At 37.4% G+C, this 829,136-nt stretch carries 802 protein-coding genes, 6 tRNA genes, 99 pseudogenes and 1 riboswitch (1 of these 908 only partly in view); of the genes and pseudogenes, 338 read left to right on the forward strand and 569 right to left on the reverse strand.

Features of this window, described 5'->3' with window-relative positions:
• Window positions 1-99 (reverse strand): annotated as a pseudogene (locus OWR28_RS11285) (metal-dependent transcriptional regulator) (it extends 554 nt beyond the left edge of the window).
• A gap of 341 nt (window positions 100-440) precedes the next feature.
• Between OWR28_RS11285 and OWR28_RS11290 the strand changes: the two are divergent.
• Window positions 441-1,781, forward strand: a complete 1,341-nt coding sequence (locus tag OWR28_RS11290) for a reprolysin-like metallopeptidase (RefSeq protein ID WP_332386678.1) — start codon at window positions 441-443, stop codon at window positions 1,779-1,781.
• 49 nt (window positions 1,782-1,830) lie between these two features.
• Here OWR28_RS11290 and OWR28_RS11295 read toward each other — a convergent pair whose 3' ends face one another.
• Window positions 1,831-1,959 (reverse strand): hypothetical protein, encoded by a 129-nt coding sequence (locus OWR28_RS11295; RefSeq protein WP_332386679.1) that lies wholly within the window; start codon window positions 1,957-1,959, stop codon window positions 1,831-1,833.
• A gap of 19 nt (window positions 1,960-1,978) precedes the next feature.
• Between OWR28_RS11295 and OWR28_RS11300 the strand changes: the two genes are divergently transcribed.
• Together OWR28_RS11300 and OWR28_RS11305 are read left to right on the forward strand one after the other, a co-directional pair.
• A complete protein-coding gene (locus OWR28_RS11300; protein WP_332386680.1) occupies window positions 1,979-3,451 on the forward strand; it encodes a T9SS type A sorting domain-containing protein in 1,473 nt (490 codons plus the stop codon).
• A 593-nt stretch (window positions 3,452-4,044) separates the two neighbouring features.
• The gene (locus OWR28_RS11305) at window positions 4,045-5,079 is read left to right on the forward strand and encodes an aminotransferase class V-fold PLP-dependent enzyme (RefSeq protein WP_332386681.1); all 1,035 of its coding nucleotides are present in this window, start codon (window positions 4,045-4,047) and stop codon (window positions 5,077-5,079) included.
• A 44-nt stretch (window positions 5,080-5,123) separates the two neighbouring features.
• Here OWR28_RS11305 and OWR28_RS11310 read toward each other — a convergent pair whose 3' ends face one another.
• Window positions 5,124-5,624, reverse strand: a complete 501-nt coding sequence (locus OWR28_RS11310) for a hypothetical protein (protein WP_332386682.1) — start codon at window positions 5,622-5,624, stop codon at window positions 5,124-5,126.
• 158 nt (window positions 5,625-5,782) lie between these two features.
• Here OWR28_RS11310 and OWR28_RS11315 point away from each other — a divergent pair, with 158 nt between their 5' ends.
• Entirely contained in the window at window positions 5,783-6,742 is a 960-nt protein-coding gene (locus OWR28_RS11315) for a hypothetical protein (RefSeq protein ID WP_332386683.1), read from the forward strand.
• Between the two features lie 33 nt (window positions 6,743-6,775).
• Here the strand turns inward: OWR28_RS11315 and OWR28_RS11320 are convergent, their stop codons facing one another.
• The 6 genes from OWR28_RS11320 to OWR28_RS11345 form a co-directional block, all read right to left on the reverse strand.
• A complete protein-coding gene (locus tag OWR28_RS11320; RefSeq protein ID WP_332386684.1) occupies window positions 6,776-7,330 on the reverse strand; it encodes a DUF4256 domain-containing protein in 555 nt (184 codons plus the stop codon).
• A 123-nt stretch (window positions 7,331-7,453) separates the two neighbouring features.
• Entirely contained in the window at window positions 7,454-7,852 is a 399-nt protein-coding gene (locus OWR28_RS11325) for a DoxX family protein (protein WP_332386685.1), read from the reverse strand.
• A gap of 17 nt (window positions 7,853-7,869) precedes the next feature.
• Complete coding sequence (locus tag OWR28_RS11330; RefSeq protein ID WP_332387447.1) at window positions 7,870-8,457, reverse strand: DUF1801 domain-containing protein; 588 nt, start codon at window positions 8,455-8,457, stop codon at window positions 7,870-7,872.
• A gap of 133 nt (window positions 8,458-8,590) precedes the next feature.
• Window positions 8,591-9,055 carry an SRPBCC domain-containing protein gene (locus OWR28_RS11335; protein ID WP_332386686.1) on the reverse strand — a complete coding sequence of 155 codons (465 nt, stop codon included), beginning with the start codon at window positions 9,053-9,055 and terminating at the stop codon, window positions 8,591-8,593.
• A gap of 176 nt (window positions 9,056-9,231) precedes the next feature.
• Window positions 9,232-9,558, reverse strand: a complete 327-nt coding sequence (locus OWR28_RS11340; protein ID WP_332386687.1) for a metalloregulator ArsR/SmtB family transcription factor — start codon at window positions 9,556-9,558, stop codon at window positions 9,232-9,234.
• Window positions 9,559-9,733: 175 nt separating this feature from the next.
• Window positions 9,734-10,156 (reverse strand): helix-turn-helix transcriptional regulator, encoded by a 423-nt coding sequence (locus tag OWR28_RS11345; RefSeq protein ID WP_332386688.1) that lies wholly within the window; start codon window positions 10,154-10,156, stop codon window positions 9,734-9,736.
• 150 nt (window positions 10,157-10,306) lie between these two features.
• Between OWR28_RS11345 and OWR28_RS11350 the strand changes: the two genes are divergently transcribed.
• A complete protein-coding gene (locus OWR28_RS11350; RefSeq protein WP_332386689.1) occupies window positions 10,307-10,537 on the forward strand; it encodes a SymE family type I addiction module toxin in 231 nt (76 codons plus the stop codon).
• Between the two features lie 186 nt (window positions 10,538-10,723).
• On the opposite strand, the gene OWR28_RS11355 is transcribed toward OWR28_RS11350, so the two are convergent.
• Together OWR28_RS11355 and OWR28_RS11360 are read right to left on the reverse strand one after the other, a co-directional pair.
• Window positions 10,724-11,194: a class I SAM-dependent methyltransferase gene (locus OWR28_RS11355; RefSeq protein ID WP_332387448.1), complete on the reverse strand. Its 471-nt coding sequence runs from the start codon at window positions 11,192-11,194 to the stop codon at window positions 10,724-10,726.
• Between the two features lie 5 nt (window positions 11,195-11,199).
• A complete protein-coding gene (locus OWR28_RS11360) occupies window positions 11,200-11,487 on the reverse strand; it encodes a hypothetical protein (RefSeq protein ID WP_332386690.1) in 288 nt (95 codons plus the stop codon).
• 731 nt (window positions 11,488-12,218) lie between these two features.
• Between OWR28_RS11360 and OWR28_RS11365 the strand changes: the two genes are divergently transcribed.
• Complete coding sequence (locus OWR28_RS11365; protein ID WP_332386691.1) at window positions 12,219-12,875, forward strand: YdcF family protein; 657 nt, start codon at window positions 12,219-12,221, stop codon at window positions 12,873-12,875.
• 272 nt (window positions 12,876-13,147) lie between these two features.
• Here OWR28_RS11365 and OWR28_RS11370 read toward each other — a convergent pair whose 3' ends face one another.
• Entirely contained in the window at window positions 13,148-13,351 is a 204-nt protein-coding gene (locus OWR28_RS11370) for a VOC family protein (RefSeq protein ID WP_332386692.1), read from the reverse strand.
• Window positions 13,352-13,379: 28 nt separating this feature from the next.
• On the reverse strand, window positions 13,380-13,541 hold the full coding sequence (locus OWR28_RS11375) for a hypothetical protein (protein ID WP_332386693.1): 162 nt from the start codon (window positions 13,539-13,541) through the stop codon (window positions 13,380-13,382).
• Window positions 13,542-13,640: 99 nt separating this feature from the next.
• Between OWR28_RS11375 and OWR28_RS11380 the strand changes: the two genes are divergently transcribed.
• Both OWR28_RS11380 and OWR28_RS11385 read left to right on the forward strand, forming a co-directional pair.
• Window positions 13,641-14,195, forward strand: coding sequence for an SMI1/KNR4 family protein (locus tag OWR28_RS11380; RefSeq protein ID WP_332386694.1), 555 nt, complete (start codon window positions 13,641-13,643; stop codon window positions 14,193-14,195).
• 27 nt (window positions 14,196-14,222) lie between these two features.
• Complete coding sequence (locus OWR28_RS11385; RefSeq protein WP_332386695.1) at window positions 14,223-14,594, forward strand: hypothetical protein; 372 nt, start codon at window positions 14,223-14,225, stop codon at window positions 14,592-14,594.
• 361 nt (window positions 14,595-14,955) lie between these two features.
• On the opposite strand, the gene OWR28_RS11390 is transcribed toward OWR28_RS11385, so the two are convergent.
• The 7 genes and pseudogenes from OWR28_RS11390 to OWR28_RS11420 form a co-directional block, all read right to left on the reverse strand.
• The gene (locus OWR28_RS11390) at window positions 14,956-15,432 is read right to left on the reverse strand and encodes a DUF6624 domain-containing protein (RefSeq protein ID WP_332386696.1); all 477 of its coding nucleotides are present in this window, start codon (window positions 15,430-15,432) and stop codon (window positions 14,956-14,958) included.
• A gap of 102 nt (window positions 15,433-15,534) precedes the next feature.
• Window positions 15,535-15,912, reverse strand: coding sequence for a TPR end-of-group domain-containing protein (locus OWR28_RS11395; protein WP_332386697.1), 378 nt, complete (start codon window positions 15,910-15,912; stop codon window positions 15,535-15,537).
• 467 nt (window positions 15,913-16,379) lie between these two features.
• Window positions 16,380-17,270 carry a hypothetical protein gene (locus OWR28_RS11400; protein WP_332386698.1) on the reverse strand — a complete coding sequence of 297 codons (891 nt, stop codon included), beginning with the start codon at window positions 17,268-17,270 and terminating at the stop codon, window positions 16,380-16,382.
• A 189-nt stretch (window positions 17,271-17,459) separates the two neighbouring features.
• Window positions 17,460-18,211: pseudogene (locus OWR28_RS11405) on the reverse strand (DUF2625 domain-containing protein).
• 326 nt (window positions 18,212-18,537) lie between these two features.
• Window positions 18,538-18,714, reverse strand: coding sequence for a T9SS type A sorting domain-containing protein (locus tag OWR28_RS11410; protein ID WP_332386700.1), 177 nt, complete (start codon window positions 18,712-18,714; stop codon window positions 18,538-18,540).
• Window positions 18,711-20,030: a BspA family leucine-rich repeat surface protein gene (locus tag OWR28_RS11415; RefSeq protein WP_332386701.1), complete on the reverse strand. Its 1,320-nt coding sequence runs from the start codon at window positions 20,028-20,030 to the stop codon at window positions 18,711-18,713. The genes OWR28_RS11410 and OWR28_RS11415 overlap by 4 nt, the downstream gene beginning before the upstream one ends.
• A gap of 484 nt (window positions 20,031-20,514) precedes the next feature.
• The gene (locus OWR28_RS11420; protein ID WP_002979306.1) at window positions 20,515-20,799 is read right to left on the reverse strand and encodes a bacteriocin-like protein; all 285 of its coding nucleotides are present in this window, start codon (window positions 20,797-20,799) and stop codon (window positions 20,515-20,517) included.
• Window positions 20,800-21,248: 449 nt separating this feature from the next.
• On the opposite strand from OWR28_RS11420, the gene OWR28_RS11425 reads away from it, so the two are divergent.
• Window positions 21,249-22,037, forward strand: coding sequence for a LexA family transcriptional regulator (locus OWR28_RS11425; protein ID WP_332386702.1), 789 nt, complete (start codon window positions 21,249-21,251; stop codon window positions 22,035-22,037).
• Between the two features lie 70 nt (window positions 22,038-22,107).
• Here OWR28_RS11425 and xth read toward each other — a convergent pair whose 3' ends face one another.
• A complete protein-coding gene (gene xth / locus OWR28_RS11430) occupies window positions 22,108-22,887 on the reverse strand; it encodes an exodeoxyribonuclease III (protein WP_332386703.1) in 780 nt (259 codons plus the stop codon).
• A gap of 238 nt (window positions 22,888-23,125) precedes the next feature.
• On the opposite strand from xth, the pseudogene OWR28_RS11435 reads away from it, so the two are divergent.
• Window positions 23,126-24,309: pseudogene (locus OWR28_RS11435) on the forward strand (YaiO family outer membrane beta-barrel protein).
• On the opposite strand, the gene OWR28_RS11440 reads toward OWR28_RS11435, so the two are convergent.
• The 13 genes from OWR28_RS11440 to OWR28_RS11500 all read right to left on the reverse strand — a co-directional run bounded on the left by OWR28_RS11440 (window position 24,306) and on the right by OWR28_RS11500 (window position 35,678).
• Complete coding sequence (locus OWR28_RS11440) at window positions 24,306-25,631, reverse strand: sulfatase-like hydrolase/transferase (protein ID WP_332386704.1); 1,326 nt, start codon at window positions 25,629-25,631, stop codon at window positions 24,306-24,308. The pseudogene OWR28_RS11435 and the gene OWR28_RS11440 sit on opposite strands and share 4 nt — an antisense overlap.
• Entirely contained in the window at window positions 25,625-26,599 is a 975-nt protein-coding gene (locus OWR28_RS11445; protein ID WP_332386705.1) for a hypothetical protein, read from the reverse strand. The genes OWR28_RS11440 and OWR28_RS11445 overlap by 7 nt, the downstream gene beginning before the upstream one ends.
• Window positions 26,566-27,741, reverse strand: a complete 1,176-nt coding sequence (locus OWR28_RS11450) for a glycosyltransferase family 2 protein (protein WP_332386706.1) — start codon at window positions 27,739-27,741, stop codon at window positions 26,566-26,568. Before OWR28_RS11450 ends, OWR28_RS11445 begins: the two co-directional genes overlap by 34 nt.
• A complete protein-coding gene (locus OWR28_RS11455; RefSeq protein ID WP_332386707.1) occupies window positions 27,735-28,433 on the reverse strand; it encodes a HEAT repeat domain-containing protein in 699 nt (232 codons plus the stop codon). The genes OWR28_RS11450 and OWR28_RS11455 overlap by 7 nt, the downstream gene beginning before the upstream one ends.
• Window positions 28,424-28,801 (reverse strand): hypothetical protein, encoded by a 378-nt coding sequence (locus tag OWR28_RS11460; RefSeq protein ID WP_332386708.1) that lies wholly within the window; start codon window positions 28,799-28,801, stop codon window positions 28,424-28,426. The genes OWR28_RS11455 and OWR28_RS11460 overlap by 10 nt, the downstream gene beginning before the upstream one ends.
• 101 nt (window positions 28,802-28,902) lie before the next feature.
• On the reverse strand, window positions 28,903-29,166 hold the full coding sequence (locus OWR28_RS11465) for a response regulator (protein WP_332386709.1): 264 nt from the start codon (window positions 29,164-29,166) through the stop codon (window positions 28,903-28,905).
• A gap of 12 nt (window positions 29,167-29,178) precedes the next feature.
• Window positions 29,179-29,760 carry a response regulator gene (locus OWR28_RS11470; protein WP_332386710.1) on the reverse strand — a complete coding sequence of 194 codons (582 nt, stop codon included), beginning with the start codon at window positions 29,758-29,760 and terminating at the stop codon, window positions 29,179-29,181.
• A complete protein-coding gene (locus OWR28_RS11475) occupies window positions 29,760-32,003 on the reverse strand; it encodes an ATP-binding protein (protein WP_332386711.1) in 2,244 nt (747 codons plus the stop codon). Before OWR28_RS11475 ends, OWR28_RS11470 begins: the two co-directional genes overlap by 1 nt.
• Entirely contained in the window at window positions 32,000-32,614 is a 615-nt protein-coding gene (locus tag OWR28_RS11480) for a PAS domain S-box protein (RefSeq protein ID WP_332386712.1), read from the reverse strand. Before OWR28_RS11480 ends, OWR28_RS11475 begins: the two co-directional genes overlap by 4 nt.
• 23 nt (window positions 32,615-32,637) lie before the next feature.
• A complete protein-coding gene (locus OWR28_RS11485) occupies window positions 32,638-33,084 on the reverse strand; it encodes a GAF domain-containing protein (RefSeq protein WP_332386713.1) in 447 nt (148 codons plus the stop codon).
• Window positions 33,085-33,483: 399 nt separating this feature from the next.
• A complete protein-coding gene (locus OWR28_RS11490) occupies window positions 33,484-34,155 on the reverse strand; it encodes a ferritin-like domain-containing protein (RefSeq protein WP_332386714.1) in 672 nt (223 codons plus the stop codon).
• Between the two features lie 167 nt (window positions 34,156-34,322).
• A complete protein-coding gene (locus tag OWR28_RS11495) occupies window positions 34,323-35,033 on the reverse strand; it encodes a ferritin-like domain-containing protein (protein ID WP_332386715.1) in 711 nt (236 codons plus the stop codon).
• 75 nt (window positions 35,034-35,108) lie between these two features.
• Entirely contained in the window at window positions 35,109-35,678 is a 570-nt protein-coding gene (locus tag OWR28_RS11500) for a fasciclin domain-containing protein (protein ID WP_332386716.1), read from the reverse strand.
• Between the two features lie 291 nt (window positions 35,679-35,969).
• On the opposite strand from OWR28_RS11500, the gene OWR28_RS11505 reads away from it, so the two are divergent.
• The 3 genes from OWR28_RS11505 to OWR28_RS11515 all read left to right on the forward strand — a co-directional run bounded on the left by OWR28_RS11505 (window position 35,970) and on the right by OWR28_RS11515 (window position 37,345).
• A complete protein-coding gene (locus tag OWR28_RS11505; RefSeq protein WP_332386717.1) occupies window positions 35,970-36,539 on the forward strand; it encodes an RNA polymerase sigma factor in 570 nt (189 codons plus the stop codon).
• 1 nt (window position 36,540) lies between these two features.
• Window positions 36,541-36,885 carry a hypothetical protein gene (locus OWR28_RS11510; protein WP_332386718.1) on the forward strand — a complete coding sequence of 115 codons (345 nt, stop codon included), beginning with the start codon at window positions 36,541-36,543 and terminating at the stop codon, window positions 36,883-36,885.
• Between the two features lie 76 nt (window positions 36,886-36,961).
• The gene (locus tag OWR28_RS11515; RefSeq protein WP_332386719.1) at window positions 36,962-37,345 is read left to right on the forward strand and encodes an anti-sigma factor; all 384 of its coding nucleotides are present in this window, start codon (window positions 36,962-36,964) and stop codon (window positions 37,343-37,345) included.
• Window positions 37,346-37,448: 103 nt separating this feature from the next.
• On the opposite strand, the pseudogene OWR28_RS11520 reads toward OWR28_RS11515, so the two are convergent.
• From OWR28_RS11520 to OWR28_RS11530, 3 genes and pseudogenes are all read right to left on the reverse strand, one after another.
• A pseudogene (locus tag OWR28_RS11520) lies at window positions 37,449-38,847 on the reverse strand (alkaline phosphatase).
• Window positions 38,848-38,923: 76 nt separating this feature from the next.
• Window positions 38,924-40,126, reverse strand: coding sequence for a GTP-binding protein (locus OWR28_RS11525; RefSeq protein ID WP_332386720.1), 1,203 nt, complete (start codon window positions 40,124-40,126; stop codon window positions 38,924-38,926).
• A gap of 3 nt (window positions 40,127-40,129) precedes the next feature.
• On the reverse strand, window positions 40,130-40,468 hold the full coding sequence (locus OWR28_RS11530; RefSeq protein ID WP_332386721.1) for a MerC domain-containing protein: 339 nt from the start codon (window positions 40,466-40,468) through the stop codon (window positions 40,130-40,132).
• An 87-nt stretch (window positions 40,469-40,555) separates the two neighbouring features.
• Here OWR28_RS11530 and OWR28_RS11535 point away from each other — a divergent pair, with 87 nt between their 5' ends.
• Window positions 40,556-40,945 (forward strand): Fur family transcriptional regulator, encoded by a 390-nt coding sequence (locus OWR28_RS11535; RefSeq protein WP_002979333.1) that lies wholly within the window; start codon window positions 40,556-40,558, stop codon window positions 40,943-40,945.
• 51 nt (window positions 40,946-40,996) lie between these two features.
• Here OWR28_RS11535 and OWR28_RS11540 read toward each other — a convergent pair whose 3' ends face one another.
• Window positions 40,997-41,482, reverse strand: a complete 486-nt coding sequence (locus OWR28_RS11540; RefSeq protein WP_332386722.1) for a hypothetical protein — start codon at window positions 41,480-41,482, stop codon at window positions 40,997-40,999.
• 885 nt (window positions 41,483-42,367) lie between these two features.
• Window positions 42,368-43,579: a hypothetical protein gene (locus tag OWR28_RS11545; RefSeq protein WP_332386723.1), complete on the reverse strand. Its 1,212-nt coding sequence runs from the start codon at window positions 43,577-43,579 to the stop codon at window positions 42,368-42,370.
• Window positions 43,580-43,781: 202 nt separating this feature from the next.
• Here OWR28_RS11545 and OWR28_RS11550 point away from each other — a divergent pair, with 202 nt between their 5' ends.
• Window positions 43,782-44,273, forward strand: a complete 492-nt coding sequence (locus OWR28_RS11550; protein ID WP_332386724.1) for a hypothetical protein — start codon at window positions 43,782-43,784, stop codon at window positions 44,271-44,273.
• A 62-nt stretch (window positions 44,274-44,335) separates the two neighbouring features.
• Here the strand turns inward: OWR28_RS11550 and OWR28_RS11555 are convergent, their stop codons facing one another.
• From OWR28_RS11555 to OWR28_RS11565, 3 genes are all read right to left on the reverse strand, one after another.
• A complete protein-coding gene (locus OWR28_RS11555; RefSeq protein WP_047423096.1) occupies window positions 44,336-44,563 on the reverse strand; it encodes a hypothetical protein in 228 nt (75 codons plus the stop codon).
• A gap of 16 nt (window positions 44,564-44,579) precedes the next feature.
• Window positions 44,580-44,978, reverse strand: coding sequence for an NUDIX domain-containing protein (locus OWR28_RS11560; RefSeq protein WP_332386725.1), 399 nt, complete (start codon window positions 44,976-44,978; stop codon window positions 44,580-44,582).
• 109 nt (window positions 44,979-45,087) lie between these two features.
• Window positions 45,088-45,942, reverse strand: a complete 855-nt coding sequence (locus OWR28_RS11565) for an AraC family transcriptional regulator (protein ID WP_332386726.1) — start codon at window positions 45,940-45,942, stop codon at window positions 45,088-45,090.
• A 140-nt stretch (window positions 45,943-46,082) separates the two neighbouring features.
• On the opposite strand from OWR28_RS11565, the gene OWR28_RS11570 reads away from it, so the two are divergent.
• The 7 genes and pseudogenes from OWR28_RS11570 (at window position 46,083) to OWR28_RS11600 (ending at window position 50,600) form a co-directional block, all read left to right on the forward strand.
• Window positions 46,083-46,367 (forward strand): hypothetical protein, encoded by a 285-nt coding sequence (locus tag OWR28_RS11570; protein WP_332386727.1) that lies wholly within the window; start codon window positions 46,083-46,085, stop codon window positions 46,365-46,367.
• Window positions 46,331-47,014, forward strand: coding sequence for a polysaccharide deacetylase family protein (locus tag OWR28_RS11575; protein WP_332386728.1), 684 nt, complete (start codon window positions 46,331-46,333; stop codon window positions 47,012-47,014). Before OWR28_RS11570 ends, OWR28_RS11575 begins: the two co-directional genes overlap by 37 nt.
• A gap of 127 nt (window positions 47,015-47,141) precedes the next feature.
• Window positions 47,142-47,396: a DoxX family membrane protein gene (locus OWR28_RS11580; protein WP_332386729.1), complete on the forward strand. Its 255-nt coding sequence runs from the start codon at window positions 47,142-47,144 to the stop codon at window positions 47,394-47,396.
• Window positions 47,397-47,941: 545 nt separating this feature from the next.
• A complete protein-coding gene (locus OWR28_RS11585) occupies window positions 47,942-48,877 on the forward strand; it encodes an NAD-dependent epimerase/dehydratase family protein (RefSeq protein ID WP_332386730.1) in 936 nt (311 codons plus the stop codon).
• Window positions 48,878-48,997: 120 nt separating this feature from the next.
• Window positions 48,998-49,905: pseudogene (locus OWR28_RS11590) on the forward strand (helix-turn-helix domain-containing protein).
• A 21-nt stretch (window positions 49,906-49,926) separates the two neighbouring features.
• Window positions 49,927-50,184 (forward strand): hypothetical protein, encoded by a 258-nt coding sequence (locus OWR28_RS11595; protein ID WP_332386731.1) that lies wholly within the window; start codon window positions 49,927-49,929, stop codon window positions 50,182-50,184.
• Window positions 50,145-50,600 carry a type 1 glutamine amidotransferase domain-containing protein gene (locus tag OWR28_RS11600; protein WP_332386732.1) on the forward strand — a complete coding sequence of 152 codons (456 nt, stop codon included), beginning with the start codon at window positions 50,145-50,147 and terminating at the stop codon, window positions 50,598-50,600. Before OWR28_RS11595 ends, OWR28_RS11600 begins: the two co-directional genes overlap by 40 nt.
• A gap of 286 nt (window positions 50,601-50,886) precedes the next feature.
• On the opposite strand, the gene OWR28_RS11605 is transcribed toward OWR28_RS11600, so the two are convergent.
• The 14 genes and pseudogenes from OWR28_RS11605 to OWR28_RS11670 form a co-directional block, all read right to left on the reverse strand.
• The gene (locus tag OWR28_RS11605; protein WP_332386733.1) at window positions 50,887-51,939 is read right to left on the reverse strand and encodes a sulfite exporter TauE/SafE family protein; all 1,053 of its coding nucleotides are present in this window, start codon (window positions 51,937-51,939) and stop codon (window positions 50,887-50,889) included.
• A gap of 149 nt (window positions 51,940-52,088) precedes the next feature.
• Window positions 52,089-52,403: pseudogene (locus tag OWR28_RS11610) on the reverse strand (precorrin-2 dehydrogenase/sirohydrochlorin ferrochelatase family protein); the annotation flags it as partial.
• A 5-nt stretch (window positions 52,404-52,408) separates the two neighbouring features.
• On the reverse strand, window positions 52,409-55,285 hold the full coding sequence (locus OWR28_RS11615; RefSeq protein ID WP_332386735.1) for a TonB-dependent receptor domain-containing protein: 2,877 nt from the start codon (window positions 55,283-55,285) through the stop codon (window positions 52,409-52,411).
• 359 nt (window positions 55,286-55,644) lie between these two features.
• A pseudogene (locus tag OWR28_RS11620) lies at window positions 55,645-57,320 on the reverse strand (NADPH-dependent assimilatory sulfite reductase hemoprotein subunit).
• Between the two features lie 31 nt (window positions 57,321-57,351).
• Window positions 57,352-58,383 carry a hypothetical protein gene (locus OWR28_RS11625; RefSeq protein ID WP_332387449.1) on the reverse strand — a complete coding sequence of 344 codons (1,032 nt, stop codon included), beginning with the start codon at window positions 58,381-58,383 and terminating at the stop codon, window positions 57,352-57,354.
• On the reverse strand, window positions 58,371-59,063 hold the full coding sequence (locus OWR28_RS11630) for a flavodoxin domain-containing protein (RefSeq protein ID WP_332386736.1): 693 nt from the start codon (window positions 59,061-59,063) through the stop codon (window positions 58,371-58,373). The genes OWR28_RS11625 and OWR28_RS11630 overlap by 13 nt, the downstream gene beginning before the upstream one ends.
• Window positions 59,053-59,897, reverse strand: a pseudogene (gene cobA / locus OWR28_RS11635) (uroporphyrinogen-III C-methyltransferase). The gene OWR28_RS11630 and the pseudogene cobA overlap by 11 nt, the downstream one beginning before the upstream one ends.
• Before the next feature lie 23 nt (window positions 59,898-59,920).
• Complete coding sequence (gene cysK, locus OWR28_RS11640) at window positions 59,921-60,832, reverse strand: cysteine synthase A (protein WP_332386737.1); 912 nt, start codon at window positions 60,830-60,832, stop codon at window positions 59,921-59,923.
• A gap of 27 nt (window positions 60,833-60,859) precedes the next feature.
• Window positions 60,860-61,689: pseudogene (gene epsC / locus OWR28_RS11645) on the reverse strand (serine O-acetyltransferase EpsC).
• 4 nt (window positions 61,690-61,693) lie between these two features.
• Window positions 61,694-62,930, reverse strand: a pseudogene (locus OWR28_RS11650) (sulfate adenylyltransferase subunit 1).
• Window positions 62,931-63,024: 94 nt separating this feature from the next.
• Window positions 63,025-63,932: pseudogene (gene cysD, locus OWR28_RS11655) on the reverse strand (sulfate adenylyltransferase subunit CysD).
• A gap of 10 nt (window positions 63,933-63,942) precedes the next feature.
• Window positions 63,943-64,656, reverse strand: a complete 714-nt coding sequence (locus OWR28_RS11660) for a phosphoadenylyl-sulfate reductase (RefSeq protein WP_332386739.1) — start codon at window positions 64,654-64,656, stop codon at window positions 63,943-63,945.
• Window positions 64,657-64,737: 81 nt separating this feature from the next.
• A complete protein-coding gene (locus OWR28_RS11665; protein ID WP_142723040.1) occupies window positions 64,738-65,154 on the reverse strand; it encodes an RrF2 family transcriptional regulator in 417 nt (138 codons plus the stop codon).
• A gap of 216 nt (window positions 65,155-65,370) precedes the next feature.
• Complete coding sequence (locus tag OWR28_RS11670) at window positions 65,371-65,865, reverse strand: GNAT family N-acetyltransferase (protein WP_332386740.1); 495 nt, start codon at window positions 65,863-65,865, stop codon at window positions 65,371-65,373.
• Between the two features lie 142 nt (window positions 65,866-66,007).
• Between OWR28_RS11670 and OWR28_RS11675 the strand changes: the two are divergent.
• The 3 genes and pseudogenes from OWR28_RS11675 to OWR28_RS11685 all read left to right on the forward strand — a co-directional run bounded on the left by OWR28_RS11675 (window position 66,008) and on the right by OWR28_RS11685 (window position 70,464).
• A pseudogene (locus OWR28_RS11675) lies at window positions 66,008-67,401 on the forward strand (aminopeptidase P family protein).
• Between the two features lie 14 nt (window positions 67,402-67,415).
• Window positions 67,416-69,587 carry a S9 family peptidase gene (locus tag OWR28_RS11680; RefSeq protein WP_332386741.1) on the forward strand — a complete coding sequence of 724 codons (2,172 nt, stop codon included), beginning with the start codon at window positions 67,416-67,418 and terminating at the stop codon, window positions 69,585-69,587.
• A gap of 271 nt (window positions 69,588-69,858) precedes the next feature.
• Window positions 69,859-70,464 carry a DNA-3-methyladenine glycosylase gene (locus OWR28_RS11685; RefSeq protein ID WP_332386742.1) on the forward strand — a complete coding sequence of 202 codons (606 nt, stop codon included), beginning with the start codon at window positions 69,859-69,861 and terminating at the stop codon, window positions 70,462-70,464.
• Between the two features lie 111 nt (window positions 70,465-70,575).
• Here OWR28_RS11685 and OWR28_RS11690 read toward each other — a convergent pair whose 3' ends face one another.
• Both OWR28_RS11690 and OWR28_RS11695 read right to left on the reverse strand, forming a co-directional pair.
• On the reverse strand, window positions 70,576-71,079 hold the full coding sequence (locus OWR28_RS11690) for a TlpA disulfide reductase family protein (RefSeq protein ID WP_332386743.1): 504 nt from the start codon (window positions 71,077-71,079) through the stop codon (window positions 70,576-70,578).
• A 1-nt stretch (window position 71,080) separates the two neighbouring features.
• On the reverse strand, window positions 71,081-71,509 hold the full coding sequence (locus tag OWR28_RS11695; protein ID WP_332386744.1) for a rhodanese-like domain-containing protein: 429 nt from the start codon (window positions 71,507-71,509) through the stop codon (window positions 71,081-71,083).
• 210 nt (window positions 71,510-71,719) lie between these two features.
• Here OWR28_RS11695 and OWR28_RS11700 point away from each other — a divergent pair.
• Both OWR28_RS11700 and OWR28_RS11705 read left to right on the forward strand, forming a co-directional pair.
• A pseudogene (locus tag OWR28_RS11700) lies at window positions 71,720-73,314 on the forward strand (FAD-binding dehydrogenase).
• A gap of 14 nt (window positions 73,315-73,328) precedes the next feature.
• Complete coding sequence (locus tag OWR28_RS11705) at window positions 73,329-74,132, forward strand: SDR family oxidoreductase (RefSeq protein ID WP_332386745.1); 804 nt, start codon at window positions 73,329-73,331, stop codon at window positions 74,130-74,132.
• 45 nt (window positions 74,133-74,177) lie between these two features.
• On the opposite strand, the gene OWR28_RS11710 is transcribed toward OWR28_RS11705, so the two are convergent.
• From OWR28_RS11710 to OWR28_RS11750, 9 genes are all read right to left on the reverse strand, one after another.
• The gene (locus OWR28_RS11710) at window positions 74,178-74,984 is read right to left on the reverse strand and encodes a phosphatase PAP2 family protein (protein ID WP_332386746.1); all 807 of its coding nucleotides are present in this window, start codon (window positions 74,982-74,984) and stop codon (window positions 74,178-74,180) included.
• 32 nt (window positions 74,985-75,016) lie between these two features.
• Complete coding sequence (locus tag OWR28_RS11715) at window positions 75,017-77,146, reverse strand: outer membrane beta-barrel family protein (RefSeq protein ID WP_332386747.1); 2,130 nt, start codon at window positions 77,144-77,146, stop codon at window positions 75,017-75,019.
• 74 nt (window positions 77,147-77,220) lie between these two features.
• Window positions 77,221-77,433: a hypothetical protein gene (locus OWR28_RS11720; RefSeq protein WP_332386748.1), complete on the reverse strand. Its 213-nt coding sequence runs from the start codon at window positions 77,431-77,433 to the stop codon at window positions 77,221-77,223.
• Between the two features lie 39 nt (window positions 77,434-77,472).
• Window positions 77,473-78,234, reverse strand: coding sequence for a COG4705 family protein (locus OWR28_RS11725; protein WP_332386749.1), 762 nt, complete (start codon window positions 78,232-78,234; stop codon window positions 77,473-77,475).
• Between the two features lie 155 nt (window positions 78,235-78,389).
• Complete coding sequence (locus OWR28_RS11730) at window positions 78,390-79,439, reverse strand: sensor histidine kinase (RefSeq protein WP_494168464.1); 1,050 nt, start codon at window positions 79,437-79,439, stop codon at window positions 78,390-78,392.
• A complete protein-coding gene (locus OWR28_RS11735; protein WP_332386751.1) occupies window positions 79,325-79,675 on the reverse strand; it encodes a hypothetical protein in 351 nt (116 codons plus the stop codon). The genes OWR28_RS11730 and OWR28_RS11735 overlap by 115 nt, the downstream gene beginning before the upstream one ends.
• A gap of 12 nt (window positions 79,676-79,687) precedes the next feature.
• Entirely contained in the window at window positions 79,688-79,936 is a 249-nt protein-coding gene (locus OWR28_RS26965; protein ID WP_494168465.1) for a four helix bundle protein, read from the reverse strand.
• 190 nt (window positions 79,937-80,126) lie between these two features.
• On the reverse strand, window positions 80,127-80,801 hold the full coding sequence (locus tag OWR28_RS11745; RefSeq protein WP_332386752.1) for a response regulator transcription factor: 675 nt from the start codon (window positions 80,799-80,801) through the stop codon (window positions 80,127-80,129).
• A gap of 188 nt (window positions 80,802-80,989) precedes the next feature.
• Entirely contained in the window at window positions 80,990-81,979 is a 990-nt protein-coding gene (locus tag OWR28_RS11750; protein ID WP_332386753.1) for an aldo/keto reductase, read from the reverse strand.
• 225 nt (window positions 81,980-82,204) lie between these two features.
• Between OWR28_RS11750 and OWR28_RS11755 the strand changes: the two genes are divergently transcribed.
• The 4 genes from OWR28_RS11755 to OWR28_RS11770 all read left to right on the forward strand — a co-directional run bounded on the left by OWR28_RS11755 (window position 82,205) and on the right by OWR28_RS11770 (window position 86,461).
• Window positions 82,205-82,987 carry an FAD-dependent oxidoreductase gene (locus tag OWR28_RS11755; protein WP_332386754.1) on the forward strand — a complete coding sequence of 261 codons (783 nt, stop codon included), beginning with the start codon at window positions 82,205-82,207 and terminating at the stop codon, window positions 82,985-82,987.
• The gene (locus tag OWR28_RS11760; RefSeq protein ID WP_332386755.1) at window positions 82,984-83,475 is read left to right on the forward strand and encodes a hypothetical protein; all 492 of its coding nucleotides are present in this window, start codon (window positions 82,984-82,986) and stop codon (window positions 83,473-83,475) included. Before OWR28_RS11755 ends, OWR28_RS11760 begins: the two co-directional genes overlap by 4 nt.
• Window positions 83,476-83,548: 73 nt before the next feature.
• Complete coding sequence (locus OWR28_RS11765) at window positions 83,549-84,499, forward strand: SDR family oxidoreductase (RefSeq protein ID WP_332386756.1); 951 nt, start codon at window positions 83,549-83,551, stop codon at window positions 84,497-84,499.
• Window positions 84,500-84,682: 183 nt separating this feature from the next.
• Window positions 84,683-86,461 (forward strand): chloride channel protein, encoded by a 1,779-nt coding sequence (locus OWR28_RS11770; protein WP_332386757.1) that lies wholly within the window; start codon window positions 84,683-84,685, stop codon window positions 86,459-86,461.
• Window positions 86,462-86,626: 165 nt separating this feature from the next.
• Here the strand turns inward: OWR28_RS11770 and OWR28_RS11775 are convergent, their stop codons facing one another.
• From OWR28_RS11775 to OWR28_RS11855, 14 genes and pseudogenes are all read right to left on the reverse strand, one after another.
• Window positions 86,627-87,358: an aldo/keto reductase gene (locus OWR28_RS11775; protein WP_332386758.1), complete on the reverse strand. Its 732-nt coding sequence runs from the start codon at window positions 87,356-87,358 to the stop codon at window positions 86,627-86,629.
• Window positions 87,355-87,570 carry an aldo/keto reductase gene (locus tag OWR28_RS11780; protein ID WP_332386759.1) on the reverse strand — a complete coding sequence of 72 codons (216 nt, stop codon included), beginning with the start codon at window positions 87,568-87,570 and terminating at the stop codon, window positions 87,355-87,357. The genes OWR28_RS11775 and OWR28_RS11780 overlap by 4 nt, the downstream gene beginning before the upstream one ends.
• A gap of 99 nt (window positions 87,571-87,669) precedes the next feature.
• Window positions 87,670-89,431: pseudogene (locus OWR28_RS26970) on the reverse strand (hypothetical protein).
• 374 nt (window positions 89,432-89,805) lie between these two features.
• Window positions 89,806-90,339, reverse strand: coding sequence for an efflux RND transporter periplasmic adaptor subunit (locus tag OWR28_RS11805; protein WP_494168451.1), 534 nt, complete (start codon window positions 90,337-90,339; stop codon window positions 89,806-89,808).
• Window positions 90,340-90,392: 53 nt separating this feature from the next.
• On the reverse strand, window positions 90,393-90,956 hold the full coding sequence (locus OWR28_RS11810; protein ID WP_332386764.1) for a hypothetical protein: 564 nt from the start codon (window positions 90,954-90,956) through the stop codon (window positions 90,393-90,395).
• 7 nt (window positions 90,957-90,963) lie between these two features.
• Window positions 90,964-95,292: pseudogene (locus OWR28_RS11815) on the reverse strand (CusA/CzcA family heavy metal efflux RND transporter).
• A gap of 222 nt (window positions 95,293-95,514) precedes the next feature.
• The gene (locus OWR28_RS11820) at window positions 95,515-95,877 is read right to left on the reverse strand and encodes a hypothetical protein (protein ID WP_332386765.1); all 363 of its coding nucleotides are present in this window, start codon (window positions 95,875-95,877) and stop codon (window positions 95,515-95,517) included.
• A 132-nt stretch (window positions 95,878-96,009) separates the two neighbouring features.
• Window positions 96,010-96,579: a Crp/Fnr family transcriptional regulator gene (locus OWR28_RS11825; RefSeq protein WP_332386766.1), complete on the reverse strand. Its 570-nt coding sequence runs from the start codon at window positions 96,577-96,579 to the stop codon at window positions 96,010-96,012.
• A 67-nt stretch (window positions 96,580-96,646) separates the two neighbouring features.
• Window positions 96,647-97,411 (reverse strand): siderophore-interacting protein, encoded by a 765-nt coding sequence (locus tag OWR28_RS11830; RefSeq protein ID WP_332386767.1) that lies wholly within the window; start codon window positions 97,409-97,411, stop codon window positions 96,647-96,649.
• Window positions 97,412-97,413: 2 nt separating this feature from the next.
• Complete coding sequence (locus tag OWR28_RS11835) at window positions 97,414-97,584, reverse strand: hypothetical protein (protein ID WP_332386768.1); 171 nt, start codon at window positions 97,582-97,584, stop codon at window positions 97,414-97,416.
• An 8-nt stretch (window positions 97,585-97,592) separates the two neighbouring features.
• Window positions 97,593-98,588, reverse strand: a complete 996-nt coding sequence (locus tag OWR28_RS11840; protein WP_332386769.1) for an MFS transporter — start codon at window positions 98,586-98,588, stop codon at window positions 97,593-97,595.
• An 85-nt stretch (window positions 98,589-98,673) separates the two neighbouring features.
• Window positions 98,674-99,282 (reverse strand): hypothetical protein, encoded by a 609-nt coding sequence (locus OWR28_RS11845; protein ID WP_332386770.1) that lies wholly within the window; start codon window positions 99,280-99,282, stop codon window positions 98,674-98,676.
• A 558-nt stretch (window positions 99,283-99,840) separates the two neighbouring features.
• Window positions 99,841-100,002 (reverse strand): hypothetical protein, encoded by a 162-nt coding sequence (locus OWR28_RS11850; RefSeq protein WP_332386771.1) that lies wholly within the window; start codon window positions 100,000-100,002, stop codon window positions 99,841-99,843.
• Between the two features lie 14 nt (window positions 100,003-100,016).
• The gene (locus OWR28_RS11855) at window positions 100,017-100,628 is read right to left on the reverse strand and encodes an AraC family ligand binding domain-containing protein (protein ID WP_332386773.1); all 612 of its coding nucleotides are present in this window, start codon (window positions 100,626-100,628) and stop codon (window positions 100,017-100,019) included.
• Window positions 100,629-100,699: 71 nt separating this feature from the next.
• On the opposite strand from OWR28_RS11855, the gene OWR28_RS11860 reads away from it, so the two are divergent.
• On the forward strand, window positions 100,700-101,917 hold the full coding sequence (locus OWR28_RS11860; protein WP_332386774.1) for an MFS transporter: 1,218 nt from the start codon (window positions 100,700-100,702) through the stop codon (window positions 101,915-101,917).
• Between the two features lie 76 nt (window positions 101,918-101,993).
• On the opposite strand, the gene OWR28_RS11865 is transcribed toward OWR28_RS11860, so the two are convergent.
• Complete coding sequence (locus tag OWR28_RS11865; RefSeq protein WP_332386775.1) at window positions 101,994-102,764, reverse strand: MBL fold metallo-hydrolase; 771 nt, start codon at window positions 102,762-102,764, stop codon at window positions 101,994-101,996.
• A gap of 92 nt (window positions 102,765-102,856) precedes the next feature.
• On the opposite strand from OWR28_RS11865, the gene OWR28_RS11870 reads away from it, so the two are divergent.
• On the forward strand, window positions 102,857-103,171 hold the full coding sequence (locus tag OWR28_RS11870; RefSeq protein ID WP_332386776.1) for a helix-turn-helix domain-containing protein: 315 nt from the start codon (window positions 102,857-102,859) through the stop codon (window positions 103,169-103,171).
• 199 nt (window positions 103,172-103,370) lie between these two features.
• Here the strand turns inward: OWR28_RS11870 and OWR28_RS11875 are convergent, their stop codons facing one another.
• The 7 genes and pseudogenes from OWR28_RS11875 to OWR28_RS11905 form a co-directional block, all read right to left on the reverse strand.
• On the reverse strand, window positions 103,371-103,823 hold the full coding sequence (locus OWR28_RS11875; protein ID WP_332387451.1) for an RICIN domain-containing protein: 453 nt from the start codon (window positions 103,821-103,823) through the stop codon (window positions 103,371-103,373).
• On the reverse strand, window positions 103,760-104,944 hold the full coding sequence (locus OWR28_RS11880; protein ID WP_332386777.1) for a cellulase family glycosylhydrolase: 1,185 nt from the start codon (window positions 104,942-104,944) through the stop codon (window positions 103,760-103,762). The genes OWR28_RS11875 and OWR28_RS11880 overlap by 64 nt, the downstream gene beginning before the upstream one ends.
• Window positions 104,945-105,840: 896 nt before the next feature.
• A pseudogene (bioA, locus tag OWR28_RS11885) lies at window positions 105,841-107,132 on the reverse strand (adenosylmethionine--8-amino-7-oxononanoate transaminase).
• 153 nt (window positions 107,133-107,285) lie between these two features.
• Window positions 107,286-108,347 carry a biotin synthase BioB gene (gene bioB, locus OWR28_RS11890; RefSeq protein ID WP_332386778.1) on the reverse strand — a complete coding sequence of 354 codons (1,062 nt, stop codon included), beginning with the start codon at window positions 108,345-108,347 and terminating at the stop codon, window positions 107,286-107,288.
• A 4-nt stretch (window positions 108,348-108,351) separates the two neighbouring features.
• Entirely contained in the window at window positions 108,352-108,960 is a 609-nt protein-coding gene (gene bioD / locus OWR28_RS11895; RefSeq protein WP_332386779.1) for a dethiobiotin synthase, read from the reverse strand.
• A gap of 44 nt (window positions 108,961-109,004) precedes the next feature.
• The gene (locus OWR28_RS11900; protein ID WP_332386780.1) at window positions 109,005-110,120 is read right to left on the reverse strand and encodes an aminotransferase class I/II-fold pyridoxal phosphate-dependent enzyme; all 1,116 of its coding nucleotides are present in this window, start codon (window positions 110,118-110,120) and stop codon (window positions 109,005-109,007) included.
• Window positions 110,113-110,736 carry a hypothetical protein gene (locus OWR28_RS11905; protein WP_332386781.1) on the reverse strand — a complete coding sequence of 208 codons (624 nt, stop codon included), beginning with the start codon at window positions 110,734-110,736 and terminating at the stop codon, window positions 110,113-110,115. Before OWR28_RS11905 ends, OWR28_RS11900 begins: the two co-directional genes overlap by 8 nt.
• A gap of 67 nt (window positions 110,737-110,803) precedes the next feature.
• On the opposite strand from OWR28_RS11905, the pseudogene OWR28_RS11910 reads away from it, so the two are divergent.
• A pseudogene (locus OWR28_RS11910) lies at window positions 110,804-112,292 on the forward strand (aminotransferase-like domain-containing protein).
• Window positions 112,293-112,509: 217 nt separating this feature from the next.
• On the opposite strand, the pseudogene OWR28_RS26975 reads toward OWR28_RS11910, so the two are convergent.
• The 14 genes and pseudogenes from OWR28_RS26975 to OWR28_RS11985 form a co-directional block, all read right to left on the reverse strand.
• Window positions 112,510-113,660 (reverse strand): annotated as a pseudogene (locus OWR28_RS26975) (PepSY-associated TM helix domain-containing protein).
• 2 nt (window positions 113,661-113,662) lie between these two features.
• Complete coding sequence (locus tag OWR28_RS11925; RefSeq protein WP_332386784.1) at window positions 113,663-115,906, reverse strand: TonB-dependent receptor; 2,244 nt, start codon at window positions 115,904-115,906, stop codon at window positions 113,663-113,665.
• A gap of 89 nt (window positions 115,907-115,995) precedes the next feature.
• Window positions 115,996-116,130 (reverse strand): hypothetical protein, encoded by a 135-nt coding sequence (locus OWR28_RS11930; protein ID WP_332386785.1) that lies wholly within the window; start codon window positions 116,128-116,130, stop codon window positions 115,996-115,998.
• Window positions 116,117-116,500 (reverse strand): hypothetical protein, encoded by a 384-nt coding sequence (locus tag OWR28_RS11935; RefSeq protein WP_332386786.1) that lies wholly within the window; start codon window positions 116,498-116,500, stop codon window positions 116,117-116,119. Before OWR28_RS11935 ends, OWR28_RS11930 begins: the two co-directional genes overlap by 14 nt.
• A complete protein-coding gene (locus tag OWR28_RS11940; RefSeq protein ID WP_332386787.1) occupies window positions 116,497-117,504 on the reverse strand; it encodes an AMP-binding protein in 1,008 nt (335 codons plus the stop codon). The genes OWR28_RS11935 and OWR28_RS11940 overlap by 4 nt, the downstream gene beginning before the upstream one ends.
• A 33-nt stretch (window positions 117,505-117,537) precedes the next feature.
• Entirely contained in the window at window positions 117,538-117,753 is a 216-nt protein-coding gene (locus OWR28_RS11945; RefSeq protein WP_332386788.1) for an acyl carrier protein, read from the reverse strand.
• A 1-nt stretch (window position 117,754) separates the two neighbouring features.
• Window positions 117,755-119,089: an MATE family efflux transporter gene (locus OWR28_RS11950; RefSeq protein WP_332386789.1), complete on the reverse strand. Its 1,335-nt coding sequence runs from the start codon at window positions 119,087-119,089 to the stop codon at window positions 117,755-117,757.
• Window positions 119,090-119,152: 63 nt separating this feature from the next.
• Entirely contained in the window at window positions 119,153-120,964 is a 1,812-nt protein-coding gene (locus OWR28_RS11955) for an IucA/IucC family siderophore biosynthesis protein (protein ID WP_332386790.1), read from the reverse strand.
• A gap of 7 nt (window positions 120,965-120,971) precedes the next feature.
• The gene (locus OWR28_RS11960; protein ID WP_332386792.1) at window positions 120,972-122,288 is read right to left on the reverse strand and encodes a lysine N(6)-hydroxylase/L-ornithine N(5)-oxygenase family protein; all 1,317 of its coding nucleotides are present in this window, start codon (window positions 122,286-122,288) and stop codon (window positions 120,972-120,974) included.
• On the reverse strand, window positions 122,281-122,514 hold the full coding sequence (locus tag OWR28_RS11965; RefSeq protein ID WP_332386793.1) for a hypothetical protein: 234 nt from the start codon (window positions 122,512-122,514) through the stop codon (window positions 122,281-122,283). Before OWR28_RS11965 ends, OWR28_RS11960 begins: the two co-directional genes overlap by 8 nt.
• Entirely contained in the window at window positions 122,481-123,476 is a 996-nt protein-coding gene (locus OWR28_RS11970) for a GNAT family N-acetyltransferase (RefSeq protein WP_332386794.1), read from the reverse strand. Before OWR28_RS11970 ends, OWR28_RS11965 begins: the two co-directional genes overlap by 34 nt.
• On the reverse strand, window positions 123,425-124,357 hold the full coding sequence (locus OWR28_RS11975) for an IucA/IucC family protein (protein ID WP_332386795.1): 933 nt from the start codon (window positions 124,355-124,357) through the stop codon (window positions 123,425-123,427). The genes OWR28_RS11970 and OWR28_RS11975 overlap by 52 nt, the downstream gene beginning before the upstream one ends.
• Window positions 124,358-124,362: 5 nt before the next feature.
• Window positions 124,363-124,686, reverse strand: a complete 324-nt coding sequence (locus OWR28_RS11980; RefSeq protein ID WP_332386796.1) for a hypothetical protein — start codon at window positions 124,684-124,686, stop codon at window positions 124,363-124,365.
• A complete protein-coding gene (locus OWR28_RS11985; protein ID WP_332386797.1) occupies window positions 124,658-126,184 on the reverse strand; it encodes an aspartate aminotransferase family protein in 1,527 nt (508 codons plus the stop codon). The genes OWR28_RS11980 and OWR28_RS11985 overlap by 29 nt, the downstream gene beginning before the upstream one ends.
• Window positions 126,185-126,399: 215 nt before the next feature.
• On the opposite strand from OWR28_RS11985, the gene OWR28_RS11990 reads away from it, so the two are divergent.
• Entirely contained in the window at window positions 126,400-127,497 is a 1,098-nt protein-coding gene (locus tag OWR28_RS11990; protein ID WP_332386798.1) for a TauD/TfdA family dioxygenase, read from the forward strand.
• Between the two features lie 271 nt (window positions 127,498-127,768).
• On the opposite strand, the gene OWR28_RS11995 is transcribed toward OWR28_RS11990, so the two are convergent.
• The 11 genes from OWR28_RS11995 to OWR28_RS12045 form a co-directional block, all read right to left on the reverse strand.
• Complete coding sequence (locus tag OWR28_RS11995) at window positions 127,769-128,329, reverse strand: alpha/beta hydrolase-fold protein (RefSeq protein WP_332387452.1); 561 nt, start codon at window positions 128,327-128,329, stop codon at window positions 127,769-127,771.
• On the reverse strand, window positions 128,287-128,580 hold the full coding sequence (locus OWR28_RS12000) for a hypothetical protein (protein WP_332386799.1): 294 nt from the start codon (window positions 128,578-128,580) through the stop codon (window positions 128,287-128,289). Before OWR28_RS12000 ends, OWR28_RS11995 begins: the two co-directional genes overlap by 43 nt.
• 232 nt (window positions 128,581-128,812) lie before the next feature.
• The gene (locus OWR28_RS12005) at window positions 128,813-129,313 is read right to left on the reverse strand and encodes a Crp/Fnr family transcriptional regulator (RefSeq protein WP_332386800.1); all 501 of its coding nucleotides are present in this window, start codon (window positions 129,311-129,313) and stop codon (window positions 128,813-128,815) included.
• Between the two features lie 72 nt (window positions 129,314-129,385).
• Window positions 129,386-129,907 (reverse strand): GNAT family N-acetyltransferase, encoded by a 522-nt coding sequence (locus OWR28_RS12010; protein WP_332386801.1) that lies wholly within the window; start codon window positions 129,905-129,907, stop codon window positions 129,386-129,388.
• Between the two features lie 9 nt (window positions 129,908-129,916).
• Window positions 129,917-130,927 (reverse strand): S41 family peptidase, encoded by a 1,011-nt coding sequence (locus OWR28_RS12015; RefSeq protein WP_332386802.1) that lies wholly within the window; start codon window positions 130,925-130,927, stop codon window positions 129,917-129,919.
• Window positions 130,928-130,996: 69 nt separating this feature from the next.
• On the reverse strand, window positions 130,997-131,791 hold the full coding sequence (locus OWR28_RS12020; RefSeq protein WP_332386803.1) for a helix-turn-helix domain-containing protein: 795 nt from the start codon (window positions 131,789-131,791) through the stop codon (window positions 130,997-130,999).
• A 68-nt stretch (window positions 131,792-131,859) separates the two neighbouring features.
• Window positions 131,860-132,441: a 5'-methylthioadenosine/S-adenosylhomocysteine nucleosidase family protein gene (locus OWR28_RS12025; RefSeq protein ID WP_332386804.1), complete on the reverse strand. Its 582-nt coding sequence runs from the start codon at window positions 132,439-132,441 to the stop codon at window positions 131,860-131,862.
• A 104-nt stretch (window positions 132,442-132,545) separates the two neighbouring features.
• Entirely contained in the window at window positions 132,546-133,247 is a 702-nt protein-coding gene (locus OWR28_RS12030; protein WP_332386805.1) for a DsbA family oxidoreductase, read from the reverse strand.
• A gap of 219 nt (window positions 133,248-133,466) precedes the next feature.
• Window positions 133,467-134,249 carry an MFS transporter gene (locus OWR28_RS12035; RefSeq protein WP_332386806.1) on the reverse strand — a complete coding sequence of 261 codons (783 nt, stop codon included), beginning with the start codon at window positions 134,247-134,249 and terminating at the stop codon, window positions 133,467-133,469.
• A 100-nt stretch (window positions 134,250-134,349) separates the two neighbouring features.
• Window positions 134,350-134,631 (reverse strand): MFS transporter, encoded by a 282-nt coding sequence (locus OWR28_RS12040; RefSeq protein ID WP_332386807.1) that lies wholly within the window; start codon window positions 134,629-134,631, stop codon window positions 134,350-134,352.
• A complete protein-coding gene (locus OWR28_RS12045) occupies window positions 134,631-135,464 on the reverse strand; it encodes an alpha/beta hydrolase (RefSeq protein ID WP_332386808.1) in 834 nt (277 codons plus the stop codon). The genes OWR28_RS12040 and OWR28_RS12045 overlap by 1 nt, the downstream gene beginning before the upstream one ends.
• 264 nt (window positions 135,465-135,728) lie before the next feature.
• On the opposite strand from OWR28_RS12045, the gene OWR28_RS12050 reads away from it, so the two are divergent.
• Window positions 135,729-136,106 carry a winged helix-turn-helix transcriptional regulator gene (locus tag OWR28_RS12050; RefSeq protein ID WP_332386809.1) on the forward strand — a complete coding sequence of 126 codons (378 nt, stop codon included), beginning with the start codon at window positions 135,729-135,731 and terminating at the stop codon, window positions 136,104-136,106.
• 103 nt (window positions 136,107-136,209) lie between these two features.
• Here the strand turns inward: OWR28_RS12050 and OWR28_RS12055 are convergent, their stop codons facing one another.
• On the reverse strand, window positions 136,210-137,406 hold the full coding sequence (locus OWR28_RS12055; protein ID WP_332386810.1) for an MFS transporter: 1,197 nt from the start codon (window positions 137,404-137,406) through the stop codon (window positions 136,210-136,212).
• 244 nt (window positions 137,407-137,650) lie between these two features.
• On the opposite strand from OWR28_RS12055, the gene OWR28_RS12060 reads away from it, so the two are divergent.
• Complete coding sequence (locus tag OWR28_RS12060) at window positions 137,651-138,382, forward strand: MBL fold metallo-hydrolase (RefSeq protein ID WP_332386811.1); 732 nt, start codon at window positions 137,651-137,653, stop codon at window positions 138,380-138,382.
• 185 nt (window positions 138,383-138,567) lie between these two features.
• Here OWR28_RS12060 and OWR28_RS12065 read toward each other — a convergent pair whose 3' ends face one another.
• On the reverse strand, window positions 138,568-138,735 hold the full coding sequence (locus OWR28_RS12065; protein WP_332386812.1) for a hypothetical protein: 168 nt from the start codon (window positions 138,733-138,735) through the stop codon (window positions 138,568-138,570).
• Window positions 138,736-139,314: 579 nt separating this feature from the next.
• On the opposite strand from OWR28_RS12065, the gene OWR28_RS12070 reads away from it, so the two are divergent.
• Entirely contained in the window at window positions 139,315-139,908 is a 594-nt protein-coding gene (locus tag OWR28_RS12070; RefSeq protein ID WP_332386813.1) for a Crp/Fnr family transcriptional regulator, read from the forward strand.
• A gap of 60 nt (window positions 139,909-139,968) precedes the next feature.
• Here the strand turns inward: OWR28_RS12070 and OWR28_RS12075 are convergent.
• Window positions 139,969-140,594 (reverse strand): annotated as a pseudogene (locus tag OWR28_RS12075) (CatA-like O-acetyltransferase).
• Between the two features lie 215 nt (window positions 140,595-140,809).
• Here OWR28_RS12075 and OWR28_RS12085 point away from each other — a divergent pair.
• From OWR28_RS12085 to OWR28_RS12095, 3 genes are read left to right on the forward strand one after another with little or no spacing between them, the layout of a single operon-like run.
• Window positions 140,810-141,253, forward strand: coding sequence for an NAD(P)-binding domain-containing protein (locus tag OWR28_RS12085; RefSeq protein ID WP_332386816.1), 444 nt, complete (start codon window positions 140,810-140,812; stop codon window positions 141,251-141,253).
• Window positions 141,254-141,255: 2 nt separating this feature from the next.
• Window positions 141,256-141,654: an NAD-binding protein gene (locus OWR28_RS12090; protein WP_332386817.1), complete on the forward strand. Its 399-nt coding sequence runs from the start codon at window positions 141,256-141,258 to the stop codon at window positions 141,652-141,654.
• Between the two features lies 1 nt (window position 141,655).
• Complete coding sequence (locus OWR28_RS12095; RefSeq protein ID WP_332386818.1) at window positions 141,656-142,111, forward strand: PPC domain-containing DNA-binding protein; 456 nt, start codon at window positions 141,656-141,658, stop codon at window positions 142,109-142,111.
• A 150-nt stretch (window positions 142,112-142,261) separates the two neighbouring features.
• Here OWR28_RS12095 and OWR28_RS12100 read toward each other — a convergent pair whose 3' ends face one another.
• Genes OWR28_RS12100 through OWR28_RS12110 form a run of 3 tightly spaced genes read right to left on the reverse strand, consistent with a single transcriptional unit; the run spans window position 142,262 to window position 144,278 of the window.
• Complete coding sequence (locus tag OWR28_RS12100) at window positions 142,262-143,065, reverse strand: helix-turn-helix domain-containing protein (RefSeq protein WP_332386819.1); 804 nt, start codon at window positions 143,063-143,065, stop codon at window positions 142,262-142,264.
• 18 nt (window positions 143,066-143,083) lie between these two features.
• Window positions 143,084-143,479, reverse strand: a complete 396-nt coding sequence (locus OWR28_RS12105) for a GlcG/HbpS family heme-binding protein (RefSeq protein ID WP_332386820.1) — start codon at window positions 143,477-143,479, stop codon at window positions 143,084-143,086.
• A gap of 10 nt (window positions 143,480-143,489) precedes the next feature.
• Window positions 143,490-144,278: an SDR family oxidoreductase gene (locus tag OWR28_RS12110; protein ID WP_332386821.1), complete on the reverse strand. Its 789-nt coding sequence runs from the start codon at window positions 144,276-144,278 to the stop codon at window positions 143,490-143,492.
• Window positions 144,279-144,474: 196 nt separating this feature from the next.
• On the opposite strand from OWR28_RS12110, the gene OWR28_RS12115 reads away from it, so the two are divergent.
• The 6 genes and pseudogenes from OWR28_RS12115 (at window position 144,475) to pdeM (ending at window position 152,642) form a co-directional block, all read left to right on the forward strand.
• Complete coding sequence (locus OWR28_RS12115) at window positions 144,475-145,920, forward strand: S41 family peptidase (protein WP_332386822.1); 1,446 nt, start codon at window positions 144,475-144,477, stop codon at window positions 145,918-145,920.
• 97 nt (window positions 145,921-146,017) lie between these two features.
• Window positions 146,018-147,070, forward strand: a complete 1,053-nt coding sequence (locus OWR28_RS12120) for a ligase-associated DNA damage response exonuclease (protein WP_332386823.1) — start codon at window positions 146,018-146,020, stop codon at window positions 147,068-147,070.
• Window positions 147,067-148,646, forward strand: a pseudogene (locus OWR28_RS12125) (ATP-dependent DNA ligase). Before OWR28_RS12120 ends, OWR28_RS12125 begins: the two are co-directional and overlap by 4 nt.
• A gap of 111 nt (window positions 148,647-148,757) precedes the next feature.
• The gene (locus OWR28_RS12130; protein WP_332386824.1) at window positions 148,758-151,211 is read left to right on the forward strand and encodes a ligase-associated DNA damage response DEXH box helicase; all 2,454 of its coding nucleotides are present in this window, start codon (window positions 148,758-148,760) and stop codon (window positions 151,209-151,211) included.
• A gap of 133 nt (window positions 151,212-151,344) precedes the next feature.
• Entirely contained in the window at window positions 151,345-151,947 is a 603-nt protein-coding gene (locus OWR28_RS12135; protein WP_332386825.1) for a 2,3-bisphosphoglycerate-dependent phosphoglycerate mutase, read from the forward strand.
• Between the two features lie 50 nt (window positions 151,948-151,997).
• On the forward strand, window positions 151,998-152,642 hold the full coding sequence (gene pdeM, locus OWR28_RS12140) for a ligase-associated DNA damage response endonuclease PdeM (protein WP_332386826.1): 645 nt from the start codon (window positions 151,998-152,000) through the stop codon (window positions 152,640-152,642).
• 78 nt (window positions 152,643-152,720) lie between these two features.
• On the opposite strand, the gene OWR28_RS12145 is transcribed toward pdeM, so the two are convergent.
• Window positions 152,721-153,938, reverse strand: a complete 1,218-nt coding sequence (locus OWR28_RS12145) for an MFS transporter (RefSeq protein WP_332386827.1) — start codon at window positions 153,936-153,938, stop codon at window positions 152,721-152,723.
• A gap of 149 nt (window positions 153,939-154,087) precedes the next feature.
• Between OWR28_RS12145 and OWR28_RS12150 the strand changes: the two genes are divergently transcribed.
• The 4 genes from OWR28_RS12150 (at window position 154,088) to OWR28_RS12165 (ending at window position 155,866) form a co-directional block, all read left to right on the forward strand.
• Entirely contained in the window at window positions 154,088-154,678 is a 591-nt protein-coding gene (locus OWR28_RS12150) for a TetR/AcrR family transcriptional regulator (protein WP_332386828.1), read from the forward strand.
• A 70-nt stretch (window positions 154,679-154,748) separates the two neighbouring features.
• Window positions 154,749-155,207, forward strand: coding sequence for a hypothetical protein (locus OWR28_RS12155; RefSeq protein WP_332386830.1), 459 nt, complete (start codon window positions 154,749-154,751; stop codon window positions 155,205-155,207).
• A gap of 3 nt (window positions 155,208-155,210) precedes the next feature.
• Window positions 155,211-155,513, forward strand: a complete 303-nt coding sequence (locus OWR28_RS12160; RefSeq protein WP_115960890.1) for a DUF3817 domain-containing protein — start codon at window positions 155,211-155,213, stop codon at window positions 155,511-155,513.
• Window positions 155,510-155,866, forward strand: a complete 357-nt coding sequence (locus OWR28_RS12165) for a rhodanese-like domain-containing protein (RefSeq protein ID WP_332386831.1) — start codon at window positions 155,510-155,512, stop codon at window positions 155,864-155,866. Before OWR28_RS12160 ends, OWR28_RS12165 begins: the two co-directional genes overlap by 4 nt.
• A gap of 41 nt (window positions 155,867-155,907) precedes the next feature.
• Here OWR28_RS12165 and OWR28_RS12170 read toward each other — a convergent pair whose 3' ends face one another.
• Window positions 155,908-156,861, reverse strand: coding sequence for a nitrilase family protein (locus OWR28_RS12170; RefSeq protein ID WP_332386832.1), 954 nt, complete (start codon window positions 156,859-156,861; stop codon window positions 155,908-155,910).
• Window positions 156,862-156,923: 62 nt separating this feature from the next.
• The gene (locus tag OWR28_RS12175; RefSeq protein WP_332386833.1) at window positions 156,924-157,721 is read right to left on the reverse strand and encodes an AraC family transcriptional regulator; all 798 of its coding nucleotides are present in this window, start codon (window positions 157,719-157,721) and stop codon (window positions 156,924-156,926) included.
• Between the two features lie 194 nt (window positions 157,722-157,915).
• On the opposite strand from OWR28_RS12175, the gene OWR28_RS12180 reads away from it, so the two are divergent.
• Window positions 157,916-158,422 (forward strand): pyridoxamine 5'-phosphate oxidase family protein, encoded by a 507-nt coding sequence (locus OWR28_RS12180; RefSeq protein WP_332386834.1) that lies wholly within the window; start codon window positions 157,916-157,918, stop codon window positions 158,420-158,422.
• 93 nt (window positions 158,423-158,515) lie between these two features.
• On the opposite strand, the gene OWR28_RS12185 is transcribed toward OWR28_RS12180, so the two are convergent.
• From OWR28_RS12185 to OWR28_RS12195, 3 genes are all read right to left on the reverse strand, one after another.
• Window positions 158,516-158,749 carry a thioredoxin domain-containing protein gene (locus tag OWR28_RS12185; RefSeq protein ID WP_332386835.1) on the reverse strand — a complete coding sequence of 78 codons (234 nt, stop codon included), beginning with the start codon at window positions 158,747-158,749 and terminating at the stop codon, window positions 158,516-158,518.
• A 71-nt stretch (window positions 158,750-158,820) separates the two neighbouring features.
• A complete protein-coding gene (locus OWR28_RS12190; RefSeq protein ID WP_332386836.1) occupies window positions 158,821-159,642 on the reverse strand; it encodes a dihydrodipicolinate synthase family protein in 822 nt (273 codons plus the stop codon).
• 43 nt (window positions 159,643-159,685) lie between these two features.
• Complete coding sequence (locus OWR28_RS12195) at window positions 159,686-160,141, reverse strand: cupin domain-containing protein (RefSeq protein ID WP_332386837.1); 456 nt, start codon at window positions 160,139-160,141, stop codon at window positions 159,686-159,688.
• Window positions 160,142-160,241: 100 nt separating this feature from the next.
• On the opposite strand from OWR28_RS12195, the pseudogene pdxR reads away from it, so the two are divergent.
• A pseudogene (gene pdxR / locus OWR28_RS12200) lies at window positions 160,242-161,671 on the forward strand (MocR-like pyridoxine biosynthesis transcription factor PdxR).
• Window positions 161,672-161,999: 328 nt separating this feature from the next.
• Here pdxR and OWR28_RS12205 read toward each other — a convergent pair.
• A complete protein-coding gene (locus OWR28_RS12205; RefSeq protein ID WP_332386838.1) occupies window positions 162,000-163,079 on the reverse strand; it encodes an Atu1372/SO_1960 family protein in 1,080 nt (359 codons plus the stop codon).
• A 145-nt stretch (window positions 163,080-163,224) separates the two neighbouring features.
• Here OWR28_RS12205 and OWR28_RS12210 point away from each other — a divergent pair.
• Window positions 163,225-164,042: pseudogene (locus OWR28_RS12210) on the forward strand (AraC family transcriptional regulator).
• Here OWR28_RS12210 and OWR28_RS12215 read toward each other — a convergent pair.
• The 19 genes and pseudogenes from OWR28_RS12215 to OWR28_RS12305 form a co-directional block, all read right to left on the reverse strand.
• Window positions 164,024-164,680, reverse strand: a complete 657-nt coding sequence (locus OWR28_RS12215) for a DUF6766 family protein (protein WP_332386839.1) — start codon at window positions 164,678-164,680, stop codon at window positions 164,024-164,026. The pseudogene OWR28_RS12210 and the gene OWR28_RS12215 sit on opposite strands and share 19 nt — an antisense overlap.
• A gap of 60 nt (window positions 164,681-164,740) precedes the next feature.
• Window positions 164,741-166,270: an FAD-dependent oxidoreductase gene (locus OWR28_RS12220; protein WP_332386840.1), complete on the reverse strand. Its 1,530-nt coding sequence runs from the start codon at window positions 166,268-166,270 to the stop codon at window positions 164,741-164,743.
• Window positions 166,271-166,293: 23 nt separating this feature from the next.
• Window positions 166,294-166,458 (reverse strand): hypothetical protein, encoded by a 165-nt coding sequence (locus OWR28_RS12225; protein ID WP_332386841.1) that lies wholly within the window; start codon window positions 166,456-166,458, stop codon window positions 166,294-166,296.
• 26 nt (window positions 166,459-166,484) lie between these two features.
• Entirely contained in the window at window positions 166,485-167,234 is a 750-nt protein-coding gene (locus OWR28_RS12230) for an SDR family oxidoreductase (protein ID WP_332386842.1), read from the reverse strand.
• 11 nt (window positions 167,235-167,245) lie between these two features.
• The gene (locus tag OWR28_RS12235; protein ID WP_332386843.1) at window positions 167,246-167,812 is read right to left on the reverse strand and encodes an SDR family NAD(P)-dependent oxidoreductase; all 567 of its coding nucleotides are present in this window, start codon (window positions 167,810-167,812) and stop codon (window positions 167,246-167,248) included.
• Between the two features lie 67 nt (window positions 167,813-167,879).
• Window positions 167,880-168,041 carry an SDR family NAD(P)-dependent oxidoreductase gene (locus OWR28_RS12240; RefSeq protein ID WP_332386844.1) on the reverse strand — a complete coding sequence of 54 codons (162 nt, stop codon included), beginning with the start codon at window positions 168,039-168,041 and terminating at the stop codon, window positions 167,880-167,882.
• 4 nt (window positions 168,042-168,045) lie between these two features.
• The gene (locus OWR28_RS12245; protein WP_002979597.1) at window positions 168,046-168,546 is read right to left on the reverse strand and encodes a CinA family protein; all 501 of its coding nucleotides are present in this window, start codon (window positions 168,544-168,546) and stop codon (window positions 168,046-168,048) included.
• A gap of 41 nt (window positions 168,547-168,587) precedes the next feature.
• On the reverse strand, window positions 168,588-169,049 hold the full coding sequence (locus tag OWR28_RS12250) for an alcohol dehydrogenase (RefSeq protein ID WP_332386845.1): 462 nt from the start codon (window positions 169,047-169,049) through the stop codon (window positions 168,588-168,590).
• Window positions 169,022-169,585, reverse strand: coding sequence for an alcohol dehydrogenase catalytic domain-containing protein (locus OWR28_RS12255; RefSeq protein WP_494168452.1), 564 nt, complete (start codon window positions 169,583-169,585; stop codon window positions 169,022-169,024). The genes OWR28_RS12250 and OWR28_RS12255 overlap by 28 nt, the downstream gene beginning before the upstream one ends.
• Window positions 169,585-169,752 (reverse strand): hypothetical protein, encoded by a 168-nt coding sequence (locus tag OWR28_RS26980; RefSeq protein ID WP_494168453.1) that lies wholly within the window; start codon window positions 169,750-169,752, stop codon window positions 169,585-169,587. Before OWR28_RS26980 ends, OWR28_RS12255 begins: the two co-directional genes overlap by 1 nt.
• 47 nt (window positions 169,753-169,799) lie before the next feature.
• The gene (locus OWR28_RS12260; protein ID WP_332386846.1) at window positions 169,800-171,938 is read right to left on the reverse strand and encodes a catalase; all 2,139 of its coding nucleotides are present in this window, start codon (window positions 171,936-171,938) and stop codon (window positions 169,800-169,802) included.
• A gap of 56 nt (window positions 171,939-171,994) precedes the next feature.
• A complete protein-coding gene (locus OWR28_RS12265; RefSeq protein WP_332386847.1) occupies window positions 171,995-172,372 on the reverse strand; it encodes a hypothetical protein in 378 nt (125 codons plus the stop codon).
• 16 nt (window positions 172,373-172,388) lie between these two features.
• Window positions 172,389-172,691, reverse strand: coding sequence for a hypothetical protein (locus OWR28_RS12270; protein WP_332386848.1), 303 nt, complete (start codon window positions 172,689-172,691; stop codon window positions 172,389-172,391).
• A 62-nt stretch (window positions 172,692-172,753) separates the two neighbouring features.
• A pseudogene (locus OWR28_RS26985) lies at window positions 172,754-173,340 on the reverse strand (ferritin-like domain-containing protein).
• A 74-nt stretch (window positions 173,341-173,414) separates the two neighbouring features.
• Window positions 173,415-174,203 (reverse strand): KGG domain-containing protein, encoded by a 789-nt coding sequence (locus OWR28_RS12285; RefSeq protein WP_332386852.1) that lies wholly within the window; start codon window positions 174,201-174,203, stop codon window positions 173,415-173,417.
• Window positions 174,204-174,727: 524 nt separating this feature from the next.
• Window positions 174,728-175,003: a helix-turn-helix domain-containing protein gene (locus OWR28_RS12290; protein ID WP_332386853.1), complete on the reverse strand. Its 276-nt coding sequence runs from the start codon at window positions 175,001-175,003 to the stop codon at window positions 174,728-174,730.
• Between the two features lie 29 nt (window positions 175,004-175,032).
• Window positions 175,033-175,398 carry a cyclic nucleotide-binding domain-containing protein gene (locus tag OWR28_RS12295; RefSeq protein WP_332386854.1) on the reverse strand — a complete coding sequence of 122 codons (366 nt, stop codon included), beginning with the start codon at window positions 175,396-175,398 and terminating at the stop codon, window positions 175,033-175,035.
• A gap of 244 nt (window positions 175,399-175,642) precedes the next feature.
• On the reverse strand, window positions 175,643-175,882 hold the full coding sequence (locus tag OWR28_RS12300) for a hypothetical protein (RefSeq protein ID WP_332386855.1): 240 nt from the start codon (window positions 175,880-175,882) through the stop codon (window positions 175,643-175,645).
• A gap of 86 nt (window positions 175,883-175,968) precedes the next feature.
• On the reverse strand, window positions 175,969-176,853 hold the full coding sequence (locus OWR28_RS12305; protein WP_332386856.1) for a DMT family transporter: 885 nt from the start codon (window positions 176,851-176,853) through the stop codon (window positions 175,969-175,971).
• A gap of 96 nt (window positions 176,854-176,949) precedes the next feature.
• Here OWR28_RS12305 and OWR28_RS12310 point away from each other — a divergent pair.
• A pseudogene (locus tag OWR28_RS12310) lies at window positions 176,950-178,370 on the forward strand (aminotransferase-like domain-containing protein).
• Between the two features lie 94 nt (window positions 178,371-178,464).
• Here OWR28_RS12310 and OWR28_RS12315 read toward each other — a convergent pair.
• From OWR28_RS12315 to OWR28_RS12335, 5 genes are all read right to left on the reverse strand, one after another.
• Entirely contained in the window at window positions 178,465-179,061 is a 597-nt protein-coding gene (locus OWR28_RS12315) for a Crp/Fnr family transcriptional regulator (protein WP_047099259.1), read from the reverse strand.
• Window positions 179,058-179,441: a bacillithiol system redox-active protein YtxJ gene (gene ytxJ / locus OWR28_RS12320; protein WP_332386857.1), complete on the reverse strand. Its 384-nt coding sequence runs from the start codon at window positions 179,439-179,441 to the stop codon at window positions 179,058-179,060. The genes OWR28_RS12315 and ytxJ overlap by 4 nt, the downstream gene beginning before the upstream one ends.
• On the reverse strand, window positions 179,434-179,895 hold the full coding sequence (locus OWR28_RS12325; protein WP_332386858.1) for a DUF1569 domain-containing protein: 462 nt from the start codon (window positions 179,893-179,895) through the stop codon (window positions 179,434-179,436). Before OWR28_RS12325 ends, ytxJ begins: the two co-directional genes overlap by 8 nt.
• Entirely contained in the window at window positions 179,889-180,425 is a 537-nt protein-coding gene (locus tag OWR28_RS12330) for a YfiT family bacillithiol transferase (RefSeq protein ID WP_332386859.1), read from the reverse strand. The genes OWR28_RS12325 and OWR28_RS12330 overlap by 7 nt, the downstream gene beginning before the upstream one ends.
• Window positions 180,426-180,640: 215 nt before the next feature.
• Window positions 180,641-181,783 carry a DEAD/DEAH box helicase gene (locus OWR28_RS12335; RefSeq protein WP_332386860.1) on the reverse strand — a complete coding sequence of 381 codons (1,143 nt, stop codon included), beginning with the start codon at window positions 181,781-181,783 and terminating at the stop codon, window positions 180,641-180,643.
• Window positions 181,784-181,997: 214 nt separating this feature from the next.
• Here OWR28_RS12335 and pncA point away from each other — a divergent pair.
• Window positions 181,998-182,602: pseudogene (gene pncA, locus OWR28_RS12340) on the forward strand (bifunctional nicotinamidase/pyrazinamidase).
• Between the two features lie 174 nt (window positions 182,603-182,776).
• On the opposite strand, the pseudogene OWR28_RS12345 reads toward pncA, so the two are convergent.
• Window positions 182,777-183,690 (reverse strand): annotated as a pseudogene (locus OWR28_RS12345) (pseudouridine synthase).
• Window positions 183,691-184,058: 368 nt separating this feature from the next.
• Here OWR28_RS12345 and aroB point away from each other — a divergent pair.
• The 5 genes and pseudogenes from aroB (at window position 184,059) to OWR28_RS12375 (ending at window position 188,339) form a co-directional block, all read left to right on the forward strand.
• Window positions 184,059-185,104: pseudogene (gene aroB, locus OWR28_RS12355) on the forward strand (3-dehydroquinate synthase).
• Window positions 185,105-185,382: 278 nt separating this feature from the next.
• Window positions 185,383-186,018 (forward strand): porin family protein, encoded by a 636-nt coding sequence (locus tag OWR28_RS12360; RefSeq protein ID WP_332386862.1) that lies wholly within the window; start codon window positions 185,383-185,385, stop codon window positions 186,016-186,018.
• Between the two features lie 186 nt (window positions 186,019-186,204).
• Window positions 186,205-186,801, forward strand: a pseudogene (locus tag OWR28_RS12365) (porin family protein).
• Window positions 186,802-187,621: 820 nt separating this feature from the next.
• The gene (locus tag OWR28_RS12370; protein WP_332386863.1) at window positions 187,622-187,846 is read left to right on the forward strand and encodes a hypothetical protein; all 225 of its coding nucleotides are present in this window, start codon (window positions 187,622-187,624) and stop codon (window positions 187,844-187,846) included.
• Window positions 187,803-188,339, forward strand: coding sequence for a porin family protein (locus OWR28_RS12375; protein ID WP_332387453.1), 537 nt, complete (start codon window positions 187,803-187,805; stop codon window positions 188,337-188,339). Before OWR28_RS12370 ends, OWR28_RS12375 begins: the two co-directional genes overlap by 44 nt.
• 104 nt (window positions 188,340-188,443) lie before the next feature.
• Here OWR28_RS12375 and OWR28_RS12380 read toward each other — a convergent pair whose 3' ends face one another.
• From OWR28_RS12380 to OWR28_RS12445, 12 genes and pseudogenes are all read right to left on the reverse strand, one after another.
• A complete protein-coding gene (locus tag OWR28_RS12380; protein ID WP_332386864.1) occupies window positions 188,444-188,827 on the reverse strand; it encodes a glycerophosphodiester phosphodiesterase family protein in 384 nt (127 codons plus the stop codon).
• On the reverse strand, window positions 188,824-189,024 hold the full coding sequence (locus OWR28_RS12385) for a hypothetical protein (RefSeq protein WP_332386865.1): 201 nt from the start codon (window positions 189,022-189,024) through the stop codon (window positions 188,824-188,826). The genes OWR28_RS12380 and OWR28_RS12385 overlap by 4 nt, the downstream gene beginning before the upstream one ends.
• Window positions 189,021-189,389: a glycerophosphodiester phosphodiesterase family protein gene (locus OWR28_RS12390; protein ID WP_332386866.1), complete on the reverse strand. Its 369-nt coding sequence runs from the start codon at window positions 189,387-189,389 to the stop codon at window positions 189,021-189,023. Before OWR28_RS12390 ends, OWR28_RS12385 begins: the two co-directional genes overlap by 4 nt.
• Before the next feature lie 135 nt (window positions 189,390-189,524).
• Window positions 189,525-191,018: pseudogene (gene purF, locus OWR28_RS12395) on the reverse strand (amidophosphoribosyltransferase).
• Between the two features lie 128 nt (window positions 191,019-191,146).
• A pseudogene (locus tag OWR28_RS26990) lies at window positions 191,147-191,352 on the reverse strand (four helix bundle protein).
• Window positions 191,353-191,476: 124 nt separating this feature from the next.
• Window positions 191,477-192,197, reverse strand: a pseudogene (gene purC / locus OWR28_RS12415) (phosphoribosylaminoimidazolesuccinocarboxamide synthase).
• Window positions 192,198-192,233: 36 nt separating this feature from the next.
• Window positions 192,234-192,500, reverse strand: coding sequence for a hypothetical protein (locus OWR28_RS12420; RefSeq protein ID WP_332386868.1), 267 nt, complete (start codon window positions 192,498-192,500; stop codon window positions 192,234-192,236).
• A gap of 66 nt (window positions 192,501-192,566) precedes the next feature.
• Window positions 192,567-192,815, reverse strand: a complete 249-nt coding sequence (locus OWR28_RS12425) for a DUF3307 domain-containing protein (protein ID WP_332387456.1) — start codon at window positions 192,813-192,815, stop codon at window positions 192,567-192,569.
• Window positions 192,785-192,922 (reverse strand): DUF3307 domain-containing protein, encoded by a 138-nt coding sequence (locus OWR28_RS12430; protein WP_332386869.1) that lies wholly within the window; start codon window positions 192,920-192,922, stop codon window positions 192,785-192,787. Before OWR28_RS12430 ends, OWR28_RS12425 begins: the two co-directional genes overlap by 31 nt.
• Window positions 192,923-192,924: 2 nt before the next feature.
• The gene (locus OWR28_RS12435) at window positions 192,925-193,536 is read right to left on the reverse strand and encodes a SatD family protein (RefSeq protein WP_332386870.1); all 612 of its coding nucleotides are present in this window, start codon (window positions 193,534-193,536) and stop codon (window positions 192,925-192,927) included.
• A 419-nt stretch (window positions 193,537-193,955) separates the two neighbouring features.
• Window positions 193,956-194,564 carry a hypothetical protein gene (locus tag OWR28_RS12440; protein WP_332386871.1) on the reverse strand — a complete coding sequence of 203 codons (609 nt, stop codon included), beginning with the start codon at window positions 194,562-194,564 and terminating at the stop codon, window positions 193,956-193,958.
• Window positions 194,515-195,609, reverse strand: coding sequence for an endonuclease (locus OWR28_RS12445; protein ID WP_332386872.1), 1,095 nt, complete (start codon window positions 195,607-195,609; stop codon window positions 194,515-194,517). The genes OWR28_RS12440 and OWR28_RS12445 overlap by 50 nt, the downstream gene beginning before the upstream one ends.
• A gap of 326 nt (window positions 195,610-195,935) precedes the next feature.
• Here OWR28_RS12445 and OWR28_RS12450 point away from each other — a divergent pair.
• The 13 genes and pseudogenes from OWR28_RS12450 to OWR28_RS12510 all read left to right on the forward strand — a co-directional run bounded on the left by OWR28_RS12450 (window position 195,936) and on the right by OWR28_RS12510 (window position 205,298).
• Window positions 195,936-197,074: pseudogene (locus OWR28_RS12450) on the forward strand (acyl-CoA dehydrogenase family protein).
• A gap of 155 nt (window positions 197,075-197,229) precedes the next feature.
• Complete coding sequence (locus tag OWR28_RS12455) at window positions 197,230-197,589, forward strand: DinB family protein (RefSeq protein ID WP_332387457.1); 360 nt, start codon at window positions 197,230-197,232, stop codon at window positions 197,587-197,589.
• A gap of 371 nt (window positions 197,590-197,960) precedes the next feature.
• Complete coding sequence (locus OWR28_RS12460; RefSeq protein WP_332386873.1) at window positions 197,961-200,891, forward strand: reprolysin-like metallopeptidase; 2,931 nt, start codon at window positions 197,961-197,963, stop codon at window positions 200,889-200,891.
• Between the two features lie 433 nt (window positions 200,892-201,324).
• A complete protein-coding gene (locus tag OWR28_RS12465; protein ID WP_332386874.1) occupies window positions 201,325-201,768 on the forward strand; it encodes a hypothetical protein in 444 nt (147 codons plus the stop codon).
• A gap of 56 nt (window positions 201,769-201,824) precedes the next feature.
• Window positions 201,825-202,037, forward strand: a complete 213-nt coding sequence (locus OWR28_RS12470) for a hypothetical protein (protein WP_332386875.1) — start codon at window positions 201,825-201,827, stop codon at window positions 202,035-202,037.
• 10 nt (window positions 202,038-202,047) lie between these two features.
• On the forward strand, window positions 202,048-202,458 hold the full coding sequence (locus OWR28_RS12475) for a hypothetical protein (RefSeq protein ID WP_332386876.1): 411 nt from the start codon (window positions 202,048-202,050) through the stop codon (window positions 202,456-202,458).
• A gap of 105 nt (window positions 202,459-202,563) precedes the next feature.
• Window positions 202,564-203,025, forward strand: coding sequence for a hypothetical protein (locus OWR28_RS12480; protein WP_332386877.1), 462 nt, complete (start codon window positions 202,564-202,566; stop codon window positions 203,023-203,025).
• Entirely contained in the window at window positions 203,022-203,300 is a 279-nt protein-coding gene (locus tag OWR28_RS12485; protein WP_332386878.1) for a hypothetical protein, read from the forward strand. The genes OWR28_RS12480 and OWR28_RS12485 overlap by 4 nt, the downstream gene beginning before the upstream one ends.
• Before the next feature lie 97 nt (window positions 203,301-203,397).
• On the forward strand, window positions 203,398-203,865 hold the full coding sequence (locus tag OWR28_RS12490; protein ID WP_034694493.1) for a pyrophosphohydrolase domain-containing protein: 468 nt from the start codon (window positions 203,398-203,400) through the stop codon (window positions 203,863-203,865).
• 3 nt (window positions 203,866-203,868) lie between these two features.
• Window positions 203,869-204,180 (forward strand): hypothetical protein, encoded by a 312-nt coding sequence (locus tag OWR28_RS12495; protein WP_332386879.1) that lies wholly within the window; start codon window positions 203,869-203,871, stop codon window positions 204,178-204,180.
• A complete protein-coding gene (locus OWR28_RS12500; RefSeq protein ID WP_332386880.1) occupies window positions 204,180-204,431 on the forward strand; it encodes a hypothetical protein in 252 nt (83 codons plus the stop codon). The genes OWR28_RS12495 and OWR28_RS12500 overlap by 1 nt, the downstream gene beginning before the upstream one ends.
• 3 nt (window positions 204,432-204,434) lie before the next feature.
• Entirely contained in the window at window positions 204,435-205,040 is a 606-nt protein-coding gene (locus OWR28_RS12505) for a DUF4230 domain-containing protein (RefSeq protein ID WP_233333014.1), read from the forward strand.
• 66 nt (window positions 205,041-205,106) lie between these two features.
• Window positions 205,107-205,298, forward strand: a complete 192-nt coding sequence (locus OWR28_RS12510) for a hypothetical protein (protein ID WP_232720363.1) — start codon at window positions 205,107-205,109, stop codon at window positions 205,296-205,298.
• 81 nt (window positions 205,299-205,379) lie between these two features.
• Here OWR28_RS12510 and leuB read toward each other — a convergent pair whose 3' ends face one another.
• From leuB to OWR28_RS12530, 4 genes are read right to left on the reverse strand one after another with little or no spacing between them, the layout of a single operon-like run.
• Entirely contained in the window at window positions 205,380-206,504 is a 1,125-nt protein-coding gene (leuB, locus tag OWR28_RS12515; RefSeq protein ID WP_332386881.1) for a 3-isopropylmalate dehydrogenase, read from the reverse strand.
• Complete coding sequence (leuD, locus tag OWR28_RS12520; RefSeq protein WP_332386882.1) at window positions 206,485-207,093, reverse strand: 3-isopropylmalate dehydratase small subunit; 609 nt, start codon at window positions 207,091-207,093, stop codon at window positions 206,485-206,487. Before leuD ends, leuB begins: the two co-directional genes overlap by 20 nt.
• Before the next feature lie 15 nt (window positions 207,094-207,108).
• Window positions 207,109-208,497 (reverse strand): 3-isopropylmalate dehydratase large subunit, encoded by a 1,389-nt coding sequence (leuC, locus tag OWR28_RS12525; RefSeq protein ID WP_332386883.1) that lies wholly within the window; start codon window positions 208,495-208,497, stop codon window positions 207,109-207,111.
• 30 nt (window positions 208,498-208,527) lie between these two features.
• Window positions 208,528-209,691, reverse strand: coding sequence for a 2-isopropylmalate synthase (locus OWR28_RS12530; RefSeq protein ID WP_332386884.1), 1,164 nt, complete (start codon window positions 209,689-209,691; stop codon window positions 208,528-208,530).
• A gap of 148 nt (window positions 209,692-209,839) precedes the next feature.
• Here OWR28_RS12530 and OWR28_RS12535 point away from each other — a divergent pair.
• A pseudogene (locus tag OWR28_RS12535) lies at window positions 209,840-211,383 on the forward strand (hypothetical protein).
• A 188-nt stretch (window positions 211,384-211,571) separates the two neighbouring features.
• On the opposite strand, the gene OWR28_RS12545 reads toward OWR28_RS12535, so the two are convergent.
• The gene (locus tag OWR28_RS12545; RefSeq protein ID WP_332386887.1) at window positions 211,572-212,519 is read right to left on the reverse strand and encodes a membrane dipeptidase; all 948 of its coding nucleotides are present in this window, start codon (window positions 212,517-212,519) and stop codon (window positions 211,572-211,574) included.
• Between the two features lie 243 nt (window positions 212,520-212,762).
• On the opposite strand from OWR28_RS12545, the pseudogene thrS reads away from it, so the two are divergent.
• Both thrS and infC read left to right on the forward strand, forming a co-directional pair.
• A pseudogene (gene thrS, locus OWR28_RS12550) lies at window positions 212,763-214,679 on the forward strand (threonine--tRNA ligase).
• A gap of 189 nt (window positions 214,680-214,868) precedes the next feature.
• Window positions 214,869-215,369, forward strand: coding sequence for a translation initiation factor IF-3 (infC, locus tag OWR28_RS12555; protein WP_027372223.1), 501 nt, complete (start codon window positions 214,869-214,871; stop codon window positions 215,367-215,369).
• 116 nt (window positions 215,370-215,485) lie between these two features.
• Here the strand turns inward: infC and OWR28_RS12560 are convergent, their stop codons facing one another.
• Entirely contained in the window at window positions 215,486-215,974 is a 489-nt protein-coding gene (locus tag OWR28_RS12560) for a hypothetical protein (protein WP_332386888.1), read from the reverse strand.
• A gap of 477 nt (window positions 215,975-216,451) precedes the next feature.
• On the opposite strand from OWR28_RS12560, the gene OWR28_RS12565 reads away from it, so the two are divergent.
• Window positions 216,452-216,973 carry a hypothetical protein gene (locus OWR28_RS12565; protein WP_332386889.1) on the forward strand — a complete coding sequence of 174 codons (522 nt, stop codon included), beginning with the start codon at window positions 216,452-216,454 and terminating at the stop codon, window positions 216,971-216,973.
• A gap of 81 nt (window positions 216,974-217,054) precedes the next feature.
• On the opposite strand, the gene OWR28_RS12570 is transcribed toward OWR28_RS12565, so the two are convergent.
• The 3 genes from OWR28_RS12570 to OWR28_RS12580 all read right to left on the reverse strand — a co-directional run bounded on the left by OWR28_RS12570 (window position 217,055) and on the right by OWR28_RS12580 (window position 220,547).
• Window positions 217,055-217,684, reverse strand: coding sequence for a response regulator transcription factor (locus tag OWR28_RS12570; protein WP_332386890.1), 630 nt, complete (start codon window positions 217,682-217,684; stop codon window positions 217,055-217,057).
• A gap of 2 nt (window positions 217,685-217,686) precedes the next feature.
• Complete coding sequence (locus tag OWR28_RS12575; protein ID WP_494168466.1) at window positions 217,687-219,891, reverse strand: tetratricopeptide repeat-containing sensor histidine kinase; 2,205 nt, start codon at window positions 219,889-219,891, stop codon at window positions 217,687-217,689.
• 413 nt (window positions 219,892-220,304) lie between these two features.
• Window positions 220,305-220,547 (reverse strand): hypothetical protein, encoded by a 243-nt coding sequence (locus tag OWR28_RS12580; RefSeq protein WP_332386892.1) that lies wholly within the window; start codon window positions 220,545-220,547, stop codon window positions 220,305-220,307.
• A 511-nt stretch (window positions 220,548-221,058) separates the two neighbouring features.
• Between OWR28_RS12580 and OWR28_RS12585 the strand changes: the two genes are divergently transcribed.
• The 6 genes from OWR28_RS12585 (at window position 221,059) to OWR28_RS12610 (ending at window position 226,633) form a co-directional block, all read left to right on the forward strand.
• Entirely contained in the window at window positions 221,059-221,634 is a 576-nt protein-coding gene (locus OWR28_RS12585; RefSeq protein ID WP_332386893.1) for a hypothetical protein, read from the forward strand.
• A 179-nt stretch (window positions 221,635-221,813) separates the two neighbouring features.
• Entirely contained in the window at window positions 221,814-222,011 is a 198-nt protein-coding gene (gene rpmI, locus OWR28_RS12590; RefSeq protein ID WP_034694453.1) for a 50S ribosomal protein L35, read from the forward strand.
• Between the two features lie 119 nt (window positions 222,012-222,130).
• Window positions 222,131-222,475 carry a 50S ribosomal protein L20 gene (gene rplT, locus OWR28_RS12595; protein ID WP_002979659.1) on the forward strand — a complete coding sequence of 115 codons (345 nt, stop codon included), beginning with the start codon at window positions 222,131-222,133 and terminating at the stop codon, window positions 222,473-222,475.
• Between the two features lie 367 nt (window positions 222,476-222,842).
• Window positions 222,843-224,024 carry a M28 family peptidase gene (locus OWR28_RS12600; protein WP_332386894.1) on the forward strand — a complete coding sequence of 394 codons (1,182 nt, stop codon included), beginning with the start codon at window positions 222,843-222,845 and terminating at the stop codon, window positions 224,022-224,024.
• 61 nt (window positions 224,025-224,085) lie between these two features.
• The gene (locus OWR28_RS12605; RefSeq protein WP_332386895.1) at window positions 224,086-225,261 is read left to right on the forward strand and encodes a M28 family peptidase; all 1,176 of its coding nucleotides are present in this window, start codon (window positions 224,086-224,088) and stop codon (window positions 225,259-225,261) included.
• Window positions 225,262-225,463: 202 nt separating this feature from the next.
• Window positions 225,464-226,633: a M28 family peptidase gene (locus OWR28_RS12610; RefSeq protein ID WP_332386896.1), complete on the forward strand. Its 1,170-nt coding sequence runs from the start codon at window positions 225,464-225,466 to the stop codon at window positions 226,631-226,633.
• Window positions 226,634-226,699: 66 nt separating this feature from the next.
• On the opposite strand, the gene OWR28_RS12615 is transcribed toward OWR28_RS12610, so the two are convergent.
• From OWR28_RS12615 to OWR28_RS12690, 16 genes are all read right to left on the reverse strand, one after another.
• Complete coding sequence (locus tag OWR28_RS12615; RefSeq protein ID WP_332386897.1) at window positions 226,700-227,632, reverse strand: RNA ligase family protein; 933 nt, start codon at window positions 227,630-227,632, stop codon at window positions 226,700-226,702.
• A 155-nt stretch (window positions 227,633-227,787) separates the two neighbouring features.
• Complete coding sequence (gene hisIE, locus OWR28_RS12620) at window positions 227,788-228,375, reverse strand: bifunctional phosphoribosyl-AMP cyclohydrolase/phosphoribosyl-ATP diphosphatase HisIE (protein WP_332386898.1); 588 nt, start codon at window positions 228,373-228,375, stop codon at window positions 227,788-227,790.
• Window positions 228,372-229,124: an imidazole glycerol phosphate synthase subunit HisF gene (hisF, locus tag OWR28_RS12625; RefSeq protein ID WP_332386899.1), complete on the reverse strand. Its 753-nt coding sequence runs from the start codon at window positions 229,122-229,124 to the stop codon at window positions 228,372-228,374. Before hisF ends, hisIE begins: the two co-directional genes overlap by 4 nt.
• On the reverse strand, window positions 229,117-229,839 hold the full coding sequence (hisA, locus tag OWR28_RS12630; RefSeq protein WP_332387458.1) for a 1-(5-phosphoribosyl)-5-[(5-phosphoribosylamino)methylideneamino]imidazole-4-carboxamide isomerase: 723 nt from the start codon (window positions 229,837-229,839) through the stop codon (window positions 229,117-229,119). The genes hisF and hisA overlap by 8 nt, the downstream gene beginning before the upstream one ends.
• A gap of 2 nt (window positions 229,840-229,841) precedes the next feature.
• A complete protein-coding gene (gene hisH, locus OWR28_RS12635; RefSeq protein WP_332386900.1) occupies window positions 229,842-230,420 on the reverse strand; it encodes an imidazole glycerol phosphate synthase subunit HisH in 579 nt (192 codons plus the stop codon).
• A gap of 2 nt (window positions 230,421-230,422) precedes the next feature.
• Window positions 230,423-231,517 carry a bifunctional histidinol-phosphatase/imidazoleglycerol-phosphate dehydratase HisB gene (gene hisB / locus OWR28_RS12640; RefSeq protein WP_332386901.1) on the reverse strand — a complete coding sequence of 365 codons (1,095 nt, stop codon included), beginning with the start codon at window positions 231,515-231,517 and terminating at the stop codon, window positions 230,423-230,425.
• Between the two features lie 143 nt (window positions 231,518-231,660).
• The gene (gene hisC / locus OWR28_RS12645; protein WP_332386902.1) at window positions 231,661-232,686 is read right to left on the reverse strand and encodes a histidinol-phosphate transaminase; all 1,026 of its coding nucleotides are present in this window, start codon (window positions 232,684-232,686) and stop codon (window positions 231,661-231,663) included.
• Between the two features lie 84 nt (window positions 232,687-232,770).
• Entirely contained in the window at window positions 232,771-234,045 is a 1,275-nt protein-coding gene (gene hisD / locus OWR28_RS12650) for a histidinol dehydrogenase (protein ID WP_332386903.1), read from the reverse strand.
• A gap of 157 nt (window positions 234,046-234,202) precedes the next feature.
• A complete protein-coding gene (gene hisG / locus OWR28_RS12655) occupies window positions 234,203-235,060 on the reverse strand; it encodes an ATP phosphoribosyltransferase (protein WP_332386904.1) in 858 nt (285 codons plus the stop codon).
• 247 nt (window positions 235,061-235,307) lie between these two features.
• Window positions 235,308-236,405 (reverse strand): glycosyltransferase family 1 protein, encoded by a 1,098-nt coding sequence (locus OWR28_RS12660; RefSeq protein WP_332386905.1) that lies wholly within the window; start codon window positions 236,403-236,405, stop codon window positions 235,308-235,310.
• Window positions 236,402-237,178 (reverse strand): polysaccharide deacetylase family protein, encoded by a 777-nt coding sequence (locus OWR28_RS12665; protein WP_332386906.1) that lies wholly within the window; start codon window positions 237,176-237,178, stop codon window positions 236,402-236,404. The genes OWR28_RS12660 and OWR28_RS12665 overlap by 4 nt, the downstream gene beginning before the upstream one ends.
• A 1-nt stretch (window position 237,179) precedes the next feature.
• Window positions 237,180-238,109, reverse strand: coding sequence for a glycosyltransferase family 2 protein (locus OWR28_RS12670; RefSeq protein ID WP_332386907.1), 930 nt, complete (start codon window positions 238,107-238,109; stop codon window positions 237,180-237,182).
• A gap of 5 nt (window positions 238,110-238,114) precedes the next feature.
• Window positions 238,115-239,284 (reverse strand): glycosyltransferase family 87 protein, encoded by a 1,170-nt coding sequence (locus OWR28_RS12675; RefSeq protein WP_332386908.1) that lies wholly within the window; start codon window positions 239,282-239,284, stop codon window positions 238,115-238,117.
• 28 nt (window positions 239,285-239,312) lie between these two features.
• Window positions 239,313-240,125, reverse strand: a complete 813-nt coding sequence (locus OWR28_RS12680; protein WP_002979694.1) for a 2,3,4,5-tetrahydropyridine-2,6-dicarboxylate N-succinyltransferase — start codon at window positions 240,123-240,125, stop codon at window positions 239,313-239,315.
• A 70-nt stretch (window positions 240,126-240,195) separates the two neighbouring features.
• Complete coding sequence (locus OWR28_RS12685; RefSeq protein ID WP_332386909.1) at window positions 240,196-240,807, reverse strand: methyltransferase family protein; 612 nt, start codon at window positions 240,805-240,807, stop codon at window positions 240,196-240,198.
• Between the two features lie 278 nt (window positions 240,808-241,085).
• Window positions 241,086-241,625, reverse strand: a complete 540-nt coding sequence (locus OWR28_RS12690) for a C40 family peptidase (protein ID WP_332386911.1) — start codon at window positions 241,623-241,625, stop codon at window positions 241,086-241,088.
• A 185-nt stretch (window positions 241,626-241,810) separates the two neighbouring features.
• On the opposite strand from OWR28_RS12690, the gene OWR28_RS12695 reads away from it, so the two are divergent.
• Complete coding sequence (locus OWR28_RS12695; protein ID WP_332386912.1) at window positions 241,811-242,449, forward strand: hypothetical protein; 639 nt, start codon at window positions 241,811-241,813, stop codon at window positions 242,447-242,449.
• 39 nt (window positions 242,450-242,488) lie between these two features.
• Here OWR28_RS12695 and OWR28_RS12700 read toward each other — a convergent pair whose 3' ends face one another.
• Window positions 242,489-242,857, reverse strand: coding sequence for a hypothetical protein (locus OWR28_RS12700; protein WP_332386913.1), 369 nt, complete (start codon window positions 242,855-242,857; stop codon window positions 242,489-242,491).
• 366 nt (window positions 242,858-243,223) lie between these two features.
• On the opposite strand from OWR28_RS12700, the gene OWR28_RS12705 reads away from it, so the two are divergent.
• Together OWR28_RS12705 and OWR28_RS12710 are read left to right on the forward strand one after the other, a co-directional pair.
• Window positions 243,224-243,415 (forward strand): hypothetical protein, encoded by a 192-nt coding sequence (locus OWR28_RS12705; RefSeq protein WP_332386914.1) that lies wholly within the window; start codon window positions 243,224-243,226, stop codon window positions 243,413-243,415.
• A complete protein-coding gene (locus OWR28_RS12710) occupies window positions 243,357-243,905 on the forward strand; it encodes a hypothetical protein (protein ID WP_332386915.1) in 549 nt (182 codons plus the stop codon). Before OWR28_RS12705 ends, OWR28_RS12710 begins: the two co-directional genes overlap by 59 nt.
• Before the next feature lie 349 nt (window positions 243,906-244,254).
• On the opposite strand, the gene OWR28_RS12715 is transcribed toward OWR28_RS12710, so the two are convergent.
• A complete protein-coding gene (locus tag OWR28_RS12715) occupies window positions 244,255-245,172 on the reverse strand; it encodes an FAD-dependent monooxygenase (RefSeq protein WP_332386917.1) in 918 nt (305 codons plus the stop codon).
• A 322-nt stretch (window positions 245,173-245,494) separates the two neighbouring features.
• Here OWR28_RS12715 and OWR28_RS12720 point away from each other — a divergent pair, with 322 nt between their 5' ends.
• Entirely contained in the window at window positions 245,495-246,469 is a 975-nt protein-coding gene (locus OWR28_RS12720) for an AraC family transcriptional regulator (protein ID WP_332386918.1), read from the forward strand.
• 116 nt (window positions 246,470-246,585) lie between these two features.
• On the opposite strand, the gene OWR28_RS12725 is transcribed toward OWR28_RS12720, so the two are convergent.
• On the reverse strand, window positions 246,586-246,882 hold the full coding sequence (locus OWR28_RS12725) for a hypothetical protein (RefSeq protein WP_332386919.1): 297 nt from the start codon (window positions 246,880-246,882) through the stop codon (window positions 246,586-246,588).
• A gap of 61 nt (window positions 246,883-246,943) precedes the next feature.
• Between OWR28_RS12725 and OWR28_RS12730 the strand changes: the two genes are divergently transcribed.
• Window positions 246,944-248,326, forward strand: coding sequence for a S41 family peptidase (locus OWR28_RS12730; protein ID WP_332386920.1), 1,383 nt, complete (start codon window positions 246,944-246,946; stop codon window positions 248,324-248,326).
• Here OWR28_RS12730 and arr read toward each other — a convergent pair.
• A complete protein-coding gene (gene arr / locus OWR28_RS26995) occupies window positions 248,319-248,753 on the reverse strand; it encodes an NAD(+)--rifampin ADP-ribosyltransferase (RefSeq protein WP_494168467.1) in 435 nt (144 codons plus the stop codon). The genes OWR28_RS12730 and arr overlap by 8 nt on opposite strands.
• A gap of 661 nt (window positions 248,754-249,414) precedes the next feature.
• On the opposite strand from arr, the gene OWR28_RS12740 reads away from it, so the two are divergent.
• Window positions 249,415-249,768 (forward strand): alpha/beta hydrolase, encoded by a 354-nt coding sequence (locus OWR28_RS12740; RefSeq protein WP_332386922.1) that lies wholly within the window; start codon window positions 249,415-249,417, stop codon window positions 249,766-249,768.
• Window positions 249,765-250,235, forward strand: coding sequence for an alpha/beta hydrolase (locus tag OWR28_RS12745; RefSeq protein WP_332386923.1), 471 nt, complete (start codon window positions 249,765-249,767; stop codon window positions 250,233-250,235). Before OWR28_RS12740 ends, OWR28_RS12745 begins: the two co-directional genes overlap by 4 nt.
• Window positions 250,236-250,346: 111 nt before the next feature.
• On the opposite strand, the gene OWR28_RS12750 is transcribed toward OWR28_RS12745, so the two are convergent.
• The 11 genes and pseudogenes from OWR28_RS12750 to OWR28_RS12805 all read right to left on the reverse strand — a co-directional run bounded on the left by OWR28_RS12750 (window position 250,347) and on the right by OWR28_RS12805 (window position 261,358).
• Window positions 250,347-251,666 (reverse strand): aspartate kinase, encoded by a 1,320-nt coding sequence (locus tag OWR28_RS12750; RefSeq protein ID WP_332386924.1) that lies wholly within the window; start codon window positions 251,664-251,666, stop codon window positions 250,347-250,349.
• Between the two features lie 289 nt (window positions 251,667-251,955).
• Entirely contained in the window at window positions 251,956-252,714 is a 759-nt protein-coding gene (locus tag OWR28_RS12755) for a glycoside hydrolase family 3 C-terminal domain-containing protein (RefSeq protein ID WP_332386925.1), read from the reverse strand.
• Window positions 252,680-253,315, reverse strand: a complete 636-nt coding sequence (locus OWR28_RS12760) for a glycoside hydrolase family 3 C-terminal domain-containing protein (protein ID WP_332386926.1) — start codon at window positions 253,313-253,315, stop codon at window positions 252,680-252,682. The genes OWR28_RS12755 and OWR28_RS12760 overlap by 35 nt, the downstream gene beginning before the upstream one ends.
• Window positions 253,297-254,414 (reverse strand): annotated as a pseudogene (locus OWR28_RS12765) (glycoside hydrolase family 3 N-terminal domain-containing protein). Before OWR28_RS12765 ends, OWR28_RS12760 begins: the two are co-directional and overlap by 19 nt.
• 66 nt (window positions 254,415-254,480) lie before the next feature.
• The gene (locus tag OWR28_RS12770; RefSeq protein WP_332386927.1) at window positions 254,481-255,419 is read right to left on the reverse strand and encodes an alpha/beta hydrolase; all 939 of its coding nucleotides are present in this window, start codon (window positions 255,417-255,419) and stop codon (window positions 254,481-254,483) included.
• 11 nt (window positions 255,420-255,430) lie between these two features.
• Window positions 255,431-256,245, reverse strand: a pseudogene (locus tag OWR28_RS27000) (alpha/beta hydrolase).
• 50 nt (window positions 256,246-256,295) lie between these two features.
• The gene (locus tag OWR28_RS12785) at window positions 256,296-256,595 is read right to left on the reverse strand and encodes a hypothetical protein (RefSeq protein WP_332386931.1); all 300 of its coding nucleotides are present in this window, start codon (window positions 256,593-256,595) and stop codon (window positions 256,296-256,298) included.
• A gap of 237 nt (window positions 256,596-256,832) precedes the next feature.
• Window positions 256,833-259,124: a glycoside hydrolase family 3 protein gene (locus OWR28_RS12790; RefSeq protein ID WP_332386932.1), complete on the reverse strand. Its 2,292-nt coding sequence runs from the start codon at window positions 259,122-259,124 to the stop codon at window positions 256,833-256,835.
• Between the two features lie 10 nt (window positions 259,125-259,134).
• Complete coding sequence (locus OWR28_RS12795) at window positions 259,135-259,344, reverse strand: hypothetical protein (RefSeq protein WP_332386933.1); 210 nt, start codon at window positions 259,342-259,344, stop codon at window positions 259,135-259,137.
• Entirely contained in the window at window positions 259,323-259,904 is a 582-nt protein-coding gene (locus tag OWR28_RS12800) for a hypothetical protein (RefSeq protein WP_332386934.1), read from the reverse strand. Before OWR28_RS12800 ends, OWR28_RS12795 begins: the two co-directional genes overlap by 22 nt.
• A complete protein-coding gene (locus OWR28_RS12805; RefSeq protein ID WP_332386935.1) occupies window positions 259,901-261,358 on the reverse strand; it encodes a hypothetical protein in 1,458 nt (485 codons plus the stop codon). Before OWR28_RS12805 ends, OWR28_RS12800 begins: the two co-directional genes overlap by 4 nt.
• 397 nt (window positions 261,359-261,755) lie before the next feature.
• On the opposite strand from OWR28_RS12805, the gene OWR28_RS12810 reads away from it, so the two are divergent.
• Window positions 261,756-261,956: a hypothetical protein gene (locus OWR28_RS12810; protein ID WP_332386936.1), complete on the forward strand. Its 201-nt coding sequence runs from the start codon at window positions 261,756-261,758 to the stop codon at window positions 261,954-261,956.
• A complete protein-coding gene (locus OWR28_RS12815; RefSeq protein ID WP_332386937.1) occupies window positions 261,899-262,504 on the forward strand; it encodes an NrtR DNA-binding winged helix domain-containing protein in 606 nt (201 codons plus the stop codon). The genes OWR28_RS12810 and OWR28_RS12815 overlap by 58 nt, the downstream gene beginning before the upstream one ends.
• A 92-nt stretch (window positions 262,505-262,596) precedes the next feature.
• On the opposite strand, the gene OWR28_RS12820 is transcribed toward OWR28_RS12815, so the two are convergent.
• Complete coding sequence (locus OWR28_RS12820) at window positions 262,597-262,782, reverse strand: hypothetical protein (RefSeq protein ID WP_213279291.1); 186 nt, start codon at window positions 262,780-262,782, stop codon at window positions 262,597-262,599.
• A gap of 360 nt (window positions 262,783-263,142) precedes the next feature.
• On the opposite strand from OWR28_RS12820, the gene OWR28_RS12825 reads away from it, so the two are divergent.
• From OWR28_RS12825 to OWR28_RS12835, 3 genes are all read left to right on the forward strand, one after another.
• Window positions 263,143-263,610: a MaoC family dehydratase gene (locus OWR28_RS12825; RefSeq protein WP_332386938.1), complete on the forward strand. Its 468-nt coding sequence runs from the start codon at window positions 263,143-263,145 to the stop codon at window positions 263,608-263,610.
• A 127-nt stretch (window positions 263,611-263,737) separates the two neighbouring features.
• Window positions 263,738-263,811, forward strand: a tRNA-Ala gene (locus OWR28_RS12830).
• Between the two features lie 258 nt (window positions 263,812-264,069).
• Complete coding sequence (locus OWR28_RS12835; RefSeq protein WP_332386939.1) at window positions 264,070-264,342, forward strand: hypothetical protein; 273 nt, start codon at window positions 264,070-264,072, stop codon at window positions 264,340-264,342.
• A 54-nt stretch (window positions 264,343-264,396) separates the two neighbouring features.
• Here OWR28_RS12835 and OWR28_RS12840 read toward each other — a convergent pair whose 3' ends face one another.
• The 28 genes and pseudogenes from OWR28_RS12840 to OWR28_RS12975 all read right to left on the reverse strand — a co-directional run bounded on the left by OWR28_RS12840 (window position 264,397) and on the right by OWR28_RS12975 (window position 292,045).
• Window positions 264,397-266,319: a response regulator gene (locus OWR28_RS12840; protein WP_332386940.1), complete on the reverse strand. Its 1,923-nt coding sequence runs from the start codon at window positions 266,317-266,319 to the stop codon at window positions 264,397-264,399.
• On the reverse strand, window positions 266,319-267,257 hold the full coding sequence (locus OWR28_RS12845; RefSeq protein ID WP_332386941.1) for a CHASE3 domain-containing protein: 939 nt from the start codon (window positions 267,255-267,257) through the stop codon (window positions 266,319-266,321). Before OWR28_RS12845 ends, OWR28_RS12840 begins: the two co-directional genes overlap by 1 nt.
• Before the next feature lie 488 nt (window positions 267,258-267,745).
• Window positions 267,746-268,291, reverse strand: coding sequence for a peptidoglycan-binding protein LysM (locus tag OWR28_RS12850; RefSeq protein WP_332386942.1), 546 nt, complete (start codon window positions 268,289-268,291; stop codon window positions 267,746-267,748).
• A 1,057-nt stretch (window positions 268,292-269,348) separates the two neighbouring features.
• Entirely contained in the window at window positions 269,349-269,741 is a 393-nt protein-coding gene (locus OWR28_RS12855) for a hypothetical protein (protein WP_332386943.1), read from the reverse strand.
• Window positions 269,713-270,477, reverse strand: a complete 765-nt coding sequence (locus tag OWR28_RS12860; RefSeq protein ID WP_332386944.1) for a DUF4329 domain-containing protein — start codon at window positions 270,475-270,477, stop codon at window positions 269,713-269,715. Before OWR28_RS12860 ends, OWR28_RS12855 begins: the two co-directional genes overlap by 29 nt.
• The gene (locus tag OWR28_RS12865) at window positions 270,450-273,185 is read right to left on the reverse strand and encodes a DUF6443 domain-containing protein (protein WP_332386945.1); all 2,736 of its coding nucleotides are present in this window, start codon (window positions 273,183-273,185) and stop codon (window positions 270,450-270,452) included. Before OWR28_RS12865 ends, OWR28_RS12860 begins: the two co-directional genes overlap by 28 nt.
• 5 nt (window positions 273,186-273,190) lie before the next feature.
• A complete protein-coding gene (locus OWR28_RS12870) occupies window positions 273,191-274,285 on the reverse strand; it encodes an RHS repeat domain-containing protein (RefSeq protein WP_332386946.1) in 1,095 nt (364 codons plus the stop codon).
• A 5-nt stretch (window positions 274,286-274,290) separates the two neighbouring features.
• Complete coding sequence (locus OWR28_RS12875; RefSeq protein WP_332386947.1) at window positions 274,291-274,974, reverse strand: hypothetical protein; 684 nt, start codon at window positions 274,972-274,974, stop codon at window positions 274,291-274,293.
• A gap of 29 nt (window positions 274,975-275,003) precedes the next feature.
• On the reverse strand, window positions 275,004-275,384 hold the full coding sequence (locus tag OWR28_RS12880) for a hypothetical protein (protein ID WP_332386948.1): 381 nt from the start codon (window positions 275,382-275,384) through the stop codon (window positions 275,004-275,006).
• Between the two features lie 326 nt (window positions 275,385-275,710).
• On the reverse strand, window positions 275,711-276,007 hold the full coding sequence (locus tag OWR28_RS12885; RefSeq protein ID WP_332386949.1) for a hypothetical protein: 297 nt from the start codon (window positions 276,005-276,007) through the stop codon (window positions 275,711-275,713).
• Between the two features lie 125 nt (window positions 276,008-276,132).
• A complete protein-coding gene (locus tag OWR28_RS12890; protein WP_332386950.1) occupies window positions 276,133-276,366 on the reverse strand; it encodes a hypothetical protein in 234 nt (77 codons plus the stop codon).
• Complete coding sequence (locus OWR28_RS12895; RefSeq protein ID WP_332386951.1) at window positions 276,306-276,656, reverse strand: hypothetical protein; 351 nt, start codon at window positions 276,654-276,656, stop codon at window positions 276,306-276,308. The genes OWR28_RS12890 and OWR28_RS12895 overlap by 61 nt, the downstream gene beginning before the upstream one ends.
• Window positions 276,657-276,671: 15 nt before the next feature.
• Window positions 276,672-278,291 (reverse strand): T9SS type A sorting domain-containing protein, encoded by a 1,620-nt coding sequence (locus OWR28_RS12900; protein ID WP_332386952.1) that lies wholly within the window; start codon window positions 278,289-278,291, stop codon window positions 276,672-276,674.
• A gap of 873 nt (window positions 278,292-279,164) precedes the next feature.
• Window positions 279,165-280,355 carry an RHS repeat-associated core domain-containing protein gene (locus tag OWR28_RS12905; RefSeq protein WP_332386953.1) on the reverse strand — a complete coding sequence of 397 codons (1,191 nt, stop codon included), beginning with the start codon at window positions 280,353-280,355 and terminating at the stop codon, window positions 279,165-279,167.
• A 20-nt stretch (window positions 280,356-280,375) separates the two neighbouring features.
• Window positions 280,376-281,077 carry a hypothetical protein gene (locus OWR28_RS12910; protein WP_332386954.1) on the reverse strand — a complete coding sequence of 234 codons (702 nt, stop codon included), beginning with the start codon at window positions 281,075-281,077 and terminating at the stop codon, window positions 280,376-280,378.
• 53 nt (window positions 281,078-281,130) lie between these two features.
• Window positions 281,131-282,315, reverse strand: a complete 1,185-nt coding sequence (locus tag OWR28_RS12915) for a hypothetical protein (protein ID WP_332386955.1) — start codon at window positions 282,313-282,315, stop codon at window positions 281,131-281,133.
• Window positions 282,316-282,365: 50 nt separating this feature from the next.
• On the reverse strand, window positions 282,366-282,761 hold the full coding sequence (locus tag OWR28_RS12920) for a DUF6443 domain-containing protein (protein ID WP_332386956.1): 396 nt from the start codon (window positions 282,759-282,761) through the stop codon (window positions 282,366-282,368).
• An 11-nt stretch (window positions 282,762-282,772) separates the two neighbouring features.
• A pseudogene (locus tag OWR28_RS12925) lies at window positions 282,773-283,231 on the reverse strand (DUF5977 domain-containing protein); the annotation flags it as partial.
• Window positions 283,177-283,803 carry a hypothetical protein gene (locus tag OWR28_RS12930; RefSeq protein ID WP_332386957.1) on the reverse strand — a complete coding sequence of 209 codons (627 nt, stop codon included), beginning with the start codon at window positions 283,801-283,803 and terminating at the stop codon, window positions 283,177-283,179. The pseudogene OWR28_RS12925 and the gene OWR28_RS12930, both read right to left, overlap by 55 nt.
• Before the next feature lie 194 nt (window positions 283,804-283,997).
• Window positions 283,998-284,873: a hypothetical protein gene (locus tag OWR28_RS12935; protein WP_332386958.1), complete on the reverse strand. Its 876-nt coding sequence runs from the start codon at window positions 284,871-284,873 to the stop codon at window positions 283,998-284,000.
• 65 nt (window positions 284,874-284,938) lie between these two features.
• A complete protein-coding gene (locus tag OWR28_RS12940) occupies window positions 284,939-285,832 on the reverse strand; it encodes a hypothetical protein (protein ID WP_332386959.1) in 894 nt (297 codons plus the stop codon).
• Between the two features lie 146 nt (window positions 285,833-285,978).
• Window positions 285,979-286,539, reverse strand: a complete 561-nt coding sequence (locus OWR28_RS12945) for a hypothetical protein (RefSeq protein ID WP_332386960.1) — start codon at window positions 286,537-286,539, stop codon at window positions 285,979-285,981.
• 147 nt (window positions 286,540-286,686) lie between these two features.
• The gene (locus OWR28_RS12950; protein WP_332386961.1) at window positions 286,687-287,556 is read right to left on the reverse strand and encodes a T9SS type A sorting domain-containing protein; all 870 of its coding nucleotides are present in this window, start codon (window positions 287,554-287,556) and stop codon (window positions 286,687-286,689) included.
• A gap of 514 nt (window positions 287,557-288,070) precedes the next feature.
• Window positions 288,071-288,289 carry a hypothetical protein gene (locus OWR28_RS12955; protein ID WP_332386962.1) on the reverse strand — a complete coding sequence of 73 codons (219 nt, stop codon included), beginning with the start codon at window positions 288,287-288,289 and terminating at the stop codon, window positions 288,071-288,073.
• Window positions 288,290-289,113: 824 nt separating this feature from the next.
• Window positions 289,114-291,084 carry a DNA ligase D gene (gene ligD / locus OWR28_RS12960; protein WP_332386963.1) on the reverse strand — a complete coding sequence of 657 codons (1,971 nt, stop codon included), beginning with the start codon at window positions 291,082-291,084 and terminating at the stop codon, window positions 289,114-289,116.
• 104 nt (window positions 291,085-291,188) lie between these two features.
• A complete protein-coding gene (locus OWR28_RS12965) occupies window positions 291,189-291,332 on the reverse strand; it encodes a hypothetical protein (protein ID WP_332386964.1) in 144 nt (47 codons plus the stop codon).
• Window positions 291,332-291,811 carry a DNA polymerase ligase N-terminal domain-containing protein gene (locus OWR28_RS12970; RefSeq protein ID WP_332386965.1) on the reverse strand — a complete coding sequence of 160 codons (480 nt, stop codon included), beginning with the start codon at window positions 291,809-291,811 and terminating at the stop codon, window positions 291,332-291,334. The genes OWR28_RS12965 and OWR28_RS12970 overlap by 1 nt, the downstream gene beginning before the upstream one ends.
• 42 nt (window positions 291,812-291,853) lie before the next feature.
• A complete protein-coding gene (locus OWR28_RS12975) occupies window positions 291,854-292,045 on the reverse strand; it encodes a DUF3606 domain-containing protein (protein ID WP_332386966.1) in 192 nt (63 codons plus the stop codon).
• A 781-nt stretch (window positions 292,046-292,826) separates the two neighbouring features.
• Between OWR28_RS12975 and OWR28_RS12980 the strand changes: the two genes are divergently transcribed.
• The 6 genes and pseudogenes from OWR28_RS12980 (at window position 292,827) to OWR28_RS13005 (ending at window position 296,857) form a co-directional block, all read left to right on the forward strand.
• Entirely contained in the window at window positions 292,827-293,705 is an 879-nt protein-coding gene (locus OWR28_RS12980; RefSeq protein ID WP_332386967.1) for a DUF6597 domain-containing transcriptional factor, read from the forward strand.
• On the forward strand, window positions 293,686-293,988 hold the full coding sequence (locus tag OWR28_RS12985) for a hypothetical protein (protein ID WP_332386968.1): 303 nt from the start codon (window positions 293,686-293,688) through the stop codon (window positions 293,986-293,988). The genes OWR28_RS12980 and OWR28_RS12985 overlap by 20 nt, the downstream gene beginning before the upstream one ends.
• Window positions 293,988-294,368, forward strand: coding sequence for a hypothetical protein (locus OWR28_RS12990; RefSeq protein WP_332386969.1), 381 nt, complete (start codon window positions 293,988-293,990; stop codon window positions 294,366-294,368). Before OWR28_RS12985 ends, OWR28_RS12990 begins: the two co-directional genes overlap by 1 nt.
• Before the next feature lie 620 nt (window positions 294,369-294,988).
• Window positions 294,989-296,334: pseudogene (locus OWR28_RS12995) on the forward strand (M13 family metallopeptidase).
• Window positions 296,274-296,666, forward strand: a complete 393-nt coding sequence (locus OWR28_RS13000) for a M13-type metalloendopeptidase (RefSeq protein ID WP_332386970.1) — start codon at window positions 296,274-296,276, stop codon at window positions 296,664-296,666. The pseudogene OWR28_RS12995 and the gene OWR28_RS13000 overlap by 61 nt, the downstream one beginning before the upstream one ends.
• Window positions 296,630-296,857: a M13-type metalloendopeptidase gene (locus tag OWR28_RS13005; protein ID WP_332387460.1), complete on the forward strand. Its 228-nt coding sequence runs from the start codon at window positions 296,630-296,632 to the stop codon at window positions 296,855-296,857. Before OWR28_RS13000 ends, OWR28_RS13005 begins: the two co-directional genes overlap by 37 nt.
• A 5-nt stretch (window positions 296,858-296,862) precedes the next feature.
• On the opposite strand, the gene OWR28_RS13010 is transcribed toward OWR28_RS13005, so the two are convergent.
• The 13 genes from OWR28_RS13010 to pnuC all read right to left on the reverse strand — a co-directional run bounded on the left by OWR28_RS13010 (window position 296,863) and on the right by pnuC (window position 310,055).
• Window positions 296,863-297,756 (reverse strand): cation diffusion facilitator family transporter, encoded by an 894-nt coding sequence (locus tag OWR28_RS13010; RefSeq protein WP_332386971.1) that lies wholly within the window; start codon window positions 297,754-297,756, stop codon window positions 296,863-296,865.
• 583 nt (window positions 297,757-298,339) lie between these two features.
• Window positions 298,340-298,984, reverse strand: a complete 645-nt coding sequence (locus OWR28_RS13015; protein ID WP_332386972.1) for a response regulator transcription factor — start codon at window positions 298,982-298,984, stop codon at window positions 298,340-298,342.
• A gap of 4 nt (window positions 298,985-298,988) precedes the next feature.
• Window positions 298,989-299,717, reverse strand: a complete 729-nt coding sequence (locus tag OWR28_RS13020; protein WP_332386973.1) for a HAMP domain-containing sensor histidine kinase — start codon at window positions 299,715-299,717, stop codon at window positions 298,989-298,991.
• 562 nt (window positions 299,718-300,279) lie between these two features.
• Entirely contained in the window at window positions 300,280-300,759 is a 480-nt protein-coding gene (locus OWR28_RS13025; protein WP_332386974.1) for a hypothetical protein, read from the reverse strand.
• Window positions 300,756-301,703, reverse strand: coding sequence for a hypothetical protein (locus OWR28_RS13030; RefSeq protein WP_332386975.1), 948 nt, complete (start codon window positions 301,701-301,703; stop codon window positions 300,756-300,758). The genes OWR28_RS13025 and OWR28_RS13030 overlap by 4 nt, the downstream gene beginning before the upstream one ends.
• 19 nt (window positions 301,704-301,722) lie before the next feature.
• Window positions 301,723-304,497 carry a hypothetical protein gene (locus OWR28_RS13035; RefSeq protein ID WP_332386976.1) on the reverse strand — a complete coding sequence of 925 codons (2,775 nt, stop codon included), beginning with the start codon at window positions 304,495-304,497 and terminating at the stop codon, window positions 301,723-301,725.
• A 39-nt stretch (window positions 304,498-304,536) separates the two neighbouring features.
• The gene (locus tag OWR28_RS13040; protein WP_332386977.1) at window positions 304,537-305,337 is read right to left on the reverse strand and encodes a fimbrial biogenesis chaperone; all 801 of its coding nucleotides are present in this window, start codon (window positions 305,335-305,337) and stop codon (window positions 304,537-304,539) included.
• Between the two features lie 81 nt (window positions 305,338-305,418).
• Window positions 305,419-305,964 carry a peptidoglycan-binding protein LysM gene (locus OWR28_RS13045; RefSeq protein ID WP_332386978.1) on the reverse strand — a complete coding sequence of 182 codons (546 nt, stop codon included), beginning with the start codon at window positions 305,962-305,964 and terminating at the stop codon, window positions 305,419-305,421.
• Window positions 305,965-306,167: 203 nt separating this feature from the next.
• Window positions 306,168-306,713, reverse strand: coding sequence for a peptidoglycan-binding protein LysM (locus OWR28_RS13050; protein ID WP_332386979.1), 546 nt, complete (start codon window positions 306,711-306,713; stop codon window positions 306,168-306,170).
• Window positions 306,714-306,871: 158 nt separating this feature from the next.
• Complete coding sequence (locus tag OWR28_RS13055; RefSeq protein WP_332386942.1) at window positions 306,872-307,417, reverse strand: peptidoglycan-binding protein LysM; 546 nt, start codon at window positions 307,415-307,417, stop codon at window positions 306,872-306,874.
• A gap of 203 nt (window positions 307,418-307,620) precedes the next feature.
• On the reverse strand, window positions 307,621-308,163 hold the full coding sequence (locus OWR28_RS13060) for a peptidoglycan-binding protein LysM (protein ID WP_332386980.1): 543 nt from the start codon (window positions 308,161-308,163) through the stop codon (window positions 307,621-307,623).
• A 637-nt stretch (window positions 308,164-308,800) separates the two neighbouring features.
• On the reverse strand, window positions 308,801-309,025 hold the full coding sequence (locus OWR28_RS13065; RefSeq protein ID WP_332386981.1) for a hypothetical protein: 225 nt from the start codon (window positions 309,023-309,025) through the stop codon (window positions 308,801-308,803).
• Window positions 309,026-309,458: 433 nt separating this feature from the next.
• A complete protein-coding gene (gene pnuC, locus OWR28_RS13070) occupies window positions 309,459-310,055 on the reverse strand; it encodes a nicotinamide riboside transporter PnuC (protein WP_332386982.1) in 597 nt (198 codons plus the stop codon).
• A gap of 256 nt (window positions 310,056-310,311) precedes the next feature.
• On the opposite strand from pnuC, the gene OWR28_RS13075 reads away from it, so the two are divergent.
• Window positions 310,312-310,773: a PA2169 family four-helix-bundle protein gene (locus OWR28_RS13075; protein ID WP_332386983.1), complete on the forward strand. Its 462-nt coding sequence runs from the start codon at window positions 310,312-310,314 to the stop codon at window positions 310,771-310,773.
• A 133-nt stretch (window positions 310,774-310,906) separates the two neighbouring features.
• Here OWR28_RS13075 and OWR28_RS13080 read toward each other — a convergent pair whose 3' ends face one another.
• Window positions 310,907-311,419 carry a DUF4142 domain-containing protein gene (locus OWR28_RS13080; protein ID WP_332386984.1) on the reverse strand — a complete coding sequence of 171 codons (513 nt, stop codon included), beginning with the start codon at window positions 311,417-311,419 and terminating at the stop codon, window positions 310,907-310,909.
• A gap of 215 nt (window positions 311,420-311,634) precedes the next feature.
• Window positions 311,635-312,246, reverse strand: coding sequence for an alpha-ketoglutarate-dependent dioxygenase AlkB (locus OWR28_RS13085; protein WP_332386985.1), 612 nt, complete (start codon window positions 312,244-312,246; stop codon window positions 311,635-311,637).
• Window positions 312,247-312,486: 240 nt separating this feature from the next.
• On the opposite strand from OWR28_RS13085, the gene OWR28_RS13090 reads away from it, so the two are divergent.
• From OWR28_RS13090 to OWR28_RS13105, 4 genes are read left to right on the forward strand one after another with little or no spacing between them, the layout of a single operon-like run.
• A complete protein-coding gene (locus OWR28_RS13090; RefSeq protein ID WP_332386986.1) occupies window positions 312,487-312,666 on the forward strand; it encodes a hypothetical protein in 180 nt (59 codons plus the stop codon).
• Window positions 312,659-313,495, forward strand: coding sequence for a hypothetical protein (locus OWR28_RS13095; RefSeq protein ID WP_332386987.1), 837 nt, complete (start codon window positions 312,659-312,661; stop codon window positions 313,493-313,495). The genes OWR28_RS13090 and OWR28_RS13095 overlap by 8 nt, the downstream gene beginning before the upstream one ends.
• A 24-nt stretch (window positions 313,496-313,519) precedes the next feature.
• Window positions 313,520-313,924: a Type 1 glutamine amidotransferase-like domain-containing protein gene (locus OWR28_RS13100; protein ID WP_332386988.1), complete on the forward strand. Its 405-nt coding sequence runs from the start codon at window positions 313,520-313,522 to the stop codon at window positions 313,922-313,924.
• Window positions 313,921-314,367, forward strand: a complete 447-nt coding sequence (locus OWR28_RS13105) for a Type 1 glutamine amidotransferase-like domain-containing protein (protein WP_332386989.1) — start codon at window positions 313,921-313,923, stop codon at window positions 314,365-314,367. The genes OWR28_RS13100 and OWR28_RS13105 overlap by 4 nt, the downstream gene beginning before the upstream one ends.
• Window positions 314,368-314,477: 110 nt before the next feature.
• On the opposite strand, the pseudogene OWR28_RS13115 reads toward OWR28_RS13105, so the two are convergent.
• Window positions 314,478-315,001, reverse strand: a pseudogene (locus OWR28_RS13115) (YciE/YciF ferroxidase family protein).
• Window positions 315,002-315,178: 177 nt separating this feature from the next.
• Here OWR28_RS13115 and OWR28_RS13120 point away from each other — a divergent pair.
• Together OWR28_RS13120 and OWR28_RS13125 are read left to right on the forward strand one after the other, a co-directional pair.
• A pseudogene (locus tag OWR28_RS13120) lies at window positions 315,179-315,945 on the forward strand (succinate dehydrogenase/fumarate reductase iron-sulfur subunit).
• 19 nt (window positions 315,946-315,964) lie between these two features.
• Window positions 315,965-317,056, forward strand: a complete 1,092-nt coding sequence (locus OWR28_RS13125; protein ID WP_332386990.1) for an NAD-dependent epimerase/dehydratase family protein — start codon at window positions 315,965-315,967, stop codon at window positions 317,054-317,056.
• On the opposite strand, the gene OWR28_RS13130 is transcribed toward OWR28_RS13125, so the two are convergent.
• Genes OWR28_RS13130 through OWR28_RS13145 form a run of 4 tightly spaced genes read right to left on the reverse strand, consistent with a single transcriptional unit; the run spans window position 316,987 to window position 320,215 of the window.
• Window positions 316,987-318,462: an alpha-amylase gene (locus OWR28_RS13130; protein WP_332386991.1), complete on the reverse strand. Its 1,476-nt coding sequence runs from the start codon at window positions 318,460-318,462 to the stop codon at window positions 316,987-316,989. The genes OWR28_RS13125 and OWR28_RS13130 overlap by 70 nt on opposite strands.
• A gap of 11 nt (window positions 318,463-318,473) precedes the next feature.
• On the reverse strand, window positions 318,474-319,226 hold the full coding sequence (locus OWR28_RS13135) for an SDR family oxidoreductase (protein ID WP_332386992.1): 753 nt from the start codon (window positions 319,224-319,226) through the stop codon (window positions 318,474-318,476).
• Window positions 319,227-319,258: 32 nt separating this feature from the next.
• Window positions 319,259-319,828, reverse strand: coding sequence for a CinA family protein (locus tag OWR28_RS13140; RefSeq protein WP_332386993.1), 570 nt, complete (start codon window positions 319,826-319,828; stop codon window positions 319,259-319,261).
• An 18-nt stretch (window positions 319,829-319,846) separates the two neighbouring features.
• The gene (locus OWR28_RS13145) at window positions 319,847-320,215 is read right to left on the reverse strand and encodes a low affinity iron permease family protein (protein ID WP_494168468.1); all 369 of its coding nucleotides are present in this window, start codon (window positions 320,213-320,215) and stop codon (window positions 319,847-319,849) included.
• 414 nt (window positions 320,216-320,629) lie between these two features.
• Between OWR28_RS13145 and OWR28_RS13150 the strand changes: the two genes are divergently transcribed.
• From OWR28_RS13150 to OWR28_RS13160, 3 genes are read left to right on the forward strand one after another with little or no spacing between them, the layout of a single operon-like run.
• Window positions 320,630-320,869 carry a hypothetical protein gene (locus tag OWR28_RS13150; protein WP_332386994.1) on the forward strand — a complete coding sequence of 80 codons (240 nt, stop codon included), beginning with the start codon at window positions 320,630-320,632 and terminating at the stop codon, window positions 320,867-320,869.
• The gene (locus OWR28_RS13155) at window positions 320,827-321,981 is read left to right on the forward strand and encodes a TonB-dependent receptor plug domain-containing protein (RefSeq protein WP_332387463.1); all 1,155 of its coding nucleotides are present in this window, start codon (window positions 320,827-320,829) and stop codon (window positions 321,979-321,981) included. Before OWR28_RS13150 ends, OWR28_RS13155 begins: the two co-directional genes overlap by 43 nt.
• Window positions 321,982-321,986: 5 nt before the next feature.
• Window positions 321,987-323,237, forward strand: coding sequence for a hypothetical protein (locus OWR28_RS13160; protein ID WP_332386995.1), 1,251 nt, complete (start codon window positions 321,987-321,989; stop codon window positions 323,235-323,237).
• A 75-nt stretch (window positions 323,238-323,312) separates the two neighbouring features.
• On the opposite strand, the gene OWR28_RS13165 is transcribed toward OWR28_RS13160, so the two are convergent.
• Window positions 323,313-323,885 carry a YdeI/OmpD-associated family protein gene (locus OWR28_RS13165; RefSeq protein WP_332386996.1) on the reverse strand — a complete coding sequence of 191 codons (573 nt, stop codon included), beginning with the start codon at window positions 323,883-323,885 and terminating at the stop codon, window positions 323,313-323,315.
• Window positions 323,886-324,064: 179 nt separating this feature from the next.
• Between OWR28_RS13165 and OWR28_RS13170 the strand changes: the two genes are divergently transcribed.
• The gene (locus tag OWR28_RS13170) at window positions 324,065-324,694 is read left to right on the forward strand and encodes a hypothetical protein (RefSeq protein ID WP_332386997.1); all 630 of its coding nucleotides are present in this window, start codon (window positions 324,065-324,067) and stop codon (window positions 324,692-324,694) included.
• 8 nt (window positions 324,695-324,702) lie between these two features.
• Here OWR28_RS13170 and OWR28_RS13175 read toward each other — a convergent pair whose 3' ends face one another.
• Together OWR28_RS13175 and OWR28_RS13180 are read right to left on the reverse strand one after the other, a co-directional pair.
• Entirely contained in the window at window positions 324,703-325,182 is a 480-nt protein-coding gene (locus OWR28_RS13175; RefSeq protein WP_332386998.1) for a MarR family winged helix-turn-helix transcriptional regulator, read from the reverse strand.
• Between the two features lie 2 nt (window positions 325,183-325,184).
• A complete protein-coding gene (locus tag OWR28_RS13180; RefSeq protein WP_332386999.1) occupies window positions 325,185-325,673 on the reverse strand; it encodes a GNAT family N-acetyltransferase in 489 nt (162 codons plus the stop codon).
• 165 nt (window positions 325,674-325,838) lie between these two features.
• Between OWR28_RS13180 and OWR28_RS13185 the strand changes: the two genes are divergently transcribed.
• Window positions 325,839-326,807: a BtrH N-terminal domain-containing protein gene (locus OWR28_RS13185; protein ID WP_332387000.1), complete on the forward strand. Its 969-nt coding sequence runs from the start codon at window positions 325,839-325,841 to the stop codon at window positions 326,805-326,807.
• A 95-nt stretch (window positions 326,808-326,902) separates the two neighbouring features.
• Here the strand turns inward: OWR28_RS13185 and OWR28_RS13190 are convergent.
• The 8 genes and pseudogenes from OWR28_RS13190 to amaB form a co-directional block, all read right to left on the reverse strand.
• Window positions 326,903-328,317, reverse strand: a pseudogene (locus OWR28_RS13190) (efflux transporter outer membrane subunit).
• Between the two features lie 91 nt (window positions 328,318-328,408).
• Window positions 328,409-331,552 (reverse strand): annotated as a pseudogene (locus OWR28_RS13195) (efflux RND transporter permease subunit).
• Window positions 331,552-332,739 (reverse strand): efflux RND transporter periplasmic adaptor subunit, encoded by a 1,188-nt coding sequence (locus OWR28_RS13200; protein ID WP_332387001.1) that lies wholly within the window; start codon window positions 332,737-332,739, stop codon window positions 331,552-331,554. The pseudogene OWR28_RS13195 and the gene OWR28_RS13200 overlap by 1 nt, the downstream one beginning before the upstream one ends.
• A 1-nt stretch (window position 332,740) precedes the next feature.
• Window positions 332,741-333,196, reverse strand: coding sequence for a hypothetical protein (locus tag OWR28_RS13205; RefSeq protein WP_034694378.1), 456 nt, complete (start codon window positions 333,194-333,196; stop codon window positions 332,741-332,743).
• A 116-nt stretch (window positions 333,197-333,312) separates the two neighbouring features.
• The gene (locus OWR28_RS13210; protein WP_332387002.1) at window positions 333,313-333,825 is read right to left on the reverse strand and encodes a GNAT family N-acetyltransferase; all 513 of its coding nucleotides are present in this window, start codon (window positions 333,823-333,825) and stop codon (window positions 333,313-333,315) included.
• A gap of 175 nt (window positions 333,826-334,000) precedes the next feature.
• Window positions 334,001-334,231: a DUF2007 domain-containing protein gene (locus tag OWR28_RS13215; protein ID WP_002979801.1), complete on the reverse strand. Its 231-nt coding sequence runs from the start codon at window positions 334,229-334,231 to the stop codon at window positions 334,001-334,003.
• 62 nt (window positions 334,232-334,293) lie between these two features.
• On the reverse strand, window positions 334,294-335,619 hold the full coding sequence (gene lat / locus OWR28_RS13220) for an L-lysine 6-transaminase (protein WP_332387003.1): 1,326 nt from the start codon (window positions 335,617-335,619) through the stop codon (window positions 334,294-334,296).
• Between the two features lie 112 nt (window positions 335,620-335,731).
• Complete coding sequence (gene amaB, locus OWR28_RS13225) at window positions 335,732-337,285, reverse strand: L-piperidine-6-carboxylate dehydrogenase (protein ID WP_332387464.1); 1,554 nt, start codon at window positions 337,283-337,285, stop codon at window positions 335,732-335,734.
• A gap of 130 nt (window positions 337,286-337,415) precedes the next feature.
• Here amaB and OWR28_RS27005 point away from each other — a divergent pair, with 130 nt between their 5' ends.
• Window positions 337,416-337,565 (forward strand): FAM210 family protein, encoded by a 150-nt coding sequence (locus OWR28_RS27005; RefSeq protein WP_002979804.1) that lies wholly within the window; start codon window positions 337,416-337,418, stop codon window positions 337,563-337,565.
• Between the two features lie 189 nt (window positions 337,566-337,754).
• On the opposite strand, the gene OWR28_RS13235 is transcribed toward OWR28_RS27005, so the two are convergent.
• From OWR28_RS13235 to OWR28_RS13260, 6 genes and pseudogenes are all read right to left on the reverse strand, one after another.
• Window positions 337,755-337,943 (reverse strand): type II toxin-antitoxin system antitoxin, encoded by a 189-nt coding sequence (locus OWR28_RS13235; RefSeq protein ID WP_034694367.1) that lies wholly within the window; start codon window positions 337,941-337,943, stop codon window positions 337,755-337,757.
• A gap of 83 nt (window positions 337,944-338,026) precedes the next feature.
• Entirely contained in the window at window positions 338,027-338,893 is an 867-nt protein-coding gene (locus OWR28_RS13240; protein ID WP_332387004.1) for an SPFH domain-containing protein, read from the reverse strand.
• Window positions 338,894-339,186: 293 nt separating this feature from the next.
• Window positions 339,187-342,452: pseudogene (locus OWR28_RS13245) on the reverse strand (cytochrome c biogenesis protein).
• A 401-nt stretch (window positions 342,453-342,853) separates the two neighbouring features.
• Window positions 342,854-343,432 carry a Crp/Fnr family transcriptional regulator gene (locus tag OWR28_RS13250; RefSeq protein WP_332387005.1) on the reverse strand — a complete coding sequence of 193 codons (579 nt, stop codon included), beginning with the start codon at window positions 343,430-343,432 and terminating at the stop codon, window positions 342,854-342,856.
• A gap of 66 nt (window positions 343,433-343,498) precedes the next feature.
• Window positions 343,499-343,849 carry an isochorismatase family protein gene (locus tag OWR28_RS13255; protein ID WP_332387465.1) on the reverse strand — a complete coding sequence of 117 codons (351 nt, stop codon included), beginning with the start codon at window positions 343,847-343,849 and terminating at the stop codon, window positions 343,499-343,501.
• Window positions 343,810-344,139, reverse strand: a complete 330-nt coding sequence (locus OWR28_RS13260) for an isochorismatase family protein (RefSeq protein ID WP_332387006.1) — start codon at window positions 344,137-344,139, stop codon at window positions 343,810-343,812. Before OWR28_RS13260 ends, OWR28_RS13255 begins: the two co-directional genes overlap by 40 nt.
• Before the next feature lie 405 nt (window positions 344,140-344,544).
• Between OWR28_RS13260 and OWR28_RS13265 the strand changes: the two are divergent.
• From OWR28_RS13265 to OWR28_RS13300, 6 genes and pseudogenes are all read left to right on the forward strand, one after another.
• Window positions 344,545-347,101 (forward strand): annotated as a pseudogene (locus tag OWR28_RS13265) (DNA translocase FtsK 4TM domain-containing protein); the annotation flags it as partial.
• 65 nt (window positions 347,102-347,166) lie between these two features.
• Window positions 347,167-347,814 carry an outer membrane lipoprotein periplasmic chaperone LolA1 gene (gene lolA1 / locus OWR28_RS13270; RefSeq protein ID WP_332387007.1) on the forward strand — a complete coding sequence of 216 codons (648 nt, stop codon included), beginning with the start codon at window positions 347,167-347,169 and terminating at the stop codon, window positions 347,812-347,814.
• Window positions 347,815-347,933: 119 nt separating this feature from the next.
• Window positions 347,934-349,386, forward strand: a pseudogene (locus OWR28_RS27010) (LptF/LptG family permease).
• Window positions 349,387-349,516: 130 nt separating this feature from the next.
• Window positions 349,517-349,699, forward strand: coding sequence for a hypothetical protein (locus OWR28_RS13290; protein WP_332387011.1), 183 nt, complete (start codon window positions 349,517-349,519; stop codon window positions 349,697-349,699).
• Window positions 349,654-350,304 (forward strand): hypothetical protein, encoded by a 651-nt coding sequence (locus OWR28_RS13295; RefSeq protein ID WP_332387012.1) that lies wholly within the window; start codon window positions 349,654-349,656, stop codon window positions 350,302-350,304. Before OWR28_RS13290 ends, OWR28_RS13295 begins: the two co-directional genes overlap by 46 nt.
• Before the next feature lie 83 nt (window positions 350,305-350,387).
• Window positions 350,388-350,993, forward strand: coding sequence for a hypothetical protein (locus OWR28_RS13300; protein ID WP_332387013.1), 606 nt, complete (start codon window positions 350,388-350,390; stop codon window positions 350,991-350,993).
• Between the two features lie 81 nt (window positions 350,994-351,074).
• Here the strand turns inward: OWR28_RS13300 and OWR28_RS13305 are convergent, their stop codons facing one another.
• Complete coding sequence (locus tag OWR28_RS13305) at window positions 351,075-352,136, reverse strand: ketoacyl-ACP synthase III (RefSeq protein ID WP_332387014.1); 1,062 nt, start codon at window positions 352,134-352,136, stop codon at window positions 351,075-351,077.
• A 210-nt stretch (window positions 352,137-352,346) separates the two neighbouring features.
• Window positions 352,347-352,901: a ribosome recycling factor gene (gene frr / locus OWR28_RS13310; protein WP_002979817.1), complete on the reverse strand. Its 555-nt coding sequence runs from the start codon at window positions 352,899-352,901 to the stop codon at window positions 352,347-352,349.
• Between the two features lie 765 nt (window positions 352,902-353,666).
• On the opposite strand from frr, the gene OWR28_RS13315 reads away from it, so the two are divergent.
• On the forward strand, window positions 353,667-355,028 hold the full coding sequence (locus tag OWR28_RS13315; RefSeq protein ID WP_332387015.1) for a lipase family protein: 1,362 nt from the start codon (window positions 353,667-353,669) through the stop codon (window positions 355,026-355,028).
• A gap of 86 nt (window positions 355,029-355,114) precedes the next feature.
• On the opposite strand, the gene pyrH is transcribed toward OWR28_RS13315, so the two are convergent.
• A complete protein-coding gene (pyrH, locus tag OWR28_RS13320; RefSeq protein WP_002979821.1) occupies window positions 355,115-355,822 on the reverse strand; it encodes a UMP kinase in 708 nt (235 codons plus the stop codon).
• Window positions 355,823-355,989: 167 nt separating this feature from the next.
• Between pyrH and porQ the strand changes: the two genes are divergently transcribed.
• The 6 genes and pseudogenes from porQ (at window position 355,990) to OWR28_RS13350 (ending at window position 359,074) form a co-directional block, all read left to right on the forward strand.
• Window positions 355,990-356,982, forward strand: coding sequence for a type IX secretion system protein PorQ (porQ, locus tag OWR28_RS13325; protein ID WP_332387016.1), 993 nt, complete (start codon window positions 355,990-355,992; stop codon window positions 356,980-356,982).
• An 84-nt stretch (window positions 356,983-357,066) separates the two neighbouring features.
• On the forward strand, window positions 357,067-357,741 hold the full coding sequence (cmk, locus tag OWR28_RS13330; protein WP_332387017.1) for a (d)CMP kinase: 675 nt from the start codon (window positions 357,067-357,069) through the stop codon (window positions 357,739-357,741).
• A gap of 95 nt (window positions 357,742-357,836) precedes the next feature.
• A pseudogene (locus OWR28_RS13335) lies at window positions 357,837-358,186 on the forward strand (YtxH domain-containing protein).
• 78 nt (window positions 358,187-358,264) lie between these two features.
• Window positions 358,265-358,468: a hypothetical protein gene (locus tag OWR28_RS13340; RefSeq protein WP_332387018.1), complete on the forward strand. Its 204-nt coding sequence runs from the start codon at window positions 358,265-358,267 to the stop codon at window positions 358,466-358,468.
• Between the two features lie 107 nt (window positions 358,469-358,575).
• Complete coding sequence (locus OWR28_RS13345; RefSeq protein ID WP_332387019.1) at window positions 358,576-358,938, forward strand: phosphoribosyl-ATP pyrophosphatase; 363 nt, start codon at window positions 358,576-358,578, stop codon at window positions 358,936-358,938.
• The gene (locus OWR28_RS13350; protein WP_332387020.1) at window positions 358,922-359,074 is read left to right on the forward strand and encodes a hypothetical protein; all 153 of its coding nucleotides are present in this window, start codon (window positions 358,922-358,924) and stop codon (window positions 359,072-359,074) included. The genes OWR28_RS13345 and OWR28_RS13350 overlap by 17 nt, the downstream gene beginning before the upstream one ends.
• Before the next feature lie 80 nt (window positions 359,075-359,154).
• On the opposite strand, the pseudogene OWR28_RS13355 reads toward OWR28_RS13350, so the two are convergent.
• Window positions 359,155-359,879: pseudogene (locus OWR28_RS13355) on the reverse strand (TrmH family RNA methyltransferase).
• Here OWR28_RS13355 and OWR28_RS13360 point away from each other — a divergent pair.
• Both OWR28_RS13360 and OWR28_RS13365 read left to right on the forward strand, forming a co-directional pair.
• The gene (locus OWR28_RS13360) at window positions 359,865-361,832 is read left to right on the forward strand and encodes an outer membrane protein assembly factor (protein ID WP_332387021.1); all 1,968 of its coding nucleotides are present in this window, start codon (window positions 359,865-359,867) and stop codon (window positions 361,830-361,832) included. The pseudogene OWR28_RS13355 and the gene OWR28_RS13360 overlap by 15 nt on opposite strands.
• Window positions 361,833-361,927: 95 nt before the next feature.
• The gene (locus OWR28_RS13365; protein ID WP_332387466.1) at window positions 361,928-362,473 is read left to right on the forward strand and encodes a BamA/TamA family outer membrane protein; all 546 of its coding nucleotides are present in this window, start codon (window positions 361,928-361,930) and stop codon (window positions 362,471-362,473) included.
• Here OWR28_RS13365 and OWR28_RS13370 read toward each other — a convergent pair.
• Window positions 362,470-363,086: pseudogene (locus OWR28_RS13370) on the reverse strand (SanA/YdcF family protein). The gene OWR28_RS13365 and the pseudogene OWR28_RS13370 overlap by 4 nt on opposite strands.
• Window positions 363,083-364,207: a flavin reductase family protein gene (locus tag OWR28_RS13375; RefSeq protein ID WP_332387022.1), complete on the reverse strand. Its 1,125-nt coding sequence runs from the start codon at window positions 364,205-364,207 to the stop codon at window positions 363,083-363,085. Before OWR28_RS13375 ends, OWR28_RS13370 begins: the two are co-directional and overlap by 4 nt.
• Window positions 364,208-364,240: 33 nt before the next feature.
• Between OWR28_RS13375 and OWR28_RS13380 the strand changes: the two genes are divergently transcribed.
• The 11 genes and pseudogenes from OWR28_RS13380 (at window position 364,241) to OWR28_RS13430 (ending at window position 376,925) form a co-directional block, all read left to right on the forward strand.
• The gene (locus OWR28_RS13380; RefSeq protein ID WP_332387023.1) at window positions 364,241-364,801 is read left to right on the forward strand and encodes a TlpA family protein disulfide reductase; all 561 of its coding nucleotides are present in this window, start codon (window positions 364,241-364,243) and stop codon (window positions 364,799-364,801) included.
• A gap of 24 nt (window positions 364,802-364,825) precedes the next feature.
• Complete coding sequence (locus OWR28_RS13385) at window positions 364,826-365,797, forward strand: iron ABC transporter permease (RefSeq protein ID WP_332387024.1); 972 nt, start codon at window positions 364,826-364,828, stop codon at window positions 365,795-365,797.
• A 242-nt stretch (window positions 365,798-366,039) separates the two neighbouring features.
• Window positions 366,040-366,963, forward strand: a complete 924-nt coding sequence (locus OWR28_RS13390; RefSeq protein WP_332387025.1) for an ABC transporter ATP-binding protein — start codon at window positions 366,040-366,042, stop codon at window positions 366,961-366,963.
• Between the two features lie 165 nt (window positions 366,964-367,128).
• On the forward strand, window positions 367,129-367,581 hold the full coding sequence (locus OWR28_RS13395) for a MarR family winged helix-turn-helix transcriptional regulator (protein ID WP_041461799.1): 453 nt from the start codon (window positions 367,129-367,131) through the stop codon (window positions 367,579-367,581).
• A gap of 53 nt (window positions 367,582-367,634) precedes the next feature.
• Window positions 367,635-370,027 (forward strand): annotated as a pseudogene (locus OWR28_RS13400) (3-hydroxyacyl-CoA dehydrogenase/enoyl-CoA hydratase family protein).
• A gap of 102 nt (window positions 370,028-370,129) precedes the next feature.
• Complete coding sequence (locus tag OWR28_RS13405) at window positions 370,130-370,387, forward strand: four helix bundle protein (protein WP_332387026.1); 258 nt, start codon at window positions 370,130-370,132, stop codon at window positions 370,385-370,387.
• 76 nt (window positions 370,388-370,463) lie between these two features.
• Window positions 370,464-371,642 (forward strand): acetyl-CoA C-acyltransferase, encoded by a 1,179-nt coding sequence (locus OWR28_RS13410; RefSeq protein WP_332387027.1) that lies wholly within the window; start codon window positions 370,464-370,466, stop codon window positions 371,640-371,642.
• Window positions 371,643-371,767: 125 nt separating this feature from the next.
• Window positions 371,768-373,542: pseudogene (locus OWR28_RS13415) on the forward strand (acyl-CoA dehydrogenase FadE).
• 462 nt (window positions 373,543-374,004) lie between these two features.
• Window positions 374,005-374,340, forward strand: coding sequence for a YegP family protein (locus tag OWR28_RS13420; RefSeq protein WP_332387028.1), 336 nt, complete (start codon window positions 374,005-374,007; stop codon window positions 374,338-374,340).
• Between the two features lie 80 nt (window positions 374,341-374,420).
• Window positions 374,421-374,867, forward strand: coding sequence for a phosphohydrolase (locus tag OWR28_RS13425; RefSeq protein ID WP_041461800.1), 447 nt, complete (start codon window positions 374,421-374,423; stop codon window positions 374,865-374,867).
• Between the two features lie 126 nt (window positions 374,868-374,993).
• Window positions 374,994-376,925, forward strand: coding sequence for a M48 family metallopeptidase (locus OWR28_RS13430; protein ID WP_332387029.1), 1,932 nt, complete (start codon window positions 374,994-374,996; stop codon window positions 376,923-376,925).
• On the opposite strand, the gene OWR28_RS13435 is transcribed toward OWR28_RS13430, so the two are convergent.
• The 3 genes and pseudogenes from OWR28_RS13435 to OWR28_RS13445 all read right to left on the reverse strand — a co-directional run.
• On the reverse strand, window positions 376,922-377,671 hold the full coding sequence (locus OWR28_RS13435) for a DUF2490 domain-containing protein (protein WP_332387467.1): 750 nt from the start codon (window positions 377,669-377,671) through the stop codon (window positions 376,922-376,924). The two genes, OWR28_RS13430 and OWR28_RS13435, sit on opposite strands and share 4 nt — an antisense overlap.
• Before the next feature lie 37 nt (window positions 377,672-377,708).
• The gene (locus OWR28_RS13440; protein ID WP_494168469.1) at window positions 377,709-378,983 is read right to left on the reverse strand and encodes a TonB-dependent receptor plug domain-containing protein; all 1,275 of its coding nucleotides are present in this window, start codon (window positions 378,981-378,983) and stop codon (window positions 377,709-377,711) included.
• 156 nt (window positions 378,984-379,139) lie between these two features.
• Window positions 379,140-379,519 (reverse strand): annotated as a pseudogene (locus OWR28_RS13445) (TonB-dependent receptor); the annotation flags it as partial.
• Between the two features lie 638 nt (window positions 379,520-380,157).
• Here OWR28_RS13445 and uvrA point away from each other — a divergent pair.
• Both uvrA and OWR28_RS13455 read left to right on the forward strand, forming a co-directional pair.
• Window positions 380,158-382,945 (forward strand): annotated as a pseudogene (gene uvrA / locus OWR28_RS13450) (excinuclease ABC subunit UvrA).
• 78 nt (window positions 382,946-383,023) lie between these two features.
• Entirely contained in the window at window positions 383,024-383,791 is a 768-nt protein-coding gene (locus tag OWR28_RS13455) for a methyltransferase domain-containing protein (RefSeq protein WP_332387032.1), read from the forward strand.
• Window positions 383,792-383,985: 194 nt separating this feature from the next.
• Here OWR28_RS13455 and OWR28_RS13460 read toward each other — a convergent pair whose 3' ends face one another.
• Window positions 383,986-384,690: an NAD(P)H-binding protein gene (locus OWR28_RS13460; protein ID WP_332387033.1), complete on the reverse strand. Its 705-nt coding sequence runs from the start codon at window positions 384,688-384,690 to the stop codon at window positions 383,986-383,988.
• Between the two features lie 339 nt (window positions 384,691-385,029).
• Between OWR28_RS13460 and OWR28_RS13465 the strand changes: the two genes are divergently transcribed.
• The 4 genes from OWR28_RS13465 (at window position 385,030) to OWR28_RS13480 (ending at window position 386,912) form a co-directional block, all read left to right on the forward strand.
• The gene (locus tag OWR28_RS13465; protein ID WP_332387034.1) at window positions 385,030-385,284 is read left to right on the forward strand and encodes an epoxide hydrolase N-terminal domain-containing protein; all 255 of its coding nucleotides are present in this window, start codon (window positions 385,030-385,032) and stop codon (window positions 385,282-385,284) included.
• A 76-nt stretch (window positions 385,285-385,360) separates the two neighbouring features.
• Entirely contained in the window at window positions 385,361-385,528 is a 168-nt protein-coding gene (locus OWR28_RS13470; RefSeq protein ID WP_332387035.1) for a hypothetical protein, read from the forward strand.
• A 2-nt stretch (window positions 385,529-385,530) separates the two neighbouring features.
• Window positions 385,531-386,136, forward strand: a complete 606-nt coding sequence (locus tag OWR28_RS13475) for a hypothetical protein (protein WP_332387036.1) — start codon at window positions 385,531-385,533, stop codon at window positions 386,134-386,136.
• A 203-nt stretch (window positions 386,137-386,339) separates the two neighbouring features.
• The gene (locus tag OWR28_RS13480; RefSeq protein WP_332387037.1) at window positions 386,340-386,912 is read left to right on the forward strand and encodes an alpha/beta hydrolase; all 573 of its coding nucleotides are present in this window, start codon (window positions 386,340-386,342) and stop codon (window positions 386,910-386,912) included.
• A gap of 307 nt (window positions 386,913-387,219) precedes the next feature.
• Here the strand turns inward: OWR28_RS13480 and OWR28_RS13485 are convergent.
• The 3 genes from OWR28_RS13485 to OWR28_RS13495 all read right to left on the reverse strand — a co-directional run bounded on the left by OWR28_RS13485 (window position 387,220) and on the right by OWR28_RS13495 (window position 390,160).
• Window positions 387,220-387,291, reverse strand: a tRNA-Arg gene (locus tag OWR28_RS13485).
• Window positions 387,292-388,274: 983 nt separating this feature from the next.
• Window positions 388,275-388,661 carry a Rid family hydrolase gene (locus OWR28_RS13490; RefSeq protein WP_332387038.1) on the reverse strand — a complete coding sequence of 129 codons (387 nt, stop codon included), beginning with the start codon at window positions 388,659-388,661 and terminating at the stop codon, window positions 388,275-388,277.
• A 203-nt stretch (window positions 388,662-388,864) separates the two neighbouring features.
• Window positions 388,865-390,160, reverse strand: coding sequence for a deoxyribodipyrimidine photo-lyase (locus tag OWR28_RS13495; RefSeq protein WP_332387039.1), 1,296 nt, complete (start codon window positions 390,158-390,160; stop codon window positions 388,865-388,867).
• Between the two features lie 188 nt (window positions 390,161-390,348).
• Here OWR28_RS13495 and OWR28_RS13500 point away from each other — a divergent pair, with 188 nt between their 5' ends.
• Window positions 390,349-390,534, forward strand: a complete 186-nt coding sequence (locus OWR28_RS13500) for a hypothetical protein (protein ID WP_332387040.1) — start codon at window positions 390,349-390,351, stop codon at window positions 390,532-390,534.
• Between the two features lie 147 nt (window positions 390,535-390,681).
• Here OWR28_RS13500 and OWR28_RS13505 read toward each other — a convergent pair whose 3' ends face one another.
• The gene (locus tag OWR28_RS13505; RefSeq protein ID WP_332387041.1) at window positions 390,682-391,443 is read right to left on the reverse strand and encodes a hypothetical protein; all 762 of its coding nucleotides are present in this window, start codon (window positions 391,441-391,443) and stop codon (window positions 390,682-390,684) included.
• A gap of 13 nt (window positions 391,444-391,456) precedes the next feature.
• Window positions 391,457-391,933 (reverse strand): helix-turn-helix domain-containing protein, encoded by a 477-nt coding sequence (locus tag OWR28_RS13510; protein ID WP_332387042.1) that lies wholly within the window; start codon window positions 391,931-391,933, stop codon window positions 391,457-391,459.
• Between the two features lie 142 nt (window positions 391,934-392,075).
• Between OWR28_RS13510 and OWR28_RS13515 the strand changes: the two genes are divergently transcribed.
• A complete protein-coding gene (locus OWR28_RS13515; protein WP_332387043.1) occupies window positions 392,076-392,465 on the forward strand; it encodes a hypothetical protein in 390 nt (129 codons plus the stop codon).
• Window positions 392,466-392,510: 45 nt separating this feature from the next.
• Here OWR28_RS13515 and OWR28_RS13520 read toward each other — a convergent pair whose 3' ends face one another.
• Both OWR28_RS13520 and OWR28_RS13525 read right to left on the reverse strand, forming a co-directional pair.
• A complete protein-coding gene (locus OWR28_RS13520; RefSeq protein ID WP_332387044.1) occupies window positions 392,511-392,831 on the reverse strand; it encodes an MFS transporter in 321 nt (106 codons plus the stop codon).
• A complete protein-coding gene (locus OWR28_RS13525) occupies window positions 392,831-393,640 on the reverse strand; it encodes an MFS transporter (RefSeq protein ID WP_332387045.1) in 810 nt (269 codons plus the stop codon). The genes OWR28_RS13520 and OWR28_RS13525 overlap by 1 nt, the downstream gene beginning before the upstream one ends.
• Window positions 393,641-393,859: 219 nt before the next feature.
• On the opposite strand from OWR28_RS13525, the gene OWR28_RS13530 reads away from it, so the two are divergent.
• Window positions 393,860-394,462, forward strand: coding sequence for a GNAT family N-acetyltransferase (locus OWR28_RS13530; RefSeq protein ID WP_332387046.1), 603 nt, complete (start codon window positions 393,860-393,862; stop codon window positions 394,460-394,462).
• A gap of 89 nt (window positions 394,463-394,551) precedes the next feature.
• On the opposite strand, the gene OWR28_RS13535 is transcribed toward OWR28_RS13530, so the two are convergent.
• From OWR28_RS13535 to OWR28_RS13545, 3 genes and pseudogenes are all read right to left on the reverse strand, one after another.
• Window positions 394,552-395,532: a T9SS type A sorting domain-containing protein gene (locus OWR28_RS13535; protein ID WP_332387047.1), complete on the reverse strand. Its 981-nt coding sequence runs from the start codon at window positions 395,530-395,532 to the stop codon at window positions 394,552-394,554.
• Window positions 395,533-395,703: 171 nt separating this feature from the next.
• Window positions 395,704-396,617: pseudogene (locus OWR28_RS13540) on the reverse strand (helix-turn-helix domain-containing protein).
• Window positions 396,618-396,693: 76 nt separating this feature from the next.
• Window positions 396,694-397,490: pseudogene (locus tag OWR28_RS13545) on the reverse strand (SDR family oxidoreductase).
• A 134-nt stretch (window positions 397,491-397,624) separates the two neighbouring features.
• Here OWR28_RS13545 and OWR28_RS13550 point away from each other — a divergent pair.
• The 4 genes from OWR28_RS13550 to OWR28_RS13565 all read left to right on the forward strand — a co-directional run bounded on the left by OWR28_RS13550 (window position 397,625) and on the right by OWR28_RS13565 (window position 400,965).
• On the forward strand, window positions 397,625-397,807 hold the full coding sequence (locus OWR28_RS13550) for a hypothetical protein (RefSeq protein WP_332387048.1): 183 nt from the start codon (window positions 397,625-397,627) through the stop codon (window positions 397,805-397,807).
• On the forward strand, window positions 397,801-398,109 hold the full coding sequence (locus tag OWR28_RS13555) for a hypothetical protein (RefSeq protein WP_332387049.1): 309 nt from the start codon (window positions 397,801-397,803) through the stop codon (window positions 398,107-398,109). Before OWR28_RS13550 ends, OWR28_RS13555 begins: the two co-directional genes overlap by 7 nt.
• Window positions 398,110-398,704: 595 nt before the next feature.
• Entirely contained in the window at window positions 398,705-399,529 is an 825-nt protein-coding gene (locus OWR28_RS13560) for an SNF2 helicase associated domain-containing protein (protein ID WP_494168454.1), read from the forward strand.
• Between the two features lie 32 nt (window positions 399,530-399,561).
• Window positions 399,562-400,965, forward strand: a complete 1,404-nt coding sequence (locus tag OWR28_RS13565; protein ID WP_332387468.1) for a DEAD/DEAH box helicase — start codon at window positions 399,562-399,564, stop codon at window positions 400,963-400,965.
• Between the two features lie 409 nt (window positions 400,966-401,374).
• Here the strand turns inward: OWR28_RS13565 and OWR28_RS13570 are convergent.
• The 4 genes and pseudogenes from OWR28_RS13570 to OWR28_RS13585 all read right to left on the reverse strand — a co-directional run bounded on the left by OWR28_RS13570 (window position 401,375) and on the right by OWR28_RS13585 (window position 404,649).
• A pseudogene (locus OWR28_RS13570) lies at window positions 401,375-402,547 on the reverse strand (acetyl-CoA C-acyltransferase).
• Window positions 402,548-402,696: 149 nt separating this feature from the next.
• On the reverse strand, window positions 402,697-403,194 hold the full coding sequence (locus OWR28_RS13575; protein WP_332387051.1) for an endonuclease V: 498 nt from the start codon (window positions 403,192-403,194) through the stop codon (window positions 402,697-402,699).
• A 10-nt stretch (window positions 403,195-403,204) separates the two neighbouring features.
• Window positions 403,205-403,567 (reverse strand): VOC family protein, encoded by a 363-nt coding sequence (locus OWR28_RS13580; protein ID WP_332387052.1) that lies wholly within the window; start codon window positions 403,565-403,567, stop codon window positions 403,205-403,207.
• Between the two features lie 74 nt (window positions 403,568-403,641).
• A pseudogene (locus OWR28_RS13585) lies at window positions 403,642-404,649 on the reverse strand (M28 family metallopeptidase).
• 189 nt (window positions 404,650-404,838) lie between these two features.
• On the opposite strand from OWR28_RS13585, the gene OWR28_RS13590 reads away from it, so the two are divergent.
• Both OWR28_RS13590 and OWR28_RS13595 read left to right on the forward strand, forming a co-directional pair.
• On the forward strand, window positions 404,839-405,387 hold the full coding sequence (locus OWR28_RS13590) for an aminotransferase class I/II-fold pyridoxal phosphate-dependent enzyme (RefSeq protein WP_332387053.1): 549 nt from the start codon (window positions 404,839-404,841) through the stop codon (window positions 405,385-405,387).
• Window positions 405,387-405,937, forward strand: a pseudogene (locus tag OWR28_RS13595) (aminotransferase class I/II-fold pyridoxal phosphate-dependent enzyme). Before OWR28_RS13590 ends, OWR28_RS13595 begins: the two are co-directional and overlap by 1 nt.
• 197 nt (window positions 405,938-406,134) lie before the next feature.
• On the opposite strand, the pseudogene OWR28_RS13605 reads toward OWR28_RS13595, so the two are convergent.
• Window positions 406,135-408,866: pseudogene (locus OWR28_RS13605) on the reverse strand (sodium-translocating pyrophosphatase).
• A gap of 135 nt (window positions 408,867-409,001) precedes the next feature.
• On the opposite strand from OWR28_RS13605, the gene OWR28_RS13610 reads away from it, so the two are divergent.
• Window positions 409,002-410,723, forward strand: coding sequence for an amidohydrolase (locus OWR28_RS13610; RefSeq protein WP_332387055.1), 1,722 nt, complete (start codon window positions 409,002-409,004; stop codon window positions 410,721-410,723).
• An 84-nt stretch (window positions 410,724-410,807) separates the two neighbouring features.
• Here OWR28_RS13610 and OWR28_RS13615 read toward each other — a convergent pair whose 3' ends face one another.
• The 12 genes and pseudogenes from OWR28_RS13615 to pdhA all read right to left on the reverse strand — a co-directional run bounded on the left by OWR28_RS13615 (window position 410,808) and on the right by pdhA (window position 420,048).
• Window positions 410,808-411,419, reverse strand: coding sequence for an inorganic pyrophosphatase (locus OWR28_RS13615; protein WP_332387056.1), 612 nt, complete (start codon window positions 411,417-411,419; stop codon window positions 410,808-410,810).
• A gap of 17 nt (window positions 411,420-411,436) precedes the next feature.
• The gene (locus OWR28_RS13620; protein WP_332387469.1) at window positions 411,437-411,949 is read right to left on the reverse strand and encodes a DUF7935 family protein; all 513 of its coding nucleotides are present in this window, start codon (window positions 411,947-411,949) and stop codon (window positions 411,437-411,439) included.
• 155 nt (window positions 411,950-412,104) lie between these two features.
• On the reverse strand, window positions 412,105-413,148 hold the full coding sequence (locus tag OWR28_RS13625; protein ID WP_332387057.1) for a hypothetical protein: 1,044 nt from the start codon (window positions 413,146-413,148) through the stop codon (window positions 412,105-412,107).
• Between the two features lie 181 nt (window positions 413,149-413,329).
• The gene (locus OWR28_RS13630) at window positions 413,330-413,833 is read right to left on the reverse strand and encodes a phytanoyl-CoA dioxygenase family protein (protein WP_332387058.1); all 504 of its coding nucleotides are present in this window, start codon (window positions 413,831-413,833) and stop codon (window positions 413,330-413,332) included.
• Complete coding sequence (locus tag OWR28_RS13635; RefSeq protein ID WP_332387059.1) at window positions 413,833-414,162, reverse strand: hypothetical protein; 330 nt, start codon at window positions 414,160-414,162, stop codon at window positions 413,833-413,835. The genes OWR28_RS13630 and OWR28_RS13635 overlap by 1 nt, the downstream gene beginning before the upstream one ends.
• A gap of 93 nt (window positions 414,163-414,255) precedes the next feature.
• Window positions 414,256-414,492, reverse strand: a complete 237-nt coding sequence (locus OWR28_RS13640) for a hypothetical protein (protein WP_332387060.1) — start codon at window positions 414,490-414,492, stop codon at window positions 414,256-414,258.
• 23 nt (window positions 414,493-414,515) lie between these two features.
• Complete coding sequence (locus tag OWR28_RS13645; RefSeq protein ID WP_332387061.1) at window positions 414,516-415,148, reverse strand: hypothetical protein; 633 nt, start codon at window positions 415,146-415,148, stop codon at window positions 414,516-414,518.
• The gene (gene radC, locus OWR28_RS13650) at window positions 415,145-415,822 is read right to left on the reverse strand and encodes a RadC family protein (RefSeq protein WP_332387062.1); all 678 of its coding nucleotides are present in this window, start codon (window positions 415,820-415,822) and stop codon (window positions 415,145-415,147) included. The genes OWR28_RS13645 and radC overlap by 4 nt, the downstream gene beginning before the upstream one ends.
• Before the next feature lie 29 nt (window positions 415,823-415,851).
• Window positions 415,852-416,364, reverse strand: coding sequence for a murein L,D-transpeptidase catalytic domain-containing protein (locus OWR28_RS13655; RefSeq protein ID WP_332387063.1), 513 nt, complete (start codon window positions 416,362-416,364; stop codon window positions 415,852-415,854).
• An 82-nt stretch (window positions 416,365-416,446) separates the two neighbouring features.
• Window positions 416,447-417,113, reverse strand: a pseudogene (locus OWR28_RS13660) (ABC transporter ATP-binding protein).
• Window positions 417,114-417,362: 249 nt separating this feature from the next.
• Window positions 417,363-418,963 (reverse strand): annotated as a pseudogene (locus tag OWR28_RS13665) (dihydrolipoyl dehydrogenase family protein).
• Between the two features lie 83 nt (window positions 418,964-419,046).
• Window positions 419,047-420,048 (reverse strand): pyruvate dehydrogenase (acetyl-transferring) E1 component subunit alpha, encoded by a 1,002-nt coding sequence (gene pdhA / locus OWR28_RS13670; protein WP_002979899.1) that lies wholly within the window; start codon window positions 420,046-420,048, stop codon window positions 419,047-419,049.
• Window positions 420,049-420,717: 669 nt separating this feature from the next.
• Here pdhA and OWR28_RS13675 point away from each other — a divergent pair.
• The 4 genes from OWR28_RS13675 to OWR28_RS13690 are packed head-to-tail and all read left to right on the forward strand — an operon-like array spanning window position 420,718 to window position 423,493.
• Window positions 420,718-421,191: an ABC transporter permease gene (locus OWR28_RS13675; RefSeq protein ID WP_332387064.1), complete on the forward strand. Its 474-nt coding sequence runs from the start codon at window positions 420,718-420,720 to the stop codon at window positions 421,189-421,191.
• 8 nt (window positions 421,192-421,199) lie between these two features.
• Window positions 421,200-421,685, forward strand: coding sequence for a BlaI/MecI/CopY family transcriptional regulator (locus OWR28_RS13680; protein WP_332387065.1), 486 nt, complete (start codon window positions 421,200-421,202; stop codon window positions 421,683-421,685).
• 24 nt (window positions 421,686-421,709) lie between these two features.
• Entirely contained in the window at window positions 421,710-423,206 is a 1,497-nt protein-coding gene (locus tag OWR28_RS13685) for a DUF4153 domain-containing protein (protein ID WP_332387066.1), read from the forward strand.
• Window positions 423,140-423,493 (forward strand): hypothetical protein, encoded by a 354-nt coding sequence (locus tag OWR28_RS13690; protein ID WP_332387067.1) that lies wholly within the window; start codon window positions 423,140-423,142, stop codon window positions 423,491-423,493. The genes OWR28_RS13685 and OWR28_RS13690 overlap by 67 nt, the downstream gene beginning before the upstream one ends.
• 159 nt (window positions 423,494-423,652) lie before the next feature.
• Here the strand turns inward: OWR28_RS13690 and rbp are convergent, their stop codons facing one another.
• Window positions 423,653-424,003 (reverse strand): RNA-binding regulator, encoded by a 351-nt coding sequence (gene rbp, locus OWR28_RS13695; RefSeq protein ID WP_002979907.1) that lies wholly within the window; start codon window positions 424,001-424,003, stop codon window positions 423,653-423,655.
• Between the two features lie 295 nt (window positions 424,004-424,298).
• Between rbp and OWR28_RS13700 the strand changes: the two genes are divergently transcribed.
• The 11 genes and pseudogenes from OWR28_RS13700 (at window position 424,299) to OWR28_RS13750 (ending at window position 435,055) form a co-directional block, all read left to right on the forward strand.
• Window positions 424,299-424,712: a DUF6157 family protein gene (locus OWR28_RS13700; protein ID WP_332387068.1), complete on the forward strand. Its 414-nt coding sequence runs from the start codon at window positions 424,299-424,301 to the stop codon at window positions 424,710-424,712.
• Between the two features lie 95 nt (window positions 424,713-424,807).
• Complete coding sequence (locus OWR28_RS13705; RefSeq protein WP_332387069.1) at window positions 424,808-425,203, forward strand: acyl-CoA thioesterase; 396 nt, start codon at window positions 424,808-424,810, stop codon at window positions 425,201-425,203.
• Window positions 425,200-425,760, forward strand: coding sequence for a helix-turn-helix domain-containing protein (locus OWR28_RS13710; protein ID WP_332387070.1), 561 nt, complete (start codon window positions 425,200-425,202; stop codon window positions 425,758-425,760). The genes OWR28_RS13705 and OWR28_RS13710 overlap by 4 nt, the downstream gene beginning before the upstream one ends.
• A 181-nt stretch (window positions 425,761-425,941) precedes the next feature.
• Window positions 425,942-428,809, forward strand: coding sequence for a heavy metal translocating P-type ATPase (locus OWR28_RS13715; protein WP_332387071.1), 2,868 nt, complete (start codon window positions 425,942-425,944; stop codon window positions 428,807-428,809).
• A gap of 4 nt (window positions 428,810-428,813) precedes the next feature.
• The gene (locus OWR28_RS13720) at window positions 428,814-429,542 is read left to right on the forward strand and encodes a DUF72 domain-containing protein (protein ID WP_332387072.1); all 729 of its coding nucleotides are present in this window, start codon (window positions 428,814-428,816) and stop codon (window positions 429,540-429,542) included.
• 281 nt (window positions 429,543-429,823) lie between these two features.
• A complete protein-coding gene (locus tag OWR28_RS13725) occupies window positions 429,824-430,423 on the forward strand; it encodes a polysaccharide deacetylase family protein (protein WP_332387073.1) in 600 nt (199 codons plus the stop codon).
• A 35-nt stretch (window positions 430,424-430,458) separates the two neighbouring features.
• Window positions 430,459-430,689 carry a hypothetical protein gene (locus OWR28_RS13730; protein ID WP_332387074.1) on the forward strand — a complete coding sequence of 77 codons (231 nt, stop codon included), beginning with the start codon at window positions 430,459-430,461 and terminating at the stop codon, window positions 430,687-430,689.
• 65 nt (window positions 430,690-430,754) lie between these two features.
• Window positions 430,755-431,413 (forward strand): annotated as a pseudogene (locus tag OWR28_RS13735) (YggS family pyridoxal phosphate-dependent enzyme).
• A gap of 56 nt (window positions 431,414-431,469) precedes the next feature.
• Window positions 431,470-432,652, forward strand: a pseudogene (locus OWR28_RS13740) (sigma-54-dependent transcriptional regulator).
• A gap of 98 nt (window positions 432,653-432,750) precedes the next feature.
• Complete coding sequence (locus tag OWR28_RS13745) at window positions 432,751-434,127, forward strand: MATE family efflux transporter (RefSeq protein WP_332387075.1); 1,377 nt, start codon at window positions 432,751-432,753, stop codon at window positions 434,125-434,127.
• A gap of 67 nt (window positions 434,128-434,194) precedes the next feature.
• The gene (locus OWR28_RS13750; protein WP_332387076.1) at window positions 434,195-435,055 is read left to right on the forward strand and encodes a GLPGLI family protein; all 861 of its coding nucleotides are present in this window, start codon (window positions 434,195-434,197) and stop codon (window positions 435,053-435,055) included.
• A gap of 2 nt (window positions 435,056-435,057) precedes the next feature.
• Here OWR28_RS13750 and OWR28_RS13755 read toward each other — a convergent pair whose 3' ends face one another.
• The gene (locus OWR28_RS13755; RefSeq protein ID WP_332387077.1) at window positions 435,058-435,561 is read right to left on the reverse strand and encodes an N-acetyltransferase family protein; all 504 of its coding nucleotides are present in this window, start codon (window positions 435,559-435,561) and stop codon (window positions 435,058-435,060) included.
• Between the two features lie 224 nt (window positions 435,562-435,785).
• On the reverse strand, window positions 435,786-436,349 hold the full coding sequence (locus OWR28_RS13760) for a Crp/Fnr family transcriptional regulator (RefSeq protein ID WP_332387078.1): 564 nt from the start codon (window positions 436,347-436,349) through the stop codon (window positions 435,786-435,788).
• A gap of 76 nt (window positions 436,350-436,425) precedes the next feature.
• Here OWR28_RS13760 and OWR28_RS13765 point away from each other — a divergent pair, with 76 nt between their 5' ends.
• On the forward strand, window positions 436,426-437,121 hold the full coding sequence (locus tag OWR28_RS13765; RefSeq protein WP_332387079.1) for an HAD family hydrolase: 696 nt from the start codon (window positions 436,426-436,428) through the stop codon (window positions 437,119-437,121).
• A 60-nt stretch (window positions 437,122-437,181) separates the two neighbouring features.
• Here the strand turns inward: OWR28_RS13765 and OWR28_RS13770 are convergent.
• Window positions 437,182-439,581, reverse strand: a pseudogene (locus OWR28_RS13770) (alpha/beta hydrolase family protein).
• A gap of 117 nt (window positions 439,582-439,698) precedes the next feature.
• On the opposite strand from OWR28_RS13770, the gene OWR28_RS27015 reads away from it, so the two are divergent.
• A complete protein-coding gene (locus OWR28_RS27015; RefSeq protein WP_374462620.1) occupies window positions 439,699-439,851 on the forward strand; it encodes a bacteriocin-like protein in 153 nt (50 codons plus the stop codon).
• Between the two features lie 61 nt (window positions 439,852-439,912).
• Here OWR28_RS27015 and OWR28_RS13775 read toward each other — a convergent pair whose 3' ends face one another.
• Window positions 439,913-440,341, reverse strand: a complete 429-nt coding sequence (locus OWR28_RS13775; protein ID WP_332387080.1) for a DoxX family protein — start codon at window positions 440,339-440,341, stop codon at window positions 439,913-439,915.
• Window positions 440,342-440,407: 66 nt separating this feature from the next.
• Window positions 440,408-441,283, reverse strand: coding sequence for a GTPase Era (gene era, locus OWR28_RS13780; RefSeq protein WP_002979938.1), 876 nt, complete (start codon window positions 441,281-441,283; stop codon window positions 440,408-440,410).
• A gap of 223 nt (window positions 441,284-441,506) precedes the next feature.
• On the opposite strand from era, the gene OWR28_RS13785 reads away from it, so the two are divergent.
• The 3 genes from OWR28_RS13785 to OWR28_RS13795 all read left to right on the forward strand — a co-directional run bounded on the left by OWR28_RS13785 (window position 441,507) and on the right by OWR28_RS13795 (window position 443,494).
• Complete coding sequence (locus OWR28_RS13785; RefSeq protein WP_332387081.1) at window positions 441,507-442,070, forward strand: Crp/Fnr family transcriptional regulator; 564 nt, start codon at window positions 441,507-441,509, stop codon at window positions 442,068-442,070.
• Between the two features lie 228 nt (window positions 442,071-442,298).
• Entirely contained in the window at window positions 442,299-442,631 is a 333-nt protein-coding gene (locus tag OWR28_RS13790) for a DMT family transporter (protein ID WP_002979942.1), read from the forward strand.
• A gap of 152 nt (window positions 442,632-442,783) precedes the next feature.
• Entirely contained in the window at window positions 442,784-443,494 is a 711-nt protein-coding gene (locus tag OWR28_RS13795) for a T9SS type A sorting domain-containing protein (protein WP_332387082.1), read from the forward strand.
• Between the two features lie 43 nt (window positions 443,495-443,537).
• Here OWR28_RS13795 and OWR28_RS13800 read toward each other — a convergent pair whose 3' ends face one another.
• The 5 genes and pseudogenes from OWR28_RS13800 to gpmI all read right to left on the reverse strand — a co-directional run bounded on the left by OWR28_RS13800 (window position 443,538) and on the right by gpmI (window position 448,479).
• Complete coding sequence (locus OWR28_RS13800) at window positions 443,538-444,305, reverse strand: class I SAM-dependent methyltransferase (protein WP_332387083.1); 768 nt, start codon at window positions 444,303-444,305, stop codon at window positions 443,538-443,540.
• Complete coding sequence (map, locus tag OWR28_RS13805) at window positions 444,305-445,114, reverse strand: type I methionyl aminopeptidase (protein WP_002979947.1); 810 nt, start codon at window positions 445,112-445,114, stop codon at window positions 444,305-444,307. The genes OWR28_RS13800 and map overlap by 1 nt, the downstream gene beginning before the upstream one ends.
• 161 nt (window positions 445,115-445,275) lie before the next feature.
• Window positions 445,276-445,706: pseudogene (locus OWR28_RS13810) on the reverse strand (BT0820 family HAD-type phosphatase).
• Window positions 445,707-445,804: 98 nt separating this feature from the next.
• Window positions 445,805-446,780, reverse strand: a pseudogene (locus OWR28_RS13815) (acyl-ACP desaturase).
• A 159-nt stretch (window positions 446,781-446,939) separates the two neighbouring features.
• Window positions 446,940-448,479 (reverse strand): annotated as a pseudogene (gene gpmI, locus OWR28_RS13820) (2,3-bisphosphoglycerate-independent phosphoglycerate mutase).
• 203 nt (window positions 448,480-448,682) lie between these two features.
• Here gpmI and OWR28_RS13825 point away from each other — a divergent pair.
• Window positions 448,683-449,006, forward strand: coding sequence for a translation initiation factor (locus tag OWR28_RS13825; protein WP_002979957.1), 324 nt, complete (start codon window positions 448,683-448,685; stop codon window positions 449,004-449,006).
• A gap of 2 nt (window positions 449,007-449,008) precedes the next feature.
• Here OWR28_RS13825 and OWR28_RS13830 read toward each other — a convergent pair whose 3' ends face one another.
• Together OWR28_RS13830 and OWR28_RS13835 are read right to left on the reverse strand one after the other, a co-directional pair.
• Window positions 449,009-449,908, reverse strand: a complete 900-nt coding sequence (locus tag OWR28_RS13830; RefSeq protein WP_332387085.1) for a leucine-rich repeat domain-containing protein — start codon at window positions 449,906-449,908, stop codon at window positions 449,009-449,011.
• Between the two features lie 58 nt (window positions 449,909-449,966).
• Window positions 449,967-452,120: an alkaline phosphatase PhoX gene (locus tag OWR28_RS13835; protein ID WP_332387086.1), complete on the reverse strand. Its 2,154-nt coding sequence runs from the start codon at window positions 452,118-452,120 to the stop codon at window positions 449,967-449,969.
• Window positions 452,121-452,466: 346 nt separating this feature from the next.
• Here OWR28_RS13835 and OWR28_RS13840 point away from each other — a divergent pair, with 346 nt between their 5' ends.
• Together OWR28_RS13840 and OWR28_RS13845 are read left to right on the forward strand one after the other, a co-directional pair.
• Window positions 452,467-452,877 carry an XRE family transcriptional regulator gene (locus tag OWR28_RS13840; protein WP_332387087.1) on the forward strand — a complete coding sequence of 137 codons (411 nt, stop codon included), beginning with the start codon at window positions 452,467-452,469 and terminating at the stop codon, window positions 452,875-452,877.
• 44 nt (window positions 452,878-452,921) lie between these two features.
• The gene (locus OWR28_RS13845; RefSeq protein ID WP_332387088.1) at window positions 452,922-453,332 is read left to right on the forward strand and encodes a helix-turn-helix transcriptional regulator; all 411 of its coding nucleotides are present in this window, start codon (window positions 452,922-452,924) and stop codon (window positions 453,330-453,332) included.
• 222 nt (window positions 453,333-453,554) lie between these two features.
• Here the strand turns inward: OWR28_RS13845 and OWR28_RS13850 are convergent, their stop codons facing one another.
• Window positions 453,555-455,351 carry a cytochrome c peroxidase gene (locus OWR28_RS13850; RefSeq protein WP_332387089.1) on the reverse strand — a complete coding sequence of 599 codons (1,797 nt, stop codon included), beginning with the start codon at window positions 455,349-455,351 and terminating at the stop codon, window positions 453,555-453,557.
• Between the two features lie 230 nt (window positions 455,352-455,581).
• On the opposite strand from OWR28_RS13850, the gene OWR28_RS13855 reads away from it, so the two are divergent.
• From OWR28_RS13855 to OWR28_RS13865, 3 genes are all read left to right on the forward strand, one after another.
• Window positions 455,582-455,728 (forward strand): hypothetical protein, encoded by a 147-nt coding sequence (locus tag OWR28_RS13855; protein WP_332387090.1) that lies wholly within the window; start codon window positions 455,582-455,584, stop codon window positions 455,726-455,728.
• Window positions 455,729-455,841: 113 nt separating this feature from the next.
• Window positions 455,842-456,066: a hypothetical protein gene (locus tag OWR28_RS13860; RefSeq protein WP_332387091.1), complete on the forward strand. Its 225-nt coding sequence runs from the start codon at window positions 455,842-455,844 to the stop codon at window positions 456,064-456,066.
• A 21-nt stretch (window positions 456,067-456,087) separates the two neighbouring features.
• A complete protein-coding gene (locus OWR28_RS13865) occupies window positions 456,088-456,942 on the forward strand; it encodes a nucleoside phosphorylase (protein WP_002979969.1) in 855 nt (284 codons plus the stop codon).
• Between the two features lie 105 nt (window positions 456,943-457,047).
• Here the strand turns inward: OWR28_RS13865 and OWR28_RS13870 are convergent, their stop codons facing one another.
• The 5 genes from OWR28_RS13870 to OWR28_RS13890 all read right to left on the reverse strand — a co-directional run bounded on the left by OWR28_RS13870 (window position 457,048) and on the right by OWR28_RS13890 (window position 462,619).
• Complete coding sequence (locus tag OWR28_RS13870) at window positions 457,048-461,058, reverse strand: T9SS type B sorting domain-containing protein (protein ID WP_332387092.1); 4,011 nt, start codon at window positions 461,056-461,058, stop codon at window positions 457,048-457,050.
• 193 nt (window positions 461,059-461,251) lie between these two features.
• Entirely contained in the window at window positions 461,252-461,455 is a 204-nt protein-coding gene (locus OWR28_RS13875) for a hypothetical protein (RefSeq protein WP_332387093.1), read from the reverse strand.
• 41 nt (window positions 461,456-461,496) lie between these two features.
• On the reverse strand, window positions 461,497-461,751 hold the full coding sequence (locus OWR28_RS13880) for a hypothetical protein (RefSeq protein WP_332387094.1): 255 nt from the start codon (window positions 461,749-461,751) through the stop codon (window positions 461,497-461,499).
• Window positions 461,752-461,794: 43 nt separating this feature from the next.
• Entirely contained in the window at window positions 461,795-462,010 is a 216-nt protein-coding gene (locus OWR28_RS13885; RefSeq protein ID WP_332387095.1) for a hypothetical protein, read from the reverse strand.
• Window positions 462,011-462,058: 48 nt separating this feature from the next.
• Entirely contained in the window at window positions 462,059-462,619 is a 561-nt protein-coding gene (locus OWR28_RS13890; protein ID WP_332387096.1) for a DNA-3-methyladenine glycosylase I, read from the reverse strand.
• A gap of 139 nt (window positions 462,620-462,758) precedes the next feature.
• Between OWR28_RS13890 and OWR28_RS13895 the strand changes: the two genes are divergently transcribed.
• Together OWR28_RS13895 and OWR28_RS13900 are read left to right on the forward strand one after the other, a co-directional pair.
• The gene (locus OWR28_RS13895; protein ID WP_131433467.1) at window positions 462,759-463,058 is read left to right on the forward strand and encodes a hypothetical protein; all 300 of its coding nucleotides are present in this window, start codon (window positions 462,759-462,761) and stop codon (window positions 463,056-463,058) included.
• Between the two features lie 120 nt (window positions 463,059-463,178).
• Window positions 463,179-463,990, forward strand: a pseudogene (locus OWR28_RS13900) (enoyl-ACP reductase FabI).
• 147 nt (window positions 463,991-464,137) lie between these two features.
• Here the strand turns inward: OWR28_RS13900 and OWR28_RS27020 are convergent.
• From OWR28_RS27020 to OWR28_RS13950, 9 genes and pseudogenes are all read right to left on the reverse strand, one after another.
• A complete protein-coding gene (locus tag OWR28_RS27020; protein WP_494168470.1) occupies window positions 464,138-464,272 on the reverse strand; it encodes a glycoside hydrolase family 30 beta sandwich domain-containing protein in 135 nt (44 codons plus the stop codon).
• 123 nt (window positions 464,273-464,395) lie between these two features.
• A pseudogene (locus tag OWR28_RS13910) lies at window positions 464,396-465,576 on the reverse strand (glycoside hydrolase family 30 protein); the annotation flags it as partial.
• A 36-nt stretch (window positions 465,577-465,612) separates the two neighbouring features.
• Window positions 465,613-466,422: a glycoside hydrolase family 16 protein gene (locus OWR28_RS13915; RefSeq protein ID WP_332387099.1), complete on the reverse strand. Its 810-nt coding sequence runs from the start codon at window positions 466,420-466,422 to the stop codon at window positions 465,613-465,615.
• An 80-nt stretch (window positions 466,423-466,502) separates the two neighbouring features.
• On the reverse strand, window positions 466,503-468,503 hold the full coding sequence (bglX, locus tag OWR28_RS13920; protein ID WP_332387100.1) for a beta-glucosidase BglX: 2,001 nt from the start codon (window positions 468,501-468,503) through the stop codon (window positions 466,503-466,505).
• A gap of 229 nt (window positions 468,504-468,732) precedes the next feature.
• A complete protein-coding gene (locus tag OWR28_RS13925) occupies window positions 468,733-469,101 on the reverse strand; it encodes a glycoside hydrolase family 30 beta sandwich domain-containing protein (protein ID WP_332387101.1) in 369 nt (122 codons plus the stop codon).
• A gap of 32 nt (window positions 469,102-469,133) precedes the next feature.
• Window positions 469,134-470,155, reverse strand: a pseudogene (locus tag OWR28_RS13935) (glycoside hydrolase family 30 protein).
• Window positions 470,152-471,687: a RagB/SusD family nutrient uptake outer membrane protein gene (locus tag OWR28_RS13940; protein ID WP_332387103.1), complete on the reverse strand. Its 1,536-nt coding sequence runs from the start codon at window positions 471,685-471,687 to the stop codon at window positions 470,152-470,154. Before OWR28_RS13940 ends, OWR28_RS13935 begins: the two are co-directional and overlap by 4 nt.
• Before the next feature lie 9 nt (window positions 471,688-471,696).
• A complete protein-coding gene (locus OWR28_RS13945; RefSeq protein ID WP_332387104.1) occupies window positions 471,697-472,611 on the reverse strand; it encodes a hypothetical protein in 915 nt (304 codons plus the stop codon).
• The gene (locus tag OWR28_RS13950; RefSeq protein ID WP_332387105.1) at window positions 472,590-474,614 is read right to left on the reverse strand and encodes a SusC/RagA family TonB-linked outer membrane protein; all 2,025 of its coding nucleotides are present in this window, start codon (window positions 474,612-474,614) and stop codon (window positions 472,590-472,592) included. Before OWR28_RS13950 ends, OWR28_RS13945 begins: the two co-directional genes overlap by 22 nt.
• A gap of 174 nt (window positions 474,615-474,788) precedes the next feature.
• Between OWR28_RS13950 and OWR28_RS13955 the strand changes: the two genes are divergently transcribed.
• The 6 genes from OWR28_RS13955 (at window position 474,789) to OWR28_RS13980 (ending at window position 480,198) form a co-directional block, all read left to right on the forward strand.
• Window positions 474,789-475,502, forward strand: a complete 714-nt coding sequence (locus OWR28_RS13955; RefSeq protein WP_332387106.1) for an MFS transporter — start codon at window positions 474,789-474,791, stop codon at window positions 475,500-475,502.
• A gap of 122 nt (window positions 475,503-475,624) precedes the next feature.
• Entirely contained in the window at window positions 475,625-476,776 is a 1,152-nt protein-coding gene (locus tag OWR28_RS13960) for an NrtR DNA-binding winged helix domain-containing protein (protein WP_332387107.1), read from the forward strand.
• Between the two features lie 128 nt (window positions 476,777-476,904).
• Window positions 476,905-478,083, forward strand: coding sequence for an acyl-CoA dehydrogenase family protein (locus OWR28_RS13965; RefSeq protein ID WP_110008646.1), 1,179 nt, complete (start codon window positions 476,905-476,907; stop codon window positions 478,081-478,083).
• A 422-nt stretch (window positions 478,084-478,505) separates the two neighbouring features.
• On the forward strand, window positions 478,506-478,850 hold the full coding sequence (locus OWR28_RS13970; protein ID WP_332387108.1) for a hypothetical protein: 345 nt from the start codon (window positions 478,506-478,508) through the stop codon (window positions 478,848-478,850).
• Window positions 478,838-479,638, forward strand: a complete 801-nt coding sequence (locus OWR28_RS13975; RefSeq protein WP_332387109.1) for a hypothetical protein — start codon at window positions 478,838-478,840, stop codon at window positions 479,636-479,638. Before OWR28_RS13970 ends, OWR28_RS13975 begins: the two co-directional genes overlap by 13 nt.
• Window positions 479,639-479,664: 26 nt before the next feature.
• On the forward strand, window positions 479,665-480,198 hold the full coding sequence (locus OWR28_RS13980) for a T9SS type A sorting domain-containing protein (RefSeq protein ID WP_332387110.1): 534 nt from the start codon (window positions 479,665-479,667) through the stop codon (window positions 480,196-480,198).
• A 102-nt stretch (window positions 480,199-480,300) separates the two neighbouring features.
• Here the strand turns inward: OWR28_RS13980 and OWR28_RS13985 are convergent, their stop codons facing one another.
• The 8 genes from OWR28_RS13985 to OWR28_RS14020 form a co-directional block, all read right to left on the reverse strand.
• Entirely contained in the window at window positions 480,301-482,661 is a 2,361-nt protein-coding gene (locus OWR28_RS13985) for a patatin-like phospholipase family protein (RefSeq protein WP_332387111.1), read from the reverse strand.
• 185 nt (window positions 482,662-482,846) lie between these two features.
• Window positions 482,847-485,534 (reverse strand): PD-(D/E)XK nuclease family protein, encoded by a 2,688-nt coding sequence (locus OWR28_RS13990; protein WP_332387112.1) that lies wholly within the window; start codon window positions 485,532-485,534, stop codon window positions 482,847-482,849.
• Window positions 485,531-485,809: a DUF922 domain-containing protein gene (locus tag OWR28_RS13995; RefSeq protein ID WP_332387113.1), complete on the reverse strand. Its 279-nt coding sequence runs from the start codon at window positions 485,807-485,809 to the stop codon at window positions 485,531-485,533. Before OWR28_RS13995 ends, OWR28_RS13990 begins: the two co-directional genes overlap by 4 nt.
• Entirely contained in the window at window positions 485,806-486,066 is a 261-nt protein-coding gene (locus tag OWR28_RS14000; protein WP_332387114.1) for a hypothetical protein, read from the reverse strand. Before OWR28_RS14000 ends, OWR28_RS13995 begins: the two co-directional genes overlap by 4 nt.
• Complete coding sequence (locus tag OWR28_RS14005) at window positions 486,066-486,470, reverse strand: hypothetical protein (RefSeq protein WP_131433446.1); 405 nt, start codon at window positions 486,468-486,470, stop codon at window positions 486,066-486,068. The genes OWR28_RS14000 and OWR28_RS14005 overlap by 1 nt, the downstream gene beginning before the upstream one ends.
• Before the next feature lie 62 nt (window positions 486,471-486,532).
• Window positions 486,533-487,168: a 16S rRNA (guanine(527)-N(7))-methyltransferase RsmG gene (rsmG, locus tag OWR28_RS14010; protein WP_332387115.1), complete on the reverse strand. Its 636-nt coding sequence runs from the start codon at window positions 487,166-487,168 to the stop codon at window positions 486,533-486,535.
• 8 nt (window positions 487,169-487,176) lie between these two features.
• The gene (locus OWR28_RS14015; RefSeq protein ID WP_332387116.1) at window positions 487,177-487,866 is read right to left on the reverse strand and encodes a hypothetical protein; all 690 of its coding nucleotides are present in this window, start codon (window positions 487,864-487,866) and stop codon (window positions 487,177-487,179) included.
• Entirely contained in the window at window positions 487,863-488,597 is a 735-nt protein-coding gene (locus OWR28_RS14020) for a M28 family peptidase (RefSeq protein ID WP_332387117.1), read from the reverse strand. Before OWR28_RS14020 ends, OWR28_RS14015 begins: the two co-directional genes overlap by 4 nt.
• Window positions 488,598-488,826: 229 nt before the next feature.
• On the opposite strand from OWR28_RS14020, the pseudogene OWR28_RS14025 reads away from it, so the two are divergent.
• The 5 genes and pseudogenes from OWR28_RS14025 (at window position 488,827) to OWR28_RS14045 (ending at window position 494,457) form a co-directional block, all read left to right on the forward strand.
• Window positions 488,827-490,019, forward strand: a pseudogene (locus OWR28_RS14025) (pyridoxal phosphate-dependent aminotransferase).
• Window positions 490,020-490,053: 34 nt separating this feature from the next.
• Window positions 490,054-492,991, forward strand: a pseudogene (locus OWR28_RS14030) (M16 family metallopeptidase).
• 148 nt (window positions 492,992-493,139) lie between these two features.
• A complete protein-coding gene (locus OWR28_RS14035; RefSeq protein WP_002980000.1) occupies window positions 493,140-493,772 on the forward strand; it encodes a peroxiredoxin in 633 nt (210 codons plus the stop codon).
• Window positions 493,773-493,900: 128 nt separating this feature from the next.
• Window positions 493,901-494,209 (forward strand): thioredoxin family protein, encoded by a 309-nt coding sequence (locus tag OWR28_RS14040; protein ID WP_002980001.1) that lies wholly within the window; start codon window positions 493,901-493,903, stop codon window positions 494,207-494,209.
• Complete coding sequence (locus tag OWR28_RS14045; protein ID WP_002980002.1) at window positions 494,209-494,457, forward strand: DUF6952 family protein; 249 nt, start codon at window positions 494,209-494,211, stop codon at window positions 494,455-494,457. The genes OWR28_RS14040 and OWR28_RS14045 overlap by 1 nt, the downstream gene beginning before the upstream one ends.
• Window positions 494,458-494,974: 517 nt before the next feature.
• Here the strand turns inward: OWR28_RS14045 and OWR28_RS14050 are convergent.
• From OWR28_RS14050 to OWR28_RS14060, 3 genes are read right to left on the reverse strand one after another with little or no spacing between them, the layout of a single operon-like run.
• Window positions 494,975-495,664: a Bax inhibitor-1 family protein gene (locus OWR28_RS14050; RefSeq protein ID WP_332387118.1), complete on the reverse strand. Its 690-nt coding sequence runs from the start codon at window positions 495,662-495,664 to the stop codon at window positions 494,975-494,977.
• Window positions 495,665-495,702: 38 nt separating this feature from the next.
• Window positions 495,703-496,137: a peptidylprolyl isomerase gene (locus OWR28_RS14055; protein ID WP_332387119.1), complete on the reverse strand. Its 435-nt coding sequence runs from the start codon at window positions 496,135-496,137 to the stop codon at window positions 495,703-495,705.
• Between the two features lie 47 nt (window positions 496,138-496,184).
• Complete coding sequence (locus OWR28_RS14060) at window positions 496,185-497,219, reverse strand: acyl-CoA reductase (protein ID WP_332387120.1); 1,035 nt, start codon at window positions 497,217-497,219, stop codon at window positions 496,185-496,187.
• Between the two features lie 58 nt (window positions 497,220-497,277).
• Between OWR28_RS14060 and OWR28_RS14065 the strand changes: the two genes are divergently transcribed.
• The 10 genes and pseudogenes from OWR28_RS14065 (at window position 497,278) to OWR28_RS14110 (ending at window position 506,336) form a co-directional block, all read left to right on the forward strand.
• On the forward strand, window positions 497,278-497,628 hold the full coding sequence (locus tag OWR28_RS14065; RefSeq protein ID WP_002980006.1) for a 4Fe-4S binding protein: 351 nt from the start codon (window positions 497,278-497,280) through the stop codon (window positions 497,626-497,628).
• 110 nt (window positions 497,629-497,738) lie between these two features.
• The gene (gene serC / locus OWR28_RS14070; protein ID WP_332387121.1) at window positions 497,739-498,803 is read left to right on the forward strand and encodes a 3-phosphoserine/phosphohydroxythreonine transaminase; all 1,065 of its coding nucleotides are present in this window, start codon (window positions 497,739-497,741) and stop codon (window positions 498,801-498,803) included.
• Between the two features lie 110 nt (window positions 498,804-498,913).
• Window positions 498,914-499,878 (forward strand): annotated as a pseudogene (locus OWR28_RS14075) (D-2-hydroxyacid dehydrogenase).
• Window positions 499,879-499,880: 2 nt separating this feature from the next.
• Window positions 499,881-501,123 (forward strand): annotated as a pseudogene (locus tag OWR28_RS14080) (DUF1015 domain-containing protein).
• A gap of 197 nt (window positions 501,124-501,320) precedes the next feature.
• Window positions 501,321-501,944, forward strand: a complete 624-nt coding sequence (locus OWR28_RS14085) for a hypothetical protein (RefSeq protein ID WP_332387122.1) — start codon at window positions 501,321-501,323, stop codon at window positions 501,942-501,944.
• A gap of 50 nt (window positions 501,945-501,994) precedes the next feature.
• Window positions 501,995-502,579, forward strand: a complete 585-nt coding sequence (locus OWR28_RS14090) for a M28 family peptidase (RefSeq protein WP_332387123.1) — start codon at window positions 501,995-501,997, stop codon at window positions 502,577-502,579.
• 2 nt (window positions 502,580-502,581) lie between these two features.
• Window positions 502,582-503,622, forward strand: coding sequence for a M28 family peptidase (locus tag OWR28_RS14095; protein ID WP_332387124.1), 1,041 nt, complete (start codon window positions 502,582-502,584; stop codon window positions 503,620-503,622).
• Between the two features lie 42 nt (window positions 503,623-503,664).
• Window positions 503,665-503,937 (forward strand): hypothetical protein, encoded by a 273-nt coding sequence (locus tag OWR28_RS14100; RefSeq protein ID WP_332387125.1) that lies wholly within the window; start codon window positions 503,665-503,667, stop codon window positions 503,935-503,937.
• A gap of 4 nt (window positions 503,938-503,941) precedes the next feature.
• Entirely contained in the window at window positions 503,942-505,291 is a 1,350-nt protein-coding gene (locus OWR28_RS14105; RefSeq protein WP_332387126.1) for a M20/M25/M40 family metallo-hydrolase, read from the forward strand.
• A gap of 814 nt (window positions 505,292-506,105) precedes the next feature.
• Window positions 506,106-506,336 (forward strand): hypothetical protein, encoded by a 231-nt coding sequence (locus OWR28_RS14110; RefSeq protein WP_332387127.1) that lies wholly within the window; start codon window positions 506,106-506,108, stop codon window positions 506,334-506,336.
• 510 nt (window positions 506,337-506,846) lie between these two features.
• On the opposite strand, the gene OWR28_RS14115 is transcribed toward OWR28_RS14110, so the two are convergent.
• From OWR28_RS14115 to OWR28_RS14135, 5 genes are all read right to left on the reverse strand, one after another.
• Complete coding sequence (locus OWR28_RS14115) at window positions 506,847-507,047, reverse strand: hypothetical protein (RefSeq protein WP_332387128.1); 201 nt, start codon at window positions 507,045-507,047, stop codon at window positions 506,847-506,849.
• A 47-nt stretch (window positions 507,048-507,094) separates the two neighbouring features.
• A complete protein-coding gene (locus OWR28_RS14120; protein WP_332387129.1) occupies window positions 507,095-507,421 on the reverse strand; it encodes a hypothetical protein in 327 nt (108 codons plus the stop codon).
• 151 nt (window positions 507,422-507,572) lie between these two features.
• Entirely contained in the window at window positions 507,573-508,610 is a 1,038-nt protein-coding gene (locus OWR28_RS14125) for a peptidylprolyl isomerase (protein ID WP_228370561.1), read from the reverse strand.
• 81 nt (window positions 508,611-508,691) lie between these two features.
• On the reverse strand, window positions 508,692-509,204 hold the full coding sequence (locus tag OWR28_RS14130) for an FKBP-type peptidyl-prolyl cis-trans isomerase (protein WP_332387130.1): 513 nt from the start codon (window positions 509,202-509,204) through the stop codon (window positions 508,692-508,694).
• 169 nt (window positions 509,205-509,373) lie between these two features.
• Window positions 509,374-510,444, reverse strand: a complete 1,071-nt coding sequence (locus tag OWR28_RS14135; protein ID WP_332387131.1) for a branched-chain amino acid aminotransferase — start codon at window positions 510,442-510,444, stop codon at window positions 509,374-509,376.
• Window positions 510,445-510,529: 85 nt separating this feature from the next.
• Between OWR28_RS14135 and mnmC2 the strand changes: the two are divergent.
• Window positions 510,530-511,203: pseudogene (gene mnmC2, locus OWR28_RS14140) on the forward strand (tRNA (5-methylaminomethyl-2-thiouridine)(34)-methyltransferase MnmC2).
• Window positions 511,204-511,323: 120 nt separating this feature from the next.
• A complete protein-coding gene (locus OWR28_RS14145; RefSeq protein WP_332387132.1) occupies window positions 511,324-511,740 on the forward strand; it encodes an NUDIX hydrolase in 417 nt (138 codons plus the stop codon).
• A 22-nt stretch (window positions 511,741-511,762) separates the two neighbouring features.
• On the opposite strand, the gene OWR28_RS14150 is transcribed toward OWR28_RS14145, so the two are convergent.
• On the reverse strand, window positions 511,763-512,392 hold the full coding sequence (locus OWR28_RS14150; protein ID WP_494168455.1) for a DUF4294 domain-containing protein: 630 nt from the start codon (window positions 512,390-512,392) through the stop codon (window positions 511,763-511,765).
• A gap of 124 nt (window positions 512,393-512,516) precedes the next feature.
• On the opposite strand from OWR28_RS14150, the gene chrP reads away from it, so the two are divergent.
• Both chrP and rpe read left to right on the forward strand, forming a co-directional pair.
• A complete protein-coding gene (gene chrP / locus OWR28_RS14155) occupies window positions 512,517-513,590 on the forward strand; it encodes a chryseobasin maturation metalloprotease ChrP (RefSeq protein ID WP_332387133.1) in 1,074 nt (357 codons plus the stop codon).
• 121 nt (window positions 513,591-513,711) lie between these two features.
• Window positions 513,712-514,361: pseudogene (gene rpe / locus OWR28_RS14160) on the forward strand (ribulose-phosphate 3-epimerase).
• Between the two features lie 218 nt (window positions 514,362-514,579).
• On the opposite strand, the gene chrI reads toward rpe, so the two are convergent.
• Genes chrI through chrA form a run of 4 tightly spaced genes read right to left on the reverse strand, consistent with a single transcriptional unit; the run spans window position 514,580 to window position 516,420 of the window.
• Window positions 514,580-515,065 (reverse strand): chryseobasin maturation helper ChrI, encoded by a 486-nt coding sequence (chrI, locus tag OWR28_RS14165; RefSeq protein WP_332387134.1) that lies wholly within the window; start codon window positions 515,063-515,065, stop codon window positions 514,580-514,582.
• 36 nt (window positions 515,066-515,101) lie between these two features.
• A complete protein-coding gene (locus OWR28_RS14170; protein WP_332387135.1) occupies window positions 515,102-515,524 on the reverse strand; it encodes a hypothetical protein in 423 nt (140 codons plus the stop codon).
• Window positions 515,521-516,183, reverse strand: a complete 663-nt coding sequence (locus tag OWR28_RS14175) for a multinuclear nonheme iron-dependent oxidase (protein ID WP_332387136.1) — start codon at window positions 516,181-516,183, stop codon at window positions 515,521-515,523. Before OWR28_RS14175 ends, OWR28_RS14170 begins: the two co-directional genes overlap by 4 nt.
• Window positions 516,184-516,198: 15 nt before the next feature.
• Window positions 516,199-516,420 carry an MNIO class RiPP chryseobasin precursor ChrA gene (gene chrA, locus OWR28_RS14180; RefSeq protein ID WP_332387137.1) on the reverse strand — a complete coding sequence of 74 codons (222 nt, stop codon included), beginning with the start codon at window positions 516,418-516,420 and terminating at the stop codon, window positions 516,199-516,201.
• Between the two features lie 248 nt (window positions 516,421-516,668).
• On the opposite strand from chrA, the gene OWR28_RS14185 reads away from it, so the two are divergent.
• From OWR28_RS14185 to OWR28_RS14195, 3 genes are read left to right on the forward strand one after another with little or no spacing between them, the layout of a single operon-like run.
• Window positions 516,669-517,241 carry an alpha-L-fucosidase gene (locus OWR28_RS14185; RefSeq protein ID WP_332387138.1) on the forward strand — a complete coding sequence of 191 codons (573 nt, stop codon included), beginning with the start codon at window positions 516,669-516,671 and terminating at the stop codon, window positions 517,239-517,241.
• Window positions 517,124-518,080, forward strand: a complete 957-nt coding sequence (locus tag OWR28_RS14190; protein WP_332387471.1) for an alpha-L-fucosidase — start codon at window positions 517,124-517,126, stop codon at window positions 518,078-518,080. The genes OWR28_RS14185 and OWR28_RS14190 overlap by 118 nt, the downstream gene beginning before the upstream one ends.
• On the forward strand, window positions 518,062-518,415 hold the full coding sequence (locus OWR28_RS14195; protein WP_332387139.1) for a hypothetical protein: 354 nt from the start codon (window positions 518,062-518,064) through the stop codon (window positions 518,413-518,415). Before OWR28_RS14190 ends, OWR28_RS14195 begins: the two co-directional genes overlap by 19 nt.
• 71 nt (window positions 518,416-518,486) lie before the next feature.
• Here OWR28_RS14195 and OWR28_RS14200 read toward each other — a convergent pair.
• From OWR28_RS14200 to OWR28_RS14245, 10 genes and pseudogenes are all read right to left on the reverse strand, one after another.
• Window positions 518,487-518,902: pseudogene (locus OWR28_RS14200) on the reverse strand (nucleoside-diphosphate kinase).
• Window positions 518,903-519,482: 580 nt separating this feature from the next.
• The gene (gene rsgA / locus OWR28_RS14205) at window positions 519,483-520,409 is read right to left on the reverse strand and encodes a ribosome small subunit-dependent GTPase A (protein WP_332387140.1); all 927 of its coding nucleotides are present in this window, start codon (window positions 520,407-520,409) and stop codon (window positions 519,483-519,485) included.
• A gap of 143 nt (window positions 520,410-520,552) precedes the next feature.
• Window positions 520,553-521,635, reverse strand: coding sequence for a chorismate mutase (locus tag OWR28_RS14210; RefSeq protein WP_332387141.1), 1,083 nt, complete (start codon window positions 521,633-521,635; stop codon window positions 520,553-520,555).
• Between the two features lie 438 nt (window positions 521,636-522,073).
• The gene (locus OWR28_RS14215) at window positions 522,074-522,616 is read right to left on the reverse strand and encodes a DUF8439 domain-containing protein (protein WP_332387142.1); all 543 of its coding nucleotides are present in this window, start codon (window positions 522,614-522,616) and stop codon (window positions 522,074-522,076) included.
• A 32-nt stretch (window positions 522,617-522,648) separates the two neighbouring features.
• Window positions 522,649-523,729: pseudogene (gene dnaX / locus OWR28_RS14220) on the reverse strand (DNA polymerase III subunit gamma/tau).
• A 99-nt stretch (window positions 523,730-523,828) separates the two neighbouring features.
• The gene (locus OWR28_RS14225) at window positions 523,829-524,458 is read right to left on the reverse strand and encodes a TetR/AcrR family transcriptional regulator (protein ID WP_332387143.1); all 630 of its coding nucleotides are present in this window, start codon (window positions 524,456-524,458) and stop codon (window positions 523,829-523,831) included.
• 5 nt (window positions 524,459-524,463) lie between these two features.
• Complete coding sequence (locus OWR28_RS14230) at window positions 524,464-525,369, reverse strand: aminotransferase class I/II-fold pyridoxal phosphate-dependent enzyme (RefSeq protein ID WP_332387472.1); 906 nt, start codon at window positions 525,367-525,369, stop codon at window positions 524,464-524,466.
• Window positions 525,330-525,719, reverse strand: a complete 390-nt coding sequence (locus OWR28_RS14235; protein ID WP_332387144.1) for a hypothetical protein — start codon at window positions 525,717-525,719, stop codon at window positions 525,330-525,332. The genes OWR28_RS14230 and OWR28_RS14235 overlap by 40 nt, the downstream gene beginning before the upstream one ends.
• Window positions 525,720-526,147: 428 nt before the next feature.
• Complete coding sequence (locus OWR28_RS14240; protein ID WP_332387145.1) at window positions 526,148-526,504, reverse strand: helix-turn-helix domain-containing protein; 357 nt, start codon at window positions 526,502-526,504, stop codon at window positions 526,148-526,150.
• Window positions 526,505-526,596: 92 nt separating this feature from the next.
• Window positions 526,597-527,334, reverse strand: a complete 738-nt coding sequence (locus tag OWR28_RS14245; RefSeq protein ID WP_332387146.1) for a LuxR C-terminal-related transcriptional regulator — start codon at window positions 527,332-527,334, stop codon at window positions 526,597-526,599.
• A gap of 88 nt (window positions 527,335-527,422) precedes the next feature.
• On the opposite strand from OWR28_RS14245, the gene OWR28_RS14250 reads away from it, so the two are divergent.
• The 5 genes from OWR28_RS14250 to OWR28_RS14270 all read left to right on the forward strand — a co-directional run bounded on the left by OWR28_RS14250 (window position 527,423) and on the right by OWR28_RS14270 (window position 532,409).
• Window positions 527,423-528,070: a DUF1349 domain-containing protein gene (locus OWR28_RS14250; RefSeq protein ID WP_332387147.1), complete on the forward strand. Its 648-nt coding sequence runs from the start codon at window positions 527,423-527,425 to the stop codon at window positions 528,068-528,070.
• Window positions 528,071-528,807: 737 nt separating this feature from the next.
• On the forward strand, window positions 528,808-529,347 hold the full coding sequence (locus OWR28_RS14255; RefSeq protein WP_332387148.1) for a two-component regulator propeller domain-containing protein: 540 nt from the start codon (window positions 528,808-528,810) through the stop codon (window positions 529,345-529,347).
• A 214-nt stretch (window positions 529,348-529,561) separates the two neighbouring features.
• Entirely contained in the window at window positions 529,562-529,810 is a 249-nt protein-coding gene (locus OWR28_RS14260) for a hypothetical protein (protein WP_332387149.1), read from the forward strand.
• 35 nt (window positions 529,811-529,845) lie between these two features.
• Entirely contained in the window at window positions 529,846-531,792 is a 1,947-nt protein-coding gene (locus OWR28_RS14265; protein WP_332387150.1) for an ATP-binding protein, read from the forward strand.
• Window positions 531,793-531,797: 5 nt separating this feature from the next.
• Window positions 531,798-532,409 carry a response regulator transcription factor gene (locus OWR28_RS14270; RefSeq protein WP_332387151.1) on the forward strand — a complete coding sequence of 204 codons (612 nt, stop codon included), beginning with the start codon at window positions 531,798-531,800 and terminating at the stop codon, window positions 532,407-532,409.
• Between the two features lie 124 nt (window positions 532,410-532,533).
• On the opposite strand, the gene OWR28_RS14275 is transcribed toward OWR28_RS14270, so the two are convergent.
• Window positions 532,534-533,379: a phage tail-like protein gene (locus OWR28_RS14275; protein ID WP_332387152.1), complete on the reverse strand. Its 846-nt coding sequence runs from the start codon at window positions 533,377-533,379 to the stop codon at window positions 532,534-532,536.
• Between the two features lie 266 nt (window positions 533,380-533,645).
• Here OWR28_RS14275 and OWR28_RS14280 point away from each other — a divergent pair, with 266 nt between their 5' ends.
• The 7 genes from OWR28_RS14280 to OWR28_RS14310 all read left to right on the forward strand — a co-directional run bounded on the left by OWR28_RS14280 (window position 533,646) and on the right by OWR28_RS14310 (window position 539,359).
• Entirely contained in the window at window positions 533,646-534,095 is a 450-nt protein-coding gene (locus OWR28_RS14280) for a hypothetical protein (RefSeq protein WP_332387153.1), read from the forward strand.
• 20 nt (window positions 534,096-534,115) lie between these two features.
• Entirely contained in the window at window positions 534,116-534,601 is a 486-nt protein-coding gene (locus OWR28_RS14285) for a helix-turn-helix domain-containing protein (protein WP_332387154.1), read from the forward strand.
• Window positions 534,602-534,716: 115 nt separating this feature from the next.
• Window positions 534,717-535,919 carry an MFS transporter gene (locus OWR28_RS14290; protein ID WP_332387155.1) on the forward strand — a complete coding sequence of 401 codons (1,203 nt, stop codon included), beginning with the start codon at window positions 534,717-534,719 and terminating at the stop codon, window positions 535,917-535,919.
• A 197-nt stretch (window positions 535,920-536,116) separates the two neighbouring features.
• Window positions 536,117-536,530 carry a hypothetical protein gene (locus tag OWR28_RS14295; RefSeq protein WP_332387156.1) on the forward strand — a complete coding sequence of 138 codons (414 nt, stop codon included), beginning with the start codon at window positions 536,117-536,119 and terminating at the stop codon, window positions 536,528-536,530.
• Between the two features lie 154 nt (window positions 536,531-536,684).
• Window positions 536,685-537,596, forward strand: coding sequence for a PhzF family isomerase (locus OWR28_RS14300; protein ID WP_332387157.1), 912 nt, complete (start codon window positions 536,685-536,687; stop codon window positions 537,594-537,596).
• Window positions 537,597-537,674: 78 nt separating this feature from the next.
• The gene (locus tag OWR28_RS14305) at window positions 537,675-538,016 is read left to right on the forward strand and encodes a YciI family protein (RefSeq protein WP_332387158.1); all 342 of its coding nucleotides are present in this window, start codon (window positions 537,675-537,677) and stop codon (window positions 538,014-538,016) included.
• Window positions 538,017-538,126: 110 nt separating this feature from the next.
• Window positions 538,127-539,359, forward strand: a complete 1,233-nt coding sequence (locus OWR28_RS14310) for a sigma-70 family RNA polymerase sigma factor (RefSeq protein ID WP_332387159.1) — start codon at window positions 538,127-538,129, stop codon at window positions 539,357-539,359.
• A 55-nt stretch (window positions 539,360-539,414) separates the two neighbouring features.
• Here the strand turns inward: OWR28_RS14310 and OWR28_RS14315 are convergent, their stop codons facing one another.
• Window positions 539,415-540,044 (reverse strand): DUF1062 domain-containing protein, encoded by a 630-nt coding sequence (locus OWR28_RS14315; protein ID WP_332387160.1) that lies wholly within the window; start codon window positions 540,042-540,044, stop codon window positions 539,415-539,417.
• Between the two features lie 488 nt (window positions 540,045-540,532).
• Here OWR28_RS14315 and OWR28_RS14320 point away from each other — a divergent pair, with 488 nt between their 5' ends.
• Both OWR28_RS14320 and OWR28_RS14325 read left to right on the forward strand, forming a co-directional pair.
• The gene (locus OWR28_RS14320) at window positions 540,533-541,948 is read left to right on the forward strand and encodes an aldehyde dehydrogenase family protein (protein ID WP_332387161.1); all 1,416 of its coding nucleotides are present in this window, start codon (window positions 540,533-540,535) and stop codon (window positions 541,946-541,948) included.
• 106 nt (window positions 541,949-542,054) lie between these two features.
• Window positions 542,055-542,852 carry an AraC family transcriptional regulator gene (locus OWR28_RS14325; protein WP_332387162.1) on the forward strand — a complete coding sequence of 266 codons (798 nt, stop codon included), beginning with the start codon at window positions 542,055-542,057 and terminating at the stop codon, window positions 542,850-542,852.
• 117 nt (window positions 542,853-542,969) lie between these two features.
• Here OWR28_RS14325 and metE read toward each other — a convergent pair.
• A pseudogene (gene metE / locus OWR28_RS14330) lies at window positions 542,970-545,270 on the reverse strand (5-methyltetrahydropteroyltriglutamate--homocysteine S-methyltransferase).
• 174 nt (window positions 545,271-545,444) lie between these two features.
• A riboswitch (cobalamin riboswitch) is annotated at window positions 545,445-545,629 on the reverse strand.
• 194 nt (window positions 545,630-545,823) lie between these two features.
• Between metE and OWR28_RS14335 the strand changes: the two are divergent.
• Window positions 545,824-546,285 (forward strand): Lrp/AsnC family transcriptional regulator, encoded by a 462-nt coding sequence (locus OWR28_RS14335; RefSeq protein ID WP_332387163.1) that lies wholly within the window; start codon window positions 545,824-545,826, stop codon window positions 546,283-546,285.
• Between the two features lie 72 nt (window positions 546,286-546,357).
• Here the strand turns inward: OWR28_RS14335 and OWR28_RS14340 are convergent, their stop codons facing one another.
• Together OWR28_RS14340 and OWR28_RS14345 are read right to left on the reverse strand one after the other, a co-directional pair.
• Window positions 546,358-546,900: a hypothetical protein gene (locus OWR28_RS14340; protein ID WP_332387164.1), complete on the reverse strand. Its 543-nt coding sequence runs from the start codon at window positions 546,898-546,900 to the stop codon at window positions 546,358-546,360.
• 96 nt (window positions 546,901-546,996) lie between these two features.
• The gene (locus OWR28_RS14345) at window positions 546,997-547,548 is read right to left on the reverse strand and encodes a GNAT family N-acetyltransferase (protein ID WP_332387165.1); all 552 of its coding nucleotides are present in this window, start codon (window positions 547,546-547,548) and stop codon (window positions 546,997-546,999) included.
• Window positions 547,549-547,641: 93 nt separating this feature from the next.
• Here OWR28_RS14345 and OWR28_RS14350 point away from each other — a divergent pair, with 93 nt between their 5' ends.
• From OWR28_RS14350 to OWR28_RS14400, 11 genes are all read left to right on the forward strand, one after another.
• Complete coding sequence (locus OWR28_RS14350) at window positions 547,642-548,520, forward strand: aminotransferase class I/II-fold pyridoxal phosphate-dependent enzyme (RefSeq protein ID WP_332387166.1); 879 nt, start codon at window positions 547,642-547,644, stop codon at window positions 548,518-548,520.
• A complete protein-coding gene (locus OWR28_RS14355) occupies window positions 548,514-549,119 on the forward strand; it encodes a PLP-dependent aminotransferase family protein (RefSeq protein WP_332387473.1) in 606 nt (201 codons plus the stop codon). The genes OWR28_RS14350 and OWR28_RS14355 overlap by 7 nt, the downstream gene beginning before the upstream one ends.
• A 423-nt stretch (window positions 549,120-549,542) precedes the next feature.
• The gene (locus OWR28_RS14360; protein WP_332387167.1) at window positions 549,543-549,890 is read left to right on the forward strand and encodes a transposase; all 348 of its coding nucleotides are present in this window, start codon (window positions 549,543-549,545) and stop codon (window positions 549,888-549,890) included.
• Window positions 549,891-549,900: 10 nt separating this feature from the next.
• Window positions 549,901-549,972: a hypothetical protein gene (locus tag OWR28_RS14365; RefSeq protein WP_332387474.1), complete on the forward strand. Its 72-nt coding sequence runs from the start codon at window positions 549,901-549,903 to the stop codon at window positions 549,970-549,972.
• A 366-nt stretch (window positions 549,973-550,338) separates the two neighbouring features.
• On the forward strand, window positions 550,339-551,727 hold the full coding sequence (locus OWR28_RS14370; RefSeq protein WP_332387168.1) for a hypothetical protein: 1,389 nt from the start codon (window positions 550,339-550,341) through the stop codon (window positions 551,725-551,727).
• 58 nt (window positions 551,728-551,785) lie between these two features.
• Window positions 551,786-552,712, forward strand: a complete 927-nt coding sequence (locus tag OWR28_RS14375; RefSeq protein WP_332387169.1) for a hypothetical protein — start codon at window positions 551,786-551,788, stop codon at window positions 552,710-552,712.
• Between the two features lie 32 nt (window positions 552,713-552,744).
• Entirely contained in the window at window positions 552,745-553,227 is a 483-nt protein-coding gene (locus OWR28_RS14380) for a hypothetical protein (RefSeq protein ID WP_332387170.1), read from the forward strand.
• A gap of 370 nt (window positions 553,228-553,597) precedes the next feature.
• On the forward strand, window positions 553,598-554,377 hold the full coding sequence (locus OWR28_RS14385) for a phage tail-like protein (RefSeq protein WP_332387171.1): 780 nt from the start codon (window positions 553,598-553,600) through the stop codon (window positions 554,375-554,377).
• A 52-nt stretch (window positions 554,378-554,429) separates the two neighbouring features.
• Complete coding sequence (locus OWR28_RS14390; RefSeq protein WP_332387172.1) at window positions 554,430-555,290, forward strand: phage tail-like protein; 861 nt, start codon at window positions 554,430-554,432, stop codon at window positions 555,288-555,290.
• A 17-nt stretch (window positions 555,291-555,307) separates the two neighbouring features.
• Window positions 555,308-556,075, forward strand: coding sequence for a hypothetical protein (locus OWR28_RS14395; protein ID WP_332387173.1), 768 nt, complete (start codon window positions 555,308-555,310; stop codon window positions 556,073-556,075).
• 21 nt (window positions 556,076-556,096) lie between these two features.
• Complete coding sequence (locus OWR28_RS14400) at window positions 556,097-556,429, forward strand: helix-turn-helix domain-containing protein (RefSeq protein WP_332387174.1); 333 nt, start codon at window positions 556,097-556,099, stop codon at window positions 556,427-556,429.
• 80 nt (window positions 556,430-556,509) lie between these two features.
• On the opposite strand, the gene OWR28_RS14405 is transcribed toward OWR28_RS14400, so the two are convergent.
• Together OWR28_RS14405 and OWR28_RS14410 are read right to left on the reverse strand one after the other, a co-directional pair.
• Window positions 556,510-556,878, reverse strand: a complete 369-nt coding sequence (locus OWR28_RS14405; RefSeq protein ID WP_332387175.1) for a VOC family protein — start codon at window positions 556,876-556,878, stop codon at window positions 556,510-556,512.
• Between the two features lie 44 nt (window positions 556,879-556,922).
• On the reverse strand, window positions 556,923-557,705 hold the full coding sequence (locus OWR28_RS14410; RefSeq protein WP_332387176.1) for an alpha/beta hydrolase: 783 nt from the start codon (window positions 557,703-557,705) through the stop codon (window positions 556,923-556,925).
• Between the two features lie 371 nt (window positions 557,706-558,076).
• On the opposite strand from OWR28_RS14410, the gene OWR28_RS14415 reads away from it, so the two are divergent.
• The 12 genes from OWR28_RS14415 (at window position 558,077) to OWR28_RS14465 (ending at window position 565,459) form a co-directional block, all read left to right on the forward strand.
• The gene (locus OWR28_RS14415) at window positions 558,077-558,220 is read left to right on the forward strand and encodes a bacteriocin-like protein (RefSeq protein WP_002980068.1); all 144 of its coding nucleotides are present in this window, start codon (window positions 558,077-558,079) and stop codon (window positions 558,218-558,220) included.
• Window positions 558,221-558,245: 25 nt separating this feature from the next.
• On the forward strand, window positions 558,246-558,359 hold the full coding sequence (locus OWR28_RS27025; protein WP_494168456.1) for a bacteriocin-like protein: 114 nt from the start codon (window positions 558,246-558,248) through the stop codon (window positions 558,357-558,359).
• Between the two features lie 384 nt (window positions 558,360-558,743).
• On the forward strand, window positions 558,744-559,037 hold the full coding sequence (locus tag OWR28_RS14420; RefSeq protein ID WP_332387177.1) for a hypothetical protein: 294 nt from the start codon (window positions 558,744-558,746) through the stop codon (window positions 559,035-559,037).
• A 23-nt stretch (window positions 559,038-559,060) separates the two neighbouring features.
• Window positions 559,061-559,522, forward strand: coding sequence for a helix-turn-helix domain-containing protein (locus OWR28_RS14425; RefSeq protein WP_332387178.1), 462 nt, complete (start codon window positions 559,061-559,063; stop codon window positions 559,520-559,522).
• A gap of 54 nt (window positions 559,523-559,576) precedes the next feature.
• Window positions 559,577-559,864, forward strand: coding sequence for a hypothetical protein (locus OWR28_RS14430; protein WP_332387179.1), 288 nt, complete (start codon window positions 559,577-559,579; stop codon window positions 559,862-559,864).
• A 370-nt stretch (window positions 559,865-560,234) separates the two neighbouring features.
• Window positions 560,235-560,759: a hypothetical protein gene (locus tag OWR28_RS14435; protein ID WP_332387180.1), complete on the forward strand. Its 525-nt coding sequence runs from the start codon at window positions 560,235-560,237 to the stop codon at window positions 560,757-560,759.
• 82 nt (window positions 560,760-560,841) lie between these two features.
• Window positions 560,842-561,030, forward strand: coding sequence for a hypothetical protein (locus OWR28_RS14440; protein ID WP_332387181.1), 189 nt, complete (start codon window positions 560,842-560,844; stop codon window positions 561,028-561,030).
• Between the two features lie 4 nt (window positions 561,031-561,034).
• Complete coding sequence (locus OWR28_RS14445; protein WP_332387182.1) at window positions 561,035-561,643, forward strand: hypothetical protein; 609 nt, start codon at window positions 561,035-561,037, stop codon at window positions 561,641-561,643.
• Window positions 561,636-562,661 carry a hypothetical protein gene (locus OWR28_RS14450; protein ID WP_332387183.1) on the forward strand — a complete coding sequence of 342 codons (1,026 nt, stop codon included), beginning with the start codon at window positions 561,636-561,638 and terminating at the stop codon, window positions 562,659-562,661. Before OWR28_RS14445 ends, OWR28_RS14450 begins: the two co-directional genes overlap by 8 nt.
• A 43-nt stretch (window positions 562,662-562,704) precedes the next feature.
• The gene (locus OWR28_RS14455) at window positions 562,705-563,031 is read left to right on the forward strand and encodes a hypothetical protein (RefSeq protein WP_332387184.1); all 327 of its coding nucleotides are present in this window, start codon (window positions 562,705-562,707) and stop codon (window positions 563,029-563,031) included.
• Between the two features lie 282 nt (window positions 563,032-563,313).
• Window positions 563,314-564,363: a hypothetical protein gene (locus tag OWR28_RS14460; protein ID WP_332387185.1), complete on the forward strand. Its 1,050-nt coding sequence runs from the start codon at window positions 563,314-563,316 to the stop codon at window positions 564,361-564,363.
• 595 nt (window positions 564,364-564,958) lie between these two features.
• Window positions 564,959-565,459 (forward strand): hypothetical protein, encoded by a 501-nt coding sequence (locus OWR28_RS14465; RefSeq protein ID WP_332387186.1) that lies wholly within the window; start codon window positions 564,959-564,961, stop codon window positions 565,457-565,459.
• Window positions 565,460-566,379: 920 nt separating this feature from the next.
• Here the strand turns inward: OWR28_RS14465 and OWR28_RS14470 are convergent.
• From OWR28_RS14470 to OWR28_RS14495, 6 genes are all read right to left on the reverse strand, one after another.
• A complete protein-coding gene (locus OWR28_RS14470; protein ID WP_332387187.1) occupies window positions 566,380-567,330 on the reverse strand; it encodes a helix-turn-helix transcriptional regulator in 951 nt (316 codons plus the stop codon).
• 90 nt (window positions 567,331-567,420) lie between these two features.
• Window positions 567,421-568,257 carry an SDR family NAD(P)-dependent oxidoreductase gene (locus OWR28_RS14475; protein WP_332387188.1) on the reverse strand — a complete coding sequence of 279 codons (837 nt, stop codon included), beginning with the start codon at window positions 568,255-568,257 and terminating at the stop codon, window positions 567,421-567,423.
• Window positions 568,258-568,647: 390 nt separating this feature from the next.
• The gene (locus tag OWR28_RS14480) at window positions 568,648-569,157 is read right to left on the reverse strand and encodes a GNAT family N-acetyltransferase (protein WP_332387189.1); all 510 of its coding nucleotides are present in this window, start codon (window positions 569,155-569,157) and stop codon (window positions 568,648-568,650) included.
• Window positions 569,158-569,383: 226 nt separating this feature from the next.
• Complete coding sequence (locus OWR28_RS14485) at window positions 569,384-570,265, reverse strand: alpha/beta fold hydrolase (RefSeq protein WP_332387190.1); 882 nt, start codon at window positions 570,263-570,265, stop codon at window positions 569,384-569,386.
• Entirely contained in the window at window positions 570,262-570,858 is a 597-nt protein-coding gene (locus OWR28_RS14490) for a hypothetical protein (protein WP_332387191.1), read from the reverse strand. Before OWR28_RS14490 ends, OWR28_RS14485 begins: the two co-directional genes overlap by 4 nt.
• On the reverse strand, window positions 570,852-571,157 hold the full coding sequence (locus tag OWR28_RS14495; RefSeq protein ID WP_332387192.1) for an NmrA family NAD(P)-binding protein: 306 nt from the start codon (window positions 571,155-571,157) through the stop codon (window positions 570,852-570,854). Before OWR28_RS14495 ends, OWR28_RS14490 begins: the two co-directional genes overlap by 7 nt.
• 82 nt (window positions 571,158-571,239) lie before the next feature.
• Here OWR28_RS14495 and OWR28_RS14500 point away from each other — a divergent pair, with 82 nt between their 5' ends.
• Both OWR28_RS14500 and OWR28_RS14505 read left to right on the forward strand, forming a co-directional pair.
• A complete protein-coding gene (locus OWR28_RS14500; protein ID WP_332387193.1) occupies window positions 571,240-571,641 on the forward strand; it encodes a helix-turn-helix domain-containing protein in 402 nt (133 codons plus the stop codon).
• 1,243 nt (window positions 571,642-572,884) lie between these two features.
• Window positions 572,885-574,165 carry an FISUMP domain-containing protein gene (locus OWR28_RS14505; RefSeq protein WP_494168457.1) on the forward strand — a complete coding sequence of 427 codons (1,281 nt, stop codon included), beginning with the start codon at window positions 572,885-572,887 and terminating at the stop codon, window positions 574,163-574,165.
• A 546-nt stretch (window positions 574,166-574,711) separates the two neighbouring features.
• Here OWR28_RS14505 and OWR28_RS14510 read toward each other — a convergent pair.
• From OWR28_RS14510 to OWR28_RS14610, 21 genes and pseudogenes are all read right to left on the reverse strand, one after another.
• Window positions 574,712-575,266, reverse strand: coding sequence for a hypothetical protein (locus OWR28_RS14510; protein WP_332387195.1), 555 nt, complete (start codon window positions 575,264-575,266; stop codon window positions 574,712-574,714).
• Complete coding sequence (locus OWR28_RS14515) at window positions 575,263-575,784, reverse strand: DUF3667 domain-containing protein (RefSeq protein ID WP_332387196.1); 522 nt, start codon at window positions 575,782-575,784, stop codon at window positions 575,263-575,265. The genes OWR28_RS14510 and OWR28_RS14515 overlap by 4 nt, the downstream gene beginning before the upstream one ends.
• A 1,503-nt stretch (window positions 575,785-577,287) precedes the next feature.
• Window positions 577,288-578,535, reverse strand: a complete 1,248-nt coding sequence (locus OWR28_RS14520; protein ID WP_332387197.1) for an FISUMP domain-containing protein — start codon at window positions 578,533-578,535, stop codon at window positions 577,288-577,290.
• 487 nt (window positions 578,536-579,022) lie between these two features.
• Entirely contained in the window at window positions 579,023-579,316 is a 294-nt protein-coding gene (locus tag OWR28_RS14525; protein WP_332387198.1) for a hypothetical protein, read from the reverse strand.
• A 39-nt stretch (window positions 579,317-579,355) separates the two neighbouring features.
• Window positions 579,356-579,685, reverse strand: coding sequence for a hypothetical protein (locus tag OWR28_RS14530; protein WP_332387199.1), 330 nt, complete (start codon window positions 579,683-579,685; stop codon window positions 579,356-579,358).
• A 585-nt stretch (window positions 579,686-580,270) separates the two neighbouring features.
• Window positions 580,271-580,927, reverse strand: coding sequence for a DUF4280 domain-containing protein (locus tag OWR28_RS14535; RefSeq protein WP_332387200.1), 657 nt, complete (start codon window positions 580,925-580,927; stop codon window positions 580,271-580,273).
• A gap of 51 nt (window positions 580,928-580,978) precedes the next feature.
• On the reverse strand, window positions 580,979-582,130 hold the full coding sequence (locus OWR28_RS14540) for a phage baseplate assembly protein V (RefSeq protein ID WP_332387201.1): 1,152 nt from the start codon (window positions 582,128-582,130) through the stop codon (window positions 580,979-580,981).
• A gap of 159 nt (window positions 582,131-582,289) precedes the next feature.
• Window positions 582,290-583,189 carry a phage late control D family protein gene (locus OWR28_RS14545; protein ID WP_332387202.1) on the reverse strand — a complete coding sequence of 300 codons (900 nt, stop codon included), beginning with the start codon at window positions 583,187-583,189 and terminating at the stop codon, window positions 582,290-582,292.
• Between the two features lie 107 nt (window positions 583,190-583,296).
• Window positions 583,297-583,683, reverse strand: a complete 387-nt coding sequence (gene tssD / locus OWR28_RS14550; protein ID WP_332387203.1) for a type VI secretion system tube protein TssD — start codon at window positions 583,681-583,683, stop codon at window positions 583,297-583,299.
• Between the two features lie 92 nt (window positions 583,684-583,775).
• Window positions 583,776-584,162: a type VI secretion system tube protein TssD gene (tssD, locus tag OWR28_RS14555; RefSeq protein ID WP_332387204.1), complete on the reverse strand. Its 387-nt coding sequence runs from the start codon at window positions 584,160-584,162 to the stop codon at window positions 583,776-583,778.
• A 278-nt stretch (window positions 584,163-584,440) separates the two neighbouring features.
• Window positions 584,441-585,795: pseudogene (locus tag OWR28_RS14560) on the reverse strand (DUF5458 family protein).
• Window positions 585,796-585,805: 10 nt separating this feature from the next.
• The gene (locus OWR28_RS14565) at window positions 585,806-586,255 is read right to left on the reverse strand and encodes a hypothetical protein (protein WP_332387205.1); all 450 of its coding nucleotides are present in this window, start codon (window positions 586,253-586,255) and stop codon (window positions 585,806-585,808) included.
• A 214-nt stretch (window positions 586,256-586,469) separates the two neighbouring features.
• Window positions 586,470-588,134: a type VI secretion system baseplate subunit TssF gene (locus OWR28_RS14570; protein WP_332387206.1), complete on the reverse strand. Its 1,665-nt coding sequence runs from the start codon at window positions 588,132-588,134 to the stop codon at window positions 586,470-586,472.
• Between the two features lie 22 nt (window positions 588,135-588,156).
• The gene (locus tag OWR28_RS14575; protein WP_332387207.1) at window positions 588,157-588,567 is read right to left on the reverse strand and encodes a GPW/gp25 family protein; all 411 of its coding nucleotides are present in this window, start codon (window positions 588,565-588,567) and stop codon (window positions 588,157-588,159) included.
• Window positions 588,568-588,605: 38 nt separating this feature from the next.
• Window positions 588,606-588,902, reverse strand: a complete 297-nt coding sequence (locus tag OWR28_RS14580; protein WP_332387208.1) for a hypothetical protein — start codon at window positions 588,900-588,902, stop codon at window positions 588,606-588,608.
• A 241-nt stretch (window positions 588,903-589,143) separates the two neighbouring features.
• Window positions 589,144-589,656 (reverse strand): type VI secretion system TssO, encoded by a 513-nt coding sequence (gene tssO, locus OWR28_RS14585; RefSeq protein ID WP_332387209.1) that lies wholly within the window; start codon window positions 589,654-589,656, stop codon window positions 589,144-589,146.
• Window positions 589,657-589,674: 18 nt separating this feature from the next.
• Window positions 589,675-590,835 carry a hypothetical protein gene (locus OWR28_RS14590; protein ID WP_332387210.1) on the reverse strand — a complete coding sequence of 387 codons (1,161 nt, stop codon included), beginning with the start codon at window positions 590,833-590,835 and terminating at the stop codon, window positions 589,675-589,677.
• Between the two features lie 161 nt (window positions 590,836-590,996).
• On the reverse strand, window positions 590,997-591,782 hold the full coding sequence (locus OWR28_RS14595; protein ID WP_332387211.1) for a TssN family type VI secretion system protein: 786 nt from the start codon (window positions 591,780-591,782) through the stop codon (window positions 590,997-590,999).
• A gap of 64 nt (window positions 591,783-591,846) precedes the next feature.
• Window positions 591,847-592,233 carry a type VI secretion system baseplate subunit TssG gene (locus OWR28_RS14600; RefSeq protein WP_332387212.1) on the reverse strand — a complete coding sequence of 129 codons (387 nt, stop codon included), beginning with the start codon at window positions 592,231-592,233 and terminating at the stop codon, window positions 591,847-591,849.
• A gap of 46 nt (window positions 592,234-592,279) precedes the next feature.
• Window positions 592,280-592,735, reverse strand: a complete 456-nt coding sequence (locus OWR28_RS14605; RefSeq protein WP_332387213.1) for a hypothetical protein — start codon at window positions 592,733-592,735, stop codon at window positions 592,280-592,282.
• Between the two features lie 3 nt (window positions 592,736-592,738).
• Window positions 592,739-593,392: an NlpC/P60 family protein gene (locus tag OWR28_RS14610; protein ID WP_332387214.1), complete on the reverse strand. Its 654-nt coding sequence runs from the start codon at window positions 593,390-593,392 to the stop codon at window positions 592,739-592,741.
• A gap of 262 nt (window positions 593,393-593,654) precedes the next feature.
• Here OWR28_RS14610 and OWR28_RS14615 point away from each other — a divergent pair, with 262 nt between their 5' ends.
• The 6 genes from OWR28_RS14615 to OWR28_RS14640 all read left to right on the forward strand — a co-directional run bounded on the left by OWR28_RS14615 (window position 593,655) and on the right by OWR28_RS14640 (window position 598,339).
• Window positions 593,655-594,710 (forward strand): PKD domain-containing protein, encoded by a 1,056-nt coding sequence (locus tag OWR28_RS14615; protein WP_332387215.1) that lies wholly within the window; start codon window positions 593,655-593,657, stop codon window positions 594,708-594,710.
• Between the two features lie 849 nt (window positions 594,711-595,559).
• On the forward strand, window positions 595,560-596,216 hold the full coding sequence (locus tag OWR28_RS14620; RefSeq protein ID WP_332387216.1) for a DUF937 domain-containing protein: 657 nt from the start codon (window positions 595,560-595,562) through the stop codon (window positions 596,214-596,216).
• 226 nt (window positions 596,217-596,442) lie between these two features.
• Window positions 596,443-596,853, forward strand: a complete 411-nt coding sequence (locus tag OWR28_RS14625; RefSeq protein ID WP_332387217.1) for an ATP-binding cassette domain-containing protein — start codon at window positions 596,443-596,445, stop codon at window positions 596,851-596,853.
• 74 nt (window positions 596,854-596,927) lie between these two features.
• Complete coding sequence (locus tag OWR28_RS14630) at window positions 596,928-597,275, forward strand: hypothetical protein (RefSeq protein ID WP_332387218.1); 348 nt, start codon at window positions 596,928-596,930, stop codon at window positions 597,273-597,275.
• 12 nt (window positions 597,276-597,287) lie between these two features.
• A complete protein-coding gene (locus OWR28_RS14635; protein WP_332387219.1) occupies window positions 597,288-598,016 on the forward strand; it encodes a hypothetical protein in 729 nt (242 codons plus the stop codon).
• Between the two features lie 2 nt (window positions 598,017-598,018).
• Window positions 598,019-598,339: a GntR family transcriptional regulator gene (locus tag OWR28_RS14640; protein WP_332387220.1), complete on the forward strand. Its 321-nt coding sequence runs from the start codon at window positions 598,019-598,021 to the stop codon at window positions 598,337-598,339.
• A 558-nt stretch (window positions 598,340-598,897) separates the two neighbouring features.
• Here OWR28_RS14640 and OWR28_RS14645 read toward each other — a convergent pair.
• From OWR28_RS14645 to OWR28_RS14670, 6 genes are all read right to left on the reverse strand, one after another.
• On the reverse strand, window positions 598,898-599,311 hold the full coding sequence (locus OWR28_RS14645; RefSeq protein ID WP_332387221.1) for a hypothetical protein: 414 nt from the start codon (window positions 599,309-599,311) through the stop codon (window positions 598,898-598,900).
• A 990-nt stretch (window positions 599,312-600,301) separates the two neighbouring features.
• Window positions 600,302-600,895: a Crp/Fnr family transcriptional regulator gene (locus OWR28_RS14650; RefSeq protein ID WP_332387222.1), complete on the reverse strand. Its 594-nt coding sequence runs from the start codon at window positions 600,893-600,895 to the stop codon at window positions 600,302-600,304.
• Between the two features lie 300 nt (window positions 600,896-601,195).
• Window positions 601,196-601,564: an FISUMP domain-containing protein gene (locus OWR28_RS14655; RefSeq protein WP_332387223.1), complete on the reverse strand. Its 369-nt coding sequence runs from the start codon at window positions 601,562-601,564 to the stop codon at window positions 601,196-601,198.
• Window positions 601,561-602,487 carry a hypothetical protein gene (locus OWR28_RS14660; RefSeq protein WP_332387224.1) on the reverse strand — a complete coding sequence of 309 codons (927 nt, stop codon included), beginning with the start codon at window positions 602,485-602,487 and terminating at the stop codon, window positions 601,561-601,563. Before OWR28_RS14660 ends, OWR28_RS14655 begins: the two co-directional genes overlap by 4 nt.
• 512 nt (window positions 602,488-602,999) lie before the next feature.
• Window positions 603,000-603,665: a hypothetical protein gene (locus OWR28_RS14665; protein ID WP_332387225.1), complete on the reverse strand. Its 666-nt coding sequence runs from the start codon at window positions 603,663-603,665 to the stop codon at window positions 603,000-603,002.
• A 340-nt stretch (window positions 603,666-604,005) separates the two neighbouring features.
• Window positions 604,006-605,292: an FISUMP domain-containing protein gene (locus tag OWR28_RS14670; RefSeq protein WP_332387226.1), complete on the reverse strand. Its 1,287-nt coding sequence runs from the start codon at window positions 605,290-605,292 to the stop codon at window positions 604,006-604,008.
• Window positions 605,293-606,542: 1,250 nt separating this feature from the next.
• Here OWR28_RS14670 and OWR28_RS14675 point away from each other — a divergent pair.
• Together OWR28_RS14675 and OWR28_RS14680 are read left to right on the forward strand one after the other, a co-directional pair.
• Complete coding sequence (locus OWR28_RS14675; RefSeq protein ID WP_332387227.1) at window positions 606,543-608,060, forward strand: T9SS type A sorting domain-containing protein; 1,518 nt, start codon at window positions 606,543-606,545, stop codon at window positions 608,058-608,060.
• 5 nt (window positions 608,061-608,065) lie between these two features.
• Window positions 608,066-608,302 (forward strand): signal peptidase, encoded by a 237-nt coding sequence (locus OWR28_RS14680; RefSeq protein ID WP_332387228.1) that lies wholly within the window; start codon window positions 608,066-608,068, stop codon window positions 608,300-608,302.
• Window positions 608,303-609,199: 897 nt separating this feature from the next.
• On the opposite strand, the gene OWR28_RS14685 is transcribed toward OWR28_RS14680, so the two are convergent.
• Window positions 609,200-610,426 (reverse strand): FISUMP domain-containing protein, encoded by a 1,227-nt coding sequence (locus OWR28_RS14685; RefSeq protein ID WP_332387229.1) that lies wholly within the window; start codon window positions 610,424-610,426, stop codon window positions 609,200-609,202.
• Window positions 610,427-610,643: 217 nt separating this feature from the next.
• Window positions 610,644-610,913: a T9SS type A sorting domain-containing protein gene (locus OWR28_RS14690; RefSeq protein ID WP_332387230.1), complete on the reverse strand. Its 270-nt coding sequence runs from the start codon at window positions 610,911-610,913 to the stop codon at window positions 610,644-610,646.
• Between the two features lie 1,043 nt (window positions 610,914-611,956).
• Between OWR28_RS14690 and OWR28_RS14695 the strand changes: the two genes are divergently transcribed.
• A complete protein-coding gene (locus OWR28_RS14695; RefSeq protein ID WP_332387231.1) occupies window positions 611,957-612,694 on the forward strand; it encodes a transporter in 738 nt (245 codons plus the stop codon).
• Between the two features lie 20 nt (window positions 612,695-612,714).
• Here the strand turns inward: OWR28_RS14695 and OWR28_RS27030 are convergent, their stop codons facing one another.
• From OWR28_RS27030 to OWR28_RS14720, 7 genes are all read right to left on the reverse strand, one after another.
• Window positions 612,715-613,011: a T9SS type B sorting domain-containing protein gene (locus tag OWR28_RS27030; RefSeq protein WP_494168471.1), complete on the reverse strand. Its 297-nt coding sequence runs from the start codon at window positions 613,009-613,011 to the stop codon at window positions 612,715-612,717.
• Window positions 612,921-616,301: an FIDD domain-containing protein gene (locus tag OWR28_RS14700; RefSeq protein ID WP_332387232.1), complete on the reverse strand. Its 3,381-nt coding sequence runs from the start codon at window positions 616,299-616,301 to the stop codon at window positions 612,921-612,923. The genes OWR28_RS27030 and OWR28_RS14700 overlap by 91 nt, the downstream gene beginning before the upstream one ends.
• Window positions 616,302-616,988: 687 nt before the next feature.
• Window positions 616,989-617,795, reverse strand: coding sequence for a glycosyltransferase family 2 protein (locus OWR28_RS14705; protein WP_332387233.1), 807 nt, complete (start codon window positions 617,793-617,795; stop codon window positions 616,989-616,991).
• Between the two features lie 879 nt (window positions 617,796-618,674).
• Window positions 618,675-619,055: an FISUMP domain-containing protein gene (locus OWR28_RS27035; RefSeq protein ID WP_494168472.1), complete on the reverse strand. Its 381-nt coding sequence runs from the start codon at window positions 619,053-619,055 to the stop codon at window positions 618,675-618,677.
• Complete coding sequence (locus tag OWR28_RS14710; protein WP_332387234.1) at window positions 618,953-619,555, reverse strand: hypothetical protein; 603 nt, start codon at window positions 619,553-619,555, stop codon at window positions 618,953-618,955. The genes OWR28_RS27035 and OWR28_RS14710 overlap by 103 nt, the downstream gene beginning before the upstream one ends.
• Window positions 619,519-619,944 (reverse strand): phage tail-like protein, encoded by a 426-nt coding sequence (locus OWR28_RS14715; protein WP_332387235.1) that lies wholly within the window; start codon window positions 619,942-619,944, stop codon window positions 619,519-619,521. Before OWR28_RS14715 ends, OWR28_RS14710 begins: the two co-directional genes overlap by 37 nt.
• 881 nt (window positions 619,945-620,825) lie before the next feature.
• Entirely contained in the window at window positions 620,826-622,103 is a 1,278-nt protein-coding gene (locus OWR28_RS14720; protein WP_332387236.1) for an FISUMP domain-containing protein, read from the reverse strand.
• 1,022 nt (window positions 622,104-623,125) lie between these two features.
• Between OWR28_RS14720 and OWR28_RS14725 the strand changes: the two genes are divergently transcribed.
• The gene (locus tag OWR28_RS14725; protein WP_332387237.1) at window positions 623,126-623,368 is read left to right on the forward strand and encodes a hypothetical protein; all 243 of its coding nucleotides are present in this window, start codon (window positions 623,126-623,128) and stop codon (window positions 623,366-623,368) included.
• Window positions 623,369-623,766: 398 nt separating this feature from the next.
• Here OWR28_RS14725 and OWR28_RS14730 read toward each other — a convergent pair whose 3' ends face one another.
• The 10 genes from OWR28_RS14730 to OWR28_RS14775 all read right to left on the reverse strand — a co-directional run bounded on the left by OWR28_RS14730 (window position 623,767) and on the right by OWR28_RS14775 (window position 632,025).
• Window positions 623,767-624,012 (reverse strand): hypothetical protein, encoded by a 246-nt coding sequence (locus tag OWR28_RS14730; protein WP_332387238.1) that lies wholly within the window; start codon window positions 624,010-624,012, stop codon window positions 623,767-623,769.
• 965 nt (window positions 624,013-624,977) lie between these two features.
• A complete protein-coding gene (locus OWR28_RS14735) occupies window positions 624,978-625,571 on the reverse strand; it encodes a Crp/Fnr family transcriptional regulator (RefSeq protein ID WP_332387239.1) in 594 nt (197 codons plus the stop codon).
• A 417-nt stretch (window positions 625,572-625,988) separates the two neighbouring features.
• Complete coding sequence (locus OWR28_RS14740; protein ID WP_332387240.1) at window positions 625,989-626,183, reverse strand: DUF3298 domain-containing protein; 195 nt, start codon at window positions 626,181-626,183, stop codon at window positions 625,989-625,991.
• A 651-nt stretch (window positions 626,184-626,834) separates the two neighbouring features.
• Window positions 626,835-627,152, reverse strand: a complete 318-nt coding sequence (locus tag OWR28_RS14745) for a coproporphyrinogen III oxidase (protein WP_332387241.1) — start codon at window positions 627,150-627,152, stop codon at window positions 626,835-626,837.
• Between the two features lie 8 nt (window positions 627,153-627,160).
• Window positions 627,161-627,754: a coproporphyrinogen III oxidase gene (locus tag OWR28_RS14750; protein WP_332387475.1), complete on the reverse strand. Its 594-nt coding sequence runs from the start codon at window positions 627,752-627,754 to the stop codon at window positions 627,161-627,163.
• A 21-nt stretch (window positions 627,755-627,775) separates the two neighbouring features.
• Window positions 627,776-628,318, reverse strand: a complete 543-nt coding sequence (locus tag OWR28_RS14755; protein ID WP_332387242.1) for a HemJ family protein — start codon at window positions 628,316-628,318, stop codon at window positions 627,776-627,778.
• Window positions 628,319-628,514: 196 nt separating this feature from the next.
• Entirely contained in the window at window positions 628,515-628,973 is a 459-nt protein-coding gene (locus OWR28_RS14760) for a porin family protein (RefSeq protein WP_332387243.1), read from the reverse strand.
• Between the two features lie 20 nt (window positions 628,974-628,993).
• Window positions 628,994-630,517 carry a M12 family metallopeptidase gene (locus OWR28_RS14765; RefSeq protein ID WP_332387476.1) on the reverse strand — a complete coding sequence of 508 codons (1,524 nt, stop codon included), beginning with the start codon at window positions 630,515-630,517 and terminating at the stop codon, window positions 628,994-628,996.
• Window positions 630,475-630,756: a hypothetical protein gene (locus tag OWR28_RS14770; protein ID WP_332387244.1), complete on the reverse strand. Its 282-nt coding sequence runs from the start codon at window positions 630,754-630,756 to the stop codon at window positions 630,475-630,477. The genes OWR28_RS14765 and OWR28_RS14770 overlap by 43 nt, the downstream gene beginning before the upstream one ends.
• Window positions 630,757-631,707: 951 nt before the next feature.
• Window positions 631,708-632,025, reverse strand: coding sequence for a hypothetical protein (locus OWR28_RS14775; protein ID WP_332387245.1), 318 nt, complete (start codon window positions 632,023-632,025; stop codon window positions 631,708-631,710).
• Between the two features lie 740 nt (window positions 632,026-632,765).
• Here OWR28_RS14775 and OWR28_RS14780 point away from each other — a divergent pair.
• From OWR28_RS14780 to OWR28_RS27040, 6 genes are all read left to right on the forward strand, one after another.
• Window positions 632,766-634,622: a two-component regulator propeller domain-containing protein gene (locus tag OWR28_RS14780; RefSeq protein WP_332387246.1), complete on the forward strand. Its 1,857-nt coding sequence runs from the start codon at window positions 632,766-632,768 to the stop codon at window positions 634,620-634,622.
• 113 nt (window positions 634,623-634,735) lie between these two features.
• On the forward strand, window positions 634,736-635,404 hold the full coding sequence (locus tag OWR28_RS14785) for a hypothetical protein (RefSeq protein ID WP_332387247.1): 669 nt from the start codon (window positions 634,736-634,738) through the stop codon (window positions 635,402-635,404).
• A gap of 26 nt (window positions 635,405-635,430) precedes the next feature.
• The gene (locus tag OWR28_RS14790) at window positions 635,431-635,748 is read left to right on the forward strand and encodes an ATP-binding protein (RefSeq protein WP_332387477.1); all 318 of its coding nucleotides are present in this window, start codon (window positions 635,431-635,433) and stop codon (window positions 635,746-635,748) included.
• A gap of 19 nt (window positions 635,749-635,767) precedes the next feature.
• Complete coding sequence (locus tag OWR28_RS14795; protein WP_332387248.1) at window positions 635,768-636,385, forward strand: response regulator transcription factor; 618 nt, start codon at window positions 635,768-635,770, stop codon at window positions 636,383-636,385.
• A gap of 357 nt (window positions 636,386-636,742) precedes the next feature.
• Window positions 636,743-637,690, forward strand: coding sequence for a hypothetical protein (locus tag OWR28_RS14800; protein ID WP_332387249.1), 948 nt, complete (start codon window positions 636,743-636,745; stop codon window positions 637,688-637,690).
• Window positions 637,691-637,734: 44 nt separating this feature from the next.
• Complete coding sequence (locus OWR28_RS27040) at window positions 637,735-637,983, forward strand: helix-turn-helix transcriptional regulator (RefSeq protein ID WP_494168458.1); 249 nt, start codon at window positions 637,735-637,737, stop codon at window positions 637,981-637,983.
• A 395-nt stretch (window positions 637,984-638,378) separates the two neighbouring features.
• Here OWR28_RS27040 and OWR28_RS14805 read toward each other — a convergent pair whose 3' ends face one another.
• The 26 genes and pseudogenes from OWR28_RS14805 to OWR28_RS14930 all read right to left on the reverse strand — a co-directional run bounded on the left by OWR28_RS14805 (window position 638,379) and on the right by OWR28_RS14930 (window position 673,348).
• Window positions 638,379-640,259 (reverse strand): phage tail-like protein, encoded by a 1,881-nt coding sequence (locus OWR28_RS14805; protein ID WP_332387250.1) that lies wholly within the window; start codon window positions 640,257-640,259, stop codon window positions 638,379-638,381.
• Complete coding sequence (locus tag OWR28_RS14810; protein WP_332387251.1) at window positions 640,177-640,608, reverse strand: phage tail-like protein; 432 nt, start codon at window positions 640,606-640,608, stop codon at window positions 640,177-640,179. The genes OWR28_RS14805 and OWR28_RS14810 overlap by 83 nt, the downstream gene beginning before the upstream one ends.
• Before the next feature lie 371 nt (window positions 640,609-640,979).
• Window positions 640,980-641,696 carry a glycosyltransferase family 2 protein gene (locus OWR28_RS14815; RefSeq protein WP_332387478.1) on the reverse strand — a complete coding sequence of 239 codons (717 nt, stop codon included), beginning with the start codon at window positions 641,694-641,696 and terminating at the stop codon, window positions 640,980-640,982.
• Window positions 641,663-641,920, reverse strand: coding sequence for a glycosyltransferase (locus tag OWR28_RS14820; protein WP_332387252.1), 258 nt, complete (start codon window positions 641,918-641,920; stop codon window positions 641,663-641,665). Before OWR28_RS14820 ends, OWR28_RS14815 begins: the two co-directional genes overlap by 34 nt.
• Before the next feature lie 159 nt (window positions 641,921-642,079).
• Window positions 642,080-642,316, reverse strand: a complete 237-nt coding sequence (locus OWR28_RS27045; protein WP_494168473.1) for a Dabb family protein — start codon at window positions 642,314-642,316, stop codon at window positions 642,080-642,082.
• A gap of 17 nt (window positions 642,317-642,333) precedes the next feature.
• Entirely contained in the window at window positions 642,334-642,726 is a 393-nt protein-coding gene (locus tag OWR28_RS14825) for a hypothetical protein (protein ID WP_332387253.1), read from the reverse strand.
• Window positions 642,727-642,749: 23 nt separating this feature from the next.
• The gene (locus OWR28_RS14830; RefSeq protein ID WP_332387254.1) at window positions 642,750-643,004 is read right to left on the reverse strand and encodes a hypothetical protein; all 255 of its coding nucleotides are present in this window, start codon (window positions 643,002-643,004) and stop codon (window positions 642,750-642,752) included.
• Window positions 643,005-643,307: 303 nt separating this feature from the next.
• Complete coding sequence (locus tag OWR28_RS14835) at window positions 643,308-643,901, reverse strand: DUF6759 domain-containing protein (RefSeq protein ID WP_332387255.1); 594 nt, start codon at window positions 643,899-643,901, stop codon at window positions 643,308-643,310.
• A gap of 36 nt (window positions 643,902-643,937) precedes the next feature.
• Window positions 643,938-644,159 carry a hypothetical protein gene (locus tag OWR28_RS14840; RefSeq protein ID WP_332387256.1) on the reverse strand — a complete coding sequence of 74 codons (222 nt, stop codon included), beginning with the start codon at window positions 644,157-644,159 and terminating at the stop codon, window positions 643,938-643,940.
• Between the two features lie 619 nt (window positions 644,160-644,778).
• Window positions 644,779-645,195, reverse strand: coding sequence for a thioredoxin-like domain-containing protein (locus OWR28_RS14845; RefSeq protein WP_332387479.1), 417 nt, complete (start codon window positions 645,193-645,195; stop codon window positions 644,779-644,781).
• Entirely contained in the window at window positions 645,192-645,605 is a 414-nt protein-coding gene (locus tag OWR28_RS14850) for a hypothetical protein (protein ID WP_332387257.1), read from the reverse strand. Before OWR28_RS14850 ends, OWR28_RS14845 begins: the two co-directional genes overlap by 4 nt.
• Before the next feature lie 35 nt (window positions 645,606-645,640).
• The gene (locus OWR28_RS14855; RefSeq protein WP_332387258.1) at window positions 645,641-646,084 is read right to left on the reverse strand and encodes a hypothetical protein; all 444 of its coding nucleotides are present in this window, start codon (window positions 646,082-646,084) and stop codon (window positions 645,641-645,643) included.
• A gap of 441 nt (window positions 646,085-646,525) precedes the next feature.
• Entirely contained in the window at window positions 646,526-647,761 is a 1,236-nt protein-coding gene (locus tag OWR28_RS14860; protein ID WP_332387259.1) for an FISUMP domain-containing protein, read from the reverse strand.
• Between the two features lie 700 nt (window positions 647,762-648,461).
• Window positions 648,462-648,827 (reverse strand): lipocalin family protein, encoded by a 366-nt coding sequence (locus tag OWR28_RS14865; RefSeq protein WP_332387260.1) that lies wholly within the window; start codon window positions 648,825-648,827, stop codon window positions 648,462-648,464.
• A 728-nt stretch (window positions 648,828-649,555) separates the two neighbouring features.
• Window positions 649,556-649,957 (reverse strand): lipocalin family protein, encoded by a 402-nt coding sequence (locus tag OWR28_RS14870; protein WP_332387261.1) that lies wholly within the window; start codon window positions 649,955-649,957, stop codon window positions 649,556-649,558.
• A 1,317-nt stretch (window positions 649,958-651,274) separates the two neighbouring features.
• Window positions 651,275-651,526 carry a hypothetical protein gene (locus tag OWR28_RS14875; RefSeq protein ID WP_332387262.1) on the reverse strand — a complete coding sequence of 84 codons (252 nt, stop codon included), beginning with the start codon at window positions 651,524-651,526 and terminating at the stop codon, window positions 651,275-651,277.
• The gene (locus tag OWR28_RS14880) at window positions 651,523-651,873 is read right to left on the reverse strand and encodes a hypothetical protein (RefSeq protein WP_332387263.1); all 351 of its coding nucleotides are present in this window, start codon (window positions 651,871-651,873) and stop codon (window positions 651,523-651,525) included. The genes OWR28_RS14875 and OWR28_RS14880 overlap by 4 nt, the downstream gene beginning before the upstream one ends.
• A gap of 30 nt (window positions 651,874-651,903) precedes the next feature.
• Window positions 651,904-652,839, reverse strand: a complete 936-nt coding sequence (locus OWR28_RS14885; RefSeq protein WP_332387264.1) for an alpha/beta hydrolase — start codon at window positions 652,837-652,839, stop codon at window positions 651,904-651,906.
• A 115-nt stretch (window positions 652,840-652,954) separates the two neighbouring features.
• On the reverse strand, window positions 652,955-653,350 hold the full coding sequence (locus OWR28_RS14890) for a hypothetical protein (protein WP_332387265.1): 396 nt from the start codon (window positions 653,348-653,350) through the stop codon (window positions 652,955-652,957).
• A 325-nt stretch (window positions 653,351-653,675) separates the two neighbouring features.
• Complete coding sequence (locus OWR28_RS27050; protein WP_494168474.1) at window positions 653,676-654,818, reverse strand: thioesterase domain-containing protein; 1,143 nt, start codon at window positions 654,816-654,818, stop codon at window positions 653,676-653,678.
• 176 nt (window positions 654,819-654,994) lie between these two features.
• Window positions 654,995-661,174, reverse strand: a pseudogene (locus OWR28_RS14900) (AMP-binding protein); the annotation flags it as partial.
• Window positions 661,175-661,347: 173 nt separating this feature from the next.
• Window positions 661,348-666,992 (reverse strand): annotated as a pseudogene (locus OWR28_RS14910) (amino acid adenylation domain-containing protein).
• Between the two features lie 951 nt (window positions 666,993-667,943).
• Window positions 667,944-668,615, reverse strand: a complete 672-nt coding sequence (locus OWR28_RS14915; protein WP_332387268.1) for a porin family protein — start codon at window positions 668,613-668,615, stop codon at window positions 667,944-667,946.
• A gap of 1,367 nt (window positions 668,616-669,982) precedes the next feature.
• Complete coding sequence (locus tag OWR28_RS14920) at window positions 669,983-670,663, reverse strand: phage tail-like protein (RefSeq protein WP_332387269.1); 681 nt, start codon at window positions 670,661-670,663, stop codon at window positions 669,983-669,985.
• A 288-nt stretch (window positions 670,664-670,951) separates the two neighbouring features.
• Entirely contained in the window at window positions 670,952-671,668 is a 717-nt protein-coding gene (locus OWR28_RS14925) for a phage tail-like protein (protein ID WP_332387270.1), read from the reverse strand.
• A 1,017-nt stretch (window positions 671,669-672,685) separates the two neighbouring features.
• The gene (locus tag OWR28_RS14930; protein WP_332387271.1) at window positions 672,686-673,348 is read right to left on the reverse strand and encodes a hypothetical protein; all 663 of its coding nucleotides are present in this window, start codon (window positions 673,346-673,348) and stop codon (window positions 672,686-672,688) included.
• 1,627 nt (window positions 673,349-674,975) lie between these two features.
• Here OWR28_RS14930 and OWR28_RS14935 point away from each other — a divergent pair.
• From OWR28_RS14935 to OWR28_RS14945, 3 genes are all read left to right on the forward strand, one after another.
• Complete coding sequence (locus OWR28_RS14935; protein ID WP_332387274.1) at window positions 674,976-675,149, forward strand: hypothetical protein; 174 nt, start codon at window positions 674,976-674,978, stop codon at window positions 675,147-675,149.
• Between the two features lie 95 nt (window positions 675,150-675,244).
• Complete coding sequence (locus tag OWR28_RS14940; RefSeq protein ID WP_332387275.1) at window positions 675,245-675,454, forward strand: recombinase family protein; 210 nt, start codon at window positions 675,245-675,247, stop codon at window positions 675,452-675,454.
• Between the two features lies 1 nt (window position 675,455).
• Window positions 675,456-676,838 (forward strand): recombinase family protein, encoded by a 1,383-nt coding sequence (locus OWR28_RS14945; RefSeq protein ID WP_332387482.1) that lies wholly within the window; start codon window positions 675,456-675,458, stop codon window positions 676,836-676,838.
• A gap of 169 nt (window positions 676,839-677,007) precedes the next feature.
• Here the strand turns inward: OWR28_RS14945 and OWR28_RS27055 are convergent, their stop codons facing one another.
• From OWR28_RS27055 to OWR28_RS14985, 9 genes and pseudogenes are all read right to left on the reverse strand, one after another.
• A complete protein-coding gene (locus OWR28_RS27055; RefSeq protein ID WP_494168459.1) occupies window positions 677,008-677,178 on the reverse strand; it encodes a DUF3732 domain-containing protein in 171 nt (56 codons plus the stop codon).
• An 890-nt stretch (window positions 677,179-678,068) separates the two neighbouring features.
• Window positions 678,069-679,002, reverse strand: a pseudogene (locus OWR28_RS14950) (NADP-dependent oxidoreductase).
• A 290-nt stretch (window positions 679,003-679,292) separates the two neighbouring features.
• On the reverse strand, window positions 679,293-680,108 hold the full coding sequence (locus OWR28_RS14955) for an L-dopachrome tautomerase-related protein (protein WP_332387276.1): 816 nt from the start codon (window positions 680,106-680,108) through the stop codon (window positions 679,293-679,295).
• Window positions 680,109-680,276: 168 nt separating this feature from the next.
• On the reverse strand, window positions 680,277-681,167 hold the full coding sequence (locus OWR28_RS14960; RefSeq protein WP_332387277.1) for a helix-turn-helix transcriptional regulator: 891 nt from the start codon (window positions 681,165-681,167) through the stop codon (window positions 680,277-680,279).
• Window positions 681,168-681,213: 46 nt separating this feature from the next.
• Entirely contained in the window at window positions 681,214-682,038 is an 825-nt protein-coding gene (locus OWR28_RS14965; RefSeq protein WP_332387278.1) for an SDR family NAD(P)-dependent oxidoreductase, read from the reverse strand.
• 104 nt (window positions 682,039-682,142) lie between these two features.
• Entirely contained in the window at window positions 682,143-682,985 is an 843-nt protein-coding gene (locus tag OWR28_RS14970) for an alpha/beta hydrolase (protein WP_332387279.1), read from the reverse strand.
• A 195-nt stretch (window positions 682,986-683,180) separates the two neighbouring features.
• Window positions 683,181-683,720: a carboxymuconolactone decarboxylase family protein gene (locus OWR28_RS14975; RefSeq protein WP_332387280.1), complete on the reverse strand. Its 540-nt coding sequence runs from the start codon at window positions 683,718-683,720 to the stop codon at window positions 683,181-683,183.
• Between the two features lie 32 nt (window positions 683,721-683,752).
• The gene (locus tag OWR28_RS14980) at window positions 683,753-684,145 is read right to left on the reverse strand and encodes a hypothetical protein (protein WP_332387281.1); all 393 of its coding nucleotides are present in this window, start codon (window positions 684,143-684,145) and stop codon (window positions 683,753-683,755) included.
• Window positions 684,146-684,183: 38 nt separating this feature from the next.
• Window positions 684,184-684,486, reverse strand: coding sequence for a hypothetical protein (locus OWR28_RS14985; protein WP_332387282.1), 303 nt, complete (start codon window positions 684,484-684,486; stop codon window positions 684,184-684,186).
• 218 nt (window positions 684,487-684,704) lie between these two features.
• Here OWR28_RS14985 and OWR28_RS14990 point away from each other — a divergent pair, with 218 nt between their 5' ends.
• The 6 genes from OWR28_RS14990 to OWR28_RS15015 all read left to right on the forward strand — a co-directional run bounded on the left by OWR28_RS14990 (window position 684,705) and on the right by OWR28_RS15015 (window position 689,012).
• Window positions 684,705-684,923, forward strand: coding sequence for a hypothetical protein (locus OWR28_RS14990; protein WP_332387283.1), 219 nt, complete (start codon window positions 684,705-684,707; stop codon window positions 684,921-684,923).
• Complete coding sequence (locus OWR28_RS14995; RefSeq protein WP_332387284.1) at window positions 684,923-685,600, forward strand: AraC family transcriptional regulator; 678 nt, start codon at window positions 684,923-684,925, stop codon at window positions 685,598-685,600. The genes OWR28_RS14990 and OWR28_RS14995 overlap by 1 nt, the downstream gene beginning before the upstream one ends.
• Before the next feature lie 74 nt (window positions 685,601-685,674).
• Window positions 685,675-686,517: an alpha/beta hydrolase gene (locus tag OWR28_RS15000; RefSeq protein WP_332387285.1), complete on the forward strand. Its 843-nt coding sequence runs from the start codon at window positions 685,675-685,677 to the stop codon at window positions 686,515-686,517.
• 20 nt (window positions 686,518-686,537) lie between these two features.
• Window positions 686,538-687,341, forward strand: a complete 804-nt coding sequence (locus OWR28_RS15005; protein ID WP_332387286.1) for an enoyl-CoA hydratase/isomerase family protein — start codon at window positions 686,538-686,540, stop codon at window positions 687,339-687,341.
• Window positions 687,341-687,907 carry an NAD(P)H-dependent oxidoreductase gene (locus OWR28_RS15010; RefSeq protein WP_332387287.1) on the forward strand — a complete coding sequence of 189 codons (567 nt, stop codon included), beginning with the start codon at window positions 687,341-687,343 and terminating at the stop codon, window positions 687,905-687,907. Before OWR28_RS15005 ends, OWR28_RS15010 begins: the two co-directional genes overlap by 1 nt.
• A gap of 193 nt (window positions 687,908-688,100) precedes the next feature.
• Window positions 688,101-689,012, forward strand: a complete 912-nt coding sequence (locus OWR28_RS15015) for an AraC family transcriptional regulator (RefSeq protein ID WP_332387288.1) — start codon at window positions 688,101-688,103, stop codon at window positions 689,010-689,012.
• Between the two features lie 363 nt (window positions 689,013-689,375).
• Here OWR28_RS15015 and OWR28_RS15020 read toward each other — a convergent pair whose 3' ends face one another.
• From OWR28_RS15020 to OWR28_RS15030, 3 genes are all read right to left on the reverse strand, one after another.
• On the reverse strand, window positions 689,376-690,539 hold the full coding sequence (locus tag OWR28_RS15020) for a hypothetical protein (RefSeq protein ID WP_332387289.1): 1,164 nt from the start codon (window positions 690,537-690,539) through the stop codon (window positions 689,376-689,378).
• Between the two features lie 231 nt (window positions 690,540-690,770).
• The gene (locus tag OWR28_RS15025) at window positions 690,771-691,799 is read right to left on the reverse strand and encodes a DUF8464 domain-containing protein (protein WP_332387290.1); all 1,029 of its coding nucleotides are present in this window, start codon (window positions 691,797-691,799) and stop codon (window positions 690,771-690,773) included.
• Between the two features lie 361 nt (window positions 691,800-692,160).
• Window positions 692,161-692,775: a hypothetical protein gene (locus tag OWR28_RS15030; RefSeq protein ID WP_332387291.1), complete on the reverse strand. Its 615-nt coding sequence runs from the start codon at window positions 692,773-692,775 to the stop codon at window positions 692,161-692,163.
• Between the two features lie 417 nt (window positions 692,776-693,192).
• Here OWR28_RS15030 and OWR28_RS15035 point away from each other — a divergent pair, with 417 nt between their 5' ends.
• From OWR28_RS15035 to OWR28_RS15050, 4 genes are all read left to right on the forward strand, one after another.
• Entirely contained in the window at window positions 693,193-693,861 is a 669-nt protein-coding gene (locus OWR28_RS15035) for a nucleotidyl transferase AbiEii/AbiGii toxin family protein (protein ID WP_332387292.1), read from the forward strand.
• Window positions 693,862-693,923: 62 nt separating this feature from the next.
• Window positions 693,924-694,217, forward strand: coding sequence for a DUF6922 domain-containing protein (locus OWR28_RS15040; RefSeq protein WP_123274591.1), 294 nt, complete (start codon window positions 693,924-693,926; stop codon window positions 694,215-694,217).
• 137 nt (window positions 694,218-694,354) lie between these two features.
• Window positions 694,355-694,549, forward strand: a complete 195-nt coding sequence (locus OWR28_RS15045) for a hypothetical protein (protein WP_332387293.1) — start codon at window positions 694,355-694,357, stop codon at window positions 694,547-694,549.
• Entirely contained in the window at window positions 694,515-695,672 is a 1,158-nt protein-coding gene (locus OWR28_RS15050) for a recombinase family protein (RefSeq protein ID WP_332387294.1), read from the forward strand. Before OWR28_RS15045 ends, OWR28_RS15050 begins: the two co-directional genes overlap by 35 nt.
• Window positions 695,673-696,027: 355 nt before the next feature.
• Here OWR28_RS15050 and OWR28_RS15055 read toward each other — a convergent pair.
• The 13 genes and pseudogenes from OWR28_RS15055 to OWR28_RS15120 all read right to left on the reverse strand — a co-directional run bounded on the left by OWR28_RS15055 (window position 696,028) and on the right by OWR28_RS15120 (window position 712,253).
• A tRNA-Ser gene (locus tag OWR28_RS15055) sits at window positions 696,028-696,112 on the reverse strand.
• Window positions 696,113-696,225: 113 nt separating this feature from the next.
• Entirely contained in the window at window positions 696,226-696,573 is a 348-nt protein-coding gene (locus OWR28_RS15060) for a hypothetical protein (RefSeq protein WP_332387295.1), read from the reverse strand.
• A gap of 219 nt (window positions 696,574-696,792) precedes the next feature.
• Entirely contained in the window at window positions 696,793-697,986 is a 1,194-nt protein-coding gene (locus OWR28_RS15065) for an N-acetylmuramoyl-L-alanine amidase (protein ID WP_332387296.1), read from the reverse strand.
• Window positions 697,987-699,077: 1,091 nt separating this feature from the next.
• Window positions 699,078-699,449 (reverse strand): hypothetical protein, encoded by a 372-nt coding sequence (locus tag OWR28_RS15070; RefSeq protein ID WP_332387297.1) that lies wholly within the window; start codon window positions 699,447-699,449, stop codon window positions 699,078-699,080.
• Between the two features lie 319 nt (window positions 699,450-699,768).
• On the reverse strand, window positions 699,769-700,263 hold the full coding sequence (locus tag OWR28_RS15075; protein ID WP_332387298.1) for a hypothetical protein: 495 nt from the start codon (window positions 700,261-700,263) through the stop codon (window positions 699,769-699,771).
• A gap of 183 nt (window positions 700,264-700,446) precedes the next feature.
• Window positions 700,447-701,052, reverse strand: a complete 606-nt coding sequence (locus OWR28_RS15080; RefSeq protein ID WP_332387299.1) for a hypothetical protein — start codon at window positions 701,050-701,052, stop codon at window positions 700,447-700,449.
• 15 nt (window positions 701,053-701,067) lie between these two features.
• A complete protein-coding gene (locus tag OWR28_RS15085) occupies window positions 701,068-703,953 on the reverse strand; it encodes an RHS repeat-associated core domain-containing protein (RefSeq protein WP_332387300.1) in 2,886 nt (961 codons plus the stop codon).
• Window positions 703,954-703,979: 26 nt separating this feature from the next.
• Complete coding sequence (locus tag OWR28_RS15090; RefSeq protein WP_332387301.1) at window positions 703,980-705,812, reverse strand: DUF6531 domain-containing protein; 1,833 nt, start codon at window positions 705,810-705,812, stop codon at window positions 703,980-703,982.
• An 18-nt stretch (window positions 705,813-705,830) separates the two neighbouring features.
• On the reverse strand, window positions 705,831-706,202 hold the full coding sequence (locus tag OWR28_RS15095) for a hypothetical protein (RefSeq protein ID WP_332387302.1): 372 nt from the start codon (window positions 706,200-706,202) through the stop codon (window positions 705,831-705,833).
• 32 nt (window positions 706,203-706,234) lie between these two features.
• Window positions 706,235-707,089: a hypothetical protein gene (locus OWR28_RS15100; protein WP_332387303.1), complete on the reverse strand. Its 855-nt coding sequence runs from the start codon at window positions 707,087-707,089 to the stop codon at window positions 706,235-706,237.
• 5 nt (window positions 707,090-707,094) lie between these two features.
• Window positions 707,095-709,256, reverse strand: a pseudogene (locus OWR28_RS15105) (type VI secretion system Vgr family protein).
• A 665-nt stretch (window positions 709,257-709,921) separates the two neighbouring features.
• Window positions 709,922-711,688 carry a S41 family peptidase gene (locus OWR28_RS15110; RefSeq protein ID WP_332387304.1) on the reverse strand — a complete coding sequence of 589 codons (1,767 nt, stop codon included), beginning with the start codon at window positions 711,686-711,688 and terminating at the stop codon, window positions 709,922-709,924.
• Between the two features lie 62 nt (window positions 711,689-711,750).
• Window positions 711,751-712,253 (reverse strand): annotated as a pseudogene (locus OWR28_RS15120) (DinB family protein).
• Window positions 712,254-712,418: 165 nt separating this feature from the next.
• On the opposite strand from OWR28_RS15120, the gene OWR28_RS15125 reads away from it, so the two are divergent.
• From OWR28_RS15125 to OWR28_RS15135, 3 genes are all read left to right on the forward strand, one after another.
• On the forward strand, window positions 712,419-713,555 hold the full coding sequence (locus OWR28_RS15125; protein WP_332387306.1) for a tetratricopeptide repeat protein: 1,137 nt from the start codon (window positions 712,419-712,421) through the stop codon (window positions 713,553-713,555).
• 81 nt (window positions 713,556-713,636) lie between these two features.
• A complete protein-coding gene (locus OWR28_RS15130) occupies window positions 713,637-713,972 on the forward strand; it encodes a nuclear transport factor 2 family protein (protein WP_332387307.1) in 336 nt (111 codons plus the stop codon).
• Window positions 713,973-714,036: 64 nt separating this feature from the next.
• Window positions 714,037-714,381, forward strand: coding sequence for a YciI family protein (locus OWR28_RS15135; protein WP_332387308.1), 345 nt, complete (start codon window positions 714,037-714,039; stop codon window positions 714,379-714,381).
• Window positions 714,382-714,455: 74 nt separating this feature from the next.
• Here the strand turns inward: OWR28_RS15135 and OWR28_RS15140 are convergent, their stop codons facing one another.
• The 5 genes from OWR28_RS15140 to OWR28_RS15155 form a co-directional block, all read right to left on the reverse strand.
• Window positions 714,456-715,055 carry a DUF6624 domain-containing protein gene (locus OWR28_RS15140; RefSeq protein ID WP_332387309.1) on the reverse strand — a complete coding sequence of 200 codons (600 nt, stop codon included), beginning with the start codon at window positions 715,053-715,055 and terminating at the stop codon, window positions 714,456-714,458.
• A 49-nt stretch (window positions 715,056-715,104) separates the two neighbouring features.
• Window positions 715,105-715,464, reverse strand: a complete 360-nt coding sequence (locus OWR28_RS15145) for an AAA family ATPase (protein ID WP_494168460.1) — start codon at window positions 715,462-715,464, stop codon at window positions 715,105-715,107.
• A complete protein-coding gene (locus OWR28_RS27060; RefSeq protein ID WP_494168461.1) occupies window positions 715,464-715,655 on the reverse strand; it encodes an AAA family ATPase in 192 nt (63 codons plus the stop codon). The genes OWR28_RS15145 and OWR28_RS27060 overlap by 1 nt, the downstream gene beginning before the upstream one ends.
• 51 nt (window positions 715,656-715,706) lie before the next feature.
• Window positions 715,707-716,702, reverse strand: coding sequence for an MsnO8 family LLM class oxidoreductase (locus OWR28_RS15150; RefSeq protein ID WP_332387310.1), 996 nt, complete (start codon window positions 716,700-716,702; stop codon window positions 715,707-715,709).
• Window positions 716,703-716,821: 119 nt separating this feature from the next.
• Window positions 716,822-717,208 carry a helix-turn-helix domain-containing protein gene (locus tag OWR28_RS15155; protein ID WP_332387311.1) on the reverse strand — a complete coding sequence of 129 codons (387 nt, stop codon included), beginning with the start codon at window positions 717,206-717,208 and terminating at the stop codon, window positions 716,822-716,824.
• A gap of 22 nt (window positions 717,209-717,230) precedes the next feature.
• Between OWR28_RS15155 and OWR28_RS15160 the strand changes: the two genes are divergently transcribed.
• On the forward strand, window positions 717,231-718,367 hold the full coding sequence (locus tag OWR28_RS15160; protein ID WP_332387312.1) for an MFS transporter: 1,137 nt from the start codon (window positions 717,231-717,233) through the stop codon (window positions 718,365-718,367).
• A 66-nt stretch (window positions 718,368-718,433) separates the two neighbouring features.
• Here the strand turns inward: OWR28_RS15160 and OWR28_RS15165 are convergent, their stop codons facing one another.
• Complete coding sequence (locus OWR28_RS15165) at window positions 718,434-718,718, reverse strand: hypothetical protein (RefSeq protein ID WP_332387313.1); 285 nt, start codon at window positions 718,716-718,718, stop codon at window positions 718,434-718,436.
• Window positions 718,719-719,122: 404 nt separating this feature from the next.
• Between OWR28_RS15165 and OWR28_RS15170 the strand changes: the two are divergent.
• The 5 genes and pseudogenes from OWR28_RS15170 to OWR28_RS15190 all read left to right on the forward strand — a co-directional run bounded on the left by OWR28_RS15170 (window position 719,123) and on the right by OWR28_RS15190 (window position 725,494).
• Window positions 719,123-720,003, forward strand: a pseudogene (locus tag OWR28_RS15170) (cupin-like domain-containing protein).
• A 126-nt stretch (window positions 720,004-720,129) separates the two neighbouring features.
• A complete protein-coding gene (locus OWR28_RS15175; RefSeq protein ID WP_332387314.1) occupies window positions 720,130-720,750 on the forward strand; it encodes a hypothetical protein in 621 nt (206 codons plus the stop codon).
• Window positions 720,751-720,898: 148 nt separating this feature from the next.
• The gene (locus OWR28_RS15180) at window positions 720,899-721,435 is read left to right on the forward strand and encodes a TetR/AcrR family transcriptional regulator (RefSeq protein WP_332387315.1); all 537 of its coding nucleotides are present in this window, start codon (window positions 720,899-720,901) and stop codon (window positions 721,433-721,435) included.
• A 208-nt stretch (window positions 721,436-721,643) separates the two neighbouring features.
• Window positions 721,644-724,452, forward strand: a pseudogene (locus tag OWR28_RS15185) (TonB-dependent receptor).
• Between the two features lie 7 nt (window positions 724,453-724,459).
• Window positions 724,460-725,494 (forward strand): phytase, encoded by a 1,035-nt coding sequence (locus OWR28_RS15190; RefSeq protein WP_332387316.1) that lies wholly within the window; start codon window positions 724,460-724,462, stop codon window positions 725,492-725,494.
• A gap of 130 nt (window positions 725,495-725,624) precedes the next feature.
• Here the strand turns inward: OWR28_RS15190 and OWR28_RS15195 are convergent, their stop codons facing one another.
• Window positions 725,625-727,874, reverse strand: a complete 2,250-nt coding sequence (locus OWR28_RS15195) for an excinuclease ABC subunit UvrA (RefSeq protein WP_332387317.1) — start codon at window positions 727,872-727,874, stop codon at window positions 725,625-725,627.
• Window positions 727,875-727,922: 48 nt separating this feature from the next.
• Between OWR28_RS15195 and OWR28_RS15200 the strand changes: the two genes are divergently transcribed.
• A complete protein-coding gene (locus OWR28_RS15200; RefSeq protein WP_332387318.1) occupies window positions 727,923-728,348 on the forward strand; it encodes a MarR family transcriptional regulator in 426 nt (141 codons plus the stop codon).
• 10 nt (window positions 728,349-728,358) lie between these two features.
• Here OWR28_RS15200 and OWR28_RS15205 read toward each other — a convergent pair whose 3' ends face one another.
• From OWR28_RS15205 to OWR28_RS15255, 11 genes are all read right to left on the reverse strand, one after another.
• Window positions 728,359-728,844 carry a sterol desaturase family protein gene (locus tag OWR28_RS15205; protein ID WP_332387319.1) on the reverse strand — a complete coding sequence of 162 codons (486 nt, stop codon included), beginning with the start codon at window positions 728,842-728,844 and terminating at the stop codon, window positions 728,359-728,361.
• Between the two features lie 311 nt (window positions 728,845-729,155).
• Window positions 729,156-729,425: a hypothetical protein gene (locus tag OWR28_RS15210; protein WP_002980109.1), complete on the reverse strand. Its 270-nt coding sequence runs from the start codon at window positions 729,423-729,425 to the stop codon at window positions 729,156-729,158.
• A 194-nt stretch (window positions 729,426-729,619) separates the two neighbouring features.
• Window positions 729,620-730,957 carry a S41 family peptidase gene (locus OWR28_RS15215; protein WP_332387320.1) on the reverse strand — a complete coding sequence of 446 codons (1,338 nt, stop codon included), beginning with the start codon at window positions 730,955-730,957 and terminating at the stop codon, window positions 729,620-729,622.
• Between the two features lie 5 nt (window positions 730,958-730,962).
• Window positions 730,963-731,322: a hypothetical protein gene (locus OWR28_RS15220; RefSeq protein WP_332387321.1), complete on the reverse strand. Its 360-nt coding sequence runs from the start codon at window positions 731,320-731,322 to the stop codon at window positions 730,963-730,965.
• 8 nt (window positions 731,323-731,330) lie between these two features.
• Window positions 731,331-731,705, reverse strand: coding sequence for a hypothetical protein (locus OWR28_RS15225; RefSeq protein ID WP_332387322.1), 375 nt, complete (start codon window positions 731,703-731,705; stop codon window positions 731,331-731,333).
• A 182-nt stretch (window positions 731,706-731,887) separates the two neighbouring features.
• Window positions 731,888-732,811 carry a T9SS-dependent choice-of-anchor J family protein gene (locus OWR28_RS15230; protein ID WP_332387323.1) on the reverse strand — a complete coding sequence of 308 codons (924 nt, stop codon included), beginning with the start codon at window positions 732,809-732,811 and terminating at the stop codon, window positions 731,888-731,890.
• Between the two features lie 73 nt (window positions 732,812-732,884).
• Window positions 732,885-734,177 carry a beta-helix domain-containing protein gene (locus OWR28_RS15235; RefSeq protein WP_332387324.1) on the reverse strand — a complete coding sequence of 431 codons (1,293 nt, stop codon included), beginning with the start codon at window positions 734,175-734,177 and terminating at the stop codon, window positions 732,885-732,887.
• A gap of 296 nt (window positions 734,178-734,473) precedes the next feature.
• Window positions 734,474-735,679: a TonB-dependent receptor domain-containing protein gene (locus OWR28_RS15240; protein ID WP_332387325.1), complete on the reverse strand. Its 1,206-nt coding sequence runs from the start codon at window positions 735,677-735,679 to the stop codon at window positions 734,474-734,476.
• 2 nt (window positions 735,680-735,681) lie between these two features.
• The gene (locus OWR28_RS15245) at window positions 735,682-737,745 is read right to left on the reverse strand and encodes a carboxypeptidase regulatory-like domain-containing protein (protein ID WP_332387326.1); all 2,064 of its coding nucleotides are present in this window, start codon (window positions 737,743-737,745) and stop codon (window positions 735,682-735,684) included.
• Between the two features lie 68 nt (window positions 737,746-737,813).
• Complete coding sequence (locus OWR28_RS15250) at window positions 737,814-738,062, reverse strand: DUF4974 domain-containing protein (protein WP_332387327.1); 249 nt, start codon at window positions 738,060-738,062, stop codon at window positions 737,814-737,816.
• A gap of 5 nt (window positions 738,063-738,067) precedes the next feature.
• Window positions 738,068-738,763: a FecR family protein gene (locus tag OWR28_RS15255; protein ID WP_332387328.1), complete on the reverse strand. Its 696-nt coding sequence runs from the start codon at window positions 738,761-738,763 to the stop codon at window positions 738,068-738,070.
• 240 nt (window positions 738,764-739,003) lie between these two features.
• Between OWR28_RS15255 and OWR28_RS15260 the strand changes: the two genes are divergently transcribed.
• On the forward strand, window positions 739,004-739,630 hold the full coding sequence (locus tag OWR28_RS15260) for an RNA polymerase sigma factor (RefSeq protein ID WP_332387329.1): 627 nt from the start codon (window positions 739,004-739,006) through the stop codon (window positions 739,628-739,630).
• Between the two features lie 113 nt (window positions 739,631-739,743).
• Here the strand turns inward: OWR28_RS15260 and hxpB are convergent, their stop codons facing one another.
• Together hxpB and OWR28_RS15270 are read right to left on the reverse strand one after the other, a co-directional pair.
• The gene (gene hxpB, locus OWR28_RS15265; RefSeq protein WP_332387330.1) at window positions 739,744-740,391 is read right to left on the reverse strand and encodes a hexitol phosphatase HxpB; all 648 of its coding nucleotides are present in this window, start codon (window positions 740,389-740,391) and stop codon (window positions 739,744-739,746) included.
• A gap of 33 nt (window positions 740,392-740,424) precedes the next feature.
• Window positions 740,425-741,045, reverse strand: a complete 621-nt coding sequence (locus OWR28_RS15270; RefSeq protein WP_332387331.1) for a helix-turn-helix transcriptional regulator — start codon at window positions 741,043-741,045, stop codon at window positions 740,425-740,427.
• Between the two features lie 193 nt (window positions 741,046-741,238).
• On the opposite strand from OWR28_RS15270, the gene OWR28_RS15275 reads away from it, so the two are divergent.
• The 4 genes from OWR28_RS15275 to OWR28_RS15290 all read left to right on the forward strand — a co-directional run bounded on the left by OWR28_RS15275 (window position 741,239) and on the right by OWR28_RS15290 (window position 743,520).
• Entirely contained in the window at window positions 741,239-741,865 is a 627-nt protein-coding gene (locus OWR28_RS15275; protein WP_332387332.1) for a superoxide dismutase, read from the forward strand.
• 22 nt (window positions 741,866-741,887) lie between these two features.
• Window positions 741,888-742,388, forward strand: coding sequence for a DUF2480 family protein (locus OWR28_RS15280; protein ID WP_332387333.1), 501 nt, complete (start codon window positions 741,888-741,890; stop codon window positions 742,386-742,388).
• A gap of 3 nt (window positions 742,389-742,391) precedes the next feature.
• Window positions 742,392-742,976 carry an NAD(P)H-dependent oxidoreductase gene (locus tag OWR28_RS15285; protein WP_332387334.1) on the forward strand — a complete coding sequence of 195 codons (585 nt, stop codon included), beginning with the start codon at window positions 742,392-742,394 and terminating at the stop codon, window positions 742,974-742,976.
• 193 nt (window positions 742,977-743,169) lie between these two features.
• Window positions 743,170-743,520 carry a 4Fe-4S dicluster domain-containing protein gene (locus tag OWR28_RS15290; protein ID WP_332387335.1) on the forward strand — a complete coding sequence of 117 codons (351 nt, stop codon included), beginning with the start codon at window positions 743,170-743,172 and terminating at the stop codon, window positions 743,518-743,520.
• Window positions 743,521-743,653: 133 nt separating this feature from the next.
• On the opposite strand, the gene OWR28_RS15295 is transcribed toward OWR28_RS15290, so the two are convergent.
• From OWR28_RS15295 to OWR28_RS15305, 3 genes are all read right to left on the reverse strand, one after another.
• Window positions 743,654-744,589, reverse strand: a complete 936-nt coding sequence (locus OWR28_RS15295; protein WP_332387336.1) for a 2-dehydropantoate 2-reductase — start codon at window positions 744,587-744,589, stop codon at window positions 743,654-743,656.
• Between the two features lie 64 nt (window positions 744,590-744,653).
• Window positions 744,654-744,806 (reverse strand): hypothetical protein, encoded by a 153-nt coding sequence (locus tag OWR28_RS15300; protein ID WP_332387337.1) that lies wholly within the window; start codon window positions 744,804-744,806, stop codon window positions 744,654-744,656.
• A gap of 5 nt (window positions 744,807-744,811) precedes the next feature.
• Window positions 744,812-745,234, reverse strand: coding sequence for a cyclic nucleotide-binding domain-containing protein (locus tag OWR28_RS15305; RefSeq protein WP_332387338.1), 423 nt, complete (start codon window positions 745,232-745,234; stop codon window positions 744,812-744,814).
• A 145-nt stretch (window positions 745,235-745,379) separates the two neighbouring features.
• Here OWR28_RS15305 and OWR28_RS15310 point away from each other — a divergent pair, with 145 nt between their 5' ends.
• The 3 genes from OWR28_RS15310 to OWR28_RS15320 are packed head-to-tail and all read left to right on the forward strand — an operon-like array spanning window position 745,380 to window position 747,316.
• Window positions 745,380-745,622, forward strand: coding sequence for a hypothetical protein (locus OWR28_RS15310; protein WP_332387339.1), 243 nt, complete (start codon window positions 745,380-745,382; stop codon window positions 745,620-745,622).
• Window positions 745,565-746,134 carry an AraC family transcriptional regulator gene (locus OWR28_RS15315; protein WP_332387340.1) on the forward strand — a complete coding sequence of 190 codons (570 nt, stop codon included), beginning with the start codon at window positions 745,565-745,567 and terminating at the stop codon, window positions 746,132-746,134. Before OWR28_RS15310 ends, OWR28_RS15315 begins: the two co-directional genes overlap by 58 nt.
• Window positions 746,135-746,161: 27 nt before the next feature.
• Complete coding sequence (locus tag OWR28_RS15320) at window positions 746,162-747,316, forward strand: NAD(P)/FAD-dependent oxidoreductase (protein ID WP_332387341.1); 1,155 nt, start codon at window positions 746,162-746,164, stop codon at window positions 747,314-747,316.
• Window positions 747,317-747,420: 104 nt separating this feature from the next.
• On the opposite strand, the gene OWR28_RS15325 is transcribed toward OWR28_RS15320, so the two are convergent.
• The 21 genes and pseudogenes from OWR28_RS15325 to OWR28_RS15425 all read right to left on the reverse strand — a co-directional run bounded on the left by OWR28_RS15325 (window position 747,421) and on the right by OWR28_RS15425 (window position 763,242).
• Window positions 747,421-750,426, reverse strand: coding sequence for a reprolysin-like metallopeptidase (locus tag OWR28_RS15325; protein WP_332387342.1), 3,006 nt, complete (start codon window positions 750,424-750,426; stop codon window positions 747,421-747,423).
• 629 nt (window positions 750,427-751,055) lie between these two features.
• Entirely contained in the window at window positions 751,056-751,205 is a 150-nt protein-coding gene (locus OWR28_RS15330) for a hypothetical protein (protein WP_332387343.1), read from the reverse strand.
• Window positions 751,206-751,380: 175 nt separating this feature from the next.
• The gene (locus OWR28_RS15335; RefSeq protein WP_332387344.1) at window positions 751,381-751,989 is read right to left on the reverse strand and encodes a hypothetical protein; all 609 of its coding nucleotides are present in this window, start codon (window positions 751,987-751,989) and stop codon (window positions 751,381-751,383) included.
• The gene (locus OWR28_RS15340; RefSeq protein WP_332387345.1) at window positions 751,970-752,476 is read right to left on the reverse strand and encodes a hypothetical protein; all 507 of its coding nucleotides are present in this window, start codon (window positions 752,474-752,476) and stop codon (window positions 751,970-751,972) included. Before OWR28_RS15340 ends, OWR28_RS15335 begins: the two co-directional genes overlap by 20 nt.
• A 161-nt stretch (window positions 752,477-752,637) precedes the next feature.
• The gene (locus OWR28_RS15345) at window positions 752,638-752,955 is read right to left on the reverse strand and encodes a hypothetical protein (RefSeq protein WP_332387346.1); all 318 of its coding nucleotides are present in this window, start codon (window positions 752,953-752,955) and stop codon (window positions 752,638-752,640) included.
• Between the two features lie 17 nt (window positions 752,956-752,972).
• Complete coding sequence (locus tag OWR28_RS15350) at window positions 752,973-753,179, reverse strand: hypothetical protein (RefSeq protein WP_332387347.1); 207 nt, start codon at window positions 753,177-753,179, stop codon at window positions 752,973-752,975.
• Between the two features lie 8 nt (window positions 753,180-753,187).
• Complete coding sequence (locus tag OWR28_RS15355) at window positions 753,188-753,649, reverse strand: hypothetical protein (protein ID WP_332387348.1); 462 nt, start codon at window positions 753,647-753,649, stop codon at window positions 753,188-753,190.
• Window positions 753,650-753,765: 116 nt separating this feature from the next.
• The gene (locus OWR28_RS15360; RefSeq protein WP_332387349.1) at window positions 753,766-754,065 is read right to left on the reverse strand and encodes a hypothetical protein; all 300 of its coding nucleotides are present in this window, start codon (window positions 754,063-754,065) and stop codon (window positions 753,766-753,768) included.
• Window positions 754,066-754,552: 487 nt separating this feature from the next.
• Window positions 754,553-754,625 (reverse strand) — tRNA-Lys (locus OWR28_RS15365).
• Between the two features lie 245 nt (window positions 754,626-754,870).
• The gene (locus OWR28_RS15370; protein ID WP_332387350.1) at window positions 754,871-755,539 is read right to left on the reverse strand and encodes a MarR family transcriptional regulator; all 669 of its coding nucleotides are present in this window, start codon (window positions 755,537-755,539) and stop codon (window positions 754,871-754,873) included.
• 441 nt (window positions 755,540-755,980) lie between these two features.
• Window positions 755,981-756,352 (reverse strand): response regulator, encoded by a 372-nt coding sequence (locus OWR28_RS15375; RefSeq protein WP_332387351.1) that lies wholly within the window; start codon window positions 756,350-756,352, stop codon window positions 755,981-755,983.
• A gap of 18 nt (window positions 756,353-756,370) precedes the next feature.
• A pseudogene (locus OWR28_RS15380) lies at window positions 756,371-756,942 on the reverse strand (chemotaxis protein CheB).
• Between the two features lie 27 nt (window positions 756,943-756,969).
• On the reverse strand, window positions 756,970-757,503 hold the full coding sequence (locus OWR28_RS15385) for a CheR family methyltransferase (RefSeq protein ID WP_332387353.1): 534 nt from the start codon (window positions 757,501-757,503) through the stop codon (window positions 756,970-756,972).
• Between the two features lie 8 nt (window positions 757,504-757,511).
• Window positions 757,512-757,778, reverse strand: coding sequence for a hypothetical protein (locus tag OWR28_RS15390; protein ID WP_332387354.1), 267 nt, complete (start codon window positions 757,776-757,778; stop codon window positions 757,512-757,514).
• Between the two features lie 3 nt (window positions 757,779-757,781).
• Complete coding sequence (locus OWR28_RS15395) at window positions 757,782-758,144, reverse strand: response regulator (protein WP_332387355.1); 363 nt, start codon at window positions 758,142-758,144, stop codon at window positions 757,782-757,784.
• A gap of 15 nt (window positions 758,145-758,159) precedes the next feature.
• Window positions 758,160-758,438, reverse strand: a complete 279-nt coding sequence (locus OWR28_RS15400; RefSeq protein ID WP_332387356.1) for a response regulator — start codon at window positions 758,436-758,438, stop codon at window positions 758,160-758,162.
• 105 nt (window positions 758,439-758,543) lie between these two features.
• Window positions 758,544-758,918 (reverse strand): hypothetical protein, encoded by a 375-nt coding sequence (locus OWR28_RS15405; protein WP_332387357.1) that lies wholly within the window; start codon window positions 758,916-758,918, stop codon window positions 758,544-758,546.
• Between the two features lie 26 nt (window positions 758,919-758,944).
• Window positions 758,945-759,175, reverse strand: coding sequence for a hypothetical protein (locus tag OWR28_RS15410; RefSeq protein WP_332387483.1), 231 nt, complete (start codon window positions 759,173-759,175; stop codon window positions 758,945-758,947).
• The gene (locus OWR28_RS15415) at window positions 759,160-760,218 is read right to left on the reverse strand and encodes an ATP-binding protein (RefSeq protein WP_332387358.1); all 1,059 of its coding nucleotides are present in this window, start codon (window positions 760,216-760,218) and stop codon (window positions 759,160-759,162) included. Before OWR28_RS15415 ends, OWR28_RS15410 begins: the two co-directional genes overlap by 16 nt.
• Before the next feature lie 31 nt (window positions 760,219-760,249).
• Complete coding sequence (locus OWR28_RS15420) at window positions 760,250-761,761, reverse strand: CHASE3 domain-containing protein (protein WP_332387359.1); 1,512 nt, start codon at window positions 761,759-761,761, stop codon at window positions 760,250-760,252.
• Between the two features lie 5 nt (window positions 761,762-761,766).
• Window positions 761,767-763,242 (reverse strand): response regulator, encoded by a 1,476-nt coding sequence (locus OWR28_RS15425; protein WP_332387360.1) that lies wholly within the window; start codon window positions 763,240-763,242, stop codon window positions 761,767-761,769.
• Between the two features lie 197 nt (window positions 763,243-763,439).
• On the opposite strand from OWR28_RS15425, the gene OWR28_RS15430 reads away from it, so the two are divergent.
• Entirely contained in the window at window positions 763,440-764,057 is a 618-nt protein-coding gene (locus OWR28_RS15430; RefSeq protein ID WP_332387361.1) for a Crp/Fnr family transcriptional regulator, read from the forward strand.
• A 69-nt stretch (window positions 764,058-764,126) separates the two neighbouring features.
• On the opposite strand, the gene OWR28_RS15435 is transcribed toward OWR28_RS15430, so the two are convergent.
• The 11 genes and pseudogenes from OWR28_RS15435 to OWR28_RS15485 form a co-directional block, all read right to left on the reverse strand.
• Window positions 764,127-764,456, reverse strand: a complete 330-nt coding sequence (locus OWR28_RS15435; protein ID WP_332387362.1) for a hypothetical protein — start codon at window positions 764,454-764,456, stop codon at window positions 764,127-764,129.
• 98 nt (window positions 764,457-764,554) lie between these two features.
• Window positions 764,555-765,941, reverse strand: a pseudogene (locus tag OWR28_RS15440) (SDR family oxidoreductase).
• Window positions 765,942-766,043: 102 nt separating this feature from the next.
• Window positions 766,044-766,622, reverse strand: a complete 579-nt coding sequence (gene ribA, locus OWR28_RS15445; protein ID WP_332387363.1) for a GTP cyclohydrolase II — start codon at window positions 766,620-766,622, stop codon at window positions 766,044-766,046.
• A gap of 35 nt (window positions 766,623-766,657) precedes the next feature.
• On the reverse strand, window positions 766,658-767,209 hold the full coding sequence (locus tag OWR28_RS15450; protein WP_332387364.1) for a lipocalin family protein: 552 nt from the start codon (window positions 767,207-767,209) through the stop codon (window positions 766,658-766,660).
• Complete coding sequence (locus OWR28_RS15455) at window positions 767,199-767,888, reverse strand: lycopene cyclase domain-containing protein (protein WP_332387365.1); 690 nt, start codon at window positions 767,886-767,888, stop codon at window positions 767,199-767,201. Before OWR28_RS15455 ends, OWR28_RS15450 begins: the two co-directional genes overlap by 11 nt.
• Window positions 767,885-768,337, reverse strand: a complete 453-nt coding sequence (locus tag OWR28_RS15460) for a beta-carotene hydroxylase (protein ID WP_332387366.1) — start codon at window positions 768,335-768,337, stop codon at window positions 767,885-767,887. Before OWR28_RS15460 ends, OWR28_RS15455 begins: the two co-directional genes overlap by 4 nt.
• 6 nt (window positions 768,338-768,343) lie before the next feature.
• The gene (locus OWR28_RS15465) at window positions 768,344-768,808 is read right to left on the reverse strand and encodes an SRPBCC family protein (protein ID WP_332387367.1); all 465 of its coding nucleotides are present in this window, start codon (window positions 768,806-768,808) and stop codon (window positions 768,344-768,346) included.
• A 53-nt stretch (window positions 768,809-768,861) separates the two neighbouring features.
• A pseudogene (locus OWR28_RS15470) lies at window positions 768,862-769,696 on the reverse strand (phytoene/squalene synthase family protein).
• Between the two features lie 41 nt (window positions 769,697-769,737).
• On the reverse strand, window positions 769,738-770,553 hold the full coding sequence (locus OWR28_RS15475) for an FAD-dependent oxidoreductase (protein ID WP_332387368.1): 816 nt from the start codon (window positions 770,551-770,553) through the stop codon (window positions 769,738-769,740).
• Window positions 770,550-771,185, reverse strand: coding sequence for an oleate hydratase (locus OWR28_RS15480; protein ID WP_332387369.1), 636 nt, complete (start codon window positions 771,183-771,185; stop codon window positions 770,550-770,552). Before OWR28_RS15480 ends, OWR28_RS15475 begins: the two co-directional genes overlap by 4 nt.
• A gap of 33 nt (window positions 771,186-771,218) precedes the next feature.
• Window positions 771,219-771,878, reverse strand: a complete 660-nt coding sequence (locus tag OWR28_RS15485) for a MarR family winged helix-turn-helix transcriptional regulator (RefSeq protein WP_332387370.1) — start codon at window positions 771,876-771,878, stop codon at window positions 771,219-771,221.
• A gap of 605 nt (window positions 771,879-772,483) precedes the next feature.
• Here OWR28_RS15485 and OWR28_RS15490 point away from each other — a divergent pair.
• From OWR28_RS15490 to OWR28_RS27065, 3 genes are all read left to right on the forward strand, one after another.
• Window positions 772,484-773,086 carry an AraC family transcriptional regulator gene (locus OWR28_RS15490; RefSeq protein ID WP_332387371.1) on the forward strand — a complete coding sequence of 201 codons (603 nt, stop codon included), beginning with the start codon at window positions 772,484-772,486 and terminating at the stop codon, window positions 773,084-773,086.
• A gap of 68 nt (window positions 773,087-773,154) precedes the next feature.
• Window positions 773,155-774,423, forward strand: coding sequence for a serine hydrolase domain-containing protein (locus OWR28_RS15495; protein ID WP_332387372.1), 1,269 nt, complete (start codon window positions 773,155-773,157; stop codon window positions 774,421-774,423).
• Window positions 774,401-774,574: a hypothetical protein gene (locus tag OWR28_RS27065; protein ID WP_494168475.1), complete on the forward strand. Its 174-nt coding sequence runs from the start codon at window positions 774,401-774,403 to the stop codon at window positions 774,572-774,574. The genes OWR28_RS15495 and OWR28_RS27065 overlap by 23 nt, the downstream gene beginning before the upstream one ends.
• A gap of 143 nt (window positions 774,575-774,717) precedes the next feature.
• Here the strand turns inward: OWR28_RS27065 and OWR28_RS15500 are convergent.
• Window positions 774,718-774,790, reverse strand: a tRNA-Lys gene (locus tag OWR28_RS15500).
• Window positions 774,791-775,071: 281 nt separating this feature from the next.
• On the opposite strand from OWR28_RS15500, the gene OWR28_RS15505 reads away from it, so the two are divergent.
• Together OWR28_RS15505 and OWR28_RS15510 are read left to right on the forward strand one after the other, a co-directional pair.
• Window positions 775,072-775,452 (forward strand): MarR family transcriptional regulator, encoded by a 381-nt coding sequence (locus OWR28_RS15505; RefSeq protein ID WP_332387373.1) that lies wholly within the window; start codon window positions 775,072-775,074, stop codon window positions 775,450-775,452.
• A gap of 87 nt (window positions 775,453-775,539) precedes the next feature.
• Window positions 775,540-776,043 carry a transposase gene (locus OWR28_RS15510; protein WP_332387374.1) on the forward strand — a complete coding sequence of 168 codons (504 nt, stop codon included), beginning with the start codon at window positions 775,540-775,542 and terminating at the stop codon, window positions 776,041-776,043.
• 109 nt (window positions 776,044-776,152) lie between these two features.
• On the opposite strand, the gene OWR28_RS15515 is transcribed toward OWR28_RS15510, so the two are convergent.
• The 3 genes from OWR28_RS15515 to OWR28_RS15525 all read right to left on the reverse strand — a co-directional run bounded on the left by OWR28_RS15515 (window position 776,153) and on the right by OWR28_RS15525 (window position 780,125).
• Complete coding sequence (locus OWR28_RS15515) at window positions 776,153-777,673, reverse strand: beta-carotene 15,15'-monooxygenase (protein WP_332387375.1); 1,521 nt, start codon at window positions 777,671-777,673, stop codon at window positions 776,153-776,155.
• 63 nt (window positions 777,674-777,736) lie between these two features.
• On the reverse strand, window positions 777,737-778,555 hold the full coding sequence (locus OWR28_RS15520; protein WP_494168476.1) for an HlyD family secretion protein: 819 nt from the start codon (window positions 778,553-778,555) through the stop codon (window positions 777,737-777,739).
• 247 nt (window positions 778,556-778,802) lie between these two features.
• Window positions 778,803-780,125, reverse strand: coding sequence for a TolC family protein (locus OWR28_RS15525; RefSeq protein ID WP_332387377.1), 1,323 nt, complete (start codon window positions 780,123-780,125; stop codon window positions 778,803-778,805).
• Window positions 780,126-780,255: 130 nt separating this feature from the next.
• On the opposite strand from OWR28_RS15525, the gene OWR28_RS15530 reads away from it, so the two are divergent.
• The gene (locus OWR28_RS15530; RefSeq protein WP_332387378.1) at window positions 780,256-781,068 is read left to right on the forward strand and encodes an AraC family transcriptional regulator; all 813 of its coding nucleotides are present in this window, start codon (window positions 780,256-780,258) and stop codon (window positions 781,066-781,068) included.
• A gap of 61 nt (window positions 781,069-781,129) precedes the next feature.
• Here the strand turns inward: OWR28_RS15530 and OWR28_RS15535 are convergent.
• The 6 genes and pseudogenes from OWR28_RS15535 to OWR28_RS15560 form a co-directional block, all read right to left on the reverse strand.
• Window positions 781,130-784,612 (reverse strand): annotated as a pseudogene (locus OWR28_RS15535) (glycosyltransferase family 117 protein).
• 267 nt (window positions 784,613-784,879) lie between these two features.
• Entirely contained in the window at window positions 784,880-785,278 is a 399-nt protein-coding gene (locus tag OWR28_RS15540; RefSeq protein ID WP_332387379.1) for an SDR family oxidoreductase, read from the reverse strand.
• Window positions 785,275-785,667, reverse strand: coding sequence for an SDR family NAD(P)-dependent oxidoreductase (locus OWR28_RS15545; protein WP_332387380.1), 393 nt, complete (start codon window positions 785,665-785,667; stop codon window positions 785,275-785,277). Before OWR28_RS15545 ends, OWR28_RS15540 begins: the two co-directional genes overlap by 4 nt.
• 106 nt (window positions 785,668-785,773) lie before the next feature.
• Window positions 785,774-786,100 carry a hypothetical protein gene (locus OWR28_RS15550; protein ID WP_332387484.1) on the reverse strand — a complete coding sequence of 109 codons (327 nt, stop codon included), beginning with the start codon at window positions 786,098-786,100 and terminating at the stop codon, window positions 785,774-785,776.
• Between the two features lie 187 nt (window positions 786,101-786,287).
• Complete coding sequence (locus tag OWR28_RS15555) at window positions 786,288-786,821, reverse strand: TlpA disulfide reductase family protein (RefSeq protein WP_332387381.1); 534 nt, start codon at window positions 786,819-786,821, stop codon at window positions 786,288-786,290.
• Between the two features lie 207 nt (window positions 786,822-787,028).
• A complete protein-coding gene (locus tag OWR28_RS15560) occupies window positions 787,029-787,748 on the reverse strand; it encodes a DUF6796 family protein (protein ID WP_332387382.1) in 720 nt (239 codons plus the stop codon).
• 231 nt (window positions 787,749-787,979) lie between these two features.
• Here OWR28_RS15560 and OWR28_RS15565 point away from each other — a divergent pair, with 231 nt between their 5' ends.
• The 9 genes and pseudogenes from OWR28_RS15565 to OWR28_RS15605 all read left to right on the forward strand — a co-directional run bounded on the left by OWR28_RS15565 (window position 787,980) and on the right by OWR28_RS15605 (window position 792,393).
• On the forward strand, window positions 787,980-788,927 hold the full coding sequence (locus OWR28_RS15565) for an AraC family transcriptional regulator (RefSeq protein WP_332387383.1): 948 nt from the start codon (window positions 787,980-787,982) through the stop codon (window positions 788,925-788,927).
• A 321-nt stretch (window positions 788,928-789,248) separates the two neighbouring features.
• Complete coding sequence (locus OWR28_RS15570) at window positions 789,249-789,593, forward strand: carboxypeptidase-like regulatory domain-containing protein (protein WP_332387384.1); 345 nt, start codon at window positions 789,249-789,251, stop codon at window positions 789,591-789,593.
• Between the two features lie 111 nt (window positions 789,594-789,704).
• On the forward strand, window positions 789,705-789,953 hold the full coding sequence (locus OWR28_RS15575; RefSeq protein WP_332387385.1) for a hypothetical protein: 249 nt from the start codon (window positions 789,705-789,707) through the stop codon (window positions 789,951-789,953).
• Window positions 789,950-790,813 carry a TonB-dependent receptor gene (locus OWR28_RS15580; RefSeq protein ID WP_332387386.1) on the forward strand — a complete coding sequence of 288 codons (864 nt, stop codon included), beginning with the start codon at window positions 789,950-789,952 and terminating at the stop codon, window positions 790,811-790,813. The genes OWR28_RS15575 and OWR28_RS15580 overlap by 4 nt, the downstream gene beginning before the upstream one ends.
• Window positions 790,807-791,019 (forward strand): annotated as a pseudogene (locus OWR28_RS15585) (hypothetical protein); the annotation flags it as partial. The gene OWR28_RS15580 and the pseudogene OWR28_RS15585, both read left to right, overlap by 7 nt.
• A 161-nt stretch (window positions 791,020-791,180) precedes the next feature.
• Entirely contained in the window at window positions 791,181-791,378 is a 198-nt protein-coding gene (locus OWR28_RS15590) for a hypothetical protein (protein WP_332387387.1), read from the forward strand.
• Complete coding sequence (locus OWR28_RS15595) at window positions 791,351-791,572, forward strand: hypothetical protein (protein WP_332387388.1); 222 nt, start codon at window positions 791,351-791,353, stop codon at window positions 791,570-791,572. Before OWR28_RS15590 ends, OWR28_RS15595 begins: the two co-directional genes overlap by 28 nt.
• Window positions 791,573-791,575: 3 nt before the next feature.
• Window positions 791,576-792,088 (forward strand): DUF4249 family protein, encoded by a 513-nt coding sequence (locus tag OWR28_RS15600; protein ID WP_332387389.1) that lies wholly within the window; start codon window positions 791,576-791,578, stop codon window positions 792,086-792,088.
• 29 nt (window positions 792,089-792,117) lie between these two features.
• Window positions 792,118-792,393: a DUF4249 family protein gene (locus tag OWR28_RS15605; protein WP_332387390.1), complete on the forward strand. Its 276-nt coding sequence runs from the start codon at window positions 792,118-792,120 to the stop codon at window positions 792,391-792,393.
• Between the two features lie 139 nt (window positions 792,394-792,532).
• Here OWR28_RS15605 and OWR28_RS15610 read toward each other — a convergent pair whose 3' ends face one another.
• Together OWR28_RS15610 and OWR28_RS15615 are read right to left on the reverse strand one after the other, a co-directional pair.
• Window positions 792,533-792,955: a YoaK family protein gene (locus OWR28_RS15610; RefSeq protein WP_332387391.1), complete on the reverse strand. Its 423-nt coding sequence runs from the start codon at window positions 792,953-792,955 to the stop codon at window positions 792,533-792,535.
• On the reverse strand, window positions 792,913-793,161 hold the full coding sequence (locus tag OWR28_RS15615) for a hypothetical protein (protein WP_332387392.1): 249 nt from the start codon (window positions 793,159-793,161) through the stop codon (window positions 792,913-792,915). The genes OWR28_RS15610 and OWR28_RS15615 overlap by 43 nt, the downstream gene beginning before the upstream one ends.
• 177 nt (window positions 793,162-793,338) lie before the next feature.
• Between OWR28_RS15615 and OWR28_RS15620 the strand changes: the two genes are divergently transcribed.
• Complete coding sequence (locus OWR28_RS15620; protein ID WP_332387393.1) at window positions 793,339-793,470, forward strand: hypothetical protein; 132 nt, start codon at window positions 793,339-793,341, stop codon at window positions 793,468-793,470.
• Between the two features lie 132 nt (window positions 793,471-793,602).
• On the forward strand, window positions 793,603-794,208 hold the full coding sequence (locus OWR28_RS15625; protein WP_332387394.1) for a Crp/Fnr family transcriptional regulator: 606 nt from the start codon (window positions 793,603-793,605) through the stop codon (window positions 794,206-794,208).
• A gap of 1 nt (window position 794,209) precedes the next feature.
• Here OWR28_RS15625 and OWR28_RS15630 read toward each other — a convergent pair whose 3' ends face one another.
• Window positions 794,210-794,452 carry a hypothetical protein gene (locus tag OWR28_RS15630; protein ID WP_332387395.1) on the reverse strand — a complete coding sequence of 81 codons (243 nt, stop codon included), beginning with the start codon at window positions 794,450-794,452 and terminating at the stop codon, window positions 794,210-794,212.
• Between the two features lie 186 nt (window positions 794,453-794,638).
• Window positions 794,639-795,397 carry a hypothetical protein gene (locus tag OWR28_RS15635; protein ID WP_332387396.1) on the reverse strand — a complete coding sequence of 253 codons (759 nt, stop codon included), beginning with the start codon at window positions 795,395-795,397 and terminating at the stop codon, window positions 794,639-794,641.
• A gap of 121 nt (window positions 795,398-795,518) precedes the next feature.
• On the opposite strand from OWR28_RS15635, the gene OWR28_RS15640 reads away from it, so the two are divergent.
• Window positions 795,519-795,884 carry a VOC family protein gene (locus OWR28_RS15640; RefSeq protein ID WP_332387397.1) on the forward strand — a complete coding sequence of 122 codons (366 nt, stop codon included), beginning with the start codon at window positions 795,519-795,521 and terminating at the stop codon, window positions 795,882-795,884.
• 101 nt (window positions 795,885-795,985) lie between these two features.
• Here OWR28_RS15640 and OWR28_RS15645 read toward each other — a convergent pair whose 3' ends face one another.
• From OWR28_RS15645 to OWR28_RS15675, 7 genes are all read right to left on the reverse strand, one after another.
• Window positions 795,986-796,579 (reverse strand): alpha/beta hydrolase, encoded by a 594-nt coding sequence (locus OWR28_RS15645; RefSeq protein ID WP_332387398.1) that lies wholly within the window; start codon window positions 796,577-796,579, stop codon window positions 795,986-795,988.
• A complete protein-coding gene (locus OWR28_RS15650) occupies window positions 796,543-796,935 on the reverse strand; it encodes an alpha/beta hydrolase (protein ID WP_332387399.1) in 393 nt (130 codons plus the stop codon). Before OWR28_RS15650 ends, OWR28_RS15645 begins: the two co-directional genes overlap by 37 nt.
• Before the next feature lie 153 nt (window positions 796,936-797,088).
• The gene (locus tag OWR28_RS15655) at window positions 797,089-797,487 is read right to left on the reverse strand and encodes an ACT domain-containing protein (protein ID WP_332387400.1); all 399 of its coding nucleotides are present in this window, start codon (window positions 797,485-797,487) and stop codon (window positions 797,089-797,091) included.
• A 584-nt stretch (window positions 797,488-798,071) separates the two neighbouring features.
• Entirely contained in the window at window positions 798,072-798,668 is a 597-nt protein-coding gene (locus OWR28_RS15660; RefSeq protein ID WP_332387401.1) for a response regulator transcription factor, read from the reverse strand.
• On the reverse strand, window positions 798,646-799,341 hold the full coding sequence (locus tag OWR28_RS15665; protein ID WP_332387402.1) for a HAMP domain-containing sensor histidine kinase: 696 nt from the start codon (window positions 799,339-799,341) through the stop codon (window positions 798,646-798,648). Before OWR28_RS15665 ends, OWR28_RS15660 begins: the two co-directional genes overlap by 23 nt.
• Window positions 799,335-800,033 carry a hypothetical protein gene (locus tag OWR28_RS15670; RefSeq protein WP_332387403.1) on the reverse strand — a complete coding sequence of 233 codons (699 nt, stop codon included), beginning with the start codon at window positions 800,031-800,033 and terminating at the stop codon, window positions 799,335-799,337. Before OWR28_RS15670 ends, OWR28_RS15665 begins: the two co-directional genes overlap by 7 nt.
• Complete coding sequence (locus OWR28_RS15675) at window positions 800,003-800,203, reverse strand: hypothetical protein (protein WP_332387404.1); 201 nt, start codon at window positions 800,201-800,203, stop codon at window positions 800,003-800,005. Before OWR28_RS15675 ends, OWR28_RS15670 begins: the two co-directional genes overlap by 31 nt.
• An 838-nt stretch (window positions 800,204-801,041) precedes the next feature.
• Between OWR28_RS15675 and OWR28_RS15680 the strand changes: the two are divergent.
• The 9 genes and pseudogenes from OWR28_RS15680 (at window position 801,042) to OWR28_RS15720 (ending at window position 808,407) form a co-directional block, all read left to right on the forward strand.
• Window positions 801,042-802,180: pseudogene (locus OWR28_RS15680) on the forward strand (vWA domain-containing protein).
• Between the two features lie 61 nt (window positions 802,181-802,241).
• Window positions 802,242-803,696: a sigma 54-interacting transcriptional regulator gene (locus OWR28_RS15685; protein WP_332387405.1), complete on the forward strand. Its 1,455-nt coding sequence runs from the start codon at window positions 802,242-802,244 to the stop codon at window positions 803,694-803,696.
• A gap of 143 nt (window positions 803,697-803,839) precedes the next feature.
• Window positions 803,840-804,784: a 3',5'-cyclic-nucleotide phosphodiesterase gene (locus OWR28_RS15690; RefSeq protein ID WP_332387406.1), complete on the forward strand. Its 945-nt coding sequence runs from the start codon at window positions 803,840-803,842 to the stop codon at window positions 804,782-804,784.
• 151 nt (window positions 804,785-804,935) lie between these two features.
• Window positions 804,936-805,264 (forward strand): annotated as a pseudogene (locus OWR28_RS15695) (ArsR/SmtB family transcription factor).
• Between the two features lie 81 nt (window positions 805,265-805,345).
• Complete coding sequence (locus tag OWR28_RS15700; RefSeq protein WP_332387407.1) at window positions 805,346-805,819, forward strand: DUF6428 family protein; 474 nt, start codon at window positions 805,346-805,348, stop codon at window positions 805,817-805,819.
• Between the two features lie 19 nt (window positions 805,820-805,838).
• A pseudogene (locus OWR28_RS15705) lies at window positions 805,839-806,449 on the forward strand (arsenate-mycothiol transferase ArsC).
• Between the two features lie 149 nt (window positions 806,450-806,598).
• Window positions 806,599-807,111, forward strand: a complete 513-nt coding sequence (locus OWR28_RS15710; protein WP_332387408.1) for a Crp/Fnr family transcriptional regulator — start codon at window positions 806,599-806,601, stop codon at window positions 807,109-807,111.
• Between the two features lie 113 nt (window positions 807,112-807,224).
• Entirely contained in the window at window positions 807,225-807,899 is a 675-nt protein-coding gene (locus tag OWR28_RS15715) for an NAD(P)-binding domain-containing protein (protein ID WP_332387409.1), read from the forward strand.
• A 115-nt stretch (window positions 807,900-808,014) separates the two neighbouring features.
• Window positions 808,015-808,407: a nuclear transport factor 2 family protein gene (locus tag OWR28_RS15720; RefSeq protein ID WP_332387410.1), complete on the forward strand. Its 393-nt coding sequence runs from the start codon at window positions 808,015-808,017 to the stop codon at window positions 808,405-808,407.
• A gap of 116 nt (window positions 808,408-808,523) precedes the next feature.
• On the opposite strand, the gene OWR28_RS15725 is transcribed toward OWR28_RS15720, so the two are convergent.
• Both OWR28_RS15725 and OWR28_RS15730 read right to left on the reverse strand, forming a co-directional pair.
• On the reverse strand, window positions 808,524-809,840 hold the full coding sequence (locus OWR28_RS15725) for a hypothetical protein (protein ID WP_332387411.1): 1,317 nt from the start codon (window positions 809,838-809,840) through the stop codon (window positions 808,524-808,526).
• Between the two features lie 343 nt (window positions 809,841-810,183).
• Window positions 810,184-811,785, reverse strand: a complete 1,602-nt coding sequence (locus tag OWR28_RS15730) for a tail fiber domain-containing protein (RefSeq protein WP_332387412.1) — start codon at window positions 811,783-811,785, stop codon at window positions 810,184-810,186.
• A 671-nt stretch (window positions 811,786-812,456) separates the two neighbouring features.
• On the opposite strand from OWR28_RS15730, the gene OWR28_RS15735 reads away from it, so the two are divergent.
• From OWR28_RS15735 to OWR28_RS15760, 6 genes are all read left to right on the forward strand, one after another.
• Entirely contained in the window at window positions 812,457-813,248 is a 792-nt protein-coding gene (locus OWR28_RS15735; protein WP_332387413.1) for a PhzF family phenazine biosynthesis protein, read from the forward strand.
• Between the two features lie 199 nt (window positions 813,249-813,447).
• Complete coding sequence (locus OWR28_RS15740; RefSeq protein ID WP_332387414.1) at window positions 813,448-814,209, forward strand: GLPGLI family protein; 762 nt, start codon at window positions 813,448-813,450, stop codon at window positions 814,207-814,209.
• A 462-nt stretch (window positions 814,210-814,671) separates the two neighbouring features.
• The gene (locus tag OWR28_RS15745) at window positions 814,672-814,980 is read left to right on the forward strand and encodes a hypothetical protein (protein ID WP_332387415.1); all 309 of its coding nucleotides are present in this window, start codon (window positions 814,672-814,674) and stop codon (window positions 814,978-814,980) included.
• 54 nt (window positions 814,981-815,034) lie between these two features.
• On the forward strand, window positions 815,035-815,214 hold the full coding sequence (locus OWR28_RS15750) for a lmo0937 family membrane protein (RefSeq protein WP_332387416.1): 180 nt from the start codon (window positions 815,035-815,037) through the stop codon (window positions 815,212-815,214).
• 239 nt (window positions 815,215-815,453) lie between these two features.
• Entirely contained in the window at window positions 815,454-815,888 is a 435-nt protein-coding gene (locus OWR28_RS15755) for a PA2169 family four-helix-bundle protein (RefSeq protein WP_332387417.1), read from the forward strand.
• Window positions 815,889-815,984: 96 nt separating this feature from the next.
• Window positions 815,985-816,518 (forward strand): type 1 glutamine amidotransferase domain-containing protein, encoded by a 534-nt coding sequence (locus OWR28_RS15760; RefSeq protein ID WP_332387418.1) that lies wholly within the window; start codon window positions 815,985-815,987, stop codon window positions 816,516-816,518.
• Window positions 816,519-816,611: 93 nt separating this feature from the next.
• Here OWR28_RS15760 and OWR28_RS15765 read toward each other — a convergent pair whose 3' ends face one another.
• From OWR28_RS15765 to OWR28_RS15795, 7 genes are all read right to left on the reverse strand, one after another.
• Window positions 816,612-817,532, reverse strand: a complete 921-nt coding sequence (locus OWR28_RS15765) for a helix-turn-helix transcriptional regulator (protein WP_332387419.1) — start codon at window positions 817,530-817,532, stop codon at window positions 816,612-816,614.
• Window positions 817,533-817,566: 34 nt separating this feature from the next.
• Window positions 817,567-818,286, reverse strand: a complete 720-nt coding sequence (locus OWR28_RS15770; protein WP_332387420.1) for an SDR family NAD(P)-dependent oxidoreductase — start codon at window positions 818,284-818,286, stop codon at window positions 817,567-817,569.
• Window positions 818,287-818,334: 48 nt separating this feature from the next.
• Window positions 818,335-819,225 carry an SDR family oxidoreductase gene (locus OWR28_RS15775; RefSeq protein WP_332387421.1) on the reverse strand — a complete coding sequence of 297 codons (891 nt, stop codon included), beginning with the start codon at window positions 819,223-819,225 and terminating at the stop codon, window positions 818,335-818,337.
• A 219-nt stretch (window positions 819,226-819,444) separates the two neighbouring features.
• Window positions 819,445-819,527: transfer RNA gene (locus tag OWR28_RS15780), tRNA-Ser, on the reverse strand.
• A 157-nt stretch (window positions 819,528-819,684) separates the two neighbouring features.
• A complete protein-coding gene (locus OWR28_RS15785; RefSeq protein WP_332387422.1) occupies window positions 819,685-820,818 on the reverse strand; it encodes a hypothetical protein in 1,134 nt (377 codons plus the stop codon).
• 26 nt (window positions 820,819-820,844) lie between these two features.
• On the reverse strand, window positions 820,845-821,375 hold the full coding sequence (locus OWR28_RS15790) for an SIR2 family protein (protein ID WP_332387423.1): 531 nt from the start codon (window positions 821,373-821,375) through the stop codon (window positions 820,845-820,847).
• Window positions 821,338-821,580, reverse strand: coding sequence for a hypothetical protein (locus tag OWR28_RS15795; RefSeq protein WP_332387424.1), 243 nt, complete (start codon window positions 821,578-821,580; stop codon window positions 821,338-821,340). The genes OWR28_RS15790 and OWR28_RS15795 overlap by 38 nt, the downstream gene beginning before the upstream one ends.
• 152 nt (window positions 821,581-821,732) lie before the next feature.
• Between OWR28_RS15795 and OWR28_RS15800 the strand changes: the two genes are divergently transcribed.
• A complete protein-coding gene (locus tag OWR28_RS15800; protein WP_317207273.1) occupies window positions 821,733-822,107 on the forward strand; it encodes a helix-turn-helix domain-containing protein in 375 nt (124 codons plus the stop codon).
• Window positions 822,108-822,208: 101 nt separating this feature from the next.
• Here the strand turns inward: OWR28_RS15800 and OWR28_RS15805 are convergent, their stop codons facing one another.
• The 4 genes and pseudogenes from OWR28_RS15805 to holA all read right to left on the reverse strand — a co-directional run bounded on the left by OWR28_RS15805 (window position 822,209) and on the right by holA (window position 825,623).
• Entirely contained in the window at window positions 822,209-822,430 is a 222-nt protein-coding gene (locus OWR28_RS15805) for a glyceraldehyde-3-phosphate dehydrogenase (protein ID WP_332387425.1), read from the reverse strand.
• 263 nt (window positions 822,431-822,693) lie between these two features.
• Window positions 822,694-823,071, reverse strand: coding sequence for a VOC family protein (locus tag OWR28_RS15810; protein ID WP_332387426.1), 378 nt, complete (start codon window positions 823,069-823,071; stop codon window positions 822,694-822,696).
• A 342-nt stretch (window positions 823,072-823,413) separates the two neighbouring features.
• Window positions 823,414-824,354 (reverse strand): annotated as a pseudogene (gene trxB / locus OWR28_RS15815) (thioredoxin-disulfide reductase).
• Window positions 824,355-824,588: 234 nt separating this feature from the next.
• Window positions 824,589-825,623: pseudogene (gene holA / locus OWR28_RS15820) on the reverse strand (DNA polymerase III subunit delta).
• 7 nt (window positions 825,624-825,630) lie between these two features.
• Between holA and OWR28_RS15825 the strand changes: the two are divergent.
• The 3 genes and pseudogenes from OWR28_RS15825 to OWR28_RS15835 all read left to right on the forward strand — a co-directional run bounded on the left by OWR28_RS15825 (window position 825,631) and on the right by OWR28_RS15835 (window position 826,999).
• Window positions 825,631-826,061: pseudogene (locus OWR28_RS15825) on the forward strand (type I restriction enzyme HsdR N-terminal domain-containing protein).
• Between the two features lie 197 nt (window positions 826,062-826,258).
• The gene (locus OWR28_RS15830) at window positions 826,259-826,615 is read left to right on the forward strand and encodes a hypothetical protein (RefSeq protein ID WP_332387427.1); all 357 of its coding nucleotides are present in this window, start codon (window positions 826,259-826,261) and stop codon (window positions 826,613-826,615) included.
• A 24-nt stretch (window positions 826,616-826,639) separates the two neighbouring features.
• Window positions 826,640-826,999 carry a dienelactone hydrolase family protein gene (locus tag OWR28_RS15835; RefSeq protein ID WP_332387485.1) on the forward strand — a complete coding sequence of 120 codons (360 nt, stop codon included), beginning with the start codon at window positions 826,640-826,642 and terminating at the stop codon, window positions 826,997-826,999.
• 60 nt (window positions 827,000-827,059) lie between these two features.
• Here the strand turns inward: OWR28_RS15835 and OWR28_RS15840 are convergent, their stop codons facing one another.
• The 4 genes and pseudogenes from OWR28_RS15840 to OWR28_RS15855 all read right to left on the reverse strand — a co-directional run bounded on the left by OWR28_RS15840 (window position 827,060) and on the right by OWR28_RS15855 (window position 829,063).
• Window positions 827,060-827,440 (reverse strand): PEGA domain-containing protein, encoded by a 381-nt coding sequence (locus OWR28_RS15840; protein WP_332387428.1) that lies wholly within the window; start codon window positions 827,438-827,440, stop codon window positions 827,060-827,062.
• A 238-nt stretch (window positions 827,441-827,678) separates the two neighbouring features.
• Window positions 827,679-828,050 (reverse strand): cupin domain-containing protein, encoded by a 372-nt coding sequence (locus tag OWR28_RS15845; protein WP_332387486.1) that lies wholly within the window; start codon window positions 828,048-828,050, stop codon window positions 827,679-827,681.
• A 144-nt stretch (window positions 828,051-828,194) separates the two neighbouring features.
• Window positions 828,195-828,527: pseudogene (locus OWR28_RS15850) on the reverse strand (GNAT family N-acetyltransferase); the annotation flags it as partial.
• A 72-nt stretch (window positions 828,528-828,599) separates the two neighbouring features.
• Window positions 828,600-829,063 (reverse strand): annotated as a pseudogene (locus OWR28_RS15855) (DUF2911 domain-containing protein).
• Between the last annotated feature and the right edge of the window lie 73 nt (window positions 829,064-829,136).

An 829,136-nucleotide genomic window follows, 5' to 3' on the forward strand; every position in this document is an offset into this window, starting at 1 on the left:
CAAAAATTTGCTGAGCTCATTAATTGTAACCTTTCCTTCATTGTCAACTAAATGAAACAAAGCTTTCAGGTAATTCTCTTCTGTTAGGGTTGTTCTCAAAATGTTAGATGATTTTCATTACAAATCTAACAAAATAATATTAAATCCATTGTGCTTATAAACCAAAAGTTTATTTGAACTGATCAATACATTTTTTTAAGAAAAATATATTATTGTGACAATTTAATAAGAATAATATTTAAAAGTAGTTATAAATGAGATTTCTACACAAACAATGGAAGGTTTTGATATTTTTACTTTTTGTGTTTTTTGTGAATATTATTTTGATAATTGTGATTATGCATATTTGTTTTTAATGAATATATAATATATGTATGTTTTTTTCATTTTTATGTGATTTATTGGATAATTACCTATCTTAACTCACAAAAATTATAGCAATGAAATTAAAAATTACTTTTCTTTCAATCTGTGCCTCTTTTTTTATAAATGCACAGATATTGAGCCCCAATGGTTTAAGCAGTGATGATCTTCCGGGGGCCACCTTTAAACTCGATATTGATAATTTTAAAAGAAAAGTAAATATTAACAGAAAAAACTCTGAAAAGATTAGCGGTCAATCTATTGTTTTACCACTTATTGATGGTAAGAAAAAGGAGTTTATTCTATCTGAGAATAATCTTTTAAACAGAAAACTTGATAATATTGTCACTTTTGACGGATATTCAAAGGACAGACAGGATAAGATAAAGCTTACCCTTGTTGGAAATGAAATATCTGCAATGATAAAATCAGGAACAGGATATTATATTATTGAACCTTATAAAACTAAAAAGGGAGAATATCGTATTTACAACTCTTTTGAAATGTTTGGTGAAAAATTTACGTGCGGAACTGATGAAAATGATTTTAAAGAAAGTCTGGAGGCTGTAGCCAAAGGTTTGAATGTTCAGAAGTCAGTAACAGGATTTCCTTATGGCAGCTCATTGAAAACTTTCAGGATGGCAGTGGCAACAACCGGTGAATTTACAACTGCTTTAGGGAATCAGGATGCAGCTCTTGGAGAACTGGTTGCAATGATGAACCTTATCAACCAGATATATGAGTCGGAATTATCTATTTCTTTTACATTAATTGATAAAACAACCAATAAAACCCTGATTTTTACTGATGGAGTCACAGATCCTTTTACAATAGACCCATCTTTTGCTTCGGCGGCAAATTCACAATCAGGATTTGACTTGATGAACACGAACGGAACGTTGCCTTATGCAGATTACGATATCGGCCATACCTTTAATATTATGCCGGGAGCCGGAGGAAGTGCTCAGGGGCAAGCCGGGCCACGTCCTTGTACAGCCTCACTTAAAGCAAGAGCCTGGAGCCAGTGGACACTTTCTATGCCGAAATCTTTATCTGCCAACCTGATCGTTCACGAAATGGGACATCAGTTTGGGGCAGGGCATACGTATAATGCTGTTGGAGGGACACCTTCAAGCCCTACATTCTGTACTTTCGGATGGAATTCAGCGGCAGCTACAGAACCTGGCTCAGGATCTACTATAATGGCTTATAAAAATAACTGTACAACTCCTAATGATCAAACCAATACAGGGAATAACGGGTTGAATTATTTTCATGCCAAAAGTATTGATCAGATCTTGAATACCCTTACAGTGTCCTCTACCTGTTATACTTCTGTAGTGGTTAATAATACACCGCCTTCTGCCAATGCAGGGAATACTGCTGTCAGCATTCCAAAAATACGCCTTTTAAACTGAAGGGGATAGGCAGTGATGCTGAAGATATAAACCTTTCATATACCTGGGATCAGGTAGACGTTGCCACTGCTAATGATAAAGGTGCTTTTGGCAGTACTATTAACGGTAGCGGCGGATATACAGCCGTAAACAGTACTACAGCTCCGCTATTCAGATCTGAACAGAGTACAATTACCACAGAACGTTATTTTCCAAAAATGAAATTTGTTCTGAACAATCAGAATAACCCTCCCGTTAATGAAGCGGAAGCGCTTCCTTTGGTAGCAAGAACAATGAAAATGAGATTTACTGTAAGGGATAACAGTGTGGTTTCAGGCGGAGCAGATTCCGATCAGGTGGTGGTAACCGTAACCGATCAGGGACCTTTAGCGGTGACCTATCCTAATTCAAGTATAACAGTGAATGCTGAAACAAGCATAAATGTAACATGGGATGTCAACCAGACCAATGTTCTGAAAAATACTGTAAATATCCTTCTTTCTACTGACGGCGGAGATACTTTCCCATATGTACTTGCATCAAATGTTCCTAATAATGGGACCGCTGCTGTAACTTTACCGTTTGTTCCCTATACAAATAAAGCCAGAATCAAGGTTGTTGCAGTGATCAATGATTATGCTGAATTTTTTGATGTTTCTGATACTAATTTTATTATCAGTTCAAACTGTAATGCTTTCCAAACCATTATGGTGGAAAATCCGAAGGTGATAACAGCAATACAGGGTAGTCCGGAATCAAATCTCAATCTGGTACCTCAGACACCGTCTAATGATATCTATACCGCTAAAACACTGACTTTCGACGCTGCAAATATGAGCCCAAACAGCTGGTATATATTTAATCAGACCCAGACAGCTCCCTATCTGCTTAATTCAAGCTCAAGTATGCTTCCTTTAAAATTCAAGGCAACAGAAACCGGAAGTTATACATTAAGCTATCCTTCTCCAAATGGAGTGGCTGTCACTCTATACAAAGGAAATCAGACAGGAACGGCTAATTTCATGACTTCCAATGCAGTGCATTCCGGAACCGGTACCAGCTTTACCTACTACAGAACATTCACTGTAAACCTTGAAAAAGGAGTGGAGTATTTTATGACTGCAAGAAACCTGAGCAATACTCCTATAGGATCAAGTGTTGTACTTAGCATTAATGGGCCAGGACAGTTTTATGATACTGTAAATGCACCTGTCGGCGTTAGCTTTACCTATGGAGCTATCAATACGGCTACCAATACAATCGCTGCCACAAGTCCAACAGCCAATTTTACGACTTTACCGATAGGCACCTATATTGTACAGGGGATTTCATTTACCGGAGCAGAAAGTGCCTTACTAAACAAGTCTATTGCTGATCTTAATCAAACCAAGGTTTGTTACCAGTTAAGCAGAAACAATATTACTTTAAATATTACATCTGCATTAAGTACCAAAGAGTTTTCCAGAAAGGCTGTTGGCCTGGTTCCGAATCCGGTAAAAGACTTTCTTAAGATATATAGTGATGAGAAAATAACACATTATGAAATTTATGATATTTCAGGAAGGTTAATGGAAAAAAATACGATGGATAATTCAGTCATCAGCTTTACTAAATTCAAGAGCGGTGTTTATATGTTAAAATTATTAAATAATAAAACATTGATCCATCAGTCAAAAGTTATCAAAGAATAACAGATCATTATATATTTAAGGGGGCTATAGCAATATAGCTCTCTTTTTGTATAGTATTTGTATAAGTACAATAATATAGTATCAGGAAGATGAAAAACATTTTAATATTTCTGCTTTTTACACTGTTCTGCAATGCATCCGGCCAATCCCGAAGCTTTACATTTAACTTTAATCCTAAAAAATTTATAAAGGAAAATAAGCTCACTGAAGGCAGGAAAAAAGAAATTTTTTTAATTTATATGATATAAACGGAAAGGAAACAAAATTTATAACAGCAGACAGAACAACAGAAGCATTAAGGAAAGAGCAGGTATACAGTTTTAAAGGGAAATCTGAGGATGGTAAAAAGCTTATTACCTTAACCATTGCCTCAGGAAAACTGACAGGAGCTTATATGGAGAACGGATTATCTTATTTTATTGAACCGCTGGAAAAAACTGCAAAAAGAAATACAGAATATATGCAAGTCCTGAAAAGGGATTTCAGGTAGGGCAGCCTGATGATGTTATCAGGTAAATGTGATATTTGCAGATAGTGTGTTTTTTTAATAGCCAGTTGTTTCATAGGAAGGATTTTCTATTTAATTTTACTCTATGAAATTTTCATTCAAAAACGACTATTCTGAGGGATGCCATCCCGCTATTTTACAAGCCCTTTTACAGTATAATCTTGACCAGCAGGCCGGATATGGCGAAGATGAATATTCTATGAGGGCCAAAGCTTTAATCAGGGAGAAAATCAATAATCAGCATTCGGATATTTATTTTGTTTCCGGAGGTACGCAGGCTAATTTAATTGTTATTTCTTCAATTTTAAAACCTTATCAGTGCGTGATTTCAGCTTCTTCCGGGCATATATTGAATAATGAAACCGGAGCTATTGAAGCCACGGGGCACAAAGTGCTGAGCATTGAAACAGCAGATGGGAAGCTGAGACCGTCGGATATTATTCCTGTGCTGGAAAATCATAGGAATGTGCCGCATCAGGTGATGCCTAAACTGGTTTATATTTCCAATTCTACAGAGCTGGGAACAATTTACCTTGCGAAAGAACTGGAAGAACTTTCTGCTTTCTGCAGGCAGAATAATTTATTCCTGTTTATGGATGGAGCAAGATTGGGTCACGGCCTGACATCTGAAATCAGTGATCTTACATTGGAAAAAGTAGCAGCCTTTACTGATGTTTTTTATCTTGGAGGGACTAAAAACGGAGCTTTGATTGGTGAAGCGATTGTGATTAATAATCCCGTTCTGCAGGAAGATTTTGCTTTTAATATCAAGCAAAAGGGCGCATTGCTGGCAAAAGGAAGACTTTTGGGAATCCAGTTCCTGGAACTGATGAAAGATAACCTGTATTTTGATCTGGCTCAGCACGCCAATCAGCAGGCTATGAAAATCAAGAAAGCATTACAGAAAAAGGGAGCTGCTTTTCTTGCGGATACCTATACCAACCAGATTTTTCCCATCTTACACCATCATCTTATTGAGGTATTGTCTGAGAATTTTGAATTCTATGTCTGGAAAAAAATAGATGAAAATTTTTCTGCGGTTCGTCTTATTACTTCCTGGAGTACAGGGGATGAAGCGGTAAATCGTTTTATTGAAGTTATAGAAACAGAATTAAAATAAAAAAACAGCCTTGAAAGAAGGCTGTTTTTATTTATAATCACTTGTTATTTTAAAGCTTTGCTGACTGTTTTGCAGTCTGCCGTAGTGAGTTTCTGTCCGTCTTTATAGCTGATTTTCTTTTCGTCAGCATATTTGGATTGCCCGTCTTCTTCTTTATGGTCACCAATTCCTTCCGTTAAAGTATTGTCTTTCTGGATGAAGTAAATATCTCTTTTGCTTTTCTTGCCTTCAGAATCGAATTCATAAGTAAGCTTCAGGGTATCTCCTGATTTAAAGCCGGTAACATCTCCTTTTGAACTGTCTTTTTCACTGTTTTTATAAGATAATTTCCCGGTGATCGTTCCTAAATTATCATCAATAGAAGCAAAAACACTGTCTTTTCCCGTAACCCCGATATAACAGAATGATTTTGGACCAAGCGTATCTATTACAGGTTCTTCTGCAGCAATTGTATCTGCTGCTGCTTTGGGAGCCGGTGCTTCAGTTTTTTTATTACAGTTGATTAAAAAAGCTGACACAGCGCCCAATAAGATTAATTTTTTCATATCCTCAATTGTTAAAATCCAATTTTTGTCTTCCAAAAATAGCAATAGTATTTATATATTAAAGAATATTGTTGATAAATAAGAATAATTTTCAATGGGCTTGAACATGATGCATTTTTTTAGGCACGGAAAATGATTTACTTTTTTAAATTGATTTAATGAAAAAGCTGACTAAAGTGTTGGGTCTGGGACTGTTTATTTTAAACTTATATTTTGTGACAGGACAGACCCCTCAGAATTATATTTACACTTCTTCGGGAGACCTGCATGGAATTGAAAAGATGATTACCCGTAAAGATATTGGCGGAGTCCAGATTGTTTATAACTGGAAAGCACTGGAAACCTCGAAAGATGTATATGATTTTTCTGTTATTGAAAAAGATCTCAATTATCTGACGAGCCTCAATAAAAAATTATTTATCCAGCTTCAGGACCGGTTTTTTGAGCCACAGGCACAATATGTTCCTGATTATATATTGAAGGATAAAGAATATAACGGGGGATTGGTACCTCAATATGACAATCCCGGGGAAAATAAACCTACAGGAAGTGGCTGGGTAACCCAGCAATGGAATCCAGCTGTGCGGGAACGGTTTCAGAAGCTGATCACAGAACTGGCGAAGAAGTTTGACGGAAAGATCCAGGGAATTAATCTTCCGGAGACCTCCATCGATATAGAAATGAAAAAGGATAAAACAGGTTTCAGCTGTGACCGTTATTTTCAGGCTGAACTGGAAAATCTGAAATTGGCGAGAAGCGCTTTCCGTCAATCCCATGTTTTGCAGTATGTTAATTTCTTTCCCTGTGAATGGGAAAATGACCATCAATACATGTCCAGGCTGTTTGATTTTGCTTACCAAAATAATATAGGATTGGGCGGACCTGATATTGTTCCGGATAAAAACGCACAGATGAAAAATTCTTATCCTTTTTTCAATCAATACAAAGGAAAGCTTTCTTTGGTAGCTATGGCAGTTCAGGAGCCGACCTTAACGTATACAAACCCGAAAACCCAAAAACCTTTTACCAAAGAAGAATTTACAGAATATGCTGAAAACTATTTGGGCGTAAAAATTATATTCTGGAGTGTGGAATCTCCCTGGCTGAGAGATTCCTGATTGTTCTGATGAAAAGCTGGGCCAATTCTCTGCCTATACTTTTAATATGCCTCTGAATCCTCTCGCAGCATAATAAGAATCTGCACCATTGTGATACATAAATACGGTATTGTACCGTCTGTCGCAGAAAACAGCCCCTCCAAGTTCACGGATTTGTGGCGGTGTTTTGATCCAGCTTGAAGTCTTTTGGTCAAATTTTCCCAATTCCTGAAGATGACGGTATTGTTCCTCTGTCAAAATCTCAATACCCATTTCTTTAGCGGTGTCTACGGCATTGCTTTCCGGTTTATTGGCTTTTCTGGCGTTCCAGGCCTGATAATCATAGCACAGGCTTCTGCGTTTTGGGCTTTCCGGGGAACAGTCTACGAAAGAATATTCATCTGTTTTTTTATTGTAATCTACAACGTCCGGTTCGCCTTCAGTAATTTCCATTTCGTATAAAGACCTGATTTTTTCGGGACTGGCTTCCAATTTTTGCTGGATGTTATCCCATTTCAGGTCTTTATGACGGTTCATATTTTTTTCAAAACGGATTTTTAATGTTTTTAACAGCTCGTTGATGTGTTCCGGGGTTAGTTTCTTTTTCATGTCAAATTTTGTTTTGTAGTGTTGTTGGAAATCGCAAAGACACAAGTTTTGTTAATGAGGACTGTTGAAGGCGCAAAGATTTTATCTTCGATAAAATTTCTTTCTTTTTCACCTTAAGTATGATTACTCAATGATAGTGATTTTCCTTTCTGCAGGTCTGAAGTACCAGGAAACAATGACCAGTACTAATAATAACACTGCCGGAAAAGTTCTGCCGGCTGTATCACCAACGATAAGATGGGAAATGACAGCGCCGGACATCACGAAGAAAAATCCCGCATAAGCCCATTCTTTTAAGAGCAGCCGTTTAGGAATTAAAATCGCAATAACACCAAGTATTTTCCATACCCCAATGATGGTCATCAGGTAAGAAGGATAGCCGAGATTGGTAAAATTGGCCAGTTCATCTTTGTTTTTTATTAACTGGACAATGGCCGTTGAAACCATTCCCAGAGCCATCCAGAGGGTGAATATCCAATAGATGATTTTTGTTCTTTTTGTTGAGGGTTGTGGTGTGTTCATGATCTGTTTTTTTATAGTTAGTCATTTAATCCTATTCCGTCCATGATTTGTGGGATGCATTTTTCAATGCGGGTTTCACGGGTTTTGGACTGTTTGGCAGAGGAGAAGTAGAGCAGGTAAGCCCTTTGCCTTCCGGGAGTTAATGCTTTGAAAGCTTCCTGTAATGCAGGATCTTGATCCAGCTTCTCCTGAAACTCTTCAGCCATTTCAAACTCTTTTGTTTTCTTCATTTCCACTTTAGCGCCTGATTCTTCTATTTCAACAGCTTCAAACATATACTGGCGAAGAATGTCTTCCAGATCATTAATTTGTTCCACATCGGTAAAGCGGATCTGTCTTGCAGCCTGCACATTTTCAGTCTGCTGAATCAGGATATGGTCCGGATCTTTCATCAAGGCACCTTTAAAGAAGAGCAGCGCACAATATTCCTTAAAACCGTGGATCAGGAAAATGTTTTTCCCTTCATAGGTATAGCAGGGGCAGCCCCATTTTAAATCTTCTACCAGTTCGGTGCTTAGGGCGATTGTTCTTAACTTTTCAAATTCTTCTTTCCACTGTGTGGCTTTTTCGAAGAAAAATTCACTTTTGGATTCATTGTGTGGTATGTTTGAGGGTTTGAGGGTTTGAGGGTATTAGAGTGGGAGAGTTCTGAGTTATTCAGGGTAGTATATAAACCTCAAACCCCGTATCTCGTATCGTTTCTCATCTCTTCGTACATTATCTGCTTCCTGTAATCTGCTACCTGCTGCCTAATATCTCCTGCAAACGGTTATGCGCCATATTAATTCCCTGGGCAAATGGCATTTTCAGGTGCTGGTCTCTGAAATCTACAGATTTATAAATCGTCTGGATGGTAATTGTACTGGTGGTATCTGTTAATTTTTCAAATGTTAAAAACTCGATCTGAACGGGAAAAGGAGTGTTTTCCATCTGAAAAGTTCTTATAATTTTCTCATTCTGAACAAGGTCATGAATGGTTCCGTTCGCACTGAAAACCACATCGCCCTGAGGATTTAAGGTTTCAAAACGGTAACCTCCGTGCTGCTTGTTTTCGAATTTGGTTACTTTCGTTCCCATCCATTGCTCGAAAAGTTCAGCTTCTGTATAGGCTTTGAAAAGCAGTTCTACAGGAAGGTCAAATTCTCTGGTGATGAAGATTTCCTGTTTTCCGTCTTCTGCGTGAATTTTTGTTTTAAGTTCCATATTTTAAGTTTGGTGTTTAAGTTTGAGGGTTTGAGGGTTCGGGTGCTGGATCCGGGTTTTTGTGTTTACGAGGTTCGGAGTAAGAAATTCGAGGTATTTTAGATTTTAAATTGCAATTCATTTATCCAATCCATCTCGGAACTTTGAACCCCGAAACACATATCTCCCACCTCGCATCACACCTCTTTATTCTGATACGCTTTCATCACACTTTCCAGCTTGTTGAATTTCTCATCCCACATTTTGCGGAAAGGTTCTATAAAATCGGCTATTTCTTTCATTTTATTGGGATTAAGGTGATAGATAATTTCTCTGCCGTTTTGTTCAGATCTCAGCAGTTCGCATTCTGTAAGGATCTGGAGATGCTTTGAAACGGTAGGTCTTGCCGTATCAAAATTGGAAGCAATGGCTCCCGCCGTCATCGACTGTGCCGCCACCAACATCAATATAGACCGTCTCGTAGGATCTGCTATCGCCTGAAATACATCTCTTCTTAAATTCATCGTGTAGTTATTTGACTACAAATATATGTGTAGTTATTTAGCTACGCAAGTTTTTTATTGAAAAATTTTGATTAAATAATTAAAACCTGCCTATTAAAAGAAAAATGGAGAACTTAAAATTCTCCATTCTATTTAAATAATGCTTGATTATATAGTTTCTGTAAAATAGTTTTATTTAATTTTTCTCAATCAACCTCTCCAATTTCTCAATCATCTCCTTCTGCTGCTGAAGCATACGCTCATAAAGTTCTACCATTTTATCAAGAGGATTGAAAGTACAATGAAAATTAGCTTGTCCACCATCAGTAAAGGTATTGGCAACAGCACTATCGTGGAAAGTATTAGCAATAATATTGATCGCTGATTCCTCATCAAAATTCTCAATCGCTTCCGCAGGAACTTTCAAAATCTTCGCTACCTGTGCCAGAATATCAGAATCTACGGTTTCTTTTTGTTCCAGAAGGGAGATTTTCTTCTGGTTCCAGTCGTCACCCAGTTCAAAAGCTAAGGCTTCCTGTTTGATGCCCAGCATTTCGCGGAAACGCTTTATATTTCTACCCTGATGTATTTTTTTATTTTGCATATCTGTGTAACTCATAATAACAAATATAAAGCTTTAGAACAAAAAAATAATGCTCTGTTTTAAAATAAATACTATTCTAAAATATCCTTCTTTATGAATAAAATATCCTTTATCCGGATGGTTTATCTTTCTTATTATACCTTGATTTGTAAAAAAATAACAAAGATGAAAAGAAAAAGAAGAATGAACAGCAGCAAATATAATGAGCTGCACAGCCGTAACCTTACGGTTTTCCTCAAATCGTTTTCAAGGGCGTATGGCAAAATAGTATACTTCCCGGAAATAAGAATAGCAGGGAAGTGGGTAGAGCAATGTGGTTTTCAGGCGGGAGATAAAATATTGGTTACCGTAAGCAGAAACCAGATTATTTTAGAAAGGGAGATGAATTATGAGTGAGTGTATTTTTTCAAACCATTAAGGAGGCTTAAGTTTTTAAGAACTATTAGGGGTCAAGTAAATCTAAATGCAGATACGCTGAATGAATGTCTTTAGATATTCTCTTACTATTCTTAATTTCTAAATAACTTCTTAATGGTTTAAAAAATATTTTGCTTTTTGATGTAAGTTTTAGATCTGTGATGACTATTGTTTTATAAAAACGCCGATGTATTTTCCGCTGTATTCCACAACAGTAGTGGAGATATTCATTTTATTACAAAAATCCTGATACGCGGAGTTGTCACCAATATCATCACTGATAAAGACTGCACCGGGCCTCAATCTTTTATAAATCTGATGATAAGCCCACATTCTTCCGTAGTAGCTTTTATCAGAATCATAGTGGAAGACATCAAAAAAGGAAACTTCTTTGAAAATTTTAGGTAAAGATTCTCTGTCTGCAAAACGGAACAGCTTCCAATATTTTTTAAGGTTTTCCGGGACAACATATCCTACATACTGATCGCCATCCTGGGCAAGATAAGGCATATCTGAACTGTACAATGTGCCGTTTCTTTTTTGAAGCGAAAGCAGTATTGCTAAAGAAGACCATCCATAGGCTACACCTGTTTCAAGAACGTTTTGTGCTTTGGTAAATTCACATGCATAATATATAAGCTCTAATGCACCGGGACCCCCATTTTAATAGGGCATTCTTTTTCTTTTGAATCGGCTTTTTCCAGAATATCAGCATATATTTGTCTGAAACCGTCAGTATCCATAGAAAACAATCTGGACACGGCCTCTTTTTGAGAAACTGCTATTGATGCGGCCCAGGCATTGGTTTTTAATTTTCCTCTAAACGGACTTCTCCGGTTGAATGTATTCTTAATAATCTTTCTGCCCAGTTCAGGATAAAGAGCAGGTCTTTTAAGATAAGCTACAAATGTTTTAAGAACTGTTGACATTTCGTTATTATGTTAAATTGTTTAAGACAAATATAATTTTTTTAATTCATATTGTATTGAGATAATATGAATTTTGAAATTAAATCTGTTTAAATTTTTTTAATAATACGATTTACGGTTATTATTTTTTCAACGCAAAGTTTTTATAGTTGAGATGCTTTATTTTAGGGAGCTAAGAATAGGCAAGCTTGCTTGCCTGATGGAACGGGAAGAATAGTTTCGGCCGCCAAAGGCGGCCGAACACACAAGATTAAATCCTTCTCTTATATTTAATTGGAATTTTTTGTTTTTTCTTTACAAAAATGTCTGTCCAAAAATATATGAAGTACGGTCATAAAAATGGAAATACTTTTCTGCTTTTTCATTAGGGTAGGAATTTTCTCTTTATTAACACACTAAAAAGTGTGTTGTTTGATGATTGCAAATGTATAAAATAATTGTATAAACAGAAAGGTAAATTGATGAAATTATTCTAATAAAGTTTAATGGTTTGTTGCTGTCAATGGATTATGATGATTCTGTAGAGATATAACTGAAAAGCTTTACTCAGGAAATTGCCTTATCTTTGAGGATCTGATGTTTTCAAAACTAATCAATATATCATAGATGAAATTTCTACTGGACCTTTTATTTCGTGTTTTACAGCTTTTTACAGAACCTTATTTCTTGCTATTTCTTGTGATCGTGCTCATTGCTCTGATGAAAAAAATAGTAAACATAGAAAACTGAGAATGGGAATGGGCATATTTGCCGTTTTGGTGGTCATTTTTATAGGAAATGGTTTTCTGGGCAAACTGATTTCAGGATATCTGCAGAAAGGCTACCTCAATGTTTCTGAAGTCAGGAATACTACTTCTCCGCATCCCGTTATTGTTGTATTGGGCGGAGGGGTTGTAGATATAGACCATATAGAAAAGCTGCATACAATGTCTTATTCAAGAATGGTAACGGCCTACCAGCTGTATCATGCATACAAAACAGATCATAAATCCTGTAAAATATTAATTTCAGGAAAGGGAAGAGGGAGTATCAGTGAAGCGGAATTATTTCGGGAGAATTTTAAAAGAATGGGAGTGGCAGATACTGACATTATTAAGGAAGATAAAAGCATGAACACGTATGAGAACGCAAAATATTCCAGCGGGATTTTGAAGCAGATGGCTCCTTCCAGTATAGATCTGGTGACCTCTGGCTTTCATATGAAAAGATCTGTTTCTCTGTTTCAGACATTTGGATTACATCCTGTCCCGAACGCATCAGATTTTATTGATACTGAAATTACGCTGATTCCTAATAGCTACAATGCTGCTTTTACTTTTGTCATGCTTAAAGAGGTCCTGGGAATATGGCAGGTGCAGTTGTATAACAGTTTGGGATTGAATGGATAACAACCTGAAATTATAAAACCGGGCACTTAAATAACTTTTAGTGTCCGGTTTTGTTTAAAAACAGTCTGGTAATTAAAACTGATTGACTTTTTTTTAATGGAAAACCTGTGTTTTGCAACATGTTGTATATCAGTAAATTATAATAAATTAATAGGAAAGGCCAAATAAAGCCCTGTTTTTCAAACCAGTAACTATGCTATCTGACTGAAAATAGAGTGGATATATGGGCAAAAATGCTTTCAGGTCTAACATCTGAAAATATGGGTTAAAAGCTACATAAAAAATACATTAAACTTGTGTCCATCAGGATCCGCAAATACAAAACCATAATAATTTTCCCCAAAACTTTCAGGTTCTGAGACGATGGTTCCGCCTGCTTTTTTGACTTCATTGGCCCAACTGTTTACCTGTTCTTTACTTTCTGCAGAAAGGGTAAATATGATTTCGTTGGAGTTTTGCGGATCTCCAAAGTTCATGGTATTTAAATTTCTTTCGATGATTTTTTTAAGAAAAAGTGGATGACGAATTCATTTTCTCCGAAAAAAAGCTGACCAGTTCATTGGAACTGTGCGGATTATTAGGCTTGAATCCCAGTTCTGTATAAAATTTCTGTGTGCGTTCAAGGTCGGTTACAGCCAGATTGGCCCAGATCATTTTAGGTTTCATATTATTTATATTTTGGTTAGGATAAAGATATTATGTTTAGCTATCATACAAACTGTCATGTGGCAAGATTTTGTATTTTTAAGATGTAAATGAAAAATTATGGAAAATACTCTTCAGGAATTAGATATTCATCTCAAAAGAATAAGACCTGATTTTTACAATAGCTTACAGGATTCATCCGGGGAAAATGCTATAAATAAACTGGAAGAGAAATATAATATACGGATTCCTCAGGATTTGAAGACATTATATCTGTGGAAAAACGAGCAGGAGAGTAGCTCTTATGATGCCTTTGTGAACAATTCTATTTTTATGCCGTTGGAGCAGGCGCTGGATACTGCTCAGGAACTTACCTCAATGATTGGGACAGATTTTGACCTCGAAAACTGGTGGAGCCGCCATTGGATTCCGATCTTTCATAATGGTGGCGGAAGCTATATCTGTTATGACTCAGAAGGAACTTTTACCGGGAATAAAGGTCAGATTCTTGAATTCTGGAACCGGGACGCCGACAGAAATGTAATTGCTTCCAGCCTTGAAAACTTTTTAAGAAAGCTCAACGATTATTATAAAGGATTATCTGCAGATCATACAGATGAATTTTTTACTGTGGAGAAAGAAAATGGTTATCCTTTAAATTTCCCGTTATTGTGATTTAACATAATATATAAATGGAAAATAATGAATAAAAATATCATCTATAAAATCAATGCATTAGGAGGAAATGCGGAGACTAACAATGCTTCTGAAAATTTTGCGGAGAACTGGAAGAATATAAGGTTCAGCAATCATCTTTATCATAAAGACTGGCAGCTGTACGGGATTGATGAATTTTATGAATCCCATAAAGGGCTTTATGACCGGGATAAGCAGAAATTTTTTGAAAATCTGTTGGGACATTATTTTTCTGATCATGATCAGGCATATGGACAGCATTTTTACAAGAAGATCCTGATCAGGCGAATCCGACCGTTTACAGCACAGACCATGAAGTATATTTCCAGGAAATTGAAAACAGGGGAAAACTGGAAGATTTTCTGGATAGATTCATGACCCAAGAAGAGTTCTCAGAAACCGTTACAACATATCTGGAAGAAAAAAGTAAAGAATAAGGGATTCTCAGGCGATTAATACTCTATTTCAGGATTATTATAAAAAGTCCTATAATTTATATTATGTTAAATTGCATAGTATTTTAGTTTCAAAGATTCAAAGCACATCTTAGATTGCATTGTTTTTAAGTTCTTGATTATTGCATCAGGTTTTCAAGTAATAATCAACTCTATTCCTGGTTTTCCTGAATAGCTTTTGTTCATCTATCTGTGTTGATGTTTTTAGAAATGGCGGATTAAGGAATCTTTAAATGGAACCTTAATCCGCCATTTTTGCAAACTGCTGTTAACAGTCGTATTTTCTATTTATTTTTATTTAATTTTTCTAGTTCTGGTAATTCACTTTTGTATTTTTCAACATCCCAAACCAAATCCCAATTTTTAACGTAGTCAGAGATTGGACCTAATCCAACTTCTGTTCTTCTTTTATCCACATTGTCAGGATCAATTAAAGGTAAAACATAGTAAGTTTTATTATTCTGATTGATTCCTATCTGACTTCCGTATATTTGTTTTCTGCCTTCCCGGATTTCTATTCTGTCAATTAACAAAGCTAAAGAACCTGGACTTGCATTTCCTTTTGTTACAGCCTCTTTCATCATCGGCAAATATTTTTTCTGCGTTTCCAGATCTGAATGTTGAATGACAAGAAATAATGCACTGTTGGCTTGTGCGCCTACTTTGTCTTTACCAACCCAGCCTTTTTCATCCAATATTTTCTTTACTTTTATTAAATTAAGCGAGTCTTTCTGCATTGTTATTTTCCAAAGGTCATTCATTTCCTTAGATTGTGGACCGAATTTTTTTGCGTTTCATCCATTTGCATTCTGTATTTTTGGTCTTCCTCAAGAATTGCCAATAATTCAGCCTGCAGGGGTTTGTCATAATTGGCTTCTATTGCCGCTACTTTTTTCTAGCTTTTCAATAGTTTTCCCCCACTCCTTTTTTGAATGTAAATTTTCTAAATCAGTATCAGAATTTAAGTGCTTTAGATTGGTCCAGCCTTTATCTATTGACAGGTTCAGCCATTTAAATGCTTTTTTTGTATTTCCTGCTAAAGCAGATGAGCATGCGCCATTATATAAGTCACTGGGATTTTCGCTTTCAATTTTAAAAGCTTTATCATATACATCAGCTGACATTTTATAATTTTTTGCTCTGTATAATTGGTCGGCCTCACTTATTAATTTTGAATATTCCTGAGCATTAATGCCTGTGAATAAAAATAATAATAACAAAGTATAAATCGTGTTTCTCATTTTTTCTGTATTTAATTCTTAAGTTTTAGATGGTTACATTTTGTTTTCAAATTTACATATTAGGTCGGTTTAATTTATATGACTTAACTCCATTATTTGAAATTATTTAAGTTTATATATATCTTACCTGTTGAACGGATATTCATTAACCCAATGAAATCCTCTTTTTTAACGGGTAATCTTCCTTTTTCTTTCTTATTGTTTTTATTTTCACAGAATCCCGGCCTTTATTTCCTGTAAAAATAATACTATCTTTTTGAACACTGTAATGCAGGTAGGCATATATGTTCTGTTCATATGTTTTGCGAAGCATAAGTGTTTTTTTTCCGGTATCTAAAACACTCTGAAATATTTTAGTACTGTCATTATTAAGAATTATATTTGTCTGCCCCGGATAACTGATTACTATTTTTTTCCAGCCCAGAGAATCATTGCAAGGTATTTTCTGGTTATTGATAATATACTGATCAACAATATATGCCCCTTCCATTGAGACTGCCGGCGGTGTATAAAACAGCGCAGATGAAGAGCTCGATATAAAAAAAGCTATTACAAGCCATTTGAGTGTAGTAAGTGTAATTCTCTTCCATTTTTTGTCGGATGTTCTTTTTTGAAAACGTAATTGCGATGGCTGATGCAGTACAAAAACGATATAAGGCGATGGCATCACCGCTTACAATAAAGACACAAAACAAAACAATATGGCTGGAAAATATTTTTACCGGAACGTCATAAAAGAAATTCAACAGTGCCACATTGATCATCACCGTCATGGAAAAAAGTGCGCCAAAAGTTTTGGTTCTCCTGAAAAGAAGCAAAAGCCCCCCAATAACTTCCAGCAATCCGGAAACAAAGGTATAACCAGTGGAAGCTCCCATCATGGTCCATACCACACCCATTGGCGACATATCTCCAACTCTTTCTTCCAGCCTGCCAATTGTGTTAGCGGGAAACTGCCCGTCGTGAAGTTTTGCAAAACCATACGAAAGCATGACCATAGCAACATAATAGCGTGCGATTACTACCGTAAACCCATGAAAGTCTTTAAATGTTCGCTGTTTTTTATCCGCAAGAAGTATAACGACTGCAGTTATTACAGCCAAGCCTACATTTACAAGCACTACCCAATAATCCAATGTAGTATCGCCACTGCCGGTCATTTCAATATATTTCACCTGCTTTTGGTGAAAAACATTTTTACACAACCACAAAACGCTACTCTTATAGACTCCCCCAAAGGGTGAAAACTGTGAGGTAAAAATAAAAAGGTACACATAAGAAATAACACACAAACGCAGGAAACGTACTACAGCATTATGCTTTCTTTGATTGGAAAAATTGATAGATTTTGTATCCATTTAGTAATATTTATTTTAAGGAAAAGAGTTCTGCATTTAAGCACATAATTTTAGATCATTTTTTGAGATTGATACTCTTTTTAAAAATATTTTAGTTTGCTCCTCTTCTCTTCCCAGAATCTGTTCATGATTGCCTTAGATTCATTATTTGTATTAATCTGGTTTCTCTATGATCTTCACTGATTTCGATTATTTATTCTCTGCATCAAAGCCAAGTTTATTTCTAAATTCGAGAATTAGCTTATAATTTTCTTCAATTGAAATTTCCTTTTTTGATACTGTATTGATGTCTTTACCTTGTTCCGTCCATAAGTAAGGATAAAAGCTGAATACCTGGTCTCCTTTAAGTTTTGCTACATCTTTTTTCCAATTTAGCCATCTGTATCCATTGTAAAATTCATCAAGATTTTTATTAAAGCAAAAATTCAGAAATTCAGTGTAAGTAAGGTCGAGAGGTTCATATTCCAAATTATCAGGAGCCAAATAATAAACTTTTCCTAAATCGCTGCCAAGTCCGCCACCATTCAGAATAAAAATGCCTCCTATTGCATCATCGGCAATTAAAAGATATGGTATTGGCTTTCCATAATCCTCAAATGTTTTTCCTCTGTTCCATTCCGGCAATGACCTGTTTAACTTATCACTACCTGAGCCAAGAATTCTTATCCATCCATTATCAACTAAAATTCCCCTGTCATATAAACAATTGAGCCCATTGGAGATCTTGTGGTGACTTGAGTTTTAAATAAGGCATCCTTTGCTTTTTTTGTATCTACAGACAATATTTCCACTTTATTTTTTGCGGAGTCTATCCATTCTTTTACAAGAATCCAGCCTGGATCTTTTTCATTTATTAATTCATCAACAGAGAGCATTTTTGTTTGTCCGTAAGTTGTTAAGGAGAATAAGGATAATATAATAATTGCTAAATATTTTATCATGCTGTACAGTTTTGCGTAATTACTTTATTTTAATTTGTAAGCAATCCATTATTTTAAATTACCCACTTTTTATATGGTCTTCATTTAGGAAAATATGGTCTAATATTCTTTAGTTCATATTTTTCTTAAATAAGTTTACCGGGTTCATTGGGCGAAAGTGTACTGTTTATTGTAGGAAATTTCTTTGGCATTAATTTTTAGTTTATCATTGGTTATTCTTCTTTAGTTTACACAAATATAACACAGTTATTTGTATTTAGAATTAAAGCTCCAAAATCCGCAGATTTTGGAGCTGAATTTAAAAAGGTAATCTTTCGGCTAATCTGTTATTGCTTGGTAATTTTATTGAAAAAAGTATCACCTTTAAAGATATAGTCTCCTGAAGGATATTCAGTAAGATCGACGGTATTTTTCCCTTTTCTGAACAATATATTTTTAATGAGGTTACCGTTATTATCATATAAATAAACATTTTCATCTGCTGAGGATTCCACATTGATCACTCCTGTCGTTGGATTAGGATAAGCGGAAGTTTTCGTTTTTGGGAAGCTTCTCTTGTTGACAGAAAGCAACCTGAAATATAGGAATCTCCAATAATATTAAACCCTTTGTTGATCAGCTGGGCTCTGGCCAGCATCGCTTGCGGTGTAGAATAAACCAATCCTGCTGCATCTATAGTTCCTGACGTTATTGTTGAGTTCGCCCATGTAGGATTATTATTCAGAGCGATGAGAAAATTGCTGTAATTCGTACATGATAAGCCCACATTTTTAAATCCGAAATAGATTGAATTCCAGCTGAAGTTCTGAAGCTTGGTATTCCACGCAGAAATATCCTGGTCAAAATGCGAAGCACCTGCAAACATATTAAATCCGGCGAAATAATCAACCTTACTTACATCCCAGTTTCCGATGGGCTGATTGAATGATACTGCATTTTCAAACATATGCTCAAAATCTGTTACTTTACCTGTATTCCAGTTATCAAGTGGCTGATTAAATGCTGCCGCATTATAGAATGTATAGCGAAAATTGGTCGCATTTTCTGTATTCCATGAACTTAATGGCTGGTTGAAAGCTATGGCATCTGCAAACATGGAGGAGAAATCAGTTCCGGATGTTGTGTTCCATGCTGAAATATCCTGATTGAAAGAAGAGGCAGAAGAAAACATGCCGCTAAAATTGGTTACTTTTGAGGTATCCCAGTTTCCGATATTCTGATTAAACAGTGTCGCTCCGCTGAACATACCGCTCATGTCCGTAATACGGAATGGATTCCAGTAAGAAAATGAAGTATGGCCTGTCAAAGATGAACAGTTAAGGAACATTTGTGATAAACTGGTTATCTGTGTCAAATCAGGAGTATCTGCAGCCGTTACGTTAAGATTGGGACAGTTGGCGAATGCTCTGTCGAATTGCTGAAGCCATGTCGTATTTCCCCACTGGCTGAGTTCTATGAGTTCCTGATTTCCACCTGGAGGCATGATATCGGTATTGGCCCTGAAACCGTAAAATAATCCGTTACCACTGGATACTTTTAATTCGTAAGTGGCCTGAAGAGGATCTGGATGGAATGATGGGCCAAAATATATGAGTAAAGGTTCATTGCTGCTAGAGGTTACATAATCAAACATCCCGTTATGCTCAGGATATCCTACTTCTTCCCAGTAAATGGTATAATCGGTTCCTGTGCCGCCGAATTTTATTGAATGATCAATGATGCCGTTTGCATTGGGTTTCCAGATGGTAGTAAATTCATTCTGCGCGTAGGAAATGCAAAATAAAAGGAGAAAAATGATTATTAGTTGTTTTTTACACATAATTTAAAAAGTTGTTTTAAGGTTAAAATTGGGTTAAGTAAGACAATTAATTTTCCCGGGATTCTTTATCTTATCTCTGATACAAAGGTACTGGCGCACAGCGACAAAACTCGTCGTGTTATAATTTAATGGCTTGTTTTTTTAAGTTTTTTTTGATGTAAAAACCCTCTGAAAATTACCCGGAAATGGTAATGACACAATTTGTTTTGTAATGCTGATTTTGATAAGAAAGGATGCCATAGAAACATTGGCAAATGCAGACTAAGTAAAGGAAAAAGAGGGTGTTATTCAGATTTACAGATTACAGCAAATACAGACCTGGTTATAACTCTTCATACCTGCCCTGTTGATAATAAGTTGCTGAAATGGTCGGAAATAAAGAAATAAATAGGAATAAATATTCTTAAAGAAATTATGGACTAAGGGCATAAAAAAACCGCTCTGAAAAGAGCGGTAAATTTTTTAATGTCAAATTGTTTGCTGATTAGCAAGTAGAACCGCACTCAAGTAATTTGATGTGGATTACACCGTTAACAACACATTGTGTCTGGCATAAAGCGTTAGTTACAACAGTGCTTACACCGCCTACTACTCCACCTACTGTAGATCCTACGCCAGTTACAACACCACCAACGATAGTACCTACACCGCCTACTACTCCACCAACTACACCTCCTAGTCCACCTAGAAGTCCGCCGATTGGATCTAGTAATCCGTTACCTGAAATAGCTTTTAATTCGTTTCTGTCCAATTTTTTTAAGTTTTTCATAACTATAATTTTATATGATTATTACATCACGAATATATGAATAATATTTATACCATTGCAAATTATTTTAAATAAATTAATTATTTGTTTTTATTGTTTAATATTTCATTAATATATGGTTATTTTAATAAAAATATGATTTTCACTTATATGTGATTGATTTTCTAAATGTTAAAAAACATAATTCAATTTATGAAATTTGGAGTTATTATTTTTGTATTAAATTATATTTATTGTTGTTTATTTTTTAATTCATGTAAAATCATTATTATTCCTCTTAAATAAGGCTTGAGAGGATGGGAAATGAGTCTGTAAACTGCTGCCATTCATTCATTTTGGAGGAGATTGTCAAAATAATAGATAAAATTTGCTCCCTTCTGATAGCAAAACCTACCTGAATCATTGATAACGGAATCAAATTTTGTATTTTTGCTGACATACTTTAATCAATGTCAGTTTTTTCAAATAATATACGCTTTTTAAGAGCCAGAAGAAAGCTCTCCCAACAGAATGTAGCCGATGAATTAATGATTTCAAGAGTACGGTATTCAAAATATGAAAACGGAATATCCGAACCTCCTATCGAGCTGCTGGTAAAAATCTCCAAATATTTTCATGTAAGCATTGATCTTATGCTGTCTGTAGATCTGGAGAAACATCCGGTGGATGAAATGCTGAAACTTCCGGATAACAGGATCGTTCTTCCGGTAGCGGTGGATACTCATGGAAATGATACCATTGAAATTATTCCTCAGAAAGCTTCCATGGGGTATCTGGAGGGATACAGCGATATCGAATACATTGAAAGTCTTCAGCGTATTGCACTTCCTTTTCTTAACAACGGAAAATACAGGGCTTTTCCTGCAGATGGTGATTCTATGCCGCCGTTCAGAAACGGGTCTTATATTGTAGGGAAATATGTAGAGGGCATCAGTGAACTGAAAGAAGGTAAAACCTATGTTTTTGTTACGCTGAATGATGGTATTACTTACAAGCGTTTTAAAGAAAGGAAAGAAAATGCAATCTGTGTAAGTGCTGACAATTCATTTTATGAGCCTTATGATATTCCTTTTGAAGAAGTAGTAGAAATCTGGCAGTATGCTTCAGGAATTTTCCCCGAAGATTTTGAACCGGGTGATTATGAAAACTATAATTTCAAAGAAATGTTCCGGGAACTGAGAAAGGATATCAGAGATCTTGATAAAAAGATCACAGGCCGCCGTCGTAAACAGTCATAAAATCAATATCTATTATAAAAATGCTCCTGGTTTTATACCAGGAGCATTTTTATATAGTACGTTTATGGTATTATAACTCCTCAGAAAGTTCAATCCATACGGGAGCATGGTCGCTGCTTTTCTCCCAACCCCTTACATGACTGTCTACTCCACCGCTTTGTAACCGGGACTGCAGATACGGACTTAATAAAATATGATCCAGCCTTATCCCTGCATTTCTGTCATAAGCTTTGTATAAATAATCCCAGAATGTATAGATTTTTTCGTTCGGATAGAGGCTTCGTATAGAATCCAGCCAGCCTTTTTTCTGAAGATCTTTATATGCTTTTCTTACTTCTGTCCGGTATAATGCATCATTTTCCCAGCGTTCGGGTTTATGGACATCAACAGGCTCCGGAATAATATTAAAATCGCCGATAAGAATGGCAGGAAGTTCCATTTTAATGAGCTGATCGGTTCGTTTTTTAAAACGTTTGAGCCATGATAATTTATAATCAAACTTAGGTCCGGGATAAGGATTTCCGTTAGGAAGATACAGACAGCATACCACTATCTGATCTATAATAGCTTCTATATAACGGCTTTGAATGTCCTCAGGATCACCCGGTAATGACCTTTGCACTTCTGTAATTTCTTTGTTTTTTGCCAGTATGGCCACTCCGTTCCAGCTCTTCTGTCCATTCCAGATGGCCTGATATCCGGCGTTATTGATGTCATGCAAAGGAAAACGTTCCTGAGGTGCTTTTAATTCCTGAAGGCAGACAATATCCGGTGAAGCTTCTTTCAGCCATTTCAATAAAACAGGCAGGCGGCCATTGACTCCGTTTACGTTATAGGTTGCTATTTTCATGATGAAGGTTTTTGGAAAATCAATTTTTTTAATTACGACAATAATTATTCCATCATAAATATCTATTAGGTGGTATTTTATGAAATAATAATCTAAAAAAATAAGTTTTGATGAATAATCTCTGGGCTGTGAGGTAAAAGTTCAATATATTTGTGATACAAGATATAGCTCATTAATACTAAATTCCCCGATGAAAAGATATCCAGCCTTTTTATTAGCATTACTTTTTCCTGTTACAATGTATGGACAGCAGAGTCTCACTGCTGACGAATTGTTTGCTAAAGCCCGTACCACGGCCTTTGAACAGAAAGACTATACAACTTCTATAGCGCTGGCTAAAGAAGCATTGGAAAAAGCGCCGAATTATACGGATATTTCAGTTTTTCTTGGGAGATTATATACATGGAATAAAGATCTGGCTGCGGCGAGAGCTGTATTTGAAGACCTTGGAAAAAGAGGTGTTCAGGATGAAGATTATTTTCTGGCCTACGCCTCATTGGAATACTGGAATGATCAGAATACAAAGGCTATCGAAATTATTGATAAAGGACTTTCCTATCATCCAAAATCTGAAGCACTTTTGCTGCTGAAGGCGAAAGTATATTTTGGGATGGATCATTATGAGGAAGCTGATCAGGCTGTAAAGACTCTTTTATCCATCAATCCTAAAAATACGGAAGCAAGGGCTCTTGCTGTGAGAATAAATGATCTTTCTTCTAAAAATGCGGTTGGAATAGTTTATAATTATTCCCATTTTGACAAACAGTTTGATGACGACTGGCATATTGTGGGAGTAAGCTATAAGAGAGTAACTCCTATTGGTTCTGTGATTCTTCGCGGGAACTATGCCAATAAGTTTGCGCAGGGAGGAACGCAGATTGAGCTGGAAGCTTATCCGAGACTTTCGAAAATGTTTTATCTGTATGTTGGCGGAGGATATTCTGATGATGTCGGTCTTTTCCCGAAATACCGTACCGGAGTTTCCCTGAATGCCAATCTTCCCCACAGCTTTGAAGCTGAACTAGGTTACCGTCAATTGTATTTCAGCAACAGCATCTGGATGTATACTGCTGCTGTAGGGAAATATTATAAAATTTCTGGTTCAATCTGCGTACTTATATTACGCCGGACAGCAAAAATATTTCGCATTCTTATACGGCAACGGTACGATACTATACAAAAGGTGCTCAGGATTATTTTGCTTTTCAGGCCGGAACGGGAATCAGCCCTGAAGAAAATCGTAATAACCTCCTGGAAAATGAAACTTTTAAGCTTAAAACCTTTAAAGTAGGTGCTGAATATAATTTCTCTTACCGCACCAATCTGTTTTCTGTAGGAACCATGTATTATAATCAGGAATTCCGTCCGGGTGAGAAAGGAAATCAGTTTGATATTACTTTGGGCTACACCAGAAAGTTCTAAAACTTTGATTTCATTTTTTTCTTAAAGTTAACCATTACCGAATCAGGCATCAGTTTTTTAGTAGAATAAAACTTTGCATTCATACTTTTATACTGATTGAATCTGCCATTGATTTTAGTCATGGCTGCTGCATCACTGGAAGGATCTTCTTCCAGGTTCTTAAGCGTGAAAAGCTGTCCGTCATGGATATAATACTTTTCAGATACGAAATCAATAAGCTGGTTTTTACTCTGCATCATAGGAATTCCGGCCTTGCTGATTTCAGCATCTGCAGAAAAGCCTCTTCCCACCCATGTCACGGTAGAAGGTGTTTTGATTTGATAATTATTCCTGTAATAGGCCAGAATGGAAGGTGCAATATCAAAATGGCTCACTGTTTTATAAAAACGTTTTGGTTCCTTTAATAAAGGTGAATAGATTAACAAAGGAACATGGTACCTGTCAATTTTAGACTGTAAAGTAATTTCAGGCATACTGTGATCTCCTGTAATGACAAAAATTGTATTGTTATAATCCGGGCGTTTGCTGTAATTTTTGAAGAAACCTTTAATCGCATCATCGGCGTTCAATACTGAAATGAGCTGATCTTTATGAGCGGTTGCCCATTTTTTCTGCTCTGGAGTTAGAATCCCGGAATTAAGCCTTTGATTGTACAACTTTTCATAATAACCTTTATTATTGATTAAAAAAGGATTATGGGTTGAAAGCGTAAGGATCATATTGAAATACGGTTGATTCCATGGTTTTTGCTGCTCCTGCATTTTACCAAAAACGGCCTGGTCTTCATATCCCCAGCTCTCTCCGTTGCTGGCAGGAAGTTTACGGTACGGACTGCTGAATAATGCTTCATCCACAATATGATCTACTCCACTGTATTCCAGAAATTCGCGATACCGGTCGAATGATGTATGGCCTCCATAATAGAACCCTGTTTCAAATCCGTTCGCTTTAAGAATATTGTAAAGATTGAAGTTTTCTGGTGTTTTTTCTATTTCAAGAAATCCGTTTTTCCCGAAAGGAAGTGATCCGGTCAAGGACGGCAATGCTCCGAATGTTCTTCCTGCTGAACTTAAACTGTTTTCCCAATACAAACTTTTATTAGACAGAGAATCAAGGTAAGGAGTAAAGTTACCGATGTATCCTTTGGGCGATGTATACGCATGTCCGAAGCCTTCCATTATAAGGAAAACAAGATTGGGAACCTTCCCGGATCTGTTAAAATATGATCCCAGGAAATCCGGGGTATTTTCTTTTCTCCAGAACGGAAAGTTTTTATCAAGCATTTCCGCATTGGCAGCATAGTCTTCATTTTCGCTTAGCAATTCAGTAAGCTCCGGATGATCACTGATGAAATTATCTTCGTTGGATTTAAAGAAATAAGCCCATTTACTTTTGCTGCATTCTGATTAAACTCACTTTCAGAGCTCAGAATTTTGGATCCTACGATATCGGAAGGAATAAAAAAGGCTGCTAATCCCAATACCATGATTATCAATCCCGGATATATTGTTTTTAAAGCGGTTTTCCCGGCAATCCATAAAGGAATCAGTGAGCCGGCTATTAAAATTCCCAGTAATGCAAAGTTCTTGAAGTTGAGCATTCCGCTGGCCTGTAAGATTTGCTTTATTTCTTCTTTGCTGTAATATAAGACATCTGCCCCCAATACATTACGTGTTTCAGAAAAATACAGGAATAAGATATATTGGGTAACAGCTACAATGAGCAGGGTTACTATCCCCAGAATCCTTGCCCAGCCTTCTTTGATAAAATTGATGATCAGATAAATAAATCCGATACAGAAGGTCAGTCTAAGAGCAAATAAAATATTTTCTGTGAAAAGATGGCCAATGATAGCCGGAGTTTCAAATTTTGGAAAGACATACTTATACCATAATGATTCTGCAACTATGCCAGCCAAAAATAAGGCAAGGAAAATCAATGCCAGTATTCCCCACTTTTTAAGCCCCACCTGAAGAATAGCGTATATTCTTTCTTTCAGAGGTAAATTTTGTGTACTTTGATTAAAGCCTTGTCGGGTCATTTCACCCCAGCCGTGCGATTTTTTAAAATAATCTATAAACCCGTTTACACCCGCTTTCACCACAATAGGATGGAAATAAAAAGGTTCGGAAAAGGCGGTGAAGATTAATCTGAGAAAGTCTTTCCTTTTGGTATAAACCTGATGGCTTACAAGATCCACCAATATAGCATAGATAGAATACAGAAAGCCCATTGAGATCACAAGAGCGAACAGAATTACAAAAAACGGCCAGTTGATAATTCCCAGCAATAAAAAGATGATAAAGATAATATACCCTGAAAATTCGATAAGCGGTCCCAAAAATTCAAAGAAAACCAATACGGAAGACTGATCATTCCTAGTTTTCTGTATTTCGGATTGAACATCAGCTTCCTGTGTTTCCACAGGGTTTCCATCGTTCCGCGCATCCATCTGTTTCTTTGTTTTCTGAGAATATCTTTGGACTCGGGAACTTCTGTCCAGCACAAAGGATCCGGAATGGTAAGCACTTCATAAGGTTCGTTCCTTTCTTCCATGTATTTCCTCATTCTTACCACCAGCTCCATATCTTCTCCCACTGTACTTTTATCATAACCTCCACATGCCAGCACAATTTTTCTGTCAAATACGCCAAAAGCACCGGAGATCAGAATCAGACCGGACGCACGGGACCATGCCATACGACCGAGTACGAAAGCTCGTATGTATTCCAGTGCCTGTGTTCTCCCCAGCAGGGTTTTCGGCATGTTGACACTTACTACTTTTCCGTTTTCAATGACACAGTTATTGGCCAGACGAATTACTCCACCGCAGGCGATGAACTTTTTATCGGTCTGCTCCAGCATGGGTTTTGCCAATTTTAAAATCGAATCCTGCTCCAGAATACAATCCACATCAATGCACACCAGATATTCCCCGGAAGAGATATTGACTCCCACATTTAAAGCATCTGCTTTTCCACCATTTTCTTTATCAACAACAATAAGCTTTTTAAAGGCCGGATTTTTACTTTTATAAACTCCTCTTACGGCATTGGTTTCTATTTTTCCCTGAATGAAATAAGCCACCGATTCCAGTTCATAAGCTTCGATCAGCTTTTGTATGGAATCATCCTTACTTCCGTCGTTTACAATAATAATTTCCAGATTATGATAGTAAAGGGATAACAGGGAACGTACATTTTCCACAATGGTCATGCCTTCATTATAGGCCGGCGCAATAACGCTGAATACCGGGGCATTGGGATTGGCCGCAATGATACTGTAATCTGTAAATGTATTTTCTTTTTTGTAACGCAGCACAGCGCCCAGTGCATATATTCCTATCCACCCATAGATAAGGGTTACTGCTGTTCCGTAAATTAAAAACAGCCAGATAACAACTTCATAGGTGATGTGTGAGAATTCTAACATACTTTTTCCTGTAATGCGTATTTAATGATTTGAATTAATTCTTCAGAAGAAGTTTCCTTCTGTAATACTTCTGCCAGATACTCATGCTTTTCAAGTGCACATAAAGCTTCTGCGGCATACACTTTCAATCCTGAATCACTGCCATTCAATAACTGATCTTTCAGAAAATCCGTACTGCGCTGGTCTTTTGACTTTTTCATGACTTTAAGGATCTCTTTCTGAACTTCAACCGGCTGGTGCGGATAGATTTCTATAAGATGGGCAATCGTAGAGGAGTTTTCCAGTGATAATAAAGTCTGTACCGCCTGTATCCGTATTTCAGGAGAAGAATGGTTCAGCAGATTAATAACAGAAGGATAAAGCGATAATATCTGAAATTTCCTTAACAGTTTAAGGGTGAAAATAACTACAGAATCATTAGATCTTTCCATCCAGCTTTTAATATGATCTCCTGAGTTATCAGGAATCTGAGTAATTGAAATTAGTAAACGAAGCTGCTGCCATTCTGATATGGTGGATGTAATGCTGCTCAGGAAATGAAGGCCTTCAAATCCTTTAAAGTGAACCATTGCATATTGTGCTTCCTGATATACCTGAGCTGAAGGATGGCTTAAAAATGGAGCTATTTTAGGCAATGCTTCTTCTACATTCATAGCGGTAAGTTCCTGTATCCCTCTTGCAATTAAGTGCACTTTTTTTGACAGAGCTTTTTTAACGCTTCTTCCTGAAGTCCATATTTCCGGAATAAATCTTTCAGTTTGTTTTGAGCTGCTCCGGAAAATTTCTTCTCGGATTCTGCCAGCTTCTGAAGGAACAAATTTCTGAATATAGAACTGCCTGATGCTGACGAGAAATTATCATCCGGAGACATTTCGTCTTCACCATATACAATCACTTCTGAGATTCTTTTATTGATTACTTCTGACCATCTGAAAGCCTGCACGGATTCTCTGTACTGGTAAAAACTGTAGATCAGCACTGCAATAATCAGCAGTAGAACCAGAGACAGCATCCCCAGAAAAACAAGAAAAAGAAAATGTACAGAAGTGGTGAGAAACATGGTTATCGTTTATTTTGAAGAAAATCTTTTTATTCTTAGTATCAATTCATTGGGACTGAATGGTTTTACAATAAAATCCGCTGCTCCGAGGTCAAAAGCATTCAGTACCACTTCTTCTGTCCCATGCTGGAAAGCATGATCACCGGGATCTGCTTGCCCATGGTTTTAATAGCTGAAAGTATTTCAATTCCGGAAGCAAACGGCATCATAATATCTGTGATGGCCAGGTCTACATCTTTTGTTTTAAGGGTTTCTATAGCGTCTTTTCCGTTACGGGTAAGAATCACTTCGTGCCCTTCTTTTAATAATTTGTGCTCAATCGTTTTTAGAATCAGTTCGTCGTCTTCGGCGATTAGAATCAGCATAATTTTATTTTTTTATTGTATTAAATTTTTAATGAATTGTAATCCTGTTGTGATCTCCCGGATAATTTCTTTTTCCATGGAGGTAAAATCCATGCCAGGTTCTGTTTTCTTTTCCCAGTCAGCTGTACGTTCAGTAAGTTTTATCAATCCTGCCGTTCCTGCCGTTCCTTTAAGCTTGTGAAGGATCATTTTCAGGGCTGTGCTGTCTTTTTCTGCAGTGCTTTTTCTGATATTTTCTTCAGCCTGAGTAAGTTCCTGTATCACAAGGTTCAGAAATATTTTTTTGAAATCTTCATCATCATCACCCATATGTTCATTCAGAAGTTTTATATCAAAATATTTTTCCTTATCTGATGATTCTTCCGAAGGAATGTCATTTTCATTAAGAATGTATTTTTCCAGTATTGCCAGCAGATCTGCCTGTCTTAAAGGCTTAGGCAGGAAGTCATTCATCCCGGAATCCATACACTTTTCTTTTTCTCCCAGTACATTTCCTGCAGTCACACCAATAATCGGAACACCGGCATACTCCGGAAGTAACCGGATTTGTTTCGTTGCTTCAATACCGTCCATTACCGGCATCTGAACATCCATTAAAATGATATCAAATATTTTTCTTTACACTGCTCCAATGCCTGAAGACCATCAGTAGCTTCTGTGAGCTGTGCATCAGGGATTAATGAACGTACCATTTTATTATTCAGCACCATATTCACAGGATTGTCATCTACAAGTAAAACCTTAGCAGACTGCATTAACTTTGGTGCTTTTGTTTCCGGCTGCGTGTTACTGTTTATCTCTTTTTCAGTATTTTTTACAGCAAGCTTCAGCGTTTTATAAAGCTCTTCAGATTTGATCGGTTTTAACAGGAAGAACGAATTGTTTTCCTGGCGGAAAGAATTGATCACGTCATGCTCTTCAGAAGAGGTATGAAGAATAATCAGAGGAGATGATTCATTTTGTTTATCAAACAACTCCCTGATTTTTTCTATGGTTTCCAGTCCTGAAATGACCGGCATATGATAGTCCATCAGAATCACATCAAAACGTTCTCCTGCAAGCAGTATCTGAAGGGCTTCCATTCCGTTGGCGGCAAGCTTTGAGTCCACATTTTTATAAGCGAGCATATGCTGAATAATGATCCTGTTGGCCTCATTATCGTCTACAATCAGTACCTTGTTTATCTTCAGATCTTCATCTTCCTGGCGTTCAGACATCTCGTAAGGAACCTGGATGTCAAAATAGAATGTAGATCCTTTATGAAGCTCACTTACCAATGACAGACTGCTTCCCATATAGTTCAGGATATTGTTGGAAATGGTCAATCCAAGGCCGGTTCCTCCGTACTTTTTGCTGATAGAGCTGTTTTCCTGGGTGAAAGCATTGAAAATATGCTTTTGTTTTTCTTTAGGAATACCAATTCCGGTGTCTCTTACAGAAAATCTCAGGGTAATATTTTTACTCTCAATACTCAGTTTTTCTACTTTAAGTTCTATTTCCCCTTCCTGGGTAAACTTCACGGCATTTCCAAGAAGATTGATCAGAATCTGTTTGAGTCTCGATTCATCCAGCCAGATGGTTTCGGGAAGTCCCGGTTCTATATTTAAAAGTAATTCTATATTCTTTTTCTGAGACTGATAAAGGATTACATTGATTACCTGGCTGACAATATCATATACATTGGCTTTTTCAATGGAAAGATCCATTTTTCCGGATTCTATTTTGGAGAAATCAAGGATATCATTGATAATGTTCAATAGATTTTCACCGGATTCATTAATATAATTAAGATACTGAGTCTGTATTTCGTTCAATGGTGTCTTTAACAGAAGATCCGAGAAACCGATAACACCATTTAACGGAGTCCGGATTTCATGGCTCATATTAGCCAGAAATTCTGACTTCGCCCTGCTGGCAATGTCTGCCATTTTCTTGGCATTTTTAAGTTCCTTATTGATCTTCACAGAAGCTGTAATATTCTGTGCAGAAACAATAATCCCACCAATAACATTGCTGGAAAGATACCAGGGAGTAACCTCCACATTATAATGCTGAATAGATTCCTTGCCGGGAATTTCTATCGCCATATCTTCATTCTTGTAGGCTTTTCCTGCCAGGGCATCCCGGTATATTTTTATTCTTTCATCGGGTACATCCGGAGAAATCTTAAACATGTTCTCCCCGATGAGCCTGATGTCGTTCATCTGGAATTCATCTTTCCAGCTGCTGCTTACTGACAGATAATTAAGATCCTTGTCAAACATGGCTACCGTAGCAGGAACATAGGCAACAAATGCCTGAAGCATAGCCTCTTTTCTGGCCAGTTCGAGGTAAACTTTTTTGAAGTTGTCAATATCCTGTATGATTCCGTAGACTCTGGTACATACTCCTCCTTCAAATTCCGGTATTCCTTTTACCCTTACCCAGATCATGACGCCGTCATTTCTTATCAGCTGTAATTCTTCATCGTAGGGAACGCCTTCTTTCACAGCTCTCTCGAATAAGGATTCCAGCTTTTCCCGGCTGTTTTCACTGTAGAAGCCCAGCGCATTCTCAAAATCCGGCTGGAAATTTTTATCTATTTTATGAATTTCTCTGGTAGACTGTGACCAGATTACAGTGTTGTTTTTGAGATTGACTTCCCAGCCTCCCACCTGGGCAACGGCACTGGTCTGTTCCAGCATCTTTTTGGTATGAACCAGATCTTTTTCCAGGGTCACTCTTTCGGTAACATTCAGTGCGGTACTGACTACGTACGGTTTTCCTTCCTTATTGATCTCCACAAGGTTATGGTACATCCATATTACTTCATCACCTCTTTTTGTTTTCAGGATCATGGTCCCGAAATCTTCACGGTTTTTGTTGATGCGCTCCAGATATTGTTCAAGAAGATACCAGTTTTTTCAGGAACCAGGTCTTTTAAATTCAGATCTTCCACCTCTTCGGCAGAATATTGAAGAGTTTCTCTTCCTTTTTCATTGACGGCGATGATATTTCCTTCCATATCATGCATACTCATCAGTCCTATTGCATTTTCGAAGAAGCTTCTGAAACGGCGTTCGGAGCTTTCCAGTTTTAGTTTTTCTTCAATACGCTGGGTAATATTGATTCCGAAGCAAAAAATATCTGAATGGCTCTGGTTCAGTTTTAAATACCATTCAACAATAATGGTTTGGGTATCACTGATATTGGTAGAAGTGGTAAAAGTAACCTCTTCATCCGTATCAGGAAGATTTTTAGAGAGCAATTGCAGCTGGGAATTATGACTGCCTACCAGGTCAAGGAAATTCTGATTAAGAACCTGGCTTTTATTTATTTGAAATGCGTTTTCAAAAGCAGGGTTAATGTCTTTCAGGAAAAAATCTTTGTCCAGCACACAGATCAGGTTATTTGAAATGCTGAAGGTTTGCTGAAAATATTCGGCCTGGATGTTTTTCCGTTTCCCCATCAGAAGTTTCGTGACCGCTTCCCCTATTTTTTTAGGGTAGAGATCTGGTCTTCCGTAATAGTTTTAGGCTTATAATCAATTACGCAAAGCGTTCCCAATGCAAATCCTTCGTCATCTAACAGGGGTACTCCTGCATAAAACCGGATTCCGCCTGCCAGTATGAGTGGATTATCAGAAGATCTTTCATCCAGTAAAGTGTCATTAATGACTACGATATCCCCACTTGCGATAGAATACTGACATACTGTATTTTTCCTGTCTACAAAATCCAGGGCAATCCCTACACAGCTCTGAATGGTTTGGGTTTCGCTTTCCATCATGGCAATAAGCGCTGCCGGGCAGTCGGTCACCAGACACGCTGTTTCTGCAAAAACGTCCAACTGGGGATCTTTTTCCAGGTTTAAAAGATCAAAAAACTCCAGTTTTCTCATTCGGTCTTCTTCATTCGCAGGAATTGGGTACTTCTTCATATGTTATTTCAACGGTTAGAGATTTTTCTTTTTTGATTATTAAAAAATGATAATCAAGTCCTTAAAGTTTATATTTTTAATATTTTTAAGTGCTTTAAATTATTATTTTAATAAGTAAAGCAAAATACGAAATAATTTTGTATTCCGTTGCAGTTAATTTGTTAATAAAGGAATATGCATGGTTATTTTAAAAGATTTAAAGAAATTTTAAAGATATAAAGAAGTAATAAACAATATAAAATAAAAAGTACCACATGTGATCATATGGTACTCAGTGTTTGAATCAGGATGAAAAGTAATGCTTTAACAGTGTTTTTTAAGGCCTGACGATTGATTTTAAAGTCCATTTCCGGATGAGCCCGGAAATGGACACACCACTTATCATCATCCAAATCACAACTATACTATGAACAGAGAGGCAATAGTCTGTGCATCGCTGCCGCTTAAAATCTCATCATAAGCTGCAGAACCGGCTGCAGCTCCAAATAAGGTTCCTGTATTGAAACCCGCCTGATTGGTATTATCTTCTCCTGCATAAACAGGATTGGTTGCAGAAGGCATACTTCCCCCATCGGCAAGCTCTATCCATCCTTTGTTTGCTCGCATTCTTCTTACCTGCGAAGCATGTCTGGCTTCTACAGAATGAATCTGTAAGGCTGCCTGAAGCACAACCTTATTGGACATTACATTTCCTGCCTGTCCTTTATATGCCCTTACTCCCGTATCTTCAAAGGCCTGAGCAAGAATCAGAAACTGATTATAATCTGTAAAAGGAGTAAAATTTCCCCCAGCGGTAAAATCAAAAGTCGGTTTGTTTCCCGGAGTCGTTCCTAAGGAAGTCAGTGTACTTTTCAGAAAACCTACATGAGCAGATTCATGCTTTGAGATCTGCATAAAAACGGTCCTGTCTGCATTCGGAATAAGTCCCGGTGTAGACAATCCTATGCTGTAATATTCATTTTCAAGGTATTCCAGCACCAATGCCAGCTGCAATGCATCTGTGAGGGTACTTTTTAAAGCCATACCTGTAAATGCTGTTTTTGAGGTTTCTGCTTTAGCCGGAGTTGCCATCAGTGCACCCAGTCCAAGCGGAACTGCTGCTACTGCTGCTTTTTTCCGAATAGAGACATATTGGTAATGGCCTCAAGTCTTGATGCTTCCGTTGTGAAAAATTTATCATGGGAAAGCTTATCCAGTAATCTAAGAATATTCATAATGTGAGTTTTTAAGGTGAATGATTAGTTGATGCCTCTTTCTTTCCAGGTAAAAGGTGTTTTGATGAATGCTCCGGCAGCCATTACGACATCTTTGGGCTCTTTTGCGAGGTCAAGTCCATTGGCATCTATCACGTCATCTCCTGAAAAATCTGCAGAGCCGGGATTGATGATATTTCTGATAGCGGAAGCATGTCTGGCTTCTACAGAAACTATTTTACCGGCAATAACAAGGTATGCCGGGTTGGAAATATATTTTCCCGCGCCATTATAAGCGGCTACCCCCGTATCTTCCAATGCTTTTGCTGTGGCCAGAACTGAGCTCCTGTTATTAAAATTCACATTCGGATACTGGAATTCGAGCTTAGGCAGCACATGATCTGTAGCTCCGCTGATGGCAGCTTTGAAGAAATCCCTGTGTATCACTTCATGATGGTACAGATCTGTGAAAAGTTCTTTTTCAATACTGGAAATTCCCGCATAGAAATTGTTAACTACTTTCGTATAAAAGTCGGCTTCAAGCTGTTCAAGTGCATAGGCGTAATTTAATACTCCTACATCCCCTGTTCCAAGGTCATACTTGGATTCTTCTATCATCTGGAAATCATCATTATCATCACAACCGATAATGGTAAGGCCTGCGATGGCCAATCCTACTCCACTTAATTTTAAAAAGTTTCTTCTGCTGGTATCAAGGGTAGCTCCCTGATTAGAAACGTGAATGGTTCTTTTCATACTATTTATTTTTTAGTGTTGGGTTTAAGAGCAAGAAAACAGCATACTGATATGCTGTTGAAATCTCACAAGTTGTTATGGCATCAGAACTGTATCGATAACATGAATCACACCATTAGACTGGTTTACATCCGCAATGGTTACTTTCGCGTTGTTTCCTTTAGCATCTTTTATATAAAGGTCTTTTCCTTTGGTCCAGAAAGTAAGTTCCTCTCCCTGTACCGTTTTCATCATACTTTTTCCTTTTCCTGCTTTTACGGCTGCCCAGATTTCTTTAGCACTGTATCTTCCGGGAAGAACATGGTACGTTAATATGCTGGTAAGTGTTGCCTTATTTTCAGGTTTTACAAGGTTTTCAACGGTTCCTTTGGGAAGTTTTGCAAAGGCCGCATCTGTAGGTGCCAGTACTGTAAAAGGTCCTGCCCCCTCTAATGTTTCTACCAATCCGGCAGCTTTCACTGCTGCCACAAGTGTTTTGTGATCTTTGGAATTCACAGCGTTTTCAATAATATTTTTGGATGGATACATGGGGGCTCCTCCCACCATTACTGTTTTTTCTTTCATCATTTGTGCAGTTACCTTCCTGCTGAAAGCAAATGATAGAGCTACCATTGCCAAGACTGTGATTTTTGATTGTGTGTTCATTGTATTGATTTTTTTATTGATTATATTTATTTGTGCTTTAATGTCATTTACGAGGTTGGTTTTATTTTAGATTGAAAAAGATTGAAATTTATTTCATCTATTTGATTTTCAGCTGGTTATTTTTTTATATTGTAATTTAATAAGTACATCAGGACGTTTTCTGAATTATCTTTCTATTCTTTTCTGAATGAAATATCTTGTATTGAATATTTTTAAATGATTTCTTTAAAATTGTGTATGAAATAAAAGATGTTTAGGATTTTGTTGACTATATGTTTTATTTTATTACATTTGGACAGAAAAATAAAAGCTATTAAAACAACCTATTCTGAAGAAGAGCTTATCGTTTTATTAAAAGAAAAAAACGAAACTGGTTTTCATTATCTGTATGACCACTATTCTGGTGCGCTGTACGGAATTATTCTTCGGATTGTTCAGTCTAAAGAATATACTGAAGAAGTTATTCAGGATGTTTTTGTTAAAATATGGAACTCCATTCATCAGTATGATGCTTCCAAAGGGAGGTTTTATACCTGGATGATCAATATTGCAAGGAATACCGCTATTGATTATTTAAAGTCTAAAGGATTCCAGAATGAGCTTAAAAACCAATCACTTCCGGATTTCGTATATAATACTGCAGAACTTTCAACAACGAATAATTCTTCCGACTATATCGGATTCAATAACGTTCTGGAAGGGCTGGAAGCAGATAAGCAGGAACTTATTGATCTTGCTTATTATCAAGGATATACCCAGCATGAGATATCTGAGAAGCTGAAGATACCCCTGGGAACCGTAAAAACAAAAATGCGGAATGCACTGATGAAATTAAAGGATTTGCTAAAAGATTATCAATAAATTGAACACTAAAGAATACATATCATCCGGAATTATAGAATCTTATATTCTTGGCCATGCTTCTCCCGAGGAAGCAGGGATTTTGGAGTGTGTGATGAAGAACAATGCTGAAGTAAAAGCAGCTTTTGAAGAAGCGCAGAAAACTTTGGAAGATCTTGCTACGGCACAGGCGGTAGCACCTCCGGTTGATCTGAAATCTAAGATATGGAACAAAATTCAGAAGGAACAGACTGTTGAGGAAGTTATCCCTGCCCTTTCAGCAGATATTCCGGAAGCAAAAGATCAAAACGAAGATATTCCGGAGTATAAAGCTCAAGTAAATACCCCTGGAAAACGTATGCAGTAGCAGCTTCTGTACTGTTTCTGGTAAGTGTTGCCGGTAACTTGTACTGGATGAACACTCAATCTGCGAATCAAAAGAGATGGCTCTGCTGGCAGCAGATAAAAAGCATCAGGATGAGGCCATGCAGAAAATGAATCAGAAACTTGAGATGTTCTCCAATCCTGATATGAAGATGGTTATGCTGAAAGGAGTAGAAAAGCATGCGGATGCCAAAGCAATGGTTTTCTGGGACAAAAAAACAAAAGAAGTCTATCTGAATGCTGAAAAGCTTCCGAAAGCTCCTGAGGGAATGCAGTATCAGCTTTGGGCTATAGAAAACGGAAAGCCGGTGAGTGCAGGAATGTATACCGAAGATAAAGACAGCAGAATTGCTTTAGCCAATATTCCCGATGCCCAGGCCTTTGCCATAACTCTTGAAAAGAAGGAGGCAGTAAAGTGCCTACCATGGAAAATATGTTTGTAATGGGGGAAATATAGCCTTCTTATAATAAAAACAAGGCGGACACAATCAAATCCGCCTTGCCATCTCCCAAATAATTAAATATGAAAAAATATGAATGTTTTGTTTATACAGGGCATGCTTTCAGCATCAGATCATGCAGATCTGTATTTTTAATAAACTGCTGTAAAATTTCATTTCCCGGGCCATAAGCCGCTACCTCCACGTAATCTCCGGAATGGTCCATACTGATCCATCCAACAGAATTCCTGCTTTTCTGAATTTCCGAATATAGTTTGAAAGGCAGCTTTTTATAATTATAAAGACCTCCTTCTTCCCCTTTTTCAAGACCGTTGTAAAAGCTCAGCAGATGTTTGGCTTCATCATCATTCAGGATAATTTTGTTACTTTCATAAATCCAGTCTTTAATATCATTCATCGAATAGTCTTTCTGAATCTTGTTCAGAATATATTCATTGGTATATTGATACCCTGAAATACTGTTAAAGTTTTTGGTGGCATCCGTACCATAAATAGTTCCGGGATTGGCATTACCATGATCTGTAGTGATGATTACCAGGGTGTTTCCATCTTTTTCAGCAAAATCCAAAACCGTTTTTACGGCTTCGTCAAATGCCAGCTGATCGTGAATCAATGCAGCAACGTCATTGGCATGGGCTGCCCAGTCTACTTTTCCGGCTTCTACCTGAAGAACAAAACCCTCCGGATGATCCTTCATCTGGTTAATAGCTGTATCGGCCATTTCAGCAAGAGTTGGAGTATTTTTATATTCCTGCAGATGAGCCCTGTCAATACTGTACGGCAGCGCTCCTGTACTGAAGATTCCTAACAGCTTCTCTCCTTTTCTGACTTCTTTCAGGTCATTTTGTGTTTTCAGAATCCGGTATCCCTTTTGCGATAAACAGAATAGAGATCTGTCTTGTCTTCTCTTTTGGCAGGATTGAAAAACTCGTCACCTCCGCCTAAAAGCACATCCAGTTCCAGGTCGGCATAGATCTCAGCGATTTGAGGTTCTGCATTTCTTCTGGAAGAATTTACACAAAAACCAGCAGGAGTTGCATGGGTAACGGTAACGGTAGTCACACAGCCTGCTTTCTTGCCTCCTTTTTTATATTGCTGCCATATCGGAAGATGCTTCTCACCGTTAGGTCCTATATTCAGTGTCCCGTTTTTACTCTTATCCCTCCTCCAAAAGCTGAACTTGCAGCAGCAGAATCTGTTACTATAGAGCTTGCTGAGGCTGTATCCATCAGGGCACGGGTTACTTTTTTCTCATGATACAGATTGAGCCAGTTACTTCCCCTTCCTAAAATATTCCGGGAATACAGGTCTGCCATTGAAAGTGTTCCCAGACTCATCCCGTCACTGACCATAAAGATGATATTCTTTGCCTCTCCGGTCTTCGTTTTTTCACTATTCTTTCCGAAGCTCCAGAGATCAGCGGGTGATAAGGTTAATAATCCTGAAAGTATTGCAGAACCTTTTAGAAATTTTCTTCTGTCCATATTGTTTTGAATAATGTACCAAGTTATCGCATTTAACTTTTTACCGATACATTGTTGCATTAATTAAAAGTTAATTTTAAATATCCTTTGGAAAGGGATCTTCAAAGCTTTGTTTTTTATCAAACAATTCTTTTTCCCTTTCATTGATAAGGCAATGCTGAAGATCAGACAGCATTTGATCTTTATCCAGATTCTGCCCGATAAAGACCAGTTCATTAATCCTGTCACCCCAGTTTTTGTCCCATCTTTTTTCAATAAAACTTTGATTTTCCGTAAATGAAGAATACTGTACTCTATGGCTTAGCGACATGCTGCACCACCATACCCCTGCCTTTTCCAAACGGAAAGATCCTCCTGCCTGAGAAAAGTTCAGGGCATCATCAGGTCTTGACGCCAGCCAGAACAGACCTTTCGCTCGTATTGTTCCTTCAGGATAATGATGGTTCAGGTATTCCCATAATCTTACCGGATGAAAAGGCTTTCTGTCTCTGAAAACGATTGAACTTATTCCATATTCTTCCGTTTCGGGAGTGTGGTGCTCCGATTGCAGTTCTTTTTGCCAGCCGGCAGATGATTGCGCTTTGTCGAAATCAAAAAGCCGTGTATTTAAAATCTGCTGAGGATCAATTTTACCAAACTCTGAGTGTAAGAGAACCGCATCCGGATTTAACTTTTTTATGGCAGCCTGTAAAAAGCCAAGTGTTTCCGCATCTATAAGATCTGTTTTGTTTAAAATAATCACGTTGGCAAATTCGATCTGATCGGTCAGAAGATTAACAATTGTCCGGTAATCGCCTTCCATATCCGTAAGATCACGGTCCATCAGCAGTTCATTAGAACCGAAATCTTTTATGAAATTAAAACAGTCTACTACCGTTACCATGGTATCTACATAACTGAAACGGGAAAGGTCTATTCCGCTTTCTTCATCAATGTAGGTAAAGGTTTGAGCCACAGGAACCGGTTCACTGATTCCTGTACTTTCAATAAGAAGATAATCAAAACGGTTTTCGCCGGCAAGGCGTTCCACTTCTACCATCAGATCTTCACGAAGTGTGCAGCAGATGCATCCGTTGCTCATTTCTACCAGTTTTTCTTCTGTTCTTGAAAGGGTATTTTGATTTTCAACAATACGGGCATCAATATTCACTTCGCTCATATCATTCACAATGACAGCTACCTTCAGTCCTTGCCTGTTGTGTAAAATATGGTTCAGTAATGTGGTTTTACCGGCTCCCAGGAAACCGCTCAGTACCGTTACAGGAAGTTTTTTTGTCATTTTTTAATGTTTGTGATTTTTAAAATTGATAAGGTGGCCGGTTATTAAGCCTGCAGTTCCGATATAGATCAATGGCACATGAATCTCCAATAGTATATCGGTGAGGATGGAAATAGAGATGAGAGAAACAGAAGTCCAGAATAAAATCTTTAGCCAGCGTTTTTCTATCTTTTTGGTTACCCTGAAAACAACAACAGCCCCAATACAAAGAAACGCGAGATCAATATAAGGATTGTGTGATATTCCTAAGGGAACAATTAATAATAACGGGAAAACAATACAATGAATCAGGCATAGAACAGCAGCGGAGATTCCTACAGCATCAAGAATTTTTGATTTCATAATAGTCCAGAATTAATTTTCTTATTGTAACTTTGTTGCAAAAGTAGAAATAAAAAATTAAATATCGCAACTTTGTTGCATTAAAATATGAAACAGGTCAGAAATACGCATGCCAAGACTGAAATTTTAAACCTTATCAATGGTTCGGATGTAGCCCTTACGCATTCTGATATTCAGAAGAAATTAGGTGATCTGTGTAACAGGGTAACCATTTACAGGGTATTGGAAAGGCTTGAAAACGAAGGTGCCATACACAAGATCGTTAATATTGACGGGGTGGTAAATTTTGCAAAGTGCAGCGGAAAATGTACACATGAACAGCATTTTCACAATCATGTTCATTTCAACTGCAAAGAATGTCATTCTGTAACGTGTATTGAAAATGCGATTCCGGAAATCAGTTTGCCGGAACACTTTATTGCACAGGAGTACAATTTTATTATCAGCGGGATATGTCCGAAATGTGCTGATGCTTAAAGCGAAAAGGTAAAAAAGCGTATTGATCTGCTTTTTTACCTTTGTGATTTGTTATAAGGAAGAGATATAGACTTCTATTTTGGTTCCATCATAATTGAAGGTACCGTCAGCATTCTTTTTACCTAATACCCATTTCATGTCTACAGGTACAGACCATGCAGATCCTAATGAAAATCCATTAACGGATCTGATTTCATTTCCTTTTCCTGTAGTAACTGCTGAATGAAACCAGCTTTTATCAATCAGTCTGTAGAAACCGATTGCTTTTCCTGCCGGGATTGGCGAATATCCGTCCCATTTTTCCCCTGCCGGATAGTTAAATACGGTTAACCATTTTTGTCCGGCTGATTCTGCCAGTTGAGAAGGGCTTATAGATGCACCGCGCATATATAATGCATACGCTACAGCATCATGACATACTCCACTGTTGTATTTCGAAATATTTTCTGCTCCTGAAAGAAGAGCATGCGCAACGGGCGCTCTTTCAGATAAGGATAGCTGAGCCTTCCTGGCTCCTTCCGGTGTGATAAATGACATATAATAATATTTTGTTTGGTGTGGTAAAGATACACCTTTCAAATTTAATCACTTATGTTGGATAATATTTTAATTTTTGGCTGAAGCCGTTGATAGGGTCATTAATCAATAAGCGGGTTAAAACCCGCCTCTATTGATACATAAACCTGGTATTATATCTGAGAATGGTATGAATATTCAATAGGAACGTGCTTTAGCCCGTTCTAACAATTGCATACAGATAGTTCGGCTTCAGCCGAAACTTAATATCGTATAGGTTTGGCTGAAGCATTTGAAATGGCGGATGATGAAATAAGCGGGTTAAAACCCGCCTCTATTGATACATAAACCTGTATTATATCTGAGAATGGTATGAATATTCAATAGGAACGTGCTTTAGCCCGTTCTAACAATTGCATACAGATAGTTCGGCTTCAGCCGAAACTTAATATCGTATAGGTTTGGCTGAAGCATTTGAAATGGCGGATGATGAAATAAGCGGGTTAAAACCCGCCTCTATTGATACATAAACCTGGTATTATATCTGAGAATGGTATGAATATTCAATAGGAACGGGCTTTAGCCCGATCTAACAATTGCATACAGATAGTTCGGCTTCAGCCGCAAACTTAATATCGTATAGGTTTGGCTGAAGCATTTGAAATGGCGGATAATAAAATAAGCGGGCTAAAGCCCGCTTCTATTGATACATAAACCTGGTATTATATCTGAGAATGGTATGAATATTCAATAGGAACGGGCTTTAGCCCGATCTAACAATTGCATACAGATAGTTCGGCTTCAGCCGAAACTTAATATCGTATAGGTTTGGCTGATGCATTTGAAATGGTGGATAATAAATAAGCGGGCTTTAGCCCGCTTCTATTGATAAGTATAATTAAGGATTCATTTAGCAATAGTACATACATTCATAGCTGAAAAGCTTTCCGTCTTTAAAGGTAAAAATAAAAGTCCTGCATCCCCATTCTGGATATGATATTCGTGTGGAGAGGAAATCCAGTGTGATGAAAGCAGATCCCCAAAACGGGTTACAAAACTCCTTTCATCATAATTGGAATCCATACGCTCATTTCCTAAAACCAAAGCTTCACCGTTGGTAAAAGACATTTTGTAGATGCTTCCGGAAATTTTTCCTTTATATTCTTCAAAAGCAACGATGATGTCAGGTGTTTTATAGAAGTATTGAGGTTCCCATCCGCATTCCGGCATATCGGGAATATCATTCACTCTCTGCATTTCCAGTTTTTTCATCTGGGAGTCTGTTATTTTGCCGTCAAAAAGTGCGGTTTCTTTCCATAAGAAATGCATGTTCAGAGTTTTTAATTTCTTTTCATAGTCCTTTGTTCCAGGTTTTTTTGCAAACTGCTCTGCCAGAAGAAGTTCAAAGTCGATATCTGTTTTCGTGTTTTCTATACCGGCATTGGATTCTTTCCAGTACTGTAAAGCCTGTTTAAGATTTTTATCCTCCATCCAGGCGATTTCACGTAACCTTCCAGCCTGCGTCAATTCTTTTTCTTTGTTTTTACCTTTTACTGCAAGATAGTCTTTCAGCACTTTTTCGTAGGTAAGTTCAGAACCAAGGTACTTCATCTGGATATATTCCGGATTTTCATGGAAATGATCACCAATATAAACCCAGCCATCCTGATATAAAGGAACATAATCAATACAGACCAACTCATTTAAAGCAGCTCTCCGTACCGGCGTACTTTCTGTTGTAGGACCTTTTCGCACCCGAAGTTCCGATACCTGTATATAGAAATGCGGACATTGCTGTCCCTGCGGCCCACGGTAGAAATACTGGGCTGGTTCGCCGGAAGATTTATTGCCGTGCATGGTTTTTTGTAAAGGCTGGCGGTCTATGAAACCGATATCCCCGTTGCTTACCTGTACTTTGTATTGTGTCTGGGTAGAATCCAGAAGATAAACAGGTGCTTCTGTAGAAAAGATTCCTAAAAGATCTTTATTATTTCCTTTTTCACGGAAGAGATGTCCCCATTCTGATGTATAAACCGGCTTTTCACCTGGTTTCTGAGCCATAGTATTGTAAAAGCAGCATTGAATGATGCTGGTTCCTAATAATATCTTTTTCAACATATTGTCATTGGTGCAAACCTTTTTAGAAAAGGTTTTGTTATTATTATACTGTTATTTCCTTCAAAATTACTGAAAAATCAAGGGCTTTCCTACGATTATTGTTATTCAGAATCGGTATAAATTCCATGCTATTCATCATCTCCCATTGGGTAAAGTAAATAAAAATACTATTTTTATCGGCCAAAAAAAGTAAAGACTAATTATGCCGACTGATGCTTCTCATAAGCTGATTCCGATGACCACTTTCGTGCTGGAGTATTATTCTCACGAAGGGTATGCCGATCTTCAGATTTTGAATCTGATGAATAATTATGCCAATTTCTTAAAGAAGCGCTTGACTCTTGGAATGTTTGTTCCCGTAGACCGTAAAGGGAATATTCTGAAAGAACCTAAAAATTATACGGAATGGAAATCCCTGGGGCATAATGACGGGAAAAGAACGGATGTTGCCGGATTTGAAGAATATGCAGAATATCAGAAGGCAGAACAGAACTGTATGTTTGAGGGCTTTAAGGTAGATTATAACGGATATTCAAAGGTGAGAATCATCGCTGCATATGATCCTTCCATTGAATTATCTTTTAATAAAAATGATCTGATCCCTACAGGATATAATGATGTGGAATCACTTACAGTTTTTGATGATATTTTTTTAACATCCAGTGCATTAAAAGCGATCGGAATAAAAAGGTAAAACTTTGAGATATATAAAATAAAACGTTTATCAGGCTGATAAACGTTTTATTTTTTGATATATTACCGTACACATTCTCCCGAATGGCAGTGATAACCTGAAGGACACAACCCGTTAATGCAGGGACCTGCAGCATCAGGATAACATCTTTCATCTGCCCGGCAATGGGAATGGGGCGGGCATAGAGAAAGCAGGTTCCCAAGGCAAACGCCTACGGGAAGAGGAAGATTAAGCTCAATACCGATCTCCCCGATAATGTTTTTCAATGTTTTTCTGTTTAATTTTTTCATGGTTTTGTTTTAGGTGTTATTGATTCATTATATGTTCAAGTTCTGTGATAAAATCTTTCTGCGCTGTATTGATGCGCTGCTGCGCTTCTTCTGAAGGGAACCATTGCCATTGATCTACTTCCGGAATTTCCATTATATTACCGGATTTGGGAGGCCATTCCAATGGAAAACTATTGCTGTAAAGACCTGAAGTGTCAAGATCGCTTTCTAAGGCCCAGGCATAAACGGTTTTTCCTCCTTTCTGCCTAATGGGTGACAGTTCGATAAACTTTCCGTCTAGGGTTTTACCCGTTTCTTCTTCAAATTCTGTCAGGGCGCGTTCCAATGGATTTTCATCAGCAAGAATTTCACCTTTGGGAATAGACCATGCTCCAAGGTCTTTATTTTTCCAGAAAGGACCACCGGGATGTACCAAAAATAATACAGACTGTTTTTTTCTTTTTTAAAAAGCAAAATACCAGCACTTGTTTTCATGGACGTAAGGATTTGATTATTAAAGATATGAAAAATATATAACCGGATGGTCAATAGGATATACTTTTCTTTTTAAACCCAGAGGGTGACATTTGTTTGTATGTTTTGAATATTTTATTGAAGTGGCTTGCATCATTGAAGCCCAGTTTGTCGGCAATTTCACTGATATTATAACGGCTTTGAAGCAAGAGCTTTTCAGCAGTTTTCATTTTATGCTGCATAACGTGCTGCTGTATGGAAAAACCTGTCTGTTTTTTGATATAAATACTGATATAATTGGGTGAAAGCATAAATTCTTCAGCCAGGTTCTCAATTTTCATTTTATCAGCATCCAGAGCGTTGACATTGATATAGTACAGTATCTTTTCAATTCTGCTCAGATTTTGGGTCATCCATTCTTTGGCAGTACTGGTATGTATTGTATTTCGGATCAGAATTGTAATAACGGATGAAAAAAGATCAGCCGTGATCTCTTTATTGTACATGTTTTTATGGCTGAATTCATATAGAAGAATCCGGGCCAGCCGTAACAGGTGTACTCTATCTGTTTTATTTTTAATCACGGATTCATATACAAAAGAATGGTTTTCCATCAGAAGCTGAACCATTTTTTTAAGCTCATTATTTTGGTGGGACAAATGGTTCTGCCAGATATACTGTTCGGTAAATTTTATATAAATGAAACGTGTTTTACCTGTAATGGTGAATTCATGGGCATCACTTGGCCTCAAAAGGAAAACATCTCCTTTTTTGTAGGGAAAAGTTACGTTGTTGAGGTGATGAAATCCTTTGCCATGCTCTATAATAATCAGCTCATAAAAGTTATGGTTATGATATTCAACATCCCATATTTCCTTTTCAATACTGAAAACATTAAAAGAATTAAAATTAACAATTCGCTTCATAAAAAATGGATTTTTACAAATTTACCATTAATTTTTACAATACAGACTGAGTGATTATTGATGAATTTTGCCTTATCAATACATTCAAAATGAAATATATAAAACAATCAGTATTGTTGCTTGCTTCAACAATCGTTTTAATGTCCTTTTCCGACCATCATGATAAGGATAAAAGAGAGAAAAAGGAGCTGTCTCAGGCACAGGTTCCAACCAAAAAATACTGGCCGAACGGGGCTCAGCTGGTTATTTCCGTTTCTATGCAGTTTGAAACAGGCGGACAGCCTGAAGGTGCTGAAAGTCCGTTCAGCGGTACTCCCTGCCCAAAGGACAACCTGATCTTCCCGCAGAAAGCTGGTACCGGTATGGCGGGAATGAAGGAATTTACAGGATGCTGGATTTATGGAAAAAATATGATATCAAAGTAACTTCTCATGTGGTGGGAACTGCTGCTGAAAAGTATCCTGATGTGGCTAAAGCTATTGCAAAAGGAGGTCATGAAATTGCCGCTCACGGCATTGCCTGGGATAATCAATGGAATAAAAGTTATGCTGATGAGCTGAATTTTGTAAAACAGGGTGTAGATGTAGTGGAAAAGATTACCGGGCAGAAAGCGGTAGGTTATAACTGTAATTGGCTGAGAAGAGGCCCGAATACCCTTAAGGTATTGCAGGAGCTGGGTTTTTTATATCATATAGACGACCTGAGCCATGATGAGCCTTTTATTACAAAAGTAAAAGGGAAAAATTTTGTGGTCATTCCTTATACGTTACGGAACAATGATATCGTTACTATAGAAGGAAAGCATTGGAGCCCGGATCAGTTTCTGGCACAGCTGAAGTTTGAATTTGACCGCCTGTATGAAGAAGGAGCTTCTAAAAGAAGGATGATGAGCATCAGTTTTCATGACAGAATTGGCGGGACGCCGGCAATGGTACATGCCATGGAGGAATTCATCAGATATACCAGAGAAAAGCAGGGTGTTGTCTTTATGAGAAAAGATGATATAGCAAAAATGGTGATGAATGATCCGGATACTCCGGTTGATAACAGTGAAGAAAAGTTTAATAAGTAAGGAAGCTGGAGGCTGGAGGAAGGAAGTTATTGAAGACCTTAAAAACAAGTTACAGCATAATTGATAAACACAATAAAGTGAATCATAGCAGACTTATACCTTCCCGCTTCCATCCAAAAATACCTTTATGAATAATACAAAAACAGCCTATTTTTTCCTTCGTGTGTCGATGGGAATCAATTTTTTAGGACACGGATTGGTCCGACTGGTAAAATTACAGGATTTTGCATCAGGAATGATGAAAGGTTTTGAAACAAGCTGGCTTCCACAGCCGTTGGTTCACCTTTTTGGCATTACGCTCCCTTTTCTCGAATTTACAATTGGTGTGCTGCTAATTATTGGATTTAAAACCCGTATTGCTGCCATGGCCGGAGCCTCCTGATTATCCTGCTCCTTTTCGGAAGCAGTACTGTTGAAAACTGGGAAGCAATGGGGATTCAGATGATCTATGCAGGTCTGTTCTATATTCTGATCAGCAGAATTGAGGATAATTACCTGGCTTTGGATCGAAAATAAAGATCAGTAAGGCTGAGAGCGTAAAGAATTATACCTGATTATTATAAAGTTGTTTAAACTTTACCAAACCACAAAAGTCACAAAAGGCTTCATTTTAAAGCACCTAAGCTCATTTAAGTAAGTTTAAAATGATACCGCAGGAAAGTACACACTAAGTGTTGTATGAAAAATTGAAGTGTTTAAAACTTTTGTGCCTTTTGTGGTTAAAATAATGATTCATTGCTGTATTTTTACTTACTCAGCCTGATTATTTTCCTGCTTTTTTACATTGTTCAGAGATTATGTTACAACTTCCATAGATTCAGCTACTCTGTTTTTATAATTATGCCCGAATTTTGTATCAGAAATAAAAGCAACTGAAAGTATTCAATTGATTTTCAGTGAAACAGCTAACCCTCAAAATAAAAAACGATGCAAACTATATTAGGTGCCAATGGGCAGATTGGTGAAGAACTGGCAAGAGAACTGAAGAGAAATTATACTTCAGACATCCGCATTGTGAGCAGAAATGCCAAAAAAGTGAATGAAACTGATACTCTGTTTTCAGCAGATTTATCAGATAGAGAAAAAGCAATAGAAGCCGTGAAAGGAAGTGAAATTGCTTATTTTACCCTTGGCCTTCCTATGGATACAGATTTATGGGAAAGACAGTTTTTGACCATCATGAAAAATGTTATTGAAGCCTGTAAAATCAACGGAACAAAACTGGTGTTTTTTGATAACACGTACATGTATCCTCAAAATAATGAGATTCTGACGGAACAAACCCGTTTTGCTCCTGTAGGAAGAAAAGGAATCGTAAGAAAGCAGATGGCAGATATGCTTTTGGAAGAAATGAAAGCCGGAACAATAGATGCTGTTATCTGCAGGGCCCCTGAGTTTTATGGCCCGGGAAAAACCCAAAGTATTACCAATACCCTTATCTTCAACGCCATTAAAGATGGTAAAAAACTAAAGGTTCCTTTGAGGGATGATAAGATAAGAAGCCTTATCTGGACCCCTGATGCCAGCCGTGCAACTGCTCTCATTGGAAATACACCGGATGCCTATGGCCAGACCTGGCACTTACCGGTGGATAGCCACAAGATGAACTACAAAGAATTCATTGCTCTGGTTTCTCAGGTCTACGGGAAAGAATTCAGGTATTCTGTGATTCCGAAGCTGGCTTTTAGTATAGGATCACTGTTCAGTAAAAATGCAAAAGAACTAAAAGAGCTGCTTCCAAGATATCAATATGATAATCTGTTTGATGACTCAAAATTCAGGAAAAGATTCCCGGAGTTTCAGGTAACGGCCTACAGACTGGGAATAGAACAAATAAAAAAAGAACAGCAAAAAGCAAAATAATCCTGTTAAAATAAGTACCTTAGAGACGCCATCACCGCAACCGAAGGGCAAAATATTCCCCTCCTTTGAGGGGTGGCAAAAATTCAAAGAATTTTTGACGGGGTAGTAAAAAGAAATAAAATGAAAGCTCCCGAAAAAGTAACCTCGATCACAGCATTGCATAAGTATCTGAACCTGAAAAGGCCCTCACATCCTTTGATCAGTGTATTTGATTTTAATGAGGTGAATATTGATCCTGAAACGATCCTGAGTTCAGTAACCACCGATTTTTACGTAGTTTCCATTAAAAAAGACTGTGCGGGAAGATGCAAATACGGACAGCATTATTATGATTTTGAAGATGGGATCATGTATTTTATTGCTCCCCATCAGGTACTGCAGTTTGAAGATATACTGCTTGCTGAGGTAAGGGGAAATGTATTGGTTATTCATCCGGATTTTCTGCAGGGATATCCGCTGGCTTCCACAATAAAAGATTATGGCTACTTTTCATATACCACCAATGAAGCGTTGTACCTCTCGGAAAAAGAAGAAAAATCTGTGACGGATATTCTGGATAATATCAGCAGGGAAATTGAAGCCAATATGGATGGCTTTACCCAGGATTTACTGGTATCCAATATCGATTTGCTGTTGAAATACTGCGACAGATTCTACAACCGCCAGTTTTTAACCCGGAAAAAGTGAACCATGATCTCTTGACCCAGCTTGAAAGTTTACTGGACGATTATTTTAAAAATGGAAAACTGCTGATCGACGGGATTCCTACGGTACAATTTGTGGCAGCTCAAATGAATATCAGCCCCAACTATCTGAGTGATATGTTAAGGGTTCATACGGGACAGACCACACAGCAGCATATTCAGAACAGAGTGATTGAAAAGGCTAAAGAGCTGCTTTCCACTACCAGTTTATCTGTTTCTGAAATTGCTTATAATTTAGGATTTGAACATGCTCAGTCCTTCCACCGTTTATTTAAAAATCAGACTGCTGTTTCACCGTTAGAATTCAGAAAATCTTTTAATTAACATTATCATGATGAAAAAATATTGCTAGTCGTAACGAACGTAGATCAGTATGCCAGCGGTCATCTTAAAACAGGTTTATGGCTGAGTGAGCTTACCCATATTTACCATGCTGCAAAGGAGCTAGGTTGGCAGATGGCCATAGCTTCCCCTAAAGGCGGAAATACTCCTGTTGATCCGGAAAGCCTGAAACCTCTGGTCCTGGATGGGATTTCAAAAAATATTATGAAAATCCTGAATTCATGGATGAACTGGCCCATACAAAGAGCCTTGATGCGGTAAAGAATGAATCTTTCGATTGCATTTATCTGGCCGGCGGACATGCAACGATGTATGATTTCCCTGATAATATAACTTTACAGACGATGCTCAGAGACCAATATGAAAATAGTAAAATGGTTGCAGCGATCTGCCATGGAGTCGGAGGATTATTGAATGTAAAACTTTCGGATGGTGAATACATGATTAAAGATAAGAATATCACAGGATTCGACTGGTTTGAAGAAACTTTGGCAAGAAGGAAAAATGAAGTCCCTTTTAATCTTGAAGCCGCCCTTAAAGAACGGGGGGTACATTATAAAAAAGCTTTTATTCCGATGACTTCCAATGTTGTGGTTGACGGGCATCTGATTACAGGACAAAATCCTTTCAGTTCCAAAGAAATGGCTAAAGTAGTAGTTCGTGAACTTGAAAAATAAAAACAGGCAATGATATGATAATAGCTTTGGCTATACATCCGTTCAAAAAGAATCAATTTATTGATTCCTGTCTTTGCTTCCTTGAAATGGTAAGTTAATAAATTAGATTCTTTACGTTTTAAAAAGCATTCAAAAGTAAAAAAACGCAAAGTTTTAATGGTTTCAGATTTTTACTGAAAATGAGTAATAATACTATCAATAAATCCTAATTATTGATTTTTCTCCCTATGATTCCTCGGATTAAAGTAAAACATTAAAATCTTCGCGTTATTTATGATGCTGTTCCTTATGATAAAAAGGATTTTATTATTGTCACCAGACTCATCATGATCACCACTATTCCCACTACCACAAACATTTTCTTTGTCGGAAGCTTTGATGTAAGCATTGCTGAAAACGGAGCTGTAAAAACACCACCCAGCAAGAGCCCTAACACAATATTCCAGTGATGGATACCAATGGTAAAGATGAAGGTCACTGCACTTGTTATAGTCAGTAAAAATTTGGCAACAGTAGAGCTTCCCACAACATAACGGGGAATTCTTCCCTCTTTGATCAGCGTTCCGGTTACCAACGGGCCCCATCCTCCTCCTGCAAAAGAATCTATAAAGCCGCCAGCCAATCCTAATATTCTGAGATTGGTTCTCCGTTTGGTTCTGATTAGCCCTGACTTTTTATCTCTGAATGCATTTTTTAAGATATTAATTCCAAGATACAGAGTGTAGCAGGCAATAATCGGTTTTACAATGTGAGCATAATGTTCGCCATAATGGGAAAGTGTTAAAGCACCGATGACAGAACCTACAATAGCCAGCGGAAACAGTACCCAAACCATTTTCTTATTGACATTTCCCAATTTATAATGACTGAAACTTCCGGCAGCAGTAGTAAAAGATTCCGCAGAATGAATGCTTGCACTCACAACAGGTGGCGGTACATTCAGCAGTAAAAGGATGGTAGTACAGATTACTCCATAGCCCATTCCCATAGATCCAGCAACAATTTCTGCCATGAAACCGGCAAACAGCATCCAGTAAAAAATATGGCCGTCTTTGTTCAGAAAATATTGGATATCTTCTGAAAGATTAAATTGATAAACTACAAGTCCAAATAATCCGGAAAGAAGTAAAACACCTATGATGGCCAGATAGATATTGGCTTTTCTCTGGGCTGTTTTGGTAATGCTGATCAGTTTTTCAATTTCTTTGTCCGGCTTTAAATAAGTTTTTCCATCCGTCAGGTATTCTGTCGTGATTTTGTTGAGTTCTTTCACTTTATAGTTGAAGTCTCCGGTCAGCTGATTACGGATATGCTGCATATTGTCCAGTACATGATCCATTTCATCAGGGATAACCTCTGTGAAGGTTTCTCTTAATCTTTTAGCGATAGTCGGAGATTTCCCGTTGGTGGAAATAGCAATTTTAAGACTTCCTTTTTGACAATGGAGCCTAAATAAAAATCACACAGATCAGGCTTATCGGCAATATTCACCAGCACACTTTTTTCCTGGGCTTTTTCTCTGATCTCCCCGGCCAGTTCTATATCATTTACTGCGATAATAGCAAGATCCGTATCATTAAAATCATGATCACTATATGCTCTTTCATGCAGGGTAATATTGGAAAACTGATTTTGTAAGATTCTGACTTCAGGGATAATTTCTTTCGCCACCAGCCTGATGGATGTATCCGGAGAGTTTCCCAGTACTGACTCTAATTTTTCAAGGGCAACCTTTCCGCCGCCAATGATCAGCAGTGAAAGGTTTTCAAGTTTTAAAAATACGGGATATAAAGAATTGCTCATCCTGATTACAGTTTTAAATCATAAGTAAAAGCGAGATAATACAGTCCTCCGATTTCGGGACCTGCTGCATACTGGAAGTAACGGCGGTTCAGCAGATTGGTCGCTCCGATTTTAATATTGGCATGAATTTCAGGCAGCTTCCATGTAGCCTGGGTGTCAATCGTATAATAGGCCGGAATTTCTCCGGATGCCAAAGGACTTTCCCACATAAAACTGCTCTGCCATCTTGCAACAAGCGTAAATCCGATGTTTTTGATAATCTCTCTGTTTCCTACACTTACATTCACCATCCATTTCGGAGTGTTGAAAGCCGTAACAAACAAGTCTGAAGTATTATTGGAAGCCAGATCATTATAAGAAACATTGGTATTAACATTATAATTTCCTGTAATATTATAACGGATTCCAAGGGATGTCCCATAGCTTTTGTAGGTACTGTTGCTGTTGGTATACACCCTGTAACGATCCTGCTTGCTTCTGTCGAGCATTGCAAGGACTGCTGCATTGCTTCCTACCTGGCTGTTTCTAGGCACCGCCACTTCTACCTGTCCAAGGAATCCTTCGTAGATATTATAATAGAAATCCCAGTCCAGCACCAGTTTATTATTGAAAAAAGCAGACTTATACCCTACTTCAAATGAATTGATTTTTTCCGGCTGTAACTTCTGCAGATTGGCTACTGTTAAAAGCTGTTTGTTATCCTGAGCTGCCTGACTTTGGGTTTTTCCTGCATCTACGTCTGCATTTACCGCTGAAGTAAATTTATCGATGGAAGCCAATGTGTAGGAATTTTCCAGATAGCCTAATCCGTTATTTACTTTTGAAAGGCCTCCTACTCTTCTTACGTTTCCGTTGTTGACGAATGAAAGTGCTTCAAATAACGAAGGGAAACGATATCCGTTTTGAAAAGATGCCCTGAAATTATGCTGTTTTACCGGAGAATAAACCACACTTATCCTTGGATTAAGTTTGGCTTCAAATTCCGGATTTCTGTCGATCCGTAAAGCGGCATTGATTTTTAATTTATCATCAAAGAGAAGTTTGGTAATCTGTGCAAAAGCTCCATATTTCTGATAGATAACATCTTTTCCGAAGGTACTATCAGCTAAGAGAATATTCCTTTCATTGACAGGACGGTTGAAATCTACAAAATTGTTTCCATCAGGAGTAATGCTATATAAACGGTAGTCCACACCTGCGAGAAGGTTGAATATCTTCACAAATCTGCTGAAATCATAAGTAAGTTCACCCTGATAAAAGCGGGATTTCTGTTCAAGCTTGGCTCCTCCAGTTGCTGGTGCTCCTGCAATTCCCGCATTCGCTGAATCCCAGTTATTGATGCCTATGATGGTGTTCTTTAACTGCTCAAAAGCTGCAGTTCCCGGTACAGCCCTGTTTTTATCGGCGTCCCGGCGGGCAAGGAGGAAAGCATCATTAAGATTGGTTCCGGCATTCAGGCTGTTCTGAAGTGCGGTCTGGAATATATTTTTCCAGTTGGCATTGGAAAGATTGGTCAGATCAAGATTGTCTGCTAAAGGCTTCAGGTTATAGGAATCTCCGGTATTTTCTATGGATACATAAGCTCTGAATGTTAATTCTTTTCCTGTCAGTTCCACTTTATGATTCTGAACCGTGGCATTCTGCAGACGGATTTTGTTTCCTCTCTGAAAAGTTCCATCCAGCAAGCCGTAACGATATACATAGGATGCTTTCCACTGATCTCCGAAACGGTAATATAATCCTGCATCAAGCTTAATGTTCTTCACATCAGGACTCACAAGATCTTTTTCAAGATATCCTGTTCTGGAAACATTGAACGTGGTTGGTTTGCCGTTATAATCCACTTTTACGGCAACACGGTTGTTTCTTTCGTCACCGTATTTATTCCAGAGATCTTCAGCGGGATTATTGGGCAGAGAAAAATTTGGATTGGCGGTAACTAATGATCCCGGGTTCTGATCGGTCTGGTTATTGGAAATCCAGTCTGTTCCGCTGAAATAGGAAGCGTTTACCTTTACGGCAAAGTTTTTATTGAATACTTTTGCAAACCGTATGGCGCTTTCACCCAGGGAGCTTATTTTGTGGCTCACATTATCTACATGGTTAACTCCGCCACGGAAATAAACGCTTATTCCTTCGGAGGTAAACGGATCTTTGGTCTGTAAGCTCGCGAGTCCGTTAATGGCATTCATTCCGTACAATGCTGAAGCGGCTCCGGGAGTTACTTCCATCGACTGAATATCCAGTTCTGTAGGCCCTATGGCATTTCCCAGCGGTACGCCCAAGGTTGCTGATTGTACATCAACGCCATCAACCAACTGCATGAAACGGAAGTTGTTCGGTGAATTGAAACCTCTTGAATTCGGAATTTTCAACGTAAGACTGGAAGTTAATAGCTGTAATCCTTTTACGTTTTCCAGGGTTTCATAAAACGAAGCAGCCGGACTTTCTCTGATGGTTTTAATATCTATTTTCTCAATAGCTATTGGTGATCTTAATATCTTTTCCGGAACTCTGGAGGCTGAAATCACCACATCATCAATGATGGTATTCTGAGGATTAAGGCCTACCGTTATTTTGTTGGAAGGTGAAAGTATTTCTACAGTCTGGCCGGTGAACCCATCTTTCTGAATAACCACCCGGAACGGAATGGTAACCCTTGTTCTGAGCTTAAAATTACCCGATTGATCGGTTAATGCAGTATCCTGTGTGTTTTCGATCTGTACTTTTACAGAATCGAGACCTTTATGCGTACCTGTATTTTTGATGCTACCGCTAAGCTCTATGAGTTGCTGCTGTGCTTCTGCCAGGTTAAAAAATAGAAATGTAAATGCAATAATGCCTGCTTTTGGTAGAAAATTTCCCTGCTTTTTGTTTTTCATTTTTTCTTCATTTTTTAGGTTGAGAATGAAGCTGTCTGAATTTTTACCTTTAATGATGAAAATCTTCAATATGGTTTCATATTACAATTGAAGGGCTTAGAATTCCCTCCTCCGGAGGGGTGGCAAAAATTCTTTAATTTTTGACGGGGTGGTTTAAGCCGTTAATAGAATTCTGAGATTGCTTCACCTTTGGTTGCAATGAAAGAATGTGTATTAACTTTTCCTCGTGGTTCAAAAAGTTGAAACAGCTTTATATGTATTGTTACTAGAGCATCAACAACACATACACATTCGTCTGCCTAAATGAAGAGGTTGATTTTTTTATTTTTTTCAGATCATCATGAAAATTAGCCATATAATTAATTTAGGTTAAGTAAGTAACGGTATGAAAAATCACCAAATGTTTCTTCTTCCAGTCTTTTCTGCACATAAATCCCGAAAAGTTCATCCAGCGTGGTCAGAATTTCTTCTTCACCAATGTTCTCTTTAAATTTTGTATTCAGCCGCATTCCCAGGCGGTCTCCTCCGATGTGGAGATTATATTTCCCGTAGGCTGTTCCCACAAATCCTATTTCAGCATTGGGAGATCTTCCGCAGCCGTTGGGACAGCCGGTCATACGGATCGTGATATCTTCTTCCAGCAGACCATATTTTTCAAGAATAGGTTCTATTCTCGTGACCAGAGAAGGCAGATAACGCTGGGCTTCAGCCAGTGCCAGTGAACAGGTGTTTAAAGCTACACACGCAACAGAGTTTTTGCGTAAAGCACTTGCTCCATCGGTATGTTCTGAAATTCTGTGTTCTTTTAAAATAGCTTCAATTTCAGCTTTATCTTTTTCATCAATATCAGCAAGAATAAGATTCTGGTTGCAGGTAAAACGGAAATTGGCTTTTCCTGTCTGCGCAATTTTTAATAACCCCGATTTTAAAGAATATTCTGCTGTATTAAGGATTCTTCCGTGCTCTACAAATACGGTATAGAACCATTTACCTTCATGATTCTGTATCCAGCCGTAGCGGTCTTTTCTTTGTGTAAATGTAAATTCACGGGCCGGCTCAAAACTGAATCCGGTTCTCTTTTCCACTTCAGCTCTGTACTGGTCGATACCCAATTTATCAATCGTATATTTTAATCTTGATAATTTCCGGTCGCTCCTGTTTCCGAAGTCTCTTTGTACCGTGATGATTTCGTACACGGCTTTTAATACTTTTTCTTCCGTATCTAAAAATCCAAGAATGGAGGCGAGACGGGCATAAGTAGCTTCATTTCCGTGAGTGGCACCTAATCCCCTCCGGCAGCAATATTATAACCCACAATTTTATCGTTTTCGGTAATGGCGATTAAAGCGATATCATTGATGAATACATCCACATCATTATTGGGCGGAACGGCAATTCCTATTTTCAGTTTTCTCGGAAGATATCTGTCCTGATACAAAGGATCTTCTTCTGCTTTACGATCTACAAGAAGTTCATCATCAATCCAGATATCATAGTAAGCTTTGGTTTTCGGAAGACACATTTCACTGATTTTTCCTGCCAGTTCATACGCTTCCTGCTGTAAAGGAGATTCCGAAGGATTGGCTGTACAGGTTACATTTCTGTTCACGTCCCCACAGGCCGCAATAGAATCCAGATGCTGCAGGTTGAAGCTCTGAATGGTGGGTCTTAAATGAGATTTCAAAATCCCATGCAGCTGAATCGTTTGTCTTGTGGTTACTTTAATGGTTCCTGTGGAATGGTCTTCAGCCGTTTCATTCAGGCCTACCCATTGTTCAGGAGTTAAAAAACCACCGGGAAGTCTTAATCTGATCATATAGGAATACAGCCATTCCAGCTTTTTGGAAACACGCTCTTCCCTTCTGTCTCTGTCGTCCTGCTGGTACATTCCGTGGAACTTGATCAGCGTCTGGTCATCTTCCCTTATGGCTCCGGTGAAGTTGTCTGCAAGGCTTTCCTTTAAAGTTCCCCTGAGTCCGTTACTACCGGTTTTAATCCTTTCTACCGGTGAAAGATTTTCTTTATCGTTGTTCATAACTGTTACCTTTGATTTTTGAGTACTTCTTTTAATACACATCTTTAGCATATCTGCCGCTTAATTCCATTTCTTCCAAATAGTTTACAGCGTCTTCTTTGCTGCGTTTTCCTTCATTCTGAATAATGTTAAGGAGTGTTTGTTCTACGTCCCTGGCCATGGGCTCTTTGGCGCCGCATACGTATACTGACGCGCCTCCTTCCAGCCAGTAAAATACTTCCTGAGATTTTTGTTCTAATCTGTGCTGAACATATACTTTCTCAGCGGTATCTCTGGAAAAAGCAAGATCCAGATGGGTCAGACCGCCTGTCTTAAGGAAGTCCTGAAGTTCAGCCTGATAAAGAAAATCTGATACAAAGTTTCTGTCTCCGAAAAACAGCCAGTTTCTTCCCTCTGCACCTGTTGCATCACGTTCCCAAAGAAAAGACCTGAATGGTGCAATACCTGTTCCCGGCCCTATCATGATGATATCCTGATCAGCTTCCGGCAGTTTAAAGTGTCCTGCATCCTGGATGTAAAATTCCAGCTCTTCCCCTTCTTTAAATTCACTTAGAAATCCACTGCATAATCCATTATGCTTCTGATGATCAATAAAGAATTCTGATTTTGCAACGGTAATATGAATTTCGGTATCACCGTGAGCCTCCGGAGAAGAAGAAATGGAATAGAGACGAGGTGCCTGAGCGGTTAATATCTGTAAGATTTCTTTAAATTCATCTGCATTTTTTACAGGATAAATCCTAAGAAGGTCAAGAAGGCTCAATCTGACTTCCGGAATGGAATGTCCCGTTATTTTTGCATACTGGGCAACAACTGATTTCAGTAAATAGCTGATGTTAAGATGCTTGCATAGTAGTTCTTCAACAGGAGCTGTAACCTTCGGTGTTTCTATCTGCTTTTGAGGATCAATCCCGGTCAGCGTAATAATTTCATTGACTATTTCTTTAGCATTGAAAGGGATTACTCCCAACGCCGCACCTGGCTGATAACTAAGCGCTTCTTCTGTTTCAATTTCAATATGATAGGTTTCTTTTTCAGACGTAATATCGTTCAGATTGATGATGGCGGAAACTTTTCCCTTATATTTTTTCTTCCGGAAGAGACTTTTGGTTTTGAAACACTTTTTGTACTCTGACCAGCATTTTTATTAACCGTTTCAAAGACATGTTCTATCCAGTGGGAAGCTTCCTGTTCATAATCTATATCACACTTTTTCAATGGAATAATGCGCTGAGCACCCAATATTTCAAAACGGGTATCTATATCTTCTCCGGTTTGGCAAAACAGCGGATAACTGCTGTCTCCCAATGCCAGCACTCCATATTTAAGTCCGCTGAGATCAATTTCATTTTCATAAATATAATCATAGAATTTTTTGGCAAGTGCTGGTGGTTCGCCTTCTCCCTGGGTACTGATGACTATAAAAAAGAATTCTTCTTTCACAAGATCTTTAGGCTTGTATTGGGAAAGGTCTGCAAGTTTTACCTGAAGCCCTTTTTTCTTTACGATACCTGCCAGAGCAGTAGCCAGTTTTTTACTGTTTCCGGTTTCTGTACCGTAAGCCAGTGTTATTTTCTTTACAGCATTCTGTGCGATATCATTTGTTTGCTGTGGCGGCAGAACGGCTGTAAGTGAAGTTCCTCCGGCAATACCTGCAAGATATCCGCTTGCCCATATGGCTTCATCTCTGGAAAAGTCTATGGAGATTTGTTTTAGTACATTTAATTTAGTTTCAGACAGCATATTCAAAGAAATTTTGAGTGGTAGGGATCAGACTTCCGTTTTCTACCGATTTAAAATAAAGACCTTCCTGTTCCGTATTTTCAAGCCACGAAAATTCTTCATGGAGATTCACAATTTTACCCACAATCACCAATGAAGGCGAAGCAAAATTTTTGTCTCCGAATTTTTCATCAAAATCATCAAATGATGACGTGTATACCTTTTGGAAAGGGGTTGTAGCCTGTTCAATGACTGCAATTTTTTTATCACCTGAAACCTGAAGTTCTTTCAGTTTTTCCACAAGAGGGTAAGGTTTCCTTTAGACATATAGAAAACAAGGGTATCATTGGTGCAAGCAAGTTCTTTCCAATACTCTTCCGTTACAATTTCTGATTTATAATACGTCAGAAAACGAACGGAGGTAGAATAACCTCTTGCCGTTAAAGGCATTCCTGCAAAGGCTGCTGCTCCTAAAGCCGCTGTAATTCCCGGGATGATCTCGTAAGGAATATGATTTTGCTTTAAAGCCTGCAGCTCATCAAGAATATTGGAGAATATGGAAACATCTCCTCCTTTCAGTCTTACAATGGTTTTATTCTGACGGGCATATTCCACCATTAAAATATTGATATGAGATTGTGGTGTAGAAGCATTTTTGCTGCATTCTTTACCTACATAGATAATTTCTGTGTCTTTATTGACGTAGGTTTCCAGAATCTCGGGACTTACAAGACGGTCACATAAAATGATATCTGCTTCTGCAATCGCTTTTACTGCTTTTACCGTGATCAGTTCAGGGTTGCCGGGCCCTGCACCGATAAGGTAAACCTTTGGTGATTTTATATTTGTTTTCATTGAAGTAGGTGTTAATTAAGGATTTAGAAGAGTCCCTCTACCGACAGGTATCTTTCTCCGGTATCGTAATTAATCGTCAGGATTTTAGTGTTAGGGGGTATTTCCGGTAAATGTTTGGCGATGGCGGCTAAAGCGGCTCCTGTGGAAACTCCGACAAAAAGACCTTCTTTTTTAGCAGCTTTAAGAGCATATTCATACGCTTCTTCTTTGCCTACTGTAATCACTCCATCTAAAAGGGTAATATCCAGAATAGAAGGAACAAACCCGGCTCCTAATCCCTGCAATGGATGCGGTGCAGGATTTCCTCCACTCAATACAGGGGATAATTCCGGTTCTACGGCGAAAACTTTTACGTTTGGATATTTTTCTTTAACCACTTTTGCTATTCCGGTAATGTGTCCTCCGGTTCCTACTCCGGTAATGATGTAATCCAGACCGTCCGGGAAATCTTTTAAAATTTCCTGAGCCGTAGTTTCCACATGTACTTTTACATTGGCTGGATTATCAAACTGTCTTGGAATCCATGAGTTGGGAGTTTCTTCCGCAAGCTCATTGGCTTTTTCAATGGCGCCTTTCATTCCCTTTTCTCTTGGGGTAAGTACGAATTCTGCTCCGTAAGCTTCCATAATCTTGCGGCGTTCTATACTCATGCTTTCCGGCATGACAAGGATAAGTTTGTATCCTTTTACGGCGGCTGCCAAAGCGAGGCCTATTCCTGTGTTTCCGCTTGTAGGTTCTATAATGACACTGTCTTTATTTAATAATCCTTTGGCTTCTGCATCTTCAATCATCGCCAGTCCGATTCTGTCTTTAATGCTTCCGCCGGGATTGCTTTTTTCAAGTTTGATCCAGATTTCATGATCTGGACTGAAGAGTTTGTTGATTTTCACGACGGGTGTATTCCCAATCGTTTCTAATGCATTCTGAAATTTCATATCAATGTACTTTTTATTTTTGTTTTTTTAAATCACAAAGGTTAATGATTCCGGTAATGAAGTATTACCCTTTATTTTTATTTCACTTTTGTGGTAGACCAGAGAGTTGGCAGGGACATCCTGTGTTACCCATACATTTCCGCCGATAATGCTCTCTCTGCCTATGGTAGTTTCGCCTCCAAGAATGGTTGCCCCTGAATAGATAATGACATTATCTTCAATATTGGGATGCCTTTTCTGATGGGCTTTTTCTTTGGAAACATTCAATGCTCCGAGGGTTACTCCCTGATAGATTTTGACATTATTCCCGATAACCGTTGTTTCTCCGATCACAATTCCTGTTCCATGATCAATGAAAAAGGATTTTCCGATAGTGGCTCCCGGATGAATGTCAATTCCTGTTTTGCTGTGGGCATATTCTGAAATGACACGTGGTAATATTTTCACTTTCTGAGTCCAAAGCTGGTGCGAAATACGGTAGACATACGTGGCAAAAAAGCCGGGATATGCCAGGTATACTTCTTCCAGAGAGTCAGCGGCAGGATCAAATTCCAGAATAGATTTTGCATCCAGAACCAGCTGGTCATAAAGTCCCGGTAAAGCTTCAAAAAACTGAGTGACCTGTTTTTCTGTAAGGCCTTTGTCTCCTGTTACTGTATGGATAAGGTCTGAAAGTGTCGCCTGGAGTGCTTCGAAATTTTTTTCAGCTGATCTTCAGTATTGTCATGCTTAGGCAGGAAGAGTGTTTCGTACAAATCCTTGACCCATTTTTTGGTTTTTATCTTATCAAAGAATCCATGAATACTATTTTGTTTGGTCTGATGAATTCTTTGAATCAAGTGATCGGAAATTGCCATTTTTCTATTGAATTATACAGGCTGCTACCGTTGAATTGGACGTTTCATCCACCAGAATGGCAGAGCCCGTTGTTTTATTATTGGTAAAGCTGTCATAGACCAAAGGCTGTGCCGTTCGGAGGGTAACTTTCACAATTTCATTCAGTTTAATTTCACCATCGGCCTGTTCCCGGATGAGCGTATTAACATTGATCTTGTAATCTACCTCTTTCACCACTGCTTTCACCAGTCTGCTGTTCTGCTGCAGAAGATATTTATTTCCTGGCTGCAAAGGTTTCTGATCAAGCCAGCATAATAAAATTTCAAGATCTTTTTCAACAGCAGGAACATCTTCTTCTGTGGCAAAAATATCACCCCTGCTGACGTCCAGATCATGAGCAAGATGAATCACGGCGGGTTGCCCTTCATATGCTTCTTGTTTTTCAACGCCATTGATCTCAATCTTAGTGATTGCTGTCGTCAGATCTGCAGGAAGAATATGGACTTTGTCTCCTTTAGTGAATTTTCCGCTTACTATTTTTCCGGCATATCCTCTGTAGTCATGCAGCTCTTCAGTCTGAGGGCGGATCACATATTGCACCTGAAAACGGTTTCCGCTATTTTTTTCTTCATTGATTGTTACTTCTTCAAGATATTCCAGAAGGCAGCTTCCTTGTACCAATCTGTTCTGGAAGATTTTGAAACGATATTATCTCCTTTTAATGCAGAGATCGGAAAATAACTTACGTCATTCAGTCCCAGATTTTCTGCAATTTTTGCATATTCTGATTTAATGTTTTCAAAAACTTCTTCGGAATAATCCACCATATCCATTTTGTTGATAGCTACAGCAACTTTTTCAACTGTAATAAAGAAGCGATGATGGAATGTCTTCTGGTCTGTTCAATCACACCTTTTCTTGCGTCGATAAGAATAACCATAAGGTCAGAGTTTGATGCTCCGGTGATCATGTTACGGGTATATTGTACATGGCCAGGTGCATCAGCAATGATAAATTTCCTTTTTGCGGTTGAAAAATAACGGTAGGCAACATCAATTGTGATTCCCTGTTCTCTTTCTGCACGCAGACCATCTGTTAAAAGAGCAAGGTCTACCCCATCTTCATTTTTGTTTTTGGAATGTTTTTCAAGGACTTCCAACTGGTCCTGCAAAATGCTTTTGCTATCGTAAAGCAGTCTGCCGATAAGGGTACTTTTACCGTCATCCACGCTTCCTGCTGTTATAAATCTTAATATATCCATCCGATTTTAATTATAAATAATGAGTAATGGGCAATGAGTAATGTTCTGTCGTTAAGAAATAAAAGCTGTCTGTTCTATTATTTATTACTCATTGCTAGAAATAGCCTCCTTTTTTCTGTCTTCCATAGCGGCTTCTGTCACCCTGTCATCAATTCTGGTTTCGCCACGTTCTGAAATTCTGGTGGCTATGATTTCTTCGATAACGGCATCTATTGTAACAGCGTCAGATTCTACTGCAGCGGTACAGGTCATATCTCCTACGGTCCGGTAACGGATTTTCTTTGTAGTAATGATATCTTCCGGATCCGGTACAACATGTAAAGAATTGGCCAGCCATTGTCCGTTGAAGTCGATTACTTCCCTTTCATGCGAGAAATAAATGGAAGGAAGCGCAATTTTCTCTCTTCGGATATAATTCCAGATGTCCAGCTCTGTCCAGTTGCTGATTGGAAAAACCCTTACATTTTCTCCTTTGTGGATTTTACCGTTGAAAATATTCCAAAGCTCAGGACGCTGAAGTTTAGGATCCCACTGCCCGAATTCATCACGAACGGAGAATATTCTTTCTTTTGCTCTTGCCTTTTCCTCATCTCTTCTGGCTCCCCCGATACAGGCATCAAACTCAAACTCTTCAATGGTATCAAGAAGTGTATAGGTTTGCAGCCAGTTTCTGCTTGGGAATTTCCCTTTAGCCTCAGTCAGCTTTTTACTTTTTATGGTGTCTTCCACTTTTCTGACTACAAGATTGACATCTAACTGCTGTACCAGCTGATCACGGAAATCCAGAACTTCCGGAAAGTTGTGCCCGGTATCAACATGAACAAATGTAAACGGAATTTTCCCATGAAAGAATGCTTTTCTCGCCAGATGCGCCAGTACAATACTGTCTTTTCCTCCACTGAATAACAACGCCGGACGTTCAAATTGGCCTGCGACTTCTCTTAATATATAAATAGATTCGGCTTCTAACTGATCCAAATAGTTTAACTGATGTATTGACATTTTTTCTTTTTTATTGATGAATATGCAGACCGCATTCTTTTTTATTGGCATCTTCCCACCACCATCGGCCTGCCCTGAAATCTTCTCCTTCTTTAATTGCTCTGGTACACGGTTCACATCCTATGCTTACAAATCCTTTCTTGTGAAGGTGATTGTAAGGTAAGTGATGATCTTTTACATAGGCTGTCACCTGTTCTGTCGTCCAGTGAAGGATGGGATGGTATTTTATGATCCTATTATCCGGATCCCATTCCAGCTGCGGCATATTCTGTCTGCTGGGAGAATGCTCAGCTCTTAGTCCTGTAATCCATACCTTATACCCCTCCAATGCTTTTTTTAGAGGATGTACTTTGCGGATGGTACAGCACGCTTTTCTTTTTTCTACAGATTGGTAGAACGAATCAGGGCCGTTTTCTGTGACAAATGCTCTGAGCTCTTCCGTGTCCGGATAATAGGCTTTGATATTCTTTTTAAAGAAAGCTTTCGTAGACGTCCAGGTTTCATAGGTCTGTTCAAAAAGCCTTCCTGTATCCAGGGTGAATATTTCAATATTTAAATCTTTTATCAGATGAGTGATAACCTGATCCTCGTAACTGAAGCTGGTGGAAAAGATTACCTTATCCGGGAATTTTTCAGCCAGCATTTGCAGTCCATTAGTTTGAAAAGAAGCTTCATTAGCCTCTTTTACAAGATTTTCAAATTCATTTTCCAGACTGTTTTCCATTTTGAATTGAGATTTAAGTCTTGCAAATATATATAAAATTCTATAACTCCTATCAAAATAGTAGAATTTAAATAAAAAATTTTATTCTTTATTGATGAACTTGGTTAAGGTAGCTTCCATCATGCTTTTTCTGGTCTTTTCACGCACGATCATCAGTTCTTTTCTAAGGTAACAGACTGCTTCATCGACACAATCATCGCATGCTTCGTAAAAGTTCAAAGAAACACAAGGTGTAAGAGCAATAGGACCATCAAAAATACGGTAAATATCTGCTAATGAGACCTCATCGGGAGATTTCAGAAGATAATACCCACCTACTTTACCCTGTTTGCTGTTGACCAGTTTGACCCTTTTAAGTTCAAGAAGGATTTGTTCCAGAAATTTCTTGGGGATGTTTTCGTCTTGTGCAATAACAGAGGTTGGCAGAAAGCCCTGGTTATAATTCCTTGCTAATCTGACCATTGCTTTAAGCGCATATTTGCAACGTTTTGACATCATAATTTCTGCAAGTTATGATAAATTATTGTATAAATGAAATGTTTTTATGGCTGAAGACCTTGTATTTTAGCCACAAAAGATAAAAACACTTAAGTTTATTTTAAGTTAAAGATAAACAGCTGAGAACTTCACTTAAGCTTAAAATCAAAGATTTTTATTGATACAAAAACCTCTGTGTAAATCTGAAAAATCTATAGTGAAAAAATATTCGGCAAACTATCCTTTCTGTAATATAAAGTAAGCCAGTTCCCTATCTTCCCGTTTTAGATTTTCAACTCTGTTGAAACCGCTTTTCAGAAGTACCTTTTGGGATCCGATATTATCAAGATCAGTTACAGCAACAATATCTTTCTGATGAGTCAGCGAAAAACAGTAATCAACAAGGGCTTTACAGACTTCGGTTCCGAGGCCTTTTCCCCAGTAATTTTCTCCTAAAGTATACCCAACTTCCAGCTGCTCCGGATTGTCGAGAAAGATTCTGGCCAGACACATTCCTACAAAATCATTGTTTTGAGTGTTGAATATTCCCCATCTGCTGAAGGGTCCTTCTTCATAATCAGCTAAAGCTTTTTCAAACATTTCCTTGTATTCTTCAGGAGTTTTGTAAGGCAGATACCGGGTAACGTTTTCATTTTCAAAAAGAATGGTAAATAATGAAAATTCTTCAGGGGTAAATTCACGGATGATGATCCTGTCGTTTTTAAAGTGCATTGTAATAGAATCTAATGATGTAATAAAATTACACAAAAGACTAAAAAGTGCGTATAAAATTTAAACTTTATTTTAATAATTAAAGTCTGCTAATAATACAAAATTGTAAATTTAAACCTTTAAAATAAAAACTATTCATAATATGTTTTCAGCACAAACCTATCAAGATAGAAGAGCCGTGCTACAGAATAATGTAGCGGACGGAATTTTATTATTTCTGGGAAATATAGAAAATCCTGTGAATTTTGAGCACAATCCTTATTATTTCCGCCAGGACAGCACCTATTTATATTACTTCGGGATCCAGGAGCCCCGTATAGCAGCCATTATTGATATTGATGAAAATAAAACCATCATTTTCGGCGATGAGCTGAGTATAGATGAGATTGTATGGATGGGAAGGCAGGAAACCCTTAAGGAAAAAGCCTGAAATCCGGTGTCCAGGAAACGTTACCTTATGCAGAGCTTGCCCGATATATTGCAAAGGTACAGAGCTTCGGCAGAAAAGTACACTATCTTCCTCCGTATCAGCCTTCCAATAAAATTTTGCTGTCGGATCTTCTTGGAATTAAAATTTCGGACCTGCAGCCTTCTGTAGAAATGATCAAGGCAATTGTAAAACAAAGATCAATCAAAGAACCTCAGGAAATAGCACAGATAGAACAGGCTGTGAACGTCTCCAATGAAATGCATCTGCTGGCCATGCGCCTTGCGAAACCGGGAATGAAAGAATATGAAATTGCCAATGCAATCCAATATCTTGCTGCGAATAAAGAGTGCCAGATGTCCTATCCTCCTATCGTTACTATAAACGGCGGTATCCTGCATAATCATTACCGTCTTAATACCATGAAAGAAGGAGATCTTTTCCTCAATGATTCCGGGGCGGAAACATCAATGGGATATGCGGGTGATCTTACCAGAACATTCCCTGTAGCCAAAGCATTTACCACAAAACAAAAAGAAATTTATGAGGTAGTTCTGAATGCTTTCAATAATGCCCAGCAACTTCTGAAACCGGGTGTTCGTTTCAAAGATATTCATCTGAAAGCGGCTCAGTATCTTGTTGAAGGTCTCATTGATCTTGGATTGATGAAAGGAAATGCTGAAGACGCTGTAAAAAACCATGCCCATACCCTGTTTTTCCAATGCGGACTGGGGCATATGATGGGATTGGATGTGCATGATATGGAAGATCTTGGAGAGCAGTACATCGGGTATACTGAAGAAGAGCCAAAAGATACCAAAACATTTGGTATTAAGTCTTTACGCTTAGGAAAGGCTCTTGAATCCGGATTTGTAGTTACCGTTGAGCCAGGTATTTATATGATTCCGGAATTAATTGACATGTGGCAGGCTGAAAACAAAAATGCAGACTTTATTAATTATGATAAAGTAAAGGAATACAGGAATTTTGGAGGAGTCCGCGTAGAAGATGATTTCCTGGTTACAGACAATGGCTACAGACTTCTTGGAAACGGACTGATCAAAACCGTAGAAGAAATTGAAAATTACAGAGCTGAACATTTAGCTTAATTCAAATATTATTTATGAAGAACATAAAAAAACTAACAGCCATTGCACTTTATTTTCTGTGCTTATCGCCATTGGCAGCACAGAAGACCCAATGGACTCCTGATGGCAATGCTTATTACTCATTTACTGAAAAAGGGGTTGAGATTGTGGATGTGCTGCATCCCGGAAAAGACCAGACACTTTTAAGCAGCAGTGAACTGATTCCTCCCGGAAGTTCTGAAGCGTTGAAGGTGCAGAGCTTTCAGGTTTCTCCGGACGGGAAAAGTTTATTGCTTTTTGCCAACACAAAAAAAGTATGGAGAGATAATACCCGTGGAGACTACTGGATTTTTGACAAAAATACCAAAAAGCTTACTCAGCTTGGGAAAGGCTTGCCGGCTTCATCATTAATGTTTGCAAAATATTCGCCGGATGGTAAAAAAGTAGCCTATGTATCGAAGCATAATATTTACATTGAAGATCTTTCAAACAATCAGCAGACTAAGATCACTACAGATGGTACGGACGGAATGATCAACGGTACTTTTGACTGGGTGTATGAAGAGGAATTTGGAACCCAGGATGGCTTCAGATGGTCCCCGGACGGTAACAAAATTGCTTACTGGAAACTGGACGCTAGAGGGACAAAAAACTTCCTGATGATTAATAATACCGACAGTTTGTACTCATTTACCATTCCTGTAGAATACCCGAAAGCTGGTGAAAACCCTTCCGGATGCAGTATCTGGTTTTATGATCTTGCTTCCGGATCTACAAAGAAAGCGGATATTGCAGGTGATGAAGTACAGCATTATATTCCGAGAATGGAATGGGTACTGGATTCTAAATCTGTTATCCTGCAGCAGCTGAACAGAAAACAGAATCAAAGTAAAATTATCTTAGCAGATGCCGGTTCCGGAAGCAGTAAGACGATCTACACGGAAACAGATGCTGCATGGATTGATATAAAATCCCGCTGGAATGATAATGATCCGAGTGGATGGGACTGGATTGATAATGGAAAAGAATTCTTATGGCTTTCTGAAAAAGACGGATGGAGACATATTTACAAAATAGATATGAACGGTAAAGAAACATTAATTACAAAAGATACCTTCGATGTAATAAAACCGGAATTTTTTGATGTTCAGAATAAGCAGATCTATTTTTTGGCTTCACCAAACAATGCCACACAGAAATATCTGTATAAAGTAAGCATGAAAGGAGGAAAAGCACAAAAAGTAACTCCTGAGACCTATACGGGTTCTAATGAATACACGGTTTCCCCTAACGGAAAGATCGCAATGTTTACCAATGATAACATCAATGCCCTTTCAATAGGTTCCGTAGTATCTCTTCCGGAACATAAAGAATTGGTAGCTGCCAAAAGATCCGCAAAAGCAGATCCTGCAATGTCTAAGGCAGAGTTTTTCCAGGTTACCACTCAGGACGGGGTTACATTGGACGGATGGGTAGTAAAGCCTAAAAACTTTGACCCCAATAAAAAATACCCTATTGTTTTTACCGTATATGGAGAACCTGCAATGCAGACGGTAACAGACAGTTTCTACACAGGCTGGAATGGATTATATACAGGAAATATGGCTGAAGACGGCTATTTATATGTTTCCCTTGAAAACCGCGGAACCCCTGCACCGAAAGGGCGTGAATGGAGAAAATCGATTTACCGTAAAATAGGGCAGCTGAATATCCGTGATCAGGCAATGGGAGCTAAAGCTTTATTCGCAAAATGGCCGTATATTGATACATCAAGAGTTGCCGTATGGGGCTGGAGCGGCGGTGGCTCTTCTACCCTGAACCTTTTAGGACAATATCCTGATATATACCAGACGGGAATTGCGATTGCGCCGGTTGCCAACCAGTTATTCTATGATAATATCTATCAGGAACGTTATATGGGGCTTCCCCAGGAGAACAGAGAAGACTTTGTTAATGGTTCCCCGCTCGCTTATGCTAAAAATTTAAAAGGAAACCTTTTACTGGTTCACGGGACAGGTGATGATAATGTACATTACCAGAATACAGAAGTGTATATCAACGAGCTGGTAAAGTACAACAAACAGTTTCAGCTGATGTCTTATCCTAACCGTACCCATTCTATTGATGAGGGTGAAGGAACATCACTGCATCTTGCTACCCTGTTTACAAAATTTCTGAAAGAACACTGCCCTCCGGGAGCAAAATAACTAAACTATAAGAGTCTCACAGTGATGTGGGACTTTTTATTTTATGTACGTTTCCAACAAAAATTCCCCGGAGAAATCCGGGGAATTAAAGTGTCAAAACCTATATTTTTATAGTGGTGTGAATGATGTTGAATTAAAAGAAACAATGGATATGCCAAATTAATCACTATTTTATGAAATGTGAATTTTTGTGGTATCTTTTGTTAACTCCGGAGATTTCGTTTTTACAGGATTATCACTAAATTTGAGTGAATAATTTCTAAAATCATTCATGAAACTACCACTCTCCTATTATTCCAATCCGGATGTTCTTTTTTTGGCTCGGGACCTTTTAGGAAAAGTACTTTTTACTGAAATCGACGGTGAAACTACAGCGGGAATCATTGTAGAAACCGAAGCCTATTTCGGAGCTAAAGATAAAGCTTCCCATGCCTATGGAGGCAGACGCACAGACCGTACTGAAACTTTATACAGCCATGGCGGAGTTTCCTATGTTTATTTATGTTACGGTATTCATCACCTTTTCAATGTGGTGACCTCTGTTGAAGACGAGCCTCATGCAGTTCTCGTAAGAGCTGTTGAGCCTTTGATCGGTAAAGAAATTATGGAATTCAGGAGAAATATGCCGGCTTCCAAACCTTCTATTTCTGCAGGACCGGGATCTGCAGCCAAAGCTTTAGGTATTGACCGCTCATTTAACAGGAAAAAATTAACGGAAAATGAAATCTGGATTGAAGATCATGGCATTGTATATCAACCGGATGAAATAATCGCAGGACCACGTATAGGTGTTGCTTATGCAGAGGAAGACGCCCTTTTACCGTGGCGTTTCTTTGTAAAAGGAAATAAATATGTGAGCAAACCGAATAAGGCATAATCTGTCAGCATAATTAAATAAGCATTATAAAAGATATATTATTTCCTTTTAAGTAAAACGGGGTAAAAATAAAGAGCAGTATAACTTCTGCTCTTTAGGGTTATAAAAAATTCAGTTCTGTATTAAATTTTTCTTTAAAAATTCTTCCAGGTCTTTGCCATGAAGATTCTTAGCTAAAATGGTTCCCTCACCGTCAATGATGATGTTAAAAGGAAGTTCATCCACTTCATAAAGCTTTGCGACAGGGCTTTTCCAGAATTTTAAATCACTGATCTGTATCCATTTGATACCGAACCTGTCAATTGTTTTCTGCCAGCTTTCTTTATTCCTGTCCAAAGAAATCCCGAGAATTTCAAACTGATTGTTCTTTACCTTATCGGAGTACGTGTCGTACAATGCTTTCAGCTCAGGTTGTTCTTCAACGCATGGAGCACACCATGTTGCCCAGAAATCAATCAGGACAATTTTCCCTTTTAATGCTGAAAGAGAAAATGCTGTTCCATCTGCTTTGGCCATCGTAATTTCAGGTGCTTTTTTTCCTATTTCTATTGCTTTCTGGGCATCAACGGAACCTGAAAGAAACAGTAAAAATAATATTGTAAAACAGGTCTTCATATTAATCATTTGCAGGATAGTTTTTATCCAGCCAATCGGTTTTGATATTTTTAGGAAGGTTTAAAAGCTTTGCATTTTTGAAGCCCAGTTCCATCAGTAATGCAAAAGCAGGACGGATATTGGGACATTTTACAAAAGGACAGCATCCACAATAGATCACAATTTCTCTGCTTTTCGGGACATCTTTAAGATAATTTCTCAGTTTTTCCAGATTTTCAGGCTCACGAGTGGGTCCAATGTCTACAGAACCTTTAATAATCGCTTCAGGACCTACTGAGATGATTATGAGATCTTTGGCCTTATGCTTTTCAATTCTGGAAGCCAGTAACGCCGGATCCATCAGCTGGCTGTCTTTCCATGGATCCTGTTTTTGCTGTGCCTGGCTGAAAAAGGAACAGACAAGGCAAACCACAATGAACAAATACTTCATACTTCTATTTTTCACAAATATAAGATGAAAAGTTCAGAGTTCAGTCCGGCATTATACGCTGCATGCTTTAATTTCTCTTATTTTCAATCTGATTCCGAATAATTTTATACATTTATGCTTAGTATCATTCAAACATTTTAACCCATGGAAGAAACATTCCGGCCTGATGCCATTATCATTGGTGCAGGATTGGCAGGACTTACTGCTGCAATGGAAATTACCAATGCCGGAAAAAAGTACTGCTCCTGGACCAGGAAACCGAACAGAATATCGGCGGACAGGCTTTCTGGTCATTCGGAGGGCTTTTTCTGATCAATTCACCCCAGCAAAGAAGAATGGGAATCAAAGATTCTTATGAGCTGGCTTTACAGGATTGGAAAGGAACGGCCGGCTTCGACCGGCCGGAAGATTATTGGCCGCGTCAATGGGCTGAAGCCTATCTGAAATTTGCTGCCGGTGAAAAGTATCAATACATTTCTAAGCTCGGGATCAAGCTGATGTTTATGGTAGGCTGGGCAGAGCGCGGTGATGGTTCGGCGACAGGCCATGGGAATTCTGTGCCCCGTTTTCATGTGAGCTGGGGAACCGGTACAGGAGTTGTGAAGCCTTTTGTGGAGAAGGCTTATAAAGCCAGGGACAAAGGTTTGCTGCAGATGAAATTCAGACACAGAGTAACGGAATTTATAACAGAAAATGGAAAGATAAAAGGACTGAAAGGAGATATTCTGGAAGATGATACTAAAGAAAGAGGTGCTGCTACCAACAGAAATGTAATTTCATCATTTGAATATGCCGCCCCGAACATCATTATTGCTTCAGGAGGAATTGGTGCCAATCATGAACTGGTAAGGAAAAACTGGCCTGAACGACTGGGGAAAGCACCTGAAAATATGGTTTGCGGTGTTCCTGCTTATGTAGATGGTAAAATGATCGGTATTGCAGAAAATACGGGCGCTCATATCATTAATCCTGACAGGATGTGGCATTATACAGAAGGGTTGCAGAACTGGGATCCCATCTGGCCGGATCATGGAATCAGGATATTACCTGGACCTTCGTCCTTATGGTTTGATGCAAAAGGTAAACGCCTCCCCGCTCCTTTTCTTCCGGGATTTGATACGTTGGGAACCTTAAAATACATACAGAAAACCGGTTTTTCCTATTCGTGGTTTATCCTGACACAGAAAATTATCAAAAAAGAATTTGCGCTTTCGGGTTCAGAACAGAATCCTGATATTACCCATAAAGATTATCCCCTTTTTCTGAAAAGGATCTTTGGTAAAAAAGCACCGGGCCCTGTGGAAGCATTTAAAGAACATGGAAAAGACTTTATTGTATCGGACAATCTGGAAGATCTTGTTAAAAGGATGAATGAACTGACCGGAAATAACCTCCTGAAATATGATAAAATAAAATCGCAGATCGAAGCCAGGGACAGGGAGCTGGATAATAAATTCTCAAAAGATATCCAGGTTAATTATATCAGGAATACCCGGAACTACTTAGGAGATAAGCTGGGCCGTGTCGCGGCTCCCCATAAAATTTTAGATCCTGAAAACGGACCTTTAATCGCTGTACGTCTCAATATCTTAACCCGTAAAACGTTAGGCGGAATCAAAACGAACCTGAACGGACAGGTCTTAAGGGATGATGACAGTATTATTGAAGGATTATATGCAGCAGGAGAAGCAGCAGGCTTTGGCGGCGGTGGAATGCATGGCTACCGGGCGCTGGAAGGAACATTTCTCGGAGGCTGTATTTTCTCCGGAATGAAAGCGGGAAAATATATTGCAGGACTTAAATAAAATAATGAGCAGATATGAGCAGTTATTTCGATCATAAGGTCATCTGGATCACCGGAGCATCATCAGGTATTGGGGAAGCTTTGGTAAAAAACCTGGCAAAGAACAGCAATGCCGGAATCATTCTGTCTTCCAGAAAAGAAGATCAGCTGCATTCCGTAGCTGAAAAAGCAGGATTGAGTATTGACCGGTATGCAGTGATTCCTTTAGACCTCAAAAATTATAAGGATATGCCTGATATTGCAAAAAAAGCGGCGGAACAATTTGGAAAGATCGATGTTCTGATTAATAATGCAGGACTGTCACAGCGTTCTCTGGCGATGGAAACGGATATTGAGGTAGATAAGCAGCTCATTGATATTGATTATATCGGAACAGTAGCCCTTACGAAAGCGGTTGTTCCTTATATGATCAGGAATAAAGGAGGACAGATTGCTGTAGTCTCCAGCCTGATGGGAATCTTCGGAGCTCCGATGCGAAGCGGATATGCCGGGGCAAAGCATGCACTGCATGGTTTTTTCGATGCTTTGCGGGCAGAACTATTCAATCAGAATATCAGAATTACCATTATCTGTCCGGGTTTTATACAGACTGACATTTCTATTAATGCTGTCACCGGAGACGGCTCATTACAAGGGACCATGGATGATGCTACAAAAAACGGAATGCCGGTAGATATTTTTGCAGGAAAAATGCTGAATGCCATTCAGAAGCAGAAAAAACAAAAAGCAATAGGAGGAAAAGAAGTGATGGCTGTCTATCTTAAAAGATTTTTTCCGGGCTTGTTGGCCAAAATAATCCGTAAAGCAAAAGTGGTATAAAAAGCTCTGTTCAATAAAGAGCAGCGCTTTTTAAGAATGTTTATATCAAAAGGTTTTCACCAGTCCTATTCCCACTGTGTTATTTTGATAAAAAGGCATGACCATAGTAGATGATAAGGTCTTTTTATTTTTATTCCCCCTCAGTAAATTGTCAATTTTTGGGAATAGCCAGTAAGCCAGTTCTGTAGAAAGGATTCCAAATCCGGCTCCTGCCACAACATCTCCCAGCCAGTGTTTATCATTCAGCATCCTGTATACAGCCGTGAAAACAGCGAACGGATATCCTGAAAGGCTCAGCCAGAAATTGGTGTCTTTATACTCCCTGAACATAAACTGTGCTGAAGAAAATGCTGTAGCAGAATGTCCTGAAGGAAACGATAAGGTATTGGAGCCGTCAGGTCTTTCTTCTTTTACAAGATATTTTAAAGGCATGGTAAAAGCTGCTGCGATCAGTTGTGAAGAGGCATAAATAATGGTGCGGTCTCTCAGATTGTGTGTTCCTTTTATACCCATGGCATTAAACCCGTATACCATTACTGCCGGAGCATATTGGGTATAATTATCCAGTTTTATCCGTGCAGGCTGATGCTCGTTGATTTCAAATCGTGTCGATTGATTAAGGTTTTTCAGGTTTTTCATGCTTAAACCTGCTACTCCATAAGCAATGAATGCTGCAGGAATAATCAGGCTTTTATAATTCAGAGTGCTTTTTCGGGCATCTTTAGTGATAATACTGTCCTCTACAGGTTTCTGAACAGATATCGTATCATTGGTATTCTGAGCGTTGATCCTGCCAATGGCTGAACTTAAAACCACTACATACATCAGTGTTTTTTGAAAGTACTTTTTCATCCTAAATCACATTATAGTTATCCAATTCTGTATTAAAATTTATAGCTGTATCCTAAACGGATTACCTGGGTTTCGTAATAATCATTGTTTGTATAGGCAAATCCATTCCCCTGAACAGACTTCCTGATCACCATTGTGTTGAGCAGATCTGAAGCATTCATAAACAGTTCGCCTTTTCCTTTCTGAATCGTTTTTTTCACTCCTGCATCCATTGAGAATCTTGACTTTGTTTTTCCCTGGGGGATTATGTCCGGTGCCAGATATACCAGGGTAAACTGCATGTCCAGTCCTTTTGGAAAATGGAAAACGTTATTCATCTTGATATTCCCTGAGATAGCAGTCTGCCGGCCGGCTGAAAAAGGATTAGGCTGAGGATACAGGTTTTGTACAGTAAATGCGTTGATCTGGTTACGGTATAGATTTCCATTAACATTGAAAGAATATACATCTGATATTTTTTGGTTCCATATTGTTTCCAGACCGGTATTATAACTTTTTCCAGCGTTCTGGAATATTGCATAGATAAGCGTGCTGCCCGGGACAATACTTGAAATTCTGGTGATGGTTCCGTTGGCAAAACGATGATACAGTGCAGAATACAAATATCCGTTATCCCAATTGTGTTTGTAGCCCAAATCAACAGAATTCGTAAACTGAGGACGTAATGCCGGATTTCCTACCTTAATGATCTCTGCATCATCATATTTCGGGAAAATTCTGATATCCACTTCGTTGGGACGGTCTACCCTTCTGTTGTAAAAAACAGAGAATTTATTGCGGGCATCAAGTTTGTAAGCAAGTCTGAAATTCGGGAATGGCTGGGTATAATTGTAGCCGTCACTTTTATAGGTTGGATGATTAGGATCGACATTATATTGAATTTTTACATATTCCAGTCGCAGCCCTAATTCCGCTTCCCATTTTTCATTTTCAAAGACATAATTTCCATATACAGCAGGAATCAATTCTTTATAATCGGCTTTTCCTCCTGCAGAAATATCCAGAACAGAGTTGGCGCCCGGAATAAAATTCATATTGGTAGGAATACTTCTGTTTCGAAGCTTGATTCCGGTTTCTATTCGTCCGTATTTTAAAGGTTTTACATAATCTACATTGAAATCATATACCTGTTCATCGGATAATAATTTGAAGGCATCAGTTCCCGTAGAAGCAGGAAGGTAGTTATCATAGAAATACTTTTCATCTTCCCTGTGAAATGTATAATTGAATCCAACATTCAAAACATGTCCGGCTTCTTTGAATTTATGCTGATAGGAAGCTGTTCCCATCACTGTTGTTTTCAGCTCATCCTCCAGAAACTGCCACAGACGAAGCCGCTGAGACAGATCTCCGTTGAAAAATGGCTGATCACCTCTGTCTGTAATTTTTTCACTTCCGTACATTCCTGAGATGGTTAATGTATTTTGGGGATCAATAGTCCAGTCGATTCCTGCTTTGGTGGTGAAGAAATTGGTATTTCTGTTTCTTTTCAGCTGGGAATTGATAATGGTTCCGTCATCATAAGTACGGGTTACAAATTCATTTTTATTAAGAGTCTCTGTATATAAATTGTCGGCCTGTAAAAAAATATTGATCTTGTTTTTTCTGTAATTAACAGCCAATGAAGGGTTAATTTTGGGAGTGAGCGTATATTGCGGTCTTATGCCGGGCAGATTTTCTTTTCTTACCCAAAGTGAGCCTAATCCTGTGGTAAACCCGGCTTTTCCGTTCCAGCCATTCTGCTTATTCTTTTTCATGATAATATTGATGATGCCGGCATTCCCGTTAGCGTCATACTTCGATGAAGGGTTGTTGATGATCTCAATTTTATCAATAGCAGAAGCAGGAATATTATCCAGTCCTGTCTGGCTTCCAAAACCGGTGAGAGCAGTCTGTTTACCATCAATCAATACAGTAACCTTATCATTTCCTCTCAATTGTACTTTACCGTCCTGTACAGTAATTCCGGGCAGATTTTGCATGCTTTGCAGCACAGACCCTCCGCTTTGGCTGATGTTATCTGCGACGGAATAGGTCTTTTTATCAAGGCGGCTGTCTATTTCATTCTTTTTGGAGGTTGTAATGGTAACCGTTTCTATTTTGGTCTCATTTTCCTGTTCTTCAGTCAGTTCAACAACGGGAATTTCCAGAAACTCTGACAAGCTGCCTATAAAAACCGGTTGTGAATATTTTTTATATCCGGCGAGTGAAGTTTCCAGAATATAATGATCAGGTTTTAAACCGTTAAGAGAAAATCTTCCGTCTTCATGAGTAATAGTTCCGGCAATAAATGTGCTGTCTTTTTCTTTTTTAAAATAATATGGGCATAAGGTAATGCTGTTTTGTTTTTATCGGTAATTCTACCTGATGCTGTCACAGAAAGAGCCTGCGCAGAAACAAGGGATGAAATGACCATACATGGGAGAAAAAACAGGGCTGTTCTATTCATTTTACTATTTTATTTTCTTTTAAAAAATCTATTGTTTAACTATGATTTGTTTTGAAGTGATGGTAATTCACGGGTATGTTTTCTTTGGGAAATAATAATCATCAGAACCATCAGTGCAAGGGATATCAGTGATGCATTAAGTGTTCCCAGGTCCAGTCCTCCTTTAACCAGGGGCTTGGTTAAAAGGTCCCCAAAGGTTGCTCCAAAAGGTCTGGTAAAAACAAAAGCGATCCAGAACAGGAGAACATGATTGATTTTTGTGAAATAATGAAGCAGGACTACAGCCAAAATAATAAGTCCTGTAATCAGAGCTCCGGTCATATATCCAAGTCCCAGATTATCGCTCAGGAAATCTCCGAAAGCTGTTCCCAGACTATTGGAAAACAATATTGCTGTCCAGTAATACAATTCTTTATTTCTCTCAGAAATCGGATATACTTCAAGGTTTCCGTACTTTTTATACCATAAAAACAGGGAGAGTAAAAGCCCGGAGAGTAAAATGAGGCTTCCGGTAAGGTATCCTGTTTTCAGCGTTCTGTCTATAAAATCAGAGATTTCTGTACCTAAAGTCGTTGTTCCGATGATCACCATCCAGTAAATTGCCGGGATATATTTTTTTACACTGAGCTGCACAGACAAAATAATGATGAAAAATACCAGGGCGATCACAATTCCCGCAACATATCCTAAATTCAGGGTCATGGAAATAAAATCTCCAAGCGTTTCTCCTAACGTGGTGGCTGCAATTTTCATTAACCAGAAAAGAAGCGTAACCGCTGCAACTTTATTAAATATTCTCATTCTCATGTAATTTTATAAAGGATACTGCAGAACTAAAGCATGGAATGTTTCTGAAATCATTTCTAAATACAGTTAATTCCTCAGTATATTTTTATACAAAGGTGCAATCCGATTTAGAAGAAATTTTGAATTGTTGGGTACGGAAATTCTTTTAACTAAAATTTAACGGTGAAAATATGGAGACCGTTTTCAAATCTGTAGCTGATCATCCATTGGTGCAGCCTGCATATTTCCTGTATGATAGACAGTCCCAGGCCACTTCCGTTGTTGTCCGCTGAAAATTTAGAAAATCTTTTAAACAATGCTTCTGTACTCAGTTTTTCCGTTCCTGAATTGGAAACTTCAAAAAAAGATTGATTTAATTCTATAGAAACAGAACCTCCCGGAGAAGTATGCCGGATAGCATTGATGATGAGGTTGTTGATCAATATCTCTGTCAGAATACTATTCCCGTTTACTTTTACATTATTTGAAATATTTTCAGCTGCTGAAATGTTTTTTTGTTCAAAATGCTCCTCGAGAATCTCAATGCTTTGATGAAGCAGCTGGGCAAAGAGAATTGTTTCCGAACGGTCAAACTGGTTATTGTCAATTTTAGCGAGAAGCAAAAGATTTTTATTGATACGGGAACTTCTTGTAAGCGCTTTGTTGATGTCTTCTGCAATTCTGTATTGCTTTTCAGTGAGATCCTGATCCTGAAGTAAAATATCCAGTTTGTTTTTAATAATGGCAAGCGGGGTCTGCAGCTCATGAGATGCATTTTCAGTGAACTCCTTCTGGGCTTTATAAGTAGAAATATTTCGTTCAATCAGTTTGTAAAGGGATTGATTAAGCTCTTCAAATTCTGAAGTATCGGAAACCGGAAATTCTATGGTATTCTGACTGTTAAGATTAAAAGTCTTCAATTGATCCAACGTATCCCTGAAAGGTTTCCAGATGGATGAGGACAGCTTTCTGTTCAGGAATAAAAGTCCGACAACAATAACCACAAAAAAGAATATCGTGATCATCGCAATCACAGCTATGGTTTCATGGGATTCTTCAATGTTCGTTTGTATGGTAAACAGATAGGGCTTGTTGTGCAGGTAAACTACTTTTTTAAGACATCTGTAACGTTCCTTTTTTTGTTCTGAAATAAAAGGCAGCTGCTTTTCATAAGTATAAACTGTGTCTTTTCTGATCTGGCCGGGAGAAATTTTTTCAATATTGGTATCAGGCTGAATGTGATTCCATAATTCAAGACTTTTTCCAGCGCTTCATCAGAAAGCTTTAACCGGTTAAATTCATAAGCTGTTTTCTCTATAATAATCTCGTTATGCTCATCGAGCTCACTTTTCCAGATGGTATCTACCACAATGTAATACACAGGGATGCTTATCATCAGAACAATAAGTACATAGATGAGAAAGGGCTTTGTGGTTTTTGTTAATAGAGGCTTCACAATAGTTATGAATTATGAATTATGAATTATGAATTTTTGTTTTGTGCTTTTGTATTTATTCTTGGTTGTAATAATAATACTACGGAGTATTTTTAATATTTCTGTGGATTCATTACTGATACTTTCATATTCAGTGGATGATAAATAATCTGTGTGAAATAAAAGCTCAATCCGGTAAATAGATTCATCACATTCTTTTTGGGCAATAGCAAGTTTATGGATAAAGTCTGCTTTACTTTCTGCATTCTGTGATTCTCTTATTAAAGCTCCTACTGCTGTTCAGCTTCTTAATAACTGTTTACTCAGAACATATTCATTCTTAGAAGTAAAGATATTTATAAAGATTAATAATCCTAATTGCAAAATCAAAACTTTTATCTTTCAACACATTTCTCTTTTCACTCATGGTTAATCATCATTAATAATTTATCATTCATCATTCATCATTATCTTAGTTTTCCCACTTATACCCTGTTCCGTACACCGTTTTAAGATAATGTCCGCATCCCGCATCATACAGTTTTTTCTTAAGGTTTTTTACGTGAGCGTAAACAAAATCATGATTATCAAGCATATCTGCCAGATCTCCGGAAAGGTGTTCTGCAAGTGTACTTTTAGAGATCACTTTATTTTTATTTCCGATAAAATAAATCAAGAGATCAAATTCTTTTTTCGTTAATGAAATCGATTCATTATTTACTGCCACTGTTTTAGCCAGCAGATCTATCTGAAGCTCATTTTGCTTCACTACGTTGGAGCTGTTGAACTGTTTCCGGCGGATCACAGAATATACCCTTGCCATCAGCTCAGAAAGATGAAAAGGTTTGGTAAGATAGTCATCGGCTCCCAGCTTCAGGCCTTCAATTTTATCATCCAGCGCGTTTTTGGCAGAAATAATAATGACACCGTCCTGTTTCTGCTGTTTCTTTAATTCTTCCAGAATTTTCAGACCATTACCGTCCGGAAGCATGATGTCCAGCAAAATACAATCATAATCAAAAGCCTCTGTTTTATTCATGGCTTCATCAAATGTGGGGGCATGTTCACAGAGGTAATTTTCTCCGGACAGATATTCGGAAATACTTTGAGCAAGCTCGGCTTCGTCTTCAACAATCAGAATTTTCATGCGATAAATCTATCATTAAATTTTGAAGAAATTTTGAATATAATGCATCTGCAATATAAATTTCTGATTACGATATGCAAATAAGGATTTTGTCTCTGATAAAATCCTTATTTGTTGAATATTTTACATACAAAACTCTTTTCTTCATTGCATTTCCCAACGCTATTTGATTTTCTATCCTGTTATTTTTATCCCGGAACCTGGGCTTTTTCATAGATCAGCTTTTCACTTTTTAATTCTTTCCAGAATTCAGCAGGAATAGCAGTGTTAAGGGCATACATATTATCTTTTACCTGTTCAGGCTTGCTGGCTCCCGGGATAATGGATGCAAATTCATCAGCTGCCAGTACAAAATGGAGTGCCGCATCAACAAGACTTATAGTATACTTTTCAGCAATGGAAGTGATTCTTTCCCGCTTTTCACTCATTCCTTTCGGGATGACGTCTTTATAATTGTAACGTTCCCTTCCTGTCACATATCCTGAATTGTATCCTGCGCCTGAAACCAGTTTTACACCAGCTTTTCTTACAGCAGGAAGAAGACGGTCCACAGCATCTTCATGCTCAAGGATAGAATATTGCGTTGCGGAAAGACAGATATCCGGATCAGCAGATTCAATACAGTCTAAGATAGGTTCTATTTTGTTAACACCCATTCCCCAGGCTTTTATGACACCCTGATCCCTAAGCTCGGAAAGAATTTTAAAAGCACCCTTTCTTGCCTGTTCCAGAAAATAGGGATAACGGTCTCCTACCTGATCTTCAGATAAATCATGAATATAAACGATATCAATATGGTTCAGTCCGGTCCTTTTCAGGCTTTCTTCAATTGACCTCTGTACAGCATCAGCAGTATAATCATGACGGAAATCATAATGCAACGGATTTTTCCACATAGTAGGCGGTACCTCAGCTTCAGGCACTTCACGGAAAAGTCTTCCCACTTTGGTTGAAAAAACAAAATCATTCCGTTCCTGTTCTTTCAGGAAACTTCCAAATCTTCTTTCGCTTTTTGTTAATCCATACCATGGAGAAGTATCATAATATCTGATGCCTGTATTCCATGCTGTCTGCAGAATTTCATGAGCCTGCTCATCTGTGATATTTTCGAAAGCAGTTCCGATCGCTACTCCACCAATTCCCAGTCGGTGTTTTTCTGTTAAAATGTCTGTTTTCATATTGAAATATTTTATGGTGTTGGTTATAAACAGGCTGCAAACATCGTGCAGATATAATGGAAACGTTAAAGGTAAAGATAGCATTCAACCTTTTGAAATCCTTAATGGGTAATGATATAAGGCTTCTTTTGATATTTTAAATATTATGTTAAATGTTTTTTTTATCGCTTCTTTGGTCCTGTTATTGAATGAAATATGATACACCATTTCAATAAATTACTTCATATGAAAAAGCATATTCTAATCGTAGGAGGAGGATTTGCGGGTATTAACCTTATCAAATCTCTCAAAAATGATAAACGGTTCAAAATAACGCTGGTCGATAAGAATAATTATCATTTTTTTCCACCCCTTATCTATCAGGTGGCCACTTCTTTTATAGAGGCTTCCAATATCAGCTACCCTTTCAGAAAGCTGTTTTCAAACAATAAAAATGTGAAATTCCATATGGGCAGCCTGCTTAGGGTAAATCCTGAAAATAAAACAATAGATACCGATACCGGCACCCTGGGTTATGATTATCTGGTATTGGCACTGGGAACAGAATCCAACTTTTTCGGAATGGAAAATGTAAGAAAATGTGCACTGCCGATGAAAAATATCGAAGAAGCGCTCTACCTGAGAAATCATATCCTGCTGACCCTTGAAGAAGCTGCCCGAAACAAAGATATCAAGGAAGCCGAAAAGCTTCAGAACATTGTTATTGCAGGCGGTGGCCCTACAGGGGTGGAATTGGCAGGAATGCTTGCAGAGATGGGAAGGTATATTGCTCAGAAAGAATATCCGGAAATTAAGTTAGGCCTTTCCAATCTTTATCTTATAGACGCACTGCCTACCCTTCTTTCCCCGATGAGTCAGCTGGCTCAGAAGACAGCTTATGAAAAACTGAAAGAATTAGGTGTAAAAATTTTATTGAATGTTTCTGTAAAAGATTATACAGATAACAAAGTCATCTTAAGCGACGGAAGCATTATTGAGACAGAAACGCTGATCTGGACTTCGGAGTGATCGGAAAAGAAGTCCCTGGATTACCGGAAAACAGTATCGGAAAAGGAAGGAGAATTCTGGTGGATGCCTATAATAAAGTAGAAGGAACCAGTAATATTTATGCGTTGGGAGACATAGCACTGATGCTTTCAGAGGAAAAATATCCGAAGGGGCATCCTCAGCTGGCTCAGGTTGCCATTCAGCAGGGTAAAAATCTTGCCGCAAATTTCAAGCGCATAGAAGATGGAAAAGTCCTGGAGCAGTTCCATTACAATGATAAAGGAAGTATGGCTATCATTTCAAAATATAATGCTGTAGTGGATCTTCCGAAGCATTCCTTTAATGGATTTATCGCTTGGCTCACCTGGCTTTTTATTCACATTATTCCTCTTGTAGGGTTCAAAAACAAAATTCAGCTGGCAGTGGACTGGTTCCGTTTATTTATCACCAACAATCCATCCATCAGGCTTATTCTTTTCCCGAAAAGAAATACAACAGGCAACGGATAACTACATAACAAATACCAACACTTAAATCTTATAGTATGAAAAATCAAAGAAGACCTCCTTTTTCGGAGAAACAGTGGTTATTACAGGAGCTTCAAGCGGAGTTGGTAAAGCCACGGCAGAAGCTTTTGCAGAACAGGGTGCAGATCTTGTTCTGGCAGCAAGAGGTGAAGACGCACTTAAAGATACGGCAGAATTATGCAGAAAGCTTGGTGCTACCGTGATTGCAGTACCTACAGATACTTCCGTAGCTGAAGATGTTCAGAATCTTGTCAGGGAAGCCCTTGAATTCAGTGGTAAGATTGATTATTGGGTAAATAATGCCGGAGTGCTCGCCTTTGGTAAATTTGAGGAAGTTCCGGCAGACGTTACAGACCAGATTGTTAAAACAAATCTTCTCGGATATATGCATTCTGCTCATGCGGTACTTCCTGTTTTTAAGAAGCAGAAAAAAGGAGTACTGCTCAATAATATTTCTATTGGCGGATGGATGCCTGCACCGTATGGAACAGCCTATACAGCCTCAAAATACGGGGTTCGTGGTATGGTGGAAACATTACAGGGAGAGGTCTCAGATTTTCCGGATATCCATATCTGTGCGCTGTATCCCGGTTTTCAGAAATCTTCCGGAATAGAGCATGCTGCCAATTATTCAGGAATAAAACTGAGTACCCCTCCACCCTCTTTTGATCCCCGGGAACTGGCTGCGGCTATTGTAAAGACGGCTAAAAATCCAAAAGAAGTTATCTATCCGGACTGGTCTGCCATTGTTTTCAAAAATTTATATGAAATAATTCCCGGAATCATCCGGTATCTATCTTCAGCAGGGATGCGTATGGTGATGAAGAATGCTAATAAAGATAATAAAACCGGAGGAAATGTTTTGGAGCCGTCCAAAGGAAATATGGGAATAGATGGAAAAACACTGTTTTCTTTTCCTAAAACTTTGCTATGGGCTGGGGCCGGAATTATAGGAGCCATGGCTGCAGGCATACTTTTATCAGGAAAATCCGGTAAGACAGAATAATCATAAACAGGGAGGAAATTGACAGGACAGACGTTGAAAAAGCTGTTTTTTGTAAGATATTTCATAAATTTACGGAGCTGTATCTGTTTCATAGCAGCATAAAAATGTTTCCAAGGTGAAAATTCACAACAAAAAAAGTACCTGAGCTTCCTTAAATTTAAAAGAGATTTCCAGAAATACGGATTGGAAAAAGCACGCAGTTATGAGCTTATTCTGCATTGGCTGAACAACAGGCTCAGCAGAAACCAGTTTCTTGTGCTTTCCGGGATTCTTGTAGGCTGTACTGCCGGCCTTGCAGGGGTGATCCTGAAAACGCTGGTACACAATATTCATTATTTTATTACCAATAAGGTACATTTTGAATATCAGATTTTATTCTATATCGTTTTTCCTTTTTTAGGGATTGTCCTGACTACCATGATTGTTCTGACACTTTTCAAAGGGCAGGACCGTAAAGGGATCGGGGCTATCCTGTATGAGATTGCACAGAATTCCAGTATTGTGGCTTCCGTTAAAATGTATTCCCAGGTGATACAGAGTGCCGTAACTGTAGGATTGGGTGGCTCTGCCGGACTGGAAAGTCCTATTGCTGTGACCGGAGCTGCTATTGGCTCAAATTATGCGCAAACCTACAGGCTAAGTTATAAAGAACGTACTTTGCTGCTGGCCGCCGGTGCTACTGCGGGGATTGCTTCAGCATTCAACGCGCCTATTGCAGGGATTATGTTTGCTTTTGAAATTCTTCTGACCGGAGTGGTTTTTACAGACTTTATCCCTTTGGTGGTAGCAGCAGTCTGCGGAAGTCTTTTGTCAAGAATTTTACTTCAGGAAGATGTGCTTTTCAGGTTTTATACCAGAGATGCTTTCAATTATAAAAATGTACCCTATTATCTTATCTTAGGAATTGTTACAGGTTTATATGCCCGTTATTTTGTGGTTATTTCTCAAAAAGTGGAACATTTCATAAAGGGACTTCAGCTTTCAAGAATGCGCAAAGCGATGTTTGGAGGGGCTGTTCTTTCGCTTTTGTGTGTTCTTTTTCCTCCTTTGTTCGGGGAAGGGTATGAAACCGTGAAAGCCTTTACCAACGGGAATACCTACTCTATTATTGAAAACAGTTTTTTCAGATATTTTGAAATCGGTGACTGGACGATTATCATATTTTTAGTTCTGGTTCTGCTTTTAAAAGCTTTTGCTACTTCTTTTACCATATTCAGTGGTGGAAACGGAGGAAATTTTGCCCCGTCTCTTTTTGCAGGCGGAACTTTAGGGTACTTGTTTGCACTGGTGTGCCAGCATCTGGGATTTACAGATGTTCCTGTGACTAATCTTGTTCTGGTAGGAATGGCGGGAGCGATGAGCGGTGTACTGTATGCCCCGCTTACTGCAATATTTCTGATCGCAGAATCCAGTTTCGGGTATGATTTGTTTATTCCGCTGATGATCGTTTCCGTAATATCTTATCTTATTGCCAAATGGTTCTCCCCGATTTCTCCTGAACTGAAATCTTTGGCAGATCAGGGCAAAATATTCACCAATAAGCATGATAAAAACCTGCTCTTTGCTTTAAGAACGGAGGATTTTATTGATCAATACTCTCAGACCATCAATCAGAACGCTTCTGTTACGGAACTGTTTGAAATGGTTAAAAACGGAGATAAAAATATTTTTGCTGTTGTGGATGATAACAGAAAGCTCAAGGGCGTGCTTACCCTGGACGATATAAGACCTTATCTCTTTAATAAAGAAATTGAAATTTCCCAATCGGTTACCCAGATTATGAAAGCACCGCCGGCAGTCCTTCACCGCGAAAATAAACTACTGGAAATTCTCCAGACTTTTGATGATACCGGTGTATGGAACCTTCCGGTAGTGAGTGGTACCAATGATTTTATCGGTTTTATTTCAAAATCATCGATATTAATGAGCTACAGACAGCTTCTGAAAGAATACTCTGATTAGATATTGACATACAATAGGACAACTGAAGAACTCAATTCCCTTCCGCCGGAGGAGTGGCGAAAATTCAAAGAATTTTTGACGGGGTGGTCAGTATCGTCGAATCACAAAAAATCCGTTCAATTGCTGAACGGATTTCTTTTTAATCTGTAATGAAAGTCGAAAAAATTAGCTGCTTGCGTTATTCAGCAGATCAATATCTTCCTGATCCAAAACAAGGCTCGGCGCATTGAATATTGTTTCCAGCTGTGATGCACTCGTAGCACTTACAATAGGTGCCGTGATCAGTGGATTTGATAAGAGCCATGCCAGAGAAACAGTTCCCTGGGTGGTGTTATGCCTGGCACTTACCTGGTCCAAAGCTTTTAAAACCTTAAGTCCTTTGTCATTTAAATACTTTCTTACGCCTTCACCTCTCGTACTTTTTGCAAGATCTCCCTCATTACGGTATTTACCAGTTAAAAAGCCTGCTGCGAGAGACCAATATGGAAATACACTTAAATCTAGCTGTTCCGCCAGAGGTGCATAATTTTGCTCAAAACCTTCTCTTTCCATCAGGTTATAATGCGGCTGCAATGCAACATATTTAGGAAGGTTATTCTTTTCTGCCGCGTCAAATGATGCTTTCAGACGTTCCGGCGACAGATTGGAAGCTGCAATATAACGTACTTTTCCTGCTTTAATAATCTCATCATAAGCGGACAGTGTTTCTTCTACCGGAGTGGTATCGTCATCAAAATGGGTATAATAGAGATCAATATGATCAGTCTGAAGTCTTTGCAGCGACTCATCTACGGATTTTAAGATATGCTTTCTGCTGATATCGAAGCCATGTTCTTTTGTTTGTGAACCTACTTTTGTTGCCAAAACAATATCGTTACGGTTGTTACGGCTTTTCATCCACTTTCCGATGATTTCTTCAGATTGTCCCCTTTCCCGTTAACCCACCATGAATACGTATCTGCTGTATCTATAAAGTTGAATCCTGCTTCCGTAAAACGGTCCAGTATATCAAATGACTGTTTCTCATCCAGGGTCCATCCAAAAACATTTCCTCCGAAATTAATTGGTGCAATCGTTAAATCAGTGTTTTTGATCTTTCTTTTTTCCATAAAAATAATTTTACTAAATGACTTCTAAGGTAGGGAATATTAAGCCCTGAGAATATTTAAAATAGCCATTTCTGCTATAGTTATTATAAATGAGTATAGTTATTTTTCAACCTGTGGAATCTCAATGGCCATAAGCTGAAGTTTGTATTCCTCCAGCTGAAGACTGATCACAGATAATTTATTTCTGAAATATGAAGAGTTTTTAAAAAGATTATGATAATATTCTATACCTTCGAGTACATTTTTCCTGAAAGTATTCCATTTCCTGGTTTGCGAATGGGTGATCTGTACTGCTGAATCAGTAATTTCCTTTCTCAGATAATCCACATACATTTTCAGTTCGTTAATGAACATATTCGGACGGTGGTTATCGGGAAGAATATTGGTATTTCCATAAATATGTTTCACCATGTCTGAAAGAGACACTTCCTTGTCAAAAAAGGCAATGTTCGGTCCGGGACATATCACAACACCTTGCTTTTCGCCTTTGATTTCAAGGTTTTGTTCCATATAAGCGGCATTCACAAGTCCCACACACAGACAGGCTTTATCGGTGATTGCAGCCTTTCTTTTTTCAAATTCCGCCTCTGTCAGCGTTTCTTTTTCACTATAAAGTTCTTTCAGTTTGATATCCTGATACTTTCTGGAAGCTGTGCAGGTTCCTTCCGGAGAAAACTCTTTACTCAAAGCGAGAAGTTTCTTCGGGCATGAGCTTCCATATTTGCCTTGTGATTCTTTTACATATCTCAGTTTTTCATTGGAGGTTCCTTTTACCGTGTTAAAGGGTACTCCCAATGGCGACATATTACTGAGGTAAAAATCCTGTTCTTTTGATTGTACAAGCAGATTACGGGTTTCGGCATCTACAGAAGTAGCTTCAGGTACCAGTAAAAGGGTGATCCCCACCTACGCTGTCAACATTATAATTGGTTAATAAGAACTCATGTTCTTCGGAAGTTCCTACTCCACCCTGAACGGTAATTTTCATTTCTAAAGGCTCAGACACCACAAATTTTCCTTTTGCTTCAAAGCTGTTATCATTAAGGAATGAGCGGATTGTATAAGATCGTTTTTTCTGCTTGAATTCTTCCATAATCGGTCCGAGAAGCATTCCTTCGGTAGCAAAGGCATGTCCCCCGCAATTCAGTCCGGATTCTATCCTGTATTCCGAAACCCACAATCCTTTTTAGCCAGAAAATTTCCCTGGATCATGGCAGAACGGAAGTCACTCACTTTAAGGATGATTTTCTTTCTGAGCTTTCCGTTTTCATCCGGGAAAAAATCTTCAAATTCTTCCATATAGCTGTACAGACGGGGATTCATTCCTGCAGAAAGCACCACAGATGATGAAAGTTTGCTTTTGGCAAACCCCGAAGGAAGCGTGAGCGTCGTTATACATGACCGGCAGCTGTTGGTTCTGATGATAATTATCCTTATCTACTTTCGTCATGATGTTAACATCAATACTTCCGGGATTTAAATTGGATTCAATGAAACTTTTAATATGGGAACTCCAGTTGTCTTTCTGATGGATAAGGTTTTGAAGGCTGTTTTTGAGGTCTGAAGTATTGGGAAGCATAGCTATGAAGTCTTTCAAAGCCTCTTTATTTCTGCTGATTTCCTGTTTGAAAGATTCAAATTTTTCATTCACGATATCATCCACCATATCCAGATAGGCTGTAATTCTTCTGGCTCTGTAATCTTCTGTTTTTGCAGAGATACCGAAATAGTCAAGATTGAACTTTTTATTGTAAAAGTTCTTCATCTTCTCAAGGATTTCATCATCAATGATGGAGATCACAGAAGATATTCCATACTGCGCAACACGAATCGGGCTGTCTATCGTATAAGCCAGTCCCATTACCGGAATATGGAAATTGTGCAAAGTTTTTTGTCATAAAGTTTTGATAAAATTTCTTTTTATTTTATCTAAAAATCCTTTACAACTATTCACTGCTATAAAAATATTATTTTAAAATGAATTATGCGTTAAATAATACTTTGGATGTGAAAAACATGTCAAATGTCATTTTTAAGTTGTTTGAAATAAAAAAGATCAGTTGGATAACTGATCTTTTCTTCTTGTATGTTTCATAAGAAGCTTGCTTAAACATATAGTACACCTAAGTTTTTGAAAATCTTTGATTTTCGCTTATGAAAATTTTCTGCGTCATTATTAAGTGCACTAAAGTGTTTCAAGATAAAAGCTTTGTGACTTTTGTGGTTTCATTTTAATTATTCCGCTTTGTTTTTAAGCATCATCAGAAGGCTGTAAGCACCTTTCCGTACAATCTTTTTATCCTTTAAGGGATCTGCTTTTAAAATCTCTGTAAACTGATCATCTGAAATTCCGGCTGCTACGGGAATCATTTTATAATTGGATTTTCCAAGGTCTTCAAAAACATAATTTTTGTTTTCAAAAGAAACTACTGCTTCGTTGGGAAGTCCCTGGGTAGAACGGCTGCTGATATTGACTTCGGCATTCACATACATACCTTTTACAAATTCCGTATTTACAGATGATAATCTGGCTACTGCAGTTGCTGAACCTCCGTTTTCGATGCTTGGAACTACACTGACAATTTTAGCACTTGATTTCACATCCGGATTCTGATTGTTGTAAACCAAAATCTCCTGCCCGGCTTTCACATCATTTACATCATTTTCAAAAACCTTTAATTCTAACAATAATCCGGCTGGATTAATCAGCTCAAATAAAGTATCTGACGGGTTGATATATTGTCCGTTATTCACAAGAATTTTGCTCACAAAACCTGTAAACGGAGCATAGATATTAATCTTGCTTCTGATATTTCCCGTACTCAGCCTTTGGCATTGATTCCGATGATTCTGAGCTTTTCCTCAAGACCTTTTAAGGTCGCATTCAGGGTGGAATATTCAGCCTGAGCGGTCTGCATCGTTTTATCACTGCTGGCCTTGCTGGTATTAAGATCTTTCTGCCGGTTATAATTCAATCTTGCCGCTTCGAGCTGGGCTTTTGTCACCAGATAATCCTGCTGAAGCTGTATAAACTGCGGATCCTCTACCACAGCAAGCACCTGTCCTTTGCTGAAATGACTCCCGTTAATCACATTGATAGACTTGATATGCCCTCCCATAATACTGGAAACCAAGCTGATGTGAGATGGTGCAATTTCTGCTTTCCCATTCAGTCTCACGAGCTTTTCCATATTTCTGTCCTGAACTGTGGTGGTTGTCAATCCTACAGACTGGATCTGTTTTTCAGTAAGATGGACTGTATTTTCATTGTTTTTAGCAAATTTTGTGTTTTCATAAACTGTTTTTTCTTCCTCTTTCTTTCCTGAGCATGAAGATAAAGTGAGCGTTAAAGCAAGGCTGTATAGTGATATATTCTTGAAATGCATGACGTTATTATTTTGAAATTAAGAATTGAAGTTCCGCTCCGGTCTGATTGAGCTTTTCCAGCTGGTCAATATAATCTGCTTTGGTTTTACGGCCTGGTTCACGAGGATTACCCAATCCAGGTAATCAATTTCTCCCACTTCCATCTGTTTCTGTGCTGTTTTTAAAATCGTTTCAGATTTTGGAAGCTGTTTTTGTTCATAATTTTCAATGACCTGCTGTTGATTCATATAATTGGCCAGCTGTTGGTTTAACCTGTTTTTAAGCTCAATTTCTTTTCTCCTGTACTGGTTTTCAGAGATGGCAATTTTTGTCTGTGCTGCTTTTGCCAAGCTCTTTGCCCTTTTGTAAATAGCGGAATTCCCACACCCACCTGAACCGAATTGAAGCGGTTATTATTGATATTTTTCATGCTCTGATTGGTATATCCTACAAGAAGATCCGGAAGCAGTCTGCTTTTTTCCAGCTGTACTTCTGCTTCTCCTACTTTGATCTGTTGCTGCAGATATTGTAACTCCGGATGCTGCCTTACCATTTCTTCAGAGATCTGAAGACCCATATTTATCGTTGGTTTATCAGCTATAGGCTGGTAAGGCGTTTCGGATTGAAGTAACAACTGAAGCTGAAGTTTTGCTATGTTCAGGTCATTTTCAATAGTATTCAGCTGTACTTTTACCTGTTCTTTCTGGATTTCTGCTGTGGATTCTTCCAGGATATTGGCTTCTCCTTTTTTAATCTTAATCCTGCTTTATCAGCAAAATTATTGTACAGCTGGCTGATGTATTCCAGCACTTTTTCTTTTCCTGAAGGACCAATATTCTGTAGAAAACATCTGTCACTTCTTTGGTAAGCTGTGCCTTTGTCAGATTCTGATTGATAATACTGGCAGACCATTCGGCATCCAGCATCTGCTTTCTTTTTGAATATACTGTCGGAAAACTGAATCGCTGAGAAATTCCGAATGAATTATCGGTTTCCTCACCCTGAATCTGTCCAAACCCTCCGGTAACTTCAAGCTGCGGGATATCCAGATAGCTGGCTTTCAGCTTTTCTGATAATCTGATACTAATTTTGAGTTTTTAAGAGTGCCATTTTGCAGGTATGCTTTTTCCAAAGCCTGGTCGTAAGTAATATTTTCCTGAGCCTGATAACTTCCAAAGGTGATCATCAGTAAGAAAACAGACAGTTTTTTATAGTTGGATTTTTTAGAAAATTTCATTTTATTTTTATTAATATGTTCAAAAAGGACGTACAGAATAGGAAGTACAAACAAGGTTAAAAGGGTTGCAAGCATCAAACCACCGATTACTACGGTTGCCAAAGGTCTCTGTACTTCCGCTCCCGCACCATTGCTGATGGCCATAGGAAGGAACCCTAAAGAAGCAACAAAAGCTGTCATCAAGACCGGGCGAAGCCTGATTTTTGTTCCCATCAGTACAATTCTGCTGGTGTTGGTTATTCCGTTCTTTTTCAATCGGTTAAACTCTGATATCAAAACAATTCCATTAAGCACTGCAACTCCGAATAATGCTATAAACCCTACGCCTGCACTGATGCTGAAAGGCATCCCTCTCAATGCCAGAAAATAAACCCCTCCGATGGCAGATAAAGGAATGGCTGTGTAGATCAGTAAGCTGTGTTTTACAGAACCGAAGGCAAAGAATAACAAAAGGAAAATCATTACTAATGAAATAGGAACTGCAACTCCAAGCCTTGCTTTAGCTTCATTCAGGTTTTCAAAGGCACCGCCGTACGAAACAGTATATCCGGGTGACAGTTTAAGGCTTTTGCCTGCTTTTTGCTGAAGTTCTTCCACAATACTCTGAACATCTCTTCCTCTTACATTAAAACCTACAATGATTCTCCTTTTGTATCTTCCCTCTGAATCTGGTTCGGACTGTTTTTAAGTTCTACTTTAGCCAGCTGTGATAAAGGAATCTGTTCTCCCGAAGCGGTAGGTACCAGAAGATTTTGAATGCTTGTAATATCTTTTTTATGTTCATTATCCATCCGGACCACGATATCAAACTTCTTCTCACCTTCATATAAAGCGCCTGCGGTCTGGCCTGCAAAAGCCATGTTGATCACTCTGTTGATATCTGCTACTGAAATATTATAACGGGACAGTTCAGGACGGTTATAATCGATAACAACCTGTGGAGCGCCCACCACAGGCTCAATATAAAGATCCTGGGCACCTTTTACCGTATTGATGATGCTTCCCATCTTTTTTGCATACGAAGCAAGGCTGTCCAGATCCTCTCCATAAATCTTGCACACTACATCCTGTCTTGCTCCTGTCATCAGCTCATTGAAACGCATTTGTACAGGAAACTGGAAGCTGGTTGTCAATCCCGGAATAACGCTTAGTGCCTTACTCATTTTATCAGAAAGCTCCGGAAATGTTTTGGCAGAAGTCCATTCCTTTTTAGGTTTCAGAACAATGATAATATCTCCGGCGTCCATAGGCATGGGCTCTGTGGGAATTTCAGCACTACCGATTTTGGTCACTACTTTTTCTACTTCGGGAAACTGTGTTAAAAGGATGTGCCCGGCCTGTGTAGTTGCTTTTTTGTTTCGTTGATGTTGCTTCCCTGAAGGATTCTCATTTCAACGGCAAAGTCACCTTCTTCAAAGACGGAATAAACTCTCCTCCCATTCGGGAAAGGGTAAACACAGCACCTGTAAAAAGGATCAGCACACTTAGGATTATTGTTTTTCTGTATTTAAGTGCTTTCATCAGGAGCTTCTGGTGGGCTGTTTCCACTTTACCCATGACACGGTCTGAAATGTTTTCTTTTTCTTTCTTTTTTCTGCTTAATACCAAAGAACTCATCATCGGAATATACGTCAGAGAAAGTATAAATGCACCGATCAGCGCAAAAGCAACCGTCTGTGCCATAGGCTTGAACATCTTTCCTTCAATCCCCTGAAGTGTAAAAATCGGAAGATATACAATTAAAATAATGATCTGTCCGAAAACAGCACTGTTAACCATTTTGGTAGCAGAGCCTGAAACCTGGTCATCCATTTCCTTTTTGCTGAGCATATTGTCTTTCCCGAAATGCTTTTTGTGGGCGAGCTGGTGCAGCACTGATTCTACAATAATAACGGCCCCGTCTACAATAAGCCCGAAATCAAGCGCTCCAAGGCTCATCAGGTTCCCTCCCACACCAAAGATGTTCATCATGATAATGGCAAAAGCATAGCCAAGGGAATTACAGAAGCTACCAGTAATCCTGCCCTGAAGTTTCCTAAAAATAAGACAAGGATAAAAACCACGATCAGTGCGCCTTCCATCAGATTTGTTTTTACAGTACTGATTGTATTGTTCACCATTTTGGCACGGTCAAGGAAAGGTTCAATTACGACTCCTTCCGGTAATGATTCCTGAATTTTTTCCAGTCTTTCTTTAATATTTCCGATCACTACATTGGCATTCTCTCCTTTCAGCATCAAAACGATAGCTCCGGATACTTCTCCGGTATCATTATAGGTCATAGCACCATATCTTGTCGCATAACCTATCTTTACGGAGGCTACATCTTTGATATGCACCGGAATGTTTTCCCGGGTTTCCGCTACCTGAATGTTCCCGATATCTTCCGTACTTCCCAGAAGCCCTTCACTTCGGATGAACAAAACAGTTTCCTTCTTTTCAATATAAGCTCCTCCCGTATTCTGATTGTTTTTCTCAAGGGCAGCAAAAACATCATTGATATTGATATTAAATGCCTGTAACTGATTAGGATTAATAGCAATTTCATACTGTTTCAGTTTCCCTCCGAAACTGCTGACATCTGCTACTCCTTTGGTTCCAAGAAGCTGTCTTCTGACTACCCAGTCCTGAATTGTCCTCAGCTCCGTTTCATCATATACATTTTCATAACCTTTTTTGGCTCTTACCACATACTGGAAAATTTCTCCCAATCCTGTTGAAATAGGCCCTAATTCCGGCTTGCCAATTCCTGCCGGGATATTGTCCTGAACAAGCTGCAGGCGCTCCTGTACCTGCTGGCGTGCCCAGTATACATCTGTATTGTCATCAAAAACTACGGTCACTAATGAAAGTCCGAAACGTGAAAAGCTTCTCAGCTCTGTAATTCCGCTGATATTGCTGGTAGCCTGTTCAATAGGAAACGTAACTAGGCGTTCTATATCTGCCGCACCGTAAGAAGGTGCCGTTGTAATGATCTGAACCTGATTATTGGTGATATCCGGCTGAGCATCAATGGGAAGTTTCGTGGTTTCGTAGATCCCAAAAAGCACAAGCCCCACTGTAAACAGAGCAATGATGAGTTTATTCTTTACAGAAAACTCAATAATTTTATTTAACATGAAAAAACTATTAATGGATAACCTGACGGCAAAACCGTTCCTGAGTGAAATCTTCATTTGTTCACAGACAGCGACTGGAAACCTTCCGGCCTCATCAGCATATCGTAAGAAAATAAAGGTAGTACTACATCATAAACAACGTTATCATGCACAACAGGTTAAGTTGATATATAATAATAAATGGAATGCTTTAAGAATAAAGCAATTTCAGTATAGAATCAATTAAGAAAACCGCGGAGGCTGGAAAATCTGAGAAAGGTACTGATGGGAAAAATCTTTTTCCTTGTAAATACTGGTTTTCTTTGAAACCGTAATTTCTTTAGGTTTTTTTATTTCGAATATCAGTTCCGGAAGCTGGGCATGTACAGTCAGTACAATAGGAGGATTGATAAACGGCAGCTTCTGGTCTGTATCCCAGTCAGAATCCTGCTTATGGTTATCATAATGTTCCATGACAAATTCCGAAAGACTTCCCTGGTATTCCATGAAATGTTCAACAAACATAGGTACTTTCAGTACTTCCCCCGCATTGGTGGTAGCCAGCACATACATCATTGAGCATAATATGGAGAACCATTTTAACATTGATGCAAATATAAGGCTTAAATTTTTCCTGAGAAGGCTGTAGTATTAAATTTTTGAGAATTTAATCTAGTTTAAAAATGGTTTAAATAAATAATAGTTATTTCAAATAATGTTAGATTCATCAAACAAAAATTAAAGCCTGGATTTCAGTCTGCTTAGTGTTTCCTGTGAAATATTAAGATAGGATGCCACCATTTTATTAGAAAGCCGACGTACAATAATCGGATTTTCTTCCAGTAGCTGTTTATATTTTTCAAGAGCATCCTGCACCATAAACGACATCAGTCTTTTTGTGTTGGCTATACAGGCAATTTCAATATAAATTCTGTAAAATTTTTCCCACTGGGGAATAATGTCCAGTAAATGATAAAAATCCTGGTGGGTAATGTAATATACCTCCGAATCTTCTACAGCCTGAAGAAGCTCATCAGAAGGTTCTGAAGTAATAAAGGTATGAAGTGCTGTGGCAAACTGATTTTCAAAAGCAAAATATCTTGTAGAATCCTGCCCCTCCTTATTAATATAAAATATCCGTAAACAGCCTTTTACAACAAAGAATGTTTTCTTAGGAGAGTGAACATTGGTAACGAGAAGCTCGTTCTTTTGTAATTTGACAGGTTTGAAATAAGAAAGAATAACTTTCAATTCTTCATCTGTTATTGATATTTTGCTTTTAATATATGAAACTAATACGTCTTCCATTTATTTAAATCAGTCACAGCAAATTTAGCAATAAATATGTTAAAAAACTTACTGCTATTCCGGCTTCTTATGTGCTTTCGGATGATTTCCCTTCCGCTTGCCCTGCTCTCCAGTAGGAACAGGCATACATGGCACGGGCGTCCCGTTTCAGATTTGTTTTAAAATAGATGCGAAGCTCCTGCACCGTTGTATATTCTGCTGCGATATAAACATATTCTTTCAGGACTCCGGGTGGAAACCGAAACGATTTGACTGTTTCTGAAAGCCGGCTTCCGTTCTCAGGGTGAGGATTGTGAAGCCATTCCACCGAGATATCCGCGGCAGAACACAGGATAAGCTCATCTTCCCTGCCTGCAACTTCCAATATGAATTTTGCTGTTACATAAGACGGAAGCTGTTCTGCTATGGCACAAATGACCGGTAATGCTGTAGCATCCCCTGCCAGCAGATAAAAATCAGCATCGGGAACCAAAGGTCTTGTACTTTCTTTCATCCCTATTTCCAATATATCACCCTGCTTGGCTTTCAGTGCCCATGCAGAAGCAGGTCCTTCATCGCCATGAGCAATGAAATCTATAGTTAATTCACGCTTTTCCAGATCAATTTTTCTGTTGGTGTACGTTCTTATAAAAGGAATACTTCCCTTTTCTGCCGGTATAAATATTTTGTTATTTGAACCGGAGCGTACATTAACCAATGATTCAGCCTGTTTATCATCTATTTCAAATACCACACGGATAAGATGAGGAGTAAGATATTGTTTGTTTTTAACAATAAATGCAGAGCGTATTTTCTTTGTCTGCTCTGCCAGAGCAATTATAGAATTTTCCATTTTTATTTTTTATTTATTAGTAAAATCACAATAGACACTATACAGCTGATGCCCCCGAAAAGATACACCGTCTGATAATCAAACCAGCCTGCGATTAATCCTGCAATGGGTCCTGCCAGTCCTAATGAAAGGTCAACGAAAGCCACATACGCACCCAATGCTGTTCCTCTCATCTGAGGATTTACTTTTGGATTGCAAGCACTCCCAGAGCAGGAAAAACCAATGAAAATCCAACACCCGTTAATCCACATCCGATGATGGCCAATATTTTGGATGCAGACGTCCAGATCAGCAGCTGTCCTGCTACTTCGATCATCAGAGAAAGTAAAGCAATCTTAAAACCTCCGTATTTATCAGGAAAAGAAGCAAATAAAATTCTGGTCAGAACATAGCATGCTCCGAAGATCATAAAGGCAAGTGAAGCATCACCCCAGTTTTTCTGTGAGAAAAATAAAGCAATAAAAGAAGCAATACATCCAAAAGCCATCGATGAAAAAGCAAGACTCAATCCCTGTCCGGATATAGCACCAATTACCTTGTAGAAAGGAGTTCTTACGTGCTCTTGATCTACAGGAATAGAAGGAAGTTTTGCGGTGGAAAGCCAGCTTATCACCGGAAGTAAAGCAATAAGAACAAAAGCAGGCAGAATATTATATTCTTTGCTTAGCCAGATGCTGACAGGTGCTCCGACAGCAATTCCCGCATACATAGCGATACCGTTCCAGGTCATTACTTTTCCGGAGCTGGAGTGCCCTACGAGACCTATTCCCCAGGTTAATGCTCCTGTAACCAGAAAACTTTCACCTACACCATGAATAATTCTTGCCAGTAAAAGAAAGGCAAGTGCCAGCATTGGATGAGCCTGAAATAATACAGCCAGTACATAAACTGCTCCGGCAATCACTGCCAGTATCACACCGGACATTTTACTTTTCTTGGCTCCTTTTGTATCTGTGATTTTGCCGGAATAGGCCCGCGTTAAAAGTGTCGACAGGAACTGAAGGCCAATGACAAGTCCCACCATTATACTGTCAAAACCTAAACTGCTCTGGACAAAGCTGGGAAGTACCCCCAAAGCAATTCCTATCGTCAGGTAAACTCCGAATACCGAAATAATAATCGGAGCGGTCGCCTGGTAGAAATTAATAGTCTGCCCTTTTTCTAATGTTGTACTCATAAATTTTGTTTAAAATATTCGGGTGCAAAGGTCTCCGAACAGCTAACACAAAACTTTGATCTAGATCAAAAAAGGTACAGGGGTTTTAATCAAAATCTAAAAAACCATCAGTAAGCTGTTTCCATTGTATTTTGGCAACTCCGAACATTCCGGGAATGGCAATGAAAAGATTTCTTATTACATCAAAGAATTTTGCATTAAAATTAGGCCTTTCATTTCGTCCGTATACTGCAGCTTTCAGATGATCAGGGCTTCTGGATATCATGAAGGTGGAAGTAGCTCCTGAACCGTAAAAATGGGCAATATGGCGGTTTTTTTTATTCTGGGGATTTATGGAAGGTCTGCACGTCATGGATATACTTTCAGAAAAGCTGTCCTGATAGAAACAAATATCTGTAACTTCCACCCAGTCATATCCCCTGGCTTCAGGTTCTCCCGGCCCCGGAATGTCAATCCGGATAAAATCACCTTTCTGAGGTTCCCGGTTGACCGCATTACCATCGGAATCGTACAATTTAAATGCTGCAAATGCTTTCCCGCTGTAACTTTCCCATTGATTCACTGAGAAAAATCTTTCTTTTAACAGGGTGAATTTCAGCGGAATCAAATCCTGCTTAAATGCCTTTCTGCTTTCCGTATCATGGAAACCTCCGGACTTTTGTGCAGGAACGCCTTTGAATATCTTTGGACTCATATGATAAGGTTTTTAAGCAATTTAATCCAAAAACCATTCTGAATTTTATGAGCAGGGTCACAAAAAAGGTAAACACATGTTTGATTATGGACTTAAATAATCCATTTTCCAGTGATCATTCTTTTTTATAATTCCTTATTTTGGATAGAAAACAGGCACACAATTCATATAACAGCGAATTATATTTTACAGGCTGTGTATTTATATTGCCAATTCATAAATCCTAAAGAAAATAAAAAACAATTAGGAAATAATTACTTTTATTTAAAATAAATAATTTTTAAAAAAAATGCGCTTACGATGTTTTGCATAATATGATTTTTGTTTATATTTGTGAATCGAAATAATTTTTTTCATCATTTGTGTTTTTTTAAGGTCTCCATTCGTGGAGACCTTTTTATTTTCAATTATATCATAATCGAATATTGGCTATTGAAATGGAAAAATAATTGAAATGTGAAATATTTCTTTTTTTAATATAGCTAATTGCTTTTATATAAAGGAATATATGAAGTTTTGCGATGTTAATAATTCCCTTTTTTGTTGAATATTATGCGCTTATTGAATGGTCTTAATGAAATCTGTGGGCCTGAACTGCATCACAGCCTGAAAACTTCTGGTGAATGCCTGAACACTCTTATACCCTACTTCATAAGCTGTTTCTGAAATCGTAAGAGTGCCAGAGCTTAAAAATTCCAGGCTTTTAATAATGCGAAGCATCTGCTGGTATTTGCTTAAAGTAAGTCCTGTTTCTTTTTGAAAATTCGTTCCAGTGTACGGAAAGAAAGAAGAGCTGTGTCACTGAGATCTTCCAGCCTGATCTCATTCCGGTAATGGCTGTGAAGATGTTCTATGACTCTGGTAAGGCGTTTGTCTTTCGGAAGACTGATGTGAAGGGTCAGCGAATGCTCTACAAACCGTGGTAGTTCATTGAACAGCGCTTTCAGAAAAAGGTTTTCATTATGATCTGAATTCATCAGCTTTGACCATTTTTCGGAATATTTGATCATTTCTTTTAAAACCGGAGGGACGGAAAATACATTGATCTCCTGATAAAAAGGATTATCCGTACTGATATTGATATCTGCAAACATGATCATCAGCTTGATTTTTTCAGAATGTGAATTCGTTTTGTGAACGGCATTAGGGGGAATCCATACAGCGTGATTCTGCGGAAGAAGATAAATTTTTTCTTCAATAGTGATATACTGGAAGCCGCTTTCCACATAGACCAGCTGCCCTTTCTGATGGTGGTGAAATACATCATCGTGAACCCAGTTTTCTTCAAACCAGACGAAATAAGGTTTCTTCAGTTCATCTATTTTTATGCTGTCGTTCGCGCTCATGTCGTTTTAGGTTAAAATTTTGGCAAAATTAAACAAAATTACTACGCTAATTTTGCGCAAAAGTTTTAATTATGATGAAGAATGAAGTAAAAAAGAATACTTCGTATGTTTTATTAATCATTAATGTTCTGGTCGTTATATTGATTTCCGGCAATCTCCGTTCCCCGATTGTTGCAGTTGCGCCTGTGTTGGGAGAAGTGAGAGATGCCTTGAATCTGGACAATTTTCAGGTGAGTTTACTGACTTCTATCCCACTGTTTATGTTTGCGGCCTGTTCTGTCCTGGTGAGCAGATTTTCCAATAAGTTAGGAATCAGTAAACTGCTGATGTATTCACTGGTAATTTTAAGCTTTGGTTTATTTTTAAGAATCAGCGGATCCCTTTGGCTTTTATTTTTAGGTTCTATCTTCATTGGTTTGGGAATAAGCATTGGAAATGTAGTTACTCCCGGATATGTTAAAAACAATTTTCCGAAACAGATTGGTCTCATGACAGGGATTTTTGCTGTATCCATGAACCTTACAGCGGCTCTGGCTTCAGGGTTTAGCGTGAAAATCGGAGAATGGACAGGATTCGGATGGAAAGGCTCTCTGGGAATATGGCTGGCGATTGCAGCACTGGGTTTTCTTGTTTTATCATTGGAATCCGTATTCAATAAAAGAAACTCTGATCAACCCAAAACGGCGCTCAGCACTTCAGATTTTAATATGTTCAGATCTGCTCAGGCATGGAATATCAGTGTTTTTATGGGGCTGCAGTCTTTATTTTATTATTGTCTGGTGGCATGGCTGCCTTCATTTCTTGCTGATTTTCATATGCAGGGAGAAAATTCCGGCTGGGTATTTTTTGTGATTCAGGTTACGATGATTCCCGTGACGTTCTGTTGTCCTATTATTGCCAGTAAAATGAAAGATCAGAGAGCTATGATCCTTTTTATCTGCACGCTGATGTTCGGAAGTACCATGATGTTTGTCTTTCTGAAGTCTCAATGGATTTACGTAAATGCTGTACTCATAGGGATTTCCAATGGATTGTCTTTCAGCTTATCCATTCTGTTCTTTTCCACGAGAACGAAAAGCAGCATGAATGCGGTTAAAATATCAGGTATGGCACAGTCGGTAGGGTATCTGATTGCCGCTTTTGGTCCTCCATTATTTGGTAAGCTGCATGACTGGGATATTTCCTGGAACAGCTCATTTTATTTATTGAGTTTGGCAGTATTGTTAATGCTCTATTTTGGAATGAAGGCTGCGAGAAATAAATATGTAGAAGATGAAGACATAAGGTAAAGAGACTGTCTCAAAAGCCAAATTATTTGACTTTTGAGACAGTCTCTTTTTTTGTTTTTTCAAACAGGTTTACTAATTAAAATTTTAATTCAGCTTCTTCACCGTTATCAAGTACAAGACATCTCTTCTCTAGGCCGTTTTCATTGATTTTCTCCTTAATAAATTTTCTGTCTTCCGTACAATGGCTTACGGCTTCAAGGTGAGTTACCCAAACAGTAGACTCCGGAGCATATTCACAGACTTTCAGTATGTCTTCACTGGTCATAATAATGGGATCCCCTATGGAAAAAGTAGCGGCTCCCCCTGCTACAATGATGTGTTGTGGCTGATGCTGAGCAATTTCCTGAGCAATTTCATCATACCAGATGGTATCTCCTGCGATGTATACTGATTTATTGTCTGTTTTAAATACAAAACCATTCACGATTCCCATTTTTTCTCCGATTTCTCCGGTTCCATGCTGTCCTTTGGTGGTTGATATCTCAATATTTCTGAATTGAACCGGATCATTATTGACAGCAATAATGTTTGTGAAACCCTGGCCTGCAATCTGTTCCGAAATGATAGCCGGGCAGATGACCGGAATATTTTTATCAAGAAGTTCAATAGCAGCAGCGTCCCAATGATCAGGGTGAAGGTGGGTTACAGCAACCGCATCTACGCTTTTTAATTTTTCATTTAATTCTTCTTTATTAAAAGGCAGGTCTACGAGAGGATTGAGTAATTCGCTGTCTGTCATTGGCATTTTCCCTCTGGAACCTTTCTCTCCCAGCATGGGATCTACCAGAATAGAAATTCCATCAATATTCAGTAGTAATGTTGCATTGCGCCACAATTGTAATTTCATTTTGGGTATTTTTGTTGAACAAAGGTATTACTTGACCATGGTAAAACAATCGAAGGTTACCAAAAGGTTAACCATAAATATTCAATTGACTTATGAATTTTGAAGAATTTAAAAACTGTGGATTAAGACGAAGCCTGGATGTCCTTTCTGGTAAATGGAAACCGTTAATTCTGCAAAACCTCTTTGAGGGAGACCGGGTGCGTTTTGTGGAGCTTTGGCGGAATATGCCCAGGGTTTCCAAGAAAGTATTGGCAGAACAGTTGAAGCAGCTGGAAAAAGATCTTATCATTGAACGGACCGAAGTGTATAATTTTCCACCGGAAGTTTATTATAAGCTGACAGAAAAAGGTCAAAAGCTGGGGCCTATTCTTTCTGAACTTCATTCATGGGGAGACGGATTGAGATAAAGCAGCTTATTAAATTGCCAATTTATATGTGATTTACAGTAAAAGTATACTATCAGGAGAAATGATAAGATCCTGAAATAGCTTTTTACATAGTGAAGCTTTAGTTTTTTATTAAAAAAAATCGCGATAAGTAATACTTACCGCGAAATAGTATAAAGATTTTAGAAAATAAAATCATGTTTACATCTTTTTGGGATGTTTAGTTCATTGCTATAAATTTGAACTTGAACAGTTGGCAGGATGTACCATAATAATCCCAAAGCTGTAAATTGGAATTGCCGTCCATGGTACAGCTTGGAATATCCCAGCCACGGGTAGCATCCACTTTTGACAGGATTTTGTAATAACCATTGGAGACAGCAACTACCTGCCATGCCTGCGCGTCATTGCCATAGTTTTGCCAAAGCCGGATTGATGTTCCCAGTGTGTTGCTGTTACTTGTCAGATCAATACAACGGTTAGATGCACTCGCTTTGGATACAAAACGCCAGTATCCATTTCCGGCATCAATGGCAACCCATCGCTGCGCGTTGGCACCATTCCTTGTCCATGGTCTTAGCACTGCGCCGTTGGCATCCTCACCTGACTTTAAATCAAGTACTTTGTTGGTATCGGTTTGAAACTCAATCTCATAAATACCATTATTGACCAGGCTGCTGGTTGTGTTACAGTTTCCAACAGGATAATTGGAGGATGCATATTGCTGAAACCACTGTTTGCTTGGGGCCGCACACGCCTCCCAGTCGTTATTGAAGGCTGTTCCTGCATTAGGATCTCCTTGTGAAGCAGATCATCAGGGGCAAGGAGGTTCCAGCTCACATTGCCCGACTGATCCACAATATATTTTAAGTTTGCGCCAAATCCGCTTCCTCCTGCAGTACCGGTAGTAGCAACACCGAAGGTACCATACCCCTGAGGTGCCCAGTCGGTTTCTGTAATCGCGATAGGTGCAATGTCTGCGATTGGTTTAACATTGATATTCCATGCATTTTGAAAGGATTGATAGTTGTTAACCCCACCCCAGTAACCTGGGTAAATATGAACAGCATAGCCAATATTACCCCCTGTGATCTGGTTATTGACATAGCCCTGATAATGCGATTGCCATCCTGTGCCCGGTATCCAGCAAACATTATTGGCTCCGTTGTTACGGATAATATTCACTAAAGGCTGGAAGAAGTTTTTAAGTGCTGCAAAGTGCTCGTTCCCTGTAGATCCCCATGTGCCGTTTGTTCCCAGGATTTCAACAGGTTCATTAGCTAATTCGAACATTACGTTGTCGGCATTCTTTAAGCCAGGATGCTGTGACAAAAAGGTCCATACAGTTTTAAGATAGCTGTGATAAGCATCGTTCACGGCAATACGGTTTGGACATACACCCGGCGGACGCAGGATGACATACATTCCCAGACTGCGGGCATGGTTGATCAGTGGAATAATCACCTGATCCGTATAAGTTACCAGGCGGTTATAATTGAATCTTGAGATATCGTTCTCAGGGATGGCCGGTCCGGGATCATTGGTCCAATACGGATCAATATGAAGGCGGATGTAATTGAGATACCAGCCATCAGCAGCGTTGCTGAGTTTGGTCATGACAGCCTTGTTATAGTTCAGGGCGCCCTGAACATTGTAATTGTCCCAGGTACAGTAGCCTGAATTGGCACCATACTGACATCCGTTAAACCAGGGGCTGGGTGTTATGGCAACACCATGTAAGAGAACCTTATTGCCGCAGGGATCCTGAAGGTATCTGCCTCCGACATGCAGCATGGGTGTTGCCGCGAATGCTCTTGCAGTAGCACTTAGATTAGCTTCAGGTTCTTCGAGTAAATTTTTTCATCCATCGTAGAACAGCTGGAAAGAATGATTAACAGAAAGGCCAGTAGCCACATTTTGTTTGTTTTCATAGTTTAAATATTAATATTAAAGGTGATTTCTCAGTTTTACTCCTAGTCATCAATTTTTCGACTCGCTATCTTACGTAGGAGTTTCAGATGTTCGGATAGTAAAGTAATGTTGCAATAATGTAACTCTGCTCAACAGAATTATGTGTTGATCTTCGTTACTTTGTTTGCTTTCAGATTTAGCAGAAAAATGAAACCGTTTCTATTCCATTTCAGACTGAAAGACTTTCTTCTTTTTCCGGATTTTCCACATGTAGATGTGTGATGTTATGAAAATCCAAATTATCGCTGATTAGGATTGTTAGTTTATGATAAAAATAATCATATTATTAAATATAAAGCAATATTTTAATGAAATTTATATTAAAAATCAATATCATAAATAAAATAATTAACAAATAGTCATAATGTTTTTATAATAAAGAAAATAAAAAGAACCTTATCATAAATTTTCATTTAGATGTTTATGAAAAAAGAAGAAAATGATTGTTTACATTCCTGAAATTTTCCATTTTAAGCTCAAAAAGCCCTCACAAAAAGCGTATTTATTGATAAGCTGTATATTTAAATTGTAACAGAAATATATTAATCAGAATTTCAATAAAGGGGACAGGAAGAATTATAGTATTTTGAAGAAAACGGAACAAAGAATAGATTAAGATATGAATAACTCTTATCCTTTAATACATTAAAACCTTATAGGTTTGAAAACCTATAAGGTGCATTAAAAAATTAAAAATAATTATTACCGGAAGGGATCGTTCAATCTTTAAACTGATCCAGAACTTCCATAATATTCTGATAGACAAAATCCAGTTCTCCGGAAGTAATACAATATGGTGGGACCAGATAGATTACATTTCCCAGCGGCCTCATGATTATTCCTTTCTGTAAAAACTCATTGTAAAGCTTCTTCCCTATTTCATTGAAATAAGAAGTCCCATTCCCGGTTTTAAAATCGAAAGCCAGAATAGTTCCGATCTGGCGAACTTTTTCCACACGAGGATGTAAAGCAAGTGTCTTCACAAACTCTGAATGTTGATGAGTGATGCGGTTGATATTCATTTGAGTTTCATTGGTCAATAGTAGTTCCATACTGGCAAGAGCCGCTGCACAGGCTAAAGGATTAGCTGTAAACGAATGCCCGTGGAATAAGGTTTTATATCGGTCTTCAGAAAGAAATGCCTTGTAGATGTTATTAGAACAGGTAGTAATTCCCATAGGCATGGTTCCGCCGGTAAGCCCTTTTGAAAAGCACATGATATCTGGTTTTTCTGTAAGATAATCCGCTGCGAAGAGCTTGCCTGTTCTCCCAAATCCGGTAAAAACTTCATCCTGAATCATAAGAATACCTTCTTCTCTGCAGAATTTCATTAGTTGGCTTAGGTCTTCAGTTTTATACATCAGCATTCCGGCTGCTCCCTGAACCAGTGGTTCATAAATAAAACATGCTGTCTCATCGGCCAGTTCTTTAATCTGTTGCTGCAGTCTTTCGAGGTTTTCAGCATTGGGGGTATCAATGAAAACGACTTCAAAAAGCATGCTTTCAAAAGGTCTTGTCCAGAAGCTTTTTCCGCTTACAGACATCGCTCCGAAAGTATCCCCGTGATAGGCATTTTTAAAAGCTAAAATCTTTGTTTTCTTTTGACCTTTATTATATGCATATTGAATACACATTTTCAAGGCTACTTCTACCGCTGTAGATCCGTTATCAGAGTAAAAAACTTTTTCCTGACCGGATGGAAGAAGTTTCAGTAAATTTTCTGAAAGCTGTACAGCCGGTTCATGAGTAAAGCCTGCAAAAATAACCTGTTCCAGTGTATTTAACTGTTCAGATACACGTTGTGCTATATAAGGATGAGAATGCCCATGCAGCGTTACCCACCATGAAGAAACCACATCCATGTATTTTTTCCTTCGGAATCATACAGATAAATTCCTTTTCCTTTTACAATGGGAATGGCATCATCAGCGGTTTTCATCTGTGTGTACGGATGCCAGTTGACTGCTTTGTCTCTCTCCTGCAGGCTGATTTCTTTTGTTATTGTATTCATATTGATCTAAAAAGGTAATGAGTGATAGAGATGGATTTAACAATAATTTAGTTGAATATGTTGGCGTAAATGTTGGACTAATCGCAAAGACGCAAAGTTTTATCACAGATTGCGTGGGATATTTAAACCTATATCAGATCAGTTTATAAAAATTCAAAAAGGAATTTTACAATAAATGTTATAATACTCATAATCCAGCTCATCACTCATTATTTTATCATTCATTAATTTTCTAACAGCATGTTTCTTTTTCATCATGGGTTTCAGGCCTAAGGTCTGCAGCATCTGCATATCTTCAGATACACCCGGGTTGGGTGTTACCAGTAACGTTTCTCTTTCTCCTGTGAAAATAGAATTGGCTCCTGCCATAAAGCACCAGGCCTGTTCTGTTTCAGACATTTCTATACGGCCTGCGCTTAATCTTACCATAGAAGAAGGCATTACAATTCTTGCCGTAGCGATCATTCTTACCATTTCCCAGGTGTCTACTTTTTCGTTATCAGCCAATGGTGTTCCTTCTACTCTTGCCAATGCATTGATGGGAACAGATTCCGGATGTTTTGGCATTGTTGCCAACGTTAAAAGCATTGAAATCCTGTCTCTATGGGTTTCACCAAGTCCGATGATTCCTCCGGAACACACTGTGATTCCTGCTTTTCTTACGTTGTTGATGGTATTAATTCTGTTATCAAAAGTTCTGGTAGAGATAATCTCCTCATAATACTGCTCAGAGGTATCAAGATTGTGATTGTAGGCATACAATCCTGCTTCCTGAAGTCTTACCGCCTGTTCTTCAGTAAGCATACCTAGTGTACAGCAAACTTCAAGACCAAGTTCGTTGACCCCTTTTACCATGTCAATTACCCTGTCAAAATCACGGTTGTTACGAACTTCACGCCATGCTGCCGCCATACAGAACCTTGAAGATCCGGAATCTTTTGCTTTTTGTGCATGGGCAATAACAGTTTCTGTAGGTAATAAAGCCTGTACTTTGATATTGGTGTGATAACGGGCAGCCTGTCCGCAGTAGGAGCAGTCTTCAGGGCATCCGCCGGTCTTGATCGATAATAGTGTTGAAATCTGTACTTCGGAAGGATCATGCCATTCGCGGTGGACAGTGGCTGCTTTATAGATCAGTTCCATCAGAGGTAAATGATAAATTTCCTCAATCTCTTCTTTCGTCCAGTTGTTTCTCAGTGTTGTTTTTGTATCCATTATCCTAATTTTGTATTGTTAACTGCTTTGCAGCATCTTGTATAGACTCCTTATCAGTGATGGTGATTTCGGGAATCTTTATAATTTTTGTTTCTTTTTCAATAAAGCTGCAGATCACTCTTTCTGTATCTTCATGGAAATTTCCGTTAAGAATTAAATACTCCAACGGTATTTCTCTCTGTTGTAAAGCTAAGATTGAAAGCAAGCTGTGATTGATGCAGCCCAGATAGTTTCTTACAACCAATGCTGCCGGAAGGTTTAATTCCTCAATCAGATCAATCATAAATGTTGTGTCTGAAATCGGTACCATAAGACCTCCGGCCCCTTCTACAATCAGTGAATTTGCTGTTTTTGGGAGTTGAAAATCATTCAGACTGATAGTGATATTTTCTTCTCTTGCCGATTGATGTGGTGATGCAGCCAGCTGTAACCGGTAAGTTTCCGGATGGCAAAAGCCGGTATCTGTCCATGCCTCGATTTTATGACTGTCCGTGTAATGAAGATCTCCGGACTGTATCGGTTTCCAGTATTCTGTTTTAAAATGCTGAACCAAAACAGCTGAACAAACTGTTTTTCCTATTTCGGTTCCTATTCCTGTTATAAATAGTTTCATGTTTTGATTTGGGATTCGTGCTTCGTGTTGCGGGGTTTGAAAAATTATATTTTACCTAATTCTTTAATAATTCCTGTCAGTCTCATAATTTCTTCTTCTGTATTAAAGCTGTGAAGACATATCCTCAGCCGTTCACTTCCTTCTTTTACCGTTGGGCTGTATATCGCATAAGTTAAAAACCCTTCCTCTGATAAAGTATGCTGAACTGCTTTAAGTTTTTGGTTATCAGGGATGAGAATAGCCTGAACCGGACTTGTTCCTGATGATGGTGATTGGAGATTTTGGCTTCGGAAAATTGCAATATTGTCCTGAAGTTTTATCGCCTGATCATGGCTTTGATCTAAAAATTCATATCCGGTTTTTATGCTTATCCATTGGAAATCCTGTGCTGATGTTGTGTAAATGAACGGACTTGCAAAATTGACCAGATAAGATTTCACCGTTTCATTACAAAGAATTGCTGCTCCATGAGCTCCAAGAGCTTTTCCGTAAGTGACAACGGCTGCTGAAACCTGACCATGTAACTGATGTTTTTCAATCAGTCCATATCCAAAAACGCCGAAAGCGTGGGCTTCATCAACAATCAGAGAAGCTTTATACTGCTCCGCAATCGCTGCAATTTCCTGAAGAGGAGCAAAATCTCCTTCCATCGAGTACAGACTTTCTATCGCGATATAGCAATGACCTTGCTGTCTTTTTAAAATATTTTTAAGATCTTCAATGTCATTGTGTTTGAACTTCAGTTTTTTAGCATTCGAAAGTTGACATGCATCATGTACCGACCGATGAATCTGTTCGTCCACAATGACGACATCATGACGGCTCGGAAGCGTTGAAAACAAAGCCAGATTAGCATTGTATCCGGATGGGAAAAGTAATGCCGATTCAAAATGATGTTCCTGAGCAATATATTTTTCCAAAGAAACTGCAATATCGCTGTTCCCGCTGATTAACCTTGAGCCTGTACTTCCGGAAAGCAGTTGGGGATTTTCCATAATGGCCTGCAACAGGATGTTTTGAAGCTTTTTGTTTCTCGCAAACCCCAGATAATCATTGGAATAAAAATCAACTCCATCAGAGCGAAGTCTTAAACGCCTTAATGTTCCTTCCTCTTTTCTTCTGTTAAGGGATCCCTGAAAACGGGAAGTATTGCTAAGCATGATGTAACTGGGCTACTTCTTCTGTAATCGCATTCATCCACTCTTTATGCAATTCTTTTTCTATGGTCAGAATATGGTCTGCATGGTGTTTCCAGTCTGGCGAAAATTCATTCAGTTGATGAATCATTTCTTCTAAATGTCCTTCTTCTTCAAGAATAATAGATTTTACCATGATTTTAGAAGAAGCTTCAGTAAGTGCCTGCTGATAGACAGGATAAAGTTCATCTGCCCGGACCTCAATAGCATAGGTTACAAAAAGATAGGCAGCATATTTAATATCTGTTTTATCAAGATTAAAAGCTTTCTGAAGGTAGCGGCAGGCTTTAATATCCAGTGAGTGAAGATATTGGCTTGTTGCAATAGGAGCCAGAAGCTCTGTGCTTTCGTAAGTTTTGCAGAGTCCGGGATCTATTTTCCCGATCTGCTTTTTCAGGTAATAAGCGTGGCGGTGCTCTTCAGCAGCGTGTTTAAGTTGAATCTGCGAAACCAATGTTGGATGTTCACATTTTGATATTTTTCTGGCACCGGCATTCTCCATAAAAGAAAGTGTATTGAGCCATTTGGCATGGGTACTTCCGTCCTGTACAATTCTTTTTAACAGATGATGAAATTCCATTAGATTTTTATTTTGATGCCAAAAGTAGTATATTGCCGGATGGTTACATGGTGCCAGTTTTGATATTATGGATAGTCCGGTTAGAATTCCCTATGAAAGTTTTATAAAGATTGACAGAAAATCTGAGACTTCCATCTATCTGCAGATTGCGAATCAGCTGATCAATGCCATTCAGCGAGGTGTTTTACCTTTTGGAACAAAGCTTCCGGGAACAAGAACCTTCAGTGAAATGCTGGAAATCCACAGGAATACAGCGGTTGCAGTGTATGATGAACTTTCTGCGCAGGGCTGGACAGAGAGTTTTCCGAATAAAGGAACTTTTGTCATTGGAAAAGATCAGGAAAAACCTGTGAAAGTGAACGATTTTGAGCGGAATAACCTTCAAAACTATCCAATAACGACTGGTTTTTCATTCAAAACATCCAATATCTTAGATAATCCCTTTGAACATTCGGATTGTGAATATGTCTTTAATGATGGCGTTCCGGATATCCGTTTAACGCAAATCGGACAGCATTCCCGGTTTTACAGCTCTATTCTGAAACGTAAATCCAGCCAGAAAGCTTTTGGACATTATAATCATGACGGGAGTGAATTTTTAAAGAACATTTATCCCAGTACCTGAATCTTTCCCGGGACTTCCTATTTCCAAGAACAATCTGCTGATCACCCGAAGTACGGAAATGAGTATCTATATTGTTTCCGAGATTCTTCTTTCTGCCGGTGACACCGTATTGGTGGGCGCTTTGAGCTACTTTTCAGTCAATATGATCTTTATGAAAGCCGGTGTTGACATTGTTTCGATTCCTATTGATGAAGAGGGAATTATAGTGGAAAGTGTTCGTGAAGCCTGTAAAAAACAAAAAATACGGATGCTTTATCTCACTCCGCATCACCACTATCCTACTACGGTTGCTTTGAGTGCTCAAAGACGTTTCGAGTTGCTGGAACTGGCCAATGAATACGGATTTATTATCCTGGAAGACGATTATGATTATGAATTTCATTATGATAAAAGTCCAATTCTTCCCTTAGCCAGCGCCGATACCAACGGAATGGTGATCTACATCGGTTCTTTTGGAAAGTCTTTGGCTCCGGGATTCAGGACAGGATTTATTGTAGCTCCGGAAAATCTGATGACAGAAATGCGGAAGTATCTGGGAATTATAGACCGTCAGGGTGATATTCTGATGGAAAGGGCGCTTGGAGAGATGATTGCTGAAGGGGAAATTAACCGTTATCTGAAGAAATCTTTAAAGGTCTACCAGGAAAGGCGCGATTATTTTTCCGGGCTGCTGGAAGAGAATCTGGGTGATTTTATCTCTTTTGAAAAACCTTCCGGAGGGCTTGCTGTATGGCTGGAATGGAATATTCCGCTGAATCTGATGCAGCTGAGCAGGAATTGTGGAAAAGACAATCTTTTTATACCCAAAACATTGTTGTATCAGAATAAAGCTCTTACGGCAATGCGTCTGGGTTTTGGTGATCTGAATGTTGAAGAAATGAATAAGGGGATTGAGGTTCTTACTAAAAATGTGAAGGGCTTGATTGGTTGATTTATAATCAATTGCATATTTCTTGGTTGGAAAACGCAAAGGCGCAATTGAAATGAAAAGAACTTGTTTTAAGGCGCGAGGATTTTATCTCCGATAAAATTGACATTGGATAATATGAGGTTCTGACCTTTTAAATTGATTTTTTTAACCAAAAAAGTAAAAGCCCCTTTACTGAGGCTTTTGTTAATGATGAGAAGGAAAAACTATTTTGTTTGTCTTATGTTTTGGTTTCTTTTTTTCTGTTTAAATAGATGATAAACCCGGTGATGGGAAGTGAAGTTGCGATAACAGCTGCCAGAAAATAAATAATCCTGGTGGTTAATCCCAGGATACTTCCGGTGTGAAGGGCATAATTTCTTTCTCTTAATGCGGTTCCATATCCGATATTTTTGTTTTTATAAGATTGGGATTTTACAATAGTCCCTGAATACTGATCAAAATTAAACTGTTCATTTCTGTATTGTCTTCCGTCATAAGCGAGCTCGGCATAATACGTTCCTTCTTCCGACCTGGGAAAATTGATAAAGGCTGATTTCTTATCTTGAAGTCTGTTTTCCATGGTATTTCCAATCAGATTGAGAATATGCTCCCGGTTTGAAAGTTCTTCGGAAGGAATCATGCTTTTGACTTTCTTCTCTGTGGGGATGTTTCCATTTAATGTGTTCTTTACCCATTTATCTGCATCCTCAAAATTCCATATCAATGCGGAATAAGAAATAATAAGCAAAGGAATCACGGAATAAAATCCCAGCACATTATGAAGATCATAATTAATTCTTTTCCAGTTGGCTGATAATTTAATGAAAAACATTCCTTTCAGCATACTTTTGCTCATTTTACGGGGATACCATATCACAAGCCCCGAAAAAGAATAATCGCCAGTACCAATGTGGAATAACCGGTAATTGTTTTTCCTATTTTCTCACCCAGCAGAAGTCTTCTGTGAAGATCCAGCACAATTTCAAAAAAATCCTTTTTCGCATCTTCCACTTCCTGTACTTTTCCGGTGTAGGGATCAACATATATGCGGTAATAATAAAGGTAGGTTCCCCAATACGTCCATGCTTCGTTGTCCATTTTGAGGGTTCGGAATACATAGGTTTGCGCAGGATCAGAAGGAATTATTACCCTTTTGATCTTCAGCCCTTCAGGAAGTGTTTTTTCTGCTTTTTCCGTAAGCTCAGACAGTGAAAGTCTTTTTTGGCCGATATTTTCAACAAAATATCTGTTGGGGTGAACAATATGTTTTAACTCTTCTTCAAAAGACAGGATACATCCGGTAGCTGACATAATAACAACGATAAGCCCGGACGTGAGTCCGAGCCATAGATGTAGCTGATAGGCAATTTTTCTCAATTTTAACTTCATCCTTAAAATTTAAAGCTTACCTCAGCGACGAAATTGCGGGGCATCTGAGCTACGATAACTCCCTGCCCTGCAAAATACTGTACATTACCCAGGTTATTCATTTTAAATCCTAATCTGTATCTTTCTTTTTCGAGGGAAATAGAAGCATTCACCAAAGTATAGGCAGGAAATATAAACTGTCCGGTAACCACTTTGTTTCCGGTAATCTGTTTTCCAACACGGTCTACCCCGAAACCTACTCCTAATCCCTGAAGTCCTTTGATCGGAAGGATATAACTGATCCATGAATTGAATACATTGGCAGGACCTGCAGAGTCCGGACGGCGCCCGTCTACAGCAGGATCAGCTTTTTCATATCTGCTGTGGTTATAGCTATATCCGGCCATAATGTTTAGCCCCTGAACAGGATTCATGATGGTTTCGATTTCAATTCCTTTGCTTCTTTGCTTTCCGTCCTGAACAACAATATTGTACTCTTTTCCGTCACGAATCACTCCGGTTCCTCTCTGGATATTGTCAACAAGGATGTCATAATAAGAAACAGTAAAATTAATCCTGTTTCTCCAAAGGTTTCCTTTCACTCCTACTTCCCACTGATTGGCCATCTGAGGTTTCATTTCTCCGCTATAATCTGCCAGCTGCTGTGTAACGGGTGCTGTATAGCTGAAACCGTTCATATAATTCCCATAGGCAGATAACTGATCTTTAAGAATCTGGTATACAATCCCTACTTTCGGAGACCATGCGGTCTGCTTGAAGTCATCTTTACGTTTGTTATCATTTAAATTCAACTGTCCTTTACTTTCGTAATGATCCATACGTAAGCTTAAAAGCGTAATTAAACGGTCTGTAATATAGGTTACATTTGAAATATAGGCTCCATAAAGGTTTGATGAAGAATTATTTCTTACCAAAGGTGTCTTACCTGCCTTGATCGCTATATCAGTAAAGGCCTGTATTTTCTGAAGTGCCAAATCTCTGGATATGTTACTATATATTCCTGTCACTGGTCCTGCTACAGGCCTGGTAAGATTTGTACCGTCAATAGTATCAAATACCACAATTGGAGAGTGGTTATTATTGATAGACTGGTTGAGATAATCCAGGCCGATCAAGACTTTATTTTTAATTTTGCCGATTTTAAATTCTCCATTAAAGTTCTGCTGAATGCTCGTAGAAGAAGCTTCCGTGTTCTGCCATTGTACATTACGTTCCAGCATGGCATCACTTGTATTTCCTCTGATGAACTGGTACTGATATAACCCTTCTGTCTTTCTGAAGTTTCTTGAAAGCAAGGTTTGTGAGGTCCATTGATCCGAAATTTGGTAATTCGCCTCAGCTTTTACATTGATAGACGGAGCTTTTAGCTTCATGTCATTATTGGAATACGACTTTTTCCAGTCGAATCCAAGTTCATCAGGATTATGAGTAAAATAAACTCTTGATCTCGGAAGGAAGATGATTGGGGTGTTTGTTCCTTCATAATTGTAAATCTGGGCTTCTAAGTTAAATTTAAGCCTTTCATTGACCTGATAACTAACTGTAGGGGCTACAAAGAATGATTTTCTGAATTCGGAATCCCTGAAACTATTCTGATACTGATAGGCTGCATTCAAACGGAACAGCATATTTCTGGAATCGGTAATCGGGCCGTAAACATCAGCGGTGACACGGTTCAGATTATAGCTTCCCATCAGATAAGAAGCTTCGCCTCCGAAATAGTCTTTCGGTTTTTTGGTTACAGCGTTGATCAAACCTCCAAAGGAAGTTACCGCGCCTCCATACAATGTTCCGGATGGGCCTTTGACCACTTCCAGACGTTCAAGATCGGCAGGATCTATTTCTCCGTTGGTAGTTGCCGGAACACCGTCTACCATAGATACTTTAGTAGGAAAACCTCTGAGGCTGTAGTAGAAACTTCCGTCTCCGGAACCTCTTCCCGGACTTCCCTGCATTTTTACCATCCCCGGAACATTTTTCAATACTTCCGAAATATCGTAAGTAAGCTGTTCTTTCATGATCTGCTGGTTGATGCTTGTGTAGGCCTGTGGATTTTCAAGAACTTTCAAAGGCATTTTGGCCACCGAAGTGCTGTCCTTATCCAAAAATTTATTTCTGCTCACTGCATATACGGTAATCCCCTCAATCACATTATTGTGTAACGGGGCGTAGATTGCAGGAATTTCATAAACATCTTTCTGAATGTGGATAGGTTCCCTCATCAGTTCAATGTCATTTAAAACCACCTGAAGCGTATATTCTCCAGGCGGTACATTTTCAAAGTAATATTCTCCTGAATTATTGGTTTTTGCCTGATAAGATGTATTGACAAGTCTTAAAACAGCGTTTTTACCGGTGTTTTTTCAGACAGCATGATTTTGCCATGAATTCTGTCCCCCTGCTGTGCAGAAAGCGGGTTGGAAGATAAAGCAAGACCAAGAAGTAATATAAGGGTTTTAGATGTTTTCATGCTGTAATTTTTGTAACAGGGGATAGTTTATTTTACCGTTTTGTGATAATGGGAATGAGTCTATACGTTCTGTGCATACATATTGTGGATTGATACGCAGTTTATCTTTAATGGTTCCGGTGATGATCTGAGGATCAATGTCCGGATTGTCATACAGCACCACGATTTTTTTATCATTGGCATTCAGGCATACGAAGGTATTGCCCTGCATTTCATTTTTAAGAATGAATTCTACCTCATCCAGATTCAGGCGTATTCCGAAAAGCTTCATGATACGTTTTATTCTTCCTGTGATATAATACATTCCGTTTTCACCTTTTCTGGCAGTATCTCCGGTATGCAGTACAGGAGGCTGCTCATATGCTGTCAAATCTTCCAGCTTATTGGCGTAACCTCCGAAAATACTGATGTGTGAAAAGAGAAGTTCATCGGTTTCAGGATCAATTCTGAAACTTCCGTTGTATACAGGTGTTCCGATAGAAGTTTCCCCTTCCAGCAAACCTTCTGTAGTAAGATACGCCATTCTTCCTCCTGCTTCAGTCTGCCCGTATTGTGCAAAGAATTCTTTTTAAATTCATGGCAGTAAGAGAAAATAGTCTTTCTCAATTCAGCATTGATTACACCTCCGGTGTGGGTAAAATATCTCAGACTTGGAGAATCTTTTCTGAAGAATCCTATTCTGTTCAGGTTTTCATAGAGAAAAGGTACTCCACCCAAAGTGCTGTAGCCGTACTCCTCCATTTCGTCCCAGAATGCTTTCTGCATAATGTCTTTATCCGTACAGACAATTCTTCCGGAACGCATACAGTTGGTCGTGAAAATAGAGAATCCGTATACAAAGTTGATAGGAACGTTTAAAGGAACCACATCGGATTCCTTAATGGGCATGTATTGAAGGATGCTCAATGCATTCTGATAAAGACTTTCATCAGATAATTTAACCAGCTTCGGAACACCTGTAGTTCCTGAAGTACTTAGAAGGATTTTAATTTCAGGATGAATGGTAATCTCAGGTTTATAATCATCCTTTGCAAAAATTCTGATATGGTCTGAGAATTCTTTCAGGCTGTATCCTTCAATGGTTTCTCTCTGTGGATCAAAGATATATTTTGGACGGTATTCCGCTTCAATACGTTCTTTGAATTCCTCATGCAGTTTCTGTCCAAGTAACGCAATGGTGTGTGCTGTTCCGTAAAAATTGAGGAGCACCTCAATACTGGGTAGCTGATTGTCATTGTACAAAAAGAGCAGGCCTTTTTCTACGGGGTTTAATCCTAAAGACCGGTACAGTGTTCCCACCGGTATTGTTGTACCGGTGGAAGCATCTGTAAACTCCAAGTTTTTATTGGCAATTACATTTTCTAAAATTTTCATAGGCTTAGTTTTCTACGAATACTTCATATTTTTTCATTTTTCCCGAATCTTTCCGACGGTTCCCATCTCCAGAATATCATTAAAATCAAATTTGATCTGATAAAACTGTTCAAGTGCTTCTACAATCAGAAGATGAGACATAGAATCCCATTCCGGGATTTCCTGATACGTTAGTTTTTCGTCTACCAATTCTTTTTTTATGGCGATGGCAGAGGCGATAATTTCATAAAATTCTTCTGTAGTGTTCATTTTAAATTTTTATAGTTTTCCATTTTCCATTTCTAAAAATCATTAGGAATAGCACAGCTAAAACAATTTCCGAAGAAACGATAGCGGTAAATACTCCTCTCAGCTCCCATTGAAACCTTACTCCTAAGAGATAAGCCAGAGGAAGCTGTATCACATAAAACATGATGATATAAAGCAGTGTGACCTGCATAATATTTCCGGCTGCATTCAATGCACGGCTGATCACCATTGTGAATCCTAACAGCAGATAAGCCATAGAAACCACATGGATGTATTGCACAGCATATCTTGCAACTTCAGGTTCGGTAGTGAAAAATTTCACCACATATTCAGCAGCAATCTGCCAGAATAAGGCTACAATGACCAGATAAGCCATATTGATTGTTCCTGCTCTCCAGACTGTTTTTTCTGCACGCTCCGGTTCTCCGGCACCCAGATTCTGGCCTGTAAGCACTCCTGCTGCATTTCCTATTCCCCAGGCAGGCATTGTTGCGACCGAAGCAATACGCTGGGCAATAATGTATCCTGCCAGCGCTGTTGTTCCGAAAGTAGAGATAATTTTTACCATAATCAGCCAGCTGGATGTTGGAATGATATACTGAACCAATCCTCCAAAGGCGAGTTTCAGAATCTTCTGCAACAATGGAATATCAAGCTGAAAAGGAACTCTGATGCTGATGCTGGTTTTTCCGGACAGAAATATAAAAGCCTGATATAAAACTCCCAGAACCCTTGATAAAACAGTAGCATATGCCAATCCCATCAATCCGAAAGCAGGAATAAATCCTAATCCGAAAACAAGGATTACAGCCAGTATGATATTGGAAATATGACAGATCCAGAGTGATTTCATGGCAATATCGGCATCGCCGGCACCTCTGAAGAGTCCATTCACCGAAAGGCGGAGAATCACAAGCCCGATGCTCAGAAAGACCAGTCTTGAAAAAGAAATTCCATCTGTTACCGTACTGGCATTAACACCAAGGAAATCAACAATTTCAGCAGAGAAATAGCAGGAAATACCACCAATTAACAGGGCAAAAAACAGGGCGAGCAGGATAATGTACTGAGCCGTTCTGCCCATTCCTTCCTGATCTTTTTCTCCGGCTCTTCTTGCAATAAGGGTTGCTGCTGCGATGCCAAGTCCTACGGCAATGGCATAAGCGAAATTGATGTAGTTATCTGTAATTCCCACAAGACCAAGAACCTTGTCTCCTAATTTTGCAATAATCAATAGATTGACACTCACAAAAACAGATTCCATGACAAGTTCCATCACCATGGGAATGGCAAGGCTAAAGATGGAACGGTTGATGCTTCCGGAAGTCAGTTCCACTTTTTTCCGGCGATAGCTCCATAGGCAAAAACCACCCCTCTTTCAGGATATGCAGGAATTTCCTCATACTGCTGCTACTGAGTTTTTATTGGCAATCTGATACAGTGGATTAGGCAGTGCACCATCTTTTCTGGGAATGGCAAATGCTTTATTCTCACTGTAACCATTGTTTTTCAGACGCAGACTGTTGATATAGAATCTTTTGAATGCAGGCACATACAGGTCGTACTTTTCAAATCGTTCCTGAAGGTGAGTGTTCTCCGCCTTATAATTTTCTACACAGTTGTGAACAAGCTCCCAGAACTTTTCTTCATTAAAGTCAGAATACGTATGTAATGCATTAGACAGATATCTGAAAAAGGCATCAAAAACGCCAAGCAGAATAAATAACGGGATGTTTTCTTTGTTGGAAGACTGAATCAAACCGTCTGCAAGGTGTGCAGGAAGTTTTTCTCTTGCTTCAGTGGTCAAAACAATATCATCTACGAAGTCTTTAATCACAATTCTCTGCGGAACTCCGTTTTTCAGAACAACCATAATATTTTCTCCGTGCGGCGTTACACATAATGAATGCGTGTAATAAATATGTAATAATGGAGTAAGATAAGCATCGAGATAGCTTTCAATCCATTTTTCAATACTCAGACCTGCTTTTTCCGCAAATGCCTGAACCAATGGAACCCCACTTTCGTCTACATACAGTAATGAAGCCATGGTTACCATTTGCTCATCTTCTTTCAGATAGTTTTCAGCACTTTCTCTCCATAATGCCCCTAGGAATTCATTATATTGGTAAGGAACGCTGGCAATAGCTCCGTATTGAGGATGCAGATAAGTAATAGCAGCTTCTTCTCCTAAGAAAATAGTTTCTTTATTTTTCAGATAGACATCATCTTTTATTAAACCTTTTACCCAATCTGTAATTGCAGGCGCAATTTTCATCTGTTTAGGCGATAATCCCCGGATATTTCCTGTACTCAGAATGGAAACTGCTGTTTTCAGGTATCTTTTCTTCGGATGATCCATATTGAATAAAGTACGGATACTCTGCTGCGGGCTGTAGGTGTCACTTCCCTCTCCCAACCGGATTAAAAGTCCGGAAGCAATATCCCCGGCAAAATGAATCTGAAGCTTATGCTCCCACTGCCACGGATGTACAGGAATAAAGTGATAATCTTCTCTGTTTTTACCTTCACTGATAAGTTGCTGTTGAAAATTATTATATAAATCTTCTCCTATTTCAGAACGATAAAACTGCTCTCTGTCAATATGTTCCAGAGACTGGAATGAAGACCTGCTTGTATGTGAAGCCAGCCAGATTACTTTTAAGTTTTCATCGGCTTCAGGGGCAAATGTTTTCAGATCACGCGGCGAAAAACCTAACCGGCTTTTGTTCACAATAACCCACGGATGGCCGGTCATATTGTGCTCTACAGTCTGGTAGTCCGCATCCGCAAGGTCTTTTGAAGACATTACTCCTTTGGATAAAATTAAAGCATCACAATACAGCGTATGCAGTAATTCTTCCGTGTATCTTGCAATTGTATAAGGATCTAAGTCAAAAACCGACTGCATTTCCAGGAAGAAAGCCGCTACATCTACTGAAGACAGGTCTTCACCGTTTTCGGTTTTTGTAATGCTGTTCTTATCAATATGCCAGTAGTCCATCATTCTTTCCTGTCCGCGGAAGCGGTATGAAATATTTTCAAATCCTGTTTCAAGGTTGAAAACGGTATATCCTTCTTTATCTTCAAAGGTTATCACAGGTTTCAGAAGCTCTTCATGCATCAGTTCTGCGATGGTTTTGGCCATTAGGTTTCTGTTGGCCTGATTCCAGTTTTCCTGGCTTACTGTATTTTTTAAGTTGGTGTTCATTGTATGATTAAATTTTGGCAATTGGTAAATCAGCATATTTTTCCACATCGAAATCCTGGAAAGCAATTTTCTTTTCAATTGTATAATGCTCTCTTCCCAGAATATCATTGATGATATAGGAGTTACGGTAAGCAGCCATTCCTAAGTCGGTAGAAATATAGCTGTGGGTGTGTACTTCAGCGTGCAGCACATAAATTTCGCCTCCGTTGTGGTCTATTGAATAATTCCTGCTCACATCAAACAATCCGCTGGAATCTCTTTTGATTCTGGACTGGATATTCTTAAGGAATGCAGGCTCGTGATAACGATATCCGGTCCCCAGAATCAGATAATCCGCTTCCTGGTCATAAGGTACCTCCTGTTCCAGCTGTGTGAATTCAAGGTTGATGAAATCCGGATTACTGTTGTCTACTCTATTCAGCTGGCTGTTAGGAATAATTGTAAGATTGGGATCTTCATTATCAATATTCAGATCATAGATAAAATCGTAGATATCATTGATCAGATCGTAGTTGATTCCTTTGAACTGAGCTTGCTGTTTGCTTAAAATAATTTTTCTTGCAGACTCACTTCTGTTATAAAAATATTCTACATAATCCGGAGAAGTAAGTTCCAGTGTCAGCTTAGAATATTCCATAGGGAAAAACCTGTCCGGACGGGAATACCAGCCCAGATGCGTTTCTTCTTTTCTGTTTTGAAGCAGATCATAAAAAACCTCCGCAGCACTCTGCCCGGAACCGATAATCGCAATCTTTTTCCCCTGGGATAACAATTCTTCTTTTCGATACAGATAAGAACTTGTGTGAATAATTCTGGAATCATCTTTCGGAATAAAAGAAGGAATATGAGGCTGTGTTCCCGTTCCCAGAATTAGTCTTTCCGTTTTAAAAACAGTGGTTTCTTTGGTTTTGGTGTGAACTGTAGCCACATGATATAATCCTTCTTCATAAGTGATATCCACTACCTGCATTGAAAAACGGCATTGCGGAAGCTGTCCGATGACCCATTGGCAGTAGCGGTTGTATTCTTTTCTCGGAATGAAAAAGTCTTCTCTGATAAAAAACTTATACAGTCTTCCGGATTCCTTCAGATAGTTCAAAAGGCTTAAAGGATTTGTTGGATCCGCCATGGATACGCAGTCGCATAAAAATGGAGTCTGCAGGGTTACATGGTCGATCATTAGCCCCGGATGCCAGTCGAAACCATCCCGCTGGTCCAGGAAAAGAGTTTTCAGTTCTGAAATCGGATTGGATAATGCGGCAAGTCCCAGATTGAATGGTCCAATACCTATGCCTATTACATTGTATACGGCTTCGTTAGTCATTTTTTGTGATGTTTGTGGTGATTTGTACCTCTTTATTCTGTGGGAATTTTTCCCAGTACCATTCTCTGTAACAGAAGTTCAGATTGGCTTTTTTATGAGGCATTTCAATTACTTTTTCTACCTTGAAGCCTACATGGGCTTTGTTCATCATAGAAGCGAGAGAGTCTACGGATCCTTCTCCTACCATTTTTCCTACCTGTGGCTGTGCAAAAACATAATCAACCATAGATTGTGTGGATGGAGAAACGAATTTTTCTTTGGATCTGTAGGTGCAATAAACTGGTGCGTTCCGTAATCCGTGGGTAATACGTCATAATAATCTCCCACGATATCTCTGCATGCCCAATACACCTCGATATTACAGGAAGGTTCATCATTTCCGGCAATGATATAGCTATGAGCTTCATCACCTGGAAGCATGAGCCTGTAATAGGTTTCCAGTTCGTCAATAGGCCAGTTCATCTGCCAGATTTTCACGGCATGTTCACGGTTGAACCATTCATGAAGCATTTCAAGGTCATTGTCAAGATCTATAGGGCGCATACTCATGGTCACATCTTCTTTCTGGAAATACCTTGTAAAGAAAACTTCTGTTCCCTGAGGATGGATCAGCTGATCTGAGAAGAAATGCCTGTGAAGAAGGTTCGGAACTTGAGCATAAGAAATCGAAGAAGCATTCACACCTCCGTCTACATCAGACACGGCCGACTGAAGATTTGATTTTACGGCCCAATATCTTTGATTCAGTGCATAATCCGTTAAAGATGATGGCTCAGACTCATGAAGATTTTCAAATTCCCTGTACAGAATATGGATCAGTTTTCGTTCTTTAACCAATCCTGTTTTACCTATGGAAGCGATCAGTGCGCTCAGATTACTCACCAGAAGATGGTGGGAAATAATGTCCAGAAGACGCTCATCCCTAATGAAAAGATCTTCAATTTCAGGATAATTTTTGACCAGAGATTCATATTTCCCTTTAAAGCTTTCTTTGATCAGATATCCTTGTCCGTCTCTCACATAAATAGATTGAGGAAGAAGTTGATGATCCAATTGTACAAGCAGATTCTGCTGATGCACTTCCGGAGCCATTCCCAATTGATTGTACAACCTGTTTAAAGGCGAAAGCAACAGATTTATATATTTTTCAAACCAGATAATTGCTGCTTTTTCCGCATCCAGCCCCAATTGATTCGCAACATTTTTAAAAAATGGGTTGTGAAGTTGAACCCGTCTGTAGATTCATCCTGGCAAAGTCTTGCTAATAAAATGATTTTATCTTCATTTGTAAAAGGATTTTCACGAAGCAGAATGTTCAGACTGTCTAAATTCTTTCCTTCATAATGAACACTTAATGTTGAAGGTTCCAGCAATAATTTAAAATCCGGGAAATTTTGTTCAAAGGAAGCCTTTACATTTTGCCACCAGATGGCAGAAGCATACCCTCTGTTAAGGTCTTTTAAACTGTTGGTTCTTACAGAGCCTGTCATTAAAATATGCAGAGAGAATTTCAACATCCAGCTGAAATCAGGATTATACACCGTTCTTATGGAAGATGTTGCATAAAAATCCTCACCCAATGGTCCTATATGAATGATTTTCCCTGAACCGAGCATTTCAGGATATTCTTCTGTAGACAGAAGATATTGTGCTTCCCATGGATGACATGGAACAATGTAAAAATCATTGATATTTTCAAAATCGTAACTTTCCGGTATTGATGCCCATTTTTCGAAGATTTCTCTGGCGGAAATGCCGGGAAGAGATTTTTCCATAATGCAGTCTTTATGAATCAGGAAATAGTCCAGCTGAAATCCTTTTCCGAGCTCAGGACCGTATAACAACTGTTCTTCCTCAGAAAATCCCATTCTTGATTTGGTGAAAGGATGCAGATTATGTCCGGCAGGAAGCATTTGCTCAGATTCAAGAAAAGAATAAGTTAAAAGCTGATCATCTTGCAGACATGCTTCTGTGGTCAGTTCCAGATTTCTTAAACTGCTTTGAATTCTTTCTACAAAGTTTCTGAAACCCGTATCGTTTGTAGTTTCAGAAAATTCTTTGTAAACCAATTCTGTCAGTTTTTGATCATTAACTTCAAAACTTCTTGATTTTGATGGTCTACAGCCCATAAAACAGGTCCATATTCATGAAAAAGAGTTTCTGAACGATAAGAAACCGGAGCAAATAAAAACAGTCCGCTTTTTTTCATTTCAAATCTCATGAACAGTGGATAATCACTGTTCTGAAGAGCTTTTGCTGTGAGAAGATCATATTTCGGAACGCCCTGATAGAATTTTCCGTTTCCCAGTTCTCTCAGCATTCCGTTCAGCAGAATTCTAAAAGTAATTTCCCGGGCTTTTTCTCCTGTTTTATTTTTCTGTATTAAAGTCTTTTCCATGATTTTTGATTGTGGTGAGAATCTGATGAATGTCTTCTGTCGTGGTAATCGGGTTCAGGAAGGTGAATTTCAGATAGAAATTTCCGTCAACCTTTGTACTGGCTACAAGGATTTCTCCGCTGTAGAACAATTTCATCTTGATGTACTGATTCAGGGCATTCAGATCACTGATTTCCGGATTTACATATCTGAAAACAAGAACACTTAAGTCAGAATCTGAAAGAAGTTCAAAATCGGCATCTTCAGTGATCATTGCTGCGGCGTCTTTGGTAAGATCAATGACGGTATCCGTGTACTCTGCCAGCTGTTCTTTGCCCATCATTCTTATGGTAAACCAAAGTTTTAACGCATCAAATCTTCGGGTACTTTGGGTAATGGATTTATTGATTTGTGCCGGAATTTCCTCTTCGTCCATTTCTTTCGGATTCAGATAATCGGCGTGATGTTTTAGAATCAACAGTTCTTTCTTGTTCTTAACAATAAAAGCACTGCTGCTGATAGGCTGAAAGAATGACTTGTGGTAATCAATCGTTACAGAGTCTGCTCTTTCAATACCGTTGATCAGATCACGGTATTTTTCGCTCAATAATAATGCACATCCATACGCTGCATCTACATGCATCCAGATGTTATAATGTACTGCAATATTGGCAATATCATCCAGTGGATCAATGTTTCCAAAATCTGTAGTGCCGGCTGTTGCTACGATTCCGATAGGAATATTTCCCAGCTGTTCTTCCCTTTTAATATATTTCTTTAAAAGAGTGATATCCATACGAAAACGGTCATCAGTAGGCACTTTAACAATACTTTTCTCACCTAATCCCATAATGGAAGCATTTTTAAGATTACTGAAGTGAGATTTATCCGAAACAAATATTCTGAAACGGCTGGCTTCTGCCGGCAGACCATCCATTTTAATATTGTGATTGTATCTTTTCTGAGAAAAGCAGTCACGCATCATGACCAATCCCATTAAGTTGCTCTGTGATCCTCCTGCTGTGAAAACGCCATCACTTTCATTAGTGTTATATCCAATCTGACCTGCAGTCCAGTCGATCAGTTTTCTTTCCATGAAAGTTCCTCCGGCACTCTGATCATAAGTATCCTGAGAAGAATTGATCGCACTTACAAGGATTTCTCCTGCCAATGCCGGAATCACTACAGGACAGTTAAGGTGAGCTACATATTGTGGAAGATGAAAAGCGGTGGCATGTTTCACATAGATTTCATCTACTTCAGCCAGAAGCTCATTATAATTGGAAAGTTTTTGATTAAGATCAATCTGTTGTACCATTCCTTTCATTGTTCTGGCTTCTATACCACTGAAAGGCTTGTTGTTTCTGTAAAGAAATTCCCGGACAAGGTCTAAAGTACTGTTGACAGCATTACGATAATGATCATAATTGTCAGGGTGAAAAATATTCCCAAAATTCCCCGAAACATGAGGTGAAGCTGTGCTTGTGAGCTCTTCCAGGGATATTAAATTGTTGTTCATAAATGTTTTGTAATGTGATTTTTTTAATCTGTGAATTGTTGTTTTTTTCAGATATATAATTATATATATCTGATAGTCAGGTTTTTAATTTTTACATTTTTTATTATATTTAATTTGGTGGTTGCGAAATTATTACTAAATTTGACCCGGTTATTGTTATTTAGAATAATTAAAAACAAAGATAAAAATTATTATTAAACACCAAATTTTTTTTAATGAATTCTACAGAAATTTTAGATAAAGACTGTTTAACAGCGGTAAAACTGCTTCCTACGGTCATAGAAGTTACCCCGGAGGAGAGAAGAATGATAAAAGATGCAGCAGTACATCTTCAGAAAAAATATGACACTTATGAAAACCGTGATTTTATAAAGCATGTGCACCAGCTGGCCTCTTATTTCTTACCGGAAAGAATTTTAAGCATAGCAGCTGATTTTGCGAGTGACTTTTCTGAAAATCAGTATGGGGCGCTGATCTTTACAGGATTAATGGATATAAACCAGGAGGAAATAGGTTCTACCCCACCGAACTGGCAATCGGCAGATTATTCAAAATTTAACTTATATGGTTTTGTATGTGCTCTAATTCATGGAGCACTTCCCTCAAAGCCCGTACAATATTATTCACAGCGTAAAGGCGGCGGATTGATCCATGCCATCATTCCTGATGAAAAAATGAAGGAAACACAGACAGGATCAGGGTCTTCAACTGATTTATATGTACATACAGAAGATGCTTTTCTGAAACATCAGGCTGACTTTTTAAGCTTTATGTATATTCGAAATGAAGAGCAGGTACCTTCAACGCTATATTCTATCCGTTCTCATGAATCGATTGGGGAAAATTATAAGCCTCTTTTTGAACCAATTTATAAAATCCCGAAGGACGCCAATCTTGAAACGGGAGAAAATGAAGAAGAAACCCTGGATTCTGTCTTGTACGGTAATACCAATCTTCCTTTTATGCGATTTGATGCGGCGGAACAGCTTTTCAATTCCAGCATAAGACAATCTGATGAAGCGCAACATACACTGCATGAATTCTGGGAAGAAGCCAGACATTTGATTTATTCGGGATTTACTCCTCAGGCCGGTGATGTTATTTTGGTTAATAATCACTTATGTGCTCACGGAAGATCGGGCTTCCGTGCGGGAGTAAGAAATATTGACGGTGTAGAACAGCCATGCGAACGAAGAATCATGCTTCGTATGATGAGCAAAGTAAGTCTTATCGATATGAGAGCACATACCCTTACGGAAGATCCGTTCTTTGTGATCGAGGAACATCTGGGGAAAAACTTTCAACATTTTTAATAGAATGCCTGGTTAGTTGGCATTTTTGAACATTCAATCAATCGAAAACCTTTTTGGGCATTGCTCAAAAAGGTTTTTTTCTGGTTAACCCTTTTTAAAGGTTAATAAGGTAAATTTCGGCTAAAGCCAATGGATTTGTTATCTGATTATTTAAACGGGCTAAAGCCCGTTCCTATTGAATATTGATAGTTTTTATATCAATAGAAGCGGGCTAAAGCCCGCTTGTTTTTTTATTAATAATATTGGCTTCAGCCAAAACTTAAAAAAAGGTTTATTGTTTAAAAAATCTGTCAAACAAAGACAACTGTTCAGATAATGATCTGCTCCAATATTCCGGAACATGTCCTCCCAAAGATTCCGTGTAGAGGTGCTGGATCTTCATTTCAGTCAGCTTTTTATGAAAATTCCGGTTCATAGTGATCATTTGTGTGTCTTCCGTTCCGCAGTCGAAAATGTATTGCTGATCTGCTCCGGCCATCAGTTTTATTTTGCTGTCAGTAAGGAAAGCAGGATTAATAGATTCCAGTGGGCCTAAAACCTTATTCACCATATATTTCTGATATCCTTCCCCGAAAGAATTAAAATCCAGGGCACCGCATGAACTTCCCACAATACCGAATGTTTTGTTATAAGTAACTCCGATATTCGTTGCACCATAACCTCCCATGCTCCATCCCATAATTCCGCGGAATTTTTTCTCAGCTTTCACAGGATAATGTTTATCAATGAATTCTACCAGTTCTTTTCCGATAAAAGTCTGATATTGCGAATCTTTAACAACCGGACTGTCTACGTACCACGAACTGTAATGGCCATCAGGAAGTACATAAATGGTTTTAAATTCCTGAACTTTTTAACCAGATCCGGAATATCCTGTTTGATAATTCTGTCCGGATTACCGCTGAAACCATGAAGAATATAAACAGACGGATATTTCATATCAGGCTGAAGGTTTGGAGTGATGATCACTGTTTTGATCTTTTTATTCATTTTCGGACTGAAAATTTCCTGATGAATAATTTTTTGTGCGGATAACTGTACAAATGCAGTCATTACAAATGCAATGTTGATAAGCTTTTTCATACTGAAAAGTGTTTAATTAATAATAGCTACAGGTATATTTTCTTAAACATATAATATACCAATGGTCTTTAGACAGGACAAAATTGTGAAATTAAAAAGGGAAAGCCTCAACATATGTTGAAGCTTTTGTAATTTATTTTCCGTTTATATTTATAGTCTCAGCTGATTTCTTTTTTTATGCGGCTGAGCTGTGTAGGTGTAATTCCCAGATAAGAAGCAATGTGATGCTGTTTTAACCTGTTATAAAGAGAGTATTTTCAAGCAATTGCAGATATCGTTTTTTGGCTGTTTCGTATTTGAGGGAAACTTCCAGAGGTTCTTTGTTTACCACCCAGTTTTTCTCAAGATAGTACATATGAAAAAGGGCAAGGTCATGATGCTTTTCAAGCAGTTCCCGATAGGCTTTTGCAGGATATTGTATTACAGAACAATCTTCCAAGGCAATGATATTGAAATCACTGGGTTCATTTTTAATAATAGCAGCAGTGGAAGCAACAAAACTATTTTCTTCAAAGAAGATTTTGTAAATGGTATTTCCCTGTTCATCTGTTGTGTAGTACCCTATTAATCCAGACTTAAGAAAATAATAATATCTGGCCATGGCACCGGATTCCAGCAGAAGATCATTTTTATGGTAGTATTCTTCCGTACAGATATACAATAAATCTTTAATTGTTTCATCAGATAAAGGGTAATATCGGTTGATCTGATTTACAAATTCAGAGTTTTTCATTTTAATATTCAGAAAGTATAAGAATTATTATGTAATCATCTGGAAAAATCTGTGCTATTTGTGGGTAAAAAATTAATCCAGTATCTTTTTCATCATCAAATCGGTCTGTTCTTCTTCTCCCAACCTGAAAATATGTTTGTCAAATTCAACAAATCCGTTTTTACTGTAGAAATTGATAGCCCTAAGGTTTTTCTCCCACACTCCAAGCCAAAGGTATGATTTACCCAGCTGTTGAGCCGTTTCCAAAGCCTGGTTATAAAGAAGCTGCCCCACTTTTTTCCCGTGATGGCTTTTCTTTACATAGATCCTTTCAATTTCCAGGCTGGTATCGTCCTGAAGCTCGGTCTGCGCCTTCCCGGAATTCACTTTCAGATAACCTACCGGATTGTCTTCTTCCCAGGCAATATAGAAAAGAGAATCAGGATTATTCAGCTCTGATTTCATCTTTTCCGTATTAAAGCTGTCTTCCAGATATTTTCTCATTGCCTCTTCAGTATTATCTTCTGCAAACGTTTCCTTGAAAGTCTGTATACCAATATTTTGTAATATTTCAAGGTCTTCTGTTCCTGATTTACTAATGATTATCGATGACATAATAAGTATTTATTGTTCTAATTTATAAATAAGATTTTTTATTTCAGGCAAGGTTAGTTCTGTTTTTGTTTCTGATGTTATTATATTTTTTAAAATTTTGATGTGAGCCGTCTTTAAAGCATCTTCACTTTTTACTTCCTGATCAGGAATTATACCTGTATGTTCCCAGTTCTTACCATTTGCTAAAGAAGTTATTTTTCCTGCCGGAACAAGCAGTAAATATTGATTTTGAACAATAAAATGATCTACAGGGTTGGCTGCACCACCTGTTTTTTCACCAATTACTTCTGCAAGTTTATATTGCTGCAAAAAATAGGCTACAGCTTCTCCGGCTGAAAAAGTCTTTTTACTGGTAAGAATATAAACCTTTTTATGAAGATATTTCTGTCCTGAAACTTTGGATTGAGTACTGTCGGTAACCGTTTTCTGATCATGTCTGAACCAGGTGGTATAAAGATCTTTTTTCTGATCAAAAAAATAGCTTAAAAATAAAAGAAGCATCCCGTTTTCTCCACCTCCGTTTTCTCTGAGGTCAATAATCAGAGAATGGGTATTGGCAACAAAGTCCATGGTGGCTGCTAATGTTTTTTCACTGGCTTCAGGAGAGGCAAAACCTTTATAATTGATGTACCCGATATTCCCCGGAAGTCGCTGAACTGTTTCAAATCCGAAATTTTCAAGACTATTGTGTTCATTGTTCAATTTCTCTTTCTCTTTTTCACTCATCTGTTTTTCAGGCGTGTAGTTTTCGAGATATTTAACAAAAAAATGTTCGTCTTTAATGGTTGTTCTTAACTTTTGAGTAAGAAGATCCGCAAAATCTTTTTTATTGAGGGCTTTAAAAGTTCCTTTTTTAAGTTCACTTTGAAATAAAGAGTCCACTTTTTTATAAGTTTCTTTATCAATATAATGACTTTTTACTTTTTCTGTAATATCAGAGAGTACTGCTGAAACATCATTTTTCTGGGCAGCAGTGAATAAGGAGATAAAAAAGCAGGCCCCAATGCATATTTTTTTCATTGAAATAAAGATTTAATATTTCAGCAAATGTATTTTAATGAAGTCTGTGGGAATTGTAAAAATGGAAACTCAGATAAACAGCCAGATATTATTTTTCCCAGTATCTACATCATCAAAGAATTTTCCGGGATTTATTCTGGTAAGTTCTTTAAAATCTTTAATAAGGTGGGACTGGTCATAAAACAGGTTCTCATAAGAAAGTTCCGTAAGGTTTCTGAAATTTTTGTTGGTGATCAGCACATTTCGGAAACGCTGGATTTTTCTGAATTCTGAAGCGGGTTTAGCAAGATAGCGCCTGGAAATCTTATTGACATATTGCCTTGTTATTTTGTTTTTGACTGCAATTTCTTCAATGCTCAACTCGGTTTCAAAATCATTCAAAATTGTATAAGCCAACTGTAAATCTTTCTTTATGAATTTTGAAAGCCAGTAATTTTCCAGCATTTCAATTTGTATATTTCTGTCAGATTCTTTCAAAATGGTATTCATCGTTTCTTTAAAATCTGAAATATGAATTTCCTGCTGCAGATCATCACTTTTACCGGCATTATAAAAATGATAAATTCCTAATGGTTTAAAGTAAACGGTAACTTCATTAACGGATTGCTGATAAAGAATTTCAGTTGGAACAGAGCATCTGAATACAAAATCAATCACGATATTCTCGGATAGAGACCTTCTGATTTCAACCCATCCTTTATTCTGGATAATAGAAACATCCTGACAAGCTGACACGATAAAATAATTATCCGGAAACGTAAGGTATCTGATTGGCTGATGACTGTCATCTTTTTCCACAAAATAATATCCTTCAATATATTCTTTAAGAACGGAATGTAAAGGTTGATAAAAAGTAACTTTCATACTAAAGGATTGAAGATAAAAAATAAACAGAAAACAAAATCCTGAATGGTGTTCAGGATTGTATTATTTTATGAAAAGAGTATTTTTTTAAATGCTTCAGAAGCCAGATGCACCTGTACACTCCAGTCTTCTGCGGCATCACTTCCTGCATCATCAGAGATGTATTTCAGGCATAGGAACGGAATGTTTTCCTTTTGGGCAATCAATGCCAGTGGATAGGCCTCCATGTCTACAATATTATAATCTGTTTCTGAGTGGTTCATTTCAAAACTGTCACCGCTACCACAGATTCCTTCTTTTAAGGTATCCATCTTAAGACCGTATTCCAGTACAGGAGGCACTCCGGATAATGGAGTTTCATACAGTTTAAATCCAAGCCCTCTTACATCCATATCTCTCTGGATAAACTTTGTACAGCACACTACTTCTCCTTTATGAAATCCTTTGCTTCCTGCAGAGCCTAAATTCACGATCAGTTTAGGTTTCCTGATATGAATTTCTTTGGTTAGTTCTATAGCAGCATTCACTTTTCCAATGCCTGTAATTAATTTGTTTTTATCATCGAATACAGTTCCTGCTTCAGAATCTAATGCAAAAACAAAAAGAGTATCATCAATTGAATAGTGAGTGTTGTCGTTAATTTTTATCATTGAGAAATCAGATTTACACAGCTATTGGCACTGTATGGCAAAGATACGATACTCTATTAAATTAAAAACCCCAAAACAAATATTTGTTTTGGGGTCCTCATATCTTAAATACTGCATCCGTCAGCATCGCATGCTGCTCCGCTGCCACCGGAAAGATCCTTAAACGGACTCACTGTTTCTTTATAGGTCTGCTGAAGTGCATTTTCAAATACCTCTGCAGGCTGAGCTCCGGAAACGGCATATTTACCGTTCAGCACAAAGAAAGGAACTCCGGAAATCCCATTGTTTCTTGCTTCCTGAATATCCTGATTAACCTCATAAGAGAGCTGATCTGTAGTAACGGCTTCTCTGGCTTCATCTTTATCAATTCCAAGACTTTCTGCAAGAGCAATTAAAACTTCAGTATCACCTACGTTTTTGCCATCAATGAAATGGGCAATAAATAATGCTTCTTCCATTTCATTGGATTTGTTGTGCTTCTTAGCTAAATGAAGCAGCTTATGAGCACTGAAAGTATTAGTGATGAGTGTTTTTCCGAAATTGAAATCAATTCCGGCTCCTTTTCCCATTTGGGTAACCTGCCCCAGCATTTGACTGGCCTGGGCTTCAGCGACTCCTTTTTTCTCTCTGAAATACTGAATGGTATCCTGTGTTTCATTGGGATCTAAAGTAGGATCCAGCTGAAAACTCTTCCATTCCACTTCTACTTCATCTTTGAAAGGTAGTTTACTTAGAGCCTGTTCAAAATTATTTTTTCCGATATAGCAAAACGGACACATTACGTCCGACCAGATTTCTATTTTCATTGTATTTAATTTTAAATCAAGAAACTGTTTAAACTTATATTCAATATATATTAAAACCATTAAGAATCATTCTGATTTTTAAGCCTTATGTGAAGCTTATCTTAATACGCTCATCAACTTACTACAATCTTAATGTTTCAGAAATAAAATTTAAACACGTTTCAAATTAATAGTACAAAGTTACTAAAATTTATTCAATGTAATAAAAATTGTTACAGTTTAATTCTGACAAATGGAAACAACCTGGATTCGTTTTTCAACTCTGCTTTTTAAGATCATCATCAGAAATGCAAGAATCCCAAAAACAACACCTATCCAGGGAATATATGCGACTCCTTTTGTCACAATGATCCATCCTCCTATCGTAGTTCCCAGCGTTACTCCCAGATTTCCGAAAGATGTAGCCAGGCTGTTGGCAAATTCCAGTGAATCCGGTGCGGAAGAGATCATATAAGCTGATGCATTCAGAAAACTTGGTGAATACAGAAAACCCCAGATCCCGATTACCAGAATTGTTGCGAATAAATTTCCATCAGAAAAATATAAAAGTACAGGTACTAAAATGGTTCCCGAAAGAAAAATAGCTGTAGTACCCGCAATATTTTTATTAAGCATTTTTCCGGCAACTCCATTGGCTGCAACTCCGATAAGCCCAAACAGCAGCAGCATATAGCTTACCATTGATGTATCCATTCCTTTGGCTTTATTCAGATAATCAGCAAAATAACTGTAGGTAGAAAACCAAGCCGTAATCATGAAAAAGTTAGTCAGAGTACTTAGAATAAATGGAGGCTGCTTCAGGATTCTAACCTGGTTTCCATAGGATTTCTTTTCTTTCACAGGCATCGGAGGAAGAAGGAAGTAAATGACCCCTAAAGCAATCAGACTTACAGCAGTCTGTATCATAAATGAATATTCCCAGGACCAAAGTCCCGCAATCCATGTTGCAAAAGGAACCGTTGTAACCATCGCAATGGCTACTCCATTAAATACAATTCCCATCAGCTCATTTTTTTCCGGTCATCTGCCTGGGAGACTGCCACAGATAAAGCTGTTGCAATATATACAGGCTGTAGAAATGCCGGTAAAATCCTAACCAGCATCAATAGCCAGAAAGGAGGTGAAAAGAAGATACAAAACCTGTAATCAGAAACATAAAAATGGCTGCAAGCATTATTTTTTTACGGTCAAAACCTGAGGTAAGTAAGGTCATAAAAGGGCCTGTAAGAGCAATAATTAATGCAAAAGCACTCAAAAGATACCCTGCTTTGTCTATACTTATTTTGTAATGTTCTGCAACCTGCGGGAGAATTCCAATGACGCCAAATTCTGTTGTAATAACGGCTATAAACCCCAGACATCCAATATATGCGTATTTTTTCATTATACTTTTTCTTCTACAGAATTTAAATTTCGGTGAGCAAAAACAGCCATTTCATCTATTGCAGATTGTACTTCTTCCAGGATTTCTCCCATATGCATAAATCCGTGGACCATATCTTTGTAAAGACTTGTTGTAAGTGTAACGCCTGCATTTTTCATATTTTCAGAAAGCTGTTTCCCGTCATCAAGCAAAGGATCATGCTCTGCAAGAATTATTAAAGTGGGTGGAGTTTCTTTAAAATCTTTGATTAAGACAGGAATTGCCAAAGCATTATCTTTTTCTTCTTTGGGAAGATACCAGTCCCATGCTTCAATCCCGCCCTGCTTATTAAGAACAGGCCCGTTTTCATAAGTTTCCCAGGATTTTGAATTGAGCTGATTATCGGCTGCAGGATAAATTAATACCTGAAATTTCAGATGCTTTCCTATCTGAGTAGAAACAGCCGCAGCCAATGCTGCGCCAGCGCTATCTCCTATTATTCCTATTTTATCAGGATCAATTCCTAAAGATTCTGCCTTTTCTATGACCCATTTTATGCTGTCAAGAGAATCATTTAAGCCTGCAGGAAAAGGATGTTCCGGAGCAAGACGGTAGTCTATAAAGATAACCGCAGATCCGGTTTTATTAGCCAGTTTACGAACTACAGCATCATGGGTTTCATATCCTCCAGCGATGAACCATCCTCCATGAATATAAATAATGGCCGATGAATTCTGAATATCTTTTCCGTTAGGACGATAAATCCGAACAGGAATCTGATGGTTTTCTCTTTGAATCTCCAATTCTTCAATCATTGCAACGGATTCTTTTTTTCCGCTAAGCTGAAAGGACATTGTTTCAAGATATTTACGGGTTCCGTCTAAGGAACTCTGAGGATTGAAAGGTTGTATTTTTTCTAAATGATTTAGAATCTGTGTTATTTTAGGTGTTAATTGCATTATTATTTTGATTTGAGTTACTATTATTTTACAGGGAACGTGAGCGCTATTGTTCCTTACTGCCGCATATTTTCTGCTTTCTGTGTGTAAAATTAAATCTCAAACCTTACATTTGCATTGTATACAGCTAAATGTATGGTACTAACAAATTTGTAAGTAATGGGAAAGCTAAAAGAAAATTCGACGAATAATATCAACAGACAATATATACAGGGATGTGATTTGAGCTATGCTGTATGCAAAATCGGAGGCCGGTGGAAACTGATTATTTTAAACAAACTAAAAGATGAAAAATTACGTTTCAGCGAGCTTAGAAACTCTATTTCAGGAATCACGGAAAGAATGCTTACCCTGCAGCTGAGAGAGTTGGAGAAAGAAAGCTTGGTAAAAAGAACTGTTCATGCAGAAGTTCCCCCAAGAGTAGATTACGAGCTTACTGATATTGCCCGGGAACTGATTCCTATATGGAAACTGCTTGATGAATGGGGAGGAAAACACAGGGAAATGATGCAGGCACAGGAAACAACCGAAGCATAATAAATTCTGCGGATTTTGAATCTGAATAGACTTGAAAATAAAAGGAGCGGGATTTTATCTTTGATAAAATCCCGCTCCTTAAACAAATCCGAAATATAAAAATTTACATCTCTGCGTTTGCTTTATTTACTCTTTTTGAAAACAGAATATGGGCGATCAGAGCCAATACTCCAAATGTAGTTCCTACGAAGCATACACCACCCCATTGAGCTTTCTGCCATGCAATAGAAGCCAGCCAGGTTCCCAGTGATCCGCCAATAAAATAAGATACCATATAAACTGTATTCAGCCTGTTTACGGCATTGGATTTAAGTAAAAAATAATTGGTCTGGTTCATAATATGACTGGACTGTACTCCCAGATCAACAAGAATTACCCCGACAATAAGTCCCCAGTAGGTTTTTCCTGCAAAGTAGGTGAATCCCCAGCTCCCAATAACAATCAGCAGGGAATACAATATAATCCGGTTAATATCAAGGTATTTTTGCAGTTTCCCTACCTTTGCAGCTGCCAAAGCTCCTACCGCGCCGGCCAGTCCAAAACTTCCCACTACAGAAGAACCTGCGTTGAAAGGCGGTTTCTCCATATGGAAAACCAATGTGGTAAACAAAGCACACATGGATCCGAAGGCCATTGCCCCACGGAAAGATGCCAGCTGAAGAACCGGCTGGGTTTTCGCAAGATGGGCAACAGAACGCATCAGTTCTTTATAAGTCCCCTTAAAGTTCGGAGATAACTCAGGCAGCATTTTATACACAGCCAGCCAAACCAGGATCATTAATCCTGCCGCGATACCGAACATAGCTCTCCAGCCCCATACTTCGCCAACAATTCCTCCGACAAAACGGGATAAAAGAATTCCCAGCAGCAATCCTGACATTACCAGCCCGATATTGCCCGATTTTTCTTTATCTGATGAAAGTTCTGCCGCAATAGGCACAAAAAGCTGCGGAATAACAGACGTTGCACCAATCAGCAGACTGGAGGCATACAGCATCCATAGCTGAGTGGCAAAAGTCATCCATAAAAGTGATCCGAAAACAAGAAATAAATCAATTAAAATCAATTTTTTACGAAAAAACTTATCTCCTAACGGCACAATCAGTAATAATCCCAATGCATAACCGATCTGAGTAAGTACAGAAATTTTACTCGCTGAACTCTCAGGAATCTGAAGCTCTTCTGAAATGAGGGCTAACAGCGGCTGATTATAATAATTATTGGCAACTACAAGTCCGGAAATAATAGCCATAAGCCAGATAACCGTCCGGGAAATACCATGGGTAGAACTCTCCTGCATTACGTATAAATTTTTATTTGAAATGAAAACCATCTGACCGTTGATATCGCCAGATTTTTAAGAGTTCAAAGATAATCATTAAAAAAAGAAATTCCCCGGTTTACATTTTTACATTTTTATAAAATAAGGCAGGAACTGCTGTAAGTAAAATGATTTCAATAAACTGCCGGATCATTGTTTTTATTGATGATGTATATCGATGAAAAACCTTTTACATATTGGAAATATTAAAGAAATTTGCAGCATGAAAATCATTCCACTTAAAGAAGGCAATTTTTCGGCAAGCAAAACCAAGGATTTTACACTTTTAACCGATGAAAACTTTGAACAGGTTGGAGGAATTAAAATGTCTGTACAGCCTTTTCTCATCATTACTGAAAATGATTATATTCTTCTGGATGCAGGCATTGGCTGGAAAAACAAGTCCGGGACAACTGTAATTTCCGAAATTCTGGAAAGGGAAAATATTCATCCCGGCCAGATCACTAAATTATTATTTTCCCATCTTCACAAAGATCATATCGAAGGAGCAGTGACACTTACGGATAACGGCTTTGAGGCAACTTTTCCCAATGCTCAGATGTATATACAAAAACGTGAGCTGGATTTTGCTATGGAAAATAAGGGTAATCCTTCCTTTAATTTTGATATGCTGGAAAAATTGATTCAACTGCCTGATATCATCTGGATGAATCAGGATAAAGGACAGATTACAGATGAGATTTCATATGAAGTGGCGGGCGGACATACTCCGTTTATGCAGGTATTCTGGATCAGAGAAAATGAGGAAACGGTGTTCTATGGCGCCGATGATCTTCCACAGGCTTCCTATCTGAAGTATCATCTGGCTTATAAAAGCGATTTTGATGGCAGGAAAGCAATGGAATTAAGGCTTAAATGGGAAAAAGAAGCACAGGAAAACCATTGGAAAGTTCTTTTGTATCATGACCTGGATAAAACCGTTATAGAATTTTAAATAAAAAAATGGTTTAAATTTCATTAAACCATTTGTAGATATCAAATTCCGAAGGAATATTGAGCTTTTTCTTATCCTGTTTTTCCTGTTTTGTATGGCTTTGGGCGTTACAAAAATACAGGTTGCAATTTCCTTGGTGGTCATATTGAGCTTAAGATAGATACAAAAGATCAGTTCAGAGTTTTTTAACGAAGGCTGTATAGCTGATAACTTTTTAAAAAATCAGGATAGACAAGTCTGAATTTATTCAGCAAACGGGGAGAATTTGCTTTGGCAAGTGCCATAATTTCGTCTTGTACAAGAATTTTCTGATTCAAATCCTCTATATTCGGTTCAGGGTTTCTATTTTTCATAATACTTTCTCATCTCTACTTATTTCAGATACGGCATCTCTTGCGCATCAGTACAAAGTCTTTTTTTCTCTGATATCTGTGTTTTGCTGATTAATATTGGAAACAGGATAGTTTTTATATGTTTAAAATTTTATTGTTTTTAATTAATATAATGTAATGTTTCATAGTGTATAGGTTGTAATTATTGAATAAATATGTTAAAAAATCATACATGTGAATTTTATATCATTTTTACATTGGCAAAGAAAGAAAAAATGATTAAAATTTTATTAAAACCGCGTACCACATAGATACCACGTTATTTTTTTCAGTAAATATCATAATAGCTTTTATCAGCCCGTTTCCCACTATTTGCAAGGGTACTTTCTGACAGGCTGTAAATGTAGCAGATTGGCAGTATAACTTTTTATGATCTCAATCAATAACCTGCAAAAGAATTTCTTCAAAAAAAGCAAGTATGTGTGGTATATGAATGGTACCACGTTCTTCAGAAAATAAATAAAATCCATGTTCCTTTATTTTAAGAAAGTTTTTATACAAGAATAGTACAAATGTTTATTTAAAATATTGAAATAGAATATGATCATTGAAAGTTTATTAATTTCATTTGGAGCCGAAATTAAAGATTACAAGGCAGAAGATATTATTTTCCGGGAAGAAGAGTCTCCAATGTATTATTACCAGATTGAAAAAGGTAAAGTTAAACTCAATAATTATACGGAAGACGGAAAAGAATTTATCCAGAATATATTCTCAGACGGTCAAAGCTTTGGAGAATCCCTGTTGTTTGTAGACAGACCATACCCTATGAATGCCGTTGCAATGGAAAATTCAAGTGTATTCAGAATGCCAAGACAGAATTTCCTTGATCTGATCCGGAATAATCCCGAAATTTCATTAAGCGTTTATGAATGCCTCGCGGAAAGGATGTATTATAAATATATCATGCTGTATAATCTTTCTTTTCAGAATCCTGTATCCAAGCTGAAATTGCTTATGGACTACCTGAAAAGCTACCATGAGGAAAAAACACCTTACTCTTTCCAGGTTCCGCTTACACGGCAGCAGCTTGCTTCACTTACCGGATTACGGGTAGAAACAGTGATAAGAACCATAAAACAAATGGAAAAGGATCAGATGGTAAAAATAGAACGCCGGAAGATCTATTATTAAAGTAAAAGCTGGAATAATCCGGCTTTTACTATATTTTGTCTGACAGTGTTCTGCTCACTCCTACTGATCAAGCTGTCTTTGAAATTCTTCCAGGTATCTGGCAATATGAATCCCGTCTGCCAACCCGTGGTGCGCCTCAACAGAAACCGGAAGGTATTTTCTGCCGTCACGGATATTAAATCTTCCAAAGGCAACTTTAGGAACTGATTCCTTCGTATTAAAATCAGTAGGCTGCAATATAGCACTGAAAAAGTTCCAGGGAATGGTGGTATGTCTCACATGATCTTTTCCCAGCCTTTCATTGCTTAGTCTCAGTCCCGAAGTCTGGTGAACCCCTTTTATCTCCTCCTGCAAAGCTGCATTAAACGTTTCAAAATCTTCTGAATAATGAGTAAAAGAAAAACCAAAAGTACCATCCGGTCTTCCGATTGTGCTGCCGGCATGAACCGTATCAAACTGTACAACCTGTCCGTCAACGATTCTGAGTTTTAATTCATCAACTGTATTAATCGCCACCATAGACTTATGAAAATAGTAGGCAAAAAAGAATATCCTTTTTCTTTGGCTGTCTCATATGCTTTTGTACAGTCTACTTCTGTCGTAAATCCGAAATAAGGACTTGCCATATTAGAGAAAAATTCAAAATGTTCTTTCCTGTTCCAGTTATCTATGTCTACAATCTTCATTAACTCTTATTTTGTGCAAATTTCTGAAAGTTTCTCCGGTTTAAAAAATTTATGACTGAAAATATAATTAAAACTTAACTTTATAAGACCATGATTTGGTAGGCATTTTGCAGCAAAATAACGTATTTGCAACTTACTTATTTGTACGTAACTCCTTTTTCATTCAGGAGATAAACTGTATACAATCTAATTAATAATAAAAATAAAATATGGCAATGGAAAAAATCGGATTCATCGGATTAGGAAATATGGGACATCCTATGGCCAAAAACCTTGAGAAAGCAGGCTTTCAGTTATCCGTTTACAACAGATCTTCTGAAAAAACCAGAGACTTTGAAGAAAAATCATCAGTCTGCACTCAAATTAAAGACCTTGTACAAAACAGTGATATTGTATTCACGATGCTTACCAACGACAGTGCCGTAAAAGCAGTATATGAAGAAATTATTCCTTTAAATATTCAAGGGAAGCTCTTCGTGGATATGAGTACGATCTCTCCCGAAACCTCTACAGAAACTGCAGCCGCTCTGAAAATAAAGGAAGCTTCTTTTATTGACGCTCCTGTGGCAGGAAGTACCGTACCGGCACAGGAAGGACCCTCATTATTATGGCAGGAGGTGAAGAAAAAGACATCAGGCGAGCCATGCCCTATCTTTTAAAAATGGGAAAATCTGTAAAACATTTGGGGGAAAACGGAAAAGGAATCGCAGGAAAACTATCCATCAATTATTTTCTGTCTGCCATTTATCAGGGGCTGGCGGAAACTGTATTGCTGTCCGGGAAATTAGGTATTGAACGGTCCGATATGCTTGAGATAATCAATGAAAGTGCCAGCGGAAGCGGTGCAACAAAGGTAAAAACACCTCTGTTGATTGCGGACGAGTACACCCCGGCATTTGCTCTTGATCTTATGCTCAAAGACATTCTTCTGGCTAAAAATGCCGGGGCTGATTTCCCTTTATCCGGAGCATTGATTAAAACCTATCAAAATGCACATGATAAAGGATTTGGTCAGGATGACGTGATAGGAATCATCAATTATTTAAAAACAATAGAATAATATGGAGATCATCAATTATAAAGGAAAACATTGGTCTGCAAGAAAAACAGGTCATATTTATATCGTAAGTATTGACAATCATTCCAATATTGTAGAGGTTTTAACGGATTTTATCCGGGACCAGAAAATTCAGGCGGGAGAAGTAACAGGAATTGGAGCGGTGAGTGAAGCAACACTCCGTTTCTTTAATCCGGCTACTAAAAAATATGTGGATAAAGCTTTTAAAGAACAGATGGAAGTCACCAATATTTCCGGAAATGTTTCGGAAATAGAAGGAAAATTGACGCTTCACCTTCATATTACGCTGGGTAGAGAAGATTACACCGCTTTGGCAGGACACCTTTTAGAAGCAAAAATTCAGGGAGCCGCAGAATTTATTTTCTATCCATTGAATACCAGAGTGGTAAAAATTAAAAACGAAGAAACGGGCATCAATCTTTATGATTTTGAAAAATAGAGTGCTGGCAACTGTTGATTGCGTATTGATGCTGTATTTAAATTTCAAAGCTGTTAAAAATGCAAAGACACAAGATTTAGTTCCTGTGCCTTTGTTCTTTTTATCAGCAGCTATACTTATGCTCGAGTTTGTGTTTTTTAGCGGACTATATTAAATTTCAGTAGTGGTCATCCCGAATTTCTTTTTGAACGAAGAATAAAAGTGCGATAAATTCTCAAAACCCAGATCAAGATAAATATCCGAAGGTTTTTTATCCCTGTTTTTTATTAAATAATAAGCTTCCTTCAATCTTTTTTCTTTCAGCCATTGTTTGGGCGTCATCTGAAATGTTTTACTGAAATCTCTCTTAAATCCTGAAAGACTACGGCCTGTAAGCTTTGCAAAAGCATTTACCGATACATTGAACATAAAATTTCTGTTCATAAATTCTTCAAGATCAATCTTATAAGGTTCTGAGAAATCAAAAAGAAGGTTTTTAAAATCAGGATTACTCAGTAAAAGTAGCTCTATAGCTTCCTTTACTTTTAAAATGGCCAGTTTTGGAGGTATCTCTTTAGTCTTATTGATATAGGGAATAAGAGAAGTAAAATAGCTATTAAAAAAATCATCAGGTTCAAAAAATAACCGCTGATCCCCCGGAAATCCGGTGTGTACCGTTATTTTGTTTTCAGCAGCATATTGTCTCAATGTTTCATCGTCAAGTGTAATGGATATAAACTGATATTTTTCCGTGGCTGAAGGATATTTGACCGTTCTGATCAGCTGGTTTTTCCTGACCAGAACTACTGTATTTTCTTTAATCACTGTTTTTCCGTGTTCATGAAAAGCATGTGTTTCCCCTGAGATCTGAAACCCCAGAAAATAATCAGGGATGAATTCTTCATGACCTTTGTAAGATTCAAAAGCACATGAATAAACCAGTTTGTCAAATATGATCTCAGTAGTATTTTCCATGATACAAATATCTGAAATTTAAGCTATAGCCTGCACTCCTGCTTCTGCTATTTCCTTATCCTGTTCCGGAGTTCCACCTGAAGAGCCTATGGCACCAATAATCTTTCCGGCTGTACTTTTTATGACAACACCCCCTGCAATTGTCAGAAGTCCCTCATTTGAGTTCAGCATTCCATAACCATGAATGCCTGTTTCAGAGATAATTTCTCCTAATATATCACTGTTCACTCCAAACATCACTGCCGTTTTTGCTTTTTTAACAGCAAAATCCATCACTCCGCAGACACTGTCCAGTCTTGCCAATGCAACAAGATGACCTCCGGCATCCATCACAGCAATACTTACAGGAATATTCATAGATAATGCCCTTTCCTTTGCTGCATTTAAAGCCTTTTCAGCAAGTTCATAATTCATTTCCATAGGATTAGCTCTTTGTGTTCCACGCTTCCGCCTGAAGCTGTTTTACAAAATCCTCAGTTTCTTTCGGATGGACATTTCTGAAATTACAATGGTCATCTAAAGCTACATTTACAATCACTTCAGCCATAGACTGCGGATCAAGTTGATGTGCTAACGATTCAGCAGCACCGTCAAATGCAGATTCCGGTGTAAAATTAATTTTAGGATCATACCAATGGAAGATAGAGTCTACACCCCTGTCATTAAATCCAGTTCCGAATACACCCGGATTGCAGGTTGCAATTTTAATATTAAACGGAGCGAGTTCGGTTCTTAACCCTTCAGCAATAGATTCCAGCGCATGTTTGGAAGAACAATAAGCTGCAACGTAAGGAACGGTCCACAACCCTCCCATTGAGGAAGTAAAAACAATCTTACCACTCTTCTTTTCAACAAACTTTCTGATGAAGCCCTGCGCAAGATTCAATGCACCAAACACATTCACTTCAAACATAGCACGGATAATATCTACCGGCTGTTCAGCAATTGGACCGCCTTCCATAATTCCTGCGTTACTGATTAAGATATCTATTTCATACTTTTTCAGGATATAATCAATATCTCTTTGGCTGGTTACATCCAGCTTATCCACTGTAAGATCAATCCCGTGTTCCTTAGCTTCGCGGATTAAATCACTCATCTGAGGATAAACCTGCGCAGTGGCAATTACCTTATGTCCTTTTTTAGCAAGATCAAAAGCAGCAATCTTTCCGAAACCACTTGCTGCCCCTGTAATTAAAATTGTTTTACTCATTGTATTCTTTTTAAATGATGGTACAAATTTCAAAGATTCCCACAAGGATAATGTTGCCTGAAAGTTCATTTTTATATTGCTGGAAAGTTCAGAAAAAAACGATCAGAGGATGAATAATTTTCTAAATAAGTCCACTTTCACATCATAAAAAAATATATTTATCGTTAGATTTGTAATATAAAACTAAAACCAGTATATGCTTAAAATTAAAACGGTTCTTTTAATTTTTATCTCTTCTTCTTTCAGCTTTGCTCAGAATTGTAATTGTGAAAGTAATTATCAGTGGGTAAAAAAGACATTTGAGGAAAATGATGCCGGCTATCAATATGTGATTGATCAAAAGGGAATTCCTGCTTATCAGGCTCATAGCAATGAATTTCTGAACAAAATCAAAAATGTAAAATCAGATACTGAATGCCAGCAAATCATTTATGACTGGCTTAAATTCTTCAGATCCGGCCATTTTTCAATCTCAAAAATTGACAATGCCAGTCAGCAAAATCCACCTGCAGCTGTTGAAAATTTAAAAACAGAAATGGTAAAAGTTGATCTTGAAAAATTTAAAAATGAAGTTCTGACTAAGAAAGATTCGGAAATTGAAGGGATCTGGGGAACCGGGCCTTACACGATAGGAATCAAGAAATTTGGCGACAGTTATAAGGGTTTTATTATTACATCCGGAGCAGAAAACTGGAAACCTTATGAACTGAAACTGGTTATTAAAGCTGATAAAACCACAGGAACCTTTTATTTGAGAAACAAATCTGCCCAGGAAATAAACAATATAAGGTTCATTGGAAAAAATTATCTTGGATTGGGTGAGTTTACCCTGAAAAGAATTTCGCCCCAATTTGGAAAAGAAGAAGGCGTTGAAACGTACTTTGAAACAATAAACGCACAAAAGCCTTTCCTGAAAGTGCTTAATAAAACTACACTGCTTTTAAGAATTCCTTCTTTCAACGGTGCTTTAAAAAAAGATATAGACAGCGTTATGGCAGCCAATCAATCTAAAATTGAAAGTACAGAAAATCTGATTATTGATATCAGAAATAATGGCGGCGGCAGTGACAGCAGTTTTGATAAAATTATCCCCTATCTCTATACCAATCCTATCAGAAGTATCAGGACACAGTTTTATTCTACAAAACTGAATAATCAGCGAATGCTGGATCTGTATGAGAATTACCAGAAATATGGAATACCGGAGCAAGAAAGAGAATATCTGAAGAAGGCCTATGATAAACTCACCAGGAACTTAGGCAAGTTTGTCAGCCTTCAGGACGACGGAAATATAGTAGGAATCAACAAGCTTGACAAAATTTCGCCTTATCCTGAAAATGTGGGAATTATCATCAATGATGGTAATGGCAGTACTGCCGAAGAGTTTTTACTGGCTGCCAAGCAGAGCAAAAAAGTGAAGCTTTTCGGGACAACGACAGCGGGAGTTCTTGATATTTCCAATATGTATTTTATTAATTCACCCTGTAACGAATTTAAATTAGGATATTCTCTTTCTAAAAGTTTCCGCATTCCGGAAATGGCCATTGATGGAAAAGGGATTCAGCCGGATTATTACATAGACCGAACAATCCCTGATTATCAATGGATTGATTATGTAAGTGAAGTTCTTAATGAAAAATAAAATAACAGGCTGTTTCGAACCGAAGCAGCTTTTTTTAAGCTCTTTTCATACTTTCAATAATTAAAAATAAACAGTTTGTTGTAAATTGGTTAAGTTTTTGAAGTTATTCTACAAAACCAGTCACACCATTGAAATTAATCACATTTACAAAAAAGGAATTTACTGTCCGCAGGGAAAATTTTATATAGACCCCTGGCGGCCGGTAGATATGGCGGTCATTACCCATGGCCATGCTGATCATGCCCGCTGGGGAATGAAAAAATACCTGTGCCATCATTTCACAAAACCTATTCTTCATCAGAGAATCGGAACAGATATCGAATGCCGGAGCGTAGAATACGGAGAGGTTGTTACCATCAATGGGGTAAAGCTTTCCCTTCATCCTGCCGGACATATTATCGGGTCTGCTCAGATAAGACTTGAACATAAAGGATATGTAACCGTAATTTCGGGGGATTATAAAGTGCAGAATGATGGACTCAGCACCCCTTTCGAGCTGGTAAAATGTAATGAATTTGTGACGGAAAGTACTTTTGGCCTACCCATTTACAACTGGCTTGAAGTTTTGGATTTAAATAAAAAACTTCAGAACTGGGTACTGAAAAATAAAGAAAACAACAAAACGTCAGTCTTCATCGGGTATTCTCTTGGGAAAGCCCAGCGTATTATGAAGGCGGTGGAAGAACTGGGGAAAATATATGTTCACTATTCCATCGGAAAACAGAATGAAGCCTTTGAAACTGTGGGAATTGATCTTCCGGATTACACGATTGCAGATTTCAGGGAACGTCCCAAGGAAGTGCAGCATGAAATTGTCATTGTACCACCTGCCCTACTGGACAGTAATATCATCAAAAAGATTCCTGATCCTGCTACGGCCATATGCTCTGGGTGGATGCAGGTGCGCGGGGCCAGAAGATGGCGGAGCGCAGACGCAGGATTTGCCATGAGCGACCATGCTGACTGGAAAGGATTATTACAGACTGTAAAAGCCACCGAAGCCGAGCTTGTACATGTTACCCACGGGCAGACAGAAGTCTTTTCAAAATACCTGAATGAGATCGGAGTCAAATCAGATGTTGTGGAAACATTGTTTGGAGACGACGAAGAAGAATCCGAAAAAGAAACCCTTCAAACCCCGGAATCATGAGACACTTTGCAGAACTTATCAACGCGTTGGAAACCACCAATAAGACCAATGCTAAAATTGATGCTATCATTGATTATCTGGAACGCGCTCCCGATGAGGATAAAGTGTGGTTTATTGCCTTGTTTACCGGAAAAAGACCCAAGAGAAATGTGAATACCAATTACATGAAAGAATGGGCACTGGAGATTACGCAGCTTCCCTACTGGCTGTTTCAGGAATCTTATTCTTCTGTAGGAGATCTTGGGGAAACTTTATCATTAATACTGCCTCCTCCGCAGGAAAAAATAGAACGTTCTTTATCAGAATGGATGAATGATATTGTTAATTTAAAAAACAAAACAGATACAGAGAAAAAGAATTTGTACTGCAGTCATGGAATGGTCTGGATTATACTGAGCGTTTGATTTTCAATAAATTAATTGGCGGAAGCTTCCGTATCGGAGTATCAGATAAAACATTAATCAATGCGCTGACCAGATTTTCCGGTCAGGAATCCAGTGCTTTGATGCACAGCCTGATGGGAAAATGGCTGCCGGATGAAGTGTCTTTCAAAGAACTTATTGATGCAGAAAATGTTAATCCTGATAATTCAAAACCTTATCCTTTCTGCCTTGCCTATCCTTTGGAAAAAGGACCTGAAGAACTTGGAAGCCCTGATGAATGGCTGGTAGAATATAAATGGGACGGAATACGCGGACAGATCATACGGAGAAACGATGAAGTCTTCATCTGGTCAAGGGGTGAAGAACTTGTGACAGAACAATTTCCGGAAATCAGAGAAGTTGTACAGGAAATGAAAGGCAATTTTGTACTAGACGGAGAAATATTGGCAGTAAAAGACGGTAAGGTTTTAAATTTTAATGAATTACAAAAAAGATTAAACAGAAAAACTTTAACTAAAAAAATGCTGTCGGAAATCCCGATAGAAGTTTTTGCCTATGACCTGCTGGAGCTTGAAGGTAATGATCTGAGAGAGAAACCGATCTCTGCAAGACGAGCTTTGCTTGAAGAACTGTTATTGAATGAAAGTCCTCAGAACATCAGCATTTCCAAAAGTCTGGAGTTTGAAAAATGGGAAGAACTGAATACCCTCAGAGAAAATTCACGGGAAGTAAACAGTGAAGGATTGATGTTGAAGCAGAAAAATTCTCCTTACCATTCCGGCCGGAAAAAAGGTGACTGGTGGAAGTGGAAAATCAATCCGTTTACCATTGATGCAGTGCTTATTTATGCCCAGAAAGGAAACGGCAGACGAAGTGCTTACTATACTGATTATACTTTTGCCGTGAAAAATGGTGATGCTTTAGTAACCATAGCCAAAGCTTATTCCGGACTTACAGATAAAGAAATTATGGAAGTAAGCCGCTTTGTAACCAAAAATGCTATTGAGAAATTCGGTCCTGTAAGAACGGTAAAAGCAGAGCTGGTCTTCGAAATTGCTTTTGAGGGAATTGGTTTCAGCAACCGCCATAAAAGCGGTGTGGCGCTCCGTTTCCCGAGGATTGTAAGATGGCGGAAAGATAAAACAGTAGATGAAATAGACACTCTTGAAGAAATAAAAAAGTTAATACAATAATATTGTAAAGTATTTTAATTCATTAGCAATGATTCGCAGAGTAACTTTGCCCAGCAATAATTTCATACCAGCTCTCAGCATCTTTTGCATTAAAACCAAATCAGATTAAAGTTGGCAGCTTTCGAACATACAGACGGATTTAAGATCATTCAGCAATGGATGAGCGATAAAGGTATTGCCCCTTTTAAATTCCAGCTTGAAACCTGGAAAAAATTCGGAAACGGATACAGCGGAATGGTAGTTGCTCCTACCGGGTTCGGGAAAACTTTTTCTATTTTTTTAGCAATGGTTTCAGACTTCCTGAATCATCCCGAACAATACAAAAAAGGGTTAAAAATGATCTGGATAACGCCTCTCCGTTCCCTTTCCAAAGACATTGCGAAGGCGATGCAGGAAGCTATTGATGAAATAGGGCTGGATTGGGCCGTAGGTGTAAGAAACGGAGATACTGATCCTAAAGTGAGACAGCAGCAGGTAAAAAAAATGCCTGAAATTCTTGTTGTAACTCCTGAAAGTCTTCACTTGCTTCTGGCTCAGAAAAATAATGAAGCTTTTTTCAGGGATATGAAATGTGTGGCTGTGGATGAATGGCATGAATTACTCGGTTCAAAGCGCGGTGTCATGGTAGAACTTGCCATTTCCCAGCTCAGAAAATATGTTCCTAAGGTTAAGATCTGGGGAATTACCGCCACTATCGGGAATCTGGACGAAGCCATGGAAGTGCTTATTCCTTATGATATTAAAAAGACAAAGATTACGGCCAAAGAACATAAGAAAATAGATATTCTGCCTGTTTTCCCGGACGAAATTGAAATATTGCCATGGGCGGGACATCTGGGAAACAAGCTTGCAGATAAAGTCGTTCCTATTATTCTGGAGTCAAAATCCACAATTGTTTTTACCAATACGAGAAGCCAGAGTGAAATGTGGTATCAGCTTCTTTTGGATGCGTATCCTGATTTTGCCGGCCAGATCGCCATCCATCACAGTTCCATTGATGCACACCTGAGAATCTGGATTGAGGAAAACTTAAGTTCCGGAAAATTAAAAGCCGTGGTTTCTACATCCTCCCTGGATCTTGGGATTGATTTTAAGCCTGTCGACACCGTTATTCAGGTAGGATCTGCCAAAGGAGTTGCGCGGTTTCTGCAGAGAGCCGGACGCAGCGGACACTCCCCTTTTGAAACCTCAAAGATATATTGTGTTCCTACGCACTCTCTGGAGCTGATTGAAGTTTCAGCATTAAAAGAAGCGGTAAAACAGAAAGTTGTTGAGCCCAGGGAACCCCAGGTTCTTTGCTTCGATGTATTGGTTCAGTTTCTGATGACGCTGGCTGTAGGAGACGGTTTTTATCCTGATGAACTTTACGAAAGAATCAGAAAAGTATATGCATTTCAGGAAATACTGGATGAGGAATGGAAAAGTATCCTGGAATTCCTTACCATCGGCGGAAGTGTTTTAAAAAGCTATGAGGAATTCCATAAGGTTGTCATTATGGAAGACGGGCTTTATAAAGTAACTTCAAGAAAAATCGCCATGCTTCACAGGATGAATATGGGAGTGATTGTAAGCGATGCCATGCTGAAAGTGAAATTTATATCAGGAGGTTACATTGGGATGATTGAAGAATATTTTATTTCAAAACTTAAAAAAGAGGAAAAATTTATTCTTGCAGGGAGAACGCTGGAAGTCGCCATGATCAAAGATATGACGGTGTATGTAAGAGCTGCCAAAGGAAAAGCCCTGGTACCAAGCTATCTGGGTGGAAGACTTCCTTTAAGTTCCAATCTGGGACATTTTTTAAGAGAAAAACTTTCCCATGCCTTAAGTCCTAAAGCATCAGAAAAGGAACTTAAATTTCTTCATTCTTTATTGATTAATCAGGAAAAAAACTCCCACATTCCCAAAGAAGATGAATTCCTGGTGGAAATGATTAAAAACCGTGAAGGATACCATTTATTTATGTATCCTTTTGAAGGGCGGCTGGTACATGAAGTAATGGCCGCATTAATTGCTTACCGCATCTCAAAGCTGGCGCCTATTTCCTTTTCAATGGCAATGAATGATTATGGATTTGAGTTATTCAGTGATAAGGAAATTCCGCTTAACGGAGAAAATCTGCAACAGTTCCTAACCCGTGATAATCTGATGAATGATGTGATTGCCAGTATCAATTCTGCCGAAATGGCCAGACGAAAATTCCGGGATATTGCCGTAATATCAGGAATGGTAATTCAAAATTATGCAGGACAGCAGCGTTCCAATAAATCACTGCAAAGCTCTGCCGGATTAATTTTTAAAGTGCTGGAAGACCATGATGCCGGTCATTTTTTAATAAAGCAGGCCTATACTGAAGTCTTTAATATGCAGCTCCAGGAACAACGTCTTGTAGAAGCTTTTAAAAGAATTGAAAAGTCTGAAATTATTTTAAAACATTCCCGTTCCTTCACTCCGCTCAGCTTTCCGATTAAAGTGGATAGCCTGAGGCAGACCCTTTCCAGTGAAGGGTTGGATGCAAGAATTAAAAGGATGCTGAAACTCTCCAATATAAGTGATATTTCATAAATATATTTAATACATTTTCCTGTCTTTTTAATCTTATTCATAGCCTAATATTCTGTGTTAATTTTATTGATAATTTTAAATAATCACCGTAACTTAGAGTATAGCTTCTCAGAAGTTTAAATCAATGTAAATAATGGAAAAATTGTTCTTGGTCCGTCACGGACAGTCACTCTGGAACCTTGAAAACAGGTTTACAGGCTGGAAAGATATCGATATAACAGAAGCCGGTATTGAAGAAGCAAAAAAAGCAGGACTTGCTTTAAAAGGAGAAAGAATAGATATCGCTTTCACTTCTGCCCTCATCAGGGCACAGCATACCCTCTCCATCATTCTGAATGAAATAGGAAATCCCAATATCCCAGTTGTAAAAGATAAAGCTCTGAACGAGCGTTCTTATGGAAATCTTGAAGGGTTAAACAAAGCAGAAACAGCACTTAAGTATGGTGATGAACAGGTTCATATATGGCGCAGATCATATGATGTGGTTCCTCCGGGTGGCGAAAGCCTTAAAGATACGTACAACAGGGTAATTCCTTATTTTGAAAGCCAGATAAGGCCGTTATTAAAACAGGGTGAAAATGTATTGATCGTTGCTCACGGGAATAGCCTCCGTGCACTGATCATGTATCTGGAACACCTTTCTCCTGAAGAAATTCTGGAAAGAGAAATTGCCACAGGATATCCCCTGACGTATGTTTTTGATGAAAAATTTCACGTAAGCCGGAGAGTAGGCTGATTCGATTAATAAAGCTTACCTTTGAACATTAAATTTTCAATCCATACAGCGTGTTTATAGCTACCAAAAGCATTTCTATTCAGAACGAAATTTTTATCCTTACCAACCAGCGTGCTGCATTCTGGGAAAAAGAAAAAGCGCTTGTTCTTTCTGATCTTCACATCGGGAAAACTGCTCATTTCCGGAAAAACGGCATTGCACTGGCTAACCATATTATGAAAAGCGATCTGGAAAGATTATCTGCGCTGATTGAGTTTTTTCAACCTGAAAAATTCGTTGTGGTTGGAGATTTGCTTCATGCAGGAGACAATTCTGATGTAGATGAGTTCTGTATATGGAAATCCCGATATCCTGGAATACAATTCTATCTTATTGAAGGAAATCATGACCGGATATCACAAGCTTTGGAAGAAAAATTATGTTTCAATCATAAGTCTGAACTGCTCGAGATAGCAGGCATTACTTTTATTCATGATTTTGATACAACAAGAGCGGGATTCCAGGTTACCGGACATATTCATCCCGGAATTGTACTGAATTCTTCAGTCAGGAATATCAGGCTCCCCTGCTTTGCTCTCAGCAGCAACCAGTTATTATTACCGGCTTTCAGTGAATTCACCGGACTGGATACGAAAAACCTGCCTAAGAAAAGTACCTTTTTTGTCTTCACAGATGCGGAGATTTATGAAATCTGATTTTCTGCTTATCTCTGACAATATATCCGTGTCAAGTTTTTAAACCTTGACACAGATGATATATCAGATAGTAAAATCTTACCCTTTCTTACTCAAACGGATACTGTACAGTGTGATCAGGACTGTAATCACCAGAAATAATGCTCCGATCCATGGTGTGCTTGCCAATCCTAAAGATGATGTTACAATAACCCCTCCTGCATAGGATCCGATGGCAATACCAATATTAAATGCTGCAATATTGATCCCGGAAGCGACATCCTCGGTTCCGGGAAGTTCCTTTTCTGCTATCTGTACTACCAGCAGCTGCAATCCGGGAACAGACGCAAATGATAATGCTCCCAGAAGAAAAAGCGTAATGATGCTTAAAACAGGACTGCTTACCGTAAAGTAAAACGCAAATAATACCAATCCCTGAGCAGCAAACATCCATAGAAGGGCTTTAAGAGGGTTTTTATTCGCTACCTTTCCACCAAGAAGATTTCCCAAAGCAATAGCAATTCCGTAGATCAGCAGGATGAAGGTAACTGTTGATTCCTGAAAACCTGTGATTTTCTGTAAAATTGGTGACAGATAAGTAAAAACTACAAATGTTCCTCCATATCCCATCGCTGTCATTAAAAACGCAAAAATCAAACGTCTGTTTCCCAGTACTTTAAACTGACTTTTTAAAGAAGCTGATTTCCCGTTTTTCAGGTTGTTGGGAACCAGCAATAAGCTGGCCGCTAATCCAATGATTCCCAGGATGGAAACGCCTATAAAAGTTGCTCTCCATCCGAAATGCTGCCCTATGAAAGTACCCAGCGGAACTCCCGTTACAATTGCCAGTGTGAGCCCGGCAAACATAATGGAAATAGCAGTAGCCCTCTTTTCTTCAGGCACCAGAGAAGCCGCGATGGTAGAGCCTATGGAAAAGTAAACCCCATGAGCAAAACCTGTAAGTATTCTTGCCAGCACTAAAGTTATAAATCCGGGCGCTATAGAGGCCAATCCGTTTCCGATAACAAACAGCAGCATGATAGATACTAATAGCATCTTACGGGGAACTTTTCCTGTTAATGCCGTTAATATCGGAGCTCCTATCGCTACTCCTATCGCATAAAGGCTCACTAATAATCCTGCTGAAGGAATGCTGATTCCGAGATCAGAAGCTACTGTAGGAAGCAATCCGACAATTACAAATTCAGTTGTTCCTATTCCAAAAGCACTTATCGTTAATGCCCAAAGTGCCGCAGGCAAACCTTTTTTAATAGTTTGTGATGCTGTATTGACCTGTATTTCTTTTTGATAATTCATTGTCTTGTATTTTGTTGATATTGACGAGACAAATTTCCGATGAATAATTGTATTATAAAAATTATTTAAATTGTAACAAACTATCAGAATAATGATAGTTTTATTTTACACTTAAAATTTGTTCCTTTGCAGAATAATCATAAGTTTTAATGAAGAAATCAGAAGCAACCCGTCTTACTATTCTCCAAAAAGCGTTCGAATTGATCTATGTAAAAGGTTTTCAGACCACGAGCATTGATGAAATTATCGCAACGACTCAGGTGACCAAAGGAGCTTTTTATTATCATTTTAAAACCAAAGATGAAATGGGTCTTGCTATTATTACCGATCTGATGAAACCTAATTTCAGAAAAACTTTTATCGATTCTCTTCAGAACAGCAAAAATCCTTTGGACAGCATCTATGATATCATGCACCATCTTCTGATGGAAAATGATTTTCTGAAAGTTGAGTATGGCTGTCCCACCTCCAATTTCGTACAGCAAATGGCCCCATGGCATACTTCGTTTACACAGGCCTTGCACGATCTTTCAAAAGAATGGGAGCTGGCTCTTGCAGAAAGTATTCAAAAAGGGAAGGAATCTGGTATCATTAAAAGAGAAGTCAGTGCAAAAGAAGTCAGTGTTTTTGTTATTTCAGGCTATTGGGGCGTTAGAAACCTTGGTAAACTTGAGCATTCAAAAGAAGTGTATCTCACTTATTTAAAAGGACTTAAATCGTATTTTAAAACACTTCAATAATTTTTTTGATTAAAAACATACTACTTAGTATGTTTTTATTATACCTTTGTTGTGTTCAAAAAAATAAACGATGTATCAGACCCTTACCTTTTTACATTCCCAAACCCGGTGGCTGGTTTTAATAAGTTTGATCTATGCAATTTTTCGCGCTTTTAAAGGATATTTTTCAAACCGTAAATTTACAGGAACAGATAATTCAGTAAGGCATTGGACCGCTACCATTGCTCATATACAGTTGATTATAGGAATGGTATTCTATCTCAAAAGTCCGGTCATACAATATTTCTGGAAAAACTTTAATGAAGCAAAAGAATCTTTTGAACACCTGTTTTTCGGGATGATCCACATTTCATTGATGATTACAGCCATTATTGTCATCACAATAGGTTCCGCACTGGCCAAAAGAAGGCTTTCTGACAAAGAAAAGTTCAAAACCATGGGAATCTGGTTCTCCATTGCACTGATCATTATTTTTATTGCGGTCCCGTGGCCTTTTTCTCCTTTTGCAAACAGACCTTATTTCAGATAAATTATGATAGACTTATTGAAAACAAAAATCGGCCGTTTAAGAATTCTGGCAATTCTGGAAGGCATTTCATTACTGAGCCTGGTATGCATTGCCGTTCCTGTAAAATATTGGATGGGAAATCCTTTATTTGTGCGGTTATTAGGCCCCGTTCACGGAACATTATTCCTGCTCTTCCTTTTCAATACGCTGAGTGTTGGCGTAGAACAGAACTGGAAGTTCAGAGAAATAACATGGAAGGTAATCCTTGCCTGTTTCATTCCGTTTGGAACATTTTATATTGACAAAAAAATTCTGAGCAAACTATGAAGAGTCTTTTTATCATCTGTGGAGTGGCCTTTATGCTGTATGTAGTGTATAAAGTGTACCGGTTTCAGACTTTAGATGACGGTCTTCCGCAATTGCTCAAAAAAGGAGCTGTTATCCTGGACGTAAGAACTGAAAAAGAATATAAAACGGGACATATTGAAGGTTCTGTCAATATTTCACTGGGAACCATCAGGGAACGGTATACAGAGCTGGACCCTGAGAAGACATATATCACGGTCTGTTCTCACGGGCTGCGAAGTGTAAAAGCTGAAAATATACTGAAAGAAAGAGGCTTTAAACATGTTTACAACGGCGGTGCCTGGAGTGACCTCCAGAAAACCATCAGCAAGTAAAGCAATTCAATCCCTCTAAGAGATATAGAGGGATTGAATTTTTAAACTGTTTTATCATCCAGCCATGCTACTTTCTGATCAGATGAATGCTCCTGCCCTATTATATCCCTGTATAATTCAGGCTTTCGGGCTTTAATATAACGGTATCCTCCCGCCTGGATAAGCTTTCGGGGAATCATCACTGCAGATGCAAAACTGTCTTCCCACGAGCGGCATTCTGCAATCACATCTCCGAAGGGGTCTATCATCATGGAACATCCGTTTTTCAGCTGGTCATCATCCATCCCTACAGGATTTGAAAAAACAATATAAGTTCCGTTATCATAAGCTCTTGCCGGCAGCCATTTCATTAACCAGTCTCTACCCTTCATCCCGTCGAACTCAATGCGTAAGGAAGTAGGATCTGCTTCTCTGTTTTCCCAGAGCTGAGGATCTACAAAACCGGCTCCGGGCCTGGTAGAAGGGGTACACATCGTTACGTGGGGCATAAAGATGATTTCTGCTCCAAGCAGCCTTGTAGCCCTTACGTTTTCAATAATATTGTTGTCATAGCAGATGAGAATACCGCATTTCCAGCCCATGATATCAAATACACAATACTCATTACCGGGCCTAAGATGAGGATTGATAAAAGGATGGAGTTTTCTGTATTTAGCCTTCAGTCCGGTTTTATCAACACATACATACGCTTTAAAAAGGTTATCATATTCATCCTTCTCGAATAAACCTGCCAATATCGTAATGTTATTCTGAGCTGCAATCTGCTGTAATTTCCGGATACTTTCGCCTTCCGGAATACGTTCTGCAATATCCAGAAGCTGCTCTCTGGAAAGCTTTCGGGCAAATGTATAACCTGTGACGGAGCATTCATGAAATGCAATAACATCAGATCTTTTAGCAGAAGCCTGCTGAGCCAGTTTTTCGATGACAGAGAGATTGTAGGCTTTATCTCCACTTTTATTTTCAAATTGTGCGGTTGAAATTTTAATATTCATTGTTTTTTAAGCAAAGCTAGATGCTATCACTTTTAAAAAATTGTATAAAACCGACATGCTTTTTACAACTCAATGAAATTAACTGCCATTTTATTTTCTGTGTTCAGATATTGTTTTGGAGTAAGCCCGGTATTGTTTTTAAACTCTCTGATAAGATGTGACTGGTCAGAAAATCCTGCTTCATAAGAATGTAGAGTCATATTTTTATTATCAACACTTCTATTTATCAGTCTCAAAAAGGAATGCAGCCTGATAATATTGCTGTATTTTTTGGGAGACATTCCCATATAATATTCAAATTTTCTTTCCAGATGGCGTTCAGAATATCCTGTGAATTTTTCCAGATCTTTGGATGATACCAAACCTTTGTTCTGAAGAATATATTGTTGTGAAGCGGCAATAATTTGATGATCTGTATTCATCCTTTCAGAAAGAAAGTGAGTAAAAAACACATTCAGATCATTGATAATATGCAAAGGGTTTATTTTATTAAAAAGTTGTTCCTGAAAACTTTGCAGTTTGTTCTTCAGCACATCTTCCACGGAAACAATCTGATTAGAAATCTCTCTGGCGGAAGTATTTAAAATAATATTCAAAAAATAAGGCTGAAATACAACAGCAATAAGGAAAAATCTGTCCCTGGAATAAAAATCTTTATATCCGTTTAAAACGCCGTAAAAAAAGGAAAGCGGCATCCTATCGCCGGAAATACCGGAATACAGACTCATATCTCCGGATAGAATAAGCCCTGAGCTGCCATCAGTAAACAGCCTTAGACTTCTGACTGTTTTTTCAGAATTCTCCAAGAAAATGTAATGCCTGATAAAAGCAGCTAAATGTTTAGGAGGCGGAATCTGCATGCATCAAATGTACATCAAACTTGCCGGCAGAAAAAGAACTGTTTTTTAAATTCCGGCAAATACCTATGAATTTTTGAAAGAAATCAATCTAAGGTACCACATTTTATTTTCTTTTGGTCAGGTATTTGAAAGACTTAATGAAATTATCTCCCATTCCTGAATAAAATCAATACCAATCACTTAAAATATTTAATATGTCAACACAAAATCTTACCCATCTTGAAGCGATCAAAAAGATCAAAGAACTGTCGGAAAATGCCAGAATATGTATGTTCTGTACCGAATTGGAAACCATTCCTGTCAATTCACGACCCATGACCCTTCAGGAAACAGACGACAGCGGAAATCTGTGGTTTATCAGCAGTGGAACCAGTAATAAGAATTTTGAAATCAAAGAAGACCGCAGAGTACAGCTGTTTTTTATGAATAATGGTGATTCCCAGTACCTTTCGGTATATGGAGAAGCTTCGGTTTATAAGGACAAGGCAACCATAGAAGATAAATGGTCTCCTTTGGCTAAAGCGTGGTTTGATGGGAAGGATGATCCCAATGTAACCATTATCCGCGTAGAACCTAAAGAAACCTATTACTGGGACACCAAAGCAGGAAAACTGGTGAGCCTTTTCAGTTTTGTTGCCGCTGCAATTACCGGGAATAAAACCAATAATTCTGACGGTGTAGAAGGGAATGCAACGATTTAGAAAGTTTGGGTAGCAATGAACTCTATCACAGATGTATTGCGGGAAAACAAAAACGGCTCAAGAAATTGAGCCGTTTATACAAGATTAATAATGTTAATTTTTCACCTCTTCCATAGAGGCTCCAAAATTAATATGAAGGACATTACCGTTCGGCGTTACTAAAGCCGGTACAGACTTTACCCCTGCATGTTCAGCCTCTTCAATTTTGTTTTTATCATTTCCCAAATGGATGATTTCAACATTTTCCAAACCTATAAGAGTAATGATATCATGCTCTGCGCTGATGCAGACCGGGCATCCTGCATGATAAAAAATGGATTTTTTCATAAGATTGTATTAATTAATAAGTGTTTTCATTATATTTTTTAATTCTTCCGTTTCCTTTTCGTGTAGTGGTTTCAGAGGGCTTCGTAAATTCCCCCATCTTCCCCGAGAATATTCAACCCTGACTTCACCGCTCTCGGCAACCCTTTGCTGACAATAAATTTTAAAAGGTCAAACTGCTGATAGAAAATTTCTTTTGCTTTTTCAAGATTTCCTTCTTCCACTGCATTATAAAGACTGATATTCAGTTCCGGGATAAGATTGGGAGCTGCTGTACACCAACCTCTTGCTCCGGCAGAAAATGCGGCCAGGGCCAAAGGATTTGAGCCGTTATAGAATGCAACTTCTTCACCTAATGCTTTTCTCAGATAATGCATCCTCTGAATATCTCCGGTACTTTCCTTAATCATTGTTACATTAGGAATTTCAAGCAGCCTTTTCAACAGGGCCGGTGACATATCCACCCCGCTTGTTGCCGGATTATTGTAGGCCATAATCGGGATAGAAATCTTATTGGCGACAGCATCATAATGGGAAACAATTTCATCGTCAGTAAGCTTCCAGTAGCTCATGGGGATAATCATCACTGCATCCGCTCCTGCTTTTTCCGCAAACTGCGCATGGTGAACCGTTTTTTCTGTTGTAAGATTGGAAACCCCTACAAGCGTTGGAATTCTTCCTTTTACCTGCTGCAAAGTAGCTTCTGTAACTTCTTCTTTTTCTTCATCAGACAGATAAGGCATTACCCCTGTGCTTCCTAATGGCGCAATGCCGTGGCTTCCGGAAGTGACCAGCCTTTCTACCAGATGTCTGAAAAGAGGAATATCTACTTTCTCATTTTTGTCAAAAGGTGTTATGGGATAGGCAATAATCCCTTTGAATGGAACATTTTTCATGTTTTACTGATTTAAAAATTGAAAATAAATTTAACCTTTTGCCTTAAAGGTCTCTGCCTTCCTCTTCTCTCAATGCGACTCCCAGGTTCTGCAGCTGAGGAGCATTTTCGCAGGCAATATATTTGGCAGGCTCGGTATCACTAAGGTTCTGATGTTTATGCCATGCCCAGGAAGGAATATATACCGCATCTCCTGCTTCCCAATGTACCCTTTCATCTTCTACTTCTGTCCAGCCTTTTCCCTCAATGACAAATAATACGGTTTCATACGTATGGCGATGTCTGTTGGTCTGCTGGCCGGGAAGAAGTCCGCCGATCGTCATGCTGACATTCTTGCTGGGAAGATCCACAAAGAAAACCGGATGTTTCCTTTCTGTTGAAAACTGATTGTGCTCACCCGCGTTTTCTACATTTTTATGAATCAAATGGCCAGGCTTTACATACTTTGGTCTTGCAAAAGTTTCGTGAAAGTCTTTGGAACTGAATTGTTTCTTGTCCATAATTTAAAATTATTAAGGTTTTGTGCTTTATTGCATGACAAAATTATTTTATATTTGGACTGTTTAAATGATTCAGTTTTTACATAAACAGATAGTCCAGATGCTGCGACCTTGGAAATTAGAATTAGAAATTGATAAAAAGCTTGATAAAGCCGTTTATCTGCAGATTGCCGATACCATTATCACTGACATCCGTTCAGGAAGACTGAAACCCGGTGATGCCCTGCCTGGTAGCCGGAATCTGGCGCAGACTTTAAAGATTAACAGGAATACCGTTGTGGAAGCTTATCAGGTTCTTATTAATGAAGAATGGGTGATTTCCAAAGAACGGAAAGGAATTTTTGTATCAGAAAATCTTCCTGCTTTACATGAGAAAAAACAGGTAGAATACAGGATTCTTTGAATCAGCAGATGATTTCCAACGGAATGCTAATCAATTATGATGACGGGCATCCTGACAGTAAGATTGCACCTGTAACAGAGCTGGCAAGAGCTTACAGACAAATTTTCAGCATTAAGGCCAAGTGGCAGATGATGGGTTATGGAAATGAACATGGCGATGTTGAATTCCGTAAAATGATTTCTCAGATGCTGAATCATCAGCGTGGAATGCATATTCAGGAAAATGAAATTTCTGTTACCCGAGGCAGCCAGATGGGCATGTTTCTGACAGCTCAAACTCTTTTAACTTCCGGCGACCTTGTTATTGTAGAAGATCCGGGATATCAGCCTGCATGGCATGCTTTTGAATATGCCGGTGCCGAACTGTTACCCGTACCTGTAGATCATGAAGGAATCAGTATTGAAGCTGTTGAAATGCTTCTGACAAAACATCAGAATATTAAAGCCATTTATATTACGCCTCACAGGCAATATCCTACAACTGTCACTTTAAGCCTTTCCAGAAGATTAAAATTAATTGAGCTTTCAAATCAGTATAATATAACCATCATTGAGGATGATTATGACAATGAGTTTCATTTCGGGTACCGCCCCATCCTTCCTGTTTCAAGTTTTGCGGAGCTACAGCATTATGTTTATATCGGAACACTGAGTAAAGTGGTAGCCCCAGCTTTGAGGATTGGTTATCTGGCCACTAAAAACCAGGAATTACTGAAAAAAATCGGCGCTCTGAGAAAAATTATTGATGTGCACGGAGATGTCATCATGGAACAGGCTGTTCTCCAGCTGATCAGAGAAGGTGCGGTAAAAAAGCATATCAGAAAAGCAACCATTTATTACAGACATAAAAGAGATTTCGTTTATGAGCTGCTAAAAAAGCATATGGCAGCTATTGCAGATTTCACACTGCCTGAAGGTGGGCTCGCCTTTTGGATTGTTCCTAAAGTTCAATTGGATTGGGATGGGGTAACCACTCTTCTATTGGAGAAGAATATCAAAATAATCCATCCGAAACAATACAGTCAAAATAAGGTCAACGGCTTCAGATTAAGCTACGGAGCCCTTTCTGAAGAGCAGCTGGAACAAAGTATTCCTTTGATTGCTGAAATTTTTTCTAACTCCTTTTAACCATTGATTTCACAGACTACAGATGTCCCACAACCAAAATCAAATAAAAATTGAAGATTTTTAAACTTAAGTGAACTTCTCAGCAGTTTATCTTTAACCTTAAAATCAACTTAAGTGGTGAAAGCTTTTGTGACTTTTGTGGTTTAGTAAATATTTTCCCACAGATTTCACAGATTTGCACAGATGCTTCTGTATATTTAAAATAATTTCAGGTAATAAAAAATCTTTGATTTTTAAACTTAAGTGAACTTCTTCGCAGTTTATTTTTAGCTTAAAATCAAATTAAGGCATTTGAATTATAGTACTTTGAAGTCTGAATTCATTAAAATCACTCTACTTCAAAAACTGCCTGAATCTCTACAGAAGACCCCACAGGAATTGATGATGCCCCCAGAGTTGCCCTGGCATGTTTTCCTTTGTCTCCGAAGATTTCTACGGCCAGGTCAGAAGCTACATTCATAAGGTCTGCATGCTTTGTATAATCCTCTTTTGTATTGAAAATTCCTGTTAGTTGAACACATTGTTTTACTCTGCTCAAATCCCCTCCTACAGCTTCATTCAATACCGAAATGACGTTAAGCATGGTAACTCTAGTAGCTTCTTTTACCTGCTGTTCATTTACTTCAACACCTAATTTCCCGGGATTGAAGATTTTACCGTCTTTCAAAGCAACCTGATTAATGAATACGAGATTTCCGGAACGTACAAAAGGCTGATAATTTCCTGCCGGTTTTGGGACCTGCGGAAGGGTGATATTTTTCTGTTTAAGTATTTCAGCAAAGTTCTGATGATGTTCTGCAGCAGGTGCAGCTCTTTTTGGGCGGGTATCCTTTAATGCCAGCGCTACTCTTGCAAAGTTTTTCCCTTGTAATTCGGCAATATTACGTTCTCCTTTGGTAGGTCTTTCAACATCTTTTAAAGAAGCCATACTCGTTACCCCTAACACGGTATTTCCCTGTGGAATAGCTTTGTTCAGCTCTTCCGTCCCACGGATGCCGTTAGGGACCAATATCATTCCGTGAACCGCAAGACTGTTCCAGAATGCCTGCATGGCCAGCTCTTTTCCGGCACCGCTTCCTGCTGACATGAAAACCGAAGCCGGAACACCTTCTAAAGCATGAGTGGTCCAAAGCTGGACGGTTTTAGCTAAAAACTCACTCATTCCCGTACTGATATTTCCGAAATAAACCGGTGAGCCAAAGACAATCCCATCGTAATCTGCCAGCTCGTCTATAGTTGCCACCGGAAGGTTTTTAAGGTTAGGATTTTGTGAAGATTTGACCATTTTGATATAAGGAACTGCATTATTTTCACTTTCAATTCCTTTAGCGATTTCTTTGGCCAGTTCATAAGTCCCGCCATTATCTGAATGGATAAGGACCAATATTTTTGCTTTATTTTGTGCCATAATGGTGATATTAGATAATACAATTAAAATAAAAAAAGACATCGTTTTTTCATTCTGAACAGGATATAGTTTATTTTTAATAATGTTACTTTATTGACAGTACAAAATTAGTATTGGCGTTTTTATTAAATTTGCCAAAATATATATGCAAAACGACAATATGAAATGCGGACTGATTGAAAAAACGGAAACCCACTTTATTGATTCTATTGAAAAAGAGGCTTATGTCTGGTGCGAAAAAACTGGAAACATGATGATTATGAACATAGGCATAGCCGTGCTCAGCTGACTTTTGTAGAAGATGGTTACCAGTATTTCCATATCGGCAGGAAAATTTATCTTGTCCCGCAACACCATGTCATATGGATTCCTTCAGAAAAAGGCCATAAAATAACTTCTGAAGCACAAACGGTGAATCTGATGGTATTTCTCTTCAAATCAGTTTTTGAAGACGGATTTTATCAGAGTGTTCAGGTGTTTGCTGCTCCTCCTGTGTTGAGGGAAATGCTTTTATATGCCTCAAAATGGAATCAATCATTAGATAAAAATGAAGAACAGGACGTGTTTTTTAAAGCTATTTTAAAAAGTCTTCCCAATTTCTGTAAGGAAAGCAGCGGTCTGGAAATTCCTGTACCTGCAGATACAAGGCTGATTCCTGTATGCAACGAAATCAATACCCATTTTAAGTATAATTTAGACATTGATGCGCTGGCTGAAAAAGCACAAATGTCTGTCCGGAACCTCCAGAGAATTTTCAAAAACGAAACCGGAATTACCCTTCAAAAATACCTTCAGCTGACAAGAATTTTAAAAAGTATTGAACTGATCGACACCAGACAATATACTTTAAGTGAAGTTGCTTATAAAGTTGGTTATCAGAGTCTATCTGCTTTTACTTCATCCTATTTTGCCATCATGCAGGTAAAACCAAAAGTTAAAAAAGGTCATGGTGTTTCATCATGAGGCATGTCAACCGGTTTTGATTCGGGCGAGCCTTTTTCGCGAAGCCATATGGATAAAATAACCAGTGAAGCTACGGCGAGAAATTCACTCTGCCAGTTCTGAAAAGACTCAAACCAGAATCTTGATTCTGAAATATACTGCATTGCCGATACAGCCGGTTTACTGTTCATCAGCTGTTCATCATTAAAATCCTTAAGGCTTCCATAGAAATGTAAGATAAAACTGGCCAGAAAGAGAACGGCAAAAGCAATGGATAAGGAATGTTTATAGAGTTTCAGCCATATTCCTCCTTTTTTGACGGGCCATGGCGCTTTGGGATGCGGTACAGGCTCTTTGTCAACATCTTCCTCTTCAGTCATAGATTTCGACTCACTGGAGCCCTTCTGCCTCAGAGAAATCGTTAATAAAACATAAAGCATCATCTGAAGAAATTCGCTTTCCCAGTTTTCAAAAGTTGCCTGAATAAAATGGCCGCTGTGAATATATTCGCCGATCTTTAAAGCAGGCTGTCCGTTTTCAATGAGTTCTTTGTTTTCTGTTTTCCAGCCCATAAAAAACTGTCCTGCAAGAAAAATGATCATCAGGGTAATCAGAACAATACTTAAGCTGTTGCGATACAAGAAACTGGTGCGTGGCATATTTCTGAGTTTAAAGTTTAAAATTTAAAATTCCAGGTTTAAGGTTTGAGATATAGCGTTTTATGGATCATGTTTCTGATAAGGGAATACTTTCTGCAGATTCCTGGTTGTGGGTCCTGTAAGAATTTTTCCATTCACATTGAATCTGGAGCCATGGCACGGGCAGTCCCAGCTCAGCTCTGCACTGTTCCACCGTACTTCACATCCTGCGTGCGGACAGGTACTTCTCAGGAGATGTAATGTGCCATCAATCTCTTTGTACAGGGCATAAGATTCTGATTCGTACCGGATGACTTTCGCCTCTCCTTCTCCAATTTCTGAAAAGGATTCTATTTTATCTTTAAAAATTTTATCTTTTACGAAGTCAAAGGCTACCGCTGCATTTTCTTTCACAAAATCCGAGAATCCGGCAACAGGTTTGATTCTTGAAGGATTGAACAAATCTCCGTATTTGCTTTCTCCTGTAACGATCAGATCATGCAGGATCTGTGATGAAAGTGTTCCGAATATCATTCCGTTTCCTCTGAACCCTGTGGCAACAAAAATTCTTTCCTTACTGCCGGGAAGCTTTCCAATATACGGAAGGCCGTCCACCGACTCATAATATTGGCTGGACCAGCTATAATACACTGTTTCCACATCAAAGTATTCCCTGACATAGTTTTCAAGCCTTGAAAAACATTCTCCGGTGTCTTCAGCATGTCCTGTTTTATGATCTTCACCACCTGCAATCAAAAGGTTTTCACCTTCGATATTCTGAATACGGTAATAATGATAAGGCTCACAGAGATCATAACCCAGTGCCCACGGATAGCGGTCGTTTTTCATGGTAAAAGCCATTGCATAGCTTCTGTAAGGTGCATTCGTAAAATGAAGAACATTGACTCCCGGCGGTATGTGAGTTGCATAAACAACATTTCCGGCCTTTACTTCTCCTTTTGAAGTTTTTAAAGTAACGTATTCTTCCTTCTCATCGTGATCTTCACAGAGACAGTTTTCCTGAATGGAACCTCCCAGCTTTATAAAAGCCTCACAAAGTCCTTTGATATATTTTATCGGATGAAAATGGCCCTGTCCGGGAATAAGTACAGCTTCCCTGAAGGGTATAGGAAAAGGAATTTCATTCACATAGTTCATTTCATGGCCAACTTTATCAGCGCCTTCTACAATATTCTTCAATTGCTCCTGCTGTTTTTCATCCAATGCAAAAAGGTATGCTGATTTTCTGGCAAAATCACAGCTGATATTGTATCGCTGAATGCGGTCTTCGATAATTTCAATGGCATCAACTCCGGATTCGGCATAGAGTCTGGCTTTTTCAAGACCAAAATCCCTGATAGCTTCATTGAAGGTGGTGTCAAAAAAATCATTTAAATGGGCAGTTGTTCCCCCTGTTGTACCGAATCCGATATTGGCAGCCTCCAGAATGATACATTTTTTTCCGGATTCCTGCAGCTTCAGTGCTGTTGACACTCCTGTAATTCCGCCGCCCACTATGGCAACATCAAATATCTGGCTGAGATCAGTTTCTGCAGAAAATTTTCTGATCTCTTCCTGCCATATACTTTTTCTTGCACCGTCTCTGTACATAATTATATTTTTTGCAGTTAAACTTACCTGATTTTCAGGGTATCACTTTCAGCAATTCCTGTTTTAGCAGTGTTGGCAGGATTGTTCTTCTGATCTCTTTTCCTGTTTTCGTCTTCATCAATATTGCATCTGCAGGAAGTAAAAGTAAATAGACTTAGAACGCCTAAAATAAGTGTTGTTGTTTTCATAATGTAATTTTTTTAGTGTTGAATATCTATCCGTTCACAATTAATCCTCCGTTGGGGTGTAGTACCTGTCCGGTAATCTGCGAGGCATCTTTACTGGCCAGAAACAGAAAGCTGAAAGCAATTTCTTCAGGAGTAGCATTTCTCTCGAACGGAGGTTTGTTGGGATTTTCTTCTTTTTCGTCAAACGTTTCTTCAGTAAGCGGTGTTGCTACAGGGCCGGGTGCAACGGCATTGATGCGGATTCCTTTTGGTTTTGCCTGTAATGCCAGTGAACGGGTAAAAGAAACAATAGCTCCTTTTGTAGCGGAATAGTCGATAAGCTCCGGATGACCCTGGTATGCAGAAACCGAAGTTGTATTGATGACACAGCTTCCTTCTTTCAGGTAAGGGAATACAACCTTCGTCAGTAAGATCATTCCCACAATATTGGAATCAAAGGTTTGTCTTATATTCTTTTCCTCAAGATCTTCGATCCTGTCCGCAGGAAACTGAATTCCGGCATTATTGATGAGAATATCAATTTTTCCGAATACCGAAATCACTTCTTTTACCGTTTCTTCACAGAATTCATAGTCATTAATATCTCCTTTGAAAATGATGCATTTTCTATTCAGCGTTTCAATTTCTGCTTTTGTTTTTCCGGCATCATTGTCGCTGGAGTGATAAATAATGGCAATATCGGCACCTTCCAGGGCAAAAAGGAGCGCTACCGCCTTACCGATTCCACTGTCGGCACCGGTAATTAAAACAGTTTTGTCTTTTAATTTTCCGATCATACCGTTATTTATTATTCTTCTGTTGTGGGTTTTTGCATTTCATACATTCTGTGGGCAGCCATACTATCACTTGAAATATTAGCCATGGCTACGGAAAGCTTATTTTTTAAGCCCGATACTATTTTATCATCTCCGTTCATCAGAGCATTATAACCGTCAATGGCCACTTCTTCAGGTGAAGCGAGATTATCCCTGTCTTCAAGTATTTTACTTCTGTTCATATCCGCTTTATTAAAGAAATCTGTGTCTGTAGGTCCTGGTAAAAGCGCAGTCACCGTAATTCCGGAATCTTTTAATTCTTCGCGAATAGCTTCAGACCAGGAGAGCACAAATGCTTTGGTACCATGGTATACCGATTGCCATGGACCAGGAGCTTTACTGGCGACAGAAGCCAGATTTAAAATTTTTCCTGATCCTTTGGGCAGCCGGTCCTTCAAAAACAGTTTGGTCAATATGATGACAGAAATGATATTTAACTGTATAATGTCTACTTCCCTGTGAATATCAGTATCCTGGAATTTTCCATAGACGCCCTGTCCGGCATCATTAACCAGGATTTCAGGGCTTATTCCATTCATTTTCAACTCTGAATAAAGGGAATAAGCTTCTTCTTCCAAAAAAGATTTTTGGAGATACTGATCACATTCACTCCAAAATTTTTAAATTCATCAGCCTTTTTTTCAGCTCTTCATGATCTCTGGCCACAATAACAAGGTCATAACCATTCTTGGCAAACTGTTTGGACAGTTCGTAGCCTATACCGCTGGTAGCACCTGTAATGAGTGCAAATTGATTCTTGCGATCCATAGATTTATTTTAAGATTAAGAGTCTGTTCAGTTCACTTTTAAAACAGCCCAAAATGAACTCCGTATAATAGAGCTGAGCATTCAGAGCTTGTGTTTTGGGATGAAGTTCCAGTTTTTTAGTCAGGATAATCTCACCTTTGTAGGAGAACGAGAAATAGGCGAAAATTTTATATCCTGAATTGCGGATTGGTGTGCAGTAGCCTGTTGTGGCAATAGACCAGTCGGACTCATAAAGCCTGGCTACATTCAATGCCATGGTTTCTGCAATATTTTCTGAAACACAATCGCATTCTTCGGCTTCCTGCCTGTTGACCTTTAACAGTTTTACTTTTTCCTGCAAAGAATAAGCTGTCATGCCTCCTTTATAAAACATAGAGGCGTTCGGCATCTGAGAAAAAGCCAGCTGTAAACATCCTGAGGTAACACTTTCTGCCACCGAAATGGTTTCATCTGTGGTCATCAGTGACTGGCTTATATATTCGAGAAGATTTTTTTGAAAATCCATACTATTAAGTTTTAATGGTTTATAAGTGTATCAAATCCGGTTTATTTCCACGGGTCAAGAACGACCTTTACACATCCGTCTTCTTTTTTATCAAAAATTTCATATCCTTTGCTTACTTCATTAAGAGACAGGCGGTGGGTAATGACATCATCAAGCGTGATTTTTCCGGTCACAACATAATCCATGAGTTTATCTATGATGGGATGAACGTTACATTGTCCTGCTTTAATGGTGATCCCTTTGTCAAAGATCTGCCCGAGTCTGAAATTGTCATAATTGACAGGATAAACTCCCAGAACGGAAACGATACCCCCTCTTCGGACAGCGCTCATGCATGCTTCCAGGACCTTGATTGAGCCTTTTTCAAAGTTCAAAACAGCTTTTGCACGGTCTATAAAGCTCCTTTCCGGCTCAAAACCTACGGCCTCAATACAAAGATCAGCTCCACGTCCGTCCGTCATATCCCTGATCTGTTCTATTGTGCTTTCCGCATCTTCCCACAAAATGGTTTCGCATCCTGTAAGCATTTTGATACGGTCCAGTCTGTATTGAAGAGTATCAACAACAATGATTTTTTTGCATTATACAGAACTGCGCTTTTAGCAGCCATTGTGCCTACAGGGCCTGCCCCAAAAACGACAACGGTTTCCCCTCCTTTAAGTTCTCCCCACATCACGCCTGTATAACCGGTGGGGAAAATATCTGTAAGAAATAAAACCTGTTCATCTGTTAAGTTTTCAGGAACCTTTCTGGGACCAAAATGGGCGTAGGGAACTCTTACATATTGTGCCTGTCCGCCGTCATATCCCCCATACAGATCCGTATATCCGAACAAAGCTCCGCCTTTATCTTTAAAAATGCCTCCTTCCGGGCCATAATAATCCGGGTTACTGTGTTCGCAGGCAGTAGGAAGATCGTGCTGACAGAAGAAACAGCTTCCGCAGGCAACGGGGAAAGGAACTACTACCCGGTCCCCTTTGTTCAGATTGATAATGTTTTTTCCGGTTTCTTCTACAATACCCATAAATTCATGTCCCATTACCATTGGCCTTGCCTGGGAATTCCTCCGGAATACATGTGCAGGTCACTGCCACAAATAGCGGTGGAGGTTACTCTCAGGATAATATCATTTTCATCCAGAATTCTGGGATCTTCTACGGTGTCACAGGTAATGTTACCCGGTGAGTGAAAAACGGCAGCTTTCATAATTTAAATATTTAAAGTGATTGGTGGTGTGAAGGGTGTTTTTATGATTATGCGTTTCTCTCCATTTCAAGATCCCAGACTCTGTGCTGAGCAATAGCCTGGATGAATTTATTGGCAGGATCTCCGTCTTCCCATGTAATGATTCCCGGATCCTCATGTTGTTTTGTTGCTACATTGGAATTCTGATACAGTACCTCTGTATCTTTTCCGAAATAAATGGCTTTGCAATGTTTATAGGCTTCATTGATGAAATGCAGTACCTGATGTTTGTTTTCTGAAGTCATAAGTTCCTTTACAGCATCTTCTCCCGGGCAGATGGCAAGAGCATCAAAACATACGCTTGCAATACTTGTAAGAGAATGTTTTGGTACAAGCTCAGAGCCGTCATTCAGCCTTACCGGGGCAACACTTGGGGCAATCAGTTCCACTCTGGCGCCTTCTGCTTCAAGCTTTGTTTTAAGATCATTCACCGCACCTCCATCAGCACCGTTAGCCAGGATAAAACCTATTTTACGGCTTTTGATCGTATTTTTTACGGTATGCGCCATGCTCAGTGCGCCGGAAGTTTTTGTGTGAGGTTCCCTTTCTTCGCTCTGAAGTTCTATAATATTACTGTCTGCAGGCAAACTTTGATTAGGCCATTCCAGCTTTTTGACTTCAACACCTAATTTTCCTGCAACGCTCCATGCGAGGGACATATCAATATAAGCCAGCTGGCCTACCAGTCTTTCTCTGATTTCCGGACGGGTTACTTTTGACAATTCAAAGACCAATGCATTCTGAAGGTGCGTTTTTTCCGGTGTTGACTGGCTGTTGTAGAATAATTTAGCCTGAGAATAATGATCTACGAAACTCTTGCTTCTTTCTCTGATCTTCACTCCGGAAACTCTTTCCTGCTGGGAGGTAAATCCACCTTCAGACATCATCGCCTGAAAAGGGCATCCTCCACCGATGGAATTCGGTTCATAACTGCTTTTCCCTTTGACGATCTGCTGTCTCATATGACCGTCCCTTTGGTTATTATGAACGGTATTAAGGGATCTGTTAATCGGTATTTCATGGAAATTGGGAGAGCCCAGCCTTGACAGCTGAGTGTCGGTATATGAAAATAATCTTCCCTGCAGCAACGGATCATTGGTAAAATCAATTCCCGGAATAATATGTCCGGGGTGAAAAGCAACCTGTTCTGTTTCTGCAAAGAAATTATCAGGATTTTTGTTCAGTGTTAAAGTTCCTACAATTTCTACGGGAACTTCTTCTTCAGGAACTATTTTGGTAGGGTCAAGAAGATCAAAATCAAATTTATGTTCATCTTCTTCAGGAATCAGCTGTACACCGAAATCCCATTCAGGATAATCACCGTTTTCGATAGCTTCCCAAAGGTCTCTCTTATGGAAGTCAGGATCTACCCCTGAAATCATCTGGGCTTCGTTCCAGGCCACAGAGTGTACGCCTAATCTGGGTTTAAAATGAAATTTTACAAAATGGACTTTTCCTGCCTCATTGATGAATTTAAAAGAATGTACCCCGAAACCTTCCATCATTCTAAAGCTTCTCGGAATGGCTCTGTCACTCATCAGCCACATGATCATATGCATGCTTTCGGGCATCAGTGATATAAAATCCCAAAATGTATCGTGGGCCGATGCAGCCTGTGGAATTTCATTGTCCGGTTCCGGTTTTACAGCGTGCACGAGGTCAGGAAATTTGATGGCATCCTGAATAAAAAATACGGGCATATTGTTGGCTACAAGGTCATAATTTCCCTCTTCGGTATAAAATTTTACGGCAAATCCCCGGACATCTCTTGCCAGGTCCGTACTTCCCTTGCTTCCCGCAACGGTTGAAAATCTTACAAAAACAGGGGTTTCTTTCCCAAGTTCTGTTAAAAATTTTGCTTTGGTGTATTCTGCAAGGCTTTTGGTAAGTTTAAAAATACCGTGAGCTCCGGATCCCCTCGCATGAACTACTCTTTCGGGAATTCTTTCATGATCGAAATGGGTAATTTTTTCCCTCAGAATAAAATCTTCCAGTAATGAAGGGCCCCGTTCTCCCGCTTTCAGAGAATCCTGATTGTTATTAATCTTTAAACCCTGATTGGTGGTCAGTTTTTCATTTTCATTGGAAGTACTGTGCAGGTCAAGTTGTTCTGCTTTTTTGTTGTGTTCGTTGGTTTTCATATTCATAATCTTTTTTGTGGTTGATCTTTTTTCAAAAGCAGTTAAATAAGGGGGTGGCAGAATTAATCTTTTTTATTTTCCAAAATCTCAAGGAACCTGTTGATATATTCTTCTTCCTTCAACACCTTATAATAAGCCGTTTTGGCATATAGAGTGAAAGAAGGAGACTCAAATTTTATCTCAGCATCCATTGTAGTAGTTTCCATGGTATTTTTAGTATGGAATTCCCGGATATGAAGGAGATATTCTTTTATATAGGTGTCAATTGTATGTTTCAGGATATCACATTTCGCATTATTTTTAATCTTTTCCAAAGACTTGATCAGAAAAGCAGTCACTCCGTAAGAATTGATAATTGGCGGAAATAAAGACTCATTCTCTATCGCATTATTTTTATCATTCAGCCCGGAATGTTGTAAAGTGTCATTTTCAAATATCATATTCAAAAAAATGGTATTAGTTGTGAGGAGCTTTTAAATATTGCTCAAAATAATGGAGGTCGTTTTTATCTTTAATGGACAGATAAAACATGATCTGTTCCGGTTCTTTCAATCCGATACTGCTGAAGCCATCGAAGTGAGCAATTAATGCCTGAATATTTTCAATATCAATATCTTTCAGGATAATGAACAGAAGAAAAATATTTTCTCTGATCTCTTTGGCATATACTGCTGCTCCGTCTTCAAAGCATTCCCCTGTATGAGGTATTTTTATAAAATCTTTGTGTCTCAGTGTTTTTATTATGCTCTGACAGTCCATATATTTTGATTTCATAGTTAAAATAAGCCACATAGAACTACCTACATGGCTTATTGCATGCTTTAATCTTCCTGTTCTGCATCAAAATTGATGTATGTTTCTGCTATATCGGTAAGCAGGGAATCCGTATCTTCTTCTTCCTGAAGTGTTCTCTCGAGAAGATCAGCGGCTTTATCATGTCCCATGGTAATGGCAAGCTGTGCAAGCCCGCCGTAGGTGGCAATTTCATAATGCTCCACTTTCTGTGCAGCAATGATAAGGGCAACATCTCTTGTTGCGGAGCCATCTTCTGTGGCTTTAATCACTTCTTCGCCTTCTTCTATGATTCCTTTGATGGCCTTACACTCTTTTTCTCAGGCTTTTCGTCAATAAGCTGGAATACTTTTTCCAGACGTTTCACGTGTTTTTGGGTCTGAAGATGATGATCCTCAAAGGCATCTTTCAGCTCTTCAGTAGTGGCTGCCTCCTGCATTTTCTCCAGGGCATCCAGGATCGCATTTTCAGCAAAATAAATATCTTTAAGCGCACTCACAAAAAATTTGTGAAGCGGTGAACTCTTCATTTCATCTTCTTTCACAGTTGGCTTATCTGCAGTTCCTTTTTTAGTAGCAGAAACAGCACTATTGGTTTCTAATATTTTATTTGGCATGGTATGAATGGTGTTTTGATATTAAAAGGATTACCTCTTTATATAGGTCTAAAGAGGCAATCCTGGAAAAAGAATTATGAATTACGTCTGCCTCCGAATCCGGAACGACCTGAAGATCTTCCGCCTCCGTGGGAAGCCTGGCCTCCCATTCTGGCTATTCTTGTACGTTCAGCTTTGCTCATAGATGCGAAACCTCTTCTTGAAGTTCCTGAACCAGAATTTGATCCGCCTCTTCCTGAGCTGCTGCCATTATTTCCTGATCTTGCTGAGCCTCCTCTTCCTGAGCCTGAGTTAGAAGACCTTCCTCCACCATGGGAAGCCTGACCGCCCATTCTGGCAATTCTTGTACGCTCAGCTTTACTCATAGAAGCGAAACCTCTTCTTGAAGTACCATCTCCTGATGATGACCTGCCTCTTCCTCCTGATCTGGAGCCGGAACCAGAATTTGAACGTCCACGGGAACCACCACCGGAGTTTCCTCCACGAGATCCGCCTCTACCGGAAGTAAATCTTCCCTGGCTGTCTCTTTGCTGGTTTCCGTTTCCTCCTCTGGAACCTCCTCTTCTTCCGCCGCTGCGTCCTCTCTGATCATCATCGTCATCTTCTTCGTCATCATACTCTTCATCATCCTCATCATCGTAATCATCATCGTATTCATCATAGTCATCTTCATCATAATCATCGTCATAATCCTCATTTTCATCAAAATAATCTTCATATTCTGAAAAATCATCATCGTAATCTTCATCTCTTGAGGCATCATTAAAACCATGATCATAGCCTAACTGGTAAACTTCTTCTAAGTTTTCCGGTGAATGTGACTGTCCTCTTGAACTGCGGTTTCTTGAATTTCTAGTGTTCATAACTGAATTTTTTATTATTAATATTTAGTGATGTGTATTGCAGTCCGTGACTAGTATTAGACGGCAACAGTTGGGTGTCGGTAATTTAAATGATAATAAAAGCAAATGCTTTTTACGTTCCTTTTACTAAGGTCTTAAGAATTGGATTGAAAATTTATATTTCAAATGTACATCATAATAATTCACTTTTTTATGACCTGAATCATGTTAATGTAGATTAATACAAAACTTTCTGTTTTTTTATGATAATAATGACTTCTTTTTTGTTCTTTATATGCTGGGCCTTCAGTCTTGTGAATATTTCCTGATATGCCAAAAAGAATTCAGACTTTTCCTAATTCAAAAAGCATTTCTTATAAAGAATCTTACTTTTTGCTAGTATTCTCTGAAAAAATCTCTTTAGTCTGATGTATTAGTCTTCTGTACATCTTGAACAGAAGACTCTATACATTCACTCAGCTTATTGTTCCTATAATCTTATGAATTTAACAGAAAAAATCACAAAATCATATACGAAACTATTTCTAATATAAAATTTTGCGATTTTCAATTCTCAGGATTTTATTCTTTTCCATATGTTTGATGGTCCTTATTGCGGTTTCTACACAAAGACCTGTAAGACTTGCCATCTGCTGCCTCGTTAATGGAATCAGGAATGAATATGGACGTGCGTCTTTCTGAAAGCTTTTCAAATAATCCATAAGCCCCTTAAGCCGTATAGACGGATTTTGAGATGAAAGATTCTGCATCATGATAAATTTGTAGTAAAGACGCTCAGAAAGAAAGCTGCTTACTTCCATGCATAATTCCGGGTTCTGGTTCAGCAGATTTAAAAAATGGATTTATGAAGCCTTAAAACAGTGCATTCTGTAATGGCTTCAGCACTCATTGGATAAGGCTTATCTATGAATAGTATAGATTCGCCACAGCTTTCTCCATCGGATAAAATGTTTTGGATAAATTCTTTCCCTTCCTCATTATAATTATTAAGTTTTACTTCTCCCTTAACAATCTGGTAATAATAGGTAGGGATATCCCCTTCAAAGAATATAGTTTCTGAAGGTCTATAGTGTCTCGTTTCTGCTCCCGCTGAAATCAAAATATTTTCGTCGATAACCATAATAGTTGTTTTTGGTGTTGTTTTCTTCTTCTCCTCTTCTTTAGTCTTAGTAAAAATATCATTGGGAACTGACAATAACATGAATGCAAAAACTGCACCTTTATGATTGTTTGTAAAGTTAAAAAAAGTTAAAAAATTTAATAAATGTAAATATATTTTTAATTATTGTTTAATTATTTTTATTAAAAATTGATTTAAATTATACTTTTGATACCACATCTTGAAGTTATAATTTCAACTACCTGAAAAAAATATTAGAAAATAAAACCCGTTTAAGAGATTAAAACGGGTTTTTTCAAAGGAATAACAGAAAAAACTGTTATTTTTTTGGAGATTTATTATTAGGGGTTCTTGCGGTATCTGTACTTTTTTTTGTAGAAACTGTATCTGTACGCATTGTATCTGAAGGAACCGGAGCCATAGGGGTAACATTGGAAACGGTATCTGCCCTCATTGTATCTGCAATGACACTATCAGTGGTTACAGATGTTTCTGTTCTTTCTTTTTTACAGCTCAGGACAATGACTCCCATGAGCAGGATTGACATAATGAATTTCATAATAGTATATTTTGTGGTGATGGTTCAAAAGTAGGCCATTATGAATACGCTTTCTTATGACTTAAATCATAATGCTTTATTTTTAATTATTTCGCAAACTTTTTGGTTCCTGCAACGCATAAGATAACTCCTGCTGTCACCCCCAGCATTCCCAGGCTTACCTGTTCATCGAGAAGCCAAGCAGCCAGTGCAAGGCCAAAGAACGGCTGCAGCAGCTGCAATTGTCCTACAGTAGCAATACCACCCTGCGCCAGGCCTTTGTACCAGAATATAAAGCCAATAAACATACTGAAAAGAGAGATATAAGCCATTCCGGACCATCCCTGGAAACTGACACTTCCGATATCATCAGGAAAATAAATAAAAAATAAGGGAATCATAACAGGTAAAGCCAGCACCAAAGCCCAGGAAATCACCTGCCAGCCGCCTAATGTTTTAGAAAGTTTAGCACCTTCCGCATAGCCCATACCACATAAAATAACAGCAAGCAGCATCAGAACATCTCCAGTAGGCGAAGCAGATATTCCTTGCGAAACAGCATATCCGATCACTAAAAGACTTCCTACAACCGAAAAAAGCCAGAATACAGGATGAGGCCTCTCACCACCACGCATTACCCCGAATACAGCAGTTGCCAATGGGAGCATTCCCAGAAATACAATAGAATGTGCGGAAGTAAGATATTGAAGGGCCAGCGCTGAAAGAAGCGGAAAACCTATCACACAGCCCAGGGAAACCAGAAGCAGAGGGACTAAATCTTTTTTGACAGGACGCTTTTCTTTCCCTATTCCTAATACGATAAAAGCCAATACTCCTGCCACCGCTGCACGGACTATGGTTACAAAGATCGGACTCATTTCCATTACTGCCAATTTGGTGGCAGGCAATCCCCCGCTGAACAGCAGTACTCCTATAAAGCCATTGATCCATCCACTGATACTTTCATCTTTTGATATTTGTTTTGTCAACATTGTATTCAAGCTTTTAATTGATTTCCAAAATTAGAAAGGATAAACAGATAAACACAGTATCAGTTTTGTATATTTGCATGAGCACAGTTCAGCATTATGGGTAAAGAATTTTTATATACAGAAATTGCAGACGGCATTGCCAGGCAGATTAGAAACGGAATTTTAAAGGCGGGAGATAAACTTCCTTCGGTAAGAATGCTGTGCCAGGAACATCAGGTAAGTATGAACACGGCCAAGCGTGTTTTTCTGGAACTGGAATCACAATCTTTGGTAGAACCCAAGCCGCAATCCGGGTATTTTGTAAGCCAGCTTCTCTCTGCCAGGCTTCCTTTGCCTGAAGTAAGCCGCCCGTCACTCATTGCCAATAATGATGAGCCGGATGAGCTGATCAGTAAAGTATATGAAAATATGGGAAAAAACGGCCTTACTTTTTTCTCTATTGGGATTCCGTCAGGCGATCTTTTGCCCCAGGCAAAACTGAAAAAGAAATAGTAAACGCTACCAGGGAATTAAAAGACGGCGGAACGGAATATGAAGAACTTCAGGGAAATCTGAAACTAAGAAGAATGATTGCCATACGTTCTTTACAATGGGGAGGAAACCTGAGCGAAAATGACCTGATCACTACCAACGGCGGTATGAATGCCCTTTCTTTCTGTTTAATGGCCTTAGGAAAACCCGGAGATACCATTGCTATCGAAAGCCCCTGCTATCCCGGAATTCTACAACTGGCCAACGGATTGGGTCTTAAAGTCCTGGAACTTCCTACGCATCCCACTACCGGAATCGAAATTGAAGCTTTAAAAAAAGCAATCCCCAAAATCAATATCTGCCTGCTTATTCCCAATTTCAACTCACCTTTGGGAAGCTGTATGCCTGATGAAAATAAAAAGGAAATTGTAAAAATACTTTCTGAAAACAATATTCCTCTGATAGAAGATGATGTGTACGGAGATCTTTATTTCGGGTCCAGCCGTCCGAAATGCTGCAAATCTTTTGATAAAAACGGAAATGTGCTGTATTGCAGTTCTATTTCAAAAACACTTGCTCCGGGGTATCGTGTAGGCTGGATTGCTCCCGGAAAATACAAAGACAGGATTATGAAGCTTAAACTCCTTCATTCTACTTCATCGATTTCCATTGTTAACGAAGCGGTAGCTAATTTCCTGAAATCCGGAAAATATGAAAAGCATCTTCAGCAGCTCCGCAGAACATTGCAGATCAATTATCAGAACTATGTTCAGACCATAGCAGAATCTTTTCCGGAAGGTACCAGAACCAGCCGTCCGCAGGGAGGGTTGTCTATATGGATAGAATTTGATAAAAAGATAAAAACAACAGAATTATATGATCTGGCCATCAAACAGAACATAAGCATAGCTCCCGGAAGAATGTTCACCTTACAGGAACAGTTTGAAAACTGTATGAGGCTCTGCATAGGGCTTCCATGGTCGGAAGATACACAGGCAAAGCTGAGGCAGATTGGACAGCTTGCCCAAAAGATTTATTTAAAGTAAGGAAGATGGAGGCCGGAAGATGGAAGTTCTTATAGTTTTAAGAATACTTTCTCAGTTCTTTTACAAGAACTTCAGGCTTCCCTCTTCCAGCCTATTATTTATTATCCGGAACGAAGTTTTTTCTCGCCAGTTCTTTTCTTACACGGCTCAGACTCTCAGGAGTGATCCCCAGGTAAGAAGCGATCATCCATTGCGGAACTCTCAGCAGTAAATCCGGATACATTTTAATGAATTTCATGTATCTTTCTTCTGCCGTCTCTCCCAGCAGGGAATTGATCCTGTTTTGAAGGCTTCTGATGTGTTTCTGAAGAAGAAAATCACTTCTCTCAATACTGTTCGGAAATTGCTCTACAAGCTTATTGAAAAAATCAGGATGTAAAAACAGAACTTCTGAATCTTCGACAGCTTCTATATAGTAAATGGATTTTTCATTGAAATAAAGACTGCTTCGGTCCGATATCAGCCAGCTTTCCGGAGCAAACTGTATAATATGTTCTTTTCCGTTCTTGTCAATAGAATACATTTTCAGCAGACCTTTTTCCACAAAGAATATATGACGGCATATTTCGCCATACTGAAGAAGAAACTGGTTTTTGGGAATTTTCTTTACTTCATAATGCAGACTGCAGGTGTTCACGTTCTGAAGCGGAACATTTAAAACTTTGGCTAAATAATTATTTATATTCTTCATGGTACAATCTGGCTTAAGGAAATATCCTGGTGTGAAGCACTGTTTACAGGCTTTCCGTTCTCTATTACAATCAGCTGAGGACTTTCATGTCTGATCTCAAAGTCTGCTGCTATTTTGTTGGAAACAGGTCTGTAAGCCAACAGGTCCAGATAATATACATTAACAGGCTGGTCTGAACTTTCAATCTCTTTTTCAAAGTTTTTCAATACAGTTCTGCTGATAAAGCAGCTTGTAGAATGCTTGAATATGGCTGTCCTCTTCTGAAAAGAATCTTCTATCGCTCTGGCCAGATCCTCTTCAGATTCTATCTTTTTCCAGAATGTTTTTTGTTCAGGGCTTTCACTTTTTCCACCGAATATTTTATCAAAAAACTCATACATTAAATTGTTTTAGATGGTGATCAAGATGTTTGTATTCTAAAAATGTCCAGTCTTTTTCAGTCATGTTTCCGAACAACCTGTGACGGCCGGGCAGCCTGGTATTACAACAAACTTCCCGGAATTCTTCCAGCGTTTTCAGCAGATTGGCTTTTGATTCATCAAAATCACACTCAAAATTAACGATTAGTTTTTGAAAAGTAGGCATGTTTCTGGGAATTCCATTATTGAAAACATACATTTCTATTTTAGTACAGATTCCTATGGTCTCAAAAAGGATATTGATACGGGGAAGTTCCAGCTTTTCCAGGGCCACCTGAAGAACGAGATCACAATGCTTCAGCATCTGGCACACGTTCATTTTCCCCCATTTTCTCTGGGAGTTTTCAGATAACATGGAAATTCTGTCTACAATTTCCTTATAGTATATGGGATTATTAAGACTCTTTCTTACCAACCTTTTTCTAACTTCAGATTTTCAATATGAGCAAAATGATGATTACAGTGCCACACATATAAAGCAAGGCTCTCCCTTAGATTATAGTTTTTGTTATGTTCAGGATGATGAAATGTTCTTTCAAACTGTTTATTCGTGAGGCTTTTAAGAAGAACAACCCATCTCTGGTGTGTTCCTTTCAGCATTCTCATAGCAGGTTTTACGGGCATATGAAAACTATCCTGAAGCTCTGCCCATTTTGCTTCATCATAAGGTTTTATGGTAGGATTATCTTCTGTAAGTGCCAGTTTAAAACGGATAAAACTGTTCATATGGCTGTCTGAAAGATGGTTGACGAGCTGTCTGATGGTCCAGCCGCCTTCCCTGTAAGGAGTATCCAGCTGTTCGTCTGTAAAATGTTCAATGAGATTTTTTAACCTGCCGGGAAAGTCTTTGATTACTTTAATATAAGTGTCCAATGTAGTATCACAAATATTTTCAGGGGCTTCAAACGGCCCTATTGGAAACTTTTTCTTTTCTAAATCACTCATTGTTACGGTTTTAATTTTTAAACAGTTCCGGTTTGTCCGATTATATTGTTAAGGACAATTTTTCAAGTATCACTTGTGTAAATTTATCAAAATTTCAAGAATATAAAATGAATAAAGCATTAATTGTAGAGATAACAATTTATTGAACAGTATATTTTCATTAAAAACGGCCTCAGTGATGATACTGAGGCCGTTTTTAGAAATTATTTAAGAAATTAATAACCATGCAGATCAATTCCTTCCGTTCTCTGTAAAGGTACTTTCTTACCCATTTTCTTTTGAATTACTCTGAAATGCTGTAGCTCATCATCAGTAAGAATACTGATTGCCGTCCCCTTTTCATTGGCACGGCCTGTTCTTCCGATACGGTGAATATAATCCAAAGGGGAACGTGGCAATTCGTAATTGATAACGCATGGCAGGGACTCGATATGAATTCCGCGACCAATCAAATCTGTGGCAACCAGGATCTGCGCTCCGTTTACTTTAAATTCTTCCAGATTATTTCTTCTTGCCCCCTGAGACTTCTGGCTGTGAATAGCCACTGCTTTGATTTTATTCTTTTTAAGCTTTTCCACCAGGTTATCTGCAGATCTGGTAGATGAAACGAAGACCAAAGCTTTTTCTACTTTCTTTTCTTTAATTAAATACCGCAGAAAAGGGCCTTTATTTTCAGGAGCAACATGGTATGCCAGCTGCTCAATATTATCAATTTCAACTTCTTCTTTTTTAATTTCAATAATGACCGGATTAATAGACAACCGCTCTTTCATTTCAGACACCTTATCATTTAATGTGGCAGAAAATAAAGTCGTTTGTTTCACTACAGGCATCAGAGCAAAAAGTTTATCCATTTCTTCCCCAAAACCTAACTGAAACATTTTATCCGCTTCATCAACCACCAGATGCCGGATTCCTGAAATACTCAATGCATTATGGTCAATCAGATCCAATAAACGTCCGGGCGTTGCTATCAGAACTTCCACTCCAAACATCCCTTTCATCTGTGGATTAATGGAAACTCCGCCATAAACTGCCATGGTACGGATCTCTCTTTTCAGGTTTCCTGTAAAAGCCTGGAAGACTTCATCAATCTGAATCGCCAACTCCCTTGTAGGAACTAATATTAATACCTGAATATTACGTCCTTTTTTAACGTCTGCATTCTGAAGTTTTTCTAAAATCGGCATCACAAAACAAGCCGTTTTCCCGGAACCTGTCTGTGCAATTCCCATAAGATCTTTCCCTTGTAAAATAACAGGCACAGCCTGCTCCTGTATCGGGAATGGCTTTAAATACCCCAGTTTGTTGACAGAACGAATAATATTGTGTGATAATCCTAACGATTCAAATGACATAAAATACTTATTTCCTGCAAAGATAAACTATTGTTATTTGGTTTATCTCTCAAAATCCCATACTATTCTTATAAAAAATCATTATTCCGGTTTCTAATCCCTTCATTTTATAAGTATTCAAAATTTATGTTGCCGATTTGTCCGATAATTCAGTTTTGGACAAATTTTTGCGGATTAGTTTTGTAAATTTATCAAAAATTCGAGAATTCAAAATATGAAAAAAGCGTTAATAATAGTCGATGTACAGAATGATTTTTGTGAAGGCGGAGCACTTGCAGTCCCTGGAGCCAGCGAAATTATTCCATACATCAATCTCCTGATGGAGGAAAATGAATATGACCAGATTGTTCTGACCCAGGACTGGCATCCCGCAGGTCATAAAAGCTTTGCAAGCAGCAATGGAAGAAAGGTAGGAGAAAGTATTATTTTAAATGGGGTACCACAGTTTATGTGGCCGGATCACTGCATCCAGGGAACTTTCGGTGCAGAGTTCCATAAAGATCTGAACAGAGACAAAGTAACCCATATCGTACAGAAAGGAAAAATATTGAAATAGACAGCTACAGTGGTTTCCAGGACAATAATCATTTTATGAAAACCGGTTTGGATGACTTTTTAAAATATCATGATATTCAATTGGTAGAAATCGTGGGACTGGCATTGGATTATTGTGTAAAATTTACGGCATTGGATGCTGTTGCCAACGGCTATGTAACCTGTCTGCATTTCAACGGCACACGGGCTGTTAACGTAAAACCTGACAACGCCAGGGATGCCATTTATGAAATGATTGAGAAGGGAGTAACCGTTTTAGGGTAATTCTTTTTAATGATGAGTTATGAATTTTAAAATTTATGACTGACTCATAAAAAAGCGCAGAATTATTTTCTGCGCTTTTTGTTTTTTATTCTAAAGATACTTTTTGAAAGAATGAAGGAAGTTAAAAACCTGAATCTGTCATTCGTCATTTATAACTCATCATTCATTATCATTCTAAAGCATTTTAAGATTGTTCACTTCCAGTTCGGTAAGGATTCTCCAGTGTCCTCTTTTGATGTTTTTCTTCGTTAAACCTGCAAACATCACTCTGTCCAACGCTTCCACTTCATAACCCAATCTTTGGAAAATTCTTCTGATGACACGGTTCCATCCGATATGGATTTCAATTCCCACTTCATTCTTTGGTTTTCCTTCAATATAAGAAATCTGATCAACAACAGCTACACCTTCATCAAGACGAATACCTTCTGCTATAAGACGTAAATCTTCACCGGTAAGCTTTTTATCCAATGTTACATGATAAATCTTTTTCGCATCAAAAGAGGGATGCGTCAGTTTTTTCGTCATGTGTCCGTCATTAGTTAATAAGATCACTCCTGTTGTAGAACGGTCAAGCCTTCCAACCGGGAAAAGTCTGTACGGAGAAGCATTGGCTACAAGATCCATAACCGTTTTTCTTGCTTTATCGTCTTTTGTAGTGGAAATATACCCTTTGGGCTTATTCAAAAGTACATACACAGGCTTTTCAGGCGTAATGTTTTGTCCGTCAAAAACTACCCTGTCTGTTTTCTGTACCTGATATCCCATTTCAGTTACCACCTTTCCGTTTACTTCTACCAGCCCCTGGGTAATCAGCTCATCAGCTTCCCTTCTGCTGCAGATTCCTGAATTAGCAATATACTTGTTAAGACGGATGCTGTCTTTATGAACGTCCTTTTCAATTTTGTTCAGTCTTCTTTTCTGTACAAAAGATTTTGCTCTGTCTTCATTTCTTTCATCACCATTAGATGGCCTTCTTCCGTATTTCAGGCTGCCTCTTTCATACTTATCTCTTGTATCAAAATTTCTCCCGCCTCTCTTAGGCTTTCCAAAGATTTCTTCTCATAGCTCTCACTTTTGTTCGTGATATAAGGTTTTCTTTCAGATTTTGAACCAAAATCATCATTGGAATTTTCGAAACTGTCGGTATTTCTTTTGAAAGGTTTCTTTTCAAATCTTGAGTTGGATCCTTTATGTTCCGGCCCTTTTTTCCTCCGTCTTTAGAGAAAGGCTTCTTAAAAGGTTTTGATCCTGAAGAATTTCCAGATCTGGAAGCACGAGAATCATCAGAACTTTTCTTGGTTGAAATTCTTGGTCTCTTTGGTCTGTCTGAATTATTATTATCTCTGCTCATTCTAAAAATTTCTGCAAAGATAGTAATTTAGTTACGAGTTAAAAATTAAGAATCATAACTTTGCACTATAGTTTACATTTTTAACTTTACATACAATCGAAGATGATAACAATATTAAACGATAATTTTTCACAGCTCAACGAGTTTCTTCACGAGAGATCTTTCAGTAAAATTTTCATTATTGTAGATGAAAACACCCATGAATACTGCCTTCCTGTTCTTTTAGGAAATATGGAAACAGATCTTGGCTTTGAGATTTTAGAGATTGAAGCCGGAGAAGAAATGAAAAATATCCGGACAGCCAATCAGCTTTGGGAAATTCTTACGGAGATGAAAGCCGACAGAAAAGCATTGGTTATCAACCTTGGTGGCGGTGTCATTACGGATATGGGAGGATTTGTTGCATCTACTTACAAAAGAGGAATTCAGTTCATCAATATCCCCACTACCCTTTTATCCATGTGTGATGCTTCCATAGGAGGAAAAACGGGTATCGATCTGATGCATTATAAAAATATGGTAGGAACTTTTGCTTTCCCGAACAGATTTTTATTTTCCCGAAATTCCTGGAAACATTGCCATTTAAAGAATTAAGAAGCGGTTTTGCTGAAATGCTGAAACATGGATTAATTGCCGATAAAAACCATTGGGACCAGCTGATTCAGATCCGTAAGCTGGAAGTGGAGACTGTAATTCCGCATATTCAGGCCTCAATGCATATCAAACAGAATGTTGTAGATCAGGATTTCCATGAGCAGAATATCAGAAAAACACTGAATTTCGGACATACGATCGGCCATGCTGTGGAAAGCCTATGTTTACAGCAGGAAAATCCTATCCTTCACGGTGAAGCAGTAGCCATGGGTATGATTGCTGAAGCGCATCTGGCTTTTCTTGAAAATCTTATTTCTGAAGAAGATTCAAAAATGATCATTGAAAACATCCAGAGATACTATCCATATCTTGATATCAGTGATTTTAAAGATGAAGATATCACAGCTTTATTACTGAATGATAAAAAGAATACAGACAGTAAAATCAATTTTTCCCTGCTTTCAGGAATCGGCTCTTGTACCTATGATCATCAGTGCAGCCAGAAAAACATTATCGAATCAATAGCTTTTTATAGAAAACTGAACGATGCTTAACTATTTTTCTGAAAAAACACATTAGTTTTAAAGCCATTTTTGACAAAATTGTCAATTTAGACGCTTTCTAAACAAACGTTTATTTGTGTTATTAATACATTGAAAATCAAATATATAATTATAAAATCACTTAAACACTAAGTGATTTTTTTATTGATTTTAATCATAAAAAACTTTTTTGGCAAGCAATTTGGAAGATACTCTGCGTTCAGCTGAAAACTGCTGAACAAGTAGTAAAATTTAAAATTAAGAAAGAGTAAAATTAAAAAATTAAAGTTATGAAAAAGTTAATTTTAGGATTAGCGTTAACTGCAGGAACATTCGCATTCGCTCAACAGACAGGAAATACATCTTCTAATCCGGTAACATTCGGGGTAAAAGGAGGAATGAACGTATCTTCACTTTCAAAAGACAGCGGTCTTGATGATCAGAAATCTAAAATAGGATTCAACGCAGGTGTGTTTGCCAATATTCCTTTAGCAGCTTCATTCAGCGTTCAGCCAGAGGTACAATATTCACAATATGGTAATAAATCTGATTACACTTTAGCAGGAACAAAATATTCAGCTTCTACTAAGTTAGATTATATTACAGTACCGGTAATGTTCCAGTATAACTTAATCCCTGATTTATATGTTGAGGCAGGACCAGAATTCGGTTTCATGGTAAGTGCTAAAAACAAGTTTAAAAATGAATCAACTGGTCAGTCAAATACTAGTGATAACTACAAAGACAATTTAAATACTTTTAACTTTGGTATTGGTCTTGGGGCTGGATATTACTTTACTCCAAACCTTGGTCTTACAGCAAGATATGTTGCAGGTTTAACTGACGTAGCGAAAAACAGACCTAGTGGATCTGATGCGGTGAGAAATAACTTATTCCAGGTAGGATTAGCTTATAAATTCAAATAAGCTTATACATTCAATAACAAATTTTATATTCAATAGAAAAGATCAGATTGTTTTAATCTGGTCTTTTTATATCATAATTTTTAATCCGGCTTTGTTCTAGTTGTACTGATTAACAATTGATTTTAACTTTGGCACAACATTTGATAGTTAAAGAAATGTTAAATAAAACTTAAAAACTATTAAATAATAACTTATGAAAAAGATTTTTTAGGTCTTGCATTAGTAGCAGGAACTTTCGCATTCTCTCAGAAAACTTCAGCATCTGCTTCTTCAACTTCTCGGTTAGATTTGGATTAAAAGCAGGTCTTAATATTTCAACCCTTACTGAAAGCGATTTCAACTCTAAAGCAGGATTCTACGGAGGGGTATTTGCTAATATTCCGGTAGCGCAGGACTTCTCTTTCCAACCGGAAGTATTGTACAGCGGAATGGGAGCAAAATTAAAGGGGCTGATGATCTTAAAGTAAATTTAGATTATATTTCCGTACCATTAATGCTTCAATATAATGCTCTGCCTAACCTATATTTAGAAGCAGGACCTCAGTTCAGCTTTTTGATTAATTCAAAACTTAAATCCGGCTCTAATTCTGCAGATGCCAAGACTTATTTAAAGGGTTTGACTTCGGAATCGGTCTTGGTGCAGGATATTATTTCACACAGAATATCGGGGTTACGGCAAGATATGTTGCTGGTTTAACAGATGTTGCTAAAAACAGACCTGATCTATCTGATGATAAAGCTAAAAACGGAGTATTCCAGATTGGTTTAGCTTATAAATTCTAAACAACTTTATGTTCAATACAAAGCCGGATTATATTAAATCCGGCTTTTTTGTTTTATAAATGATTTTGGCAAGAAATTTGCCTATTGAGTAATGATTGTACTCTATTCGGAATTTTCAATTTACAGTTCCTGTTTTACAATGAGTAAGCGTAATTATCTGATTAATTCAATTGGATTTAAAGCTGAAATCTGACTATTACCATAAACTTTTAACGAGAACTGCATTGGGTTGACCGGAACAACAGAATACTGAAAAGTATTTTGTTCAACGATGAAAATACATTTTGATTTCAATAGAAAAAGTCAGGTTTATTAGTTTAAGCCTGACTTTTTCGCTTGCTGTGTAATTGTGTGACAGCCAGATTTACGGCAGGTATCACAGACATTTTTAAACATGATTATTATAATAATAAGGTAAGAAATAATGCACTTCAGGTTGGAGTGGCCTATAAGTTTACATAGAGATATTTATTTTTCAAAAAATGAATACCGGGCACACAGTCCGGTATTTTTATTTCAGTTCTTAAAATCAATCCAATATTTCTATAATTTTTGAAAGGAGGCTTTCATTTTTTTTGAATTTTCATTATTTCAATGATCAGCAATAAAGTATTTTTAATATTAAACTCTTTTCATACATAACGGGTTTGGCAGCACATTTATTCAATGAAAAGGGATAAATGTTCAGGAAAAGTCTTTAGAAAAACCGCTTGAAAACCCTTATAAACAGGCGTTTTTAAACTTTGGCAAGCAATTTGCAAAATAATTCGGGTCTGATTGAATGATCGACACACAAATAGTAAAATTAAAAAATAAAATTATGAAGAAGTTATTTTTAGGATTAGCATTAACTGCTGGTGTATTGGCTTTTGCTCAGGAAACAGAAACAAAGACAGAGACAAAAACAGTAACTGCATCACCTCTAAAAAAGATGTTCAACCGGTTAGATTCGGGATCAAGGCAGGGGAAATTCATCTTATTTCAGCCAGCAGAAATTCGGGATCAACTCTCAGCAATTAGGTTTCCACGCAGGTGCATTCGTTAATATTCCAATTTCAAAACAATTCAGCTTCCAGCCAGAGGTATTATACAATCAAATGGGAGCAAAAGATGTGATCTCATCTACAGAAACTGACAATGGAGTTACGAATGTGAAGACAAAAGTTGAGGACAGAGTAAAAATGAATTACATTTCAGTTCCGTTAATGGTTCAAATGAGACCTGTAGATAATTTTTATATTGAAGCAGGACCTGAATTCAGTTATTTCATCAATGGAAAAAACAAAGGTGAATCAACTGTAGCGAGCACTACCGGAGGTGTTACAACCACTACTACAAGCTCTCATTCTACAGATATCGACAAAGATCAGATCAACAGATTCAATTTCGGATTAGGTCTTGGTTTAGGCTATGATATCACGCCGAACATCGGTATCAATGCAAGATATGTAAACAGTCTGACAAAAATCGATAAGAGCAGACCGGCAGCTGAGAATAACAACAGAGTATTTCAGTTAGGCCTGAACTATAAATTTTAATTAAAGAACCAATTTTTTAACCCTAAGTGCATTAACCAGCACGCATAAAATCGCCGGAAGAAATTCTTCCGGCGATTTATTATTTATAAGTAAAAAGCTGATGTTTATTCAAATATTCTGGGATCGTCACTGATAACGCCATCTATTCCCATATCTTTTAATTCTTTTAATCTTTCTTTGGTGTTTACGGTCCACGGGATTACTTTCATACCCAATGAATGACATTCTTTTATCAATTGCGGTGTTACAAGAGTATGTTCAGGGCTGTAAACTGCAGGAGTGAAGCTCAGGAATTTCATATCTCCGGCTATACCATTCAGGTGATCAGGATACATCTTAAATTTTTTCAGAGGAATATGTTTAAAATAAGCCTGCTGCTGTGCCAGTTTTTTATCATCTACCCTTTCTACAAGCAAAGCAGTCATGATGTCAGGATATTCTTTATGAATTATTTCCAGTGTTCTGGGATCAAAAGACTGAATAATCACTCTATCCTGTATCTTTTTTCAACAATAATCTTCATCATCAGATCAACAAATTCTTTAGGCTCCGGATGAAATATATTGTCTGAGAAAGGACGCGTTTTGGTTTCTATATTATAATACGGTAACGGTCTTTTCAATTCACGGGCATACGCTTCACAGGCATCTATTACGTCTGAAAAAAGAGGTTTCTGAGCCTTCATTTTCTTTTGATCAGGATATCTGTCAAGCTTTTTAAGCCTACATCAAAGGTTTTGATCTTCGCATAAGGCATTTCATAAATTTTATAATAAAAACCTGAATCTTTGGGAATATAAGTTCCATCCGGTTTTGTAACCAGTTCCGGCGAAAGGAAAGCATCGTGGGAAAGAATAACCTTTTTGTCTTTCGTGATGGCGAGATCCATTTCCAGTGTCGTTATATTCATCTGTAAGGCGTTTTTCATGGCCGGAATTGTATTTTCCGGATAAAGGGATTTTCCTCCGCGGTGAGCCTGCTTATCAAAAGATTGTGAAGAGTAAAATTGAGCCGCCAGCAGAAAAATACCGGTAAAAAGTATATTTTTCATATCCTGAAGTTTTAATCTGACAAAATTAAAACTCCGCTGTATATTCTATGATACGAGAATATTAAGCTTTTGCTACATTTATAAAGCAAAAGAACCAGGCTGATACCCGGTTCTTTTATTATTTCAATAAAGAGATTAATTGAATAAATCTGTTTCTTCTCCTTTTCCTACAGGATATTCTTCTGTAAAACATCCGAAGCAGTGATTAGCAGAACCTAAAATTTCTTTCAGGTTGTCTATGCTCAAAAACTCTAAAGAATCTACTCCCAAATAATTTTTAAGTTCTTCTGTAGTCATATTGGCAGAGATCAGATCATCTTTGGATGGAGTATCAATTCCAAGGTAACAAGGAGCAATAATTGGCGGAGAAACACTTCTGAAATGAATCTCTTTCACTCCTGCATCTTTCAGGATTTTAACCAGCCTTTTTGATGTTGTCCCACGAACGATAGAGTCATCAATGATCACAACTCTCTTATCTTTCATCTCAGAGATAATCGGGTTCAGTTTAAGGTTCACTACCCTTTCTCTCATTTCCTGTGTAGGAACGATGAAACTTCTTCCGATATATCTGTTTTTGATCAGAACCGGACGGAAAGGGATTCCGGAAGCTTTTGAGAAGCCAATGGCAGCAGGAACTCCGGAATCCGGAACTCCAATTACTAAATCAGCTTCTACAGGAGCCTGTTCCCAGATTTTTTCACCGGATTTTTCTCTGATCTCATAAACATTGATGTTTTCAAGTGTAGAGTCAGGTCTGGCAAAATAAATATATTCAAAAGAACAGATTCTCTGCTTTCCTTTCGTCTCATCCATCATATAAGAATGAAGTTTTCCAGGTTCGTTTTCATTGGTATAAATGATCTCACCAGGAAGGATATCACGTACATACTGCGCTCCTACAGCATCTAATGCAACAGATTCCGAAGCTACAACATACGATTTCTCATCAATGGCTCCCAATACCAGCGGACGGATGCCATTAAAGTCTCTGAATGCAAAGAATTTATTTCTCGTCATTCCAACTACGGAATAAGCACCTTCAATCTTTTCCATTGTAGCTTTAATAGCTCCACGAAGACCTAAATCGAGATTTTTCTGGATCAGTCTCAGGATCACTTCAGAATCGGAAGTCGCTCTGAAAACAACCCCTTCGGCTTCCAGTTCTGCTTTTAATTCTTTGGCATTGGTAAGGTTTCCATTGTGTGCTATAGAAAGTATAATCTGGTCATATTCGTTTTTGCGAAAAATGGCTGGAAATTATATTTCTTTTATCTCCTGCAGTGGTATAACGGGTATGCCCGATTGCAGAATTTCCCATAAAAGTTTCAGGTTCGTGAATGTCTTTATAAACATCCAGAACAAGTCCTTCGTCTTTCATATTGGTGATTCTTCCATCTTTTAAAACGGAGATACCACAAGCTTCCTGACCTCTGTGCTGCAAAGCAAAAAGTCCGAACTGTGAAAGAGAATGTATCCAGATCATTATCCGAATACAATCCGAAGATCCACACTCTTCATTAGGAGCATCCAGTCTTTCCTCTTCCTGAGTTCTGAAAAGATTTCTTCCGTAAGTCTGGGTTTCAAACTGTTTTAAATATTCCTTTTATGAATGTCTAAACTTTTCATTTCTATTTTTTCTAATGATTAGAAGTTAGATATTAGATGTTAGAAATTAGTCTAAGTTAACTTCAATTATAATTTTAAACTTGCTTTTAATGAATAAAGCATTTTCTGAATTTCAGCTAAAAGTTCTTTTATTGGAGCAATTTGCTTTCAGAAACAAAATTCAAATCAATCAATAACTGAAGTTGAGTTTGTAATTCATAAGTAGAACCAAACGCAATTCCGAGAAACTGATAGAACTCATTTTATTATTTCTTCCGGCTCCTTCAGCCATATTAGAAGGTATTGAAACAGCACATCTTTTGTTTTGAGATTGCAGCCCGAATTTTTCTTCCATTGGTAATCAGCTGAGATCAAATAAATCTCTTTAACTAAAACCATTGATGTATTCTAAACTTTCAGATCTTCTATCCGATGTGATTTCATATTAATTTCTAATATCTAACTTCTAATTTCTGAAATTATTTTGCAAGTAAATTCTTAAGACGGTTATAGATTTCCACATAAGCCTCAGTAACTTCTCCTAAGTCTCTTCTGAATCTGTCTTTGTCTAATTTCTTCATGGTATCTTTATCCCAAAGTCTGCAGGTATCAGGAGAGATCTCGTCTGCTAAGATGATTTCACCGTCTGAAGTTTTTCCTAATTCGATTTTGAAATCCACCAGAATGATATTGATTTTGTCAAACAGTTCGATAAGAATGTCATTGATATCTGAAGACAGCTCATACATTTCGTCAAGCTCTTCATAAATAGCTGCTCCTAAGAAAACGGCATGGTGATCATTGATAAGCGGATCTCCCAGCTCATCTTTTTTATAGCAGATATCGAAGATGGTTACCGGAGATTTAATTCCTTCTTCCACTCCTAATCTTTGTGCCATGCTTCCAGCCGAATAGTTTCTTACAACCATTTTCAAAGGAATGATAGATACTTTTCTTACCAGCTGCTCTCTTTCGTCTAGTTTTTTGATGAAATGAGTTTTAATCCCTTTTCATTTAAATATTCAAAAATAAGGGTGGTGATCGCATTGTTCATTTCCCCTTTAAGGTCTACCTGACCTCTTTTTGAGCGTTAAATGCTGTAGCATCGTCTTTGAAACGTACTACTACTTCATCAGGATTATCGGTTGCAAATACCTGTTTTGCTTTCCCCTCGTACAACATTTCTTTCTTTTGACTCATAATTTTACTTTCTAAATTGTAGTTAGATTTATTGATTTATTTTATTATTATTCCTGTTAAGACAGCCAGTCCGAAACTCAGCAGTGTACAATTAATACATATTCTGTTAGTTTCTCTGTTTTGCCTGCGCAGGTCGCTGAACCTGAAGACAGATTTGGCAGCCACCATGAAACCTACGCCTTCCCAGTGATTCACCATGATAAAAGTGAAGACCATAAGACGTTCTAAAATTCCGATATATTTTCCGGCACTTGATAAAGATTCGGTTTGAATAGTGTTGGGGCCATCGGAGCGGGTGTCCATGATGACAATAGGATTTTGATAAAAACAGAAGCAGGAGTTGTAGAAATAACGCCGCCATGATTATCTTTAAAAATTCCTGATTCTGTAAAAACCCGAAGCCGAATTCCTGAAAATAAAAGAAACTCCTGCAATCACTAAAATGTGCAGCAGCTGGTCAATGAAAAACCATCTTTTCTTAGTCTTTACATTTTGAAATGTAAGCTTGGCTGCATCAATAATAAAGTGAGTGATTCCTACTAGAACGGCTACCCACCAAAGCTGAAGGTCCCAAAGAAAAATAAGGCTTAAGCGGTGTGTATCAGAACGTGAAGGTATAAAAACTTACTTTTCAGTTTATAGTTCTCCTTATCTGCAACCCATGAATTTGGCTGAAGTGTAAAATCTCCGAGTAGATGTGCCAATATGAGTTTGATGAAGATCATGCTTATAGTTCCGAGATTTTCTTTCTGAAATACTGATTGGTTTCCACGATGAGCTCATAGTTGGCTCGTTTCAGCCTCTGGCTTACCGAAGACTGTGAAATGGCAAATCTCTTGGCAAGATCTTCCTGGGTGATATCCTGATTCATGATCATTTCATGAATAATCTCTGCCGTTGCCATCGTCCAGTTGTCAAAATCCTTGGACGACCATTTCAACAGAATATTAAGATCTCTGTCTACCGGATCACTGGATGTTTTGATAGCAACGGTATGTCCGTCACTTTTAAGGTCATTCAGCAGTCTGCCGGAATTCACATAAGCAGTACCATTAGATTCCGTAATTTTCTCAGAAGAGAAACTTTCTTCACCGATACCTATGGCCATCCTTACATCTAAATTTTCAACACTTTTAATAAGAGATTTTATGGCTAGAAAACGCCAGAAAACGTCATCAATCCTGCACTTGAACTGAAACTCATCTCCCCTGTAGATTTCCCATGTGTGAGGAGCGCTTCCCCATTTTTCGAGAAGATGTTTAAGCCTGGTAATCCAAACTTCAGTGTCCGCATGCTGTGAATTTATAATATCACCGTAATGACCGCTATCATACTGCAAATATAAGCATAATTACTTATATATAAAAAATATAAGCAGAAACCCTTATAGATATTGATTATTAGTGAATCTGCTTATATCGATAATGTGGTAAACATAAGGTTTTTAAGAATTTATATTAAACTAAAAAATCAGTAAAAGCAAAAACAAGTAAAATCTTTACAGTTACATTTTATTTTAACTCTACTTTTTCAGGTTTTTTACAGGGAGCTTATTCCTGTTATCACTCCTGCTTTAAGAAAATAACCCTAACAGGTTTTAAGAACCTGTTAGGGTTGACATGATCATTTAAATCTGATTTTATTTACTTTTTAATAAACTGATGTGCCTTTTCATCAGCTTTAAGAAGTAAATTCCAGTTGGAATATCTTGTACAGAAATATCTTTCTTATATCTGAAAGGATCTTTTTCAGTATAAATCACTTTTCCGAAAGATCTATGATCTGGGCTGTTTTCACTTTGTCAGTCTCTCCGTTCACATAAAGATGATCATCAACCGGATTGGGATAAATGGTAAATTCATTATGATCAGCAATCAATTCTGTGGCAGACAGTGTGCCCAGGTTCTGACAGTAATTGGATGGATAAGAATCCCACTCACTGATAGTAAATGTACTGTTAGGCTGATTGATCGTACTCTTTCTGTATAAAGATACATTACCATTGTTATTGATGGTATATTTTACCCCGATAGCATCTACAGTAACCGTTTTATTATAAGCAAGCTCTACATAATTCTCCCCAGCAAACATCATAGGATCAGAAGCTGTTACAAATCTTGCCTCAGCATTCGTATAGCATGATAACGTTGATTTAGGGTTCAGAATAACAAAAGTTTCATTGTTACCTACTTTCCCTTCCAGCTCATAGGTATCTCCATTATAGATAGCATTTGTAGTGTTATTTTTAAACTGAATATTGATTCTGTAGTTATTCAGATTAACCTCATGTCCGGTTTTATTAACAATTTCCAACGCATTATTCCTGATGAATTCCGTATTTGTTCCGGATATATACTTGGTGATCATAAGATCCGGGCATAGGTATCAGAAGCAATGGTTGAAGCTGTAACAGTATTGCTGAAAGGTGATTCCAGATATCCTTTATCAAAGCTTTCACCGTAAAAGTATAATTTGTTGAAGGGTTCAGATGATCTATGCTGACAGAAGTTCCTTTTGTAACCGCAACAGGTGTTGCTGAGCCATTCATATACACTCGATATCCTAAAACATCCGTATCAGGAGAAGCGGTCCAGCTCAGGTTGACAAAATAAGCATTCTGCTGTGTGGAAACCAGTGATCCCGGTGCTGCAGGGGCAATATTGTCAGGACTTTCTGACCAGATCATATCAATCCATTCTGGATGGTCAATAAAAGGATTTCTGTTTTTTTGTATGGTGTAAATGGTATTATTCCGGTCGATTTCTCTTTGTGAAACCGGATCTGAGGCACTCCACTGTTTCAGCATTGCAATATAGGCCAGATCAACAGCCCTTTCTTCAGTTCCATCCAACGGACATTGGTCTGTAGCAGGTGTGATGTTCGCTGATGTACTGTAAGCCGTATTGAATGAACCCAGTTTCCCTTCATATCTCACGGCAAAATACAGAAGCGTCCTCGCAATATCACCTTTAAACTCATTAACAGGCTCGTAAACTCTTCCGGTATAAGGATAATTAGGGATGGCAGCATTGGCTATCCGGGATCCGTTGGTAAAATTATAAAAATTAGTATTACCTCCTACTCCATAAGGATAATTGTTTCTCAGCTGATTGATCCTTGCATCAGCAGGAATAATAAAATTAAGGTCCGAATACATCGGATAATCACTAATGGCTGAGCTGGTACTGAATGTACTTTGTGGCATCATATGTTCCCTGTTGTACCCCATGCCTTCCGTGCTGCCATTACCAATGAGCTGATTTATCTTATACTCATAAGCATCCGGCCCGGCCGGTATTTCCGAATAAATATCCAGCAGATATTCAGTATTGGAGGCATCATGATCATAATATTTATCAAGATCTGTCTGCCCATACAGTCCCGGAAGGTCATTGTAGTGCCAGTTGATCATTTTTCCGAAATAATAGCATGAAGTTTAGATTTCAATGCATACCCGGTCAATCCGGCAGTACCATTATAATATCCTGGGGGAGCCTGCGCAGAAATATAAGAGGAAATTAAGATAACAGGAAGTAGAATTTTTTTCATGCCTTAAAATTGGGAAACCAAAATAGTAAAATAAAAAATGTAAAAAACTGAATATTTATTAAGAAACTATTAATTCTCAAAATTATAAAAAATTGAAAATTAAACGCATTGCCGATGAATATTATGAATAAAATAATTTTTTTTAGCATTCCATCAATTTGGTTATCTTTGGGAACTAACTATTATTATATGAATACAGAGACTATTGACAACATCAAAATGATAGCGGAGACGGCTAGAGAATTTGCAGAAAAGAATATCAGACCGAACATTATGGAATGGGATGAAAGCCAGACATTTCCAAAAGACTTATTCCACCAGTTAGGTGAGATGGGCTTTATGGGAATCGTAGTTCCTGAACAATATGGGGGTTCCGGATTGGGTTATCATGAATATGTTGCTATTCTGGACGAAATTTCTCAGGTTGATCCCTCTATTGGTCTTTCTGTAGCAGCACACAATTCACTTTGCACCAATCATATCTATGAATTTGGAAATGAAGAACAGAGACACAAATGGCTTCCTCAGCTGGCTTCAGGAAAAGTAATCGGAGCCTGGGGACTTACTGAGCACAACACAGGTTCAGATTCAGGAGGAATGTCTACTACCGCTGTAAAAGATGGTGATGAGTGGATCATCAACGGAGCTAAAAACTTCATTACACATGCTATTTCAGGAGATATTGCCGTAGTAATGACAAGAACAGGAGAAAAAGGAGCTAAAAATAATTCTACAGCCTTTGTTTTAGAAAAAGGTATGCCCGGATTTACTTCAGGAAAAAAGAAAATAAACTGGGAATGCGTGCTTCCGAAACAGCAGAACTCATCTTTGACAACGTACGTGTACCGGATTCTCACCGTTTAGGAGAAGTAGGTGAAGGTTTCAAACAGGCTATGAAAGTTCTGGACGGAGGTAGAATTTCTATTGCCGCATTAAGCTTAGGTACCGCAAGAGGAGCTTACAAAGCTGCTTTGAAGTACGCAAAAGAGAGACATCAGTTTGGAAAACCAATTGCAGACTTTCAGGCTATCAACTTCATGCTGGCAGATATGGCTACGGAAATTGATGCTGCCGAACTTCTTATCCAAAGAGCTTCTACGCTTAAGAATGCAAAACAAAAAATGACAAAAGAAGGCGCTATGGCGAAACTATACGCTTCTGAAGCCTGCGTAAGAATCTCTAATAATGCTGTTCAGATCTTCGGAGGATATGGATATACAAAAGATTTCCCTGCTGAGAAATTCTACAGAGACTCTAAGCTTTGTACCATTGGTGAAGGTACTTCTGAAATCCAGAGACTGGTAATCGGAAGAGATATTACAAAATAATTTCAAATCTCAATACAAATGATTAAACAGGCACTCTTAGGTGAATTTCTGCATGAAGCCGAAAACACCAGAAAAATTTTACAGGCAATCCCGGACAGCGCACTGGACTGGAAACCTTCTGAAAAAACTGGACAACCGGTCAGCTTGCCTCCCACATTGCTGAAGTATACAATTGGTATGAACCTACTTTTAATCAGGATGTTTTTGATATGGGTACATACAAGTATGACAAAGGAGACATTTCCAAAGCGGAAAATATCCTTGCCAAATTTGAGGAAAATGTTGCCAATGCCCAGAAAGCTCTGGAAAACTCTGATGAAAACACGTATTTCAACGAGTGGAAAATGGAAATGGACGGAAATGTATTGTTTCCTCCTATGCCAAAGGTTCAGGTGATAAGAGGTTTTCTTTATAATCATTTGTACCATCACAGAGGTGAGCTGGTGGTTTATTTAAGATCAACCGGAAATAAAGTCCCCGGACTTTACGGACCTACTGCTGATGATAAAATGTAAGTAAGAATTGAATAAATATACTAAGCTGTTTCAAAAATGAAACAGCTTTTTTTGTAAGCAGAATATAGAATATACAGCAACATTTTCGACCATTTAATTTACTAATATCATTTACATTGCATTAAATAATTAACAAATTATATTGTCTCATTTTAGTAAAATAGTAAATAAAATGATAATATTTTATTTATTTAACAAATTAAATTCATTTCAGCATTCTTACTTTTCTTTTATTAATAAGCTTTTTCAATTATATCCAATGTCTCGCATAATATTTTATGTTAAAAGTCTAAAATTTCCTTAAAAATTCTGTTTTCGATAATATATTTTTTATTAGATTTGGTATTCCACAATCAAATTTAGTATTTAATATGAAAAAACAATTAACGCTGATTGGAATGCTCCTTATTTCGGGTATTTCTTTCGCACAGACTGACCGTCTTTGGACTGAAGGTTCCAGAAAAGCTTCATCAGAGATCTTTGAAAACAAAAACAACATCAGCAATCCTAAGGTTTACAACCTGGACATCAACGGATTGAAAAATGCTCTGGCAAAAGCTCCCAAAAGATTGGCTGCAGGCGAAAAATCAGAACTCATTATCTCTTTTCCGAATTCTGAAGGCAGAATGGAAAATTTTAAAGTGAGGGAGAATTCCAATTTTGCCCCTGAGTTGGCAGCAAAATATCCGGATATCAAATCCTATGTAGGACAAGGTCTGGATGATCCTAATTCCACAGTCTACTTCAGTGTTTCTCCACTCGGGCTGTCATCAATGGAAATTTACGGCGATAAATCTGCTGTATTCATTGAACCGTACACAAAAGACCTTTCTTCCTATGTTGTGTACAGAAAATCTGACAAAAAAGACGATCTTAACAAATTTGAATGTACCGTAGTAGAAGCTGCACAGAAAGGCGTTTCAAATTCTTCACTTGCAGCAAGACCAAATGCTGATGATGCCAAACTGAGAACATTCAGACTTGCATTGTCTTGTACAGGGGAATACACCACGTACTTTGGGGGTACCAAAGCACAAGCTCTGGCCGCAATGAACAATACGATGACCCGTGTAAACGGTGTTTTTGAAAAAGATTTTGCAGCAAGAATGGTTCTTATCTCCAACAATGATTCTGTAATTTACACCAATGCTTCTACTGACCCTTATTCTGCAGCTTCAGGAATGAGCAACTGGAATTCTCAGTTACAAAGTACTCTTACATCCGTAATTGGTGAAGCGAACTATGATATCGGACACCTGTTCGGTGCTTCAGGGGGCGGTGGAAACGCAGGATGTATCGGCTGTATCTGTACAAACGGATCCAAAGGAAGCGGATACACCTCTCCGGCTGATGCCATTCCTTCAGGAGACAATTTTGACATCGATTATGTAGCTCACGAGATGGGGCATCAGTTTGGTGGTAATCACACTTTCTCTATGAATAACGAAGGAACAGGTGCCAATATGGAACCAGGTTCAGGATCAACCATCATGGGATATGCAGGAATTACAAGCCAGGATATCCAGCCGCATTCCGATGCATTCTTCCATGCAATAAGCATTCAACAGATTACCAATAACATTAAAGCTAAAACCTGTTCTGTCAATACCAATACAGGAAACTCAATTCCTACTGCCAACGCAGGTTTAGACTATACTATTCCAAAAGGAACTCCATTCGTACTGACAGGTACCGGAACGGATGCCGACGGAGATTCTTTAACGTACATCTGGGAACAAATGGACAATGCCTCTTCTTCTCAGACAGGTGCTAGCTCAGCAGCAAGCGCAACAAAAGCTTCAGGGCCTAACTTCAGATCATGGACTCCAACAACTGTACCTGTAAGATATTTCCCAAGAATGGCTTCTGTTCTGACAGGCGCAACCACTACAACAGGTTCTGAAATCACCGTAGAAGCGCTTTCTTCTGTTGCCAGAACATTAAATTTCAGATTTACCGTTCGTGACAACAAAGCAGGAGGTTCAGGAAATAATTCTGACGATGCTGTTATCACGGTAAACGGAACTGCCGGTCCATTTAATATCACTTCCCAGAATTCAGCAACAACATATGCCGGAGGAAGTTCTCAGACCGTAACATGGAATGTTGCAGGAACTACAGCAAATGGTGTAAATGCAGCTAACGTAGACATCCTGTGGTCAACAGACAATGGAAATACGTGGACTACGCTGTTGGCAGGAACTCCGAATGACGGCTCACAGGCTGTAACGATTCCTAATGTCAATACAACTACTGGAAGAATTATGGTAAAAGGATCAAACCACATTTTCTTTGATGTCAACAATGCCAATATTTCTGTAAATGCAGGTTCCGGAACTCCTGATACCGTTGCTCCTACAGCGCCTACCCTTGCCGCTTCGGGAACAACTTCTACTACAACCAATCTTTCATGGTCCGGCGCTACAGATAATGTAGGAGTTACAGGCTATGATGTATATCAGGGGACTTCATTAATCGGCTCAACGGCTTCTACAACGTATACTGTAACAGGACTTACTCCTGCAACTACTTACTCTTTCTCTGTGAAAGCAAAAGACGCAGCAGGAAATGCTTCTGTTTCCAGCAATACAATAAGCGTTACCACTCTTTCAGGCGGAACTGTTACTTACTGTTCTTCTTCAGCATCCAATACTGCTGATGAAAGAATCGGAAATGTAACATTCGGATCTATTAATAATACTTCTACAGGAACTGCAGGTTATGAAAACTTCACTTCAGTTTCCACAAATGTTACAAGAGGAAATGCCTATACAATTTCCATCACTCCGGTTTGGACATCTACAAAATACAGCGAAGCATATGCTGTTTATATTGATTACAACGGTGACGGAGATTTTACAGACAGTGGAGAATTAGCATGGACAAAAGCGGGCTCTACAACCAGTCCGGTAACAGGCTCTATTACGATTCCATCTACAGCAACTGTAGGATCTACAAGAATGAGAGTAATGATGAAATACAGCTCTATCCCTACTTCATCTTGTGAAGCATTCACCTATGGCCAGGTTGAGGATTACACGCTTAACATTGTATCTTCCGGAAAAGGAGATATTCAGAATACCAAAGATCTGATCACAGATGTGAAGCTCTATCCAAACCCTGTGAGAGATATCCTTTATATTTCCAATACGACTTCAGAAGATTATAAGATCTTCGATATGGGTGGAAAACTAATTGACTCAGGAAAACTTCAAAGAGGCTCTGTGAACGTAAGCAATCTTATCAAAGGTGCTTATATGATTCAAATTGGAGAATCTTCTAAGAGATTTATTAAAAATTAATAACTTTAAAATTAAACGATGTGAAAAACTGCTCCGTAAAGGGGCAGTTTTATTTTTAATATAAAATATCATATCAAAAACATTTATGACTGCTATTAATCCTGCATAATTATTTTATTTAAATAAAAATCACCAGTATTTGAGTTTTTTGATTTAAATTTACCAAATAATAATATTTTTTATTGTACCGTTTACCCAGTTTGTATTTAAGGGAGCTCCTAAAACGCTTTTAACACCTGATACCGTTGCTTCTTTTGACTCTGTTTTGGGATAATTTAGTACTTGAACAATTCCGGTTCATAAATCCAATTATATTGACTGCAAAGTATTACTGCTATTCACCTTAGCATTTCCAAAGGCTTATGTAAAGAAATAATGTTTCAAAAAGGCAGCCCTTTAATACCTAATCGTTTAAAATAATTTAATTTTTTATATGAAACATTTATTTAAGTACTTTTTTATCTTAACGATCACCACCTTCTCCATCGCCTGCAGTTCTGACAGAGATGACGAGCCAGAAACCAATTCTGATGTCACCATTGTATTCTATAAAAACGCTGATGAACTGGCGGTAACTTACGATCCGAATAACACTGTAAGCCAGTCTGTCAGAAATCAGGCCTACGATCTTTACAAACAGGGCAAATGGAACGAGCTGGAAGCACTTTTCAAGGCAAACAATTTAAATGGAGGATGGCCTCCTGCCAACGGTGGCTACAACATCGTTGATGATGTTCCTTTGCAGGTTGGACAGAAATTTGACAGATACAGCGGAGCCGTGGGCAATTATACCGGCAATGGAGTTCCTACTTTAGGGGAAGCTTTACAAGCCCGATCATCAACGGTTATACTTATACTTTCACACAAAGAGCTTTAAATCAGCCTGAAAACAAATATGATTTTTATTACGAAATTGATGTTTTGAATAATTCAATGCAGTTTAAAACCCAGACCGCAGATATTATTCCATGGTTTGGCCAGGCCGGAAAAGGAAAGCAAACCATGTGGAAAATTCCGATTGATATCAATACCGGCTATCAGAAAACCTGGAATAAACTGGCTGAAGAAGGCTATATAAAAGTAACCATTAAGAAAAGCCCCAGCGGAAAATATAATAACTTAGCAGGCACAGTTATTCAGCCATAAATCAGCCCAAATGTATTCAATATCAGAAAAAATAAGCATTACCGGAAAAACTTCTGTTGAAAAAAGCTCTTTCATCAATGATGAGGCTCTCCCTTCAGCAATAACCACTTTCAGCTGCTGTGATTGCGGGAACAAAAACACGATTGCAATAGCTCCCTACGAATCAGGATATCCCATCTTTCAGCTTTATAATGAAAATAAAGTATTATCCAAAGATGAATTATTAAAACAGGGAATTGTCAACGAAACCTCTCAAAGAGTGCTTCATTTCGGAGAACTGACAGTCAATGATCTGCCAACATTATACTTTGGTACGGACTGTACTTCATGTCATTCAAAATACATCTGTGTATTCAGCTATGGAGAAAAACAACCGGGTCTGGAAATATTAACGATTTCCGGTATCTGGAAATACGAATAACTGAAATCATTTCCATTAATATTATAAAGGTCTACAACTTTAAAGTTGTAGACTTTTTCTTAACTTAGCAGACAAACTAATTTCAACCATGAAGCACGTCTACAAATGAGAAAAATAGCCCTATTTCTTTTTGCACTATACTTTGGATCAGTATTTTCACAAAAAACACTGTCTAAATATCCTGAAGGTCAGTTCCCTTATAAAGAAGGTCCTGTCCAAATGTCTGCAGACATGCAGAACTATTTTCTGAAAAGCGGTGCAAAACCTTGTGATAAAAACCAGATGTATTTTGTAACCTTAAAAATTGATAACACCGGTAAACCTTCTTTGGTAAAGAAAAAGAGTGATGATGCTATTATAGAAAAAAATAAATGTGCATTCGATCTCGCTATAAAGTCTATAGGAAGCCTGAAAAACTGGCATCCTGCGGAAGAAAACGGAGAAAAAGCCATTGCTTATTTTGATTTTCCTTTTTTCCACAAGACTTTTTTGAAAATTATAAACCCGATTACGACCTTTCAAAACTATACCAATATCCTGACCTGCCTGGTGGATCGCATGAGTTGAGAAAACAAATCCATAAAAAACTGGAAGGATATTTAGATCCTACATCATATAGTGCGAACGGAAAATTTATTATTTCTTTCACCATAGATACGGACGGCAGTATTTCTACCGTAGATATCGAACCTAAAATAGATAATAGCGAACCGTTTTTTGAGGATATAAAATTTATTTTGAAAAAAATCAAAGTAAAATGGGATCCCGGAAAAATTAAAGGACAACCTATAAAATCAAAATTCAGAATGCCATTTAATTTTAAATCAAGAGATTTAGATTAAGATTCTCAAAAAGCAGTTCTTTTGTGCTTTGCATTTTATCCCTGTATATTTCACATTTTACAAATCCTTTTCTATCTTTGTGGGAAATAAAAAATTCATGGATAAAATTGATAGTCTGAACCAAGTAGCAGAATTCCATACTACTTTCAAAGCCCCTATTTTAGATACCCCACAAATTCCTTCTCCGGAAAGATGCAATCTCAGAGTAGAACTTTTACAGGAAGAACTTAATGAGTTAAAACAGGCGATTGCCGATAATAATATTGTAGAAATTGCAGATGCACTTTGTGATTTACAGTATGTTTTAAGTGGTGCGGTGCTGGAATTCGGACTTGGCAACAAATTTGTAGAGCTATTCAACGAAGTTCAGCGTTCCAATATGTCGAAAGCATGTGATAATGAAGAGCAGGCAAAAGAAACAGTTGAATTTTACAAGGAAAAAGAAGTAGAATCTTTCTATGAAAAGTCCGGAGAAAAATTTAATGTTTACAGACAGGCAGATCATAAAGTATTAAAAAACAAATACTACTCTCCTGCTGATTTAAAATCAATTATCGAAAAATAAAATATGAAAAAATTTATTACCAATATTGTTGCCGTTTCAAGCTTATTTTTAGCTGCACAACAGCTTAGCGCTCAAAAAGTAGTGGTAAACCGCGAGGTTGACACTCAGAATGACGGCAAAATGCTTTTGGGAAACCAACTGAAAGAGCAGTTTTTAAAAGCGCCTTATGCAGATTGGTACGTAAAAGAACATGATGAATATGTCCTTGACCAAAAAGCAGTCAGTGAATTAAAAAAGAGAAAATCGGGTCTTATGACATCCTTGTTTTCATGGGAACATGGTGTGAAGACAGCCACAGAGATTTTCCGAGACTGATGAAAATATTGGAAGCCGTAAATTATCCGGAAAACAAACTGACTATCATTGCAGTAAACCGCAAAAAAGAATCTCCTACCGGGGATGAAAGCCTTTACAATCTTCAGAAAGTTCCTACCATTATCCTGAAAAGGTATGGAAAAGAAGTGGGAAGAATTGTAGAAATGCCTACCAGCGGATATATTGAAAGAGATTTAGCTGAAATTCTTAAAAAGAATGATTCATCTGTTATCAAAGAAATTTTTAAATAGATTTTGAGAAATTATAGAACCATATTATCCTTTGCAGCCGGTGCCGGCGCTATGGTACTTCTGTTCTTTGGTCTGAAGTCCTGCCTGAATCTTGGAAATAAAACGGAACAGTCGGATTATTATATCCTGACCAATCAGATTTCCAAGATGAATAAAATGGTGGTATTGGAACAGAATACTTCCAGCATGCAGAAAACCAAGATGGGTTATGAAGTTTTTGGAAAAGAAATCTCCAGCAACAGTATTATAACCTATACCAAAACTAATGCACAGGTTTCCTATGATCTTAATAAAATGAAGATTGAAGTAGATTCCATCAATAAAAAGCTGGTGATTACTGAGCTTCCTGATGCTGAGATCCGAATTACGCCAAGTGTTGAGATTCAATCTCTGGATGATTCTTTCATTAACAGAATTTCAGAAAAGGATATTAAAAACGTTACAGCAAAAGCTAAGGAAACAGCAGAAAAATCAATTGACCAGAATCAGCTGAGAAATGAAGGCCGCAAACAATTGATGGAAAACCTGAATAATATTTTTGTTTTGGCAAAAGCCCTGAATTATACCATAGAGGACAAAACCGGTAAAATTGGTATTTTGGGACTTTAAATTTTCCCCTTTGGCAAACCCTTTGAATAATAATTTACATGTTCTTGGAACTTAAAACGTAAAGTCATGGATACAAAAGGAAACACCAAAAAGAAAGAATCTGCCAATACAGCAGAGACCAAAAAGCAAAATCAGGATTTTCAGAATATTCCTGCTGCATCGAAAAAGACCAATCCGCCTGATATTGACAAAGAAGATATACAGAAATCATCAAAGAACAAATCAGGAAAAACGGACAATACAAAAGACAAAAAGTAATAAGACTTTTTATAATTGAAAAGTTCCGTCTCATGTGAGGCGGAACTTTTCGTTCTAACTATCTAACTGAACTTTTGTTTTCTATACAATGGTGGATTTCCCGATCTTTACATTTTCAAAATTATAATATGATGTTTCGGAATATCTGATATGGTCTGCAATAAAGCTTCCCACTTCACTTGTGGAATAATATTGTTTCGTATTAAGATCAACGGTAACATATTTATTTTCAATAGCATGTTCTACAGACTGTCTCAATTTATCAGCTGCAGCCTGTAAATTAAGATGATCCAGCATCATAGCCACACTTAAAATAGAAGCAACAGGATTTGCAATACCTTTTCCTTTAGCCTGAGGATAAGACCCATGGATAGGCTCAAACAGAGCATTCTTCTCTCCTACTGAAGCAGACGGTAACAACCCGATAGAACCACCGATCACACTTGCTTCGTCTGAAATAATATCGCCAAACATATTTTCCGTTAAAATAACATCAAAATGCTTAGGATTAAGAATCAGCTGCATGGCGGCATTGTCTACAAACATATAATCAAGCTGTACATCAGGATATTCAGGGGCAATTTCCTGGCAGGTTTTTCTCCACAACCTCGAAGTATCAAGAACATTTGCTTTATCAATAAGCGTAAGCTTCTTCTTTCTTTTCCGGGCTTCCTGAAATGCCATATGCGCAATCGGAATAATATCTTCACGGCTGTATTTGCAAACGTCATAAGCATATGCTCCATCCGGGTCAGTAAATTTTTCACCGAAATAAATTCCGCTTACCAGCTCTCTGAAAATCTGGATATCAGCACCTTCAATAATTTCCCTTTTCAGCGGACTCTTATCGATCAGTGACGGATATGTCTTCAATGGACGGATATTGGCAAACAGTCCCAGCTCTTTACGAAGTTTTAACAATCCCTGTTCAGGCCTTACTTTTGCTTCCGGATTATTATCAAACACCGGATTGCCGATAGCTCCGAAAAGTACAGCATCTGATTCTTTACATATCTTTAATGTCTCTTCAGGCAGAGGATTTCCTGTCTTAAAAATAGCTTCTGCTCCGATTAATCCGTAGTCAAAATGAAATTTACATTGAAAAACTTCAGCAATAGTATCTAATATTTTAATGCTTTCACTGATAATTTCCGGGCCGATCCCGTCTCCTGGAAGAACCGCGATTTTAAAATAATTGTCGCTCATTTGTTTTTTGTGTTTTTAGTTCAAATTCTGTAATGGCCTGTTTTCTGCTGATTAAGAAATCAATATCATCATAACCGTTCAGCAGGCATATTTTTTTATAAGAGTCCAATTCAAAGGTTTCTGTGGTATCCTTGAAACTGACAGACTGTAATTCTACGTCAATAGCAATTTCCTGATCAGGATTTTCATTGATTCCTTCTAAAATTTCTTTTAAAAACCCTTCGGAAACCTTTACAGGAAGAAGTCCGTTATTCAAAGCATTTCCTTTGAATATATCAGCAAAATAACTTGAAATGATGACTTTAAAGCCATAATCTGTTAACGCCCAGGCCGCATGCTCCCTGCTGCTTCCGCAGCCGAAATTGTTTCCGGCGACAAGAATTTCACCACTGAACCTAGGATTGTTTAAAACAAAATCAGGATTCGGTTCTCCTGTATGAATATTAAACCTCCAGTCTCTGAACAGATTCTCTCCGAAACCTTTCCGGTCTATACTTTTAAGAAATCTTGCAGGAATAATCTGATCTGTATCTATATTTTCTGCCGGTAACGGAACCGCAGTGGATTTTATAATAACTAATTTTTGCATGTACTTTTAAGGGGGTTAGTTTAAACTTTCAAAAGCTGAAATTTTACCTTCTATGGCTGCTTTTGCTGCAGTGAGCGGACTGGCAAGAATAGTTCTTGCCCCCTGACCCTGCCTGCCTTCAAAGTTTCTGTTGGAAGTGGAAACACAATATTCTCCTTCCGGAATCTTGTCATCATTCATTGCCAGACATGCAGAGCATCCCGGCTGACGGATCTGAAAACCTGCATCATTAAAGATTTTATCCAGTCCTTCCTCATAAATCTGTTTCACCACCTGCTGAGATCCGGGAACGATCAATGCTTTTACCGCTTCCGCTTTGCTTTTTCCTTTGATGTACTGAGCTGCAGAACGGAAATCTTCTATCCTTGCATTGGTACAGCTTCCTATAAAAACATAATTAACCCTGATACTGTTAACTGCTTGTCCGGCTTCCAGTCCCATATATTGTAATGCCTTCTCTTCAGATTCATTCTGCGGCGCAGGAATAAGTTCACGGATTGAAATACCCATTCCCGGATTGGTACCGTAAGTAATCATCGGATAAATATCTGATGCATCAAAACTTAGTTCTTTATCAAATACAGCACCTTCATCGGTTTTCAATGTCTTCCAGTACTCTACTTTTTCTTCCCATTCTTCTCCTTCCGGTGCGAATTTTCTTCCTTTTACGTATTCAAAAGTGGTATCATCCGGAGCAATCATTCCTCCTCTGGCCCCCATTTCAATACTCATATTGCACACGGTCATTCTTCCTTCCATCGACATTTCTTCAAATACATTCCCTGCATATTCACAGAAATATCCCGTTCCTCCGTCTGTTCCTATTTTTGAAATGATATAAAGAATCACATCTTTAGGCTGAACATTTTCGTTCAATTTGCCATTGACTGTAATTCTCATTGATTTCGGTTTATTCAGCAATAAACATTGGCTGGCAAATACCTGAGCGACCTGGCTTGTTCCTATTCCAAAAGCGATAGTTCCAAATGCTCCGTGGGTAGAGGTATGACTGTCACCGCAAACAATACTCATTCCTGGCTGGGTAATTCCCAGTTCCGGAGCGATAATATGTACGATTCCCTGATACTGATGCCCTAATCCGAAAAGTTCGATATTATTTTTCTTACAGTTTTCCGTAAGCTGTTCTACCTGATTTCTTGAAAGTTCATCTCTGATAGGCTGCTCCTGATGCAAAGTGGGTACATTATGATCCGCGGTGGCAACAATCTGTTCCGGTCTGAATATTTCCAGGTTTCTGGATTCCAGTTCTGCAAAAGCCTGAGGACTGGTTACCTCATGAATCAGGTGTTTGTCTATATAAATGATCTGAGGTCCGTCAGGAATGGTTTCTACCACGTGAGCGTCCCAAACTTTATCAAAAAGTGTCTTTTTACTGTTGTTCATTGTTTACTTTATCTTGATTTTAAATCAAACCTATCCTATTTTTCTGGCGAAAGAATGCATCATCATGTTGAGATCCTCATTATCTATTTCTTTTTTAAGGTCAGCGATCTTCAGAAATTCCTGGTACAGGTAATCAAGTTCATTCTTGGTAACTTCATACCCGATATGTTTAAAACGATACGCCAAAGCCGAGCGCCCGCTTCTGGCCGTAAGGATAATGGAAGAGGCGTTCACTCCTACTTCTGCAGGATCAATGATTTCATAGGTATCCCTGTTTTTGATCACTCCATCCTGATGAATTCCCGAGCTGTGGGCAAAAGCATTGGCTCCTACAATAGCTTTGTTGGGCTGCACTGCCATTCCCATCAGGTCGGATACCATGGCACTCATCTCATTCAGCATTCTGGAATTTACATTAGTATACAGATTCAGGTCTTTATGCTGTTTTAAAATCATTACAACTTCTTCCAATGCTGTATTGCCAGCTCTTTCTCCCAGCCCGTTGATGGTACATTCAATCTGGCGTGCTCCGTTAATTGCCCCGGCAATAGAATTGGCAGTAGCCAATCCGAGATCGTTATGACAATGGCACGACAATACTGCTTTTTCAATACCCTTTACATTTTCTCTCAGATATTTTATTTTCTGACCGTATTCTTCCGGCAGACAGTATCCTGTTGTATCGGGAATGTTCAGTACTGTAGCTCCGGCTTTAATAACGGCTTCACAAACCCTTGCAAGATATTCATTATCTGTTCTTCCTGCATCTTCAGCATAGAATTCTACATCTTCCACATATGTTTTGGCATACCTTACTGCTTCTGCCGCTCTTTCAATAATATCTTCCCTTGTTGAGTTGAATTTGTATTTAATATGAGAATCCGAAGTTCCGATACCGGTATGAATTCTTGGTCTTTTTGCAAATTTCAATGCTTCCGCTGCCGTATCAATATCTTTTTTATTGGCTCTTGTTAATCCGCATACCTTCGCATTTCTTACCAGTTTTGAAATTTCTGAAACCGATTCAAAATCTCCCGGACTGGAAATCGGAAACCCTGCTTCAATGATATCAATTCCCAGCTCATCAAGCTTTTCAGCAATAATCAGTTTCTGTTCCGTATTCAGTTTACATCCCGGAACCTGCTCCCCGTCTCTCAGTGTCGTATCAAAAATTTCAATTTTTTCGGAATTCATAAATGAAGTTTTTTACTTAATTTTGATTCAAAACTACAGCTTGCAATATTTTTTCATTTTCACATTTTTTGAAAATTACAATATTCAACAGTTGAAAAAACAATCTTATTTATCTATTAATCAGTAATTTAATTTATAAAAATTTACAATGGCAGAATTGCAGAAAGATTTTTTGTTTGTATTAGTAAAGTCATTGACTACTTCTGAAAAGCGACAGTTTAAGCTGTATGTAAACCGTCTCGGAATTAATGTTGATGCTAAATTTCTTCTGCTCTTTTCTGAGATGGATAAAATGAAGGAATATGATGAAACGGTGATTATTGAGAAAAAAATTTCTACCAAACAACAGCTTTCCAACCTTAAAGCGCATCTTTATAAACAGATTCTGGTAAGCCTCCGTATGAACCCGAGTCATCAGAATTATAGAATTCAGCTTCGGGAACAGCTGGATTTTGCCAATATTCTGTACCAGAAAGGTCTTTATAAGCAGGCTTTAAAAATATTAGATAAGACTAAACAGACTGCGCTGGAGCTGGACGAAAAAAGTATTGCTTCCGAAATTATTGACCTTGAGAAAGTAATTGAATCACAATTCATTACACGAAGTATCGAAGGCCGCGCTGAAGAGCTTATCAAACAGTCTCAGGAGATCAGTAAACAAAACCGCTACACCACAAAACTTTCCAACCTTTCGTTGAAGTTATACAGTGAAATGCTTACCCATGGTTATGTAAAAAATGATACAGACCGGCAGGAAGTCATGGATATTTTCAATGCTGAAATTAAAAATATCAATCCCGAAAAACTGAATTTCACTGAAAAATTATGGTATTATAAAGCTCATGTGTGGAAGAACCAGCTCTTGCAGGATTATAAATACACTCTGAAATATGCTTATCAGTGGGTAGATCTCTTTCATAAGAAGCCCGAAATGATTTACAGTCATCCGGTTTGGTATATCAAAGGAAATACTTATCTTCTCAAGATCCTTTTCCTGTATGGAAATATTGATATTCTGGAGGAGCATTTTGAGAATTTTAATAAAATGGTACATGCGGAGAATTTTGTTCAGAATGAAAATCTTCAGTCCCTTATTTTCCTTACCCAATACAATACATTGATGAATATTCATTTTGTAAAAGGAGAATTTTTACCGGTACAAAACTTATTCCTGAAGTGGAATTGAAAATGGAAAAGCTGAGAGAGAGAATTGATGAGCATCATTTTATGATTCTTTACCTTAAAATGGCTGCCATGTTTTTCGGCAGTAAAATGTTTGAGAAATCAATTGAGTATTCAATGAGGGTAATAGAATCCAAAGGTAATGTACAGGAGGATCTCCTGTTCCATACAAGAATTCTGATCTTAATGGCGAAATATGAATCGGGTAAAGATGAAGATTATGATGAATTTATTGCTTCTACACTGAAGTTTGCCAGAAAAATGAAAAAACCGGAAGAATTCCATTTTGAAAGCATTCAGTTTTTTAAGATTCTTAATAATCAGCTGCCGGATCAGAGACAGAAAGCCTTTGAAAATTTTGATAAAAAGCTGGAAGAATTCTCAAAAAATGAATATTACAGACGTTCATTATTCTATATTGACATTCATGGATGGATCAAGTCTAAAGTCCAGCATGTGGATGTTATTGAAATTATCAAGCAGAAAGTAAGGTATAAAAGAAAACATTAACCAGCACAAAATAAACACCTGTTTTTAAGCATATTAAAACACATTATTTAATGTAAAATAAAACAGTAAAAAATCCCGCAGATTTAGCTTATGATCACAGATGAATATAAATCTGTTTTAATTTCCAAATCTGCAGGATAATAAAATTATCTTAACGGTATCCTACTTATACATATTTTCTATAAAATTCAGAGCATTTCTGTGGCTGATTTTTTCTGCCAGCTCAGATGAAAATCGTTTTTCAATTTCTTTATTGATTGCAGGGTATCCCGAAGCATTGGAATGTTCAGGAAAGAAAAAGGATGACGGGATGTCTCAGGATGATCCTTCCAATAGAAATAGTCTGCTCCATAGGCGATACTGTTTTCTCCGCCAAGATCTAACCCATATCGGATATGCTCGTAAACTCTATCCGGGTTTTCCGCATCTACATAATCTTTGATAAAATTCAGACCAATCAGCCCTTTCCTTTTAATTACTTCCTTTACAAGTTCATCAGGAAGATTTCTGTTGTTCTGATAAACAGACCTGTAGTTGGAATGACTTGCCAGAACCGGAATTGAATAGTTTCTCTGATCAATATAAGTGAAAATATCGTAGGCCAGCTGATCACTTGTATGAGCCAGATCAATAGCAATATTACGGCCAGCAATATAATCAATCAGGACTTTTCCATCATCCTTTAAGCCGGCGGTGGCATTATTTCCCCCTCCAAAACGGTTTTCAAGGTGATGCGTTATTCCAATGTAAAAGACTTTTTCTACATTATCAATCATCGTTTCCAGATTTTTGAATCCGGAGTCAAGACTTTGATTTTCATCACAGAAAGCGGATGCATTTTCAATGGAAGCAGTAATTCCTATCCGGTTTTCATTGCCAGCCTCTTTGTAAATGTCCTTATTAAATAGAAAAAAGTTCTCATTTTTAGTAAGACTTGAAAATAACCGGCTTTGTTCCAATCCATAATTGGTACTGTTTGCTCCTGTTCCTGCATACATGGCCATCACCTGAACTTTTACATTTCCTTCCTGCAGATAAGGAAGAGAACAGCCCAGCTCTTTATCATCCAGAGTGGTACCTGATCTTAGCAGATAATAAAGTAAATCGCAGTGAAGGTCAATATTCATTGTGCTCATATTAAATTATAATTCGTTCATTATTAAAGTTTTAAATCAGAAAATAAGCTTTACTATTGAGATACTGGATAACAAAAAAACAGAAGATATTTTTCTGTAAAAAACTGATTATAGAATCTGACGAAACAAAAACAGTCCTGATCTTTTTTATTTTAAATATTAATTCTCATTCTAATTGTAAGCTAATATAGTATTTTATCTAAAAAATGCGTATTTTTGCATCTTAAAATTTCTTAGTAAACAATGATAAAAATTACACTTCCAGACAATAGTGTCAAAGAATTCGAGGGAGCAGTTACTCCCCTAGATGTGGCAAAATCTATAAGCGAGGGATTGGCTAGAAATACCATTTCCGCAATTGTTAATGACAAACAAGTAGAAACGACCACACCTATAACCACGGATTCTACGGTACAGCTTTTGACCTGGAATGATGATCTTGGAAAGAAGGCTTTCTGGCACTCTTCTGCCCACCTTCTGGCGCAGGCAATCCTTGAATTTTATCCTGATGCTAAGTTGACCATTGGTCCTGCGATAGAAAACGGATTCTATTATGATGTAGATTTCGGAGATGAAAGCTTGTCTGAAAAAGATTTTGAAAAGATCGAGAAAAAGATCCTGGAAAATGCGAAAAAGGATCTACCTTCTCCTTATATCCGGTTTCTAAAGAAGAAGCTTTAAAGACTTATGCAGACAATCCGTACAAAGTGGAGCTGATCTCTAACCTTAATGATGGAGAAATCACTTTTGTAACGCATGATAACTTCACAGATTTATGCCGTGGTGGTCACATTCCGAATACAGGAATTGTAAAAGCGGTTAAAATATTAAACGCAGCAGGAGCCTACTGGAGAGGAAATGAAAAGAATCCGCAGTTGACCAGAGTATATGGTATCTCCTTCCCTAAGCAAAAAGATCTTACTGAATATCTTGAAAGATTGGAAGAAGCAAAAAGAAGAGATCACAGAAAATTAGGGAAAGAACTTGGAATTTTTGCATTCTCTGAAAAAGTAGGGGCCGGGTTACCGCTTTGGTTGCCAAAAGGAACTGCCTTGAGAAGAAAACTGGAAAATTTTCTTTCTGATGCTCAGAAAAAGGAGGTTATGAATTTGTAATGTCTCCACATATCGGAGCAAAAGAATTATATGTAACTTCAGGACACTGGGATAAATACGGAGAAGACAGCTTCCAGCCGATTAAAACTCCGAATGAAGGAGAAGAATTTTTGCTGAAGCCAATGAACTGTCCTCACCACTGTGAAATTTACAAAACTTCACAATGGAGCTACAGAGATTTGCCAAAAAGATATGCAGAATTTGGTACGGTATACAGATACGAGCAAAGTGGAGAGCTTCACGGATTAACAAGAGTTCGTGGATTTACCCAGGATGACGCTCACCTTTTCTGTACTCCGGATCAGCTTTCTGAAGAATTTGAGAAAGTAATTGACCTTACGCTTTATGTTTTCAAGTCGTTAGGGTTTGAAGATTTTGTAACTCAGGTTTCATTAAGAGATCCTGAAAACAAACAAAAATATATCGGTTCTGATGAAAATTGGGAGAAAGCAGAAAGTGCCATCATCAATGCTGCAGAAAAGAAAGGTTTAAAAACAGTTATCGAGTACGGGGAAGCTGCATTCTATGGCCCTAAGCTTGACTTTATGGTTAAGGATGCTTTAGGAAGAAAATGGCAGTTGGGAACCATTCAGGTAGATTATAACCTTCCGGAAAGATTTGATCTTCATTATATCGGAAGTGATAACGAAAAGCACAGACCGGTAATGATCCACAGAGCACCTTTTGGTTCTATGGAACGTTTTATCGCTATTCTGCTGGAGAATACAGCTGGTGATTTCCCGTTATGGCTAAGCCCTGATCAGTTTATTATTCTACCGATCAGTGAAAAATATGTAGATTATTCAAAAAAGTTTCACAATTTTTGGAAAATCACGATATTAGCGGTCAGATTGATGACAGAAACGAGAAGACCGGTAAAAAAATCCGTGATGCGGAATTGAAGAAAATTCCTTTCATGCTTGTAGTAGGAGAAAATGAAGAAAAAGAAGGCACGATTTCTGTAAGAAGACGTGGTGAAGGAGATCTTGGAGTGATGAAGCTGGAGGATTTTGTAGCTTACTTTAAAAAGGAAGCCGCCATATAAAATTGAATTAAAAGATTAAAAAAATTAATAATTAAAAGCTTGATTTACACTTAGTAATTTTTCAATATTTTATTCTTTAATCTTTTAATTTAAAATAAAATAGTAATTAACCAATAAAATTATAATACAATAGCACAAAGATTTAACAACAGGGGCCCACAGAGACGTCCGGTACAAGAGGACGCTCACTTGATCAACGATAAAATTCGTGTGAGAGAGCTTCGTTTGGTGGGCGATAACGTAGAGCCGGGAATTTATCCAATCGACAAAGCAAGACAGATTGCTGCGGAACAGGAATTGGATTTAGTAGTCATTTCTGACAAGGCAGAACCATTTATTGCAAGAGTATTGGAATACAAGAAATTCTTATACGAGCAAAAGAAAAAACAGAAGGAACTTAAAGCCAAGCAGGTAAAAGTGGTAGTAAAAGAGATCCGTTTCGGACCTCAGACGGATGACCATGATTACGAATTCAAAAAGAAGCATGCTGAAAAATTCCTTGAAGAAGGTTCTAAATTAAAAACCTACGTATTTTTTAAAGGACGTTCGATTATCTTTAAGGATCAGGGAGAAATCCTGCTTTTAAAGCTTGCCCAGGAACTGGAGCATGTGGGAAAAGTAGACCAGCTGCCTAAACTTGAAGGAAAAAGAATGATTATGATGATGAGTCCTAAAAAACCGGCAAAATAATTAAGTCATTATTTTACATACAAACCTCAAAGCAATTTGAGGTTTTTTTATTGCTTTTTGAGAAAAAAACCGTTGATCAGGACTACTGAATCAACTGTCAATCCTTTAAAAGATATTTATCCTTCGAAATCTCCGCAATCATGCTCTTTAAAAAGAGGTAAAGCTTTTTGAGTAGTGAAATATTTAGAAACTCTTTTGTTTTTTAATTCCAGCTTCTGGCCTTCTATCACCAGTTCGTAGACCGGAGCCTTATCAATTTGGGTTACAATATATGTTCTTTCCGGAGTTGTAAAGACCGCTTTATTTCCAGCTCCGTCAGAGAACGAAAAATCGTGAATTTCAAAGGTGTCCTTTTCATCACAGACATTTGTCCATTTGATGGTCTTCTTTGTGATAGACAGCCTTGCCAGGTCGCACGAATAACAGTTTCCGGAGAACTCTACCCCATATTTTTCATATACATTGGTGCTCCTGATATTCAATACATCAATAGGAACCAATGATGAAAAATCGCCTGGAATCTCCAATTCCGATATATTCTTTTTTACCTGGGCAGGAGCAGAAATCTGCTTTACGTTTGACTTTGCAGAATCTGTTTTGTCCATTTTTTTATCTGCTGCAGGTGAACAGGAATCTAACAGCATGATCAAAACTGAGAGGCTGGTTATTATGTTTTTCATCTTTAAAATAATTTACAGTATCTGGTTTATCTTTTTGTAAAATTCTCCAAAATCCTTCGTTCAATATATCCCTGTTTTCAGCCATTTCTTCCTATTACAGGCGGTTTTGCTGTATACCGTCTGAATACAGATACACTCACGGCAAAGAATATCTTCATTTATTAATTTATTTTCCACAGATTTCAAAAATTACGCAGATCAGTATGTTTATTAAATATTGCCGTCCGGATATAAGATTAAAAATAGACATTGTGAAAACATAAAATCAGAAAACGGCAATTCAAAAACCCCTGAAACCAGCCAGTGCATATGGATATAAAGTCCAATATCTTTGCAGCAATTATTTAAAGAGATACAATGAAAAAATTAAGTTTGACCATCCTTTTTTGTTTGTTAAGTTGTATGGCTTTTGCCCAATCATTAAAAGTCGTTATCAAACAGGATGGAAAAGTTATTGAGCCGGTAAATGATGTTTATGAACTGAAAAAATCACCTTTCCTTTTTGAAATTACGTCAACAAATCTGGAGGGCTTTTTAGTGGGTGCCACTACCAATAAGGATATTTATGCAGGAGCTCTTGGCGTTTTAAATACTGAAGTTGAATGGTTTCAGAATACGGGTATGGCAGAGGAATTATATAACAAGGACAAAGAAATGTTTCTGATGGATTCAGCGCCTTCCTACTGGTACTATACAGACGCGAAAGATCACAGGTTTGACAAAAACCCTAAAGGCAATGCCAAGCAATGGACTGCTACACGTACTATTACAAGGTTTTATGATATTATGGTAGATCAGCCAATCAATTTGAAAGATTTTAACGGCAGCGTTTTCATGCTGATGTATCAGCCTGTATATAATGACGAGTATGATTTAACAGATAAGAAAAACCTGTTTCAGGCTGCGTTGAAATTCAGAGATTAGTCAATACACACCAAAATTATTTGATTATATAAGAAAAAGGCTGCTTTCATTATGAAAACAGCCTTTTTTACGATACCTGTTTTATTCAATAATCAACCCGTATTCTATAGCTAATCTGATGGCTGAACTAAGATTGGATGTCTGAAACTTTTCAATAAGATTTTTCCTGTGGCTTTCTACGGTGTGAGGACTTATAAACAATTTTTCTGCCATTTGATTCGTAGTAAGTCCTTTGGCTGCCTCAGCCAGGATTTCCTTCTCTCTGCGGGTCAGTTTCGGAACGTGGTTTAATCCGTCAGCTGATTTTTTCTTCAGAACAGATCGGGTTTGTGAACATAAAAACTGTTCTCCTTCATATACGGCAGTAATACCCTCCAAAATCTCGGAAACAGACGCATTCTTTTGAATATATCCCAAAGCACCTTCAGCTAAAGTACTGTTGATTACAGGCAGTTCATTGTGTACGCTTAGGATTATAATCCGGAGATTTCTGTACTTCTTCTTTAGAGGTTTAATAAGCTCAATGCTGTTGGTATCAGCAAGGTTGATGTCCAGTAATAAAATATCTACAGCCTGTTTTGCAAGGCCTTCATTCATTTCCGAAACATTTTTGAAGCAATCTACCACATCTATTGTGCTGCTGTTTCCTAAAATATTCTTCAATCCTTCCAAAAGAAGTGGATGATCGTCTGTTATGGCTACTTTTATCATGTTTAATGAATAGGGATTTGAATTTCTATACTGGTACCAATATTCAATTCGGACGTGATATTCATCATTCCTTTTAAAAACTGGACCCTTAATTCTATATTGTGAAAACCTGCTGTTTTCCTCACGTCCAGGGCTGCGAGGTCAAAGCCTTTACCATTGTCCTCTACCGTAACGTTCAGCTGGTTTTGTTCTTCGCTTATCTGAATAATAATTTCCGAAGTATCGGCATGTTTTATAGCATTGTTTACCAGTTCCTGAATGATTCTGTAAACGATCAGCTGTTTTTCCTGGGACAACGAATTGCTGTAACTGATAAATTCGGTATGGATATCCAGAGCATTGTTGGATACACGGGAAGCAAACTCTTCAATAGCAACCTCCAAACCGTATTTCATCAGTAAATCAGGCATTAAATTATGTGCGACACGTCTTAACTCTTCTACAGCGCCATCAATCTGTTCAAGTGATTTTGAAATTCCTTCCTGTAAATTTTCGGACTGCAGAGGATTTAAGTAAGACAGCTGATGTTTGGTTCCGGAAAGCAGTCCGCCCAGTCCGTCATGGAGATCACGGGCCAGCCGGCCACGCTCCTGTTCCTGTCCTTCAAGCAAAGCCGTAAGTGTAGAAATCTTTGAGTTCTGTTTCTCCTGCTCCATAGCCAAAGCATGCAGTTCCTCTCTCCTTTTAATGGCCCTGGCACGCTGTTTATAGGCATAAAGCAGCAAGAATATCAGAACGATAAAAAAGATGATAAAGAAGACATAATAGGTATTGATCTTTTCTTTAAAAGCGAGCAGCTTTTTGTAACTGTTGATGTCATTATTTTTTTGCCGGGTCTCTAACTTTGCCAAACGAAGCTGCTGTTCTTTTTTCTCTGATTCAAGTTCTGAAAACTTCAGTCGTTCACGCTGGTTTTCTTCTACCAGTTTTAAGTTGTTGTACACCTGTTCGCGCTGTGCCCGGACTATGTTAATCAACTTGATTTCCTGCGCTTTCTTATCACTTTCAAGCTGCAGCTTGATATACTTCTGTTCCTGCCTTTCTTTATCAAACTGAGATTCCAGTCTTTTGGTAATATCCAGCTTTTCCTGATCGTAAACGCTTTTGTATTGATCAACATAGCTTTTATAATAAGTCAGAGCTTCCTTGTAATTCCCCTGTTCTTCACTAATTCTGGATAAAGATTCAAGAACAGCCAGTTCAATCCTCTGATCTCTGACCGGACTTTTTCCAATTTCCATAGAAGCTTTCAGAAAGTAGGACTTCGCCAAATCATAATTTTTATCCTGTATGGCCAGTTCAGCCAATATTCCGAATGAAGAAGCAATGTGAATGGCATCTCCTGTTTCCAGGCTCACACTATTCGCCAGCTGGGCATACTGCATTGCTTTCTTGCTGTCAAAACCGGTATATAAATTGGCTAAATTGATTGCGGCATATGAAAGACTGCTCCTGCTGAGCATCATATTTTTATTCTTGTTGAATGTAGTAATGGCCTGCAGATAATACTGTTCTGTTTTATTTCTAAACTCCGTATTGGACGGATATTGGGTATATTTTTGTTCATATACATAGCCCATCCGCATATAGGCATCGAAAATAAGATTGGGATCGTTTTGTTTGGATGCCAAGAGCAAAAACTGCTTGCTGTATTTCTCCTCCAGCTGGTATTCATTGAGGTTGGCATAAATAGCAGACAGCTCTTTAGCTGCATTGCCAAATCTTGCATACAATGTAGAGGTCGTTGGTGAGTTTTCGAAATAATCAATAGCTTTTAAATAGGCAGCAACAGCATCTGTTGTTTTATTATTACGTTCCAGAATCCAGCCTTTTGCATAATAGTAATAGCCTTTAGTCTCGGTACTACCCGTTTTTAAACTATATACCCTTGCCATATCGAGGCTTTTCAGGGATTCCGCTGTTTTATTATCCAGCCGGTAATTCATGGCCTGCACAGCATATAAAATTGTGGCATATTTTCCATCAGGCTGCTTTCTGGCGATGGAAATATTGGTCTCTAAAACCTGATAAGATTTGGGTTTGAGATCATGAAAAAATAAGGCACTTGCGTATTTGGGAGCAAGATTAAGCTGCTCCGGTATATTTGACGCATGGCTGTATTCCTTTTCTAATTTGCTTAAAACGTCCTGTGCATGAACAAAAAACGGACTGACAAGTAAAGTAAATATAAATAATAGCCTGCGTATCAAATCTTTTTCTTTATAAGTTGTAATATAATAAAGACTGTAAATATAAGTAAATACCTGCTAATCGATCTTAGTCTGTTTCCTGAACCGAAAAGTAACAGCAAACAATTACTTTTACAGCTTCTTTTCCTCCCGATTTTACCTGGCTGTTGTTTTTACCCATATTTTGTTGTTGTGTCCGTTCGAAATAAGAATTTATCATTCAATCGGGTATGAAAAAGAAAGCTATAAAAGTTATACATTCATATTTATCTGAGAAAACAGCTATCAGTAATCATTATAAATCATGAATTTTAAGCGTTTTATCCCTGACAAATTTTTGGATCAAAGATAGCAATAGTGGCTGTATGAAAATATCCCTGATAACAGTGGTTTTTAGTCTGTTCCGTTTCGGTTAGGCTTTATGAAATTCTTTATGGCATATAGGTTCCGCCTTGTTCAAATAACATCATATAGCAAAAAGAAACAGCCAGAACAACTCCGATAAGTCCGGAAATAATAAATAAAAGAAGATAGTATGAAGCCTTTTTATTGTTCTTCTGTAAAGAATTAATAATCAAACTAATGAGTGTACACATTAATCCTGCTCCGAAGAATATGATTAACACAGCAAGGAACAATGCTCTTTCAAGGTGTAAATCTGCGGATGAAAGCATAAGTAATTAAATTTATAGGTTAGAATAAAAGCTCCAAAACTTATTTATCGTATTAAATTTCAATATTAGAGAGAATTACCGGATATGACAATCCCGATTATCAGGTATATTAAAATAGTATGTGCAACATATCGGAGAAACCGTTTTATTTAACGCCATTTAAGATTTTTCGAGAGAGATTTCAAAGAGTGATCATTTGGCCAATGAAAAAAGTATTCACACTTCCTCAAAAAACTGAAATTTTATTTCTAATCTCCATTTTTATACGAGTTGCCACTCTTAAGCCGAAACACTTCCCAGATATTATCCTTTCAATCATAATTTGTTTATAGTACAATATTACAACACTAACTGCAATTCAAATCAGTAATACACATATTAATATACACTAATTAGTGTATTATATTAAATCGAAAACACCATTAAATAAAGCGTTCAACAACAATTATTTAATCTCAAATTTGTGATTTAATATATTATAACTTACTTTTGCCCCGTTAAACCGTAACATATGAAAATTAAATTATTGACTTTATTAAGTCTTCCGATGCTGCTTGCATCTTGTGCTCAGGATGATACTCTTGACAATGTGAATGTGAATGCACAGAATGAGAGAAACCTTACTACAGAAGGAAAGAATTCTACAAATAGAGGGATTTTCGACCTTACACGTTACACGCTTTTAAAGGAAAGTACTAACCACCCTCAAGTATTAGAAGCCGGGCAATCAATCAGTATGGAATATAACGGAAGTACTTATAAATTTGTTATGCAGGCAGATAACAACCTGGTCCTATACAGAGAAAGACCGGGAATCACAAATGTTTTATGGCATTCCAACACGTACAGAAGTACAGGAACACCAAGACTTATCGTACAAAATGATGGAAACATGGTTATTTATAGAGATGGAAGTCCGCTTTGGAGTTCTAATACTGCAGTAAACTATTATGTGGCAAATCCACACGTAAAACTTCAGCTGTATTCAAGAGCAGGAGCTGCTATTCAGACAGGTTTTAGAATTAAGGTTGTTCTTGGTGGAAATAATGAAGAAAGAAATTCAATCATTGTTGAAGACTTCCTGTAAAAACAATACTTTTAACTTATAGCCGTTTCTTTGAGACGGTTTTTTTATTGGATGCGATAAAATCAAACATTATAAAAGTTTGAATTGATTTTTTTGTATCTTTGCACACTATTATTCCTAATGTCTTCAGGAGTAGCCAAAACAGATATTGATAACAAAAACAATAAAAAAGCAGAACAATGCCAAAATTAAAAACGAAATCAGGTGCTAAGAAACGTTTTGCTCTTACCGGAACAGGTAAGATCAAAAGAAAAAACGCTTACAAAAGCCACATCTTAACTAAGAAAGAAACTAAGCAGAAGAGAAATCTTACTTCTACTTCTTATGTAGCTAAAGTGGATGAGAAAAGCGTTCAACGTCAATTAGCAATTAAGTAGTTTTTATAAATCTATATTCGGTTTATAAGAATTCAAACAAATTCACAATTTTAACCCTGAAACGGTGCCAATAAAGAGTAACATCTGTTACCGCCCTTTTCAAAAAAACAATTTAAATTATGCCAAGATCAGTAAATGCCGTAGCTTCAAGAGCTCGCAGAAAGAAAATTTTTAAGCACGCTAAAGGTTATTTCGGAAGAAGAAAGAACGTTTGGACTGTAGCTAAAAACGCGGTAGAAAAAGCAATGCAATATGCTTACCGTGGTAGAAAAGAGAAAAAGAGAAATTTCAGAGCACTTTGGATCACTCGTATCAATGCGGGAACAAGAGAGCACGGAATGTCTTACTCTCAATTTATGGGAGCTCTTAAAAAGAACAACATCGAACTTAACAGAAAAGTTTTAGCAGATTTAGCAATGAATCACCCTGAAGCTTTCAAAGCTGTTGTAGATCAAGTAAAATAATGTAGAATAGATTTTGTTATCAATATAGTCCCGGGATTTCCCGGGATTTTTTTGTGGTATACTTTTGCTTCAGTTCAAAGTTTAGCTGGTTTCAACAGTGCAAAATTTTAAGAATAATTGATATAGCACTACTCACATTTATTGGATCAAACATAAAATTGCAAAATATGGAGTTCAAAACAATAAACCATAAGAAAAACTTACATATAAACGACTCATTAAGTTAAATTCAGCCTGGCATAATGATAAATTGTATAAAAAGATAGATCATTATCAAAAAAACAAGAAAATACACATTAACCCGTATGATTACTAACCATAAATTATCATTTATTACTATATTAGCAATCCTAAAGAAAGTATAAAAATGAAAAAAGTTGCAGCTTTTTTACTCACTGCCATTGCACTGCAAAATACGGGTGCTCAGAGTTTTATCCAGGCTTATAAAGACAGGGCGGATATGGTGACTCAAACCAATATTAACACCAACCTTCAGGAATTTGCAGGATTTGGAGTTAAAAAAACAGGTACAGCAGCCAATACCAATGCTCTGAACTGGCTTAAAAACAAATATGCCTCCTATGGATATACCGCGAATGATATTTCTGAGGACACTTTCACTTATGGCAGTAATACTTCAAAAAACCTGATCATTACTAAAACCGGAACTTTATATCCCAACCAATACATCATCATCTGTGGACATTATGATACAATTACAGGGCCGGGAGTAAGTGATAACGGAAGCGGGACTTCCATTATTCTTGAAGCTGCAAGGATTCTGAAAAATGTTCCTACTGAATATTCTATCAAATTCGTCCATTTTTCCGGTGAAGAACAGGGACTTGTGGGAAGCAGTCATTACGTCAATAATGTTGCTTATCAGTCAGGCACAAAAGTTCTGGATATCAAGCTTGTTTTAAATATTGATCAGGTAGGTGGATTGCTTGGAAATAACAACAATACAATCAACTGTGAAAGGGACACAGGAGGAATGTCCGCCAACAATGCGGCATCGGATGTTGCAACACAGGAGCTTATGACGTGTACAACTCTTTATTCCCCTCTTCAGACCAATCTTTCTTATGCTTACAGCTCAGATTATATGCCTTTTGAGGCTAAGGGGTATACTATTACAGGGTTTTATGAAACTATCGAAAGTAATAATCAGCATACCGTGAACGATACTTTTGCCAATCTGGATCCGGTGTATGTTCTCAATGTAGGGAAAGCAGCCGTGGGGGCTTTACAACATTTTGCCGTTGCTTCTACGAGCAATAACCTGCTCAGCACAAATGACACCTCTTTACAAAAATCAGGTGAGATTATCAGGCTTTATCCTAATCCTGCTAAAGATCTGGTAACGGTTGAATTTGCGCAAAAAGTAAAGCAATTCAAAGTTGAAGTGATTGATATGGCAGGAAACCTGGTTTTAAACCTTGAAAATCAGGAAAAAATTAATACCTCAGGATTAAAAAACGGAGTATATACCTTTACCATTAAGACTGAAAAAGGAAATACTACCAAAAAAATAATCATTACTAAATAATATCAGGACGGATATTTTGATCGGGACTGCATTCAAAAGGTATCCATATTACGATTATACAATGAAGAAAATCACTACTTTTTTATTTGCTGCTGTCGCTTTGCAGACTGTTGAAGCCCAAAGCTTCATTCAGGCTTATCAGGACAGAGCGAATATGGTGACCCAGACCAATATTACAACAAATCTTCAGGAGTTTGCCAACCTGGGAGTAAAAACCACAGGTTCAACGGCCAACGCCAACGCCCTGACATGGCTCAAAAACAAATACCTTTCCTACGGATATTCAGCCAGCCAGATTGCAGAAGATCCTTTTACTGCAGGAAGTTATAATTCTAAAAACCTGGTGATTACCAAAACAGGAACTGTATATCCCAATAAATATGTGATCATATGCGGACATTTCGACAGTATTACCGGCCTGGGAATCAATGATAACGGAAGCGGGACTTCCATTATTCTTGAAGCAGCAAGAATTCTGAAAGATGTACCTACAGAATATTCAATTAAATTCATTCATTTTTCCGGTGAGGAGCAAGGACTTCTGGGAAGCCAGCACTATGCCAATACGGTTGCCTATCAGAACGGAACCCGTGTTCTGGACATTAAACTGGTTTTCAATCTGGATCAGGTAGGCGGAGTGATGGGCAACAATAACAATACCGTTTATTGTGATCAGGATCTTGGAGGACTTACTTCCAATAATGCAGCTTCAGCAGCTGTAACCCAGGAGCTCAGAAACTGTACGGCACTCTACTCTCCTCTTCTGACAGCCGTGGATCCGGCCGCGGATACGGATTATATCCCTTTTGAACAAAAAGGTGAAGTGATCACGGGTTTCTTCGAAAGAATCAGAAGTACCTATCCACATACTGTGAATGATACTTTTGCCAATACGGATCCTGTATACATTTACAATATAGGAAAGGCATCTGTTGGAGCTTTACAGCATTTTGCCGTTGCTACCGGTACATTAGGAACACATGAAGCCACTGTAAAAAACACATTGGAAACTGTAAAAATTTATCCCAATCCTGCAAAGGACATCATCAATATTGAACTTCCCGATTCCGGAATTAAAAATTTCACTTTTGAGATAACGGATTTCCAGGGACGCTCTGTTTTCAGGAGAACGGATGAGACAAAAATTAATGTTTCAGGTTTGGAAAATGGTGCTTACCTCGGTATTTTAAAAACAGGTGATCAAAAGGCCGTAAGAAAAGTAATGATTGAAAAATAGCAGCATGGCTATAAAACTATTAACAGAAACCTCTGAAGTCATTCAGAGGTTTTATTTTTTACTGACACTACAGTTGAAGCATTTACAACACACCATCAACATTAGTATGATATTCATAATAAAATTCATGCCATTTTGAAATATTAAACACTTTATTGTGATTTATTTACTACATTCGTGATACCAAAAATAATATCATAATATGAAAAAATTAACAACCCTTTTATGCACTGCACTGATGATGCAGAGTATCGCGGCACAGAGTTTTATCCAGGCTTATAAAGACAGAGCGGATATGGTAACCCAGGCTAACATCACTGCAAATCTTCAGGAATTCGGTAATTTAGGCGTAAAAACTACAGGGTCAGTTGCTAATGCGAATACCCTAAACTGGATCAAAAACAAGTATCTTTCTTATGGCTATACTGCCAGCCAGATTGTAGAAAGCCCTTTTACGTTCGGAAGTACAAGTTCAAAAAACCTGATCATCACCAAAACAGGGACGCTTTATCCTAATAAATATGTCATTATCTGCGGGCATTTCGATACTATTTATGGTCCGGGAGTTAATGATAATGGCAGCGGAACATCTATCATCCTTGAAGCCGCAAGAATCCTTCAAAATGTTCCCACAGAATATTCCATTAAATTCATTCACTTTTCCGGTGAGGAACAGGGTTTGAGGGGAAGTACCCATTACGTGAACAATGTCGTATACCAGGGAGGCGTGCGTAAGTTAGACATTAAACTGGTCTTCAATCTGGATCAGGTTGGCGGCGTAAAAGGAAATAACAATAATACGGTATACTGCGATGAAGATCAGGGAGGTCTTTCCAGTAACAATGCGGCTTCCGCAGCTGTTACCCAGCAGCTGAGAAACTGTACGGCACTCTACTCTCCTCTTCAGACTGCTGTAGACCCGGCTGAAGATACCGACTATATTCCTTTTGAACAGAAAGGCGAAGTAATCACCGGTTTTTTTGAGAGAATAAGAAGCAGCTATCCTCACAGCTCAAAGGATATTTTTACCAATATGGATCCTGTTTATGTGTATAATATCGGAAAGGCTACCGTGGGAGCATTACAGCATTTTGCAAGCGCTTCAACAACGATGAGTAAACCGGTTACTAAAAATACCCTGGAAACTGCGAAAATCTATCCTAATCCGGCTCATAACGTACTTAATATTGAATTACCGGATGCTAAAACAACGAACTTCAGTTTTGAAATCAGTAATTCTATGGGAAGATCTATGCTGAAAGTAAATAATGAAAGAAAGGTTGATGTTTCCAGTCTTCAGAATGGAGTGTATATCGGAGTTTTAAAAGTTGGCGAAGAAACTCTTGTTAAGAATATCATGATCGAAAGATAGAAGATTGATTGTACCATAATAACAAAACAGCGGGATATTCCTGCTGTTTGTGTTATTGTAAAGCTATTATTTTTGTATTTCAGATTTTATCCGTTCTGTGATCCAGTCATGGTCTTCAGGAGCCAGATCTTCGAGCAGATTCCCATTATTTTCATTAAAATCTGTAAAAACATCCTGTAAAAACTCATGCTGAATTTCATTAAAACGATCCGGATTGCTTTTATCAAGCGCCCCGACTTTAGAAGTTACACTTTCAAACCGGTTTTGAGTCACATAAGTTCTTAATTCTTCTGTAATAAAAGAAAGACTTTCTGCTTTTGAAGAGATAGCCGGAACAAATGACCATTTTTCTGCTTTGTGAAACTTTTCTTCTTCGTCAAATTCAGAGTTTTTCAATTTGATAACCGGGCGGTTAGAAAGCAATTCCTTATTTTTTAAATTATAGGGTTTAATAACAACACCTTCAATCAGGTTATGTTCCAGATCAGGAAGTCCAAGCTCTTTTGGGACCTGAGAATTTATTCTGGTATTGAAATTCAAAGCTTCATTGAATTTTCCTATGAATAATGGTTTTACATATGATATCCCGAATTGTTCAAAATAGGAAGCTGCAGTTTCATAATCCATATAGTTTTTCAATCCTGATTCATCAACAACAGCAATATCAAAAGCATAGAAAAGAATGTCAGGCGTATAATAAACCCCTGTCTGTACAGCCTGTATATTTTCAACAGCAGATACCTCCGGATGCGGATAATGTCCTCCGAATAATTCTCCGTATACAATATACCTGACGCCAGGCAACGTTGTATTCAGATGCTCAAATAAAGCCAGCATACGGTCCTCAAGGGCATTAACAACAAGCTGGAATCCAAAGAAATCATCTTTCCAGTCAAGGTATTCTCTTCTTTTAGCATATCTGAGCATACCCTTTTCATAGGCAAAACTGAAATTGGCACCATGGATTTTCTCGGTAACCACCCATTTCAGTTTATCCATTTTTGACAATTCACTTTCATTGAGCCCGAGTTTCTTCAATGAATCAGGCATTTTTCGTATCCGGAAAATTCAGTTAAGGCTGTATTGTTCATATCAATTGCCAAATATATTATTTTAGTTGAGAGAAACCATATACTTTATGCTTTCTTACGGCTCTATTTGTCTCTGTTCTGAAGAATCTCTTCAATCGCTTCCATCGAAAAGCCTTTCGCTTTCAATAAAATCAAAAAATGATACAGCAGATCTGCAGCTTCATTTTTAAAGAGATCATCATTATTATCTTTTGCTTCAATCACCAGTTCTACAGCTTCCTCTCCTACTTTCTGAGCCATTTTATTGATTCCCCTCCGGTATAATGAATAGGTGTAAGAACCATCGGCTTTGGTATCTATTCTCTGAGCTATTTTTTCTTCCAGTTCATACAGAAATCCTTTGGCATTCTTTTCTCCGAAACAGCTGAAACTTCCGGTGTGACAAACTACATTCTTTGGAACAGCTTTAATCAAAAGGGTATCCTGATCACAATCTATATCCATACTTTTTACTGTTAAAAAATTACCGGATTCCTCACCTTTTGTCCAAAGTCTGTTTTTGGAACGGCTGAAAAAGGTAACAATTCCTTCTTTTTTTGTTTTCTCAAAAGCTTCTTCATTCATGTAGCCGAGCATCAGTACCTGTAATGTTCTGCTGTCCTGGATAATCACCGGCACAAGGCCGTTATCTTTGTTAAAATCTATTTTCATCGTACTTCAATTTTTTGCGTTTTTAACTGTTGTTTCAATTCCTGAATCCCTATTTCATTAAAATGGAATATACTGGCTGCCAATGCACCTGTAGCTTTTGTTTCATTAAACACTTTAACAAAATCATCTGTTGTACCTGCTCCTCCTGATGCAATAACAGGAATAGTGATACTAGCTGAAACCAGCTTTGTGATTCGAAGATCAAAGCCGTTTTTAGTCCCGTCGCCATCCATAGAAGTCAGCAAAATTTCTCCTGCCCCTAAACGTTCCGCTTCCTGCGCCCATTCTACAGTATTAAGTTCTGTTGCTTCTCTTCCTCCTCTGATATGGACCAGATCCTTATCTCCCACCAGTCTTGTATCAATAGCTACCACAACGCACTGGCTTCCAAATTCTTTGGCAAGATCAGAAATGAGCCCCGGATTTTTTACCGCTGAAGAATTAATACTTATTTTGTCTGCACCTGCTTCCAAAAGCTTCCTGACATCTTCCACAGACGAAATTCCGCCTCCTACCGTAAAAGGAATACTCAGTTCTTTAGCAATTTCTTTTACCAGCTGTACAAATGTTTTTCTATCCTCAATGGTCGCTGTAATATCCAGAAAAACGAGTTCATCAGCACCTTCCTGTTCGTATTTCTTAGCAAGTTCTACAGGATCTCCTGCATTTTTTAGGTCCTCAAAATTGACTCCCTTCACGGTAGATCCGTCTTTTATATCCAGACATGGAATAATTCTTTTCTTAAGCATTTTCAATAAAATTTTGAAGTTGTGGCAAGCTTATTTTTCCCTCATAAATTGCTTTCCCGATGATTGTTCCGGTACACCCGATATCTTTCATTTTATAGACATCGGTGATACCTGAAATCCCACCGCTTGCTACCAGCTGAACTGATGTTTTATATAGAATCTCAATATATAAGGCTGTTGAAGGGCCTTCCAGCATACCATCCTTTGCAATATCAGTACAAATAGCGGTTTGTATTCCTTTCTCCTGATACTGGAGGATAAAATCAATGATGTCATTATCACTTTCTTCCAGCCAGCCGGAAGTTTTAATTTTTCTGTTTTCGCAGTCTGCACCCAGAATAATCTTCTCAGCACCATACTTTTCAATCATTCCGAAACAGAATTCAGGATTCTGAACTGCAATACTTCCTAAAGTAATCTGTTTTGCCCCTGAATTAAAAGCTGTTTCAATATCTTCCTGAGTTTTTAAACCGCCTCCAAAGTCGATATGCAACGAGGTAGACCTGGCAATATTTTCCAGAACCTTCTGGTTGACAACATGTTTCGATTTCGCCCCATCAAGATCCACTAAATGAAGATATTGAACCCCAAAGCTTTCAAACTCTTTGGCCACTTCTACAGGATCTTCATTGTATATTTTCTTTGTATTGTAATCTCCTTTTGATAAACGGACACATTTCCCGTCGATAATATCAATAGCCGGAATTATTTTCATCATTATAAATTTATAAAGTTTTTAACGATCTGATTTCCTACCGTCCCCGATTTTTCAGGGTGAAACTGTACTGCATAGAAATTGTCTTTCTGCAAAGAAGCGCTGAATGGCAGGATGTAATCACAGACAGAAGTGGTAAAGTCAGAAAGCTCACAATAATAGCTGTGAACGAAATAAACATCACTACTTTCTTCAATTCCTGAAAACAATGGCGAGGTTTGCCCGGAAACGGTATTCCAGCCCATATGCGGAACAATATCCTTTGATGGAAATTTTCTGACATTGATATCAAAAATTCCCATTCCCTCCGTATCTCCTTCTTCATTTTCCCCGCACATCAGCTGCATCCCCAGGCATACTCCCAAAACCGGCTGCTTAAGGCTTGGAATCAAAAGATCAAGCTCTTTTTCTTTAAGCAGTTTCATGGTTGATGAAGCTTCTCCTACGCCGGGAAAGATAACTTTATCAGCTTTCAGGATCTTTTCAGGATCATCTGTTATTATAGAGTCAACATTCAGTCTGTTGAGGGCATTCTGAACGGAATTTACATTTCCTCCGTTGTATTTTATTATGGCAATCATATTTATAAACTTCCTTTTGTAGAAGGCAGACTGTAATTAGCATCTGACTGATTCACTGCCATTTTAACAGCTTTTGCAAAGGCTTTAAAAATGGATTCAATCTTATGGTGTTCGTTATCCCCTTCTGCTTTGATATTCAAATTCGATTTTGAGGAATCTGTAAATGATTTGAAGAAGTGAAAAAACATTTCCGTAGGTACATCTCCTATTTTTTCTCTTTTAAATTCTGCATCCCAAACCAGCCATGATCTTCCTCCGAAATCAATAGCCGCCTGAGAAAGGCAGTCGTCCATCGGAAGCAGAAAACCATACCGCTCAATTCCTTTTTTCTTTCCTAATGCCTTTAAAATGGCTTCCCCGAGAACAATTCCGGTATCTTCTATCGTGTGGTGCTCATCTACAGCAAGGTCTCCTTTTACTTTGATGACAAGATCCATATTTCCGTGCCTGGCAATCTGATCCAGCATGTGATCAAAAAAGTGAAGTCCGGTTGAAATATCTGACTTTCCGTTTCCATCAAGATTGACCTCAATTTCTATATCGGTTTCATTGGTTTTTCTGGATACTTTAGCCTTCCTCATTCCTGATTTTAAGAACTGATAGATCTCTGACCATTTTGAAGTAGACAGCTCAGCTTCGTTATTTAAGTTTTGATTAAGATAAATAGCTTTAGTTCCTAGATTTTTAGCAAGTTGTACATCAGTACTTCGATCACCGATTACATAGGAATTTTCAAGATCGTAATTGCCATAAATATATTTTCCCAGCATTCCTATACCTGGTTTTCTGGTAGGAAGATTTTCGGATTCAAAGCTTTTATCAATTAAAATATCACTAAAAACGATCCCTTCGTTTTCAAATGCCTGGAGCATTTTTTCCTGCGGTTTTATAAAATCTTCTTCAGGGAAACTTTCTGTTCCCAATCCATCCTGATTGGTAACCATCACTAATTCGTAATCCAGTTCACTGGCAATTTTGGCAAGGTTTTTAAAAACTCCCGGATAAAACTCAAGCTTTTCCAGAGAATCTACCTGAAAATCCGTAGGAGGTTCAATAATTAATGTTCCGTCGCGGTCTATAAAGAGTACTTTTTTCATATGTTTTTATAAATTATTTTTAACCATTAGGCTTTTTTAAGTGGTTAAGAAGTAATAACATAGCTGAAGCTATTAATTTAGCTTTACATTTTTATTCATCTGAATCTTAATTTTCTTAATGGTTTATATTTAAGCAAGCTGTATTATATTCCTTTTAAAAGATTAATTAATTTTTCATTTTCTTCACGGCTTCCCACATTGATCCTGATACATCCGGGAATTGAAGGATCTCTTCTGCTGGTTAAAATTTCTTCTTCAAGCATTCTTGTATATACTGAATCAACATTTTCCATTTTAATCAGAAAGAAATTGGCATCCGTTGGAAAGACCTTTGAAATGCATGCAATTCCTTCAAACTGCTGCTTCAGCCACGTTCTCTCTTCCAAAATACGGCTCACGTTTCCCTGAAGTCTGTTTTCTTCCTCCAGTGTTCTCAGAATATGTTCCTGACTCAGAACATTTACATTATAAGGTGCTTTTACGGTATTGATAAGCCCGATGATTTCTTCTGACGCGTAAGCCATTCCTACCCTTGCTCCGGCGCTTCCCCATGCTTTGGAAAACGTTTGCAGCACAATCAGGTTAGAATATTTCTCCAACAACTCCAGACTTGATTTTTTTCCTGAAAATTCGATGTAGGCTTCGTCCACCACAACAATTCCGTTGAAATTCTGAAGGTAAAATTCAATATCATCCACACTGTTTCCGGTAGGATTATTAGGAGAGCATAAAAAGAAAATTTTCAGTGAAGCATCTTCCGCTACCTTTAAGAAATTGTTTCTTAGGATTTCAAAGTTTTCATCTAGATCCAGCTTCAGTACTTTATTTTCATTGATTGCTGCATAAAAACCATACATGGCAAAAGACGGATTCATCATCAGAATGGCATCTTTTTTAGGCTCACAGAAAATTTTAATGATAAGGTCTATCAGTTCGTCGCTTCCGTTTCCTATGGCGATCTGTGAAGGCAAAAGGCTTTTAAACTCAGCAAGCCTGTTTTTAAGCTTTTTCTGAGTAGAATCCGGGTAACGGTTGCATTCTCCAAAAGGACTTTCATTTGCATCCAGCATTACCGGGGAACTGAATTCATTTTGGTCCCTGAAACTGACGTAGGGCTGTAATTGCAATATATTTTCTCTAACCAGAGCCTTGATACTGTTATTTTTCATTGTATTACTTTTCATTTTAAATTACTTCAAACCATTAAAACCTTCATTTAATGGGTCAAACTCTTTCTTTTTGGATGGAAAGGTTTATTTTAGCCTTATGGATACTGCATTTTTGTGGGCAAACAGCCCCTCTGCTTCTGCCATAATTTCTATGGTTTCTCCTAAATTCCGGAGACCTTCTTTTGATAGATGCTGGAATGTTATTTTCTTCACAAAACTATCCAGGGATACTCCGCTGTAATTCTTTGCATATGCATTGGTTGGAAGCGTGTGGTTCGTTCCGCTGGCATAGTCTCCGGCACTCTCGCAGGAGTAATTTCCAAGGAAAACCGAACCTGCATTCTCAATCAACGGAATATATTTTTCAAAATCAGCGATAGCCAGAATAAGGTGTTCGGGAGCGTAAAGATTGCTGAATTCCAAAGCTTCTTCAAGAGAATCCACTAAAATAAAAGAGCTGTTTTCCAAAGCCTGAGCTGCAAATTCATTTCTTGGCAAGTCTTTGATTTGCTGATCAACAGCTTCTACCGTTTCTTCCAGCACTTTAAGATCTGTCGTAATGAAAACCACCTGACTGTCGCTTCCGTGTTCTGCCTGTGAAAGAAGATCTGCAGCACAAAATCCGGGAACAGCCTGCTCATCTGCGATCACAAGAACTTCACTCGGGCCGGCAGGCATATCGATGGCAACTCCATACCGCTGGGCATATTCTTTGGCCGCTACGACAAACTGATTTCCGGGACCGAAAATTTTATTGACAGCCGGAATGCTTTCTGTTCCCACAGCCATTGCTGCTACAGCCTGTGCCCCACCTGTCTTAAAGATTTCTGAAACCCCGCAAAGATTTGCTGCATAAAGAATTGCCGGATTGATATTTCCGTTCTTATCCGGTGGTGTGCAAAGAACAATCTCTTTACAACCTGCAAGATTTGCAGGAACCGCGAGCATTAATACCGTAGAAAACAAAGGAGCGGTTCCTCCCGGAATATAAATTCCAACTCTTTCTACCGCACGGTTTTCACGCCAGCAAATAACCCCTTTCACTGTTTCCACTTTCTGAATTTCCTGTTTTTGAGAAGCGTGAAATTTTGAAATATTTTCTTTAGCCTGCTGAATAGCCTGTTTCAGTTCATTACTAATCTGTTTTTCTGCGTTTTCAATTTCTCCTTCAGTCACTGAAATGCTTTGAGTATCTGCTTTATCAAATTTTTTATTGAACTCTGCTAAAGCTTTATCTCCGTTTTTTTCAACTTCTGCAAAAATGTCTGTAATAAGTCCTGAAATTTCTTTCTGCTCAAGAACAGGGCGTTTTACCAGGTCTTTCCAGCTGTCTTTTGTAGGATATTGGTATATTTTCATTGTATTATTTTGAAAGGATTTTTGAGCCATTAAGATTTTTTAAGCTGTTAAGTTCATTAAGATCATAGCTGAAGCTATTTATTAAGCGGCTTATTCTTTCATCTTCGATGAAGCTCAACGATTCTTAATATCTTTATTGTCTTAATGGGTTATATTTTTAGATAACCATTTTATCAATCGGGATGATTAAAATATCCTGCGCTCCGTTGTCTTTCAGTTCGTCAATAACTTCCCAGAAACGTTCTTCATCAATTACAGAATGAATACTGCTCCAGCCTTCTTCTGCCAACGGGATGACTGTAGGGCTCTTTAATACAGGAAGCACTCCGGCAACCTTCTGAATTTTTTCATTGGGAACATTCATCAGAATGTATTTTGAATTTTTTGCTTTTAAAACAGCTTTGATTCTGAAGACAAATTTTTCAAGAATCGTTTCTTTTTCTGCTGATAATTGAGGCGTTTGAGCCAAAACAGCTTCCGATTTCAGTAAAGTAACCGTTTCCCTTAATCCGTTTTTGAATAAAGTACTTCCGGAGCTGACAATGTCACATATTCCATCTGCAAGACCGATATTGGGAGCTATTTCCACGGAACCCGAAATAACGTGAATATCTGAAGAGATTCCCTCTTTTTCTAAAAAGTTTTTGAGTGTATCGGGGTATGAAGTGGCAATTTTTTTACCCTGGAAATAAGAGAGTTCATCAGTTTCCACTTCTTTGGGAACAGCCAGTGAAACACGGCATTTTGAAAACCCAAGCTTCTGGATTGTTCTGATATTCTTACCTTTCTCAATCAGAAGATTTTCGCCCACAATAGCGACATCTACCACTCCATCTTCCAGGTATTGCGGGATGTCTGAATTCCGGAGGTACATGATTTCCATCGGAAAGTTATCTACTGAAACTTTAAGCTGGTCTTTACCATTATTGACAAAGATTCCGCAGTCTTTGAGAAGCTGTAAAGATTCTTCGTAAAGCCGGCCGCTTTTTTGGATTGCAATTTTTAATTTACTCATTTTGCCTTTTTTGGGTCCGAGCAAATAAAAACTGATCTGTTGAAATTTCTGAGGAGAATTCAGGAAACAAAAAAACCGTCTATTTACTCAGACGGTTTTAATTATTTTTGATTTTAGCACATACTTATATCAATCAATTCCGTCTAGCAGAGATGATGATGATAATGATGTAAAGCTAAAAATGTTGGTTTCATTGTTTTGAATTATGATGCAAATGTAGGATTATTTTTTAATATGCAAAGTTTTTTCAGATAATTTTTTGATAAAAATTCATCAGTTCCTTTGCAATGGGTTTATCATTAAACTTCTGAACAAACTCAAAACCCTTTTCTTCACGGCGTTTTCTCTCGGATTCATTTTCCCAGAGAAATTTGAGTTTGGCCCGAATATCAAGATCATTATCCGGATTAATGTACACAGAGTCTTTTCCTCCCGCTTCCGGAAGGCAGCTGGTATTGCTGGTAACAACAACCGTTTTGGAGAAAAGCGCCTCAATGACAGGAATTCCGAAGCCTTCAAAGAAACTTGGATAAACAAAAATATCGGCAAGCTTATAGATTACTGCCAGCTCATCCATGGAAACACCTTCCAGAAACAGCACCTGCTTTTCCATTTTGTTCTTTTTCAGGAAACTTTCTATTTTCTGATAGTATTTGGTCTTTCTTCCCACTACCACCAAAGGAATTTCAGCTCCGCTGATCGCTTTTACAACATTCAAGAGGTTTTTACGGTCTTCGATAGTTCCAACATTGAGTACAAATCTTTCGGGAAGCTTAAACTTTTCTTTTACAGCCTGCATCAGTTCCGGAGACTGCTGTTCTTTAAAAGCATGATGACAGCCCTGATAAATGACTTCAATCTTAGTTTCAGGAACTTTCAGAAACTGAATAATATCTCTTTTGGTCTGCTCTGAAATAGCAATGATTTTATCAGCTGTATCAGCTGCTTTTTTAAATTTCCAGAAATGAATTTTCCTGTCAAAAAAAGAATAATACTGCGGATATCTTACAAAAATCAGATCATGGATCGTAACCACCTTCTTAATAGGCTTTTGATCCCATTTTAAGGGAAGTTCGCCGGATAATCCATGGAATATATCAGCGCCCTGCTTCTGGGCATCTTTACCCATTTTCAGCTGGCGTGAAAAGTTTCCTTTTGAGGTTTCAATAAAGTGAACATTAGAGCGTTCCAGAATTTCCTTTCCTCTATCCGATTTGTTTTTGTTGAGCAACAGATATTCATTATCCGGTTCATACTCAGAAAGGATCCTTACAAGATCTCTCGAGTAGTTTCCCAGACCTGATGTATTGTTGAAAAACCGTTTGGCATCAAAAGCAATCTTCATCGTTGGATCTGTTTTTGAAATTCCTGAAATGTACCGAATGTATGCCCTTTCTGTTTCAGCCAGCCTACAAACGAATCAAATCTTTCCACCATATCTTTCCCTGAGTTTTTTACGGTGAATCCCGGAAGTTTAAAAGCTTCATCTTTGATTTCTGCAAATTCCCACGGATGGAAATAAATATTAAGATAATTGTCTTTTTTCAAGGTATCTGAAGACAGTTTTTTATAGAAAGACAGAGGAAAATTGTGAAAACTTAACCAAAACAGAGGAATTCTGAAATTAGGAGAAACCGAAGCGGGAATCTGCGTTACATTTCCTTCCTTGAAATAAGTTCTGGATACTTTCAAATTATTATATCTTCCCGGCAAAAACGTAGGATTAATGGATGAATTGTATATATATCCTGCTTTTTCCACTTCTTTTTCGTCTACGGGCATCATTCTCGGCATTCTTAATCCGGTTACCTTTGTAGAAAATAATTCTTCCAGCCTTTCTCTTGATTCTTTCAGATGTTTATCTTCAAATTCTGAATGAAACCATGTGTGGGAAGCCAGTTCATGACCTTCATTTAATAACCTTTCAATAAGGTGCCTGCTGTTCTCTGCAAAAACTACGGTAGAAAAGAAGGTGGCTTTGGCATTATGTTTTTTAAGGATATCGAGTATTCTCTCTAATCCTGTCTGTGAAATTGAAATCTGCTTTTCAAAGGGAATTTCACCCTTATATTCTAATGGCATATCAAATTCTTCGATGTCAAAACTCAATAAAACCATTCTAAAAATTTTTGTTTTTAATAATATAATTAGGTCTGTCTTTCACTTGCTTGAATATTTTACCTAAATAAATCCCCATAATTCCTAAGATAATGAGCTGAAGCCCTCCAAAGAAAACAATGGTCATAATCAATGACGCCCAACCGGAAATTTCCGTTTTGGCAATAAATGAATGAATTACGTAGGCTCCATATCCGATTACTGAAAGTGCTGAGAATAAAAACCCCAGATAAGCTGCCAGATAAAGAGGCTTCACACTGAAGGCAGTAATTCCCGTGAAGGCAAAAGTAAACATCTTTTTAAGGTTGTAACTGCTTTTTCCGGAGAGTCTTTCTGCAGCAGTAAAGTCGATTCCAGTTTGTTTGAAACCCATCCAGCTCGTTAATCCTCTCAGGAACAGGTCGTCTTCATTAAAGTTTCTCATGACTTCAACAGCACCTGCATCCAGCAGTCTGAAATCTGAGCCGCCACCTTTCGTTAAGTTAACATCTGAAAGGCTTGATAAAAGCTTATAAAACAAGTCTGATGTTTTTCTTTTAAAGAAGGATATTTCTTTAGGATAAGTCCTGAAAGTAAAAACTACATCATAGCCTTCCTCCCATTTTTTAATCATTTCCGGAATAAGCTCCGGCGGGTGCTGAAGATCTCCGTCCATTGAAATGACCGCATTCCCGTGGGCATTGTCCATTCCTGCTTTTACAGCCGGCTGGTGGCCGAAGTTACGGGAAAATTCAATGAATTTTACTTCATCATACCGGTTGGAAAGTTCTTCTAATTTCTGTTGCGTATTGTCTCTGCTGCCATCATTCACAAATATGATTTCAAAGTCATAATTGTTTAAACCATCAAAAACTTCTTTGATTTTCTGGTGGATCATCGCTACATTTCCTTCTTCGTTATAGGCAGGAATTACAATTGAAATTTTCTTCATATGTATTAATTCAGGCTGTAATTTTTCTCAAAATCTTTAGTCAGAAGTTCATAAGTCACTCTCAACCAGATTACAATACAAGGTACGGCTTTTAATGAATATTTAATGATATAATTCTCTTTTACAAATTTCGGGAAAAGATCCGAGGTTGAAAAACATGTAAAAATAATGACAAAAACAAGCAATCCTATAATAAGCGGTGTTCTCTCTTTCTGAAGGAAAAACCAGATTAAAACTCCCACTACAGCAATAATGTATGTCGGAGATTCTGAACTGGAGCTGAACAGTACTAAAAACAGTAATGTTGAAGCTAGGATCATCAATTGGAAAGCATAGTGCTTATATTGCTTAATTCTGATATAAGGCAAAGCAAAAAGCGGTAATCCACCTGCTAAAAACACAAGATTGGAAATGGAAGCATCTCCTAAGATTCTTCTTACAAATCCCATTAAAGAAATATCCTGCATATTTCCCAACACCTGATTTTCATTATTTTTTTCTACAATAGACTGAAACCAGTCTGAGTAGCACTGGATCACAAACTGCGGACTTGAATATGCCATTGGAAGCACAAAAAACAATACTGCAATGGCTACTCCTGAAAGAATAAATTTGGTTTTGTTTTTAATAAAGAAAAACTGTGTCAATCCGACAATTCCATAGATTTTCACAAATATTCCGATTAAAATAGCGGTTACAGATTTTACTTCTTTTCTTTCATAAATGGATACTGCAGACAACAGCAAAAGACCTGTCAGCGCTACATTAAACTGCAGACTTAAAGCGGCAGTAATATATTCCTGAAGGCAAAGCAACCCGAAAATCGCTTTTTTACTGTCTGAAAACGGCAGTTTATAAATACCGTAGATAAAGATAAAAGTATTGGCAATATTCCAGAGTGAGATCCCCAGCCAATCCGGCATCATCGCGAACGGCGCAATCAGTGCGCTGAAAAATACGCCATAATGGTTCAGATCAAAATAAAGATCAGGATAATGGATAAACAAGTTTTTCTGATGAATGGTATTAAAGAATACATTTTTAAAAATCAGATAATTATTGATCGCATAATCTCCTCTCAGATATTTGGAAATTGCGGTAACAACCGATATAATAAGATAAACCCCAAATATATATTTAGGGTTTAATAGTATTTTAAGAAATTTTTCTTTCAAGATTGTGGTATTAGCTTAAAAATTAATCTTAAACAGCTACATTATTATCTCTCAATGCATCATTCAGAGATGTTTTCTTGTCTGTAGATTCTTTTCTCTGACCGATGATCAGAGCACATGGAACCTGATATTCCCCAGCCGGATACTGTTTTGTATAGCTTCCTGGAATTACTACCGAACGTGCAGGCACTCTTCCTTTGATTTCAACAGGCGTATCTCCTGTAACGTCGATAATTTTTGTAGAAGCGGTTAATACTACGTTTGCACCTAATACTGCCTCTTTTTCTACGTGAACTCCTTCCACAACGATACATCTTGAACCGATAAAACAGTCATCTTCAATGATTACAGGTGCCGCCTGTAACGGCTCCAATACTCCACCGATTCCAACACCACCGCTAAGGTGAACGTTTTTACCGATCTGTGCACAGCTTCCTACAGTTGCCCATGTATCTACCATTGTTCCTGAATCTACATAAGCACCAATGTTTACATAAGAAGGCATCATAATCACTCCGGGAGCAATATAAGCTCCTTCTCTGGCAACTGCATGCGGTACAACTCTCACTCCTTTTTCAGCATAATTTCTCTTTAAAGGCATCTTGTCATGAAATTCAAACGGACCTACTTCAATAGTTTCCATCTTCTGGATCGGAAAATACATTACCACGGCTTTTTTCACCCATTCATTTACCTGCCATCCGTTTTCTGTAGGCTCTGCTGTACGAAGTTCACCTTTATCAACCAAAGAAATAACCTCTCTAATTGCCTTCTGGCTGTCTTCATTCTGCAATAAATCTCTGTTGTCCCAGATATTTTCAATAGTTTGTTGTAACGACATGTTTCTTATTTAAAATTATACCGGCCAAAGATACAAAAAAGTTCAGCAAAACTGTTTTAAACATGATGCTTTAATAAAAACCCAGCATACGCTTCACTCTCTTTTTATACAACAGATAAATGGGTCCGTGTTCCTTTAGCAGATACTCTTCTTCAAGACGTATCTGGATCTGCATCAGAATATGTCCTATCAGAAGAAAAGAAAAAGTAATGACAGTCGGAAAAACAAGAAAGAATCCAAACAGACTCATCGTCATTCCAAAAAAAATGGGATTTCTTGAAAACCTGAATAAACCCTGGGTAATCAGTTCTGTTTTCATTGTACTGTCGATTCCTATCCGCCATGAATCTTTCATTTGCATCTGGGCTGTAACCACCCAAATTAAAGCAGCAATCATAATAAAAAGTCCTAAATACCTGACTGTATGAGGTTCCGGAATATTGATTTTAAAAGCTGAGAAAATGTTTTCCGGAAAAATCAACAAGAGTATTGTATAGATAAACAGAGCCGACAAAATCAGCTTAAAGTAGAATCCCACAAGGCCATATGCAGAATCGTCTTTAGGAAGAACATTGGGATTTTTACTGATCCGTTTTGCCACTTTATAACTTATCCCTACAAAGGAAATAGTAAAGAAAAAAATGAAGTAAAAAGGAATAAAAAATCTGATAAAATCTGTCATAATGATAATAGTTTCGGACAAATTTCATGAGTTTTTGGATGCAATGCTATTGCAATGACAAGAAGTTTATTTTAAGCAACAGAATTCCTCTCCTCCGGAGGGGTGGCAAAAATTCAGAGAATTTTTGACGGGGTGGTTTAAGAATCTCGTTATAAGTTTTGGCTAAAGCCAGTTGATTGTTTGATTTTTTATTAAACGGGCTAAAGCCCGTTTCTATTGAATTTCAACCCTTCCCTGCATGACAAAAATATTAATTCCTGATAATGCGTTTTAAAGATTTACAAAACTCTCTGGGCATGAAGATAGGCCTTATTCCAGTATTTTTCGTTAAGGGATGAAATGATAACCCCTTTTGAAGTGGAGGCATGGATGAATTTCACCTCTCCGTCAGGACCGATATCGTGAACAATCCCAACATGAGAAACCCTGTTGCCTCCTGCTGTGGCAAAAAACAACAGATCGCCGGGTTTTACATCTTTAATATCAATATTCTTTCCGGCTTCAGCCTGATCAGAAGATCTTCTCGGAAGACTGAAATTGTTTTCTTCAAATACTTTTACCGTAAACCCGGAACAATCAAATCCGGACGATGAATTTCCTCCGAATTTATAAGGCGTTCCTATGTATTTTTCAGCATCTTTCAGAATATCATTGATTGATCGGGAAACACTGCCATTAAATTTTGAATCAAGTTTTCTGAGATTTTCAGATTTTACAACTGTTTTTGTATTTGATTTTTTGCTTGCAGAAATACTTTTAGAGGATCCGCAGGAAACTGCAAAAACAGACGCCATCAGTAAAACAGGCCACTGTTTCATTTTCATTTTTGTTTCAAATAATACCAATCCCATATCCTTCTGATTTATACTTGTTTAACAAATTTTATACAAATATACATTTTATATTCAAATTATGCTATAACTATACTACAACTATATTATAAATATATGTTAAAATTTTGTTTTCATTTATTTATTGGTATATTTGAATCTATTTTAAAGATATGGCAACATATGAAAGTCTGATCAAGATCACAGGAGCTGTTGGTGACCTGGTATTTTATAATCTGAACGGCAAAAATGTAGTTCGGAAGAAAAGCGGTTTTAATAAAAATGCTTTTAAAAAGAGCCCTACCTATGAAAAGGTGAGACAAAACAGTTCGGAATTCGGACATTGTTCCAAAATCGGAAAGATCATCCGGAGCAGTTTGGAAAAATATATCAAAGAAGCAGGTGATCCCCTCCTCTACCAGAAGTTTGCAAAAGTAATGACAGCGATTAAAGATTTTGACAAGGTTTCTGAAAGAGGAAAAAGAACAGTTACCAATGGGTTAAAAACTGAAGAAGGAAAAATACTTTTGAAAGAATTTCAATTTGGTATGATCCCCAGTGTTTCCGATTGTATCAAAATTCGGGGCCAGGTTATATACAAGAACGTAGATTGTACTGCAGATGAAGGAACCATAGTGACTTTAAAAATAGATTCTGAAAATTACAGTACGGAAAGTAATGAAGAAATGATCAGCTGGAACCGGCAGCAGGAAAAAACTTTTAAAAAGTATTTTACCGGGGAGGAGGGTCTACTCTATTTTGTAGTCCTGAAGAATAAAAATAATGAAATTACCCATATGGGATTTGTTTAAATAAAAAAGTCTGCAGAATCTACTGCAGACTTTCTTTTTTTATTTCTTTTCTCCTTTCCAGGTTCCTGATTTTGGAGGTGTTGGAAGTGAGTTTGACCAGTTTCCGTTTCCTTTTTTATCGGTAGATAATGTTCCTTTGAATTCTCCTTTTGAAGGAAGTCCTACCGTGGCATTCAGATCTCCCGTTTCACTTAAATTCCCGGATATATTATAGTTTTCATTATTAACATCGGAATGCATTGTCCCTACCACTTTACCACTCTCATCTACCACAAAGTTCCAGACTCCTTTATCGCTCCCTTCATAAGAACCAGACCATGTTCCTACATAATCAAAAATAGAATCATCATCAGAGCTGCAACCGATACATAAAAACGCCGTTAATAAAAGTAAAAAAAGTTTCTTCATAGTTTCAGTAGTTTTATAACCTAAATCCTGTTATTCTTATGACTTTCCTTCTAAAAATTCAGCCACAGAATCTTGCTTAATATTTATTATTTTTTGTTCCGTGCAAATCTACTAATTTTTTTCCTTCAAATTATCTGAATTTTAATTAGCATCCAATATGTTTATTAAAAAACAATATATTTCGGCTAAAATACAAATATTTTTCAAACAAATAGAGGATGTAAATATTTTGAGTTATTTTAAAATAGGACATCAGGGTTTGATCATAATACATTCAATATCTGTTTACAATTACTTTAAGCGAATTGTATTTCAGTTTTAAGGATATTTCTTACATTAGTGAAAAATTTAACCTTTTCAAAAAACATGAAAACAAAAACGTTCTTTTTGGTGGCTCTTGCCCTTTATGGCAGTTCATTAGCACAGGTTGGGATTAATACACCCATTCCAACTCAAACGTTGGACGTTAATGGCCTGGTAAGAGTAAGAGGACTTTCAAATGCAGAAAAAAATTGTTGCAGCGGATTCGGAAGGAGTTTTGTTTCTTATTTCTCCTGAAGAAATTTTTGCTCCGAAAGCCCTGTTAAACACCTCTATGTCTTCTGCTGAGCAAAGGCTGACCATTTATGAAGGAAAGTGCTTCCAGCCTATAGACAATGCTTCATCCTGCACGGTTTCAATAAACCATTATACATCCTGCTCAGGGTTTACCAATCCTGTAGATACGCAAATTGTAGTAGGACAAACAATTAATACCGGTAATGGACAGTTCCTGGGAACCTGGGCTGCCCGATATATTGACAATAAGGGGTATAGCGGTACAACAGCTGTTGCCAACCAGACGGCGCCGGATTATCCAAGAATATCTTACCCGGCAACCAATACTGTAAACTATTTAGGAAGCGGCAGTTTTGGCGGCCAATGCAACACCGATCTGGTAACAACCATTAACCAGGTCACCGGAGATATAAAAGTAGAGTCTGTAAAGCGGAGCATGTACGCACACCTTGTGTACCTTATCAATATTGCCCGCTCCAGATCTTTATAATAGCCGATATTTGATTTCAAAAAGACAGCCACAGTTTTGTACTGTGGCTGTTTTTTGATACGAACTCTTCTTCAAAAAAAAATAACCATTACATAAAAAGCCTCCCAAAGAGGCTAAAAACTATTGGATGAATGAAAAACTTATATTCAAATCTAAGAAAAACATTCCCCGCTCTTTATGAGTACAGTCATAAGATCTAATAAGTATACAATGCTTTCTGCTTATGAAAATAGTTACATCAGCTAATTACCTTTATCTTCTGACGCGTAGGTCCAGCCGTATATCCAGTCAAGCTGCTGAATTTGCCTGCTGATAAAATATCCGATAAAAAGATCCCGGAACCAGGCAGCTATTGGATTTGTTTTGTTTTAGTATGACCAACTTTTCTTGCATTTTTTATTATTCTTTCTACTCTGGACTGCCGTTCGGATTGAAAGGCCTGAAAGGCAGCCTCACATTCTTTATTTAATTTTAACTGTTCAGCGATAACAACAGTATCTTCCAGTGCTAAGGATGCTCCCTGACCTATATGTGGAGAAATACCATGTGCAGCATCTCCCATCAGACATACTTTTCCTTTATACCACTTCGAAAGCCTGGGGAGGTCATACACCGGGTAAGCAATAATTTCGTAGCTGTTCCTGATGATGCCGGAAAATAAAGGATCATCATTCTTATGAATATCTGCCAGGTGGTCTTTGATTTCAGCTTTCAGTATCTTTTCTATTTCCTGTGGCTTTGGCTCCTGATCCCGGAAGTAATTATTAAACCACCATACTTCGCCTTTATCTGAAACCGAGTAAGCAAAAAAGCCTCTTTCTCCAAATGTCATCCTTATCGAATCAAGAGGTTCTGAGAGCTCAGCAATTCTGGCATATCCGCCGGTAGAAATGAGCTTTGTATATCTGATGACAGATTTTTCCGGAAACAGCTGATTTCTTACCTCAGAAAACATTCCATCGCAGCCCATTAACACATCACCGGTAACGGAGGTGCCATCTGCAAAGTAAGCTGTTACCTGATCATCTGATTCATGATACCGGACAAACTTCTTATTATACTCAATCTTTATACCGGCTTCAGCTGCTGCCGCCCGGGCATAGGTATTGAGATTTGCTCTTTTTATCTGCAGTGCCTCTGCTCCATACTGTTGTTTTTGATAAGCCGTATCCAGCCCGGCTATCTGTTTTCCCCTGGCATTGAAAAATTTTATTGAACCCGGCGTGTAATCCTCTTTAAGTTTTTCAAGGTCTATAAATTCTTTCAATACATTTAATCCGTTAGGGGTAATGCCTAAAAGACTCCCTCATTGGTATTATTTGCGGATCTGGATTCAAATATTTCAGGCTGAAAACCTATTTTTTTCAATTGCAAAGCCAGTATCGGGCCGGCAACACCTGCCCCTATTATAATTACTTTTTATTCATTATTTTCTATATTACATCAAAGGACATGTATGTTTTTCTACTGCCAACTATTCTCTGTTGAATTTTTTCTATCTTTAATTCTGATAATCTTGTATGGTAAAATTATCACACCAGAAAAAAGAAACTTGTAAAAAAGGAGTTCAACTAGCAAATCAGGGAGTAATGGGGTTTGAATTAAAAAACAGCGAAAGGGTATTTACAGCAGGCTTTGATGAAAATGACTTCAATTCCTATGGTTTTAAAGAAAATGTCTTTAAAACAGATATTCCTTTTGGGCAGGTAACAACCAAACAATGGCTCTTTGACGGCATCAGAATGCTGTATTCTGAAACAGAGCTTGAGAAATCCACGGAGCTTGACTGGAAGGGAGATATGGAACTGGTTACCATGCATTTTAATCTGCAGGGAAAAACTTCAATACAGCAACATGGAATGAACAGTTCTTTTGAACTGAATGGGAATCAGCATAATTTATTTTACGGTACCGGTGCTGAAGGTAAAATGAAATGGGCTGAACCCCGGATGAAATCATTTATGATTCAATTTTCAAAAGAAGCGTTTCTTGCGATATCAAAAGACGGAAATGAATCTCTAAAGCAATTTGCTGATAAAATAGTTTCGGGAACTCCTGCTGCTTTTTCACCCTCAAATTTAAATATCGGCTTACCATTACATACCTGTATCCATTCAATTTTAAATTGTGAATTTTCGGACGGATCAAAACGGTTATTCCTTTTATCGAAGACCATTGAACTCCTTGTTTTACAGGCAGAATCTTTTAATGCGGTTGAAAATCACAAACCGGAGTATATAAAACATGATTATGATAAGGAGCGCATTGTTTTTGCCCGTGATTATCTGGTGAAAAATATAGGTTCTCCCCCAACTCTGCCGGAACTGGCAAAGATTGCGGGCATTAACGAATATAAACTGAAACGGGGATTTAAAGAGATATTTAATCAGACCGCTTTTTCTTACCTGTCGGATTTACGTTTAGAGATGGCAAAAAATGATCTGATAAAAGGTAAAAAGCAGGCGACAGAAATAGCAATGGAACTGGGCTACTGTTCCCTGCAGCATTTCAGCAGTGCTTTCAAGAAGAAATTTGGTATTCCCCCGAACCAGGCAAGACATTAAACCTATCGGAAATAAAGTAAACAACAAGCTGTAAAGTTAATTCTTTACAGCTTAGTTTTCATAGTATGCTTTTAGAATCTTTTTTAACCCTGTCATATAATATTCAGACTTACGCCTTAGTTTTGGAACTTTACAAAATCCAGATAAAAAGAAGGGTTGCCACCATTGAAGGATGCCGGTACTACTCCATTTGTTTTTCCCGCCAACACAGTATAAGTTCCTGGTGCAGCAAAATATAATACCCTGTTCTGATCTCTTGGAAACATATATGCCGCAGTGTTTGATCCACAATAGCTTCTCCAGACATCACCGATTCCGTTGATATAGAAAAAGTAATCATTACAGTCAGAATTGATAGCGATCCCACATCGGAAAAAATACCAGCCCTTTGCCGGAATGGAATATTCTAACATACATATCTCCAGCATGTTTCATTAATTAGTATTTTTGAAGATAAAATTTTTAATCTTTATTATGATTACAAAGAAATCAATTTCATTTATTGTATTATTCCTATCAATATCATTATGCTTTTCTCAAAATACAGTAAGCAGACAGCAGGCCAAAGATGATATCGACTATTACAGTAAAACGGTTTTGGATTCTCATTACAGCCCTTTCCTGTTCATATCTCAGAAGCAATATAATACGGAAGTGGATAAGATTAAAAGTAAGCTGCCGGATCAGTTGTCATTAAAGGAAATGACTTTAGTAATGTACCAGGTAAGTGCCCTTTTGCAGGATGCCCATTCCAATCCGGGCATTTCTCAGTCTTTTATGAAAGAGGATTTTTCCAGGCCTGTTTTCTTTCCGCTGTTACTCATTTCAGACCATGAAAAATTATATTCATCTGTGAATACGGGACAAATACCTGCAGGATCAGCAATTCTCAGTATTAATGGGAAAGATCTTGATCCATTGTTTCAGAACATGAAAAAGAATATCGGCGGAACCAGCCAGTTCAGAGATGTTATATCCCTGAAATTGTTCAGCTATTTTCTGTACCTGGAAAACATAACGGCCCCTTTCTCCGTAAGGTATAAGCTGCCTGAAGGAGACATCAAAGAAATTACCATTAATGAAGGAATGAAGTTCAGAGATTTCCTGGCTTTATCAATGCCGGGAATTGCAAAGCCTTATGATTTCAAAATCATCAATCATAAACTGGCTTATCTGGATTTCAGGAGTATGTCCGGAAATATGGATGATTTTGATAAGTTCCTCAGTGAGGCATTTGTAACAATAAGAAAAGAGGATATTAAAAATCTAGCCGTTGATCTCCGAAATAACAGTGGCGGAAATTCTATTTTCGGAGACCTTTTGCTGAGCTATATTACAGATCAGAAATATTCCCTACAAGGCAGCAAACGCTGGAAAATAAGCCAGATTTATAAAGATAAACTCATTGCAGACCGTAATACCGAAAGTGAATATCTGAAAATGGAGAACGGAACCGTGTGGGAAACAGGCCACTGTAAGCCGGATTTTAATAAATTTAAAAATGATCCTGTTTTTAAAGGAAAAGTATATGTCCTAACCGGTCCTTTTACCTTTTCAAGTGCCAATCTTGTGGCAGACGGGATGAAGCACTACAAGCTGGCAGAGCTTGTAGGCGAGCCAACGGGTGAATATACCAATGATTTTGGTGAAGCCTTTATGTTTACGCTTCCCAATAGTAAGATTCAAATGCGCAGTACTTCATCCATGAGCTTTGGCGCTGACTGCAATACAGGCAGCTATGCTCCTGTAATTCCTGATATCCTCATAATCCCGACATTACAGGATAAAATTAATGGTACTGATAAGCCATTGGAATATATATTAAAAACAGTGAAAACAAATAAGGAGACTAATTGATAATCTCCCCATTGCTGTTTTCTAATTTTTCGCGGAAACGCTGAAGATCTTCAGGCGCCGGCCTGGTCCATTCTGTGACTTCCCCGATAATTTTCAAAGGCATTTCGGAGCGGTAAGAACGGGTGGGATTCCCTGGGAATTTTTTATCGGTGACATTCGGATCGTTTTCAAAATTTCCTGTTGGCTCTACAATATAGACACGTTCTTTAGCTTCTCCTTTTGCTAATGCAGCAGCAAGTCCTGCCCCATTAACCAAAGCCGTAAAGTAGATATGATTCATTTTAAGATCAGACTGGTAATTAGAATTTCCTCCTGCTGTCAGTAAATCTCCAACCTTTAAATCTGCTTTTGTCCCGTGGTAAAAAGGTCCTTTATCAGATGGATGGTTTTTTAACTGCAATGCCAGTTCAGCATTCTTTTCTGACATTTCCGTATCTCCTAATTTTCCGTAACATTGAGCAATTTTCTGATAAAGAGCAGGCAGCGCACTTTTAACAGTATCATCATTTATTTTTAAAGCAAACTCCAATGATGTTTCCAGCCATTTTAACTCATCTGAAGGTGTCTTCTGATGGCGGGCAACATAATAAGCGGCAAGAAATTTTTCGTGATCATCCGTTGATTCATTCCAGGCTTGCAAAAACAGCCTTCCTGCCTCTTCTGACATTCCGTTTTCTTCCATGGCCATGCCTTGCAGACATCGTTTAACCACATTATTAAAAGGAGAGAATTCCATGCTTTATTTTTTAATAGTTTTACAATTGTTTCGGTAGATCTGACAAATTTATACAAATGTGATGAAACGAAAAGCATCCTGAAAAGAACTTTAATCACACTTATTTTATAAAGATACTCTCGTTTGATGTAAAAACAAACTGTATCAGCCCTTTTCGTGAATGCCTGTTTTTTATTATATTTACTTAACATCAGGCAATAAATAAATTAATTTCTATAACTTTTTACTTTCAAGTGAACGAAATTAATCTAGTTTAATTTCCATCTAACTTTGCCTTATTACATTTGCTAAAGAATTAAGACAACACATAATTACAAAATAAGTTAATCATCAACATTAAAAATTTAAAGCTATGAGTACATTAACATTAAAAGACGGAACTGAAATTTTTTATAAAGACCAGGGAGAAGGGCCTGTACTGATGTTTCACCACGGGTGGCCATTATCATCCGATGACTGGGATGCACAGGTGATCTTTTTCCTACAGAGAGGTTACAGGGTTATTACCCATGACAGAAGAGGCCACGGCCGCTCAAGCCAGAACATTTATAATCATACTATTGAACAATATGCTTCTGATGCTGCAGAGCTTGTTGAGTTTCTTGATCTGAAAGATGTTGTTCATATAGGACATTCTACCGGAGGTGGTGAAGTGATCCGTTATGTACATAAATATGCTAATGGAAGAGCAAAAAAGCAGTATTGATCAGTGCCGTTCCGCCAGTTATGGTAAAAAGTGAATCGAACCCTGATGGAGTTCCTATGGAAGTTTTTGATAATATCAGGGAGCAGACCATGAACAACAGAAACCAGTTTTATTATGATCTGACATTCCCTTTCTATGGATATAACAGAGAAGGTGCCAATGTAAAAGACGGAGTTCAGAGAAACTGGTGGAGACAAGGTGTGATGGGAGGAATCGTTGCCCATTATGACGGCATCAAAGCATTCTCTGAAACGGATTTCACAGAAGATCTGAAAGCAGTTGATATTCCTGTTCTGGTAATGCACGGAGACGATGACCAGATTGTCCCTATCGAAAATTCTGCGATAAAATCAGCCAAATTGCTGAAGAACGGCAAACTGATTGTCTATCCTGGCTTCCCTCACGGTATGCCGACTACAGAGCATGAAACGATCAATAAAGATCTTTTGGAGTTTATTCAGTCTTAAAATATAGTATAAAAAAGGTGGACAATTCTGTCCACCTTTTTTCATCTACATATTTGTAAACAATAAAAACCGCTTTAAAAGCGGTTTTTATTCTGATATTTTTATCTTTTTCTAAAACAATCTGTTATGCAGAGATCTTAAAGCTTCTATTTTATAAACAGACGGAACCAGTAATGAAATATTATTTTCACTTCCTCCATAAGAAATCATACGGATCGGAATATGTTTTACCGCTTCAGAGACAATGGTTGCGTATCCGTGATTTTCTTTTCTGAAATCTCCAACAATACAGATGATAGACTGCTCATTGTCAATTTCAACAGCTGAGAAAAACTCAAGTTCTTTTACGATTTCAGACAGCTGCTCTGTCTGGTCTATGGTAAGAGAAACAGCTACTTCAGAAGTGGTAATCATATCAATCGGAGTTTTATAACGTTCAAAAACCTCAAAAACTTTTCTCAAAAAGCCATACGCCATCAGCATACGGGAAGACTGAATGCGGATGGCGGTGATCCCATCTTTGGCTGCAATTGCTACAATCTGATTCTGATTGGAAATTTCTCCTGAAATTAATGTTCCGGCCGCACTTGGATTCATCGTATCCAGCAATCTTACAGGAACATTATATTTTCTTGCAGGGAAAACGCTTTGAGGATGTAGAATTTTGGCTCCAAAGTAAGATAACTCGGCAGCTTCATCAAAGCTAAGTCTGGCAATAGACTTTGTATTCTGAACATATCTCGGATCATTATTATGGAAGCCGTCAATATCTGTCCAGATCTGAATTTCCTCTACCTGCAATGCTGCTCCCAGTAATGAAGCTGTATAATCTGATCCTCCCCTTTGCAGATTATCAATTTCTCCCTGAGCATTTCTGCAAATATATCCCTGGGTTATAAATAATGTTTCTTCCTGATATTTTGCTATTTCAAGGCCAGCATGTTTTCTGATGTAATCAATATCGGGTTCCTTATCTTCATCAATCAGCATAAAATCTAATGCCGATAACAGAACAGAAGCGATTTCTTTTTCCTTTAAATGTAAATGAAACAAAGTTGTTGAAATAATCTCACCCTGCGCCAGTATAACACGTTCTGCACTGGAAGTGAAGTTTTTATTTTTGAATTGATAAAACAGATCAAAAATTTTGTCAATAAAAGCGGAAGCTTCCTGAATACCTTCTTCTGTTTTAAATAATTTATTTACAAAGTTTTTATATTTTTCATATAGTACATCAATATGTTTGTAGGCTCCCTCAATATCCTTCTTCTCATACAGTTCTGACAGCTTTACCAGATCATTTGTTGTACCGGACACTGCTGATAAAACAACCAGATGTTTATCCGCTGCCTGAGATCTGATAATGGGTAATAACTGTTCAATCCTTTCCGGGCTTCCTACTGAAGTCCCTCCAAATTTTAGTACTTTCATAATATATTAATTGTTAAATATTTCCAAAAAAAAGAGCCTGTCGTGATGACAAGCTCCTGATTTATTTTAGTTTCTAACCAAAGGAAAATGACTCACGACGTTCGACGTAAGTACTGTTTCTTTCCCTTTTTTAAGTTAGATAATATCATTATTTCTTTTTTTGCTGGGCAAATATACAAATTTTTACAAATAAAAGATTAATTCCTAATAATTTCTTTATGATGTCAGACATCCCACCCTATCAAACTGTTAATAAAGGACTTAAGCATTAGATTTACCTTTTATTTTATTATTGCTGTGGTTTTAGATCTTCAAATGGTTTGTCTGCAGGAAGAATGTGCTGTACCTTTTCAACTAATAATTCTTTCGCTACATTAATTTCAACCTTCTGTCTGATATCCAGTGAGGAAGCTCCTACCAGAATTTTATAGGTTCCGGCTTCAGCAATCCAGGCTGATTTTCCGGTTTCAAACGAAGCTAAATCTTTCTTGTTTAAAGTCAAAATAACAGTCTGTGATTCACCGGGATTTAATTCTTTTGTTTTTGCATAAGCTTTTAATTCAGACTTTGGCTTGTCAATGGTCTTTCCAGGTGCGGAGAGATATAATTCAACGACTTCTTTTCCTGGTACCTTTCCTGTATTTTTAATATTGACACTTACCTCTACTGAATTATTAAATACCTTTGAGCTGGTTTTAATATCTGAATACTCAAAATCAGTATATGATTTTCCATATCCGAATTCAAACGAAGGCTTTATACCAAAAGTATTGAAATAGCGGTATCCCACATAAATACCTTCCTTATAAGTCACATCTGCAGGATTATCTGATGGCTCACCCGGAAAATTCTTTGCTGATGCATGATCCGCATAATTTACAGGGAAAGTCATCGTCAGTTTTCCGGAAGGATTTACTTTCCCGGAAATCACATCCGCCACAGAATGCCCTCCTTCCTGGCCTGGCTGCCAGGCCAATAAAACGGCATCTACCTTGTCTTTCCATGAAGCAGTCTCAATAACCCCTCCGATGTTCAGTATAGCCACCACTTTTTCCTTTTGCGTGGAAAGCTTTGGAAACTTTATCAAGCATTTCTATTTCTTCCGGGGCCAGATTAAAGTCATTGTTCACTACTCTATCTCCTCCTTCACCGGAATTTCTTCCCAATGTTACAAAAGCAATTTCAGAAGTTTCCGCTTTTTTAGTAATGAGGGCATCATCCATTTTCATTTCGGGGAGCCTCTCCGGCAAAGCTAAAATCCCCCGGGCTTTTCTCCTTTCCTTTTCTGCTGCAGCCTCTTTTTCAGCATGCGGTTTATACAATTCTACCAGCTCCCTGTCTAATTTATACCCTGCAGCATTCAGCCCTTCCAAAAGAGAAACCGTATGTCTGTTGTTGACACTCCCGCTTCCCGTACCTCCTGTAATCCACGCATACGAAGTCACTCCGAACAATGAGACTTCTTTCTGCCTGTCTGCAAAAGGCAAAGCATTGTTTTCATTTTTAAGCAAAACCATTCCTTCTGCTGCCGCGCTTCTGGTTACTGCAGCATGTGCGTTCAGATCCGGTCTGTCACTATATTTATAGTGCGCAAATGTTGGTGTACTGAAAATATATTTCAAAATTCTTTTCACGTTAAGATCCGCCACTTCTTCTGGTAATCGGCCTGAATCCAAAGCTTCCAGCAGGACTTTTTCTGTGCCGGAATTCCGGGCATCAAAAGGTCATTCCCTGCATTCATCTGCTTGACAACATCAGAAATCCCTCCAGTTCTGATGGATTCAAATCCCGGAAAGCCACCGAACCAATCGGTCATTACAATGCCCTTGAATCCCCATTCGTTTCTTAAAACCTGGGTCAGTAAATCTCTGGAATCTGAAGTATACACCCCGTTCACTTTGTTATAAGATGACATTACGGTCCAGGGCTGAGATTCTTTCACGGTGATTTCAAAATTTCTCAGATATAATTCTCTCAATGCTCTTTCAGATACATGTGCATTGATTGTTAAACGATTGGTTTCCTCATTATTGGCAGCAAAATGTTTAACAGAAGTTCCTACTCCCCGGGACTGACTCCATTGACAATTGCTGCGGCAGTTTTCCCTGAAATTAAGGGATCTTCTGAATAATACTCAAAATTCCTTCCATTTAATGGATTTCTCTGAATATTCAAGGCAGGCGCCAGCAAAACATCAACGCCGTATTCTTTCACTTCATTTCCCATTGCTTTTCCTACTTCTTCCAATAGCGTTTTGTTCCAGGTTGAAGCTAAAGCCGTTCCTACAGGAAATGCCGTTGCATAGTACGTTTTGGAATCATTTTCCCTGGTTGGTGCAATTCTTAAACCTGCAGGCCCATCCGCAACAACAGTAGCCGGAATTCCGAATCTGTCCAGATTAGCTGTTCCGCCTGCAGCTCCGGGAACAAGTCCTTGCTTTGAATCACCTACAGGTCCGGTTAAGACTTCAATTCCGGGCATTCCTGTTCCAATCAGCAGATCAACCTTCTCTTTATTGGTCATTTGGCTGATGATGGCATCAATTCTTTGATCAACCGAAAGTCTTGTATCTTCCCAGACGTCCAGTTTACCATTTTTATTGAGGTCTTTGAATGTTTTTCCGCCAACGGTAATTGTTGGATTATTTTGAGCCTTTGTAAGAGATGACATCCCCACTAAAGCCAGAAGCAATAACGGATATCTGGTACCGGAAAAAAGTCCGGCCAGTGTTGAGATATTCTTATTCATAATTCAGATTTGATTTTTATTACAGGTATTTAAATTTGATCAATACACTCTTTCAAAATCACAGCACTATTCTGTCCTGAAACTGAAAGTGCCATGAAAGAAACTATATAAAATATTGATTAGATCACTACAAAAGTTATGGTATCTCAACCAGTCGAGATACACATCAGACCATTTGTCAACGGGAAGATTTTGTTTTCCCATACCAAAGCCATGACCTCCTTTTTCATAGATATGGAGCTCAGCGGGCTGCCCTGCTTCCAGCCATTTGTTATACAATAAAACTGATTTAGGTGCCAGTTTCAGCTGATCATCACTTGCGGCACAGATAAACATTGGAAGAGCAGCTTTAGGAACCCCGGTACTGAGAATTTCCTGACTTGGCCCGCCATAAATGGATGCGGCAAAATTTGGTAACGTTGAAGCATCTTTACTATGGAGAACACTTTCTAAAATTACGCTTGCCCCTGCTGAAAACCCTACTACACCCAATTTTTCAGGATTGATCTTCAGTTCTTCCGCATGTGTTCTGATATATGAAATTGCTGTTCTGATATCTTCTCCAGCCATTACTTTAACAGGAGCTGTTTTGGCATCAAAAGCATTTCTGTCTTTGATATTCTCCATCATTTCTTTGGCAGGATCATTGGATTTCGTTTCCAGCAATCTGTATTTTAAAACGACTGCTGTAATTCCGTTTTCTGCGAGTTTTTTTGCCAGATCAACTCCTTCGCGGTTGATCGATAAGCTTTGAAAACCACCACCGGGAGCTATAACAACAACTGTCCCGTTGATCTTGGTTTTATCTGCTTCGAAAACCAATATCGAAGGTTGGGACACGTTGAAAACCACTTCCGTTTTGAACAGCTCGCTGAATTGCTGTGCTTCTTTCTGCTTCCAGTTTTCTGTTCCCGGTGCCTTTCCCTGATATAAAGGAATAGATTTTTGTGCATATGCATTGTATATTCCTGAGATAAACAGTGCGGTTATGAATATTCTTTTCATGTTCAATTTGTTTATTTAAATAACTGAGGAAGAAAATCATTCAGGTAGGTTCTCCAATTGCTCCACGTATGACCGCCTTCGGATTCTGCGTATTGGTATTTGAAGTTCATCCTGTTGAGTTTTTCACGGTATTCCGTCACGTTTTTGTAAAGAAAATCTGTTTTTCCTATGGCAATCCAATACAACTTGTATGAATTGGTTTGCTGGACTTTCAGTTTTTGATCTAAATTCTGATAAACAGGACTTTTCTTTTCATCAGGCGGTAGAATTGCCGGAGAAAACAGCCCTACATAATCAAACGTTTCCGGCAGATTGGCAGAAATATACAAGGAATGGAATCCCCCATGGAAAGTCCGGCGATAGCTCTGTTTCCTGCGTCTGATTTTACCCGGTAATTATGTTCTGTAAATTCCATGATTTCCTTAAAATAGGTTTCCATATCACCACTGAAAATATCCGGTGTCCTCATATCGATTTTATAAAAACCTTTGGAAGATTCACCCGGCGCTGCGGAATTGCTTGTATGACCGTTTGGCATTACAACAATCATAGGTTTTGCTTTTCCCTGAGCAATCAGATTATCCAGGATCTGTGAGGCCCTTCCCAAGGTCATCCATGCTTCTTCGTCACCACCCATTCCGTGTAGCAGGTATAAAACAGGGAATTTTTCTTTTGAATTTTCATATCCCGGAGGGGTGTAAACCGTTAATCTTCTGTCTTCTTTTAATCCGTTTGATTGATACCATCTTTTGGAAACTGTTCCGTGCGGAACGTTCTGAACTTTGTAATTTTCAGATTGTTTTCCATCTATCAAAACCATACTCATTACCGATGAAACATCACGAACCTGATAAGAATTGTTCGGATCATTGGCCTTTACACCATCCACAATAAATGAATAGGTATAGATATCAGGAGCCAGATCATTTTCAGAGAAGGTCCAGATTCCATCTGCATCTTTTTTAATTCTACGGTTCCCGGTTCCCAACCCTTTCCCGACATCCAGTTTCCCTGCAGTTTTACTGTTTTCGCCTCCGGTGCACGCAGGCGGAATGTTACGCTTTTACCTTTGATCTCCGGTGAAATTATTTCTTTCTTTCCGCTGAAATCAAGGTTTTCCTGGGCAAACATTAATGAACCCAGCATTAATGAATAGATTGTGAATCTGATTTTCATATTAAATTGTTTTTTATCACAAAAGGCACAAAAGTTTTTAACACTTTAATTATTTTAAGTTCAATGCTATTTTTTTTAAAGATCACTTAAGTTTTGAAAATCTTTGATTTTCAATTTTGTAAGCTTTTAGAATTATTATTTCAGACTTGAAGATTTTGTGACTTTTGTGGTTAAAAAGTTAAACAGTTTTTAAAAATAAAATTCTGAGCCTGTGAAACACAGACCCGGAATCATCAATTACTTTTTATATTTCTCTGTTCTCGCATCTTTAATCACACCTGACCAGTTCATTCCGTATCCGAAATCATAGTTATGACCTTCGGAATCTTTATGGGTTTCCATATCGTAAGGAACATCTTCTTTCTGCCTTTCAACAGTCGCCATATTTGCAGGCATCTGAAGCGGAAGTAATCCTGATGGTTCGTATTTTCCGGTTACGATATCCACAACCGCCTGATTGGAAACATTAAAGTTCATCAGAATGGCATCAGCATGCTTTTCAAATTCGTTGAAAACCATCGGTTTTGAAGCTGTTACAGAAACTATTACGGGTTTTCCGTTCATTGCCTTGTACGTGTTTTCAATGGTCAGCAGATCTGTAAAGTTGGTAGCGGTTGAAGTTTTATTTCTGAATGTCCTGTCGTGTACATTCGGGGCTACAACCGGATCACCCGCTGCAATGCTTTTCTCACGGGCTTCAGTTGCTGTATAGGTTTTGTATTGAAGAGAAATCGGAAGATAGCCGTTTCCGCCTTCTGCAGCATCAATATCGCTGTAACCGCCTTCTTCACTGTGTGGACTTTTCACAAAAACCAATGCGAAATCAGCTTTAGCGGGATCTTCGGTTACGTTATAATGTTTTTTTATTTTTTCGATATCAACAGGGTAATCCAGAGAAGGAGCCGTGTAAATTCCCCACCAGTTAAATGTTGCCGGAGAATACCTCTTCGGGATGTAAACCGTTTTTCTTTCCTTGATGGGAAGAATATTGGATTTATTTTTCAACATCACGATAGATTTTACCTGGGCCTCATACCCTGCTTTCATAAACTCCGGATTACCAACTATTTTTTTGGTTTCATCAATGTTCACGTAGGGATTTTCAAACAATCCTGTTCTGAAGAAATTTCTAAGCAAACGAACGGCAGATTGTTCAAATTTTGCACGATATGCTTTTTCGCCGTGTTCTTTCACTCCCATCTGATACGCTTCCAAAACAGGTCCTTTATCATTATTTCCTCCGAATTGGTCAACCCCGGCTTCCAGCACTTTGTAATGACGTTCGGCAATAGATAATTTCTCAGCGCCCCAGGGTTTTCCGGCAAATCCTCCCGGCGTTTTGGGTTCATCAGCCGTAATCAGCCAGTCGGTACACACCACACCATCGTATTTGTATTTTCCACGAAGTAAGTCTGTGATCAGATATTTACTGTAGCCGTTCCCGACATTTTCCCTGTTTTTCGTATCCTGATTAAAGCTGATTGTGTAATAAGGCATCACTGCTGCAGCTTCTTTAGTTCCTCCGTTTAATTTGAAAGCACCTTCGGTAAAAGGCTTTACGTGGTTCTGAAAGTTATTCCCCGGATAAACCGCGAATTTTCCCATTGCCCAATGACCGTCACGGCCGCCTTCTTCAGGGCCGCCTCCCGGCCAGTGCTTTACCATGGCATTTACACTTTTATTACCCCAGCCGTTTTTACTTCCGATGGTTGTCTGGAAACCGTCAATATAACCTCTTCCTAAATCTGCTGTCAGTTCCGGACTTTCAGAAAAAACGTAAGCGATTCTGTACCAGCGAGGCTCTGTCCCCAGGTCGATCTGAGGCGATAAAGCTGTTGAAATACCCAATGCTCTGTATTCCTGAGCCGCAATATTTCCGAATTTTCTGACCAGCTCCGGGTCGAAAGTCGCGCCCATTGCCAAGCCATCCGGCCAAAGTGAAATCTGCCCGCCTGCTCCTTCATTAAACTCAGCCGTTACGGTTGCAGAATGTCTCGGGTCTGTACTGTTATTGGCTGGAATTCCCAATCCAAGGCCTTCGATATAAGCCTGGATGTTGTTGCTCCATTGTGCTGCAATTTCGGGAGACTCAACAGTTGTTACCAAAACGTGACGCAGGTTATCTTCTTTTAAGAATTTCTTTTGCTGGTCTGTCAAATCCGAGGCTTTTGCCCCGCTTTCTTTATACAGCATTCCATTATATTTACCTGCCCGGAAACCATCTGCAGGCGCAGGAACAGACTGATGGCCGCTGTAAAGCATTAGTCCTGCAATCTGTTCAACACTCATCTTTGAAGCTAAATCTTTCGCTCTCTCATCGACGGGAAGTCTCCAGTCTTCGTATGGATCAAGCTTTCCGTTTCTGTTTAAATCTTTGAATTTATTTCCGCCAACTGTCAGAATTTTCACCCCTGAATCTGCAGAATAGCCTAAAACAGGACCTTTAGGATTCGTGACCATCTGAATATTCTGTGAAAATGCTGTTATTCCAAAAAATAATGCAGCAATATTTAAAACCGTCCTTCTCATTGTTTATATTTTAAAAATTGAAGTTTACTGATAATTGACCTGTCAATGGCATAATGTACGTTCCTGTCAACAGTTTTCCGTAATATGGACTTGCATCTGTAATTAATTCAGCACCATTGATGGTTCCACTGGCTCCCCTTTGGTTCAGGAAGTTGATCACTGTTGCACCTATGTTGATGTTTTTGTTTACAGTATAGCTTACTCCCCGAAAGTTTCCCATCTTGGTGCAAAGTATAAGGCGTTGGTAAGATTCGCGTATTGTTTTGAGAAATACCTGAAGCTCGCCCAGAACCTCCACTTGTCAATAGAATAACTTGGATCGATTTCCATTAAAACTTTAGCTACCCCTAATACATTGTTGTCATTATAATCATACTCTTTCCCGAATGCATTGAAATTAAATTTCTTATATACAGGATTCTGGAAAGTAACCAGGTAATGTAAATTGAATCCTTTGAATGGTTTTAAAACAAAATCCGTGGTCCAGCCCAGCGTCTGAATATCATAATAAACGGTTGTGGTTTGCGCCTGAGAACTGTTTGCAGGATTTACCAGATTATATCTGTTAAGGTTGTTATTTTTCTTCAGATAGGTAGCCTGAGAAATCAACTGAATCCAATTGGTATTCCAGAAAACTCCAAATGCTCCCAATGGGCTTTTAATTTTATTGGTATTGGGTTCAAAAGCCTGGGAATAACTTTCCAATCTTCTGTTTTCTTCTGTGTACAGGAAGTTGGCTAAAATACCGAAGTTCTTGGTAATGTTATAAGTTGCGTTCAAACTTCCTGCAATCTGAAAAAACTTTGACTGATATGATTAAACTGGCCCGGATCTGTAAAGCTAAAGCCAATAGTCCTTGGAGCCAAAGAATACTCCCCGTCAATAATGTGATTTCTTAAATGTAAACCATAGCTCAGATTAAAGTTGTCGGTAACTTTCCATTCATCAATACCATACAATGAAAATTTGTTCTCTGTTCCACTATGGTATTCTCCGCCTGCATTATAATTGTAGAAGCCATCAGAATCCGTATTCGGACCAATCAAGCGTTGAGGTTGCGGCTCAACAGTCTGGAAGAAAAAAGTTCGGTTGGATGTGTATTGGTTGACGTGATAATATTGTTCCAACGCTCCAAATGTCAAATTATGATTTCCTACCTGTTTGTTCAAAGAAAAACGACCTGCAATACTGGTAATCGGGGTTTCCGGTGTATACATTCCCAGAATAGTTCCTACCTGCCCTGAATAAGCCTGGCCGCCGGAAGCCAAAGTATATCCTGCTGAAGAATCTGCATTGAAAATACTCAAAGGAATCATATTGGACATTTTCACTTTTGAAAAATGTGCTCTTGTTGAGAATTTAAAATTCCATCCATTGTTCAAAAGATAATTACCAAAAATATCAATGTTATGAGATTTCGATCTGTTATCATCTCCACTCATGGAAGCCCAATAATAATTTCCTGTAAGAATATCTTTGACTTTCATCTGTCCGTCTCTTACTACGTAGGAATCTCTGCCAATTTTGAAATTATCAAGCTCTGTTACTTTTCCGTTTTCCCCATATTGGAAAACAGCATAATTGGTTATGCTATACGAATCCGCATATTTGTAAAGTGCGGTTATCTGTCCTTTATTGTTGTTAAAATACTTAGTTACTCCTGCTCTGAAAATTTTTGTTTCATCAGCATTTCTTGCAAATCCTAATTTATAGGTGCTCGGATCATAGTTGGCAAAAGCTCCTGCCGTATACGTCCAGCCATTTTTGGAAATAGGCCCCGAAACATTGGCATCGGCCTGTAACCAGCCAAAATTACTCGTTGTAAATTTACCTTTGATCTTAAGGTCCTTAGTTCCTGTCTGCGAATATGAATTGACTGCAAAACCAAGATCTCCCGTTGTATTGGCCAACTGGTCCATTTTTAAAAGGCCCGTTTTTTCCAGTCCGACACTTTGCCTCCATGTTTTATTGGGCAGTTCGGGCCAGAAAAAATAAACAACAGGCAGGTCATTTTCGAGAATCGTGATTCCTCCAACTGTAGAAGGAAGACCGATATTAACGTCACGGGGGCTGGTATTATTGGCAGCATTGAGCATCACATTCCTGTTGTTGTCCTCTTTGGAGGAAGTTATCGCTTTTTTCTTCAAAGCTAAGCTGTCAGTTTGTTGTCCAAATACTGCTCCACAAGAAAACATGAGCAGCAAAGTGGAAATTCGGAGTCTTGAGTTTTTCATAATGATCAATTAATCTGTTTTTTGTTTGGATTGTGTAGTGAAATGATGAATTTCAGATGGGTAACTGATTTAAAATTAAACAAATAGCTAACTGGATTTTATCCATGTAATTTTTGACATCTCTTAATATTTTTTAGTTGCTTCATAATGAAGCGACTCAATATTACATTCTTTTTTGATACTGCCAAATGAATGTTAATAAAATATTAACACAATAACAAATAATTGATTTTCAATAAATTATATATAATAAATTTAAAATAAAATGATAAAAAGATCATTTATTTACCCGGAATTATAAATTATATGTTACCAAAAAGTAATGTTAAAAAGCCTGAATGTTTGCACCTTCCTTAATATCACCTTAACTTTGTTCTGCACGAACAATTAAAATAATATGAACCCTCATAAACAGATCTTAGAAAAATCAGCAGAAGCCTATCAGTTATACGTTCCCCATATTTCTATCGATACTGTCATCTTCGGATTCAGTGAAAACGAGCTTAAGGTCCTGGCTATAAAGATGAAATTTAACAAACAATGGTTTCTACCGGGCGGCTACCTGAAAAAGAAGAAAATATTGATGATGCTGCAGTAAGAATTCTAAGCGAGCGGGCTGGTGTAAAGGATCTATTTTTGGAAGAATTTTCCGTTTTTGGGAAGAATGGCCGAAGTGAGGAAGTTTTCAGTGATTATGATGACAGCTTGTGGCATAAACAAAGATTTATTTCTATCGGCTATTATGCATTGGTAAACTATCATGACGTTTCTCCAAAAGCAGACGAACTGAGTGAAGAATTTGAATGGCTCGACGTTAATAACCTTGATCATTACCAGATCACTATGGACCATAAACAGATTATTTTAAAAGCTCTGCTGACACTCAGGGAACGAATAACCTACAAACCAATTGGCTACAATTTACTGCCGGAAAAGTTTACGATGACAGAATTGCAGCGATTGTATGAAACGATATTAGGGAGAAGTCTGAACAGGGGTAATTTCTACAGGAAAATAAAGAACCTGGGGATCCTGACCAAGCTGGATGAACAACGAAAAGGAGGCGCACATAAAGCACAGGATGTCTATTCCTTTAATCAGGAAAATTATGAAAAGGCACTTGAAAATGGAGTGAACAGCTGGTAACGGAGAAAATTATGCGAATATTATCACACAATATAAAACCATCACCAAAAGTTTTTCTGGCTTACAATCCTATTTTGTTTTTTTAAATTAGCTTATGCCTCGTCTTTGGTATTTTTGACAAGCCCTATCCCGGAAAAGAAGAATATAAGTCCGAGAACGCCTATAACGCCTAATGTTGTATAGGCAGAACTTTTATTGATGAGTTCATATCCGGTATAAATTAAACCTGCAATTCCCAAGATAGTCAGTATGGTTCCAAATGTTCGTTTAACGTTCATAGCCTTAATTTTTTATTGTTAAAAATCTAGTTTAAAATTTGTTTTTATATATAATTACATCAGAAAACTGATCTAATGTCTTTTTAAATTGACTCCTTTCCAATACGGATTTATAGTTTTTGTTTCTATGAATATATTACCAATACATTACATGTAAAAAATTGCAAAAACCAAGCCGTTTAGTGAAAAATATACTTTTTGCAATACAATAATAAGCTTTACAATATATAAGCCAGATCCTCTTACATTATTTTCTATCAGTGAAAATTTAAGCAGGTACCACACTGCGACAGATTTTGGCCAGATGTTTGAAATGTTATTAATAGTATTCAAAATTTCAGTACTATAAACAAACATTCTATGGTCATTATCAATAGTTTTGAAGAATATAAAGCATTTGAAGGAAAGCTAATCGGTGTATCGGACTGGCATACAATTGATCAGGAACAGATTAATAAATTTGCTGATGCTACTTTGGACCATCAATGGATTCATATTGACCCGGAAAAAGCGCAAAAAGAATGTCCTTTTAAATCGACAATTGCCCACGGCTATCTGACCCTTTCACTTATACCCTATTTATGGAAGCAGATAGCGGATGTCAGAAATGTAAAGATGGAAATTAATTATGGCATCGAAAATTTCAGATTCGGGCAGCCTGTTCTTGTAAACAACCGTGTACAGCTGCAAGCCTATGCAAAATCTATCTGTAACCTGAGGGGAACTGTAAAAGTGATTGTTGAGGCAAAATTAATTATCGAAGGTGAGGCAAAACCTGCATACGTGGGTGATGTTTTATTTCTTTATCATTTCAATAATTCTGATTAATCAAAAGACCATCCGGCGAGAAATAGAATCTTTATTATCATTTATCTCATATTTTATTCAATAAAAAAGTTATAAATATTTGCAGATTTCATTTAAATACTTACTTTTGTACCGCTTTAAATAATTCGGGGGATTGGCGCAGTTGGCTAGCGCGTTTGACTGGCAGTCAAAAGGTCACGGGTTCGAATCCCGTATTCTCCACATAGCGTAAAAGATAAAATTTTCAAAAACGCTTAAAAACCTGTTAAAGAGCTGTAATTTAATTAATTACAGCTCTTTTCGTTTTTTGCGATTATCGCTTTTTTTTATAATTGCTCTAAATAAATATTTAATATCTTGATTTGACAGTAATTTAATTCGAATTTTATTAATCCTAAATTATCGATTATGTTAGAAAGTAGTTTCAGTACGATGTTTTTTTAAAGACTCTAAATCAGAACTAACGAAAGATTTGTTTATTTGAGAGTTACCGTAGATGGTAGGCCAAGAGAGATTTCAACGAGTGGAACCCTTACCCTGTCTGCCCTTACCTGCACCAATTCATTGGTCAGCCTGTCCCGAAAATACATGCCCAAAGAAAGGCTTAGAAAAATCGGGCATTCTCCCTACCGGATGAAACCTGAGTTCCACTTCTCCAAAATCATTGGTCCTAAAGGAAAGTCTTGCTTCAATCGTTCCTTCCACTGTTCCAAATTACTAACGGATATAATGCTTTTAAATAAAACTTACTGAGAAGTTATAAGAATATATAACCCTCGCAAAAACTGATCCCTTTTTTCATAAAATCTAAACCCTAATATACTTTTTGAGTACATCAAGAAGATCTGCCTGTTTTACAGGTTTGGGAAGGAAATCATTCATTCCGGCCTCAAGGCACTTTTCTTTTTCACCCAGAACATTTCCGGCCGTAATGCCTATAATAGGTATATGTTCATATCCCGGCAGCATTCTGATATGTTGTGTTGCTTCAATACCGCTCATTATTGGCATCTGTACATCCATCATGATAATGGAAAACTGTTTTTTCCTGCATTCTTCCACAGCCTGCAGCCCATTGACCGCTTCCGTCAGATGTATACTCGGAGCAAGAGATTTCATTATTCTATTATTCAGAACCATATTCACTACATTATCATCAACCAAAAGCACTTCCAATTCCGAGGCAAATACATGCGAAACTTTCTCAGAATGATCCTTACTAATTTCTACGGTATAACTTTGGTCTACCTTTTTTAAAGTTTTGTATAGATCATGTGATTTGATGGGTTTCAAAAGTAAATGTGCATTTTCTATTTTTCTCACTGAACTAAGTATTCCCAGTTCTTCAGAAGAAGAAGAAAGTACTATAAATGGTGAAGTCTCTTGTCGCTGATTGAACAGCTCTGTTATTTTATTTATTGTTTCCAATCCGGACATAACAGGCATATGATAATCCATCAGGATCACATCGAACCTTTCACCTTTCAACAGGATCTCTAAGGCTTCCATCCCATTAGAAGCCAAAGTAGACTTGATATTTTTATAGGTAAGCATGTGCTCAAGAATAATCCTGTTGGTTTCATTATCATCGACCACTAAGGCCGTTTTAATAGTTATTTCCTCCTCTTCTCTCAGTTGAGGGATCTCATAAGGTATCTCAATATCAAACGAAAATACAGACCCTTTTTCCTTTGCGCTGCTCAGCGACAAATGGCTTCCCATATATCCCAGGATATTGTTGGAGATAGTAAGCCCAAGCCCCGTTCCTCCATATCTTTTACTGATGGAACTGTTTTCCTGAGTAAAGGCATTAAAAATGTATTTCTGTTTCTCAACAGGGATGCCGATCCCCGTATCTCTTACCGAAAAGCGCAAAGCGATGGTACGATCATTCATGTGCAACTTCTCTACTTTTAGCTCGATCTCGCCCTTTTCTGTGAACTTCACAGCATTCCCCAGAAGATTGATCAAGATCTGCTTTAACCTTGCTTCATCCATAAAAAGTATTTTTGGAAAGCCCGGCTCAATATTGAGAAGAAGTTCGATATCTTTTTTCTGGGATTGATAAATGATCACATTGATTACCTGGCTTAGCATATCATAAACATCACATTTTTCAATCAAAAGCTCCATTTTTCCGGATTCTATTTTAGAAAAATCCAATATATCATTGATGATGCTAAGCAGGTTTTCCCCTGACTCATTGATGTAATTCAGATATTGCATCTGTGTTTCATTCAGCGGTGTCGTGAGGAGGAGGTCTGAAAAGCCAATAACTCCGTTTAAAGGAGTCCTGATCTCATGGCTCATATTGGCCAGAAATTCGGATTTTGCTTTGCTGGCTATATCTGCTGTTTCTTTGGCATTTTTCAATTCTTCATTGATCTTTACAGCATTTGTAATATTCTGTATGGAAATAATTACACCCCCTATTTCATCTTTTGTAAGATACCAAGGCCCAACTTTAAGGTCGTAATGCTGAATTTCTTCTTTTCCTTTCACTTTTAGCGTAAAATCACCATTGATGTATATTTTTCCCAACAGCGCATTCTCATAGATCTCTTTTCCTTCTTCGGGAATATCAGGTGATATTGTGAATAGATTATTGCCGATAAGATCTACATTATTCATACTAAATTCCTCTCTCCATCTGCTGCTTACAGCAATATAATTAAGGTCTTTATCAAACATGGCCAAAGGAACAGGAACATCAGTGACAAAAGATTGCATTATTGCCTCCTTCCGGGAAACCTCGAGAAACATTTTTTGAATGCATCAATGTCCTGAATGATGCCGAAAACCCTTTTGCAGATATCATCTTCAAATTCAGGAATACCTTTTACCCTTACCCAGGTCGTAACTCCATCATTACGTAAAAGCTGAAGCTCCTCATCAAAAGGAATTCCTTGTTGTATTGCCCTGTTAAACAGGTATTTTATTCTTTCCCCACTTTCTCCTTTGTAAAATCCTAAGGCATTTTCAAAAGTAGGCTGGAGACCATCTTTTAATTTATGAATTTCTCTTGTACTTTGAGACCAAAAGATCTTTCCGGTCTTCATATTGACCTCCCAACCTCCCACCTGGGCTACTGAACCTGTTTCCTCAAGCATTTCCTTAGTATAAAACAGATCTTTTTCTAACTTACCACGACGAATAAGGTCAGATTTTAGTTGTATATAAACAAAAACGGTTACACCAATGGCTGCAATGGCAGAAAAGATGATAAACAAAACCGTCCAGTTGGAAGATTTATTCAGATCTTCATTTTTTATGGCAAGCTGAACTTCCTCATGTTTTACAAATTTCTGAACGAGCCTACGGCATCTGTCCATAGCTTCCTTGTTTTGTACAAGTTCTTCCGGACTCATTAATATGCCCTTTTTACGATTCTCAATAAGTAAGGCATATTCCTTCATCATCATTTCTGAAGCATGCAGCAGTTCATTTAAGACATTAATCTGATCTTTATTTCTAAGATTAAGTCTATCTTTATTCGAAACAAGCACCGGATATTCATTTTTACTATTATTAAAAGGTTCAAGAAAATTTTCCCGGCCGGTAAGCTGGTATCCCCTATTTCCTGTTTCAGCATTTAAAAGAGTATTTAAGATATCTTTTGCTAAGCTTATAGATTCCTTACTTTTTAAGAGGTTTTCCCTATTCTCCATCTGCTTATGTATGCTTATATAAGATGCTATAGAACTAGCAATCAAAAGTATCAAAGAAATCACTACACCAATTTGAAGGTTTCTTATAATTTTTTTCGGCATTGAATAGTATTTTTGTAATAAAATACTAAAAATAGGTCATTTTATAATATCAGCAAATTAATTTAGAAATTTGTCAGAAGATATTGAAAAATGAGTACAAGGTACAGTGTTGGGATACGCAAGACATTGCCTTTAAAAGGCTTGAATAATCTTTCGTTTCCATAATTGATTATTTTTATAAAAGTAAGGAATTTTTTTAACCAAAATTTTTACACATTATATTTGAAAATTTGCCCTTTCCAAACATAGATTCTATTACAGCTGATAGATATTTATTTCCGGATTTTGAATTTCTCTATATCGATACCAATACATACAAAATCAAAGGCCTCCCGTAGGAAGCCTTCGAAACACCAAATCACAAAATATTAATATGAAAAATTTATTTATAAAGCTGTTGCGGTATACGTTACTGTCTGCGTATAAGTTCCGGCAGGTTTACCCAAAATATCAGAAGATGATGATTTCGCTGCTGGAATAGTGTAGTCTAAATTCAGTGTTAATGCGCTTCCAAGCGGAGCATTAGCTACCAAAGTCTGATCTGTTGCAGACAACACTACTGCGGTTTTTGTTCCTCCCATACTTCCGGCTGCGGTAGAAGGTTTGATTGTCAAAACATTCACAGGAATCAGGTTCGTTCCGTTCATAAAATTAGCACCTCCTGCTTTTACCTTTACATTAAAGCTCTTTGTGGAAGTAACTTTTAAAGAGTTGGCTTTAGTAACTGTTTGATCAGAATTATAGTCTGCTGCAGTAACGTAGTTAAAGTCAACGGTATTGCCTATTGCTGTACTTCCTGCGTCAATAGAGATGACATCATTCAGGGTAATGTTTACCGTTGTGGTTGCAGTGGTATTTTGAGCTTGAACATTATTAGTTCCTAATATGATCGCTCCAATAGTTAAGGCCGGGATTAAGATTAGTTTTTTCATGATGGTAATATTTTTATTGTTATTTTTTACTTAATTGCTCTCTTTTGTATACTGCAAATCTACAGCAGCGATAAAAGTTTCTTTGTAGTGGAAAAAGGAAGTTCATGTAGTAAATTAACTACACGGTCTATTCATTTGATTTAAAAAGAAAGCCCTCAATACTTTGGAAGTACTGAGGGCTTATGTAAATTGCTGTTATTTCTAGTATAAAACTGTCATAATATAAATTACTGTTTGGGTTTAATTTTCTTTAGGTCTTGACAAAAAAATATTTACAGGTTGGTAAATGTGTTATCATTGTTATTTAAGAGTATTTAGTAAAATTAATATGTAAGCCCTTATAAAACTTTTTAGTTTTCAAAATGTATTTGACCTACAATTTGGGAGCTAAATCAACATAACAAAGGCCACGCAGGCTTTTGCTCAGATAGATGTTGTCCATACCTCGATCACGGCAGATTTCAGTACTGTCATCCAGTTTAATACAATCCGGTACGAAAGATAACGCGCTAATAGTTTTAAAGTCTTTAGGAATATAGTTTTCTTCTTTAATCAACCTATCCAAAAAGAATAAATTAAATTGGTGTCCAACTTTAATTGGCCTGCATGAGGATGATGATTCTTTTTCGAAATAACTTTAAAACTATTTTTCCGGTAAGTAAGATACACCAGATAATAGCTGTTTATAGAATCGATTTTATAAACAGTATACTTTCCTGAGTCATGCATTTCTTGTGAAATCTTTATTTTTGGACCACAGTTTAATAGCATTAATACAAAAACTATTATCAAAAAAGAACCAATAGGGCGTAAATGTACCATCAATGTATCTTGTAAAATTATTTTGCGATTTGAGTAAAAAATTGCTTTTCTATATTTAATCCAGTTGGGTTCTTAAAAATTAACCCTTCTCTATGCCGTATTTTTCGAAAATCTTGCTCGTTGAACAATTGATCAAAACAAATGGAAATAAAAGTATTGATACATGAATTATTATCCTATATAGCACTTTGAAAACAAAGAGTTTGTGGGTCATACGAAGGTAGATGTTATTCACTTAATTTTCTGATTTGTAATAATTTAATACTTCTCCTGTGTTTTTATTAATGTTAATATTAATCTTACAATTTCTACAATTATAGCTTTTTACAATAATATGCCATATCTTACCATTTTCAGTCAAATTAACTTTGTATGGTTTAGTCTTTTCAGGGTCAAGTAAATCTTTTGTTATCAGAATATCCACATATTTGATTACGGCTGATTCATCAGGTATAAGATCTATACCATATCGGCTTACAATTTTACAGGGAAGTTGATCTATTCCTCTGTTTTTGTCTTTACACTTTCCATCCTTGTTTTGTTGCGCTAACGCAAATACAGGAGGAAACACAAAATTGTTAAAGTTTTCCTTACCATAATTAATATCTTTTAGGTTGTTCAGGATCAAATCCTTTAGGCAATATATTAGGCATATTTGTCGGCGCAATATTATTGAGCCTTAAAGACCTGGAGCTGGGATCTGATGGTAAACTACTATCTACCGGAATATCGTAATTTTTTATAGGTAGTCCAGCTGCATCCTTTTTCGTAGAATTTGAATTATTACTCACTCCAGGAATAAATTCCCTCAACCCTCCATCTGGGCCAGCAACATAACCAGTAACAGGTTTTCCTAGTCCGTTATCTTCCTTCTTACCATTACTGTCAATTAAAGTATTTTTATAACTATTGATATCTCTATCCGAAAATTTATTTGCCGAACTATAATCTCTCCCATCCATCTTTATAAGGTCTGTATCTCCGGCATGTGTATGACCGTCAGCAACTATCTCTCCTAATTTTGAGACTTCTGCAACCTGGTCTTGAGTTATTCCGCTTGTCATACCTTGAGAACCCATTTCGGGAATAGTGTAACTATAAAAAACTTCACCATTCTTATCTACCCCCTTATAAAAAAGGGTACTTACTTCAGCATTATAATTAATTGATAGTCCATTATATTGTTTACCAAAATCAATAGCCGCTGATCTTAGATTTTTAAATTTATCGCCCGGATCCATAATTTGCATTCCATCTGGATCAATAAATCGTATTGGATTGTTCATTCCATAACTGTAAGGTGACCATCTTCTATACTTTTCACTTAACGGGTCAATTACTCCCCATCTTCCAAGATCCGGCATATAGAACCTCGCTCCATAATCAAAAAGCCTGTTTCCTGTAATTCCTTACCATTATACTTATAAGATTTATAACTTCCGAACTGGGAGGTACTTAATGGTCCTGAAATATGATTTAACCCAAATGCATAATAATTATTAGTATCTATAATTTCAAGAGCGCCTGTGCTGTCTTTGCCAAAACTTACCCTTGTATTTCCAAGGTGGTCTTTGTATTGATAAATATAGCGGTTTTCTGTAAAACTATAAAAACCTTCTTCTGTATGCACAAAGTCAAGCCGCCATTCCGGAGTAATTGTACCGGGATCAATAATACCTTTATATGCCTCCTGCTCATAAGCATTCCCCGTGCGGCAGGTGATACAGATTCCTCCTCCCTCAAAATAGTTGTACTGAAAACCATCCAGATAATCCGTGATCGTAACGCTGGTCAGGCCACGAGGTGGTGTGCTTGAATATGTTTTACGTACTTTAACCCCATCTGAACGATATAAATAATTCAATCCTACATTCATCGGAAGTCCAAATGGGTTATTCTGCGTAATGGAGTAAGAATCAGGTAAACTCAAATAATTATACGCAATACTCCAGATTCCTTTATCCTTCATCGTGGTCATACTGCCATTCAAGTCATAGTCAATTATATTATTTCCGCCTTCATATCCTGAATCATTCATCGCTGTTTCTACCACTTTATCCAAACGGTTTCCGGTGTATTGATAGCTAAGGTCATCTACCTGTACAAACGTAGTTCCCTGGGAGACGGGAGCAGCATTCCTTTTTAATATCATGATATTCCCATTTGCATCATAACTTAAATACTCATCAAAATAGCCGGTATTTCCTGTAGAAGGTTCTTTATAAAAAGAATTTTTTAACCTGTTTAATGCATCATATTCATAATTATAACGTTTCAGGAGATTTTCCGAGCCATTATTCCAGTCAATTTCAGCAATATTACCATTGTATTTTCCTACACTCTGAGGATTCACAGGGTTTTGATACTTTATTTCATACCCGAACAGCTTTCCATTCAGATTCGCAGGGTCATTGATCTTCGTCAGCCAGCCCCTTATGTTGTACTGATAATCCATCTGCTGAAGTGAAGATCCAGCCGCTATTCCTCCCACTTTCTTGGATGCCAGCTGGGAAATTTCATTATATGTATTTTGAGCCAGATATTCTACAGGATTACTGTCTACCTGATGTTTGTGTACCAGAAGTCTATTCTGATTGTCATACTCAAAGTTTTCTGTAATAATTCTTTCAGTATCTGTTCCTAATCTCTTATGTCTAGTAATAGTCTGTTTGGGAAGCCCTGCAAAATCCAGTTTAGATTCTGTTCTGGTGTATCCTCCCAGGTGATTGATAGAATGCTTTCCAATTACTCGCCCTTTGGCATCATAATACGTATAATTCTTAGTCCAGCCATCATCTTCAATATTCTTTATCAGACTTAACACAGGAAGTCCTTTCGTACTTCTTCCATCTGCACTAAGAGTTTCTGTAAGTACAGGTTCTCCCAGAATATTTGAAACAGTTGGATTAAACAAGTATTGAGATGGATAAGAATCATAATAATTAACCGAAAGAAGTGTATCCAAACCTAAGTATGTATTGGTATAATAATATGCCATACCGTTTGCTGTCAAACCTACTGTATTTCGGGATTCAACTACAACAACATCATTAATCTGGTTCTGCATTCCGGTCCGAGTGTTGTTTGATTTTAGAATTCCAGTATAGATAAGCCTACCTCGTACGTCATATTTGTAGATAAGCCAGCTAAAAGCAGCTCTTTGATTAGCATCCTGGGTCAGTATCAACCTGTCTGCCTTATCATATACCATGTATTCCACTTCTTTTCCCGGAAGCTTTTTTTCAACCAACCGATTCTTTCCGTCGTATTTATACTGATAACAAAGTGTATTCAGAACAGTATCCGGAATCTGTGTTCCAGGACTTAAGTTTTTAATAAGATCTACTGCCTTAGGAGATAAAACATAAGCCAATTGATTATAATCATTATAAACGTAGTACGTGTCGGTACTTTCGGTTGCACTGATCATTTTTCTTATCATCACAACCTGATCCTTACCATTTTTAAATTCTATGGTTTTATTTCCATCTTCATCCGTTACTGTACTTTTATATAACTGATTGGCTGTATAAGGAGCAGAAACCGTAATCAATGTTTCGAAAGTACTATAATTAAAAACCGCATTATATTTCTTTACTTCGCCATCAGCATTGGCATTGTATTCAAATTTCACGGGTTTTGTACTCCATGCCGTACCCACTTGCTTTTGTTCAAAAATCCTGTCCAGAGGGGAATTTTCTAAATTTTTGTGAACAAAAGGTGTATTATCACCATAATAAGTCTGGGCTGCCATCAGTACTCCTGGTTGAATTCCACCGTTTAACGTATTCATAGGTGCTGGAAGCCACGTATCAACCTGCCTTCCAAATCCATCATAAGGAATTGCCGTTACGAGATCTTTTCCCGTAGGAGATGCTTTGATATTGACAACTTGCTTGGGTCTGCCCAATCCATCAAAATACTGAACGGTTTCAGATGTTTTAGTGGGTTGATTATTGGTATCATAATCAAGATATGTCTTACTGTAAGTATAGTTTTCTGTAGTGCTCAACTGGGCTTGTACAAAACCTGATATCATCAAAGCACCGATTGGAATTATGAGTTTCTTCAACGGTATTAGTTTTTATAGTTATATTTCATTTCTTTCAACACTTTGCCATCCATGTCAACAACTTTTTCAAGCCTGCCAGCAGCATCATAAATATAGCGTTCTCTGATTCCTGATGGCGGGGTAATACTCCTTACCCCTACTAAAGGATCATAGCTGTACGTAGTAATATTATAGTTTAACAGCCTGAAATAAGTACGGAAAACATCCAATTTATTAACAAGCTGGTTTTCTGCATCTTCTGGCTGCATGTTATAAAATGCAGGATTAGCGTCTTTTTCAGAAGCCAAAAGAATATCTGCAAGCTGGGCCGAAGCTGCTTCTCCAATCTGTTCATAGGTAAGCCCTTCAACTTTAGCAATAGGATACGTCTTATTATATCCCCAAACTAAAGAAACCGGAACCCCGATCTTTGTAGTATACTGCAGGAGATTTCCTTTGTCATCATACCTATCATATTTAACTTCAGTATCCCAGCTGCCAGCTTTGATATCATACGACTGGACAGAAGTCGGAAGGTAGTTGTCCTGACTATCATATTTGGTTTGTGTAAAGCTTAGGGTTTTATTATCCGAAGTAACCTTTGTAGATAACGGAATACCAGTCATGTTTTTATTAACCAAACGGGTGTTTCCCCAATCATTGGCATAATCATAATCTGTATAGATAATTTGGCTGTCAGAGGTTGTTAACTTACTTGTATCAAGATTTCCAGAAACATTATAAGTCAATTCTGTTTTTTTCACCAAAGCCGAGGTTCCTAAAAATGTAGTTTCAATGGTGGATTTAAGTCTTCTTTTACCAGTAATAAGAGGACTCACCAAAAACTTATATTTAGTGACGGGCAACGGATTTTGATAGTTGTGCCCAGTATAGGATAGCCCAATTACAGGACAACCTGAATTAAACTGATAGGGGTAAAAATTATTACTTGGGTCATAGAGACCGGTTGATGTTTTAACGATACCAAATGAAGGGTATACCCCATAGGTATTGGGTAAATTATCATAGTTATTTATTTTTGATGACAGTTTATTTTGATTCTGGTCATAAACTTCAATCAATGTATTCTCTCCATTGGAAGGAACATCTACTTTCGGCATACCCTTCAGGTAAGTTCCTGTATATTGGTAAAATAATATTTCGTGTAACCTTTAGCTGTTCCGTCAATGACACTAATGTCTTTCTCTATAACCTCACTATAACCAAAAGATTTATTTCCTCCTATTCCGAAATCGCTGGAATTGATCGAAATATCGTTAAATATTGAAATAGATTCACTAGGGCATCCCCCGGTAGTTGATGAAGGCTGAGATTTAGATGTGGCACCACTGATAAGATTTATAGGATTAAAAGCATAAATTAATTTCCCACCATTATAAGTATATTCTTTATGTGACAATAATGTATTGTTTTCATAATTCTTTAATGACTTTATCCTTAAACCGCTTCCATAAGATATAGAAGTATCAATATTCGTATTATCAAAATATGAAATATCACTCGATACTACAGCTCTGTGACTTCCATCAGTACTTCGGTAATTAATACCATTCTCAACATACACATAATATTCGATAGTAGGATCAGTATCTACTGGCACTGTTATTTCTTCACTCCAGGTCATTTGATGTGTTTGTTCAAATACACTTCCAGGAACATCTACTTTCCATTCTTTAATTACAGTATCAACCGGCTGCCCATTGATGATCTTTCTTTTGCGAAACTGTATTTTACATTTAGCGATCTCCGTCCAGTCACCATAGTGAACCTCAGGGTATAGAGGCCCCATATAGCCGTCATATATGGTATTATTAAATTTTATAATATTATTTGGTAATTTAAAAAAGTACTTTGTTTTGTAATAGATCCTCCTGGCTCTGTACTTGCTCCTCTATGCGTTATACTTTGAGCTTTATTACCATTTTGTAACTGAGTAATAGTGGGTATAAACTGGTTGGTAAATGTATTGGATTCGTACTCAAATTCAGTACGGCCTCCAGTAGGGTAAGATATTTTCTTCAGTATATTTGTTGTAACACAACTGACATTTGTATATCTCATAGTCCCCAAATATGAGCTTGGTGTTAGACCATAATTTTTATAGGGAGCAGTTTTAAAGTAATCAAAATAGGTTAAATCAGGAAGAAGATTTTCACTCCCTTCACCATTACTATACCCATAAAAATCTGAACTTTTCATCTTATCAGGCATTATCTTGGATGTGTCATATTCAAATGTATAAGGGGGATAGATGTCGGGACAGGATTACCCATTTGATCATAGTTAACCTCCTGAATAGAATTTAATCTTAACCTCTTATTTTTATAACCTTCTTCAGGTGTATTATTAATAGAATTAATTGGAAAATAATCCTGATTTAATACAAAACTTTTAATCTTCTTATTACTGTGTTTTGACAGAATATCAACTGAACTCAATTTTTGATGGGTGTAGCAGTATAATGGGGGCGAATGTCTTCCCTATTATCCAAATTGAATTGTATCTTCGTATCTTCTGTTTCTATCCTAATTAATGTTTTTATCATTAATAACAGCATTAGAACTACTGCTTAAAGCAGGATTCATTGTAAAATTAGTGAGATGTACAACTTGTGTAGGATATTGCTGATAGGTACTTTCGTCCTGATATGCGAATGTAACAACTTTACCACTTACAAGTTCAATTCTACTAATTTTAAAAGTATACGATAAGTCAGCGGTGCTGGTCTGATCAGTTGTTGATTTTTCAATAGCGTAAAAATAAAATTTATCACCTTTGTTGGTAGTTGCTATCCAGCCATCCGTATTTCTGGAGAATTTCACATCATCATTACTTTCTAAAAAAAGTATTTCACTGTTGTTCTCCGGATTGTAAAAAAATCTACCTGAGTATCCATAAAAATTATAAGAAAAAATATCGGGCTGTCCTTTTTTATTTTTTAAACTGCTTATGATATCATAAGAATCATCTGTAGCTGGCTGGGAGCCTCCAGGAGAAGACCTGCATTATAATCATTGGCACCATATTGAAGTCTATACATTGGACTTTCTGACTGAACAGTGGGAAAGTTATTTTTAAAAATACTATAACCCAATGTGCTGGCAAAACCATCTCCTCCTGTTACAAAGTCTTCGCTGCCTCTAATTTCCTGTGTAATGGTTCCTTCAGGCAAAAATTCCACCCAAGACCTGCCCATGTCGCTTCGTCAGCAACTTTAATACCTGAGGTATGATAGCTAAAAGCTAAAGGAATTTCAATATTGTCTATTCTAAGAGTATAAAGAGGTATTGAAACTTCTGCTGTTCCGGTATAATGCCCTACGGGAATATCTCCAAACCGGCCCAATAATGCAACTTCAGGAGATGTAGGAACATTTTTCACACTTGGATCATATTGGTTGACTGTGGTTTGCCCTGAAGCATTATTTAATGTAGCTAATAATAAAATTATAGCTATTGTAGTTTTCTTCATGAAAATAATTAGTTTTTATTTTTTGATCAGCTTTGCATTGCCTGTCTTATTGGTATCAGTTTTTATCGTCACCAGATAGGCTCCCTGAACCAAAGCCTGGGTATTGATCTTGGTTACTTTATTCTTCGTTTTAATACTCTGAAGCTGTCTTCCACTCATATCATACAACAGAATATCAGCCTCTTTAAAATCAAAGCCAATTTCTATGTAAGCATAATCTGACACCGGATTCGGGTAGATCTTAATATCATATTTTTCAATTAACTGATCAACCTGTTTGTCTCCCAGTTTTACAATCTTCCAGTTTTCTTTCCCCAGCTCTTCTGCACTGGTTCCGGCCAGAACAATAGAACCGTCCCTGTTGAGTTTTAAATCAGATAGCCTCTCTGCTTTCTTCCTTGATTCTCCTTTAACATGTTTTCTCCACTGCTCATTTCCAGTATGATCAAGGTATAACATCCAGAAAGTTTCATCATCCGTTTCTATTCTTCCTTCCGCCTGGGTATAACCTCCCAGCAGAATACCTTTAGACTTCCCGCTTCCGTCTTCCTGCTTCCCGTTTATTACACTCATTCCCATCAGGATATCCCGGTTACCCAAATTGTAAGATTTCTGCCACTGTTCATCGCCTCTTTCATTCAAGGAAATCAGCCAAAGGTCTGTTCCTTCTTCAAGGCCGGCAGTTTTGTTCCCTGATCTTTCTGATCTGGATTCCCCGCCAATGATAAAGCCGGTTGAAGTTAAAGCAAGGGTTCTCAAATGATCATCACCTTTTCCTCCGGAATTCTTTTCCCATTCAATTTTTCCGTTTTTGTCAAGCTTTACAATCCAGTAATCGCCTTCACCGAAATTGTCGCTTTGTTTTTGTACCGTTGTCAGATGTCGGGTGTCGGATGTATTTTGAGGACTTTGTACATTATACATTTTACTTTGTACAGCTGAACTTCTTGAATACATTCCGAGTAACGCTCCTCCGTCTTTGGTTGGAATCATTTTCTCGACTTCATCCAAACCTTTTCCTCCTAAAATTACCTGTGAGAGTTCTTTTCCGTCTTTGTCCAGTTTTGTGATCAGAACATCTTTGGAACCGTACCCTTTTGAAGAGCCCTGTACGTTTCCGGCAACAAAGAATCCTAAATCGGTAGTCTGGATAACTGCCCTGGCTTCTTCATCGGAAGTACTTCCTAGTGTTTTCTGCCATAATTCATCACCAAATTCATTGATTCTGACCAGCCAGATATCTGAGCCTCCTTTGGAATCCTCTTTTTTATCCAACCCTTTTCCTGAATAGCTGGTACCAGCTAAAAGAAATCCACCGTCCTGTGTGGTAACCGTTGCAGAGAGATAATCATGGTTTTGTCCTGAGAAGTATTTTTCCCAGACTTCTTCGCCCTGCTGGTTCAGTTTGATAAGGTGAAAATCGTAACCGTTGTTCTGCTTACTTCCAGCCTCCGGCTTTCCGCTTCCTGACTGTATAGAACTTCCGGTGATAAGATACTGCTGATCAATGGTAGTGGTAACCTGGCTTAGAAAATCCTGTGTTGAGGATTGGATATCTTTCTGCCATACCACTTCCTGGGCGGATGTGCCCAAAAAAGCGCATAAGGTTAGCGCTCCGAGATAGATTTTTCTCATTCCCGTATTGTTATTTTTTGAGTTAGTGATTAGTTTTATTAAAACGTTTCGAATTTAACATTTTTTAAGAAACGACAAATATTTACCTTTATTATAATTAAATGACTACAATTATTTTCACACCATATAATTTATATTTATTTAACAAAAATATATTGCTTAAACGACAAAACATGTCGTTTGTAAAATATTAAACTTCCTTAGTATTTTGAAATTATTTTTATAACGGTAATAATAGTAATGATGACAGGAAAAAGCACAGAACGTTTTGTTCCTCTTCCAAGCGGCAAAGATTAGAAAATAGCGGAACTGGTAATGAAACTGATATCTACAGAATTATAACTATAGTGTCCACTGCTCTTTAAGAAGATTACAGAAATAGTTGAAAATTTAGCTGTACCGCGAATGGGGTAATACCACAATAACAATACTATTGAGTTCTATTTCACTTCTTGCATATGTAAAAATACCCTCGCAAAAATGCGAAGGTATTGGACATTTTATCAAGATATAATTTTAATTCCTCTTGAAATTATAATTGTATATCAGTATCATTGAGAGTTAACCCCATTTATTTTTCATATAATCATTCAATGGTGTATCCAAAAGTAAGGTGGTGAGCAATACTCACTTATTTCCGGAAAGATCGTCTGAATCCTTTCTTCATAGATAGGACTTTCTTCAAATTTTTCTGATATCTCTGAATACTTCTCACTTATAAAACGCGTAAGCTCATTATCATTATGCATTCCCTTCTTCTTTAGTTGATCCAGCTGTTTAAAAATTTAATTACAACCTTTTTATATTGCTCCTCATCAATAGTTGAAAGGGTTTCAAAATTCAAATAAATATCTATAATATGATTTACTTCTTTTATCTTACTGGTTTCCATAGTGGTGCTGTAGCTTGTATTTGGGTTCTAAACTGATGTAACATGATTCTTCCGACTGGTGTTATATTTGCATGGTTAATTTTATCTACATTAATACCTAATCCGGATTTGTATACGTCGGTTGCTTTTATTCTAAACAGAGTCGTCTTGGGCGTAGCAAAGTCTACTACCGGTACAACATTGCCATATCCTGGTGTCACGGACATTCCCATTCCTGAACTTCCATAAACATAATCTGTGTCGGCTTTTATTTCACCAAAAATATTATTAGACATATCTTTATTTCTTATTCCTAGAGTGTTAAGAGAGTTACCTAATTCGGGAAGACCTCCAACGCTTCTCATATTCCTATACAAATATAGATTATTTAAATCTTCAGGTTCATCTGCAGGAGTATCCACTGCTGCATCTCCATGCAGTGTCCAGATTGCTACAGCTGAAGCAAGTATCGTTAATAATGAAAGCCCAGCTCCTGTTCCGGCTATCGTACCAGTGCCTGTGCCAACTCCCGTGTTTCCCCAACCTACAGTAAGCGGAATTGTTGTTCCTAAAGATGAGCCCTGAGTAACATATTTTGCCTCTCCATTAAATCCTAAATAAGTATGCCCTGTATTCTGCTCAGAACTGTTGGTAATGACAACATTATCTACAACACTTCCGTCAGGACGGAAATCTGTGAAACCCCGTTTCATATATTCTTCATCGCCCTGCTGCATTCCCGGCAAAAATACCCATGCCCCATTTCTATAACCCCAGCCCGCTCCTTCTCTTCCATCCGGATCAATAAAATTTACCGGATTATCAAAGGCATAATTGTAAGGATTTAGTCTTGTCATTTTTTCAGCCAATGGATCCAAGACGCCCCATCTTCCAATTTCAGGCATATACATTCTTGCTCCATAGTCATACATTCCGGATTCTTCCTGAAGCTCCTTTCCGTTATATTTGTACTGATATGAAGAATTTCCAATACCATCATTGTAACCACGGTGCTTTAAACCAAAAGGATAGTAGTTGTTTTCTTCAATAACCTGTATTCCGCCTGTCCCATTACTTGTATAGCTAAGCCTTATGTTTCCTAAGTGATCCGAGTAACTGTAAACATATTTATTATTTTCAAAATTATAGTATCCTTCAGCGGTAGGAATGAATTTTAAAACCGGAGGAAACATTTGTGTTGTATTTCTGCACTTCATACTGAAAACCATCCAGGTAATCCGTCACTGGAGGCCTCCGTACTATTTTTACCGACTCCGTAAGTATACTTTTTGTTCAGCTTTACACCATCCGATCTGTAAAGGTACTGAGTTGTCACATTTTTTATAAGATCTCCTAAAAACAAATCCTTTACAATATAGGACTGATCGAAAGTAAATTTATCTGCCAGATCGAGATGGTTGTAATCGATATCCAGAATTCCTCTATCTTTCTGATCTGTCATATTTCCATTGAGATCATATCCAATAGTATTTCCGGAACTATCAGGATATCCGCTGTAATTACCTGAGTTATCTTTGACAGAAGTCAGCCTGTTACCTGTATAAGTGTACGTTAAATTATCTATCAGAAGCGGTTGATTATTGTATGATTTCTGGTATCTGCCTAAACTTCTGATATTACCTCCTATATCATAGTCTGCCCACTCATTATAAAAATTATTTTCTATGACCGTAGCACCTGGAGTGGTGAAACGGCCAAATGCAAATCTGTTTAAAGTATCATAAGAAAAGTCATACCTCCTTAAAATATTATCACTTTGTGTTTTCCAGTCGATTTCGGAAATATTCCCATTAAAAATTGCATATGTTTCAGTATTTGAGGGATTCTGATATTTAATGGAATAACCAAACAATTTTCCATTTACAAGATTATCGGGGTCATTTATTTTTGTCATCCAGCCCCGGATGTTATACTGATAATCTATTGTCTGAAGGGGATTAGAAATATCTACCCCTCCGACTTTTTACTTGACAGTTGGGAAATCTCGTTATATGTATTTTGAGTCAGTACCTCTTCTGTATTATTATCAACTTTATGCTTATGTACAAGTAATCTATTTTGCGAATCGTATTCAAACGTTTCTTTGATAATCCTTTCTGTATCAGTATTCAGTCTTTTGTGCTTTACAATGGTCTGTTTTACTGCTCCCGAAAAGTCAAGTACAGATTCTGTTGAAGTATAACCTCCTAAATGGTTGATAGAATAGGTCCCAATTTCCCTGCCTTTCATATCATAATAAGAATAATTCTTTGTCCAGTCATCATTCTCAATATTTTTTATCAGTGTTAATAAACCAAGTCCTTTGGTATTATTAACATCTGCAATATTATCGGCAACCGCATTTGGTGGAGGTGCCGGATTAAAACTATACGGTGGATAGAAATCATAATAATTTACGCTGAGTAACTTAAAATTAACATTTGGATAGCTGGTATTAGCCGGATAATAGACCTCCATTCCTGCATTATTAAACCCTATAGAAGCCTGCCTTAATGTATTGTTGTTTGTGAAGGTATTGAGTGTATTTTGTTCAAAAACCCTACCCTGGCTTCCATAGACCTGTGCACTTGTATAAATTCCTTTATAAACTATTCTGCTGAATTGGTCATATTTTGTAAACATCCATTGTTTAGCAACTCCAAGGTTTGCATCCTGAGCCAGTACTAATCTGTTTTGTTTATCATACACCATATACTGCCACCCCTTTTCCGGGAAGCTTTTTTCTACAAGCCTGTTTACTCCATCGTAACGGTATTGATAGCAAAGATCATTTAGGATGAAATCCGGAACTTCGACGTTACTTCCCGTTCCATATGCATTAAAAAAATCCATAACTGCTTTGGGTGGAATAATATAAGCCAGCTGATTAAATTCATTATAAACGTAGTAAGTATCTGCATTTTCATCATCCTGGGATATCTTACGAAGCAGTATTATGTCCCCGGATCCATTTGTAAATTGCACCGCTTTATTTCCGTCCTCATCAATTACTATGCTTTTATATAATTGATTTACCGCATACTCATTTTCCCAGACAACCTTCGAATAGGTCGTATTGTCTGTTACGGTTGTCGTTGTAACAAACCTGGCTACATGATCATCCAGAATATTGGCCTGATATTTAAAATTCACTGGATGGTTTTGCCAGGCCAGTCCAGGTTGTACATTTGATAAAGCCCTTTCTATCGGAGAAGCTTCAACGTTTTTGTGAGTAAAGGGAAAGTTATCTCCATAATAATTTGTAGCATTCGAATTAACGCCTGACTGAATGGCTCCATGTAGGTATTCATTGGTGAGGGAAGCCATGAATCTACTTGTCTTCCAAATTCATCATAATTAATCGGTGTCACCAAATCTTTACCCTGCGGAGTTGCTTTTACATTAATCAGCTGTATGGGCCTTCCTAATTTATCAAAGTACTGAACTGTTTCAGCTACCTTAGGATCGCCAGAAGCAGGATAGTCAAGGTAATTCTTAGTATAAATATAATTTTCATTGCTGCTGGGTACAGTTTGTGTTTGCGCATATAATGTACCTGCTAAAAGCAGCAGACATAATAAAATCAGAGTTTTTTTCATGGTGAGTTAGTTTACTGGAAAGAATAGCTCATAATTATAGGAAGTATTGTTGGGTGTGGAAACTCCCAAATGTCTTCGTATGATAATCTCCCATTGGTTTTAATTGTATAGTACACCTGCCCGTTGTAAGATGAATAATCTGATGTTGGCCTGCAGTTGCCTACAATGTCAGCCACTTTTACCCCTGTTGTCGTCCAGGGTAAATTGACTGAGTTTGATCCCGAGGAAAACCCAAAACTTACCTTATACATTGCGTTAGTAGTAACAGAAGCGCTTCCTCCCCCTGAAATTCCTATAGAGCTGTTGAATGAAAGACTGCAGTATGTTGTAGAGTTACATAAACCATTGGCATTGGCATAGTATTGACCATTAGCCGCAATATCATCAAGGGCTGTTTGATCTACCACTGCCTGACTTATCGTGGAGGAGTATTTTCCTGCAGGTACTGTATAAACGATAGGTGCTGGAGTGGCGCCTGGCTGGGTACAATTATTTTTCGAAAATGATTGACTTTTGGAAGTATTGTAATAGTAAACCGTAGGTACATACCCGTATTTATATTCTTTATAGTTTTACCTGATCTGTCTTTTATTTTCTGGAGCCTCAATGCATTATCATAAATATAACTTTCTCTCGTGCCAGCCGGCATCGTAATACTTCTAAGCCCTACCAGAGGATCATGAGTATAGGTTGTTACCTGATATGCTGTAAAAGCAGGATTAGCCCTGAAATTATCTAAAGCACTTAATAATGTCGTCTCATCATTATTTGGCAAAGCCAGTGCATCATTATTGGAAGCACTCACAATGCCATTAATAAGAGAGGGGTCAATATCTGATAATTTGGCTCCATCTATTTTAGCGATGGGTTTTGTCTGATTATATCCCCAGATAACAGTGGTTGGTATACCTTCCCTGTTTGTAAATTGCTGTAAATTCCCTTTGCTGTCAAACTTATCATACGTCATCTGAACAACTGGCGAATTTATCAGGATATTGGTAGAAAGATCGGCATAAGGTAAAGGAAGACCGGCTGTTTTCAAATCGGCATCAGCCTGGCTTGATGGAAAATTCTTATATACTGTTGATATAATTTTTCCTTGGTCCGTATCATTCTTTTTCTTGATTGAACTTTGAAGTTGGGGACTGGCAACAATATTTAAATTAATTAGGTATTGCATTCCCTGTGTCAAAGGATAAGCAAAAGAGTTTTCTGTAATGCTTCCATCAAAATGAGTTATCTTCTCTTTTGTTGGAAGAAAAAAGGTTCCTGATAATTGTACGATATTGGCACACCATTATTTAAAACCGGATTGGCTCCGAAATATTCCTTTGTGACCTGTTCCTCATTAAAGTTACTGATACTCAAATAATTATTTCTGCTGATTTTTTTATACAAAATAAGATTTTCTGGGGTATTATCAATAATCAGACTCCAGGCAGGTTTAAAAATATATGAGTTAGAAAAGTATACATTAAAATCAGTACTAACGTCTTTCCCGATTTTATAAATATAGGTTTCTGTTTGCATCGGAAAAGTTGCCCCTTCTGCGTAAACTTCTTTGTTAATCAACTTCGCTCTTAAATGGCTGCGGTTTTTGAAATAATTTTCATTTGCCACAAGATTACTTCCGCTAACACCACCCGTATGATCTTCAGTGTGGGGATAAATATTAGGATAATTATTAAAACCTGTAAAAGAAAACACCTGCTTTCCTTTCCCGGTTTCTTCTTCGGTCACTTTTTCGTAAATGACAAAACTTCTATCATCGGTTTCAGGCATGTTCTGCTGTGATAAATATACCGCCGGATAGGAAGCAACACCAGAATCGCTGACACTATTGTACCATCCTCCAATTCTATTAGTAACCATAGAAGGTATACTTCCTATTGTACCTGATGAAGTCCCGTTATCATTCAGATATTTATACTTAATTGTTCTGGCTGTATTACCATCAAGTATCTTTTGCTCTTTGACTCTGACTCCGCCACCCAGCTGTTCCTGCCCATTCAAAAGAAACCTATTTAGCTCATATGCAAACTGGAAATATCCACCTGTAGGAGTTGTGATCCGGTTCAGCATTCCTATAGAAGCTTGATTGTCCGGAGTCATGTCTATATCACCATATAAAAAAGTGGTTCCATTAAGTGGAAGATTATCAAATTTGAACTTCTGATTTATAATTTGGTAATATGTTTTGGGAAAACTTCCGGCCGACTGCTGTTTAAAATTACCAAAAGATCTCTGTAATTTTTGGTAGCTTCCGAAGTTCCTTTGGAAGGCATAGGAACAGGATTATATTCAAGCTTATAATTGTAGAGAAAGGTATCATCTTTATCATAAAATGCAACATCATCTAATCTCAATCTTAAATCCAGGTCACTTGAAACCTGTGTATTTTTGAAATAACCATAGTTTAATTTTACCTTTTTAACAATCTGTCCGTTAACATCATAAACAATGATTTGAGAAAGTGCCCGTTTAGGAGTTACATTATTATTATCATCAAAAGCATCAGATCTGGTAAAATCATAGAAAAACTTTACCTTACCCTCACTCCAGTTAATTTCTTCCACATAATGATATATGGTATTTTGAGCATATTTATTGTTAGTATAATCTACTGGTGAAATACCACCTCCGGGATAATTGATAATACTGCTCCCATTTCCGTAATTAATAATATATGAACTTAAAATTACTTTACCTTTATCAAGATCATTAAGCTTAGTCTGGGATTGCTGGAACTCTTTATAGGTAAAAGTGACTTTTTTATTGGAAGTAACATCAAGTATAGAATCAAGATTCCACGTATTAATATCGATATTATAGTTATTTTTTAAGATAAGCTTGCATATTGACATGGCACTTTTGGGGCTTTCAGGTGATGAATCTGTAAAACCTGTGAAAGGAAACTCTGTTGTGGAACTTATGTTGACATCGTTTGTTTTAAATGAATATACATTTCCGTACGCATTGATGATCTGAAACTGATCATAATCTTTAGCATTATTTCTTAACAATGAATAATTATTCTGTGTCGCATAATTATCAAGATTGCCTAATTTCATACTACATTCCGTAGAAAAAACAGTATTCCATCCCATCCATCCTTTATTGGGAACATTACTAATGTCAAATTTATCATACTTATTGACATAAATTTTGTTACCAAATCCATCTAATTCATGGCCTCTGTAACCATACGTACTAAATCTTATATCCCAATTACCATCCTGATTTGTTTTTTTTCCAAGTAAAATTTAGAATTTAAACCGGGTGCAACCGCAAAAAAAGTGTCTGCCGCCATATCAACATATTGCTCATAATTTGAAGATGCAGTAATTTTAGAGTCCGGCATAAATTCAACATCACTATCATTAACCAGTCGTCCTTTTTTACTTACATATTGCCCCCAATCTGAGGATGCATCATACACTGTTAGCCATGTTAGTGAAGATTCATCCCATTCTGCACGGGGATAATTACTTGAATTCTGGTTAACTCTATATTTATTATCATCAATATCATTAACAAACTTTGTCACATTACCGCCTGCTATTAAAACCCAATCTAATCCGACATTTGTGCTTTCCTGATTTACTTTTACTCCATTTGATGAGTATTTTAACATTACCGGAACACTAATATTTCCTTCTTTAACTTCAAAAATAGGAATCGAATATTCTGCTCTGCCGGTAGCATAATTAATCGGAATGAGTTCAGATTTAATTAATTGTGAAACTTCGGGAGTCGTAACAGTAAAAGCTTTCGCCAAATAATCATCTTTATTGGTAGAATTATTTACTGTAGTCGTTGTTTTTGCAAGAACCTTAATGGTATCTGATTCTTTCTTTGTCTTCTCTTTTTGCCCGTAAGTAAAACAGAAAGATAGAATTAAAAATATAAAAGTATTTTTTCATGGTTATTTCTTGATCAATTTTGCATTCGCCGTTTTGTTGTTATCCGTTTTTATCGTCACCAGATAAGCTCCCTGAACCAAAGCCTGAGTATTCATTTTAGTTACTCTGTTTTTGGTTTTTACGCTCTGAAGCTGTCTTCCGCTCATATCATACAACAGAATATCAGCCTCTTTAAAATCAAAGCCGATTTCTACATATGCGTAATCAGATACAGGATTTGGATAGATCTTAATGTCGTATTTTTCTAATAACTGATCAACCTGCTTATCTCCAAGCTTAACAATTTTCCAGTTTTCTTTCCCCAGTTCTTCTGCACTGGTTCCGGCAAGAATAATGGATCCGTCTCTGTTTAGTTTCAAATCGAAAAGTCTCTCTTCCTTCTTTCTGGATTCTCCTTTGACGTGTTTCCTCCACTGCTCATTGCCATTCTGATCTAAATACAGCATCCAGAAGGTTTCATCATCCGTTTCTATTCTTCCTTCCGCCTGGGTATAACCTCCCAGCAGAATGCCTTTAGAACTCCCGTTTCCGTCTTCCTGCTTCCCGTTTATTACATTCATACCCATCAGGATATCCCGGTTACCCAAATTGTAAGATTTCTGCCACTGTTCATCACCTCTTTCATTCAAGGAAATCAGCCAAAGGTCTGTTCCTTCTTCAATCCCTGCTGTTTTATTTCCTGACCTTTCCGATCTGGATTCCCCGCCAATGATAAAGCCGGTTGAAGTTAAAGCCAATGTTCTCAAATGATCATCACCTTTTCCTCCGAAATTCTTTTCCCATTCTACTTTTCCGTTTTTGTCAAGCTTTACGATCCAGTAATCGCCTTCGCCAAAGTTGCTGCTGGCTTTGGAATAAGAGTCGATCTTCACGCCACTTCCAGCTTCCCGCTTCCGCCTTTACTTCAGAACTTCTCGAATAAATACCCAGTAATGCTCCGCCGTCTTTGGTTGGAATCATTTTTTCTACTTCATCCAAGCCTTTTCCTCCTAAAATTACCTGTGAGAGTTCTTTTCCATTTTTATCGATTCTGGTAATCCAGACATCTTTGGAACCGTAACCTCTTGAAGAATTCTGTACATTTCCGGCAACAAAGAATCCTAAATCTGTAGTCTGAATAACTGCCCTGGCTTCTTCATCAGAAGTACTTCCTAGTGTTTTCTGCCATAATTCATCACCAAATTCATTGATTCTGATCAGCCAGATATCTGATCCCCTTTGGAATCCTCTTTTTTATCAGATCCTTTGGAAGAATAGCTGGTACCAGCCAGAAGAAATCCTCCGTCCTGTGTGGTAACCGTTGAAGACAGATAATCATGGTTTGTTCCTGAGAAATACTTTTCCCAGACTTCTTCTCCCTGTTGATTGAGTTTGATCAGGTGAAAATCATAACCGTTGTTCTGTTTTTGTTCTATCAGCAGTCTGCGACCGGCTTTTAAACTGAATCGAGCTTCCAGTGATCAGATACTGCTGATCAATGGTTGTGGTAACCTGACTCAGGAAATCCTGAGTAGAAGATTTGAGGTCTTTCTGCCATACCACTTCCTGGGCAGATATACAAAGACCTGTGTACAATACACATACATTCATGAAGAGTTTCCGCATTAGTTTTTTTATGACCGAAAGTATTACAATATCGAACCAAGTAAGGAAACAAAGTGTTATTTATTCTTTAAGTTAACATTAACATTCATATACTAAATTATTGTACTAAGTATCCTCCAGAAACAGAATATTTGAGTATAAAATACCATATCAGAGTTCTTTATAATTGAGTTTTTTACTTTTGTTATTAACAAAAGTATCGCGAATACTTTGCTATCAATTTTTAACTTATGAAACTATCCTGAATTTGTAGACCGATATGTAAAGAATTTCTTTATCATTACTTTTTTAAGAGATTTGGGAAAAGAAGAATTGAATTACAAGAATCAAGTATTATTTCCTGCTTAATAACGGAAAACTGTGGCGCAAGCGTGGCAGTTGTTATTGAAAAGATGGAAATATGGATAGTATACTGGTTAAAAATATAGGTTCGAATCCCGTATTCTCCACTGAGTGTGAAAGATAAATCAAATAGCTGTAATTTAATCAATTGCAGCTATTTTGCATTTTTTTTGCAATTATCGTAATTTTTTACAATTGCTCTAAATTAAGTTGGCAAAAATCATGGCACTTACTTGAGAGTAACTGTAGACGGTACAAAAAAGAGATTTCAACGAAAAGTGGGATATATTACGTTGGAATCAAAACACAGAAAGAGCAATTGGAACAAAGAATGATACAAAATCGCTTAACTACTTTATGGATACCTTAAAAACTTCAATTCTTAATTACAGAACAGAATTACTAACAATGGGAGTTACTGTTACCCCGGAAAGAATAATTGAGTTTCAATTTTCATTCTAACAATCCTGAAAATTATTTCTTCACATAATTTCATCCGAAAACTGATCTACAATCTTTTTCAGATCAATTCCTTTGCCTAATACCGGTTTAAAAATATCTCCTTCGCTCTGCATTCTTTCTATAGCATTGAAAATATGAAAATCAGCAATCTTCAAGCCCTTTTTAACTTCGTCCCAGTAAAGCGGCATGGAAACTGTAGCACCGGGTTTCGGACGGACAGAATAAGTTGCTGCGATGGTAGCATGCGGCCTGTTCTGTAAAAAATCCAGATACATCTTCCCTTTTCTATCCTTTATGGTCCGTTCGATACTTGTAAATTCAGGTAATTCCTTATGTACAAGAGTAACAATTACCCTTGCAAATTCTTTTGACTGTTCGTAGGTGTATTTATTTCCGAGAGGAATATAAATATGCAGCCCGGTAGATCCGCTTGTTTTACAATAGCTTGGAACCCCCATATCATCCAGAATACCTTTTGTTACCTGCGCTGCTTCGATAACCTGCTCAAATGAATTTTTATCCGGATCAAGATCAATAATACAAAAAGTAGGATGCTCAGGTTTTTTAATGGTACTGTTCCATGGATTCATTTCAATACATCCCAGATTAGCCATATACAGCAATGTAGCCTCATCTTTTCCTACAAGATAATGCCGGTCTTTATGATCGGTATCGCTATGATATAAATAAGTTTCTGCCCAATCGGGAGCTGTTTTTGTAACATCCTTGAAATAAAATCCTTCATCCTCGATACCGTTGGGAAAACGGTTCATGCTTTGCGGACGGTCTTTAAGATAAGGCAGAATAAAAGGGGCTGCCTGGTAATAGTAATTAATAAGATCTCTTTTTGTGATTCCTTCTTTAGGCCAGAATAATTTATCAAGATTGGTAAATTTGAGTTCATGTCTGTTTATTTTCCGCACCTGGCTTTTATCTTTCGGATTAAGAAGAGTTTTACGGCTGGTCCCGGTTCTTGCTTTTATCATTTTACCAGGGTGATCTTCTACTAGCTTTTCTACAGGTGCTTCTGTTTCCAGAACAACTTTTTTCGCATTTTTATCCTCTCTCATTCCCTCAAAAGAAGGATGCCTCATAACACCATCACTCGTCATCTCTGCAAAGCTTACTTCACACACTAATTCAGGACGAAGCCATGTTACCGTTGCATGTGGAGGGTTGGGTCTGAACCGTGAGGGTTTATTTACATCAGGCTCTTCTGCAAAAGGTGCTTTTTTAATGATCAACGGTTTAAAAAGTTCCATCATTTCGGTCTGCAGCTTTCTATTGAATCCTGTTCCTACTTTTCCTGTATATATGAATTTACCGCCTTTATATACCCCAACAAGAATACTGCTGAACAGCTTATTGGAATCATCGTTCAGGGTATATCCGCCGATCACAACTTCCTGCCTTTTATTAGCTTTGATTTTGAGCCAGTCACGGGACCGGTTATGTACATGATAAACACTGTCCTTACGTTTTGCCATTATACCTTCAAGACCAAGCTTTTTCGCTTCTTCTAAAAAATCAGTACCTGAAGTTTCAAAATGTTCACTGACAATGATACTGTTACTTTCAGGAAGCACTTTCCTTAAGACCGCTTTTCTTTCCAAAAGGGAAAGATCCTTTAAGTCTTTGCCTTCATACCATAGAATATCAAACACATAATAAACCAGATCGCCATCTGCTTCGCTCCGCCAATTCTGAAGCTGTCCAAAATCAGCGGTTCCCTTTTGAGTCAGGACAACAATTTCACCGTCTATCACTGCATTCAGATTCAATTTTTTAAGTTCATCATAGATCGGATAAAATTTTTCGCCAAAACTTTTATCGTTACGGGACTTTAATTCAACCTCACCATCATTCATAAAAGCTACCGCTCTGTATCCGTCCCATTTCACTTCATAGATCCATTCATCATTATCAAACGGCTTATCAACCAATGTTGCCAGCATCGGCTCAATTCGGGTATAAAATTTTTGTTCAGGCAATTTATTAAGAATAGATTTGATATTACTCTTACTTTCAGGTTCTTTATCGGATCCCGCAGATTTTTTATCGGTTCCAGCTTTTCTTTTCGTATTTTTCTTATTCTTTACAGCCTCATCTTCATTAATCTCTTTTTTCCATAGATATTATCCGGTGCTTTTTCCATCTGTTCAATCGTTTTACCGGAAATCACAGACTTATCTTTTTCTGTAATCTCTTTTTCACTGGCATACTGATCTTCAAGCTTCATCAGCAGCCAGCCGTTATCCCCCTTCCATGCGCTTTTACGAGAGCAAACTCTCCTTTAAGCTTTTCACCATTGAGTATAAACTTAAGTTTCCCGGAATATAGTTGATGAAGAAGATTCTTCTCTTGTTTCCCATGATCCTCATCTTGCAAATCTGCCGGCATATAGGTCCCCTGGTCCCACACGATCACAGTTCCACCACCATATTGCCCCTTGGGGATAATACCTTCAAAATTCCGGTAGTCATAAGGATGATCTTCAACCATCATAGCCAGTCTTTTTATGTCTGGATTCATTGAAGGCCCTTTTGGCACTGCCCAGCTTTTTAATACCCCATCCATTTCAAGACGAAAATCATAATGAAGATGTGACGCATCATGTTTCTGAATCACAAAATGCAGCTCTTTTCCATTTGGTTTTCCTCCAAAAGGCTCAGGGGTCTTTTCTTCAGAACGCTTTTTGCGGTATTCAGATAAGCCCATAAAAAATAGTTTTTAAGATTTATTGCAGTGAGTAAAGAATCTTTACTTTCTATGTTTTTCCTTGAGATATTTTTCAAGTACTTTACGGTCATTCGATCCGGTTGCCCTTATCGCTCCTGTTACAGTCTGAGATGTCACTCCCATTTTTTCCTTAAAATATTGGATTTCGTAATTTTCCGATCCGCTGACTTTATTTCGGTCAGATGAACCTCTTTTGGATTTATTGTCTGCCATGATCTGATGTTTTGAGAATTAATATTTTGTAGGTTAAAAAAATTACAAAAACCAAGCCGTTTTGCGAAAATATATTTTATCACCACAGGATTTACTGTACCAACAACGATAAATGGGAGAAGAATGAATTACAAAGTAATTCTTAGGCTATCTCGATCGACCGGCTATGAAGATGCCGTTGGGTCATCCTAGTTTGAGCCCTGTACATATCACTGAGGTAATTGGCACTCAGATTCAATTCATCTGCTGTTAAATAACACCCAGTAAGTTTTCCAGCTTTGTAAGTAAATTATTATTCATCCTTTTTCCTGTTAAAAACCGGCACTTATAGAAACGGTCACAATCAGAAAGGGTCTTTCATTATTTCAGGTTCCATTAGGTGTGCGACTTCTTGATTGATTATGTTATTTCATCCTTTTAATAATCCGTAGGAATTCGTCTTTCTTTCTCTGTGATACCTGTAAAGACGTTTTATCACTCGATGATCATATTCTTAACATTTAATGTTATTTTTCAACAAAAAATCTTAGTAAATTGGTGAAAATAGCTATCAAAATCCAAGCAATATCCTTAACAACACTGCTTAAAAGTTAAAAATATAAATAAAAATTACCTACAATAATAAATTTAAAATAGAAAAAGGCATGTAACAATGAAAATATTTGTGTTTTAAAGCGATTTATAATATTATTTAATTCTTTTGAAGTTATAAAATTACATCCATTTAGCTGATATTGCATTGATGATAAACATCTTCAGTAATTAAATTAAGCCAACTAAAATGAAATATTATCCAATACCAGAAGCTTTAATGAATTATGTGGAATCAATCTGGTCATTTGAAAGCCCGGAGCAGATGGAAGCTGATGAACAAGCAGCTATAATTCCGTCAGGTCGTTGGATCGTCATATGGAATTATAGTGGGGAATATGAACATGTTATTCAAAATCAATCTTTTCATCATTCGACATTTGATCTTCATTTGGTAGGACAGCACCATACTAAAATTGTGCTCAAAGGCAATGTTCCCGTACATTCCATCGGTATCAGCTTCAAGCCATACGGTTATTACTCAATAGCAGGAAGCGATCTTTCCAATTATCTCAGCAAAGTGGTTTCCATCTCAAAAAGAAAGCTTGACGGCTCTGAAGTTTTGACAGATTTTTCAGGAAACCTTCAGGAATCAGTAACTCAGCTTACTGAACTTCTTACAGAAAGGATAAGGTTTGAACCAGATAGCCGTGTTGTTCATCTTGCGGAACAAATAAACGCTCACAAGGGCAATATCTTAATTAAAGATCTTTTTGCAGGAATTAATACTTCGCAACGCCACCTTAACAAACTCTTTAAATTGCAGACCGGAATTACCCCAAAGGAATATGCCTCAATAGTACGTTTTCAGGAGATATTTAACCGTTACATAAGAAATAAAAAACCAGAGAATAAAAATGAACTGTACGATCTTTTTTATGATGAATCCCATTTTTTGCAGAGCTTCCGTAAAGTCTTAACATTACAACCGAATGTATTTCTGAAAAAAACAATAAACTGGGAAACGAGTTTATTAAAAAATAAGCAGGTCTGTTTTTTCCTATTACCAACTACATCTGTACTGTTACTTTGCAGAAAAAAAGAACAATATGTTAAACAAAGTAACTGACACAGCAAAAGAGCTTATTACCTTTAAAGCTGCAACTACGACTATACCCTATGCAAAAGAAATTGCGAAGTATTTCAGTATTGACAATCCACTGAATTCAGATTTTGGGTTCTGGGCAAGTGTGCTCCATTTTGAAATGCGCTACCTTTCCCTCGACTTTTTCCTTGAAAAGAGTGTTTCCTCGGCAGTACTTGAATTGTCAGCAGGATATTCACTGCGTGGGTTGAATACACCAGTAAAAATCCTGACAGGATCTATTTTGATACTGATCTCAGGACAGTAATGAATGAAAAAATGGAGATGTTAAAACGTCTGAATATTCCTGTTCCCGGCAACCTTAAGTTTCAGGAATTTGACGTTTTGAACCCCGGCAGTATTCTGACTAAAGATCAAGATCTTCTTATTATTAATGAAGGCCTGCTCATGTATTTTGATAGAGAAAAGCAGTCTCAAATCCTTAAAAATATACATTCGGTTTTGCAAGAAAACGGAGGAACCTGGGTAACAGCTGATATTTATCTCAAACATGAAACAGGTTCCGTTGGTAGCGATAAGGATAAAAATGGGAACGCTTCTTTAAATCAAATAATGTCATGGAAAATTATTTTGTTTCCTTTGACCAGGCAGCACAATTCTTTTATGATAATGGATTTATTATTGTAAATAAATATGAGCCGGAGTTTGAAAAATTCAGCAGCCTTCCCTGTTTATTGAATTCTGCATCTCCCCAACAGCTGGAGGCTTTGAGAAGTAAAGGAAATGTTCAGCAGACATGGCAGCTTAAGATCAGGTAATACTATAATAATCCTTTATGTCTACTACTTTATACCTTACGCTTTAAATGAAACGGATTTTGAGTTTGTACCCATATGGTAGTTTGTTTGGATTTTGAAATATTATGAGATTTTTTCATCTTTAAAAAGAATTGAATTAAAAGAATCAAGTATTATTTCCTGCTTAATACGTAACGAAAAACTGTGGCGGTCTTCTTAATTACGCTTTTTGAGATTAAACAATGAAACAGCACATCATTAAACGATAAAAAAATGTATTATAACAAAATTTCTCGCGACCTAAACCGTTTAACTAAATATCTGAAGATTATATATTTATTAGTATGAAAAATTATAAGTTAACCGCACTTTTAATTATTATCACAATACTATTTTCTTGCAAAACTGAAAAGAAACCGGACATTCATTCGGTTTCTAATAATTCAGGTTTTGATAACAGCAATATTGATTCTACTAAGAATCCATGTATTGATTTTGATGGCTTTGCCAATGGTCACTGGAAGAAAAAATCCGCTTCCTGCTACTGAAAGCAGATGGGGTGCCTTCGAAATTCTTGATCGGGACAACAAAGTGAAACTGAAAAATATTGTAGACAGCATAAGTAAATTACCTGATCTCAAACCAGGTTCGGAATCTCAGCAGATAGCTGATTTTTACAGATCTTACATGGATACTGCTGCCATAGAAAAATCAGGACTTTCACCGCTTGGCAGCTATTTTGAGCGAATTGATCATCTTAAAGATTATACCGATTGGGTAAACTTCTCCGGGGAACTTCAAAAGCTTGGTGTACCCACTTTTATCAGTTATAAGGTAGAAGCCGACGCTCATAACAATCAGATGAATATTCTTTCGTTAGGGCAAGGCGGACTAACTTTGGGTGATAAAAGCTATTATACTCTAAAAGAGTCTAAAAATGTCAACTTAAAAGACGGAATGATCCGGCACATCGACAATATGTATAAAATTGCAGGCCTTAAAGAGGCCTCCCCGGGTTCCAAAATTTACGAATTGGAGCAAAACGTGGCCGGTCTGCAGCTATCCAGTCTGATGTTGCGGGATCAGATAAAAACCTATAATAAAATGTCTGTCCCGGAACTCAGCCGCATTGCACCACAATTTAATTGGAACGGGTTTTTAAAAGCACAGGGAATTAATACACAGACTGTTATTATTGAAGACCGGGCTTATATGAGCAACTTAACAGCCCTTCTGTACAAAACACCATTAACTGTATTGAAGTTATATACCCGATGGCAGCTTTTATCTCGTTTTGCACCTTACCTTCCCCAGAAATACAGCAATCCTCACTTTGCTTTTTTCGGAACCGTAATGGCTGGAAAAAAGAACAAAAAAGTCGAATAGATATGGCAATTAAAGAGTTAGAACAAGCATTGGGTATGCCTTTAGGTAAGCTTTTTGTTCAAAGATATTTCCTTGAGCAGGATAAACAAAAGATAGGTGAAATGATTGAAAATGTGCGCTGGGTTTATCATCAGCGTATAGACAGCTTACGCTGGATGAGTAACAGTACTAAAGCTTCGGCACACAAAAAACTTAGCGCTATGACTTTCAAGATCGGATACCCGGACAAATGGCCCGATTATTTCGGTATCTCCATACAACCATCACGTCTGATAGATAATGTTATTTCTGTAGCGGTTTTCCATCATAATGAAAACATCAGGAAAATTGATAAGCCAGTAGATAAAGGTGAATGGCATGCAACACCACAAACCGTTGATGCCTTTTACGATCAATATACTAACAGTGCATGTTTCCCAGCTGGTATCCTGCAGCCTCCTTTTATAACCATAAAGCAGATGATGCTATAAATTATGGCGCCATAATCGCAGCGATAGGGCATGAAATAACCCATGCTTTTGATGACAGAGGTTCGAAATTCGATGCGTCGGGTAATTTAAATAACTGGTGGACGTCAATAGACAGACATAATTTTGAAAACCTTACAAAACAATACATTGATTATTTTAACCAAATGGAGGGCCAGCCGGGCTTACATATTAACGGACAGCTCACGATAAGTGAAAATATAGCAGATCTCGGTGGACTTACTCTGGCCTATCATGCACTTGAAAAAGTTATGATAAAAAGAAGCAGCCTAAACCCATTAACGGCTTCACCTGGCAGCAACGTTTCTTTTTAGGATGGGCACAAATGTGGCATGGCAACATCAGTCCTGAAGCTTTACGTAATGAACTGCTGACCAATCCTCATGTCCCTTTCAGGTTTAGGATAAACGGGCCCCTGGCACAATTGAAGGAATTTAAACAAGCTTGGAATTGTGATAAAAAAGGACCGGCCAATTTGAAGAGCAAAGGGATAGAAATTTGGTAACCTGTTTATTCCGGCTGGATAATAACAAACCGAACGAATTTAAATTCATTTTTAATATCTGTCCGTATACGCTGTATGGCTTCGGTGATCTCTTCAGTATCAAGATGTTCTTCCAAATCGATGATCAGCATCAGTATTACCTCTTCCGGTGACTGGTAAGTGGACAGTATATTTTTTACTTTTACAACAGCGGCGTCCTTTTCTGCAAGTCTGGTAATTTTGTCTCTCGTTTCGGAAGCGATTCCTTCCCCCATAAGTAGGCTTCTGCTCTCCCGTGCCAAAATAAAGGAAACAAAAACCAGTAATAATCCTACAATTACAGACGCTAAGCCATCCAGTTCAGGAATTTGCAGTGAATGGCTGAACCACATCAGAATCATTACAATAATAAGCCCTGCCACTGCAGCCCCATCCTCAAAAACAACCAGAAAGCTGGATGGATCTTTACTTTTGACAATCGCATCCCACCATCTCACCCCGTTGCGGGTTTGGTTAAATGCTCTTACAGCGATAATAAAAGAAGTTCCCTCAAAAATAAGTGAAAGAACCAGCACGATATAATTCCAGAAAGGATCTTTCATTATCTCGGGTTCCATCATGTGCGCAATTCCCTGATAGATTGACAGTGCCCCACCCAGACCAAATATTAAAATAGAAACTATGAAAGACCAGAAATAAAGTTCTTTGCCATATCCGAACGGATGTGATTGATCCGGTGCTTTTTTACTCCTTTTTATCCCATAAAGTATAAGCAGCTGGTTAGCGGTATCAACCGTTGAATGAATCCCCTCAGAGATCATGGAGGAGCTGTTTGTAAAACTTCCGGCAATAAATTTTGTCAGCGCAATTAGAAGATTTGCGGCCAGAGCACTGTAAATAGACTTCTGATTATTGTTCATAAATTACTTGTATAAATATGAAAGAAGGTTATTTCTAAGACCGGTTCACTATTATAAGCAATTGATTTTTTTATGAATTGCTCTTAAAAATTCTTCCATTTGTTGTTTTAGTTTCACAACAAAAATCCAGCATTATCTAACTTAAACCTGATCTGTCTTCACTTTTTGATCATTATCACCATTGTTCTCATATTTGATCATGTTACAAAAACCAAGCCGCCGGAAATAACTACCAGACCCAACAGAAAGTGTCGGTATTTACGTTTGTTTAGGATTCTGAAAATATTTCGCAAGGTATTGATTTTAAACATAAAGAATGAATATTTTGAGCTTTAGCAAAGCATTTGGATCATCCTTCACAACCTGCCAATAACTACAAACTTTCACTCAGGGCAAAAGTGAGCCGCATTCTGAAGGAACTATAGATCAAAACGCTCATTAATAGCTCCGGAAATTCCGGTTCTCGGATTCCAATTGATGCCTGATCAGGCCGATTTACTTCAGCTCTGCAGCAATAAAGAGACAGAAAAGCGGCGTATGGCATAATTTCATTGAATCACAATCAATTTTTATGATAGAATATTTAATGATTATACAGTCTGAGAATCTCTACTAATTCGGGTATGGATCGTATTTTAAGCTTTTCAAACAACCTGTTTTTGTAAGTGCTGATTGTTGATGAATGGAGATTCAGCAGATTAGAAATTTCTTTGAGCGGAAGACCTTCTGCAAGTTTATTGGCAATCTGCAATTCGCGGTCTGATAGTGCTTCAAGGGGAGAATTTTTTGCCGCACCAGTTAATGATTCTAAAAAAATCGCATCTTTTATATTATCACTGACATACCGGCCTTTACTGAGCATCGATGTTAAAGCAGTCTCAATTACTTCAGTGGAGCTTAGCTTGCTCAAATAACCACCAGCGCCCATTTTCAGATAACGCATCCCGTATAACTCTTCATCCTGTGAAGAAAATATTAAAATTTTTAATTCAGGTTGGTGGATCTTTATGTAATCTATTGCTTCCTGAACAGTACCATTAGGCATATTAACATCCATAATGGCCAGATCCGGCTTTTCATTAAGAATTAATTTGTACAACGATTTGTAGTCCTCTACTTCTGAAATGATGGCATCGGGCATTAATCGTTTGATTGTTTGTATTAAACCCATCCGGACGATACCATGATCATCTGCTACTACTATACGAATGTTTGCTTTTAAACCCATTATTCTATAAATTTATGTAAAAAAGGGAAACTGTAGTACCTTTATCTTCAGCGGAAATGATTTGGATGTTTCCATGCAGCAAGGATATAAAATTTTTTACAATTTTCAAACTTAACCCAACGCCTTTCTCACCAGCAGTTCCCAGAAATACAGGATTACCATAGGTGTAGATCATAGGTAAATACTTTTCATTTATTCCAGTTCCGGAATCAATTACAGAAAGCACAACCTGATCACCTTCTGTAACTGACTGTAAACAAACCTCCTGCCCCGGAAAGGAATATTTTAACGCATTGTTAAAAATTTTGTCTAAAACATATTCAAGCAACAGGCGGTCACTTGTAAGGAACGCATTGCGATCTCCTTTAAAATAAAATTGAATGTTTTTTTCTTTTAATTTAGCAGCGTATTTTTCTTCTAAATAATGAAAAAGATCCATTACCATAATTGTAACGGGTTTAATCTTAAATTCTCCGTATTGCGTTTTTAGCCATGCAATGCTGTCCTGAACGGTTTGCAGATTCTTCCGGGCATCTTTTTTTACCTGTGGCAATAACTTAAAAAAATCTTCCTGACTTATGGTATTCTGCTCCAGCTCTTCTATAAGCCACAGAAAGGTTCCAAACAGTTCTTTTGAGTCATGAGACAATATCGAAATCAGTCCGTTCTTGAAATTGATCTCATTTTCCAGTCTTTCAATTTTTAATTGTAGTTCGTTGATAAAATCATTCATAAAATCCGTTTCAAAGGTTTTAGAAGCTGTTTGAAATTATTTTTTCTGAAAAAGGCAGAAAGGGTTATATTGTTTAAATGTAAATAAAAACATATTGTTCAGACCTTTCTTCCGGGAACTGCCAAGTTATAAAAAATATCATATTAGTAAAAAGAAAAATCAAATAGAATTTACCTGAAATAGCAAATACCCTACTTTTTTCAACTAAAAACAACTTTGTGCGACATAATATTCCGACAGGCTTTCACCCTGGAAAACGGTTACTTGCATTACGGAAATGAGTAAAAAGATGGTACACGAGACAATATCAACAGAGTATTGATCGCAAAAAGCCGAATGATAATGAAAAATACAAGCTAAAGCAATACCTGATAGAAAAAAAACCAAAAAACCTCTACAGGTGCTGCCAATATTGAGGTTGATAGAACAAATATCATCCAAGGAAGAAACGTTTGTATATAGAAATACGTCAGGAATCCTTTGGAAGGTTCTTTAGCTTCAGCCAATTGCTATGACGGAGTCACAGCCATAAAAAGAAAGTAAAAGCTATCACAAAATATCGTTAAATTGCCGTAAAGCTATAATAAACATTGACAGAGTAAGTGGTGTTCTCCTTTCCTACCAAACTTTGGGCACCCGCAGGTGGTATGGTATACCTTATGTTCAGTCCCCGGTCCAAAACCGGTGTTCCGTTAAAGAGTATTTTTTGAGGAGTTTTGGATAAGGGTACATTTACAGAACCACCATCCACGCCAATTTGTAAAATGTTTGAATTGATGTCGGTCTGCAGGCCGCCTTTCTTGAAATAATTTTCGTCCGATTTTACATAGAGCTCAAAATTTTCATTGTTGGACAACATAATTTGGTTGGGAATCATTTGTGACTGTCCATCGGTGTATTGGGCTGCGGTATTAAAATTGAAGTTAACATTGCGCCCGGAACTTGGAATCGTAATCTCAGACAGAGGAAGCACCTTCAACTGAACAGCCGTATTCTGCAAACTGTTAATTGTGTTATCTGTACTTCCGGCATTGAAGTTCAATTCAAACGTATAAGTTCCGGCTTCAAAAAAAAGTTTTTAAAATCTTCCGCAGACACATAAAGCTGCGGAATGAAGCTGTTTCTGTTTCCTGCTACAACACTGAAATTGGCAGCGGAAAAATTCTGGAAGTCGGAAGATAAGGCTTTGGTGGTGAGTGCCGATCCGTTGCTGCCCAATTTAATGTTTGCTATATTTCTTGTTCCCGGAACACCTTTAGAGGAGGTGAACTGAACAGTTGTACCAGCAGCTTTCGCCCAAAAATTAAAATCAACTGTATTTGCGATTTCCGTATTGCCCAAATCCCACACCTTCATGCTTGTATTGCGGTAGTCATTCAAAGAAGAAATTTCTATGTATTTTGTTAAAGAGTTTGCGACCCATCGTATAGCTGAAGGAATAACTAAAATTGTTTTAAAATTATGTGGTGTGAAATCATTATAATTCTGAGTGATATCCATAGAGTAATTCCCGGCCCGGAAGGCATTCGCAGTAAACTGTGAAGCAGGAATTTTAAATGTAAAATTGATATTTCCCCGGTTGAATCCTCCCCCGATACTGAGTGATGGCGGTTCAAACCATTTTATAGCGCTTGTACTGAACGACTGGAAACCTGGTAAATACCCAGAAAGTCCGGTATAAGGCAGCTGGCCGCCCATACTTTCCAACTGCCACAGGAGAGTGGAACTGGGTAAAGTAGATGAGGAAGATGAGTGCGTAAAAGTTGATCCGGAAACAGAGGTAAATGTAGGTGCTGTGGGGAGTAATCCCAAAAAGGCATAATCCCAGTTGGTTCTGTTGGCATTCGTCATTACCCTTGTGGGTACTGAGGTAAATTCGCTCCTGTTAAAAATATTATTTTCAGGAATAGACAGGTACACATCCTGAGCTTTCGTGAATGCAAATCCGCAGAACATGGTAAAAATTCCTATTAGAAAAACCCTCATCTTTTTCATACTTTTAAATTTAAAACTTTTTCACCTTAATGGTGGTGTCTTTCTTCTTATATTCAAAAACCACAGTTTTTGAGTAACCATCTTTTGTCACCTGAATAGTTTGGCTGGGTTGTGTATAGCTGTATTTGTCATTTTCAATATAGAGGTTATACTTTCCATCTTTCAGGAAAAACTCAAACTCATTTTTCTGATTAACCACGGCAGTATAGATCGTGCCATCTTCACTTTTTGCATACACTACTATTCCTGTCACATCCGTTTCCAAAACATCGTAAGCCTGTTTGATCTCTGCTAATTTCCCGCTTACCCTTATGTTTTTTACCAAGCCTACTTTTCGGTTAATATTGTTGTGTACCATAATGACAGGATCCATCATCAACCGGGCGCCCGCACTTTCATTCACTTTCAGTGTGTACGTACCTTCAGGCACATTCTGAAAAACTACTTTTCCGTTCTTATCCGTCAACGCTACATAATTGTCCAGTTTTATAATTTCATTGGCAAGTATCGGTTCACCAGATTCCAGAAGTCCATTGGAATTTTTATCTTCAAAGAACTGGAACGCCACTTTATGATTCCCGAAAGCTGTAGCGGGGGTAAAATATTTTTTAATCCCCACTCTGAACTGGTAATAACTGCCGCTGGTTGAATATTCAGCCGTAGATTTATAACCGGAAAGATTAAAATAACCTGTGGTGGACCAGGAAGGTGAAATCTTATATTCCAGATTACCCGTGATATTACTATTTAAATTTTTATAAAGCTCCGAATAGAAGGTTCCCGCTGAAAAAGCCCCGGTCAGATTATGATTGAGCATCTGGAAATTATAAGAAGCGTATACATTGTAGTTGGCGAAATTACGGCTTACATCATAATAAGAATTTAAATCAAAGACACTGATTGCATTCCATTGGGCTGTCCCGTTGAGGGAAAATGACTTATATCTGTAAGATAAAGTGGTTTTCAGACTGTTGAACCACTCCGGATTATTGTTCTCTTTTGAATAAGAATATTCCGCCGTCAGGTTCAATCCGTGGGCACCTAATGTAGTGCTGATATTGGCTTCCAACCGGTAAGAAAAAAGTTCCTGCGATGAGTAATAATTGGCTGTTTTCTGCGTTTCAACCTTTGGAGACAATAGAAAATTCCATTTCTTTAAAGAAAACTGATAGCCTAGTCCCAAAGCTTCTGTACTGTTGAAATAATAACGTAAATCAGCGGTATTTCCAGGTTGGATAGGTGCACCCTGGTAACTCAGGAACTCAGGGGCTACCTGCGAATTCTGGTATTGTATAAAAGCGCGCTGAGAAGCCGAAAATTGACGGCCGATCCGCTGATTTGAGAAAAACGATCCCCGTTTGATCCCTGCATAACTTTTGGTCGCAAAGGAATTGACAGATTGTATATCCCATTTCCCTATTTTTCCCTCATAATGGGCTCCCATTGAAGCTCCTGCATTTTCATCATTATTCGAAAGACCCTTTTCGTGGCTCACTCCTAACTCTGTGCGGATCATGTTTTTATCATTAATTAACAATGATGTAACCGCGTTCGCTATCTGCGTATCTACATTAAAACGCGGATCATGTTCAAATATATAGGACACTTTCCCATTGAAAGATTTAGCATTACCAAAACTATATTTTGTACCCACCATGGTAGATCCGTCTGTTTGCTGGAAATAAGTACCGTACAGATTATAATTATTTTCAAGCGCAAGAATTTCAATCTGATTATTATTCCCGAATTTGGTAGAAATTTTCCCACCTCTTCCGAAAACAGGGTAATCGTAATCGCTGCTATTAACATTTCCCACCCGTAATACCGTATTTTTTCTCTCCAGTTCCAGCCAGGTATCATATAGGTTATAGCGGCCATCCTCATGGTAGTAATCTGCACCAATATTGAAGCGCGATTTCAGGTTATCAGTCACCCGGAACGCTGTATTTCCCCTCAGTTGAAGATAATTGAAACCTGAACTGTTTTCATTATAGCTGATTTCCGCAAAATTACTTCCGCTTACCGCTTCATTTCCACGGGTAATCTGTCTGTTATGTGATAAAACGACCAGGTAAAGCGTATTGCTACCCACGATTTTATTATCTAGCACGTCTGTGACGATGGCATTAATATTAAATTCCGGATAAAGTGTATTCTGTTTTCGGACCTCAATTTTAATTTCCAACGTTTGTTTTTCCAAACCTTCCAGAGATATGGTTTGCTGTTTTGGCATCACTTCCAAGCCATCAGGAATGGATTGCAAATCAATCTTAACGGTTCGTTTACTGTAACCTTGGTTTTCTACAGTAAGCAGAATGGAGGATTGGGGCAAAGCAGGATTAATGAAATTTTCGTATGTAGCCGTATAAATTGCGATGTTTTTGTTCTCTCCTTTAGCAACGAAGAACGAGGCGATTTCGGTTCTGGAGACCGTTGGGGTGGCGTATGAAACCTGGAACCTGATCTCATTGGATCTCAGCTTCATAAAATCTACGTTGGCGATCAGTTTTACAGGAAGCGTTTTAGACTGACCCGCACCTAAGCTAAATTCATTTTTGGGATAGAAAAGCAATCCCGGATAGTTTTCCTGAGGTTTGATATTCTGAATAGTAATCTCTTCAGAACTTTTATTCTCAATGACCAGGAAATTAGTAAATGTAGAACCTTTTTCAACAGCTACGCTGTCATTTTCAAAATGGATGTTGATATTCTTATTTTCCTGCGCAAAGGCCAACGAAAAGTGCAGAAGAACAAATACAAAAAATAAGATTGTTCTTCTTAGCACTGATATTGATATTCCATTTTGTGGTTTCAAGGCTTAATTTTAAAATTTAAAGTTTTTTTCTCCTACACGTAAATCATTGGATTCTGCCATTTTAACAATAGCCACACCAAGAAAGTTTCCTGAAATATTCTCCGGTAAAGAAAATTGAACTACCTGATTGGTATCCGGAAGCATGGAGATTGAAATTGCGGGTAATTTTATTTCCTTACCACTGTCTGTGTTGGTGAGTTCAAACTCGACGGTGGCATCATTGATCGTGTTTCCATCATTATGGATGCTTACTGCAACTTTTCTGTTCGCTGCATTCTGATTGCTCACCTCTGCAATATTGGTAATATCCAGACTTTTCACATGGTTCCCCGGTGGAGTATAAAAGATGTGAAGCCCCACCTCAAATAAGGTAATAATACCAATTCCATTCTGAACACGTGCCTTATCTGCCTGCTGAGGAAGCTGGGTGAAAAACAACATGCTGTTCGTAACGGCAGATTGTGATGCGTTTGCAGGAATCTGCATGGTTACTGCAATCTCCTTTGTACTCTTCGCAGGAACAGTTACAGTATTTTCTAAGGTGGATACCCAGGAAGCATTGGAAGTTTTTGAACTGCCTGCTTCAAGATAAACCTTATTTCCGTCTTCTTCTCTGAACCAGTCTTTATAGTTGAGATTAAAAACATAATCCTTATCCGAACTGTTTTGAAGCGTGACTGTCTTTGTTACTTTTTCTCCCGGATTCCCTGTAAAAAACAAGCGTGTAGGCGACATTGAGATGCTTTGTGCCAGAAGTGAAGAAGATCCTGTGAGAATAAAGAAAATGAAAAGGTGAATAAACTTGTGCATGGTGTAAATAGTTTAATAATAAAGATTCCCAAAACTACTGAAAACATAGCAAAAAGGAACCTTTACAAACTGAAAATTTTATTATAAAGCAGTCGCGGTATACGTTACTGTCTGCGTATAAGTTCCGGCCGGTTTACCCAAAATATCAGAAGATGATGATTTTGCTGCTGGAATAGTGTAGTCTAAATTCAATGTTAATGCACTTCCAAGCGGAGCATTAGCTACCAAAGCCTGATCTGTTGCAGACAACACTACTGCGGTTTTTGTTCCTCCCATACTTCCGGCAGCGGTAGAAGGTTTGATTGTCAAAACATTCACAGGAATCAGGTTGGTTCCGTTCATGAAATTAGCACCTCCTGCTTTTACCTTTACATTAAAGCTCTTTGTGGAAGTAACTTTTAAAGAGTTGGCTTTAGTAACTGTTTGATCAGAATTATAGTCTGCTGCAGTAACATAGTTAAAGTCAACGGTATTACCAATTGCAGTACTTCCTGCATCAATAGAGATGACATCGTTCAGGGTAATGTTTACCGTTGTGGTTGCAGTGGTATTTTGAGCTTGAACATTATTGGTTCCTAATATGATCGCTCCAATAGTTAAGGCTGGGATTAAGATTAGTTTTTTCATGATGGTAATATTTTTATTGTTATTTTTTACTTAATTGTTCTCTTTTGTATACTGCAAATCTACAGCGGCGATAAAAGTTTCTTTGTAGTGGAAAACGGAAGTTCATGTAGTAAAATCACTACAGGATTGCTCATTGGGCTTACATAGAAAAAGCCCTCAACACCTGGAAAGTGCTGAGGGCATATATATTGATGTGTTTTTTATTATAAAGCAGTCGCAGTATACGTTACTGTCTGCGTATAAGTTCCGGCCGGTTTTCCCAAAATATCAGAAGATGATGATTTTGCTGCTGGAATAGTGTAGTCTAAATTCAGTGTTAATGCGCTTCCAAGCGGAGCATTGGCTACTAAGTTTTTTTCTCCTGGAGATAAAACCACTTCGTTTTTTGTTCCGCCCATATTTCCAGGGGCTTCCGCAGCTTTGATTGTCAAAACATCTACAGGGATTGAGTTTGACCCATTGACGAAATTCGGACCCCCTGCTTTTACTTTCACATTAAAGTTCTTTGTGGAAGTAACTTTTAAAGCGTTGGCTTTAGTAACCGTTTGATCAGAATTATAGTCCGCTGCAGTAACATAGTTAAAGGCAACTGTACCACCATTTGCAGTACTTCCTGCGTCGATAGAGATGACATCGTTCAGGGTAATATTTACGTTTGTGGTTGCGGTTGTATTTTGAGCTTGAACATTATTGGTTCCTAATATGATTGCTCCAATAGCTAAGGTTGAGATTGCGATTTGTTTTGTCATGGCAGTAATATTTAATTGTTATTCTTGTTTATTTGTTCTCTTTTGAGCACTACAAATCCACAGGAGTAATAAAGTAGCGAAAAATAGCTACAGATTATTCATTAGGCTAGAAAAGCCCTCAATACTTTCTAAGGGCTTATCTGAATTACTTTTCGTTATTATAGAGCAGTCGCGGTATACGTTACTGTCTGCGTATAAGTTCCGGCCGGTTTACCCAAAATATCAGAAGATGATGATTTCGCTGCTGGAATAGTGTAGTCTAAATTCAGTGTTAATGCACTTCCAAGCGGAGCATTAGCTACCAAAGTCTGGTCTGTTGCAGACAACACTACTGCAGTTTTTGTTCCTCCCATACTTCCGGCAGCGGTAGAAGGTTTGATTGTCAAAACATTCACAGGAATCAGGTTCGTTCCGTTCATGAAATTAGCACCTCCTGCTTTTACCTTTACATTAAAGCTCTTTGTGGAAGTAACTTTTAAAGAGTTGGCTTTAGTAACCGTTTGATCAGAATTATAGTCTGCTGCAGTAACGTAGTTAAAGTCAACGGTATTGCCTATTGCTGTACTTCCTGCGTCAATAGAGATGACATCGTTCAGGGTAATGTTTACCGTTGTGGTTGCAGTGGTATTTTGAGCTTGAACATTATTGGTTCCTAATATGATCGCTCCAATGGTTAAGGCTGGGATTAAGATTAGTTTTTTCATGATGGTAATATTTTATTGTTATTTTTTACTTAATTGTTCTCTTTTGTATACTGCAAATCTACAGCGGTGATAAAAGTTTCTTTGTAGTGGAAAAAGGAAGTTCATGTAGTAAATTAACTACACGGTCTATTCATTTGATTTAAAAAGAAAGCCCTCAATACTTTCGAAGTACTGAGGGCTTATATAAAATTGCTTTTCGTTTATTATAAAGCAGTCGCGGTATACGTTATTTTTTGAGTGTAAGTTCCCTGCGGTTTTCCAAGAAGCACCTTGGATGCTTTTTCCGCTGAAATAGAATAAGCAATATTTAAAGACTGTTTGGAACCTAAGCTTGCGTTACTCACCAGCACCTGATCAATTGTAGATAAAGTGACCTCATTCAGGATTCCCGCCAGACTTCCGCCCGGTATGGCTTTTATCTGTAATATATCTACAGGAATTACATTTGCACCGCTTATAAAGTGTGCACCTTCAGATTTTACTTTTACATCAAAATTTTTGGAGGAAATAATGACTAAACTGTTGGGAACGGTTACATTTTTAGATGAATTATAGTCTTTTGTGCTTCCATAGTTAAAATCTACAGCGCCTTCTGAAGCAACAGAGCCAATGTCCATTGCAATAACGTCCGATAAAATAATATTGACTGATGTACTCACCTGCTCTGAATTTTGCGCCTTAACCCATTTGGTTCCTAAGGCGATTGTTCCCAGAGACAGCGCAGCGATAAAGATTTGGTTTTTCATGATTAATAAATTTAAAGAGGTGTAATAAAATATTGTCATTCAGGAACTCAGTATAAAGCTAGTAACATTATCTGACATTACCAAGCCTTTTTTCATCATTGCGTGTATTATCATCATAAAGTTTACAGATTTCAATTACTTTAAATACGGTTTTCCAAGGTAAGGCTATGCTTCTGAAGCTTTAAAAGGTATTATTGATTTCCTTTTTATGATTTGCATACGCACAGAATTACAGCTTCTGCAGATTCCGGTAATACGGCTTCTATTCAATTAATGGAAAGAATTGATCTTAGAAAAGAAAGACATTTTGTGAAAAGTATCTTTTGGAAAATAACTGGGCAGATGATGTTATTTATGCCATTTTACGTGCAAAGTGGCCTGCAAAATAAACAGCCAACTTCAATTTCAAGATCCATTTTGAAATAATGGGTATTAAAAAATAAAAACCTCCTGAATGATCAGGAGGTGAAAAAGTGTAAAATGAATTATAAGTTATGTGAAGTGGTGTCCAATAAAACTTTTCTCAACACATCAACGAGCATGCCAAATTACTCACCTGATATTGAATAATATATTTTTGTGGTATTTTTTACAAGAAACTCTTCAGATAAAATCATTTACTGTAACAGGCAAAATACTACAGTACTGTATATTTTTCGTAAAATGGAGTGACCTTTGTCTTTACAATCATTAAAGTAACAAGATTATTGCATATCAGACATGATATAACCATTGTTCTGTACCACTCCTTAATGGTAACAGTAATCCAGCCATCCTTTTCTTTCCATGGGTACATCTCTCTTTTAAAATACATAATAACATAATCCCTATTCTTACCGTTTAACGAAAATAAGTCTTGCATAATCTCTGATAATTTGTTTTACAAGCTTTTATGGTGGCTTATTCCATGCGTTAGTTTGTTATTCCAAATATAGTGAAATAATTAAAATTATACTATACAGTTGTTTGATATTAACAACTTTAACAATAATTTTGGAAAAATTCCTGTAAATTGTAAAAGATTGAAATTCCAGGTTTATACTTTTGATGAAAAAATAACCTCTCTTTCCGATTCCTTTGGAGCATACAATTTTTGAGGTGATTCCATACTGAAACTTTCTGCAGTTCAGAGTTTCATTCATCATTCTCGCTTGTATTTCAATGGAATAGTATTACAAAAATATTTAAAAGCAATGTCAATCATATTAAATCTATATTAACTTTATTCCAAAAACCAGGCTATTTTTTACTATTCTTCATACTGAATCATTATCAGGATATTCATCAGCAGTCTTTTAGTACTGAGTACCGGCTTTGGATTTAATAAGTTTCTGCCATTCCATATAACCCGAAATGGCCACCAGGAATAAAAATGATGTTAAAACAGCATAGAGATATAATTCTTTATGCAGCAACAGCGGTATGGAAATTATATTACTGATATTGAGGACTACCCAGTTTTCAATTTTTCTTCGTGCCATAAGCCACATGCCAGCCCATGCAAAAGCGCTTACCAAAGAATCCCAGACCGGAACATCCGAGTCGGTAAAATGCGTGAGAAAAGACCAGAACAAAATAAATGTCCCCAGAATAATTCCTCCCGCAATCCATTTTTCTGTTGTGGAAGTAACAGAGATTTCCATTTCAGATTTCTGCTTTCCGAATTTCCAGTAAAGCCATCCGTAGATGCTCATGATCAGATAGTAAAGATTTAATGTGAATTCAGCATAAAGCTTCGAAGTCAGCATTACATATAAAGTCAGCAGAATACCTGCTATGCCGAAAAGATAATTGTTTGCATTGTTTTTACGGGCCAGTAAGACCTGAATTACCGAAAATAAGACCCCGAACCATTCAGGCCAGGTAATTTGTTTTAAAATGTCCTGCATCATATTAATTTTAGAAATCAAATGATGAGATGATAAGTAGCAATCCCTACGCCGGCATTATCCGGATCAGGTGTGGATATATCCTGGGTATCATCTCAGCCAACCTTATTTGGTAGCACCCCATTGTTGAGGCAAAGTTGCTGCTTTTTTCCGGAAAAAGAAAATTACATCAGACTTTATTTTCGGATTATATGACCAGAATTATAAAGAATCCGTCAGGCAAATTATAATTTTATGCTTAGTTTAAAAACAATATATTATGGATAATCAGCAAGAAATATCGGTATTGAATGACTTACTTCACATTACCAATGACAGAATGGAAGGCTTTGAAAAAGTTGAAGGAAAAGTATGGGAAATGTATCCCGATGTAAAGGATGAGTATGATCATATGATTTCACAGTCGAAAATTATGAAAAATGAACTGATCAACCTCATCACAGAAAAACAGGGTGTTCCTGATGACTCTACATCCATGGCCGGAGCCCTTCACAGAACATGGATTGATATTAAAAATTCATTTACCATGGGAAATCTGGTAGAGTCTACCCTGGAAAACGTGGTTTTTGGAGAAAAAGCAGCTATAGAAACTTATCAGAACGCCCTGAGCAGCGGTAAACTTAGTGATAAGAGTAACAAAATAGTATCCGAGCAGCTTCGCAGCCTGAAAAGTTCCTATAATCAGTTCAGGAAAATTGAAGAATACAAAAAGAAAGAGTAAACCATAAAAAAACCCCTCTTAAAAAGAGGAGCTTATTAATCAAGAACAAAATAATATTTAATCCTTTCAAAAATATCAAATATATCCTGTCGTTTTTATGATGCAGGTCATAAGATCAGGGAGTTTCCTGATATTATTTCACTGCGTTTTTGGCTTTTTCGGATTCCTGCAAGTGATGTTCCAATGTAGGAAGAGTTTTACCGGCAAACGATTTCAGAGAAGATTCTTTTCCTTCTGAGGCTTCTTTTCGGAATGCTTCAATATCTTCTTTGTGATCACTCACCATAAGATCTGTATACTTTTTGTCAAAGTCTTTTCCCTTTTTGGCTTTCAGATCATCATACATTTTCTGCTTTTCGGCATCCAAGGCTGCAGGCAAGGTATAGCCGGCTCCTGAAGCCCATTTCTTAAGTTCGTCATTTGCTTTGCTATGATCTGTAACCATCATTGCTCCCAAAGATTTCACAACTGAATTCTCTGCATTGGTTGCTGCCAGCTTTCCCATCATTACTTCCATCAGCCCTCCTATGGCTGCTGCATCTGCAAACTTTTTGTCCTGGTCGCTGAGCGTGCCTGTCTGGTTATTTGTTTCAGACATTTGGGCTGAATCACTTACTGTCGTACCCGATTCTGCAGGAGCAGACATTGATGTACTTTCCTGAGATTGGGCAGTTGACGTCGGTTCATTTTTTTGCAGGCCACTAAAGCAGCTGCTGCAAAAATTGTTACTACAAAATTTTTCATAATAATAAATTTTAAATGGTGATATAAATGAAGTCTGTAATGACTTGTTTATAAAAGCAACAATTTATCTGCCAAAAACAGATCAAACCTCATCATCAGATAGTATGAATGAATATTTTAAGACTGATGAACCAACCGGAAAGTCAGATTAATACGCTCTTTCATAGCAGTCACAGATTTAGCAATCCGATGTTCCCAATGTTCCTGCAAATCTCCCTTCATAATCAACAATGAACCATGTGGGAGCGGGAGGCTGTATTTACTCTGATGGTGGTCTTTTTTTCTGAAATCAAAATTTCTGGACTGTCCTAAGCTCACCGATGCAATCACAGGACGTTTGCCATATCTGCTTTCTTTATCCCTGTGCCAGGCAACGGAATCATTATGATCCCTGTACAGATTGAGCAATACGGAATTGAACTGATACCCGAATGTTTCTTCTATTCTCTGCTTCAGGGATAACAGTTCGGGTGTCCAATGATGGGTTTTCAGTTCACCATTTCCTAAAGGGTAATCATTTTCCTGATCTCCATACCATGCGGTTAACCGTGGTGTTAAAACTGTCTTATCGTACATTTTCTGAGTCCTTTGTTTCCAGGAAACCGTTTCCAGCAGATGAGCCTTAAGCTGGTCCGCTTCTTCCCTGCCCAGGAAATGCTCCCTGTACTCCAGAAGATCTTTCGGAAATTCGTACAGATCTTCTGTATTAAATAAACTAAGCTGCTCCATTGTTGTTACTATTTTTCAGCCCAAACATATGGTCCTTTCAACATGTTGATACAAAATATATCTGCAAATATATTAAATATGATACATAAATAAACAATATTCTTTTCACAAGAATCTGAACAATTTGTTTTCAGCAATTGTTGCTATCCGGAAATTGTGATTCACATCATAAATATTTCTCTTTTTGATCATTAAGTTTGATATAACCAAATTGATTATTATGAAAAAGCAGCATTATATATGTTATTATTGCTCATGCTGTCAGCATGTACAAAATCCGAGACCCAATATACCGATCAAAATAACAGAGAAGAAACGGTAAATAACAAGGCTTCAGATACAATCCAGACCCTTACTGAAGTTTCAGACACCTTGCATCAGGAAAACGACAGTATCAACGTAAAAACCGGTAATGAATAAGGATCATTATCCTAAAGGCAGGCTCATCATTATTGGTGGCAGCACTCCTGATACTTGTCTGGAAGGAGAACTGGAACCGGATATCAATAAAATTCCTTCTCAGCTGTTCAAATTATTACCAGAACATAAAAACATCCGTATTGAAATGATCATTTCAGATTACAAGCCAGGATATAAAGAAAAGTATTCTGCTGCATTAGAGAGGCATGGATATATAAACTCAGGGATTATTCATGCTCATCAGGAAAATAATTTTAATGATTATGATGCCAGAATCTCGCAGGCAGGAATAGTTTTTATCGCGAATGAGGATCCGGAAATTTGTGAAATGCTGAAAAAATCCGAAATATTAAAACTTTTACATAAAAAGTACATTCATGAAGAAGATTTTACAATTATCGGAATGAATGCCGCTTCAATGTATATTCCTAAAATTTTGGTGAACGAAAAGGGAATTCATCAGGGTTTTGGATTTATCAATAACTGTATCATTGATACAAAATTTGAGTACAAAACAAGATTTAAAAAGCTGATCAGGGCCATTATGCTTCATCCTGAATGTCTTGGTATCGGTCTTAATAGCGGAATGTTGATGGTTATTGAGAAAGGCTGTAAAGCGTCCTGCTACGGCAGCAGTACAGTAATGGCAGTCGACGCCAGGTATATTAACAAAAGCAAGGCAGGGAAAGGAACTACTGTTTTTATGAAAAATCTCAGGGGACATATTCTTACCGAAGGATCAGGTATTAATTTATGTACCGGAAATCTTATTAAAGATAATCAGTTTCATAACAGTTTAAATTTTACCCATAGAAATACAATTCAATGATTTTAACTTTAAATAAATTTACATATGATACCCAAAGGAAAATTACTTATTATCGGCGGTAAGGAAGACAGAGACGGCGATGAACCTGATATGGAAGAAAAAAACAATAATTTTTCGCCCAACGAGATTCTTAAACTGCTGGTAACCTCTAATGATGACCGTATTGAAGTAATTACAACGGCAACTTCCGAGCCTGAAGAAATGCAGGAAACTTATACCAGGACATTTGAAGAAATCGGATATACCAACTTTGGTTTTCTGGATATTTGTGATGATCAGGTACATACAGATTTTTACCTGAAAAGAATTGAAGAAGCAAAAACGATATTCTTTACAGGCGGTGACCAGGATAAAATCTGCAGATTTTTGCAGCCCTCCGTTCTTACGGAGGTTTTGAAGAAAAATATAATGAAGAAGAAGGCTTTATGATTGCGGGTACCAGTGCAGGGGCAATGTGTATGCCTAAAATAGTTATCCTCGAAGCAGTAAACGGAGAAGCAATCCTCGAACATGACATTGATCTGGATTCCGGATTGGGATTCATTGAAAATTGTATTATAGATACCCATTTTGCACACCGTGCAAGGTTCGGCAGGCTTTCACATGCTGTGATTCTACATCAGGAATGCTGGGGAATCGGCCTTGGAGAAGATACTGCACTTCTTATTGAGGAAGGACATAAAGCAACCTGCAAAGGATCGGGTTCTGTATGGATCATCAATGCTAAGGAAATCAGACAGACAAATACTGAAACTGCTAAAAAAGGATTTCCCGTTTATGTAGAAAATCTAAAGGTTCATATTCTAACAGACAACTGTAAAATTGATCTTATGAATAATATATTTGAAGGAGCAGGCACAGGAGACCAATAAAACGAAAAAGGAGACCCGAATAAAAAACCAGGTCTCCTTTTTTATAAAGATTGTATGTTTACATTGCTTTGCTGTTAAGATGGGTATCAGCAACTTTTGTCAGCAGTTCATCACATTTTTTCTTCTTCCAATGTGCTTAAAAAGTTTTTAAGGCATTCTTCTTCCTTCAATACTTTTGCGAATGCTGCCAGTGTACCATACGTAGCAATTTCATAATGTTCAACTTTTGTGCAGCTGCAATGATTCCTGCATCCCTTACTGCACCTGGTTCTGTCTCTTCCATAATGCTTTTCCCTTCATCCAGCAATCCCTGCATGGCATCACACTTCTTTGCCTGGGCTTTTTTACCCAGTGCTTTAAAACATTCCTCCAGTCTTTCCACATGACCTTCTGTTTCAGTAATATGCTTGTCAATGCCTTTTTTAAGTTTTTCATCGGTAGCATTCTTCATCATTACCGGTAGCGCTTTCAGCAGTGCTTTTTCAGCCCAGTAAATGTCTTTCAGTGCATCTTCAAAAAGGTCTTCCAGACTCTTGGCTGCATTTTTTAGCCGGCGTTTTGGCGGTTGTTTTTGCGGTTGTTGTTTTTTTGGCTGGTGCTTTTTTGGTTGCCGTTTTAGTTTCCATAATATAATATTTTAGTGTTTGATTGGTGATAAATCTGCAACTATAAGACCATTTTCATCTGAAATACAAAGATGTGGTATCTAAAATTGCCATCGGAATACATATTTTAAGATATAATATGAGAAGACTCATAAACCTGAAAGTGTTTTTACAGTTACTTTTATGTAACCAAATCAATAATCAGTATGGCTATACGAAATACTTTACATCTTACGCTGAAAATCTGGCGGCAGAAAAACAGAAAAGCAAAAGGAAAATTTGAAATGTACAAAATATCAGGTATTTCTACAGATTCATCTTTTCTTGAAATGCTGGATATTCTCAATGAACAGCTGATTGACGAAAATAAAGAGCCTGTAGCTTTCGATCATGACTGCCGGGAAGGAATATGCGGAATGTGTTCCCTCTATATCAACGGAAGAGCACACGGCCCTGATACCGGAATAACAACCTGCCAGCTTCATATGAGAATGTTCAAAGACGGCGAAACAATAGTTATTGAACCCTGGAGAAGTATTGCTTTTCCTGTCATCAAAGATCTTATTACAGACCGGAGTGCTTTTGACAGAATAATGGCGGCAGGCGGATTTATTTCTGTAAACACTTCAGGCAATACATTAGACGCCAACGCTATTTTAGTTCCGAAGGAAGATGCTGATAAAGCCATGGATGCTGCTGCATGTATCAGCTGTGGAGCTTGCGTTGCATGCTGCCCCAATGGTGCGGCAATGCTTTTGTGGGAGCAAAGGTTTCCCATTTGGCATTACTTCCACAGGGAAAAACAGAAGCAAAAAGAAGAGTTCTGAATATGGTTCAGGCCATGGATGATGAAGGCTTCGGAAACTGTTCGGTAATCGGAGCCTGCGAAGTAGAGTGCCCGAAAAACATCTCTCTCGATAATATTGCAAGAATGAACAGAGAATATATGTCGGCCTTGATCAGTAAACCATAATAATGTTAAACCGGATATCATGGTATTAGTAACCGGAGCTACCGGAATTCTTGGCAGAGTCATCGTACTGGAACTTCTTAAAAACGGTAGAAAGGTACGGGCATGCAAAAGAAAGTCAAGTGATCTCGAAGAGGTCAAAAGATCACTGAATTACTACACAGGTAATGCAGAAATTCTTTTTGATAAAGTTGAATGGGTTGATATCTGCCTTCATGACCAAAAAAGCTTACAACTGGCGCTTCAAGGTGTAGAAGAAGTTTATCACTGCGCCGCAAAAGTGAGCTATGATCCTCATGACCGGGAAATGGTAAACTGCGTGAATGTTGAAGGAACACAAAACCTCTTAGAATGCTGTAAAAATTCAGGAATCAGCAAGTTTCTGTATGTAAGCTCTGCGGTTATTTTTAAAAAGGAAAGAATAGATAAACCTGTTGATGAGCACTCTCCGCTTATTAATGGTACCAACAATACCATTTACGCAGTTTCCAAATATAAAGCTGATGCAGCTGTTTGTAAAGCCTTTTATGAAGGATTGAATACCATTATTATCAATCCGGGGATGATCATAGGAAGCGGAAACTGGAATAAAAGCAGTGGAAAGTTCCTGCAGACTTTTATAAGGAGTTTTTATACTTTTTCAGGGCAAACCGGATGTGTAGATGTACGAGACGTGGCTTCCATAGCTACAGCATTAATGGATAAAAATGTTTTCGGGGAAAGGTTTCTGATTGCTTCTGAAAATATAAATTACAAAGAGCTGTCTGATATCATTGCCGGGAAGCTGCATACAATAAAACCATTTGTATTGCCAAAAATTTTCTTAAACATGGGGAAATTCCTGAATATACTTTCGGGAGGGTTAGTGCCAAAGCTAAGAATGCTGACCACCCCAAACATTGAATTTCTAACCTCATCCCAAAATATATCCAATAATAAAGTTGCTGCCCTGCTGAAATACCATTTTATTCCGGTTAGAGAAAGTCTTTTATTCCATATTGATAACTTTCTCAGCGAAAAAAATAGTTCAGCAATAAAGTGGTCTCAGTCTGTCTTTTTCACCCATACACTTACCGAACCCGGATTTACAGTAAACACCGCTTTTCCGTTTTGATCCGTAGAAATTTCTTCATGGCGGTTCTTTAAGAAATCAAAATAGAATGAGTCCGCATGTTCTTTCCCCAGTTCTATTTCTTTATAACTTTCTTCACTGTTAGATATGATCACAACGCAGCCCGGATGTGTTTCATCTCCTGTCCGTATAAAAGCCACACAGTTGGGATGATCAAAATAATCGATCTGTTTACCGTATGCAAAAAGCTTTCTTGCTTCAAGGAGGCCGGGAAGTTCTTCTACTTTCGGCATGATGATATGTACTTCCTGGTCTTCTTTTATATCAATATACTCCGCGCCAAAAAGGTCAGGATAAAATATACAGGGATAAGCCTCATCAGTAAGAAGAATAATGGCATATGCCAAAGGCTTGAACCAATCTTTAACCGCAGACTCAAGAGCCTGAAGCTGCTGCGTATCATGATTTTCCACAAATGAAACGGAGAAAACGGGCTTCTTTTCCAAAAAGCTTCCTTTTAAAATCCGGCTCATATCATAATCTTTACCATCCTGTGATGCTTTAAAGAAATTATAATGCAGCGGAGCATCAAAACAAGAGATAAGATCAGACATTTTATCGGAAAAAAACTCAATTTTTTCTGCTTCGTCTTTCCAGAATTCACCCAAAACAAAACATTCAGGATTCACTTCTGTTTTAATATAGGAGATCCAGTCTTTCAAAAAGTCGGAGGAGATATGTTTTAAGGCATCCAATCTGATACCGTCTGCTTTCGTTGTTTCCATATACCATCTGATCCAGTTTTTCATTTCCTGCACAACACAGGGATTACGGTATTCTATATCAGCTCCCATCAGATAATCATAATTACCAAACTGGTGGCTTACGGCATCTGTCCACTCCTCACCATATTCATTATGAATTTTAAAAACACCTTTCAGCTCCTCTCCTTCTTTAATCACATAATCAATACCGCTGAAACAGTGATAATCCCATATGAAATCCGAATACACTCCTTTCCTTCCCGGAAAAGTAAATTTCGTATAAGCTGAAACCTCCATATTTTCAGAGATTCTTTCATTGCGGTTTTCTTCATTCAGCTGATGCACCACAATCTTTTCTTCTTCATCTCCTCCCATCCTATGGTTTAAAACAATATCTGCATACACAGACATTCCCACTTCATGCGCTTTCTCTATGGCCATTAAATATTCTGCTTTCGTCCCGTACCGGGTTGGTATGCTTCCTTTCTGATCAAATTCTCCCAGATCATAAAGATCATATACATCATAGCCACGCCCTTCCATATTGAGACTGCATTTATTGGCTGGAGGAAACCAGACGGCAGTAAACCCCAGATCTCTTAAATATTCTGCTTTTTCAGCAAATTCATTCCAAAGGTTTCCCGGATGGTACCAATGGAAAAACTGAATAATAACACCGTTCATATTTAAAAGTATTAACCGTTAATAATTAAACCGCCATTCGGATGAAGAACCTGCCCGGTGAACTGTGCGGAAGCCTCTGTAGCAAGAAATAAAAAGCTTGCAGCCACTTCTTCAGTAGAGGCATTACGTTCTAACGGCGGTTTATCCTGATCCTCATCCTCTTCCCCGAATGTTTTTTCCGTAAGCGGTGTGGCTACAGGCCCGGGCGCTACGGCATTTACCCGTATTCCCTTGGGCTTAGCCTGAAGCGCCAGTGAGCGTGTGAAGGAAACAATGGCTCCTTTGGTTGCGGAGTAATCCAGTAGTTCTTCATGCCCCATATAAGCGGTGGCAGAGGTTGTATTAATAATAACACCACCCTTTTTTAAATGGGGAAATACAAATTTTGTCAGCAGGATCATTCCAATAATGTTTGAATCAAAAGTCTTGCGGATATCTTCTTCTTTAAGGTCCTGTATTGCTTTGCACGGAACCTGTGTTCCGGCATTATTAACCAGGATATCTATACCACCGAATTTGGAAACGACCTCATCAACAACAGTTTTACAGAATGTACTGTCATTAATATCTCCTTCAAATGAGAGAACTTTGTGTCCCAGTTTTTCAATTTCCTGACTTGTTTTTTGAGCATCTTTGGCATCATGATAATGTATAAATGCAATATCAGCTCCTTCTTTGGCAAACAAAAGCGCTATGGCCTTACCAATTCCGCTGTCTGCTCCTGTAATAAGGACAGATTTATTTTTCAGTTGTAAATCTTTCATAGGTGTGATTATAGTTTATTATTGAAATAGGTTTATTCTTTGTTTTTCCGGTGCTTATCCAGTTCCAGCTTAAAGCATCCCAGAATGAATTCACTGTAATAAAGCTGAGCGTTAACAGACTTTGTTCTGGAATGCAGATCTAATTTTTCTGAAAGCACAACTTTTCCTTTATAAGCAATGGCGAAGTAGGCGAAAAGCTTTCCCTGTGATTCTTCCACCGGAGTAGCATATCCCGTTACTCCGATAGACCAGTCTGTTTTGTATATTTTACCTGCCTGTAACGCCATGGTTTCAGCAATATGGGGAGATACACTGTTATATTGCCTGGCTTCAGCAGCATCTACACCAAGAAGATTTACTTTTTCTTCTAAAGTATACGCAGTCATTCCCCCTTTAAAGAATTGGGAAGCATCTTTCATCTGAGAAAAGGAAAACTGCAGAAAGCCAGCAGTAACACTTTCGGCTGTTGAAACAGTTTCATTTCCCGAAAGCAGATATTCTCCGATACGCTTAAACAGTTTTTCCAGTTCTATGACGAAATGCACTAATGATTTCACTGATAGTGAATCAGCGTGAGCAATTTGTGAAGATTTTAAAATCATTGATTGTATTTTGTAATATCAGGACTTCCCCGATTGTTTTTCTTTTTCAGAATCCTTCGCCTCTTGTTGCTCTTTGGACAGCTGGCCAAGCTTCTCGTAATATTTATGGAGCTTGTCCAGTTCTTCTTCCGTCAGATCTTCAATATCAACCAGCCGGTTGCTGGCTTTTTCATAAGATGCAATCAGTTCATTAAGCTTTATCTGAATAGCCTTGGAATCTTTGTTCTGGGTTTTTTGAATCAGAAATACCATTAGAAAAGTTACAATGGTGGTACTTGTATTGATAACAAGCTGCCAGGTTTCAGAATAATTGAAAAGAGGCCCGCATACAGCCCAGACAATAACCAGTAAACTTGCCGTAATAAAAGCACCGGGGCTTCCGGTTATACAAACAACACGATCTGAAAACCTTTCAAAAAATTTTTTTCATAAATAATACGATTTGAATAAAATGATGATACAAGTTATCGAAACAACAGTATAAAGATTATGATCCAAGTCATCTATGACTTTTATTGCTTAGCTATTATTATAGTATATTCTTTAACAATATTTGGTTTTATTTAAAATGTGGAGAACCGCATAATTATTTTTATCCGTTAAAAGCAGGCCACTTTTCTCATCATTTTATTTTATAACCAATTGTAAACGAAAGAGGTAAAATAATTAACACATTCAAAAAAGTGAGCAACAAAGCAGGTTTCAAAAACTGAATAAAATCACTTCGTTAAGATTTAATACTTAATTAAAAAATAATTATCCATCTTTGCAGCCTTAAAATCAAACACGCTAGTTTATTTCATGAGCATTATTTTTAAAAAGCGTCTAATTATAGCGCTTGTATTACCTACGGCGGCCTTGTATTACGGGCAGAGTACGAAGGATTCATTAGAAAAATCCAAATCTATTGATGAGGTGATGTTGGTGGGTAGAAACCTTTCCCAGACAGCCAAAGAGAGAAAACTCCTGTTGCAGTTTCCAACATCAAGGCAGCAGAAATTCAGGAGAAACTCGGAAACAGAGAGTTCCCTGAGATTATGAAGTCTACCCCATCCGTTTACGTAACTAAAGTAGGTGGAGGATTTGGAGACAGCAGAATCAACATGAGAGGTTTTGATGGTGCCAACATTGCGGTGATTATCAACGGGCAGCCGGTGAATGACATGCAGGGAGGTACTGTGTATTGGTCTAACTGGACAGGATTGGCAGATATTGCCAGCAATATTCAGATCCAGAGAGGTTTGGGAGCGTCTAAATTTGTAGTTCCTTCTGTGGGAGGAACGATCAATATTGTAACCAAAGCTACCGATGCCGAGCAAAAAGCAATGATCAAAGGAGAGGTTGGTAATGATAACTACTCCAGAATTTCAGCAATGTACTCTTCAGGATTAAAAAACAAATGGGGAACAACCGTATTGCTTTCCCGCTGGCAAGGTGACGGATACATCAACGGAACGAAAGGAGAAGGTTACTCATGGTTTTTCTCAACAGGGTTTAAGCCTAATGAAAAACATGCTTTCAATTTAATCGCAACCGGAGCACCACAGGTACACGACACAAGAAGATCTTCTGCCACCGGAGCAAACGTAGCAACACTGCAGCAGTTTGAAACCTATGGAAGAAGATACAACCCTCAGACAGGGATGTTAAACGGTTCTCAATTCAATTTGGCTCCTAACTTCTACCATAAGCCTATCGCCTCTTTGAACTGGGACTGGACAATGAATGACAACCTGAAATTATCTACTGTGGTTTACGGCTCATGGGGACGCGGCGGCGGAGGTACCGGACTTAACGGTTCTATCAAAAACGCTGCAGGACAAACCATGAATTTCATGAATTATGGCGCAGGAGGAGACGGTACGATCAACTGGGATATGATTTACCGTTACAACAGAGGTGGTATGGTAACTGATTATAATGGAAATACCTTTCAGAAATCTACCTTTACAGCACCTGCAGGTTCTCCCGGCGATTACAACGGACAATATGTTTCTACTCTGAACGGAACCAGCGGTATTGTAAGAAAGCAGAGTATCAATGCTCATGACTGGTATGGAGTGATTGCTGACCTTAATTACAAAAAAATAACTGGACTTTCAACGGAGGTATTGATCTTAAGACCTACAAAGGCGCACTGTACGACATTGTAACAGATATGTTAGGATCAGATGCTTTATTTGTTCCTACTACAGCCAATGCTCCAAAAGGATACTACATTAATCAAACTGTAAAGCCGGAACCGCTCACCAAACTTAAAGATGCTCAGAAAGTATCTATCCACAATGAAGGTCTGGTAAAATGGGCAGGTATTTACGGAATGGTTGAGTACAGCTCTGAAAAGCTGAGTGCATCCGTTCAGGGATCTGTTTCTGAGCAATATTATAAGAGAAGAGATTATATGCTGTACACTCCTGGGAACCAGGAAACAAAATGGTATCACAAAACGGGTTATATCGTAAAAGGAGGTGCCAACTATAATATTGACGATCACCACAATGTATTTTTCAATACAGGGGTTATCTCAAGACAGCCGTTATTCAATGCTTTATTCCCATCAAACCAGAACATCTATAATGATGCGAAGAATGAAAGAATCTTCTCTGTAGAGTTAGGTTACGGTTTCAAATCCCGTTATGTGGATGTGAACATCAACGCTTACAGAACGCAGTGGGATGACAGATTTATTTCAAGAACATTCAATGCAACGGCTGCTGATGTTGCCAAATTCTCTCAACTAACCCTTGGAAATGCTTATTTCTATAATGCATTGAACGTTGGGCAATTACACCAGGGAATCGAATTGGAAGCAAAAGCAAGACCTTTCACTAATCTCAGACTGAGAGGAATGGTATCATTAGGAAACTGGAAGTACAAAGGAAACGCCAACTTTAATATTCTTGATGTTCAGAACAACCAGGAAATAGCAGGTGCAACAGGAACGATCAATATTAAAGACCTGAAGGTTGGAGACGCAGCTCAAACAACAGCCAGCATCGGAGCTGATTATAATATTACCAAAGCTTTCAGTATTGATGCCAACTGGGAATATTATGACAAGCTTTATGCACAGTTCAACCCGATCAATTTCCTTACGGAAGCCGCAAGAGAAAAAGGAATTGTAAAATTACCAAGCTATCATTTATTTGATGTAGGTGCTTCTTACAAATTCACACTTGATGCGAAAAAGTCTTTAACATTGAGAGCGAACGTATACAACTTATTCAACAAATATTATATTTCTGAATTAAGCTCCAATATCTTTGCAGGAGATAAAATTGCCAATGGCCCGGATGCCGGAAAAACGTATCAGGAAGCTGGCAGAGTGTATCAGGGTGTTGCAGACGGTAATACAGGATTCCTTGGTTTCGGAAGAACCTGGTCTGTTGCCGCCACTTTGAGATTCTAATACAATACCATTTCAATGAATTAATTAAGCAGGCTGTTCTTTTTGGAACAGCCTGCTTTTATATTAATCACAAACTTAAAAGTTATTAGGTTTCTTATTCTGAGCGGCCTGTCTGGCAATTTCATCAATACGGTTTCTCCTTGTTTCAGGCCTTTTGGCAAGCACAATCCATTGCAGCAGCATTTTTCTTGCAGATTTGCTCAGACCTAGAAAATATGCTTTGGAACCTTTATACATTTTAAAAGTTTCTTCCAGATCTTCCGGGATTACCAGGTCTTCCACACTGTCCAAAATATTCCAGGAGCCATTTTCTTTTGCAGTATTAATGGTATCAAATCCTGCTTTTGTCATCAGATTATTTTCTATCAGCTTCTGAACCTTCTCTTTATTGATCTTAGACCATGTACTGCCGGGCTTACGCCTGCTGAATAACTGCATAAAGGATCCTTCATCAATGGCTTTTCTTGTACTGTCAATCCAGCCAAAACAAAGCGCTTCATCTACCAGTTCACTCCAGGAAACAGTGGGTAAATCTGATTTTCTGGTATTACAGATGAGCCATACAGACTTTTCTATATGATGGTTCTCTTCCAGCCATTGCCGCCAGTTATCCCTTGTATTGACATGAAACGTTTTTTTCTCATCCATTTTCCCCGTAGTTTTGTTTTACTATGATGTAAAGGTAAAATACTTTAGTGACAATAGTTTGTCAGTATTAAAATTTCTGTTTTTAACTATGACATCCCATAATGTAAGCCTATTGTAAAGAATAAATGATAAATTAGCCAAAGCAAACAGGTAAAAACATTTCAGCTTTTTAATCACATATGGATAAAGAAACTATAGATTATGTCATCAGGTATTTCAGGATATTAATGACAGAGAATGAAAAATTAGCTTTGGATCATCATATGTATACTTACAAAAGTTCTGATAGTATTCAATTGAGGAATATAATGATTGAACGAGGGTGGATTAATACTGATCCTGAAATCATTAAGCTACTGGAGAACGGATATGGAGCTTTTCAACAAAATGTTGTAACTCGGATAATGGCAGAAACTCCTGAAAGAATTTTTCTCAACACCTGCCCTAAATGCCATAAACTTGCCCGTACTCCAAATGCAAAGCAATGCAGATATTGTGACTATAGCTGGCATCATTTAACGGCTGCTCAATTTCAGCTCAACAATACTTTTCAAGTTACAGGAAGAAAATTTTTCCTTATAGGCCAAATTGCGGAAGGTGAACTAAGGGAAGGACAAAGAATAGATTTAAGAATATTGGGACTTAATAAAAAGCCTAAAATTCAATCCATTGAATTTGTACTTAAGCATCAAGACGGAAATATATGGGAAGATATTGCACTTGGTATAACTGAATTAACTGAAGATGATAAAGAATATTTAAAAAGTATAACACCTGTCAGAAATCCGCTTGATATTATAATAGAATAAAAATCTACTTATTTCTCATTCTTCACCTGCATCGCTCTCTGATAAAAAGACTGGCTGGCAATTTTCTCTTCTGCTTCATCAATGGCAGTCAGCAGATTATTTTTATTGTCTGCGATATCTCCCAAAACCAGGGACATCATTTCCCAGACCGGTTTCATTTTTTCAATAAGCTCATTCCCTTTTGAAGTGAGCTTAAACAGTCTTTTTCTTTCGTCCTGTTTATCTTTTTCCCATTGTATCAACTCCAGCTTTTCAAGTTCTTTGAGCAGGGTTATGGTTGATGGGTGTGTATATCCGATTTCATTGGCTATTTCTACCACACCTGCTATTTCCTTTTTGTAAATGGTAAAAATAACGGGAAACCATTTCAATTCAAAATCGATTCCGAATGCTTTATAGATCAATGCACCGTCCTTTCTTAATTGTTCACTCAGGCGGTGCAGTCTTGTGGAAATGGCAAGAATTCCTGCTTCGTTAATTACATTCATGTTCAGTCAATATGTAAATGGTAAAAAATATCATCAGCACTCATCAGGGGAAATTTAACAGGTAAATTTCCTTTTTCAATCTTCACAAAATGATTCCTTTCATAGAAACGCTGTGCTGCTTTCAGTACCGTTATGGTCCCCAAATACAGATCATCAATTCCGTTTCTACGGCAGAAAGCAATTAAAATTTCCAGTAATTCCTGGGCAATATTGAGCTCTTTACCTCTGAATTCTTTTTTCACAAACATTTTCCTGATCGCTCCTGCCCTTTCGTCAAACTTAACCAATGCAATGGAACCTACCAGTTCTCCGTTCACAAAAGCGCCCCAGAAGTTACCTCCGGCTTCCGTATAAAAACTTTCAATCTGTAGTAAATCGGGCTGATCCTGTATTGTTATCGGAATATTAAACTCTTTCTGCTGGATAGTCAGAATCAGGTCAATAGCCTGTTCTGAATAAGAGTTTCCTATGGGCTGTATTTCTAATTTCATAGTGTTTGTATTTTAAAGTATAAAACTACGTAGTTAAATACATATTTACAAATTATTTTTCTGGTTTAAAGAAATTTAACACAAAACAGCAACCCTTAATTTCTATCTGATGATATTTATGTAATTTTCTGATCGAATTAATACCTACAAAAACATCACTTTAAAATGAAAATAGAAAATCTAAAGCCCTTTGACGGACAACACTGCGAAACTACTGCAACAGGAACCCTACTGCAGCAAATCGGAATTGAACTTTCTGAACCAATGCTTTTCGGGTTGGGTGAAGGTCTTGGTTTTATCTATTGGAATATGAAAACAATGGATTTCCCTTTCATCGGAGGACGAATAAAACCTGATCTGCTCACTCAGAATTTAGCAAAGAACCTAAACCTCGAATTAACGGTTAAAGAAACCTCTTCACAACCAAAGGCATGGGATCAGGTAAAAGCGCTTCTTAATAACGGACAGACAGTGGGATTGAAAATGGACTGTTACCATCTGGAATATTTTTCAAATCCTTTCCATTTTGCAGGGCATTACGCTGCGATTTACGGTTATGATCATGAAAATGCGTTCCTGATTGATACCAGACAACAGGGCGGCCAGGTGAAAACTTCATTAAAAAGTCTGGCAATGGCCCGTGCGGAGAAGGGACCTATGTCTTCCAAAAACCTGTATTACACAATTCAGAAAACAAGTAAAAAATTTGATCTCGCAAAAGCAATAGTAACGGCAATTAAAAATAATGCGGCAGAATATCTGAACCCACCCATTACGAATATATCATACAAAGGCATTTTGAAGACAAGTAATGAAATTGTCAAATGGTTCAATACAAGTCAGGATATTGAAGGAGAATTTAAACAGGCAGCCCTACTTATGGAAAAAGCAGGAACAGGTGGAGCTTTGTTCAGAAATTTGTACCGTGATTTTTTGAAAGAAAGTTGTGAACTGCTTCAACTGGATGGGATAAAAACAGGATATGAGGCATTCACAGAAATTGCTGAACTCTGGACAGCTGTATCTCAACTGTTTGAAAAGGTAAGCCAGACAAAGGAAATGGAATATCTTCAGGAGGCTTCGGATATTTTAAAAGTAATATCAGGAAAAGAAAAAAGGCTATGGAAACATTAGCTACTTTATAGATGCTCCACAAACCTCTTCAGTCCATAATAAAAAAACGTATGCCATTAATGACATACGTTTTTATAATGTTATATTGAATACGGTTATTTCCAGCCGCCGCCCAAAGCCTGATAAAGCTCTACAGCTGCTTTCATTTTACTGTATCTTGCATTGGAAATGTTAAGCTCAGCATTCAATGAATTCACACTTGCATTCAACACTTCAAGATAGTTGGCCATACCATAATTAACCAATTCCTGGGAATAGTCAACAGATTTTTTGTAGGCATCCAGTTCTTTTTGCTTCAATTCAATAAATGAATCCTGTACAGAAAAAACCCTGATGGCATCAGAAACTTCTTTTCCAGCTGTCAGAACGGTTTTTCTGAAGTTCAGATAAGCTGTTTCCTGATTGGCAAGACTTACGTCATAGTTGGTCTGGATCTGTCTTTTATTTAAAATCGGCTGTGCCAGTCCCGCCACAACATTCGCAAACAATGAATTTACACTGAATAAATGGTCAATATCCACAGACTGCAACCCACCACTTCCTGTCAATTTTAAAGTAGGATAAAACTGGGCTTTGGCAGCATTCGTCAGTTGGAAAGCATTCATTAAGTTAAACTCTGCTCTCATCACATCCGGACGGTTGGCCAGAAGCTGAGTAGGATATCCCAGTTTCAGATCGATCGGAAGTTTCTGTCCTTCCAATGTAGATCTTTCAATAGAATGGGAAGGTTCTCCCATCAAAAGACTCATGGTATTTTCCAGCAGCTGGATCTGTGTATCAATATCAATCAGTAATGATTTGGCATTGAAAACTAGCGCTTCACTCTGCTGTACGGCAACTTCAGTAACTGTTCCGGAAGTTTTTAAAGCCTTTGTAGCTTCAAGATTTTTTCTCTTACCGCAATGGTTTCCGTAATAATTCTTTTCTGGGCATCAAAAGTCAGCAACTGATAATACGCAGAAGCAATGGAAGACACCAAACTGCTTTTAACGGCTTTATGAGCTGCAACAGTTCCTAAATAAGTAGCAAGCTGTGCTTTTTCCTGTGCCTTTAATTTGCCCCAGATATCGGCTTCCCAACCGATACTTGCCGTAATGTCAAACTGGTTTACATACCGTCTTTCTCCAATGATCTGTCCGAACTGGGTATTGATAGACTGGGTCTGAAATGTATAGTTGGGCCCGATAGAAAGTGTCGGTTGATATGCTGCTTTACTCTGTTTAAGATACGCTTCCGCAGAATTAATACTTTCCAAAGCAATTCTGATATCGAGATTGTTTTCCAATGCCTTAGAAATGTGTCCCTGTAAAATCGGATCAGTGAATATTTCTTTCCATGAAATATCTGCAATACTGGTACTGTCCGAAGGAAGCATGTCTGTACGAAAAAGCTTTTCATCCACAACGTTCTTCGGTCTTTCATATTCTTTTCTTGCCATACAGGATGAAATGGCTCCGAGTATGAAAACTGAAAAAGTGATCCCTTTTATGATGTTTAATAAACTCTTCATTGTTTTTAATTAGAAGTTAGAGTTTAGAAGTTAGAAGTTAGTTTTTAGACTTATATCTAATTTCTGACTTCTAATTTCTTAAACCTTAATTTTATTCTGCTAAACTGATATCTTCTTTTTTGATAGGTTTAATTTTTTCCTGCAGTGTTTCAAAAATCACATACAGAACCGGAATTACGAATAATCCCAAAACGGTTCCTATCAATAGTCCGATTGCCGCACCCGTGGCGATAGATCTGTTACCTACTGCTCCGATTCCACTTGCCAGAACCAACGGCAATAAACCGAAAATAAAGGCAAATGATGTCATTAGAATAGGTCTCACCCTGGCTTTCGCTGCATTGATGGCTGACATCACAATAGTCTCTCCATGATGCCTTCTCTGGACAGCGAATTCAACAATAAGGATCGCGTTCTTCGCCAGCAGTCCCACAAGCATGATCAGGGCAATCTGGAAGTAGATGTTATTTTCCAGTCCCATAATCTTCTGGCCGAAGTAAGCTCCCATTACCCCAAGAGGAAGGGAAATAATAACGATCAGCGGAAGGATATAACTTTCATACTGCGCAGAAAGGATAAAGTAAACGAAGATTAAGCTTAATCCGAAAATCAAAAGCGTTTGAGATCCTGAATTTAATTCTTCTCTCGTTAACCCGGTAAATTCTACCGCATAGTTTTGATTCAGTGTTTCATCCGCTACCTGCTGTACAGCGGCAATTGCATCCCCGGAACTGTATCCGTCAGAGTTCGCTCCCGTTACCTTCACTGAAGTAAACAAGTTATAACGGCTTACAGATTGTGGCCCGTATGCTTTTGTCAATGTCACAAATTGTGAAATCGGAGTCATGATCCCTGATCCTGTTCTTACATAGAGCTGATTCAGATTATCAATATTCTTTCTGTTTTCAGGAAGAGCCTGAACCATTACCCTGAACTGCTTTCCATACTTGGTAAAGTCGGCCGTATAAATCCCCCGATATATCCCTGCATCGTAGCCAGAATATCATTGACAGAAACCCCAAGCTGCTTGCTCAGCGGAACATTAATTTCCATCTGATACTGAGGATATTTCGTATTGAATGAGGTCTGTGCAAACTGAATTTCCGGTCTCTGCATCAGCTTACCGATGAATTCATTGGTTTTAGCATCCAGATCAGCATATTCTCCCCTGATTTATCAAGCAATACCATTTCAAATCCTGCACTGTTACCGAATCCCGGTACACTTGGCGGCTGGAAGAATACCACTTTGGCATCAGGAACAGATCCTATAATTCCGAATAATTTCTTGGTGATATCTTCAGAAGTCTGTCCGTCTTTTTTCTTTCTTCGAATGGTTTCAGTTTCACAAAGGCAAGACCGTTGTTACTTCCGTTTCCGGACAAGAATCCTCTACCTGTTGAAATCGTTACGTTCTGTACGCCCGGAACTTTCAATGCCTTAGCCTGAAGCGTTTTCAATGCATTGTAGGTTCTTTCCATAGAAGCCCCCGGAGGAAGCTGAACATCTGTAAAGATAATCCCTCTGTCTTCCGTAGGTACAAACCCTTTCTTCATGCTGCTGCTCGCCCAGAATAGAATTCCTCCGGTAACAGCAAAAATAATCAGGGTTACCCATTTATGTCTTAACAGGAATACAAATCCTCTTCCGTAACGTTCAGTAGTTGTTTTAAAAGCAATATTAAACTTATAGAAAAACTTCTGTAGCAGGTTTAGATTTTTATATTCTGCATGATGTGCTTCGTGAGGTTTCAGGAATAATGAACATAAAACCGGACTCAAAGTTAATGCGTTAATCGCAGAAATGATGATGGCTATAATCAGTGTAATACCAAACTGCTGGTAAAATACCCCTGTAGGTCCAGTAATGAATGTTACCGGAATAAATACGGCTGCCATTACCAAAGTAATCGAAATAATAGCCCCTGTAATTTCATCCATCGCCTCTACTGTAGCTTTCTTAGCATCAGAAATACCGTGCTCCATCTTCGCATGAACCGCCTCGACGACGACAATGGCATCATCCACCACAATACCAATGGCAAGTACCAAGGCAAACAAGGTTAAGAGGTTTAATGAATATCCGAATAAATTCAGGAAGAAAAATGCTCCCACAATAGATACCGGAACTGCAATAGCCGGGATCAATGTTGATCTGAAGTCCTGAAGGAAAATATATACTACAATAAATACCAGTATGAAGGCTTCAATAAGTGTGTGTACCACCTTGTCAATAGAAGCTTCCAGGAACTCATTGGTATCAAAGTTGAAAGTATATTTGATTCCCTCCGGGAAAGTTCCTTCGGCTGATTTTAGATAAGCTTTGATATTTTTAATAATCTCCTGCGCATTGGATCCCGGAGTCTGGAAGATCCCCATACTGATAGAAGGGTTGTTTCCGTTCTCCCCGATTCCTGTATAAGACTGTCCTGCCAGCTCTACTTTAGCAACGTCTTTCAGCATCAGATTTTGTCCGTTTGCAAGAGATTTGATGATGATATTATCGTACTGTTCCTTATCGTTGAATTTACCTACGTATTTGATGATATATTCAAAAGAGCTTCCACTGTTCTGTCCGATAGAACCTGCCGCTGCTTCTCTACTCTGCTCGTTGATGGCATTGGTAACATCAGTAGGTGTTACACTGTAAGCAGCCATTTTTGCAGGATCCAGCCAGATTCTCATCGAGTAGTTTTTACCCCCGAAAACGTTCGCATCCCCAACACCATTTACCCTTTTCAGGTTAGGAATAATATTGATATTCAAAAAGTTCTGAAGGTATACATCATCCAGATCTTTATTTTCAGAATAGAAAGACATATACATCAGGGCACTGGTCTGCTGTTTCTGGGTTACCACTCCGGAACGAGTTACTTCGGCAGGTAACAAAGGGGTTGCTCTGGTCACACGGTTCTGTACGTTTACCGCTGCAATATCCGGATCTATTCCCTGTTTGAAGAAAACCTGGATCTGCGCAGAACCGTCATTTCCGGCACTGGAAGTAATATAATCCATACCTTCCACCCCGTTGATCTGTTCTTCCAAAGGTACTACTACACTTTTCATTACCGTTTCAGCATTGGCTCCCGTATAGTTTGCGGAAACACTTACCGTGGGCGGTGCAATATCCGGGTACTGTGTAACCGGTAACGAGATCAGTCCCAACACACCGAGAATCACAATCAAAATTGAGATTACGGTAGATAAAACCGGTCTGTTAATAAAGTTTTTTATCATTAGAATTTCGGTTTTATTGATTGAACAAGACTATCCATTTTGATGGGTTGCGGCTTCACAGCTGTTCCCGGTTTCAAACCTCCGATACCGGCTGCAATAACTTTTTCACCTTTATTAACTCCTGATTTGATCAGAGCCATATTGTCGATTCTGTCAATAACATTGACAACAACGTTTCTGGCAGTATCTCCTTTATCTATTTTGTATACATATACAATACCCTGCTGTTCATAAGTAGCACTTTCAGGAACTACAAGAACATTATCATAATGCTGAGGGAATCTGATGGTTCCACTGTTACCATTACTTAATAATTTCTGGGCATTCGAGAAAGCAACTCTGAACTGAATAGTCCCGGTTGTAGGATCAATCTGACCGGTAATGGCTTCAATTCTCCCTTTTTCAGGATAAAGGCTTCCATTAGCCAGCTGAAGCTCAACCATTGGTAAGTTTTTGATTTTCTCAGGCATGGATGCTCCCGGAGACTTTTCAAGGAAATCAAAATATTCTTTTTCATTCATTGCAAAGTAAGCATAGATCTCAGACGTATCAGAAATCGTTGTAAGAGGAGTCTGATCAGACGGTCCTACCAAACTTCCCACTTTCAGCGGAAGCTTGCCGATTACCCCTGAAATAGGCGCACGGATGATAGAATATTCGATATTGGCTTCCACTCCTTTATAATTGGCTTCAGCCTGTCTTTTGGCTGCATTGGCCTGCTGAAGCTGGGCCTGCGCCTGAGCCAGTTGAGCCTGGGCAGTTTGTAACTGTACATTGCTGATAATATTTTTCTGAACCAGTGGTTTTAGTTTGTTTACTTCAACCTGAGCCGCATTTACGGCTGCCTGAGCGGCTGCCACACTGGATGCTGCCGCACCGATCCCTGCCTTGGAGGCCGCTGCATTTTCGTTCAGGATATTGGTTTCCAGGCGAAACAATGGCTGTCCTTTTGTTACATATTGCCCTTCATCTACCAATACCTGGGTGATATACCCCTGTATTTTTGCACGTACATCATTGTTTACCCTACCCTGGATGGTAGCCGGAAACGTCTGATAACCTACTATATTTTTTGACTCCACTGAGATAACAGGATACGGCTTGGCACCATCCTGCTTCGGAGCTTCTTTTTTGCAGGCTGTCAGTGAAAGCGCTGCAATGGAAAGTATAACTAGCTTATTATTCATTTTATAGTTTATTAAGAGATTCCTGAATATTTTCTATGTTTTTATTTAAGAGTGCTTTGTAAACTTCTATTCTTTCGTTGTATCCATCGTCTTTACTTTTTTTAAAATTGTTTAAATCATCTAATAGCCTTAATTCGTCCTGCATTTTCTGGACAATTTTCTCGAATCGTATTTTCTTGTATTCATCATTGATGAAAAAATACCGTTTCCGCTCATCCATTTTGTTGTGGTCTACGATAAGCTGAGCATTGAGCAGTAATGAAATACTGGTAGAAACAGAGCTTTTGCTTGCGGAGAGCACTTCAACAAATTCGTCAAAAGTAATTCCTACTTTCTCATAATCGAAAAGAAGGTAGGAATAGATTTTTGATGCTAAAGGGGGTAAGCTGAACACGGTGCCGTAGAATTTTACGGCATCCTGAAAAATTTTTTCATCAATTTCTATACTTTGGTGCATAATATAAAAATTTGAACAAAAGTAGAAATTAGTTCAGAACCAAACGAACAAACCTGATAGAGTTTATAAATACACGGCGTTTTAAAAATTCAATGAAAGTTGATTTAACTTTTTACCTAAATTATAATCTTCTCAAAAGCTTTCCTCATGCCGTCTCTTAACAGAACTTCTCCACAATAAGAATATCCTCTGCCTTCAAGGATTTTCAGCATGGCGATATTATCATGGTTCGTGTCAACCTTAATACTCTGAATTCCATGGGATTTTGTAAATTCTTCGATATGGTCAAAAAGCTTTTTCACCATACCTTTACCTGCAAATTTTTCATCGACTGCCACCCTGTGAACAACTACAAATTCACCATCACTCAGCCATGCTCCTTCAATGGTACTATATGCCGGTTCGTCATTCAGAATCAGAGCTGCATACACTGCAATCTCTCCATTTACTGTCAAAACATGTCCGAATCCTTTGGCAATATCACTTTCTACCGTTCCAAGGTTAGGGTATCCGTTCTGCCATTGGGTGCTTCCGTCCTGTCTTCTTCTTTCAATAGATTGCTGGATGATTTCCCAAATAATGTTTCTGTCTTCAATTTCCGCCTGTCTTAGTTTAATTTCTGGATTCATGTTGTAAAAGTTGATTAAAAAAATTGAATGTTTTAAGAATTTAAAATCAGAATTGCTGATTTTCGTTCAATCTTTGAAATTCATTTTTTAATGGTTTATAATTAATCAAAAAACCGAAAACTAATTAAAATTAATTTTCGGTTCGAAGTAGTAAAATTTAAAATTATGAAATTGTTTATTGATTTTCACTTTGTTGAAGGTAAGCATCAATAATTTCAAATGCTTTGGATTCATCTTCCAGATCTACCATTACTTTCAGCGAAGTAGCTGTAGGCGTTGTAGTAAATGTAAGATAGTTATTTTCAACCGTGTTTGTAATCTGTGCGTCATCCAATTTAGATTTAACCAACTGAATTTCTGAAGGGTTATCACTTTCATAAACTGATACTCTCGTACTTCTTTCCATATTTCTAAATGTTTGAGTATCTAAATGTACAACGTTTTTTTTAAAATTACAAATTCCAGGTTTTAAATTTTATTAATATTGCTCTCAATTTTATCTAAAGCAAGCTGTATTTCTTCTTTCGTAACATTCAGGTGAGGTCTGAAACGAAGAGACTGATCTCCACAAGGAAGAATGATCAACCCATCTTTGAAAAGCTCGTTCATCAGGTGGTTTCTCTGTTCTGCAGTTGGAAGATCGATCGCACACATCAGTCCTCTTCCTCTTGCATTTGAAATTTTCTCAGGATACTTTTCAGCAAGAGCTTTTAAACTTTCCAATAAAAAGTCTCCAACTATTCTTGCATTCTCCACCAGGTTTTCTTTTTCGATAACTTCCATAACAAGCTGGAAACGAAGCATATCAATAAAATTTCCTCCGAATGTAGAGTTGATTCTGGAACTTTCTCTGAAAACATTGTTCGGAACCTGGTCAAACTTTTCTTTGTTGGCCAGCACACCACAAACCTGAGCTTTTTTCCCGAAAGAAATAATATCCGGTTTTGCCGTAAAATGCTGGAATGCCCACATTTTTCCTGTAATAGCGATCCCCGTCTGAACTTCATCAAAAATAAGTAAGATTTCGTTATCATCACAGATTCTTCTTAACCCCAATAAGAATTCATCTCTGAAATGATTGTCACCTCCTTCTGCCTGAATAGGCTCTATGATGATACAAGCCACTTTATCAGGGTGCATCAGAATGGCCTCTTCAATCTGAAGCAAAGCAAGGTTTTCGTTTTTGATGGTTTCTTCAAGGTTCTCTTCTGTAATCGGGAACTTTAATTTCGGATTTAAAATTCTCGGCCAGTTGAACATCGGGAAATACTGATATTTTCTTGGGTCAGCAGTGTTTGTTAAGCTTAAAGTATAGCCGCTTCTTCCATGGAAAGCCTGTTTGAAGTGGATACAGATTCCTGCTTCAGTATCAAGTCCTTTTTCGAAGTTTTTGCGGGTTTTCCAGTCGAAGCATGCCTTCATAGCATTTTCAACGCCTAACGTTCCGCCTTCGATAAAGAAAGCATACTGTAATTCTTCAGGAATTACCACTCTCTCAAATACTTCAAGGAAATGGGCATATTCTTCTGAATAAACGTCAGCCAAAGTAGGTTTGTTCACCGCCATTCTTCCCAGCCATTCTGATCTTTCCACAAGATAAGGATGGTTATATCCGATAGATGCTGATGCAAACATAGAAAACATATCCAGGTATTCTCTGTCTGTAAGCTTATCGTAAAGCCATGAACCGTGTGATTTTTCAATATCCATCACAAAATCGAAGCCGTCAGCCAGTACATGTCTTCCTACTGTTTCTTTTACTTTATTTACTTTTATATCTAATGTTTGTTCCATAATAAATTGTAGTGTGATTTAATAAGTGAATGATTAAATGATCCAGGGAATGAAGCATTTAATCATTCAGGTTATTAATTTTTTTGTTTTTAATTACTTTAAAGCAATGCTTTTATAAATCAAATTTAATCCCTTGTGCCAAAGGAAGTTGCGTGGTGTAATTTATAGTATTAGTTTGTCTTCTCATGTAGTATTTCCAGGCATCAGATCCAGATTCTCTTCCTCCACCTGTTTCTTTTTCTCCACCAAAAGCACCACCGATTTCAGCACCTGATGTTCCGATATTAACATTGGCAATACCACAGTCTGAACCTGCGTGGGAAAGGAATAATTCCGCCTCTCTCAGATTCTGGGTCATGATCGCAGAAGATAATCCCTGAGGAACATCATTTTGAATAGCGATCGCTTCTTCCAGTGTTTTATACTTGATAAGATACAGGATTGGTGCAAAAGTTTCGTGCTGAACAATCTCATAAGAATTTTTCACTTCCGCAACACACGGCTTCACATAGCAGCCGGATTCGTAATCTTTTCCAGACAATACTCCACCTTCTACAACGAATTTTCCACCCTCTTTTTTACATTTCTTGATGGCTGCTTCATATTGATTTACTGCATCAGTATCGATCAGCGGACCTACATGGTTGGTTTCATCCAAAGGATTTCCGATTTTCAACTGACCGTAAGCTTTCGCCAGTCTTGTTTTCACTTCATCATATACACTTTCGTGGATTATCAGCCTTCTTGTTGAAGTACATCTCTGTCCTGCAGTTCCTACCGCTCCGAAAACCGCTCCGATGATCGACATATCGATATCTGCTTCTTTTGTAATAATGATAGCATTGTTTCCACCCAATTCAAGGATAGACTTCCCGAATCTTTCTGCTACTTTAGAAGAAACCATTCTTCCAACTCTTGTAGATCCTGTGAAAGATACGAGTGCTACTCTTTTATCGTCTACTAATTTCTGTCCGATTTCGTGGTCTGATACCAATACACTTGAAATTCCTTCAGGAAGGTTATTTTCCTTCAAAACTTCAGTCATAATATTCTGACATGCAATAGCACAAAGCGGTGTTTTTTCAGATGGCTTCCAGATGGTAACATTACCACAGATCCATGCCAGCGCTGTATTCCATGACCATACAGCTACCGGGAAGTTGAATGCTGTAATAATTCCTACTACTCCCAGCGGGTGGTATTGCTCATACATTCTGTGTCCTGGTCTTTCAGAGTGCATCGTATATCCCTGAAGCTGTCTTGAAAGTCCTACGGCAAAATCACAGATATCAATCATTTCCTGAACTTCACCAAGACCTTCCTGCAGTGATTTACCCATTTCATAAGAAACAAGTTTACCAAGGTCATCTTTATATTCTCTTAATTTTAAGCCCAGCTGCCTTACGATCTCACCTCTTTTGGGAGCCGGGATCAGCCTGAATTCCTGAAATGCCTTTTGAGCAGTTTCAATTACTTTGTCATAATCACTTTCTCCGGAAGTTTTTACTTTAGCAATCAGTTTTCCGTCTACAGGAGAAATGCTTTCTATCACCTTTCCTGAAGCGAAATACTTCCCGCCCACTGAAGTCCCTTTGTTCTCTTCTTTAATTCCAAGATTTCTAAGTGTTTTTTCAATTCCGAAATCCTTTACTTTTTGACATAAAATCTTACTTTTCGTTCTCTCTAAAGATAAAAATATTATGTGAACCTCAAAACTTTAATTTTTAACAGGCTTTTTATTTGGACTAATTATAATCATGCTTATCTTTGCAGGGTAATCATTTTGATAATCACCAATGGAAAATTCACAAGAAAATAACTCAAAGCTTAAAAAGTGGTTCAAGCGTGTGGGATGGGCTGGATTAGCTTTCTTTACCATTAAAGGCTTGATTTGGCTGGTCATATTCTACGTAGGAGCAGATAGTCTCCAGAGTTGTATACAATAAAAAAGCAGAGAAAATTTCTCTGCTTTCTTTTTTGGTATAAGGCTAATTGAATTGTTATTTCTTTATTGAAAAGCTAAAAAAGAGGTCTTTTTTATGTTTTCTGTAATTTAAAAAAAGAAGATGTCATAGATTTTATCAAAATATTCCCCAAAAAGATTATTCTTCCTCTTCAATTCTTTTCTTTTTCATTTACTCTTTCTTCTTCCTCCCTGCATTGACCAGGCTCTGATGCAGCAGGTATTCTATCTGTCCGTTTACACTTCTGAATTCATCATTGGCCCACTTTTCAAGGAGTTTATAAGTAGACTCATCTATCCTTATTACAAAGGATTTTTTGCCTTTGCTTTCCGAAGAGTTCTGAGCTTTTTCTGATTTCATTTTTTCTATTTCTCTAGCATTATTTCTGACTATTTCAGTGGAGAAAACTTCTGCACTAAAATTTAACTGTTAAATTTCACTTCTTAATTATAAAGTGTTCCAGCATTTAATATAGGAGTTGCTGCTTTTTCACCACAAAGAACAACCATTAAATTGCTTACCATTGCCGCTTTTCTTTCATCATCAAGATCAACGATATTTTCTTCGGAAAGTTTTTTCAATGCAAGGTCTACCATTCCTACTGCACCTTCTACAATTTTGGTTCTTGCCGCAACTATCGCCGTAGCCTGCTGTCTCTGAAGCATTGCTCCGGCAATCTCTGAAGCATAGGCCAGGTGTGAAATCCTCGCTTCCTGAATCACAATACCAGCCTTTGAAAGACGGTCCGTAAGTTCCTGCTCCAAAATAGAATTGATTTTATCCCCTCCTTCCCTTAAGGTAATCGGAGCATGATCATCTTCTAAATTGTCATAAGGAAAGCTCATCGCCAAATGTCTTACTGCTGCTTCACTCTGCATTCTTACGAAATCAGAATAGCGTTCTACATCAAAAGCAGCTTTGTAAGTATCCCCAACTTTCCATACGATAACCACAGCAATTTCAATAGGGTTCCCCATTTTATCATTTACTTTCAATGTTTGTCCCTGTAAATTTTCGGAACGTAAAGAAATTTTCTGCGATGAATACAATGGATTGATAAAGAATAATCCGTTCTCTTTTACACTTCCGACATATTTTCCAAAGAAGTTCAATACTCTCGAATGGTTAGGCTGAATAATCATTAAGCCTTTTAAGAAAAAGCATGACAGAAGAAAGCAAAGCATCGAGATAACAACATAAGCTATACTTTGATCTACTCCGGTAACAAAGAAATAGACTGCTGCAACAAACAAGGCCAGGCAGATAACCAATGTAAGATAGCCCGACATGGGTTTTAATGTTTTTTCCATGATATAATTTTATTTTGATATTATTTTGATATCATAAAGATAGTAATCAATTTTGAATTATGAATGAAAAATTTTGTTTTTTTAATGAGGGTGTGGGTGCGGGTTTTGGGTTTTAGGTTTTGGGTATTTTAGCTAACGCAAAGTTTGCGAAGTTAATTTGTTTTTATAATGTGTTTTATTTTTAGTTGGCAAAGGCACTTCATTTAGCTAAGGATCTTACCTTATTTTGCTGAATGAACAGGAAAAAAATCCCGGAACATGAATTCCGGGATTTTAATTTTATATTCAGATTTTTATTTCTTCGTTAAAGTTTTAAACTTCCAATAAGAAACAGCTGATAAAATGATCATTGTTGAGATTCCGATGTATACCCATGCCGGCACCGGTACCGGATCCCCTGCTGCGTATGAGTGAAGTCCGCTCAGGTAATAATTTACTCCGAAATATGTCATTACCATTGAGCAGAATGCAAACATCGTTGCTACGTGGAATGCCCATCTGCTTCTTAATCCCGGTACCAATCTCATGTGCAGTACAAATGCGTATACCATGATGGAAATAAAAGCCCAGGTTTCTTTCGGGTCCCAGCTCCAGTATCTTCCCCATGATTCGTTTGCCCAGATTCCTCCCAAAAAGTTACCTACCGTTAATGCAAACAATCCGATGGTTAATGACATTTCAGAAACAATGACCAATTCTTTCAGTGTTGTATCATGGTGGATTTTATACGTTTCTTTATTAGAGATAATATAAAATACCAAAGAGATGACAGCAATAATCATCGACAGTGCAAAGAATCCGTAACTGGAGGTAATAATCGCTACGTGCACAATCAGCCAGTAAGATTTTAAAACAGGAACCAGTGGTGTAATCTGTGGATCAAGCGCTGAACCTCCGTGTGCAAATCCCATCATGATAACCGCTACCATGAACCCGGCTGCCGGGATCAAAGCATTGGCATTTCTGTACAGGATCAGACCTGCCGTAATCCCAACCCATGAGATAAAGATAATTGCTTCATACCCGTTACTCCATGGAGCATGTCCTGAGATATACCATCTTGCAACAAGTCCTAAGAAATGGCACAGATACCCGATTAAACCAATTGCAATGATTACTTTAATGACCTTGTTTAATACTTTATTTGGTTTGAATAATTCAACAAAACCTAAGATCAGAAGAAGTCCTCCGATAAGCGTGTAGAAAATCAACAATTTAAAGTTAATATCTACTTTATTCATGAATACTTCAAGATCGACCTTGGATTTTGCAGGAACTACTGCTTTACCCCATTTCTGCTGATATTCTGAAAGCTTTGCCAATTCAGCATCTGCTTTACTCCAGTCGCCGGTTTTTGAGCAGTAAGGGCTTCTGCGAAGTAAGGCCCCATTACCTGCTGAGATTCCATATCCGGTTCGAATTTCTGATCCAGCCATGAGTGCCATGTATGGTTCGCATCATTTTTCACAGGAACAATTCTCATAAACTGACCACTGAAGAACTCATTGAAAATCTGTACCCTTTCGTTTACAGCAATAACTTCTTTATCATAATTCGTTTGTTCAGCCGGTTTCTTACGGAATGCCGTATTGTAGTCGTGCTCCAGAATATAGGTAAGGTTACCGTTGGCATCCGCTGGGAAAAGGTTCATCAGTGATGTATATCCGTCTTCATCAGCTTTTGTTTTATTCTTCAGCTCATCTCCTCCTTTAGTTCCTACTTTAATAATCGGAACCATTGTCCAGCTTGGGGTGTCTGTATTGATAGAAAGGAACCACTGATTGGCAGTAAGATACTTACCATCTGTTCCTTTGAATTCATCTTTTTTGTATAATTTTCTTAAAATATCCAGTGCTTCAGTATTGATCGGAACAATTCTTCCTTCATAATTCTGTACCAAAAGATATCCGAATTTATCAGCATGTTCTTTACTGATTTTATTCCTTGCAATGATCTCATCCGGAGAAATCATTCTCATTTTCCCCATTGGAGTTGCCAGTGAATTCTGTTTTGGAGCAGCACCATCAAGCGGCTGGGCAGACGGAGCCGGAGCATGAGTGTGGTTATCACCTTCTACATGGATGTGCTCTCTGCTTCCATCAGTTGTTCCGTGAGTTTCAATTTTCTGTGCATGTAAGCCTAAACTTAAGAACAATAAAAGCATACCGGCTGCTTTCTTTTTATTAACATCAGCCAGCATTTTATTTAATTTCCAGAAGTGGGTTCCTTTCCAGAAGAAGATGACAAACATCCCTAAGAATAAAAGTCCGTATCCGATATAAGAAATCAAAGTTCCCCAGTAATCGTGGTTTACAGAAAGAACTGTCCCCATTCTGTCCGGGTCAAAGCTTGACTGGAAGAAACGGTATCCTTTATGGTTAAGAACGTGGTTCATATAGATTTTATAAGGAGTTTCTTTACCTTCATCAATGATTTTCACATGACTTTCGTAAGCACTTGGAGACGAACTTCCCGGGTAAGTTTCCATTACGAAGTCATCCAGTTTCAAGGCGAAAGGGGTGTTGTATATTTTAGGTCCGAAACCTACCATAATGTTTAATCCATCCATCGTAACCTGCTTGTAAGCATTCGGGTTTCCTTTTTCAACAGAAAGATCTACCAGCTGCTTTGTTTTTGGTCCCTGAAGCTCAACCTGAAGCATATCCGGTACGTTTGCATCTTTTTTCTGTCACCTTCAATGGCCATCAGCCTTCCTTTTTTAAGACCTTCAGGAACTACTAGCTTCAGTTCGTTGATGGTATATAAACTTCTTAATGCCAGCGGCTGGAATTCATCTTTTACAGTAGTTCCTGTTGCCTGGGTAGCCATGGTCATATAGCTCGCATCTACAGGAGTTTTGATGAATAATTTTCCGCCTTCATTTTTGAATTCAACAGCGCCGTCAATCGCTCTGTTGAAAGTCACCAAAGTTCCGTTGATCGATTTTGTTTCACCGGGTTTGATGTAAATATTCTGTCTTCCTGTATTTCCGGTAGAAACAAGATGAAGATACTCTGTACCGTTTGGTTCCGCAACAAGGCTGTCTTTTTCTCTGAATGTATTCCTTTGCAAATACTTTCACTTCTTTTCCGTGGAAGTCATAAGTTGCCTGGAAATCTTTGTGTAACGGCGACATCAGATAAGGAACGTCCTGATAGTTAAGAACATCTCCTTTTTCCTCAATCTGGATTTTAAAGAAATTTTTATCCGTTACAATTTCGTTGGACGTTTCACCTTCTCTGATGTGCATAGTCCCTTCAAAACTGATGTATCTTGTGATAGCACCTCCGATAAAAATGAAAACAAAGGCAAGGTGGAAAACAAGAACCGGCCATTTATCCTTTTTCCAAAGTCTGTATCTTCCGATATTTCCTATGAAGTTAAGAATAAGCAGGACCATGATCAGTTCGAACCATTTGGCCTCATAAATTAATGCTTTTGCTGTAGGAGTTCCGTAGTCGTTTTCTAAGAACGTTGCATAAGCCATCGCAAATGCGTACACCAGCAACAATACAGCCATTGTCCTGGTTGAGATAAGAATATCTTGGAGCTTCTTCATGATTTATTGTACTTGACATGCAAAAATAAGCATGATAAACCACAAAGAGCTTAAAAAAAGCTGTTTTTTGTCACTTTGATCCCTGTTTTGCTTATTTTGAAACATTCTTAATAAGCCTGAAAACATTAAGGAAAATTCAATTTTTAAAAACCTCATAATTCAGATTCATATTACCTATCCGGGTAATCGAAGCATTCTATTTAAAATTTATCTCTTATTTTTAAAACCTCTGAAAAAAATGCGTTAACAATTCTTTATTGATTTGTGCATTCATGGTATATAACGGATGTTTTCAGTGATATTCCCAAGTGAATATCCCGATATTCAATACAGGATTGGGAGCAAAGTATAAAAAGCGAGGAAAGGTGTTATTTCAAAAATAAAAAATATTCATATTCAATTCATTGGCTTGAAATTTTCTTTCTTATTTTGCTTAAAAATTCATGGGTAATTCCCAGATAGGAAGCAACCTGCTGCTGGGTAATTCTCTGTTCCAGTCCCGGATACTTTTCAAGAAATTCGAGATATCTTTTATCAGCCGTTTTACCTGTTAAGGAAAGAATTCTCCTCTGCAGCGCTACCGAAGATTTCTGATTCATAATCCTGAAAAGCTTTTCTATCTCTGGCATTGTTTCGTACAGATTTTCTTTATCTTTTTTAGAAATCATAAGCACTTCACTGTCTTCAAGAGTTTCAATATTCAGAATACTGGGAACATTATTGATAAGACTGTCTATATCTGTAATCCACCAGCCTTCAACAGCAAAATATAAGGTTTGCTCAAAACCTTTTTCGTTAAGATAATAGATTTTAAAGCAGCCACTCAGTACAAAACCTTCAAAAAGACAGTAATCACCTTCTTGGAGAACAACTTCTTTCTTTTTAAACGTTTTAAGTTCAAAAGGTTTTACAAACTGCTGGAAATCCTCTTCTGAAAGATTGATGTATTGACTGATATTTCTAAAAAGTAAATCGGACATAGAATTATTAAACAAAATAAAGGTATCAAAATTATTGACACCTTTATAAATCTACGTTAAGTTAAGTTATTTTCCTTTTAAGAAATCATTGGTATTGATTATATGGGCATAGAGATTTCCAAGAGCTGAAATTCCGGCTAAAAAAGATTTTTGAACCTCTGCTGCGTTTATCACTTCACCATTCAGTTCACGGTTTCGGGTTGCTGTAGCATCACCGATAACCGTATTGCCAAATCCTAAATCAAAGGCAGCTCTGGTGGTGGCATCCACACATACGTCCGTCATCATTCCTGTAATTACAAGATTTTTAATTTTCTTTGACTGAAGGTAGTTCATAAGTTCAGTTTCCCTGAAACTGTTGGGAAAATGTTTGGTAATTATTTTTTCATTCTCCTGCGGTAAAACCCAATTATTGATTTTAGCCCCATCTGTATCCGGGAGAAAAAAGCAGCCCCTTCGTTAGTGGAAATATGCCGGATGTGAATAACAGGAAGGTTATTTTCCCTGAAATAGTCTAATATTTTCCGGATATTTTCTGCAGCCTGTTCAGACTTATCCAGGGCCATTTTTCCACCCGGAAAATAATCATTCTGTACATCGATAATTAATAATGCCGTGTTTTCCATTTTTTGTTTTTGTGCGTTCATTGTAATCATTGAAATCAATATCAGACCTGAGGTCAGAATCGTTTTGAATCTGTTTTTCATGTATACATCTTATGAGACAAAATTACTCAGGCTTCAGCTGCCGGCCTTTGAACTAGTTCAAAAAACACGGTTGGCATATTATAATATCAACCTGATTTCCAATATTGCTATTTTTTTCAGCTATATGTATTCAAATCGAAAATTTTATTATCTTTTTTAAAGAAAAACAAATTATAATCAATTAATAGTATTTAACGGTACCAGATTTGGATAAGCAAAAAAAATAACCTTATTTTATCGTATCATAACATAAAATAATTTTTGAGTAAAAATTTTAGATCCCCTTTATAAAAGCTGGATTATCCAAATGTTTTTTGGATAAAAAAGATTCATTTAATGTTGAATAAAACATTAAATTTGCGACATTGATATTATGGATAAAAAGACACAAAAAAACCGACTGAAATGCCTGAAAAAGGCAGAATTTTATCTAAGCCACGTATTTTTTCGGGCTTACCTTTATACTTTTATCAGCTGTTCTTGCATTCTCATTCATCTCTTACCTGATGAACTGGAAAGCAGACCAAAGCCAGGCAGGCACAATGCTGGACAAGAGTATAAAATCTTCCAATATCTTTGGTAAGGTGGGTGACTGGCTTGGGAATATTTTCATTTTTGAAAGTATTGGCATTGCCTCATTTATCATCGCATTTTTGCTGCTTGTAGTAGGTACACTGATTCTTAAGAAGAAAATATTCAAACCATGGAAAACCATTGGGCATTCGTTGTTTTTTATCTGCTGGCTTCCTATTTTCATGGGAGCACTTACTAAAGGACAGGGTGTTTTAGGAGGGGTCTATGGATATCAGATTATGGATTATCTTAATTCCATCATCGGAGCCGTAGGTCTTTGGACCGTACTGGCAGCAAGTATCCTGTTATATTTTATCCTTGAATTTAATCTTCGCCCAAGTTCAATCAAAGCAAAACTGGATAAAATCAATGAAAATACGATTGGAAAAGTAAAATCTATGATGCCGGACTCTAATGAAGACTTCGAAGCGGATGAGGAACTGAAAGAAGAAGCAGAGGAAACAGAAGAAGAAAAAGAAGAAGCTCCCCGTGTTACGGTAAGTGATGTTACCAATAACACTTCCAATAATTCAATGAATGTAAGAAAAGAGCCGGAGCCGGTAAGTGTTCCGAAAGGATTTCCTGAAGTTCCCGTTTCTTCAGATATAGAAACCATTACCACTCCAAACCACACTTCTTTTGATACTTTTGATACGAATCCGGGCAATATTTCTGAACCGGTAAGTTTAAACCTGTCTGCAAAACCAGCTGTTCCGGTATCAACTCCGGAGGAAGCATTTGATATCAGACCTTCTGCTCCGTCTTCTGTTATTACAGGTTCCCAGGTGCAGGAAGATATTAAGTTTAATGTAGAAGTAGCTCCCGTTATTGATATTCTGGATGATTCTGAAAAAAATCCCAGGATCTGGTAGAAAAGCATGGTTTATATGACCACAAGCTGGATCTGGCTAACTTCCAGATGCCGCCTGTAGATTTGCTGAAAGATTACGGTAATGAAGAAATCTCCATCAATAAAGAAGAATTAGAAGAAAATAAAAATAAAATCGTAGGGCTTCTGAAAAATTTCAACGTTGGAATTGCAGAGATCAAAGCAACAATCGGTCCTACTGTTACCTTATACGAAATTGTTCCGGAAGCAGGGATCAGGGTAGCAGCCATTAAAAAGCTGCAGGATGATATCGCGTTGAACCTTTCTGCATTGGGAATCAGAATTATTGCTCCAATGCCGGGAAAAGGGACAATCGGTATTGAAGTACCAAGAAAAAATCCTACGATGGTTTCTATGCGTTCTGTAATTGCTTCCCAGAAGTTCCAGAATACAGATATGGATCTTCCGGTGGTTTTCGGGAAGACCATTTCCAATGAAATTTTCATGGCTGACCTTTCAAAAATGCCACACTTGCTGATGGCAGGAGCAACGGGTCAGGGTAAATCTGTAGGGATTAATGCCATCCTTACTTCCCTTCTTTATAAAAAGCACCCAAGTGAACTGAAGTTCGTAATGGTGGATCCTAAAAAAGTGGAACTTTCATTATATTCAAAAATTGAAAGACATTACCTTGCCAAACTTCCTGATGCAGAAGAAGCAATCATCACAGATACCAATAAAGTAATCAATACACTGAACTCTCTGTGTATTGAAATGGATACCCGATATGACCTTCTTAAAAATGCTTTCTGTAAAAACCTTAAAGAATACAATAAGAAATTTGCAGAAAGAAAATTAAATCCTGAAAACGGACACCGTTACTTACCTTATATTGTACTGGTAGTGGATGAGTTTGCCGATCTGATCATGACCGCAGGAAAAGAAGTTGAATTACCGATTGCCAGACTTGCACAGCTTGCCAGAGCCGTAGGTATTCACCTTATCGTGGCAACACAAAGACCTTCTGTGAACGTTATTACAGGTATGATCAAAGCCAACTTCCCGGCAAGAGCTGCCTTCAGGGTAATCTCCAGCGTAGACTCCAGAACGATTCTTGACTCTCCGGGAGCGGATCAGCTGATTGGTAAAGGAGATATGCTTTATTTCAACGGAAACGAGATCTTAAGGCTTCAGTGTGCTTTCGTAGATACTCCGGAAGTGGAAAGACTGGCAGAATTTATCGGAGAACAGAAAGGATATGCTTCAGCTTTATTGCTCCCTGAATATGTTTCTGAAGACTCAACAAGTTCAGTAGGAGCTTTTGATCCGAATGAAAAAGACGCCCTGTTTGAGGAAGCCGCAAGAATTATTGTCTCTACGCAGCAGGGGTCTACATCAATGCTTCAGAGACAGTTGAAACTGGGTTACAACAGAGCCGGAAGAATTATGGACCAGCTTGAAGCAAGCGGTATTGTGGGAGGCTTTAACGGAGCTAAAGCTAGAGAGGTACTGATCAGTGATCTGCATTCTTTGGAACAGTTTTTGGAAGATCTGCGTAGCTAAAGGAAAATCGGTGATTTAACCTTTTAAAATTAAGAATGTCTAAAGATTATTAAATTAAGAAAATGAAAAATATTATTTCAAAAGTTATATTAGGAAGTTTTGTTGTAGGTGCAGTAGGAATGGCCAATGCTCAGAAGATTGATGCTAAAGCTAAAAAGATATTGGATGATATTACAGCCAACTACAATTCTAAAAAGAATTCTTACTTCAAATTTTCTTTTGGAAGCGGTCTTAACGGACAGGTGACAAAAACAGAACCTGGTATTTATTATGTGGCCGGAGAAAAATACAAACTGAAGATCATGGATACAGAACAGATCTTCGACGGAAGCAAAATTTACAATATCAACGCTGATGATATGGAAGTAACCATTGCCAAACCTAACGGAAGCAGTACCATGTTCTCCCCTATCAATTATCTTACAACCTACAGAAACGATTATAATGTAACCTACAACGGTAAGAAAATGGTAAACGGCGTTAACGCTGACTTTATCAAACTGACCCCGGTAAAATCAAACGGTATAAAGTATGTTTACCTTTTTGTAGATTCAGCGAAAAAGCAAATGGTAAAACTTGAACAGCACGGAACCAACAAAGATGTTGCAGTAATCGCTATTAAGGAATACAAAGAAAACCAGGAGCTGGATCCCAATATGTTTGTTTTTGACAAGAATAAATTCAAAAACTACATTATTACAGAACTTTAGAATGGTAAAAAGCAAAGCTGCTCATCTGCAAATTTGCATTTTTACAATTTAGTGTAAAAAAATAACAAAATATAAAAAGCCACAAGTAAACTTTGTGGCTTTTTGATTAATTTTGGCGCATGTTAAAAATACTAGACCGATATATCATAAAAACCTTCTTTGGACCGTTTTTCTTTATATTCAGCGTATTGTTTTTCATTTTTATTGTAAACATTATCTGGGTTCAGTTGGGGCAGTTTATGGGAAAAGGATTAAGCTACTGGCAGATCCTCAAACTTCTTTTTTATCTTGGGGTGAACGTTATCAGTATGGTTCTTCCGCTTACCATCCTCCTGGCAAGCATTATGTCTTTCGGTGAATTTGGAGAACGTTATGAGCTTGCGGCAATGAAAGCAGCAGGAATTCCTTTGACCAGAGTAATGACTCCTCCTGGGAATTTCAACAGCACTTGCTATTATGCTGTTTTTTCTCCAATAATATCATCCCGGATTTTCAGAAGAAAGCTAAAAACATGCTTTTCAATATTGCCCAGACAAAACCGGCTATCAACTTTACTCCGGGACAGTTTATCGATCAGATTCCCGGCTATATGGTGAAGTTTGACAAAATCTACGGGGAAAACGGAGAAAATATTGAAGGCGTTTTTGTTCATAAAAAAGCCAATGCTTACGAAAACCAGCAATCTGTTGTAGCAGAAAAAGGAAAATTTGTTCCTGCCGCTAACAAGAATTATCTAAAGCTTGTGCTGTATAACGGATACGTATTTGAAGACGCTTTTGCCGGAAAAGGAGATAATGTAAGACAGAAACAACCCGACCAGGCCATTAAGTTTGACACACTGGTTTCCCACTTTGACATCAGTGAAATAATCAATAAGGCGATCGAAAAGGAACAGATTACGGACGACTATCGTTTCCAGACGTACAACCAGCTGGACGGAACGATTACCAAAACCAAGAAAGACAATAAGCAGTTCTTTGATAATATAGGCTCTGAAGTCCTTAATCAGACCAATTCTGTTATTACTTACATGGATAAAGGTAATAAACATAAGGTAGCTCCTAAAACCCAGATCAAGCTGGATACAGTAAAAGGTGAAAAAAACTTGAAATCATTTATAATTCCTACAACAGGCTGGATAACCTTAAGTCTACACTGGAATCTAAAAAGAATGAATACAGTTCCAATGTAAAATACTTCAGTAAAGTTGTGATTTATCAGCAAAGAATCGTTGCGTACTCGGTAACCTGTATTATCTTCTTCCTGATCGGGTCGAGCTTAGGATCCATCATCAGAAAAGGAGGAATGGGACTTCCGGTAATCATCGCTATTGTTATTTTCATTATCTTTTATGTAATGAATGTTGGGGTGGAAAACATGTCATGGAGCGGAAAAATGAATCCTTATCTTGCCGCCTGGCTCCCTAACCTTATCCTTCTTCCCTTCGGAGTGTGGATGACGTATAAGGCGCTTACAGACTCACAACTGTTTGATGCAGAAAAGTACAAAGCATTATTCAAACCGATCACCAAAAGGTTTACAAAAAGTAAAGAACATCAGAGGTATCAATAATCCTGATATCAATATCAATAAAAAGCTTCGGAGAATTTCCGGAGCTTTTTTGCTGATTGCTTTTAAAATACTTCATTTCCTGCTGTTTTGAATATAAAAAATTATATTTGTGGAAACTTAAAACAGAACCATGAAGAAATTACTACTTATTGGCTTATTCAGCCTTGTCTCTCTGAATGCTTATGCCCAGGATGAAGAGAACGGCACCTACAACGGTGAAAAATACGGATACATCATTAATAAAGCCGGAAAAAAATTGAAGGGGTTGTGCATCTGCATGGCGGCTATTCCAGCCCGTGGCAAAACCAGTTAAAAGTAAAATTTGCTTCCGTTGCTGATATCGACAAAGTAAAAAACAGGATTAAGTTTAAAACGTATGATACTGACGATATCAAGGAATATATGCTGTATGAAGGTGATACTCCCAGGGTTTTTAAATCTGTAAAATATTCCAACATGAGAGAGGCTTTAAACAGTTCCGAAAGCTCAACAGGGCTTGCTGCAGGCTTCAAGGCGATCAATAATCTTTCGAGAACGGAACAGTTTGCAGAAGTGGTAACGGAAGGGAAAATCACAGTGTATAAACTTTACGGCTACCCTACAGCTCTTTCTGCAAACAGTACACAGGCTATCTCACAGGCAGAAACAGACCGGTTAAGAGAAAATCCTAACTATATATTTTCAAAAAAGGGAGGAAAAGTAGAAGAACTGACTCCGGCAAAGGCCAAAATTATACTGGCAGACTGTCCTTATGTAAAAGCAAAAATAGCAAAAGGAGAATATGGTTCCCTGAAAAATGAAGAAAAGAAAAGATCCGGTTTTGGGAAATTTATCCGGGATGAAATCAGCAATGCCACAGTAGATAAACTTTCAATAATCAATGAAGTTGTTTATGATTATAACGAAAACTGTAAATAAAACAATATAAGGCTTTCTGTTGAAAGCCTTTTTTATGCCATTAAAATTTTTGTATTTTTAATCACCGCCAAACCATTCATTCTATGAAAATTCTAGTTCTGACAGCAAGCCTGCTTCTTTTTGTTTCCTGTAAAAATGAAAAAGATAAAATCGTCCCGAGAGAATCCATTTCCAGAGATAGTTCTGTTGTAAAAAAGGATCCAGTAAAAACAAATACAGCACAAAACCCTATTGATCAGATCAAAAAAGAATATGCTGTGCTCCAGGCTCAACTGGAAGCTAAACAGCTGAATTCTTCAAAATTCAGTTATGACTGCCATGATGAACCTTCGGGGGAAGTTATTTTTTATTCTGACAAGGATGAAATTAAAGTAATAGAACATTTTTATGCAGAACACAGTCATTTTTCGGCATCTGAAAAGTATTTTATCAAAGACGGAAAACTATTCTTTGTTTTCAGGCAGGAAACCGTATGGAATTTTGACGGTGGTACTCCTGAAAAACCGGTTACCAAAGATGATATTACAGAAACCCGTATTTATCTTCAGAATAACCAGCCGTTGAAATGTCTTGAAAAAAATACAGCATCAAATCGGATCAGAAGGAAAAAACAGCTCCGGATACAATTCCAGGAAAAGAAGTCCAGTGTAATGTGGAAGAAATCCTTAAGAGCTACCAATCTTTATTAAAACATAAAGACCAGAAAAGCTCCATACAATGTTTATAAAAACAAAAGAGACCGGCCTTTGAGCCAATCTCTTTTATATATTTTAAAACTGATACACAAAAGCATTAATATTCATCCCGGCTCCTACGGAAGCAAAGAGTACTATATCATTTTTGTTAATTTTATGATGTTCCAGTTCGTCCTGTAAAATCATCGTCAGCAAAGAAGGAATTGTAGCCACACTGCTGTTTCCAAGTTTATGGATAACCATAGGCATGATGTTTTCCGGAACCGGTTTTCCATATAACTGATAAAACCTGTTAACAATGGCTTCATCCATTTTTTCATTCGCCTGATGAATAATAATCTTATCGAGCTGGTCAATGGAATATCCACTGTTATCCAGACATTTTTTCATGGCATCCGGAACATTTACCAGGGCAAATTCGTAGATTTTTCTGCCATCCATTTTGATGTACCGGGTATCAGGACATCTTTCGTTGTTGTAAGATTTTCCAAAATACAGATAATCTTTTTCTTCAAATGTATAGGAAGCGGATAAGTGGGCTTTAATACCGGAGTCATCATCATTATTGACTTCCAGAACGGCTGCTCCTGCCCCGTCGGCATAGATCATACTGTCTCTGTCGTGGATATCCACCACCCGGGAAAGGGTTTCTGCCCCAATCACCAGACATCGCTTTGCCATACCGGATTTAATAAATGCGTGCGCCTGTATTACGCCTTCAATCCATCCCGGACATCCGAAAAGAACGTCATAAGCCACGCAGAAATTATTTCTGATTCCCAACAGATGTTTTACCCTTGCAGCAAGGCTCGGCACCATATCAGACTGAACCGTTCCGAAACGGACATCCCCAAAGTTGTGGGCAAATATAATATAGTCTAAAGTTTCCGGATCAATTTCTGAATTTTCTATAGCCTTCTTTGCGGCAATATGTCCAAGATCAGAAGTAACCTGTGTATTGTCGGCATACCTTCTTTCTTCAATACCCGTAATCTTTTTCAGCTTATCCGTAATGGAAGCATTATTCTCTTTTAATACGACTCCTTCTTCATTAAGAAAAACATGTTTATCAAAAAATAAATTGGTTATGGTTTCCGATGGGATATAGTTTCCTACCCCGATAATTTTTGTCATCATTATAATAAGTTTGTTACCTGTTCTTTAATCAGAGCTCAGGATTATTTATTAAATATAATGAATGAACGTAAATATTCATCAATATCGTATGAAACAAGAATGTATTGCATTATAAAAACTAAAAAAAGAACAGCAGGTAACAAATACAGCAAGAAAAAAGAGGCTTCCCTCCGGAAACCTCTCTTATTATTTTATTTTCAAAACTGAAAATTACACTTTCATAATTTCAGCTTCTTTTGTCTTAAGATGCTCATCGCAAAGCTTTACATATTTATCTGTATACGTCTGGATTTCTTCTTCCACACCTTTAATAACATCTTCAGAAACTCCATCCAGTTTTTTAAGTTCTTTCAAACCGTCCTGTCTTGCGTTTCTTACTGTAACTTTGGTTTGTTCAGCTTCAGCTTTTGCCTGCTTTGCAAGCTCTTTTCTTCTTTCCTCTGTCAAAGGCGGAACGTTAAGGATGATATTTTCTCCGTTGTTGGAAGGTGCAAAACCCAAGTTGGAATTGATGATCGCTTTTTCAATCGCATTGATTGCAGTTCTGTCCCAAGGCTGAATAGAGATGGTCATGGCATCCGGAATAGAAACATTCGCAACCTGGTTGATAGGAGTCATAGCCCCGTAATATTCTACCATTACATCCTGAACCATTGTTGTAGAAGCACGTCCCGCTCTGATTCTTTGAAATGCGTGATCCAGGTGCTTTACAGCTGCATCCATGTCTTGTTTTACAGATTCTAATATAAGATCTAATTCTTCCATTATTATAGTATAGTTTGATAAATTACACATCTATTAATCAGTCTGAATACTCATTAAAGCCCAAAAACGCCGTAAACATCAGTGTTTCTTATTACTTTACATGAATTTTTACTATTCAGTGCTGCAAAAATAATGATTGTTTTCGATATTTTGGTAAGACTGTATTCTGTATTTTGTAAAACGTTGATATTTTTAAATAGGACACTGTGCAAAATTATTTTATTACAGCAATTACTTTATAACAAAAAGCCCTCTCAAAGAGAAGGCTTGAACTTTAATCAATAATTATGACGTAATTCAAATGTGAGTAAATCGTCATTTCACCACTTTTGAAATTACATTGCGGAAATGATTTCATCCGTAAATCTTTGCAGATGTTAGGCATGTTACCATTATACTTCTCACCTAACAAATTCATTGAATCCGAAAATTCATTGAGCGCTCTCATTAAATGATGAATTATCATTGAATCACAAACAGTTATAAAGATTTTTTACAATTTCTTTTGCATGAACTGGCATCTTTCCTTGATCTCCACATAGATTTTGTACGCTTGTCTTTTCTTTAAAAAAAGGAGTTTGCTTTCATTCTTTTTAAATATAAAATTCCAGGTACAAATACCTATAGGATATTTCGGTTATTTCTACTCTGTGTGCTATCGTTTTTTATAGCTTCCTTTACTATGTCTTTTTAAAGATGATTCCGGAGAGAGTCTTGGATAAGACAATATTTAATGATTATAAACTAATTTAAACCTATCACATCATGACAAATCCATCTTTAGACGCATACCAACAGGTTTTTGCAATGTCAGGTCTTGCCAACCGTGCCGGAGGCTACAATGGTACCGGCACCGAGTTACAGCAACAGCTTCAGTATGACTTATCTTTTTATTTCAACAATGTTCCTCCTGTTAAAATAATGAATCAGACCAGCCCCTCAACAGCTGATCCTTCAGTTACTCCGGTATTGGGAAGCTGGAATCTTGTCTGGGGTCCTGCTCTGATTGAAGAAACCGACGAAAATGGTAAACCTACCGGGGTTGCAGATAATGCTTTGTATGTAGCTCAATGTGACACAGTAGCATTTCCGGGAGGCCCTTCAGTTCCTGCCTACGTTGTGGCAATTGCAGCTACCAATCCATCATCACTCTACGACTGGGAAACAGAAGATTTTTCAGTATCCGAAGTGGTGAACTGGACGACGTATGATCCTTCCAGTTTTACACCATCACCATACAATGGAACTGATCCCTATATTTCAAAAGGAACCGCTACCGGTGTAGGTATACTTCTCGGACTTATAAGCCCGGATACAGCCGCATCACCGAATACCACACTCCAGCAGTTCCTTGCCGGTTTAAATCCGGATCCGGATACAGCCATTATCTTTTGCGGACACAGTCTTGCAGGAGCACTATCGCCTACCCTTGCCCTGTATCTGAAAGAGAATAAAGATCTTGATGCTTTCGGGATAACACTGGTATATCCTACTGCCGGACCTACTCCGGGTGAAGCGGCGTTTGCCAGCCTGTTCAATGCTTCATTTCCACCGTTACCTGCCGGATGGCAGGCTCAGGCAGGAGATTATCAGAGCTGGAACACCATGCACTGGAACGATCTGGATGTGGTGCCTCACGCCTGGCCGGCAGCAGATCTGGAAGAGATTGCAACGATATATGGCCAATCTCCTGACAGGCTTACTGCCTTTACATTAGATACCTTGCAGAATATTGCTCTTGCTGATGCTTCCCTGTCAGGTGTGACGTATACAAGGATACAGAACCAGTCACTTCCGGGTAAACTTCAGAACTCGGATGGACCTGGTGTCAGCATCAATACACCACCCCAGTCTTTGTATGATTATATGTACCAGTTATTTTTACAGCACGTAGATATGTACTCGGGTATCCCTTCCTTTGGTCCGGATTATCCTCAGGTAAACGGCCTTATCCTTCAGCAGCCATTACCTCAGCCTCAACAGGTGAATCTTGTACCAGGAGTAACTGCTGTTACAAAATTTGAGATGATTATGAAAATAATCAATCAGATCATTGGCTGGATTTCTGTTCGCTATGCGGCCGCTCAGCAGGAAATCACCCAGCAGAATGTTGAAGTGAATGAATAATTAAAATTATAGTATAAACCAAAACACCTGTCAAAGCTAAGTCGCCATGACAGGTGTTTTGATATTATTGTATTGATACAGCCTGATTATAAATCAACAAGAGTACCAACATTTTCACCATCTACAATTTTTTCTAAATTTCCATCTTTGTTCATATCGAATACAATGATTGGCAATTTGTTTTCGTGACTCAAAGTAAATGCAGTCATATCCATTACTTTAAGATTTTTCTCAAATACTTCATCAAAAGATAATGAATTGTATTTTACAGCATCTGCATTCTTTTCAGGATCACTGTCATAGATTCCGTCTACTCTTGTTCCTTTCAGGATCACATCAGCACCGATTTCGATAGCTCTTAATGTAGCTGCCGTATCAGTCGTAAAATAAGGATTTCCTGTTCCTGCGCCGAAGATCACTACTCTTCCTTTTTCAAGGTGTCTTACTGCTCTTCTTTTGATGAAAGGTTCCGCTACTTTATCCATTTCGATCGCAGACTGAAGTCTTGTTTTGATTCCTGCATCTTCCAGTGCTCCTTGTAAAGCCATTCCGTTGATTACAGTGGCCAGCATTCCCATATAATCTCCCTGCACCCTGTCCATTCCTTTTGCTGCTCCTGCAACACCGCGGAAAATATTTCCTCCTCCGATTACGATCGCCACTTCACACCCTTTGTCAACTACTTTTTTGATCTCAGCAGCATATTCCTGCAGTCTTTCATTGTCAATACCGTATTGTCTGTTTCCCATTAAGGCCTCACCGCTCAGTTTCAGAAGGATTCTTTTATATTTCATCTTTTATTTTTAATAACTTTTTATTAGTACTGGTTTCCCAGGAATTTGATTTTGCAAATATAATCATTAAAAATGTTGTTAAAAGAAAAATATTTAAATAGAAATAATGTAAGAAATATTTTGAAAAGTACGAAAAAGGATTATTTTTGCATTAATTATAAATTGAATTGAAGAAAATTATCATTTTTTCATTATTTCTATCAGGAATTGTTTCTTATGCGCAAACAGGAACAAATGTTTATCCGTTCTTAAATGTACCTGTATCTGCAAGACAAGCTGCTTTGGGCGGTGATGCAATTTCGGTAAGAGATTATGATGTTTCCTTTGCTATTGCAAACCCTGCCCTGTTAAATAAAGATTCTGATAAACAGCTTTCTGTAAATGCAACGGCATACCTTGCCGATTCGAAATACGGAACGATTGCTTATGCCAAAGACTTTGAAAACGGCCATATGGCGACCATCAATGCAAGGTATATGAGCTATGGAAGTATTCCGAGAACGGATGAAAGCGGATTCGAAAACGGAGAATTCAAAGCTTCAGATGTAGCCATTGGCGCAGGCTATGCCTACCAGTTTGAAGAAGACTGGACTATTGGTGGAGGGCTTAATTTTATTACCTCAAAAATTGACAATTATACTTCTTCCGCCATTTCAGGAACAGCGGGGATTACCTATCATAATAAAAAGAACAAAGAAGTTGTTTCATTGGTGATGAGAAACTTTGGCTTTCAGCTGAAATCTTTCAATGGCACAAGAGAAAACCTTCCTTTCAGAGTGGATCTGGGCTATACCAAAACCATCAAGAATTTCCCTCTTGCCATCACTATTACCGCACATGACCTTCAGAAGTTTGATATTTCTTCAGAAGAGAATCTGGACGGGCAGAAAGTGGGTACCGGCAGAAAGATTGCCGATCACTTTTCATTGGGAGCAGAATTGTTTCCGGAAAAGAACTTCAATATCAGACTGGGATACAATGTAAAAAGAGGAAATGAGCTGGCGGTGGCAGATCAGAGAAACTTCTCAGGACTTTCTGCAGGGTTTGGAGTTAAAGTTTCCAGATTCCGTATAGATTATGCGCATGTAAGATACCACAACTCTTCGAATGTCAATCAGATAGGAATTTCCATGGACCTTTCCAGCCACAGAGGAGAATAACTCTTCAGGCATGAAATTTCTTAATTATTCCGAAAATTTCCTACTTCTTCTTGATTTTTAAGAAAAAATCTTGAAATTTGCAGTATGAAAAAACCTGTAATTGCTATCGATGGGTACTCGTCTACCGGAAAAAGTTCTATCTCTAAAATCATTGCTGATCAACTGGGACTTATTCATATGGATACAGGAGCGCTTTACAGAGGAGTTACCTGGTATGCTTTGCAGCATTGTGTGAACGAAGACGGTGAAATTGATCTGAATACACTGTTCTCTTCTTTTGACCGGATTAAACTTGAATTTAAAAACAACGGCGGCACACTGGTTCTTTTTCTTAATGATTCTGATATTTCCAAAGAAATCCGTACCAATATCGTATCCGATAATGTAAGCCTTGTTGCCAAACAAAAGGAAGTGAGAGATTTCTTACTGCAGTCACAGCGCACTTTGGCAGAAAAAGGAGGAGTCATTATGGACGGACGTGACATAGGGACAGTAGTTCTGCCAAATGCAGACTATAAATTCTTTCTTACTGCCAGCATTGATGAAAGAACCAACAGAAGATTTCTGGAACTGAAAGGCCTCGGTATAGAAGCTGATAAAGAACAGGTAAAACAAAACCTTATAGAACGTGACAAGATCGACAGTGAGCGTGAAATAGCCCCATTGAAGCAGGCTGAAGATGCTATTGTTATAGATAATTCTGAACTGACCAAGGATGAAACCATAGCCCTTATTTTATCTCACATCCGAAAGATTTAACAATTTTTAATAGGGTTTAAGCCTCCTTTGGTATACAAATTGTAAGTTTTATTACTGTAAAAACTAATCTATTATTAATTATTAAAAAACTTAAAATGTCTAGAAAAGGAAATAATACAGCAGGTATATTGGCAGGACTTCTTGCAGGTGCTGCGGCAGGTGTAATCTTAGGAATGTTATACGCACCGGAAGAAGGTAAAGAAACCAGAAAAAAATCAAAACTAAGGCCAATGATCTTAAAGATCAGGCAAAAAATAAATACGGAGAGGTTTCTGAAAAAGTAAAGGACCAGTACAGCAATATTTCTTCTACTTTCAAAGAAACTGCTAGCAGCGTAGCACATACTGTGAAAGACGGATATGATAAATACAAGGATCAGATTGTTTCTAAAACTGCGGATCTCGCAAAAGATGTGGAAGCAGAACTGAATGACCTAAAAAAATAAGTAATTTATCTTTTTAAGTAAATTACGGGAAGGAACTTTTGTGCGAAAGTTCCTTTTTTTGTAACTTTAAAAAAAACAATGATAGAAACTATTAAAGAATACGCCTCCAAGAGAATAGATCTTCTGAAAATTGAAGCGACTGAGAAGTCGTCTCTTTCTGCCGGGCTCATTACATACTTTGTAGTACTGCTTGTTGCTTTTGCTTTTTTATTATCCTTTTCAATTTTGGAATTGCTTTCCTTATCGGGAAAGCACTGGATAATTACTCTTACGGATTCTTAATTGTTGCAGGGTTTTATGCTGTGGTAATGGCATTTGTTGTTGCATTCAAAGGTAAAATCGTCAACACTGTTGCAGATCAGGTTATTAAATTTTTAAATCATTAAACTATGGGCAGAAAATACGAGAGCATAGAAGAATTAAGGAGAAAGAAAAAACTGCTTCAAAGTGAAATAAGTGATCTGGAAAATCTTCTTACCTTCAAAAATACAAAGGAAAGCCTGAGTGCATTTACCAATGGCTTAACAGACCAGTATCTTCAGGAAAAGATTGATGAAGACGGTGATGAAAAAGTAGTTCTCAGGAAGGATGTCATTGCCAAACAGCTTACTTCGGAAGTAAAAGACCTTTTAATCAGCAAAAATACAGCTGTAGGAATTGCCAGCTCTGCCTTCAAAGGAGGAAATCTCACAGACGGCCTTGTTAAGCTGGGTGTTACTGCTATCGTAGGAAACTATGCCAAAAAAATATGAAAAGCTCCAACTGGAAGAAAAACTGATTGGTGCTGCTCTGATTTACCTTGCTCCAATAGCTCTGAAATACGTCAGAAAAAAGATTGAGGTCTATCAGAAAAACAAAAGTGTTTCAAGTATGGAGCAGCTAATATAGAAGCTAGAAGTCAGAAACTAGAAGTTAGAGAATATTCAGAAAGTGATTTACACTAATTTCTAACCTCTAGTTTCCAGTTTCTATTTTGAAAACAGCTGTCCTAAAATAATCCCTGCAGCCATAGATACATTCAGGCTTTCTGTAGACTGGGATTTTCCGAATCTCGGAATACTGATACTTTTCTGTAAAAGCTTCTCCGTTTCCGGTCTCATTCCGTTTCCTTCATTTCCTAAGATCAGGTTGATTTTCTCCGGTTTCTCAAAAGTATAGATATTCTCCCCTTCCATATCTGTTCCGATGTTCACATTTTCTGTTTTGGAAAGATATTCCACAAGTCCGGTATATACAACATTCACCCTGGTAAAAGATCCCATGGTGGCCTGAATGACTTTCGGGTTGTATACATCTACAGTATCTTCACTACAGATGATCTGCTCAATCCCGAACCAGTCTGCCAGACGTATAATAGTTCCCAGGTTTCCCGGATCCTGTACTCCGTCCAAAACCAGCTGTATATTCTTATCCTCCAGTTTTTCTTCCTCAGCAAGATAGCATACTGCAACCGAATCTTTTGGGGTTTTAAGAAAACTGATTTTTTTAATTCATTTTCAGAGATATGAGTAACAGGGATATCAGTACGGTCCAATTTTTGTGGATCGATTGATAATATTTCTTTAACTTTAAAGTTAGAATTAAAAAGTTCACAAATGATTTTATTACCTTCAACCAAAAACAAATTGTATTTTTGTCTGAACTTCTTTTTATCTAAAGATTGTAAAACTTTTATTGTATGAGCTGTAAGCATTATAAGAATTCTCCTCAAAAATATTATAAAATTATCTCATTTGCAACATTTGTTGGTCTCCTTTATGCTTGTAGTACTACGAAAAAAGTTCCTGATGGCGAATACCTGCTTACCAAGAACACTTTAGAGTTCGAAGATAAGAAAGTGTTTTTCGATGAGGAACTCAAGGACTACATTCAGCAGAAGCCCAATAAAAAGCAATTCCTTTTTATGCCATTAAGTCTCCTTCTGTACAATATGGCGGATCCGAAATATGACACTATACTTAATGAATATATGACCTATCCCGGTGAGATGAGAAATCAGAAACTGAGAGATTCTTTATTCCTTAAATATAATATGAAAAGCAGCGTCGGAAAAAGCCTTCTTTTCGACCGTTTACTGCACAATTGGGGAACACCGCCGGTAATTCTTGATCAGGCCAGGAGTGAAAAAAGTGCCGAATCTATCAAGAAAAGACTTACCTACAGAGGATATTGGGATGCAGATGTAAAATTCAAGCATAATTTGGATTCCGCATCTAAAAAAGCATCTGTTAATTATTTTGTCAGACATAATGATCCGACCCGCATTAAAGATTATTACTACAATATTCCGGATCAGGGCATCAAGGGATACTACAGTTCTTTTCTGAACAAAAGCCTTGTAAGATCCGGACAGATTCTTGACCAGACCGTGCTTGAAAGAGAAGTAACAAGAATTACTGATATGATGAGGGAGTTTGGTTATTACAGATTCAACGCTTCCAATGATGAAGTCTATTTTGTGGCGGATTCTCTTAAAAGCAGAAAGCAGGTTCCTTTAACCCTGGAAATTCATAAAGACTCTCTGGATACCCCCTATAAGATTGCTACTTTTGGGAATATTGACGTTGCCATCGTGGATGAACCCGGTGATTACCCTAAGAATACAAAAAAAGACAGCTTAAGGAGAATAAGATTCCATACAATGAATGATAAATATAAAATTTCATCCGTATGGAGAGCTATTATTCCGGACAGTAAAAAAGTCTTTGACCAGTCGAAGCTGGATGTTACTAAAAGAAACCTTTTAGCGATGAATAACTTTAGTATCGTTAAAGCGAGAGACTCTCTGAGACAAGGCGGAATGGCCTCACCTAACGACAGTATTGTTGATATTTTATATGTACTGAAACCGCTTCCAAAATATGAACTGAAAGTGGGAACAGACATCAATTATTCTCAGGTCCTGAACCTGGGGATCTCTCCTTCTGTTGACCTTACCACCCGAAACGTTTTCAGAGGTGCGGAAAACCTTTCTACCAGCCTTTCAGGAACATTCGGATCCATAAGAAGTACGAAGGATATCAGCAAAAGAGTGGCTGCTTATGAAATATCAACGCAGGCCTCCTTGAATTTCCCGAGACTGCTGCTGCCTTTTAATTATTACAAACTGATTCCGAAACGATATACCCCTACATCTTCTATTTTGCTTGGGGCATCAATTCAGAACAATATCGGTTTGGGAAGGTTAATTTTCAATACAGGGCTTAATTATCAGGCAAGTGTAAATGACCAGGTATATCATAAGCTTACGTTATTTAATACCCAGGTCAGCCTTACAAAGAATAAAGATGCCTACTACGATTATTTTGTGAATGACGGAAGGGTAAAAGATGAGGTTTTCGGGAATTATTTTATGTTCAACTCGGAAACAGCACAAACCGGGCAGGACTATAGAGATGGAAAACTCAGCGTAGATGAAGTTTCCAAACAGATTATCGATAACGAAGCTTACCGTGCAAGTCTTAACCAGCAGGGAACCGACCTGCTGACAGCCTTCAGAGGAACATTGGTCAATAAAGACAGGCAGACACAGGATGTCCTTATTTCTTCCATGATCTATAACTTTGTTTATAGTGAAATCGGAAAAAAGAATATCCAAACGCATTTTATTTCAACGGGAAAGTTGAGCTTGCGGGTAATATCCTAAGTATATTCAATAAAAAAGACAACAGCGGGGGTGTTGTTACCGGTCCGCAAAGAACTATTTTCGGACTGCCTTATGCGCAGTTTGTAAAATTTGATATTGATACAAGAAAATACTTCAGATTTAACGGAAACCAGACATTGGTACTTCGCCAGTTCATCGGAGTAGGAATACCTTATGGGAATTCCCAGGATATGCCTATTATCAAATCTTATTTCAACGGAGGTTCCAACGATATCAGAGCCTGGGTAGCATTTGGAGGATTAGGTCCTGCAGATTCTCAGGTGGATGAAAGAGTTCGTACCTATATGACAGACAACGTAAAACTTACCACCAATATTGAATACAGAATTCCTTTCAATAAGACTTATGAAGGAGCTTTATTTACGGATATCGGAAATACATGGAGTCTTCGTAACTATAACGACGGGTATGGTGATGAGTTTAAATTCAGCAAGTTCTGGAAACAGGTTGGTATCGGAAGCGGGTTCGGATTAAGGTTAAATATTGCTTACGTTACTGCAAGAATTGACCTTGCCTACAAGATCTATGATCCGAATAAACCTGAAGGTGACCGATGGAGAATCAAATACATCCAGCCTTTCAAGCCAACAGTTAATATCGCGTTCGGGTATCCTTTCTAATCCGGAGAAACGCCTAAAATAAAATACACTACAGCAATCACACGGGCGAGGATTTCCTCGCCTGATTTCTGTAAAAGCTTTCAGGTTTTGTGACATCCTGCGCATCAAATCCCAAAGCATTCATATCATTATTTCTTGCAAAAAACAATGCTCTGAGGTTATGATATCCCTGAGATACAATGATGACATTTTTCTTTTTATAAACATCCTTACAGCGCAGAATACTTTTATAGGTATTGAATCCCTTCGGATCTTCTACAATAATATCTTCAGGAACACCTTCCTGATTCACCAGATAGTTTCTCATAGCTCCCGGCTCATTGTATCCTTTGCTCTTCTCCCCGCTCACTATAATCTTTTTGATTTTCCCGTGATGGTAAAGAAGTGCTGCAGCGTCCATTCTTTTGGTGAAATAAGGATTGGATTTTCCTGATCTCATTTTAGGAGATGTTCCCAGCACCAAAGCGATTTCCCTGGGTGGTATTTTTGAGATTTTGGTATAGGTTCTCCCGTTGGTGAGCCCGAAAACCCACGCATTACACAGGCATATCATCAGAATCCCTAATTCCAGTGATATAAACCCAAGGTTAAATATGTTCTTAATAACTCTCAACTAAGATCAAAGTTAAGCTTTATTTTTTTACTTTTCACAATAGACATACAAGCTAAAATACGTCCCTGCGCTTCCTCTTTTTCGGTAAGATACTCATTCTCCAGCAGTTCCACTTCTCCTTCTTCCAAAGAACATTCACAGCTGCCGCATATTCCTGATTTGCAGGAATAAGGTACCGGAAATTTCTGAATAAGAAGCTGTTGAAGAATTTTATCCTTATTATCAGGAAGCAGGGTTGTATATTGTTTTCCCAGCATGGTAAATTCAACTTCTATATTTTCAATAAGAGGAAATTCTTTTTCTACAGGATAAATATCATCATTGAACTCTTCAAAAAGCTCAAAATGAATGTTCTTTTTCGGAATCCCATGGTGATAGCAGGCATTCGCCAGGGTTTTGATCATTTCTCCTTTTCCGCAGATCAATACCTCGTCTACCGCATCCCAGATGGTAGATTCTTCATCGGTATCATCCAAATGGAGGATCTGATTAATAATAAGATTCAGTTTCTTCTCATCCAGCCGGCCATAAAAAAACTGATCGGCAATTTTCTCCTGTGAAAAAAAGTAAAAAATCTGAAGCCTGTCTCCACATGTTCTGGCAAGATTATCCAATTGATCACGGTATACAAGATCATCCGAGCTTTTATTTCCAAAGAATAAAAACAAACGGGTTCTGGGCTCGTTGTGAAGGATATTTTTAAAATGGCTTACAATAGGAGTAATTCCGATTCCGGCTGCAAAAGCAACAATTGTTCTGAATTCGCTTGGTTTGGAGACCAGTGTAAATCTTCCCGCCGGTTCGCTTACCCATAGAACGTCACCTGTATTATAGTTTTGAAACAGCTGGGATGTAGCTCCTTCAGAAGAGTTGATCTTTATTCCCAGGCTTATTTTTCCTTCATAAGGTGCTGAAGTCATTGAGTAATCATGAATAACCTCTTTCCCATGTGACTGAAATCTTACACTGACATACTGCCCTGCTTCAAACCTGAAATTTTCCTTTACATTCCCGGGAATATCAAACTCCAGAGAAAAAGTATTTTTGGTCAGCTGTTCCTTTTTCGCTATTTTTAACGGATGAAACTGTATCAGTTTCCCTTTATAGATTTGTTGTTCCATAACTTCAATTCAAAAATAGATAAAAAATAATTTATGAAGAAGATAATTTTATCCACGTTACTTCTTACTGCATTGTACAGCTGTAAAAAAGAAGGTCAGAAAACTGAAAACACAGCTTCTGCAGATTCCCTTTCTGTATCTCAAACCACAGAAGCTGAAGGAAGTACAGTTCTTCCCAAAGAACTCTCCCCGGAAAATGTAAGCCAGCATCTGGCAAAAAATAATGACACTTTATATGTTACCAATTTCTTTGCAACCTGGTGTGGCCCGTGTATGAGAGAAATTCCAAGTTTTAAAAGTAAAATGGAGGAATTAAAAGGAAAGCCTGTAAAATTCACCTTTGTAAACCTTGATGACAAAGCTGAATGGGCCGGTGCTGTTAAGAATTTTGCTGCAGAAAACAAACTGGGAAACAGCATCGTCTTACTGGACGGACAAAAATTAGATCAAAACTTCTTCCATAACAACTTCAAACAGTGGGACGGAGGTTCTATTCCTTTTACTTTCATGAGAAAAGGTGATAAAACTGATGAATATCTGGGAATGATGACGGAAGATGTCCTGAATTCAAAAATCGATTCTTTCTTAAAATAAAATAGACTGAACTCTTTCTGAATCATGTCAAAAAGATTTAAAATCCTGTGTTTATTATTTGTGACCGCTATTATTATCAGTGCTGTCATTAATATGAACACAGGATTTTTAAGTTTAAGTTTCGGGGATTTCTTTCAGGATTCAGCTCATAACCAAATTGCCGAAATCCGCATCAACCGTGTTCTGGTAATGATGCTGGCCGGAATTTCAATTCCTACTTCAGGTTTTCTGATGCAGGAATATTTCCAGAATCCGCTGGCAGGACCTGATATATTGGGAATAACATCGGTCGCCAGTTTATCGGTTGCCTTTTATATTTTCTTCTCCCATAATATTCTACTGCCTGAGTTTTTACAAAATAGTTTCCTGAGTTTATCAGCCATTGGCGGGAGTTTACTGCTGATGCTGATATTGCTGTCCATGTCCAACAGATTTCAGGATAAATCATACCTTATTATTTTCGGGTTTCTCATATCTGCTTTTGCCGGTGCTATTGTGTCATTACTTCAGTTTTATGCGGAAAATCAAAGCCTTAAAAACTATATTTTATGGTCTTTCGGAGCGAATAATATGGTGACCAGAAACCAGATTTATGTATTGTCTGTCCTTGTTTTTATCGGTATGTTCATCTGTTTTAAGGCTATAAAACCACTTATCGGTAATTCTCTCGGCAATTCATATGCACAAAGTTTAGGAGTAAACCTGAAACAGCTGAAGCTTTTAATCATCATTGCATCCTCCCTTCTATCCGCTTCTATTACTGCATTTCTGGGACCTATTTTATTTATCGGAATCATTGTTCCTCACTTCTGCAGATTGGTTTATAACCCATCCAGACTATGGCAGCAGTGGATTCTTAATATGTTTCTGGGAATGCTGATCATGCTGCTTTTCTCTGTCATTTCAGAAAAAACACAGATTCCTTTGAATGTGATAAGCTCGGTTTTTGGAATACCTGTGATTCTGATGATGCTATTGAAACAGAATAAAGTGTGATGATGGTGTATATAAACCGAGCAACCAATTTCAAAATAATACAGACCAGGAAAATAACTCATAGAATTTGAGAATAATTTTATAACTTACTTCAATGGGTAAAAAGGAAATCAATCATACTGTGTCATTCCGAAGGAATCTAAATTACTTTGTCTAGATGCTTTCAGCATGAAAAAACAAAACAGAATCAAAGAAATAACAAATCCATAAAACCCACAGCAATCAATCAAGAAGAATCAAGTATGCACCTACAGATCAAACAGGCTAATATCGGTTACAGTACAACACTAATCTCCAATGCCAATGCGGATTTAAAGCTTGGGGATGTATGCCTGCTGATTGGTAATAATGGGGTTGGAAAAACAACGCTTATCAAGTCTGTTCTGAATCAGCTTCCTTTACTGGATGGCGAAATCTTTATTAATGGCAAAAATGTAAAGAATCTTTCGGTAAAGGAAATTGCAGAAAACATTGCCATCGTTTTTTCAAAGTCGGTAATACCGCAGCATTATACAGTTGAGGACCTCATTTCCCTGGGAAAGTACATTTATTACCCTTTTTATTTTGAGTTAACCCAACAAGACCGCGAAGAAGTTACCCATATTATTGAAGAACTGGACTTAAATCAATACCGATATACTCTTCTTAAAAACCTCTCAGACGGAAATCTGCAGAAAGCATTTATCGGCCGTGCCATTACCCAAAACTCTCCTATCATTATCCTGGATGAGCCTACAACCCATCTGGATGAGAAAAACAAAATCATTATTCTCAAAACCCTGAGAAAACTGGCCAGGGACCAGAATAAGCTTATCCTGTTTTCTTCCCATGACTGGCGATTGGCCAAAGAGTTTGCAGACAAGATCTGGTATGTAAAAGAAAGCCATCTGTATTCCGGGATTGTTGAGGACATTTTACTTCAGCATAGTGAGCTTACCAATGCTTCCTTATTTCAAATCAACGAGACTTTTATTCCGCCTTTTATTTCCGCTCCCCAGTTTCACAAGGAAATGCTGTATTCCCTGCTTCAAAAAAACTTCCCAAAAGACCTGTCTGACCTGAATTTTGAATTTCAGGCCCCATTTTGGGTAATTACTAAAGATTCCGCGCATTACCAATGTGAATCTTTTGAAGAAATTGTTAATTTAATCTCAAACATTCATTAATACTAGGTTTTCTTTGATTAATTCATATACTATGCATGCATAGTATTATGCTAATCATACAATTTAATCTGTTTACTATCAGGTTATTAACAAAATTTAACGTTAATAAATATTATGCATGCATAATATTTATTAAATTTGGGTAAAACCATTGGCGCAAAAATGATGGATAATAATAAGGAAAAAATAGAAAACGTAGATTTAATTTTAAAGCAGACCTGGCTGGCTGTTTCAAAAATGTACACAGAATTAGCTCAGGAACATGATTCAACGGCTGTACAGGCCCTCACTCTTCTTAAAATAGATCCTAAAGAAGGGACCCGAAGTACCAATCTCGGTCCAAAGATGGCTATTGAGCCGACTTCTTTAACGAGAATCATCAAACTTCTGGAAGATAACGGATATATCTATAAGGAAAAAACAACCACTGATAAGAGAGAGGTTATCATTAAACTTACAGATAAAGGGTTAAACTCCAGAAACATGTCTAAAGAAGTCGTTGTCAACTTTAACAAGAAGGTCATGGAAAAGATCTCTCCTGAAAAGATGGAAACGTTCAAAGATGTAATGAGCGAAATCATGAAAATAGCAAACGAATTATTAAATAACAGAAAATAAATTATGATGAACCTTTCGGTTCCATCTAATCTTCTCAAAATAAAAATTTACATATGAAAAGAAGAATCAAACATGTAACGGTTCTTGGTTCAGGAATTATGGGAAGCGGTATCGCAGCTCACTTCGCCAATATTGGTGTTGAAGTATCACTCTTGGATATTGTTCCTTTTGAACTTACTGAAGCTGAACAGAAAAAAGGTTTGACCAAAGATGATAAGGTAGTAAGAAACAGAATTGCTTCCGAAAACTTTGAAAAACTTAAAAAAGCAAGTCCTGCACTTCTTTATTCACCAAAGTTTGCAGACAGAATCAAAATCGGAAATTTCGATGACGATTTGCCGAAAATCAAAAATACGGACTGGATCATTGAAGTGGTGGTAGAAAGGCTTGATATCAAAAAGTCGGTTTACGAAAAGATTGAACAGTTCAGAAAACCGGGAACATTAATTTCCTCCAATACATCCGGGATTCCTATTCACCTGCTGACAGAAGGCAGAAGCGAGGATTTCAAAAAATACTTTGCCGGAACGCACTTCTTCAACCCGGTAAGATATCTTCCTCTTTTAGAGATTATTCCTACTAACGATACAGATCCTGAGATCATCGATTTCTATATGAACTATGGAGCGAAATTCTTAGGTAAAACCACGGTTCTGGCAAAAGATACTCCGGCATTCATTGCCAACAGAATCGGAGTTTTCTCTATGATGGATCTTCTTCACAATGTACAGAAATTAGGACTTACCGTTTCTGATGTTGATAAATTAACAGGTCCGGTTATAGGACGTCCGAAATCTGCAACATTCAGAACAGCTGATGTGGTAGGTCTTGATACATTGGTAATGGTAGCCAACGGAGTTCGCCAGAGTGGTGCTGAAGCCAATGATTTCAACGACGTTTTTGCACTTCCTGACTATATCCAGAAGATGATGGATAACAAGTGGCTGGGTTCAAAAACAGAGCAGGGATTCTATAAAAAAGTGAAAAATGCAGAAGGAAAATCTGAAATTCACGGATTAAACCTTGATACTTTAGAATATGAGCTTCAGGGAAAATCATCATTCCCTACCCTGGAATTAACAAAATCTATTGATAAACCGATAGACAGGTTCAAAGTGCTGATCGGCGGTAAAGATAAAGCCGGTGAATTGTACAGAAAATCTCTGGGCGCATTGTTCGCTTATGTGTCGCACAAAGTTCCTGAAATTTCTGACGAAGTTTACAAAATAGACGATGCTATGAGAGCCGGTTTCGGATGGGAAAACGGTCCGTTTGAAATCTGGGACGCTGTAGGCGTTGCAAAAGGTATTGAACTGGCAAAAGATGCAGGATATGAAGTTTCGGATTGGGTAAAAAATGTAGAAACATTCTATAAAGTTAATGATGAGGGACAAAGTATTTATGTGGATAAAAATTCAGGAGAATACAATAAAATTCCAGGTCAGGATGCATTTATCATTTTAGATAATATCAGAAAAAATAAAACACTTTGGAGTAATTCAGGGGCTGCTATTGAAGATTTGGGAGATGGAATTATCAACTTTGAGATCCGCTCAAAAATGAACTCTCTCGGAGGTGAAGTTCTTGATGGATTGAACAGAGCGATTGATTTGGCAGAAAAAGAATACGACGGACTGGTAATCGGGAACCAGGGAGCAAACTTCTCTGTAGGAGCTAACCTTGCTATGATCCTCATGATGGCTATTGAGCAGGATTGGGATGATCTGAATATGGCTATCGCTTACTTCCAGAAATCCATGATGAGAGTACGCTACTCTTCTATTCCTGTAGTAGTTGCTCCTCACGGAATGACTTTAGGCGGAGGCTGCGAAATGACAATGCATGCAGACCGGGTGGTTGCAGCCGCTGAAACGTATATCGGACTTGTAGAAACCGGAGTTGGGGTAATCCCCGGCGGTGGTGGTACTAAAGAACTGACTCTAAGAACTTCCAGGGAATTCCACAACGATGATGTTAAAAATAACAGGCTTCGTGATGCTTTCATGAACATCGCTATGGGTAAAGTTGCCACTTCAGCCTATGAAGCTTATGATATGGGAATCCTTGAAAAAGGAAAAGATATTGTCTCTGTAAGCAAAAACAGACAGATTGCAGAGGCTAAAAAAGTAGCCAAACTAATGGCAGAACAAGGATATACCCAACCTATTGAGCAGAAAGTAAAAGTTCTTGGTAAAGATGCCTTAGGAATGTTCTATGTAGGAACAGACCAGATGTTAACAGGAAACTATATTTCTGAGCATGATAAGAAAATTGCAGATAAGCTGGCCAACGTAATGGTAGGTGGAAACCTGTCTGAACCTACAGTTGTTACAGAACAATATCTGCTGAACCTTGAAAGAGAAACTTTCTTACAGCTTTGCGGAGAGAGAAAACTCTGGAGAGAATTCAGTATATGTTACAAAATGGAAAACCGTTGAGGAATTAATTTGTACAATGTCGGATGTAAAATGTAAAAGGTATTGACATGCATAATTTCAGGGAGTTGGAAGTTTGGAAGAAATCAATTTTGCTTTGTAAGCATTATTATATGATTTCTAAGGACTTTCCAAAAGAAGAATTATTCGGATTGACTTCGCAGTCAAGAAGAAGTCTTTATTCAATTCCCTCAAATATTGCTGAAGGAGCCGGAAGGGATTCTGACCCTCAGTTTTGTCAGTTCTTAAACATTGCATTAGGATCTTCATTTGAATTTGAAACTCAGGTCATCATTGCTCATGATTTGGAATTCATTAAAAAGATGATTTTGATTTGCTCATATCCGAAATTAAACATGTTCAAAACATGATAATCAAATTAAAACAAAATTATTCAAAATAACGTACACTGTACATTTTACATTGTACATAATACATTTTACATAAATGAAAACAGCATACATAGTAAAAGGATTCAGAACAGCAGTAGGAAAGGCGCCAAAAGGCTCTCTGCGTTTTACACGTCCTGATGTGATGGCGGCTACCGTTATTGAAAAATTAATGGCTGAGCTTCCGCAATTAGATAAAAACAGAATTGATGACCTTATCGTAGGAAATGCAATGCCTGAAGCTGAACAAGGGCTGAACGTTGCACGTCTGATCTCTCTGATGGGATTAAATACGGATAAAGTTCCGGGAGTTACAGTAAACAGATACTGTGCTTCAGGAAGTGAGGCGATTGCAATTGCTTCTGCAAAAATCCAGGCTGGCATGGCGGATTGTATCATCGCTGGTGGTACCGAATCGATGTCATATATTCCAATGGGAGGTTATAAGCCTGTCCCTGAAACGGATATCGCAAAAACCAACCCTGACTATTACTGGGGAATGGGCTACACGGCTGAAGAAGTGGCAAAACAATATAAAATTACAAGAGAAGAACAGGATCAGTTTGCTTTTGAATCTCACATGAAGGCTTTAAAAGCGAATCAGGAAGGCAGATTTGCCAGCCAGATCGTTCCGATTCCTGTAGAATATAACTTCCTGGACGAAAATCAGAAACTGCAGACCAAAAAGTTTGATTTTTCAGTAGATGAAGGTCCAAGAGCGGATACTTCTTTAGCTGGCCTTGCAAAATTAAGACCTGTATTTGCCAACGGAGGAAGCGTAACTGCCGGAAACTCTTCTCAGATGAGTGACGGAGCAGCTTTCGTAATGGTAATGAGTGAGGAAATGGTAAAAGAATTAGGATTAGAGCCTGAAGCAAGATTAGTAGCTTACGCTGCCGCCGGACTGGAGCCAAGAATCATGGGAATGGGGCCTATCTATGCTATCCCGAAAGCGTTGAAACAAGCCGGTCTTGAATTAAAAGATATTGAGTTAATTGAGCTTAACGAAGCTTTTGCCTCTCAATCAGTTGCGATCAAGAAAGAATTAGGTTTAAATCCTGACATCTTAAACGTAAATGGAGGAGCCATCGCCCTTGGCCACCCGCTTGGATGTACAGGAACCAAACTTACGGTTCAGCTTCTTGATGAAATGAGAAAACGCGGCAACAAATACGGAATGGTTTCTATGTGCGTAGGAACCGGACAGGGAGCAGCTTCTATTTTTGAACTTTTATAATTGTATAATGTCCGTTGTACAATGTATAAAGTATAAAGTATTAAATCTTACATAATAATAATTTCATAAAAAAGTACAATGTACATTTTACATTATACTTTTTACAAAAAATAAAAAAAACAGATATGGCTACATTAAAAGGCGGTGAATTCTGATTAAGCAAATTCCTGCAAACGAAATTTTCAGCATTGAAGAACTGAATGAAGAGCAAAAAATGCTTCGTGATTCTGCAAAAGAATTCATAGACAGAGAGGTGGTGCCTCAAAAAGAGCGTTTCGAAAAGAAAGATTATGCATTTACTGAAGAAACAATGCGTAAACTGGGCGAAATGGGAATGTTGGGTATTGCAGTTCCTGAAGAATACGGAGGTCTTGGAATGGGATTTGTGACCACAATGCTTGCCTGTGATTATCTTTCCGGAACAACAGGTTCTTTGGCAACAGCTTACGGAGCACATACCGGAATCGGAACCCTACCTATCGTCCTTTACGGAACTGAAGAGCAAAAGAAAAAATACCTTCCGGATTTAGCAACAGGAACAAAATTCGGAGCTTACTGTCTGACAGAGCCGGATGCAGGTTCTGATGCCAACTCAGGAAAAACAAGAGCAAAACTTTCCGAAGACGGAAAACACTATATCATCAATGGACAGAAAATGTGGATCTCTAATGCAGGATTTGCAGATACATTTACATTATTCGCTAAAATTGATGATGATAAAAACATTACCGGATTTGTAATCAACAGATCTGAGCTTGAAAACCCTGAAAGCCTAACTTTCGGTGAAGAAGAGCATAAATTGGGTATCCGTGCTTCTTCTACACGCCAGGTGTTCTTTAATGACATGAAGATTCCTGTGGAAAATCTTTTAGGAGAAAGAAACAACGGTTTCAAAATCGCTTTAAATGCATTGAACGTAGGCCGTATCAAATTAGCGGCAGCGTGTCTTGATGCACAGAGAAGAATCTTAAACCACTCTATCCAATACTCTAACGAAAGAAAGCAGTTTGGTGTATCAATTTCCACTTTCGGGGCTATCAGAAAGAAAATTGCTGAGATGGCAACCGGAGTGTTTGTAAGTGAGGCTGGCTCTTACAGAGCTGCTAAAAACATTCAGGATAAAATTGATGAATTGGTAGCTGCCGGACTAAGCCACCAGGAAGCAGAATTAAAAGGAGTTGAAGAATTCGCTGTAGAATGTTCAATCCTTAAAGTATTTGTATCTGATCTTGCCCAGCACACTGCAGATGAAGGAATTCAGGTATACGGAGGTATGGGATTCTCTGAAGATACTCCTATGGAAGCTGCATGGAGAGATTCAAGAATTTCAAGAATCTATGAAGGTACGAACGAAATCAACAGATTGTTAGCAGTAGGAATGCTTATCAAGAGAGCCATGAAAGGCGAATTAGACCTGTTGTCTCCTGCCATGGCCATCAGTAAAGAATTGATGGGTATCCCTTCATTTGAAGTTCCTGATTATTCAGAATTTATGAGTGAGGAAAAAGCAATTATTGCTAATCTTAAGAAAGTATTCTTAATGGTTTCCGGAGCTGCTCTTCAGAAATATATGATGGATATTGAGAAACAGCAGCATTTATTATTGAATGCTTCTGAAATCCTGAACCAGATCTATATGGCAGAATCTGCAGCATTAAGAGCAGAGAAACACTTCTCTCCTGATTCTGTAGAAGCAGCTATGGCTCAATTGAATCTTTATAAAGCGGTTGAGAAAATTATCACTGCTGCTAAAGAAGGAATCGTATCTTTTGCTGAGGGAGACGAGCAGAGAATGATGCTTTCAGGATTAAGAAGATTCACCAAGTATACCAACCATCCGAATGTAGTAGCTTTAACTGAAAAAATTGCTGCCCATTATATTGAAAAAGGATCTTATTAGTCTTTAATAACATACATTTGATTTAAAACGCCTCATTTTTTTGAGGCGTTTTTATTTTTTACCACTATCTGTTATTATTAACATTGAATTTATCGTTATCTCATAAATATAATTCAGAAAAAATCAGTATTTTTATTTTAAATTAACAAACTGATGAAAACATTATTACTTCCCCTTTCTTTATTTCCGCTACACTTACAGCACAAAAAAAGGATAATTCAGTACCAGTTCCCCAATTAGATACCACAAAAATGATCATAAGGATAAGCTGCCAGGATATTTTGCTCTACAATCAGATCAACCACGGAAAGAACTGTATAAAATACTGACCTTTACCCCTAAGGGCACTCCCCTTTTGTTCAAATATAAAATTCTGAATGCCATTACACGGGAAAAGCTAGAAATAAACCCTAAAAAACAGCATAATCCAAATAAATACAACACAAACTAAAAACTATTACCATGGGAAAATTTATTATCTCTAAACGATCAAACGGTGACTTTCAATTCAACCTTAAAGCAGGAAACGGACAGGTTATTCTAACCAGTCAGGGTTACAGCACAAAACCATCCTGCGAAAACGGGATCGGATCTGTAAAGACCTATTCACAGGAAGATTCAAAATTTGAAAGAAACACAGCCAATGATGGCAGATGTTATTTTAATCTGAAAGCAGGAAACGGACAGATCATAGGAACCAGCCAGATGTACGAATCCGATAATGGCATGGAAAACGGAATAGAATCTGTAAAAAACAACGCTCCGCATGCTCATATAGAGGATGAAACAATGATGTAAAAATCATCTGAAATATTATGGATAAAAATGCTTTAGTTTTTAAGGCATTTTTTATTTTTGTACTCTATTTTTCATTAGAAATGACAAAAGAAGAATTACTGAATAAAGCAATCAAAATCGCCGATAAGGCTCATAAAGGACAAACCGATAAATACCATGCTCCATACATTGCTCATGTAATGCGTGTAATGAACTATGGTAAGACACTGGATGAAAAAATCGTTGGGGTACTGCATGATGTGGTAGAAGACCACCCACAGGAGTTTAGCCTGGATTATTTGAGATCGGAAGGGTTTCCAGAATATATTATCTTCGCCATCAGCTGCCTGACAAAGCTTGATCCGGAAGAAGATTATGATGAATTTATCAAAAGAACAGAAAGATCCCTTCTTTCCGTTGCCGTAAAACTGAATGACCTTCGTGACAATATGGACCTTAGAAGAGTAAACCGGGAGCTTACTCCCAAGGATATTAAAAGATTCAATAAATACCTGAAAGCCTATCGTTATCTGATAGAGAAATATTAATAAAAAACACATGACTAATAACCTACCCAAAATTTCATCGGCTTATCAATCTAAGCTGGTATCTGCTATTGTATCCATTTCAGTTTTTTCCTGATATACCTGATGCTTATACTCGCTTCTTTGCTTATGATATTCTTATTAGGATATGGAGCCATAAAAATGCTGAGCATTGCTGTTAATTATTTTACCGTTTTAGGGGCAGCAGGACTCTTAAGTGTAGGTATTTTTGTGTTTATATTTCTTGTTAAGTTCATTTTCAGAAAAAACCATTACAGCAACCGTCATTTGCTGGAAGTGAACAGATCTCATCAGCCTCAGCTGTTTGCGATCATTGATGAAATTGTGGCTGAAACAGGAGTGAAAGCTCCTCAAAAAGTTTTCCTTTCTCCGGATGTAAACGCCAGTGTAAGCTATAATTCTATTTTCTGGAGTATGTTTCTGCCTGTTAAGAAAAATCTAACGATTGGCGTTGGGCTTATCAACTCTACAAGCGTAGGAGAACTCAGAACAATTCTGGCTCATGAATTTGGGCATTTCTCCCAAAAAAGCATGAAAGTGGGTGGTTATGTGAATCAAGCTGAAAAAATAATTTTTGAGACCGTTTACAACAATAAAGACTACGAAAACTTTATCATGGAGTTTTCAGGAGGAAATGCTGTTTTTAAAATTTTTGGTCTGATTTCCGTCAGTTTCATTAATGCTTTTCAATCTGTTCTTAAAAGCATGTCCAGTTTCCTTTTTAAAAACCATGCTTCCCTTCAAAGAGAAATGGAATATCATGCAGATGCTATTTCAACATACATAACCAATCCTGATGAACAAACCTCATCTTTATTAAGACTGGAATTAAGCGATGTTGCTTTTAATTACTCTTTTAATTTTTACATTGGAAACAATCAGAAATATCTTCCGAAAGACCTGTATAAGAATCAGTTTTCTTTGATGAAAATTTTATCTGAAAGAAACAATCACCCTTACGTAAACGGACTTCCTAAAATAGATGCTGAAGATCTTACCCGCTACAATAAATCCAGAATAGAAATTGAAGATCAATGGACGTCACATCCCGATATTTTAAAAAGAGTCGAAAGGATTAAAACAAACAAAACCAGAAATAAAGCAGCAGACCATAGGTACGCAAAAGAAATAATCAGCGGATTTGATAAGATCTGCGAAATTATGACCTCAAAATATCTGACTTTACATGCTGTAAAAAACGCAGGTGAAATAATAGAGGATGAAACTTTCATCAGACTTTACCTGGATAATAATGTTTATCAGACGTTCAGCTCAAATTTCAATGGATATTATGAAAGACACAACCCTGTTATAGAAAATATTGAATCTGTAATTTCTGACGCATCCTCTTATCATGATATTGATCTTTTCAGTGACAAAAAAGTATCTTTAGTCTACGAAAAATCAGGAATAGAGAATGATATTCAGACACTGCAATATCTGGTTTCCTATCCGAAGGAAATAAAAACCTTCAGATTTGACGGTACTTTATACAAATCAAAAGATGCTGCTGGTCTTATTCCTAAACTGGAGAATGAACTAAAGAGAGTAAAAGATGAACTTCTGGAAAATGATAAAGCAATTTTTCAGTATTTTTACCATGTTTCCAATGAAGATATTAAGAAACAACTTCTTAGCAAGTACAGGAATTTTGCAGTATTAGACAGAGAGTTTGATGTATTTCAGAAAAGTCTTAATGATTTTACGGTATACCTGCAGTTTATGGCCGTTACTTTACCGTTTGAAGAAATCCGTCAGCACAGAACCAAGCTTTTGAAAGCGGAAGAACCTTTTAAACAAAAGACTAAAGAGCTGATAGAAAACTCGGCTTACAAAGAAGCTTTAAAAGCTGAAGATAAAAACCTGCTACAGGAATTTGTAAATTCTGAGTACATCTATTTCAACAAAGACAAATATCTTGAACATGAACTAAACGCCATATCATTAGTGGTTGAAAAGTATCAGACCCTACTGAATGATCATTACCTTAATTCTAAATTGGAACTGCTGAATTTTCAGGCAGAATTAAATAAAAATTAATCTGCTCCCGGGAAATCATAAGTTTTTGTGTGGTGGTCTGTTCCGTCGATATTGATGTTTAATGCGAGGTAAATAAAATGTAAATTTTTATTTCCTTTTGCTTCGAATTCACGCTGCCACAGATAGCCGCTCACGATACCAAAATAATCATCGATCTGATAGCCGAAACCGCCATAGACTCTGTTTCTGGCAAAAGCAGGCTTCATCGGAGAGACAAAGAAAACCTCGTCATATGCATTGGCAAAAACAGTTCCTTTCTTGATGGTTTTGGCATTTAAAGGAACACTTACATTCAGACGGTACCTGTAACGCATTCTCTGAGAAGTCTGATCTGTTTTAGGCTCATAGAACCAGCTCTTTTCAGCACGGAAACGGTTTTCAAACTTTACGATGCCTTTTTTAAGATCAATAACATCCTGAAGCCATACCCTGAATTCTTCCCTGCTTAAACTATGATCCTTATAATTGACGTATCTTCCCAGTCCTATGAAAGGTTTATGGTTTTTGGTGAGATTATATCCCAACCCTCCTTTTATTTCATAATAATCAGGGTACGTATAATCTTCATTACCACGCAGCTGTCCTTCTGCATACAGGAAAAATTTAGGATGAAACTTATAGGTCAGAGTTACTGCATTGAAGCTGGAAATGTGTTCCTGTGCTTTAAAAAAGAAATTCCAAGTAGTAAACCTAAGCCTATAAGACGTTTCATAAAAAATTTTTGCAAATGTATATTTTTTAACAATTTGTTAATATTAACTTTCATTAATATTAAATTAACAGCTACTTAATATTAATCGTATAAGAAAACCCAATGTGGAACCACCTTTGAGGCATTGCCACACCAAAGGCTTCCGTATAATTTGTATTGGTAAGATTGTTAATCAGCACATAAACAGAGTAATCTTTCCCAGCAAAGCTCAGTTTCTCATCTACCAGATTATAAGTTCCCAGATTTACTCTCTCATTATAACGGTAAACAAGCTCATTGACAAAGTTTTTCAGGAATCTGACCTCCAGCTTCGAGACAAACTGATGTTTCAGATTATCCAGAATATACCTTGAAACCAGACCTTCTTTCTCTTCATATTTACTGTCGATATAAGTATATCCCACCGTATATTTCAGCCAGTCAACCGGTCTGTGGCTCCACTCTGCTTCTATTCCTTTCGTTTTGATATCTCCTACGTTCTGGGCAAACCATACTTTATCACTGACATCATTTTTCACCCAATCGATAGAATTACTGGAATTTCTTAGAAACCCACTGATTTTAGCTAATATCCTGTTGTCTTGATATTGATATCCTACCTCAGATGAAACCGCATTTTCAGGCTGTAAATCAGGGTTTCCCTGTTCGGTTCTGCTGACATAATACAGTTCGGTAAAGGTTGGTATACGATGTACTTTTGCAATATTTCCGTAGATTTTATTATTGGCATTAAAGTTATATCCTACATCCAGCCCGGGATAAAAGAAATTACCTTCCTTAGAATAATTGGCCCACGAAATCCCCGGACTGATATTCAGTTTTTTGTCCAGTAATGAAAAATGATGTTCAAAGAAAACCTGGGAAACAAAACGGTTCCTGTCTCCTAAGTTACTGCTCGCCAGAAATTCTTTTCTAAGCTCTACTCCAATTCCGGTTGTTCCCAATCCCCACTGGTAGCTGGAATTCACTTCTCCCCCTACATTATTTCCGATATGCATATTTCTGTAAAAGTCAGGATTCCATCTGTCATAAAGATACATATCCTGACCTCTTCTCCAATACACATTTGAGTTAAGTTTAAGCTTTCCGAAAGTCTGCTGGTGAGCCACACTTACAATAGAAGCCTGCGTCTCCTCATACTGTTTTGTGGCAGTACTGGAAGCATAAAAACCATTGGCCCCGAATTTCTTTTCTGAAAAACCAGCCTGTACTCTTACATCTCCGTTTTTGATATTCAGTTTTCCCTGGTAAAATACATTCCTGATTTCATAATCCGTATTGAACATATAACCTTCTGAAGAAGCAGAATTAGCCTGAAGAGAATTGGTAAACTTCTCATTTCCCATCTGTGCATTAAATCCAAGGCCATACGAGCCGTAATCTCCACCTTCTGCACTGATCTTCACTTTTTTACCGGGAACAGTTTTCGTAATGATGTTAATAACGCCGGCATATGCATTCTGCCCGAAACGTCTCGCAGCCGGGCCTTTTATCACTTCTATTTTTTCTACATCATCCAGATCTACCGGGATATTCATATTGTTATGTCCGGTCTGGGAATCATTCATCCTGATTCCATTCAACAACAGGAGAACCTGTTCAAAGAGCTTCCACGGAAACCGATATCACTCTGTACCCCATTGGCTCCTCTCCTTCTGATATCCATTCCCGGCACCTGCTGAAGAATTTCGTCTATACTTTTGGCAGGAGAATTTACAATATCTTCTCTGGTAATAACACTGATGTTCTGGTTGGCGCTTTTATAAGGTGTAGAGATAAATTTTCCCTGAAATTCAATGCTTTCAATATCTGTTGTCTTTTCCTGTGCATTTACCCAAAGTAAAGATCCCAGAAAAAAAGCACTTCCTATCTTTTTGATCATAATCGTTTCCGTAGTTTTTTTAACAGGCTCCAAAAGTAAGGGAGTTCACCAAGACAGGCAAATGATAGTTGTCATAAAAAAAGATGCAACATCATGTTGCATCTGTGTGAGGGAGTAATTTCTATCTTTTTCTCATTAAATGTGTAACTAGATCTCTGAATAATTTTCTCATTTCTATATTACATATTTACGGGTACAATTTTAAATAATTTTACAATATAAAACAATAGTTAAGTAAAAAAATACAACGTATTTTAAAAAATTAGGTAAAATACCCTAAAATAAACAGTAAAATAAAAGTAAGTCCATAAAACAACCTCTTTTTATTGTTAATTGAGAAGAATATTCCAATTGTACCGCTCGAATTTAACATTCACTATAACAATTTTTAACAATAAGATATACATAAGATTTTCACTAAAATTTCGTAATTTTGTGGGTCTTAATTTTACGATGAAAACATTCTTTTCCAACTGTATATTGAAACAGCATTCTAAAAAATATTGCTGCGCACCGACAGACGAATTCAGGAATATATTCAATGTTTCAATTGATGACAGCCCTGGTATTATGCTGAGGCAAACACCATTATTCTGACAGCCTTATTGCTGTACAGGTACTTTATGAATAAACAAAATATGGCTAACACAACAGAAATAGACATAAAAAAACAGATTTTCGTTAAGAATGCACATCTTAACAATCTGAAACATATAGACGTCCTGATCCCGAAGAACAAACTGATCGTTATTACCGGGGTTTCAGGAAGCGGTAAATCGTCTTTGGCTTTTGATACTATTTATGCAGAAGGACAAAGAAGATATGTTGAAAGTTTAAGCTCCTACGCCCGTCAGTTTTTGGGAAAACTAGAAAAACCAAAAGTAGATGACATCAAAGGGCTTGCGCCGTCTATTGCAATTCAGCAGAAAGTAATTTCATCCAATCCCCGATCCACAGTGGGAACATCCACGGAGATTTATGATTATATGAAGCTTTTGTTTGCAAGGATCGGAAAAACTTTTCTCCCGTTTCCGGAGAAGAAGTAAAAAAAGATTCCGTTTCGGATGTGGTTGATTTCATTAAAACATCCAAAAAAGACAGTTCTTTTCTATTGACAGCGCCACTGGAATATGATACTGACAATTTTAAAGAGACTTTAAATGTTTTAAAACTGGCAGGTTTCACAAGACTTGAAATTAATGGAAATGTAGCAGGTATTGAAGACCTGGAAAGTTTTGGTTTTACCCCTGAAAAAGGCATGACCATCAATCTTGTGATTGACCGTTTTTCATATGAAGAGGATGAAAGCTTTTTACAAAGGCTTGCGGATTCTATTCAGATGGCATTTTATGAAGGACGCGGATATTGTTCATTGAAGAACACAGATACTGGCAAGATAAAAGAATTCTCCAATAAATTCGAGCTGGACGGAATGGAATTCCTTGAACCGAATGTCCACTTTTTCAGCTTTAACAACCCTTACGGTGCATGTCCGGCATGTGAAGGATACGGAAAGGTCATCGGAATTGATGAAGACCTTGTCGTGCCTAACAAAACACTGTCGGTCTACGAAGATGCGGTGGTATGCTGGAGAGGAGAAACCATGAGTGAATGGAAAAAGATTTCATCAAAAAAGCCGGTGACTTCCCTATTCACAAACCTTATCACCAGCTAACAAAAGAACAGAAAAACTTCCTTTGGAAAGGTGATGGAAGGAGTAATTTCCCATGCATCAATAATTTCTTCAAAATGCTTGAAGAAAACCTGTATAAAATCCAGTACAGGGTAATGCTTTCCCGCTACAGAGGAAAACCCTTTGTCCCACATGCGAAGGATTGAGACTTCGTGAAGAAACAAGCTGGGTAAAAGTAGACGGACATAATATCCAGTCGATGATTGAGCTTCCTCTGGATGAACTCACTCCCCTGATCAATGGGCTAAAGCTTTCAGAACATGATAAAGAGGTCGCAAAACGGTTATTGTATGAAATCACAACCCGCCTGGAATTCTTATTAAAGGTAGGGTTAGGGTATTTAACCTTAAACAGGACTTCCAATACGCTTTCGGGAGGAGAAAGCCAGAGAATCAACCTTGCAACAAGCCTGGGAAGCTCATTGGTAGGTTCTATTTATATTCTGGATGAACCTTCTATCGGGCTGCATTCCAAAGATACTGAAAACCTCATCGAAGTATTGAAAAACCTTCGTGACCTTGGAAATACTGTTATTGTAGTAGAACACGACGAGGATGTGATGAGGGCTGCAGACTACATTATTGATATCGGTCCGGAGGCTGGTTATCTTGGTGGAGAGCTGGTATTTTCCGGAGATTATAAAGACCTGAAAAAGCCAACACCCTTACTTCAGAATACCTTACAGGAAGACTGGAAATTGAAGTCCCGCAAAAACGCAGAAAAGCAAAAGAATGGATTCACATTAAAGGGGCCCGCCAGAATAACCTTAAAAATATTGATGTAGACGTTCCTTTGGAAAATCTTGTTGTAATCTCTGGGGTTTCAGGAAGCGGAAAATCTACTTTGATGAAAGAGATTCTTACCAATGATATTCAGATTCAGTTGGGAATGGGTGGTAAAAAAGGAGACTATGATTCTGTAGAATTCCCGAAAAAGCTGATTAAAAACATCGAGCTGATAGACCAGAACCCGATTGGAAAATCATCCCGTTCAAACCCGGTAACTTATCTGAAAGCTTACGATGATATCAGAGATCTTTTTGCTAAACAGAAAGTAGCCAAAATGATGGGTTACAAGCCTAAGCATTTCTCTTTCAACGTAGACGGCGGAAGATGTGATGAGTGTAAGGGAGAAGGCGTGATCAACGTTTCCATGCAGTTTATGGCAGACATCGAACTTGAATGTGAGGTTTGTAAAGGAACACGATTCAAAAATGAGATCCTTGAAGTGAAGTTTGATGAGAAAAGTATTTCAGATATCCTTCACATGACCGTAGATGAGGCGCTGGAATTCTTCAAAGATAACAATGAAGAGAAAATCGTAACGAAACTGAAACCTCTTCAGGAAGTAGGTTTGGGTTACCTTCAATTGGGGCAAGCTCTTCTACCCTTTCCGGAGGTGAGGCTCAGCGTGTGAAGCTGGCATCATTCCTTGTAAAGGGAGTAACAACGGATAAAACGTTATTCATCTTTGATGAGCCTTCTACAGGACTTCACTTCCATGATATTCAAAAGTTATTGAAATCATTACAGGCACTGATTGATCTCGGACACTCGGTGATTGTTATTGAACACCAGCCTGATATCATCAAATGCGCCGACTACATTATTGACATCGGTCCGGAGGCAGGAAAGCATGGTGGAGAAGTTGTTTTTGCAGGAACCCCTGAAGATCTGACTAAAAACAAGAAATCTTACACTGCAAAATATATCAAAGAAAAACTTGAACAATAAATACAACCGGCTGTTTTAAAAACAGCCGGTTTTTTATTCAGATTCTCTATCTTTATTAAACCATTACAAAATTATGTTATGCCCTGGAATCCCGAACTATACGATCAGTACAAAGATGTGCGTTATAAACCTTTTTATGATTTAGCTGCATTAATCAGGCCTGAAAACAATATAAAAGCCATTGACCTAGGCTGTGGCACCGGAGAACAAACCTCCATCCTGACAGAAAAACTGGCAGGTTCTACATTTTTAGGAATTGATTCATCAGCAGAAATGCTTGAAAAATCAAAGAGATATGAAAGAGAGAATCTGCATTTTAAGCTTCAGACCATTGAGGAAACAGCGCAGATTGGCCAGAAGTGGGATCTCGTCTTTAGTAATGCCGCTTTGCAGTGGGTGGATGATCATGAAACTTTATTTCCTAAAATCATCGGGCTGCTATCACCTGGAGGTCAGCTAGCTATCCAGATGCCTGTTCAGAATGAAAATATACTGAACCAGATCCTGGCGCAAATGACAGATGAAGAACCTTATGTCACTTATTTACATCATTTTAAACGGGATTCCCCGGTACTTTCCATGGATGATTATGCACAGATATTATTTGACAACGGAATTCAGGATATAGAAATCTTCCAGAAGGTTTATCCTATCATTGCAGATGATCACGAAGCTTTATATGCCTTTATCTCAGGAACCGCATTACTGCCTTATCTTGAACGCCTTGAAGGAGAACAGAAAGAAAGTTTCATCACCGAATTTAAATCCCGTATTGCAAAAAGATTTACAAAATATCCGGCCATTTATGCATTTAAGCGTATCCTGATGTACGGACGTAAGAAATAAAAGATCTTTATCTATTAAATAAGCTGTCACGATTTTATGACAGCTTATTTTTTAGCATTCTTTAATTTTTCAGATTGAGGTTGTTTAAACTTTTATATTCATTATTTTAACCACAAAAGGCGCAAAAGTTTTAAACACTTCAATTTTTTAAGAATCAAACCTTAAGTGTACTTTTCTGCGGTATCATTTTAAACTTACTTAAATGAACTTAAGTGTTTTAAAATGAAGCCTTTTGTGACTTTTGTGGTTATGTACAGTTTAAACAACTTTATTATATAAAAACGGACTCTTCTGTGTATAATCTGAATTTTCAATCTGAGAAACCAAAAACCCGGCAAGATCTGAAGCACTGATATTCTCTCCTTACAATCTGTCAGATTTGCTTCAGTTGTGAAGTTTTCATCTGTAAGGTTAATTAATGGTAACCTTACCAAGGTCCAGTCCAGGTTACTTCCCAGAAGGAGTTCATACTCTTTTTGCTTATCTGCAGTAGTTTCAGGATAGTTTTGATACATCCATTCTGTAGCCATTTTTACTCTTTCATTTTTTTGATCGGATAAGGTATTTACGCTCAGTCCGGTAGTGACAATATACCGGGTGATTCCATGTGAGTTCATTGCTTTAATTATATTTTTCGCAGCATCACTGAAGATAGACTTCTCCCCTTTTGGCTGGCCTAAAGTACTCATGACAAGATCAGTTCCCGTAATCAGTTTATGGACCGCTGCTTCATCCCTTGCATCTCCTTTTACCGTTTCAATTAAAGGATTCTGAAGAGTAAAGTTTTCAGGATGTCTCAGTAATAGCTTAAGAGAATGCCCTTTCTCAAGAAGGTGTTTTACCAGATATTGTCCGGATTTTCCCGTTCCGCCGATAACGGCAATTGTATATGTTTTCATAATGATTTTTTTAATGGTAAACATCAACAGCCAAAAGCAGATTAACCGCGAATGACCATTGATAAAGCAATTGACATATTGTTTGTCGCTTTGATAATGATATATAATAAATGTATCGGGTTCAGAAGTTTGAACCTAAGATTTCAGGGATCAGAATATCCCTGAACAAGAGTAATATGTATTACGAGATTTTAATGAATTAAAGTTACATTTTTTTCAGCATTAAAAAATCAAAAAATTTATGATTTTGACAACACTTTATAAAACATAAAGTATTTAACTTTGATAACAATCTTACTATCAATACATTCCAACTACACCAAATAAAAATATAATTATATGGAACCATTTACTGTTAACATTCCCGAATCGGTGATAACCGACCTGAAAACCCGCTTACAAAATACCCGATGGCCTGACGAGCCTGAAGGTGCCGGCTGGCATTACGGAACCAACGAAACCTATCTGAAAGAACTTACTCAATACTGGATCAATGATTACGACTGGCGGATGAATGAGCTGCAATTGAATCAACATCCTCAGTATACAACACATATAGACGGAATTCTGATTCATTTTCAATACATCAGGTAAAGGTCCCAATCCCAAGGCTTTAATCCTTACGCATGGCTGGCCGGATAGTTACTACCGTTTCCATAAGATCATTCCATTGCTTACAGAAGGTGAACAGAGTTTTGATCTGGTTATTCCTTCCATCCCGGGATTCGGATTTTCTGATAAAACAGCAGTCAGCAGTGAAAAGGTAGCAGATTTGTGGAAAAAACTGATGACTGAAGTACTTGGATATAAAAATTCTGTGCTGCCGGAGGAGATATAGGCATGGGAGTTGTAAAATCGCTGACTTCAAAGTATCCTGAAGTTATGGAAGCCGTTCACCTTACAGACGTAGGATATCCAACCGGTCAGGAGGATCCGTCAACAATGAGTGAAGAAGAAAAGAAATTTGCACAGTTTGTCCAGCAATGGTGGTATAGTGAAGGTGCTTATGCGATGGTACAGTCTACCAAACCACAGTCGCTAGCGTACGGCCTGAATGACTCTCCCGTTGGGCTTGCAGGCTGGATCATAAGTTTTGCGAATGCAGGCGCTCCTCCGGAGCTTATTGAGACTGCATTTGGTGGAAAAGATGAAATGCTCACCAATATTATGATCTACTGGGTAACACAAACCATAGGTTCCTCTGCCAGAATGTATAAGGAAGACGCAGCAGCTTTATGGAGCGGAACTCAGGTTCATCAAAAAAGTAATGTCCCTGCAGGTGTGCTTGTATTTCCCCGTGAAGCTCAGTTTCCAAAAGAATGGGCAGAACGATTCGTACATGTGACCAGCTTTAAAAAAATGGATGAAGGAGGACATTTTGCAGCACTGGAATTACCCCATATATTTGCAGACGAATTAAGGTCATTCTTTTATTCTGTCACATAAAATCAAACCATGAAATATCCTATATCCATTACTCTTACAATTCCTTTGTTGGTCATGAGCTGTTCTGTTCAAAAAAGAAGACTGAACACAATGATTACAAAGTACAACTGGATACCTTAACCCTGTTTGACCAAAGCAGGCACCGTAAGATTCCTGTTGCCATTTACCAGCCTGAAACCAATAAAAAGATTCCCGGCCAACAGGTGATTATTTTCAATCATGGATATGGCTTCAATAAAGGCGGAGATTATTTTGTTTACTCTTATTTAACGGAAAAGCTGGCTTCAAAAGGGTATTTCACGGTAAGTATTCAGCATGAACTTGCAACAGACAATTTAATACCTACGGAAGGAATTCCGCAGATCGTAAGAAGGCCCTTCTGGCAAAGTGGTTCAGACAATATTCTGTTTGTGATTAATGAACTTAAAACAAATCCTGACCTCGATTTCCGGCATCTTACCTTAATAGGACACTCCAATGGCGGTGATATGGCTGCATTGTTCAGCAACCAGCATCCTAATATGGTGTATAAGCTGATTACAATGGATAACCGGAGAATGTTTCTGCCGAGGATTTCCGTTCCTAAAATTTATACTTTACGTTCCAATGATTACCCGGCGGATCTGGGCGTGTTGCCTGATGAAGGGGAACAGAAAAAATATCATATCACAGTGCAGCCTACTTTGATCAATCATGGTCATATGGATAATAAGGGAAGTGATGAAGAAAAGCGGACCATAAATGATTTTATCTTACAATACCTTTCTGAACAGTAGTTTTCAAGATGCCCACAAGTTATCCACAAAAAATTGTGGATAACTTGTGAATTTTAACATTTAATTCATGTTTCGTATTAAAATTATCACTACATTTACTATGTAATAAACATCGAAGTGGAAACTTTATTTGCTTTTCTTACTACTATTGAAATTGCAATTAAATTTGAAATAAAAATTTAAGCACAGCATTGTCGGCTGTGCTTTTTATTGTTGTCTAATTAAAAAAATGAGATGTATTATCTACTGGATCTGCCCCTAAAGGGCAGATTCTTTTATCTATATACTCTCCTTGCAGCACGCATTGTAGCCCCACCAGGAATCGAACCTGGATCTAAAGTTTAGGAAACTTCTATTCTATCCATTGAACTATGAGGCCTGGTTTGAATAATAAAATTACAAATTATTCTCCAAAAGAATAATATACCACAGAATCTGATATTTAAAAATCTTTACAAAAAAACCTCCCAATTTATCAGGAGGTAAAAAAAATGTCTCTTTTCAAACAATTTTAATTATCGTTTTCAAATATAATACCTCCGTATTTTTACGGTTATGATTGTAGTCATAACTCTACCGGATACCGTAAGGCGTGAGTATTAATTGTTTGTATATTGGCAATTTTAAAACCAATAAATCATGCCTAAAAAATGAAAATGGAGATTAGACATAACAATCTCCACTATTAGGTGAGGATTGTTTTTAGTAACAACTACTACAATATTTTTTCTCTACATACTCTTTATTACCTGAAGAATTTACATAATAACATCCTCCTTTTTCGCCTACATGCAAAATATGCCCATTGTAGGAGCATCCTACAGAATCAGTTCCGCCACCGCTACAAGATATCGATACAACAACGATTCCTATTAGTAAAATTATTTTTTTCATAGTACATTATTTAATTGCTGTAAAAATATAGTAAGGCCTCAGATATTAAATACGGATTTCCGTAAAACTATTAGAAGAATATTCAGCCTCCACTCTTTCTTAAATCAGCTCATTAAAAGCTTTTCATTAGATGGTGATATATTTATAGTAAATTGACACCTGCTTTTGTTGATAAGAAAAACCACAATATAGAGTCTCCAATATTCCACGTATAGAAACAACCACGTCAACCTGATTTTAAGCCAGGCTACTTAAAAGAATGAACAAACTATACCACAGAATCTTCAACAAAAAACCTCCCGAATCACTGGGAGGTCATACTGTAATTTGTCAGAAATATGAAATTTTCAATGGGCCAAATATAATAAGCACTTATATCAAGGCAATATGATCTCAATCATATGCCCAATCTATTGCTGATACCTTCACCCTGCTGTTTTTAAGGTTAAATAATCATAAAGATTATCTTTAAGCTTTCGCTGTAATTTTAATTTCCACTTTCTGGCCCGGGAGAGCCAGTTCAGTCACTCCAACAATAGTGCTGGCAACAATACAGGGTTCACTATAGAATTCTTTTCCAAAAACCTGGCGGCCTGCAAACCCTTCCTGCATATCCGTTACATAGATAACTTCTTCTGTGATATGGCTCGCATTTAATCCAAATTCACTTAGTAATTTGCCTATATTCTGATACGTCTGCCTGAACTGATTTTCCATTCCTTCTGCAAGATTTCCTTCCCTATCATGTCCCAGTTGTCCTGAGATCCACACCGTATCACCGCTTTTCACCGATTGTACATATCCGTATACCTTTTCCCAAGGCATATCAAAGGTTTTGAATTCTTTAGTATTCATAATTTATTTTTATTATTACCATACTTTATATTCAACAAATACGCACAAAATTTCAAATAATTAATTATCAACAATTTACACAACACCTCGTTTGTAAAATAAATACGAAATACCGTAGTTTTATATTTACATTATATACATATCCGGCGTTAAGCGTTCATATCAGATAATGGGTTTACCTGGTAACATTTTTATGGATCATATTATGCCAGTGCTTTCTTGTACTCAGTTAAGGCTCTTTCACGGGCAAACGTATGTTCTACTATGGGTGAAGGATATTCAGGAGTATTCCATTCGGGGAGCCATTTTTTAATATACTGCAGGTCTTTATCAAACTTTTCAGCCTGGGTTGTCGGATTAAAAACCCTGAAATAAGGCGCTGCATCACAGCCGCTTCCTGCTGCCCACTGCCAGTTTCCGTTATTGGCTGCGAGATCATAGTCATTCAGTTTTGAAGCAAAATAGGCTTCGCCCCACCTCCAGTCTATCAGCAGATGTTTACATAAAAAGCTTGCCACAATCATCCTCACGCGGTTATGCATATATCCTGTCTGGTTAAGCGCTCTCATCCCGGCATCTACTATGGGATATCCTGTTGTTCCTTCGCACCAGTGCCTGAACTCTTCTTCGTTATTCCGCCACTGAATATTATCATACTTTTCTTTAAAAGACTGATGGACAACTTGCGGAAAATGATATAAAATCTGCATAAAGAATTCACGCCAGATCAGTTCCGAAAGCCATACAGCATTATGCTTCAATGCAAAAGCCACACATTTTCTGATGCTGATAGTCCCAAAGCGCAAAGCAATTCCGAGCTGTGTTGTATGCTGTAGTGCCGGATAATCACGATATTGGTCGTAATCATCAATAATGGAAGCATCCAGAACAGGCTTAGAAAATTTAAAATCTGTTTTTTTGAAACCAATTTCCTTTACCGTTAGGATATCAGAATACTCCTGCGAAAAGAGGTTTTTAAAATTTAATGTAACCGATTGATAATGTTCAGGCGTTAATAATTCCCGCCACTTCTTTGCATATGGCGTGTACACCGTGTATGGGGTGCCGTCTTTTTTAACAATCTGGTTTTTATCAAAAATCACCTGATCTTTACAGGCTTTAAAAGGAATCTTCTTTTCAGTAAAAAAATAATAGATTTCCTTGTCTCTTTCAATCGCCTGAGGCTCATAATCCCGGTTACAGAATACACCTTCGATATCATATTCTTCTGACAGTTTCCTGAATATTTCAATAGGTCTGCCATAGTACGTATTGAGCTTTGAATGGTACTTTTTTAATGAAATATTGATATCCGTCAAAACCTGGTGAATATAATCAACCCGCCGGTCCTCTTTATCTTCCAGCTTTCCGAGAATATCGGTATCAAATATAAAAACAGGCATTACCGGAGCACCTGACTGAAGCGCATGGTGAAGTCCGATATTGTCTTCCAGCCTCAGATCACGTCTCAGCCAGAACAGGGTGATTTTGCTTTTCATGATTTTTCAAATTCAAACTACTTCTATCATTCCTTTGCCTGGAATGTTCTCACAAAAGATAAAGATACTGATTATCGCATAAAATCTTAAGATAAGTCTTAATTAAGCTTTATCATACGAATTTATTTGACCATATCCATTAAAATTTCCGATCTTTACAGGAATTTAAATGAAAGAACCTCTCAGCAATGGAAGAATTTGAAGTACCGGTAACTTATAAAGGGCAAGACCTGCTTTTCAACGGAAAGCTTGCTACTTTCTCTTATGGTTATAAACTGTATGTGGATGTTGATGGAACTGAAGTTGTTATTGAACGTGACGACCACGGCGACTTAAGAGCTCTTCTGCCGGATGCCGCTTCAGAAAAAATATAGATAAAGGACTTATAGAAGCGATTGTTGAAGTATTCAGAGAACTTCATGTTTTATAATCTTTCCGAATAAAAAAACTGTCCCAAAAGTCAAACAATTTAACTTTTGAGACAATCTCTTTTTATCCGGTATATTCTATTTTAGTTTCTTTTACTCGAAAACAACATAATTTACTTTATCAACACCTGTATTTCCTGTTTTCTCGTGATAAGCGTATAGCACAAGCTCATAATTACCGGGAGAACTGATGATATGGCTTCCTTCAAAAAGGTTGGTTGAAACCAAAGACATATCTATGTTTTTCACGAATTTTCCGTCTTTCTTCAGGATCCCTTTTACTTCAATTTCATCAAATTCCATACCCCCTTTGTCAATGACACATCCGCACATCATAACAATATTGGCCTGGAACTGAAATGGTTTGTCTTTAATGCTGTTTAATGCAATATACTGATGGGTTCTGGGTTTCAGAATATCAATAATATACCCCGGAATTTCAAGGATAATTCCTTCCCCAAGAATATGTTTTCCGGGAATCAGCCACAGTTCTGTACTGACAACTGCCTGTGCCTGTTTACTGTTTAAAGGAGAAATCACTTCTATATTCACAAATGTAGGTTCATCAATATCTACCGCAGCCATAAAACCTCCCGTCTGCTCATCTGCAATGGAATTTCCTCTGATTTTTGGCGCTTTCATTATCAGATCTGTGTTTCCGGTGCTTCCTGAAGTTTTTCCTTCTGCCAGAATTCTTTGATTCAGTTTATTTCTGATAATAATGTGAGCTCCTCCCAATGAGGTTCCGATAAATTTGGCATCCCTTGCTTTAGCCCTTATCATGATTTTTGTTTCCGTTGCAGAAACCATCATATGGGAAAAAATGAATGCTGTGATAAGAAGTAATGTTTTCATGATGGGTTTGATTTTAAATATTCTTTTTGAAACGATGATGGAAAGATTCATTTTTCAGCTCCTGATCGATATGGTCCAGATACGTGAAAACCGAAAGGTCATCCGACAATACCTTCAATATGGCTTTTTCACAGCTGTCCCATACCTTCTCCAGTTCAGGCAGCATTTCTATTGCTTTATGAGATAATGAAATCATCTGTTTCCGTTTATCCGCACTGTCTTTTTTGATAGTCAGATAACCCTTTTCAGTCATTTTTTTAACGATGACCACTACCGAAGGATGAGAATATCCCAACGGTTCAGCAATATCGGTAATTGAAATTTCTCCTTTCTTCTGCAGCAGCATAAAGACGAGATACCAGTTCGGTTCTACATCAATTCCAAATTCTTTATAAAATTTTCTGACATCATGAGACATCCGGTCACTGATTCTCTTCAGTCTGCTGTCTAAAGCTTTATATCCTAATTCTTTAATAAAGTCAAAATCCATTTGAAATATATTTACAGCAATATATAAATATAAAGTTAACTATATAGTTAACTTTATATTTTTTTTGATTACCATTTTAAAACAATTAAGTATTATTTTCCGAAAAGCCGCATGAATACCAAAAAATATAATACTTTTAAACATGAATCATACAGAAAAAATCATTTGGGAAATTGTAGAATTCCATAAGAATATTGAGAAATGGTTCCAGGGTAAAACAGAAAACCAGGAAAATCTTTACAGAAAACTGTTGTCGGGATTCCCGCCGGAATTCAAAATGCTTAATGGAAATGGCGATACAGTCACTTTATCTATGCTCACCGATTGGCTTCCAACCGTATTCGGTAAATTTCCGGAACGTACTATCCAGGTAGAAAACATAGAAGTAAACCATTCTGATTATCATGGACTTGCCACCTATACTGAAACACAGATTACGGGAGAAACTGTTACCAGAAGAGCATCATCAGCCGTTTTTCTGCTCAATGAAGAAAAAGCGCTTTGGTTTCATCTCATAGAAAAATGGCTATAAATTTTCATATGATAATCTCCTGACAGATATCGAAATGTCGTAAAATCAATTCTTATTCCTGAATACTTTCATCTGTCCGGCCATTATAGCCAACAGAATTCCAAAGCAGGCAAAAAGACCATATGAATACCTGAGATCAAAACTTTCGGCAATATAGCCGATGAGAGGCGGCCCCATCAGAAATCCTAAAAATGAAATGCTGGATACAAATGAGAGTGCAATACTCGGCGCTACCGTACTCACCTTTCCCACCGTACTGTAAACAGATGGAACACTCAGGGAACTGCCAAGCCCTATGATCATGAAAGCAATGATACAGATCCAGAGTTCCGGAAAGAAAACACTAAGAAAAAGTCCTCCGCTCATCAGTAACCCGCAACATTGCAGGACAACCTTTTCCCGTATTTTTCAATAACTCTGTTTCCGATAAAACGCCCTAAAGTCATCATTAAAATAAAACTCGTATAGCCCAGTATGACAAGATTTTCAGGTGCTTTAACTATAGTCTGAAAATAAACTCCGCTCCAGTCAAACATAGCGCCTTCAATTGCCATACTCAGAAAACCTATAATTCCCAGTCCAATCAGTGTCGGATTTACAGATTTAAAAATTGAACGGGTCTGAGGTTCTGCTTTATGGATAATATTGGTCAGATTCTGCCGGCTGTACAACCAGAGTATTCCTACAAGAATAAAAATAATCACGAAGTGATAAAAAGTTCCCACATGAAGACTGATCATCAATAAACCGAGAACTGCTCCCGTAAGCCCGGCAAAACACCATGCTCCATGATATGATGAAAGAAGAGTTCTTTTGGTCATGGATTCTATTTCAATAGCCTGGGTATTGATCGCTATATTGCACATGTTCCCGGATACTCCAAAGAAGAACAGGACCACTGCGAGAGTCCAGTAGGAAGGTGATAAACCGATCAGTAAAAGAAAGAAAGGATATAGCAAAAAACATCTTTTAATGATCCAGCTGCTTCCGTATATACTGATCAGCTTCCCGGCCAGAACCATTGTGGAAAGCTGTCCGATCGGCATCAGAAGTAAAAGTGTTCCTAATTCTGCCTCGTTGATGGAAAGGGCATTTTTAATGATAGGAATCCGGCTGGCCCAGGAAGAAAAAACAAGTCCGTGGGCAAAGAAAAGTAAGAAGCAGGCTGTCGGCATTTTTGCATTAAAAGATTCTCTCTCATTCATTATACAGGGTGATAAAATTCCATTGCAAAGTTAAATACACCCATCTGTTAAAATATAATCCGTTTTTGTCATTTTTACGTTCCATTTTAACCAATAAAGAATAAACCGCCTGCCGTTTTAGTAAAATATCACCTTACTTTTGATCCTCAGGTCTTCAATTTTCATTAATTTCGTTCATAAAAATGAACCATGAAAGAGAAATGGATTCCCTATCCGACAATTTTAGGTGGAAAAACAGTTGAACTGGTACCTCTTGAAAAAGAACATTTTGAAGAATTATATGCTGCGGCTGCAGATAAAGAACTTTGGGAACTGATTCCTACGGACTGCTCAGACAGAACTGTATTTTATAAAACCTATGAGTTTGCCCTTAGTGAAAGAGAAACCGGAAATCAATACCCGTTTGTAATACGTCATAAAGAAACTCAGAAACTGATTGGCTCCACTCGTTTTTTGGAAATTTATCCTGCAGATAAAAAACTGGAAATCGGATGGACATGGATTGCAAAAGAATTCTGGGGAACAACGATCAATCCTGAATGTAAACTAATGCTTTTAACCTTCTGTTTTGAAATCCTGAAAACCAACAGAGTACAGTTAAAAACAAAAGACAATAATTTCAGGTCAAGAAAGGCAATTGAAAAGATTGGTGGTGTATTCGAAGGTATTTTACGAAAAGACAAAGTATCAGGTGACGGAACCACAAGAAATGCTGCCTATTACAGTATTATCGATGATGAATGGAATGCTGCAAAGCTTAAAATCGAAAGACTGATCAAGGAAAAACAATAAAGTCCATATATCACAAAAGACAGTATGACTCTACTCCAATGGAAGACATCATACTGCCGCTTTATAAAGGCTTTAAAACTGAATCCCTGCTATTTTTTAATCATCTTTTTTGAAACGGAACCGCCGCTCTTCAATTCCCCATGCAGAATATATACTCCTTTCGGAAGGCTGGAAATATTGATCACTTTAGAATTCACTGCTGTTAAAACCGTTTTACCATCTAATGATGTCACCGTTATTTTGTTGATGTCTTCTTTAGAGCTTAATGTAATGAAATCGGCCCCCGGATTCGGATAAACGGATACATCTTTATGTCGGGTTTCCGGATCAGCGGTAGACAAAGTAACCGTTTCAGGATAAGAAACACTTTTCACAACGCTTGTATTCCCGTTGATGGTAAAAGTATTAATCGCAAAATTAAATACAATACCTGCACTCTGGCTTACCCACATATAAGACTCATTGGTATAATTGAAAGGCCCCGGTGTCTGCGTAGCTGTCCTCATTCTTTTTATTCTCAGAACGTTCGGGTAAGTTCCCGTAGGAGTCGTAATGGTTCCATAGGCATCCACAGTATATTCTACCTGCCCTGTTTCTGTCCCGTTAGGTACTCCTCCTGAAGTGATATTGATCTGATAAGTATCTGTAAACTGCTGCAGATAGGTAACCGGAAAATTAAAATTAACTAAAGGATCCGAATAAGCCATCAGCATATCTCCCGTATTGGCATAAGTTCCAAGCATTACATCCTGTGTATCAGATATGGAAGTAAAATCGTAGACATCAGAAAGGGTCGGTTTGGTTATCCTGTTAGCCGTCGGAAATCTGAAACAGTCAGCTTCACCCGGGCAGGCTTTTGTAGTGTTTGTATTGGCATTGGGAGCAGCATAGGCAGAAAAATCCCATGTGACATTCGCTCCGGAAGGACCTGCAGTCACCGTAGGTGCAACATCTCCTGCTCTGAACGTATAGGGTATATTGACCCTGTCAACAGCAGATCTCGTCACGGAAGGCTGAGCATACGCTATAATTCCTGCAACAAGAAATAAAACAGAATTTAGCTTTTTCATATTGTTTTGTTTAAAATTTGGCTATAACAAATGTATTTTTAGTTTCAAAAGCTATCAATCCTGAAAAAAAGTATTTTTATCTACCTGAAATCAGGTATTTTTTATATCAGCATAAATCATTATTTTCTGTGAACAAAAAAAACACCCGGTGTCCGGCCGGGTGATATCTTTTTAATTGAATGATTGTCTGTAACTCAGAGGTGTTTTATCTGTCTTCTTTTTAAACAGCTTATTGAATGACTGCGGATGCTCAAATCCCAGTGCATAGGCTACCTCTGATACGGAGAAAGCTGTAGTGGTAAGATATTCTTTCGCCTTTTCAATCAGTTTTTCATGGATGTGTTGTTGGGCATTCAGTCCGGTAAGATTACGAAGCATATCACTCAGATAATGAGGTGATAAATTCAGCGTGGAAGCAAGAAATTCAACTGTAGGAAGTCCCTTGTTCAGCGTTTCCTGCTTATTAAAATAATCTTCCAGCACAATATCCATCTTCGTCAGCAAATCATGATTGACAGCCTTTCTTGTGATAAACTGTCTTTTATAAAAGCGATTGCTGTAATTGAGAAGAACTTCAATATAAGAAATGATAACATCCTGGCTTACTTCATCAATCGCTGTATTCAGCTCGTATCTGATGTTATCCAGAAGTCCTGTTATTGTTGTTTTTCCTGATCGGAAAGATGAAGAGCCTCATTGGTATCATAAGAAAAGAAACCGAAGTTCTTAATGTTCCTGGCAAGAGGATAACTTCTGATAAAATCCGGATGTACAAGTAAAGTATAGCCGGAATATTCGGCATTCTCATCGGTCGAAAGAACCTGTCCCGGAGCTGTAAACATCATTCCTCCTTCATTGAAATCATAATATCCCTGTCCATAACCCATTTTTCCGTTGGTAGAATATTTATACGAAATTTTATAAAAATCCAGAATAAAACTTCTCTTAAGCATCTCTTTATTGACCTTCATTTCTGTATTGTCCACAAGGCTTACCATCGGATGAAGAGGTTTGGGGAGCTGCAGTATATCATGCAGTTCCGATATGGATGAAATTTTCACAGGGGTATTGTCTTTCTTTTCCATGATATAAAATTATAAATTATTAGAGGAAAAGACAGTATAAATGTGATTTACTTTATACTGTCTTTTAAGTTTCAGATTACATAAACTGCTTACGGAATTCTTCCCTGAAAGCTTCATCGCCAAGTTCAATACGCTGTGCATATAATGCTTTTGCATCTTCACCGGCAATGTATCTTAACTGTTTTTTACCATCTGTAGCAGCTTCATAAACCACTTCTGCAATCTGCTCCGGTGTAGAAGCAGCTTCCATCATCTCTCCCATCTTAGAAAACAGGGAGTTCGTCATTTCATCATATGCCGGAGTGGATGCTGAGTCCAGGGAACGGCTTACAAAATCTGTTTTGATACCTCCCGGAGACACGGTTTTAATATCTATACCAAATGGATTAAGCTCAAAAGCAAGGCTTTCACTCCAGCCTTCCAGTGCCCATTTTGTTGCATGATAAGTAGAACCCAACGGAAAAGCAATCAGCCCCCAATCGAAGTGGTAGAAATAAACATTCCGTTCTTTTTCTCTCTGAAATAAGGAACAAATGCCTGTGTTACACGGATAACGCCCAATAAATTAGTGTCCAGCTGTTTTACGATCTGATCATCAGAAAGCGCTTCCAAAGGTCCTATAAGCCCATATCCTGCGTTGTTGTAAACCACATCAATGTCTCCCAGCTCAAGAGCCTGCTTAACGGTTGATTTGATCTGTTCCGGTTTGGTAACGTCCAGCGGAAGTACAGTTACATTTTCCAAAGCAGCAAGATCAGCTGCCGCTTCAGGGTTTCTCATGGTAGCGATTACCTTCCATCCTTTGTTTTGAAATAATCGGGCAGTTGCTTTTCCTAATCCTGTAGAAGCACCTGTTATAAAAATTGTTTTCATTTTTTCTTGTTTTAAAATTACATGACAAAGTTCTGCAATGGAAGAAATCCGGAAGTTGCCAAAATGGGGTAAGCTGTAGCCAAAACGGATACGAAATATAGATTTGTTTTTTGTAAGTTTGCTCTATCAATTTTATGGCAGAATATATTCTTGACAACGTCAATATCAGTACACTTACCGTATACGACCTGCTGAAACATACCTCAGACAGTACATTTATCGGGATCAGGGATTTTCGGGAAATTTACCCCGTTGCCATTGAAAAAACACTGCAATATTTACAAAGCAGTCTTCTTTATATGACTTCCCGATGGTAAGCATCACCAGAATCGGCAGTTCATTGCTCTGCTCCTGCACCTGTGACAATGAAAAGGAGCAGCTTTGCACTCACCAGGCAGAAATTATCCACTGTATCATAGAAGATAAGAATTACCGGCTGTTTTTCGATGATATGCTCCGTAAAAAGATTTTTCTTCCCAAAGCAAGAGGATATGGTCTTGAAAACGAAGCGGATCTGGATCAGTATTTTGAACTGCAATATACTGACGGCAGAATTGAGGCAGTTCCTAAAATCAAGGAAATGCTTCCTGTAGATGATGTTATCTTAAAAGGGACCTGATGCCTCAGTTTTCTTCGAAGCTGGATGAACTGGCTATTCAGAAAACAGCTAAAAAACAAATCCTTATAATTGGTAAACACAGGTATTATAACCACCTGACCTTTTCGTTAATGGAAGCAGAAACAACACAGTCGGGAAAAATAAAAAATCCGGTTTCCCCTGTTGATGCCATGCAGCTGATATGGAAAGCAGAAAAACCTGCAGACATTAAGTTTTATACAGCCATTACTTCCTTTCAGAACAACTACAATGAAGATTACAATCCGGCAGAACTGGAAGCTTTAAAGCTCATTGTACAGAATCCCTTGGAACTGGAGGTCTATTATCATGACCGGGAAATCGCAGAAACGGTTTCTGCAAAATCACTTTTTAAAGTTGAATTAAATACTTTAGATGCCGAGGTGCAATTATCTGTATTTAAGAAAGATCCGTTTTATGAAATAACAGGAGAACTGCAATTCAATGATGTTTCTGTCCCTTTCAAAAATGTTATCCTCAGAAATGAATATTTTGTATATAACCGTAACATTTTCAGCTTTGTAGATAATCCGTACATGCTCAAAATCATAAGATTTTTAAGGCTAATAATGAGATTTTGCTGGTTCATTCTTCAAAATACGAGGCATTCATGCAGAATATCCTCTCAACAATTGAAGAACATATTCACATCAATTACAGCTATATACAACATGCAACAGAAGTACAGCTTGAAGATAAAAATTATCAGGTTGAAAAAGTTATTTATCTCCGTCAGCAGGAAAATTATATAGGAATTACACCGATCATGAAATATGGTGACATAGAAGTTCCGGTGTATTCAAGAAAGCAGATTTTTGATACCGATCAGAATGGCAATCCATTTAAAATAGAAAGGAATGAATCAGCAGAAGCCCGTTTTACCTCCCTGGTTATGCAGCAGCATCCTGATTTTGAGGCACAGATGGACGGATATCAGTATTTTTACCTTCACAGAGATAAGTTCCTGGATAACAACTGGTTTCTTGATGCTTTTGAGACGTGGCGAAATGAAGGAATAACCATACTTGGCTTTAACGAATTAAAAAACAATAAATTAAACGCCCACCGGGCTAAAATCAATATTCAGATCACCAGCGGCCTGGATTGGTTTAATGCTAAATTAAAAGTAGGATTTGGTCCTAAAGCTTCTTTAAAACAACTTCACCGTGCGATCCGGAATAAAAGTAAATTCGTCCAGTTAGATGACGGCAGTATGGGAATCCTTCCTGAAGAATGGATGGAAAAGATATCCGCTTATTTCCGGGCAGGAGAAATAGATGAAGAAATCCTGAAAATTCCGAAAATCAATTTTACGGAAGTGACATCGCTGTTCGAAAAAGAAATCCTGAGCAAGAAATTCAGGAAGAACTTACTTCCTATGCCGCAAAGTTTTCAAAAGTAAAGGATATTCCGGAAGCTGCTATTCCTGCTGAACTGAAGGCAGAACTCAGGGATTACCAGCATGAAGGGCTTAACTGGCTCAACTTTCTCGATGACTTCAACTTCGGCGGGTGTCTTGCAGATGACATGGGTCTTGGGAAAACGATCCAGATCATTGCTTTCATTCTTTCACAGAGAGAAAAAAGGGGGTATACAACCAACCTGATTGTGGTTCCCACTTCCCTGCTGTTCAACTGGCAGGAAGAGATCAGCAGATTTGCGCCATCTGTAAAAGTTCTGCTTCATTATGGTGCCGGCAGGCCGAAAACTACAGCTCATATGCCCGGCTATGAAGTAGTTCTCACCACCTACGGAATGCTGCTTTCAGACATTAAGTTTCTGAAAAGTTTTAATTTCAATTATGTAATTCTGGACGAATCCCAGGTAATTAAAAATCCAAATTCAGAAAGATATAAAGCCGCCCGTCTGCTTCAATCGCGAAACAGGATTGTACTGACAGGTACCCCTGTTGAAAACAGTACTTTTGACCTTTACAGCCAGCTTTCTTTTGCCTGTCCCGGATTGTTGGGTAGCAAGCAGTTTTTTAAAGATATTTATGCCATTCCCATTGATAAGTTTGAATACAGCAAACGCGCTATCGAACTTCAGCAAAAAATAAAGCCATTCATCCTCAGAAGAACGAAGAAACAGGTTGCCAAAGAACTTCCGGAGAAGACGGAAACAGTCATTTACTGTGAAATGAATACGGAACAGCGCAAGATCTACGACGCCTATGAAAAAGAGCTCCGTGAATTTGTTGCAGCCAATGATGACGATGACGATGACCTGAATAAAAACAGCATGCACGTTCTTACAGGGCTTACAAGGCTCAGACAGATCTGTAATTCACCTGTTTTGATGAAAGAGGGATATTCCGGTGAAAATGCCGTTAAAATTGAAATTCTGACGGAACAGATCCTTGGAAAGTCAAAAGATCATAAAATCCTTGTTTTCTCACAGTTTGTCGGAATGCTGGATCTGATAAAGGCAGAATTGGAACAGCACAACATCGGGTATGAATATTTAACAGGGCAGACGAAAGACAGAGGAGAAAAGGTAGCGCATTTTCAGAACAATGAAAATATCCGTGTATTTCTGATCAGCTTAAAGGCTGGCGGTGTTGGTCTCAATCTTACCCAGGCTGATTATATTTACCTTGTAGACCCATGGTGGAACCCTGCAGCGGAAAACCAGGCCATCGACCGCAGCTACCGTATAGGACAGACCAAAAATGTAATTGCTGTACGGATGATCTGTTCCAATACCGTTGAAGAAAAAATTCTTACGCTTCAGAAAAAGAAAAAGCAACTGGCTCAGAATCTGCTCACTACCGATGGTAAGAAGCTTCAGGGACTGTCTAAGCAGGATCTTATGGATTTACTTGGGCCCGGTCCATAATGTGCATTCTTTATTCATAGGCTTACAACAGAAGTCTTTACAGTTCTTTAAAAATAAAACCGACAGGTAAAAACCTGTCGATAAAAAACAAAAATTGATATGGATATGATTTAGATATGATGTGTCTGCTGTACTATTTTTTCTGAATTCCTTGCTGCGTTACTGAAGAAGGTTTTAAAAGGACTATTTAATTTTCCTGAGGCAAATTTATATTTATTTAGAATCAATAAAAATAATAATGTGATGATATTTATCATTTCAGATAAAAAATACCCATGTCTGTTAGAAGTAACCAAGGAATCATTCAATTTAACAGCAGATCATCAATATACTATAAATAAGCAGACCCATCCTGAATTTATTCAAGAAAGGTCTGTTCTATATAATAATAATCTAAGTATTAAGCTGTTTAACTTACATTCTCAATAAGAATTGCCGAAGCACCCCCTCCTCCATTACAGATGGCAGCTATACCATATCTTCCTTTTTCCTGACGAAGTACATTGACGAGAGTGGTAACAATTCTTGCTCCTGAAGCGCCAATAGGATGTCCCAAAGCAACTGCTCCACCATATACATTCACCTTGTTCAGATCGTACCCCAGGATCTGCTGGTTGGACAAGATAACTGAGGAATAAGCCTCATTAATTTCAAAGTAATCAATATCGGATAAACTGAGGCCGGTTTGTTTCAGTATCTTCTGAATTGCTACAGACGGAGAAGTAGTAAACCATTCCGGCGCCTGGGCTGCATCTGCATAAGCGATGATCCTGGCCAACGGATTCAGATGATGACGTTCAAGGGCCTCTTTAGACACTAACAGTAATGCTGCTGCTCCGTCATTCAGATTACTGGAGTTGGCAGCCGTCAGTGTTCCGTCTGCTTCAAATGCAGGTTTCAGGAGAGAAATTTTCTCCGGTATCAATTTATCAATATCTTCATCTTTATCAACAGCTGTTGTTCCTTTTTTACCTTCCACCGATATTGTGATCAGTTCATTATTAAATTTCCCGGTTTTTGCGGCGTCCTGAGCTCTCTGGTATGAGAACAATGCATATTCATCAAGCTGTTGTCTTGTTAATCCATATTTTTACTCCCAGTTCAGCAGCACTTCCCATGTGAAAATCATTATAGACATCCCATAACCCGTCTTTTATCAGTCCATCCGTGAGGCTGGTATCTCCTAACTTGGTTCCCTGTCGTAGTTTGACGTAATGCGGAACATTGCTCATACTCTCCATTCCTCCTGTCATAACGATATTTTCCAATCCAAGCTGGATCTGCTGGGCACCCATCATGGCTGATTTCATTCCGGACGCACAGACCTTATTGATCGTTGTAGCATCTTTATCAACAGGAATTCCTGCAAAAATTGCAGCCTGTCTTGCCGGTGATTGTCCAAGTCCTGCACTCAGTACATTTCCCATATACACACTGTCTATATGCTCCGGAGCAATCCCGAGGCTTTCAAAGCTATTCTTTATGGCAATAGCTCCAAGCTGAGGAGCTGTAAAGCCGGAAAGGCTTCCCATAAAACCACCAACGGGGTTCGTTTTGCTGCTACTATAAATACTTCTTTCATTGATTTCACTTTTATAATATACCGATCAGTATATTTCAAATTAAAATAACCCCTTTTCTTTGCAAGGGAACTCAACAAAGATAATAAAAAATACCGATCGGTATATTGATAAATTAAAAATCTTACGTTTTACGGTAAGATATCGGTTTTTATGCTCTGCTAAGCTGATCCAGTTTTTTCAGAAGCGTGGGTATTCTGTAATTTCCATACATTTTCTCTACCATGCATTTAGCTTCATCTATATCAATCCCTCTGGCGGTAACAAAAAGCGGGGTTTTGCTATCTCCACGGAATACACTTCTACGCCGGGAGTCTGGAGTTGTGAATTCATTTTTTGCCACTCCAACAATAGGATATTTCATTTCCAATGCTTCGTAAAGATGTCCTCCCAGTCCTATTTTTCCATCATTATCCAAAGTGACATATCCGTCAACAATAATAATATCTTCGGGGCTTAATGCTATTTTTTTCAGCAGACTCAGAATACAGGGCAATTCTCTTTTGTAAAAGGCCCTTTCATATTCCGAACTCACGGGTGTTTGTTCTATAAAAGTTTCCACTTCTTTTTCAGATGTCCAGTCTTCAAATGCAATACATACGGTATTGGCATAGTCCTCATAATAGTAAGTATCAAATGCGTAAATCATATTTCCATGCTTAAAAAAACTCACCGAAATGCCACAAAATCCCCGACGGATCATGTACAAAACATTCTTTCCCCCAATCCATTGTTCTTACGGGAGTAAGCTTCACATTTTCATATTTATCGGTAAGGCTCAGAGACAAAAGCTCATTCCAGAAGTCATCCGTGCTGGCAACTTCCATAAAAACCATGGTATTATCAACCCAGTCTTTTGCGTAATAATCCTGAAGATAAAAACCTATCTCATCTCTTATAAACAGAGACAGTTTTGGTTCCAGAACAATTTCTTCAAACCCAAGATCCCTGTAAAAGCTTCTGCTGATCTCAAAGTCCTGTGCCCCGATAAAAGGTCTGATGGATTTCAATATTGGTTTCATATGCCTGATTTTTTGAGCCTTATTTTTAATCCTTACCAAGGTTATTAATATTAAACAAGAATTTAATTTCCTGATTATTTTCTATCAACCACCAGCCTCTCCTCCCTGTTGGCAATATCCCATGCTGTGGTGAAAATAAGCTGGGTTCTTTTTTCCAGTAACTGATAATCAATCTTTTCAGGATCATCTGTTGGCTTATGATAGTCTTCATGAATACCGTCAAAGAAGAATGCTACAGGAATATTATGTTTGGCAAAATTATAGTGGTCTGAACGGTAATACAACTGTTCAGGATCATTCAAATCATCGTATTTGTAATTCAGTTCCAGGTTGTTGGTTCTTTTATTTGCTGCTTCATTAATTACTTTAAGCTGAGAACTCAGCATTTCAGAACCAATTACATACACATACTGTTTTCCCCTGTTGGCAGGATCATCACGTCCTATCATATCTATATTAAGATCAACAACGGTGTTGGCTAATGGAAAAACAGGATTTTCAGAATAATATTCTGAACCAAACAAGCCATGCTCTTCTCCTGTAACATGCAGGAACAAAACAGATCTTTTAGGTCCCTTTCCTGCTTTTTTAGCCTGTTGGAATGCTTTGGCAATTTCCATTACAGCTACAGTTCCGCTTCCATCATCGTCTGCCCCGTTGTATACTACTCCGTTTTTGGTCCCTACGTGATCATAGTGTGCAGAGACAACCACAATTTCCTCAGGTTTTTCGCTGCCCTCGATAAAGGCAAGGATATTTTCGGAATCAGGAAGGTTTCCTCCCCTCTTTTTTCATAAATTCAGACGGAACTTTCTGATAGTAAGAAGGTAATGCTTTAGGTGCTGAAATGCCCAGCTTTTTATAGTAATTAACAATATACTCACCCGCTTTTTCTGACCTTTGCTTCCGGTATCACGCCCCTCCATATCATCTGCTGCAATTACATACAGGTTTTTCTTCAGGTCATCAGCATTAATCACTTCATATGCTTTGTTAAATGCTCTGTTATGCTTTGTTGAAACAGGATGGGAGGCATTGCCGTCAGATATTTTTGCCGTTCCGCAGCTGGTCACCATCGCCATTGCAAATAACGGAATAAGTATTTTTTCATAAAGAATAAATTTCTTAAAAATAACAATTTTTATGGAATAGCACTATAATTAATCATATTGTAAAATAATAAAACACTCATTATGAATTTAACAACACATTAGCTTAAAAAACAATCTGATATCAAAATTTTATTATATTTGATTAAAAAGACAAAATAGGTGGATAAAATTTACGGATTTACGCATTACTCCTTTTTTACGGAAATGTCTGAGCTGGCAGCCAGACACGGAAGCTTTGACCTATCTCTTGGGCTTCCCGATTTTGATATTGATGAACGTCTAAGGGTATTTTTAAAAGAAGCTGCAGACGAACAGACTCATCATTACGAACCTCTTGCAGGAAATCCGCTGCTGATTGAGAGTATTATCCGTTTCAACGCAAAAAGAATCCATAAAATTTCTGTTACAACCAGTGAAGTTACCGTTGTTCCATGTGCAACCTTTGCTTTATATACATCCCTCAAATCTGTTCTTAATCAGAATGATGAAGTTATCATTATTCAGCCGTCTTATTACACCTACGGGCCTGCTGTTGTCATGAATGGTGGAACTCCCGTGTATTATGATCTTGAAGAAAACTTTACAATCAACTGGGATTTGTTTAAAAACTGTATTACTGAAAAAACAAAAGCAGTCATTGTCAATTCTCCCCAGAATCAACCGGAAAAATATGGACAAAGGAAGACTGGCATCAGCTATATGAACTGATTAAAGACCGGGATATCTATTTGATTTCTGAAGAAATATATGACACTTACTGCTATGATGAAACTGAGCATTACAGTTCGTTCATTCATCCAGGGCTCAGGAAAAGACCTTCTGTATTTTTTCTTTCGGCAAAATGTTTCATACTTCAGGGTGGAAAGTAAGCTATATGCTCACTTCTGAAACTTTAACAAAGAGATTTCGATGCCATCAACAGTATATTTCCTACGGCGCCAATGCTCCGGCTCAATATGCCATCTCAAAATATCTTGACGTATTTGATCCGGATATCAATAAAAAGCTTATGCAGAAGAAAAGAGATGTTTTTAATGAAATGATTAAAGAAACCCCTTTTCAGGTTGAACAACTGGCGGAAGGAAGTGTTTTCCAGGTTGTAAATTTCAGGAACATTTCTAAAAGCATGACGGATGTAGAATTTTCCAAGTGGCTGACTATTGAAAAAAAGGTATCCTGCCTTCCACTTTCGGCTTTTTATAATTCAAGACAGAATTCTGATTATGTCAGGTTCAGTTTTGCTAAAAGGATGAACTGATTATTCAGGCACTGGAATATTTGAGAAAGAACCTTTAATCATTTCACATATTTGTTTTTCCCGCAAATCACACAGATTTGTACAGATGATGATGGATATTTTATTTTTTGCTGTTGTCTTTCTTGACCTAAATGACAAACAAATATAATAAAAAAGCACCGCTACAGCGATGCTTTCCTATTATTTAAATATTGATTTTAAAGAGCCAGAACCCTTACATCAATTCTTCTGTTTTTTGCTTTACACTCATCTGTATCATTAGCTTCGCATACAGGATGCTGAGATCCGTACCCTTCCGCTTCTATTCTGTCTCCTGAAACCCCTAACTCAAGTAATTTAAGCTTTGCTGTTTGGGCTCTTAGATTAGACAGACTAAGGTTACTTTCTTCATTCCCGCTGTTATCTGTATAGCCTCCTAATTTTATTTTCAGATCCGGATAAGCATTTAAAATTTCAGCCAGCGTATTCAGCTGAAGTGCAGATTCTGCTTTTAGATCACTGGAGCCGGTTTCAAAATACAGGTTTTCAATGGTGTACCATTTATTAGGATCTAAAGCCGATTTATCTTTTTGTTTCACCACATTATAAAATTGGTAAAGCTGGCTTCCATCACCTATAGCGATTGTTTTTCCTCCGTTCAGTTTTATTTTCTGAATATTTCCTGTTTCATACACAAAGTCTCCGTTTTCATTAAGATGTCCTTTAATTTCTCCCGGAACAGCAGTAATTATTGCGGTATCACCGCTTACAGCTGTTGTACTACCGGAAACTCCTGTAAGACTTTCGATTTTGCTTTCCTGTTCGCTTCAATTTTATCTTTATGCAATACAGCCAAAGTAGGCGCAATAACTAAAGAAACAATTGACATTAATTTGATCAGGATATTCATAGACGGCCCTGATGTATCTTTAAACGGATCTCCTACCGTATCTCCAGTTACGGAAGCTTTATGAGGCTCTGAACCTTTGTAATAGGTTTGTCCGTTGATGTCCACTCCCTTTTCAAATGACTTTTTAGCATTATCCCAGGCACCTCCGGCATTATTCTGGAACATTCCCATCAACACTCCACATACAGTGGCACCGGCCAGGAATCCTCCCAATACTTCAGGTCCGAAAATAAACCCAATAAGTAAAGGCGAAATGATGGCTATCGCACCGGGAAGCATCATTTTTCTGATGGATGCATCTGTAGAAATAGCAACACATTTTTCGTATTCGGGTTGTGCTTTTCCTTCCAGAATTCCAGGAATTTCTCGGAACTGTCTCCTTACTTCCTCTACCATCGCCATAGCCGCCTGCCCAACTGCAGTGATCGCCAATGACGAGAAAATAAACGGAATCATTCCGCCAACAAATAGTCCTGCCAGAACGTCTGCTCTGTAAATGTCAATACCGTCAATTCCTGCAATTCCTACAAAAGCTGCAAATAGGGCTAAAGCAGTCAAAGCTGCTGAAGCAATGGCAAATCCTTTTCCGGTAGCTGCAGTGGTGTTTCCAACAGCATCCAGGATATCTGTTTTTTCACGTACTTCTTTAGGAAGCTCACTCATTTCAGCGATCCCTCCTGCATTATCTGCAATAGGACCAAACGCATCGATAGCAAGCTGCATGGCTGTAGTAGCCATCATTCCGGCTGCTGCAATAGCTACTCCGTAAAGTCCCGCACAGAGATAAGAACCATAGATCCCTCCAGCGAGTACAATAATCGGAAGCAAGGTAGATTCCATACCAACGGATAGCCCTCCGATGATATTGGTTGCATGACCGGTAGAAGACTGTCTCACAATGCTGGAAACCGGTCTTTTACCCATTGCCGTATAATATTCTGTAATAATACTCATTAAGGTTCCTACAACCAGCCCAACCATTATCGCTCCGAACACTCCCATTTTAGTAAATTCATGGCCCCTGAGAACCATATTTTCCGGAAGGATATAAGTTACCAGAAAGTAAGACGCAATGGCAGTAATCACAATACTTCCCCAGTTTCCAAGGTTGAGTGCATTCTGTACACTGGAAGTGGATGAACCTTCATTGTCATTAACTTTCACAAATAAAGTTCCGATCATTGAAAATATAATTCCTGTTCCTGCAATGAGCATCGGCAAAAGAATCGGGGCAAAACCTCCGAAAGCATCATCAGAAACTGTTTCTCTTCCTAATACCATGGTGGCTAAAACCGTTGCCACATAAGATCCGAAAAGGTCAGCTCCCATCCCTGCTACGTCTCCTACATTGTCTCCTACGTTATCTGCAATGGTTGCAGGATTTCTGGGGTCATCTTCCGGGATTCCGGCTTCAACTTTTCCTACAAGGTCAGCACCTACGTCTGCCGCTTTTGTATAAATACCACCACCTACTCTTGCAAAAAGCGCGATGGATTCTGCACCAAGAGAAAATCCGGTGAGAATTTCAATCGTTCTTTCCATTTCGTGAGAATCTACGGTGGCATCCGGAGCAAAAATCTGTTTAATAATCAGAAATAAAGCTCCCAGACCTAAAACAGCAAGTCCCGCAACCCCCATTCCCATTACTGAGCCTCCTGTAAAGGATACTTTAAGAGCTTTTGACAATGAAGTTCTTGCCGCTTCTGCTGTCCTGACATTGGCTTTGGTAGCAATTTTCATTCCGATAAACCCTGCACATGCTGAGAATATAGCCCCTACTACAAAGGCAATTCCGATACTCCAGTGTGAATTGGCATTACTAGACCCCATGACTGCCAGTAAAATAGCAACTACTACAACAAAGTACGTTAAGATTTTGTATTCAGCCTTTAGAAAAGCCATTGCACCGTCTGCAATGTGCCCACTGATTGTTTTCATTTTTTCATTTCCTGCATTCTGTTTATTGACCCAGTTGCTCTGAAGAAATGTATAAAGCAAAGCTATGACACCAAAAATTGGCACTAACACAAATAGATCCATAGTTTATTATTTTATATTAAAAAATTGAGATTAGTCTTATAAATATAATGAAATTATAAACACGCCATAAAATTCATTAATAATAATCTATTATTTTGTAAATTCGTTTCTCACTATGATTTGAATTAATTATTTATGAAAAAGATATTATATACACTTATGTTATCTGCAGGCATAAGCAGCTGTCATCATAAGATGCCACAGGAAAAAGCTGAAATACTCTATTTCGGAGGGCCTATTATAACAATGGAGGATTCTTCTCCCCAGGTTGAAGCAGTAGCAGTTAAAGACGGAAAAATACTTTTTGCCGGAACAAAATCAGATGCAGAACGTTTTTCAGGGCCAGCCACTAAGTTGATTAATTTAAGTGGAAAAACTCTTCTTCCTGGTTTTATAGATGTTCACGGACATCTTACATCAAGAGCCGGGATTATGGATGCTGTAGATCTGTCTCCCGAGCCTTATGGCACTGTAAATTCTATTAAAGATCTACAGACTACGATTAAAAACTACATCAAATACAATAAAATCACAGATCAACAGCCGGTTATCGGAAATGGTTATGATGATGCAATAATGATGGAACACCGTCATCCTACGAGAGCAGAACTGGATGTCATCAGCAAAAACCATCCTATTATTGTCATTCATGCCTCAGGTCATGCCAGCGTAGCAAACAGTGCAATGTTACAACTCTTGGGAATAACAGAATCATCAGAAGATCCTGAAGGAGGGCACATTGGCAGAGATAAAACAACAGGAAAACTGAATGGAAAGTTAGAAGAGAATGCCAGTTTCACAGCGTTACTGACCTTAACGGAAAAAATGAGTAAAGGTAAAGATACTCAGGCCCATGCAATGGAAAACCTGATGAAGGCCCATGATGAATGGCTCAGCTATGGTCAGACGACTATTTGTGATGGGAGAACTATGGGAGAAAGTGTTGCTCTGCTAGAAAAGGCAGCATCTCAACACCTTTTTAAAGCTGATATTGTTTACTTTCCTGATTATGAATATTTCAAAAAAGATCTCAGCAATTTCAAGCCGAAGTATATGAAGTATGAAAATCGTTTGAAACTGGCTGGATTCAAATTTTCTGATGATGGCTCTCCACAGGGAAAAACAGCCTGGCTGACGCAGCCTTATTTGGTTCCGCCTGAAGGTCAGTCTAAAGATTACAAAGGATTTCCCATTTTTACGGATGAAACTTTATATAACGATCTGAAAACACTTTTCCAAAATCATATCACTGCACAACTTCATGTAAATGGAGATGCCGCCATTGACCAGGCTATACGCGTTATCAAAAGGTTAAAAGATGAAAATATTTACCAACCGGAATTGCGTGCAACATTAATTCATGTACAAAACAGCCGCCCTGATCATATTCAAAGAATAAAAGAATTAGGAGTAATTCCTTCTTACTTTTCTACTCATGCCTATTTATGGGGAGATTGGCATTACTCAAGTGTTTTTGGTCCCGAAAGAGCAGCTTTTATAAGTCCGGCCAACTCAGCATTAAAAGCAGGCATTACGTTTACCATTCATCATGATGCTCCGGTTACTCCACCAGATCTGATAACGGCAGTATATGCAGCAGTGAATAGAAAAACGCGTTCAGGAATGATTTTAGGACCCAATGAAAGAATCTCTCCCATTGAAGCCCTGAAAGCGATTACCATTAACGGAGCTTATCAATTGCAGGAAGAAAATAAAAAAGGGTCTATTAAAGCAGGCAAATTAGCTGACTTTGTTATTCTGGATCAGAATCCATTAACGATAAATTCCGAAAATCTCAGAAAGATCAAGGTTCTTGAAACTATAAAAGAAGGAAATCCTGTGTACAAAAGAGACTAAATTTATGGGTACCGGATCAAAGAATATTCATAAAGAAAAAGCAGATGAAAATTCATCTGCTTTTTGTATGCTTATGGAAGAATTCTATCCCCCGAATTTATCTGCATAATCTATTTGAGAAGCTTTAATCACTTTTCTTGCGTGTTCAGCTCCGTAAACTTCCTGAATTCTGCATTTTGCCGGTTCATCCGGTAAGTTTTTGTACGTAAGGAAATAGTGCATCAGTCTTTTCACTTCTGCTTCAGGTAATTCAGCAATATCTCTGAAATGTCCGAAAGCATGGTCATTGATCATTACTGCAACAATTTTATCATCAGCTTCGCCTCCGTCAATCATTTTGAAACCTCCGATTGGAATAGCTTCCATCAACAGACCTCCGGCATGGATATTGTGAGAACTTAAAACACAAATATCAAGCGGGTCATGATCTCCCATTGTAACATCATCAGCTCCGGCTTCCACAGCAAGTTTCATCACTTCTTTATCACAGTATGTTCTTGGAACAAACCCGTACAAAGCAGGGATAATGTTAGAAAATTTCTGCGGCCTGTCTACCTTTAAATATCCTGTTTCTTTATCTACTTCATATTTAATAGTATCTGAAGGAACAATTTCCACAAATACGTTTACAACATTTGGCGCATCTTCTCCTGCAGAAATTCCGTGCCATGGATGTGCTTTAAAATTTGGAATCATTATTTATCTGTTAATTTTTAAGTTATTATTAAAATTTCTTTTCTTAAATCTTCTATTGTTTCAGCAATATAATCGTTGCCTTCCATATAATTCATGATGAAAACCGTTTTGAATTCATCCAGCTGAACCTCTCCCTTCAATCCATCGTAAGTTTTATGAAGCAGTTCAATGATTGCATTTTTTGAATCTACGATATTCTTCCATGAATTTTTTGTAATGTATAACTGCTGGGATGAGTTATATTCAAACTCTTCATTGATGGCCTTTTCTGTAAGGAAAATAAACTCATGAACGGCCAGCTCTCTGTCAAATCTCTGAATAAGGTTTGAAGGCTTAATCCTGTCCAGAAACAATGTCATTCTTTCATAGGAATGTGCTTTGTTCTCTGAATTTGATTTCACGGTAAGCAGTTTGATTTCCTGGTTCTTAAACGTAATATATGAGTGTACAAATTGTCTGAGCAAAACCAGAAAAGGAATTGCAATAATCAATGCAAATGCATATGGTAGATATCCTGAAAGACTCGTCATAATTTTAGACTGCAAAATTACTAATTATTTTCCGTCTTCTAAAGAGTTTTTAAAGATATCCACTTTAGAAATTTGTATATAGATCAAAGAGAGAATAATGATAAGATAAAAGCCGACCATCATCCTGTTTACCAGAGCCGGAAAAATCAGAAATCTTAGCATAACAGTTCCATAAATAACAACAAAAAACAAAACCTGAGCCTGATTTTTTTATTGCGGAATGAAAAATGATTGGCCAGAATGACCACAATAAAAATCAGTAATATTGGAAAATAAGAAGAATTGAATTCCAGCATTATATTCCTTTTAATAAAGTGAAAATAATCTGTAAAGGAAAACGGTTCAGGCTGTGAAACGGGATAAATCTGAACTTTCGTAAACTGATTCATAAAAAGCGTAGACCACGATACCTGATTAAAAGCTTGTATCAAAAAGAAGGAAAGAAACAAATATCCGTATGATATCAATAGTGGCGCCGTTTTAATCTGAAACCTATCCCTGTACAAATAAATAAAGCCATACAGGAATGAATAAAAAATAAAATATTCCGGTCTTGTAAGCACACATAGCATACCTAATATACCTGCCCAGAAAATATTCTTTCTCATTAAAAAAACATAGAAGCTGAGAAGAAGAAGCAGGCATGATAAAGAGTCTGCAGAAACATGCCGGGCAGATTCCGGCAAGGGTTTGAACATCGAAATTAAAATAGTGAGGATAAAGGCAAGAGGGTAATTTTTCAGAATCCTGATTAAAAAGATGAAAATCAGAATAAGTATCAATGCATAAGAAATAACCGAAATTAAAGAGATGGAGACAGAAGCACTGAAACCAAGCTTAAATAACGACCAGCCGATAAAATTATAAAAAGGTTTTACCACAAAAAGCTGCAGCTCTTCTTCATAGGCTTTGGGATTTTGCGAAATGATTTTATAGTATGTGCTCTCCCCTTTTGCTATTTCTTCAACCATTGGATCAACAGGGCCAAGTCCGGCAAAATCAGGATTCTTTTCCTTCAGTTCATCGTATACCTTCTTATGAATATCTTCAATTTTCATATCAGGATATTCCGTTTTATAAATCAGCCCCATATAGGCTTCCATATCAGTATTGTAATAGTGGTGGGTATACAGATAGTATGACATGAAGCATACGTAGATTGAAAAGATAAAAACAAGAATACCATTCTTTTTTTCCATATACTGATATTATATGAATACAAATGTAAAAAAACTGTCTTTTACTCTGTATTCTCATGAAAGCTTACAAAAGGATCACTTATACTAGAGTTCAAACAAAGCTGGTCTTTGTGTTACTTCGTGATAGCAGACACTGTTTTCATCAAAGAAATGGTACACAAGGCTTTTTCTGGTTTTGTTTTTATCTGTGTGAGGTTCTCCGCCATGAAGAATATTGGCATGCCAGATTAATAAATCTCCTTTTTTGCTTTAAATATTTCTTTTTTAATCCTAATTCTTTTACCTTTTCCTCAAGGAAAGTTTCATAAGCTCTGTAACTTTTCTTACCGATTTTCAAAGCAGTGCCTTCATTATCATAATCAGAATTCAGGAAATAAGGAAGTTTGTGACTTTTGGGGATATAATGCAAAGCTCCGTTGCTTTCATCAACATCTTCCAGAGCAATCCAGACTCCAAGCAGCCCTCCCAACGGATAAGTAGTCATGTGGATGCTGTCTGAATGAGTTTTCTGCTGGCTTCCGTTGATAAAATTGATACTTTGAAAAAGTTTGGATTTTCCGTCCAGCAAAACAGATAAAAAATCTAACAGTTCCGGATCACTTCCTATATTTTTAATGATTTCTGAATGGTGAATGGCAAACATCAGCTTTCCTCCGTAAATAAACTTCAAAGTCCCGTCTTTCATCAATTTATCAATTTCAAAATTGATCTGATCTGCCGTTTCGGAGTAAGGAAATTCCTCAGGATCATATACCCGTTATCGTCGTACTGAAGAGCACTTTCTTTATTTTCTTCAGAAAGCTTGTTAAAAAAAGGAGTTTCCTTAAGCTTTATATAATCTACTGTTCTTTTACTGGCCGGAAGGTGGGCAAAATCTTTACTGGAAATGCTTGAGAAATAGCTCTTATTGATTCCGTATTTTTTATACAATGGAATATTATGCTTTAATTTACTCTTTTTAAACAGGTTATAAAGCATATATGATAATTTGTACTGACGAATCTGTTGTAACATAACTGTTTTACTAAGGATTTTATAAAGTTACGGATTATTACTTAATTAGAACCAATCTAAACAATGCTTTTCATCATAAAAAAGACTTTCCTCTCAGGATAAGATAGGCCAGCTTTTTAAAAGATTTATTTTTGAATTTTCAATAATGCCATAAGGTCTCAATTGGGGGCGGAATCCCCTGAAAAATTCTTCGATATTGGGAATCTCTCCTCCTTCAAAATCAAAAATATGTGTTTCAATGTTCTCTTTAATGAGATGATCAATCAATACAGATGCTCCTGATAACTTCACATAGTTTTTATCATTGAAATTGCCTAAAAGCGCTACCATATTACAGTCTGAATAAGTAGCAATTACATTGACAATCTTATGCTGATAGTAAAAGCGGTAAACTTAAGATATCCTGACTTATAAAAGCTTTCAAAAATTCTCATGAATTCAAGCAGATCATGGTCTTTGTTCAATCCTATTGTATTGGATTCAATAAAAGTTTTTGCTTTCTCATAAGGAATTGTTTTGATTTCAGAATCTTTTAAAACTGCTTCATCTAACCGAAGTTTTCTTTTTCTTTTGGGTGAATATTTTGCGTACACTTTCTCATAAGCATCAGGGTACAATAAAAAATTCTTTTTGAGTCTGATCTTCGTACGAAGCTGATTGACATCATTGAATGGATAAGCCCGTATCATGTAATTCTTTTCAAGATATTCTAAAAAAGCTTCATTAAGGTCAACATTATCTTTACCGGAAAAAACACCAAGCTGCTGGCAAAGCTTGGGATTATGTACGATTTTCATCCCATATTTTCTTACAAAAGGAACAGGCATTACTGCTTCGTAATCTTTATAAACAAGAATTTCCCAGGGCATTGTAGAAGTAGTATCTAAAAAATGCTTTGTAGCAGAATATTTTCTTTGTTCGGAATTTTCTAAACATAGAGCATATTTTACAAAGTCAATTTCATGGTATTTTAATCTTCTAATCATAATAATCCTGAGTCCGAGAAACTAAAATAGGAATTCTGCGTAACAATAATATGGTCCAAAAGCTGAATACTTAAGGTATTTCCGGCTTCTTTTATTTTCTGTGTGATACTGATATCTTCTCTGCTTGGTTTTAAGCTTCCGGAGGGATGATTGTGTGCAATGATAATTCCTGTTGAAAAATGATCCAGAGCTCCTTTATAAAGAGTCCTTACATCTACAATAGACTGGCTGATTCCACCCTGCGTAAGTTGGGAGATGTGAATCACTTTATTACTGTTGTTCAGGAAGATTGCCCAGAACTCTTCTGTCCGCAGATCGGAAAGCTGGTTTCTAAGAACTGCATAAGCATCATGACTGTTACCTATTACCGTTTTTTCAGGAATTTCCTGTACAGCTCTTCTCCTGCCGATTTCCAGGGCTGAAATGATTGAAATAGCTTTTGTCTCTCCAATTCCTTTAAATTTCACCAGGTCCTGAACGGAAAGCAAGCTTAGCTGATGCCAGCTGTTATCGACAGAGTTTAAAATCTTTCGTGCCAGTTCTATGGCATTTTCTTCCCTATTTCCACTTCCCATGATGATCGCTAACAGCTCAGAATCAGAAAGTGAGCTTTTGCCTTTCTGCAAAAACTTTTCTCTGGGTCTGTCATCTTCTGCAAGAAATTTTATAGCCATGGAAAAATTATGAAATAAGATATTATGAATTAATAGAATGCATATAAGATCATCGGCTTCTTAGACTGATCAATGTATTTAGCGGTTTCTTTAAAAGCATTTACCGAAAGCATAGGACACCCTAAGCTTAGACATGCCGGAGCCTGGGATTCCATATCGGGAACACATCCGTAAGAATGAAGAACAATAGCCCTCTGCATGGCATTACTGTTGGTAGCGTCCAGCCCTGCAAGCCGATAGGCTTTGCCAAACTTTCCTACATAGCTTTCTCCAATGGCATATTTACCCAACGACGACTGATAAGATCCTTCAGTATTACTGAATTTTAAAGCGTCTGATTTTGGAATAACAGAACCTGAGCCATGGGATACAACAGCCTGCTGTACAATCCTGTTATTTTTCAGGTTATAAATGAAATAGCGGTATTTCCCGGAAGGTATTTTAAAATTGATAAAAACAGCCAGTTCCTGATTATACTCTTTCCCTTTAATATAATTCTTAATTTCCGAAATTCTTGCCTGAGGCACGCCTGGCGAATTCAACTGCTGTGACTCAGCCTTTGAACAGGAAATTACAATTAAAAAAAGAAAAATAAAGTGTTTCATCATCCGGTTTTGTATACTTTTATTCTATGATCATTCCATCTTTCATGACGAGCTTGCGGTCCGTAATTTCTGCAAGATTCGGGTTGTGGGTAACGATCACAAATGTTTGATTGTATTTGTCTCTGAGATCAAAAAATAATCTGTGAAGGTCATCCGCATTCTTGGAATCCAGGTTACCTGTTGGCTCATCTGCAAAAATAATTTTTGGTGAATTGATTAAAGCTCTCGCTACTGCTACCCTTTGTGCTTCTCCCCGGAAAGCTGATTAGGTTTATGATTCAGTCTCTGCTCTATCTTTAAATCTTCAAACAAAGCATAAGCCTTTTCAATAGCTTCTCTCTCATTAGCCCCGGCAATTTTGTCGGAAGCAATACGTTTTCCAGAGCGGTAAACTCCGGAAGAAGCTGATGAAACTGAAATACAAAGCCGATATTCTGATTTCTGAATTTTGATAACTGTTTATCATTCATATTGATAAATGATTCTCCTGCTATTTCAATTTCAGTATCATACTTACCGGACTGGGTCGGATGATCCAGCGTTCCTAAAATCTGCAGGAGTGTAGATTTACCTGCTCCTGATTCTCCTACAATAGAAACTACCTCTCCTGTTTTGATGTGAATATCAACTCCTTTCAGTACTTCTAAATTTCCATAAGATTTATGGATATTTCTTGCTTTAATCATGATTCAAAAATAGTGAATTGCCTTCAAATAAAAAACCGCTTTTTGAACCGGTTTATATTTTATTTTGCTTTTAAAGATATCAGATTTCTTTAATCCATTTATATCAGTCTTTTCTATTAATTTTTTTAATTATTTCCTTCAGATTTTTAGTAATAAACTTATAGGTTTTTATTTTTTATTGGGTATCTGAATTCAGTTCACAAAAAAAACCTCCCGGTTTGGGAGGTTTATTATTTTCAAGTTCAGAAATTACAGTAACAATGTTAATGGGCTTTCTAAATAGGTTCTTAATGTCTGTAAGAACTGAGCACCTGTAGCACCGTCTACTACTCTGTGGTCACAAGCCAATGAAAGCTTCATGGTGTTTCCAACTACAATCTGACCGTCTTTAACGATTGGTTTCTCAATGATTGCTCCTACTGAAAGGATAGCAGAGTTTGGCTGGTTGATGATACTTGTAAATGTTTCGATACCGAACATTCCCAGGTTGGAAATAGAGAATGTAGATCCTTCCATTTCGTTAGCTTTAAGGCCTTTGTTTTTAGCTCTTGAAGCCATATCTTTTACAGCTGCAGAGATCTGTGTATAAGTCATCTGGTCTGTATTTTTCAATACCGGAACTACCAATCCGTCCGGAATAGCTACCGCTACCCCAATGTTGATATTTCCTCTGTGGATGATCTTATCCCCTGCCCAGCTTGAATTTACCTGAGGGTGTTTTCTTAAGGCAATTGCAGTTGCTTTAATGATCATATCATTGAAAGAGATCTTAGTATCCGGCAAAGAATTGATTTCTTTTCTGGCCTCAATGGCTTTATCCATATTGATCTCAACCATCAGATAGTAATGAGGTGCAGAGAATTTACTTTCAGAAAGACGTTTCGCGATAACATTTCTTACCTGAGAGTTAGGCGTCTCTGTATCTTCACCTTGTACAAAACTTACTGCAGCCGGAGCAGCGCTTGCTGCAGGAGCCGAAGCAGCTGGTTTCGCAGCGGGTTGATAGTTTTCAATATCCTTTTTAACGATTCTTCCGTTTTCACCAGATCCCTGAATACTGTTGATATCAACTCCTTTATCCTGAGCCATTTTTTTAGCCAGTGGAGAAATTGCAACTCTGTCCGAAGATGAAGTGTTTGCAGCAGGCGCAGCTTTTTCTTCTGTTTTAGCTTCTGCTTTTTGCTCAGCTGGTTTTGCCGCTGACTGACCAGCAGCCTTCGGAGCACCTACAGCGGAAACATCTGTTCCAGCAGGACCAATGATTGCCAACACGGAATCAACCGGAGCAGCACCTCCTTCTTCTACACCCTGCTTCAATAATACTCCATTGAATTCAGATTCGAAATCCTGTACTGCCTTATCTGTCTCGATTTCAGCAAGAAGATCTCCTTCTTTTACTGTATCACCTACATTTTTGTGCCATTTGGCTACCTTACCCTCTGTCATTGTATCAGAAAGTCTAGGCATTGTAATAATTTCTACTCCAGCCGGAACTTCTGCAGCAGCAGATTCAGTTGCAGGAGCATCAGCTTTAGGCTGTTCTTCTGATTTTTTTCTTCAGAACCAGCACCTGGAGCAGCAGCTCCTCCTGTTAATCCTGAAATATCTTCTCCTTCATTTCCGATAATTGCCAAAACAGAGTCTACAGCAGCAGCACCTCCTTCTTCTACACCAACGTATAAAAGGGTACCTTCTACTTCAGATTCGAAATCCTGAACTGCTTTATCAGTTTCAATTTCAGCTAAAATATCTCCTTCTTTTACTTTATCCCCTACTTTTTTATGCCATTTTGCCACCTTACCTTCCGTCATCGTATCGGACAGGCGGGGCATCGTAATTACTTCTGCCATAATCTATATTGATTTGAGATCCGAGATTTGAGATTTGAGATTTCAGAAATTTCAAACTTCAAATTTCAAATTAATTTTATTTTTTAGTTTTCTAATTTGTCTAGGAACGGATAATCTTCCTGAGCATATACATACTCATAGATTTTTTCCGGGTCCGGATATGGAGAGTTTTCCATGAACTCAATACACTCTTCAACAAAATCTCTCGATTTGTTATCGATAGTTTCCAATTCCGCTTCAGTAGCCCATCCGTTTTCTAAAATTCTGTGTTTTATCAATTCGATTGGGTCATCATTTTTATGAAGAGCTACTTCTTCTTTAGATCTGTATGGCTCAGCATCAGACATAGAGTGTCCTCTGTAACGGTAAGTTCTTGCTTCAATGAAAGTAGGCCCGTCTCCTCTTCTTGCTCTTTCAATAGCTTCATAAGCAGCTTCTGCCACTTTTTCAGGATCCATTGCATCTACAGCAAGGCAAGGCATTTCATATCCTAATCCTAATTTATAGATATCTTCGTGGTTGGCAGTCCTTTTTACTGAAGTTCCCATTGCATACTGGTTGTTTTCTACAACAAATACTACAGGAAGTTTCCAGTTCATCGCCATATTGAAAGTTTCGTGTAAAGAACCTTGTCTTGCAGCACCGTCCCCGAAGAAACAGATGTTTACGGCCTTTCTGTCGAAATATTTATCAGCAAAAGCAATACCTGCACCTAAAGGAATTTGTCCTCCAACGATACCGTGTCCTCCGTAAAAACGGTGTTCTTTACTGAAAATGTGCATAGATCCACCCATACCTCCGGATGTACCTGTAGCTTTACCACAAAGTTCCGCCATGATTCTTTTAGGATCCACTCCCATCGCCATTGGATGAATGTGACATCTGTAAGCAGTAATCATACTGTCCTTTGTCAGATCCATTGCATGTGTAAACCCGGCAGGGATAGCTTCCTGACCGTTATACAAATGTAAAAATCCTCTGATCTTTTGTTTTAGGTAAAGAGAACGGCATTTGTCTTCAAACCTTCTCCACATTGTCATATCTTCATACCACTTCAGGTATACCTCTTTAGAAAATTCTTTCATGTGTTAGCTCTTGCTTTTTTATGATGAAATAGTTGAGCAAAATTATGAAAAAAACTTTGTTTTTATTCTATACATAGATAACTTTTCGATTTTTCTGTAAAATCTATTTGCGGGCTGAATGGATTATTCTTAATTTTCGAGCCCTGCAGGTCCCGGCAAAACGGCATTATCCATTATTCTTCATTACCATAACATCAATAAAACATGCCTGTTTATCCGGCTTTTATAAAACAGCAAATAAAGATAAAGCATAAGAAATGATTCATATTCATCCATCAATTTGTTTTACTTTTAATTATTGTTAACATAGCTTTTGGTTATTTCACCAGCTTCTTTTTTTAATAAATAAAGGTTTAAGTTTTAAAATTCTTTCCTTACTTTTATCAGTGAATGCAACAGAGGGTTTGAAAAACTGAGAAATATTTTACTTCCAAAAAGCTATTGACAATCAAATAAATTCTGCACTATCCGGCTGTTCCCTATCATCGTTCTTACTTGCTTATTGAGGTTATAGTGGTATATTTGATCATTAAACCTGATTATGGAAGGAAAGAAATATTCATTACTACACAAAATTTCAAAAATCATTTCTGATTTTTTTAATCCTCTGGTATCTCTGATCCTGTTTTTTGTATATATGAGCATCAGGGAATACTCCTTAAAGATTCCATGCTGTATTTTATCCCTATATTATTAATGATCATTGTGCCGGTAATCATATGGCTGGTTTGGAATGTGAAGACGGGAAGATATACCAACATGGATGTTTCCAACCGTGTTCAGAGAAAAACGCTGTATATATTTATTGCAGTTTGTGTAATTGCCTATCTTATTTTTAATTATATCAGAAACGGATATATTGATCTGGTTATGCTTTTTATTTTGATCCTTCTGTTTGCGCTTCAGATCAGCAATCTGTTTATCAAAAGTTCGATGCATACAGCATTTAATATATTTGTAGCAGCACTGTTTTTCTCTCTTGACTGGAAAATGGGTCTGGTATGGCTGGGAATCGCAATTTTGGTCGGAATTACCCGCGTTATATTAAAAAGACACACCGTAAAAGAAGTATTTATGGGAGCTGGAATAGCTTTTATGGTATCTTTTATCTATCTTTATTGCAATATTCAATTTCAACATTAGAATACTCTATGAAAATACATCATCTTACTGCCGCAGAAGAAAACTTTATGAAGCTGTTTTGGAAAATGGGATCTTTCTATCTGAAGGACGTTATGGAACAGCATCCGGAACCGAAGCCACATCAGAATACGGTTTCCACTTATTTGAAAATATTAGTTGAAAAAGGTTATCTGTCAACCGTAAAAGAAGGAAGAATCTTCAAATATACTGCGATTGTTCCATTGGAAGAGTATAAAAAATTCCTGCTGAAAGAGCTTTCTCATAACTTTTTCAGTGATTCAGGAAAGGAAATCCTGGAACTTTTATTAAGTGAAAAATTAATTTCCCAGGAAGATATGAAAGGTTATTTTGATCTTAAAATCGAAATAAAGCCTGCTAAAACCGAAGAACCAAAGTTTGATTTTGCTGAGGAAATCTTAAGTCCGAAAAAGGAGAAGAAGGCCAAAGGAAAAGAGAAAGACAAGGACAAAAAGAAGAAAAAGAAAAAAGATTAATCTTACCCTTAAAAACACCAAATCATGAAAACAAAATTCCAGGAAACAGTAAGCCGGGCCTATGAAGTCATTTTCCGGTATCCTATGATTCTGGTAATGGCTTTACTGGCTTCTATTGGCGCCATATGCATTATCGAAACGGAACACACTGAAATAACCTCTTACATAAAATTTACCATTTGTGCGTGTCTTGGGATTTCTCTGATGTTTGCGTTAAAAATGCTGTCCCAGAGAATCGGGAAAGAATTACTCTTGCAGGTACTCGGTATTATTTTCCTTGTTGGTTTTTACTTCATCCTGCCTGATAAAAAGTATAATTTTACCGAAGTCTACGCTTATATCATTGCTGTTACGGCACTTCTCTCCCACTTATTGGTTTCTTTCGTTCCGTTTCTGAGGAAAGACAGAGAGCTCAGATTCTGGCAGTATAATAAAAATCTTTTTGTTAATATCTTTCTTACCGCTGTATTTACAGGAGTTCTGACCGGAGGAGTTGAGCTGGCCATCTTAGCGGCTGATAAGCTTTTTGACTTTAATTTTCATGATAGAATTTATAGAGATACATTTTTTGTCCTGGCTATTTTGGGAAGCAGCTTTATTTTTCTTTTATTTAATGATAAAGGTTTAAATAACCTTGAAAAAGACGGAACTTATCCGGTTGTTTTAAAGTTTTTCACTCAGTTTATTTTAATTCCATTACTGCTTACTTATGCAGTCATTCTTTATTTCTATTCGGCTAAAATACTCATCAACTGGCAGCTTCCAAGAGGCTGGGTTACTTACCTTGTCTTAGCATATAGTATTGTTGGTATTCTTGCATTGCTCCTGGTACATCCCCTGAAAGAAGAAAACGCAAAATCATGGGTCAGAATATTCTCAAAAGCATTTTACTATACGATTGTTCCTTTAATTATACTGCTTTTTACAGCGATCTTTACCCGAATTCTGGAATACGGTTATACAGAACCAAGATACTTTGTTCTCCTGCTTGCCATATGGCTGTTAAGCGTTGTTATTTACTTTATTTTCAACAAAAGAGCAACCATAAAATTTATTCCGGTGAGCTTATTTCTTTTTGGTGCTTTTGCGCTGGTTTTTCCTTACTTTAATGCCTTCAGCGTTGCGAAAAGAAGCCAGAAAACGGAACTTATCAATATTTTAAACCAAAACCAGCTGATCAGTGCTGGTAAAATTAATTTCCAGAAGAAAATTACCGATACAATCCGTAATGAAATTGCCGATAAATTTGAATTTCTGGCTGAAAGAAAGCAGGGCGGATTTTTATCAACTTTACTGAATAAGGAAGATCAGGCTGAATTAGCGGCTCATATTGATTTCGGTACATTTTACAGTATACGATATGATATCCAGAACAGATTTTCAAATGTGAATGTCACAGTAGAAAACAAAACATATGAAATAAACAGACTGTCTCTTGTTCCTGAAAAAAAGTTGTGGAAATCGGAAACTATCAGTATCTGCTTTCTTTTTACCGCTACAGTAAAGATCCACAAAAACTGAATGATGACCAGTTTGAGCTTACAGACAATCTCATCAAAAAATCCTCATTAAAATTAAGCCTAAATTCCAAAGAGGAAATAGATTTCGGTCCACAAATTATTAAGCTGTTTGATCAAAACAAAAACAGGCAAGGCATCATAAAAGTCCCTGAAATAGCAATGGAATCTGATTTAGGCAAATACCATATCAAACTTATTTTCAGTGAAATTACACGGGAACTGTATTCTGATAATAACCTGTCAGCCATTTATTATGAAAACGCTTATTTACTTATAAGATTAAAATAAAAAATAGGATATCATGGATATCCTATTTTTTTACTAATGTTACTTTATGATCTCCAAAGTGGAATACCGCCATATAAAAATATAATCTTAACTCTTTACGGAACCTGACCGGAGATTAAATTTCACAAAAAAAGCGGCTTTTAAGCCGCTTCATTATTTTTACCAACGATTTCCGCCTCCGCCACGGTTGTTACCATAGCCTCCGCCTCTGTTGTTGTTATTACCGTAACCTCCGCTTCTGTTATTATCGAAGCTTCTTCTTGGTTTTTCTTCTCTTGGTTTAGCTTCAGATACGTTTAAAGTTTTTCCGTTGAATTCTTTTTGGTTAAGAGATTCAATAGCTTGCTTTCCTTCATCATCACCCATCTCTACGAAACCGAAACCTCTGGAACGACCAGTTTCTCTGTCTGTAACGATTTTAGCTGATGATACATCTCCAAATTCTGCGAATAGATCGTGCAACTCATACTCTTTAGTTGCGTAATTGATGTTTGAAACAAAAATGTTCATTTTAAATAAATTAAAAAATTAATAAAAATTTGGTATATAAAAGAAAAACAACATAAATTAATGAACAAATATTGATTCCAAATATAAACGTATGCAAGATACAATTAAAAATTTCAAATCAAAGCTTTTTTTACATATTTCTCACATTATGTTGAATCCGGATTCGTAAAACCAACAGACACACAACATAAACAATTGATATTAAACAACTTAAACCCCATCAGCCGATTTGGTTAAATTATTTAACATTTAAGCATTTATCACAATTTTTTTTAACATTTAACGCGCAGAATATATGAAACAGCATACAACCAATTATACCAATACCCTTATTGAAGTCGCTGAAGACTGCCCTGTTTCCCAGGCGCAGATTCCTGCTGAAAAGAAAGAAAAAACACTCGCCAATCTCCAATATGAAAAACTCATAAAGAATCCCTATCAATATTCTTCAGATGATATTATTTTTGAATGCTATGCCATGAAAAATGACATTCCGGAAAGTGAAAAACAGCATGAAAGAGAAAAGTTCTTCTCCAAAGGACAGCCTTGTCTCCGCTGTTCTCCTTTAGCAAAGCGATATGGATTTGGATTCCATCATAATGCAGAAGGTAAGGTTGCCCTGATTCCTATGGAAAGTAAAGAATATCAAACACTCGTGAATGATATATCCATAGCAAAAACCAAGGCGATGCGTTCCAAAAGGAAATGATTGAGAAAATGAATGATTCTTTTCAGATCAATAAATGCCTTTGTTTTGAAAAGATCAGCTTTTAACAGTAAATTTGTACTGCAAATTATTAAAAGATGAACTACCATACAAGAAAATGGGTAAAACCCGAAGATTTAAATCCTAACCATTCACTTTTCGGGGGAAGACTCCTTCAATGGATTGATGAAGAAGCAGCACTCTATGCGATTATCCAGTTGGAAAACACAAAAGTGGTGACCAAATTTATCTCTGAAATCAACTTTGTCAGCTCTGCCAAACAGGGAGACATTATAGAAATAGGAATTGAGGCTACCCATTTCGGATCTACCTCTATTACATTAAAATGTGATGTCCGCAATAAAATGACTCACCAGACCATTATTACCGTAGATAAAATTGTAATGGTAAACCTTGATGCAGACGGTAATCCTGCCCCTCATGGCAAAACCAGAATCGAATTTGTAAAAGACAGGTTAAACAGCAGCCTATGAAAATTTTCATAAAAAATATGGTCTGCAACAGGTGCATTGCGGCAGTGGAAAACATTTTCCGTAACGCAGATGTAAAGATCACGGATATCCTGCTGGGAGAGGTAGAAACCGAAACTGACATTTCCCCGGAAAAAATGAAGTTTATAGAGAAAGAACTGCTGGATACAGGTTTCGAAAGAATCATGGATTCTGCTCATCAGCTTGTTGAAAAAATCAAAAACCTGGTTATTGTAAAGATCAGCGAGCTGGATATCGCAGAAAATTTCCTGCTTTCTGAATTTTTAAGTTCAAAGCTTCATAAAGATTACAGCTCCCTTTCAAAAACGTTTTCACAGAATGAAAATATCACATTGGAACAGTTTTTCATTCTCCAAAAAATTGAAAAGGTAAAAGAACTCTTATTATATAATGAATTCAACCTTACTGAAATTGCTGGAAAACTAGGCTACAAAAGTGTTCAGCACCTTTCTACCCAATTCCGTAATATAACCGGATTTACCCCCACAGAATTCAAAAAACTTAAAGAGCATCACCGCAAAGCGCTCGATACCTTATAAGCAGGAGTGTTTGAGAATTTATAAATGAAATAGGGATATTTAACTCCCTCACCTAAAAAGTCCTCAAACACTCTCACCTTACCACTCTCAAACTCCCGACTTAATTTTATAACTATTATCCTTAAATTTATAACAACCTTACTCTTCCATTTTGGAAATTTGTAGTATAAATTTAAAAATCATGGAACAACAGTATAAAATACTCGGAATGACCTGTTCAGGCTGCCAGAAAAAGATTTCAAATCAGCTGAACAGCCTTGACGGAGTGAAAGCCGATGTAAACCTGGAAACCAATACCGCAACCATCATTTCTGACCATGGAGTGAAGCTTTCAGTTTTAAATGATGCCCTGGCAGAAATAGGAAAATACAGGCTTGAGGATCCTGATAATTCCGAAAAAACCTTTGTAAAGCCCCAGGATCGTGTATCTCCGTCTTCAGTATACTATTGTCCGATGGAATGCGAGGGAGATAAAGTATATTTCAAACAGGGTGAAAGATGCCCTGTATGCAACATGTATCTTGTGCCAATTGAGGAAAAGCTGGCCAAAGACCCTCATCACAAACCGGTTTATTCTGCAGCCAATCTTCCTGAAAACTTTAAAGACAGCATTGGGAAATATTATTGTCCCATGTTTTGTGAAGGAGATAAAGTGTACGATGAAAAGGGAGACTGTCCGGTTTGTCATATGCATTTGGAACCTGTCACGGAAGAACTTGTTCAGAAAGCAGACCCCCATCAGCATCATTCCCATTCCCACTCTCACAACCATCATGATCACCATCACAGCCACAATCATGAAGCGCCTAAAGTAACAGATGAAATGGCAGGCAGATATTACTGTCCGATGTATTGCGAAGGAGATAAGACTTACGATTCCAATGTCGGATGTCCGGTATGTGGAATGGACCTTGTAAAATACCCTGAAAAGAAAACCGCAAAATACACCTGTCCGATGCACCCGGAAATTATCCGGGATGAACCGGGAGACTGTCCGATCTGTGGGATGGATCTCGTCAGAATGCCTGACAGCGGTGATGATGAAGAGGATGAAACCTATAATATCTTAAAAAGGAAATTCATTATTTCATTAGCATTCACCATTCCGGTTTTTATTCTTTCGATGGGAGGAATGTTCATCAATTTCCCTTTTTCCCATCAGGTTCAGGGATTTATTGAGCTTGCTCTGACTCTTCCGGTGATGTTCTATTCCGGATGGTTCTTATTAAAAAGGGGCTGGGTTTCCTTCAAAACATGGAACCTTAATATGTTCAGCCTTATTGCCCTGGGTGTAGCTGCAGCATTTATTTTCAGTATTGCTGCTTTAATTTTCCCGGATATCATTCCGCATGAAATCCGTGGACATAATCATGAAATCCCGCTGTACTTTGAAGCAGTCTGTGTTATTTTAACGCTTGTTATTTTAGGTCAGCTGATGGAAGCTGCTGCCCATAAAAAAACGGGTAATGCCATCAAAGAATTGATGAACCTTTCGCCGGATGAGGCCAATCTTATGGTAAACGGTGAAGAAAAGAGAGTATTGCTTTCACAGGTAAAAATAGGAGATTTATTAAAAGTAAAACCCGGTGAAAAAATTCCGGTAGACGGAAAAATCACTGAAGGCAGTTCTGTTGTAGATGAAAGCATGATCACGGGCGAGCCTGTTCCGGTTGAAAAAAATGCTGGTGACAAAGTATCTTCAGGAACGATTAACGGAAATCAGGTATTCATCATGAAAGCGGAAAAAGTAGGTGACGAAACCCTGCTTTCACAGATCATTAAAATGGTCAATGAAGCCAGCCGAAGCAAGGCCCCCATTCAGAAACTTACGGATAAGGTCTCAAAAGTATTTGTTCCTGTCGTGATCCTTATTGCTGTGCTTACCTTCGTTTTATGGCAGTTTTTCGGTCCGGAAGGAAAAAGAAGCTTATTTGCCTTCGTCAATGCAGTTGCTGTTCTGATTGTAGCTTGTCCCTGCGCATTAGGACTGGCGACCCCAATGTCACTAATGGTAGGAATCGGGAAAGGTGCTAAAAACGGAATCCTGATCAAAAATGCTGAAGCACTTGAGCAAATGAACAAAGTGAATGTTCTGATCACTGACAAAACAGGAACTTTAACAGAAGGGAAACCTTCGGTAGAACATATAGAAACAGTTGGCGGTAATCAGAATCAGATTTTAAAGCTGGCTTTTTCCCTGAATCAAAATTCCGAGCACCCATTGTCCAACGCCGTTATAAAAAGAGCAAAGGAAGAAAATATAACTGCTGAAAAAATAGATCGTTTTGAAAACATTTCCGGAAAAGGGGTGAAAGGAAATATTAATGGAAAAACAGCATATTTAGGAAATGAAAGCCTGCTGACCTCGCATCAGATCCTGATTCCTGAGGCTTTAAAACAAAAAGCAGTAGAAGTTCAGTCCAAAGCGCATACGATCTCTTATGTCGCACAAGACCAGCAGGTACTTGGCTTCATTAGTTTTACGGATAAAATCAAGGAAAGCTCCAAGAAAGCTGTTAAACAATTAATGAGCGAAGGCATCGATGTGATCATGATGACCGGAGACAACGAACACACTGCCAAAGCTGTAGCTGATGAATTAGGAATCAAACATTTTAAAGCAAATTGTCTTCCTGAAGATAAGCTGAATGAAGTGAAAAAACTGCAGCAGCAAGGAAAAATAGTAGCCATGACCGGTGACGGAATCAATGACTCCCCTGCCCTGGCCCAGTCTGATGTGGGAATTGCCATGGGAACAGGAACGGATGTTGCCATTGAAAGTGCTGAGATCACTTTATTAAAAGGCGATATCTTAGGGGTAGCAAAAGCAAAGCTTCTCAGCGAAAAGCTTCTCAAAAACATTAAAGAAAACTTATTCTTTGCTTTTATTTATAACGTACTCGGAGTTCCCGTTGCGGCAGGATTATTGTATCCATTCTTTGGAATTCTGTTATCACCGATGATTGCAGCTGCAGCAATGAGCTTCAGTTCCCTTTCCGTGATTCTGAATTCATTGAGATTAAACTCCGTGAATCTGGATATAAAATAGCATTATGAAAAAAGAAAATCTTTACATAGGGTGTTCGGGATTTTATAATAACGACTGGAAAGGGTCTTTATATCCTGAAAATGCCCAAAGTAAAGATTTTCTTTCTTTATATTCAAAAACATTCAACACTGTAGAAATCAATTCCACTTTTTACAGAAAACCGACCTCAAAAACGCTGTCAAAGTGGTATGATGAAACGCCTTATGAATTCAGGTTTTTTATTAAAATTCCAAAATCCGTTACCCATCAGAACCGGCTTGAAAATTCAAAAGAAGAAATTGCCCTCTTTTGCAGTCATATTCAGAGTAATCTGAAGGACAAGCTTTCCGGATTTCTATATCAGCTTCCTCCTTCCTTTAAAAATACTGCAGAAAACACAGAACGTGTTATCAATGCTGTTGATCCTGCTTTTCTGAATGTCATTGAATTCCGGCATCACTCATGGTGGCAAAAAGAAGTATTTGATCTTTTAAAAGACCATAATATTATTTTTTCCGGAGTAAGCTTTCCCGGTGATCTTCCTGAAGATGTAATCATCAATCATCCCGACATTCTTTATTACAGGCTTCATGGGAACCCTATTCTTTATAAATCTGAGTACAGCAGGGATTTTATGGATAAACTTGCGGAAAAAATTAAAAGCAGTGGGAAAACAGCCTATATATTCTTCAATAACACCTGGGGAACAGCTGCGATTAACAATTCATTGTATTTAAAAAACATTTTAGAGTAAATCCCTTATTTGTTAAAATAAAATAATTCCCCGTTAAATGAAGAATATTGAAACCTTAACAAATATAGAGAAAAGCTATTGGTTTTGCATTTATAAATGTTAAAAAATAAAGAAAAGAAAACCATAAATCAGCAACACTCCATAGAATTGAAATATCCTTTAAAATAAAGTTCTTAAAATAAGCTTAAAAAGAAAAACAGCTGCACAGCATGGCATATAATTTGTTAACTTTCAATTGTTATTTTTAACGATTTTTAACAATTTAAAATTCCATTGTTTTTATGAGAAAAATTTTTGCGGGAAAGTCAAAAAATAAGACTTTTCTCGGGATGTTTGCATTGGTGAGTGCAACTTCGGTTTTATTGAACAGCTGTAATTTCAAGAGTGAAGTGAATACTGACCCCGCCGTCAGTTCACAGGAACATCCTGCCGCAGAAATAGTCCCCAAGATGGACGATGAAAGCGTAGACCCGGATAAAAGAGTGATCTACCTTACCTTTGATGACGGTCCCAACCAGGGCACCGAAAATCTTTTAAAAATCCTGGATAAAAGAAATGTCTGTGCAACTGCCTTTCTTGTAGGGAAACATGCATATGGAAGCAAAAAACAGAAAGATGATCTGCTGCTGCTTAAGCAAAATCCGCTGATAGAACTGGCCAACCACAGCTTTACCCATGCCCACAACAAATACACTGACTTTTATAAAAATGCCAACGCTGTTGTCCATGATTTTGACATCGCCAAAGACAGCCTGAAGCTTACTGATAAAATAGCAAGAACTCCCGGAAGAAATATCTGGAGGCTGAACAATATTAATGTAACTGATATCAAAAGCTCTACTGCAGCAGCAGACGGTCTTAAAAAGCCGGCTATAAAGTAATCGGCTGGGATCTGGAATGGAGACCTTCTCAAAAAATGACGTTAAAAGGAAGTCATGAAGCCATGATCAAGAAAGTAGACAGTATTTTCTTAAACGATCTTGAGAAGACTTCAAGACACCTTGTTTTTCTTACCCACGATCAGTATCTGAGAGACGCGGATTCCATCAACGAACTGGATCTGTTTATTGAAAAATTACAGAAGAGCAATAAGTTTGTCTTCAGAAAAATCTCTCAGTATCCTAAAATCAACGAGGTTTTAAATTAATAAACATTTTAGGCCTGATATCACTGAACTTTGAACATTCAGAGAATTTTCGGACATTTGTATTTATGAGTATTAAAGAGAACTATAACGCAATAAAGAACCAGCTGCCATCCACTGTGCAGCTGGTTGCTGTTTCTAAAACACATCCTGCATCCGCCGTTCAGGAAGTTTATGATCTTGGACAGAAAGTTTTCGGAGAAAATAAGGTTCAGGAACTGATGGAAAAAGCCCCCTTCTTCCTCAGGATATCCAATGGCATCTGATTGGCCATTTACAGACCAACAAAGTAAAATATATTGCTCCTTTTATAGATACCATACAAAGTGTGGATTCTGAAAAAGTATTGGCAGAAATCAACAAAGAAGCAGGGAAAAATAACAGAATTATTAAAGTTCTTTTGCAGGTGAAAATTGCGGCGGAAGAAAGCAAGTTCGGGCTTGACATTTCAGAAACCAGAGACCTGTTCGGGAAATATATGGATGGACAGTTTCCTAATGCTGAAATTACCGGCTTAATGGGGATGGCCACATTCACGGATGATGAACAGCAGGTAAGAAATGAGTTTTTAATCCTGAAAGCGCTTTTTGACGAATTAAATCAATTAAAAGCATTAAATACTTTATCTATGGGAATGAGTGATGATTTCCCGATAGCAATTGAATGCGGGGCTAACTCTGTGAGGGTTGGATCTGCCATTTTTGGAAGAAGAGACTATTCAAAATAGAATATTTAGGTATAGTTTTTGCTAATAATTGAAACAAAAAATTTAAATTTGCAACTATGCAAAAAATCCTTATAGTAGAAGACGAAAAAGCAATCTCGGGAGTACTTCACAGTATTCTTTCGGATGAACTAACCGATTATGAATTTGTTATTGCCGAAGACGGCCTTGAAGGTTACAAACAGGTAGAAAAAGAAGATTTCGCACTGGTGATTTCTGACATCAAGATGCCTAAGCTTTCAGGAACTGAGCTTTTGAAACAAAGTCTTGCATTAAAACCAGAAACTACTTTTATCATGATCTCAGGCCATGCAGACATTGATTCTGCCGTTTCCTGTTTGAAAGAAGGAGCATATGATTTTATTTCCAAACCAATTGATATCAACAGACTTATTACAAGTGTGAAAAATGCATTGGTAAAGGAAACGCTGAAAAAGAAAACAAGAATCTTCAGACTGAAAATAAAACCTTAAAGAAAAAGTAAGCAAAAAATACCAGATGATCGGTACTTCTCCTGCTCTTCAGAAAATCCAGGATATGATCGAAAAGGTAGCTGCTTCTGACGCCAGAGTGCTGATCACAGGACCCAACGGTGCCGGAAAAGAATTGGTCGCCCATGCTATCCATAATCAAAGTGAACGTGCAAGAGGTCCAATGGTAGAAGTAAACTGTGCTGCCATCCCATCTGAACTTATTGAATCAGAGCTTTTCGGACACGTAAAGGGTTCTTTTACGGGTGCTATTAAGGATAAACAGGGAAAATTTGAACAGGCTAACGGCGGTACCATTTTCCTTGATGAAATTGGAGATATGAGCCTTATCGCTCAGGCTAAGGTATTGAGAGCGCTGCAGGAAAGCAAAGTTTCTCCTGTGGGAAGTGATAAAGAAATTAAAGTTGACGTAAGAGTCATTGCGGCAACGAATAAAAATATGCAGAAAGAAATAGAGGAAGGGAAATTCAGAGAAGACCTTTACCACAGACTTTCTGTGATTGAAATTTATGTTCCGCCATTGGATGAAAGAAAGGAAGACATCAAGTTATTGGTTGAGCACTTTGCAGGAATGATTGCTGATGAGCATGGTACTGCTGCAAAGAAGTTTGACGATAAAGCTATTGATGCTTTAAAAGCCCTTTCATGGACCGGGAATATCAGGGAATTAAGAAATGTTGTTGAAAGATTGATTATTCTTGGTGGAAATACTGTTTCAGAAAGTGACGTTGCAAGTTTTGTAAGGAAATAATAAGCTATTATTTACCATATTATAAAAATTTGCAGTGTTATCACTGCAAATTTTTTTACCCTTATTTGAATCATAAACTATATGAATCTTAAAATATTATGAGCTTTTTAAACAAAAACTATACGAAAGAATGCCTGACTTTGGCTCTGCCTGTGATGCTTACCCAGGTGGGGCAGGTTTCAGTAAACTTATTCGATAATATTATTGTCGGAAAATTGTTGGGTGCCGATGCGCTGGCATCCGTTTCATTGGGAAATGCAGTATTTTTCTCCATATTTGTATTGGCCCTTGGATTTTCATTTGCCATCCCGCCGCTGGTTTCGGAAGCACACTCCAGAGAAGATCATGCTACGATCAACTCTGTGTTCAGCCACGGTTTTATCATCAATATGTCTGTCGGGATTATTCTGATGGCCATCTTATTGCTGGGAATGCCACTTCTCTATCATTCAGGGCAGCCTGCCAAGATTATCCCTGATACGGTAAGCTTCTTAAGTATCATGGTGATCAGTATGATTCCGTTTATGGCATTTCAGACGCTTCGTGAAGTATCTGAAGGACTATCTTATACAATTGGGGTTACAAAAGCAACCATTATTGCCAATATCATCAACATTGCCTTGAATTATGTTTTCATTAAAGGCCTTTGGGGAATTCCGCCGATGGGCGTAAAAGGATCCGCTCTGGCAACCCTGATTTCCAGAATTTTCATGGTTGTTTTTCTTTATTTTGTATTGCTTAAAGAAAAAAGAACAAGGCGTTATATTAAGGATTTTTCTTTAAAAATTCAGGGTTTTTCAAAACAGATGTTTGATAGAATGGTGAAGCTTGGGCTGCCTACAGCTTTACAGATGTTCTTTGAAGTAACGGCTTTCGCCGGAGCAGCATTTATCTGCGGGTTGATTTCTGCCCATGATATTGCATCTCACCAGATTGCTTTAAGCATGGCTTCTTTCACTTTTAACCTGTGCGTTGGGTTCAGTGTGGCCTCTACGGTAATGATTGGAAGAAAACTGGGAGAACAGAACTTTGTTGAACTGAGAAAAGTAGGAATCAACAACCTGAAGATCGCTTTTATTTTTATGTGCATCTGCGGGTTGGTCTTTATTTTAGGCAGAAATATACTCCCGACTTTCTTCACGAAAAAAGAAGAAGTTGAAGTTATTGCCCTGGCTGCAAAGCTGATGATTATTGCAGCGTTATTCCAGCTTTCTGACGGAATCCAGGTAACAGCTCTGGGAATGCTGAGAGGATTGCAGGATGTGAAAATACCTTCTATTTATACCTTTATTGCGTACTGGGTGATTACGATTCCTTTGGGATATTTCTTCTGTGTTACTTTAGAAATGGGAGCATTCGGAATGTGGATCGCACTGGGATTAGGACTGACAGTATCTGCAGTTTTCCTCGTAAAGCGATTTTTAAATATGTCGGCAAAAAGAATTAAGCAGAATTTACAGACAAAAACACAATAAAACTTAGCGCAGATGTAAAAAACCTGCGCTTTTTTATTATTTTTGGTGTTGATAACCATCAATAGAAATGAAAAAAACACTGATCTTCCTTGCCTTATATGCAGGCTCTTTATTTCAATCTCAAACCAACAGGTTTACTTACGAACTTCAGTACCGCAAAAATATATCACAGCCATATATAACAACCTTTATGAATCTGGATATCAGCCCGGCCTCGATTAAATTTTACGATAAAGGCTTTGCTGATTATGATGAAAAAAATAAAAATGCAAACCAGCAGATTTCACGATACAGCTCAAAAACAGACCAGGTTGTGGAAAGAAAACCGGATTCTTTTAAAAACAACTGGTACAGAGATTTTTTTGATTATTTTGTGGTAAAAACAAATGATGAAATGAAATGGCAGATCATTCAGGAAACCAAAGAATACAATGGTTACAAGCTCCAGAAAGCGACAACAGATTTCGGAGGCAGAACCTGGAATGCCTGGTTTTCCAGCGAAGTGAATATACAGGAAGGTCCATACAAATTCAGAGGTCTTCCCGGTCTCATTTTTATCTTAGAAGATACGGATCAAAACTTTGTCTATAAGCTGATTAAGAATGAAAAACTTACTACAGACTACGATACCCGAGATTTTGTGGAAACGCATTATGGCAAGCCGGCTATCCCGATAACCAATCAGAAATTTAATAAATATATTGAAGATATCTACCAAAATCCTACAAGAATGTTTTCCGAGAGAATAAAGAGCGGAGAAAAGACCAACTTTAAAGATGAAACGATAGAATCTGTAGAAGAACTCAATAAAAAAAGGAAATACTCCAAAACGGAATCAAATGCCGTTATATCTATATTGAAAAGGATAAACAGCCTGAATTCAACTGATAATAAGATACAAATAAAGCGGCTTAGGCCGCTTTTATAGTTTTAATTAATTCTTCTTCCCAATATGACCAGGCTTCTTTCTATTCCATCCAAAACAGCAACATTCGGAAGATTTCCCCAATCTTCAAATCCGAAATGCCTGAAGAGTTTTAAACTAGGTTCATTATGAAGGAAAATAAGGGCAACCAGATTAAGTACTCCAAATTTCTCCGCGTTATCAATACAATAGCGGAGAATTGTTTTACCAAATCCTTTTCCTCTACAGGACTCATCAAGATAAATGCTTACCTCTACCGTGCCATTATATGCAGCTCTTTCATGAAATGAACTGAAACTTACCCATCCAATGACATGATCCTGTTCATCTTCAACCACCCAGAGTGGTCTGGTCTGAGGATTGTGCTCTTCAAACCATTTTAATTTGCTGTCTACAGAAACCTCTTCCATGTCTGCGGTCACCATCCTTGAGGCAATTGTTGAATTATAAATGGCTACGATTTTGTTTAAATCTGTCAATTCAGCATTCCTGAACTTTAATTTTTCCATGGACGAATATTCGGCTTAATTTTACACAAAAATACTAAATTTTAAAAACACCCTGGTAAAATCATAATAAATAATTCAATTTAGCCGTTTACAGAAACCTACCCCTAAAAAAATCATGCTTAAAAAATAATTTTCGTAAAAAAAAAAAAAAAAGAACAATCAAACTTAAGAATTGAAACTTATAATTATTATTTGCTTAAAAATTTCATTTTTTACATTAAAAACTATTTTAAGTCTTTTAAGATTCTGTTCAGGCTTCTTACTGTAATTCCAAGGTAAGCGGCCATATCTTCTTTTGAAATCCGGATTCCTTCTTTGGCCTGCATTTTCAGTAATTGTGTTAAAGTATGTTCTGTTGTATAAAGCTGTTGATAAGATGCCCTGCTGGAAGTATTGATAATTCGTTCCGCAAAAATATCCAGCAATAAATGATTCAAAGCAATATCATTTTTAAGCAAAAACCTGAAATACGGAATGGCAATCTCATATACGGAAACTTCGGTTAGTGTTTCGATACTGCATAGGCACGGTGTATTTTTGATCATCTCTATTTCCCCGATAATTTCACCGCTTCCGGAAAACTCTACGATATATTCTTTTCCGTTTTCTTCCGTAAAATAGCATTTGGTAACTCCTTCCTTAATAATCATAGGTTTGAGAAGAAACTGCCCTTGTACCAGAATCTGCTCTCCTTTGGGATAAGATTTCAACAGAATGTCTTTCCCGCTCTCCTGTTTATGATAAAGCGCTTCAAAGTAGCTTAAAAATGTCTGATTGGTGCGTAACATATTGATCCGGGACAAATGTCCTTTGCTTGTTGGGTTTTTATACTGAATTTTGAGATCAGAAAATTACAAAACAAAAATGAATAATCATATCACAACCATTGCATTTGACGCTGATGATACCCTTTGGATCAATGAGCCGTATTTTCAGGAAGCAGAAAAGGAGTTTTGCATGCTGCTCGAAAATTACCTTCCACAGCATTCTGTATCACAGGAACTGTTTAAAACAGAAATGCAGAACCTCCATTTATACGGTTACGGGGTAAAGGGTTTTATGCTGTGCATGATTGAAACCATCAGCAGAGTGTCCAATAACACGGCACCATTGGAATTGGTAAATAAAGCCATACAATTAGGACAGGAACAGCTTCAGAAACCCATTGAACTTCTGGATGGGGTTACAGAAACCCTTGAAAGTTTAAAAGGAAAATACAGACTTGTTGTTGCCACAAAAGGAGATCTCCTGGATCAGGAAAGAAAGCTGAAAAAATCAGGATTACAGGAGTATTTCCACCACATAGAAATTATGAGTGATAAAAAGGAGCACGATTATAAAAAGCTCTTGAAGCACCTCGACTGCAAACCTGAAAATTTTATAATGCTTGGAAATTCTATTAAATCAGATGTTTTGCCGGTGTTGGAAATCGGAGGTTTTGCAGCCCATATTCCTTATCATGTCACATGGAGCCATGAACAGCATGATGTTAACCTGGAACATCCGAATTTTATGGAGCTTAAGAGTGTTGATGAAATTCTGAAATATCTTTACTCTTAAACCATTAAGATTTATTTAATCAAAAAGAGACTGTTTATGATAAACAGTCTCTTTTATAATTTATTTTTTCAGACACTTTTCAAGGAACTGATCCTGTTCCCATAAAAGGTGTAAGATATTTTCTTTTGCCTGATATCCGTGGGCTTCTTTTGGAAGAAGGACCATTTTTACAGGAGCTCCCAGATTTTTCAACGCCTGGAAGTATCTTTCAGTCTGTAAAGTGAAAGTTCCCGGATTGTTATCTGCATCACCGTGGATCAGAAGAAGCGGTGTCTTCATTTTATCTGCGTGCATGAACGGGGACATCGTGTTGTAAATCTCCGGAACATCCCAGTAATTTCTCTGCTCACTCTGGAATCCGAAAGGTGTCAGCGTTCTGTTATAAGCACCACTTCTTGCAATTCCGCACGCAAAAAGATCAGAATGTGTCAGAAGGTTTGCCGTCATGAAAGCTCCATATGAATGTCCTCCTACAGCTACTTTTTTTCTGTCAATATACCCCAGATGATCCACTGCATCAATGGCTGCCGCTGCATTTGCTACCAGTTGCGGGATAAACGTATCATTCGGTTCCGTTTTTCCTTCACCAATAATAGGGAAAGCAGCATCATCAAGAACAGCATATCCTTTTGTGGTCCAGTATACAAAAGATCCGTAAGACGGGAATGTAAATTCATTAGGGTTCTGGGTGTTCTGTCCTGCTGTATTTTTATCTTTATATTCTGTCGGATAGGCCCAGATCAGTAACGGAAGCTTTTCTTTTTCGCTTTTCTGTCATAATTAGCAGGAAGATAAAGGGTTCCTGTTAAGGTAACGCCGTCATTTCTTTTATAAGTGATCACTTCTTTGTAAACGTCTTTGATGCTTTCAAAAGGATTTGCAAAGTTGGTTACAGCTTCCGCCTTATTAGATTTAATATTCTTTTTAAAATAATTCGGATACTGGCTTGGAGACTGCTGAGTCGTTAAAATCTCTCCCTTTGAAGGATTAAGGATGTCTACGATGGCCTCTTTGGCATTTTTAAGGTTGGAGGTATAAAGCCTTTTCTTCTTCAATGATTTAACATCCATTTCATCTATGAACGGGTGCTGACCGTCTTTGGTAAACCCATCTCCTATCAGGTAGGCTTTTCCGCCTTTCATATCCACTACATATCTCCCGTATTGATTTTTCGTTGTGTTAAAATTCCCGGGATCGCTGTAAACATCCTGATAATTTCTGTCATCAAAAACTTTAGATTCTCCGTTATTAAGATCTATAAGGTATGATTTTGTATTTCTTGTATCGTACCAGCCTTCAGAAACAATGGCATAATGATCATTGGTCCAGACTACATCCTCATATCTCTGCTTTGTTTTAAAGAAAGATTTCGGAGCCGCAGTAAACGGTGCTTCCCATGTAAATATCTCATCTCTGTAATCTGCTGATTTAGACTGATCGCCCCGTCCAACGCTTCAGCATAGGTAAGAGTAGCCGGTGCATCATTTCTCCATGTCATGTCTCTTTTTCCTGTTCTTACTGATGAAAATCCTTTTGGCATGATTTCATTTAAAGGAACTTCATTCACTGTTTTTACAGCATTTCCCTTCATATCATATACAATCGTTGCTGATGGAAATCTGCTAAGCGGAACAATATAGGAAAACGGCTTTTTAATTACTGTAGCCATCAGGTAATTTCCGTCAGGAGAAAAGCTTAAGCCTGCAAACATATCCTGATCTTTGAATTTCTTAAGGTTTCCTGTAAGATCTGCATTATAGAGTTCAGAAGCAGTAAGCGTTTCAAAGTTTTTTCGTCCTGAGGATTTTTCAGAAGATCCTGGTAAGTTCTGTTCTGGGAAACTTTACCGTCAGCTGTTGAAACAATCGGGCCTGTAGGAAGATCTTTGGCTGCATCTATAAGGGCTGGTCTGTTTTGCGGCAGTGTTCTGATCAGAAAGCTTTGAGAGTCATTATACCATAGATAAGGCATTCCTAAATTGGCATTCAGATTGTCAGCTGTAATTTTTTTTGCAGAAGCTGTTTCCATATCTACAACCCATAGTTCTACTCCTTTACTTGTTGTATTGGTAAAAGCCAGTTTCTTTTCATCCGGAGAAAATGAAACGTAGGCAATTTTCGGATTGGAAGGCAGATTTTTTACCTGAATCTCATTCTTATCATTGATCTTTCTGATCTTCAGATTATTTGAGTAGGTCATGCTGCTTGAGATGTTGGTAACCGGGTTGATTCTGAGTCCGCCAAGTTTCATTTCATTCTGGCTCAGATCTTCCAGTGTTTTATATGTTGGACGATACGTAAAAACCACCCAGTCTTTTTTGCTGTTCATCAGAACAGATGGAGGTCTTTCATAATCTGCAAGTTTTAAAATTTCAGCAGAAGGTTTCTGGTATGTAATATTTTCCTGTGCATCGTAAAAATTGAGAAATGCCAGAAGGCAAATAGTCAGTTTTATCTTCATATAATTCATTTTCTACGAATGTAGTGAATTTTAACAGATTTCTAACATTAAAAAAATAAGACTCTTTTTAGTGTCATATTTTTTTTTTACTACATTTACCTTACAAATTAAAATAATATGAAAAATTTAAGAAAACTAACAAAGAGAAATCTTAAGACTATTATCGGAGGAAATGCTCCATTGTGTGATACAGGATATGTTGCTTGTATAGTGGACAGAACACCAACAGGTTCTCCTATATGGGATTGTTTGCCTTCTTGCAGACCTTAAAACAAAAAGGCACTTCAAATGAAGTGCCTTTCTTTATTTTTGTATTGTTTTATCTTGTAAATTACCAATCTGAAGCTCTTTTCCTTTTTTCTATCATATGATCTACAGAAACTTTTCCGGCTCCGATTACCAGGAGTAGAAGATAAACAGAAAGATAAACCAATGCCAGTTCTCTTTTTTCAAAAGGATCTCCCCCATGCACTATAAAGCCTGCAATGACCATGGTAAAAATCAGAAACCCCAGAGCAACTCTTGTAAAAAGTCCTAATATAATTAGTATTGAACAGACAAACTCAGCAAAAACCGTAAGAATAAGTGATATCTGTGGTCCCAGCCCCATAAAATCGAAAAACTCGATTTTACCGCCCTCCAATAGCATCTGAAGCTTTGGAAAACCATGAGAAAGCATTGCAAAACCAACAAATACTCTCACCACCAATAAAACAATATCTTTAGGTATTGAGCCTGAATTTGAATTATTATAGTTCATTTACTAAAAAATTTATACTAAGGTAATAAAAATCTTTTAATACAACGGGATTCCGGGCATTTTAGTTTATCTGTAACCGAAATTTTTGAGATCTCTGTCATTCTTTCTCCAGTCTTTTTTCACTTTTACAAATAAGTTCAGATGAATTTTTTTGGTGAAGAATTTTTCAAGGTCCAATCTTGCTTCAGTTCCTACTTTTTTGATGGCTTCTCCTTTATGGCCGATAATAATTCCTTTCTGGGTATCTCTTTCTACATAAATAATGGAATCAATAAAAATAATTCCTTCTTTCTCTTTGAACTGTTCTGTAACCACTTCTACAGAGTATGGAATTTCTTTATCATAATTCAGAAGAATTTTCTCACGGATGGTTTCGTTGACAAAAAATCTCTCAGGCTTGTCTGTGAACTGATCTTTATCGTAGTAAGGAGGATTCTCAGGAAGAAGCGATTTTATTTTAGGTAAAATAACTTCTGTATTGAAGGCATTCAGAGCAGAAATAGGCAGAATTTCCGCCTTTGGGATTCTGTTATGCCACTCTTCCACCAATTTTTCAAGACCTGCCTGATCCGTCTGATCTACTTTGTTTAGCAGAAGAAGTACAGGTACAGGAATTTTATTCAGTTTCTCAATTAAAAATTCTGACGGTTCTGCTTTATCGGTAACATCTACAATAAACAGGAAAACATCAGCATCCTGCAGGGAGTCTTTTACAAAGTCCATCATTTTTTCCTGCAGCCCGTATTTTGGGTCTAATACTCCGGGAGTATCAGAAAATACGATCTGAAGATCATCTTCATTATAAATACCAAAAATTCTGTGACGGGTTGTCTGCGCTTTCTGCGTTACAATCGCCAGCTTTTCTCCCATTAATTGGTTGAGCAAGGTCGATTTTCCCGCATTGGGCTTTCCAACTATATTTACAAATCCAGCTTTGTGCATAAAAATTATATTACGAACTGCAAAGTTAGTAAAACAAAATCGGTCTTTACAGTTAATCTCAATATTTAAAAGAAAAAAGAGAATTATATAACCTTAAGTGGCTGTAATAAAAGAAATTTTTAAACAGATACAAAACGGATATTTTGCAGGATAAAAAAAATACCCGATTATTTTGTATTGCATTACCCAAAACTGATATTTTTGAAAATTAGAATTCATCTTTATGAATATAGACCAGATTCTTGATCAGATTTACCTTCTTCCTGAGGCATCAAAAAACAGTTTAAAAAAGTATATCACTGAAGTTTCGCATCCTAAAGGTTTCTGCCTTATGGAAGCGGATAAAGTGGTTCCCTATCTGTATTTTATCCGGAAAGGAATTGCGCGTGCCTATTCTTCAACATCTGATAATGATATTACATTCTGGTTTGGAAGCGAAGGCCAGTGCATATTATCTATGAAAAGCTATGTAGAGGATAAGCCCGGCTATGAAAGTATTGAGCTCCTGGAAGACTGCGATTTGTACAGAATGGAAACGGAGAAACTCAAAAAGCTTTTTAATGAGGATATTCATATCGCTAACTGGGGACGAAAACTGGCAGAAGCTGAGATGATAAAATCTGAGGAGCTGATTATTTCCAGACAGTTTAAAACTTCTTTGGAACGTTATAAAGATATTATGACCTATCAGCCTGAATTGCTTAAGAGAGTTCAGCTGGGTTATATTGCTTCTTATCTTGGAATTACCCAGGTAAGTTTGAGCAGAATAAGGGCGGAGATAAAATAATTTTGATTTTGAGGATGGAAGAAGGAAGTTATGATAGTCCATTAAAGAATCCTGCTCATTTTTATAAATTAATGCTTCTAAGAACTTTATCTAAAAAATGTTTGCTAATTATCTTATGCAATAACTTCCAGCTTCATTCTTCCAACTTCCATTTGCTTTCATTTTTTAACAATTGTAAAATTTTTTCTGCATCCAAATTCTGAACTTTGCAGTAGAAAAATTTAAAAAATGAATTGGATTATTTTAATTGTAGCCGGGTTATTTGAAGTGGCATTTGCATCGTGTCTGGGAAAAGCAAAAGAAACTTCCGGAACAGAATCCTATTACTGGTTTGCCGGTTTTCTGGTAACAATGACTATCAGTATGCTTTTACTGATTAAGGCAACCCAGACTTTGCCTATCGGGACAGCTTATGCGGTCTGGACGGGTATCGGAGCGGTGGGAACTGCTTTAATGGGAATTATCTTCTTTAAAGATCCTGTAAGTTTTTGGAGAATATTTTTTATTGTAACCCTTATTGGCTCTGTAGTAGGTTTGAAAGCAGTGTCTTCATCACACTAAAAAACACAGGATTTCTATCAATATTTAAAAATAAAACCCGTCTTCATAATAGAGACGGTTTTTTTGTTTATTTCAAATCTTCATTTTAAATTATACTGACAAAACAGATAAAGAAGAAATTCTTTTATATCTTTACCGGAAACTTTTAACCTATGAAGAAATTATTATTCCTTTTAGCGGGCAGCTTATTGACTGCCCAGCAAACTTCTGAGCTGCTTTCCAACAACTGGTATATTTCCAAGATGGTATCTAACACCGGCCAGACAACCAATACGCCTTTAATAGATAACGGAGTTCCTGCTACCACATTCAATTCAGCGGGAGGTACAAGCTATGTTATTAATTCAAGGTATTACAATACATCTATGATGAGTTTTGGAGTTATGCCTGGAAGCAACAATCTTATCAAAACAGCCAGCTCATGTACCCTTTTGTTTTATAACGGCGGAAATGCACCCGCTGTTCGTGCCTACGATCAGAAAAACTGTGACACTTACGTTTCAGGAGCCTATGCATCTATATACAGCTATCAGATTATCACAAACGGCAACCTCAAAACACTTATAATTACGGACCCTTCAGGAAATAAGGTCCATTATAATAATACGTCCCAACTAAGTACTAAAGAAATTGATGCCGCTTCAAAAACGTTTAAAGCATATCCAAATCCGGTAAAAGAGATGTTACATATTGAAAATATTGAAAGAAATCTTCGGCTTAAGATTTATGATCTTTCCGGAAAACTGGTATTTGAAACTATAACGGGTGGTGTTAATATGTCCATTGACACAAGCAGTTTTCAAAAAGGGCAGTACATTTTAGCTCTTGAAAATTATAAATCTTATCCTTTTACAAAAGAGTAACAGAAAATAAAACCCGTCTTCAACAATTGAAAACGGGTTTTATTTATTTTTTATAAACTACAGGCAAGATCTCATTGTGTCTCAGCCCGTATTTTTTTATTTCTTCTTCAGAGAATTTCTGTGAGTAAAAATTAGGCTCTGTTTCAAAGCCAGCTTTTCTTAAGCGGTCAAAATAATCCATCCCATACCAGCGGACATGGTCGTATTGTCCGAAGTGTTTCTGGCGTTCCTTAGGATCTTTAATGGTAAAATCTTCATAGGTTTTCTCCAGTGAATTTTTCATCGGAACCTGAAGAATTCCCCATCCGCCGGGCTTTAATACCCTGTACAGCTCACTCATTGCTTTTGCATCATCTTCTATATGTTCCAGCACATGATTACAGAAAACAATATCAAAACTTTCATTTTCAAAAGGCAGGTCCAGGATGTCAGCCTTGACATCTACAATGGGAGAATATAAATCTGCCGAGATATAGTTAAGATTGCTCATCCTTTTGAACTTCCTTAAAAATTCCTGCTCAGGAGCAATATGCAGAACTTTATAATTTTTAATGAAAAAATCTGTTTCATTCTGAAGATACAACCACATCTGACGGTGTCTCTCCAAACTTAAGGTTCCTGGGGACAGGGCATTTTCACGCTGCTTACCATACCCGTAAGGAAGGAATTTTCTATAAGATCTTCCATCAATAGGGTCGTAGAACTGATCTCCTTTGAAAAACTGATAAATAAGCGGCCTTGCCCAGATGCTCATTTTAATAAGCATCGGACGTGGAATTTTATTCAGTAAAAGCTTCGTTAATTTTTTCATTAAAAATCCAGTTGGAACTGCTTTTCTTCATCACTTACAATCCCTAAAGCTTCATATACATATTCAAATGTTGAAAGCAGTACCGGCTTACCGTTGATTACCGCTACGTCATGTTCAAAGTGGGCGGATGGCATGTTATCTAACGTAGTAACCGTCCAGCCGTCATTATGGAATTTCACTTTTTCAGTTCCCATATTAACCATCGGTTCGATAGCAATTGCAAGACCGTCTTTAATTACTTTTCCGCTTCCCTGTCTTCCATAGTTCGGAACCTGCGGATCTTCATGCATTTTTCTTCCTAAGCCGTGTCCTACAAGTTCTCTTACCACTCCATACCCTTCTTTTTCACAGTGTGCCTGGATCGCGTGGGAGATATCTCCTATTCTTTTTCCTCTGATACACTGCTCAATCCCCTTATATAGAGATTCCTTGGTCACCTGTAGTAATTTTTTAACTTCCGGCTTTACTTCCCCGATTTCAAAAGTATAGGCATGATCCCCCACAAAACCGTTAAGAATAACTCCACAGTCTACGGAAAGAACATCTCCTTCTTTTACTACATCGTTGTTCGGAAAGCCATGAACCACCTGCTCATTCGGAGAGATACAAAGAGAATTCGGGAATCCCCCGTACCCTAAAAATGCAGGCTCAGCGCCATGATCTTTAATAAAATCATGTGCCAGTTTATCTAAATATAAGGTAGTAATCCCCGGTTTAATTTCTTTTGCCAGCATTCCCAATGTTTTAGAAACCAATCTGGCACTCTCCTTCATCAGACGCAGTTCGTCTATCGTTTTTAATTGAATCATCGTATATAGATATTAGATATTAGATGTTAGAAGTTAGACAACAGCGTTATGCTAATTTTTACTTCCTATCACCTATTGAACTTTCTACTATAAATTATAAAAGATCAAAAGCACTTGATATTAAAAAGCTAATTAATATCTAGCTTCCAGTTTTCTATATTCTACCAAAAAAGTCCTTTTTTCTTTTCTTTTTAAGTTTTGAATAGGCAAGAACTTCTTTTCCTTCTACACGGAATTCTATTCTTTCCTGAATAATGTTATAGATCTCACCCCAGCCTGGGAATCCTCCTAAATTTCTGTCATCAATAAACCAGTCAGCATCTAATTTTCTGGACTGTGTTTCGGGATCAAAAACCTCTCCTTCAAAGCTTGAGTTCACAGAATAGAACTCTATTCCGTTTTTCCTGCAGAATTCTACAGCTTCATCCAACGTTTTTCCGTGTCTGTACGTCCAAAGTATAAGTCTGTATCCTTCAGCCTGAAGTCTTTTTAAAGTTTCGAATGCAAAAGTTTTCGGTTTTCCGATTGCCGGGTAGGCATCATCAACAATAGTCCCGTCAAAGTCAACAGCAATCTTTTTATTATTTAACATTTTGTTATTTTTTAGCTTTGCAAAGATAAGAAATAAAAAGAGTGCCAAAAAGAAAGGCACTCAATACTTTTTATATTTAAATAATAATAAAGTTCTTATCAGCTCTTTACCCAGCTAAACTGGAACTGAAGATCCGGAGTAGAAACCCTGTCTGTGATCTTCTGAAGTCTTGCAGGAAGCTTCATCAGGTATTCCTGAGCTTTTTCTGCTTTTTCTGTAAGGCCTTTTACGTGCTCAATTTTCCATTCATCCAAAAGGTCTTTCATGATATTGATATAATCCTGGCCTGTGTATACCATACATCTTTGTGCGGCATCTGAGAAATGTCCCCAAAGCTCTCCAGCTTTTTGTCCGGATTGTCTCATTAAGTGAGCAGGCATTACAATTTTCTTACGCATCATATCTTCAAACGCAAGAATCATTTCTGAAGGATCTATTTCAAGAATTTTTGCCACGAAATGCTTGTAGGCTTTAGCGTGTCTTGCTTCGTCCGCAGCAATGACACCGCACATTTTTGCCAGCTTTCCGTTTCCGGATTGTTTTGCCAGCGTTCCTACTCTTCTGTGGGAGATATTGGTTGCCGTTTCCTGAAAGCTTGTATAAATGAAGTTTCTGTACGGGTCCATGCTTGTTCCCAGATCAAACCCGTCATTGATAAGGTATTGGGTAGTGATCTCAACCTCTCTCATGTTTACTCTTCCACACAGGTAAAGATATTTGTTTAATAAATCCCCGTGTCTGTTTTCCTCAGCGGTCCATGCTCTTACCCAGTTGGCCCAGCCTACTTTTTCTTCCTGATTGATTCCGTCAACACCCATCAGCCAGGACTCATAGGAAGGAAGTGCTTCTTCTGTGATACAGTCACCGATTAATGTTACGAAAAGATCGTAAGGCATTTCACGGGCAAATGTCTGAATTTCTTCTAAATCGTGTTTAAATTCTTCGCTTGACGGATCTGGCAAATAATCGGAGGGCTGCCAAATTTTTCAATTGGCGTTAAAATTTATCAAGAAAAGAAGACACTTCCTTTTCCAATATCCCCATTACTTCTTTCCTTACAAGCTTTTGATACATTTTACTATTCAGTTTTAATTTACTTTAATTTACAAAGATATGATTTATTTATTATTTGGCGCATAATAAAGTATGCAACTCATACCTTATCTGACATAAATCATAAAAAAATGCCACTATAAAGATATAACGGCATTTTTATTCGGATATTATTGAATTTTAATTAACCAAAACTTCTCCTGTCATCGCATGTGGTATTTCCACTCCCATTACTTTAAGGATGGTAGGAGCTACATCACCCAGTTTTCCGGGTTTTAAATTCCAGTTATGATCTTTGTCCATAACGATAAAAGGAACCAGGTTCGTAGAATGCTGGGTATTCGGGGTTCCGTCAGGATTGATCATGACATCTGAATTTCCATGATCGGCAAGGATGAAAACAGCATATCCGTTTTCATAAGCAGCTGTTGCTACTTTTTCAATGCACTGATCTACAACCTCAGCGGCTTTTACTGCTGCTTCAAAGACGCCTGTATGGCCTACCATATCTGTATTGGCGAAATTTAAACAGACAAAATCAGCGGTTCCCTGCTCCAGTTCAGGTACAATTGCATTGGTAATATCGTATGCTGACATTTCCGGTTTTAAATCATAAGTAGGAACGTCTTTCGGGCTTGGGCATAAGAGTCTTCTTTCTCCCACAAATTCCTCTTCTCTTCCTCCTGAGAAGAAAAAAGTAACGTGAGGATATTTCTCTGTTTCAGCGATTCTGATCTGGGTTTTCCCATTTTTCTCAAGGATTTCTCCCATGGTTTCCGTCAGTACATTTTCATCAAAAACGACCTGTACATTCTGGAAGGTTTTATCATAGTTCGTTAATGTAATATAATACAGGTTCAGTTTCTTCATTCCAAACTCAGGGAAATCCTTTTGGGAAAGAACTTCTGTAATTTCTCTTCCTCTGTCTGTACGGAAATTAAAACAGATCACCACATCATCTTCAATGATTCTTGCTACCGGCACCACATTTCCCGTAGCGGTAGTGTTCATTAAAATAATAGGTTTCAGGAACTCATCGGTAACATTATTATCATAATACATTTTAATGGTTGCCAAAACATCCGTTGTCTGTTCTCCTATCCCTTCTACAAGGGCACCGTACGCTAATTTCACACGTTCCCATCTTTTATCTCTGTCCATCGCATAGTATCTGCCTACCACTGTTGCCAGCTTTCCGGTAGTAGCTTCCATATGCTTCTGAAGTTCGTCGATAAATCCTAATCCGGAATGCGGATCACAGTCTCTGCCATCAGTAAATGCATGAACAAATACATTTTCATTTAAACCGAATTCTTTTGCAGCTGTCAGTAATCCCTTCAGGTGATTGATATGTGAGTACGCCTCCGTTGGAAACCAATCCTATAAAGTGTACTTTTTTATTTTCTTTCCTGGCATAATCAAAAGCATCCTGGATTACTTTTTCCTGTCCCAGTGTTCCGTTTTCAACCGCCATATTCAGTTTTACCAGGTTTTGGTATACTACTCTTCCGGCACCCAGGTTCATGTGTCCTACTTCAGAGTTTCCCATCTGTCCGGCCGGTAAGCCTACAGCCAATCCGCTCGCTTCAAGCGTCGTATGCGGAAATTTTTGGTAACAGCTGTCTATGAATGGTGTATTTGCTTTATCTATTGCAGAAACGTTTGGGTTTGTTCCCAATCCCCATCCATCAAGAATGGCCAGTATTGCTTTTTTCGACATTTTGTAAAAACTTTTGTTATACAAATTTACCTAATTTCCTATGAATAGAAGAATTTGAAGTCCTGAATTTTACTGATTGCTTATCATCAGGGGATATCACAGATAATTAAACCCTGTCAAGATTTAAACCCTTGACAGGGTTGAAAAACTGAAATTTCGTGATTATTTCAATTCATTATCGGTAAATCTTTTAATTTTGCGGTATGGATTTACGAGATCAATTGAAGAATCTTTTTCCTGATCATGAAGAGCAGGATTTTGAGATGCCTGAAGAAGAATTCAAGCAGAAAGAGCCTTTGGTATGCAAATTTGAGAAGAAAGGAAGAAACGGTAAGCCTGTAACCATTGTTGAAGGCTGGGAAGGCAGTGAGGAAGACCTTAAAAAAATCTCAAAGAAAATAAAAACCACCTTAGGCATAGGCGGCTCTGAGAAGGATGGAACGATTATCATTCAGGGAGACAACCGTGATAAAATAATGAATATCCTTAAAGAAATGGGATATAAAACCAAACGTGTTGGCGGATAGTTCTAGAAATAGATCTGGGTTTCCGGCAGTAAGGTTTTTAAATTTTCAATAGTAGATTTTTCTATAGGATTTCCTGTAAGAATCAATGTTTTCAGATTTTTAAGCTGTTTGATTTCTACAGGAATGTCTTTCAGATTATTGTTGGCAAGATTCATGCTGACGATATTTTTAAGCCCTTTTACTTTGGGTGAAATTTCTGTGATATTGTTTCCGCTTACATTCAAAAATTCAAGGTTTTTTGCTTTGAAAAGATTCTCCGGGAGTTTGATGATAGCGTTCTGCTGCAGTTCAAGATATTTCAGATTTTCAGGAAAAGATAAATTACCAAGATCATTGATCTGGTTCTCTGAAAGGTTCAGGAATTTAAGATTTTTGATCTGATCAAGCCTGTCTGCAATAAAGCTGATCTGGTTTCCCTGGAGGTTTATTTCTTCCAGTGCGGGAATTTCCATAAGAGCTTCAGGAAAGGTATTCAGGTTGTTGGCATCAAAATGAACCACTTTCAGGTTCTGAAGTTTTGCAAGATTAGGATTGATGTTTGTCAGGCTGTTCAGATTCATTGAAAAAGTGTTCAGCTTCTTAAGGTTACTTACCTCATCAGGAATATATTTAATGCTGTTTTCATTCACATTTAAAATTTCCAGTTCTTTTAAGGCAAAGATTTCCTGATCCATTTTCTCAAGCTTATTCGCCATAATGTTTAAAAAGAATAATGAATCCAGTTTCACAATCTGTGGAGGAAGATTGAACAATCCCTTTTGTCTGAAGCTTATACTGTAAACCGTTTTTTTACTGCTTAAAGCATCTTCAATATTGGTAAAAGTGGGATATTTCACCGGATCAATCTGTGCCTTGACCTGGAAAAGTGACAGTATGGAAATAAGTAAGAAAAGCTTTTTCATAAAAAATAAAAGGTCTGCCGGCAACCGGAGCTGCCGACAGACAAGAATTATAAATAATTTATTTCTTTACAATTTTAACTGTTTTCTGGAATCCTCCTTCAGCTTCAATATTTAAAACTAAAACTCGTGATCCTTCCAGCTGCTGTGTGAAATCAATGTCCAATACTTGGTTTGTTCCGTTGAATTTCTTCGTATAAACGATTTTTCCGTCCATGCTGTAAGCTGTCACAGCAATATCTTTCAATCCTTTTACAGAATTTATTTTTACAATTCCTGAAGTTGGGTTTGGCGCTACCGTTACTGTATTCTCTTCAATTCTGGTATCAATAGTTCCTAAAGTTCCTTCGGTTCCAAGATTATTTTTAAGAGCGATAACAATCGTTGCTGATTTTCCTTTATAATCAATCGTATTTCCTGTTGCGTCTACGTCTGTAGAGATCGTTGAATCCGGATGCTGAATAGAGAAGAAACCGAATTTATGATCAGGCGTAAATGTCAGTCCTGTAGGTTCTGCACCTGCCGGCATTGATGCGAATAGTCTTACTTTAGGATTGGCTTGTGTATGATCCGGAGCAATAACCCAGATGTAGTTTTTACCTCCATCCTGAAGCACCCAAAGGTTTCCGAGTTCATCAAAGGTAAGGTTGTCATTCCCATCAGCCCATACTTCAGACTTCACACCCTGGGCCGTATTGAAAGAATACACTGTAGACCCTCCACCAACGAAAGTCTCTACCTGAGAAGCGGTAGTTCCGTTATCCTGTAAACGGTATACTCTGTCTAAACCTTTTGATGTAAAATAAATTTTCCCATCCAGCGGGCTGATATCCACATCTTCAATACCGTTAAATTTTGTTCCTCCTAAAGAAAGAGCTAACGGACCTGTATTATTCTGGTCTGCTTTGGTTTTATTCGGAACCTGGATCCACGTTGCTGTAGTCCCTGCCGGATCTCCTGCTGCAGTTAATCCCTGGTCCAATTTCAGTACATAAAGATTTCCTGAAGAAAGGTCATTTGGGGTATCCATTACATATTTGTATACCATGTGAGTTCCGCCGTCTTCTCCATAATACGCTATAGTTCCGGCATTGTTGATCACCACATTCTCATGGTTCATGATTCCCATCTGCCATAATTTTCCTTTGGAACCGTCAGTATTTTTAGAAATTACCTGTGCCGTTGCAGGATCAATTTCCACTAACCAGCCGTAATCTTTGTATCCATCATTGTTCACGTCGTTGGAAGTAACAGATTCTTCTGCGGTCACCACAGTTCCCCATGGTGTAATTCCTCCGGAACAGTTTCTGATGGTTTGTACCAGACTCGGAGCTGAAAAACTTACCGCTCTGGATTTTGTCAGCTGCCAAAGCTTTGAAACCGCATTATAACTGATTTCTGCCATGGTAACTCCTCCTGGATTCGTTTCATGATTTACAGACAGATATCCGTTTGTGCTGCTTCCTGCTTTTGCAACATAAGCGGTAAAGTCATTCTGACCTCCTACCAATCCTCCGCCTTCGGTATAGTTGTCTCCTTCTTTTAAAATTAACTGGTATTTGTGTTCAGCAGGGATAATTAACTTATTGGTTTGTGCTGTAGGAACAATAGAAGTAAAGCAGCTGATATGGGTTCCGTTACAAGTTACAGGTGTAGTGGTATTGGCTGTCGTTTTCAGATAAGCATCAATCCTTAAATCTGAACTGGTTGTGCTTCTGTTATGCAGTTCAATAGAAAATCTGTTGACACCGTTTACAAATTTTGATTTTGGAATGGAAAAAATATTATAAACACTTTCTGCCGCCCCGTCAATAGTAGTACTGGAGAAAGTATTGAATGTAACAGCACCTGCAGGCATATTATCTCTTACTACTTCCTCTCCGTTAAGGTATACAATGATACCGTCGTCTCTCATTACTCCCAGTTCCATCGTATCGGAAAGGGTTGAAAGATCTACTGTAAAATCTTTAGCAAAATAAGCCGTTGTAAGTCCTGAATTGATGGTAGTAGTTACGGGATCCCCATATCCTAGCGGACCGTTTCCTACTGGCCATGTTGAAATATCATAGTTCTGGGCGTTCCATCCTGCCGGCTGGGCCTGGTTGTTATCTTTGTAGCTCCATGACGCATTCTTATTGAATATCAAGGTCTGCGCCTGAAGGCCGGAACCGGCCATTATAACCAAAGCTCCCACTGTTAGTAGTTTTTTCTTCATTTTTTATTTGATTTATTAGACCTTGCAAAACTATTTTTTAGAGTTTTTTCTCTGTTAATAGGATTTTAAATATGGATCGGTAAATATTAACTTATCAAAAACCTAATGTTAAGGGGATTAATTTTGTGTTAAATGGTGAAGGATGAGAGATTCGGGGTTCGGGATATGAGGTGCCAGATGGACATGTATATTTATCCTATTTGTTGATTAGCTCAAAACAGCTATGTTCAACAATCTAAACAGTAAAAGAAGAGAATTTTTTATTCGAAAATGTGAATATTTTAGAAGATAATTTATTTTAAAAACGAGGTCTATTCTTATCTCTTAAAACTTTATATTTGTTATTATGATTGACACAGCTATGCAAAATAAAAAAATACATCAGGGCAGAAATATTAAACGTTTCCGTGAAATGCTGGGTATCAAGCAGGAAGCCTTAGCTTTCGAATTAGGTGACGATTGGAATCAGAAGAAAATTTCTCTTTTGGAACAAAAAGAAACTGTGGAGTCTGATATTTTAGCACAGGTTGCCCGGATTCTTAAAGTTCCGGCAGAAGCGATTGAGAATTTTGATGAGGAACAGGCAGTAAATATTATCTCAAATACTTTCACAAGTAATGATGCCTCAACGTTAAATGCAGTAAATATTCAACCTACTTTCAACCCTCTTGACAAAATAGTTGAACTTTATGAGCGTATGCTAAAACAACAGCAGGAAATGATTGATAAGCTGGAAAAACTGATTCAAAACAAATAAAATAAACTTTTTTTATTATCTCTCAAGATTTTATATTTGTTATTATGATTGACACAGCTATGCAAAATAAAAAAATACATCAGGGCAGGAATATTAAACGTTTCCGTGAAATACTGGGTATCAAGCAGGAAGCCTTAGCTTTCGAATTAGGTGATGACTGGAATCAGAAGAAGATTTCTCTTTTGGAACAAAAAGAAACTGTGGAGTCTGATATTTTAGCACGGGTAGCCCGGATTCTTAAAGTTCCGGCAGAAGCGATTGAGAATTTTGATGAGGAACACGCGATCAACATTATTTCTAATACAGCTTCTTTTGATAATTGTCAACAACCAGCATTTTTTAACAACCAACCTACTTTCAATCCTCTTGACAAAATGGTTGAACTTTATGAGCGTATGCTAAAACAACAGCAGGAAATCATTGATAAACTGGAAAAGCTGATTCAAAACAAATAAACAGACAGACGGATCCGTTCTGAAAAACTTTAGGCTAAATTCTGAAACCAGCACATACCGATTTACACAGTTTCAGAATTTAGCTTATTTTTTTATTAAAACTATACCGTTTTCTACCGAACCCTCATCCGCAAACAAAAACCCGCATCACCTCACAACCCGAAACCCGAAACTCGCACCCCGCACCCGCCTACTTCGCTTTACTCACATCCGTAAGAGCATTCAGAAAAGCAATGATTTGTTTTTTTCAGTTTCAGTAAGGTTTAATTTGTCCGGTGCCAGCGTCTGATTTTTCATTTTTAATCCTAATCCTTCGCCTCCTCCTTCGTTGTAAAAATCGAGAACTTCTTCCAGGGTATTGAAAGCTCCGTTATGGAAATATGGTTTCGTAAGCGCAATATTTCTCACCGTTACCGTTTTGAATGAATAGTCATAAATCCAGGATTTTTCTTTTTTTACCGGGCTGTTTCCTCTTCCCAAATCCTGATCAAGCTGTATGGGAAGCTGTTTGATGGGTTTTGTAGTAATTCCCAATACTTCAGATTCATTTTCATTAAAAAACGGTGGAACCAATCCTGAAAAATGAGGGGCAAAATGGCAGGTTGCGCAATTGGCCTTTCCCATAAACAGGTTGAATCCTTTTTTCACATCCTCAGAAACAGTCTTTTCATTCCTCATAAAACGGTCAAAATCACTGTCAAATGAATACAACGAAGCGACATAAGAACTTAATGCTTTTGAAAAATTTTCTTTGTTTATTTTTCCGTCTTTAAAAGCCATACGGAATGCTTTTTTATACTCAGGTTTTGTTTTCAGCTTGTGAATAATGCTCTCATAGCTGGTATTGAATTCCTGTTCATTATAAATAACGTGTTCTGCCTGCTGTTCAAGATAAAAAGCACGAAGGTCATAGAAAAATCTTTTGGCGAAAACAGCGTTGTATAAGGATGGAGAATTCCTCAAAACTGTTTTTCCTTCCACATTGCTTTGTGATTTGGGTTTCAGGTCTGTAAAAGCATTTTCCTGAAGATGGCATGTGGCACAGCTCATTTTCCCGTTACCGCTTAAGTTCTGATCATAGAAAATGGATTTTCCGAGGTTGCGGATATCGGGATTATCTTCAGAAGATTTTAATAAGGTATAAAAATACGGATCTAAGAAATCACTGCTGAAAAAATTCCTGTTGCCCACATTCCAGCCGGAAAATTCATTCAGATCGTCCGGTCTTCCGTCCCATCTTCCAAATTCTTCATACAAAGGCTGTACGTATTTTTTGTAAAACTCAATCCTGTCAAAGTTTTCAAAATCAGTATTTTTTGAAAGGTAACTTATTCCGTCTGTTAAAATCCGGTCAGCCTTTTCAATATTATAATTTTTAAAGTAGGGATCATCACTGATGTATTTCTGCATTCCGGAAAAAGCGTGGCTTGTTTCTTCGGAAATATTCAGAGAACCTGGCGTATCGAAGCCGGACACTCCCAGTGAATAGATCCTGATCAGTTCTATACGTAAAGGCAATGTTTTGTTGTTTCCTTTGCTCAATCCGTTTTTTAAAGCACTTAAATAAAACCCGGAATAGCTGTTATACAAAAAGGTAGTTATGGTTTTAATCTTTTCTTTCTCATTTCCTGCTTCATCTGAAAAGATCAGTTCATCCAGCACCTGCAATCCTTCGGGAGGAAGTGTATAGGCGGATGTTCCTGCAGCTTCAATATGAAACAAAGGGGCTGCATTAAGGTGGGTTTTGGTAAATTCAGGATAATGGTAAGCAATATAGAATTCTATTTCCTTGAATGAATTTCTTGTACTGCTGAGTGTTTTCTGTAATTCTTCAAGGGAAATCCGGTCTTCAGAGAACTTATCAACATCTGACTTCAACTGTTCAAGCTTCATTTTAAAGTCGGTCAAACCTTTATTGACAAATGTCCTTTCGTTTTCTTTTCCTTTATAAACAGGATTAAAAGACATTACTGCAAACCCTATCAGAAGGGCAACTACAAGCAGTGGATAAAATCTCATGAATTTTTATCGGCAAAACTATTAATCCGATGTTATCTCAGTTTTAATAGCAGATTAAATAATGTTTATATTTCTGATACAATATTTTTCACTAATTTTAAACCCCGAAATCAAATTCATTATTCTAAGGAAAACGGTTTTTCAGCATACCGGTAAATAATGGCGGAAGATTATTGGGAGAGGATTTTTTTAAATTAAATTCAACACATCAAAAAAACTAAAATAAAAGTATGAAAACAAAACTATGGTTTGCTGTTGCAGCAAGTTTCCTTTCTCTGACTGCATTTTCCCAAAAGAAAAAACAGCAGGAAAAACAACCTGAAAAGAAACAGGAAATGGCTGTGTATGCTGAGAAAAAGGAAATGACTATTATCTGATACGTCTTGAAAATAATAAAGAAATTCCTAATGTATATGTCTATTCCAATGGAGTTACAAAACCATACAAAACCTATACTGATCTTTCAGATATCCTCAGGGAATTTCCGGGAATGATGACCTCCAATAATTCAACCAAAGAAGAACTTATTTCTGTTCTTAAAAAAGATGATCACTTCTATGAAATCACGTCACAGAGGAAAGATCCTAAAAATATTGAAAAAACCGTTGTTACCGTATATGAAATAATGAACGGCCAGAAAAGAATTGTAGAAGAATACAATGACATCTACGAGGTTATGGCATCTCCTTATAAAGAAGCCATTATGACTAATTAAAAAACAAAAAATATACATATTATGCTAAACAAACTTGCTGCCTCGGAACTTGTTCTGAATGAAGACGGAAGTGTATACCACCTGAATCTTTTACCTGAAGATATTGCTGACAAAATCATCCTTGTGGGTGATCCTGACAGAGTGGCAAAAGTTTCAAAATATTTTGATACGGTAGAAATCAAAAAAAATAAAAGAGAATTTTATACGCATACAGGGACGCTTCGCGGGGAAAGAATTACTGTGATGTCTACAGGTATCGGAACTGAAAACATCGATATCGTAATGAATGAGCTGGATGCTTTGGTGAACATTGACCTGAAAAACAAAGAGTTCAAAACTGAGCACAAAGCCCTTGAATTATTCCGTATGGGAACCTGTGGAAGTGTAAACCCGGACGTACAGGTGGACAATATGCTGGTTACTCAGAACGTAGTTGGTTTGGACGGATTAATGCATTTCTACCAGGATTACAACTTTGAAAATGAGTTTTCCAAAAGCTTCCTGGAAAAATTCCCTTATGAAAGAATCAAGCCTATGCTTTACTTCTCAGATTGGGCAGAAGAAATGGGAGAATATTATAAAGATGCCAAATACCACGGAAATACGGCAACATTCCCGGGATTCTATGCTCCACAGGGAAGACAGCTCCGTTTAAAAGCAGTAGATGATCAATTCCTTGAAACATTGAATGATCTTGGAATTACCAATTTCGAAATGGAAACCTCTGCAATCTATGCGCTTTCAAAATTATTAGGACATAAAGCCATCACTGTAAATAACGTTATTGCCAACAGAAGACGCGGTGAGTTCTCTGCAGACCACCATGCATCTGAGAAAAACCTTATTGAATGGGTATTGGAAAGAATTATTAAATAATTATTTTATTTATACAGATAAAAGCTCCGGAAATGATTTCCGGAGTTTTTGTTAATTTGAATTAAACAAATGGAATTTGTTATTATATAATCTATTCTCTATTTTTTAATAAAATCCAGCCTGATAGTTCAACATTTTTTTACTTATTCTATCCTGCCAGAGTATTTTGTACCAATAAGTATCGGTTGGAAGAGGGTTTCCAATATTTTTTCCGTCCCATATTGGAGTTTTTGAGGTCAGTTTAAATACGGTTTTACCATATTTGTCAAATATGCTTCCTTCAAAGTTTCCATATTTACTTATCTCACTAAAATCTATTACATCATTAATGCCATCACTATTTGGAGTAATAACATTAGACATAAAGAACGTATAATATTCTGCACTTGTATCACAGGAAGTTCCTTTGTTTCTAGCCCGAATAGAATATAGAGTATTTTTAAGAATACTGGTAAAAACATTTGAAGCTTGCCACGTTATCCCTCCGTCATTAGAATATTCCAGAGGAGTATTTCCATTATTTTTCACATTAATAATTAATGTATGATTATTGTAAACTATACCCGTAATTTCTGGAGTAAGGATATACGAAACTGCTGCAGTAAATGTTTTAGAACAAGCACCGTTATTGATGGTTACTGTATAAGTACCAGATGTTGTTACATTGATTTTCTGAGTTGTCGCTCCGGTATTCCAGTTATAGGTATAGTTCTGACCTGATCCTGCGTCTAATAACCCCGTATCTCCTTTGCAGATTTCTATATTATGCAGAGAGGATGTTATTTCAGGAATGACATTGATGATAATTGTTGCTGCTGTTTGTGAAGTACAACCATTTATACCAACTCCCGCTACAGTATAGGTTGTTGTGGAAGTCGGTGAGATTGTTTGAGTACTTCCATTACCCGGTAATCCTGTCCAGATATAGGTTACAGCCCCTGATGCAGTCAGAGTAATAGACTGTCCTTTACAAATTGTAAGAGCAGATGCGGTGACAGAAATAATAGGAGGATCCGTATTTTTTATTACAGTTACTGCAGCTTGTTCCACACAGCCTAATGGGTTTGACCTGATTGTGAGCGTATAAGTTCCACTATTATTAACTATCGGAGTTAAAGTATTTGCTCCTGAAACAATATTTCCACCATTTGTTGCTGTCCATAAGAATGTTGCTCCAGACTGATAAACGGATGTTGTAGCATCCAATGTAATTTGAGGAATAGCACACGTAATTTGTGAAGGCGGGGCAATATTTACAATAATATTAGGATCTGTAGTTACTGTTACAGATTTTTGATATTGACAACCTGAAGGAGTGGTAACAGTCACTGTATAAACACCTCCTACCATAACCGTATTCGTAGGTCCGTTTACCCCGTTTGACCAAGAAAAAATATTTCCGGTACCTGATGCAATAGCAGTTAAAATTGTAGAAGAGCCTTGACAGAAGGTTAAAACACCCGTAATTTGTACATTAGGATCCATAGCTGCTGTTATAGTAATTGATGCAGGTGCGCTCATGCAGGTGCCACTTGTATTGGTTAATGTATAGGTTCCTGGAGTTGTTACGGTAATAGATTGAGTTGTTGCTCCCGTAGACCAGGTATTGCCTGCTGACTGATTGGAGGTCAGGGTAACGCTTCCGCCAAAGCAGATTGTGGGTGATGAGCTTGTAATCGTAGGTGATCCCGCTTGAGTAATGGTGAGCTGCAATTCCACAACTTTTGAACAGGTAGCTGATTTTACAAGTACAAAAACTGTTGCATTTCCTGAAAGATAAGCTGTTGGAGTGGCAATTGTATTTGTGTTTCCGGCAATAGCATCGGCTTGATTTACATAGTAATCAAATGTTACCCCTGAAGTCGTACTGATGTTTGCCTGAGCTGATGTTAAATTAAAAGTAGAAGTTGCTGAGCTTGAACACTGACTTAAGCTTGCATTCTGAACCACAGGAACAACACCTTGAGTGACTGCCACCGATTTTTGATAATGACAGCCTGAAGGAGTGGTAACAGTTACGCTGTAAGTTCCCGGTGTTGAAACAGATATGGAATTTCCTGCCGCTCCGTTTGACCAGGCAAATGTATTTCCCGTTCCATTGGCTGAAGCTGTTAACTGAGCCGCAGATTCACATACAACTAAACTTCCCGTAATTTGTACATTAGGATCCACATCTGCTGCTATAGTAATTGATGCAGGTGCGCTCATGCAGGTGCCACTTGTATTGGTTAATGTATAGGTTCCTGGAGTTGTTACGGTAATAGATTGAGTCGTTGCTCCCGTAGACCAGGTATTGCCTGCTGACTGATTGGAGGTCAGGGTAACGCTTCCGCCAAAGCAGATTGTGGGTGATGAGCTTGTAATTGTAGGTGATCCCGCTTGAGTAATGGTGAGCTGCAATTCCGCAACTTTTGAACAGGTAGCTGATTTTACAAGTACAAAAACTGTTGCATTTCCTGAAAGATAAGCTGTTGGAGTGGCAATTGTATTTGTGTTTCCGGCAATGGCATCGGCTTGATTTACATAGTAATCAAATGTTACCCCTGAAGTCGTACTGATGTTTGCCTGAGCTGATGTTAAATTAAAAATAGAAGTTGCTGAGCTTGAACACTGACTTAAGCTTGCATTCTGAACCACAGGAACAACACCTTGAGTGACTGCCACCGATTTTTGATAATGACAGCCTGAAGGAGTGGTAACAGTTACGCTGTAAGTTCCCGGTGTTGAAACAGATATGGAATTTCCTGCCGCTCCGTTTGACCAGGCAAATGTATTTCCCGTTCCATTGGCTGAAGCTGTTAACTGAGCCGCAGATTCACATACAACTAAACTTCCCGTAATTTGTACATTAGGATCCACATCTGCTGCTATAGTAATTGATGCAGGTGCGCTCATGCAGGTGCCACTTGTATTGGTTAATGTATAGGTTCCTGGAGTTGTTACGGTAATAGATTGAGTCGTTGCTCCCGTAGACCAGGTATTGCCTGCTGACTGATTGGAGGTCAGGGTAACGCTTCCGCCAAAGCAGATTGTGGGTGATGAGCTTGTAATTGTAGGTGACCCTGCTTGAGTAATGTTGAGCAGTATTTTCGAATCTCCATTATCACACAATAATGATGAAGAATCTTTGATAACAACTAAAATTGTTGTATCTGTATTAAATTGGAAATTAGTAGGGTTCGCAACAGGTATTGTATTTCCCTGAACATAATAAGTAAAAGTATAATTGTTTGGGTTGGAAACGAACTGAGAATTATAAGAAGTTAAATCTACAGTTCCATTTCCCGGACAAAAAGATTGAGATACAGTATTTTGTAAAACTGGAACTTTATCAGTGTATATTTTCACATTTTTAATAGAGTGTCTTGCACTTGCAACGCCTGTAGAAGCTGAGAAGCCCAAACATCCCTGAGGCATATTTACGGCTCCCCCTGAAGGAGCAAATGACTGATTGACAATTTGTATATTGTCGATTTTTATTTTAATAATCCAATTATTAAGATTTGCAGGATCTATTTCACCATTTATTTCCACATGTTTATAATTTGGCCCTACAAAAGGTTGAGCAGTAAGATCAGGAGAATGAAATGTACTTCCTGCAGTATTGTTAAACTCTATATTACTGCTATTGGTCCCATACAAAAGATGAACTTTACTCATCTCTGTATGGTTAGAGTTATTATAAATATCAAATGCTACCATTAATCCTGCTGCATTATTAGGAATTCCAAGCTCATCCCCTGCTCCATAGCTAAACGGAGCATTTGATAAATACCAAAAAGCAATTCCATTTCCATGGGCATATGAACCATTCCCATCAATTCTAAAGTCAAATTCTACTTTCCATTTATTACAATGTTTTAAATTTATTGGAGCATGTAATCTTATACCACCAACCTGGCTGGTTTGGTCTGATGTTAATTGCACAAAATCCCCATTCACAATAGCAGAAGGAACAAAATCCCATCCCGCGGTATTTACTGGATTTCCACTAAGTTGATATGTTTGGGATACAAGTTTTCCAGATATACAAAATAGAAATATGGAAAAATAGGAGAGTAATTTGTTTTTCATTCGCATGTGTATTGATAATACAAAAATAGTTATTTTTATCATTTAACATGCTGAAAACAAGACAATTAAGCATAAATCTCAATAGTATATATATTATACTATCATATTTTAAATTTCAAGAAATTTTTCTTCACTTCCATATCCTCCTTAAAAAAATATTTAACTGTTTAGGAACAGTCCATTTTAATCTTAGCCAATTTGCGAGGCTCGTTAATCTGGCAGTAATATAGTTCAATTATAAATGAAACTTTCTCGGATCAGGATGAAGAAACACATAATCCAGTTCTGAAACCAGTTTTGATGATATTATTTTCTTTCCTTTCACCTCAAATTCTTCTTCGTCCGGAATATCTTTCTGTGCATTGATCACCTGGCTTTTGGCCGGATGAATGGGAGCCGTTACATTATATAATTTAGCTTCAGCTTTCTGTTCCATCATTTCTGAAATAATCCCGCTGATATCAGCATAATGAATATGATTCACGGCATGATCAAGATTGCCGACATTATAATTTTTAAAAGTCTGTTGTCTCCCATCAGACCGCCAAGTCTCAGAATATTCAGCTGAGGATATTTACTTCTAAGCATTCTTTCGCCCGATACTTTTTCAAAAGGAACATCTTCTTCTGTGAATTCTTTAGCAATATCAGGATAAACCCCTGTGGAACTCATCAGAAACATCTGTCCTTTAAAATCTCCGATAAAAGCTGATAAATTCTGAATTCTGTTATACAAAGAACTTACACAGCAGCTTTTTCAGAAACAGGAATGGTAATGATCAAAACATCCATATCTTTAATTTCTTCCCACCGGGAAACAGGTTCAGACAACTGATAATCCGGAAAGATGCCACTACTGCATGGATGCCTTTAGAATGCAGTATGCGGAGTTTATCCTCTGTAGTTGTCGTAACGGATAGTTTGTGTTTTCCCGATAACACGGATGCTATTCTTTCTCCCAGCCAGCCATAGCCTATAATTCCTATTTCCTTCATATTTCAACAGAGGTTTTCATTTTTTAATCATACAAAAATATCAATAAGTTATGATGTTCTGGTAAAGCAACTTTTTAAATGATCATTGACCATTCCGGTAGCCTGCATATGAGCATAAACTACTGTAGATCCGACAAATTTGAAACCTCTCTTTTTAAGGTCTTTGGAAATACGGTCAGAGATCTCTGTCGTAGCAGGAACATCAGACAGTTTCTCCGGGCTGTTATCAATCGGTTTTCCGTCAATAAAATCCCAGATGTATTGGGAAAAGCTTCCAAATTCTGTCTGAACATCCATAAATCTCTGAGCATTGGTAACTGCAGCCAGAATTTTAAGCCTGTTTCTTATAATTCCGGGATTATTCATTAATTCTTCAATTTTTTTGTCAGAATATGCCGCCACTTTTTTATAATCAAAATGATCAAAAGCTTTTCTGAAATTTTCCCTTTTAGATAAAATAGTATACCAGCTTAAACCGGCCTGAAAGCTTTCAAGAATTAAAAATTCAAATATCGTTTCATCATCATAGACGGGCCTTCCCCACTCTTCATCATGATATTTCCTGTAAAGATCATCTTTTTCGCACCAGCCACAACGTATTTTTTCCATGATTATCAAATTTTACACGTTAAAGTTACTACTGATTTGGGAAAACATAATAAAAGATTATGAAAAATTTAACAGAGAAGCGGTGTTTTAGGAATGGTTATTGTTTAATTATTGTTACAACACTAAAATTTATATTATTATGAACAATTCAGAGTATAACAAAGCGGAAAATGCAGTAAATAATGTAGAAAACTCTTTACAGAATGCAGCGGACAAAACCAAATGGAAAATCAATGAATTGGCAGACAAGGCTAAAGACTATATCAATGAGAAGAGGAATAATGATGAGGAGGCCAGCCAGGAAGACTGGCTAGACAGGGTAAAAGCTAATGTATCCGATGCCTGGGAAGATATTAAGGATAAAGCAGATGAGGCATGGGAAAAAACCAAAGATGCGGCAGAAGATGTAAAGGCAGAATGGAATAAGAAAACCAATTAGTATTTCAGTCATATAAATATTTTCAATAAAATGGAGTCTTAAATTGTTAAGGCTCCATTTTTTATTATGCCATAAGCACAATTATTGTTACATTTGTAGTATAATAAACATTAAAAAATTATGTCATACGGTTTACTTAAAGGCAAAAAGGGAATTATTTTTGGAGCCCTTAATGAACAATCTATCGCATGGAAAGTTGCTGAAAGATGCCATGAGGAAGGTGCTGAATTTATTTTATCTAATGCTCCTATTGCATTGAGAATGGGAGAGCTTAATGGTTTAGCAGAAAAAACAGGTTCTGAAGTAATAGGTGCTGATGCTACTTCTGTAGAAGATCTTGAAAAACTTTTGATGCCGCTGTTGCAAAATTTGGAAAAATCGACTTTATCCTTCACTCTATCGGGATGTCTATCAACGTTAGAAAAGGAAAACATTATACAGAAATGAATTACGACTGGTTGGAAAAAGGCTGGGATATTTCTGCTGTTTCTTTCCATAAAGTAATGCGTGTAGCATGGGAAAAAGACTGTATGAATGAATGGGGAAGTATTCTGGCGCTTACTTATATCGCAGCTCAGAGAACATTCCCGGATTATAATGATATGTCTGATAACAAAGCATATCTTGAAAGTATCGCAAGAACTTTCGGAAACTACTGGGGAGAAAGAAAAGTACGTGTAAACACGGTTTCCCAGTCTCCTACAATGACTACTGCCGGAAGCGGTGTGAAAGGTTTCGGAGGATTCCTTGGATATGCAGAAGATATGTCTCCTCTGGGAAATGCTACCGCTCTTGAATGTGCAGACTACTGTGTTACCCTTTTCTCTGATCTTACGAAGAAAGTAACCATGCAGAACCTTTTCCATGATGGCGGTTTCAGCAGCTCAGGAGTTACCCAGAAAGTGATCAGTAAATATGATACTGAAAAATAACAGACTGATAAAGTTTCGCTTACAATAAATAAGACCCATGAAGTTTTCATGGGTCTTTTGTTTTTTGCCAGAACATGATGGTATGTAAATAAACCCGGCGGCCTCTTTGAGGCCGCCGGATCTGTCAAAAATAATATTAATATGATACTATAAAATTACGGTCTGTATAGAGTGTGCCGGGGCATTCAGTTTGGCCGCCATACCTTCAATCCATAGGTTTGTTTCGATATCATTGTCTGAATCGTTCATGATAACAGTTACCAGTTGTCCGTTTTCATTCATAAAAGCGGAAGAAGTTAATGCAGCCCTGTTTGATGAAGTTCCGATTCTCTGTGCATTTGGTTTGATATATTTTGAAACATGGCCTATATAATAGTATTCATAGGTATAGAACACCTCGCCTGTTTTGGTATCTGCAATAATCGGGGCAAAGCAGAAGTTTCCTTTATGGTTGGGTCCTCCGGTTTCATCCAGGAGAATATTCCAGTCAGTCCATAGAGCATTTCCTTTGTTGAAGTCATTCAGCATATTTTTACTGTACAGCTCACCCAGGCTTACATCATAGATTTTATCCATACTGAACTGTTCTTTACATCCTTCAGTAAAAGCCAGGAATTTATCAGGAAAAGCTCTGTGCGTTTCTGCCAAATTATCAAAAAGCTGCGTTTTATTATTCCATGTTTCATACCAGTGGTACCCGATACCGCTGGCATATTTTGATGTTTCCGGATCGCTTAATGTTGTGGTAGCTCTTTGATAGATAAGGTCTCTGTTGTGATCCCAGATCATTACTTTTTTATCTTTATATCCGTTTTTCCAAAGGGTTGGGCCAAGGTTTTTTTCAGGAATTCACCTTCTTCTTCAGCAGTATAGATGCATGATTCCCAGCTTTGGGTAGCCATTGGCTCGTTTTGAACAGTCAGTCCCCAGATATTAATTCCTCTCTTTTCATATTCTTTAATGAATTTGATGTAATAATCTGCCCACGTCTGGTAGTATTGATTCTCCAATCTTCCTCCTTTGTATAAACTTTTATTGGATTTCATCCAGGCTGGCGGGCTCCATGGGGAGAAATAGAAGGTAAAATTATTTCCTATTGCGTTCTGTGCTTCTTTGATCATTGGAATCTTATACTTTTCATCATGGGCAATGTTGAAAGTCTTCAGGGAAGTATCATTGTCTTCTACATAAGTATAGGAATCACTGGAAAAGTCACAGGAATTCATATTGGTACGTACCACAGTATATCCCAATCCGTTTTTCCCAAAATAAGCATCCAGAATTTCCTTCTGCTTGTTCTTTGGCATTTTATAAAAAGTTTCTGCTGATGCGTCTGTAATAGCACCACCAATTCCTATCAGCTTCTGATATTTAAAGTTGGGAGCCACAAAAATACAGGCCTCGGTTTCTTTAGGCTGCCCGAATTGTTCAAATTTAACTGCTCCTTTATCCGCCATCTTCTCATTCGCTTTCGAATTGGTAAGGATTACTTTAGCTGTTTTTCCTGCATTCTTTTTCCAATAATTCTGAGCATTGACATTGATGACAACGCCTACTACAAAACAACTTACAATTAGTTTTCTCATGATTTTTTTATTTTGGACAGTTGCGTCCCCTATTCATTATTTATTTTGATAGACTCTTACATAATCTATGTAATACTTCTGTGGAAAAACAGCATCATCAATGCCTTCTTTTCCTCCCCAAAACCCTCCTACTGCAAGATTTAAAATGATAAAGTAAGGTCTGTTAAAAGGCCATGCATCATTATTTTTCTCTTTATTTTCATAGGTGAAAAACTTTTGGTCATCGATATAAACATCTATTTTTTCCGGTGTCCAGTCTGCTTTATAGACATGAAACTTTTCGCTTGCATCTTTTACAAACAGCGTATCGGTTTTCTGTGTCCCCTGGATATGGTTGTATTTTTTGGTATGAACAGAAGCATGAATATACCCCTGGTTATAGCCGACATGTTCCATGATATCCAGTTCGCCGTCATCCGGCCATTTTTTCATATTTTCACTCATCATCCATATGGCGGGCCATGTTCCGCGGCCTTTGGGAAGCTTTGCTCTTACTTCTACTGTTCCATATTGGAAGGCAAATTTTCCTTTGGTTAAAAGCCTTGCAGAAGTATATTTATTGTTTTCCCAGTTTTCTTTTCTGGCTTCAATAATAAGACTTCCCTTTTCCATTCTGGCGTTTTCAAGCCTGTTTTTCGTATAAAACTGAGCCTCTTCATTACCAAAACCTCCTCCTCCTACATCGTAATTCCATTTTGATGAATCAGGTAGCCCTTTACCGTTAAACTCATCACTCCATATCAGTGTTCTGCGGGCATCAGGTTTTTGTGAAGCGCAGTTCAAAACAGTAAGGAAAAAAGTTCCTGCTGCGCATATTCTGATGATATTTTTAGCTTTGAGACTCATGCATAAGTAGATTTAAGTTTTGGCTAAAGCCATTTTTTCTGACTTTTGATTAAGCGGGCTAAAGCCCGCTCCTATTGAATTTATTTGGTCCAGTTTATTCTTTTGGTCTGCACATGTTGAGAGTCAGTTCCAATCATAATGTCGAATTCTCCGCCTTCCCAGTCAAAATTCAGCTCATCATCAAAGAATTTCAGATCTTCAGGAGTAAGTTTAAAATCGATCTTTTTGCTTTCTCCTTTTTTGATGAATACTTTCTGGAAACCTTTTAACTCTTTTACCGGTCTTACTACTTTTCCGAAAAGATCCCTGATATAAAGCTGTACTACCTCTTCTCCATCATATTTTCCTGTATTGGAAACCGTAACACTGATGTTCAGTGTCTGATTTCCTGTAAGGTTTGCAGAACTTAAAACCATATCAGAGTATTTGAAATCTGTGTAACTCAACCCGTATCCGAACGGATATTTCGGATCATTATCAAGATCTATGTAGGCTGAAACATAGTTTCTGTCTGTATTATTTTTTGCAGGTCTTCCCGTATTGTAATGATTATAATACACAGGAATCTGACCTTCTGTTCTTGGGAAAGTCATCGGAAGCTTTCCACCAGGATTTACTGTCCCGAACAGAACATCTGCAATAGAGTTTCCGGCTTCGGTTCCCAACCACCATGTGTACATAATTGCAGGAATATTGTCTGATGCCCAGTTGAAAATCAGAGGTCTTCCGGCATTGATCATCAGAATGACCGGTTTTCCGGTTTTGGCAATTTCTTTCAGCAGATCTTCCTGAACACCTGTAAAACCAATACTGCTTCTGCTTTTTGCTTCCCCGCTCATCGCATGGCCTTCCCCTAATGTCATAATCACCACATCTGCTTTTTTCGCCGTTTCTATCGCTTCTGCAAACTGGCTTTTGTTCTGATCATCCACATTACAGCCTTTTGCATAGAGTAAAGTGGAATTTTTATCCAATTGATTTTTAATTCCGTCAAATTGTGAAACAATTCTTTGGTTGTCATCTTTGAAAGCAACAGACCAGAACCCGTGGTTCGCTACCGTTTCTTTCCCGAAAGGACCAATCAGAGCGACAGTTTTTGTATTTTTTGAAAGCGGAAGAATATTTCCCTGGTTTTTAAGCAGTACGATACTTTTGGATCCGAACTCTCTTCCGAATTTTCTGTTCTCCTGATTATCCGTCTGCTCTTTCTGTCTTTTCTCATTACTAAACCGGTAAGGATCATCGAAAAGTCCCATTTCAAATTTCTTGGTTAAGATTCTACCCGCTGCATCATCTACCAGCTTTGGATCTACTTTTCCTTCTTTCACCAGTTTTGGAAGTTCTGCCATATAGACACGGCTTTCCATGTCCATATCACTTCCGCCCTGCACAGCTTTTTCTGCTGCCTGGGCCGCATCTTTTGCATAACCGTGGGGAATCATTTCCCCGATACTTCCCCAGTCTGAAACCACAAAACCTTTATAATTCCATTTTCCTTTTAAAAGGTCTCTCTGAATATATTGATTGGCCGTTGCCGGAATTCCGTTAATATCATTGAAGGAATTCATAAAAGTGGCTACTCCTGCCTCTGCAGCTGCTTTGAACGGAGGAAGGTAAGTTTCGTTCAGCTGTCTGAGACTCATATCCACAGAATTGTAATCTCTTCCGCCTACAGCGGCTCCGTACGCTGCAAAGTGTTTGGCACAGGCCATCACAGCATCCAGACTTCCTAAGCCTCTGCCCTGGAATCCTTTAATTCTTGCCAGTCCTATTTTTGTTCCAAGATAGGTGTCTTCTCCGGAACCTTCCATTACCCTTCCCCATCTCGGATCTCTGGCGATATCAACCATCGGAGCAAATGTCCAGTGAATACCATAAGCTGCAGCTTCTGTAGCAGCTATTCTTTCAGACTTTTCAATCATTCCCAGGTCCCAGCTTGCTGCCTGCCCTATATTCACCGGAAAGGTTGTCCGGTATCCGTGGATAACGTCCTGTCCGAACAGTAAAGGAATTTTAAGTCTTGACTGCATCGCGAGTTTCTGAAAGGCTCTGGTTTCTTCCGATCCTGCAACATTCAGCATGGAACCTACTTTTCCTTTTTAATTTCGTCTAAAACAGCAGCCGAATTGGAATGCTGAGGTCCTGTAGCATATTCGAACCCGCTGTATTGAACCATTTGTCCTACTTTTCCTCCAGGGTCATTTTAGACAGCAGCTCTGCCACCTTCTGATCAATTGTTTTTTGTCCGTAAGCATTCAGTCCGAATGTGGAAAATGCCAGTAAGAAATAAACTCTTTTCATAGTATCCAATTAAAAAATATAGGTTGCTGCAGAACGTCCGGAAATTGTTACAGCAGCGGTTTTCCCGGCAAATTTAATATTAAAATTCTCATCTGCCTGATTATCGTTCTGTACAATTAAAACTATTTTCCCAAATTGAGTCATAAAAGCAGCTGTTGAAAGCTTATCAGTCTGAGTGGAAGCGATGCGCTGAGATCCTGCCGGAACAAATTTTGAAGCGTGGGCAATAATATAATAGGAAACATTTCTGGTGAAGTTTTCACTATCAGAAACGGTTATGGCACCTTTACATTCTGTGCATCCGCCATCTGTATGCGGTTTAAATTCAGGGTCGTTGGCAAGGTTCCATTCTAAAGCGATTTTACTCCAGTTTCTCATGGAGCCTATGATTACATTTTTCGTATGCCAGTTCAGATCTTCGGTAAAAGTTCCTTTTGAACCTGTCCACTGTTCCGTAAAGTATAGATTTTTGTCCGAAAAGCATTGTGCACCGTACTTAATGCGGAGATATCTCCTTCGTACAGGTGAAAAGCTGACCCGTCTATATATTTGTTTGCCTCAGCATCTTTTAAAATATCAATAGCATATTCTGGTTTGTTGCAGTTGTGGTCGTAAACAACAATTTTGGTGTTGATTCCATTCGTCTTAAAAGCCGGCCCTAAATGATTTCTGATAAAATCTCCCTGCTGCTCAGACGGCATATACATACTTGGATTATTTCCGGGATGTAAAGGCTCATTCTGAGGTGTTACCGCATGAATGATGATGCCTTCTTTTTCATGCCCTGGATGTATTTTACAAAATATCGGGCATAAGTTTCATAGAATTCAGGCTTCAGGCTTCCACCTTTTGATTTACCGTTGTCTTTCATCCAAACGGGAGGGGACCATGGTGCTGCAATGATTTTAACAGAAGGATTGATCGCTATAATCTCTTTCAGCATAGCAATCAGATTTTTGTCCTTTGCCAGGCTGAATTTTGAAAGCGAAGGATCAGTCTGCCCTTCGGGAAGGTCATCATATGAAAATACTTCGCCATCAAGATCGGAAGCCCCAATACTAAGTCTTAAATAACTGATGGAAATTGAGTTTTTGTCATTTCCAAAAAGTTCGTAAAGCAGTGCTTTTCTTCTGGAAGGCGACAAGCGGTTGATTACCTCAACGCTTCCTCCTGTTAATGTATATCCGAAGCCATCAACATATTGAAACTTTTGAGTATCATCAATTTCAATATTCTGAAAGCTGTTGGAGCTGTTTACAAATTTAACGGAAGCCTGCTGCTGTAATTTTACACTTTCATCACCTTTGGTAAGCCAGTACTGCACTTCATTTCCTTTATTGGATGCCACTGAGGTACATGATAAAGAAAAAAGGGCCACACCACTAAGCAGTGCGGCACCTCTAAAGAAACTATATAAGTTGTGAAACTTCATGGATTAATAACCAGGATTTTGTTTGATCTTCGTATTAAGAAGTTCATTATAAGGAATCGGTAAAGCTCATTCTTATTGGGTTTAAATCCTCTCGATGCTAATTTGGAAGGTGCTTCTCCCCATCTTACGAGATCAAACCATCGGTGTCCTTCACCGGCTAGTTCACGTCTACGTTCATCTTTAACAGCTTGCAGTGTTACCGGTACTGAAGGCAGTCCAACTCTGGCTCTTACCGCATCTAATAAAGCCTGGGCTCTCGCACCTGAGCCGTTTAATGCTTCAGCTTCCATTAAGTATGTGTCTGCCAGTCTGATTACGATATAATTCCTGCTGTAATTAAGTTCCGGAGCTCCGGGAAGATTAGAAACCTCATCCCTTCTGGGAAGATATTTATTCAAAAAATAACCGGTGTCATTATGAGCAGGTGAATATTTGATTTCTCCGTTTGCCGTCAGCTGTTTCGCGTTCAGGATAGTGGCATTGACTCTCGGATCATCCTTCAAAAAGTTATAAAGATCTTCTGTTGCAGTGTTAAATGCCCAGCCTGAAACAATATCAGGTGCCGTAGTTTTTAATCTATCATATCCTCTTGGTCCTATCATTATACAGATAGAGTTTCCTTCATCTTTTCCCTGACCCCAGAAGCCCCAATCTGAATTTCCTTTATTGGTATGCATTACTTCCAGAATAGATTCTGTGGTGAACTTATTGTCCGGTCTCCACAGATCATTATAATTGGCAATTAATTTATATCCATACTGGCTGGCTTGTCCCGGTGTTCCGTTTACTTCAGCAAATTGGGCTGCAGCAAGATCTTTCTTATTGTTATACAAATAAATTTTTCCTAAAATAGCTCTGGCTGTTCCCTGGCTTATCCTTCCCACCTCAGCCTTGTTAGTAGGCGCAATAGAGAGTGGAAGATCATTAATGGATGCTAAAATGTCTGATTCAATCTGCTCATATACTTTCTGAGGTTCTGCCTGAGGGATATTATAAAAATCATCGGCAGCTGTAATAGGCTGTAGAATTAGTGGAATATTTCCAAACATTTTCAGCAATTCAAAATAGTAAAGAGCCCTCAGCGTTTTAGCTTCAGCAATAAATCTCTTGCGTGTCTGATCATTCATTTTAGCAGCTGGAATTCTCTGAATAAGGAGATTTGCTCTGGCAATTCCCTGATAGAAATCATTCCAGTAGGTTTTAGGAACAGTGATCTGATCAATAGAATAGTTGGAAAAACTTTGTATTCCGGTACCGTCTGTAGGACTTCCGCCCCCAGAATAGAAATCATCCGAAGCTGCATTAAAAAAAGTTACCGTATTTTCAAACCCACCAGAATATTTTCTTAGCAGATCATACACTGATACAAGCGCACTAAAGGATTGTTCTTCATTCTGGAAGTAGTTATTGGAGTCAAAAGCTCCTTTATTCTGCACATCTTCAATAAACTCATCACCACAAGATACGGAACTGAATCCAATACCTGATGTAAGAGCGATCAATACTATTGCTTTATAGAATCTATTTTTCATGTTGTTTTTTTAGAATTGAATATTAGCACCAAATATGAATGTTCTGGCCTGTGGATAATAGGCTCTGTCTATACCATAGGAATCGTTAACTGCAATTTCAGGATCATATCCTGTATATTTTGTAAAAGTGAAAAGATTTTCTCCCGTTACATAAAATCTTACCTTATTGGCACCAAAGCGTTTGGAAATATCTACCGGCAGCGTATATCCCAGCTGAACCAGTTTAATTCTCATAAAATCCCCTTTTTGAAGATAATAGTCAGACATTTTGGTGTAATTTTCATTTTTATCGTCGGCATCCAATCTTGCCACTGTATTTGAAGTACCTGGCCCTGTCCATCGATCAAGAATTGTAGTCTGATAATTACTGTAGAAAAGATCAAGTCTTCTTAGGCCCTGGAAAATCTTATTTCCTCCCTGTCCTTGTAAAAATACCATCAAATCTACATTCTTATAATTAAGATTTAATGTTAAACCATAGGTAAACTTAGGTACAGAGCTTCCCAAATATTCATAATCATCCTGATTGATTCTACCATCACCATTTACATCAAGTCTTTTGAAATCACCAGGCTTAGCATTAGGCTGTATCAAATCACCATTGGCATTTCTGTATGCATTAATTTCCTCCTGCGTCTGGAAAATGCCTACATTCTTATATCCGTAAAAAGCTCCATAGGGCGCACCCACCTGAAATCTTGTTACAGGTCCCATAGACTGGAAGGAAGCAAAGTTCTCATAGACTTTATCATCTTCAAGCCTTGTTACTTCATTCTTTAAATACGAGAAATTACCATTTACTGTAATTCCGAAATCAGACCAGTTCTTTTTATATCCGAGATTAACTTCAACTCCAGTATTGTTCATATCCCCCACATTTCTCCAAGGTCTGTCCGGAGCACCTACATATCCCGGAATGTCCACCTGACGGAGAATATCTGTTGTTTTCTTTTAAACCAGTCCACTGTCAAGGTAAAATCATTTAATAATTTCAAATCGGCAGCAACATTTAACTGAGAAGTCTCTTCCCAGCGAAGATCCGGGTTTTCAAGAGTAGTCGGAGCATATCCGATAATGATATTATTATCGCCATAGGTATAATTACTTCCTGATTTAAGGAAGTTTGCAAATCTGAAGTTTTCAATAGCATCATTACCTAAAACACCATATCCTCCTCTGAATTTCAAGGTATTAACAATTTTATTCTCAGGCCAGAAGTTTTCGTTGGAGATATTCCATCCCAGAGAGAAGGCAGGAAAGTTTCCCCAATGTCTGTTTTTTGCAAATTTAGAGGAACCATCTCTACGTATTGTCCCGGTAAAGAGGTATTTATCTTCATAATCGTAAATCACTCTTGCAAAATAAGAGGCCTTATGGGTCTCAACTCCGTCATAAGCAGATGTTGAACGATTTTCCTGTGGAACATCAAAATTAAAGGAAGCATCTTCCCAGTTATTCACCGGCAGGTTGATATAAGTAGTATTATTTCCGGAACCTATATTATAAAAGTAAGCTCCCTGCCCGATTAATACACTTAAATTATGACTTCCCCATTTATTCTGATAAGTCAATGTATTTTCCGTATTCCATTCAAGCTTCCTGTTGCTTTCTCTTAAAAAGCTATTGAATACAGTGTTTCTTGAATTGGTATTAAGATAAAACTTAGGCGTAAACTGTTCTTTTCCCCAATAGGATAGCTTTCCGTTAAGGGTAGTTTTAAAAGTAAAATGTTCTAGAAACTTTAACTCTGCAAATATATTCGCCACAAAGTCATCAGACCAGTTATATCTTCCACGCTGGGTTTGTCTGAATGCCAGCGGGTTTGTCATCTCATTCTCTACAATAGTTGATACTCCATATGGATTTCCGAAAGCGTCTCTAATCAGATAAGGAGAAATATCTGCATTATTATATGGGCTTGTATTCAGTAAGGCAGGGTCTGTAACCACTACCGGTGTTATAGGATCTAAATTTATAGCCGAACTTAAAGGTCCTCCGAATTCGTCATTCGCGTTAACTCCTTTTGTCTTTTGATGAGTGTAGGAGAATGTTTGTCCAATGGTAAGGAAATCAAAAACTTTATGGGTAGAATTCAGCCTTACATTCATCCTTTTGTAATTTGAAATATCTTTCAGAACAATTCCGTCCTGCTCATAATATCCGAAGGAAGAATAAAAAGTAGACCTGTCATTTCCTCCACTCAGACTGAATTCATGAGAGTTTCTTTCAGCTGTGTTGAAAACTACATCCTGCCAGTCTGTACCGACTCCAAAAGATTGAGGATTAGTGAAACGCGGAGCTTTTCCTGCATTGGTTAGCGCTTCATTAATTATAGTTCCATATTGACTGGCATTCAAAAGATCCAGTTTTTTTGAAGCTGAACCTATTCCATAAAACCCGTTATAGGTTAAATTCATTTTTCCCTTTTTCCCTTTCTTGGTCGTTACAAGAATAACACCTTTTGCTGCGGAAACCCCGTAAATTGCTGCGGAAGCACCATCTTTAAGAATTTCAATATTTTCTATGTCAGACTGGTTGAGCCATGCAATATTATCCACCACAATTCCATCTACAACCCATAAAGGATCATTACTTCCGGCTCCAAAACTTGTAACACCACGTACTCTCACAGTAGCAGCTGACCCAGGCTGCCCGGAATTGGTAACCACAGAAACACCAGCTGCCCTTCCCTGAAGGACCTGTTCAGGTTTTCCTGAAGGAATATCCTCAATATCCTTCGCCCTCACACTGGAGATAGCTCCCGTTACATTACTCTTTTTCTGGGTACCATAGCCGATGACTACCACTTCGTCTATTTTGTTTTCTTTAGCAATTGTGTCCTTTACCTTGGTGGTCTGGGCACTGAAGTTGGCCGTAAAATAGAGGACGGCAACCACTCCTACGCTTCTTGATATTCTTACATTCATATACAGTTATTGTTTAATTCTCAAATTGAGACAATAAAAATAAATTTTTTCAATTAATTAACATTCTATTCATAAAAATTTTAATTTTTCTTTTATTTTTCAGGGTTAGAAGCACTATCTTCGCATTAATATTTCATAAAATTTCATAAAAAAACAATAAAGATATCTCCCAAAATGACCAACAAGCTTTCCAAAATTTCCCTTCCGTTAAAACTTACCTTTCTCATTTTTTCAATGGTTCTGAACTGTATGGGACTTATCATTCTGCAGTTATCCGAAGAGAAAATCACTTATGGAGAATTGGGGCTTTTAGAGTCATTTAAAGATTTACCCATTGCCTTTATTTCTCTTTTTGCTGTAGGTTTTATTAACAAAACAGGAACGAAAAAAGCGCTGGTTTCAGCATTGGTAATTGTAGGACTCTGCTGCTGCCTTCTTCCGTTCGCAGAAGTTTTCTGGTTTTTCAAATTATGGTTCGCCATCATAGGAGCTTGTTTTGCAATAGGAAAGATCTGTGTTTTTGGGATAATCCGGAATAATATTTCGGATGAAAAATCACTGGCAAAGACCATGAACAGTGTAGAAGCTTCTTTCATGATCGGAATCTTTGTCGTTAATACCTGTTTTGGATGGGTAGTATCCAGCGCGTATTCTGAATACTGGAAATTTTGTTTTTTACTGATCGCTTTTTTATGTGCATCAGCGATCTTCATGCTGTCAAACATTACCATCGCTGAGGCCAGACCCGTTGAAAACAAAAATATTTTTTCAGAACTGTCCGGATTCATGACTCCTGCTGTAGCACTATTCCTTGGGGTAATATTTTTTATCGTTTTTATAGAGCAGGGATTTAATTCATGGCTTCCTTCTTTTTATAAAATCACCTGAAGGTCAATTCATTTTTTGCACTTCAGGCTACTTCTTTTCTGGCCGTATTTTCTTATGCAGGCAGAACAGTAACAGCAAATATTATCAGAAGATTTTCACTGCCGGGGTATTACAGGTCATGTATGGCCTTCATTATCGGTTTACTGGTGATTATTGTGGGAGTACAGTATTTTGAGTCGGCAGATTCAAGGATAATTCTCTTTTTATTCCCGGTGATCGGTTTGTTTTTGTCGCCGCTCTACCCTGTTATCAATTCAAAAATGATTGCACAGATTGATAAAGAACAGGTGAATCTTTTCACCTCCCTTATTGTTATTTTTTCTTCTTTGGGCAGCTCTGTAAGCTCTATTATTATGGCTGTTCTGTTTGAAAAACAATGGCTGAATTTCTATCCGTTATATATCTTAATTTTCGTACTCCTTCTTTTTGTGATTAGTTTGGTATTTTTTAACGTTTCAAAAGAAAATAGTTTTATTTTTACAGCCATGAAAATCAAAGACACAAAAAGTAAAGAAACACTTCAGGAACTGATCGATACAAAAGATTTTGTTGCTCACATATCTGTTGACTGTACTATTTTCGGCTTTCATAATAATATTTTGAAAGTTCTTCTTTTAAAGTATCACGATCTGGATCTGTGGTCGCTTCCAGGTGGTTTTGTTTTCAATGATGAAGATTTAAGAGAAGCTGCAGCAAGAGTTTTGTTTGAAAGAACACATCTTGAAGATATTTTTCTAAAACAGTTTCACACGTTTGGAAGAATAGACCGTACGGAGAATAATGTCCATCAGATTCTCCTTAAAAACAAAGGTATTCAGGTACCGCCGGATCACTGGATTTTCCAGCGGTTTATTACTGTGGGGTATTGCAGCCTTATCGATTTTTCCCTGGCCAATACTTTTCCTGATGCTTTTAATGAAAGCTGTGAATGGTTTGAAGTCAACAATTTACCTAAGATGGCTTTCGATCATGACAGGATTATTGAAACCGGGCTAGAATACCTAAGGATGAACATCAATACGGAGGTGGCAGCCAGCAATCTCCTTCCTGAAAAATTTACGATGAAAGACCTTCAGTCTCTTTATGAAACGATTTTAGGACAAAAATTCAGAAGAAATAATTTCCAGCGTAAAATTTTAAGCTTAAATATTCTTGACAGACTTGAAAAACTTTATGACGGTTCAGCCAATAAAGCGCCTTATCTCTATAAATTTAAAAGCAAGGTTCATAACTCTACCAGCCAGTATCCCATATCCAATGATGAGGAGTCATAAAATATGGAATTTGCCTTATAAATAAGGAAAAAGAGCATTATCTGCCTGAAAACCAACATCAAGATAAGTTTTCAAAAAAATTTTCACGACAACACGAAAAATGTTACTTTTAACCAAATCAAAAAATCATGTCATATTATCCTCTTACAAGCATCCCTGATTATTATGGAATTGATGCTTTACTTACTGAAGAACATAAACTAATCCGCCAATCTGTAAGGGACTGGGTTGAAAGTTTTGTAATGCCGCAGATTGATCAGGCCGCTCAAAATCATACAGATCTACCTAATCTTATGAGAGAATTGGGGAAAATCGGTGCATTGGGACCTTATATCCCGGTTGAGTATGGCGGTTCAGGATTGGACCAGATTTCTTATGGTCTGATTATGCAGGAGCTGGAAAGAGGAGATTCTGCAGTACGTTCTGCTGCTTCGGTACAGAGCTCACTGGTAATGTTCCCTATCAATGAATTCGGTTCTGAGGAACAGAAAAAGAAATATTTACCTAAGCTTGCTGCCGGAGAAATGATCGGATCTTTTGGGTTGACAGAGCCTAACCACGGTTCTGACCCTGGTTCTATGGAAACTTATTTTAAAGATATGGGAGATCATTATCTTTTGAATGGAGCTAAAATGTGGATCACCAATTCTCCTCTGTGCGATATCGCTGTGGTATGGGCAAAAAATGAGGAAGGAAAGGTGCAGGGATTAATTGTTGAAAGAGGAATGGAAGGATTTACCACTCCTGAAACTCATAATAAATGGAGCTTAAGAGCTTCAAAAACAGGAGAACTGGTGTTCAATAATGTAAAAGTTCCGAAAGAAAATCTACTTCCGGGAGTAACAGGGCTAAAAGGCCCGCTTTCTTGTCTGAATTCTGCGAGATACGGAATTTCATGGGGAGTGATTGGTGCTGCTATCGACTGTTACTGTACTGCTGTTCAGTATTCTAAAGAAAGAAAGCAGTTTGGTAAACCAATTGGTTCTTACCAGCTTCAGCAGAAAAAGCTGGCTGAATTCTTAACAGAAATTACTAAAGCTCAGTTGCTATGCCTTCAGTTAGGGAATCTTAAAAATGACCATAAGGCAACTCCTGCCCAGATTTCAATGGCTAAACGCAACAACGTGAAAATGGCGATCGATATTGCCAGAGAATCGAGACAAATTCTTGGTGGTATGGGAATCATGGGTGAATTCCCGATGATGAGACACGCTGCTAACCTTGAATCTGTGATTACTTACGAAGGAACGCATGATGTGCATTTACTGATCACCGGATTAGATATTACCGGAATCAACGCTTTCTAAGAAAGATAAAATATAAACAAAGGAGTCTGGCCAATGGCCAGACTCCTTTGTTTTACTCACTTTGCAGAGAATTGATATTCACTGAATAATTATTGATATTGTAAAGTTTTTGTCATTTTGTTAAATTTATTACTTTAATACCACGCAAAAACAAACAATATGAAAAAATCACAACTTTTTTACTAAGTCTAACAGCATCATTTTACTTTGCACAGCAGGCAGGTGATGTTGTAAGCGCCGAACAGAAACTGGATTTAACACCGCAGGGCGTTATTAATTTTATCGTCAATAATCTCGGCGAACAGAACGCCCCGGAATTCTCCAGCTATCTCAGCAGTTTTAATGTTGGTTTAAAAGGTTACAAAATCACCTATTACACCAAAAATGAAAATAATGTTCTTGTAAAAGCAACAGGATTGCTTATGTATCCTAATGTACCGTTTAAGCTGTCAACAGTAGTTTCCGACCACGGAACTACAGACAGCAGGTATAATGTTCCGTCTAATTTCAAAGGAGCACTAACAGCAGGATTTGTAGTTGAACTCTCTTATGTCCTTAATGGTTATATCTTAATGGCTCCTGACTATGTAGGGATGGGAACAGGGGAAGGAACTCACCCTTATGTAGATTACGCCACAGAAGCCGGAGCAACCATTGATTTTATCACAGCTGCCAATAAAGTACTGGCACAGCTGAACATTAAACGTTATGACGAATACTTTTTAGCCGGTTATTCCCAGGAGCTCATGCTGCAATGTCTACATTAAAGAGATTAAGTATTTCAAACCCTGATAATATCAAATTCAAGTATGCATATATGGGTGACGGACCTTATGATTTTTCCGGAGTAACTTTAAATAAAGGAGTTCTTGAAAAAGATTTTTACCCTTTCACCTCATTCCTCGCAAATGTTCTTCATACCTGCAACAATACGGGGTATAAAACCTACAATAATGACATTTCAGAAGTTATTTCTGCTGAATATCTTGATACATACAATTATCATGTTGTTCAGGATAACGGAGGCCTGTTATGGGGACCGGTAATATGGAGAAAACTTTACACCAGCAGTTTTGTTAATGATGTTACCAACAACCCCAACAATAAACTAAGGCAATGCATGAAGCCTAAAGACGTCTACGACTGGTACAATAAAACCCCGATGACATTAGGGCATTCAACTGTTGATTTAGCTATTCCCCCAGAAAATACTTCTAAAACTATTGATGTTCAACGAGGATATTACCCATGGTGGGATCTGAATAAATATAAACTGGACTCATTTTATTGGGGGCCGCTCGGACATGTAGGGGGAATTCTCCCGTTCACTCTGGCTTCCAACGCCAAATTCAATACCTTGAGAAGCGGCGGCATACTTAATGAATGGGCAATTGCAGGATCAGTTTTCGGTAAGCAGGCCGCAGAGAAAACCTCTGAAAAACCGGTATTGTTTTCTTCACAGATAAAACCGGATCTTGGAACAATGCAGCTGGTTGAAATTACAGATTTCAATCAGGAAAAACGCAGAGAAGAGCAGCCGACAACCGTAATTTAGCAACCTTAAAAGATGGAGTTTATTTATTGAAAGTACTGGAAAACAATGAAAACAAAATAATTCCATACATCAAGAATACCCCAAAAGAAGTTGCTGAGAACGAAATCGTACAATCTGCTACCCCATCCGTTTTGCAATTAAAAGTTGATCAGGACGAGCTTTCTTCAGTCAACATTTTTGACGAAAATAAATTCCTTATCAAAAGTATTTCTCAGAAACAATACCGTGAAGCCGGAGGGATCAATGTACAGGATCTGGAAAATAAAAATTATACCTTTGAGGTGGTAACTCCTTATTACAACCTTCAGTTCAGTAAAGCAACCGGTGGTACATCATCTTCAGAGAGCAATGCAGACATTTTTACCCAAAAACAACAGATTATTGCAAAAGCAGGCAATGGTATCAAAAACATCAGCATTTACAGCATTTCCGGTTCACTGATCCTTCAGCAGGAAGTTAACCAACCACTGTTTGAATCCAGAAGCCTGGAGTCCGGTGTATATCTGGTACAGATCACATTATCTAATGGAAAAGTCATCAATAAAAAAGTAAAACTTTAAATCAATCACTCCTCAATATCTTATTTCAAGTTAATTTTTGGCACTTCAGCAATGAAGTGCTTTTTGTTTCAATGTCTTAAAAATTATACAAGAAGTATATCCTTAAAACTTAAACCCGATGCTAAAGTATATCCTGGAAAAATCAAGCTGATTGTTTCTGGAAAGATTAAGGCTGATAGGGCCTATTAAAGATTCATACCCCAGATTCACTCCATACCCCAACATATCAAAACTGTTATTAAAAGGAGAGAATTCCTCGCTCACTTTCCCATAGCTGAACGAAGGAGTAAGATAAAGTCTTTTCATAATCCTGTACTGAAATGCCACAGCTGCCTTTGCCACCGAAGTCATCGGAAGCTCTTTCTGGCGAAGTCCATTAAATTCCGGGCTTAGAAGGTCATAATTATACTCACTGCCTCCAAGGTTATACTTTTGGTTCAGGAACAGATACGGAACCTGATCTTTTCTGCCACCAAAGCTTGTACCGAGAAACACATTTGCTTTTACGGCCAGTCTTCTTGTAATCGGGTAGAAAAAGTTCTCATTCAGGGTGAATGAAACGAGGTTTTTAGGCTCATAATAGTAAGACTCTTTCGGATTAAGAATGAGATAAAGGAAAGGCTGTACGGTTTTCAGATCATAAAGTTCATACTGATCTCCATAGTAAAATCTTGTGCTCACCTGAAGATGATTCCCTCTGGTTGTAAAGTATCTTTTGTTGAGGTTATTCTGTTCAAATTTCAGGAAAGTATTGAAATTGCTGTGATTATAAAGTTTTTTACTGTAATTATCAACTTTTGACTGATCCACTTTATCCAGTAAGCTGTACATTCTTTCCGTACTGAACTCTGTTCCGAGTGAAAGATAAGCATTAGGGCTTACATTATAGTTCAAAGCTATCTTTCCGGTTATATTGCGGTACATATGGTTAGGAAAACTCTCTCCGCCATCAGCCCCTACATCATACAACCTGAAATTCAAGTCGTTACTTTTAAGATGAATCATCTTAGCTTCCAGATCCAGCCACAGCCGCTCCCCACTATCTAAAAACTGCTGGTAAGCAATTTTAGCTTTAAAACGTTCAGAAATATCTACCGTTGCCAGAAATCTTGATCTGTTCAGAAGGATATTCCTGTAGGTATAATTGACAATAATTCCTACCGACTGCTCGGTGTCATAATGCAAAGCCAGTTTGAAAGCACCTTTTTTGGCTCTTTTCACAAAAACATTCATTACCAGACCATCATTTTCATTCGTATAAGTATAATACACCTTCACATACTGTCGCATTCCGAATACGCGGTCTATGGCTTCATTTACCGTTTTTACATCATAATATTTTCCTTCCGTCAGTCCCATCTGCTTTTTAAGCACTTCAATTTCTGCGGCATCATTAATGGGAGTTCCGTCTTCTTCATTGAAGGTAAATTTTGTAGTGGGCAGCTTTACTTCCTCAATCATCTCATGTTCATATTTGATCCCGGCTTTTCGCTGGGCTTCAGCAAGGGCTACAAACTCAGGAAGGTGCTTTCTCGCCTCGGTCTCTCCTATTTTGATGATTCTCCTGAATCTGGCAAAATCCTTCGTTGTAATCTCACCCAAAGGATCTACAAAATCCACCAGGATATCGGACAGCTCTTTCTGATGCTTGAAATCTTCTACCGACCGGATGGCATGGGTCTGATAAATCATCTTCATAGGATTCTCAATTTCTTTCTTGGTGAAAAGCCTGAAACCTGTATAACCGCCGATCACAAAATCCGCTCCCATCTCACGAACCTCATTGGCAGGATAATTACGGTCTAATCCCCCATCCACCAAAAGTTTTCCATCAATATAAACAGGAGCAAAAGCTGCCGGAATTGCCAATGTAGCGCGAATAGCCAATGGAAGAGATCCCTCCTTCTGCATCACAAGACCGCCGTTTTCAATGTCTGAGGAAGTAAGCTGGACAGGAATTCTCAGCTTGCTGAAATCATTGATATGTTTGGCATTAAAAGTAAGCGTATTCAAAACCTCTCCCATATACTGCCCTTCAATATAAGAGCTTGGAAGAGTCGGAAATCCTTTGACTACAGGAAACTCAAGAATATATTTGTCATATTCATCTTTCTCACTGATATTGACTTTGCTGTAAGGAATTTTATTGCTGAGAATCCTGTTCCAGTCCATTTTATAGATGGTATGCTTCAGCTGGTCAGCATTATATCCCATTGCATACAGGCCTCCCAGAATTCCTCCCATACTGGTTCCTGTAATATAATCTACCTTGATTCCCAATGAGTCTATCATTTTAAGAATACCGATATGTGCGAACCCTTTTGCTCCGCCACCGCTGAGTGCCAGGCCAAATTTGGTGTCTTTGGTTACCTTCTGAAGAGCTGTGTTCAGGGAATCATTCTTTTGCTGGGACTTGATCATAAGAGAGAAAGCTATAGCAAAAAATATCAGGATCTTTTTCATTGTTGATTCTTGGTGCATCCGATTTTAACTTAAAAAAGTTTTATAAAGAGTAAAGATACACAAAAAAGTCGCCCATAAATTGACCTGTAATGTGAAGTAGACAAATGTATTCCAGCCAATGACTTACCATAAATAACCTGCTGATTTTCAGATCACATATCCTTTAGCATCAGTATTAAATATTTTTAATACGTTTTTATGGTCTCCACAAAGCTGATATCAGGATTCAGAATTTCGAGGATAAGACTTTTGACAGCTCTCATGGCATCATCAATATTTCCTTTGTCAAACTGCAGGGAAACCATTCCTTTTCTGGCATCTGCAAAGCTCCAGATTCCTGTTTCAATCGGGAATCCCCAAAATTCGGGAAGATGCTGTACCACATAATGGTAAATACAAAGCTGTAGCGCCTGCTTTCGGTCACTGTTGTGAAAATATTCAGCCACATTATCTTCATCAATTTTTACGTTGAGATTTTTAATTTTGGCTGTTTTATAATCAATGATTCTCAGCGTTCCATTCAGTTTATCGATACGGTCAATGAATCCGAAGAAAGATATTTTATCATTTCCATCAAGAGGAAAATCTATATTTTCAAACCTTCTTTCAATATCAACAATTTCCAGTTTGTTCCCTTGCTTTATCAGTTCAAGATCGTGATTCAGAACATTCTCAATTACTTTTTTAGCAATGGCTTTATGGATATAGTTCATCCCTTTTTCATAGAATTCAGGCTGATGCTTCAGCTTTTCAATAGCGACATTTATATATTGATCTATCGCTTTAACTGAATTCTTTAAATCACTTTCTTTTAAAACTTTACCCTTTAACACCTCATACACTTCTTGAAGTGAATAATGAACTAAATTTCCGTAATTTTTTACCGAAAGCTCTTCTTCTATTTCATCCGTTTCCGAGGTATTTAGAATCTTTGAAAGATAAAAATCAATCGGATTATAGAGGTAACTGGTAAGGTGTGATGCAGAGACTTTTTGCTTCCATTTTTCAAGCCGTTCCTGCACGATCTGTGTCTTCGAAATTTCTATAGGCTGCGTTGCAATAGGCTCTGAAGAATTTTCAATAATCAGATGTTCAATCTCATGGGAACTCTCCATTTCAATCTGGGTAATGAAACGGCTCTTCTCTCCTGTATTGACTCCTGAACTTAAAGCATTATACAGCAAATGTACATTCTTTGCATCCTGAATAAGCCTGTAAAAATGATAGGCATAAATGCTGTCATTTTCAAGGAAGGTATGAAGATCAAAAAACCTGCGGATATCAAAAGGAATATAGGTATTCTGAGAGTTTCCAAGCGGAAGTTTTCCCTCGTTCACAGAAAGCAGAATAACGTTCTCAAAATTCAGAAGACGCGTTTCCAGCAATCCCATAATCTGTAATCCCCTCAATGGCTCTCCCTGAAAATCGATAGTTTCAGAATTGATATGCTGATTGATCAGAATTTCCAGCGTTTCCATCTTGATCTCAATATTGTAAGGAGTCAGCTGATTTTTGATGATTCTGAATGCATTTTCAAAGTGAGAAACATTCTCATACTGAATATCATCTATTTCAAGCCATTTTACCTGCTGGCAGAACGCTATAAGCATATCCAGATAAGCATTTGTTCCCGGAGCTTTCTGCAGAAGCCCGAAATAAGACAGCCCGCTCAGCAGTTCATGTAAAAGTTTATGAGAGATATAAACAATGTTCCTCTCTTCTACTTTGGCTTTAAAATCATTAATAATCTGCTCATCCTCGGGAGATTTAGGCAATTCTTCCAGGATCGGGAAAACATCCCTGTAATAATAAGAAGATTTATTTTTTTCCAGTTGTTTCTGCAGATAGAAAAGACGTTTTATTGCATTGGAGAAGGACAGGTTTTTCAATGGAAATCCCATTGTAATATTCAGGTTGTCAACCCCATGCATCACATCAAGGCTTGCAGGAAGAAGGTTCTCATCCAGCAATACTACAGCTGTATTGGAATAGGTTTTATTATTAATCTCTTTAAAAATTTCGGGCAGTACTTTTGTCTGGGTTACATTCCCGGAAACTTCGTACACCTTAATTTTTTTAGGCTGGTTAAAATCATCTTCTATCCACTGGAAAGCCCTGTTGTCATCAAATTCTTTCCATGTTTTATGATTTCTGAGAAACTTACCGGCTTCCTGTCTTTCGTCATTGAAATAATACCGGTCTGCCTGAAAGAAACATTGGGCTTTATTCCACTGTAAAAGGCTTCTTACAAGCTTTTCTTCAACCGGAGTAAAGGCATTGAACCCACAGAACACAAACTCTTCTCCTGTATTTTTAGCAAAATCAGCAACCTTAGCTTTGGCAGCCTCATGAATCATCCCTGAAGTAGCCCAGTTTTTTTCCTGTAACCTCTTTTTTAAAGCAGGGAGAAAAATATTCATATTCTGCCAGAAATTGAGGAATTTCTTTCTTGGAACATCATCATCCTCTCCAAGATCCTGAGCCCATTCTTTGATCCTTTCCTCATCAAACATGTACTGCAGAACCGCCTGATCACTGTCTGAGAATTTAAGAATATCATCCCAATCCTTCTGTAACGTCGGGAACCACTTCAGAAAGTCTGAAAAATCATCCCTGGGAATAAGATTAAGGCTTCTGTATACATCAAATGAAAAAAGCCACAGCGGAATACCCTGAATAAGCTGTTGGCCCGCAATAGTATTCACGAGCTCTTCTATGGTAAAAAAGTTGGGAAGAAACCCTGAATAATGATTTTCTTCCAGAATCTGCCGGATAAATACAATGGGACGTTTTCCGGGCAGAATGATATTAAACGCAGAAAGATCCGGGTTTTGTGCTAGCAGTTCGTGGATGATCTTATTGAGGAATTTCAAAGGGCTTGGTAGCTTTTTAAGTTGTCGAGTTGTTCAGAAATTAAATCATTATATTCTGTCTGTTTTTCTTTGTCAATTCCATGACGGGTTTCTCTGTCGTAAGCCATCTGGAAATTTTTATAATCTATGGATATCCCATCATAAATTGCTTTGAAATACTTGTTGTAATCTCCTGAATTTTTGATTTTTTCAGCAACTGATTTTCTGAATTTTCTCACAAATAATTCTGCAATGTCAAAATGCTTCTGTTCGTGCAGCAGAATGTAATCATTCATTTTTTGACATCTTTCCATGATTTTTCTTCGTTAAATATGGTTGTAATGGAAATCGTAACAGGTGCCTTGGGATCTGAAGATTTTACAGCAGAAAACTCCCATCCACAATGGGTATATGCTGCCACATCGGGATTCTTTTTATGACTGACCGGACTTTTAAAATTATCCCAGGTCAGCTTTTTATCTTCCTGCCAGATAATCTTCTGCCCGAACAACGCCTGGGCAGTCAGTAAACACAATACAATACTCAGTTTCATTATTCTACTACAATTGTTTTTGTAATCCAGCTATTTCCTCCGTTCCAGAATTTAAAAGTATAAGTCCCTTTTTTCTGCGGGCTGAAATTGATCTGGCTGGCTCCAACGTAATTTCCCTGCGTACAGGGTCCGTTCGTAATATATTTATAGGAAGTCACCGTTCTTTCCAGATTGGTATTGTAAACATAATCATATCCGTAAAAGCCTTCACAGTGTGACGGATAGGTGGAATAAGTCTTTATGCTCTGTATTGCAAAAACGTCCATGGTATCATTGACAATTTTTACGCTGTCGATTTTGATCTTATCAATAGATTCAATCGTTTGGTAATCGTCATCATTACACGAAACCAGAAGCCCGCCAAACACGAATACTGAAAATCCAATATTTAAAAGTTTTTTCATAACCTTTAATTTTCTGATTATTAACAAATATTAGCAAAAATTATTCCTTATTTACATAAAAATCAGGAATTAAAATTACCTTTTGATACATAAACTACCTTTTTAGTATCAAAAAACTCTTCATCAAAATAGTGTTTAAGGTTGAAAATTTCACATTTAATTCCAGCCAGTTCTTCTGCGAGATCACCGCCTTTTAAATATAAAATTCCGTTATGTTTAGGGTTAAACTGTTCTTTTTCAAATTTCCCTTTCAGCCATCTTAAAAATTCAGGCATCTGGGTTACCGCCCTGCTGACTACAAAGTGGAATTTTTCTTTCAGTTTTTCTGCTCTTCCGTGGATAGCCGTTACATTGGTTAAGCCTACTCCATCTGCTACTGCCTGTACCACACTGATTTTCTTTCCGATAGAATCAATCAAAGTAAATTCTACTTCAGGAAACAGGATGGCCAGCGGAATTCCGGGAAAACCTCCTCCGGTCCCGATATCCAGAACTTTGGTTCCGGGGGCAAATGCCATCACTTTTGCAATTCCCAGAGAGTGCAGGATGTGCTTTTCATACAGGGATTCCATATCTTTCCTGGAAATTACGTTGATCTTTTCATTCCATTCATTATACAGGTTTTCCAGTTGTGAAAATTGTTCTCTCTGTTTTTCAGTAAGATCCGGGAAATATTTTAATAGTAACGATGCAGACATGTGAATTATTATAAACCGCAAAAATAAGTTTTATTTCTCTTGTATTCAAATCTACTTTCCGGATAAGCATTGAACTCAGCTTTAACGGAGATCATTATTTCGCAATTCCCGGAATTACCGGCACACCAGGGTTCCCTGATTGACTGATCGTTTGTACAGCAAAAATATAATTGTCTTTCGAAAGCGGTATTTTTATGGAAAGTCCTGTTGTAAAGATTTTTTCTGCCACACTGGACTGTCAGTTTCGCGGGCCAGGACATAATACCCTGCCGGCGTTCCTGATTTTGGTTTTTCCAGTGAAGCGTAGTGGAGTTCGTCAGTTGCTTAACATCCATTTCCACATTCTCAGGCTTTGAAGTGGATTTTGCAAGGCTGGCCAGCACCGCAATGTTGGCGGCAACATTCTTCTTCAGATATTTAAAATCTATAAATTCAGGCAGATCACCATATTGCTTGTTATTTTCCACCCTGATATCCTGATGCTGATGGTCATAATTTTCAAAGTACTCGGTAAGCCTTACAGACGGAAAGCCGTTGTTGACAAAGCTGGTATGATCGCCTCCGCGTAAAAACCGGTCATTTCTGTAGATCAGCTTTATGTCAAGCCATTTCACATATTCTTCCGCAATTTCTTTGATATACCTTGCCAGCTGCCTGGATTCGCTGTCATTTTCAAAACCCAGATTCCTGATGGTCATTGCTTTTTATCGAGGTCTTTGTAAGGCACACCTTCACTGAATACACGAAGGGTCCGGGTATTGATTTCCCCTGTTTCTCCTGCTTTGGGATTCCCGATCATATCATTATTCAGAACGGCTTCAAGCTGTAAACCTTCTTTATTTATTTTTTCCGCCAGCTGTCTGGAACCTAACAACGACTGTTCTTCGCCGGAGAACGCCACAAAGATAATCGAGGCCGGAAATGCAGACCTGCTCAATATTCTTGCAGATTCTATAACAGCACTTACTCCGCTGCCGTCATCATTGGCTCCGGGTGCTGCTGAAGTTCTGTTCATCACATCAGTGACTCTTGAATCCAGGTGTCCTCCGATCAGGAAAATTCTTTTATCGTCAGGGTCTGTCCCTTTCAGAAAAGCAACGGCATTTCCCAGGTTTACCGGCTTGTCAATTCTTTTTCCATCAGGCTGAATATCTTCCTGCTGAAGGTATACTTCCATCCTGCCGCCGGCATTTTCAGCATAATCATTGAATTTTTTAATGACCCATTTTCTTGCCGCACCAATTCCGTGTTTAGAATCATCTGTTGAACTCAAAGTATGTCTGGTTTCAAAACTTACCAGCTTGCCGATATAAGATTTCAGTGAATCTTCATTGATCTGTGAGACATATCTTCTCACTTCATCATCTTTGGATTGCTTCTGAGAGAAAACAGTACATGAAATCAGCAATAAAAAAACAGAATACTTCATAGGACAGGTCTTAGAAATTTTAAAGATACAAAAGACCTGGCTTCATAGGTAATTTTTATTCTGATTATCTCGCTGTACAGATTAAAAATTAATCGCCTGCAAAAAAAGACATCATAATATTCCAAAAAATACATTTGACCAAAACCTGACAAATATCTTCAAAGCAATCCCATTTTTATTATCCCTGCAAGGCGTTTTTATCATATATTTGTTAAAATTCAAAAAAAACATGGATAAACTTTCAGATAGAGTAAAAAGATTAGGATACTCACAGACATTTGTCATGTCTAATAAAGCCAGGGAGATGAAGGCTAACGGAATAGATGTAATCAGCTTAACTCTTGGTGAACCGGATTTTGATGTTCCGGACAATATCAAACAGGCCGCTTTCGATGCCATTAACCAGAATTACAGCCATTATTCTCCTGTTCCGGGATTTCTGGAATTGCGTGAGGCTATTGCTTATAAATTAAAAAGAGACAACAACCTGGAATACAAACCTACTCAGATCTGTGTTTCAAATGGTGCCAAGCAGGCCATTATCAATGTTCTTGCAGCTATTATCAATGATGGTGACGAAGTTCTTCTTCCCGCTCCTTATTGGGTAAGCTATGATGAAATGGTGAAAATGATGGGTGGCACTTCTGTGATTCTTCCGACATCTTATGTTACCGATTTTAAAGTGACTGCAGAACAGCTTGAAGAAGCCATCACAGAGAAGACCAAAGCAGTACTCTTCAGTTCTCCATGTAATCCGTCGGGAGGATATTATACTTATGACGAATTAAAATCTATCGCGAAAGTTATCGCAAAATATCCTCAGATAACGATCATTTCTGATGAGATCTATGAGTATATCAACTACGAAACAAAAACGACATCTATTGCTCAGTTTCCTGAAGTATATGAACAGACAGCCGTAATCAACGGAATGTCGAAAGCATTTGCCATGACAGGATGGAGAATCGGATATTCCGCTTGCCCTGAATGGCTGGCAAAAGCTTGCGAAAAAGTACAGGGGCAGATGACAAGCGGTGCCAATACGATGGCACAGAGAGCTTCTATCGTTGCCTTAAAAACAGATCCTTCTGAATACAGGTATATGATTGATGCCTTCAAAAAAGAAGGGATCTTGTTTATGAATTAATCAAAGAAATCCCTGGATTTAAAGTCGTACTTCCAAAAGCTGCTTTCTATTTCTTCCCGGATATTTCGTACTATATCGGAAAAACATTGAACGGAACTGAAATTAAAAACTCTGATGACTTTGCCATGTTCCTTCTGGAAAATGCGCATGTAGGCTGTGTTGGCGGATTCTCTTTCGGAAGTCCGGAATGCATCAGATTCTCTTATGCTGCTTCTGAAAAGGAATTAAGAGAGGCTATGAAACGAATCAAAAACTTATTGGAACAATTCAGTTAACAAATTAATAACCCATAAATAAAACACGACAGCAATGAATCTGTTAAAAAAACTGACCATCGCCACAAGTATTGCCGCAGCGAGTTTTGCAGGATATGCTTTTGGCCAGGATTTCCAGTGGAAAGAAGCTACTTCGAATGGCTACAAGTACAAGTATGTAACCAACGACCCTACTTCCGCAAGGTATTACACCTTAAAAAACGGATTAACGGTTATTTTGAGCCCTACCAATAAGGATCCGAGAATTCAAACCTATATTGCAACAAAAGCAGGAAGTAAAACCGACCCCGCAGACCACACCGGTCTTGCCCATTATCTTGAGCATATGCTTTTCAAAGGAACGAATCAGTTCGGTTCCAAAGACTGGGAAAAGAAAAACCGTTATTAGACCAGATTGACGCTCTTTACGAAAAGTACAATCAGACCAAGGACGAGGCTAAGAGAAAAGAAATCTACAAAGAAATTGACAGGGTTTCAGGAGAGGCGGCAAAATTTGCAATCGCAAATGAATATGACAAAATGATGGCTGGTATGGGAGCTGATGGCACCAATGCTTTCACTTCTTTTGAGCAGACAGTATATACGGAAGATGTGCCTGCCAACGTTCTGGATAAGTTCCTTGCTGTACAGGCTGAAAGGTTCAGAGAACCTGTTCTGAGACTTTTCCACACAGAGCTGGAAGCAGTATATGAAGAAAAAAACAGATCTCTTGATGACGACGGCGATAAGGTTTTCGACACGATGTTTGCCAATCTTTTCCCTAACAACAATTATGGAAAACAAACGACCATCGGAACAATTGAACATTTGAAGAACCCTTCGCTGAAGGCTATCAGAGAATATTACAACACATATTATGTTCCTAATAATATGGGGATCATCATGTCCGGAGATTTCAATCCGGATGAAGTGATTGCAAAGATTGACAAGGCTTTCTCTTACATGAAGCCTAAAACAATTCCTGAATACAAAATAGGACAGGAAAAAGCAATTACCGCTCCGATTGTAAAAGAGGTTGTAGGACCCAATCCTGAAAATGTAATGCTTGGCTTCAGATTTCCGGGAGCTTCCACGAAAGACGCAAGAATGCTGAACCTTGTTGGAAATATGCTTACCAACGGACAGGCAGGATTAATTGATCTTGACCTGGTAAAAAAGCAAAAATTACTTGGAGCTTACGCCGGATCTTATGCTTTAAAAGACTACTCCGTTTTGCTTCTACAAGGAAAGCCTACTGAAGGACAATCTTTAGATGAAGTAAAAAACCTTCTTCTTCAGGAAATTGATAAATTGAGAAAAGGCGATTTTTCCGATGATCTGATCCAGTCCATTGTAAACAATGAAAAGAAAGGGATCATTCAGAAGGATGAAAAATATTCGTCAAGAGCAAGTATCCTGATGGATGAATTTACTTCTGACATTGATCATAAAACATCGCTGGAATATGTAGACGAAATCTCCAAGCTTACGAAAAAGATATAATGGATTTTGCTTCCAAGTATCTCCAGAACAATAACTATGTTGCTGTTTACAAAAGAAAAGGAGAAGACAAGAGCATTGTAAAAGTTGACAAACCAACCATCACTCCGGTTTCCGTTAACAGAGAAGATCAGTCTCCTTTCCTTAAGAAGATTGATGAAATGCCGGAAAACCCTATTGCTCCGGTATGGTTGAATTATGATAAAGATATTGCTAAAAACAAATTAGCAGAAGTAGATGTACTTTCTGTAAAAAATACAGATAATGCCCTGTTCAGAATGTATTATCACTTTGATTCAGGAAAATGGAACAACAAAATCCTTCCGTTAGCAGCAGAATACCTTCAGTATTTAGGAACTAAAGATAAATCTTCCGAAGTGATCAGTAAGGAATTCTATAAACTTGCCTCAAGCTTCAATGTGAGCGCCGGGAACGAGGAAACTTATGTATCACTGGAAGGTTTAAATGAAAACTTCGATAAAACCGTTGCTTTATTTGAAGATCTGATTAAAAACTGCCAGGCTGATCAGGCAGCTCTTGATGCTTATAAGACAAGATTGAAAAAAGCCAGAGCAAATGCTAAACAGAATAAAGGAGTCATCATGTCCGGACTGAGAAGCTATGCTCAGTATGGCCCTCAGAATCCTTTCAATAATGTATTGAGTGATGCTGAACTTGATGCATTAAAGGCTGAAGACCTGATCAATGTTCTTCATGATCTGTTCAATTTCAAGCATAAAGTATTGTATTACGGCCCGAAAACAGGAAACGAAGTGGTTGCTTCTTTAAAACCAATCCACAAACTTCCTGCAACGCTGAAAGATCTTCCTAAGTCTAAAACTTTCGTTCAGGTGCCGACAGATAAAAACAAAGTATTGTTTGCCCATTATGACATGGTACAGGCAGAAGTTTTCTGGGTGAGAAACTCTGACCAGTACAATCCTTCAACGACTCCTACCGTAAGCTTGTTCAACAATTATTTCGGAGGCGGCATGGGTTCTATTGTTTTCCAGACCATCAGAGAATCTAAGGCACTGGCCTACTCCACTTATTCTTATTTTGCCCTTCCAAGCAAGAAAACAGACAAGGATATGATCATGGCTTATGTAGGAACCCAGGCAGACAAATTCAATGAATCTACAACAGCCATGAATGAGCTTTTAACCACGCTTCCAAAATCTGAACAATTATTCGAAACAGCAAAAAGCGGATTGAAAAAATCAATTGCTTCCGAAAGAATTACTCAGGACGGAATCATCTTCTCTTATCTGAAATCCCAAAGGCTCGGAAACAATTTTGATATGAGAAAGACTGTGTATGAACAGGCTCCAAAGCTATCTTTTGCAGACATCAATGCTTTCCATGACAAAGAGATGAAGAACAAGAACTACACCTATTGTCTTGTTGCTTCTCAGGATAAAGTAAATGAAGCTGATATGCAGAAATTAGGTGAAGTAAAAAAACTTAATTTAACTGAAATATTTGGTTATTAAAATAAACAAAAAGCCCTGATATCAGGGCTTTTTTATTTAGCAGCATGTCAAAAACAATTATAGATTTTATTTATCGATATTTGTTTGTTCGATAGATGAATCTTTTATATATTTGCATCAGAAATTTAAATATAAAAACAGAAAAATTATGTCTTTAGTAGGAAAAAAATTCCCGAATTTAACAATTGACGCAATGTCTGAAATGGGTGACGATCTTAGAATCAACATCCTTGATGAAGCAGTAAACAACCAGCAAAAAGTTCTTTTATTCTGGTACCCTAAAGATTTCACTTTCGTATGTCCTACAGAGCTTCACGCTTTCCAGGAGGCTTTAGGTGAATTCGAAAAAAGAAACACTAAAGTAATCGGTGCATCTTGTGATACTAACGAAGTACACTTCGCATGGTTGAACACACCAAAAGATAACGGAGGTATCGAAGGAGTAACTTACCCACTTTTAGCTGATACACACAGACAATTGGCAAACACGTTGGGAATTGTTGATCAGGATTTCGAATATGATGAAGATGGAAACGAAGTTTTCACAGGTTCTAACGTAACTTACAGAGCAACTTACCTTATCGACGAAACCGGAAAAATTTTCCACGAAGCGGTAAATGATATGCCATTAGGAAGAAACGTAAAAGAATTCTTAAGACTAATTGATGCTTACACGCACGTTCAAAAACACGGTGAAGTATGTCCTGCAAACTGGGAAGAAGGAAAAGAAGCGATGAAAGCTGACAGAACTTCTACTGCAGAATACTTGGCTAAGAACTAATCCAATTTAACAATCCAATAATTTAACAATGTAACAATGTATCGGCATTGCAATAGATATTTTTCATTGGCACAGTGATACCCTACTAAATTGTTACATTGTTAAATTTAATTCTTAAAATTTAACCTATGTACACAGAATTAACCGAAGATACATTACAAAATATAGTTAACGACAACGAAAAAGTAGTTGTCCAATATGGTGCAACATGGTGCGGAAACTGCAGAATCATGAAGCCGAAATTCAAAAAATTAGCAGCTGAAAATGATTCTATCCCATTTTTATATGTAGATGCAGAAAAGCTTCCTGAAAGCAGAAAATTAGCAAAAGTAGACAATTTACCTACCTTCGCCATCTTTAAAAACGGAGAACTGGTCAACCAGGTTCAGTCTAACCAGGCAGAAAGTTTAATTAACCTTTTTAATGAATTAGCATAATGAAGTTACCCGTAATCAGACAGTTTTATCAGAATCAGACTCCTGAAAATCTTGAAAAAACATTAGAAGTTCTGGAAAGTTTCTGCGAGTTCAGAGGAACAAGCGAAGAAGATTTAAATGTTGCAGGAGAATTAATCACCAATATTTGCGGAGCTTTAGAAGTTCATGCCAATGTACAAAACGGAATGAGCGAGAAAGACGCCTTAAACTCTTTTGCTCAGAAAGTTTTAGGTTCAATTGACAAATAATCTTTTGATAACTTTATCAAAAAATTATAAAAACACAAAATACAATACCTGAGGTTTTTCCTCATTACTATACTTTTTTCTATTCTTTAAGAATCTTTATTTCAACTGTAAATGTACTTCGAAGGACCTTAACCGGTCACATGAAGCTGGAAGCTGTATGTAAAATTTTAAAGAATAACCAATAAAATCCCGGTGATGCTTTCATCAGGATTTTTTGGGTTTAATTTCCCAAAACCACAAAACACAAATGCTTTCACACAAATTTCACAAATACAACAGGCGGTTGAAAAGGTATTCATCAAAAAACACATCATCATCTGTGTCAATCTGTGAAATCCGTGGGATTAAATAATCATAAGTTTCGGCTAAAGCCTTTGGATGGAATTTATTGATGTAAACGGGTAAAGCCCGTTCCTATTGAATTCGTGTCATTTGCGAAATCAGTTGCGCCATTTATGTTAAAAGAAGAATCCCGATGAAAGCATCACCGGGACTATTATAAAAAGATCTTTATCTGCTAGTTTCTTCTGCTCATCAGAATACTCAGAATATACCAGAATAAAAGCATAATTGAAGCAAAAAGCTGCAATGCCGCTCCCACATACTGATTGGTACCGTAAGAGTCTTTCAGTTTACTTGTCTGATATAGAATAGTAGCTGAAGCTAAGATCACCATTCCTACTGAAAACCATAACCCAAGGTTAAAACCGAAGATCATTCCTCCTGCAATCAGTCCGATGGAAATAAACCCACCGATTACAATAATGTTTCTTAAGAAAGAAAAATCTCTTTTAGAAGTAAATGCCACAGCAGAAATACCTGCAAACATAGCAATGGTTAAAGTAGCTGCCTGAAAGATTACATTAGCACCGCCTTCAATATTGGTGGCAATAAAAAGCAAAGGCATAAAGATAATTGCTTCCAGCAGGATATAAAATCCTAATCCCAGATACTGAGTAGATTTACTTTGTGAAAGCGACCATTTGGAAGCTAAAACAGAAGCCAGCCAGAAAACTCCGATAATCAGCAGCCAGATATATTTCTGACTAAACATCATAAATATAATTTCCTCCGGAACTGTTTTCAATAATATTGTTTCCACTCCAATAAATGCAAGAATCGATAATGCAACATGCAAATACGTCTTCCTGTAGAAATTTGCCTTCTCCACCTCTGAAGAATGAGCAACTAAAACATCTGTCATCATAGTTAATATTTTTTTGTTAATCGAAAATAAAATAAGTCTTATTTCGTAGGCAATACCCCAAGAATTTTTCCGTCATCCTCAAATACAGCAGTAATAACTTCCCTGGAAGATTCTCCTGCATATCTGTATTTAATACTCGGATGACTGATTCCATCCATTGTTTTATAATATCCGGCCTTTAAGACTTCAAGTTTTTTGTTGGGATCAATACCGTCTTTGACTTTCTTAAGTACATCATCCGTCACAATTTCCTTTACCTTCTCAGAAATCAGTCCATCAATAGTCTTCCGGTCTGAAGCCTGCAAAGCCACAGCGAACTTCTGGAAGTTATCATCATACAAACTGATCTTTTCTTTACTTATAGTAGCCTGTACTTCCTTTTCAGGACTGTTTCCAACCTTTGCACCGGTTACTTTCTGTGCAAAAACCAGCTGTCCGCCAACAAGAGCCAGACCCAGCAATAATTTTTTCATAGTATTCATTTTTGTTCTGGTGAAATAAGTGATGGAAGATACGAAAATCAGACCAGTTCTAAAAATTTCATTGTATCTACATTATCAGCATACGTATCAAGTCCCGGATTTTGTGCTTCACCAAACGGAATTGCATTCAGTCCCAACTCCTCTTTTGCCACCACACACTGAATATTTTCTTCATTTTCTGCAATAAAGCTTTTCACATCATCCAAAGATTCATATCTGCTGAAGTTGATTACAGAAAGCGGGCTGAACAGTTTTTCATCTTCTTTGAGCATTACAAAATTGTTATCCCAGAATTTATCCTGATTCAGAAGATAAACCGCTCTGTTATAATCATAATTATTGGCATATTTATTATGATTGATAATATCCTGGAATCCCAAGAAGTTCTCAAACAGCCTGTCAATTACAAAATCCTGCGGAATAAAAATTCTCGTTACATTTCTGCATCCCAATCCGAAATACTGGAAAATATCTTTTGCCAGCAATTGCAGTTCTTCATTCGTTTCATCACCTTTCAGCACCGCAACAGAAGTCCTGTTCTTACGGATTATGCTCAAATGATTCTTAAAATAATATTCCAGATATCTTGCTGTATTGTTACTTCCTGTCGCAATAACGGCATCAAAATTTTCTAATTTTTCTACAAATTCAAAAGCTACATTCCCATTGGAAAACTCATTCCACTTTTTAAGTAAAAACGGAATCATATATTTATCTTTTGAAGACAGCTTAATAACAGGAATATGATGAGCCAGAATCACGGAAATCACATCATGAAATCCCACCAAAGGAATATTTCCCGCTAAAATAAGTCCAACTCTTTTTGAAATTTTAGAAATGGAATAATTGGCAAGCCAGTTTCTGATATTGTCTTCAGTCAGAATTTCGGCCCATTGCCGTAAAGCAAATTTCTGATTATCAACTGTAAACCACGGGTTCTCTATTTCAGATCTTTTTAACAATAATTCAATATCAGCATCATCTTCATGGTGATCCTCCGGTTTCTTCGCTAAAAACGCTTTTATATAATCGCTTAATTTAATAAGTCCTAAAACTTGATTTTCGGTATTCATAATTACTTTAAAATTGGGTAAAATTTTGTAATTTTGTGCAAATTTAAAAAAATTAGCGATGGCTATTAAAATAACTGATGAATGCATTAACTGTGGGGCTTGCGAACCAGAATGCCCAAACAATGCAATATATGAAGGAGCTGTAGATTGGAAAGCTTCTGACGGTACGGCTCTTCAAGGTACAATTACTTTGCCGTCAGGACTTACTGTAGATGCCAATGCACCGCAGGAACCTGTAAGTGACGATGTATATTTCATTGTAACAGATAAGTGTACAGAATGTAAAGGATTCCATGAAGAACCTCAGTGTGCAGCAGTATGTCCTGTAGACTGCTGTGTGCCTGATGAGGATCATGTAGAATCTGAAGAAGCTCTGCTTAATAAAAAAGCATTCTTACACGGCGAATAAAAAATTTCCGTCTCATGATCTGTGAGGCGGTTTTTTTGTCCAAAAATCCCAATTTAACCCAAAAATAAAGCTAAAGGAATCTCAATCCGAAAGCAACCAAAAATAAAAATATGAGCAAAAAGCACAACTTCAGCGCAGGACCATGTATTTTACCACAGGAGGTATTCGAAAAATCAGCACAGGCTATCTTGGACTTTAACGGTATCGGATTGTCTCTTCTTGAAATTTCCCACAGAAGCAAGGATTTCGTTGCGGTAATGGACGAAGCGCGTGCCATTGTAAAAAGATTGATGAATCTTGGTGATGATTATGAAGTACTTTATTTAGGAGGAGGTGCCAGCCTGCAGTTTGCAATGGTTCCTTACAACCTGATGAAAGTAGGTGGAAAAGCAGCCTACCTGGACACAGGAACATGGGCGGCGGGAGCCATCAAAGAAGCAAAAAAAGTAGGAACAGTAGACATAGTAGGTTCATCAAAAGAAGAAAACTATTCTTTTATTCCTAAAAATTATACAGTTGGGTCAGAATACGATTATTTCCATTGTACTTCCAACAATACCATTTACGGAACTCAGATGAAATCTTTTCCTGAAGTGGATACACTGATGGTTTGTGATATGAGTTCTGATATTTTCTCAAGACAGCTGGATTTTTCCAAGTTTGACCTGATCTATGCCGGTGCCCAGAAAAATATGGGGCCTGCAGGAGTTACTTTAGTGGTTGTGAAAAAAGAAATCCTTGGAAAGACAGGAAGAGAAAACATGTTTTCTATCCTGGATTATTCCCAGCACATTGCTAAAGAATCCATGTACAATACTCCACCGGTATTTCCTGTGTATGCCTCTTTGCTTACCCTTCAGTATCTTGAAAGAAACGGAGGTATTGCAGCAGCAGAACAGAGAAATGAAGCTAAAGCCAAGCTTTTATATGATGAAATCGACAATAATCCGTTATTCGAAACTTTCTGCGTAAAAGAAGACCGTTCGCTGATGAATGTTTCTTTCAGAATTACGGATGAAAGCAAGAAAGAAGAATTTGATAATGCCTGGAAAGCTGCCGGAATCAGCGGCTTAAACGGACACAGAAGTCTTGGCGGTTACAGAGCAAGTTTATACAACGCTCTGCCGATTGAAAGTGTACAGGTTCTGGTGGATGTAATGAAGTCAATAAAATAGCTTATATTAGGCGACCGAAAAAATAAAAAGATATCAGACAACAGATGTCGGATAACAGACTCAAAGTCTGATTTCTGACATCTTGTATCTAACATCTGTAAAAATAACAAATGAAAGTTTTAGCAAACGACGGAATCTCAAAAGCAGGAGAAAACGCTCTGAAAGAAGCCGGAATTGAAATTCTGGACAATAGAGTGGCCCAGGATCACGTTATTAATTTTATCAACGATAATAATGTGACTGTTCTTCTTGTGAGAAGTGCCACGAAAGTGAGGCAGGATCTGATTGATGCATGTCCGGGCCTTAAAATTATCGGAAGAGGCGGTATCGGAATGGATAATATTGATGTGGAATATGCCAGAAGCAAAGGCATTAAGGTCATCAATACGCCTACAGCATCTTCAAAATCAGTGGCGGAATTGGTTTTCGGACATTTCATTTCACTGGCAAGATTCCTTCATGAATCCAACAGACTGATGCCTCTGGAAGGAGAAACGCATTTCAATGCGATGAAAAAATCATTCAGCAATGCGCATGAGCTTTCAGGGAAAACATTAGGAGTAATCGGCTTTGGAAGTATTGGCCAGGAAGTTGTAAAAATAGGAATCGCTTTAGGAATGAAAATAACCGTTCTGACAAGAAGTCCGAAAACAGAAGTTCTTACGCTGAATTTCTTCGACGGACAGTCAGTTCACTTTGAAATCACGTCCACCAATGATATGGAAGCATTCCTTAAAGATGCCGATTTCATCAGCATCAATACGCCGAAAACGAATGAATACATTCTGGACACCGCTCAGTTTGAAAAGATGAAAGACGGAGTCTATATTGTAAATACTGCAAGAGGAGGTGTCATCAATGAAGTGGCACTGATTGATTTTATCGAATCAGGAAAAGTAGCCGGAGCGGCACTGGACGTTTTTGAAAACGAACCGAGCCCCGAATTACCTTTACTGATGAATCCTGCATTATCACTTTCCCTCACGTAGGCGGAAATACAGTAGATGCACAGGAGAAAATCGGTATTGAACTTGCAGAACAAATTATTAAGCTACAAAAAGAAACTATAAGATAAATATGCCTGTTTTTAAACCTTTCCGTGGAATAAGACCTCATAGAGACTTTGAGAGTACTTTCCCTACCCATCCACTGGATAATTTTACCCAGGAAGAGATTGCAGAGAAAGCTCAAGTTGAAAATACTTACATCAATATGATCAAACCTTATGTTGTAAGTAAATCCAAAGATATTGACCGGAACCTGAGAAAGATCCGTTCTACATTTGAAGAACTTCTGGAAGAAAAAAATTGGTCCAGGACAATTCAGCCTATTATCTTTATGAGCAGATTTATCCCAACAAACAGATGTTCAGAGGACTTCTGGGATTGGCAAGTATTGAAGATTTCTGGAATGGAAAAATCAAAAGACATGAAAGTACCATTCCGCAGAAAAAGGAAAAACTGGCCCATTACCTTGAAAAGGTAAATTTGCAGGCAGAACCTGTGCTTCTTACCTATCCGGCCAATTCAAAGATTGAATTGCTGATGAACCATGAGGAAAAAATGTTCCTATCTTCAACCATGTGGATTCGCTTGGTATCAGACACAAAATATGGAGAATTGACAATCGTCTGAAGCTGCAGCAGTTTAAAGAAGTGATTGATCAGATTGATTCGTTCTACATTGCTGACGGACACCACAGAATCGGATCTACAGCATTAAATGCCAAATACCATAAAGAGAAAAACAAAAAACATAACGGTACAGAGCATTACAATTTTGTATACAGCTTTATTGTTTCCAACCAGTCTATTAAGATTCATGACTATAACAGAATTTTACACGATCTGAATGGTACTTCGCCGGAAGATTTCCTGAAGCAGCTTGAACAGTATTTCCTTATTCACGAAAAAGGAGAAACACCATACTACCCTTCTCAAAAGTTCCACATTTCGATGTATATGGACGGTAAGTTTTACTCTCTTCACGTAAAGCATGATCTTCGTTCCAAGGAAATGTCTCTGGACAATCTGGATCACCACCTTCTGGACAAGTATATTTTCAAAAATATTCTGAAAATTGAAGATCCGGACAGCTCTGAGCTTATTTCTTATGTAAAAGGAACCTCCAATATCAACGGAATCAATATTCTGAAAGAAAAAGTGGATAACGGCGAAGGCAAGGTAGGTTTCGGAATTTATCCTGTAAGTTTTAATGATATGATTAAAATTTCAGACTTAAAACTAAGCATGCCTCCGAAATGTACATTTATTGAGCCAAAATTGATTACAGCCTTAGTAATGTATGATATGAAACCTTAATAAATTCCTATTTTTTCCCTAATTTTATCAAAGGAAAAAGAAAGGTAAATAATAAATGAAAAAACATTCATTATACTTCCACTCTTTTTGAGTGGATTTTTATTTTCTCAAAAAAAGCCACAAAAAATCCGGCAAAAAAAGGAACGGTTGCCAAATTCAATTATCATGATGAGTTCAGAAAAATTTCGGATGAAATTATGACCAACGGTGCCGCTTATGAAAACCTGGGAGAACTTACCAAAGGAATCGGGCCGCGTTTCAGTGCCACGCCAGGATATGCAAGAGCGGTAGAATGGGCAGAAAAAAAATTTAAGGAAATCGGCATAAACATGATCTGGCGGCAGGAAGCCAAAACCCCGGTTTGGATCAGAGGAAAAGAATCGCTGCAGATAAAAGCCGGAAACGGAGACTGGAAAAATATCAGGATGCTTTCTTTTGGAAACTCTGAAGGAACAGGCGGAAAAGACCTGACAGGTGAAATTGTTTTAATTAATTCCACTTCGGAGCTTAACGCCATGTCAGTAGGCCAGTTAAAGGACAAAATAGTTTTTGTGAACGTTCCTATGGATCCGAAGATTATCAATACCAGTGATTCCTATTTACAAACGGCAAAATCAAAATTAATTTCCGCTTCTGTCATTGCCAAAACAGGCGCAAAAGCATTAATTATAAGATCGTTGACAACCGCCGGTGATGACACTCCACATGCCAAAATGATTTATTACGAACCGGATGATAAAATTAAAATTCCGGCTTTGTCTATCGGGGTAAAATCTGCGGATGAATTGGAAAAACCTGAAAAAACAAAAAGTTACTGCTAAAATCAATATGACCGCCCAGTCTAAAAGCGATACTACAAATCCCAATATCATTGCTGAAATTCAGGGCAAAAAGAGATTCCAAAGTAATTGTTTTAGGTGCCCAGCTTGACTCCTGGGATGTTGGCGAAGGCGCCATTGATGACGGAACAGGTGTTGTACAGTGTATTGAAGTTTTAAGGACATTGAAAGCACTTGGATACGAAAATAATCACACTATCAGGGTAGTTTTATATGCCAACAGTGAAAACGGAGGACAGGGCCGCGAAATGTATGCTGCTTATGTGAAAAAGAAAGATGAAAAACATGTATTTGCTTTAGGAACTGATGCCGGAGGATTTTCTCCACGGGGATTTTCTTTGGATATGTCACCCCAGAGAAGAAGACTGGTGTACCCGTGGAAAGAATACTTTCTTCCTTACGGGGTTTATGATTTTGACCAGACAGAGGCCATTCAAGACATTTCACCTTTGAAAAAACTTGATATTCCCCTGGCAGAGCTTGTTGTAGATACACAAAGATATTTCGATTACCATCATTCCGAACAGGATACTTTTGATAAAGTGAATAAAAGAGAACTTCTGCTCGGAGCGGTTGCCATCACACAGATGATTTTTATGGTTGATAAAAACTGGTAACAATGAAAAAGATATTAGGAACATCATTATTACTTTTTGGAATGGCCGCATATGGCCAGTACAAAGAAGACTCTATACACTTCAAAAGAATTTCCACCGAAATTCTGAACAACGGAAAAGGATATACTGAGCTGAGAGAGCTTACAAAGAATATCGGGCATCGTTTAAGCGGGTCTGAGGCGTATGAAAAATCCGTAAAATGGGCTGAACAAAAACTCCGTGATGCCGGAGCTGATAAGGTATGGCTTCAGGAAGTCATGATCCCGGTTTGGGTAAGAGGAAAAGAATCCCTGCATATTCAAACCGCCAAAGGAGAATGGAAAAGTATCAAAATGCTTTCTCTTGGAAATTCTGAAGGTACGGGAGGAAAAGATGTATCGGGAGAGATTATTATGGTAAAATCACTGGAGGAATATGATCAGCTTCCCGCTGAAAAAGTAAAAGGTAAAATTGTCTTTTTCAATTACCCTTTTAATCAGGGAAATGTACAGACTTTCATATCTTACCGCGATGCAAGTGCTTACAGACGGACCACAGCTTCTTTAACAGCTAAAAAAGGTGGCAAATTTGCCATCGTCAGATCTCTTTCTTCTGCCTTTGACGATGTTCCCCACACAGGAAACATGCGTTATGATGAAAACATTCCCAAAGTACCGGCTGTAACCATTGGAAATAGCTCGGCTGATGAACTTGAAGCGTTATTAAAGAAACATAGGGTCACTGCTAAACTCAATTCCGATTGTGGCATGAAGGGAGAAAAGCTATCCCACTCCGTTATCGGGGAAATTACAGGCAAAAAAGATCAAAGCGTTATTGTTGTGGGCGGACACCTTGACTCCTGGGATGTAGGCGAAGGTGCCCATGACGACGGAGCTGGAATTGTTCAGAGTATTGAGGTATTAAGAACCTTTAAAAAATTAGGGATACAAAATAACCACACCATCCGTGCGGTTTGCTTTGCCAACGAAGAAAACGGAACAAAAGGAGGAAAACAATATGGCAAAACAGCGAAAGAAAACAATGAAAAACATCTTTTGCTATAGAATCGGATGCCGGAGGCTTTTCACCCAGAGGATTTCCCGGAAATGAACGATCCTCAGAGAAACCAGATCAAAGGCTGGGTAAATCTGTTCTTACCATATGGCGTTTATAACTTTGAAGGAAAATATTCCGGGTCGGATATCGCTCCGCTTCATGAAATGGGAGTTCCCACTGCTGAACTGGTGCCCGATCCACAGCGTTATTTTGATATTCACCATACCGAAGAAGACACTTTTGAAAAAGTCAACCGCAGAGAACTGCTGCTCGGTGCTGCAGTAATGACACAACTTATTTATATGATTGATAAAAATTGGTAAAACAATGAAAAAGATATTAGGAACTTCATTATTACTTTTTGGAATGCTTTCTTTCGGCCAGTCTAAAGAAGATTCCATTCAGTTCAGAAAAATCTCCACAGAAATCCTCAACAACGGAAAAGGATATACTGAGCTGAGAGAGCTTACAAAGAATATCGGGCATCGTTTAAGCGGGTCTGAGGCGTATGAAAAATCCGTAAAATGGGCTGAACAAAAACTCCGTGATGCCGGAGCAGATAAAGTATGGCTTCAGGAGGTGATGATCCCGGTTTGGGTAAGAGGAAAAGAATCCCTGCACATCCAGACTTCGAACGGAAAGTGGAAAAGCCTTAAAATGCTTTCCCTTGGAAACTCGGAAGGAACGGGAGGAAAAGATGTTTCAGGAGAAATTATCATGGTAAAATCTATGGAAGAATATGATCAGCTTCCCGCTGAAAAGGTGAAAGATAAAATTGTATTCTTCAACTATGCTTTCAGCCAGTCTTTCATAGAAACTTTCAAAGCATATGGTGATGCTGCCAAATACAGAACTACAGCGGCTTCTCTGACAGCCAAAAAAGGAGGTAAATTTGCTATCGTAAGATCTCTTTCTTCCGCATTTGACGATGTTCCCCACACCGGAGCAATGCGCTATGAAGACAAGGTTTCCAGAATACCGGCTGTAGCCATCGGAAGTACTACAGCAGATGAACTGGAAGCATTATTAAAAAATCAGAAAGTCACAGCAAAACTCAATTCCAACTGTGGAATGAAAGGGGAGAAACTCTCCCATTCTGTTATTGGTGAAATCACGGGTAAAAAAGATCAAAGCGTTATTGTTGTCGGCGGACACCTTGATTCCTGGGATGTAGGTGAAGGTGCTCATGATGACGGAGCCGGGATTGTACAAAGCATTGAGGTTCTAAGAACCTTTAAAAAATTAGGGATACAAAATAACCATACCATCAGGGTTGTATGTTTTGCCAATGAAGAAAACGGAGTAAAAGGCGGAATTCAGTATGGTAAGACAGTAAAAGAGAAGAATGAAAAACATCTTTTTGCCATAGAAACAGATGCCGGAGGTTTTGCACCGAGAGGAATTGCCCTGGATATGGATGATGTCAAAAGAAACCAGATCAAAAGCTGGTCAAACCTGTTTCTCCCTTACGGCGTTTATAATTTTGAAGAGCGGTTTTCAGGAACGGACCTCTACCCGCTTCACGATATGGGTATCCCCGCAGCCGAACTGATGCCGGATTCTCAGCGTTATTTTGATATTCACCATACTGTAGAAGATACTTTTGAAAAAGGTGAACCGAAGAGAGCTTTTACTGGGCGCTACGGCTTTGACACAGATCATTTACATGATCGATAAAAACTGGTAAATATGAAACCGTCTGTAAGGACGGTTTTCTTTTTACATATTATAGCAGGACATACAACAACAGAAAACGTAAAATATTATGATACTACGCTTTAATTCAATAGGAACGGGCTAAAGCCCGTTCCTATTGATTCTGCTGAACTGTTTATTGGTGTTATTCGTGAAAAATATTTGTGTTATTCGTGGTTTTTGAATAGTTTATATTATGAGGATGTCGGATAGCCCAGTAATTTTAAATACATAAAAATACTTCTCTTCCGTAATATTTTCTTGACTTCAGGTTATTCAAGCTTCAAAACAGAAAATTTTTCTGCGTTTAAGGAAATAACAGATGAAAACACGCTTCAATACTGATCTTATCAATCCCGTGAAACAAAGTGTTAATCGCAGAATCTGAACTTTGGCATAATATTGGCATGTAAATTCCTGAGAAAAATTAACAAAAACACTAAGGATGAGAAAAAAGGTTTTCTGTGGATTTTCAGTTTTTCCACTGATTCAAATTCATATGTAAATATGAATCCCTTTTTCTACGATGCCGTAAAAGATACGGGTCCGTGATCAACTAACCCCCATTAGTTTTTCACAGCAGTTTTGCACCCCGTATCTGACTGGTATCACAATAACCAGGAATCATTTATTGATTCAAAAAAACAAAAATATCCCGGACTTTCAGCCCGGTATCGTAATATAAATAAATGGCAAGTCATCGTGAACCTTAGCCCAGTAAAAGAATATATTCTTTTTACCGTGATGAGTGTGCCTTTATGATATAAATTAATGTATAACCCTTAAAATGTTAGTAATGATGAGAGCGTTTTTTGAAATGATTTTTAAGAGAAATGAAGATGCTGCGAAATTGCATATATGGAGCCTAATGCTGGTGTTGAGTTTTGCTGCATTTTCTGTGTTGGTATACGCCACAAAACCAAGCTTTAACAGCTTAATTATATACCTGACGGCATTTGCCGCTTATATCGGGTTTGGCCTTGTATTCATCAGTTCCCTGGCTGGAACAAGTGTGAAGAAAAGATAACAAAACATATAACTTTCAATTTATTTTTACTTGGAAAACCGCCCTGTTTTTGGGGCGGTTTTTTATTGAGTTCAAGTTGTTAGAAACATAACAAAAAAGCCACTCCTTCCGGAGCAGCTCCCGTGATAACAACAAGTGCTATCATCACATCGTAAAAATTTATTCTTTAAACATATTCTTCAGCATTTTTTCGAGGATCTTCTGGGTTTCTTCTTCAATCATTTTCCCGGATTTCTCAACCACCTTCTCCCTGAAAGGCTCACAACAGGCTTTTATTCCGAAGCCTTCATCTGTTTTAATCAGTTCCGGATGCAGATGGTGCGCTTCACACCTCCGACTCTATTTCCTTTTTTATTTCATCGTAATTCAGATCCAACATATTTATTTTGTTTTTTATAAGTGCCGGATAAAGATAGAAGTAATAATTCCTTACTGAAATCCGTATTTTTACGGTATTTACAGGAACGAAGAAATGCTTCTTCAAGGCAGTTTACTTTTACTGCTTAACTTTTAAAATTTATCCAGAATTTTCTTCGGTAAGATTTTCACCAGTTCTTTTTTATACTCTTTTTCCAGAATAACAAATTTCCATGCCTTTTTATCTGTTGCAACAGCACAGGCTTTCATAGGAGCGTTGATGAGATAGGCCCCTTCGTTAGCTACATATTTTACATTATCTGCGCCGTATTTACCTGTTAAGGCGCTGCTCATTTTCTTTCTCATATCATCACTTAATGAACTGACATTACATTTCAGTTTCAAAAATAATGGGTAATAGAAAAATATTCACCCGTAATAAGTTCAGGTTTTTCAATAGTTCCAAATTTTAAATCCTGTACTTCAATTTTCATGAACGGATTATTGTAAGTCATATTCAAAATCTGGGTCATCTGCTCTTTTGAAACTATCGTGAAGAATTTTGGATATATACAGCTTACCGCCTGACCGATCTGCCTGGATTGAATGCTGTTTACAAAATAGGTAAGTGATTTTTTTATTGCTGTATCATCAGAATTCGTCTTGGTCTGCGAAAAAGCAGTAAAAGACAGCAAAATGAGCAGAAAGAAAAGTGATTTGGTTTTCATGATTGAAGGGTGTTACATTTTTGTCAGAAAATTATTAACCTTTCCAACTGTTAAATGTGTCGTACTATTTACTCGGATCGTTACAGAATATTTGAGCAAAATAAAAAAGCCATCCTTTCGGACGGCTTTTTATAATATTTTGAAGATTCAATTATTTTACTTTTACAAGCTCAACATCGAAAACCAACCATGAGTTTGGCGGGATTACCCCTCCTGCTCCTCTTTCTCCGTAAGCCATTGCCGGCGGAATCAATAATGTTGCCGTTTCACCTTCTTTCAATAAAAGGATCCCTTCATCCCATCCTTTGATTACTCTTCCCATTCCGATTGGAATTTCGATCGGCTCATTTCTTTTGAATGAAGAATCAAACTCAGTTCCGTCTACTAATTTACCTGCATAGTGTACAGATACATTGTCACCAGCTTTTGGAGCTTTACCGTCAGCTGTTTTTGTGATTTTATAATAAAGACCGGACTCAGTTTTCTGCATACCAGCTTTCAGGCTTTCTACCAGTTTCTCCTGGTTAGCTTTGAATTCTTCTTCTTTTTTCTTTCTTTCAGCTTCTTCTTTAGCGATGAAAGCTTTATTGTTTTCTGCGATTTTAGCTTTTCCTTCGTTGAAAGTTTTAGCCGCGTCGTAGTGTTTGTACTCGTCACCTTTACTGAAAACAGAAACTTTTTCTAAAACGATATCTGTTTTAGGCTTATCCTGAGCTCCTTTTTCAACATTGGCAATAGCATCAATCACTTCAGTTCCTTTTACTACTTTTCCGAAGATCGTATGTCTTCCGTCCAGCCAAGGAGTAGCTACTTCAGTAATAAAGAACTGAGAACCGTTTGTATTGGGTCCTGAGTTCGCCATAGAAAGGATCCCTTTTCCTGTGTGCTTAAGGTCATTTCTTTCATCCTCGAATTTATATCCCGGATCTCCCATACCTGTTCCCTGAGGGTCACCTCCCTGGATCATGAAATCTTTGATTACTCTGTGGAAAATAGTTCCGTCATAGTAAGGAACTCCTTTAGCCTTAGCTTTGTTGTCGATTTTCCCTTCTGCAAGACCGATAAAGTTGGCTACAGTTACTGGTGCTTTCTTGTCTTCAAACTTCACAATCATATTCCCTTTTGTGGTTTGAAGATTGGCATAAAGTCCGTCATTAAGACCTTCGTAAGTTTCTTTGTCTACGTTCATTTTTTTATAAATTGGGGTACAACTCATCAGCGAAATACTTGCCGCTGCCAGAATTATATTCTTGTTAAACAATTTCATGTATTATAGAGCTTTTAATTTTATGATTAATGGAATGTCGTTGTCTATTTTCTTTTCGTCTCCGTAGGTTCCGTAAGCCAGAGAAGACGGTACCAAAAGCGTTACTTCCTCTCCATCACGTATAAAACGTAAAGCATTCTCCACCGCTTTCAGTTCATTAAAATGCCCGAATCTGGCATCTCTCCTCTCAAAAGGCTTGTCATAGATTTTAGTCTCGTCAAAATCATACAGATCATAGGAATAGGAAATCATGGTTTCATCTTTCCTTTTCTCTCTCTGATCATAACCTTCTACTGTTACCCAGTAATTAAGCTGCGTAGGATAATACTTCACAGACTGGCCATTGATCCAGTCCTGAATCTGGCCCCGTTCTATGGTATTCAAATTTTTCATCCTGTTTTTGGAAACATCCAGATCTTTCTGGCTTAAAACACCGCCTACAGGAGGATGGGCCGTCTGGGCATTTCTGTTGCAGCTCAACAGGCATATGGCTGATATGAAGAGTATTTTTTTCATAAACTTTTGCGAAAATACACATTTCGGGAATCAATTACAAAACTTGATTAAGAAATGTGTGCATGTAATAAAATATGAATGTGATCTTCAACTATTCATCTATTTTTATAAATACATAGATACGAAAAAGCCGGGAAAAACCCGGCTTTCATATTGTTATTTTAAGCTATTATACTGTTTCTAAAGCGTGATCTACAGTAACTCTCCATCCGAACGGATCTTCAGACAGGTTCGTTTGTAAATCTACAAGGTCTTTCTTAAGGATCGCTGCAAAACTTTCTTCATCAGATAATCTTGGAAGATCAAGTTTTTCTCCCTGATATCCTAAAGCCTGGAATTGAGTGGTTACTACTGCTGTACCTACTCCCCAAACTTCTTTAAGAGAACCGTTCTTTAAAGCTTCAATTACTGTTTTTACAGCAATAGGCTCTACTTTCACTTCGATTCCTCTTCTCTTTGCTAACTGAATAAAGCTGTCTCTCGTTACCCCGTCAAGGATTTTTTCAGAAGTCGGAGGGGTATAGATTGTATCGTTGATTCTTACAAATACGTTCATTGTACCACTTTCTTCGAAATATTCGTGAGTAGCATCATCTGTCCAGATGATCTGCTCATATCCTTCTTCTATAGCCAATTGTGTAGGATAGAAAGAAGCAGCGTAGTTCCCTGCAGCTTTTGCGGAACCTACTCCTCCGTTTGCAGCTCTTGAATAGTGGTCAGAGATTTTCACTGATACCGGTTCTGAATAATAGCTCTTCGCCGGCGTTGCAACGATAGCAAACATATATTTATCGGCAACTCTTGCTTTCAAAGCTTCTTCTGTAGCAAAAATCAAAGGTCTGATATAAAGAGACATTCCTTCCCCCTGTGGAATCCAATCTCTGTCGATATCTACTAATGCTTTTAACCCGTCTAAAAACATTTCTTCAGTCACTTCAGGCATAGCAAGACGCTTCGCTGACTTATTGATACGTTCAAAATTCTTTTCTGGCCTGAAAAGGAAAACCTGCCCGTCTTTGTCTTTATAGGCTTTCATACCTTCAAAACAAGCTTGTCCATAATTTACCCCCATCATAGCAGGCGTAAATGGAATCGGACCGTAAGGAACTAATTTTACATCACCCCATTTTCCGTTTTCGTACTCACAAATGATCATATGATCGATGAAAGTATTTCCGAATGAAAAATTGTTAGGGTCAAATGTAGAAATTCTGGAGTTTTCAGTTTTTTGAATTATCATTTTTTAAAATTTTTACGATGTTCTACAAATTTAACATAATTTTCTAAATATAAAAATTTTAGAGTAAATTTGACAAAAAAATAGCTTGAAAAGAGAAATTAAAACCACAAACGACGGCAGTAAAACATTGTTTATCAACGAATTAAATGAAAACTACCATTCGCATCACGGAGCACTACAGGAAGCCGAACACGTGTTTATCAAAAATGGACTGAATTTGATAAATGATTGCGAAATTAATATTTTAGAACTCGGTTTTGGAACAGGTTTGAATGTTTTGGTAACAATTAATGAATATTTAAAAACTGACAAAAATCATGTCATCAATTATTTTTCGCTCGAAAAATACCCCATAAATGAATCCGAAATTAAAGATTTAGCTTACGATGAACTTTTTGATAACCCAGAGTTAAAAAATATTTATCAGAAAATTCATCTGTCAGATTGGGAAAAGCCAGTAGAAATTATTAGTGGATTCAACCTAAAAAAGATAGAATGTGATTTTTTTGATCTGAAAGACATTGATCTGCCTGAAATTAACCTTGTTTATTTTGACTGTTTTGGCGCCAGAGTACAGCCAGACCTTTGGGAAAAACCGTTATTTGAGCTGGTTTCTGACAAAATGGCCATTAACGGATTATTAACAACTTATTCTTCAAAAGGCAGCGTAAGAAGAATTCTTCAGGAATTGAATTTCCAGGTTGAAAAAAACAGGGCCCGCCGGGGAAAAGAGAAATGATTAACGCAGTGAAACTGTAAAAAGGCAAAGGGGCAAAAGTATCCAGAAGCTGATCTTCAAATTTACTTTTTGGCAATTTCGCCTTTTCACCTCTATAAAATTTCCTTACATTAGCTATACAAATATTATACATTATATATATGATAGATAAGATCAACATTAGAGTGTATGCGTGTGCGGTAAAAGATAAGCAGGTTTTAACCTTATTTGAAGAATATGCCGGCGAACCTTTAATGAAATTTCCCGGCGGCGGACTGGAATACGGAGAAGGTGTACTGGAATGCCTGCATCGTGAGTTTGATGAAGAACTGAATGTAAAAATAAATGTACTGGAACATTTCTACACACAGGAAAACTTTCTGGTTTCCCGCTTCCGAGAAAATGAACAGCTGCTTACCATATATTATATCGTAGAGATCATCAATGAAGAAGATTTTATTATTATGGATCCCTGCATTGAAAAAACAGAATGGATTGATATTGACAGACCGGATAACCCTTTTCCGCTTCCGATAGATAAAATCGTATTCGATAAATTAAAAGAAAAATTCCTGTAAGGTAACCTTACAGGAATGTATATTATTTCTTTACTTTAAAATCGCTTGCTCCCGGATAAGGCTGTAAATACCCTGAGTTCCAGTTGGATTGCAGCAGTGATTCTATAAATTCATCACTTCTGTTGGTATGAGGATCATAGCGCTCTTTCAGATCAATATCAGCCATTTTTCCTTTCACATTCCACCAGAAAGCACTCCATCCTCCCCTCAGCTCTTTGATAATCTCAAATACATTTTTGCCGGTAGCCCTGTTCATCAGCTTTGCAAAAACCTGTCCTTCGGTAGTAGTAAGATCTCTCAGTTGCTTTTCATATTGGTCAGCCAGTATATTCTGTCTCTCTCTTACAAACTTTCTTTTGGCTTTACTATCCATATCATTCATATCTTTCTGAATATCCCTGTACTGCTGCAATGCGGTAACAAATAACGGATATACTCTATAGAGCTTTTTATTCAGGAAGTAATAGTAATTCTTATCCAGCTGATTGTTAAATCGTGGCTTATTCACCAATACCAATTCATCTAAAACGACGACAGGCTCACCATTGATTTCATAAACCTTGATCTTCTGCTGTTCGTCATAATAATACTTATTCCCAAATTCGTCCACTTTCAGGGATTCAGGCGGGTACTGACTGAGAGGTTTTGCCACAATACCATCTTTCTGACCGAAAACACTGACTCCAAAAAGAGAATAAAAAGGCAGATAATCTTACTAAAATTCATTATTTTACACTTATAAGAACAAAAATTGAACGCAAAAATCATTCCTTTTTATGAAATTTGAAAAGAAATCTTTAAAATTTTTAGAAAAATACCTAAATACTTCATCACCAACAGGTTACGAACATAAAGGACAGGAAGTCTGGATGGATTACATCAGACCGTATGTAGATAAGATAGAAGTAGACCATTATGGAACCTGCTATGGAATTATCAATCCGGAAGCCGAATTTAAAGTAGTGATTGAAGCACATGCCGATGAAATCTCATGGTACGTTAATTATATTACTGAGGATGGATTAATTTATGTCATCAGGAACGGAGGCTCTGACCAGACTATTGCTCCCTCCAAAGTGGTACATATTCACGGAGAAAACGGAATTGTAAAAGGAGTATTCGGATGGCCTGCCATTCACACAAGAACAAACCAGAATGAGCCGACTCCAAAGATCGAAAATATTTTTATAGACTGTGGTGCTACTTCCAAAAAGGAAGTGGAAGAAATGGGAATCTTTGTAGGATGCATGATCACTTATCCTGATGAGTTCTTTGAAATGAACGACCGGTATTTTGTGTGCAGAGCTCTGGACAACAGAATCGGTGGTTTTATGATTGCTGAAGTGGCCAGACTTTTAAAAGAAAATAAGAAATCAATTCCTTTCGGGCTTTACATCACTAATTCCGTACAGGAAGAAGTAGGCTTATACGGAGCAGATATGATTGCAGATACCATCAAACCGAATATTGCCATTGTAACAGACGTCACCCATGATACGACAACCCCGATGATTGAAAAGAAGAAAGAAGGTGATCAGAAATGCGGTGCAGGTCCGGTAGTATTCTTCGCTCCAAGTGTTCATCACACCATCAGGGAACTGATTATTGATACTGCAAAGGCTAAAAAAATTCCTTTCCAGAGGGCTGCAGCCAGCAGGGCTACAGGAACTGATACAGATGCTTTTGCCCATTCGAACGGCGGAGTACCAAGTGCGTTAATTTCCTTACCTTTGCGTTATATGCATACTACGGTAGAAATGGTGTCTAAGGAAGATGTAGCTAATGTTATTAAACTTATCTACGAAACGGTCCTTAAGATCAAACCGGAAATGAAACTGAAATATCATTAATTGAGATTTCAGATATAAGACAACAGACACCAGACTCAAATGACTGCATATTTCTGCTCTTTAAAGATCTGAAATCTGAGATCTAATATCTTATATCTAAATAAAAAGTATAAAAGTAAAAATGAAAACGAAGCTTATTGCTCCATCCCTTTTATCTGCAGACTTCGGGAACCTGCAAAAGACATTGAAATGCTGAATAATTCTCAGGCCGACTGGATCCACGTTGATGTAATGGACGGCAGATTTGTACCCAACATTTCATTTGGTTTTCCGGTAATGAAAACCGTTCAGCAGCATGCTAAAAAATTTGTAGATGTTCACCTGATGATCGTGGAACCTGAAAAATATGTTGATGAATTCATCAATCTTGGTGCAGACCTTGTTTCTGTACATTATGAGGCATGCACCCATCTTCACAGAACCATTCATCATATTCAGAATAAAGGAGCAAAAGCCGGTGTTGTTTTAAACCCTTCCACTCCGGTGCTAATGCTTGAAGATATTATTGCAGATGTTGATCTTGTATTATTAATGAGCGTAAACCCGGGATTTGGAGGTCAGAAATTCATCGAAAATACCTATAAAAAGATTGCCGAAACCAAAGACCTGATCTTAAGCAACAATTCTACAGCACTTATTGAAGTAGACGGAGGGGTAAATCTCGACAACGCTTCCAAATTATTTGAAGCCGGCGCCGATGTTCTTGTTGCAGGAAATGCTGTTTTCTCAGATGAAAGCCCTGAAAGAACAATCGAACTTTTAAAGATTTAAGATTATCTTTTATCATATACAAAAGGCAGCCGTTGGCTGCCTTTTCTCTTGTTTGGAAACTTAAGTCGTCTTGGTTATAATCTTTTTTTCAACTTGTTGAAAATGTTTAAAACTGTCTTACTAACAAGACAAAGATCTGAATAAAACCACATGTACACATCCGTAGAAATACTGAATCTGATGCTTATGTATTTTTACCTGATTCCATTTATAATTTTTTATACTTCCTTATTCCAGACACAGGCACAGACCACAAAAATGATTGAAATGACAGAAAAAACAGTTCTTATATTATTCAGGAAATTCCATCTGTTTTCAAAATTTTCCCGCATCTGCCTGAGCGCTTCCGTAGTGGAACCTGAAATATCGAACTTATCCAGCGCATCATTCATCGGAACATTCCCGGCAACCGTCACCCCAAAAACTCCAATCAGGTAAGCCAGTGTAGCTAAAAGGAGAAAAATAAAGACAGGTTGCTGCCCACGGAATAAAAATGCAGACAATGGAAGAAGAACTACAGTACCCATAAAGCTCATAAAGAAGACAGGATTAAGGATTTCCCGGTTGATGTTCTGCATAGCTTTCAGGTATTCCGGATCAGAGAGCTTTCCCAGCCCAAGGACAACCGAACATGAATAAGCATAAAAAAGTCCTCCTATCAAAGCAGTGAGAACAGCGGTAATGATCAATACTAATGTTGTCATTTTCATATAATTTGATTTTGGTTATCAGAATAGGATTTAATAAGGATTCCATTTTTTAATGATATTCTGAGCTGTAAGAATCATTTCAGGGTCCCAGTTTTCTGTTTTGAAATAATGAAAGTTATGATTTTTAATAACTGAGACATCAGCATTTTCAAAAAGAAGCTTAGTAAGCACCGACTGTTCTTCATATAGTATCAAATCTTCCAAAGGTTTTTCCGGAAGAGTTATTTCTTTTTTCCTCCAGTTCCTTTCTTCCCATTTCATATCGGATATCTCAATAATTGTTCTGACAGTATTAAAATCAGTCAGGAAAGAAGCTTTTTCTTCTTCTGTTTTTACAGTATGCCCCAGTCTTTCAATAATAATATATTCCAGATGTTGGCATTGCTCCATTACAGAGGGCAAAACAGAAAGAATATCCTGAGGAACGGCATCATCATGAGTATCTCTCCTCACCTGCTTTTTCCATAAGCACTCTCCTGCCAGCTTCCTCCGGAAAGATGAATCTCTTTTACCTTATGCAAAGGATACAAACCAATAATCTCTTTCATTCCTACCCCGAAATTACAGGATTGACAATAAATATTATGGAGATCAAGAATCAGAAAGCCATTTGTATCTTCTGTAAGCCGATCAAGAAACACTCCCTGCTCCTTAACATCATCTATGGAAAAAGAAAATGCCAGATTTTCTACCCCTACGGGAATATCCACTGCTTCCTGAAGCCTGTAAAGCCTGTCTTTTCCTATTTGTAAAGTCTTTGGATGCAAAGACACCGGTAATGGTACCCCCTGATGAAAATTTTCCGTATTCATGAAACCAAAATGTTCCGTAATATGGCTGTATTTCCGGAGCCTGACTTCTTCTTTAAGCTTTTTCAGCCATTCATCCTGTCTTTCTGTCCATCTTGCATCAAACAAAGAATAATAAACACCATGACCAATCAAACGCCCATTCTCTGCATAAAAGTTTAACAGATCACGAAGCCAATCCGGTTCATACGGTTGATAAAGGGTATCAAAAGACCATTCCAGCACATCCATGGAATTATTCTGAAGCAATGGCAAAACAGCGGAAACAAAGTCTGCTTCTGCCATCATCGATACTCCCAGCATTGGCTTTCTCATCTCCTATCCCATCCCGCAGGCCGGGCAGCCATATCCATGAAGTACAAGTGTATCTTTTTTTACGGCCGGTTTAGGACTTCCCGGTTTTTTCTTTTCAACCGTATCCGAAGCAGCAGCTATCTTTACTTTTTTGACAGGCTTTTTCGTTTTAGTTACAGGTTTGGTAGTCTGTGCAGAGACTCCTACCGCTAGCAAACTTGCCATTAATATTGCCGGAATTTTCATAATTGCTTTTTTCAGGTAAATTTTACAATAAACGTTCCATTTCTAAAATACAATAAAAAGAAACAGTTTGATAACAATTATTACTCAATATTAAAACTATTTTATCCTGTAAGGTTTTCTTTATTTATATTTAATGTTAAAATTAATCTATATATGAAAAGCAGTCTGATTAAAGCTGTTTTCCTTGGCCTGATATTATCTGCGGGTACTATTGATGCACAGGAACAAACAGCCGGCAACAGCAAAAAATGGAATGGTTTAAAAATGCCAAGCTGGGTATCTTTATTCATTGGGGAATTTACTCCGTCAACGGAATCTCCGAATCCTGGTCATTCTTCAATAATTACATTAATCACGAAAATTATATGAAACAGCTGAATGGTTTTTCAGCTTCAAAATATCAGCCGGAACAATGGGTAAATCTCATTAAAGAATCCGGTGCAAAATATGCGGTGATAACAACAAAACATCATGACGGAGTTTCATTGTGGAATTCAAAAGCAGAAAAAGCGACAAGCATTCCTCAGAACTCATTGGCCCAAAAGGATGTTTTGAGCCCTTTTGTTACTGCACTGAAAAATTCAGGATTAAAAACAGGACTTTATTTCTCCTTACCGGATTGGAGCCATCCTTATTATGATATCAATACCCGGACAAAAAAGCGTTATGAAATCAAAATGATCCTGCACGGTGGCAGCATTTTATCAGCTATTATCAGAGCCAGCTTAATGAACTTTCTTCTCAGTACGCTCCGGATCTTCTTTGGTTCGATGGGGACTGGGAGCATACTTCTGAGGAATGGCAGGCTTCTCAGACTTTAGATTTACTGAGGAAATACAATTCCAATATCATTATCAATTCCAGACTCAACAATCACGGAGATTATGATACTCCGGAACAAGGTGTCCCGGTAGTTCCCCCTCAGAATCCATATTGGGAACTCTGCTATACCATGAATGATTCCTGGGGATACCAACCCTTTGACAAAAGTTATAAAACCCCTAATATGATTGTCAGAACGCTGGCAGATGTAATCAGTATGGGAGGAAATCTCCTTCTTGATATCGGCCCCAGATCAGACGGCAGCATTCCGGAGGAACAGGTTGAGATTCTTAAAAACCTGGGACGATGGACCTCAAAAAATCAGCATGCCATTTACGAAACAACCCGTGGAATTCCTTTTGAAAACTACAAAGGGAAATCTTCTTTGTCGGTCTCCAAAAAATCTTTATTCCTGTATCTTGAAGAAGCCAAAAACTTTACAAAGATCTATGGGCTGGCAACAAAACCTCATTCAGTAAAAATCATCGGAGAACCATCCGCTGTTGTTAAAGCGGATTATAATACTGAAAAAACTCTGACACTGAACTTCTCCGATGTAAAATTTGACAAAGATGTCACAGTGGCAGAACTTATTTTTGACACTCCTCCTGTATTTCTGAAAGATTTTAAAAAGAAAGAACATCCTCTTGCTGAAATGCTGGAAAACAAAAATACCCGGGAAGCCGTTTATGATGTAGCCAATGCCTTATATAATGGTAATAATCTGTTCACAAATGCAGGATTAACCAATGATGGCCTCGATATGAAAATCAAAAAAACCTGCAACAAATCCGGAAACGCTGCAATGGATAAGCAAACATGCAGAGGCTTTATTTGAAACAGGAAAAGGGCTGCCGGAAGGTCATTTCCCGGAATGAGTGCTTTATCAAAAGACAAACAGACACTTTATCTTTTGTGGAAGGAATTCCAACAGGACCAATTGCACTGAAGGGAATAAAAAACAACATTGCCAGAATAAGAATCGCAGGGGAAGGCAGCATGCTTACCCATACCATTTACAATAAACTTTACTGGAGTGACAGACCGGGAATCATTTACATTGATATTCCTAAAGAGAGACTGGATAAACAGATGACGGTCATTGCAGTTTTGCTTGATAAGCCTCTTGAGCTGTACAGAGAAAATGTAGGAGCTATTGAAAATAATCTTTAAGCCTTCGCAATAGCAAAACAAAAAATCCGGAGAACATTCCCCGGATTTCTTTATTGTATAAGATGATTTTCTTAGAAAATCTCTCTTCCTGAAAATGGAATTGAGCTTCGATTAATGCATTCTCGTCAGAATCTGAACCGTGAACAGCATTTTCTCCGATGCTTCTTGCAAACATTTTTCTGATTGTACCTTCTGCAGCTTCTGCAGGGTTAGTAGAACCGATTAATGTTCTGAAGTCTTCAACTGCATTGTCTTTTTCTAAAACTGCAGCTACGATAGGACCAGAGCTCATGAATTCTACTAATTCTCCATAAAATGGTCTCTCAGCGTGTACTTCATAGAATTTTTTTGCATCAGCAACTGTAAGCTGAGTCAATTTCAAAGCTTTGATTTTAAAACCTCCTTCAGCAATCTTACCCAATATAGCACCGATATGTCCGTCAGCAACAGCATCAGGCTTAATCATAGTGAATGTAATGTTAGACATAAATGTATATTTTTTTAATGGCGCAAAATTACAAAAAATATCTTTGATTTTTATTTTAATTTTTTTTTAACATAAAAATAACTTTTATTAAGAAATTACAAAGTAAACTTTGGCACAGTAATTGTTTATTCTATTGCGATTCTCATGTTTAATTTGAGTTTTCATGGTTATTAGTTTTTACCCACTTCGGCTGGGTTTTTTATTTCAAAAAAAATACCACATTTTTTTACTAATTCCATAATTTTCAACCACATAAAAAGTCATATAAAATAATTTTATCATTTTTTTTGCTATTATTGCAATAGCCAAAATTACCCTTAGTATCATTTTTCAAGCTCAGTCAAAATGTGACAAAATTGGAGTTATTTATGAGAAAGGTAGATCAAAAAGTGGAATTATTCAAAAACAGATTTTTTCATTAAAATTCAAAAAAAATAATTCATAAAAAAACAAATGCTTCTATGTATCTAAATTTAATCTTTAAAGAAGTAATTTATTAGAACAATATTTTATCTGGTGTCAGATAAAATGTTACAGATCCGTCCGGATTCATCTGTATTTGACAAATAAATAGCACAGTTTACTTTTGGGAAGCTTCTTCAGCCTCGTCCATCAGCTTAATGTAGGTTGCATAGCGGGAATGTTGGATTTCACCGGTTTCAAGCGCTTCGATAACGGCACATTTCGGTTCATTTACGTGAAGGCAGTTGTGAAATTTACACTCTTCTCTCTTTTTGAAAATCTCAGGGAAGTAATGCTGTACTTCTTCTTTTTCAATATCGATCATCGCAAATTCACGAACACCGGGAGTATCAATGACATTTCCTCCAAAATCCCAGAAGTGCATTTGCGCAAAAGTTGTTGTATGTTTTCCTTTCAGGTGGGTGTCTGAAATTTCCGATGTCTTTAAATTCAGCCCAGGCTGCAAAGCATTTACCAGAGTAGATTTTCCACACCCTGAATGCCCGAAGAATACTGAAGTTTTATCTTTCAGAATTTCCTGAAGCTGATTCAGATTCAATTTAGAATAGGAGGAAATTTCAAGGGTGTCATAACCAATTTCCTGGTATAAGAATTCAATGTCTTTTACAATTTCAATTTCTTCTTCGTGTAAAACATCGATTTTATTAAAAAGAATAAGCGGGGTAATATTGTAGGCTTCACAGCACGCCAGAAACCTGTCCAGAAATCCTAGTGAGGTCTCAGGATGCTTCAGCGTAAAGATAAAGCATGCCAGGTCAATATTGGAAGCAATAATATGAGCTTCTTTTGAAAGGTTGACTGATTTTCTGATCAGATAATTGGAACGCGGCTCAATTTTCGTAATCCACGCAATATCATCCTGTTCCAGTTGGAACTCAACAAAATCTCCTACAGCAAGCGGATTGGTAAGTCTGGTTTTTATCAGTTTAAATTTTCCCCTGATTCTGGCCTCGAAAATTTTATTTGTTTCCAATTCCAAAACCTGGTACCAACTGCCTGTAGATTTAATGATTTTTCCTTTCATAGATAATACTGCTGCAAATATACGGAATTAGGGCTTAGAATTCAGGAAATAGGTTTAAAAACACATGTTTCAATTCCCTAAATACTGATGCCTAAGCCCTAAATTATATTGAGACCGAAATTCCGGTACAAGTTTTAATTCTATTATCTTTTATCGATCATAATATTATTCTGAACTTCAATAGACTCCTCGTGGATTGCTTTGAATACTTTTTCAATAAACTCCTGAGACATTCCTGTTTCTTTGGCTTTTTGTGTAGCGTATTCTGTAATTACTTTCCAACGTTCAGGCTGGAAGATCGCAATATCGTTTTCCTTTTTAAGCTTACCGATTTTTTCAGAAATTTTCATCCTTTGGGAAAGAAGCTCAATTAACTGGAAGTCAAGATCCGAAATTAAAGTTCTGTGTCTGCCCATTTCTCCTTCAAAACCTGCAAGATTAGAGCTTCTCACCTTTAAATTACCAATAAGATCTGCAAGAACCTCCGGGGTAATCTGCTGAGAAGCATCACTCCATGCTTCATCAGGATTGCAGTGTGATTCAATGATTGCTCCCTGGTATCCTACGTTAAGTGCCTCCTGCGTAATATCAGCAAGACCTGTTCTGTTTCCGCAGATGTGTGACGGGTCAATCAGCATGGGTATATTCGGAAACTGGCTCTTGAAATCAAGGGCAATCTGCCAGTTCGGGTTGTTTCTGTATTTTGTTTTCTGGTAGGTTGAAAATCCTCTGTGGATCACCCCCAGGTTTTTAATATCCTGTCCTAATAGTCTTTCCAACGCTCCGATCCATAAAGCAAGATCCGGATTAACAGGGTTTTTCACGAATACCGGCTTATCAGTTCCCCTTAAAGCCATCGCAAGTTCCTGTACTGTAAACGGATTCACTGTAGAGCGTGCCCCGATCCAAAGAACATCCACATCTGCCTCCAGAGCTGCAAATACGTGGTGTGCATTAGCTACCTCAGTAGCTGTTTTAAAACCGTATTCTTCTTTTACTTTTTTCAGCCAGTTCAAGCCTATAACCCCTACTCCTTCAAAACCGTTCGGTTTAGTACGGGGTTTCCAGATTCCTGCACGGAAAACCGAAACATTAGCATTGGATTCTTTAATTCTCCTGGCAGTTTCAAGCATCTGAGCTTCACTTTCCGCACTACAAGGTCCCGCAATCATTAAAGGCTGTGTAAGCCCATCGATCCACTCATTTTTTAAATCATTTAAATTCATTATTCTAAATTTTATTGTTTTTTTATATACTTTTTTCGTTGACAGCAATAGCCCTTTGGATTATAAAATTTAATTTATAATTCTTTTCAAAAAATGCCGTTCAAAATTGTTTAAAGGAATCAGGAAAATAATAGGGCTCTACTTCTCCTGTATTTTTTGGAAAGAAATTCAGTTAACAGTACCAATAAAATCGGTAATAGGTTCTGAAATTTCTATAATAAGAAGCAGAAAAACTAAAATAGCCGCTAAAAAAGTAATTAGCGGGTGCAAAAAAAGACAGATATGTGTTAGTCAGTTTTTCCATTTTATTCTGGAAATGTCTTGTTTTAGCGTTTCTGGTTGTAATGTATTTTTGTCAAAAACGTATTTTCGACAGAAATATTTGACAAATATATAAAAATTATGTCAAATCAAACTTCATTAAATCATCAAGATCTTTCAAAAGTGGATTTTTTCGATAAACTTTTCAAACATTTTCCTCTTCGTCACCACCTCAATCTTCAGATTTTCAACGTCTCTGACGTATTCTACCTCGATGCTATGGTTCTGAACTTTTCTTTTAAAATGATTAAAAAATTCTCCACTTATTTTGTCAAATTCTACTTTGGCAGAATCTGAAGGGAATAAAACTTTGATTTTATGCTCTTCAGCTTTTTCCAGCTTAAAGGTTTTCACCGCATTGAACACAAAATTATTTTTAACCTGGAGCTGCTTAAGCATAATTTTCCATTCTGTCTGCAGATCTGTATCTGTAAAATGGTTTTGAGGAAGATTTTCAGTTCTCACAACTGTATCTTCTGCAGCTTCCACTTTATCTTCTTTATTCAAAAAGGAATTGATGCTGAAACCGGAAGAGATTCCCGGCCTTGATAACGGCTTGGTTGTTTTGGCTACTGAAACTGCCTGAACTGTCTGGGAAGCTGCAGGCTGCTGCTCTGCTTTAACTTCTATCTTCTCCGGAGATTTTTCCGGAATTTTCACTTCCTGTTTCTCACTGAGAAACGGAGCCAGTATCAGGAACTTTTTTTAGTATCGCCTAAATTAGCTGTCAGTGAAGCCAGCTGCATTAATGCAATTTCAACCGTAAGTCTTGGGTTTTTGGAATTTTTATAATTGATGTCCGCGTGGTTGCAGATCTCAATACCATCAATCAGCTGCTGGGCGGCCCATTTCTGTCCCTGTTCTACAAATTTGGCTTTGGTCTTCTCTCCTACTTCTATGAGTTCCATCGTTGAAGCATTCTGTGCCATCATCAGGTCTCTGAAATGATTTCCTAATCCGGCAATAAAAATATGAGGATCAAAACCTTTTTTACAATTTCATTGAATGCAGAAAGGACTTCCGGAATTTTATTTTCCTTGGCAAGATCCACAATATTGAGATACTGATCGTAATCCAGAATATTCAGCACTTCGGCAGCTTTGGCCAGCGTAATGTTTTTCTGGGAGAAAGTAGACAGCCTGTCGAAAATGGAAAGTGCATCTCTTAAGGCTCCATCGGCTTTCTGAGCAATCAGATACAATGCATCATCTTCGTACCGGATATTTTCTTTCTCGGCAATATTTCTCAGATGATTCTGGATGTCTTCAATGACAATTCTCTTGAAGTCATAGATCTGACAACGTGACAAAATGGTAGGAATAATCTTATGCTTCTCCGTGGTTGCTAAAATAAATATAGCATGGGCAGGCGGCTCTTCCAGTGTTTTCAGGAAAGCATTGAAAGCGGCAGAAGACAGCATATGAACCTCATCTATGATATATACTTTGTATTTACCAACCTGAGGTGCAAAACGTACCTGATCTATCAGTTCCCTGATATCATCTACAGAGTTATTGGATGCTGCATCCAGCTCGTAGATATTATACGCAAAGCCGTCTTCTGAAACCGAGCCATCTTTCTCATTGATCTTTCTTGCCAGAATCCTGGCACAAGTAGTTTTACCCACACCACGAGGACCGCAAAAAGCAATGCCTGAGCTAATTGGCTTTCTTCAATTGCATGTTCTAAAGTATCCGTAATATGGGATTGTCCTACAACCGTATCAAACTCCTGAGGACGATATTTTCTTGCAGATACTATAAAATTTTCCATTGGCCAAAAGTAAGAAATATAGTTTTAATTTGAAAATTAAAAGTTTTCAAATTATCAACAAAAATCATATTTCTGCCTAAATCGGAAAACTTTTAATTCCTACTTTTTGCTGTAAGCAAAGTCGATCAGCTCAACGATAGCGCCTTCAATCTCTTTTCTGCCTTCTTCAGTTTTCAGGTCAATCCCGCAGAACTTACTTGCGTTGTATCCTGTATAAAGGTTGAGATAATAAGCCCCGGAAACAATAAGAGCCATAATTGCCCTGTGCCTTGTTGCCACACCTTCTCCGAAGTAAGGATCTGAAATGTTTCCAAATAAAACCTCTCCTACTTCTTCACGCTGATCAACCAGTTTTTTAAGGATAGGCTTGCTTTCAGAAAGTTCCCAAAGAATAATTTTCTGAAGTTCCTTATTTTTCTTCAGGTTTTCGAACTGATTAAGCACCACCATTTTGGTAAGCTCATGTCCGCCGTCAGAAAAGTCCATATCAACGTCCTGGTTGACCTGGCTCCAGTAATCCTGAGATTTGATATACTCATCGATCAGTTTATCAGTACTTCCGAAGTACTCATAGATCAGTTTTTTATCAAATCCGGCAACGGCAGCGATTTTGCTTACTTTTAATCCGGAATATCCTTTTACTCTTAAAATTTTACCAACTGCAGCAAGCAGTTTCTGTTTTGTTTTTTCTTTGTCCCTAATGGGGCCCTGCACTACTTTTCTAGGCATAATTATTATTTTTTCGCAATATGCAATTTTTTATTAATATCATCAAACGCATTAAGCGTTTTGTCGAGATGTTCTTTTTCATGTCTTGCAGTCACACTCATCCTGATACGCGCATCTTTTCTTGGTACAGCCGGATAAAGAATCGGGTTGGTATAGATTCCTTTTTCTATTAGTAGTTTTCCGGCTTCCCCTGTTACATAAGGGTCTCCAATTTTTACGGGAATAATGGCGGAGCAGGTTACCCCGGTATCTAATCCTAAATCATCAAGTCCTTTTTTGAAATAGTTGATATTATTCCAGAGTTTTTCTCTCCAGATAGGTTCTTCATCAATTAAATCAATGGCTTTAACGATTCCTGCGGATGATGGCGGAGCTGTAGCTGAGAAGATCTGCTGACGGGAATGGAATCTGATGAATGCGGAAAGTTTTTTATCTGCAATAACATAACCGCCCAGATTACCAAAGGTCTTACTGAATGTACCTGTAATGATATCTACCTTATCCAGTAATCCAGCCTGTTCCAAAGTTCCTCTCCCTGTTTCTCCGAGGATGCCGACACCATGTACGTCGTCCACCATCAGAAAGGCATTGTACTTTTTTACAAGATTATAGATCTCATTAATGCGGGAAGTATCTCCATCCTGGGAATACACTCCATCCACTACAACGAGTTTCGTACGGTACAGATTTTCAGATACCTTCAAAATGTGTTCCAAAGATTCGAGATTATTGTGCGGAAATGTTTTTTTATTGGTAAAAGCACATCCTTCGTGCACGCTGGCATGTACCGCCATATCTAAAATAGCAAGATCCTCTTTCTGCATTAAACATTGTAAAGTAGCACTGTTAGCAGTATATCCTGTAGTAAATACTACAGCTTCGTCTTCTGTACGTTTAAAAAAACCTGAAATCTTTTTTCTAAAGCGTTATGGTAATCAAAATATCCACCGATAAGAGGAGTTGCTCCTGTACCTGTACCATATTTTTCTATTCCTTCAATAGCTGCTTGCTTTACTTTTGGGTGTTGTGTAAATCCCAAATAATCACTTGATACGAAACTAACGAATTCTCTGTTGCGGTCTGCAATATTTACATTCAGTACTGCATTGGTTCCTGAAGTATTCTTCAGTCTGTAGTTCATGTGCCCGTTAGACTTTACATAGTCTAAATATTCATAAAAAATTTCAGCCCTTTGAGCCATGTCATTGTCTGGTATATTCTCAAAGTCTTTAATAGTTGCTGTTGTGAAGTTGATGCTCATCCTTAATCTTGTTTGTTGTGTGGTTTAAAAAAAACAAATATATAACTATTTAAAGGGCTTAAGCTCCCTTACTAAGATTAAATATTATTAAAGACACAATAATTTATTCTTATGCTCTGGAAACCAAACTCAATTGTATACCTCTGTCTCTTTTTAACATTTTTCTTTATTGAATTAATTAGTTTTTTCTTACCTAAATTTAATAAAAAAGTAAACAATAAAGAAATATTAATAGATAAATAATAAAAAAATGCGATTATTTTTTACAACCACCTCATTTATAAAAGATTATTTTCCGGTAATTTTAACAATATAATTCACTAAATTATCTTTAAACCGTCATTACAGCATGATTAAATCCCTACCTAGAGACAGAATTTGCCGTAAATTCCCTTCTAAAGCAATTTTAAAGAAATAAAACAGACGGATTAAGATTTATTGGATTTTCTGAATTCCCCAGGTGTATGACCGGTCATTTTTTTGAAAAACTTTGAAAAGTTGGAAGGGTCATACGTAAAAATACGGGCAATTTCTGCTACAGATTTACGGGTAGTAACGAGCATATATTTGGCCTGTTCAATAATTTTTTCATCATAAAAAAAGCAGGGATGCTGCCCGGTTTCCTTTTTAACAGTATCGGTAAGATGTTTATGGGACACCGCAAGCTCTCCGGCAATTTCATTCAATTCCATAAATTCCGGAACAGCCCCGGAGATAACATCCCGGATATGCTTGTCTAAAAAGGTAAAATACTGACGGGTGATCTCTTCACTTCTTTTCATCATTCAGGGTTCTTCTTAATCTGTATTCAAATTATAAAATTAATCATTAGATGCAAAACAGCATGGTGAACTTTTCGGATATTTAAACTCAACGTTTAATAAAAACTATCTTTAAAAGCCTGCGTAGAATTTTTTACTTTTAACTTTTCCAGAATATTCTGGCGGTGGCGGCTTACAGTATTGACGCTTATAGACAGCAGATCTGCAATTTCTTTGCTGGCACATCCTTCACCTACAAACTTCAAGACCTCCAGCTCTCTCGGGCTCAGAATACTTTTATAGTCAAGCTTATCTTTTACAACCACTTCTCCTTTTATCATATTCACAATCATAAAATCAGGGGCATTGGATGAAGTCAGGGCCATATTATAGAGGCATAATGCCAGCCTCAGCCTTCCGTTGTCAGGTGAATAAATATAAAACATACGGTGATTCACCCATCTGTACTTTTCATTTTTATCTTTCATCCTGATTTTTGAAAGCACACTGTACGCTGTACGTTCCTTCATTTCCATCGTATCAAGTAATTTGAAAAAACGGAGTTCGTGGATATATTTTTTCAGGCGGTCATCCGGATGTATCTTTTTCAGCATTTCTTCTTCCCAGATGGTTTCAATTTCTGCAGGATTTTCATCTGTACTGAGGCCAAGTTCTGCTGCCGCTTCAGACTTATAAATATAACTTTTATTCGCCTGCATATCACTCAGTACACCTATTGCACCTTCCATCTGCGAATATGCCAGAGCCCTCTGCTTATAGATTTCTATATCAAGCAGGCACTTTTTTGAAGTGCTATCAAGTAATTTATCGCTAAGCTGTTCACGGATTTCCATAATGGTTATTTATCAGTATTGACGAAAATGTTGTTTAATAATACTTTTGCTAAAATAATAATTACGTTTAGAACTTATTTCAAAGAGAATGAAGAAATTGATTTTAGGTTTTTGCACCTTATTCCTTACTCAAAAGTTTTGCGCCCAGACCCTGGAGAAAATGACCTGGTTTAACGAGCCTGAAAAATGGGAAATAAAAAACAACAGTCTTTCGATGTTCGTAACCCCTCAAAGTGATTATTGGAGGGTTTCACATTATGGATTTACTGTAGATGACGCTCCTTTTTATTATACAACTTATGGCGGCGAATTTGAAGCAAAAGTAAAAATAACCGGGAGCTATAAAGCCAGATTTGACCAGATGGGGCTTATGCTGAGAACAGATAAGGAGCATTATATCAAAGCCGGAGTAGAGTTTGTAGATGGAAAATATAATCTAAGCACGGTAGTAACCCACAACAAAAGTGACTGGAGTGTCATTACACTGGAGAAAACACCTCCTGCAGTATGGATAAAAGCGGTAAGAAGGCTGGATGCTGTTGAGATTTTCTATTCTTTTGATGACAAGAACTATATCATGATGCGCAATGCTCCTCTTCAGGATAATACTCCTGTGATGGTCGGATTAATGGCAGCATGTCCTGACGGAGAAGGATTCAATGCCACCTTTGAAAACTTTAAAGTAAAGCATCTTCCGGATCAGCGCAGGCTGCAATGGCTTGAAAAACATCAATAACGATTGAATTATACTTCAATATACAATCAATTTTATTTACCTCCCATCATTTCCGGGAGGTTTTTTATTGTAAAATGTCATTCCGTGAGGGTTAGAAACAAAAAGAGGCTGTTTATCAGTACAGCCTCTTGTGTTTTTGAGATAAAAACCGTTTGTGTTCTTAGAATCATTATTTTGACAATAAAGCTTCTTTAGTCGTTATGAGAATATTTTGCAAAAATATGAATATCCATGAGCCCTGGCAAAGATGTCATGTAGAATTAACCTCAGATTTTTGTCAAATTATTACTACAAATAACAATTAAAAAAAGCTTAAGCCGTTATTAATAAATCTGTAAAAAATATACAGACACATCAATATTTGTCATTTATAAATTCTAAAATAAATCCAAAGCCCGGTACACCACTATGATTTACTGAAGGATTTTAAAATGAATCTGTCATAAATTTATCACTTATTATTGATATATCATAATTTTTTGGAAAATTCTGAGTACCATGTTAACGGCAAACCACCATATAACTTACAGAAAACAGGAGGTAAGATGCTGATTTATCTCCATAATTTCACTATTTTTACACGATCAAAAAATATAAAACACAAAAGACCAGAAAACTTCAATGATAAAAATTTATTCTCAATCGTTCCTGCCCTTTAAAAAGACTTTGACTTATACAAATATTATTATTAACCATCTATTGCATTAGCAGCAGATAAAGATAAGTCTTGCACATATATGAGAATCTGGGCATTTATTTTTGCTTGCATATATTTAAACATTTCCGGACAGCGCCACACTTCTTCGTGGTACAACATAGATAATGGGCTTCCGCAAAGCAGTGCAAAGGCCATCGTCAAGGATAAATATGGCTTTATCTGGATCTCCACAGAAAACGGACTGGTACGGTATGATGGAAGTTCGTTTATTACTTTTAATAATTTCAGGGTAAATAACCTGCATTTCGGTGAATTTATCGGAGATCCGCTTCTTGACAGTATAACGGTTCTTAATAATTTTCAGGAGAATAAGATCATCATTAAAAACAGATTCCCGAAGCTTGCAAACATTACCAAAGATGATAAAATAATCTACTCCAAAGGGGGAAGCATTATACACCGTATTGCGAACAACATCATTACATCGGATTTCTATAATGATGTGCAATATTTTATCCGGCTTAAGAATTCTGTTTATCATTTTACAGAAAATGCCATTATCTATAAGGAAGGAAAAAAGAAACAAAAATCGGACTTCCCTTTACCAATAAAGATCTGAACAATACTTTTGTTTTTAATGATACACTTTTTATCAATGATCTGAAAAAAGAAAAACCTACTCTATCTGCAAAGGTCATCTTTCCGTTTCTTCCCAACCTACGCTTTTTAATCATCCGGATACCAAAGTTTACTGGCAGCAGATCACGGATCAGACTTTCATTATCAACCACAATACTATTTATATCGTAGAAGGTTCTCCCAGTGGTCTTCGTTTGAAATTTCTTGTAAAATATGAGGAAATCGGAAACCATCCTTACTGTGCTATGTTCTATGACAAGGATTTCAATAAATTATATCTTGGAACGCTCAATAACGGACTGAATATCGTTAAGCTTTCCAATTTTTATATTTCAAAAAAGAAGCTGATTTTTCCAATAATGTTTATTATACCTCCCTCCCTTTCAGTAAGAATACGATCATTAGTGAAGACGGTACAGAATTCGGGAGAAACGGCATTGTAAACAAGCATCTTTTCGGGTACAATGACAATTACCTGATGATGTATGACAATTCCGGGGATATTCTGATCAGAAAGAGAAACAGTATTATGAGGTTTTATAAAAATTCAGGATATAAAAAGAAGGATTCTGCTCTGTGCAGAAAAGGACTTCAGTCTTTTATGAAAAGCGGAAATCTTTACGGAACAGCCTTTACCCATCCTTCAGGAACCCAGCTCCACCTTTACAGGAAGGATATATTTACCCAGCCGGATTATATCTTTAATTTTAAAAGTTTCATCAATACTTTTTATCAGTACAGTGAAAATGAAATTCTGACCGGAAACAGTGACGGTCTGTATTCTGTAATGCTGGGGAGCAACAGGATAACTCCTATAATGAAAAACATCCATGTTAAAAGTATTATCAGGACAAAGGATAATCTGATATGGATTACTACGAATAAAAGCGGATTTTATCTTCTCAGAAACCACAGGCTTATCAAAATGCCGAATGACATCAATGATTACTTGAAGTCTGCACATTATATTCTTGAAGATCAAAAAGGATATTACTGGATTTCTTCTAATAACGGTATGTTTAAGGTTCCTAAAAAACAGTTGCTGCGCTATGCAGACAACAAAAACACTCCGGTATTCTATTACCGTTTCACCAAAAAAGACGGCTTTCTGACGAATGAATTTAATGGAAGCTCAGAACCTAACGCATATGCTCTTGAAAACGGGGATTTTGTATTCCCGTCGATGGATGGCTTTTTGTTTTTCAATCCGGACAGTATCCGGACTTATTATCCGGACAGAAACAAAATTTATATTGAAAGGGTAAAAATCGGAAATTCTGAACCTAAGTATTTCCATCAGGTATTTGATTTAAAGAATGATTACAAAACAGCAGAGGTCTTTATTGACATTCCTTATTTTTCCAATCCGGGAAATCTTTATATTGAAGCCAGGATATCGGGAAAAGAAAATACTGAATGGGAAAAGGTTATAACAGGAACGGAGCTAAAATACACGATCAGCAATCTTTCTCCGGGAGATTATACCCTGAGCATTCGGGTACTGGTTTCTCCGGGCGGGCAATATGAAGTGAGGACAGTACGTTTCAAAATCCAGCCTCTTTTTTATCAGACACTGCTTTTCAGAGTGTCAGTTTCTATCATAATCCTGATCATCATTATAGTTATTGTTCAGCTAACGACTAATTTCCTAAGGATAAAAAATAAGGCGCTGAAACAGATAGTACATAATAAAAACTCTGAGCTGAAAGAAACATCCCTTCACCTTGAGCTGGTAAAAAGCAATCTGCAGAAAGAAACGGAATACCAGAAGAAACTGGTAGAAACCATCAGCCATGATATTACAACTCCTATCAGGTTTATTGCCATGCTTTCGCAAAAGCTTCATGAGTCTGATGATGTGGAACTTCAGAAGAAGTATTTTGACAGTATTTATAAATCCTCAGAGCAGCTGTATCAGTTTACCCTCAATTTAAAAGAATACACCGAGCTTTATAAAGCCGAGAACATCTTTGAAGAAAAAGAATATCCTATCAACAGAATCCTGGAAATCAAGAACAGACTGTTCTGTGAAATCGCAAAAGAAAAAGGAACAACAATAACCAATCTTTCTGAGCAGAAGGTTTATTCCAGAGTAAATGAAAGTATTTTAACAGCCATTATTCATAACATCCTTGATAATGCTGTGAAAAACACCTTCGAGGGTAATATAACCATGGCTATTAATGGAAGCCAGCAAAAATCCATAATAACAATTACTGATACGGGAACAGGAATGTCTGCAGAACAGATTGCCATTTATATGAACCTGTTCAGAAACCCAAAACTGGAAACTCCCAGCTTCAAGGGAAAAGGACTGGGGCTGCATATGGTGATTCATCTGGTAAAAAAGATCAATGCTGAAATAAGTTTCAGGCAAAACCAGCCTCAGGGAACGATTGTGGAAATAACACTCAATAAAAACTAACCTCTATGAATGAAAAAATTTTAATCGCTGATGATCATTATGTAGTGAGGGCCGGAACCTCTCTGGTCCTTGAGACTGCTTATCCGGGACTGAAAATAGATTTTGCGGAAAACTATGACCAGGTGAAAAAGAAGTTGGAAAACCAAAGGTATGATCTTCTCATTCTGGATATTGATATGCCGGGAACCCAATATAAAAAAATGGTTCCGGAGCTTAAAAGCATACAGAACGACCTTAAGATCCTCATATTTTCAGGATATGACAAAGATGTTGCAATTCAGTATATCAGAGAAGGTGCTGAAGGATACCTGAACAAACAAAGCAGTGAAGAAGAAATTAAAAATGCAGTGAAAACGGTAATTGAAAAAGGGTATTTCTATCCTGCAGAGCTGATCGGTCTGATTATTCAAAACAAAAGAAATAATCCTGTAGAAAAGCTGTCATCCAGAGAATACGAAATCTTCAAGCTTCTTGCAGACGGAAACGGAAATCTTGAAATTGCCAACAGACTTAATATTCAGATGTCTACTGTAAGTACTTATAAAAAAAGAATTTTTCAAAAGCTTGATGTCACCAATATTGCAGAACTGATCAAGGTATATGAAATGATGCATTAAAAAAGGGGCGGAACCCTTATTATATTCCAGCCCCAGAAAAAACACAAATCTCATTAGAAAACAGATAACCTGTTGATTTGTTTATTTTTATATATCATTGTATTTTTAGAATCATGTAACAGCTTTAATACAGTCTCTGTACAGAAAGGTACAGTTCTCTTGTATTATCAGAAGTATTGGAGTCCGTTGTGGTTGCATTACTGCTTCCTGTGCTGGACCTGTTATCAACACGGAATGCATAATATACTCTGTACCATCTTGGCTCCGGCTCCTGTATGGTGATATCAAATGTTACGGTCTCATTATGGGTCTGCGTCAGGTAAACACCATCATCAAACTGCCTGTAGGCACCTGGTGATAATTTAATATTTCCGTTGTCCGAATCTCCGGTATGAGTAGACATTTCTGATACCCAGATCTTCACATCTGATGTTCCTACATTATAAAGCCTTGGGTTGAAAGTTGTGGCAGCTCCTGTTCCTGCCGAACTGCTGTCAAATTGTGCATCAAGCCTTAAAAAACCGCCCAGAACAGGAAGATCTGAAAGATATGTGCTGGCCAGCGTGTTGACTCCGGAAACCCCGGCAGGTATGCTTCCATGGTAATAAATTAAATCTCCGATTGTAATATCATCATCCACCCCTCCAAATGCAAACTTCCATGTTGTTCCGTTAAACATATAATAACCGGCCTTGTCTACTTTTGCAGTTTTTGCAGAAGGCACGGTTACAGGCTGAGTCACATAAACCAATGTTCCGGTTTGCGCAGCCAGGTAGACATTATCTTTAGCTCTCAGCTGATCCCCGGTTAACCTTGGTGCCATTACTCCATCGGGAACTGTTGCAGCATCGGGTTTACCCTCTACCTGCAATGTTACTTTTGGAGAATCTGTATTAATACCAACCTGGGAATAGGCAGCCAGTGAAAGGCACATCATAATACCGGAAAGAGTTAATTTTATTTTCTTCATTTTAGTATATTTGTTTAAAAATTATTGATTTATAAAGGAAATAAATCGTGCAGGTCAATTGACATACCATCAATCAGCCTTTAAGGAGCTAGCGGTTGCAAAGTTATCTGCATTGACCAATCAATTTTCTGAATAATCAATGAAAAACCGGAAACGGCTCAACAAAACACAACGAACTGCAAATCAAATAGTTAAATCAGTTATTTTCTGAAAAATGACTGCAATATATTATATTGAATGATTTAAAAAATTATCTCTTGCCACAAATGACCGCCACAAAAGACATACAAATTGAACAGTACAAAAGACAGCTGATCTATTATTACAACATTCTGATGTCTGTTATTCTTGCCGTCTTTGGTTTGATATTTACCTTTATCATTCCGGATCAGGTCATGGCCTGGTATCTTTACGGAGGACTTTTTTTGCTCGTGTATACTTACCTGATTGTACGCAAGACTTACTCTGTAAATGTTATGGTGCATTCTTATATTATTATAGCCACTCTTTACAATTTTTACATCATGCTTGTGTTCTGGAATAATTCCATAGCAAGTTTTGTCTGGCTTATCCCTATTCCGCTGGCAGCCTATGTTTTCTTTTCAAGGAAATATGTCTTCATTTACAGTCTCTTTGTTGTACTGAATATTGCAGCAGGATATCTTATTTCAAAAACTTCAGCTTTGATTTCCCTCTGCACAGTCAGGATGATGTAAGAATTACAGATACGATCCTTATGATTTCCAATGTTGCTGTTATATCACTCCTGCTCTATTTTAAGGATAAAATAAAACGTATTGAAATTTACCACGAAATTGAAAGCAAGGTTCATGCTCCGGAAACTCAATCCGTTCCGGTGACAGAAAAAATTCCTTTTGCAGATGAGCTGTTTGAAAAAATCGAATCCGTCATGCAGGAAAAACAACTGTATAAAGATGTGAATTTCAATATTTCAAAGCTTTCTACAGTAATGGATATCAACAGCAGTTATATATCAAAATCAATACGTGCAAAGGGCTACCCCAATTTCAACAATTATCTGAATATGCACAGGATTGAATGCGTGAAAAGACTTCTTCATGAAAATGATATTGAAAAGGTTACCCTGATGTATATTTACACCGAGGCAGGATTTTCCAACCAATCTACTTTCAACAGGGTATTCAAACAGATGGAAAACGTTACTCCATCTGAATATATCAGCAATTTACAGGTGCACTGATTTGTTTCACCAATAAAAATCATTGAGACAATAATTTTTAAATCCGGAAAATAATCAGGAAATTTACGGGACTTAATTTTCTGTTTAATCCACTGCATTGTAATTGCAAACACTCATGAATTCATCTGAAAAAGCTTTTCAGGGAAGCCGGCGTCTCCGATACATAAAACTTTGTATTTTCTTTTCAGGACTTTCGGTTTTTGCACAGCTGTATCTCTTTCAGCCCATGCTGCCAATGGCAGCACAGCAGTTTGGGGTATCCGTAGGTGATACTTCTCTGCTTGTCTCCTCCTCTACAATAGGTATGGCATTGGGATTATTATTTTTTGCTTTCAAAGCTGACAGCTATTCAAGAAAAAGCCTGATGGTCTTTTCGCTGATTTCATCTGCCATGCTTACCATCATTTCTACCTGGATTCCTGCTTTAAGTCTTCTGATTGCTATCGGGGTGTTAAAAGGTTTTGTTGTTTCCGGAGTTTCTGCGGTAGCTTTGGCCTATCTTACAGAGGAGGTGAATGCTCTTGCTGTGCCTGCTGCCATCAGTATGTATCTCAGCGGCAATACGATCGGAGGAATGAGCGGAAGAATACTGGCCACTTTATTTGCCGGTGAATTCGGATGGCGTAATGCTGTGCTGCTTATCGGAATAGAAAGCCTCATTCTGGGTGCTGTATTCTGGAAACTGTTCCCGGAATCAAGGTTTTTCAATCCTCAGAAAACGGATTATCATCTTAAGGTAAAACAGATGAAATTTTTCCTTACCAACCCTTATATGCTTCGTTTATACTGTACTGCTGCATTGCTGATGGGAGTTTTTGTAAGCGTTTATAATTACCTTACATTCAGGCTGGAAGCGAAACCATTTTCATTAAGCCACTTTATTATTGCTTTTATTTTTCTGATGTATATTTTCGGAGTCTTCGGAACTATGATTGTGGGACGTCTTTCCAGAAGATTTCCCATGAACGGTATCCTTAAGGGCTCTATCCTGTTTATGCTCACCGGAGCTGCATTGCTGCTATCGGAAAATATGTATGTTCTTATCTTCGGCCTTGGTCTTTTTACCCTCTCCTTCTTTGCGGCACATACTATGGCCAGCCAGATGACAGCTTTATATGCCAAGCGTGGGAAGTCTTCAGCAACTTCTATTTACTGGCTTTTCTATTATTTTGGTTCAAGCATTCTGGGAAGCGGTACCGGTTATATTCTTCATGCTTATTCCTGGAATATTTTCATAGGTGTCCTTATTCTGTCTGTTATTATTGCCCTCCTTTTGACCACAGCTAATGTGAATCCAAGGGAAAAAGCAAAAAGCTGATACCACACAGATACCACACTTTATTTTTCGTGAAAATGCTATAATTCGTGTATTGGTGTACTATTTTAACACATTATTAATTTTTTATAGTAAAAATTTAACCTAATCTCACTTAAAACAACGGCTGGCCATGTAATGCCGGGCATACTATTTGCTGTTTATCAAGGACCATATCACCACCTAAAAATCAAAATATTATGAACGTAGCAGATCTAAAAATCAAGAACTTAGTCGAGTACAAAAATCAGATTTATACGATCACTGAGATCTTTCAGAATGTCGACCAGGCTTATTTTGTTAAAATTGAAAATGATATTCACAGTATTTCGGTCCCGGCCGCTTCCATCAAGCCCATCAGAATAACCGAAGAATGGCTTGAAAAGCTGGGATTCTCACGGACTGACAGTTCGGACCAGAGTATACGATATGAAAGACCGGAAGCATTTATAAAATATGATATCGACCTGAGCTCCAGAAAAATAATGGAAGGGTTGAAAATATACGGAAACGCCATCAAGTGCAAATACATCCATGAGTTTCAGAATATTTTCTCAAGCTTATTCGGAAAGGAAACTGCTTTACATTATGGCTATCTTAAGACAGAATCATAGTTAAATAGTTCTTAGTTGAAGAAGACCACAATTTACAGGTAAATTGTGGTCTTCTTTTTTGAAAGGGTTCAAAGAATTTACCCAAATAACAATAAAACAGCTGCCGGATACCCAATTTGATTCCGTATTTTTACAGTAAACCTAATCATCCGTTATGCAAGAAGTTATCGTTTATCAAATCGATTCTTTTACCAAAGAAAAGTTCAAAGGAAACCCGGCTGGAGTTGTGTTAAATGCTGAAAATATGACAGCTGAAGAAATGCAACTTATTGCGAGGGAACTTAATAATTCTGAAACTGCATTTGTTTTTAAACCTGCTCATCCCGGAGAAGATTTTGATTATCACATCCGGTATTTTACTCCCACCACAGAGGTGCCTTCCTGCGGGCATGCCACAATTGCGGCACTCTATGCAAAAGCTCAGGAAGATCATCTGGATTCCTGTACCATCAGAATACATACACCAATCGGCATATTACCGATTTATATTGAAAGGAAAGACAATGATTATCTTATTACCATGACACAGGGGAAATTTGAGCTAAGTCCTGCTTTTGATCCTGCAATGACTCAAAAAATTGTACAAGCACTGGGACTGACAATGGATGATCTTGATGAAAAATGTCCGGTACAAATTGCTTCAACAGGACATTCAAAAGTAATGATCGGTATTAAAAGCAATATGATTTTAAGTCATCTGGCTCCTGATCTTACCGCTTTGGCAAAACTTAGTAAGGAAATTGGCTGTAACGGATATTTTGTATTTACTTTCGATACCGATGAAAAAGAGATATTAACCAACGGAAGAATGTTTGCTCCTGCCATCGGGATTACTGAAGATCCTGTTACAGGAAATGCGAACGGACCACTTGGAGGCTATCTTATTCAACACAAAATCATTGAGACTTCCGATGACACCTTTGAATTTACCGGAAAACAGGGTGAAGCCATCAACAGGGTTGGTAGAGTAAAAGTAAGTGTCAATATCAAAGATAGTAAGCCTGATACCGTCAGTATTACCGGAAATGCAGTAAGTGTTTTCAGAACAACCATGAATGTGCACTAACTTTCATACTTATAATAAAAATTGTCCCCATAGAAGAATACCAGTCGTCATTAAGGTGAATCAAAAAAATTGAATACAATGAAAGAATTCTTATTAGTCTTCCGTGCAGACTACAAGTCTATGCCTAAGACATCACCGGAACAAATGCAGGCCAATACCCAGAAATGGATGAACTGGATCGCCGGAATTGCTGCTCAGAATAAACTGGCAGACCGGGGTAACCGTCTGGAAAACACCGGACAGGTTCTAAAGTCAGACGGATTAATTTCTGACGGACCGTATGCTGAGATTAAAGAATCAATTCTGGGCTATACACTGATCAATGCTGAATCTGTTGAAGAAGCTACCGCTTTATGCAAGGAATGTCCCATCCTGCTATTGGGTGGTAGTGTAGAAATAAGAGAGATCAGCAAACTGTAGCATGATTTTGCAAACTCAAAAAGCGCAGGGGATTATCGATTCATTTTCTTTGCGCTTTTGAGTTTCCCGGAACAAATATACTTACCTTTGATATAGCCTTTTCATAAATCATGGTAAATCCGAATGAAATAACCCCGCATTTATTCAGGACTGAGTACAGCAAGATCGTTGCAGTACTTTGCAGAAGTTTTGATATCAAACATATCGAAAATGCCGAAGATATTGCCAGTGAAACTTTTCTGAAGGCTTCAGAATATTGGGCACTGCACGGACTTCCCGATAATCCTTCAGCCTGGCTTTACACCGTGGCAAAGAATAAAGCAAAGGATTATTTTAAACACCTTGCCGTTATTGAAAAAAACAAACAAGAAGAAGTAAAAACCGCTGAAAACAATTACCAGACAATCGATTTTGATACCAAAAATATTTCCGACAGCCAGCTGGAAATGATTTTTGCGGCCTGCAATCCCGTCAACTCCCAGGAAACTCAGATATGTCTGGCCCTCCAGATTCTTTGTGGTTTCAGCATAGAAGAGATTGCCAATGCTTTTCTATCCAAAACGGAAACCATAAAAAAACGCCTGCAGCGAGGCCGGGAAGCACTCAGAACACATCATTTTACAATAGATTCTTTAAGTGAACAGGATATTCATCAGCGTCTGGAAACGGTATTAACTACTTTATATCTATTGTTTAACGAAGGGTATTTTTCAAGAAGCCATAATCTTTTAATTCGTAAAGACCTCTGTCTGGAAGCTATGAGACTCACTTTGATTCTCACTGACCATCCATTCACCAATACTCCAAAAGCCAATGCATTACTGGCCCTGATGTGTTTTCAAAGCTCAAGACTTGACGCAAGGATTAATGATGAAGGTGAAGCCATTCTTTTTGATGAGCAGGACGAAACGTTATGGGATAAAGCTTTAATAGAAAAAGGAAATTATTACCTGACAGAGGCCTGCCAGCCCAACCACTCTTCTGTTTCAAAATATCATCTGGAGGCTGGTATTGCCTATTGGCACACTTCATCGGCTGAGGATAAATGGCAGCAGATTTTAAATCTCTACAACCAGCTTGTTGTTATTGAATACTCGCCTGTTACCGCCTTAAACAGAACTTTTGCTTTTTCAAAAGTCTATGGAAATCAGAAGGCAGCCATTGAAGCTGAAAAACTTAACCTCATCACCAGCGAATATTATCATGGACTGCTGGGTTATTTATATACGGAACTCGATACCAATAAAGCTATTCATCATTATCAGGAAGCCATCCGTCTGACAAAATCAAAACCGGAAAAGCAGACTTTACAGAAACAGATTGATCTTTTGTGTTCAAAATAAAAAGCCTCCTGACCAATATTCAAGAGACTTTTCTATAATTATTTAGCATCTGTGATTATTGAGAACAATCCTCTTTCCCGATGAGAAGAAGGTTGATGAGTTCTTGTCTGTTGATTTTAACAACATCACCATTTTTAATTTTATACTTCTTCTGCAGGAGTTTCTCATTACAATAAACCGCATTGATATTCAGCAGTTGATTCAATTGGGAAGATGAAAGGCCAAAACATTTTCTTATAACTGTTGAAACTCTTACATTAAAATCGAAAGGATATTGTATTTGAAACGAAATCATTTCATTTTTCATATTTGTCAGGTCTTCAACGGAAAGATCTTCACGGATAATTTCATATTCTACACTTTCCGGATCTGCTTCCACATTATTTTTCCTTATTGTTTCCAGTGAAAATGCATATGTCCAAACTGTTTCCAAATTATTTTCTGACAATTTATCAAACAAATCTTTACTGATAGCTTCTGTCCTGATTCTTGAAAATACAGTTATATTGTAGGTATTATTGCATTGTATACACCGGTAAATTAACCATATATCAATATTCTTTTTTTGAGCATTCAGTCTGAATTTATCGCTGCATTGAAATCTGTAGCTGTTACAATGATTGCATTTCTTTTTTAGTAAGGGAGTATTTTTCGCTTTTACCTCCCATATATGTATAGTACTCATTACTTATAGTTGTGCTTAATATTCTTTGTAGGATTTTTTCCATATTATTCACACTCTGCAGTAAAGTTGATATGCATCTGATTTTACCCAAGACTCTCTTAAGATTAGTTTGCTGTAAGTTTCGTCATTGTTACAGACAAAATACAGACACAGTTGCTTTTACAGGCACTGCAATAAATAATATGATAAAATGAAAACCTGTTCAGGTAGAATTACCCAAACGAAAGAACGATCAGCCTGTGGTTACTGAGACTGATACTAAGCGATAATAAGTTTAAGAGTTGTTCTCAAAACAAGTTGTTTACTTGGTTATGATAAAAGTAGTTAATTTTATTGAAGAACAGTGAGTTTTTACATTTAATTCCAGGCAAGTAAATTTGCACCCCATTTTCGGGAAAAATTGAACCATACAACAAACAAAAATTGAACCATACAACAAACCTGTCTTTTCCGTTTCTGACGAACTTTGTGGTATTAAAATCATCAAAATGAATCAGATTAATAAAATTTACATCAACGGCGAATTTGTTACGCCGAGCGGAACAGAAACTTTTGATCTTATAAGTCCAGTTACCAATCAAAAAACAGGCGAAGTAATTTTGGGAAATGAGGAAGACACCCGAATGGCCATCGCAGCAGCGAAAAAAGCTTTTAAGACATTTTCAAAAACAACAAAAGAAGAACGCATTGGTTTTCTTAAAAAACTGCATGAAGCGGTAAGCAAACGGGAAGATGAACTAGTTTCCGTCATGGTCAATGAATACGGAGGAACATTACAGTTTTGCAGAATGAGCGTTCAGAATGCAATCTCTGCCTTTACAACTACGATCAAGACCTTAGAATCTTATAGTTTCGAAAGAACAGCCGGACATTCTAAAGTACGTTTTGAATCTCTGGGTGTAGTAGGAATCATCACACCATGGAATGCCAGCAACAGCTTTATCTGCAACAAACTCGCAACCGCTATTGCTGCCGGATGTACCGCCGTTATCAAACCCAGTGAAATGAGTGCTGCCCAGACCCAGTTGCTTACTGAATGTTTTCATGAAGCGGGCTTGCCTGAAGGAGTATTCAATATAGTTAACGGATTAGGAAACGTAGTAGGAGCAGAAATTACTCAGCATCCTGATATCGCTAAAATATCCTTCACCGGATCTACATTGACTGGAAAAGCGATTGCCAAAGGGGCTGTAGATACGATGAAAAGGGTAACCTTAGAACTTGGCGGGAAGTCTCCCAATATCATTCTTGAAGACGCTGATCTTGATAAGGCTATTCCTATGGCTGTTTTCGGAGCTTATATGAACAACGGGCAGGCATGTATTGCCCCTACCCGGCTGCTTGTTCCCCAAAACCGGCTGGATGAGGTAAATGAACTCGCTAAAAAAGCTGCAGAACAGGTAAAGGTGGGAAATCCTGACGAAGAGGACACTCTTGTAGGCCCTATGGTAAGTGTCAGACAATTTGACCGCGTACAAAGTTATATCCGGCTGGGGCAGGAAGAAGGCGCAACTCTGCTGGCAGGTGGTGAAGGTAAGCCGCAAGGTCTTGAAGACGGTAACTTTGTAAAGGCAACCATCTTTACCAACGTACGTAATGATATGCGTATTGCCCAGGAAGAAATCTTCGGACCTGTATTATCCATTATTCCTTATGCTGATGAAGAGGAAGCCATTGCGATTGCCAATGACACTCATTATGGTCTGGCAGCTTATATCAGCTCTTCTGATCAGGAGCATGCTGAACGTGTAGCCGCACGGATTGATGCCGGTAGAATATGTATCAACGGTTTTTCACATGATCCTTATGCTCCTTTCGGCGGCTTTAAACAAAGCGGGATAGGACGTGAATATGGTGTATTCGGGCTGGAAGCTTATCTGGAGCCAAAGGCTGTTATTGTATAAAATTATATTCATCACAGTACAATGTTCTAAGAGCATTTTGCTGTGATGATGCTAAAAAGTTTTGTAAGTTTGAAAAAACAACAGATCAAGAAATAACATTCGAGCCATGAGTGAAAATAATATTCCTTTTCCCATCAATTACTCCTGTCATTTTACAGAATTCAGGGAAGGAGAACAGTTTGCGCGGATTCACAGCCTGGGACTTGTTCTTTCCGGGGAAATGGAGCTGAATGACGGGATCACCAAAACGATATTCAAAGAAGGTGAGCTTTATTCTGCAAGAAAAAACCGTTTGGTGAAGTTTGCAAAATATCCTCCTAAAGATGGCGAAATCAAAACTGTAACCATTTATTTTGATGAAGCTATCTTACGGGATTTCAGCCGTGAGTACGGATATCAGGCAGAGAAGAAAGAAAATGTACCCGCCTATATAAAACCCAATCAGAAGGCATTAACTTCTTTTATGTATTCATTGCTTGCCTACGAGGAATTACCTTCATCTCAAGAACTTCTGCGTCTCAAACAAAAAGAAGCGTTACTTCTGATGCTGAACTACGACCCCGGTCTTAAGGATATTTTATTTGATTTCTCAGAACCTCATAAAATTGATATCGAATCTTTTATGAATAAAAATTTTCACTTCAATGTCAATGTAGAGCGTTTTGCCTATTTAACGGGAAGAAGTTTATCTGCCTTTAAAAGAGATTTTCAGAAAATATTCGGTATTCCACCGAGACAATGGTTACAGCACCGGAGATTAAAGGAAGCCCATTTTCTGCTAACCCAAAAAGGAAGATCGGTTTCTGATGTTTATCTGGATCTGGGGTTTGAAAATCTATCCCATTTCTCTTTTGCCTTTAAAAAACAGTTTGGTTATCCTCCAAGCTCATTACAGGCAAAATAGAATAAAAAGTGAGCAGGCTATTGCAGTTATCCATGTTTTAACTCTTTAAAATATCAGATCGTGTCATGAAAATCACGACACGATCTGAATAATTGAATCTAATTATTGTAAAGTTTTTTAAAGTGCATATTCCACAGAAGCTTCTTTAGCAGCAGCTACCATTGCTATCAGAGCTTTTTCGGTTTCTTCCCAATGTCTTGTTTTAAGCCCGCAGTCAGGATTTACCCAAAGCTGGCCGGCAGGAATTACATTCTGGGCTTTTCTCAGCAGCTCAATCATTTCTTCTTTTGACGGAACCCTTGGTGAATGGATATCGTATACCCCGGGGCCGATTTCATTCGGATATTTAAAGTCTGCAAAAGCATTCAGAAGCTCCATCTGGGAACGGGAACATTCTATCGTAATTACGTCTGCATCCATATCAGCAATATTTTCAATAATGTCATTGAACTCCGAATAGCACATATGTGTATGGATCTGGGTAGCATCCTCTACTCCGCTTGCTGAAATTCTGAAGGCTTCCACTGCCCATTTCAGGTAATTTGCCAGTCGGTTTTTCTTAACGGAAGGCCTTCTCTTATCGCAGGTTCATCAATCTGAATAATTCTGATCCCTGCTTTTTCCAGATCCACCACTTCATCACGGATCGCCAATGCAATCTGCCTGCACGTTTCCGAACGTGGCTGATCATCACGTACAAAAGACCATTGTAAAATCGTAACAGGACCTGTAAGCATTCCTTTTACCCATTTCTCAGTCTGGGATTGTGCATACTGAGACCAGTAAACCGTCATCGGAGTTGGGCGGGAAACATCACCGAAGATTACAGGAGGCTTTACGCAACGGCTTCCGTAACTCTGTACCCAGCCGTTTTTAGTGAATACAAATCCTTCCAGCTGTTCTCCGAAATACTCTACCATGTCATTGCGCTCAAATTCTCCGTGAACCAGTACATCAATTCCGATGTCTTCCTGCCAGCGGATTGTTCTTTGCGTTTCTTCTTTCAGCAGCCTGTCATACTGTTCTGCTGTCAGTTCTCCTTTTTTGAATTTTGCTCTCCAGCTTCTTACTTCTGCAGTCTGCGGAAACGACCCGATAGTTGTTGTCGGGAATAAAGGAAGCTGTAATGCTTTTTGCTGTTGTTCTTTACGGATTCTGAAGATATTAATTCTTTGCGTATCCTTTTCTGTTACAGCATTAGCTCTCTGCTTTACCTGATCATTATGAATAAGAGAAGAAGTTCTTCTGCTTTCAACTGCTTTTTTATTTTCTTCAAAAGCTTCAAGAATCTGATCAATTTCTGTTTCCGATACCAGCTCTTTAAGCGTTACTACTTCCGTTACTTTCTGTTTGGCAAAAGCCAGCCAGTTTTTAATTTCAGGATTAAGATTGGTTTCAAAATCAAGATCACAAGGGGAATGCAGCAATGAGCAAGATGGTGCGATCAAAACTCTTTCAGAGCCTAATTGATTCACTGCTTTTTTTATCAGAGACAATGACTTTGATAATCATTTTTCCAGATATTTCTTCCGTCAACCACCCCTAATGACAGACTTACGCTTTCAGGAATAATGTACAGTATATCATCCAGCTGTTCAGGATTTCTTACAAGATCTACGTGCAGCACATTCACAGGAAGTGAAGCAGCCAGTGATGCATTATCTTTTAATCCTTCAAAATAAGTGGCAATAATAAATTTCAGTTTTGGGAAACGTTTCCTTATTTCAGCATATACAAAATGATATGTTTCTTTTGCCTTCTCATTTAAATCCAATGCCAAAAAGGTTCATCAAACTGAATCCATTCTGCGCCCTGATCCTGAAGTTTGGTTAAAATTTCCGAGTATACATGAAGAAGGTTTCCGGCCAGATCCAGCTTATCAAATCCTTCTTCTTTTTCTTTTCCCAATAACAGATAAGAAACCAGCCCGATAATAACCGGTTTGGCGTTGATCCCAGCCTGCTTTGCTCCTGCAAATTCATTGAAAATTTTATCTGAGCTCAGTTTAAACTGCTGGTTTTTATAAAATTCGGGAACAATATAATGGTAATTGGTATCGAACCATTTGGTCATTTCCATTGCTGTGATATCCAGTCCTTCTTTCTGATATCCTCTTGCCATGGCAAAATAAAGATCCAGCTCAGAGTTATTCTTTTTAAGAACCACTTCATGGTAGCGGGACGGTATTGCCCCCACCACAAGGCTCATATCCAGAACCTGATCATAGTATGAAAAATCATTACACGGAATAAGATCTATTCCTGCTTCTTTCTGAATATTCCAGTTTTGGTTACAGATATTTCTGCCTGTATTCAGAAGTTCTTCCGGAAGGATTTTACCTGACCAATACTGCTCGCAGGCTTTTTTGAGTTCTCTTTTGCTACCAATACGCGGATAGCCCAGAATGTGAGTTTGCATTTTTTAAACTTTTATATTAAAACTTGATTTAAAGTCTTTTTAAATGCTTCTTAATGCTTAACGAATAGAAATTCCGGGGAAAATGGCATAGCAGACCCTACAGTTTTCCCACAGAAGAAAACGTACTTATCTGATATATCATCTGTATGACCCAAAGCTTCAGACCGCGAAAGCACTGTCAATCCAGTAAAGGCAGGTCTCCTGACTTGTAACAGTTTCTGTCATCCTTCCCGCTTTGGCAGTGGATATGCAAGGACAGAAACCTTTGGCGTGTTACTTACAGTTGCGCGACAGCTCGTGATTTGCACACGATTCCCTATTAATCTACGTTAAGTAAAACCTTTTCTGTTTGATGAAGTATCTCTAAAGAACTGTACTTTTACTTTCAGCAGCTGCTTTCTGTAAAAGTTTTTAATTTTGGGTAAAATTAACAATACAGAATAAAATTCAGTCAAAATGCAATAATTAAGCAAATAAAACCGTATGAATAACAATTAAAAGCATATTATCCTGTATCTTTGACCGTTTTTATAATTTTAAAGAATAATATTCTGTGGAACAACTCGATGATAAGGATTTACAGCTGCTCAGGCTGCTCCAGAAAAATGCCAAACTGACCGTAAAAGAACTTGCCAAAGAGGTAAACCTCTCTGCTTCTCCGGTTTTTGAAAGAATAAAAAGGCTTGAACAGGAAGGCTTCGTTAAAAGATATGCTGCAGTTCTCGATGCTGAAAAGCTCAACCGCGGATTTACCGTTTTCTGTCAGATCAAGCTGAAAATTCATGACAGATCTGTCGGTTATGATTTTGTAAAAGAGATTCTGGAAATAGAAGAAGTTGCCGAATGCTACAATATTTCAGGGGATTTTGATTTTCTTCTGAAAGTACAGGTAAGGGATATGAAGCATTACCAGGATTTCGTATTCAATAAACTGGGCTCCGTAGATTCTATAGGAAGTACCCACAGTACTTTTGTGATGGCTGAGGTAAAAAACAACCATGGATTGATGATATAATTTTTTAAAGTCCACGTTACAAATAAAAAATCCGTCATTATTTGACGGATTGTGTAGTATTTTTGCGGCTGATTAATTCACTGCCGGATTTATAACTCCTGTTGTTAAACTTAATGATTTTAACAGGCTTTTACTGTCGAACTGCAGTGTTGCATAATGTTTGCCTTTTTTAAAAACAAGTTTTGACCCTCCGGGGAATTCACTTCCTGCACCCATTTTCTGTACCTTCGCACCGTATTTACTGAACTTTGTTTTACAATCCTGCAATGTACTTTTGTTCATGATAAGACCGAAAGGAAGCCCTTCTACTACTATTGGCCTGTCGTCTGAAGTAACAAAAAACATTTCATTAACTGTATTATCCTTTCCCAGACTGGTATACATTTCAAGCCCTGTCTTCATTGGCCATTTCACATATTTTTCTTCATTGGCATCTTCATAAAAAACCGGCTTTACATTCAATGCTTTTGAGATTTTATCGGTTGTCTGCGGGAAAATAAATTCTGAATTCCTGTCTAATAAGGAATTTAAAGCTGCTGTTTTCTGTGAAAATGCGGTTACACTTAATGCCAGAAAAAAGATTGTTACAATAAAACTGAATGATTTCGTCTTCATGGAATAATTTAAAATTCTAATGATTTGAAGGTTAAAGGTATTAAAATTACATTATTCAGTCCTACAAAACTTTAATAATATATCCCTTTAATTATTTTATTTTTTTGCAGAACTACAATAAACTTCCCATTTCTCTTTTGATATTTCATAGATATAATTCAATGAAGAGCTTTCTCCAAAATAGCTTACTTCCTCTTCACCTACTTTCTCTGCTCCAATCCTGCCGATTGCTATTTGTGAACGGACATTATCAGCTCCAATCTGAAAATACACCTTTTCAACATACTGAAAAATATAGTTTAACATAGCGGCTTTCACAACCGGATTTATTCCCTTACCCCAGCAATCCACCGAATAAAAGGTATATCCTATAAAGATGCTGTTTTCACTGGGATTATAATCATAAAAGCGGGTACTTCCTACAATCTTTCCCGTGAATTTGTCAACCACCCGGAATGCGCCTTTACTTTGAATGGCTCCGTCAAAAAACACTTTAAATACATCTTTTTTCCATCGGTCTTTACTGGGATGCTGCTCCCAGACTTTAGGATCTGCCGCTGCTGCATACACTTCTTCAAAATCTTCTTCCTTCAAAGGATATAAATCTACTTTTTCAGTTTCTAAATGAGGCTGAATACTAAATTTCATATTATTTCTGTTTTAAATTTTATTTTGATTATTATTTAACTGCAGCAAAATTAACTGCACATTGGAGTATATTTGTAATCCAATACAAATAAAATGGATAGTCCAATTATTAAAAGTCTGCTGAATCACATAACCATTGATCCTGCTTCCAACCGGGCAGTATATCTCCAGTTATCAGATGGAATTTTAATCCTTATCAGACAGGGGAAATTAAAAACAGGACAAAAACTACCTTCTTCAAGAGAGATAGCAAAACTATTCAATATCAATCGGATCACAGCGTCTAAAGCATTTGATGAATTACAGATGCAGGGCTGGCTGGAAAGCTTCATCGGACGCGGGACATTTGTTTCCTCACACATTCCGGAACCCGATCCTGAAAAGCTTCAGGATATTGTCAGCAATAAAGGAATTAAAACAGCAGGTTTTGAACTTCATGAAAATCATTACCTTCCTAATCCTTACTTTATTCCCAACTCAGATCTTCATCTGGATGACGGTTATCCGGATCCGAAGCTGGCCCCCTTAAAAGAACTTTACAGAGCCTACAGAAACCAGCTGACCAGAAGCGGTTTATATGATAAATTCGGGAGCTATAGTTTTCCTGATGGTTCCGAATTCTACAAAACCACCTTATCCAATCACTTGAACGAAACCAGAGGATTAAAAACTTCTCTGAAAAATATTTTATCCGTTCGCGGAACCCTGATGGGAATTAATCTTGTCTGTACAGGATTGATAAACCCCGGTGATGTAGTAGTATCAGGAATTCCGGGATGGCAGCGTGCAGAACACAATTTTATACATGCCAAAGCCCAACACATAGGGATTCCTGTAGATGAGTATGGGGTATGTGTGGATGAACTGAAAAAGATCTGTAAAAAAACGAAAGTGAGGATGGTATATGTAACCCCCACCATCATTATCCAACTACGGTATCGCTCCGTATTGACAGAAGACTTGAGCTGTTGAGACTTGCCAATGAATATGGTTTTATTATTTTTGAAGACGACTATGATTTTGACTTTCACTATAGCCGCCGCCCTTTACTACCGCTGGCCAGTGCTGATGAAAACGGAATGGTCATCTATTGCGGTTCTTTCAGTAAAAGCTTTTCTCCTGCCTTTCGTATGGGTTATCTGGTGGCTTCAGAAAATGTCATTAAACATCTTTCCAATATACGTGTATTGCTGGACCGGCAGGGAGATCATATCCTTGACAATGCCATAGCAGATATTATAAACGACGGAACGGTGCAGCGCTATACGAGGAAAGCTTTAAGTATATATCAGGGCAGACGGGATCATTTCTGTAATTTATTGAAATCTGAGCTTAACAAAGCAATAGATTTTTCAGTTCCTGAAGGAGGAATGACTGTCTGGACAGAGTTTGATAAGAGCATTAATCTTGAAAAACTGGCAGCATACGCTTATTCAAAAGGCTTATACATATCAGATGGCAGTTTACACCGGTATGAAGGATATGATCAGAATGCAATACGTCTGGGTTTTGCCTCATCCACTATAGACCAGCTTGAGCGGAGTGTAGAAATTCTGAAAGGATTAATCTAAGCTTAAAAAACTGGACTATATATTTTATCAAAATCGGACTACATACCCAAACCACTCTATCGATAAATTTGCATTGCGAAAAAAATCATACAATTTTAGACTTTATATTTTTTTTGACAGCCAATATGTCAAAAATTGTATTGTAATTTGATTTTGATAGTAAATGAAAGCTAGCTATTTTAATTTATTTTGTAAAAAACAGGTTTAATGATCGGATTTAAAAGTTTATATTTTCATGGCTGATTTTTTCCCAGAAAGGTAAAATCAGTCAGCAAATAACACAATTTGATAAGTTTCGACAGTTATCGACAGTCATGACAATTCCTGTATTTAAGCAATCTTAATAATTTTGCATACGATTTGAAAATGCTGTAATCTGCTTCAAATATTTTTATTTTAAAAAACACAAATTTAATACTACGGATGATTTACGATATTAAGAATATCCATATGGGTGACCTCATCACCCAAAGAATAAAAGAATATAATATAGATAATAACAGAATCTGTAAGTTTATAAAATGTACAGATGATGAATTAACGAAAATATTATCCCAGAAATCCATAGAAAGTGATCTGATTCTAAGATTCAGTATTTTGCTTGAATATGATTTTTTCAGGGTCTATTCCAATTACCTGATCCTTTATGCACCTCCTGCCAAAGTAAATAACAGCAATGCCCGATCTTCGCTCCCACAGTTTAGAAAAAACTCTACACCCAGGAAATTATTTCATTCATTCTGGAGCTTATTGATTCAGGGAAAAAAGTAAAAAGGAAGTGATGAATGAATACAGAATTCCTAAAACCACATTATATAAATGGATTGGTAAATATAAAAATGGATTTCATTAGTTGTAATCAACAGTTCTTCTACAGTCTCTTATACAATCACATATATTCTTATCCCTTTTACACTCTGTTGAGACAATGGAGTTCAAAAAGCAGTATCGGATATTATAAAAAGTTTAAACAATTACTTATATCCGTACAGATATAAAACTTAGTCATCATATATGATGATAATCCGATAAAATATAATAATAAATAAGTAACTTTAATAGGTAAATCTTTTGCATCAATTGTGTTTACCCATGGGATTTATCCAATATTTAAAAACTTTTATTTGTGAAAATTAAATTTTTACTGATAATTTTAGTTGTCTTCTATAATTTTTGTTATTCACAGGACAATAATGAACAGCAAAAAAGTATTGATAGTATGATTGTTGCTGTTCAGGGTAAAGATATTTATGCCACCAAAGGAAGCAGTGAAGTCTTACGGATCTGTACTGAAATATATTACCAATCTAAAGAGATTGATTACACCAACGGAATGATACAGGCTGATCTGAAAATGTCAGAAGTTTACCTGAATGAACAGAATTATAAAGACGCCTTTGAGAAGATTATGCAAGGTAAAAGTCTTGCAAAGAAAGATGATAATCATTATTTGTTATCTATGTTTCTTATACAGGAAGCTGTGGTTTATTCTGAACTGGGATATATTAAAAGATCTCAGAAAGCACTTAGCAACTCCTTGCTCCTTCTTAATAAAATACCTGCAAAAGAAAGTTATTTGATAAAAGGGCTTGTTGACAGGACAAAAGCGAAAAACATTCAAACAGCAGCAGGCAGTACAAAGGATTCTGCTTTGGTCTATCTATACAGAGGTTATGAGGAGATAAGAAAGATGAGTAATAAAAGTCCTTATAAAAAGGTTTTTCTGAGTCTTTTCGCAACAGACCTGGCAGAAGAGTATTATCTGAGAAATGATTTATCAAAATCAGAGATGTACCTGAATGAGTTTAAGAAAATAATGTCCCAGCAAAAGGATCAATCTGAATTCATCCATTATTATATCCTTAAAGGAAATATAGAAAATAAAAAGCATAACTATACACAATCACTGTATTTCTTCAACAAAGCCCTGGAAATCAACCAGAAATATAAAATATATACTCTCACGCTAAAAGATATTTATTCAGGAAAAGCAGACGCTTATTTGGGGCTTAATGATTTTAAAAATCAGGCAGCATACAGTACAAGAGCAAAGAAAATTACAGATAGTATTGTTATAGCTGACCAGCAATTGTTAAACAGAACAATAGACTTTAATGAAAATGAGAAATCCTTTCCTGACAAGGAAAATATCAATTATTATCTTGTTGCAGGTATACTCATAATGTTGACGGGTTTGACGCTCTATATTACACATCGTAAAAAACCAAACAAAGCAACTGTAGAAGACAACCTGCCGGAACAGGGTCCTAAACCAATGATTATCTATGAAAATGCAAGGATTGAAACAGAGGTTGAAGTACTCCGGGAACTTGTTCAGCTGGCCAAAAATGATGATAAATCTTTTCTTCTCAGGTTTTCTGAAGCCTTTCCGGCTTTCAACCAGAAACTTATCAGTATCAATCCCCAGCTTACCCATTCGGATCTGGAATATTGTGCTTTAATCAAGCTGAAATTCGATACCAAGGAAATAGCCCGTTATAAAAATGTTACTATAAATTCTGTTGTCAGTAAAAAATACCGGATCAGAAAAAAACTGAATATAAGCACTGATGAAAACATGTATACCTGGATGCTGAATATCGGATAAATTTTTATTTGACTTTAAAAAATATTGAATTTTTAAACTTACTACAGTGAGAACAAAATTGTTTTTTTACATATTACTTATTCTCAGCAGCATATACTCTTACCCGCAAGATTATTCCGGGCGGAAAAAGAGCATTGACAGTTTAATAAAAATTGGAAAAAGTAAAGATGCTTACAGTAATATCGGAAGCAAAGGATTATTAAAACTGTGGCATACCATATTTTCACAATCCAAAGGCATTCAGTATTCAAAAGGAATTACGGAATCTATGAAAATCATACCCTCCATTTATATGAATGAACAGCGGTATGAAGAAGCCCTGAAAATAATCCCTGAAGGCAAAATTTTAGCGGAGAAATATCATGATTATGACACGCTGGCCTGGCTCTATCTGGAAGAAGGAATGATTTATACTGAACTAGGCTATACCAAAAGGTCACGGAAATCGCTCAACAAAGCTCTTGCTCAGGCAGATAGTACCAGCAGTGAAGAAGCTCATATCATTAAAGCGACAGTATACAGAACCATGGCAAGAAACCTGAGAAAGGAAAATGAAACCGGGAAAAAAGATTCTATCTTACTATATCTTCACAATGGTTATAATGAATCAAAGAAAACAAGCTCTGCATTTTCCTATAGAAATTTTTATATTTCTTCATTCGCTATAGAATTAAGTAACGAATATTATTCTAAAAATGACATCAAAAATACTGAAAAATATCTGGCGCTGTTTGCCAGAGATATGAAAACAGAAAAAGATCAATCAGAGTTTATCAGATATTATACATTAAAAGGAAACATAGAGAATAAAAGGAAAAACTACAAAAAAGCATTAGAGAATTTTGAAAAGGCAGCCCAAGCAGCCCTGCAAGCTAAAATTTATCCATTACTGGTAAAAGATATTTATTCAGGAAAAGCTGAATCCTATTTAGGCCTTGAAGATTATAAAACCAGGCCATCTATTCTGCAAAAGCACAAAAAATAACTGACAGCATCTTACAAGTTGAAAAGGAGGTATTGAATAATGTTATTTCTCTTCCTGACGAAAAGAATACCCAAACCCAAACAGAACCGGATAATAAATCACTGACAATCATTATTATTTTATCTATCTCTTTTGCAGGCATTATCATATATATTTTTTGTTCCGGAAGAGAGAGCCTTCATAAAACAGCTGAAACCCTCGCTGGTACCGAGGAAAGCTCAAACCAAAATGATGCATCCTCTTACCAAAGGGTAAAACAGGATATCAATACTGACGCTGTTAATGAACTCATACAACTCGTTCATAACAATGACAAATCTTTCCATCTGAAGTTTTCTGAAACCTTTCCAACATTTCATAAACAACTGCTGAAAATCAATCCGCAACTCTCCCATTCTGATCTGGAATATTGCGCGCTGATCAAATTAAAGTTTGATACCAAAGAAATAGCACGTTATAAGAAGGTAACCCTCAATTCCGTAATCAGTAAAAAATACAGGATCAGAAAAAGCTGAACATCAGCACAGAGGAAAATATGTATACATGGATACTAAATCATGGATAATTTTCAACATTTTTATCTTTTTAACAATCCCGATTAACAAAATGACAGATTCCGCTAGTTTATGACAATGCTTTTATAGTATTAGAAATCAACCCTTAAAATATCTTTGCCACAGAATCCGGATGATCAGTTGAAATAATGATTAGCAAATTACTATTGTCATAGTGAAAAGGTAAAATTTATATCATCAGATATTTATCAGGTTTCGATTCTATTAACACAAATGTCATTATATTTTGAATTAGGAGGAAGGATATCTTCCCTTATCCTTCCCTTCTAAATCTGAATTAAAAAACACAAAATGTAAAAATAATTATACAATGAAAAAAACACATTTCATACTAGTGTGCCTGCTTGCCGTTAAAGGATATGCACAAATTAGTATTTCCACTAATCCCAGTGATCATGAACCACATCCCAATGCCATTCTGGATGTAAAATCCACAACTCCTGCCAAGGCTGTCCTGCTGCCTTCCGTACCTCAAATAAGCAGCGCAGCAAACCCTGTTGGAGATGATACATTTAAAGGAGCATTAGTATACAGTAAGAGTAACGCTTCAGTTTACGAACACGATGGAACACGATGGAAAAGTACCTATGACTATATTGTTGAAACCAAACCGCAGTACCTTGCCCACTTTTCCCGGCCTTCCAATGTTACTTTGTCATGCACTATTCCTTTTCTTGGAACAGGCTGTACAGTATCTGACATTGTAATACCTATTAGCAGCTCAGGAGCTTCAGATTTTCAGGGAGCTAATATCAACCTGTCACTTGCCTCCAATATTATTACTGTAAATGAAGCGGCATTATATAGGATTACCTACAGATCCTATGCGGTGTTAGGTTCGGCACCTACCGAAGTACGGTTAAAGCTTCAAAAAGCAAATGCAACAACCCCAACTGTCTTTGCAGATATTGATTCACAGTCATTTACCTCAGACAACGCTAGTTTAGGATATAATCCGGTATTTAACGGCTCAATTGTTACTCAACTGAATGTTGGTGATAAAATTCGTCTGGCTGGCTATCTGCAGTATTCCCTGCAGTACCATTTCCTGGTATCTCAATATCTTCTACCTTCCAGAACAATGGAATGAATGGTACCGGAGAGCTCGTTTTTGAAAAAGTAATCCTTTAATTATACACATAATGAAAACACAAATATTTACCTTCCTTTTTTCTGTACTGCTTGGTGTTTCAGCCTCTTCACAGGTCCTGATTTCCAAAACAGGAGGCAGTCCACACGTTAATGCACTACTTGATATAAAAGATCCTGCAAAAGGACTCATACTGACAAAAACGAATAGCATAGGAAACTTCCCACTATACAATGCCTCAGCAGAAGACCATTTCGACGACCTCCCTGCTCTGGAAGGAGCCCTTTTATACAATAAAGAAGATAAACAATATTATAAATATGACGGCACCGTATGGATTCCTGCATTGCAGCTGGGAGGATTTTACAATCCCTTTGAAACCCGTACAAAAGCAAGCGCAGCACAAAACTGGACATGTGTCTCGGTTCTTGGTATTAATACCTGTGCATTATCCCAACTGTTTGGAAGTAATAACAGGCAAACAATCCCTGTCTCAAATGCAACCAGCAGACCGCAGCTCCTTGTGAATAACTTAAATGCACAGGTCGGAACTGATTATATTGTTATTCCTGCTGCAGGGCTATACCACATTTCAGGTGTAGTAGGTTTTAACGGAACCAGTTTACTGGGCTTAGGACAGGATGTTTCGTACTGGGTAAACCTTGATGTAAGCTATGATAGCGGAGCAACCTGGTTTACCCTGGCTTTTAAAGAAACCAGCCTAAGCGGAGGTATATTCCTTGACCTCGGACAATCCGGAAATAAAAGTGCCAGTGTATCTTCCACCATTACGTTACCTGCCAACAGCAGAATCAGGCTGGCAGCTGCCGTATCTACAAGCTCTCTTATTTCAACGTATTCCAACTCTACGGACCATACCGATACATTTATTAATGTACAAAGATTAAAATAACTTATAAAGAAAAACCGATGAAAAATTATATAGTATTGTTATGTATACTGGGCGGTGCATTTACAAATGCACAGGTAATTATAGGTGGAGGTGCTTTACAAACTCCCTATACCCAATTAGAACTACAAAATACGACAGGCCGGAAAGTACTCATTCAGCCTGCAGCAAATGACAAAACAACTTTACCGAAATATAATGCAGCCCAGCCTGACGGTTATAATGATGATGCTACTATGGAAGCGATGCTGATGTATGACAAGAATGCATCCGTTTCCAAAGTGTATGACGGAACAACATGGAAACAAACATTTATTCCCCAGGGAAAAGCCACTACATGGACCCGCGCGAGGATAGAACCCTCCAGCGTAGCATGCCTGAGTTTCTTATGTACTTCAGGAAACCTTCCTTTATCTATTCCCAATAACAGCAATCAGTTTTCGGATTACCTGTCTGTTTTCAGACCGTCAGATACTTTCCGTATACGCCAGAAGGGACTGTATAGAATCAATTTCAATGTGTTATTCAACGGAGGAAATATAGGTTTTGCAGGGGTAAAAGTAAATATTGCCATTGCTGTAAACGGAGAACAAAAAGCCTATATGTCAGCCAATGCGGCCTTTATCAGCGCAAACAGTTTTTCAGCATCAGCAGACACCGTTTTGTTCCTTGATGTGAATAATGATGTTAATTTCAGGGTTAATATCAGCACTCCCGGATTGTCTGTTGCTGCCTTTACTTTCGGAGGAACACCCGACAGCAGTATCAGCCTGGAAAGAATATTATAAATAAAGTGTACACTTGGCAAAATGAATAACCCGGATTACAAGAAGATATTCAAAGATATCATTCAATATCAGTATCCCCAAAAAGCAAAGGCTTGTGAAAACCTTCTGAGTAAGGAAAACTTAACAGGAATAGATGTTATTACCCTTAACAATCTTATTTTTGAAACAAGCAGCCTTGAAACTGACATATTCAACCAAAAGCACCGCTCTTATGATGAGCAGTCAATAACACAAATATTAGAATATCAAAAAAAGCACAATCTCAACAACACTCAGATAGCCTTAAAATATAAGCTCAGCAGAAACACTGTTGCAAAATGGAAAAAGTTCGGCTTAGTCCCGGACATTCAATAATCTGTTATTCAAAGTCCGTGTTTTATAACCTCCTTATTTTGGGAGGTTATTTTTTATTAAATGAGAATATTATATATTTCCTATTGCGTTTGCTGCAAATTAAACACCGTTCCCGCCGGATCGGTAATCCAGTGCATATTTTCAGGGAGCTCTTCAATTTCATCGCAGGTTTCCACTCCGTTTGACTGCAAATACTGTGTTGCTGCCTCTACATCAGGAACTGTAAGCTGTAACCAGGTTTCAGAATGGGTATAATTGTCTACGCAGTCTAACCAGATCACATTATTCCCGAATTGTACTTCATGAGTCCTTGACACGGTAGGATTACTGATCGGCTTCTCCTCTACTTTCAGTTTTAAAATATCTTTATAAAAAGCAACGGTTTTTTCATATTTATTTTTAGGAATTTTTATAGCGATATTAATTCCTGCCTCAAATTTTGTAATCATAAGATAAGTTTTGACAATGGTAAATAGATCACTGATGTATCAGACTATTTCAAAAAGCTGTTCAGATAGTTCAGAATGGTTGTGGTCTGCATCATCACGCTGACATGGCTTTGTCCCGGAACAATTGCCAGTTGGGATTTCGGCATAGCTCCCATATCCGCAGAAACCCCGCCTCCCAATAATTTATAGGTTTTTGAAAGCTCGGTTTTATCCAGTCCATCATTATCACCGGCGATGATTAAAACAGGTACCGGAATTTTAGAAATATGATCATCCCCCAGGTCGAAAGGCTTTCCGGCAGAGGCCATCATCTGCTCCAGAAATTTTGTCCATTTTGTTTTATCAGGTGCTACAGCATTATAAGCAGTATGCATAGGACTGTTTGTAAAGAGATCAGGTTTCATTCCTTCAAATGCTTTATTGACTTCCGGCAGCCAGCCGCTGCTTTTATAGGTTGACGAAATGATTACCAGGTTATTCAGTCTTTCCGGGCTCTGTATCGCCAGCTGATAAGCTACTTCCCCACCAAAACTATACCCTGCCACATCAGCCTTATCGATTTTCAGATAGTCCATTACCTTTGTAACATCGCTGGCCAGAACAGCGTGTGATAATTTACGTTCCGAGAACGGAGTATGTCCATGCCCCTGAAGTTCAACAGCAATTACTTTTCTGGTTTTAGACAGTTCAGGAATCAGCGCTCCCCAATTCATGTCAATGGTCATAAAAGCACCATGCAGTAATACAAGAGGTTTACCGTTACCATAGACTTCATAATACACCTTGAGACCGTTAACGGGTGCATAACCGCTTTCAGATGGTTTCACTTTTTGTGCGCATACCATACATGTGGCTGAAAAAAGTTATCATCAGCAATGATTTTAACTGAACAGAGAAATTAAATAGACTTTTCATAATAGTATTGGATTTGGTAATTAAACTTTTATTCAAAATTAGCAAGCCATTAGGAAATCCAACTTGCCACAAGACAAGATTTTATATAAACAGGGTTATTCCTTATGAGCGCCATTTAATAAATAGTTTTCACTCTGTAACATACATTACATTTTATTTATTTTCAGAAGATTAAAGGTAAAATATTAAATTTTCTATTGATTGAAAGTAAATATTTTCACAATAATTCTACAACAGTTGATAAAAATTTACTAATTTCGGAAAGAACTAAACCTAAATTATTATGAAAAATTTAAAGAAAATCGAAAGACAGGAATTGAAAACAATTAAAGGAGGTATTGACTGCAGAGGCGGCCAGCTATGCTTAATTGGTGGTAAATGGCAATGTATGCCATACGACGGATGTGGTGGTGGAAACCAGCCTTAATCAGTTTAAAAACAATTACTTGACTATGAAAAATTCTAAAAAAATCACAAGAGAACAGTTGAAAAGTATCAACGGAGGAGCTTTAAGCTGTTCCGAAGCATGCTGCCCACCCCGGGAATCAAAAGATGCCCATGGGTAATCTGTGTAGCACCATGTGAGATATTAAGTTAAAAAAAGACTGTATTCTCCGGATAAGGCCTGCAATTCGTATGAATTGCAGGCTTTTTATTTTTACATCTTCAAAATAGCTTTCAGTAACCTGTAGTATAAAAAAACACTTAAATATTCCCGATAAGCCCTCTGAAGATCAAGTTATTTTGTATACATTTATATAAGTATTTAAATCAAGTTACAAAGTGAGAACTGAATATCACATGTATGCTACTTTGATTTGATTTACAGGGTCATTTATCTGATTTATAAATTTTCTTTTTATAAGACAGATTAACCATTTTTATTGAGGCTTATTATTATGTACGTTATAACAGACCAATTAAAAAATTTAGGATTTAGTATTAACACATTGAATAATGTAATACAAAGGAATAATAATAAAAGAAGTTTTAATACACTTGAGTATTTCTGTATTTATATCATTATAGAAGACATCACATTGGAAATAGAAAATATTCCGCACTTCATAAAAGGTGGCCATATCGCATTTTTAGGTCCCCAAAAGCAGATTGTATTCGGTGAAACCAAACGAGGTGAGGTTTATCTTATCACATTTTCTTCCAGTTTTTATGAAAGATCTGCAAAAGACAGTATGTTTCTCAATTCAAGGCTTTTTTTAATTATGATTCTGATGTTTTTATAGCCCCTTTTGAAAATATAAAGGAAATGAACGTAGTTTTTATGGGAAGGATGCACAACTTTCAGCACAAGGACGAAAGCCTGTTTATTTCAGCAGCTCATAATGCTATCGAAAGGCTGATTCTGGATGCATTTCTCCATATTCCCGCAGAAACACTGAAAAAAGATGTAAAACTTGATTACCTTCACTTTGTAAACCGGTTTAAAATTCTTTTGCAGCGGGACTATAAAAAAGCTAAAAAGGTCTCCTACTACGCCAATGAACTGAATATCACCCCAAGAAAATTAACGGAGATGACCGAATATGTTCTGGGAAAAAGTGCTAAACATATTATTATTGAAAAGCTCATCAACGAATGTAAAAAATCGCTTAGCTTCTCCGGATACAACATTTCTGAAACCGCTTATGAGCTGGGATTCAGCGATGAAGGAAATTTCAGCAATTTTATTAAAAAACATACAGGAAAAAATCCCTCAGAAATGAAATAATATAAAAATAATATTGTATTTTTGGATAAATAACAAATAAGTGAAAAATAACATATGGGGATAAAATGTATTTTTTCAATAGTATTCTTTTTTGTTTCCGTTAACATATTTGCCCAGGCAGATGATGTTCAGGTAAATGTGCGGCTCTACCCCACACAAATGCTTGCTGTTGGAGGTGACAGTGAAATGATTGATGAAATGAATGAAACTGCCCAGTCGGAAATCAATTCTGTGATCATTTCAAGTCCGTCCGGTTTTCAGTTAGGAATTCAGCAGGATGAAAATGATGAGTATAATCTTATTAAAAGTCACAATGGGGTTATAGAAAAAAATTCATCATAAATCAAAAAATAGATAAAATTATAAAACAGTTTAAAGATAAGTCCACTTTTATGATGTTAACTTTAATCTCTCAATAAGTAGATTTGATGCTGTTTACCATGCATTGAATATTATTTTTAATTTTTGATGATTTATTTTTAGTAAATTCATAATCATATAATATTCGTTTAACAATATCAACAGTTTTTTCAATTTTTAATTAACTGAAATCATCATATTTCTTTATAAAATACTCTTTATTATCAAGTTTTTTTCCAAAACCAAATTTACAAATCTTTAGTACTTTTTCACAAAATGAGTACCGGTAGCTCTGTCTAAATTTGCACCTGAAAAAAAACAAGAATACACTAATAAAAACTCCTGTTATTTTATGAAGAAATATATTGTAGCTTCCACGTTGCTATTTGGTTTTGTCGCATTAAAAGCTCAACAAACCGTAACTTTAAATGTCAGATTAAAGCCTATTCAAACCCTTATCGTTAACCCTGCTCAAAAGGTTGTTAACTTAGACTATAAAACCAAAGATGACTATGCAAACGGAGTATCTTCCGTAAATGCTGACCATTTAAGCATTTATAGTACCGGCGGCTTCCAGGTTAAGGTAAAAAGTGCCAATGCAGCTTTACAAAGCGGTGCCAAGAATATCCAGGCTAATACCATTCAGATTAAAGCCAGTGCAGGAACTGATGGAGTAAACGGAGCTCAGTATGCACAAAACGTACAGCTTTCAGCTACTGAAGCAACATTGGTAACATCTGCAAATGGCGGTGTAGACAAAAAAATCAACATTGAATACAAAGGTGCCGGCGCAAATGCTTATCTTGACAATTACATTGCAGGTCAGGATCCTACTGTTTATACAACAGAGCTAACGTATACTATTATTTCACAATAAGTATTTAAATATTATAAAATTATATGGATAAAGTGTTACAGATTGTAGCACTTTATCTGTACTTTAACAGCAAATTATAATAATGAGCCGTTCCTACATCATCATTTTATTTTCTTTATTACTTTTGTGCACCAGTACTAAAGCTCAGACAGGGGTATCTGTATCTCCTCCAAGACTTTATTTCGAATCTGACGCAGGAAAAAGTACCACCCAAAAAGTAACGGTAACCAATGTAAGCGCAAAAACTCCCTTGATATGGCTGTCAGTTTAGGAGATTGGGAATACAACGGAACAGGAGAAAACAAAATGTCCCCTGCCAATACGCTGCCGACATCCTGCGCAAGCTGGTAACCATAAAAAATGAAGACACTTATTTTACCTTAGGCCCCGGGGAAAGAAAAGACATTGATGTAACCATCACTCCACCCAATGCATTAACGGATCAGCTGTTGGCTCATACTGCCGTTCTGTATGTCAGCCAGATGAATCCCGTGAATGATGTGGACAATAAAGGAGCCAATATCAAAGTAAGCATCCGTTCAGGAATTAAACTTTTTCATAAGTTGACGGCCAAAGCAACCAAAAAAATTGAAATCCAGGACCTTGCTTTAGCTCAGTCAAAAAAAGACCTTACTGTTTTATTTGAAAATCAGGGGAATATCTGGGCAGACGGAAAAATACAGACAGAGCTTATCAATACAGAAAACGGTAATAAAATATCACTTGACCAGATTATTTTTTATACCATGCCGGGAAATAAAAGAGAAGTGAATATTCCCCTTCCTGCAACACTTTCGAAGGGAAAATATACCGCATCGGTAATGATTGATTATGGTGACAACAATAATCTGGAGTTGGCAGAACTGAATTTTACCTATGAATAAAATATTATGTCTTCTCCTATTTCTGATCTCGGTAAGCTGTTTCTCACAGGTTTCATACAGCTCATGGGTAAACGGTTATCTGCAGATTAATTCCTATAACGGCAATACCAATCCTGATGCATACAATCTTACTTTAGCAGGAAATGGCAATATCAATATACCCAACTGGAGAGTTTCTGTACGATTGAAACAGCCTATCACATCAAACAACGGGAATTACATATTACCAGCTAATAAAATTTCGTTTCAACCGGTTTCATCGTCAGGAAAAGCTTACCCCAACCCTGTTCCCACTATTCCGCAAATTGGCATGCCGCTTAATGTAATCCTGAAGGAAGGACAAGAGGTATTCCTGATTCCGCAATCAAATGCGGCGTTGTTTAATCAGCCGGCTCAGCCCAATGGTTATTACAGCCTCCAGATCAAATACAGCATCAACCTGGCAGGAGGATCATACCTGGGAGCATATCCTGCATGGATCACTTTTATAGCTCCGTTACAGTTTACAGCCTATGATCAGTACAATAATATTCTTGGTACCGTGGATCATAATTTTCAGTTTCAGATTGGCTCGCTTTCTGGTACCCCTACAGATATTCCGGAGCTGTCTATGAAGTTCGGAGCTTCTGCAGTGAATGGTATTCTGGAATTTAAAAATATGCAGGATTACGCAAACGGGGCCAGTGTCACTTACGCTAATGCACTTACTGTAAAAAGCAATACGAATTATCAGATCAAAGTAAAATCGCTTCAGAACCAGTTCAGTGCTTCTTCCGGCAATTTTCTTCCTCTTGATTCTGTACAACTTAATCTGATACCGGTTTCAGGCAACATGGGAACTGTAAATACTATTTTGCTGAGTACAGCACCACAGCTTATTGCTAACGGTGGTTCCACGCAAAATTCTGATGTTTATTATGACATGCGGTATTCTACCAAACCTAATGATGAAAGATTCATCAATGCCAGATCAGAAGATTACACTACAACCATTCAATTCGAGATTACGCCACAATAATTTATAATGCTTCACAACAAGCTGTTCAGGAAAATAATATTTTTTGTTGATCCCGTTTTCCATTTGGGCTTCAGCTCAGGCTGATGCAGGTATCAGCATGGAAATCCGCAATGAACAGAATTCAGCTAATCCGAACATTATAGATGTACTGCTTGTTTTGAAAAACAATGAAAGCAAACATTTTAAAGGCAGGGTTGAAGTAAACACACCCACTGGTTTCAGAACTATTTCTGACAGTAATCCTGAAATTGAACTGAATCCCGGCCAGCAACTTTTTATTCCCATAAAAATACTGAAAAGCGCTACAATACTTTCAGGTAAAGCGGATCTGGTCTTCACCATTACTGATGAAAAAACCATCAGATTGTAAAGAAAAGTCTGTCTTACGCAGTGACAGAGAATAACAACATGCGGATAACCGCTGAAAATCCTGTTGTCTACATGGGAACTTATAAGGATTCTCTGGAAGTCCGGGCAAGAGTTTCCAACTTAGGGAATAAAAAACAGAATGTGACCATCGTATTTAAGATTCCGGAAGCGACCCAGAAAATCTGTTTATTGAAAAAAGGGAACGATCAATGTACAGAAAGATTCCGTATTTGTTTTTCGGTTTGTTCCTTCAGGCAACCTGCTCAGAAGCTCCCAGTTTACGGTGAATATTGCCGGCTTCAGAGAACCGGACAAAGAAATCTTCGGGAATACTTCCGTGTCCGTACAAAATGTTTCTTCTACACAGCGTTATCAGGACGCTGAATTCGACCTGTTTTCAAATTACAGTAAAAATACCATAACAGCAAGTTACAGACGTGTTGGTAACAATACAGATATGTATCAGCTTATCGGATCGGGTGGCTTTAATCTTCCCTCAGGTTATATGTTTATCCGTGGTAATATCTATACCCTGAACAACCAAAGCGATCCCGTGGTGAGCAATACTTACCTGACTTATCGCAGGGAAAAAAGTGAATTTACTTTGGGGAATATCAGTAAACTTATGGAAGTTTCACTATTCGGAAGAGGGGCAGAATATGCATATACTTCTTCTGATAAAGATAAGAAAATAGAAGTAGGTTTTGTTGATCAGAGCTTCAGCCTCATTGAAAGAAATTCTTTTCTGAAATACGGATATGGATTTTATGCCAGAGGAATTACCGGGGCCCAGAATGCTTCGAAAAACTTTTCTGCGACCTATATTTTCAAAAATGATCCTTATGAAAAGGCCAATCATCATGTATTAGGTACGGATATTCAGTATTCTTTCAATAAGTCCTGGAAAATGAATTCCAAGGTATACAGCGGACTGAGCTTTTATGAAAATACACATCTCACCCAGCCATCCCTGGCTTTAGAATCACAGTATTCCGGAAATATCAATAAAATCAATCTGAACGGAAACTATTTCTACAGCAGTGATTATTATCCCGGAAACAGAAGAGGAATAGTACAAATACAGCAGAATTTCTCAACCAGCGTTTTTAAAAACCATTCCTTATATGCGAATGTAATGATCTCTAATTTTTCGCCAAAATTCTATTCCTACAATTATGATATCAAATCATATACGACAAGAGGAGATATCGGAATCAACTTTGCGAAAAGGAAGAATTTCGGATTTTCAGCAGGTGCCCAATACCAGGAGGAAAGCTCCAATACGTATAATAATTTTCTGGATACTTCAGGAAATCAGGAAATCAGAAGCTGAAAGCACTCAGAATCACCCAAAATATAACCTGGGCGAGCAACAATAAAAAGCATTCTTCATTACTGGCGCTGGAAACGGGATCCGTACAATATCCTTCGTCTGATAATGCTCAGTTTCAGATGAAAGCTACAGGAAACTATAGTTATAAATGGTTCAATATAAACGGGATATATCAATATGGCAGCTATTACCTCTCTGAATTTGCCTCATCAAGAATCTTCAGTAAAGACATTATTTATAAAAGTTTTCAGTCTCTGCTTTTATCAACAAAAATCTCCTGAGTGAAAAGCTTACTGTCACTTCGGGATTATCCTATACTGATGATATTTTATATGGTAAGTCTCCTTCAGGGTTTGTTAACCTGAAATATGCAAAAGAAAGATACGGAGTCTTCCTTAACTCATCGTGGTATAATTACTCTTCCACCAACTTCAGCAATAACCTCTTCACTGTTGAAGCAGGCGTAACCTTCAATTTACAGCCCAACAGGCTGGATGCCAGTAAAAAAGGAGAAATATCAGCCTTTGTTTATTATGACAATAACCATAACAATATTTATGATGAAGGAGACCAAATTGCTGAAGATTACATCATTATGATCAATAATGTTTCTTTCAAAACAAATAGTGAAGGTAAGATTGCTTACAAGGCAATTCCATATGGCAAGTATATGCTGAAACAGGTGATCCAGCAAGGATGGTATTACCAGGATTCTGAATTTGAAGTGAAAAAACACAGCTATTTCCTTCAGGTTCCGCTGCATCAGAACGGAACAATACTGGGAAAAATCAATTATGAATTTGATTCTAAAAAAGCACTGGAATTCGAATCTAAAACGGCAGGAATTATTTTCAATATTTATGATGGGGATCAATTATTACAGCGCGTTGTTACTGATGACAGCGGTGAGTTCGGTTCTTTCCTCCGATCCGGTACTTACACTATACAGCTCGTGGAAAGCTCGTTACCCGCGAATACATACTGTGAAAAAATAAATCAGAATGTTACCGTTCAGGCAGGAAAACTAATAAATCTTGAGCCGTTTACCATTAAAGTATCAGAGAAAAGAGTACATGTCAAGAAATTTGGGAACTAAAAGAAGCAGGCTTTTTGAGAACTCTGCTATTGTAGTGCTCTGCGTTTTACCGAACTGTATAACTCAGAAACATAACCAACCGTTCCAATCTGGTCATAAGCTAATTTTATGTGATCTTCCTACGGTTGGGATTGCCCGTAACATCAATTTATTCAGTGGATTATCATATAGTACCTACTTCGAATTTAATAGCATTACCATTCAAAATCTATAGGTCAAAAAAACTTCAATCTACAATCTGATTCCAAATACATTGAAGAAAAATGAAGTATACTTAAAGTACACAATATGCCATTCATTTAAAATAAAAGTAGAGGCAAGGATTTCAGGCAAAACAAAACTGAAAAATACCTTTAGGGTAAATGAAAGAAACACATTTATATTCTTTTTGAGTATTTGTAATCTTTTGATTAGATAAGTATAATTACACTACCGTAAAATTTATATTCAATTAATGATCATCTCTATTAAAAGGGAAGAATCGTAACCTGAAAAAACAGGCTGACCTGATTTCTTTCCATCCGGATTGGATGACTGCAAATATAGACCCTATCGTTAAAAAAAGACTTACATCAAAGACGCTTCACAAAGCAAAATACTGAACAACAAATATATAAACAACCAATAACGAGTGTTTGACGTAGAGTATAAAGGTGAATTATATACCTAACAAAAAGGATTCTGGACGGATGGCATCTGCTACTCAAGCGATAAAAATTCTGAGAAAAAATGGATATTTATTAACGAAAATGACCCCATTATGATCTTCAATTTCCTATACAAGTTAGCCACTGCATTCAAAAAAATGATTTTGAGCTAAAGGTCTAATTGTATAATGGATTTGTTATATTGGTTACTCAAAAATTCTTACGCAAATTCGCAGCGGAAAATTGTGCTGAAAGTTTAAGCAGCTATAAAAATTAATTGAACTGAGCTCTATATTGTTGAGGACTTTTTTGGGTTTTTAGTTTAAACAATCTGCTAAAGGATTGAGGCTGTTCAAAACCTAATTCAAAGGCAATTTCAGAAATACTAAGATCTGTGGTAGATAACATATTCTTTGCCCGATAAATCATTTTATCGTGAATAAGTTGCTGGGTGTTTTGACCTGTAAGGTTTCGCAATAGATCACTTAAATAACTCGGTGACATATGCAGCTTGTCAGCCAGATAATTGACGGTAGGAACTCCCTCGCTTAGCACCTTATCGCTATTAAAATAATCCTCCAATAAATGATCAATGCGCTCGGCAATACTCGGATAGTTCTGTTTTCTGGTCAAAAATTGCCTGTTATAAAACCGTTGTGAATAATTTAATAACAGTTCAATCTGGGAGATGATCACATTATGACTCATGTCGTCTATACGATTTTCAAGCTCATCTTCAATATTTCTGAATAGCGACATAATGGTTTCTTTTTCTTTGGCCGAAAGGTGCAACGCTTCATTGGCAGCATATGAAAAAAAGTGGTACTGATGGATCTTTTGTGCCAATGGATATTGTAGTAAAAAATCAGGATCTATAAGCAGTGTGATCTGCGGACTGAGTATTTTTTGTTCCGCAATTTCTTCTTTATCATTCTTTTCTATTGAAGAGAGGATTTGCTGAGGAGCAACAAAAAACAAACCGCCCTCTTTAAAATCAAATTTAGTCTGACCATACATTAACTCTCCTCCGGCATCTGGTTTAAAAGCTATTTTATAATAATTCAATACGTGCGATTTACTAGGTGCACGACCTTTAAGTGGCTTGTCTACGCCGTTTAACAAAACGATTAAAGGGTGCTTCGGGGGCGGAAAACCAGATGCCTCCATTACGTCAGCCAGCGTATTAAATCTTTTTACGGAATGATTCGATTTTTTTGAAACCATGTTATAAAATTCTAGATTACAAATTAAGCAATATTCGCTTTTCCCTACAAAAGAAAAGCGAATAAAAGCATGTCAGAACACCATAGATGATTAACCTTGGGCCGCTTCTGAAATAGTTTTCCAAGCTTCCCATTCCTGAATGCGTTCAGCATAGATTTGTTGAATATGTGGCAAATCATTTTTACCCAATAGTAATCTTAGTGGTGGGTTTTCAGCATCTACAACAGCAAATATAGCTTCGGGAGTGGCTATAGGATTTCCTCGTTCCAGCTTTTGTAAATTTTCCATTAAACTGCTTTTCAAATCATCATAATCCGCTAATTTTTTGCTGGCTATTTTTAGCGATTCAGCACTGCCAAATTCAGTACGATATGCCCCCGGTTCAATCAGCGTTACTTTGATGCCAAATGCTGCAACCTCTTTAGATAAACTATCGTAAATAGCTTCAAAAGCAAATTTTGAAGAACAATAATACCCAATAAGAGGATTACTATAAATACCAACGGCGCTGGATGTCCCCAAAATATGACCATGACCCTGGGCCCGCAGTATAGGTAAGGCTGCCTGAATCACATGAATAGGCCCTATAATATTGGTTTCGTACATGGCTTTCACCTCATCGGTGCTGCTCTCTTCGATGGTTCCTACCAAAGAATATCCGGCATTATTAAACACAATATCTAATCTTCCAAAATATTCGTTGGCCTTGTTAACAGCGTTTTGCACTTGTGAGGCATTGGTTACATCCACTTCAAGAATCAAGACCTGATCGCCATACGTTTCTTTTAATGCGGCAATACTATTGATATTACGCGCTGTAGCAGCGACTTTGTCTCCACGTTTCAAAGCGGCTTCTGTCCATATTTTTCCAAAACCTCTTGAAGATCCTGTAACAAACCAAACTTTTTCTTTCTGTCTATTTTCCATTTTTAATTGTATTAATATTAAGGCAAATTTGGTTCTAAATAGACATCCCTACGTTGCTAAAATGAGGATTTTCCTAACCAAAATGAAGAAAGCGAACTCTTAAAGCCAAATTATTATAAAAAACAAATAGTAGAATATGCTATTCACAATTATCGGGAACAACAGTATCAGAAACGAAAAATCCCTTTTTTAACAATATTATTACCGGGAGCAATGAAAATAAAAGTTATAAAGAGGCCGAAACAGTTGTCATGCTTTAGAAAAAATAGACAACTGATATTATCATGGCGCTCCGGCAAATACTGGGTAAACAAATATTTTAAAATTAATACAGCAAATGAACTTTTCTAAAAATTATATTGACCAAATCATAGAAAAGGTCTGCCAACGTTATTCGGTTGCATATGGTCTTCTTCCAAATATAAAGTAAGCAAGCTCTTTGTTATCCCGAACCAAATTTTCTGCCCTCTCAAACCCGCTATTAAGAAGTACTTTTTGAGAACCAATATTATCCAGGTCAGTTAAAGCGACAATATTTTTATGGGGTTCAGCTGCATAACAATAACCAACAAGCGCCCTGCTCACCTGGGTTCCGATTCCTTTTCCCCAATGGTTTTCCAGGAGCATATATCCTATTTCTATCCAGTCAGTGTTTTCAGAGAACACCCTGGCAAGACATACCCCCACAAAATCACCATTCTCAGCGTCAAATATACCCCATCTGCTAAGGGGTCCCTGTTTATAATCTACCAATGCTTTCTCAAACATTTCTTTAAGCTCCTCAGGAGATTTGTATGGAAGATAGCGGGTAACATTTTCACTTTTAAAGAGGTCCAAGAATAAATTAAGTTCCGGATAAATAAATTCCCGTATAATGATATCATCGTTTTTATAGTACATAAATAAGAATAGTTTGAATTTTATAAGGTCTTAAAAATACATAAATTAGTTCATACCAGCTGTTATCATACATTGAAACTGGTAAAGGACACCCATATCTAAGGCCGTAGGAATCTGCAGCAGAAATATCCCTAACTTAGATTCTTTTATTTGAATGTATCTTCATCAGTAATACCAGCAAAGACGAATGATGGTCTTCTGTGTTTTCAGTCATTTGGCTATATACCTAAGTATTCTTTTCTAAAAAGTCCTGTACAAATGTAATGGCTTCACGCCCGATTTCTTCCGGTGAATTATGACCGCTGTACTCAAATTTGATAGAGGTACTCTGAGGAAACGCGTTTTCCCATCTGGAGAGAAATGGCTGTGGGAAAGCCTTGTCTTTAAGTCCCCACAACAGTAGCACCGGAAGCCCAGTGAAACTTTTTCTGTTATCCCATAGCTGTGTCAACCACTGGTCTTCTGCAAGGAAAGACCGGGGAAATACCCAGGTTCCCTTTCGTGTCCTGGCATGAGGAAAAGGTTTTATATAATGCTGATGTGTGGCTTTGGAATAGTTCTTTTTATCGCCCCTATCCACTTTCATAAGTACCCGAGGAAAGAAATTGAAGTATTTACAGAGGTTTCTACCCAATGCTGAGCCCATAAATCTACTAAAAGTACGTAAGGTCTTATCCTCTTTGACTGACCAGAACCAGCTGTTAAAAACAATGAGTCTTTTAACATGATCCGGATTATTCTCTGCATAGGATATCCCTATCGGCCCTCCCCAGTCATGGAGTACCAGCGTGATATCATGGAGCTGCAGTGTTATAATCACCAATTCCAAATTTTCAGCATGGAACTTAGGAAGATAAGAAACATCATAGGGCTTGTCCGAAAGGCCAAATCCGATATGATCAATAGCAATACACCGATGTGTTTTGCTAAAATGTTTGATCAGTTCACGATAACCGAAAGACCAGTTTGGATTACCATGCACAAACACCAATACTTCCCCTTCACCCTCATCGATATAATGGATTTTCCCGGACTTCGTTTCAATAAAATGAGACTTAAAGGGATATTCCTTCCGGTCCAGCCAATCGGTATTTTCTTTATTTTTCATATTGAATACTTGTTATTTAATATTTCTGCAAAATCTTCTGCAAACTTTTCAAAGCTTACAGCACCTTCCATTGCACCGTTACCTTCATTAAAATATGTTTGCAGTAATGTTCCGTTCCTCAAAGCTATCCCCATATCTATAATATAGGTTTTAGCCATTTCTGCGGTCATCCCCTGTTTTAAGAGGTTTTCAAACAGTACCTCATCCGGAAATTCTACCCATTTCAGATCCGGAATATTTGCAGCTTTACCCAGGGTTTCTGCAATCTCCTTTCCCGTGATTTCAGCACTTACTACATACACACTGTCTTTTCCACTAAAATCTTGGTAATGCATTGCTTTAAATGCTGCGTATGCGATATCAGCTGGATGGGAAAGAGCCAGTCTAATGTTCTCATCAAAATTATTTCCGATCATATGCTGATAACGGATCATATCGGCAGCTCCATAAAAGTTAGAATAAAACAATCCAGGTCTTAGATGTAAAACATGGGTGTCATCAATTGAATTAAATGCCTTTTCGTTATGATAATTGGCTCCTGCCGGTCCTGGACCATCGGAAAGATGCGCCCCTATCCCACTTAAATTTACCACGTAAGGAACTTTATTGCCCGTAATTGCCCTGACATATATCGATCCAACTTTTTTATTTCTTCTGCGGTTCCATAGCTCGGCGGAATCATTGTATATACAGCATCTGCATTTTTGAATGCATTATGAATAAATTTCTCATCGTTCAACCTCCCAATAAGCGCTTCAGCACCTAAAGCATTTATAGCTGCTGTATTCTCTTGTCTTGAACTGATAACGGCTACCTGATGTCCGTTACTAACTAATTTTTCTGTCAGAATTCTACTGATGTTTCCTAGTGATCCTGTAACTGTAATTTTCATATTACTAATGGTTTAATATTATTGTACAAATCTAGATTTATACTTACTTTTGTACAAGTACTAACCCCATGGTAGGTATAAAATGACAGCAATTAAGAAAACTTCAGTTATACAGGAAAATAAGGAAAACGCACACATAGCGTGTCCTGTAACATTTGTTATGGAAAAAATAGGTGGTTATTGGAAACCGATTATTTTATTCAATCTTTTAACGGGTACTAAAAGGTACAGTGAGCTGAAACGGTCCATTGATACGATAACGGAAAAGGTATTGATCCAGCAGTTAAAACAGTTGGAAAACGATGGGCTGGTGATTCGAAAGTCAAAACCTGTCGTTCCACCGCATGTTACCTATGAGCTGTCGCAGACAGGGAAAGACCTATATCCTATGTTACGGGAAATGGCTATTTGGGCTATTCAGCACGGAGAATCTTATCAAGCGCAATTCAGCAAACAGATGAAAGATTTTCCAGCAAAGGAATAAGTGTATCAGGCAGCTATCCATTGTTTAACATACTGCAAAATAATCCCATTTCTGAAAATTTTCTCATGATAAAACCTCGCTGTACGTAAGCCTTGCCGCCCTCATAAGTTTCGGCATTCAGAATTCAGAAGCTGGATGACCTGGTCGTCATAGTAATTATCCATTGTAAAAGACATGCCGGAATTCAGGGATTTACCCTGTTTTTGATATTTCGGCTATACCGTCGCATTATTAAAGATCCTGTCCACTGATTCATCTAATCTTGAACTGTGAGATTGATTGGTTAAAAGGAATATTGAACAAGAAATAATGGATAATACAAAAATTCCAAAGGCAAATTATCTTTTTGTTTAAAACCCCGAACACTTTTTCACCTTACGCCAAAACAATTAACACACTGATAATCAATACATAAGAAAATAAAAAAGAGACGTTAAAAATTAACGTCTCTTAAGCGAGAAAGGGAGTCCTATCGAACTCCTAATACCCCTTTTGAGTTTTCTAAGCAACATAAAATAACCAATTTACAGATGCATTACAATAACATAGCAAAATCTAAAATCTTTTTAATTAATAAAAACATAATTGTTACATATATAATCATATTTGACGTGCTTATATAAATATAATGTTCAATAAAAGATGAAATATGAACTCATGCAATTTATTCCTTTCAGGAGATGAAAATGTACCAGAATACATGACTTAACGAAATGATCGATTACTGTCAAAGTTTAGGAGTACAAGTTATTTTAAATACAGTAACAGTACACGGAGGTTCAACAGCTATAAACGAACAGATTCTTAGCGTAGTAAAAAGCAGAGGTTTAAGATATGTACGAAACGATATAGCAACTTCAGTAAATGGCGATGGATTAACTAAAGATTTAACGAAATTCGCTCATTAGTGTAAAATACGAACGGGTCTTCTTACCAAGCACGGTCATAAATATCTTGCTTTGCTTCATCATCAAGTTCCAAGTATTTTTCTTTCAAAATGTTTTTGAACTTGATTTTAAGTTTTTAATACAATTGATAGCTGTGCTTATTATTTATGAAGTACTACTTTTTGGTAGCAATAAAACTATATATCATTAGTAATAATATGATAATATACTTGTCAGTCAATAAGCGATATAGAAGTATTTTTGAAGAAAATCTTTTAAAAATTACTCTACGGAAACAAGAATAGTATTAAAAAGTATGCACAATTTATTAATTATTAACAAAAAATAATAAACAGATGAAAAAACTATATTTATTGCCAATTTCCCTTATTGGTGTCTTATCCTTCGGACAAGTCGGAGTCAATAGCGTGACTCCAAAAGGAACTTTAGATGTAACAAGCAAGACAACAGATGGATCTACTTCTGAAGGCGTACTTATTCCTCGTATTTCCGGAAATGCACTACACGCGGCGGAAACTGCAGCGGTATACGGTGATGATCAGGATGCAATGCTAGTATTTGTAACAGCGCCTCCGGATCCAGGGAATAGAACAGGACAAGTAGAAGGAATGGATAGCAGAGGGTTCTACTATTTCGACGCTGGATCTAACAGGTGGGTCAAAATGACAACCAGTGGAACTAGTACTGCACAAATTGGACAGCTACTTTGTTCTTCATCCACCAATTCAGGAGTACTCGAAGCTACAGAACTTGCTGTAGGTGTAACCGTTACAGTCCCTTATAATAACGGAAACGGAGGAACTTACTCAGCTTTACACATTCCAGCAACTGGAACCATTACAGGTATTTTTGCAGATCTTCCATCAGGAACTCTAAACAACGGTGCCGGAACACTAACTTTCAACATTACAGGGACCCCGACGGCGGCGGGAACTGCTATATTTGACCTTTCTGTTGGTGGACAGGATTGCGGGTTCTCCATTCCTGTACAACCTGCTTCTTCTTTCCAGGAAACACTACCTGTCGTAATTGACGGAGTAACTAGACAGATGATGACTCATAATCTCGGAGCTGACCAAACTCAGGATCCAGATGTGCCTAACCAAGCTATTATAGGGAACTATTACCAGTGGGGAAAGAAAAATCCAGTTGCTACAGCTTATACTTCCGCACCGGCTATATCTGGGTGGAGTACCGCGGCAGCTGCTAATAAAGCATGGAACTCAGGAACAGAGGCAGTGCCTGTCAAAACTACCAACGACCCTTGTCCTCAAGGCTTCAGGGTGCTTACCCGAAATGAATGGGTGAGTTTTAATACTAACAGTACCACCAGTATTATCGGCACCCCTTGGGCTACAGGACAAAACGACGGTGCCACTAAATATAATGCTGCCAAGATCTTTGTGAATAACGGTAGTACCCTAACCTTCCCCACTGCCGGTGCACGCTACGACATCACAGGAGCTCTTGAATACCGAGCCAATATCGGCAATTATTGGAGTAGTACAGAGAACGGTACAAACGCATACTACCTTAAATTCTATAGTAATTCTGTTGATCCCACAAACAGCTTCTATCGTTCGAGTGGCTTTTCAGTTAGATGTATATCAGAATAGATTGTCCAGAAGGTTACCTCTAGTATATTCAAAGACCATGAATCTTCAATAAGTCACTGTGGATTTTGTATCAATGGGTTCCTCCGCAAGATATGATGACGAAAGCTTTCAAAGAGTATTAAAAAATAGTAAATCCTGTAAATCATTACTTTTGCAGGATTTTTGTTTCTGGTAATTGATGTAATTTTCAAAAATACCGCAAAGCACCAATGCTTATAGTATGACCTTCACTAGTACTACAGTTAACGCTGTACCACTCACGCTTATACATAGGCATTTTTTTACACTGTATTTTCAATTAATCGTATTTTTTCGTCACATAATAAAATAATACGAAATACAATTTCAGAATTATTTAAAATATGTTTTTTAAGGTCAAACAATTTGTTAGGCTTTTTAATAAATTAGGTGATGTAGTTTTCCATTCATAATGTAAGTAAAAAAATTAAATATGGTTTGTGGCAAGGCAACATTGAAGACTTTTAATTAAATCAAAGTAGGTTTTTACATATTCTGATCTTTTTTATATGTTTTCTTATCTAAGAACTAATGAAGCGTAAGAAAGCTGAGGTATATCAGTATCAGAAGCATCATAATCAATCCGATATGATTAATAATAAACAGTAGAGAACCATTCAATATGCTTGTTCTTTTTCTTGTTTTATATACCCTGTGGTGTGCTATAAATAAATAAGCTGTCACATAAAAGCCTAGTGCAAGACATACTATAGCATACAATAGGGTCAATAAATTGTTTTCCGGTAAAAAACTGCTAATTCTTTCTCCTGTAAGAAGTATCAATACAACTAGTAGCAGAAACGAGAAATAGTGAAGGGTAAAAATACCATGATCAAAGTACAACCATTTTTTCTTGTTATGAAACAACCATAAAAAGAATGCGAATATAGGAAGATAAATAAAGAGTGCTTTGGGAATTGTATAAACAAAGTTTTCTTTATACCTTTTCCATATCTGACGTTGGGTAAAGCCTTCCTGCATTAATTCGAATACTTTTTTTGAAACAGGTCTCATGATGATATATACTCCAGTGTTATCTTTAGCCAGAATTGAATCATACTGATTGATTGAGTAAGCGTTCATAACAGGGGCTTCTTTTGTATCAGATGCACGGTCAAAAAAATCACTTTTTCTTCAACATTTTTTATTAAACTATCAGCTTCTTTGTGAGCGATTATTGAATCTCTACCACAAAAGTGTGTTGCAATACCTATGGAGAGCTCTTTCTCTTTTTCTACGTTTATTTGTACTGTATTATGTCTGGAGGAGGGTGCCTGATCCTTGGCACGCGGCAGAATGTTGGAAAGAAAGAATGTAATGAAACTGATAAATATATATAATTTAACAGGAGCTACATACAACTGTCTTTTACCTGACAGATAGTCCTCCGTAAGTACACCTGGACGGGTAAAAAGATACAGTATAGTTTTCCAGAGCTGCCCATCATAATGTGTGAAATCCTCAATAAAATGAGTAAATAGAAAATGAAAGGACGGTCTGTTTTCAATATTTTCTTGTCCGCAATGGGAGCAAAACCTCTTTGCTACTTGGTATCCGCAGTTCAGGCAAGTTTTATCGTTCCTTAGTTTTCCATGTTCCATAACTATTCGATAATATTAGCTTTAATATTTATATATAATTTTAAGATTCAGCTAGGCGACCAATTCACTGTATATTAAATTAGAGCCATTAACATAATTGTAATCTTAATAGTATAAGACCTTACATAATTTATATAAATAGGGCTTAAGAAGCCTTTAAATAAAGTGCTAAGCGTTACAAAAGGAAAAAGTTTATCCATATCCTTAATTGCTTGACATATAAAATATCGGAGTATACATTGTTTGAATTTTTTGAGCTATCCACCCGTTCTCGTATAATATTGTAAACATAGACAATGTATTTTAAAATTGTGAGCATAATACTGTAGTTTTACATTTGATGCCAATACAATAATTACTACTTATTATACATATTCTTAAAAACTCAGATTTAGCTTTACTGGTTTAATGTTGGCAGTATTCTATTATGTGTAACCTGAAAGACACAGACCAGTACCTATTGCCACAATATTGTCTGGGTCGGAACTATTAAAACTCACCTCTATTTCTACTCGCACTGTATAATCTGCAGGAAAATCACCAGCAGCATTAGTACGTACCTACTTCAGTGAGAATTCCGGCTGCTCTAACCGTCCGGCTTTTATTTAAAATTATATCCAGACTAAATTCCAGTGTGATAAGGATTATGTTTCGGAATTATTTGCTTCCCATCCTATATTGTTCAATAGAATTTGCTTGATATAAAATATAAAAAGTCAGAATACATGTGGCAAGATATTTATTATATCACTCTGTTAATTAAACTACTAAAACAATAAAACTATCTTTTACCGATTATGATATTTTCCTTTTAGTCCGCACCAAGAGCTAAAAAAGAAATGTAGCAACTTTAAGTGAGTCAAACCATAAAAGAAAATTATAAGTGCTTCTCCTACCAACTGGTAGACTCTGACGGCTTATATTTTAGTTTTCCGCTCAGGATATCGTAAGGAAGCTTTTTATAAAATCAGTATATTTACAAGGTCCGTGAACTACACTTAAGCACTTGAAGCACATCCTGGTTACCGATTAATATTCAACATTAATACGTGAGTGAACTGATTGTGTTTCATATGCATTTTCTCATAGTGGATATCAAAGCAGGCATTATTTTCACCATCCATGGCAAAAATTCTGTTCTGTCAATATTCATAATTATATATTTAATGTTCTTTACAACTATTCCAAATAAAAAAATAAGCTGACTATAGAATCAGCTTATTTTTTTATCCATTTATGAAACTTGTAATTACCATTTTTGAATTTCTTAAGGAATTCATATAATACATTATATACAATACAAATATTTAAAATTTTGTAAATTATCAACTACCACATATTATAAGCCAATACAAGCACAGTTCATATAAAGTAGCGAATGTAAAGGTAGATTAATTACATAGACAGATTTAATAGTTTCTACTCCTAATACAGGAAATCCAAGTAGTTTGCTTTAAGCTCAAAAGCTACAGCATAAAGTACTTTTCTAATGTTTAGATAAGCTTACTGCGAAATACAACGAATAGAAAAACCATTTTTACGATCATTAGTTTGTGTTGGAATAACAGCAGTATTAGTAAAATTAAAATCGTATGCATTTGTACTGCTTTCCGTAGTGCTCCAATAAAGACCATTATATGCTCGTCTTTCTAATGAACCAGTAAGATACTGTCGATTTCCAGCAGTTGGAAATGTCAATGTACTGCCATTATTAGTAAAAACTTTTGCAGCACTATAATTAGATGGTCCGTTCGTCGTTGTTGTAGCCCAAGTGCCTATACTATTTGCAGTACTTTCATTGGCAAACCCTACCCATTCATTCCGAGTGGGAATTCTAAAACCATCAGGGCAAGGGTCATTAACTGTTTTTACAGGAGATGCCTCATTTCCACTATTCCAAGCCTTATTGGGACCGGCTGAAGTATTCCATCCTGAAATAGAGTTAGCATTAGTATATGCAGTAGCAACTGGATTTTTACCCCATTGATAATAATTTCCAATAATAGATTGAGAAGGGGTATTAGGATCTTGACCACTATCAGCTCCTAAATTATGAGTTTTCATCTGTCTCGTCTCTCCATTAATAATCACGGGTACTACATCCGGAAAATTACTAGAAGGTTGCACGATTCTACTAAAACTGCAGGATTCTCCAGCAAAGTCAAGATTGAAAGTAGCAGTGCCAGCTCCAGAAGGAGATCCAATAATGTTAAATATTAACGACCCATTACCATTATTTAAAGTTCCAGAAGCAAGAACAGCAGTTAACCCAGTTACGTTGATTGAGTTGATACTAATACCGGAATAAATCCCCCCATTGCCTCCATTATAAGGAATAGTTGTATTTACTCCTGCAGCAAGCTGCCCATCTTGAAGTATACCAACATCTGAAGATCCTGAACATAGAAGCTGAGTAACATATGCGGTGGTGGTTCCACTGGATATGATCTTGACCCAACGATTACTCCCAGCATCAAAATAATAAAAACCAGGCACATCCATTCCCTCTACTTGTCCCGTACGATTAACCGGATCCGGAGGTATTGTAACAAAGACTAAGGTGGCATTTTCCTCTTCTCCATATACTCCAGCTGTATCAGCAGCTTTCAAAGTATTGCCGTTGATACGAGGAAGAATAAATCCCTCTGATGTACTTCCATCTGTCGTTTTGCTTGCTACATCCAAAGTCGATCTAGGATTATTATTATTAATCCCCACTTGTCCGTAAGACAATATACTAAACAGAAACATTGATAATAAATACTTTTTTCATGTGTTAAATATTTAATGATAATTTAATTTAAGATGTTATTGATTACAAATATTCATTTTATATTAAATTACATAAGTTCATCTACTGTGAAATACAACGTACTAAAAAACCGTTGTTTCTATTTGTATTATTATTTTCGGGGTTTACTGAACCATCAAGAAAAGTCAAGCTATATCCATTTCCTGAGCCAGTTTCTGTACTGCTCCAGTAAGAACCTGTAACAGCACGGTTACGCAAATCTTCTGCACTATAGTGACGTTGCCCGCCGCCAGGAAAATATAAGGTCTTTCCATTATTTACAAATACTTTGGCTACGCTGAAGTTGGTGGCACCACCTGTAGTTGTAGTTGCCCATGTGCCTATCTGGATCCTTGGTTGGATCTGCTCCCAGATTTCGAGTGATCATCTGACGGGTCTGGCCATTAATAAATACATCTACCACATCAGCAAAGTTGATATTTGGCTCTACTGGAATACTGAAACCATAGGTCTCATCCCCCAAATCAATATTAAAGGTCGCTGTACCAGCTGCAGAAGGAGTAGAGTTCCTGTAATATTAAAAATCAAGGTTCCATTGCCGTTATTAAGCGTTCCAGAGGCAAGTTCAGCATTAAGATTGAGTATACCAACAGATGGAATACTCAAACCTGAATAAACACCTCCATTTCCACCATTATAAGGTATAGCAACACTGACACCGGAAGCAGGACTTGTCGCCTCCAAGCCTCCAAAACTCCGATAGTTGTTGAGGCAGAACATACCAGCTGGGTTAAAGCAGCATACTGGTACCGCTGGAAATCATCTTGACCCAACGGTTGCTGCCGCATCAAAATAGTAAAATCTACGAGCATCCATTCCTTCTACTTGCCCAGTACGGTTTTCCGGATCTGGAGCCGATGTAACATACACTAGTGTGGCATCCTGATCATCTGAATATACTCCAGTTATTTCTGCGGCTTTAAGAGTATTACCTGTTATACGTGGTACAATAAAACCCTCTGAAGCAGTTCCGTCTGATGTTTTACTTACAACATCCAGTGTGGATTTAGGAATAATACTAATAATTCCTACCTGCCCATAAGATACAATGCCAAAGAACATCATTGGTAATAAATACATTTTTCTCATATATTACTGTTTTAAATTGTTAATTATAACCTTTTATATAACCCGTAAGTTCTTTAATTATAATATATAATGCATTAGGATAATTCCTCTTGATTAACATCATAGTCCTGAACTTATGTATTATATTGTAATAAATTTTGAAATTCCATGATCATTATCATAATACTCCACCACTACTATGGTCCTTAAGAATTAATACAAATTTAATTTTATTGCATTGATAATTCGATTCACACTTTATCGTATTATCACTAGCAGAATGTAGTTTTTTAACGAACACAACAATAAAGAATCTTATAAAATAATCTATAGCATTAATCTGGGTTATAAATATATCAATAAAAGATTCGTCTAATATCTTTGCACTGTCAGTCTCAGAATAGTAGTGTCAAAAAAGTATAAAACTCTTCTGAACTTAGCCGAGAGTTTATCATAGGTAAATGATTTTCATGGAGAGATTGATATAATTGTATGAGATGTAACTCATAGTAATCCTCTTATAACTCATGAAAAAATACTCTTTTTGAACGAATTTGATGTCCTGAACAAGATTACCTTATCTCATTACAATAATGACACAAAAGATTATTCATACCCGGTTTCGGTTATGGAATGAATTTCAGTAACTGTTTCTCCTGCTGAGTTTTGAGTGGTCGTCTGAGTTAAGGTTTGCTTTTGTGTTTTTGGACGTACATTTTCAATACGAATCAATAAATTCCCCAATGCAATAGCTGTGTCGAAGAAATCTTTAGCGCCTTGCTTTAGTTCTTTAACGGTTTTATCATCTAAAACGGTCTTAGCCGCGGGGGCTAAAGACTTACTGGTTGATGAGGATGAAGTATCACTTATCTGTTTTTCGGGCTTTTTATCTTCTTTTCCACTACCTGGAGACTTGCCATTCACTCCCCTAACAGCATGCTGTTCACTATGGCCTTTATCTTTGACTGTTATAAGCCCTCCCATAGCACATGCACAAGTACTTTTTTCAGTAAGAACATTATAAGTATTGATACAGGTTTCCTCAGCTGTATTGTCCCATTTAGTAATCGCAGGAACACAGGCAATTCTGGTAACAGAACATATTCCAAACGTGGAAATATTGACTGCCGCCATCTTATCCTGTTCCGTGGCAATAAGTTTATTATCTGCTTTGTAAAAGACATTACTTGTAACCTTCAGTTGTGAAGGAGCAACTCCCTTATCACAGGACAGAGAAGCATTTTCTGTGATTATTTGTGACATACTTTTAAATTTAAGTGATTCTGATATCGCAGGGTGAAATAAGGCCCCTTATTAATTTTTAGTTTTAGTTATCGTTTCAGTGATTGTCTCAACAGTATCTCCATTGGTCGTTGATGTTGTTTTTTGAATCGAAGTTTTCGGACGTGCATTTTCAGCAGCAATTATTAAATTACCCATAGAAATCAATCGGTCCATAACAGCTTTTGTATCATCTTTGAGCTCTTTAATGGCTTTATCATTCAAAACACTTTTAGCCGCAGCGCATGACGCTTTAGCAGCAGTTTTGGACTTTTCATTTTCCTTACCTGAGGTTTCAGATTTCTTAGCTTGCTTGGAGGTACCCTCCGGTTTATTATCCATGTTGATCTTACCTCCCCTGATTCCCACCTGAGACTGTGCATTAACCACCGCCTCTTTATCAGAATGCATCGTCAGTTTTTCTTCCGCATGGAGAGCCAAGGATTTGGTTTTCATTTTTATTCCGTCTGAAGCTTCGGTAGTGATCTCTTTAGCTGATATTTCAATTTTTTCATCAACAACAGAACTTATTTGTTTGGCCGTTGTATCTATACTATCTGAAATGCTCTGTTCCATATTAACCGTAGCCAGACTTATTTTAGCACCCGCAGTTAAGATGATTTCCTGACCTGCACTTAAAGTAATACTGTTGAGAGCCGTTATCGTAACGTTTCCCATTCCGTCAAATACAACAGAATTATTAGCGGGATCATTGATGGTAACACTCCCATCTTTGTCATTGAATAAAACACGTGATCCGCTGCGGGTTTGGATAACTTTGTTCGTATTATCTTCAGTCGAATAACCACTCTTTTCGGCTCCGTTATACTGGCTTCCCATTACATAAGGCTTTTCCGCATTATCACTTTCAAACCCAACTGCTACTTCTTCACCATTCTCCGGAATAAAATGAAAACCTTTTCCACTTCCTCCGTTAGGCTGAACCATCCTGAGCCATGGAGATACACTACCTTTCTTTTCCTGCCAGGGAAACTGTACTCTGACTCTCCCAGCTCCCAGTGGATCATTGTTATCCACTACCCTCGCAGACTGCTGTTCTCCCACAGGAACAGCCTCACCATCCAAATACGGAGCTGTGTAGAGATCCGGAATACCTTTAAATTCATTATAATAAATATTTCCGTCATGATAATGGGTAATATCCGTTATACGATAGGTCTCCATAGCTTTACCATTAATATCAACCAACTGGACCTTACCACCAATCTGGACTGACGGATCCTTGCTTTTCCCACGTACCGAAACAAGGTTTTCACGGGATTCCTTTTCTTTTTTACCGCTTCCTTCAGTTCTTTGTCCGCTATTCCTGAAATACCACTGTAATTAAAAAGCATGGGCTGCTTTTTTTGTACACCTCGTTGGAAGCATTAATGGCAGATGCCTGTAAAGGATTTTCTTTATATTGTGAACGAATTGAAGAGGATCCGGCCTCAATACTTCCCCCTTATTGGCATCATAAACAGAATACTCAAAATTCTGAGGTTTTACATTGATATCAAATTCAACCTCAATAAGATCAACATTTTCTTCAAGCCTAACGGAAGACTGCACATTATTGCCAAAGATCATTTGCTGCCCACTGTAATAAAAGTATTCTCCATACCTTGCTGCCAGTCTTTTGAGAAACTGGTAATCAGATTCCTTATACTGGACCGTATAAGGTAAGTTGTATCGGGTATTCAGATTTTCAATAAGGATACTGATATCCTTATGTTCTTTGGTAGCTTCTTTTACAATATCCTCCAGCTTTTTATTCTCAAAACTCTGACAAGTTTTCCCATTTTCAAGCAATATAGAGGGAGCATTACCTTTAATGTAAAGGGTTCCATATCCGTTTTTCTTCTTATTTTTTACCTGGGTGATAATTCCTGCAAAAGTCTGTTGGATGAGTCCAAACCGATGAAAAGAAATACTGATATTTTTTCCGAGAATGTTTTTAGAATTCTCCATCACATACCCTTCAAAGTTATCCAGGGCATCATCAGGAACTGTTATACTGAACGAGTCATGATCATTGGTAAACTGATCAAGCTGAAGTGAAAAACTTGACTGATAAAGAAACGGCTCTCCATCCAGCATCAGTGAACAATATACCAATGGGTTTTCTTTTTCCTTAAGAACGGCACTCGTCGGTAATGGAATTGTATATTGTATTGCATTCGATTCACCAGCTTTATTCTGTAAGCCATCGGACGGTAAACCGGTATATATTTTTGTAGACATGACAAAATTGCTTTTATGATTTTATTGTTTATTTCTCCTATATTATACAAGGAATTGTGGGATATAAACCTACGTTTAGCTACCGCAATATCCCCGATTCTTTACGGTTATTTCCACATTTTCTCATGAATGGCACCATTAAGATTAAACTTTTTGGCAATCATGCTTATTTCAATCTGTAAAGGCTGGTTATTGTTGGCATCAAAATGCTCTTTGAATTTTATGCAGTAGGCTTTTTCAAAAATCAATTCCTGAAGTTTGCTGATAGCATCTCTACGATAATAAATGATTTTACCGTTTTTCGTTTGATTGTGATCCAGCATCCAGGCCAGAAGCTCGGAATTCCCCGTACTTTCAATCTTTACATAGATTTCTCCTCCCTGCGGGATTCCCTGAGGCTTTCCCGTAGTATCTGTCGATTGGTTAAAATCGTATTTACATTCCAGAATGTTATATGTAAGCCCGTCTAGTTCTAATTTAGATAAAAATGACATAGTATGATAACTTTTAATTAAAGTGAATACAAATGAGCTGATCATTAAAGATAAACAGTAGTAACCTGTTTACTACTGTTTATCCTCATGGCTTATACCCACTCATTCTCGTAGGCACCGGTTCCCATTTCAATTTTTCTAGCAGAAATAGTAAACGCTTCTCGTAATGGATTATCTCCAGTGGAATCAAAATCTTCATTGTGCTTTACCAGATATCCTTCCGTAAACTTAAGTTCCTTCAGGGTTGCATCGCTATCCCGTTTAGCAAATACAATACTCCCGTCTTTTCTTTCAAAAGAATTGGTCATCCACTCAAAAAGGTCAGTAGATCCTGTTCCTTCCAATACGATATCAATTTTACCTCCTCTGGTTACGGTAGAAGGCCTTCCAGTTGCATCTGTTTCCTGAAATAATCCGTAGCTGACTTTAAGAATATTATACTCTTTACCGGCTACTTTTAACTTTGCTTTAAATGACATAATGTTAAAAATTTAATGGTTAATAAAATATTTTTTAATACATCCTTCCAGACTGTAGCTTCCTGAACTTCCCTATGAGGAATGCAGACTAGGTCCACATGGAAAACTACACTAGGACGTACGTTCTTGAATCATTATGAGGGATATAATCTGAACATTCATTTGATTTCAATAGAATACTCTTTCTTACCAGCCAGATTACCTCAGCCTCCGTTATATTATATAATGTATTTGTAAACTAGGTCTTTCTTTATGGATTTATTTTTTCTTACATTGATCTAACTCTGCATATATTCCGTATCCCACTTATTTCCCTGATCACCTTTATGACCGTCCATTTTAATTAAAAAGTTTTTGGCAGGAAAATAAGGCTTCATGTGAATATTAAGATGAATCCTGTCTTTCTGGACCGGATCCTGTTCAAATCTTTTGATTTCAAAATTTTCAATCAGCTTACCTGGCCCGGCAATATTATCCAGAAAGCTTACAATCTGGTTCATAATCTCTTTTCTGGTCATGGCGGTAAAGTTTTCAAATGCCCTTCTGTTGAGAAAATCCATCAAAACTTTTGTTACATAATCGAAGACCCTTACAACTGAATAAGTTTGAAGTCCCATATTATCACCGTTAAATAGCGTTTTACCTGAAAAAGCCATCACCTTGCCATATTCATTAACCATAGGGATGAGACCAAGATTTTCTAGGTTCGCAATCTCACTCTTTTTAAGATCAAACTTTACCCCTTCCACTTCAGCAAGACCTCCAAATTTTTTCCAGCCGTAACCTGAGACATCAGCGTTTTATAAATCTTTCCAGCCAACGCTGCAGAAGGAGGAATATACATATCCTCAGCTTCATCAATTTCCTCAAATCTTCCCCTTCCCACTATCCAGTTGCAGGTCATCAGAACATTGGACCGATATATGTCTCCGCCGGTAAGATATGCTTGATCAAACATTTCCATGACATCATCCGCCTCATCAAGGTGCTCAAAATCAGTGACAAGCATCACCTTATTTTCATGAACCAGCTTTGCCCATTTTTCAATCACCTGATTGGAACCTAAATAACCGGGAATCACTAAAATCCCGTAGTTATTTTTAAGATCCAGCCTATCATAATTGTTAGTAAGTTCAGTATGTATCGCATCAATAAAACGCGTATTATCTAAATCCTTGAGTTGCTCAAGAGTAGCATTGACAACGGTAATATTTTTAACTTTGATTGATTCTGTATTTTTATAAAACAAGGCAACAGCCCTGTAATTAGCCTCCAATTCTTTGGTTTCTTCAATCGCTTTGGATAAATTTCTGACCAACAGCTCTTCTGCAGTTTTTTCTCTCCTCGCAATCTGCAACCATATCCGGCAACGATTTATTATCAGCCATCATACCCGCCCAAAGCTTAAGCGTTTTTTTCAGGTTTTCTCTCTCCTTTTCTTTACCATTTTCCGTTAAAAAATTCTTTTTCTGGCTTTTCTTTCCGGATTAATATTCTGCACTCCGTCAATTGATATCTCCAGCAGGTCAAAGCCGCCATAACTCGCCAAAGCGGCAAGATTGGGTACCGTAGCAAAATCATCTTTCTTCCTTTCTTGACCGGAAACCTGTTGTAATTGTTGTTGCTTATCCATTATTTGCGTTTTATTTGATATTGTCTAATTCCTGAATCAATTCCTGCAATGTCTGAAACAATGCTTTTCTTGCGTTAGGATCTTCCAACGCCGCTTTCAGAATCTTATTCGTCTTAAGCTGTCTGATAATCTGTTGGTATTGATTTTTTTCCGTTTCCAGATCACATAAAAAATCACTTTGTCTGGTAATTCCCTTTATCCCGAAATCTCCTAAATTTTTAAACTTTAGAGATTCTATTTTAGTAGCACCGTTCAAATCTTCAAAGTCAACGGTAATCTCCGGTCTAAAATGTTCAAAGACCTTATCTATTGTATGCAAACCTTCTATAAGATCCGGCCTAACAGGATCATAAGAGGTCAATTTCTGAGCTAACAGCGTTCTGTTCTGAGGAATTTCGAAAATAGCTTCATTAATTTCTGGTGGAACTTCATTGCCCCCAATTCCATGATTTGTTAACATATTATTTACTTTTTTAAATTATTATACTTTCACATGCTGGTTATTCATTATTTTTAAGTGGTTTCCAAAATTCTGTAAGGAATCATATGGGTAGAACTGTGAGATAATTTCACTAAAAAACTGCTACACAAATACTTCCACTCTTCCTCTTCTATATCTTTGTTATCCGAATCACGGAAGAGATGAATATCTATCGTCCTTGAAAATCCCTCTTTTAAAGAAACCTCCTTTTAGTTCCCTTTCGTATTTCAATATGCGTTATGGCATCTTTGAAATGATTCATGGCGAATGCCTTAATATCAGCAGTAGTCACCACTCTTCCCCTACCCAGTAATGCAGCTCTGAATGCCGAAATCTTATCCTGTGGAGAAAGCCCCTTACGCCCTCCCTGTGAAGTAGCTATCATCAGCGCATCCTTCTCACAGGCAAGGGTTGAAGAATGATCTACGACCAAAGGGGTTCCTGGCCTTATATGATTGGCCAACTCTGCCTGAGTACTCCAGTACGAAATATTATAGGAACTTTCCTGTCTCAAAGAATTACCGGTAATAATCAGATATGGATTATGGATATATGAGAAATTCTTCTCTTTTGCCATCTGATTCAAAGCCGCCATATTCTGGTTAATTTGTACTAGCATTTCCTTAGCCGAATCACCTCCAATGCCCGAAAATGCAGCAGTTTCATCCTTCATGAGCTCCAGCAGATATTGCAGAAGTTCGGAGGCATTACGCTGATCAAATCTTGACACCCCTCCTTTTCTCAGAATAACGGAAGTCTCCTGCCCCCGAGAAGAATGACTTTTAAGATCAAATCTCCGCCACATATCATCCATCACATAATCAAGCGTAAGAAAATAATCTTCACACTGTATAGGAATGATATCAAGCCTTCCCGATGCTCTATGATAAGTTTTGACATTGTATATATTAATGACCGGAATGCAATTAAGTATAATATGAAGATTTTCAAGAATTTCCTGATCGATCCCGTCAGGGAATTTAAACTTCAGCCATACAAGATCATCTTCACCGGAAAGTTCATTTTCAGGAAAGTACCGTGTAAACAACTCTTCAGCATGACCTTTTTCCGACAATATAATTTTGTCTTTCAGGGTAAAATAGCCTGAAGAGTAGTACCTGTTTACTTCTTCATAAATATATTCCAGATCCAAATAGTTTCGGCTGAGTATATTGTCAAATCCGCTGAACTGACAATCTACATTATAGCCATTGGTAAGTTCGAACTCCTTAGCCCCGAAACAGACCTTAACCTGCTTGAGGTAATAGGAAAACAATTCCTTTTGATATTCACTGCCGGTATCAATATAAAACATCAGATTTTCCAGATCTTCCTTATCAGGACACCGGATTCCTATCCAGAATTCTCCCACCGGAATAGAAATCTCACTTTTACCATGCACAGTACCTGAAAAAGGACTATCCATCCTCTTCATAACCTTGCTATACGCTGTATACTCAATCCTCGCCGTGGTCAATTCAGCTTCTATGGTAGGACAGAAATAAATTTCTTTTCCGTCCTCCTTATCTTGCAGTAACCCCTTAGTATTTTTCTTTTCCGTTTTAAACTGATCTTGTAACGATATTTTGTACCGGTTTTCAACGGGATAGACCTGAATAAGTGATCTTGCCGGTATGGCTCCAGTAATTTCTTCTGGAAAAAGAACCTCCAGAACCCTTTCAATAATACGGGATTTGGAACTTTCCAACTCAAATTCAAGCTTTTCTAGTTCTGAAGAAACCGCCGAAAGTATCAGACCTACCATAGGATCAAAAGAAGAATCCGACCTCAGTTCATGATATCCCCAAAGCTTAGCTGCTCTTCGCAACACCCTGTCTTTTATTTTTTCCTGATTCATACAAATTAATGTGATAAGGGTCCTATAAAAAATGAACTCTGAAAAAGAAAGATCTTTCTGTTTCGATTATCACGCCCCTAATGGAGATGGCAACATTCTTTTTCACTCTCTTGGTCCCGGTAATCCCAATATCGATATTTCTTACACTTACTTCAATATCTTCCAGAAGAAGCCTCCGTTCGTACTTAATGACAGACTTGGTTATGGCTTTTCTCATAAATTCTTTGATGGAATTATCGCTTTTGGGAAGATCGAAGTCAATTTCGAAGACTGCAGTCCCAAAGGTATCGTCAAACTTACACCTTCCTAGGGGAGTGATGGTAAGCATAAAAAGATGCTGTCTTATTGACTGATCAATGGATATTGTTTCAGCCATTTTTTCATCCATTATGGCCGTAAAATCTATAGGTGTGCTGTAATAAACTCCTTTCATATTCATAGTTTTTTAAATGTAATCTGCAGTCTTAAAAGTTACGACCGCTTTATTTTATAGGCAGATAAGCAATGAAGCTGATTGGCAATATTGTAATTTTGTGTGTGGTTTAACAGAAACTCATAGTTTTTCCGATATGTATACACTTTAATCACACTCATTGTGCCTCTATCTAACTTCTTCATTTCTTCCGGATCAAACTTTCGTACAAAAACACCATCGCAATTCACATGAAAGTCATTTTTATAACTGGTGGTTTCTCCATTGGCAAATTGTATATCCAGTATCTGATCCTTTTTGATGCACACATTCTTATCCAGAATTTTGATATACATAAAAACCCTGTCAGCACTCTTACCCAATCGGAAAACAGCATATACATAATCCTGATTATTAGCCCTAAGTAATAATTCCGGCGTGCTTGCAACATATTTCCTGTGTAGCTTCTCATGACTCTGGGTAATGGTACAGTCAAACTCAGCAGTCTTTAAAGCAGAATCTGATAACCGCTGGGCAGTGAAAAAACCGCTTAAGACTAAGCTAAAAAAAGGCTATAATACTTCTTACTACTTTTCATCACTGAGATTTATACAATTGACGGCATACATCCAGATCAGTTTTCACCTTCTCATATTCCTGTTTAAGAATTTTATTGATCGTAAGGAGGCTGTCCACCGCTTTTCCTGTCGAGGACAAACGCTTCATTTCTTTTTTACGATCTACAAGATCTTTATAGGCAATGATGGTATTATTATACATTACCTCATTTTTAATACTGTCCTTAGGAATCTGCTTATACATATCGGAAAGCATGGATAAAGCCATATTTTCATTAAAGAAATCATTCTTTCCCGGTACACCGATGGAATCAACTGCCGCCTTTACTTTTTCAAGCTGGAAAGAAAAGTGATCCTGAACGCCCATCTCACGCTTAAGTATATTGTTTTCAACCTTTAAAACTTTATTTTCTTTAAAAGGAAAATACGTGTTGAAAAACAATCCGATAACCAATGTGAAAACAGCCAGCAAAAAGAATAGGATGAAAAACAGGAAGGCACGTAATCTTTCTTTTTTATTCAAAACTTCCATACTGCATTAGCTTTATAGTTAATCTGCTAAAAAAGACTGACTTCGTTTAGAATGCAGTATTGCATCTTTATCCCCAGGACTCTCGGAGATAAAAATACTTCCGTCCCTCTTTTTACCAATGTAATCCAACTGACTGAGAATGGAAAACATCTCCTCTATCGTTTTCATAAAACGTCCTACCAGTTCCACCGTCAGACCAATCTGATGGTGATGATAGTCTGCATTAAGGATTTCTGAAAAAACGGACTCAAAATCACCCTGACTGATATTACACCACTCGGTTAAATAATTTAACAGCTCTTCCTTCCCCGATCCTGTATAAATTTCAATACAGTTTTTAAGAATCCTTCCCAGCGAAATCACAGATGACAACATATAAACGGGAGGAGAGTAAGCAGCAGCCCAGCGGTAGCGGTTTATCTCTGTACCCAGATAATCAATGACCTTGTCAGCCATGTCGTCAACGATTAAAGCCAGTAAATTGTTCTGTTTTTTGGTACGGATTTTCTGCCTGATCTGTGATGCAAAGAACTCCACCTTATTATAAAAGCGCTCCGTTTCATGGCAAAAACTCTTTAACTTTTGATGACTCGCTGCACTTTGGCAAGCCGGTATATATGTCGGATCTATCGCACATTCTCCAGAATTAATAATTATCCGGGCTACCGTAAGATGTGATGCTCCAATACCTATGGGTCCTTTCAGCTCATTTTCAGGAACCAGTTGCAATATATACTCAGGCCGTGTATAAGGATATCTTGGCGGATTTTCATCCGGATCGGGCTCACCGAAAGGAATCCGGTTAAAAAGATGAACGGAAAGACATGCCATCAGATTGATCGTTTCATCTTCTTTCATCATATAGGTAGCTTCAGGAAACAGTAATGACGACTCAAAAATCTCCTCTTCGCAAATCCCGATGTCAATACGGGAACCGTTGGGCGTAATCCCATGACACTGCTCAACAGTAAGCTTTAATTGCAGATGCTGATCCGCAGTCAGCTTGATTTGAATCGAATTGCTGACCGGTAACAACCCATAGTTTAAAGGAGAAATCCCTCCCCCGGCTACATCACGTACAGCATCAATGACAAAATTTTGTATATCTGTGAAATGATTTTTATTGATCTTCATCCCATCCATCCAGTGTAATGGATAATAATTTAACTTTTCTACCATTTTGTTTGTTTATTTGAAAGGGTTATTCACCTGTTATTTATATTCATAATCAAGAACATCATTGTCAGCACCCGGATCTTCTTTGACAACATCCTGAGTTCTGCTGCAGATTACAACACTGTTGTCTTCAATACCATTCATGTACAGCGGTAAGTCGGCATCTACATATTTTGTGGTTTCATACCACCTGGGCTGTAAAAAAACACCCAATTATAAAAACCATTTTCACCTTCTACCTTCAGTTCATTTCCCGAATTTTTCTCGTTATAATCCAATACGAAACTGTAAAACAGCCTTCCGAAATCAATCCTTGTAGGTCCCTTAGCCTTGTATGCCCTGAAATTTTTTACATCACGGTCTTTATCTATCAGCAAAGTAAAAACCACCAGATCCTTCATCTCTTCATCCGTAACTCCCGGCAGGTTCTTATAATTCTCAGGGAATTGCCATGTTTTGTAAATCTCAGGAGGAATATTCATCGCCCGATTGAAAGTTTCATTGACCAGCGTAGGCACCAGAAAAATAACGTACTGCCCCATCATTAAAGAAACGAACTTCATTCCATTGAGAAACGTATATATTAACAAAAACGCAATCATTGAATAACAAATAGCAGTGACCATAAACAGATATTCCAGCCACTCTGGCTTTCCTCCGAAACTGTGGAAAATATACCGGTACAGATAACAGTGAACCCCTCCCACTACTAAACATACAGTCTGATAAAAAATAAATTCGGAAAGGGTACTGCCGGCAAAAAGCTTATTATAACCTAAAAATGCTGTTACCGCACCCACTAAAGCAACAAAACAGATATAGAAATTGAACTGGGATCGGTAACCGGTTTTAAAATCCGATATTTGTCTTCTAAGAATCACAGTCAGAACGACACAGAGGGCTATAAGAACAAGCATAAAAGCCAGAATCTCCGGTTCCACCAAATTCATGAAATATTTTTTCAACGAAATCATATCCTTGTATTATATCCTAATAAAGTGTCATGTGCTTCATTCAGATCAAAAACCTCCATTTCTTTTTTAGAAGAATTTTGATCTCTGTTTCTGAATCTGCAGAAAAGAAGTAGCTGCAAAATAAATCCAGAAATTGTCTTTTCTTACCTTGGTGAAGATATTCAATTGCCCTCCCATTTTTCAAAGGACCAATGGAAAGCAGCAGATGATCCGAATAATGATCATAAGAATGACCAGATACCATATCCAGGCCCAATCTGCAATCTCCAAGCATACTGCTTTGATCGTGATCCTCATATTTTTTCCAGCTCTTTCTGGTGATCTTCACTTCCTCGGCAAGAATCAGAGAAAGTATCCGGGCTGTCAATTCAATATCACCAACAATCTTATAGGCATAGGGTAATATGCTTATTAAGTGAGAAGCCATCGGAGATTGTAAGTGCCGCTCAATACCAAAAAAATCATAAAATAAATCAGGAGATAGCGCTCCGAAAAGCTGGGATAAAAATCCTGCTCGCAGGTTTCAATTTCAACACCATATCTGAAGATCTCATTTTCAAAAGGCTGAAAAAAAGCCGGCTCTTCTTTTGTTCCTGTTTTTTAATACGGTACTGCCGTATCATCACATCCACATTTCGATCGCTGATATTGCTTCCGGTATCATGAGTAATAGCTTCGGGAAGCATATCATAAATGCTGTCACGCGAAAGAATCAGCTTTAAAAATTCTGAGCTCCCAACATTATAATTACTTACTTCCGAAGACAATATATCATAACGATATGCTCTTGAAAACTGCCCGTCTTTTTCAATGATAAAATCCTCCCCTTTCAAATCACCGTTTTTTAATAAATTGCTGATGACTACCTCTGCCCTGATATCATCATGCAGCGCACTAATCTGTTCAGCTATATTTTGAAAATATCCCATTCCTCATCTTTTTGATTTTAACCTTCCTGCAGCAACATATCTTAATTGAAAATATTTATCATTAAAGTCATAAATATTAAGTCCACTAGCCGTGCAGGCAACTATTTTATCATTTTGAAGATAGATCGCTTCATCTGAAATTGGATGTAACTTGTCATAACGCAAGAATAAAATATCACCTTCCTTTAGAAAATTTCTACCGGTAAAGAGCTCAAGCGATTTAGAACCGAAAACATTTTCAGGAGAAGGGGAAAGAGTCTCTTTATACACCTCATTAAAAAGCTGTGATATAAAATGACCACAATCAACACCCAATTCCTGATCGGCAGTGTCTTTTCGATAAGGGGTCCCTATCCATCCGTCGATAAAAGAATATAAATTATAATTGGTAACCTCCTTAGGCATTACCCCCATAATAATAGAGTATCTTTCCTTAATGTCCAGTTCTTCATCACTGAGCCGGTCACTGTTGTGATCAACATGGACGAAAACAGAATCAATATATTTTTTTGCATCCTCAGAATTCTGACCGTAACGCTCCGAATTATAGATATAAGGCAGATCGTCGAGATAACTCGCGTTTCTGCAAGAAATAAATCCTGAAAATAGGGCAGGAAATATTATAATTACTAAGTAATTTTCTAAATAAAATTTCATCTTTATGCCTATATTAAAAATCTTTATCAACAATTGAGTGTTCCTGTATATGACATGAATATCTCGAACTATTGCACCCTTTTGGGATAATATGTTTAACAATATATACACACAAAAATATAGGATCATTTTTTCACTTTCATGATCATAATCATGAAATAATCGGAAATAATATATAGTTAAAAAAATTGTAATAAACTGATAATAAATGCATTATATATTTATATTGTTTTTTTATACCTTTGTGACAAACACACCAGTAATGAAATCTTTTTTTAAATCCAGCCTGGACCCTAAGGTCTTTTGGAGTATTATATCACTTTTATTTATCAGTGCAATTTTTTTAGGATATCAGTACAGTCAACATATAGATTGCGAAAAAGCCAGTTTCGTAGTATATTGCCGGGAGTTTACCCCCAATAACGTTGTTGAATTTTATGATACAACTGAAGGAGCAAATAATTGGGAATGGGATTTTGGTGACAGAACAGCCACCGACAAAAGACGCCGCACCCTGCACACCTATAAAAAGCCGGGCGACTATATTGTTACCCTCACCATTAATAAAACCTGTGTGCACCAGAAATTAATTACCATAACCAAAACCGATGAACACAGTGGTGATTTACCGCTGATTGCTGCTCCCAGCGTGGTTACCGTGGGAAGACCCGTACAGTTTACTGCGATAAAAGAAGGAGGTGTCTCCTGGGAATGGAACTTTGGGGAATCCACACAAATAGATGCCGTAAACCAGGCTCCTTCCTACTATTTCAATTCTGAGGGACAAAAAAAAATTACCCTCGTAGTCAACGGTGATGTGCAGCACTCTGCAACCAAAACAATATATGTAGCACCGGCACCAAAACAAGATAAATCCAGACCGGATATCAGTACCTATGAGTTTGAAAAGTCTCACTCTGCTTTTTCTTTACCCATAGGAAAAGCGCAAAAAGACCCGTTGGTAGATGCCTTAAAATACATTCCTGTTTCACCCAAATCTGTGAGTAAAAAAGATTCAGTATTTACAAGTAAAAAAATACCTGAAATATCCAATGAACAGTTTCGGATACTTCTGCAACAAGTAGCGGCAGAGTCAAAAACCAAGGAAGACTTTAGTTCCTATATGTGCGGAAATTTTGAAATTCCCGTTGTAATCAACAACAAAAGAATTATTTCATTTGAGCAGTTCTGCCAGTCCATTGCAGGAAAGAAAATTAAAATCAGTATGCTGAGAATCGGGAAAGATCCACAAAACTGTATTCAGCAAATCAACCTTCAGTATAAAACCAAAAAGTTTATGGTGTGGATCAGAGAGTAGAAAACGGGAGCAAAGCTTTCATTTGCTTGCTTGTCAACGTTAACTCCCACTATCAAAACTTAACTAGTGTAAACTTCATAGTACTCTATTGCTACGACATATTGCGAAAACAACACACAGTAAACTCGGTCTCTAAATAGTAGTGTCAAAAAGGTTTTCAAGTTTTCTGAACTTAACTCCGAGTTCGTCACAGGTAAAATGATGTTCACGAAAGAGATTGAAATATGTCTTTACCATATTGCATGATAAGCCTGTTTGATATGTAACATATTTATCTTTTTGTTGCCCCATTACATTTCTTTTTCAGCTAAGCTGTTTCTTAAACCCATCTATTGTTTTATTTAGTCAATTTCATTAGAATGGGATGGACAGCTTAATCCAGAACCAACTGATCATTTTTCTATAAGATTGGCCCGGTCAATTTTTATGGATTGTACATCCGGAAGTATTTTAATAATTATATGTCCAATCTATATATTATTAGCAATAAAACTATATTGAGATAGAAAAAATACGACAATGCAGCTATCTAATGATAGTTGTTCTCTACTTAAATTTGTTACTTAAAGTATTACCTCTGAGCGATTTACTTTGTAATGATAAAATGATAAGACTATAGTATCTATGATAGCGACAATATAATAAAAGATCAGACTTAAAGCGTTCAATATATTTATTTAGCTGTTTTGATAGTACTTCAATTGAATAGTGATGATGTAAGTTAGCAGATAGATAAGAAACCAGAGATCATGGACAAAGATATTATAACAATTATCTGCCGGAATTCAATACCGGAATCTTATAATTATGAAAAAATAATTCAATTTACCTAACTAAATCAACAAAAAAATGAGCTTAATTAATTTAATTACAGGAAAAATAAGCAATCAGATTGCTGAGAATGCAGAAAATAAATTTGGAATCAGCAAAAACCAGATGATCGCTCTTTTAGCTGTCGCAGCGCCTCTTATTATTTCTCATCTCAGAAATAAATCCCATGATGATAAAGAAGCGGAAGCTTTAAATAATGCTTTGGATAAAGACCATAACGGAAGTATTTTAAACGATGCTTCACAACCGGAAGCAAGACTGACCGAAGGTGGATCTATTCTTGATCATATCTTCGGTGGGCAAAAAAGCGCTGTTGAAAGTCATCTGTCAGAAAACACGGGGATTTCAATCGACAAAATAGGTCCATCTCTCGCTATGCTTACTCCTGTTGTCATGGGATACATCGGTCAGCAAAAACAACAAAATGATGCAGGTGCAAATGGGCTGGGAAATCTCCTTGGAGGAATCCTTGAAGATGCTTCCGCCAAAGCTCAGGCTGAAGAGTCTCATCCCCTTAATGATATTCTCAAAAGTGTTCTTGGAAATGTTGAACATTCCCAGCCATCAGGAAATCCGTTGAGTGATATATTGGGGAATGTATTAGGTGGTGGAAATCAACAGCAAAGTGGCGGCGGTTTGGGAAGCATACTGGCTAATATTTTTGGAAGTAAATAATTGATTTCCAAAAAACAGCCATAAGATGTGTACTGAGCTTTCATGGATTGAAAAGAACTAAAGGAAGTTATTAAACTTCCTTTAATTTTTAGTGATATTTTGTAGTAATAGTTTGATTTAATTGTAAATATATCACTAATTTAGTTAAATTATTATCAATAATATAGTTTATATAAAAAGTAAGCTATAAATTTGCAGTGTATTAACAAACTAGTACACTAAACATATGATTACAATTAAAGATTTATTTTTCAATTATGACCGAAAGCAGGTCTTAAAAGACGTTACCTTAGAATATGAACCGGGCAAAATATATTATCTCCTGGGCCCCAATGGATTCGGAAAATCTACTTTGCTTCGTTGTATAGCAGGATTGCATCGTATAGAGCAGGGCTCCATATGGGTAAATAATGAAAATCCTTTCAAACGTAACATCAATTTTTTAAATGATATATCCTATATTTCGGAAGAAACATATTATCCGGATATGTCTATTAACAAATTTGCAGCTCTATATGGAGCATTATATCCCAGATTTAGTCTCCAGAATTTTCATGAATATTTGATGATGTTTGAAGTTGAAATCAATCAACGGATATCTGCTTTAAGTTTTGGACAAAAAAGAAACTGCATTTAGCCTTTGCATTTGCTGCCGGTACAAACATCATTTTACTGGATGAACCTACTAATGGTATTGATATAAACAGTAAAATGCAGTTCAGAAAAATTCTTGCTGTATCTGCCAGTGAAGATAAAACAATCATTATCGGCACTCATGATGTATCTGATATGAATGTAATGGCGGATGGTATTACGGTTTTAGGAAAACAAAAAGTTTTATTTCACCAGCCTACTTCTGATATAATCCGAAAAGTGTCTTTCGGTTTTACAACTAATGAAGATGAAGCCACCGAAGCATTATATTATGAACAGACTTTTCAGGGGTTTAATATCTTAAATTCTAACCTGAAAGGTTCAGAATCTAATATTAATGTGGAATTGCTTTATCGTGGCCTTATTGATCAATCATCTCAGAAAATAACATCATTATTCAATTAAAAACATAAAATTATGAATCAATACTTTTCATTTATACGATACAAAAAACTTTTGACCATTGAATTGAAAACCTATAATAAAAGATATCTGCTTATATTTTTGAGCATGCTCATTTATTGGCTTTTTTACGGTTTGATAGGATTATGGATGGCTTCCTCAAAGGGAAAAGATATTTTCTCCAACTCTATAGGTATTGGATTGGCATTTCACATTCAAATGTTTGGTTTTATCTCTTTTATAGCATCCGACATGTTTAAGGATCTTGGATTGGGTATTCAAAGGTCTGGTTATTATCTTATGATGCCTTTTACAGCGCTTGAAAAAATTGGTGTTAAGTTCCTTATTTCTGCCGTTTTGTTTTGGCCTGTATTTTTTGCCATGTCATTTATCGGGTTGGCAGTATTATGGAATATTATATATCCTATTGCTGTCAGCCAATCTTATAATGGCGTATTGGTCAGCAGAACATTCGATATAGTTGATAACATTCATACTTTTAGTACCATAAGTATGATTTTAAATGCATTTTTACTTCATTCGATCTTTATTGTAAGCTCGGTCTCATTAAAAAGGTTTAAATTTATAACAACATTACTCGCAGTTATTGTAGTTTATGTTGTTTTCAGATCTTTAGATTTTTCAATAAGTGAAAAAACATACCTAACCTATCCAGGGATAGTCATTACTACAATTTTTTTATGGATTTTTGCATATTATAAATTAAAGAAATATTTTATATAAAAATGCAATTCAGAGACCAAACGCCCATATACATGCAGATAGCTGATGTTGTATGCGAGAAGATTCTTTTGAAACAATGGCTACCCGAAGTGAGGATCCCTTCTGTAAGGGATTTTGCCAACCAGGTTATTGTAAACCCAAATACAATTATGCGCACCTATGAATTCCTTGAGCAAAAGGGCATTATCACAAATCAGCGAGGCATAGGTTTCTCAATCAGCAAAGATGGATATGAGAAGGTATTGGCTTATAAAAAGAAAATTTTGCAGAGTTTGAACTTCCTCATTTTTTCAAACAGCTATACCTTCTTAATCTTGATATAAAAGATCTGGCGGATGAATTCAAAAAGTTCACCGCTAAAAATTATAAACAATAACTATCTTCAAAGGAACAACCTTTAGGTTTTGATTTATAAAAATAGTACTGATTAGATAGACTCAATAAAATATTAAAGATTAATTCCCAAAGCTTTACAGAAAATATTGTGTTATAATTATTATATCAAAAGAAGAAAGATGCTTTTGGCCTCTTTCTTCTTTTAATTATGGAACAATAATAATAATAATAATAATAATAATAATAATACATTGAGACAAACCATCTTTAGAGATATTTTCCTGCGCAAACCGCCCACAGCATAATTACAGACGTTAGTACATAGGGATATAAATAGGTGGTTCTATAGATAACACAGAAGATAAGTTTTAAGCAGATGTAAATGTTCAGTTAATTGGTATGGGAACACCCAACTTATCCCCAAGACAGCAATTAAATCTCTTTTCATTGCAGAATAGCAAAACAATTTAAAAAATTTTAAACAACAGAGCCACTGATAAATATCAGCGGCTCTGTTGTTGCTCGGATAATTAAAAACCTTATTACTATCTCTTTATATAGGTTTTATTTCCATTTTTATTGATATAATACTTACCCCCTCTGGGGCCAGTCAATACTTCTTCGCCATTAGGACCTCTGAGAGTTCTGTCTAAAGCAGGTATATACCTCTTTTTATCGTTTATATTTGAAGTCCCAGGTTTGTTGACGCTTTGATTCTGTGCAGGCACTGCCACTGTTTGTTCCTTCGCCGTACTGTAACGTTTATCAGGTGTACCATCCTTCTTCAACTTAATATTATCTCCATTTGACATTGTAAATACCTTAGGTGAATATCTTTTATCTGGTGTACCATCTTTTTTTAGTTTAGCACCAGATATTGTTTCCTTCTTAGTCTTTGTATCAGCAGGTTTTGCTGTGATTACTGTTTGTGCAAGATTTAAGTTGATACAAAAGATCATAATAACTATTGACAGGAATAGTTTTTTAATGGCTTTTCTTTCATATGTTCGGTTTTATAGATTAGTGAATATATGGTTCAGCTACATCAGCTTGAATTTATTCCACCTCTGCAATATCCTGAAAAGACCCTGATACACTAGTACCATATCTGAGCAGGAATTCTGACTCAATAATTTAATGATACTACTCTATAGAATGTTATTGAGTATTTTTATCTTTAAGAGGTATTTCGAATTTAAAAAATATATTTCTCATATTTCACTTAACAACGATAGTAATATCACTAATCAAACGTAGTTTTATTACTAGCATATTGAAAATTGTTACTAATTATCTATTTAATAATGCAATATTACTGCTGCCAAGAACAAACTCATATTATCAATATATAGTAAACAGCTCCTGAATATATAATTGCCTAACCAGATATGATGCATACTACTGGTATATCATCATCAGATTGTAATCATATGTAATGTACGTTGTAATTTACATTGCGATTCAATATAGTTTTAAAATGACCTCACTGATTAAAGGTAATATAGTGTCGGGGATATTATTTTCTTATATGTCTTTTTTACCCTCACCTTATATACAACATCTTTCCTGAAAAAAGAGTTAAAATTGTTTTTTTCCCAGCCAATTTGTTTTAATATGGTATTCCCACCTGTTGCCCATATAGTAATTGGACTGACTGTTCATTTCTGTAACTATTTGTGGCTTACTCATACCAACATAATGCTGGTAATCATTTTTCTTCTTCATATTGGTCATATTTAAAGCTACTTCATCTATTCAAAAAAGATTCTTATCCTTCTTAAATACGGTCTTGCCGGCCTACTTCTTTTCAGAGAAAGGATACTATTCATTTATATCACTTTAAGTGATCAATTTTCAACAAAAATAATGTACTCCATTCTTGTAGAAAACAAAAACAATGTCATTTTATATAGCAAAACCTGTATGAGAATAACTACAATTATCTGAATTTAATACAAATATTTAAGTTTTTGTAAATGATCAGCTGCAATTATTATAAAGCTTAAATATAGCAGTATTAATACTATTTTTCTTCCGTTTAAAGTAATGATGTTATCTTCTGCCATTTTTATCACTCTGATTACTGTTTCAACCCTCAGCCCCGTCAAGTCAGCTATTTGCTGTCTGGTAAAGGGAACAACAAAAGCTTTCTCTTCACAGCCGCAATGTATTGATCTTAAATATTCCAGCATGACTTTAATCCTTATCTGTGGCTCATTATGCGAAAGATTGTATGATAAAATGTATTTGTAAAATAATTTGTGAGACATTAATCTACAGAGTTCTATCATTACATTCGTATTTTCGTTAAATAGTCTAAGAAACTTATCCTTTGATAATTTAAGTATTTTACAGTCATTACGTGCAATGGCATTGACCGGATAGGGGTGGTTAATAAATAGGAATGGCTCCCCGAGAGATTGGCCTTCATAAATTATATTTTGAATAAATGCTTTACCGTCTTCAAAATAATTGTTTAGCTCAACTGCTCCTGAAACAATCTGAAAATAAAATTTTGCCAATGAGCCCTCTGTAAAAACCACCTCTCCAACTTTGTAGTTTTCATACGTTGCTCCGTAAGAAAAAGAAGTTCCTCACTAATTATCATACTTTAATTTTAAGATTAGCAAATGTGTTCTTGAGAAAAGATTAGTTTTGTTATAGAACTAAATTGATAATATATATGAAATTGTATATTGATTATAGTTGATTTTTATAATAATATTCATATGAAATAAAAATCTATAAAAATAAGGCTGTCATCAAACAGCCTTATTAGCAACACATTCATAATTCTACATAACAGTTATATTAACTGATCAGTTCTCTGTTTTCCTTTTAGTTTACTCTGAAATACAACGTACTGAAAAACCATAAGGACGGCTGAGTGAATAATTTGCAGGTGCTATATTTTCAAAAAATGACATAAAATAAGCATCTGTATTTAGTACTTCATTCTCTGTGCTGCTCCAATAATTACCATTAGTAGCGCGATAGCCCAGTGCCCCTGTGGCATAAAAACGGTTTCCTCCTCCAGGAAAAGTAATTATATTTCCATTATTCTTAAATACTTTGGCAACACTGAAATTGGAGGCACCATCCGTAGAACCTACAGCCCATGTTCCTATATTGCTTGTAGTACTGGCGGTAATAAATCCTTGCCATTCCGCTCTTGTTGGTACTCTATATCCACTTGGACATGGGTCATTCACTGTATTCTTTTAGGTAGCGATTCTGTACCTTTATTCCATGATTTATTAGCAGCATTGGTGGTATTATAACCTGAAATTGCAGAAGAAGAGCTATAGGCCGTTGCTACAGGGTCTTTTCTACCCCATTGAAAATAATCACCTACAATGGACTGAGCAGGTATATCCGGGTTTTTCGACGTATCAGCTCCCACATTATGAGACTTAATTCTACGGATCTCTCCATCAATAATTACCTCAATATCATCAGCAAAGGAACTGCCAGCCTTGACAGTACGGCTGAAACCGCAGGATTGTCCACCTATACTAAGATTAAAATTGGCTGTACCTGATGTTGCAGGCAGTCCTGTAATTGTAAAATCCAGAGTACCACTTCCGTTTTGAAATGCACCCGCATTAAGTGTGGCATTGAGCCCTATTACTCCAGACGACGGAATACTCATACTGTTAAATGTGCCACCATTACCGCCATTATAGGGTATTTTAGTCATGACTCCAGAAACAGGGCTTTGGGAAGTTAAAATTCCTGAATGAACAGCAGATGAACACAACAACTGGGTAACCTGACCTACATCAGGATTATTGCTGCTCGGAATAATCTTTACCCAACGGTTAATTCCTGCATCAAAAAAATAAAATCCACGGGAATCCACTTTTTCTACCTGCCCTGTACGATTTGATACATCAGCTTCTTTGGTCACATAAATCAATGTAGCGTCCTGATCTTTTCCATAGGCTCCGGCATTATCAGCCATTTTAAGAGTATTTCCTGTTTCTCTTGGAATCATTAAGCCCTCAGCATGGCTTCCATCTATTGTCTTTTCTGTTACATCTAAAGTAGATCTGGGAGTTTTATTATTAATTCCTACCTGTCCATAAGACAGAACACTCACCAAACTCATCGATAATAAATGTCTTTTCTTCATTTACCTATTATTTTAAATTTTCACGTACAATTTCATTACGAAGCGTTACTATAATGTTATATATTTTCAAGTCATTTACAGATGTACAGTTTCTTTAATATTTCCGATCCATCTACGACTGAAAAACCAATCTGAAATGAGAGTACAAATTTAAAATACGTGATTAATAAAGGAGTTTAGGATCATGTAGTTTTAAATTGTAAAGTATGTATGATAATTACTATAATTTCCTGCAATGATTCATTGGATATATAAAGCAGACCACAGCTTGATGCAATAAAAAACCGGAGAATCATTCCTCCGGTAAATTGTTGATACTATTTTTTTAGAACTCAGAAAAGAGTTACTATTTTACTTAAATTATTATAACTATTGTGCAATACAGCGAATAGAATTACCGCTTGTCCGCACTGGAGGTTCTCCCGTATAAATATTGTCGGGATCAAAGGCTAACGCCATTGCCTGCATATTATTCTGATAAGGAGCCTCAGTACTGCTCCAGTAATAGCCTTTTACTGCGCGCCAGAGTAACCCCCACCGTTATTGTATACACGTGTCCCTGCTGCAGGCAGAGTAATAATATTCGAATTATTTATATATACTTTTGCAGCCGTGAAATTTGTAGCTCCAGCATACCCGTCAACTGCCCACGTCCCAATATTATAATGAGAACTACTAGAGTTGTGAAATGAATCCCATTCATTATTGGTAGGAATCCTGAAGCCATCAGGACATGGATCTTTTAATGTTTTCACAGGAGAAGCTTCTGTACCGCTGTTCCAAGATTTATTGGGTGCATAGTTTCTGTAATTCCATCCAGATATGCCACCAGGATCGGTATAAGCAGTAGCCACAGGATCATGTGTGCCCCATTGGTAATAATTTCCCATAGTACCTTGCTGAGGAGAGTTAGGATTCATAGCAGGATTAGCTCCAAGATTATAAACCATCATCTGGCGGACCAGACCATTAATAATGACACCTACAGTTTGTGGTAACTCAGCCGTTTTCAGGGGATCAGCTGCCACACCTGAATTCTTGGTCAGATTGGTCTTCTCTTCCTTTATTACTGTTCCTACACTATTTAAAGTAGATTTTGAGGCAGCATTGTGGCCCCCTGTCTGCCCATAAGACAAAATACCAAAGAAAGTTATTGGTAATAAATAAAGTTTTCTCATATGTATAATAATTTGAATTATTGTTAACCATCCTTTAATAAACACTACAAATTTAGAAGATTAAAAATCTATATCTCACTGCCAAACTGTCATATTACATCTAATTAAGTATAGTTTAAAAACTACATACAAATATCGCTATCATATAAAGAAAAAAACAGAATATGAAATCGTGAAATACCATCCCGTATAACCAGCTATCCTTAACCACAAAACCAAATAAAATATCCGGCACTACTTTTTACAGCCATACCGGATTATTAAAAAACAAATAACTCAGACTTACAGGATTTTATACTATTAAAGGTAACTTACATATTTTTAGTGACTATCTGTCAACCTACTCTGAAATGCATCGAATTGAAAAACCAAACTGACGATAATTGGTGACTGAAGGATTAAGTGCATTACTAGTAATAGTCATATCATAGCCAGTGGGCTTACCTGCAACGGCACTAGCCTCTGTACTGCTCCAATAAACACCATTATAACCACGATTAGATAAAGATCCATTATCATTGGCACGGGTCCCCGCAATTGGAAAAGTCAGAGTACTACCATTATTTATGAATTTTTTGGCAACACTGAAATTGGTAGCACTACCGGGAGATGACAAAAATGTTCCAATATTGCTTTTGGTACTTGCATTATTAAACCCTGTCCACTCATCTCTCGTTGGTACCCTGAAACCAGCAGGACAGGGATCATTTGCTGTTTTAACCGGAACAGCCTCCGTACCACTGTTCCAGGATTTATTTGCAGCAGCAGTTGCGTTCCATCCAGAAATAGAGCTCGATCCTGTATATGCTGTAGCTGCTGGATTTTTTCTTCCCCATTGGTAATAATTTCCTAAAATAGCCTGCAAAGGAATACTAGGGTCCTGCGTTGGATCAGCACCCAAGTTTCGTGTCATCATTTGACGTACCTGACCATTAACTGTGACATCTACAACGTCAATGAAATTACTGCTTGGCTGTACCGGAATACTGAAGCTACAGCTTTCTCCACCTAAATCGATATTAAAGGTAGCAGAGCCTGCTGAGGAAGGCGTTCCTATAATATTAAAAACCAATATTCCACTACCGTTATTCAGTGTTCCTGAGACCAGTACAGCATTAAGATTAGTTACATCGATGGAAGGAATGTTCAAACCAGAATAAACACCTCCATTCCCGCCATTATAAGGGACCATAACACTGACGCCAGAAGCATGAGTTCCTGCTTCCAAAGTTCCTATAGTAGTTGAAGCAGAACATAACAACTGGGTTACAGCTGCTGTACTTGTTCCACTTGATATCATTTTAATCCAGCGATTACTTCCAGCATCAAAATAATAAAAACCTGGTAAATCCATCCCTTCAACCTGTCCAGTACGATTAACCGGATCGGGAGCCACTGTAACAAACAACAGAGTAGCATTCTGATCTTCTCCATATACTCCCGCTGTTTCTGCAGCTTTAAGAGAATTACCAGTTACCCGTGGAAGAATAAATCCCTCGGATACACTTCCGTCTGTTGTTTTACTTGTTACATCCAGAGTTGATTTGGGATTATTATTATTAATACCCACTTGTCCGAATGACAAAGTACCAAAGAAAACCATTGGCAATAAATATATTTTTCTCATATTGAAATATTTAATGGTTATTTATTAATTAACATTAAGGAATATGATATTTTCATTTCACAATAACTACATTTTAATTAATTACTTTCAAAATGAAAAAACCATATAACAAATTTAATGTGTCGTTAACAAATAAATTAAGCATACATCCTCGTATTATCACTATGCTGTTATAGTTTTTTCACTACCCACATAAAGCTTCAGTAAAAATTATACACAACATTACCATATTCCATTGGCCTAATAAATAGCAACATAAGATTCTTAAATTATATCATTTAATATTGATAGATGGTCATGATTAAAAAAATTAAAAACAATAACTTCTTTTGATAGAATAGTATTCGATTACAATTTTTCAAATAAAATTCGTTACAATAATTATTTGGAAAACATTTAAATGTAAATCACTTTTTAATAGTGGAATAAGATATTGAAAGACAACGAACAAAATTACTACAGTAGGTACTAAGCTCCCATCAAATAAATATTATTTGCCATTCCAGTATGATTTTATATAAGATTCTTAACGTCCACATTCCAATTACGATATAGACCATGTTAAAATTTAGAATAAATAATACATTAAAACGAATGCAATATTAAAAACTACAAAAAAAGCAATATTTATAGTTAAAATACTATAACAAGATAATGAAATTACTATAGTGTTATAAATCAACTGAATAAACATACTTTCTAAATTTGTCTAGAATTTATAAAACATATCTTTTATCATAGCATGAGATGTCTGATATAAGAATAGACATTTTGGCATTTAAGTTTAACACAAAAACAATCATACTAATGAAAAAAGTTTATCAGCTATTGGTTTATTAGCAGCAATAGGTTCTGTTCAGGCGCAGAACATTCTACTACATGTAGATGACACTGCTATCGCTTTCGTAAGCAAAGGTACACTACTGTATAATGGTGGAGGTCTGCAAACAAGAGGAAATGGTACTATTGAAAATCATGGAAATGTTATCGTTTCAGGTACTGCTTCAGATTCTTTTAAAACAATTACTACTGGAGGTGCGGACAAAACTGAAGGCTCTGTAACAAGTAATTTTGTTAATAAGCTTAATGAACCTACAGCATACGCTTCAGCTAATGAAAACAATTCCGCCACAGCACCGGTTTATACCTATGGACAGCTTTACATTACTGGAATTCCTCAATCCAATATTACAGGTATTGTAGATCAGGAATACAGGTCAATTAAACATGGTAGTTACCAGCAAATTGGTATGCCTTTTTTTGACAAAACCGCTTCTACCTTAAGTACAGAGCTAGGGAAGACTTTTAATAATACAAGATATTCACAGAATGAGATTCTTTGGTCGAATAATGTCAATACTGTTTCAACTAATTTTAGCATCAGCTCTAAGTTAGGAGTTACGAATCCAGGCAGCACATACTACATGCTTGGTGGAAGCGGTTTGGACCTTGGTACCAATACAAGAATTCTTTCAGGTCGACCATTGACTGATATAGGATCTGCGATCACATTACAAAACGCAGCTGCCAATGTTAATTTCGGCACTAATGGTTCAGCTTTAAATATGTACAATGAACCTTATAACTCCTATGTACAAGATGGTTTTGAAATTGCTTCAGGAGGTACCGCATGGCAGGGAAATTTCGGTAAAAATATCTATTCAGTAGCTAATCCGTTTTTAACTAATCTGGACTTATTCAACATTGCCAGAAATGAACCTGCAGCCAACGGAGATGGAGTTTATCTGAGTAACATCTATGGAATCAGATTACAACCTGCAACAGTAGTTACTGGCGCTGGAGGTACACAAAGTACAGGTGCATTTAAATTTGTAACTTATGATTCTTCAGGAATACCTATTGGAGATATTGACTATCTAATGGTCAGACCATTAGAAACATTTACGATTAAACTCAAAGACAATACTGCAGCTGATCAGCTTAATTTTGCCAATCTGAGAAGGTTTAATTATTACAGTAGATCAGGAAATACAGACTATAATGTAACGGCAAATAAAAATGGAACAGGAACTGTAAAACAACTTGGTGTTATCGGGCTTGATGTGAATGGGAATGAGGTATCCAGAACATATTACATAGTTTCTCCGGAAGCAGTAACTGGTCATTCTCCTAACGCCAGAACTCAGATTACCAACAGCTCAGCCAATGCTATCGGTACTTTTGAAGAAGCCCTGAATGGCGGTTATGATACCAACTATATGAATCAGTACTGGCTATATATTAATGAAGCTAACGAATTTGACTTCAAAGGAAAGAATATAAAATTAATGAACTATGACTTGAATAAAGTTAAATCCTACAAATTCGAAATCAGAGAAAATGCAGAACTGATAAGCAATGGTACTCATGCGCTGTCTACAGGAATTGGATTCTATTATAAATCACCGAACGGTACAGCGCAACAGGCAAAGCAGGGAAACATTATTCCTGTTAATGATGCCGAGTTTGATCTGTATTACGGTGAGCCTAGTAATTTGGTACTCGCCACTGACGAGACAAGTCGTCCTTCAAGAACTATGGTCGTATATAATCCCCAGATTACAAACTATATTGTGAGATTTGATCCAAAATGGAAAAAAGCAGATATTGAAGTTTATGATATGAGTGGAAAACTGATAATCTCTAAAAAGGCTGTTAACACCTCTACAGATTTTGTCATTGAACTGAGTAAACAAGTTAAAAGTACCTATGTTGTAAAAATTGTTTCAGACAGTGGAGAGGTTGTTAACACAAAAATCTTAAAATAAAATATATGAAATCTATTAATAAATTACTTTTGATTTTTTCTCTTTTTACAGCGGCATTAGTTAGTGCAGATGTAGGGCCGGTTGGTCCAGGAGGACCTCCTACCCCAGGAGATGTAGGACCAGTTGGACCAGGAGCTCCTGCCTCGCCGATTGATATGTATGTGTATGCTTTAGGTTTCGTTGCAGTACTCTTTATCATATATTTTACAAAGAAGAAATATTCGTTCATCAACAAAATATAAGCATTGGCTAACCCTGAATAAAATTGACTAGCCTAATAATTCAAATATATTTAAATCAGAATAGGAAAATTCCTGTTCTGATTTTGTTTTTATATGTTTTTCATCAGCACTGCTTAGAATAATTTAATAAAAAAATGAGTATCCCAAAATCTAATGATATTAATATTCTTCTCTTTAGTTTCAGAGAGACGAAACCTGGCCACTTCTTATCCACAAACCTTTAATAATCATAATATTTTTTTCTTATATTTTTTCAACCAATAGATTGCAAAAGAGAATTTTTATTCGGTCTAAGATTTCTATTTTTTAGCCGGTTCTATAATATATCTTAAAAGTAAATTATGAGATTTTATCCTGAAAAGATGCAGGAATATCATATTATTTTAAACAAAAGGTATTTTAACAGCAGATGTTATATTTTTTCATATATTTGACATGTTCTTTTATAAGAAAATAAAAAAACCGGAGCAGATCTCCGGTTAACACACAAATAAATGACAATAAAAGTTGTATATTCAAATGTACAATTGCTTTATTCTATGTACCCTGCTGAAAATTAGATCATGATACAAAAACAGCAGGAGTTAAATCATAGTATGCAATTCAGGTGAAGATTATATTATTTGAATATTAAGCTTAATGCTTGTCATAAAATTTTCTGGAAGCTTTTATACTATTTTATTTGAAATATGCTTTCAATATTATCTGCTACAAACTTAAAGCATATAAGACTATCATCAAAAAGAAGCAATATAGTTTTATACAGACTAATATGTAAATTAATCACTACATGCTTTATGTGATTTAGAATATGATAACTTTACCACACTGATTTGGATCTTTATAAAACGGCTTATTTCAATAATTTATTAATCCTAAAATATGCAATAATAGATTTTACTCTGAAATACAACGTACAGACATTCCAACAGCTCTGTTAAAATCATATCCGGGGTATATAGTAGCTCCCTCAGTAAAAGTCAGATTATAGGAATTTGTGGCGCTAAATTCTGTACTACTCCAGTAAGATGCACCATAGCCGCGACTATCCAGCGCACCCGTACCTGCATTGTGACGTCCTGCGGCTGGAAGCGTTATTAAATTTCGATTATTGATAAATCTTTTTGCAGCACCAAAATTGGAAGCACCATCGTTTTTTGTTGTGGCCCATGTTCCGATATTGCTAACAGTACTAGCCTGCCTGAATGCTGTCCATTCATTTCGTGTAGGAACCCGGAAACCTGAGGGACAGGGATCGTTTATCGTCTTAAAAGGAGCACTTTCTGTCCCACTATTCCATGCTTTATCTGCTGCTTTTTCTGTACTCCATCCTGAAATGGCAGCAGCAGGAGTATAAGCCGTAGCAACCGCATTCTTCTTTCCCCATTGAAAATAATCTCCCATAATAGCCTGAGAAGGCATATCAGGGTCCAGCGTTGGATTGGCCCCCAGATTTCGTGTCATCATCTGACGGAGCTGGTCATTAATCGAAACGTTTAATACATCATCAAACCTGGTTTTAGGTCGTACCTGAAAACTGAAGCTGCAGGCTTTGCCTGCCAAATTAATATCAAAGACAGCTGTGCCTGTGGTAAGAGGTGTCCCACTAATGTTAAATACTAAGAAACCTCCACCGATACTAAGGTTTCCAGGATTAAGAGCTGCGTTAAGTCCTGTAACACCGGTAGAAGGAATATTCAATACAGAGTATGCCCCCCCATTCCCACCATTATAAGGTACAATAACGCTAACCCCTGAAGCAGGCCGTGCGACTTCTAAAACTCCTATATTTGTAGAAGAAGAACATAACAGCTGTGTTAGAACTGCATTGCTGTTACCCATAGAAATTATCCTGATCCATCGGTTACTCGATGCATCAAAATAGTAAAAACCTTTAGAATCTATACCTTCTACCTGGCCGGTACGTTTATCAGGATCGGGAGGGATACTGACATAAACCAGAATGGCATCCTTGGCATCAGAATACACACCCTTTGTCTCCGAAACCTGAAGGGTATTACCAGTAAGACGAGGAATAATAATACCTTGAGAATTATCGATGAAGGTTTGTCCATTGACTACAGTGCCAAGAAGAATCACTGACAGTAAATACTTTTTTCTCATATGTTTAATTTTTGATGATTAGTTTTATATAGTTCAATTATTAATCAGCTACCATGTTATGTGTCATCATCTGGCGGATCTGCAAGCTAACACTAACATCTAAAATATCCTGAGCTACTTTCTGTAAATACCATAAGGCTGTAAACACGGGTTTATGTTCCCAAATCAATTTGAAAGGTGCAGTGTCTGCATCTCATGGAGCTTCTACTCAGACAGGTTACCTATTCACTATAACTTTCATTAACCTTTCAAGACCCAGCCCTTTTATAATAATTATGTAAGTACCATTTTCCCATCCTGATGTATGAATTACCTTTTTCTGGTCTGGTAATATTTTATCTTCAGAATACAACAATTTTCCAGACAAATCGTAAGTCTCCACATTTACTTTTCCCAATAAATTTTCCGGAAAGATGATAAAAAATTCATTTTTGGCAGCATTTGGATAGATTGTTACTCCATTTTGAGGCGCCATTAATTCTTCCATTCCAAGTACATTACATTCTGAAGGCACGGAAAAATCTTCGGGCTGGTCATTAATATCAGTTTTACTTCCCGCAGACGCATTGATACCTGACCCTCTTTTAGCAAAAGCTTTCCAGATCCACTATTGCGTGCACTATAGTTAGCATCGATTCAGGAGAATTTATATTATTCGAAAACCGATCTTCATTAAGTGCATAACAGTTATTTCCTATCTATTATTACCAATACGGAAATTAAAAGTATTCTCATCTGATGAATATAAACCCATAATAAATTTAACATTTACCTACCGTATAAATGGTGGAAAAATTATAGTTTTATATTGATTTTCTATCAAATTATCACTACCTCACCTCCTGCTAATATATCGGATAAATAGTTTTTAACGGGAGATCCGCCTACGAAAAGCATGATAAAAAGCATACAATAGGCTTTATCACTACATTAAATAATACACTTATAATCAGAATACATCTGGCAGAATGAATCATCAGCTTTTGGCAAACTGCTGCCAGTCATAAAAGTATTTTTAAAGTATCCATACCTTTAATGTAGATAAATTTTACGATTTGGAATTAAAAACATAAGTTATGTATAGATATAAATAGAAGATACTTCCTCTATTTCAGCTGTTTATTATTTAATAACTTGTGAATATGCTGCATAGTTTATTTATTGAGGAGATTCCATTATCTAAAATTCAGTTTGTAATTCTTCCGCTGAATTTTCGAAAGTTCGATTACAGCAGAATAAGCAATTATTTTATTTTAATTCGTCCTAAAATTGATCTGGAGATTAGTATTCCATTATGTTACTCTACTGTTGCTGAAACAGAAAATCTTATGGAGCTTATCAGATCCTGCATTTCAATTTATACACTTGTTTGTACAAGATTTATATTATATACTTAAAAAAGATGATTTATATTGATTATATTTTCTCACGGGTATTGTTGATTTTATGCACGCCTCTTCTTTTTTTGGACAGGATAAAGAGAGTACTTTCTCAGTTTTTAACCCGGTCCCTAAAGAACTTATGCGGGAGATGGAAACTGACCGACCTGATGTAACTGAATCTACTTGTACCGTTGATGCGGGACATCTTCAACTAGAGACGGACCTCGTCAGACTGATAAATGAGAAAAGTGAAAAAACACAGACGAATACTGTATTGATTAATCAAATGAACCTTAAAATCGGGATTACCGGAAATACTGACATTCAGATGTGCTATCAGTCCTATGGTGTACAAATAAAGAAAGATTCAGAATCCGGTATACAGGAGGGTAATGATGGCCATGGGGATTTAATGTTCCGGGTTAAATACAATCTGATAGGAAATAATAAGGGTAATTTTGCATTGACAATACTTCCCTATATTAAGTTTCCTGTTTCACGATATGAAGATGACAGTCTTTTTGAGGCTGGTATTATCATACCCATGTCTTACAAACTTCCCGGAGGTTGGGATTTAGGATTTCAGCTTGAGATCGACAGATTAAAAGACAAAGAGCGGCAGCTGATGCATACGGAATTTCTGCAAACCCTAACCCTTAGTCATTCAATTGTGAAAAGTATTGAAGGTATTGCAGAAACTTATTATACTTATGACTTTAAGGCACACCAGATTACCAATTTTATAAATGCAGCCATCCAGATTGAAGTCTTTAAAGATTTTAAGCTAGATGTGGGAATCAACTACGGTTTACAGCATGATGCAGATAAGCAGTATTTTTGGGCGCTTCCTATCGCCGGTAAAATTATGTTAATATTATTTATCTAAATTAACCCTGTTCATACATTTTAATTTCTGTTCTTTACAAGGATCCACCCTGATTTATTAAATAGCTTACCACTGACAGGATCTTCCCATGAAATCCTATACCAATACGTGCCCGTATTGACCGGCCTTCCTAAGTATTGTCCATCCCATATTGGATTGTTTTCTGATGCTTTAAAAATCTGTTGACCGTACCTGTTGAATATGGTTGCAGAAAAATCTTTCCGTTTTACAATACCGGCAAAGCTGATTGTATCATCCCGTCCATCACCGTTGGGAGTAATGACATTGGGCAGAAAAAAGTATAGTACGACACAGATACATCACAAAGTGTTCCAACATTTCTGACCCTTATGGTGTATTCGGTATTCTTAAGAACATGATAAAATGTATCTGAGCTTTGCCATATCACCCCATTATCAATAGAAAACTCCAGAGGAAGATTTTCATAGTTTTTCACAAGAATCTTTAAAACATCGTTTTCATATATAATCTCAAGAAGATCCGGGACGTGAGTATAAGTAACAACAGCCGAATATGATTTTGAACAAACTCCATTACTGATTGTTATAGTATAGGTTCCCGCCTGGGTTACCTCAATCGTTCTTGTTGTTTCCCCAGTGCTCCACAGATAAGTATAATTAGGACCACTTCCTGCATCAAGTAATCCTTTCTGACCTTCACATATTTCTATATCCTTAAGCAGGGAGGTAATAGCTGGAACTACAGTAATCGTAATATCTGCCTGTGCAGTGCATCCGTTCTGTCCCACCCCTTCCACATGATAGGTTGTTGTAATGTCTGGAGAAACAATCTGTGTATTGCCATTCCCAGCCAGTCCTGTCCATGTATAGGTCAGCGCTCCGGAAGCTGTCAGGGTAATAGATTCCCCTTTACAAATTATCATCTGTGGTGCCGTAAGTACTACAGGAGGCGGAGTTCTATTTTCTGATACAGTAACGGAGCTCTGCTTTACACAACCCATGGGAGTTACGCTGCTGATCGTTAAAGTATACACCCCACCTTTGTCCACGACTGGTGTTAAAGTGTTTCCTCCTGAAACAATATTTCCTCCCAGGCCGGCTGTCCAAAGGAATGTTGCACCAGACTGATATACAGACCCTGTTGCATCTAATATAATACTTGGCTCATTACAGGTAATAGTCTTTGAGGGTGGAGTTATACTGACAACGATCAATGGATCCATCTTTACGGTCACTGTCTCTTGATACTGACATCCTAAAATAGTAGTGACCGTTACGGTATAGATCCCCGGTGTTGTTACGGTAAGGGTATTTCCGGCTGTACCGTTAGACCAAAGAAAGCTGTTTCCGGTACCTTCCGCATTAGCGGTTAGTACCGTAGAATCCCCTTCGCAGAATACCAGACTTCCTATGATCTGCAAATGGGGATCTTCATCTTTATTAATGGTAACGGCTACAGAATCACTCTTACAGGATCCGTTATCATTAACCAAAGTGTACACTCCTGCTGCACTCACAGTAATAGACGGCGTTGTTTCTCCGGTAGACCAGAGATTTCCTGTAGGTAAGCTTGAAGTGAGAATAACCGGAATATCATGACAGATTACCGAAGATGAAACACTGATAATGGGTTCAGGTTTGGTATTGACAATAAGCTGCAATTCTGCAATGCTATAACAGAATCCGTACGATACCCTGACATATAGCGTAGCATTTCCTGAAGAATAAGCTTTGGGATCTGAAATTGAATTGGCATTTCCGGCATTTGCATCAGCTAAATTTTGATAATAAGAGAAACTGGCACCCGGTGCTGAAGAAATAGCTGTTTCAGCATTTTTTAAATTAAATATTGTAGTACTATCTGTTGAGCAGTTGCTGAGCGAAGCATTATGAACAGTCGGTGTTTTCGATATATTTAGGTGAAGAGTGACCTGTTCACAATCCGGGAACTCAGGATCATTTCCACAAAATTTGTATACAATAGTATCCGTTCCTACATATCCCTGATTTGCTGTATAACTAATGTTTCCAGTAGCAAGATCAACTGATGCAGTACCATGGGAAGGCTGTGTAATGATGGTAACACTTCCAGGAACAAGGGTTTGTGAAGAAAGGGTAAACTGAGGAATAATATTGAGATGCTCTCCGCAGATGGAATCATCTTTTGTTGTTTCTTTCAAACAGCTGTGGACCTTATAGACAGGAGTAAGCTTAGGCTCACAGGATCCCACAGTTATTTTTACGGTATAATTACCTCCCTGTATAGGCAAATATATATTTGAAGTAGCCCCTGCAATACTGTTTCCATTCCGGTACCATTGGTACGTATCATAACTGTCATCAACCTCAAGGATAATTCCCGGAGCACATTCGCCGGATTTTTTCATAATGATGGGTACTGAAGAAAAACCTGCAAAATACCCGCCATACCCGGCATTACTATATCCACCATTGATCCCTGCAGTAACCGCTTTGTCCGAAGTAATAGTTGTATTCCCTGTAATATTTTGTATCGAATAAGTTACCCAATTATTATTACCCACGAGAGAATAAGGTCCCTGAACCGTTGTCGGAGTATTTCCATTGACTGTTATGTTAGCACCTGCTTGGGTAAGAATATTCATCCTGACGGATATCGATGATATACTGGGCATTTCATTGATCTTGCCAATTTCATCAATTTTTCTAGGCAGAAAGCAATTTAAGGGAGGGATAAGGTTATATCCGCCGGTATACCCCCCATCTCCCACTCCTACCAGCTGATAGAGGTAGACATTTTTGGAAGCTTTAACATACATATTAAAATGTCCATTGCCCTGATTGATATAAGCATTCGCCAGAATTCTATAGTATTGTCCAGCATTAATAGTCGCAATTGGTATTGTACTGTTGTTCAGAAAGATCTGTGTATCATTTTCAGTAGCAACAACAATGCCTCCGTCTACATTGTGAGGGCTAGTGGAAACACTTTTGATCATTGCAAACTCATTTCCAAGACGTGTTACCGGAATAGACTGGTCCATAATCAGATCAGTACCGTCGCTCGCTGAAGTGGCAAAGAATCCATTGGAGTTACCATTGGTAAGGCTAATAGGTTTATCAGCGCTAATCTTTGCTCCGATAAATCCGTCTCTGTTAGCGATTGTATTGATTATACCTGCAAGGGTATAAGATTGCCCTTTGTTTAAAATAACCGTAAACATTGCAGGTGTAGAGGGGACATTCAAAAAACTTACTGCTGGATTATACCCGGAAATCTTTACAGTTGTCTGATCTTCAGTAGCCAGAATTCCGGCTGTAAAGTTAATAATGTTAGAATTTGTGGTAATTGGAGCTGTTGCTGCAAAAAATTCATTACCAATGCCGGCTCTTCCCTTTGAGGTAATGATCTCTGCATGAGCACCTGCGGCAATTCGCATCGTCATGAAATAAGGTTTTTCCCCTATTGTATGTATTCCTTTATCAGATTTGGAAGCAGCTTCGGAAGTCTCAGTCAGTTTAATATAATTGGGTGTTACTATAAAAGTTGCCGGTGAACCTTTACTGATCGTAACACTTCCGATCTGGCTATTATTACTGTAAATTTTAACAGTAAACGGTGTTGCGGAATCAGTCGAAAAATACAACCCATGAATGTATGAGCTTCCAGAACTGTCAAAGTATGGAGCTATCCAATGTTCCGTATCTCTTTGTCCGAAAAGTTCAGTCACTGAAAAAAAAAGAAAAGAAAAAGTAATGTCTTTTTTATTGTAGAAAAAAATACCTTAGATTTTTTCATATTATGAAAGATAAATTCAGAACTTAAAATTAGCGAATAACGCACTGAAATACAGTATGTAAAATATAGTATTAGTTGGAATTTAATGTAGCTCGTCAGCTACACCATGTCCATAAAAAATTCAGGGTTAAAAATATAAAGGAGAAAAAATATATCATTTTCTCTCCTATCCGTTATTCAGTTAATTGGATTTATTTTATAATTGGTCGTCAAATTGTAAATACTTTCTCAGATTGTTTTTTATGAGTTGTGGTATTGTCTTGTTTAACATAATTCTATCAATTGGACTATTTTTGTTCTCGATATGCCAGGGATCTGTTTTGCATCCCATAAATAAATTGATGATTATAATTGCAACGACTCTGATCAATATTTTTCTTTTCTTTAAAATACGTAAATCTGACATGATATTATATAATTATATTAGGTTAATTTGCTGTGGACTACTGAAATGCAAACTTATCGCATTTTTTTCCCCGACACCTTGAAATCATGTAGTTTTCCATCGAAAATTATATAAAACAATTACTATACATTATGATGGAGAATATCTGGAAAATACTTTAAATGTTTCAATGTTCATCAACCAATTTAATAATCGTTTATTAGTTGTTGATTTTTCTGTTACAGAGACAGCATATTTATCACTATCCCAAAATATTTTACAATGGTCTTGAACTCCCTGCATTGCTACAGGCTCGTGCAGGATTCCATAGTATAATTCCAGGTAATGAGATACAGACAACAAAAATTCCAGGTCTCCCTGCATTGAATATGAAGTAAAAAGACTATCCATTTTTTCGAGCAGCCGATCTCTGCGTACTGTTAGGGTATCAATACTAAACTGATCAAACAAATCAGCCTTATTAAGCTTACCTGGGATAAAAGTTTTGGGATGACATTTATTATAGCCAGGGATTAAACGGTCTTTATAGAGATGATAGTATCTATCTCTGGCTCTCTGTGAATAATAATGGAGCCCAACGGCACCATAGACACCGTCTACATTCTTATTTTTCAACAGTTCTTTTTCAGCATCAAAACGGTTAGGAAGACAATAACTGCCGGCATCAAGAAAAGCAATAAAATCACCGGAAGCATTTTCGATTCCTAAATTTCTGCATGGCATATTATTTTCTTTGTATCTACCCTGATTGTGCCGGAAAAGTTTTACCCTGTCATAAGTTTCCGCAAGATTTTCACATATGACCGGTGAATAATCTGAAGATCCGTATTCTATGAGAAAAACCTCACAAATTTCTTTAAACTGCAGGGCAGACTTCGCAGCATTGGCAACAAACTCTTCTGCATTATAAACTGAAATAATTACTGAAATTTTCATTGAATGGTTATTAGTGATATATTCTATTGTGCTGACAAAATGCAAATACAATCTGTAAACTTCAGCAGAAATAACACCTGCTTTTCTGAATTTGTACAGCATCAATAGACCGGCATTATCACTGAGAATGAAGCTCTACAAAAAGAAAACCTATATTTTCAATCAGATTTAAAGTCAAATAAGCATTCCCAGTATAATGAGCCCGCACGCTATTTAAAATATTTTAATGATATTTATTAAGGTAGATTTTGAATTAATTTCCTTAAGCTTTGTCTGTTCAAATACTTAGATTTGAATAAAAACAAAGACCAAAAAAACCATTGGCCTTTGTCATAAATAATTCAAAAAAATAGATATGAAAAAATATTACTTTGTTAAGCTCCAGATATTTTTGCTTCTTTTAAAAGTAAAGCAATCAATGTACATTGCATAATGAGTCATTTTCATCGCAATATTTGCGGGGGCGCCGTACTGCTACTGCCCGTGAATTATAAATGTTTTTGCATATATCTTCATTTTAATTCATAACAGTCAGTGCAGCTACGGACTATGCTCCCTAATAATACCCACCACTTCTTAAGACATTAGAGGTACAATTTTTATATAGAAACTTTGTGTTTTTTTATTCAAAAAATCATGGCTGTCTTAAGTTGTTGTAACAATATATATAATAAGTAAACATGGCAAGAAGTATAAAATCTGATGATCACGGATATTTTGGTAAAGTATTTCATTATTGAGCTAATTATCTGAAGCTCTTATTTACTATTCTTTTTTAGCTTTTTAGTTTTTTTAAAAGTGTGGCAGATTTCTCTGCCACACAGGTTCGAATGAAGAAACAAACCTTATAATAGTCTATTAATGTACTCGTTAAAAACTTTATTCTGAGATACAGCGTATGGAGTAGCCAACAGAACGGATTCCTAAATTTGTGGTAGCTACATTAGCTACATTGGCGTATAAATTAGTTGCGTATGTGGTTGTCCCCGAGGTTTCCGTACTACTCCAAAAGCCGGAAGTATTGGCGCGATCTTCCAACAAGCCAGTGGAATAGTTGCGACGGCCCGCAGCGGGAAAAGTGAATGTACTACCGTTATTTACAAACTTCTTGGCTACACTAAAATTAGTAGTGCTACCCGGACTGGCGACAAATGTTCCTATATCACTAACAGTACTCGCGGTGATAAATGCATTCCATTCATTTCCTGTAGGTACCCTGAACCCAGTTGGACATGGGTCATTGGCAGTCTTAACAGGAATAGCCTCCGTACCACTGTTCCATGCCTTATTAGCAGAATAAGAGGTGTCCCATCCCGAAATAGCTGCTTCACTCGTGTATGCCGTAGCAGCTGCATTTTTCTTCCCCATTGATAATAACTTCCCATAATAGCCTGGTTAGGAACATCAGGATCCATAGTCGGATCTGCTCCCAGGTTTCGGGTCATCATCTGACGGGTTTGTCCGTTAATAATAATAGGAAGTACATCAGCGAAGGTAGTGTTTGCCTGCACCGGTATATTAAAGCCGCAATTTTCTCCACCTAAATTAATATTGAAAGTAGCAGAACCAGCAGCTGAAGGAGTTCCCACAATATTAAAAATTAAAGTACCACTGCCATTATTAAGCGTTCCGGAAGGAAGAACCGCCGTAAGATTCGTTACACCGATAGAAGGAATAATTAATTCCGAATAAACACCACCATTACCTCCGTTATACGGGACAATTACACTAACACCGGAAGCTGGACTTGTTGCTTCCAAAATCCCACGCTTGTGGCCGCGGAACAGAGAAGCTGTGTTAACGCCGCTGTACTCGTTCCACTGGATAACATTTTTATCCATCGGTTACTTCCGGCATCAAAGTAATAAAACCCCTTGGAATCCATTCCTTCTACCTGGCCGGTACGGTTACCAGGTTCAGGAGGAGCCGTTACAAAAACAAGTGTAGCATCCTGATCATTACCATATGCTGTTGCAGCTTCAGCTGCTTTTAGAGCATTACCTGTGATTCTGGGAATAATAAGTCCCTCAGAAGTACTGCCGTCTGTCGTTTTACTTTTCACATCCAAAGTAGCCTTGGGAACGAGATTATTGATTCCCATCTGTCCATAGATTAGAGCACCAACCAAACAGAAGGGTAATAAATACATGTTTCTCATTTGTTTAAATATTTTAATGGTTATTGTTATTAATACAGGAAAACTTTAATTTCCTTCATATGCGAACACTCTCTATCTCTCTTTCACATACTGTATTTCAATCTACTATTTTGATTACATACAATATCACTGTCATAAATATGTAGTTTTATCACTCAATGACACTACAAATATAACTTCATACAAGTAATTAAACAACTGATTACCAGTCATATTATCACTAATACAGTGTAGTTTATTATCTAAAGAGACTTCCGCTTTTGGCTGTATATATCATACCAAAGAATACCAAAGGCATGAAGTTAAAATTATGCCATATACTTATCGAAGTGTATATGTAAAACTAATTAACTGCTAAGATTTTAAAATACACTATGCAGATAACAGAATCCTATATTATGGTTCAAAAACACTTAGAGTTTGTAAAAAACAAAGAGCAGTCTAGTTTGATCTTTGCTATATATAATTCAAAAAAAGTAGGTCTGAAAAAATATTTAATTATTGATTCAAAAGACTGGGACAGCCCGGTTTGTTTTGAAAACATTTCAAAGAAGTATTTGCGGATCTCCGTACCCCTGCTGAATTGACATATAAATGTTTTTACATCTCTTTATTTCGATTCATACAGCCAATACACTTACGGACTATACTCCATTATAATGATCATCGCTTAAGACGTAGGAGTACAATTTTTACGTTGAACTTTATGTTTTTTAATTCAAATAGATCTTAGCTGTCTTAACTTGCTGTGACAATATGTCGACAATAAATAGTTTTTTAAAGTGCAGCAAATTGCTTTACCGCGCAGTTTCAAATAAAGATGCAAACTTTCCAACAGTCTATTAATAGGCTAATCAATTATCGGTAAAAATTTATTCTGAAATACAGCGCATTGTAAAGCCCCAACTACGCTCGTTACTACCTCCCGTAGACACAGTAGTACCTGCGAAGTCAAAGCTAGCGGCATTTGCATTGTTCTCTGTACTGGTCCAATAACGGCCGTTGTAACCACGTGCATACAATGCCCCTGTGCTATTGGTACGGCTTCCTGCCGTAGGGAAGGTAAATATCACACCATTGTTGGTAAATACTTTTGCAGAAGTGAAATTGGTTGTTCCATTTGAAGCGGTTGTTGCCCATGTTCCTATATTAGGCTGAACGATACTGGCTGAAATAAAGCCTTGCCATTCATTTTTGGTAGGTACCCTGAAACCCTCAGGGCATGGATCATTAATTGTTTTTACAGGCGCTGCCTCTGTTCCTGAGTTCCATGCTTTATTAGCCGCTGCCGCGGTACTCCACCCAGATATAGCCGCTGCGGAAGTATAAGCCGTAGCAACTGGATTTTTCTTTCCCCACTGGTAATAGTTCCCCATTATTGCCTGATTAGGAATATTAGGATCCAGCGTGATATCAGCTCCCAAATTATGTGTCATCATCTGGCGGTTCTGACCATTAATAAACACCGGAACTATATCCGGAAAGCTGCTTGCTGGCTGAACGGGTATGGTAAATCCACAATTCTGTCCACCCAGTGAAAGATCAAAAACAGCAGTACCTGCAGCTGAAGGAGTACCTATAATATCAAAAGTGAGCGTACCGCTTCCGTTATTAAGCGTTCCAGAAGGAAGAACCGCTGTAAGATTTGTTACCCCACTTGAAGGAATATTGATCCCTGAATAAACACCTCCATTCCCCAGATTATATGGAATGGTAACAGTCACTCCTGCAGCAAGATCATTGGCTTCCAGGACACCTAAATTTGTAGAGGAAGAGCATAGGAGCTGGCCTATATTAGCCGTACTGGTTCCACTGGAAATCATCTTCACCCAGCGATTGCTGCCGGCATCGAAATAATAAAATCCGGGAGAATCCATTCCTTCTACCTGACCGGTACGGTTATCTGGATCTGGTGCGTCTGTTACATATACTAAGGCAGAATGCTGCGCATTGGTATATACTCCAGATGTTTCAGCCGCTTTAAGAACATTACCAGTTAAACGCGGAAGCATTAATCCCTCAGAAGTGCTTCCGTCTGTAGTTTTACTTTTTACATCCAAGGTGATTTGTGGTGTTACATTGTTGACTCCTACCTGCCCGAAGGATAAAGTACCAACGAAGAACAGAGGTAATAAATACAGCTTTTTCATTTGTTTAAATATTTTAATGATTATTTTGTTTATGAATACAGGAAACCCTGATTTCTACTCAGCTGTGCACACTCCAATCTACTCTTAACGTCTGATAACATGTTTTTCAGTGTGCTATTTCGATTACATTCAATATTAAGTTGTAAACCTGTAGTTTTATCGCCTAATGGTATTACGAATTTAACGCTTCATCAGTAATTATATAACTGAAATTCAGTAGTATTATCACTATTAAAGTGTAGTTTTTTACCCAATCAACAAATCGTGCATAAAAATAAGGCTATATCCGCTTTAAGTCCTGAATACTCCTACAAGCAACAGTATAAGTTATCAGCTTGAATTAAATTTATTCTTGCCGCATAATATTATTAAAAGTGAAAACTAACTTTCAAAGAATTCCCGTAGCATTAAAAAGACTAGCCTTATTATATTTGGCCGTAAAGAGGAGAATACTTCACGGTTATTTTTACATTGAACAAAAGGATTGATAATACATTTACAGCAATCTCAATATATCATATTTTCACTAATGATTTGTAGTTTTACCTTTACGTAATATAACCGGTCGGCGTCTGAAATACCATCTGATTCCCCATTTATTTCACAACTTTCTGGGCTTCTTTGAGCAGTAAAAATTACACTCAAAAAAAGAAAATAATATCAAAAAAATACGCATGCATAGTATATTCTTCAATTAATAATTAATAAGAATGACAGTATTTTTTTATACATAAAGACAACTCCACTGAATTATAATATTTAAAATCCACACCGTTGAAATTAAATACCAACATGGGCACACATTTCTAATATTCAACACCTTACTATTTCCAAAAGAAATAACACACTTGCTTTTAGCTGATTTTTTAACTAGTTTTGAACAACATTATCACCCAGTTTTTTCTAAATAGCGTGCTGGAATAAAAGCTTATTAATTATAATCAAGTGCAAAACTGATATAATCTTTGGCCGGAATCCAATCATCTGACTACCTCATAACTTTAATAATAAAACTACTCACCATGGATTACAAACACGCATTAGACCACAAAAAAGAAATCTTAAAAAGTTTGAAAGACCTGAGGAACTATAGTGATTCTGAGATTATGATTCTGCCTGCAAAAGCGGAAGATTTTCAAAGATATATGCATGAATACAGGAAAAATCCTAAAAAGTTTAACGATCAATCCTGTATTGGGTTTTCAACGGACAATAAATTTATGGTATACAGAATCTCTAAAGACCAGATTCTGAACTGCAGATAAGACAGTCGCAACTCCCGGCATTTTATTATTTTTTAATTGAATGACGATTAAATAAATCTTTATTACAGAAGAAATTATCCCGAAAAAATCTATTACATCCTTTGTTGTTTAGAATATGTTTACCATCCAACCATAATATGGCGAGGGCTCAATAATCTGAATAATGTTCTGAATAAAATCTTATAAGTAAGCCAGCAGAGCGCTTTTTACAGGAAAAGCCATCTATGCGTTTCTGTTAAAACAAAAACTTTATCGAATGAAACATTGCTGAGAAATTGATTGGCATTGTATATATCTTTTAATTGAACATCGATGAGAATACAATCGAATACAGATAAAAAATACAGTGTGTTATTTCAAAATGATTCTAAATTTTCCGACTTGGCTTCCTGAGGCCATCAAACTTTTTGTATGACAATGCTGTAATCACCTACCTGGTTCAGCTCGTATTCAAAGTCTTTCCCGAAAGGGCCGTCAATACTTCGCTGATTTAATTCAATGTTATTAAAGCGGATATTATCCTGACCAGACTCAGGTATGATACGTCCGGAAATTTTCGTCCGCCTCACATTTCTCAGTTTGAGTACTAATTTCTGATTTTCATTAGTCAGCTCTTCCTCAATTTCAACAGGAAATTGATGCATATTCACAATCCGAGTAACAACTGTATTGGTAACAGTGCGCTCATCATTTTGACTGTTAGCTGTATTAAACGTATCAATTACCGGGCTATTTTGTGTTGCTGGATGAAGGGAACTTTCTTTGTTACATGATTTATTTGAACATGATAAGATCAGTAACCCTGACAGAAAAAAAGTACATAATTTTTGCATAAGATTATTTTTTATACTTATATAATGATTTCAACATCTCTAATTTTCCGGAACTGTAATTAACCCTCTCCAAGTTTTTATAATGCTGTTTGTGACTTCTTCTTAACGCAATATTTTTTGTATTTGATATTACATTTAAAAAGAAAATGAAAATCCGGTAATAGTCTTACCCACTACCGGATAATTAAAAACAAATAATTCAGACTTAAATATTTCAAATGTTGTTTATTGATGAAATACTCTCTTAAGATTTATACAAATCTAAAAAGATATTTTCCATAAATTCATTCTTAAACACTCATATTATTATTAGCAAAATGTAGTTTTTCAACTATTTAAACCACCCATAATAGCTGCATAAAATCAAATACAGCTTCTATATTACCTCATCTAAAAAATAAAATAAGAGCTCAGATTATCTTCTATAAACTTGACTACAATACATGCTTAAGGTTGTCAAGGTGATTACTGTCACAGTAATAGCAGCAGTACTATATTTTTCAGATATCAATCGGCAATGCCGGGATGTATCAGCTCATATCTAACACCAGCCATTTTCCTATCTGACAGAATATGATCGCAAAAAGCAAAGGATACGCATCATATTTAAATACGTAAATTCTCTTTTATGCCACAAAAATATTTGAAGTACATCGCCGATGTCATAGTTTTTAGGATTTCTAAAGTTTCATTGTAACTATATCAATAATTTGGCTTACCTGCAAAACAAGCCTCTGATAATACTCAAAAACTTGCTATTTGCTGCCAAAATAAGGTTAATAAAAAATTTTTCCGTTCCTGATGGTAACAATCTTGTCCTTTTCCATTTTTTTTAATGCTCTGATAACTGTTTCCTCACAGAGACCTGTAAGACAGGCCATTTGATTCCTGGTTAGTGGCACCTTAAAAGAATACATGAATTTTTTTTTCTGAAAACTTTTCAGATAATCCAGCAGGCCTCTGATTTTTACTGCAGGGCTTAGTGAGGTAAGATATTTTTTAATAATGCATTCATCATACATCCCATGTGAAAGGTTTCTTACCATGACTGACAATAATTCCGTACTCTGCCCTACTAAATCAAGAAAAGCTCTCTTAGCAAGCCTTACGACACAGCTCTCAGTCACAGTTTCCGCATTCATTGGATATGGCCTTTCCGCGAAAAGCACATATTCTCCAAAACTCTGTCCGTCTGAAAATATATTGTGAATAAACTCTTTACCTTCTTCTTTATAACTGTTAAGTTTTACTTTTCCATTTATTATCTGATAATAATAAAAAGGAAATTCATCTTCACAAAAAATCAGTTCGTTTGGTTTATAACACCTAATTTCTCCTTTTGCTAAAAGCAAATCTTCATCTATCTTCATACTACTCCTTTTAAAAAAGTTGAATAAAATTACTTAGGTTATAGTTTTATAGTAGTTTTAGCTTTGATACTGAGTAAAGGACTGCATGAAAATCATATCAGGAACACTTACTTGCTATTAAGACACACAGTAGGTATATGCTGATTACAGATCCTCTTTTCTTTTCAGTATTTGGAAAATGCCAGGTATCTGAAGAAATATATGCATCTAAGAATCATACACCAGATACCACAATACTTTATTAAATAATCAATAATTATATCATTAAAAAATCAAATGTAATTAGTTCATTTTTAAAATCCCTTTGAATACACTTCGTATTATCACTAAAAAAATGTAAAATTTCAACTAATTATCAAAAATCAGGTGCTGACTAAGAAACTCATGATAAGCCATCTATCCACTGAACTTTGTACATTACTTTTCTTTCATAATATTCATTCTCTGTTTGAACTCAGGGTCTAAGGTTCCATTTAATTCATCCCATGATATAGGAATCACAAAATCTATATTGGAAGAAGAAAGGATTTCATAAGAATTATAATGGAAATTTAAACCTTTTTCATCAAAATAAAAATTATCCGTGCTGGGAATCTCACGCAAACCATTCATTTTAAATATTCTCTCATCAAATTCATTAATTCGTAAATCGCCAGCTACATTGAAAAAATTTTATACATATTTCTTTTTAAAAGCGCTAAAATAATATGCTTTGGTAGACAGGTTATGTCATTGAGGGTCATTTCTTTATTATTCTTAAGATCAAACATTTTATCAGTGTAAAAGCGCTTTTTAATTTTATTAGCTTCATTATGGATATCAGTATATTGAACATGCATATACTGATGGAGCAAAAATCTGACTTGCATATCATTCTCATAAATATATAAACCGTTTATTTTTTTGTTTTATAGCGGTCAAGTAAATAATCATAATGTTCCAACAGATCCTTTTCTGCGGAAACTTTAAGTTCCACCTTAGAAAAGTGATCCATGCCTTTATATCTGAAATAAATACGCTTCAGCAAATTCGTATTTTGTACAAAAGGAAAATAAAGTGGTCTTGAAGAATAGATCAAAGACAGTGAATCTGCAACTTTTATTGTATCCGTGATGTTAAGTGAGTCTATAGTGTATATCTCCTTTTCAGTCTTAGGGTGTAATTCAGCTTTTTTACACGCTGTTGTCAGAAGAAAAAAATACCTGATATAACAATTAAATTTTTCATAATAATATCTTGTATTAGAATCTGGTGTGTCAATTATTAATTACCGATATTGACCCAGTCCCTGGGTTTAAGCCATTCTTCTAATTTTGCTTCAGGACTTCCAGCCAATGGATGATAATCATATTTCCATTTTGCAATGGGAGGAAGACTGATAAGAACCGACTCCATACGGCCATTGGTCTGAAGCCCAAATAACGTTCCCTGGTCATGGATTAAATTAAATTCTACATACCGCCCACGGCGATAAGCTTGCCATTCCCTGTGCACCTCAGTAAAAGGAGTGTCCTTGTTCTTAATGACCAGAGGAATATAAGCCCTTAGAAATGCATTTCCATTAGACCGGGAAAAATCCAAAATATCTTCTAAGCTTTTTCATTGTCAGGACGCAAATAATCATAAAATATACCTCCAATTCCTCTAGGCTCATTATTACGATGTTTATTCACAAAATATTCATCACAGTTTCTTTTAAACAACGGATAAAGTTCTCTACCGAAAGCATCACATACCTCTTTAAATGTATTATGAAAATGAGAGCCATCACTTTCTTCAAGATAGAAAGGAGTTAAATCTGCACATCCTCCGAACCAGCAATCTCTTAATCTTCCTTTTTTATCATAAAGTTCGAAATAACGAAAATTAGCATGTACAGTAGGAATAAAGGGATTAACCGGATGGATTACCAGGGAAATACCACAGGCCGTAAAACGGCCGTCTGATACCTCTTGCTTACGTAAAAAAATCTCAGGTAATCTACCATCGACAATAGAAGTGCTTACACCTGCCTTTTCAAATACTTGACCGCCTTCCATAACATGAGTACGGCCACCACCTCCTTCAGGATGCCGCCATATATCTTGCCTGAAAAGCGCTTGTCCATCTATGGTCTCCAGCACATCACATATTTGAACCTGGAGCACATGGATAAAGTTTATAAATTCATTTTTAATATTCATCTTCAAAATAAATAAAGTTTATTATTCTTCCTTTTTCAGTAATTTTAATATTGCTACCAATATAAACAGGAGAATGATCATTTCTATAATAACACGCTCAGCAGGAAGTGATAATGTATATTTTAAAGCAACACTCAAACTCAGCAGAAATAGAAGCAGAAGACCCATTTCATTGATTTGCTTTAATTTTATACTGGAAACTTTTAAATTATATCCCTGTAGTTCTTTTAAATGCCGGATTTGTTCTAAAAACCAATAATGATACATGGTCAGCATACAGAGAAAGATAAGTTTCAAATCAAACCACTGCATCGCTACTAGCTTTTTGTTTAAAAGGAACATGATTAATCCCGTTGCCAACATGATTAGCCCACCAGGTATAATCACTATATTCCATATTCTTTCAATTGCAAAGACATATTGCGTCCTTAAAATTTTCTTTGTTACGCTTGAACACTTATTGGTATCTCTATAACAAAGAAAAAGCTTTCCTATATACAATACCCCTGTAAAATAGTATAGTACAGACAGAATATGCAACACTTTAATTGTAATACAGAACATACAGGAATCTAAAATTAAAGATTAGTTTTTTGTTTTTATAACATATCCAATCATCAAGTGAAAACTTCTGTTGTAAACATATTTTGTATGAACAACATTTTGCAGTCCAAGGTCATACTGTCCTCTAACATAAATTCCTAAGGGTGACTGATACCCCAAACCAAAATTGAATCCATAATCAAATCGTCGAACCTGATTAATATCTTCCCCAAAAAGTATATCTTTTCTGTTTTTTTATTTCCCTATCCGAATCGGTCACGGTTGTACGAGTATAGCCTCCCAAGGCAACACCAGCATACATACCGCCTGACACAAATAATCCCCCCAATGTTTCCGAATTAAAATAATAAATGATATTCGCCGGGAATTCAAAGTAATTGATTACTCTCCTTGTGTTTACAGTTGAATTTTGTTTTGATATAGTCCTTTGGGCTCCTTTAGGTGAATAAAATAATCCAGAATTAAAACATACTTTTTTACTAAACCGTAACCGGGCCGAAACGCCTGCATTAAATCCTGATACATTTGAAATACCGGAAGCTTCATTGGTATGCACATTAGATGCTCCAAAACCTACTTCTGCCGCAAAATTAATTTTTTGAGCAGTCAATACCAATGGAAGCATCAACAGTAAAATGACAGATTGTTTTTTCATATATGTATAAATTAACTGATTTATTTACGTATATCTAAGAATAGCATACCTTGTGCTGCATACCCTTCAAACTGAGCATTAGCAATCTTCCCATCAATCCCATCAGGATCAATGGTTCCATAAATGTAACCGCTGTTCTGGTCTATGATTGTGGTCAGATAGGGCGAAGATCCCTGATAGGTAACTTCACCAGCGTATGATGATTGGCTAAAATTGAGATCATCACTCGAATTCCCGTCATTGAAATCCAGCTGTTTGAGCTTACAACCAGCATAAGTAAAACCATTAGCTGTATAATCCAATACAATATTTTGTCCCGGTGCCAATGAGAATTTCTTATTGGCACAGTCTGTAAACCTCATAACGATATGATCTAAAGTGGCATAGTTAATATTCCTTATTTTTAAACTGCCAGGAGTATATTTGTCAAAGGAATGTACTTTTCCATCAGTATTGACGTTTGAATTCCATCGTTTTAAGTAGATATAGGAAGTGTAGTTATCTTTTTTTGAAGACTCTACAATCGCTTTACCACTACCTCCGTCAATACCATCTCTATTGGTAAGATGGTAATAGACGGCACTTTCTGGATGAATATAATCTTTAATAAGTACCATTGATCCATCCGAATCAATAGGATCATGTACTTGAATAAAATATTGAATATCATTTGATCCTGACCAGCTCAGCTTCAAATAATTTTTTATATCGTTCCCATTATTTAATCCTATTTGCTGTACAACAGCACCGTCATAAGTGTATCTATTTTTTAAATCATCATAATACAATACGATTTCTTCCTCAGGATTTAATGCAAAAATATCAGGATCACTTCCCTCTGTCCTTATTTTTACTCTGATAACATTATAATCGACATTTCTTAGAATTATTTTACGGCTGTAATAACGACGAACAAGCATGATATCTTTGGGAGTTAAACCAGAAACTGGTCGCTCTACAATACTTCCGTCTTTTTTAGTGAACAGTGGAAGAGACTTGCTAATCAGAAGATCCCTTAAAGCGATATTGTTTCTAGGATATGAACCATACATCATTACGGAATTCATGTCAAATGGAAAAGGATCGCCCAAGTTGCTCTGTTCAATTTTTAAATTGTTAATTATTGTCTGATACGAAGACCCAAAATTATCTTTTATAAAACTAAACGTTTCGGGTTTCATATTAATATAATCCTTTCTGCTAGACTTTTGGTGTTCATGAATTAAACCCACAATGTGACCTATTTCGTGAATAATACTTTGAAGATCACATGTAGGGCTAAGATCAACAATGCTTTTTCCCCCGTTTACAGGATATCCAACAGTAGCTCTGCAACCGAAATTTACTTTTTTGAAATAGACTTTTTCATTGCCTGGAACCTCCATAAAAAGAAGATTGGTTTTACTATTCCAATGTTGTATTGCTTTATTAATTAAAGCTAATTCTGAACCTGAAAAAGCAGGGTCAGTTTTAAAGGTGATGGGTCCTGCCGGCCATAGAGTTACATTAATATCAGCAATCTGATCCCAATCTTCAAGAAAAATTTATTTGCCTTGTCATGAGTACTCAATTCTCTGACCTCATTTCTGAAAAGAATTATATCATCTCCAACAATATAATCTCCTTCATTGTTTTTCCATGCAAGAAGCTTCTGTCCTCTGTAATCAATATCGACCATTGCTTCCCTATTCCCATAGGGCTGGTCCTTTGTTTGGTTTTGAAAATCATCTTCTTTACAGGAAAATACAATAATACCTGCAACTGCTAGTAATAAAAGTTTCATATCTATTTACTTTAAAATGGTTACTCTGGTGATTATCATGACTAATGATCATTCGTTTCAATAAGTTATCTGTAATAAACATAATGTTATCGATGGACATTTCATTTTCGAAGTGTCCAAGTAATAGATAGCTGATTATTAAGTTTTATGAAAGTTTAAAGCAGAAATTGTAATAAATTCTTCAGCAATAGTTATACACTGACAAAACCGAAAAATCCTACTCTTGTGAATTGAATAACCTTTAACTGCTTTATTTCTGCGTCTGTCATTACAACAAGCAAATTATCAGACAATTTTATTGCGGGTAAAAAATTAACATGTAAAATGTCCATTACAAAAGTAAAAACAAAAATTTCACCATTACTTATAAACACGTGTAGTTTTAACTGGAATTCCAGGCAGTTGTTAAACGACAACAATCCCACGGACCGTTTCTTGGTTAATAAATCTGGGAATATTGATGATAACTAAAAAAGGAATTCAGATGTTTTATAAACTGTAATCTGAACTCCTTAATAAATGAATTATGAAAATAAAGTTTTTAATGCAAAAAAATACAGGGCTTTAGATATAAAACCCTGTGAGGGAACTACATTAATTTTCTCATCACTTTGCTAAAAATGAATTAAAAATCTATTACACAAACATAAAGACAAAATATCTATTATAACCATCAGAACACGTCATATTATCATTAATTACATATAGTTTTTTAATTACATAACTAAATTTTATCAATAATCTAGATTAATAAACAAAAGAGAATAATTAAACTAAAAGCCATTTCCTGAAGAACAAGAAATGGCAAAACAAAGACATATAGTTGAAAGTGATCGATCTGAAATCTATAAATGAGTATTAAGTTTTTGCTGGACTTGACGTAAAAATTGATAAGCTTCTACTGAAGTTTTTGTTTCTAATGAGAAAGAAAGAACATTTTCTTTAATATTTCTATAGTAAACACTTTCCTTCCAATTGATATAATTGCGCACGTTCATTTTTTCTTAAAATAATTTGAACACATTCTTTGTCAATTTCTATTGATCCAAAAGGGGAGAGATTATTTGTTATTGCTGATAACTGTGTATTACCGAATTGAATACTAATTATATGTTTTTTAAGATATTTCATATGCCTTATTTCAGGTATATACTCACCGGTCAGCCATAAACAATATGCACTTTGTTCATAAGCTATCCAGGAAGCTCCATTTTTATAAAACACTATAACCTTTCCATTTTCTTTTGAAATAATGTTTTTAATATTCATAAATGTATTGCTGTAACATTAAACCATAAGCCACTGCGGATTAAATTCAATGTCCGGCAATCAGTTTTGCTTCCCAAATTTATTTTGAACAATGGCTACTATTTTCACTATCTAAATTTACACTTATTAAAAACTTACACGATAGCACTTGTTGTAGATTTATCTCTATGTATATACAAAATTATAACTACATCCGAGTAAATCAGCACAACTACTTCATTATCAAAACATAACAGAAAATCAATTTCTCTAAGATATCATTTGATGCTGGATATGTAGATTTTAATTGATACTAAATGAAATATAATACTATATTAAATGAAATACAAAACTACACTGCGAGATAATTCTATGACCTAAATTTGTATTACAAAGATGAGAAAAGAAAATATCTACTATTCACATTGATAATAGTGTTGTCCTTTACTCCTGATGCTTCACAAATTATAGATTAATAAAAAAATCCATTAACTAATTCAATACAATCATTCAATTTGTGAAAATTTTTAACAAAAATCGCAATTACGACCTAATTAATCACAATATAGAGAATTACATTATCTGTAAAAATTATGCCATTATATTATATTTTAATATAATATTAAGAAAATTAAATATAAAATATTTAATTTTTTAAAATATTCTTAAATTCGAATTCAAAAATAAAATTATCCGAAATTAGGAATTTTATTAATTAATAACCACTTTATAGATAAAAATGAAAACCAAATATGTTAAGTATGAAAGAAAGATTTATATTTATTATACTGTTCAATTTTCTTAATCTTTATTCCCAATCTGACCTTATATGGCAAAATTATACTACTGAAAACGGCCTTCCCCAAAACAGTATTAAGGACATGATCACTGATAAGTATGGTTTTCTCTGGATTGCGACTGAGAACGGAATTACTCGCTTTGACGGAAGCCAATTTGTAACATCGGGAGAACAATATAATAAGAAGAGATTTAGAAATTTTGGGGGAAATATAGAAAAAGATAGTATTTTCAATGTTGATGAGCAGGGAAATACAACTCTACTGATCTCTAAACGACTGCTTCAAGAAAAAGTCTGGTATACAAAATTCTTAAAGACCACAACTACTTTTAATGGGTTAACATATAGACTTTATGATAAAAATGATGTTATCCATCCCAGAATGGATACAGATTTAATATTTATAAATGTAGGTAAATACGTATACTTTATTGGGAAAAACCTTATCATCACTTATGATCCGGCAACCGCCACTCAAAACAAAATCAAAGCTCCCTTCAACATGAAATTATGGAAAAATATATTCATGCATAATAACAATCTTTTTGTCTCCGTTTCTGGTCAGAAAAAAATTTTAAAAATCGATAGCGGTCAATCTTCACAGGTTGAATGCAGTTCTCTATATACAGATCCTGAAAGTATTATCTACTGGAGCCAGGGCAATCAGAAAGTATATATCATCAATAAGGATGTCATCTATAAAAGTACTTATAAAAATGGTAAGCTCGAAGCAGAAAAAATTACAATTATACCTAACTTAATTAAGAATTTCAAAGTATTCACCATAAAATCAATGGTCTATAACGAGAAAAACCAACAGTTATTCTTAGGAAGTTCATCAAAAGGACTCTTCGTCATTACGCTTCCTCAATTCAGTTCACCAGTTACAGAAACCGCATTTGACAGTAATGTTTTTTATTCAACACTTCCATTTAATAGTAGTAGTGTTATGACGCCGCAAGGGAATATTTATGACAGTATATCTCAGATTATTAACCCGTTCAGACCAGATATTAAAGATATGTACCATGATTACAAAAAATATTCATTAGCGACCAATAAAACAAAAGATATATTTTTTATTAAAAATAGCTTGCTTTATAAACGGCTTAAAAAATACGACTATAATAAAAGTGTAAAAGTTCCTGTGCATGAAGAAATCGATCTCATATTTAACAAAGATGAACAGATATTTATTGTATACATAAAAAATAATAAATACTATCTTGCTAAATATGACGATGAGCTTCAAAAAATCACTCCACTCTTTTACTTTAATTATCCTATTCATGATGTAAAAAAATACAATGAAGAGCAACTTCTTATTGCTGGGTCTAACGGACTTTATATAGGAAATTCAGCAAAGAAAGAAATCAAAAGAATTTTAAGCTATCAATGCAAAAGAATAGTACAGACCTCCGATCATAACATATGGATTTTAACGAAAAACCATGGCTTTTATCTTCTTAAGAAAAACAGGGTAATCCGCATGCCAGTAGATGAAAATTCCTATTTACTTGACCCTCATACTATTTTAGAAGACCATATGCAAAATTTGTGGATATCTACTAATAATGGTCTTTTTAAAGTCAAGATTAAAAATCTCTTACAATTTTCTCATCACTTGGATAAGTCCGTTGGTTATTACCGATACACTAACCAGGACGGCTTACCTACTAACGAATTTAATGGAGGTGGGAATCCCAATGGGAATATTTTAAACAACGGACAAATGGTATTGCCATCGATGAATGGTCTTGTTTTTTTCAGACCTGATAAGGTAAAATCATTTTATTTAAAGTCTACAGATCTTTTTTAGAGAGAGCTCAACTCGATGGAAATAAAGTAACTATCAAAAACAATACTCTGGATATTCCCAATAATGACTTTGCAACACTTGAGGTATTTATTGATTTTCCGTATTTCCATAATTTGAATAATGTAGATCTGCATGTTTCAGAGGATAATAGACAATGGCACGATATGGGTGTCCAGAGAAAATATTTAATCGACAAATTGTCACCAGGTAATCATAAAATTCAATTTCGATTTCTTGATGAAAGTAATAATTATATATATAAAACAGTACATATTAAAGTTGGTTTCTTTTTTTACCAGAATCCATACTTCCAAATATTATTTTCAACAATTTTGATAGTTGCTACACTTTTACTAATAAAATTCAATGAAAAAAGATTTAAGTCTAAAAATGATCTTTTAGCAAAAGCCAATACAGAAATTGATGCTCAGAAAGAGGAGATTAATAGCAGTACTATTATTCGTGAGAAACTTATTGAGGCTATATCCCATGACATTGCAACGCCAATAAAGCATCTTTCTCATCTTTCCAAAAAACTTAACGAAACTGATAGTCTGGAAATTCAAAAAAAATATTTCCACAGCATATATAGATCATCTGAACTACTGTATCGTTTTACCCTGGAGCTGGGTAACTATGCATTTCTTTTTACAAATACAATAGAAGAGTCAACTCCTTATCCACTCCATGAACTCTTAATGGAAAAAAAGTCTTTTTTGAAAACATTGCACAGGACAACAATACCTCCATTATATATCAGCCAAAAGAGAAACTTTATGTAAAAACAAACAAATCAGTACTTGCGGCCATCATCCACAATATTATTGACAATGCTGTCAAAAATACCAGCGAGGGAAGTATTACAATAAATATGTCTTCTGATGATGATTCTGTTTATATAGAAATAAATGATAATGGAAAAGGTATGTCGCAGGAACAGATCTACTACTATAATAACCTCCGTTCTATTTTAATTGAAGACATTCAATTACAGAAAAAGGGCTCAGGCTATGGTCTTAAATTCGTCCTTCTTCTGATCGACAAAATTAAATCTCAAATAAACTTTAATAATAATATTCCACAAGGGACAAAAGTAGAAATTAAAATACCTAAATTAAAAAGTTGACGATTATGAAAAAAACATCATGATAGCAGACGATCACTATGTGGTTAGAATGGGCACTGCTATAATTCTTGAGGGCGCTCATTCCGATTTCAGTATTGATCACGCAGAAAGTTTTCCTGAAGTTCTTGAGAAATTAAGCGAAAAGAACTATGATATGTTGATTCTCGACCTCGAAATGCCGGGAAGTACGTTCGAACATATGATTAAAGATATCAGAAAAATTCAGAATGACATCAATATTCTTATCTTTACAAGTCATAAAGAGAGTCAGGCAATATCTTATCTTTCTGCAGGTGCCAACGGATATCTTAATAAATCCTGTGAAGACACTAAAATTATTGAGGCTGTAAATTCCATTTTTTCTTCAGGATATTATTACCCACAAGCATTGTTGCATGAAGTGATCAGCAATGATTTCAATCCTACAGGCAAAGTGATAAGACCCCTTGATATGCTATCAGAAAGAGAAGCAGAAATTTACCATCATCTGGTTGATGGAAATGGTATACTGGAAATATCCAATATGTTGAACATTCATATGTCCACAGTAAGTACCCACAAACTCAGAATATTTAAAAAGCTTAATGTTCACTCTATTGCAGAATTGGTACATCTGCACAATAAGTATTACTCATAAAAATCAAAGCCGGTTATTAAATAACCGGCTTTTTAGTATTATCTCAGAAATACTTCTATTAAAATTTAATTTTAAAACGACTATATTTTCGTGAAAAATCTACGATTGATTAAACAAATTAAAAGGAATATCTTTTTACATTTGCTCTCTCAAAGTATTTGCTGGCTATAAGCATTATCCTCTTAACTAATGATATGCTGAGAACCATTCACCTGAAATAATAATCAGAAAATTCTATTCCGACACTTATAAACTCTGTATAAAACGGAGTTAAAATCGATTCATAACAACAGCAAGCCTAAACCATATGTCAAACCAAACATAACAAGATTAACAATAAAATAGATTTAACACTTAATGATGAAAATATTTCTCTCCACTATCTTATTATATATCTCTTTTTTCACGTTTGCTCAAAGCGATCCCAGCCTGAATGTACAGAACATGCAATCCGTGATGCGCTATTTAAGGTTTAATAATTTCGATAAAGCAGAACGAACAATAGATGAAAATTTTATTTATTCCTCAGATGATTCTAAAAAAGTAATTGGTTATATCGGATTATCCTTGCACTACGATGCTCTTCATCAACCAGAAAAAAGAATTGGGCTGCTGAAAAAAGCATATATAATTGCAAGAAAAACAAACAAACCGATTGATCAGGCATATGTAGAATACGGATATGCAAAATATTATCTCAGTCGTAAAGAATTCGACCTATTTTTACAGAGTTACAACAGAGGCTTTGCAAATTTGAAAGGTTTAAAAAATGAAAATTTTCTAATCAGTATGTATTACTGTCTAAAGACCAGATACCTTATTGATACCAATAGTAATGAAAATACAAATTTACAGGACATCAAAAAGAACTCCGCTAAAGCAGTTGAATATGCTGTCGAATCAAGAAATCCTCTTCTGATCAATATGGAAGGCGATGGCAAATCATTGGAATTCTTTTATCAAATTAATCAGAAAAACCAGCTGATCAATGAACTGAAAGTAAAAAATAAAAAGTATCTTAAACAAAGAACTACATTTCTGATAATGGCTTTATCTGCAGTATTTGGGATTGTTATTTTAATATTTACCCTGAAATACAAAGAAAAAACAAACAAACACCAGTCTCATCTTCTTACAAGAGAAAAGAATTACCTTAAAGTGCAACAACAGAAATTGGCACTGCAAAGCGAAAGACTACAAAAACAGGCTATCGTTACATCACTTCACCTCAATTCCAAAAATGCAGTACTCCACGAGCTTAAGAACAGTTTGGAGAATAATGATACTAACCTGAAAAAATTCTAAAAGACGAACAACTGATAGATCATGATTTCAAAGAACTTTATCAGATGACAAAGGAAATTCATCCTAATTTCTTTAATCGGATTCAGAAACAATCAAAAAGCAAGCTTACAACCCAGGATATGAAATATGCAGCTTATATTTATTTAAATCTCAATAATTTTCAGATATCAAGTATTCTAAAAGTTGATCCAAAGACCGTAAGGGTAACTAAGTACCGATTAAAACAAAAGATGGGGCTCAGTAAGGATGATGATCTGTGTCACTTCATACAGAGCATTGCAGAGATGACATAAAAACATTTCAAAATAGTTATTTTCATAACATTCTTAGAGTTGTGTGACGCTATTAAAGAAGATACAAAAACGGATAAATACAAAAAGGCTATCTCAAAATTGAGATAGCCTTTTTGTATTGAAAATTAAAAGCTTTTCTAGTATCTGTGTAGTATCACTAGTTTGCAGTTACTATATGAATCAGAGAAAACCTGCACAAAAGATTAAGCTCCAAATAAAAGTTAAATATTTCCCCTCTAAGAACCACTGCTAAAAGATCAGAGTTGGTCCATAATATGAAGTCGCTCATAGAGCGATTAACAGGTTAAACTATTTTTAAACGGAATATATTTTGACTATAAAATAGACTGCTCACAAACGAACAGTCTATTCCCATAAAATTTTTATAATTTATATTATGGCCAGTAGCCTGTTAGTGGATCTCCCCCACTTCCTCCAGGCGTCTTCGGAATATCACTACCGGACCCCGGATCAAAGTTCGTTACAGTAACTGAGGTATCGTAAATTCCATAAAGCACTACAGCAAGATTTGTTCCCGAGTTGGCATAGTCTCTTGAATTGAAAATAAAACGGTATTTAAATTTTTTATTTCCCAAACCGTTAAACCATTGACTTCCGGAAGTATTATTTAAAATAAATGTAGCCCCCACTCCACTTACTTCTGGAAGAATTAAAGGTGAAAATGCTCCCGCATGTGCCCCGATTTCTCCTGTAGTAATAGGTTTATTTGAATTTCCCTGCAAATAACAATCCAAAGACCCTAACGCTTCATTAGAGTTGATTGGTCCATTCCATTTCTTAATTTGACCCAGATCATCATCACTTGATCTAACGAATATGGATGCCGACATTGCAGAACCGGACAAGTTCCTTACCCAGACCTTATAGAATTCTGTTATACCGCCCTGAAAGTTATAATTATCCTGTATTTCAAGTCTTAGCATTCCATTATCAGCACCAGTCCTAAGAGAGGTAGGCTTCCCATGAATCATTGTTTCCCATACTTTTGGCTTGACATCTATCGTAAACGAAGCGCTTATAGATGATCCTCCCGGAACAGTATTACTGATATAATAAGTGGATTTCTGATTATTACTTCCATTTGCTCCCTGGGAAACTTCTTCTGCTGTCATTGGAAACTTACCGGTTGTAGCATTAGCAGCATTCAAAACAACAGTCTGGTTTCCGGCAGCTACCATAATTTCACCGCTGTCAAATAAAATACCGTTCTTATCAGTTGATACCAGTCTTATTTTACCCGCTTGACTGACATTTAGATTAACATTTACTTTATTAGATGTTGTGAGTTTTGTTGCAACAGTGTAAGTCCCATAAGCAGTTGCGCCTGAACTGGTAAAAATTGCAGCATTGGCTGCCGGATGAGAAATATCAATACTGCATAATGATCCGTTGGAATTGGTCATTGCTAAACTAGAAGTGGCAGTAGTAGGAGTTCCACTATATGCAATATCAATAGAAGTTGTAGAGGATGTTGCCCCGGAAATACCGGCAAATGTATAAGTAACTCCATTGATGGTTTGATTAATAGCCGGAATATCTTTAGTTCCTGTAACAACTATTGGTACTTTAACAATACCTGTTCCCGAAACTCCTTGTGTCATAAGTGGGGTAACGGTAGCCATTGTACAATTATAATTATAGGCATTCACAGTACCTGTAGAGTCTTTAGTATAAGTACATACTGAAATCCCATTGCTTTTAACAGTAAAATTGATTGTAGATGATGAAGGTGATCCGGCAGCGTTAGCTACAGTAACATTCTGTACACCAGTGGCCGTAAAGGTACCACCCGCTGAATATGCAATGCCATTATCCGATGTAATACTAATCGCATACGGCCCAATGTGAGTCACATTGACACTTACCGTTATACTGTTGCCGGAAACAGAATTACCTATTGTATAGGAATTGGTATCAGCAGCTGGAAACTGACTACAGTTTATTGTAAAATCAGCAAATGTTGAAGGATCACAAGAGCTTTGGCATAACGACACCCACTGGTTCTTTGCAATATTCCAATAGTTATAACATCCTGTATCAGTATTGTAAATCAATAATCCATCTCTGTTAGCGTCAATATTTCCTGGCAATATAGCATCTCGCTGTGCCTGAGACATTCTTGGCAGTAATACTCCCTTTGTGGCGGAAACAATATCCAGCATTGATTTAGCATTAGGACTTGTAGTACCGATTCCCACTTGCGCGAAGCCCATGCAACCTAACAGTAATAGAATAAAATAAATTATTTTTTTCATTGTTTTTTATTTTTAAATTTTTACTTTGTTGAACAATTTTACTATGCGGAGCCGGAATTGGAGAACCTTCCGTACCACACATATATTTCCATGTGCTTGATAAAGCATGATAGTAATTAAAACATTTTTCATCAGTGTTAAAAATTAATAAACCGTCATCTTGTGAAGAAACAGCAATTGCATCTCTTTCCAACGTGGTCAACCTTGGAAACAATACACCTGAATTTTCAGCATCAATTTCTAATAGTGATTTTATGTCCGGACGAAATGAGGGATCTTTACTGATTCCAACGCTTCCGCTTTGCTGGGAATAAACAAAACCGGAAACAAAGCAAATAATAGCAATCATTTTTTTTCATTTGTAATGTATTATGGTTAAAAAAATTATAATGAACATTTCCTAAGGCTAAGAAATGAATCGATATCAGTTAGTGTAGATTGAAATACGAATAAGCAAAGATTCATAAAAAGAAACCTGCTCAGAAAATTCCTGCATTACAATTCATATACAAACTTATTTTTAGGGTATACAATTTATATACAGTAAAAACAAAACAATGATTATCAACCACTTAAAACCAAATCCAAATATAACCAAGTTACTTATCCCAGACATCACCAATAAAAAAACCGGCCTTCAGGGGCCGGAATACCTAAATAAAATTCTCCAAAATACTATTGACCAAAAAAACGTAATTAATAATATGATAGTACAGAAAATTAAAAAAATAGAGAATCTCTAAAATTACTATTATATATATCTGCACGAATAATAGTATTATCCATAATCATATATTTAAGGATCATACCCCACTTTTTTACAAATGATGCATCTCCTATACAAAAGCTATGATACATTCTGCGTATATGTATTTTAATTTCATCAGGAATAAAATCCTCGTTGTTCGCCCATTCGTAAAGTTCCTTCCATAAGACAACTTTTTTAGAAGCTGGATTTTCTTTATCTGGAATAATAAGACTAATCCTATCAGGTTCAAAAATACCTCTCATCGCTATGGGCTTATTGATAATACCTGGATAAAGATTCAGATAAAAGGAAAGACGCAGCAGAAAATCCTTATCTGCATAAAATGGCAGCTGTTTAAAAAACTCTTTCATTTTTTTTATGAAAGGGGCTTTTCGCAAAGTAAGGGTATTGATATGCAATTTGCCAAAAAGGCTTCCTAATGTTAGTTGGCCTGCAAAAACAGCCTCAGGATGACACTTTTCACAAACTGTTATCAAACGGTTTTGATAGCGCTGAAAATATTTGTCTTTTGCTTTTTTTGAATGGTAATAAACACCCAAGGCCCCATAGACCCCATCTACTTTGTTATTTGTAAACATTTCTCGTTCGGCATCAAATCTATTAGAAAGATAATGGTCATGAGCATTCAGAAATGCTATATAGTCACCTGTTGATTTTTCAATTCCCAGATTTCGCTTGCGCTGGCACCGTGATTCTGCTGATCTGAATGTTGAAGAAGTTTCACTCTTTCATACTTCTGCTCAAGTTCTTTACAAACATTTAATGATTGGTCATAAGATCCATCTTCAATAAGGATAACTTCGTAAACCTCTCCAAATTGTAAAGCAGATTCAACAGCATTTGTAATAAGTACTTCTGCATTACAGACAGGAATAATAACTGAAATTTTCATTAAATAAATTTTTAACCTTCTACAACATCTTCATGTTACAAAACAAATTTCCTCACCATTCTATTATAATGAATATAATAAGCAAAAGGTATGTGATTAAAATAATTCCTATCTGAATCTAATCTAGGTTCATATACAGGCTCTTGAAATACTATAGTGCTATTTTATAACATCATAATCAAAAACAAGAGCACCGCCAGTACTTTCCAAATAAGAACTAACAAAATTTTTGAATTCGTCATGCATGGGATCAAAATTACCGGAACCATTTCGAAATGGTTTACCAACATAGTAATCGCGGTCTTCCAAAGACAAAAAGCTTACACGAAAGGCTATCTCAAAGTTAGTATCGCTCTTTGTGTTGCTATTTTTATATCCATATTCAATAAACTGAATGTAAGGATTACCATTTTTTAGGAATTCTTAAGTTCCAGAAAACGGTTGATCACCTTTTGCTTTTCAGCTTCTGTGATTGTATTGCGGAACTTAAACAAGACCCAGTGGTCAAGCCTATAACCTTTTCCAGGAACATTACCATTTCCTTTTTCATTACTTGCAAAGTCAAAACTGAACAGCTTATTACTTAAATCTAAATAAGGTTTCAGGGACTTTTTGAAGTTTTCATATGCTGATATTGACATTCCAGGTTCAGATGATTTCCCATCAAAGTAATCCCTGTCTTCGTAAGAACGAAATGAAATCCTTATTCCTATATTGTATCCTGCTGAAAGCCCTTCCTTACTATTCTGAAAGCCATATTCTACTTTTAAATATGGCCTTCTATCTTTTAATAATGTACTTAACATTTTAATTTTTTGCAAAAGTTCCTTTAATTTTTTTCCGAAAGATCTTTTTTAAATCTGACTAATACTAGCCTTTCAATTCTTTCCTTTGATTTTGGAGCCTCAAAAGCCGGATCGCATGATAAAGCTGAAAATGCCAATACCGTCAAGATCCCGACACATAAAACTCTGAGAAATTTTGAGCCATTCTTGTATCTGCTCATTGTATACTGATTAATCACTTCACAATATTCCCAAAGAATATCATCTTGTTCTGAAATCAATTTTCCTTTTTCATCCATATTTTTTTCATGTAAAATTTATTTAACATTTTCGAATCTTCATACTTTCAAATTATCCACGGGTTGTTTGAGATTTCATCCAATCGCTAATTGCTGCGTCTCCTTCCTTTAGAGTTTATCTATCTTTTTTAGCAGGAAAAATGGTATGGTATAAAATAGATAACTAACTTCGTGGTCAATCATCTGTAATTTATTTAAATATTGGAATTTGTTATAAAAAATATTTTATGAACTAAATAAACTGATCTGAAATATTTTAAGCCATGCAAAATATTCAGCAAAAACATTAAATAAATCTTGAAGTTAATTTCCCAGTGTTAAGTAAATTCCTTTATTAATATCCTTTAGTTTTTCATATTTAACTCCGCAAATGTTTCCACTGATAGTATACTTTCCTTTTTCAAGCACTATAAAATTTTCACCATCATGTGGAACTGCAAGGTCATACTCTCCGTACTGTTCTTTAATATGCAGAATAGTATTGCATTGGCTCTGGTTTTTAACAAGCAGCAGTGCATTACGTGATTCCTGATTATTATTGAATATTTCATTCAATAAATTAACGGTCTTATCTTTATGCTTTATTCTGTCAGCCTGTAACAGTTTCTCAAATCTTTCAGTATCAACATCTGAGATAACATTCTTCTCTGCCTTCACCGGCCTGGCCTTCATGGGGTTAAATCTTGCTTTCATCCACGCATCACTTTTAAGCGTTATGATCCTTTTCTTTAATAAAGCATTTTTAGGATCATCAGGATGAGCCTGATTAATATAATTCTGAATTTCTTCAATATCATTACTTGTCAGAATATTATGTACATTTTTAGCCCCACCACACTGAATCAATATCATAAGTAGCATAGGCAAAAACATCACTTTTACCGTCTCCTTCATCATTTTGTTTTTACGTATTAATCAAAATTATTCATTTAATTATTTATCATCGACTTGATATTTGGCAACCCATTTATGTAAAGTGGTCTTTGGAATGCCATATTCCATGATTATCTGATTGACAGTTTTCTGCCCTGTAGTCACCAATTCGATCATAAAATCGATAACTTCTTTAGTATATATATTCTTTCTGAACCTGGGCATGGAACTTTTGGGGCCATCCAGAGAATTTTTTACAATAGTAGATGCTGGTGCATACAAAATCAGATGCTGTGAGTAAATGCGAAAAAGTCATACTCTAATAGTTTGCTCCACATGAGCAAATATCTGGAATCTATGCTTTCTTCCGTATACATCTTCGATACTTCTGCTGGTGATAGTGATAAAAAGGAACAGATTCTCGATTCATTGATATCTAGTTCCAGAACTCTTTTCTTTAAGAGTTCTCCGATATGTATGTTTTTAAATATATTAGAACTCATAAGCATGTATATTTATTCACTGACTTAGTATAAACACTTATAAAAATAATTTTTTCCATTTTGTCACCGTATTCCGGCTTAATTTGAAGCATTCTGCAAGCTGCAAATTGCTGCACTTATATTTTTCTGATAATCGAGAATTTTTAAAATAGTCACACGATCGTACGATTTATGTCTTGCATTAAAAGATATCGTTTCATGATCATCTCTACCAGCTATAATAGCACTGAGTTTCAAAACATCATAACTCATCAAATGATCTTTCTCAAAAAAAACTGCATTTTTCTATCAGATGAGGATATTTTAAAGTAACAAGATCCATGTAAATTTTTTTATAATCAGGTATACTAGATACCTGAGATTTTCTTTTTTACTATTCTTCATATTTTCTTTGCATTTTATTGTTGAGGTATAACATAAGGTCTTGGTGGTTTGCGGATCTTTCTCCATAATTCCGTTGAGGGATCATTTAATGCTTTTAATGCAGCATCAGCAGAACTAGTACGGTTTGTAATATTTCCATATTGATCCACGATAAAGAAAGTAGGTGTTGCCTGAACAGCATAATTTAAAAAATTAGATCCCTTCATACCTTTAAAATCACAAGATAAAGTATCTTTCCATCGCAGTTTATCAGCAGTATCTTTAAAGATCTTCGAATCTGTATCTCCGGAAATAGCAATCATCCTGAACTTATTCCCGAGAAGAGCCCCTTGTTTTTCAGCTAGCACTTTCATCTCTTTATCACAATGTCCGCAGTCTGACAGATAAAATACAAGAAGAGTCTTTTGATATTGACTGTCTGTAAAATCTATTTTTTTGTGTTGGTGATACCATTTTCCACTGAACTAATAACAAGATCCGGTGCTTTACTCCCTGTAGTAGCTTTCTGATATACCGACATAATACCATTATAGGTGGTTATCTTACCTGAACCCACTATGACGGGAGAAAGCTTTGCTATGATATCATCACTACCTGATTGGGTCAGATGATAAGTAACCTGTTCTGCAAATGCACGGTATAATTTATCTTCCGGAAGTTTATCTCCAATACGTTTAAAATCTCGTAAAAAGGCTATTCCCCCGTCATTTTTTTCTTCAAGGTCTGTAAACATTTTAAAAACACTATCCCAATGACCGGAAGTATAAAGACTGTTCAATGGAATGTCGTCGATGATAGTACGGACCAGCTCCTTTCTGCTATCATCTTCATTTTCTTTCAATGCCCCTCCCAATCCATTGGTAATATTAACGACCCTTAAAAATTCAGATGCATAATTCTTACTTTTCTGAAGATTTTTTGGAATAAAGAATAGCGTTCTTTTTGTAAACTAAGCTCCTGTTGGTAAAGACTGTAGTTTTTACTGCTGTTTGGATAAACTTTTGTAACCATTGCCATGGCAAGAAATTGGTCAACAATTGACTTCTGTTCTCTAAATTGAGACTCCAACAAACTGTTTTCATTATTATTTTTGTAAATGATGTTTTTATTGTCAGGTACAGCAGAGGCACATTCTACAGAAAAATCATGTCCGGGAATAATCATATCCAGTCCTCCTCCCTCTTGAGTATCAGTAAGAAGCCATCTAGACATTCCTCTATATGGTGATAATTCTTTGGGAACTTCCAGTGTAAACCTTCCGTCTGAAGGAATCGTTCCTTTTTGTACGTTTGTATCTTTACCCTGAAAAAGAATAAACATGTATTTTTTTCCTGCAAAATGCGGAAAATTCATAGTAATTGACTGCGCTGAAGTACTGACAGCAGTACTTACTAGCATAATGATTAACCATATGAGTTTGTTTTTGTGATACATAAGAGATAATGTAGTTACATGATTTTTAATATTTTAAGTCAGTTTTGAAGTCAGATTTTTTGAATACAAACACCAATATTCCTGATTGTTCATTGGTGGGAGCCGTACTGCTATTGAGCAAGAAATAAAATGCTTGTACAAGTTTAGTTATAAATAGATTTCAAGAGCAGTTTCGAACTAAGCCTCCCTATTTCTGTTCTTCTTAATAATGGATATAAAACCATTTATAGAAAGTGTATACAATTATAATTGCTATATCATAAGGAATTAAAAATTCATTTAAAATAGAATTAACTTTATATTGGTTTAGTAAGTCATATACGAAATTTATTCTGAAATACAACGTACTGAAAATCCATTAGTAAAATTGCTGGAATTGGAAACTACTACTGAGCCATTGGTGAAGTTCATTCTGTATGCCCCTAATGTTCCGTTTATTGAGGTACTCCAATAATATCCGCCAAAGGCACGCCCTCCTAGAGCACCGTTAGGATAATCTCGATACCCGGCCGTGGGGAACGTTAAAGTATTTCCATTATTTGTAAATACTTTCGCTGCACCGAAATTGGTAGAGCCGTTTGTTGATGTTGAAGCCCAAGTTCCATAATTGTTTGTTGAACTAGCTGTGTTAAAACCTGCCCACTCATTTCGGGTTGGCACTCTATAACCTGTCGGACACGGATCATTTCCTGTTTTAATAGGAGAAGTATCCGTGCCGCTATTCCAGGCATTGCTAGCAGCAGAAGTTGTACTCCATCCTGAAATAGCATTTGCACTTGTATAGGGAGTGGCTTTCGGAGCAAGTCTACCCCATTGATAATAATTTCCCATAATCGCTTGTGTTGGAACGTTAGGATCCTGTGTTGGATCAGCACCAATATTACGAGTCAACATTTGTCGAGTTTGTCCGTTGACAATTACATCTAAAGCATCCGGAAATGCACTTGAAGGTAGCACCGTTAAACTGAAGCCACAAGTTTCTCCTCCCAAATCAACATTAAAAGTTGCTGTACCTGCAGCAGAAGGAGTTCCTACAATATTAAAAACTAATGAGCCACTACCATTATTTAATGTTCCGGATGGAAGTACAGCATTAAGACCTGTCACCCCTATAGAAGGAACATTTAACGCAGAATAAACACCACTATTCCCTCCATTATAAGGAATTGTAACACTTACACCCGAAGCAGGACTTGTTGCTTCTAAAAACCCTATATTAGTAGATGTTGAACATAATAACTGTGTTAAGGCTGCAGTACTTGTACCACTCGAAATCATCTTTACCCAACGGTTGCTGCCAGCATCAAAATAATAGAAACCGGAAGCATCCATACCTTCTACCTGGCCGGTACGGTTGTTAGTGTCAGGAGCTGCTGTAACAAAAGCAAGCGTCGCATGTTGATCTGATCCATAAGCTCCCGATGCCTCGGCTGTTTTCAATTGGTTACCAGTTACACGAGGGATAAGAAGCCCTTCTGAAGCACTTCCATCAGTAGTTTTACTTGTCATATCAACAGTAGTTTTAGGAGTAACATTATTTATTCCTACTTGTCCGTAGGACAATGCACTAAGGAAAATTATTGGTAGAAAAAATTTCTCATTTTAAAATATTTTAAGGATTATTAATTTATTTATATTTGTAGATAACTGATTTTTAATGTTATTTTTCAAAAGTCATCATTATAATTATATATTCTACTCCCAAGATTTTGTTCCTCCTATACTCCTATACTTACTAATACCTATTTAATTCATTGTCATAAAAGAATATTAACCAAATTTAAGGTTTGACAACTAATTAAAAAACCGACTATTAGTCAAATTATCACTAATAAACTGTAGTTTTTAAACTAATATTATCTGGAGTTTTACATACAAAAAAATGTGGCAAAATATATTGCCACACAAAGGGAAACCCAAAAGACTAAGGATGAAAAAACTAGTAATTAAATTCGTGACAATAATGTTTAAGAAAGATATTAAGAAAAGTCCCGGCATCTGAAGTGTGGCCAGTGCCGGGCACTCAAAGATAAAATAATAAGGATAGCATTATGTTTTTGATATGAAAAAATTTACCTCTGCTATACAGTTATCCTGACACTTTACCAAGTTTTATTGAGAATAAAACTTTCTTACTTTAGTTATATTATCTGCAAGACCATATCTAAATAAATAAACCAAATGGAAAAGCCAAACAAAACAGAACACAAGTGTTATATAAAACAGGTATTAATGTGTCTTTATTATTCTAATTCAAAGTTTTTTAATTTTCTTTATAATAGTATTCTGTATCACTGATATTAGATCTTATAATAGGAGATAGAATTATTTCGCTGTCATCTATTTCTTTAATAAGGAAAGTATCAATTCCTTTTGAGGCCAAATCAACAATTTCGGTACTATACCACAAATGAAGTGTATCATCAGACACATTCCATTTATTATACTGCAAAGTATAAATATTCACCGAAGCAGCATTTCCGTTTTCCTCTAATTCGAACCCTTGCCTTTCTCTTTGTTGACCTGCAATAGGATGCAGCCATTTTCCTACTAGCTTTTCTCTGTAGGGATTGGGAACAGAAGCTGTAGATGAAAATCCAATTGCTGATTTTTTCTGAAGATGGGCCACATGCAGCTATTAGGCCAAGAAGTGTGAAAAGAATTGTTTTTTTCATATTGTGTAATTTAAAATGTAAGCAATTATAAAAATTCACCTTCCCACTAATTTTACACTTCAATTTATAACTACCTTTTGCATAATGTTATAGCACAAATCTAAATCTTTATAGCAAAATATAACATTAAATATCAGTCATATTATAACTAACAATTTATAGTTTTTTCACTCAACACATTAGATATCCCAGTATAATGATCTCTACTTTCATAAACTAAAAATGCGGCAATAAATTGCCGCACGAGAGTTATTTAAACCCAAACACTAAGGATGAAAAGTTAGTATTTCTAAAATGAATATGACTATGAAGCTCTAACAATAATTTGTACAATTAAACACATCAACGTGTTTATGCATAGTGCTTTGGTTTGTTACCCCTCATGATAAATTCAACCTTATCAATTTTCTTACTTTTATTAATTATACTCTTTTTCTATTTTTTGCCGAAGTAACGCTTAATTAAAACCTGGCAGGAACCGTACTCTGCCAGGTACCCAAATTTAATAATATGACAGCGTTTAAATCTTTGTATTATAAATTATATAGTTTTGTGTTTTTGAGGGTTCTTTAGTACACCAAATCTAAAAAAATGTTTTTTGTGTATGAAATGATTTATAGTCGCATTATCACTATTATTAAGTAGTTTTTTAGCTGACGCTTTTAAATTTGATTCAAAATTTTTATTTCTCTTTAGTATAAGATTCTTCATTCGTACTATTGGTTCCAATTGGAGCAACCACTAAATTATTAATATTGAGTTTTTTGATAATAAGAGTATCAACACCATCTGAAACCTGCTGAACGCCTTCTGTATGATACCAAAGAAACAGAGTATCCTGCATAACCATCCATTTATCATACTGCAAAGTATGAATATTCAATGAAGTAGCCACCCCGTTTTCATACAGCTCGAACCCCTGTTTTTCACTTTCCATTCCAGGAATAGGCTGAAGCCATTTTCCTACAAGTCTGGCTCTTTGTGTATTAAAATCTTTAGTAGAATCTGAATTTTTATTTCCTGAAGGTGAAGTACACGCAGTCAGTATACCAAGGGCAATCCATAACATAGCTTGTTTTTTCATAACATGTAAAATTTAATAGTTTTCAAAAATTATTATTTATAAATGATTATAGTATTCGTAATTCTCAATTGAAATAATACTTAAACAAAATATTATCTATTTAAACAAGAATTATGTAAAAGTAAACCATATCTTTTTAAGATGTTAGAGAAACAATATAATATTACATTGAAAACAATGTAATATTATAACTACAATATTTTTATCGACTATTACTTATTGATTATCAAAGCATGAAAATACTTCTCTGTTTCTTTTTCGCAATCATCAAAATACTGATCGATCCTTTTATTCTACTTTTCACAATCGCTCTCATCATTATTATTTTAAGAAAAAGAATAAATATAAGGCAGCAGGTAGGATTAAATAGTATTAGTGATTACTGCGTTAATAAAAACCGGTATTTAGGGAGGCTCACTGCAAACTATCTGCAAGGAAGCATTCGCACCCCGATTCGTTCAGTTTTTTGTTCATCAGTAATTATAATTCTAAGAGGAGAAACAGTCGATCTGAATCAAATTCATCACCCTAGTATTATTTCTTATTCAAGGCTTATTGTTGCTTTTAAACTTTATCAGAATTCTTACCGAAATAGACAACTATGTAAAATATTAACTTCTGGAAAAGGTAGTCAAGATGGAATTTCTGAGGCTTCGTTTTATGTCAGGATTCTTGTTCAAATGGAATTCCTGAAGCCGATATCATGATACCCTACGTTTCGGATCTTATTAACACACAATTTACTCTGATTCCCCATTCATATAATGCTACAATGACCCCCATGATGCTGAGTGAGATTGTGGAGATATGGCAGCTTCAGCTATATAATAGGTTGGGTATTAATTAGTAATCTTGATCTGTTGTGCATTAGATCAAAAAGCAATACAAAAAACCATTCATAATGATTAATTATGAATGGTCTAAATTAAATGAAAATCACGGTTTATCATCAAATTTTGATAAACCAATTTCAAAAAAAATGAAACCATCTATTTATAAAAACCAATTGTATATTATTTCTTTAAGGGATTATTTAAGCTTTTATATGCAACATCCGAGTGCATAATTGTTTTTGATAAAGACCGGAGCGGGATGAATTCTCCGGTAAAACCACAAATTATGATAATAGAATTTAATTATGTTAAACTACGCCATCCCTTTCTTTTTCACACCAATAAAATTAACTATAACATTTACTTACCAAATGAAGTGTAATTTTTTTGTATATTTATTGTAGCAATGTACTACCTTAATTTTATATACAACCTTGACAACCTGTAGTTTTAACTTTATCCAGCTGTAAAAAACACTATAAAATTACTTCAGATAAGTACCGCTTATTTGTTTAGCTATAGCCTCAGCATTAGCTGAAAAATTTTCTATCAACGATGTATTGATCATATTAAGCTTATTCAAATTGTCATTTTCCGCTGAGATTTCTTTTTTAATATTAAATTTGTTCTTAAAATTTTCCTCTTTTTGAAGTAACCCTTTAAGCTGATTAATAGTAGACACAGAAAAACCAATCCTTCTAAGCAGACTTCCATAATCATTTCTGGTATTGGTCATCCCACCAAAAAATCCTGAAATATGATTTGCTCTGCCCTGTATATTATTTGTCTGTTTGTAATTTCGATGACGTTGGTGTAGGATGGAATTGTAGATTGTGAATCGTTATAATGCATTAAAGGCAACCGTTGTTCAAAGTATAGAACACCAGATTTCTGATCATTCTTAGTAAGGGTATACTGGTTGGAATTATTCGCAATCCAATTTTTCAGAATCAGGTACATTTCATTTTTTTGCATGCCAGTAGTTATGGTTCTAGAATAGGTATATTCACCACCTGACATTTCCACTTTTTGAGCATAGAAAAACGAGGTAAAAGCAATAAATAAGATAGAGATTTTTTTCATGGTATATTTTAAGTTTATTATTTGAATCTGTTATTTTTTAACAGCTGAAGTTAGGAAAGCTGAAACTTTCTCCATTGCTTGTTTTCCTGCATCCTCTTTTAAATTAAACTGATATTCGTGTGGCAATGCCGGACTATACTCGCGGGGATAAAATAAAGTATCAACTTTGACATTCATTTCAGTCAGCCTGCGGGCTAACGAATGGGATTGACCCGCCAATGGATCTCCATTCCCAACACTAATAAATGCCGGCGGAAATGTTGACGAAATATAATTGTATACTGAAGCAGGAGCGATCTTGGGATCTGTCAGAAAATCTTCAGTTCCCGTGTATGCCCAAAGAACAGTCTTTAAAAACCTTTTATACTTTCCTTCAAAATCTACTTGTTTGAGATCATAAGCACCACAAAATAAAATTACACCAGAAAGCTGTGATCTTGTAATGGAAGGAAACATTTTCATCTCAGTGGCATAAGACGGTTCAGAAATAATATTGGCTAGCTGTGCAGCAATATGAGCTCCACCTGAATCACCTGCAATGATGATGGTCTCAGGATCAACATGAAGACTCTTGCTGTTATTTATAAGATAGTCCAATGCCTGATTAGCCTGAATGACAGGAGTAGGATAAGTATGTTCCGGAGCAATGGAATAATTAATGGCGACCACCGTAAATCCCTTTGCCGCAAGAATTTTACAATAATTGGCAACATTCTCTTTACTTCCGGAAACCCACCCACCACCATGAATCCACATGATAGTAGGAAGTATTTTTCGAATTTTGATCAGAGATTGCGGATAGTAAATATCAAGGTAAGCGTCTTTATCGTCCTTTTGATATTGCAGATTGCCTATCGAAGCCACTCCGGCAGGTACGAAAGGCTGAAGGGCTTTTGCTGTTTTTTTCCTGTTTTGTTGAAAGCAAGACGTATCAGCATAGCCTCCGGCCAGGGACTGATCTGACAAAATACAAAAGAGCCACCACCTAAAATGATGAAACAGGCAAAGAATTTCATCACAATTGTCTTTATCGCCTTAAAAGCTTTATTCATATTTATCATTTCCATGGTTATCGGAATTATTAGTAGGATATTTTTCTAAGTTTCTGTTGTCGCTCAGGTTCCTTTGTATGATGAAAAACAACCATATTAAGATTTCGGTTTAAGAAAGTGATCTCGCCATTAATATCGGAAAATCGATATTCACTATTTTCTGCAGTATATTCAGGTAAATCGATACTTTTCTTAAGCTCATGAGTCTCTCCAGCCAAATGTATGGTCACCATGTTGGTAACCGTATTAATAATAACTTCCATTTCATCCTCTGTAAATTGATCATCAAGATATACGTTCTTAATCACCTTATTGGTATGAGTCTGCTTTTCACCCTTAAATAGTTTTGTCTTTCCAGGCTGTTCACATGCTGTTACTAAATAAATCAACAACATTAGAAAGAAAGGTATTTTTTTCCATAGCAATACATTGTTTTAGGTTATTCTAGCCAACAACAATAGCTAATACTCAATTGTTCACTATTTACAACATTGTTGTTAACCTTAAAGCTTGCGATGAAAATGTAGTTCCTCTACTTTTTTGTAAATTTAAGACTTATACAATATGGAACTAGGAATAAGATGTAGGTTTATATTGTATGGATTGTAATATTATCACTACTAAACAATGATAAGGCTGCATATTATTTGTAATTCATTCATATCTTTTGGTTAGAACTAGCTAACATTAGTATTGGGATAGGGTTTTGGTCATAATGAAAAGCAGCCGGAAAATAATCCGGCTACACAACTAATTAAACAAAAAAACTTTAAAAGTCTTATTTAAATTATTGAGATTCATTTTTTTATGAATTTTGTATAAACTTTTGATGATGTCTATGATAAATTTGTTCTCCTTTACAATATCCTGGTGCGATGTTTGAACCGGGTATACAGTTAGTTGGCTGCGATCCTCTGTTATTTTTTCAACATTATTACATTCTAACTGATGGACATGATCAAAAAGCAGCTGATTTTCTTTTTCTCCCTTGGTCATCGCCTTTAATAATATCATCTTTGTGAACTTCAGACAAGTGGAAATCCCCTGTCCAACAATACTGTGTTCAGCCAAAACAAACTTTTTGGATGCTATGAAAAGTTCACTGCCTATTGGAGTATTAAACTGCTCACTAATTGCTTCATCAGATGGTGGAGAAGAAAGTTTCATCAGTTCTGGGTCTTCAGCTCTGAGTATTGTATCCAACATCAGTATCGTAATGTTTTTATAGCCTCTACTTTCTAAAATTGATGCAATCTCCAGAGCAATCTGCCCACCTAAACACCATCCAATCAAAACATACTCTTCCTGATGGCTGGTTTTCTGTATTGCGTCCATATGATTCAGGTAATATATGGCAAGATTATGAAGATTACTTATCTTTTCAATATGGTATAAATTATAGGAATCTACTCCGTAGCAATGATAATAGGGTTTTAGTTTTTCAGCAAGTTCCTTGTAAACTTCACATCCCGCACCTCCGGGATGAATCATGAAAACTTTAGGCATTCCAGGTACATGATTTAAAGATGTTACGGCCTTATACTCAGGCTCATAATAATTGATGATCAAACTTATTTTTTTAATGGTCTTTTCATTAAAAACATCAATAACTTTAAGTTGTATCCCTGTTTTCTGATAAATTTTATTCACCAGTTTAATGGCCATTATACTGTTTCCTCCCAATCTGAAAAAATCATCATGGATACCAATAGAACCGGGATCTAAACCCAATACTTCTCCATAAATGTCAGCCAGCTGCTCCTGTAAAGGTGTCTGAGGAATTACATATTCTGTTTCTCCGGTAAATAAAGGTTCAGGTAAGGACTTTCTGTCGACCTTTCCGTTGATGGTAACTGGTAACGCTTTTAAGTGAACATAGGCAGAAGGAATCATATAATCTGGCAGCACTTCAGATAAAAGCAGTGAAATAGCATCGGATTTCAAAGGTCTATCAGAAACATAGTAAGCGGCCAGGTATTTTAATCCCGTAATGTTTTCCCTGCACTCCACTACCGCCTGGCGGATACCCTGCAACCCAACCAGCGCTGTCTCAACTTCCCCGGCCTCTATCCGGTAACCGCGAATCTTAATCTGGGAGTCGTTACGTCCGAGGTATTCAAGGTCGCCATTGGGAAGAATACGCACAAGATCGCCGGTTTTATAAATCCGGCCATTATAGCCTGATGATCTTTCCTCTTCTGTCTGGAAAGGGTTAGACAAAAAGCGCTCGGAACTAAGTTCTGGTAGGTTTAAGTATCCCCTGGAGATTCCTGCCCCTCCGATATAAAGCTCTCCTATTGCACCAATAGGAACCGGACGAAGATAGGAGTCCAGAACATACACAGATGTATTATCAATAGGACGGCCGATATTGAGAGGATTACCATCATTATGATACACATGGGAAGTAGCACATACAGTGGATTCAGTAGGACCGTATTCATTAAGGAAAACAATATCACTGTAAGAGTTCCTGTCAATATCAGGGAAGCTCTCACCTCCGGCAAAAATCAGCTTTAAAGCAGTATCAGCAAGCAGTTCTTTCAGTAATACAGGAGGAATAAACGACACTTCTATTCCATTATCTTTTATATAGCGGTTGAGATCTGCAGCACAGAGCCTCTGCTCATCACTAAACAGCCATAGCGTATTACCACAGCAAAGCACAGGAAATATCTCATTAACAAATGCATCAAAAACATAATTTGAATAACAGCCCACATGGGTATATTCATTAAAACGGTGCGAACGGATCATAAAAGTAACAAGATTTACTACTCCGCTGTGTTCAATCATAACGCCTTTTGGTCTCCCTGTGGTCCCACTGGTATAGATAACATACGCCAGATGATCTGGTCTTACATCAGTAACAGGATTATCCCGGGAGCTTCTTTGAATTTCACATGCGGAATCCTTATCATCCAGATTCAAAATTGCAGGACCTTTTACTCCGGTTTCAAAAATACATTCATACAGCTTTGATACAGTGTTATCTTCTCCAAGAACCAACCTTGAACCCGTATCACTCAGAATATGACAAAGCCTCTCTACAGGATAGCCTGGATCAATAGGTACATAAGCGCCCCCGCTTTCAGAACTCCCAATATTCCTATCACCATCTTTTCTGAACGATTAAAACAAACAGGGATGAGTTCATCAGGACAAATATCATAATGCTGAATCAGGTAATGAGCCAGCTGATTGGCTTTTTCGTTCAGTTCACGGTAAGAAAGACGTCTTTCTCCGTATACCAATGCTGTAAGATCAGGAGCTCTGAAAGTCTGCTGCTCAAATAAACCGTGTAATGTAACCTCTTTGTCATAGTCTGAACAAATTCCCCGAAGACCTGATATCTCTTCATCAACCCAGTGAATCTCACTAAGCCTGACATCTGAAGATCCACCCTGGAACAGGTCAGAAAACTGTTTAAGAATATACTGATAGGTGCTGATCATCTGTTCTATCGTAGTTTCCTTGAACAGGGACGTTGCAAAGTTAAATGTTCCGCAAAGTTCTTCTCTCTGATCATCAATCATCGTGGTCAGATCAAACATTGCTGTTTCATTCTCTATCCCACTATCAAAAAGATGGAAAAAACAATTTTCATCAGTCCCTTTTGCAGTTACAGGTCCGAAGCTTTGAAGCCCAAACATCACCTGAAATAAAGGATGACGGGACGAATCCTGTTCAAGGTTAAGGGCATCCACTAACTTTTCAAAAGGAAGGTCCTGATGTATCTGGCCTCCTAATACCCCGGAAGATACGCTGATAATAAAGTCATGTACACTTACATTAAAATCCAATTTTTGGCGAAGAACAAGAATATTGACAAAAAAACCGATCAGGTTCTCCAGACCCGGATAGTGACGGTTAGCTACCGGAGTACCGATGATAAGATCTTCCTGTCCGCTGTACGAAGACAGCATCAGATAATAGCCACTAAGCATGACACTATATAAACTCACTCCTAAGTTCTTCGATACAATCCTTAAACGTGAACTTATTTCAGAAGAAATACTGAAACTGAGTGTTTTTCCTTCATGACTGATTCTGGATGGACGCTGAAAATCCAAGGGAAGATTCAGCGTTTCAAATCCTGAAAGCTCACCCAGCCAGTACCCCAGCTGCTTGTCTAAAATCTTTTCAGTCACATATTTTCTTTGCCACAGGGCAAAATCTTTATATTGAAATGGTAAAGAAGGAAGCACAGGAAGAATACCTGAAGAAAGTGACTGATAAATGCTGTTCAAGTCACGTAAAAAAATGCCAATAGACCAGCCATCGAAAGCTATATGATGGATGACCAAAGACAGATAATAATCATCTTCATAATCCAGCACTTTTACCCTCACAGGCAGTTCTTCCTGAAGATTAAACCTTTCATTCAGTTCCCTACTAACAACCTGCATAAAATCTTCCAGGCTTCCAACTTTTACCAAAGGTAATTCCAAAGACTGATCACTCACAATCTGATAACCGGAGCCATCAGAATCCATCAAAATAAGGGTACGCAGAATCTCATGTCTTTCAAGAAGCATATCCAATGCCTCTTGTAACAATCTGAGATCTGTTTCCTTATCCAAACGCAAAATCATGGGAATATTATAAACATCGCTTCCTCCTTCATAGTTCTCAATAAACCATAACCTTTCCTGGCCAAATGATAGATACTGTTCCCGGGGATGTCTTACAATTGCAGGACGAATATCTTCTTCTCCGAAATCCGGCAGGCTTTCAAGAGCCTGTGATAAGCTTACAATGCTTTTATTACTGAATACCATTCCTCCCGAAGCCTTCCGGCCGGTCTTCTGATAAATTTTATTCACCAGTTTAATGGCCATTATACTGTTTCCTCCCAGTCTGAAAAAATCATCATGGATACCAATAGAACCGGGATCTAAACCCAATACTTCTCCATAAATGTCAGCCAGCTGCTCCTGTAAAGGTGTCTGAGGAATTACATATTCTGTTTCTCCGGTAAATAAAGGTTCAGGTAAGGACTTTCTGTCGACCTTTCCGTTGATGGTAACTGGTAACGCTTTTAAGTGAACATAGGCAGAAGGAATCATATAATCTGGCAGCACTTCAGATAAAAGCAGTGAAATAGCATCGGATTTCAAAGGTTTATCAGAAACATAGTAAGCGGCCAGGTATTTTAATCCAGTAATGTTTTCCCTGCACTCCACTACCGCCTGGCGGATACCCTGCAACCCAACCAGCGCTGTCTCAACTTCCCCGGCCTCTATCCGGTAACCGCGAATCTTAATCTGAGAGTCGTTACGTCCGAGGTATTCAAGGTCGCCATTGGGAAGAATACGCACAAGATCGCCGGTTTTATAAATCCGGCCATTATAGCCTGATGATCTTTCCTCTTCTGTCTGGAAAGGGTTAGACAAAAAGCGCTCGGAACTAAGTTCTGGTAGGTTTAAGTATCCCCTGGAGATTCCTGCCCCTCCGATATAAAGCTCTCCTATTGCACCAATAGGAACCGGACGAAGATAGGAGTCCAGAACATACACAGATGTATTATCAATAGGACGGCCGATATTGAGAGGATTGCTGTTATCATACCTAATTTGTTTAAAAGTTGAATATATTGTACATTCAGTAGGACCGTATAAATTATATACGTTCTTATGAAGGGACCAGTACTTCCCGGTTTCTTCATCACCTGGCTCACCTGCGTACATCAAAGTCTGCAAAGAAGGGAAATCGCAATGGGGCAATAAAGAAAGTATTACAGGAGGAAGATAAGCATGGGTAATATCATGAGTTAAAATATATTCTTTAACCAGCTCAATGTCCTTTTTGGTAGATTCATCTAAGATGTGTAGTTCGTTGCCATACAATAATGCACTGAAAATCTCTGCAACGGAAACATCAAAAACATAAGAAGTATAAGCCATTAATCTGCCTGTTTCGCAAAAGCTATATACACCCCTTAATCCTTCTGTGAGATTAATAACACTCGTATGTTCTATCATTACACCTTTAGGTTTACCTGTTGTTCCGCTGGTATAAATAACATACGCTAAATCATTTGATTTCACTTCAGTTTCAGGATTATCATTTCTACAGGCGGCAAGTTCCTTAATGATCTTTTCATTATCAAGACAAATAATATCTGATATATCATATCCCAGTTTAGCCACACAGGATTCTTCGGTAATTATCATACGTGCTCCGGTATCCGGAAGAATATGTTTCCTTCTTTCCGGCGGAAAACTCGGTTCCAGAGGGACATATGCCCCTCCTGCTTTAAGCACTGCAAGAATCGCAATAATCATCTGTTCTGAGCGGTATAAGCATAAAGGAATAAGTTCGTCAGGTTTTATTTTATATTTTGTAATTAAATAATGAGCAAGACGGTTCGATCTCTCATTAAGTTCCTGGTATGTTAGTTTTACATTTTGATAAACTAAGGCTGTTTGTCTTGGAGTTCGGGAAACCTGCCTTTCAAATACCGTGTGTATTGTAGCATCCCTGTTATAAACTGAATAGGTTCCATTGAGCAGCGAAAACCAGTTATAATCTTCTGCCCCTAGCAGCTGAAGTTTTGAAAGCTTTACTTCCGATCCTCCGGAATGATGCAATGCTGCCATCTGCTTTAAAATATAAAGATAAGTAGATTTCATTTTCTCTATTGTGGATTCTGTATAAAGAGAACTTGCATAATTAAATGATCCTGATAAAACTTCGTCAGAATCATTAATCATGGTAGTGATATCAAACTTAGCAGTATCATAAGATACATACCCTTCAAAAGGATGAAGGAAAGAATTTCCTTTATATATATCATCAGTTACTTTGCTAAAACTTTCGAAACCAAACATGACCTGGAAGATAGGATGCCTTGAATGATCATGTTCAATATCAAGAACATTAACCAATTTTTCAAAAGGAAGATCCTGATTGAGCTGTGCTCCGGAAACTGAGGTAGAAACTTTTTGAATAAACGCGCTGATATCTATATCAAAGTCTATTGTTTCGCGAAGAACCAGCGTATTCACAAATAATCCTATCATATTCTCCAATCCGTCATAATGACGATTGGCAAATGGTGATCCCACAACAATATCGTTCTGCCCAGAAAAAGAAGATAACATGAGATAGTATCCACTAAGCATTACACTATAAAGGCTAACGCCAAGCTTTTTGGCTAAAGATCTGATGTCAGAACTTATTTGTGAAGGTATTATAAATAAAATATTGCTGCCTTTATATGAGATTTCTGAAGGACGTTTAAAATCCAAAGGAAGATTTAAGGTTTCAAAACTTTTGAGATAGGACTTCCAATACTCAGTTTGTTTTTCTAAAATTGTATTTTTAAGATAGTTTCGCTGCCATAATGCATAATCCTTATATTGAAAATCCAATACCTGAAGCTCATATTGACACCCAGAAGATAATGCCTCGTAAATTGTATAAAGTTCACGCAAGAAAATTTCAACAGACCAACCATCAAACGCAATGTGATGAAAAACGACAGACAGGTAACAATCATCATTCATTGAAAAAACATGTATAGAAACCGGAATTTCTTCTGATAAACAAAAGGTTCTCTTCGCTTCTTTAGACAGCTCAGCTTCCAGATCTTTAAAACTACTGACCTTATGGACAGCCGGTTCCCAATAATAGTCTGTCAGCTTTTGATAACCCACCCCATCACTGTTTGTCAAAATCAAACTTCTAAGAATTTCATGTCTCTGTATGAGAATCATCAGAGATTCAGCCAGAATGGAAATATCTACACCTTTGTCTATACGGAATGCCAGCGGTATATTATATGCGTTATTTCCACCTTTAAATTGATCTATAAACCATAATCCTTCCTGAGAAAATGACAAAAGCTGTTCCTCTTCAAATTCAATATATACCTGATCTATGTATACTTTCTCTGTATTAGATAGCCCCTCAATCACATTAGTCAGTTCAGCAATACTTTTATTACCAAATACAGCTGAGACACTGATCTGTCTGTTCAGGGACTGATTAATCTTTGCAATTAGCTTAATTGCCATAATGCTGTTCCCTCCCAATCTGAAAAAATCATCATAAATACTAATTTGATCAGGATCGAGAGCCAGAACTTCTCCATAAATCCATACCAATTGCTCCTCTATTTCGTTTCTGGCGGCAACATATTTTGTTTCGCCCGTTAATAAAGGTTCTGGTAATGATTTTTTATCCAATTTACCATTTATCGTTAACGGAAGTTCATTTAAATGAACGTAAGCTGAAGGGACCATATGATCTGGAAGCACTTTTGATAATGCTGCTGCAAGATCAAAAGGTTCAAATGGAAGATCAGAGACATAGTAAGCAGTAAGATATTTTAGTCCAACTTTGCTTTCCCTTGTTATCAGCACAGCCTTGCGAATACCACTTAGTCCTACAAGAGCTGCTTCGATTTCCCCGGCCTCTATCCGGTAACCGCGAATCTTAATCTGAGAATCGTTACGCCCAAGGTATTCAAGGTCACCGTTGGGAAGAATACGTACAAGGTCACCGGTCTTGTAAATCCTTCTGTTAGAATTTGATTTTTTTCCTCTTCTGTCTGGAAAGGGTTAAATAAAAATCGTTCTGCAGTAAGCCTTGTGAGATTTAAATATCCACGTGCCAAACCAACTCCGGCGATATAAAGTTCTCCTATTGCACCAATGGGAACAAGGCGTAAATAGGAGTCAAGAATATATACCGAAGTATTGCCAATAGGTTGACCAATATTAAGAGGATTATCATCTTCACTGTAATGATGATAGGTAGCACATACTGTTGTTTCCGTAGGACCATAAGCATTAATCACATCAATTCCTGCTTTCTTGTAACACTTCATGATTTCAGGATTTGTAATATCTCCGGCAACAATAATTTTCTCCACTGGTAAAATTGAGTCTTTGTCAAGGAGTGCAGGAGGAATTGTAGCAACTTTAATTTGATGTTTAGTAATATATGCACGCAACATTTCCAGATCAGTTCTCATTTCGTTAGGCAAAATATGCAGCACATGACCTAAGGCCAATACCGAATATACCTCCCAAACGTGCGCGTCAAAAACATAATCAGCATACCAGAGTAAATTTTGCTGTTCTGATCGGTATAATGCTTCTTCCAGATCCAATATTAAACCCTGTTGTTCTATTAAATTTACTACTCCGCTGTGTTCAATCATAACGCCTTTTGGTCTCCCTGTGGTCCCACTGGTATAGATAACATAAGCCAGATGATCTGGTCTTACCCCGGTAACAGGATTATCCCGGGAGCTTCTTTGAATTTCACATGCAGAATTCTTATCATCCAGATTCAAAATTGCAGGACCTTTTACTCCGGTTTCAAAAATACATTCATACAGCTTTGATACAGTGTTATCTTCTCCAAGAACAAGCCTTGAACCCGTATCACTCAGAATATGACAAAGCCTCTCTACAGGATAGCCTGGATCAATAGGTGCATAAGCGCCCCCGCTTTCAAAACTCCCAATATTCCTATCACCATCTTTTCTGAACGATTAAAACAAACAGGGATGAGTTCATCAGGACAAATATCATAATGCTGAATCAGGTAATGAGCCAGCTGATTGGCTTTTTCGTTCAGTTCACGGTAAGAAAGACGTCTTTCTCCGTATACCAATGCTGTAAGATCAGGAGCTCTGAAAGTCTGCTGCTCAAATAAACCGTGCAACGTAACCCCTTTGTCATAGTCTGAACAAATTCCCCGAAGACCTAATATCTCTTCATCAACCCAGTGAATCTCACTAAGCCTGACATCCGAGCATTCACCCTGAAACAGGTCAGAAAACTGTTTAAGAATATACTGATAGGTGCTGATCATCCGTTCTATCGTAGTTTCCTTGAACAGGGACTTTGCAAAGTTAAATGTTCCGCAAAGTTCTTCTCTCTGATCATCAATCATCGTGGTCAGATCAAACATTGCTGTTTCATTCTCTATCCCACTATCAAAAAGATGGAAAAAACAATTTTCATCAGTCCCTTCTGCAGTTACAGGTCCGAAGCTTTGAAGCCCAAACATCACCTGAAATAAAGGATGACGGGACGAATCCTGTTCAAGGTTAAAAGCATCCACTAACTTTTCAAAAGGAAGGTCCTGATGTATCTGGCCTCCTAATACCCCGGAAGATACGCTGATAATAAAGTCACGTACACTTACATTAAAATCCAATTTTTGGCGAAGAACAAGAATATTGACAAAAAAACCGATCAGGTTCTCCAGACCCGGATAGTGACGGTTAGCTACCGGAGTACCGATGATAAGATCTTCCTGTCCGCTGTACGAAGACAGCATCAGATAGTAGCCGCTAAGCATGACACTATATAAACTCACTCCTAAGTTCTTCGATACAATCCTTAAACGTGAACTTATTTCAGAAGAAATACTGAAACTGAGTGTTTTTCCTTCATAACTGATTCTGGATGGACGCTGAAAATCCAAGGGAAGATTCAGCGTTTCAAATCCTGAAAGCTCACCCAGCCAGTACCCCAGCTGCTTGTCTAAAATCTTGTCAGTTACATATTTTCTTTGCCATAGGGCAAAATCTTTATATTGAAATGGTAAAGAAGGAAGCACAGGAAGAATACCTGAAGAAAGTGACTGATAAATGCTGTTCAAGTCACGTAAAAAAATGCCAATAGACCAGCCATCGAAAGCTATATGATGGATGACCAAAGACAGATAATAGTCATCTTCATAATCCAGCACTTTTACCCTTACAGGCAGTTCTTCCTGAAGATTAAACCTTTCATTCAGTTCCCAATTAACAACCTGCATAAAATCTTCCAGGCTTCCAACTTTTACCAAAGGTAATTCCAAAGACTGATCACTCACAATCTGATAACCGGAGCCATCAGAATCCATCAAAATAAGGGTACGCAGAATCTCATGTCTTTCAAGAAGCATATCCAATGCCTCTTGTAACAATCTGAGATCTGTTTCCTTATCCAAACGCAAAATCATGGGAATATTATAAACATCGCTTCCTCCTTCATAGTTCTCAATAAACCATAATCTTTCCTGGCCAAATGATAGATACTGTTCCCGGGGATGTCTTACAATTGCAGGACGAATATCTTCTTCTCCGAAATCCGGCAGGCTTTCAAGAGCCTGTGATAAGCTTACAATGCTTTTATTACTGAATACCATTCCTCCCGGAGCCTTCCGGCCGGTCTTCTGATAAATTTTATTCACCAGTTTAATGGCCATTATACTGTTTCCTCCCAGTCTGAAAAAATCATCATGGATACCAATAGAACCGGGATCTAAGCCCAATACTTCTCCATAAATGTCAGCCAGCTGCTCCTGTAAAGGTGTCTGAGGACTTACATATTCTGTTTCTCCGGTAAATAAAGGTTCAGGTAAGGACTTTCTGTCGACCTTTCCGTTGATGGTAACTGGTAACGCTTTTAAGTGAACATAGGCAGAGGGAATCATATAATCTGGCAGCACTTCAGATAAAAGCAGTGAAATAAAATCCGATTTCAAAGCACTATCAGAAACATAGTAAGCGGCCAGGTATTTTAATCCCGTAATGTTTTCCCTGCACTCCACTACCGCCTGGCGGATACCCTGCAACCCTACCAGCGCTGTCTCAATCTCCCCGGCCTCTATCCGGTAACCGCGAATCTTAATCTGAGAGTCGTTACGCCCAAGGTATTCAAGGTCGCCATTGGGAAGAATACGCACAAGATCGCCGGTTTTATAAATCCGGCCATTATAGCCTGATGATCTTTCCTCTTCTGTCTGGAAAGGGTTGGACAAAAAGCGCTCGGAACTAAGTTCTGGCAGGTTTAAGTATCCCCTGGAGATTCCTACCCCTCCGATATAAAGCTCTCCTACTGCACCAATAGGAACCGGACGAAGACAGGAGTCCAGAACATACACAGATGTATTATCAATAGGACGGCCAATATTGAGAGGATTACCATCATTATGATACACATGGGAAGTAGCACATACAGTGGATTCAGTGGGACCGTATTCATTAAGGAAAACAATATCACTGTAAGAGTTCCTGTCAATATCAGGGAAGCTCTCACCTCCAGCAAAAATCAGCTTTAAAGCAGTATCAGCAAGCAGTTCTTTCAATAATACAGGAGGAATAAACGACACTTCTATTCCATTATCTTTTATATAGCGGTTGAGATCTGCAGCACAGAGCCTCTGCTCATCACTAAACAGCCATAGCGTATTACCACAGCAAAGCACAGGAAATACCTCATTAACAAATGCATCAAAAACATAATTGGAATAACAGCCCACATGGGTATATTCATTAAAACGGTGCGAACGGATCATAAAAGTAACAAGATTTACTACTCCGTTGTGTTCAATCATGACACCTTTTGGTCTCCCTGTGGTCCCACTGGTATAGATAACATAAGCCAGATGATCTGGTCTTACCCCGGTAACAGGATTATCCCGGGAGCTTCTTTGAATTTCACATGCAGAATCCTTATCATCCAGATTCAAAATTGCAGGACCTTTTACTCCGGTTTCAAAAATACATTCATACAGCTTTGATACAGTGTTATCTTCTCCAAGAACAAGCCTTGAACCCGTATCACTCAGAATATGACAAAGCCTCTCTACAGGATAGCCTGGATCAATAGGTACATAAGCGCCCCCCGCTTTCAAAACTCCCAATATTCCTATCACCATCGTTTCTGAACGATTAAAACAAACAGGGATGAGTTCATCAGGACAAATATCATAATGCTGAATCAGGTAATGAGCCAGCTGATTGGCTTTTTCGTTCAGTTCACGGTAAGAAAGACGTCTTTCTCCGTACACCAATGCTGTAAGATCAGGAGCTCTGAAAGTCTGCTGCTCAAATAAACCGTGAAGGGTAGATTCCCGGTCATAATATTTTACCGTATCATTCTGAGAATGGATCACGTGGTGATACATTTCATTATTTAGCAAGTAATAATCTGAAATTAACCGATTCATTTTATTATTTGATAAATCCTCCAGAACAGAAATAAACAGATTTTTATAAAGCTTGGCGAAGTTAAAAACCAATTGAGGATTAAACCGTGATTTATTATATAATACATTATAATGTAGTATTCCGTTTTTGATTTCCTGTTCAATCGAAATACTACCAGCTATGTCCATAACCAGTTCATCATTAACTGTCACATCAGTAATTCCATTATAATTAATAAAAAGTTCTTTAAAACCACCTTGAGAAAAATTAAACTCCAGAATATCCGGTCTTGGGGCATTCTTAAGAAGATCGCTTATAGGTAAGTAATCTGCTTTAGTGTTCAATAAGTTATTGACATACTCAATATTCTGACTGATTAAATCTTTAAGTTTTGTATCCGAAGAAAAATAATAGCCTTTAACTGTTGTATTAACATGTGAGCTTAAAATATAGTTTTGCTGTTTTTTAATACTTACCGGATAATCAATAATCAGTTGGTTAACTCCTGAAATCCGATGGAGTAAAATGGCCAATATCATCTGGCCAAAGGCATAGGGACTCAGTTTATAGTTTTCTGCTAACAGTTTCATCTTAGAAAGAACTTCTTCTGAAAATTCAAAGTTTAATTCATCTATCGGGATACGATGACTTTCAGTATTATCATTATATACTTCTAGAAATTTAAATCCCGGATTTTCAATATTCTCTAAATGTTTACTCCAAAAATCAGCAATGACCGCCTGACCAGTATTTAATATGGCTCTTACCTCATTATTCATCTCATCAAGCAGACGAAACTGCTCTGCAAGGCTTATCGGATTGCAATAGTTGCTATTATTATAATACTTACCCAGCTCACTATATAGGAAATTATCTGTCAACCGATCAATAAGAATACTTGAGAAGACATAAATTATCCGATATTTTTCATCATCCTGTCCCATTATATAAAATCTCACCAATTGATCATTTACAAGATCAAATGGTTCGGATACAAGATTTAAAAGCTCCTGAGAGTCCGTCTGATCATCAAGAAATATGAGTAGCGAACTAGTGTTAGATAACAAAGTCCTGCTTTTCCAAAATAATTCTCCTCCTCTATATATTATGTTACTATTAACCAATAAATTACTATTAACAAATTTTATCAGGCTTATATTAAGCTTCTCTATATCAATATCTCCCGCGAAGGTTTGATCTAAAATAATATGCGGATCACCTTTTGTCGGGTTTAATTTCCAATTGTCATAAAAACTTCCTGATATGGTGTTAGTTTTAATAAAAATTCTTGCTTCATCATAATAAGAATATTAATTACACATACCTCTACTTAATAACAGCTGCATTTTTCACTTATCTTATGTTTATTATGGCTTAATGATTATTAGAGTAGTAAAGAAGAATTTATATGATTGTTACATGACAGGACTGCCATTCCATCAGCGTACATTTACCATTTGTTATCAGTTAAGAAATGATGGTAAAAAATTCTTTTTCCAGTGTAAAATTACTACACACTTATCACACTGATATCCAACAATGTATAGTTTTATATTGAAATACATTAAGAAAAATATCTATAAGAAATTTAACTAATCGTTTTTTGTACTTACAGATAATTTCCGGAGGAATGTTACAAATTAGTAAAAAAACTACCGTTTGCTAGTGATAATACTACTTTTAACTGATAGGTAATTAAGTGATAAGAATGTATTTTTGTATATAACGTATTCAAGAGGTAAAAGAATAATATGAAGCCATAATTAATTTTATATCTCAGAATGGGTTATCATGATATCCTTTTTAAAGTGTTTTTTAAGTTATTTTAACTATTGTGCGGCAATGTAGATTACATTCCCATTGCCGCCCTTATTACTGACGACGTATTTATACATAAGTTTTATTTTAATTACAGGTGGGGCTTTCTCAAAATTGAGTAAGTCCCATTTATGTTTGAAAGTTTTTTACAATTTGGTATTGTCGCTATTTTTGAAAAACGTTAAACTTTACAACACGGAAAATCAAAAATCCCGAAGAAATTCATCCTCGGGATTTCCTTTTTTTATTATCGCAATCTATTTAAAGATATAATTTAAGGTTACAGCGATCACCTGCTCAGATTTTTTACTATCATTTCCTCCTATTTCATTCACAAGGCCCGGGTAGGTATCTGAAAATCCCAGATCATACCTTAAAGCCAACTCAACTTGCCTTTTAAAACTGTATCCTACTCCTAATCCGAGCCCCCAGTTAATATTGTTAGCTTTACCATTTACTCCTGCGGGTTGCTTGGGGTCAGTAATATCGGGATCATAATAAGATCTCCCGGCAGGAGTATTTCTCACATTCTGATTTACTAAAAAGTTAAATCTTGGACCTATCAATCCAAAAAATTCTGACTCAGATTCTGAAAAGTATCCTTTAAAATAAATAGGTACACTCAGATAATTGTTGGCATAAACTGCATCATAACCATCTTTTCCTTTTTCATTTTTATCTTTTCCAGTCTCTCCTGCCCCATAATATAATAGTTCTGGCTGTATAAAGAATTGATTAGTTTTCCCCATTGGTATCATAGCCAGGGCGCCACCTTGAAAAGTATATCTTGCACCAGAGGGATTGTGGGCGTTTGCCACTCTTGAATAGTTCGCGCCTGCTGTAAGACCAAATCTTGTTTGGTTTAAATGCAGCTGTGCAAAAGACGAACCGGCAAAGACTAATGTTGAGAATAATAAAATTTTTTTCATGTGTTATGGTTTATATTGTTTAAAATTTACAATGTTACTCAATTACTAAAAACACATCAGTAACTTACTGGAGTATTTTTTTATTAGAAACTATAGATTAAATTATGTTCTTCAAACCAATATTAATATTAAAAGGTCCGGCATTAGTATTGCCATTCCTGATCATTAAAAAGAAATACCTACTGTCTGAAACAAAAATGTAGAATATTCTTTTAAAGAGACTACACAAAATTAGAAAGACTTTTTTCTTATTTAACTGAATATCAATCATATTATCACTATTAAACAGTAGTTTTATAACTACTAACATTCAGTTAGGCTTTTAGCTATACTTTGGTAAAAGATAACAGCAATATCTTAGCAGATATTGTTGTTATTAATTTCCCGGCTTGGATTACGGATTCAATATCTATCTGATTTTCTTCCCGTTAAAAACAAAAAAACATTAAACTTGATCCTCCTTCTGTTTTATTACCGAAATAATACCGTCGGAATATTCAAATATTAAATCCGGGCTTTATTGTAATCAAAGCTAAGAGTATTGGTTTCGATTTCTGTAACTTGTACAGTTACAGAAGAACTGTTTTCAGAAAATTCCTATCAGTACCTACCTGAAACCCATTTCATATAGTAAATGTAATTATCCCGGTATTACGGTTACCAAAGCAAAATTAGTATTGAATTCAAAGGTAACGATTGAACCTGTAAAAAACTGGAACAGGATGCCTTGATTAAACGCGTTATACACAAGAGTATCCTTTTCTTATTGAATACCTCCCGACAGACTATGCGGCTGCATTAGATAAGGTAGTGACCGCACTGCAAAATTGGGGTGAGAATCACCGGAAACATATTTTGGGCGCAGTCAAAACTATGGAAAAGAAATGTGCCCGGGCATCCTTTTTTTGAGTGTTATCATCAGATTATTATGGTAATAGATGATATAAGTAATCACTTAGCAAACAGATATGCATCTACCTGACATGTATTTCCTATTTGGGTGTATAGAAAAAGATTGCCGGAAATAAAGACAAAGAAGACTCTAAATTCAAGTTTTTTTTCAAAATGCAAACTTTATACTTAACAGAATTATTTTTTCAACAATTTTAAAGATATGTCTATTAGTTAAATCCTTTGTATATATTCTCTTTTCTCAATGCTTTTACAGACATTTAATTTTTCACATTGCCTGAAGTAAAAAGCGTGGCAATACATAACTATTAGAAATTGATACGCTATATTAAAAGCACATATTGAACAACTACACTAAAAATAATATAGAAAACAAATATGTCCATGATAATAAGCCAAAAAAGCAAATACTTGTAAAAATTAATAACTAGTAACCGCTAAATTAATATAATTGTTCAATAAAAGATGAAATATGAACTCATGCAATTTATCCTTTCAGGAGATGAAAATGCACCAGAATACATATAAGATACTCCTGCGGTTGTTGTAGGAGCATCAAAATCTTGCCAAGTAGCATAATTTGTCGGTGTAAAAGTCAATGTAGAAGAGAAAGCATTAGTAGTACCATTATAATTAGCACTTCGATTATATATTAAAACAAAGTTTGCTGCCGGCTGACTTAGCAATCTCACCTGAAATCTAACTGTAGTTGCTGTAGTTGCTATGAATCTGACTTCATAGAAACCATCAACAATAAGAGTTCTTGAAGCATCAGTTGGACCTAAATACCTTAACTTTTGAACATTTGCACCCTGTGTCGGGCTACTAGGAGAGTTGATAGGTCTCCACGATGTTCCATCAAAATAGTAAAAGCCGACTGAGTCTATATTGATACCTATACCGGTTTGTGTTCCTGTAGAAATATTATTTACATAGATCATAGTAGAAATAGGTATAGATGTCATATTTTCAGCTCTTTGCCTGTCTACTCTTGGAATAAGTAATCCATCAACAGAAGATGTTCCTGCAAATGCATCAATATCCAAAGTACTTTTAGGAGTAGTTGTATTTATTCCAACTTGCCCGTAGGCAAGAAGAAAACCAAATAAAACTAAGATGGTTAATAATTTTTTCATGATTAAAATTTTAAGATTAATATTATTGTATAAGAATTATTGAATGTGAAAGAGTTAAGATAGACCCAATGATTACCTTACCAGGAATAAGAACATTTACCGCTGAATTTCAACTGTATATTTGTAAAAGAAAAATGAAAGCTTGGTACAATATAAATTTATTAGTAATCCATCCGGTACATTACAAAAAAACTTTTGGAATATGATATTAAGTTTTTCTAGAAAAACAATATTAAACAGTTACACTAAAATTAAGGTAGAGAAATAAAACAAAAGTATTTATACAAATTAATAACTAGTAATTGCTAAATTGATATAATTGTTCAATAAAAGATGAAATATGAACTCATGCAATTTATCCCTTTCAGGTGATGAAAATGTACCAGAATACATATATGATACTCCTGCTGTTATTGTAGGAGCATCAAAATCTTGCCAATCAGCGTAATTTGTCGGTGTAAAAGTCTTTATAGAAGATACAGCATTAGTATTACCATTATAGTTTGCACTTCGATTATATCTTAAAACAAAGTTTGCTGCCGGCTGATCTAATAATCTCACCTGAAATCTAACTGTAGTTGCTGTAGTTGCTATGAATCTGACTTCATAGAAACCATCAACAATAAGAGTTTTTGATGCATCAGTTGGACCTAAATATCTTAACTTTTGAATATTGGCACCCTGTGTCGGGCTACTAGGAGAGTTAATAGGTCTCCATGATGTTCCATCAAAATAGTAAAAGCCAACTGAGTCTATATTAATACCTATACCGGTTTGTGTTCCTGTAGAAATATCATTTACATAGATCATAGTAGAAATAGGTATAGATGTCATATCTTCAGCTCTTTGCCTGTCCACTCTTGGAATAAGTAATCCATCTACAGAAGTTGTTCCTGCATTTATATCAATGTCTAAAGTACTTTTAGGGGTAGTTGTATTTATTCCAACTTGCCCGTAGGTAAGAAGAAAACCAAATAAAACTGGGATGGATAAAAATTTTTTCATGATTAAAGTTTTAATATAATAGTAAATTAGTTAGTAAATATGTAAGAGTAAGATTATAAAGTAAAAATAGAAATAATGAAAATGACATACCCCAAAAGACTTATAGTATAATAACTAAAAAGATATAGTTTTATCACTAATCCATATATGGATTGTAGTATGAAGCAAGTTCTTACTATCGGACATTTTAATACTAAAAGTTACAATATTTATAAAACCTCGTTAAGATTGTAAAAGCTGCCAGCCTAAAAGTAAATGTTCCAATCCCGCTGGAATAACGCCATTTGAAGATACGATTAAACATCTGTATGATGAGATGCCTTTAGGGGAAAAGAAAAGTGAAATCATCGATAGAAACATGAAATAGGATTGCCAAGACAAAGAATGTAAATCAGGAAAATTGGATAAAGAGCTAACATTCAAAATGAATTAATGTATCAGTAATAAAAATCCACCTTTCAACTACTGAAAAAACGGACTTTATTATCTAATAAAATACTACAGGCTAAGAACTGATTCAGTTACTTTACAACCTTATTTTTTATCCAGTTACTATACCTATTAGCAGTTAAAATGCACAAATATTGGACGGAAGGCTTAGTTATACCTGAAAGCCGTATCTGTGAATTAATACATGATATGACGACCATCAATTTTAACAAGATCCTCCTGCTCCATTTTTTGACAGTCCAGATAAAGGTTTCTACATGCAAACCTGTCAAATTTGCCATTTACTGTCTGGTGAAAGGAACCTCATATGAATATTGCTTTGTATTCAATATCTTAAATAAAAGATAAAATTATCATTCAACTTGGGTAAAAATCTATGGCAGGCTCTTAGTGCAAAAAGTGCCCAAAGTTTACAATAAGCATGGCCGCTGAATGTAAAATTGCGATTTTTGATTTCTTCCTATCGTCAGAAATGTTTTGAAACACATTAAAATTAAAATACCGTAGAAATAGCCTACGGCAATAAATTAAAATATATGATTGAAGGTTTTAAGTAGCGTTATCTATCTATGGAGTTACCTTAACATAGTTCACAGAAGACCGTCCATTGTTATTATTAAAGATTCTGGCGTCTCTCATACTACAGCGGATCCCTACATAATAAGTCGTAGGTTTCGCAACACTTATTACAAGTGATCCAGTACCTGTACCGCCTTCTAAAGCTTCATTAAGATCATAAAGTAAAATTTCCGTATTTGAAATTACATTACCCGCTGAAGGAGCTGTGCTAATAAATGAAACAGCATATCCCTGCCCTTTTTGTCCGGATACTTCAGCCACCTGAGCTCTTATACTATAAATGATAAGATAGGTACCACTTGCTGGCAAAGTAAAACTAAGTATGTTATAATTCACGGTATCTGCTGGAATAATAATACTAGAACTAGTTAGTACTCTTCCGAAGGCAGGTGTAAATGAAGCACCTTCCACAGTAACCACATTACCCAAATTATCAACACCTAAAGTTGCACCTGATGATACAGGTGAAGAAGAGGTAAGATTAGTCAACTTAAGTCCTGAACTATCAGTATTTCCAGAATTTATTTCTACTGATACAGATGGTATAGTTGCTAATCCAGAATTTAAACTTTTATCAACATTACTTTTTTTAACTTGAGTAGTACTTGATTTTTTTACTTTTGAATTGTCACTAGCTGCTTGATTTTTCATTGTTTTTTTATTTTATTTGTTAATATATATGTGATTTTTTTTGACTAGACTAGATTAGATTATGTTATATCTTCATTCGCAACGATCATATGTAAAATGTATTTTTCGTGCTATCAAAATCACGATAAAGTTCTGTGTTAATTTAAAAATATATTGTAGAACTCACGAGTAAAGCATTGTAGTATTACAACTAATAAAGTATAGTTATTTGACTATATTTTAAAAATATTTCCTTTTTATACAAGCAAATTCAAGTAGAGTTTGAAAACAAAAAGCCGTAACAGATAGCTACAGAATTCAGAACAGGATCATCAACGGGGAAAGACATTTTGTTTTTGGTGTATTTTCTGATTTTCCCGTTGAGATTGTCAATTTAATTATCCATTAAGTAATATCTTCATTCAACAGTGAAAGACTGTCGAAGCCAACTATAGTCTAAATATATCTATTTTGATTGTTACATAGAAGAAAAAATTAAATTGCAAAAACTTTACGACTACAATAAACTATGCTAGACTTGGGATATCTAATTCTTGTTTAATTTGACTCAAACGAATTAAATCATCTATAAAAGTATTTGAAGATGTGCTCGTTAAGGTCACAAGACCGACATTTGAAGATTTCATTATTAAATATCGTTTTTTTTATCTCTTTACTCTACAAAGTCTACCAGATTTGGATTAGTTTAAATGAAATGATCTATTCCTATTCTCAAAAAGGATAAGAACATTCTTCATATTTATTTGTGCTCCGAGTAAGGAGGAGGCTAAATTTTCTTGTACCTGCTTAATTTAAAAATTTAGTTATTTTCTAATTATATTTCCAAAATATTATGGCCTTTCTGGCAACTATATATATCTTTTCAAAAACAAAAGGAAACGGAATAAATGGAAGATCCCTTTAGGGAGTAAACCGTTTATGCCCTAGTCTTTTACTGGAAATAGGAATGGTTGTCAGCAATACATTAGTAGCCTTTTTACCAGTTTTCTATTGAGAATATTTTTATATGATATATGAAAAACATACCAAATATATTTGGTGCATCTTTCTTAAAAATGAAGAAAATTTATATTTTTTATAAATTCTGAAATCGATATGTTATATATTCGCCATCCAAATATTCATAAATGCTCTCTATTCGTAATAAATCTTCTTTGAAAAAGTTCGAGAAATCATCCGTTGGGGCTCCCCACTCAAGAGATAGTTGGTTTGCTAAATTTTTAAGTAAATATTCTCTATAGCCAGCACGTTTTCACTATTTTGCTCATCCAGAACAATGAGTTTACCTATTTCCCTGTACATCTTTAACAATATGGTATTAGTAGTTCTGTAAAGGCTTGATTTTGAATCTGCAATAATTTTAGCAATTGAATGATAAAGTTCTTGCTATGGCTCCAGGTGTTGTTCTTTCATAATCTCAAAATGTACAAAAATTAGATGTTTTGGATAAAAAAACTGTAGTCCATTAAATGCAACAGACTGCCATCAAATACATTTTAAAGACACTTGGAAACTTTCAAGTATAGAAAGATAAGTCATTTACTGCCAAACAGATGCTTTTACTTTCATAACGATACCTTCTCTAAATTATGTATTCAATTTTATGTTCCAAAACAAAAACGTGAATATGGAAAGATTACAAATAAGGAAAATGACAACAGAAGAAACAATCGAGCTTCTTAAAACTGATGGCGTGGACATTACTGTGGAGGAGGCGAAAATGGTTTTAGTATTTTTATATTTAATTGCCGGTCTTGTAACTAGTGAAAAATTCAATTTTGAAATAATACCAGTCGATTAATTTCTTTGATAAATATTGTTTTTACTATTAAGTTGATTACAAACCTTGTAAATACTTTTCAATATCTTTAGGTGAAAATTTTTAAACTAATTATTATGAGTAATGTTGCTTTATATATTCGTGTATCAACTGATGAGCAGGCAGATAGAGGTTACTCTCAACGTGATCAGGAAGAACGCTTAAAAAGATATTGTGAAACTAATAATCTTAAAATTGATAGTCTTATTTTTGAAGATCATTCAGCAAAAAATTTTAATCGTCCAGGATGGAATGAGCTTTTAATTTACCTAAAGAAAAAAATCTAAGATTGATAAAGTTTTATTTACTAAATGGGACCGCTTTAGCAGGAATGCAGGTGATGCATATCAAATGATAAGTATTCTTAAAAAACTGGGAGTAGAAGTCCAGGCTATAGAACAGCCATTGGATCTTTTCATACCAGAAAATAAAATGATGTTAGCCATCTATCTTGCTGCACCAGAAGTAGAGAATGACAGAAGAGCACTGAACACATTTTATGGTATGCGAAGAGCTCAAAAGGAAGGAAGATGGATGGCTAGTGCTCCTTTCGGATACATTAACAAAATTACTGAGGATGGCAAATATAAGTTTATTGAGCCTAAAGAACCTGAAGCTTCAATAATACGTTATTTATTCAATGAAATAGCAAAAGGAATTGAGGCTCCTGAAACTATACGACGACAGCTTTCAGAAAAGGGAGTAAAAATTTTGAGTAATCAAGCTTTTCATGTTGCGATAAGAAATCCAGTGTATTGTGGTAAAATATTTATAAAGAAATACCGGGATGAAGAAGCTCACTATGTAAAATCTTTACATGCCCCTCTTATAAGTGAGACACTATTTAATAAAGTCCAGCTCATTTTAGAAGGCAATAAAAGAAAAACCCGAAAGTATATAAAATTTAGTTCTGCTGATATTTTTCCGTTGAGAGGTTTTTTGATTTGTCCGAAATGTGGAAAAAGTTTAACTGCCAGCGGTTCAAAGGGAAGTCAGAAAGTATATTATTACTATCATTGTAAATCGTCTTGTGGATTTAGGCAAAGTGCTGAACTTACCAATAATCTTTTTGTAGAGGAACTAAAGAAATATGAGTTTCTTCCTTCAGTTCAAAAAATTTTACAAAATATTCTACTAACAGCCTATAAAAAGTATAATAACAAAGCCGGCGATAGAAGAAAAAGAATAATTTCTGAAATAGAAACTTATAATGCTAAGATAGCTCTTGCACGAGAAAAATTATTAGCGGAAAAAATTGAAGATGACGATTATATGATCATTAAAGCACAGTCTAAACAAAAAATTGAAATTCTTGAAAATGAACTTCATTCTTGTTTAGTTGCGACTCGAAAACCCGAAAAAGTTGATGATCGCTTAAACAAGGCTCTATCAGTAATATCTAACTTATCATTATTATACCAATCAAGTAGTGTAGAAGCAAAAAGAAAAATAATTAGTTCGATATATCCAGAAAATCTTGAATTTACAGGAATTGAATATCGAACTACTAGAGTAAACTCTGTATTAAGAAGTATATCTCTTGTAACCAATGGATTAGGTGATGTGAATAATAAAAAAAGTGATAAGAAAACAGCTTATCCCTGTCTGGTAGAGAGGAGTCCTGTCGAACTACTTCTGCCATTATTATCGTTTTTTGAGACTATAAAATAAATTAAAATTGGTTCAAGAATATTTGGTGTACCACCTCATGGTGGTACGCCAAATATTTTAATAAGCGCCAACAACAAGCTGTCTCCCTCTTAGTATAGATTTCACCATTGAGACCATGCTCTTCCGAGTGAATTTAAACACTTAAATAAAATCACAAAAATAAGTAAATTTAAAGGTTAATAAAACCTCTGTCTCGCCATCTTCTTCCTGCTACTAAATCTTCAAAAGATTTCTCGCTTTCCAAAATCAAATGATCAGCATGATCTGTCACAATAATTTGTGGTATTATCCCGGTAGTTTTCTCCGTATATATACAATGTTTAATTAATTCATTAAACATAAACAATTAATCAGATTAAAAAAATTTCCCCTGACATTTATATTTATGAAAACTTTAAGCAGTTAGAAACAGAATTTAAACTTCATTATACCAATTTGCAAAAAAAATTGTAAATACAATTATGGGAAACCGTATTTGTGGTAATTGTATATAAAAATAAAATCCTAAATATTATTTTTAGATAAGTTCAATTAGAAAAAGATACAATTGTTGAGAAGCTTTTGTGTTTTATTTTCTGTTTCCGAAATTACCAATCAAACAACTCAATATAACAAGTGCAAGAAGTGAGATGCTTATGACATTCATCTGTTCCATCAATAGCTACATCTTTTAAAAAGGATACTAATCTTGAATTAAGAGATTCATTGGTTAAAGGAATATTGAACACAAAATAATGGATAATACGAAAAATCTGAAGATAAATATTTTTTAGTTTTAAAAAAGTGGAAAAATCGAACACTTATCTACATGACACTAAAATAATATAACCAACTGAAAATCAAAATATATAGAACACAAAAAAAGGAGACGTTAAAAAATAAACGTCTCCCTAAGCGGGAGAGGAGTCCTGTCGAACTACTTTTGCCATTATTATCATTCTTTGAAAGCATTAAATAAAATGTAAAACTCTCTAGTATTTAAAAGTAAAGCAACAATAAATTTGTTGCTTTACTGTGCGAATGTTTGAACAACTAATTACCTTATTATTTATTTAGATATTGTTTGATAGACAACTTCAACTTATTTTCAATTATCTCACAGATAAAAACTTTTGTTCCTGAAAAAATAATGGCCTTCCCGAATAATAAAAAAAGAATCATCCTTAAATATAAAATAAGACGGTTTCTACATTTTTTACAAAGAGCAATATTCAATTACTCCTTTGTTATTTATAGCTTGATTACAATTTTCCCCACAGTTCTACCCGTCCCCTGCTCAATATGTGCCTCAGACATCTGCTGAAAATCAAAGATTTTTGAAACATGAGGTATTAGCTCTTCCTGCTCTATTAAACTGGCAATATCCTTCATATCTTGTCCATTTGACTGAACCATGATAAAATATTCTTTCACTCCTTGGGCTTCAGCTTTTGCAGTAACTTCCTCATTTAGTCCGGTAGGAATACTGATGATACTCCCCCTTCTTTTGTTACCTGAAGTGATTTGTCAATATTGTCACCTCCTATCGTATCGAGCACGAAATCATAAGTTTTCGGAGCGGCATTCCAGTCAAAGGTATGATAGTCGATGTGATAATCTGCACCAAGACCAAGAACAAAATCTTTATTTTTGAAGAAGATGTCCCTGTGACTTCTGCACCTAAATGTTTGGCAATTTGCACAGCAATATGTCCTACGCCTCCAGATGCTGCATGAATAAGAACTTTTTGTCCTTTTTGGATCTTTGCATGTTTGACTAATGCTTGCCAGGCTGTCAAAGCAACCAGAGTAGAAGCGGCTGCCTGCTCAAAAGTAATATTCTTAGGTTTTAACGCCAGTTGGGTAGCAGGAGCAGCAACATATTCCGCATAAGCCTTTCCATGTCCCGGGAAATTCACCATTCCAAAGACTTCATCTCCAACTTTAAATAGATCGCTTTTGCTCTCTTCTACAACACCAGAAATATCCCAGCCCAGAATAAGAGGAGTTTCATCCTTTATTTTTCCATAAACGCCCCTTCCCTGACGACTTTTGACATCAACAGGATTGATACTTATCGCTTTTACTTTTATCAATACTTCATCTTGTTGAACCTCTGGTTTTTCTATGTCAACATACTCAAGATTTTCAACAGCTCCCGCTGTTTTTAATACGATTGCTTTCATATTGAATTTTTATTTAATGTTTATTATACTCTTAATTTCTAACTGGCTTTGCTCCTATTTTCAATTTATAAATTACCACAGGAAACTTAACCTTATCTTTTCCCTGTTGAAATACAGCTACCCTATTAAGCTGACCTGTTGGAATCCATAAATATCCTTCATCATCGATCCATAATGCATCAGCCCACAGTAATCTACTGTCTTTGATGATTAAGGTCTCTTTCCCATCCGGGCTTATTCTGATAATCTGAAGTTTATCAACGTCGGTGACATAAAGATTTCCTTCCGCATCAATAGCAGTACCTCCTGTTGATGGGGTATGATAAAAAACTTACTTTTGACTCCAGTTCGTGTTCAGTTATATGCTCATCATTTAAATATTGTGTTTCCACTTTCCATAGTGGTCCACTTACTGGCTGATAGTAAAGGAACTTACCGTCAGGAGATAATTCCAGCTGATCAGCATGGATTCGCACTTCTTTTCCCAAATTATCTGTTAAGATTTTGCCTTCAGCTTTGATTGGTAATTCATCGACAGTAGATTCATGGTTTTCAAGAAGCCTTTTTCCTTTTCCGGTATTTTTATCCAAAACAATCAGCGCGGGCGAGCCTGCATCTGTCAGGTAGATTTTATCTCCAGCTATCCTAATGTCATCAATAAATGTTGATGGTTTTGAAACATCCAAAAGTGGGATGATATTTACCACCTGGTTTGATTTTGTGTCAATGGAAACAAGTTTTACGCTATTCCCCGACAGAATTTCCCCACCCATTGCCGGAGTTCCGGTATCGACAACCCACAGCAACCCATCAGGCCCAATCCTTAGTGAATTTGTTCTTACAAATTTTTGATTCACATCGTCTCCAATTTGCCAATTGTTCCACTGCTCATTTGGATAAGGAACAATATGACCATTTCTGAGAATTTCACCGATGCGGATTCCCTTATCTCCTTCTATTCGAGGAAAATTAACAAATATTCTTCCTTCAGGGGATGTGGTCACACCATTCCAGATAGTATTGGAAGTAGCGACCTTTTCAAGTTGTGCTTTGACCACCCCAACTCCAGCTAATAATAAGCCCACTGTAAAAAGATATGCTTTCATTGATCTATATTTTATTTGTTTTGACATCTCAAAATTACAGCACACTCAGCCGAATAAATAGTTCATTTGTACGGAAGAATAGCACAGATGTACTCCTTTTTAAAATGTATGGAAAACAAAAATCCCCAACTATTGTCGGAGATTTTTCTTCCTATTGACTTGCATCGATTAGTTCATATGCATCTTTCGAAACTCCAATGGCTTTACCCCAGTCTGCTTTTTGAACAGTTTTGTGAAATAGGATGCATTTTCAAAACCAAGATGGTATGCAATCTCAGCTACTCCTTTTTCACCTAAGCGCAATAAATTCTTAGCCTCAGAAATCAGAAAGACATGGATGAGTTCCATTGCGGTTTTTCCTGTTTCCTGTTTCAACAGATCACTAAGATACCGCGGAGAAACAAAAAGCTTTTCTGCCAGGTAATTTACACTGGGCAGACCTACACTTTCCAGTTTACCCTCTTTAATATATTTCTTGAGTGCCTCATTAAATTTTGACACTGTTTTCCCGTTTACCTGTGCCCGGTCTATAAATTGTCTTTTATAAAACCGCTGCGCATAGTTTAAAATCGAAGATATATGAGAAAGGATGATCTCCCTGCTGAATTCGTCAGGATTGTTATAATACTCTATCTGGATTTTATCGTGCAGCTCGAGAATAATCTGCTCTTCCTTTGGTGAGAGTTGCAGTGCCTCGGTCACTTCATAATCAAAAAAACTATAGTTTTCTATCCGTTTTCGAATTTCATGGCCATTAAAATAATCCTCATGGATCATCAGCATATAACCTTTTTCTTCAAATTCAAGATCTTTCATTTCAATGATCTGCCTTGGTTTGGCAAAAAATAGACAGCCATTGTCATGGTCATACTGGGTCCGACCATACATGAACATTCCTGATTTTATTTTTTTGAAAGCAATGATATAACAGTCTGTTGTAAATTCCCGATTTCCCAGCGGACACGATGCCTGACAGCCGATCATACTGAACAGCGGATTCTGAGGAGCATCCCAACCATTACCAAGATGCAATTCCGTTAAGGTTGCGTAATGTTTCATCGGATTTCAAATTTTAATCAAAATTACGATATTAATTTAGTACCCATTAATGCCCGTGTGCGGCTATACTTATCTCCTTCCAATTTTCAATTTCCTGAAGGCGGTCAATGTAGACCTGATGAATAACATGATAAGCAATTTTCCCCATTAATAGCCTTTTTGGCGGGTTTTCATTGTCTATTATATTCAAAATAGGATCTACTGTTGCCTCAGGTTTCCCCCAGGTATCCGGATTGTCGCCCGTCTCCGCAAAAGTCTCACGAACAGGGTTATAATCGGCAATATCCGAAGATGTCTGAATTGCTGATGCTCCTGCCCAGTCTGTTGCAAATCCGTTAGGCTCAATCAGGGTTGTTTTGATCCCCAAATGTGCGGTTTCACTTCCAATGGTTTCAATCAGACCTTCTACAGCAAACTTGGATGCATTATATAAGCCCAACAAAGGTAAAATTGTTAAGCCTAAAAAACTCGACACCTGGATAATATGGCCACTTTTTTGTTTTCTCATTACTGGTAAAACAGCCTGTGCTACCCAAAGTGAACCGAAGAAATTCGTCTCCATCTGTTCTCTTGCCTGCTGTTCGGTTGTTTCTTCTGTCGTTCCGAACAGACCAAAGCCCGCGTTATTGATCAGTACATCAATTTTTCCGAAATGTTTTTCAATCTGATCTACAGTTTCAAAAACTTCAGTTCTTTTATTAACGTCGAGCTGTAAAGGTAAAATATTATTACCATATTGTTCTTTAAGCCCTTCTAAGGCGGATATATTTCTTGCAGTTGCGGCTACTTTATTTCCCCTTTTCAAAAGCGCTTCAGCCCATAATTTACCAAATCCCTTGGATGCTCCTGTTATAAAAATTACTTTGCTCATTGTTCTAATTTTTTTATGATTTTATAGTACAAAGTTACTGTCAAGCTGCAAGATCAAATAACCCATATCAGCGAATTAATGGTACAAAATGACGTATATGATAATTATTTGAAAATGTTTAGAAAATCGTTCGCCTGTTGTACAAACATTTCCGGATATTGAAAAAAAGACCCATGCGCGGAATCCGGATAATAACTTAAAACAGCATTGGGAATAGCTTTGAATAATTCGTAAGAAGTGTCTGAATCCATCATTTCATCGTTGCTTCCCTGAATAATAAGAACCGGATGATTGATTTCTGAAATATTAATATCAGAAGTTGTTCCCCAGTCGGTAATTGCTTTTGCCTGGGCGTTTACAGATTTTTCAATGGTCTGCTCATCTCTGTCCTCAGTTCTTTCAAATAGGCGACCCAAAGTTTCCTTTCCTTTGTTTTTGCTATTTTCTGACTTAGTAAAGAAAATATATAAAAACAGTTCGGCTGGATCCAAATTTGAGCCTTTTGCAATCAGATCATAAAAACCTTCCAGTACTTTTGCTCCCTGGGGTGCCGTTCCGACCATAATGATTTTTCTGACCATCCCACTGTATAGTGTTCCAAGATACTGTGCTATAAAACCTCCAAGAGAAAATCCCAGCACATCGAACTTCTCAACTCCTAAAGCTTTAATAAATTCAACTGCGTCTTTAGCCATTTCAAGAACGCTATCCGGTGTTTCACCACTGCTGTTCCCCACACCCTTGTTATCAAAAATAATGATTTCACGTTCCTGAGCCAAACCATTCACGATAGCAGGATCCCAATTGTCAAGCGTTCCTGTAAAATGCTGAAATCCTATAAGAGGGATATCTTTTTTGTTTCCGAACCTTCGGTAAGCATACGTAATCCCATTAACATTAATGTACTGCGTTGGAGCGTTAAGCGCAAAGTTTTCTACTGTTTTCATACTATTCTTTTAATATTTAATTGTTCCTGTATAGTTTTCTTTTATTCAATGAAACAAAATTAGGGAGGTGCAAATGGAATAAATAGCCCATTTCAGCGGATCAATAGCACAGAATTACGAATGCTGATTTGTTGAAATAAAATAAAGCCATCTGATTTAAAACTCAGATGGCTTTCCCTTAATATTAGATTATCATTAAATGGCTTGTGCCAAAGGAAAATCAATTGGAACCTGGGTATTGGCAAATACATAGTTGGTAAAGCTTCTCAGCGCAATTATAGCAGTAAGTTCAACCAAAGCTTTTTCGTCATATCCTGCATTAAAGAAATTTTCTAAGGCTCCGTTTCCCGCATTTCCTTTATGGCTGGCAATAGATTGAGCTAATTTAATAACCACATCTAATTGTGCGTCATCCGAATTTCCCTTTCTGATATCAATGGTCTGCTCTTCCGTGAAACCCCTCATTTTTGCTAAGCTCGTATGCGCTGCCAAACAGTAATCACATTCGTTAACTTGTGAAACAATAAGATTGATAGCTTCTCTTTCTTTTGCCGTAAACGATGAATCGTGGGAAAGTACCGCTTCTGTCTCCAGCATTGATTTTAAAGCAGAGGAAGAATAGCCAATGGTTGCATATAGATTAGGAATTTTTCCCATTTTTTTCTCTACAGAATCTAATATGCTTTTTGAACCAAAACTTAATTGTTCCTTTTCCGGTACTGAAATTGTTTTCATTTTTTTACGATTTTAATGTTACTCCCAAATCATTATTTTTCAAATTTTACTTCTTGGATATCGATGGAAACCAGAACGAAATCTTTATTGTACGAATTATCTTCATCATTAAGCACGTAAATGTTTCTTTTTGTTCCTGTTTTAATACCATCAAATTCCTTATAATCTTCAATAATTTGTGTTGCTGAAGAACCACCTAAAACTTCCGGCCAGTAATCATGACGTTTTAAAAGTCCCTCTTCATTAAAATAGAAGATCTGTTTTTTACTATGTGTAGCGAAACCATCGGGATAGATCACTTCCAACCTGTCTAAGACTTCTCCGTTTTCATTCCATGAATCCAGCCTATTAATTTCTGCCCCGGGAACCATGAAATTAAAAGGTGCTGTTGCGTAATTCCATGTAGCATAACTTGAGAAGTACACCAATTGAAGTCTGCTCCAGGGAGTTTCTACACCATGCCCTAAAAAGAAAGCTTTGGATTCTGTAAATCCTCTAGCAGGCCGCCGCTTTGATCGAAAAGCTGAACATGCCCAGGTTCAAAAGTTGAGGTATAACCTTTTAGGAAAATATTGGTCCATTGACTTTTCTGTTCAGTCAATGAACCTTCAAAAATGACATCTTCAAGCGCTCCTTCATGACCTTTCATTCCCCAGATTGCACCACCAATACTCGTATGAATGTGTAACTGTTTAAATTGTGTTGCACTTTCTATTCCATGTGCATGAAGTACCTTGTCCAATAATTGTTGCGTTTTGTTATCCATGATATTGTTATGTTTTTTACTCGTTATTACCATATTTTGGTATAGCAAAGTTAGCTTGAGATATAGCTCTGGATCTAGCCCGTATCAGCGGAAGAATAGCACAGATTTACGAAAACGAAAAAAAGAACTAAGAAAAGACAGCGTATCCTTTCCATTTGAAACCGAGAATGTCTGACCTTTAAAGCTATTATTTGAAAACTATATTGCATTTTTGTACCATGAAAACATTCAACGACCTGACCACCTATAATAAATATCTGAATCGTTCTACTCCATTGCATCCCTTAATGGACAGCAGAGTATGTAAGGAGGCTATTCCTAATTTTCCGCAGACAAGTGGTGAAATTCAGGTGAATCTGTTCAAAATCTCGCTGAAAAAAACTTTACCGGTGATATTAACTATGGTAATAATAAATACTATACTGAAAATGGGCTAATGCTCTTTAGTGAGCCCGGGCAAGTTGTATCCTGGGAAAGTCTTACTTTTTGGGATGGATATGCATTTGTTTTTCATCCTGATTTGATCAAACAGCACCCCATAGCCAGTAAAATCAAGCAATACAAATATTTCAGTTATGAAATTAATGATGCGCTGTTTATGACTGCCCAGGAAGAAGAGATCATTACCTGGCTGTTTACCAGAATCCACATGGAACTTACAGAAAACAAAGCCAGTTCAAACATCAATGTTATTCTATCCCTGCTCAATGTGGTCCTTTCGTATGCAGATGTTTTTTATGAGCGTCAGTTTAAAAACAAAGCAATAGATCCGCTCACGGTGCTCTCTAAAGTAAAATTGGTTCTTCAGGATCATTATAAGGATCTTTCTAAACCGGTTAGTAATATACCGACAGTATCATCGATAGCCCAAAGTCTAAGCTTTTCTTCTGATTATCTGACAGAGCTCCTTCGTGCTGAAACCGGAAAAAATACAATTCGTATAATCCACGAATTTATCGTTGAACAGGCAGAGATATTATTATTTCAGACTAACATGACTGTTAGTGAAATTGCCTATCAATTAGGATTTGCTAATGTTCCTTATTTCTCAAGATTCTTTAAAAAAGTAAAAGTTATATCTCCTACAGAAATCAGAAATCAGGGAAAAGTGTAATACAATCCCTGATTTGTGTTAAAGGTGGTTTGTCTATTCGAGTACTTTTGAATAGACAATAAAAGCCTTTGACAATGAACTCATTTTTTTCAGATGCTGAGACTAAATTCAGCACAATAGATGGCGTAAAGATCGCCTACAGACATTTCGGAAAGGGCTCGCCCATTCTTATCTATAATCGCTTCAGAGGAATTCTCGACACCTGGGATCCCCTTTTCCTAGATTCATTAGCTGCAAACAATTCAATAGTTATCTTTGATTACCCCGGAATCGGTGATTCAGAAGGGGAACTTTCATCGGATATTCTTGAAGTCGCTTCGGTCGGTGTTAAACTGATGACTGAACTGAAATATGATCGATTTAATGTTGCCGGTTGGTCATATGGTGGACTTGTAGCTCAAGCTGCACTATTTTTGAACCAGGACCGTATTTTAAAAGCTGTTCTTATCGGAACTAATCCTCCCGGAGAAAATCTTGTGCCTTTTGATCCAGCCTTTTTTCAACGCGCATTAAAACCGGTCAATGATCTGGAAGATGAAACAGTCGCATTTTTTGAACCTGCCAATCAAAAAAGCCGGGAAGCCGCAAAACAGTCCTTTGACAGAATCGCAAAAAGACTGGACCGCTCAAAAGTTCCGTCAACGCCAGACAAATTCCAAAAATACTTTGACGGTTCTGCAGTGATGAAAAAAGATGCCCAAAACTTCCGTGGCCAATATGAGACACTTTCCAATGCTGTGCTGGTAATTTCTGCAGATCATGATATCAGCTTCGCAGTAGAAAATTGGTTTCCACTTCTTCAAAAGGCTCCTTCCATGCAGCATATCATTATAAATGGAACTGGACATGGTCTTCAACATCAACAGCCAGAGCTGATCGCAGGATACATCAACCTTTTCTTGAACACTGACTTCTAAACATAAACAAAGGATATTTTATGATTTTTACAATTGATAAAGTAAGCGAAAGCTACTGGAAAGTTTTTATAAACAATCCGCCAGTAAATATTTTTGATCCAAAATTCTCCGTGCAGCTTCGGGAAACAATGGAAGAACTGGAAGCAAATGAAAATTTGAAAGTGGTTGTCTTTGAAAGTGCTAACCCTGACTTTTATGTGGCGCATGCGGAATTGATCGATATATTCGAATTTCCAAAAGGGACAGGCGAAACAGGACTTTCGATTTCATGGCCAGATATTGCGAAGAGACTGGAACAGGCACCTTTTGTCAGCATAGCTTCGATCAGAGGAAGAGCCAGAGGACTGGGAAGCGAATTTATCCAGGCTTTCGATATGCGTTTTGCAAGCAAGGAAAAAGCATTTTTCTCCCAGCCTGAAATTGGTATTGGTTCCTTTCCAGGTGGTGGCGGTCTTGAAAGACTGCATTTATTGACAGGAAAGGCAAGAGCTTTGGAAATTATTTTGAGCGGTGATGATTATGATGCCGAAACTGCTGCTGCCTATGGATGGATCAACCGTGCGTTCGAAGATGACAAACTTGATGCTTTTGTAGAAAACCTTGCCCATAGAATAGCTTCTTTTGATAAAAAGATCATTGCTACCATAAAATCCATTATGAATGAACGTGTTGTGATCCCCAAAAATGAACATATTATGGAAACCCAAAATCGCTTTTTTGCATCATTGACCGAGCCCGAAGCCAGAACAAGAATCAAAAATCTGCTTGATCAAGGATTACAAACGTATGGTGATGTTGAATTATATCTTGGAAAATATCTATAATGAAAGCTCTTATTATAAACGGACATATCAAATGGCCACAGATTGCTGAAGGTACACTTAACAATACTATTTTTGAAAAAACTAAAGAGCTGTTTTTAGCAAAAGGATATGAAATCAGTGAGACTGTCGTAGATCAGGGTTATGAAATTCCTCAAGAGATTGAAAAGTGGATTAATGCTGATCGCATTTTATTTCATTTTCCGATCAACTGGTTCGGAATGCCTGCTAAGACTAAAGATTATATCGACAAGGTGCTCATGAGCGGTTACGGAAAAATTTATGCGGGTGATGGCCGAAATAAAGGCGGCAATTACGGAACCGGAGGACTGCTTCAAAGCAAAGGAATGGTTGTCAATACATGGAATGCTCCGCAGGAAACCTTCAATCAACAAGGACAGCTTCTTGAGAACTTTTCCATGGAAGAATTCACAAGACCATTCACAGCTACACTTGAATTTGTCGGTGTAGAGACCCTGCCAACATTTGCGTTTTACGATGTTTTTAAAAATCCCAAAATCGAAAATGAACTGGCTAGCTACCAAACACATCTGGCAAATTATTTTTAAAATCAAAATAGTTAAAAAAAGCCTTTCGTTACGAAAGGCTTTGATATTGTTCAGCTGTTAAAAAGTCTTTGTCATTTATTTTATAAGCTATTATTTTTTAATTTTATCTGGCATTCGTCTAACATGAACATATCGATCTCTTTAAGCAAAAACAAAAATCCTTAGCCTTTCATAATCCTTAAAATTATTCACATTGAAAAAGATCAATCACTATAAAAGCATTACTGAGCTTCATGAAAAGAGTGGCTTTGAAACACCAAAACATCCGCAACTGAGTCTGATGACCTGTAAGGAACTGATGACCTATTCAGTGGGTGAAGACCGGTTTACGGGTGACTTTTATATGATTGGATTAAAGAAGATTAAATCCGGACATGTACTTTATGGCAAAACAAAATATGATCATAGCAATGGTTCTACCGTTTTTATGAAGCCAAGACAGATTATCGAGGTGAGTAACGTACAGTTTGCTGAAAAAGGTTTTGTTATTTTTTTTCATGAAGATTATCTATCTGGCCATAACCTATATCAGCAGATCAAAAATTATGGATACTTTGAGTATGAAATCAATGAAGCTCTTCATCTATCTCCTTCCGAAGAACTTATAATGTGGGAATTATATGAAAAAATCAGGAGAGAATATGATGAAAACCAGGATGAGTTCAGCAGGGAGATTATTCTTTCCCATATCGATTCCATTCTAAAATACTCAGACCGTTTTTACAAAAGGCAATTTATTGACCGAAGCAACAATATTTCAGGAACAACCGTAAAACGGTTTCAAACGGTTCTGCAAAACTATTTTGACAAAAAATTGCATCTCACAGAAGGACTTCCTACTGTCAATTATCTTGCAGGAGTGCTTTTTCTTTCCAGCCGTTATTTAAGTGATTTACTTAAGCAGGAAACCGGTAAAACCGCGCTTGAGCATGTCCATATTTATTTGATCAAGGAGGCGAAAAATATGCTCGTCAGTTCCGACAGTAACATTGCGGGAATTGCTTACGATCTTGGGTTTGAAAGTCCATCCTATTTTACCAGGTTATTTAAAAAGTTGACGGGCCTGACACCAAACCAGTTTAAAGAGCAAGAGATTACTAAATAAGGCTTTGGACGCTCGATTTTAGAACTGAATAATTTCTAAAAACTATCGAGGAGAAGATCAAACGAAGTACAAAATATTTTTTTGGGCAGGTGGTTTCTACCAGTCAAGCGATAAAAATCCTGAGAAAAAATGGAATATATCAATGAGGATGGAGCCATTGCCATCTTATATTTCCTATATATGTAATTCCCAGAATAAACTTATAGAGGCGTTGATAAGTAAGATCAGAGAGTAATTCAACATCTTTTAATATTAATTGCATCTTAGTAGATATTTACATTATCCTTGGCATATTGATGCCAGGGATTTTTAGTCTGACTTCAAAAATATAAGAGTAATAAAAAAATTATGAATCTAAAATATTCATGAAATTCTTCTTCTCTTCTTTTTCTTCTTTATCTGGATCGGTATCTCTTCAGGCTCAGGATTATCCACGGCAAAGCTAAATAGCATGGAAATATGAGTCACAAGTTCAGTTACCTGAAATATAGCTTCAAAAGCAGAAAATGGGATATGATTTTTTATCAAAATTTCATTACATATTTTATTCATCTCACTATGAAAGTAATTGTGATTAGAGCGATCAACATTGGGAAATTCCAACCAGTGCTGACGGATTGACTTTTCAATCAGATTGACCACCGAATCGAGGTATTTTTTCTTTTCCAAAGCAAAAATATTGGGATCGGTCAGTAGCACGGCATTTTTGCTTTTAAGAGCAGATAGTTCTTTTTTCAGATCATTTGTTTCAGATTGAAGTTTGGTAGTCCGTTTATTTAGAATTTCCAGATCTTTGCCGTTTTTTAAAAGTTCAGCATTATAGAGCTTGAACGCTTTTCCATAATTTTGAGTAGTTTTATCAATGTTAATCCGCTGATTGCCGAAGAAATTAGAGTTTTTTACGATTAGATCATTAAATTTCCCTGAACTCAGTTCTGCTGTCATTTTCTGTACTTTAAGTTCAAGGGCTTTTAATTCCTCTTCTTTTTTCTGTATCTTGAATTCCACAGCTTCCAATCTTCCTATCGATCCTGCTGTGCCTCTTTCCATGCCAAGGCATTCAGCGGCCAAATCCTGCATTTTGGAGTAATGGAATGACTGGTGCTTTAAAGTTTTTCCGGTTTTTAGATCCTGCCAGTCGGCGACAAGATGGGCGTGGAAATTCGGCTTCCATTCATTGAAATCTTTGTCCCAGTGACCTTCATCTTTATGGATGGCAATCTGAAATATCCTGATCCCCAATTCCTGCTGTAGTTTATTCGCCAGGTCATGAAGGTCTTTCATAGTGGTGTCTTCTTTGATGACCACTACCGCCTCACGGATTGGCATTGCATTAGATTGTAACTTACGACCAGATTTCTCCTTGCAATAGGCTTCAATTTTCTGAACCCTGTCTGCAATCTTATCTTCCAGCCAGTATTCATTTTTATGAGTTAAGTCCTTTCGGATATAGTCAAAAGTCTTCTTTCTGAAATTATGGATCTCAGAATCGGCTTTTACGGCTTTAAAATTAATGGATGTTTTCATTACATTGATTTTTGATTGATCAGGCCAAAAGATTATATTTATAACATTATGGAACAGTGCTTTATATTGGTGCATGAAACTATAAATGATTTAAGAACCGTTGCAGCCCGTTTTGATGGGCTGCTTTTTAGCCCCAGCAGGGCGAAGTAGAAACTTTGTTGGGAGGGCACCGACCTTCAAAGTTGCGAATGAGCTCCTAACTTTTGCAGACAGTTTGTAAAAAACGCGGTCCTACATCCTTCTGCGCAATCCTTTCGTTGGTCTGTTTTTTTCTTCTTTGCACGGTTCTTGTTTTTCTGTACTGTTATTTTCCTGTTTTGGAATCGCCTCTGTTTTTGGTGTAGCTAGAAACTTTTGCATTCTTCTCTCCATCAAATACCCGTTCAGGTCTTTATGATCTGCATAGATGTGAGAATAGTCATTTGCATGCGGATAAGCCTTTAGGATTTTTGCTGTACAGTTTCTGCCTGACCTGTCATTGTCCAGAAATAGATTGATCTCAGTATATCTTTTGAGGGCATCAATAGTTTTTTTGAGTAAACTTGTCGAGTTGAGAACAAGCAGGTCTCCCTGATAGCTTCCTTTCATCTCAATAAACGAGAGGGCGTCCATGAAACCTTCCACAACTACGATCTTGGCATCAGGAATTTTATCGTGATGTACAGTTGGAATTTCATCATGCTGTCCTTGTGGAGTTCTGGAATGCCGGCATTCTGAACTGATATTTAGGATTGAGATATCCTTACTGAGCAAAGCACCTTTGTAGTAAGGATTCCGTACTTCCCAGCCACCGGATCGGTTCTGAAATCCAATCGCATAATATGGTTTCTCTTTCATGTTAAACCATATTTCCTTTAGATACCTATACACTTTAGACGATAATCCTCTCTCCCGAAGATATTGCAAAAGATTGAGATGTGTCAGTTCCATTACCTTATCAATCCTATATTCGGCAGGTATTTTCCTATTCGGAGTAGGTTGCTGATGAAAAGAAGAAAAATTTTGGGCGGATGCCCATTCAAGAACACCTTTTATAGGTGTACCAAGGTATTTCTGCATAAAATCAGTATTGGTTCCGCCGATACCTTCGGAGAACAGATACCAGACATTACGGCTCCTGTCAACTTTGAAAGAGGCTTGGGACTCTATGCCAAAGGGGCTGAGATACCAAGCTTCTTTGGCATTTTCCCGGACTGGAAGGTGTCCGAGTGCATGGAGGACTTCTTCCAATCCTATGGAATTAAATTGCTTACAGTTCATTTCGTGGTATAAATTTTTAGAAAATACCATGTTCTGCTTCCAATATATTTTATATGGTATTTAGTGGCTGTTTTTGGCATCGGTTTACCTACTAGTGAGCGTTTACAAAAATGTAAACAAAGAAATATCAAGATAGATATATTTCAACCCAGCGGTGTAGCGGGAAAAATAAATAATTTGCTATGTGTTTTTATACCCGCTAAAATAGTTTACAATAAAAGCATTAGGTAAAAAAAGCAAATAATAATATAGCTTCCGTAATACAGAGAAAAGAAGTCTTCCTTGTACCTTATAAAATGTTTTTAACTGTTGACTTTACTTATTCCCAAGAATTTTGCCGTAATTCATTTTCTCTAATAGTTTAAAAAAGAGAATGTGAAATTAGTACTGTAGGGACAATACAAGTAGGAAGTAAATAGAAAGGAAACGCCAAAACGGCGATATTTGATCTTCCGATTCCAAATTTCTGAACAGGAATTGGCGAGGATAAAACGGCAATGGAAACTATGAAAAATAGAAAGCCCAGTCCAACAATATTCCATAATATAAATACTTTACGGGGAACCGCTACTGTGAATAGCCACTGATAAATAAAAATGAATAAGGCAGTTAATCCAATCAAAATATCGAAATTCCATCCCAAGAATGTCATTTCAACAGGGATTTTACTTTTTAGGTATAACAGTAATAATGCATATTCTACAGGTATTCTATGTACGTGCAACAATAATAGGTATTTTTGGTTTATTGCATTAATATTTATTCTGCTGATTAACCAAAATGATAAACCTAGAGTGATTAGCATAGTGAAAGGGAAAGATGTTGGATAATTTAGAAAATAACCATTGTAAGCAACTATGCCAACTAAGATTTGCCAGATAAAAAGAACAGAAATATTAATATTTTTTCCGCTTCCAATATAGAGGAAAGCTAGACTACTTAACGCTATAAGTATGAATAATAATTCTAGCAGCATGGTTTTTTATCAAATATATAAGTATGAATTGATGCGGCACTTGTCATAAGATAAGAAAATACAAAAAGAAGAAATAGGTATTTCACATCCATCCCAAAATTCGAGAATTGTAATTTATCTTTTTACAGGTTACAGGTTGCAACTTAAATCTTTAAATACAATCTAAGGTATGTCCTTTCATCGGAAAGGAGCAAGTTATCTTTTGAGCAGCTCGAAATACTCTCCTCAGCTCAAAACAACTTGCCCTTCCGGGACTTTAAACCCGCTCCGAAGTCGCTTTGTTTTTCAATATTGAAGAGAAAAGACAGATTAATATTAAAAGTATAATTAGGAAAATGAGCGCAAAATAAAGCAAGCCAATTCCACTTTAACAGGACAGGTCAATTTCAGGAATAGATTTCCGAAAAATGATTTGTTATGTTATATAAAGAAACTGTCACAAAAGAATTGTGGGATCTTCTACAAAAATTAATGGAGGAAGAAATGCTTCGGGATTTTAACCTGGTGGGAGGAACCGCTTTGAGCTTACAGATCGGTCATCGATTAAGTATTGATATAGATCTTTTTACAACTAAAGATTTTGATGTCCATGGGATGCTGGACCAACTGCAAAATAAACATTCCGCCACGGTACGTAATATTGGGAATAATACATTGATGATAAATATTGGGAATGTTAAGGTAGATATTTTATCTCATAAATACGACTGGCAAAAACCTATAAAGGTAATTGACAATGTTCGTTTAGCATCCTTAGAAGATATTGGAGCCATGAAGCTTCATGCGATCTTTCAAAGCGGAACACGATTGAAAGACTTTGTGGATATGCACTTTCTTTTAGAAAAGAATCCATTGAAAGACTATTTAGAGACTTATGAACGGAAGTATAATGGAAATGCAGCATTAGCAACTTATTCTCTAGCTTTTTTCGATCACATTGATAAAGAATTAGGTGTTAAGATACTCAAAGGAAAAGAACATAGATGGTCAAAAATATCGGGCCGATTAAAGGAAGCTTCGTTAAATCCTCTAAAGAAGTTTCCGCCACCTCCAAGTATGGGAAAAGGAAGAGGATTTAGGCGTTAAATCATTGCGTAGTTAAAAATAAATTATTATATTTATGTGTAAGAAAATCAAAATGTTACATTATGAAACCGAATTTTGAACCGCATTTTTTTTGGGATACAGATACAGAGAAGCTCGATTGGCAAAAAGCTTATAAGGCAGTTATTGCACGTATTGTAGAACGTGGAGGGCAGGATGAAATTGATGAGCTGGTTCGTTTTTACGGTCATGAGAAGGTGATTAAGGCAATCCGTGATGAGATCTTTTTTCTTCCGAACTATGCTATTGATCGAGCTTTAGAATTCTTTCCCGGACTTACGAAGGAAGAAATGTACTGTTATCTAAACCGCAAGGATAAACCTTACCATTGGATTTGATCTTATATATGATTAGGCATATATATGACAAATCGTGCCTCTAAATACCAATTTAGTAAAGCAGGCTTGTTTCTCCTTTAGATTTATGATAAAATCTGAAAGACAGATTTTATCATAAATCTAAATCATAGGATGAAATGGAAAGCGGTACTGATAAAAAGGAAGAGAACTGGACAACAGACAATGAATTGGACCAAAAGATAGAAGAACTGAAAGAAGAAAGGGAGATCGAGAAAGAGGATAAGCTTGAAAAACTTATCATACAGATAATCGTCTCATCAACTTTAAAAGAATACTATGAAAAAAGCAATAAGATACCTAAGGTTCAGTAAACAAGGACAGAGTGTTTGCTCAATAGAGAGACAGGAAATGATTACTGATAATTGGTTAAAGTTCAATGGTGTGGAATTGATTGACTCTTTTGTAGATCAAGGGAAAAGTGCACGTACTTTTGACCGCCCGGACTTCATCAAACTTAAAGAATTTATTGTTAGCCATCATAAAAAGGTGGATTACCTTGTTGTTGACCAGCTTGACCGTTTCAGCCGTATAGCCGATGAAGCAATTACGATGGTAAAGGGGCTACAAAAAACATATGGTATCCAGATCGTCAGTGTAACAGAAAATATCACCTTTGATTATGATACCCCTGGAAGTTATTTCCGAGCAGGCTTACAGCTATTACTCGCTGAAGAGGAAAATATCAATAGGAGTGTAAAGGTAAGAGGAGGAATATACACTGCAAAAACCGTAAAGGGAAGGTATACATACAAGAATCCACCATTCGGATATAGGAAGGAAGGCTTAGAAAAGGCACGCATACTGGTGGTTGATGAATCTCAGGCGAAAATAGTACGTTTCATCTATGATTCTTTTCTGCGAAATACACCTATCTATCTGATAAGAAAACAGGCCGAGGAACTTGGGTTTACAATCAAGGGCAATATGGCTATTGAGCGTGTTTTAAAAAATCCATCTTATACTGGACTTATCAAAGCCACCTCACATCAAGGGGCGCCGGGTGGATTATTCCCGGGTATCCACGAACCGATAATTGACAGGACTACATGGCAAATGGTACAGGAAAAGATCAAACGGCCAGGGAAGACAAGGACAGTCATTGATGATGAAATTCCTTTGCGTGGTATTTTGAAATGTCATTGTGGTAATCCTCTTTCTGGAGCTCCTTCAAGGGGTAAGTCGGGAAAATATTACCATTACTATAAATGCAAACACAGCAAGCATAATAATATAAGCGCAATTAAAGCACATGAACAATTTTTGAAAATCTGTGAGCTTATGAGCCTTCCCACTACCCGTGTAAGAAAGATCAGAACGGAAAGCAGGGAGTCGATTGACAGGGAGCTGGAATTCAACTTGAAAAAGTTAGTGAGAAGAAAAAGCAATTACAGGAGAATGAAGAGAAGCTATATTCGCTTGAAGAAAAATGGATAAAGAATGAGATTAATAAGGATACCTATGATCGCTGGTATTCTATCTACGATGCAGAGATTATAAGCTTAAGAGGAGCGATTGAAAGATTGAGTGAAAATAGAAGTCTTGCATTTGGTATACTGGAAAATAAATTGGATATGTTGACCGATCTACGTTGTGTATATGATTCAGCGGAAACGCTTCAAAAACGGGAATTTGTAAGCTTGGTGTTCGACAACAATCTTTATTATGAAAATCAAATCTTTCGAACACCTACCATGATGGAGATATTGTCGCATAATCACCTAAAAATGAAGGATAAAGGACTTCTTATATACGACAAAAAAGAGGATCTTTTATTAAAAGACCCTCTCAGCGGAGAGTGAGGGATTCGAACCCCCGGACCTGTTACAGTCAACAGTTTTCAAGACTGCCGCAATCGACCACTCTGCCAACTCTCCTTCAACTCCGGTAGTACCGTTGTTTTCAGTGGTGCAAATATAGAAAGTTTTTTATAACTGGCAAAATATTTTTCAATAAAATTCGTATTTCTGGTGTTTAAAGAGGAGGTCAATTAAACTTTCATTTTGAATTTTTTCGAAGTAATTACCATACAGGCTGAATAATTGAAAGATTTCCAGCTGGATACCGTATCAAAACGATTGAGCAACGATCTGAAGCTGTCTAACCCAGCGTTTGTTCTTTCTATTGCATATCCTTGGTGATATAAAATTTCATCAAAATAAAAATTGTCGGTATCTGATCCGTTCCGCTTATTGAAAGCAATATTGGCGATGATATTTTTACTTTCATAGTGCTTTCTGAAGTTTTGAGCGTCAAATCCAGCATCTGCATTAATAAATAATCCTTCTATAGCAACATCTGCTCTTTTTAGCGTCTGAGTGATCTTGTCAAAATACATTTCAATATGATACAGATCATTATGATTCCCGGCGATAGGATCAGAGATGGCTAAAGGGAGTCCCTGCCTGTCTGTAAATAAAGTGCAGTAGGGGACTATTTCATTTTCTATTATATCTTTGTCAAGTACCTGGTACTCATGGGCTTGATTTGTTTTTTATGTTTCGCAATATAAAAATAGCCAAGCCTTTTTTATATATAAGTTTAAATGACTTCAATATCAATTCTCTATGATAATCTTCTTCGAATATCTTTTGCCGGCCTGATCGATTTGCAAAGTATAAACTCCTTGCACAAACTTTTTCTTTAAATTAAATAGTATAGTATTTTCGCCTTTTTTCACTTCACCTTTTTGTGAATGAACAATTTTTCCCCTTTGGTCATAGAAAGATACGGAAATTGTAGACCTTCTATTGCTTACAAAAGAGAGAGAAAAATTTCCATCATTAGGATTAGGAGAAATTGCCATAAAAGAATTGTTAAATTTGCTATATTGGCTGATGCCAAGCGTTTCACATCCTACAGCATCACTCACAATTTTTGTTTTGATTCGTATGGTGTCTAACCTTGAATATAAATCGTTTCCAGGACATATAGTTGTACCAACATCACGATGCCCCATAATTCTTGGCCGAATAGTATTTAGTATAGAAGCAGAAGAGGTAGGGTCAAATCCTTTATACTTAAACCACCATCCTAGAAGACTATACAACTTATTGAGCTGTGCTGAAGTTGAAATTGTAAAATCTGAATGACCAAGAAAACATACACCAATTGCTTTTGAATTGTAATGGATTGCATGAGCACCTCTTACATCTGTTGTAGGCATATTGGGATTGTATCTGCCCTGATACAGGTTACCTTCCTTGTCAAGCAGATAGTTGTACCCAATATCTGACCATCCTAATGTATTTACGTGATAATTCCAGTAGGAACGAACTATATTAGCCCCGTTTGTATAAGTATCAGGTGTTCCACCATGATGAATAACAACGTGTGTTGGTACAATATTTACAACGGAGTAAGGAGTATTTACTGAACTGCAAGGGGCAGATCCACCACACCAATCATTCCTTGTAATAATTGATGGAAATTCAGGACAGGCTACTGTTTTATATTCATTTTTAGGTGTATCAAAATATTTTGTTGCATAATTTCCATCAAACAGATCAATCTGCATTTCATCTGCTGTTACAGTGTTAGAAAACTCAAATTCTATAAAATCTTGAGATGTTGCATCGTAACTAAACAGTGCATCTGTCCAGTACATATTCTTAGAAGTTTCTTTTGGAGAAAAATCTGCATTTGCAGTTTCCCAGTCAGACCACTCATATCCTCTTTTTTTGTTCGGTATCGAAAACTTAATTGTCCAGGATCCAGCTCTTTCTTTATTCTCCAGCCAACGCCAAAACATGAAAACGGTCTCTTCGGTTCCAATGATAAAAGGTAATTTGTGTGGGCTTTCAGGCTAGAAGTAATAAAAAAAGAGGACGAAGGGACACCTGTTCTTTCTGTAGTGTCATGTTGTACGGGCTGTAGCAATTGCTGTGCTTCTGTTCCAAAGTAAAAACACACAAAAAGTAATAACATATTTTTTTTCATAATATCCTGGTTATAAGGTAACCACCTTTTTTAATTATGTAAGAAAAAAGTTTAACATAAAATCTGTTAAAAAATACAGAGAATATATAGTGGATTTGGAATAGAAATAAATTGCTTTTATTCTACTTTTTTATTATATCCACTTAATGTAAAACTTGTTAAACTTTTATTTTCCTGAGAAACAAAACAGAAAAAGCCAAATAATTTAGATTACCCAGGTTGAAAACATCTGTCCCTGGTTATCACAAGGAAAATACAATTGCTGGTTTTGATGATTTTCTTCCCTAACATACTCAAATGAGGTATAATCTATTTTTCCAGTTTATCTTTGCTTATGAGTTCCAGATTTTAGTTCTTTTTTTGCAACTCTAAATTGCTAACTTTCTGGAAACTCTTTCTTTAAAAAGTTTAAATAGCTTTGTATGCAAAAATCTCAATAATCAATAATAACAGAAAAAAAATATTGTAAAAATTGATGATACTCACTGTAATTTTAAATGCATGACATTTAGCCCAAAAACTACATTAAATTCCAATTTTCAGCAGCATCCATAAAACTCTTTATCTATGGTGTTTGCTGATTTACGGGCTGGCCTGCTGGGAAGCCGCGGGGTCATCTTTCGCCCCGTCTGCATGAAATGTGTCTTGGGGATTAACGGTATTTACCGATACCTGAGACTATACGAGCTGAGCCGTAAAAAAAGCAACGGATATTTTTTTCATAACGTCTGCATTATTAAAGTTTAAAAAGCTTCATTATTTGTTTTGTGAGCAAAATATATGAACAATTAAGATCTGTAGTGTTCTGGATTTTAATGTTAACCTGTTTAAACTTTTATTTTTCTTAGAAACAAAATAGAGAAGGCTAAATAATGTAGATTTATCCACATTAGATTTAGTATTTCAAATCTTATAAAGCTTTGAAACTATCAATAAAATATCTTCTAAAGTTTCTTCAATATTATAAAGGTCATGATGCTCTCCGCTTATTGAACTTCCCGTTGAAGGCATTTGCCCCCGGTTATCACAGAGAAAAATACAATTAGTAGTATTGGATGATTTTCTTCCCTGATACCCTACTGATTCTCCTCCCGTCTGCTGCGGGTATGGCTTCCATCTAATTGTACACTGGAAAGATCTAATTTTATTTATTATTCTGGAGAAGAGAAATCCAAATTCGTCTGAAAGAACCGTCCTTATGTATTGAAATAATAAACGAATTGCCAGCTTATTGTTTCTTTTGAAAAATATTCTTTTAGATTCAATTCCCGCCATTGGCAGCCTGTTTTCAATTGTTTTATAATGAGCTAAGATTTTGCCCAAATCAAATCTCGTGAAAAATCTTCGTTTGCCTTTACTTAAATGAGGCAAAATCCATTTTTCCAGTTTATCTTTGCTTATGAGTTCCAGATTTTAGTTCTTTTTTTCAACTCTAAATTGCTAATTTTTCTGGAAACTCTTTCTTAAATAAGTTTAAACAAGTTCAAGACTTCAATGTCCTTAACCAAATAAAATTTGAATATTAAGATCTCAATATCAGATATTTAAACTCAGGGATGAAATATTTACGGTTCAATATTTTTTCACTAATTTTTTAACCATAGTAATATTCCGTAGTTACATCACCACTGAAAGCCGGATGCACGTCCTGCTTCTGCATATTCAGTTCAAATAGTCTTTCACCATTTTTATTCCCACCCCGTATTTTTAAAGAATACCATCCGTTTTCTAATGAAAGTGTTATACTGTTTTCATCATTAATAGAAGCAGTATCTTTTAAATAACCGATGCCTACAATTTTCACTTCATTATTAGCAGTCTGAAATATCCAGCCTTTCGACTCTACTTCTACTTCTTCATCATTCAAAATCTTTTCATTATTCATGGAAAGCCGGAAAGCATAATAATCCTCTTCTACTCCTATGATAGGAATAGCAATTCCGGATCTGGTTATGACATCTCCATGTTCGTTTTCTACGAAATATTTTAAAATATTAGTACCTGAAAGATGATGGTCCTGCAGATACTGTGCTAAAAGCTGTGGACTGAATATCACGAAACCTTTAAGTTCAGAGAATATTTTTTTCATATATATGGATTGGATTAAATTTTACATACTATAATAAGGTGGAAAAGTGCTCAATCATATTATTCTTTAACATCATGCTTTCTTTTAAGTTACTAATTTCCATAATCTTATCTTTTTATTGCTGGTGATTACCTTTCATATGCATATGTCTCATTTAAGCAAATTAAAAGATTTATATCACAATTATTTAAACTGATTTGCTAAATCTAAATAATATTGTTTTCCATATTCATTATTGGATTCTTCTGCTTTTTTGTTAAAATAATCTGCTACCTCTTTTTTATTTTCCTCAGGAATTTCACCACCATACAAATCTATGATAACCTCAAAAGAGCTTTCTGCTACCTTTTTCGGAGACATTTCCTTTACCTCCATAAAATACTGCCACTTTTGATTGTAATTTTTGAAATGTTCCATTCTTGGAAGAAATATTGCCACATAAGGACCTATATTTTTTTTGTAAGCATTTTCAAACATCAACTCATAGATCTCCTTTGTTTCCGGCAAATTGTACCTTTGGAGCATATTCCCTATTGCAGAAATGAGTAAAACTACCAGTTTGGTATTATCAGCATTACTTTTATAAATATCTAAAAGAATATCAGCAAATTCTGCATCGTTAAAAAGATTGTTATAATATACTGATACTTCAAGTCTCGGTGTCTTTTCAAACTCTTTTACAGCCTGAAACAGTTCTTCTGCACTCAGTTTTTTCCATCCGGAGATTTGTTTTTTTAACGATTCTATGTTATCAATATTCTTCTGTATCTTTTGAGGTATTTTGCTCATTTATATATTTTTTCTTTATTTACATTCAACTTTAAATTTACCGTTGCTTTCCACGGATTTGGTTTCTGCTTTACTCATAATATCATCTATTTCAGCCGCAGTGTAGAATTTTCTTCCTTGCTTCAGATTGGCAGGATCATAAGAGTGATAGAAACCTCCGTCAAGCCTTCTCTTATTCAGTAAGGCCTGGCTTTTATGATGAAATAATGCAGAGCCTTCAATATTCCTGGAAGCAATTCTTCCATTTAAATTATCAACATACTTCACTTCATCAAAGACCTTTCCATCTCTCGCATGTTCCATAAAACGTTCCTGAACAGGCCGTTCCGTAATTCCTTCATACACCATCACACCATTACTAAACAGTTGGTAGAAAGCATCCAATCCAAAAACATCGACCCAAATATTGCTATCAAACACAAAGGCATATAAATTGGGATTTCTGCCTTCTAAGCCGATCGGATCTTTGGAAATATAATTTCCGCTATCGTTATCATAATATCTGAATCGATTATAATAAAGACCGTCTGTTTCTATGTCTTCATATTGCCCAAGCTGCCTGAAAGGAATAAAATACCTACCGCCTTTTAAATTTTTAAGATTTCCATAGATATCATATTCTGTACTCCAGATTACTTTACCTTCTTTATCAAAAGCCTGTACCGGTCTTCCTAAATAATCAGAAACAATACTGTAGCTTTCTCCATTGATAATTTTGGCACACGGTACATATGAATTTCGCTCATATATCCATGTAACCACATTTTGTACAGGTTCTTTTCCTTCAAGAACGTTTCCGTCATCATCTATTGTCGTTACAGGTTCTTCATCAATATCATAGCTCCATTCATGCAGAAGAACGTTGCCATCCCAAATATAACGAGTTATTTTCTTTAGACCAATTTTTGAGATTCTTCTTCCGATGGCATCATACTCAAAGCTTACCTCTTTCCCATCGGGACGTTTTACTTTGGTAAGCATTCCGTTGGCACCCCAGAAATAGGCCCAGTCACCAGGGTTCCATTCCGGGCTCTGCACTTCTGCGGAAGGTATTGAATTTACATTGGGTAAATCTATACCGTCTGGCAGCTTAGGAGTATTCAGCCAGTCTGAAGCGATGGTTTTGTAATAAGGATGCACAATATCTTCTTCCTCCTGATGCTCCGGTAAAACATTATTGATCGGACGTTTACTTTTTAATAGTAAATTACCATCCTCATCGTAATGATAGAACCAGTTTTTGTCACGCATCAGCTTTCCTCCTTTATCGTACACACGATCGGTTCTTTTTACACTTTCGTACAGACAGCCTGTAGCATCCGGATTTTTATATTGCACCTCACCACTGGAGTATTCTGCAGCCACAAGGCTTCCAAACGCATCATAATCAAACCTTGTTCTTCCGCCCGTTACTCTATCCAGAATATGGAACAAACGGTTTCCTGCAGCCCAGTTATAATCTTTATGTAAAGTTGTATCAGTTTTATTAACTGTCACCTTCTGGCTTATTGGCAATCCGGTATGATCAAACTCGAATGTACTTTCTATTCCGCCTGTGATTTCACGGGAAAGCAGCTGCCCACTCTGACTGATATCAATGTTCATCTGCCATGGCAGCTTAAGATCCGGAGTGGCAGCTATTACTGTTTTAAAGTGTCTCAAATCATTGTAGGCATATTCTATCTCCGCACCCAGACTGCTTTGTAAACCTACGAGATTTCCCTGACTGTCGTATTCATACTGAATAGAATGTTCACCTTGCTTTTCACTGGTGATCTGCCCTAATTTATTTCTCTGGAAACTGATGCTGCTGTCTTCGTTATCAGCTTTAATCAGTAATCCTGAAGTATCATATTGATAGGCTTCCCATGTTCCGTCCGGATAATGGGTCTGCGTAATCCTTCGTCCCAAATCATACTCGTAAAATGTATTTTTTCCCTGTGGGGTTCTTCTTTGGGTAATAAGACCGTCTTTGTCTCTTATAAAAAATTTTTTCTGACCGTCAAAACCTGTTTCTCCTATAATTTCATTATTATTATTTCTTTCAAAAGAATATATTTCCCCTTTTTCATTGGTAATGCTTACTAAATTTTCATAGGCATCATAGCCGAAGATCAGGGTTTCTTCTTTTTTATTGGTAATGGCATTCCGTCTAACTCTGCGTTTCAGGCTTCCCAACGGAGTATAGCTCAGAAGCCATTCTGCCCGGCCGTCTGTGGCATATACCGGCAGATCATAAGCATCATAACGAAGTTTTAAAGGAAGCTGTCCCTGTTCATCTACTTCTATTACCCTTCCCATCCTGTCTCTGTTAAGAATGGTTCTGTTTAATGGTTTCGGGCTGAAAACAAGCATTCTTCCGTATTCATCATATTTCAGATATTGTTCCGCTCCGGCCGTATTGGCTATATGAGTAATCTGTCCTCTCTGATTGTATTCATAGTAAGTTGCAATATCCCCTCTTCTGCTATTTTCAGGAAGTCTTTCTCCATCGGTATACTGGTAATAGACGGTTTCTTCTATGGGATCGGTATAGTTCAACAGTTTTCCGTCTTCGTCATAACTCCAAGTTTCTGAAGCTCCGGAAGGTGAAAAACGGGCTGTAACCTGTCCAAATTCATTATACTGATAGTGATATTCTTCGCCATCCGGACTATGGTAAATTTTGATATTCCCCATTTCATCATAGGTGAATCCTTCCACTCTGCCTTCAGGTGATCCAATCATTTTCAGCTCATTATGTGCGGTATAATCATACCAGGTTTCACCACCTTCTCCATCTACTTTTTTATAAACCAGAAAGTTTTCATCGTAATGGTACTCCTCTGTTTTATTATTTTGTTTTGGATAGATAACTTCTGTATAACCTTCCTCATCATAATAATGAAGTTTACCTTCCATATATCCATCCGTTCCTTTGGTATGGATTACCCTTCCCTTTTGTCATATTCCCACTGATAGCTCATTCCGTTACGGTTGGTTCTTCTTACCACATGGTTTTCTCCATCATAATGAAACACAATGGCCTTTTTATGAATATCCCAGACACGGGTAAGATTACCCCGCTCATCATAATCATAACGAACCTGCAGATCTCTCTGCTTTTTATAACAATAGTAAACTTCTGTTACTTTTTTATACTCAGGATGAATAATGGTTTCTATACTACAGCCACTCTTAACATCTTTTATACTTTTAAGGACAATATTCCGGTCTTCATATTCATATTCCCTGATTGTTCCGTCACCATATTCAATACGGATTACTTTATATATAGTTCCTTCCGAAATATGATGGAAACGTTGATACGTATAGATATCAGTTCCTTTACGGATTACCCAGATGCTGCTGCTTGGTCTGTACTGCCATATCTTCTGATCTCTGAAATACGTCATTTCCTCACCTATTTCAGGAGCAGGAATCAGCATTGCTATATTTTCGTCCGGATGCATCCATCCGGCAAACTTATTATCTTCCTCAGGTAGAATAAACAGATCATGATTATTGAAAACCCCGTTTCCAAGCGGGCCAAAATCATAAGGCCGGTCGCTGTGCCAGATATTTTTCCAGATTAAAGGTGTACTGCCCTGAATTACAAAATCATCCCATTCGAAAACCATAGCACCGGTTGCAAAATTCACAGGTTCAAATCCCCAATGACACAATTTCTTGGATAAAGCATTGGCAAATTTGAATTTATTGAACGGAGCTTTTTTAAGAACACTGTGATTAAGCTTTTTTAAACCGTTGGCTCCCAGTTTTCCTATTTTCTTGGTCAAACTTCTCATTAAAAACATTCCCGCAAGACGCATCAGCATTTCTCCCGGAGTATAAACATGGGGTACAAAGGCTCCTCCCACCAATACCGGCCCGCCCGTATTGATCTGGATATACATACTTGAAAAATTATTGTAGAAAGCAAAATAAGCCAGAGGGTTTTTCTTTGGTTTATCAGGCATTGCAGGCAGCATGGTCATTCCGAAAGGGAATCCCATACAGGTAAGCACCTGCTGAGGCTGATTGCCGCTCATTTTACTTCCCTGTGCCAAAACAGTCTGCGAGCCGTAATAGACCTCTCCTTCGTGTGGAGCTTCCTGAGGAAAAGGAATAATATAAACAGGAATCAAAGAAGTGATATGTCTGAAAGGGATTACAACCCCCATAACACTGGTGGTTGTAGTTGCTTTATGTCTTCCGTGAACATATATTGACCCTCCCATCGGAATGCTTTCCGGAAGAGACGGCATCAGGTTTCTTGCAAATTGCGGAATCGGAATCGTAATGGTAATGTAATCCATAATATCAAAAACAATCCCGATAAACGGATGTGGCAACGGTAATGGAATCAGCATAAATGAAGGCGGCGGCGGAATGAGCGTCCAATGAATATCAATCGCCAGTACAATATCAAAATGCTTACTCGTATGCTGAATGGCTGTGGAAGGCATTGCAGGAGTATTAACCTTTATCAGCTTCACTTTGCTTTCCGGAGCCGCTTTTTCTGCAGTCACAGCACTGCCCCCACCTCCGCCTCCACTGCTTTTCGCCGGCTGGCCAGAGTCCCCGCCCGCTATGGATTTAGCCATGGAAACAGGATTCAGTGAATCGAAATTATTCTTCATTCCGTTTTTCCATCCCTGTGTGGTTTTATCCCAGCTTACCGAGGTAACATCTGCATTTACCTTCCAGGAGCGGTCCGGATTCATATCCGGTTTTGCTACCTTGATGGGTTTTACTGTTTTTTTATTCAGATCTGCCATGATTCTTTTAATTTGAGATTAGCCCGCTTTCGGTTTTTCCACGCTCACTTTCCAGTCATCACCAAAATAGCCCTTCATTTCGTTATCCAGTAGTGCTTTTTTATCCGTATCTCCATCATATTTAAGAATAAGCATAGAGGCCACAAACCTCAGACTGCTCTGTTCCCTTGCTGAAGAATCCATCACTTTTGCTATATCCAGGCATTTTTCAAAATACCTGATCATTTTATCTTTTGTCAGAACCGTATCATTCAACGTTCCGATGATTCTGTAACACTCAATAGCCATTGCATATTCTCCTATTTTCTGAGCCGTTTCTGCAGCTTTTTCAAATGCTTTCTGTGCCCTGGATTTTTTGGAATTCCCTAATAAATGGCTTCCATAGTTCATATACATCTGAACTTCCAGCGGAGTATCCGGCTCTACTTCTTCAAATATGGTTTGGTAGGTGTCTTCTGCTTTATCCTTTTTTTATCTGCCGTATAAGCCTGGGTAAGCATAAAATAGGCAGAAATTTCTCCCTGTTTATTCTTTTGTTCTTGGGCAAGCTTCACCGCCTTTTTCAGTGCATATTCCGCTTCTCTGAACCTTTCTTTACTTAAATGATTACTCGCTGTGAGGATCTGCTGCTGAAAATCCGTATCCGGACTGTTCTTTTTACGATTGGTATGGGCAGCCGTATTCTGCATTAGCTGATGAATATCTACTTCTACCCGGAAACTATGCGCTGAGGAGATGTTTGACAAGGTCCTGTAATGGTGATGCTCTGCCCAGACCAGTTTAATATCTTTATTTCCCGACTTTTCGCAGATCCTGCACCATTCTTTTACCCACAAAGAAAGCTCTTCGGTATCGCTGATCCTTAGCGGAGCTATATAAATGTAGATGCAGGAATCCTTAATATTGGCGAAATTTTTCTTTAATTCCAGTAAAGGATAAAAGGCTTTGTATGCATCTGTTTTAAAAGTTTCGTCAGGTTGTCTGAGTTCCCATTCCGGAATATTTTCTTCACTTTTCTTCAGCATTTCATAGAATTCCGTCCATTCATCCAACAAGGTTTGTCCGAAAGAATTCATCCCGTTAAATTCCTGGTAATGGAGCAAAAAAACATCATCTCCCTCTTCATCCTCAGAAAGCTTCGACTTGATAAAACCATCAAAAAGATCGGTTTCATGTTTTTCTCCCAAACAGATCAGCATGGGTTTTTCTCCGTTCTTTGAAACAACTTTCCGCCATTGCCTTTTTAATTTGATCAACTCCAAATCTACCGGATTCATCTGCCTTAATTCAGTTTTACAGTTCCACTTACAATATTTGTCTCGCTTCCGCCACCAATATTTATTTTTCCCCCGCTGCTGAGATTGGCTTCGGTATCTCCTCTCATGGAAAGTGTTTTGGTTCCGATATCCAGCGTATCGGATTTGATACCGATTCCTGAAGTAGGATCACCGTCCTCAGGGCCTACCCCTACACCGATACTTGATGTTCCGCCTACTCCGATATTAATTCCCTGAACAAATATTTCTTTTCCTTTGATCTGGATATTTCCATCTTTATCCATATAAATGGAACTGCTTCCACAATTCAGCGTAATGGAAATTTTGCTGTCTATGGTGATGTTTCCAGCCCCATCCAGAAAAACGGAGTTCTGATCTTTATCTCTCACTGTAATTCCTCCCCCGTCATCCAGGCTCATCGTATGCCCGCTTTTACTGCTTAGGCTTTTAATATTATTACCGGCACCACCGCCTCCGCCAACGCCTCCATGGAACATTCCTCCCATCACAAACGGACGGTCAGGATGCTGATGGGCAAAGTTGACCACCACCTGATCTCCCTCTTCCGGAATAGCCATGAACCCACGGTTTTTACTTACTTTTTCACTTCCGCCGCCATCAGGAGTCATCACTCTGATATATTCTGTTGTGGTAGAGCCGTTCTGCCAGTCAAACTGTACTTTCACCCGTCCCTGATTTAAAGGGTCTGCATTGGAAATTACTTTGGCAAACTGAGCATCCGCTTTTGGGGTATGGAATTCTGGACGGGGAATAAATCCTGTATCTGATGCGATGGCCTCAAAGGTTCCTGTATAATATCCTCTTGCGTCTACATCATGATACATTTCTGTAATCATCAGTTTGGTAAAGTAGGTTGTTTCACTGCTTTCAGCTTTTCTCATTTCGATATCAGCAATACAGCCGGGATATAGAAACGGCACTGTTGTAACTCCTGAAATAACAAACACTTCGGCAGCTTTGCTTCCTGCAGTTCCTTTCTGGGAATTTTCAACATCCATGAAAGACACTGCTTTTATGGGGGCAACTCTCAGTGATGGGGTTGTAAAGGTTTTCTCTGAAATTTCATACGCCCTTTTCGCAATATCTGAAGTATGATTGATCTTTGAGCTTCCGGCGGTTAATTTTTCATTTTTACTGCTGTTGTAGCCATAAAATGACGGATTCACGTGCTGCGCTTTCATTTTTATTTTAACATCGCTCACGCTGCTTCCGTATGTAAGTTTTACAGGTTTTTCCTGAGGGGAAGTTTCCCGAAATGCAGTACTTCACCATCATAATAAAACTGTTCCCCATAAGCTTCTGCAATTCTTGCGAGATAGTTATAGTGGGTTTCTTCATATTGTGAACTGTAGGAAACATTCCCATGGGACGCATCTACCCTGAAATCAAAGGTATTTTGTCCCAGACCTTCTTTGATTACCTGATCTGCAATACTGTTCAGACTGATTTCCTGAGATCCCCCAAAACTTTGAATGTGGGGAGCTGCATCTAAAAGAACGGTTGGGCTGGAACCTGTAAGAACTATATTTCCCAGACTTCCTTTTTCCTGGCTGAAACCTACTTCAGTAATTACTCCTACAAAATTTCTTTCCGGGCCGTCTTCAACGTCTTTATACCTGAAGATCACTGTAATTCTTTTCCCCAGGAAGTTCTGGGCTTCCTCAAGATTATGGTTTTCTGAGCTTCCTAAGGTATCGTGAGCCAGCATCAGATCAAATTCATGATGTCTTACAGCACTTTGTTTTAATTTAAAATGCTTGAAATGTTTGATTACTTTTCCGTCAATTACAATTTCAAGCTTTACCACCCGATTGATCCCGGCGACCTGGTTTCCGGGAATCGTATTGGCATTATAAATTCCTGAAGTGGGCTGTTTAGACCACACTTTATCTTCTACCAGAGTGGGAGGATTAGGTTGTTTTACCTGGTTCATAAACATTTGAGAGCCGTTTTGAACCATTCCTGTATAGGCCTGGGCCTGAGCCATTTTTTCCGTTGCCTTCTTAATGGTTCCATTCGATTTTTCCTGTACTTCCTTAGCAGTTCTGCTGACCGCCTGATCTGTCAACGTTTCTTTAATATTGTTTACAGCTGGAATTTTATCTTTAGAAACAGGCGTTTTGGGTGAATGATCGTCCTGAAACATAGTTGTAATATTTTGATTGATTGGATGTCAGATTTTTTTAAGCTAAAATTGATCTGAACAATAAGATCAGATAAACTTTATTACCCGATTCCGCCTATGGGCCGGAGCCGGATATTGAGGTCAAAACAGGCATTAGAAAAACGGTAAAAAGGAAAAGCAAAATACGAAGTCCTGTTTACCCCCTGTTAATGGCAGAATTTCTCCTGATTTAATGTTGTAATATGCGGGTTTTAATCATTATTAATTTTTTGTATTGGATTGGTGGTATTACAAAGATAAAGCGGTAATCGTTATTCAGGAAATTTTCTACATATAATCTGTAATTTTGTAGTAGTTCTACGACTTTTCATCAATAATTCCAAAACAGATGATTAAAAAAAGAAACAAATCCCTCAGTGTCAAATAAATATTTAACAATTTTTAATAAATAAAAACGGGCAATTTATCACTTAAAATAGAAATAAGTTAAAAATACCATGTAATAAAAAACCAGCTGCAAATAATAAATCAACAGCTGGTTTTTATTGAAACGAGTTTACATTTATAAAAAAAGTATATTTATTAAAACCATTAAGAACGGTTAAGAAACGAAGCACAGTTAAGATGAATTATTACAACTTAATACAGCCTTAATGTTTTAAAAATAAAAGTTGCAACCAATTCATTTAAGGTTTTCTAAGCTCTGCCACTTTTTTGAGATAAACATCGCTCTGATCCAGAAATTCCTGATCGGTCTGATGTATGGTAATATGAGGCATAACTCCCTGCCCTCTTTTCTGATCCGGAAGATTCTGAGCATCCTGAATCACATGAACAATTGAGAATCCGGTCTGGATTCCCGTGTTGGGAAGTTCATACACCAGCGGAAAGTGGCCGTTATGTTCATAGTAGCCTCCTACAGTTTCTTTTCCAATGACAACGGCATTGGTATAAGATTTAATCAGAGAAGCCAAATGGGAAGCAGCAGAAGCAACCCTTTGGTCTACCAACAGATAAAGCTGCCCTTTAAAGGTTCTGTCATTAGGCATTATGGAAGGATTTTTGTCATCTGCCCAATAGTATTTGCCCTGAACATTTTTAGGATAAAGCTGTTTCAGATAGGCATTCAGCCCCTGCTTATCCTGAACTCCATTGGAAAGGAAAAGAGGGGTTATCACCAGTTTTTCTTCCAACGGAACTTCGTTGAATTTGGTATAGGCATAATGACTGTCGCGGAAAGGCCTTTGTGTAAGATAAGAGAACACTTTTTCATACAGAGCTCCTGTACCTCCAGTATTTCCCCTGAGATCAATAATCAGGTTCTGTATGTTTTCACGTTCCAGAGTATCCATCATCTGATCAAGGAAAACGCTGAATTTTTTATAAGCAGGATCTTCTTTTCCGGTAGCAAAATCAAATCCTCTCAGAGACAGCCTGTAAATCCCCCCGCCTTCTTTGCTGAAACTATATTTTTCAGACAGCAGCTTTTTATCAAAAGCAAGTGAATATCTTGATTCCTGAAGCTTTTTAAAGTTTTCCAATGGGATCCCCGGCAGGGAAATCTCCTTTGCGGCTCCATTCCATTGATACCGGATCACATAATTTTTATGGTTTCCGAATTCTATATAAAATTTATCCAGCATACCTCTTTCAAAACCTGTGGTTTCCTTATAAGGCATAGAATATCCATCAGAAAAATAATACTGAGAAAGGCGGCTGATCATCTCTTTTGAAGGAATTCCGTTGATGGAAAGGACTTCAGCACCAAGAGGTATTGCTGCATCTTTTGAATCCTGAAGCAGGCGGCCGTCAATATTTTTCAGGGTAATGGGCAGATATTCAGATTTCTGTGTGAGATAGTATGAGGCATGATTGGGTAAGTCTGTATAATTATGACAGCTTCCTTCAAATCCGGTAAGTCTGGCAATTATTTTATAAAAATCGAAAATATTTTTACAGTTTCCTGCTTCTGTTTCTGCCTGCTGGTAGATGCTGTCTATCTGTTTTTTACTTCTGTACACATACAATCCGGAATTTGCCTGTTCCCTGATAGAACGGAATGCCCTTAGGTCTTCCACAAACTGACCAGGTGTAAACTGACCATTCAGAACAGGGACACTTTTGGACTCGATAACAGAAACTTTTGCTGTTTTGCTTTTTTCAAGATAAGATTTGGCCCAGATCTTCACTTCATATTTTTTCCCTTTTTCAGGGGTAAAATAGAAACGCTCAACACTTTTTATTCCTCTGGAATCATCCTGTTCCTTTAATTTTTTTCCATCCATAAACAATGCAACTCCCAGATTGGCATCAGCGGATTGTACCGAGATCCATGATGGCCGGTGAGATTGTGGTGAATATTTCAGGGTATCTCCCGGCTTAAGCTCCGAATGGGTCTGTGCATATGCACTGTTTAAAAACAGTAAAAGGGGAATGATAAAAGGTTTGGTCATTATTATTTTTTGAATGGGCTAATATACAAATTAACCTTAACCGTTTGAGCATTCTTTTAATACTATAATTTTATACTCATTTCCTGTACTTCTTCTGCAGAAAACCCATAAATCTGTGGTGTTTTTATATCCAGAAGATTCAGATAGATGTATAATTCTGCCCTGTGGTGGATTTCATGCTCTATCATGGCACGAAGCCATTTCCATACTGAAATTTCACTATTAGCCGGTGTCAGACATTTCCGTGTAAGATCCTCGTCTGAAAGGCCGGTAATAATTTCCAGGGTCTGCCTGTGCATTTCATTGAAAAATTTAACTGTATTTCCATAGCCGTCGGCAAGCTCTTTTCCACATCCCGGATAGGCACTTTTTTTCCGGCGATGGTTTCTCCATACATATAGCGTTCAATGGCTGCAATATGCCTTATCTGATCTCCGATGGTAAATTTCCCGGGTTTATAGGTAAAATCAATATGCTCCGGAGGAACAATTTCTATAATACGATTGGTTCTTTCTCTTATTTTTCCGTAATAATCTATGAATGACTGTATTGTTTTTATTTCCATATCCTTTGTTTTATCAGGTCCTTTTTCTATAAAGTGAATATAAGAAATCCAAAGATAAGATCTTGATTTTTACCATAATCATTTATAAGATTAAAAAATCCCTAATAAGTGAGTCCAAAATTTGGAAGCTTACCAAATAACCAATATTTTAGTTAAAAAATAACCATGATGAGAATAGGAATCTGTTTGTGTATTATTCTGTTAGGTTTTAACAGTATCACCGCTCAATCCGCAAAAATTGATACTGAAAAACTGCTTGAATATTATGAAACACAACGCTATGCCGATGCCGCCCGATATCTTCAGAGCATATATCCCGGAGAAACACAGGATATAAAAGCCCTTTCGCAAATTGCTTATTGTAATATGATGGCCGGTAAACTGCCGGAAGCAGAGAAAAACTATCTGAAAATTAACACTCTTCAACCGAACAGCCTGCCTACTTTATTCAGTTTAGCCGGTATTAATTCCAGACGGGGAAATGTTGCTAATGCCAAAGCTTATCTTCAGCAGATTATTCAGCTTGACAGCCTTAACTTCAGCGCTTACAAGCAGCTTGCAGCTTATGCCGACCAACCTGAGTCAAGACTCGATTATCTCAAAAAAGCCAATACTATCAATCCTGCTGATCCTGATGTAGCTTATGATCTTTCTTTAACGTACAGCGGCCTGAAACAATACCAGCCCGCTTACAATGTATTGAAAACAGCCATCGTTGCCGATACTGAAAATTTCACCTTACAGCAGGCTTTATTACCGGTTGCGAACCAGCTAACCAAATATCCGGAAGTGATTGAGACCGGCGAAAAACTGCTGAAAAATCATGCTGACACCAACGTAATGAATGACATGGGACAGGCCTATTTTTATGTAAAGGATTATCAGAAATGCATTATGATGTACAAGACACTTGAAGATATGGGGGTCCAAAATGAAGGCACGTTCTATTATATGGCCTTAAGCTATCGTGAGCTGAAAGATTATCATAAAGCTGAAATCTATGCACAAAAAACTATTGATGAAGCTGTTTCAAAGCACACCACTCTTTATTATGCCGCGCTGGCTGGTATTTATGAAGCCAAAAACCAGTATAACGAGGCGGTAACCGCTTATAAAAGAGGATTGACATTCGGTACCAGCAATATTATTTATTACCGTTTGGGACTTCTCTATGACCTCAATCTGAAGCAGCCTAAAAATGCAGCCATGTATTATCAGTTATACCTTAAAAACAAGCCTGATCAGGAAAAGGAAAAAGAGCAGATTGCTTATGCCCAGGGAAGAATCCCTCTTTTAAAATAGTAATACTATTTTGTGATTATAGTCACAAGTGTAAACTTTATTAATCCGTTAATTTTGTATTCAACGATAAAAACAACATTTATGGACAATACAACTCAAAACGCAGCAGAACAGTTTATCCGGTATTTAAATGAAGAAAATTTTGACAAAGCGGAAAGCTGCCTTGATCCTGATTTTAAATTTATAGGAGTACTGGGAAAAAGAGACGGAGCTTCAGTCTATATCAAAGATATGAAGCAGATGAAGTTCAAGTATGAAATTCTTAAGACTTTTACGTCCGGAGAAGATGTATGCTTCTGGTATAATATCAACATGGGAGAAAAAACAATAGAATCTTCAGGATGGTATCATATAAAGGATGGAAAGATTCACACTTTAAAGGTTCTGTTTGATCCGAGACCTTTACTGGACAAATAAAAATATATTGAAAGTTTTGTCCCCATTCATATCCCCCGGTCGTCATAAAAAAAGAATATAATTTATGAAAGAATTTGCACTGATCTTCAGACTGAAAGATATTTCTGATTTCAAACCTTCTCCGGAACAGATCCGGGAGCGTATGGCGTGGCTGGGAAGCATTGCAGCACAAAACAAACTGGTGGATAAAGGGAATACTTTATTACCTGCTTCCGGCACCGCTAAAACTGTAAAGCCTGACAATCTTGTAACAGACGGCCCTTATACCGAGATCAAGGAGTTCATCAGCGGATATATTATTGTACGGGCAGAATCTATAGATGAAGCAGTGGAAATGGCGAAAGGAAATCCTATCTTTAAAATCGGCGGGAATATTGAAGTCCGTGAAGTTTTGAAAGCGGATGAGTAAGCAGGAAGCAGGAAGATGGGAGATGGAAGTTATGGCAGTTTAAGTAGAAATTTCTTTCTTCAGGCAGCGATGTATCATGTTTTAAAAATTAATTTACAAAGTAGAAAATGTTTTAAATCCATCCTACTTTTTTCTCCATACTGTATATTGAACGTCTTTGCCATCAATTTCCGGAATGTCTTCAGATTCCGGAATTTTATTGATATCTGTTCCGCCAGCGGCGGCAGGTTTACTGTCTCACGCTCTTTATTTACATTTTCCTTATTTTCTACGGGATAAATTGTTCCGTCGGCGGTTAACTGTGTTCCATATCTTTGGGGTTTACTCTGAAAAACCTGAATCCGGTCATGTAAATAAGCTTTATGTACGGGATTAATATCACTGCCATTTTCTTCCATCATCGCATAGCAGGCTTTCATAAATTCAGGTTCGCCGATAGCATGCTGAATAATCAGCCAGGCAGCATCATTTGCTTTCTCTCCTACTTTTGAGATGGTTGGATATCCAATTTCAGCCATGATTTCCCGCAGCCGTTCCGCATTAGCTTTATGAATTTTTTCCATTTCAGGATGATAACCTCCGGATAGCTCGCCGGCCAGCAGCAGCTTTTCTCTTACAGACAGGTCTTTGTCAGCCATTTCAATCAGTTCTTTTTCAAAAGGGAGATGATTCATATTATAAATGTTTATTGATGATTGATAAATGATAAGTGAGGAATATACTCTATATAATTTTATCAAGAATAAAGCTTACCCTGCTTTCTACTGAAACTTTCGGAACGTCTATGATCGTAAAACCATATTCCTGATAAATTTCTTTCATACACTCAAAGGTTGCCACTGCCTGTTCAAAGGTTTGTTTTCTCTCAGGATCATTTTCATAAATCTCTTTCCATGGCGGAAGAATAAAAACATTGTTGTGATAAACCATTGCTCTGGCTTTAGATTCCATGATTCCCGGAATGGGAATATTTTCAAGTCTCATATAGCCAAGCGTATCCAGTATGCCGCGGTCAAAGAAAACAGGTTTTGTATAGCCCATTTCACTTATTTCCAGGTAGGTTTTTAGAGATTCCTCAAACATCAGTTCTGCAAAACGTTCTTTATTGAGCCAGGAAGTCCTTCACCACCGGAATCAATCTGCTGCCTGATAATTTTCCTTCCTTCTTCCGGCACTGTAATCGCTTCATGGCGGCTTAATTCTTCCAGCAATGTTGTTTTGCCGGCTCCGGGACCTCCGGTAATAATATATCGTGTTGCAATATCCTGCTTCATGGATTTGAATTATATCTGATTAGCCCCAGGCTTCCATAGATTCTGTGGGTATTAATAATTATTTTTAATAATGTTTTTATAAGTGCTGATACGGTCTTCCTCACGGAACATATTACATAATATCAGGAGATTATCCGTATTGTATTTTTCTGAAACTTTCTGTAATCTCTGACCAACAGACTGAGGTGTTTCTGTAATAATCCTGTCTAAAACAGTAAAGAACTCTTCTTCATCTTTAGTTCCCAGAACCTTTTCTTCAACAGCTTCCGGGGAAAGAACAGCATCCGGACTTACCAGTTGACGGGATTGTAAAAACTGATAAGCCATTCCATAGGCATTCCGTCTGGCCTCTTCAATGGTAGCAGCCACTGATACAGCCACTGCAACCTGTAAAGAAGGCTTTGGAAAATATTTCGTTACATCAAATTCTCTGAGATAGGCATCTGTATTTTCCATTCCCTTCTCATTGTTCATAAAAGCAGCAAATGAATATCCGATCCCGTGCTTTGCGGCTTCCCTGGCAGAAGTTATTCCAGAGCCCAGCCACATGATTTCGGGGATATGCAGCACATGGGTTGGCTGCGCAATAAGCCCGTTGTATACACTTTCTTCGTCTCTGATAAACTGAATGATTTCTTCCAGCTTTGTCTCCATATCGGATAAGACCACCGGTTTATGATTATTCAAAGCCATTACGGCATCTTTTAACCCTCCCGGCGCCTTTCCCAGCCCTAAAATAAAGCGTTCCGGATATAGGGTTGACAGCATTTTGGTCCATTCTGCAATTTTATAGGCAGAATAATTCCGCATCATGATGCCGGCTGTCCCCACTTTGATCCGGCTTGTTTTACTGAGGACAATTGCCGCTAAAAGTTCTGGACTGGAGCTGCCATAAGCTTCTACTCCATGATGTTCAGAATACATAATACTATGAAATCCTGTTTCTTCAGCCAATACGGCAAGATTAAGACTGTTAGTCAATGCCAATGCTGCATTTCCTCCCATGACGGCAGGTGACTGGTCTAATATCCCTAGCTTCAGCTTCATCGTATTGAATCAATTTTATGGTGAAGTTATGAAAGCTTTGTTTAACAGAAAAATATAATCCTATCATTCTTTAGGTGGGAAGACAATTCCTTCATCCTTAATCAGGTCGTAACCAAATTTCATGATAGTTTCAATAACCGGAATGGCTTTTTTCCTTTCTCTGTAAGGCTGTATTCCACTTTCGGAGGAATTACCGGAAATACTTCCCTGTGGATCATCTCTTTAGCTTCCAGCTCACGCAGCTGGCTGGTCAGCATTTTATCTGTAATATGGGGAATATCCTTTTTAAGCTCGCTAAAACGGAGAGGTTTCTCCTGTAATCTCCACAAAACCGGCATTTTCCAGGTTCCGCCGATATGACTTAATGCAAATTCAATGGGAGTATAATATAATCTTTTATCATGGAAAAATTCAGGCATAACAAATGTTTTTACATTAACACTTTCTAAAAAGTAAGTATAGAACCAAAAGGTAAGTATATAGTTTTCTGATAGTCTATTCTGCAAATTTGCAAAAAAAATAATGAATATGAACAGAAATCTTTATCTGCTGGCATTTGGTGTTTTCGGAATTACCACTACAGAATTCGGAGTGATTGGAGTATTGCCTGAACTCTCTTCTGCATTCCGGGTCTCCATTGAAAAAGCGGGATGGCTGCTGAGTGCATTTGCATTGATTGTTGCTGTTTTCGGGCCATTCATGCTTCTTATCCTCTCTTCTTTCAAAAGAAAAAGCTTATTGATTCTTTCTTTATCAGTTTTTGTCGCAGCCAATATCCTGTCTGCCTTTATTCCTGATTTTTATCTTCTTCTTATCGTAAGAATGATTCCTGCGTTTTTCCATCCGGTGTACTGGTCTATTGCTTTATCTGTGGCCGGACAAACCTCAGATGCTGCAGAGAAATCCAGGGCCGTCAGTATTATTTTTTCCGGGCTTACGCTGGCAACTGTCTTGGGAGTACCCTTGGCTACTTTTATGTCTGATCTTCTCTCCTGGCAATCTTCCTTTTTACTCACTGCTTTCATTAATGGTGCTGCTCTGGCAGGAGTATGGCTGTATTTGCCATCCATTCAGAATACAGGAGCATCTTCAGGTAAATTCCAAATTAAAACATTTCGGGATAAGCATATATGGGGCGGGTTTCTTCTGGCATTCTTCATGATTACAGCAATGTATTCAACCTACGGTTATATGGCAGATTTTTTAAAGAATGTCACCCATATGAACGGAAAACAAATCAGTATGATGCTTTTTCTGTTTGGTACTGCAGGTATTGCAGGAAACAGAATTGCAGGAAAATATATGAGCAGGTTTCCGTTTCAGACTACTTTGGCGTTCCTGATTTTACTATCCGGAATCCACCTTCTGATTGCATATTACGGGAGCTGTTTTACCCCTATGATTTTGATTACAGGCTTTTGGGGGCTCATACATTCCGGAGGTTTTCTGATCAGTAATATCAATGTAACCTCGTCTACATCAGAGGACTCTGAGTTCATCAACAGTATTTTTACTTCGTGCGGGAATTTTGCTGTTACTGCAGGGAGTCTTTTGGGGGGATTCTGTATTGCCCGTTATGGTATAGAAAACGTAGTATGGCTAAGCATCACAGTTCTTATTCTTGCTATGGTTGTGCTGCTTGTCAAAAAAAGAAACAGATATTGAACTTTATTAAAAAGTAAAGCCTTCCATTACAACCAGGTTACTTTAAGTTTTTTCAGGAACAAGACCTTACTTCTGATTCTTATATTTGCGACTGTCTTTAATAATCGTAATTATTACAAAGTAAATCAAAAGCGCAAGCATATGAAGCCCTGGTACAACAAGCAGCAAAAACCACCATACAAGTCCTGCACCTCCACCACTGTCAAATAGTAAATGATAATATAATACTGCATTGTATATGAAGAGCAATATTATATTGAAAGTACCGAATTTCCAACTGTGTCTAAAGGTTACAATAATAAGTAAGAAACAAACTATTGAAGCTGCATATAAAAGCTGATTATCATTCATTGTTGGTTAAACTATTTATCATTTATTTTAAACTGTTCTGTTCTAAGCAGATAGCAGCCTCTAGAGAAACTTTTTGTCCGTTAACACAAATTCATAGGTTTCAAATCTGCTGATTGTTGTAAGAAAGCACTTGCAGATACAAGAAAAAATAATAGTTGAAGCGTTTCATGGCTGGTTTTTAATGATAACAATTATACATAGAATTATCCTATTTTACAAATAACATTTGCCTTGTGAAGTGTCTATTGTGTAAAGGCATGCTAGCTAAAAAACATCAGAATAACTCCAAAAAAAGAAACCTGAATATGTATTTTTAAATTTTATTTATATCAATTCCAAATAATTTGAATACTTTCCATTTATTGTCACAAATATTTAATACTTTAGCTCAATAATTTTAACGAATGGGAATAATCCTTAAACCAATTGATATTGTAGATGACATTTCACAAGAAGAATTCCGTGAAAAATATCTAAAGCCATGTAAGCCGGTAGTAATCAGAAACATGGCAAGAAAGTGGCCTGCCTATCAAAAATGGACGATGGACTATATGAAGGAGGTGGTTGGTGATGTTATCGTTCCCCTTTATGACAGCTCAAAAGCAGATCCTGCAGCACCTATTAATACTCCAACGACAAAAATGCCTTTCAGTGAGTATGTTGACCTTATTCAAAGAGAGCCTACCGACCTGAGAATCTTTTTCTTTGATCCTATAAAATTTGCGCCAAAATTACTGGATGATTATGTTCCGCCAAAAATCTTATGGGTGGATTTTTAGATAAATATCCAAGTATGTTCTTCGGAGGTAAAGGCTCTGTGACTTTCCTTCATTATGATATTGATATGCCGCATATTTTCCATACCCATTTCAATGGAAGAAAGCATGTCCTTCTTTTTGAATACAAATGGAAAACCCGCCTTTATAAGCTTCCTTATGCTACCTATGCCCTGGAAGATTATGATATTGCCAATCCTGATTTTGAAAAATTCCCAGCATTGGACGGGATTGAAGGAATTGAGTGTTTTCTGGAGCATGGAGATACTCTATTTATGCCTACCGGCTGGTGGCACTGGATGAAATATCTGGACGGTTCTTTCTCTATTTCCCTGCGTGCCTGGGATAAAAGCTGGGCGGTAAAAGCACATTCTCTCTGGAATCTTGCCATTCAGCGTAATTTTGATAATTTCATGAAAGGCCGGTATAAAAAAAGGTATATGGACTGGAAAGAAAGGAAAGCTGTAGAAAAAGCCAATATTGCTTTGAAAAAAGGACTTCCAAAATAACAGAAAATCTTTTAATATATAGCGGATGGATGATTGAACAGAATCATCCATTCTTTTTTATTCACCTTCAGGATATGATTCAAAAATTAATTAAATTGCATAGTACGTTTCCTAATACCCATGTATATGTTTGAAAAGTTGATAGATAGTTTTGAAAAGCTATGCCTGCAGATTATAATTGAAATACTGCTGGTTCCGGTAACCATTTTCAAATTGTTTCAGGACCCACGCCGCTGCTATGATCTTTCTGCACACGAGATGGAAAAAGAAGAAACCGAGCGTTTTCACGACTACCTCTCTCCTATCAAACTTTCTGTTTATACTTCTGTAATAGTCTCCGTACTTTTGATGGATTACAGCGGAGAGCACAATATCATTTCCAAGATTAAGGGACTGAGCATGGTAGAAAAGGCACTCTTTATATTTTTGATGAATAATATTACTGCTGTCATATTCAGTGTTGCTTTATTATGGTACAAACAAGAAAAAGTAAATACGGTAACCTTCCGGACATTGCTGTTTTCTTTCATTTATACAACCGTCTACACTACTACTCCCTTTTTTATATTAATCAGTTCGGCTATGTTTCTGGGGCAGACATTAAATGTGGAAGCTTATCTGGACCGTCTTGGCAAAGTGAGTGAATACGGGACGAGAGATTATCTGTTTTTTCTGGTCTTTCTGGTTTTATTATCATTGGAATTATCGGGGTCTTCAAGTTGTTCAAAGCACTCCATTACATTCTGAAGAATAATTTCAGCTATCATCCTTATGTCGTATGGTTTTTCACAGTGCTGTTCTTTGCTATTCAGCTTTATTATGCAAGAGGATTTATTTAAAAACCAACACGTACCAGTCTGTTCATATTTGTTTACATTTGTAAAAATCTTATATCATGCCTAAACCTCGAGAAAGAATAGTAAGCACTGCAATGGTGCTCTTCCATAGACAAGGCTATAACAGCACGGGTATTAACCAGATTATTGACGAAGCCGATGTGTCAAAGGCAAGCTTTTACCAGCATTTTAAATCTAAAGATGATCTTTGCATAGAGTTCCTTAATAAAAGGTATGACTATTGGGTTTCTGAGCTTGAAAAATTCACATCGGAAGCAAAAACACTGCAGGAAAAGTTTCAGAAATCATTTGATTTCCTGATGTACATGAATGAAAAAGAAGATTTCAGGGGATGCAGTTTTCTGAATATCCTGTCGGAAATTCCTGCCGATAAGGAAGAAATTCATAAGGTGATCCGCAATCATAAAGTTAAGCTGAGAGAATCCTTCAATGAAGCTATTCAGAATGAGATGATATCAGCCCATATCTATCTTCTTTTTGAAAGCTCAATACTGGCCAGCCAGCTTTACAGATCGAATGAACTGATAGAGAAATCTAAAATGATTGTGCAGGAAATACTTAGTTCATCACGTTAAGCAAAATTTAAATTTTGGCTAAAGCCGGTGATTGGTTTGTACTTTTAAGGCGGGCTAAAGCCCACCTCTATTGAATTTTAATAAACATCTTTTATCTTTTATAAATTTCCTGTATTAACAATTCTTAAAAAAAACTTAATTTTCTCTTCAACTCGTTTCCCAAACAGTCGTTTAATTTTGTTTCTGATTTTATCTAAAGAAGGAAAAAGTGAAAAAAATTTTTACAACTGTTTTATTCTGTGCCTCTGTTTTTTTCTATGCACAGACCGGTTCTCTTTCCGGAAACATTAATGACGATTCGAAAATAGCCCTGCCGGGAGCCAAAATCTCCTTAAGCCCCGGAAATATCTATACGACTTCTGATGAGCATGGAAATTTTGTTTTCCTGAATGTGCCTCCCGGAACCTACACCATGAAGATCGATTATCTGGGATATGGAACTCATGAATATCATGTAACGGTAGAGCCTGAAAAAAACACCCGTCAGAATATTATTTTCGACAAGAAAGAGACATCCATTGCGGCTATTGTAGTTTCGGGAGCTACATTAAAAAATCAGGCAAGAGCTTTAAACAAGCAAAAAAATAATGCCAATATCACCAACGTAATTTCTTCAGATCAGATCGGCCGTTTTCCTGATGCCAACATCGGAGATGCCCTGAAGCGGGTTCCGGGTGTCACCATACAAAATGATCAGGGTGAAGCCAGAAACCTTATCATCCGGGGGCTTGCTCCGAATCTTAACTCCGTTACCCTGAATGGTGACAGAATTCCTTCTGCTGAAGGAGATAACCGGAATGTTCAGATGGACCTGATTCCTTCTGACATGATCTCTACAATAGAGGTTAACAAAACCCTGACTCCGGATATGGATGCCGATGCCATCGGTGGTTCCGTTAACCTGATCACAAGGGCTTCTCTAACGGACAGAGAATTTCTGCCACGCTCGCCGGAGGATACAATCCGATCCGTGAAAAAGGAAATTATACAGCCGGATTTGTTTATGGAAACAGATTTCTGAATAAAAAACTAGGCGCAGTTTTCAGTTTCTCCTATAACAACAACAATTTCGGTTCAGATAACATTGAACCTGTATGGAGCCAGGCCAATGATATTGCCCAGACTGTTTATGTGAGCAAAATGGGAGTACGTTATTATAATGAACACCGTATCAGACATAGCTTTGATCTTAATATGGATTATGAATTCAATTCTAAAAACAAGATCTATGCTTCCGCCATGTACAACTTCAGAAATGATAAAGAAACCCGATATGCCTTAGGATATAAAATAAAACCGGTATACAACAGTGATGAAACTGAAATCACAGACTGGAAAGGAAGTATTACAAGACAGAATAAAGGGGGGATGCCGATAATGACAACACCCGCCTGGAAAAACAGAAAGTTCAGAACTATGCTTTAAGAGGGGAACATTTATTAGGTTCTAAAGTGGATCTCGACTGGTCCGTAAACTATGCCATTGCAAGCGAAGACAAGCCTCACCAGCGTTATATAGAGTTTGAAAACAGCAAAATGAATTTTTCTCCGGACCTCAGCAATCCTGAAAAACCTGTGATCAATCTTCTGGCGGCAGATAATCCGGGAAGCTATAAACTGAGTGATCTTTCCGATGCCAACAGCTTTACACAGGAAAAGGAACTGGGAGCAAGAGTGAATGTGCGTTTCCCGTTTTCAGTAATTGATGGTCAGAAAGGACGCCTTCGTACCGGTTTCCGCATGCGTTTGAAGAAAAAGGAAAGAGAAAATGATTTCTATGCTTTTACGCCTGTCAACAGTATGGGAAGCCTTTTATCCGTTCCGACAATAAATCTGGACGGTCAGAACTTCCAGCCGGGAAATTATGTTCCGGGAACATTCGTTGATCCTTCTTTCCTTGGAAATCTGGATTTATTCAATCCGGGATTGTTCAATGGTAAGCTGAAACCTGAAAAATATTTATCCAGCAACTACAATGCTAAAGAGCAGATTTATGCAGGTTATATCCGCTGGGACCAGGATTTTAATGACAAACTGTCCATGATTGTTGGAGCCCGTGTAGAGACAACACAGATTGATTACACCGGAAACTATGTCATGAATGAAAAGGATCTGGTAGGACAGATTAATAATACCAATACTTATACGAATGTCCTTCCGAATATTTCCTTCAAATATGTGCCGGTTCAGGATCTTGTGCTTCGTGCAGCCTTTACGACAGCACTTGCCCGCCCGAACTACTATTCGCTCGTTCCTTATCTGAATGTTATTTCAGAAGATGAAATCGTTGCAGCCGGAAACCCGAATCTAAAAGCAACCTATGCTTACAATTTTGATTTCATGGCGGAAAAATACTTTAAATCTGTCGGGATTCTTTCCGGAGGCGTATTCTACAAAAATCTGAACGACTTTATTTATACGTACTCAAAAAGAAATTATACGGCCAATGATTTTGCGAATGATTTTGCGGGACAAACCAATCCGATTCCGGCAGGAGAAAGCAACTGGAAGTTTACCCAGCAGCGTAACGGTGACAATGTAGATATTTATGGTTTTGAGGTCGCTTTACAAAGACAGCTCGACTTTATTCCCGGAGCTTTCTGGAAAGGACTTGGAGTATATGTCAACTATACTTATACCAAATCCAAAGCAAAAGGTATTACCAACGAAGAAGGTATTGAAAGAACAGATGTAGGATTTCCGGGAGCTGCCCCTCATATGTTCAACGGATCTTTATCCTGGGAAAATAAACGTTTTTCAGCCAGAATCTCCATGAATTATGCTTCTCATTATATTGATGAGCTCGGTGGCAAGGCATTTGATGACCGTTATTATGACAAACAGTTTTTCCTTGATGCCAATGCTTCCTACAGGATTACAAGCCAGCTCAGAGTTTTTGCAGAAGCCAATAATCTGACGAACCAGCCGTTAAGATATTATCAGGGAATCCCAGACAGAACCGCTCAGGCTGAATATTACAGACCAAGGTTTACGATGGGGGTAAAATTTGATTTTTAAAACAAACATGAAAAACATACATTATATACTGGCTCTTTCAGTTCTTCCTTTTGTGATCAACTGCACCGGTCAGCAACAATTAACAGAAAAATTAAAACCAACTGTTATTACAGAAACAGTTGTTCATGATACCGATGATCCTGCGATATGGATCAATCCTCAGGACACTTCAAAAAGCATTATCATCGGAACAGATAAAGATACGGATGGAGGCTTGTATGCCTTTGATCTTAACGGGAAAATCATCAATAAAGTTTTAGGATTAAAACGTCCCAACAATGTTGATCTTGAATATGGTTTTATTTTAAACGGGAAGAAAACCGATATTGCAGCAGTCACTGAAAGGGAAACCAATACAATAAAATTATATTCGCTTCCCGAACTGAAAGAAGTGGGTGAAATCTCTGTATTTGACGGAGAAACGGAACGTGGTCCGATGGGAATTTCAATGTATAAGAAACCACAGACAGAAGAAATATTTGTCATTGTGGGAAGAAAATCAGGCCCGGCTGACGGGTACTTATGGCAATATAAGCTTTCTGAAAAAAACGGTTCTATTACCGGAGAAGTTGTACGCAAGTTTGGAAAATACAGCGGTCTGAAAGAGATTGAAAGCATTGCTGTAGATGACGAAATGGGTTATATCTATTATTCTGATGAGCAGTTCGGGGTTCACAAATATTATGCTGATCCGGAAAAAGGAAATGAAGAGCTATCCGTTTTCGGAAAAGGAGATTTTACATCTGATGTGGAAGGAATTTCGATCTATCCTACTTCTCAGGGAAAAGGATATATTCTGGTTTCAAATCAGCAGAATGATACTTTCAATGTCTATTTAAGGGAAGATCAGTCCAGAGGAAGAATTGCAGAAATTCCGGTTTCTACCTTAGAAAGTGATGGTTCTGAAGTGACCAATGTTAACTTAGGTCCGAAATTCCCGAAAGGAGTTTTTGTGGCGATGAGTAATGGCAGAGTATTTCATTATTATGACTGGAGAATGGTTGAAAAAGCTATTAAAACCGCTGTAAAAGCTGCAAAATAAAAATAATCTTTAACCATTAAGGTGATAAGGTTTTAAGAATATTAAGTTGAACTGTACTGTCATTGCGAACCACAGGTGAAGCAATCTCGTGAGTTCAGCTCAACTTAATACTCTTCATTTTTCATTCCTTTCACTGAATATGCTTCTTCAAAAACTCTGCGGTAAATGATATTTTATTTTTTAACAAATCCAGCGGAGTTCCTTCAAATAATACCTTACCGCCAAATTTCCCTGCACCGGGTCCCATATCAATTATCCAGTCTGCCTGTGAAATAATATCAAGATTGTGTTCGATGACAATCAAGGTATTGTTCTGATCTACAAGGCTGGTAAAAAACGTAAGCAGTTTTTGGATATCACTTGGATGCAGTCCTGTGCTCGGTTCATCAAGAATAATGATCTGATTGGTATTTTTCAGTTCTCTTGTCAGTTTCAGGCGCTGTCTTTCACCTCCGGAAAAGCTGTCCAGCCTTTGTCCTAATGTTAGATAATCAAGTCCAAGCTGTATCATCAGATCAAAATTTCTGAGAACAAATTCATCCTTAAAAAAATCAGCGGCTTCAGAAACCGTCAGGTTCATCACTTCAGCAATTGTTTTTCCGTGGTATGTAAACTTCAGTACGTCGGGATCAAATCCTGAACCACCACAAACCTCGCATGGCTGTTCAATATCATCCATAAAAGCAAGGTCAATTTTTTCTATTCCTAATCCTTTACAGTTTTTACAGGCTCCTTCACTATTTCTGCTGAACAGCTTGTCTGAAACCTGATTAGATTGTGCAAAAAGCTTACGAACAGTATCCGATATTCCAAGATAAGTAAGCAAATTGGAACGGGCACTTGCAGTGAACAAAGACTGATCAATAATGGTCACATCCGGATAAAGCTCAGGTAAAATACGATTAATAAGGGTACTTTTGCCGGAACCAGCCACTCCTGTTACAACTGTCATTATTCCGGTTGGGATATTTACAGTCACATTTTTAAGATTATATCTGTTGGCATTTTTAATTTCAAGATAGCCATCAGGCTTTCTGAATCTTTGTTTTACAGAGGGTTTCTTTGCGAAATAGGAACCTGTTTTGCCAGCCGAATTCTTTAAGTTTTTAAATGTTCCGTCATATACCACCTCTCCCCCATTTCTTCCTGAACCGGGACCAATATCAATAACCCGATCCGCCATTTTAATCAGGTCAGGATCATGCTCTACAATTAAAACAGAATTTCCTTTGTCCCGAATCTGCTGCATGATGGTGATGATATTCTGCAGATCTTTCGGATGGAGTCCGATACTGGGTTCATCAAAAATATATAACAGGTCTACCAGGCTGTTTCCCAGACTCCGAACCATTTTTATACGCTGAGACTCTCCTCCGGAAAGGGTATTGGTGCTTCGGTCCAAAGTCAGATACTGCAGCCCGATCGTAATGATATTCTGCAGTTTTGCTGAAAGCTCTTTAATAATGACTTCATATGTCCCTGCATCCAGAGAAGTAATAAACTCCAGCAGCTCGTCTACGGAAAGTGCCATACAGTCTGCGATATTCATTCCCTTAATTTTACAGGATAATATTTTTTCATTCAGCCGTTTTCCGTTGCATGAAGGGCATGTTTTCGTTATGACAATATTCTTCAGAGCGTCTTTTCTAGTTATGTTTTCTTTAGAATCCTTTTTCAGAAACGCTTTTTCAATTCTTGGGACAATACCTTCGTATTTTACTGTTTTTCCCCATTCTTTATGAGGATGTTTAGGTTTGTGTTCCGGTGCGTACAACAAGGTTTCCCATTCTTTACCGGTAAAATCTTTCAGCTTTTTATCATTATCGAAATAGCCTGATAAAGTATATCTTGTTAAACGCCATCCGCCTGGCTGAAAAGTCGGAAACCTTACGGCTCCTTCGTGCAGAGATTTTTCACGATCCATTAAGGCATTCACATTCAACGTCTGAACAAATCCCAATCCTTCACACTCCGGGCACATTCCCTGAGGATGATTAAATGAAAAAACATTTGAATATCCCACAAACGGCTCTCCCATTCTGGAAAATAAAAGCCTTAAAGAAGCAGATACATCTGCTGCTGTTCCTACCGTAGATCTGGCATTTCCTCCCAACCGTTTCTGATTGATAATGATAGGAACATTCAGATTTTCAATTTTATCTACATCCGGAAGGCCATAATGCTGTAAACGGTTTCTGATAAAGCTGTTCTGGGTTTCATTGATCTGCCTTTGTGCCTCAGCTCCTATGGTTTCAAAAACCAAAGATGATTTTCCTGATCCGGATACTCCCGTAAAAACTACAATCTTGTATTTTGGGACTTTTATGGAAATATTTTTGAGATTATTTTGCCGGGCATTCGTAATTTCTATATTTTCCATGATAAAAATACTTAACTTTGTTAATATTTAACTAAGTTAAGCATATTTATGATGAAACCCATTGAAAAAGAATTTTTTAACACATTTACCGATTTCCAGTGCCTTATTCTGGCACATATGAACCGGGGTGATATTAACGGGGTAACCGCAGCCCATTATAATATTATTGAATTTATTTTAAGAAAAGGAACCGCTACGGGAAGAGAAATATCGACAGCGTTTAATATCAGCCAGGCAGCCATTTCAAAACAGCTGAAATTTCTGATCAGTCATGATTTTATTATCAGAAAACAGGAGGAAAAAGATCACAGGAAATTTAATCTTTCGGTGACCGATAAAGGAAAATTTATCATAGAAAATTCTGAGACATTCCGTAAGAATATTACACGGCAGACGGCTTCTATACTCACTTCTAAAGAACTGGAAAATTTTAATTATCTGCTGGGTAAAGTTTTGAATGATATAAAATTGTAAAACTCAATTCTTACTTATATGTACCAAATACTCTGTCCCAGATAGAAGTATAGAATCCGAAATTTTTACTTTCATCCAAATGATGCTGATTGTGAAATCTTGTTGTTCCCACAAAAAAGCGGTCGAAGGAAGCCGGAAAAAATTCCCTGTTCAGGTGCCCTATGGTTCCCCAGATCAGATTAAGCAAAAGATAAATGGAAATGGAAACTACAGAAAAATCATATCCTATGAGTAAGGCCAGCATCATGAGTCCGAATCCTATCGTTTCAAAAGGATGAAGAACAAAGAGACTCAAAAAATTCGTACTGACATGCTCATGATGTTTTCCGTGCAGCATTTTATACAGAAAAGGTAAATGCGCGGCAAAATGGAAAAAATACATCAGAAGATCCATTAAGAGGAGCAAAGCAGCAACCTCCGTTGTTATTATCATGAAGGATTGTGTCTGTCCAAGCACTATCCATCCGTTTTTCCATAAAAAAGCTCCGAGTAACATAACGAAACTGTTACACAATATCGTAAGCAGGCTGAGAAAAAAATCGGATCTTTTGACAGGATGATTTTTTTCCTGCAACAGACTTTTACGGCAGGTTTTTTCAATAAAAATATATAAACCTATGGAAAACAGGTAGAGAAAGACGTTGACAATCAGGCTGAATATAATCCATTCCGGCCAGGAAAACTGCCAGAACATATTTAAATAACCTGAAAGTTCAGCTTGATTAAAATTCATAAATCCTTCATCCTTCAACTTGATGTCATAAAGGTATGAATTTCACAGTAAAGCAGCCAAAGTCTACATTAGCGCTATTTCTGTCTTGCCTTTCTTCTGAGTTCCCGAAGCCTTGAGGTGAGCTTTTTTCTTAAATCGTTATGGTATGCGCGGTAATTTTTGATGCTGTTTTCCAGATTCTTTTTATTAAGCAGATACTCTTCATAAAGATGGCTCAGTTCTGAAATCTGAGTAATCACTTCTGAGGGCTGGCTTTCAGGATCTTCCGCAGCTTCTATCAGCAGACGGTAATATTCAATACGGCTGGTCAGGTTCATGTGAAGTTTCGGTTCTATTCCCTGCATGGTTTTATGATTTTATGGTGTTTCTGAATAGATTGAAGCAAACAGGCTAAAAGGCTAAATTGCAAAACGGCAAAGAGACTTTTATAGATTTTACTTTAATTATTCTATATCTTATTTTGTATTTGTCATTATTAAAATTCCGCAATCAGCTCTTTTGTCTTTCGCTATTTTGCTTTTTCGCTTTTCGATATAAACTACTTCCCCGCTACGATAGGCGGCACATCACTCTGAAATAAAATCCTGGTATTTCCATTCTTTTCGTGATCTGCTGATTTGAAATATCCACCGTTCAGAGCAGATGAGATAAGGGTTTCATCAGGATCTCCAAGAGGTAACAGCGGAAGTCCTGCATATTCATTAACGATTATCTGTGGTGAAATTCCATTGCTGTATTCTCCGGAGCCCTTGGCATTAAATACTTTATAAATTACCGGGTGAATCTGCCAGGAAATTTTTCTCGGTTTACGTTTGTCTTCCACCACAAATCCTGCCATATCTTTCCCCAGTGTGGTATTTCCAATCTGAATGACCTGCATATACGGCTTCAGATTATTGATGACAATTTCAGCAGCAGACGCTGTACTGTTAGAAGTAAGGATGAAAACTTTCTGTAAACCTAACGCATTGGTCCGTAGCGTTGTAAAATTTAAAGCTTTGGGATCATAGGCAATTTGCTCTGCGAATGTCCTTTTTACTTCACCTCCGTTTTTATTTCCTTTAAAAATAATGAATGGTGAAGCGGATGAAAGACCGGCGGGAATCAGTGAACAAAGTGCAGCCGCAGCAGATACTGAACCTCCATAATTGTAGCGGAGATCAAGGATCAGCTCCTGTACGCCGGCAGCTTTAAATTCTGCAAATTTTTGATTCAGCGCCTGGGTCATCCCGTCCGGAAAATCATAGATATACAGATACCCCACTTTTTTATTGTTTTTATCAAAAATCTTAGATAAAATAGGCTGTTCAAAAGAGAAGCCGTAATAAACGGTAATATTTTTTTCATTGATGACTGTTCCATTCTGCCATTTTCCGACCGTAAGATCCACAACAGTCTGATCTTTAATGGATGCAGCCATAGCTTCAGCATTTGCGGCCGTCATTACTTTCCCGTTGACTTTGGTAATGATCATACCCCGTTCCAGCCCAGCATTGAAAGCCGGAGAATTTTGAAGGACCAGCTTAACCACAGTAATCACTTCACTATTGGCCAGCTGAACGACGGTATAATCAAAACCGTACATATTCCTTATGGACCGTGGATAGGTAGAAGAATCTTCAGTATTCACTATAAATGAAAACCGGTCCTGGGGAGACAGCAGGCTTTTAAAAAAATCTTTGGCAGGAAGTCTGTAATCCGGTTTTGCAGGCATCTGATCTGCCCAGTAATAGTATCGTTTCATACTGTCCTGAACCCAGAGATTCACAGATTCTGTACTTCCTTCCGGGAAAACAGGTATGCTTTCATCATTATTTGAACATGAAATGAGGAATGCTGCCATCGCAAAGCATAGAATTTTTAAAAAATTTTTCATACGTATTACAGATATTCTGCTACATCAATATCTCCTTTTACCACCCATTCTCCATTTTCCATCTTCTCCTGAAGGACAATCATATTGGCCCCTGTGTGCTGTTTTAATTTCACCTGAATCATTTTAGATCCTGCGTAAGGCTCTGTAGTTCCCGGCTTGTATAATTCAAGATAAACCGGAGCTGTAGAACTGAAAAAACTATAGACTTTCACTGCAGTAAAATTATCCTTCCCGATAGTATCAAACTCAGCCAGCACTACTCCGTTTTCCCTTTTCAGAATACCTTTTACATTTTTCAGAGACGTTCCTGAAAGCTCTCCCAGGTTAGGAAAAATAAATTCAAAACCTACTTTTCCCAAATTCACCTGGGGTTTTACAGCATAAGTCTGCAGGTAGATCCCCGGAAGATTAAAAAGTAAAGGTTCTTATAATCATCTATATTGTCATAAGTAATATTGTATTTTGCAATTTCAGCACCTGTTTCATTGTTATAAACAGACAGTTTATTGGTTTCTCCCTGATCCAGTACAAACTGAAGCCGGGTTTCTATTTTATTGGTATAAGATGTTTTTCCGTCAATGGTTACAGGCTGTCCGTTAAACCTCAGCTGCAGCACATCAGGTTTGGAAAATCCTTTGATAGTAACCTCTCCGGGTTTCTGTACTTTATCATATAACTCCATCGTATTGTTGTCTGTGCATGAAAACAGTACAGTGAATAACAGTAGTAATGCGAAGATTTTATTCATCTTTCTTCAATTATTTCTTGTAAACTTTAAAAATATTGCCCGGCCCATGGGCCGGGCAATACACAATTATAAAAAAACTGGTTGGATATGTTCCGGATAGCTTTTTTCAAAGACTCTCCGTTATTTATATTTAAAATTTCATGGTGTTTCTCCTATCAGATTCTAAGGGATCAGAATAATGATTATTTCTTAATAAATTTCAGTCTCTCCGTAGTCTTTCCATCCGTAATTTCTGCAATATATGCTCCTGATGTAAGACCAGCCAGATGAATCGCTTTGGAATACTGAGCGGTAAGTACTTTTTGTCCTGCTGCATTATAAATACTGACTACGGTTATATTTTCTTTCAATGCCGGATTAAGCTGCAGCTGTAAAAATTCTTTTACCGGATTTTCTGCGATTTGTGTTATAATTTTGTTTCTTTTTACATCCTTAGTTCCCAAAAATGAATCGGCATAAATTCCTATTTCATCAATATTAATGTTCTGGATATTATTTCCGCTTGCTTTTCTGTTGGCCCACATCCCGATATAAATTTTCTTCCCTGCAAAAGCAGAAAGATCTACAAGGGATTCTACAAACTCGGTGAGATCCGCCGGAAATGGATTGGCAGAATCTCCTACCTGTATTTTGTAAGGGCTTGAAATGTCATTTCCATTGCCATCTACCGTCATTGCCTGAAAGTCAGATAATGCAGGAACTTCTTTCTGTGGTGTGCTTACATAGATAAAAAGATCTCTGGCAACAATGGTATGGGTGGATCTCTGCCTTCCGATATAAGCTGCTAAAGTGACAGTTCCTGAAACATTTGTAAGATCAATCTGAGGAGAAATAATCCAGTCATTTTCCGTTGTAAATCCTGTAGCATTTCCGGTTGGAACCAAACTGATCGAATGGCGGAGAACACCTGCCGTTCCATAAGTTAAAGATGTTCCGTTGTGATAGATATTTTGTCCCTGTACCCATCCGTTGCCATTGCTGTTCAGATCATGGAATGTCCATCCCTGAAGATCAGCAGGAGTGTCAAAAGAATTCCCCCATACCAGAGACTGCGCTGCAGCCAGATGGGTTAAAAACAGAGCAGATGATAAAATTATTTTTTTCATAATGCTGATGATTAAGATTTTTGAAGAAAGCAAGGAATCAGCATGTGCTGTTCCCTGCTTTTTAAAGTTTTTATTATTCTACAATCGTGAAATTGTATTTTGTCCAGATTCCCTGGAAATTTCCACAATTTCTTGGAGATACATTCCAGCTTCCTTCGTTGAAGAACGGCTGGCTCATACCCCATAGAGATGCAGGAGTACCAGTCGCCAGGTTAGCTGCAGGAATTCCCGCTGTACCTGTACCCGTAACTGAAGTAGTAAATCCGTGAACCTGAATTGTGCTGTATGCTGAAGCTGAAGAAAGTTCAGAACCTGTACCTTCCACTTTGATTCCCACAGGGTAACCTGTAACTACAGCGTTATTTAATGTTAATCTTCCGTGTCTTCTGATGTGGATACCGTTTTCATATAAAACACCTTTAGAAGAGTTTTTAGCACCGATAATAGTAAGGTTGTTGATTACCGGATGAGTCAGCAATGTTGTAGAAGAACCATCTGCATTGTTATCAAGCTCGATACCATTAGAATCCGGGCTTGCTCCGCTAAGACTATGCGTAGAATTATAATCTGCCAAAGCCAGTGCACAAGTGATTGTTCCTGTATATCCGTTATCGAAATCGAAATTATCATCATCCGCAGCGAAAGAAACAAGGTTGGAAGCGTTTACAGTACCACCGAAGAATTCAAAAGAGTCATCTTTCCCGAAAGACACCTGAATATGATCCAGAGTAGTTCCGTTTCCTACTCCTCCTAAAGTAAGACCGTTGATCTCATTTCCAGAGTTCGGAGCTAAAAGATCGTATCCAGCAAACTCAATACGTACATATTTCAATGTTCCACCGTTATGAGAAGAATTGGTTCCACCGTAATAGAAATCAGGACCGGATAACCCTTCAATCGTTTTTGTGAAAGGCGTGTTTGTAGGAGCATCTCCTAATATGATAACACCTCCAAAATCACCAGGAGCAGCAGTTGTATCTTCGTTTCCATCCAACAATTTGTAGCTGGTGAAGATAATTGGCTGAGCTTCTGTACCTGCTGCATTGATTTTTCCTGTTTTAGTAATTACCAGTACTCCTGTAGCTGTATTGTTACTGTTTGGCTTAGCTTTAATGAATGTACCCGGCTGGATTGTTAATGTAGCACCATTCTTTACGGTTACAACTCCATCTAATTCAACTACACCGCTCCATGTAGTATTTGTAGTAATAGCACCACTTACGCTGGTTACCGGAAGAGCCGAAGCTGTAAGGTACTCAGCAGAAGTAGATTTCATTTCGAATGGAGATGATGAATCCGCCAGTTGATCGTTTTGACAAGCTGTAAGAGATAATGCTGCCACTGCAATTAGAGTTAGTCTTTTCATTGTTATAATTTTTAATAAATCCGGTCGTGTTATTTTTTATACCAGATCAGTTTTTTATTCAGGAATATCTTCCTCTTATTCCTTCGATTTGTTTTTTGGTGTTCATCCCATCGCTGCAGGAGGAGCTGCATTGCGGGAGTTCCCGTGAGAATCGTTAAAGCCCGGGAAAACTTCTAACGCCGGCGTTGTCAGAACTGTACTGCTGTGCGCATCATCAGTTTAATCAGTTTGATCAGGCTGCCGGAACCTGTACGCTGCTATAATTAAGATATCTTTCCATATCCGTCGATATACTCCTAAAAAGTATAATTTACACTCAGGCTGAACATTCTTCCGCTATAAGCCCGAAACATAATTTTATCAATATTTTTATCGTATCTGTCTGTAGCTCCCGGAAGAAGATCCCATGCTTCCCTGTCTGTACCTACATTACTTCCGCCTCCGTTTTTTTCAGCGAGATAAGAATTGAAATTGTTATAATATTCCTTAACCCTGTTGAAGAGGTTTCTCACATTAAATTTTACTTCAAAGTTTCTGTCGCGGAGAAATTTATAGGAGATCTGAGCATCCGCCACAGCATAAGGGCGTTGTATTTCTTCTCCTTTGTAAGCATACCCTACGGTGATGTACTGGTCTCCTTTTGCGTTATACAAAAAACTCATACCCAGCCGGCTTCCATCATAGATAAGCCCAAGGTTATAAGCATAAGGAGTCTGCCCGTAAAGCGGCCGGTTCACTTCATAGGTTTCATCATTGTCTCCCGTTTTGTACAGATCTTTAAAAGCCACTACCTTCGTATGGTTATAAGTGAAGTTTCCGCTTATGAAAAGTTTTTCCAGAAAAGTTCCGTCTGCTATAAAGCCTAAACTTTTTCTCACTTCTGCCTCTACGCCTATCAGCTTTGCATTTTTTGAATTTCCATTGTACAGGAAAAGGTTTCCTTCACTGGAAATATGGCCTTCCCGTTCGATAGGTCTGTCTATATTTTTATAATACAGTCCTGCAGAAAATATTTCTCCCAATCCTGGAAACCATTCAAATTTGAAATCATAATTATTAATGACAGAGGACGTCATTTCAGTATTATAGATCAAACCATTGGCAATCGGGTCAAAATACGGCAAACCGGTTCTTTCATTAAACTGCGGACGGATGACGGATTTGTTATAGGCAAGTCTCAGATTGATCTTGTTGGTAGGGCTATATGTAAAATTCGCAGAGGGCATCCATTGCCATGGTTTATCATCTATAGCCGCTCTAATGATGTATTTGGAATCTGAAGGATCCAGCTGCTGGGAAATCATATCGTACTTAAAATATTCTGCACGAAGTCCCCAGACTAACCTTAATTTTTTCCAGCGGTTATCAAACATCACAAAAACCGCATGCTGATTGACTTCTCCTTCATACTTATCGTTTTTATAGAGTCCCCGGGTTTCCCAGCCAATACCACCCGGAACATAATGGGAGCCATTAAACCATTCAGCAAGCGAACCATACATCGTCAAATAGTTCTTTTCGCTGTTCGGAACGTCCCGGTTTTCGTCAACACGAAGAAAAACTTCTGCTGTTGGTTGGTATTGTTTTTTATAGCACCGGCATATCCTGTTTTAACAGTATTCTTAAAGCTTCCTGCGTCCATATCCCACTTAACAGACGCTCCGTAATTGTAATCTGTTTCTTTGTTTTCTATATATCCTCTGTAAAAATCTGCTCCGGAATTATAGATCTTATGAAATGTGAGAATTTCATTTCCGATAAAGTCATATCTGGTGATATATTGTGTGTAGTCTTTGGTATCAGAAGCCACTCCTGTACGGGCTGCAAACCAACTGATCTCTGCGTTTCCTATTTTATGGCTTCCTTCCAGTTTATTTTGTAAAAGGGTCTGAAAAATCGGGTAATTGGTATTATCCGTATAAGGCCTGTCCAGGTTTTTGATCTGTTCCGGATCATTATTGGGGATAACACCATTATAAAAATAATTATAAGCTAATTCTGCATTGGCAGCCATTCCACTTCCGGTTGAATATTCATTCCATCCGGTTACTCTTGTCAGTGTATTATCAAAAATATGGGTATAGGAATTACGGAAAGAGATTCTGTTTTTCCCAAGCTGCAATCCAAAATTAAGCATCCCAGCCAGTGTAGAATTATAATTATAGGAGGCCCCGCTGTTTTTGAAATTATAGAATGGAATCTGTCCGTTGGCATCAGGCATTCCCGTTGTATCCAGCCAGTTTCCTCTTCCGGTATGGTCTATGTCCAGTTTATTCTGTTCATTTCTTATGACGAATGCTCCCGCAAAACCCCATTTATTATTGTTTTTAAGGGCGTAGGTCCTTCCCAATGCCAGCTGTATATTAGATCCCATGTCACCTCTGGTTGTATAGGTGCTGAAATTGTCATTCGTAAACTGCCTGGACTGTTCAAAAAATCTTGGGTCTGTCCAGTTCATCGGCTCAAGTCCTTTGGGAAAGTCCCTTGTCCCGTCATCATACCCGAAATAATCGTACTTTCCTCGTTTACGGGTCAGAAATTCTTTGAAGGCAGACTGGTCATTATAAGAAGTTCCCATTGTTACCGTCGTAAAATTTTCGTTGGGAATATCTTTGGTCCTCACTTCCACATACCCTCCTGCGAAGCTGGCATTCATATCTGGGGTGGCAGATTTGCTTACCACTACACTTTCCACCATGGCAGTAGGAATGATATCGAATGAAAAATTCTGGTTATAGGCTTCCGTACTTGGAAGATTAATTCCATCCATCGCAGCGGTATTCCAACGCTCTCCCATAGACCGTACCACTACATATTTATTATCAATGGTGGTAATTCCTGTTACCCTTTTCAGGGTTCCTCCCACGTCGCTGTCAGGTGTTTTGGAAATCTGTTCTGCTGAAATACCATCACTCATCTGAGCGGCTTTCTTCTGCTGTGCAAGAAGTCCGGCCTGGGTATCTGCCTTGCGGGCTGCAGTAATTATCACTTCTTTGATGTCCGTTATTTTATCGGATGCTTTGTTTAAAGCAAATGAAACAGAACTGGTTTCATTATTGATAACAGATAATTTCTGAACTCTCAGTGTATTATATTTAGGCGCTTTTATCGTGAGGTTATACGTTCCTGAGGGAAGATCTATCGTAAAATCCCCGTTATTATCAGTCACTGCAGTTTTCTGAGCCATACTAACTTCAGCTCCGATAACAGGATTCCCTACCTCATCTACGATTTTACCGGAAATACGTCCGTTTCCCGGTGCGGAAATGTTAGAACTTTCATATTTTATCGAAATAAGGTCGCCATGCAGACGGTATACAACAGGAAGTCCGTTGATAATATCCTTCAGACAGCTGTTGACAGAAGTGTTTTCACATTTTACTCCTTTTACCTTCAGCTCTTTTATATCTACCCTGGAATAAGCCAGTCTCATTCCCGTTTTTCCGGCAAATTCCTCCAAAACTTCAATCAACGGTCTGTTGGCAGGTACAGAAAATGTTACTTTCTGAACCAGCTCCTGAGCTTCAGCGGCTACAGTAAAAATAAGGCTGCTATGGTAATCCCACATTTCAAACTTTTCATACTTAAAGTGTTCTCTTGATTATGATTATTTAATTTTTAATAGTGATTATTTTTTCAGGATATAGGTGTTTTCTTTTTCTGCACTTCCAGTCCAAGGATAAAAGCCAGTGATTCAATATTTTCACCGACTGTTCCTCCGGTAAAGTCTGCAGTGATCTTTCTTTCTTCAGCTTCTTTAGGATACAATACTTTGGTATTATAGCTGTTTTCCAGAATAGTTATCACCTCTTTTAACGGAACATCATTAAAGCTTAAAGACAATATGGAAGAAACTTTACCGGCTGATTTTCTTACCGGTTTCAATGATATCACCGCAGTTGTATGGGCAATCCCGAAATTGGTCCATTTCTGATTCGGTGTAAGGAAAGAAACCGGAACTCCTGGAGAAGATACGGCCACCTTCCCTTCATAAAGATCGACCGCTTTTTCTTTCCGGATTGTGAAATTTTAAATACAGTTCCCAACACTTTGGTACTGAAACCTTCTGCACGAACGATGAAAGGATGTATTTTTGATTTTGCCACAGAGAATATGGCATCTCCTTTTAAATCCACCACTCTGGTGTCAGCAGGAAATGATTTTGCTACGGTCATTTCAGCTCCCGGTAAAAGGGTAACTACCGATCCGTCTTCAAGATGAACAATACGGTTTGCGGATTTGGCCATATAAACATCAGGCCTGATGAACATGGTGTAGGTAAAAATTCCGCCCAATGATAAAAGCAGAATAATTACCGCAGCAATTTTATATAATAGATGTGTTTTTAAGTTTTTTGCAGATGAAACCGAAATAATATCCGTTGGAGAAAAATAATGTTCCAATCCGGATAAAACCCTTTCTTTAGATGCTTTCCTATGAACGGCATCCAGCTCTTTCTCAGCCTGGATTTTCCATTGTTTTAAAAGTTCATGTTCTTTTTCAGAAACCGGATCTTCCGAAACTTCCCGTTCCCAAAGTCTGAAAACAAAGGCTTCAATATTTTTATAAGTCAAACGTTTTTTCATAGAGTCTTTCATCGTATTCACAGATACTTCTATCTATAAGACAGTGAAAATGAAAAACTTCCCGGGGCATTCTTAACGTTATATTCACATTACAGCCCAATTGTTAATAATTTTCGCTCTTTTTCACATTTACTCAACATTAACATGCCATTTAGGCTTCTTTTTTCAGAAATATTTAATCTTACCATCCCCAAAGTTCACAAAAAGTTAACTTTCCTTTAGGTAATTTTGTAACAGAATATGAGCCCAACAGACTATACATTATTAAAGAAAATAAAATCAGGCGACCGTCCTGCATTTATGCTGCTGTATGACCGATACTGGGATAGTCTATATAGCTTTGTTTTTGTACGGACCCGGGATAAAGAAATCACTGAAGAAATCCTTCAGAACCTTTGGGTGAAGCTTCTTGAACATGCAGATACCATACAGACTGATGATTCTGAAAGTGCGAAAGGTTATCTTCTCCGCCATCTCCATTACCGTATTATTGATTTTTACAACAGCCATAAAAAGGCCCCTCCTACACTGAGCATTGATGAGTTTGATATCCCACATGAAATTGATACGGCGGATACAGATTATTTTGAAATCCTTGAGGAAAATGAAATTTCTGCCTTATTACTGATGATTGATGAAGTAGTGGGGAGGCTTCCTTCAACAGAACAGCAGGTATATGATATGAGAATCAGGAAAAATATGTCTGTCAGTGAAACGGCAGAAGCATTGGGGCTCAGCAATAAAACCGTAAGTAATAAATTAAGCAGAGCTTTGGGTGAAATCCGGGAACAGCTTAATCCGGAGTACCAGTCATCTAAAAAACTGGTTTCTATCCTGTTTTTGATGGAGATTTTGACGAGGTACTGAGATGTGGTTCGGGATGCGGAGCGCGGGGTTGTATCAATGGTCAATCTGCTGCGCGGTCAATTGTCAATTTATAACGTCTGTCAAGATTCACAGCGAAGCGGATTCACTATTGACTATTCACCAAATACTGGCAGAAAAACTGTATTAAAATCCAGGATTTTAAAGTCGGCAAGGCTGGAGTTTATATTTTCGTCGTTATTGGTGAAAATAATGGTTTTCATTCCTGCTGCTTTTGCTGCTTTTAAGCCTGAATGGCTGTCTTCAATGGCAATGCAGTGCTCAGGAGAAATCCCAAGATTTTTTGCAGAAGTAAGATAAACCGCGGGATGAGGTTTTCCCTGGGCTTCAAACTCCGAAGAATGTACGGTATCAAACAAATCATAAACCTCAAGCTTTTCAAGAACAGCATGGGCCACCCGTAAGGGAGCGTTTGTAGCCAATCCTATTTTATAATCATTATTCTTAAGATTTCTGATAAATTCCTGAACACCGGACATTGTACAGGCATTGGTGTGTATCATCTCAATCACTCTTGTGACCACCTTATTTTCCAGATCAGCTGCATCAAAATTTTCCCACGGAAATCTTTCATACCAGAACTCTGTTACTTCCTGTGTAGTCATATACTTTGTTTGCGCGGCAAGTTCTTCCGTAATCTTTACGCCATAGGATGAAAAGACATCAAATTCGGCCTGAGCCCAGAATTTTTCTGAATCTATAAGGACACCGTCCATATCAAATATTACTGCTTTTAAAGCCATATTCTGAGTAATGATTATAAATTAAATAATAAATTACCGGCTGATTTTATAGACACAGCGTTGTCCCCCCGAAATGATATGATCTATTCTTTCCACTTTATAATCTTTCCCTATCAGGGATTGAAAATTGGATAGCTCGGCACGGCAGAACCCCTGACATTCTGCAGCGGCAGCACATATCGGGCAATGGTTTTCAATCAGGAAGTAATTTTGCCCTTCTTTTTTCCATTCTGCCATATAGCCTTCCTCACTTCGGACTTTTGCCAGAAACTCCAGACGCTGTTCTAAAGACTGTGCTTTGGAAAGTATTTTTTCATAACGGTCGTGAGTGTTCTTTTCGCGGTCGCTGATCAGCAAGTTCAACGCATTTTCACCTAAAAGATTTTTCACAGATTTCAGAAGCTGAACGGTTACATCCGCATGGGTATCGGGAAACTGAGCCAAGCCTTTTTCAGTAAGAGTATAATAAGCAGATGGGCGTCCTACGCCTTCGCTTTTCACTGAAGACCGGATCAGCCCTTCCTCAGCAAGATTCAGTAAATGTTTTCTTGCACCTTCTTTGGTAATTGATAATTCTTCTGCGATAAGAAATGAGGTAGCTTCCCCTCTCATCTTTAAAAACATCAGAATCCGATCTGCAGCCGGCTTCTTCATTTGACAATATTTAGGTTGTTTTATTTTCCAACAACAAATATAGTCATTTTCTATAAACTCAAAAAGTAAAGCTTAAATTAAACATTTACAACACTTTATTATTTTCATTCATTATATTAATAAAACAACAATAAAGTTGTTTTATCAAATATATTTTTACCTTTGTCATAGGTTAATTAAAAAAATAAATACGATGAACCCATTTACATTACCGCAGCTACCTTACGCTTATGATGCTTTGGCTCCATTTATAGATAAAGAAACAATGACGATTCATCATCAAAAGCACCATCAGGCTTATGTAGACAATCTGAATGCAGCTCTGATGCAAACCAATGAAATCAATCCTGATCTTGATTCGTTACTGCAAAGGATCAGTGAATACAGTCCTGCCGTAAGAAATAACGGAGGTGGGCATTATAACCATTCTTTATTCTGGGAAATTCTTTCTCCTGAACCTAAGCTGAGTCCCGAAGGCATGCTTTATAATGACATCACAGCCACTTTTGGAAGCCTGGAAGAGCTTAAAGCAGGAATGAAAAAAGCCGGTCTGGCTCAATTTGGTTCAGGATGGGTATGGCTATATGTAAAATTTAATGGATCTCTGGCCATCAGTTCTACCCCTAACCAGGATAACCCGATGATGGACATTCTTTCGATGAACAGAGGTTTTCCGATTCTTGGAATAGATGTATGGGAACATGCTTATTATCTGAACTATCAGAATAAACGCGCAGATTATCTGGATGCCTTCTGGTCTGTACTGGATTGGGCTGCCGTTGAGAAAAAATATGATGAGGCTTTGTCAAAAATAAGATAATTAACATGGATTTTAATAAGCTATGACTGAGGAAATTTTTATCAATAAAGCAAAAGCTTCAGGCATTATTGCTTTTGACCTTTCAGACTACAAACCGACGACGGAAATTGTAGAACTGGATATTAAAGATCATCTTTTCATGGGAATGATTGTGAAGGAAAAAGAATTTAAAGAATCTATTGCTGCAGTAGATTATTCGGTGTACGATGAAAAAGCAGTAGGAATTATCTGCTCTACGGGTGCTATCATCCCGCCCTGGGCATACATGATGATCATGGAAAAGCTTTTTCCTTACGCTTCTTATGTGGATTTAAATAATGCAGAAACAATTCTGCTTGATCTCTGGAAACGCCGTCTCATTTATGCTGATCTGAAACAGTACAGAAACCAGAAAGTGGTTGTCCGGGCCAATACCCATCATGATCCTTCCCTGTATTTGTTAGCGGCCGGACTGCTGAAACCTTTGGTTAAAACATTGATGTATGGCGAAATAGGACTGCCCAAAGTAATTTTTAAACAATAAAAAATGAAAGCAATTATATTCAACGGATCATTGGAAAGAAGAGCCTTATCTACTTCCGGGCTGATTTCGGATTATTTTTCAGAGCGGCTGAAAATGTCTGGTATTCACACTGATATTTTTACACTGGCAGATTCCGGAATTCCGTTATTTGATGTAACACTCACCAAAACTCCTTTGGCAGTGGAACGTATGGTTCAGATGTTTACTGATGCTGATCTTCATATATGGCTGGCTCCACTTTATCATGGCAGTATTCCTGGAGTGATGAAAAACTGTCTGGACTGGCTCGAAGTAACTGCCAACAGATATGAACCTTATCTTACTGATAAAATGGTGGGGATGGTATGCTGGGCTGACGGTCTTCAGGCCATGCAGGGAATTAATACCATGGATTCTATTGCCAAATCGTTGCGTGCCTGGCCGCTGCCATTCAGCGTACCTGTTGTAAGATCATCATTATTTGCAGCTGACAATTCAACACAGATTTCGGATCTCTATTCCGGTAAGTTTGATAAGCTTATCAGCATTGCAACTTCTAAAAAAATAGAAAGTCTGAAATCTTCAGGCTTAACAAAATCAGCAGACTAGCTGCCAGACTGGTCTTACAGTGTAAGCGCGTGATTTGTGGGCAGACTGATGATGTAAAAATAAAAATTAGCACACTTTATGCTGCTTATTTTCAAAGAACAGTGTTGAACTGCTGTAATTAAGTTGAAGGGGATTTCCAAGTCGTTCTTCGTTGAAGAAATCCCTTTTTTTAAAACCTAAAAATTCATATGATATGGCTATAAAAATAACGGATGCCTGTATCAACTGCGGAGCCTGCGAACCTGAATGCCCCAATTCAGCCATTTATGAAGGGGCCATTGACTGGCGCTGGAAAGACAAGACAAAGCTTACAGGACATATAAAGTTCCCGGATGGTTCGGAAACTGATGCCGATGCATATAATGAAGCGGTTTCGGATGAAGTCTATTATATCGTTTCCGGAAAATGTACAGAATGTAAAGGCTTTCATGAAGAACCACAATGCAAGGCGGTATGCCCTGTAGACTGTTGTGTGGATGATCCCGATCATCGTGAAACCGAAGAAGTACTACTGGAACGGCAGAAATTCATGCACAGTGCCTAAGTATTCGGTTGGATACCCTGATTAACGCTATGAAGCAAGAGAGCGATAAAATTTCTACCTTTTATATTTAATTTCGATAGAGGCGGGTTTTAACCCGCCTTCTTATTTCTTTTTCTTCGGCTTCAGCCAAAACTCATTTGGCTTTAATTTCAGTATAGATTCTTTGAGTAAAAGGAGTTTCTACCCCAACCTCAACACCATATTTCAGTACAGCTCCTGCAAACAGCTCCAGTTCGTTTTCTTTCTTTCCTGAATTGATGTCAAGCTGTAACGAAGTTGGAGTTTCAAAAGGAAATGTGGAAGCTTTTTCGAATGTCTTATCAATGATATCTTCCTGAAGATAAATTCCTTTTTTATCGGCAATCTGCTTTATTTCTTTCATAATTTCAGTGGCTTCACTCCTCTGTTGTTCATTTGTACAGACAGTTCCTATGGAAGAATTATGTTTAGCCGTTACCAGTCCGAAACTGGCAATAAATATGAATTTTGTCCAGATATCCGTTAATGAATTGTCTTTAAAGTCAAAATCAATCTTACTTTCATTCAGTAGCTCTGTAATCCATTCTACAGGAGCAGAAAAATGCTCAGGATCTCTTCCGATAATCATTTTTCCTGCTTTTCCCTTATGTTCTACTATTCCTCTTTCTTTAATATGGGAAGCTACATAGATACAGGTTGGAAGAACAGTATGTTCAGGAATTATTTTCCGTATCCTGTCGTAAATATCCGCCCCGTTCATCATAGGTAGCAATATGGCATTTTCGTTAATGACCGGCAGCAACTGCCGGCAAACATTTTCAAGATCATATTCCTTTACACAGATCAGGACCAGATCAGGATTTTTAATATCACTGATGTTCTTCAAAATATCATTGGGATAGGTCTTCGGATTGGAATGCTCCGGAGATAACAAGGTCAATCCGTTCTCTTTTACCTTCTCATACGTCTCTCCGCGGGCAACAAAGGAAACATTATATTTTCGGGAAGTTTCATTGGCCTGATTGATTTTAAAACCAAAATAACCGCCTACCCCACCCAATCCTACAACAACAATCTGTTTTTTGTTCATGAAATTATTTTTAAACAAATATCAGTAACAATGCATGAAATACCACTTGACAAATGAAAAGAAATTACATTTTATAAATATCCCTTCTGATCCTGCTCAGTGAGCTGTCTTTAATTCCAAGATAAGAAGCTATCACTTTTAAAGGAACATACCGGAAAATTTCAGGATCTTTCTTCATCAGGCTGGCATATCTTGTGGAAGCTTTCTGGCTGGCCATTTCAATCAGCCTGTCATGAATATTATAATAATTAAGGACAAAAGAAGTCTGCTGAATTCCCTGAATTCAGGAATATTATGGAAATTATGCTGTACGTTCTCCAATCCCGTTTCCCAGAAAACACAATCCGTTACGGTCTGATATATTTCTTTGGTTGGCTGCTGCCTGAAAAAAGACAGAAAATCATTAACAAAGCAGGGCGCCCTATAAATATTTGTTGTGATTTCCTCATTATCTTCGTTCAGAATATAGGAACGGACATATCCTTTTTCCAGAAAATAGGTTTTGGTACTGATCACATTTTTATCCAGCAAAACTCTGTTTGCCTTTAACTCAAAACGGCTGAACTTTTCTGTTATTTTTTCAACCACTTCTTTTCTGATTGTAAACAGGGAATGAAAATAGGTATTAAGTGATGATTTGTTCATAGAATAAAGGCTTCAGCATATTTATATTTAAAATCTTTCCAGAACAAAAATAGCATTTATAAACGATTGAAATAAACCCTGAACTTTTTTAATAAATCAAGTGGTAATTTTGTAATTTTCTCTTTTAAAAACAGATAAGATCAATATGGATCATGACTTCACTTACAATTTCATCGAACCTGACATAGAAATCGCAGATTTTGTTGAAAATCTGGGAACATTTCGGAATCTGTCGGATCAAGCTAAAGAAGTAGTGATTATTCCTGACGGAAGAATTGATCTTTTTTCTCCCGGTCAGCTTCAGAGCCTTTTCATGTTACCCTTCTCGGTTTGGAAACCTATCCTGAACAAAGGTATATTGCTCCTCATACAATTGCTTTTGTTGTAAGTTTTAAGCCTCTTGCTGTTGAATATATTCTGAATACCTCCATTGCCGGCTTGCTCAATGCAGGAAAAGAACTCTCTCCCGATTTCTGGAATTTTGGCGCAGGCGATTTAAAGGATTTCAACAACTGCTGTATCAAAGCTACCCAAAAGATAAAGCAACTGCTTCCTGCGAAAACAGATGAAAGGAAATTAAAGCTTTTCGAGCTGGTTTATGCCTCAAAAGGTGAAATGAGTGTGCAGGAGCTTTCTGAAAAAACAGGCTGGAGCAGCAGGCAGATCAACCGTTATTTTACCAAACAGCTTGGATTGTCGTTAAAGGCATATTCTACTATTCTGCGTTTCAGAGCTTCATTGGAACACATCGCACAGGGAAGATTATTCCCGGAACTCAACTATACCGATCAGAATCACTTCATCAAAGAGGTGAAGAAATTTTCCGGAGTTGCTCCCAAAGAATTATCCCAAAATAAAAACGACCGATTTGTACTATTATCAGTATTGAAAGGAAAATAAATTTGCATTGTAAAATTTAAATTAACAATGCTGATAGAAAATAAATCAATAGCAATCGTTGGTGGCGGTCCTGCCGGACTTACACTGGCAAGACTTTTACAGCTGAAAGGAGCTAATGTAAAAGTATATGAAAGAGACTTCGATAAAAATGCCCGTGTCCAGGGCTCTCCTCTTGATATGCATGAAGATTCGGGGCTGGAAGCCATCCGTAAAGCAGGGTTGCTGGATGAATTTAAGAAAAGCTTCCGTCCCGGAGCTGACAGAGCACTGATTGTGAATGAAAAAGCAGAAATATTTTTTAGTGATCACGAAACAAAGCCTGAAGAAGATTTTGGGTATGAACATTTTCGTCCGGAAATAGACCGCGGCCCATTAAGGAATATGCTCCTGGATGCTCTCCAGCCTGAAACGGTAGTCTGGGACAGTCATTTTATCTCTATGGAAAGCCAGGATGAAGGCTGGCTGCTGCATTTCAAAAACGGAACTTCCGTGTATGCCGATCTTGTCATTGCCGGAGACGGAGCCAATTCCAAAATACGGCCTTATCTAACTGATATTAAACCCGTTTATTCAGGAGTGATCATGCTGGAAGGAAATGTTTCAAAGGAAAATGCTCCTAATATTGATGCCATGGTGAAAGGAGGAAAAATAATGGCTTTCGGAAATCGTCAAAACATTTTGCTTGGGCAGAAAGGTAACGGAGATATTGGATTTTATGCAAGTTTTAAAGCTGATGAAAACTGGCCTGCTGCCAGTGGGCTCAACTTTTCTGATAATACCCAAATGCTGAAATGGTTTAAAACAGAATACTCTGAATGGAGCTCTGTGTGGGAAGAATTGTTTGAAAACGCTGTAACTCCTTTTATTCCACGTCTGATTTACTATATGCCCTTTGATCACACCTGGGAAACCCTGCCCAACCTGACATTAATCGGTGATGCTGCTCATGTAATGCCTCCATTTGCAGGAGAAGGAGCTAATATGGCTATGCTGGATGCTCTGGAATTGAGTGAGCATTTAACGGATAACCATTATAATACGCTACATGAAGCTATTTCCAGCTACGAACAGAAGATGCGCGAGAGAGCTGCCATTGCCACCCGGGAGTCCCTGGAAAATGGGGAACGGATGCATTCTGACACATCATTAACAACCATGCTTGACTTTTTTAATGGCCATTAAGTTTCATTATAACAAAGGCTGCCTTCAATTGAAGACAGCCTTTTCCCTCTTAGAAAATAATTTTTTCTCTCCGTTTTAGATCCAGATACGGAGGTTCACCTGTGTTATTTCTTGATCAGCTTGGTATTATAAGTGTTCTTGTCATCTTTTATAGTGATCACATACATTCCTTTTACTAAAGAAGCAACATTGATTTTTTGTCCGTCTATTTTTCCTTCCTGAACAAGTCTTCCGTCTGCACTGTAAATTTTGTAATCACCCTTACCTTTAAAGTTTTTCACTTCAACAAAGGTATCTGCAGGGTTAGGATAAACAGATATTCCGGATGATTTTGTATCTGCTGTTTCTCTCACAGCAAGTGTATTGGCAGTAATCTTCACAGGAAGATCCATAATGCCTCCTGCCTGGCTTTCCAGTTCGCCGCATACATCATCAGGAGCTGTGTTGAAAAACTTACCTACAATTCTCATTCTTAACAATTTATCTCCGGAATAAGTATTGGCCGGGACTGTAAAGTTAAGGTTACCCATTCCAACATTTCCTGTAGGAGACGCCCCGGATGTCTGAGCGACTCTTTCTGATGCTTCGAAAGTTCCATTTCTGTTATAATCAACCCATACAGATAAATTTACCTGCATGCCGCTCTGTAGCAAGTTTCCTATCCTTGGCGAAATTGTATATGTATTACCTTGTGTCAAATTAACAATCTTGGTAGGATCCTCACTTAAATCTTTATAAGATCTCGCTGTAGCATCAGTATAATCTATATTGGCAACTGCAACTTTCAAAATTGCACCTAAATAAGGTGATCCGGAGTTTAATAAACAGTAATCCACACCGGTCTTTAATCCTTTTGTTTTAAATGTATAATTATTAGAAAAAGTCCCGGGAACTGAATTGACTACAGCGGCCACCTGAACTTCATAATTGGTTTCATCTTCTAAATTATTCAGAACAGCAGAATTAGCCTGGCTAAGGACATTAGACCAGTTTACTGTGCCTGCTTTTCTGTAATTGACAGAGTAAGTAGCTCCCGGAACACTGTTCCAGGATATTCTTGCAGATGTTTTGAAAATCTCAGTATCTATAGCCGAAACTCCTGTAGGAGACACCATAGAAGATGTAGGTGCACTCCCTACAGTAACAGCAGGCGACACGGCATAAAAGATATTTCCTACAGCTGACACTCTTAATTTTACTGTTCCGCTTACATTTCCTGGCATTTGTGCACTATAGCTTCCGGTATTGGGTGTTGCTGCAACAAGATTTGTCCAGGTTACCCCATTATCAGTAGTATAATCTATTTTCACACTCACTGTATTATAAGGTGCTGCATTTGTATTGGCAACATCCCAGTAAATGGTGTTCACTGCATTATTATACAATACTGAAGATGGAGTAAGCCCATTAAATTTGAATGGTCCGTCATTTCCTACAGTTACAGTAGTTGTTGAGCTGGAAACCATCGGGCGTTGAGCATTAAGATCTCTTACCGTTACAGCATAGTTCAGTGTTCGGGGGATATAAGATACAGTTTCCCATCTCTGCTTATCTGTCAGGATTCCATTCATCACACTTGCGAAGTTGGGAAAATACCTTCTCCCGTTTGGTGTTCCGGGAACGGACCTTGTTAAAGCTCCTTTCGGATTATATCCCCATCCGCTATCGCCGGAAATTGTAGAAAATTCATCTGTACTGTCATTCTGTTCCCAGGTATAGTTCACAGAATCATTTTCAGCATCGGTTGCTGAAGCTTCAAGATAATAAGCCGTTCCTTTAGGAATGCTATAAGCAACCAGAGGATTAATGGCCGGAGCTGTATTATTGATAATATTTTGAGAAACTCCGCAATTAAGTTTATTTTCTAAATTAGTTAGTACCTGATCAATGGATTTATAATGAAAATATCCATCTGCGTTAGCCTGAACATTATCATAGGTAATTCCGGCATATCCCATAATCGTTGTTCCACCGCCCGGCTCTACGTTTGCGCCTTGGTTTGCATCTGTAACAGAAGTATTTGAAAACGTGTGATTTGCTCCCAGCTGATGTCCCATTTCATGTGCTGCAGTAAAATCAAAAACTTCCCCTACAGGAACAGGTCCCTGTGTATAAGCAGAACCTTTTTTTATTTCAGTATTAGTCGCCGGATCTACGCAGACAATTCCGATTCCTCCCGCATTTCCGCTTCTCTCAGCATTCTGGTTAAGAACATGCCCGATATCATAATTGGCATTTCCTACTGCTGAAGTAAGTGTTTGTTGTAATTGAAGATTTAAATTACCCGTATAAGGATCTGTTACCGGATCGAGATAGATGATCTGCGGAAGATTCTGTACTGTTAAATGAGCACCAAAATCACGCTCAAAAACACCATTTATGCGGGTCATTGTATTATTCATAGCAGCCAGAACCACGCCTTTTTTCACATCATCTGTAGCATTGGCCGGAGTTCCTGCAGCTGTTAATTGATACTGGCTGTATTCTCCTGTAACGGATAATGCCATTCTGAAATCCCTGTATTTTGTATTAGTAGGTCTGCTGGTAATTCCAACTCCGGAGAGCATTTTTTTACCATTCTCCACCAGCTTATTAATATTTTTAAAATCATGTTCTCCTGTATCACATTTGAAGCCATGTTCTCCATCATTCTTTGTTTTATAGAAGACTCCGTAAGTCTGTTTATCCGCACTGATGGGCTCTATAAACTGAAACACTCCATCCTTGATGATCATTGACTGCATATCAGTGGGAGAAGTACTGAACCGTAAATACTTGGAAGGATCATCTACTCCAACTCCCACGTAAGATCCTAACTGATATTTTTCTACCAGAGATCTGTCCATCACAGGATTGCTATACACTGCAAATTTTTCAATCTTCCCTTCTACAGTTGGTAAAGAAATAATAACAGGCTTTGCATTTTTTCCTGTTTCTTCTGCATTTTTAAGCATTTCTCTAAGAGACTTCAGATCTACTCTGTAAGAATGCTGTACTTCTACTCCTTCTCTTATCTGTGAACTTTTTTGAGAAACAGACTCCCACCTCTGGGCATTGAAAACCGTAAAACAAGACGCTAATGCGCAAACGAATAAAATTCTTTTTTTCATAGATATATTTAAGTTATTTTGATAGAATGCTGAAAATTTTAATTATATGACAGGCAAACTCACTATTATCATAAATTCAATAAAATAGAATTAATCATATAAAATTCACAACAAAACTCTTTACAAAACTTATATATTTTGAATAAAAAACAAAAAAAACGATACTACACAGATACAACAAACAAATTAATTATTTAATTATCAACGAATTATGTTATGAGCATCTTCCATGTAACAATATTACACTCTGTGAATCATTAAATTTTTCAATCCGAAGAGCTTCTTAAAGACATATTGAAACTCAGAAAGAAAATAGTACTTAAATGATACTTATGCAGTCATTAAAAAGGAATAAATGATAAAGAGTAAGAAGTAAAAATAAATAAGTTAAGGATGATCAGTAATTTTTTTTATCCTTAATCTTCAAAACCCAACAAAAGAATAACTATCTATATATCAATATTTTAATATCACATCTACACAATGTAGTATTCGTGTAGTATCGCTTTTTTTCCTGTTTAAGTTAAAAATTTTCATATTTGAAACCGAGACCACAAAAAAAACCGAGTGGTGAAAAGAGAATATTTCGAGTACTGTCTGACCTGATGAATCAGACAGTTTTTTTTGAATTATGTTAAGGTGTCAAAGAAGTGATAAATATCTGTTTCTTTGGGAATGTTCAGTTTTTTTCTGATCCTGTATTTTTTCTGCTGAACACTTCTATGCTGAACCAAAGTATAACTTGCAATTTCTTTGGATGTAAAATGAAGTTTCAGCATGGCACAAAAAACAAGTTCAGAATTTTCCAGACCTGGATTAATTATTAAAAGCTGTTTTATAAATTCAGGATAGGCTTCTTTAAAACGATCCAGAAATTCAGGATCATTTTTTTACCAAGCTCAATAATTTCTTCCTGCTTATTGTCATTCATCCTTACTTTGAGGTTTTCAGCTTCTATAGCGAGAACTTTTTCCGCTTTCCCAATGCAATAATAATCCTCCAGGCATATAGCCCCAACAAACAAAGACCTACAAATGAGAGGGAAACAATCCAGTATATTTTATTCTGGTGGCGGTCAGCATCTTGCCGGGTTTCTGCAATAAAGGATTCCATATCCTGGTTGATAGCAGCCAGTAAAGATGTATTGGTTTTATAAAAAGCGTCCGTGTACGCCTTCAGATAAAAGTAAGCTTTCTCTTTATCCCCTGTATGTTCATATAAAACTCTGAGATCATTATAAAGATACTTTCCATAATAGGCATAGATACGTTTCGTTTTTTCATTGATTTTCAAGGCTTTATTAAAAGCCTCCTCGGCCTTATCATATTGTTTGTAGCTGAGAAAATATTCCCCCATTATGGTATTTGCATAGAGTGCGATTCCATCTTCCTTACCTCTTATATTGGCTTTGTTGTAAGCAAGCGTTATATATTTATAGGCAGAGTCCTTGTTTTTATGCATATAGATATAATCGCTTATAGCACAATCCGCCAGACCTGTATCATCAAACTTTTTTGCCCTATGGAAATATTCGAGTGCTTTGTTATAATCTTTTTTGAACAAGATAAATTGCCTGTCTTAAATAAATGCTGAAAAGAAGATCATTTTTGAGCGGTGACTGATCACTTTTCCGTATAAAGTTCATTGCTTCATCATTATACTGAAGAGCTTTATCAAGCCTCCGGAGTTCTACGTTGAAGCGGCCATAAACATTATAAAACCTTGCTTTATGTATATTGTCATCTGAACCATCCAGGATTTTCTTCGCATTGTCAAAAAGAATCTGTGACTTCTGAAAGTTTTCCAGTGAAATATTAAGCTCTGCCAGATTGATATAGCATAAGGCCTTGCCGTCTTCATAGTTCATCTTATCGGCCTGTCTGTAATACCTTTTATTAAGATCAATCAACGAATCATAGTCTCCGGCAAGCCGGAATTTTTCATTCTGCTTCAGCAAAGAGACGTCAAAGGCCTTTTCAGCCTCTTTTTTTGAATGAGAATGGCACGAAATTAAAATAATAAGTAAAACAGAAAGAAAAATACGTATCATATGTTTCTTTATTTAAGCTATATTCCTATATACATAATGTTAATACATGACTTCCTTAGAAAAAACAATGTTCATATTTAATCTTCAATGGTTATTTCTGATGGATCAATAAAATATTTTGATAAAACAGAATCCTGCATTTTTTATTGTGATCCCTTTCTTTATTCCTGTAAGTTTTCAAAAAAATCATAAATATCTGTTTCTCCGGGGATGTTCAGTCTTTTACGGATCCTGTACTTTTTCTGCTGTACCGATCTGTGCTGTACAAAAGTATAATCTGCAATTTCCTTGGATGAAAAACGCAGTTTCAGCATCGCGCAGAAAGTGAGTTCAGAATTTTCAAGATCCGGGTTGATTTCCAGAAGTGCTTTTATAAATTCAGGATATAATTCTTTAAACTTCAGCAAGAAAGAAGAATCATTCTTTTTAGCAAGATCTATCACTTCCTCCAGCTGTTTTGCCTGAACACGATGCTTCAATGCTTCAGTCTGCTCTTTCAGGGTATTCTTCTTTTTTGCAATTTATTAATCAGCTTCTGCACGTACACTCCTGAAACGGTGAGAACAGTAACAGAAAGAGCAATGAATAGCGGAAGATCATTTCTGTGCCAATCAGATTCCTGCTTTACTTCTGAAATAAAATCTTCGGTAGCTTTATTCATGGCGGCAAATCTGGCAGCATCAAAACGCTTTTCCTCTTCCATATATTTTTTTAGATAAAAGTAGGCTTTCCCTCCGTCATTTTTTTCTTGTACACTTCTGCAAGTGCTTTATATACGTCTTTTATATGTGAAGAATAGGTGCGTCTTGTCCTGATATTAATTTCAAGGGCTTTTTTAAGAGCCTTTTCCGCCTGTTCACTGTTATCAGTTTCATTATAATAATATCCCATGGTATAATATACCCAAAGCGATTCCACATCTGTTGTTTTCTGACTCAGCATTTTTTCATCTGCCCTGGCAATATATATCCCTGCAGAATCAGGTTTATGGGTGTATAAATAGTATTGCGCCACCATGCAATTGGTATATGCCGAATTTTCCAGTGTATTTGCCTTGATAAAGCATTTTAAAGATGTCCCCAGCCATCCTTTCCATGCATGGTAAATACCTTTGTTTACATAAAGTCTCGGAAGAAGTTTCTGAGTAAGTTTTGTATTTTTTGCCTGCTTCAAATAATAAAATGCTTTGTTATTGCATTCTATAGCCTTATCATATACTTTAAGATGCGAGTAATACAGACTGTAATCATCATAGAAAGTTGCTTTGTGATAAGCATTTTCAGAATTTATCAGGGCTTTTTCTGCTTTACTGAAAAAAAACGGGCTTTTTCATAATTGCCTGCTGATACATTAACCCCTGCCATATTCAGGTAACAGAGTCCTTTTCCTGCTGTATATTTCATTTTAGCTGCCTTTTTCAGATAATTTTTGTTTAAACTGCTAAAGGCTTCATATTCACCGGACAATTGCAACTCAGCGCTTTGGGTTAATAAGGAAACATCAAAATTTTCCTTTTCTTTGTCCGGGGTATTGCGATGACAGGAAAACAGGCACACAAATAATCCTATACAGATTGTATAGGTTATCATTCTCTTTATGCCGGTTGGATATGTTTTTTTATTCTTAAAATTAATTTTTCCCATGCCACTTTTCCCTGTATCTAAATATCTACCTATGCATATTTAGTGAAATATGCTGATCAATTTATGCCATTATTTTTCCCCAATAAGTGTTATAAATATACATAATTTCCCAAACTTATTATGAAATAAGCAATCTGTTTTGCGAAAATGTAACATTAAAATAAAGTAACCCTAGTTCCTTTAAACGGACATTTTTTAAAAATTTCCGGACAAACAGCATAGATCTTCCGTATTAAAAAGCACATGCTTTAATAATGATAAGACTACCTGAAATGGAAATTGTTACAAAGAGATAAATTCTAGAGGTTAGTTTAGTAAATTATTTTCATATAATTGCTGTAATTATTTTCAGTAATACCTTACGATTACACACTAACTTACAATACAATGAAGACACAAAAAAAGAGACAACTTTAACTGTTGTCTCTTTCAGTGACCCGGCTGGGATTCGAACCCAGGACCCATACATTAAAAGTGTATTGCTCTACCAGCTGAGCTACCGAGTCGGCCGCTTACTTTTTCAAGTAAATCCCTTTGTTTAAGGGACTGCAAAGATAGAAACTTTTTCTTTATTTACAATACTTCCCAGCGATTTTACAGACTCAATTCTGCTAACCTTTACATAATCAGAGACAAAAATTTTGAATCTGCAACAGGCTCAGAAACTGGAATTTTCAAATCAGGAATAATTTATCATTCAAACTGTAATCCGGCATCTTAAACAAAGAAGATTAATCATTAACACTTGCTATCAATTTTTAAAAACATATTCATCATAAACTGTGTTGATGAGATCATCAGAATTAATATTTCTTGAAAAAATAGGATAATGAAAACGATCAAGTTTATTCAGGATACGGATCAGATCCATTTTTTCCTTATGGCTGAGATTACCCGCCACGATATTGGTCGCCTGGCGGATCTTCTCCATCTGTTTTTCCAGGACTATCAATCCTCTTTCGGAAATGCGGATCAATTTACTTCGCTTGTCCAGATCAGAGTCTGACTGTTCAATAAGCCCCTGGCGCAGCAGTCTTGCAATAATAAGCATACCAACCGGCTTATCATGAATATTTTTGATAAGCGCCATCTTGGTCATCTCACCAAAAGCTTTTAAATTGATCAAATAAATGAAGTCTTCCTGGGTGGAAAATTCAGAATCTGATATTGCGGATTTGGAGTAGGTTTTCGCATAGCGATTAAGGTGAACCAATAACGTACTTATCGCACTTTCCGGTGTTCTTCCATTCTCTTTACCCTCCCAATAGGGTTCTTCAAAAGGATCTGCACGGTGCATATTCTCCTGATCAGAAATCCAGGACTTAAAGCCTTCAATAGTGCAGGGATAGGAGTTTGGATCAGCATCTGATTCAAATTGCTCAAGGAGCGTCATAAAGTCTTTGATAAGGGCAAAATTCATTTCAATAAAATAGTATACAAATATACTTTATTTCAGGTGAATTTCCTCTATTTTTTAATCCATACGGTATAAGATTTGTAGTTTAAAGTTTAATTATCAACGATATGGACGAAATAAAAACAGACAGGTTAGACCCGGTTATTGATAAACATCTGATCGATGAATATTTTAACCTGGCAGTAAAGAAGGAGCTAAATATTGACATTGACGTCAGCTCCGAATACATTGCTGCACATAATATCGTTTCAAAAAAATTAATTCTCGTTAAAACATTTTCGGATATCGTTATGGGAAACCCTGACCTTTACCTTTTACTCCGCTCGTTAATTCAAAATGTGAATACTTATTCTTTAACAAAAACACAGATCATCAGTACTCTGAAAATCAATAAAAAATCTCTCAAAATTTTTGAGAGATTTTTTTGGGTAAAATTGCAGTTCTTTATACCTGTTCTGTTGTATGCTTTGCCACCATTGCTTCAAGATCATCCAGATTAAATGGTTTTGAAACATAATCATCCGCCTGCGCTTCAGAAGCTAACGCTGCAATATCATTATTTGCGGTAACATAAATGACCGGAATGTGATTAAATTCTTTACTGTTTTTAAGAAGCTTTGTCGCCTCTACTCCACCGATTCGGGGAATCCAGTTATCCATCAGAATAATATCCGGCTGGTATTCTGCTACTTTCTCAAGGATATCATGGGATGTTTCTGAAATTTTAACATCGTAGCCGTTTTCTTCAAATATGATGGTGATGACTTCTAAAATAGCAGTATCATCATCAAAAATTAAAATTCTCTTTTTATTCATATTATTGAGGTTATTCTATTACAACTGATTGATATAATCCGCTAAATTATCAGGCCTGATAATTAAATCATAATCAATTTCTTCTACAGCATGCCTGGGCATATATTCCACTTCTGCAGTTTCAGGATCCTGAATCCAGACCTGCCCGTTATACTTTTAATATACGACAGGCCTTCTACTCCGTCAGCATTGGCTCCTGATAAAAGTATTCCGATCATATGTTCCCCGTATATTTCAGCAGCAGACCTGAAAGTAACATCTATAGAAGGCCGGGAGTAATTCATCTTTTCGGAGCTGTCCAGTGACATATTTTTCTTGTTTTCAAACAGTAAATGGTAATCAGCAGGAACAATATACAGGGTCCGGTTATTAATTTCGGTTTTATCTTCTACTTCTACCACCGGTATTCTGATAAACTGCTGCAGCAAAGTCCGCAGGATATCTCCGGATTGGGCTTTACGGTGAACTACAACAACAATCGGAATATTCAGTTTTTCATCAAGATTTTTAATCATTTCGATAATGACCTGTAAGCTCCCGGCCGATCCGCCAATAACAATTAATTCAATATTCGTCTCTGATTTCATCATTGCAGTATTAATGGTGATCAAGCTTTTTCAGATTTTCTGGTCTTCAGTCTGATGATAATTCTTTTCAATGGTGGAAAACCGAAGTGTTTCTTTGGCACCGAGAGCAAGAAAACCAAGATTTTCAAGGCTGTTGTCAAAAAGCCTGAATACCCTTTCCTGAAGTTCTCTGTCAAAATAGATCAGAACATTTCTGCAGATAATCAGCTGAAAACTGTTAAAAGAACTGTCTGACACCAGGTTGTGAGTAGATAAAATAAGTTTTTCCTGTAAACTTTTATCAAACTTTACACTATCATAATTAGCGGTATAATAATCAGAAAAATCCTTTATTCCGCCTGAAAGCATATAGTTTTCAGAATATAATTTCATCTGATGCAGCGGAAAGACACCGGCTCTGGCGGTCTCAAGAACAGCAGGGTTCAGATCAGTGCCATAGATCAGGGATTTATCGTACAATCCTGCTTCTTTCAGCAGAATTGCTATTGAATAGGCTTCTTCTCCTGTTGAGCAACCTGCTATCCAGATTCTGATCAGCGGATAGGTACCTAGTTGCGGCAGCACTTTCTCTCTCAACGCTCTGAAAAAGAAGGATCTCTGAACATTTCCGTAACATTTACGGTAACTTCTTCTATAAAGCGCTTCAGATACTCCGGATCGTTCATAATAATATACCTGAGTTCTGCAAAACTGGTAAGCCTGTCCAAAAGACATATCCGGTTTACCCTTCTTTTAAACGAAGCCCTGCTGTAGCCGGAAAAATCATATCCGTACATCTCATATACATCGTTGATCAGATACTCAACTTCCTGATCTTTTATGATACTTGGTTCCAGCATGTATTACAATTTTTCTATTGCTTTTATTAAAAGATCCACATCTATCGGCTTTGAAACATAATCATCAGCTCCGGCTTCGATACATTTCTGACGGTCTTCAGGCATTGCCTGTGCAGTAACAGCAATGATGGGAATATTTTTGATTTCAGGGGTATTTCTTATAATCCTGGCAGCTTCATAGCCATCTATCCCGGGCATCATCATATCCATGAGAACAACAGAAAACTGAGGGTCTGATTTCAGGATATCAAAAGCTTCCTGAGCCATTGTACAGGTTTCAACAGCATATCCACGGGCCTTCAGGGTCAGTTTCAATGCAAATATATTACGCGGATCATCATCCACAATTAAAATTTTCTTACTCATCAGAATTATATCTGTTTAACTTTCATATAACCAAACGCGAAGGAGCGATAATAACTGATCGATATCTACAGGTTTTGAGATATAATCCGAAGCTCCAGCCGTAATGCATTTTTCACGTTCTCCGATCATTGATTTTGCCGTTATAGCAATAATAGGCAGTCTTTTAAATGCTGGCATTTTTCTGATCTGCTTGATTGTTTCATAGCCATCCATTTCCGGCATCATCATGTCCATTAAAACAACATCTATGTCAGGATGGTGATTCATCTGCTCAAGGGCATGTTTTCCATCCATCGCAACAATGACTTCAACTTTATATTTTTCCAGTGCCTTGGTTAAAGAAAAATATTGCGGACATCATCATCAGTGATCAGTACTTTTTTCCACTCAGCACTTCTGTCAGAGAACCCAGCATTCTTCCCGTATTGTTTTCCGCTGAATTGTTTTTTCTTCCACCAGATGCAGGAACAACCCAACCTCATCCAGAATTCTCTGGTACGAGTGTGCTGTTTTTACAACAATTGAATCTGCATACTGCTTTATTTTAAGTTCTTCTTCTTTAGAAAGATGATGTTCTGTGAAGATAATGATCGGAAGATTTTCAAGTCCCTCATGGCTTTTGATGGATTCTATTACATGGTAGTCATTTCCTTTTGAGCTTCCAATATCCAGAATAACGCAGTCAACAAGATCTGAAGTCAGTGTTTTCACACTATCTTCCACCGTATGCTCTACCGATAAAGAGATATTAAAATTGCTCAGGAAGTAAGACAATGCACTGGCATGTTTGGCATTTTCCTCTACAATGAGAACTTTCTGAGGTCCTTTTTTAATGCTTCCTCTATTTTTCCGAATACATCAGTCATTTTATCCAGCGCTACCGGCTTGTTGATAAAATCGACTGCACCTTTCATAAGACTTTCTTTTTTGAGATGAAGGACAGACATCATATGCACCGGGATATGTTTTATATCCGGATCAGATTTCAGTTCATCCATTACCTCCCAGCCATCTTTTACAGGAAGCTGCACGTCCAGCAAAATAGCATGAGGCCGGTACTTCTGCGCTGCAGAAAGCCCATGGTCTCCCTTACAACAACAACACCTTTATAATTCTGCAAGTGTGCATATTTCAATAAGGCTTTTGCAAAGTTGATGTCATCTTCAATGATGAGAATAACCCTATCTCCATCTTTAATATTTTCCCTGTCATCTGCTACATCTTCAGGAATTTCAAGAGTGTTCAGAGGAGCTGTTTTTATTTCGCCTTCATCCAGAATATTCTGAATTTCTTCAACATCTTCACGGATGACCTCTACAATATCCTGGTCTGTTCCGGAATGCGTAATTTCTGTGACAGCATGTACAGGAATGATAAAACTGAATTCACTGCCTTTGTCTACTTCACTTTTCAGAACGAGTTCACCTCCAAGAAGTCTGGCAATTTCACGGCTAATCGACAAACCTAAGCCTGTGCCCCCGAATTTCCGTTTGGTAGATCCGTCAGCCTGCTGGAAAGCTTCAAAAATAATTTTCTGTTTATCCTCTGCAATCCCAACACCTGTATCCTTCACTGAAAATATTATAAAATCAGGTTTTTCAGCATGTTTTCTGATATGCAGATCAATGCTTCCTTTCGTAGTAAATTTTAATGCATTGGATAACAGATTTCTCAACACCTGATCAATTCTAAGACGGTCGCTTTCAATCACTTTCTGCACATCTGCACCGATCACAATGTTAAACGGCAGTGCCTTTTCCTGAAATACGGGATTGAATAAACTCTTTAAATCTTTTACTATTTCTTCAATGACTACCTCCTGATATTCCAGGGTCATTTTTCCGGATTCTATTTTTGCAAGATCCAGAATTTCATCGATAAGCGTTAATAAGCTCGATCCTGAACTATGGATAACCCTAGCAGATTCTACCTGGTCTTCATTGAGATTTTCATCCGGATTTTCCGTCATTAAACGTGATAAAAGGAGAATGGAGTTCAGAGGAGTTCGCAATTCATGAGACATATTGGCTAAGAATTCAGACTTATATTTGGTACTTAACGCCAGCTCTTCCACTTTTTCTGAATCTCATTGTTACGTTCTGCAATCAGATGATTTTTTCTTCCAGCAATCTTGAACGCTCCTCAAGCTCCGCATTAGCCTGCATCAGCTCTTCCTGCTGCACCTTGAGTTCTTCTTCCGAAGCCTGAAGTTTCTGTGTCTGTGCCTCCAATTCGGTATTTAAGTTTTCCAGCTCAGAATGCTGAACCTGCAGTTCTTCAGACTGTGCCTGGGTCTCTTCCAGCAACTGCTGTTCTTTTTCCCTGCTTTTTGCAGCGCTGAGGGCAATTCCTATATTAACGCAACATTCTTCAAAATAACTCACTCTGTCTTCATCAAAATTAGATGTTGAGCCAAGCTCCAAGACTCCGATGATACGTCCATCTGCAAAAAGCGGTATCAGTATGATCCCGTAAATCTTTATTGTACTGCTGGCAAAGGTTACCACAAAGTCATCTTCATGAAGGTTATTGTAAACCTGTGTTTTAGCATTAACAAAAGCCTGTCCTATCATCCCTTCGCCAGGTTCAAAAGTTCTTTTCATATTGGATTCCAGCCCGAATGCTTTGTTAAGCTTTAAAATACCTTCATCGTACAGGTACAATGCCCCGTTGATACAGTTCCCGTATTCAATGAGCTGCATCAAAGCCTTATTGGAAACTTCCTGCACCGACTTGGTTCCTACCAGGGATTCATTCAGCAAAGCAAGTCCTTTCTGACGCCAGTCGCTCTTATTAATCTTCTCAAAAGAGATTTTGAGGGATTCTGTCATATGATTCAGAGATTCTACAAGATCTCCAAGGTCATCCTGAGCATTATCTACTGCTTTCTCACTGTAATCACCGTTAGCTACCCTGTTTGCAATTTTCTGAATAGCACTTACACGGCGGGTCATTTCCTCATCTTTTTCCTTAAGCATTCTTTCCAGCTTATCCCGACGGATAAGATCAGCACGCATTTTCAGATAAAAAAACGTAGTTACCACAATAGCAGCAATTGCCGAAAAAATAATAAAAAGAACGGTTGTACCGGAGGAACGGTTGAGATCCTTATTTTTGATTTCAAGCTGACTTTCTTCATATTGCACAAAATCATTGACAATTTTACGGCACTGATCCATATACGCTTTACCGTCCGTAATTTGCTGCTGGGTCATAATGATTCCCCGCCGCCTGTTTTCAACCAGCTGTTTCAGGTTCCCCATCACCCTGTCAACTGCAGTCTTTAAGCCTGCAAGTCTTTCGGATTGATTCTGATCATCTATACCCAAAGATTCAGCACGTATCAGGGCTTTCGGGTACTCCCTCAATCCCCGTTTATAAGGCTCAAGAAAATCTTCCCTGCCGGTAAGCTGATACCCTCTGTTTCCTGTTTCTGCATCCAGTAAAGCAACCAGTACATCTTTCACTGCTGTTACAGAACGTCTGCTTTTGGAAAGGCTTTCACGGTGATTCATCTGATTCCGGATACTCCAGTAGGAAGCCATTGAGCTGGCTATCAAAATCAAAAGGGAAAGACCTACTCCAAACTGGAGATTTCGTATAATTTTTTTCGGCATTAAAATTAATTTAGTGGTAATGTGAAATAAAAGGTAGAACCTTCACCTACGATACTGGAAACCCCAACGCTTCCATGATGCTGTTTGATGATTTCGGAACAGATAAACAATCCGATCCCCATTCCCTGAAACTGCAGTGAAGATTCTTCTACACGATAGAATTTTTTGAATACAGCATCCTGTTTAAAATCCGGGATACCGATTCCAAAGTCGGTTACATTAACCCTTACTTCCTCCGCTTCTTTATCTACAAAAGTGGTAACGATAACCTGATTATTATGAGGTGAATATTTAATCGCGTTAGTCAGGAAATTGATCAGTACCTGTTCTATACGGATTTCATCCAGAGGAATTAAAATATCCGGTTTGATTCCGTGGCGTTCAATTTTTACTTCACGCTGGTCGTGAGTCTGCAATATGGTTTCAATGGCATTACTGATGACATTTTCAAGGTTAACCGGTTTTTTATTGATTTTCAGTTTTCCGTTTTCTATTTTAGAAACATCCAGCAGATCGGTAATGAGCGTATTCAGCTTCTCAATCTGCCCCTGGACTTTCGTTACAAACCCTGCTTCGGAGCTTTTTTTATCAAGCTTTAATTTTCTTTCCAGTAGCTGTACGTATGCTTTAATACTCGTTAAAGGGGTTTTCAGCTCATGGCTTGCAATGCTTAGGAATTCATCTTTTTCTTTTTCAACTTTCTTCTGATCATCAATATCCGTAAAGGTTCCCACCCAGTTTTTGATACGGTCTTCATCATAAACCGGTGTTATTCTGAGCAGATGGTAACGGTAATGACCTGAAATGACATTTTTAATTCTGATTTCCATTTCAAGGGCTTTTCCCTTTTTTCTGCATCTCTCCAATTCTTCTTTGATATTGAGGTCATCGGGATGTGTTTCCGGAAAATCCAATTCAGAATCAGAATACTGGTACCATTTACCATTAACGAAGTCCACGGCTCCGGATTCATTGAGTGTGAACGCAATCTGGGGAAGTGACTCAAGCATTAAGTGGAAGTGATCAATCTGGGACTTCATGGTAACCTGGGATTCTCTTCTTCCCTTTACTTCCAGCTCAAGATTCTGCTGTGTTTTTTTCATGGCAATGTTCTGCTCCTGAAGGTTATAGAAAGTCTTTACTTTCAGCAGAAGAATTTCAGGATCAACAGGTTTGGTAACATAATCTTTCGCTCCGGAGGCATATCCCCGTGTTATAAAGCGTTTATCCGTATTGACAGCAGATAAGAATATGATAGGAACATCTTTTGTTTTGCTGTAATCAGCAAGGGTTTCTGCAACTTCAAAACCATCCATATCCGGCATCTGAACATCCAAAATAATTAGGGCATAGTCATTTTTCAGGGCTTTACCAAGAGCCTCTTCGCCGGAATTGGCGGTTTCCACCTGAAAATCCTTGGATTCAAGTAATTTCTGCAGTGAATAGAGGTTATTTTGGTTGTCATCAACAATTAAAATCATAAAAATTAAAATCAATAATTAGTTACAGCTAGTTTAGTTTCAAAAATACTCACAATATTTGAGAAAACAGTAATTTTTAAAGGTATTTGGAGGTATAATTCATACCACATTTTGTAAATAAAATTTCAATGGCATAAGGATTGAAATGTTATTACTATTTTTAAACTTTCTTCATAATTTAAGAAAAAAACAAGCCTATGAAAAAAACGATAAGCTGCATGAATATAGATGAGAAAATTCTATATTCATACGGGGGCGAGCGGGTTACTTATAAACCTAAAGAATTCATTTTCCGCGAGGGTGAGCATTCACAATATTATTTTCAGATCATAAGCGGAAAGGTAAAGCTGAATACATTCAATGAAAACGGAAAAGAATTTATTCTGAATATCCTGGGGAAAAACCAGAGTTTTGGTGATCCGTTATTGTTTATTGAAAAACTTTATCCTACGAATGCCGTCAGTTTACAAGCTACTGAAGTTATAAGAATGCCTAAAAATAACTTCATGGAAATGCTTCAGAAACATCCTGAGCTTTCTCTTGAAATGAATATATGCCTGTCCCAAAGATTGTATTACAACAGTCTGATGATCCATAATATGGCTTCATCAGATCCTTCCCAACGTCTAAAAGGTCTACTGGATTACCTTAAAAGTTATCATGACGGAGACTGCCAGCACTGCTTCCCTATAGAACTTACCCGCCAGCAAATGGCAGATCTTACAGGCTTAAGGGTAGAAACCATCATCCGGACTGTGAAAAAGATGGTTAAAAATGAAGTGATAAAACTGGACGGACGTAAAATTTTGTACTAGCTAATCAAACGAAAAAACACTCAAATATAGAATACAAATAAACCACATTCATAATAAATGACCAGAGCCTCAAGAACTCCGGTCATTTATCAAACTAACTTTAATTTGTTTTTTTCTCCATTCTGCCTTCACATCTTCTGCAGCATCCTTTGTCTTTTCCCAGGCTTCATCAGCTTTATCTTTAATATCATCCCACGCGTCAGAAATATTGGATTTTACCCTTTCTATCCAGTCTTCCTGCGTTGCTTCTTCATCATTATTCCTTTTTTCATTGATATAGTCTCTGGCTTTGTCTGCCAGGTCACTGACCTTCCATTTAGCATCGTTAGCTGCATTTTTCAGCGTATTTTCCGTTTCGTTTACTGCATTTTCTGCTTTGTTGTAATCTGAATTATTCATAATATAATATTTAAGTAATTGGTATATAAATAAACAATGTTCATGCCTAAAAAACAGACATTATGTTAAAATATTCTTAAAATCACATGATAAGAATTTTAATTTCCCTTTCCACTGAGACTTCTGATCATTCCTTTGAAGATCAATCCATGAAATGGCAGCACCATAAACCAATACAACCTGCCCCAAAGGCCTTTTGGACGAAATACAGCTTTTTGCCAGATCTTATTTCTGTAAATTTTAAACATCAGCCATGCTTCTCCGGGCAGCTTCATCTCTGCCAGTAATATAAGCCTGCCTTCTTTACGGTCAGCATATAATACCCGCCAGAAATCTAATGCATCACCATCTTTAAGATCTGAAGGATGTCTGCGTCCCCTTCTCAATCCCGGGCCGCCAACGAGTTTATCAAGAAATCCTCTCATCTTCCAGAGATACTGCCCATACCAGCCATGCTCACCTCCTAACTGAAAGATACGGTTCATACAGGCTTCCCTGTCATCATACTCTTCACTCCGGAGGTCCGTAAAACAGCCGTATTTCGGTACATCCTGGTATTCTTTCAAGGTTGAATCATTACGACTGCTGATAAAACTGTCTTTCCAGCTGGAAATAATTTCATTGGCCTGAATTTTTGCGAGCGTTCTCTTCAATGCTGTATCATAGGAAAACGGCTGCACACCGGTAATTAATTTGATCCTGGCAAGACTTCCGGGGCGGCAGACCACTTCTACCTTCATGCTTCCAACCAATGCCCTGGCCAGATTATAAGAGGTTGAAGTAATAAAATAGAGCCAGTATGAAGACAATCTGGGAGTCATTACAGGGAGTGTAAAAATTGTTCTTTTCAGGCCTCTTACTTTTGCAAATTGCAATAGCATGTCTTTATAAGTCAATACATCATCACAGCCGATGTCAAAATTTTTCTGATAAGCAGGCTCTTTAAACAGAACAAAATCAGGAAATCCAGCACGTTGGCAATTCCTATCGGCTGACATTGGGTATAGAGCCATTTGGGCGCTACCATGACAGGCAGCTTTTCAACGAGATCTCTTATGATTTCAAATGATGCGCTTCCTGACCCAATGATAATTCCTGCACGAAGAACTGTTGCAGGAACCCTGCAGTCCATCAGAATTTTTTCAACTTCATACCTTGAGTTCAAATGCTTTGACAGTTCTTTTTCATTCGCCAGACCTGAGAGATAGACAATATGTTTACACTGCGTCTTCTCAATATAACCGGAAAAGCTGGCGGCACATTTTTTTCTGAGTCTTCATAATCAGCAGTATTGCTCATGGAATGCATCAGATAGTAAGCACCAGCAATATCTTCGGGAATATTTTTAAGTGTTTCGGGCTTCAGAAAATCAACTTCAATAACTTCAATGAGCTGTTCGTCAATATCCGTGTCTCTTGTAAAACGGCGGATATCCCTGCAGCAGCAAACGACTTTATATCCCTGCGCAGCAATCACACTGATCATTCTTTTACCGATATAGCCGGTAGCTCCCGTAAGCAGTATTTTTCCATAATTATTGGATTTAACAGATCAATACATTTCCTGTCTGAAGACCATTAAATTTTTCTAAAAATGGCCAAAATAATCTTTCTTTTTAACAAGATAGCCCGCATTAATCTCATTGGAATCAATTTCCAAAGGAATCCTGCTTTTGAGAATGATACTGCTGTTCTCAACAGATTTAATTTTGTCAGGATTGTTGGTTAACAGATTGATTTCCTTAACATCCAGCAGATTCAGCATTTCCACCGCCGCATCAAAGTTTCTTCCGTCTGCCGGCAAACCCAGTCTGAGATTAGCTTCAACAGTATCTATTCCCTGTTCCTGAAGGGCATATGCTCTCAGCTTATTGATGATCCCAATATTTCTTCCCTCCTGGCGGAGATAAATGATCATTCCTCCTTTTTCAGATATATATTTCATCGCAGCATCAAGCTGCTGGCCGCATTCACATTTTTTAGAATGAAAAACTTCCCCGGTAATACACTCAGAATGAAAACGGACATTAACCGTCTTATTACAATCTGTATTTTCTGCTACCAGAACCAGATGCGGACTCCAGTCTTTTTCATTTTCTGAAAATGCATATATGGTGAATGTTCCGTAATCTGTAGGTATTTTTGATTGTGCCTGTATTGTAAGCATAGGTTTCGTTTCGGTTTTAATTTAAATTTGAGAATCTATTTGTCAAACGGATTTTTCCTATCCTGTTTCACCCAGATAAGTTTAGAGGTATCATATCCGATTTCCTTTGCTTTGGAAATAAAGTCCTGTTTTATAGTTTCAGGAATTGTTTTTTCACGGGAAAGAATCCACAGATAGTCCAGATTTTTCCCGGCAACCAAAGCATATTTGTAATTTTCCAGTGCCACCACATTATATCCTGCATAAAAGGGTCCGAAAAAGCTTACCTTTAAGGCGGCTATATCTTTATCACCTCTGAATTTTGCCGTTCCATCAGCCGATACCCATTTTTCTTTTTTAGTGTTATACCCGCTGTTGACAACATTAACACTTCCATCTTTATTAAGACTATACTGAGCCACAGCATTATCCAGATCTTTTTCAAAACGATAATCAAATCTGGCGATCTCATACCATGTATCTAAATATTTATTGATATCAAACTGATTCACAGGCTGTGCTTTTTCAGGCATAGAAGTACATGAAGACACCATGAATATCCATAATCCGCAAGCAGCAATAAGTTTAAAAATTAAGTTATTTTTCATTTTTAGTAATTTTTTTAAAGAAATAAATATTCAACAGAAATTGGCTGTAGCCATATACAGCATCTTCTATGGGAATGGTACCCATTCTGATTCCCAGAAATTCTTCCGGATTATAATTAACAACCGGTGATGGAATTAAAGATCCTGTCAAGATTCCATTCACAGCAAAAAATCCGGGCATTAAAGCCAGATAGACCAGACTGGCTTTTCCTATCCATTCTTTTTTAGCAATAAAATGAAGGTAGCACAGCGTGGCCATTGTAACAATTACAGTAAGCAAAGTATATATTCTGTCATAATACAGAAAGCCTGTTACACCTAGCACAATAACTGATGTAAATACGATGAGATTATTAAACATTCCCGCCCAATCCAGGTTAAAAAATTTTTCAAAGCAGTAATAGGTAAAAACACAGGCGAAGGGAATACAGTAAAAAAACAGCCATTCTTCACCAGGAAGCCCTGCGATTTTAAACCCTAAGGTGTACCTGAGATCAAACCACCACACCCCTTTTCCGGTAAACCATATATCCCAGATAATAAAAGGAACAGCCACAATAGTAGATGATATCAGAAACTTCCCGAAAAGCCTGTTAAATTGTATCCTTCTGTCAAAAGAAGCCAGAAAGCAGATAATGACCGTAAAAAAATTAATCAGTATGTAAGTGTAGGGCATCATTTTTTATCGAAATACATTTTAAAATATTGAACAGGCACCCATAAAAAGCCGAAACATTCTCCTTTTTCTTTTCCCAGATGTTTATGATGCTGTTTGTGAGCACGTCTTATCGCAAGCAAATAAGGATTTTTGGTTTTGGTAAAAATTTTTGCTCTCTGATGGATGAAAATATCATGTACAAAGAAATAGGCCATTCCGTAAAGGCTTATTCCAAGGCCAATATAAAACCAATAGCTGAATTCCTGTTGTACTCCCAGATATAATAAAGCTATGGCCGGACTTGCAAAAATGAAAAAGAAAAGATCATTTCTCTCAAGTTTTCCTTCATTGCTGTGATCATGATGGTCACGGTGAAGCACCCACAGGAAGCCATGCATAATATACCGGTGGATGAGCCATGTAACGCCTTCCATACCGATAACAACACCCAAAACGATCAGAAAATTCATTGCCAATTATTTTTTGCTGTTAAAACGATTATCCAGAATTCTGTATCTGAAATCAAATATGCTGTTCAGTTTTTCTTTTATAAACAAGCTATGAGCTATCCGTCCTAAAAAACCTAATGGAAGTTCGTAATCTACCGTATCTTTCATTAATACTCCTTTTTCATTGGGAATAAACTCATGGAAGTGGTTCCAGTATTTATAAGGTCCTGATTCCTGGAAATCGGTAAAACTTTTAAGCTCATCTACCTGGCTGATAATGGTTTTCCATCTCATTGGAATCCCCAGCAAAGGAGAAACACGGTAATCGATCTCCATTCCTTTGAAAACAGGCGTATCCTTAACATCTGAAAGAACGACAAAATTCATGCTTGCCGGGGTTATTTCAGATAAATTATGAGGGGATGAAAAGAACTTCCAGGCGGTTTCAATGGTACAGTTCAACTGCTGCTCTCTGTATAATCTGTATCTCATTACTTATTTTTTATTCAAGATTTTCCAACGAATTAATTACCAGTTTTTTACCATCACAGATAAGCAGATTTATATCTTATATAGCTTTTGAATGCTACCAGCAGTTTCTGTGAATTCGCAATCCTGATCCTGTTCTGTAAAATATGATGTGAACTCGCTTTTTTTATTTTTTCAAACAATGACAGGTAATACTTATAAGCGAGATAAACTCCAAACATTGAAGAGCCGGGCAGTTTTTTAATCCCTTGTAATGCTTCTCTGAACTCTTCCTCAATTTCTTTTTCAATCCGGACTTTCACATCATTATCAAAGACAGACATATTCAAAGCAGGAAAATATGTTCGTCCCAATATCTGGTAATCATCTTTGAGATCCCGTAAAAAATTAACTTTCTGAAAAGCGGAACCAAGCTTCATGGCAAATGGTTTAAGCTCTTCAAACTGTTGCTTATTTCCTCCGGTAAATATTTGCAGACACATAAGGCCGACAACTTCTGCTGATCCGTAGATATATTCATTATACAAAGCAGAATTGTAATCTATTTTGCAGATCCATTTCCATACTGTGCAAAAACCGGTTGATAAGCTGAACATCAATATCATACTGACGAACCGTTTCCTGAAACGAATGCAGAATGGGATTGATTGATATGCCTTCTTCCAGCGCATTATAAGTTTCAGCTTTTAATCTTTTTAAAAGTTTTTCTTTATCATAGCCGTGAAAACTGTCTACAATTTCATCTGCTAGACGTACATATCCATAAATGGCATAAATGGCGGGTCTTATGGAAGGTTTTAATGCCAATATTCCTAATGAAAAACTGGTACTGTATTTCCGGGTAGTATATTTGCTCACCTCGCAAGACAACTCATCAAACAATTTTTTCATATTAATTAAGTTTTAGTTTACTGACCTCAGATGCTACAATTTTACCTGAAATAACAGACGGGGCACTCCCGGCCCGGGAACAGTGAGCTGCCCTGTATAAAAAGGTTCATGATCTTTTTGTTCCTGATTTTTGGCTTCAGTACTGCCGTTTGGGATAAAGTGTTAGATAATCCGTAGGCATTACCCTGATAGGCATTATAATCTGAAATAAAATCACTGACACAATAACTTTTTTTATACTCAATCCTTGAAATAAGATGAGTTTCTCCTGTATGTTTTTCTATTCTTCCGAGCATTTCCAACAGATACTTTTCCCTGACCGATTCTTCATCATGAATTCCCGGCGCCAGGGGCAGCAGCAGAAAAAGATTCTCACAGTCTTCAGGTGCTACACCCGGATCTGTTTTTGAAGGGCAGCAGGAATAAAAAAGAGGTTTTGCAGGCCATTTCTTATTTTTATAAATGCAGTCTATATGATTATCCAGCTCATTTTCAAAGAAAAGTGTATGGTGTTTTAAGTGAGGGATTTTACCTTTAATTCCGAGATAATATATGAGGCATGAAGGGGCAAAGGTTTTGGACTCCCAGTAAGCATTCTTGTAATTTCTGAGGGATTTGGGAATCAAGGTTTCCGTATGATGGTAATCTGATGAGGCAATGACCGCATCAAATTCATAATCTTTATCATTTACCCTGATTGAGGTAACCTTCCCGTCTTCTGTATTAATTTTCTGAACATCATGATTAAAATGGAAAACAACCCCTTGTTTTTCCGCCACTTTCTGCATAGCCAGAACGAGCTGATAGAAGCCACCCATAGGATATTTCGTTCCCAAGACATATCCACCATAATTCATAAGGCTGTACAGTGCCGGTATATTCTGAGGGAAGCTCCGAGGAAGATGACAGGAAATTCCATTAATGATCTCAGTTTTTCGTCTGAAAAATATCCGGATACATATTTTCGGAAATTACTGAGAAGATCAAGCTTTACAACACTGCCTGCTATTTTTAAAGAAGCAAACTCCAGCCAGCTGTAGCAGGGTTTGGTAACAAATTCTTTCATTCCCACTTCATATTTATATTTTGCAGATTCCATGAATTTGTCATACTGCTTACCTGCTCCGTTCTCAATCTTTTCAAACAGGGCTCTTATTTCATCATTTTTTCCGGGAATGCAGATCTTTTCACCTGAAAAAACCATTTCAAACTGGGGATCCAAAGCAACAAGTTTAAAAAAATCACCTGAATTCATATTAAAATCCCTGAAAAAATCTTCAATAATATCAGGCATCCAGTACCAGCTGGGACCCATATCAAAAACATATCCTTCTTCAGTTGTAAACTGCCTTGCGCGCCCACCCGGCTGATTGTGTTTTTCAAATACGTGCACTTCATTTCCGGATTTAGCGGCGTAGGCTGCTGCTGAAAGCCCGGAAAAGCCAGAACCTATAACTGCTATCCTTTTTCTCAATTTTTCCTTATTCATTGCTATTCATTTAATAGTTGGGAATAACCCGGCTCAATTCAGTCTTTTATATGCAATATCCAGCAGCTCCATCGCTTCAAGATTCATTTTGTATACAGCATAGTGAAATTCATCTAACTTGGAAAGTATGGCAATGAGCAGCATTTTCTCGGAATGACTCAGGTTTCCGGTCACCATTTTTGAGGCTTTGCGGATTTCATCCATATGCCGGTCCAGCATCTTAAGCCCTTCTTCTGTTATCTGAATATGCCTGGCCCTTTTGTCTTTTTCCGATACAGTCTGCTCTATCCAGCCATTCCTGAGTAAGCGGTTAATGATGAGTATGCCTGCAGGTTTTTCATGAACATTATGCCTTATGAGTTCCATTTTTGACATCGCTCCCATAGATTTCAGGCTGATCAGATAAATGAAATCATCCTGGCTGGAAAATCCTGAATTATTAATGGCAGACTTAGAATAAGATTTTGCATACCTGCTTATTCTTATCAACAAAGTATTGATTACACTTTCTTCACTTCTTCCCATCTCCTTACCTATCCATCCGGGCTCCTCTGACAGCTCATTTCCTTTATGGGAAGATTCGATCCATTCTATAAAACCCTGAAGATTGTTGCTATAAATAGCTTTTTCTTCATTTTCATCAGCAAATTGTTTAATAAGTTCCACAACTGCTTTTATAAGATCATAATTCATATTCAACAAATTAGTATACAAATATACTTATAAAAATAAAACAAGTATATAAATAAACTTAATGAATTACAAATAAACACCCAACCAGCTGATTTACAGTTGATTTATTTTTCACATAAAAGGTATTAACTAAGGAATATGATATATTTATAAACTTGAAATTCTGTTTATACTAAACCGCTACGTACACGCCTACTTAGGTTTTCAGACATCAGACAACTTAAGAATAGTATGGCAATATGATCTTAAATGACAGTTAATATGCTCATTAATAATTAAGCTAAAAATATTTTTCGTAATATAAATGCGTATTAAATGGCCTGATGAAAAACTTCCGTAATGACAGACTAAGTGGATATTAAAATCCTCTAAAAGAAAATGAAAATTATACAATAGTCAGTATGAGTATCACTTTTTATAAACCAAAATCAGATCTATTAAGCCAGTATATTGAGGGATTTTATTTTATTTCTGAACATGATACGCTGGAATCAAATCAATATTGGACATTTCCCAGTAATTTTTGTCTTGCAACGATTTGTCAGGACACAGAATTAAATCCTGAAGAAAACAAAATCACAATAAGGAAATCAATCGTTAAAAGGGTGGATTCATTTCTCTTCTACAACATTTCCAAACCCGTTAACGTTACTTATGAAGAACCTAGAAATGAACTGACAATATATTTCAAACCCCTTGCTGTTTTTCATTTTTTCCCTAAATTGTCATTATCATCAACTGCAGATCATTTGGAGAATTTCAAACCATATCCTGATTATCAATCTAAAATCCAGGATCTGTTGAAAATAAATAATAAAGATGAACAGGCACATATGTTGGAAAATTATCTTATCTCCAAACTTTGCAGTCCTAAGCTCGAAACGATTCGCGACATCCTGCAAAAAGTTGAAGAAGGATGGAAATTAAATAATATTGCAGAATCAATGGGTATGTCCAGGCAATATCTCCACAGGACATTTTTAAAATATACGGGAAAGTCGCCGTCTCTGTATAAAAGAATACACCGCTTCAGGCAGGTTACCTCTTCTCTGCAGACCCATGAAAAATTCATTTCATTATCACACGAAAACTTATTTTTTGACCAGCCTCATTTTAACAGGGAATTCAAAGCGCTGACGGGTGTTGTTCCCACCTTATTTTTCAAAAACATTAATGATTCGAAAGATATGCTCTGGCTTTTTGTTTAATGGTTTACATTCATACAATGTTCAGGGTATTTGTATTTATAATTTTGTACATGAACAATAGACAAGAGATGATCAGATTACTTTTTATTCTTTGGGGAACATTAGCTTTTGGACAGTCGGTTAACCTGTCTGCCATAAGAAAACAACTGCGTATCCTTGAGAAAGAGAATTACTTCAGTGGTGTTGTTCTGATTGCCAAAGGTGATAAAACGATCTATAAGAAAGCTTTCGGATATGCTAATTTAGCTGACAAAATTCCCAATAAAACAAATACCAAATTTAATTTGGCTTCTATGAATAAAATGTTTACGGGTTTAGCCATTATGCAGTTAGCAGAAAAGGGAAAGCTTTCGCTACATGACAGAGTCGGTAAATATTTACCGGATTTCCCCAATAAACTCATAGCCGATTCCGTTACCATTCATCAATTACTGACACACACTTCCGGAATGGGAAACTTTTGGACTGAACATGACAAATTAGCGAAAGAAAAATTTAAAACGGTAAGTGATTATTTGCCACTGTTTATACATCAGGAATTACTATTTTCTCCCGGGAAAGGGTTTCAATACAGCAATTCGGGATACATGGTTTTAGGACTGATCATTGAAAAAGTTTCCGGATTAAATTATTTCGATTATGTAAGAACTTACATTTTCGAACCGGCAAAAATGAAGGATACAGATTCTTATGATCTGGAAGAAGCAATCCCGAATATGGCAACAGGATATACAATGTTATCAGAAAAACCAGGGCATTGGAAAAACAATATGTACAGTAATGTAACCAAAGGCACGCCAGCAGGTGGAGGGTATTCGACTGCAGGGGACCTGCTGAGATTTTCTATAGCTCTTCAGCAAAACACGATACTGAAGAAAGAATTTACGCAGCTGTATTCCACTGGTAAAGTGAAATATAAAGAAGGTTCTTACGCTTATGGTATCGTTGAGAATTTTTTAAATGGTCAAAGAATGCTTGGACATACGGGCGGACATTTCGGAATAGCAAATGAACTGATGATTTTCCCGGAATCCGGCTATACCGTTGTAATTTTAACAAACGGAGAAGTTGAAAATTATTGGGAAGCTTCCAATCTCATCAAAAAGGAATTAACCGGAAGCACAAATGCTACAGATAACTTTTTCTATACTAAAGATGTTATCCGGACAGTAGAAAAAAACGGTCTTTCTGCCGGAATAAAAAAGTTAGAAGCAGATTCAGACAAAAAATATGTCCTTAAGGAGAATTTAATAGAAAGATACGGGCAAAAGTTCCTTTTCGAAAAAATATATTCAGGCAATTCATCTGTTTCAGCTGTGTACTGCTCAGTTTCCTGATTCTGCCACACCCTATTACAATCTGAGCGAAGCGTATAGATTATCCCATCAGACGGAAAAAGCCGTTGAATTTTTGAAAATCTATTTAAATAGAGAACCGCTGGACAAGGAAGCTGAAATGAAGTATGAAAATTTAAAAAGCAGTAAATAATAGTATTCATCTTTTTCCCAATATTGTCCGCTTAAGGACAATAACTTAGAAATCCAACCATTACCACCTGAATATTAAACATACTGAAAAACAACCATATGTATTCATAAAAAAAGAGACAACTATTAAAGTTGTCTCTTTAGTGACCCGGCTGGGATTCGAACCCAGGACCCATACATTAAAAGTGTATTGCTCTACCAGCTGAGCTACCGAGTCGGCCGCTTACTTTTTCAAGTAAATCCCTTTGTTTAAGGGACTGCAAAGATAGGAAAACCCTCCTTAATTCCAAATTTTCCGGCACTTTTTTGTAATAAATTTTCTGCCAAAAAAGTCAAACACCTGTTTATAAAACAATTACGTTATTTATTTTTATTGAATTTTTCCAGCAATAATCATAGTTGACAGATAAACTGCCGTTTTGGGCATGGAAAATGTTTGGCAGAATAAAAAACAAATTATATCTTAGCAACTAAGATAATTATCAAATAAGTAAATTAATGACAAAATATAATATTCAGAATTTCAGGGACGCCAGCAGGGCCTATTCCGATGCCAGTATCTTCATGCATGAGGCCATTGCCAGAAAGGCAGGGCTTTCCAGTACCGATCATAAATACCTGGGGCTTATTCTGCAGTATGAATCGGTTACAGCCGGCGAAATTTCCAGGTTGACAGGCCTTACAACCGGCGCTGTAACAGGCTTAATAGATCGTCTGGAGAAAAAGAATCTTCTGAAAAGACAGTTTATTAAGGAAGACCGAAGAAAAGTGGTCATTATCCCAAATGTTGAGAACAGCATGAAATTACTGGGCCCCATTTTCGATGAACTGCAGCAAAAAACACTGCACTTAATTTCTACCTTTTCAAAAAAGAAGTAGAAACCATTGAACGCTATTTCAGGGAAGCAACAATCCTTATGAAAGAAACAGCAGACCATTTAAACAACCAATAAACAATATAAAACCATGGAAAGTTTAACCACCACTTATATAACCCGTGCAGAAATATGGCTTTGCATTACGACTTTGCTGTATTTTCTTATGAATGGCGCACAGATTTTTGAGACCCTTGTTTTTGTGCCCAAATGGGCTTCTTCCCCACCCGAGACATTTAAGTTTCTTCAGGATGGAAAAGGAGCAAGCCTGAAGTTTTTCTGGATTATACTCCACTCACTGCATGAAATCGCTTTTATTCTTGCCATTATTTTCTGCTGGAAAATAGATCCGGTAAGGAACTGGCTTTGGGTATTATTCATCATTCACGCCGCTGTAAGAGTATGGACACTTACATTTTTTGCGCCCAATATTATCCAGTTTCAGAATCTGGCTGCAGCTTCTTCGGTTCCGGAACAAATCTTAACAAAAATATCGCTTTGGAAAACGTTTAACTATATCCGGGTAGCAGTTTATATTGCTGTTTCAATAGGTTTTATTCCTCTCTGTATTAAACTTTTCGGGCTTCGCCAGTGATGAACGGCACAGTATTTAAAATATAAGAAAAAGAGACTGCCTGATCAGACAGTCTCAGCACTCTACTATAAAATCAGCTGATAAGCTATACTTTTGTTAAAACATTTCCTTACGCAGGTGAAAGTCTGCGTGACTTCAGATAAAGGGCAGTACGGTTGAGATATGGAAAAAGGAAAATCAATAACAGTGAGGCGGCAAGAAGCCACACCATCATTTCATAATAGTCCATTGCAAAACGGACATGATCCTGAACATTCATCCTTCCAACCAACATTTTATTGGCAGCTTTTACGGCTTTACCTTCAGACATTCCTCTTGCAGCAAGTTTAGCAGTCTGCTGATGAAGAAAATTTTTAACTGCCGGGTCCACAGCACTTAAATGATCCTGAAAGGCATTATAATGACGGCTTTTTTCAAACAGTTCAAAAAAATTGATCAATGCAATGCTGATACAAAACCCAAGATATCGTACCGCCAGGGCTGTTGCAGCAGCTGAAGGGCCAATGGCAGCAGGAACTGAGGAGATAATAAAAATAATCGTCGGAACCATAATTAATCCTACTCCCAATCCCTGAATGAATAATGGAATATAATAATTAAACTCATCAGCCTGAACATCAAAAGAGCAATACATTAATCCATGAAAGATAAGAAGCATTAAAAATCCGGGGCCCCAGATATATCTTATATTTTTCTTCTGTAAAACCATACAGCAGGCGATGATCACACCTGTAACCAGTCCTGCAAGGTTGAATATATTGATATAGGAAATGTGAAACGGATCCAGATGCAGTTCTGATGCAAAATAACTATTAACAATTCCTGATGCAAACCGGCAGATATACATTACAAAAAGGATCAGCAGACCTACCTTAAAATTTCTGTACCTGAAAACGCGCAGATCAATATACGGCCTTTTGATAGCCTGCTGACGGAATACGGATATTATTGCCAGAACAACAATTCCAATGACACTTCCCATAATCCGTCTGTCTTCCAGCCAATAATATTCCTGTCCGAAAATGGTTATGTATCCGATGAGCACCAGCATTGTACTGAACAGCCCAAAACTTTGCCAGTCGAGCTTGTACAAATGAAATCTTGCATGGGTTCTGTAATTGCTCATGGCCAGTGTAAGAAAAATAAGTCCCGGCAGATATGAGAATATAGCTGTTTTATAAACGATATTAAAATTATAGGAATCAATAAGATCTGCTGTGATCAGGTTATTAAAAGGCAAAGCGCAGATCAGAATTCCGAAGAATACTGAAAAGCTGATCTCCCGGCCTCTCTCACTGCTTAATCTTGTAAAAATAAGAGTCAGTGAAAGATTCACGTTTCCTGCAAACAGCATTCCCTGCATGAAGCGTATCGGGAACAGTATATAAATTTCATGGGTAAAATAGCAGGCCAGGCAGGCCAGGATCTGCAGTGTGGTGAAAACAAGAAAATACTCTTTCGCAGCCAGGAAACTGAAAAATCTTCTTTCAAGGCTGTAAAAGCCTACATATCCGGCATAAAATAATGCTACTGAAAACTGGATATCTGCCGGTTCACTTCCGTAATATCCAGCTGCTGCATTCACATTCGCAAGCGGAAGGAAAAAGATAATGATTCCCGGCAGTGTCATTGAAAAAGGATGATTTTAACAAGCCACTCAGGAGCCCATTTTTTGAAATAAGGCATCTGTCTTTTAGCCATTGGAATGCTTTTTATCGGCATATACATTTACATTCATTCCTACTTTCAGAATATCAATGTCTTTTCTTTGCCCATCCACCCTGATTCGTACAGGAATACGCTGTACAATTTTCACGTAATTTCCTGTAGAGTTATCCGGAGGAAGCAATGAAAAACTTGAACCTGTAGCCGGGGAAAGTGAAATAATGGTTCCCTTAAACTCTCTGTCAGGATAAGAGTCTGCTACAATTTTTACATGATCTCCGATATGCATGTCTTTAATCTGTGTTTCTTTATAATTGGCCACTACCCATTTGTCGGTTTCATTATTGACTATAAATGCAAGTGTTTCTCCTGCATCAATCATCTGCCCTACTTCAACGGTTCTTCTTCCCATCCTTCCGTCATATGCTGCAGTAACGGCTGTATAGCTCACATCCAGCTTATGACGGTCCAGCAATGCTTTCAGTCTGGCAATTTCTGCAAGGACAACCGTTTTTTCCGCCCGGATATCATTTATTTTGGATATTGAAGCAGCGTAATTATCCTGTGAAGATCTGTAATCACTTTCATTGATGTCAAGGGTTGCTTTTACATCTTCAAGACGCTGTCTGGTGGCAGATTCCTCATCATACAGTTTTTTGTACCTGTTATAATCAAGCTTTTGTTTCCAAACCTTTGCTTTATTGGCATCTACCAGATCCATTGCTGCAGCGGCTTCTTTTTCTGTAGTTTCTGTAGTACTTTCCAAGACTTTCAGTTGAGCGCAGGCTTTACGGAGGGCTGCCTGCGTTTGTTTTTCCTGAAGAACATATTCACGGTTATCAATGATTAAAAGGGTATCTCCTTTTTTACTTCCTGATTTTCCTCAAATTTTACTGCAACAATGAATCCTCCGGCTCTTGAAATAATCGGGTTTACATATTCCTGAACCTGGGCATCATTGGTCTGTTCATATGCATAATAATTCTTTAAGGTAAAACCGCCCCAGACAGCAAGTGCGGCAACGATAGCAAGTGAAATCCATCCTGTGATCTTCGTGATCAGTCTGTCGGTTGGGGTATATTTTTTTCATTGTATTATAAAACGCCTGTAATGTTTTGTAGTAAATAATAATTGTTCTGTGCCATAATCTTTGCCGCTTCCAGCTCAAATTTTGTCTGAAGAAGCTGTATATCTGCATCCAGCAGTTCTGTAATAAGGGAAGTCTGGCTGAAGTAAGTATTTTTGATGATTCTTGCATTTTCCTTTGCCTGGGCTACATTGGCTTCTGCCACTTTGATCTGTTCCAGAGCTTCCTGATATCGCAGATAAGCTTCCTTCACCTGCTGTCTTACTTTATCTTCCGTATCCTTGTGTGCTTCCTCTTCTTTTTCAAACTCCAGCTGCGCTGCCTTTACCTTTTGGGTATTATGATACAGTGAAGAGATAGAAAACGAAGCTTTTATTCCCACTATTCCCAACGAATACCAATACGGATTGTAAGGATACAGGAAAATCTGTGGATTGGCATAATAAAATTCACCATACATCCCTATTTTAGGCCTTACATTCGCTTTTACCTGTTTCAGTTTGATGATACTCAGTGCGGTCTGCTGTTCAGAAACGTGGTAGTCAAAAGAATGGTCCAGCGCCATTTTCAAATACTCATTATAAGAAGTATTTTCATTCCACTGGCCAGATGGCGCTTCCGGGATAACAACCTGCTCATCAGGAATCCCCAGAATAATATTCAGCTTCTGTGTAGCGATGAGGATATCATTTTCTATGGTCACCAGGGCCATTTTCCGTTTTGAAAGTTCAAGTTCAATCCTTAAAACGTCACTTTTTAAAACCACTCCGTTTTTGTAAAGAGTCTGTATTTCTTTCAGCTGCGTTTTCTGATCAGCAATATCCTGTTTGATAAGATCTCTGAAGATGAATGTTTTCTGTAATTCCAGATAAAGCGCTGCTGTTTTGTAATGAATATCTGAAACAGATTGTTCTTTCTGAATATCCTTTATTTTCTGAAGTGTCTGATTTTCTTTAATCTTTAGATTCAGTTTATTTCCGTTATAAATATTCAGGTAAAAATCTGCTCCGGCTCTGTAAAGCGTATGGATAACCTCATGCTGGGTAGGTTTTGAAAAGATTCCGTTTTCATAGATCGGAATATTGGACGCTTTTTCTGCAGAACCTTTAACTTCTATTTCCGGAAGGCGCTCTCTTCTGGCATCTTTTACTTCGGCTTCGGCAATGTCTGCGTTGAGGGTATTGATTCTGATATGGCGGCTGTTTTCTTCCGCTTTCTGCCATGCGTCTTTCAGGGAGAGTCGTATGGTATCCTTTGCCGGACTGCCGGTCTGCGCTGATATGGTGGAGGAAATTCCAAACATCAGCAATCCGGCGACATAAATTTTCATTTGAATTTTTGAATTATTGCACTGCAAATTTATTGGCAATCCGGAAATTTTATTTATCTAAAATAGTCAAGTTTTACATGATTCCGGCCAAATGGTTATATTTGCATTTTCATTGTTATTTTAAATTTTTATGGGATTAATTGCTGCGCTTCCGGATATCGATAAAGACGATAAAAGTGTATTTGTAATGCACGAAAAATCGGAAAAGCTGATTCCTTTTCACAAACATACCAAAGGACAGCTGAGCTATGTGGAAGGCGGTATCGCTTATATTACCATTGATAACAAAACCTATGTGGTACCGGCCAGACATTTCTTCTGGATTCCTCAGGGAATGGAGCATATTTTAGAGATCGGGCACACCGCAACGGTTCTGCGGTCTCTTTATTTTTATGCTCATGATGACGTCTCAGATCCTTTTTACAGCAGACTGGGGATTTATCCGGCATCCGAACTGCTCATCCAGATGATAAAGTATACTGAAATATGGGATGAAAAACATGTTACCGCAAAAGACGAAAATTTTGAATTCCTGGTGGCATTAAAAAAGATTCTTCCGAAAACCCATCAACAGCCATTGCCTATTATTCTTCCGGCTACTCACCATAAACAGATGATGAAAATTGTATCTTATCTGGAATGGAATATCGGGGAAAGGCTTACCCTGGCCCATGTAAGCAGCAAGTTTGGCTTGAGTGAACGTTCTTTGTCCCGCCTGTTCAAAGCGGATATGGATATTTCTTTCCTGCAGTACCTGAAGACCTTGAGAATTATCAAGGCTATTGAACTGCTTTTAAATACGGACAAGCCCATCAACGAGATAGCAGATGATGTCGGCTATAGCTCTATCAGTGCTTTTAGCGATACTTTTCATGAATTCACCCAATCCAGACCTTCGGATTTAAGGAAGAGCAATAAAGCCATTCAGAACCTTACAGATTAAAGAATCCTGAATTAAACAATAAAGCCTTTAAGCTGTTTGCTTAAAGGCTTTTCACTTATTATTACTGTGTCACTTTCATCATTGCATGGGTAATCTCAATTTCCTTTTTCCCGGAATATGTGGAATCAAAAGGTTCCATAACGTTGAACAGATACTGATAAAAAGGAGCAATCTGGCGTATATTTTCGGATTCCTTCACTGCTTTTTCTTTGCCCATCTGCTGAAGTCCCTTTATAAAAACATTGAATTTTTTGTCGATGGGCTCAATCGATTTTAAAAGGTAGGCATGCGCTTTTTCATTTTGTCCCAGGTTCTTATAGGCGTCAATAACTGCTGAGACAACAAGTGCATATTCCATCGGTTTTGACCTCAACTGCCTTTTTGCCACGGCTTTAAATGATGGTGAGAGACTTTGATAGTAATCATATTCGTCAAATATCCCTTTCTTAAGCATTTCGGCCAGCTGAAGCCCCTTCTGCTCCTGCCCTGCAACAATATATCCCGTAACCATGGCGCTCAGTGAACGTGGGTCATTGTATTTTTCAGCAGGAATTTCTTTTGCAGCAAGTTCCAGTAACTCGAGTGCTTTCGCTTTCTGCCCGCTTGCTACAAGTGCAGATACAGCTCTGCTCACCGACACTCTGTAGCCCAGAATATTTGACGTTGCTGTTTCATCATAATAATTACTCAGATCTTTAAAATTTCCCCATCTGAAATTTTTTACCACCTGATAAATAGAATTGGCATCTACCCTTCCTTTATCTCCACCGGATCCCTGAGGAGTATGAATAGGTACCAGTCTGTAGCTGAAACCGTCAAACTGCAGATATTCATCGAGATAAAAAACATTTTCACTGTCATACATTCCGCCTGATGAGAAGTTTACCGGGCGCTTCCAATCAAAATTCGCGAGCATATCCAGCATCATCAGGTTACTTTTGTAAAGGGTGTTCGCTTCATAATTAATCATAATCTGATCTACTGCATCCGGAACATCAGCTTGATTAATAATCCCTGCCTTTACGGCATTTTCCTTGTTCACAGGCAGAATAAATTTACTTACCGGAAGAATATTATATTTTTCATATTGCTTTTCACCAAAGTACATTTTCAGAAGTTCGTCTTTTTCAGATGATTTTAGTTTCAGGAATTTAACAGCATCTTTCAGCGTCAGAGAATCCTGCGTCAGGTATTTCCTGAAATCCTGGAAAGCGGTTTCCGGTGCCCCCTGCTCTTTCAGCATTTGGAAAAGCCCTTGCCAGTCTTCTTTTTCATCAGATACACCTGATCATTCACTCCGTCTCTATATTCCTCATGCGTTAGCTCACCCGGAATTCCCATGGCATTGTAGGTTCTTCTTTTCACCTGATCAATATTCCATGGAGTGGCTAAAAGGGTGAAGTTGACCGTTTTCACATCGTCCCTGAATCTTTCTGTTTCCTGAATAGCCCATACCGGGAAGGTATCATTATCACCATAAATAAAAATGATATCATCTTTAGGCAGTGAACGTAACAATGAATAGGCATAATCACGGGCTGCCGTTTTTTTACTTCTGTCATGCGAAGTATAACTCTGAAATCCCATCATAAAAGGAATTCCCAGCAATACAGCTCCCAAAACAATATTGACAGCATTGGATTTTACCTTAGACTGAATAAAACAAAGTATAGATCCCGCACCCAGACCGATCCAGATGGCAAAAGCATAGAACGAGCCCACCATGGCGTAATCTCTTTCCCTTACCTCAAACGGTTTTACTCCGGTATAGAAAACAATTCCCACACTGGTCAGAATAAACAGTGAAAGAATGGCATAAAACCTTCCGAAATCCCTGTTGAGCTGGAAAAAGAAGCCTATCAGGCCCAAAATCAACGGAAGGAAGAAAAACTTTACGGTACTTTCGTTTTTAAACTGTGCAGGTATATGGTCCTGATCGCCCAGCAAAGCATTATCAATGAAAGAAAATCCTGAAATCCAGTTTCCCTTGGTATTTTCCATATGGCCCTGGAGATCGTTCTGTCTTCCAACAAAATTCCACATCAGGTATCTTACAAAATAATACCCGTTCTGGAACGAGATGAAATAATCCATATTCTGTGCAAAGGAAGGACGCTGCACCTTGATCAGATCATATGGTTTTACTTTCAGATAGTCTTCTGCCGTGATAGAATCTCCTTCATATTTTGCTCTCAGTTCATCAAAAATACGGTGGGCTTCAGGATTGTCTGCCACCTCTTCGTTATCATAATTAAAGCTAAAATCAGGAGCTCCGTACAAAGAAATATAATTAGCCATCACCTCTTTGTCCTCGTTGAACATCCTTGGCATAAAGCTTATATGAGATTTATTAAACACATAATTGAATCTTTCCCCGGTTTTTCTGTAGGTCCCGGTTTTTTCATCTTTTTCATAAATATCTCCGGTGATGTCCCTTTTATAACTTCCGTCTTCCTCTTTTTCCAGTCCGTTTTTATCGAGAAATGCAGTGTAATTCTGTCCGTAGATGGTAGGCCAGTCTCCATATTGCACCCTGTTATAATAATCTCTCATTCCGATGGCTGTATCCGGATCATTAAGGTTCATTGGCGGGTTGGCATTGGCCCTGATCGGAATCACCAGCCAGCAGGAGAAACCAATGATCATGTAAACAAGGGATAATACTACAGTCTGGTATACCTTTTTTGGGTTTTTCCGGCATATTGAATCAGGAAATAACTTATTAAAGTCATGAGAACAAATGCAGCAATTGTCCCTGAATGGAAAGGAAGCCCTAAACCGTTAACAAAGAAAATCTCAAGCTTTCCGAATAATGTCATAATCAAAGGGAAAATTATCTTGAACACAAAGGCAAGAATTCCCAAAGTAACAAGATTGGCTATGATAAAACTTTTCCACGAAAATGTGTAATTCCGGGTGTAGTATACCAGACATATAGCCGGAAGAGCCAGCATACACATCATATGTACTCCCACAGAAAGTCCTATGATGAAAAAAATAAGAATAAGCCATCTTTCGCTGTCCACAGCTTTATATTCGTTCTCCCATTTCGTGATGAGCCATACCAGCAACGCAATAAACAGCGAAGCCATTGCATACACCTCACCTTCTACAGCTGAAAACCAAAAGGTATCTGAAAAGTTAAAGCATAAGGCCCCGATAGCTCCGGCAAAAAGGATGGAGATTTCCTGATGTCTTGTCATCTCTTCAAAGTCTTTATGCAAAAGCCGTCTTAAAAAATGGGTGATCGTCCAGAACAGAAACAGAATGGTAAATGCACTGAATAACGCCGACATGGCATTGATCACAATGGAATAATTTTCAGCATTCCCCAATGCAAAAATACTCGCCACGGCTCCCACAATCTGGAATAAAGCGGCTCCCGGTGCGTGCGTAACCTCCAGTTTTACGGCTGAAGAGATGTATTCGCCACAATCCCAGAAACTCAGAGAATGTTCAATGGTTGAAAGGTAAGTAATAAGCGCAACAGCGAAAAGGAACCATCCCAGTACGGTGTTCCATTTTTAAAAGACCAGTTTTTCATATTATATTTTCCAATATGTATATGACAACCGGGAGAAAGAGTTTATTACATTTCCCTTATTTATTCTAAAACCACAAAGTCACAAAAGTCTTGGCGTAGTTTGATTAAGTTTAAAAACAATGCTGCAAAAAGTTCATATAAGAAGGAGCAAATCAAAGATTTCAATACCTTAAGTGTAATGCTCAAAATAGAAAGCTTAGAAACAAACTCAAAAACTTTGTGACTTTTGTGGTTTAAAAATATGCATATTTCTTAAATGGTAAAATTTTAATAGGTATTATTCAATCCCCCATCCAGCGGAATGCTTGTTCCGGTAAGATAACCTGCATAATCAGATGCCAGGAAAGCCACCAGATGTCCGTATTCTTCAGGCTGTCCGAATCTTTTCATCGGAATTTTATTTTCCCTCGCCTTTTTTATTTCTTCTGCAGAATTTCCGGTTTGTTCAGCTTCATGGGCAACCAGTTTCTGAATTCTTTCAGTATCAAAATACCCTGTCAGCACATTATTTACCGTAATATTATGTTGTGCAATTTCATTGGATAGGGTTTTAGCCCATGCAATTACAGCGGAACGAATTGAATTGGATAATGCGAGATTTCCGATCGGTTCTTTTACTGAAAGTGATGAAACATTAATGATGCGTCCGTTTTTCTGTTGGATCATATGAGGCAGAGCCAGTAATGTTGTTTCGCAAACTGTTTTAAAAGGAGATCAAATGCTTTCTGGTAATCGTCTGTGCTTTTATCAACTGCCAGTCCGGGTTCCGGACCATTGGTATTATTAACAAGGATATCTACTGAATGTTCCTTAAAATATCCTGCAATTACTTTCTTATAGCTTTCAAAATCCGAGAAGTCAGCAACCAGATATCTGTGTTTCTGACCGGCATCAATGATTGGCAGTGAAGAAACGAAATCTTTCAGTTTTTCTTCATTGCGGGACATAACGGTTACGTTGGCACCACAACTTGCCAGTTCTAAAGCAATCCCGGCGCCTATTCCCTGTGTAGCTCCTCCCACTAAAGCATTTTTTGAAAAAAGTTGAATGTTCATATGGTGTTTGGATATAATAATTGGTATAGATAAATGTAAGAAAAAACCTTCAGATTATATTTTTAAGGTTTAATTTTTTAAGTTCGTTACTGGTAGAAAAACAGCGTTAAAATGTAAACGGATACACATCACTTAATGCAGGATGAATAGTATTCAGGGCTTTATAAAACTCTTGACGAACCGGCTCCGGGATATGGTCATATTTTTCAAAACAGTGATCCAGCTGACGGATAATGAACGCCATTTGCAGCCATTCTTCAAAATTAATATGCATCGGCTTCAGCTTCCCGTCATCATCATGATCATAGAAAAAAACCTGATGGTCTGTATTCAAAAACCATCGGTCGCCCTGCCCATTGCCAGCAAAACACCAGTAATCCGGTAAATTAAATTGTTTATTTTCATTGACTGCATCCCCTGAATTGTACAGGATAGTCTCAGAAGAGACTTCAGCTGTTTTATTTGGGTAACCAGGCTTATATAGCTATCAGAGAAAGGAAATACTATAGCCTTTGGAAAGTTCTGTACAGAATTTTTTCTTTCAGAATTGCAGCTCTTATTTCTGTAAGAGCAGGCAGGATAAAGGAATCATCATTAGATTTAAAATTATGACTTTTCATTCAATAGTTCATCAATCTGTTTATAAAACGAATCTTTACTATAATCGGCAAGGCCTTTATGGTGTAAACGGATTTCACCTTTTTTATCCAGTACAACAGTTGTTGGCAAAGATCCGCTATACAATATATCAGGAATATTTCCAGCTGGTGTAAGAAAGGGACCGTAAAACTTTTCTCTTTTAAATAAGATTTTCCAAGACTCATATTATCATCCAGATTTACCGTGAGAAATACCATTTCCGGATTGTTTCTGTACCGGTCATATAACTTCTGAACAGACGGAAACTCCGCCCTGCAGGGAGGACACCATGATGCCCAGAAATTAATGAAGATTACTTTATTCTGTAAAGCGGAAACATCGATCATTGTTCCGTCTTCATTTTTCAGCGTCAGCCCGGTATAGGAAACTTTGGCTGAAACATGCCGGCCTTCTTTTGATTCTGATATACTGGAATTAAGGATTCCGGTAGACGCTGCCTGCCGCATAAGCCATGCTTTTGCATCTTTATTCACCAACAGGATAATGAAAAGCACTGTAAGTATTGCAGTGGAACCATTTTTCTTATCCAGATCTTCAGATTTTCCATATTCTTCCGCTTAATTCCCAGCCAATATAAGGTTAATATTCTGATCAAAGTCCGGAAAGGTTATTTTTAAAACAAAAAACCTTCAAATACCTAGATTTAAAGGCCTTTCTCTGTGTTTTATTTTAAGTTATCATCATGGTAAGATTCTTTAAAACTATATCTTATTGTACAATTTCTTTCTGAAAAGGAATAGCAGTGAACTGAAAAATGTCAGATAGGCAATATTGAATATTGCTCCTCCTACCCATCCTGAAAAAGGAAGAGGTAAAAGATTTTTTATAGGAATGATAAACAAAGTAAGCGCAAATGGAGTCAGCAAAGCCATCCACCCCGGCAACAGGGTTTTATTGAAAAGAATACAAACAGCAAAGGAAATCCATCCGGCTGCCAGTACACCAATAGCTGTTCCCCAGGCAATGTTAAGCATTTTCATAAAACCTCTTCCCGTCTCCAGAAGATAAGGATGAGAGGCAGAATCCGTATGATAAACCGCTTTATAGATCTCCCCCACATAGAAGAATCCGGCATGCCCCAGAGGTGATAAAACCGCTCCTGCCAGTAAGATCCAATACACCAAGACTGCATACCATTTTTGAGTGTCTTTGAAAAACTGATACACCAGCCAGGTGGCAGGAAGCAGTAAAGGCCCCGTAAGAGCACCAATCAAAGCACCAAACATCAATCTCGGAGTGGAACCTTCCAGCATTAAAGTTGCAAATTCTACATTCACCTGATCTGCATAGGTCTTTGAAAACAAAGGATAATCCGATGGGTCCGGATCAAATCCGGCAACGTAAATATCACCAATAATCCAACATACTGACACTGCTATTGCTGCAGCAAAAGACCAGTTTATTTTACCTGAATATTTCATAAATTTTAACAATTAATTGTAGATGAGATGTACATCGTTTCATTATTTTTTCTTTTTTTTAAAAGCAATTTAATTATTAAGAATGATTCTAAATAATTATTACCTTTGTGCAAACTTACTCTAAACATTCAACAGAAAGGGTCTATAAAACGGAATAAAAGTCCGTAAAAGGAAATTCTGACAAAGCAAAAGGAAATGACAGTACGGTTATATGATGAAAAATTGGAAAACATGCTTATGGAGCGAGATTATACCTCCTCTTATTTCGCAGGCGATGGAGGAATCCAGGAATGCATTACCCAACTCATTCCTCCTTATGGAAATGGTTTTTATCACGAAATAAGCTTTACCCATGTCCACATCAGTTTTGGGAATATTGTATTGAATAAACCGCTTCGATTGTACCTCGAAAGTGATTTTGATTCGGTAGAAATGCATTTTACCCTGAAAGGAAAAAGCAAAGCAATTTCAGGTAATTTCCAAAAAACAATAGTGTTTGATAGCTACCAGCACAACATTATTTATGCCCATCATATGGAAGGCAGGATGGAATTCGAAGGTCCGGAAATGTATGTATTCGAAATCAACCTTGCTCCTGAATTCTTTAAAAAATTTCTGCCTGAACATTCAGTACTGTTTGAAATATTCAGAAATTCGATTGACAAGCAGAATTCATCTCTCATTCAGACTGAGCATAACCGCATTACCCATGATATGTATCAGATTCTGAACGACATCATTCTTTGCAACAGAAAGGGGACTTTCAAACGAATTTATCTTGAAGCTAAAGTAAATGAACTTCTTCTGTTGCAGCTTGAACAGTTTTTCAACAGTGAATCCCCATCTTCTTCTCTTCAGAAAAAAGATATAGAGAAAATGTATGATGTGAGGGATTATATTGTAAAGAACCTGAATGCAGATAGTTCTCTGAATGATCTTGCCCATCTGGTGGGAACCAACGAATTTACTTTAAAGAAAGGATTCAAAGAGCTTTTCGGGACTACCGTTTTCGGATTCTGGAATGATCTCAAAATGGAGCAGGCCAAAAAAATGCTTCTCAATAGTGATCTGAATATCAGTGAAATTTCTGATCATATCGGCTATAAAAATCCGAGACATTTTTCATCAGCATTTAAACGAAAATTCAATATCCTGCCCAGCCAGCTCAGAAGCAGGTAGCATCATACAGTTTTGTAAAAGCTTATTTGTATTTTTTAATTCCGGATAATAATAAAAACTAAACAACAGTCGTTAATAATTTGTTTTTCAATAAAATCTACCAAAGAACAACAATAAATTAATATCCAATGCATAATACTGCTTTTTATCTGACAATCCTCTTTTATCCTTGTCATTACCATTTCCGGAAGTAAGCTTTTTCAATGGATTTATTTCATAATTAATTTGTTACATGTAACAAATCCCCTATTCATCCAACTCATTGAACATCATCAAAACATTAACTCATAGACAAGAGATCTATTACTTTAAAATAAACTAATGCAAACATCCTTTCTAAAAATTACCGCTGCCACCGCTGCGCTCTGCTTCAGTACACTGGCAATGGCCCAACAGACGTATTCCGTAAGTGGAACCGTGAAAGATAAAAAAAACGGGGAATTGCTCATCGGAGTCTCTGTAAAAGTAAGCGAAGATCCCAGCATCAATGTTGTTGCCAATGAATATGGATTTTATTCTCTTTCATTACCCGAAGGAAATTATACACTTATCATTTCCAATCCGGGATATAAGGATTTTGAACAGCAAATCAAAGTGGACCAGAATATAAAACTGGATCTTCCTCTTATTCCGCAGAAACAGAGACAAAAACCATTGACGAAGTAGTGGTAACCGCTATAAAAAAGGATAAAAACCTAACATCTGCCCAAATGGGGGCGGAAACGTTAAACATTAAAAATATGAAAAGCTTCCTGTTCTTTTTGGGAAAAGGATGTGATGAAAACCATACAGCTTTTACCGGGTATCAAAAGTAACGGTGAAGGAAGCAGCGGGTTCAGTGTAAGAGGCGGCGCTACAGACCAAAACCTGATATTACTGGATGAAGCACCGGTTTATAATGCCTCCCATCTTCTTGGTTTTTCAGCACATTCAACAGTGATGCTCTTAAAGATGCCAGCATTATTAAGGGAAACAGTCCTGCCCAATATGGAGGCCGTCTTTCTTCTGTACTGGATGTCAAAATGAAAGACGGAAACAATAAAGACTATAACGTGAACGGAGGAATCGGCCTGATCAGCAGCAGGCTGAGTGTGGAAGGCCCTATTCAGAAAGAAAAGTCGTCATTCATTGTTTCCGGAAGAAGAACGTATGCCGATTTGTTCCTTAAGACGAGTAAGGATTATAAAGACAACAAACTGTACTTTTATGATCTTAACCTGAAGGCCAATTACCAGATCAATGAAAACAACCGTATTTACCTGTCAGGGTATTTCGGAAGAGATGTTCTGGGACTGGGAGATACTTTCAATACAGACTGGGGAAATACTACAGCCACTTTGAGATGGAACAGCATCATCAGCAGTAAGCTATTCTCCAATACATCATTTATTTACAGTAATTATGATTATAAAATCAGTCTGAAAAATGATGATACGGTATTTGATTTAAATTCAAAAATCCGTGACTGGAATCTGAAGCAGGATTTTACCTGGTTTGCAGGAAACAAGCATTCTGTAAAATTCGGGCTGCAGTCTATTTATCACACCTTAACGCCGAGCAGCGCTTCCGGTACTACGGTGAGCAGCTTTGCAAGAAATCCGAGATATTCATGGGAAAATGCCGTTTACATTAACGATGATTATAAAGCAACGGAGAAGCTGACCATCAATTACGGGGCAAGGCTTTCCATGTTTAGTGTATTGGGAGGTGATACCTTTAATACTTATGAGAATGGAGTGCTTACCGACAGCAGATTCCTGGAAAAAGGGAAATTCGGGAAAACCTATGTGAATCTTGAGCCGCGGATCAGTGCCAACTACCGCATCAATGAAGTGAGCAGTGTAAAGGAGGTTATTCCAGAAATACCCAGAATCTTCATCTGTTAAGCAACAGCAACAGCGGAAATCCTACCGACCAGTGGATCGGAAGCAGCTATACGGTAAAACCGGAGATTGCAGATCAGATCAGTCTTGGGTACAGCAGAAATTTCAATAACAACAATTATGAATTGAATGCTGAGGTGTACTATAAAGACATGAAAAACCAGATCGACTTTAAAAACGGGGCTCAGATTGGCTTTGACACAGGAGCGGATGTGGAAAGTGAACTGTTATTCGGAAAAGGGAGAGCATACGGTCTGGAACTTATCGCCAAAAGAAGAGCGGAAAACTTACAGGATGGATTTCGTATACGCTTTCCAAAACAGAAAGAAAGATCAACGGAATCAATAATAACGAATGGTACAATGCCAGAATGGACAAAACACATGATCTCTCCATTGTTGCAACGTATCAGCTTAATCCGAAATGGAGTTTTTCAGGGCTGTTCGTTTACAGTACAGGAAATGCCGTTACCTTCCCTACCGGAAAATATGAGCTGAACGGACAAACCATATTCAGTACAGCAACAGAAATGCAGACAGAATGCCTGCTTATCACAGAATGGACCTGAGTGCAACTTATGAACCTGGTTCCAATAAGCGTTTCCGCGGATCGTGGACATTCGGTATTTATAATTTGTATGGGCGTGAAAATGCCTACACCATTAATTTCGAGGACAATCCTGACCGTCCCGGAACAACCCGTGCCATGCAGACCTCTTTATTCCGCTGGGTACCTAACATCACTTATAATTTCAAATTCTAAATCATGAAAAATACATTGTATATCATATTATCTCTCCTGGCATTAACTTCTTGTGAAAAGGAAATCGACCTTGATCTGAATGATCAGAGCGGAAACATTGTCATTGAAGGAAATGTTACGAACCAGCCAGGCCCTTACACCGTAAAAATCACAAAATCAGTTGGCTTTTCAGAGCCTAATCAATACCCGGCTGTTACCGGCGCCCAGGTTATTTTAAGTGATGATATGGGACAGACCGAAACACTTCAGTATACGGGAAATGGAGTGTACCAAACCTCAACTTTTACAGGGTCACCCGGCAGAACCTATACATTGAAGGTACAGGCTGAAGGAAAAGAATATACAGCCCAGAGCAAAATGCCTGAAATTGTTTATTTTGACGGATTGAAGCAAAGCTCTTTTAAATTTGGGGATAAGACTACTTATACCCTCTTACCACTCTTTACAGACCCAATGCCACTCGGGAACCGTTACCTTTTCATTTTACGATCAATGATCTTTCTAAAAAATACCTGAATACAATTTCGGATAATGTTAATAACGGATTGCCCAACCAGCAGCCTCTCATCCTTCCTAATGATGATAACAAAGGCAGAGATCATGAAGTCGTTGCAGGAGATAAAATTCATGTGGAAATGCAGTCTATAGACACGAATGTATTCACTTATTACAGTGCATTGCTTCAGATTTCGGGAGGTAATGGGGGAACCGCTACTCCAGCCAATCCTCCAAGCAATATCAGCAATGGAGCATTAGGATATTTTTCTGCCCATACAACAGATACAGAGACTTTTGTAATCCAGCCTCCTGTTACTCCATAAATTAAAAGGATATTCATCACAGAATATCCTTTTTTATTTTTCGTTTATCTCAATCTTCTTTTCAGGGAATAATACCTATACAAAAGTTTATCATACCGGATAACAAACAATAATAATCCGGCAGTCACTATCAGTGTTTTTAGCTGAATGATGCTGTAAACAAAACCACCAGCAATGCATCCAGAAAAAAGCAGGCAATAATCACCAGTTTCAGGGTAATATTCTTTTTAAGCTGGCGCTGTTCATTTTCCCGCTCCTTAAAAAACAGCTTTGAAAGCTCTATTCCCAGATCAGTAAACAGCCCGGTAAGATGGGTGGTTCTCACTACAGACTGGGATACTCTTGTTACCAATGAATTCTGAACTCCCATTGCAAAAAGTAAAAGCCCGGCAGTTGTATAAGGAGATATTGAAATTCCTAATGGCTTCCCGCCAGATATTCCTACAAAACCCAATATCATAATTTCAGTGATCAGAGGAATGAGATGTGGACGGAACATTTTACGTCCTGATGAAAATTCTACCATAAAGCTTGAGCAGAACGCGCCGCTAAGAAAACACACAATAAAGATGAAGTAAATAAATGCTTTGCTGTAATGATCCAGAAGAATCTCCTCAGAAAAAAGGCAAAATGCCCGGTTATATTCGTAGTAAGCACTTTAACAGACAAAACACCTGCAATATTCACGATTCCGGCAACAAATGAAAGTGCTGATGCCAGCTTAAGGTTATGAAAATAGGTTCTGTTTTTCCCTCTGTGTCTGAACATTCTGAATCTCTAAGAAATGTATTGCTGTAAAAAACAGCTGGATAAAATAAATAAGTAAAAAAAAATAATTTAGAAATGTCAGTATCAACTGTGAAAAACATGTCCGCTTAAATATCTATCCAGTGTTCTTTATAAATTTACTATTGCCTTTTATTATAAAAACCTGTTGTTTTAATAATGATGACAGATCTGGAACTGCGTCCAAAAGACCTCTCTGAAATGCCTGTTTCTTATTTCAGGATCAATTTCATTACTTTTGTAAAAGTAATCCGTTTAAGAAAAAAACATTGTGATGTTGATCATCTTTAAATGTGATTTAAGTTAAAAACTGAGCGTATTCAACAGCCTGTATAGAAAAATTATGATCTCAAAATTTATTTTCAATAATCAATATCTTTTGATGAACTTCCTGAGTATGATAAAAACCTGCTTACAGGAGCTATGAAAACCAAAAATTACCGTAAAAATGAGCCTGTATTTACTGACGGAACAAAACCTAACGGCGTTTACTATCTGAATGAAGGGAAAATAAAGAAATACAAGGTGGATAATGATGGAAGAGAACAGATTATTTATATTTACACCTCTGGTGAGTTTTTAGGTTATTCAGCTATTCTGAGCAATGAATCTTACGGTGACACTGCATCAACACTGGAAAATTCTGTGATTTCCTTTATTTCAAAAGACAGTTTTCTTGATATTCTCAATCAGTCATCAGTACTTTCAAGGCTGCTGCTGAAGTCTTTAAGTCATGAATTCAGTGTGATGGCCAATCTTATTGCAGTTTTGTCCCATCGGACCGTTCGGGAAAGAGCTGCCCTCAGCTTACTGATTCTTCATGATAAGTATAAATCAAATGGTGCACCTGACAATGAAGTATTCATTACTCTTTCCCGCATAGATCTTGCCAATATGGTGGGAACTGCCAGAGAAACTTTGGCCCGCATCATCAATGATTTTAAACAGGAAAAACTAATCAGATCTGAAGGGCGGAAAATACAAATTACCGACTTTAAGCGGCTAATTCATATTGCTAATTTTTATTAATTTATTTTTTACTTTCAGTTTTTTCCTGTTCTTGTTTGATTTTCATGAGCATATCAATAGCATCGGTATTGTTAGGATTAAGGGATAATGATTTACCATAGTTCATAATGGCAGCCTTATAGTCTTTTGCCATCCAGTAAGCCTCTCCCAGGCTATCAAATAAATTAGCATTTTCAGGGTACATTTCTGTAGCGAAGGTAAAAATCTTAATAGCCGCGCCTATTTGTTTTTGTCCCGCATCCATTCATATCCGATATAATTGCTAAGCCAGGCTAATCCTGATGTAGCTTTATAATTTTCAATTTCTTCCTTGGTTTTACCAGCTTTTCCTTTTGCCCAGATATCCTGAAGGTATCCCGCAAGTTATCTGCATCATTATATTTCTTATAAAATAATACTCCTTCTGAAGAGGCAGGGAAAAGGTCTGCCATCATGTAAGAATGGGTCCCTTTTTCAATTCTTTCTCAAGATTAATTTCGACTGAATGAGAGAAGTCATGATGAAGGAAAAGCTGTATTGTTCCTTTATTCAGATCATAAATATTGGTATACTGCGTATCTTTCACATGCATCTGATCCATCAATGAAGTACAGAAAGCAGGCGTTCCGTCAGGCTGCCGGGCTTTAAGAAAACCGACACCTTTCATATAATAATCCAGCTTTTTCTTATCTTCTTCAACGGTACTTTTTGTAGGATTAAAATTCGACTGGATATAGTATTCCTGATTTCCCAGAACCAAAGCTCCGCCTTCTACAAGTAAATATTCTCCTGTTGTATCAACAAACATCATCACACTGGAAGTCAGAAAACTCATATCTATGGCAGACAGATAGTCTTTTACCTGATGAACAGTATTAAAATTTGCCATTACGTAATGTACAATATCCCGAACCGGCTTTTGAACCTTCCCTTCCTGTTTGGGAACTGAAATTTCCGGAGTGGCAAATCCATCAAAAACTAACCCAGCTTCGTTCATGGCTCCCTGAGGAAAACGATTGATAAAACCAACATAGGCTACTCCGTATGTATCCTGCTGTTTAGGCTCAAACCAGATTTCAGCATTGGGACTTACCCAATCTTCATTATTTCCAACGATTGTCTTTCCTTTATGGGTCATTTTAAACATGCTGCAGCCATAAAAGACATGGCTAAGGAAAAGCAGAAAAAGAGTTAATACTTTGATTTTCATAGGTTATTAATTTGGTGCTATCAAATTTAATCAAAAAAATAAAAACTGTCAATAACTGCTGACAATCTGCTGTCATAAACACCTCTTACCTTTGTTTTAAATAATTTAAATAAATATTCTTATGAAACTTACCTCATTAAGACTCATCAGTAAAGACATCAAAACAGCAGTAGCTTTTTATGAACAGGTTATAGGTATAACTGCCACATGGTATACAGAAGATTTCATAGAGCTCTCTGCTGATTCTATCACAATCGCTGTCGGAAGTACCCGGACAATGCAAATGTTCTCAGAAGGTCTGGCAGATTTCGCAGGAACAAAATCAACCATAATCGAATTTCTGGTTAAAAATGTAGACGAAGAATATGAAAGAATTAAAGAGATAGCATCTGAAATCATCCAGGAGCCAACAACAATGCCTTGGGGAAACCGATCTCTCCTGTTTTGTGATCCGGATGGAAATATGATTAACTTTTTACTCCCGTAACTGAAGAGGCTGTGAAGAAATTCAGCTAAATCCTGATATCATCAAAAAATAAAACCTCACTGTCCAACAGCGGGGTTTTATTCTGATTTTTAAAGCCAATCTTATTTCTTCAGGAATTCAATGGCTTTGGCAACAAATGTATCATGGTACTGATAAAAAGAGGCATGTCCCGAATCAGGAAAAATAACCAGTTCTGCATGGTCTAAATGCTGAGCCATATTTTTAGCATTCTGAACAGACACCGGAAGGTCATTTTCACCATGTACAATCAGTACCGGATTTTTAATTTTCTCTATTTCCGTAAGGGCATCAGCATTAGGCTGGGCCCAGCTCAATACAGCTGTAAACTGTGCGTTGGAAGCAGCATCGCTCAACGGAAGATCCCGGTCCGTAGTACGGAGCTGAATTCTTGCAAAAGAAGCTTTTCCTTCCGCAATACTCTGCGCAGATTCTGTGAACCCGAATTTCAGAAATGAAGCTTCGGGACTTAATCCTGCGGTTCCTGCAACAATATCAGGCAGATTAGACAACCCGATTGCTCCCTTTGGTCCTGTGCCGGTTAAAATCACTTTATTGACCAACGACGGATTGGTCAGCACTATTCGCTGTGCAACAAATCCACCCATAGAAAACCCCATGATATTCACTCTGGTCAGATTCAATGCTTTGATAAAGTCTGCCGCATCATCGGCCATTGCCTGCACCGTATTGGGGTGGTTCCTTTTGAGGAAGCTACGCCTTTATTATCAAAGATGATTACTTTATATTGTTTTGCAAGACCATCTGTGACTGCAGGATCCCAGTCATCCATAGAGCCGCCTAACCCCGGCAGCAGTACCAATGGAATCCCTTCTTCTTTTCCTAAAACGCGGTACGCAATGGCATTTCCTTTAACGGTTATGAATTGGGTCTTGGCAGTTTGGTGGTTTCTGTTTTGTACCTCCTGTAACGTGGGAGGCTCGTTTTCTTCCGTACAGGATACTGTTGCTACAGTAAAAAGAGTTAAACATAGTAATAAGCTTAAGACGGAGGTTTTTCTGATTGTTTTCATTGTAGTTTATTTTTGTTTGATTATGGTGCAAACATAAAACACAAAAACAGGCAGAACACGTGAAAGCTTTATCAACAGGACATTTTAGTGATTCAAGTAGACAATTGGGATTGCGAAATTAAAACCGGATGTTCAAAACGTTTTAAAAATATTCTATTTTGTTTTTAACGAGCCAAGAGTTTTCATCGCCTTATCAGTGTCTTCTTTCGCTATAAATATATGGTCATGGAAATAAGCGGCTACTACATTGCAGCTGATATTTTCGTTTTTTAAGGCATTGGCAAAGGCAGCGGTAAGCCCTACGGCTTCCAGTGAAGAATGAATAGTAAGGGTTATCCATGAAGAAACATAGCTGTAAGCCATATTCCATTCATCTGCTACGGATCTCTGCAGCACAATGGTAACAGCTTCATGCTCGCGGAAGAAAAACAGAATCTTTTCTATATCCGGAATTTCATCTAAGGTTTCAATGGGACAAAACACATATTCTCCGGCATTCAATACCGGTTCCATCTTTTGAAGCAATACAGCTAAGTCTTTTTCTCCTGACATTTTTTTGTCTGCAAAACTAAGATATAGGCAGCAACATTCATTTATCATTTGATAAAAACCCTATTCGTTGCTATTTTATCAGTATTTTTAAAAGATTTTCCATCCAAAAAACAAAAAAGGAGGCTGACTGCCTCCTCTTTGTTTTGTACTGTAACCTATCAACTGAACCTCACTATATGTGTTTGTGTTTTTTGATCATTTGGTTTTTTTAAGAAGTCCGCTTAAGGTTATTCATACACTTCTTTAATTTCATCGTTGTGTTATTAATTTTCATCATTTGTGTTTTTATAACTACCGTTTATTATTTGTATAGTTATAAATCATCATTTGTTTTTTGTGTATGAAATTCCAATAATTAGAAGCAATTCTCATTTGCTTTTTCATTATTTAAATTTCACATTACAAAGGAACAACTTTATAAAATAAAATCCTCTATAAACCCCATCGATACATATCGATCGATTTATAGATATTTATCGATAAAATATAATATCCTGATACAATGAAGTGATGAACTTTCTTAAAAAACTACAGCTTATGATGGGTTTTGATAAGGTCAACAAGCTCAACCATATTTTCGATCTTTAATTTTTCAAAAATATTTTTTTAATTGTGCTTACTGTATTTTGTTTGATATTCAGACTGTTTGATATTTCCAGGTTTCCATATCCTTCAGCATAAAGTTCTGCAATCTGCAGTTCTCTTTTGGTTAAAATGCTGAGAGGGCTTATAAGATCCGGATTGTAAACAAACTGTACCAGAAGATTTCGTAAAAGATCAGAAAAATATTCTCCCTTCTCGATAAAGGTTGTCAGAGCCTCCCTTACCTCTTCTTCTTCACTCAGTTTGCTCAGGTAACCATTAGCGCCGGCTTTGATAAATTTAAGTCCGTGCAGATCCTCTTCAAGTCCCGTAAAAATTAAAATTTTCATATCAGGATTTACACTTTTCATCTGAGGAAGAATATGAAGACTGTTTCCGTCCGGGAAATGAGCATCAATAATTGCCATCTCTATTCCTTTTGATTCAACCAGTTCCAATACCTGATGTAAAGAAGAAGTCTGATATACCTTCGCGTTAGGAACAATATCACTGATAACAATTTCCATTCCCTGGCGCACAATGCTGTGATCATCTGCCAGCAGGAATATAATCTCTTTATTTTGAATTGATGTTTCCATTATTATTACTATTTAAATTGATCCTGAATGTCACTTTCGTTCCTTTGTGCAGTTTACTTTCAACCGATATATCACCATCGAAAAGCTCTACAATTTCTTTTACCAGGTTAAGGCCAAGCCCTGCTCCCAGATTATCCACTTCATCAGATACTATTCCCTGATAATACGGATTAAAAATTTTACCAAGATCAGATTCTGATATTCCCACTCCGGTATCTCCTACTGTTGTAATCAGGGTGATTTTATTTTCGCCGGCAGGTTCTGTAGCCATTACAAGATCAATCTGACCGTTTTCCGTAAACTTGTTGGCATTTCCGAGAATATTCATAAAAATCTGATTGATTCTGATATTATCCGAATATACCATTATATTTTCAGGAATTCTGTCCGTGACCACAAATCTGTTGTTCCTGGTTTCCAGATAAGGTGTAATTACCTTTACGATAGAACTGACCTCATCTTTAAGGTTGAAAACTGATTTTATAAGTTCTTTTTCAGCATTTTCATTTTTGGTGTATTCCAGGATCTGATTAGACTGCAGAAGCAAAGTACTGTTCGTAAACTTGATTGATTTAAGATAATCCCTGATCGTTTCATCCTTTGTGGTTCTGTGAATTTTATCAATGAAAATATTGATGATTTTTAATGGTGACCGCAGATCATGGCTCAGCATTCCAAGAATCCTGTTTTTGAAATTAAGATTCTTTTAATCTCTTTATTGGCAGCATTAAGTTTTTGTTCATAGATAAATGCTACTCGTGTAAAATACATGATCAGGATAGATACAATAAACATCAGAATCATCAGTCCCAATACCAGATAAGTCCTTATCCTGTTATTGTTTGAGCTCTGCTCGTTATACTCTTTTTCCAGCTGGGCTTTAAAATCATTGATTGCATTTTCATACACCTCTATCAGCCCGTTGCTATACACCAGCAGCTTACTGAAATTGCTGTAAAACTGTAAGCTGTTTTTCTGATTCCGGGCTGCCAGGAGCTGTACTTTTTTCACTTCGGCAGCATAATGTTTATCCATAGACTTTAAAGTATTGTCCATTTTGGATTTTACCTGGGAAAGATCCAGCGTTTTGTTGTTGGTCATCGTAATTACCGTACTTTCCTTCTGTACATCCACCTTTCCTGTTACAGCATCTTTTAAACGTCCGAAAAAGCCTTTCTTTTTAACGGTATCGGCATAAGTACGGGTTTGAATTTTGAAATCTTCAAAATCATTTTTATACTTGGCAGGTACATACTGCTTATCTTCAATATTGGCAGGCGGGTTCAGGGAAGTCTGGTACACTGAATCTATTAGTGTTTTCAGTTTTGCAACTTTCACTGTATCCCGGCGGTGAAGGGCCAGCATTTTTTCAGTCCCGGGCTGGTATTTTCATATTCCCCTATTTTGTCAAAATTCAATTTCAGCTTTCTCAAAGACTGGAAATACAGCTGCAGCTCTTTATTATCCTGAGTCGCCATATATTTCTGAAGATGCTCCTGGGCATCCAGGAAATCTTTCCTTGAATGATCTGTCAACCCACCCAGGGCACGGCTTTCTTCCAGCTGATCTTTAATAAACTTCAGCTTTTTCCGTTGACAAATTCGTTATAGAAAAATATGGCGATAATGACCTGTATCAGCAGAATACAAAGGATCAATGAGTAATGAACAAGTTTTCTCAATTTAAAATTTAAGAATTTATATTTCATATTTGTTTATCAGTTAAATTAATTTCCTGACTACATAAGTTCATGAGGTATTAGCCTTTAACAATATACCATTATTTTCAATAATTTCATAATACCGGTATATCATCCAATTGGCAAAGTTAAAGTAATTTTTGTCTTCTTATAATAATGAATATTTGATAAAACCCCGGGAATTTAATTTTTTTGCTATTAAAACGTCTTACAGACATTCAGTTTTATTTACGTAAATCTGTTTTTTTAGATCAATTGCAAAAGTTAGAGGCTCTATAAAATATTCTAAATCTGTTGATTTATTTTATCTGATGAACAATATCTAATCGGCAACGTATGAAAAATAAAAGATCATTAATCAAATGGAGAAGCCGTATGCGGGCTTCAGGTTTGAATTGAATATCTTTATTTATAGAATATTCTTTCCGGCGGTCATCCATATCAGAATTTTAATTGGTATCCGGCCTTCTTAAGATTTCTAATCATTACCTTTATTCATTCAAATTATATTCTTATCCATATCACCATCATTAGTATTTTCTATTTTTCTGATGAAATCCTGAGATGATATTTTCCTAACTTTTCAGTTTGAAACGAAACAAAGAATATCCCGGACAATTCATTCGGTTATCCGGGAATTCAAACCAATAACAGCAAAACAGCTTTATCATCTTATGACAGACAAAAATTTTAATCCTCAGAGAGGCTTTATATTCAGCAAACATGTGCCGGAGGAATTATCGCATTTTGACCGGGTCTTTGATGTGTTCAAAGATTTGCTTACCCACACTTCCGGAGACATCGAAGAAGCTTTCGAGTGGCTTGATATGCTTGACCAGGAATATGATATTTTCAGTGATGAATATACCCTTCAGGATTTTGAAGAAGATCTGAAAAAAGAGGCTATATCAGGGAAGAAGATCCAGAAGAGGGAAATACAGGAAGCGGAAAAGGTAAAAATATATTAACCCCCAAACTGGAGGCAGCCCTTCGGGAATATGCCCTGGATCAGATTTTCGGAAAACTGAAGAAAACCGGAGCCGGAAATCACCGCACCAGCAAAACAGGAATCGGAGATGAACGCGACGGCGAAAACCGATCGTATCAGTATGGAGATGACCTGGCAGCAGTGAACATGACTGAAAGCTTAAAAAATGCCCAGATCAATAACGGCATCTCAGATCTTCACCTGACTGAAGATGACCTCATCGTAGAGGAAACCAAACATAAGGCTCAGATGAGTACTGTCCTGATGATCGATATCAGCCACTCCATGATTTTATATGGTGAAGACCGCATTACTCCGGCCAAAAAAGTAGCCATGGCACTTGTGGAGCTGATTAAGCGTAAATACCCTAAAGATTCCATCGATATTATAGTATTCGGGAACGAAGCCTGGCCCATCAAGATCAAAGACCTTCCCTACCTGAAAGTAGGACCTTATCATACCAATACGGTAGCTGGTCTGGAGCTGGCCATGGATATTCTGCGCAGAAAAAGAAATACCAACAAACAGATTTTTATGATCACCGACGGTAAGCCCAGCTGTATACAGCTGCCCAGCGGAGAGTTTTATATGAATAGTTTTGGGTTGGATGAAAGGATTGTTAACCAATGCCTCAACAGAGCGGCACAGGCCAGAAAACTCAAAATTCCTATCACAACCTTCATGATTGCGCAGGACCCTTATCTCCGTCAGTTTGTAGAAGAATTTACCGCTCAGAATAAAGGAAAAGCTTTTCTGACAGGACTTTCAGGCTTAGGACAAATGATTTTTGAAGATTATGAGAAAAACAGAATAAGAAGAATATAAAAGCAGAATTCCCTTAAAACATTACCATAAAATCTTACCAGATAATTAGTATTACAAGACAATGAAAAACGATATTACATTCAAAGAATTAAAAGACTCCGGTTACACCCATAAAACAATTAATGAGGAGATCCAGGCCAACCTGATTGCCAGGATTAAAGCTAAAGAGCCCGTATTTGAAGGTCTTTGGGGGTATGAAGATACTGTTGTTCCCCAATTGAAAAAAGCAATTCTTGCCAGCCACCACATCAATCTGCTTGGACTGCGCGGACAGGCAAAAACAAGAATAGCAAGAAGTATGGTCAACCTGCTTGATGAATATATGCCTGTTGTAAAAGGATCAGAAATCAATGACAGCCCATTCCATCCGATTTCAAAATATGCCAGGGATCTTATTGAAGAACTTGGCGATGACACTCCGATTTCCTGGGTACACCGCTCTCACCGTTTTTATGAAAAGCTGGCCACCCCGGATGTAAATGTTGCCGATTTAATCGGAGATATAGACCCTATAAAAGCAGCTACTTTAAAACTCCCCTATTCTGATGAACGTGTTTTACATTACGGAATGATTCCACGTGCCAACCGTTCTATCTTTGTTTTAAATGAGCTTCCGGATCTACAGGCAAGAATCCAGGTTTCTCTGTTTAATATTTTACAGGAAGGAGATATACAGATCCGTGGTTTCCAGCTGAGAATGCCTCTTGATATTCAGTTTGTATTCACAGCCAATCCGGAAGACTATACCAACAGAGGAAGTATTGTAACTCCGCTGAAAGACAGAATCGGATCCCAGATTTTCACCCATTATCCAAAAACAATTGCCCTTGCCCGTCAGATTACGGAACAGGAGGCATTGATTTCTGCACAAGATAAAGCACAGATACAAATTCCAGATCTGGCTAAAGACCTTTTGGAGGAAGTTGCTTTTGCAGCCCGTATCAGTGAATATGTAGATGCAAAAAGCGGTGTCAGTGCCCGTCTGACAATCAGTGCTATGGAAAATTTAGTCGCAGCAGCCAAATTACGGCTGATTGAATCCGGTGAAGAGAGAACTACCGTCCGCCTGCTTGATTTCATGTCAATTATCCCATCTATTACGGGAAAAATTGAACTCGTGTATGAAGGTGAACAGGAAGGTGCAGATTATGTAGCCAAAATGCTGATCGACAAAGCTGTGATGACACAGTTTGAAAGCATATTCCCGCGTATTTCCAAACTGGAAAAAGAAGGAATCAAAACGCCGTACACAGATCTGATCAGATGGTTCAATAAAAATCACCTGGAACTTAATTACAATGATACGGATGAAGAATTCTATGCTAAACTTGATAAAATAGAACCTTTGGTAACCGTTGTTGAAGAAAATACTTCCGAACTGAGTGCTGAAGACCGGAATTTCTGTAAAGAGCTTGTGCTGTGGGCACTAACCATCAGCAATAAAATTGACAAATCTGAAAGCCAGAATACTTTCACATTTGATTCTCCCGGAATCGGTCAGTTTTTACGCAATTAAAATAAATATTTGACACATTTAAAATAAAACCTTCAGCCTGAGCCTGAAGGTTTTTTTGTTCACAAAATTGAAAGTTATTCATCAAAAAATACCGTAAATTTGCCCCGTCCATCTCAAAAAGATGGTTTTCCAGTTTTATGATTATGAAAAAAACAGCAGTTTCTTTATTGGCCCTTCTTCTGAATATTGTTTGTCAGGCACAGAATTTTGATGTGATTCCCTTAGGGATATATGGTGGGGAGCAGGAAGATAATTTATCAGCTTATCTGGTAGGTGCACCTAAAGATAATGCATTTCTTTGCCTTGATGCCGGTACTGTCAATGCAGGCATCCGGAAAGCCATTCAATTGAAAAGCCTTGACGGAACTACAGAAACAGTTCTGAAGGATCAGATAAAAGGATATTTCGTCTCGCATGGTCACCTTGATCACCTGTCAGGTCTTATCATCAATTCCCCGGCTGATTCTAAAAAAGATATTTTCGCTATACCTCCGGTAATTCAGATTTTGCAGAATCATTATTTCATTACAGATACCTGGATTAATTTTGCCGATCAGGGTCAGAAACCAATCCTTGGAAAGTATCATTACAATGAGCTTCAGGAAGGAACCGAAATTCCGGCACCTAAAACACCGTTTTTTATAACAGGCTACGAATTAAGCCATGTGAACCCTTACAAAAGCAGTGCTGCACTGGTAAGAAGAGATGATCACTACCTTCTTTATCTGGGAGATACCGGTGCTGACCGTATCGAAAAGTCTGACCGCCTTGACAACCTATGGAAGACTATAGCTCCTCTTGTTAAAAAAAGACAGTTAAACACCATATTAATTGAAGTTTCTTTTCCTAACAGCCAGCCGGAGCATCTGCTCTTTGGGCACCTTACTCCTAACCTACTGATAGAGGAACTGAGCAAACTGAAAGAAAAGACAGGACAAAACAGCCTTGAGAACCTCAGCATTGTGGTTACTCATAGAAAACCTACCGGAGATAATCCCGAACTTATTAAAAAAGAATTATTACAGAACAATCCTTTAAAAATAAACTATATCTTCCCTGAACAGGGTAAAAAGATAAGTTTGCCATAAGAACCAATTGAAAGATGAAGCGGCAATATGCTTCATCTTTATTTTTACAACCTGAAATTCAATCAGTTAAAATAATTTTTTTAAAATTAAAATCTTTCTTTCATTGTTTTACGAATTTAACATCGTAATATTGCAATATAAAATAAGAATAATGGGAGTTACTAAAACTGACATTTACACGCAAGAACAGAATAAGCTGGCTTCGCTTCTAAAAGTTTTGGGGCATCCGGCAAGGATAGCCATCTTACAATACATCATCAATCAGAAAGCATGTATTTGTAATGATCTCGTTGAAGAACTTGGACTGGCACAGGCTACTATCTCACAACATTTAAAGGAATTAAAGAACATTGATATTATCAAAGGTTCCATTGAAGGGAAATCCGTATGCTATTGCATTAATGAAAGCACCTGGAAAAATTTCAAAATGAATTTAATCTGTTCTTTAATCAGGATGTCACAATAAAGCAATGCTGTTAAGCATTTTTTTACACTTCAACATCGTAATATTGCAATATATAATTATAAAATCAATACATTTAATCTCTAAAAATACCTATTATGAAATTATCAGAAATTAAAGAAATTCTACCTACTCTCAAAAGTGTTGAATTTCAATTGGAAAATGGAACTTTTGTACCTGAACATTTCCATGTAACGGAGATCGGTCAGATTATAAAAAAGTTCATCGATTGCGGAGGAGTGATCCGGAGTGAAAAAGCAGTAAACTTTCAGCTATGGAATGCCAATGACTACGAACACCGCCTTAAGCCGGGAAAACTGCTTCACATTATACAGCTTTCAGAAGAAAAATTAGGTATAGAAGATTCGGAAATTGAAGTGGAATATCAGGGTGAAACCATCGGTAAATATGATTTGGAATTCAACGGGAGAAATTTTATCCTTAAAAATAAAACTACAGCATGCCTTGCACAGGAAGCTTGTGGAATCCCATCTGAAAAACAAAAGAAAAACCTGTCTGAACTGTCTGTAAACCCAACATCGGCCTGCACTCCGGGATCAGGTTGCTGCTAATTAATTTTATTAGAAACTTATGTATCAGGAATTATTAAATACGGTTCAATCTCTGAAATGGGAAAAGACAGATACTGACAGAAAAGAGGTTCTGGAGCCACTAATCAGCTTTATCCAGCAAAAAGTGGATGATAGAAAGGAAGTCAACCTGAATTTTATCTGCACCCACAATTCACGACGGAGTCATCTGGCACAGATCTGGGCACAGACAGCTGCTTCTTTCTTTGCGATTCCGGAAGTTCATTGCTATTCCGGAGGAACGGAAACAACGGCATTATTCCCTAAGATTGCGGCAACTTTAACCGATCAGGGGTTTACAGTTTTCAGTGTTTCTGATACAACCAACCCTGTATATGCTGTAAAATATGGTGATAACAGTCTTCCAATAATTGGTTTTTCAAAGAAATACGACAGCCTGTTCAATCCTGTATCCGGTTTTGCTGCGATAATGACATGTTCACAGGCAGATGGCGAATGCCCCTTTATTCCTGGTGCCGAAAAAGAATCCCCATTACATTTGAAGATCCAAAAATCTCAGACAATACTCCAGATCAAACAGCAGTGTATGCTGAAAGAAGTTTACAGATTGCTGAAGAAATATTCTATGTGTTTTCAAAAATCAAAAAATAATCATGCAGGTATCATTGAGATCAAATTCTTTATCATAGGTATACTATTCCCATTTTGTATATTTGAATACCTATAACAACCATCATTTTGGAAAATATTATCAATCATTTTAAAAGTACCTACCCCTTAATAACGAAGAAATACAGGCTTTGAAAGACCGCGTAACGGAACGGAAAATTAAACGCAGACAGTTCCTTTTGCAGGAAGGGGATGTATGTAAGTATTTCACGTATGTACAAAGCGGGTGCTTTAAAATGTATGGTGTAGATGATAAAGGTGTGGAGCACAATCTTGTTTTTGCGGCTGAAGATGACTGGATTTCAGACATTGGCAGCCTGCACAAGGAAATCCCTTCCAAATTGTTTATCGAAGCAATTGAGCCATCAGTGGTTCTGCAGATTTCCAAAGGAGATTTGTGGTATCTGTATACCAATTATCCAAAATTTGACAGAAACTTTCGAGTCATCATTGAAAATAAATATATTGAACTTCAGAACCGGCTGCTTCAAACGTTTAGCACAACTGCCCTGGACAGGTATGAAAGCTTCATCAGCCAGTATCCTCATCTGGCCAACAGGTTACCCAATACACAAATTGCTTCATATCTGGGAGTTACTGCCGAATTTCTGAGCAAAATAAAGAATGACAGGTTTAAAAAATAACTTATACCCTTAAACTAGATTAAGGGTATTTCTTAAGATACCTTATAGGCGGCAAATAGTAGTTCATTGCAACTTTGTAATGTCGATATTGACAAACAATTTAAAACAGAGTAATGAACACAAACAATTCAACAACAAAAGTTGCCGTTATAGGCTTAGGAAACATAGGTAAAACTATTGCTGCCAACCTTATAAAAGGCGGTCATCCGGTTATCGTATCGTCAAGAGAAATCGAAAAAGCAAAAGGTTTTGCAGGAGAGCTGGGTGAACTTGCCGATGCAGAGGAAATATCTGCTGCCATCCATCATGCAGATGTGGTTATTCCGGCAATTTATTTTGATAAGATTAAAGAATTTTTAAAACAGTATGCCGAAGAGCTGAAAGGAAAGATCATTGTGGATGTCTCAAACCCTATTGCACCGGATGGGAACGGGGGGGTTAAAAAGATTATTGATAAAGACACCTCAGCCGGCCAGATACTTTCATCTTTAATACCTAAAGAGGTGCATTTCATTAAAGCTTTCGGAACATTAGGAGCCGCCTCCTTGTCGGGATCTGCATTTTCAGAGCCTGAAAGAAAAGTTCTTTTCTATGCTTCAGACAGTATTAACAGTAATAAAGCTATTGAAGAACTCATCATTGACAGTGGTTTTGAACCTTTACACATAGGCAGTATCAGCCAATCTATCCGTATTGAGGTATTTGGTGATCTTCATGAGTTTGGCAGATTGGGTAAACCTATATCTATTAAAGAGGCTAAAAACGCTCTTAATCAGCACAAAGAATAAAACCAGCTATTATGAAAACAGTTATCATAACGGCAGTATTGCTATTCAGTGTAACAGCCTGCCAGAAAGATATAAAGCAAAAAAAGACAATTCTGCAATTCTAAATTCAACAGCAATGGAAAACCCAACAACAAAGACAGGAATAGAAAAGTCATTACATATTTACTTTGATGCTCTGAACCAATCAAGTGTAGAACAGGCAGCTGGCCAGTATACCTCGGACGGAATTTTTATGCCAGCCGGACTGCCAACTGCTTCCGGAACATCAGAACTTACAACGGCCTATAAAAACATATTCCAGGCAATTCAACTTAATGTAAATTTTAAAATCGAAGAAATCGTAACACTTGACGATAATACCGCATTTGTCCGTACACAATCAAACGGAACGCAATTAATACATGCCAATGGCCAAAAAACTGAAGAGCTTAACAGAGAGTTCTTCCTGATGAAAAATGAAAATGGTGCCTGGAAGATTTCACGGTATATGTTCAATCAACCCAAATAATCAGGAATGCCTGTAAACTCTTAATTATATAATAATTTTAAGTTTTAAGTCATATTTATTTTCCCATAAAAAAGCTCCTGAAATCAGATATTTCAGGAGCTTTTTATCGATTGGTATCAATTCTTGACCAGTTTATAATTTCCACTGTCCTTATCCTTACTTATGGTGTAGCCGTCAGACAGTTCAAGGATCCAGCCATCCCCGGATATTTTTTTATTTTCAGTTTTCACCGGATTTGATATTGAAATTTTATCCCAATCAGGGCTCATTAATGCCCCGTTTTCTACTGTCAGGATGCCCCATAAATCTGTAACCCTGATATTGGGATATACGGTACCTTTATCTTCCAGCGGGACAATATTTCTTGGATCAAACGAAACATTCATCTTCTCAAATCTGATCTCAAAATGAGGCTGTTGAATAAATTTCAGCTTATATTCTGCAATAAGCTTTTTAGTCCGTTCTTCTCTTTCTGCTTCTTCTTTAATAATTGTTTTACCATTATAATCATCATATAATTCCTCAACTGCTTTCTGCAGATCAGCCGGAATTGTAATCTTGAATGCTTTAATGAAATAACCGGTCAGATCTGTTTTTGCATCAATTTTTTTGTTCCAGCCTTTATCTTTATTATACAACAGATATCCATAAACAGGAGTCGTATGATAAGCAAATGATCGTACAAAGGTGGGGTTTTTCATAAAATCATCTATCCCGTTCAAAAGAGATGACCTTGCGTCCTCTTTATTTCTGCCGCTCACAACAAGCCCTGTAAACTCGGCAATTCCTTCGTTCAGTTCCAGCAAATTTTCTGCAGCCTCTGAACCGTTATAAAGTGTATTCCTGTATTTTCTAAACGTAAATGCACTGGTGAGATGCTGCTTTAATTCTTTTTCTGAAGATGAGCGGACTGCCTGTTTCAGTGCCTCCAACTCTAACCGCAGATAAATTCTCCCGTCTTTTTGATCAAGATGATTATTCTCCACATTATTGAGCGTAAATCCTAATGAAGGCTGGATCCTGTGAAATGATTCATGGGCCAGCAGATTGATTCTGTTTTGCCGGTTTTGAGAAAGAGGAAGCATGATCATCGCCCATTTTTTTCCACTCCAGTTAACAGCTGTATTGGCAATGTTAATGTCAGGAGGCAGAATTCCGGAAAAAATATTTCCGTTTTGTTTCAGAATTCCTTCTGCATCTTGCTCGTTGGAAAAAACTTCTCTGGTCTTCGGATCTATTAAAATTGTGGGGCCATATAAATCTTTGTCCCAAAGCGTGATATTCTTCGCTGAAGCGGTTTTTAGCTCATCGAAAAAAATAGAAATTGTATCAGGGGAAATAGATTGCTTTTGTGCTTTTACACCCAATATAAACAAAAAAAGAAAGATGTAAGAAAAGTCTGCTTCATGGTCAGATTCTTGTGGTTTTATCACTGAATAGTAAATACATACCAAAAATACTTATTAAATACTTTTGGAATTGCCAATATAATGAATTTTAACCAGGAGTAAAAGCCCACCTACTCTTTATTATTTCATATGCCTTTTCTGAGTAAGGAATTTTTCTGATTCTACAAATTCAAATAAAAAAACCTGCAGATCGCAGGTTTTTTGCAACATATCAGAAAAAATCTAAAATTCAGGAACGTCCGGAATTGTTTTTAATAAAAACCGAGGGCTGTTTTCACTAAAATTCGTTCTCTTTAAATAGGAATATGACGTTTGTGTTCTTAGAATCGAATCAATAAAATAATACTTCCAGGATTATTGTAATTAATCACAGCCCCAGTTTCTTTTTGATGGCATCCATTTCTGTTTCCAGCTTTTTAATCTTATCTTTTTGCAGCTCTATTTCAGCCTGCTGCTCCTGAATAGCTTTTGTAAGTGCAGGAACAAGTGAAGCATAATCAACAGCCCAGGCTTCTTTTGTGTCATCTTTTGGTTTATAAACCGCTTCAGGAACTACTTTATAAAGATCCTGTGCCAGGAATCCGATTTTATGCTGCGTTTTCTGGCCTGGATCTACAGCCGGTTTCCCATTTTTGATCTGGTTATTGGCTGACAGTTCGTATTGTTTCGGCTGCAATGCCATGATGGTGTTTAGTCCATATCCGATATCTTTAATCTGAGTTTTCAGACGCATATCTGAAGTATTGACAAAGCCTCCTGCGGCACTCACCAGTCCGTTGCCGTCAATAGTCACTTTAGTACTGCCATTGTAGCTGTATTTGAATCCTTCTGCACCAAGATAGATCTGGGTAACGGAACCATTCAGTGTATTATATCCGCTTAAATCAAGATGCCCTTTTGTAGCGGCAACTTTATTTCCACCAACACCTCCTGTTTCCGGCCTGTTCATATTGATATCCCCATTACCATCGATGTCAAGCATGCTGTTTGTATTATTGCCATAATAATATCTAAGACCTGTACTCCCCAACGTCATCTGAGAAAATGCAGCACTGTTGCTGTTCCCTTTTAAAGTAAGAAGACCGTTGTAGGCATTAACGGCATTTCCGGCAGCACCAAAGGCTGTAATATCTCCATCTCCGTTGAAGTTGAGCCTTCTGTTACCATTATAAAGATAATCACCACCACTCAGCTGGCTTAGCCTTAACTGTGCCACATTATTATTACCGGCAACAGTTAAAGGGCCTCCCACACTATTCACTGTTGATGCATTGGCACCACCGTCCGTAGTTTTTGTAGAAGAGTTCAGGAACATGTTCAGAGAACTGCCTGTATCATTGGTAAACTGCAACAGCGCTGCAGCATTGGTTCCCGGATTGCTGTTACTGATTGCTGTAAGTCCGAAACCGTCAACATTACTTCTGAAATATAAAGCCTTATCTGCATAATCAATTGCTGTATTCTGCAAAAGTGTACCACCAAGTCTCACATCATTACCCACAGTACTAAGGCCGTTACTTGCCGTTACAGCTGCAGAATTGTTTCCGGATATTTCCCATGTGGAAGCCGCCCCTGTAAGGCCGGTACTGATCAGCTGCAAACTTTGGTCAGGACCTACAGCAACGCTGGCATTACCATTAATGGTTTCTGTAGCTGCAGGATTTACTGTAACGGTAAAAGACGTGTTATTCTTAATGGTATACATACGGCCTTTGAAATTACCTGTACCCGTTATCGCCGCTGGCAATGTAAAAACGGCATTGGCTGTTCCGTTATACGAGATATGAAAATCTCCGGAGGTCATGGCATAAGCCGTAGAGGTGACTGCGCTGTACTTTGCAGCCAGAGAGCCGTTAACGTCAAGGGTTGATCCAGGCTGGGCTGTGTTGATTCCCACACTTTGCGCTGACATAATGCTGTATGAAAGCAAGGCTGCCGCTACTGATAATGTAGTAAAGTTTTTAAACATTCTTATATAATTATGAGTTTTTAATGAAGTGAAGAAATCGTATGAAAGCCATTGGAGATCTGATCCCGGATCAGTTAGGATAAAGTTTCATACATTGCCTGGCTTTGTCAACAGAATAAAATTGGAATAACCTCTTTCTGAAAGATTTAAATGAAGAAAATCATGGTCATATTTTTTCATTGTTTTCTGTTTTTGATAGTACAAAGCTAAATTTTCCTGAACCTTTTCCGAAAAAACACCTGTACGAAAATATCCACCTGCATGTGGAAAAATTATTACAAATTAAACAGGGAATACATCATTACTATTTTATATAACAAGATTTGAATCCCAAAATATCCATTCCTGATCTATTCATAATATTTGAGATTGTTCATTATTCTAACCACAAAAGGCACAAAAGTTTTAAACACTTAAGTTTTTTCAGAGACAAACTTTATGCATAATAAGTACATGTAAGTTTTGCAAAACTCTTTGCTTTTTCATCTTATGTGAACTTTTCTCCGAAATCATTTTAAACTTAATTAGGTGAACCAAGGTGTTTTAAATGAAACTTTTTGTGACTTTTGTGGCTGGGTAAATTTTAAACAGCTTTATTGAGAAAACACTGCTGACCGGAGGCTTTTTCCCGGAAATAGATTACCTTTATACGGAACGAAATATTTATTATAATGAAGTTAGAATTATATCAGATAGATTCTTTTACAGAAGATATCTTTCATGGAAATCCTGCATGTGTTGTCCCCCTGGAAAACTGGTTACCCGATGAATTACTTTTAAAAATAGCCCGTGAAAATGCTGTAGCGGAAACCGCTTTCTTTATCGATAACGGAAATAATACCATTCAGCTGAGATGGTTTACCCCGGAAGTAGAGATGGATTTGTGCGGACATGCTACCCTTGCCACGGCCCATTGCCTGATTTCTATATTAAATTATCCAAACAATACTATAATTTTTGATACCAAAAGCGGCGATCTAACAGTACATGTAAAAGATGGAGTTTACTATATGGATTTCCCTTCCAGAATGCCTGAGCCGGCCTCACTTCCGGATATCATAACGAGATCTCTGAATATACAGCCTAAGGAGGTATTTCAATCAAGAGACTACGTGCTGGTATATGATTCTGAGGAAGACATAAAAAATATCAAAATTGAAAGATCTGTTTTTGACCTTATCAATCTGGATCCGGGCGGTGTCGTGGTAACATCAGCTGGAACCGATTGTGATTTTGTATCAAGATACTTTACCCCCCAGTCAACCATTCTTGAAGATCCGGTAACCGGCTCTGCACACTGCTCGCTCATCCCCTTCTGGGCAGCAAAACTGGGAAAAGATAAGCTTTTTGCCCGGCAGCTGTCTGAAAGAGGAGGCCAGCTCTTTTGTGAAAATAACAATGAAAGAGTCATTGTGGCAGGAAAAGCCAAAACTTATTCTGTGGGCCACCTGTGGATTGAATAATAAAATCATCTTATCTGTAAAGCGACAGCGCTCAGATATAATAAAAAGCCTTGGACATCCGATCCAGGGCTTTTGCTGATTTTACCGGTAATCTTTTGAAGCTGCAATTTATTGAGTTAGTTTAAAGATATCCAAACAGCAGTTTCCGGAAACATTGTTATATTTGAACGATATTAATAACCATCTGTTAGTTTTAAAAATGAAAATCTTCATTCCTCTTTTCCTTTTTATCTCCGGAATTTTGTTTTCTCAGAATCAAAGATTTGTCTACGAATATTCATTTAAGATGGATACGTTAAACAAGGATAAAGTAGAAAAGGAAATCATGAATCTTGATATCACCAAAGAAGGCTCCTGTTTTTACAGTGCATTGCTGATTACGCGTGATTCTCTTGTCAATGCTGAAGTTGAAAAAGGAAAGGCTTCAAATTCCGTTACCATTGATTTTAGAAAGATCAGACACCCGAAAGTCAATTTCAGGATTTCCAAAACATATCCTGATCTGACAACAATATACCACACTTCACTTAACGCCAGCAATGTTGCAGTAAAAGAACTGAATAAAATGAATTGGACAGTTCTTCCTGAAACAAAGAATATCGAAGGTTTTAAAGCTCAGAAAGCCACCACGCATTTCGGCGGAAGAAACTGGACTGCCTGGTTCGCGAATGATATCCAGATACAGGACGGACCTTATAAATTTTGTGGTTTGCCAGGCCTGATCTTACAGATTGAAGATGAAGAGGCTACCCATATTTTTAAATTGCTTGGAAGCATGAAGCTTAACAACGGGTTTTCACTTATAGACTCAAAAACAGCAGAAATATTCGTGACAAAGGAAAAATTCAACAAGCTTTGGAATGAATACATACAAGATCCTGCTAAAAATATCAAACTCATGCATAGTACTTCCGGAATGTCAGAAACAATATTATTTGATTCAAATACAGGAAATCCCTGAGCAAACAAGAGTTAATAAGGAACAAAGAAACACGTGCAAAAGAGTTCCTGAAACGATTTAATAATTTTATAGAAAAGGATTTGTATAAATAATTCCGGTATTCGATTTTGTCAGAAGCAGACACGAAAGATTACACAATTCAGTAAATTCAATCCTTTAAGCATTCAAAAGGTTACTAAAAACATATAGATTTGAAACAGATTATCGTTTCTGCATAACAAAAACCTATCGGAATCCGGTAGGTTTACTTGTTTTCTACAGAAGAAATATTATTCCGTAATTATAGCATATTCAGGTTTAGGAAATCCACCGGGAGTTTTTATCTGGTTGAATTGCTTTTATGATAACCCTCGTACTACAACATAGAAATTCAGGCTAAATCAAAATACAAAGGAAGAAATAAATACCACATTTCATGTAATGGCAAAAAAATTGTAATTATTTGAACAAAACAGATATCATATGAACAATACAGTAAAAATAGCAATGGCCTTAGCGGCAGGAAGCTCTTTGCTTTATCTGGGCCTGCGAAAAAAGAACCAAAAGAAAAAGTTATACCTCGCTCCCGACGGAAACACTTATAAAGAGGATCAGATTTACCGTACGTATGACAACAAACTTTATAAGAACGGTAAAGAGTTTCATTATAATGTTCCGGAATTGCATGATGACCTTAAAGCCGGCAATATGAATTATGAAAAAGCAGATAACGGTATTCATCTGAATTACAAAACCAATCAGAAAATCCGATCTACCACCACAAAGGCTTAAGGCATCAATAGAGCTGAACACCATTACATCACACTAACCACAAAAAATAATATTATGAGAAATTTATTATGGCTTGTTGCAGTAATCTGCATCGCCGTATGGCTTTTAGGAATGCTCGGAATTATTCCGGGTATGGATACAGGAAATTTAATTCATACGCTTTTGGTGATTGCCATCATCGTTGTTTTGATTAATCTTTTTACAGGGAGAAAACCTCTAATTAAGATAAGCTAAAATGATAGTTACTTCCTTAAGTATATCATTTTTTAGTCATCGTTTTAAACAATTATAAAAATTTTATTTCAATAATTTAACCCAAAGTCCGGAAATTCCCGGGCTTTTCTTTTTATTTCTATTAAAAATTTAAGATTTCTTTAAGTACCACATCTCACCAAACAGGCTGTTTAAGGCACGGCACTTGTAAAGTTTATACTACCATTTTAAAAAATATACAATATGAACAACGAAAAACAGTGTCAGTATTAAACGATTTACTGAACATTACAAACGACAGAATTCAAGGATTTTCTAAAGTTGAGGATAAGGTATGGGAGCAATATCCACTGTTGCGTGCAGATTATGACAAGATGGTATCACAATCGTATACCATGAAAAATGAGCTTACCGATCTTATTACAGAAAGAGGGGGTACACCGGATCAGTCTGGTTCTGCTGCAGGAGCCATCCACAGAGCCTGGATTGATGTAAAAAATTCTTTTGCAGGAGATACAGCCGATGCTACACTCGGAAATGTTGTGTATGGGGAAAGTGCTGCTATTGATGCCTATCAGGATGCCTTAGACAGTGGTGATCTATGCCCGGAAAGCTCCCGTGTAGTGCTTGATCAGCTTCACCAGCTGAAAGCTTCTCATGATAAATTTGAGAATCTTGAGGATTTAAAGAAATAAAATCATGCCCGCATCTGAAAGCGGAGCTTCTTATAGTGGCTGTCAGCGGTTTTACAGGTGGTTGAGCCACTGCTTTATCAACAAAAAAATAAAATTATGTCAAAAAAGATTGCAATACTGGCCACTCATGGCTTTGAAGAGAGTGAGCTGAGCTCCCCTAAAGAATATCTGGAACAACAGGGATGGACCACACACATTGTAAGCCCTGAAAGCGGAAGCATTAAAGCCTGGGCAGAAAAGAACTGGGGTAAAGAGTATCCTGTAGATAAAAATTTAGATCAGGTACAAGCCGCAGATTATGATGCATTGGTGCTGCCGGGAGGTGTTATTAATCCCGATCAGTTGCGGACCAATGAAAAGGCCATTTCCTTCGTGAAAGAATTTTTTGCCCAGCATAAACCTGTAGGTGCCATCTGCCACGGGCCTCAGGTTCTCATCAATGCCGGCGTTGTTGAAGACAGAAATTTAACTTCAGTTCATTCCATCAGTCAGGATTTGAAAAATGCAGGAGCCCATTGGGAAGATCGTGAAGTGGTTGTAGATTCCGGGCTTGTCACCAGCCGGACTCCCAAAGATCTTCCTGCTTTCAACTCGAAGCTTGTAGAGGAAATTAATGAGGGAAAGCACTAAATTCAGGAGACAGTACATCATAAAACGTAAATAAAGAAGGATGCTATTCCAGCATCCTTCTTTATTTTCCTTGATATTTCCAGACTTCCGGTCTCAATTAAAGGAAGCCCGGAATTCCAGTGGTGACATATCTGTTTTGGTCTTAAACAGTTTACTGAAAGACTGTGAATGTTCAAATCCTAAGTCATAAGCAATTTCACTGACTGATAGACTGGTGGTGGAAAGCTTTTCTTTGGCTTTGCTGATAAGTTTATCATGGATATGCTGCTGTGTACTCTGCCCGGTTAGCGTTTTGAGCAAGCCGCTCAGATATTTTGGCGAAACATGTAAGGTATCTGCAATATATTGAACCGTCGGCAATCCCTTCATCGTTAAATCATCGCTGTCAAAATAATCTTCAAGCAGATCTTCCAGACGGCCCAAAATCTGATGGTTCGCCTTCTCTCTTGTAATGAACTGGCGGTTATAAAACCTTTCAGAATAATTAAGCAGGCTTTCGATCTGTGAAATGATAATCTGCTTGCTGAATTGGTCTATATTCGTATGATATTCCTGTTGAATGTTCTCAACGATGCCGTTCAGGGTTTTTTGTTCCTTTTCCGAAAGAAACAACGCTTCATTGACGGAATAATCAAAATAATCATACCGTTTAATTGTTTTCGCAAGCGGTGTGTTCCATAGAAAATCCGGATGGATGAGCAACATCCAGCCCGAACGTTCTTCAACAGAAGCAGGGTCAGACTGTATCCTGAAAACCTGATTGGGCTCTATAAAAGCCATCACTCCATCATCAAAATCAAATTCCTGCTGTCCGTAATACATTTTCCCGCCGATTCCTCTTTTCTGGGAAATCATATAAAAATCGAGAACCATACTTATTTCGCTGATGTCCGAGGGTCTTTTGATCGCCGAATAATCGACAACACTGATCAGGGGATGCTCAGGCCTTGCCAGGCCACGCAGCAGATGAAATTCGCTAATCGTTTTTATCCTTTGAATCTGCCGTTTGTCCATTGTTCAAAATTAAACTGATTTTTAGAGCATTACATTACCAGGCTAATTCGTTTCCGTTGCTGTCAAAAAACTTACCTGATGGTACGTCTTGTAAAGTTACAAATTTTACAATGATACCTGCTGCCTGCTCAGGAGTTTGAGTACCCTGATATTGGTTAAGATTTGATGCCGTATATCCGGGCTCTACACTTATTATTTTAAAACCTGTTTCCTGGAATTCTTTTGCAAGAAGGACGGTAAAAGCATTGAGTGCCGTTTTGGAGGCACTGTACGCATCGTACATTCTGAAATTGGGATTCGGAGATTCACTTTGAATGGAAAGGGAACCCAAAGGACTTGACACATTGATGATTCTTGGTCCGTCCGATTTTTTTAACAGGTCAATGAACAATTGGGTAGTCTGTACCGCTCCGAAAAAATTGGTTTCAAAGACATTCCTAAGATTGCTCATACTTCCACCGGACATATTCTGCGGCTGTTCACCTGCAATTCCGGCATTGTTAATCAACACATCCAGCTGCTCTGTTTTGGATTCCAGGACCTGTCTCGCAGATTGTATGGAATGAATATCCGTAACATCTATTTCAATGCATTCTACATTCTGAAAACCTGCCTTGTTCAGTTTTTCCTTAGCTTCCATCCCATTTGACAGGTTACGGCTTCCGAGATAAACATAATGGCCGAGTGCGGCCAGCTGTCTGGCTGTTTCGAAGCCAATCCCCTGATTGGCGCCTGTTATAAGTACCTTTTTCATTCTGAAATCTTAAATTTTACGTTTACTTTAGTATTCTGCATCGGTCTTTTAAAAATAATGCTGCTGCATATCTTCCAGCAGTCCGATGTGTACAGGTTTCCAACCCAGCATTTCCTGTGTTTTGAGGTTACTTACAGGGCAATCCATTGTGATAAAGTGGCTCATCCACTCAAAATGCTCTTGAAGTTCTTCGCCGGAAACAGAGATAACCGGCAGATCCAGACTTTTGCCAATAACTTCGGCTATAGTTTTTATCTCAATGCTATGTTCTTCCACCACATTGTACCGTGCTCCTTTATGCCCTTTTTCCAAAGCTAAACGGAAAGCCCTTGCAGCATCCAAACGGTGTACTCCTATCCAGCGGTTTTTGCCGGCATCCGGATAAGCTGAAACTCCGTTTTTGCGTGCCTGATGAATTATGAAAGGAATGAAGCCTTTATCCCCTTTATCATGAACCGAAGGGGCCAGCCTGATCACTGAGGCATTCACTCCTTTTTCAGCCAAAGCCAATGCAGCAGCTTCAGATGATCTGAGTGAATTTTCCGCAATACTGTCTTCAGTTATAAAGTCATTGATGACAGGCAAGCCCAGCATTCCTGCAGTTACCACAATAGCTTTATCTGTGCCTATAAGCGCTTCTCCCATTGCATGGATGGCCTTTTTGTCTGTTAGTGCTGCCTCAGAAAATGTAGTTGCCCCACCTTTCATAAAATCATGGTTGAAACCACAGTGAATGATACCGTCCGTATCAGCAGCGGCTTGTTTCAGGATATCAAGATCCTCAAGACTGCCTTTTAATACTTCAGCACCCAGATCATGAATAATTTCTGCCGATTTTTCCGAACGGGCCAAACCTACTACCTGATGTCCGGCACCAATTAATTCTTTTACAACTGCAGAGCCGTTAAAGCCCGATGCTCCTGTTACAAATACTTTCATTGTCTTACTATTTTGTTGAAGCAAAGTTGCAATGATTTGGCAACCCGGATGTAGCCAAAAGTTAGTTTGTTGTAGTCAAAAAAGAGGATGTTATGAAAAATGTTTTAATTAAAATATCAGGCTGAGTTTCAATGCTGGAAAATCTTTGGCTGTGTAAAAGAAAAAAGCTGTAAACATTACTGTTTACAGCTTTTTTGTATGTTTTGGTTTCTAACCTTGCGGAGAGTGAGGATTCGAACCCCGGACCTGTTACAGTCAACAGTTTTCAAGACTGCCGCAATCGACCACTCTGCCAACTCTCCTAAACTCCGGCTATACCGTTGTTTTCAGTGGTGCAAATATAGAACGATTTTTAATTTCTGCAAAACTTTTCCCACACAAATTTTAACAAAACTTAATAATAGACTAGGAATCAGGGGAATTATTTTTCAATAAAAATAAAATAATAAAGGTAAGGAGTTACTTAATACTTTCAGAAAGATTAATAGCATTTCCAAATTGAAAATATTGTTTATTAGATTTACTCCTTATGATAACTTCTTTTGTTTTTCCCTCTTTTACATCTCTAAAATTTGCAATGTAACCATCCAAAATTAAAAGTGTACAAATTCCTAGGTTAAATTCTATGCCATGCAAATTTATTATAAGTTCTTTTGAAGAATTTTTAACAATAGCAATATCCTCCTTTAACTTACTCAAAAATTCTTCTACTTCTACATCATTTTTCCCCTCAGAGAAATTACCTTTCATTTGAGTAAACTCACTTTCTATTTTTCTTTTATTTATAAATGCTAAGATATTTTCTAGCTTAGAATCGTCAATATCGTTAAGCTTAATTGCACTAAAACGAATATTATAATGTTTTTCAATTTCTTTTAATCCTTTGACATATTTTTCTAAAGGAGCTGGCTCCTCTTCAAAAATTTTAATTTTACCGCCATCTTTTTGTTCATAAATTAGATTATTCCCTTGAAATATCTTAAAACTACTGCCTGAAATTGATCTATTAAAAATATCAAAAAATCTTAATCCATTAGAAACATTTGAAATAATTTCATTCGGTTCAATCGAGATATTACCATGCAAAGTATTACTTTTATGATCATATTTTAATGTGTAGACAATGGTAAAGTCAAGTATATTTATTTTAAACTGCTTTTCTCCAACATTTGGACTTGCTATAAACATTTTAAAATATATATTATTGACCTCAAAATCATCTTCAAATCTAATATCTACATTTCCCTCAAAATAAGGTAATTTTATAAGTCTTAGTTCTTTAATATCATCAAACTCCTTTAATCTGAATCCTTTAAAGAATTGATCAAAAGTATTTATATTGTCTTTATCAAAAACTATATCGTTAAAATTTTTACCATCAAAAGAATTAAAAATTTCTTCAGATCTTTCTTTTGGAATATTAAGGGTAAATTTAAACTCACTCATTGAATAATCTTCATCAAAATCAGTATTAGCAACTGTATATCCCTCATCAACTTTCGTTATGTCTAAATTCATATCGTTGGACTTTGCAAATTTTAATGCAATATCTGCTGTCCCAAGCCCTTTTGATAAATTAGGAAAATAATTCAATTTTAAGTCATCAAATATTTCTTGAATTAACTTCTCTCCTGTTGTTTCAAAATAAAAATTCCATTTCGTTCAAGATATTTCTTTCTATGTTCCTTAATTTCTCGTGAAACGAAAAACATTTCTTTCCTATTTTCTCCTAATTGTTTAATAATCCTCTCTATTAAAACATTAATATTAGAATCTTCTAATGAATAGCCAATAAATAATATTGCATTAGACGCTAATCTATCTTTAATTGCATTCCAGAAAATTGTATTTTCCTGATCAGTCGAGAAATATTTATAATAATCAGAATTTGTAAGTATAATATTATCTGTATCAGTTAAATCGCCATGAATTTTAAATAACAATTGCTTTTTTAAATCTGCTAAAGGATAATCTGTACTTCGCCTTATAACTTCAAGATTATTATTTGTACTCTCAAATAAAGAATCATAATTAGTTGTTACTATAGTTTTGAAGTGTGGAATTTTTGATAACATTATATGTGTATCAAGGCACTTCGGTTCTTTTAGAAAACTATCTTTCAATTTTCTTAATAGATAATTTTTTTCCATTTTGAATATTATAAATATGGTTTGCAAGAACAGGAAGATCATAAGTAAATTCTATATTTTCTCTTTCTTCATTTGTGAGATCATTGTATAAAGATTCTGCTAAGGCTGCTCCAGATGGATATCCTGCATAAATTGACATACCCGCACCAGCAAATAATACAACTTCTTCCCTTCTAATTAGTTCAAATAATTTTTCTTTATTCATAGTATAATATTCCAAAAACATAAATTTCAGCAAATATTTCGTTAAAAACAAGATACTTTTAGAAAGTTTACTTTTTTATTAACTTCATTGGACAATTGCTAAAACCACATCATTTTTCACTACATTTGTAAAAACACAGGTATTCTATGACAATGGAAAAACTAAGAACTTTAAGAAAGCAGAAAGGTTATACTCAGCAGCAGATTGCTGATCTTCTTGCCACCGATGTCTCCAATTACAGCAGAAAAGAAAATGGAGACGTTAAAATATTTGATGACGAATGGGAGAAACTGGCTAAAGCTTTGGAGGTTTCTGTAGAAGATATCAGAGAGGAGAAAGCAGCAACTGTTATACAGAATCTTACATTCAACGATAGTAGTTCTAATACCAGCAACCAATCTGGCAACTATAATCAGTATTGCAATATTCCAGAGTATTTATTAGACAACCAACAGGAATACATTAATTTTCTGAAAGAGCAGATTAAAGCTTTAAAAGAAGAAAATGAAAAACTAAAAAAAGGATAATCACTTTTATATAAGAACAAAACGGCTTCTACTGGAAGCCGTTTTTATTTTGTACCTGTAAAGTTTCTATTCCCGATCAACAATGGAAATAAAACTGTTTTTTAAAAGTCAGACGGGTATACAAACTGATCACCATTCTCTCCTTTTACAACGATAGCTCCCTGTTCATCATTCAGACATTTGTCCAGCTGGGTTTTCAGGTCGTTCAGTGATCCGTTGGGAACATCAATAATGTAAGTTCCGGTGACATGTGTGATTTTGATGATTTTCTTTCCATATTCTTTTTTGATTAGGGAGCTAAATGTAAGGATTTTACCTGACACAACAGGAATGATTGCTTACCGCAACGTTTGTTATTCTGAAGAATTTAAACTGCTATTTTATCATCACTTATGATAAGAATACTTTTGGCCTGTATTCGTATGGAATGATAAGCAGAACGCTTTATCTATGCGCACACTTTGTCATTCCGCAGGAATCTAAGCTTTATTAAAATATTCCAGTCCACGCTTATCTTGTTCCGCACTGAATGACAAGCTTTAAGTATAGCTAATAGCAGGTTGTCAATCACAGTCCTTTCCGTCCTCTACTCTCCTGACGGTTCAAACAATTCGATTTTGTTTCCTTCCGGATCCAGGATGTGTACAAATTTTCCATATTCGTATACCGCGATTTCATCCAGAACCGTAACCCCTTCTTTTTTTAATTCCTCTACCAGCGTTTCAATATTCTCCACATGATAATTGATCATAAATTCTTTGGCAGAAGGCTCAAAGTATTGGGTAGATTCTTTAAAAGGACTCCACAGCGTATATCCTTTCTTACCGGATTCTTCGTCTTTCCAGTCGAATTTGGCTCCGTATGGGCTGGTGGGCAATCCCAGGTGGGTTTTATACCATTCATTTACTTGTTCAGGGTCTTTACACTTAAAGAATATTCCCCCGATAGCGGTTACTCTTTTCATTTTTGATTCGTTTTTCAGTTTAAAATAATGGGTTGCAAAGCGGAATCGTTTGCAGTTTCACAAATATATTAATGTTTTCATGGAATATTTGATACGGAAAACAGTTTATATTGGAAAACAGTATAATATTTGACCATTAAGAAAAATGAAATCATTAAGAAATATTAAGAAACAGTACGCTTTTAAAGGCATCTTTGATGCTTCCTTAATTTTCCTTCACAGCTTCAATCTGTTTAATGGTTCAAAAATCTGAAAACATTGTATTATTTCAATCCTCAGAAAAGAATATGACAAAAAAGCGCACCCTTCAGGTACGCTTTGTATTGTATAAACTGAATAGTATTAGTGTAATTCAGCTAAATATTTCTCTGCATCCATAGCAGCCATACATCCGCTTCCTGCAGCTGTAATAGCCTGTCTGTAGATGTGATCCTGAACATCTCCTGCAGCAAATACACCCGGAAGATTTGTTCTTGAAGAACCTTTCTCTGTTAAGATGTATCCGTTTTCATCAAGATCTACCTGACCAACGAAAATATCAGTATTCGGTTTGTGACCAATAGCAATGAAGATTCCTTCAACATCTACAGTAGATTTCTCCTGAGTCTGGTTATTGATGATTACCGCTCTTTCTACCAGGCTGTTTTCTCCTTCAATCCCGATTAACTCATGGTGAAATTTCACTTCAATATTCGGAGTATTTTCTACTCTGTGGATCATGGCCTTTGATGCTCTGAAAACGTCTTTTCTTACCAGCATAGTCACCTTTTTACAAAGTTTGGCAAGATAAGTAGCCTCCTCAGCTGCTGTATCTCCTGCTCCTACCACTACAACGTCTTTACCTCTGTAGAAGAATCCGTCACATGTAGCGCAGGCAGAAACTCCGCCTCCTGCATATTTTTTTCATCCTCAAGACCTAAATATTTTGCTGTAGCTCCTGTAGAGATAATAACTGTTTTCGCAAGGATTTCTTTGTTGCCTGCGTATAGTTTGTGAACACCGCCTTTTTCCTTAGAGAATTCAGCTTTGGTGATCATTTCGTAATGAACTTTGGTATCAAATCTTTCTGCCTGTTTCTGCAGATCCATCATCATTTCAGGACCTGTAATCCCGGCTGGATACCCTGGAAAGTTATCCACTTCAGTAGTGGTTGTTAATTGTCCGCCCGGCTCCAAACCTGTATACAATTCAGGTTTTAAGTCTGCTCTTGCTGCATAGATAGCAGCTGTGAAACCAGAAGGTCCAGATCCAACGATTACACAATCTAAAATGTTTTGCTCCATAATTTGCTTTGTTCGAAAAGATTTAATTTGAATTAAGACCGCTAATTTCGGAATTTTTAATTTCTTTTTAAAGTTATTTTAATGATACTTGTCAATATCTGATATGTTGAATTTCGATGGCTGCTGTTGGGGATTCTGGTTCCGGGATTCGGATGCGAGTTATTTTAAAACCTTTTTACATTAACCTCGAATCACGGATCTCGAAACCCGTACCACGTCACCTCATATCCCGCCTCACACCTTCATCTTAATCTTATCTACATTGATGATCTTGTACACCAGCTCTCTGATCAGCTCAGCATCTCCCATATTCACCGCTCCAAGTCCTTTTCCTTTCATATCGAATTCACGGAGAATGGAAATCACTCTTGTGGCATGTTTCAAAGGATAAAGCCTGGCACTTTCCGCGTAGTCTTTAATAAAATAAGGATTTACGCCCATCTGTGAAGCAATAGCCTGCGGAGACTGTCCGGCCATAGTCTGATAAATAATAACGTTCGAAAATAATTGTATAGGTTTGCCAGCATCATGACAAAAGGATTATTCTTCGGGTTCTTTCCCATAAAATGGGCAATTTTAAAAGCTGCATTGGCATTTTTGGTACCTAAAGCCTTCTGAAGTTCAAAAATATTGTACTCTTTACTGATCCCGATATGGTTTTCAACAATGGTACCGTCAAGAATTTCTCCTTCTTTAAGGATCATCTTCAGCTTGTTCAGCTCATTGGCAATTCTGGACAGGTCGTTTCCCAGATATTCTGCCAGAAGATGGGAAATATTGGGAGCGGTATTGATTTTAAGCTTTGCACATTCATCCGAAATCCATTTGGGAAGGTTGCTTTCCTTTACAGACTCGCTCAGGAAAAGTGCTTTAGCTTTATCTAATGCTTTAGCTGCTTTTTCCTGCTGTCCAGTTTTTTGTGCTTGTGAGCGAAAACCAATACTGTTGAAGGCACCGGGTTCTCTACGTACGATTCCAGAATTCTGTTTTCCTCTTCATTAAACCGTAAATCCTGAGCTTCTTTTACAATAATCACCTGCTTGTCCCCCATCATCGGAAACTGCCTTGCCAGGGAAAGAACTTCCTGGTAAGAAGTATCTTTTCCGTAGGTAACCGTTTGGTTGAAGGCTTTTTCATCCTCTTCCAAAAGTTGTGTTCAAGGGCTTTTACGGCAACATCAATAAAGTAGGCTTCTTCTCCGTGGAAAAAATAAATAGGTAAAACTTCTTTATTTTTAATATTTTTGAGGATTAAATCTAATTCTTTCATCTTATTAATGGAACTTCCAAAACTGAATTTTCAGGAAACTTTTGATTTTAAATTCAAGAAAGACAAAGATAAGTTTTTTATTTATGATTTGGTCCGCAAAACTTATCTTCTGCTCACTCCTGAGGAGTGGGTCAGACAGCACTGGATTCATTATTACCTTACTGTAAAATCTTATTCCACTTCTGCCCTGATTACAGAAAAAAGATTGTTCTGAATGGTCTTACCAAACGTGTTGACCTCCTTATCACTGAAAAAACAGAACCTGTAATTCTGATCGAATGTAAAGCACCCCAAATCAAATTAACGGAAAAAACATTTGAGCAAACCGCCAGATACAATTCAATTATCGGAGCAAAAGAAATTATCTTAACCAATGGTTTGCAGCACATCAATGCCTATTATGAAAATGAGCAGTACCAGTTTTACAGACCTGAGTAGGGCTTACCATATCAGATAATTCATGAAAAGAGTTAAAATCATATTCTATTAATACTCTTTCTGAGTTATTTTTATTAATTTCGATAAGGTTTTCTAAACACTAATATCACAAATTTCTACATGAATTATACAATTGTTATGTTTGGTATTTGTGAAAAGCATTAGTGTGAATTTGTGTTAAAAATAAATTACAAAATATGATACGTTCCATCTTTTTAACTGCAGTGCTTATGGCTTCAGGAACCCTTTTCAGCCAAAAACTTAAACCTGTTTCCTACCAGGACGGTTCACAGAAATTAAATGGTCTCATCACCCCCAATGCTGGAAAAAAGCTTCCGGGAGTTCTGATCCTTCCGGCCTGGAAGGTATTGATGAAGAAGCTAAAACGGCAGCTCTTGAACTTGAAAAGCAAGGTTATATTGCTTTTATCGCTGATATTTATGGCGAAGGAAAAATTCCTGCAGACAATGAATCTGCTGCAAAAGCTCAGGATATTACAAACAGAATTATCAGGAATACCAGAAAAGGATTTCTCTGGCATTGGAGCAGCTTAAAAAAACGGAGCTGTTCCTGACAAAATTGCTGTGATCGGATATTGTTTCGGAGGGACCGGTGCCCTGGAATCTGCAAGAGGCCACTTACCTGTTGCCGGTGTGGTTTCTATCCACGGAAGCCTGGCAAAGGATCAAACCAGAAAAAATGAAGCTTTAACAGCTAAAATTCTTGTTGAAAACCCTGCAGATGATAAAAGCGTTACCCCTGATGATTATAATAACCTCATCAAAGAGATGAATGAAGGAAACGCCGACTGGCAAATCATCACCTATGCACACTCAAAGCATACTTTTACAGATCCGAAATCCCCGGATTATAACGAAACCATGGCTAAAAGAGCATGGAATCATACATTGATGTTCCTGAAAGAAATTTTGAAATAAACATAAAAAGGCAAATTTCATTGATTTATGAATTTGCCTTTATTTTTTTACCTGAATCAGTTATGGTTTAGCTTCCAGCTCAACGTCATATTTTTTTGGAGAATATTTGGTAAGAGAACCTGTTGCAGCATCAATTCCGACACCTATTGCTCCTCCAAGAATAATATTCAGTAAAGTCACGGCATTAAAATTTTTCGTAAGTTTTACTTCTTTCTTCTCAAATCCTTCTTTTTCGAATGTAACCGTCTGCTTACTCAGAGATCTTGGGATCTTAACTGTACAAGGTGTAGTACATTTTTCAATTCCTTTGTGAAATACTTTTGCTCCTTCAGGATTGGAAGAAAAAGCTATCGGATCCTGAGTTCCTGTAAAAATGGTTGCACAAGAAGTGGTAGAAAGTGCAATACTCAGTGAAAGCACCATTGATAATTTGTTTTTCATAGATTACTTAGTTCATTTTTTTAAGTCCGCGAACTTACGAAATAATTCAAAAATCAGAACTATCAATGGGGCAAATATTTCAAAAAATGTAGTATTGACGGACGTTTTCATTACCTGCAGACTGAAATCCGATCTCAAAACACTCAATAACACGGAGTTATTTGTATTGTAAAAATTAGATAAAAAAAGCAAATCTGCATTTCTGCAAATTTGCTTTTTTTATTTTTCAACTATTATTCTAATCCACTCCTTCCTCTTCCCTGTGCACCAGCTCCATAGAGAATGCGGGAAGACAGATCGCAAGATATTCGCATGGCTCAGAAAATGGATTGCTGTAGCGGATTCTCGCCCCTTTTTCAATAAGGATACTCTGACCTTTTTCCAGCGTAACAATCTCACCATCGATTTCAAATTGCTTTTTCCCGGAAATGATATAGGTAAATTCATCGAACTCGGGAGTCTGATGCGGCTCGCTCCACTCAGGAGGTGCTACCATATGAGCAATGGAAATATTGGAATTTCCGGTAGAATTCCCCCAGTGTTCTTCAATCAGTTTTCCATCTGTTGTAGGAACGATAAACGGAGATTGCTGAATTTTATATTTTTTCATAACCAGTCTTCTTTTGATTTCATATACAAAATTGGTTCTTGTGGGTTCTGCAAAATAAGCCACTTCCTCTTCAGCAATTTTCTTCCCGCCAAGTCTCTCCAAAGCCTTTTGAGAACGGAAATTTTCTTTTCCGATATGGAAATGAACTTTATCTACAAACTGAAAGATATAATCCAGCATCAGTTTCTTAACCTGCGGATTAATACCTTTTCCCCATGACTTTGTTCCATAGAAAGTATATCCTATGAAAATACGACCGTCTTTTTCATCAAAATCATAATAACGGCTGCTTCCCAATACATCTCCGGTCGCTTTCTCAATAATTTTGAAAGCTCCCTTACTCTCCATAGCTCCTCTGAAAAAGTTTTCAAAAACCTCTTTTTTGTAACGGTCCTTATTCGGGTGCTGTTCCCAAACTTCAGGATCGGAAGCTACTTTATATAAGGATTCAAAATCCCCTTGCTGTAAGGGATCAATTGAATTTCTTCATTCTCTAAAACGGGCTGAACAGAAAAATTCATTGCTTAGCTTTTTTAGCAGAATCTGATTCTATCTTTTGATCTCTTTCAGTTTATCAGAAATCTTAATTACCGTGTCTAATTTTGAAGGCTTCAATGGAACTTCTGCCTGAGCCATATCCCACTTGATTACCAGATTCCCTGAGTTTTCGTCTGTAGGATTCAAAGTAATTTCAAACCATTCCTGCTTGTCTGCCAGTTTGTTAACCAGTACCGTAACGTCTACGACGTCCTGTTTTGGATCGTAAGTATAGGCACCCCATTGCTGGAAGTCTTTATTCAGGATCACTTTCCATTCTTTTTCTGTAGGAACGATGAATAATCCATAAGTCCCGGCAGGAACTATTTTCCCTCCGAAACTAACCGACTGTCAAAAGTAATTTTCGTAGATGAGTTCGCTCCTGCTCTCCAAACCTGGCCATAAGGAACCAATTCTCCGAAAATCTTACGTCCTTTCACTCCCGGTCTTCCATAATCAATGGTAATTTTAGACATTGAAAACTGCTGCTCTACCTTCTGGCGCGGACTTACTGCCGGCACAGAGTAATCCTGAGCAAAACTGAATGCT

This window comes from Chryseobacterium sp. 1B4 (assembly GCF_036631475.1).
Taxonomy (GTDB): Bacteria; Bacteroidota; Bacteroidia; order Flavobacteriales; family Weeksellaceae; genus Chryseobacterium.

Bases quoted from the DNA above. Each gene is read 5' to 3' on its own strand.
- OWR28_RS11290 (WP_332386678.1), top strand. From the start codon at position 441: ATGAAATTAAAAATTACTTTTCTTTCAATCTGTGCCTCTTTTTTTATA.
- OWR28_RS11300 (WP_332386680.1), top strand. From the start codon at position 1,979: ATGAAATTTGTTCTGAACAATCAGAATAACCCTCCCGTTAATGAAGCG.
- OWR28_RS11305 (WP_332386681.1), top strand. From the start codon at position 4,045: ATGAAATTTTCATTCAAAAACGACTATTCTGAGGGATGCCATCCCGCT.
- OWR28_RS11310 (WP_332386682.1), bottom strand. From the start codon at position 5,624: ATGAAAAAATTAATCTTATTGGGCGCTGTGTCAGCTTTTTTAATCAAC.
- OWR28_RS11315 (WP_332386683.1), top strand. From the start codon at position 5,783: ATGAAAAAGCTGACTAAAGTGTTGGGTCTGGGACTGTTTATTTTAAAC.
- OWR28_RS11320 (WP_332386684.1), bottom strand. From the start codon at position 7,330: ATGAAAAAGAAACTAACCCCGGAACACATCAACGAGCTGTTAAAAACA.
- OWR28_RS11325 (WP_332386685.1), bottom strand. From the start codon at position 7,852: ATGAACACACCACAACCCTCAACAAAAAGAACAAAAATCATCTATTGG.
- OWR28_RS11335 (WP_332386686.1), bottom strand. From the start codon at position 9,055: ATGGAACTTAAAACAAAAATTCACGCAGAAGACGGAAAACAGGAAATC.
- OWR28_RS11340 (WP_332386687.1), bottom strand. From the start codon at position 9,558: ATGAATTTAAGAAGAGATGTATTTCAGGCGATAGCAGATCCTACGAGA.
- OWR28_RS11345 (WP_332386688.1), bottom strand. From the start codon at position 10,156: ATGAGTTACACAGATATGCAAAATAAAAAAATACATCAGGGTAGAAAT.
- OWR28_RS11350 (WP_332386689.1), top strand. From the start codon at position 10,307: ATGAAAAGAAAAAGAAGAATGAACAGCAGCAAATATAATGAGCTGCAC.
- OWR28_RS11360 (WP_332386690.1), bottom strand. From the start codon at position 11,487: ATGTCAACAGTTCTTAAAACATTTGTAGCTTATCTTAAAAGACCTGCT.
- OWR28_RS11365 (WP_332386691.1), top strand. From the start codon at position 12,219: ATGGGAATGGGCATATTTGCCGTTTTGGTGGTCATTTTTATAGGAAAT.
- OWR28_RS11370 (WP_332386692.1), bottom strand. From the start codon at position 13,351: ATGAACTTTGGAGATCCGCAAAACTCCAACGAAATCATATTTACCCTT.
- OWR28_RS11375 (WP_332386693.1), bottom strand. From the start codon at position 13,541: ATGAAACCTAAAATGATCTGGGCCAATCTGGCTGTAACCGACCTTGAA.
- OWR28_RS11380 (WP_332386694.1), top strand. From the start codon at position 13,641: ATGGAAAATACTCTTCAGGAATTAGATATTCATCTCAAAAGAATAAGA.
- OWR28_RS11385 (WP_332386695.1), top strand. From the start codon at position 14,223: ATGAATAAAAATATCATCTATAAAATCAATGCATTAGGAGGAAATGCG.
- OWR28_RS11390 (WP_332386696.1), bottom strand. From the start codon at position 15,432: ATGAATGACCTTTGGAAAATAACAATGCAGAAAGACTCGCTTAATTTA.
- OWR28_RS11395 (WP_332386697.1), bottom strand. From the start codon at position 15,912: ATGAGAAACACGATTTATACTTTGTTATTATTATTTTTATTCACAGGC.
- OWR28_RS11400 (WP_332386698.1), bottom strand. From the start codon at position 17,270: ATGGATACAAAATCTATCAATTTTTCCAATCAAAGAAAGCATAATGCT.
- OWR28_RS11415 (WP_332386701.1), bottom strand. From the start codon at position 20,030: ATGTGTAAAAAACAACTAATAATCATTTTTCTCCTTTTATTTTGCATT.
- OWR28_RS11420 (WP_002979306.1), bottom strand. From the start codon at position 20,799: ATGAAAAACTTAAAAAAATTGGACAGAAACGAATTAAAAGCTATTTCA.
- OWR28_RS11425 (WP_332386702.1), top strand. From the start codon at position 21,249: ATGTCAGTTTTTTCAAATAATATACGCTTTTTAAGAGCCAGAAGAAAG.
- xth (WP_332386703.1), bottom strand. From the start codon at position 22,887: ATGAAAATAGCAACCTATAACGTAAACGGAGTCAATGGCCGCCTGCCT.
- OWR28_RS11450 (WP_332386706.1), bottom strand. From the start codon at position 27,741: ATGTTAGAATTCTCACACATCACCTATGAAGTTGTTATCTGGCTGTTT.
- OWR28_RS11460 (WP_332386708.1), bottom strand. From the start codon at position 28,801: ATGTTTCTCACCACTTCTGTACATTTTCTTTTTCTTGTTTTTCTGGGG.
- OWR28_RS11465 (WP_332386709.1), bottom strand. From the start codon at position 29,166: ATGCTGATTCTAATCGCCGAAGACGACGAACTGATTCTAAAAACGATT.
- OWR28_RS11470 (WP_332386710.1), bottom strand. From the start codon at position 29,760: ATGGATGTTCAGATGCCGGTAATGGACGGTATTGAAGCAACGAAACAA.
- OWR28_RS11475 (WP_332386711.1), bottom strand. From the start codon at position 32,003: ATGATCCTGAAAACAAAAAGAGGTGATGAAGTAATATGGATGTACCAT.
- OWR28_RS11480 (WP_332386712.1), bottom strand. From the start codon at position 32,614: ATGGGGAAACGGAAAAACATCCAGGCCGAATATTTTCAGCAAACCTTC.
- OWR28_RS11485 (WP_332386713.1), bottom strand. From the start codon at position 33,084: ATGAAGAAGTACCCAATTCCTGCGAATGAAGAAGACCGAATGAGAAAA.
- OWR28_RS11490 (WP_332386714.1), bottom strand. From the start codon at position 34,155: ATGGCAACTCCGGCTAAAGCAGAAACCTCAAAAACAGCATTTACAGGT.
- OWR28_RS11495 (WP_332386715.1), bottom strand. From the start codon at position 35,033: ATGAAAAGAACCATTCACGTTTCTAATCAGGGAGCTACCCTTGATACC.
- OWR28_RS11500 (WP_332386716.1), bottom strand. From the start codon at position 35,678: ATGAACACACAATCAAAAATCACAGTCTTGGCAATGGTAGCTCTATCA.
- OWR28_RS11515 (WP_332386719.1), top strand. From the start codon at position 36,962: ATGGCTCTGCTGGCAGCAGATAAAAAGCATCAGGATGAGGCCATGCAG.
- OWR28_RS11525 (WP_332386720.1), bottom strand. From the start codon at position 40,126: ATGACAAAAAAACTTCCTGTAACGGTACTGAGCGGTTTCCTGGGAGCC.
- OWR28_RS11530 (WP_332386721.1), bottom strand. From the start codon at position 40,468: ATGAAATCAAAAATTCTTGATGCTGTAGGAATCTCCGCTGCTGTTCTA.
- OWR28_RS11535 (WP_002979333.1), top strand. From the start codon at position 40,556: ATGAAACAGGTCAGAAATACGCATGCCAAGACTGAAATTTTAAACCTT.
- OWR28_RS11540 (WP_332386722.1), bottom strand. From the start codon at position 41,482: ATGTCATTTATCACACCGGAAGGAGCCAGGAAGGCTCAGCTATCCTTA.
- OWR28_RS11545 (WP_332386723.1), bottom strand. From the start codon at position 43,579: ATGTTGAAAAAGATATTATTAGGAACCAGCATCATTCAATGCTGCTTT.
- OWR28_RS11550 (WP_332386724.1), top strand. From the start codon at position 43,782: ATGCCGACTGATGCTTCTCATAAGCTGATTCCGATGACCACTTTCGTG.
- OWR28_RS11555 (WP_047423096.1), bottom strand. From the start codon at position 44,563: ATGAAAAAATTAAACAGAAAAACATTGAAAAACATTATCGGGGAGATC.
- OWR28_RS11565 (WP_332386726.1), bottom strand. From the start codon at position 45,942: ATGAAGCGAATTGTTAATTTTAATTCTTTTAATGTTTTCAGTATTGAA.
- OWR28_RS11570 (WP_332386727.1), top strand. From the start codon at position 46,083: ATGTCCTTTTCCGACCATCATGATAAGGATAAAAGAGAGAAAAAGGAG.
- OWR28_RS11575 (WP_332386728.1), top strand. From the start codon at position 46,331: ATGCTGGATTTATGGAAAAAATATGATATCAAAGTAACTTCTCATGTG.
- OWR28_RS11580 (WP_332386729.1), top strand. From the start codon at position 47,142: ATGAATAATACAAAAACAGCCTATTTTTTCCTTCGTGTGTCGATGGGA.
- OWR28_RS11585 (WP_332386730.1), top strand. From the start codon at position 47,942: ATGCAAACTATATTAGGTGCCAATGGGCAGATTGGTGAAGAACTGGCA.
- OWR28_RS11600 (WP_332386732.1), top strand. From the start codon at position 50,145: ATGGATGAACTGGCCCATACAAAGAGCCTTGATGCGGTAAAGAATGAA.
- OWR28_RS11605 (WP_332386733.1), bottom strand. From the start codon at position 51,939: ATGGATCATGTACTGGACAATATGCAGCATATCCGTAATCAGCTGACC.
- OWR28_RS11615 (WP_332386735.1), bottom strand. From the start codon at position 55,285: ATGAAAAACAAAAAGCAGGGAAATTTTCTACCAAAAGCAGGCATTATT.
- OWR28_RS11630 (WP_332386736.1), bottom strand. From the start codon at position 59,063: ATGCTGTCTGAAACTAAATTAAATGTACTAAAACAAATCTCCATAGAC.
- cysK (WP_332386737.1), bottom strand. From the start codon at position 60,832: ATGAAATTTCAGAATGCATTAGAAACGATTGGGAATACACCCGTCGTG.
- OWR28_RS11660 (WP_332386739.1), bottom strand. From the start codon at position 64,656: ATGGAAAACAGTCTGGAAAATGAATTTGAAAATCTTGTAAAAGAGGCT.
- OWR28_RS11665 (WP_142723040.1), bottom strand. From the start codon at position 65,154: ATGATGTCAAAACGTTGCAAATATGCGCTTAAAGCAATGGTCAGATTA.
- OWR28_RS11670 (WP_332386740.1), bottom strand. From the start codon at position 65,865: ATGCACTTTAAAAACGACAGGATCATCATCCGTGAATTTACCCCTGAA.
- OWR28_RS11680 (WP_332386741.1), top strand. From the start codon at position 67,416: ATGAAGAACATAAAAAAACTAACAGCCATTGCACTTTATTTTCTGTGC.
- OWR28_RS11685 (WP_332386742.1), top strand. From the start codon at position 69,859: ATGAAACTACCACTCTCCTATTATTCCAATCCGGATGTTCTTTTTTTG.
- OWR28_RS11690 (WP_332386743.1), bottom strand. From the start codon at position 71,079: ATGAAGACCTGTTTTACAATATTATTTTTACTGTTTCTTTCAGGTTCC.
- OWR28_RS11695 (WP_332386744.1), bottom strand. From the start codon at position 71,509: ATGAAGTATTTGTTCATTGTGGTTTGCCTTGTCTGTTCCTTTTTCAGC.
- OWR28_RS11705 (WP_332386745.1), top strand. From the start codon at position 73,329: ATGAGCAGTTATTTCGATCATAAGGTCATCTGGATCACCGGAGCATCA.
- OWR28_RS11710 (WP_332386746.1), bottom strand. From the start codon at position 74,984: ATGAAAAAGTACTTTCAAAAAACACTGATGTATGTAGTGGTTTTAAGT.
- OWR28_RS11720 (WP_332386748.1), bottom strand. From the start codon at position 77,433: ATGAATAGAACAGCCCTGTTTTTTCTCCCATGTATGGTCATTTCATCC.
- OWR28_RS11725 (WP_332386749.1), bottom strand. From the start codon at position 78,234: ATGAGAATATTTAATAAAGTTGCAGCGGTTACGCTTCTTTTCTGGTTA.
- OWR28_RS11745 (WP_332386752.1), bottom strand. From the start codon at position 80,801: ATGAAAATTCTGATTGTTGAAGACGAAGCCGAGCTTGCTCAAAGTATT.
- OWR28_RS11750 (WP_332386753.1), bottom strand. From the start codon at position 81,979: ATGAAAACAGACATTTTAACAGAAAAACACCGACTGGGAATTGGTGGA.
- OWR28_RS11755 (WP_332386754.1), top strand. From the start codon at position 82,205: ATGAAAAAGCATATTCTAATCGTAGGAGGAGGATTTGCGGGTATTAAC.
- OWR28_RS11775 (WP_332386758.1), bottom strand. From the start codon at position 87,358: ATGAAAAGCCGTAACAACCGTAACGATATTGTTTTGGCAACAAAAGTA.
- OWR28_RS11780 (WP_332386759.1), bottom strand. From the start codon at position 87,570: ATGGAAAAAAGAAAGATCAAAAACACTGATTTAACGATTGCACCAATT.
- OWR28_RS11810 (WP_332386764.1), bottom strand. From the start codon at position 90,956: ATGCATTTCAAGAATATATCACTATACAGCCTTGCTTTAACGCTCACT.
- OWR28_RS11820 (WP_332386765.1), bottom strand. From the start codon at position 95,877: ATGTTAAAATGGTTCTCCATATTATGCTCAATGATGTATGTGCTGGCT.
- OWR28_RS11825 (WP_332386766.1), bottom strand. From the start codon at position 96,579: ATGGAAGACGTATTAGTTTCATATATTAAAAGCAAAATATCAATAACA.
- OWR28_RS11830 (WP_332386767.1), bottom strand. From the start codon at position 97,411: ATGGAAAATTCTATAATTGCTCTGGCAGAGCAGACAAAGAAAATACGC.
- OWR28_RS11835 (WP_332386768.1), bottom strand. From the start codon at position 97,584: ATGAGAGGAACAGCATTGGGTGCGTATGTGGCTTTCGTTGACCTTTCA.
- OWR28_RS11840 (WP_332386769.1), bottom strand. From the start codon at position 98,588: ATGAGTACAACATTAGAAAAAGGGCAGACTATTAATTTCTACCAGGCG.
- OWR28_RS11845 (WP_332386770.1), bottom strand. From the start codon at position 99,282: ATGAGTCCAAAGATATTCAAAGGCGTTCCTGCACAAAAGTCCGGAGGT.
- OWR28_RS11850 (WP_332386771.1), bottom strand. From the start codon at position 100,002: ATGCTTCGCATTATTAAAAGCCTGGAATTTTTAAGCTCTGGCACTCTT.
- OWR28_RS11855 (WP_332386773.1), bottom strand. From the start codon at position 100,628: ATGAGCGCGAACGACAGCATAAAAATAGATGAACTGAAGAAACCTTAT.
- OWR28_RS11860 (WP_332386774.1), top strand. From the start codon at position 100,700: ATGATGAAGAATGAAGTAAAAAAGAATACTTCGTATGTTTTATTAATC.
- OWR28_RS11865 (WP_332386775.1), bottom strand. From the start codon at position 102,764: ATGAAATTACAATTGTGGCGCAATGCAACATTACTACTGAATATTGAT.
- OWR28_RS11870 (WP_332386776.1), top strand. From the start codon at position 102,857: ATGAATTTTGAAGAATTTAAAAACTGTGGATTAAGACGAAGCCTGGAT.
- OWR28_RS11880 (WP_332386777.1), bottom strand. From the start codon at position 104,944: ATGCTGCATGTCGGAGGCAGATACCTTCAGGATCCCTGCGGCAATAAG.
- bioB (WP_332386778.1), bottom strand. From the start codon at position 108,347: ATGGATACAAAAACAACACTGAGAAACAACTGGACGAAAGAAGAGATT.
- bioD (WP_332386779.1), bottom strand. From the start codon at position 108,960: ATGAAACTATTTATAACAGGAATAGGAACCGAAATAGGAAAAACAGTT.
- OWR28_RS11900 (WP_332386780.1), bottom strand. From the start codon at position 110,120: ATGCTTAGCAATACTTCCCGTTTTCAGGGATCCCTTAACAGAAGAAAA.
- OWR28_RS11905 (WP_332386781.1), bottom strand. From the start codon at position 110,736: ATGGAATTTCATCATCTGTTAAAAAGAATTGTACAGGACGGAAGTACC.
- OWR28_RS11930 (WP_332386785.1), bottom strand. From the start codon at position 116,130: ATGAAAACATCTAAAACCCTTATATTACTTCTTGGTCTTGCTTTATCT.
- OWR28_RS11940 (WP_332386787.1), bottom strand. From the start codon at position 117,504: ATGAAAATTTTAGAAAATGTAATTGCCAATAAAAACTTGGAGTTTACA.
- OWR28_RS11945 (WP_332386788.1), bottom strand. From the start codon at position 117,753: ATGAACACTACAGAAGAATTTTATGAAATTATCGCCTCTGCCATCGCC.
- OWR28_RS11955 (WP_332386790.1), bottom strand. From the start codon at position 120,964: ATGAACACCAACTTAAAAAATACAGTAAGCCAGGAAAACTGGAATCAG.
- OWR28_RS11960 (WP_332386792.1), bottom strand. From the start codon at position 122,288: ATGACTAACGAAGCCGTATACAATGTAATAGGCATAGGTATTGGACCA.
- OWR28_RS11965 (WP_332386793.1), bottom strand. From the start codon at position 122,514: ATGGTTGATTATGTTTTTGCACAGCCACAGGTAGGAAAAATGGTAGGA.
- OWR28_RS11980 (WP_332386796.1), bottom strand. From the start codon at position 124,686: ATGGAAAAGACTTTAATACAGAAAAATAAAACAGGAGAAAAAGCCCGG.
- OWR28_RS11985 (WP_332386797.1), bottom strand. From the start codon at position 126,184: ATGAACAACAATTTAATATCCCTGGAAGAGCTCACAAGCACAGCTTCA.
- OWR28_RS11990 (WP_332386798.1), top strand. From the start codon at position 126,400: ATGAATTCTACAGAAATTTTAGATAAAGACTGTTTAACAGCGGTAAAA.
- OWR28_RS12000 (WP_332386799.1), bottom strand. From the start codon at position 128,580: ATGAAAAAGCTTATCAACATTGCATTTGTAATGACTGCATTTGTACAG.
- OWR28_RS12005 (WP_332386800.1), bottom strand. From the start codon at position 129,313: ATGAAAAACTCTGAATTTGTAAATCAGATCAACCGATATTACCCTTTA.
- OWR28_RS12010 (WP_332386801.1), bottom strand. From the start codon at position 129,907: ATGTCATCGATAATCATTAGTAAATCAGGAACAGAAGACCTTGAAATA.
- OWR28_RS12015 (WP_332386802.1), bottom strand. From the start codon at position 130,927: ATGAAAAAAATATGCATTGGGGCCTGCTTTTTTATCTCCTTATTCACT.
- OWR28_RS12020 (WP_332386803.1), bottom strand. From the start codon at position 131,791: ATGAAAGTTACTTTTTATCAACCTTTACATTCCGTTCTTAAAGAATAT.
- OWR28_RS12025 (WP_332386804.1), bottom strand. From the start codon at position 132,441: ATGATAAAAATTAACGACAACACTCACTATTCAATTGATGATACTCTT.
- OWR28_RS12030 (WP_332386805.1), bottom strand. From the start codon at position 133,247: ATGAAAATAGAAATCTGGTCGGACGTAATGTGTCCGTTTTGCTATATC.
- OWR28_RS12035 (WP_332386806.1), bottom strand. From the start codon at position 134,249: ATGGGAATTGTATTTAATGGAGTAGCCATTGCGATGGTTACAACGGTT.
- OWR28_RS12040 (WP_332386807.1), bottom strand. From the start codon at position 134,631: ATGAAAAAATACGCATATATTGGATGTCTGGGGTTTATAGCCGTTATT.
- OWR28_RS12045 (WP_332386808.1), bottom strand. From the start codon at position 135,464: ATGTCCTTTCAGCTTAGCGGAAAAAAAGAATCCGTTGCAATGATTGAA.
- OWR28_RS12050 (WP_332386809.1), top strand. From the start codon at position 135,729: ATGGGAAAGCTAAAAGAAAATTCGACGAATAATATCAACAGACAATAT.
- OWR28_RS12055 (WP_332386810.1), bottom strand. From the start codon at position 137,406: ATGCAGGAGAGTTCTACCCATGGTATTTCCCGGACGGTTATCTGGCTT.
- OWR28_RS12060 (WP_332386811.1), top strand. From the start codon at position 137,651: ATGAAAATCATTCCACTTAAAGAAGGCAATTTTTCGGCAAGCAAAACC.
- OWR28_RS12065 (WP_332386812.1), bottom strand. From the start codon at position 138,735: ATGAAAAATAGAAACCCTGAACCGAATATAGAGGATTTGAATCAGAAA.
- OWR28_RS12070 (WP_332386813.1), top strand. From the start codon at position 139,315: ATGATCATTGAAAGTTTATTAATTTCATTTGGAGCCGAAATTAAAGAT.
- OWR28_RS12085 (WP_332386816.1), top strand. From the start codon at position 140,810: ATGGAAAAAATCGGATTCATCGGATTAGGAAATATGGGACATCCTATG.
- OWR28_RS12090 (WP_332386817.1), top strand. From the start codon at position 141,256: ATGGGAAAATCTGTAAAACATTTGGGGGAAAACGGAAAAGGAATCGCA.
- OWR28_RS12095 (WP_332386818.1), top strand. From the start codon at position 141,656: ATGGAGATCATCAATTATAAAGGAAAACATTGGTCTGCAAGAAAAACA.
- OWR28_RS12100 (WP_332386819.1), bottom strand. From the start codon at position 143,065: ATGGAAAATACTACTGAGATCATATTTGACAAACTGGTTTATTCATGT.
- OWR28_RS12105 (WP_332386820.1), bottom strand. From the start codon at position 143,479: ATGAATTATGAACTTGCTGAAAAGGCTTTAAATGCAGCAAAGGAAAGG.
- OWR28_RS12110 (WP_332386821.1), bottom strand. From the start codon at position 144,278: ATGAGTAAAACAATTTTAATTACAGGGGCAGCAAGTGGTTTCGGAAAG.
- OWR28_RS12115 (WP_332386822.1), top strand. From the start codon at position 144,475: ATGCTTAAAATTAAAACGGTTCTTTTAATTTTTATCTCTTCTTCTTTC.
- OWR28_RS12135 (WP_332386825.1), top strand. From the start codon at position 151,345: ATGGAAAAATTGTTCTTGGTCCGTCACGGACAGTCACTCTGGAACCTT.
- OWR28_RS12145 (WP_332386827.1), bottom strand. From the start codon at position 153,938: ATGAATTATCAAAAAGAAATACAGGTCAATACAGCATCACAAACTATT.
- OWR28_RS12150 (WP_332386828.1), top strand. From the start codon at position 154,088: ATGAAGAAATCAGAAGCAACCCGTCTTACTATTCTCCAAAAAGCGTTC.
- OWR28_RS12155 (WP_332386830.1), top strand. From the start codon at position 154,749: ATGTATCAGACCCTTACCTTTTTACATTCCCAAACCCGGTGGCTGGTT.
- OWR28_RS12160 (WP_115960890.1), top strand. From the start codon at position 155,211: ATGATAGACTTATTGAAAACAAAAATCGGCCGTTTAAGAATTCTGGCA.
- OWR28_RS12165 (WP_332386831.1), top strand. From the start codon at position 155,510: ATGAAGAGTCTTTTTATCATCTGTGGAGTGGCCTTTATGCTGTATGTA.
- OWR28_RS12170 (WP_332386832.1), bottom strand. From the start codon at position 156,861: ATGAATATTAAAATTTCAACCGCACAATTTGAAAATAAAAGTGGAGAT.
- OWR28_RS12175 (WP_332386833.1), bottom strand. From the start codon at position 157,721: ATGCAGATTCCGCCTCCTAAACATTTAGCTGCTTTTATCAGGCATTAC.
- OWR28_RS12180 (WP_332386834.1), top strand. From the start codon at position 157,916: ATGTCAACACAAAATCTTACCCATCTTGAAGCGATCAAAAAGATCAAA.
- OWR28_RS12185 (WP_332386835.1), bottom strand. From the start codon at position 158,749: ATGAAAAAATCCATTTTTTATCATGCAGGATGCCCGGTCTGCATCAGC.
- OWR28_RS12190 (WP_332386836.1), bottom strand. From the start codon at position 159,642: ATGAAAAATGTTCCATTCAAAGGGATTATTGCCTATCCCATAACACCT.
- OWR28_RS12195 (WP_332386837.1), bottom strand. From the start codon at position 160,141: ATGGACAAGAAACAATTCAGTTCCAAAGACTTTCACGAAACTTTTGCA.
- OWR28_RS12205 (WP_332386838.1), bottom strand. From the start codon at position 163,079: ATGGCACAAAATAAAGCAAAAATATTGGTCCTTATCCATTCAGATAAT.
- OWR28_RS12215 (WP_332386839.1), bottom strand. From the start codon at position 164,680: ATGCCACGCACCAGTTTCTTGTATCGCAACAGCTTAAGTATTGTTCTG.
- OWR28_RS12220 (WP_332386840.1), bottom strand. From the start codon at position 166,270: ATGTACAGAGACGGTGCAAGAAAAAGTATATGGCAGGAAGAGATCAGA.
- OWR28_RS12225 (WP_332386841.1), bottom strand. From the start codon at position 166,458: ATGAAAACAACAACACTTATTTTAGGCGTTCTAAGTCTATTTACTTTT.
- OWR28_RS12230 (WP_332386842.1), bottom strand. From the start codon at position 167,234: ATGATCGGAAAATTAAAAGACAAAACTGTTTTAATTACCGGTGCCGAC.
- OWR28_RS12235 (WP_332386843.1), bottom strand. From the start codon at position 167,812: ATGAATGGAATAAGCCCTGAAATCCTGGTTAATGATGCCGGACAGGGC.
- OWR28_RS12240 (WP_332386844.1), bottom strand. From the start codon at position 168,041: ATGGATCGCAAGAATCAATTTGCACTCATTACAGGTGCTACCAGCGGT.
- OWR28_RS12245 (WP_002979597.1), bottom strand. From the start codon at position 168,546: ATGGATTTTCAAAAAAATCTTCTCGAATATATAAGCCAGTCACTGATG.
- OWR28_RS12255 (WP_494168452.1), bottom strand. From the start codon at position 169,585: ATGGGACATGAATTTATGGGTATTGTAGAAGAAACCGGAAAAAACATT.
- OWR28_RS26980 (WP_494168453.1), bottom strand. From the start codon at position 169,752: ATGAAAGCTGCCGTTTTTCACTCACCGGGTAACATTACCTGTGACACC.
- OWR28_RS12260 (WP_332386846.1), bottom strand. From the start codon at position 171,938: ATGAATATGAAAACCAACGAACACAACAAAAAAGCAGAACAACTTGAC.
- OWR28_RS12265 (WP_332386847.1), bottom strand. From the start codon at position 172,372: ATGATATTTGAAAATGACACTTTACAACATTCCGGGCTGAATGATAAA.
- OWR28_RS12270 (WP_332386848.1), bottom strand. From the start codon at position 172,691: ATGGACTGTCAGAGCATAATAAAAACACTGAGACACAAAGATTTTATA.
- OWR28_RS12285 (WP_332386852.1), bottom strand. From the start codon at position 174,203: ATGAACACTAGAAATTCAAGAAACCGCAGTTCAAGAGGACAGTCACAT.
- OWR28_RS12290 (WP_332386853.1), bottom strand. From the start codon at position 175,003: ATGGAAGTAAGCAGCTTTCTTTCTGAGCGTCTTTACTACAAATTTATC.
- OWR28_RS12300 (WP_332386855.1), bottom strand. From the start codon at position 175,882: ATGAAATTCATTATGTCAATCCTGCTCATGGGAGTCATTGTCCTGAGC.
- OWR28_RS12305 (WP_332386856.1), bottom strand. From the start codon at position 176,853: ATGTTGACAAAACAAATATCAAAAGATGAAAGTATCAGTGGATGGATC.
- OWR28_RS12315 (WP_047099259.1), bottom strand. From the start codon at position 179,061: ATGAAGAATATAAATAATTATTTAGCCAAAGTTTTAAATGTTCCGCTT.
- ytxJ (WP_332386857.1), bottom strand. From the start codon at position 179,441: ATGTATGAGTTTTTTGATAAAATATTCGGTGGAAAAAGTGAAAGCCCT.
- OWR28_RS12330 (WP_332386859.1), bottom strand. From the start codon at position 180,425: ATGAGTGATTTAGAAAAGAAAAAGTTTCCAATAGGGCCGTTTGAAGCC.
- OWR28_RS12335 (WP_332386860.1), bottom strand. From the start codon at position 181,783: ATGTCATTTGAATCGTTAGGATTATCACACAATATTATTCGTTCTGTC.
- OWR28_RS12360 (WP_332386862.1), top strand. From the start codon at position 185,383: ATGAAAAAGTTAATTTTAGGATTAGCGTTAACTGCAGGAACATTCGCA.
- OWR28_RS12370 (WP_332386863.1), top strand. From the start codon at position 187,622: ATGAAGAAGTTATTTTTAGGATTAGCATTAACTGCTGGTGTATTGGCT.
- OWR28_RS12385 (WP_332386865.1), bottom strand. From the start codon at position 189,024: ATGAAGGCTCAGAAACCTCTTTTTTCAGACGTAATAGATGCCTGTGAA.
- OWR28_RS12390 (WP_332386866.1), bottom strand. From the start codon at position 189,389: ATGAAAAATATACTTTTTACCGGTATTTTTCTGCTGGCGGCTCAATTT.
- OWR28_RS12420 (WP_332386868.1), bottom strand. From the start codon at position 192,500: ATGGACACCCGCTCCGATGGCCCCAACACTATTCAAACCGAATCTTTA.
- OWR28_RS12430 (WP_332386869.1), bottom strand. From the start codon at position 192,922: ATGATCTTCATCAAACTCATATTGGCACATCTACTCGGAGATTTTACA.
- OWR28_RS12440 (WP_332386871.1), bottom strand. From the start codon at position 194,564: ATGATCACCAAGTATATATCCGGAACAAATACGGAATTCATCAGGAAT.
- OWR28_RS12445 (WP_332386872.1), bottom strand. From the start codon at position 195,609: ATGATCAACTGGCACTACAATGACCTTCCGGGACTGTATGGGCAGACA.
- OWR28_RS12460 (WP_332386873.1), top strand. From the start codon at position 197,961: ATGAAAAAACAATTAACGCTGATTGGAATGCTCCTTATTTCGGGTATT.
- OWR28_RS12465 (WP_332386874.1), top strand. From the start codon at position 201,325: ATGAAACATTTATTTAAGTACTTTTTTATCTTAACGATCACCACCTTC.
- OWR28_RS12470 (WP_332386875.1), top strand. From the start codon at position 201,825: ATGCAGTTTAAAACCCAGACCGCAGATATTATTCCATGGTTTGGCCAG.
- OWR28_RS12475 (WP_332386876.1), top strand. From the start codon at position 202,048: ATGTATTCAATATCAGAAAAAATAAGCATTACCGGAAAAACTTCTGTT.
- OWR28_RS12480 (WP_332386877.1), top strand. From the start codon at position 202,564: ATGAGAAAAATAGCCCTATTTCTTTTTGCACTATACTTTGGATCAGTA.
- OWR28_RS12490 (WP_034694493.1), top strand. From the start codon at position 203,398: ATGGATAAAATTGATAGTCTGAACCAAGTAGCAGAATTCCATACTACT.
- OWR28_RS12495 (WP_332386879.1), top strand. From the start codon at position 203,869: ATGAAAAAATTTATTACCAATATTGTTGCCGTTTCAAGCTTATTTTTA.
- OWR28_RS12500 (WP_332386880.1), top strand. From the start codon at position 204,180: ATGAAAATATTGGAAGCCGTAAATTATCCGGAAAACAAACTGACTATC.
- OWR28_RS12510 (WP_232720363.1), top strand. From the start codon at position 205,107: ATGGATACAAAAGGAAACACCAAAAAGAAAGAATCTGCCAATACAGCA.
- leuB (WP_332386881.1), bottom strand. From the start codon at position 206,504: ATGAGCGACAATTATTTTAAAATCGCGGTTCTTCCAGGAGACGGGATC.
- leuD (WP_332386882.1), bottom strand. From the start codon at position 207,093: ATGCAAAAATTAGTTATTATAAAATCCACTGCGGTTCCGTTACCGGCA.
- leuC (WP_332386883.1), bottom strand. From the start codon at position 208,497: ATGAACAACAGTAAAAAGACACTTTTTGATAAAGTTTGGGACGCTCAC.
- OWR28_RS12530 (WP_332386884.1), bottom strand. From the start codon at position 209,691: ATGAATTCCGAAAAAATTGAAATTTTTGATACGACACTGAGAGACGGG.
- OWR28_RS12545 (WP_332386887.1), bottom strand. From the start codon at position 212,519: ATGAGCACAATGAATATTGACCTTCACTGCGATTTACTTTATTATCTG.
- OWR28_RS12560 (WP_332386888.1), bottom strand. From the start codon at position 215,974: ATGGACAAAACAGATTCTGCAAAGTCAAACGTAAAGCAGATTTCTGCT.
- OWR28_RS12565 (WP_332386889.1), top strand. From the start codon at position 216,452: ATGGCTTTTGCCCAATCATTAAAAGTCGTTATCAAACAGGATGGAAAA.
- OWR28_RS12570 (WP_332386890.1), bottom strand. From the start codon at position 217,684: ATGATAAAAGTAGCCATAACAGACGATCATCCACTTCTTTTGGAAGGA.
- OWR28_RS12580 (WP_332386892.1), bottom strand. From the start codon at position 220,547: ATGCTTTCATCCGCAGATTTACACCTTGAAAGAGCATTGTTCCTTGCT.
- OWR28_RS12585 (WP_332386893.1), top strand. From the start codon at position 221,059: ATGAAAATTAAATTATTGACTTTATTAAGTCTTCCGATGCTGCTTGCA.
- rpmI (WP_034694453.1), top strand. From the start codon at position 221,814: ATGCCAAAATTAAAAACGAAATCAGGTGCTAAGAAACGTTTTGCTCTT.
- rplT (WP_002979659.1), top strand. From the start codon at position 222,131: ATGCCAAGATCAGTAAATGCCGTAGCTTCAAGAGCTCGCAGAAAGAAA.
- OWR28_RS12600 (WP_332386894.1), top strand. From the start codon at position 222,843: ATGAAAAAAGTTGCAGCTTTTTTACTCACTGCCATTGCACTGCAAAAT.
- OWR28_RS12605 (WP_332386895.1), top strand. From the start codon at position 224,086: ATGAAGAAAATCACTACTTTTTTATTTGCTGCTGTCGCTTTGCAGACT.
- OWR28_RS12610 (WP_332386896.1), top strand. From the start codon at position 225,464: ATGAAAAAATTAACAACCCTTTTATGCACTGCACTGATGATGCAGAGT.
- OWR28_RS12615 (WP_332386897.1), bottom strand. From the start codon at position 227,632: ATGGATAAACTGAAATGGGTGGTTACCGAGAAAATCCATGGTGCCAAT.
- hisIE (WP_332386898.1), bottom strand. From the start codon at position 228,375: ATGAAAATAGATTTTAACAAAGATAACGGCCTTGTGCCGGTGATTATC.
- hisF (WP_332386899.1), bottom strand. From the start codon at position 229,124: ATGCTTAAGAAAAGAATTATTCCATGTCTGGATATAAAAGACGGATCT.
- hisA (WP_332387458.1), bottom strand. From the start codon at position 229,839: ATGAAAATAATTCCGGCTATTGATATTATCGACGGGAAATGTGTCCGT.
- hisH (WP_332386900.1), bottom strand. From the start codon at position 230,420: ATGATTGCCATAATAAAATACAACGGAGGAAATGTAAATTCCGTTCAG.
- hisB (WP_332386901.1), bottom strand. From the start codon at position 231,517: ATGAAAAAAGTACTCTTTATAGACCGCGACGGAACATTAATTATTGAA.
- hisC (WP_332386902.1), bottom strand. From the start codon at position 232,686: ATGAAAAATAACAGTATCAAGGCTCTGGTTAGAGAAAATATATTGCAA.
- hisD (WP_332386903.1), bottom strand. From the start codon at position 234,045: ATGAAAATATACCAATATCCTACAAAAGACAGCTGGAAAGACCTGGTA.
- hisG (WP_332386904.1), bottom strand. From the start codon at position 235,060: ATGAGTAAATTAAAAATTGCAATCCAAAAAAGCGGCCGGCTTTACGAA.
- OWR28_RS12660 (WP_332386905.1), bottom strand. From the start codon at position 236,405: ATGAAGATTGCTTTTGATGCCAAACGGTTTTTCAACAATACATCAGGT.
- OWR28_RS12665 (WP_332386906.1), bottom strand. From the start codon at position 237,178: ATGGTTTTATTGAGTTTTGACATCGAAGAATTTGATATGCCATTAGAA.
- OWR28_RS12670 (WP_332386907.1), bottom strand. From the start codon at position 238,109: ATGAAGAAAATTTCAATTGTAATTCCTGCCTATAACGAAGAAGGAAAT.
- OWR28_RS12680 (WP_002979694.1), bottom strand. From the start codon at position 240,125: ATGTCGTTACAACAAACTATTGAAAATATCTGGGACAACAGAGATTTA.
- OWR28_RS12685 (WP_332386909.1), bottom strand. From the start codon at position 240,807: ATGACAGATTTTATCAGATTTTTTATTCCTTTTTACTTCATTTTTTTC.
- OWR28_RS12690 (WP_332386911.1), bottom strand. From the start codon at position 241,625: ATGAAACAGTGGCCTGTTTTACTGATGGCGTCTGTTTTTGCAGTTTCC.
- OWR28_RS12695 (WP_332386912.1), top strand. From the start codon at position 241,811: ATGGCAACATATGAAAGTCTGATCAAGATCACAGGAGCTGTTGGTGAC.
- OWR28_RS12700 (WP_332386913.1), bottom strand. From the start codon at position 242,857: ATGAAGAAACTTTTTTTACTTTTATTAACGGCGTTTTTATGTATCGGT.
- OWR28_RS12705 (WP_332386914.1), top strand. From the start codon at position 243,224: ATGAAAACAAAAACGTTCTTTTTGGTGGCTCTTGCCCTTTATGGCAGT.
- OWR28_RS12710 (WP_332386915.1), top strand. From the start codon at position 243,357: ATGCAGAAAAAAATTGTTGCAGCGGATTCGGAAGGAGTTTTGTTTCTT.
- OWR28_RS12720 (WP_332386918.1), top strand. From the start codon at position 245,495: ATGGGGTTTGAATTAAAAAACAGCGAAAGGGTATTTACAGCAGGCTTT.
- OWR28_RS12725 (WP_332386919.1), bottom strand. From the start codon at position 246,882: ATGTTAGAATATTCCATTCCGGCAAAGGGCTGGTATTTTTTCCGATGT.
- OWR28_RS12730 (WP_332386920.1), top strand. From the start codon at position 246,944: ATGATTACAAAGAAATCAATTTCATTTATTGTATTATTCCTATCAATA.
- arr (WP_494168467.1), bottom strand. From the start codon at position 248,753: ATGTCAGAAAAGAATGCTGAACTGGCATTGCAGTTAAAAAACCATCCA.
- OWR28_RS12740 (WP_332386922.1), top strand. From the start codon at position 249,415: ATGAGTACATTAACATTAAAAGACGGAACTGAAATTTTTTATAAAGAC.
- OWR28_RS12750 (WP_332386924.1), bottom strand. From the start codon at position 251,666: ATGAAAGTACTAAAATTTGGAGGGACTTCAGTAGGAAGCCCGGAAAGG.
- OWR28_RS12770 (WP_332386927.1), bottom strand. From the start codon at position 255,419: ATGAAAAGAATATTCATAACCGCACTGTTTATCTCAGGAATATACAAT.
- OWR28_RS12785 (WP_332386931.1), bottom strand. From the start codon at position 256,595: ATGAAAATCAGATTCACAATCTATTCATTAATGCTGGGTTCATTAATG.
- OWR28_RS12790 (WP_332386932.1), bottom strand. From the start codon at position 259,124: ATGAGAAGGACGGTTTTAAATATTGCTGCATTATTTTTTGGAATAACA.
- OWR28_RS12795 (WP_332386933.1), bottom strand. From the start codon at position 259,344: ATGGGAAACTTTCGGGGAGTAAGCTATACTGTAAACAAAAACATCAAC.
- OWR28_RS12805 (WP_332386935.1), bottom strand. From the start codon at position 261,358: ATGAAAAACTCAAGACTCCGAATTTCCACTTTGCTGCTCATGTTTTCT.
- OWR28_RS12810 (WP_332386936.1), top strand. From the start codon at position 261,756: ATGAACCCTCATAAACAGATCTTAGAAAAATCAGCAGAAGCCTATCAG.
- OWR28_RS12815 (WP_332386937.1), top strand. From the start codon at position 261,899: ATGGTTTCTACCGGGCGGCTACCTGAAAAAGAAGAAAATATTGATGAT.
- OWR28_RS12820 (WP_213279291.1), bottom strand. From the start codon at position 262,782: ATGAACGTTAAACGAACATTTGGAACCATACTGACTATCTTGGGAATT.
- OWR28_RS12825 (WP_332386938.1), top strand. From the start codon at position 263,143: ATGGTCATTATCAATAGTTTTGAAGAATATAAAGCATTTGAAGGAAAG.
- OWR28_RS12840 (WP_332386940.1), bottom strand. From the start codon at position 266,319: ATGCAATCTTTTGTCACTGATGTTCCTGTTCCTTTGGCCATGTTTGAT.
- OWR28_RS12845 (WP_332386941.1), bottom strand. From the start codon at position 267,257: ATGGAGAATAGGGAAAACCTCTTAAAAAGTAAGGAATCTATAAGCTTA.
- OWR28_RS12850 (WP_332386942.1), bottom strand. From the start codon at position 268,291: ATGAAAAAACTAATCTTAATCCCGGCCTTAACTATTGGAGCGATCATA.
- OWR28_RS12860 (WP_332386944.1), bottom strand. From the start codon at position 270,477: ATGCCGGATCTTGGAAGATGGGGAGTAATTGACCCGTTAAGTGAAAAG.
- OWR28_RS12870 (WP_332386946.1), bottom strand. From the start codon at position 274,285: ATGCCGAAAGTAGATGTTCCTTCCAATGGAGAGAATACATTGATTGAA.
- OWR28_RS12875 (WP_332386947.1), bottom strand. From the start codon at position 274,974: ATGGGGCCTCTATACCCTGAGGTTCACTATGGTGACTGGACGGAGATC.
- OWR28_RS12880 (WP_332386948.1), bottom strand. From the start codon at position 275,384: ATGAAAAGTTCAGATTTTTATGGGTATAGTAATGGTGAAGGGAGTGAA.
- OWR28_RS12895 (WP_332386951.1), bottom strand. From the start codon at position 276,656: ATGAAGAAAACTACAATAGCTATAATTTTATTATTAGCTACATTAAAT.
- OWR28_RS12900 (WP_332386952.1), bottom strand. From the start codon at position 278,291: ATGAGAAAAATCTATCTCGGAGCGCTAACCTTATGCGCTTTTTTGGGC.
- OWR28_RS12905 (WP_332386953.1), bottom strand. From the start codon at position 280,355: ATGTTTCCTCCGGTTTTAAAATTCATTCCTACCGCTGAAGGATACTAT.
- OWR28_RS12910 (WP_332386954.1), bottom strand. From the start codon at position 281,077: ATGACAAAAATAAATGACCCCGATAATCTTGTAAATGGAAAATTGTTT.
- OWR28_RS12920 (WP_332386956.1), bottom strand. From the start codon at position 282,761: ATGAAAAAAACTCTGATTTTATTATGTCTGCTGCTTTTAGCAGGTACA.
- OWR28_RS12935 (WP_332386958.1), bottom strand. From the start codon at position 284,873: ATGACTCCGGACAATCAAGCTTCTATAGGAATGCTGAACCGGATCACA.
- OWR28_RS12940 (WP_332386959.1), bottom strand. From the start codon at position 285,832: ATGAAATTAGGCAATCTTGATAATTATGCGACACAGAATAATTATTCA.
- OWR28_RS12955 (WP_332386962.1), bottom strand. From the start codon at position 288,289: ATGCGGAAACTCTTCATGAATGTATGTGTATTGTACACAGGTCTTTGT.
- OWR28_RS12965 (WP_332386964.1), bottom strand. From the start codon at position 291,332: ATGAAGCTTGAAGATCAGTATGCCAGTGAAAAAGAGATTACAGAAAAA.
- OWR28_RS12970 (WP_332386965.1), bottom strand. From the start codon at position 291,811: ATGGGCTTATCTGAATACCGCAAAAAGCGTTCTGAAGAAAAGACCCCT.
- OWR28_RS12975 (WP_332386966.1), bottom strand. From the start codon at position 292,045: ATGGCAGACAATAAATCCAAAAGAGGTTCATCTGACCGAAATAAAGTC.
- OWR28_RS12980 (WP_332386967.1), top strand. From the start codon at position 292,827: ATGAAATATTATCCAATACCAGAAGCTTTAATGAATTATGTGGAATCA.
- OWR28_RS12985 (WP_332386968.1), top strand. From the start codon at position 293,686: ATGTTAAACAAAGTAACTGACACAGCAAAAGAGCTTATTACCTTTAAA.
- OWR28_RS12990 (WP_332386969.1), top strand. From the start codon at position 293,988: ATGAATGAAAAAATGGAGATGTTAAAACGTCTGAATATTCCTGTTCCC.
- OWR28_RS13000 (WP_332386970.1), top strand. From the start codon at position 296,274: ATGTTTCCCAGCTGGTATCCTGCAGCCTCCTTTTATAACCATAAAGCA.
- OWR28_RS13010 (WP_332386971.1), bottom strand. From the start codon at position 297,756: ATGAACAATAATCAGAAGTCTATTTACAGTGCTCTGGCCGCAAATCTT.
- OWR28_RS13015 (WP_332386972.1), bottom strand. From the start codon at position 298,984: ATGGGTTTAAAAGCAAACATTCGTATAGTAGTAGCAGATGATCATGGT.
- OWR28_RS13020 (WP_332386973.1), bottom strand. From the start codon at position 299,717: ATGAATGATTTTATCAACGAACTACAATTAAAAATTGAAAGACTGGAA.
- OWR28_RS13030 (WP_332386975.1), bottom strand. From the start codon at position 301,703: ATGAGGGTTTTTCTAATAGGAATTTTTACCATGTTCTGCGGATTTGCA.
- OWR28_RS13040 (WP_332386977.1), bottom strand. From the start codon at position 305,337: ATGCACAAGTTTATTCACCTTTTCATTTTCTTTATTCTCACAGGATCT.
- OWR28_RS13045 (WP_332386978.1), bottom strand. From the start codon at position 305,964: ATGAAAAAACTAATCTTAATCCCAGCCTTAACTATTGGAGCGATCATA.
- OWR28_RS13050 (WP_332386979.1), bottom strand. From the start codon at position 306,713: ATGACAAAACAAATCGCAATCTCAACCTTAGCTATTGGAGCAATCATA.
- OWR28_RS13055 (WP_332386942.1), bottom strand. From the start codon at position 307,417: ATGAAAAAACTAATCTTAATCCCAGCCTTAACCATTGGAGCGATCATA.
- OWR28_RS13060 (WP_332386980.1), bottom strand. From the start codon at position 308,163: ATGAAAAACCAAATCTTTATCGCTGCGCTGTCTCTGGGAACAATCGCC.
- OWR28_RS13065 (WP_332386981.1), bottom strand. From the start codon at position 309,025: ATGCAAGACTTATTTTCGTTAAACGGTAAGAATAGGGATTATGTTATT.
- pnuC (WP_332386982.1), bottom strand. From the start codon at position 310,055: ATGATGCAGGACATTTTAAAACAAATTACCTGGCCTGAATGGTTCGGG.
- OWR28_RS13075 (WP_332386983.1), top strand. From the start codon at position 310,312: ATGGATAATCAGCAAGAAATATCGGTATTGAATGACTTACTTCACATT.
- OWR28_RS13080 (WP_332386984.1), bottom strand. From the start codon at position 311,419: ATGTCTGCTCCTGCAGAATCGGGTACGACAGTAAGTGATTCAGCCCAA.
- OWR28_RS13085 (WP_332386985.1), bottom strand. From the start codon at position 312,246: ATGGAGCAGCTTAGTTTATTTAATACAGAAGATCTGTACGAATTTCCG.
- OWR28_RS13090 (WP_332386986.1), top strand. From the start codon at position 312,487: ATGTTATTATTGCTCATGCTGTCAGCATGTACAAAATCCGAGACCCAA.
- OWR28_RS13095 (WP_332386987.1), top strand. From the start codon at position 312,659: ATGAATAAGGATCATTATCCTAAAGGCAGGCTCATCATTATTGGTGGC.
- OWR28_RS13100 (WP_332386988.1), top strand. From the start codon at position 313,520: ATGATACCCAAAGGAAAATTACTTATTATCGGCGGTAAGGAAGACAGA.
- OWR28_RS13105 (WP_332386989.1), top strand. From the start codon at position 313,921: ATGATTGCGGGTACCAGTGCAGGGGCAATGTGTATGCCTAAAATAGTT.
- OWR28_RS13125 (WP_332386990.1), top strand. From the start codon at position 315,965: ATGGTATTAGTAACCGGAGCTACCGGAATTCTTGGCAGAGTCATCGTA.
- OWR28_RS13130 (WP_332386991.1), bottom strand. From the start codon at position 318,462: ATGAACGGTGTTATTATTCAGTTTTTCCATTGGTACCATCCGGGAAAC.
- OWR28_RS13135 (WP_332386992.1), bottom strand. From the start codon at position 319,226: ATGAAAGATTTACAACTGAAAAATAAATCTGTCCTTATTACAGGAGCA.
- OWR28_RS13140 (WP_332386993.1), bottom strand. From the start codon at position 319,828: ATGATTTTAAAATCTTCACAAATTGCTCACGCTGATTCACTATCAGTG.
- OWR28_RS13150 (WP_332386994.1), top strand. From the start codon at position 320,630: ATGAGCATTATTTTTAAAAAGCGTCTAATTATAGCGCTTGTATTACCT.
- OWR28_RS13160 (WP_332386995.1), top strand. From the start codon at position 321,987: ATGTTAGGATCAGATGCTTTATTTGTTCCTACTACAGCCAATGCTCCA.
- OWR28_RS13165 (WP_332386996.1), bottom strand. From the start codon at position 323,885: ATGGATGAGAAAAAAACGTTTCATGTCAATACAAGGGATAACTGGCGG.
- OWR28_RS13170 (WP_332386997.1), top strand. From the start codon at position 324,065: ATGGATAAAGAAACTATAGATTATGTCATCAGGTATTTCAGGATATTA.
- OWR28_RS13175 (WP_332386998.1), bottom strand. From the start codon at position 325,182: ATGAATGTAATTAACGAAGCAGGAATTCTTGCCATTTCCACAAGACTG.
- OWR28_RS13180 (WP_332386999.1), bottom strand. From the start codon at position 325,673: ATGAAATTAGAAATACAGCCCATAGGAAACTCTTATTCAGAACAGGCT.
- OWR28_RS13185 (WP_332387000.1), top strand. From the start codon at position 325,839: ATGAAAATAGAAAATCTAAAGCCCTTTGACGGACAACACTGCGAAACT.
- OWR28_RS13200 (WP_332387001.1), bottom strand. From the start codon at position 332,739: ATGAATAATAAGCTAGTTATACTTTCCATTGCAGCGCTTTCACTGACA.
- OWR28_RS13205 (WP_034694378.1), bottom strand. From the start codon at position 333,196: ATGCACCAAAGTATAGAAATTGATGAAAAAATTTTTCAGGATGCCGTA.
- OWR28_RS13210 (WP_332387002.1), bottom strand. From the start codon at position 333,825: ATGAATCCAGAAATTAAACTAAGACAGGCGGAAATTGAAGACAGAAAC.
- OWR28_RS13215 (WP_002979801.1), bottom strand. From the start codon at position 334,231: ATGGAAAGAAGTACGAGAGTATCAGTTTATGAAAGTGATAACCCTTCA.
- lat (WP_332387003.1), bottom strand. From the start codon at position 335,619: ATGGAACAAACATTAGATATAAAAGTAAATAAAGTAAAAGAAACAGTA.
- OWR28_RS27005 (WP_002979804.1), top strand. From the start codon at position 337,416: ATGGAAAATTCACAAGAAAATAACTCAAAGCTTAAAAAGTGGTTCAAG.
- OWR28_RS13235 (WP_034694367.1), bottom strand. From the start codon at position 337,943: ATGAAATCAGAAAAAGCTCAGAACTCTTCGGAAAGCAAAGGCAAAAAA.
- OWR28_RS13240 (WP_332387004.1), bottom strand. From the start codon at position 338,893: ATGGAAAAAACATTAAAACCCATGTCGGGCTATCTTACATTGGTTATC.
- OWR28_RS13250 (WP_332387005.1), bottom strand. From the start codon at position 343,432: ATGTCCGATTTACTTTTTAGAAATATCAGTCAATACATCAATCTTTCA.
- OWR28_RS13260 (WP_332387006.1), bottom strand. From the start codon at position 344,139: ATGAAAAACAGATTCAAAACGATTCTGACCTCAGGTCTGATATTGATT.
- lolA1 (WP_332387007.1), top strand. From the start codon at position 347,167: ATGAAAAATATTATTTCAAAAGTTATATTAGGAAGTTTTGTTGTAGGT.
- OWR28_RS13290 (WP_332387011.1), top strand. From the start codon at position 349,517: ATGAAGAAATTACTACTTATTGGCTTATTCAGCCTTGTCTCTCTGAAT.
- OWR28_RS13300 (WP_332387013.1), top strand. From the start codon at position 350,388: ATGAAAATTCTAGTTCTGACAGCAAGCCTGCTTCTTTTTGTTTCCTGT.
- OWR28_RS13305 (WP_332387014.1), bottom strand. From the start codon at position 352,136: ATGATGACAAAAATTATCGGGGTAGGAAACTATATCCCATCGGAAACC.
- frr (WP_002979817.1), bottom strand. From the start codon at position 352,901: ATGGAAGAATTAGATCTTATATTAGAATCTGTAAAACAAGACATGGAT.
- OWR28_RS13315 (WP_332387015.1), top strand. From the start codon at position 353,667: ATGACAAATCCATCTTTAGACGCATACCAACAGGTTTTTGCAATGTCA.
- pyrH (WP_002979821.1), bottom strand. From the start codon at position 355,822: ATGAAATATAAAAGAATCCTTCTGAAACTGAGCGGTGAGGCCTTAATG.
- cmk (WP_332387017.1), top strand. From the start codon at position 357,067: ATGAAAAAACCTGTAATTGCTATCGATGGGTACTCGTCTACCGGAAAA.
- OWR28_RS13340 (WP_332387018.1), top strand. From the start codon at position 358,265: ATGATAGAAACTATTAAAGAATACGCCTCCAAGAGAATAGATCTTCTG.
- OWR28_RS13345 (WP_332387019.1), top strand. From the start codon at position 358,576: ATGGGCAGAAAATACGAGAGCATAGAAGAATTAAGGAGAAAGAAAAAA.
- OWR28_RS13350 (WP_332387020.1), top strand. From the start codon at position 358,922: ATGCCAAAAAAATATGAAAAGCTCCAACTGGAAGAAAAACTGATTGGT.
- OWR28_RS13360 (WP_332387021.1), top strand. From the start codon at position 359,865: ATGAGCTGTAAGCATTATAAGAATTCTCCTCAAAAATATTATAAAATT.
- OWR28_RS13375 (WP_332387022.1), bottom strand. From the start codon at position 364,207: ATGGAACAACAAATCTATAAAGGGAAACTGATACAGTTTCATCCGTTA.
- OWR28_RS13380 (WP_332387023.1), top strand. From the start codon at position 364,241: ATGAAGAAGATAATTTTATCCACGTTACTTCTTACTGCATTGTACAGC.
- OWR28_RS13385 (WP_332387024.1), top strand. From the start codon at position 364,826: ATGTCAAAAAGATTTAAAATCCTGTGTTTATTATTTGTGACCGCTATT.
- OWR28_RS13390 (WP_332387025.1), top strand. From the start codon at position 366,040: ATGCACCTACAGATCAAACAGGCTAATATCGGTTACAGTACAACACTA.
- OWR28_RS13395 (WP_041461799.1), top strand. From the start codon at position 367,129: ATGGATAATAATAAGGAAAAAATAGAAAACGTAGATTTAATTTTAAAG.
- OWR28_RS13405 (WP_332387026.1), top strand. From the start codon at position 370,130: ATGATTTCTAAGGACTTTCCAAAAGAAGAATTATTCGGATTGACTTCG.
- OWR28_RS13410 (WP_332387027.1), top strand. From the start codon at position 370,464: ATGAAAACAGCATACATAGTAAAAGGATTCAGAACAGCAGTAGGAAAG.
- OWR28_RS13420 (WP_332387028.1), top strand. From the start codon at position 374,005: ATGGGAAAATTTATTATCTCTAAACGATCAAACGGTGACTTTCAATTC.
- OWR28_RS13425 (WP_041461800.1), top strand. From the start codon at position 374,421: ATGACAAAAGAAGAATTACTGAATAAAGCAATCAAAATCGCCGATAAG.
- OWR28_RS13430 (WP_332387029.1), top strand. From the start codon at position 374,994: ATGATATTCTTATTAGGATATGGAGCCATAAAAATGCTGAGCATTGCT.
- OWR28_RS13440 (WP_494168469.1), bottom strand. From the start codon at position 378,983: ATGGGAAATGAGAAGTTTACCAATTCTCTTCAGGCTAATTCTGCTTCT.
- OWR28_RS13455 (WP_332387032.1), top strand. From the start codon at position 383,024: ATGCCCTGGAATCCCGAACTATACGATCAGTACAAAGATGTGCGTTAT.
- OWR28_RS13460 (WP_332387033.1), bottom strand. From the start codon at position 384,690: ATGAAAACATATACAATTGCCGTTATCGGCGGAACGGGAAAATCCGGA.
- OWR28_RS13465 (WP_332387034.1), top strand. From the start codon at position 385,030: ATGGAACCATTTACTGTTAACATTCCCGAATCGGTGATAACCGACCTG.
- OWR28_RS13475 (WP_332387036.1), top strand. From the start codon at position 385,531: ATGGGAGTTGTAAAATCGCTGACTTCAAAGTATCCTGAAGTTATGGAA.
- OWR28_RS13490 (WP_332387038.1), bottom strand. From the start codon at position 388,661: ATGAATACTAAAGAATTCAAAACCTTTGATATGCCTTGGGAAAAGGTA.
- OWR28_RS13495 (WP_332387039.1), bottom strand. From the start codon at position 390,160: ATGAAAAGCAAAATCACCCTGTTCTGGCTGAGACGTGATCTGAGGCTG.
- OWR28_RS13500 (WP_332387040.1), top strand. From the start codon at position 390,349: ATGGAAGAATTTGAAGTACCGGTAACTTATAAAGGGCAAGACCTGCTT.
- OWR28_RS13505 (WP_332387041.1), bottom strand. From the start codon at position 391,443: ATGAAAACATTACTTCTTATCACAGCATTCATTTTTTCCCATATGATG.
- OWR28_RS13510 (WP_332387042.1), bottom strand. From the start codon at position 391,933: ATGGATTTTGACTTTATTAAAGAATTAGGATATAAAGCTTTAGACAGC.
- OWR28_RS13515 (WP_332387043.1), top strand. From the start codon at position 392,076: ATGAATCATACAGAAAAAATCATTTGGGAAATTGTAGAATTCCATAAG.
- OWR28_RS13520 (WP_332387044.1), bottom strand. From the start codon at position 392,831: ATGAGCGGAGGACTTTTTCTTAGTGTTTTCTTTCCGGAACTCTGGATC.
- OWR28_RS13525 (WP_332387045.1), bottom strand. From the start codon at position 393,640: ATGCCGACAGCCTGCTTCTTACTTTTCTTTGCCCACGGACTTGTTTTT.
- OWR28_RS13530 (WP_332387046.1), top strand. From the start codon at position 393,860: ATGAAAGAGAAATGGATTCCCTATCCGACAATTTTAGGTGGAAAAACA.
- OWR28_RS13535 (WP_332387047.1), bottom strand. From the start codon at position 395,532: ATGAAAAAGCTAAATTCTGTTTTATTTCTTGTTGCAGGAATTATAGCG.
- OWR28_RS13550 (WP_332387048.1), top strand. From the start codon at position 397,625: ATGGCAGAATATATTCTTGACAACGTCAATATCAGTACACTTACCGTA.
- OWR28_RS13555 (WP_332387049.1), top strand. From the start codon at position 397,801: ATGGTAAGCATCACCAGAATCGGCAGTTCATTGCTCTGCTCCTGCACC.
- OWR28_RS13575 (WP_332387051.1), bottom strand. From the start codon at position 403,194: ATGATTTACGCATTTGATACTTACTATTATGAGGACTATGCCAATACC.
- OWR28_RS13580 (WP_332387052.1), bottom strand. From the start codon at position 403,567: ATGAAACCAATATTGAAATCCATCAGACCTTTTATCGGGGCACAGGAC.
- OWR28_RS13610 (WP_332387055.1), top strand. From the start codon at position 409,002: ATGAAAAAGATATTATATACACTTATGTTATCTGCAGGCATAAGCAGC.
- OWR28_RS13615 (WP_332387056.1), bottom strand. From the start codon at position 411,419: ATGATTCCAAATTTTAAAGCACATCCATGGCACGGAATTTCTGCAGGA.
- OWR28_RS13620 (WP_332387469.1), bottom strand. From the start codon at position 411,949: ATGACGAGTCTTTCAGGATATCTACCATATGCATTTGCATTGATTATT.
- OWR28_RS13625 (WP_332387057.1), bottom strand. From the start codon at position 413,148: ATGGAAAAAAAGAATGGTATTCTTGTTTTTATCTTTTCAATCTACGTA.
- OWR28_RS13630 (WP_332387058.1), bottom strand. From the start codon at position 413,833: ATGAAAGACGGGACTTTGAAGTTTATTTACGGAGGAAAGCTGATGTTT.
- OWR28_RS13635 (WP_332387059.1), bottom strand. From the start codon at position 414,162: ATGTTACAACAGATTCGTCAGTACAAATTATCATATATGCTTTATAAC.
- OWR28_RS13640 (WP_332387060.1), bottom strand. From the start codon at position 414,492: ATGGTAGCGCTTTTAGGCAATTTCAATGATAAAAACTATGTGAAGTTA.
- OWR28_RS13645 (WP_332387061.1), bottom strand. From the start codon at position 415,148: ATGATTAGAAGATTAAAATACCATGAAATTGACTTTGTAAAATATGCT.
- radC (WP_332387062.1), bottom strand. From the start codon at position 415,822: ATGGCTATAAAATTTCTTGCAGAAGATGACAGACCCAGAGAAAAGTTT.
- pdhA (WP_002979899.1), bottom strand. From the start codon at position 420,048: ATGAAAGAATTTTCTAAAGAGGTATACCTGAAGTGGTATGAAGATATG.
- OWR28_RS13675 (WP_332387064.1), top strand. From the start codon at position 420,718: ATGCTGTATTTTATCCCTATATTATTAATGATCATTGTGCCGGTAATC.
- OWR28_RS13680 (WP_332387065.1), top strand. From the start codon at position 421,200: ATGAAAATACATCATCTTACTGCCGCAGAAGAAAACTTTATGAAGCTG.
- OWR28_RS13685 (WP_332387066.1), top strand. From the start codon at position 421,710: ATGAAAACAAAATTCCAGGAAACAGTAAGCCGGGCCTATGAAGTCATT.
- rbp (WP_002979907.1), bottom strand. From the start codon at position 424,003: ATGAACATTTTTGTTTCAAACATCAATTACGCAACTAAAGAGTATGAG.
- OWR28_RS13700 (WP_332387068.1), top strand. From the start codon at position 424,299: ATGAAACAGCATACAACCAATTATACCAATACCCTTATTGAAGTCGCT.
- OWR28_RS13705 (WP_332387069.1), top strand. From the start codon at position 424,808: ATGAACTACCATACAAGAAAATGGGTAAAACCCGAAGATTTAAATCCT.
- OWR28_RS13710 (WP_332387070.1), top strand. From the start codon at position 425,200: ATGAAAATTTTCATAAAAAATATGGTCTGCAACAGGTGCATTGCGGCA.
- OWR28_RS13715 (WP_332387071.1), top strand. From the start codon at position 425,942: ATGGAACAACAGTATAAAATACTCGGAATGACCTGTTCAGGCTGCCAG.
- OWR28_RS13720 (WP_332387072.1), top strand. From the start codon at position 428,814: ATGAAAAAAGAAAATCTTTACATAGGGTGTTCGGGATTTTATAATAAC.
- OWR28_RS13725 (WP_332387073.1), top strand. From the start codon at position 429,824: ATGAGAAAAATTTTTGCGGGAAAGTCAAAAAATAAGACTTTTCTCGGG.
- OWR28_RS13730 (WP_332387074.1), top strand. From the start codon at position 430,459: ATGACGTTAAAAGGAAGTCATGAAGCCATGATCAAGAAAGTAGACAGT.
- OWR28_RS13745 (WP_332387075.1), top strand. From the start codon at position 432,751: ATGAGCTTTTTAAACAAAAACTATACGAAAGAATGCCTGACTTTGGCT.
- OWR28_RS13750 (WP_332387076.1), top strand. From the start codon at position 434,195: ATGAAAAAAACACTGATCTTCCTTGCCTTATATGCAGGCTCTTTATTT.
- OWR28_RS13755 (WP_332387077.1), bottom strand. From the start codon at position 435,561: ATGGAAAAATTAAAGTTCAGGAATGCTGAATTGACAGATTTAAACAAA.
- OWR28_RS13760 (WP_332387078.1), bottom strand. From the start codon at position 436,349: ATGTTACGCACCAATCAGACATTTTTAAGCTACTTTGAAGCGCTTTAT.
- OWR28_RS13765 (WP_332387079.1), top strand. From the start codon at position 436,426: ATGAATAATCATATCACAACCATTGCATTTGACGCTGATGATACCCTT.
- OWR28_RS27015 (WP_374462620.1), top strand. From the start codon at position 439,699: ATGAAAAATTTAAGAAAACTAACAAAGAGAAATCTTAAGACTATTATC.
- OWR28_RS13775 (WP_332387080.1), bottom strand. From the start codon at position 440,341: ATGAACTATAATAATTCAAATTCAGGCTCAATACCTAAAGATATTGTT.
- era (WP_002979938.1), bottom strand. From the start codon at position 441,283: ATGCACAAAGCTGGATTTGTAAATATAGTTGGAAAGCCCAATGCGGGA.
- OWR28_RS13785 (WP_332387081.1), top strand. From the start codon at position 441,507: ATGAATATAGACCAGATTCTTGATCAGATTTACCTTCTTCCTGAGGCA.
- OWR28_RS13790 (WP_002979942.1), top strand. From the start codon at position 442,299: ATGAATTGGATTATTTTAATTGTAGCCGGGTTATTTGAAGTGGCATTT.
- OWR28_RS13795 (WP_332387082.1), top strand. From the start codon at position 442,784: ATGAAGAAATTATTATTCCTTTTAGCGGGCAGCTTATTGACTGCCCAG.
- OWR28_RS13800 (WP_332387083.1), bottom strand. From the start codon at position 444,305: ATGAAAAAATTAACGAAGCTTTTACTGAATAAAATTCCACGTCCGATG.
- map (WP_002979947.1), bottom strand. From the start codon at position 445,114: ATGATTCAATTAAAAACGATAGACGAACTGCGTCTGATGAAGGAGAGT.
- OWR28_RS13825 (WP_002979957.1), top strand. From the start codon at position 448,683: ATGGATTTACGAGATCAATTGAAGAATCTTTTTCCTGATCATGAAGAG.
- OWR28_RS13830 (WP_332387085.1), bottom strand. From the start codon at position 449,908: ATGAAAAAGCTTTTCTTACTTATTTCCATACTGTCACTTTTCCAGGTC.
- OWR28_RS13835 (WP_332387086.1), bottom strand. From the start codon at position 452,120: ATGAAGAAAAAACTACTAACAGTGGGAGCTTTGGTTATAATGGCCGGT.
- OWR28_RS13840 (WP_332387087.1), top strand. From the start codon at position 452,467: ATGATTGACACAGCTATGCAAAATAAAAAAATACATCAGGGCAGAAAT.
- OWR28_RS13845 (WP_332387088.1), top strand. From the start codon at position 452,922: ATGATTGACACAGCTATGCAAAATAAAAAAATACATCAGGGCAGGAAT.
- OWR28_RS13850 (WP_332387089.1), bottom strand. From the start codon at position 455,351: ATGAGATTTTATCCACTGCTTGTAGTTGCCCTTCTGATAGGGTTTGCA.
- OWR28_RS13855 (WP_332387090.1), top strand. From the start codon at position 455,582: ATGAAAACAAAACTATGGTTTGCTGTTGCAGCAAGTTTCCTTTCTCTG.
- OWR28_RS13860 (WP_332387091.1), top strand. From the start codon at position 455,842: ATGATGACCTCCAATAATTCAACCAAAGAAGAACTTATTTCTGTTCTT.
- OWR28_RS13865 (WP_002979969.1), top strand. From the start codon at position 456,088: ATGCTAAACAAACTTGCTGCCTCGGAACTTGTTCTGAATGAAGACGGA.
- OWR28_RS13870 (WP_332387092.1), bottom strand. From the start codon at position 461,058: ATGATAAAAATAACTATTTTTGTATTATCAATACACATGCGAATGAAA.
- OWR28_RS13875 (WP_332387093.1), bottom strand. From the start codon at position 461,455: ATGATGGAACAGAAAGCTGAAGCTAAATTATATAATGTAACGGCTCCC.
- OWR28_RS13885 (WP_332387095.1), bottom strand. From the start codon at position 462,010: ATGAAGGAAATAGGAATTATAGGCTATGGCTGGCTGGGAGAAAGAATA.
- OWR28_RS13890 (WP_332387096.1), bottom strand. From the start codon at position 462,619: ATGGAAAAAATACGTTGTGGCTGGTGCGAAAAAGATGATCTTTACAGG.
- OWR28_RS13895 (WP_131433467.1), top strand. From the start codon at position 462,759: ATGAACAATTCAGAGTATAACAAAGCGGAAAATGCAGTAAATAATGTA.
- OWR28_RS27020 (WP_494168470.1), bottom strand. From the start codon at position 464,272: ATGAATGAAAACGGACAACTGGTAACTGTTATCATGAACGATTCAGAC.
- OWR28_RS13915 (WP_332387099.1), bottom strand. From the start codon at position 466,422: ATGAGTCTCAAAGCTAAAAATATCATCAGAATATGCGCAGCAGGAACT.
- bglX (WP_332387100.1), bottom strand. From the start codon at position 468,503: ATGCTGAATGTTGCAGGATCGGAAGAAACCAGAGCCTTTCAGAAACTC.
- OWR28_RS13925 (WP_332387101.1), bottom strand. From the start codon at position 469,101: ATGAGAAACTGGAGTAAAATCGCTTTAGAATGGAACCTTGCCAACGAC.
- OWR28_RS13940 (WP_332387103.1), bottom strand. From the start codon at position 471,687: ATGAAAAATAGATTCTATAAAGCAATAGTATTGATCGCTCTTACATCA.
- OWR28_RS13950 (WP_332387105.1), bottom strand. From the start codon at position 474,614: ATGAATGTAAGAATATCAAGAAGCGTAGGAGTGGTTGCCGTCCTCTAT.
- OWR28_RS13955 (WP_332387106.1), top strand. From the start codon at position 474,789: ATGACCAACAAGCTTTCCAAAATTTCCCTTCCGTTAAAACTTACCTTT.
- OWR28_RS13960 (WP_332387107.1), top strand. From the start codon at position 475,625: ATGGCCTTCATTATCGGTTTACTGGTGATTATTGTGGGAGTACAGTAT.
- OWR28_RS13965 (WP_110008646.1), top strand. From the start codon at position 476,905: ATGTCATATTATCCTCTTACAAGCATCCCTGATTATTATGGAATTGAT.
- OWR28_RS13970 (WP_332387108.1), top strand. From the start codon at position 478,506: ATGTATCCTAATGTACCGTTTAAGCTGTCAACAGTAGTTTCCGACCAC.
- OWR28_RS13975 (WP_332387109.1), top strand. From the start codon at position 478,838: ATGTCTACATTAAAGAGATTAAGTATTTCAAACCCTGATAATATCAAA.
- OWR28_RS13985 (WP_332387111.1), bottom strand. From the start codon at position 482,661: ATGAAAAAGATCCTGATATTTTTTGCTATAGCTTTCTCTCTTATGATC.
- OWR28_RS13995 (WP_332387113.1), bottom strand. From the start codon at position 485,809: ATGAATGATTACATTCTGCTGCACGAACAGAAGCATTTTGACATTGCA.
- OWR28_RS14000 (WP_332387114.1), bottom strand. From the start codon at position 486,066: ATGAAACTGAGTATTGTATTGTGTTTACTGACTGCCCAGGCGTTGTTC.
- OWR28_RS14005 (WP_131433446.1), bottom strand. From the start codon at position 486,470: ATGAAAAAACTTTTAAATATTGGATTTTCAGTATTCGTGTTTGGCGGG.
- rsmG (WP_332387115.1), bottom strand. From the start codon at position 487,168: ATGTCTGCATCGTTACTATTAAAATATTTCCCGGATCTTACTGAAAAA.
- OWR28_RS14015 (WP_332387116.1), bottom strand. From the start codon at position 487,866: ATGACCATCAGGAATCTGGGTTTTGAAAATGACAGCGAATCCAGGCAG.
- OWR28_RS14020 (WP_332387117.1), bottom strand. From the start codon at position 488,597: ATGAAGTATTCTGTTTTTTTATTGCTGATTTCATGTACTGTTTTCTCT.
- OWR28_RS14035 (WP_002980000.1), top strand. From the start codon at position 493,140: ATGTCTTTAGTAGGAAAAAAATTCCCGAATTTAACAATTGACGCAATG.
- OWR28_RS14040 (WP_002980001.1), top strand. From the start codon at position 493,901: ATGTACACAGAATTAACCGAAGATACATTACAAAATATAGTTAACGAC.
- OWR28_RS14045 (WP_002980002.1), top strand. From the start codon at position 494,209: ATGAAGTTACCCGTAATCAGACAGTTTTATCAGAATCAGACTCCTGAA.
- OWR28_RS14050 (WP_332387118.1), bottom strand. From the start codon at position 495,664: ATGATGACAGATGTTTTAGTTGCTCATTCTTCAGAGGTGGAGAAGGCA.
- OWR28_RS14055 (WP_332387119.1), bottom strand. From the start codon at position 496,137: ATGAAAAAATTATTGCTGGGTCTGGCTCTTGTTGGCGGACAGCTGGTT.
- OWR28_RS14060 (WP_332387120.1), bottom strand. From the start codon at position 497,219: ATGAATACCGAAAATCAAGTTTTAGGACTTATTAAATTAAGCGATTAT.
- OWR28_RS14065 (WP_002980006.1), top strand. From the start codon at position 497,278: ATGGCTATTAAAATAACTGATGAATGCATTAACTGTGGGGCTTGCGAA.
- serC (WP_332387121.1), top strand. From the start codon at position 497,739: ATGAGCAAAAAGCACAACTTCAGCGCAGGACCATGTATTTTACCACAG.
- OWR28_RS14085 (WP_332387122.1), top strand. From the start codon at position 501,321: ATGACCAACGGTGCCGCTTATGAAAACCTGGGAGAACTTACCAAAGGA.
- OWR28_RS14095 (WP_332387124.1), top strand. From the start codon at position 502,582: ATGAAAAAGATATTAGGAACATCATTATTACTTTTTGGAATGGCCGCA.
- OWR28_RS14100 (WP_332387125.1), top strand. From the start codon at position 503,665: ATGAACGATCCTCAGAGAAACCAGATCAAAGGCTGGGTAAATCTGTTC.
- OWR28_RS14105 (WP_332387126.1), top strand. From the start codon at position 503,942: ATGAAAAAGATATTAGGAACTTCATTATTACTTTTTGGAATGCTTTCT.
- OWR28_RS14110 (WP_332387127.1), top strand. From the start codon at position 506,106: ATGATGAGAGCGTTTTTTGAAATGATTTTTAAGAGAAATGAAGATGCT.
- OWR28_RS14115 (WP_332387128.1), bottom strand. From the start codon at position 507,047: ATGAGCAGCGCCTTAACAGGTAAATACGGCGCAGATAATGTAAAATAT.
- OWR28_RS14120 (WP_332387129.1), bottom strand. From the start codon at position 507,421: ATGAAAACCAAATCACTTTTCTTTCTGCTCATTTTGCTGTCTTTTACT.
- OWR28_RS14125 (WP_228370561.1), bottom strand. From the start codon at position 508,610: ATGAACGTAGACAAAGAAACTTACGAAGGTCTTAATGACGGACTTTAT.
- OWR28_RS14130 (WP_332387130.1), bottom strand. From the start codon at position 509,204: ATGAAAAAAATACTCTTCATATCAGCCATATGCCTGTTGAGCTGCAAC.
- OWR28_RS14135 (WP_332387131.1), bottom strand. From the start codon at position 510,444: ATGATAATTCAAAAAACTGAAAACTCCAGAATTTCTACATTTGACCCT.
- OWR28_RS14145 (WP_332387132.1), top strand. From the start codon at position 511,324: ATGATAGATAAGATCAACATTAGAGTGTATGCGTGTGCGGTAAAAGAT.
- chrP (WP_332387133.1), top strand. From the start codon at position 512,517: ATGAAATTTGAAAAGAAATCTTTAAAATTTTTAGAAAAATACCTAAAT.
- chrI (WP_332387134.1), bottom strand. From the start codon at position 515,065: ATGACAACATTAGTATTGATCATTACCGCTGTTCTCACTGCTTTGATA.
- OWR28_RS14175 (WP_332387136.1), bottom strand. From the start codon at position 516,183: ATGCTGGGAGTATCGATGATGGCAGAAGCAGACTTTGTTTCCGCTGTT.
- chrA (WP_332387137.1), bottom strand. From the start codon at position 516,420: ATGAAAATTCCGGCAATATTAATGGCAAGTTTGCTAGCGGTAGGAGTC.
- OWR28_RS14185 (WP_332387138.1), top strand. From the start codon at position 516,669: ATGGAATGGTTTAAAAATGCCAAGCTGGGTATCTTTATTCATTGGGGA.
- OWR28_RS14195 (WP_332387139.1), top strand. From the start codon at position 518,062: ATGCAGAGGCTTTATTTGAAACAGGAAAAGGGCTGCCGGAAGGTCATT.
- rsgA (WP_332387140.1), bottom strand. From the start codon at position 520,409: ATGAAAGGAAAAATCATTAAATCTACAGGCAGTTGGTACCAGGTTTTG.
- OWR28_RS14210 (WP_332387141.1), bottom strand. From the start codon at position 521,635: ATGAATTTAAATGATTTAAAAAATGAGTGGATCGATGGGCTTACACAG.
- OWR28_RS14225 (WP_332387143.1), bottom strand. From the start codon at position 524,458: ATGCCTAGAAAAGTAGTGCAGGGCCCCATTAGGGACAAAGAAAAAACA.
- OWR28_RS14235 (WP_332387144.1), bottom strand. From the start codon at position 525,719: ATGAGCATCAACTTCACAACAGCAACTATTAAAGACTTTGAGAATATA.
- OWR28_RS14240 (WP_332387145.1), bottom strand. From the start codon at position 526,504: ATGATGAAAAGAAGTGAAGAGATCACCCGTCAGTATTTTACCTTTTTA.
- OWR28_RS14245 (WP_332387146.1), bottom strand. From the start codon at position 527,334: ATGGAAATCCGTGAACAGCTTAGCGATAAATTACTTGATAGCACTTCA.
- OWR28_RS14250 (WP_332387147.1), top strand. From the start codon at position 527,423: ATGAAGAAATTGATTTTAGGTTTTTGCACCTTATTCCTTACTCAAAAG.
- OWR28_RS14255 (WP_332387148.1), top strand. From the start codon at position 528,808: ATGAGAATCTGGGCATTTATTTTTGCTTGCATATATTTAAACATTTCC.
- OWR28_RS14265 (WP_332387150.1), top strand. From the start codon at position 529,846: ATGATGTATGACAATTCCGGGGATATTCTGATCAGAAAGAGAAACAGT.
- OWR28_RS14270 (WP_332387151.1), top strand. From the start codon at position 531,798: ATGAATGAAAAAATTTTAATCGCTGATGATCATTATGTAGTGAGGGCC.
- OWR28_RS14275 (WP_332387152.1), bottom strand. From the start codon at position 533,379: ATGAAGAAAATAAAATTAACTCTTTCCGGTATTATGATGTGCCTTTCA.
- OWR28_RS14280 (WP_332387153.1), top strand. From the start codon at position 533,646: ATGACCGCCACAAAAGACATACAAATTGAACAGTACAAAAGACAGCTG.
- OWR28_RS14285 (WP_332387154.1), top strand. From the start codon at position 534,116: ATGATTTCCAATGTTGCTGTTATATCACTCCTGCTCTATTTTAAGGAT.
- OWR28_RS14290 (WP_332387155.1), top strand. From the start codon at position 534,717: ATGAATTCATCTGAAAAAGCTTTTCAGGGAAGCCGGCGTCTCCGATAC.
- OWR28_RS14295 (WP_332387156.1), top strand. From the start codon at position 536,117: ATGAACGTAGCAGATCTAAAAATCAAGAACTTAGTCGAGTACAAAAAT.
- OWR28_RS14300 (WP_332387157.1), top strand. From the start codon at position 536,685: ATGCAAGAAGTTATCGTTTATCAAATCGATTCTTTTACCAAAGAAAAG.
- OWR28_RS14305 (WP_332387158.1), top strand. From the start codon at position 537,675: ATGAAAGAATTCTTATTAGTCTTCCGTGCAGACTACAAGTCTATGCCT.
- OWR28_RS14310 (WP_332387159.1), top strand. From the start codon at position 538,127: ATGGTAAATCCGAATGAAATAACCCCGCATTTATTCAGGACTGAGTAC.
- OWR28_RS14315 (WP_332387160.1), bottom strand. From the start codon at position 540,044: ATGAGTACTATACATATATGGGAGGTAAAAGCGAAAAATACTCCCTTA.
- OWR28_RS14320 (WP_332387161.1), top strand. From the start codon at position 540,533: ATGAATCAGATTAATAAAATTTACATCAACGGCGAATTTGTTACGCCG.
- OWR28_RS14325 (WP_332387162.1), top strand. From the start codon at position 542,055: ATGAGTGAAAATAATATTCCTTTTCCCATCAATTACTCCTGTCATTTT.
- OWR28_RS14340 (WP_332387164.1), bottom strand. From the start codon at position 546,900: ATGAAGACGAAATCATTCAGTTTTATTGTAACAATCTTTTTTCTGGCA.
- OWR28_RS14345 (WP_332387165.1), bottom strand. From the start codon at position 547,548: ATGAAATTTAGTATTCAGCCTCATTTAGAAACTGAAAAAGTAGATTTA.
- OWR28_RS14350 (WP_332387166.1), top strand. From the start codon at position 547,642: ATGGATAGTCCAATTATTAAAAGTCTGCTGAATCACATAACCATTGAT.
- OWR28_RS14360 (WP_332387167.1), top strand. From the start codon at position 549,543: ATGATTTACGATATTAAGAATATCCATATGGGTGACCTCATCACCCAA.
- OWR28_RS14370 (WP_332387168.1), top strand. From the start codon at position 550,339: ATGATTGTTGCTGTTCAGGGTAAAGATATTTATGCCACCAAAGGAAGC.
- OWR28_RS14385 (WP_332387171.1), top strand. From the start codon at position 553,598: ATGAAAAAAACACATTTCATACTAGTGTGCCTGCTTGCCGTTAAAGGA.
- OWR28_RS14390 (WP_332387172.1), top strand. From the start codon at position 554,430: ATGAAAACACAAATATTTACCTTCCTTTTTTCTGTACTGCTTGGTGTT.
- OWR28_RS14395 (WP_332387173.1), top strand. From the start codon at position 555,308: ATGAAAAATTATATAGTATTGTTATGTATACTGGGCGGTGCATTTACA.
- OWR28_RS14400 (WP_332387174.1), top strand. From the start codon at position 556,097: ATGAATAACCCGGATTACAAGAAGATATTCAAAGATATCATTCAATAT.
- OWR28_RS14405 (WP_332387175.1), bottom strand. From the start codon at position 556,878: ATGATTACAAAATTTGAGGCAGGAATTAATATCGCTATAAAAATTCCT.
- OWR28_RS14415 (WP_002980068.1), top strand. From the start codon at position 558,077: ATGAAAAATTTAAAGAAAATCGAAAGACAGGAATTGAAAACAATTAAA.
- OWR28_RS27025 (WP_494168456.1), top strand. From the start codon at position 558,246: ATGAAAAATTCTAAAAAAATCACAAGAGAACAGTTGAAAAGTATCAAC.
- OWR28_RS14425 (WP_332387178.1), top strand. From the start codon at position 559,061: ATGAACGTAGTTTTTATGGGAAGGATGCACAACTTTCAGCACAAGGAC.
- OWR28_RS14430 (WP_332387179.1), top strand. From the start codon at position 559,577: ATGGGGATAAAATGTATTTTTTCAATAGTATTCTTTTTTGTTTCCGTT.
- OWR28_RS14435 (WP_332387180.1), top strand. From the start codon at position 560,235: ATGAAGAAATATATTGTAGCTTCCACGTTGCTATTTGGTTTTGTCGCA.
- OWR28_RS14440 (WP_332387181.1), top strand. From the start codon at position 560,842: ATGAGCCGTTCCTACATCATCATTTTATTTTCTTTATTACTTTTGTGC.
- OWR28_RS14450 (WP_332387183.1), top strand. From the start codon at position 561,636: ATGAATAAAATATTATGTCTTCTCCTATTTCTGATCTCGGTAAGCTGT.
- OWR28_RS14465 (WP_332387186.1), top strand. From the start codon at position 564,959: ATGATCAATAATGTTTCTTTCAAAACAAATAGTGAAGGTAAGATTGCT.
- OWR28_RS14470 (WP_332387187.1), bottom strand. From the start codon at position 567,330: ATGGTTTCAAAAAAATCGAATCATTCCGTAAAAAGATTTAATACGCTG.
- OWR28_RS14475 (WP_332387188.1), bottom strand. From the start codon at position 568,257: ATGGAAAATAGACAGAAAGAAAAAGTTTGGTTTGTTACAGGATCTTCA.
- OWR28_RS14480 (WP_332387189.1), bottom strand. From the start codon at position 569,157: ATGTACTATAAAAACGATGATATCATTATACGGGAATTTATTTATCCG.
- OWR28_RS14485 (WP_332387190.1), bottom strand. From the start codon at position 570,265: ATGAAAAATAAAGAAAATACCGATTGGCTGGACCGGAAGGAATATCCC.
- OWR28_RS14495 (WP_332387192.1), bottom strand. From the start codon at position 571,157: ATGAAAATTACAGTTACAGGATCACTAGGAAACATCAGTAGAATTCTG.
- OWR28_RS14500 (WP_332387193.1), top strand. From the start codon at position 571,240: ATGACAGCAATTAAGAAAACTTCAGTTATACAGGAAAATAAGGAAAAC.
- OWR28_RS14505 (WP_494168457.1), top strand. From the start codon at position 572,885: ATGAAAAAACTATATTTATTGCCAATTTCCCTTATTGGTGTCTTATCC.
- OWR28_RS14510 (WP_332387195.1), bottom strand. From the start codon at position 575,266: ATGAACGCTTACTCAATCAATCAGTATGATTCAATTCTGGCTAAAGAT.
- OWR28_RS14515 (WP_332387196.1), bottom strand. From the start codon at position 575,784: ATGGAACATGGAAAACTAAGGAACGATAAAACTTGCCTGAACTGCGGA.
- OWR28_RS14520 (WP_332387197.1), bottom strand. From the start codon at position 578,535: ATGTTTCTGTTTAGTATATTGTCTTACGGACAAGTGGGGATTAATAAT.
- OWR28_RS14525 (WP_332387198.1), bottom strand. From the start codon at position 579,316: ATGTTCTGCCTCAACAACTATCGGAGTTTTGGAGGCTTGGAGGCGACA.
- OWR28_RS14530 (WP_332387199.1), bottom strand. From the start codon at position 579,685: ATGAGAAAAATGTATTTATTACCAATGATGTTCTTTGGCATTGTATCT.
- OWR28_RS14535 (WP_332387200.1), bottom strand. From the start codon at position 580,927: ATGTCACAAATAATCACAGAAAATGCTTCTCTGTCCTGTGATAAGGGA.
- OWR28_RS14540 (WP_332387201.1), bottom strand. From the start codon at position 582,130: ATGGAGACCTATCGTATAACGGATATTACCCATTATCATGACGGAAAT.
- OWR28_RS14545 (WP_332387202.1), bottom strand. From the start codon at position 583,189: ATGTCTACAAAAATATATACCGGTTTACCGTCCGATGGCTTACAGAAT.
- tssD (WP_332387203.1), bottom strand. From the start codon at position 583,683: ATGTCATTTTTATCTAAATTAGAACTAGACGGGCTTACATATAACATT.
- tssD (WP_332387204.1), bottom strand. From the start codon at position 584,162: ATGTCATTTAAAGCAAAGTTAAAAGTAGCCGGTAAAGAGTATAATATT.
- OWR28_RS14565 (WP_332387205.1), bottom strand. From the start codon at position 586,255: ATGTTAACAAATCATGGAATTGGGGGCAATGAAGTTCCACCAGAAATT.
- OWR28_RS14570 (WP_332387206.1), bottom strand. From the start codon at position 588,134: ATGAATCAGGAAAAAATAAAAGACAGGGTGTTGCGAAGAGCAGCTAAG.
- OWR28_RS14575 (WP_332387207.1), bottom strand. From the start codon at position 588,567: ATGAAAGGAGTTTATTACAGCACACCTATAGATTTTACGGCCATAATG.
- OWR28_RS14580 (WP_332387208.1), bottom strand. From the start codon at position 588,902: ATGTATATCAAAATTCTGGATAAGAATGTGTGCATCAAAAAGGATCAG.
- tssO (WP_332387209.1), bottom strand. From the start codon at position 589,656: ATGGAAGTTTTGAATAAAAAAGAAAGATTACGTGCCTTCCTGTTTTTC.
- OWR28_RS14590 (WP_332387210.1), bottom strand. From the start codon at position 590,835: ATGGTAGAAAAGTTAAATTATTATCCATTACACTGGATGGATGGGATG.
- OWR28_RS14595 (WP_332387211.1), bottom strand. From the start codon at position 591,782: ATGAATTTGGTGGAACCGGAGATTCTGGCTTTTATGCTTGTTCTTATA.
- OWR28_RS14600 (WP_332387212.1), bottom strand. From the start codon at position 592,233: ATGGCTTCTCACTTAATAAGCATATTACCCTATGCCTATAAGATTGTT.
- OWR28_RS14605 (WP_332387213.1), bottom strand. From the start codon at position 592,735: ATGGGATATTTTCAAAATATAGCTGAACAGATTAGTGCGCTGCATGAT.
- OWR28_RS14610 (WP_332387214.1), bottom strand. From the start codon at position 593,392: ATGAAATTTTATTTAGAAAATTACTTAGTAATTATAATATTTCCTGCC.
- OWR28_RS14615 (WP_332387215.1), top strand. From the start codon at position 593,655: ATGAAATCTTTTTTTAAATCCAGCCTGGACCCTAAGGTCTTTTGGAGT.
- OWR28_RS14620 (WP_332387216.1), top strand. From the start codon at position 595,560: ATGAGCTTAATTAATTTAATTACAGGAAAAATAAGCAATCAGATTGCT.
- OWR28_RS14625 (WP_332387217.1), top strand. From the start codon at position 596,443: ATGATTACAATTAAAGATTTATTTTTCAATTATGACCGAAAGCAGGTC.
- OWR28_RS14630 (WP_332387218.1), top strand. From the start codon at position 596,928: ATGCAGTTCAGAAAAATTCTTGCTGTATCTGCCAGTGAAGATAAAACA.
- OWR28_RS14635 (WP_332387219.1), top strand. From the start codon at position 597,288: ATGAATCAATACTTTTCATTTATACGATACAAAAAACTTTTGACCATT.
- OWR28_RS14640 (WP_332387220.1), top strand. From the start codon at position 598,019: ATGCAATTCAGAGACCAAACGCCCATATACATGCAGATAGCTGATGTT.
- OWR28_RS14645 (WP_332387221.1), bottom strand. From the start codon at position 599,311: ATGATCTTTTGTATCAACTTAAATCTTGCACAAACAGTAATCACAGCA.
- OWR28_RS14660 (WP_332387224.1), bottom strand. From the start codon at position 602,487: ATGAAGAAAAGACATTTATTATCGATGAGTTTGGTGAGTGTTCTGTCT.
- OWR28_RS14665 (WP_332387225.1), bottom strand. From the start codon at position 603,665: ATGAGAAAACTTTATTTATTACCAATAACTTTCTTTGGTATTTTGTCT.
- OWR28_RS14670 (WP_332387226.1), bottom strand. From the start codon at position 605,292: ATGAGAAAAATATATTTATTGCCAATGGTTTTCTTTGGTACTTTGTCA.
- OWR28_RS14675 (WP_332387227.1), top strand. From the start codon at position 606,543: ATGCCTTTTTTTGACAAAACCGCTTCTACCTTAAGTACAGAGCTAGGG.
- OWR28_RS14680 (WP_332387228.1), top strand. From the start codon at position 608,066: ATGAAATCTATTAATAAATTACTTTTGATTTTTTCTCTTTTTACAGCG.
- OWR28_RS14685 (WP_332387229.1), bottom strand. From the start codon at position 610,426: ATGAGAAAAAAGTATTTACTGTCAGTGATTCTTCTTGGCACTGTAGTC.
- OWR28_RS14690 (WP_332387230.1), bottom strand. From the start codon at position 610,913: ATGGAAGAATTAATGGCGCCTCAAAATGGAGTAACAATCTATCCAAAT.
- OWR28_RS14695 (WP_332387231.1), top strand. From the start codon at position 611,957: ATGGAAACTGACCGACCTGATGTAACTGAATCTACTTGTACCGTTGAT.
- OWR28_RS14705 (WP_332387233.1), bottom strand. From the start codon at position 617,795: ATGAAAATTTCAGTAATTATTTCAGTTTATAATGCAGAAGAGTTTGTT.
- OWR28_RS14715 (WP_332387235.1), bottom strand. From the start codon at position 619,944: ATGTATTTATTACCCTTCTGTTTGGTTGGTGCTCTAATCTATGGACAG.
- OWR28_RS14720 (WP_332387236.1), bottom strand. From the start codon at position 622,103: ATGAAAAAGCTGTATTTATTACCTCTGTTCTTCGTTGGTACTTTATCC.
- OWR28_RS14725 (WP_332387237.1), top strand. From the start codon at position 623,126: ATGGATTACAAACACGCATTAGACCACAAAAAAGAAATCTTAAAAAGT.
- OWR28_RS14730 (WP_332387238.1), bottom strand. From the start codon at position 624,012: ATGCATCAATTTCCTGTTGAAATTGAGGAAGAGCTGACTAATGAAAAT.
- OWR28_RS14735 (WP_332387239.1), bottom strand. From the start codon at position 625,571: ATGAAGATAGATGAAGATTTGCTTTTAGCAAAAGGAGAAATTAGGTGT.
- OWR28_RS14740 (WP_332387240.1), bottom strand. From the start codon at position 626,183: ATGAATGGTTTGCGTGAGATTCCCAGCACGGATAATTTTTATTTTGAT.
- OWR28_RS14750 (WP_332387475.1), bottom strand. From the start codon at position 627,754: ATGAATATTAAAAATGAATTTATAAACTTTATCCATGTGCTCCAGGTT.
- OWR28_RS14755 (WP_332387242.1), bottom strand. From the start codon at position 628,318: ATGTTCTGTATTACAATTAAAGTGTTGCATATTCTGTCTGTACTATAC.
- OWR28_RS14760 (WP_332387243.1), bottom strand. From the start codon at position 628,973: ATGAAAAAACAATCTGTCATTTTACTGTTGATGCTTCCATTGGTATTG.
- OWR28_RS14770 (WP_332387244.1), bottom strand. From the start codon at position 630,756: ATGAAACTTTTATTACTAGCAGTTGCAGGTATTATTGTATTTTCCTGT.
- OWR28_RS14775 (WP_332387245.1), bottom strand. From the start codon at position 632,025: ATGAATATTAAAAACATTATTTCAAAAGAAAATGGAAAGGTTATAGTG.
- OWR28_RS14780 (WP_332387246.1), top strand. From the start codon at position 632,766: ATGAAAGAAAGATTTATATTTATTATACTGTTCAATTTTCTTAATCTT.
- OWR28_RS14795 (WP_332387248.1), top strand. From the start codon at position 635,768: ATGATAGCAGACGATCACTATGTGGTTAGAATGGGCACTGCTATAATT.
- OWR28_RS14800 (WP_332387249.1), top strand. From the start codon at position 636,743: ATGATGAAAATATTTCTCTCCACTATCTTATTATATATCTCTTTTTTC.
- OWR28_RS27040 (WP_494168458.1), top strand. From the start codon at position 637,735: ATGACAAAGGAAATTCATCCTAATTTCTTTAATCGGATTCAGAAACAA.
- OWR28_RS14805 (WP_332387250.1), bottom strand. From the start codon at position 640,259: ATGAAAAAAATAATTTATTTTATTCTATTACTGTTAGGTTGCATGGGC.
- OWR28_RS14810 (WP_332387251.1), bottom strand. From the start codon at position 640,608: ATGATTGCTATTATTTGCTTTGTTTCCGGTTTTGTTTATTCCCAGCAA.
- OWR28_RS14820 (WP_332387252.1), bottom strand. From the start codon at position 641,920: ATGAAAATTTCAGTTATTATTCCTGTCTGTAATGCAGAAGTACTTATT.
- OWR28_RS14825 (WP_332387253.1), bottom strand. From the start codon at position 642,726: ATGTTAAGTACATTATTAAAAGATAGAAGGCCATATTTAAAAGTAGAA.
- OWR28_RS14830 (WP_332387254.1), bottom strand. From the start codon at position 643,004: ATGGATGAAAAAGGAAAATTGATTTCAGAACAAGATGATATTCTTTGG.
- OWR28_RS14835 (WP_332387255.1), bottom strand. From the start codon at position 643,901: ATGATGAAGGAGACGGTAAAAGTGATGTTTTTGCCTATGCTACTTATG.
- OWR28_RS14855 (WP_332387258.1), bottom strand. From the start codon at position 646,084: ATGTTTATTCTTTTTCAGGGTAAAGATACAAACGTACAAAAAGGAACG.
- OWR28_RS14870 (WP_332387261.1), bottom strand. From the start codon at position 649,957: ATGAAAAAACAAGCTATGTTATGGATTGCCCTTGGTATACTGACTGCG.
- OWR28_RS14875 (WP_332387262.1), bottom strand. From the start codon at position 651,526: ATGACCAATACCAGAAATGATTATGGAAGTCTGCTTAGAAGGATTGGT.
- OWR28_RS14880 (WP_332387263.1), bottom strand. From the start codon at position 651,873: ATGAAAAAAATCTCTATCTTATTTATTGCTTTTACCTCGTTTTTCTAT.
- OWR28_RS27050 (WP_494168474.1), bottom strand. From the start codon at position 654,818: ATGATTCCTTCTGCCTATGTTCACTTAAAAGCGTTACCAGTTACCATC.
- OWR28_RS14915 (WP_332387268.1), bottom strand. From the start codon at position 668,615: ATGAAAAAAATTTTATTATTCTCAACATTAGTCTTTGCCGGTTCGTCT.
- OWR28_RS14920 (WP_332387269.1), bottom strand. From the start codon at position 670,663: ATGAAAAAATTATTAACCATCTTAGTTTTATTTGGTTTTCTTCTTGCC.
- OWR28_RS14925 (WP_332387270.1), bottom strand. From the start codon at position 671,668: ATGAAAAAATTTTTATCCATCCCAGTTTTATTTGGTTTTCTTCTTACC.
- OWR28_RS14930 (WP_332387271.1), bottom strand. From the start codon at position 673,348: ATGAAAAATCAAGCAGCTAGTGACAATTCAAAAGTAAAAAAATCAAGT.
- OWR28_RS14935 (WP_332387274.1), top strand. From the start codon at position 674,976: ATGGAAAGATTACAAATAAGGAAAATGACAACAGAAGAAACAATCGAG.
- OWR28_RS14940 (WP_332387275.1), top strand. From the start codon at position 675,245: ATGAGTAATGTTGCTTTATATATTCGTGTATCAACTGATGAGCAGGCA.
- OWR28_RS27055 (WP_494168459.1), bottom strand. From the start codon at position 677,178: ATGTTTAATGAATTAATTAAACATTGTATATATACGGAGAAAACTACC.
- OWR28_RS14955 (WP_332387276.1), bottom strand. From the start codon at position 680,108: ATGAAAGCATATCTTTTTACAGTGGGCTTATTATTAGCTGGAGTTGGG.
- OWR28_RS14960 (WP_332387277.1), bottom strand. From the start codon at position 681,167: ATGAAACATTACGCAACCTTAACGGAATTGCATCTTGGTAATGGTTGG.
- OWR28_RS14965 (WP_332387278.1), bottom strand. From the start codon at position 682,038: ATGAGCAAAGTAATTTTTATAACAGGAGCATCCAAGGGATTTGGTAAA.
- OWR28_RS14970 (WP_332387279.1), bottom strand. From the start codon at position 682,985: ATGAAAACAGTAGAAAACTTTGCGCTTAACGCTCCAACGCAGTACATT.
- OWR28_RS14975 (WP_332387280.1), bottom strand. From the start codon at position 683,720: ATGAAAACAATTTCAGTACCGGAAAAGGAACAATTAAGTTTTGGTTCA.
- OWR28_RS14985 (WP_332387282.1), bottom strand. From the start codon at position 684,486: ATGGATAACAAAACGCAACAATTATTGGACAAGGTACTTCATGCACAT.
- OWR28_RS14990 (WP_332387283.1), top strand. From the start codon at position 684,705: ATGAAAACATTCAACGACCTGACCACCTATAATAAATATCTGAATCGT.
- OWR28_RS14995 (WP_332387284.1), top strand. From the start codon at position 684,923: ATGCTCTTTAGTGAGCCCGGGCAAGTTGTATCCTGGGAAAGTCTTACT.
- OWR28_RS15000 (WP_332387285.1), top strand. From the start codon at position 685,675: ATGAACTCATTTTTTTCAGATGCTGAGACTAAATTCAGCACAATAGAT.
- OWR28_RS15005 (WP_332387286.1), top strand. From the start codon at position 686,538: ATGATTTTTACAATTGATAAAGTAAGCGAAAGCTACTGGAAAGTTTTT.
- OWR28_RS15010 (WP_332387287.1), top strand. From the start codon at position 687,341: ATGAAAGCTCTTATTATAAACGGACATATCAAATGGCCACAGATTGCT.
- OWR28_RS15020 (WP_332387289.1), bottom strand. From the start codon at position 690,539: ATGAAAACATCCATTAATTTTAAAGCCGTAAAAGCCGATTCTGAGATC.
- OWR28_RS15025 (WP_332387290.1), bottom strand. From the start codon at position 691,799: ATGAACTGTAAGCAATTTAATTCCATAGGATTGGAAGAAGTCCTCCAT.
- OWR28_RS15030 (WP_332387291.1), bottom strand. From the start codon at position 692,775: ATGCTGCTAGAATTATTATTCATACTTATAGCGTTAAGTAGTCTAGCT.
- OWR28_RS15035 (WP_332387292.1), top strand. From the start codon at position 693,193: ATGTTATATAAAGAAACTGTCACAAAAGAATTGTGGGATCTTCTACAA.
- OWR28_RS15040 (WP_123274591.1), top strand. From the start codon at position 693,924: ATGAAACCGAATTTTGAACCGCATTTTTTTTGGGATACAGATACAGAG.
- OWR28_RS15045 (WP_332387293.1), top strand. From the start codon at position 694,355: ATGGAAAGCGGTACTGATAAAAAGGAAGAGAACTGGACAACAGACAAT.
- OWR28_RS15050 (WP_332387294.1), top strand. From the start codon at position 694,515: ATGAAAAAAGCAATAAGATACCTAAGGTTCAGTAAACAAGGACAGAGT.
- OWR28_RS15060 (WP_332387295.1), bottom strand. From the start codon at position 696,573: ATGTATTTTGACAAGATCACTCAGACGCTAAAAAGAGCAGATGTTGCT.
- OWR28_RS15065 (WP_332387296.1), bottom strand. From the start codon at position 697,986: ATGTTTTGGCGTTGGCTGGAGAATAAAGAAAGAGCTGGATCCTGGACA.
- OWR28_RS15070 (WP_332387297.1), bottom strand. From the start codon at position 699,449: ATGGCGGGAATTGAATCTAAAAGAATATTTTTCAAAAGAAACAATAAG.
- OWR28_RS15075 (WP_332387298.1), bottom strand. From the start codon at position 700,263: ATGAAAAAAATATTCTCTGAACTTAAAGGTTTCGTGATATTCAGTCCA.
- OWR28_RS15080 (WP_332387299.1), bottom strand. From the start codon at position 701,052: ATGAGCAAAATACCTCAAAAGATACAGAAGAATATTGATAACATAGAA.
- OWR28_RS15085 (WP_332387300.1), bottom strand. From the start codon at position 703,953: ATGGAAGGTAAACTTCATTATTATGATGAGGAAGGTTATACAGAAGTT.
- OWR28_RS15090 (WP_332387301.1), bottom strand. From the start codon at position 705,812: ATGGCAGATCTGAATAAAAAAACAGTAAAACCCATCAAGGTAGCAAAA.
- OWR28_RS15095 (WP_332387302.1), bottom strand. From the start codon at position 706,202: ATGAACTATGGAAGCCATTTATTAGGGAATTCCAAAAAATCCAGGGCA.
- OWR28_RS15100 (WP_332387303.1), bottom strand. From the start codon at position 707,089: ATGAATCCGGTAGATTTGGAGTTGATCAAATTAAAAAGGCAATGGCGG.
- OWR28_RS15110 (WP_332387304.1), bottom strand. From the start codon at position 711,688: ATGACCAAACCTTTTATCATTCCCCTTTTACTGTTTTTAAACAGTGCA.
- OWR28_RS15125 (WP_332387306.1), top strand. From the start codon at position 712,419: ATGATGAGAATAGGAATCTGTTTGTGTATTATTCTGTTAGGTTTTAAC.
- OWR28_RS15130 (WP_332387307.1), top strand. From the start codon at position 713,637: ATGGACAATACAACTCAAAACGCAGCAGAACAGTTTATCCGGTATTTA.
- OWR28_RS15135 (WP_332387308.1), top strand. From the start codon at position 714,037: ATGAAAGAATTTGCACTGATCTTCAGACTGAAAGATATTTCTGATTTC.
- OWR28_RS15140 (WP_332387309.1), bottom strand. From the start codon at position 715,055: ATGAATCATCTCCCTTTTGAAAAAGAACTGATTGAAATGGCTGACAAA.
- OWR28_RS15145 (WP_494168460.1), bottom strand. From the start codon at position 715,464: ATGTTTGAGGAATCTCTAAAAACCTACCTGGAAATAAGTGAAATGGGC.
- OWR28_RS27060 (WP_494168461.1), bottom strand. From the start codon at position 715,655: ATGAAGCAGGATATTGCAACACGATATATTATTACCGGAGGTCCCGGA.
- OWR28_RS15150 (WP_332387310.1), bottom strand. From the start codon at position 716,702: ATGAAGCTGAAGCTAGGGATATTAGACCAGTCACCTGCCGTCATGGGA.
- OWR28_RS15160 (WP_332387312.1), top strand. From the start codon at position 717,231: ATGAACAGAAATCTTTATCTGCTGGCATTTGGTGTTTTCGGAATTACC.
- OWR28_RS15165 (WP_332387313.1), bottom strand. From the start codon at position 718,718: ATGAATGATAATCAGCTTTTATATGCAGCTTCAATAGTTTGTTTCTTA.
- OWR28_RS15175 (WP_332387314.1), top strand. From the start codon at position 720,130: ATGTTTGAAAAGTTGATAGATAGTTTTGAAAAGCTATGCCTGCAGATT.
- OWR28_RS15180 (WP_332387315.1), top strand. From the start codon at position 720,899: ATGCCTAAACCTCGAGAAAGAATAGTAAGCACTGCAATGGTGCTCTTC.
- OWR28_RS15190 (WP_332387316.1), top strand. From the start codon at position 724,460: ATGAAAAACATACATTATATACTGGCTCTTTCAGTTCTTCCTTTTGTG.
- OWR28_RS15195 (WP_332387317.1), bottom strand. From the start codon at position 727,874: ATGGAAAATATAGAAATTACGAATGCCCGGCAAAATAATCTCAAAAAT.
- OWR28_RS15200 (WP_332387318.1), top strand. From the start codon at position 727,923: ATGATGAAACCCATTGAAAAAGAATTTTTTAACACATTTACCGATTTC.
- OWR28_RS15205 (WP_332387319.1), bottom strand. From the start codon at position 728,844: ATGTTACTCGGAGCTTTTTTATGGAAAAACGGATGGATAGTGCTTGGA.
- OWR28_RS15210 (WP_002980109.1), bottom strand. From the start codon at position 729,425: ATGCAGGGAATAGAACCGAAACTTCACATGAACCTGACCAGCCGTATT.
- OWR28_RS15215 (WP_332387320.1), bottom strand. From the start codon at position 730,957: ATGAAAAATTTTTTAAAAATTCTATGCTTTGCGATGGCAGCATTCCTC.
- OWR28_RS15225 (WP_332387322.1), bottom strand. From the start codon at position 731,705: ATGAATAAAATCTTCGCATTACTACTGTTATTCACTGTACTGTTTTCA.
- OWR28_RS15230 (WP_332387323.1), bottom strand. From the start codon at position 732,811: ATGAAAAAAATAATTTTATCATCTGCTCTGTTTTTAACCCATCTGGCT.
- OWR28_RS15235 (WP_332387324.1), bottom strand. From the start codon at position 734,177: ATGAAAAGACTAACTCTAATTGCAGTGGCAGCATTATCTCTTACAGCT.
- OWR28_RS15240 (WP_332387325.1), bottom strand. From the start codon at position 735,679: ATGTATGGTTCGCTTGCTGAATGGTTTAATGGCTCCCATTATGTTCCG.
- OWR28_RS15245 (WP_332387326.1), bottom strand. From the start codon at position 737,745: ATGTGGGATTACCATAGCAGCCTTATTTTTACTGTAGCCGCTGAAGCT.
- OWR28_RS15255 (WP_332387328.1), bottom strand. From the start codon at position 738,763: ATGAAAAAACGTTTGACTTATAAAAATATTGAAGCCTTTGTTTTCAGA.
- OWR28_RS15260 (WP_332387329.1), top strand. From the start codon at position 739,004: ATGAGCCCAACAGACTATACATTATTAAAGAAAATAAAATCAGGCGAC.
- hxpB (WP_332387330.1), bottom strand. From the start codon at position 740,391: ATGGCTTTAAAAGCAGTAATATTTGATATGGACGGTGTCCTTATAGAT.
- OWR28_RS15270 (WP_332387331.1), bottom strand. From the start codon at position 741,045: ATGAAGAAGCCGGCTGCAGATCGGATTCTGATGTTTTTAAAGATGAGA.
- OWR28_RS15275 (WP_332387332.1), top strand. From the start codon at position 741,239: ATGAACCCATTTACATTACCGCAGCTACCTTACGCTTATGATGCTTTG.
- OWR28_RS15280 (WP_332387333.1), top strand. From the start codon at position 741,888: ATGACTGAGGAAATTTTTATCAATAAAGCAAAAGCTTCAGGCATTATT.
- OWR28_RS15285 (WP_332387334.1), top strand. From the start codon at position 742,392: ATGAAAGCAATTATATTCAACGGATCATTGGAAAGAAGAGCCTTATCT.
- OWR28_RS15290 (WP_332387335.1), top strand. From the start codon at position 743,170: ATGGCTATAAAAATAACGGATGCCTGTATCAACTGCGGAGCCTGCGAA.
- OWR28_RS15295 (WP_332387336.1), bottom strand. From the start codon at position 744,589: ATGAACAAAAAACAGATTGTTGTTGTAGGATTGGGTGGGGTAGGCGGT.
- OWR28_RS15300 (WP_332387337.1), bottom strand. From the start codon at position 744,806: ATGGCCAGCCAGAAAGCTTCCACAAGATATGCCAGCCTGATGAAGAAA.
- OWR28_RS15305 (WP_332387338.1), bottom strand. From the start codon at position 745,234: ATGAACAAATCATCACTTAATACCTATTTTCATTCCCTGTTTACAATC.
- OWR28_RS15310 (WP_332387339.1), top strand. From the start codon at position 745,380: ATGGATCATGACTTCACTTACAATTTCATCGAACCTGACATAGAAATC.
- OWR28_RS15320 (WP_332387341.1), top strand. From the start codon at position 746,162: ATGCTGATAGAAAATAAATCAATAGCAATCGTTGGTGGCGGTCCTGCC.
- OWR28_RS15325 (WP_332387342.1), bottom strand. From the start codon at position 750,426: ATGAAAAAAAGAATTTTATTCGTTTGCGCATTAGCGTCTTGTTTTACG.
- OWR28_RS15330 (WP_332387343.1), bottom strand. From the start codon at position 751,205: ATGCTGAAACTTCATTTTACATCCAAAGAAATTGCAAGTTATACTTTG.
- OWR28_RS15340 (WP_332387345.1), bottom strand. From the start codon at position 752,476: ATGATACGTATTTTTCTTTCTGTTTTACTTATTATTTTAATTTCGTGC.
- OWR28_RS15350 (WP_332387347.1), bottom strand. From the start codon at position 753,179: ATGGAAGAGGAAAAGCGTTTTGATGCTGCCAGATTTGCCGCCATGAAT.
- OWR28_RS15360 (WP_332387349.1), bottom strand. From the start codon at position 754,065: ATGATAACCTATACAATCTGTATAGGATTATTTGTGTGCCTGTTTTCC.
- OWR28_RS15370 (WP_332387350.1), bottom strand. From the start codon at position 755,539: ATGAATTTTGCCCTTATCAAAGACTTTATGACGCTCCTTGAGCAATTT.
- OWR28_RS15375 (WP_332387351.1), bottom strand. From the start codon at position 756,352: ATGAATAAAAAGAGAATTTTAATTTTTGATGATGATACTGCTATTTTA.
- OWR28_RS15390 (WP_332387354.1), bottom strand. From the start codon at position 757,778: ATGCTGGAACCAAGTATCATAAAAGATCAGGAAGTTGAGTATCTGATC.
- OWR28_RS15395 (WP_332387355.1), bottom strand. From the start codon at position 758,144: ATGAGTAAGAAAATTTTAATTGTGGATGATGATCCGCGTAATATATTT.
- OWR28_RS15400 (WP_332387356.1), bottom strand. From the start codon at position 758,438: ATGGATGGAAAACATGCCCTTGAGCAGATGAATCACCATCCTGACATA.
- OWR28_RS15420 (WP_332387359.1), bottom strand. From the start codon at position 761,761: ATGCCGAAAAAAATTATACGAAATCTCCAGTTTGGAGTAGGTCTTTCC.
- OWR28_RS15425 (WP_332387360.1), bottom strand. From the start codon at position 763,242: ATGATTTTAATTGTTGATGACAACCAAAATAACCTCTATTCACTGCAG.
- OWR28_RS15430 (WP_332387361.1), top strand. From the start codon at position 763,440: ATGAAAAAAACGATAAGCTGCATGAATATAGATGAGAAAATTCTATAT.
- OWR28_RS15435 (WP_332387362.1), bottom strand. From the start codon at position 764,456: ATGAATAATTCAGATTACAACAAAGCAGAAAATGCAGTAAACGAAACG.
- ribA (WP_332387363.1), bottom strand. From the start codon at position 766,622: ATGCTTACAATACAGGCACAATCAAAAATACCTACAGATTACGGAACA.
- OWR28_RS15450 (WP_332387364.1), bottom strand. From the start codon at position 767,209: ATGAAAAATAACTTAATTTTTAAACTTATTGCTGCTTGCGGATTATGG.
- OWR28_RS15455 (WP_332387365.1), bottom strand. From the start codon at position 767,888: ATGATGCCCTACACTTACATACTGATTAATTTTTTTACGGTCATTATC.
- OWR28_RS15460 (WP_332387366.1), bottom strand. From the start codon at position 768,337: ATGAATTTTCTGATCGTTTTGGGTGTTGTTATCGGTATGGAAGGCGTT.
- OWR28_RS15465 (WP_332387367.1), bottom strand. From the start codon at position 768,808: ATGAGATACAGATTATACAGAGAGCAGCAGTTGAACTGTACCATTGAA.
- OWR28_RS15475 (WP_332387368.1), bottom strand. From the start codon at position 770,553: ATGAATTATGGTGGATATGTCTTGGGAACGAAATATCCTATGGGTGGC.
- OWR28_RS15480 (WP_332387369.1), bottom strand. From the start codon at position 771,185: ATGAATAAGGAAAAATTGAGAAAAAGGATAGCAGTTATAGGTTCTGGC.
- OWR28_RS15485 (WP_332387370.1), bottom strand. From the start codon at position 771,878: ATGAATTATGATCTTATAAAAGCAGTTGTGGAACTTATTAAACAATTT.
- OWR28_RS15495 (WP_332387372.1), top strand. From the start codon at position 773,155: ATGATCAGATTACTTTTTATTCTTTGGGGAACATTAGCTTTTGGACAG.
- OWR28_RS15505 (WP_332387373.1), top strand. From the start codon at position 775,072: ATGACAAAATATAATATTCAGAATTTCAGGGACGCCAGCAGGGCCTAT.
- OWR28_RS15510 (WP_332387374.1), top strand. From the start codon at position 775,540: ATGGAAAGTTTAACCACCACTTATATAACCCGTGCAGAAATATGGCTT.
- OWR28_RS15515 (WP_332387375.1), bottom strand. From the start codon at position 777,673: ATGACACTGCCGGGAATCATTATCTTTTTCCTTCCGCTTGCGAATGTG.
- OWR28_RS15525 (WP_332387377.1), bottom strand. From the start codon at position 780,125: ATGAAAATTTATGTCGCCGGATTGCTGATGTTTGGAATTTCCTCCACC.
- OWR28_RS15530 (WP_332387378.1), top strand. From the start codon at position 780,256: ATGGGATTAATTGCTGCGCTTCCGGATATCGATAAAGACGATAAAAGT.
- OWR28_RS15540 (WP_332387379.1), bottom strand. From the start codon at position 785,278: ATGATCCAACAGAAAAACGGACGCATCATTAATGTTTCATCACTTTCA.
- OWR28_RS15545 (WP_332387380.1), bottom strand. From the start codon at position 785,667: ATGAACATTCAACTTTTTTCAAAAAATGCTTTAGTGGGAGGAGCTACA.
- OWR28_RS15560 (WP_332387382.1), bottom strand. From the start codon at position 787,748: ATGAAATATTCAGGTAAAATAAACTGGTCTTTTGCTGCAGCAATAGCA.
- OWR28_RS15565 (WP_332387383.1), top strand. From the start codon at position 787,980: ATGCTTATGGAGCGAGATTATACCTCCTCTTATTTCGCAGGCGATGGA.
- OWR28_RS15570 (WP_332387384.1), top strand. From the start codon at position 789,249: ATGCAAACATCCTTTCTAAAAATTACCGCTGCCACCGCTGCGCTCTGC.
- OWR28_RS15575 (WP_332387385.1), top strand. From the start codon at position 789,705: ATGAAAACCATACAGCTTTTACCGGGTATCAAAAGTAACGGTGAAGGA.
- OWR28_RS15580 (WP_332387386.1), top strand. From the start codon at position 789,950: ATGAAAGACGGAAACAATAAAGACTATAACGTGAACGGAGGAATCGGC.
- OWR28_RS15590 (WP_332387387.1), top strand. From the start codon at position 791,181: ATGGACAAAACACATGATCTCTCCATTGTTGCAACGTATCAGCTTAAT.
- OWR28_RS15595 (WP_332387388.1), top strand. From the start codon at position 791,351: ATGCCTGCTTATCACAGAATGGACCTGAGTGCAACTTATGAACCTGGT.
- OWR28_RS15600 (WP_332387389.1), top strand. From the start codon at position 791,576: ATGAAAAATACATTGTATATCATATTATCTCTCCTGGCATTAACTTCT.
- OWR28_RS15615 (WP_332387392.1), bottom strand. From the start codon at position 793,161: ATGTTCAGACACAGAGGGAAAAACAGAACCTATTTTCATAACCTTAAG.
- OWR28_RS15620 (WP_332387393.1), top strand. From the start codon at position 793,339: ATGATGACAGATCTGGAACTGCGTCCAAAAGACCTCTCTGAAATGCCT.
- OWR28_RS15625 (WP_332387394.1), top strand. From the start codon at position 793,603: ATGAAAACCAAAAATTACCGTAAAAATGAGCCTGTATTTACTGACGGA.
- OWR28_RS15630 (WP_332387395.1), bottom strand. From the start codon at position 794,452: ATGGATGCGGGACAAAAACAAATAGGCGCGGCTATTAAGATTTTTACC.
- OWR28_RS15635 (WP_332387396.1), bottom strand. From the start codon at position 795,397: ATGAAAATCAAAGTATTAACTCTTTTTCTGCTTTTCCTTAGCCATGTC.
- OWR28_RS15640 (WP_332387397.1), top strand. From the start codon at position 795,519: ATGAAACTTACCTCATTAAGACTCATCAGTAAAGACATCAAAACAGCA.
- OWR28_RS15645 (WP_332387398.1), bottom strand. From the start codon at position 796,579: ATGGCCGATGATGCGGCAGACTTTATCAAAGCATTGAATCTGACCAGA.
- OWR28_RS15650 (WP_332387399.1), bottom strand. From the start codon at position 796,935: ATGAAAACAATCAGAAAAACCTCCGTCTTAAGCTTATTACTATGTTTA.
- OWR28_RS15655 (WP_332387400.1), bottom strand. From the start codon at position 797,487: ATGTCAGGAGAAAAAGACTTAGCTGTATTGCTTCAAAAGATGGAACCG.
- OWR28_RS15660 (WP_332387401.1), bottom strand. From the start codon at position 798,668: ATGGAAACATCAATTCAAAATAAAGAGATTATATTCCTGCTGGCAGAT.
- OWR28_RS15665 (WP_332387402.1), bottom strand. From the start codon at position 799,341: ATGCTGAGCCATGATCTGCGGTCACCATTAAAAATCATCAATATTTTC.
- OWR28_RS15670 (WP_332387403.1), bottom strand. From the start codon at position 800,033: ATGCTGGCCCTTCACCGCCGGGATACAGTGAAAGTTGCAAAACTGAAA.
- OWR28_RS15685 (WP_332387405.1), top strand. From the start codon at position 802,242: ATGAAAAACGATATTACATTCAAAGAATTAAAAGACTCCGGTTACACC.
- OWR28_RS15690 (WP_332387406.1), top strand. From the start codon at position 803,840: ATGAAAAAAACAGCAGTTTCTTTATTGGCCCTTCTTCTGAATATTGTT.
- OWR28_RS15700 (WP_332387407.1), top strand. From the start codon at position 805,346: ATGAAATTATCAGAAATTAAAGAAATTCTACCTACTCTCAAAAGTGTT.
- OWR28_RS15715 (WP_332387409.1), top strand. From the start codon at position 807,225: ATGAACACAAACAATTCAACAACAAAAGTTGCCGTTATAGGCTTAGGA.
- OWR28_RS15720 (WP_332387410.1), top strand. From the start codon at position 808,015: ATGGAAAACCCAACAACAAAGACAGGAATAGAAAAGTCATTACATATT.
- OWR28_RS15730 (WP_332387412.1), bottom strand. From the start codon at position 811,785: ATGTTTAAAAACTTTACTACATTATCAGTAGCGGCAGCCTTGCTTTCA.
- OWR28_RS15735 (WP_332387413.1), top strand. From the start codon at position 812,457: ATGAAGTTAGAATTATATCAGATAGATTCTTTTACAGAAGATATCTTT.
- OWR28_RS15740 (WP_332387414.1), top strand. From the start codon at position 813,448: ATGAAAATCTTCATTCCTCTTTTCCTTTTTATCTCCGGAATTTTGTTT.
- OWR28_RS15745 (WP_332387415.1), top strand. From the start codon at position 814,672: ATGAACAATACAGTAAAAATAGCAATGGCCTTAGCGGCAGGAAGCTCT.
- OWR28_RS15750 (WP_332387416.1), top strand. From the start codon at position 815,035: ATGAGAAATTTATTATGGCTTGTTGCAGTAATCTGCATCGCCGTATGG.
- OWR28_RS15760 (WP_332387418.1), top strand. From the start codon at position 815,985: ATGTCAAAAAAGATTGCAATACTGGCCACTCATGGCTTTGAAGAGAGT.
- OWR28_RS15765 (WP_332387419.1), bottom strand. From the start codon at position 817,532: ATGGACAAACGGCAGATTCAAAGGATAAAAACGATTAGCGAATTTCAT.
- OWR28_RS15770 (WP_332387420.1), bottom strand. From the start codon at position 818,286: ATGAAAAAGGTACTTATAACAGGCGCCAATCAGGGGATTGGCTTCGAA.
- OWR28_RS15775 (WP_332387421.1), bottom strand. From the start codon at position 819,225: ATGAAAGTATTTGTAACAGGAGCATCGGGCTTTAACGGCTCTGCAGTT.
- OWR28_RS15790 (WP_332387423.1), bottom strand. From the start codon at position 821,375: ATGGAAAAAAATTATCTATTAAGAAAATTGAAAGATAGTTTTCTAAAA.
- OWR28_RS15795 (WP_332387424.1), bottom strand. From the start codon at position 821,580: ATGAATAAAGAAAAATTATTTGAACTAATTAGAAGGGAAGAAGTTGTA.
- OWR28_RS15800 (WP_317207273.1), top strand. From the start codon at position 821,733: ATGGAAAAACTAAGAACTTTAAGAAAGCAGAAAGGTTATACTCAGCAG.
- OWR28_RS15810 (WP_332387426.1), bottom strand. From the start codon at position 823,071: ATGAAAAGAGTAACCGCTATCGGGGGAATATTCTTTAAGTGTAAAGAC.
- OWR28_RS15830 (WP_332387427.1), top strand. From the start codon at position 826,259: ATGATACGTTCCATCTTTTTAACTGCAGTGCTTATGGCTTCAGGAACC.
- OWR28_RS15840 (WP_332387428.1), bottom strand. From the start codon at position 827,440: ATGAAAAACAAATTATCAATGGTGCTTTCACTGAGTATTGCACTTTCT.
- OWR28_RS15845 (WP_332387486.1), bottom strand. From the start codon at position 828,050: ATGAAAAAATATAAAATTCAGCAATCTCCGTTTATCGTTCCTACAACA.